Annotated in this window: 778 protein-coding genes, 8 tRNA genes, 2 other RNA genes, 23 pseudogenes and 2 riboswitches (1 of these 813 cut by a window edge); of the genes and pseudogenes, 306 read left to right on the forward strand and 505 right to left on the reverse strand. The window is 41.4% G+C overall.

Going from position 1 to position 922,746, the window contains the following annotated elements; all coding sequences use genetic code 11:
* The 6 genes from AC0L6H_RS17750 to fabB form a co-directional block, all read right to left on the reverse strand.
* Positions 1-1,460, reverse strand: the 5' portion of a protein-coding gene (locus tag AC0L6H_RS17750) for a FimV/HubP family polar landmark protein (RefSeq protein ID WP_473390551.1). Its footprint begins 310 nt before the window's first position; the window shows 1,460 of its 1,770 coding nt (coding positions 1-1,460); it begins with the start codon at positions 1,458-1,460; its stop codon lies off the left edge, out of view.
* Positions 1,461-1,507: 47 nt separating this feature from the next.
* Positions 1,508-2,509: a FimV/HubP family polar landmark protein gene (locus tag AC0L6H_RS17755; protein ID WP_473390552.1), complete on the reverse strand. Its 1,002-nt coding sequence runs from the start codon at positions 2,507-2,509 to the stop codon at positions 1,508-1,510.
* Positions 2,510-2,581: 72 nt separating this feature from the next.
* Entirely contained in the window at positions 2,582-3,598 is a 1,017-nt protein-coding gene (locus AC0L6H_RS17760; RefSeq protein WP_473390553.1) for an aspartate-semialdehyde dehydrogenase, read from the reverse strand.
* A gap of 20 nt (positions 3,599-3,618) precedes the next feature.
* On the reverse strand, positions 3,619-4,854 hold the full coding sequence (locus AC0L6H_RS17765; RefSeq protein WP_473390555.1) for a 4-phosphoerythronate dehydrogenase: 1,236 nt from the start codon (positions 4,852-4,854) through the stop codon (positions 3,619-3,621).
* Positions 4,855-4,908: 54 nt separating this feature from the next.
* Positions 4,909-5,658 carry a class II aldolase/adducin family protein gene (locus AC0L6H_RS17770; RefSeq protein ID WP_473390556.1) on the reverse strand — a complete coding sequence of 250 codons (750 nt, stop codon included), beginning with the start codon at positions 5,656-5,658 and terminating at the stop codon, positions 4,909-4,911.
* Positions 5,659-5,807: 149 nt separating this feature from the next.
* Positions 5,808-7,022, reverse strand: coding sequence for a beta-ketoacyl-ACP synthase I (fabB, locus tag AC0L6H_RS17775; protein ID WP_473390558.1), 1,215 nt, complete (start codon positions 7,020-7,022; stop codon positions 5,808-5,810).
* Between the two features lie 289 nt (positions 7,023-7,311).
* Here fabB and mnmC point away from each other — a divergent pair, with 289 nt between their 5' ends.
* Positions 7,312-9,501 (forward strand): bifunctional tRNA (5-methylaminomethyl-2-thiouridine)(34)-methyltransferase MnmC2/FAD-dependent 5-carboxymethylaminomethyl-2-thiouridine(34) oxidoreductase MnmC1, encoded by a 2,190-nt coding sequence (gene mnmC, locus AC0L6H_RS17780; protein ID WP_473390559.1) that lies wholly within the window; start codon positions 7,312-7,314, stop codon positions 9,499-9,501.
* A 10-nt stretch (positions 9,502-9,511) separates the two neighbouring features.
* Here the strand turns inward: mnmC and AC0L6H_RS17785 are convergent, their stop codons facing one another.
* The 6 genes from AC0L6H_RS17785 to AC0L6H_RS17810 form a co-directional block, all read right to left on the reverse strand.
* Complete coding sequence (locus tag AC0L6H_RS17785; protein ID WP_473390560.1) at positions 9,512-10,333, reverse strand: FlgO family outer membrane protein; 822 nt, start codon at positions 10,331-10,333, stop codon at positions 9,512-9,514.
* A 1-nt stretch (position 10,334) separates the two neighbouring features.
* Entirely contained in the window at positions 10,335-11,126 is a 792-nt protein-coding gene (locus AC0L6H_RS17790) for a FlgO family outer membrane protein (RefSeq protein ID WP_473390561.1), read from the reverse strand.
* A gap of 3 nt (positions 11,127-11,129) precedes the next feature.
* Positions 11,130-11,777 carry a FlgO family outer membrane protein gene (locus AC0L6H_RS17795; RefSeq protein WP_473390562.1) on the reverse strand — a complete coding sequence of 216 codons (648 nt, stop codon included), beginning with the start codon at positions 11,775-11,777 and terminating at the stop codon, positions 11,130-11,132.
* 77 nt (positions 11,778-11,854) lie between these two features.
* On the reverse strand, positions 11,855-12,181 hold the full coding sequence (locus AC0L6H_RS17800; RefSeq protein ID WP_473390564.1) for a YfcL family protein: 327 nt from the start codon (positions 12,179-12,181) through the stop codon (positions 11,855-11,857).
* A gap of 15 nt (positions 12,182-12,196) precedes the next feature.
* Positions 12,197-13,339 (reverse strand): ATP-NAD kinase family protein, encoded by a 1,143-nt coding sequence (locus tag AC0L6H_RS17805; RefSeq protein ID WP_473390565.1) that lies wholly within the window; start codon positions 13,337-13,339, stop codon positions 12,197-12,199.
* Entirely contained in the window at positions 13,336-13,947 is a 612-nt protein-coding gene (locus AC0L6H_RS17810) for an elongation factor P hydroxylase (RefSeq protein WP_473390566.1), read from the reverse strand. The genes AC0L6H_RS17805 and AC0L6H_RS17810 overlap by 4 nt, the downstream gene beginning before the upstream one ends.
* 113 nt (positions 13,948-14,060) lie before the next feature.
* On the opposite strand from AC0L6H_RS17810, the gene AC0L6H_RS17815 reads away from it, so the two are divergent.
* Both AC0L6H_RS17815 and AC0L6H_RS17820 read left to right on the forward strand, forming a co-directional pair.
* Positions 14,061-14,537, forward strand: coding sequence for an acyl-CoA thioesterase (locus AC0L6H_RS17815; protein WP_473390567.1), 477 nt, complete (start codon positions 14,061-14,063; stop codon positions 14,535-14,537).
* Positions 14,538-14,590: 53 nt separating this feature from the next.
* Entirely contained in the window at positions 14,591-15,772 is a 1,182-nt protein-coding gene (locus AC0L6H_RS17820) for a retroviral-like aspartic protease family protein (RefSeq protein ID WP_473390568.1), read from the forward strand.
* Between the two features lie 35 nt (positions 15,773-15,807).
* On the opposite strand, the gene AC0L6H_RS17825 is transcribed toward AC0L6H_RS17820, so the two are convergent.
* Together AC0L6H_RS17825 and fadR are read right to left on the reverse strand one after the other, a co-directional pair.
* A complete protein-coding gene (locus tag AC0L6H_RS17825) occupies positions 15,808-17,868 on the reverse strand; it encodes an oxidoreductase (RefSeq protein ID WP_473390569.1) in 2,061 nt (686 codons plus the stop codon).
* A 112-nt stretch (positions 17,869-17,980) separates the two neighbouring features.
* Positions 17,981-18,691 carry a fatty acid metabolism transcriptional regulator FadR gene (fadR, locus tag AC0L6H_RS17830; RefSeq protein ID WP_473390571.1) on the reverse strand — a complete coding sequence of 237 codons (711 nt, stop codon included), beginning with the start codon at positions 18,689-18,691 and terminating at the stop codon, positions 17,981-17,983.
* A gap of 471 nt (positions 18,692-19,162) precedes the next feature.
* Here fadR and dsbB point away from each other — a divergent pair, with 471 nt between their 5' ends.
* Positions 19,163-19,690, forward strand: a complete 528-nt coding sequence (gene dsbB / locus AC0L6H_RS17835) for a disulfide bond formation protein DsbB (protein WP_473390572.1) — start codon at positions 19,163-19,165, stop codon at positions 19,688-19,690.
* Between the two features lie 46 nt (positions 19,691-19,736).
* On the opposite strand, the gene AC0L6H_RS17840 is transcribed toward dsbB, so the two are convergent.
* The 11 genes from AC0L6H_RS17840 to AC0L6H_RS17890 form a co-directional block, all read right to left on the reverse strand.
* Positions 19,737-20,234, reverse strand: a complete 498-nt coding sequence (locus AC0L6H_RS17840; protein ID WP_473394576.1) for a YcgN family cysteine cluster protein — start codon at positions 20,232-20,234, stop codon at positions 19,737-19,739.
* A 59-nt stretch (positions 20,235-20,293) separates the two neighbouring features.
* Complete coding sequence (locus tag AC0L6H_RS17845; protein WP_473390573.1) at positions 20,294-20,590, reverse strand: YcgL domain-containing protein; 297 nt, start codon at positions 20,588-20,590, stop codon at positions 20,294-20,296.
* Entirely contained in the window at positions 20,568-21,779 is a 1,212-nt protein-coding gene (gene rnd / locus AC0L6H_RS17850) for a ribonuclease D (protein WP_473390575.1), read from the reverse strand. Before rnd ends, AC0L6H_RS17845 begins: the two co-directional genes overlap by 23 nt.
* 72 nt (positions 21,780-21,851) lie before the next feature.
* The gene (locus AC0L6H_RS17855; protein ID WP_473390576.1) at positions 21,852-23,504 is read right to left on the reverse strand and encodes an AMP-binding protein; all 1,653 of its coding nucleotides are present in this window, start codon (positions 23,502-23,504) and stop codon (positions 21,852-21,854) included.
* Between the two features lie 88 nt (positions 23,505-23,592).
* Positions 23,593-24,456: an alpha/beta hydrolase gene (locus AC0L6H_RS17860; protein WP_473390577.1), complete on the reverse strand. Its 864-nt coding sequence runs from the start codon at positions 24,454-24,456 to the stop codon at positions 23,593-23,595.
* A gap of 9 nt (positions 24,457-24,465) precedes the next feature.
* Entirely contained in the window at positions 24,466-25,230 is a 765-nt protein-coding gene (locus tag AC0L6H_RS17865; RefSeq protein WP_473390579.1) for a Slp family lipoprotein, read from the reverse strand.
* Positions 25,231-25,323: 93 nt separating this feature from the next.
* Complete coding sequence (locus tag AC0L6H_RS17870; protein ID WP_473390580.1) at positions 25,324-25,677, reverse strand: hypothetical protein; 354 nt, start codon at positions 25,675-25,677, stop codon at positions 25,324-25,326.
* Between the two features lie 21 nt (positions 25,678-25,698).
* Positions 25,699-26,484 carry a tRNA (adenosine(37)-N6)-threonylcarbamoyltransferase complex dimerization subunit type 1 TsaB gene (tsaB, locus tag AC0L6H_RS17875; protein WP_473390581.1) on the reverse strand — a complete coding sequence of 262 codons (786 nt, stop codon included), beginning with the start codon at positions 26,482-26,484 and terminating at the stop codon, positions 25,699-25,701.
* 56 nt (positions 26,485-26,540) lie between these two features.
* Positions 26,541-28,454: an ATP-dependent DNA helicase gene (locus AC0L6H_RS17880; protein WP_473390583.1), complete on the reverse strand. Its 1,914-nt coding sequence runs from the start codon at positions 28,452-28,454 to the stop codon at positions 26,541-26,543.
* Positions 28,454-29,659, reverse strand: a complete 1,206-nt coding sequence (locus AC0L6H_RS17885; RefSeq protein ID WP_473390584.1) for an ABC transporter permease — start codon at positions 29,657-29,659, stop codon at positions 28,454-28,456. The genes AC0L6H_RS17880 and AC0L6H_RS17885 overlap by 1 nt, the downstream gene beginning before the upstream one ends.
* Complete coding sequence (locus AC0L6H_RS17890; RefSeq protein WP_473390585.1) at positions 29,659-30,441, reverse strand: ABC transporter ATP-binding protein; 783 nt, start codon at positions 30,439-30,441, stop codon at positions 29,659-29,661. The genes AC0L6H_RS17885 and AC0L6H_RS17890 overlap by 1 nt, the downstream gene beginning before the upstream one ends.
* A 225-nt stretch (positions 30,442-30,666) precedes the next feature.
* On the opposite strand from AC0L6H_RS17890, the gene AC0L6H_RS17895 reads away from it, so the two are divergent.
* Positions 30,667-31,419 carry a YIP1 family protein gene (locus AC0L6H_RS17895; RefSeq protein WP_473390586.1) on the forward strand — a complete coding sequence of 251 codons (753 nt, stop codon included), beginning with the start codon at positions 30,667-30,669 and terminating at the stop codon, positions 31,417-31,419.
* Positions 31,420-31,426: 7 nt separating this feature from the next.
* Here AC0L6H_RS17895 and AC0L6H_RS17900 read toward each other — a convergent pair whose 3' ends face one another.
* Positions 31,427-31,861, reverse strand: a complete 435-nt coding sequence (locus tag AC0L6H_RS17900) for a DUF3025 domain-containing protein (protein ID WP_473390587.1) — start codon at positions 31,859-31,861, stop codon at positions 31,427-31,429.
* Positions 31,840-32,397, reverse strand: a complete 558-nt coding sequence (locus tag AC0L6H_RS17905; RefSeq protein ID WP_473390588.1) for a DUF3025 domain-containing protein — start codon at positions 32,395-32,397, stop codon at positions 31,840-31,842. Before AC0L6H_RS17905 ends, AC0L6H_RS17900 begins: the two co-directional genes overlap by 22 nt.
* 59 nt (positions 32,398-32,456) lie before the next feature.
* Between AC0L6H_RS17905 and AC0L6H_RS17910 the strand changes: the two genes are divergently transcribed.
* Positions 32,457-34,163, forward strand: a complete 1,707-nt coding sequence (locus AC0L6H_RS17910) for a M28 family metallopeptidase (RefSeq protein ID WP_473390589.1) — start codon at positions 32,457-32,459, stop codon at positions 34,161-34,163.
* A 279-nt stretch (positions 34,164-34,442) separates the two neighbouring features.
* On the forward strand, positions 34,443-36,113 hold the full coding sequence (asnB, locus tag AC0L6H_RS17915) for an asparagine synthase B (protein WP_473390590.1): 1,671 nt from the start codon (positions 34,443-34,445) through the stop codon (positions 36,111-36,113).
* An 85-nt stretch (positions 36,114-36,198) separates the two neighbouring features.
* Here asnB (AC0L6H_RS17915) and AC0L6H_RS17920 read toward each other — a convergent pair whose 3' ends face one another.
* Genes AC0L6H_RS17920 through queE form a run of 3 tightly spaced genes read right to left on the reverse strand, consistent with a single transcriptional unit; the run spans position 36,199 to position 37,780 of the window.
* Entirely contained in the window at positions 36,199-36,675 is a 477-nt protein-coding gene (locus tag AC0L6H_RS17920) for a hypothetical protein (RefSeq protein ID WP_473390591.1), read from the reverse strand.
* Between the two features lie 17 nt (positions 36,676-36,692).
* Positions 36,693-37,073 carry a hypothetical protein gene (locus tag AC0L6H_RS17925; RefSeq protein WP_473390593.1) on the reverse strand — a complete coding sequence of 127 codons (381 nt, stop codon included), beginning with the start codon at positions 37,071-37,073 and terminating at the stop codon, positions 36,693-36,695.
* A gap of 2 nt (positions 37,074-37,075) precedes the next feature.
* Positions 37,076-37,780 carry a 7-carboxy-7-deazaguanine synthase QueE gene (gene queE / locus AC0L6H_RS17930; RefSeq protein ID WP_473390594.1) on the reverse strand — a complete coding sequence of 235 codons (705 nt, stop codon included), beginning with the start codon at positions 37,778-37,780 and terminating at the stop codon, positions 37,076-37,078.
* On the opposite strand from queE, the gene queC reads away from it, so the two are divergent.
* On the forward strand, positions 37,739-38,542 hold the full coding sequence (queC, locus tag AC0L6H_RS17935) for a 7-cyano-7-deazaguanine synthase QueC (RefSeq protein ID WP_473390595.1): 804 nt from the start codon (positions 37,739-37,741) through the stop codon (positions 38,540-38,542). The genes queE and queC overlap by 42 nt on opposite strands.
* 49 nt (positions 38,543-38,591) lie before the next feature.
* Here queC and AC0L6H_RS17940 read toward each other — a convergent pair whose 3' ends face one another.
* From AC0L6H_RS17940 to AC0L6H_RS17950, 3 genes are all read right to left on the reverse strand, one after another.
* Positions 38,592-39,521, reverse strand: coding sequence for a LysR family transcriptional regulator (locus AC0L6H_RS17940; protein WP_473390597.1), 930 nt, complete (start codon positions 39,519-39,521; stop codon positions 38,592-38,594).
* Between the two features lie 129 nt (positions 39,522-39,650).
* A complete protein-coding gene (gene uvrB / locus AC0L6H_RS17945) occupies positions 39,651-41,669 on the reverse strand; it encodes an excinuclease ABC subunit UvrB (protein WP_473390598.1) in 2,019 nt (672 codons plus the stop codon).
* A gap of 94 nt (positions 41,670-41,763) precedes the next feature.
* Complete coding sequence (locus tag AC0L6H_RS17950) at positions 41,764-43,137, reverse strand: MATE family efflux transporter (RefSeq protein WP_473390600.1); 1,374 nt, start codon at positions 43,135-43,137, stop codon at positions 41,764-41,766.
* A 791-nt stretch (positions 43,138-43,928) separates the two neighbouring features.
* Between AC0L6H_RS17950 and AC0L6H_RS17955 the strand changes: the two genes are divergently transcribed.
* The 9 genes from AC0L6H_RS17955 (at position 43,929) to nth (ending at position 50,607) form a co-directional block, all read left to right on the forward strand.
* A tRNA-Asn gene (locus AC0L6H_RS17955) sits at positions 43,929-44,005 on the forward strand.
* A gap of 40 nt (positions 44,006-44,045) precedes the next feature.
* Positions 44,046-44,122, forward strand: a tRNA-Asn gene (locus AC0L6H_RS17960).
* Positions 44,123-44,376: 254 nt separating this feature from the next.
* A complete protein-coding gene (gene rsxA, locus AC0L6H_RS17965; protein ID WP_473390601.1) occupies positions 44,377-44,955 on the forward strand; it encodes an electron transport complex subunit RsxA in 579 nt (192 codons plus the stop codon).
* Positions 44,952-45,524, forward strand: coding sequence for an electron transport complex subunit RsxB (gene rsxB / locus AC0L6H_RS17970; RefSeq protein WP_473390603.1), 573 nt, complete (start codon positions 44,952-44,954; stop codon positions 45,522-45,524). Before rsxA ends, rsxB begins: the two co-directional genes overlap by 4 nt.
* Positions 45,521-47,485, forward strand: coding sequence for an electron transport complex subunit RsxC (gene rsxC / locus AC0L6H_RS17975; RefSeq protein ID WP_473390604.1), 1,965 nt, complete (start codon positions 45,521-45,523; stop codon positions 47,483-47,485). The genes rsxB and rsxC overlap by 4 nt, the downstream gene beginning before the upstream one ends.
* The gene (rsxD, locus tag AC0L6H_RS17980) at positions 47,482-48,594 is read left to right on the forward strand and encodes an electron transport complex subunit RsxD (RefSeq protein ID WP_473390605.1); all 1,113 of its coding nucleotides are present in this window, start codon (positions 47,482-47,484) and stop codon (positions 48,592-48,594) included. The genes rsxC and rsxD overlap by 4 nt, the downstream gene beginning before the upstream one ends.
* Entirely contained in the window at positions 48,591-49,277 is a 687-nt protein-coding gene (rsxG, locus tag AC0L6H_RS17985) for an electron transport complex subunit RsxG (RefSeq protein WP_473390607.1), read from the forward strand. Before rsxD ends, rsxG begins: the two co-directional genes overlap by 4 nt.
* On the forward strand, positions 49,270-49,971 hold the full coding sequence (locus AC0L6H_RS17990) for an electron transport complex subunit E (RefSeq protein ID WP_473390608.1): 702 nt from the start codon (positions 49,270-49,272) through the stop codon (positions 49,969-49,971). Before rsxG ends, AC0L6H_RS17990 begins: the two co-directional genes overlap by 8 nt.
* Positions 49,972-49,974: 3 nt before the next feature.
* Positions 49,975-50,607, forward strand: a complete 633-nt coding sequence (gene nth, locus AC0L6H_RS17995) for an endonuclease III (RefSeq protein WP_473390609.1) — start codon at positions 49,975-49,977, stop codon at positions 50,605-50,607.
* A 188-nt stretch (positions 50,608-50,795) separates the two neighbouring features.
* Here nth and AC0L6H_RS18000 read toward each other — a convergent pair whose 3' ends face one another.
* Complete coding sequence (locus AC0L6H_RS18000; RefSeq protein ID WP_473390610.1) at positions 50,796-51,929, reverse strand: helix-turn-helix domain-containing protein; 1,134 nt, start codon at positions 51,927-51,929, stop codon at positions 50,796-50,798.
* A 143-nt stretch (positions 51,930-52,072) separates the two neighbouring features.
* Here AC0L6H_RS18000 and AC0L6H_RS18005 point away from each other — a divergent pair, with 143 nt between their 5' ends.
* From AC0L6H_RS18005 to AC0L6H_RS18015, 3 genes and pseudogenes are all read left to right on the forward strand, one after another.
* Positions 52,073-52,780, forward strand: a complete 708-nt coding sequence (locus AC0L6H_RS18005; RefSeq protein ID WP_473390611.1) for a hypothetical protein — start codon at positions 52,073-52,075, stop codon at positions 52,778-52,780.
* Between the two features lie 631 nt (positions 52,781-53,411).
* On the forward strand, positions 53,412-54,944 hold the full coding sequence (locus tag AC0L6H_RS18010; RefSeq protein ID WP_473390612.1) for a serine hydrolase domain-containing protein: 1,533 nt from the start codon (positions 53,412-53,414) through the stop codon (positions 54,942-54,944).
* A gap of 545 nt (positions 54,945-55,489) precedes the next feature.
* A pseudogene (locus AC0L6H_RS18015) lies at positions 55,490-55,732 on the forward strand (endonuclease III); the annotation flags it as partial.
* Positions 55,733-56,030: 298 nt separating this feature from the next.
* Here the strand turns inward: AC0L6H_RS18015 and AC0L6H_RS18020 are convergent.
* Together AC0L6H_RS18020 and AC0L6H_RS18025 are read right to left on the reverse strand one after the other, a co-directional pair.
* A complete protein-coding gene (locus AC0L6H_RS18020) occupies positions 56,031-56,234 on the reverse strand; it encodes a helix-turn-helix transcriptional regulator (protein ID WP_143871876.1) in 204 nt (67 codons plus the stop codon).
* A complete protein-coding gene (locus tag AC0L6H_RS18025; RefSeq protein WP_473390614.1) occupies positions 56,224-56,631 on the reverse strand; it encodes a hypothetical protein in 408 nt (135 codons plus the stop codon). The genes AC0L6H_RS18020 and AC0L6H_RS18025 overlap by 11 nt, the downstream gene beginning before the upstream one ends.
* 302 nt (positions 56,632-56,933) lie before the next feature.
* On the opposite strand from AC0L6H_RS18025, the pseudogene AC0L6H_RS18030 reads away from it, so the two are divergent.
* A pseudogene (locus AC0L6H_RS18030) lies at positions 56,934-57,185 on the forward strand (endonuclease III); the annotation flags it as partial.
* A 66-nt stretch (positions 57,186-57,251) separates the two neighbouring features.
* Here AC0L6H_RS18030 and AC0L6H_RS18035 read toward each other — a convergent pair.
* Complete coding sequence (locus AC0L6H_RS18035) at positions 57,252-58,733, reverse strand: serine hydrolase domain-containing protein (RefSeq protein ID WP_473390615.1); 1,482 nt, start codon at positions 58,731-58,733, stop codon at positions 57,252-57,254.
* A 212-nt stretch (positions 58,734-58,945) separates the two neighbouring features.
* Here AC0L6H_RS18035 and AC0L6H_RS18040 point away from each other — a divergent pair.
* A pseudogene (locus tag AC0L6H_RS18040) lies at positions 58,946-59,194 on the forward strand (endonuclease III); the annotation flags it as partial.
* A 60-nt stretch (positions 59,195-59,254) separates the two neighbouring features.
* On the opposite strand, the gene AC0L6H_RS18045 reads toward AC0L6H_RS18040, so the two are convergent.
* Entirely contained in the window at positions 59,255-59,566 is a 312-nt protein-coding gene (locus AC0L6H_RS18045; protein ID WP_473390616.1) for a type II toxin-antitoxin system RelE/ParE family toxin, read from the reverse strand.
* Positions 59,563-59,799, reverse strand: coding sequence for a type II toxin -antitoxin system TacA 1-like antitoxin (locus AC0L6H_RS18050; protein WP_473390618.1), 237 nt, complete (start codon positions 59,797-59,799; stop codon positions 59,563-59,565). The genes AC0L6H_RS18045 and AC0L6H_RS18050 overlap by 4 nt, the downstream gene beginning before the upstream one ends.
* 510 nt (positions 59,800-60,309) lie before the next feature.
* Between AC0L6H_RS18050 and AC0L6H_RS18055 the strand changes: the two are divergent.
* Positions 60,310-60,558, forward strand: a pseudogene (locus AC0L6H_RS18055) (endonuclease III); the annotation flags it as partial.
* Positions 60,559-60,734: 176 nt separating this feature from the next.
* Positions 60,735-62,453 (forward strand): DKNYY domain-containing protein, encoded by a 1,719-nt coding sequence (locus tag AC0L6H_RS18060; protein WP_473390619.1) that lies wholly within the window; start codon positions 60,735-60,737, stop codon positions 62,451-62,453.
* 500 nt (positions 62,454-62,953) lie between these two features.
* On the opposite strand, the gene trpS is transcribed toward AC0L6H_RS18060, so the two are convergent.
* The 8 genes from trpS to AC0L6H_RS18100 form a co-directional block, all read right to left on the reverse strand.
* Positions 62,954-63,976, reverse strand: coding sequence for a tryptophan--tRNA ligase (gene trpS / locus AC0L6H_RS18065; protein ID WP_473390620.1), 1,023 nt, complete (start codon positions 63,974-63,976; stop codon positions 62,954-62,956).
* Between the two features lie 381 nt (positions 63,977-64,357).
* Complete coding sequence (locus AC0L6H_RS18070; RefSeq protein ID WP_473390622.1) at positions 64,358-64,543, reverse strand: hypothetical protein; 186 nt, start codon at positions 64,541-64,543, stop codon at positions 64,358-64,360.
* A gap of 125 nt (positions 64,544-64,668) precedes the next feature.
* A complete protein-coding gene (locus AC0L6H_RS18075; RefSeq protein WP_473390623.1) occupies positions 64,669-65,085 on the reverse strand; it encodes a hypothetical protein in 417 nt (138 codons plus the stop codon).
* 30 nt (positions 65,086-65,115) lie between these two features.
* Positions 65,116-65,418: a hypothetical protein gene (locus tag AC0L6H_RS18080; RefSeq protein ID WP_473390624.1), complete on the reverse strand. Its 303-nt coding sequence runs from the start codon at positions 65,416-65,418 to the stop codon at positions 65,116-65,118.
* Positions 65,419-65,563: 145 nt separating this feature from the next.
* The gene (locus tag AC0L6H_RS18085) at positions 65,564-65,863 is read right to left on the reverse strand and encodes a hypothetical protein (protein ID WP_473390625.1); all 300 of its coding nucleotides are present in this window, start codon (positions 65,861-65,863) and stop codon (positions 65,564-65,566) included.
* A gap of 262 nt (positions 65,864-66,125) precedes the next feature.
* On the reverse strand, positions 66,126-66,623 hold the full coding sequence (locus AC0L6H_RS18090; protein WP_473390626.1) for a hypothetical protein: 498 nt from the start codon (positions 66,621-66,623) through the stop codon (positions 66,126-66,128).
* 142 nt (positions 66,624-66,765) lie between these two features.
* Positions 66,766-66,969 carry a hypothetical protein gene (locus AC0L6H_RS18095; protein WP_473390627.1) on the reverse strand — a complete coding sequence of 68 codons (204 nt, stop codon included), beginning with the start codon at positions 66,967-66,969 and terminating at the stop codon, positions 66,766-66,768.
* Complete coding sequence (locus AC0L6H_RS18100; protein ID WP_473390629.1) at positions 66,956-69,082, reverse strand: hypothetical protein; 2,127 nt, start codon at positions 69,080-69,082, stop codon at positions 66,956-66,958. Before AC0L6H_RS18100 ends, AC0L6H_RS18095 begins: the two co-directional genes overlap by 14 nt.
* Before the next feature lie 218 nt (positions 69,083-69,300).
* Between AC0L6H_RS18100 and AC0L6H_RS18105 the strand changes: the two genes are divergently transcribed.
* From AC0L6H_RS18105 to AC0L6H_RS18120, 4 genes are all read left to right on the forward strand, one after another.
* Positions 69,301-70,692 carry a hypothetical protein gene (locus AC0L6H_RS18105; RefSeq protein WP_473390630.1) on the forward strand — a complete coding sequence of 464 codons (1,392 nt, stop codon included), beginning with the start codon at positions 69,301-69,303 and terminating at the stop codon, positions 70,690-70,692.
* Positions 70,693-70,793: 101 nt separating this feature from the next.
* Positions 70,794-71,159, forward strand: coding sequence for a hypothetical protein (locus AC0L6H_RS18110; RefSeq protein ID WP_473390631.1), 366 nt, complete (start codon positions 70,794-70,796; stop codon positions 71,157-71,159).
* A 376-nt stretch (positions 71,160-71,535) separates the two neighbouring features.
* On the forward strand, positions 71,536-72,495 hold the full coding sequence (locus AC0L6H_RS18115; RefSeq protein WP_473390632.1) for a D-2-hydroxyacid dehydrogenase: 960 nt from the start codon (positions 71,536-71,538) through the stop codon (positions 72,493-72,495).
* Positions 72,496-72,504: 9 nt separating this feature from the next.
* Entirely contained in the window at positions 72,505-73,065 is a 561-nt protein-coding gene (locus AC0L6H_RS18120) for a DUF6942 family protein (RefSeq protein WP_473390634.1), read from the forward strand.
* Between the two features lie 39 nt (positions 73,066-73,104).
* Here the strand turns inward: AC0L6H_RS18120 and AC0L6H_RS18125 are convergent, their stop codons facing one another.
* Complete coding sequence (locus AC0L6H_RS18125) at positions 73,105-73,935, reverse strand: flagellar protein MotY (protein ID WP_473394577.1); 831 nt, start codon at positions 73,933-73,935, stop codon at positions 73,105-73,107.
* A 293-nt stretch (positions 73,936-74,228) separates the two neighbouring features.
* Between AC0L6H_RS18125 and rnt the strand changes: the two genes are divergently transcribed.
* Together rnt and AC0L6H_RS18135 are read left to right on the forward strand one after the other, a co-directional pair.
* On the forward strand, positions 74,229-74,843 hold the full coding sequence (gene rnt, locus AC0L6H_RS18130) for a ribonuclease T (protein WP_473390635.1): 615 nt from the start codon (positions 74,229-74,231) through the stop codon (positions 74,841-74,843).
* A 119-nt stretch (positions 74,844-74,962) separates the two neighbouring features.
* Entirely contained in the window at positions 74,963-75,157 is a 195-nt protein-coding gene (locus tag AC0L6H_RS18135; RefSeq protein ID WP_473390636.1) for a (2Fe-2S)-binding protein, read from the forward strand.
* Between the two features lie 78 nt (positions 75,158-75,235).
* Here AC0L6H_RS18135 and AC0L6H_RS18140 read toward each other — a convergent pair whose 3' ends face one another.
* Entirely contained in the window at positions 75,236-75,580 is a 345-nt protein-coding gene (locus tag AC0L6H_RS18140) for a Grx4 family monothiol glutaredoxin (protein ID WP_473390638.1), read from the reverse strand.
* 242 nt (positions 75,581-75,822) lie between these two features.
* On the opposite strand from AC0L6H_RS18140, the gene AC0L6H_RS18145 reads away from it, so the two are divergent.
* Positions 75,823-76,407, forward strand: coding sequence for a Fe-Mn family superoxide dismutase (locus AC0L6H_RS18145; protein ID WP_473390639.1), 585 nt, complete (start codon positions 75,823-75,825; stop codon positions 76,405-76,407).
* A gap of 77 nt (positions 76,408-76,484) precedes the next feature.
* Here the strand turns inward: AC0L6H_RS18145 and AC0L6H_RS18150 are convergent, their stop codons facing one another.
* The 4 genes from AC0L6H_RS18150 to prmB are packed head-to-tail and all read right to left on the reverse strand — an operon-like array spanning position 76,485 to position 80,904.
* Positions 76,485-77,516: a hypothetical protein gene (locus AC0L6H_RS18150; protein WP_473390641.1), complete on the reverse strand. Its 1,032-nt coding sequence runs from the start codon at positions 77,514-77,516 to the stop codon at positions 76,485-76,487.
* The gene (locus AC0L6H_RS18155) at positions 77,516-78,739 is read right to left on the reverse strand and encodes an MFS transporter (protein WP_473390642.1); all 1,224 of its coding nucleotides are present in this window, start codon (positions 78,737-78,739) and stop codon (positions 77,516-77,518) included. Before AC0L6H_RS18155 ends, AC0L6H_RS18150 begins: the two co-directional genes overlap by 1 nt.
* Positions 78,740-78,745: 6 nt before the next feature.
* Entirely contained in the window at positions 78,746-79,846 is a 1,101-nt protein-coding gene (aroC, locus tag AC0L6H_RS18160; protein ID WP_473390643.1) for a chorismate synthase, read from the reverse strand.
* Between the two features lie 53 nt (positions 79,847-79,899).
* Positions 79,900-80,904 (reverse strand): 50S ribosomal protein L3 N(5)-glutamine methyltransferase, encoded by a 1,005-nt coding sequence (gene prmB, locus AC0L6H_RS18165; RefSeq protein ID WP_473390645.1) that lies wholly within the window; start codon positions 80,902-80,904, stop codon positions 79,900-79,902.
* A gap of 91 nt (positions 80,905-80,995) precedes the next feature.
* On the opposite strand from prmB, the gene smrB reads away from it, so the two are divergent.
* Positions 80,996-81,661, forward strand: coding sequence for an endonuclease SmrB (gene smrB / locus AC0L6H_RS18170; protein ID WP_473390646.1), 666 nt, complete (start codon positions 80,996-80,998; stop codon positions 81,659-81,661).
* 58 nt (positions 81,662-81,719) lie between these two features.
* On the opposite strand, the gene AC0L6H_RS18175 is transcribed toward smrB, so the two are convergent.
* From AC0L6H_RS18175 to gshA, 3 genes are all read right to left on the reverse strand, one after another.
* Positions 81,720-81,842: a DUF3149 domain-containing protein gene (locus AC0L6H_RS18175; RefSeq protein ID WP_473390648.1), complete on the reverse strand. Its 123-nt coding sequence runs from the start codon at positions 81,840-81,842 to the stop codon at positions 81,720-81,722.
* Between the two features lie 156 nt (positions 81,843-81,998).
* The gene (locus tag AC0L6H_RS18180; RefSeq protein WP_473390649.1) at positions 81,999-82,625 is read right to left on the reverse strand and encodes a transglycosylase SLT domain-containing protein; all 627 of its coding nucleotides are present in this window, start codon (positions 82,623-82,625) and stop codon (positions 81,999-82,001) included.
* Positions 82,626-82,742: 117 nt separating this feature from the next.
* Positions 82,743-84,338, reverse strand: a complete 1,596-nt coding sequence (gene gshA, locus AC0L6H_RS18185) for a glutamate--cysteine ligase (RefSeq protein ID WP_473390651.1) — start codon at positions 84,336-84,338, stop codon at positions 82,743-82,745.
* A gap of 427 nt (positions 84,339-84,765) precedes the next feature.
* Between gshA and AC0L6H_RS18190 the strand changes: the two genes are divergently transcribed.
* Genes AC0L6H_RS18190 through AC0L6H_RS18200 form a run of 3 tightly spaced genes read left to right on the forward strand, consistent with a single transcriptional unit; the run spans position 84,766 to position 87,068 of the window.
* Positions 84,766-85,344: an Hpt domain-containing protein gene (locus AC0L6H_RS18190; RefSeq protein WP_473390652.1), complete on the forward strand. Its 579-nt coding sequence runs from the start codon at positions 84,766-84,768 to the stop codon at positions 85,342-85,344.
* 57 nt (positions 85,345-85,401) lie between these two features.
* Positions 85,402-86,112, forward strand: coding sequence for a TIGR01621 family pseudouridine synthase (locus AC0L6H_RS18195; RefSeq protein ID WP_473390653.1), 711 nt, complete (start codon positions 85,402-85,404; stop codon positions 86,110-86,112).
* An 11-nt stretch (positions 86,113-86,123) separates the two neighbouring features.
* Complete coding sequence (locus AC0L6H_RS18200; protein WP_473390654.1) at positions 86,124-87,068, forward strand: ketopantoate reductase family protein; 945 nt, start codon at positions 86,124-86,126, stop codon at positions 87,066-87,068.
* Positions 87,069-87,164: 96 nt separating this feature from the next.
* Here AC0L6H_RS18200 and lysS read toward each other — a convergent pair whose 3' ends face one another.
* The 13 genes from lysS to AC0L6H_RS18265 all read right to left on the reverse strand — a co-directional run bounded on the left by lysS (position 87,165) and on the right by AC0L6H_RS18265 (position 99,011).
* Complete coding sequence (gene lysS / locus AC0L6H_RS18205; RefSeq protein WP_473390655.1) at positions 87,165-88,703, reverse strand: lysine--tRNA ligase; 1,539 nt, start codon at positions 88,701-88,703, stop codon at positions 87,165-87,167.
* A gap of 63 nt (positions 88,704-88,766) precedes the next feature.
* Positions 88,767-89,865 (reverse strand): peptide chain release factor 2 gene (gene prfB / locus AC0L6H_RS18210; RefSeq protein ID WP_473390656.1). Its coding sequence is split into 2 segments (ribosomal slippage): positions 88,767-89,789 and positions 89,791-89,865, totalling 1,098 coding nucleotides; the frame shifts between segments, so codons are not numbered across the junction.
* A gap of 129 nt (positions 89,866-89,994) precedes the next feature.
* A complete protein-coding gene (locus tag AC0L6H_RS18215) occupies positions 89,995-90,570 on the reverse strand; it encodes an NADPH-dependent FMN reductase (protein WP_473390658.1) in 576 nt (191 codons plus the stop codon).
* 97 nt (positions 90,571-90,667) lie between these two features.
* A complete protein-coding gene (gene argS / locus AC0L6H_RS18220) occupies positions 90,668-92,449 on the reverse strand; it encodes an arginine--tRNA ligase (protein ID WP_473390659.1) in 1,782 nt (593 codons plus the stop codon).
* Between the two features lie 63 nt (positions 92,450-92,512).
* Positions 92,513-94,099: a peptide chain release factor 3 gene (gene prfC / locus AC0L6H_RS18225; RefSeq protein WP_473390660.1), complete on the reverse strand. Its 1,587-nt coding sequence runs from the start codon at positions 94,097-94,099 to the stop codon at positions 92,513-92,515.
* A 155-nt stretch (positions 94,100-94,254) separates the two neighbouring features.
* Positions 94,255-94,584, reverse strand: a complete 330-nt coding sequence (locus tag AC0L6H_RS18230; protein WP_473390662.1) for a GNAT family N-acetyltransferase — start codon at positions 94,582-94,584, stop codon at positions 94,255-94,257.
* A gap of 127 nt (positions 94,585-94,711) precedes the next feature.
* Positions 94,712-95,008, reverse strand: a complete 297-nt coding sequence (locus AC0L6H_RS18235; protein WP_473390663.1) for a hypothetical protein — start codon at positions 95,006-95,008, stop codon at positions 94,712-94,714.
* Positions 95,009-95,048: 40 nt separating this feature from the next.
* Positions 95,049-95,125: transfer RNA gene (locus AC0L6H_RS18240), tRNA-Trp, on the reverse strand.
* 46 nt (positions 95,126-95,171) lie between these two features.
* The gene (locus AC0L6H_RS18245) at positions 95,172-95,558 is read right to left on the reverse strand and encodes a phosphotransferase family protein (protein WP_473390664.1); all 387 of its coding nucleotides are present in this window, start codon (positions 95,556-95,558) and stop codon (positions 95,172-95,174) included.
* Entirely contained in the window at positions 95,480-96,013 is a 534-nt protein-coding gene (locus AC0L6H_RS18250) for a protein kinase family protein (protein WP_473390665.1), read from the reverse strand. Before AC0L6H_RS18250 ends, AC0L6H_RS18245 begins: the two co-directional genes overlap by 79 nt.
* Complete coding sequence (gene pnuC, locus AC0L6H_RS18255) at positions 96,010-96,612, reverse strand: nicotinamide riboside transporter PnuC (protein ID WP_473390667.1); 603 nt, start codon at positions 96,610-96,612, stop codon at positions 96,010-96,012. The genes AC0L6H_RS18250 and pnuC overlap by 4 nt, the downstream gene beginning before the upstream one ends.
* 3 nt (positions 96,613-96,615) lie before the next feature.
* Positions 96,616-96,870 carry a YkoF family thiamine/hydroxymethylpyrimidine-binding protein gene (locus AC0L6H_RS18260; protein WP_473390668.1) on the reverse strand — a complete coding sequence of 85 codons (255 nt, stop codon included), beginning with the start codon at positions 96,868-96,870 and terminating at the stop codon, positions 96,616-96,618.
* 2 nt (positions 96,871-96,872) lie between these two features.
* Positions 96,873-99,011 carry a TonB-dependent receptor gene (locus tag AC0L6H_RS18265; RefSeq protein WP_473390669.1) on the reverse strand — a complete coding sequence of 713 codons (2,139 nt, stop codon included), beginning with the start codon at positions 99,009-99,011 and terminating at the stop codon, positions 96,873-96,875.
* A gap of 52 nt (positions 99,012-99,063) precedes the next feature.
* Positions 99,064-99,165, reverse strand: a riboswitch (TPP riboswitch).
* Between the two features lie 308 nt (positions 99,166-99,473).
* Here AC0L6H_RS18265 and AC0L6H_RS18270 point away from each other — a divergent pair.
* Positions 99,474-101,729, forward strand: a complete 2,256-nt coding sequence (locus tag AC0L6H_RS18270; RefSeq protein WP_473390671.1) for a tRNA(Met) cytidine acetyltransferase TmcA domain-containing protein — start codon at positions 99,474-99,476, stop codon at positions 101,727-101,729.
* Positions 101,730-101,787: 58 nt separating this feature from the next.
* On the opposite strand, the gene AC0L6H_RS18275 is transcribed toward AC0L6H_RS18270, so the two are convergent.
* Genes AC0L6H_RS18275 through AC0L6H_RS18300 form a run of 6 tightly spaced genes read right to left on the reverse strand, consistent with a single transcriptional unit; the run spans position 101,788 to position 106,748 of the window.
* Positions 101,788-103,065, reverse strand: a complete 1,278-nt coding sequence (locus tag AC0L6H_RS18275) for a tetratricopeptide repeat protein (protein ID WP_473390672.1) — start codon at positions 103,063-103,065, stop codon at positions 101,788-101,790.
* 1 nt (position 103,066) lies between these two features.
* Positions 103,067-103,681, reverse strand: a complete 615-nt coding sequence (locus AC0L6H_RS18280; RefSeq protein ID WP_473390673.1) for an energy transducer TonB — start codon at positions 103,679-103,681, stop codon at positions 103,067-103,069.
* Entirely contained in the window at positions 103,681-104,082 is a 402-nt protein-coding gene (locus AC0L6H_RS18285) for an ExbD/TolR family protein (protein ID WP_473390675.1), read from the reverse strand. The genes AC0L6H_RS18280 and AC0L6H_RS18285 overlap by 1 nt, the downstream gene beginning before the upstream one ends.
* An 11-nt stretch (positions 104,083-104,093) precedes the next feature.
* Positions 104,094-104,618 carry a MotA/TolQ/ExbB proton channel family protein gene (locus AC0L6H_RS18290; RefSeq protein ID WP_473390676.1) on the reverse strand — a complete coding sequence of 175 codons (525 nt, stop codon included), beginning with the start codon at positions 104,616-104,618 and terminating at the stop codon, positions 104,094-104,096.
* A gap of 1 nt (position 104,619) precedes the next feature.
* Positions 104,620-105,978, reverse strand: a complete 1,359-nt coding sequence (locus AC0L6H_RS18295) for a MotA/TolQ/ExbB proton channel family protein (protein WP_473390677.1) — start codon at positions 105,976-105,978, stop codon at positions 104,620-104,622.
* A 5-nt stretch (positions 105,979-105,983) separates the two neighbouring features.
* Positions 105,984-106,748 (reverse strand): DUF3450 domain-containing protein, encoded by a 765-nt coding sequence (locus AC0L6H_RS18300; RefSeq protein WP_473390679.1) that lies wholly within the window; start codon positions 106,746-106,748, stop codon positions 105,984-105,986.
* A 470-nt stretch (positions 106,749-107,218) separates the two neighbouring features.
* Here AC0L6H_RS18300 and AC0L6H_RS18305 point away from each other — a divergent pair.
* Positions 107,219-107,467, forward strand: a pseudogene (locus tag AC0L6H_RS18305) (late competence development ComFB family protein); the annotation flags it as partial.
* A gap of 27 nt (positions 107,468-107,494) precedes the next feature.
* Here the strand turns inward: AC0L6H_RS18305 and ffs are convergent.
* Together ffs and AC0L6H_RS18315 are read right to left on the reverse strand one after the other, a co-directional pair.
* Positions 107,495-107,591, reverse strand: an RNA gene (ffs, locus tag AC0L6H_RS18310) — signal recognition particle sRNA small type.
* A gap of 165 nt (positions 107,592-107,756) precedes the next feature.
* Positions 107,757-108,806, reverse strand: a complete 1,050-nt coding sequence (locus AC0L6H_RS18315; protein WP_473390680.1) for a Glu/Leu/Phe/Val dehydrogenase dimerization domain-containing protein — start codon at positions 108,804-108,806, stop codon at positions 107,757-107,759.
* Between the two features lie 261 nt (positions 108,807-109,067).
* Between AC0L6H_RS18315 and AC0L6H_RS18320 the strand changes: the two genes are divergently transcribed.
* Positions 109,068-109,526: an Lrp/AsnC family transcriptional regulator gene (locus AC0L6H_RS18320; RefSeq protein ID WP_473390681.1), complete on the forward strand. Its 459-nt coding sequence runs from the start codon at positions 109,068-109,070 to the stop codon at positions 109,524-109,526.
* A 15-nt stretch (positions 109,527-109,541) separates the two neighbouring features.
* On the opposite strand, the gene maiA is transcribed toward AC0L6H_RS18320, so the two are convergent.
* The 6 genes from maiA to pspA form a co-directional block, all read right to left on the reverse strand.
* Positions 109,542-110,198: a maleylacetoacetate isomerase gene (gene maiA / locus AC0L6H_RS18325; protein WP_473390683.1), complete on the reverse strand. Its 657-nt coding sequence runs from the start codon at positions 110,196-110,198 to the stop codon at positions 109,542-109,544.
* Positions 110,199-110,253: 55 nt separating this feature from the next.
* Positions 110,254-111,810 carry a transcriptional regulator TyrR gene (gene tyrR, locus AC0L6H_RS18330; protein WP_473390684.1) on the reverse strand — a complete coding sequence of 519 codons (1,557 nt, stop codon included), beginning with the start codon at positions 111,808-111,810 and terminating at the stop codon, positions 110,254-110,256.
* A 181-nt stretch (positions 111,811-111,991) separates the two neighbouring features.
* Positions 111,992-112,786 (reverse strand): phenylalanine 4-monooxygenase, encoded by a 795-nt coding sequence (gene phhA / locus AC0L6H_RS18335; protein WP_473390685.1) that lies wholly within the window; start codon positions 112,784-112,786, stop codon positions 111,992-111,994.
* Positions 112,787-113,028: 242 nt separating this feature from the next.
* Positions 113,029-113,502: a PspC domain-containing protein gene (locus AC0L6H_RS18340; RefSeq protein ID WP_473390686.1), complete on the reverse strand. Its 474-nt coding sequence runs from the start codon at positions 113,500-113,502 to the stop codon at positions 113,029-113,031.
* Entirely contained in the window at positions 113,499-113,735 is a 237-nt protein-coding gene (pspB, locus tag AC0L6H_RS18345) for an envelope stress response membrane protein PspB (RefSeq protein ID WP_473390688.1), read from the reverse strand. Before pspB ends, AC0L6H_RS18340 begins: the two co-directional genes overlap by 4 nt.
* A 133-nt stretch (positions 113,736-113,868) precedes the next feature.
* Entirely contained in the window at positions 113,869-114,576 is a 708-nt protein-coding gene (gene pspA, locus AC0L6H_RS18350; RefSeq protein WP_473390690.1) for a phage shock protein PspA, read from the reverse strand.
* 231 nt (positions 114,577-114,807) lie between these two features.
* On the opposite strand from pspA, the gene pspF reads away from it, so the two are divergent.
* From pspF to AC0L6H_RS18380, 6 genes are read left to right on the forward strand one after another with little or no spacing between them, the layout of a single operon-like run.
* Positions 114,808-115,917: a phage shock protein operon transcriptional activator gene (pspF, locus tag AC0L6H_RS18355; RefSeq protein WP_473390691.1), complete on the forward strand. Its 1,110-nt coding sequence runs from the start codon at positions 114,808-114,810 to the stop codon at positions 115,915-115,917.
* Positions 115,917-117,563 carry an ABC transporter substrate-binding protein gene (locus AC0L6H_RS18360; protein ID WP_473390692.1) on the forward strand — a complete coding sequence of 549 codons (1,647 nt, stop codon included), beginning with the start codon at positions 115,917-115,919 and terminating at the stop codon, positions 117,561-117,563. The genes pspF and AC0L6H_RS18360 overlap by 1 nt, the downstream gene beginning before the upstream one ends.
* The gene (locus AC0L6H_RS18365) at positions 117,560-118,591 is read left to right on the forward strand and encodes an ABC transporter permease subunit (RefSeq protein ID WP_473390693.1); all 1,032 of its coding nucleotides are present in this window, start codon (positions 117,560-117,562) and stop codon (positions 118,589-118,591) included. Before AC0L6H_RS18360 ends, AC0L6H_RS18365 begins: the two co-directional genes overlap by 4 nt.
* A complete protein-coding gene (locus AC0L6H_RS18370; protein WP_473390694.1) occupies positions 118,578-119,471 on the forward strand; it encodes an ABC transporter permease subunit in 894 nt (297 codons plus the stop codon). The genes AC0L6H_RS18365 and AC0L6H_RS18370 overlap by 14 nt, the downstream gene beginning before the upstream one ends.
* Positions 119,471-120,562, forward strand: coding sequence for an oligopeptide/dipeptide ABC transporter ATP-binding protein (locus tag AC0L6H_RS18375; RefSeq protein WP_473390696.1), 1,092 nt, complete (start codon positions 119,471-119,473; stop codon positions 120,560-120,562). Before AC0L6H_RS18370 ends, AC0L6H_RS18375 begins: the two co-directional genes overlap by 1 nt.
* A complete protein-coding gene (locus AC0L6H_RS18380) occupies positions 120,555-121,343 on the forward strand; it encodes an ATP-binding cassette domain-containing protein (RefSeq protein ID WP_473390697.1) in 789 nt (262 codons plus the stop codon). The genes AC0L6H_RS18375 and AC0L6H_RS18380 overlap by 8 nt, the downstream gene beginning before the upstream one ends.
* Before the next feature lie 192 nt (positions 121,344-121,535).
* On the opposite strand, the gene AC0L6H_RS18385 is transcribed toward AC0L6H_RS18380, so the two are convergent.
* From AC0L6H_RS18385 to AC0L6H_RS18455, 15 genes are all read right to left on the reverse strand, one after another.
* On the reverse strand, positions 121,536-122,228 hold the full coding sequence (locus tag AC0L6H_RS18385; RefSeq protein WP_473390698.1) for a hypothetical protein: 693 nt from the start codon (positions 122,226-122,228) through the stop codon (positions 121,536-121,538).
* Between the two features lie 16 nt (positions 122,229-122,244).
* Positions 122,245-122,829: a hypothetical protein gene (locus AC0L6H_RS18390; RefSeq protein WP_473390699.1), complete on the reverse strand. Its 585-nt coding sequence runs from the start codon at positions 122,827-122,829 to the stop codon at positions 122,245-122,247.
* 237 nt (positions 122,830-123,066) lie between these two features.
* Complete coding sequence (locus tag AC0L6H_RS18395) at positions 123,067-123,867, reverse strand: fimbrial biogenesis chaperone (protein ID WP_473390700.1); 801 nt, start codon at positions 123,865-123,867, stop codon at positions 123,067-123,069.
* 15 nt (positions 123,868-123,882) lie between these two features.
* On the reverse strand, positions 123,883-124,338 hold the full coding sequence (locus AC0L6H_RS18400; RefSeq protein WP_473390701.1) for a DUF4402 domain-containing protein: 456 nt from the start codon (positions 124,336-124,338) through the stop codon (positions 123,883-123,885).
* Complete coding sequence (locus tag AC0L6H_RS18405; protein ID WP_473390702.1) at positions 124,338-125,282, reverse strand: SPOR domain-containing protein; 945 nt, start codon at positions 125,280-125,282, stop codon at positions 124,338-124,340. Before AC0L6H_RS18405 ends, AC0L6H_RS18400 begins: the two co-directional genes overlap by 1 nt.
* A gap of 140 nt (positions 125,283-125,422) precedes the next feature.
* A complete protein-coding gene (locus AC0L6H_RS18410) occupies positions 125,423-128,398 on the reverse strand; it encodes an MSCRAMM family protein (RefSeq protein ID WP_473390703.1) in 2,976 nt (991 codons plus the stop codon).
* A 137-nt stretch (positions 128,399-128,535) separates the two neighbouring features.
* On the reverse strand, positions 128,536-129,666 hold the full coding sequence (locus AC0L6H_RS18415) for a sodium ion-translocating decarboxylase subunit beta (protein WP_473390704.1): 1,131 nt from the start codon (positions 129,664-129,666) through the stop codon (positions 128,536-128,538).
* 1 nt (position 129,667) lies between these two features.
* Positions 129,668-131,470, reverse strand: coding sequence for a sodium-extruding oxaloacetate decarboxylase subunit alpha (gene oadA / locus AC0L6H_RS18420; protein ID WP_473390705.1), 1,803 nt, complete (start codon positions 131,468-131,470; stop codon positions 129,668-129,670).
* 66 nt (positions 131,471-131,536) lie between these two features.
* The gene (locus tag AC0L6H_RS18425) at positions 131,537-131,809 is read right to left on the reverse strand and encodes an OadG family protein (RefSeq protein ID WP_473390706.1); all 273 of its coding nucleotides are present in this window, start codon (positions 131,807-131,809) and stop codon (positions 131,537-131,539) included.
* Between the two features lie 248 nt (positions 131,810-132,057).
* Positions 132,058-132,134, reverse strand: a tRNA-Arg gene (locus AC0L6H_RS18430).
* Between the two features lie 83 nt (positions 132,135-132,217).
* Positions 132,218-132,294 (reverse strand) — tRNA-Arg (locus AC0L6H_RS18435).
* Between the two features lie 20 nt (positions 132,295-132,314).
* Positions 132,315-132,407, reverse strand: a tRNA-Ser gene (locus AC0L6H_RS18440).
* Between the two features lie 156 nt (positions 132,408-132,563).
* Positions 132,564-132,755, reverse strand: a complete 192-nt coding sequence (gene csrA / locus AC0L6H_RS18445; protein WP_420670953.1) for a carbon storage regulator CsrA — start codon at positions 132,753-132,755, stop codon at positions 132,564-132,566.
* A gap of 264 nt (positions 132,756-133,019) precedes the next feature.
* Positions 133,020-135,617: an alanine--tRNA ligase gene (gene alaS / locus AC0L6H_RS18450; protein WP_473390707.1), complete on the reverse strand. Its 2,598-nt coding sequence runs from the start codon at positions 135,615-135,617 to the stop codon at positions 133,020-133,022.
* A gap of 240 nt (positions 135,618-135,857) precedes the next feature.
* Positions 135,858-136,301: a regulatory protein RecX gene (locus AC0L6H_RS18455; protein ID WP_473390708.1), complete on the reverse strand. Its 444-nt coding sequence runs from the start codon at positions 136,299-136,301 to the stop codon at positions 135,858-135,860.
* Here AC0L6H_RS18455 and AC0L6H_RS18460 point away from each other — a divergent pair.
* Positions 136,269-137,558 carry a GNAT family N-acetyltransferase gene (locus AC0L6H_RS18460; RefSeq protein ID WP_473390709.1) on the forward strand — a complete coding sequence of 430 codons (1,290 nt, stop codon included), beginning with the start codon at positions 136,269-136,271 and terminating at the stop codon, positions 137,556-137,558. The two genes, AC0L6H_RS18455 and AC0L6H_RS18460, sit on opposite strands and share 33 nt — an antisense overlap.
* A gap of 181 nt (positions 137,559-137,739) precedes the next feature.
* Positions 137,740-139,815, forward strand: a pseudogene (locus tag AC0L6H_RS18465) (M13 family metallopeptidase).
* A 303-nt stretch (positions 139,816-140,118) separates the two neighbouring features.
* On the opposite strand, the gene AC0L6H_RS18470 reads toward AC0L6H_RS18465, so the two are convergent.
* The 26 genes and pseudogenes from AC0L6H_RS18470 to AC0L6H_RS18595 all read right to left on the reverse strand — a co-directional run bounded on the left by AC0L6H_RS18470 (position 140,119) and on the right by AC0L6H_RS18595 (position 167,642).
* Positions 140,119-140,706: a DUF938 domain-containing protein gene (locus AC0L6H_RS18470; RefSeq protein ID WP_473390710.1), complete on the reverse strand. Its 588-nt coding sequence runs from the start codon at positions 140,704-140,706 to the stop codon at positions 140,119-140,121.
* A 32-nt stretch (positions 140,707-140,738) separates the two neighbouring features.
* Complete coding sequence (gene metH / locus AC0L6H_RS18475) at positions 140,739-143,381, reverse strand: methionine synthase (protein WP_473390711.1); 2,643 nt, start codon at positions 143,379-143,381, stop codon at positions 140,739-140,741.
* A gap of 56 nt (positions 143,382-143,437) precedes the next feature.
* Positions 143,438-144,490, reverse strand: coding sequence for a homocysteine S-methyltransferase family protein (locus tag AC0L6H_RS18480; RefSeq protein ID WP_473394578.1), 1,053 nt, complete (start codon positions 144,488-144,490; stop codon positions 143,438-143,440).
* Positions 144,491-144,616: 126 nt separating this feature from the next.
* Positions 144,617-145,543 carry a homoserine O-succinyltransferase gene (locus AC0L6H_RS18485; RefSeq protein WP_473390712.1) on the reverse strand — a complete coding sequence of 309 codons (927 nt, stop codon included), beginning with the start codon at positions 145,541-145,543 and terminating at the stop codon, positions 144,617-144,619.
* 251 nt (positions 145,544-145,794) lie between these two features.
* Positions 145,795-146,361, reverse strand: coding sequence for a DUF2802 domain-containing protein (locus AC0L6H_RS18490; RefSeq protein WP_473390713.1), 567 nt, complete (start codon positions 146,359-146,361; stop codon positions 145,795-145,797).
* 194 nt (positions 146,362-146,555) lie between these two features.
* Positions 146,556-147,647: a polysaccharide lyase family 7 protein gene (locus tag AC0L6H_RS18495; RefSeq protein WP_473390715.1), complete on the reverse strand. Its 1,092-nt coding sequence runs from the start codon at positions 147,645-147,647 to the stop codon at positions 146,556-146,558.
* Positions 147,648-147,816: 169 nt separating this feature from the next.
* Entirely contained in the window at positions 147,817-148,305 is a 489-nt protein-coding gene (locus AC0L6H_RS18500; RefSeq protein WP_473390716.1) for a chemotaxis protein CheW, read from the reverse strand.
* Between the two features lie 89 nt (positions 148,306-148,394).
* Positions 148,395-149,237, reverse strand: a complete 843-nt coding sequence (locus AC0L6H_RS18505) for a chemotaxis protein CheW (RefSeq protein ID WP_473390717.1) — start codon at positions 149,235-149,237, stop codon at positions 148,395-148,397.
* Positions 149,230-150,033, reverse strand: a complete 804-nt coding sequence (locus AC0L6H_RS18510) for a ParA family protein (protein ID WP_473390719.1) — start codon at positions 150,031-150,033, stop codon at positions 149,230-149,232. The genes AC0L6H_RS18505 and AC0L6H_RS18510 overlap by 8 nt, the downstream gene beginning before the upstream one ends.
* A 73-nt stretch (positions 150,034-150,106) precedes the next feature.
* Complete coding sequence (locus AC0L6H_RS18515; RefSeq protein ID WP_473390720.1) at positions 150,107-152,287, reverse strand: chemotaxis protein CheA; 2,181 nt, start codon at positions 152,285-152,287, stop codon at positions 150,107-150,109.
* Between the two features lie 12 nt (positions 152,288-152,299).
* Complete coding sequence (locus AC0L6H_RS18520) at positions 152,300-153,058, reverse strand: protein phosphatase CheZ (protein WP_473390721.1); 759 nt, start codon at positions 153,056-153,058, stop codon at positions 152,300-152,302.
* A 22-nt stretch (positions 153,059-153,080) separates the two neighbouring features.
* Entirely contained in the window at positions 153,081-153,464 is a 384-nt protein-coding gene (gene cheY, locus AC0L6H_RS18525) for a chemotaxis response regulator CheY (protein ID WP_473390723.1), read from the reverse strand.
* 42 nt (positions 153,465-153,506) lie between these two features.
* Complete coding sequence (locus AC0L6H_RS18530; RefSeq protein ID WP_473390724.1) at positions 153,507-154,235, reverse strand: RNA polymerase sigma factor FliA; 729 nt, start codon at positions 154,233-154,235, stop codon at positions 153,507-153,509.
* 9 nt (positions 154,236-154,244) lie between these two features.
* A complete protein-coding gene (locus tag AC0L6H_RS18535) occupies positions 154,245-155,096 on the reverse strand; it encodes a MinD/ParA family ATP-binding protein (RefSeq protein ID WP_473394580.1) in 852 nt (283 codons plus the stop codon).
* 8 nt (positions 155,097-155,104) lie between these two features.
* Complete coding sequence (gene flhF, locus AC0L6H_RS18540) at positions 155,105-156,664, reverse strand: flagellar biosynthesis protein FlhF (protein ID WP_473390726.1); 1,560 nt, start codon at positions 156,662-156,664, stop codon at positions 155,105-155,107.
* Positions 156,665-156,705: 41 nt separating this feature from the next.
* Positions 156,706-158,805: a flagellar biosynthesis protein FlhA gene (gene flhA, locus AC0L6H_RS18545; RefSeq protein WP_473390727.1), complete on the reverse strand. Its 2,100-nt coding sequence runs from the start codon at positions 158,803-158,805 to the stop codon at positions 156,706-156,708.
* Positions 158,806-158,924: 119 nt separating this feature from the next.
* Positions 158,925-160,058, reverse strand: coding sequence for a flagellar biosynthesis protein FlhB (gene flhB / locus AC0L6H_RS18550; protein WP_473390728.1), 1,134 nt, complete (start codon positions 160,056-160,058; stop codon positions 158,925-158,927).
* Between the two features lie 33 nt (positions 160,059-160,091).
* On the reverse strand, positions 160,092-160,868 hold the full coding sequence (gene fliR, locus AC0L6H_RS18555) for a flagellar biosynthetic protein FliR (protein ID WP_473390730.1): 777 nt from the start codon (positions 160,866-160,868) through the stop codon (positions 160,092-160,094).
* A 1-nt stretch (position 160,869) separates the two neighbouring features.
* Positions 160,870-161,139: a flagellar biosynthesis protein FliQ gene (gene fliQ / locus AC0L6H_RS18560; protein ID WP_473390731.1), complete on the reverse strand. Its 270-nt coding sequence runs from the start codon at positions 161,137-161,139 to the stop codon at positions 160,870-160,872.
* Position 161,140: 1 nt separating this feature from the next.
* Positions 161,141-161,929 carry a flagellar type III secretion system pore protein FliP gene (fliP, locus tag AC0L6H_RS18565; RefSeq protein ID WP_473394581.1) on the reverse strand — a complete coding sequence of 263 codons (789 nt, stop codon included), beginning with the start codon at positions 161,927-161,929 and terminating at the stop codon, positions 161,141-161,143.
* A gap of 31 nt (positions 161,930-161,960) precedes the next feature.
* The gene (gene fliO / locus AC0L6H_RS18570) at positions 161,961-162,512 is read right to left on the reverse strand and encodes a flagellar biosynthetic protein FliO (RefSeq protein WP_473390732.1); all 552 of its coding nucleotides are present in this window, start codon (positions 162,510-162,512) and stop codon (positions 161,961-161,963) included.
* Complete coding sequence (gene fliN / locus AC0L6H_RS18575; protein WP_473390734.1) at positions 162,472-162,909, reverse strand: flagellar motor switch protein FliN; 438 nt, start codon at positions 162,907-162,909, stop codon at positions 162,472-162,474. The genes fliO and fliN overlap by 41 nt, the downstream gene beginning before the upstream one ends.
* A 2-nt stretch (positions 162,910-162,911) precedes the next feature.
* Positions 162,912-163,990 (reverse strand): annotated as a pseudogene (gene fliM, locus AC0L6H_RS18580) (flagellar motor switch protein FliM).
* Between the two features lie 43 nt (positions 163,991-164,033).
* Entirely contained in the window at positions 164,034-164,558 is a 525-nt protein-coding gene (gene fliL, locus AC0L6H_RS18585; protein ID WP_473390736.1) for a flagellar basal body-associated protein FliL, read from the reverse strand.
* 61 nt (positions 164,559-164,619) lie between these two features.
* Positions 164,620-167,007 (reverse strand): flagellar hook-length control protein FliK, encoded by a 2,388-nt coding sequence (locus AC0L6H_RS18590; RefSeq protein WP_473390737.1) that lies wholly within the window; start codon positions 167,005-167,007, stop codon positions 164,620-164,622.
* A gap of 131 nt (positions 167,008-167,138) precedes the next feature.
* Positions 167,139-167,642: an AAA family ATPase gene (locus AC0L6H_RS18595; protein ID WP_473390738.1), complete on the reverse strand. Its 504-nt coding sequence runs from the start codon at positions 167,640-167,642 to the stop codon at positions 167,139-167,141.
* 255 nt (positions 167,643-167,897) lie between these two features.
* Here AC0L6H_RS18595 and AC0L6H_RS18600 point away from each other — a divergent pair.
* The 4 genes from AC0L6H_RS18600 to AC0L6H_RS18615 all read left to right on the forward strand — a co-directional run bounded on the left by AC0L6H_RS18600 (position 167,898) and on the right by AC0L6H_RS18615 (position 173,997).
* Positions 167,898-167,973 (forward strand) — tRNA-Arg (locus AC0L6H_RS18600).
* A gap of 288 nt (positions 167,974-168,261) precedes the next feature.
* On the forward strand, positions 168,262-169,341 hold the full coding sequence (locus AC0L6H_RS18605) for a PEP-CTERM sorting domain-containing protein (RefSeq protein WP_473390740.1): 1,080 nt from the start codon (positions 168,262-168,264) through the stop codon (positions 169,339-169,341).
* Positions 169,342-169,357: 16 nt separating this feature from the next.
* Positions 169,358-171,274 (forward strand): toll/interleukin-1 receptor domain-containing protein, encoded by a 1,917-nt coding sequence (locus AC0L6H_RS18610; RefSeq protein WP_473390741.1) that lies wholly within the window; start codon positions 169,358-169,360, stop codon positions 171,272-171,274.
* Between the two features lie 266 nt (positions 171,275-171,540).
* Positions 171,541-173,997, forward strand: a complete 2,457-nt coding sequence (locus AC0L6H_RS18615) for a S8 family serine peptidase (protein ID WP_473390742.1) — start codon at positions 171,541-171,543, stop codon at positions 173,995-173,997.
* A 4-nt stretch (positions 173,998-174,001) separates the two neighbouring features.
* On the opposite strand, the gene AC0L6H_RS18620 is transcribed toward AC0L6H_RS18615, so the two are convergent.
* The 9 genes from AC0L6H_RS18620 to AC0L6H_RS18660 form a co-directional block, all read right to left on the reverse strand.
* Positions 174,002-174,631: a response regulator gene (locus AC0L6H_RS18620; protein WP_473390744.1), complete on the reverse strand. Its 630-nt coding sequence runs from the start codon at positions 174,629-174,631 to the stop codon at positions 174,002-174,004.
* Positions 174,628-175,317 (reverse strand): sensor histidine kinase, encoded by a 690-nt coding sequence (locus AC0L6H_RS18625; protein ID WP_473390745.1) that lies wholly within the window; start codon positions 175,315-175,317, stop codon positions 174,628-174,630. Before AC0L6H_RS18625 ends, AC0L6H_RS18620 begins: the two co-directional genes overlap by 4 nt.
* On the reverse strand, positions 175,310-178,447 hold the full coding sequence (locus tag AC0L6H_RS18630) for a protein kinase domain-containing protein (protein ID WP_473390747.1): 3,138 nt from the start codon (positions 178,445-178,447) through the stop codon (positions 175,310-175,312). Before AC0L6H_RS18630 ends, AC0L6H_RS18625 begins: the two co-directional genes overlap by 8 nt.
* Before the next feature lie 88 nt (positions 178,448-178,535).
* Positions 178,536-179,360 (reverse strand): GAF domain-containing protein, encoded by an 825-nt coding sequence (locus AC0L6H_RS18635; RefSeq protein WP_473390748.1) that lies wholly within the window; start codon positions 179,358-179,360, stop codon positions 178,536-178,538.
* 26 nt (positions 179,361-179,386) lie between these two features.
* Entirely contained in the window at positions 179,387-180,253 is an 867-nt protein-coding gene (locus AC0L6H_RS18640) for a DUF6689 family protein (RefSeq protein ID WP_473390749.1), read from the reverse strand.
* Positions 180,254-180,317: 64 nt separating this feature from the next.
* Positions 180,318-182,798 carry a S8 family peptidase gene (locus AC0L6H_RS18645; RefSeq protein ID WP_473390751.1) on the reverse strand — a complete coding sequence of 827 codons (2,481 nt, stop codon included), beginning with the start codon at positions 182,796-182,798 and terminating at the stop codon, positions 180,318-180,320.
* 194 nt (positions 182,799-182,992) lie between these two features.
* On the reverse strand, positions 182,993-183,511 hold the full coding sequence (locus AC0L6H_RS18650; RefSeq protein ID WP_473390752.1) for a CC0125/CC1285 family lipoprotein: 519 nt from the start codon (positions 183,509-183,511) through the stop codon (positions 182,993-182,995).
* A gap of 13 nt (positions 183,512-183,524) precedes the next feature.
* The gene (locus tag AC0L6H_RS18655; protein WP_473390753.1) at positions 183,525-184,271 is read right to left on the reverse strand and encodes an anti-sigma factor family protein; all 747 of its coding nucleotides are present in this window, start codon (positions 184,269-184,271) and stop codon (positions 183,525-183,527) included.
* Entirely contained in the window at positions 184,271-184,756 is a 486-nt protein-coding gene (locus AC0L6H_RS18660; RefSeq protein WP_473390755.1) for an RNA polymerase sigma factor, read from the reverse strand. Before AC0L6H_RS18660 ends, AC0L6H_RS18655 begins: the two co-directional genes overlap by 1 nt.
* 139 nt (positions 184,757-184,895) lie before the next feature.
* Between AC0L6H_RS18660 and AC0L6H_RS18665 the strand changes: the two genes are divergently transcribed.
* Complete coding sequence (locus AC0L6H_RS18665; RefSeq protein ID WP_473390756.1) at positions 184,896-186,191, forward strand: S8 family serine peptidase; 1,296 nt, start codon at positions 184,896-184,898, stop codon at positions 186,189-186,191.
* On the opposite strand, the gene AC0L6H_RS18670 is transcribed toward AC0L6H_RS18665, so the two are convergent.
* On the reverse strand, positions 186,188-187,126 hold the full coding sequence (locus AC0L6H_RS18670) for an outer membrane beta-barrel protein (RefSeq protein WP_473390757.1): 939 nt from the start codon (positions 187,124-187,126) through the stop codon (positions 186,188-186,190). The two genes, AC0L6H_RS18665 and AC0L6H_RS18670, sit on opposite strands and share 4 nt — an antisense overlap.
* A gap of 98 nt (positions 187,127-187,224) precedes the next feature.
* Complete coding sequence (locus AC0L6H_RS18675; RefSeq protein WP_473390758.1) at positions 187,225-187,992, reverse strand: hypothetical protein; 768 nt, start codon at positions 187,990-187,992, stop codon at positions 187,225-187,227.
* Positions 187,993-188,740: 748 nt separating this feature from the next.
* On the opposite strand from AC0L6H_RS18675, the gene AC0L6H_RS18680 reads away from it, so the two are divergent.
* Together AC0L6H_RS18680 and AC0L6H_RS18685 are read left to right on the forward strand one after the other, a co-directional pair.
* Entirely contained in the window at positions 188,741-189,235 is a 495-nt protein-coding gene (locus AC0L6H_RS18680) for a carbohydrate binding domain-containing protein (protein WP_473390759.1), read from the forward strand.
* A gap of 272 nt (positions 189,236-189,507) precedes the next feature.
* The gene (locus AC0L6H_RS18685) at positions 189,508-191,256 is read left to right on the forward strand and encodes a glycoside hydrolase family 9 protein (RefSeq protein WP_473390761.1); all 1,749 of its coding nucleotides are present in this window, start codon (positions 189,508-189,510) and stop codon (positions 191,254-191,256) included.
* A gap of 41 nt (positions 191,257-191,297) precedes the next feature.
* On the opposite strand, the pseudogene AC0L6H_RS18690 reads toward AC0L6H_RS18685, so the two are convergent.
* The 6 genes and pseudogenes from AC0L6H_RS18690 to AC0L6H_RS18715 all read right to left on the reverse strand — a co-directional run bounded on the left by AC0L6H_RS18690 (position 191,298) and on the right by AC0L6H_RS18715 (position 202,012).
* Positions 191,298-192,304: pseudogene (locus tag AC0L6H_RS18690) on the reverse strand (LacI family DNA-binding transcriptional regulator).
* A 207-nt stretch (positions 192,305-192,511) separates the two neighbouring features.
* Complete coding sequence (locus AC0L6H_RS18695; protein ID WP_473390762.1) at positions 192,512-194,146, reverse strand: glycoside hydrolase family 43 protein; 1,635 nt, start codon at positions 194,144-194,146, stop codon at positions 192,512-192,514.
* 73 nt (positions 194,147-194,219) lie between these two features.
* A complete protein-coding gene (locus AC0L6H_RS18700) occupies positions 194,220-195,761 on the reverse strand; it encodes a tryptophan halogenase family protein (protein ID WP_473390764.1) in 1,542 nt (513 codons plus the stop codon).
* A gap of 8 nt (positions 195,762-195,769) precedes the next feature.
* On the reverse strand, positions 195,770-197,371 hold the full coding sequence (locus AC0L6H_RS18705) for a tryptophan 7-halogenase (protein WP_473390765.1): 1,602 nt from the start codon (positions 197,369-197,371) through the stop codon (positions 195,770-195,772).
* On the reverse strand, positions 197,372-198,928 hold the full coding sequence (locus AC0L6H_RS18710; RefSeq protein ID WP_473390767.1) for a tryptophan halogenase family protein: 1,557 nt from the start codon (positions 198,926-198,928) through the stop codon (positions 197,372-197,374).
* Positions 198,929-199,030: 102 nt separating this feature from the next.
* Positions 199,031-202,012, reverse strand: a complete 2,982-nt coding sequence (locus tag AC0L6H_RS18715; RefSeq protein ID WP_473390768.1) for a TonB-dependent receptor — start codon at positions 202,010-202,012, stop codon at positions 199,031-199,033.
* A 723-nt stretch (positions 202,013-202,735) separates the two neighbouring features.
* Here AC0L6H_RS18715 and iscR point away from each other — a divergent pair.
* The 8 genes from iscR (at position 202,736) to AC0L6H_RS18755 (ending at position 209,463) form a co-directional block, all read left to right on the forward strand.
* On the forward strand, positions 202,736-203,242 hold the full coding sequence (gene iscR, locus AC0L6H_RS18720) for a Fe-S cluster assembly transcriptional regulator IscR (protein ID WP_473390769.1): 507 nt from the start codon (positions 202,736-202,738) through the stop codon (positions 203,240-203,242).
* A 149-nt stretch (positions 203,243-203,391) separates the two neighbouring features.
* Entirely contained in the window at positions 203,392-204,828 is a 1,437-nt protein-coding gene (gene sufB, locus AC0L6H_RS18725) for a Fe-S cluster assembly protein SufB (RefSeq protein WP_473390770.1), read from the forward strand.
* A 2-nt stretch (positions 204,829-204,830) separates the two neighbouring features.
* Positions 204,831-205,592 (forward strand): Fe-S cluster assembly ATPase SufC, encoded by a 762-nt coding sequence (sufC, locus tag AC0L6H_RS18730; protein WP_473390771.1) that lies wholly within the window; start codon positions 204,831-204,833, stop codon positions 205,590-205,592.
* Positions 205,589-206,857 (forward strand): Fe-S cluster assembly protein SufD, encoded by a 1,269-nt coding sequence (gene sufD / locus AC0L6H_RS18735; protein WP_473390772.1) that lies wholly within the window; start codon positions 205,589-205,591, stop codon positions 206,855-206,857. The genes sufC and sufD overlap by 4 nt, the downstream gene beginning before the upstream one ends.
* Entirely contained in the window at positions 206,854-208,071 is a 1,218-nt protein-coding gene (locus AC0L6H_RS18740; protein ID WP_473390773.1) for an aminotransferase class V-fold PLP-dependent enzyme, read from the forward strand. Before sufD ends, AC0L6H_RS18740 begins: the two co-directional genes overlap by 4 nt.
* An 8-nt stretch (positions 208,072-208,079) precedes the next feature.
* Complete coding sequence (locus AC0L6H_RS18745; protein ID WP_473390774.1) at positions 208,080-208,436, forward strand: HesB/IscA family protein; 357 nt, start codon at positions 208,080-208,082, stop codon at positions 208,434-208,436.
* A 10-nt stretch (positions 208,437-208,446) separates the two neighbouring features.
* A complete protein-coding gene (sufT, locus tag AC0L6H_RS18750; RefSeq protein WP_473390775.1) occupies positions 208,447-209,022 on the forward strand; it encodes a putative Fe-S cluster assembly protein SufT in 576 nt (191 codons plus the stop codon).
* Between the two features lie 21 nt (positions 209,023-209,043).
* On the forward strand, positions 209,044-209,463 hold the full coding sequence (locus AC0L6H_RS18755; RefSeq protein WP_473390776.1) for a SufE family protein: 420 nt from the start codon (positions 209,044-209,046) through the stop codon (positions 209,461-209,463).
* A 61-nt stretch (positions 209,464-209,524) separates the two neighbouring features.
* On the opposite strand, the gene AC0L6H_RS18760 is transcribed toward AC0L6H_RS18755, so the two are convergent.
* From AC0L6H_RS18760 to AC0L6H_RS18775, 4 genes are all read right to left on the reverse strand, one after another.
* Positions 209,525-210,436: a DUF4394 domain-containing protein gene (locus tag AC0L6H_RS18760; protein ID WP_473390777.1), complete on the reverse strand. Its 912-nt coding sequence runs from the start codon at positions 210,434-210,436 to the stop codon at positions 209,525-209,527.
* A gap of 326 nt (positions 210,437-210,762) precedes the next feature.
* The gene (locus AC0L6H_RS18765; RefSeq protein WP_473390778.1) at positions 210,763-211,443 is read right to left on the reverse strand and encodes a Fe2+-dependent dioxygenase; all 681 of its coding nucleotides are present in this window, start codon (positions 211,441-211,443) and stop codon (positions 210,763-210,765) included.
* Between the two features lie 29 nt (positions 211,444-211,472).
* Positions 211,473-213,776 carry a TonB-dependent receptor gene (locus AC0L6H_RS18770; RefSeq protein ID WP_473390779.1) on the reverse strand — a complete coding sequence of 768 codons (2,304 nt, stop codon included), beginning with the start codon at positions 213,774-213,776 and terminating at the stop codon, positions 211,473-211,475.
* 276 nt (positions 213,777-214,052) lie between these two features.
* On the reverse strand, positions 214,053-216,254 hold the full coding sequence (locus tag AC0L6H_RS18775) for a winged helix-turn-helix domain-containing protein (protein WP_473390780.1): 2,202 nt from the start codon (positions 216,252-216,254) through the stop codon (positions 214,053-214,055).
* A 148-nt stretch (positions 216,255-216,402) separates the two neighbouring features.
* On the opposite strand from AC0L6H_RS18775, the gene AC0L6H_RS18780 reads away from it, so the two are divergent.
* Entirely contained in the window at positions 216,403-218,322 is a 1,920-nt protein-coding gene (locus tag AC0L6H_RS18780; RefSeq protein WP_473390781.1) for a serine hydrolase domain-containing protein, read from the forward strand.
* On the opposite strand, the gene fliJ is transcribed toward AC0L6H_RS18780, so the two are convergent.
* From fliJ to AC0L6H_RS18930, 30 genes are all read right to left on the reverse strand, one after another.
* Positions 218,319-218,768: a flagellar export protein FliJ gene (fliJ, locus tag AC0L6H_RS18785; protein WP_473390783.1), complete on the reverse strand. Its 450-nt coding sequence runs from the start codon at positions 218,766-218,768 to the stop codon at positions 218,319-218,321. The two genes, AC0L6H_RS18780 and fliJ, sit on opposite strands and share 4 nt — an antisense overlap.
* Positions 218,765-220,123 (reverse strand): flagellar protein export ATPase FliI, encoded by a 1,359-nt coding sequence (gene fliI, locus AC0L6H_RS18790; RefSeq protein ID WP_473390784.1) that lies wholly within the window; start codon positions 220,121-220,123, stop codon positions 218,765-218,767. The genes fliJ and fliI overlap by 4 nt, the downstream gene beginning before the upstream one ends.
* A complete protein-coding gene (gene fliH, locus AC0L6H_RS18795; RefSeq protein WP_473390785.1) occupies positions 220,104-220,889 on the reverse strand; it encodes a flagellar assembly protein FliH in 786 nt (261 codons plus the stop codon). Before fliH ends, fliI begins: the two co-directional genes overlap by 20 nt.
* 42 nt (positions 220,890-220,931) lie before the next feature.
* Complete coding sequence (fliG, locus tag AC0L6H_RS18800; protein ID WP_473390787.1) at positions 220,932-221,975, reverse strand: flagellar motor switch protein FliG; 1,044 nt, start codon at positions 221,973-221,975, stop codon at positions 220,932-220,934.
* An 8-nt stretch (positions 221,976-221,983) separates the two neighbouring features.
* Positions 221,984-223,678 carry a flagellar basal-body MS-ring/collar protein FliF gene (gene fliF / locus AC0L6H_RS18805; protein ID WP_473390788.1) on the reverse strand — a complete coding sequence of 565 codons (1,695 nt, stop codon included), beginning with the start codon at positions 223,676-223,678 and terminating at the stop codon, positions 221,984-221,986.
* 15 nt (positions 223,679-223,693) lie between these two features.
* Positions 223,694-224,020, reverse strand: coding sequence for a flagellar hook-basal body complex protein FliE (gene fliE, locus AC0L6H_RS18810; protein ID WP_473390789.1), 327 nt, complete (start codon positions 224,018-224,020; stop codon positions 223,694-223,696).
* Between the two features lie 385 nt (positions 224,021-224,405).
* The gene (locus AC0L6H_RS18815; RefSeq protein ID WP_473390790.1) at positions 224,406-225,779 is read right to left on the reverse strand and encodes a sigma-54-dependent transcriptional regulator; all 1,374 of its coding nucleotides are present in this window, start codon (positions 225,777-225,779) and stop codon (positions 224,406-224,408) included.
* Positions 225,772-227,082 (reverse strand): sensor histidine kinase, encoded by a 1,311-nt coding sequence (locus AC0L6H_RS18820; RefSeq protein WP_473390791.1) that lies wholly within the window; start codon positions 227,080-227,082, stop codon positions 225,772-225,774. Before AC0L6H_RS18820 ends, AC0L6H_RS18815 begins: the two co-directional genes overlap by 8 nt.
* A gap of 123 nt (positions 227,083-227,205) precedes the next feature.
* Positions 227,206-228,687 carry a sigma-54 dependent transcriptional regulator gene (locus AC0L6H_RS18825; protein ID WP_473390793.1) on the reverse strand — a complete coding sequence of 494 codons (1,482 nt, stop codon included), beginning with the start codon at positions 228,685-228,687 and terminating at the stop codon, positions 227,206-227,208.
* Between the two features lie 316 nt (positions 228,688-229,003).
* Complete coding sequence (locus AC0L6H_RS18830; protein ID WP_473390794.1) at positions 229,004-232,813, reverse strand: motility associated factor glycosyltransferase family protein; 3,810 nt, start codon at positions 232,811-232,813, stop codon at positions 229,004-229,006.
* Between the two features lie 9 nt (positions 232,814-232,822).
* Positions 232,823-233,140, reverse strand: a complete 318-nt coding sequence (locus AC0L6H_RS18835; protein WP_473390795.1) for a hypothetical protein — start codon at positions 233,138-233,140, stop codon at positions 232,823-232,825.
* A gap of 37 nt (positions 233,141-233,177) precedes the next feature.
* Positions 233,178-233,612: a flagellar export chaperone FliS gene (gene fliS, locus AC0L6H_RS18840; RefSeq protein WP_473390797.1), complete on the reverse strand. Its 435-nt coding sequence runs from the start codon at positions 233,610-233,612 to the stop codon at positions 233,178-233,180.
* Positions 233,613-233,616: 4 nt separating this feature from the next.
* A complete protein-coding gene (fliD, locus tag AC0L6H_RS18845) occupies positions 233,617-235,074 on the reverse strand; it encodes a flagellar filament capping protein FliD (RefSeq protein WP_473390799.1) in 1,458 nt (485 codons plus the stop codon).
* A gap of 14 nt (positions 235,075-235,088) precedes the next feature.
* The gene (locus tag AC0L6H_RS18850; protein ID WP_473390800.1) at positions 235,089-235,607 is read right to left on the reverse strand and encodes a flagellar protein FlaG; all 519 of its coding nucleotides are present in this window, start codon (positions 235,605-235,607) and stop codon (positions 235,089-235,091) included.
* 107 nt (positions 235,608-235,714) lie between these two features.
* Positions 235,715-236,551, reverse strand: coding sequence for a flagellin N-terminal helical domain-containing protein (locus tag AC0L6H_RS18855; RefSeq protein ID WP_473390801.1), 837 nt, complete (start codon positions 236,549-236,551; stop codon positions 235,715-235,717).
* Positions 236,552-237,323: 772 nt separating this feature from the next.
* Complete coding sequence (locus AC0L6H_RS18860) at positions 237,324-238,154, reverse strand: flagellin N-terminal helical domain-containing protein (RefSeq protein ID WP_473390802.1); 831 nt, start codon at positions 238,152-238,154, stop codon at positions 237,324-237,326.
* Positions 238,155-239,019: 865 nt separating this feature from the next.
* Positions 239,020-239,856, reverse strand: a complete 837-nt coding sequence (locus tag AC0L6H_RS18865; protein WP_473390803.1) for a flagellin N-terminal helical domain-containing protein — start codon at positions 239,854-239,856, stop codon at positions 239,020-239,022.
* A gap of 401 nt (positions 239,857-240,257) precedes the next feature.
* A complete protein-coding gene (gene flgL / locus AC0L6H_RS18870; RefSeq protein WP_473390805.1) occupies positions 240,258-241,481 on the reverse strand; it encodes a flagellar hook-associated protein FlgL in 1,224 nt (407 codons plus the stop codon).
* Between the two features lie 14 nt (positions 241,482-241,495).
* Complete coding sequence (flgK, locus tag AC0L6H_RS18875; protein WP_473390806.1) at positions 241,496-243,640, reverse strand: flagellar hook-associated protein FlgK; 2,145 nt, start codon at positions 243,638-243,640, stop codon at positions 241,496-241,498.
* Between the two features lie 84 nt (positions 243,641-243,724).
* Positions 243,725-244,672 (reverse strand): flagellar assembly peptidoglycan hydrolase FlgJ, encoded by a 948-nt coding sequence (flgJ, locus tag AC0L6H_RS18880; RefSeq protein ID WP_473390808.1) that lies wholly within the window; start codon positions 244,670-244,672, stop codon positions 243,725-243,727.
* A 48-nt stretch (positions 244,673-244,720) separates the two neighbouring features.
* Complete coding sequence (locus AC0L6H_RS18885) at positions 244,721-245,866, reverse strand: flagellar basal body P-ring protein FlgI (RefSeq protein ID WP_473390810.1); 1,146 nt, start codon at positions 245,864-245,866, stop codon at positions 244,721-244,723.
* A complete protein-coding gene (gene flgH / locus AC0L6H_RS18890) occupies positions 245,863-246,510 on the reverse strand; it encodes a flagellar basal body L-ring protein FlgH (protein WP_473394582.1) in 648 nt (215 codons plus the stop codon). The genes AC0L6H_RS18885 and flgH overlap by 4 nt, the downstream gene beginning before the upstream one ends.
* 143 nt (positions 246,511-246,653) lie before the next feature.
* Complete coding sequence (gene flgG, locus AC0L6H_RS18895; protein ID WP_473390813.1) at positions 246,654-247,442, reverse strand: flagellar basal-body rod protein FlgG; 789 nt, start codon at positions 247,440-247,442, stop codon at positions 246,654-246,656.
* A gap of 39 nt (positions 247,443-247,481) precedes the next feature.
* A complete protein-coding gene (locus AC0L6H_RS18900) occupies positions 247,482-248,225 on the reverse strand; it encodes a flagellar basal body rod protein FlgF (protein ID WP_473390815.1) in 744 nt (247 codons plus the stop codon).
* A 357-nt stretch (positions 248,226-248,582) separates the two neighbouring features.
* Positions 248,583-249,968, reverse strand: a complete 1,386-nt coding sequence (flgE, locus tag AC0L6H_RS18905) for a flagellar hook protein FlgE (protein ID WP_473390817.1) — start codon at positions 249,966-249,968, stop codon at positions 248,583-248,585.
* A gap of 9 nt (positions 249,969-249,977) precedes the next feature.
* A complete protein-coding gene (locus AC0L6H_RS18910; RefSeq protein ID WP_473390819.1) occupies positions 249,978-250,670 on the reverse strand; it encodes a flagellar hook assembly protein FlgD in 693 nt (230 codons plus the stop codon).
* 67 nt (positions 250,671-250,737) lie between these two features.
* Entirely contained in the window at positions 250,738-251,157 is a 420-nt protein-coding gene (flgC, locus tag AC0L6H_RS18915; protein ID WP_473390821.1) for a flagellar basal body rod protein FlgC, read from the reverse strand.
* A gap of 5 nt (positions 251,158-251,162) precedes the next feature.
* A complete protein-coding gene (gene flgB / locus AC0L6H_RS18920; RefSeq protein WP_473390822.1) occupies positions 251,163-251,564 on the reverse strand; it encodes a flagellar basal body rod protein FlgB in 402 nt (133 codons plus the stop codon).
* A 322-nt stretch (positions 251,565-251,886) separates the two neighbouring features.
* Complete coding sequence (locus tag AC0L6H_RS18925) at positions 251,887-252,606, reverse strand: CheR family methyltransferase (protein ID WP_473390824.1); 720 nt, start codon at positions 252,604-252,606, stop codon at positions 251,887-251,889.
* Between the two features lie 9 nt (positions 252,607-252,615).
* Positions 252,616-253,548, reverse strand: coding sequence for a chemotaxis protein CheV (locus AC0L6H_RS18930; RefSeq protein ID WP_473390825.1), 933 nt, complete (start codon positions 253,546-253,548; stop codon positions 252,616-252,618).
* A gap of 130 nt (positions 253,549-253,678) precedes the next feature.
* Between AC0L6H_RS18930 and flgA the strand changes: the two genes are divergently transcribed.
* The 3 genes from flgA to flgN all read left to right on the forward strand — a co-directional run bounded on the left by flgA (position 253,679) and on the right by flgN (position 255,512).
* Entirely contained in the window at positions 253,679-254,458 is a 780-nt protein-coding gene (flgA, locus tag AC0L6H_RS18935) for a flagellar basal body P-ring formation chaperone FlgA (protein ID WP_473390826.1), read from the forward strand.
* A gap of 283 nt (positions 254,459-254,741) precedes the next feature.
* Positions 254,742-255,074: a flagellar biosynthesis anti-sigma factor FlgM gene (gene flgM, locus AC0L6H_RS18940; protein ID WP_473390827.1), complete on the forward strand. Its 333-nt coding sequence runs from the start codon at positions 254,742-254,744 to the stop codon at positions 255,072-255,074.
* A 6-nt stretch (positions 255,075-255,080) separates the two neighbouring features.
* Positions 255,081-255,512: a flagellar export chaperone FlgN gene (gene flgN, locus AC0L6H_RS18945; RefSeq protein ID WP_473390829.1), complete on the forward strand. Its 432-nt coding sequence runs from the start codon at positions 255,081-255,083 to the stop codon at positions 255,510-255,512.
* A 144-nt stretch (positions 255,513-255,656) separates the two neighbouring features.
* On the opposite strand, the gene AC0L6H_RS18950 is transcribed toward flgN, so the two are convergent.
* Complete coding sequence (locus AC0L6H_RS18950; protein WP_473390830.1) at positions 255,657-256,169, reverse strand: LPP20 family lipoprotein; 513 nt, start codon at positions 256,167-256,169, stop codon at positions 255,657-255,659.
* A gap of 280 nt (positions 256,170-256,449) precedes the next feature.
* Between AC0L6H_RS18950 and AC0L6H_RS18955 the strand changes: the two genes are divergently transcribed.
* The gene (locus tag AC0L6H_RS18955; protein ID WP_473390831.1) at positions 256,450-257,610 is read left to right on the forward strand and encodes a flagella assembly protein FlgT; all 1,161 of its coding nucleotides are present in this window, start codon (positions 256,450-256,452) and stop codon (positions 257,608-257,610) included.
* Between the two features lie 44 nt (positions 257,611-257,654).
* On the opposite strand, the gene AC0L6H_RS18960 is transcribed toward AC0L6H_RS18955, so the two are convergent.
* Positions 257,655-258,179, reverse strand: a complete 525-nt coding sequence (locus AC0L6H_RS18960) for a DUF1697 domain-containing protein (protein ID WP_473390833.1) — start codon at positions 258,177-258,179, stop codon at positions 257,655-257,657.
* 361 nt (positions 258,180-258,540) lie between these two features.
* On the opposite strand from AC0L6H_RS18960, the gene smrA reads away from it, so the two are divergent.
* Genes smrA through AC0L6H_RS18975 form a run of 3 tightly spaced genes read left to right on the forward strand, consistent with a single transcriptional unit; the run spans position 258,541 to position 260,111 of the window.
* Positions 258,541-259,128, forward strand: a complete 588-nt coding sequence (smrA, locus tag AC0L6H_RS18965) for a DNA endonuclease SmrA (protein ID WP_473390834.1) — start codon at positions 258,541-258,543, stop codon at positions 259,126-259,128.
* Positions 259,129-259,155: 27 nt separating this feature from the next.
* Positions 259,156-259,536, forward strand: a complete 381-nt coding sequence (locus AC0L6H_RS18970) for a hypothetical protein (protein WP_473390836.1) — start codon at positions 259,156-259,158, stop codon at positions 259,534-259,536.
* Between the two features lie 8 nt (positions 259,537-259,544).
* The gene (locus AC0L6H_RS18975) at positions 259,545-260,111 is read left to right on the forward strand and encodes a gamma-glutamylcyclotransferase (RefSeq protein ID WP_473390837.1); all 567 of its coding nucleotides are present in this window, start codon (positions 259,545-259,547) and stop codon (positions 260,109-260,111) included.
* Between the two features lie 76 nt (positions 260,112-260,187).
* Here the strand turns inward: AC0L6H_RS18975 and purL are convergent, their stop codons facing one another.
* Positions 260,188-264,117, reverse strand: coding sequence for a phosphoribosylformylglycinamidine synthase (gene purL, locus AC0L6H_RS18980; RefSeq protein WP_473390838.1), 3,930 nt, complete (start codon positions 264,115-264,117; stop codon positions 260,188-260,190).
* 272 nt (positions 264,118-264,389) lie between these two features.
* Here purL and mltF point away from each other — a divergent pair, with 272 nt between their 5' ends.
* Complete coding sequence (gene mltF / locus AC0L6H_RS18985; RefSeq protein WP_473390840.1) at positions 264,390-265,916, forward strand: membrane-bound lytic murein transglycosylase MltF; 1,527 nt, start codon at positions 264,390-264,392, stop codon at positions 265,914-265,916.
* Between the two features lie 357 nt (positions 265,917-266,273).
* On the forward strand, positions 266,274-266,426 hold the full coding sequence (locus tag AC0L6H_RS18990; protein WP_473390841.1) for a hypothetical protein: 153 nt from the start codon (positions 266,274-266,276) through the stop codon (positions 266,424-266,426).
* A 158-nt stretch (positions 266,427-266,584) separates the two neighbouring features.
* Here AC0L6H_RS18990 and tadA read toward each other — a convergent pair whose 3' ends face one another.
* Positions 266,585-267,094 (reverse strand): tRNA adenosine(34) deaminase TadA, encoded by a 510-nt coding sequence (gene tadA, locus AC0L6H_RS18995; RefSeq protein ID WP_473390842.1) that lies wholly within the window; start codon positions 267,092-267,094, stop codon positions 266,585-266,587.
* 269 nt (positions 267,095-267,363) lie between these two features.
* On the opposite strand from tadA, the gene AC0L6H_RS19000 reads away from it, so the two are divergent.
* Positions 267,364-267,591 (forward strand): hypothetical protein, encoded by a 228-nt coding sequence (locus tag AC0L6H_RS19000; RefSeq protein ID WP_473390844.1) that lies wholly within the window; start codon positions 267,364-267,366, stop codon positions 267,589-267,591.
* Between the two features lie 26 nt (positions 267,592-267,617).
* Here the strand turns inward: AC0L6H_RS19000 and AC0L6H_RS19005 are convergent, their stop codons facing one another.
* Complete coding sequence (locus AC0L6H_RS19005) at positions 267,618-269,555, reverse strand: monovalent cation:proton antiporter family protein (RefSeq protein WP_473394584.1); 1,938 nt, start codon at positions 269,553-269,555, stop codon at positions 267,618-267,620.
* A gap of 310 nt (positions 269,556-269,865) precedes the next feature.
* On the opposite strand from AC0L6H_RS19005, the gene AC0L6H_RS19010 reads away from it, so the two are divergent.
* A complete protein-coding gene (locus AC0L6H_RS19010; protein WP_473390845.1) occupies positions 269,866-270,768 on the forward strand; it encodes a GGDEF domain-containing protein in 903 nt (300 codons plus the stop codon).
* Here AC0L6H_RS19010 and AC0L6H_RS19015 read toward each other — a convergent pair.
* The 18 genes from AC0L6H_RS19015 to rpsB form a co-directional block, all read right to left on the reverse strand.
* Positions 270,765-271,475 (reverse strand): YceH family protein, encoded by a 711-nt coding sequence (locus AC0L6H_RS19015; protein ID WP_473390846.1) that lies wholly within the window; start codon positions 271,473-271,475, stop codon positions 270,765-270,767. The genes AC0L6H_RS19010 and AC0L6H_RS19015 overlap by 4 nt on opposite strands.
* 55 nt (positions 271,476-271,530) lie before the next feature.
* Positions 271,531-272,940 (reverse strand): tRNA lysidine(34) synthetase TilS, encoded by a 1,410-nt coding sequence (gene tilS, locus AC0L6H_RS19020; protein WP_473390847.1) that lies wholly within the window; start codon positions 272,938-272,940, stop codon positions 271,531-271,533.
* A gap of 33 nt (positions 272,941-272,973) precedes the next feature.
* Entirely contained in the window at positions 272,974-273,930 is a 957-nt protein-coding gene (gene accA, locus AC0L6H_RS19025; RefSeq protein WP_473390848.1) for an acetyl-CoA carboxylase carboxyl transferase subunit alpha, read from the reverse strand.
* A gap of 111 nt (positions 273,931-274,041) precedes the next feature.
* Positions 274,042-277,542: a DNA polymerase III subunit alpha gene (gene dnaE / locus AC0L6H_RS19030; RefSeq protein ID WP_473390850.1), complete on the reverse strand. Its 3,501-nt coding sequence runs from the start codon at positions 277,540-277,542 to the stop codon at positions 274,042-274,044.
* Between the two features lie 30 nt (positions 277,543-277,572).
* Complete coding sequence (gene rnhB / locus AC0L6H_RS19035) at positions 277,573-278,184, reverse strand: ribonuclease HII (RefSeq protein WP_473394586.1); 612 nt, start codon at positions 278,182-278,184, stop codon at positions 277,573-277,575.
* Between the two features lies 1 nt (position 278,185).
* A complete protein-coding gene (gene lpxB / locus AC0L6H_RS19040; protein ID WP_473390851.1) occupies positions 278,186-279,370 on the reverse strand; it encodes a lipid-A-disaccharide synthase in 1,185 nt (394 codons plus the stop codon).
* A gap of 97 nt (positions 279,371-279,467) precedes the next feature.
* Positions 279,468-280,241: an acyl-ACP--UDP-N-acetylglucosamine O-acyltransferase gene (lpxA, locus tag AC0L6H_RS19045; RefSeq protein ID WP_473390853.1), complete on the reverse strand. Its 774-nt coding sequence runs from the start codon at positions 280,239-280,241 to the stop codon at positions 279,468-279,470.
* Positions 280,238-280,687, reverse strand: coding sequence for a 3-hydroxyacyl-ACP dehydratase FabZ (gene fabZ / locus AC0L6H_RS19050; RefSeq protein ID WP_473390854.1), 450 nt, complete (start codon positions 280,685-280,687; stop codon positions 280,238-280,240). Before fabZ ends, lpxA begins: the two co-directional genes overlap by 4 nt.
* A 213-nt stretch (positions 280,688-280,900) precedes the next feature.
* Positions 280,901-281,416, reverse strand: a complete 516-nt coding sequence (locus AC0L6H_RS19055; RefSeq protein WP_473390855.1) for an OmpH/Skp family outer membrane protein — start codon at positions 281,414-281,416, stop codon at positions 280,901-280,903.
* 63 nt (positions 281,417-281,479) lie between these two features.
* Positions 281,480-283,954: an outer membrane protein assembly factor BamA gene (gene bamA / locus AC0L6H_RS19060; RefSeq protein ID WP_473390857.1), complete on the reverse strand. Its 2,475-nt coding sequence runs from the start codon at positions 283,952-283,954 to the stop codon at positions 281,480-281,482.
* Between the two features lie 77 nt (positions 283,955-284,031).
* Positions 284,032-285,381 carry an RIP metalloprotease RseP gene (gene rseP / locus AC0L6H_RS19065; protein ID WP_473390858.1) on the reverse strand — a complete coding sequence of 450 codons (1,350 nt, stop codon included), beginning with the start codon at positions 285,379-285,381 and terminating at the stop codon, positions 284,032-284,034.
* Positions 285,381-286,571 (reverse strand): 1-deoxy-D-xylulose-5-phosphate reductoisomerase, encoded by a 1,191-nt coding sequence (gene ispC / locus AC0L6H_RS19070; protein ID WP_473390859.1) that lies wholly within the window; start codon positions 286,569-286,571, stop codon positions 285,381-285,383. The genes rseP and ispC overlap by 1 nt, the downstream gene beginning before the upstream one ends.
* A gap of 6 nt (positions 286,572-286,577) precedes the next feature.
* Positions 286,578-287,441 (reverse strand): phosphatidate cytidylyltransferase, encoded by an 864-nt coding sequence (locus AC0L6H_RS19075; protein ID WP_473390860.1) that lies wholly within the window; start codon positions 287,439-287,441, stop codon positions 286,578-286,580.
* Entirely contained in the window at positions 287,435-288,184 is a 750-nt protein-coding gene (uppS, locus tag AC0L6H_RS19080) for a polyprenyl diphosphate synthase (protein WP_473390861.1), read from the reverse strand. The genes AC0L6H_RS19075 and uppS overlap by 7 nt, the downstream gene beginning before the upstream one ends.
* 43 nt (positions 288,185-288,227) lie before the next feature.
* Positions 288,228-288,785 (reverse strand): ribosome recycling factor, encoded by a 558-nt coding sequence (frr, locus tag AC0L6H_RS19085; RefSeq protein ID WP_473390863.1) that lies wholly within the window; start codon positions 288,783-288,785, stop codon positions 288,228-288,230.
* A 210-nt stretch (positions 288,786-288,995) separates the two neighbouring features.
* Positions 288,996-289,742 carry a UMP kinase gene (gene pyrH, locus AC0L6H_RS19090; protein WP_473390864.1) on the reverse strand — a complete coding sequence of 249 codons (747 nt, stop codon included), beginning with the start codon at positions 289,740-289,742 and terminating at the stop codon, positions 288,996-288,998.
* A 98-nt stretch (positions 289,743-289,840) separates the two neighbouring features.
* Complete coding sequence (tsf, locus tag AC0L6H_RS19095) at positions 289,841-290,716, reverse strand: translation elongation factor Ts (protein ID WP_473390866.1); 876 nt, start codon at positions 290,714-290,716, stop codon at positions 289,841-289,843.
* 101 nt (positions 290,717-290,817) lie between these two features.
* Complete coding sequence (rpsB, locus tag AC0L6H_RS19100; protein ID WP_473390867.1) at positions 290,818-291,543, reverse strand: 30S ribosomal protein S2; 726 nt, start codon at positions 291,541-291,543, stop codon at positions 290,818-290,820.
* 360 nt (positions 291,544-291,903) lie between these two features.
* On the opposite strand from rpsB, the gene map reads away from it, so the two are divergent.
* From map to AC0L6H_RS19115, 3 genes are all read left to right on the forward strand, one after another.
* Positions 291,904-292,698, forward strand: a complete 795-nt coding sequence (gene map, locus AC0L6H_RS19105; protein ID WP_473390868.1) for a type I methionyl aminopeptidase — start codon at positions 291,904-291,906, stop codon at positions 292,696-292,698.
* Between the two features lie 56 nt (positions 292,699-292,754).
* Entirely contained in the window at positions 292,755-295,376 is a 2,622-nt protein-coding gene (gene glnD / locus AC0L6H_RS19110) for a [protein-PII] uridylyltransferase (protein WP_473394588.1), read from the forward strand.
* A gap of 63 nt (positions 295,377-295,439) precedes the next feature.
* The gene (locus AC0L6H_RS19115; protein WP_473390870.1) at positions 295,440-295,898 is read left to right on the forward strand and encodes an acyl-CoA thioesterase; all 459 of its coding nucleotides are present in this window, start codon (positions 295,440-295,442) and stop codon (positions 295,896-295,898) included.
* 48 nt (positions 295,899-295,946) lie between these two features.
* Here AC0L6H_RS19115 and AC0L6H_RS19120 read toward each other — a convergent pair whose 3' ends face one another.
* From AC0L6H_RS19120 to AC0L6H_RS19130, 3 genes are all read right to left on the reverse strand, one after another.
* Positions 295,947-296,396: a flavodoxin gene (locus tag AC0L6H_RS19120; protein WP_473390871.1), complete on the reverse strand. Its 450-nt coding sequence runs from the start codon at positions 296,394-296,396 to the stop codon at positions 295,947-295,949.
* A 104-nt stretch (positions 296,397-296,500) separates the two neighbouring features.
* A complete protein-coding gene (locus AC0L6H_RS19125) occupies positions 296,501-297,229 on the reverse strand; it encodes a pseudouridine synthase (protein WP_473390872.1) in 729 nt (242 codons plus the stop codon).
* Positions 297,230-297,429: 200 nt separating this feature from the next.
* Complete coding sequence (locus tag AC0L6H_RS19130; protein ID WP_473390874.1) at positions 297,430-298,782, reverse strand: BNR-4 repeat-containing protein; 1,353 nt, start codon at positions 298,780-298,782, stop codon at positions 297,430-297,432.
* 550 nt (positions 298,783-299,332) lie between these two features.
* Here AC0L6H_RS19130 and AC0L6H_RS19135 point away from each other — a divergent pair.
* Positions 299,333-300,379: a DUF3549 family protein gene (locus AC0L6H_RS19135; protein WP_473390875.1), complete on the forward strand. Its 1,047-nt coding sequence runs from the start codon at positions 299,333-299,335 to the stop codon at positions 300,377-300,379.
* Between the two features lie 34 nt (positions 300,380-300,413).
* Positions 300,414-300,743 (forward strand): DUF3301 domain-containing protein, encoded by a 330-nt coding sequence (locus tag AC0L6H_RS19140; protein WP_473390877.1) that lies wholly within the window; start codon positions 300,414-300,416, stop codon positions 300,741-300,743.
* 547 nt (positions 300,744-301,290) lie between these two features.
* Here the strand turns inward: AC0L6H_RS19140 and AC0L6H_RS19145 are convergent.
* Both AC0L6H_RS19145 and AC0L6H_RS19150 read right to left on the reverse strand, forming a co-directional pair.
* A complete protein-coding gene (locus AC0L6H_RS19145; protein WP_473390878.1) occupies positions 301,291-301,932 on the reverse strand; it encodes a GNAT family N-acetyltransferase in 642 nt (213 codons plus the stop codon).
* 189 nt (positions 301,933-302,121) lie between these two features.
* Positions 302,122-302,484, reverse strand: a complete 363-nt coding sequence (locus AC0L6H_RS19150) for a DUF3192 domain-containing protein (protein ID WP_473390879.1) — start codon at positions 302,482-302,484, stop codon at positions 302,122-302,124.
* A gap of 220 nt (positions 302,485-302,704) precedes the next feature.
* Here AC0L6H_RS19150 and AC0L6H_RS19155 point away from each other — a divergent pair, with 220 nt between their 5' ends.
* Entirely contained in the window at positions 302,705-303,034 is a 330-nt protein-coding gene (locus AC0L6H_RS19155; protein ID WP_473390881.1) for a DNA-binding protein, read from the forward strand.
* Here the strand turns inward: AC0L6H_RS19155 and syd are convergent.
* The gene (syd, locus tag AC0L6H_RS19160; RefSeq protein ID WP_473390882.1) at positions 302,997-303,590 is read right to left on the reverse strand and encodes a SecY-interacting protein; all 594 of its coding nucleotides are present in this window, start codon (positions 303,588-303,590) and stop codon (positions 302,997-302,999) included. The two genes, AC0L6H_RS19155 and syd, sit on opposite strands and share 38 nt — an antisense overlap.
* 122 nt (positions 303,591-303,712) lie before the next feature.
* Between syd and queF the strand changes: the two genes are divergently transcribed.
* From queF to ppnN, 3 genes are all read left to right on the forward strand, one after another.
* A complete protein-coding gene (gene queF, locus AC0L6H_RS19165; RefSeq protein WP_473390883.1) occupies positions 303,713-304,546 on the forward strand; it encodes an NADPH-dependent 7-cyano-7-deazaguanine reductase QueF in 834 nt (277 codons plus the stop codon).
* Between the two features lie 55 nt (positions 304,547-304,601).
* Complete coding sequence (locus AC0L6H_RS19170) at positions 304,602-306,110, forward strand: GGDEF domain-containing protein (RefSeq protein ID WP_473390885.1); 1,509 nt, start codon at positions 304,602-304,604, stop codon at positions 306,108-306,110.
* Positions 306,111-306,200: 90 nt separating this feature from the next.
* On the forward strand, positions 306,201-307,580 hold the full coding sequence (gene ppnN / locus AC0L6H_RS19175) for a nucleotide 5'-monophosphate nucleosidase PpnN (protein WP_473390886.1): 1,380 nt from the start codon (positions 306,201-306,203) through the stop codon (positions 307,578-307,580).
* 67 nt (positions 307,581-307,647) lie between these two features.
* On the opposite strand, the gene AC0L6H_RS19180 is transcribed toward ppnN, so the two are convergent.
* Entirely contained in the window at positions 307,648-307,863 is a 216-nt protein-coding gene (locus tag AC0L6H_RS19180; protein WP_473390888.1) for a hypothetical protein, read from the reverse strand.
* 168 nt (positions 307,864-308,031) lie between these two features.
* On the opposite strand from AC0L6H_RS19180, the gene AC0L6H_RS19185 reads away from it, so the two are divergent.
* Positions 308,032-308,385: a ComEA family DNA-binding protein gene (locus tag AC0L6H_RS19185; protein WP_473390889.1), complete on the forward strand. Its 354-nt coding sequence runs from the start codon at positions 308,032-308,034 to the stop codon at positions 308,383-308,385.
* Between the two features lie 70 nt (positions 308,386-308,455).
* Here AC0L6H_RS19185 and galU read toward each other — a convergent pair whose 3' ends face one another.
* From galU to pseB, 25 genes are all read right to left on the reverse strand, one after another.
* Positions 308,456-309,349 (reverse strand): UTP--glucose-1-phosphate uridylyltransferase GalU, encoded by an 894-nt coding sequence (galU, locus tag AC0L6H_RS19190; RefSeq protein ID WP_473390891.1) that lies wholly within the window; start codon positions 309,347-309,349, stop codon positions 308,456-308,458.
* Positions 309,350-309,442: 93 nt separating this feature from the next.
* Positions 309,443-310,777: a UDP-glucose dehydrogenase family protein gene (locus AC0L6H_RS19195; protein WP_473390892.1), complete on the reverse strand. Its 1,335-nt coding sequence runs from the start codon at positions 310,775-310,777 to the stop codon at positions 309,443-309,445.
* Positions 310,778-310,928: 151 nt separating this feature from the next.
* Positions 310,929-312,923: a polysaccharide biosynthesis protein gene (locus AC0L6H_RS19200; protein WP_473390894.1), complete on the reverse strand. Its 1,995-nt coding sequence runs from the start codon at positions 312,921-312,923 to the stop codon at positions 310,929-310,931.
* Between the two features lie 266 nt (positions 312,924-313,189).
* The gene (locus tag AC0L6H_RS19205; RefSeq protein WP_473390895.1) at positions 313,190-314,401 is read right to left on the reverse strand and encodes a DegT/DnrJ/EryC1/StrS family aminotransferase; all 1,212 of its coding nucleotides are present in this window, start codon (positions 314,399-314,401) and stop codon (positions 313,190-313,192) included.
* A 3-nt stretch (positions 314,402-314,404) separates the two neighbouring features.
* The gene (locus tag AC0L6H_RS19210; protein WP_473390896.1) at positions 314,405-315,250 is read right to left on the reverse strand and encodes a 3-hydroxyacyl-CoA dehydrogenase NAD-binding domain-containing protein; all 846 of its coding nucleotides are present in this window, start codon (positions 315,248-315,250) and stop codon (positions 314,405-314,407) included.
* Positions 315,250-315,882 (reverse strand): acetyltransferase, encoded by a 633-nt coding sequence (locus tag AC0L6H_RS19215; RefSeq protein ID WP_473390898.1) that lies wholly within the window; start codon positions 315,880-315,882, stop codon positions 315,250-315,252. Before AC0L6H_RS19215 ends, AC0L6H_RS19210 begins: the two co-directional genes overlap by 1 nt.
* The gene (locus tag AC0L6H_RS19220) at positions 315,882-316,475 is read right to left on the reverse strand and encodes a sugar transferase (RefSeq protein ID WP_473390899.1); all 594 of its coding nucleotides are present in this window, start codon (positions 316,473-316,475) and stop codon (positions 315,882-315,884) included. The genes AC0L6H_RS19215 and AC0L6H_RS19220 overlap by 1 nt, the downstream gene beginning before the upstream one ends.
* Entirely contained in the window at positions 316,472-317,689 is a 1,218-nt protein-coding gene (locus AC0L6H_RS19225) for a glycosyltransferase family 4 protein (protein ID WP_473390900.1), read from the reverse strand. The genes AC0L6H_RS19220 and AC0L6H_RS19225 overlap by 4 nt, the downstream gene beginning before the upstream one ends.
* Before the next feature lie 2 nt (positions 317,690-317,691).
* A complete protein-coding gene (locus tag AC0L6H_RS19230; protein ID WP_473390902.1) occupies positions 317,692-319,506 on the reverse strand; it encodes a heparinase II/III family protein in 1,815 nt (604 codons plus the stop codon).
* Positions 319,503-321,644: a bi-domain-containing oxidoreductase gene (locus tag AC0L6H_RS19235; protein ID WP_473390903.1), complete on the reverse strand. Its 2,142-nt coding sequence runs from the start codon at positions 321,642-321,644 to the stop codon at positions 319,503-319,505. The genes AC0L6H_RS19230 and AC0L6H_RS19235 overlap by 4 nt, the downstream gene beginning before the upstream one ends.
* Positions 321,645-321,676: 32 nt before the next feature.
* Positions 321,677-322,612 (reverse strand): glycosyltransferase family protein, encoded by a 936-nt coding sequence (locus AC0L6H_RS19240; RefSeq protein WP_473390904.1) that lies wholly within the window; start codon positions 322,610-322,612, stop codon positions 321,677-321,679.
* 8 nt (positions 322,613-322,620) lie between these two features.
* Positions 322,621-323,670, reverse strand: coding sequence for an acyltransferase family protein (locus AC0L6H_RS19245; RefSeq protein WP_473390905.1), 1,050 nt, complete (start codon positions 323,668-323,670; stop codon positions 322,621-322,623).
* Complete coding sequence (locus AC0L6H_RS19250; RefSeq protein ID WP_473390907.1) at positions 323,657-324,931, reverse strand: O-antigen ligase family protein; 1,275 nt, start codon at positions 324,929-324,931, stop codon at positions 323,657-323,659. Before AC0L6H_RS19250 ends, AC0L6H_RS19245 begins: the two co-directional genes overlap by 14 nt.
* Positions 324,924-325,988, reverse strand: a complete 1,065-nt coding sequence (locus tag AC0L6H_RS19255) for a glycosyltransferase (protein WP_473390908.1) — start codon at positions 325,986-325,988, stop codon at positions 324,924-324,926. Before AC0L6H_RS19255 ends, AC0L6H_RS19250 begins: the two co-directional genes overlap by 8 nt.
* Positions 325,978-327,045: an asparagine synthetase B family protein gene (locus AC0L6H_RS19260; protein WP_473390910.1), complete on the reverse strand. Its 1,068-nt coding sequence runs from the start codon at positions 327,043-327,045 to the stop codon at positions 325,978-325,980. Before AC0L6H_RS19260 ends, AC0L6H_RS19255 begins: the two co-directional genes overlap by 11 nt.
* Before the next feature lie 52 nt (positions 327,046-327,097).
* Positions 327,098-327,823 (reverse strand): asparagine synthetase B family protein, encoded by a 726-nt coding sequence (locus tag AC0L6H_RS19265; protein WP_473390911.1) that lies wholly within the window; start codon positions 327,821-327,823, stop codon positions 327,098-327,100.
* Positions 327,823-329,040, reverse strand: coding sequence for a hypothetical protein (locus AC0L6H_RS19270; protein WP_473390913.1), 1,218 nt, complete (start codon positions 329,038-329,040; stop codon positions 327,823-327,825). Before AC0L6H_RS19270 ends, AC0L6H_RS19265 begins: the two co-directional genes overlap by 1 nt.
* 74 nt (positions 329,041-329,114) lie before the next feature.
* Entirely contained in the window at positions 329,115-330,053 is a 939-nt protein-coding gene (locus tag AC0L6H_RS19275) for a Wzz/FepE/Etk N-terminal domain-containing protein (RefSeq protein ID WP_473390914.1), read from the reverse strand.
* A gap of 485 nt (positions 330,054-330,538) precedes the next feature.
* Complete coding sequence (locus AC0L6H_RS19280) at positions 330,539-333,148, reverse strand: SLBB domain-containing protein (RefSeq protein ID WP_473390915.1); 2,610 nt, start codon at positions 333,146-333,148, stop codon at positions 330,539-330,541.
* 210 nt (positions 333,149-333,358) lie between these two features.
* Positions 333,359-334,411: a pseudaminic acid synthase gene (gene pseI, locus AC0L6H_RS19285; protein WP_473390917.1), complete on the reverse strand. Its 1,053-nt coding sequence runs from the start codon at positions 334,409-334,411 to the stop codon at positions 333,359-333,361.
* A gap of 2 nt (positions 334,412-334,413) precedes the next feature.
* Positions 334,414-335,055 (reverse strand): formyltransferase family protein, encoded by a 642-nt coding sequence (locus tag AC0L6H_RS19290; protein WP_473390918.1) that lies wholly within the window; start codon positions 335,053-335,055, stop codon positions 334,414-334,416.
* The gene (gene pseG, locus AC0L6H_RS19295) at positions 335,055-336,113 is read right to left on the reverse strand and encodes a UDP-2,4-diacetamido-2,4,6-trideoxy-beta-L-altropyranose hydrolase (protein WP_473390919.1); all 1,059 of its coding nucleotides are present in this window, start codon (positions 336,111-336,113) and stop codon (positions 335,055-335,057) included. Before pseG ends, AC0L6H_RS19290 begins: the two co-directional genes overlap by 1 nt.
* Positions 336,113-336,793 (reverse strand): pseudaminic acid cytidylyltransferase, encoded by a 681-nt coding sequence (pseF, locus tag AC0L6H_RS19300; RefSeq protein WP_473390921.1) that lies wholly within the window; start codon positions 336,791-336,793, stop codon positions 336,113-336,115. Before pseF ends, pseG begins: the two co-directional genes overlap by 1 nt.
* Positions 336,790-337,956, reverse strand: a complete 1,167-nt coding sequence (pseC, locus tag AC0L6H_RS19305; RefSeq protein WP_473390922.1) for a UDP-4-amino-4,6-dideoxy-N-acetyl-beta-L-altrosamine transaminase — start codon at positions 337,954-337,956, stop codon at positions 336,790-336,792. The genes pseF and pseC overlap by 4 nt, the downstream gene beginning before the upstream one ends.
* 9 nt (positions 337,957-337,965) lie before the next feature.
* Positions 337,966-338,979: a UDP-N-acetylglucosamine 4,6-dehydratase (inverting) gene (pseB, locus tag AC0L6H_RS19310; RefSeq protein ID WP_473390923.1), complete on the reverse strand. Its 1,014-nt coding sequence runs from the start codon at positions 338,977-338,979 to the stop codon at positions 337,966-337,968.
* Positions 338,980-339,343: 364 nt separating this feature from the next.
* On the opposite strand from pseB, the gene AC0L6H_RS19315 reads away from it, so the two are divergent.
* The 3 genes from AC0L6H_RS19315 to galE all read left to right on the forward strand — a co-directional run bounded on the left by AC0L6H_RS19315 (position 339,344) and on the right by galE (position 342,283).
* Positions 339,344-340,861, forward strand: coding sequence for a peptide MFS transporter (locus tag AC0L6H_RS19315; protein ID WP_473390925.1), 1,518 nt, complete (start codon positions 339,344-339,346; stop codon positions 340,859-340,861).
* Positions 340,862-340,961: 100 nt separating this feature from the next.
* Positions 340,962-341,264, forward strand: coding sequence for a DUF6170 family protein (locus AC0L6H_RS19320; protein ID WP_473390927.1), 303 nt, complete (start codon positions 340,962-340,964; stop codon positions 341,262-341,264).
* Complete coding sequence (gene galE / locus AC0L6H_RS19325; RefSeq protein WP_473390928.1) at positions 341,261-342,283, forward strand: UDP-glucose 4-epimerase GalE; 1,023 nt, start codon at positions 341,261-341,263, stop codon at positions 342,281-342,283. The genes AC0L6H_RS19320 and galE overlap by 4 nt, the downstream gene beginning before the upstream one ends.
* 43 nt (positions 342,284-342,326) lie before the next feature.
* Here galE and AC0L6H_RS19330 read toward each other — a convergent pair whose 3' ends face one another.
* The 10 genes and pseudogenes from AC0L6H_RS19330 to ccmA all read right to left on the reverse strand — a co-directional run bounded on the left by AC0L6H_RS19330 (position 342,327) and on the right by ccmA (position 350,716).
* Positions 342,327-343,187, reverse strand: coding sequence for an MlaA family lipoprotein (locus AC0L6H_RS19330; RefSeq protein ID WP_473390930.1), 861 nt, complete (start codon positions 343,185-343,187; stop codon positions 342,327-342,329).
* Between the two features lie 45 nt (positions 343,188-343,232).
* A complete protein-coding gene (gene ccmI, locus AC0L6H_RS19335) occupies positions 343,233-344,579 on the reverse strand; it encodes a c-type cytochrome biogenesis protein CcmI (protein ID WP_473390931.1) in 1,347 nt (448 codons plus the stop codon).
* The gene (locus AC0L6H_RS19340; protein ID WP_473390932.1) at positions 344,580-345,068 is read right to left on the reverse strand and encodes a cytochrome c-type biogenesis protein; all 489 of its coding nucleotides are present in this window, start codon (positions 345,066-345,068) and stop codon (positions 344,580-344,582) included.
* Entirely contained in the window at positions 345,061-345,711 is a 651-nt protein-coding gene (locus AC0L6H_RS19345; RefSeq protein WP_473390934.1) for a redoxin family protein, read from the reverse strand. The genes AC0L6H_RS19340 and AC0L6H_RS19345 overlap by 8 nt, the downstream gene beginning before the upstream one ends.
* Positions 345,708-347,756 (reverse strand): heme lyase CcmF/NrfE family subunit, encoded by a 2,049-nt coding sequence (locus AC0L6H_RS19350; RefSeq protein ID WP_473390935.1) that lies wholly within the window; start codon positions 347,754-347,756, stop codon positions 345,708-345,710. The genes AC0L6H_RS19345 and AC0L6H_RS19350 overlap by 4 nt, the downstream gene beginning before the upstream one ends.
* Positions 347,756-348,226, reverse strand: coding sequence for a cytochrome c maturation protein CcmE (gene ccmE, locus AC0L6H_RS19355; protein WP_473390937.1), 471 nt, complete (start codon positions 348,224-348,226; stop codon positions 347,756-347,758). Before ccmE ends, AC0L6H_RS19350 begins: the two co-directional genes overlap by 1 nt.
* A gap of 20 nt (positions 348,227-348,246) precedes the next feature.
* On the reverse strand, positions 348,247-348,507 hold the full coding sequence (gene ccmD / locus AC0L6H_RS19360; protein WP_473394589.1) for a heme exporter protein CcmD: 261 nt from the start codon (positions 348,505-348,507) through the stop codon (positions 348,247-348,249).
* Between the two features lie 96 nt (positions 348,508-348,603).
* Positions 348,604-349,320: pseudogene (locus AC0L6H_RS19365) on the reverse strand (heme ABC transporter permease); the annotation flags it as partial.
* On the reverse strand, positions 349,320-349,967 hold the full coding sequence (gene ccmB / locus AC0L6H_RS19370; protein ID WP_473394591.1) for a heme exporter protein CcmB: 648 nt from the start codon (positions 349,965-349,967) through the stop codon (positions 349,320-349,322). The gene ccmB and the pseudogene AC0L6H_RS19365, both read right to left, overlap by 1 nt.
* Positions 349,968-350,041: 74 nt before the next feature.
* Entirely contained in the window at positions 350,042-350,716 is a 675-nt protein-coding gene (gene ccmA / locus AC0L6H_RS19375) for a cytochrome c biogenesis heme-transporting ATPase CcmA (RefSeq protein ID WP_473390938.1), read from the reverse strand.
* A gap of 212 nt (positions 350,717-350,928) precedes the next feature.
* Here ccmA and AC0L6H_RS19380 point away from each other — a divergent pair, with 212 nt between their 5' ends.
* Genes AC0L6H_RS19380 through AC0L6H_RS19390 form a run of 3 tightly spaced genes read left to right on the forward strand, consistent with a single transcriptional unit; the run spans position 350,929 to position 353,613 of the window.
* Positions 350,929-351,354 (forward strand): hypothetical protein, encoded by a 426-nt coding sequence (locus AC0L6H_RS19380; protein ID WP_473390940.1) that lies wholly within the window; start codon positions 350,929-350,931, stop codon positions 351,352-351,354.
* Positions 351,351-353,282 carry a flagellar hook-length control protein FliK gene (locus tag AC0L6H_RS19385; protein WP_473390941.1) on the forward strand — a complete coding sequence of 644 codons (1,932 nt, stop codon included), beginning with the start codon at positions 351,351-351,353 and terminating at the stop codon, positions 353,280-353,282. Before AC0L6H_RS19380 ends, AC0L6H_RS19385 begins: the two co-directional genes overlap by 4 nt.
* Positions 353,275-353,613 (forward strand): EscU/YscU/HrcU family type III secretion system export apparatus switch protein, encoded by a 339-nt coding sequence (locus tag AC0L6H_RS19390; RefSeq protein ID WP_473390942.1) that lies wholly within the window; start codon positions 353,275-353,277, stop codon positions 353,611-353,613. The genes AC0L6H_RS19385 and AC0L6H_RS19390 overlap by 8 nt, the downstream gene beginning before the upstream one ends.
* 154 nt (positions 353,614-353,767) lie before the next feature.
* Here AC0L6H_RS19390 and recA read toward each other — a convergent pair whose 3' ends face one another.
* Positions 353,768-354,811 carry a recombinase RecA gene (recA, locus tag AC0L6H_RS19395; RefSeq protein WP_473390944.1) on the reverse strand — a complete coding sequence of 348 codons (1,044 nt, stop codon included), beginning with the start codon at positions 354,809-354,811 and terminating at the stop codon, positions 353,768-353,770.
* 322 nt (positions 354,812-355,133) lie between these two features.
* Entirely contained in the window at positions 355,134-355,637 is a 504-nt protein-coding gene (locus tag AC0L6H_RS19400; RefSeq protein WP_473390945.1) for a CinA family protein, read from the reverse strand.
* A gap of 129 nt (positions 355,638-355,766) precedes the next feature.
* On the opposite strand from AC0L6H_RS19400, the pseudogene mutS reads away from it, so the two are divergent.
* The 6 genes and pseudogenes from mutS to AC0L6H_RS19430 all read left to right on the forward strand — a co-directional run bounded on the left by mutS (position 355,767) and on the right by AC0L6H_RS19430 (position 367,226).
* Positions 355,767-358,447 (forward strand): annotated as a pseudogene (gene mutS / locus AC0L6H_RS19405) (DNA mismatch repair protein MutS).
* Between the two features lie 238 nt (positions 358,448-358,685).
* On the forward strand, positions 358,686-360,317 hold the full coding sequence (locus tag AC0L6H_RS19410) for a CTP synthase (RefSeq protein WP_473390946.1): 1,632 nt from the start codon (positions 358,686-358,688) through the stop codon (positions 360,315-360,317).
* A 26-nt stretch (positions 360,318-360,343) separates the two neighbouring features.
* Positions 360,344-361,636, forward strand: coding sequence for a phosphopyruvate hydratase (gene eno, locus AC0L6H_RS19415; protein ID WP_473390947.1), 1,293 nt, complete (start codon positions 360,344-360,346; stop codon positions 361,634-361,636).
* Positions 361,637-361,876: 240 nt separating this feature from the next.
* The gene (locus AC0L6H_RS19420; RefSeq protein ID WP_473390948.1) at positions 361,877-362,509 is read left to right on the forward strand and encodes a hypothetical protein; all 633 of its coding nucleotides are present in this window, start codon (positions 361,877-361,879) and stop codon (positions 362,507-362,509) included.
* Positions 362,510-362,595: 86 nt separating this feature from the next.
* Positions 362,596-364,458 (forward strand): ABC transporter transmembrane domain-containing protein, encoded by a 1,863-nt coding sequence (locus AC0L6H_RS19425; protein ID WP_473394592.1) that lies wholly within the window; start codon positions 362,596-362,598, stop codon positions 364,456-364,458.
* Between the two features lie 194 nt (positions 364,459-364,652).
* Positions 364,653-367,226: a zinc-dependent metalloprotease gene (locus tag AC0L6H_RS19430; RefSeq protein WP_473390950.1), complete on the forward strand. Its 2,574-nt coding sequence runs from the start codon at positions 364,653-364,655 to the stop codon at positions 367,224-367,226.
* Positions 367,227-367,396: 170 nt separating this feature from the next.
* Here AC0L6H_RS19430 and AC0L6H_RS19435 read toward each other — a convergent pair whose 3' ends face one another.
* Positions 367,397-368,413 (reverse strand): NAD-dependent epimerase, encoded by a 1,017-nt coding sequence (locus AC0L6H_RS19435; RefSeq protein WP_473390951.1) that lies wholly within the window; start codon positions 368,411-368,413, stop codon positions 367,397-367,399.
* Positions 368,414-368,704: 291 nt separating this feature from the next.
* On the opposite strand from AC0L6H_RS19435, the gene AC0L6H_RS19440 reads away from it, so the two are divergent.
* From AC0L6H_RS19440 to AC0L6H_RS19455, 4 genes are read left to right on the forward strand one after another with little or no spacing between them, the layout of a single operon-like run.
* Positions 368,705-369,382, forward strand: a complete 678-nt coding sequence (locus AC0L6H_RS19440) for a hypothetical protein (RefSeq protein ID WP_473390952.1) — start codon at positions 368,705-368,707, stop codon at positions 369,380-369,382.
* On the forward strand, positions 369,382-369,600 hold the full coding sequence (locus AC0L6H_RS19445) for a hypothetical protein (RefSeq protein WP_473390953.1): 219 nt from the start codon (positions 369,382-369,384) through the stop codon (positions 369,598-369,600). The genes AC0L6H_RS19440 and AC0L6H_RS19445 overlap by 1 nt, the downstream gene beginning before the upstream one ends.
* Complete coding sequence (locus AC0L6H_RS19450; RefSeq protein ID WP_473390954.1) at positions 369,601-370,461, forward strand: HprK-related kinase A; 861 nt, start codon at positions 369,601-369,603, stop codon at positions 370,459-370,461.
* The gene (locus AC0L6H_RS19455; protein ID WP_473390955.1) at positions 370,454-371,557 is read left to right on the forward strand and encodes a nucleotidyltransferase family protein; all 1,104 of its coding nucleotides are present in this window, start codon (positions 370,454-370,456) and stop codon (positions 371,555-371,557) included. The genes AC0L6H_RS19450 and AC0L6H_RS19455 overlap by 8 nt, the downstream gene beginning before the upstream one ends.
* Positions 371,558-371,586: 29 nt before the next feature.
* On the opposite strand, the gene AC0L6H_RS19460 is transcribed toward AC0L6H_RS19455, so the two are convergent.
* The 3 genes from AC0L6H_RS19460 to AC0L6H_RS19470 form a co-directional block, all read right to left on the reverse strand.
* Positions 371,587-372,393 carry a S1 family peptidase gene (locus AC0L6H_RS19460; RefSeq protein ID WP_473390956.1) on the reverse strand — a complete coding sequence of 269 codons (807 nt, stop codon included), beginning with the start codon at positions 372,391-372,393 and terminating at the stop codon, positions 371,587-371,589.
* Positions 372,394-372,458: 65 nt separating this feature from the next.
* On the reverse strand, positions 372,459-373,046 hold the full coding sequence (locus tag AC0L6H_RS19465; RefSeq protein WP_473390957.1) for an acyltransferase: 588 nt from the start codon (positions 373,044-373,046) through the stop codon (positions 372,459-372,461).
* The gene (locus tag AC0L6H_RS19470) at positions 373,043-374,227 is read right to left on the reverse strand and encodes a TIGR03087 family PEP-CTERM/XrtA system glycosyltransferase (protein ID WP_473390959.1); all 1,185 of its coding nucleotides are present in this window, start codon (positions 374,225-374,227) and stop codon (positions 373,043-373,045) included. The genes AC0L6H_RS19465 and AC0L6H_RS19470 overlap by 4 nt, the downstream gene beginning before the upstream one ends.
* 171 nt (positions 374,228-374,398) lie before the next feature.
* On the opposite strand from AC0L6H_RS19470, the gene AC0L6H_RS19475 reads away from it, so the two are divergent.
* Positions 374,399-375,184 carry a YdcF family protein gene (locus AC0L6H_RS19475; RefSeq protein ID WP_473390961.1) on the forward strand — a complete coding sequence of 262 codons (786 nt, stop codon included), beginning with the start codon at positions 374,399-374,401 and terminating at the stop codon, positions 375,182-375,184.
* A 28-nt stretch (positions 375,185-375,212) separates the two neighbouring features.
* Here AC0L6H_RS19475 and AC0L6H_RS19480 read toward each other — a convergent pair whose 3' ends face one another.
* A complete protein-coding gene (locus AC0L6H_RS19480) occupies positions 375,213-376,286 on the reverse strand; it encodes an acyltransferase family protein (protein WP_473390963.1) in 1,074 nt (357 codons plus the stop codon).
* Positions 376,286-376,927 carry a GDSL-type esterase/lipase family protein gene (locus tag AC0L6H_RS19485; RefSeq protein ID WP_473390964.1) on the reverse strand — a complete coding sequence of 214 codons (642 nt, stop codon included), beginning with the start codon at positions 376,925-376,927 and terminating at the stop codon, positions 376,286-376,288. Before AC0L6H_RS19485 ends, AC0L6H_RS19480 begins: the two co-directional genes overlap by 1 nt.
* Position 376,928: 1 nt before the next feature.
* Here AC0L6H_RS19485 and AC0L6H_RS19490 point away from each other — a divergent pair, with 1 nt between their 5' ends.
* From AC0L6H_RS19490 to AC0L6H_RS19555, 14 genes are all read left to right on the forward strand, one after another.
* Entirely contained in the window at positions 376,929-378,020 is a 1,092-nt protein-coding gene (locus AC0L6H_RS19490; protein WP_473390965.1) for a GNAT family N-acetyltransferase, read from the forward strand.
* A complete protein-coding gene (locus AC0L6H_RS19495) occupies positions 378,017-380,617 on the forward strand; it encodes a hypothetical protein (protein WP_473390967.1) in 2,601 nt (866 codons plus the stop codon). Before AC0L6H_RS19490 ends, AC0L6H_RS19495 begins: the two co-directional genes overlap by 4 nt.
* The gene (locus tag AC0L6H_RS19500) at positions 380,614-381,579 is read left to right on the forward strand and encodes a glycosyltransferase family 2 protein (protein WP_473390968.1); all 966 of its coding nucleotides are present in this window, start codon (positions 380,614-380,616) and stop codon (positions 381,577-381,579) included. The genes AC0L6H_RS19495 and AC0L6H_RS19500 overlap by 4 nt, the downstream gene beginning before the upstream one ends.
* Positions 381,572-382,552 carry a glycosyltransferase gene (locus AC0L6H_RS19505; protein ID WP_473390969.1) on the forward strand — a complete coding sequence of 327 codons (981 nt, stop codon included), beginning with the start codon at positions 381,572-381,574 and terminating at the stop codon, positions 382,550-382,552. Before AC0L6H_RS19500 ends, AC0L6H_RS19505 begins: the two co-directional genes overlap by 8 nt.
* A gap of 163 nt (positions 382,553-382,715) precedes the next feature.
* Positions 382,716-383,186 (forward strand): polysaccharide deacetylase family protein, encoded by a 471-nt coding sequence (locus tag AC0L6H_RS19510; RefSeq protein WP_473390971.1) that lies wholly within the window; start codon positions 382,716-382,718, stop codon positions 383,184-383,186.
* Positions 383,152-383,718 (forward strand): polysaccharide deacetylase family protein, encoded by a 567-nt coding sequence (locus AC0L6H_RS19515; protein ID WP_473390972.1) that lies wholly within the window; start codon positions 383,152-383,154, stop codon positions 383,716-383,718. The genes AC0L6H_RS19510 and AC0L6H_RS19515 overlap by 35 nt, the downstream gene beginning before the upstream one ends.
* The gene (locus tag AC0L6H_RS19520; protein WP_473390974.1) at positions 383,715-384,809 is read left to right on the forward strand and encodes a peptidoglycan bridge formation glycyltransferase FemA/FemB family protein; all 1,095 of its coding nucleotides are present in this window, start codon (positions 383,715-383,717) and stop codon (positions 384,807-384,809) included. Before AC0L6H_RS19515 ends, AC0L6H_RS19520 begins: the two co-directional genes overlap by 4 nt.
* Before the next feature lie 101 nt (positions 384,810-384,910).
* A complete protein-coding gene (wecB, locus tag AC0L6H_RS19525) occupies positions 384,911-386,035 on the forward strand; it encodes a non-hydrolyzing UDP-N-acetylglucosamine 2-epimerase (RefSeq protein ID WP_473390975.1) in 1,125 nt (374 codons plus the stop codon).
* 2 nt (positions 386,036-386,037) lie between these two features.
* On the forward strand, positions 386,038-387,312 hold the full coding sequence (wecC, locus tag AC0L6H_RS19530) for a UDP-N-acetyl-D-mannosamine dehydrogenase (protein ID WP_473390977.1): 1,275 nt from the start codon (positions 386,038-386,040) through the stop codon (positions 387,310-387,312).
* Positions 387,313-387,416: 104 nt separating this feature from the next.
* A complete protein-coding gene (asnB, locus tag AC0L6H_RS19535; RefSeq protein WP_473390978.1) occupies positions 387,417-389,297 on the forward strand; it encodes an asparagine synthase (glutamine-hydrolyzing) in 1,881 nt (626 codons plus the stop codon).
* Complete coding sequence (locus AC0L6H_RS19540) at positions 389,294-390,400, forward strand: glycosyltransferase family 4 protein (protein WP_473390979.1); 1,107 nt, start codon at positions 389,294-389,296, stop codon at positions 390,398-390,400. Before asnB (AC0L6H_RS19535) ends, AC0L6H_RS19540 begins: the two co-directional genes overlap by 4 nt.
* Positions 390,401-390,471: 71 nt before the next feature.
* Positions 390,472-391,959, forward strand: a complete 1,488-nt coding sequence (locus tag AC0L6H_RS19545) for an oligosaccharide flippase family protein (protein ID WP_473390981.1) — start codon at positions 390,472-390,474, stop codon at positions 391,957-391,959.
* A gap of 44 nt (positions 391,960-392,003) precedes the next feature.
* Positions 392,004-393,281, forward strand: coding sequence for an O-antigen ligase family protein (locus tag AC0L6H_RS19550; protein ID WP_473390982.1), 1,278 nt, complete (start codon positions 392,004-392,006; stop codon positions 393,279-393,281).
* Positions 393,268-394,737: an oligosaccharide flippase family protein gene (locus AC0L6H_RS19555; protein WP_473390984.1), complete on the forward strand. Its 1,470-nt coding sequence runs from the start codon at positions 393,268-393,270 to the stop codon at positions 394,735-394,737. Before AC0L6H_RS19550 ends, AC0L6H_RS19555 begins: the two co-directional genes overlap by 14 nt.
* A 269-nt stretch (positions 394,738-395,006) precedes the next feature.
* Here the strand turns inward: AC0L6H_RS19555 and AC0L6H_RS19560 are convergent, their stop codons facing one another.
* Positions 395,007-395,801 carry a hypothetical protein gene (locus AC0L6H_RS19560; protein WP_473390985.1) on the reverse strand — a complete coding sequence of 265 codons (795 nt, stop codon included), beginning with the start codon at positions 395,799-395,801 and terminating at the stop codon, positions 395,007-395,009.
* A 285-nt stretch (positions 395,802-396,086) separates the two neighbouring features.
* Entirely contained in the window at positions 396,087-398,129 is a 2,043-nt protein-coding gene (locus tag AC0L6H_RS19565; protein ID WP_473390986.1) for a hypothetical protein, read from the reverse strand.
* Positions 398,130-398,726: 597 nt separating this feature from the next.
* On the opposite strand from AC0L6H_RS19565, the gene AC0L6H_RS19570 reads away from it, so the two are divergent.
* Positions 398,727-399,782 carry a glycosyltransferase gene (locus AC0L6H_RS19570; protein ID WP_473390987.1) on the forward strand — a complete coding sequence of 352 codons (1,056 nt, stop codon included), beginning with the start codon at positions 398,727-398,729 and terminating at the stop codon, positions 399,780-399,782.
* A 14-nt stretch (positions 399,783-399,796) separates the two neighbouring features.
* Here the strand turns inward: AC0L6H_RS19570 and AC0L6H_RS19575 are convergent, their stop codons facing one another.
* The 5 genes from AC0L6H_RS19575 to AC0L6H_RS19595 all read right to left on the reverse strand — a co-directional run bounded on the left by AC0L6H_RS19575 (position 399,797) and on the right by AC0L6H_RS19595 (position 407,490).
* The gene (locus tag AC0L6H_RS19575) at positions 399,797-401,758 is read right to left on the reverse strand and encodes an acyltransferase family protein (protein ID WP_473390988.1); all 1,962 of its coding nucleotides are present in this window, start codon (positions 401,756-401,758) and stop codon (positions 399,797-399,799) included.
* Positions 401,759-402,055: 297 nt separating this feature from the next.
* Positions 402,056-403,717, reverse strand: coding sequence for a hypothetical protein (locus AC0L6H_RS19580; RefSeq protein WP_473390990.1), 1,662 nt, complete (start codon positions 403,715-403,717; stop codon positions 402,056-402,058).
* Positions 403,714-405,216, reverse strand: coding sequence for an exosortase A (xrtA, locus tag AC0L6H_RS19585; RefSeq protein ID WP_473390991.1), 1,503 nt, complete (start codon positions 405,214-405,216; stop codon positions 403,714-403,716). The genes AC0L6H_RS19580 and xrtA overlap by 4 nt, the downstream gene beginning before the upstream one ends.
* Before the next feature lie 14 nt (positions 405,217-405,230).
* A complete protein-coding gene (locus tag AC0L6H_RS19590; RefSeq protein ID WP_473394594.1) occupies positions 405,231-406,043 on the reverse strand; it encodes an XrtA system polysaccharide deacetylase in 813 nt (270 codons plus the stop codon).
* Between the two features lie 40 nt (positions 406,044-406,083).
* Positions 406,084-407,490: a TIGR03013 family XrtA/PEP-CTERM system glycosyltransferase gene (locus tag AC0L6H_RS19595; RefSeq protein ID WP_473390993.1), complete on the reverse strand. Its 1,407-nt coding sequence runs from the start codon at positions 407,488-407,490 to the stop codon at positions 406,084-406,086.
* Between the two features lie 236 nt (positions 407,491-407,726).
* Here AC0L6H_RS19595 and AC0L6H_RS19600 point away from each other — a divergent pair, with 236 nt between their 5' ends.
* Genes AC0L6H_RS19600 through AC0L6H_RS19615 form a run of 4 tightly spaced genes read left to right on the forward strand, consistent with a single transcriptional unit; the run spans position 407,727 to position 412,808 of the window.
* Positions 407,727-408,356, forward strand: a complete 630-nt coding sequence (locus AC0L6H_RS19600; protein ID WP_473390994.1) for an XrtA/PEP-CTERM system exopolysaccharide export protein — start codon at positions 407,727-407,729, stop codon at positions 408,354-408,356.
* Positions 408,357-408,382: 26 nt separating this feature from the next.
* A complete protein-coding gene (locus tag AC0L6H_RS19605) occupies positions 408,383-409,960 on the forward strand; it encodes an XrtA system polysaccharide chain length determinant (RefSeq protein WP_473390995.1) in 1,578 nt (525 codons plus the stop codon).
* Positions 409,957-411,102, forward strand: a complete 1,146-nt coding sequence (locus AC0L6H_RS19610) for an XrtA-associated tyrosine autokinase (protein WP_473390997.1) — start codon at positions 409,957-409,959, stop codon at positions 411,100-411,102. Before AC0L6H_RS19605 ends, AC0L6H_RS19610 begins: the two co-directional genes overlap by 4 nt.
* A gap of 17 nt (positions 411,103-411,119) precedes the next feature.
* A complete protein-coding gene (locus AC0L6H_RS19615; protein WP_473390998.1) occupies positions 411,120-412,808 on the forward strand; it encodes a hypothetical protein in 1,689 nt (562 codons plus the stop codon).
* A 43-nt stretch (positions 412,809-412,851) separates the two neighbouring features.
* On the opposite strand, the pseudogene AC0L6H_RS19620 reads toward AC0L6H_RS19615, so the two are convergent.
* Together AC0L6H_RS19620 and hldE are read right to left on the reverse strand one after the other, a co-directional pair.
* Positions 412,852-413,989, reverse strand: a pseudogene (locus AC0L6H_RS19620) (XrtA/PEP-CTERM system-associated ATPase).
* 220 nt (positions 413,990-414,209) lie between these two features.
* Positions 414,210-415,709 carry a bifunctional D-glycero-beta-D-manno-heptose-7-phosphate kinase/D-glycero-beta-D-manno-heptose 1-phosphate adenylyltransferase HldE gene (gene hldE, locus AC0L6H_RS19625; RefSeq protein WP_473390999.1) on the reverse strand — a complete coding sequence of 500 codons (1,500 nt, stop codon included), beginning with the start codon at positions 415,707-415,709 and terminating at the stop codon, positions 414,210-414,212.
* A gap of 80 nt (positions 415,710-415,789) precedes the next feature.
* Here hldE and AC0L6H_RS19630 point away from each other — a divergent pair, with 80 nt between their 5' ends.
* Positions 415,790-416,110 (forward strand): GIY-YIG nuclease family protein, encoded by a 321-nt coding sequence (locus tag AC0L6H_RS19630; RefSeq protein ID WP_473391000.1) that lies wholly within the window; start codon positions 415,790-415,792, stop codon positions 416,108-416,110.
* Here the strand turns inward: AC0L6H_RS19630 and AC0L6H_RS19635 are convergent.
* Both AC0L6H_RS19635 and AC0L6H_RS19640 read right to left on the reverse strand, forming a co-directional pair.
* The gene (locus AC0L6H_RS19635) at positions 416,107-416,634 is read right to left on the reverse strand and encodes a DUF350 domain-containing protein (protein ID WP_473391002.1); all 528 of its coding nucleotides are present in this window, start codon (positions 416,632-416,634) and stop codon (positions 416,107-416,109) included. The genes AC0L6H_RS19630 and AC0L6H_RS19635 overlap by 4 nt on opposite strands.
* 13 nt (positions 416,635-416,647) lie before the next feature.
* Positions 416,648-417,010, reverse strand: a complete 363-nt coding sequence (locus tag AC0L6H_RS19640) for a DUF350 domain-containing protein (RefSeq protein WP_473391003.1) — start codon at positions 417,008-417,010, stop codon at positions 416,648-416,650.
* Between the two features lie 109 nt (positions 417,011-417,119).
* Between AC0L6H_RS19640 and glnE the strand changes: the two genes are divergently transcribed.
* A complete protein-coding gene (gene glnE, locus AC0L6H_RS19645) occupies positions 417,120-420,152 on the forward strand; it encodes a bifunctional [glutamate--ammonia ligase]-adenylyl-L-tyrosine phosphorylase/[glutamate--ammonia-ligase] adenylyltransferase (protein ID WP_473391004.1) in 3,033 nt (1,010 codons plus the stop codon).
* 8 nt (positions 420,153-420,160) lie between these two features.
* On the opposite strand, the gene AC0L6H_RS19650 is transcribed toward glnE, so the two are convergent.
* The 4 genes from AC0L6H_RS19650 to AC0L6H_RS19665 form a co-directional block, all read right to left on the reverse strand.
* The gene (locus AC0L6H_RS19650) at positions 420,161-420,790 is read right to left on the reverse strand and encodes a TcpQ domain-containing protein (RefSeq protein WP_473391006.1); all 630 of its coding nucleotides are present in this window, start codon (positions 420,788-420,790) and stop codon (positions 420,161-420,163) included.
* Between the two features lie 92 nt (positions 420,791-420,882).
* Positions 420,883-421,812, reverse strand: coding sequence for an LpxL/LpxP family Kdo(2)-lipid IV(A) lauroyl/palmitoleoyl acyltransferase (gene lpxL / locus AC0L6H_RS19655; RefSeq protein ID WP_473394595.1), 930 nt, complete (start codon positions 421,810-421,812; stop codon positions 420,883-420,885).
* Between the two features lie 152 nt (positions 421,813-421,964).
* Complete coding sequence (locus tag AC0L6H_RS19660) at positions 421,965-422,222, reverse strand: DUF3081 domain-containing protein (RefSeq protein WP_473391007.1); 258 nt, start codon at positions 422,220-422,222, stop codon at positions 421,965-421,967.
* Positions 422,223-422,302: 80 nt separating this feature from the next.
* Positions 422,303-422,899, reverse strand: coding sequence for an outer membrane beta-barrel protein (locus AC0L6H_RS19665; RefSeq protein WP_473391009.1), 597 nt, complete (start codon positions 422,897-422,899; stop codon positions 422,303-422,305).
* A gap of 357 nt (positions 422,900-423,256) precedes the next feature.
* Here AC0L6H_RS19665 and AC0L6H_RS19670 point away from each other — a divergent pair, with 357 nt between their 5' ends.
* The 7 genes from AC0L6H_RS19670 (at position 423,257) to AC0L6H_RS19700 (ending at position 432,269) form a co-directional block, all read left to right on the forward strand.
* Positions 423,257-425,509: an acyl-CoA dehydrogenase gene (locus AC0L6H_RS19670; RefSeq protein WP_473391010.1), complete on the forward strand. Its 2,253-nt coding sequence runs from the start codon at positions 423,257-423,259 to the stop codon at positions 425,507-425,509.
* A gap of 207 nt (positions 425,510-425,716) precedes the next feature.
* The gene (locus AC0L6H_RS19675; protein ID WP_473391012.1) at positions 425,717-426,304 is read left to right on the forward strand and encodes a thymidine kinase; all 588 of its coding nucleotides are present in this window, start codon (positions 425,717-425,719) and stop codon (positions 426,302-426,304) included.
* Between the two features lie 160 nt (positions 426,305-426,464).
* The gene (locus AC0L6H_RS19680) at positions 426,465-427,685 is read left to right on the forward strand and encodes an acyl-CoA dehydrogenase family protein (protein ID WP_473391014.1); all 1,221 of its coding nucleotides are present in this window, start codon (positions 426,465-426,467) and stop codon (positions 427,683-427,685) included.
* 6 nt (positions 427,686-427,691) lie between these two features.
* Complete coding sequence (locus AC0L6H_RS19685) at positions 427,692-428,801, forward strand: phosphotransferase family protein (protein ID WP_473391015.1); 1,110 nt, start codon at positions 427,692-427,694, stop codon at positions 428,799-428,801.
* 37 nt (positions 428,802-428,838) lie between these two features.
* The gene (locus AC0L6H_RS19690; RefSeq protein ID WP_473391016.1) at positions 428,839-429,585 is read left to right on the forward strand and encodes an SDR family oxidoreductase; all 747 of its coding nucleotides are present in this window, start codon (positions 428,839-428,841) and stop codon (positions 429,583-429,585) included.
* A gap of 2 nt (positions 429,586-429,587) precedes the next feature.
* Entirely contained in the window at positions 429,588-430,448 is an 861-nt protein-coding gene (locus tag AC0L6H_RS19695; RefSeq protein ID WP_473391018.1) for a bile acid:sodium symporter family protein, read from the forward strand.
* 168 nt (positions 430,449-430,616) lie between these two features.
* Positions 430,617-432,269, forward strand: coding sequence for a serine hydrolase (locus tag AC0L6H_RS19700; protein WP_473391020.1), 1,653 nt, complete (start codon positions 430,617-430,619; stop codon positions 432,267-432,269).
* Here AC0L6H_RS19700 and AC0L6H_RS19705 read toward each other — a convergent pair.
* The 10 genes from AC0L6H_RS19705 to AC0L6H_RS19750 all read right to left on the reverse strand — a co-directional run bounded on the left by AC0L6H_RS19705 (position 432,266) and on the right by AC0L6H_RS19750 (position 441,111).
* Entirely contained in the window at positions 432,266-434,020 is a 1,755-nt protein-coding gene (locus tag AC0L6H_RS19705) for a monovalent cation:proton antiporter-2 (CPA2) family protein (protein WP_473391021.1), read from the reverse strand. The two genes, AC0L6H_RS19700 and AC0L6H_RS19705, sit on opposite strands and share 4 nt — an antisense overlap.
* Before the next feature lie 67 nt (positions 434,021-434,087).
* On the reverse strand, positions 434,088-434,519 hold the full coding sequence (locus AC0L6H_RS19710; RefSeq protein WP_473391022.1) for a DoxX family protein: 432 nt from the start codon (positions 434,517-434,519) through the stop codon (positions 434,088-434,090).
* Positions 434,516-435,349, reverse strand: coding sequence for an HvfC/BufC N-terminal domain-containing protein (locus tag AC0L6H_RS19715; protein WP_473391024.1), 834 nt, complete (start codon positions 435,347-435,349; stop codon positions 434,516-434,518). Before AC0L6H_RS19715 ends, AC0L6H_RS19710 begins: the two co-directional genes overlap by 4 nt.
* A gap of 1 nt (position 435,350) precedes the next feature.
* On the reverse strand, positions 435,351-436,229 hold the full coding sequence (locus tag AC0L6H_RS19720; protein ID WP_473391025.1) for an MbnB/TglH/ChrH family RiPP precursor modification enzyme: 879 nt from the start codon (positions 436,227-436,229) through the stop codon (positions 435,351-435,353).
* Positions 436,230-436,264: 35 nt separating this feature from the next.
* Positions 436,265-436,567 (reverse strand): BufA1 family periplasmic bufferin-type metallophore, encoded by a 303-nt coding sequence (locus tag AC0L6H_RS19725; protein ID WP_473391026.1) that lies wholly within the window; start codon positions 436,565-436,567, stop codon positions 436,265-436,267.
* A gap of 208 nt (positions 436,568-436,775) precedes the next feature.
* Positions 436,776-437,120 carry an MGMT family protein gene (locus AC0L6H_RS19730; RefSeq protein ID WP_473391028.1) on the reverse strand — a complete coding sequence of 115 codons (345 nt, stop codon included), beginning with the start codon at positions 437,118-437,120 and terminating at the stop codon, positions 436,776-436,778.
* A gap of 23 nt (positions 437,121-437,143) precedes the next feature.
* Positions 437,144-438,451, reverse strand: a complete 1,308-nt coding sequence (gene kynU / locus AC0L6H_RS19735) for a kynureninase (protein WP_473391029.1) — start codon at positions 438,449-438,451, stop codon at positions 437,144-437,146.
* Between the two features lie 108 nt (positions 438,452-438,559).
* The gene (locus AC0L6H_RS19740; protein WP_473391031.1) at positions 438,560-439,591 is read right to left on the reverse strand and encodes an alpha/beta fold hydrolase; all 1,032 of its coding nucleotides are present in this window, start codon (positions 439,589-439,591) and stop codon (positions 438,560-438,562) included.
* A gap of 362 nt (positions 439,592-439,953) precedes the next feature.
* A complete protein-coding gene (locus AC0L6H_RS19745) occupies positions 439,954-440,487 on the reverse strand; it encodes a DUF2780 domain-containing protein (RefSeq protein WP_473391032.1) in 534 nt (177 codons plus the stop codon).
* 120 nt (positions 440,488-440,607) lie between these two features.
* The gene (locus AC0L6H_RS19750; protein ID WP_473391033.1) at positions 440,608-441,111 is read right to left on the reverse strand and encodes a YchJ family protein; all 504 of its coding nucleotides are present in this window, start codon (positions 441,109-441,111) and stop codon (positions 440,608-440,610) included.
* A gap of 180 nt (positions 441,112-441,291) precedes the next feature.
* On the opposite strand from AC0L6H_RS19750, the gene ggt reads away from it, so the two are divergent.
* Complete coding sequence (gene ggt / locus AC0L6H_RS19755; RefSeq protein ID WP_473391034.1) at positions 441,292-443,010, forward strand: gamma-glutamyltransferase; 1,719 nt, start codon at positions 441,292-441,294, stop codon at positions 443,008-443,010.
* Here ggt and AC0L6H_RS19760 read toward each other — a convergent pair.
* Positions 443,000-443,248, reverse strand: coding sequence for a hypothetical protein (locus AC0L6H_RS19760; protein WP_473391035.1), 249 nt, complete (start codon positions 443,246-443,248; stop codon positions 443,000-443,002). The two genes, ggt and AC0L6H_RS19760, sit on opposite strands and share 11 nt — an antisense overlap.
* 293 nt (positions 443,249-443,541) lie before the next feature.
* Between AC0L6H_RS19760 and AC0L6H_RS19765 the strand changes: the two genes are divergently transcribed.
* The 8 genes from AC0L6H_RS19765 to AC0L6H_RS19800 all read left to right on the forward strand — a co-directional run bounded on the left by AC0L6H_RS19765 (position 443,542) and on the right by AC0L6H_RS19800 (position 453,533).
* Positions 443,542-444,360 (forward strand): substrate-binding periplasmic protein, encoded by an 819-nt coding sequence (locus AC0L6H_RS19765; RefSeq protein WP_473391037.1) that lies wholly within the window; start codon positions 443,542-443,544, stop codon positions 444,358-444,360.
* A 193-nt stretch (positions 444,361-444,553) separates the two neighbouring features.
* On the forward strand, positions 444,554-445,045 hold the full coding sequence (locus AC0L6H_RS19770; protein WP_473391038.1) for a DUF4920 domain-containing protein: 492 nt from the start codon (positions 444,554-444,556) through the stop codon (positions 445,043-445,045).
* Positions 445,046-445,047: 2 nt separating this feature from the next.
* A complete protein-coding gene (locus AC0L6H_RS19775; RefSeq protein ID WP_473394597.1) occupies positions 445,048-445,605 on the forward strand; it encodes a sugar O-acetyltransferase in 558 nt (185 codons plus the stop codon).
* 230 nt (positions 445,606-445,835) lie between these two features.
* A complete protein-coding gene (locus tag AC0L6H_RS19780) occupies positions 445,836-447,125 on the forward strand; it encodes an ABC transporter substrate-binding protein (protein ID WP_473391039.1) in 1,290 nt (429 codons plus the stop codon).
* Positions 447,126-447,155: 30 nt separating this feature from the next.
* On the forward strand, positions 447,156-449,885 hold the full coding sequence (locus AC0L6H_RS19785; protein ID WP_473391040.1) for an ATP-binding protein: 2,730 nt from the start codon (positions 447,156-447,158) through the stop codon (positions 449,883-449,885).
* 83 nt (positions 449,886-449,968) lie between these two features.
* Positions 449,969-451,252: an MFS transporter gene (locus tag AC0L6H_RS19790; protein ID WP_473391041.1), complete on the forward strand. Its 1,284-nt coding sequence runs from the start codon at positions 449,969-449,971 to the stop codon at positions 451,250-451,252.
* Positions 451,253-451,285: 33 nt separating this feature from the next.
* On the forward strand, positions 451,286-451,717 hold the full coding sequence (locus AC0L6H_RS19795) for an MAPEG family protein (RefSeq protein ID WP_473391042.1): 432 nt from the start codon (positions 451,286-451,288) through the stop codon (positions 451,715-451,717).
* Positions 451,718-451,730: 13 nt separating this feature from the next.
* Positions 451,731-453,533, forward strand: a complete 1,803-nt coding sequence (locus AC0L6H_RS19800) for a Na/Pi cotransporter family protein (RefSeq protein ID WP_473391043.1) — start codon at positions 451,731-451,733, stop codon at positions 453,531-453,533.
* 77 nt (positions 453,534-453,610) lie between these two features.
* Here AC0L6H_RS19800 and AC0L6H_RS19805 read toward each other — a convergent pair whose 3' ends face one another.
* On the reverse strand, positions 453,611-453,772 hold the full coding sequence (locus AC0L6H_RS19805) for a hypothetical protein (protein ID WP_473391044.1): 162 nt from the start codon (positions 453,770-453,772) through the stop codon (positions 453,611-453,613).
* 119 nt (positions 453,773-453,891) lie between these two features.
* Positions 453,892-454,092, reverse strand: a complete 201-nt coding sequence (locus AC0L6H_RS19810; protein ID WP_473391045.1) for a hypothetical protein — start codon at positions 454,090-454,092, stop codon at positions 453,892-453,894.
* A 210-nt stretch (positions 454,093-454,302) separates the two neighbouring features.
* Here AC0L6H_RS19810 and AC0L6H_RS19815 point away from each other — a divergent pair, with 210 nt between their 5' ends.
* The 3 genes from AC0L6H_RS19815 (at position 454,303) to AC0L6H_RS19825 (ending at position 458,855) form a co-directional block, all read left to right on the forward strand.
* Positions 454,303-456,117 carry a sulfatase gene (locus AC0L6H_RS19815; RefSeq protein WP_473391046.1) on the forward strand — a complete coding sequence of 605 codons (1,815 nt, stop codon included), beginning with the start codon at positions 454,303-454,305 and terminating at the stop codon, positions 456,115-456,117.
* Positions 456,118-456,354: 237 nt separating this feature from the next.
* Complete coding sequence (locus AC0L6H_RS19820; RefSeq protein ID WP_473394598.1) at positions 456,355-457,467, forward strand: DUF2891 domain-containing protein; 1,113 nt, start codon at positions 456,355-456,357, stop codon at positions 457,465-457,467.
* Positions 457,468-457,670: 203 nt separating this feature from the next.
* Positions 457,671-458,855 (forward strand): acetyl-CoA C-acyltransferase family protein, encoded by a 1,185-nt coding sequence (locus tag AC0L6H_RS19825; protein ID WP_473391047.1) that lies wholly within the window; start codon positions 457,671-457,673, stop codon positions 458,853-458,855.
* 82 nt (positions 458,856-458,937) lie between these two features.
* On the opposite strand, the gene AC0L6H_RS19830 is transcribed toward AC0L6H_RS19825, so the two are convergent.
* The 8 genes from AC0L6H_RS19830 to AC0L6H_RS19865 all read right to left on the reverse strand — a co-directional run bounded on the left by AC0L6H_RS19830 (position 458,938) and on the right by AC0L6H_RS19865 (position 482,109).
* Complete coding sequence (locus tag AC0L6H_RS19830; RefSeq protein ID WP_473391048.1) at positions 458,938-461,835, reverse strand: dockerin type I domain-containing protein; 2,898 nt, start codon at positions 461,833-461,835, stop codon at positions 458,938-458,940.
* A gap of 259 nt (positions 461,836-462,094) precedes the next feature.
* Positions 462,095-463,786 carry a bifunctional ornithine lipid synthase OlsF gene (olsF, locus tag AC0L6H_RS19835; protein ID WP_473391049.1) on the reverse strand — a complete coding sequence of 564 codons (1,692 nt, stop codon included), beginning with the start codon at positions 463,784-463,786 and terminating at the stop codon, positions 462,095-462,097.
* A gap of 219 nt (positions 463,787-464,005) precedes the next feature.
* The gene (locus AC0L6H_RS19840; protein WP_473391051.1) at positions 464,006-464,806 is read right to left on the reverse strand and encodes a thioredoxin fold domain-containing protein; all 801 of its coding nucleotides are present in this window, start codon (positions 464,804-464,806) and stop codon (positions 464,006-464,008) included.
* A 44-nt stretch (positions 464,807-464,850) separates the two neighbouring features.
* Positions 464,851-465,258 carry a hypothetical protein gene (locus AC0L6H_RS19845; RefSeq protein WP_473391053.1) on the reverse strand — a complete coding sequence of 136 codons (408 nt, stop codon included), beginning with the start codon at positions 465,256-465,258 and terminating at the stop codon, positions 464,851-464,853.
* A 7-nt stretch (positions 465,259-465,265) separates the two neighbouring features.
* A complete protein-coding gene (locus AC0L6H_RS19850) occupies positions 465,266-475,675 on the reverse strand; it encodes an Ig-like domain-containing protein (RefSeq protein WP_473391055.1) in 10,410 nt (3,469 codons plus the stop codon).
* 46 nt (positions 475,676-475,721) lie between these two features.
* Positions 475,722-477,041 carry a hypothetical protein gene (locus AC0L6H_RS19855; RefSeq protein ID WP_473391056.1) on the reverse strand — a complete coding sequence of 440 codons (1,320 nt, stop codon included), beginning with the start codon at positions 477,039-477,041 and terminating at the stop codon, positions 475,722-475,724.
* Positions 477,042-477,044: 3 nt separating this feature from the next.
* Positions 477,045-477,473, reverse strand: a complete 429-nt coding sequence (locus AC0L6H_RS19860; protein WP_473391058.1) for a DUF3592 domain-containing protein — start codon at positions 477,471-477,473, stop codon at positions 477,045-477,047.
* A gap of 19 nt (positions 477,474-477,492) precedes the next feature.
* Positions 477,493-482,109 carry a PKD domain-containing protein gene (locus AC0L6H_RS19865; protein WP_473391059.1) on the reverse strand — a complete coding sequence of 1,539 codons (4,617 nt, stop codon included), beginning with the start codon at positions 482,107-482,109 and terminating at the stop codon, positions 477,493-477,495.
* A gap of 522 nt (positions 482,110-482,631) precedes the next feature.
* Here AC0L6H_RS19865 and AC0L6H_RS19870 point away from each other — a divergent pair.
* Entirely contained in the window at positions 482,632-486,129 is a 3,498-nt protein-coding gene (locus AC0L6H_RS19870) for an FG-GAP-like repeat-containing protein (protein WP_473391061.1), read from the forward strand.
* 152 nt (positions 486,130-486,281) lie between these two features.
* Positions 486,282-488,141 (forward strand): multiheme c-type cytochrome, encoded by a 1,860-nt coding sequence (locus tag AC0L6H_RS19875; protein ID WP_473391062.1) that lies wholly within the window; start codon positions 486,282-486,284, stop codon positions 488,139-488,141.
* Positions 488,142-488,164: 23 nt separating this feature from the next.
* Here the strand turns inward: AC0L6H_RS19875 and AC0L6H_RS19880 are convergent, their stop codons facing one another.
* Together AC0L6H_RS19880 and AC0L6H_RS19885 are read right to left on the reverse strand one after the other, a co-directional pair.
* The gene (locus AC0L6H_RS19880) at positions 488,165-490,201 is read right to left on the reverse strand and encodes an alpha/beta hydrolase family protein (RefSeq protein WP_473391064.1); all 2,037 of its coding nucleotides are present in this window, start codon (positions 490,199-490,201) and stop codon (positions 488,165-488,167) included.
* Positions 490,194-490,823, reverse strand: a complete 630-nt coding sequence (locus AC0L6H_RS19885) for a hypothetical protein (RefSeq protein WP_473391065.1) — start codon at positions 490,821-490,823, stop codon at positions 490,194-490,196. Before AC0L6H_RS19885 ends, AC0L6H_RS19880 begins: the two co-directional genes overlap by 8 nt.
* Before the next feature lie 182 nt (positions 490,824-491,005).
* Between AC0L6H_RS19885 and AC0L6H_RS19890 the strand changes: the two genes are divergently transcribed.
* Positions 491,006-492,754, forward strand: coding sequence for a hypothetical protein (locus AC0L6H_RS19890; RefSeq protein ID WP_473391066.1), 1,749 nt, complete (start codon positions 491,006-491,008; stop codon positions 492,752-492,754).
* Positions 492,755-492,874: 120 nt separating this feature from the next.
* Here the strand turns inward: AC0L6H_RS19890 and AC0L6H_RS19895 are convergent, their stop codons facing one another.
* Entirely contained in the window at positions 492,875-493,216 is a 342-nt protein-coding gene (locus AC0L6H_RS19895) for a hypothetical protein (protein WP_473391068.1), read from the reverse strand.
* 354 nt (positions 493,217-493,570) lie between these two features.
* Positions 493,571-495,640: a TonB-dependent receptor family protein gene (locus AC0L6H_RS19900; RefSeq protein WP_473391069.1), complete on the reverse strand. Its 2,070-nt coding sequence runs from the start codon at positions 495,638-495,640 to the stop codon at positions 493,571-493,573.
* A gap of 333 nt (positions 495,641-495,973) precedes the next feature.
* Between AC0L6H_RS19900 and AC0L6H_RS19905 the strand changes: the two genes are divergently transcribed.
* Positions 495,974-497,362 carry a sulfatase gene (locus AC0L6H_RS19905; protein WP_473391070.1) on the forward strand — a complete coding sequence of 463 codons (1,389 nt, stop codon included), beginning with the start codon at positions 495,974-495,976 and terminating at the stop codon, positions 497,360-497,362.
* A gap of 163 nt (positions 497,363-497,525) precedes the next feature.
* Here the strand turns inward: AC0L6H_RS19905 and AC0L6H_RS19910 are convergent, their stop codons facing one another.
* The 8 genes from AC0L6H_RS19910 to AC0L6H_RS19945 form a co-directional block, all read right to left on the reverse strand.
* Positions 497,526-500,393, reverse strand: coding sequence for an alpha-L-rhamnosidase (locus tag AC0L6H_RS19910; protein ID WP_473391072.1), 2,868 nt, complete (start codon positions 500,391-500,393; stop codon positions 497,526-497,528).
* On the reverse strand, positions 500,390-501,031 hold the full coding sequence (locus AC0L6H_RS19915; RefSeq protein ID WP_473391073.1) for a glycosylhydrolase-like jelly roll fold domain-containing protein: 642 nt from the start codon (positions 501,029-501,031) through the stop codon (positions 500,390-500,392). The genes AC0L6H_RS19910 and AC0L6H_RS19915 overlap by 4 nt, the downstream gene beginning before the upstream one ends.
* Before the next feature lie 38 nt (positions 501,032-501,069).
* Positions 501,070-504,045 (reverse strand): glycosyl hydrolase, encoded by a 2,976-nt coding sequence (locus tag AC0L6H_RS19920; RefSeq protein WP_473391074.1) that lies wholly within the window; start codon positions 504,043-504,045, stop codon positions 501,070-501,072.
* Positions 504,046-504,384: 339 nt separating this feature from the next.
* Positions 504,385-506,769, reverse strand: a complete 2,385-nt coding sequence (locus tag AC0L6H_RS19925) for an alpha-L-rhamnosidase-related protein (protein WP_473391076.1) — start codon at positions 506,767-506,769, stop codon at positions 504,385-504,387.
* Positions 506,770-506,986: 217 nt separating this feature from the next.
* A complete protein-coding gene (locus tag AC0L6H_RS19930) occupies positions 506,987-508,594 on the reverse strand; it encodes a LamG-like jellyroll fold domain-containing protein (RefSeq protein WP_473391077.1) in 1,608 nt (535 codons plus the stop codon).
* Positions 508,591-509,172 carry a sigma-70 family RNA polymerase sigma factor gene (locus tag AC0L6H_RS19935; protein ID WP_473391079.1) on the reverse strand — a complete coding sequence of 194 codons (582 nt, stop codon included), beginning with the start codon at positions 509,170-509,172 and terminating at the stop codon, positions 508,591-508,593. The genes AC0L6H_RS19930 and AC0L6H_RS19935 overlap by 4 nt, the downstream gene beginning before the upstream one ends.
* 333 nt (positions 509,173-509,505) lie before the next feature.
* Positions 509,506-510,108 carry a hypothetical protein gene (locus AC0L6H_RS19940; protein WP_473391080.1) on the reverse strand — a complete coding sequence of 201 codons (603 nt, stop codon included), beginning with the start codon at positions 510,106-510,108 and terminating at the stop codon, positions 509,506-509,508.
* Between the two features lie 312 nt (positions 510,109-510,420).
* Positions 510,421-511,734: a methyl-accepting chemotaxis protein gene (locus tag AC0L6H_RS19945; RefSeq protein WP_473391081.1), complete on the reverse strand. Its 1,314-nt coding sequence runs from the start codon at positions 511,732-511,734 to the stop codon at positions 510,421-510,423.
* Between the two features lie 342 nt (positions 511,735-512,076).
* Here AC0L6H_RS19945 and AC0L6H_RS19950 point away from each other — a divergent pair, with 342 nt between their 5' ends.
* The 3 genes and pseudogenes from AC0L6H_RS19950 to AC0L6H_RS19960 all read left to right on the forward strand — a co-directional run bounded on the left by AC0L6H_RS19950 (position 512,077) and on the right by AC0L6H_RS19960 (position 516,370).
* Positions 512,077-514,299 (forward strand): MHYT domain-containing protein, encoded by a 2,223-nt coding sequence (locus AC0L6H_RS19950; protein WP_473391082.1) that lies wholly within the window; start codon positions 512,077-512,079, stop codon positions 514,297-514,299.
* Positions 514,260-515,360 (forward strand): response regulator, encoded by a 1,101-nt coding sequence (locus AC0L6H_RS19955; protein ID WP_473391084.1) that lies wholly within the window; start codon positions 514,260-514,262, stop codon positions 515,358-515,360. Before AC0L6H_RS19950 ends, AC0L6H_RS19955 begins: the two co-directional genes overlap by 40 nt.
* Before the next feature lie 15 nt (positions 515,361-515,375).
* A pseudogene (locus tag AC0L6H_RS19960) lies at positions 515,376-516,370 on the forward strand (response regulator).
* Positions 516,371-516,403: 33 nt separating this feature from the next.
* On the opposite strand, the gene AC0L6H_RS19965 reads toward AC0L6H_RS19960, so the two are convergent.
* The 5 genes from AC0L6H_RS19965 to AC0L6H_RS19985 all read right to left on the reverse strand — a co-directional run bounded on the left by AC0L6H_RS19965 (position 516,404) and on the right by AC0L6H_RS19985 (position 520,488).
* Positions 516,404-516,955 carry a hypothetical protein gene (locus tag AC0L6H_RS19965; RefSeq protein WP_473391085.1) on the reverse strand — a complete coding sequence of 184 codons (552 nt, stop codon included), beginning with the start codon at positions 516,953-516,955 and terminating at the stop codon, positions 516,404-516,406.
* Positions 516,956-516,967: 12 nt separating this feature from the next.
* Positions 516,968-518,026 (reverse strand): YHYH protein, encoded by a 1,059-nt coding sequence (locus AC0L6H_RS19970; protein ID WP_473391086.1) that lies wholly within the window; start codon positions 518,024-518,026, stop codon positions 516,968-516,970.
* Between the two features lie 203 nt (positions 518,027-518,229).
* Positions 518,230-518,487 carry a hypothetical protein gene (locus AC0L6H_RS19975; protein ID WP_473391087.1) on the reverse strand — a complete coding sequence of 86 codons (258 nt, stop codon included), beginning with the start codon at positions 518,485-518,487 and terminating at the stop codon, positions 518,230-518,232.
* Between the two features lie 32 nt (positions 518,488-518,519).
* Positions 518,520-519,221, reverse strand: a complete 702-nt coding sequence (locus tag AC0L6H_RS19980; RefSeq protein WP_473391089.1) for a hypothetical protein — start codon at positions 519,219-519,221, stop codon at positions 518,520-518,522.
* Positions 519,222-519,390: 169 nt separating this feature from the next.
* Positions 519,391-520,488: an SMP-30/gluconolactonase/LRE family protein gene (locus tag AC0L6H_RS19985; protein ID WP_473391090.1), complete on the reverse strand. Its 1,098-nt coding sequence runs from the start codon at positions 520,486-520,488 to the stop codon at positions 519,391-519,393.
* Between the two features lie 215 nt (positions 520,489-520,703).
* On the opposite strand from AC0L6H_RS19985, the gene AC0L6H_RS19990 reads away from it, so the two are divergent.
* On the forward strand, positions 520,704-521,219 hold the full coding sequence (locus AC0L6H_RS19990) for a RipA family octameric membrane protein (RefSeq protein WP_473391091.1): 516 nt from the start codon (positions 520,704-520,706) through the stop codon (positions 521,217-521,219).
* A gap of 175 nt (positions 521,220-521,394) precedes the next feature.
* Here AC0L6H_RS19990 and AC0L6H_RS19995 read toward each other — a convergent pair whose 3' ends face one another.
* Positions 521,395-522,270, reverse strand: coding sequence for a hypothetical protein (locus AC0L6H_RS19995; RefSeq protein WP_473391093.1), 876 nt, complete (start codon positions 522,268-522,270; stop codon positions 521,395-521,397).
* Positions 522,271-522,459: 189 nt separating this feature from the next.
* Here AC0L6H_RS19995 and AC0L6H_RS20000 point away from each other — a divergent pair, with 189 nt between their 5' ends.
* Entirely contained in the window at positions 522,460-524,304 is a 1,845-nt protein-coding gene (locus AC0L6H_RS20000) for an MORN repeat-containing protein (RefSeq protein WP_473391094.1), read from the forward strand.
* Between the two features lie 74 nt (positions 524,305-524,378).
* On the opposite strand, the gene AC0L6H_RS20005 is transcribed toward AC0L6H_RS20000, so the two are convergent.
* The 10 genes from AC0L6H_RS20005 to gcvT form a co-directional block, all read right to left on the reverse strand.
* The gene (locus AC0L6H_RS20005) at positions 524,379-525,077 is read right to left on the reverse strand and encodes a hypothetical protein (protein WP_473391095.1); all 699 of its coding nucleotides are present in this window, start codon (positions 525,075-525,077) and stop codon (positions 524,379-524,381) included.
* Between the two features lie 234 nt (positions 525,078-525,311).
* Positions 525,312-525,716: a hypothetical protein gene (locus AC0L6H_RS20010; protein ID WP_473391097.1), complete on the reverse strand. Its 405-nt coding sequence runs from the start codon at positions 525,714-525,716 to the stop codon at positions 525,312-525,314.
* Between the two features lie 90 nt (positions 525,717-525,806).
* Positions 525,807-526,097 (reverse strand): hypothetical protein, encoded by a 291-nt coding sequence (locus AC0L6H_RS20015; RefSeq protein WP_473391098.1) that lies wholly within the window; start codon positions 526,095-526,097, stop codon positions 525,807-525,809.
* 77 nt (positions 526,098-526,174) lie between these two features.
* On the reverse strand, positions 526,175-526,459 hold the full coding sequence (locus tag AC0L6H_RS20020; protein WP_473391099.1) for a hypothetical protein: 285 nt from the start codon (positions 526,457-526,459) through the stop codon (positions 526,175-526,177).
* A 187-nt stretch (positions 526,460-526,646) separates the two neighbouring features.
* Entirely contained in the window at positions 526,647-526,838 is a 192-nt protein-coding gene (locus AC0L6H_RS20025; RefSeq protein ID WP_473391101.1) for a type II toxin-antitoxin system VapB family antitoxin, read from the reverse strand.
* A 188-nt stretch (positions 526,839-527,026) separates the two neighbouring features.
* A protein-coding gene (locus AC0L6H_RS20030; protein WP_473391102.1) for an IS3 family transposase occupies positions 527,027-528,216 on the reverse strand; the annotation gives its coding sequence in 2 pieces (ribosomal slippage) (positions 527,027-527,958 and positions 527,958-528,216; 1,191 coding nt in all).
* Between the two features lie 44 nt (positions 528,217-528,260).
* The gene (locus AC0L6H_RS20035; RefSeq protein WP_473391103.1) at positions 528,261-528,614 is read right to left on the reverse strand and encodes a hypothetical protein; all 354 of its coding nucleotides are present in this window, start codon (positions 528,612-528,614) and stop codon (positions 528,261-528,263) included.
* A gap of 505 nt (positions 528,615-529,119) precedes the next feature.
* A complete protein-coding gene (gcvP, locus tag AC0L6H_RS20040) occupies positions 529,120-532,050 on the reverse strand; it encodes an aminomethyl-transferring glycine dehydrogenase (RefSeq protein WP_473394600.1) in 2,931 nt (976 codons plus the stop codon).
* 186 nt (positions 532,051-532,236) lie between these two features.
* Positions 532,237-532,626 (reverse strand): glycine cleavage system protein GcvH, encoded by a 390-nt coding sequence (gcvH, locus tag AC0L6H_RS20045; protein ID WP_473391105.1) that lies wholly within the window; start codon positions 532,624-532,626, stop codon positions 532,237-532,239.
* Positions 532,627-532,707: 81 nt separating this feature from the next.
* On the reverse strand, positions 532,708-533,808 hold the full coding sequence (gcvT, locus tag AC0L6H_RS20050; RefSeq protein WP_473391106.1) for a glycine cleavage system aminomethyltransferase GcvT: 1,101 nt from the start codon (positions 533,806-533,808) through the stop codon (positions 532,708-532,710).
* A gap of 193 nt (positions 533,809-534,001) precedes the next feature.
* Between gcvT and AC0L6H_RS20055 the strand changes: the two genes are divergently transcribed.
* The gene (locus tag AC0L6H_RS20055) at positions 534,002-534,949 is read left to right on the forward strand and encodes a LysR family transcriptional regulator (protein ID WP_473391107.1); all 948 of its coding nucleotides are present in this window, start codon (positions 534,002-534,004) and stop codon (positions 534,947-534,949) included.
* A 9-nt stretch (positions 534,950-534,958) separates the two neighbouring features.
* Here AC0L6H_RS20055 and AC0L6H_RS20060 read toward each other — a convergent pair whose 3' ends face one another.
* Both AC0L6H_RS20060 and AC0L6H_RS20065 read right to left on the reverse strand, forming a co-directional pair.
* Positions 534,959-535,093 (reverse strand): hypothetical protein, encoded by a 135-nt coding sequence (locus AC0L6H_RS20060; protein WP_473391109.1) that lies wholly within the window; start codon positions 535,091-535,093, stop codon positions 534,959-534,961.
* A gap of 60 nt (positions 535,094-535,153) precedes the next feature.
* Positions 535,154-536,212 carry a DcaP family trimeric outer membrane transporter gene (locus AC0L6H_RS20065; RefSeq protein ID WP_473391110.1) on the reverse strand — a complete coding sequence of 353 codons (1,059 nt, stop codon included), beginning with the start codon at positions 536,210-536,212 and terminating at the stop codon, positions 535,154-535,156.
* Positions 536,213-536,587: 375 nt separating this feature from the next.
* On the opposite strand from AC0L6H_RS20065, the gene AC0L6H_RS20070 reads away from it, so the two are divergent.
* The 3 genes from AC0L6H_RS20070 (at position 536,588) to yjjG (ending at position 541,543) form a co-directional block, all read left to right on the forward strand.
* On the forward strand, positions 536,588-537,697 hold the full coding sequence (locus AC0L6H_RS20070) for an efflux RND transporter periplasmic adaptor subunit (protein WP_473391112.1): 1,110 nt from the start codon (positions 536,588-536,590) through the stop codon (positions 537,695-537,697).
* Positions 537,697-540,801, forward strand: a complete 3,105-nt coding sequence (locus tag AC0L6H_RS20075) for an efflux RND transporter permease subunit (RefSeq protein WP_473391113.1) — start codon at positions 537,697-537,699, stop codon at positions 540,799-540,801. Before AC0L6H_RS20070 ends, AC0L6H_RS20075 begins: the two co-directional genes overlap by 1 nt.
* A gap of 67 nt (positions 540,802-540,868) precedes the next feature.
* Entirely contained in the window at positions 540,869-541,543 is a 675-nt protein-coding gene (gene yjjG, locus AC0L6H_RS20080) for a pyrimidine 5'-nucleotidase (protein ID WP_473391114.1), read from the forward strand.
* 38 nt (positions 541,544-541,581) lie between these two features.
* Here the strand turns inward: yjjG and AC0L6H_RS20085 are convergent, their stop codons facing one another.
* The 5 genes from AC0L6H_RS20085 to AC0L6H_RS20105 all read right to left on the reverse strand — a co-directional run bounded on the left by AC0L6H_RS20085 (position 541,582) and on the right by AC0L6H_RS20105 (position 547,064).
* Complete coding sequence (locus tag AC0L6H_RS20085) at positions 541,582-542,481, reverse strand: DapH/DapD/GlmU-related protein (RefSeq protein WP_473391116.1); 900 nt, start codon at positions 542,479-542,481, stop codon at positions 541,582-541,584.
* Positions 542,482-542,569: 88 nt separating this feature from the next.
* Complete coding sequence (locus AC0L6H_RS20090; protein WP_473391117.1) at positions 542,570-543,781, reverse strand: FAD-dependent oxidoreductase; 1,212 nt, start codon at positions 543,779-543,781, stop codon at positions 542,570-542,572.
* Entirely contained in the window at positions 543,774-545,081 is a 1,308-nt protein-coding gene (locus tag AC0L6H_RS20095; protein ID WP_473391119.1) for an FAD-dependent oxidoreductase, read from the reverse strand. The genes AC0L6H_RS20090 and AC0L6H_RS20095 overlap by 8 nt, the downstream gene beginning before the upstream one ends.
* Before the next feature lie 39 nt (positions 545,082-545,120).
* Positions 545,121-546,455 carry a Xaa-Pro aminopeptidase gene (gene pepP / locus AC0L6H_RS20100; RefSeq protein ID WP_473391120.1) on the reverse strand — a complete coding sequence of 445 codons (1,335 nt, stop codon included), beginning with the start codon at positions 546,453-546,455 and terminating at the stop codon, positions 545,121-545,123.
* A 27-nt stretch (positions 546,456-546,482) separates the two neighbouring features.
* Positions 546,483-547,064 (reverse strand): UPF0149 family protein, encoded by a 582-nt coding sequence (locus tag AC0L6H_RS20105; RefSeq protein WP_473391121.1) that lies wholly within the window; start codon positions 547,062-547,064, stop codon positions 546,483-546,485.
* Positions 547,065-547,374: 310 nt separating this feature from the next.
* On the opposite strand from AC0L6H_RS20105, the gene ssrS reads away from it, so the two are divergent.
* The 6 genes from ssrS to serA all read left to right on the forward strand — a co-directional run bounded on the left by ssrS (position 547,375) and on the right by serA (position 552,235).
* Positions 547,375-547,558, forward strand: a non-coding RNA gene (gene ssrS / locus AC0L6H_RS20110) — 6S RNA.
* Between the two features lie 19 nt (positions 547,559-547,577).
* Positions 547,578-548,486: a ribokinase gene (locus tag AC0L6H_RS20115; RefSeq protein ID WP_473391122.1), complete on the forward strand. Its 909-nt coding sequence runs from the start codon at positions 547,578-547,580 to the stop codon at positions 548,484-548,486.
* A gap of 47 nt (positions 548,487-548,533) precedes the next feature.
* Entirely contained in the window at positions 548,534-549,493 is a 960-nt protein-coding gene (locus AC0L6H_RS20120) for a nucleoside hydrolase (protein ID WP_473391124.1), read from the forward strand.
* Positions 549,494-549,501: 8 nt separating this feature from the next.
* Positions 549,502-550,161, forward strand: a complete 660-nt coding sequence (locus AC0L6H_RS20125; protein ID WP_473391125.1) for a 5-formyltetrahydrofolate cyclo-ligase — start codon at positions 549,502-549,504, stop codon at positions 550,159-550,161.
* Positions 550,162-550,173: 12 nt separating this feature from the next.
* Positions 550,174-550,827 (forward strand): ribose-5-phosphate isomerase RpiA, encoded by a 654-nt coding sequence (gene rpiA / locus AC0L6H_RS20130; protein ID WP_473391127.1) that lies wholly within the window; start codon positions 550,174-550,176, stop codon positions 550,825-550,827.
* A gap of 178 nt (positions 550,828-551,005) precedes the next feature.
* Positions 551,006-552,235 carry a phosphoglycerate dehydrogenase gene (serA, locus tag AC0L6H_RS20135; RefSeq protein WP_473391128.1) on the forward strand — a complete coding sequence of 410 codons (1,230 nt, stop codon included), beginning with the start codon at positions 551,006-551,008 and terminating at the stop codon, positions 552,233-552,235.
* A gap of 58 nt (positions 552,236-552,293) precedes the next feature.
* On the opposite strand, the gene AC0L6H_RS20140 is transcribed toward serA, so the two are convergent.
* From AC0L6H_RS20140 to ampE, 10 genes are all read right to left on the reverse strand, one after another.
* Positions 552,294-554,231: a CHASE domain-containing protein gene (locus AC0L6H_RS20140; protein ID WP_473391129.1), complete on the reverse strand. Its 1,938-nt coding sequence runs from the start codon at positions 554,229-554,231 to the stop codon at positions 552,294-552,296.
* 227 nt (positions 554,232-554,458) lie between these two features.
* The gene (locus tag AC0L6H_RS20145; RefSeq protein WP_473391130.1) at positions 554,459-555,202 is read right to left on the reverse strand and encodes a DUF481 domain-containing protein; all 744 of its coding nucleotides are present in this window, start codon (positions 555,200-555,202) and stop codon (positions 554,459-554,461) included.
* 140 nt (positions 555,203-555,342) lie between these two features.
* On the reverse strand, positions 555,343-556,182 hold the full coding sequence (locus tag AC0L6H_RS20150; protein WP_473391132.1) for a DUF481 domain-containing protein: 840 nt from the start codon (positions 556,180-556,182) through the stop codon (positions 555,343-555,345).
* Between the two features lie 45 nt (positions 556,183-556,227).
* Complete coding sequence (locus AC0L6H_RS20155) at positions 556,228-557,049, reverse strand: HDOD domain-containing protein (protein ID WP_473391133.1); 822 nt, start codon at positions 557,047-557,049, stop codon at positions 556,228-556,230.
* 178 nt (positions 557,050-557,227) lie between these two features.
* On the reverse strand, positions 557,228-557,470 hold the full coding sequence (locus AC0L6H_RS20160; protein ID WP_473391134.1) for a DUF1289 domain-containing protein: 243 nt from the start codon (positions 557,468-557,470) through the stop codon (positions 557,228-557,230).
* 162 nt (positions 557,471-557,632) lie between these two features.
* The gene (gene lpdA / locus AC0L6H_RS20165; protein ID WP_473391136.1) at positions 557,633-559,054 is read right to left on the reverse strand and encodes a dihydrolipoyl dehydrogenase; all 1,422 of its coding nucleotides are present in this window, start codon (positions 559,052-559,054) and stop codon (positions 557,633-557,635) included.
* Between the two features lie 176 nt (positions 559,055-559,230).
* Positions 559,231-561,216 (reverse strand): dihydrolipoyllysine-residue acetyltransferase, encoded by a 1,986-nt coding sequence (aceF, locus tag AC0L6H_RS20170; RefSeq protein ID WP_473391137.1) that lies wholly within the window; start codon positions 561,214-561,216, stop codon positions 559,231-559,233.
* 15 nt (positions 561,217-561,231) lie between these two features.
* On the reverse strand, positions 561,232-563,904 hold the full coding sequence (gene aceE / locus AC0L6H_RS20175) for a pyruvate dehydrogenase (acetyl-transferring), homodimeric type (RefSeq protein WP_473391138.1): 2,673 nt from the start codon (positions 563,902-563,904) through the stop codon (positions 561,232-561,234).
* Positions 563,905-564,008: 104 nt separating this feature from the next.
* Positions 564,009-564,758, reverse strand: a complete 750-nt coding sequence (locus AC0L6H_RS20180) for a GntR family transcriptional regulator (protein ID WP_473391140.1) — start codon at positions 564,756-564,758, stop codon at positions 564,009-564,011.
* Between the two features lie 114 nt (positions 564,759-564,872).
* Positions 564,873-565,808 carry a regulatory signaling modulator protein AmpE gene (gene ampE, locus AC0L6H_RS20185; RefSeq protein ID WP_473391141.1) on the reverse strand — a complete coding sequence of 312 codons (936 nt, stop codon included), beginning with the start codon at positions 565,806-565,808 and terminating at the stop codon, positions 564,873-564,875.
* A 487-nt stretch (positions 565,809-566,295) separates the two neighbouring features.
* Here ampE and nadC point away from each other — a divergent pair, with 487 nt between their 5' ends.
* The 8 genes and pseudogenes from nadC (at position 566,296) to AC0L6H_RS20225 (ending at position 572,964) form a co-directional block, all read left to right on the forward strand.
* Positions 566,296-567,114: a carboxylating nicotinate-nucleotide diphosphorylase gene (gene nadC, locus AC0L6H_RS20190; protein ID WP_473394601.1), complete on the forward strand. Its 819-nt coding sequence runs from the start codon at positions 566,296-566,298 to the stop codon at positions 567,112-567,114.
* A 218-nt stretch (positions 567,115-567,332) separates the two neighbouring features.
* Positions 567,333-567,776, forward strand: a complete 444-nt coding sequence (locus tag AC0L6H_RS20195; protein WP_473391142.1) for a pilin — start codon at positions 567,333-567,335, stop codon at positions 567,774-567,776.
* A gap of 144 nt (positions 567,777-567,920) precedes the next feature.
* A pseudogene (locus tag AC0L6H_RS20200) lies at positions 567,921-569,128 on the forward strand (type II secretion system F family protein).
* Between the two features lie 159 nt (positions 569,129-569,287).
* On the forward strand, positions 569,288-570,172 hold the full coding sequence (locus AC0L6H_RS20205; protein WP_473391144.1) for a prepilin peptidase: 885 nt from the start codon (positions 569,288-569,290) through the stop codon (positions 570,170-570,172).
* Complete coding sequence (coaE, locus tag AC0L6H_RS20210; protein ID WP_473391145.1) at positions 570,172-570,798, forward strand: dephospho-CoA kinase; 627 nt, start codon at positions 570,172-570,174, stop codon at positions 570,796-570,798. Before AC0L6H_RS20205 ends, coaE begins: the two co-directional genes overlap by 1 nt.
* Positions 570,799-570,952: 154 nt before the next feature.
* The gene (gene zapD, locus AC0L6H_RS20215) at positions 570,953-571,705 is read left to right on the forward strand and encodes a cell division protein ZapD (protein ID WP_473391147.1); all 753 of its coding nucleotides are present in this window, start codon (positions 570,953-570,955) and stop codon (positions 571,703-571,705) included.
* A 94-nt stretch (positions 571,706-571,799) separates the two neighbouring features.
* Positions 571,800-572,039 carry a DNA gyrase inhibitor YacG gene (gene yacG, locus AC0L6H_RS20220; protein ID WP_473391148.1) on the forward strand — a complete coding sequence of 80 codons (240 nt, stop codon included), beginning with the start codon at positions 571,800-571,802 and terminating at the stop codon, positions 572,037-572,039.
* 43 nt (positions 572,040-572,082) lie between these two features.
* Complete coding sequence (locus tag AC0L6H_RS20225) at positions 572,083-572,964, forward strand: aspartoacylase (RefSeq protein ID WP_473391149.1); 882 nt, start codon at positions 572,083-572,085, stop codon at positions 572,962-572,964.
* A gap of 27 nt (positions 572,965-572,991) precedes the next feature.
* Here AC0L6H_RS20225 and AC0L6H_RS20230 read toward each other — a convergent pair whose 3' ends face one another.
* A complete protein-coding gene (locus AC0L6H_RS20230; protein WP_473391151.1) occupies positions 572,992-573,609 on the reverse strand; it encodes a TetR/AcrR family transcriptional regulator in 618 nt (205 codons plus the stop codon).
* A gap of 191 nt (positions 573,610-573,800) precedes the next feature.
* On the opposite strand from AC0L6H_RS20230, the gene AC0L6H_RS20235 reads away from it, so the two are divergent.
* A complete protein-coding gene (locus AC0L6H_RS20235; RefSeq protein WP_473391152.1) occupies positions 573,801-574,988 on the forward strand; it encodes an efflux RND transporter periplasmic adaptor subunit in 1,188 nt (395 codons plus the stop codon).
* 15 nt (positions 574,989-575,003) lie between these two features.
* Entirely contained in the window at positions 575,004-578,099 is a 3,096-nt protein-coding gene (locus tag AC0L6H_RS20240) for an efflux RND transporter permease subunit (protein WP_473394603.1), read from the forward strand.
* Here AC0L6H_RS20240 and AC0L6H_RS20245 read toward each other — a convergent pair.
* From AC0L6H_RS20245 to mraZ, 20 genes are all read right to left on the reverse strand, one after another.
* Positions 578,096-578,806, reverse strand: a complete 711-nt coding sequence (locus AC0L6H_RS20245; RefSeq protein ID WP_473391153.1) for an aspartate/glutamate racemase family protein — start codon at positions 578,804-578,806, stop codon at positions 578,096-578,098. The two genes, AC0L6H_RS20240 and AC0L6H_RS20245, sit on opposite strands and share 4 nt — an antisense overlap.
* A 79-nt stretch (positions 578,807-578,885) precedes the next feature.
* Positions 578,886-579,290: an 8-oxo-dGTP diphosphatase MutT gene (gene mutT, locus AC0L6H_RS20250; protein WP_473391155.1), complete on the reverse strand. Its 405-nt coding sequence runs from the start codon at positions 579,288-579,290 to the stop codon at positions 578,886-578,888.
* Entirely contained in the window at positions 579,274-581,994 is a 2,721-nt protein-coding gene (secA, locus tag AC0L6H_RS20255; RefSeq protein WP_473391156.1) for a preprotein translocase subunit SecA, read from the reverse strand. Before secA ends, mutT begins: the two co-directional genes overlap by 17 nt.
* 144 nt (positions 581,995-582,138) lie before the next feature.
* The gene (locus tag AC0L6H_RS20260; protein WP_473391158.1) at positions 582,139-583,011 is read right to left on the reverse strand and encodes a M23 family metallopeptidase; all 873 of its coding nucleotides are present in this window, start codon (positions 583,009-583,011) and stop codon (positions 582,139-582,141) included.
* Positions 583,012-583,371: 360 nt separating this feature from the next.
* The gene (gene lpxC / locus AC0L6H_RS20265; RefSeq protein WP_473391159.1) at positions 583,372-584,301 is read right to left on the reverse strand and encodes a UDP-3-O-acyl-N-acetylglucosamine deacetylase; all 930 of its coding nucleotides are present in this window, start codon (positions 584,299-584,301) and stop codon (positions 583,372-583,374) included.
* Positions 584,302-584,463: 162 nt separating this feature from the next.
* A complete protein-coding gene (ftsZ, locus tag AC0L6H_RS20270; protein WP_473391160.1) occupies positions 584,464-585,609 on the reverse strand; it encodes a cell division protein FtsZ in 1,146 nt (381 codons plus the stop codon).
* A 67-nt stretch (positions 585,610-585,676) separates the two neighbouring features.
* Complete coding sequence (gene ftsA, locus AC0L6H_RS20275) at positions 585,677-586,906, reverse strand: cell division protein FtsA (RefSeq protein ID WP_473391162.1); 1,230 nt, start codon at positions 586,904-586,906, stop codon at positions 585,677-585,679.
* Positions 586,907-586,944: 38 nt separating this feature from the next.
* On the reverse strand, positions 586,945-587,748 hold the full coding sequence (locus AC0L6H_RS20280) for a cell division protein FtsQ/DivIB (protein WP_473394605.1): 804 nt from the start codon (positions 587,746-587,748) through the stop codon (positions 586,945-586,947).
* A gap of 44 nt (positions 587,749-587,792) precedes the next feature.
* A complete protein-coding gene (locus AC0L6H_RS20285; protein ID WP_473391163.1) occupies positions 587,793-588,782 on the reverse strand; it encodes a D-alanine--D-alanine ligase in 990 nt (329 codons plus the stop codon).
* A complete protein-coding gene (gene murC, locus AC0L6H_RS20290; RefSeq protein ID WP_473394607.1) occupies positions 588,779-590,227 on the reverse strand; it encodes a UDP-N-acetylmuramate--L-alanine ligase in 1,449 nt (482 codons plus the stop codon). The genes AC0L6H_RS20285 and murC overlap by 4 nt, the downstream gene beginning before the upstream one ends.
* Positions 590,228-590,259: 32 nt before the next feature.
* Positions 590,260-591,396: an undecaprenyldiphospho-muramoylpentapeptide beta-N-acetylglucosaminyltransferase gene (gene murG, locus AC0L6H_RS20295; protein WP_473394609.1), complete on the reverse strand. Its 1,137-nt coding sequence runs from the start codon at positions 591,394-591,396 to the stop codon at positions 590,260-590,262.
* Entirely contained in the window at positions 591,389-592,690 is a 1,302-nt protein-coding gene (gene ftsW / locus AC0L6H_RS20300; protein WP_473391164.1) for a putative lipid II flippase FtsW, read from the reverse strand. The genes murG and ftsW overlap by 8 nt, the downstream gene beginning before the upstream one ends.
* Entirely contained in the window at positions 592,687-594,150 is a 1,464-nt protein-coding gene (gene murD, locus AC0L6H_RS20305) for a UDP-N-acetylmuramoyl-L-alanine--D-glutamate ligase (RefSeq protein ID WP_473391166.1), read from the reverse strand. The genes ftsW and murD overlap by 4 nt, the downstream gene beginning before the upstream one ends.
* A gap of 3 nt (positions 594,151-594,153) precedes the next feature.
* On the reverse strand, positions 594,154-595,236 hold the full coding sequence (mraY, locus tag AC0L6H_RS20310; protein WP_473391168.1) for a phospho-N-acetylmuramoyl-pentapeptide-transferase: 1,083 nt from the start codon (positions 595,234-595,236) through the stop codon (positions 594,154-594,156).
* The gene (locus tag AC0L6H_RS20315; protein ID WP_473391169.1) at positions 595,236-596,738 is read right to left on the reverse strand and encodes a UDP-N-acetylmuramoyl-tripeptide--D-alanyl-D-alanine ligase; all 1,503 of its coding nucleotides are present in this window, start codon (positions 596,736-596,738) and stop codon (positions 595,236-595,238) included. The genes mraY and AC0L6H_RS20315 overlap by 1 nt, the downstream gene beginning before the upstream one ends.
* Complete coding sequence (locus AC0L6H_RS20320) at positions 596,735-598,387, reverse strand: UDP-N-acetylmuramoyl-L-alanyl-D-glutamate--2,6-diaminopimelate ligase (protein ID WP_473391171.1); 1,653 nt, start codon at positions 598,385-598,387, stop codon at positions 596,735-596,737. The genes AC0L6H_RS20315 and AC0L6H_RS20320 overlap by 4 nt, the downstream gene beginning before the upstream one ends.
* Positions 598,374-600,164, reverse strand: a complete 1,791-nt coding sequence (locus tag AC0L6H_RS20325; protein WP_473391172.1) for a peptidoglycan D,D-transpeptidase FtsI family protein — start codon at positions 600,162-600,164, stop codon at positions 598,374-598,376. The genes AC0L6H_RS20320 and AC0L6H_RS20325 overlap by 14 nt, the downstream gene beginning before the upstream one ends.
* Positions 600,164-600,484, reverse strand: coding sequence for a cell division protein FtsL (ftsL, locus tag AC0L6H_RS20330; protein WP_473391173.1), 321 nt, complete (start codon positions 600,482-600,484; stop codon positions 600,164-600,166). Before ftsL ends, AC0L6H_RS20325 begins: the two co-directional genes overlap by 1 nt.
* On the reverse strand, positions 600,481-601,416 hold the full coding sequence (gene rsmH, locus AC0L6H_RS20335; RefSeq protein WP_473391175.1) for a 16S rRNA (cytosine(1402)-N(4))-methyltransferase RsmH: 936 nt from the start codon (positions 601,414-601,416) through the stop codon (positions 600,481-600,483). Before rsmH ends, ftsL begins: the two co-directional genes overlap by 4 nt.
* Positions 601,413-601,871: a division/cell wall cluster transcriptional repressor MraZ gene (gene mraZ, locus AC0L6H_RS20340; protein ID WP_473391177.1), complete on the reverse strand. Its 459-nt coding sequence runs from the start codon at positions 601,869-601,871 to the stop codon at positions 601,413-601,415. The genes rsmH and mraZ overlap by 4 nt, the downstream gene beginning before the upstream one ends.
* 455 nt (positions 601,872-602,326) lie before the next feature.
* On the opposite strand from mraZ, the gene AC0L6H_RS20345 reads away from it, so the two are divergent.
* Positions 602,327-603,463, forward strand: coding sequence for a sensor histidine kinase (locus AC0L6H_RS20345; RefSeq protein WP_473391178.1), 1,137 nt, complete (start codon positions 602,327-602,329; stop codon positions 603,461-603,463).
* Positions 603,456-604,103, forward strand: a complete 648-nt coding sequence (locus AC0L6H_RS20350) for a response regulator transcription factor (RefSeq protein ID WP_473391180.1) — start codon at positions 603,456-603,458, stop codon at positions 604,101-604,103. The genes AC0L6H_RS20345 and AC0L6H_RS20350 overlap by 8 nt, the downstream gene beginning before the upstream one ends.
* 82 nt (positions 604,104-604,185) lie before the next feature.
* On the opposite strand, the gene AC0L6H_RS20355 is transcribed toward AC0L6H_RS20350, so the two are convergent.
* Complete coding sequence (locus tag AC0L6H_RS20355; protein WP_473391181.1) at positions 604,186-604,956, reverse strand: SapC family protein; 771 nt, start codon at positions 604,954-604,956, stop codon at positions 604,186-604,188.
* A 453-nt stretch (positions 604,957-605,409) separates the two neighbouring features.
* Here AC0L6H_RS20355 and AC0L6H_RS20360 point away from each other — a divergent pair, with 453 nt between their 5' ends.
* Positions 605,410-606,621 carry a dipeptidase gene (locus AC0L6H_RS20360; RefSeq protein ID WP_473391183.1) on the forward strand — a complete coding sequence of 404 codons (1,212 nt, stop codon included), beginning with the start codon at positions 605,410-605,412 and terminating at the stop codon, positions 606,619-606,621.
* A 69-nt stretch (positions 606,622-606,690) separates the two neighbouring features.
* Here the strand turns inward: AC0L6H_RS20360 and AC0L6H_RS20365 are convergent, their stop codons facing one another.
* The 13 genes from AC0L6H_RS20365 to AC0L6H_RS20425 form a co-directional block, all read right to left on the reverse strand.
* Entirely contained in the window at positions 606,691-607,830 is a 1,140-nt protein-coding gene (locus tag AC0L6H_RS20365; protein WP_473391184.1) for an alpha/beta hydrolase, read from the reverse strand.
* 144 nt (positions 607,831-607,974) lie between these two features.
* Positions 607,975-608,718 (reverse strand): glutathione peroxidase, encoded by a 744-nt coding sequence (locus AC0L6H_RS20370; protein ID WP_473391185.1) that lies wholly within the window; start codon positions 608,716-608,718, stop codon positions 607,975-607,977.
* 64 nt (positions 608,719-608,782) lie between these two features.
* Positions 608,783-610,147 (reverse strand): PEP-CTERM-box response regulator transcription factor, encoded by a 1,365-nt coding sequence (gene prsR, locus AC0L6H_RS20375; protein ID WP_473391187.1) that lies wholly within the window; start codon positions 610,145-610,147, stop codon positions 608,783-608,785.
* Between the two features lie 8 nt (positions 610,148-610,155).
* A complete protein-coding gene (prsK, locus tag AC0L6H_RS20380) occupies positions 610,156-612,189 on the reverse strand; it encodes an XrtA/PEP-CTERM system histidine kinase PrsK (RefSeq protein WP_473391188.1) in 2,034 nt (677 codons plus the stop codon).
* Positions 612,190-612,194: 5 nt separating this feature from the next.
* A complete protein-coding gene (locus AC0L6H_RS20385; RefSeq protein WP_473391189.1) occupies positions 612,195-613,316 on the reverse strand; it encodes a beta-ketoacyl-ACP synthase III in 1,122 nt (373 codons plus the stop codon).
* A gap of 232 nt (positions 613,317-613,548) precedes the next feature.
* Positions 613,549-615,090 (reverse strand): PAS domain-containing sensor histidine kinase, encoded by a 1,542-nt coding sequence (locus AC0L6H_RS20390; RefSeq protein WP_473391190.1) that lies wholly within the window; start codon positions 615,088-615,090, stop codon positions 613,549-613,551.
* Position 615,091: 1 nt separating this feature from the next.
* Positions 615,092-617,011 (reverse strand): PAS domain-containing hybrid sensor histidine kinase/response regulator, encoded by a 1,920-nt coding sequence (locus AC0L6H_RS20395; RefSeq protein WP_473391191.1) that lies wholly within the window; start codon positions 617,009-617,011, stop codon positions 615,092-615,094.
* Between the two features lie 61 nt (positions 617,012-617,072).
* Positions 617,073-617,984: a hydrogen peroxide-inducible genes activator gene (locus tag AC0L6H_RS20400; RefSeq protein ID WP_473391192.1), complete on the reverse strand. Its 912-nt coding sequence runs from the start codon at positions 617,982-617,984 to the stop codon at positions 617,073-617,075.
* 72 nt (positions 617,985-618,056) lie between these two features.
* A complete protein-coding gene (locus tag AC0L6H_RS20405; protein ID WP_473391193.1) occupies positions 618,057-619,349 on the reverse strand; it encodes an inorganic phosphate transporter in 1,293 nt (430 codons plus the stop codon).
* Positions 619,350-619,454: 105 nt separating this feature from the next.
* A complete protein-coding gene (phoU, locus tag AC0L6H_RS20410; RefSeq protein WP_473391194.1) occupies positions 619,455-620,177 on the reverse strand; it encodes a phosphate signaling complex protein PhoU in 723 nt (240 codons plus the stop codon).
* Complete coding sequence (pstB, locus tag AC0L6H_RS20415) at positions 620,170-620,976, reverse strand: phosphate ABC transporter ATP-binding protein PstB (protein ID WP_473391195.1); 807 nt, start codon at positions 620,974-620,976, stop codon at positions 620,170-620,172. Before pstB ends, phoU begins: the two co-directional genes overlap by 8 nt.
* Before the next feature lie 5 nt (positions 620,977-620,981).
* Complete coding sequence (pstA, locus tag AC0L6H_RS20420; protein WP_473391196.1) at positions 620,982-622,592, reverse strand: phosphate ABC transporter permease PstA; 1,611 nt, start codon at positions 622,590-622,592, stop codon at positions 620,982-620,984.
* Positions 622,582-624,909, reverse strand: a complete 2,328-nt coding sequence (locus AC0L6H_RS20425; protein ID WP_473391197.1) for an ABC transporter permease subunit — start codon at positions 624,907-624,909, stop codon at positions 622,582-622,584. Before AC0L6H_RS20425 ends, pstA begins: the two co-directional genes overlap by 11 nt.
* A gap of 97 nt (positions 624,910-625,006) precedes the next feature.
* On the opposite strand from AC0L6H_RS20425, the gene AC0L6H_RS20430 reads away from it, so the two are divergent.
* The 3 genes and pseudogenes from AC0L6H_RS20430 to AC0L6H_RS20440 all read left to right on the forward strand — a co-directional run bounded on the left by AC0L6H_RS20430 (position 625,007) and on the right by AC0L6H_RS20440 (position 629,146).
* Complete coding sequence (locus AC0L6H_RS20430) at positions 625,007-625,510, forward strand: glycine cleavage system transcriptional repressor (protein ID WP_473391198.1); 504 nt, start codon at positions 625,007-625,009, stop codon at positions 625,508-625,510.
* A 41-nt stretch (positions 625,511-625,551) separates the two neighbouring features.
* Positions 625,552-627,616, forward strand: a pseudogene (gene ppk1 / locus AC0L6H_RS20435) (polyphosphate kinase 1).
* A complete protein-coding gene (locus tag AC0L6H_RS20440; protein WP_473391199.1) occupies positions 627,617-629,146 on the forward strand; it encodes a Ppx/GppA phosphatase family protein in 1,530 nt (509 codons plus the stop codon). It abuts the pseudogene before it with no gap.
* A 78-nt stretch (positions 629,147-629,224) separates the two neighbouring features.
* Here AC0L6H_RS20440 and AC0L6H_RS20445 read toward each other — a convergent pair whose 3' ends face one another.
* From AC0L6H_RS20445 to tkt, 4 genes are all read right to left on the reverse strand, one after another.
* Positions 629,225-630,121: a fructose bisphosphate aldolase gene (locus AC0L6H_RS20445; RefSeq protein ID WP_473391200.1), complete on the reverse strand. Its 897-nt coding sequence runs from the start codon at positions 630,119-630,121 to the stop codon at positions 629,225-629,227.
* Between the two features lie 92 nt (positions 630,122-630,213).
* On the reverse strand, positions 630,214-631,386 hold the full coding sequence (locus AC0L6H_RS20450) for a phosphoglycerate kinase (protein WP_473391202.1): 1,173 nt from the start codon (positions 631,384-631,386) through the stop codon (positions 630,214-630,216).
* Between the two features lie 77 nt (positions 631,387-631,463).
* A complete protein-coding gene (epd, locus tag AC0L6H_RS20455; RefSeq protein ID WP_473391204.1) occupies positions 631,464-632,480 on the reverse strand; it encodes an erythrose-4-phosphate dehydrogenase in 1,017 nt (338 codons plus the stop codon).
* Positions 632,481-632,489: 9 nt separating this feature from the next.
* Positions 632,490-634,487, reverse strand: coding sequence for a transketolase (tkt, locus tag AC0L6H_RS20460; RefSeq protein ID WP_473391205.1), 1,998 nt, complete (start codon positions 634,485-634,487; stop codon positions 632,490-632,492).
* 430 nt (positions 634,488-634,917) lie between these two features.
* Between tkt and metK the strand changes: the two genes are divergently transcribed.
* Both metK and AC0L6H_RS20470 read left to right on the forward strand, forming a co-directional pair.
* Positions 634,918-636,069 (forward strand): methionine adenosyltransferase, encoded by a 1,152-nt coding sequence (gene metK / locus AC0L6H_RS20465; protein WP_473391207.1) that lies wholly within the window; start codon positions 634,918-634,920, stop codon positions 636,067-636,069.
* 65 nt (positions 636,070-636,134) lie between these two features.
* The gene (locus AC0L6H_RS20470; RefSeq protein ID WP_473391208.1) at positions 636,135-636,932 is read left to right on the forward strand and encodes a M48 family metallopeptidase; all 798 of its coding nucleotides are present in this window, start codon (positions 636,135-636,137) and stop codon (positions 636,930-636,932) included.
* Between the two features lie 164 nt (positions 636,933-637,096).
* Here the strand turns inward: AC0L6H_RS20470 and AC0L6H_RS20475 are convergent, their stop codons facing one another.
* The gene (locus AC0L6H_RS20475) at positions 637,097-637,921 is read right to left on the reverse strand and encodes a mechanosensitive ion channel family protein (RefSeq protein ID WP_473391209.1); all 825 of its coding nucleotides are present in this window, start codon (positions 637,919-637,921) and stop codon (positions 637,097-637,099) included.
* A gap of 803 nt (positions 637,922-638,724) precedes the next feature.
* Between AC0L6H_RS20475 and AC0L6H_RS20480 the strand changes: the two genes are divergently transcribed.
* The 4 genes from AC0L6H_RS20480 (at position 638,725) to ruvX (ending at position 641,590) form a co-directional block, all read left to right on the forward strand.
* On the forward strand, positions 638,725-639,453 hold the full coding sequence (locus tag AC0L6H_RS20480; protein ID WP_473391211.1) for a 16S rRNA (uracil(1498)-N(3))-methyltransferase: 729 nt from the start codon (positions 638,725-638,727) through the stop codon (positions 639,451-639,453).
* A 109-nt stretch (positions 639,454-639,562) separates the two neighbouring features.
* Positions 639,563-640,510 carry a glutathione synthase gene (gene gshB / locus AC0L6H_RS20485; RefSeq protein WP_473391212.1) on the forward strand — a complete coding sequence of 316 codons (948 nt, stop codon included), beginning with the start codon at positions 639,563-639,565 and terminating at the stop codon, positions 640,508-640,510.
* A 14-nt stretch (positions 640,511-640,524) separates the two neighbouring features.
* A complete protein-coding gene (locus AC0L6H_RS20490) occupies positions 640,525-641,100 on the forward strand; it encodes a YqgE/AlgH family protein (RefSeq protein ID WP_473391214.1) in 576 nt (191 codons plus the stop codon).
* 52 nt (positions 641,101-641,152) lie between these two features.
* Positions 641,153-641,590, forward strand: a complete 438-nt coding sequence (gene ruvX / locus AC0L6H_RS20495; RefSeq protein ID WP_473391215.1) for a Holliday junction resolvase RuvX — start codon at positions 641,153-641,155, stop codon at positions 641,588-641,590.
* 28 nt (positions 641,591-641,618) lie between these two features.
* On the opposite strand, the gene AC0L6H_RS20500 is transcribed toward ruvX, so the two are convergent.
* The 9 genes and pseudogenes from AC0L6H_RS20500 to AC0L6H_RS20540 all read right to left on the reverse strand — a co-directional run bounded on the left by AC0L6H_RS20500 (position 641,619) and on the right by AC0L6H_RS20540 (position 647,090).
* Positions 641,619-641,942, reverse strand: a complete 324-nt coding sequence (locus tag AC0L6H_RS20500; RefSeq protein WP_473391216.1) for a putative signal transducing protein — start codon at positions 641,940-641,942, stop codon at positions 641,619-641,621.
* A gap of 208 nt (positions 641,943-642,150) precedes the next feature.
* Positions 642,151-642,693: a hypothetical protein gene (locus AC0L6H_RS20505; RefSeq protein ID WP_473391217.1), complete on the reverse strand. Its 543-nt coding sequence runs from the start codon at positions 642,691-642,693 to the stop codon at positions 642,151-642,153.
* 151 nt (positions 642,694-642,844) lie between these two features.
* Entirely contained in the window at positions 642,845-643,108 is a 264-nt protein-coding gene (locus AC0L6H_RS20510) for a hypothetical protein (RefSeq protein WP_473391219.1), read from the reverse strand.
* 144 nt (positions 643,109-643,252) lie between these two features.
* The gene (locus tag AC0L6H_RS20515; protein WP_473391220.1) at positions 643,253-643,729 is read right to left on the reverse strand and encodes a type II toxin-antitoxin system YhaV family toxin; all 477 of its coding nucleotides are present in this window, start codon (positions 643,727-643,729) and stop codon (positions 643,253-643,255) included.
* Between the two features lie 2 nt (positions 643,730-643,731).
* Positions 643,732-644,061, reverse strand: a complete 330-nt coding sequence (locus tag AC0L6H_RS20520) for a type II toxin-antitoxin system PrlF family antitoxin (RefSeq protein WP_473391221.1) — start codon at positions 644,059-644,061, stop codon at positions 643,732-643,734.
* Positions 644,062-644,188: 127 nt separating this feature from the next.
* Positions 644,189-644,278, reverse strand: a pseudogene (locus tag AC0L6H_RS20525) (IS6 family transposase); the annotation flags it as partial.
* A 116-nt stretch (positions 644,279-644,394) separates the two neighbouring features.
* Positions 644,395-644,895: a GNAT family N-acetyltransferase gene (locus AC0L6H_RS20530; protein WP_473391223.1), complete on the reverse strand. Its 501-nt coding sequence runs from the start codon at positions 644,893-644,895 to the stop codon at positions 644,395-644,397.
* A gap of 18 nt (positions 644,896-644,913) precedes the next feature.
* Positions 644,914-646,035, reverse strand: coding sequence for a PilT/PilU family type 4a pilus ATPase (locus tag AC0L6H_RS20535; protein ID WP_473391224.1), 1,122 nt, complete (start codon positions 646,033-646,035; stop codon positions 644,914-644,916).
* Positions 646,036-646,046: 11 nt separating this feature from the next.
* Positions 646,047-647,090, reverse strand: coding sequence for a type IV pilus twitching motility protein PilT (locus tag AC0L6H_RS20540; protein WP_473391226.1), 1,044 nt, complete (start codon positions 647,088-647,090; stop codon positions 646,047-646,049).
* Between the two features lie 34 nt (positions 647,091-647,124).
* Here AC0L6H_RS20540 and AC0L6H_RS20545 point away from each other — a divergent pair, with 34 nt between their 5' ends.
* Genes AC0L6H_RS20545 through AC0L6H_RS20560 form a run of 4 tightly spaced genes read left to right on the forward strand, consistent with a single transcriptional unit; the run spans position 647,125 to position 649,734 of the window.
* Positions 647,125-647,835: a YggS family pyridoxal phosphate-dependent enzyme gene (locus AC0L6H_RS20545; RefSeq protein WP_473391227.1), complete on the forward strand. Its 711-nt coding sequence runs from the start codon at positions 647,125-647,127 to the stop codon at positions 647,833-647,835.
* Positions 647,836-647,852: 17 nt separating this feature from the next.
* On the forward strand, positions 647,853-648,689 hold the full coding sequence (gene proC / locus AC0L6H_RS20550; RefSeq protein WP_473394610.1) for a pyrroline-5-carboxylate reductase: 837 nt from the start codon (positions 647,853-647,855) through the stop codon (positions 648,687-648,689).
* Between the two features lie 13 nt (positions 648,690-648,702).
* Positions 648,703-649,251, forward strand: a complete 549-nt coding sequence (locus tag AC0L6H_RS20555; RefSeq protein ID WP_473391228.1) for a YggT family protein — start codon at positions 648,703-648,705, stop codon at positions 649,249-649,251.
* 51 nt (positions 649,252-649,302) lie between these two features.
* Positions 649,303-649,734, forward strand: a complete 432-nt coding sequence (locus AC0L6H_RS20560; protein WP_473391230.1) for a DUF4426 domain-containing protein — start codon at positions 649,303-649,305, stop codon at positions 649,732-649,734.
* 34 nt (positions 649,735-649,768) lie between these two features.
* Here the strand turns inward: AC0L6H_RS20560 and yaaA are convergent, their stop codons facing one another.
* Both yaaA and AC0L6H_RS20570 read right to left on the reverse strand, forming a co-directional pair.
* Positions 649,769-650,569, reverse strand: coding sequence for a peroxide stress protein YaaA (gene yaaA, locus AC0L6H_RS20565; protein WP_473391231.1), 801 nt, complete (start codon positions 650,567-650,569; stop codon positions 649,769-649,771).
* A gap of 178 nt (positions 650,570-650,747) precedes the next feature.
* The gene (locus tag AC0L6H_RS20570; protein ID WP_473394611.1) at positions 650,748-652,286 is read right to left on the reverse strand and encodes a methyl-accepting chemotaxis protein; all 1,539 of its coding nucleotides are present in this window, start codon (positions 652,284-652,286) and stop codon (positions 650,748-650,750) included.
* A 579-nt stretch (positions 652,287-652,865) separates the two neighbouring features.
* Between AC0L6H_RS20570 and tal the strand changes: the two genes are divergently transcribed.
* The 3 genes from tal (at position 652,866) to AC0L6H_RS20585 (ending at position 655,988) form a co-directional block, all read left to right on the forward strand.
* Positions 652,866-653,825 (forward strand): transaldolase, encoded by a 960-nt coding sequence (gene tal, locus AC0L6H_RS20575; protein WP_473391232.1) that lies wholly within the window; start codon positions 652,866-652,868, stop codon positions 653,823-653,825.
* Positions 653,826-653,894: 69 nt separating this feature from the next.
* Positions 653,895-655,547: a glucose-6-phosphate isomerase gene (gene pgi / locus AC0L6H_RS20580; RefSeq protein WP_473391234.1), complete on the forward strand. Its 1,653-nt coding sequence runs from the start codon at positions 653,895-653,897 to the stop codon at positions 655,545-655,547.
* A gap of 267 nt (positions 655,548-655,814) precedes the next feature.
* Complete coding sequence (locus AC0L6H_RS20585) at positions 655,815-655,988, forward strand: DUF3545 family protein (RefSeq protein WP_473391235.1); 174 nt, start codon at positions 655,815-655,817, stop codon at positions 655,986-655,988.
* An 84-nt stretch (positions 655,989-656,072) separates the two neighbouring features.
* Here AC0L6H_RS20585 and ung read toward each other — a convergent pair whose 3' ends face one another.
* The 5 genes from ung to nhaD form a co-directional block, all read right to left on the reverse strand.
* The gene (gene ung, locus AC0L6H_RS20590) at positions 656,073-656,744 is read right to left on the reverse strand and encodes a uracil-DNA glycosylase (protein ID WP_473391236.1); all 672 of its coding nucleotides are present in this window, start codon (positions 656,742-656,744) and stop codon (positions 656,073-656,075) included.
* Between the two features lie 72 nt (positions 656,745-656,816).
* Positions 656,817-658,100 (reverse strand): threonine synthase, encoded by a 1,284-nt coding sequence (gene thrC, locus AC0L6H_RS20595; protein ID WP_473391238.1) that lies wholly within the window; start codon positions 658,098-658,100, stop codon positions 656,817-656,819.
* Positions 658,101-658,233: 133 nt separating this feature from the next.
* Positions 658,234-659,193, reverse strand: a complete 960-nt coding sequence (gene thrB, locus AC0L6H_RS20600) for a homoserine kinase (protein ID WP_473391240.1) — start codon at positions 659,191-659,193, stop codon at positions 658,234-658,236.
* 1 nt (position 659,194) lies between these two features.
* Positions 659,195-661,669, reverse strand: coding sequence for a bifunctional aspartate kinase/homoserine dehydrogenase I (gene thrA / locus AC0L6H_RS20605; RefSeq protein WP_473391241.1), 2,475 nt, complete (start codon positions 661,667-661,669; stop codon positions 659,195-659,197).
* A 391-nt stretch (positions 661,670-662,060) separates the two neighbouring features.
* Positions 662,061-663,950, reverse strand: a complete 1,890-nt coding sequence (nhaD, locus tag AC0L6H_RS20610) for a sodium:proton antiporter NhaD (protein WP_473391242.1) — start codon at positions 663,948-663,950, stop codon at positions 662,061-662,063.
* A gap of 294 nt (positions 663,951-664,244) precedes the next feature.
* On the opposite strand from nhaD, the gene AC0L6H_RS20615 reads away from it, so the two are divergent.
* Positions 664,245-664,793, forward strand: coding sequence for a YehS family protein (locus tag AC0L6H_RS20615; RefSeq protein ID WP_473391243.1), 549 nt, complete (start codon positions 664,245-664,247; stop codon positions 664,791-664,793).
* Positions 664,794-664,964: 171 nt separating this feature from the next.
* On the opposite strand, the gene AC0L6H_RS20620 is transcribed toward AC0L6H_RS20615, so the two are convergent.
* Genes AC0L6H_RS20620 through AC0L6H_RS20630 form a run of 3 tightly spaced genes read right to left on the reverse strand, consistent with a single transcriptional unit; the run spans position 664,965 to position 668,775 of the window.
* Positions 664,965-665,480, reverse strand: a complete 516-nt coding sequence (locus AC0L6H_RS20620; protein ID WP_473391245.1) for a GNAT family N-acetyltransferase — start codon at positions 665,478-665,480, stop codon at positions 664,965-664,967.
* A gap of 4 nt (positions 665,481-665,484) precedes the next feature.
* Positions 665,485-668,355 (reverse strand): M16 family metallopeptidase, encoded by a 2,871-nt coding sequence (locus AC0L6H_RS20625; protein ID WP_473391246.1) that lies wholly within the window; start codon positions 668,353-668,355, stop codon positions 665,485-665,487.
* A gap of 33 nt (positions 668,356-668,388) precedes the next feature.
* Complete coding sequence (locus AC0L6H_RS20630) at positions 668,389-668,775, reverse strand: MAPEG family protein (RefSeq protein WP_473391247.1); 387 nt, start codon at positions 668,773-668,775, stop codon at positions 668,389-668,391.
* Between the two features lie 90 nt (positions 668,776-668,865).
* On the opposite strand from AC0L6H_RS20630, the gene AC0L6H_RS20635 reads away from it, so the two are divergent.
* Both AC0L6H_RS20635 and AC0L6H_RS20640 read left to right on the forward strand, forming a co-directional pair.
* The gene (locus tag AC0L6H_RS20635; protein WP_473391249.1) at positions 668,866-669,537 is read left to right on the forward strand and encodes a response regulator transcription factor; all 672 of its coding nucleotides are present in this window, start codon (positions 668,866-668,868) and stop codon (positions 669,535-669,537) included.
* A 47-nt stretch (positions 669,538-669,584) separates the two neighbouring features.
* Positions 669,585-670,973 carry a sensor histidine kinase gene (locus tag AC0L6H_RS20640; protein ID WP_473391250.1) on the forward strand — a complete coding sequence of 463 codons (1,389 nt, stop codon included), beginning with the start codon at positions 669,585-669,587 and terminating at the stop codon, positions 670,971-670,973.
* On the opposite strand, the gene AC0L6H_RS20645 is transcribed toward AC0L6H_RS20640, so the two are convergent.
* Positions 670,954-671,496 (reverse strand): DUF3833 domain-containing protein, encoded by a 543-nt coding sequence (locus tag AC0L6H_RS20645; RefSeq protein ID WP_473391251.1) that lies wholly within the window; start codon positions 671,494-671,496, stop codon positions 670,954-670,956. The genes AC0L6H_RS20640 and AC0L6H_RS20645 overlap by 20 nt on opposite strands.
* Before the next feature lie 12 nt (positions 671,497-671,508).
* On the reverse strand, positions 671,509-672,012 hold the full coding sequence (locus AC0L6H_RS20650) for a chalcone isomerase family protein (protein WP_473391253.1): 504 nt from the start codon (positions 672,010-672,012) through the stop codon (positions 671,509-671,511).
* 169 nt (positions 672,013-672,181) lie between these two features.
* Here AC0L6H_RS20650 and AC0L6H_RS20655 point away from each other — a divergent pair, with 169 nt between their 5' ends.
* From AC0L6H_RS20655 to AC0L6H_RS20695, 9 genes are all read left to right on the forward strand, one after another.
* Positions 672,182-672,610: a hypothetical protein gene (locus AC0L6H_RS20655; protein WP_473391255.1), complete on the forward strand. Its 429-nt coding sequence runs from the start codon at positions 672,182-672,184 to the stop codon at positions 672,608-672,610.
* Entirely contained in the window at positions 672,532-673,185 is a 654-nt protein-coding gene (locus AC0L6H_RS20660) for a pyridoxal-phosphate dependent enzyme (protein WP_473391256.1), read from the forward strand. Before AC0L6H_RS20655 ends, AC0L6H_RS20660 begins: the two co-directional genes overlap by 79 nt.
* Before the next feature lie 86 nt (positions 673,186-673,271).
* Complete coding sequence (locus tag AC0L6H_RS20665; RefSeq protein WP_473391258.1) at positions 673,272-673,688, forward strand: hypothetical protein; 417 nt, start codon at positions 673,272-673,274, stop codon at positions 673,686-673,688.
* Between the two features lie 83 nt (positions 673,689-673,771).
* Positions 673,772-674,968 (forward strand): saccharopine dehydrogenase family protein, encoded by a 1,197-nt coding sequence (locus AC0L6H_RS20670; RefSeq protein ID WP_473391259.1) that lies wholly within the window; start codon positions 673,772-673,774, stop codon positions 674,966-674,968.
* On the forward strand, positions 674,965-676,110 hold the full coding sequence (gene nspC, locus AC0L6H_RS20675; RefSeq protein ID WP_473391260.1) for a carboxynorspermidine decarboxylase: 1,146 nt from the start codon (positions 674,965-674,967) through the stop codon (positions 676,108-676,110). The genes AC0L6H_RS20670 and nspC overlap by 4 nt, the downstream gene beginning before the upstream one ends.
* Before the next feature lie 40 nt (positions 676,111-676,150).
* Positions 676,151-676,834, forward strand: a complete 684-nt coding sequence (locus tag AC0L6H_RS20680) for a cupredoxin domain-containing protein (protein ID WP_473391262.1) — start codon at positions 676,151-676,153, stop codon at positions 676,832-676,834.
* Between the two features lies 1 nt (position 676,835).
* Positions 676,836-679,220, forward strand: coding sequence for an EAL domain-containing protein (locus AC0L6H_RS20685; protein ID WP_473391263.1), 2,385 nt, complete (start codon positions 676,836-676,838; stop codon positions 679,218-679,220).
* On the forward strand, positions 679,217-680,056 hold the full coding sequence (locus AC0L6H_RS20690; RefSeq protein WP_473391264.1) for a DUF3034 family protein: 840 nt from the start codon (positions 679,217-679,219) through the stop codon (positions 680,054-680,056). The genes AC0L6H_RS20685 and AC0L6H_RS20690 overlap by 4 nt, the downstream gene beginning before the upstream one ends.
* Positions 680,057-680,120: 64 nt before the next feature.
* Positions 680,121-680,513 (forward strand): group I truncated hemoglobin, encoded by a 393-nt coding sequence (locus tag AC0L6H_RS20695; protein WP_473391266.1) that lies wholly within the window; start codon positions 680,121-680,123, stop codon positions 680,511-680,513.
* Between the two features lie 328 nt (positions 680,514-680,841).
* Here AC0L6H_RS20695 and AC0L6H_RS20700 read toward each other — a convergent pair whose 3' ends face one another.
* The 3 genes from AC0L6H_RS20700 to AC0L6H_RS20710 all read right to left on the reverse strand — a co-directional run bounded on the left by AC0L6H_RS20700 (position 680,842) and on the right by AC0L6H_RS20710 (position 684,899).
* Complete coding sequence (locus tag AC0L6H_RS20700) at positions 680,842-683,151, reverse strand: AAA family ATPase (protein WP_473391267.1); 2,310 nt, start codon at positions 683,149-683,151, stop codon at positions 680,842-680,844.
* A gap of 92 nt (positions 683,152-683,243) precedes the next feature.
* Complete coding sequence (locus tag AC0L6H_RS20705) at positions 683,244-683,972, reverse strand: TIR domain-containing protein (RefSeq protein ID WP_473391268.1); 729 nt, start codon at positions 683,970-683,972, stop codon at positions 683,244-683,246.
* 636 nt (positions 683,973-684,608) lie between these two features.
* Positions 684,609-684,899 (reverse strand): energy transducer TonB, encoded by a 291-nt coding sequence (locus AC0L6H_RS20710; RefSeq protein ID WP_473391270.1) that lies wholly within the window; start codon positions 684,897-684,899, stop codon positions 684,609-684,611.
* 406 nt (positions 684,900-685,305) lie between these two features.
* On the opposite strand from AC0L6H_RS20710, the gene AC0L6H_RS20715 reads away from it, so the two are divergent.
* A complete protein-coding gene (locus AC0L6H_RS20715; protein ID WP_473394612.1) occupies positions 685,306-685,476 on the forward strand; it encodes a phage integrase N-terminal SAM-like domain-containing protein in 171 nt (56 codons plus the stop codon).
* A gap of 403 nt (positions 685,477-685,879) precedes the next feature.
* Here the strand turns inward: AC0L6H_RS20715 and AC0L6H_RS20720 are convergent, their stop codons facing one another.
* The 5 genes from AC0L6H_RS20720 to folB all read right to left on the reverse strand — a co-directional run bounded on the left by AC0L6H_RS20720 (position 685,880) and on the right by folB (position 688,967).
* Complete coding sequence (locus AC0L6H_RS20720) at positions 685,880-686,713, reverse strand: HDOD domain-containing protein (protein WP_473391271.1); 834 nt, start codon at positions 686,711-686,713, stop codon at positions 685,880-685,882.
* A 120-nt stretch (positions 686,714-686,833) separates the two neighbouring features.
* Positions 686,834-687,196, reverse strand: coding sequence for a histidine triad nucleotide-binding protein (locus AC0L6H_RS20725; protein WP_473391272.1), 363 nt, complete (start codon positions 687,194-687,196; stop codon positions 686,834-686,836).
* A 96-nt stretch (positions 687,197-687,292) separates the two neighbouring features.
* Entirely contained in the window at positions 687,293-688,093 is an 801-nt protein-coding gene (locus tag AC0L6H_RS20730; protein WP_473391273.1) for an undecaprenyl-diphosphate phosphatase, read from the reverse strand.
* Complete coding sequence (gene folK / locus AC0L6H_RS20735; RefSeq protein ID WP_473391275.1) at positions 688,090-688,602, reverse strand: 2-amino-4-hydroxy-6-hydroxymethyldihydropteridine diphosphokinase; 513 nt, start codon at positions 688,600-688,602, stop codon at positions 688,090-688,092. The genes AC0L6H_RS20730 and folK overlap by 4 nt, the downstream gene beginning before the upstream one ends.
* Positions 688,599-688,967: a dihydroneopterin aldolase gene (gene folB, locus AC0L6H_RS20740; RefSeq protein ID WP_473391276.1), complete on the reverse strand. Its 369-nt coding sequence runs from the start codon at positions 688,965-688,967 to the stop codon at positions 688,599-688,601. The genes folK and folB overlap by 4 nt, the downstream gene beginning before the upstream one ends.
* A 90-nt stretch (positions 688,968-689,057) precedes the next feature.
* Here folB and plsY point away from each other — a divergent pair, with 90 nt between their 5' ends.
* A complete protein-coding gene (gene plsY / locus AC0L6H_RS20745) occupies positions 689,058-689,678 on the forward strand; it encodes a glycerol-3-phosphate 1-O-acyltransferase PlsY (RefSeq protein ID WP_473391278.1) in 621 nt (206 codons plus the stop codon).
* 82 nt (positions 689,679-689,760) lie between these two features.
* Here plsY and AC0L6H_RS20750 read toward each other — a convergent pair whose 3' ends face one another.
* The gene (locus AC0L6H_RS20750; protein ID WP_473391279.1) at positions 689,761-690,069 is read right to left on the reverse strand and encodes a TraR/DksA family transcriptional regulator; all 309 of its coding nucleotides are present in this window, start codon (positions 690,067-690,069) and stop codon (positions 689,761-689,763) included.
* A 251-nt stretch (positions 690,070-690,320) separates the two neighbouring features.
* Between AC0L6H_RS20750 and AC0L6H_RS20755 the strand changes: the two genes are divergently transcribed.
* The 11 genes from AC0L6H_RS20755 (at position 690,321) to AC0L6H_RS20805 (ending at position 699,129) form a co-directional block, all read left to right on the forward strand.
* Positions 690,321-691,289 carry an ion transporter gene (locus tag AC0L6H_RS20755; protein WP_473391280.1) on the forward strand — a complete coding sequence of 323 codons (969 nt, stop codon included), beginning with the start codon at positions 690,321-690,323 and terminating at the stop codon, positions 691,287-691,289.
* Between the two features lie 144 nt (positions 691,290-691,433).
* The gene (locus tag AC0L6H_RS20760; protein ID WP_473391281.1) at positions 691,434-692,153 is read left to right on the forward strand and encodes a DUF3450 domain-containing protein; all 720 of its coding nucleotides are present in this window, start codon (positions 691,434-691,436) and stop codon (positions 692,151-692,153) included.
* Positions 692,153-693,571, forward strand: a complete 1,419-nt coding sequence (locus AC0L6H_RS20765) for a MotA/TolQ/ExbB proton channel family protein (protein ID WP_473391283.1) — start codon at positions 692,153-692,155, stop codon at positions 693,569-693,571. Before AC0L6H_RS20760 ends, AC0L6H_RS20765 begins: the two co-directional genes overlap by 1 nt.
* A gap of 9 nt (positions 693,572-693,580) precedes the next feature.
* Positions 693,581-694,132: a MotA/TolQ/ExbB proton channel family protein gene (locus tag AC0L6H_RS20770; protein WP_473391284.1), complete on the forward strand. Its 552-nt coding sequence runs from the start codon at positions 693,581-693,583 to the stop codon at positions 694,130-694,132.
* Complete coding sequence (locus tag AC0L6H_RS20775; RefSeq protein WP_473391286.1) at positions 694,125-694,532, forward strand: ExbD/TolR family protein; 408 nt, start codon at positions 694,125-694,127, stop codon at positions 694,530-694,532. Before AC0L6H_RS20770 ends, AC0L6H_RS20775 begins: the two co-directional genes overlap by 8 nt.
* A gap of 3 nt (positions 694,533-694,535) precedes the next feature.
* Positions 694,536-694,832, forward strand: coding sequence for a hypothetical protein (locus AC0L6H_RS20780; RefSeq protein ID WP_473391287.1), 297 nt, complete (start codon positions 694,536-694,538; stop codon positions 694,830-694,832).
* Positions 694,829-695,203 carry an energy transducer TonB gene (locus AC0L6H_RS20785; protein WP_473391288.1) on the forward strand — a complete coding sequence of 125 codons (375 nt, stop codon included), beginning with the start codon at positions 694,829-694,831 and terminating at the stop codon, positions 695,201-695,203. The genes AC0L6H_RS20780 and AC0L6H_RS20785 overlap by 4 nt, the downstream gene beginning before the upstream one ends.
* Positions 695,200-696,027, forward strand: a complete 828-nt coding sequence (locus AC0L6H_RS20790; protein ID WP_473391289.1) for a tetratricopeptide repeat protein — start codon at positions 695,200-695,202, stop codon at positions 696,025-696,027. The genes AC0L6H_RS20785 and AC0L6H_RS20790 overlap by 4 nt, the downstream gene beginning before the upstream one ends.
* Entirely contained in the window at positions 696,021-696,452 is a 432-nt protein-coding gene (locus AC0L6H_RS20795; RefSeq protein WP_473391291.1) for a hypothetical protein, read from the forward strand. The genes AC0L6H_RS20790 and AC0L6H_RS20795 overlap by 7 nt, the downstream gene beginning before the upstream one ends.
* Before the next feature lie 271 nt (positions 696,453-696,723).
* Positions 696,724-698,163 carry a sialate O-acetylesterase family protein gene (locus AC0L6H_RS20800; RefSeq protein ID WP_473391292.1) on the forward strand — a complete coding sequence of 480 codons (1,440 nt, stop codon included), beginning with the start codon at positions 696,724-696,726 and terminating at the stop codon, positions 698,161-698,163.
* Positions 698,164-698,166: 3 nt separating this feature from the next.
* Positions 698,167-699,129: an alpha/beta hydrolase gene (locus AC0L6H_RS20805; protein ID WP_473391294.1), complete on the forward strand. Its 963-nt coding sequence runs from the start codon at positions 698,167-698,169 to the stop codon at positions 699,127-699,129.
* 24 nt (positions 699,130-699,153) lie between these two features.
* On the opposite strand, the gene tsaD is transcribed toward AC0L6H_RS20805, so the two are convergent.
* Positions 699,154-700,167: a tRNA (adenosine(37)-N6)-threonylcarbamoyltransferase complex transferase subunit TsaD gene (gene tsaD, locus AC0L6H_RS20810; RefSeq protein WP_473391295.1), complete on the reverse strand. Its 1,014-nt coding sequence runs from the start codon at positions 700,165-700,167 to the stop codon at positions 699,154-699,156.
* 226 nt (positions 700,168-700,393) lie between these two features.
* Here tsaD and AC0L6H_RS20815 point away from each other — a divergent pair, with 226 nt between their 5' ends.
* Complete coding sequence (locus AC0L6H_RS20815) at positions 700,394-701,281, forward strand: glycoside hydrolase family 16 protein (protein WP_473391296.1); 888 nt, start codon at positions 700,394-700,396, stop codon at positions 701,279-701,281.
* Between the two features lie 140 nt (positions 701,282-701,421).
* On the opposite strand, the gene AC0L6H_RS20820 is transcribed toward AC0L6H_RS20815, so the two are convergent.
* Entirely contained in the window at positions 701,422-701,973 is a 552-nt protein-coding gene (locus tag AC0L6H_RS20820) for a carboxymuconolactone decarboxylase family protein (protein ID WP_473391298.1), read from the reverse strand.
* Between the two features lie 356 nt (positions 701,974-702,329).
* Here AC0L6H_RS20820 and AC0L6H_RS20825 point away from each other — a divergent pair, with 356 nt between their 5' ends.
* The 5 genes from AC0L6H_RS20825 to rpoD all read left to right on the forward strand — a co-directional run bounded on the left by AC0L6H_RS20825 (position 702,330) and on the right by rpoD (position 707,988).
* Complete coding sequence (locus AC0L6H_RS20825) at positions 702,330-702,914, forward strand: TetR/AcrR family transcriptional regulator (RefSeq protein WP_473391299.1); 585 nt, start codon at positions 702,330-702,332, stop codon at positions 702,912-702,914.
* A gap of 248 nt (positions 702,915-703,162) precedes the next feature.
* Positions 703,163-703,378: a 30S ribosomal protein S21 gene (gene rpsU, locus AC0L6H_RS20830; protein WP_070111889.1), complete on the forward strand. Its 216-nt coding sequence runs from the start codon at positions 703,163-703,165 to the stop codon at positions 703,376-703,378.
* A gap of 194 nt (positions 703,379-703,572) precedes the next feature.
* A complete protein-coding gene (locus AC0L6H_RS20835; RefSeq protein ID WP_473391300.1) occupies positions 703,573-704,016 on the forward strand; it encodes a GatB/YqeY domain-containing protein in 444 nt (147 codons plus the stop codon).
* A gap of 21 nt (positions 704,017-704,037) precedes the next feature.
* Positions 704,038-705,807, forward strand: a complete 1,770-nt coding sequence (gene dnaG, locus AC0L6H_RS20840; RefSeq protein ID WP_473391302.1) for a DNA primase — start codon at positions 704,038-704,040, stop codon at positions 705,805-705,807.
* Positions 705,808-706,164: 357 nt separating this feature from the next.
* Positions 706,165-707,988 (forward strand): RNA polymerase sigma factor RpoD, encoded by a 1,824-nt coding sequence (gene rpoD / locus AC0L6H_RS20845; RefSeq protein WP_473391303.1) that lies wholly within the window; start codon positions 706,165-706,167, stop codon positions 707,986-707,988.
* A gap of 168 nt (positions 707,989-708,156) precedes the next feature.
* Here rpoD and AC0L6H_RS20850 read toward each other — a convergent pair whose 3' ends face one another.
* The 3 genes from AC0L6H_RS20850 to AC0L6H_RS20860 form a co-directional block, all read right to left on the reverse strand.
* Positions 708,157-708,831, reverse strand: a complete 675-nt coding sequence (locus AC0L6H_RS20850; protein ID WP_473391304.1) for a choice-of-anchor E domain-containing protein — start codon at positions 708,829-708,831, stop codon at positions 708,157-708,159.
* 220 nt (positions 708,832-709,051) lie between these two features.
* Positions 709,052-712,177 carry an efflux RND transporter permease subunit gene (locus AC0L6H_RS20855; RefSeq protein ID WP_473391306.1) on the reverse strand — a complete coding sequence of 1,042 codons (3,126 nt, stop codon included), beginning with the start codon at positions 712,175-712,177 and terminating at the stop codon, positions 709,052-709,054.
* Positions 712,177-713,244, reverse strand: a complete 1,068-nt coding sequence (locus tag AC0L6H_RS20860) for an efflux RND transporter periplasmic adaptor subunit (RefSeq protein ID WP_473391307.1) — start codon at positions 713,242-713,244, stop codon at positions 712,177-712,179. Before AC0L6H_RS20860 ends, AC0L6H_RS20855 begins: the two co-directional genes overlap by 1 nt.
* A 184-nt stretch (positions 713,245-713,428) precedes the next feature.
* Between AC0L6H_RS20860 and AC0L6H_RS20865 the strand changes: the two genes are divergently transcribed.
* Both AC0L6H_RS20865 and AC0L6H_RS20870 read left to right on the forward strand, forming a co-directional pair.
* A complete protein-coding gene (locus AC0L6H_RS20865) occupies positions 713,429-713,899 on the forward strand; it encodes a hypothetical protein (protein WP_473391309.1) in 471 nt (156 codons plus the stop codon).
* 178 nt (positions 713,900-714,077) lie between these two features.
* Entirely contained in the window at positions 714,078-715,835 is a 1,758-nt protein-coding gene (locus tag AC0L6H_RS20870; RefSeq protein WP_473391310.1) for an acyl-CoA dehydrogenase family protein, read from the forward strand.
* A gap of 60 nt (positions 715,836-715,895) precedes the next feature.
* Here the strand turns inward: AC0L6H_RS20870 and AC0L6H_RS20875 are convergent, their stop codons facing one another.
* Complete coding sequence (locus AC0L6H_RS20875; protein WP_473391312.1) at positions 715,896-717,179, reverse strand: methionine gamma-lyase; 1,284 nt, start codon at positions 717,177-717,179, stop codon at positions 715,896-715,898.
* A gap of 130 nt (positions 717,180-717,309) precedes the next feature.
* Between AC0L6H_RS20875 and AC0L6H_RS20880 the strand changes: the two genes are divergently transcribed.
* Positions 717,310-717,774, forward strand: a complete 465-nt coding sequence (locus AC0L6H_RS20880) for an Lrp/AsnC family transcriptional regulator (protein WP_473391313.1) — start codon at positions 717,310-717,312, stop codon at positions 717,772-717,774.
* A gap of 23 nt (positions 717,775-717,797) precedes the next feature.
* Here AC0L6H_RS20880 and AC0L6H_RS20885 read toward each other — a convergent pair whose 3' ends face one another.
* The 5 genes from AC0L6H_RS20885 to AC0L6H_RS20905 all read right to left on the reverse strand — a co-directional run bounded on the left by AC0L6H_RS20885 (position 717,798) and on the right by AC0L6H_RS20905 (position 721,990).
* The gene (locus tag AC0L6H_RS20885; RefSeq protein WP_473394613.1) at positions 717,798-718,067 is read right to left on the reverse strand and encodes a GNAT family N-acetyltransferase; all 270 of its coding nucleotides are present in this window, start codon (positions 718,065-718,067) and stop codon (positions 717,798-717,800) included.
* A 38-nt stretch (positions 718,068-718,105) separates the two neighbouring features.
* Positions 718,106-718,288: a hypothetical protein gene (locus tag AC0L6H_RS20890; protein WP_473391315.1), complete on the reverse strand. Its 183-nt coding sequence runs from the start codon at positions 718,286-718,288 to the stop codon at positions 718,106-718,108.
* A gap of 157 nt (positions 718,289-718,445) precedes the next feature.
* On the reverse strand, positions 718,446-719,318 hold the full coding sequence (locus AC0L6H_RS20895) for an RMD1 family protein (RefSeq protein WP_473391317.1): 873 nt from the start codon (positions 719,316-719,318) through the stop codon (positions 718,446-718,448).
* A gap of 30 nt (positions 719,319-719,348) precedes the next feature.
* Positions 719,349-720,536: a peptidase C39 family protein gene (locus AC0L6H_RS20900; RefSeq protein WP_473391318.1), complete on the reverse strand. Its 1,188-nt coding sequence runs from the start codon at positions 720,534-720,536 to the stop codon at positions 719,349-719,351.
* Entirely contained in the window at positions 720,533-721,990 is a 1,458-nt protein-coding gene (locus AC0L6H_RS20905) for a RimK family protein (protein ID WP_473391319.1), read from the reverse strand. The genes AC0L6H_RS20900 and AC0L6H_RS20905 overlap by 4 nt, the downstream gene beginning before the upstream one ends.
* Before the next feature lie 275 nt (positions 721,991-722,265).
* Here AC0L6H_RS20905 and AC0L6H_RS20910 point away from each other — a divergent pair, with 275 nt between their 5' ends.
* Positions 722,266-723,171: a GGDEF domain-containing protein gene (locus tag AC0L6H_RS20910; RefSeq protein ID WP_473391321.1), complete on the forward strand. Its 906-nt coding sequence runs from the start codon at positions 722,266-722,268 to the stop codon at positions 723,169-723,171.
* A 242-nt stretch (positions 723,172-723,413) separates the two neighbouring features.
* Entirely contained in the window at positions 723,414-724,754 is a 1,341-nt protein-coding gene (locus AC0L6H_RS20915; protein ID WP_473391323.1) for a magnesium transporter, read from the forward strand.
* Between the two features lie 39 nt (positions 724,755-724,793).
* Here the strand turns inward: AC0L6H_RS20915 and AC0L6H_RS20920 are convergent, their stop codons facing one another.
* The 6 genes from AC0L6H_RS20920 to AC0L6H_RS20945 all read right to left on the reverse strand — a co-directional run bounded on the left by AC0L6H_RS20920 (position 724,794) and on the right by AC0L6H_RS20945 (position 733,569).
* Positions 724,794-725,396: an RNA polymerase sigma factor gene (locus AC0L6H_RS20920; protein ID WP_473391324.1), complete on the reverse strand. Its 603-nt coding sequence runs from the start codon at positions 725,394-725,396 to the stop codon at positions 724,794-724,796.
* An 80-nt stretch (positions 725,397-725,476) separates the two neighbouring features.
* Positions 725,477-727,021: a carotenoid oxygenase family protein gene (locus AC0L6H_RS20925; RefSeq protein ID WP_473391326.1), complete on the reverse strand. Its 1,545-nt coding sequence runs from the start codon at positions 727,019-727,021 to the stop codon at positions 725,477-725,479.
* Positions 727,022-727,107: 86 nt separating this feature from the next.
* The gene (locus AC0L6H_RS20930) at positions 727,108-727,530 is read right to left on the reverse strand and encodes a DUF2141 domain-containing protein (RefSeq protein WP_473391327.1); all 423 of its coding nucleotides are present in this window, start codon (positions 727,528-727,530) and stop codon (positions 727,108-727,110) included.
* 175 nt (positions 727,531-727,705) lie between these two features.
* Positions 727,706-732,304, reverse strand: coding sequence for an ExeM/NucH family extracellular endonuclease (locus AC0L6H_RS20935; protein WP_473391328.1), 4,599 nt, complete (start codon positions 732,302-732,304; stop codon positions 727,706-727,708).
* Positions 732,305-732,499: 195 nt separating this feature from the next.
* On the reverse strand, positions 732,500-733,093 hold the full coding sequence (locus AC0L6H_RS20940; protein ID WP_473391329.1) for a DUF3016 domain-containing protein: 594 nt from the start codon (positions 733,091-733,093) through the stop codon (positions 732,500-732,502).
* A gap of 107 nt (positions 733,094-733,200) precedes the next feature.
* Positions 733,201-733,569: a hypothetical protein gene (locus AC0L6H_RS20945; protein WP_473391330.1), complete on the reverse strand. Its 369-nt coding sequence runs from the start codon at positions 733,567-733,569 to the stop codon at positions 733,201-733,203.
* 746 nt (positions 733,570-734,315) lie between these two features.
* Between AC0L6H_RS20945 and AC0L6H_RS20950 the strand changes: the two genes are divergently transcribed.
* The 15 genes from AC0L6H_RS20950 to AC0L6H_RS21020 all read left to right on the forward strand — a co-directional run bounded on the left by AC0L6H_RS20950 (position 734,316) and on the right by AC0L6H_RS21020 (position 748,427).
* Complete coding sequence (locus tag AC0L6H_RS20950) at positions 734,316-734,591, forward strand: hypothetical protein (protein ID WP_473391332.1); 276 nt, start codon at positions 734,316-734,318, stop codon at positions 734,589-734,591.
* A 646-nt stretch (positions 734,592-735,237) separates the two neighbouring features.
* Positions 735,238-735,651 (forward strand): hypothetical protein, encoded by a 414-nt coding sequence (locus AC0L6H_RS20955; protein WP_473391333.1) that lies wholly within the window; start codon positions 735,238-735,240, stop codon positions 735,649-735,651.
* Positions 735,652-735,809: 158 nt separating this feature from the next.
* Entirely contained in the window at positions 735,810-737,198 is a 1,389-nt protein-coding gene (locus AC0L6H_RS20960) for an RHS repeat-associated core domain-containing protein (protein WP_473391334.1), read from the forward strand.
* Positions 737,199-738,086: 888 nt separating this feature from the next.
* Positions 738,087-739,130, forward strand: a complete 1,044-nt coding sequence (locus AC0L6H_RS20965) for an IS110 family RNA-guided transposase (protein ID WP_473391335.1) — start codon at positions 738,087-738,089, stop codon at positions 739,128-739,130.
* Between the two features lie 422 nt (positions 739,131-739,552).
* A complete protein-coding gene (locus AC0L6H_RS20970) occupies positions 739,553-739,735 on the forward strand; it encodes an RHS repeat-associated core domain-containing protein (RefSeq protein ID WP_473391336.1) in 183 nt (60 codons plus the stop codon).
* The gene (locus AC0L6H_RS20975) at positions 739,736-740,419 is read left to right on the forward strand and encodes a hypothetical protein (protein WP_473391337.1); all 684 of its coding nucleotides are present in this window, start codon (positions 739,736-739,738) and stop codon (positions 740,417-740,419) included.
* A gap of 52 nt (positions 740,420-740,471) precedes the next feature.
* A complete protein-coding gene (locus tag AC0L6H_RS20980; protein WP_473391338.1) occupies positions 740,472-740,915 on the forward strand; it encodes a hypothetical protein in 444 nt (147 codons plus the stop codon).
* Positions 740,916-740,964: 49 nt separating this feature from the next.
* Positions 740,965-741,225: a hypothetical protein gene (locus tag AC0L6H_RS20985; RefSeq protein WP_473391339.1), complete on the forward strand. Its 261-nt coding sequence runs from the start codon at positions 740,965-740,967 to the stop codon at positions 741,223-741,225.
* 13 nt (positions 741,226-741,238) lie between these two features.
* On the forward strand, positions 741,239-741,505 hold the full coding sequence (locus tag AC0L6H_RS20990) for a hypothetical protein (protein ID WP_473391340.1): 267 nt from the start codon (positions 741,239-741,241) through the stop codon (positions 741,503-741,505).
* A 368-nt stretch (positions 741,506-741,873) separates the two neighbouring features.
* On the forward strand, positions 741,874-742,194 hold the full coding sequence (locus AC0L6H_RS20995) for an ISAs1 family transposase (protein ID WP_473391341.1): 321 nt from the start codon (positions 741,874-741,876) through the stop codon (positions 742,192-742,194).
* A 12-nt stretch (positions 742,195-742,206) separates the two neighbouring features.
* Positions 742,207-742,575, forward strand: coding sequence for a hypothetical protein (locus AC0L6H_RS21000; RefSeq protein ID WP_473391342.1), 369 nt, complete (start codon positions 742,207-742,209; stop codon positions 742,573-742,575).
* Between the two features lie 272 nt (positions 742,576-742,847).
* Complete coding sequence (gene ccoG / locus AC0L6H_RS21005) at positions 742,848-744,284, forward strand: cytochrome c oxidase accessory protein CcoG (protein WP_473391344.1); 1,437 nt, start codon at positions 742,848-742,850, stop codon at positions 744,282-744,284.
* The gene (locus AC0L6H_RS21010; RefSeq protein ID WP_473391345.1) at positions 744,277-745,263 is read left to right on the forward strand and encodes a serine/threonine protein kinase; all 987 of its coding nucleotides are present in this window, start codon (positions 744,277-744,279) and stop codon (positions 745,261-745,263) included. The genes ccoG and AC0L6H_RS21010 overlap by 8 nt, the downstream gene beginning before the upstream one ends.
* 77 nt (positions 745,264-745,340) lie before the next feature.
* Positions 745,341-745,582, forward strand: a riboswitch (cobalamin riboswitch).
* Between the two features lie 140 nt (positions 745,583-745,722).
* The gene (locus tag AC0L6H_RS21015; protein ID WP_473391346.1) at positions 745,723-747,627 is read left to right on the forward strand and encodes a TonB-dependent receptor plug domain-containing protein; all 1,905 of its coding nucleotides are present in this window, start codon (positions 745,723-745,725) and stop codon (positions 747,625-747,627) included.
* 173 nt (positions 747,628-747,800) lie between these two features.
* Positions 747,801-748,427, forward strand: a complete 627-nt coding sequence (locus AC0L6H_RS21020) for a thiol:disulfide interchange protein DsbA/DsbL (RefSeq protein ID WP_473391348.1) — start codon at positions 747,801-747,803, stop codon at positions 748,425-748,427.
* 71 nt (positions 748,428-748,498) lie between these two features.
* Here AC0L6H_RS21020 and AC0L6H_RS21025 read toward each other — a convergent pair whose 3' ends face one another.
* Complete coding sequence (locus tag AC0L6H_RS21025; RefSeq protein WP_473391349.1) at positions 748,499-750,688, reverse strand: tetratricopeptide repeat protein; 2,190 nt, start codon at positions 750,686-750,688, stop codon at positions 748,499-748,501.
* Positions 750,689-750,931: 243 nt separating this feature from the next.
* Between AC0L6H_RS21025 and AC0L6H_RS21030 the strand changes: the two genes are divergently transcribed.
* From AC0L6H_RS21030 to AC0L6H_RS21040, 3 genes are all read left to right on the forward strand, one after another.
* The gene (locus AC0L6H_RS21030) at positions 750,932-751,462 is read left to right on the forward strand and encodes a M15 family metallopeptidase (protein WP_473391351.1); all 531 of its coding nucleotides are present in this window, start codon (positions 750,932-750,934) and stop codon (positions 751,460-751,462) included.
* A gap of 371 nt (positions 751,463-751,833) precedes the next feature.
* Positions 751,834-755,292: a hypothetical protein gene (locus AC0L6H_RS21035; protein ID WP_473391352.1), complete on the forward strand. Its 3,459-nt coding sequence runs from the start codon at positions 751,834-751,836 to the stop codon at positions 755,290-755,292.
* A 360-nt stretch (positions 755,293-755,652) separates the two neighbouring features.
* Positions 755,653-758,283 (forward strand): EAL domain-containing protein, encoded by a 2,631-nt coding sequence (locus AC0L6H_RS21040; protein ID WP_473391354.1) that lies wholly within the window; start codon positions 755,653-755,655, stop codon positions 758,281-758,283.
* Between the two features lie 89 nt (positions 758,284-758,372).
* Here the strand turns inward: AC0L6H_RS21040 and AC0L6H_RS21045 are convergent, their stop codons facing one another.
* Positions 758,373-758,621, reverse strand: coding sequence for a hypothetical protein (locus AC0L6H_RS21045; protein WP_473391356.1), 249 nt, complete (start codon positions 758,619-758,621; stop codon positions 758,373-758,375).
* Positions 758,622-759,049: 428 nt separating this feature from the next.
* On the opposite strand from AC0L6H_RS21045, the gene AC0L6H_RS21050 reads away from it, so the two are divergent.
* Positions 759,050-760,480: an MFS transporter gene (locus AC0L6H_RS21050; protein WP_473391357.1), complete on the forward strand. Its 1,431-nt coding sequence runs from the start codon at positions 759,050-759,052 to the stop codon at positions 760,478-760,480.
* Between the two features lie 30 nt (positions 760,481-760,510).
* Complete coding sequence (locus AC0L6H_RS21055) at positions 760,511-761,530, forward strand: glycoside hydrolase family 17 protein (RefSeq protein WP_473391358.1); 1,020 nt, start codon at positions 760,511-760,513, stop codon at positions 761,528-761,530.
* 16 nt (positions 761,531-761,546) lie between these two features.
* Here the strand turns inward: AC0L6H_RS21055 and AC0L6H_RS21060 are convergent, their stop codons facing one another.
* Positions 761,547-762,398, reverse strand: coding sequence for an HAD family hydrolase (locus AC0L6H_RS21060; protein WP_473391360.1), 852 nt, complete (start codon positions 762,396-762,398; stop codon positions 761,547-761,549).
* A 481-nt stretch (positions 762,399-762,879) separates the two neighbouring features.
* Here AC0L6H_RS21060 and AC0L6H_RS21065 point away from each other — a divergent pair, with 481 nt between their 5' ends.
* On the forward strand, positions 762,880-763,389 hold the full coding sequence (locus tag AC0L6H_RS21065; RefSeq protein WP_473391361.1) for a hypothetical protein: 510 nt from the start codon (positions 762,880-762,882) through the stop codon (positions 763,387-763,389).
* Positions 763,390-763,725: 336 nt separating this feature from the next.
* On the opposite strand, the gene AC0L6H_RS21070 is transcribed toward AC0L6H_RS21065, so the two are convergent.
* From AC0L6H_RS21070 to AC0L6H_RS21085, 4 genes are all read right to left on the reverse strand, one after another.
* On the reverse strand, positions 763,726-765,639 hold the full coding sequence (locus AC0L6H_RS21070; protein ID WP_473391362.1) for an alpha/beta hydrolase family protein: 1,914 nt from the start codon (positions 765,637-765,639) through the stop codon (positions 763,726-763,728).
* A gap of 179 nt (positions 765,640-765,818) precedes the next feature.
* Complete coding sequence (locus tag AC0L6H_RS21075) at positions 765,819-767,393, reverse strand: SulP family inorganic anion transporter (protein WP_473391363.1); 1,575 nt, start codon at positions 767,391-767,393, stop codon at positions 765,819-765,821.
* A gap of 152 nt (positions 767,394-767,545) precedes the next feature.
* Positions 767,546-767,860: a BolA family protein gene (locus AC0L6H_RS21080; RefSeq protein WP_473391365.1), complete on the reverse strand. Its 315-nt coding sequence runs from the start codon at positions 767,858-767,860 to the stop codon at positions 767,546-767,548.
* Positions 767,861-767,910: 50 nt separating this feature from the next.
* Entirely contained in the window at positions 767,911-768,558 is a 648-nt protein-coding gene (locus AC0L6H_RS21085) for an alpha-ketoglutarate-dependent dioxygenase AlkB family protein (RefSeq protein ID WP_473391366.1), read from the reverse strand.
* A gap of 203 nt (positions 768,559-768,761) precedes the next feature.
* On the opposite strand from AC0L6H_RS21085, the gene AC0L6H_RS21090 reads away from it, so the two are divergent.
* From AC0L6H_RS21090 to AC0L6H_RS21100, 3 genes are all read left to right on the forward strand, one after another.
* The gene (locus AC0L6H_RS21090; RefSeq protein WP_473391367.1) at positions 768,762-770,003 is read left to right on the forward strand and encodes a methyltransferase; all 1,242 of its coding nucleotides are present in this window, start codon (positions 768,762-768,764) and stop codon (positions 770,001-770,003) included.
* A 69-nt stretch (positions 770,004-770,072) separates the two neighbouring features.
* Entirely contained in the window at positions 770,073-770,708 is a 636-nt protein-coding gene (locus AC0L6H_RS21095) for a peptidylprolyl isomerase (RefSeq protein WP_473391369.1), read from the forward strand.
* 243 nt (positions 770,709-770,951) lie between these two features.
* Positions 770,952-772,055, forward strand: coding sequence for a mechanosensitive ion channel family protein (locus AC0L6H_RS21100; RefSeq protein WP_473391370.1), 1,104 nt, complete (start codon positions 770,952-770,954; stop codon positions 772,053-772,055).
* Between the two features lie 15 nt (positions 772,056-772,070).
* On the opposite strand, the gene AC0L6H_RS21105 is transcribed toward AC0L6H_RS21100, so the two are convergent.
* Positions 772,071-772,910, reverse strand: coding sequence for a DUF6671 family protein (locus tag AC0L6H_RS21105; RefSeq protein WP_473391371.1), 840 nt, complete (start codon positions 772,908-772,910; stop codon positions 772,071-772,073).
* Between the two features lie 237 nt (positions 772,911-773,147).
* On the opposite strand from AC0L6H_RS21105, the gene AC0L6H_RS21110 reads away from it, so the two are divergent.
* A complete protein-coding gene (locus AC0L6H_RS21110; RefSeq protein WP_473391373.1) occupies positions 773,148-774,788 on the forward strand; it encodes an acetolactate synthase large subunit in 1,641 nt (546 codons plus the stop codon).
* A 35-nt stretch (positions 774,789-774,823) separates the two neighbouring features.
* The gene (locus tag AC0L6H_RS21115) at positions 774,824-776,260 is read left to right on the forward strand and encodes an aldehyde dehydrogenase family protein (RefSeq protein WP_473391374.1); all 1,437 of its coding nucleotides are present in this window, start codon (positions 774,824-774,826) and stop codon (positions 776,258-776,260) included.
* A gap of 90 nt (positions 776,261-776,350) precedes the next feature.
* Here the strand turns inward: AC0L6H_RS21115 and AC0L6H_RS21120 are convergent, their stop codons facing one another.
* From AC0L6H_RS21120 to efp, 3 genes are all read right to left on the reverse strand, one after another.
* Positions 776,351-777,775: a TonB-dependent receptor gene (locus AC0L6H_RS21120; RefSeq protein WP_473391376.1), complete on the reverse strand. Its 1,425-nt coding sequence runs from the start codon at positions 777,773-777,775 to the stop codon at positions 776,351-776,353.
* A gap of 222 nt (positions 777,776-777,997) precedes the next feature.
* Positions 777,998-779,008, reverse strand: a complete 1,011-nt coding sequence (gene epmA / locus AC0L6H_RS21125) for an elongation factor P--(R)-beta-lysine ligase (protein WP_473391377.1) — start codon at positions 779,006-779,008, stop codon at positions 777,998-778,000.
* 48 nt (positions 779,009-779,056) lie between these two features.
* The gene (gene efp, locus AC0L6H_RS21130; RefSeq protein WP_473391378.1) at positions 779,057-779,626 is read right to left on the reverse strand and encodes an elongation factor P; all 570 of its coding nucleotides are present in this window, start codon (positions 779,624-779,626) and stop codon (positions 779,057-779,059) included.
* Positions 779,627-779,661: 35 nt separating this feature from the next.
* On the opposite strand from efp, the gene epmB reads away from it, so the two are divergent.
* Entirely contained in the window at positions 779,662-780,765 is a 1,104-nt protein-coding gene (epmB, locus tag AC0L6H_RS21135; RefSeq protein ID WP_473391380.1) for an EF-P beta-lysylation protein EpmB, read from the forward strand.
* A 3-nt stretch (positions 780,766-780,768) separates the two neighbouring features.
* Here epmB and AC0L6H_RS21140 read toward each other — a convergent pair whose 3' ends face one another.
* On the reverse strand, positions 780,769-780,945 hold the full coding sequence (locus AC0L6H_RS21140) for a hypothetical protein (RefSeq protein ID WP_473391381.1): 177 nt from the start codon (positions 780,943-780,945) through the stop codon (positions 780,769-780,771).
* A 90-nt stretch (positions 780,946-781,035) separates the two neighbouring features.
* On the opposite strand from AC0L6H_RS21140, the gene AC0L6H_RS21145 reads away from it, so the two are divergent.
* On the forward strand, positions 781,036-781,344 hold the full coding sequence (locus tag AC0L6H_RS21145; RefSeq protein WP_473391382.1) for a hypothetical protein: 309 nt from the start codon (positions 781,036-781,038) through the stop codon (positions 781,342-781,344).
* A gap of 33 nt (positions 781,345-781,377) precedes the next feature.
* Here the strand turns inward: AC0L6H_RS21145 and AC0L6H_RS21150 are convergent, their stop codons facing one another.
* The 7 genes and pseudogenes from AC0L6H_RS21150 to nudF all read right to left on the reverse strand — a co-directional run bounded on the left by AC0L6H_RS21150 (position 781,378) and on the right by nudF (position 788,435).
* Positions 781,378-782,247, reverse strand: a complete 870-nt coding sequence (locus AC0L6H_RS21150; protein WP_473391384.1) for a TraB/GumN family protein — start codon at positions 782,245-782,247, stop codon at positions 781,378-781,380.
* Positions 782,248-782,402: 155 nt separating this feature from the next.
* Positions 782,403-783,032 (reverse strand): uracil phosphoribosyltransferase, encoded by a 630-nt coding sequence (upp, locus tag AC0L6H_RS21155; protein WP_473391385.1) that lies wholly within the window; start codon positions 783,030-783,032, stop codon positions 782,403-782,405.
* A gap of 43 nt (positions 783,033-783,075) precedes the next feature.
* On the reverse strand, positions 783,076-784,356 hold the full coding sequence (locus tag AC0L6H_RS21160; protein ID WP_473391386.1) for a hypothetical protein: 1,281 nt from the start codon (positions 784,354-784,356) through the stop codon (positions 783,076-783,078).
* 111 nt (positions 784,357-784,467) lie between these two features.
* Positions 784,468-786,357 (reverse strand): annotated as a pseudogene (gene parE, locus AC0L6H_RS21165) (DNA topoisomerase IV subunit B).
* A gap of 318 nt (positions 786,358-786,675) precedes the next feature.
* Positions 786,676-787,260, reverse strand: coding sequence for a YqiA/YcfP family alpha/beta fold hydrolase (locus AC0L6H_RS21170; protein ID WP_473391388.1), 585 nt, complete (start codon positions 787,258-787,260; stop codon positions 786,676-786,678).
* 39 nt (positions 787,261-787,299) lie between these two features.
* Positions 787,300-787,737: a DUF1249 domain-containing protein gene (locus AC0L6H_RS21175; protein WP_473391389.1), complete on the reverse strand. Its 438-nt coding sequence runs from the start codon at positions 787,735-787,737 to the stop codon at positions 787,300-787,302.
* A 74-nt stretch (positions 787,738-787,811) separates the two neighbouring features.
* On the reverse strand, positions 787,812-788,435 hold the full coding sequence (nudF, locus tag AC0L6H_RS21180) for an ADP-ribose diphosphatase (RefSeq protein WP_473391390.1): 624 nt from the start codon (positions 788,433-788,435) through the stop codon (positions 787,812-787,814).
* A 268-nt stretch (positions 788,436-788,703) separates the two neighbouring features.
* On the opposite strand from nudF, the gene tolC reads away from it, so the two are divergent.
* Positions 788,704-790,113: an outer membrane channel protein TolC gene (gene tolC / locus AC0L6H_RS21185; protein WP_473391392.1), complete on the forward strand. Its 1,410-nt coding sequence runs from the start codon at positions 788,704-788,706 to the stop codon at positions 790,111-790,113.
* 84 nt (positions 790,114-790,197) lie between these two features.
* Positions 790,198-791,343: a 2-hydroxyacid dehydrogenase gene (locus AC0L6H_RS21190; RefSeq protein ID WP_473391393.1), complete on the forward strand. Its 1,146-nt coding sequence runs from the start codon at positions 790,198-790,200 to the stop codon at positions 791,341-791,343.
* Positions 791,344-791,348: 5 nt separating this feature from the next.
* Here the strand turns inward: AC0L6H_RS21190 and AC0L6H_RS21195 are convergent, their stop codons facing one another.
* Both AC0L6H_RS21195 and prsT read right to left on the reverse strand, forming a co-directional pair.
* Positions 791,349-792,143: an ion transporter gene (locus AC0L6H_RS21195; protein WP_473391394.1), complete on the reverse strand. Its 795-nt coding sequence runs from the start codon at positions 792,141-792,143 to the stop codon at positions 791,349-791,351.
* Positions 792,144-792,249: 106 nt separating this feature from the next.
* The gene (prsT, locus tag AC0L6H_RS21200) at positions 792,250-795,042 is read right to left on the reverse strand and encodes an XrtA/PEP-CTERM system TPR-repeat protein PrsT (protein ID WP_473391395.1); all 2,793 of its coding nucleotides are present in this window, start codon (positions 795,040-795,042) and stop codon (positions 792,250-792,252) included.
* Positions 795,043-795,258: 216 nt separating this feature from the next.
* Here prsT and AC0L6H_RS21205 point away from each other — a divergent pair, with 216 nt between their 5' ends.
* The 6 genes from AC0L6H_RS21205 (at position 795,259) to AC0L6H_RS21230 (ending at position 805,174) form a co-directional block, all read left to right on the forward strand.
* Positions 795,259-796,998 (forward strand): DEAD/DEAH box helicase, encoded by a 1,740-nt coding sequence (locus AC0L6H_RS21205; RefSeq protein WP_473391397.1) that lies wholly within the window; start codon positions 795,259-795,261, stop codon positions 796,996-796,998.
* 131 nt (positions 796,999-797,129) lie between these two features.
* On the forward strand, positions 797,130-798,527 hold the full coding sequence (cysG, locus tag AC0L6H_RS21210; protein ID WP_473391398.1) for a siroheme synthase CysG: 1,398 nt from the start codon (positions 797,130-797,132) through the stop codon (positions 798,525-798,527).
* Positions 798,528-798,706: 179 nt separating this feature from the next.
* The gene (locus AC0L6H_RS21215) at positions 798,707-799,639 is read left to right on the forward strand and encodes a hypothetical protein (protein ID WP_473391400.1); all 933 of its coding nucleotides are present in this window, start codon (positions 798,707-798,709) and stop codon (positions 799,637-799,639) included.
* Positions 799,640-799,777: 138 nt separating this feature from the next.
* Positions 799,778-803,143, forward strand: a complete 3,366-nt coding sequence (locus tag AC0L6H_RS21220) for an amidohydrolase family protein (RefSeq protein ID WP_473391401.1) — start codon at positions 799,778-799,780, stop codon at positions 803,141-803,143.
* 349 nt (positions 803,144-803,492) lie between these two features.
* The gene (locus AC0L6H_RS21225; RefSeq protein WP_473391402.1) at positions 803,493-803,654 is read left to right on the forward strand and encodes a hypothetical protein; all 162 of its coding nucleotides are present in this window, start codon (positions 803,493-803,495) and stop codon (positions 803,652-803,654) included.
* A 122-nt stretch (positions 803,655-803,776) separates the two neighbouring features.
* Positions 803,777-805,174, forward strand: coding sequence for a sulfotransferase (locus tag AC0L6H_RS21230; RefSeq protein ID WP_473391403.1), 1,398 nt, complete (start codon positions 803,777-803,779; stop codon positions 805,172-805,174).
* Between the two features lie 121 nt (positions 805,175-805,295).
* On the opposite strand, the gene AC0L6H_RS21235 is transcribed toward AC0L6H_RS21230, so the two are convergent.
* Both AC0L6H_RS21235 and AC0L6H_RS21240 read right to left on the reverse strand, forming a co-directional pair.
* Positions 805,296-805,676 (reverse strand): SirB2 family protein, encoded by a 381-nt coding sequence (locus AC0L6H_RS21235; RefSeq protein WP_473391405.1) that lies wholly within the window; start codon positions 805,674-805,676, stop codon positions 805,296-805,298.
* A gap of 120 nt (positions 805,677-805,796) precedes the next feature.
* Positions 805,797-805,955 (reverse strand): annotated as a pseudogene (locus AC0L6H_RS21240) (cupin domain-containing protein); the annotation flags it as partial.
* 264 nt (positions 805,956-806,219) lie between these two features.
* On the opposite strand from AC0L6H_RS21240, the gene AC0L6H_RS21245 reads away from it, so the two are divergent.
* From AC0L6H_RS21245 to AC0L6H_RS21260, 4 genes are all read left to right on the forward strand, one after another.
* A complete protein-coding gene (locus AC0L6H_RS21245) occupies positions 806,220-807,521 on the forward strand; it encodes an HlyD family secretion protein (protein ID WP_473391406.1) in 1,302 nt (433 codons plus the stop codon).
* Positions 807,522-807,582: 61 nt separating this feature from the next.
* On the forward strand, positions 807,583-809,202 hold the full coding sequence (locus AC0L6H_RS21250) for a peptidase domain-containing ABC transporter (RefSeq protein ID WP_473391407.1): 1,620 nt from the start codon (positions 807,583-807,585) through the stop codon (positions 809,200-809,202).
* The gene (locus tag AC0L6H_RS21255; protein WP_473391409.1) at positions 809,159-809,719 is read left to right on the forward strand and encodes an ATP-binding cassette domain-containing protein; all 561 of its coding nucleotides are present in this window, start codon (positions 809,159-809,161) and stop codon (positions 809,717-809,719) included. Before AC0L6H_RS21250 ends, AC0L6H_RS21255 begins: the two co-directional genes overlap by 44 nt.
* Before the next feature lie 53 nt (positions 809,720-809,772).
* Positions 809,773-809,985, forward strand: coding sequence for a response regulator transcription factor (locus AC0L6H_RS21260; RefSeq protein WP_473394614.1), 213 nt, complete (start codon positions 809,773-809,775; stop codon positions 809,983-809,985).
* 45 nt (positions 809,986-810,030) lie between these two features.
* Here AC0L6H_RS21260 and AC0L6H_RS21265 read toward each other — a convergent pair whose 3' ends face one another.
* Together AC0L6H_RS21265 and AC0L6H_RS21270 are read right to left on the reverse strand one after the other, a co-directional pair.
* On the reverse strand, positions 810,031-813,996 hold the full coding sequence (locus AC0L6H_RS21265) for a translocation/assembly module TamB domain-containing protein (RefSeq protein WP_473391410.1): 3,966 nt from the start codon (positions 813,994-813,996) through the stop codon (positions 810,031-810,033).
* Positions 813,996-815,786, reverse strand: a complete 1,791-nt coding sequence (locus AC0L6H_RS21270) for an autotransporter assembly complex protein TamA (RefSeq protein WP_473391412.1) — start codon at positions 815,784-815,786, stop codon at positions 813,996-813,998. The genes AC0L6H_RS21265 and AC0L6H_RS21270 overlap by 1 nt, the downstream gene beginning before the upstream one ends.
* Before the next feature lie 179 nt (positions 815,787-815,965).
* Between AC0L6H_RS21270 and AC0L6H_RS21275 the strand changes: the two genes are divergently transcribed.
* From AC0L6H_RS21275 to AC0L6H_RS21285, 3 genes are all read left to right on the forward strand, one after another.
* Positions 815,966-816,148 carry a hypothetical protein gene (locus AC0L6H_RS21275; RefSeq protein WP_473391413.1) on the forward strand — a complete coding sequence of 61 codons (183 nt, stop codon included), beginning with the start codon at positions 815,966-815,968 and terminating at the stop codon, positions 816,146-816,148.
* 85 nt (positions 816,149-816,233) lie between these two features.
* Positions 816,234-817,202 (forward strand): ATP-grasp domain-containing protein, encoded by a 969-nt coding sequence (locus tag AC0L6H_RS21280; protein ID WP_473391414.1) that lies wholly within the window; start codon positions 816,234-816,236, stop codon positions 817,200-817,202.
* A gap of 175 nt (positions 817,203-817,377) precedes the next feature.
* Entirely contained in the window at positions 817,378-818,853 is a 1,476-nt protein-coding gene (locus AC0L6H_RS21285; protein WP_473391415.1) for a capsule assembly Wzi family protein, read from the forward strand.
* 88 nt (positions 818,854-818,941) lie between these two features.
* Here AC0L6H_RS21285 and hslU read toward each other — a convergent pair whose 3' ends face one another.
* The 4 genes from hslU to AC0L6H_RS21305 all read right to left on the reverse strand — a co-directional run bounded on the left by hslU (position 818,942) and on the right by AC0L6H_RS21305 (position 824,086).
* The gene (gene hslU / locus AC0L6H_RS21290; protein ID WP_473391416.1) at positions 818,942-820,270 is read right to left on the reverse strand and encodes an HslU--HslV peptidase ATPase subunit; all 1,329 of its coding nucleotides are present in this window, start codon (positions 820,268-820,270) and stop codon (positions 818,942-818,944) included.
* Positions 820,271-820,301: 31 nt separating this feature from the next.
* On the reverse strand, positions 820,302-820,826 hold the full coding sequence (hslV, locus tag AC0L6H_RS21295; protein ID WP_473391417.1) for an ATP-dependent protease subunit HslV: 525 nt from the start codon (positions 820,824-820,826) through the stop codon (positions 820,302-820,304).
* 261 nt (positions 820,827-821,087) lie between these two features.
* The gene (locus tag AC0L6H_RS21300; protein WP_473391418.1) at positions 821,088-821,699 is read right to left on the reverse strand and encodes an SPOR domain-containing protein; all 612 of its coding nucleotides are present in this window, start codon (positions 821,697-821,699) and stop codon (positions 821,088-821,090) included.
* Positions 821,700-821,782: 83 nt separating this feature from the next.
* Complete coding sequence (locus AC0L6H_RS21305) at positions 821,783-824,086, reverse strand: primosomal protein N' (RefSeq protein ID WP_473391419.1); 2,304 nt, start codon at positions 824,084-824,086, stop codon at positions 821,783-821,785.
* Positions 824,087-824,453: 367 nt separating this feature from the next.
* On the opposite strand from AC0L6H_RS21305, the gene rpmE reads away from it, so the two are divergent.
* The gene (gene rpmE / locus AC0L6H_RS21310; RefSeq protein WP_473391420.1) at positions 824,454-824,666 is read left to right on the forward strand and encodes a 50S ribosomal protein L31; all 213 of its coding nucleotides are present in this window, start codon (positions 824,454-824,456) and stop codon (positions 824,664-824,666) included.
* 206 nt (positions 824,667-824,872) lie between these two features.
* Positions 824,873-826,117, forward strand: a complete 1,245-nt coding sequence (locus AC0L6H_RS21315) for a malic enzyme-like NAD(P)-binding protein (RefSeq protein WP_473391422.1) — start codon at positions 824,873-824,875, stop codon at positions 826,115-826,117.
* A gap of 73 nt (positions 826,118-826,190) precedes the next feature.
* Here the strand turns inward: AC0L6H_RS21315 and AC0L6H_RS21320 are convergent, their stop codons facing one another.
* The 8 genes from AC0L6H_RS21320 to AC0L6H_RS21355 all read right to left on the reverse strand — a co-directional run bounded on the left by AC0L6H_RS21320 (position 826,191) and on the right by AC0L6H_RS21355 (position 838,733).
* A complete protein-coding gene (locus tag AC0L6H_RS21320) occupies positions 826,191-826,901 on the reverse strand; it encodes a hypothetical protein (RefSeq protein WP_473391423.1) in 711 nt (236 codons plus the stop codon).
* A gap of 95 nt (positions 826,902-826,996) precedes the next feature.
* A complete protein-coding gene (locus AC0L6H_RS21325) occupies positions 826,997-827,695 on the reverse strand; it encodes a phosphopantetheine-binding protein (protein ID WP_473391424.1) in 699 nt (232 codons plus the stop codon).
* 3 nt (positions 827,696-827,698) lie between these two features.
* Complete coding sequence (locus AC0L6H_RS21330; protein WP_473391426.1) at positions 827,699-828,490, reverse strand: class I SAM-dependent methyltransferase; 792 nt, start codon at positions 828,488-828,490, stop codon at positions 827,699-827,701.
* The gene (locus tag AC0L6H_RS21335; protein WP_473391427.1) at positions 828,490-831,321 is read right to left on the reverse strand and encodes a non-ribosomal peptide synthetase; all 2,832 of its coding nucleotides are present in this window, start codon (positions 831,319-831,321) and stop codon (positions 828,490-828,492) included. Before AC0L6H_RS21335 ends, AC0L6H_RS21330 begins: the two co-directional genes overlap by 1 nt.
* A gap of 18 nt (positions 831,322-831,339) precedes the next feature.
* The gene (locus tag AC0L6H_RS21340; protein ID WP_473391428.1) at positions 831,340-835,605 is read right to left on the reverse strand and encodes an amino acid adenylation domain-containing protein; all 4,266 of its coding nucleotides are present in this window, start codon (positions 835,603-835,605) and stop codon (positions 831,340-831,342) included.
* Between the two features lie 3 nt (positions 835,606-835,608).
* Entirely contained in the window at positions 835,609-835,881 is a 273-nt protein-coding gene (locus AC0L6H_RS21345) for an acyl carrier protein (protein WP_473391430.1), read from the reverse strand.
* Positions 835,868-837,454: an amino acid adenylation domain-containing protein gene (locus tag AC0L6H_RS21350; RefSeq protein ID WP_473391431.1), complete on the reverse strand. Its 1,587-nt coding sequence runs from the start codon at positions 837,452-837,454 to the stop codon at positions 835,868-835,870. Before AC0L6H_RS21350 ends, AC0L6H_RS21345 begins: the two co-directional genes overlap by 14 nt.
* 61 nt (positions 837,455-837,515) lie before the next feature.
* Entirely contained in the window at positions 837,516-838,733 is a 1,218-nt protein-coding gene (locus AC0L6H_RS21355; protein ID WP_473391432.1) for a HupE/UreJ family protein, read from the reverse strand.
* Between the two features lie 304 nt (positions 838,734-839,037).
* Here AC0L6H_RS21355 and AC0L6H_RS21360 point away from each other — a divergent pair, with 304 nt between their 5' ends.
* Genes AC0L6H_RS21360 through AC0L6H_RS21370 form a run of 3 tightly spaced genes read left to right on the forward strand, consistent with a single transcriptional unit; the run spans position 839,038 to position 842,225 of the window.
* A complete protein-coding gene (locus AC0L6H_RS21360) occupies positions 839,038-841,449 on the forward strand; it encodes a condensation domain-containing protein (protein WP_473391434.1) in 2,412 nt (803 codons plus the stop codon).
* A gap of 34 nt (positions 841,450-841,483) precedes the next feature.
* A complete protein-coding gene (locus tag AC0L6H_RS21365) occupies positions 841,484-841,984 on the forward strand; it encodes a 4'-phosphopantetheinyl transferase family protein (RefSeq protein WP_473391435.1) in 501 nt (166 codons plus the stop codon).
* The gene (locus tag AC0L6H_RS21370) at positions 841,935-842,225 is read left to right on the forward strand and encodes a 4'-phosphopantetheinyl transferase family protein (protein WP_473394615.1); all 291 of its coding nucleotides are present in this window, start codon (positions 841,935-841,937) and stop codon (positions 842,223-842,225) included. The genes AC0L6H_RS21365 and AC0L6H_RS21370 overlap by 50 nt, the downstream gene beginning before the upstream one ends.
* A 7-nt stretch (positions 842,226-842,232) precedes the next feature.
* Here the strand turns inward: AC0L6H_RS21370 and AC0L6H_RS21375 are convergent, their stop codons facing one another.
* The 4 genes from AC0L6H_RS21375 to AC0L6H_RS21390 all read right to left on the reverse strand — a co-directional run bounded on the left by AC0L6H_RS21375 (position 842,233) and on the right by AC0L6H_RS21390 (position 846,027).
* A complete protein-coding gene (locus tag AC0L6H_RS21375) occupies positions 842,233-843,390 on the reverse strand; it encodes an acyl-CoA dehydrogenase family protein (RefSeq protein ID WP_473391436.1) in 1,158 nt (385 codons plus the stop codon).
* 60 nt (positions 843,391-843,450) lie between these two features.
* Entirely contained in the window at positions 843,451-844,200 is a 750-nt protein-coding gene (locus AC0L6H_RS21380; protein ID WP_473391438.1) for a glycosyltransferase family 2 protein, read from the reverse strand.
* A gap of 141 nt (positions 844,201-844,341) precedes the next feature.
* Entirely contained in the window at positions 844,342-845,064 is a 723-nt protein-coding gene (locus AC0L6H_RS21385; RefSeq protein WP_473391439.1) for a sulfotransferase-like domain-containing protein, read from the reverse strand.
* Positions 845,065-845,106: 42 nt separating this feature from the next.
* A complete protein-coding gene (locus AC0L6H_RS21390; protein WP_473391441.1) occupies positions 845,107-846,027 on the reverse strand; it encodes an aminotransferase class IV in 921 nt (306 codons plus the stop codon).
* Between the two features lie 308 nt (positions 846,028-846,335).
* Here AC0L6H_RS21390 and AC0L6H_RS21395 point away from each other — a divergent pair, with 308 nt between their 5' ends.
* Together AC0L6H_RS21395 and msrB are read left to right on the forward strand one after the other, a co-directional pair.
* On the forward strand, positions 846,336-846,674 hold the full coding sequence (locus tag AC0L6H_RS21395) for a hypothetical protein (RefSeq protein ID WP_473391442.1): 339 nt from the start codon (positions 846,336-846,338) through the stop codon (positions 846,672-846,674).
* A 152-nt stretch (positions 846,675-846,826) separates the two neighbouring features.
* Positions 846,827-847,276 carry a peptide-methionine (R)-S-oxide reductase MsrB gene (gene msrB / locus AC0L6H_RS21400; protein WP_473391444.1) on the forward strand — a complete coding sequence of 150 codons (450 nt, stop codon included), beginning with the start codon at positions 846,827-846,829 and terminating at the stop codon, positions 847,274-847,276.
* A gap of 114 nt (positions 847,277-847,390) precedes the next feature.
* On the opposite strand, the gene ahpF is transcribed toward msrB, so the two are convergent.
* The 4 genes from ahpF to AC0L6H_RS21420 all read right to left on the reverse strand — a co-directional run bounded on the left by ahpF (position 847,391) and on the right by AC0L6H_RS21420 (position 851,548).
* Positions 847,391-848,992, reverse strand: a complete 1,602-nt coding sequence (gene ahpF / locus AC0L6H_RS21405; protein WP_473391445.1) for an alkyl hydroperoxide reductase subunit F — start codon at positions 848,990-848,992, stop codon at positions 847,391-847,393.
* A gap of 304 nt (positions 848,993-849,296) precedes the next feature.
* Positions 849,297-849,860 (reverse strand): alkyl hydroperoxide reductase subunit C, encoded by a 564-nt coding sequence (ahpC, locus tag AC0L6H_RS21410; protein WP_473391447.1) that lies wholly within the window; start codon positions 849,858-849,860, stop codon positions 849,297-849,299.
* Positions 849,861-850,047: 187 nt separating this feature from the next.
* Positions 850,048-851,205, reverse strand: coding sequence for a CYTH domain-containing protein (locus tag AC0L6H_RS21415; protein WP_473391449.1), 1,158 nt, complete (start codon positions 851,203-851,205; stop codon positions 850,048-850,050).
* A gap of 37 nt (positions 851,206-851,242) precedes the next feature.
* Positions 851,243-851,548 (reverse strand): CYTH domain-containing protein, encoded by a 306-nt coding sequence (locus AC0L6H_RS21420; protein ID WP_473391451.1) that lies wholly within the window; start codon positions 851,546-851,548, stop codon positions 851,243-851,245.
* A gap of 131 nt (positions 851,549-851,679) precedes the next feature.
* Between AC0L6H_RS21420 and AC0L6H_RS21425 the strand changes: the two genes are divergently transcribed.
* Positions 851,680-852,336: a TIGR04211 family SH3 domain-containing protein gene (locus AC0L6H_RS21425; RefSeq protein WP_473391452.1), complete on the forward strand. Its 657-nt coding sequence runs from the start codon at positions 851,680-851,682 to the stop codon at positions 852,334-852,336.
* 24 nt (positions 852,337-852,360) lie between these two features.
* Here AC0L6H_RS21425 and putA read toward each other — a convergent pair whose 3' ends face one another.
* Entirely contained in the window at positions 852,361-856,167 is a 3,807-nt protein-coding gene (putA, locus tag AC0L6H_RS21430) for a bifunctional proline dehydrogenase/L-glutamate gamma-semialdehyde dehydrogenase PutA (protein WP_473391453.1), read from the reverse strand.
* 282 nt (positions 856,168-856,449) lie between these two features.
* Between putA and ftsB the strand changes: the two genes are divergently transcribed.
* The 10 genes and pseudogenes from ftsB to AC0L6H_RS21480 all read left to right on the forward strand — a co-directional run bounded on the left by ftsB (position 856,450) and on the right by AC0L6H_RS21480 (position 863,601).
* Positions 856,450-856,731 (forward strand): cell division protein FtsB, encoded by a 282-nt coding sequence (gene ftsB, locus AC0L6H_RS21435; RefSeq protein WP_473391455.1) that lies wholly within the window; start codon positions 856,450-856,452, stop codon positions 856,729-856,731.
* 5 nt (positions 856,732-856,736) lie between these two features.
* Positions 856,737-857,495: a 2-C-methyl-D-erythritol 4-phosphate cytidylyltransferase gene (gene ispD, locus AC0L6H_RS21440; RefSeq protein ID WP_473391456.1), complete on the forward strand. Its 759-nt coding sequence runs from the start codon at positions 856,737-856,739 to the stop codon at positions 857,493-857,495.
* Positions 857,496-857,529: 34 nt separating this feature from the next.
* Positions 857,530-858,007 (forward strand): annotated as a pseudogene (gene ispF, locus AC0L6H_RS21445) (2-C-methyl-D-erythritol 2,4-cyclodiphosphate synthase).
* Positions 858,001-859,082: pseudogene (gene truD / locus AC0L6H_RS21450) on the forward strand (tRNA pseudouridine(13) synthase TruD). Before ispF ends, truD begins: the two co-directional pseudogenes overlap by 7 nt.
* Positions 859,083-859,142: 60 nt before the next feature.
* Entirely contained in the window at positions 859,143-859,898 is a 756-nt protein-coding gene (gene surE, locus AC0L6H_RS21455) for a 5'/3'-nucleotidase SurE (protein ID WP_473391458.1), read from the forward strand.
* Positions 859,883-860,532: pseudogene (locus tag AC0L6H_RS21460) on the forward strand (protein-L-isoaspartate(D-aspartate) O-methyltransferase). Before surE ends, AC0L6H_RS21460 begins: the two are co-directional and overlap by 16 nt.
* Entirely contained in the window at positions 860,529-861,107 is a 579-nt protein-coding gene (locus AC0L6H_RS21465) for a YqaA family protein (protein ID WP_473391460.1), read from the forward strand. The pseudogene AC0L6H_RS21460 and the gene AC0L6H_RS21465 overlap by 4 nt, the downstream one beginning before the upstream one ends.
* A gap of 67 nt (positions 861,108-861,174) precedes the next feature.
* Positions 861,175-862,074: a peptidoglycan DD-metalloendopeptidase family protein gene (locus AC0L6H_RS21470; protein ID WP_473391461.1), complete on the forward strand. Its 900-nt coding sequence runs from the start codon at positions 861,175-861,177 to the stop codon at positions 862,072-862,074.
* On the forward strand, positions 862,067-863,056 hold the full coding sequence (gene rpoS / locus AC0L6H_RS21475; protein ID WP_473391463.1) for an RNA polymerase sigma factor RpoS: 990 nt from the start codon (positions 862,067-862,069) through the stop codon (positions 863,054-863,056). The genes AC0L6H_RS21470 and rpoS overlap by 8 nt, the downstream gene beginning before the upstream one ends.
* Before the next feature lie 248 nt (positions 863,057-863,304).
* On the forward strand, positions 863,305-863,601 hold the full coding sequence (locus AC0L6H_RS21480; protein WP_473391464.1) for a hypothetical protein: 297 nt from the start codon (positions 863,305-863,307) through the stop codon (positions 863,599-863,601).
* Between the two features lie 37 nt (positions 863,602-863,638).
* Here AC0L6H_RS21480 and folA read toward each other — a convergent pair whose 3' ends face one another.
* From folA to rplU, 4 genes are all read right to left on the reverse strand, one after another.
* Positions 863,639-864,133: a type 3 dihydrofolate reductase gene (gene folA / locus AC0L6H_RS21485; RefSeq protein ID WP_473391465.1), complete on the reverse strand. Its 495-nt coding sequence runs from the start codon at positions 864,131-864,133 to the stop codon at positions 863,639-863,641.
* 48 nt (positions 864,134-864,181) lie between these two features.
* Positions 864,182-865,348 (reverse strand): Obg family GTPase CgtA, encoded by a 1,167-nt coding sequence (cgtA, locus tag AC0L6H_RS21490; protein ID WP_473391467.1) that lies wholly within the window; start codon positions 865,346-865,348, stop codon positions 864,182-864,184.
* Positions 865,349-865,517: 169 nt separating this feature from the next.
* Positions 865,518-865,772, reverse strand: a complete 255-nt coding sequence (gene rpmA, locus AC0L6H_RS21495; RefSeq protein ID WP_473391468.1) for a 50S ribosomal protein L27 — start codon at positions 865,770-865,772, stop codon at positions 865,518-865,520.
* A 28-nt stretch (positions 865,773-865,800) separates the two neighbouring features.
* The gene (gene rplU / locus AC0L6H_RS21500) at positions 865,801-866,112 is read right to left on the reverse strand and encodes a 50S ribosomal protein L21 (protein ID WP_473391470.1); all 312 of its coding nucleotides are present in this window, start codon (positions 866,110-866,112) and stop codon (positions 865,801-865,803) included.
* 232 nt (positions 866,113-866,344) lie between these two features.
* Between rplU and ispB the strand changes: the two genes are divergently transcribed.
* Complete coding sequence (ispB, locus tag AC0L6H_RS21505; protein ID WP_473391471.1) at positions 866,345-867,316, forward strand: octaprenyl diphosphate synthase; 972 nt, start codon at positions 866,345-866,347, stop codon at positions 867,314-867,316.
* Between the two features lie 44 nt (positions 867,317-867,360).
* Here ispB and pepQ read toward each other — a convergent pair whose 3' ends face one another.
* Both pepQ and AC0L6H_RS21515 read right to left on the reverse strand, forming a co-directional pair.
* Complete coding sequence (pepQ, locus tag AC0L6H_RS21510; RefSeq protein ID WP_473391472.1) at positions 867,361-868,689, reverse strand: Xaa-Pro dipeptidase; 1,329 nt, start codon at positions 868,687-868,689, stop codon at positions 867,361-867,363.
* A gap of 191 nt (positions 868,690-868,880) precedes the next feature.
* Positions 868,881-870,785 carry a lytic transglycosylase domain-containing protein gene (locus AC0L6H_RS21515; RefSeq protein WP_473391474.1) on the reverse strand — a complete coding sequence of 635 codons (1,905 nt, stop codon included), beginning with the start codon at positions 870,783-870,785 and terminating at the stop codon, positions 868,881-868,883.
* Between the two features lie 447 nt (positions 870,786-871,232).
* Here AC0L6H_RS21515 and fadB point away from each other — a divergent pair, with 447 nt between their 5' ends.
* Both fadB and fadA read left to right on the forward strand, forming a co-directional pair.
* A complete protein-coding gene (fadB, locus tag AC0L6H_RS21520; protein WP_473391476.1) occupies positions 871,233-873,383 on the forward strand; it encodes a fatty acid oxidation complex subunit alpha FadB in 2,151 nt (716 codons plus the stop codon).
* Positions 873,384-873,418: 35 nt separating this feature from the next.
* Entirely contained in the window at positions 873,419-874,582 is a 1,164-nt protein-coding gene (gene fadA / locus AC0L6H_RS21525) for an acetyl-CoA C-acyltransferase FadA (protein WP_473391477.1), read from the forward strand.
* A gap of 143 nt (positions 874,583-874,725) precedes the next feature.
* Here the strand turns inward: fadA and cspE are convergent, their stop codons facing one another.
* From cspE to AC0L6H_RS21560, 7 genes and pseudogenes are all read right to left on the reverse strand, one after another.
* Positions 874,726-874,935: a transcription antiterminator/RNA stability regulator CspE gene (cspE, locus tag AC0L6H_RS21530; RefSeq protein ID WP_473391478.1), complete on the reverse strand. Its 210-nt coding sequence runs from the start codon at positions 874,933-874,935 to the stop codon at positions 874,726-874,728.
* A gap of 315 nt (positions 874,936-875,250) precedes the next feature.
* Complete coding sequence (gene ilvN / locus AC0L6H_RS21535; RefSeq protein ID WP_473391480.1) at positions 875,251-875,748, reverse strand: acetolactate synthase small subunit; 498 nt, start codon at positions 875,746-875,748, stop codon at positions 875,251-875,253.
* Entirely contained in the window at positions 875,748-877,469 is a 1,722-nt protein-coding gene (locus tag AC0L6H_RS21540) for an acetolactate synthase 3 large subunit (RefSeq protein WP_473391481.1), read from the reverse strand. The genes ilvN and AC0L6H_RS21540 overlap by 1 nt, the downstream gene beginning before the upstream one ends.
* Before the next feature lie 176 nt (positions 877,470-877,645).
* Positions 877,646-878,035 carry a MaoP family protein gene (locus AC0L6H_RS21545; protein WP_473391482.1) on the reverse strand — a complete coding sequence of 130 codons (390 nt, stop codon included), beginning with the start codon at positions 878,033-878,035 and terminating at the stop codon, positions 877,646-877,648.
* Positions 878,036-878,274: 239 nt separating this feature from the next.
* On the reverse strand, positions 878,275-878,763 hold the full coding sequence (locus AC0L6H_RS21550) for a DUF4442 domain-containing protein (protein WP_473391483.1): 489 nt from the start codon (positions 878,761-878,763) through the stop codon (positions 878,275-878,277).
* Positions 878,764-878,873: 110 nt separating this feature from the next.
* Complete coding sequence (gene recQ, locus AC0L6H_RS21555; RefSeq protein WP_473391484.1) at positions 878,874-881,075, reverse strand: DNA helicase RecQ; 2,202 nt, start codon at positions 881,073-881,075, stop codon at positions 878,874-878,876.
* Positions 881,076-881,174: 99 nt separating this feature from the next.
* A pseudogene (locus AC0L6H_RS21560) lies at positions 881,175-881,761 on the reverse strand (acyl carrier protein phosphodiesterase).
* Between the two features lie 488 nt (positions 881,762-882,249).
* Between AC0L6H_RS21560 and AC0L6H_RS21565 the strand changes: the two are divergent.
* Positions 882,250-884,157 (forward strand): alpha-amylase family glycosyl hydrolase, encoded by a 1,908-nt coding sequence (locus AC0L6H_RS21565; protein WP_473394617.1) that lies wholly within the window; start codon positions 882,250-882,252, stop codon positions 884,155-884,157.
* Between the two features lie 86 nt (positions 884,158-884,243).
* On the opposite strand, the gene AC0L6H_RS21570 is transcribed toward AC0L6H_RS21565, so the two are convergent.
* Both AC0L6H_RS21570 and orn read right to left on the reverse strand, forming a co-directional pair.
* Positions 884,244-884,319: transfer RNA gene (locus AC0L6H_RS21570), tRNA-Gly, on the reverse strand.
* Positions 884,320-884,440: 121 nt separating this feature from the next.
* The gene (gene orn / locus AC0L6H_RS21575) at positions 884,441-884,986 is read right to left on the reverse strand and encodes an oligoribonuclease (RefSeq protein WP_473391485.1); all 546 of its coding nucleotides are present in this window, start codon (positions 884,984-884,986) and stop codon (positions 884,441-884,443) included.
* Between the two features lie 114 nt (positions 884,987-885,100).
* Here orn and rsgA point away from each other — a divergent pair, with 114 nt between their 5' ends.
* The 4 genes from rsgA (at position 885,101) to AC0L6H_RS21595 (ending at position 888,727) form a co-directional block, all read left to right on the forward strand.
* The gene (gene rsgA, locus AC0L6H_RS21580; RefSeq protein WP_473391486.1) at positions 885,101-886,150 is read left to right on the forward strand and encodes a small ribosomal subunit biogenesis GTPase RsgA; all 1,050 of its coding nucleotides are present in this window, start codon (positions 885,101-885,103) and stop codon (positions 886,148-886,150) included.
* Between the two features lie 76 nt (positions 886,151-886,226).
* A complete protein-coding gene (gene asd, locus AC0L6H_RS21585) occupies positions 886,227-887,075 on the forward strand; it encodes an archaetidylserine decarboxylase (RefSeq protein ID WP_473391488.1) in 849 nt (282 codons plus the stop codon).
* A 14-nt stretch (positions 887,076-887,089) separates the two neighbouring features.
* Positions 887,090-887,977 carry a DMT family transporter gene (locus AC0L6H_RS21590; RefSeq protein ID WP_473391490.1) on the forward strand — a complete coding sequence of 296 codons (888 nt, stop codon included), beginning with the start codon at positions 887,090-887,092 and terminating at the stop codon, positions 887,975-887,977.
* Between the two features lie 51 nt (positions 887,978-888,028).
* Entirely contained in the window at positions 888,029-888,727 is a 699-nt protein-coding gene (locus AC0L6H_RS21595) for a glycerophosphodiester phosphodiesterase (RefSeq protein ID WP_473391491.1), read from the forward strand.
* A 38-nt stretch (positions 888,728-888,765) separates the two neighbouring features.
* Here the strand turns inward: AC0L6H_RS21595 and AC0L6H_RS21600 are convergent, their stop codons facing one another.
* The 5 genes from AC0L6H_RS21600 to typA form a co-directional block, all read right to left on the reverse strand.
* Positions 888,766-889,176 (reverse strand): MerC domain-containing protein, encoded by a 411-nt coding sequence (locus AC0L6H_RS21600; RefSeq protein ID WP_473394619.1) that lies wholly within the window; start codon positions 889,174-889,176, stop codon positions 888,766-888,768.
* 237 nt (positions 889,177-889,413) lie between these two features.
* On the reverse strand, positions 889,414-890,274 hold the full coding sequence (locus AC0L6H_RS21605) for a divergent polysaccharide deacetylase family protein (RefSeq protein ID WP_473391492.1): 861 nt from the start codon (positions 890,272-890,274) through the stop codon (positions 889,414-889,416).
* Between the two features lie 327 nt (positions 890,275-890,601).
* Entirely contained in the window at positions 890,602-891,303 is a 702-nt protein-coding gene (locus AC0L6H_RS21610) for an SOS response-associated peptidase family protein (RefSeq protein WP_473391493.1), read from the reverse strand.
* A 29-nt stretch (positions 891,304-891,332) separates the two neighbouring features.
* Positions 891,333-892,457, reverse strand: coding sequence for a MalY/PatB family protein (locus AC0L6H_RS21615; protein ID WP_473391494.1), 1,125 nt, complete (start codon positions 892,455-892,457; stop codon positions 891,333-891,335).
* A 309-nt stretch (positions 892,458-892,766) separates the two neighbouring features.
* Positions 892,767-894,590 carry a translational GTPase TypA gene (typA, locus tag AC0L6H_RS21620; RefSeq protein WP_473391495.1) on the reverse strand — a complete coding sequence of 608 codons (1,824 nt, stop codon included), beginning with the start codon at positions 894,588-894,590 and terminating at the stop codon, positions 892,767-892,769.
* Between the two features lie 443 nt (positions 894,591-895,033).
* Here typA and glnA point away from each other — a divergent pair, with 443 nt between their 5' ends.
* From glnA to glnG, 4 genes and pseudogenes are all read left to right on the forward strand, one after another.
* Complete coding sequence (glnA, locus tag AC0L6H_RS21625; protein ID WP_473391496.1) at positions 895,034-896,443, forward strand: glutamate--ammonia ligase; 1,410 nt, start codon at positions 895,034-895,036, stop codon at positions 896,441-896,443.
* A gap of 132 nt (positions 896,444-896,575) precedes the next feature.
* Positions 896,576-897,103, forward strand: coding sequence for a hypothetical protein (locus AC0L6H_RS21630; protein ID WP_473391498.1), 528 nt, complete (start codon positions 896,576-896,578; stop codon positions 897,101-897,103).
* Between the two features lie 124 nt (positions 897,104-897,227).
* Positions 897,228-898,374: pseudogene (gene glnL / locus AC0L6H_RS21635) on the forward strand (nitrogen regulation protein NR(II)).
* Positions 898,371-899,777 (forward strand): nitrogen regulation protein NR(I), encoded by a 1,407-nt coding sequence (gene glnG / locus AC0L6H_RS21640; protein WP_473391499.1) that lies wholly within the window; start codon positions 898,371-898,373, stop codon positions 899,775-899,777. The pseudogene glnL and the gene glnG overlap by 4 nt, the downstream one beginning before the upstream one ends.
* 47 nt (positions 899,778-899,824) lie before the next feature.
* Here glnG and AC0L6H_RS21645 read toward each other — a convergent pair whose 3' ends face one another.
* Together AC0L6H_RS21645 and AC0L6H_RS21650 are read right to left on the reverse strand one after the other, a co-directional pair.
* Entirely contained in the window at positions 899,825-901,321 is a 1,497-nt protein-coding gene (locus AC0L6H_RS21645) for an ATP-binding protein (RefSeq protein WP_473391500.1), read from the reverse strand.
* 1 nt (position 901,322) lies between these two features.
* A complete protein-coding gene (locus AC0L6H_RS21650; protein WP_473391501.1) occupies positions 901,323-902,063 on the reverse strand; it encodes a response regulator transcription factor in 741 nt (246 codons plus the stop codon).
* Between the two features lie 297 nt (positions 902,064-902,360).
* Here AC0L6H_RS21650 and AC0L6H_RS21655 point away from each other — a divergent pair, with 297 nt between their 5' ends.
* Positions 902,361-903,176 (forward strand): peptidylprolyl isomerase, encoded by an 816-nt coding sequence (locus AC0L6H_RS21655; RefSeq protein ID WP_473391503.1) that lies wholly within the window; start codon positions 902,361-902,363, stop codon positions 903,174-903,176.
* 10 nt (positions 903,177-903,186) lie between these two features.
* Here AC0L6H_RS21655 and panP read toward each other — a convergent pair whose 3' ends face one another.
* On the reverse strand, positions 903,187-904,809 hold the full coding sequence (gene panP / locus AC0L6H_RS21660; RefSeq protein ID WP_473391504.1) for a pyridoxal-dependent aspartate 1-decarboxylase PanP: 1,623 nt from the start codon (positions 904,807-904,809) through the stop codon (positions 903,187-903,189).
* Between the two features lie 204 nt (positions 904,810-905,013).
* On the opposite strand from panP, the gene AC0L6H_RS21665 reads away from it, so the two are divergent.
* Positions 905,014-905,733, forward strand: a complete 720-nt coding sequence (locus tag AC0L6H_RS21665; protein WP_473391505.1) for an EAL domain-containing protein — start codon at positions 905,014-905,016, stop codon at positions 905,731-905,733.
* Here the strand turns inward: AC0L6H_RS21665 and AC0L6H_RS21670 are convergent.
* The 3 genes from AC0L6H_RS21670 to AC0L6H_RS21680 are packed head-to-tail and all read right to left on the reverse strand — an operon-like array spanning position 905,685 to position 908,212.
* Positions 905,685-906,416: a class I SAM-dependent methyltransferase gene (locus AC0L6H_RS21670; protein WP_473391507.1), complete on the reverse strand. Its 732-nt coding sequence runs from the start codon at positions 906,414-906,416 to the stop codon at positions 905,685-905,687. The genes AC0L6H_RS21665 and AC0L6H_RS21670 overlap by 49 nt on opposite strands.
* A 21-nt stretch (positions 906,417-906,437) precedes the next feature.
* A complete protein-coding gene (locus tag AC0L6H_RS21675) occupies positions 906,438-907,217 on the reverse strand; it encodes an ABC transporter permease (protein ID WP_473391508.1) in 780 nt (259 codons plus the stop codon).
* Positions 907,217-908,212 carry an ABC transporter ATP-binding protein gene (locus AC0L6H_RS21680; protein WP_473391510.1) on the reverse strand — a complete coding sequence of 332 codons (996 nt, stop codon included), beginning with the start codon at positions 908,210-908,212 and terminating at the stop codon, positions 907,217-907,219. The genes AC0L6H_RS21675 and AC0L6H_RS21680 overlap by 1 nt, the downstream gene beginning before the upstream one ends.
* A gap of 315 nt (positions 908,213-908,527) precedes the next feature.
* Here AC0L6H_RS21680 and AC0L6H_RS21685 point away from each other — a divergent pair, with 315 nt between their 5' ends.
* Positions 908,528-909,049: a hypothetical protein gene (locus AC0L6H_RS21685; RefSeq protein ID WP_473391511.1), complete on the forward strand. Its 522-nt coding sequence runs from the start codon at positions 908,528-908,530 to the stop codon at positions 909,047-909,049.
* Positions 909,050-909,088: 39 nt separating this feature from the next.
* On the opposite strand, the gene AC0L6H_RS21690 is transcribed toward AC0L6H_RS21685, so the two are convergent.
* A complete protein-coding gene (locus AC0L6H_RS21690; protein WP_473391512.1) occupies positions 909,089-910,159 on the reverse strand; it encodes a CNNM domain-containing protein in 1,071 nt (356 codons plus the stop codon).
* Between the two features lie 535 nt (positions 910,160-910,694).
* Between AC0L6H_RS21690 and AC0L6H_RS21695 the strand changes: the two genes are divergently transcribed.
* Complete coding sequence (locus AC0L6H_RS21695; RefSeq protein WP_473391514.1) at positions 910,695-911,135, forward strand: DUF2721 domain-containing protein; 441 nt, start codon at positions 910,695-910,697, stop codon at positions 911,133-911,135.
* A 153-nt stretch (positions 911,136-911,288) separates the two neighbouring features.
* Here the strand turns inward: AC0L6H_RS21695 and AC0L6H_RS21700 are convergent, their stop codons facing one another.
* The 8 genes and pseudogenes from AC0L6H_RS21700 to AC0L6H_RS21735 all read right to left on the reverse strand — a co-directional run bounded on the left by AC0L6H_RS21700 (position 911,289) and on the right by AC0L6H_RS21735 (position 914,515).
* A complete protein-coding gene (locus AC0L6H_RS21700) occupies positions 911,289-911,864 on the reverse strand; it encodes a uracil-DNA glycosylase family protein (RefSeq protein WP_473391515.1) in 576 nt (191 codons plus the stop codon).
* Between the two features lie 112 nt (positions 911,865-911,976).
* Complete coding sequence (locus AC0L6H_RS21705; RefSeq protein WP_473391517.1) at positions 911,977-912,219, reverse strand: BrnA antitoxin family protein; 243 nt, start codon at positions 912,217-912,219, stop codon at positions 911,977-911,979.
* A pseudogene (locus AC0L6H_RS21710) lies at positions 912,212-912,406 on the reverse strand (BrnT family toxin); the annotation flags it as partial. The pseudogene AC0L6H_RS21710 and the gene AC0L6H_RS21705, both read right to left, overlap by 8 nt.
* A gap of 206 nt (positions 912,407-912,612) precedes the next feature.
* Positions 912,613-913,284: a hypothetical protein gene (locus AC0L6H_RS21715; RefSeq protein WP_473391518.1), complete on the reverse strand. Its 672-nt coding sequence runs from the start codon at positions 913,282-913,284 to the stop codon at positions 912,613-912,615.
* Between the two features lie 85 nt (positions 913,285-913,369).
* On the reverse strand, positions 913,370-913,666 hold the full coding sequence (locus AC0L6H_RS21720) for a type II toxin-antitoxin system RelE/ParE family toxin (protein ID WP_473391520.1): 297 nt from the start codon (positions 913,664-913,666) through the stop codon (positions 913,370-913,372).
* Positions 913,667-913,671: 5 nt separating this feature from the next.
* Positions 913,672-913,887, reverse strand: a complete 216-nt coding sequence (locus AC0L6H_RS21725) for an addiction module protein (RefSeq protein ID WP_473391521.1) — start codon at positions 913,885-913,887, stop codon at positions 913,672-913,674.
* A 127-nt stretch (positions 913,888-914,014) separates the two neighbouring features.
* Positions 914,015-914,254: a DUF2442 domain-containing protein gene (locus AC0L6H_RS21730; RefSeq protein WP_473391523.1), complete on the reverse strand. Its 240-nt coding sequence runs from the start codon at positions 914,252-914,254 to the stop codon at positions 914,015-914,017.
* Positions 914,255-914,257: 3 nt separating this feature from the next.
* Positions 914,258-914,515, reverse strand: a complete 258-nt coding sequence (locus AC0L6H_RS21735) for a DUF4160 domain-containing protein (protein ID WP_473391524.1) — start codon at positions 914,513-914,515, stop codon at positions 914,258-914,260.
* A gap of 192 nt (positions 914,516-914,707) precedes the next feature.
* On the opposite strand from AC0L6H_RS21735, the gene AC0L6H_RS21740 reads away from it, so the two are divergent.
* On the forward strand, positions 914,708-915,862 hold the full coding sequence (locus tag AC0L6H_RS21740; RefSeq protein ID WP_473391525.1) for an IS110 family RNA-guided transposase: 1,155 nt from the start codon (positions 914,708-914,710) through the stop codon (positions 915,860-915,862).
* Positions 915,863-916,256: 394 nt separating this feature from the next.
* On the opposite strand, the gene AC0L6H_RS21745 is transcribed toward AC0L6H_RS21740, so the two are convergent.
* The 6 genes from AC0L6H_RS21745 to AC0L6H_RS21770 form a co-directional block, all read right to left on the reverse strand.
* Entirely contained in the window at positions 916,257-916,544 is a 288-nt protein-coding gene (locus AC0L6H_RS21745; protein WP_473391527.1) for a helix-turn-helix domain-containing protein, read from the reverse strand.
* A complete protein-coding gene (locus tag AC0L6H_RS21750; RefSeq protein ID WP_473391528.1) occupies positions 916,537-916,848 on the reverse strand; it encodes a type II toxin-antitoxin system RelE/ParE family toxin in 312 nt (103 codons plus the stop codon). Before AC0L6H_RS21750 ends, AC0L6H_RS21745 begins: the two co-directional genes overlap by 8 nt.
* 110 nt (positions 916,849-916,958) lie before the next feature.
* Positions 916,959-917,180 carry a BrnA antitoxin family protein gene (locus tag AC0L6H_RS21755; protein ID WP_473391530.1) on the reverse strand — a complete coding sequence of 74 codons (222 nt, stop codon included), beginning with the start codon at positions 917,178-917,180 and terminating at the stop codon, positions 916,959-916,961.
* Positions 917,177-917,446 carry a BrnT family toxin gene (locus tag AC0L6H_RS21760; protein ID WP_473391531.1) on the reverse strand — a complete coding sequence of 90 codons (270 nt, stop codon included), beginning with the start codon at positions 917,444-917,446 and terminating at the stop codon, positions 917,177-917,179. The genes AC0L6H_RS21755 and AC0L6H_RS21760 overlap by 4 nt, the downstream gene beginning before the upstream one ends.
* Positions 917,447-917,585: 139 nt before the next feature.
* Positions 917,586-917,879 carry a HigA family addiction module antitoxin gene (locus AC0L6H_RS21765; RefSeq protein ID WP_473391532.1) on the reverse strand — a complete coding sequence of 98 codons (294 nt, stop codon included), beginning with the start codon at positions 917,877-917,879 and terminating at the stop codon, positions 917,586-917,588.
* Positions 917,879-918,157 (reverse strand): type II toxin-antitoxin system RelE/ParE family toxin, encoded by a 279-nt coding sequence (locus tag AC0L6H_RS21770; protein WP_473391534.1) that lies wholly within the window; start codon positions 918,155-918,157, stop codon positions 917,879-917,881. Before AC0L6H_RS21770 ends, AC0L6H_RS21765 begins: the two co-directional genes overlap by 1 nt.
* 169 nt (positions 918,158-918,326) lie before the next feature.
* On the opposite strand from AC0L6H_RS21770, the gene AC0L6H_RS21775 reads away from it, so the two are divergent.
* From AC0L6H_RS21775 to AC0L6H_RS21785, 3 genes are all read left to right on the forward strand, one after another.
* Positions 918,327-918,521 (forward strand): type II toxin-antitoxin system VapB family antitoxin, encoded by a 195-nt coding sequence (locus AC0L6H_RS21775; RefSeq protein ID WP_420672687.1) that lies wholly within the window; start codon positions 918,327-918,329, stop codon positions 918,519-918,521.
* A complete protein-coding gene (vapC, locus tag AC0L6H_RS21780; protein ID WP_473391536.1) occupies positions 918,518-918,919 on the forward strand; it encodes a type II toxin-antitoxin system VapC family toxin in 402 nt (133 codons plus the stop codon). Before AC0L6H_RS21775 ends, vapC begins: the two co-directional genes overlap by 4 nt.
* A gap of 111 nt (positions 918,920-919,030) precedes the next feature.
* Positions 919,031-920,185 carry an IS110 family RNA-guided transposase gene (locus tag AC0L6H_RS21785; RefSeq protein ID WP_473391525.1) on the forward strand — a complete coding sequence of 385 codons (1,155 nt, stop codon included), beginning with the start codon at positions 919,031-919,033 and terminating at the stop codon, positions 920,183-920,185.
* 394 nt (positions 920,186-920,579) lie between these two features.
* Here AC0L6H_RS21785 and AC0L6H_RS21790 read toward each other — a convergent pair whose 3' ends face one another.
* Positions 920,580-920,867, reverse strand: coding sequence for a helix-turn-helix domain-containing protein (locus tag AC0L6H_RS21790; RefSeq protein WP_136252537.1), 288 nt, complete (start codon positions 920,865-920,867; stop codon positions 920,580-920,582).
* Positions 920,860-921,171, reverse strand: a complete 312-nt coding sequence (locus AC0L6H_RS21795) for a type II toxin-antitoxin system RelE/ParE family toxin (RefSeq protein ID WP_473391537.1) — start codon at positions 921,169-921,171, stop codon at positions 920,860-920,862. The genes AC0L6H_RS21790 and AC0L6H_RS21795 overlap by 8 nt, the downstream gene beginning before the upstream one ends.
* Before the next feature lie 167 nt (positions 921,172-921,338).
* On the opposite strand from AC0L6H_RS21795, the gene AC0L6H_RS21800 reads away from it, so the two are divergent.
* Positions 921,339-922,493, forward strand: coding sequence for an IS110 family RNA-guided transposase (locus tag AC0L6H_RS21800; RefSeq protein WP_473391525.1), 1,155 nt, complete (start codon positions 921,339-921,341; stop codon positions 922,491-922,493).
* The last annotated feature ends 253 nt before the right edge of the window (positions 922,494-922,746 follow it).

The raw sequence follows: 922,746 nt of genomic DNA on the forward strand, positions 1-922,746 counted from the left end.
TTAGTGTCTTTTGTTTCGCTTGGAGAGGTATCTGTCATTAGTGCTTCTAAATCTAGACCGGCGTCTTTTAATGTGTCTTTTTCTTTAGCGACCAATTTGGGCGCGGCGGCGTCATCGTCTTTTATCGCGAAATCGTTCAACATATCTTCAAAATTGGCGTCATCCAAACCTTTCATGATTTCATCATCTAAGGCAAGTGCAGAGGGCTCTGTAGCATTATTCGTTTCATCTGCTGGGGCCTTACTAGACTCTTCTTCATCGAGCCAATTATCTAGACCTTGCAAGCCTGCTAACACATCGTCATCAGAATCATCTAACAAGTCGAGCGTATCGTCTTCTTGTTCACTACTGTCTTTGAGATTAAGTTCATCTTTAGGTGCATAATCACTCTCAACAAAACCCATGTCAAGCTTGTCAAGGTCATCATCTTCATCACCGCTACCATCAAGGGTGAAACTAGGAATATCATCTAACAAGTCATCTGTATCACGAATTGCGCTAGTCGCTCTATCTTGTGTCGATGTCGATTGTGACTTTGTATGAGCAATGAAATCTGTTACGTCAGTAATATCATCATCAAAATCGTCTTTAGTATCGTCCAACTCACTAAGCAAGTTATCAAGTTCGTCAGATTCGTCACTTTCGCTTTCCAGCTCGTTCAATAGCTCATCAGCGAGAGTTGATACTTGATCGTTTTCTAAACCCATATCTAGGTCAAGAAGTTTGTCTAAAGCATCGTCGTCTCCAATGGAATCTAGCATTGCATTCAATTCTTCAGCGCTATCTGAGGAGCCGGATTCATCAGCACTCATATCACTAGCTTTTTGTGATGACTGAGCGCGTTCAATCGAGCTCTCTATTTGTCCATCTTTCTGGTCACTCTTAGCGATTCCATTTGCGCCACTATCTAATTCGTTTAGAATTTCGTCGGCCATTCGACTAATGGTTTCATCTTTCTTAACAATCTGGTTTTCGATTTGACCAATAGTATTTTCGTCAATTTCACCATTTTCGTCTAAATCGATACCCGTTGGAAGGCCCGAAGAATCGTCTTCTTCACGTATCGCGTTCGCTTTTGCCACACTCGGGCTAGTGGGTTTGCTGACGGGTGCAGTACTTTCTTCACTGTCTGGTTCTAATTCGTCATCTAAGTCCGATAAGTCTAAAAGTGAGTCATCGTCATCAAGAGTTATACCTTCTTCATCATCTAGCGAAATGCCATCATCATCAACGAGCGATATAGCATCGTCATCAAGGTCAAAATCTTCATTTTCTTTATTTTTCCCAACGTGAATATCCGAGACTTCAGTAGGTGAATCTGGAACCAACATGTCATCTATGCTTTCTAGTTCAGAATCCATTTCCGCATCTGTTAACGCATTTACCAAATCATCATCTTCTAGGGCATCTGAGAGGATATCGTCATCATCAACCTTGTCGTCACCAGATAGCGCTGCCATTAAGTCTTCGGAGTCTTGATCAAGCTCATCATTGACTTCGCCAATGACTAGTTCGTCGTCAACAATATCTTTAGAAACTGGGGGAGCTCGCTTGTTTGCGCTTGTGGCTGTGGCTGAGCCTGTCCTGCTGGCTTTCTTAGCAGAAATATCGCCAACCCGACAATTAGTAACAAAGTCACTACAGACATGATAATCACTAGCGCAATGGGAGAACTTAAGATACTAAGAATAGACTCCGATTCTTTTTCTACACGCCTTTGCTCGGCGTCTTTGACCAAGGTAATTAGTTCGTTAAGTTGTGCAACTTGTTGATCAATTTGGGTTTGTAATTCAACCTCAACTTTCTGGGTCAGGTTGCGGTTATTTTCGTCAATTTGGAGAAGCTTATCACCGAGTTTCTTATTTTCCTCAAGAAGGCTTTGGACTGAATTTATTGACGCGGCAACCTGATTTTTAAGCTGTAAAAACTGTTGCTGTTGCTGGTCTCGCAAACCATTGAGTTGAGTTTGTAGCTCGCTCGATGTTTTCGATAGGTCGTCTTGATTAACGAGGGCCACTTCTGGCTTCAAATTATCGCTGCTTGACGCCGTAGCATCGCTTGTGAGCTCACCGCCGGTTGGCGTAGTTCCAATCCCCATAGCACGTTCGTCAGCATCTGCCTTTGCTCGTGCACGCGCGGGATCGATTCGGGCAATAAATCTATCGCTGGGCAACTGAAGTGTTGCGCCATTTACCATGGTATTAAAATTACCGTTATCGAAGGCTTGAGGGTTTAACTCATAAATGGCCAACATAGTTTGATAAACGGTAAATCTTTCGTCTTTCTTGTAGCGACTTGCAATTTGCCACAATGTGTCACCGGCATCTATTGGCCCATACACCACACCAGAATAGACCTGCGCGTTGTCGCGCGCGCCCTGAATCTGGCTACTTTGCGCATTCACTTGGGGTATGCATAACATTAATAAAGCGATCAAAAACGCCACAGCAAGCATGCTTGCGTGCAGTTTAGTCACATCTATACCAAACAGCTTTTTAACATTACCCATATATATCAAGTCGATGTCGCCCTAGTGAAAATTCTAAAATTCCTTAATGTATCGGCCAATGAACTAATTTATTTATAAATAATCTCGGATTAATACCTCAGCAATTTGCACGCTGTTGGTCGCAGCCCCTTTACGAATGTTATCAGAAACCACCCACATATTAATTCCATGAGGATGAGAAATATCATTTCTTACTCTTCCCACATGTACGGCATCATTGCCGCTAGCCGAGCTAACTTGGGTCGGGAACTCTTCTCTTTTTTGATAAAGCTTAATACCAGGCGCCTGTTCCAACAACGACTTAACATGCTCCGCATCGGTTTGTTGCCTCGTTTCAATATGAATGGATTCACCGTGGCCATAGAATACCGGCACTCTAACAGCAGTTGGATTAACTAAAATATCATCATCGCCTAAGATTTTACGCGTTTCCCACACCATTTTCATTTCTTCTTTGGTGTAATCGTTATCCATAAAGACATCTATTTGTGGAATAGCGTTAAACGCGATTTGTCTTGAAAACTCATCCCCTGTGACAGGTTTTGCATTCAACAACTCGGCGGTTTGACGAGCCAGTCCTTCCATAGCGCTTTTACCCGCGCCAGAAACTGATTGATAGGTACACACATTGATACGGTCAATACCAACAGCATCATAAATAGGTTTAAGCGCAACCACCATTTGAATAGTCGAGCAGTTAGGGTTTGCAATGATATTGCGGTTTCTAAAATCAGCTAATGCTTGAGGATTCACTTCAGGCACGACTAGCGGGATGTCAGGTTCGTATCGGTATTGGGAGGTGTTATCAATTACCACACAGCCAGCCTCGGCCGCGATTGGGGCATATTTTTCTGAAACAGAACCGCCTGCAGAGAAAAAACCAATGTGGACTTGCGACCAATCAAATTCATCAGCATCAAGTACAGTGATTTTTTTACCCTTAAAATCGATTTCTCCACCAGCAGAGCGTGCGCTCGCAAGCGGGTATAACGTATCAATTGGAAAATCTCGCTCAGCGAGTATATCCATCATTGTCTGACCAACCAGACCTGTTGCACCTAATATTGCAACATTATAAGCTTGAGACATCTTTTATCATCCTATTTTGTCTATTGTAGTGTTGTGCTGTCGTTAGAAATGATAAACCCAATCCCATGCAGTAATTCGTTGATTTTAGTATGAGTGGCATTAAGTGTTAACGCACTGAATTCTCTACGAATTGGGTATTCTTGCCTTAGTTTAGCAAACGAGGTGAATTGTGCCATGTGACGGCGGAAAACTCTATCATCATTTTTTATATCATAGACTAAATGGCAAAGTTTTCTACAAAGTGCTTGTACATCTTCAGGATTGTTAGGATTTATAGCAACGATAGCCTCGTCAATTTCTGCTGTAAGCTGTATATCAGGTGCCGGCAATAAAGCTTGTAGATTCAAGCTCTGTGCTAGCCCTTCGCGCTTACACAATTGCTCATATAACATTACGGTCCCACGTGCTTTCCCATCTAAGGTGTGACCCGCAATATGCGCACTCGCTAAACGTAAGTGAGGTATTAATGATGTATTGATATGCGGTTCGTTTTCCCATACATCAAGCACCACATTTACGCTGTTACGATTTTGTTTCTCATCAGCTTTAAATTGTGCAAGTAAAGCCAGGTTATCAATTACCTCACCTCTTCCTGCATTAATAATATACTGCTCACTATTCAAGCCAGCAAGGACTTGTTCGTCAAAAAGATGGTAAGAAGGAAAGTCTTTATGGCTATTGAGTGGTGCATGAACACAAATAATATCAGCTTGTAAGATTTCAGCAAACTCAGCATACGAAATTGTGCTTTTCGTTTGCAAGGCTGCTTGTTGGGGAGGATCATAAATGAGTACTTCTGCCCCCAGGGCGCGTACCGCTTTTGCCACGTGGCTTCCCACATTACCATGGCCAACGATACCAACGCGTTTATTCACAATTAAAAATTCATCTTGCTGTGCTAAATGCAGTAAAGCGCATACCACATATTGGGCAACGGCCTGGGCATTGCATCCCCCAGCGGCATACCAACTAATATTACGTGCCTCCAAGGCCTGGATATCAAAATGGTCATAGCCTGCAGTCGCTGTCGCGATAAATTTTACATTCGGCATTTTTGCTAATAAAGCGTCATCAACCTTAGTTGTAGACCTAACCAGTAAGCAGTCGACTTCGGGTAAATAAGCTGCTATTTGAGCATCTAATTCAGTACTTCTGTCTTTTTCGTTTAATGCGCCAGCAGAAAAGGTTTTCACCCTACCCAAGGGGCGAAAACATTCTTCCCAATAGGGCATGGCTTGGTCAGCTAAAATGTTCATTAATACCTAATAAGGTTTATAATATGCTGAATGCATAACATGCATTTAGGCCTTTTAAAGTTTGTAATCTGGACACATTCTGTCAAGTTTACGTAATATGCCTGGCCATGCTATTTTTCCGCCGGCGGCTTTTGTGACCTGTGATGCTTGCGCTCGTATTCCCGCCAAAATATCATTGCTAATGCTTACTAAGGGTTCGCCGCTAGCTTGTGCTAACAATTGAATTTCACACGCTCTTTGCAGTATAAACATGGCCAAAAAAGTATCGGCGATGCTGTCTGCACAAGTCAAAAGCCCATGATTTCTAAGGATCATAAAATTAGTCTTACCTAAGTCAGCGACCAATCTAACTTTCTCTTCTGGGTTTAGGGCGACACCTTCGTAGTCATGGTAACTTAGCGAGGCTAATGGAAACAAAGATTGCTGCGAATAAGGACGTAATCCGGCTTCTTGAACTGAAACAGCAACACCTTGTGTTGTATGCAAATGCATCACACATTGAGCATCTTCCCGCGCTTCATGAACTGCGCTATGAATAACAAAGCCCGCAGGGTTAATATCGTATTCACTCTCCATCACCTTGTTGCCCTGCAAATCAACTTTTACCAGACTAGATGCGCTAATTTCCTCGAACAACATGCCATAAGGATTGATAAGAAAGTGATGTTCGGGGCCTGGCACTCTTGCTGATATATGCGTAAAGACTAAATCATCCCATCCATAATGAGCAACCATCCTATAACAAGCCGCCAAATCTACTCGAGCTTGCCATTCTTGTTCTGAAACTTGTGACTTTATATCCATAAGATAATCCCTAGTAAATGTTGTAGGCTGAATAAGCTCAATAGTGGCGTTGTATAAGCAGCTACATTAAAGAATTTGACCTTATATAAAATCATAAAGGGTTGGCAACTGCCAACCCTTTATTCAATTATACCGACATCAAATGATGTTTAGGCTGTAAAGCGCTTGAATACTAAACTTGCATTAGTACCACCAAAACCAAAACTATTCGACATTACTACGTTTAGCGTAGCTTCAGTAGGCTTGGTAATAATGTTTAGCCCTTTTGCCGCTTCATCTAGTTCATCAATATTTATTGATGGACATATAAAGCCCCCTTCTAACATGAGCAATGAGAATATGGCTTCATGCACACCTGCCGCACCCAAGGAATGACCGGTAAGTGACTTAGTTGCACTAATCGCAGGGCAATTGTCGCCAAATAAGGCTTGAATCGCTTCTAGCTCTTTTACATCACCCACTGGTGTTGATGTACCGTGGGTATTTAGATAGTCCAGTGGCTCATCAAGATCTTTAAGTGCTTGGCGCATACAACGTATCGCACCTTCACCGCTTGGGGCAACCATGTCGTAGCCATCAGATGTTGCGCCATAGCCAACGATCTCAGCATAAATCTTGGCGCCGCGAGCAAGTGCATGCTCCAACTCTTCGACCACCACCATGCCACCACCACCGGCACTTACAAAACCATCTCGATTAGCGTCGTATGTGCGTGAAGCAACAGAAGGATTATCGTTATACTTCGTCGACAAGGCGCCCATGGCGTCAAACTGGCCCGACAAAGACCAATGCAGCTCTTCACCGCCGCCGGCAAAGACCATTTTTTGCTTGCCTAATTGAATCATTTCAAGCGCATTGCCAATGCAATGGGCGCTCGTTGCACACGCTGAGGAAATAGAATAGTTCACACCTTTAATTTTAAAAGGCGTTGCCAAGCAAGCCGAGACAGTGCTCCCCATACAACGGGTAACCATATAAGGACCTACTCTTTTGACCCCTTTGCTGCGCATAATATCAGCTGAATTAACTTGGTTTTCAGAGCTAGCGCCACCAGAGCCGGCAATAATACCAACTTCTTCATTTGAATATTGCTCTTCACTAAGTCCTGCATCTTCAATCGCTTGTTGCATTGACAGATAGGCATAACTTGCCGCATCTCCCATGAAACGGAGTGCTTTTCGATCTATCTTTTCTTTAAGATCAATCTTTACGTCACCCCAAACTTGGCTGCGCAATCCCGCATCCGCAAACTGTTGGGAAAACGTAATACCCGATTTACCATGGCGTAATGATTCTCGCACTTCATCTGCATTGTTGCCAATACTTGATACTATACCTAAGCCAGTAATTACCGCTCGTTTCATTTTTCACCTTTGTCATTATCAATTATTATTTTAAATTAATCTTGCGCTCACGATATTTGTATCGACATGCACTATAATGCTTGTTTTAAATAGTGTCATTTGAGTGCAAAGACACGCATGATTCATTACACATCGCTATATGTTACCGAGTTTAGATTTAAAACTGGTCTGCTCTTTAGCATATAATGTGTCATAAAGTCGCTTTTTTTAACAGAGGTTTTACTTCTTAAGGCATTGAAACTTAGTTTTTTGCTTTTATTTTTCGTTTTAAACCACCGCAGGCACTAACTTGATCAAAATTTCATCGGCTAATATCTCCCTTAACGAAAACAATACACCCAGCTCACAAGATTATGGTGATGTTTATTTTTCTGTAGTAAACGGTGCTCAAGAAACAGACTATGTCTTTATCGCTGGTAATGAACTAATGGACAAATGGCTAGCGCATCAAACGCCGTCTTTTTGCATTGGTGAAACTGGCTTTGGTACGGGGTTAAATTTCTTTAGAACGGTGCAATGGTTTACGTTATTTCGTCAGCAACACCCTTCTCACCCGCTCATCAACTTGGTATTTATTTCCACAGAAAAACACCCTCTGAACAAAGCCGATGCTAGCGCCGTCATTGAGCAATGGCAAGACCAAGATTTCTTATCGCCTCTAAACCCAAGTGACAGCGGAATAAGCACTATTTTAGATGAGTGGCTAGCTCATTACCCGATTGCATTAGCCGGCCTTCATAGACGCCATTTTTGTGTTAGCAGTAATGACACGACTGCGGCCATTACACTCGACATTCACTATGGCGACGCCACAACATCATTTTCGAATATTCAAAAAAGCCCCCAAGGTCTTATTGATGCCTGGTTTTTAGATGGCTTTGCCCCTAGTAAAAACAATAGTATGTGGACGACTGAACTCTATAGCGAACTTGCGCAGTTGAGTAAAAACGGCGCAAGTTTTGCGACCTTCACGGCAGCGGGTGCAGTTAAAAGAGGCTTGCGAGCAGTAGGCTTTGAGGTCAAAAAACGTAAAGGCTTTGGACGTAAACGTGAAATGCTGGTAGGTACTTTTGACCTTCAAACACGCTTATCAGATTTACATTCGCAAAATATGCTAACTAATAGCCAAAATAATGAGCTACCGTCTCGCAGTAAAAAGCTCGATAAAAACCAGGCGCCCTATTTTTTACGCAATAGCCTTAGTTCTTATCATAAGGGTGATGAAATCACCATTGTTGGTAACGGGATTGCCGGCGCATTGTTAGCCCTTAAACTCACCCAACGTAAAAAACTAGTAAAGCTTATTTGGCAAGGAGAAATGCCGAGTGATTGCGCATCAGGAAACCCAATAGGCGGTTTTTATCCGCAACTAAATGCGCAAAATAATGCAGCAAGCCAAATTCAGCTACACAGCTTTTTATACGCACACGCGTTTTACACTGCGCTAAATAAGCAACAGCCCTTTGAGCATGAGTGGTGCGGTGCGCTGCAAGTGGCATTTAACGACAATACGCAAACTCGTTTGCAAAAACTACATGATAGTGCCTTGTGGCCAAATTCAGTCGCACAAATTATAAGCCCGGCGCAGGCGTCGACTATCGCGAATATAGATATTCCCTATACTTGTTTGCATATGCCAAACGCAGGATGGATAGCACCACCGAGTTTAGTAAAAAGTTGCTTAGCGATCGCTCAAGAATCGGGCCTTTTGGCTATACAAAATGAGACACAGTTACTTAAATACGAGTGCATTGACAGTAATAAAACCCGGCTTCACCTTAAAGCAAAAGGTGCTGCAAGTGAGCATGTACAAGAAACAAAGTCTTTGGTGCTCGCTTTAGGAAGTTCTCTAGCATCATTTACAAAAGATACTGTGCCCTTGCGCTTAACACGCGGCCAAGTTGAAATGCTAAGCACAAAAGACGCAAAAGAGCAGCCATACGGATTTTCTGATTTACGCACCTTACTGTGTCACAAAGGCTATTTCACCCCAGCAGTAGATGGCTTTCATGCCATGGGCTCAACTTACATCAAAAATGATGAGCAATGTGATGTACGTGACATTGATACGCAAGCTAACTTCGCTATGCATACACAGTCTATGTACAAAGCAAATTGGCAACCTGCACTTATTCAGGCAAAAGATCAGAGAGAAAATTTTGCAAGGGCTGCAATACGTTGTTCATCTCCCGATCATTTGCCGGTCGTTGGCGCAATGCCAAACGCTTTACAATTTGATGAATTAGCTGATTTGTATAAAGCGCTTCCACCAACGCATTATCCCGTTCCCAGTAATGATCAAAACGTTTTTGTGTTAGGTGGATTGGGCTCACGAGGCCTAACGACGGCCCCGCTGATGGCAGAGGTATTGGTGAGTCAAATGCTTGGAGAGGCCATGCCATTAACGAAGGATTTACTTGATGCACTGCAGACAAACCGCTTTTTGGTTCGTGCTCTTATTCGCCGCATGCCTTTATAATTGAGGTAACTTACTCTGCCCCATAGGCTGCATATTGGGGCTGTATTTGCTGAGCGACAAAGCGCGGAACCAAAATGCTTGCGCTTGAAACAACTCTATTACTTCCTAATTCAATAATACGAGCATTAATAAATACACCATCGGCTTTTTCAATCATCGTTGCTGACATGACGTGGTTTACAATTTTGTTATTAGCAAGCTGCATGATGTCTCGAGAAAAAGCCAAATCCCCTTTGCTACTGACTTTAATGGCTGGCATCAATTTAAAATCAACAACGTTTAAGCCAAATTGTTGAATCTCAGAAATCGAATATTCAGCCATTTGATTTCCTAAAATCGTTGTGTTTTGTAAGCTATAATCTAGTTTTACAAAAGAAGTCACGCCAATTCTTGCATGAGCATTTAAACCGTTTGCATTTTTAACGAGATCCATTGCTAACTGGCCAGCATAGTCTTGTACGCTTTTATAGGTAAAGCGCGGCATAAAACGCTGAACTGGGGCCATAGGAAGACTAGGTGCATATGAATCAGACTGGGAATCGCGCGTGGTGACATCCCCTTTATAGGAACTGAGGTCAATGGCCGCGTTACTGCGTTTTTGTTTGTCGTGCGCTTGACCAGAAATGCCACCATTGGCTAGGCCACCCGGCGGTATCTCGCCTGCTAATGCATATTGTTCATTGAGCAAATCGGCAATAGTCTGCGGTGGCTGATATCCTGCCATAAACATCTTTCCAGCAGCACAGCCGCTTAGTACAAATACCGTTACACATAGGCTAAAAAACCTAACATTCATTTTGCGACCATTTCGCCACAATGCATATAAAGTCATTTTACTCACCTCTTATAATGCGCACGCCATCTACAATTTCGTTTTGCTTAGATGAACCACTAGGAAGCAAGGCATCCACAATGTAAAATGGCACGAAGGATTGAGCACTGGCGACAATGACATTTGACTCCATGCCTAACATCCGCGCATTCACAATATAACCACCTTGATGTTTAGTCATAGTGCCCGTTAGAACGTACTGAATAGGCGTGGTGTTTTTAAGATCAAGAAAGTCTCTAGACATTACGAAATCGCCAGTATCGGTAACACGAATAAATTGCGTGGCCTTAAATTCAACAACCGGCATTCTGAACTTATGAAATTCATGGGCAAAAGATTCAGCCATTTGCTGACCAAGTAAATTAGTTTGCTTTAAGTCACTATCAATCAAGGAGAAGTGTGTAACGGCAACCGGCGTGCGCTCACTCACATATTCCATATTCGAAACTAAGTCTTGCGCCATATTGCGCACATAATCACCAATATGTTTGGTCAACGGCATACTTTTATAAGAACCGTGGCTAGACGACATGATGGGCGGCTTTACAATTGACCCAAAGGCATCCACGCTGCCATCGCTTTGTGCTGTAAAATCAGTTGAGCTAGAAGGCAGCGCACTAGAATCGATATCAACAATGCCTCTTGCTTGAGCTGGCGAATTATGACTCGCCTCACCCATGTCAGTAGCACTATCTTGCTCATTCGTAGATGAGGCAAATAGTTGCTCAACAGACGGCAAAGAACTGCACCCGGCAAGCAAAACTAGTGGTATAAATAGCGTGCATAATTTCATTTCTTACTCCAAATTTGTTGATAGTGTGCTGGACTTCTCAGTGCGGTATAACTGTCCGTTGCGCAGTGTTATTTGTTCAGTTTCCCAAAAAAGATCTGCTGGGAAGAAGCTTGTAGCGGCGGCGATCACATCTTTGTTACGCACATTAATAATGCGGGCATTCACCATGGCGCCATTTTGCTGAGGCGTTATAGTACCGGTAATGTAATAGTCGACATTTTGCAGTTGCGACAAATGCGCAAGATCCCTTGAAAGCGCCCTGTCATAAGAATCTGTCATAATAATAGAGTTACTTGCTTTGTAGTCTTGGGCAACATAGCCCCGCCTTACCGCTTCAGTAATCAAGCCTTGTTCTAACTGATGTCCTAGCAGCATTAGTGGGCCTTGCTCATTTAAATTAATTTGCATAGAAGTAACAGGCACAAAGCCTGCAACTGCATAACGGTATTGACGATCTGCTTGCATACCTGAAAAAAGCTCTTGTGCTAAGCGAAAGGTATAAAGTTCGGAATTACCTAGCGTTTGCGGCGCTTTAGGTTTAACAACAGGGGTTTGTGACAACAAATTGGCGCAGCCAGATAAGCTAGAAATGAGAATGATGCAAATGATGCAAAGTACGATGGTGCCAACACTGTTAACGACATTTTTCATGTGCAAAACCTAAAATAACTAATAATAGTTACCAGGTAAGCAAAATTGATTCCAACATCGCTATTTTTTAGTTTGGCCTACAGATTAAGAAATAAGTTATTTACCATTATAAGCACATCCTTTGCATCTTGAGGACTAAGTTCTTGATTTGCGATTGCCTCGTCAATAGAGGTTTTGAGCATATGTTGTGTTTGCATTTGCCATTGCTCAAGACTTAGCCCGGCATTATCTGGCACCGCCAAAGCTCGCATCAGTTTAGCAGCAACCACTGAGAAGTGACCATGAATATAGCTAGCAACAAATAACTCATGTTCGCTATTAGAATCGATATAACTATCGAGCTTGGCTTCAATATCGTCAAGGTATTGGGTAAACCCTTTACGTAGTTCATTGCTATCAGTCAATATCTATCTCCTCTGTTAGCTTTGGCGAACAAAATATAAGACCTGGTCTCGGTAGCCAGTAATCACCGAGATAGGCCCTGCCATATCAGCGTCTAATTGACTGTCTCCTGAATCAGAAATCAAACCTTTGTCTGAGAGTTGTTGTAATTTCGCTTTTGTCGCAACTAAGAGTATGTTCTGTTTCGTAATTTGCTTTATAAAAGCGGGTGATAACTGCTGATTCCCTCGGCCCAAAATATGCCCTTGACCACCAATGACTGTTGCCACTAATTTTGTTGCTTTATTGTTGGTTAAATTAAGAAGGTCACTGGCGTTAAGATCGCTCGCAATAAGCTGCATGTCTTTTACAAGGTCGACACCCAATAGTGTATTTGGTAGACCTGCCCTTTGCATAATGGCATCAACCGTACTGCCTGATCCCATCGCAAACAAAGTATCTGGGTGGTCTTGCATTATTTCAATGACGTAATCACTGATATCATCAAGGAGTAGTTCATCAGACTCCTTACCTCCCATTTTAACCGCTTGTATGTAGGCAAGTTCACTTGGCACCTTCATTTCGCCAAAGTGTTTAGACATTACTTTTCCCTCACGAAAAAGTGCCTCATCAATGTCTCTTACCTCGGCCTCATGCAAGGAAACTAACTCACCCTTAATGACTTTATATAGAACAAGGCCTGCCGCTTTTGGCGTAATCGCATAAACACCACTATGAATCTTGCAGCCCGCAGGTATCCCTAGCACAGGAATGGCCAAATTGATGCTACTGCATACATTTCGAGCGGTTCCATCACCACCGGCAAAAAGAATTAAATCAACTTTTTCAGTAAGTAATTTTGTGGCTAAGTCGTGCGTGTCGTGAGCTTCGGTTTGCTCACTTGTTTGATGAATAAGCTTGACCTCAAATCCTAAGTCTTTCGCGATATTTTCGCCCATGTCACCGCTAGCAGTATATACAATAAGCTCATCTTTACAGTCTATGCACTGTGTCAGCGCGATGTGGCACTTTTCCATTGCCTGTTGTCTAGCACCATTTGCTAGCGCTTTTTGTCTAATCTCGGCACCATCACTGCCTTTTAAAGCAAGCGCACCACCAATACCTGCATATGGATTAACAATCAGTCCCAATTTGAAGCGTCTTCCGAGTTTACTAATCATAGAGAGGTATTTCCGATAGCGAGGCGTTTATCATTTATGCTAATGGTATCGGTCGCATAGTAAACATGAAGCGCATCTACAAAAAGTGCCGCTCGGCTTGGAAAGCCATGGACAATATAATCAAGCAATTGCTGATAAACCCTTCCCTTAAAATGTTGTTCTTGTTTGAGTAAGGCCGAGTGCGACGCACTGCTTTGTGCATTTAGATTGTCAATGCTTACTCGAAAAGGAATATCACACGCAAGCGAAAAGGCCCATTCGATCGCTTGAGGTTTAATTTCAACCAGCCCAAATGCGTGTTGCTCCTCTATACTTCTGCCGTCAGGAGAATACCAATAACCATAGTCTACTTGCTGGCGTCTTTGAGGCCCGGCAATACACCAGTGCGCAATTTCATGCAGGGCACTTGAGAAGTAATCATCACGATAATAAATTACATGGCGCCTGTTTTCATCGCTTGAAGGCTCATAAAGAGGCTCAAGCGCTTGGCCTTGTAAATGGGTATTGTACTTTTCACCAAAACACTGAGCAAATAGGTATTGAAGATCTATATCATTGCGCGGTGTTAGTTGTGCGTCATTAAAAGTGGATTGACTTGCATGAATCATTCAGTAATGTATATCTCTTAGCTAAAGTTTAGGGTTAATTTACAGCGAAGTGATTATAACTGATGCTATGATGAAGCTCACGTTAGAATACACTTCATTTACAGAATTTTTAGATGACAGATATTATTACAAGCAAATTTGCAGACGACCCAAAATACGCGTGGTTACATCCAAATCCTTTTGTTCGCTCATGGGAGATAGATGCGTCTCACATTGATCATTACCAGCATACCAATAACTTGGCCTATTTGGCGCGTTTAGAACAATTAGCATGGGAACATTCTGCCGATATTGGTTTGCGATTTTCAGACTATCAAACGCATGACCGCGCGATGGTGATAGTTAAACATGAATTAAACTATCATTTGCCATCTCATCTTAACGATAGCTTGTTATGTGCAACTTGGATAAACCATTGTGATCAAAAATATCGTTTAAGCCGCAAGTTCCAATATATACACGCAGGTTCTGCAAAGACGATTTTTACTGCAACGACACATTTTGTGTGCGTAAGTTTATCTAGTGGCGCACCTAAAAAAATGCCTGCTATATTTAAAGAAGTATATGGCAACATTGCCTTATCGCCTTAAGCTAGGTAGATTGTTCGTATCTAATAAATTTACGCCAAGGGAGTGCAGTTGTTGTGAAGTTAATAAAATGGCTAAGCATTTTACTTTCTGTGTCTTTGGGCGCTAATTTTTTCTTTATTTACACTTGGTATAGTATTACTCCAACAAACAATACCCCAAGCAGTTCAGCGCAAAAAACAAGAGAAGTACCAAGCAGTGAGGAATGGCACAAGCAAGGTCAAGGTCTAAAAACAGACAAAGATGAAACCAATACTCGACCTAGTGGATCACCAGTATTCACCAATATAGATGACCCAACATTATCACAGCAACAATATTATGAATGGCTAGAAAACCTAGCAAAAGCCAAAGAGTTTGAAAAACTAGAATTTGAACTACGTGAATATTTGCGGCGCTACCCACAAGATACAAACGCAATAATACTCGAAGCAAAAGCCTACTATCACAACAAGCCACTGAATACCGCATTGGTGCATTATCATGGGCTATTGTCTAAACCCCTTTCTGAAGAACAACTCCACGATATTGAAAAACTAATCGCCGTTAATACCACGCGTATTATTCAACAATTTAGTGCGGACGGAGCTTGGGATATGTTGGCTGCCTTTTTAGAGCCCTTGGTTCAAGTAGCGCCGACTAACCGGCAATATTTAATGGCTCTTGCCCGTGCTTATGGAATGCAAACTCAGTTTAGTCTGATGGAAGATATCTTGGCTACATTCCCTAGTGACGATATTCGTTCTATGAGACTGCGCGACAATGTTGCTGCTAGATTAAATAACACTGTTGTAGATGAGCCCTTGGTGTCATTGGCTGAGCAAAGCAAGGAAATTGACGAATCCCCCCAGCGACGCCCTGATGTACTCTTGCACCAACAACGCGGTCAATTTATTAGCAAAGTTCGTATAATAAATACTTCAGTGCGTTTGTTAGTTGATACGGGAGCATCAACCACCGCCTTAAGTGATGTAAAATTCAGTGATATTGATCCCGATGACGTTGAATTTTTAGGTCTATTCAACGTAAATACAGCAGGAGGTTCGATAGAAGCGCCAATTTATAAAGTAAAAAGCATGGATTTGGGCCAACAGACCTTATTGAACACAAGTGTCCTTATCCTTCCTAGTGAAAATCTTGGTCAATATGATGGCCTACTCGGCATGAATGTGTTGAGTCAGTTTGATTTACGCTATGACGCCACGAGTGAAACGATGCGCATGTACAAAAAACGCTGATAGCATTCACACCAACGTTTTTTGTTTGCTTAGGTTTATATCGTTGCGCAGAGCCTTGTACCCTGATCGATGGCACGCTTTGCATCAAGTTCTGACGCCACATCGGCTCCGCCAATTAAATGATAAGGCAGATTCAAACCATTACTTAACTCGCGTAAAGGTTCTTGGCCGGCACAAATAATTACATTGTCGACGTCTAATACTTGCGCTTCGCCGTTAACGTCAATATGCAAACCTTCATCATCGATGCGGCGATATGTAACGCCTGCTATGAGTTTAACGCCTTTCATCATTAAACCGGCTCGATGCGCCCACCCTGTTGTTTTGCCTAAGCCAGCACCAACCTTAGTTGTCTTACGTTGTAACAAGTAAATCTGTCGCGGTGAGGGTTCAGGCAATGGCTGCATACCTTCAACGCCACCTCGTGACTCAAAACTCATGTCTATACCCCATTCCTTCATAAACGCGGGAATATTAGTTGAGGTCGACACAGCACCATGAGATAAAAATTCACTCGTATCAAAACCAATACCGCCTGCGCCTATGACCGCGACTTTGTTGCCAACCGGTTTTTTATATTTTAATACGTCAATGTAGGACAATACTTTAGGATGGTCGATACCTTCAATATCAACCTGACGCGGCTTAATACCGGTTGCCAATATAACCTCATCGAAGCCACCCTGATTTAACATCTCGGCGTCTACCTTCGTGTTCAACTGTATGTTGACGCCTAACAATGCCAGTTGTACCGAAAAGTAACGAATAGTTTCGTAAAACTCCTCTTTACCGGGTACTTGCTTGGCAATATTAAATTGTCCGCCTATTTCTTTGTCAGCATCAAATAAGGTAACACTATGCCCTCTTTCAGCACAGGTTTTTGCGGCGGCTAAACCTGCAGGCCCAGCGCCTACCACAGCGATCTTTTTAATTTTATCAGCTGCCACAATATTCAATTCAGTTTCATGGCATGCGCGAGGATTTACCAAGCAGCTTGTCATTTTTCCTTCAAAAACATGATCCAAGCACGCTTGATTACAGCCGATACAGGTATTAATTTGGCTTGATTTATTGTGCTTTGCTTTATTAACAAATTCAGGATCAGCTAAAAAGGGGCGTGCCATTGACACCATATCGGCGTCCCCTCTAGCTAACACTTCTTCGGCTACTTCAGGCGTATTTATACGATTAGAGGTAATCACTGGGATGTTCAATGCTTTTCTGAATTTCGCCGTTACCCATGTGAAAGCTGCTCGCGGAACTTTGGTTGCAATGGTTGGAATTCGCGCTTCATGCCATCCAATACCAGTATTTATGATACTTGCACCAGCTTTCTCTATTTCAAGACCAAGTTCAACGACTTCATCATAACTTGAGCCCCCTTCAACTAAATCAAGCATTGAAAGCCGATAAATAATAATGAAGTGCTCGCCAACTGCCTCGCGCACGCGCCTCACAACTTCAATCGGCAATTTAATCCGGTTTTTGTATTCTCCGCCCCACTCATCATCACGCTTGTTAGTGCGACTAGCAATAAACTGATTTAGAAAATATCCTTCAGACCCCATTATCTCAACACCATCATAGCCAGCGCGCTGAGCTTGTTTTGCCGTAAAGATGAAGTCATTAATTTGTTTTGCAATGCCTTCTTCGTCTAAGGCTTTAGGCACGAAGGGGTTAATAGGGGCTTGAATCGCTGAGGGGGCAACTAATTTTTTGCTGTAGGCGTAACGCCCTGTGTGCAAAATTTGCATACAAATTTTGCTACCGGCCTTATGCACTGCATCAGTGACCACCTTGTGGTTTTCGACAGCTTGGTCACTATCTAAGCGACACGTAACATCATGCGTAGCACCTTCATCATTGGGACCAATTCCACCTGTTACAATCAGCCCGACACCGCCCGCTGCGCGTTCAGAGAAAAAAGCCGCCATTCTCTCGTGACCGTTCGGTAACTCTTCTAATCCGGTATGCATCGAGCCCATAACCACACGATTTTTTAATTGGGTAAAGCCCAAATCCAAAGGTCGGAAAAGGTGAACGTAAGGCGTATCTATTTTAGGCGAACTAGCAGATGTTGATGAAGTTGTTGTCATTTTGCTTTAATCCTCAATAAAATCCGAAAAGAAGTAAAAAAAGAAGTATTGATATCTACGCATTAGAATAATACGAGGGGAACTAATAATATGGTGGTGAACCAATAATGCCTTAATCGACTAAATTTTTGGGTACATCTTCACGAAGTTTCAGCCAAATTTTTCCGCTTTCGACACCATATTTACGTACGACTGAAACCACCCGATCAGGCTCATTTTTGTCTAGCACTTCAAGTAGTCGTTCGTAGTAATCTTTGGCTATATTACGCGCACATTCGTGATTGAAAAAGAATCCTCCGACACGCGCGTAAATTCCCTTAAACCCATTCATCATTAGGACATATACTGGATTATTAGACGCAAAGGCTAAATCATGATGCATTTGATAATCATGCTGTGAAAAGGCATTGCCATCTTGCTCTACATCCTTATAACGCTCAATAATTTCGCGGCTTTTTTCAGGAGATTGACGAAATGCGGCCCTTATAAATACGGCGCTAAGATTGGTTCGAGCAGAAAGTAGGTTATCGAGTAATTCTGGTTGCCCATCTTGATCAAGACGAGCGAGCGTTTCAAGTATATTTAGTCCGCATGTTTCCCAATAATTATTAATTTTCGTCGGTTTACCATGTTGAATAGTGAGCCAGCCATCTCTCGCTAATCGCTGCAGAACTTCACGTAATGTTGTGCGAGTAACGCCTATCAGTTCAGATAACTCGCGTTCAGCTGGTAGTATCGTACCTGGTGGAAAGCGACCGCTCCATATCGATTCAACAATATACTCTTCAGCAAATCCTGCGGGACTTTGGGATTTATAAATCATGCGTACAACTAGAATGTTAAAATTATATTAACTGATTGTACCAGATGAACTCCACAAGAAAAGCATTATTACTAGCTTATACGCTTTTAACACTTTTTTACGCTACTTTAGTCGGTAAATTGTCCCAAGCACCTGTGATAATAGCGCAGCTAGACAAGCTTGAGGGATTTCTATCTGTCTAATTAGTAAACATTTTGTTTGAACTTCCGATACACAGACAGTATTCAATCATTAATGAAGAAGCTTAATGACCATACGGCAAATGGCAACGTATTTCGGGCTCGTCGATTCAACGCAATTGTTATACGATTTTGACCTAATAAATCATCATATCGAAATACCAGGTTCAGCAATGCCAATGGGACATTAACCTATTCATAGATTCAGAAGATAAGCTGAAAAAACGGCTGTTTATCCGTTTTTTTATCGGTACAATACATTGGTACACCAATATTCATAAGGGCAAGCTACATGCAATTTATTTATCATTTTAGCCAACAGCGAATATCTTGGGCTTTACTAGCTCTTTCAGCTTTTGGGCTATTGATAAGCGCTTTATATTTTCAGCACGCATTGGATTTGCAGCCTTGTACAAAGTGTATTTATCAGCGAACTGCTGTGATTGGTCTACTATTAGCTGGCATCCTACCTTTGTTGTACAACCATATCATTACGCGCATTGTTGCCTATGGGATATGGGCCTACAGTGCAATCGAAGGGCTGATTGTTGCTAGAGCCCATTTAGACGTTATTTTTGCTGAGAACCCTTTTGCCAATATTTGTGAAATTTTTCCCAATTTTCCTGCATTTATGCCTCTGCATGAATGGCTGCCAGCGATTTTTGCTGCCACCGGTCAATGTGATGATAATACTTGGCAGTTTGCTGGTATGGGAATGGCTAGTTGGATGCAGATCATTTTTAGCATTTATATCGCTGTGCTTGTTGTTGTATTAGTGGCCAATGTTTGGTGTGGCATCATCAAAACCAAGAATACCTAACAAGCCCAAGGTAAGCTTAGCTCACAACGGACGCTCGAAACGCTGACTATTCTGCAGAATCGAGCGGCCAGCTCACGATATAATCTTCAAAATCATTTAAATCAACATTCGCCTCGTTCACCACTCTATTTCTGACTGTTATACCAAGTTGATGCATTTTCGACTTCTTACCTTTATTGAGCAAGGGATGCCAATGCGCAAGCCCCTTTCCTTCGTGCAAACGCCGATAACTGCACGATGGTGGCATAAAAAAAATGTTCGCTAAATTCTCTTTAGTAAGCGTGACACAATCGGGCACAAGTGCTGTGCGTTTATCATACTGAGTGCACCCGCAGGTCTTATCATTGAGTAAGTAACAAGCAATATTCGTATAAAGAATTTCTTCATCTGGCTGAATATGGTCGGTAGATTGAAATTCACTTTCATGACCTTCATCGTCGATAAACTTATGTAAACAACAGCGAGCGCAGCCATCACAAATAGCTTCCCATTCTGGCCGAGACATTTCATCCAAAGATTTTTCTCGCCAAAACTCAGACGAAATTAAGGCTTTTGTGTAGGGTGACTGGGTTTTAGAATTACTCATAATGATATTAGGGTCATTTACTCTTTGTTTGCACGAAGGGCCAGTTTATTAGCCTCCAAATGTTCCTCCAACAGACTTTTTACCTTCGGAGGCAGTTGCAGATAATAACCCTCGTTTTGTAACTTATCGCTAAACTTTTGTCGGCTAATACCAGCAATATGTTCGCGCTTAGCAAGGGGGATTGTCATCACAAATTTAGGCACGCCAAACTGTTTCATTAATTGTGCAGGCACCCTTGAGAAGTCATCTCGCTTCTCTACATATAAAAAAGTGTCTATTTTTTTAGGTGATTTATAAACTGCGCTTAATTTCATGATGCCTCGCGATTAATGCCGTAACGTTAACACCATCAATGGTTTTATTTCCACGCATATATTGACTAAATAATTGACCACGCCAGCCAGTTAAGAGATCAGGTCGAAGACTTTGTACTTCAAGTTCATCAAAGTCAAACCAACACCATTTTAAAAGCTGATTCATTTGCTTTTTGCTTGCCAGTACACTTGCCGGTACATCTTGCTCTTGTGCGACTTCTTCAATCATACTTTTAAGTACCGCTAAACACGCCTTATAACCGCTAAATTCAATCAAACGTTGTATTCTTGGAGGATAATCTTCGCTGCTTGCGCTGTTCACCTTTTGACAAATAGCAAGTAATGGCTCTTTGTACAAACGTGCTTGTTTTGAATATAAGTTGTGACAATCAAACAATGCTTGCTGTGTTTGCGGTAATTTTGTCGCAATTTCAAATAGTGCGGCCTCTTTAATAACAAAATTAACAGATGTATTTTCAGCACGGGCTATGTTCAAGCGCCATTGGCCTAACTCCTTTAAGGCAAGCAGTTGTTTACCTCTCAGTTTCCAATTATTTTTGAAGTTGTAGTAGGCAATTTCACTAGGAAATGTCATTGCTTTTTTAAGGCCTAAATGATGAACTTCATCAAAAACCCATTGTGTTTGTCCCTTTGCTTCAGTCGCTGCAAAAATATGTTCATACAATGCCATTAGATGAGTGACATCAGCACTTGCGTATGCGCATTGCGCTTCGCTTAACGGGCGTTTTATCCAATCGGTCCTTGATTCACCTTTATCTACACTGATCTCAAATAATTTTTCGACGAGGTTTGCATAGCCAACTGACACACCTAAGCCTAAAACACTTGCGGCAAATTGGGTATCAAATATGGGTGTTGGAATAACGTTTAAATGATGCCAAAGCGCTTCTAAGTCTTCAGAGCATGCGTGTGCAACTTTAGTGATTGTACTATTGCTTAAAATCGCAGCAAATGCAGACAAGTCTTTTACGCTGATAGGGTCGATTAACGCAACTTGATGTTTGTCAAACACTTGTATCAGGCCTAATAGAGGCGTTAAGGTCTGCGTGCGTACAAATTCGGTATCGATAGCCAATACCGGTTGAGATAAATACTCTGCACACAAAGCATCCAACTGCTCTTGAGTGTCTACATACAAATATTGATACGTTTTATTATATGGATGCAAATTGGCTCGCTCTTAATCTATTAGTAGCTTGAAATATAAGGGCGTATTTATGTTTTACTAAGTACGATATAGTCATTTATCACGTAACTCGCGACGTAAAATTTTGCCTACATTCGTTTTCGGTAACTCATCTGTGAATTCTATCATCTTCGGTACTTTATAGCCGGTCAAAAGCGACTTACAGTGATTATATACGTCATCTTTAGTAAGGTCAGGGTCTTTTTTGACCACGAATAGCTTGACTACTTCGCCCGATACCTCGTGCGCTACGCCTACCGCTGCGGCCTCTAAAATGCCATTGTGCATTGCGGCGACTTCTTCAATCTCATTAGGGAACACGTTGAATCCAGACACAAGAATCATATCTTTTTTGCGATCCACTATGTAAAGAAATCCTTTTTCGTCTATTTTGGCGATGTCACCGGTGGCAAGCCAGCCATCCTTTAGTACTTCATTAGTGGCCTCTTCTCGACCTAAGTAGCCAAGCATGACTTGAGGCCCTTTAACATAGAGTTCCCCTGAATCGCCAATCGCCACTTCTTCGCCATTATCATCCAATATCTTCACATCAGTAGAGGGAACGGGTAAACCAATCGACCCTTTATATTCTTTTGAGCCAAATGGGTTTACTGAGACGACAGGCGAGCATTCAGTAAGACCATAGCCTTCAATGAGTACTTTACCTGTTACCTTATGCCATTTTTCGGCCACAGCTTGTTGTACAGCCATACCGCCACCTAAGCCAAATAAGAAATGTTTAAAATTCAATTCAGCAAATCCAGGCGTATTTAGCAGGCCGTTAAATAGCGTGTTCACGCCCGTAATCACAGCAAAGGGATACTTTTTTAATTCGGCGACAAAACCTTGCATATCCCGTGGATTGGTAATTAACAAATTTGGGCAACCGAATTTAAAAAAGGTAAGACAATTGCTAGTTAGGGCAAATATATGATACAGCGGTAATGCAGTGACAACCATAGCACCGGGAGTTAGCGCTACGTCTAAGTTACCAGCTACCTGCTCTAAGTTTGCAACCATATTGCGATGGCTTAACATTGCCCCTTTAGATACTCCAGTTGTACCACCCGTATACTGCAGAAAAGCAATATCGCTTCCGCTAACCTGCGGTCTCGCGTAGTCAATATTTTTCCCTAGCGCCAATACTTCATTAAATTTTAAAGTACCTTGCAGACCGTGTGGTGGCACCATTTTTTTGATATGTTTAACGGCGAAGTTTACTACCCATTTTTTGGGCGCGGGTAACATGTCGCCTAAGGACGTTAATACGACATTTTTAACGTGTGTATTGCTAAGCACTTTATCGAGCGTTTCAGCAAAGTTTTCAAGAATAACGATGGTTTTTACATTAGCATCGCGAAGCTGATGTTCTAACTCTCGTGGCGTATATAAAGGATTTACGTTCACTACCGTCATACCAGCACGTAATATACCGAACAATGCAATAGGGTATTGCAGCAAATTCGGCATCATTATAGCAACAGAGTCGCCTTTTTCAAGGCCGGAGTTTTGTAGATACGCCGCGAATTGGGATGACAATGAATCAAGATCACCAAACGACAACTGGTGTCCCATATTAATAAATGCGGTTTTATCTTTATATTTATTTACCGCTTGTTCAAAAATCTCTAATAAAGAAGGGACCACATCAGCGTCAATTTCGCACGATACACCCTCATCGTACTGCGCTACCCAGATTTTTTCCATGCTATGAATGTTCCTGCAGTGAATATCCATCTAATACTAATGTACCTGCTATTAAAAAGAAACCACGATTATGTCAAAGCAAAGAAAATCAGTGCTTAAAAAAGAATTTAGTGTATTTATTGATGGATTCTGCGACTTCATTGGGTGAATCAAGATGCACATGATGTCCACCTTCAAAAATGTCCGTTGGCACATTTTCAAAAAACCTTTTGCGCAAATCAATGGCTCGTTTGACTTTCTCAAAGCCATTTTTGCCCAAAATTAGCGCCCTATCACACTTTATATTAGCGAGCACCGAACAAGCTTGCTCTTCGGTCATCCTAAAAGGAGAAACCGTACGCAGTCTTTTATCAGTGCGCCAGGTAAGCTTTCCCTGCGCTGACGTGTTTACATTTCTAGATAAAATTTGTCTTGCATGCGCGGCGCTCAAGTCACTTACCGCGCAGCGCGCTTTCACCACCGTCTCAAAACTTGCTGGGTGTTTAATTTCCTTATTTGCCTTTTCTCTACTTGCAAAGCAGTTTGTTAGTTGTTGAGTGGTTGTCGAAGCATCTTGAGATAAGGGGCCGCAGGATTCGATCGCGATAAATCCACGTAAAGCGGTCGGTTGGGTCGCGCTATAAATACTGCTAACGATTGCACCTAAAGAATGACCCACCAATACAAACTGCGTCAAAGCCAGTCTGTTTACTAATTGATGAATATCGTAAGAGAAGTCACTTAAATGATAGTGTGCGTCTATGCTTCTATGCTCAGACTTTCCATGACCCGCTAAGTCAATCGCAATACACTGATATGGTTCAAGCAGGGGTATGAGAAGCTCGAAGCTCGCTGCGTTGTCTAAATACCCATGCAAGAGTATCAGCGTTGGCGACTCGCGCTCAATCGTTTCTCTATTACATAAAGCGGCCAAGGTCGTATGTCCCAAAGCCACTTTCACCTCATAAAGCACTAGCTAACCTTACTGCTTAACTGTAGGTTTTCCAGTTTGTTGTCCATCTCGCGGGTTTGCTCGCATTCTATTTTGGCTTGAACTTGCGCTTTCTCGACTACTACTAGGTTGCCTGCTTCCTACAGTACCCCCTTGGCTGTGACCGTTATAGCGTTCAATTCTCAAACGACTACGCCTTTGTTTCATCATCCACGGATCGTACCACGGGTTGAAAAAATTTCGATGAAAAGCTGAACGGTAAGAAAAGGGAGAAAATGCAAATGCATCCAATTCGACTCTCACGTCACTGGTTTCTTTCCACATATAGTAGCCCATAGCATTCAGTGTGGGATAGATGTACTCTTGCTCACCAATAATACCCATTTGGCTCTCACTAACTTCACCTACTACGGTAATTAAACGCCCTTCTTCAAAGACTAAGGGATCTACAAAACCTTCCACAACTGCTTTAAATCGCCCCGCACTTGGCATACCCGTTTTAGGTTTTCCGTAACTATTCTCTGGGAAAAATACAACCTCAATCTCAGAGACTTCTTTTTTGTTGACTACAGAAACAATTTTTCCGCCCCAGCGCGCTTTACCGCCGCTTGCAGCTTGTGGCTTATTCGAATCAGAAGACGGTCCCACAGCGATGATATCGCTTTTAACATCTTCGTAAGCGACCAGAGATGTGTTGTCTGCCACATCAATTTGATCTGGCACGACCGTACATGCCGCAATACTCGTGAGCGCGGCTAATAGCGTGCACATTTTAATCGTTCTTAAAACTTTCATTATTCACCCTCAAATGTGTGTCTATACAGGTAAGACCAGCTAAACCTTGTTAAGTTCCTATTAAGCTTATCTTCCGTTACACCCTGTCAACATTTAAGCATACAAATCAACGCCCATCAAACGACGCAGGGCTTCGCGTTTGTTTTCGGTATCAATCGCGGTGTATGCCTGTAAACCATTTTGCGCACTGTTACTTAGTTCAGCGTATTTATTTGCGCGGTCAAAGAGATTTTCCGCCTGAGAAAAACTGACAGAATCCCCTATTTTTATGAATTCGCCCTCAATCGGTAATTGTTTCGCGACAGGCGGATTGACCGCCTTCGTATCTCTTGGGGGTACTTGTTGGCTTGTCGATTCCGTTTGTTTATTGACGAAAAGTGACTGTGTCATCGGATATATTGTCGCCACTACCGTATGCTCCCCATGGCCGGCAATACTAGAGTACATTCAAACAACATAGCAGTGCCCCTATCTTTTATTCGGCAATTTTTGCCAGGTAACCGTATCTCGTACGTACACCGGTTCAATATTTTCTGCGCTTATGCTACTTTTTGTCGCTAGCGCATGTACTGCAAAAGGTAGCATAAATTTCGCATTTGGGTAATGTACTTTTAGTGTCATGGCTTTTAAATCATCGGCAAATAAATCAGAGTACGTCACATAGCCTGTTCCCGCCAAGCCAATTGGTGCTGGAGATGCTTGAGATGCCTTTAAGGTGTTCAAATAGCTAAGCGCGTCGTTTGGCGACATGACACTTTCCACACCTTGCACAATGGCTCGTCCATCGATAATTTTGTAATGCCCCAAATAGACTTCTTGCATCCGCGCATCAATCAGAACAAGATGTTCTTCAATACCCGTTTGTGCGTAGACCTGTTGCGCCATTGTGGCTAAGGTAGACACTTGAACAACGCCAAGCTCTGCACCAAAAGCAAGACCTTGCACTGTACTAGCCGCGATCCGTACACCGGTAAAACTGCCCGGACCACAGCCATATGCGATAGCAGATAAGTCTTTTGCGCTTAGTGAACTTCTACGCAAAAGCTTATCAATCATAGGCAGTATTTGTTGGCTATGCTGTTGTGGGCAAATATCGAAGATCGCGTCTATGTGATCATCCTCACAAGCGCCACCTCTAAATGGTGAGGTATCATCTTGCACTGCGACGTCAAGTCCTTCATCATTAGTTGTGACGGCACCTAGCAATGCAACGCTGCACGCCTCGGTAGCGGTATCAATTGCCAATATTTTCATATATAAATCTCGTTGAGTAGTATCTACTTGTACGTTGTATAAGTGATTTTAGATGCTCACATCGATGACAAAAATGCCTTTACGGTATTTAAATCTCGAGTTTTACGCATATTTGGCAAACTGGCCAAAAACGTGCTCGCATAAGGTTTTGTGACTAGTCTATTATCGCAAATAACTAATACGCCGCGGTCTTCAAAATCTCGAATTAGTCGCCCTGCGCCTTGTTTTAATGCAATCACCGCTTGTGGTATTTGAATATCAAAAAAAGGTTTACCCCCTTGTTTTTGACAGTCATCAAGTCTTGCTTTAAGCAGTGGATCATCAGGTGATGCAAAGGGTAATTTGTCTATCATTACACACAAAAGATCATCGCCTTTTACATCAACCCCTTCCCAAAACGCCCCTGTTGCAAATAATACACTTTGTGGCTTTGCTAGATAATCCTCTAAAATTGCGGCTTTGGAACGTTCGCCTTGAACATAAATAGGATTATCAATTTTTTCTTTCACCATCGCTGATACTTCACGCATCATGTAGTGGCTAGTAAATAAAATAAAACTTCGCCCTTTCGCCGCTTCTATTAAGCTAATCGCCGTCTCGACTAAGGCGTCTTTAATTTTTTTACTGCTTGGCTCTGGCAAATACCGAGGCACGCATAAGATTGCTTGTTTTTGATAATCAAAAGGGCTATCTAAGCAAAGCGTGTCGGCGTCGTGTAAACCCATCAGTTTCTGAAAATGCGCAAACTTACCATCAATCGCTAAGGTCGCAGACGTAAAGACCCAACTCGCCTCACGTTCATCCATTACTTTTGTAAACTGTTTAGCGATGCTCAAGGGAGTTAAATGCAAAGTTAAATGATATTTGCTTGTTTCAAACCACAGACTAAGATCTTTATGATCGGTGAAGGTAAATAGCCGTAACCGTTCGCTATTCGTGCTTATTTTTTCAAGTAGTGCGTCTAAATCTTTGTCACGGCCGTCATGTAATTTGCCAACTTCAAGCAAATTGGCTAAGTAGCCTAACAGCTCGTTGACTTGATCTGCAACGGGAACCCGTTTCATGGCGCTTAACCACTCGCCACGCTCACTGTCTGCAGGAAATTGCATGCGTAGATCCGATACCGCATATTGACATTTTTCAGCAAACTCTGAGAGTTGATTTGCGTCTTTAACACTCACCTTTTGTATTTTTACTAAATCTTTAAGTTGGTCATTTAGTTGTCTTGTTGAAAAATTCTCCCCAAAGTACTCGCTGGCGATGTCTGGCACTAAATGCGCTTCATCGAAAATAATACTATCAGCGGCGGGGATCAGTTCGCCAAAACCCTGCTCTTTTAGTGCAAGGTCTGCAAAGAAAAGGTGGTGGTTAACGATTACGACGTCTGCCTGCATTGCCTTTTGCCGTGCTTTAACTAAAAAGCACTCATCATAATAAGAGCAATCTTTACCTAAGCAGTTGTCTATGGTCGAGGTAACCATAGGCAGTACTTTTGCGTCTTCTTTTAAGTTTTTAAGATCTGCCATATCTCCGGTTTTGGTGCCCAAAGACCATTTTTGGACCATTCTAAATTCTTGCAAGGTTTCTTTCTCAAACCCACGCTGGGACATCTCATTGAGTTTTATGCGGTGCAAACATAAATAGTTGCTGCGACCTTTCAATAGGGCTGTGTCTTTTTGTTTATTGATGAGTGTTTTGACGAGCGGCAAATCACGTTTAAACAATTGCTCTTGGAGGTTTTTTGTTCCTGTAGAAATGATTACTTTTTGCTGGCTTTGTATGGCAGGCACTAAATAAGCAAAGGTTTTCCCTGTGCCAGTGCCGGCCTCAGCAATCAGGGCCGTTTTAGTGGCAAGCGCTTGCTCAATTGCTACCGACAAATCGAGCTGCTGCTGTCTTACTTGATAACCATTTAGCACCCCTGCAAGCGGGCCTTCATTGGCAAAAAATTCACGAACTCTATTTGTCATTATCTGAACAAGACTTTCTCTTGTTTAAACCAGTACACACAAAACGCCAGTAAAGCGCCAGCAAGTATGACTGATGAACCAAAAATACCAATAAGTTGCACGTAATCCATCGTACCTTTAACCAGTTCTTTAATTGCTAAGGCAACATTGGCAAGGGGGATCCATGCCCAAATACCTTTTAACTCAATGCCGGGAATAAGTGTAACTAAAATGGGAATAAACATCATGATCATCAACGGACTCATATATCCTTGCGCTTCTTTAAAGGAGCGAGCGTAAATAGATAAAGCAAGTAACAACGATGAAAACGTAGCCACTACAGGAATGAGCATCAAAAATACCAGAATATAATCAAACCAATCTATGGTAGATATGAATTCGACGATGGGCCCCAATGGCATTTGAATACTAGCGATTACCGCCCAAATCCCCATACTCAGCACGGTGATAAGTGCAGATGTAATCCCTGCGGTCGCGATGGTCATAAATTTAGCAAGTACGATGCTATGGCGATCAACTGGAGAAAGCAATAAGGTTTCTAATGTGCCTCTTTCTTTCTCGCCGGCGCCAATGTCTGCGGCGGGTAACATGGCCCCCTGCAAACATAAAATAAACATGAAATAAGGAATAAGCCCGCCAAAAACCGCTCCGGTTTGTTCTCGAGCATCAGCTAAATTGACCTTTTCAATCACGATAGGGTCGAGCATTGCATTTTGAATATCTTCGCTAATATCATAACTAGCAAATGCATTACGTTGATTCAGTATTTCAATGTCGTCAGTGATATCCTGGATGCGCGAGCGGACGCTATTTAATTGCGCGTCATTTAACAACAGCTTCAAAGTAATTTGTCCGCTCTGGTCAATATTATTGCTGTAATTACTGGGTATTTGCAGCACAAAATCAAGCTCAGCACGATTAATCAGTTGTGCAACGAAGTCTTTGTCGTCTAAATTTCCGTCAATCTCTTTAAGGGTTAAACTATCAACATTTTCTAGGGCCGCGACTAAATCTGGGGCGTACTCTGCGCCGCTAACGGCAAACGAAAGCGTTTTCGTTTGTGATTCAGTCATAGCTTTGCCTGTAAAGTAAATCATGCCACCAAAAATTAGGGGAAACACAAGCAAAGGTAAAGCAATCATAAAGAATAGGGTTTTGCGGTCACGCAGGAGTTCTAATATTTCTTTTCTAAAAATTAACCACATTAGCTTTTGCTCCTATGCAACGTTTTCATAAAGGCTTCATGAAGATTATTGGGTGAAAGCGCAACAAAATCAGCTAAAGAGCCATCAAAAGTCGTCAAGCCATGGTCAATAACCGTAACATGATCACATAACTCGGTAACTTCATCTAAATGATGAGTTGAAAATATCACCGGGATACCTTTCGCCTTTAAATCTCGAATAAAATCAATCACCGTTTTGGCGGCCATAATATCGAGCCCGGTTGTGGGTTCATCAAGTACCACTACATCAGGAGAGTGCACGACCGCACGCGCAATAGATGTTTTTTGCTTCATGCCAGTTGAATAATTTTCACTGCGGCGGTCCAAAAATGTGTGCATGTCTAGTTGCTCAGCAATTTCATTTATTCTTGTCTTAATTGCATCTTCACTCATCCCGTTTAAACGCCCAAAATATTCAATATTTTCGCGTCCGCTCAAACGACCATATAAACCTGTTGAGCCCGACAAAAACCCGATTTTTTTACGTGCTAATACCGGTGACTTAACAACATCCACATCATCAATCATAATGCTTCCCTTGTCTGGCTGCAAAGCCGTGGATAGCATCCTCAACGTTGTCGTTTTCCCTGCTCCATTTGGCCCCAACAAGGCTAATACCTGACCTGTTTCACAACGCAAGCTAACATCTTTCACTGAATGGAAAAATCGCCCTTCTAAGCGAGGATCTTTTTTGTCCTGTTCACTTAGCTTTTTAGGATTTTCTACTTTAAACTTTTTTGCGAGGTCTTTTATAACTATCATTCAAGCCTTCCGTGTTCGCTGTTTCAATGTGCAATTGTGCTAATACATGCCAAGGCAAAACACTGTTTATGCAAATAATCCCGCAATATTATGTGATGCGACGCATTTATGCGAGGGATTATCGAAAAACTGTCGCGATTAATTTGTTTCGCAATGTGTCAATTTGCTTTTTGCTCTTGTTTACCTGCGGTTTTATCAACATAATACTTAAAAAAAGGAAATCCAATGCAAGACTACGATGACACCCCCTCGCTTAAGGTGACCAATCCCTTTCAAGCAGCAAGCGAAATTTTTTATAAACCCAAAGCCGTATTTGAAGCACTCAGTGTGCGTGACAATTGGTCATGGATACCGTTTTTACTGTTGGCCATAATTCTGTTCTTACCGCCCTATTTGTATTTTGGTATTGTTAATTTCGACTGGTGGCTTGATACCGCCATCATGCCTTCACTAGAAAATCTATCACCTGCTGAGCAAGAGAACCGTTTGGCAATACATGGTGGTCAAGTGCAAACCCAACTCACCAATGCAATAGCGCCAGCGATTAGCATCATTATTTTAAGTGCAATAAAAGCATTATATTTAACACTGATGACCAAAAACGACGAAAAAAGTATACATGGTTTTACGGATTGGTACGGCGCAGTGCTTTGGATAGCTATGCCAGTATTGGTGAGTGCATTGGTTGCCTTACTCTTGTTAACCTTTCAAGAACCCGGTGCACAAATTTCATCAGCAATTATCGCTCCTTTGTCACTGGCCTTTCTTTTTGGCACTGACATGTCTTCACCATGGTTTAGCTTAATGAGCATACTCAGTATAGATAGCTTTTGGATGATCTTTTTAGCCTACGTTTGCCTTAGAACCTGGACCCAATTTAGTCAAGTTCGTGCCATCATTATTGCCTTAATTCCGGCGCTATTTACTTGGTCGTTAACCGTAGCAACCGCAATGATTATGCAATCTCAAGCCGTATAAAGATGCACTATCTACCTTTTATGCCTAATGCGTGTTTTTGACGTTTAGGCATAAAATAATCTGCGTTATGGTAAAAGTCTGTAGATTGTTCACAATGCGCCCACCCGGGGATGCCCAAAATAGGTAGTGGCAACCAAGGCCGTTTGGATTTCAATATTTGCTTGTCAATTAAATGTTCACGTATAAGTTGGTCACATTGCGCATAAAAGCGCGGGTCTCGCTTTGACATACCCTGTAAATTCTGAAAATCCGCATCACTTAATTCAATAACGCTTACCTTTGCGGTTAAACCGATAAATGGCGTCAATAACATTTCCCATAATGCGTGTCCAAAAACGAGTGGAATTATGCTCGAATGCCATTTTTTCGCTCCTGCAACAAAAACCTCTTGCCATTGGTGCTCTTTAATTTGGGTGTTGATCACAGGGCAAGATGTAAACAAAATAAGTCCACATTCATCAAAATGGGTAAGCCTATCGCGCACCGGTGTGCGTTTTTTGCGCTCGCGGTTAACGCAATCTCTTGCATATGCGTTTTATTGAGGAAGCGCTTGGTTTTAGGAAACTGTGTCCATATGAGTCCGTTGAAAAAGTCATGCCAGTTGCGTCTGGTAGGTACCTCCTTTGACTCGTATATGATTTCTTCATAATAACGTTTATCGGTAGCGAATAGTGCCGAATCGGTGAAGGTCACGTCTATATTGTTGGTTAATCGTTGCGCTATTTCGTTTAAACAATCTGCGTTAGTTAAATTTTCATATATCTTAAGTTCGTTTGCAGCAACTGATTCACCTCTCATGCCTGCTAGCTTTGCTGTAAAATCCTCAGGTCCATGATCGGAATACTTTCTCAACCCAGTGGATTCGATAAACGCTAGCAGATCATTAAATGGCGGCGTTAACGTCAAGGCCCCTAAACAATCTAGGGCAGAAATAGATGGGTGTAAACTTGTGTCATCTTTTAGATCGCTTATACTCATGGTGAGATTTGCATTCCTTATTTATGCAGACATAATTTTCGACATTCTAGGATATAACAATGAATAAAAACCCGATATCGTTATCTTCAAAAATTAAGCTTTTTACCAAGACATTGTCCGCTTCACCTTTTAACATCGCGCTGGCCGTGTCAGCCCTTATTGGTTTAGGTGCATGTGCTGACGAACAATCTACCACCACCCCTGCGGTGCCAATGGCAAGCAACTTTGAACAAGTATACAACGAAGTCAGTGAAAGCGAATTAATTGAACACATAAGTGTTTTAGCAAGCGACGAATTTGGTGGTCGTGCACCAGCCAGCGAAGGCGAAAAGCTAACACTTGACTATTTGAGCACGCAATTAAAAGCGGTTGGCTTTACACCCGGCAATGGCGACAGCTTCTATCAACAAGTTGATTTGATGCAAATAACAGCTTCCCCAAAAATGACCTTAACGATGGGTGAAAATTCGTTTCAGTATAAAGAAAATATGGTCGCAGGCTCCAAACGGGAAGTAGGCGAAATAAATGTGAACGACTCCGACATTGTGTTTTTAGGTTATGGCGTAAACGCACCCGAATATGACTGGAATGATTATGATCAAGTAGACGTAAAAGGCAAAACGGTAATTGTATTGGTAAACGATCCTGGCTTTGCCAATCCTGACGGTGACAAGTTTGAAGGCGAAACGATGACCTATTATGGTCGTTGGAGTTACAAATATGAAGAAGCGAGTCGCCAAGGGGCTGAAGCCGTATTTATTGTTCACGAAACGGCGCCCGCTTCTTATGGATGGTCGGTTGTTGCGAATAGTTGGAGTGGTCCTCAATACGGCTTAGTATCGAGTGATGCAGGGGCTAGCAGAGTCGCTGTTGAGGGATGGCTTTCTTACGACGCAGCGGTCAAGGTTTTTGCAGAATCGGGGCTTGATTTTGAGGCAGAAAAAGCCAATGCTTTACAAGGTCCTTACGCAAAAGCGTTAACGAGCAAAGCCTCTATTAGTGTAAAAAACACTATCAAAAAGTCGAAAAGCTACAATGTTTTTGCGACCTTGCCAGGTTCACAAAGCCCCGATGAGCACATCATTTATACTGCCCATTGGGATCACCTTGGTACAGATCCTGAAAAAGAAGGTGATGGCATTTACAATGGTGCGCACGACAATGCAACTGGGGTCGCGGCGATTTTATCAATGGCCAAAGCATTTGCCTCATTAGATCATGCGCCCAAAAGATCAGTCAGCATGCTTATCGTGACCGCCGAAGAACAAGGCTTATTGGGATCAAAGTATTATGCAGAAAACCCAATTGTGCCTTTAGCTAAAACGGTAGCCAATATTAATATGGACGCGATGAATGTATTAGGACAAACCAAAGATGTATCGGTTATTGGGATGGGTAAATCTGAATTGGAAAACTATTTAAAGAAAGCGGCCAACAAACAGGGACGTATTCTTACCCAAGAAGGACGTCCACAGGCCGGTTACTACTATCGCTCTGATCACTTCAGCTTTGCCAAGTTTGGCGTCCCTGCACTTTACGCCAAAGGTGGTGAACAACCGATTGACGAAGAAACAGCAAACTATCGCAAGCGCATGAATGTGATTGTAACGGGCTGTTATCATCAGGTATGTGATCAATTCCGCGAGAGTTGGAATGTGAAGGGCATAGTTGAAGATACGCAGTTACTGTTCGATGTTGGCTATCAGCTTGCTAACACAGAAAGCTGGCCAAAATGGAATAAAACTAGTGAGTTCCAACGACCTTAAGCTGTTCGTTTATTAAGCGAAAAGTACAAAAAACCGCTGGCATAACACCCAGCGGTTTTTTCATATAACAAATAAACACTTGCAATTTTCTTGTATCATGGCAAATTCACGCACTGGACGTTGATTTTCAGTAAAATAATAATAATAGTAAATGGCTTTAGCCTATTTCCTGCGTGCCAAGGTACGTTTGACTGATAAGTTCAAACATTGTGTACCAAGTAATGAACGACAGAAATTTTAACTCTCTCTTTTAATTAATAACGTAAGGCAAGCCTTTTTATGTGTGGTATTTTCGGTATCTTAGATATCAAAACTGACGCTAGTGAGCTAAGACCAAAAGCGCTAGAACTAGCAAAATTATTGCGCCATCGTGGTCCTGATTGGTCAGGTATTTGGCAAGACGAACATGCAATACTCTGCCATGAACGTTTGGCGATTGTAGATGTTGATACGGGCGCTCAGCCGCTAATCAGTGACAACGGTAATCAAATACTTGCTGTCAATGGTGAAATATATAATCACAAAGAACTCGCCGCAAGTGAGTGCAAAGACTATTCCTTTGCTACAAAATCTGACTGTGAAGTAATTTTGCCTTTGTATCAGAAATATGGCGTTAATTTTATCGACAAGCTTGAAGGCATGTTCGCCTTCATTTTGTATGACAAAAGCAGTGGTGATTATTTAATCGCTCGCGACCATATTGGAATAATCCCCTTATATACCGGTTTTGATGAATTCGGCAATTTTTATGTAGCGTCTGAAATGAAAGCCCTCGTGCCTATATGTAAAACGGTACAAGAGTTTCCTGCGGGTCACTACATGCTAAATGGCAATCTCGTTAAATACTACGAGCGCGATTGGATGGATTACGAAAACGTAAAAGACAATCAAACTGATTTGACCGATTTAAAACATGCTTTTGAAAAAGCGGTTAAGTCGCATTTGATGTCTGATGTGCCATATGCGGTGTTATTATCCGGTGGTTTGGATTCGTCGCTGGTTTCTGCTGTCGCAGCTCGCTATGTAGCAAAACGCATAGAAGATGGCGACCAAAGCGATGCTTGGTGGCCCCGCCTTCACAGTTTTGCTGTAGGCTTGAAAGGCGCCCCAGATTTAATCGCCGCGAAGAAAGTTGCAGATATGATAGGTACTGTTCATCACGAAATACATTTTACCATTCAGGAAGGTCTGGATGCGATTCGCGATGTTATTTATCACCTTGAAACTTTTGATACTACGACCATCCGCGCAGCAACCCCAATGTATTTAATGACTCGCAAGATTAAGGCAATGGGTATTAAAATGGTATTGTCGGGTGAAGGTGCCGATGAAATCTTTGGTGGTTATTTATATTTCCATAAAGCACCAAATGCAAAAGAATTTCATGAAGAAACAGTGCGTAAATTAGACCGTCTACATATGTTTGACTGTGCCCGCGCGAATAAAGCAACATCGGCTTGGGGCGTTGAAACTCGCGTTCCTTTCTTAGACAAAAACTTTATTGATGTGGCGATGCGTTTAAATCCAAAAGATAAAATGTGTGTTGATGGTCGCATGGAGAAGTGGATATTACGTAAGTCTTTTGATGACGAGACTTACTTGCCAGCTGAAGTTTTATGGCGACAAAAAGAACAGTTTGGTGATGGTGTTGGCTACTCATGGATCGATTCCATTCGCGAATACGTTGATACAGAGGTTTCTGACCAGCAACTAGCAACAGCTAACTTCAGATTCCCTATTAACACACCAGATACGAAAGAAGGCTATCATTATCGTACGATTTTTGAACAGTTCTTCCCGCAAGAAAGTGCCGCGAAATGCGTGCCTGGTGGAAAGTCTATAGCCTGTTCTACTGTAGAAGCTTTGGAGTGGGATGCAAGTTTCAAAGAAATGGCAGACCCTTCTGGACGTTCAATGAAATCGGTTCACTCAGGTGAGTTTAAAGAATAGTTGATCTTAGAAGAAAAAGGCGCGAGTGTGAAAAAACACATTCGCGCCTTTTTTATTTCTATTTGTTGAGTCGCTTTTCAATCGGCTAATTTTGAATAGGAAAATACCAGTATTCAGGCTTGCCAATGGGCGTTAACGGGGGTAATAAAGGATTAGCTAAGCGAAAATTCAATGAATTTTTAATATCGAGTTTTTCAAGACTTTCACCATAATGTTCCATAAATAACTTCTCATAGCTACCGTCCTCGACCGCTCTTTGTAAACCTGTCTCTATCAGCTTTGCAAGCGTCAGATTTTGTTTGTTAGTGAAAAAGTACAAAGCACTAGGATAATAAAAAGAAATACCTTCACGTAAGCTCATTTGAGTAGAATGTTTATTCCCCAGTTCGTGAAACACCTCTATCACTGAGCGCGGGAAAAAATCAGCTAAGCGGTTATTCATCACCTCGGTTGCGTCAATATAATCTCTTGCTGTAACCACATTAAAGCCATTTGCTTGCAAAATTTTAGTATCAGGCCAGGCAATACCCTGAACTGGCGAATAAGCGATGAGATCGGCCATTTCGGTAATCGACGCTTTTAGAAACGGGCTTTTTTGTGAGCCAAAAACACGCGCCAGCCAATTAGCCCGCGCGTAATTGGTATACGAATTGGCCGCAATTGTTGCTCTCGTTGTACATCCGTCATAGACCACACTACATTGACATCGAGATTTTCTTCCAGCCTTTTTAAAGCCTTCGCTTGGGGCATGGGCTTTATTGATGTTTTTAAAACATAACGTACTGAGGTTTTTTGAAGTGCCAGCTCTAATAAAGCCAATGGGTAATCATAGCGAACGTCATTTTCTACCTCAGACTTTGGATAGGTAATTGTCCATACTGCGCCAAGAGCCTGATGAGGTAACAATACAGCCAAAACCAAGCTAATGCTAAAAACCATTTTCAAACGATTTATCAACATGTTTATTCAACCCCTATGTATTTATGTACTTGGACACTTAAGCGCCAATTTCGTTTGATACAGGTTTGAATGGCCAATTCAGTAGCCCTACTTTGCTGGCTAATCGGCTGTAAATAAACCAAAGGCGATTTATTGTCTCTTACGCCTATCGCGTTATCCTGCACAAGACCTTCAGCTTTTAACAACGCGTCTAACTCATCGACGTGTTTTTGCATGGCAACAGGGTGTTTTATTTCATTCGCTCTGTGCATCGCTTGAGACAAAATAGGCATTCCCGCTTTCATGTTTATTTTTGGCGAAACCGTGACCCAAGTACTCTTATGACATTGTATTTGGTAGGTTCCGCTAGTTTCAATTTGCGTTGAGTATCCGTCTGCGTATGCTAACTCGGTGAATTCTCTAAGGTCAAACATACATGGTTCACCGCCTGTAATCACAATGTGCTTAGCGGTGTAGCCTTGTTGTTGCAAGAGTGAAAGTAAGGTTTTGCTTTCACTTGTGAAGTATGTGGGCGCATCCGCGTTTTTAATAAAAATTTGCGTAGCCGAAACTTCGTTTTTAGGTAACACGTCCCAAGTATGTTTGGTATCACACCAAGGACATCCAACAGGGCATCCTTGCAAACGCACAAATATCGACGGCGTTCCCGTATACGAACCTTCACCTTGAATTGTTTCAAAAATTTCGTTCACCAACAATGTGGTCATAAACCCGCAGTCCCTAATATTCTTCAAATAAAAACGAATAAGCATTGGGATTTTAGCACCGATGACATAAAATCTGCACTGAAAAAACAAATGAGTATAAATATGAGTAGTAAAAAGGTCGTAATTATTTATTCAGGCGGTATGGATTCTTATACTGTGATGCACGTGGCTGCGCACCAAGGTTATGAAGTGCATGCGGTATCCTTCGACTACGGTCAGCGCCACAACAAAGAATTAGTTTATGCTAGAAACGTTACCCGTAAGTATAATATACCGCACAAAGTCGTTGATATATCGAGCATTAATCAATTAATTGCTGGTTCTTCATTAACCTCTGACATCGATGTACCCGAGGGTCACTATGAAGAAGACTCGATGAAACAAACCGTGGTGCCAAATCGCAACATGATTTTATTATCCCTCGCCGTTGGCTATGCGGTTTCAATTAATGCTGAAGCCGTTTATTTTGGCGCACATTCAGGTGACCATGCTATATACCCAGATTGTCGCACGGCTTTTGTTGATGCAATGAACGAAGTTTGCAAAATAGCAAACTACGAGGCTATTGAAGTGCGTGCCCCTTTTTTAAAAAAGGATAAAATAGATATTTTAGCTGAGGGCTTAGCGCTGGGTTTAGATTACGCCGAAACATGGACATGTTATAACGGACGAGAAAAGGCCTGTGGAAAATGTGGTGCTTGCCAAGAAAGACTTGAAGCATTTGCGCGAAACAACGCGACTGACCCACTTAGTTATGAGTAAATCACTTTACTCATAACTAATATTGCTTATTAATCGAGCGAAGCCGCGCTTATTTTTGGCTCTCAGAAACGAAATATTCAATTTCTTTGATGCAATGACGCAAGACTGGGTTTAAGCGGGTATTCTTGCCGTTCATCACAAATAATTCATGTTTAAAATTAAACATACTGCCTTTGGCGATAGGCACAAGCCCAGTCGCCGCGCCTTGTTCTTTGGCTATGTAGTCTGGCAATAAGCCCACATATTCGCCTGTCATAATCGCGGCCATGCACATTTCAAATGAATCTGAGAAGGTTTGAATAGACAAACGTTTGTTTGTATCAATGTAGTTTGATGACGACAAACCACTAATACCTATTGCAGGGTAGTCTTCAATATTCACGTTCTCTGGTAAGGCATCAACCTCTCTAAACTTAGCAAGAGGGTGTGTTGGCGCACAATATAAGCGTCCCGCACAACTTACTCCTACGCTATGAAAGGTCACAGACTCAGGTTTGACCATATCGTAGGTTGATAAAACCAAGTGACATTCACCCGACAACGCAACATGTTCAACCTCGTTATACAAACGGGTCTGAATATTCACGTGAATATCATCAAACTTTTTCATTGTGCTTTTTACAGCCTTACTCACAGCAAGTTGTATTGACGTGGCTAAGCCTGACATTAGTACTATAGTAATATGCCCTGAATAGTCGTCGTGCAGCGATTTAAGGTTAAATACAAAATTATCAAAGGCGTTAAAAATGCGTTTGGTCTCTTGGAAAACCACTTCACCTTCTTTAGTCATTTGAAAGCCACCGCGCCCGCGGTGACAAAGCACCAAATCAAGGCGCTCCTCTAGCTTCTTAATCGCAGCGCTGATATTGGGCCGCTGCATCCGCAATACAGGCTCAGCAGCGGTAAACCCATTACACGATGCAACTGCATAAAACACCCTTAGCAATTTAATATCGGATTCTTGCAAACGGTTTAACATGAAAATACCTCAATAGAGTCAGCAGACTCGAGTATCAATACAGATACCCAAGCCCATACATATAATATTACTTAGTTATCGTTTCGTATAACTAAAACTTTACATGTATTTGTCTCTATTTGTATTGCTTCATGACAACCTAACAATTTCCTTGCGCAGCGCTTCCACTTCATCGCGCATAGAAGCTGCCTTCTCAAACTCTAAGTCTCGGGCAAAGCCAAACATTTCTTTTTCCATCACAGCCACTTTTTCCATCATCTGTTTAAGGCTTAATTGTTTGCTTGCAGATTGTTGATCAGATACTTTTCTCAATCTGACTTGGCCCGCTGCTGGATGGGCCGTACTATCACCTAAATCCATAATATCGGTGATGGGCTTGTTGAGAGATTTCGGCGTAATGTTATTCGCAATATTATGCGCTTCTTGTTTTTTACGCCGTCGCTCTGTTTCATCAATCGCTTTTCGCATAGACTTCGTAATTTTGTCAGCATACAAAATCGCACGTCCATTAAGATGCCTAGCAGCTCTTCCTATCGTTTGTATGAGTGATTTTTCTGCCCTTAAAAACCCTTCTTTGTCGGCATCTAAAATCGCCACCAATGACACTTCAGGCATATCAAGCCCTTCACGAAGAAGGTTGATACCTACAATCACGTCAAATTTACCAATCCTAAGATCACGGATGATTTCAATTCGCTCTACGGTGTCGATATCAGAATGCAAATAACGCACACGTACGCCATGTTCACTCAAATATTCAGTAAGGTCCTCAGACATGCGCTTGGTCAAGGTAGTAATCAACACGCGTTCGTTTAATGCTACCCGTTTGTTTATCTCGCTAAGCACATCATCAACTTGAGTGGCTACAGGCCTCACTTCAATTTCAGGGTCAAGTAAGCCCGTGGGCCTAACGACCTGCTCTACAACATCGCCTTCGCATTTATTTAGCTCAAAATCCCCTGGCGTTGCTGACACATAAATTGTTTGCGGTGATATATGTTCGAACTCTTCAAACCTAAGTGGCCTGTTGTCGAGCGCAGATGGTAGTCGAAAACCATACTCAACCAAGGTTTCTTTGCGTGACCTATCGCCCTTATACATGGCGCCAATCTGCGAGACCGTAACGTGAGATTCATCAATAAATAACAAGCCATCAGCCGGAAAATAATCAAGCAAAGTGGGGGGCGGTTCGCCTGGCGCTCTACCAGATAAATAACGTGAGTAGTTTTCAATACCTGAGCAATAACCTAGTTCTAGCATCATTTCGATATCAAACTGCGTCCGCTGGGATATACGCTGTTCTTCTAATAACTTATGGTTGTCTTTTAAATGACCTTGGCGTTCTTTAAGCTCTGTTTTTATATGGTCTATTGCACTGAGAATTTTTTCCCGTGGAGTCACGTAATGGGTTTTTGGGAAAACCGTCGTGCGCACCACATTCTTTTCTACCGACCCTGTGAGCGGATCAAATAAACTTAGCTTTTCAATTTCTTCGTCGAACAGCTCGATTCTAACCGCTTGTTTTTCGGAGTCGGCGGGGAAAATATCAATAACATCGCCGCGCACACGAAAAGTCCCTCGTTCAAAAGAGATGTCGTTGCGTTTATATTGTAATTCGGCTAATCGACGTAAAATGTCGCGTTGATCCATCATGTCACCTACGCGCAGATGCAACAACATTTTCATATAACTTTTAGGATCGCCCAAACCGTAAATGGCAGAAACAGAGGCAATAATAACAACATCACGCCGTTCCATTAGCGCTTTAGTCGCCGACAAGCGCATTTGTTCAATATGATCGTTTATCGAGGCGTCTTTTTCTATGAATGTATCGGTGCTGGGGACATACGCTTCAGGTTGATAATAATCATAGTAAGAAACAAAGTACTCTACGGCGTTATTCGGGAAAAACTCCTTCATCTCACCATATAACTGTGCCGCAAGCGTTTTGTTGTGCGCCATAATCAATGTAGGGCGCTGCACTTCGCTAATGATATTTGCCATGGTAAATGTTTTACCTGAACCTGTTACTCCCAAAAGCGTCTGGCCCGCTAAACCGCTTTCTAAACCTTCAACCAAGCTTGCAATGGCTTTTGGTTGATCACCAGCTGGTGAATATTTAGATACCAGATTGAAGCCTTTTGACATTTTTCACCCTTGTTGTATTTGTTGCCTATCAAGACGCAACTTCTTAATGTGCTAATAAAATGTTGAAAGCAGATAGTCGTCAGTATTATGAAAACTAAGCTAATGTGCACTTTTTCTTTTGACGCACCACTTCTCGGTTAAACCATAAATACGAAATAAGTGCAGCAAAGACGTTCGCGACAACACAGCCCCAAAATAGCCCTTCTAAACCGTAATAGTAACTTCCAATCCAAGTGATGGGTACGTAGCAAACGAACAAGCGGATTACACTCAAGCACAAAGCAGCGAGCGGTTTATGCATGGCATTAAAAGAACTATTAGTGAGTATAATAACACCCTGCAAGCCATAACCTATGGGCACAATCAGCAAAAATAAAGTGATTTGTTGAGCAACACTTTGTTCTTCGGCAAATACCGAAGCTATGTAAGGCGCGAGCAATGCTAATAATCCAAAGACAATAAATTGCCACACCATCACAAATCGTGTGCATATTTTATAAGCAGCGAAGATACGACTGAATTGATTAGCACCAAAATTTTGGCTTATCAATGGTGGTAAAGACATAGACATTGCTAACACTACAATACATGCTATCGATTCTATTCTGTTTCCTACCCCCCAAGCGGCAACGGCCTTTGCGCCATAGCCTGAAACTAATTTAGTCACAATTGCAGCTGAGATAGGGGTGAGCATATTCGCGCCAGCCGCCGGTAATCCTATAGTAAGTACGCCTTTAGCTGCGAGTATAAACTCAGTCCACGTCAAAACACGTGGCTCCATGAGCCCTCGTTTCACTGCAAGTAGATAGATAATCCAAACAACACAAACGGCCCATGCTATACAAGTCGCAATGGCGGCCCCTTTTATGCCCAAAGCAGGAAAGCCAAAGTAGCCAAAAATCAAAATAGGATCAAGCGCTGCATTTATCGCGCCTCCAACAGCCATGATAAAGCTAGGTGTTTTTGTATCTCCTGCCACCCTTAACACTGCATTCCCTACCATTGGAATGGCTAAAAATACACCGGCTAAATACCATACAGACATATAGTCATAAATTAATGGGAGCAATTCAGGCCCAGCTCCCATTAGCGTAAAAATGAAATCAATTGAGAAATAACCGCCGATACAAAGTATGCCGACCAAAAGGACGACGAGCATGAGTGCACCCGTGGCGAGTACTTTTGCTCTTGAACCCTCACCACTTCCCAGATATCGTCCAATTACCGCGGATGTGCCTATTCCCAGACCAATATTTAAACTGATCACAGTAAAGGTAACAGGAAAAGTAAAGCTGATGGCAGCCAATTCATTCGTTCCAATGAGGCTGACAAAAAAAGTATCGACAATAGAAAAGGTCATCAACATGATCATGCCGAGTATCATCGGCACAGTCATATTAACTAAGGTTGCCTTTATATCACCCTGCAACATGTCGTTTTTAGTAGAAACAGATTTAGTAGAAGACACCAAAATACTTGAGTAGATTAAATCGACATACAGTTTGCCCCATCCATTCGCGTAAAAATAGCAGTTTTTTGACTAATGTTAATGAAATTGCACCTTGCAGTACTCGAAACGACTTATTGTTCATTTAATATACAACTATACTATAGTATAATTGTTGGCTCAGAAACCGTGAAAATCACGCCAAAAAAATGACTCCCTGAATTTCAACCGCTTGTCAATAAATTTAACACACAGGGCGTATATTTTTAGTCTTAGATAAGACGACTAGCTTACCCACAGGCAATAAATACTTATAAGCTATTGTATTTATTATTATATTTACTAAATATCAGTATTATTCACTTTTTACGTTGACAATATTTGCTAAATAACGGTTATTTTATTCTTTAACTGTCAACAGACTTATCCACAGAAAATGTTGATAACTGGCTGTGTCGTAATAATGGCGCGAAGTACGTCGTTTTTTGACTTTTTATATGTAAGTTACCACTAACCTTGTGAACCATTTCATTATGTTGGAAGGCACTAAAGCACTGTTCATACAGACAGTGATCAAACATTTTTTTATTCTTTTTTGATATATCAAAACAAATTATGTCGGTTTTCGGGAATAGTTTTATTTTTCAACAGTTTCCGTTCAAAATTCGATATTTTTAAGATTTAGTTGTATCGAAACCCAATTTTCCATTTTCTATGATTTTAATAAAATAAGCTTATTTTAAAAAAAAGAACAAAACTTTGTTGACAGTAAACCCCAGTATCTTTAATATCCGCATCCGTTAAAAGACAGGTCCCCCTTAGCTCAGCTGGTTAGAGCGACGGACTGTTAATCCGCAGGTCCCCCGTTCGAGTCGGGGAGGGGGAGCCACTTTTAGCTGTTGTAAGACGCTTTTTAAAGCGTGCATGATTCCCCCTTAGCTCAGCTGGTTAGAGCGACGGACTGTTAATCCGCAGGTCCCCCGTTCGAGTCGGGGAGGGGGAGCCATCTTCTTTTCAAAAACCTTGATACACATCCGTACAATCTCTTTGACATAAATCAACGTCAAAAGGCAATCCCATACATTTTCTGTGTTGTTTAATGCGCAGTAAAAAGCGATAATTACGAACTTAATTCAAATGCTTCTTCGTAGCTGTAAAACAAAAATCAAAATTGCTAATTATCAGAATGAGCTTTGGTAACATTAACACATGATAATTTTACTTATTTATCGATAGAAACTGGGCGAGCGCAACCCTGAGATGACAGACTTACTATTATTGTTGCTTGGAACTGTATTGGTGAACAATTTCGTTCTTGTCCAATTTTTGGGGCTGTGCCCATTTATGGGCGTCTCAGGCAAACTTGAAACCGCTATTGGTATGTCTATGGCGACCACTTTTGTGCTAACTCTTGCTTCTTTGTCTAGCTATTTAGTTGAAACCTACATTCTAGTGCCTCTGGGTATTGGCTATTTACGCACACTCAGCTTTATTTTAGTTATCGCGGTAGTGGTCCAATTTACGGAAATGGTTGTGCGTAAAACAAGCCCTACCCTTTATCGCCTATTGGGCATTTTTCTTCCTCTTATCACAACCAACTGCGCGGTTTTAGGCGTCGCATTGCTCAACACTACTAAACAACACAATTTTTTAGAATCAATAGTGTATGGCTTTGGCGCCGCTGCCGGTTTCTCATTCGTATTAATTCTTTTTGGCGCAATGCGTGAACGTTTAGCTGCGGCCGATGTGCCCACCCCGTTTAAAGGCGCATCAATAGCAATGATAACTGCAGGTTTGATGTCGTTAGCGTTTATGGGTTTTTCAGGGTTAGTTAAATGATCGATACCGTAACAGCCCTACTTCTAGTTGGTTTGATAGCGCTGATACTTGGTGCAGGGCTTGGCTATGCATCCATTAAATTCAAAGTAGAAAGCGACCCCCTTGTAGAACAAATTGACGCCATCTTACCGCAAACCCAATGCGGTCAGTGCGGATACCCTGGCTGTCGTCCATACGCTGAAGCGATTGCCAATGGCGATGAAATCAACAAATGTCCGCCAGGTGGTGAGTCTACAATTAAAGATCTTTCAGAATTAATGGGCGTCGAAGCTAAACCACTAGATGCTGCCCATGGTGTAGAAGATGTGAAGAAAGTCGCATTTATTCGTGAAGACGAATGCATAGGTTGCACAAAGTGCATACAAGCGTGTCCCGTTGACGCCATTGTAGGCGCTGCAAAGCAAATGCACACTGTAATTATAGATGAGTGTACGGGATGTGATTTATGTGTAGAGCCTTGTCCGGTAGATTGTATTGATATGCTGCCTTTGCTTCAAAGCACAAACAATTGGAAATGGGATTTTAGCAAAACCCAAGTTGGTGATATACCAGTGAGACAGATATCATGAGTAAGTTTGCCGATTTTGACGCAGTGTTAGAAAGATTGTCGATTGGCGAGCTATGGGATTTTCATGGCGGCGTGCATCCTGAACAAGAAAAATCATTGTCAAACCAAGAGGTGATTAAAAATTTACCGTTGCCAGACCACATCTACATTCCAATCAAGCAACATATTGGGGTAGAGGGTAAAGTCATAGTTGAGGTAGGCGACAAAGTCTTAAAAGGACAAGCCCTAACCGCAAGTGAAAATCCATTTTGTGTGCCGGTTCATGCATCTTCATCGGGCACTGTTAGCTTTATTGGTGAACATTGTGCAGCTCATCCTTCTGGATTACCAGAAATGACCGTAGGCATTGAGTTAGATGGCAAAGATGAGGCCATACAGACCCAAGGGATAAGCAATTATAGCAGCGCTGACAAGCATGAAATTATCAGTGCGATTTGCAACGCTGGGATTAGTGGTTTAGGAGGCGCAGGTTTTCCCACCCACATAAAATCAAACAATGTAAAACCCTTAGAGTTTTTAATTATTAATGGTATTGAGTGCGAACCTTATATATCGGCCGATGATCGCCTAATGCGCGAGCATGCTTGGCAAATCAGGCAAGGCATAGACATTCTTTATCATCTATTAAAACCCAAGCATGTCATTATTGCGATTGAAAACAACAAACCAGAAGCCCTAGAAACCATGTCGATTGCTTGTCAGCAGCAAAGCAATTATCAGGTTGTTAGTGTACCGACTAAATACCCTGCAGGTGGTGAAAAACAATTAATTCAGGTGCTAACCTCAAGAGAAGTACCCAGTGATGGCCTACCCATTGATATTGGCTGTATTATGTACAATGTTGGGACTTGTTTCGCCATTGCTGATGCCGTAATTGAAGGCAAAGCGCTTACCGAACGCGTTGTGACTATTACCGGAAGAGCGATGGGTAAAGCGCAAAACGTATGGGCCAAAATTGGGACGCCTGTCAGTCACCTATTAGCCGCTGGTGACTATGATGCTAGTAAGCAAACTTATCCACGTATTATTATGGGTGGTCCCATGATGGGCTTTACCTTGGCTTCATCTAAAATCCCAATAGTCAAAATCACAAATTGTATTTTAGCACCTGCCACTAAAGAACTTCCCACTGTAGAAGACGAACGCGCGTGTATACGTTGCTCAGCATGCGCAGATGCCTGCCCTGCCACCTTATTGCCTCAGCAATTATATTGGTACAGTAAAGCAAAAGACTACGAACAGGCCCAAGATTACGATTTATTTGATTGCATAGAATGCGGGGCCTGCGCCTATGTTTGTCCAAGTGAAATACCCTTAGTTCACTATTACCGACAAGCAAAAAGTGATATCAGGCAGCAATTGCACGAAAAAGAACAAGCAGAGAAAGCTCGTCTTCGGTTTGAAGCGCGCAAAGAAAGACTTGAACGTGAAAAGTTTGAACGAGAAGAAAAGCATCGTTTAGCCGCTGAAGCAAGAAACAAAGCATTACAAAAAGACGGTGGTGGTGCAAAAGATAAAATCGCTGCAGCGCTGGCGCGTGCCAAAGCTAAAAAAGCTGCACAACAAAAAGCGCAGAACAGCGAAGGCAATCAGCCTATAAATTCCAAGGCATCTGAACCAGCAACAAAGCACGCTGAGAAGGAGCAAAAAGACAGTAGCTCAGCAGCAGTACAAGAACAAAGGCCTGCAAAAATTGAGGCGATTGAAAATACAAGTGAAGACCCGGTAAAAGATGAAGAAGCCCGCCTAGCACTGGAGAAGAAGAAACGAGTGGCTGCGACGATCGCTAAAGCAAAAGCGCGCAAAAAGGCTGCCGCGCTGGCTGAGAAAAACAAACAAAGCGACAAGCCCAAAGACCTTAGCGATACTGCAAATAACGAAAGCGACAGCACAAAAAGTAGTGACACATTGCAATATCAAATACCCCTAGAAGAAAACAAACAAAGTGAGCCTAAAGAATGACCCAGTTGCACGTAGCCAGCTCACCACATCACCACAATCAGCGCGACACCGGGGCGGTGATGCGCATGGTGATATACGCAGCGATACCCGGTATTGCCATGCAAACTTATATGTTTGGTTATGGCGTTTTAGTACAACTTGCTTTGGCCATTGTTACCGCGGTGGTGACCGAGGTACTTATTTTAGAGTTACGTAACAAAAATGCGGAACGCGCTTTTAAAGACTACAGCGCATTATTATGCGGCCTATTATTGGCCATAAGTATTCCACCACTAGCGCCATGGTGGGTAATTGTCATTGGTACATTTTTCTCAATTGCAATTGTTAAGCAGCTTTATGGTGGCCTTGGTTATAATTTATTTAACCCTGCAATGGCAGGTTACGTGATGCTACTCATCTCCTTTCCAGTGCAAATGACAGCGTGGATGCCACCGCTTAGTTTAACCGTACAAAATATCGGCCTTTGGGACACTATTCACACAGTGTTCACCGGATATACCGCAAGTGGCTACAGTATTGCGCAGTTACAAGTCACCGTTGACGGTGCGACCATGGCAACACCACTTGATCATATCAAAGTCGCACTGAGTGAAGGTTACATCGTCTCAGAGGGGCTCAATGACAAACTTTTCCACGGCAGTATGGCCAGTGGCTGGGGCGCAGTGGCTATCACCTATCTCTTAGGTGGCTTGGTGTTGATTAAAACGCGCATCATAAATTGGCATATTCCGGCCAGCATGATTGTCAGCGCCATGCTTGTTAGTGGCGTGTTATTTGTATTTGACCCTAGCACACACGCATCACCTTGGTTTCATTTTGTAAATGGTAGTTTGATTTTAGGGGCGTTTTTTATAGCTACCGACCCTGTCTCAGCGTCTACAACAAATAAGGGCAGAATAGTATTTGGCGCCGCGATAGGCTTTTGGATTATTGTTATACGAACTTGGGGAGGATACCCTGACGCAGTAGCCTTTGCGGTAATCCTGATGAACATGGCGGTCCCCCTGATTGATTACTATACCAAACCTCGCACATACGGACATAAAGTAAAAGCCAAGAGAGTAGCTAAAGCCTCGCCAGTTGCTTCATCCAAAGAAGGTGAACAATGAGAAAACTCATCCAAAAAAATGGACTCATATTGGCCGCATTTGCCTTCGTAACCACAGGTGTTATTGCTCTAACTTACGCCTTTACCGAAGATAGAATAGAGCAAGCAAAAGAGCGGCAATTACTTACGACCCTGAATCAAGTTGTCGCGCCATCACTACATGACAATGAATTACATACTGACTGTATTAGAATAGAAGCAAGCGACTTATTGGGCGGTAAGCCGCAGCGTGTTTTCAGGTCAAGACTTGATGATAAAAACACAGCCTTAATTATAGAAACAACTGCACCTGATGGTTATAGCGGCACTGTCGACTTAGTTGTCGCCATAGATACCAATGAAACCGTGCTAGCTGCCCGCGTGGTCGACCATAAGGAAACACCAGGCTTAGGTGATAAAATTGAACTACGCATCAGTGATTGGATATTAAGTTTTAATAATGTTGTATACAACGAGCAACGAGACAGCCGATGGGCCGTGCAAAAAGACGGAGGCCAATTTGATCAATTTACAGGCGCAACCATTACGCCTCGTGCGGTGGTAAAAGCAATCAAAAACGCAGCCAAATATGGCCAACAAAATATGCAGTTCCTTTTTGAATCACCGGCGAATTGCAAGCCAAACCAAGATGCTTCAGACATTGACATAGTGCCTGCTTTGCCCGAGGTATTAACCAATGAATAACGAATACAAAGAACTCACACTACAAGGCTTGTGGAAGAATAATCCTGCGATTGTTCAGTTACTCGGTCTTTGTCCATTATTAGCCGTTACCGGTACCCTGGTAAACGGTTTAAGTTTAGGCTTAGCAACAACTTTGGTGTTGTTAGGGTCAAACGTTACGGTATCGTTGGTTCGAAATATTGTCCCCAATGAAATTAGGATACCTATTTTTGTTATGGTTATTGCATCATTTGTGACCGTGATTGAATTGTTGATGCATGCTTTTACCTTTGGTCTTTATCAAGTACTTGGCATATTTATTCCCCTGATCGTGACTAATTGCGCCATTATTGGTAGAGCCGAAGCTTATGCTTCAAAGAATGCGGTAAAATTTGCCGCTTTTGATGGGCTAATGATGGGAACTGGCTTTACTCTCATTTTGATGTTGCTCGGTGCTATGCGCGAAATATTAGGGCTTGGCACCCTATTTTCAGGTGCAGAGCTATTATTGGGCGATTGGGCAAAGAATATGACCATTGTAGTTTACGAGACAGATGCTAACTTTTTACTTGCCATATTGCCACCTGGTGCGTTTTTGGGACTAGGTTTTATAATCGCTGCCAAAAATATTATTGATCAAGCGATTAAAGCACGAAGCCAAAGCAAAGAGAAAAAGATCGTACAGCGTGCACGCGTAACGGGCACAGATATATAAGCTATGAATAAAACAAAACGATACGAAATATTAAGTCGCCTAAGAGACGCAAACCCGCACCCCACAACCGAGCTAAATTACTCAAGCCCTTTTGAGCTGCTCATTGCGGTGATTTTGTCTGCCCAAGCTACCGATGTTGGTGTAAATAAAGCAACTGACAAGCTCTACCCTGTCGCCAACACACCAGAAGCAATATATGCCCTAGGCTTAGATGGTCTAAAACATTACATCAAAACAATTGGCCTATTTAATTCTAAAGCCAAAAACGTGATTGAAACCTGCCGCATACTGATTGAGAAACACAACAGTATTGTACCTGAAAGCCGAGAAGCACTCGAAGCACTCCCCGGCGTTGGGCGAAAAACAGCTAATGTGGTATTAAACACCGCGTTTGGCTGGCCGACGATTGCTGTGGACACGCATATTTATCGAGTGTCTAATCGGACAAAACTCGCCATGGGTAAAACTGTAGAAAAGGTGGAAGAAAAGCTACTTAAAGTCGTACCCAAAGAATTTAAAGTCGATGTGCATCACTGGCTTATTTTACACGGACGCTATACTTGTATTGCCCGCAAACCACGCTGCGGCTCATGTATGATTGAAGACTTGTGTGAGTTTAAGGATAAAACAGAATAGCCCTAGGTCTGTTTTGCGCATGATTCCGATCATAGTTTTCAAAGCAACTTTTCGCCATTTATTGAGTTGTTTGCTGCTTTAGTTGACTGACAATAAACATCCAAAAGGAGACATAGCTACGCTTTTGATTTCCTTAACCCAGTCATTACCTCTAAACACAAACCTTTATAAATCAGTCTGAATATCGGTCAACGGGTTTCGTGTGATTTCCTATATTGAGTAGGAGTCATATCCATATATTGCCGAAAAGCTTTATAAAAAGAAGACTTTGAGTTGAAACCAATATCGTATGCTATATCCAAGATTGAGTCACTGGTGCAGATCAGCAATTGCTCTGCTTCGCTTATTCTAGCGCGATTAATAAAATCGAAAAACGTCGTATTCAACTGCTGAGACAAGGTTTGTGAAACATACTGAGAAGGCTCTGAAAGGTGCTTTGAAAGCTTAGGCAAATTCAATGCAGAATCAAAATGGACTTTGTCTTCATTAACGGCTACAGACAGCTTAGTTGATATCCTATACAGATCTTCTTGGCTTAATGCTGAACGTTCGTAAGGCTTCTTGCTTGCTTGGTCGTCAAGTGTATCTAATTTATTTTGTACTTCTTCAAACCCCGGTCTTTGCTTTACACCATAATACCCTACCAGCCAAACGACTATCGCTAACAATACCAATATGCCGGTTTCAGATACGCCATAATCAAGCAATTGATCTTCAAACGCTAAAACGACCAAGGCATACGCCCAAGTGAAAACAATAAGAATTGAAGCAATAACAATCCAGTTTAAATTACGCCCTGTTTTATCTGCATAGACCAACTTTATTCGTTCCCGATGTTTTACTGTGCGACGTAAACTACTGATAAGGTAGATGCAACTAAGAACACACCAACTGAGTATACTGATAAAAAACAAAATCGATAACAAGCTTAACCACCAAGAATTTAGTGGCTCGGACGAGAAAAACATTTGTTTGAAAGTTTCTTCCGGCAGGGTGATGACAGCAAGACCAAGCAGCAATGCGAAAGGCACTGGTGCAAAGTGCTTTAGCATTGTGTTATTCCAGCACCACGGTTTGATGCTTATAAGCGCATCGTGATACAAGAAAAACGCAGGAATAAAGAGAAAAAATATGCTTGGCACCAAACCCACATAAAGCTGAATAAATACCGGAGATAAATTAAAAACAATAGGCCCAGCAGAAAAGAAAACCAAACAAATCAGCACAAGTTTTAACGGACCTGAGGGCTGACCTTTAGGGAGTAAGAATAACGAAAAGCATGCTATTGATATAGCGATAGACGAAATGAAAATATCAAACACGATGGGCAGAAATCAACCTGTTGCATTAAAAATGTCAAAAAAAACGTCCTTCCTAACTAGCTCGGACGATTTATACCTACTTCACTACTATGATAGCGACCTGACTATAATTTAACTTTCAAGTATTAGCAATTAGGTGACTCATGAATTCAGAAATAAATATTACCGCAAAGAAAAACACTCAGTTAATGCGCTACGGCGCTGTCTCGCTATTCACTATGCCTCTTTGCTACGTGTCTATGTTTGTCGTTTTTGGTCTTGTGCTAAACATCCCACAGACGGACGTACTCAATGAAAAAATTGTTTATATAGCAGAAAATCAGGGCGTCATTAGTATTGCCTATATTATGGGATATCTGGTTTTTGGGACCCTGTTACTTATTTCGGTTCAAGCTAGCCATGTCATGCTCACAAAAGATATTCTCACTAAAAACGCGCGTTACACGCTCAATACAGCAAGTGCATTTGGTTTTATTTGGGTGGTACTTATGATGTGCGCCGGAATGATTGCACTCGCTGGAATGAACACCATGGTCAGTATATATTCTCAAGACCAACAACATGCTGAGATCGTTTATTATGTTTACGCAACAGTTGTCAACGCATTAGGAGGTGGAATTGAGTTAGTAGGCGGATTATGGGTATTTCTACTGAGTATTGCAGGGCTCAAGACTCAGCAACTTGGTAAAGGGTTATGTGTATTTGGAATAATAGTTGGTATGCTAGGAATACTCACTATTTATCAAAGTTTGCCAGAGTTCAAGGAAGCATTTGGTTTAAGCCAAATAGTTTGGTTTATTTGGATGGGCTTTGTAATGTTTCGCAAGAAATTCACGCTAGAAAATTTGTAGACAAGCTAGTTGCTTTTTATCGTTAATTTATCTGGCTCTAACTTTATGATGAACTAGCAGTGGGCTTGGGAGCACTTATTTAAAGTTGTTATCTTTTTCTCTCATATGACCTCTCCTACCGTCAACTTATCTAAAAGTAAAGTTCGCTGTAAATGAGAAGTTTGTTCAGCAGTACGCGAAAAGCAACGTCCGCTTACTGCACCAGACTTGACCGATTGATGAAGGTCGCAAGCCATCCAATGGCAAACAGTCGGATTCAAAACACCAATTATAAACAAGATTTGGAGATTGCAAGATTGAAACGATCTCTATGAATCACACAGCTTGTATTATTACACTCCTCATTTTTGTAGTTTGACATAATAAAAAACCAATACATGTTGCTACATTGGTTCTGTTAATTCCTAAAATATTGGCGACTGTTTTAATGTAGAAGGCGCATCAGTAGAAAAACCTTTGCAAATAAATAAGCACGTAAAATACTTTCTTACAATATCGTTCTACAAGTTGCTTTAGTAATCTCGTATCATTTTACGACATCGTTGCAGTCGTTTGTCTATTGCCCATGCAGTTTATTCACGGTTAATAGTAATAGCGTTATGCTAAAACCGATAAAGATAGAGGCAAACCTATGATCAAATACGTCATTTTTATATTTTTCATTAGTAGTTTATTTAGCACAGTTGCTGCGGATACAAGATACAAATCGCTAAGTGCGGATAGTAAACATCCCGAATTTTATAAAGGTTGGAGCTGTTATACAGCAAGCGATGCTCAAGTACGTAAAAAGCAAGTCACAGACGGTATTCTCCCCTACATGGTGTTTGAAGGTGAAACTAAGCCTGTAAGTGTTGCAACGCGCATGAATATGTCTAAAACTCCGGCTTTTTCTGTCGCGGTAATTCATAATGGAAAGCTTGACTGGAGCCAAGCTTGGGGCAAATTACAAGAAGATGGCGGCAATGCTGATTGCGATAGCCTCTTTCAAGCGGGGTCACTCGCCAAACCAGTAACGCTAATGGCTGCACTGCGGATGAAAGCGTCAGGATTAGTTGATTTTGATCAGGATATCGAAACTTACTTTTCATCTTATCGTCTACCTGAGGGTCAGCAAAGCAAATCTAATCCTATAACACTACGTAATTTGCTCTCACATTCAGCTGGTATTGTGCGTGGTGGATATGCTGGCTACGCAAACAATGAAGCAATGCCAACAGATGAACAGATTGTGCGCGGTGAAGCACCGAGCAACTCGCGAAAAGTAGAAGTAGTGAATAAACCCGGCGAGTCGCTCGCTTATTCAGGTGGTGGATATACTTTAATTGAAATTGCTCTACAGGATGAGCTGAATAGACCTTTTGAGCTAATAATGCGCGATTGGCTGCTTGCTCCGATTGGCATGAAGCAAGCAGATTTTACTGTGCCTTTGCCCTTGTCTAAACATTCTCACACCGCTCGCGGGCATGAAATAGATGGCAGCGTTATTGCTGGCGGCTGGAACAACTATCCCGAACAGGCTGCTGCGGGTTTGTGGGCAACGGCCACGGACTTGGCTATGTTTTTGTTGGAGTTGCACAAGGGCTATCATGGTAAAAGCGATGTATTTACTCAGGCTAGTATCGAAGACGTACTATCGACTCCTATCGATAACCACGCTTACGGTTTCAGGTTAATTAACGATGGCAATGGACAAGTCTTTATGACTCATTATGGTGGCACTGTGGGGTACAGAGCAGGAATTACTCTGAACTTGAGAACTGGCAATGGGGCAGTGTTTTTAGCTAACTCTGACAATGGTTCAAGCCTGGGTGAAGAGTTCTTCAGCGCAGTCGCTCGAGCCTATGAATGGCCCGTGTTCCGAGAGAAAATCATCAAGCGCGTTAAGCATTCCCCCGAATTCTTAAAATCACTTACAGGAACTTATAATTTTCCAACACAGGGCTGGGAAGTATCAGTAGTTCAACAGCAGGAATCGTTGCAATTTGTATTTCCGGCAGGAAATCGCCTCCCGCTTACTATGGTTGGCATTGAAGGAAGTGAACATCAGTTTGCGCATGAAACCGGTGTTATCGCTCGCTTTTATGACGAAGGTGAGGGTTTAAAGGTGCATTTATTTGGACAAACTGGGCAACGCCATGTCAGTGTTAGTAGCGATTCCAACTAGATATTTATACTTGATGTGTTGCTATATATGCTGGTCTTGTGCGCAATCGCTCGATATAAGCTGAAACCTTGGTGCTTGCTATGAGCGTGCCAAACATGACTGCCAGTTTTGAATTGCGTCCGGATTTATTGCTAAACGATGCTTATGCCAATTCTTTTAAGAGCATTTAAATAGGGAACGTTTAGCTGTTGACCCTAGTGTTTGTTTACTTTGTACAAGTATATTGATGCACTGAAACGCGTTATAAAATGAAATTGTAATCAGTAGATGAAATGTCTCATTGTTTAACAGGCTGTTGCCAATAACCAGACAACCAAGCACTCGAATCGAGTGTTTGCATTATTATTAGCGACTGCTTTTATAATGGCAAGTCCGGTAAGCTTGAAATAACGGCCAATTGTACTTGATGAAAAAATCTATGAATTTTCAACGACCGCTTCATGCCTCTAAACTGACTGTCATTTGAACCCTTCTCTACTTTTGCCAGTTACACAAAACAGTTAATTCGAATACATAAAATGAAACATCTATTTTCCTTATACTAGGGCTGGCCTACGATTGCTGTGGACACGCATATTTACCGTGTATCCAATCGTACTAAGCTAGCCATGGGTAAAACCGTTGAGAAAGTCGAAGAAAAGCTAATTAAAGTTGCCCCTGCAGAATTTAAAGTTGATGTTCACCACTGGCTTATTTTGCATGGGCGATATACTTGTGTTGCGCGAAAGCCCCGCTGTGGCTCTTGTATTATTGAAGATCTTTGTGAGTTTAAGGATAAGACTGAGTAGCTAGTTGCCTGTAACGAGCGATTTGATACTACCGCAAAAAAGCGGACGAAATAAAATCGAATAACTTTTTAATTGACGCAAATTATTGATTTTCAACGTATATTATTGAACAACATTCAAATTACTGGACTTTGGTTTTACTAGTTTATCTAAACCTCGTAGCTTCGCTAAAAATCAAGACCCTCTCCGTAGGCTATGAAATTGTTCATATAATATGTTGGATAGGCTCTAAAACATGTTTAGTTGCTGTGGCCTAGCAATTGGTATTAGACCACAACACAAAGAAAAGACATATTGTTTAGTTATTTTGTTCTTTGGGACAAAATATTTCTTCAATGCTTTGCCCAAAGGTCTCTGCAAGAGCAAAAGCAAGAGTTAAAGAAGGATCATGTTTTCCTGTTTCTATAGCGTTCACGGCTTGACGTGACACTCCTAACTTTTCAGCAAGATCTGCTTGAGACCATCTATTTTCTGCACGAAGTACCCGTAACCTATTCTTCATGGGTGTCGCTCGATAGTTTAATAGACAATACTACACCAAAGATGACTGCTATTGCTGGCAACATAAAGGCTGGGCTAATAGTCGGCACCTCAACCATTTCTGAGAGCAAGCCATAAGCCATTCCCGCACAACCAACAACACCTACAGCCCAAAGCAAACTTTCACCCATTACTCTCTGGATGTATTCATCCAATGACCTATAATGATTTACCACCAGCCGCAATAAAAACATCACAGGAATTACAGGGGACATTGCGAGGAATCCAGTACTGTATATAGACAAATTATTGGTCTCATTCATTACTACTGATATCGCTAAAACCACTAAAAACATCGCTATATGCAACATAAATTTGACTAGAAACGTCTTTTCCTTTTTATCTAATACATTACTCATATTTGGCACTCCTGAGGTTACCTTGTTCTCTTAATTAGTTTTGATTGTGTCAATACATCTCGACACAATGTAAGGTAAACATTACACAAAACAATTGATAAGTCAAGCAAACCTGACAATAAGATGTGTTTGACTTACATTACTGAATTATTGAAAAGCTATTTTTAAGAGAACCTAATGACTACAAGTCAAGCGTCAGCATTAAAATGAAAGTGCTCTCTGGCCTACTGGGAGAGGACGAAATGTTATTGAGCACAAAGCGTAAACCTAAAATGTTTAAAGTAAATCGCATCCTACTTAAATTATCTTTTGGCTGGCCCACAATAGCCGTAGACAAGCATATTTACCGCGTTTCCAACCGTACTAAGCTCGCCATGGGCAAAACCGTCGACAACGTTGAACAAAAACTCCTTAAAGTCGTGCCAAAAGAATTCAAGCTTGATGTGCACCACTGGCTTATCTTACATGGTCGTTATGTATGTACTGCGCGTAAACCAAAGTGTGGTGCATGTATGATTGAAGACTTGTGTGAATTTAAAGAGAAGACTGAATAGATATACCTTGATTAGTGCCAATTGTTGACATTGGCACTACGTATTTTCACGTTCAATCAAGGTTTATTAAATGCGAGTGAACTTCATTTCCTGGTAAACCAGAGATGAAACTTTTTCGTCTACTTCAAAGGTAATTATTTCACCTTGCGTTGGCTTAAGAGTAACTCGAACTTTATCTTGTTTATCAAACCCCGTAGCAATTGAATTCATAACTCCCCAGCTCACTAATATTTGGTCAGTATCCAACAACTCGATTGAAATTGTGCCTAAATGTGGGTGGCGATACTCTCCAAGGTATGCTTGTTTAGGTAATGTTAAATTCATCTTGCGCCCTGCTATTTTTAGCTTTTGTTTATGGAGAATATTATCAACGTCTGCAAGTTTCTGATTGAGAGCCTCAAAGCGCTTTTCTACTTTACTTTCGATATGCTCTTCATTTAATAATTTTCCATATACATAATCAGCGATAATACTGGTAAGCCTAGAACTTAAGAAATCTTCGTTATTGATAACCACCAACCCTAGCTTTTTATCTGGCATAAACGACAAATGTGCATGTGTTCCCGAAAATCCGCCGAAGTGATGTAGCATATTTTGCTCTTTATACTCACCTGTATACCAACCCCATGCATAGCCACTTCGCTTAAAGTCCATAAACATCGCTTCAACAGCTACTTGCTGTTGCTGGGATTTTAAAACTACACTTGCTGGAAAAACCTGTTTACCGTTTAATTTACCCTGATTTAATTGAACGATTAGAAACTTTGCAATATCATTCGAGCTTGCATACATTCCACCTGCGGCATGCATATTAGAATCGTGTTTTTCCAATGGCAGAGGTTTTGGTAAAGATGGAACCATTAACGAATAAGGTTTAGCTACAGATATTCTTTGTCTATCTAAAAAGGATCGCGTTGCCGAAGTGTGAGTTAATTCGAGCGGCTCAAATACCTGTTTACGCAATCGCTCTTGCCATTTATCTGCGAAATAACTATCAGCAAAAATACTATAAATATTGTACCCAACATTAGAATATTTAAAGCCTCCAATTCCGTGCGGTTCACTTTGTGAATACTCATAAACTAATGTTCGAAGACTTTCACTAACATATTCTCCACTATATGCTGTAGCCAATACAAGAGGATAATTATCAATAGCGCTCGTATGAGTCAGTAAATGATGCATGCCTACCGCTTTATTATCTATTCCTTTAAACTCAACATCAGGAAACATATCCGATAACTTTAAGTCAGATGGTAACTTTTTATTTTCAATGTCAAGCAAGGTATTGAAAGCAGTAAAAGGTTTAGTAACTGAAGCAATATAATACGGTGTATCCCCCGTAACCTTTATATTGTTAGTAATATCTGCATATCCAATATGCGCCTGAAATACTACTTCCCCTCCTTGAACTACAGCGATAGATGTTCCACTTGGAAGCTTTGTAAGCTGTTTGGATTTTTCTACATTTTCCAGCAGTGAACTAAAGTCATATGCTTTGGCAGCTAAATTACCTGAAAATGTTATAGAAAGCCCTAATATACCCATTAAGGTATATTTAAAAAAAATTGTATTTTCATTACTATCCTTATACTTTGATTTTTAGAACCATACAGCAAAACACCTGCCAATAGATAAACCCATGAAAATTAAAAAGAAAAAATCAATCCAATAGTTAACAAAGAGTTAATTTGACAATTTATTCGCCAATTCAACCAAAAGGTTATTAAAAAATAGTAACTCTTTATCTATTTTCATTATCTTTTGGCTGGCCTACGATTGCTGTGGACACGCATATATACCGAGTTAGCAATCGTACTAAGCTCGCAATGAGTAAAACTGTTGAGAAAGTTGAAGAGAAACTTTTGAAAGTTATACCTACCGAATTTTAAGTCGATGTACATCATTGGTTAATACTTCACGGTCGCTATACTTGTGTAGCCCGCAAACCACGCTGTGGTTCTTGCATTATTGAGGATTTGTGTGAGTTTAAAGATAAAATAGAATAGTGATACCGAAGAATACTCTTACAAAGTGCACGCTTAAGGTTTATATCACCAGCAAAAAAACTATAGACGGTTAGTAAGATGCTTTACTACATCTCTTGATTTATGCAAAACCCCGATAATAATAGGTTTATCACCACAATCTAGGTAAAACACTAAATGCTCGTTAGCCCTGACAAAGTAAACATCAGGTAAGTTTGTTGAATATTTTTTCGAAACTACCCTTTTAGTTCCGAGCTTTTCAAACTGGGCTTGCAGCTCCTTCCGGTAAACACTAAGTTGTTTAGCTCCCCATTTCCTTAAGGTATACCGAGCAATCTCGCGCAAATCTTGTTCAGCGTCTTTTGATAGCCTATAGTTCGGAATGTTTTTCAACGATTCAATTCTTCATCAAAAATTGAATCTATTGTATACTCAGAAATATCACCAGAGATGGCTTTTTCAACTCTCTTCGATAACAAAACTTCAAGCCTTTCAAATGCCTCTTGCTCCTCTTTAGTAGGAAGGGCGCATTCTAAAACATAATTCTTTATGCTTTTGCCTTGAATGGCAGCAGCAGCTTTTAAAAACTGGTGTTGTTCCGACGTGATATCGATAGATAAGCGCATAAATTGTGCCTGTAGCTAAAATATACTAGTAAGAATAGTTTGCGAGCAACATTTTGTCAATTTGTGCAAAGTTGAATTATGCTTTTAAGCTTGGCTATTTTAAAACCAAACTTTAAGACTATAAAAGGCTTTTCTTGGGGGGATGAGTTTTGTTGGTGTTTTCGTTCAGTTACCGTTTCACATTTTAGCGAAAACGAAAAATATATTGACGTACTATTCTTTGATTTGGCTCGTTAGACTTGGCATCCTAGCCTACTTGGTCGCATTTATTTCAATATTAATATTTGGTGACTGGGCAATTAACGTAAAATCCCCATTTGCGCTAATTGACAGCTTTTGAGACAAAAACACATTGTCTAGAAATACTAATGGATAGAATTTTTAAAGATATGAGAAATGCGCTACAAGTATGTTGATGCCTTAAAGGACACTTATTTCCTTTTCAGACCCCAAACAGCCATAAAGGTAAATTTTTATCAACATAATATTTAATGCAATTTATCTTCATATTCTTTTGGCTGGTCTACCATAGCTGTAGACTCGCATATTTACCGCGTTTCCAACCGTACTAAGCTTGCCATGGGTAAGAATGTTGACAAGGTTGAAGAAAAACTTCTTAAGGTGGTTCCTGCTGAGTTCAAAGTCGATGTGCATCACTGGCTTATTTTGCACGGGCGATATACTTGCATCGCTCGCAAGCCAAGATGTGGTTCATGCATAATTGAAGATTTATGCGAATTTAAAGATAAACCAGAGTAATAATTTTGGCCCCTGTAATCAGAGGTTTATTTCCAACACGCTTTTGACAGGTTTAGTAGCGATAAAGTGTGTTGGCAATAAGGATTGCAATGAATGGTGGAATCCTTTGCTAAAGATAGGAATAAACTGTTATCTTATAGACAAAGACTCAGATAATTGATGGAAGATTGCTTAGAATGGATGCTTTTAAATTAGTTGTTTTGATATCCTCACTCTTATTAACAGCGTGCAGCTCTACTTCTCCATCAAATAAAAATATTACTAGCTACGAGGCAGAAGGAAATCTCAAATCGCTCAATCAAGTAGGTTGTGTTTCAGTAGATAAATTGTCAAATAATATGAATCCCGTGGATATTTTTATTGGTTTGAGTAAATGCTTAACGATAGAAAATTATAATAATGCTGCTCAATTGTATTATGCGGGCATGACATATGGCTACTTCGACACTCTCAGGGTATCTGATAAAACCGCTCATCAGGCAATTTCTGTGCTTCGGTTTAACATTTTTAGCTCGCTAACTCAAAAAACGCTAGAAAATTTACAGGGCGCCTTAAAAGCGTTAACTGAAGACAACACTAAGCTATGCAAAAACCTTGAAACTATAGGAGCACCTGCATACAAACCTACTTATATGATCCAACATGGTATTGGAGCTTTTACAGGGAAAACCGACAATGACGGCTTGGTAGAAGCGTTTGATGCCGAAACATCTTGGAAGGACTCTTTAGCGACTATTGCAAATTGCTCAGAGCAAGCTACACAACTTATCAAAGTAAATACTTATTTTGAAAAAGAACAACAAGTTTGGTTTAAATCACATTGGGGTGACAAGCTGGTAAAGGAAGCTGATCCTAAAACATTCAGGCCGTTAAGCGGTGGTTGGGGAGCTGACGCAAGTAATGTCTTTTACACGGACGTTCTGGTTGGAGAAGCGAACCCTGAAACGTTCCAAGTTATTGATTTTAATACGGGTAAAGATAGCTCAAATGTATATCGTTCTGGAAAAAAGTGTGACATCTGCGATGCTGAGACTTATGAATCGCTAGGCGACAAATGGTACAGAGACAAAAACCATGTTTTTAGCAGATCGACGATACTTAAAGATGCTGACCCAGCAACGTTTGTAGTGTTGAGTGACTGGTTTGCAAAGGATAAAAAATTCGCATACGAAAACTCGATGAAAATAATTGGCGCTGATGCCGAGTCTTTTACTCTGAAGAAATGTGGGATCAGCAAAGTGAGTGCTGAAGATAAGAACCGTTGTTACTTGGGAAGCGAAGCCGTTCCATGTGACTGCGCAACTTACAATAGTGATAGATTTCCATTTTCTTTTCAGCCAATTCCTGACTCTCATGCTCACGTAAGGATGATAGATCAAAATAAATACTACCTTGATAAAGTTGGGGGTAAGAAAATAAAGGCATCCTTAAATGGCTTCGTCCCATCCGGTTTACATAATGTTGAATACTCTTGCAAAAGTAATGACCGAAAAAAGACCAAACACTTAACAACTCAGTTTAACTTTGTTGAAGGAAGAGTATATTTAATAAAGGACGCTAAAAATCAGAAAGATTTGTGCGACAGTGAAATCAAACCTACCACTTGGTTTAAAGGTCAAAACTCTGAGTTACAAATATCTATTAAATATAAAACCCCTCAAAATCGTAATGAAAGAGAACTATGGGCTGTAACAATAGAACTGCCTACTTCCGAAATAGAAGCTAGACTAATTTGTCGGCGAGTAACCAAGAAAACCATGTATGAAAATGTGCGAAGTATCAAGTTTACGCCAATAAAAGGACACTTTTATGAAGGTAAAGGTTATTGGAATGATTCAAATAAAACCTGTGACATCAGATTAATAGATGCCAGTTTAGATAAAGAAGTTTTATAAAATTTATGGCTCATTGAGTAATCTTAGGTAACCTATCCAATGAAAAACATATTGAAGAAAACTTCTATGATTTTGAATCAACCTGGACTAGAGAGAATGTAGCACGACGACTTGCCATATTTAAACAAGCAAGCAAGTTTTGTATAAGACAATGTAAATCAAAAACAGACTTTGCCATGAAAGCAAAATTCAATCTTATTTGATTACTAAAATCTGATTCTTTAGTCATGAATCTTATTCTCTTATTCAAACCATAAAATATCCGCAATAACTTTCGAAAGCTATTGCCGACAATAGATAGGCATTACACATCATGCAAGGAACTATTTGTAACATGATTTAAATTCATAAAGTTCTATGCCGCCTCAAAGTTGCAGACATTCATCGCTACTCACTATTTTTGCTAACTTCGCATAATTTAAAGTATCTCTAATAGAGCAAAACAGCTCGAGAGGTTCAGCCATTGATCTTCTCGAAACTAGCTGCTGAATACAAATTATTCAGAGAATATTGAGTCCAAAGAAGTCTTTAACATCAAAAAGTACTTTTTCTGTTTTATCTCTAGAGATTCGGCTTCCTTCTGCTAAAACATTTAACAAATGAGCCTTATCATTTAAAAATTTTGCTCTTCTCTCTCTTATTGGTCTGAGCATGTCCAGCAAACACTCTTCTAGTACTTTTTTCGTTGTACCGTCACCAAGGCCTCCATATTGATAGTGCTCTTTCAGTTGGCTGATATAGTCCTTATCTGGATGAAAGGCATCAAGATAGGTAAACACAACATTTCCTTCGACATTGCCGGGATCTTCGACCCTTACATGATTAGGGTCTGTATACATCGATTTTACAGCTGCGGAGATCTCTTTTTCGGTAGACCCAAGATTAATGGCGTTACCCATCGACTTAGACATCTTGTTTTTCCCATCTGTGCTGGGTAAACGTGATGCATTACCTAATAAAGGTCTACACTCCTTCAATACAATACGTCCTGCTAGTGAGTTAACCTTTCTCACTATTTCATTAGTTTGTTCAATCATTGGTAATTGGTCATCACCAACAGGAACTAAAGATGCGCTAAACCCAGTGATATCAGCAGCTTGCGATATAGGGTATGTTAGAAAACCAGCTGGGATAGATCGCTCAAATCCTTTGTTTTGGATTTCACTTTTGACTGTTGGATTTCGCTCTAAGCGACTAATAGTTACTAGGTTGCTGTAGTACATAGTCAACTCTGCAAGAGCGGGTAGTTGTGATTGAAGGCAAATATTTGTTTTAGAAGGGTCGATACCAACAGCTAGGTAGTCTGCAACGACATTTAAAATGTTGGATGATACTTTTTTGGGATTATGAGCATTATCAGTAAGACCTTGCATATCAGCAACAAGAATCGTTTGCTCATGAATTTCCTGTAAAGCGACACGCTGCTTTAAAGAACCGACAAAATGACCAAGATGCAAAGGGCCTGTAGCCCTATCACCGGTTAAAATAATTTCACGTTTATCAGTATGTTGCTTTGTTTTCATGGGTATATCTCCTAGTTAAACAGATCGCTACTGGAGATAAAAAGAAATTACAGTCTTAGCTACCTTCCAGCAGCTTAAGAATGTAAGAATTCCGTGCCGCTCTAATTAGAGCGCCACCAGAAGAAGAATGTAGGCGTTGAAATGTATCTCATTCAGATAAACTAACAACAATCCTTTTGAAACTCAACTATCAAGAGTAACTTAGCAATAAAAAAAGCTTGTGCAAAAACACAGCCTTTAGAGAAGCTAATCGATACAGGCTAAGCAATCTCAATCATAAAATCTACACATATTAGTATATATAGCTTGTGTATATAGCAAGGGGTAATAGATTTATTGTTAATTCTTTAGACGAAAGTAAGCTGGTAGAATAATGTGTATTCAAATTACTACGCATTGCCCACTCTTGGCAATGTCCGCTTCAATTTTTTTGTCGCTTAATACATACCACCTATCCTTTTTCGTGTGATTTTGACTTGGTTCCCAAAGTACACAAACAATCCTAATTGACCAAACAATTGGAACACCTGCTTCTATTGCATCAAATCCATATTTGTTAATTTTCAACTACACTCCTAAGAAACATAACGCCGCCGGCAAGCGGCAATTTTGGAGTTGTTTTTTTGTGGCAGTGTATCGCCCGCCACAAAAAAGCAACGGAAAATTGCTCGCTGTGCACGGCTTTGTTATGACTATTTTTGATAACCACATATAAGCAAATGATCATCCAGTTCCGTTAGCGGTAGTTTACCCAACCTATTAATATCCGATAAAAATGCTTGATAAGTAGAATCATCAAGACACTTGGCTCCGCTAACTGGATTTCGCTTGAGCTCATACTTAGCGCACTTTATCGCAAAGATTTCTTTCAGATAGAACGGCCCATGGACACAGCAGTCTTTAGTATGATCGCCTTGCACTCCATCCTCGGGGAAGAAGACATTACTCAAAAACTTCTCTTTGCCTATGAAAGAAAATTTAATCGCTATTCCATGCTTGCCTACCAAATTTAACACTTCTGTCCACTTGGTATTATTCATCAGTGAAGACGAGTAGGTAGCAATGAGCTTGTTTATTCTACGTTCGTAGTCATTCATCTGGGTAGTCATGACACCTTGCCAAAATCCGCTTCATGCTTGTTAGGTGACATTTAGCCACTTACTATTTTTTAACTTATGAGTTGCTATCGTAATTGCTATTGAACCAACAGCGAAAAACCAATTGGAAGACAAAGTATTATCAGAAAACAATTCACCTACCAGTGTTAACGAAAACAGAAGAAATAGCCATTCAAAGCTTTGCAATAGCAGCTTAATTAAAGAGTATTGAAATGGTTCTTCAGACTTTATCGATATATAAACAACCGTTCCCAACCCAAGTGCAATTAACAAAAGCTGACTCCATAATGATGGCTCAGGATTTTTAGCGTTGAGCCCTGTCATAGTAAAAATCGAAAAACCAATTGCAAAACATGATATGTGTAAAAGTAGGGCTAAAAACAACCTAAAATATTCATTCATCCTTGATGGCACCTAACACTTTGCATAAGCGGTTTGGCAGCGCTTTTCTGACAAATCCGTCATGCATTTAGGTTTCATTTACAACCTCATATGCTACTTCAAAAGATTTAGGTAAATCTTTTGAAGAAACATTCATCAAAACACCTGTTTTAGAAAATGAGCATTCAACAGACTCGTTATTCCCCAAATATATTATTCGCTCTGAACTCCACGGGCCTAATTCAGTTTCAATTAGTTTAATCTGCTGCGCGTCGTTAATACTCAGTATTTTCTTATTAAAATCGATATTGGGAAGTTTACTTCTGACAAGGTCAATATCAACGTTCTTTCTGTCTTTCACTAACCTTTTTAGTAATTCGTCCTTCATTTCCAGAATTCCAATAGTTACAGATGAGCCACTTACACGTTTTATTCCCACCTCACACGAACTATCTATATTAACTTTAAACAGAACAGTTTCATTCGATAATCTCGTGCTACAACTAGATAAAATAAATGAGCATAAGATTAAGACGAGAACAAATTTCAACATGAAAACTAACGCCCAGTTAATAAGTAAACCAAAGCGGGCGAGCGATTTGCACCGCAAATGGCATGACGAATTTTGTGAATCTTAATTTGGCGTTTTGTTAGGTGCACTTATCTGTACTTAGCCAAACCATAGCAATATAAACTGGCTTGCCATTAATTTTTCTTATTGTAAATTTCTCATAACTAGCTGAGGTTATACGTTCACATCTTGATTTTAGCGCCGCATTAATTTTAATTACAAGATTAGATGCCATTAATGCCTCTTGAAATGGATTCCTTAAAGCTTTGACTTTGGGATTGTGCATATTACCCGCTGAACTCAATGCTTCGTTGTGTAATCTAGGGTAGTTTGTTTTTAGAAAGTCATGAATTTCCTTTTGAAAAAAGACATCATCTTCATTAGGAAACACCCGAAAATGCTTGAGCCAAATCTCTTTTGGAACGCTTTGAATTGAAGTTAAAAGTGGTTCACCTTCACGATGTATGCCTGAAATAGTTGCCCAGCCATGTTCGCTTAAATATACATCCCAACCTGATTCATCACCAAATACAACGGGCGATATTATGAGAAATATAATTAGCAGGACTCTCGACATTCTCTGTCCACCTAAAAATTATTATGAAGACCGCATAGTAACTACTAGATAGTTTCATTTAACAAAACCTCCATACTCATTTAATTTCAATAGCTTACTATTTTTTTGATTACAATTTCTACAATTTTTTTTGCGATTGCTTTCACAGTCCTTCAGACGATTGGTTAATCCTGCATGGCCGGTATATCTGTTTTGCCCAAAAACCACTTTGTGGCTCACGCATCACGTGCGCTTCACTGAGTCCGTCGTAACGACGAGCAGTATGATATTCGTAGGTAGGCAATATCGACTCTACTGCGGGTTTATTAAAACAGGCCGGTTCAAAATGTCCATTAACGTTGCTCAAAAATCAACTTAGGATTTGATTGCCTAAACGTTTCATCCATGAACTTGTGAATAGTTGACTCAAAGTCAGGATGCTCTCTCACACCGTTATACACCGGTGAATTAGGCAGCAAGGGTTTTATTCCGCTGTCATATACGGACAAATAATTGAGGTGTTTGCTGAAACTATTAAAGCGTTGCTCTGCCCCCTGTTGTTCGGTTAAATACCAGAATAATTGACAATTCCAACTCATCTGAGCGACTAAATTAGTAGCACAATAGTTACCCGTAGTTAGCGTCACGCTGGGCAGCAACACATTGATAAGTTGATCATTTTGTCCTTGCTCTTTGAGAATAGCCAGATACAGCAAAGCGCCAATAGGATCATCAATCATAGCTTTTTCAAGTAAGTGCTCTGTTGGATTTGTTATCTCATACTTTTCAATAAATAATTCTGTACTACCGTTAAACAATCCCCAATAAATATCTAAGTTCGCTTGTTGACTATCGTCAATTATTTGTTGCAATTTGGCTTTTTGCGTATGTGTCAATAGACCATAATCTCGCATTTGCATAAGCAATAATGCATTGGCAAAATCATAATTAATCTGACTTGGATTATTGCGAATGTTTTGCTGCATAAACGACAAAGCGTCATCAATTCGGTCAGAATAAATCAATATTGCTGTTTCAACCGCCCGCAAGCTTGCGGTGAGCTCACCCTTATAATTGACAAACAAGCGCAAACTTTTCTCAAAATCATGCTCGCCAGTAAAATAGACTAAAAGTTGTGATACAAGTAGTGATGTTGTATTTGGAAATTTAATTTCCATATCCTTAAGCAATGCTTTAGCTTCGTCCATGCGCCCTTGTGCAACAAGTAAGTCAATTAAGTTTCGATAGTTGATTGCACTTTGAGGGTTGGTACGCAGCACCGCCAAGCGCTGTTCTATTGCCTGATCAATATTTTCTAAAATAAGAAGGTAAACGTTTTGGATAATTGGGTCATTTGGTGCAAGCTTGTAAGCGCGTTTATTCAATGCAAGATAAGCTTTGATTTGGTATTTACTAGCGGCATAATTTGCTAACACGAGATATTTTAACGCAAAATTAGGCCCTGCCAGTAATTGCCAAAATAGACTTTCTTGTTCTGCAGCAATGGTTGCGTAATCAATGCCGCCGTATTCACCCGCCAAGTCATAGGTCAAAGATAGCTGGGCCATAGCGAGATAAAACTGCTGATCCAGTTCAATAGCTTGTTTGAGTGCCTCGGCAGATTGCTGTAATGACTTTGAGGTACGCTGATAAGCCAGCTCCCGTCCTTGAATAAATAACTCATAGGCTTGTGGGTTTGTGGTCATGCCGGCTTCATATTCTACTTGTTCGGGTAACAGATTCAATTTGAGAGCTTGCGTAATAGCAAAGGTCAACTCATCTTGTAGTACGAAAATACTGTCAAGGGTGCGGTCATAGGTTTGTGACCAAACATGCGCGCCAGTTGTCACTTCAATTAGCTGCGCGGTAATACGCAATTTGTCTTTATCTTTGCGCACGCTACCTTCGAGTACATAGTTAACATTCAGTTTACGACCTATTTCACGAATATCGGTGTTGCTGTCTTTAAAGTTAAAGGATGAAGTACGAGAAATCACTACTAACTGCTCTAAACGCGCTAATGAATTAAGAATTTCCTCGGCAATGCCATCGCCAAAATAGCCTTGCGACTTATCGGGGCTCATATCTTCAAAAGGCAATACGGCAATCGAACGTTCTAAACTGTCATCGAGACTTGGGGGAAATAGCTTTCCATAAGCGATAAAGCCTAGTGCTAATACCAAAGCTACGATTAATAAATAATTAATTTTACTGCCGGTATGCGCACGAATCGACTCGTCGACATCTACTGCATGAGTGCGTTTTAAGCCTTGAGGGGTAAGTTCAAAGGCCCAGGCAAAAATGCACACAAAAGGAAAGGCAATTGCTAGGATAACGGTAGTAATGGTGCTGAATAAAATAGGCAGGTGCAATGACGGTGAAACCACCGCAACAATTTGCAAAATTATCCAGCAAGTTACCAAATAGACACTGGCAACCTTAAATACATTGCGGCGTTTTAACTCAGTAAAAAATGTCATGCATCCAGCTCATTATTTTTATGCAATAACCATAATGGATTACCCGCAACAGTGCAATTGATGTACGAATTAATTCATAGTTTACATCAAGTGGTTGTTCAACAGGCGCTGATTAAGCTTGATCACCTCCTTCAAAGAATGAAAAAAGCTAAATGGATAAATTTGAACTTTGACGTTTTATACGATATCTTTTTGGCTAAAAATAATGAGCAGGACGCATGACCCTTTTTACTGAGTTAAAACGACGCAACGTGTTTAAAGTTGCCAGTGTTTATTTGGTAACCTCCTGGGTTATCTTGCAAATTATTGCAGTGGTTTCACCTGCCTTACATCTGCCTACTTTGTTTAGCACTATTATCACCGTCATTCTGGCAATTGCTTTCCCTTTTGTCTGTATTTTTGCTTGGGCCTTTGAGCTCACACCTGAAGGGCTTAAACGCACCCATGAAGTGGATATCAACGAGTCGATTCATGAACGAACAGGCAGTAAACTCACTTATTTACTAGCCTTTGCGTTAGTTTTGGCTTTAGGCTTTATCTCCTATCAAAACTGGTATGTACGTTCAGCCGATGACGGTTTAGAGCGTTCCATTGCGGTGTTGCCATTTGAAGATATGAGCCCAGATAAATCTCAAGCTTACTTTGGTGATGGCATAGCGGAGGAGATTTTAAATTCACTGGCGCGTTTAAATCAATTGGTCGTTATAGCCCGTACCTCATCGTTTAACTTTAAAGACAGTAACATCGATATCCGCGAGATAGGACAAAAACTGAATGTTAACTATGTACTGGAAGGCAGCGTACGAAAAGACAAAAATCAATTGCGGATCACCGCCCAATTGATTGAAGTGGCCAGCGGCGCGCATATCTGGTCACAAACCTACGATCGCACATTAGACAGTATTTTTGCGGTACAAGATGAGCTAACTTACGCCATCACGCAGGCGCTGAAACTCAACTTATTGCCCGAGCAGCTTGAGCATGAAGCCGGCATGACAAGCAACCCACAAGCCTACGAGTTGTTTATTCAAGGCAGAGAATCTGCCTACCAGCGCAGTTCGGAATCTTTACAACAAGCCGCTGACACTTTGCACCAAGCGATTGAGCTCGATCCGCAGTTTCACTTAGCTAAGGCGCAACTGTTTATGGTGTATGCACTTGCGTCAGACTATGGTGGCTTTGCCGAGCAATTGCGTCAGTCAGAAAAAGAAAGTTTGTTTTGGGAGTTAATGACCGCACCAGACTTTCCACTTAAAACATTAGTAATGGCAAAGCGAGCTGAGAGTAGCAATAAATTCGCAATAAGTGAGGTGCTTTACCAACAGGCTTATGAAGAAGCACCCAGTGACCCACTCATCCAAAACATGAGCACACTAGTGCTGAATAAACTCCAAGAGCAGATTCAGCGCCGAGAACAGATACTTAAAACGAATCCACAAAGCCAAGTAAATATGTCCAACTTGGTGTTTTTGTATTTAGTCACTGAACAGCCACAGCGGGCCAAACAGCTTTTATCGTCAATGAATACGATATTTCCCGATAATTCATTAAACTTCACTAGCAAACTTTTTTTACTTACGCCTATCAACAAGATATTCAAGCAACTTTAGCGCTAATTAACGGCTACCGCGGAGAGCCTAATGCAGACTATAGACGGGCAAAATCCTCAATTAATATATTGAGCGGCAATATTAATACCGCTCTAGATTACATGAGTGAAGAATTACGCCAATCGCCAGAAATTTCAGAGCAATTTTTAAATGCCTATTTATTATTACTTCATTTAGATACTCGCGGAAAATTAAATGAGCAACAGCGCCTTCGTTATCAACAGTTACCGATAAACGAGTCTACCCAAAGCAAATTACTAGCATTTTATAGATTAGAATTAGGTGACGAAACATTGTATGAACAACAGAATCAATTAACAGATGTGACTGCTGATGAGTTTTTTAAGCGTGTTGATCTTAGTCAGAGTGAGCCTTTTTCTTATGCTGCAATTAAAAAACGCGAAGGAGACGATAGCTATGCCCAGAGCTTAGAATCTTTAAATGCGTATATTGTTTCTACATGTTAACAAACCCAAAATAAGCTTAGCTGGTTTTGTGCAGGGGGGATGTATTTAGCTAACGATGTTTCTTTATTGCAAACCCAGAGTATATTTAATCGCCAACCACTCCTTGATATAAACTTGATAGGGATTGAGAGCTTTCTTTTAAGCTCACCCACCTATTATGGAATGAGCCAACACCAAGATTTTAAGACGCTTGCCAATGCTTTTTGGACAAGACCTTTCGAAAATGGAATCCGGATTTAGTAACCGAAAAACCATAAAAACAAACACACTCTTTGATGAAGAAAATAAGCTAAATAAAACGATTTCGCCCTATCATCAAATATTGCTTTCTGTATTATTGCTGTATTACACATCAATATAATCGCCTAGGAAAAACATGTACGAAGTCGTATTTTTAGACAAAGCCACACTCGCTGACAATATCACAATCCCCCGCCCAAATTTTGGCCATAATTGGACGAATTATGCTAAAACCAATAGTGCTCAAATACTTGAACGCTGCTGTAATGCCAATATTGTTGTAACTAACAAAGTTGCTTTCGATGAAACATTATTGGCTAAACTGCCAAAACTTAAACATATTGCCATAGCCGCGACAGGGACAAATTGTGTCGATTTGAAAGCGGCTTGCAAGCACGGTGTCACGGTAAGTAACGTGCCAGGTTATGCGACTCGTTCGGCAAGTGAGCATGTTATTGCCATGATACTGAGTCTGCGCAGAAATTTAGCTGCTTTTAAAAGCGATATCGAAAATGGTAAATGGCAAGAATGCGAACAATTTTGTTTTTACAACGATCCTATTTTAGATCTTGCCAATAGCACGCTTGGCCTAATTGGCACCGGTGCAATCGCTCAGCAAGTGGCTCATGTAGGCAAAGCGCTGGGCATGCAGGTAATTTATCATAGCGTAAGCGGGCGCAAAGATTTTGCTTCAGAACGCTTAGTTTCACTTGAAACACTTTTAGAAACATCTGACGTAATAAGTTTGCATTGTCCACTCACACCAAAGACCGAAAACTTAATTGATGAAAAGCAAATTGCCTTAATGCGCAAACATGCAATTATTATTAACACCGCGCGCGGTTCAGTAGTTAACCTTGAAGCGATATATCAAGCTTTGTTGAACAAAGATATCGCCGGAGCGGGTATTGATGTTGCCCCCATAGAACCGCCACCTGCGGATGCCACGGTGATGCGTTTAAACCAATTGCACAACTGTATTGTCACCCCGCATACCGCATGGGCTAGCGAACAAGCTTCACAAGTATTAATGAATCAAGTCGTTGCCAATATTGAAGCATTTGTGAATGACGAGGCGGTAAACATAGTCAATTAGGCAATAAATATGAAACAACATAAGGTCAATGGCATAGGTGACGCGAATGCGCAGCTAAAGGTCTACATGGGTAATAAGCCTGACTACTTGTTCGCGAACGAGGCTTTGCGAAAAGGACAAAGCATAATTGCGCTGCAGAAGAACGAAATATATGACTGTGGACAGCGCTGCGGCAATGGCTGGCGAAAAGTCTTTAACGTTTATGCCAAACTGATATTCGCATGGGACAAGCAGGACCTAGTAAGTACACATAAAGCTGATTCTTGGCAAGCTTATCGTGACCAATATCTGCTACAACAAAACAGCAATACAGCACTTATATTCTCGCCACCACAAATAGGTAAGACTCGCACTATCCATATTATTATGGGCAGAACTTATGCGAAAAGTTTAATTGCTTCGGGGGATTTGGGTAAAGAAACTGACATTGAATTCATCAATGATGAGTTTGCCATTAGTCACAGCAGTAATATTATCGTTTGTCCTTACTTTGATTATAGGCAGTTGTCTAACGCAAAGATTATCTATTTAATTGATATACTCAATACCTTAAGACCAATAGGTAAATAGCTTGCTACTCGCAAAGCGATTGTTTTCAAAACCCTTTGCTTAAGTAGATTTACTCATACGAATAATAACCCGGCGATTTCTATCTCTTTCAATAGAGTTGTCGTTAGGTGCAACATGGCGCTTTTCGCCATGTCCTGTTACTTCAATGCGCTGGCTATCCACGCCCATGCTGGCAAAGTAATCTTTAATCTCGTTAGCTCGTTTAATAGACAGTTGCTCATTGAGCCACGGGCCACCGTAAGCGTCTGAATAACCGTCAACCAGCACTAGTTCCAGAGCTAAATCTTCTTTTAAGTATTCACCAATCATGTCTAGGCGACGCTGTGAATACTGGGTTAACTCTGCGCTATTTTTCTTGTATGCAAGTACGGTGTAAGAAATATCTTCAAAGTTAAACGGTAATAAGTTAGCAATACAGCGACTAAAATCTTCGTATTGATTCTTAAAATTACTCGCGTTTAAAGACACTGCAACCGAATCATTGTTGTTTAGCCAATCTCGATAATGAATCGTTGGCCAAAAGCCCTTTTCCAATTCAGTTAACATTTGCCATGCTGTCTCTTGAGGTAAGTCAGCATCATATTGCTTGCGTAAATCCATACTACCAATTTTTCGCTGCTGGGCTCCGCGCATCCATTTCGGCGGCATAGAATAAACATCGGCAACATCATAGCGACTTGGTAGTCTCAACATATCAAGGGAAAATTCTAAATTGAGTTGCTTTGATGCTTCGGTCATAAAAGAAGCTATACCGTATCCTGGAATGGGATGGGTGAGTTCACAAACCAAACGCGTTTGCTTGCTTACCATCCAAGATGACGATTCAACATCGACCGAATAGTTACGAATGTTAGCATGTGCATTTGCCATCAAACACCCGCTCACCAGCACACTGCAAAGTGTATATACTAGAAAGCTAATTGGCGTTGTTGTGCGAGGCAGTTTTTGCATATGCGCTACTCTATTGCTGTTACTTACTTATAAAAAAATTTCGTTTATCGTCAGTCTTTGACAAATACTTTGATAACAAGCTAATTATCGGCTTTTTGCCCGAAAAGTTTAGCCTTCAATGCTTAACTACTGCATACTAAGTCGTATAACTTGGCGTAGCCTATTTTAATAGTGCAAGCCATTACACTGACGTATTTTTGTAAGTGAATTGAATGACACCATTAGTAAAACGTTTCAGAGGGTACTTCCCCGTAATTATTGATGTAGAAACGGCCGGCTTTAATGCCCAGACCGATGCAATGCTCGAAATTGCAGCCATTACGCTAAAGCTAAATGGAGAAGGTTTTCTTGAGCCCGACACTTGTTTTCACGAGCATGTCGTGCCTTTTGAAGGCGCAAACATCGAGCAAGCTGCCATTGACTTTAATGGAATAGATCCCTTTTGTGCCTTACGCGGTGCCAAAGAAGAAAAAGAAGTCATGAAGGCGCTATGTAATCATGTTCGAAAGGCGCAAAAAGCAGCAGATTGTCAGCGTAGCGTGATTGTTGCTCACAATGCGACTTTTGATCAAAGCTTTGTAAACGCAGCAATTGCCCGCCAAAGCATTAAACGCACACCCTTTCACCCCTTTGTGTCGTTTGACACCACAACACTTGCTGCTCTGACTTTAGGTCAGACCGTCTTGGTGAAGGCTTGTGAAGCTGCCAAAATAGAATTTAAACAATCAGAAGCCCACAGTGCCTTGTACGACACACAAAAAACAGCTGAATTATTTTGTTATATGGTCAACCGCTATCAAGAATTAGGAGGGTGGCCGCTAGCGTAAAGCAAGCACAGGGTGATAAAAAAAAACTTGCCTTTGTTGCAAATAACAATTATTATCATTTGCAACAGTATTAGTGTAACGTTGCTTTGTTAGCAAGCGTATTTTTTAGAGAGCCATATATGTTCGTATGTTTATGTCACGGTATCACCGACAAACAAATTGAAGATGTTGTTATCAATCAAGGTGTTGGTAACATGCGTGAACTAAAAGCCGCGCTAGGCGTGGGCTCTCAGTGCGGTAGTTGTATCAATATGGCACAAGATATCATCGATACAACCATTATTGACGACAGTTTGTTTAAAGATGTTGGTTAACGCAAAACATTTATAAAAAAAGGCGATAGATGCAAATCTATCGCCTTTTTTAATGCCTAGTTATTAAGCAAGTGTCGTTTATTTGCTTTTAGTCTTTGCTGCAGACTCTTGAATAAGTGTTTGTAACTCGCCTTGCTGGTACATTTCCATGATAATGTCACAACCGCCTACAAGCTCGCCATCTACCCATAATTGTGGGAATGTTGGCCAATCTGCGTATTTTGGTAGTTCTGCACGAATATCAGGGTTTTGTAGAATATCTACGTAAGCAAATTGTTCATTGCAGCTCATCAACGCCTGTGATGCCTGAGAAGAAAAACCACATGATGGTAACTTAGGTGATCCCTTCATATACAGAAGAATCGGATTTTCACTTATTTGCTCTTTAATTTTATCGACAGTACTTTTTTCTGCTTCACTCATAATTGACGCCTTCACCTTATAGTTTTGAATATGTTTAGATATGCGGACGATTCTACCTAAATCAATACTGTTTAGCACCCACAATTCTGTATATAATCAAATGCTATACAAAATAAAAAACAAAACTGATCTGCTTAGCCTTTAATTGAGAATTAACTTGTAGAAGAAGTTATGATTGGGCTTTAAAATAAAAAGTTCATCCTCATATCTACCAAGACAAATACATGAAACGGAGAAAAACCATGGCTTTTGAACTACCCGCGTTACCTTATGAAAAAACAGCATTAGAACCACATATTTCTGCTGAAACCTTAGATTTCCACCACGGAAAACACCATGCAACTTACGTAACTAAGTTAAACGGCCTTATTGAAGGTACCGATTTAGCAAGCAAATCTTTAGAAGAAATCGTAAAAAGCAGTGACGGTGGCGTATTTAATAATGCAGCTCAAATCTGGAACCACACTTTTTATTGGAACAGCTTAAGCCCAAATGGTGGCGGTGAGCCAAGTGGCGCACTAGCAGACGCAATCAATGCCAAATGGGGCTCGTTTGCTGATTTTAAAGCGGCATTTAACGATAAAGCAGTAAACAACTTTGGTTCAAGCTGGACTTGGTTAATTAAAGCAGCTGACGGTAGCCTAGACATCGTTAATACCAGCAACGCTGGCACACCTATTACTACTGATGGCGTTACACCGCTACTTACCGTAGATTTATGGGAACACGCTTACTACATTGATTACCGCAATGTACGTCCAAATTATCTTGAAGGCTTTTGGGCTCTAGCCAACTGGCAGTTCGCTTCTGATAATTTCGCAAGCTAATTAAACTTCGCAATTAAATAAGCAAAAGGCGCTTCATAGCGCCTTTTTTATTGGGTAAAATTTGTACTTGCTTGGCTTTATTCTGCCCTAGCACACACCAAGGCAATCATACTTGTATCAGGAGAGATTGCAGTGCGGCTAATACCCTTTGCGCACTCAGGTTGCTTGATTTTAATTGCTTGCCAGCGGTCAAGTGGTCTTATTTTATCTCCTTTCATCATAAATTTTCCTTGCCAAAGTGTTTCACCATCTGAGGTAATGACGTGACCTAAAGGACTAACTGAAAAATATTCGCTATTTTTTGGCATACGTACAACTTGAATTATCTTTTTGGTCTTTGTGTTGTATGCATTTAAATAGTTGCCGTCGGTATTACTTGTATACAAAAACCAATCGGTTTTTTCAAATCGATATAAGCTAGCACCTATGTTTTTATCGATAACTTCAACTGCAGCATCTGATGCTAGTGCATTGACTCGCTGAAGCGTATTGGGCTCACCCAATACAAATAAAAGCACTTCTTTGTTGTCTAGCCAAGCATGGTAGCCAACCGGCTCTACTAAAGGCGCTAAGTGCGCAATTGCTTTACCTTGCATATTTATGCGCCATAGCTCTTGTTTGCCTAAGTCATTGACCCTAATAACCGACATATCGGGCGTTTCAGGATAAGGCGTAGGAGAATATTCACTTGTGTCTGACTGACTAATATTTTTTGCTTTCCCTAAGGAAAAATCAAAAACCCATGTATCCATTTGCACAGGTGTTTCGTCGACTTCTTTTGCATGCTCTTGAGTTTCTTCGCTAACAGCAGCGATGACGTCTACATTTATCATTACATTATCTTTTGGCACCGCTTGCGTATAAAAAAGACGGTTATTGTCAAAAAAATAAGGCTGGTTGGTATATTGATTATTGTCGCTTATTCTTACTAACTCAGTGATAGGATCTTTTTCCCACAAGTTAAGCTTAGCTACCCATATATCGCTGGCATCTTGCGCATTGGCACGTATGGGTGCAAACAGAGCAAAAATGATTGTCAAACAAGCAAGCTGTCCTAGAAAATACTTCCGCTTACTATTAAGCCCTAATTGCTTTGCTGATTCTCTCATTATTGAATTGTCCTCGTTTTTGAATAGCTCTGATAGCATATTAACACAAGCAGCATGAGGCCAGCTAATAAGGCCATAAAAGCAGAAAAAACAAAACTTGTCTTAGCACCAATGCCATCATTCCATAAATAACCGGCTATATAACTACCTACCGCACTGCCTACGCCAAAGCATATCGACACATAAATAGCCTGTGCTCTACTTTGAAATTGAGCTGAAAAATGATGCGTTAAAAAATAAACCGAAGCTACATGACTCAGACCAAAACTAAAGGCATGCAGTATTTGGCATAGAATAATAACAACACCAATATGCGCAAAATACGCTAATCCAATCCATCGCACGCTGGTAAGTAAAATACTTAAGGCCAGTAACTTCATCACATCAAAATGTTTAATCAACTTGACCGCATAAATAAAGATTACGATTTCAGCAAGTACACCCGTTGCGATAAATGCGCCAGTACTTAAACCACTATACTGCAAATCCTTCATGTACAACGCGAAAAAATTGTAATAGCTACCAAAACTGACTTGTAGCGAAGTATTGGCAAGCATAAATACAACAAAGATAAGACTGTATGCTTGTTTCCAGTCGCCCCCAGTGTGTGTGGATGATTGCTTATTTTTTTGCGGGTTAACAATGAGTAGACTACTGACATAAATAAGCAATAGACTCAACCAACTCACAATAGCGACAACACTTGGCCCGTATACATCAATTAAGCTGCCGGCCAATAGGCTACACACAATAAAACCGATGCTTCCCCATAGCCTTAGTTTCCCGTATCCACCGCGACTATTCGTTGTCGCGCTAAGGGTAACCACTTCTAACTGTGGCAATACAGCAGTCCAAAACATCATCATCAAGCAAAATGTAAGCGTGAGTAACCAATATCCTTCAACCACAAATATGGCACTAAATACAGCAAAAGAAAGTAGACAACCAAAGCGTAGGATTTCACCAACTGTGCCGTTTTTATCGGCCTGGTTTGCCCAAAGGTTAGGTCCTAGGATACGAAAAATAGCCGTCATCGCAAGCATACTGCCTATTTGCGCAGAACTAAAACCTCGGTCGTCTAAGAAAAGGCCAACGTAAGGAAGAAAAATACCCAGTTGGCCAAAATAGAAAAAATAAGTGACAGCAAGAAAAACGCGATTACTGCGGCTGTCTATTGCAACGCTGCGCTTAGGTCCGAATAGTAGCTGTGTAAAAGTATTCACGCCATATTACGGGCGAGATGCTGGAATAACAGGCGTAATCGATTCGACTCCAGCATTTTGACCGCGATGCCTTAATAGATGATCCATCAATACGATGGCTAACATGGCCTCTGCAATGGGAACTGCGCGGATACCAACGCAGGGATCATGACGACCTTTGGTGATAATCTCTGCGCTATCACCTTTGATATCTACCGTTCTTCCCGAAATACTAATGCTAGAAGTCGGTTTTAATGCCATATGAACTAGTATCTCTTGCCCAGTACTTATACCGCCCAAAACGCCGCCAGCGTGATTGGTATAAAATCCTTCAGGTGAAATTTCATCACGATGATCGGTACCTTTTTGCGTAACAACATCAAAGCCATCCCCAACTTCAACTCCTTTCACCGCGTTGATACCCATCATCGCATGCGCGATGTCAGCATCTAGGCGGTCAAAAACAGGTTCGCCTAAGCCTACTGGTACGTTTGTCGCTGATACTGAAACGCGAGCCCCAACTGAATTGCCTTCTTTTTTCAAATCACGCATATATTGCTCAAGAGCATCAAGCTTATCTACGTCTGGGCAAAAGAAGGGGTTGGTATTTGTGATTGCATGGTCTACTTTTTCTATCGCCACTGGACCAATTTGTGAAATATAACCGCGTATTTCAACGCCATATACTTGTTTGAGGTACTTTTTAGCGATTCCGCCTGCAGCAACTCTAACCGCGGTCTCACGCGCAGAAGAACGTCCGCCTCCTCGATAATCACGCATACCAAACTTCTGCTGGTAGGTGTAGTCAGCGTGACCGGGTCGAAAACTATCTTTAATTTTTGAGTAATCTTGGCTACGTTGGTCTGTATTATTTATCAATAAACCAATACTTGAGCCGGTCGTTTTTCCTTCAAACACACCAGAAAGTATTTTCACCTCGTCAGCTTCGCGACGCGCTGTGGTAAATTTGGATGTTCCAGGTTTTCTTCTATCTAGATCGCCTTGCAGATCTTCTTCATTAAGTTCTAAGCCCGGAGGACAACCATCTACAACGCCACCAATGGCTAAACCGTGACTTTCACCAAAGGTCGTCACGCTAAACAATTTACCGAAGGTATTTCCTGACATCGAGCTTTTTCCTTTCTAATAAGTTGGGTTTTCTATTTAATATGCTTAGTGCTTTATTGCGTTTTATCTAATAAAGACATTTGTGAGAGTAAAGCGCTTTTTTGAATAGCAAAAATGCCACTTCCGCCCAAGGAAAGTTCGCACCAATTAACACTAAATTCACCAAAGCGCTGGGTAAAATTGACTTCAGAATTGCCAACTTCTACAAATAGCCATGCGTCATCAGACATATAATTAGCAGCTTGTTTAAGTAACGCGAGTGTTAAATCTAATCCGTCGCAACCCGATGCTAGTGCCGACTCTGGTTCGTGCATATATTCTCGTGGCAAATCTTGCATGTCCTCCTCGTCGACGTAAGGAGGATTTACGACAATAAGATCGTAAGTTTGCTGAGCTAAACTTGAAAACAAATCTGACTGCATTGGAAATACGCGATCTTCTAGTTGATATTGCTGAATATTGATAGATGCGACATCGAGCGCATCGGCGTCAATGTCAACGGCATCAACTTGAGCATGTTCAAATTTGTGAGCTAAAGCAATAGCAATACAAGCGCTACCTGTGCACATATCTAATATAGTCGCCGGTTCGCTCGATTCAGCTAAATAGCCGGCAAACCGATTTTCAATCAACTCTGCAAATGGAGAGCGCGGGATAAGAACGCGTTCATCTACATAAAATGGCATTCCAGCAAACCACGCTTGATTGCACAAATACGGTAAGGGAGTGGCTTCTTCACATCGCGCTTTTATCCAACTAAAAATAAGTGGCTTTTCAGCGTCGGTCACTTGGCAACCATAAAATACTTGCTGTTCTTGTCCACTTAGGTCAAGTGGCAATGATAAGGCGGTGAATAAAAGACGATGCGCCTCTTGCCACGCGTTCTCGGTGCCATGGCCATAGTAAATATCATGCTGATTAAATTCAGAAATTGCGAAACGAATATAGTCAATAATAGTGTTAAGTGATTTTAAGATACTCTCTTGTTTGTCGAAGCGAGAAATATCATCAAGGGCGCTATTTTGCTGTGCTTGTTTCACTTGTTCATCTGCATGCATGAATGATTAACTACTTAATTAGGCTATTTATGGACTGATTTGATGGGTATAATATCGAAAAATCACTCAACATGCTGTTAAAAATACCATCATGAGCAAAAAAAACGACGAGTCTTTGGATTTCTCAGCGCTGTTTAAAGATGCAACGCCGGTAAATCATGATAGATACATTTTGAGTAAAGACGAAGGTGCAATAAAGCGGCAAAAAGAAAAAGCGCAAAAGCTCGCGAAAAAACGAGCAAGCGCACAAGGTTTAGGGGGCCTGAGCGACAACTTGAGCGCCAGCGGACATCTTTCAACAAAGGCTTATATACAGAATGCGGCAACAATCGCACTATCTGATACCTTCGAAGCGCATTGGCCGCAAGGCAAAGCAATAAAATATTTTAGAGCTGAAGATTCATCTAAAGTAGATAATACAGGCCTAGAAACACTAGCTTATCGTCCAAAAGACATACTAAAGAAGCTGTCAATGGGCCATTACCCGCCCGACATTGAAGTCGATTTGCACGGCCTAACAAGCAAGCAAGCAAAAGCGGAAATGCTTGCCGTTATTTTTGAAGCAAAAAAACGTCATTTTGCCTGTGTCAGTATTTTGCATGGACATGGCACAGGCACACTAAAACGTAAAATACCTAATTGGTTAGTGCAACATCCCGATGTAGCAGCGTTTGTGCAAGCCCCGCGCGCCTTTGGCGGCAAAGCAGGACTTTTAGTGCTTATTGGTATTGATTTTCAAGCTTTTAAGCCAGACTAAGCTTGTTTATCTGTATTAACAACTCGCTAAATAAAACTGCTAAGTATCTCGCAAAAGATTAAAGGTCTTCGTTCACGTTATGCAGAAACAAATATACATAGTATGCACATATTGCAACAACCACGAAAATACCAAATAAAGAACCCCAAGCAACTGGATCAGAAAGTAGTAAGTCCCACATAATATTCACCTTTTTTTACTATATTAAACAAGTTTGTTTTGATGAATAAATTGTAGTTCAGTTTGCATTTCAAACGCTGATCTCGATCAATGTTTTAGGGTGATAATAGGCCAAAGAGGAGTAAAGCTTAATCTAGATCAATATTTTGCCTAGATCTTAACTAAACAAACGCATAAACCAACCTTTATCCAAGTCCTCCTCGCAGCTTCTAAGTTGACTGGCATAACGCAAGGAACGCTCATGCACTTTGTTAGCCACAGATTGCAACCACGTTTTATTGTTATAACTTTTGCGTTTATATCCGCCCCATCCTTCGTGATAGTTGAGGTATTGCAATTTCGCATCCCATTTTGAAACACCATTAATTTTATGGGTTTTACTAATAAACCAGCCCATAAAGTCTAACGCATCCTCAAAGTCGTCACGATCAGCAAAGCTTTTGCCTGTCTCGCGTTGATAGTCAGACCATGTAGGCGTTTTTGCTTGAGCGTAACCATATGCACTACTGACTCGCCCCCAAGGAATAAGTCCAAACAGCACATAATCTCGAGGCGGTTTGGCGTCGTGGCGAAATGAGCTTTCTTGGTACATCATTGCCATTGGCACATGTATAGGTACGCCCCATTTTTCGCGCATATCGGCAGCGGCATCATACCAATCATCTTTTTCTTCAAAAATTCGACACAAATTCTCACGTTCAGAGGGCGGCGTTGTGCTGCAAGCTCCAATAAATAGTGTGCTCAATAAGACAAGTAAAAAAAAATGCATTTTTTTTAACAACATGTGGAACTATTTTAATCCTTAAGGCTCTTACTATCGTGTGTGTTAAAATGTTTTCCCTAAGTGTGTATTGCCTGACGTGTTTGCGTCAGGCTTTTTTTTGTCTGCACCTTAGGTATTTTAGCACTTGAGGTTGGGATCACCCGCTACTCGCTTAGTAAAATAATCATTTACGAACTGGGAAAAGTCTTTCTCGTCTTGTGCTTCAATCTCTTTTCTTGCTTCAATAGAACTCAGTGCTTGGGCGACAAAATCTTCTTTACTTATCTTCATATACGACATCTTCTGAGCATTATCTTTGTATTCTTTAGCTAGCTCTAAACCCAATACACTATTGTCTATTTCGTTATCTAACAAAGTTTGAAGCCATTTTCCGGAAGGTGTTGCACTAGGATCTAAGAATTTTAGTTCTTGCTGCTTTACCGCTTTTACATGAACATCACTTTGTTTGGCTTGATCCAGTAGCGTCGCCACTTTCACTAAATCTTGTGTGAGCGAAAGCCCCCAGTCTTTTAGTGATACCGCTTTGCCATTATCATTAAGCATTAAGCCCGGTTCACGCCCTTTTTCAACAACATCAGTGATATTCTGTTGGCTAATGTTTATCTTTTCTTCATCAAATTTTGCTGATGGCATTAGCAAACAATAAACCAAGAACACATCCAAAAAGTGGAATTGTGATTTATCAATGCCAACTGGAGAATACGGATTTACATCCAATGAGCGCACTTCTAAGTAACTTACACCGCGGTCTTCCAAAGCATTGGTTGGCATCTCTAATGATTTCGCAACCTGTTTAGGCCGTATTGGCGAATACAATTCATTTTCTATCTGCAGCACGTTGTCGTTTAGCTGTTGCCAGCCTTTTTTATCGTCACTACTTAAATGTGCGTATGCTGGTGCTTTTTGGCCGATGGCGCTGCGTAAACTGCTTACATAAGTGCTCAGGTCGTTGTAGCAAATTTTTAAATTTGACTGCGCACTGCTTGTATAGCCTAAATCACTCATGCGAAGCGATGTAGCGTATGGCATATAAAGCGTACCTTTGCCTACTTTATCGAACTTATGGCCAACACTTTGCTTATGCGAAATGAACGAACTACACAAAGCGGGTGATGCGCCGTATAAATACGGAATTACCCAAGCGAGGCGTTTAAAATTACGAATCAAAGCAAAATAATGGGCAGATTGTGTATTTTTGTCCCACGTTTCACCATGAAGTTCACACCAAAGTTGCCAAAACTCATCAGGCAGCGAGAAATTAAAATGCACACCAGAAATCACCTGCATCATACTACCATAGCGATTATGCAACCCTTCCCTATATACTTCCTTCATGCGTGCTATATTTGAACTGCCATACTGCGCAATGGGAATGTTTGTTTCACTACTAATAAAACAAGGCATACTCATTGGCCATAAATACTGCTCACCGATAGATTCATAAGTAAATTTATGGATATCGACTAGCTGCGCAAGACTTGTTTCTACCTTACTTTCAGGTGGCGTAATAAATTCAAGCAAGGCTTCAGAAAAATCTGTAGTGATGTATTCATGGGTCAATGCCGCTCCTAGAACCTCTGGATGAGGATTAGTGGCGATGGTACCATTCTCATTGACTCTTAACGTTTCTCGTTCAACACCGTGCTTGATATCGCGTAAAGTCTGCATAAACGTAGGCGTTGATACCGCCGCCAATGCCTGGTCAAAATTCATTTGATTTATCGTCAAATTCTTATTCTCTGTATTTTATGTAAATAATCCTGCATGCAAAGTACGACCATGCATGGCCTGCGTAAAACCTTTGTTCATAACGCGTATTTTTGTTTCCTAATTTCAAGTACCCAAGCTACATACTGCGATAATCTCATCTTTGTAATTAGCTATCTTTCACCTTAATGATAATATAGGCGCTTCTTAAGAATCAAAGCCCTATGATGGATAAAAACATGCCATTTGTAAAAGGCTAATTATATCTTTATGCTTCTTAAATATAATAAGAATTATAGATATTTAACTGCTACTGCCGTTAATATGATACACGAGTACAAAACAAGCATCCATGAAGGTTGACTGCAAACCTTATTGGTTAGAAACTTGTGCCGCATGTAGCGGATATACAGAGTAAAAGGAAAGTAAATCAATGAGCAATAAGCAAAATCTGGTTGATATCGAATTCGCAACTTCACAACTTGGCGGAAATTCAGAACTACTATCAAGAATGTTGGGAAAGTTTTGTGATGAATTTAGTACTACACCACAACATGTTATTGACGCTCTAGCTAAAGGCGATAAGCACGAAGCCAAGATGAAAGTCCACACAACCAAAGGCTTATCTGGCAATCTCGGTTTAATAGCATTATTTGAATGCAGTAAGGTATTAGACCAACAAATCCGTGACGATAATATTGATGATAGTCAACTGGATGCCTTTGCCCATACCATGGCCGAAACCATTGCCTGTGTGAAAAGTTTAGATTTAACCCAATCTGCACCAACTGTATATACTACAGCCACTGCACAAAGCAGTAGCGAAGGATCAGCGTCTGAAAAAGCCGCTTTCATAAAGCGCTTAGAGCGCAATGAATTTATTGATGATGATACTTTGTACGCTTATATTGATGCACTCCCTTTTAATGAAGATGAAAAGAAGACCCTGCAAACTTTGGTTGAAGAGCTGCAATATGCGAAAGCTATTGAAATGATTAATGGAGTCTCTTGAACGCGCTATTGATTATCAAATGCTAGCCTTTTCAAATTCTCACTGAGTCAAAGTATCATGCATCAAGTTATACCAATTGTTTATGAACACAACGATTTTGTGGTCGTAAATAAACCATGCGATGTGCCAATGCATGATCCTGAAATAGGTATTTGCCAATTGTTAATGAAGCAATTATCTCTTTCCCAATTGTTTTTGGTTCATCGCTTAGATTCAGCTACCAGTGGTTGTTTACTACTTGCTAAAAACAAGCAAGCAGCCAGTATACTCAGTGCACAATTTGCCAACAGAGAAATTGAAAAGTATTACCTTGCGATTAGCGATGCAAAGCCTAAAAAGAAACAAGGCAAGTTAGCAGGAGATATGAAAAAAACGCGCGGAGGTAGCTACAAATTAGGCCAAAGTGAAAACGCACAAGCGACTGCGGTTACATTTTTCTTTAGTGAAGCCATTGATGAAATCGGTAGATTGTTTTACCTTAAACCGATAACAGGAAAGACACATCAACTTCGTGTTGCTTTAAAATCCATAGGTAGCACTATTTTAGGGGATAAACGCTATAAAGGCAGTATCGCCGATAGGTTATACCTGCATAGTTATCAACTTCATTTTAACTATGCCAATAACGAATTTTCGCTAGCGTGCTTGCCTCAAAGTGGTGACTATTTCACAGAAAAAATACTAAATAACCTTAAGTCAGTGAAAGATTTTGCTTGGCCCAAATATAAAACGCCTAGTAAGGTGTCTGTTACAACGAGCAAAAAATAAGGTAATACATCATGAAGCTAGCCATCGTTGGTCAGGGTGCAATAGGCAGTCTCTTCGCCTACTATTTTCGTGCGTTGCGCCCCACATTATTAGTTAGATCCCATGAAAAAAAAGCGAAAACTATTGTCGACAGCAATGGCAAAGAGAACTTGCTCAACCTACCAATACAAAATATAGAAGCCCCTTTTGAAGAGGCTAACGACTATTTTGATTGTTTGCTAATTGCCGTAAAGGGCTACCAGCTTGCGCCATTAATTACGCAAATAAAACCTTGGTTAAGCGATAAAACCCGGCTTATTCTTATTCAAAATGGAATGGGAGGAGGAGAGCTATTAGCACAGGCGTTTCCGGATAATCTGATTTATACAGGCATTACTACTGACGCTGTATTTGCGAGTTCTAGTACACAATACCAAATAACGGCACTAGGACGCGTAGACCTTGGACCTTATATTAAAGCAAACACGACAGATCAAAAAACCCTTAGCAAACTAGAGAGCAAAGTAATTAGCGATGCAGAAAAGCGCTGGATTGATGTATTTTTAAGTTATCATCCTAATGCATTTTACCACGTGGATATTGCCAATGCGCTATATACAAAGCTAGCAATTAACGCAGTCATCAATCCGTTAACCGCTATATTGCAAGTCAAAAACGGTGAACTAGTTGATTACCCCAACAAAGTAAGCGAATTGAAACAGGAAGTATTCGCGGTATATGACGCTGCAAATATTTCGCTAAAACCGAAAGCATTGTCTTTAGCAATAGATTTAGTGATTGATGCAACGTCAGAAAATTGGTCGTCTATGTACCAAGATGTAAAACACAAAAGAGTGACCGAAAACGAGACCCTTTTAGGCTATTTGCGTTCATTAGCTAAAGCTAATCAAGTGAACATACCTATGATTGATAAACTCTATGAACAAATAGCTAACATAGACCGCACACTGCTTTAAAGATTATGTAGCGGGAAACTTCGCTAACACTTTTCGTGTGACAATAAAAAAGCTCGTATATTACGAGCTTTTTTGGCATTTGAGCTTACCGAACTATCATTCAGCCAGCGGGCGCATATGCGGGAACAAGATAACATCTTTGATAGTCGCGCAGTCTGCAAATAGCATTACTAAGCGGTCAATACCAATCCCTTCGCCCGCGGTGGGCGCCATACCATATTCTAGGGCAGTGATATAATCATCATCAAAATGCATTGCCTCGTCGTCACCTGCGTCTTTCTCTTGCACCTGTTTTTGGAAGCGTGCTGCTTGGTCAGCTGAGTCGTTTAGCTCAGAAAAACCATTGGCTAATTCACGCCCACCAACAAAAAACTCAAAGCGGTCGGTAACGAAAGGATTGTCGTCATTTCTACGCGCCAGTGGCGACACTTCCCATGGATATTCAGTAATAAAAGTAGGTTGATCGAGTTTCTCTTCTGCAGTGGCTTCAAATATTTCGCACAAGTACTTACCCGCTCCCCAAATACCGTCCACTTCTGGCTCTTTAATATGCAGTTGTTTTGCCATTAATTTCATTTCAGCCAAGTGATTTTCAGGATCCTTAATGGCTTGTGCGTTCGCTTCTGGCCAATACTTTAATATTGCGTCAGCCATACTTAAGCGTTCAAATGCTTGAGCGAAATCATATTCCTTCACTTCAAGCACTTCACCTTGGGCATCGCGAATATGATTTTTAAGCTTGGTGCTTCCCAATACATTTTGCGCAAGTTCGCGTAACATCTCTTCTGTCAAATTCATCAAGTCTTTGTAATCTGCATAGGCTTGATAAAACTCTAACATGGTGAACTCTGGATTATGTCGGGTCGATAAGCCTTCATTTCTGAAATTGCGGTTAATTTCAAAAACGCGCTCAAAACCGCCAACTACCAAACGCTTAAGATAAAGTTCTGGCGCAATACGTAAATACATATCAATATCTAATGCATTATGGTGGGTAACAAAAGGTTTTGCCGTTGCACCGCCAGGAATGACTTGTAGCATCGGCGTTTCGACTTCCATGAAATTCCTGTCAGTCAAGAAACGACGTATACCATTTACAATCTCGCTGCGTATTCTAAATGTATTGCGCGTGTCGGGGCTAACGATGAGATCAACATAACGCTGACGATACTTTGTTTCTTGATCGGCTAGGCCATGAAACTTCTCAGGTAAAGGGCGCAAAGACTTAGTGAGCAGTTGAAAGTGTTCCATATTGACATATAAATCACCCTTGCCTGATTTATGCAGAGCACCACTTACCCCAATAATATCGCCAACATCCAAGGTGCCGTACTTTTCTTTTATAATATTCTGAGCTTGCTTGTCAGCATAGGACTGAACTCGTCCGCTCATATCTTGTAGCAACAAAAACGGCCCGCGCTTAGCCATTATGCGACCGGCAACAGTTACAATATTGGCTTGTTCGGCTAAAGTCTCTTTGTCCAATTCACCAAATTCATTTTGTAAGTCTTGCGCATAGTGCTCGCGCTTAAACTGATTTGGATAGCCATTTGACGCGCAGTTTTCGCGAATTTTGTCTAGTTTAGCTCTGCGTTCTGCAATCAATTTGTTTTCGTCTTGCTGCTCAATAGTCATCTATGTTCCGTTACTGTTTATATTGTCTTAAAAGGTATAACACTGCTTATTCTTACCAAAAAATTAAATACCAGATTGTAAGCTAGCGATAATAAACTTATTTAAATCGCCGTCTAGTACTGCTTGGGTATTTCGCGTTTCTACGCCGGTTCGCAAATCTTTTATACGGGAGTCATCAAGCACGTATGAACGAATCTGACTGCCCCAGCCTATATCAGACTTTGTGTCTTCCATGGCTTGCTTTTCTTCGTTTTGTTTTTTCATTTCCAGCTCATATAATTTTGCTTTGAGCTGTTTCATTGCTTGGTCTTTATTTTTGTGTTGCGAGCGATCATTTTGACATTGCACCACCGTATTAGTCGGTAAATGCGTTATTCTCACCGCTGAATCTGTTCGGTTTACATGTTGACCACCAGCGCCCGAGGCACGATAGGTATCAATGCGTAAGTCCGCAGGGTTCATATCAATATCGATGTCATCGTTAATCTCGGGATAGGCAAAAGCAGATGCAAAAGAAGTATGGCGTCTGCTACCTGAATCAAAGGGTGACTTTCTAACTAGTCGATGCACACCCGTTTCAGTGCGCAGCCAGCCGTATGCGTATTCGCCCGTAAATTTGATTGTTGCGCTTTTGATACCAGCTACATCGCCATCCGAGACTTCTATAAGTTCGGTTTTAAAGCCTTGTTCTTCGCCCCAGCGCAGATACATGCGTAGCAACATATTGGCCCAATCTTGCGCCTCGGTTCCACCGCTCCCTGACTGAATATCGATATAGCCATCATTAGGGTCATTAGGACCTGAAAACATACGCCTAAATTCAAGCTTTTCAAGCTCGCTAATCAAGCTTTGTAACTCTTGCTGCGCTTCGTCAAAGGTTTCTTGGTCTTCTGCTTCTACCGCTAATTCAAGTAAACCTTCAACATCCTGGGTACCTTGCTCAAGGTTTTGAATTGTATTGACAACAAGCTCCAAAGCAACCTTCTCTTTCCCTAAGGATTGAGCCTGTTCAGGGTTGTTCCAAATATCGGGATTTTCGAGTTCTCGAGAGACTTCTTCTAGTCGTTCCACTTTAGTATCGTAGTCAAAGATACCCCCTAAGCGACTCTGCGCGGGTACGAATATCGGCTAGGGCATTATTTATTGGATTTACTTCAAACATGCAACTCTTTCGATTAATAAATTAATGGCGGAAGTGTACCCAAAATCCCACCATTTTAACAGGTGTATATCTATATTTGCCTACACAAACGCTTGTTTGTGTAGGCTTTCTATATACGGCTGAGGTCCGTTAGGCGTTTTTGAGAGCGGTGGTAAAAGCAACAGCTTGCTGGCCCAAGCTATGTAGCTTTTTAAGTGTGGCTTCGTCAACGACTTTTCCTTGGTCGTCAATTAGTTCACTTACCTTAGAAATAGCTTGTTGTGTTGGGTGTACATGCATCCCAATGTTCCCCAAAAGCATTCTTAATGGCACTAAACCACGCAATCCGCCTATGGCGCCCGGTGAAGCTGCCATTAACGTCGCTGTTTTGCCCTTAAAGGCGGCGAGTGGTTTTTCACCCTCTTCCATCCGTGATGCCCAATCAATCGCATTTTTAAGCGCGGCGCTAAAGCTACTGTTGTACTCTGGTGTTGCTATCAAAAAGCCATCATGCTGCATCATTAATGTTTTTAGCTTTTTGGCTCCTTCAGGAATACCTGATTCAGCTTCATCGTCTTCACTGAATAAGGGGGCTTTGAAGTCATTTAGATGGACAACTGTTACCTCAGCACCCGCTGCTTTTGCTCCATCAGCGGCAGCAACAACGATGCTTTGATTAAACGAATCTTGACGAAGGCTGCCACTAAAGGCCAATAATTTACACATAAGCTTCCTTAAATAAATGAACGTAACAAATAAAATGTTGATACTGCTATCTTGTTACGCTTAAAACGCTATTTTGTTCATCTACAGTATGTATCAACTACATTTTTTGCATGGTTTCAATACCAAGTAAGTCAAGGCAGAGCTTTAATGTATTGGCAGTCACCGCACATAAGCTAAGTCGTGTGTGCTTACTTTGAGCGCTTACATCTTCTTTTAAAATTGGGCATGCTTCGTAAAAACGCATAAACAATGAGGCAAGTTCATACAAATAGGTGCAAAGCACATGTGGCGTTGCTTCTTTTGCCACTAGCTCTAGCGCGTTTTGACACTGCAACAAATGCAAACATAGCGCCTTCTCTACATCGTGCTCAATGACGATGTTAGCGGTATTCTCATTTTCGCCTTGGACCATGCCTGTGCGCGGATCAAAATTCGCTTTTTCAAAAATACTTTGAATACGGGTGTAGGCATATTGCAAATAAGGTGCTGTATTGCCTTCAAAACTGAGCATCGCGTCCCAATCAAAGACGTAGTCCGTGGTTCTATTTTTACTTAAATCAGCGTATTTAACTGCACCAATACCAAGTTTAGTCTTCATTTCTGCCAGTCTTTCGCTCGATATGGCTGGCTTACCTTCGGCAACTAGTTTGTCTGAGCGGTCTTGAGCAAGTTTTTCAGCCCTTTCAATTGATTCATTCAATAAATCAATTAACTTAACCGTCCCGCCGCTACGCGTTTTGAAAGGCTTATTGTCTTTGCCTAACATCATGCCAAATGGGCAATGTTGATAAGACTCCTCTTCACCAATAAAATCAGCTTTGCGAGCAACAATTTCAGTTTGTTTAAAGTGTAGGGCTTGTCTGGCATCGGTAAAAATAAGGGTACGGTCAGCGTGCAACTGTGTGCTGCGATAACGAATTGCCGCCAAATCGGTGGTCGAATACAGATAACCACCACCTGATTTTTGCACGATATACACCGCAGGTTTACCATTTTTATCGGCTAACTCATGTAAGAATACGACTTGAGCGCCAGCGTCTTCTTGCGCTATCCCTTTGTCCTTCAATATACTTACAACGTTAGCTAGGTCTTTATTGTAGGCGCTCTCACCCATAACATCGTCTCGTGTTAGCGACACACCTAAGATTTTATAAATATATTCTGAATGACTAATAGAAACGTCAATAAAGTTTTGCCATAAGTCTAAACATGCTTTATCGCCGCCTTGCAGCTTCACTACATAAGCTCTCGCTACATCGGCAAAGCCTTCTTCGTTGTCAAAACGTACCTTTGCTTCACGGTAAAAATCTTCCAAATCACTCAGTGCTGTTTCAGCCACTTGGTTTTGCGCCAACTTATCTTGAAGATGCGCTAATAACATTCCAAACTGTGTGCCCCAATCGCCCATATGATTTTGACGAATGACTTTATGCCCTAAAAACTCCAAACATTTTACAACAGCATCACCAATAATCGTCGAGCGTAAATGCCCAACGTGCATTTCTTTGGCTAGATTGGGCGCTGAGTAGTCCACTACAACCTTTTGTTGGCTTTGCGCTTCTATGCCTAGTCGCTCATCGTTGGCAAGCCCTTTGAGTTGCTCTGATAGCCATTGGCGACTCAAATGAATATTGATAAAACCGGGGCCAGCAACTTCAATCTTGTCTGCAATGTCACCAAGGTCAACAACTTCTATAATTTGCTGAGCAATTTCTCTAGGATTTAATTTTAGTTTTTTAGCCAAGGCCATAGCGCCATTAAACTGGTATTCGCCAAAGCCTTGTTTTGCGCTTTTCGCCACAGGAACCGGGGCATCATTATGGCCCATTTGACTTAAGGCTTGCGTAAAACGATTGACTAATAATTGTTGTATGTTCATGTCTAGAAAAATGCCTTATAAAAAATACTAAGTGTGTCTTAACAATTTGCCTGCGCGTTAACGCTACTGTTCGCGTGTTGCTGTGAATTTAATATCTGGATAGCGTTCTTGTGCCAGCGATAAATTAACCATGGTAGGTGCGATATAAGTTAAGTTATCGCCACCATCAACGGCTAAATTCACCTCAGTTTTTCGTCTAAACTCATCCAATTTTTTAGGGTCACCATAGACCCATCGTGCGGTACTAACATTCACATGCTCGTATAATGCATCAACGTTATACTCAGCTTTAAGCCGCGCTACAACAACATCAAACTGCAATACACCAACCGCACCAACAATTAAATCATTATTGATCAAAGGGCGAAATACTTGCACTGCGCCTTCTTCAGAAAGCTGAATGAGCCCTTTTAGCAATTGCTTTTGTTTTAGAGGATCACGCAAACGAATGCGTTTAAATAACTCAGGTGCAAAATTAGGAATCCCGGTAAATGTGTATTTAGCGCCGCTGGTAAAGGTATCACCAATACGCATGGAGCCATGGTTATGCAAACCAATAATATCACCCGCATATGCCTCTTCGAGTAAAGCGCGATCGCCGGCCAAAAAGGTAAGCGCATCTGACACTCTTACATCTTTGCCGATGCGGCTGTGATGCATTTTCATGCCTTTTTCGTACTTACCCGATACGATACGACAAAAAGCAATACGGTCCCGATGTTTAGGATCCATGTTGGCTTGAATTTTAAATACAAAACCGCTGAAGCTAGGCTCTTTTGCGGCAACGAAGGTATCTATGTCGGTTTGTCTGCCTAGAGGCGGCGGAGCCCATTCAACTAGGCCGTCAAGCATATGATCCACACCAAAATTACCCAATGCTGTGCCAAAAAACACAGGGCTTAGTTCGCCCTTCAAAAAGGCATCGTGATCAAAATCGTGAGAAGCGCCCTGCACTAACTCAAGCATTTCTCTGAGTTCTTCGGCGTAAATACCTATGGCTTCATCTAGTAAAGGATTATGTAAGCCTTTAATAATTCGTGTTTCTTGAATGGTGTGACCTTGGCCTGTTTTATAAAGAATCGTTTCATCGCGTAATAAATGATAAACGCCTTTAAATTCTTTACCCATACCGATGGGCCAGGTTATTGGCGCGCATTTTATTTTGAGTATGTCTTCAACTTCATCGAGTAAATCAATAGGGTCACGGGTGTCGCGATCTAGTTTGTTCATGAAAGTAATAATGGGTGTATCGCGAAGCCGAGTGACTTCCATCAGCTTAATTGTGCGCGCTTCTACACCTTTTGCCGCATCTATCACCATCAAACATGAATCAACAGCGGTGAGCGTGCGGTAGGTGTCTTCAGAAAAGTCTTCGTGCCCAGGGGTATCGAGCAAATTAACTAAATGGTCACCGTATGGAAACTGCATCACCGAGGTGGTTACCGATATCCCTCTTTCTTTTTCCATTTCCATCCAATCAGACTTAGCATGCTGACCTGATTTTTTTCCTTTTACAGTACCCGCTACCTGCAACGCGTTTCCGAACAACAAGACTTTTTCTGTAATTGTGGTTTTACCAGCATCGGGGTGACTTATAATGGCAAACGTTCTTCGTTTGTTTATTTCACTATCTAAAAGACTTTCACTCATACAAAATTAACCTTTTTACACCCTTGGTGGCAATTCACAATTTAGACGTTTGACCTATGCGTCAATTTAGCGGGGTATTCTATCGAAATCCAGACTATTTTGCTTAGCTAAATTTGGCTTATTTGTTTTTACAGTGAACATGAACATGCGCTAACTTACAGTTGTCTACACATCACTAGAGCATCGTCGAAGGTGTTATTAGCTAGGGTGTAATAATCTTTGCGGATACAGACAAGTTCAAAACCACACTTTTTGTATAAACCTTGTGCTTTTTCATTAGTTTGTGCAACTTCGAGTAAAATGCGATCGCCGCCTTTTTTGCTTGCTGATTGGATGACATATTCAAGCAAATTAAAGGCAATTTTCCCTCTTTGATGATCCTGGTCTACACAAATATCTTCAATTTCAAATTCGCCCAGTACTTCTGATACCAGAACATAAGCAAGGCATTTTTCATTGCTCATCACAATAATTGAATTGGGCATGCATAAAGCCTTTTGGAAGGTTGCAAACTTCCAAGGCGTTGAACGGTGACTACAGAAAATTGTGTAGGCGCTTTGATGCAGACTCGGTATATCTGCCGCGGCCATAAACGAAAGCGTCGTCATTCACTTAGCTGACAAAAGGTCGAATATTCTGCCAGATTAACTTTTTAAGTGCAGCTTCATTGGCGTAACTTGTTGCAGGCAGATGCAGTATTTTATTTTCATCATCAAATCTTGGGACACTTTCGTCAAACACACAGGCATCGTTTGTAATTTTTAGTAAATTACAAAGGTCGTTTAACCAAGACTGCTCAGCTAAATCAATCTGTTTGACTGCTTCGTATAGATTTATGCCAAGTGCATGAAGCTGCGCTTGCTGTTGGGGCGATAACTGAGGCGAGTTAGTCAGAGAAGGTTCAGGCATAATGTTGACTTCCCTTAAAGCGATAGTTTCAAATAAAAATTGGCAGGGGTGGAGGGACTCGAACCCCCAGCCATCGGTTTTGGAGACCGCTGTTCTACCAATTGGAACTACACCCCTATGCTCGGCACGCATTATAACCAGCCCGGAAAATAAATAAAGTGATTTATTTTATATCTTGCTCGAGACCAATAGATCTAGACCAGAGTTCATAGGTGAAACTAACTAAACTGCTTGTTTCTTGTACTTTATCGAAGACTTCTTGCATTGTTTTGTTGGCTAAATGTGCATAGCATTCACACAACGCGATAATTTCATTGTGGGTTAATTGGTTAATTGCACAGCAGCTCGCGATATCAAAATATCGACATCCCAAACCCGCATACTCCCAATCAAAAACAGGGCCATGTGGGTAACTAATATGCTCTATGTGTAAATCGTTATGGCAAAGTACAAAGTCATCTCGATACTTGTCTAAATAACTTGTCCATTGTACTTTTTCTGACTGATACTGTTGCTTAATTCGTGCATTCTTAACGTGTATTTTTTCCAATAGATCGCCCAATGTTCATCTAGAGCAATTAAGGGGGCTGAAATAAATGAGCTGTGCACGTTGTAAAGAATTTCAGCAAACAATTCGGCTTTGTTTAGCTGGCTTTGATGATCTTGTAGCAATGTTTCGTTTGTGGGCACCTCAATCCATTCTTCGCAATAAGCGCTAGCATCTTCGCTTAAGAATAAGGGCGTGGGTGCTAAACCTAGAATCGCTAATTCTTCTTGCATTTTAAAAACTTGTTGGCGGTCGATTGGCAAAGATTGATTTTCACTAAACACTTTAAATAACAATGAACTATGTCCGTCGTAAACTTTATAATTACGATTTATAGCGCCACTTGCAATTCGTTTGACCTCAAAACTAGGGGCATCGATCTCAAGCAGTTCATAGCGTTTCAAGGTATTGAGGATGAGCATTCCATCTGCTGATTTTTTTAAATCCGCAATGTTCATGTTTGCCTCCTGCTTCGATATACATCAAACCAATGAAACAAACCCCTTACCGCAAGGCAAATATAAATAAACATCAACAGCATGCTTAAATATAAGGCTTTATCATAGAGGAGAAAAACACTACTTAGATTTATGAAACTCCAGTAGTACCAGTTTTCAAGTTTTTTTATTACTGTTAAATAGGTCGTAATTAGGGAGAACACCGATATGCCAATATCCAACAAAACTAAGTCGTAATTAATAAATTGTTTTGCGAACAGATATACCAAAGTACTTATGCTCAGCCCCACTAAAATCGTCATTATATGCTCTGACCAGCGCATTCGAGTGATAAACACTTTTTGCTTGCCTGAACGGCCCCACGTAATAAAACCGTAAACCGCCATCGCCATATAGTATACGTTTAGCAGCATCTGAAACATTAAGGTAACGTCCCAATAAACATAAGCATATAAGGCTGTGCTTATGAAACCTGCCGGCCAGCACCAAATAGATTCTTCAGCAGCTAGCCAAACATAAGCAATAGCAAAGGCAACAGCAAATATTTCACCAATACTTTGCTGTTGCCATTGGTTTGCTAAAAGCTCCCAGATCGACAAGCGTTAAGCCAAGTTCATATTAGTAGCGTTTAGAAATTTACACACAAACACAGCTTGGCCTACTTGTTCAAAGCTCGCCTTCATCTCGATTTGCATAATATTCATTAAATAGCTGTATTCACCGCTAACTAGGGTCGATGTGTGACTCGTCCTAACCAATAGATTTGGATTAGTATTCAAACTATCAATAAAATCTTTGATATACGGAATATAGTCTTGGTGCAAAGGGTATAGTGATATTTCTACGGCTAATTGCATGATTATTCCCATTCATAGCTAAAACTTATACCAAGCTGTCGTACCTGACCAAATTGAAAATAGGGTCCAAAGGTACTGTAGCCATCACGAGGGTCATTTGGGAAACTCCCAAAACCGCGTGTTACGATTTGTTCGTCGGTAATATTTTTGACCCATAATTTTACTGAATATAAGTGCTCACCTTGTGAATGCCAGCTAAGTTCAGTATTCAATACAACCGTGGAGGGGGAACGTACGTCGTGATTCACTCCCAATCTGTACTTGTCCTTTATATCTACGTCAAAAAACCATATAAGGTTTGACGAAATTTGCCAAGTAGAACTTGCGTAAGCCGTATATTTTGGCGCATGAGCTTGTTGTTGCACTTCAACAAAGTCACCATTTAGTTTAGTGTAGCCGCCAAAAGTGGCGTCCAAATAACCAAGGTTTGTTTGCAAGTACCAGTTCTCGAGTAGATCCCAAGTAGCCGATAGCTCTATCCCTTTGTTAATGCCAGTATTAGCATTGCCTTTTGCATCAGCAAATGAAGAAGCCCCACTACCATCGATAGCGAATAGAACTGAGTCATCTACTTGGGCATCGTCTCGGTCCATATAGAAAAAGGTTAAGTTGAGATTTGCGATATCATCAAAAGCCGCACCTTTTATACCAAGCTCATAATTTACATTGTATTCAGGGTCAAAAATTCGGTTATCTGCGCTAAGACGCTCATCTATATTAAAACCACCCGCCTTGTAGCCGCGTGAAACACTAGCAAACAACAAATTATTTGCTAATTTATAGTCTAAGGCTAAGGATGCAGCGACCAATGTATCGTTAATAGTCGTGAGTCCTTGGTAATCCTCAAAATCCGCTTCGAATTTTTCAATTCGCGCAGCGCTTGTCAATCTCGTTTTTTCGTTCAAAGCAAACACATACTGACCAAAAACAGAACGGTTTGTCGGTTTATAGTCAAGTAGGTAATCATCTGTTAAATAGGTATTTTGGCGAACTAAATCTTCGCTGTGCTGAGTGATATTAGCCCCGAGTAAGTAACTATTTTCACCCGCCTTTACTGTACTAGCAAATTTGAAATCGACACCCACACGGCTAATAGAACGGTCATACAAATCAATAGATGAATATCCGTCAGGGTGAATGCCAACAAAGGTCCAATCTTCATCAAATCCGTATTTTGTATCGACACTCAATGAGTAAGCTGTCAATTGCAGTTTATGTTTATCTAATCGATAGCTGTATTTTACGCTTCCTGCAATAGCATCGAGCTTATCAAAGCCAGGTTGGTCCGAAAGCGTCACTGTATTGTCGAGCGAGAAAGCGTCATAGCCATTGTCTATATCAAATTTATAGACATTGACCGCTAAGTCACTTTTGTCATTCAAACTTATATTAGTCACTAATGTTGCTGTGGTTTCGTCGATTCCATTGGTGTTGTCGCGGTTTAAAAAGTCATTGCGAACAAAACCGTCACTTTGCACCTTTTGTGCGGAAAAACGCGCATTTATGTTGTCGCTAAGGGCGCCTGAGACCGTTGCGCCAAGTTGTGATTCATTGTATTGACCATAGCTAGCATCAAACTTCGCATAGGTATCTGTGGTTGGCGTATTGCTAACCAATTTAACGATACCACCCATACTATTAATACCGCTGGAAACGGACTGTGGCCCTGACAACACCTCTACTTGCCTTAAGTCATAAAGTGTTGCTAAACCGCCAATACCCGAAATATCAATATCATCGAGTAATATCCCAATAGACGGGTTTACTGGCTCAGCAAACTGCGAGCGCTCCCCTATTCCTCTAATTTGAATAAATTTACCACGCGATGCACCGCTCGAAAAATTTACGTTTGGCATGACACCGAGCAAGTCCTGCAGATGACGCGCTTGTCGCGCTTCAATTAAGGCTTGGTTTAATACATTGACGCTTGCCGGCAGTTGGGACAAATCTCGTTGTGATAAGTCCGCGGTCACTACTATCCGCTCAACAGATTGCAATTCTTCTTCACTAGGGTTGGTATTAGTAGTTTGTGCGTTGGCAAGGTTACAAGCAATAATCGCTGTGAAAAGCGAGCTGAGCTTAAACAAAGCGGGGAAATTAGGTATTGGTGATAGTGTAGAACTTTTAAGTTTTTGATTCATGTTTGGATCTCTTCAAAAAAAACGAAAAGAACCGGCAATCGTGGCATTTAGAAGGTAATTAGTTGACCATTCCTACGCCGGTACTAACCGGATCAGGTAACTAAGGGTTTTCAATTTAGAATCTCAGCGAATAAACGCACCCCTTGGCTCACGCAAAATGACGTAATACGAACAATGTGCTTAAATGTCACACGTTTTTACAACAACGACCTTTGCGCGCATAGGATAGCAAGAACTTAACGATAATCAAGATATTATCTATAGTTTTTGCGAGGGCTTTGTGAGTTAAAACGATAATAATAGGCAATATCAATGAATGAATTAAAGAGTGTATTGCATTGAGATTACCTTGTAGGCCGACTTTAGTTTATCATTAGCTAATCACCGAAAAGTAGTAATTACGCACTTCTCTAATCTATGAATAACGAAAGCGTAAACTGAACGAGAGTAAACGACACTTGAATGCTAAATCTACACGAGTTTGAGACATGGCTAAGCACAAAAAGTAGCGGCTTACATCATCGCCAATTTTTGCTGTTAGATTTACCTTTAACGCAAAGTATAGTGATTCTAGAAGCAATTATTGCGCACTTTGATTGCACATCGCTAATGACGAATACCTTAGACATAGCCAAAACGCAAAAGATTAAACTCAGCCGCTACCAAGACTATTTAGGCCATCAATCATCAGCGCTTATTTTCGACGCGTTATCGGGCTTTAACCTAAACGCTTTATACGCTGGTGCTGGCATGGTTAGCCACAAGGGTTTAGTTGTCATTTTATTGCCACAGAATAAGGAATCTAATCGGCAAGCTTCAGCACTAAAGTATAACTACGGAAATGAAGTACGAAGTGACTACTTCACGCCGTTTTTTGTTCGACTAAGCAAGCTATATAATGCGGCTTACGTTAATGAAGTTGTGATGGAACTGCCCTCAAGTGAAATTAACGCAGCTTTAGGTTCAGTAGCTAATCGAGAAATAAAAAATAACGAACACGCAACTTTTTGTGCAGGCGAATTGTTAGGCCAAGAAACTAAGAGCATGAAACCTGCGCTGACGCTTTCTTCAATGCAGTTAGAAATATATGAAAAAATTACTACTCGCCTTGGTGAATCTCGCAGCAACAACATACCGTTAAAACAAAATAGGCGTATTGATGTTATCTTAGGTGCACGAGGCCGCGGTAAATCAACATTGTTGGCTGCAATTGCGCACAAGTTGCTAAGCACTTTATCAGCTGAAGCGAAGCCGATAACACTCGTTGCTTGCTCACTCAGCAAACAGCAACTAAATACATTTTATAAGGTTTTAGATAGTTTTCACGTTATTGACGGTGCGCTTGAGGCGCAAGAAAACGTAAGCAGTCCGATAACTGTAAAATATTATGCGCCTGATGAAATTATTAATCAGGCACCTAAAAACGCGCTAGTATTGATTGACGAAGTTGCCTCAATTGCGCCTGCCCTACTTAAGCAGATATGCGCTTTTTTTCCTCATTGTGTTCTTACTGGCACCAGCAATGGTTATGAAGGGAGTGGAAAAGGCTTTGTTCAGCGACTACTGCCGTTTTTAACTCAAAACTACGCTACCGAAGTTTATCAACTTACCGAGGCCTTTAGGTGGTTGCCTGGGGATTATATCGAAGGCTGTTTAAATCACGTTTTAGGCCTTTTACCGGTAGGCTCATTCAAGCAAACTAGTGAGCTTAAGCGCAGTGCTTTAAGCAGTATTCAACATGAAATAGTCACCAAAAAAGAGTTAATTTCTGACGTTCATCTTTACCAACAAGTATTTGCTTTGTTAAACGAAGCTCATTACCAAACAACCCCAAATGATATTGTACGCACGCTGGACGCTGAAGAGTGTGAAATCGCAATTTCTTACCACTGCACAAAAAATAAAAGCCCATTAGGTAGTCGTATCATTATTGCAGTTGCGATTCTTTTTACGGAAGGTGGCAAAACCCTTGAGCCTGTTGCTCAAGACGTAAGTATGGGTAAACGCCGCGTACAAGGGCATTTAAGTCCTCAGGCACTCTCCTTGTTTCTTTATTCGACAATTCCATGCTGTTTGCGGTATTTGAGAGTAAATAGAATAGCTGTACTGAGTGAATTCAGAAAGCAAGAGCTTGGAAGTAAATTACTTTCCTTTTGTATGGCCCATGGCAAAAGCAAAAATTATGACTACCTGAGTGTTTCTTTTGGTTATACACCAGCGCTCTATCAGTTTTGGCAAAAAAATCGTTTTGTATTAGCGAAATATGGACACCGCATAGATACCGCAAGTGGCACTGCTAGCGTGTTAATGCTAAAGCAAATAAACGACACTAAAAAAATTGATAACACATACCTGCAATTGAGGTTGGCCATAGAACAACAGTATCTTTTTAGGCATGATAAACGCCTTAGTGAAATATACTCACAATTATTTATGCAAAATAGCTTAATGCCTCGTCAGTCAGAAGTAGTATCAAACGCTAATCTGTATTTAGCCTTACAAAATTACCTAGACGAGGCAATTGATATAGAAAAAGTGTTGCCAATATTATGTTCACTAACAAATGATGCCAAATCACAATCTAAAGATGGTGTTAAGCAAGAACTACATGATCAATTAATGGCATATACGATGAAAGGCCAGCACAAACATAAAAAGCAAGTACTCTCCTTTAATATACGTAAGCTCCTCAAACGAATAATAGACGGTGAAGCCTAAATATTAGACAAAAAAAACCGCCGATAACGGCGGTTTTTTGTATTTGCAAATAAAGAAGTTATATCTTTATTCCACGATTTTCAGCTTTCTGTTTTATGTAAGGTATCCATGCTGACGCATTTCTACGCATAGTCGAATCCTTCCTAGCTTCTGTAGCGTGCTCGAAGGCCTTGCGGTAATTACCCACATAAAAATTCGCCTCCATTAACGAGAAATGAACTTTACCTTCATCATCTGTGCCGTTTTCAATGGACTTATTAAGTGCTGTAATAGCACCTTTATAATCTTCGGCAGTTAGCAACAGTACACCTTGCTTACGATAATAATCAGCATCACCACTTTTTACAGCAGCTTGACCATAAACTTTGGCCGCTTCTTTATATTCGCGGGCTAGTTGTAATGAATTAGCCATACTCGCTAAATCTGTCGCTTCGCTCTCAAGCATACCAGAATCAATATACTTTCTTTGAAGTACCGCAGACTTGTAAGGTACATCACTTGAGCCATACAACTGAACTAAGGCCTTGAACTCAGACTTCTTGGTCAAGTATCCTTGTTTATATGCAAGAGAAAATGTGGCTAGCGCCTTTTCATAATCTTCTGTAAGCATATAAAAGAAACCTAACTGAGACCACCAGTTCTTTTCACCAGGAAACAACTCAACTAAAATTTCAGCTACAGCAACTGCGCCGTCATAGTTTTTCATTTCATGGTAAGCATTAATTTTTAATGCATAAGGGTTTTTATTAGGCTCAGGATAAGTAGCAATTGCTTTATCCGCAATGGTTAACACCTTATCGTAAGCTTTCATTTCTGTATAAGCTTTTGCCATACGTGTGTAGACGTCACCGTCTTCTTTACACGTAAAATCCATCCACTTATTATAGTACTTGATAGCTTTTTCGTACTGTTCTTCCTGGATTGAAAAATCGGCAACTAGCTTAAGTAAGTCAGCTTGATCCTTATCGTTCAAAACACCTAAATCTACGGCTTCAGTTAGACGTCTTAAGGCTTCTTCTTCCTTGTTATCTTCAGAAACAAGCAGTTGTCCCAAGAACTTATTAACCGTTGCAATATCAAAAGGCTCTTTTGCCTCTATCTCACGCAACATTGTTATCGCTTCTTGAACACGCGACTTTTCTTCTAACTCTTCATTGAGGTAGGTTTCATAGGCTTTTTGAAGCTTTTTACCTGCACGCTCACCTAGTAGTTGCGTTTTAGCTTGCTCGTAGCCAGGGCACGCAACCGGCAATGATTGTTGTGCGAATGAAACACTCGAATAAGAGCCAACCAAAACCGCACCAGCTGTAATCAAAATTTTATTCAATTTTTTCATATTAGCCTCCACCAAGGGTGAAATCTAAGCGAACTTGTAAACCAGGTTGTCTTTGAGCTACGCCATCAACAACTTTAGGTCTGTACTTCCACTTGCTCAAAGCACGTTTCGCTTCTCTATCGAAAATACGCTTAGGATCGGCATCAAGGACTTCTACGTCTTCCACACCGCCTACTTCGTTAATTGTAAACGATAGCTGTACCCAGCCTTCTTTACCGTCACGAGCAGCTTCTGGCGGATACTTTGGATCAATACGTACGATCGGCGTTGCATCACCGTCACGCATCATGGCACCAATACCACCGATACTAACACCAACACTGCCTGTATCAACGCCAGGTATGTTTAAGCTGAAACCGTTAGCATCAGGCTCAGCTGCATCAGGTTCAACCATCTCTACTTTTGGCGGCTCTTTAGGCGGCGGAGGTGGAGGTGGTGGTCTACGAACCCGTGTAGTAAGGTTTTCGTCTGGTTCAGACATGATTATGTCGATCACAGGAGGCGGCTCAACTGGCTTACCGGGCGTACCTGTATTTTCGACTAACTTTGCCATAACAACAAACAGCGCAAACGCAATCACGCCGCCCAGTAATATCGAAGCAATAAATCTAATCATTATGACCCCCTAACCGCTATCGCAACTGTATCAACACCAGCTTGCTTGACTTGGTCCATTACTTTTATGACCACGCCATGTTTAGCTTTAACATCAGCTTGTATGTAAACAGCATCAGTTGGCTGTTCTAACAAAAGCTTTTCGATGTTTGGCTTGACTGCTTCAAGAGAAATTTCACGGCGGTCTATCCATACATTTCCATCTTCAGTTATTGCTATAAAGATGTTTGCATTTTTAAACTTTTGTGCCGTTAGCCCCTCTGGCTTATTTACTTCAATACCAGCTTGCTTCACAAAAACGGTGGTAACAATAAAGAATATAAGCATGATAAACACGATATCGAGCATCGGTGTCATATCAATCGCTGCATCTTCTTCTTCTTCTCTAACTTTACGTCCCATAACAACCTCGTTTAATGATGTGGCATGCTATCGACTAGCTGGTCTCTTAGGTTTTTCGCTTTCGCTTCTAAGCGAGAACTAAAAAACAAACCAGATAATGCAGCAACCATTCCCGCCATTGTAGGGATAGTTGCCATCGATATACCTGCTGCCATCAATCTAGGGTTACCAGTACCTTGAGTAGACATGGTTTCAAAAACACCAATCATACCCGTAACGGTACCTAACAACCCTATTAGAGGGCACATAGCTACTAAAGTTCTGAGAATTAACAATCTAGCTGTTAATCCATCAGAGGCCTGTGAAATCCAAGCGTCACGAATTCTATGCGCATACCAAGAGGTAGTGTCAGTTCGTGCATCCCAATCAGCAATAATTTTCTTTCTTACTGTTGGAAAAACTGACGTCAAATACCAATAACGCTCTACCATTAATACCCACATTAAAAAGAGCGCGCCGGCGACGAAATACAACACGTCACCACCGGTAGCGATGAATTCCCTGACAGATTCCCATAATCCGACTAGGAATAACATATTATACTTTCTCCGACTCAGCGTGAGACGCAATTACACCAGCCGTTTGCTCATCAAGAATGTGAACAATAGACTTAGCGCGACCGGCTACAACACTGTGCATTAGGATAAGAGGTAATGCAGCGATAATCCCTTGAGCAGTTGTTACAAGTGCCATTGAGATAGAACCCGCCATAATACGAGGGTCACCTGTACCGAACAAGGTAATTTGTTGGAAGGTAGCGATCATACCAAGTACTGTACCTAATAGACCAAGTAGTGGTGCTATTGCGGCAAATATTTTAATGATATTGATACCAGACTCTACGCTTGGTAACTCTTTCAAGATTGCTTCATCAAGCTTGAGTTCTAAGGTTTCAACATCGGCGTTTTTGTTTGCATTGTATACCGTTAAAATACGGCCTAATGGGTTTGTATTAGATGGATTGTCGATATTGTTTAATTGGCTTCTCATTTTTCCACCAACCGCAGTTAGCTGAATGATTTTGAACAAACCAATTAACAAACCAATAATAAGCATTACAGTTATAATGTAACCAACTATACCACCTGCGTGATAACGCTCTTCAAGAGTTGCTTTTTGTTTGAACAAGTTCAATATAGCGCCACGAGAAGGATCGACAAAAGTCGCAACGAAACCTGAATCGGCTTCTAATAAATCCTGCGTTGAGGCAACCTGAAAGCCTTCTGGTTGACGACCTAGAGGACGGATGGTTTTAGTCTCTTCGTCATAAACCAAGTAACCTTGTTCACCAATCAAGTTAAACGTACCGATACGCAGTACTTCTTGAGTAGTAGAACCACCCGTAAGGTCAACTACATCGGCGCTAAACTTAGCAATTTGGCCTGATTCAGTCATTTCAGTCTGTAAAGAAATCCACAGTTCTTCTAATTCACGAATATTTGGAAGGCCTTTAGAGTCTTGAGACATTTCTTGCAGAAACGCTTCACGACCAGGGTACTGAGCGCTTACAATTGAAGTAGAAATGGTTCCGTAAGCATCAGCAGACGCCTGACGAACAACACCAAACATTTCACCTAATGTACCTGAGGCTTGGTCTAATTCTTCTTCTTTTGAAACGATGGTTTGTTCGTTTTCAGCAAACTTCGCCTGTAAACGATCTCCACGTTGCTCTTCAGCACGAAGTTGGCCTTGAGCGTTACGCAATAAAGCTTGTTTATCAGCGCGTTCGCTCATAAATTCAGCTTCACGTTCTTGATTAATACGTGCTTCAGATACACGGTCTTTTTTAACTTGTTCTAGTAGATCTTGCAAACTTGCAGGAGCTTGTGCACTGGCCATACTCGCCATCAAAGCTAAAGAAGCAGTTGCAATAAATGCTTTTATTGTTGTTTTCATTAACCTTACTCCGCTGCTTTGATTGGTAATTTGATAAGGTCTTCAGGTACTAAGCCCTGAGCCATACGTGTTGCTTGAATTACAGAATCAAGATATTCGCCACCTAATTCTTCCCAAGCACGTTTCTCATTATCCCAAACCCAAGCAGTTTGTTGGTCAAGTGTAAGTGCTAGCAATGCTGTTCTGCCTAAGTTGAAGAATTCAACCGACACGTCTTGGCCGCCAACATTGATTTTACCTTCATAAGATTGAATACGGTTACCATATTCGTTCTCAATTGAATAGGCATCAAGTACCTGACGGAATTGCTCAGAAACCGTTACACTTGAATTACCCATGATGTCACGTAAACGCCCTACGCGATCTAAGCGTTCTTCTTTATTGATTGGCACATCTAAATTGATGAAATTCTCTAGACTGTCAATCATGCGCCCCATAAGCGGTACAATATTTTGCTTAGTTTCTTCGATCGAATCGATTTGGCGTTGCAATGAATCAATGACGCGTTGCTGGTCAGCAACTAAGCGAGCAAGGTAGTCATTGTAAATTTTTAAGTTTTCGGTTTGGTCGATAACAGCGCGATAATCCACTAGCAACTCTTGCGATTGCTCAAAAAGACTATTGATCTTTTCTTGAGACTTAGCAGCAGCCACGTGAATTTTACGCTCTTCCTTTTGCACTTCTTCTAGCGGACCAGCAAAGGTCATACTTGTCGAAGCAAGCGCTAATGCACCTACGACGCAAGCCGCGATTTGAGTTCTCTTGCTCATTTTGGACATATTCCCAACCATTAAAATCTGTAGTTAAAGTCACTAGGTGACCTAATAGGTTTATAGTTATTGATAAATGTGCCCTGACCAAAGTCGGGCACGCTCATAAATACTCACAGGATGTTACATAAATGTCAAGAATCTCGATGCGCTAAAATGAAAAAATAGTCATGAAAATTGCCTTGATTTTTTAGCAAATTTAATAATCAGTAATATTTCATTAACATAATTCACCACAAACGACTGTTATAACAAGGCTTTAAAAGACAAATCAGACCAGATAAAAAGCAATTTGCAGTACAAGCCCCCTAAAATAGCACTCATAGTAATAATCTCTAGAATTTACAATTGGGCCTAGTAAAACGCGCTTTATTGCTTGTAATACCTACAAATATGTAACAATAGAAGTTAAAAAATATTTTGAATATGCCGATAAAAACGTTTATGGATGGGATAAAAACGGGATGTACATGAAACTAGATGCTGATATTCATAATTATTACGAACATTTGGTGCTTGAACACATTACAGAACTAGGGCTTGAAAAAATAAAAGACAATAATTACTTGGCTGACTTAACATGCCTCGCACTAAATCAATTGAGTCCGCGCTATATTCGCTATGAAGTAGACATGGCATTTTATTTACCCAATTCTGAACGACAACAAATGCGAATGAATGTGCTAAACGCCATTCAAGCTGGAGTCGAATATCTCGATGGGCTTAAGGTTGTTGTTGATGGTGGCAAACTCCAGCCACATCCCGGCACATGAGTCCCTTAGTACGGCTGCTCCCTTCCGGGCCTGACCGGGTTCCCAAGTTATCATTGCGAGAGGACCAGAGTTTACCATAGGTATGCTCAGCATCTTCGCCAAGCGATGCGCATTATGCCGAGATCATTGTTGTTATGCAAGTAACAACAATGAAATTGTCAGTGATTATTAAGCAATTGTATAAAAGGTGTTCGAGTCCTCTGTCAATTGCTTTTTGAAAAGCAGAGATCTACTATTAACTAAAACGCGCTGCTGCGATCGCATTAGCGACCTGTTGAGTCGGCAAATCCTGCTGTTGCGCTTGCGCGAGTAGCGACGATACGGTGTCCCCTATTTTTTTCACTTCTGCAAGTAATTTTTCATCACTACCATCGTCAAGGGTTTGGTGATGTATATCGATAATCCCACCTGCATTAATAACGTAATCGGGCACGTAGGTAATATTTCTATGCTTAAGTGCAAGGTCCATTGCACTGGTAGACAATTGATTGTTTGCTGCGCCAGCAATAATTTTAGCTTTGAATGCGTCAATCGTATTTTTATTGATAGCAGCGCCTAGTGCGCAAGGAGCAAATACGTCAACGTCGAGACTATGTATGGTCTTGTTATCTACTATTGTTGCACCATATTCTTTATGGGCGATGAGTAAATTTTCTTCATATATGTCTGATACAAAAATCTTTGCACCCGCTTGGTGTAAATGCTTTGCCAAACGCAATCCAACATGCCCTACCCCTTGAATGGCAACCGTTTTGCCTTGTAGGTCAGAACCAAAAACGTGTTTTACCGCTGCTTCAATACCACAAAAAACACCCAAAGAAGTAGACGGCGCTGGATTTCCATCAGGTTTATTGCCGTCAATACTGTAGCGTGCTTTGTTGCCTGAAGCATACTTTGTTTGACTTGCCATTTGATTGATGTCTTGTACGCTAATGCCAGAGTCTTCGGCAATAATGTATCGACCATTGAAGCTGTCAACAAATCGACCCATAGCCTGCATTAGCTCAGTCGATTTATGTTCACGCGGGTTACCGATAATAACCGCTTTACCACCTCCTTGGGGTAAATTGGCCATCGCGGCTTTGTACGACATCCCAGCGGAAAGCCTAAGCACGTCAGTCAATGCCTCGTCACTATTGGCATAGGGCCACATCCTACAGCCCCCAAGGCTTGGACCTAGCTTAGTATTGTGTACAGCAATAATCGCTTTTAAGCCGGTTTTTTTATCATGATGAAAAGCAACTTGCTCATGATTATCAAATTCAATATGTTCAAACAAAGCCATTGGAAATCTCAGTTTTTTTATTGTTGTGGTTTTACCATGGTGTAGGCAAATTGCCTACCGCTACATAATAAATAGTAGCTGAAATATTTAAGGATAAGTGTTGCTATTGTATTGGCTTGACGCCATATAGATAAAAAGAATAGAGATTTGTTTACCAATTATAGGACATTCATCCTATACTCAAGTTCTATTTAGTAAACTTATAATGAAACACCGCTTGTACCTAAGCCCATTATTTTTTTATAGAAAGACATTATTATTATGAAACTAGACAAATTTGATCGCGAAATTCTTCGTGTAATGCAACGTGACGCAACTGTGTCGATGGCAGAGTTGAGTCAATATGTGGGCTTGTCGCATACACCTTGTTGGCGTCGCGTTAAACGCATGGAAGCTGACGGTATTATTCGCCAAAAAGTGACTTTACTTGATGCAAAAAAATTAAATTTAGGCGTCTCCGTATTCATTTATGTCACTCTAAAGAATCATGATGGTGATTCTTTGACTAAATTCGAAAATGCCGTGCAAGAGATAGATGAAGTTATTGAATGCCATACAACCAGTGGTGACAAGGACTATCTATTAAAGGTTATTGTCCAAAGTATTGAAGAATATGAGCAGTTACTAAAGTCAAAGTTAACAAGTTTACCTTTGGTAGACCACCTAAGTTCAACCTTTGCCCTGAAGCAGGTCAAAAATACCACAGCCCTGCCCATCTAACTCAAATAAAAAGTATTATTTTGGCGCATCTGATTGATTTTCAGGTGCCGCTTTTATAAAAGCATCAAGTGCTTGGCAATTTTTATATACTTTTTCTATCGTCGGGTAAGGAGTCATATCAACCTTGAATCTATGCGCATTATATACTTGCGGAACTAAACAGATATCTGCAAGCGTTACCTCATAACCATATGCGTACTTACTAGCCCGCGTACTTAATCGTTTCTCAAGCGCTTCGAAGCCAGCCGAAATGATATCGCGAGACCACGCAGCAACCGCATCGTTATCTGCACCAAAATCACTTTTAAGCTTATTTAGCACTCGTAAATTAGTCACCGGCTGTATATCGCAAGCAATATCTTGGGCAAGCATCCGAACTCTTGCCCTGTCAGTAGCATGTTGCGGTAAAAAAGCTATATCAGTTGGATACTTTTCGTCCAAAAATTCAATAATCGCCATTGACTGATTAAGCGTTAGGTCCATATCTTCATCAATCAATGTAGGTACCAACATTGCTGGATTTAAGCGCTTGTAAGCATCACTTTTTTGTTCCCCTCCATTGTTTACTAAGTGGACGGGAATATACTCGTATTCGAGCTGCTTCAAGTTTAGTGCGATCCGCACTCTATAGGTTGCTGAAGAGCGCCAATAACCGTGCAATTTAAAGTTCATATAAAAATAACCTCGAATCAAAAAGTATGCAGGTCATTGACTCAGTGCCTGCAAATTACTGCATCTTAGCTGAATGCTTACTTATACCATACTCTCGCAGTTTATTGGCAATCGCGGTATGACTTAGGCCCAACTTTCTTGCAAGTTGACGCGTACTCGGGTAAGACGGATACAAGCGTTTTAGCATATCTCGCTCAAACTTTTTCACCTCTTGCTCAAGCGTGCCATCGAAGTTTTCGTCAATATAAGTAACGCTGGCGCTGCAGTTAGGTACTTGTATTGCTTCTTTAGTAATTTCTTTCCCTTCTATGAGTGTTATCGCGCGATACAATGCGTTTTTTAATTGGCGAATGTTTCCAGGCCAAGGATAAGCTTCCAAGTACTCAATACAAGGTTTACTTAATTTAGGCGCTTGGATACCCAGCTTTTTGCTGTGTTGTAGTACTAATTTATTCGCCAACGGCACTATATCCGCTTTTCTCTCACGCAATGACGGAACAACCAAGCCTAAAACATTCAAGCGATAATATAAGTCTTCTCTAAATGTGCCATCTTGGACACATTGCGACAAATCCTTACAGGTTGTGCAAATGATACGGCAATCTATATATTTGACGCGACTGTCACCTAATTGATGGTAGGTACCATATTCCAACACCCTGAGCAATTTAGCTTGTAAGGTTGCAGACATTTCTGACACTTCATCAAATAATATTGTGCCCCCTACCGCCTGTTCAAACAAACCTGCTTTTGCACTAGCGCTGTCAAAGGTGTCTTTTGCGTAGCCAAATAACTCAGTTTCGGCTGCGTCATCGGGCAAAGATGCACAATTAAGCGTAACAAATTCGCCATCACAGCGTCGGCTGTTGTCATGACATGCTTTTGCGAGTTGCTCCTTGCCAGTGCCTGTATCACCGGTAATCAAAATATTGCCGTCAAGTTCTGACATTCTTTTAGCTTCGCGTAGCACTTTTTTCATCGCAGCAGAATGCGCTTCAAAGTTGTCAAAACTGCCAGAGTAGGTTTTTTTAAACGCATTTATTTGAGCGCCTAAACGCACCTCCGATTTAAGCATAACTACTGAGCCTGCGAGTACGTTTTTATCGCTATCGGGAATGATGACAGGTAGCAAATCAGCAATATAGTCTTGTTGAATAAATTGCACCTTGTGTGTTTGCGTTTCTACCTTTTTACCGTGTAACCATTTGCTTACGTTAAATCCCTCAATCAAGTCATCAATATTGAGTTCTCTTATTTGTTCAGGTTTCATCTCTAAAGTGGATGCAACAACCTCATTGTAAAGAATAATTTTGCCGTTGGCGTCGGTAGAAAACACTGGGTCGGGAAGGGTCTCGAGCAGCGCGCGCAACTGATTTCTCTCACGTTGAATGGGCATAAATGGCGTGGTACGCACGTCATCAATACCATCCACACGTCGTAGCTTTGGCATCAAATCTTGAAAATCTGCAAACTCAATAGTGGGAAAATCCAAGAATAACTTGCCCAACTCATCTATTTCTATGCCACGCAAGTCAATGTCGTAATCATTCAACACATCTAACACATCTTGCGTGATCCCCATTCTATCTGTACAACTGATTTCTAAACGCATGTGTGGTAATTCCTCGCCGCCGTGTAAACTAAATGTAACTCGTATGTTTTTATTTACGGCTATCGTGAACGGCAGATCAAGAAAAGGACCTTAAAAGGCCCTTTATTACTAAAATTTAATGTTTTTTATATTATTGCCAGCGGCAAACACAAACAACAAGCTGTTCACGCACAGCGCTCACTTAAGCGCTATTTTTGGGTGGGAATTTGGGCTCAAATAACCCAAGTTCTTTTGCTTGTTGAACCACTGCCATTAAATCAGTATTAGCTAAATCATCGAGGTCGTCAGCATTTTGCAAGACATAATAAATCGGTTGCATAATATCAATCCGATAGGGTGTACGCATTGCCTCTAATGGTGTTAAGGGCTGACGGATTGGCTTTTCAGATTCAAGTGCATAGCGTGTTTCACCTGGAGAGGACAAAATCCCTCCTCCGTATATTCTAAGGCCCTCAGATGTATTGAGTAGACCAAACTCTACCGTGAACCAGTATAGTCTTGCTAAGAACACGCGATCTTCTTTACTGGCTGCTAAACCCAGTTTACCGTAAGTATGCGTAAAATTAGCAAATGCTGGGTTTGTTAATAAAGGACAATGTCCGAATATTTCGTGAAAAATATCGGGTTCTTGCAAGTAGTCAAACTCCTCTTCGCTACGAATAAACGTTGCCACAGGAAATTGTTTGTTGGCCAAAAGCGTGAAGAACTCGGTAAAATTAATGAGTGCTGGTACTTGCGCCGTTCGCCAACCGGTGGTTTCGGTCAACACTTTGTCAATATCCTTAAGCTGGGGAATTTCATCTGCGGTCATACCCAACAAATCAACGCCTTTGAAATATTGCTTACATGCTCGGCCATCTAAAAGTTTTATCTGACGCTCGTAAAGCCGCTTCCAGCGGTTATTCTCTTCGTCAGACCAGTGAATAATACCGTTTTCATCTGCTTGTTTTGATACATATTTGGACTGTTTAGACATAATATACAACTAAAAATTAAACACACTTAATAATAATCAAATAACTATATTAAGGTTAGATTTGCTCACAAAAGAGACAAGTCGCAAACTGGTTTGACCACGGGTTTTCGTAAACTATTTATTACAAAACGACATTATCTTAAACAATAAAAAACCACCTCTAGCTGTTAAAGGTGGCTGATAGATGGGAGATGTATACTTACTGTGGTTGATACTCTTGCGCGGTAATCCAAGCTTTACTATTACAAACGGTTTAATTCTCGGTTTAGCTGAAACTCTTTTGAAGTTACATAACTTTCAAGCTTTCTCAATTTATTCTCAACAGACTCATAACGTTGTTTGATATCCATAAAGGCCTGGCGAGGAGGTAAACCGGCTTGCCATACTTTTGACTTTACCTCAACCTTATGGCTTTCAGATGAACTATTTCTATATCCTTTGCCACGATAATCGCTCTGAGTACCACCACTAAGGCCATCAACATATGCTTTGGAGTTGTGCTCGTTCGTACCCGACTTAGCGACCGATTTTTCTTCTAAAATAAACCATAGTGCGACATAAGTAACTAGGACAAAAGGCCCTGCGAGAAGCAAAAAAGCCGTAACCGTTAATATTCTTACTAACCACGTTTCTATGCCAAAATAATCTGCAAGCCCTGCACAAACTCCTGCAATTTTGCCTTCACGTTTTATTCTGTATAGTTCGCCGTGTTTCATGCTCTACTCCTCCAGTCAGGTGACTCAGCATCAAGAATACTTTCTAAGGTTTGTATTCTTTCGCTCATTGATTCAGCTCTCTGCGCTAGGTTTTGAAGCGACCTAAGCTCTGTTTCAGATAAGCCTTGGCTGACTTGTTTTTTACTACGGTAGTGTAAGATAAGCCAGATAGGAGCAACAAAGACCATAAAAACAATCAATGTTACACCGGTTAATATAAAAAATTCTTCCACCGCTATTCTCCTTATTTTTCTTTACAGCGTTAATCCACTAGGCGATAACTACGGGCTAAGCAAAGCTGTACTCTGCTTGCCCTGTTCTAGCCTTAAACTTAGTGCGACCAACGGTCAGACTGTTTAGATTAACTTACGCTTTCTTCGCTTTTTTGACTTCTGATACGCTCGCTGATTTAGCTTTACCAGAACTCATTTTTTGCTTAAGAGCAGCAAGTTCATCATCAATCTTAGTGTCTGTCTCTAGGTTGGCAAACTCGTCTTTTAGAGAACGACTACCTATATCATAGGCTTCAACCTGCGATTCTAAGTCATCAATTTTTCGTTCAAATTGCTCAAAGCGCCCCATTGCGTCATCAACGGTACTAGAATCCAAACGCTTTTTCACTTCTAAACGTGAACTTACTGTCTTTTGACGCATGATAATGGTCTTTTGACGACTTTTAGCATCTGCAAGTTTCTCTTGAAGCTGTCCTGTCTCTGTTTGCAATTTCGCTAACTCGCTTTCAATTAAACCAAGCTCGTTGTTCAAGGTAACAGCAGCATCTGCTGCTTTTTTCTTCTCTTGAAGCGCCGCTCTTGCTAAATCTTCGCGTTCTTTGTTAATTGCTAGTTCTGCTTTCGCTTCCCAATCTGCCGCTTCCCTTTCGTATTTGCTAATCTGATGCACAACATCTTTTTTGTTAGCAATTGTTTTAGCTGATGCTGAACGCACTTCAACTAAGGTGTCTTCCATTTCCTGAATGATTAAGCGAACCATTTTCTCTGGATCTTCGGCTTTATCAAGTATTGAGTTGATATTCGAATTGATGATATCAGTAAAACGTGAAAAAATTCCCATGGTTTAATACCCCTGTGGTTGGTGCTAAAATTAGCGATTCGTGATAATTCACAATTTTGTTTAGGTTCTTTACTTACCAGAACTATATTCAATATGCTTGCCAACTCGTCAAACCACGCTAAGCGACTGTTTTAATTAAAGTTAAATCTTTTTTCAATTTCATAAGTAATTGTTTTCATTTTAAAGTACACTAAGTTTTAGTGATTTTGACCAAAATAATTAGAGTTAGCTATGAGTATGTTCAAACAAAATGATAATCTGATAGGCCAAGCCAATAGTTTTCTAGAAATACTTGAACAAACCTCACAAGTTGCGCCCTTAGATAAACCGGTACTGGTGATAGGCGAGCGCGGGACGGGTAAAGAGCTTATCGCTGCGCGTCTGCACTTTTTATCCAAGCGCTGGGAACAAAATTACGTAAAACTCAATTGCGCTGCATTAAACGACAATTTGCTTGAATCAGAACTGTTTGGTTACGAAGCTGGCGCATTTACCGGTGCCAGTAAACGCCGTGAAGGCCGTTTTGAATATGCTCATGAAGGCACCCTCTTTTTAGACGAACTAGCAAACACTTCTGCCTTAGTGCAAGAAAAACTCCTAAGAGTTATAGAATACGGTGAATTTGAACGTGTAGGTGGTACGCGTACAGTGAAAGTTGATGTAAGACTCATTGCGGCAACAAACGAAGATTTACCTACACTCGCCGATGCAGGGGAATTTAGAGCTGATTTATTGGACCGCCTAGCCTTTGACGTTATTACAATACCGCCCCTGCGCGAACGCCAAGCTGATATTATGATGCTCGCCGAACACTTTGCCATTAACATGGCGCGCGAACTAAAACTCGAATTATTCGAGGGTTTCACCAAAAAAGCCCGTGATTTATTAATGGACTATAGCTGGCCAGGTAATATTCGAGAACTAAAAAATGTCGTTGAACGCGCTGTTTACAGAACGCCGCCAAATGTCCCGGTCCACGATATCGTGCTCAACCCATTTGAATCCAAGTATCGACCACAGCAGCGAACCAAAGCAAAAGCAAATGCGGTAACACAAACACCTAACCCAGATACCCCCGCTACGATGCCGAGTAGCGCGCCAATAAACGATGCTGAAGATGCGACCGCACTTTTTGGTGGTGTTTCAGAGCCGAGTGGTTTTGAGTTCCCAATGGATTTGAAAAAAGCATCGCAAGATTACGAAATTAGTATGTTGAAACAAGCATTAGAAGATTCACAATATAATCAGAAAAAGACTGCAGAAAAGTTATCACTGACATATCATCAATTACGAGGTTATTTAAAAAAGTACAATTTATTAGAAAGCACCGAGTCAGCCTAATGCAAATTGAGCGTCGTTTACACATTCATTTTCTTTACCAAACCAGTGTGAAGCTGGTCATTGGTTTAACAAGCTTGTTAATACTTTCCGCTTGCCAGAAAGCACATCAAATAAACGAAAATGCAATAACCTATTGCTCAGAAAGTAATCCTGCGTTTTTTAATCCCCAACTCGATACATCAAGCACCACCGCTGATGCCTCTGCCCATCAGATTTACGACCGCTTGCTTGAATTTAATCCAGCGAACGGCCGCATTGAACCAGGCCTTGCTAGTAGTTGGCTAGTAAGTGACGATGGCCTAACGTATACCTTCCAATTAAGGCGGAAAGTAGCCTTTCACAATACGGCCTATTTTACACCAACACGAACCTTAAACGCCGACGACGTTATTTTTAGTATCGACCGATGGCGGGTTCAAGCGCATCCATATCACAATGTAGGTAGCGGTAATTATCCCTACTTTGATAGCCTAGGCCTTAACCAAACAATCAAAGATGTAAAGCGGATCAATGGTTACAGAGTAGAAATTACCTTGTTTAAACCTGACAGTTCGTTTTTGGCAAATTTAGCTACCGACTTTGCTGTCATTTTGTCAGCTGAATATGGCATGCAACTATTGGCGCAAGGAAAACCAAGTCAGATAGACCACTATCCTATTGGCACTGGGCCATATAAATTTTCAGCCTTTAAGTTAAATCAATATATTCGTTACATGCGCCATTCTGATTATTTTGCACCTACTACCGGAGCACAACATCTTATCTTTGATATTACCGCAAAATCCTCGCTCCGGATGGCCAAGCTCATTACCGGAGAATGTGATGCTGTTGCCTTTCCGTCACAAAGTGATCTTGCTGTCATTACTGACCGAGAAGACTTAGTTTTGTTAGAAAAGCCCGGCTTGAATATTGGATTTTGGGCATTTAATACCAGTAAAGCTCCCTTTGACAATCCAAAGGTTCGTCGCGCCTTAGCGCTTGCCGTAGACAAAACATCCATATTAGATGCTGTCTATTTAGGTCAAGCGACTCGCGCCAAAAGTATTGTCCCTTCGGCGTCATGGGCCTATCAAAGTGATTCTCGTGAATTAGGATATAACCCGGTTCGCGCAAGAGAGTTATTAGATGAGGCAGGCCTACCGTATAATTTTTCTATGGATATTTGGGCAATGCCCGTGCAAAGAGCCTATAACCCGAACGCAATGAAAATGGCGCAAATGATAAAAAGTTACTTGAACGAAGTTGGTATTACGCTCAATATAATTAGTTACGACTGGAATATATTTAGGGAAAACCTGACACTCGGTAAACACGACAGCGTGCTAATTGGCTGGAATGCCGACAATGGAGACCCTGATAACTTTTACAGACCCCTTCTCACCTGCGACGCCATTCCGTCGGGGACCAACAGAGCAATGTGGTGTAACCAACAATACGATGATCTTATTCAGCAAGCCTTAAGAACCGACAACTTTGAAACTCGTAAACAACTCTACAAAGCAGCGAACGACCTCTTGTTTGAACAAATGCCCTTAATGCCCATCGCTCATGCTTTTCAGTATCAGGCAGTAAGAAGCAACATTCGCGGAATGGAAATCAATCCTTTTGGTGGCATCCGTTTTGACGACGTCGAGCGTGTGCCATGATCAAATTATTTATTCGTTATATCAACCTTATGGTACTTACTATTTTAGCCTTGGTTGTGCTTTCATTTTTGCTACCCTATTTTTTTCCTGGGGATTTGCTTACGAATATTTCGGGTATTACCCCTGAAACATTAGAACAACGCCTTGCTCTAGAGGCGGCGTTTAAGCTCGATGAAAGTATATTTGCGCAATTTACACTGTATATAGAGAATTTACTTAGTGGAAACTGGGGCGTTAGTAGTGTATCTCAATTGAATTTGTTTGATGAAGTCGCGTCTGCTTTACCAGCAACACTAGAGTTAATGATATACGCACTATTAGTGGCGACATTTGTGGGTATCCCAGTCGGCTTTCTTTTTGGCTTAAAACATCACAGCCCTATCGATTTTGGCGTGGTTACCTTTAGCATTGTTGGTTATTCTTTTCCTGTGTTTTGGTTGGCCCTCGTATTTATCACCATTTTTTGTTTGCAATTGGGGTGGCTACCTATAAGCGGACGTATAAATCTGCTATTTGAAGTTCAGCATTTCACCGGCTTTGTATTTATTGATATTTTTCTTTCTGATATTGAAAATAAAGCGGACGCCCTGACCGACGCAATGAGACACGCAATACTACCTACCTTGTCTATCAGTATTGTAACGACGGCCTTGTTTATTCGCTTTACCCGCAGATCTATTATGGATGTAATGCAAAAAGGCTACATTATTGCAGCAAAATCTAGAGGGTTTACGCAATGGCAGATATTCATAAAGCATAGTTTTAAGAATGCTTTGATTCCTATATTACCGATACTCGCCTTACAAATATCAACTTTGATGACAAATGCCATGATTGTTGAAACGATTTTTTCATGGCCAGGAATAGGAAACTGGTTAATTCAAGCAATATATCAGCAAGATTACCCTGCAATTCGAGCGGGTATGCTTGTGGTGGCCTTGTTTGTACTAACCTTAACCATTACGATAGAGTTTATCACTCGCGCTATTGACCCAACGAAGGACGAAACAGCCCGTGCAGCGGTTTGACCTATACCAAGAAGAATATCATCCTTCACCACTAGAAAATGTTTGGCTGGAGTTTAAACGCAGTCATTTAGCTGTGTTTGGATTAGCATTCATAATGCTATTTTTATTAATTACAGTTTTTGTTCCCGTACTCGCGCCCTTTGACCCTGATTTACAAAATACCAATACTATTTCGTTACCGCCTTCTTGGGAGGCCAGTGGTTCAATTTCTCATTTGCTCGGAACTGACGCCTTAGGCCGTGATGTTTTTTCTCGCTTGCTTTATGGTGCTCGCGTTACCTTTGGAAGTAGTTTACTAATCGTTACAATAGCCATGCTGATTGGAGTGGGTGTTGGTGCTTTAGCAGGCCTATTAAGTGGTGTGCGATCCAGCGTAGTGAATCATTTATTTGATTCTATAATGTCTATTCCTACCTTGCTTATCGCTATCGTGATTGTAGCCATTATGGGTACGGGCCTGTACAACACGATGTTCGCCATTACCCTTGCCTTAATCCCTCAGTTTATTCACCAAACACGCAGTTTTGTGAAGGCAGAGCTAAGCAAAGACTATATCTTATTGGACAAACTCGATGGAGCTGGCCCAGTCAGAATATTTTTTAAGTCTATACTCCCCGGCATGTTTGAACTAATTGTTGTGCAAGCGACCATTGCCTTATCTATCGCTATCATCGATATTTCAGCCTTGGGGTTTTTATCTTTAGGAGCACAAAACCCGCGCATTGAACTAGGTCAAATGTTGTCTCAAAGCCTCGATACCGCCTATGTCGCACCGTGGCTTGTTGCCTTACCAGGTATCGTTATCTTTACCATGGTGCTGTCAGTCAACATTGTTGGCGAAGGCCTGCGTAGTGCGCTTCGAAATAGGTTTAAGCACTAATGGCTTTACTTGATATTAAAAACCTTTCGCTTTATATAGACTTAGGCACCGAAACTGTTAAAGCCTTAGAAAAGGTTAGTTTCACCTTGCACGAGAAGGAGATTAAGGCTTTAGTAGGTGAGTCAGGCTCTGGTAAAACGCTGGTAGTTAAAGCAATTATTGGTGCCTTACCTGATTTTTGGCGAATTAAAGCCGACCGCTTGACCTATAAAGGTCAAGATTTATTAAACATGTCTTACGAGCAGCGCAGGCAAATAATGCGGCGCGAAATAGCGGTGGTGTTTCAAGAGCCAACCTCATCTCTTGATCCCTCTGTCAGGCTAGGTAATCAGATAGAAGAAAGTATACCGCCTGAATTTATAAAAAAAGGCTGGTTTTGGCAGCGCAATAAACATCGGAAAGAAATAGCAATTGGTTTGTTGCACAAAGTGGGGATAAAAGATCATGACAGGTGGATGGCTTGTTTTCCGCATCAACTTCCCACCGACATTAGCCAAAAAATCATGATTGCGATGGCCTTAGCGTCAGAACCCAGCATTTTAATCGCCGATGATTCTACCCGAGGTATGGAAAGTACTACCAAAACACAAGTACTCAGGTTGCTTCTAAAACTAAATAAAACCAAAAATTTATCGATTTTGTTTGTGAGCCATGATTTGCTCGCCATCACCAGCATAGCCGATACCATGACGGTGCTTTACTGCGGCCAAACCGTTGAGTCAGGCAAAGTAAAGTCCTTGTTAAAACGTCCTTTACATCCTTACACCAAAGCCTTGCTTGATAGCGCGCCTAGCTTTCAACTCAGCTTAGCGAGTAAATCTCCTTTAAAAGCCCTTGGCGGCACTATTCCGAGTTTACAAAATTTGCCTGCAGGTTGCCGTTTAGGGCCAAGGTGCCCAAATGCGCGTAAAGAATGTGTACAGGTGCCAGCAATGCGAAGCATTCAAGAACACCATTATAGTTGTCACTACCCTCTTCATTTGCCCAAAACCGGCAAGAAAAAACCAAAGGATGAAAAAGCAACCTTCCAAGAACAAGAAAAATTTAAGCTGAGTAACCCTGCCCACGAAGAGGATGAAATTGATGACTAAAATACTCAGCGTTAAAGACTTGTGCTACCTATACAAGAGCAAAACGCAGCTATTTAAGCCTGAACGCACCTTTCAACTAGGCCCGATTAGTTTTGATATGGTCAAAGGGGAAACGATTGCCATTATTGGCAACAACGGCTCGGGTAAAAGCCTTACCGCCAAAGCCTTGGCTGGGGCCATTAAACCCTCATCGGGTAGCATAAACTTTATTCAAGACAATGAAGAAAATGAGCCCAAACCCTTACACCCTATTCGCATGATCCTTCAGCATAGTAGTAGCTCAATGAACCCTGCATTGTCAGTAGGGAGAGTATTACACAACACCTTAAAATTAAATTCGAGCCTAGATGAAGCCGCTCGCCAAGAGAAAATTGAAGACACCTTACGATTAGTCGGCCTGCTAAGAGACCACTTTTATTATTATCCGCACATGATGTCTGACGGCCAGCAGCAAAGGGCCGCCCTTGCCCGAGCATTATTGCTCGACCCTAAAATAATTGTGGCGGATGAACCTTTTGCCGCGTTAGACCCATCAGTACGCTCACAAACCGTAAACCTTATTTTAAAGCTCCAACATGAACTTGGCTTAGGCTTTGTGTTTATTTCTCATAATATTGGAATAGTACGTCACGTTAGTGACAGAGTACTGGTAATGGATAAAGGGCAAATCATCGAACAAGGGAAAACGGAAGACGTGTTTTCTGAGCCAAAAGAGCCCTTAACACAAAAATTGATACAATCGCATTTCAATTTGGTTGAGCGACATTTGAGTATGGTTTAGTTGGTTGGCGAGTCTACCTTTTGAGCGAGCAATGCTACTAACGATTTAAAAAGACATCTACTGTTTTGCGTAGTCAATCTGATAAAGGGTGTTACTCGTTTTTTAGGCAATAAAAAAGCCGGGTCACTCCAAGTGTTCCCAGCCTTTATTATTTGACGTCTTTGCAACGCATTTAAACGTTTAAATGCGAATTTAGTAGCTAACTGTAATGATATAAGTACCTGTATACGCACCGTCAGAAACAGAGCTGGCTAGAGCGTCAATTGTCAACTCTCCACCTACTTTAAAGCTTACTGCACCTGAGGCATCGGTTAACAGATTTGTACCGTTAATTGTATCACCATCGTTACCACCACCAACAATCGTCATGTCAGCATAATCTATATCTAAGTCGAATTTAGAATCTGACGGAACTGCTGGACTAGTCAATTCAGTAGTATCTGCTGGGTCGTCTATACGTAGGTTCGTAAATGGAGCAGCATTGGTGATACTATATTCTCCAGGCGCGCCTGCTACAATGGCTGAAACAACAGACGATATTGTACCCTCGACGTCGCCAACACCAGTACCACCTTGTGTTCCTGCACCTTGTGTTACAGTGCCTTGAGCGATCAATTCAGCAGCGGTACCATCAGCCTTTATTCTAATACCCGCGCCACTTGCTTGGGTGGGTGTTTCTTCTAAAGATGCATCACCATCTGTTCCATCTGTAATGGTTTGTGTAGCACGAATAGTACCAAATGAAAGTGCCGACACTTCAGCCAAATCAAAGGCGTTTTGAATAGTAACTGTTGCTGTTGACGTTTGATTTTCTGCTGCGTTCACAGCGCCTGCAAGTAACAATGTAGCAATAGCTGATAATTTAAAAATTGTATTAGTTTTCATAATTTTTCCTTAAAGCTTAGTACTGTACAGTTACAGTGTAAGTGCCAGTATAATCACCGTCAGGCATTTCAGTAGCTGCTGCATTCATTTCTAAACGGCCACCTATAAGTACCCCAACAGAACCTGTCGCATCGGTTAGCAAGTTACTACCAGTTACTGCATCACCATCGTTACCGCCACCTTTAACCGACATATCTTCATGCTCAATAGTTACGGTGAATTTTGAAGTTGCAGGAGCCGCTGGATTAGTAAGCTCAATCTCACTGCCCGCCGCTGCTGGCTCATTAATAGTCAAATTAGTAAATGGTGCCGCGTTTGCGATTAAATATTCACCAGGGGTACCAGCAACGAGCTCACTAATAGCTGATGCTACATCTGTAGCACTCGATACTACCGCAGCTGAAATACTGTTAGCGGTGCCATCACTTTTGACGGTGTATACGGCCTCGGTTGATACTGTACCAGTATTGCTGCCGGTAAGGTCTAAGTTTTGTGTTGCTCTAATAGTACCAAAACTAAGTGCTGACACTTCGCTTAGGTCAAATGCATTCTGCACCGTGACCGTCGCGGTTGAAGTTGTGGACTCTGATGCAGTAGACATAGCTGAGCATGTGATCAAAGCTGATGATGCTACTAAAGTTAATAGTTTATTGCGTTTAAACATTGGATAATCTCCGAATTTTGTCGTTCATCTATGACACAGCTACAAGATAACTCTCGACTACTCTGTCTAACTGACTAAACACTGCTGCTCCGAAGAACTGCCTGCTAAATAGCCTTCAAAAGTATTATCGGAGTTATCCAAAGAACCTTGAGGATTATTTGCAAAAATTCGCCTTTACAGAACAATGCTATTTTCGTCTAAGATTGTATCGGCAAACTCACCGCTTCCTTTATAAACAATTTTCAAACGCCCAGAAACCTTATCTAGCTTGTGATGCATGGGGATTGTGAGCTTCATAACTTCTTGCTCGTGAAAAAGATTTACGCCATTTAGAAAGGCGACCGCTTTCTCTTCATTGTTGCTTATATGATAAACCGTAAAGTCTCCATACACTGACGTTGGCGTTCTTTTGCTAACTTCAAGTTTCAATGTTTGCTTACCTTTTGTATCTGTATTAAACGCCATGGATGATATTGAAACCTCTCTATCGGGCTCTTGGGTTCTTAAAATCACCGGGATCGTATAACTAAGCAACAAATGTAGTTTCATTGAAATACCTTCACTTGTTTCATTTTCCGTCGAGCCATTGGTCAAATCCGGAGGAAGAGCAATGAATTTAAGATGTGAGCGATATTCCGGCATTGACATGTCGCCTCTTCGTCTTGCCATAATCTTTATTTTTTGACTCTCACCCGGCTGCAAAGTGACCCGGCGGGGAGAAAAACGTAAGTATTTTTCTGCAATGGCAAAATTTTCCATTTCTCCTTCGGTCAGTAAGGTATAACCACCTTGTATATTTTGGCGCTGGTTTATCCATTCAAGTTTATAGCTCCTTACTTGATTGGAGGTATTTAGTAATATAACTTCTTGGGTTCTGTCTCTGGCATCAAAAGCAATGCGAGATGGCGTTACTAATAGGCTAGCAAAAGATTGCAAACTCATTATTGACAGTAATATACATATTGCTAATTTCATTTCATTTTTCCTGAGTTAAAAATTAATGGTGATTCTAATTTGGGATTCATAGCTTGCCTGTTCGAAGTTTCGACTCCCCGAACCAGAGGTGGTAATTGTTCCGCCAACTCTAATTGTGGCTTCACCTGTTGCATCAGCTCTAGCCGTTTGATCAAAACTATTGACCGAGAATACAAAGGTCTCAATAAAAGCGCGGCCTGGATTCATAGACGGGTTAGTGACACTTATTTCTACGGGCAAGGCGCTGTTGCTAGGCAAACCTGATATGCTAAACACACCAAAATTACCTGGCGTTATTACTCTAAAGTTACTGTCCACCGAAAGGTTACCGAAAATATCTACGGACAAACTTCCAGGATTATCATTGTTCACGACGGCAACGGTACCGAAAGATATAGGGACATCTTCAACAATTTGTGCAGAGGCCGCACTTGAGACTAGTAGTAAAATGACCAAACAAATAAGTTTCATTAGTTTAATCTCTCACCGTCAAACTGACTTACAGTACAATAGCCACTATCTGCTCTGATAAATTCACATTCAGTTTGTGCTTCGAGTTTGCTGGCATAGGGACCAAAGCGCAAACTATAAAAGTCTCTGCCATTTACGTTTACCATTTTCACCAAGGTTTCTTTGTTACACAAACGATTTGCATATTTTTCTTGGAATGTCTTTTGACCTACATCTACGCTATTGAGCTTGCTATATGATGCTAGGTGAATCGCAAAACCTGAACCAATCGTAGCTTGACTGCCAGCGCTACATCTATCCTCTGCGTCTGGACTACTAAACTTAGTCCTATTTATTGGCTCTGGTACGACGACGATATTATCTGAACTAAACTTATTGTCTGTTTGGCTAATGCTATCTTCTTTAAGATTTTTGCTTAATGTACTTGACAGTTGGGGCGCTTTTCCGACGCTAACAGCCTGATCATTATAGGATACGTTTTGAGTAGAAAACTTATTACTTGGATTACTTTTATTGGCCGACGCGTTGCTATTGCCATCATTTCTAAACATTACGCCACTGTTACTTAAAGCTTGTGATTCGTCAGACAAATCAAATTCGGTTAAAAACATATTGGGGGAATCTTCTGCCTTAGTTATATTCAGGATTTTAGGAACTGAGCTATTGGCTGTGTCCAATGCATTTAAAACATAAGTTAATTCACTTTCCAGTGCGATCACTTTAGTTAGGCTGGGTTTTATCTCTTCCCATTCTTCTATATATTTCGTAATAAGACGCTGCTTTTTATCAAACTCATACTTATCTATTGAGCCGCCTGTGCCCTTTTCAGAATAGCTTGGGTTCTCGCTCTCTGAGTCATCACTGTTCCACATCGAATTTGTTAAGCTGCAAGCGCTTATACTTAGTATTAATATAAGGGCAAATAAGTTTTTGATGATGTGCATAGCAAATCCTAATAGTGTTTAGTTGTATAACATTGACTTCAAGCTATTTGTCAATTAACACGCGACCTAATAAACGGCACGTGCATCCTGGACTTCTTACATTGTAAAAATGCAAAATTCAGACCAGTCTGCTAAATACTTTAATGATTTGAGATGTATTGATATTTCGTGGGTTCGCAAGTTAGGCCTAACGATATGGCTTCGCTACAGGCTAGCTCTGCATCTTCAGAATTAGGATAGAATCCAGTTGTAAGTAAGGTTTGTTTCTGATATTCGACTGTGCTCAAAGGTAAATTTGCATCTGCCAACACGCTATTATTTAAGGTCAAGTAGAGACTTAGCCCAGCGTTTGATTTAAATGGCGCAATGACTGCCAAATATCCATCAAGCTTTGTTTTTTCCGTCAAAATAATATCGTCAATTAAGATTAGATCAGAGTCTGAACCTATTTCCACTTTTATAGGCGTGTGCTCTTTAAGATGTTTGCGCGTTAAGAACTTTTCATCGACTTCCAAGGTGTATGTGCCCGCAAAAATACCAGAGAATAAGAAATATCCATCATACTCAGAATTAACTTGCGCTTTTACAGCGCCCTTAGCGTCAACGAGATTAATGGTTGCCCTTGCGATAGGCTGTATACCACGGGCGCCATCTTGAAAGAGTAAGCCTTCAAGCTCTGAGGTCATAGCTACTGGAAAATCTAGTTTGTCAGCAACACCTTTACGAAAGCGTATACTTACGCCATCTATTAAAGGTTGTAAGAAAGGATTAGGCAGGGTTTCTTGGTCAATGACAATATCAGACAGTTTCTGATCAGGAATTCCCACTAAGGTGGCTATTCCATTTTCATCGGTTACCCCTCTAGCAAGTGCCTGTTTAAGTTCAACTTTAACATTCGGAATAACCATTTCGCCGGGGTCAATTTTTGCGTTTAAGTTTTTATCTAGAAAAACTCTTACTGATAAACTGCCTGTTTCAGCGATTTCTCGTTCAGTGATGTAAGTGTCACCATATATTAAAGGTTGGGCGCTGATGCTGAAACTAGCATTAAGACCAAAATCCCAACTACTCAAATCAGAGTAACCGGCCCTAGCATATAGTTTAAAATTATCGTGACGCCAACCAAACAGAAGACTTGATACGATATCTTCAGTCAAGTAGTTGTAGTCTATATCAAACTTGAAGCGATAATGGTTAGAAATATTCCAGCTGGAGGCTAGCTGCAAAGATTGTAAGCCTTTATTTTCATTGTCAGAGAGACCGTAGCTCGCCGTCAAACGGCTAAATACAGGACCTATAGCCTTCTGTACTGTGAGTGCCCCTCTAAGTTCGTCTATATTCTCTTCACTGAAAAATTCGAACTCTCTGTTTATATATTCAATTCTATTGAATATGCCAAAACCAGCCTGAGAATAGCCAATAGAATTGTTGGCACTTAAATTAGTAAAGCTCAAATTATCGTCGTAACGCACTTCATTGTTGTAGCTTAATCTATATTTATCTAGCAATGATATCGCACCTGAACTACGAAGCTGCAAAGAATGCGAATCCAACTTGGCATTATTCTGCGAATTTCTACTTGAATAGCTATAAGTACCACTCACCCTATGTTTTCCGATAGAAGTTCTAAGTCCTAAGCTAGTCGTTTGTTGATTAGAGTCGTTGATGTTAAAGGTACCATTTATCGCAACTTTGTTTGCGACAATTGAGTTTGCACTTAAGGTATATTGGCTTTGACTAAAGTCCCCACCAAAATCGGTTTGAAAGCCAAACCCAAGTAACACATTTGGGATAATTGTAGAACGAATATCAGTTGAAAAATTATACCCGGCGTCAAAAGCAGCAGTCTCTTTTTGTGTATTAAAGACCGACTCACCGCTTTGAGATAATGAAGCGGCATAAACCAAACCTGAATTTTGTAAAAATGATTTATCTATAGTTTGCTCTTTGTACTCTTTTAGTATTTGTCCTTCTGGACCATATTTAATTATCTCGAAAGTATTATCGCCAAAATTGAGAGGCACATCTAAAAATTCATATTGTCCAGTCTCTACAGCAAACTCTTGTCCAATTAAAACGCCATTTTGATAGAGTTCCACATCCCATCCCACCTGCAATACCCCTGAAATATTGGTAAATTGAATGTCGAGATTATTATTTTGAGTGGCATTGGTAATGGCTACGCCTCGTGATTGGTTTCGGCTAAAACCTTGTCTTACTGGCCTGATGTCACCCACTTCAATTTTACTTGCATTTAAAAAGCCTAGTAAGTCTGAAGAAGTAGACACTTTACTAAGGTTAACCCTAGCATTGGATAAGGGGTCGGTATCTGTTCCTGACAGAAATAAATTTGCATGCACAAGGGCTACATCTCTTGCCGCTATCAGACCATAACCACCGCTAGCGGTTTCATTTACGTCTCTGTAATTAGCTTGCAACGAAAAATCGAATATTTGAGGCGACAACAGACCGTAGCCTCGAAATAACTCAGGATGAATTGCTTCGTTGCGTCCACGTTGTGATATAGTTTTACCACGTCTTGCTAAATTTTGTTCAAAAGGAATCGGTTCTGAGGATTTTAAAGATATTTCGAGTAAGTTGAACTTGTACTCATGCACTAGGCCAAACCAGTCTCGTAGATAATCCTCACTCACATATAAAATATCGTCAATAAACATTACTTTTTTTGGATCTAGGGCCAGAAGTTCGCCCTTTAGTGTCAAATACGGTTTGTTTAGGTCGTCAAGATTTAAAGCAAAAGTATACTCTCGCTTAATGAACCAGCCCTCATAGCTTCTCTGTGAAGGATTTTCTTCAATAGCGAACTGGATTGTTTCCATATAAGCATTAAAATCAAACATTAGTCCAGTTTCTTCAGCTAAAACGAAAATGTCACCTAACTTATATCGCTTTATATTAAGACTGAATACTAACTCTTCTCCAACTTCAAAGCGCCCAGCAACTAAGCTGTCGGGGTTTGATGTAAATTCAATTTCGGACGAATTATTATTCGACGATACTTGTGCATATGAATTTGGAGTACAAACAAGCGCTACAATAATAAATGCAGTAAGCGTTAAAAGGAATGTATTTTTTGCTAGTTGATAGAACGCCATTTCACTATGTGTTTAGTTAGAACATACATAATGAAAGCAATTTTTGTTCCACATACTGAGAATGTATAGAGGAAAGTATATAGCGAGGATACTAGCTAGCCGTTAATGCCCGCCTAGCTAGCACCTAACAATTTTTATTACCCCACCAGCGCCAAAAGTATCCCTGCGGCAACCGCGCTCCCCAATACACCGGCAACGTTTGGCCCCATGGCATGCATGAGCAAGAAGTTATGCGGGTTTGCCTCAAGGCCTACTTTGTTGACCACACGAGCAGCCATTGGCACAGCAGATACGCCTGCAGCCCCTATTAATGGGTTAATGGTTTCTTTACTAAGCTTATTCATTAGTTTCGCCATTAATACGCCTGCAGCGGTGCCAATTGAAAAGGCTACTGCGCCTAGCGCCAAAATTCCGAGGGTTTCTGGCGTCAAAAAAGCTTCTGACGACAATTTAGAGCCAACGGCTAAACCTAAGAAGATGGTTACGGTATTAATTAAAGAGTTTTGCGCGGTGTAGCTTAAACGCTCTACAACGCCACTTTCTTTTAACAGATTACCGAAGCAAAACATGCCTACTAAGGGTGTCGCGCTTGGTAAGAAGATAAGCGTCAACATTAATACCGCAATAGGAAATATAATCTTTTCACGCTGCGAAACTACACGTAGCTGCTTCATTTCTAACTTGCGTTCTTCAGGGGAGGTAAGCGCCTTCATAATAGGCGGTTGAATAATGGGTACTAGTGCCATATACGAGTAAGCTGCTACTGCAATCGCGCCTAATAATTCAGGCGCTAATTTAGATGCCAAAAAGATAGCGGTTGGACCATCAGCACCGCCAATGATAGCAATGGCTGAAGCATCTTGTAGCGTAAATTCAAACCAAGGCAGGCCGTTTAATAACACCGCGCCAAACAGGGTCGCAAAAATCCCGAACTGAGCGGCTGCACCAAGCAGTAACATTCTGGGGTTGGCAATTAGGGCGCCAAAGTCAGTCATTGCGCCCACACCCATAAAGATAAGTAGCGGGAATACACCAGTATCGACCCCAATATAATAGATGTAATGCAATAAACCGCTGGCCTCACTAAAGCCAGCTAAAGGAATGTTTGTTAGCACCGCGCCAAAACCTATTGGTAATAACAATAGTGGCTCAAACTTTTTAACAATAGCAAGATATAGTAAGCCTAAACCTACCAACATCATGATAATTTGGCCTAACTCAAAGTGCGGTATTGCCGTGCTTTGCCATAAAATTTCTAACTTTTCCATACTAGCCTACCAACATCATTGTTTGGCCTACTTGCACGGCATCGCCTTCTTTAACACTGATTTGCGCAACTGAACCGCTAACGGTGCTGCGTACTTCAGTTTCCATTTTCATGGCTTCAAGTATAAGAATTACATCGCCTTCTTCAATCGGCTGACCGTCTTCAACGATGACTTTAAAAATATTACCCGACAACGGCGCTTTAATTTCGGTGTAGTTTGCACTGTGCGAATTTGTTTGTGCCGCTGAATGCGACACTTCATTCGTTGGCGTTGATAAGCTCACAGGTGCTACGTGGGTTAGTTCACCGCCCTTGCCTACTTCAACATGATATACCTTGCCATCAACACGTACGGCATAACTTGCAGCATCGTCAGCGAAAGGCTCAGACTCTTGTGCATTTACTTCTTGCGGGGCACTGGCAGGTGCTGGCTCGAAAGCAGAAGGATTATCTCGGTTTTCAATAAACTTAAGGCCAACCTGCGGAAACAAAGCATAGGTTAATACGTCATCTATGCTATCGCTCGCTAAACGAAGGTCTTTTTCTTTGGCAATCGCCAATAAGCCTTCTTCTAACTCTTGCATCTCGTCATCAATATTATCTGCTGGTCGGCAAGTAGTTGGTTCAGCGCCATCTAAAACGCGTGCTTGTAACTCTTTGTTCACCGGTGCAGCAGTTGCGCCATATTCGCCTTTTAATACGCCTGCAGTCTCTTTCGAGATAGATTTGTAGCGTTCACCATTTAGTACGTTTATGACTGCTTGTGTACCTACAATTTGTGAGGTAGGGGTAACAAGAGGAACAAAACCTAAGTCTTCGCGTACGCGGGGGATTTCAAGCAATACTTCATCAAACTTGTCTTCAGCGCCTTGTTCTTTTAACTGGCTTTCCATGTTGGTTAACATGCCGCCAGGAACTTGTGCGGTTAATATGCGTGCATCAACGCCTTTAAGGCTACCTTCAAATTGCGCATATTTAGCTCGTACACCCCTAAAATAGGCGGCGGCTTCAGCCATAATGGTTTTGTCTAGTCCTGTATCACGCTCAGTGCCTTCAACAATGGCCGCAATAGTTTCAGTCGCGCTATGACCATAAGTCATACTCATTGGGCTGATTGCGGTATCAAGCATGTCAATGCCAGCATCGATCGCTTTTTGATAAGTGGCTGTGCTAAGCCCAGTGGTTGCATGACACTGCATGGCAATGGGCACCTTCACAGTAGATTTTAGCTCGGTAACTAATTCTTCACAGTCATAAGGTTTTAGCAAACCGGCCATGTCTTTGATGCAAATAGAATCAACGCCTAAGTCTTCTAGCTTTTTGGCCATATCAAGCCAAAATTGTAGTGTATGCACTGGGCTTATAGTGTAAGCCAATGTACCTTGAGCATGAGCGCCAACATCTTTGGTCGCTTTTACAGCGGTAGTCAGGTTACGCACATCGTTCATGGCGTCAAAAATTCTAAACACGTCTACGCCATTTTTGTGCGCACGCTCAACAAATTTGATGACCACATCGTCAGCATAATGACGATAACCTAATAGGTTTTGACCTCGTAACAGCATTTGCTGTTTTGTATTAGGCATCGCTTTTTTAATGGCGCGAATACGCTCCCATGGATCTTCGCCTAAATAGCGAATACAGGCATCGAAGGTGGCGCCGCCCCAGCTTTCCATAGACCAATACCCTACTTTGTCCATTGCCGCAGCAATGGGTAACATATCGTCTAAGCGTAAACGAGTGGCTAATATTGACTGATGAGCATCACGAAATGCGAGCTCAGTGATTTTCAACTTTGTAGACATATAAACGGTCCCTATCTTGTAATTTATTCTTTCTTAATGTTACACGGCTTTTTAATTGTTACCGTTTTACTTCGCTGAGTTACGTCTATGCGTATTTACAGCTGCGGTAATCGCCTTAACAATGTTTGGGTCTACTGTCGTTGGAGTTGAATTGTTTTTATTATTCTGACTATATTTAGGTCCGCTATTTTTGTGTGCGGCAACAGGTGCTTGTGGGAAAACTCTAGCAAACCAAGCAATTGAATGTACTCCACCAATAAGTAAGGTCAAAAAAGCAAACACTACGCTCATACCTACACCCATCAATATTCCAGCTTCTGCTAATTGCTCTGACATCATCTCACTTTTTCCTCTTTCTAAAGAACGTTGTCTTCAGTACACCTTGGTAGAGTATTTAAATACCATGGCAAGTATGAAAAAACAACGTCAATCCCTAATAAACATGCGATTAATCAAGTTTTTTATGCATTTTTTCCATTAATTGCGCAGCTTTTATTCGTTTTAACGAATGGTTAACAAAATCGCAACCAAACCTGCGTCAAAAAACAGACACAAAAAAACCACCGTTGGGTGGTTTCGTTGTTAAGTGGCGCGTGCGGAAGGATTCGAACCTCCGACCGCCTGGTTCGTAGCCAGGTACTCTATCCAGCTGAGCTACGCACGCGCAAAAGCGGTAGCAAAGTAAAGCCTTACAATTTTTGTAAATACACACTTTTGAAAAATAACTCAGAATGTATTTAGAAAAATTGGCGCGTGCGGAAGGATTCGAACCTCCGACCGCCTGGTTCGTAGCCAGGTACTCTATCCAGCTGAGCTACGCACGCGCAATCTTCTAACAACACAATGGCGGAGAGAGAGGGATTCGAACCCTCGATAGGGCTATAAACCCTATACTCCCTTAGCAGGGGAGCGCCTTCAGCCACTCGGCCACCTCTCCAAATTGTGGAGCGCAAGTTTACTGATACAGCAACGTAAGTCAATGCTTTTTTAGCTAGAAAATATCAATCGATACAATTTTAACCAATTCAGTAAAAATATTGCGCCCTCAACGCAAAAGCTCGGTAAATACCGAGCTTTTTCTTAAATTTTATTATTAACTGTCGGCGACGTTTCCGTTACCCTTTTCTGCTTGGATGCGCATATAAATTTCTTCGCGATGAACCGACACATCTTTAGGTGCATTTACGCCTATGCGCACTTGATTACCTTTAACGCCTAAAACAGTCACTGTAACGTTGTCACCAACCATGAGAGTTTCGCCAACACGACGAGTAAGAATTAGCATATATCACTCCTATTTTATAAACCGTTGAGGTTAATAACACATTTACCTTCAACATTTAGTGCACTTGTGTGCATACATTCCAATGTAGCTGCTTCTATATTTGCAAACCGCAAATTTACATTAGGCTTAACGTGAACACTACACTACAGTGTATGCTCAGTATAAAGCAAGGTGTAAAATTTCGCTAATATTTATGCAAACTTTTAAAGCATATCAGGAAGTTAGCTGTAAACAACGCTTGCTAAGCTCCCGTATCTTTATTTTTTAACCGTTCAAAACCTTACTCAGCCATGCCTCTACAGAAGACAAAGCGGCATCTAAAGACTCTGTTTGACTTCCACCGGCTTGGGCCATATCAGGACGACCACCACCTTTACCACCGACTTGTTCGGCCAAAAAGCTGACTAATTTACCCGCATGTACCTTATTGGTCAGATCTTTTGTTACGCCAGTAATTAAGTTAACTTTCCCGTTCGCTTCAAGGCCTAAGACAATAACACCAGACTTCATTTGAACTTTTAAATCATCCATCATGCCGCGTAGAGCTTTAGGCTCTGCGTTACTCAGTTTATTAACGAGTAACTTCACGCCATTTACATCTATTGCATCTTTTACCAAGTCTTTCGATTGTTGCCCCGACAATTGTTGCTTAAGTTGTGCTAATTCTTTGTCACTTTGTTTTAACTGAGAAATTAGCGCTTGAGTCTTTTTCACAACACTCGCTTTGTCAGATTTCACTAAATTCGCAATTGCGAACAAAGTGTCAGCATCCTTGTGCAGATAGTCTAGTGCGGCTTGGCCGGTAATAGCTTCTATGCGACGCACTCCAGATGAAATACCGCTTTCTGATACGATTTTAAACAAACCAATATCACCTGTACGATTAACATGGACCCCACCGCAAAGTTCAGTAGAAAAATCGCCCATTTGAACTACACGTACTTCATCATCATACTTTTCGCCAAATAAAGCCATCGCACCGGCTTCTTTTGCTTCTTCAAGTCCCATTAACTGGGTGCTGAGAGCATGATTCATTCTTACTTGTTGGTTAACACTATTCTCAATTTCAACAAGAAGCTCGGCCGAAATCCCCTCAAAATGCGAGAAATCAAAACGTAATTTTTCAGCGTCTACCAAAGAGCCTTTCTGCGTAACGTGCTCTCCTAAAATATTGCGAAGTGCAGCGTGCAGCAAGTGCGTTGCGCTATGGTTTAACTTAATCGCTTCTCGTCTATCTTGATTAACGTTTAATTCAACAGTATCTCCTACGGCTAATTCCGTCTTCAGATCAACCTTGTGCACAAAAGCGGCACCTACTTTTTGAGTATCAAGAACATCTGCAATGGTATCTTTAAAGCCTAAGGTACCTGAGTCCCCTACTTGACCGCCAGATTCTGCATAAAATGGCGTAGAATCCACAACCACCAATGCTTCTCCTGTAGCACTTTCTACCGGCTTTTGATCAACCAGTATGGCTTTAACTTCTGCGTGAGCACTCAGTTCTGTGTAGCCGGTAAACGCAGTTTCATGCTCTAGTTTTATAATATTGTTATAGTCAGCGCTAAACTTACTCGCCGATTGCGCCAATGACTTTTGTGCCTGCATGGCTTTTTCAAAACCGGCTTCGTCAATAGTAAAATCTTGTTCGCGGGCTACGTCGTTAGTTAAGTCGGCTGGAAATCCATAGGTGTCGTAGAGTTTAAAAACAAGTTCGCCGGGTACCACTTTGCTTGTAAGTTTGGCAAGTGAATCATTTAAAATTCCCATGCCTCGCTCTAATGTACTAGAAAATTGCTCTTCTTCCGCTTTGAGAACTTTCTCGACCATAATTTGCTGTTGTGCAAGTTCAGGGAAAGCTTCTCCCATTTGTGTAACCAACTCAGCAACCAACTTATAGAAGAAGACATCTTTTGCACCCAATTTGTTGCCGTGTCGGACAGCACGTCTAATAATGCGGCGAAGGACATAACCGCGGCCTTCGTTAGATGGGATAACACCATCACACACTAAAAAAGCACAAGAACGGATGTGATCGGCAATAACCCGCAAAGATTTACTTTCTAAATCGCTTGTACCAACGATCAATGCTGCTGATTTAATAAGTGCTTGGAATAAATCAATTTCATAGTTGCTATGCACATCTTGTAAAATAGCCGATATCCGCTCCAAGCCCATGCCAGTGTCGATTGATGGTTTAGGTAATGGTTCCATATCACCGTTTGCTTGGCGATTAAATTGCATAAAGACCAAATTCCATATTTCTATAAAACGATCGCCATCTTCTTCTGGTGTCCCCGGAGGACCACCCCAAATATGTTCGCCGTGATCATAAAATATCTCAGAACATGGCCCGCATGGTCCTGTATCACCCATTGACCAAAAGTTGTCTGAAGTTGCAATTTTAATTATGCGTTCTTTGGGTACACCAATTTCTTTTTCCCAAATTTCGAATGCCTCATCGTCGGTGTGATAAACCGTAACAAGCAACTTATCTTTATCAAGACCAAGTTCGCCTGTTAAAAACTCCCACGAGAAATGAATCGCTTCTTTTTTAAAGTAATCACCAAAACTAAAGTTACCCAGCATTTCAAAGAAGGTATGGTGACGTGCAGTATAACCAACGTTTTCTAAGTCATTATGTTTACCACCGGCACGTACGCAGCGCTGCGACGAAGTTGCGCGTGTATAGTTGCGTTGCTCAGTACCTAAAAACACGTCTTTAAACTGATTCATACCCGCATTTGTAAACAATAAGGTTGGGTCATCAATCGGTACTAAGGAAGATGTGGCCACTTCTTGATGTTGTTTGTCTACGAAGAAATCTAGAAAAGCGCGACGAATTTGAGCGGTAGAGCGTGTCATTTAAGTTCCTATAGTTTACGCGTTACTTGGCTTACGCAATCAGCTTTGGCGCTATTGCAAGCTTGCTAACGAGAATGAATATACTGAGTATATAGTTTCCTGATTTAGGTATTGTCGCTTCAGCACTTAACATTGCTGAAACTTTAATCCCTACTTAGCCGCGAACAATATCATTATTGCTTTGTAAAATTAAGTCTATAGGGCGGGTTTAAGCGGGTTTTATTTCAAAAAGTGTATGCATTAGTCAAAAGCTGCATTAATCTGCTCTTGCTCAAAGCCTCTATATTGTAAAAAGCGCATTTGCTTTTGCTTGCTAGCAAAGTCATCGGGCATATTTGTGCCAAATCGTTTCGTTCTCACTTTACTCGCCAGGTCATACCAATCATAATCATCACAATAAATGCAGGCCTTAACATCAGCGCCCTCGATATTGTGTTGCTTTAAGGATTGGCGAATATTTTGCGGTCCTTTGCCTTTATTAAACGAAGAACGTACAAAGGATTCAAGGTACCGTTGGTCTGACTGCAGTCGTCGGTCAATGAATAGTTGCAATTGTTGCTCACATAAACGTGGGTCAAATTCTTTGGCGGCAAGCTTTTGCAATACTTCATATTGGCTATGCTCTCTTCTCGTAAGCATTCGGGTAATAGCATGGTTTATGATCTTTGCTTGGTCTTCACTCATATTGTTATTGCACTAGCTTATTTAAAAAAAGAGTATGTTATTTTACCCATGAATTGGCATTGGACAAGTATTGATAGTATCGATGCACTTTGCTCAGATGACGCAAAGAACACTTTGAGCGCTCAATTTGCAGCCTTACAGGATCCAAGTGGTAGCACGAGCCCATTTTTGCGCCCTGCATTTTTACGGGCCTTAGAAAAAAGTCAAAGTGTTGGTCAAAATAGTGGTTGGCAAGTTAGTCATATTGTTGTGCGTAACCAAGACGATTCGCTGATAGCATTTTTGCCTGCCTACATAAAAACACATTCTTATGGCGAGTACGTATTTGATCATAGCTGGGCACATGCCTACCAAGAACACGGCTTAGCTTATTACCCTAAACTCATTATCGCCGTGCCATTTACGCCCGTTACGGGCCCTAGGCTTTTAGTTAGCAAAGAACATAGTATTGACGAAATATGCAAATACATCGCGACGATAAAAGAAGATATAATGTCGCGCTTGTCAATTTCCTCAATTCATTTTTTATTCGCGAACAAAGAAAGCTCAGAGGCATTGCGCAAACATGGTTTTCACCAGCGCCTGTCAGTTCAATTCAATTGGCAAAACGCAAATTACTCGCACGTCGACGATTTTATGGCGAGCTTAACGGCGCGACGTCGCCGTTCAATTCGTAAAGAGCGTGCAGGCATTGCCAAACAAGGGGTCAGGTTAAAGCGTATTGTGGGTGACAATATTAGCCCTAATGACATGGCATTTTTCTACCGTTGCTATCAACAAACCTATTTAAAGCGCAGTGGCCACACCGGTTATTTAAATGCTGCTTTTTTTCAAAGCATACTTGAAAATATGTCCCAAAATTTATTGTTGGTCATTGCTGAGCAAGTTCCGCAAATTGATGGCGAGAAAACCCCCATCGCGGCTGCCCTTTTCTTTTACGACAAGGATGGGCTTTATGGCCGTTATTGGGGAGCATTGTCTGAGGTGTCAGGATTGCATTTTGAAGCCTGCTACTATCAAGGGATAGAATTTTGTATTGAACAAAAGATTCCTGTATTCAACCCAGGTACCCAAGGCGAACATAAAATATTACGTGGTTTTGCGCCCACATTGTGTTTCTCAAACCACAGTATGCGCGAACAAGCTTTTGATTCGGCCGTCTCAGATTTTTTACACAGAGAAACACCGCATATTATTGATTACGCAGAGAAATCTGCTGCTTTACTGCCATTTAAAGAAAATGGCGCAGAAAATTAAAGTGTAACAAGCCTTTTCAGAAGGGGCTTTTGGGCCAGTGCATGCTTTTATGTAGTGACATAACTGGTTATAGTACTGCGCGCAAAATATAGCGTATGACAACAGCATAAAAAGGATAAGTCGGCTTAACCGACAGCAAAACGTAAACGACAGAAACAATAACCTGACTCCAAGGAACATTATGAAAAACTCAGTATTGGCACTAGCAGTATGTGGCGCCCTAGCCCTTAGTGCATGTAGCGATAACAAAGAAGCATCGGTCGAACCTGCAAAGCAAGCAATGTCTGAATCCCTAACTAGCGCAGAATTAGGTAGCTTTGGTATAGATTTAAGCGCCCGTAATACAGAGGTAAAACCTGGCGATGATTTCTTTATGTACGCAAGCGGTACATGGTATGACAACTATGTAATGCCAGCAGATAAAACTAGCTATGGCGCATTTGCGGTATTGGCAGAACGCAGCGAAGACCGAGTTAAAGCGATTATCGAAGACTTAGCGACTAAAACAGACTTAAGCGATAACGAAAAGCTTATTTCTGACTATTATAATTCATATATGGACCTTGAAAGCATAAACCAAAAAGGCATTTCACCCCTACAACCAATGCTAGATGACATTGCGGCAATTGAAAACGTAAAACAATTAACCGCGGCCTTTGGTAACAATTGGTTAACTAACGCTAATGCACCCATTGGAGCAGGCTTAGGCTTTAACCGAAAAGATCCTAATCAGTATCAGTTGACTGTAGGTGTTGGAGGCTTAGGCTTACCAGACCGTTCATACTACTTAGAAGAAAATGAACGATTCGCTAATATTCTAGCCGAGTACAAAAATAACATCGTTAAGATGTTGAGCTTTGCTGGTGTTGATGACCCCGAGGCGGCTGCTAGTAAAATTATTGCACTAGAAACCAACATTGCCGAAGCGCAATAGCCGCGCGAAAAGCGCCGTAATCGCGATTTAACGCTTAATCAAATTGACCGTAAAGCCTTAGCTGTTGAATATCCAGGTTTTGATTGGGATACGTACATAGACACGCTTGGATATCAGGCAAACAACTTAAATATCTCACAGCCAGAGCCTATCAACGACGTTATCACCATCATTAACAATACAGATCTTGATATTTGGAAGTTATATTTAAAATATCATCTTGTCGCCAGCAATGCTGACATGTTGTCTGAAGATATCTACAACACTTATTTTGAATTCTATGGCAAGGTTCTTAGCGGTCAACAAGAACCTCGTCCGCGTTGGAAACGTGCGGTTAGTTCAATGGCCGGGACGCAGTCTTTAGGCTTTGCCATTGGTAAAGTTTTTGTTGAACGTCACTTTCCTAAAAGTTCGAAAGAACAAATGAATGAATTGGTTGAAAACTTGCGCGTTGCTCTTGGGCAACGCATCGAAAACCTTGATTGGATGGGTGAGGAAACCAAGAAAAATGCTCAACAAAAACTTGAGGCATTTGTTCCTAAAATTGGATACCCAGACGAATGGCAATCATTTGACGGACTAGAAATGAGCAGCGATGATTTGCTCGCTAATACGATAGCCATGCGCAAATTTTTCAAGAAACAAGATCTTGAAGATGAACTTGAACCAACAAATCGCAAAGATTGGTTTATGACTCCACAGCGCGTTAATGCTTATTACAATTCATCGTTTAATGAAATTGTTTTTCCAGCAGCGATACTACAACCACCATTTTTTGATCCTAATGCTGATCCAGCGGTTAATTACGGCGCAATTGGTGCGGTTATTGGACATGAAATGGGCCATGGCTTTGACGACCAAGGTTCGAAGTCAGACGCAATGGGTGTTCAGCGCAATTGGTGGACAGACCAAGACAGAGCCGCATTTGAAGCAAAAACTGAAAAATTGATTGCACAATACAGCGCCTATGAAGCGTTAGAAGGTCAGTTTGTAAACGGTGCAAACAGTTTAGGTGAAAACATTGGCGATGTGGGTGGCTTGGCGATGGCATATCACGCCTACCAGTTGAGCTTAGATGGAAAAGAAGCCCCTGTAATTGATGGCTTAACCGGTGACCAACGCTTCTTCTTAGCGTGGGCGCAAGTATGGCGCGTTAAATACACCGAAGAGTCGTTATTAACTAGGCTAAAAGGTGGTACCCATGCACCGGGTCGCTTCAGAACCCTTGCTCCGCGTAACCATGATGCTTGGTATAAAGCTTTTGACGTACAGCCTGGTGATGCCTTATACCTGCCACCAGAAGAGCGCGTGCGTATTTGGTAATGAAACTTAGGGGAGTGCCCATGTAACTGCCTTCCCTTCGTCTTTCGTGCTCATTCATAATACCGTTCAGGTAAGCAAAAAACATCATTACGTCATTCCCGCGAAGGCGGGAACCTCCTTGGAACGCAGTAAAATCAGATAGTTAAAGGATATATCGGCAGATTCCCGCCTTCGCGGGAATGACGGATATGTTTGGGTTTGCTAGGCTGTTTGGGAGATCTTCGCCTTCGCGAAGATGACGTGTGTGGGGGCGATGATGGCGTGTGTATTTGGGAGGATGAAGATGCTGTAGTCGACAGAAAGCTACGCTTTTCGCCAAACAAGCAAGAGGTTGTTTGCTGGCATATTGAGCACTTCAGTTAAACGTAGTGAAGGCACCCACTGTTCAAGCTCTTCTATTCCTCGGTATCCTCCACGCCCGCTTTCTATCAGTTTTTGATGGAAATCAGCATTACTTTGACTGCTAAATTCACCTTTGATAGTAAAAGGACCATATTGGCAAAACACACCGTTTTTAGGCAAATGTAAAGCGATACTTTCCATCATCGATTGTACTTGGTCTTTTAGCATGATGTGCGCCGTATTAGCGCTAAATACACCATCCAAATCTAACTTAGGCCAAGGATCCTTAGGAAAACTTAAGCTCAACGGACGATGCAAGTTACCGCTAGGATAATCATCTATCCATGCATTAATCCCCTCATGATACTCTCGTTGATCAGCGCAATGCCATTCAAGGTGAGGTAAATTATGAGCAAAATATACCGCATGCTGGCCGGTGCCTGAGCCTATTTCTAATACCCTCTGCGTATTTGCAAAATACTTACGCAGTTGATCGAGTATAAATGGCTTGTTGTTTTCACAAGCTTGGCTAAACGGTTTCTCATCCATAACTATGGCCTTAGCGTAGTGTTATTCGTAATCTAGTCTTGTAGGTTAGGCATCAGCCATTTTTCAGCTTTATCAATTGTCCATTGCTTACGATTGGCATAATCTTCAAGTTGATCCTGCTGAATTTTAGCCACCGCAAAATAGCGACAGTCAGGATGAGAAAAATAAAAGCCAGATACTGAAGCTCCCGGCCACATCGCATATGATTCAGTTAACTTCATGCCAATGCTATTTTCAACATCCAGTAAGTCCCATATAACCTGCTTTTCGGTATGTTCTGGACAAGCGGCATATCCTGGCGCGGGTCGAATACCTTGGTATTTTTCAGCAATTAAGCCTTCGTTGTCTAGGGTTTCGTCCTTTGCATAAGCCCATAAACTAATACGGACTTGCTGGTGGAGATACTCAGCAAAAGCTTCTGCTAATCTATCAGCGATAGCTTTGACCATAATTGAATTATAGTCATCACCTTCTTGCTCGTAAGCTTTGGCTAATTCGTCTTCACCAATCCCAGCGGTGACGGCAAACGCACCGGTATAATCAACAATATTGCTCGGGCTGTCATCAATATACTTTGGCGCAATAAAGTCACTCAGACAATAATTAAAGCCTTTTGGTTTTTGTGTTTGTTGGCGCAAATGCTCAGCTGTGGCCAGCACTTTTCCAGCATTCTCTGGGTCATATATCTCGATGCTTTCATTAATACTATTGGCAGGAAAAATCCCCACTCGCCCTTTGGCAAGCAAGCTGTTATCAGCAGCTAGCTTGTCGAGTAAAGCGTTAGCTTCTGCGAAAATTGTTTTAGCTTGTTCACCAACCACTTCATCGTTGAGAATGCGTGGATATTTACCCGCCAAGGACCATGTTAGGAAAAATGGTGTCCAATCTATATATTCACGCAATGTTGAAATGTCGACCTCAACGGTTTTCACTCCCAAAAATGAGGGTTTAACGGGCGTATAATTCTGCCAGTCACAAGTAAAGCGATTCGCCCTTGCCTCAGCGAACGAAATAGCCTTGGTACGGGGTCGCTTTTTAGCATGTTGTTCACGCACTTTGACATAATCTGCTTCTACGCCTGCAACAAATTCAGCTTTCGAATGGGCAGAGATAAGTTTTTGCACCACCCCAACCGCACGACTTGCGTTAGGCACATAGACAACGGCATTGTCATAGTTTTGCTCTATTTTTACAGCCGTATGAGCTTTTGAAGTCGTCGCCCCACCTATCAATAAAGGCAAGTCCAACTTAAGACGTTGCATCTCTTTAGCAACATGCACCATTTCATCAAGCGAAGGTGTAATTAGGCCAGACAAGCCAATCACATCTGCTTTTTCATCAATTGCCGTTTGAATAATTTTCGCAGCAGGCACCATTACGCCCAAATCGACTACATCAAAATTATTACATTGCAGCACAACGCCCACAATATTCTTACCAATGTCGTGCACATCACCTTTTACAGTGGCCATAATAATTTTGCCGTTGGGTCGTGCATCGCCAGACTTTTCTTTCTCAATAAAGGGCTGTAAATAGGCCACCGCTTTTTTCATCACGCGCGCCGATTTAACCACTTGAGGTAAAAACATCTTGCCTTCACCAAATAAATCGCCAACCACATTCATGCCATCCATGAGCGGGCCTTCTATCACTTCTAGAGGTTTATTTGCCTCTTGTCGTGCTTGCTCTGTATCCGCTTCAATAAATTCAGTGATGCCTTTAATCAAGGCGTGCTCTAAACGCTTATTCGTGGGAAGCTCTCGCCATGCCAAGTCTTCTTTAGCAGCGACTTTTCCACCACCTTGGTACTTAGGTGCAAGCTCTAATAGTCTATCGGTGCCATCTGCGCGCCTGTTTAAAATAACGTCTTCAACTGCCTCACGTAGCTCCAATGGTATTTGATCGTACACTTCTAGCTGGCCAGCATTTACAATGCCCATATCCATTCCAGCGCGTATCGCGTAATACAAGAATACCGAGTGCATCGCTTCGCGCACTGGGTTATTTCCTCTGAATGAAAACGAAATATTAGATAAACCGCCAGAAACATGACAATGGGAAAGTTCGCTTCGAATGCGCCGCGTAGCTTCAATAAAATCTACAGCATAGTTGTCGTGCTCTTCGATTCCGGTGGCTACGGCAAAGATATTCGGGTCAAAAATAATGTCTTCAGGAGCAAAACCAACTTGTTCTACTAAAATATCGTAGCTACGTTTGCAAATTTCAAATTTTCGTTCACAGGTATCTGCTTGGCCGCTTTCGTCAAAGGCCATTACGACCGTAGCCGCGCCATAACGCTTAATTTTTTTTGCCTGTTCAATAAAAGGTGCTTCGCCCTCTTTTAAGCTGATTGAGTTAACAATGGCCTTGCCTTGAACACATTTTAGTCCCGCTTCAATTACCGACCATTTTGATGAATCAATCATAATTGGGACTCGCGAAATATCAGGCTCTGATGCGATTAAGTTCAAAAATCTAACCATAGCGGCTTGTGAATCAAGCATGGCTTCATCCATGTTGATATCAATGATTTGCGCACCATTTTCTACCTGCTGACGCGCAACATCTAAGGCCGCTTCAAAGTCTTCTGACATTATCAGCCTTTTAAATGCCGCTGAACCGGTCACGTTGGTGCGTTCACCTACGTTAATAAAACTTGAAAATTCTGCGCTCACGTTATTTCCTGTATTGCTATCGTAAAAGTATCGAGTGTAACTAACATGCCATAGGCTTAATGAGTAAACGGCTCAAGCCCAGATAAACGCATTTTTACTTCAACGTTTATTGGTGCACGTGGCGTTTTTTCGGCAACTGCTTGTGCAATTGCTTGAATGTGTTCAGGCGTGCTACCGCAGCAACCGCCCACAATATTGACTAAACCGCTTTGTGCCCACTCTTGTATATGCTCAGCCATATCTGGCGCACTTAAGTCATATTCACCAAATTCATTGGGTAGGCCAGCATTTGGATGCGCCGAGACTAAACATTCACTCACTCTTGAAAGTTCAGCCACATATTGACGCAGTAAGTCGGGCCCCAGTGCACAATTTAATCCAAATGAAATTGGCTTTATATGGCGCAGTGAATTATAAAAAGCTTCAGTGGTTTGGCCTGACAGAGTGCGACCCGATGCATCGGTAATCGTCCCCGAAATCATGACCGGTAAACTATAGCCAATTTCGTCAAAAACTTCTTCAACAGCGAAAGCTGCTGCTTTTGCATTAAGCGTATCAAAAATTGTCTCGAGCATAATAAAGTCCACCTTCCCTTTTATAAGTGCATGGGTGGCTTCTTTATAATTAATCACTAGCTCATCAAAACTCACATTGCGTGAAGCTGGGTCGTTCACATCTGGTGAAATTGAGGCTGTTCTGCTGGTTGGGCCAAGTACACCGGCAACAAAACGAGGTTTATCGGGCGTCTGCAAGCTCACTTCATCAGCCGCTTCGCGCGCCAAAGTGGCCGCGGCAATATTAATTTCAGCAACGTGATCTTGCATGTCGTAATCGGCCATAGAGATAGCGTTGGCATTAAAGGTATTGGTCTCTAGGATGTCAGCCCCATGTTGCAAATATGCCAAATGAATCTTCTTAATCATAGCCGGCTGCGTCAGCGACAACAAATCATTATTGCCTTTTAGGTCACTATGCCAATTTGCAAAAGCATCGCCTCGGTAATCTTCTTCTTCAAGTTCGAGCGCTTGTATCATCGTTCCCATAGCGCCATCAAGGACAAGTATCCGTTCTTTGGCGATACGCTTGAATAAATCGGTTTTATGCACGATTTCACTTTCTTGACTGCGCTTTTTAGCTTGTTCGCTACTCACTTTGTTTCCTACTATTTTACTATTCGTTTAAAAGATGCTCAGCATACGGTAAAGGTAAAAAACCAAACACATAAACCAAATTGACTACGCCTCATCCGACAATAAATTTAAATCATAAGGAGTGGTTTGGTACACGTAATAGTTTAACCAATTTGTAAGCAATAAGTTGCCGTGGGACTTCCAGCGCATTCTTATTTCTTTGTCAGGATCATCGTTTTGATAATAATTACGTGGCACTTGTGCCGGTATACCACCCGCTTGGTCGCGCTTAAACTCCTGGTCTAAAGTACTAGCATCGTATTCAGGATGACCTGTGACAAAAACCATGCGTTTGTCATTAGTAGCTGCAATATAAACACCTGCTTCGGGTGATTCAGCTAGTATTTCTAACTTTTCTATTTTTTTGTAGTCTTCACTTTTAATCTGGGCGACACGAGAATGCGGGGCCCAAAACTCAGGATCAAATCCGCGTACAAGCTCATTTTGTTCATTCAAAACTTTGTGACTAAATACACCTGAAAGTTTGTTTGGGAGTAAAATCTTGTCCGTATTAAAAAAGTGATACATTGCCGCATGCGCAGCCCAACATAAATAAAACGTAGACTGCACGTTTCGTTTCGCCCAGTCCATCAATTCACACATTTTCGGCCAATAGTTCACATCTTCGTAAGATAAATTACCTAAGGGCGCACCCGTTACAATTAGGCCATCGTACTTTTTATGCTTAATTTCACTGAATAAATGATAAAAAGCATTCATATGCGACAGCGGTGTGTTTTTAGGCGCAGTTTCGTCGATGCGAATCAAGTCGATATTAATTTGCAGTGGCGTGTTAGACAACAGACGCAATATTTGTAATTCAGTCTCTATTTTGTTGGGCATTAAATTTAAGATGCCAATTTGCATAGGACGAATATTTTGACTTGTTGCACGTGCATCATCCATAGCGAAGATGTTTTCACTCAGGAGTTCTTCAAGCGCAGGTAACTCAGCGGGCAATGTAATGGGCATAAAACCTCTAGTCTTCTTCGATAAATAGCGATGACATATATCGCGATACTGCCTATCTAAACTTCTATGATTGTTTAGCTTTGCAGTTGATCCTGTAAGCATATTGTGGCGATTAACATAGAAATGTCAACTAATTTACGTCTAGACGTCTAAACGTTTATTTACAAGCGAGCTTCAGAGGATTTTGTATAGCGTACACGAAGTTGCACTTTTGACTGATTAAAGCGTTACTATTTAAGAGATTGCAGGGACTAATCTGAGGTTTTTTCGGGTCTTTGTAAGGCAACTAATACTTCTACCTCGGCTCTTGGCAATTGGCTAGCTTCCATTATATCTTCAATACTTGCACCCTCTTTGACTAATTGGCTTGCGCGACTATAGCGTTTAAGCTCAGGGTCTTCTCGTTGCAATAATTCCGTTTTATTTTCAAGGCTTACAACTCGCTTTGCTAGCTCATTAATAGGCTCGATGATTTTAGCCATAGCATTTGAAATACTGGTTTTAGTGATAGCTTCAACATCACTTGCCATGGTGGTCTTTACTTTATCACTTGCTTGTAAGACCAAGGCACTAACAAGGGGAGATTCTGTATTTGCAGTGTCTTCGGTATCGCCTAATTGAATTGTTTCTGTATCACCAAGTAATTCGGTAATCGTGCTGGCTTGACGCTGGTTTAATTTATACAAATCATTGATCAGCTTAATGGATTGATTTAAGCGTGAATTGATTTTTCTTGCATATAAGGTGAGCGCAATAATCAGTATAAATAATAAGAGGGAAAAAATTAAGAGCGTATTCAGCGTAAAAAAGGCTGTCATGAAAATCCTAGTATGTTGCGCATCAAATTAGTTATAGCACCATATATAGCAAATTAAGATATAGCAAATCAAGATTCAGTAAACGCTATTTCTAATCACGTGTATTTCTAATAATTGCACTTACTAAAAACTAAGTGCTAAACCTGCATCTAGCACTTAGTTAAGTTAGCGGTCTTATCAACACTAAGTAAGATTTAGTTTTGAGTGCTGACTGCTTGTGTCTTTTCTCCATGATTAGCTTTGGGCTCTGTGCTTTCTCCTACAACTAGTCTAGAAAAACTCACACTAGCATAGTCACCATTGGCTTTATCTTCTGCCCAATTCCCTGTGCCTAAGCAACCTGCATACCAAAACCCTTCAGCGTCGCTTGTGCTGCATTGATTGTAGGCGCCGGCTTTAAAATAATTCCAATCCAAAGTATAACCATATGGGTGGTCATGTTTATCTAATTGACCATAAGCATTCACTGCGTTTGCTAAATTAATTTTGTACTCTATCGTTTCATGGCCTTCGGCCTCAAACGTTAAGTACATAACATCCTCATGTACATTCACCACGTAACTGAAATTTTCTCCTAACGCGATCCCGTTTTCGCCCGGTTCGGCTGGATTTTCCCAAGTATTGCCCCACACCGGATAAGCGATATCCATGCGCTTCGGATCGTCTTTAGGTAAATTGCGTTCGTAGGTCCAAAATACGGAGCCTTTTTCATGATCTGGCCATTTTTTATAATATATTTTTAATGGCTCGTTGCCCCATCCAAAACCTGATACTTTTTTATCCCACTTTGTCGCGTGAATTTGGCCAACGACAACTGCAAATGCAGGTGCTTTCTCAGGGTGTTTTGCGCGCAGCGCCACATGATCGACTTTAAGGGTGGCTTCCATTTTTCCACCTACTCGAGCAAATTTTCTATTAATAGGATTGCTCAGTACGGTAAAGTTATTCTTTGGTGACTGTGTTTTTACACGAGTCTTTGAGCCGCGCAACATATGGCGCAACTCGCTGCGTGTGTTGGTCGAATTTGCCGTTGTTAGTGCTTTATTAGGGGCCGTAAAAACCATGTTGCCTTGCTCATCTAAATAGAAAAAGTCAGGGTGTTCATAGTCTTGAATCTCTTTTACCGACACCGAATCGGGTTTTGAATCATCGTTATCATCGGTAGGTAGGGTAATATTCCATTCGCTAAGGTCGAATTTATCGGCGGGAACATCCTTCGCTTGGACGCCTATTGCAGCCGTTAACAATAAAACACTAGCGATGGCCTTAGTACTGGTAAATTGCATACATATCTCTTCACTATTTCGTTGCGGACTATTAAACATGTTAATAGATATGATGAACATAATAACAAAAGGTTCACAGGTATTACTGTACCAGTTACTAAGCTTTTGTTGCAACAAGAAGAAATATATTAAGGATTAGTGCCCTACTGCATAAGCACACTTGCGTGCATTACAACATTACATCATCCCATTCGTCATCACTGAGTAATTTGTTTAAATCAACTAATATTAGTAATTCGTCGCCGCGGTTGCTAACGCCCTGAATAAACTTAGCGCTTTCTTCGGTACCAACATTAGGTGCACTGTCAATTTCAGAAGAACGCAGATAAACCACCTCAGCAACACTGTCAACTAAAATACCAACCACATGTTCATCTGATTCGATAATGACAATACGGGAGTTGTCGGTAATTTCTGTTGGCGGTAAACCAAAGCGTGCGCGAGTGTCTATAACCGTCACTACATTGCCACGTAAATTTATGATACCGAGCACGTAATTAGGTGCACCCGGCACCGGCGCAATCTCAGTATGACGCAAAACCTCTTGTACTTGCATTACGTTAATACCGTAGGTTTCTTCATCTAATCGATATGTAACCCATTGAAGAACCTGATCGTTTGGATCTAGTGTTGTGGCTGTGGTTCTTTCTTCTGACATTCGCTTTGCTCCGCTATATCTCAATCAATGTAAACAAAAATGATCACACCTTTGTTTTTGTATTTTGAATGTAAAGTGTACTTGTTATCTTAGTTAAGCACTTCTTTTACCATGTGTGCGCCATCTATCAATGCGCACATTCTTTCTTTTAACAATCCAGCTAACCAAGTACGCACAGATGGATGTTCACGCCATTTGACATCATCTTTAACCAAATCCACTGTACTACTAATACTGTTGCAACAAAGTACGTAAGGGGACTTGCCCAATTGTACGGCAAATTTATATTCGCTCGCCTCGCCAACATAGTTAGACGTAGTTGGTGTCAGCCATGGTCCGGCATCAATGCAGGTAAACTTTTCTTTACCTTTAATAAAGATGCCCTTACACCAACTAGGCTGTTGCGCCATAGATGATATTTTTGTCAATTTGTGAATACCACCTAACTCAACTAAAGGAATGGCAATAGTCACATTCGCTATTTCACACAAAAGCACTTGAAAGCGATTGTCTAAACTTTCTTTTAACGCTATCGAAATGTCTCGCGTTTTGCTATTTGCGCTTGTCTCTATTGTATTAATGTCGGCATTTGCTTTATTAACTTTATCAATACTTACGCTTTTTTCGAGAAGCTCTTTCTGCGTATCGACTATTTCACAGCTAGGCTCAACAGCAGCCATGGTTAGGCTATGATTAGCCTTTACGATTAGACGCTCTGCTTGGCTAATTTTGCTTTGAATACTGTCGTCAAATAATGCAAAGTCGTTATCTTGATTTAAGTTTAATGCTGGCTGAATCTTAGGCCTTTGCGCACGACTCGTCTTAGTCTCTGGCGTAGAGACTTGCGTCGCTTCTGGTGAAATTAAATCTTCTAAATAGCAACGCAATGCTTTATTGGCTGGAAAATCTCTCACTTTGGCAGTATTAGTCATATTTAAGCAAGGCTCCGACTAATTTTTCATAGGCAAAGCTACCTTTCGCGTTTGGTGAAACGATGTTGATAGGTAGCCCTTGAGCACTTGCATCTCTAAATTTTGTATCAACAGGAATATAGCCTCGCCACAACTTGTCTGCGTATACCTTTCGCATCACAGCAAAAGACCGTAAACAGGCATTCACGCGGCGATCAAATAAGGTCGGTACAATTAAGCTAACGAGGTCAGGAGATAAGCTATTGCGCATTTGCGAAATAGTACTGAGCATTTTATTTAAACCATGCATTGCAAGGTGTTCAGTTTGCGTGGGAATCACTACTATGTCGGCAGCGACTAGCGCATTGACCATCAAAATCCCCAACACAGGTTGGCAGTCGATAATGACATAGTCGTATTTTTTACCTGCAGCTTTTATCCCTGCATGTGTTTTTAAATGCTCAACGACTTTCTTAACAATCAAACCTTTGCCTGCTTGGTTTGATAGCGCGCTGTCTAGTGTTGCTAAGGCCATGTGTGCAGGTAGTAAATCGATTTTCTTTATACCGCTATTTAGAACAGCATCACTCAATAACTCATTAAGCATGTGAGGATGTTGACTAAGGGCAAATAAGTCATAGATACTGAGTGCAAGTTGGTCGCTGTCAATTCCTAAGTAGTGTGTTAATGATGCATGAGGATCAAGGTCAATAAGCAATACATTGTATGACATAGCAGCAAGACTTCCCGCAATCGAAATTGCACTGGTTGTTTTACCTACACCACCTTTTTGGTTGACTACTGTCCAGACTTTCATGCAATGGGCTCTCTAGTACCAATGTGAATTGAACGAGTGCCGCCTAATAGGATTAGCAGCACGCTTAATGATATCAAGCGTAACGCTTGAGTAAGCTGGGAATGTCCAAAATAAGCGCAATACCACCATCTGAAGTAATTGTTGCTCCAGCCATTCCGGGAGTACCCTGCAGCAAAGCATCTAATGGCTTTATCACCACTTCTTCTTGGCCAATTAACGAATCCACCACAAAGCCCACTTGTTGTGTTCCAATTTGCACAACAACAACATGACCGCGAGTGCGATCTTCGCAAGGAAGATGCGGATTTAGCCAATCATTTAAGTAAAACAGGGGAATCGCTTTCGAACGTACGATCATTGTTAATTGATTATCAACAGTATTTGTTTTGCTTACATCCATATTGATAATTTCATTAACCGATCCCAACGGTAAAGCAAAAGTTTGCTGCCCCACCACAATCATTAAGGTAGGCAATATAGCAAGGGTTAAAGGGACTTTTATTTCTAAAGTAGTACCAGCACCTAATGCAGAATTAATGTTCACCGTACCATTTAATTGGTTTATTTTGGTTTTCACTACATCCATACCTACACCGCGACCTGAAATATCACTTATTTCAGTTTTCGTAGAAAAGCCCGGTGCAAATATTAAATTAAAGGCTTCAACATCAGACATGCGCGCAGCCGAGTCGGCATCTAGTACGCCGCGACTAATCGCGATTTCTTTTAATTTTTCTGCGTCCATGCCTTTACCGTCATCGGCAATGGTCAATAGAATATGATCACCCTCTTGGGATGCGGCTAGCTTCACTGTTCCCATCCGTGACTTGCCGTTTGCTTCACGTTCGTCAGGCATCTCAATACCATGGTCAACAGAGTTTCTGACCAAATGGACCAGTGGATCAGCAAGTGCTTCTACTAGGTTTTTATCTAAATCAGTATCTTCGCCTTCAAGCACTAACGAAATTTCTTTTTTAAGCGTTCGCGCAAGATCTCGAACAACTCTAGGGAAGCGACCAAATACTTTCTTAATTGGTTGCATCCGGGTTTTCATCACCGCACCCTGTAAATCGCCAGTCACCACGTCTAAATTCGCTATTGCTTTTGACATGCTTTCGTCAGCAAGATTTATCCCTAGGCTCAGTAAGCGATTTCGTACTAAAACAAGCTCACCTACCATATTCATGATTTGATCTAAGCGCTTGGTATCTACTCTCACTGTTGTTTCAGCTTGTGGCGCAGAAGGTTTTGCGTCAGTTTTTTTAGTACTTCCTGGTTTAGCTGGACTTGGCGCTTTTGCGAGTGGCGCAGAGTTGCTTTGTGCTGGCTTTTGAGCCGGCGCTGCTGTTTTGTCGCTAACAGCTTCTTCTTTAGGCGCTGGCGTACTTTTCGCGGGAGTTTCATTAGCGACAGAAGGCGCTTTACCTTTGCCGTGCAGGTTATCGAGCAAAGCTTCAAATTCATCGTCACTAATTTCATCATCATTGTCAGTACTTTTAGGCGATTCAGTCTTTTGCGCAGCTGCAGGTGTTTGTGCTTTAAAGCTACCTTGGCCATGGAGTTCATCAAGCAAGGCTTCAAACTCATCGTCGCTAATTTCATCACTAGACGACTCTGAAGAGGTATTATTTGAGGTTTGGTCTGGCGTGTTTGCTGTCGCTGACGATGGTCCGGCGCTGCCATGCAGCTCATCTAATAGTGCCTCAAACTCATCTTCACTTATTTCATCGATACTGTCGGATTTGTTATTTGATTGAGGAGCGGCTTCAACAGTTAAGTCATCATTTACTGTATCATCTACTTCAACTGCTTGTGCTTCACTGACCTCATCTGCGCTATTTTCGAAGATGGATTCGCCTTCTTGTTCAGGCTTGCTCAGTTTATGCAATATCTCGATTAAGCTTGCTGGTGCAGCTTCTAATGGTTCGCGGGCCTTAACACGTTCAAACATGTCAACCACCACATCGGTGGCCTGCAAAATCACATCCATCAATTCTGGATTGAGTGTACGTTGGCCATTTCGCATTATGTCAAATACGTTTTCAGCGCCATGACATATTTCTACTAGCTCAGTTAGCGCCAGAAATCCTGCACCACCCTTAACAGTGTGATAGCCACGGAAAATCGCATTTAGCAATTCTCCATCTTCTGGATTATTTTCTAATTCAACCAACTGCTCTTGTAGTTGTTCAAGTATTTCTCCGGCTTCCACCAAGAAATCTTGCATTATGTCTTCGTCGACTTCAAACGACATTCGTCTGCTCCCCTAAAACCCTAAGCTCGACAACAAATCATCAACGTCGTCTTGGTTATTAACCACATCGTCACGCTTTGTTGCATCAATAATTGGCCCTTCGGCTTTCACTTTATCGCCAGATTTGCACGTTGTTTTAGATTTATCTTTTTGTTGCTCTTCGCCGCCAAAACTAGCAAGCATTTCAATAAGGTGGTCTTCTACTTCTTTGACTAAATCGATAACACGACGAATAACCTGACCAGTTAAATCTTGGAAACCTTGCGCCATTAATACTTCAGTTAACATTCCGTTTAAGGCCAGCGAATCATCTGTCGCGTCCTCTAACAACTGATCTAATGTTAAGCATAATTGTTTGAATTCACCCAGTTCTATTTGGCGACTCATTAATTTTCGCCATTCGGGCATAATGCTCGCTAAACGCCCATTAAGTTGGTCGGCTATAGACATACTCCGTTCTACAGCATCCATGGTTGAATTAGCGGCTTTTTCGGTCTGTTCAATTACGTATTCTAAGCGTGATCTCGCATCAGGCATCTCGTTAGTCATTAAGCCGTTGATGCGATCATCTAGTTGGAAAGTAGATAGTGAATTGTGAAGTTGGCGAGTTAGCTTACCAACTTCAGAAAATAGCTCAGGTGATTCTTGCAACGTAATTGTATGAATAATTTCGTTAACTGATTCTATATCATCAGATTCTAGATGCTGTACTAATAATCTAGCCTGTTCAATTGTTATAAGCGCTTGTTTTTTCGACGTGTTTTCCGTCATAGTGGTCACCTAAAAAATGGAATTACCCTAAACGCTCAAATATTTTATCGAGCTTTTCCTTTAGTGTTCCCGCTGTAAATGGTTTTACCACATAACCGTTTACGCCGGCCTGCGCAGCTGCAACTATCTGCTCTTTCTTCGCTTCTGCCGTTACCATTAATACAGGTAAATGTTTAAGCTTATCATCAGCTCTAATAGCTCGCAGAAGGTCAATACCTTGCATACCAGGCATATTCCAGTCGGTCACAACGAAGTCAAAATCGCCTTGCACCAACATCGGTAACGCGGTGTTGCCATCGTCAGCTTCTTGTATGTTGGTAAAACCCAAGTCTTTCAACAAGTTTTTAATTATCCGACGCATAGTTGAAAAGTCGTCAACTACGAGGATTTTCATATTCTTATCCAAAACTACCTCCGAAATGGATGCTAACTATTAAAAAATATATTTTCATTGTTCGATTCGCCATGATTGCATTTTCGATTTAAGTTTAATCATCGCTTGCGAATGAATTTGACTTACTCTTGATTCGCTTACTTCAAGTACTTCGCCAATTTCACGCAGGTTTAACTCTTCGTCATAGTACAGCGACAGAACGATAGCTTCTCGCTCCGGTAGAGTTGTTATCGCTTTGGCCAATGCCTTTTGAAACGAACCTTGAACCATGTCTTCATAGGGTTTATCGGCACCTTTTGATTCTTCGGTAGTTAAAACATCTTCACTAACACCTAAATCTTCAATTCCCACCAATTTGCCGGCGTTAACCTCGCCCAACATTTGATGATAATCTTTCAATGAAACTTCTAACACCTTTGCCACTTCAACATCTCGGGCGTCTCGACCGGTGTCACGCTCTACGATATTTACCGCTTCGGTAATAGCACGAGAGTTTTTGTGTACCGACCTTGGCGTCCAATCGCCTTTGCGAATTTCGTCAAGCATTGCGCCGCGTATTCTAATCCCTGCAAAGGTCTCGAAACTTGCACCTTTGGTGCCGTCAAAGTTTCGCGCCGCCTCTAGCAGCCCAATCATGCCTGATTGAATAAGATCATCGACTAACACACTTGCGGGCAGTCTTGCTAACAAATGGTGGGCAATGCGTTTTACCAAGGGTGCATGTTTTTCAACCAGTTGGTTTTTGTCTATTTGCTGTTGATATCCAGTCACTTTTGTACTCACTTTGTTTACCTACTCATGCAATGACACAAGGTTCTCTAAGAAAAATTCCAAATGTCCACCTGCCTGATTTGGAATCGGCCAACTACACATATCCTCTGCTAGCTTATTGATTGCTTTAGCAGCAGGCGAGCTAGGAAATGCATCTACAATTACGGTTTGTTTACGTACTGACTTACGCACGTTTTCATCAAAGGGGACGATGGCATTTAACTCCATCGCTACATCCAAGAAACGGCTTGTTACTTTCGATAACTTATTGAAAAGATCGCGCCCTTCTCGTTCGCTTCTCACCATATTTGCCACGACTTTGAACTTAAAAACGCCGTGCTCTCGGTTTAAAATTTTGATAAGTGCATAAGCATCGGTAAGCGACGTTGGTTCGTCGCACACAACAATAACAACGTCTTGGGCAGCTCTTGAGAAACTCACTACCATGTCTGAAATACCCGCTGCGGTGTCAATAATTAGCATATCAATGGGCGTTCGTAGCTCACCAAAGGCGCGAATCAAACCAGCATGTTCGTGGCTCGACAATTCAGTCATCGATTTTGTGCCCGATGTTGCCGGTGCTATTTTGACGCCATATGGACCGGTAACTAAAATTTCATCGAGGGTACAATCGCCATTTAATACGTGTGAAAGGTTTCGCTCTACTCGCAAACCCAGCATGACATCAACATTGGCTAAGCCTAAGTCAGCGTCAAGCACCATGACTTTTTTACCCATTTTGGCTGCCGCAATAGCGGTATTGAGTGTAATGCTCGTTTTACCTACTCCGCCTTTGCCACCGGTAACCGCTACTACTTTTATTTGTTTACTTTGATTTTGCCGGCGTAAACTGCTGGCCTGATCTTCGGTTATGCTATCCATCATAATGCACCTACATCTGCGGCTACTGCCGATGACATTTCGCCGTTGCCATAGCGTTGAAAGAGCTTGGCGGCGATAAGTGTTAAATTCGCTGAGTCAGCTAGCTTTATATCCTCAGGTACGCGCTGTCCGTCGGTAACATAGCTTAGTGATAAATCGTTCTCTATGATGACGCTGAGCGCCTCACCCATGCTGTAACATTCATCTAGCTTGGTAAAAATACAGCCACTGATTTTAGTCGACTTATATGCTTTTACTGTTTGATTCAGTACCTGGTATTGTGACCCTGCGGGTAATACCAAAAACTTTCTAATATCGACGTTAATGTTTTGTTCGTAATCGTTTAATTGGTCTATTAAGCGCGCATCGCGTTGACTAAAGCCGGCGGTATCAATAAGGACTAATTTTTTGTTGCGCATCTGATACAAAATATCGTTTAGCTCGTGCGAGTTGTGCGCTTTTTTGACTGCACAGCCAATGATTTTTCCGTAGGTTGCGAGTTGTTCGAAAGCGGCTATCCTGTATGTATCTATGGTCACCAAAGCGACTTGCTCAGGGCCAAATTTTTGCGCATATTTTGCTGCAAGTTTAGCTAATGTTGTGGTTTTACCTGTGCCTGTTGGCCCGACTAAGGCGACTACGCCGGTTTGGCTTAGGATGTCGTTGCCACCCACGTGCAATCTATTTGATAATAAGTTGAGGATGTATTTCCAACCTTCTTTCTCATCAATTTGATACGGTAAAAATTCGATAAACTGTTTCGCAAGATCCTGACTAACGCCCATTTTGATGACTTTTTCATGCAGATAATGATGCACGGGGTTATGACGCTTTTTGCGTTCGTCAGCTAGTTCTGAAACTTGAAACTTCAGTACATTTTTGATGGATTCTAATTCTGCTTTGATGCTGTCTAACTGCGCCGGCTCAAGCACACTTGGTGGCGGCACTAAACCCGCAGCTTGCCCCGCACCATGTTCGCTAGCCTGTCCAGGCGCAGTGCTTGCTTGTTGTTCATTTGGCGATGCACTAAACTCGGGTTCAACGAAGGCTGGCGATCTGAAGATACGTTCGTCGGCTCTTGGTTCTGGATCTCGCCCGTAATCAGCTTGTTGTGAATAATGTAGTGGCTGCGGCGTATGCTGGCGAGCTTGATGATCAATAGAGTTAACTTTTACTTCTTGATGCGGTGCACTAGCCGAAGATTGCTTCTCTAAGAACGCTTCTATGCTGTCTGGGCCAATATCCCCAATGATTTCATGCAGCCTATTAGGCACTTGTTTAGAGTGAGCTGTTTGAGGCGGCGTGTGTTGTTGGGCTGGCGCTACGTTATGCTCACGTTGGCCTGCCTGATTAACTTGCCCACTTGCCGCGCTTGCCGTTGCCGCTTGTGCTCGGTTATTTGTTGCCACGGGGGCAGAAACAGGGTCAATTGCCGCGACTAACTCAACGCCATTTGCCACTTTTTTATTAGACATAATAACCGCGTCGCCACCAAGCTCATCTTTTACTTGTTTAAGGGCGTCACGCATATCTTTGCCAAAAAATCGTCTAATTTTCATGTTTTCCTCGAATGTGTCTTAAAAGCTAAATTGGCGTCAGTTTATTGACCGACGGATGACACTATTTTAATTTGTTTGTCTTCTGGAATTTCCTGGTAAGACAATACATGTAAGCCCGAAACTGCCTGTTTCAAAAACTTAGATAGTACGGGTCTTAGCATCCCTGACGTTAATAACACGCTGGGTTCGCCGGCGAGTTCTTGTTGCGAACTGGCCTCTGATAAAGACTGCTGAAGTTTCTCAGCTAAGCTGGGTTCAATTCCTGCGCCATCATCACCACCTGCTTGCAATGACTTATGCAACATCTGTTCCAATTCAGGAGCTAATGTAATAACAGGGACTTCTTGCTCACCATTGGCTATTTCTTGCACAATCAAGCGCTTAAGTGCAATACGTAATGCTGAAACCAGTACGTCAGGGTCTTGCGTTTTTGGTCCGTATTCTGAAAGCGTTTGCACTATGGTACGCATGTCTCTAATCGGCACCCCTTCGCTTAGTAAGGTTTGCAAGACTTTAACAACCAAGCTCAACGACAGCACATCAGGGACAAGCCCTTCAACTAATTTAGGGTGCGTTTTCTCAAGCATATCGAGCAATTGCTGAACTTCTTCATGACCTAATAATTGATGTGCATGATTGGTCAGTAATTGACTAAGATGAGTTGCAATAACCGTTGGTGCATTGACCACGGTATACCCTAAGGTTTGCGCATGTTCACGCTGCGAGGCTTTAATCCACACAGCTTCAAGGCCAAATGCAGGGTCTTTTGTTACCGTGCCTTCTAAGGCGCCAAAGACTTGACCAGGGTTAATTGCCAATTCGCTGTCATGGCTTATTTGAGAATCACCAACACTCACACCAAGCATGGAGATATTGTAAGCATTTGGTGAAAAATCTAGATTGTCACGGATGTGCACTGGCGGCACCAAAAAGCCAAGTTCTTGTGAAAGCTTTTTACGTACGCCTTTGATTCGACTGAGTAGCTCACCGCCTTGAGATTTATCGACCATAGGAATAAGTCTATAGCCAACTTCAAGCCCAATAATATCCACCGGCTGCACATCGTCCCAACTCAATTCTTTTACTTCAGCCATAGCATTGGTTGTTTCTGGCAGTTTTTCTAAATTCGCAGCTTCTTCGCTCAACTTTTTCTTCTGTTGATCGCGATAAAAAGCATAACCGCCCACTACTGCAGAAAAAGTTAAAAATGCAAAGTGCGGCATACCCGGGACAACACCCATGATAAACAGAATAACTGAAGTAATATAAAGGGCTTTACGATTCGCTAATTGTTCACGTACTTCTTCGCCCATAATTTGACTGTCGTTTTCACGAGTCACAATAATGGCGGTAGCCACTGATAATAATAAAGACGGAATTTGTGCCACCAAACCATCACCAATGGTTAATACCGTGTACACTTCCATGGCGTCGTTAAAGCCAAGTGAATGCTGATACATGCCAATAAATAGGCCACCTACTATGTTAATCAACATAATGAAAAGCCCAGCAATCGCATCACCTTTTACAAATTTTGACGCACCGTCCATTGAGCCGTAAAAATCAGCTTCTGACGTGATTTCTTCGCGTCTTTTACGTGCTTGATCAGAGTCGATATAACCTGCGTTTAGGTCAGCATCAATCGCCATTTGCTTACCCGGCATCGCATCAAGCGTAAAACGTGCACTTACTTCTGATATGCGCCCGGCACCCGCGGTTACGACTTTAAAGTTGATGATTAACAAAATAGCAAAAACGACAACGCCCACTACATAATTTCCGCCAATTACCACTTCACCGAATGCTTGAATGACTTTTCCAGCGGCGTCGCCTCCGTTATGTCCTTCAAGCAATACTACGCGAGTAGAGGCTACATTCAGCGCTAAGCGCAAAACAGTAGCCACGAGCAATACAAGGGGAAATATGCCAAAGTCTACAGGACGTGCAGTAAACACACAGACCAAAATAATGACAAGCGACAACGCAATATTAAAACTAAACAGAGTGTCGAGCAAAATAGAGGGCATGGGCAAAATCACCATTCCCATAAGTGCAAGAACCACGATGGGTGCACCTAAACCACTGAGAACGTGCTTTATGCTATTTTGATTTACTTTTTGAAATACTTGGGCTAATTGCATACAACAAATTTTTGACATATTAAGTGTAGTTACAAGGTGTATTACAACTCTTGTGCCAACTCTTTATGTTGACTAAACTTATTCTGCAATGAAGCCCAATTGAAGAAGGCTTATCCCGCTTATCGCCTAAGCTCTGGCGGGATCGTAAAGTCTTTCTTAAGCGCTCTAGGACGTTTTCCTTTGCCTGATTTATACGCCTTCAACTGATAGACATACGCTAGAATTTGCGCGACCGCCATAAATAGTTTTTGAGGAACCTCGTGGTTTACCTCGGTAGAATAATAAATAGCACGAGCTAGCGCAGGCGATTCGATAATGGGTACGTCATGAGCTTTACCAATTTTACGAATATGCATCGCTAATTCGTCTAGACCTTTAGCAACCATAACTGGTGCGCGATTACCAAATTGATCATATTGAATCGCAACAGAGTAATGAGTCGGGTTGGTTACAATCACATCGGCATTAGGCACATCTTGCATCATTCTGTTGGCCGATGCTTGATACTGAATACGACGAACTCGTTGCTTGACCATAGGGTCACCTTCCGCATTTTTTCGTTCGTCTTTAATTTCTTGCATGGTCATTTTCATTTCATCATTATGCTTAAAACTTTGATACGGCACGTCGATTAAAGCGATAGGTATCATGGCGCAGCACAATAATAAAAACGCCCATTCAATCATATCTAAAGCATGGAATATGTTCATGGGATAGAGTTCTATATCCAAATGAAGCGCTTCATCCTTAAAAATTTGCATGGCAGCATAGGCCATTGAAGAAATCACTAGCACCTTACCAATACCTTTCAATAGCTCTACAATAGCATTGAGACCAAACATGCGTTTAAAGCCCTGCAATGGACTCAGACGATTTCCTTTTGGCGCAGCAGAGCTCCACGTAAAGTTAAAACCTCCCAATGCAATTGAACCATAAATACCGCCAATCATCGCAATAACCATAAAGGTAATGAGTGGCCAGGTGCTTTGGGACACCGAACTTTCTAAAATTTGAAACATATGCTTTGTATCATAGGTTTCATCGCGAGAAAGGGTAAAAGCCCGCTCGTAGATGTCATACATTGCTTTAGCGATTGATTTGCCAACACCAATTAAAGCCAGTGCGCTGACGACTAATAGCATAGTGGTTGCTAATTCTTTGGAACGTGCTATTTGGCCCTTTTTTCGAGCATCCTCGAGTTTTTTGGGCGTGGGTTCCTCGGTTTTTTCAAAGGAATCGTCTTTTTCAGCCATGCCAGCATATTCCTATAATCATAAGTAAAAGCATTAACATGCTCGTACCAAATCACACATTAAGGTTTGCGCGCGCAGCCACTGCTGTTCAAAATGGTAAGCTTGGTTGGCCAAGGTCAACCAAATAATAAACAAGCCAGTAAGCTGGGCGATAGCAAAACCAATACTAAATATATTCAATTGCGGAGACGCTTTTGTCATAACACCAAAGGCGAGGTTCACAATCAATAGGCTCACAATCGGCGCAAGTGCGATTGTCACTGCTGAAATAAACATCCAGCCAGCCCAAAGCGCCACTTGTTCAAATTGCTCTGGGGTAAACCATGCGTCGTTTATGGGAAAAGCATCAAAGCTAACTACCAACATCTCTATCATGAAAAGGTGGCCGTCAAAGGTCCAAAAGAGCAGAGTCGCTAAGATTAGATAAAACTGACCGACTGCAGGCACGTTAATACCATTGATAGGGTCGACAATAGAGGCAAAGCCTAAACCCGTTTGCATCGCGATGATTTGGCCTGCCAGTACAAAGGTATTAATCACCATCATTGATATAAAGCCAATCATAATGCCAATCGTGAGTTGCTTGAAAATTTCAATAAAGGCGCCAAGCGAGACTAAATTTTCCATTGGTACCGGCGGGATCATAGGTACGATCATGGCCGTTAACAATATTGCAAGTAAGTTACGAATTGGCGTAGGAATGGTTTGCGCGCTTAAGCCCACCATAGATATAAACAGGCCCGATATGCGCATAAATGCAAGCATATAGTCACTAATTACATCAATAATGTCAGCGCTTAATACGTCCATTTTACCCAATCACTGAAGGAATACTGTTAACGAGCTCGAAGGTATAATCCATCATTTTCTGGACCATCCAACTACCTAGGAAACTAAGCGCCAATAAGGTCACAATAAGACGCGGTAAAAAGCTCATAGTTTGTTCGTTGATTGATGTAGCGGCCTGAAATACAGCAACAACCAAACCAATTAAAAGTCCTGGAATGATGATTGCCGATACCAACATAATGATAATAAACATAGCATCGCGCAAGATCTCAACAAAAGCTTCTGGACTCATGTCACACTCCCATGCCAAAACTGGTGGCAAGAGTGCCAAAAATCAGATTCCAACCATCGACCAAGACAAATAACATGAGCTTAAATGGCAATGACACAATCATGGGTGAGAGCATCATCATACCCATTGCCATCAAGATAGACGCCACCACTAAGTCGAGAATAAGAAAGGGGATAAACAGCATGAAGCCAATCTGAAAGGCGGTTTTTAACTCGCTAGTTACAAAGGCCGGAATAAGCACGGTAATAGGTACTTGGTCAGGTTCATCAAATTGTCCTTCGTAACCGCCAATGCGAATAAAGGTTTCTAAATCGGTAATTCGCGTTTGGCTAAGCATAAATTCACGCATGGGCAATTTGGCTTGCTCAAAGGCTTCTAGCGAGGTCATTTCTTCACTCAAATAAGGCTGAAGAGCTTGTTCATTTACCTTTTCAAATACCGGCGCCATAATAAACATGGAAAGAAATAAGCTAACACCAATTAAGATTTGGTTGGATGGTGACTGTTGTAAGCCAATTGCCTGACGTAAAATCGACAGCACGACGATGATACGTGTGAAAGACGTCATCATCATGATAGCCGCGGGTATCAAGCTAAGCGCTGTCATTATAAACAGCGCTTGCAGCGTCATTGAGTAATCTTGGCTACCATCTGGATTAGTGGTTACGGTTACCGCTTCTATGCCAGATTGCTGTGCATTCACCTGGCTACTAATGAGCAATAACACTAATAGCGAAGCGCTAGAAAGCAGTGCTTTATTTTTTGAAATAAGCTTGTATGCTCGCTGCATGAGTGTGGAGTATATAGACATCATTGATAAACTAGTCATGGTCAACTCCCTTTTTTGCTTGCTGGTTGGCGTCTTTGTTTCCTTTGTTGCCCACTAATCCTTGTGCCATTGCTTGCACAAGTTTTTGCTGAAAGTTGCCTTTGCCGCTTAAATTAGCAGATGCTGCCGAAGCTTTGTTTTCTTTTTGAATTGGGTTTTCTAGTTTAGCGAGGTGATTAATATTGTGCGCAGTAATGCCCAAAAGGTGTTGTTCATCGCCCACTTCTATGACCATGACTTTTTCTTTTGTGCCGGCCATCATGCTAGCGACTACGCGCATTTGACCACCGCCCGTTTGAGCGACATTAAACCGACGCATTATAAATGCGAGCGCAAAAATAATGGCGACCACCACTAAAAGCGACAGAAAAACATTCAGTATTGAACTGGCTGACGTCAGACTAGGGCTAGCTGGCGCTGTTGTTGCCGCTTGCAGTCCGCCTGCGTATGAAAAAAGCAATAAGCTTGAAAGGCCCGCCAAGACTGCGCTTGGCGAGTATTTTTTATTTAAGTTTTTTAATTCTCTCGACTTGACTAATAACATCCGTTAACCGTATACCAAATTTATCGTTAATCACTACTACCTCTCCATGAGCAATCAACGTGCCATTTACTAAAACATCTAGTGGTTCACCGGCAACTCGGTCTAATTCAACAACCGAACCTTGGTTCAATTGCAGTAAATTACGGATACTTATATTGGTTCTGCCCACTTCCATAGAAATAGTCACTGGGATATCGAGGATCGTATCCAGTTTCTTTTCATCATTTAAGGGGGCTGAATCATCAGTTAATTCATCAAGGCCTGCAGCCTGCGCTTCTGCATCAGCAATAAGTTGGTCGGGATCTACTGACTCACCGCCCTCACCTTCCGCTTCTGCCTGCTCAGCCATGGCTGCTTCCCAATCATCTAAGCCTTCGCCTTCAGTCTCTTCACTCATGGCTATCTCCTCTGTAAAACGTTTATTAAATCTTCTTCAAGTACCTGTAATTCTGAGTCGCTGTCAATCACTTTCCCGCCTTTGGTAAAGAGCATCAGTTCAGATTTAACAGAATTTGGTCTAGGTATCTTATCGGTAATTTTTAGGGCTACATTGTCGCGTGAGCGACCAAGTTTGGCCCTGAATGAGGGTAAGTCCTCTATCGAAATCGTCACAACATCGGGCATGTTAATCGGAATGATATCGCCCTCTTTGTAATTCATCAGCTTATCAAGGCTAACAACCAAATCTAAGAAGTGCGTTGTTAATTCGACCTTAACGTCCATGATTTCATCACGTAGCGCCTTACTCCATCTAAAGTCGGTGTCTTCTTTGTCATTTTGCACACCGGCATCTAGCATATCTCTTATAGGTTCGAGCATTGAGTAAGGCAATGAAATATGAAAATCACCGCCACCGCCATCAAGTTCAATATGAAAAGAACTAATAACAACGACTTCGCTTGGACTCACTATATTGGCCATCGCGGGATTTACTTCAGAGTCTAAGTATTCAAATGAAACATCCATTACCGGCGCCCAGGCTTCTTTGTAGTCCTCGAAGATGAGCTTAAGTAGCATTTGAATAATGCGCCGTTCGGTAGGCGTAAATTCACGCCCTTCAATTTTTGCATGATAGCGACCATCACCACCAAAAAGTTATCAACCATGATAAACACTAAACGTGCTTCCATGGTAATGAGCCCTGTGCCTTTAAGCGGTCTAAATCGCACCATGTTCAAGCTAGTGGGAACAAACAATGTATGAATATACTCACCAAACTTTATCATTTGGATGCCATTTATCGACACCTCAGCACTACGGCGCATCATATTGAATAAACTAACCCGCATGTGCCGAGCAAAGCGCTCATTAACAATCTCGAGCGTTGGCATGCGTCCGCGCACGATACGGTCTTGAGAAGAAAAGTCGTATTCGAGCGCTGAGCCGTCGTGCTCAATCTCCTCGACTTCCTCTTCTTCAACATCATCAACACCATGCAATAAGGCATCAATTTCATCTTGTGATAATAAATCGCTCACGTATTCACCTAATATGGTTAGGGTTGCGGGTCATCATTGGTCCTTATTGGATCACAAATCCGGTAAATAATACTTGTTCCACCACGGGGCTTTTCTCAAGACTCGTCATTGTTTGTCTCACCTGTGTGGTGGCTTTGTTACGTAATTCTGTTTTGCCTACGTCGGTCACTAAATCGTCAGCGTTTGAAGCACTAAAGACGCGTAATAAACTACCTTCAATCATGGGGATATGACGTTTAGCCAACTCTTCATTATTTTGCCCTCTTACCATAAGCTGTACTTCTATTTGTACTATGCGCTCTCTTGATAATCCTGGTGCGTTAAACAGAAATGGTCTAGGCATACCAACATATATCGCAACATTTTCAGCAGGACCTTCACTTTCGCCTGACTCACTGCTATTAGTGCTTTCTTCTGCAACAGCTTCAACGGGGTCATCTCCCATAAATAAGAAGAAGTAAGCTGCTCCGCCACCGCCGGCCAATAACACCACAGCTATGATGATAATAAGCATCAGCTTAGATTTTTTCTTTGGGGCTGCATCCCCTTGTAGTTCTTCACCAGCCATGTTGACTTTCCTATTTCATGTAAACGTTATGTTGAATTTAAAACTGCTGTGTTATGCCTATTTAGGCAAAATAATCAATGCCACCTATTGCGCCATTTGATATTCGTTGTTCTAGCATCGATACATTATTTACGTCACTATCATCTACTTGACTACCATCATCCAAGCGCTGATCTGTTGTCGATGCAAGCCCGTTATTCCCATCGCTGCCATCATCTTGCTGCGACCCAGATTGGCCATCTTGCTCAACACTCGATTGACCTAACTCAATACCTTGATCTTGTAACATTTCTCGCAATCTGGGTACTGCTTGGTCGAGTGCTTCTTTAGCTGCTTGGGATTGCACATTAAAATTAACTTGCGCCACGTCACCGCTTAAATTTATTTTAATATTTATGCCACCTAAATCAGGTGGGTCTAATCTAATTTCAGCTGTTGCACTTTTCGCATTTACCATCCATCTGACTTTCTCAGCAAGTTGCGCCTGCCCTTCTTGTTTAAAAATATTGATTGCTTTATCGGCGTTTGCCTGTGCATTCATCTGGTTTTGTATACCGTTAGCAAGTTTCGTACCTTCCATATGCGAGAAGTTAATTTCTTTTGCTAATTGATTGTCTGTAATGCCTAGAACCTGCGCCTGTTGCTGGCTGGCGGAATAATTTACAGCATTAGCTAAATTCAAAACGGCAGTAAACTGACTCACCGCGGCGTCAATTTTTGGTTGTTTTGAGGCACTTTCTTCGCCAGAAATTTGGGCCATGGCTTCAGCGACAATCGCCTTTAAGTCGAGCGCGGGTTCACGCCCTTGGGAGAGTTGTTGTTTAAATTCTTTTAAACCACTTTGTAGCGCCGCGATAAATTCGTTGCCTTTAGCTTCACCACTAATTTCTGACGCCACGCTTTGAATACGTTGTGTCAAATTTTCTAGCGCGGCACTAGATTGCGAATCGCTTAAGTCGGTAAGATTGACTAATGCATTACTCGCCGCCTCAGGCTTTTTACCTTCTGTTGTACTTGGTACACTTGAACTCTGTTTTGTTGGGATATCAAGTGGAACTTCTTTGCTGTTTGATTGGCTCGTGAGTATATCTTTGGTTAACAAAGTCTCACTACTCTCAAGTGTTTCGCTAGTGGCGTCACCGGGCTGCGCAAAGATATCTCCAATGACATTGTTTGCAATGCTTGTAACACCTGCTTTAAGACCAATATCGGCTTGTATTTTAGTACTTTCAGTAGTACCGCCTGTGAGGGTATGGGTATTTTTATCCGCTGGTGTTGAAAGTAGCAAGGTCTTTAGCAAGGCAATATCAGCCTGTGAAGTATCGCTGTTTTCAATTGCCGCTTCGTCTTTGTTAAGCGTGGTAAGTTGCTCCGCTAAATCACCAATAATACTATCAATGTCAGCCAATTGACTTGGTTTTACATTTTCATTGGCGTTTTCAATTGCTTGCTTTGCCTCTATCAATAATTGCAAATCATCACGGCCTATCGCGATTGTTATGGTGTCGGATAGTTCGCCATCATTGAATTGATCTTCCCTATTGGGCGCAGCTATTTCGATATTAATCAGTGGCTCTTTATCTACTAGCTCACCTGATAGTTTATCAATCTTATTGAGCAAAGCTTTCATGGCTTCTAAATCTGTTTCAGACAAAGAAGGTGCCATTGAGCTTAAGAGGCCTTCTTCAACATTCGCCGCCGCTTCATTAGCTTCTACATATTCATTTATTGGCGCATCATTACTAGTAAAATCGGCCACTGTAGTAACAAAATCGATATAATCAAAACCTTCTTCGCTTTTTGCGCCTTTTGCTAGGTAAGCTTCTGCGAGCGGCTCATCGCCGTTAGTAGTGTCAATATTTTGCGCTTCAATATTGGTATTGTGCTGTGTATCGAGGCTTGGTTCATTGCTATCTATCGGTTTAGTAGCATGCGAATTAGTATAATTAACATCGGGGCTATTCGGTTTTTCGGTATTAATTGTTGCTGGACTATCAGAAGCATCGCGCTGGGCTGGACGAGCATTATCGACCCGATCGTTATTAGCGCGTGCTTCATCAGCTTGCGCTCTTTTATCTTGAAGTTGTTGATTAAAGTCTGTCCGTGCTTGGCTTTGCTTATCACGTAAACTTAACGCTTCGTCCCTGCGCTCTTGCGCGTCAGCTTTATGGCTTTGGTCTTGGGCTGAAGTTGCTTGATTTTTATTTGGTGAGTTTGGCTCAGCGGCGCTTCGAGCATCGTCAATATGCGCTTTTACCCGCTCACGAGGTTGCTCAAAAACTCGAATGGCCTCGGTTTGACGCAAAAATTCATTGCTAAACGATTGCCGAGTTTCATTTTGTACACTCAACGCGCTCGCACTTAAGGCAAACGGCAAGCCCGAGGCGGCAGTTTGTGTTTTTGTACTGGCAATTTGTTGCATGTTTTGTTGCGCTACTTGTTGCACCATAGATTACAATTCCTGTTATATTTAATCTGTAAGTGTATGTTTAAAAATGATTTTAAAACCAATTTGGACTATACAGCAGAGTCATTACAGGAAGTGTTTTGCATTTTGTGTACCAAGTTATAGATGAGGTACTAGTTGCGAGGATTTACTGAATTGAGGTCCTTTAGGCTGGTGTATTGTTTTTTAGCGCCTGCAAACTGAGAAAATAAATGTAGGTGTGCTTTTTTAGAAAATGTATCACTACGATGTTCATATTGCCTTATCCAATCTATAAGCATCGGTAGATTAGCATCTTGCGCTTTTTTAGACTCATATTTATGCGCTTCCCATGGTCGCGCTTTTGCATTTTCCACACAAACTTCTACAGGTAAGTTAAGAAAAATGAGCTCAGACGCATCGCCAATGAGCAGTTGTAACAAATCTGAATAACATCCTTCTATTACCCAGTTTTCATTTTGCTTAATGAAAAGTTCTATATGTTTGTGTGATTGTTCTATGGGCATTCTTTGTGGTGGCATAGAGGGAAGCCAAGCAATCGTATCTAAATCCATATGCGCAATGTTATTTTCTTTCGCCATGCTAGATGCGAGGGTCGACTTACCTGAGCCAGAATTGCCGAAAATAAGCACTTTCATTGTTACTTCCTTTTGCGTACATCAGGTTAAACTATAAGCTGCAAATATGGCACTTTCATGCCGCAGGCGAGCCATGCTAATCTCTTAAAGACAATTGAGGAGAGAGTGTAGCGCTTCGCAGAAAAAACGCCAACTGCATGTATAGTTGTTGACTAATGTTTTTGAAGTTGTCGTTAATTAGCTTGTCACTTTATTTAAGACATTACTGCACTTGTGTTAGCTTTGATTTTACCGCAAAATATTAGGCTTTATTGTCGGCCCTTAGTTCAACAGGATAGAACAACTGCCTCCTAAGCGGTAAATAGGGGTTCGAGTCCCTTAGGGCCGGCCACGCACATTTTGCTGGCGCAAACTGAATCGCCACTGATACCGTAGACATATTTCCTCTCAAAAAGTAAAAGAATGCTAAAAAGTGTCATAAGCAATATCCCCAATAGTGTAGAGATGATGCTGGGCGTAAGTACCCGCCCCTTGTACCGCAAAATACAAAAATACGATCTAAGGTTCCACTAGGAAATTAACTCTGACCCCTTATTCACTCACCTAGTAAACCCAATAAACCTTGCACGAAGCCACGTAAGTGATTAATGTATGAACAAATAACAATAAGGGACATACCATGAAAAACTATATAAAAACCTTCGTTACCCTTTTACTTTTGTTTAGCATTCATCATACGGCAAATGCGGAAATCATCAGTATTGACGTAAACGCGACCGCCTCAGGTGGTTATTTCGATTATTCTAGCGAAGAAACATTCGGGGTTGACGTTAGTCGCAACATTATAGACCAAGAAGTCGGTAGCCGGCAGCAAGGCTCAGCTGGTAGTTTTGACAGTACCTCGTTTATTGACGACACGACCATTTTATTTAAAAACGGCAATGGTGCATATGGTGAATTTGCAAGGTCTTCCTCAAGCACCACTGTAGATATTACTTTTCAAAACAATAGCAGCGACACCATACGCCCAGTACTTGACTCACAGATTCTAGCAGCAGGCATGGGTTTTTACTTAACGGATTGCTCGGCGGATAACCTGCGAAACTGCGGCTCGCGCGACCAAGTTGACTTCACATTCCTTGATATTACGAGTCGCGTTGGCGATTTAAATCCTATCGCAGAAACCGAGTTTAACTTTAAAATCGTATCTGAAGGCTTAACCTTGTACGCGTTAACCGGCAAGGTGTCGCTTATAGCGGGTGAAAGTGGCGGCCCTAATACTATTGTTCGTCAGTTTAGTAGCGTTGAAGGTTTTTTGAATAACTTTCGCGAAACATCGTCACCAGGTAATCAAACTCAAATTAGCTACGATTGGGATGTGACCGACTTTGAAGTGGTTTTCCCTACCGACTTGCTGCCAGGTGATAGCACCAGTGTGCAGTACATTACTGAAGTGTCGACATTTAGTAATACTACCTGTAGAGAAAATGACCTAGTGGCCTGCACAGTAGCTTATGGTGCGTTTGGCGACCCGATTGGTCGTGGAGGTTCGGCGCCGCCCGACTCTAGCCCTATTGGTGGTTTCAACGCAGGCTTGTATACAATGGCCGCTTCTTTTGACGACGGCGTAGTGCGTTATCGCGCCTTAAGTGGACCTGGTGTTTCAGCTACTCCTGCACCTATTCCTGTTCCGGCGCCTAGCACCTTGGTCTTGCTTGTAATGGGAGTAATATTTGTAGCTATGCGCAACAAACGCTAATGACGTCACTAAAGCGATGACTAAGCAACCAAAAGAGCAACCATCAAGCTGGACGTATAGAGCGTTTATAAGCTATAGCCATAAAGACAAAGCCACTGCAAAGTGGCTCCACTCTAGCCTAGAGAAGTATCGCTTACCCAAAAATCTTGTAGGCAAACAAACCTCACTGTGCAAAGTACCTGCCCGCCTTACGCCTATTTTTCGTGATCAAGACGAGCTACCTGCCAGTGGAAGCTTAGGGCTTGAGTTGAACGATGCGTTAACAAAATCCTTGTTTTTAATTGTCATTTGCTCTCCCGCTGCGGCTCAATCTAAATGGGTTAATGAAGAGATTCGCCAATTTAAAACAGAATATGGCGACAAACGCGTGTTAGCGCTAATTGTAGCAGGCGAGCCCAATGCGGTACTTCCCGAGCAGGAATGCTTTGCGCCGGCGCTAAAATATATTGTTAACGCAAAAGGTGAAATTACAGACCAATTGAGTGAGCCGATTGCCGCAGACATACGCAAACAAGCTGATGGCAAACGGCTAGCGCAGCTTAAGTTGATTAGTGGATTAACCGGACTAAAGCTCGATGATTTAGTGCAGCGAGATGCCACTCGACGAATGCGCACGCTTATACAAATAAGTGCCGCGTCATTTACGGCATCGGTTTTTGCAATAGCCCTAGCAATTTATGCTAACGACCGAAGAATAGATGCCAATACCCAACGTATAATTGCTGAGCAGGAGGCTGCTAACACACTTGCCGTGTCTGATTTTTTGGTCGACCTTTTTGCCAGCGCCAATTCCAGCCAGCAAAACCCGAATGATATAACCGCACGCTCTATTCTTGATAGCGGCGCAAAACGAATAACGGAAGAACTTAAAGGACAGCCATTGGTGCAAAGCCGTCTTTCTGGTACGATTGCACTAGCTTTCAATAACTTAGGCTTATTCGATGAAGCCATTCATGTGGTAGATTCTACCGCGGCAGTATCAGGAATAGCACTCGCCAAGGCATATCAAATTAAAGCTGAAGCATTATTTAGAAAAGGAGATTTTACCCGCGCGTTGGAAGTCGTTAAATATGCACAAGATTTATCAACGCTCGAAGCGCCGCATAAATACGGCAATGATGATTTAAAAACTCGCGCCACTATTGCACGTATTAAAGGCAATATTCACTATCAGCTTGGGCAGCATCAACAAGCCTTAATGGCTTACAGTAGTGCATTAGATGTACTTGAAAGTATGCCTGAGGTTGACAAGCTTGCAGTTGCTAAGGTTCTTCAAACTAAGGCCTTAGTGTTATCTGACATGGGGCAACTAGAGGTTGCTATTGAAGACCTCGACACGGCAATGAAAATGGCTTTAGACAGTGTTGACAGCTCAAATATGATAATAGGTTCTATATCGCTAGCACAGGCACAGGTAAATTATTTAAGCGGGGACCTAGTGCAAGCAAAAGAACAAATCAACATAGCTACGGCTAACATGGGACGCATATTAGATAGTGACAACCCTTACCTCGCTGATGCCATATCAATGAAAGGCCAAATTCTGCACGCTCTAGGTGATTTAGATGAAGCCGATGCCGCCCTAACTGAAGCCGTCGAGATTTACACCAAAGCCTACGGCGGCCGACATCATCTTAGCGGTATAGCTGAAGTTTACTTAGCGCTAATTGCAGGTGATAGAAAGGATCTTGCGGCATCCCTTGCCCATTTTGACGAAGCCAAACTGCACTATGATGAAGGCTATGGTCAACTCCATGCAAATCATGGTGACTTATTGGTAAATAGAGCCAGTGTACTGGCGTCGATGGGCGAGCTTGAGCGGGCTAAAGTGGATTGTGCAGACGGTATGGTTATTCTCAATGATACGCTTGGTGCAGATGCGGCTTTTACGCAGCAGCTCCAAGCTGTGTGTGATGATATTTATGTGAAGTGATTTTGCTTAAACAACCTGGTAATAGTTTGTTTATAAGGCATGCTATCTGCGCCCTATTTAAAAGCAGACGCAGTTCCATAGGCATCAACCACCCTGGCAATAATCATTCTTTGCCGCCACTAGCTGCTAAAACTGCAAAATATATAAATCTGTCTCCTTTAGTGAAGAGGTCTTACTGTTAGTTAATTTCTTATAGGGGTATATCCCCATTTTCGATGTTGAAAAATTACTCAATACTTGATCACGTCAAACCAAAAGGGTGATTTATGAAATTTATTAATAAGAAAAAACTAGTATCAATCGCAGTTGCATGTGCATTTGCGTCAAGCACTGCTCAGGCAAAAACATTCGATCAAACTCTAGCTGATAACTTAGCTGATGCACCATTAGAGCTTCAGCAAGTTATTGTAACATTTGAAGGTGATGGTCCTGTGGCCCAATCGCAATTAGATGCTCTGAATACTCTAGGCATAACGGGTGGAGTGAGTCTTCGCAATGTACCTATTGTTGGTGTGCTAGCCAACAAAACACAAGTAGAAGCAATTTACCAACGTGACGACGTGGTGTCAGTTTGGAATAATGACCCATTAGTATTTGAAAACTATGAATCAACACAAATTACTGGGGTTCAGTCGCTACGCGATGATCAAAGCATTAGGCTCAACGGCATTCCTGTTTCAGGCAGAGGGATTGGCGTTGTAGTAAACGATTCGGGCGTTGACGGAACACATTCCGATATTTCGTATCCTGATCATGTTGTTCAAAACGTTTTGGCGCAGGTTAACCTAAACTCATTTAGCGGTATTCTTCCAATCACATACCAAGAAAACGTAGCCAACACCGATATTGGCGGTGGTCATGGTACACACGTAGCCGGTACTGTCGGCGGAAATGGCGCGCAAAGCAGAGGTAAACATGCAGGTGTTGCGCCTGGCGCAGATATTATCGGGTATGGTTCTGGTGCAGGGCTATTTATTTTAGATACGATTGGTGGTTTCGACTATGCACTCACGCATCAGTTTGATTATAACATTCGTGTGATATCTAATTCATTTGGTAACACTGGTGACGTAGGGACTGATTTCAATCCTGATGACCCGACTAACGTAGTCACCAAAAAGCTAGCAGATCGCGGTATTATCACTGTTTTCTCTGCGGGAAATTCAGGTCCTGGCGAGTCCACTATTACCGGTAACTTTAAAAAAGCGCCTTGGGTTATAACTGTGGCTGCAGGCGATAAAGACGGTAAGCTCGCAGATTTTAGCTCCAGAGGCGTTGATGGCAAAGGTGCTAACGTAGTGGTAGATGGAGAAGTATTTGCATGGGAAGATCGCCCAACGATTACCGCGCCTGGTGTTGATGTGATTTCAGCACGCGCATCCACATCTAGCCTAGGTGGTCTTAGTGCGACCGATGACGCAGAATTAATCGAAGCTCAAAATTTGCCGTTTTATACGGTTTCAAGTGGGACATCTATGGCGGCGCCCCACGCGTCGGGTATCGTCGCACTCATGCTTGAAGCTGATCCAACCCTTGGGTGGAAAGACGTAAAACGCATTCTTCAGAAAACAGCAACACCGATGGCAGGTAAAAGTGCTTGGGAAGTAGGTGCTGGTTACGTAAACGCTCATGCAGCGGTCAAGGCTGTCCTAGATGGAGAAGAAAGCTTTGGCGACACAGTTAAATTAAATCGAGAGTTTAATGGCTTTGCGAATGTGAGCGAGGGAGATAGTTTCACGTTGACAACAAACTATCTACCCGTAGGAGAGCCTGAAGTACAAACATTTACTGTTGGAGGAGACGTTTCGCTTGTATTAGCAAGTGCCTCAATAGAAACTGCCACAGCCTTTGTGTTAGAGGACCCTTCTGGCAATCGCTATGGTTCAGGTATTGGATTACCCGTATTAGGTTCTGCGGTTGGTACATCAGCTCCCGGCATGGCAGGCGAATGGAAACTGTATAGCAGTGGTATCGGCAGCATAAGCGGTGTATCAGTAGACCCTCTAGGTGTGACTAACGGGGTTGGTGTGCCTAGTAGTACAGACGTGAACATTCGCTTTATAGAAACTGATGGATTTTCGGGAATTGATGATGCAAACGGCCATCCTGCACAGTCATTCATAGAATATGTGGTTGCAAATGAGCTTATGGACGCGCGTACAAATGGTTTTGTACCTAATGCAAATCTTAGACGTGATGAGCTCGCAGATACCTTAAGTTTGTCCGCTAATACTCGACAAGCTCTGAATGGGAACACAAAAAGCTTTTTAGACGCCAATGCAAACTTCTCTGCTGCTATTAATAGTGTAACGACTGGTGGCTCAGTGTTATCAGACAGAGCAATGCAGCATGCTCCATTGATGATAAGCAATGGTGAAGTTTTTGGTAGTTCTCAAGCGGTAAGCAAAGAAGAGATGGCTTACTCTCTAGTTCAAGCGCTAGGACTCGAAGCCAGTGCGAATAGCTTTAATCAAGATAAAGTAATCGCAGTAGTCTTTGGCCAAGCGATTGAAGTTGAAGATACTGAGAGTATTGCTCCTGAGCTTCGCGGTTATGTGCAGCAAGCGTTGGCACTTGGTATTATGCAGGTTGAAGTGGTTGTTGAGCAGGGGCCGTTTGATTTAGAGCCAAGCTTTAAAGCATTTTTTAACCCTAATAATAAAGTAAGTCGAGGTGAAGCAGCATTGTTTGTTACTCAGTTTAAAAACCTTACTTCAAATTAGTATATTACTCTAGCAGGCCGGCTTTGCCGGCCAATCTAATCAACTCTGCCGAGCTATTCAAGTTAAGTTTCTTATAAATATTACTTCGATGGTTTTCGGCAGTTTTTAAACTCATATTTAGCAACTCTCCTATATTTTTACTGGTATTACCGGCTGCGACTAAAAAGAACACTTCTCGTTCACGTCGCGTAAGCGCATTGAGCGGATTAATATGGCTTCGTTTAAAAGCCTCATCTTTTTGGTCAACATTCGTTGGGAAGAACATTTTACCTGCAGCCACTTTTTTCACTGCGTCAATTAACACATCTCCAGATGACTCTTTAAGTACATATCCTTTTGCGCCAGCATCTTGCATAGCTTCTATATATTCAACTTCATTATGCATCGATAATACCAATATCTTTGCGTTTGGACGCTGAGCAAGAATTTTATCGATGGCCACTAAACCGCTCATCCGAGGCATCGATATGTCCATTAGAATAAGATCTGGGTTAAGTTTGATAGTCTGCTCAACTAACTGAATGCCATCATCGCATTCTCCAATAACAGTAATGCTATCGCTGTTGTTAAGCAATTGAGAAACACCTTGCCTCATAATTACATGGTCGTCGGCAAGCAAAACCTTAATCGTCATAGTGGCACCAATACTATGATTCGTGTACCTTCATTAGGCGCCGAATCTATTTCAAACTTTGCGTCAAAGGCTTTAGCTCTATCACTTATGCTCACTAGTCCTATACCCTTCTTAAGTAGTTTTTTATCGAATCCTTTACCATTATCAAGTATCTCAAGTCTAATTAAGTTTCGATGTGATTTTAATGTTAGCATTACCTCACTAGCTTGACTATGTTTAGCGATGTTAACTAAAGACTCCTGAGCAATTCTGAAAATCAGTATTCTAATTTCCTCTGAAAAGCTATCTGAAATGTTAATTTGGCATTCGTATTCAATATCATTCGGCGTCAGCAAATTTCGACACAACCATTGAAGCGCAGGTTTTAGACCTAGGTCGCTTAAAATTGTAGGACTCATTAATCGAGAGAGTTGGCGAACATCGTTAAGCGCCATTTCAGCAAGCCCGTGTAATTCGTCTAATTCAGGAGATTGTGCGGCAAGTGTTTGTAGTCTTCTTGTGAGTCCAGTCAATAGTTGTCCAACACCATCATGTAAATCACGTGATAACTTGGCCTTTTCGGACTCTTGCTGTGCCCAAAGGCGTTTAGCTAAATCGCGCAAAAGAGCCTGATCTTCGTCTAACCTTAGCTTCAAGGAATGTTGAAGTCGGCGAATTTCTCCTAGTTGCTCCTCATTATTATTCAAAATAAGCCTGCCTGTAGTCTCTTGCTTGTTTTTCGTCTAGTTGTGACATCCACTGAATAAGTAACTGCTGCTGTTTTGCTTCTTCGCCATCTATCACCGTGTAATAAAGATGATTTCGCCAAAAGTCGGAGCTTAAGGCTAGCTGTTGTTTTAGACTTTGTTTACTTTGAGCATCGCCATTTTTTGCCTTAATATATAACCATCGTAAATGAGTATGGTAATACTGAGGTTCGACTAAGGCGCTAGCTTTTTGCATTAAATCGCTATCGACTGGCAAAGCAAAACGCTCTTGTATATCTAGCAATATCTTGAGCTTTGTAATGACAGGGATATTGTTATTTTCAATAAACCCAGTAAAAGATAAATCAGGTCGATAATCGTCAAGCGATTCTTGCATATGATGGTTTAATGCGATTGCAAGCCACTCAAAAACAGCTTGCTGCTCGGCGCTTTCCGATACCATGTTTGGCTCTACAATTGCCAAAGTATCTTGAAGGCAAGCCCAATTCGCCGTATTCAAACACATTTCCCCTTGCCAAAGGTTGACCTCAATTAACGCGCGTGTGTCAGTCGCTTTTTGTGCTAATGATTGTGCTAATGTGCTTTGTTCTTGAGCGTCAGCTAATTTACCATTGATAAAATGCAAATTACTCAACAGTAAATGACTATACATTTTTTCTTGTTCTTGCTCTGTAGTTATCAATTGATTGGCAGCGATCAAGTGCCGACTTGCTGAAAGCGTATCGGCTCTCGCGATACTAAGCTGTGCTAAATTTTGAATAGTTCTTATGAGGTGTGTGGCGTCGCCATTTCGCTCAAAAATCGTCTTGGCTTGTTTCCAATATATTTCAGCCAGTGAAAAATCTCCGGTCAAAAAATGTATGTACGCAACGTTACTCATGCTTTCAGGTTTTAGAGCTTCATCGTTAACTTGAACACGAATATCAAGGCCACGATTATATTCTTGCAAAGCCAACTCGTATAAGCCTTGTTCTTCATATAAAAAGCCTAAGGTGTCATGAATATGCGCTTCTTCTGCTAAGTTTCCTGTGTTTTGCTGCAGGCTAATAGCCTCTATTAGCGCTTTTTCTGCCTTTTCATACTCACCTAAGATTGATGCGGCTATGGCTAAGTTAGCAAGCGTTTTTGCTCGTTCTACAGGTTCTAATTCAGTCGTTCTTATTGTCAAAGCATCATTGAAATAAGAACTAGCAGTCTTATTTTCTGCCAATCGCAAATAGGCAATACCAAAGGCATTAAGCACTAGACCTTCACCTTTTCGATTTTTGGCACTACGAAACGCTATTAATGCTTTTGTCAGCGAGTTGTCTATCGCAAATTGAATATCGCCATTGATAATCTGCAATCGCGCTAGCTCAAACCACAGTTGCCCATCGTTGGGGCGCAAAGCTATTGCCTGTTTGTAATCTTCCATGGCTTCTTGCGACTGGTTAGCCCACTGATAAATATCAGCGCGCGCTATTAAAAGCTCGGGTCTATTGGGAAAGTTACTAACTAGCGCTTCAATTGCGCTTTGAGCCAATGACAGATCATCTTCTATATAGGCGCGCTGTAACTGTGCTTGTAATCGCCAATAGTCATCTAAATTGGGTAGTGAATTTAAGGTTTCTAGCGCGTTTTGAGCACTGGCAAAATCGCCCTCATTCAGCGCCGCGTTCGCTTTAGCGAGCCAAGCACCGGGATAATCTGGATTGCTCTCAAGCAACGCTTCAATAGTTTGACGCTCAGTGAGGTCTTCTTTGTTCTGAATACTGTTGTTTAACGCTTCAACAAATTGCACGCGATCAAAGGACATCGGCGTTTCTAGTTTTTTGAAGAGCGTACTTATGATACTGATAGAAAATTCGTCAAGATCTTCAGCTAAGCTTTCTACATTTGCTGATTTTGTAATTGTGAAAAGCTGACTATCGCTAGGCATTCTAATGACACTAGCTCGAAGAAGAAATGTGTCGTTATTCGTCTCAGACGCATCGATAATAAGGATAGTATCTGCACCTAGTTGAACGGCTAAATCGACCCGATCGTCTTTATTTTCCAGGGGCGCTAACGCCAAATTATGTATTAATTGTTTACTTGCCTGTTTAGGGATCAAGACAAGGTCTGGATGTGTTGACAAAGGGTATCTTATCAGTGTCTCAATGGTAGATAACAAAGGATAATTTGGATCAGAGATTAGCATTAATTGCAGAGGCTTTTTGGAATCAACCTGCGTCGTCGCTGTATCTGTTCGATTAACCAATGACAAAATACTGAATATAATAAGTACAGCAATGCCCAAAGCCAGTAATGGTATTGAATAAGCACCAGACTTTGGGCTTATCCTAGAAATGGCATCTTCTATACTGAGTCTTTGCGATGGATAATGGCTAGTCAGCGCCTTTATAAAACGATTTTTATGAATTTTCCAAAGCAGGTCTTTTACCGAGTAGGGCTTGAGTTTTACCGAGTCAAGCATGTCTTTAAAGACCATCCCAACACTGTAAATATCTGTTTTCTCGCCAGCTTTCCCACTCTGAATCACTTCAGGCGCCGAATAATACTTATGTCCACTTGTTTGATTTTGATTATCTGCTGCTTGACCAATCCCAAAGTCGATGACGATCAAGTTATCATTTTTATCAATTAATATATTATCTGGTTTTAAATCGCCATGTTTAATCTCTGCAATATGGCAAGCATTTACAGCGTCTAGAAGCTGATGTTGCCACTGCTTGAATAAAGCTTTTGAAATTCCTTTTTCAAGACGTTCGTAAAGAGGCTCACCATCCACATACTCCATCGTGAAAAAGGCGTCACTATCATCTGAAAACACATCATGAACACGGATGATATTAGCGTGCTGTAACTGCCGCGCAAGCAATACCTCATTTCTAATCGTTTGCATTTTATCTGCAGCGGTAGCTGCGCCGGGAATTAGCTTTAACGCTATATCAATTTCAAGAATACGATCGTATGCACTATAGACTGACGCTTGACTACCCGAGCCAAGCGCACTTTTTATTACAAAGCGGTCAGCTAACATATCACCAGAGGCAAGTTTGCCAGGAGATGTTAGAATTTCCGTTTCATAGGTGTTTATTTCAGAAGGATCATCATTTTGCCTATTCAAAGGCTACTCCAGACTACTTAAAAGATATTATTATTATGTGTCTGGAGATAATACTACACCAAAAAAAATAACTTGCTCGAAAATAGCCTTAACTAATCAATCTTAACTTCTGCTCTATCGAATGATACAAGAGTCTTAAGGATAATTGATGAGCAAGTGATTCGACAAAAGCAATATCTGTCTGTGTAAAGTAGCGGCGACCTTCAATTGAATCAGCATATAACACGCCAATAGCCTGTTCATCTACACAGACTGGTACACACACTGCAGCTTGGATCCCGTTACGAATAACGCTACTTCGTTTTGAAAAATGAGGATCGGCGACGAGGTTGCCAATGGCCTTAGTAGTATTTTCTTCTACTGCACGCTGGATGATAGTTCGGCTGCCGGTAAAGCTATCTGCCTCCATCCATGGCTCATGGCCAATATTAATTTGAAACTCTTGGACATTCTCAAAGAGGACTAAAGCCGCTCGTTCACAATTTAAAGACTGTGTTAAACACTCCCTGGCTAGATGCACAAGAGCAAGGCTACTTTCACATTGGTCCAGCTGCGACTGATAGCGATACAGTTGTCGTTCTCGCCAAATTCGTTGACTATCTAAGCGAATAATTGATTCACTCTCTACAGGTCTTAACTGGCAAGAAACAGGCCCAATATTGAGGCTTTGTTCTTCACATATAAGCATATGTGCAACTTTTTTCCCGTTTTGAAAGCAACCCGTCGTACTTGTATCCTCAAGTTGCCACTGATTATTTGACACACCTAAAGTAGCATGACGCCTAGACACTTGAGGATGAACAATGACCACATCTGATTGCTCGTCTCGGCCTACATAATACTTTCTATTTTCATAAAGTATGTGTTCAGCGACTGTGCCGTTAGGCTGTGAGACGGCAATCTGTAAAGGCATGGTGATAGTCCTAATATGAGTGCAAACTACAAAATTCTTAGACTGTATCTAAGCGTGTAAAGTAAAGCTAATAACTCGCCTTTGGTATTAGTAATATCACCACTAGAGCGCCACACATCGGCAATATCGCTGCCAGTTGCATTTTCTAAAACGGCAATAAGGCTGTCGGCGTGATTAAGTGCTTCAGCATAATCAACACTCGTTAAAGCAAAGTTAAGGTTTCCCATATTTGTATCTATTATTGATTGTAATGGGAGACTTATACTGCCTCTATTATTATTAATTGTTTGACTGATTTTGTTTGCTTTATCACTTATGACCGCGCTTGCGGCTCTATTATCGAGTAAAATAATAAAATCTGAGAATCGGCCAGTACTGCCCCTTGCTCTAAAACTTCCAGAGGAGGTTAATGTCGTAATATCTTCAAATGCACCACCGTCGTGAGAAGTGAATAACTTCCATGGTACACTTGGCGTGTAGTGAATTGCTTTAGTATATAGTTCTATAGTCGCTACGCCTTCAAAGGCAAAGCCTTTATCCGTTTTAGGCGATACTGACACAATTACTGGAAAACCAGATACCGCGGATGTCAGCGTTGATGGTAAACGGTTCAATATCGTTAAGTCGGTAGGATCTAAAAGCTCAGCACTTATCACCAGGTTATCAGCGTTAAGGCCCACGGCATTATTAAATTCAAGCGTCAAATCTACTTCGATTGCTGAGCTTAACGAAAGTTTTGCTTTTAATTGGTTGTTATCGATTGCAATAGTCGCTGGTGAGATAACTTGAGAATGCGTAATACTGCTTATCATCAAGCTTAAAAATATAAAGCTTATTTGTATAAGTCTTGGTACGGTTAATTTCATTTCTTCACCTTGTTTATTCAGTTTCAACTGGTCACCCTTTGAACAAAACTTAACATACTATGCACTCTGCTCAAAGGGGAATATTCAGGTCTTAGTTAAAATATTGTGTAAACAACCTAGATGCCAAGACGGCATAATGTGCTCGTGTTACAACCGAATCGGGTGAAAACGATGCTGTCAAGGTTGGGCTAATATCAAAAGGACCTTGAGAAATGCCAAAGTCTACATTCACTAAAGACAACATAATGGCAACTTGAACATGTCCACGCAATTCAGCCGGGATGTCGTCTTGGTCAGACAGTAAAATTTGCGCGCCTTTATAGTCGACCACTATATCTGAGTTAGGGTCAAAACTTTCAGCCACTTCTTGCAAGCCCAACAATTGCACCATTGCATAAGCGATATCTAGTTTATTCATTTTAGCATTTGGTTTAGCTTGACCGTCAACAGGCAATAATATTGGAGCTTGTGTTCTAAAGTTATCTTTTAGCGCACCGCCGCTTACCATCGCGGACTCTATAAATGGCTTATCAAAACTTGATAACCTGTCAAAACTTGGTTTGATATCATTCAGTAAATCACGATATTGTCTAACTGCTCCTCCCATCACCGCATATTTAGCGAACTCTTTGCGTCTTAGTGCTCTATCTGGATAAAAACCGCGACTATGCAACGAATCCATTAGGCGTTCACTTATTGCAAATTCAATAGCATTTTGCTGAGGATGCCCTTCAATGTCATCAATACCTTCGTAACCACCACTTTCTTCAAACGACACAGTAACATCTAGAATTTCTGGCAAACCAGGGCCATTGGTGACTCCTAACACATCAGCTTCGACACCAGAAAGCGAAGTAAGTCCATAGGCGTAAACTCCCCAGGTACCTGGCATTGCCGGAGCGGCAGCACGTGTTCCAGTTGTTAGCACTGGCGTCGTAAGATTACCAAAATACTCTGTGCCGTCTGGTGCAACAAGTACTAGCTTTACGAGGTTAGTCGATGTATCCGCTGCTGCTTTAACTAAAACTTCATTTTCACCAACTTCAAAAGTAGCCACTTCTGGCTCGCCAACCGGTGCGTATAAAATTTCAAAGTTTTCAGTTCTGTCACTCGCCGAGACCAAGGCACTTGCGCTAAAGGATTTGTCTTCTAAATTATTAACCGTCATTCGATGATCTACATCAAAATCCAAAGCTGCGGCAACGGCAGAGCGCGCATTTACGTAACCTGCACCTACCTCCCAACGCTCAAACCCTGGCATATTTGTAGCGGTATCTTGTAAGATTTTTTTGATTGTAAGGTTATCTAACGTTGGATTTGCCTCTAACATTAAGGCGATAATACCTGATATGTGCGGAGTTGCCATTGATGTGCCAGAGATCATTGTGTAAAAAGGTAGATATTCAGTCTCAATAGCGTCAATGTCGGCATCTGCGCCATTTGCTGCGAGGTTTGTAGATGCACGTGTTGAAATAATATCAACACCTGGTGCCACAATTGACACCTCATTCTTATAAGTCCACTCGCTACCATCTGGCATTGTGAAATCACCAGTCTCTGATTTTAAACCTCGAGAAGAAAAGCCTGCAAGACGGCCGAACTTATCACCTGCTCCTACTGAAATTCCCCAAGGAATTTGTGCATAAGGGTTGTGAGTATCTTCACCTGAGCCAGAGTTGCCTGCAGCAAAAACACTAATTATACCCAATTTATGCGCTTTATAAGTCGCTAAAGAAACTGGACCGAGTGGCTCATATTTACCACTTGAGCCCCATGAATTACTAATGACTTTTATTGGATTTTCGTAGCTATAAACGTTACTGATTGCAAAATCAAATCCACCGATAGTATCCAATAGCAGCACCGCGCCGCCAGAACCATATCCGATTAGGTCGGCATCAGGGGCTGCGCCCTTATATTTATTGTTTGATAAATCGCCACTGCCAGAAATTGTGCCGGCTACGTGAGTACCATGGCCTGAATTAAGGTCGGTATTGATTTGACCAGTAAGTACGATTCCATCCGTCACGCCGGTTAAACTAAACGCAGAGGCATGAGTCAAAGCTTGCACATTCTCTACAACCGTGTCACCAAAAAATACATCTTGGTGAGAAGCGTCAATACCTGAATCAATGACCATAACAGTCGTGCCTTTACCAGTAAATTCGACACCATTTCTGTTTGCAAAGTCTGCGCCTTGAAGGTCTGCTACACCGGTGATTTCTCTGGCATCAGCGTTATAGAATTCCATTTGACGGTTGGCAAATACAGAGCGAACGCCGTCAATTTGAGCAATACTTTCTATTTGTGCTTTGGTCGCTACAACACCTATGATGGGTAGATTTTCAAATTGCACAGCTTCGCTGATACCTATGTTTAACAACTGCTGTAATTGTGTTTCTCTTAAAGGTTCAAGTTGTTCATAAGTAACGACTGCCATAGTGACATCCGAAACAGATAGCGCACTAAGTTGCTCACTCATTTGGCTACCAATATAGGCATCAGCAAGAATTTCGGCTGATGGTGTGGCTAGCATAGCTGACGCTATAACAGAAAAGGCAAAATTTTTCATGGGAATCTCCGGTTATGCCGCTGTAAAGTAATATTAATTTTAGATTGCGGCTGATTACGGAGTTATCATGACTGTTTATTTTTTAAACTCATATAGGGGTTTCTACCCAAATGATTATAAAAACCGAAAAGTAAGTAAGGAAAAAAATTGAAAAAATAGCGCTAGCAGGTTGAGACAGCTAGCGCTTGATAGATTTACTCTTCTTTAGGCTTTAGGCTTACTCTTACTTCTCTTGCATCAAAACTTTCTCTCAATGATGGTCTAGTACCTTTGCCCGTTTCGATATATACAATGCTTTCAATCTCACTACGCTCAGAGCCGCCAATAAAAACCCCAGCACGAAGTTGATTATCAGGGTAGTGAGTAGTTTGACATGTAAGCAGACCACAGTTTGTCACGCGGTTGTAACGCTTTGTCAGACTGATATTTGATGCTGGTTCAGAGCGTTCCTTATCAACAAGCGTTTCTCGATCAACGACTATAAACCAATCAAATCCATTTAACAGCGTAACTTCAGCGGCTCGCAACATGGCAAAATCTAAAGCTTTTTGTTTGTCTGAACCTTTTGCTTTGAAATGCACTCGATATTGAGTTTCACTTAACTTAGTCTCGTTGTAGCCAAAACCGTCATTTTTTGCTTGGCGGTAATCGGGCTGACTACTGCAGCCGCTTATCACGATGAAAGAAAGAATGAATAAAAAATAGTATTTCATAATATTACTCCAATTATTGTTTGTTAATGTACCAATCATTTGCAATCGCTTTTTCTTCTTCCGCTCTATTGAGCGGCGCTGAGTCAATAAGCTTATCTAGTGTTTGTTCTAGGGCTTTATCTGAACTAGCGGTTTGATATTCGCCAACTGTACCGCTTTTTCCATTGGTCCACTGTTGAGCTTCTATTTGCCAATCTTTATTTTGTGTTTTACACGCAATTATCGTGGCATTGTGCTCACTATAATCGACATCTGCTTGTCGGCAATATCGAGACTGTTTATCGATAAAGGTTAATCGTGGCGTTACGCTAACAACTGTATCGCTGAAGGTATCACCTGTTTGCTGCCCATCTAACGCCTGCACTATTGAAGCCCATTGTGTCATTTTTTGCTCGGTGGCAGTCGGTAATTGCAAGAAACTAACAACCGCAACAATTGCGACGCTTGCAGCTAATGATAGTGGCATTTTCCAAGTGCGCGAATTTGCAAGTCGCTGCGTGAATGACACAACATTATTAGAAGAATGAATTTGTTCAGATTGACTTCCTTGTTCACCAAGCAGCTTCATTATCGATTCGGGTACGGGTGCTTTTGTCGCACTTTCAGCTGCCTTTGTGACTAAAAAATCTACTTCTGCTAGTACCGCTAATTTATCAGATAGTGTTTCATCAAATGCAATTGCCTCACGCACCTCATGCATTTCTTCGGTGCTAAGCTCGCCGTCTAAAAAGGCTGATAACTTTTCATCACTTATTGTCATTATCCTGCCTCCAATGATAGATTAAGAATCCGAGACAGTTTAGTCCTTGCTCGCGCTAGACGACTCATAATGGTACCCACCGGGACAGATAAAATTTGCGATGCATCGGCGTAACTCATTCCTTGTACAGCGACCAACGCTAATGTTTCGCGCTGCTCCAAGGGTAGTTTCCCCATTGAACTGGTGACTTGTTCAAGCGTAATTTTATTATGTAATTCCATATCACCGTCGTCACGCTCTAACTGTTGCAGTTCTGGTTTTTCAGTTGCATTAACACGAGTCTTAGCGGCTCTGAACTCATCAATCCAGGCATTACGGCAGACTCTAAACGCCCAGGCAAGAACAGCAACATCTTCCGGTATTGACTTGCTAAGCAGTTTTTCAATAGTGGTTTGCGCTAAATCATCCGCATCATGCATATTCCCAGTGAGTGAAAATGCAAATTTGCGAAGAGCGGGTAAAATTTCAGTTAATTCTTGCTTCATTTCAATTCTTTCTTTATGAGTACTTGTAAAAGGATAACGGACAGCAAAAAGCTTTATTCCATTTAATTGGAATTTTTTTTAGTGGTTCGTCATTCATAAGAGCATTATCATTTATAATAAGATATCGAGCGAGGTAAGCGTGAACAAATTTATTATTTCAGGAATAACTATTTTATGCTTAAGCCCAAGTACTTTTGGGCAAGTTGCGGCAGTTAGAAATAGTGTGCAAAGTATTCCATCTATTTCTGACAATATTGTAAAACCACTAAGCAATATTGTTGATGACCTGCCTAAAGACTCACTAGAACAACTAAATAAACCAAAGACTGACATTCTCAAACTGTTACCCGAACAAACGGCGCTAGCGCTTCCACAAACCATACTGTCTATTGACGGAAAAGCGTTAGTGCAAGAAGCGATAGATGAAGATGGGAACTTAGTCGTTGAGCAAGAATGGATTTTTACAGGCGCTAAAAGTGACGAGCAGTATTTTAGGCAGGATGATATAGAGATTGTTGATGTGAAAAGGATGCCCGCGCTTGATTTGTGGATATTCAGAATCAAAGTAAATGCAGAATTAGACAGGCTAGACAAGCTAAAAAGTAACCTTCCTGAAAATTTACGCCAACAGATTGGCCGGCATCATGTATACCTCGCGCAGCATGGCAACGAAAAACCAAGTCAATCTTTAGGGCTAACTGTGCACAAAAATGTATGTGAACTACCTGTAAAAATAGGCATGGTTGACACCGCCGTTGCGTCTGATCATAAAATATTTGAACATGTTAATTTTTCACAAAAGTCATTTATACAAGCGAACGCTTTGACTACCAATATACACGGTACTGCTGTTGCTGGATTGATTGCTGAAAATTTAAGTGCTAGAAGCGATTTATTTAATGCTGCCGTTTTTTATACACGTAACAGTGTAAGTGAGGGGGCAACATTATTTTCACTTATTGAGGCCTTAAACTATTTAGCTACTCAGCAGGTTGATGTTGTCAATTTAAGTTTAGCAGGCCCAGAAAATCCCGTGCTGCATCAAATAATACAACAGCTTAATGACAAACAAATCCAAGTGGTCGCTGCAGCTGGTAATCAAGGACCTTCTGCACAAGCGGTTTTTCCTGCTGCGTATGATGAAGTACTAGCGATAAGCGCTATTGATGAAGAACAAAAGATCTATCGTTGGGCAAATCAGGGGAATTATATAGATTTTGCCGCTTTTGGGGTGTCGGTGAACACAGCTCATCCAAATATGTTGGCGCATCGTCAAACAGGAACGTCAATGGCAGCGCCTAAAGTTTCCGCGCAGTACGCATGTCATTTTGCACAAACAAAGTCTAAAGAGCATTCTCTTCGAAAATTAATAGATATAGCGGTTGATATAGGAAAACCGGGAAAAGACCCGGTATTTGGCTGGGGCGTACTTTAAAATTGGACGCGAAAACCTATTTCAGCGAGCGCTTCGTTATAATTAACTTCTGCGATGTTAGACTCAAGGTCACCATATTCTGTGCTCATTACCAAATCAAAGTCTTTTAACAACGTGTAATTCATAGCCAATTTTATAGTTTGGCGAGCATCTTCCCGCTCAAATTTAGTTTCTTCCACTTCTGAATATTGTCTACGCTCTATTTCGTAGGTCATTTTTAACGCCAAAGGCTTTGAAAATAATTGGACTGGATGGGTATATCCTAATTCAAGGCCGATACCAGAAAAATCAAACTGACGAGAATTCGTGTTTTGGTTTTGATATTTTAAACCAAACTGTAAAAACGATTGGCTATTCATAAACCAGAAGAAGTCTCCTCGAGTAGAAAGTCCGCTACTATCGCGTGTTTTAAGCTCTACTTGTTCAAACTCAGTTTCAGTGCTATCTATGCTTAACCGATAATATGCCTTGTCTAAAATGATATTAGATACAGATATTCCCGTTTGACGGTAGTTCAAAAAGTTTTCACTGCCTAAGTTCGCACTTGCAAGATAATGATGAGCACCTAATGTAGCCACAGAGGTTTTTTGGCTAAAGTTTAGACCTAAAGTTGTTGTTGCTAAATCAAAGTCCGAGAATTCACTGTAACGAGTGGTGCTATGCGAAACAAAACCGGAGGTCGTTGTTTTATCAGTAATTTTATATTCTGCTTTTAATTTAGCCGATAACTTTACAGCTTGGTCTGACGCTTCGGTATTACTGTCAATTTCTGATACATTGACGTTACTGTCATATTTTGTACCCGCATACACTTCAGCTGTTAGTAAAAGTTTTTTGTCGGGTTCGTTATTTTCTGTAGTGGTTGCTGCATTTACACTAGATAAGTAAAAAACACTTACCACTAGGACAACTGCTATCTTAAATAAAATAATCATATTGAATCTGCCTTTCAAGAATACTTGTTAAAATGAGAGGAGTAGAGAAAAATTACGGCTATCAGGAATTGCTGATAACCGCATTTTCTTTGTGGTCGTTAGAGTCCAATAACACCGCTGATATTGTTGGAGACGCTGTTTTCGACGGTGTTAGTGACGGTCGTTTCTATTTGATTTTCAATAGTATTTGACAGTTGATTTGACACTTCCTGTGTCACGGTACTTTCGGTAGCCGTTTCAATAGACTGAGCCACTGATCCATCGAGTGTCTGATTGACTTCGCTGACGTTTAGCGCATCGAATTCTAGCGAATCAAGAGAAGCCTGGTCTGCGATGCCAACTGTTTCTTCAAGCTGAATGAGATTTGCATCTACTAAATCAGAGGCTGAACTTGTTAGTGTCGCTACGTTTTCTGATTGCAGTGATAATGAGCTCTTTAGGGTATTTAGACTGTCGACGGCAGCATTAGCTTCATCACCTGAGAGCAAATTCTTCTCTTCGACTAGAGCACTGTCATTTTCACTACTTTCATCATCAGTATTAGTACCAGACTCTTCATCTGTTTCGTTTCCGCTACCGATATTTGCTTGAGATCCAAGACTCGAATCCGTACTTGTATTAGATGAAGTACCTGCCGAAGTTTCACCTGATACTTGAGAATCACCAATATCATCGTTACCTGCTGATGCCTCTGTCTCAGAGAAACTAGATGTCGTAGTAGATGATTCTGCCGAATCAGCCTTATTCACTTCTGATTTCGTTTCTGCTGTAAAAGAACTAGAAACTGAGGTTTCGACTGTTTGCGCCATCACAAGCTGTGATGCCATGCTAAGACCAAATAAAACTGCTAAATGATATGTTTTCATCCGTTTATCTCCTGTGTTTTTTCGTAAAGGACACTAGGTTGACGGATGACCCATATTAATTATTCCAATTTTTGTAAATCTTTATGATATCTCATACCCTGCCTTTCATTTTGCTAACAATTTACACATTTGCTGACGTGCTCGATGGTGTTTTAAATTTCAGTGTTTTTCTAGGTCATATAGCGCGTCAACTATCTTGACCGGTAACACTGATTAAAGATAAATCCATTACTGAGCGCTATTCGATATACCAAGAAAAAACATTGTGACTAGTTCAGATTGTTTTTTAGTCATTAACCAAAACTTTTTAATTACACCCCCCTCGCAACATTTACGCGCGCACTGGCGTAGTAACATTAGCTGTCATTTTATGGCTCAATAGTATTGTTTAGACTAAATCTCTTGGCTACAAAACGCCCAACGTTGCTAACAAATTTTTCACAAATATGGGCGCAGGTCAGAATTCCTTCTTATATTTTGCGTTAATTTGGGTTTAATTCGTGGTGTTTGTTGTGTATTCTTGGGTACATAGACGTCAATATTCGTAGTATTTGGAAGGGACTTAACTTTTTTGGAAGCGCTTACATCAGGTGGTTTATGAGATTTATAATAAAAACGTTAACTAGTTACTTTTTTTACATTGATAGTTATTGTTTATGTTCCAACAGCCAATGCTAATGACAAATCACAACAAGTGGATTTGGTTTATAGCAAATTAGTTTCGTCTTTGCCTACCCAAGGTACTTTGATGATGCGTCCGTATTCTGAAAATTTGAATGCATATGGAGATAATCAAAAAAGTAAATTTAATACTAAAAGCGATGCTATTGGGGGAGTTGCGCTTGAGGTCGATGTACGAAAAGGCAAAAACACGTGGGATGCAGGCGTAGTAAGCCCACTAGCGACTGAGATAAAAAAAGGAGACACAATTTACATAACACTCTTTGTTAAAGCTCTCACTCTTCCAAAGGAAAAGGAGTCTACAATGATAACTAATGTTGGCATTCAAAGAGCAAGTGAGCCATATGATTCAATATTAGCCAAAGATCTTGTGCTCACGCAGCAATGGCAAACTTACTCTATCGCAACAAAATCAAGAAAGAATTTTGATGCTGGCGAAGCACAATTAAGCATTCAGTTAGCAAGCGATAATCATAAAATTGCCTTCGGCCCCGCTTTCGTTATCAATTTAGGGCAAGACGTAGACTATGACAATCTACCTTACTTATATAAAAAGCTGTAGTTAACAATTAATTGACATTTATTTAGGAAATTAATAACTTGTCGTGGTGAAAACATAAAAAAGTGTCACAAAAGAGCGCAAGCATCGAGTCCATTAGTTTTAAACTGAAGCGTCCATGCTTTTTTTTACAACTCGATTTGTAAGCGCTTACATGAATGAATAATTTACGTATTAAAAGCAAACGTCAATTAAACATTCAGAAAAGCAAATAATCCGCAAAGTAAGTAGGCAAAACTATTTAAATAAAAACAATACAAGGTATGAATCAAAACATGAATATACGAAAATTGTCGGTTAAACAAGCAGGCGTTTTTATTGCGACGAGTTCAGTCATAGTGCTCGCGGCATGCAACAGCACTCAAATAACAAGCACCAATGCTCGTGTGCATGAGCTTTCAGATACTATTAAATATAATCAAGTAGGTTATTACCCAAACGCTAGCAAAATAAAAATTGTGCCTAGCCTTGAAAAGGTGAATGTAAAAGTAATTGATAACAACGGTAAAACTGTCTTAGAGTCAGAATCCTCTGCCCCTCAGTATTGGCCCTATTCCGGCGAAAGTGTTGTCAAGCTTGATTTAAGCTCCATTAAATCAATAGGAACTTACTTTCTTAAAATAGATGACTCTGCTCAAGCAATTACTTTTGAAGTAACGAGTGATCCATATAGTGACATGCATAAAGAAGGGTTGAGAGCATATTATATCAATAGAGCCGGTATAGAATTATTACCCAATAACGCGGGTGATTTTGCTAGGCCGATGGGTCATCCTGATACCGAAGTATTTATACATGAGTCTGCGTCAAGCGAAGAAAGACCAAGCAACTCAGTTATTTCCTCTCCTAAAGGTTGGTATGATGCAGGTGACTACAACAAGTATATCGTCAATTCAGGGATTTCTACTTATACATTGCTGCTAGCATACGACCACTTTACAGACTCATATAAGAAAAAGTCTCTCAACATTCCTGAGTCAAATAATAATATTCCTGATATTTTAGACGAAATAGCATGGAATGTTGAGTGGATGAGCACCATGCAAGACCCAAACGATGGCGGAGTCTATCACAAACTCACAACATTAAACTTTTCCCCCATAATGATGCCGCATGAAGGCAATGAACCGCGATATGTGGTACAAAAAACAACTTCTGCAGCGTTAAACTTTTCAGCCGTCATGGCTTACGCTAGTCGAATTTATAGTGATGTGAAACCTGATATAGCCAAGTCGTATTTGGTACAAGCGATTGATGCCTATACTTGGGCGATACAAAACCCAAATATATATTATCAACAACCTGATGATGTAAAAACGGGGGAGTATGGTGATAACGACGTGACTGACGAGTTTGCGTGGGCGTCAGCCGAGCTATTTATAGCCACTTCTGAAGGTCAGTTTTTAGATAATTTTGAAAAATTTTCATCAACACCACAAACCCCATCTTGGGCGCAATCTAGTGCACTACCTTACATATCACTTTTAACGAATGCCAAAGCAATGCTTAGCGATACGCAATACTCTCAATATAAAAAACGCCTATTAAACCTTGCTAATGACTTGGTAAATCAACATACAAATTCTGCATATGCTGTTGCTATGTCTTCTGATGATTTTGTGTGGGGTAGTAATGGCGTAGCGATGAATAAAGCTTTAGTGCTTTGGCAAGCATACAGACTAGACTCACACAACGACTACAAAGTTGCCGCAGAAGGCTTAGTTAACTATGTACTTGGCGCAAATCCTACCGGATACAGCTTCGTAACTGGCTTTGGAAAGTTTCCGCCAATGCATCCACATCACCGCCAATCAGAAGCTGACAATGTTGTTAAGCCTGTACCTGGTTTTTTAATTGGTGGTCCTCATAGCGGACAACAAGATAGCTGCGATTACCCTTCTAACTTAGCGGCGCAATCGTTTTTAGATGATTGGTGTAGCTACAGTACAAATGAAGTAACCATCAATTGGAACGCGCCATTTGTATATTCTCTTGCCCAAATGCATGACTTGCATAAAGATTAGATGCTAGTGCAAAGATAATAACTGCTAATTTCTAGCAGTTATTATCTATTCGATCCTAAGATATTTTTGACCGAATCCCTCTCTACAATTTTAGGCGAAAAGTGATTTATTAGTTTCCCTACATTCTTTTTGTATACACGCTGTAAAACACAGCGCGCTGCCATTTCACCCATACTACGAATTGGATGTTCAATTGTTGTAAGTTTGGGATAGGTATATCGAGAAAATACGACGTCATCAAAACCAAATATCGACAAATCGTCGGGTAAATTCATGCCTTTTTCCCTGGCTGATGCCATTACTGCTGTTGCCATCTCATCATTTGCACACAAAATTGCTGTGAAGGGAATATCGGATTCATAAAAATAGTTAAATGCTTCTGCGCCCCCTCTTGGAGGTAGTCGCCCTCAAATATTCGTGCTTGCTCAATGTTGATACCGTTATCAAGCAAGGCTTGTTTGTAACCTTTCAAACGCATCATAGCATCGTTTTTATTTGCGGGGCCTGACACATAAACAATTTCTCTGTGGCCTTTATCGATAAGATATTGGGTAGCGAGATATTGACCCTGTTCGTTATCTACATCAATGCAGTTATCAGCAATTTCATCAATGTATCGATTAACAATAACAACCGGTATATCACCGTTACATAATTCTATTAAATATTCATCGCTAAGGGCTTCTACTTGAATAATTAATGCGTCACAATTTCTACTTATTAAAAATTGAATACCATCTTTTTCGTGTGTTTGATCACTTGCCGTAGCGATAATATGTTTATCATATTTTCGGCATTCTATTTCAATCGCCGCCATCATGTTAGTGAAGAAAAAACCTTGTAATTCACTCACTAACACACCAACACAATCTGACCGACTGGAAGCTAAAGATTTTGCCACTGAATTAGGTTTATAGTTGAGATCAAGCATTGCTCGCTCTACTTTTTCACGCGTTTTTTGTTTGACGGCAGAACTGTGGTTAATTACTCTTGAAACGGTTGCAAGCGATACCCCTGCTAAGTTTGCAACCTCATAAATTGTTGCCATAGATTTTTCTCTAATGGTTAATTTCCACGTGCTCATCTTGATTCTACACAAGAAATATTATCGACCGCGATCTGAAAGCGGTTTCATAGTAAAGAGCTTAAGGTATATTTGCAAATGGATACCGGCATTTCCTAAGAATAATTGCACAGAATATAAATGCCCTAACGTTAGGGCCAAATATAGGTCGTGCTGATAATTCACTAATGACTATAACTCCACGTACTCAAAATAATCAAAGTCAGCGGCTAACGCTTGACCAGTCAGGTCTTGACAGGCCATACCAACAAATGCACCAGTGAAATTTGAGCCGTCACCGCCACCTGCTTCATCAGAGACAATACTCTGATCAAGGTTAACAGGTAAAGATGTCCATGTTTGTTCATCTGAAGAAAACTCAAATTGCAGAGTATGATGGTCAACCAATGCTCGAATAAACAATGTGTTTGTATTTGCTAAGATAAATCTAGAATCGGTTTTGCCAATCTCTAATTCACCTTCTCGAAGTGGGTAAGTTAACGCTTGAGATGTGTCACCCAGGCAACTCATAATATCTATAAAACGATTTCCTTGATCATCAATTGAAACGTAACAATAATGGAATTTGTGACAGTTGTAATACACAACCAGCCCAGCCATTTGTTGAAAACTAGTGGGATAAAATTCCATTGAAGTTTGTGCTCGGTATTTAAACGCCTGCTGTCTGCGAGCAACTAAAGCATGTTCATAAAGGCTACCTATTGACTCTCGACCAATTAATCGTAAAAAGCCTGGCCTTGCAGTTAAATCCATTAGCCTTTCGGGATAAGGAGTACGCAACCATTGAAAAACAATCGGTAATGTATTGTCGTCAAAATCATAGCGAATAGGCTCTTTAGGCCATGGATACTCTTTCAGTGAAGGAGCCGGTACTTCATAACTGGGTAAACCGTCAGTAATGGCTCCTTCAACCCGCAGCCAATCATCATCTGTCCAATAGGTTTTTTGTATGCCAGTTTCTCGGCCTAATGGGCATCTTCTTTCACCAGCTAGCGGCCGACCACACAAATGTACTAAGTATGTTTGCCCATCAGTCGTTTCAACTAAATCTCCGTGTCCTGAGCGTTGTAAGCGTAAATGTTGGTTGTCTTTTGCAGTTAACAAATATCCATACGGATCCACTTCATATGGACCATCAATGCGCTTTGATCGTGCCATTGTCATAGCATGCGTATAAAACGTGCCCCCTTCTGCTGTCAGTAAATAGTAATATCCGTTTCTTTTAAACAAATGTGGCGCTTCTGTGAGGCCTAAACTCGTACCTTTAAATATGTTTTTGACTTCACCAATGAGCTTTTGCTGCTTTGGGCAATATTCTTGCAGCAGTATTCCACCAAATTGATTATGTTTATGGCGATGATCCCATACCATGTTAACAAACCACATCTTTTTATCATCATCATGAAACAAGGACGGGTCAAAACCACTAGAGTTCATATAAATTGGATCAGACCAAGTTCCATCAATAGTTTCACAACTAGTATAATAATTATGGGCATCTTTAAAGTTACCTTGAAATCGCTTCACGTCAGTATAAATAAGATGAAATCGACCATTGCTGTAACTTAAACAAGGCGCCCATATTCCGCATGAATCTGGCGCACCACGCATATCAAGCAAAGCTTCTCTATCCAGAGGACGTTTAACAAGTTGCCAATTTTTCAAATCTTTAGAATGGTGTATTTGCACACCCGGATACCATTCAAATGTAGAGGTAGCAATATAATAATCATCCCCTACTGCAACGATACTTGGATCAGGGTTAAAGCCCGGTAAAATTGGGTTTTGAATCATTGGTTGTGTCATTAGCATTTATTCCAAAAATAAGTACTGGGCACTAACAAAGCGCTGCGTGAATCGCGGTGGTTTTTTACTAAGATTAACTAGCTTTACAATGTTGATTAATAAACTCAGCATGTGTAGGCATACTATCAGCGCACCTGTCTATTACAGCGCTTATTTTTAGTAAATGTTCATGTAATCGACTCGACTCCCTCGCATCAGGTAAAGGATGGCAACCCTTGGCGTGGAAGTTTTGTCCTTCCATCACAGCTAACCAACTTGGGATACCAAACAACTCTTCATTGTCTCTAAAAATATGTCCACTACTGCGATATAGGTCTAGTTTACTTTGCAGAAAATCGGGAATTGGCATATTTTGACAGTAGGTCCAAAATTCAGAATCGGTGCGTTGATTAAGCTTGTAGTGAAGTATGAGAAAGTCGCGAATACGTTCATATTCCCATTTAGACTCGTCGTTAAAGCGGTTAACAATCGCGTCATTGAAATCTTTATCTGGAAATAAGCTAATTAGCCTAGCAATGGCTGATTGAATTAAATGAATACTGGTACTTTCCAACGGTTCCATAAAGCCACCTGACAAACCAATGGCAAGACAATTTTTGTTCCACGTTTTTTTACGCCTACCCGTTTGGAATTTTAAAACTTTAGGCTCAGCAAGTAACTCCCCATCAAGGTTATTAAGCAAAATTGAAGTGGCTTCATCAACACTCATGTATTGGCTACTAAATACGTGTCCGTTTCCGGTCCTATGTTGCAATGGTATACGCCATTGCCAGCCTGCCTTTCTCGCTGTTGAGCGCGTATAAGGTAAAGGTGCTTCATTTGCTGCGCAAGGCGCTGCTACTGCGCGGTCACACGGTAGCCAATGCGTCCAGTCTTCATATCCAGTATTTAAAGCCCCTTCTATTAACAAGCCTCTAAATCCTGAGCAATCAATAAAAAAGTCAGCGTGATATTGAAGAGGTTCTGCCATATCACCCGATACATTTTCCATCATGACTGAATCAATATAACCGGTATCTTGATTTACTTGAACGGAGCTAATTTTACCTTCTATCCTTTCCACGCCCCGACTTTCTGCAAACTTCCGCAAAAACTTAGCATACAAGCCAGAATCAAATTGAAACGCATAATTAAGTGACGCCATGGGAGAGTTTTGAATATTTACGGGCCGACTAAAACGCTCTTTTTTTGCGGCAATAATAGCTAATGAATAATCTGAAAGCTTAGTTTCAATACCTTCATTTCTGAGTTTTAGCCAATAGTGATGAAACGGTATATTATCGGCCATAGGCGAGCCATACACGCCAAATGGATGAATATAACTGTCACCAAGTTTACCCCAGTCTTTAAATTCAATACCTAACTTAAATGTGCCTTTTGTTTCGCGTACAAACTCGTTTTCATCAATGCCTAGCAATTGATTGAAGGTACGAATAAAAGGAATGGTTGCTTCACCCACCCCTACTGTACCAATCTCTTGTGACTCAATAAGTCTTATTTTACGGCCTTTGCTAGCAAAGTTTTTCGCTAAAGCCGCTGCCACCATCCAGCCCGCGGTTCCACCACCGACAATTAGAATATCGCGGACTTGATTATCATTTTTTGATGCGTTCATAAATCTAACTACCTATTGTTTCTTCTCACACAATGTTGACGCAAATATTGTGCATGAGTGGGTGCGCGACTACTTATATCTTTAATGGTTTCAATAATGTTGCTTATTGCATTTATGCTTCTTTCATTACTAGCAGGTGGCATATCCAATAACACGTCATAATTTTTTGGATGCATCCCTAGGCCGAGCAATAACGACACCCATGTTGAACTAGAAAATGTTTCTCTTTCATAAAAGGGTATTCGCCCGCAGTCCTCAAATAAACTAAATTTTTGTGTAAGTGATTCGGGCAATGTCACCGTTTGCATGGCTTGCCAAAATGAACTGCATTGTTTATTGGCTTGTTTTGCTGGTATAGCAAAATGTGCCCCGTGATAATCCAAAATACGCGCATATTCTTCGCTACATAAATTATTATATTCATCGCGACTAAAGTTCTCTGCAGACATGCCTAACGATGTATCAGGAAATAAATCAATTAAGCGTAATACCGCAGATTGTACCAGATGAAAATCGCTCACAGCCAGTCTGTCTAAACTGCCCGCAGCACTTCCCATAGATATACAATTTCCGCTAAAAAATTGCTTTCTGCGTCCAATTCTCTGTTTTTGTATGCGGCATTCACCAAGGATATTTGTATCTTTGAGATAGTTAACTTCAAATTCTCTTAGTGCTTGATCATCATTTATATATTTACTTGAGAAGAAGAACTCTTTTACCGTTCCATTTTGTAGTACAAAACTGCGTTCCCAACCATTATTATGTAATGACATGTTTGTCGATGCTTGTAATTGTAAATCTAGTTCTGTTTTACAAGTCACAAAACGATCACATGGTAAATATTCACTCCAATCTTCAAAATCAACGTTTAGTGCCTTGCCAATTAACTCACCATCGTTGGTGCAATCAATAAATATTTCAGATCTTACTTTGTTGCCATCGCTTAAACTTATTTGTTCAATATGTGTAGAAGCTTGACCATTGTCATTTTCAATAGATTTCAGTTTTACATTTTCTATATTACTAGAAATAAACTTTACACCTAGCTTAGTTGCATAATCCTGCATACCTTTGGCATAGGAGATTGCATCAACGTGCATTGCATAGCTAAAAGGTAATGCTGAGTGCATTGGGTCAGGTTTTGTAAACTTGCCGTCTCGCGCCATGACTGCAGGTAATGAGAAACAGGTAAAATCATAGTTTTTATTGCTCTGGCGAAGTTTGGTCAGGTGATGAACAAAAGCACTTGAATCAATCATACTTCCATAACTACTCAACGAGTGATAAAAAGAGGAATGCTTATTTTTTGTATTATTGTTTGATGCTCCACTACATGACCAATTTTTATATTGCGATGCCAATTTATAGGTTGCGCTGGTCACCGCCATCATCTGATGCTCTTTTAAACCCAAAAAACGATGAAAATAATGAAGCGCACTAAGTGATGCTTCACCATAAACTGATCTATCTTCCTGCTCAGTATTTACCGCTATAATATTTACATTTTGCCGCATAAATTTGCGGCTGAGCGCGGCCGCGACTGTCGCTACATGCAGGCTCTTGCCCAAAATACAAATGTTTTGAATAGGACGTCGATCATGCTTTGTCACTTAAGTATCTCTTCCACATAAGCTCATACTAGCTGGAGGCGGAGTTTGACTAAGGCTGATATCGCAATGCTTAGCTAAACTTGTAGCATGATCATTCATACCGGCTACTGCATAAGAGATATTACTTTTGAGCTGTTTAAAGAACTTATCAACTTTTTCTTGAGGTTGAGAATCAACATTCCAATCGTAATGGCTAGGTATCACCCCCTGCCCCAGATAAACAGCTAACCAACTTGCCTTTAAAAATAAGCCTTCTGTATATTGTACAACGTGCCCACGTTCTCTAAATAATGACATTTTATGATGTAGTCCATCTGGTAGTTTCATCGTGCGTACGTCATTCCAAAAATCAGTGTCGTTTCGCCTTGTGGCATTATAATGTAGCACTAAAAAATCGCGTAAACGTTCAAACTCTAAGCTCATCATGCGATTGTATTCTGTGCTTTTTACTTCATCACAACTTTTGTCGGGGAAAAACTCTAACAGTTTCATAATACCTAGTTGAATAAGATGAATACTCGTACTTTCTAAGGGTTCTAAAAACCCGCCTGATAAACCAATTGCCACGCAGTTTTTATTCCATGCTTTTTTACGCCTTCCGGTGGTGAAACGTAGAAAGTTTGGATCACCTGTCGGTTTTGCATCTAGGCCTTGAAGTAAGACATCTAATGCAGTCGCATCATCCATATATGAACTAGAATAAATATGACCATTACCCACTCTATTTTGAAGCGGGATACGCCACTGCCATCCAGCATCACGAGCAGTGGCTTTAGTGTAAGGTAAAGGCGCACTAATTGTTTCACAAGGAATTGCAATAGCACGGTCACAAGGTAGCCAATGCCGCCAATCATCGTAACCGGTTTTAAGCGTTTGCTCGATTAGCAATCCTCTAAAACCAGAGCAATCAATAAATAGGTCGCCTTCAATTGTCTGGCCACTTTCTAAGGTCACAGACGATATGAATCCCGTTTTTTCATCTTGCTTTACATGTTTCACTAATCCTTCAGTACGGACCACACCTTTTTCTTCAGAGTATTCTCGCAAAAACTTGGCAAAAAGGCCTGCATCCAAATGAAAAGCATAAGAAAACGTAGATAAAATAGATTGCTCATCAGTACTTGGGTAATCAAATTTGCCCAATTTTGATGCAACGACAGGCAGTGAATAATCTCCAATATCTGTCTTGTCACCGGCTTGTCGCTGTTTCACCCAGTAATGATGAAAATCCACGCCATTAATACTTTGTCCGAAATCGCCAAATGGGTGCAAATAGCTTTCGCCTACTTGTCCCCAGTTGATAAATTCAATGCCCGTTTTGTAAGTTGCATTTGTACGCCGCATGAACTCTTGCTCATCAATACCAAGACGCTTTATAAAAAACCGCAAATGAGGAAGGGTCGCTTCACCAACACCCACTGTGCCAATTTGCTCTGACTCAACTAGTGATATAGAAACTTGTGTTTTGTCTAATAATGATGAAAGTGCCGCGGCAGTCATCCAACCGGCTGTTCCTCCGCCAACTATCACTATTTTTTTGATGGAATTACTTTGCATAAACTTCTTATTCTGGACTCTTAGGTAATTATGCAGCCAAAAACAAATAAGCTGTAGGTGCAATAAACATAGCACCTACAGCTAGGTTTGAGAAGGGAGTGTTTAGAATCGACCTCTCATTATTAATGAGAATCTTCGGTCATTGGTAAATGACGATCTGACAACAGTTGTCCCTTCTTGATTAACTTGCATCCGAGTATTGGACTCAGACTTGGTTAGATTTTGCCCTTGAATACCCACTTCTATATTGTCTGTAATGCTATAAAAAGCAGAGCCGTCAAGCTGTCCGCGTGCCTCGTTAAAAATAGGTACGCCCAAGTTAGTCTGACGAATAGTCAATAAATAGTCTGAACGATAGTTATAAGCTAAACGAGCAGAAATAACATCATCCTCATACAAACCAACAATGTTGTAAGTCGTTTCAGACAGGCCTTGCAGTGGCAAGTTATCAAAGGGTAAGGCAGCTCGAGCAACATCATCATCTCCACCTGATTGTACCGGTCGAGTGTTTTGATTTGGCACGCCACTTTCACTTAAGAAAGTAGCATTAAACTGCAGGCCTAAGTTGCTAAATAAACCTGGCAGTTCATCGAAGAATTGTTGATAACCAATTTCCAATCCTTGTAACTTTCCACTACCAATATTAATTGTGGTGCTGACTTCAACAGGCAGTGTTGCCCCATTGTTGGTCACCTGTTGTGTAAACGTATCGTTAGCAAAGAAGCCATCAATATCCTTTTGGAATATGCCTACTGTTAATGAATCTCCTTCATCGAAGTACCATTCTAGTGAAAGGTCAAGGTCGATAGACTCCATCGGGTCTAAGAAAGGGTTACCACTACGACGCTGAATTTCGTCTATTACCACAGGCGACATAGCGTCATCAGGGTCAACATCACGCGTTAATGAGGTGTAATTGTAGTTATATCTTAAATTTCCGGTATCTGCGAAGGCAACCGATTTAGATGCAGCAAATCTAATAAGTAAGTCATCACCTAATAAGTATTTGAGGTTAAGGCTGGGTAGTACAGTATTGTAACTATTGTCCGTTGACCTAGTAAAACTTGTATCGTTAAAAAACGCTGCTTCATCTGGCGTTAAGATTATGTTGTCCGACAATTGTGCTGGGAAGTTTTCACCACCATCCACTGATGTATCAACTTTTACATATCTTAAGCCAACGTTACCTGATAAACGAGACTCGCCACCAAAATTTAACTTAGCATAAAAAGCGGTATTCTCTTCTACCACTCGATTTAATTCACCGGGTAAGTAGATTGAACCATCTTCTACGCCGCCTCTTGTGCCCAAACTTGGGAATCCAAAACTAGATAAGTTTTCTAAGAAGGCGTCATAGCTTTGAACTGCATCAAATGAAACAAATAAGCTGTTAACCGGGTTACCCGCATTCCCATTATGGAAGCCAGGATAGCCAAATTGTTCAAAACCTGGACTAGCAACTGTTTCACCTGTTGGCATAAATGCGGTATCGCCATTCCACGATGGCTGAATTCTGTCTCCATTAAAGTCAACCCAGCCGCCAGACCATTCTGCAGATAAGTTTTGCCAGTTATATGTTGACCAACGCGTTGTTTGGTCACGCTCTGCATAACGAGCACCTACCTCAATTGAGTCTAGCATCTCATGCTCTAGTTCATAATCCACGTCAAATTGGTATGCACTTTGGTCGCCTTCAGATTCTTCTACGTGATCCATTGCGGCGCGATGGAAAAAGTTTTTAGGATCTGAAAAAAACTCAGCATCGCTTACACCAGAACCTGCAGGTGCTCTGAAGCCAACTACTGGCGTATCTCCAGATGCCCCCACTTCTAGATCGATACCGCCAAATCGAGGAATTATGCCACCAAATATTGATAAGTCGACGACGTCAGTTGTGGCATCAACAAATTGAACGTCAAATTCAAGTGTTAAACGGTCTGTTGGCTTATAAGCAACGTTGAAGGTAAATTCTTCTAATTGTTCATCACTTGAACTTTTACGAGTCTGCGGACCCAAACCATCTTGAATCCCCTGAAGCGTGCCCCCGGTAAATGACTCGTCTCCAAACGTAACGTCATCGCCTAAACTTGAGTAAGCTTGATCATCAGAAAAGAAAGCGTGCTCTGACCATCTAGTTCCTGAGTCTGAAAGTATATATTCAAAAGTAGACACAAAGGTTTCGTCTGTATTTTGATACTGCAAAGTAAAGGATGCAGCTTCACGTTCTCGATCGGTCGTGGTTGAGCGTACACCGGCGTTTATTGGCGTCCATCGGTCTTGGCCAACACCTGCAGCATCAGCGACTAAATTATGCTGTCCAAGCTCTGCACCATCGGCTCTAAATGTCAGGTCTACCGAGCTATAACTAACTAGTACACCTACCTCACCACCTGAAACGTCGAATACATCCGAATATAAACCAGAAAAGCCATAAGTTGGTTCTTTTGATAGATTCCCCTCACTAGCTTGCAATTCAAAATTAAGAATTCGAGATGAAGAATCAAAAGGTTTCCGAGTATTTAAGTTAATGGTACCTGCAATACCACCTTCAATCATATCTGCGGTTTGGTTTTTGAAAATTTCAACACTGCCTAGTAACTGAGGCGATATATCATCAAAACCTAAGCCATTTGAAGAATCGGCTGCTACGCTGTCGCGTCCGTTAATACCGGTGCGAGTTTGAGGAAGGCCTCGAAGTGTAGCGTCACTGCCTTCTGTTGAGAAATGGTCAGGATCATCTGGTGCTGCAAAACGTTCAATAGTAATACCCGGTACACGTTGCAAAGCTTCAACTACACTGGCATCAGGAAGCGCCCCTAAGTCTGTAGCAGAAATTGCGTCAAGGAAAGTATCAGCATTACGTTTAAGTTCTTGGGCAGCAGTCAAACTTTGTCGTTGCCCTCTAACATTAATAACCTCTGTAGGCTCTTCTTCAGCTGCTTGTTCTGCTGCCTCCTGAGAGTAAACATATAGAGGAGTTTGCGCCATTGCTGCACTTATACCCACCGCTACCATAGTTTTTTTGAATCGCATCCATTGGGGATGTTGTTGCTCGAAGGCTATATTTTGTTTGCTCTTTTTCATTCGACTTCCTTTAACGTGTGTTCTTTGTATGTGCTAACTTCTTGAAAGAACCAAGAACCGATAACGTATTAATAATCTTTTATAGAATTACGTTCTTTTTAGTTCTCGATCGTATGAAATATCGACTGTACACCCTAATCACAAATCGAAATTTCAACTATTACTCAACTCAAGTTTTTGGCTGCTCTGCAATGTTAATATAACGTTAACTAACTAATAGACTCATTGCGAAAAAGCGTTTAAACCTTACAATTTTTAACAAATGGTAGCGCTTACATATCAAATGGTAGCGCTTACATTACATATTATTAACATTCGCTGTGGGACTTTACAAGCAAAATAAAGGAAGTTAGTTCATAAATTTATAAGCTTTTTATTATTTATAATCTACTTAGTGAGCAATTTTGAATCTAAATACTCAATGAAACATGCACTTATGGGATTTTTTAATATATTAATTTTCTAAGTTTTGAAAATAAGCACTTTTATGGACTGCTATCTAATTGTTCATTTCAGACTTTTTTATCTGCCTATAAAAGATTGCTTTTGTTAAACAATGTAACGGCGAAATCAACACTTTCACTAGCAATTACTTTATGTTGGAAACAACACACTACAAAAAAACACGTTTATTTCAATACTTGACTAATTTAGTGGGATAAATACTTGACCATTTTAGTGGGGTATGAAACCATTCACTCCTGTTTTTGTAAAGGGAATACTATGAAGCTTACATCTAGAGGCCGGTATGCGGTAACTGCTATGCTCGATTTAGCCTTCCATTGTAAAAATGGTCCTGTATCATTAGCCGCGATTTCTAAGCGCCAAGATATTTCTTTGTCGTATTTAGAGCAGTTATTTGCGCAATTAAGACGCACTAAGCTTGTCGCAAGCGTGCGTGGTCCGGGCGGAGGCTACACTTTAAATAGAAAGCCTGAGATGTTGTCGGTAGGCGAAATAATAGAAGCCGTTAACGAAAGTGTTGATGCCACTAAATGTAACGGTAAATCAGACTGCCAAGCCGGTGAGAAATGCATAACACATAGCCTGTGGCAAAACCTAAGCGACCGTATTAGTGATTTTTTAAATCAAATTTCACTGCAAGAATTAATGCAAAAGCGCGACGTAAAACAAGTTGTTGGCCGCCAAAACTGTTTAAACACGACTTCGACCGACAGCAACATAAATATATTACAAATGCTTGGCACTAGCGAGAACTCGCTACCATAAAGCATTAATCATTGTCACTTGTCTTTGCAAGTGAGCAGGCTACCAAAACTGTAATCTGCATAAATGTAGGGCAAAAACGAAATTAGCGGTAATCACATCAAGCGTGTTTACCTCGCCAAATTAACGAAAGCGAATAGTGGGATCAAAAAATGAGTGAACAGATTGAACAAGCACTAGATAGAAAATATGAGGCTGGTTTTTATTCTGAAATTGAGTCGGATACTTTTGAAAGCGGTTTAAACGAATCCATTATACGACGTATCTCCGAGATGAAAAAAGAACCACAGTGGATGCTCGACTGGCGTTTAAAGGCCTACCAAACATTTTTAAAAATGGAAGAACCAGAGTGGGCGCATGTGCACTACCCTGAAATAGATTTTCAGGCAATCTCTTATTATTCGGCGCCAAAAAGCATGGCAGACAAACCTCAGTCACTCGACGAGGTTGACCCAGAGCTGCTACGTACCTACGAAAAATTAGGTATTCCACTACATGAGCAAGAGATGCTTGCGGGTGTGGCAATGGACGTCGTATTTGATTCAGTATCAGTCGTCACGACTTTTAGAGAAAAATTAGAAGAAGCAGGCGTGATATTTTGCTCTATTTCTGAAGCTGTGCACAGATTCCCAGACCTCGTCAAAAAACACCTTGGCTCAGTTGTGCCAAGAGCAGACAATTATTATGCCGCACTCAATAGCGCAGTTTTCACCGATGGCTCTTTTGTTTACATTCCAAAAGGCGTGCGTTGCCCAATGGAGTTGTCGACTTATTTCCGTATCAATGAAATGAATACCGGCCAATTTGAGCGCACACTCATTGTGGCCGAAGAAGGCAGTCATGTAAGCTATTTAGAAGGCTGTACTGCGCCGCAGCGTGATGAAAATCAATTGCATGCGGCAGTGGTCGAGTTGGTAGCAATGGATGATGCAACAATCAAATATTCTACCGTGCAAAATTGGTATCCAGGTGATGAAAACGGCAAAGGCGGTATTTATAACTTTGTGACCAAACGCGGTATCTGCCACACCAATGCAAAAATTTCGTGGACGCAAGTTGAAACCGGCTCTGCGGTAACCTGGAAGTATCCAAGCTGTATTTTAAAAGGTGACAACAGCGTAGGCGAGTTTTACTCAGTCGCCCTTACCCGCGGTATGCAACAGGCCGACACTGGCACCAAAATGATTCATTTAGGTAAAAACACCCGCTCTACCATTATTTCTAAAGGGATCTCAGCAGGTAAAAGTAATAATGCTTATCGCGGGTTGGTCAAAATGGGACCGAAAGCCGATGGTGCACGTAACTTTACCGAGTGTGACTCATTACTAATTGGTGATAAGTGCGGCGCACATACCTTCCCATATATTGAAAGCCGTAATCCAAGCGCGATTGTTGAGCATGAAGCAACAACGTCTAAAGTCAGCGATGAGCAACTGTTTTTGTGTCAACAACGCGGGCTTAATCCTGAAAAAGCAGTCTCGATGATTGTGAATGGATTTTGTAAAGAAGTATTCAAAGAACTGCCGATGGAGTTTGCCGTCGAAGCAGGTAAATTGCTAGAAATTAGCTTAGAAGGATCAGTAGGATAATTATGCTTAACATTAAAAACTTACACGCAAGAGTAGAAGACAAAACCATTTTAAAAGGCTTAAACCTAGAGGTTAACCCCGGCGAAGTGCATGCCATTATGGGCCCAAATGGCGCAGGTAAAAGCACCTTAGGTTATGTTTTGTCTGGTCGCGATGGCTATGAAGTTGAGCAAGGTGAAGTCCTTTTTAACGACAAAGACCTATTTGAAATGGATATTGAAGAGCGTGCCAGTAACGGTTTATTTTTAGCTTTTCAATATCCAGTCGAGATTCCTGGCGTAAGCAATATGGAGTTTATGAAAGAGTCGGTAAATGCCACGCGTGAGCAGCGCGGTGAAGAACCACTTTCGGCCACTGAGTTTTTGAAAATGGCAAAAGAAGCCTGCAAGCAAGTGCAACTGCCTTTAGACTTTTTAAAGCGTGGTGTTAACGAAGGTTTCTCTGGCGGCGAAAAAAAGCGTAACGAAATTATGCAGATGATTTTGTTAAAGCCCTCGCTTTGTATTTTGGATGAGTCTGATTCTGGTTTGGATATCGATGCCTTAAAAGTTGTTGCCAACGGTGTTAATAGTCAGCGTGATCCAAAGCGTAGCTTTATCATCATCACTCATTATCAGCGCTTGTTGGACTTCATTAAACCTGATTTTGTACACATTCTTGCCAACGGTAAAATAGTCAAAAGCGGTGATGCATCTCTTGCACTTAAAGTGGAAGAAGAAGGCTACGCTTTCTTAGGTGAAGAGTTTGAAGGGGTAAGCGCATGAGCCAATGGCTAAGTAAGGTCATTGATGATGCCAAAGGTGTTAACGATTTTCTTGCACCTATGCGTCAGCAGGCCCTTGTAAAGTTAGAAACTGACGGCTGGCCCAAAGCCCGTAGTGAAGAATGGCGCTTTACGCCGCTATCGTCAATTAAAGATCGCGTATCTAATTCAAGCGAAAAAGATGCAAACGTCCGTGAGTATGAAGTTGAGCAAATCGCTGGTCTAGACCCTATTGACCTTGTGTTTGTTGACGGTATGTTGCGCACAGATATTAGCGAGCTGGCCCTGCCGAAAGGTTTACGTATTCACTCAATGAGTGATGCGCCAGCCGATGCACAAGAAAAAATTGCGGCCCTCTTTGGGCATATTAAACCAAGCCGTCATGTCTTTGGCTTGGTCAATGATGCGTTATGTGAACAAGGTGTCTATATCGCACTTGATGACAACTGTGAAGTTGATACTCCCTTACGAGTTATCAATATTGCCGCACAAGATTGCGACGCGCATACGCGCGTGCTAGTAAATGTTGGCAAAAACAGCCGGCTGAAAGTCATTGAACATGGCACGGGATCATCAAATAGTTTTACTACCGCATTTGCAGAGTACGTAATTGGTGAAGAAGCAACGCTAGAACATTATCGCTTTGCCTTTTTTACAGGTGCAGCAAAGCAAGTTGGCGGCAGTCATTTTAGCTTACAAGCACGCGCTAATTTAAACAGCACCTTTGTGTCTTACGGTAGCGAGTTATCGCGCGTAGACGTAGATATTATTCATGCAGGTCAGCATGCACATGCCAAGATGAATGCAATTTATTTGCTGGCTGAAGGCGAGTTGTTTGATATGCACTCGACCATTGAGCATGCGGTGCCAAACGGCACAACTAAAGAAAACGCACGCGGCATCATTGGTGACAGAGCGCGAGCCGTATTTAGTGGTCGTATTCATATTCACCGAGATGCGCAAAAAACCTTGGCTGAGCTTAACAACCGTAACTTGTTATTATCGCGCCGCGCCCTCATTAATACGAAACCAGAACTAGAAATTTATGCTGACGATGTACAATGTGCACATGGTGCAACTGTAGCTGAAATAGAAGAAAAAGCCCTGTACTACCTAATGAGCCGCGGAATTAAACGCTCTAAAGCACTCGTTATGTTAAACTTTGGCTTTATCCAAGAATTAGTTAATGCCATTAATAATGAGCCAATTAAACAGTGGCTACTACCCATGTTGAACGAGCGTTTTAGCAACATGGAGGTCAAATGAGTTTTGACGTAAATGCTGTTCGTGCTCAATTTCCTGTGTTGCAAAGAGAAATTAACGGCAAGCCATTGGTATATTTAGATAACGCGGCAACTACGCAAAAGCCGCAAGCTGTAATTGATGCCTTAATTGAGTATTACACGCAGTATAATTCTAATGTGCATCGCGGTGCACACCAATTGGCTGATGAAGCAACACGCGGCTACGAGAAGGCACGCGACACAGTAGCGAGCTTTATTAATGCCGAGCATCGCGAAGAAGTAATTTGGACCAGCGGTACCACTGAGGCAATCAATTTAGTCGCCAATGGCGTTGGGCAACTGTTTAAAGCAGGTGACGAAATTATTGTTACTGAACTTGAGCATCACGCTAACTTAGTAACATGGCAGCAAGCTTGTAAACGTAGCGGTGCCACATTAAAAGTATGTCCCATTTTTGATAGCGGTGAACTAGATATATCAGCGTTTGATTCACTGTTGAGCGACAAAACTCGGTTAGTCGCCCTGCCCCATGTATCTAATGCACTGGGTACAGTTAATCCGATAAAAGAGATTTGTAAAAAAGCTAAGCAATATGGCGCATGGGTATTGGTTGATGGTGCTCAAGGGATTGCTCACGGTAATGTTGATGTGCAGGCCATTGGCTGCGACTTTTACGCATTTTCTGGACACAAATTATTTGGTCCCACAGGTGTTGGTGTGTTGTGGGGACGAAAAGCGCTATTAGAAACATGGCCAGTATGGCAGACCGGCGGTGAAATGATTAGCGAGGTGGATTATCAGAGTGCAACTTGGGGTGCTCTACCTAACAGACTAGAAGCAGGCACGCCAAACATTGCTGGCGTCATTGGTTTAGGCGCCGCCGTTAAGTGGCTGTCGAGTCTCGATATTGAGGCCATGCAGGCGCACGAACAAGATTTGCTAGCCTACGCAAGCAAACTCGCTCAAGACATTGACGGGATGGAAATTGTAGGCACGGCACCCAATAAAGTGGGCGTGATGAGTTTTAAATTAGGCAATGCTCATCCTGCCGACATTGGTTTTATTTTAGATAAACAAGGTGTGGCGATACGTACTGGAGACAATTGTGCGCAACCGCTAATGAAGCGTTTAGCACTGCCCGGCACGGCGCGAGCGTCTTTTTCTATTTACAATACTTTTGAGGACATTGACCGGCTGTTTGAAGCACTCAAAAAAGCCAAAACAATGTTGATGTAGGAGCAGTTATGACTGTTGAAACTTTTGTACCCAATAAACAAACGATTACGCTTACCGATAGCGCGATAAAGCATTTTGAAAGTAAGCAAAAGGCGCAGCCTGAGAAAATCATTCGCTTTTCGACTAAGGTAAGTGGCTGTACTGGTTATGCTTATGTACTGGACCTTGTTGATAGCACTAAAGATGGCGATGAAGTAATTAAGTTCAGCGACTCCTTAAGCATTGCTATTGCCGAAAAGGCGCAAGAGTTGTTGCGTAATACTGAAATTGACTATGTGAAAGAAGGCGTAAACGGCCTGATTAAATACAACAATCCGAATGTGGTAAACGAGTGCGGCTGCGGTGAAAGCTTTAACGTAGGGTAGTAAACATATAATGCAACAGAAAATGGTTGTCACGGAAAGTGACTGCAAAGCGCGCTTAGTTCCTGTAGGCACACCAAAAATTATCCCTGAAGGTGAGTTTGTCACGATTACGCAAGACTTAGGCGGAAACTTCACCATTACGTGGCGCGGCAACATGTATCGCATCGACGGTACCGATGCACAAGCCATTGGCAGAAAGTCTTTGACGCTGTCATTTGAGCCACCAGCCGACGGCAATATAGATAAAGACCAAGTGTGGGAAGCATTAGAGTCGGTTTACGACCCTGAAATACCAATTAACTTGGTGTCGCTAGGGCTTATCTATAAGGTAGACATAGATAACAGCGAGAAGTGCGTTAATATCGACATGACACTCACCGCACCAGCTTGCGGAATGGGGCCGGTGTTAGTGGGTGATGTCGAATATCGAGTTGCTATGGTACCGCATGTTGAAAGCGTGAAGGTCAACCTCGTGTTCGATCCACCTTGGTCGCGCGACAAGATGAGTGAAGAAGCCCAGCTAGAAGCGGGTGTATTTTTTAAGTTGCTGTATACTGGCGCAAGCACCAAAACACCCGCATTGTAAATCATAGGAATAAACACAAAAATGCAATTACCAAGTAGCGAAGAAATCGTTGACGATCTAGCGTTTTTTGATGATTGGGAACAACGCTATCAGTACATTATTGACTTAGGCAAGCAAATACCCGGCCTTAGCGAAGAAGCCCGTACACCCGATAAAATAGTCAAAGGTTGCCAAAGCAATGTTTGGTTAGATTACCATTTACAAGGCGATAGATTCGAGTTTGACGTAGACAGTGACGCGGTTATCGTACAAGGTTTATTAGTGCTAGTGCTAAGTGCCTACAATGAAAAAACCGCTAAAGAAATAGTCGATTTTGATATCGACAATTACTTTAAAGAATTAGATTTAGAAAATCACATCACGCCAACCCGCGGAAATGGCCTACGCGCAATAGTCGGCAAGATTAGACAAATAGCGAGTGCTTCGTTAACGTCGAACTAAGATGAATTTCGTATTGAGTTTGTTTTGTAGCGGCGATGAGTACCGCCGCTACGTATTTTCTTTACTGCTTTGAGCGTGCGCGACGCATTAGCAAGAGTGCGCCAGGTATTAACAACAACAATGCGCTAGGCGCTGGCACTGATGTAATTGCAAAACCAGTCAATACATCGCCGTTTCCAATGTTACCGATAAAACTAGCTTGGCCATCTTGAAGGTTAATGTTGTAAAGCCCCGATATACCCGCAACATTCAGTAGTGCGTAGGCCATATTAGGACCACCTATGCCATCAATCGGTCCAGAGAATATATCTAAACCAGCCATATTACTTACGTCAAATCCGAGTGCTCCGACTGTGGCCAAGGTACCTGCGTTATTGGCTAGCGTTACTAAAGTGTCGGTACCTGAATCAATAGCATATTGTAGCGTGCTGCCACCTAAGTTAGCGGTAAAGCTATTGGTATATGCATTGGCTACTATTGATGGGTCTATTCCTTCACTTACATCCCCTGCTCCGTAAAACACGTTGTTCACTAAAGTTGTGCCGCCATCGTTTGGATTAAAAACGATGTTTAAATCAGTTTCAGTTACCAGTCTCATTCTGTCTATCGTTGGATTCCAATCGATATCTAGTGCATTAGTGTTAGTGGGATCATCCGCCAAAGTGTTATCAAATGCAGTCAGTGCGCCGCTCGTTTTATCAATAGTAAAATAAGCATTGCTGGCGTTGCTGTATGCAATTAAATCGCCGGTAGCAGGTCTAAAGTCAATAGCGGAAATTTGCTGCATTCCATCACCAATCTGGACAGAGTTTGTAGCGTTGGGGTTTGTCACATCAAATGAAACAAGATTACTGCCATTTTCGTTTAAGGCGTAGCCAAATAGTGCACTTGACGCCTGTCCACTAATACTAAGTAACATTGCAGATAGTAAAAGCAATTGCGATTTACGACCAATTATATTTTTGTTAAACATGTGTATTCCTTTTTTAGTTTATGCGCCTACAAGGTCAAAATGAACATTGTCACTTGTAGAAAACGCTCTTTTTTGTTGTTACTTTTTGTTGAGTATCGTAAACCGCTAGCTGCGACTTTCATCACAGCTCTAACCGTTGTTTTCTTTCATAAAATGCTTAAGACTTAAAAAAACAAGACCTTTTAGAGTCATTACTCTTACAACAAAACGCCCAAGTAGAATCATTGGATGCAACATTTTTTCACTTTTTACAAAAATATTTTTGACACAGTATGATTTGGCTATTTGGTGGCAATTAAAACCATTTTATCCAATCATAAATCAGCCTAAACTTGAGAATGAAGACGAATCAAGTTGTGATAAACGTGATGCATTCTATCTAGCGCTTCCCTTTCTATATGTTTGCTACTTACTAATCCTTGTATGCTTTGGTCTAGCTCAAACAAAATCTCGCGTGCGTGGGCGTCACTTACCATGCTCTGCATCCACGTAATTGCGGACAAACGAGTGCCTTTTGTTACCGGCGTTACTTTATGTAAACTGCTCGAGGGATATAGCACAGCGTCACCCGCTTTTGCGCGCACTCTTTGTTCACCATACTGGGTTTTAATGACCAACTCACCGCCTTCATACTCGTCTAAATGAGATAAAAACAAAGTCATAGACATATCTGAACGCAGCACATCATTGCTGTTTGGTATGCGCATAATCGCTGCATCAACATGAAAGCCATAGGTTTCACCGTCGCTATAACGATTGAAACACGGTGGGAAAATGCGATGAGGAAGTGCCGCTGAAATCAGAGTTGAATTGCTTCCAAACTTGGCTAAAAGCTGATGGCTCAATTGTTGCACTTGTATATCTGAATTGTCAGCTTGCCCGTTATTTTTCACTGAAGAAGCCATTCCCATGGCGGTTTCTTTACCGTCTTTAAAGGGTACTTGACTGAGCTCCTTCCTAAATGCTGCGACTTCACCTGCTGACAAAAGTTGCTCAATCAGTACCATTACTATTCTTCCTTATTTATTATTGCTAACTAAAATTCGTAGGTTAACGTGGCACGAACTGAGCGCGCGTCACCTAAATACATAAAAGCACCTGATCTGTATGCCGCGGTCCAGTATTCAGTATCGGTGACGTTACCGACATTTAGGCGCAGCGTCGTACTGTCAGACACACTATAATTTGCGAATAAATTTACAACCTGATAGCTCGGTACAACAATACTATAGCGGTTATTGTCGGCATCATAAGACGCCGCTGTGTCTGGCTGGCCTCCGAACATCTCGCCTTTGAACGTGTAATCGCCGCCAAACGCAAATTTTTCATTTAATTGATAGCGCAACTGAAAATATGCACTGTCGCCAGCAAAATTACTGAGCTCAAGACCAATGTTTGCTTCGCTGATTGATTCGAGTACTTCTGAGCTCATTTTAGCCGCGCTCACTTGTACACTTAACTTGTCAGTGATATTACCATTCATAGCAAACTCAATACCTTCGACCCTATTTTTACCCGTATTTAACGTACCTAAGGTGGAATATGCATCCCCAACACTTTCCATTACATCGTATTTGGTTAATTGAAACCACGCTGCTGCGATAAATAGTTTTTCGTCTAGCACTGACCATTTTGTGCCAAACTCAAGGTTTTTCACGGTTTCAGGATCAGCCAAGGATGCTTGCTCAGGATCACCACATAAACCACCGTAGCCGCAATTAGCGCCCAAGTCAGACTCTCCACCATTGATGTTTGTGGCGGTTGAATAGGTCGCATAGATATTGGCGTCTTCCATCAGGCTATACACGAGCCCAATATGTCCATTGTAAACATTGTCTTTATAAGCGTAGTCCAAAGCGTCGCCTCTACTTAGCACATCGTTACTATAATCAATTCGGTCTTGCCTAAGACCTAAAAAGACTTGCCAATCATCGCTAAGTGTCATGGTATCCATCGCATAAACGGCTACGGTGGTCGCTGAAAATAGCGCGTCAGAGGCCCCTCTCGTAACGTCACGCCCAATAATATTTTGAGGATCAGCGAATAAGTCACCAACACCATCAAGTAAACAATAACTTTCGCTTACGCCCCGCCGGCCCTCGGTTAAACAGTTTCTAGGGTTATTGTAGCTAATATCGTAAACACCGTTATCTACATTTTCATCGCTTACTTCTAAGCCAAATAATAAATTGTGTTCAATGCCACCGGTATTGATATCCCAAAACAAATTAAATTGCGTCGCAAAATAGTCAACATCTTGCCAACCTTGATGAGTGCTTAACACGATAGTGTCTGCGTTAGGTGCGCTTGCATCGGTTTCTGCTCGGGTCGTCCCGCGCGCACCAGTGGAAAGGTAGGCATTGTTGGTTTTACCAAAGCGGGTAGCATTATAGAACTTGAGCTTTGGACTGATGTCATATTCACTTCTCAGCGTTAACGCAAAAACTTCTGAGTCTAAGAAGTCTTCATTTTGCGCATAAACAGGAATATTCTCGACGGGCTCGCGCGTGGCTGAATCAAAATAAGAACCTAAATCAGGCGTATCTTTCGCTTGTAGATAATATGCGTCAGCATACACGCTGAGGTCATCAGCATTATCGTATAAACCTGACAGCAAGGCACCCTCTCTACTGCGTGCAATGCTAGTGCGATTAGGAGCATCTTCTTGTGTACTCAACAGGTTTATGCGCGTAGCAAAATTTGTTGCAATGGGCGTGTTGTAGTCAAACACCATGCGATAATGCTCGTCTGTACCGATTGATGCATCTACTCGACCAAAATTATAAGCGGTAGATGCTTTTTTAGTAATACTGTTAACGGCACCGCCAGAAGAACCTCTGCCGGCGAATGTTGAGCTAGGGCCCTTCGTAATTTCAACTTGTTCGGTTGCAAAACTTTCTCGGGTTGTCATACCTGGATCACGTAAGCCATCAACAAACACGTCTGAACGTGCTTCATGGCCACGTATTATGTAGCGATCACCAAAGGCATTGCCATTTTCCCCCGTGCCAAGGGTAACACCTGCTTGCGCGGCTAGGATCTCTTTAAGATCGGACTTTCCTGATTCTTCTATTTGGTCTTTGGTTAATACCGTGATCGTTTGCGGTGTGTCTAGTAGTTCGCCAATGCGACGAATGTCACCAGATTCTTTTACACTGTAGATAGAATTGCGGACACCATGGACCTTAATGAGTTCTACAGCTTCGCTGTCGCAATTCTTGCTATCTCCTTCGCATGTTGAGTCTAGTTTATTGGCAAAAGCTGGTGTGTGTGAAAAAGCAAGTGCTGCGAGAATAGAACCTGATCCTAATTTGTTAAATGTGCTGTTTTTTACAGGCATTGTTTATTTTATCCCTTAGTTGAGTTAACGATTCAGGCAAAATACTAATGCAAACTTTTTTAAATGTAAACCTTAATGATAATTATTCTTATTTGCATAAAGGTGATATCTGGAACTTTACAATTAACGGATTTTAGAAACAATACGGTAGTTGACTTGTCTAGCCTTGATACTACAAAGCCAAACTACCTTAAAATGTGGGCTAGGAGGTGCAAGCCCTCGAAAAATCAATTGGCAATGAGATACTCCTAAATAGAGATTAATTAACTAAATCCATCACCATTGCATTTTTATAATATTGCTTTGTGCGCCAAGGGATTCTACCAATAATACTTTTTCATGTGAGGGGTGAACATCAAAGCTAAGCCGAAAGCGGTTTTGCCCCGTTGATGCACATTCTGGCTCAGTCTCCGCCCCTAGCGAACTTAAGGCCAGCATACACAACTGGGCCTCTCGACCTTGGTTCTTTGAGAAATACAATGTGTCGTTAATAGCTTTGAAATTATGCAGACTGGGTGACGTTAACTGTGTTAGAGCGCGCATTTTTTGCCACTTATCATTTTTGTTCTCTAACAGCCAAGCCATACCTTTTATATCAACACCCACTGCGCGCATGGAATTTTCGTCAATTGCTTGGAATGCGGCAAAACCTGAAATGACAGCGCGGCGCTCATTTGTTTGTGTGTCATACAAAATAATAGATGGTAAATTTTCTGACATACTGGTCAGGTAGATATGCCTGTTATTACTATGCCAGCTTGGGTTGTCAACGCGTTCAAGCGCGTTTGTTAAAAATACGGGGTTTGAAGAAACAGCCTCAGTACTTAATAAAAATAAGCGCCCATCGGCTATCCCTGCTAACTTACTAGCATCAGCAGAAACCGCTATAGCACTGAGTTGAAAAGTACCCTCAAGCTTGCCTAAAGTGTCTATTTGGCCGTTGGCGTTAAACTTATTAAACACAAGCTCTTTATCAAGCAATGAAACATACACTAGGGCACTTTTAGAGAAATTGTCGTCTTTACTTTTGTCATGCAAATAGCGAGGAAAGTCTTCTGCACCTGAAAGCTTAAACAATCTCCCGCTTTCAATAATCGGCTCGCTCGATATGCTATTGAGTTTACCATCAATAGATTGATTTTTAGCCGCAATTCTTGCCTTCAATAGCGCAAGGGGTGTTTCTTGAATATCGAGGAAATTGCCGTTATGTTGGCGCAGAATATAGCAGCGTTCACCACAACTATTAAACACATCTAAGCTATTTGGCGGCAGGCTTGGAGAATGTTCGAAATAATCCGTGTTCAATATGTAGCGACTATTTTGCCCAAAAAAACTACTTAAAATAATCGCTTGATCATTTGTTTGCCATGCTAGTTTGCTCGCCTGAAACGGCAACACTTTATTGACTAACATACTGCCTGTTTGCTTTTCTAAAACCAATAACGATACTTGTTGTTTACCTACTTCTCGTAAAATAGCAAGCTTGCTGCCATCGTGAGACTGTTTCGCAAAGTAATCGCCACGACCCGCAACATTCGGATTGGAAATCGCTTTTAAACTATCGTTTTCAATCGAATATTCATAGATGCTATGTTGACGGTTTGGCCGCATCTCGTGTGACAGTATCAAACCGGATTGGTCGTGGGTCCATTCAATAACAAACTTGTCTGCTAGTTGTGGATTGTTGAGTGTTTTTACATCAAGTATGTCGCCAAACTCGTCAAATTCAGCAATATGCATGCTTTGTTCATTGTCGCTATGCCTATTAAAGGCTAAACGCTTGCCATTTTTTGACCATGCTCCATTGCTATAGTTTGCATCATCCCAACTTAAACGCTGCACTAAGCCGCTGTTTAAATACTTAAGGTAGAGTTGTTGTGGGCTGTTTCTAGCATCGCGATGCAAAAAGGCAAGCTTATTTTGTGCTTGGTGAAAGTCTGCATAAATCTCAGAACCTGGAAGCGAAGTTAATAAGGTCACACTCACATCGCTACTGTGATTTTTGGGGGATTTTGTTGAAAGCGTCTTAGAAAAAAGTTGAGGCCAAATTGCATGCAAACTTGCCCCTAGTAACAACAATATGATGAACAGTAGTAAAGCCCTGCGGAGAAATCGACGGCCTTGTTTCGTAGGTTCCGCGTTTTTTTCAATCTCTACAGGAGCTAACCATCTATACCCTTGCCGAGGTAGCGTTTTAACAAAACGAGGCGCTTTCGCATCATCGTTAAAAATATCGCGGAGCTTTTTAATCGCAACCCTAATGGCTTCATCGCTGACTGGCCTGCCTGCCCATACCGCATCTTGTACTTGTTGGCGGGTCACTACATTGCCGTAATTTGAGACGAGTAAAAGCAATAAATTAAACTGTTGTGGTTCTACTTTTATGTGTTCGTTTTGGTAGCTCAGCCGCTCACTTAAACTATTTAATCTATATTCACCGAAAATATATACATGCTTTTTTTGATTATTATTGACCATAAAACAGTGACTTATAATTAGTTAACGTTTGTTAACATCGTATTGTTGCACAGCTTTACTATATATCACAAAACTTTCGTTGGCTTTTGCTAAGGCAAAGCTTAGAACTAATAAGGTCAATTATAAAACTAACTAAGGAAAGACCATTGTGACCTGTATTTTTAATTTTATAGCATTGCGCCTAGCAACTATGCTGGGTAAAAAAGTAGCTATATTTGCTTTATGCCTAATAAGCTTTTCAGCCAATATCGCGTTTGCGCAATCTCCAACTCAAACCGATGCACTCACTAAATTAGATTCAAACATTCAAGACATTATAAAGAAATATAACATCCCTTCTGTTGCCTTTGCCGTGTTCGTTGATGGGCAACCTACACATATGCAAGCTTATGGCATGGCCAATAAAGAGGCGCATAGTAAAGCAGAACTGTCTACCCAATACCGCATTGCATCAATTAGTAAAATGATAGTTAGCATTGCCATTATGCAATTAGTTGAAGCCGGTGAACTAAATCTTGATGATAATATTTCTGATTTACTACCGGATTTAGCTTTTAAAAATAAGTGGGCAGCTAGTCACCCCTTACAGCTAAAACACGTGCTTGAAAGTACCACGGGATGGGATGGAATATCGTTGCAAGAGTTTGCTTACAATAATCAGCCCCCTCTTGATCTAACAGCGACCTTAAATGTAAATCCTAACAATAGGGAATCAAGGTGGCCACCCGGCACGCGTCATGCTTATAGTAATGCGGCAGCTACAGTCGCTGCGCTAATTGTTGAAAAGAAAACAGGTCAGAGCTTTTATAGTTATGTACAGCAACATATTTTTACGCCTTTAGAAATGAAAAGCGCAAGCTATTCAGAACCGCATGAAAATAGCGCTGTAGGTTATAAAAACGGTAAGGCGGTCGTACATAAAAACATTCTGTTTAGACCTTCAGGCGCTTTAGTAATGAGCTTGGAAGACATGGCTAGATTAACCACGTTGTTTATAAATCGTGGGCGTGTAAAAGATAGCGGCGATGTATTTCTGCAACCTAGTACAATTAAAAGAATGGAGTATTCACATACAAGCAATGTAGGCGAGTTTGCTGCAGGTTATGGCTTATTTAACTATGCGCGTTATTACGATGGTGTTCGTTATCGAGGCCATGATGGTTCCCTACCAGGTTGGTTGTCAGAACTTTCCTATTCGCCAAAGCACAAGGTTGGTTTTGTGGTATTACAAAACAGCGAAAATGGACGCGCTTTTCGCGAAATTGTGACAGCTATTAGCACGCATTTAGCCGAAGGTTTTAATACACAAACTCCAAACACTGCAGATGTTTCCACGCAGTGGGAAAATATGTCAGGCTACTACCGCTACCAAAACCCGCGCTTGCAAAAACGCTTTTTTGTTGAACGCTTAGTTTCAGCATATCGTCTACAGATAAAAGGGAATAGTGCTGTTTTCACTAGCGTCTTTCCGCCAGGGTGGAAGCGTCAACTAAGCTATCAGGGCAATGATACTTGGCAAAATGAGAAAGGTGAGGAAGTACTTAAGTTAGGTGAAGATCCCATCGCCGAAAAAGTAATCCATTATGGTGATAGAGTATTTGTGCCAATTTCAGCAATCAACGCATGGCTAGATAAAACCGTATTGCTAATTTGGGGCATATTATTGTTGACCATGATTTTACATAGTCTATTTTGGCCAATTCAATATTTACGCGGCAAGTTTAGCAACCCAGATGATGCCTTGTCTGCAACTCGCGCCGTGCGTTTTCGTTTGAAGCTTTCGCTCGCGTGTTGGAGTGTTGTCTTGTTTTTACTCTTTTTGGGCTTAGGGATGGCATCGCCAATCGAAAGGCTTGGGCATATTGGCTTTTATTCATTAGCTTTGTGGCTAACATCGTTACTGATGTTTATTGCAACAGTGTGGGCAATTTACTCTGTATTTATTGCACGCAAATTTAGGCTTCCGCGGTTTTTGTATATTTGTAGTGTGGTATATCTGCTTGTTCAAGCAGTGGTAGTTGTTTACTTGTTGTATTTCGGCGTAATTGGAATTAGGTCTTGGACTTAGAGGTAGCTAGGTTTTCTGCTTGCTCGTTGGGTTGCGATTTCGTCAAATAGCTTTTGCTCGAGCTTGTTTTCTGCGGCTTGGGCATGGCGCTTTTTTACGCCTATTAAATGCACAATAGCTTTGTGCTTTTGTTGTTGTGCTAACCACTGGCGTTTGCGCTGGTCAGCAACCAATACCGATTGGTTTATCACGTGAACTTGTTGTTCACAGGCTTTGTCTAATTGCGATATAAACTGGTGATATTGGTTCATTGATTTTGCGCCAATTCCCTTCGCGGCTTTCACGCGAATGCCATGCAGGTAGTCGAGTTTATAGCGTTCAAGGCCTGACAGTTTTTGTTGGTTGGCTTGCAGATGCGCGTTTGCTTCTTGATATTGCCGTGCAAAGTGTTGCTCTCTTTTAAGTTCAACCTCGGCAACTAACATAAGTTGCTTGATGCTGCTCAACGAGCACCTCTATTAGCGCCCGAAGCCGACTCGATTCCAGAGGCCAAGGTGCTGACGGTCTCGAGTGTAGTGTCCATATCAACAATCTGTTTTACGCTTTGTTGCAAAAAGGCCGCAATCGCCGGCGCTGCCGATATTGATAAATCAATATTTGGATCGCTTCCTCGCGCATAAGCGCCAATGTTGATCAGATCTTTGTTTTGTTGATAGGTTGAATATACCCGCTTAATTGAACGCGCTTGCTTGTCGTGCTGCTCACTTACCACTTGTGGCATAACCCTCGAAATTGATGACTCTACGTCAATTGCAGGGTAATGACCTGAATCCGCCAACTCTCGTGACAATACAATATGGCCATCTAGAATTGCGCGGGCTGCATCAGCTATCGGGTCTTGTAAGTCATCGCCCTCAGTTAGCACCGTATAAAAAGCCGTAATTGACCCTTGCAATGCAGTGCCGTTTCCTGCCCTTTCAACTAGCGCTGGTAACTTGGCAAAAACAGAAGGTGGATAGCCTTTGGTTGCGGGAGGTTCGCCAATTGCCAAGGCAATCTCACGCTGGGCCATGGCATAACGCGTCAAAGAATCAACCAGCAGCAATACATTTTTGCCTTGGTCTCTAAAATATTCAGCAATGGTAACCGCGGTTTCACTGCCTTTTAGTCTCATTAATGGTGAAGTATCTGCAGGAGCAGCAACCACTACTGCTTTTTTCCGCTCTTCACTGGTCAGTATATCGTCTATAAATTCTTTAACTTCTCGTCCACGTTCCCCAATTAAACCAACCACAACAACATCGGCTGTAGTGCCTCGCGTCATCATTCCTAAAAGAACACTTTTACCCACACCACTACCAGCAAATAAGCCCATTCGCTGACCTTTACCAACGGTAATCATGGCGTTGATGGCGCGTACACCAACATCTAGATGAGTGTTGACAGCTTTGCGAGTAAGCGGATTGATTGGCGCTGGATGTGTTGACACTCGGTGCGTCGTGTTAATAGGACCTAAACCATCAAGCGGTGCGCCGTTTGCGTCAATTACGCGTCCTAACATCGCTTCGCCAACAGCTAAACCGGCATCACTTGAAATAGGCTCTACAAATGAACCTGGCACAATACCTTTAATCGATTCTGTAGGCATGAGATAAGTAATCTCACCGGCAAAACCCACAACTTCCGCTTCAACTCTACCTTGCAGTGTTTGCACCAAGGCTCTGCCACCCACCGGTATTTGGCAACCTACAGCTTCAAGCGTTAAGCCGACCCCGCGGACCAATTTGCCCGCACTGACCGACTGACTTGTATAAACGGTTTCGTTAATGGCTCTAATTTTTTCAGCGAGTGCGAGGGTCATCAGCTAGACCTTGATTGAGTAGTAATTGGGAGAAAACTTGTTCGCTTCTGCGCTCAATTGAAACGTCCACAGCATTGTTGGTGGTATTTATCTGGCATCCACCGCGCGCTAATTCTGGTGATTCTATTAATTGCCAACCCGAGTCACTTATATGTTGTTCACCAAAGTGCTCGTTTACAATAGCAATGTCTTCGGGGTTTAGGGTGATTTGATAACGGGCTTCATTTAAAGGAAGGGTTTTAATTCCCTGAGCAATCGCGCTCACTATAATGTCAGGGTTTTGTTGTACGTCGGTCTTGATAACGGCTTTTGCTAAACTTGTGGCTAATATCACCAGTTCATTTTTTACGTCATCGTTAATTTGTTCTGCTGGGGCTTTTAGGTTGTCGATTAATGCTGACAACACAGATAATTGTTCAGCAATCTTATCTTTCGCTTCTGCTAAGCCCTCGGCAAGTCCTTGCTCTTTGCCTTCTATATTACCCTGTTCTTTACCTGCTTCTAAACCTTCTGCCTGGCCTTTTGCAAAGCCTTCTTCATGACCACTAACAAGCCCTTCTTGATAAGCTGCCGCTCTAATCGCTTCAATTTCTTGTGCGGTTAACGGTTTTACCTCTTCTTCTTGCTCAGGTGCTTCAAACTTCCAGCGGTTTCTTGGTCGATTCAGCGCATCGGTTTTGGTATCCAATTTGGCTTGCTCGTCATCTACTGAAGGCAAGTTCCATAATTGGGCTTCGTCAAAGCTTGAATCTCTGCTATCGGACATAGTGCTGCTTTTTCATCCTATTGCTACTTATAAAGCGAATGCTTATACAAACTCTTCGCCGCCAGACCCACCCAGCACAACTTCGCCTGCATCAGCTAAACGCCGGGCAATGGATAGTACTTCTTTTTGTGCAGTTTCTACTTCACTAAGTCTAACTGGTCCCATTGCTTCAATATCATCAATGAGCATTTCTGCTGCTCGTTTGGACATGTTACCGGTGATTTTGTCACGTAAGTTATCATCAGCACCTTTGATGGCTCGCATTAATGTTTCTTGCTGAACTTCACGTAAAATCGCTTGAATTCCGCGGTCATCAACATCAATAAGGTTGTCAAATACAAACATCAAGTCTTGAATTTGCTGACTCATTTCTTCGTCTTGTTCTCTGATGGCTTCCATCAGTTGACCTTCTATATTGGTGTCTAAGTAGTTCATAATATTTGCCGCGGACTTCATGCCGCCCATTTTGGCAGCTTGAGCACCCGCTTGACCCGCAAATTGTTTCTCCATGATTTCATTTAATTCTTGCAGTGCTGCAGGCTGAACTTCTTCTAAGTTAGCAACACGCATTAGCAAGTCTAATCTGACTTTTTCTGGGAACTGGGCCAATATTTCAGCAGATTGCTCTGGCTCTAAATATGACATAACAATCGTTTGGATCTGGGGATGCTCATTGCGGATAATATTGGCAACTTGCTTTGAATCCATCCATTTAAGTGATTCGAGTCCTTTGGCACCTGAACCCGCCAATATTTGGTCAAGTAAATGGGCGGCCTTGTCTTCGCCAAGCGCCGAAACCAATGCTCGACGAACAAAATCTTCACTCTTAAAGCCAATGGTTGAGTAGTTTTGGATTTCTTCAATAAAGTGCTTATGCACCGCTGAAATTTTGTTCTGCGTCATGTCGTCCATTGCAGCCATTGCAGAACCCAATACTTGTACTTGTTTGGGCTCCAAAAATTTCAATATTTGTGCAGCATCATCTTCAGACAAACTGAGCAATAAAATAGACGCTTTTTCGATACCGTCTAATTTACCAACGTCGTATTCTGGAATTTCTTGTTTTTCTAATTCGTTTTCAGCCATGATTTTTCCTATTCGTCTTCAAGCAACCATCCGCGCACAACTTGTGCCGATAGTTCAGGTTCATTTGCAACCAAAGCGCGTACTGCTTTTAAGACATCTTCATCTCGGTGTAAATTAGGTAACATTAGCGATCCATCGGGTGAGAAGCCTACTTTCGCTTCGTCAAAGTCATCACTTAAGACATCCATCGCCTCGTTGCCTAAATCTAAATCTGAATCATCAATATCGTTATCAACAAAACCGCCATCTGGGAAGATAAGTTTTTTCAGCATTGGCCGCACTACTGCCAAGATAAGCACGATAATGACGCTGGCACCCAAGAACAACTTGAAAATCGACATAAACCACGGTTGTTCCCATATCGCTGGCTCTTTTATCGAACTAACATCAATGCGATTAAAAGGAATACTAACCACTTCAAGTGAGTCACCACGCGTAACGTCAAAGCCCACGCCGCCTTGTAGTAAGCGTCTTATATTGAGCAATTCTTGTTGCGATAAGGGCGTTGAAACGACCGCCCCTTCAGCGTCTACAGTATTCATGTGGTCAACGGCGACAGAAACGCTTAAACGGCGAATAATGCCAGTTTGATTTTTAGTATGGCTAATAGTGGTATCTAGTTCGTAATTACGCGTAGATTCTTTGCTGCTATTGCCAGGCACGGGAGTTGCGTTAACCCCGCCGCTGGCCTCTTCAGGTATATTTGCATCGGCTGGAGGCTGGTTAGTTAACGCTCCAGGCACGCCCGCAATAACACCACCAACAGAGTTTTGTTCGGATATCATTTCACTGCGTACCGCTGGCATGTCGGGGTTATAGCGACGCTGAGTTTGTTCAACAGAGGTAAAATCCATACTGACGTCTGCCGTTGCGGTATAATTATCTCTGCCAAGAACGGGTATTAAAATGGAATCTATTTTTTCCAAGTATTGCATTTCGCGGGTTCTTTCAACCTCATATTCTTTTCTTGCTCGAGAGCTCACAGAATCTGCAGAACCTGAATTTAATAACCTGCCGTTGCTATCGGTTACCGTCACCCTAGACGGGTCAATTCCCTGCACCGCAGAAGCAACTATATCGACGATAGAATCTACTTCTTCACCCGACAAATAAGCGCCTTTTCGCGCAGTCACCACCACAGTTGCACTTGCTTTCGATTCGCGTCTTGCAAACACGTTTTCTTTAGGAATAGCCAATAACACGTTAGTCTTTGCGACTGAATCCATAGTCTCAATGGTACGTGCTATTTGTTGCTCACGAGCATGCTTTAAACGTTCCATTTCAACGCGTTGGCTTACACCAAAGCCCATGTCTTTCATGATAATGTCGGTACCCGCGCTACTTTCATTGCTAATACCTTGACGAACCATACCTAATTTAACGTCTTTAAACTGACTGTCTAAAACATATATGGTATTGCCTTCAATCTTGTACTGTATTTGGTTTAGGTCAAGATGATCCAGAGTTTCAATCATCTCTTGCGGCGGCATTTGCACTAAAGGACGGTAAGTAGGTTCTTTGGACCAAATAAAGATAAATATGGCGATGGCCACACAGATAACAATAGTTACTATCATTGTTACTTGGCGGATGGTTTCTGGATTAGTTAATGTATCGAGCAGCTGAGTTTTGCCTGCTGGGGCCATTTCTGTCGATTCATTGTCATCTTGAACCGTTAAATCTGTGCTTGTCGCTTCAGCCATGTGCGTAACTTCCTATTATACCGGCATGTTCATTATTGTTTTATATGCTTCAAGTAACTTGTTGCGCACCTGCACGGTCGCTTCAAAGGCAATGGATGATTTCTCTTTAGCTACCATTACGTCTACTAAGCTTAAATTTGGATCGCCCATATCAAAACGGGTCTGTACTGAACGAGATTCACTTTGCATCCCATTAACATTGTCGATGGCCTGACCTAACATGTCAGCAAATTGACCCGCTCCGGGACTTTTTTCAATGCGCGTTAAAGTGTCTGACGACCCTGTAATTTGAGACGCCATCGCCTGCATTTCTTGGTATAGGGCGTTTGCTTTGATGTCCATACGTAAACCTCTTAATATTTTGAAAGGTCACAATAACGAAATATCGTTGTATTTATGACTCTTTTGCGCTGTATGCAGTAAGTTAAGCAAAGACAATGCCAAGGTGAGATTTACATGGCAAGTTATCGTAATTGGCGGCAATTATTAGCCAACAAAGAAACTAAGAGGTATTTTTGAACAAAAAAAACCGCCCATAGGGTGGGCGGCAATAGGTTCGACATCCTGTCTGACTGCTTACAAAAAACGGGAGGGTTCTTCATACTTTGTCTTTTTACCTGTCTTTCGGTTTACGCCTTCGGCGTTACAAAAAGTTGCTAATACCAAGTAAAACGAACTAAATTCTTGGGCGCGAGTTAGTAATTTGACTATCTCGCAGCGACACATCTTATGATGGAAGATCTATGCCACTTTCGCGCATTTTCGCTAATTTATAGCGTAGCGTACGCGGGCTAATACCGAGCTTTTCTGCAACGTCTTTGCGTTTGCCGTTGTAGGTCTGCAAGGCATCCAAAATTATTTGATGTTCTTGCAAGCGCAATTCTGAACCCAGTAAACTTTTATCGTCGTCGAGATTATTTACTTGAGGATTAAATGACTGACCAGAGTCAAAAATTTGTTGACTATCTGGCTCTATCAACAAATCGCTGCTGTCAATTACCTGACCATTGGTCAAAATAAGTGCCCGTTGAATGACGTTTTCTAGCTCACGCACATTCCCAGGCCAAGTGTGCGTTGTTAATTTATGTACTGCACTGGCAGTAAATTCAGGTACTGTTGTAGCAACTTTACCTTTTATGTTCACCAAATGATGGCTTAACAAATGCTTCGCTAACGGCATAATATCGCCAACACGCTGATGTAATGGCAGCCAAGTAATAGGGAATACATTTAAGCGGTAGTATAAATCTTCTCTAAATTTACCTTGGGCAACCGCTTCTTTTAAATCTCGGTTACTTGTTGCTACAACGCGTACGTCAAGTGAAATAGTTTTTCGGCCACCTAAGCGCTCTACTTCTCTCTCTTGTAATACACGTAACAGTTTTGCTTGCAATGACAAATCCATTTCTGTTATTTCGTCTAGTAAAATGGTGCCTTGTTGGGCTTGCTCAAACTTGCCCGGACAGGCTTGAATAGCGCCGGTAAAAGCCCCTTTTTCATAACCAAACAAGGTCGCTTCTAACATGTTTTCAGGAATTGCAGCGCAGTTGATAGCCACAAAAGGCGCATCTCGGCGGCTTGATTGGTCATGTATAAAGCGAGACAAAACCTCTTTACCCGAGCCGCTTGGACCTAGCACCATCACGGTAGCATCAGACGCTGCAACTTTACTGGCTAAATTGAGTAAGTTAATACTCGATTCGTCACCGGCTATTGGCGTGCGTGACTCTACTTTTTGTGCAGGCGCATAACGACCAATCAAATTTAATAAAACTTGCGGCGCAAAAGGCTTAGAAAGATAGTCAGTCGCACCATCTCGCATAGCTTGAATCGCGTCGTTCACATTAGCGTAAGCGGTCATCAATACGAAAGGTAAATTAGGGTATTTATTTTTCACACTCTTTAATAAAGACAAACCATTCATGCCTTCCATTTGAATATCACTGACCACTAAATCAAACTGACTTTCGGTAAGTTTAACCATTGCACTTTGTGCACTTTCAACCGGAGTTACTTGGTATCCGCCCAATAATAAAGTGTCTACTAAGGCTTCTCTTAGCCCGTGATCGTCTTCGACTATCAGTATTTTGGTTTTACTCATGGGGCACTCCTGTTGATTTATTTTGGCTTGCTAATGCTGCACTAGCAAATGATGGAAGTTCTGATTTATTGGGCTTATGCGTTGGAATATACAAAGAAAAATAAGCACCGCCGTGTTCATTATTACCGCATTTAACAAAGCCCTTATGAGACTTTGCTACCGTGTTTACAACTGCAAGTCCTAAGCCTGTACCTTGGGACTTTGTGGTGTAAAAGGGTTCGAACAAATGATTGATGTCTTTAGATGCTAAGCCCTTGCCGTTATCTGCAACGGTAAATACACAATATTCTTGTTGGTCCGAATTCTCGATAGTTTGGCTCAACCAGATTTGCGCTTGGTCAGCACCGCTTGCATTACTAATATCTGTATTTGATGCATTCTTTTGCTGCTCTAAAGCCTGCATTGCGTTTGAAATAAGGTTTGTGATAGCGCCAGTAATGGCCGTTAAATTACCCAGCACCTGGGGAGTTTGTTGAAGCATATCGGCGTTTTGATGAGTGCAACTTAAGCTTGGCTCAGCTCTACTGTCGTTGACATTATGTACCAATACATTTGCTTGTCTTAGCTGTGCTTCGGTCTGCGCTAGCGACTGTTCCATTATGTCTCGCGCACCTAGTGTTGAAACAATTTGTTGATCGGAGCTTTTCGCAAATAACAGCATATCGTTAACTTGGGATTCGAGCTCTCTGAGCCTAAGCGTCAACTTTTCACTAAACCGTGATGCCATTTCATTTTGCAAAGGCATTGCTTTTAAGTTTTCTGCATATAAAAGTGCTGAGGATAAAGGCGTTCGTACTTGATGAGCTAATGAAGCAACCATTTTACCAAGCGAAGATAAACGTTGCATATGCCCGACTCTACTTTGTAATTCGCGGGTTTCGGTAAGGTCGGTAATCACGATTAATTGACCTTTTTCTTCGGTCAATGGGGATATATCAATTTTTACTTTTTTGCCATTGGTCATAGAAACTTCATGGCCATCATCTTCTTTAGGTGCAAAAACGCGACTTATTACATCTCGCCATGCTTCGCCTACTATTGGTTCACCTAAAAGATTAATTGCTTGTTGGTTAGCAAGCGAAACGACGCCTTTTTTGTCTAAGACCAAAACACCGGCTGGCATAATAGAAAGCAGGTGTGAAAAACGTTGATGGTTGTCTGGGGTTTGTTCTTTATTATTTTGCTTGGCGTCAACTTGATTGCGCAATACCGCAAGTTTTACCGGCGCAGAAGTGAGAGTGTCGCTTTTGCGATGCTCACCTGTATTTAATCTAACTTCATTTTTTGGAACAGATACCAACATAAAAAAACCAGTGCGTTGTACTTCAATACACTGGCTAATGCATGGCTCATGCCAAAATTAAACTGTTTTATATCAATGGTTTATGTAATTTCACTATGTCAATTTACTGACAAGCTGTTCAAATTATTGACCATCTGCTTTTTCAGCACGTGCAATTTCATATTTACGCATTTTTTCTACAAGCGTGGTCCTGCGCATCCCTAATTGGTCTGCAGCCCTTGCTACCACCCAATCTTGTTGGTCTAAGGCTTGTTTGATCATATTTATTTCTAAATCTGACAAATATTCTTTTAGATTAACACCATCGGCGGGCAAGTTTGCGTCAACAGAATTCGTGTCGGGTTGCGCATCAGATATCAGCTGACTTGTGCCCTCATACTTAAACATGGCGGTAATTGCGTCACGCTCTTGTTGCTCATTCACGCTAATATCGCTTTCATTTTCGTTTTCAGTATTTGGTTGACCGTTTTCATCAAACTGATATTTATGCGGTAAATGATGAATATCTACGACCTGAGATGGGTGCAAAATAGACAAGCGCTCTACTAAGTTAGACAACTCTCTGACGTTACCAGGCCAGCGGTGACGCATTAACGACGACATTGCTTGCTGCGTAAAACGTACTGGCGATTGTTTGTTGTTTTCTAAGCGTGTGACTAATTCTTGTAGCAACAAGGGAATGTCTTGAGCACGTTCGCGTAAGGCCGGCGTTTCAATTGGAAATACGTTTAAACGATAGTATAAATCTTCTCTAAAACCACCTTCTAAAATCATTTCTTCTAAGTTTCTGTGGGTAGCGGCAATAATTCTGACATCGCATTTTATAGTTTTAGCGCCACCAACGCGTTCAAAAATTCGCTCTTGTAATACGCGTAATAACTTAACTTGCATCTGCAGCGGCATATCACCAATTTCATCTAAGAATAAGGTTCCGCCTTCGGCTAATTCAAAGCGTCCTTTACGCGCACTAATGGCACCGGTAAACGCGCCCTTTTCATGACCAAACAGCTCACTTTCAAGTAAGTCCCCTGGGATTGCTCCGCAATTTACTGGTACAAAAGGGCCTTTTTGGCGTTTAGACATATAATGAATATTACGCGCTACTACTTCTTTGCCTGTACCTGACTCACCTAAAATTAATACATTTGCTTCTACTGGGGCAACTTGTTCGATGAGTTCACGTACGTCCGTTATCCCTTTACTGTTGCCTACCAAGCTACGAAACAGTTTGGTTTTACCGGTAACTAATGACGAAAGTGGACGGTTCGCTTTATGGTAGTCGACGCTTTTATCAAGGAGCTCTTGTAAGCTTGGATAGGTAATGGGTTCATACAACGAACCTATCAAGTTTTTAAACTCTCGCTCACCGCTTAACTGAAAGCCGATATTAATAAAGGGGCTTTCTGGAAATTTCTCAATCACGTCTTCAGCGACTTCGGGGACTTCACCATCTATCAAAATAGCAGTCCAAGAGTTACTGCCAGCGATCACTTCTAGGCATTCGCTGTACTCACAAATATGTGTATTTTCGCCAAGAAAAGTCAAAATGATTTGTAGATTATGTTTGCGGGTTTGACTGTCGCTAACAACAAGAATTTCGCTCATACTGCCCCATTTTTATTTTATTTGATGCATAGGTTTTAGAATCAACACCTTTAATACTATCTAAAAGTGGGATCGATAACAGCAAAAATGTGTAAATAGCCCAAGAAAAAGGCTGTTTCCTATGAAATAATTAACAAAATGAGAACATTGGACTGCCATAATGGCCTTAACAATCAATCATAAGCAATTAAAAGTGTGTGTTTTTATGGCCTTAATTCACACCAAAGTCATTAACAAAAACTAAACTTGCTAAGCAAGAAAAGCGTATTGTTGACGATACTTTTGCCTTGAGGTGATTAATTGCAAAAGTAAGCCCTTAGGCCTCCATCAAGGCCTTAAGTTTATCTTCAGTGTGCCAAGGTCCTAATAGCTCAAAATCAAAAGGTGGGCGATTCATAAGCAAACCTCTATTTTCAAGACTATCGAGCATGCTTAGTGAAGGATTTTCTTGGCTAGATGCTTTTGTAAATCCAATATACTGCTTGAACATATAAGCACGTACATCAGGTTTTGCAGGGATGCGTTGAATAATACGATGGTTTATTACGGCGACTGAAAGCGACTCATATTCATTTTTGTGAACTGACGATTCAGTGCTTTTTACATTTGTCTCTTTGTTCATGCTTGAAGTATATAAAGCGCCCTCTTCTTGCTTCATGTTAGCCTTTGTTTCATTATACAAACGCACATTATTAAGGCCACTATCACTAAATCTCGGCTTGGCGATGATAAGTGAATATTTGCCAATGTCTTGACCGCGAGACTGAACGAAGTGGCAAAATTCTTCGTCACTAAATACGGCGTCTAGACCTTTATAAACATCTTCAACACTTTCTTTATTAAGCAAACCTGGGCAGTACATTAAACACAATGACTTAGCTGCTTCATCTTGCTTTACAGCAAACTCTTCAAGTGACTCAAAGCAATTAAAAAGCAAAGCAATAGCTTGCTCGTGCCCATTAAGCTGATGGTTAGCGTTCAGGCTTGCGACATACTTAGCGGCGTCTTCATAGTCTGAAACGATTATCACCAAAGGCGATAATGCCGGCCTTTCGTGAAAAGTGCTATCGAGCGTGCTTAAATCTTTGTGCAAACTAATCGCCTTGTTAGGTGTACTTTCTAGATAGCGATTGATACGAATAAAGGTATCGTTGTCTGCACAAACACAGCTAACGATTGGACAAGTGGCAATCAAAAAAGCCTCACGTTTTTCGCCAAAGGCTTCAGCGGTGTCGATTAAACTAAACTGCTTGTTCAACATATCTTGGGCGTCGTGTAAAAACACTCGCCAGTTTTTCAATAAACGCTGACTCGCTTGTAGTGCGAGTGTTTCATCAGACTGCAAATTAGCCTTACTTAAGGCAGCATTTAAGTAATTTATACTATTAAAGAAGTAATAAAAGAATAAAGACTTGCCTTTACGTTTTGCTGCCATCAATAATGCGCTAAATTCGTCAATTAAACTGACCACATCAGCTTTCGTATGCAAGGGCGTATCAGACAATATTTTTAATGACGCAAACTGCTTAGTCAATAATTTGCTTTGATAAGCCTTCGCTAACATGGCGTTTAGGTCTGAATGCAGCGACATAAAGCAATCTTCAAAAGCTAAGATAGTACTGTGTTTCTGTTGTGCATCAGTCATTACCAATACGTCGTCGGGATCAAGTGGTAATGTTCCTTCAATAAAAACACCATCAGACAAATTATAGCACTCTACCCTTGCTTTAGTTGGACCAATGTCTTGTAGCAATTGCTCGATTATCATGCGCGAAATATTAAATTCGGTTTTGGTAAAGACCCAATCTTGACGATTGCCCTTTACGCGCATATCGGCGGCATGTACGCTTTTGTAATCGTAAATTTGTTTTCCATTTTCATAGTAACCCGAAGCGCTACTGTGATGTTTTGATTGGTCAGCAAAACCTAAATCCACCCCAATTAAATACAATTGCTCAAAGCCTAACGATAAAAAGAAGCTCATCGCCATATTCGTCACGGTAGGATAGGCGTGATCTAAACAATGAAAGCTATCAGGGGGAAACATAGCTAATAGTGCATGGCTAGAAGACTCACCCGATTTAAAAGCTATTAATACATTTTTGTACAAACTACTTGTGTCAGGGTGTATTCCGTTTACGCTAAGCAAGGTTATTTTCTTTAAATAAGCGCGGTCATTAATACGTGATGCCCAATCAAAGTTAGCTCTATTTTGTTCAACCTCACCATGAAAATCTGGCGTGATGCCGTTTTTGTATAATGCTTGCAAAGCAGTACCACAACTAACCACAATCACTCTTTCACGATGCTCTTTAATAAGACTGATGCTCTTATCTAAAGACGGACCATTTCCTATAAAAAATACCGGTGTTTGTTTGTGGGCATGCCCAAGGTACTGACTTGGATTGAAACGTAAGGCGGGCACTTTATTCTGTAGCGCCCTGATCGTATGTGCAATGCCATAAGCTACATGGTCAAAATTTTCACCCATGGCAAAAATCACCTGCAATTGCTGGCGCACTTCGCTCATTACTTGGTGCAACATTGGATTGTGATAAGCTTGCATGATGAAGGTTTCGTTCAACAAATGCGGTCCTAAGCCTAAAAACTGTGACATTAAGTCTTTAAACAAACGCGAGCTAGCCTCGCCAATATTTATGTAGAGTTTATATTCACCTTCGTTGACTTGGGCAAAAATAGGCGACCAATCAATCGCATGTAAGGCCGCGTAAAAAAAGTCTGGATTAGGCTCACAAATGATTAAGTTCTGAATATGATGTTTCTTATTGAGGCTCTCAAGCATGTAGCCATTGCCAAGTCCAAATACCATCAAAGCTTTTACCTTACTTGGTAACTCACCTTGTTGCTCTTCATTTTCACGCAAAAGCATATCAGCTTGTCTGATAAAAGTGTTGTGTAGATAGTGCCTCAACTTGTCACCGGCATAACCAAAAACCAGTCCGTCTAAGTTGGGATAGTGAATAAAGTGTTCACTCAATGCTTGGGCTTCTATACGTGGCTGGGTGCTGGAATAAAAGCTTCCATGCTCGGTATTGAGCATATTAATGACATCTGCTTTGGCGTTATAAACTGTTTCCCAGCACCTCGGCGTATAAGACGCAAAGGAGGCATGTATATCTGGGAAATATTCAGCAAATAAAGCCATATTGCTTTTAAATAATTCAGCCTGTTCGCTTGTAGCTGCGTACGAAGATGCAGGACTTGCTGAAAATACGTTTAGGTGATGAAACTGATGTCCTTTTTGATTAGCTTGAATTTGAACCGCCGAACGCCCCCATTTACCTTGTTGAATTGCGGCCACAACTTGCATAAAAATAGGTAAATTAATATGTTTATAGAACAACATATTGCGAGCACCAAGAGCCTGATTTAACTCAGCTATTTCATCAAACATCTGAGCGATATCACTGCCAATGCGAAAGAAAATCTGAAGCTGAACTTGGGCTGCTTTTTCTAACAACGAAGCCCAATCAAAGACGCTTAACGAGCATCTAAATATTTCCCAATCGGGCTCGTAAATAACAAGATATTTTAATCCGCTTGTATTAAGTTCAGTGGAGTCACTTGCATTCATTTTCACAGTGTTTGCATCTGCGTCATTTTCGCTTTGGTTTGAAAAGCGTTTATTTAGAAGCTGCGAAAGATGTGATGCTTTACCTAAGCCCAACAATACCAGTGTATCAATTGGTGATTGCTGACACTTTGCTTGTACTTGTTTGGCGTAATTCTGCCTACTGGCTAAATCAAATTTACCCGCATTATTTGCTTGCATTTGTATGCCAGCATCAGGCGAAACCGCATCTAATAAAGCACTATTATATGCCCACGCAGACGCCTGCGTTTGAATATTAGCGTCAACATTTACGCCATAGAGGCTAATACCTGACTGAAAATCGACAATATTAACTGCATCGTCTTTATCAACAAATACGCTTAATCGGTCAAAAGGTAGTTGCGGTATAATCTGACCAACGCTAGGTACATAGTGATTGAATGCAGCTATATTTTTGTCGCGTAAGGCATGGATTGTTGTTGCAAGATTGTGCTCAGCCTGACGTTGCCTATCTTCGTCAGCATCTAGGTGTAGCCTAATGTCATTTAGCATAGTGTTAAATTAAACTTGGTGATATTTCTTTATGGCTTTAGATGCTTTGCTGACTTTTCCTAATTCAATTTTGCTAACGCTTCGCAGAGCATTAACTGACTCAATAATCTTGTCATTTGACTTAAGTTCGTAGGCGGCAAAACATCTTCGTGTATGTTCGTCCATTGTAGTAAGCAAGGACTCTACCAAGTTCGCACGTTTGTCGATAATTTTTTGGAGGGCAAGGTCATCGATAGGATTGGATTGCAACAAATCGTCAAGCGCTTGATTTAGACTCGCTAATTCAAGTGAGGTCAATGGATGCTGTATATCAGGGAGTATACTCAAGGCAAAATCCTATCGAGGGCAGTAAAACGTCGTCACTTTACGGACTAAGCGTTTGTTGCTTTTGTTGTGACATGTCATAAGCTTCTTTTTTCGCCTGCTCAGGGATCGCGGCCCACGCGTCCTTGATGGGCGAAAACAAGCCAATAACCTCATCTATAATAGCGATGCCGTTATCGACATTGACCTCGGTCAGCTTGTCTATCATGTAGTTATAAAGATTGAACAAACCATGGGCAAACTCACCTCCCACATCTATATTCAAGGTATCGCGCAAGTTCATAAAAATAGCAGTAGCTTTAGAAATATTATCAGAACGACCTTTTAAATCATTGCGACTCATACTACCTTTTGCATAGGCCAATTTATCAATTGCACCTTGCATTAACATTAAGGTTAATCGATGCGGATCTGCGCTAGCAACATCTTGCTTTAAGCTGCCTTTTTTATAGGCATTAATTCCTTTCAATGACATAATTCTAGTTTCCTAATGCGGCAAATAATGCACTACCGGTGCGCTGAAGTCTGGCAACGGTAGTATCTAAGTTCAAATATCTGTCTCGAAGCGTTTGCTCGTAACTTATCATTCTAATTTCAAATCGTTCACGGTCAGTACTTACGACATCTTGTAAGTCGCTAATGGAGTCTTCGCGCGTGCTTAAAATGCCTGATGATTTGGTAAATTGTTCTGCAAATTCGAGCAACCTTGTGGCAATCCCCGACTCTGAATTAAAAAGTTTATCGATGTCATCAAAATCATCGTTTAAGGCATTTTCTAGACGGTCTGTGCCTGACCCTAAACCAAAGTCACCAGTCCCTATTTCAAGTTTGCCATCAGAGGTTAATTCAATACCCAATGCAAACAAACTACCAATCGCTGAATCAGCTACGTTACTACCCAGTATATTGGCAAAACCTGAACGAATACCACGAACGGTAGAATCCCCTGCAAGCACGCCATCTTCTTCTAAGGCTGATGAACCATAGCGGGTAAGTGTGTCAAGGTCGTCGCTGAGTTCATTAAACTTATCAACAAACTCATTTATTTTTTCTTCAAGATTTTCTGCGTCAAAACCAATGATTAATTTGGACGCGATTGCATCACCATTGGCGTCTTTGTCAGACAACTCTTTTACATCAAAACGTACACTCTGAATGGTGTCTTCAAATTTATTAGTATCGCTTTGCACTTCAATACCATCAACGCTGGCGATGGCATTTTTTGCTGAATTATTTGGCTCGATACTTAAATTACTAGCGGCGCCGAACGATGTTTCGGTGGTTAATTTGGCAAAATCAGCGACATCATTAGTATTGACAATCTGTAAGTCGTTGCCATCCCCCGTAACATCTGAAGTGAAGACGAGTTTAGCGCCGCCCCCTGTCGTACCGGTATTAATGATATTGGCCTGTACACCAAAATTATTTTCATCGTTGTTAATTAATTCACGCAATTCAGCCAGCGTTGTGCCAGCTTCTACGGAAATTGAAAATTCATTGTCTGTACCATCTATTTTAAAGGTAAGGTCTGCGGTGCCTGCGCTTAATACAGAGTCACTTGAACTGGCGAAACCACCGGCATCGGCGCGTGCGGTTTCAATTCGGCTACCTTGGGCGAGTTGCGTTACCGCGATTTCATAGGTACCTGGTAGTGCTGCATTTGTTGGGTTTGCTGAAAGAACGTCGTTTTCTTCAGAGGGATTTTCAATCGTCGGTTCACGACCGCTAAGGTTCCCTTCGGTCTGTAAATCTTTAATAATATCTTCAAATTCGCCAATTTTTGACTTTACTCTACCAATTGCCGAAATTTCATTTTGTAAGGTTTCGTCACGAGCATCCAATCGTTGAGTTTTGGAGCCGCGTTCCGCTTCCAAAAGCTGCCCAACTAATGATTCTAAATCTAAACCTGAGCCTACGCCCAATGATTGAATACTCATACTTTACCTCATATTTAAGCCTGCTTATCCAAAACTAATCCTAGGGAGGATATGGAGCCAGACTCTAATTCGCTAATTCGCTCTGCAAACTTTAGTACTTCCTCGGAAGGAATTTGCCGTATTACATTGCCACTTTGTTTGTCAGTCACAATAATAATGGGCCTATCAGCACTTGATTCACTATTTACTTCAAGACTGAATGAAAGTTCTGTGCCATTTGTTTGCAACAACTCACTAATGTTGCTTAATGACTCAGAAAAGCTAACACTTTTCTCATTGAATAGATCATCGGCATTTTGGGAAATAACTTTACGTTTATTCTCGCTTCGAAGTGCCTCATTATCGGCTAAATGACTAAGTGATTTTTCAGCGTTTTTAACTTGCTGAATAATGTGGCTATTTTCACTTTTTGAGAACTGACTGACACCACTAGATAACCCGACCATACTACTGGTATCAAAGGTTTTCTCATTAATGACAGAGGCGCTTTCTTTGGCAATATTCTGCCCAATTTTGGTATTAACTATATCCATAATTACCTCTCGTTAAAAGGGAGGAGCGGTTGCACCAAAACAACTGGTGAACCGCCCGTTCAACGCAACTTTTTATGGGGTAAAAAAACAAGCTTTTTACATGCTTATTAACCGAGTAAAGACAAAGCAGTTTGTGGTCTATTTGAGGCCTGACTAAGCACTGCAATGGACGCTTGTTGTAGAATTTGGTTTTTAGTTAGATTCGCCGTTTCAGCAGCAAAATCAGTATCCATGATCCGTGACCGTGCACTTGATAGATTTTCGTTTACATTACTTAAATTACGAATAGAAGATTGGAATCGGTTCTCAGCAGAGCCCAAATCGGCACGGACGCCTCCTATTGCAGAAAGCGCGGCATCAATAGTGGCAACAGCTGCAGATGCATTCGCCGTTGTTGACACCGACAATGCGGCTAAACCTAAGCCCGTAGCACTGAAGCCTGCTGTTGCAATACTGCCTGCAGATAAATTGACTGAGATATTTTGACCGCTATTTGCGCCAACTAAGAACTTGGCCGAATATGACCCATCGAACAAATCTATTCCGTTATACTGAGTATCGGTCGCAATGCGTGACACTTCGTTTTTAAGGGCCGAAACTTCAGCGTTAAGCGCATTTCTATCGGCGGCAGAATTAATCCCGTTTTGAGATTGAATAGCAAGTTGGCGAATTCTTTGAAGGTTGCTGGTCGTCTCACCTAAAGCGCCTTCAGCGGTTTGCGTCATCGAGATAGCATCATTTGCGTTTCTAACTGCTTGGCCTAAACCATCAATTTGCGCCGTCAATCGTTGTGAAATTTGAAGTCCCGCGGCGTCATCACTCGCTGAATTTATGCGAAATCCAGACGATAAACGTTCATAAGACTTATCTAGTGCGTTTGTAGAGTCGAATAATTGACGCTGTGCATTAAGCGCAGATACATTAGTATTAACAAATATAGACATTACTACCTCCATAAAAAACAAGAATATGAGAGAGCGCACACGCAGGAGCTCATCTTGTTTCTACTTTTCTTTAATGTTGATATAAGTTCACTAGGCTTACATCAACAACCTCATATTTGGCTCTGCAATTAAAAACCGCATTACCCCTCAACTAAAGGTATCGACGCCGTCTTGACTTTCTTTAGGCCTTTTTAAAGATTTTTTTATTTTAGCTATAAATTATCTATAACAGATTGTTTTTCGGGCATAATTTTTACGCCCCACCCTAGCGTGAAATGCTATTCTGTGGCGCTAATTGATGGAAAAACACGAATTAGGGGCGCAAGATGCCCAAGCCTGAGAGTTGAAATTAAAGATAGCGGCAAATAAAGGACCCATTCTAGGACAGATTTTGCCAGTTAGCAGTCATACGTAAATAGTAAGAACAATAAAAAGTCGCCACGTTTTTGTTGCAGGTCATAAGACTGGGCATTGAACTCATTGAAATGAGTTAGATTTAAAATGACATAAAAGTTGGCATAAAGTCTGCAAACCCAAAAGTAATTAGCAAGACCGAAACGAAAACACTATTTCTTAGCAATAAAGATGTTACTTATTTTATTTGCGTAGATAAAAAAAGCCGAACCGTGGGGCGGTTCGGCCAAATTGCTCACGTTAGGAGTTGGAGCAAAGTTTTAGTCGACTGGCAAGATTGTAGAACATGAAAGTACTGGCCTCTCAACCGCACTTCTACACTCTCAGTTTTGTTAGTCGGCATTTTACCTTTTTAAAATTAACCTTGTAATAAACTTAAAGCTGCTTGCGGGCGCTGGTTGGCCTGCGATAAAACAGTTGTACTTGCCTGCTGAATTATTTGTAGTCGTGTCAAACTAGAGGTTTCTGCAGCAAAATCAGTGTCGCGAATACGACTACGTGCAGCTGATACATTTTCTGACACATTAGTTAAGTTTCGAATAGTGGATTGAAATCTATTTTGAATCGCACCTAAATCAGCCCGTTTATCATCTACCGCTTGTATTGCCGTATCTATTGCCAGTAACGCAGCTGATGCCGCTGAAGGCGTAGATACCGACAAGGAAATACCGGGAAACAAGCCAGAAGTCCCAAAACCTGCCGGCTGAGAAACATTAATGCTAATGGTTTGCCCTGAATTCGCACCGACCAAAAACTTAGCCGAATAGTTGCCGCTTAGTACATCCACGCCGGCAAATTGTGTCGTTTCTGCTACGCGGCTTATTTCTGTTTTTAAGGCCGACACTTCTTTTTGTAAAGCATTTCTATCGGCCGCTGAATTAATACCGTTTTGAGATTGAATCGCCAATACTCTAATGCGTTGCAGTGCTGTCGTTGATTCTTGCAATGCACCCTCAACCGTTTGCGCCAGCGAAATGCCATCGTTAGCGTTTCGAACCGCTTGATCAAGCCCCATAATTTGTGACGTCATGCGGTCAGAAATCTGCAGGCCCGCAGCGTCATCTTTGGCACTATTGATCCTAAAGCCCGACGATAGGCGCTCAAAGGTAGTATCCAAATTATTGGTAGTATCATTTAAATAGCGTCTCGTACTGAGAGACGATATGTTGGTATTGACGAATAAAGACATTGTAAATCTCCTAACGATTTAGTTATGCGCCGTTTTTATATTTTTTTTCGGCAATTTATCAATTTGCGTACCAGAGCCTAATTATTGGCACGCTACATGCTTAAATATTATTGTGTCAGTTTGCTACTTTTAGTAGTTGCTTTACTGATAAATGCACAAGTCTCTTCACTAGAGATTTGCAGCATGTAAGTTGTAACAGAGCGAAAGCTCATTGCTGACTGGTAGGTATAATGTTCCAGACCTCATACCTCACACTACCTCCTGGCGTTGTACTTGTCAGTTGGCAGTTCAGCTTTCATATATCTGTTACGCCCTTCTCTTCTTATCTGCATGCTTTTTTAAGCAAACTTATCCCGCAAGACAAACGCTCGCAAAGCATGAATAATCATAAAAGGTGTTACTAGAGGGGTATTGGATTGCTAAAATACAAGCAAATTGACAATACTCTCAACATTTCCTAACGCTACGTCTCTTACTGACGCTTAACGGTTGCTAGCCATTTATACTAAGGGCTTAGCGCACTTCTTAAATCTTGCTGTCACTTTCTTGACGAGTGTTTGGCGGGCCGTTTTAGCCTCTTATGCAAGGAGTGCTTGTAGCAGGCTAACATTCTTATGTGTTGAGTTGTTTTATTTGCTCTGCTTGAAATAGTTATCGTACAGACACGCGAAAAGCTTTAGGACTATCGCTAAAGAAATATAAAATGAAGGGAAAATAAGCGGCCAGGGCTATAAAATTATATACCTGGCCAGTCGCTCTTAGGTTTGAGAGTGAGCGGACTCTCTGCTGTTTGGCAAGGGAAAGCTAGTGTACTACCTCCTGGCTTCATTCCCCAAACAGTAGGGTCTCAGAAGGAGCTACTAGATTAACCTAATAACTGCAACGCCGATTGTGGACGCTGATTAGCCTGCGACAGTACCGTAGTACTTGCTTGCTGGATAATCTGATTACGCGTTAAGTTCGCTGTTTCTGTTGCAAAATCTGTGTCCAAGATTTGTGAACGTGCAGAAGACATGTTCTCAGAGATATTCGATAAGTTACGAATAGTTGATTGAAAACGGTTAGTCAATGCACCTAGGTCGGCTCTAGCGCCACCAATTGCAGATAATGCAGTATCAATTAACGCTAACGCTGCAGAAGCACCTGAAGCTGATGATACAGACAATGTATCAATAGCTAGGCCTGTTGCAGAAAAGCCTGCTAAACCATTACCTGGAGCACTTAGGCCAATAGAAATAGTCTGTCCGCTGTTAGCACCAACAAGGAATGTTGCTGAAAATCCACCGGTAAGAATATCTGTTTTATTAAACTGGGTATCTGTTGAAATTCTAGAAATTTCAGTTTTAAGCGCAGACACTTCTTTTTGAAGCGCATCACGGTCAGCTTGTGAATTGATACCGTTTTGTGATTGCGATGCTAACTGACGTATACGTTGAAGCGAGCTAGTAGTTTCACCTAGTGCACCTTCAGCGGTTTGGGCTAATGAAATTGCGTCGTTCGCATTATTAACAGCTTGATTTAGTCCGTTTATTTGACTTGTCATGCGGTCAGTGATTTGCAAACCTGCAGCATCGTCTGAAGCGCGGTTTATTCTGAAACCAGAAGATAACCTTTCAAACGACTGATCTAATGAATTAGATGAATTGAATAGTTGACGCTGGGCGTTTAGCGCCGATACGTTTGTATTTACGAACATAGACATATAGTCTCTCCTACACTCTCAGTCCAGCAGTGGCTGGCAAGCCGGACTTAACTCCGGTGATTTAGTTTCATTTGTAGAACATACAAATCGTATTTAACAAACTTGTATGTACTGGCTCTCTCGTAAATGGTTATCGACAAGGGCAAAATTCCCTTTAGTTTAATTTAGAAAAAAACACTCGAGTGAAAGTAAATGCGGCAATAAATTGCCGGCCTTAAAAAATGAACACAAAAAAAAGTGAATAAAGTTAAGCAGAACGAATAAGAAATGACCGTTTTTTAAGAAAAAGAACTTTTTTAAAAAATATGTCAAAGAAAAATAAAAAAGCCCAATTTCGATAAATTGGGCTTACGATATATGCGACAAAAAGCCGTCACCAAGGCAGTAACACGCAGGTGAGTTTAAATATAATTAAATAACGACAGGTTAGCGACACGAGGAAAAGACGCAAAAGCGGCCTCTAGAGCTGTTTCTTGTTTAGCGAATTCAGAGGATGCATAGGCATAATCAACGTCTTCAATCGCAGAGCGTGCTTTACTATTTGCAATTTCTGCATCAAGTTGTGAGCTTTTGACTGACTCAGCGATATTTAATCTTGCACCAACAGAGGAGTTTTCTCGCGCCATTTTACTTAAGCCATTATCTATACCGACTAGCGTGTCATCGACAATGGCAGAAAACTGCTGCTGATTTAAGCTCGTATCGTTCAGCGCAACAAACATATTGTGTAAGGTCTCAGCCAAATTCGTTTTTTGCGGTCGATTTAAATCAAGTACAAAACTGTCACCGGCACCAGCTTGCATGGTTAATTCGGCACCGTTATAGCTAATAACTTCCCCATTAGTAAAAGGGATGGTTTCAGTAATAAGCCCGGTTCCTACATTAGTAACCTGAATTTCATTCGCCGATACAAAGTCAAATCGATATTGATTGTTAGCTGGGACAGCTGGATCAAACTGTGCTTTGTGAAAATTATCAAAGGTCCCTTGATTCTTTATCGTATAGTCATCAAAGGAAACACCGCTAACATCAGAAAAGGAAAAGTTCAAACGCGCTTGCACATCTTCAAATAAGGTTTTGCCTGAAGTCGTGCTCTGAATTGTCACGCTATCTGATAACTGGACAACGTTAGTGCCGTTATCACCCACAAACTTAATATGATTGTCAGTTGCCGTTGGATTAAATTCGAAGGCTTGGTTTGAGGCTTGGTAACCCGCAAAAATATATTCTCCGCTAGCATTTTGCGTGTTCATTAAATCAATCACTTGATTGCGTAACTGCTCAATTTCAGAACCTAAGGCTTCTTTATCGGCGGCTGATAATATGCCATTGCCAGATTGCACCGTTAACACCCGAGCTCTATTTACCACATCATTAATACTACGTAAGCTAGTCTCTTGAATCTCTAATGAGTTAGTGACCAAATCATTGTTGCGGTTATATTGCGTAATTTTGTCAAGCTCTTCGGTCAAACGAATGACCTGCGACGCACCCACAGGGTCATCTGAAGGTCTTAGCAGCTTTTTCCCGCTGGCCAGTTGCGTTTGAATGTCAGACAACTGCCCTTGGCTTGAGTTAATCGAGCGGAAGTTTTTATCAAAAATTAAATTGGTTGTTACTCTCATGATTTATCCTAATGCTATCGTGCAACTTGCAAAATAGTGTCAAACATTTGTTGTGCTGTGGTAAGAATTCTAGCGGCTGCGGCATATGATTGCTGGAATTGAATTAAGTTTGCCGCTTCTTCATCAAGACTCACGCCCGAGGTAGACTCAAACCAATCAGAAGACTGGGTCTGCATTACTTTGGCGGCTTCTAAATCTATTTTTCCACCCGCGGCGGCACTACCGACCTGCCCGACCAATGACGCATACGCCTCATTAAAAGTGCCCTTATTGCCTAACTCGGTATTGCTTAAGCGTACAAAATCGCTTTGTTGCATGGCGGCCATTTCAACCGCGTTACGATTATCATTTAAGCCGTTGGTGTTGTATTGAAGAGTAAACTCATCGCCCACAGTCGGATTGCCTTGCAATGAAAAATCGTAGCCGGGGTAATCATTTAAAGCGGCAAATTCTGACGGCCAAGCCGGTACGCCACTTTCTTTTGCCTGGGCCAATAGGTTGTTAAGGTCACTTGCACTTGTCACAGAACTAATAATGTTGTCATCGCTATCAAGTACGTCGTAGGCATCGCTTGATGTAAACACAACTTTAACCGGAGCACCAAAGCTTGGCGACGGCGATTGTGCGGCAGTTTGCAAACCAAAGGCACCATTGAACGCAGACGCATTTGGATCGCCAAAGCTTAAATCAACAACCGAGTTACTTATTGTTGTGCTTATTAGTTGTGCATCACCTAAATTATTAATGCTTGTCTCTACTCTTAAAGGTTTAGCAAAAGCCAAGTCTTCAGAGCGTGTTGTGGCAAGTTTTAAATTCGCGGCAGCCACTCGGGTTGGTTGAATTAAAAAAGCATCTCCCTCGTTATACGCAGAAGCATTCGCAAATTCCAACTCAATTCCGCCAATGGTCGCGTTAAAGGTGCCTGGCTGTGCGGTAACAGTTAAAGTTTGTGTAATGGGGTTATTTTGGCTGTCCAGCTCTGGTTGACCGTCGGTTTTCACCGCGGCCACTTCTATATCAAATGTTGCCGGAGACCCACTAGGTGTGCTTAGCACGGTAATTTTGTAGTCGTTATTAGTAATATCACCGCTAGCGCCTTCTCGCACGCGACCATTCACACCAAGCGTTAAATCAGAATTACTAGGGTAGTTTATGCCTCTAAATTCAGCGATTTGAAATAGGTTAGAGCCAAGCGTTTGATCCAGGTCCATACCTTGACGGTTTTGAGTATTCAGCGTATCCGCTAACACTGTCGCCAATTTACCTAAATCACGTTGAGCAGGTTCGAGCACTTGTTCACGGTAGCGATATACACCGCCTAAAGCCCCACCTAAGTTTTGCTCTAACACGTTAATGGTCGTGTTTCGTTTTGGCGGTGCATAATTGGTTTGCAGCTTTAGATCTCGGTTTGTATAGTCGGGCTCACCACCAACAGCAAACACATTAAATGCGCCGTCAGCTAATACTAAGGATTCACCGCTTTTTAAATTAACGACCACACCCGTACCGTCATTGGATCCAGTGCGTACATCAATCGCAACGAGTTCTGATAATTCTAAAATAGCTTGGTCGCGCTGATTTAGCAATTGAGCGGGAGTATCTACATTAGTGTTCCCTGAGGCCACCTGTATTGCTTCATTTAAATTGCCGATTTGTTCGACCAACGCATTAGCTGTTTTAACCGTGTTTTGAATTGTCAACTCGGTTTCTTCTTCTTTAGCCCGCATAAACTCACCCAACTGATTCACACGGTTGAGCATGCCTTGGGCTTCGCCAATCACCGCGTCACGCGATGGCATGTTAGTTGGGTCGTCAGTCGCCGTTTGCAATGCCCCAAAAAAGCGGGTCATCGATGCAGAAATACTGTTTGCTTCAGACGCCAATACATTATCTAGGCTTTCTACGCGGTCGTTGAAAGCTTGATGTTCGCCTACGGCACTGGTGTCTCGGCGAAGTTGATTTTGCGCGAAGACGTCAAGTACTCTGTCGGTAAAACCAAAATCAACACCGCCCTCCAGGCGTGATGTAAACTCTGTACGTTCACGCACATAGCCCTCAGAATTAATATTGGCGATGTTATTACTGGTAGTGGCGAGTAATTTATTACTTGCGTTTAAACCCGATGTTGCCATGGTGAATAAATCGGCATTCCTAATCATTGTATTGCCTCTGCTTGCGCAAAAATAACGACGCTGAAAACGTACTTAATAAAGTAGGTGTTTACGCGGGTCTGTATAAAAGAATTAAGGGAGTAAGCCATTTAGCAGCTCCCCGTTATAAACCGACATCACTTTTTCAGCATAGCTAGGATCGGTCGCATAACCCGCTTGCTGTAACTCTGTGAAATACTCTTGAGGTGATTGGGCATTTTCTAAAGCTCGCTCATAGCGCGGACTCGATTGTACAAAGTTTATGTAGTCGTTAAGTGAATCTGTGAAATCACTATAGCTTCTGAAGCTAGCACGCTGTTTTTCTGGCACGTTGTTAACATATTCCAGCGTATCTACGACGGCTTTATTGCCATCCCAACGATTGTCAGCCTTTATCCCGAAAAGGTTATGCGAGCTATTGCCGTCTTGTTGATGGATGACAAACTTACCCCATCCCGTCTCGACCGCGGCTTGCGCAAGCAAGGCTTTAGGGTCAATATTTAATTTCTCTGCAGCTTCAATGGCTTTAGGATAAAGTTGTTCAACAAATTCTTGAGGGGAAGCAAACGCCGCTTGTTTGTTAAGTGGGTTAGCACTTGTCTTATCGCCGCTTTGCGTGCCTTCAGTTTGTTTCAATATCGAAAGTTCTGGCCTTTCTGGCATAGTAAAATGATTGGCGGGGCGAACGGCACTGGCAGGCATAACACCATTATTAATACTCATTTGCTGGATAATAACGTCAGCTAAGCCAATATTACCGTTTGTCGATAAATCGTTGGCCAGTTGTTGGTCATGCATATTGCGATAAAACTTTACTTGGTCTGAATTAAATGGGCTGTCTTTGTCAGCTAAGGCATCTTGCGCTTGGCGCATTGACTTTAAAAGCATTTGCACAAATATTGCTTCAAATTGCTTTGCCGCTTCTTCTAATGCGCCTTTATCACCGTTTTTACCGGCATTACGTAGTGTGTCCAGACTATTCAAATCATGCACCGAACGTGACATTTCAAGTTGTGATTTAGTGTCTACTGGAAAATCCATAATCTACCCTAGTTCTCGCTATCGCCATGAAACTGTTTTAAGTCACGATTAAATGACAATTAACTCGCCTTGCAATGCGCCGGCTTGGCGCAATGCTTCTAGTATTGCCATCAAATCGCCAGGTGCAGCACCAATTTGATTGACCGCTCTTACTAGTTCATCAAGACTTACGCCGGGTTCAAATTTAAACATTCGGCTATCATCAAGTTGTACATCTACTATAGATTGTTCGACGCCTGCGGTGTCTCCATTGCCAAAAGCATTGGGCTGGACTATCAGAGGATCTTCGGTAATGGTAACGGTTAGCCCACCATGGGTAATCGCAGCAGCTCGTAACCTAACCTCTTGACCAATCACAATCGTTCCGGTGCGGCTATTAATGACAACTCGTGCAGGGCCCACGGCTGGCGTAAATTCAAAGTTCTCAATGGTTGCCAAAAAACCAACGCGCTGGCCTACATCACGCGGCGCACTTACGCGCACAGAGGCGGCATCAATAGGAGTTGCAATAGCATAGCCGTTTGCGGGATCTGCGCCTAAACGCTCATTGATTTCATCAGCTAAGGCTTGCGCAGTAGAAAAGTCAGGATTATTGAGGTTAAAGGTCAAATAGTCATTTTGCATTAAACCGTGGGGAACAGTGCGTTCGACTACCGCACCATTGGCAATAGTGCCGACGGTAGGCGTATTATTTACAATGCGCGAGCCATCATTGCCCTGGGCACCAAATCCTGACACCACTAAACTACCCTGAGCAACAGCATAGACTTCACCATCGAGTCCGCGCATAAAGGTTTGCAATAATGTGCCGCCTTGCAGGCTACTAGCCTCGCCAATAGAAGACACCGTAATATCAATGGTTTGACCCGGCTTTGTAAATGCGGGTAGCTCAGCGTGAATGGCCACCGCGGCCACATTTTTAATCTTGGGCTTTACATTGCTATCTAAACTAATGCCAAAATTACTTAACATGGTGCGAAAAGATTGTTCGGTAAAAGGAGAGGTCTCACCCGTACCCGGTAAACCCACCACTAAACCATACCCCACTAATTGGTTAGAACGTACGCCTTGTACACTCGCTAAGTCTTTGATCCGCTGCGCGGCACCTAACTGTGCGCAATAGGCAAGAAGCACAATAGCGACTGATAAATTTGCAATACATTTGAGTAAAAACTTAAAACAAGCATGCATCATAATGGCCACCATGTTGAAGAGAAGAACTTAGTTAACCAGCCTTTTTCTTGGGATCTGGCAAAACTGCCTGTACCACTATATTGAATGCGCGCATTGGCAATTTTTGTGGATTGAATTTCGTTAGTTGGTGTCACATCAGCTGGTCGTATTACGCCAGTTAAGCGAATATATTCATCACCGTTATTTAGGGTGAGCCATTTTTCGCCTCGTATTATTAAGTTTTGATTGGGTAGCACTTCAACGACGGTAACCGAGATGCTGCCTTGCAGACTATTACTTTGGCTAGCTTGTGCGTCTCCGCTAAATTCATTTGAACCGTCGATACCAAGTTGGATAGCTTCACTGCCAATACGAATAGCATTGCCACCTAAGCCCATAATAGGATTGAGATCTACCGTACTTTCTTTAGATGAACTTGAACCTGCACTTTTACTTGCATTGGTATTCTCTTGTAAGGTGACTGAGATGATATCGCCCACGCGTCTTGCTTTTACATCTGAATACAAGCTATTGGCCATGGCAGCAGAAAATAAGCTTCCACTAGTCGCAATTTCATCGCGTGTTACCACCGGTACTGATGGTGCATAAAACGGGTCGTTCGCGGCAACATTTTGTTCGCTGGTTGCGTTGCAACCACTTAGCATAGCAAACGCTAGCACCATCAATAAGGCTGAAACTACAGGGCGACTAAACCATTGCTTAAGTCCTCGATAAATAGCCATATAAAACCTCGTTAAGCTAGTACTATAAAAAGACGAAAATATGTGCAAGTTCGAATATATATTCATTAAAGTTGCTGAATCACTTGGCCTAGCATTTGGTCAACCGATGAGATCACTTTTGAGTTCATTTCATATAAACGCTGACTTTCAATTAGATTCACTAATTCTTCGGTAACATTCACGTTTGATGTTTCTAGCGAACCTTGAGACAAACTACCGATACCTTCTAAGCCTGGTACACCTTGGATAGGGGCGCCCGATGCACCTGTTTCAACATATAAATTTTGTCCAATAGGTTGCAAACCAACAGGGTTGATAAAGTCAGTAATATTTATTTGGCCTAACACCTGAGGTTCAGCTTGACCTTTCAATTGCGCTGAGACTTCGCCGTCTTGAGAAATAGTGATTTGCTGGGCATCAGCTGGCAAAGTAATGACCGGCTGCAAAACAAAACCAGAACCAGGCGTTACCATTTGACCTTGATCATTTAAGGTAAACTGGCCATTACGCGTGTATGACTGACTGCCATCAGGCATTTGGATTTCAAAAAAGCCGCGACCTTGTATAGACAAATCAAGCGCATTTTCGGTAGTCAACAAGTTGCCTTGAGTATGTGTTTTTTGAGTAGCAACAACTTTAGAGCCCGCTCCTAGCATTAAACCAGAGGGTAGTTCAGTGTCGGCAGAAGAGCGGCCGCCTGGCTGATTAATATTTTGATAAAGCAAATCTTCAAACACTGCACGGTCTTTCTTAAAACCGACCGTACTGGCGTTCGCTAAGTTGTTTGATACTACCGACACATCTGTTTGAGCTGCGTCTAAACCTGTTTTACTTATCCATAGAGCTGGATGCATAACCTTAACCTCCGCGAATGTAACATTCGCATTATCTTATTAAATAATTCGAAGCAGCATGTTGCCACTTGTTGCTAAGCTGTCGGCTTTGCGCATTAATTTAACCTGCATTTCGTAGTGACGTTGCAATGAAATCATATTGACCATTTCGTCCACAGCGTTCACATTTGAACCTTCGAGCATTCCGCCTTTTACACTAACCGCTAGATCTTGTTGCGCGATCTCGCCGTTTTTTAAATCAAACAAGCCATCTTCACGGCGTTTGATTTGATCAATAGGTGGATTGACTAATTTTAATCGCCCTACTTCTTCTATTGCATTTTCAGGCGCGCCTTGTAAACGAGCAGAAATAGTGCCGTCTCCGGCAATCGTAATATTATTGATGGGAATGGGTAAAAAGATTGGGCCGTTGTCGCCCATCATTAGATTGCCTTTGGGGTCACGCAAGGAGCCGTCAGCACCAATGGTTAAACTACCTGAGCGCGTGAAGGCCTCTTCTCCTAAATCAGTTTGTACACTAAACCAACCTTCGCCTTGTACCGCGATATCTAAATCACGGTCAGTGGTGATCATGGGACCACCTTCGTAGTTATTACTTGGGCTTTCAGTCATACTAAAAACACGAGACGCAAATCCATCACCAAATGCAGGCATTGCACGTGCTTGTTCAAGCTGGGCCTTAAAACCGTTGGTTTGAGCATTGGCTAAATTATTGGCGCGCACACCGGTTGCCATCAAATCTTGTTTGGCGCCACTTGCTGCGATATAAAGAAATTTATCCATGTTATTGCCCTGCCCTGTTGTGCTAGTTATCGCACATTAGTCAAACCTTGCTAGAAGCAAAGTATGTACTTCGTGAATCTATAACGAAGTTTTTGCAAGTAACATGCCAATAAGGATGATGCACACCAAGAAGAAATAAAACATTGTTTTATATGGTGTTTTTAGGATATTTCCGGAGAAAAGCGTGACTTAGTTGATGTCATTTACTTGCCACTGCCATGTGGCAAGTGTAGGCAAATGTTGGCCATTTGCGGCATTGCTATGCCAAAGCAAACCCCAACATAGTGAAACCGTTTTGATGTGGACAAAAATAAGCTAGCGCTAAACACCTTGGTGCTTTGCGCTAGCCTTTATATACTATCGAATATTCAATATTGTTTGGTTAAGTTGGTTATTTACTTCCAGGGCTCGCGAATTTGCTTGAAAGTTTCTTTGAGCAATAATCATGTCAATTAATTCAGTCGTCAAATTAACGTTAGCCTGTTCTAGGGCCGACGAATTAATGTCACCGAAAGTACCCGTGGTTGCTTCGCCAGCTAGTGCTTCTCCCGACAGAATACTCTCTTTCCATTGAGTAGAGCTTTGTTGCGTTAAGCCTTGCTCGTTCGAAAAGCGTGCTAAAGCAACTCTAACAATAGGTTCAGATGTACCGTTTGAGAATGTCGCTCTCACCAAACCGTCAGGAGAAATATCGATCCCCGTTAGTCGTCCAACCGGTAAACCGTCTTGCTCAAGTGATGTCACCTCAAAAGCTGACGCGAACTGAGTTGGTTCATTTGGGTTAGCCCCCTGTGAGTCTAAATTAAAATCAACCGAGATTTGTTGAGTTGCATCAGAACCATTCGCTAGAATTGTTCCGCCTAATGCGACTGTTTGAAATTTACTGTCGGGTTGCGGTAAACCATCAGCTGATTCAATCCCGACAAAATCACCGCCGTCGCTAAATCTAATTTTAGCCACCGCTACACCATTGCCGGTGTTAGTACCTAAAGAATTAATCGCCGTTGCTGCATCAGGAGCGGTGCCATCAGAGTTGGTGGCATCAATTAATTGGTCGTCAATCGCGGTTGCCACATACCATTCATTTACAGAAGCCGGGTCATTATCTTTCAAAAAGAAATAGGTCATTACATGACTATCGCCGAGTGAATCATAAACAGTAACCGAGGTTGCCGAGTTATAAGTAAGCGGATCGCTTGGATCAAAGTCTGCAGCAGGTTTAGCCTGGTCACCCGCAGGTAGATTGAAGCGTACGTCAACTTCAGTTGTTTGTTGCGGTGAGCCTGACGAATCTGGAATACGTACTGGTTCTGTTGTACTTAGAGCCACAGATGCTGAAGTACCATCGGGGTTAACAGGGAAACCTAATAAATTGTCGCCATTTGAATTGACCACAAAATTATCTGAATCCAATTTAAACTGACCGGCACGCGTAAAAGAAAAATCGCGGGAAGTAATTTCAGGTACCGTGGCAAAAAAGCCGTTGCCGGTAATCGCTAAATCGAGCGCGTTGTTGGTAAAAGACAAACTACCTTGAGAAAACTGTTGCGAGACCTCTTGGGTTAATACACCGTCACCCACTTTGGTTTTACCCGATGCGAGCAATGATGCTGCATATACATCACCAAATTCGGCGCGAGACTCTTTAAAGCCAACCGTGTTTACGTTGGCTATATTATTTGCGGTGGTATCTAAGTCTTTTTGTGACGCTGATACGCCGCTCAATGCAATATTAAATGACATACTCTACTCCTATGAATTTCCGATCTGAATGACGTCGTCAAGTTTTATACTGACATCACCATCTAAATTAAGTACTACACCCGCTCCTGATCCTGACAAGCTTACGCTGTCGACATGGCGGTTAATGGCTGTGGGTAATGCAGTTTGCTCACCAAAAACACTGCCTTGGACGGTCACTGCGTAATTGCCAGGTGGCATTAAATTGCCGGCACTGTCAGTTCCATCCCATTTGAATTCGATATTACCCGCAGCTTGCGTACCTACATCAATGGTTCTAATGACTTCGCCACTGGCATTTTGAATACTGATTTGAGTATCTTGAGAAGTCTGTTCATTGATGATGACGCCTGACATACCGTCACCTTGATTAGGCATGTGCCCAACGTTGCCTGCGACCAATACACTTTGCCCGATTAAGCTTGAGGCCTGCAATGCTTGGTTACTCGTCATTGACGATGCAAAACTGGCAAACTTCTCGTTGAGTTGCGATATACCATCTGCGGTGGTAAATGAGGTCATTTGCGCCACAAGCTGGTCGTTTTCAACCGGTTTGGTTGGGTCTTGATTAGCCAACTGCTCGGTTAAAAGCGCGAAGAAATCCTCTTGCTTTAACTGTTGTTCAGTGCCATCAGCAACGGGAATCGCCTTTTCTGTTTCCCAGTAAAGGTCTGTTTTTAAACCGTTTTGTGCTAGTAAATCCATCGGTATTTCCTCAAGCTACGTTGCCAAGCAATTTATTTTGGCGGTTTACGCAGCGGTAGTAATGCTATTATTGTTGACCTAATTGTAGAACACGACGAAATATACGCTTGGTGGTGTCAGCCACCTGCACATTAGTCTCGTAGGCTTTTGAGGCCGATAGCATATCTGCCATCTCTTCAACAATGTTTACGTTTGGTTTATATATGTATCCATTCTCGTCGGCCATTGGGTTGCCTGGCGCATACTCAACTTGCAAAGGTTTTTGGCTCTCTACAATGCCTAATACGTTAACACCAACACCTTTTGTTTGATCCTGAGAAGCTTGGTCTAGGGCAGCAGCAAATACAGGGTGGCGAGCTTTGTAAGTCTCGTTGTAACTGCTACTGACACTGTTGGCGTTTGCAATATTACTCGCGGTAGTGTTCAAGCGGACAGTTTCTGCCGCCATACCAGTACCCGAAATATCCATAATATTAAATAAGCTCATAACTATTAACCTCCACTGCTAAGTGCTTTTTTCATGCCTTGAAACTTGCCATTCAACAACATCAAGCTAGCTTCGTAGCGCATGCCGGTTTCAAGAAAAGCGTTTCGTTCAACCTGACTGTCAACGTTATTGCCGTCGCCTGTATCGGGTTGGGTTGGAATTCTAAAATCGAGCTCTAGATTCATGCGGCTACCACCTGACATGTGCTGCTCGTGAGTTTTGACCATAGATGAATTAGTCATAGTGGCTTGTGCTGATTTCATTGCTTTGTTGAAATCAAGAACTTTAGCCTTGTAGCCTGGGGTATTGGCATTGGCCAAGTTACCCGAAATGACTTCCATACGCTGGGTGCGTACTTGTAGTGCCTGATGATGCACACCGACTAATTTATCTAAACTTATGGCCATAAACGTTTACCTATGTGGTTACTGTTGCTCGTAGCGGATGTTTGCGTAAGCCATGTGGCAATACATTGTTCTGTTCATCCAAAATACGGCAGGTTCACAAACACTCAGCAAGTGCTGTGCCAACAATAGCTAAATAAGAATGGATTATTTAATGGTTACCAGAAATTGATAACTTATAATGACCTAAAAAGCGCTTAAAGCTTTGTGTAGTAAAGGCCTGTGGTATGTGATTGCATCTTAAAAATATTTTCTGCTCCGGTAATAGATTCTGCAGCACCTAAAACCAGCGATCCATTTTGAGGTAAACAAGCGGCAAACTTTTTCAGTATTTCACTTTTTTATTGCCGTCAAAATAAATCAAAACGTTACGGCAAAATACAATGTCGAAATTCCCCAAACAGGAGTAATCGCTCAATAAGTTAAAACGTTTAAAGCTAACCAATTGCTTAATTTCTTTCTTTATTTGCAGCGAAGTACTCTCTTGAGCACTAACTAATGGGGAGAAATAAGTTTCTTTATAATGCTTTTCGAGACCTCGGTTTAACGCCAATGCATCGTAAATTCCGGCAGTGGACGCGGCAATCATTTTACTCGAAAAATCAGTAGCAATGATCTCTACACCATTATTAAATGCGTTAGGATGGCTACGTTTATATTCAGCAATTGTCATGGCAATAGAGTACGGCTCTTGCCCTGAGGCACAAGCGCTACTCCATATACGAAGTTTTCTTTGTTGCTTATCTAGTTGGGGTAAAATAGTGTGACTAAGCAAGTTGAAAGGATATGAGTCTCTAAACCAAAACGTCTCATTAGTAGTCATTAACTCAAGACATTGTTCACTTAAAACATGTTGACGCATACTAATTACATGCTTTAAAAAGAGATCAAAATCAGTGTATTGATGATTACGTGCTAGCGCAGATAAGCGACTTTTGACTAAATATTGACGATTTTCTCCCAACACTATCCCTAGCTTTTGATGCAGAAAGCTTGCAAAATCTCTATATACTGAGGGCGACAAAGAAAATTCGAAATTAGTCAAAAAAATGTCCTACGGCTTTAAATCTGTAAGTAGCCATTTTTGCACTGCACCGGTAAGTTCGTCAGGATGGAACTTAGCAATAAAATCATCAGCGCCAACTTTTGTTATCATCGCTTGATTAAATACACCACTGAGTGATGTATGCAAGATAACTTGTAAACGATGCAACTCAGGGGTATTTTTAATCTCTGCTGTAAGCGTATAACCATCCATTTCAGGCATTTCAATGTCTGAAACTAGCAAGCCAACTTTATCGGTAACATCTCCGGTTTCAGCAGCAATTTCTTTCAACCGAACAAGCGCCTCTAAACCGTTTTTCGCTACTTCTATAGGTAAACCCAGTGTTGAAAGCGCTTTTTTGACTTGATTTCGTGCAACCGAAGAATCGTCTGCAATGAAAATAATTTTCTCTTCATTGCCAATTATGTTGACATTATCGGTGATATCACTGCTAACATCGGTATTTAGTGGAGAAATCTCATTGAGTATTTTTTCTACATCCAAAATTTCTATTAGTTCGTTTTCAACTTCTGTTACCGCGGTTAAATAACTAGCATGCCCTGCTCCTTTAGGAGGAGGCATTATGGCATCCCAGTTGGTATTAATAATGCGTTCAACCGAGCCGACTAAAAAGCCCTGCACTGAGCGATTATATTCAGCGATAATAATAAAGGCGTCGGACACGTTTTCTATTGGTGCTCCACCAGTCGCCATCGATAAGTCGATAACTGAAATCGTTTGTCCACGAATATGCGCGATCCCTCTTACAATTGCATGTAACTTAGGAATTGAGGTTAAAGGAGGACATTGCAATACTTCTCGCACTTTGAATACATTTATACCGAAACGCTGCTTTGAATTTAATCGAAACAGCAAAAGCTCCAAACGATTCTGACCGACCAACTGCGTGCGCTGATTTACCGAATCCATAATACTTGACATGCGAACCCCCGTTTTAGGCATGATTGTTGCGTTAGCTAGCCTTACGCAACTTTAGATAGTGTGTGCGCCAAAGTTATGGCGTCTGTGTCGCAAGTCACCTTTCACACTTAACAGCAAAAGGTACAATTTTATGCTAGCAAACAAATATACAAGGGTATCGGCCATTATCAGGATAGTCTTTACGTGTTTTTTAATTATGTCTACATGTATATTTTCACTTGTCGCGCAAGCGCAAATTAGTGACTATGCACTAGCACAAAATCACAAGGTTGAATTACACAATCCAAGGCAGAGTCTAGAAAGCCAAGTATATGCTTTTATAGAAGACAAGCTTTCACAAGATGGTTACCTCGAAAATAATGACGATCTAAAAATAAAAGTAAGAGAAATAGATGAGCGTATCAATATTCCTTTCTGCGATAGTCCTTTTGAATTTTCAACAAACACCAACCCTCAACAACAATCAAACATGTCAATAAAGGTGAGCTGTAACAATACCAACTGGTATTTATTTATGCATGCCAGCGTAGCGCTTATTCAAAAGGTGGTCGTTAGTAGCGAAAACCTCAGTCCTGGGACTCTACTTAGCCACGCAAATCTAGAACTTGTTGAAATGGATAAGAATAAACTGCGAGGTACTACCTTTAATAATATTGAGGACATAGTTGGAGCAAGAATTAAGCGCCGAACGCGTTCAGGAAATATTATTGGGGACCGCATGCTGTGTTTTATTTGTAAAGGCGACCGTGTCACTATTGCTGCGGTTAGTGCCGGACTTTCAATTAAGGTTTATGGTGTGGCAGAAGAAGATGGTGTTTTAGGTGATACTATTCAAGTTCGCAATATTTCATCCGATAAATTAGTATTCGCAAAAATTGCGAGTACCTCGCTGGTAGAAATCAATATTTGAAGCAACATACATTTATTGATAAACACTAAAGCATGGTACGAAGATTGCAGAGGGCGCTACGGAACACCATTTTTAAGGCGCTTATCTGTAAATGCAATAAATGTGTGACAACAAACAGTAAAGATGTACTAATAACACAGTAGTGATAGAGTATAGGAAATACCCAGCCGATAGGTTGTTTGAAGTTTTTTTTAGAAAGTGACATTTTTTTGTCATTTAGCATTAAAGAAAATAAAAAGCCGGTCGATACCCTTTACAGAGGTAATCTTAGTGGTAGGAATTTATGTCAATAAATAATGTAAACAATACGAACAAACCACAACTAGACGCGTCTAAAGTTGCTCAGCAACAAGTACAAAACCAGTCTAGTGGTGCAGCGAGCCAAGCAGCTGATAGCAAGTCTGCCGTGCCAGCTAAAACTGATTCGGTGTCTTTGACTCAATCTGCACAGCAGTTAACTAATGTGCAGAAAAAAGGCTCAGAAGCGCCTGTCAATCAAGAAAAAGTAGATCGCTTGAAGAAAGCTATTAACGACGGGGAATATAAAATCAACCCTGAAGTATTAGCGAAGAAAATAGCGGTTCTAGAATCTCAAATTCTTGGTATAAAGGCGTAAACGATTATGAAAACAAGTCTTGAAAATGCAATATCGAGCCAACTGGCCTTTCTTCGAGACTTAAAGGCCCTGCTCGAGCAAGAGTTGCACTTAATCAGCTCCAGAGAGCCTGAGACCTTGATGCAATTGCTTCAGGATAAGCAGGATTTACTCGATAAAATTGAGTCACAAGACTCCGCAGTCGATACGCTGTATAAGCGTAGGCTTCAGAGCGCTGAAATTCCAGAGGTCTGCGAAAGCCTGCTGCAAGACTGCAAACAAGTGCTGTTTGAATGCAAGTACTTAACGCAAATAAACGCAAAGTCGGTTGAACAAGGCCAACTTAGATTAGTTCATCTACGTAATTTTATGATGGAACTAAGAGCAAAAGAATCTATGACCTATGACCGTTCGGGAAGAACCAACGGCGACAGTTCATCAAAAGGCATTTCTGCCTAAGCTGAACAACACCCAATTAATTAAAAAAGCGCTTAGGCGCTTTTTTTGTGCTTTTTTACCTATCCTATTTACGGATTATCAATTTTAGGACAAAAAAACGAACCCTTCAGTTAGGTCCGTTTGCATGTAGGCTTAGTTTAGACTTTAGTAATAACTAATTTTACGGATTCTTTTGGGCTGAGCCGTCGATAAATAGATGTTGTGCACTACTTGCATATCGAGCTCTAACTCGGTTGCGTAAGTGTCATCACCCACAGGATAGGTTTTAACCACTCTAGCTCCCCTTATTACGCCCTCAACTGACGATTTCAATTGATTATTGGTTAACACAAGGTTAGCCAACTCTTGCTCACCGTCAACTTTTTGGCCATAAACTTGCTCTGCAAGTTCGCGATAAGCATCAAGTTTCGATGCCTTTATTGCCATTAAACGCTTAGATGAAACATCTAAGCCAATTTGTGCGGTAATCGGCGCATAGCCTACTGCATTTAATACCGGATAACTTTCCGGTTCGATTGTTTCCCACTCAACATGTTTAGTAATTAAGCTATCACATGCGGTTAAACAAAGGCTCAGTGCAATGAAACTGGCGCGTATTAATAGTTTTTTGTTTACGTTAAATACGGTGGAATTGGGCTTTTGTGCTGATTCAATCATATGCGCTTCCAATTAAATATTCTCTTATTACTGAAGTGTTAGCAAAGCCTGTGCCATATAATAAATAATCTGAAATATGGCATTAGCCTCAGATTTGCAGAGTATAGCTTTTACGCCAGCGCCCTATTTTCCGACAACTCAGCGTTTTTTTAACCATTTGGCTTCAGAATTTAGTGGCACATATCTTGAATAGATTTTGCATATAAGAAAGCGAGTCAAAATGAAATGCGGAATAAATTTGCCGTGTAGATATTCGTTTAGTTAATTTAGTGGAAAACACATGCAAAAACAAAGTTTAGGCTTAATGATAGTTAGCTTGGTTTGCCTGCTTCATTATTCACCAATGGCTCACGCCGCTTGGTTTAGTGCAACGGGCCAAGCAGTAGTGATCAACGGCGACAAAAATAACGCGCGCAAAGAAGCAACCGAAGAAGCGATTAAGCAAGCGCTCTTATTTGCTGGCGCGTCTGTTAGAAGCGTCCAACAAATGACGAACGGTCTTCTTATGGATGACCAGTTGGAAATACGTGCCACCGGAGAGGTCAATACAATTGAGTTAATTGACGAAGTTTATGAAGACGGCATTGTTTCAGTATCGATACGCGCTGACATATTTGCACAAGACGCCTCCTGCAGTGCCGCCGACTATACTAAAAAACTATCAACGACCTACTTTCCTATTCGTTTTACAGCCCAAGCGAGTGATGGTCAAGTGCAAGCAATTGGCGAAGTTAGTGCCCTAAAATTCAAAGATATGATGGACAAATTGACGCCCACCATGACGGTGTCACACATTGAACCTTACGTATTTGAATGGCAAAAGAGCGACGTTTCAAAGCATGCCCAATCATTGGCAAATAAAACGAACACCCAGTACGTGGTAACCCTTGTCTTGGACGATATCTCTGTTGAACGTTTTGAGGCGTCGGCATTTAACCCATTTAAAGGTAGCAGTAGCGTACGCAGCTTTGATTTTACTTTATCATTAATAAATGGCGCGACCGGCGAGCTTTTGTATTCGCAGCAATATAAAAGCGTTACCCCATGGCACTATGATTTTACTAAAGCAGTTGATGTTTCATCGCAGTCTTTTTGGCGCAGTCAATATGGCCATAACGCACAAAAGTTACTGCAAAAAAGTATTACTGATTTAGAAGAATTTGCGATCTGCCAGCCCACCATGGGGCGCGTACTAGCAGTAGCCAACAATCAGCTACAAATAAACTTGGGCCGCACTCATCAAGTACAAGCGGGTGATCAATTGACCTTGTTTAATGTGAAGCAAATTACAGATACCTTTGGACAGCAATACAGACAATTTGAACTTTATCCAACGAAGTTAATTGTGCGTCAAGTCTTTAGTGATACCGCTACAGTAGAAGCGATTGACCGTTCATTACTTGGCAATGTTCAGCCCAATGACTATGTATCACGACAATAGCATCATTGTGATAATGCAAAGCTTGGCTCAGCGTTAAACCGTCGTTAGCTCGCTAGTGATAGCAACTTTTGAACAGTGTTGTGATTTCTCGCGGTTGTGGGCACGCCCAAAGCCTTTTCAGCTTTCGCCGCTAACTTTGACCTGCCGATGCCCTTAGGTGCATACAAGTAAAATACAGATCCTTTTAGTTGGTATTGTTCAGACTCCGCACACAATGATGCTAAAAGCTCAGTATTGGCAGATTTGGGCACTGATGCTGCAAAGAAATAATGCAGAAACTTACCCTCTGTGACGCTAAAAGGACAGTCATTGACGGCCTTTGTAAACGCAGAAAAAGTTAAGGCTAATACTTTTATGTCATAACCCTGCTTCGCATAAATCTCAGTTGCAATAGCTTCTTCAAGGGCCACGGATGACAAAGTTGAGTTTAAAACTACATTTCCGCTCTGAATATAAGTCTTAACCCCCTGGCAATCCAACGCATTTAAAAGCACTACCAGATCCTTCATTGCTAGGAGGTTTTTGCCCGATACATTAATTCCTCTTAGTAAAACGATATATTTTGTCATTAATGTAATTCACTATTCTTGTTAGAAGAACCCATTTCGGGGTGAGACCGCTGTGCCAATTAAATGCCTAGCACCATTGACTCAAACGTCGAATTATTATTTAACCGATTAGCAACATCCATAAGCATATATACCATAACGCAAATATTCATGAACTATTATCAATAGATTACACCTAAACTGAAGACAAATTGAGTAAATTTTGTATGGCAATATTACCGATTTCATTTCTGGCATAATGCGACAAATCATACTGTCAAAATTTATGATCAATGCACTTGTGTTTTCGTATAAGATACACAACATTAGACGAGTTACAAACACAGTTTACTACTCTATTTTATGTTTAAAGGAGAAGGTTATGAATGAAGTAGATGATGACGACATCTCTTTTATGGCCCAAATGCACGATGTAAAGCCCATCGCTAAAGTTAACAAAGCCGCGATTGAAACGCGCCATGGCGAGACGCTTAGTCAGCGACTAAAAAGAGAAGCTCTCGAAAAACAGGTTGCGTTAGACGATAACGGCTTAAGTGTTGACAACGTGACTCCTGTTGACCCTCATGATTTCTTGGCATATAAAAAAGATGGTGTACAAGAAGGCGTGTTTAAAAACCTTCGCTTGGGTAAATATCAAATTGATTCTAGATTGTCCTTACAAAGGATGAAGTTTGAAGACGCCCGGTTAACACTTTTTAATACTATTTGCGATTGTCATGAGCGCGGCATACGCACCTTGTTAGTTGATCATGGACTAGGCCTGCACTCAAAACCCTTTCCCGGGTTTATGAAAAGTTACGTAAACCACTGGTTATCTGAAATTGACGCGGTTATTGCTTACCATACTGCGCTGAAGCAACATGGTGGTTTGGGAAGCGTTTATGTTTTACTTAAAAAACATCCTAACCAAAAACAGATCAACCGCGAAATACATCAAAAACGAAGCTAATAGGACATTAGCCTAAAGGAGATTTTTATGAAAACAACAGCAATCGCATTCGCCAGTCTATTATTGTCAGCATGCGCGACACTGCCAGGGCCTACCCAAGAGAAAGAAGCTGACTATGGGGAATTCCCTGAAAATTATCAAGAAATTACCAGAGACTATCTTATGGCTGAGTTACGCGATCCGTCAACTATTCAAATCAACGACATGTCATCACCGATAAAGCGATGGATTGGTGATAAACTCACCGGCATTAATTACGGCTATTTAGTATGTGTAGAAGTTGATTCAAAGAACTTGCTCGGAAACCTTACAGGTATGAGGAACGACGCGGTATTGATTAGAAACGGTGTTGTTGTTGATTACGTTAAAGACGGTGAGCAAATAAGTGGCATGAAGTTGTGTGACTAACTAATTATATGCACGATACACAATCTATCAATCAACAGCGACAAGACTTATCAAGCTTCGATGAAATTTGGGTATTTGGTTATGGCTCGTTAATTTATAAAGTCGATTTTCCATACATCGATAAGCAGTCCTCCACTATTTCTGGATGGGAGCGACGCTTTTGGATGCTAAGCCACGATCACAGGGGCACGCCAGAAAATCCTGGTATTGTCTTAACCCTTACACCTACGCCAAACGCAACCTGCTTTGGCGTTGCTTATAGGATAACGGAAGCTGAGTTTGAACACCTAGACCACCGCGAAAAAAATGGCTATTTAAGAGAGACTATCGACATTCAGTTAAGCAGTGGCCGAAGTGTTAAAGGACTCGTATACATTGGTGATGAAAGCAGCGATGTCTATTTAGGCCCTACCCCAATAGCACAACTGGCCGAGCATATTTTTAATAGTAAAGGGCCAAGCGGTGAGAACGCAGAATATGTTTACCAAATGGCCAATGCACTCAGAGAACATGAAGTCGAAGACGAACATGTATTTAATATCGAGAAACATTTACTAAACAGACGCGATTGCTAAGCAAAATCTAAACTTCCACCGCTTTAGATATAATTGCTTGACGCTAACAAGTTTATATTTAGCGCGCATGCGCGCGCTAATCTATAAACAAACGTGCATTTCTAAACATACGCATCCACGGGCTATCTTCTTGCCACTTAGGATCTGCCCACGAATTCGTTACCGCTCGAAATACGCGCTCTGGGTGCGGCATCATAATTGTTGCACGACCATCTTTACTGGTAAGCCCTGTAATACCCTCTACAGAACCATTAGGGTTTGCTGGGTATTGCTCAGTTACTTTGCCGTAGTTATCAACAAAACGCATCGCGACCAAATCATGTTTGGCGAGTTTTGCGAGTTGTTTCTTCTTCGCAAACTCAGCGCGCCCTTCACCATGCGATACCGCGATAGGCATACGCGAACCTTCCATACCTTGTAAAAAGATTGAGGGGCTTTTCTGAATTTCAACCATTGCGGCTCTAGCTTCAAAGCGCGCTGATTCATTTTGCACAAAATGCGCCCAATGCTTCGCACCTGGGATCAACGATTTCAGATTCGAAAGCATTTGACAGCCATTACATACGCCTAAACTAAAAGTCTCTTCATTAGCAAAATATTCACTAAAAGTGTCACGTAAATAGGCATTATAAAGTATCGATTTAGCCCAGCCCTCTCCCGCACCTAAAACATCACCATACGAAAAACCACCACAGGCAACTAAGCCCTTAAAGTCGCTTAACTTCTTACGTTTTGCGAGTAAGTCACTCATGTGGACGTCAATAGCGTCAAAGCCAGCACGATTAAACGCCGCTGCCATTTCAACATGAGAGTTTACTCCCTGTTCGCGCAAAATAGCGACTTTGGGTTTACTGCCTTTTTTGATATACGGCGCTGAAACGTCTTCATTTACATCAAAACTCAATTGTGAATGCAAGCCTGGATTTTGATTATCAGCTTTTGCTTCATGCTCTTGTTTGGCACATTCTGGATTATCTCGTAATGACTGCATCGCGAAGGTTGTGCTTGCCCATGCCAAGCGATAATGAGTGCGAGTATTTTCTAATACCGTATCACCATGATGGGTGAAACGAATATTGTCATCGGCTGTTACCTTGCCTATTTGATGCGTACAATCTTTTAATGCGAAGCTGTCGAGTATTTTATTCACGGCAGCTAAATCGACATTGGCAACTTGAATAACAACACCAATCTCTTCACTGAATAAGGTTTTGGCAACATTCATCGTGCTCGCATGGGCACTGGCCGCGACTAAATTGGTAAGATCAATATCAAGGCCAGCATTACCTGCAAAGGCCATTTCCACCAAGGTAGTAAACAAGCCGCCGTCAGACACATCGTGATAGGCTTGAATAAGCGATTTATCGCCGAGCGACTGAATGGCGTTGAACAAATTAAGCAAATCGCTAGCGTCATCTACATCGGGTACTTCATGCCCCAAGGCATTGTAGACTTGTGCCAAACAGGACCCGCCCATGCGTGCCTTGCCTTTGCCTAAATCAATTAACAATAAAGATGAGTCAATATTAATAGTTAATTCTGGCGTTAGTGTTTTGCGTACATCTTGCACCGCACCAAAGCCCGTAATGACAAGAGACAATGGCGAAGTAACCGCTTTATCTTCGCTGTGTTCACCATTCTCTTCAGTCCATGCCGTGCGCATTGACATTGAATCTTTACCAACAGGAATCGCTAAACCCAAAGCAGGGCATAATTCTTCACCGACAGCTTTTACGGCTTCATATAAACCCGCATCTTCACCTGGGTGATTGGCTGGGGCCATCCAATTCGCTGAGAGTTTTATGCGTTTAATATCGCCAATATTTGCCGCAGCAATATTGGTTAATGATTCAGCAACGGCTAAACGGGCTGCTGCACCGTGATTTAATAATGCAACCGGCGTACGTTCGCCCATTGCCATCGCCTCTCCATAATAAGAGTCAAAAGAACTTGTTGTTACCGCCACATCAGCTACCGGAACTTGCCAAGGGCCGACCATTTGATCGCGCGCCACCATGCCCGTTACACTTCTGTCACCAATGGTAATAAGAAAGGTCTTTTCAGCAATGGTAGGGAGAGCTAATAAGCGCGCAGCAGCATCTTCAATATCGATATTTTGCGCATCAAAGTCATCGCCTTTGGCAGTAGTACGTTTAACATCTCTATGCATTTTAGGGGGTTTACCTAAAAGCACATCAAGGGGCATATCAATGGGTTTGTTACCAAATTTTCTATCGCTTAGGGTTAAGTGTTGCTCAACAGTGGCATGCCCTACTACCTTAAATGGCGTGCGTTCACGTTCACATATTTCAGTAAACAAACTTAGGTTTTCAGGCGCGACCGATAATACGTAACGTTCTTGAGATTCGTTACACCAAATTTCTAAAGGTGACATCCCCGACTCATCACATGGGACTTCTCTTAATTCAAATACGCCGCCGCGACCCGCATCGTTAACGAGTTCTGGAAAGGCGTTAGAAAGACCACCTGCGCCAACATCATGGATAAACTGAATAGGATTGTTGTCGCCCAACTGCCAACAGCGGTCTATGACTTCTTGGCATCTGCGTTCCATTTCTGGGTTTTCGCGCTGTACTGACGCAAAGTCTAAATCTTGGTTACTTTGGCCCGAGGCTACTGAAGAGGCTGCGCCGCCGCCAAGACCAATATTCATCGCCGGACCACCCAGTGCAATTAATTTAGCACCCTTTGTGATTTCGCCTTTTTCAATATGGCTGCGTTTAATGTTACCTAAGCCACCGGCTAACATAATGGGTTTGTGATAGCCTCGGACTTCAATGCCGTTAAAGCTATCTACTTGCTGTTCGTAAGTTCTAAAGTATCCGAGGATATTTGGGCGTCCAAACTCATTGTTAAAAGCAGCAGCACCTAGTGGTCCTTTGGTCATTATTTCAAGAGCATCAACAATTCGACTGGGTTTGCCGTAAGCCTGTTCCCACGCCTGTCCTTGATTAGGAAGATTCAAATTCGACACGCTAAATCCAACTAAACCCGCTTTGGGTTTTGAGCCTCTTCCGGTAGCACCTTCATCTCTGATTTCACCGCCAGAGCCGGTTGCCGCGCCTGGAAAGGGTGAAATGGCGGTTGGGTGATTGTGGGTCTCTACCTTCATCAATATATCAATTGGCTCATGATGGTAGCTGTATTCATGGGTGATAGGATCAGCGTAGAAACGTCCTGCAGTGAAACCATCCATCACCGCTGCGTTGTCTTTGTACGCTGAGGATACAAATTCTGGTGTGGTTTCAAAGGTGTTCTTAATCATTTTAAATAATGATTTTTCTTGATCAACATTGTCAATCGTCCAGTCAGCATTGAAGATTTTATGACGACAATGCTCTGAATTGGCTTGGGCAAACATATATAATTCAACATCGTGAGGATTGCGGCCCAACTTTTCAAAACTACTTTGTAAATAGTCAATTTCATCTTCAGCCAAGGCTAAACCTAATAGCTTATTGGCGTCTTCGAGTGCTTTTCTGCCTTCACCTAACACATCTACCGCCTGTAAGGGCTTTGCTTCGGTCTGGATAAAGAGTCTAGATGCATCTTGTTGGTTGGCTAAAACCATCTCGGTCATACGGTCATGGATTAGGTCTTCAATTAATGCTTGATGGGCGCTTAGGTTTTTACCCCAAAATTTGTATTCGACACCACGTTCAATCCTGTTTATGGCGGTTAATCCGCAATTGTGCGCGATATTGGTAGCTTTGCTTGACCAAGGGGAAATAGTGCCAGCACGAGGACTAATCACGATGCTTAAATTTTCGGGCTTTGCATGCTCAGTGGTTTTTGCTTTAGGTCCGTAAGTCAGCAAGCTTTGTAGCGTTTGCTCTTGCTCTTTGTTAAGCGCTTCATTGGTATCAACAAAGTGGACGTAGTATGCGCTGATATCGCTGACTTTCACCCCTTTTTGAGAAAGCTCTTGTAAAAGCTTTTGTTTGTTAAAATCAGATAGCATAGAAGAGCCAAACAGATTGAGCATAGGGAGTATCCACTTAGTTAGAATGAGCGTAATAATGGCTTATACTTGAATGCTAAGCGTATTTTTGTAAACGTGCTATAGCTAAGTATAAAAGCATGCGCGAGTATAGAGGAAACAGAGTGATTTGATAAGGCTTTTGGACCGCAGATTTTAGGTTTGGCCTTACTTTTTTTCATGTTTAAGTAGATAAACATTGTAGAATTAGTCATTATCTCAACACAATATTAATGATTCTTCATCTAAGACAACGAAACAAGGCTATCACTGAGTATATGAACTTAAAGCAAAAAACAGATAAGAACGGCCTAGCCAAGCAATTGGGCGCTTACAATTTGTTTTTAAAAATAAGTCTGTTGGCTTTATCAATTTTATTGCTGACAAGTTGCCAACCCTACAAAAATGACTCTGAACTGGCAAGAATACTCAATGATGGTGTAATCAAGGTGGGCTCAATTTACGGGCGAACTACCTACTACAATGGCCCCGTTACTCAAGAAGGATTTGAATATGAGCTGGTAAAAGGTTTTGCCGAATTTCTTGATGTGAAACTTGAAGTCTATCCATATTATTCATACGCCGAATTGATTGAGCAACTAGACAGCAAGCGCGTTGATTTATTAGCCGCCAATATCACAATGACCGATGCTCGCCAGCAAGCCTACAAATTTGGTCCTGCCTATCAAAGCTTAAACTTCGAATTGGTTTATCAAAAAGGCCAAGACAGACCCAGAGATTTGACAGATATTGAAGGTGATTTAACTATCATCGCGAATGATCTTTACCGTGAACCAATGCAAGAAAAAGCAAGCGAGATGGCAGGCTTCAATTGGCAAGAAACCAGCGATAAAGATATTGAAGAATTACTCGAGATGGTGGCCAACGGCGAGCTTGACTATACTATATCAGACTCTAATATTTTGGCTGTTGCCAGACGCCGATACCCTAACTTAGGCATCGGTTTTTCTATTACAGACACTTTAAAATTAGGCTGGATGCTAAACAGAGATACCGACGATTCGGTGCGTGCTGCTCTTTTGGAGTATTTCGGCGACTTACAATCCAATGGAAAGCTCGCCGCCCTAGAAGACAAGTACTTTGGACATATTCGCAGTTTTGATTTTGTTGATACACGTGCTTTTATGCGCGCTGTAGCAGTCAAACTCCCTAAATACAAAGAAATGTTTGAAGCTCACGCGAATGATCTTGATTGGCGCTTGCTCGCCGCAATGGCCTACCAAGAAAGTCATTGGAACCCAAATGCGGTGTCGCCAACAGGGGTTAAAGGCATGATGATGCTAACACGGGCCACCGCTTCTGATATGGGTATTGAAACGCGAACGGACGCACAGCAAAGTATCAGCGGCGGCGCACGCTACTTTGCCAGTTTACTAAAAAGAATACCGGCCCGCATTCAACATCCTGATCGCGAGTGGATGGCACTGGCAGCCTATAACATTGGCTTAGGACATTTAGAAGATGCACGCCGTATTACGCAAGGTCAAGGGTATAACCCTGATCTTTGGATAGATGTAAAAAAGCATCTACCCTTGCTACGCCAAAAGAAATTTTATAAATATACTCGCTATGGCTATGCGCGCGGCAATGAGGCGGTAAATTATGTGGAGAATATTCGCCGCTATTATGATAGTCTCTTATACTTAGAGCAAAATCAGAATATACCTACAGACAATAGTGTAGAACCTGACAGCACGTTTGACGACCCTAGCGATACACAAGCCCCGATCTTAGAAGTAGAAAGCGACCAAGATAGCGCCACGCCAGCACCTTCAACCGAATAAATAAGCAAGCGAACTGCTTATGTAAACCATTGTTTTAATAGCATTTTTATTAATGTAAATTTATACTTACAGGTAAGTAGCGATTGATTATTGAACCTTTGTGTTGAAAACTGTCAAAAAACCTACATAAAAGTGTCACGAAGTTGGTGCATAACTTGCTTAGTATATTGATTAGTACAAAGAAGTAAGCAAGCGAGTGAACAAACATTCGCATGTAAAGAGAACCAAAACGGTATCTCGTACTTATATACAGGTAGAACATAATCCTATAAATAAGGGAACTCTACAGACAAATAGATAAATAAAACAAAGCATTAGAAAGCGTACGACATAAGATTCGCTTTTTGGAGTAAACAAATGAGAAGAAATAATAGTATGAATAAAAATAGACGATTAAAAAATAATAACCAACGCAGAGTATTACTAAAGAAGTTACATCATAGAGTGTTGATAAGACGTAAACAATTTGACGGCAATGAGCTTAATCAAGAGTTTCAAGAAGCCTGCTAAATCCATGGCCCGGGCTCTTTAAAGCAGCCAGCAGGGCAAGCGACAGTGACGTAGTTCCTCGTAGTAATTACACAAATTAAATCTTAAGCCATTATCTTGCGCGCTTACTTATGCGACGCAAGCTAGTGCTACCGCGCATGTTATCGGTGTGACTCAAGCTACTGGCGCGACGCAAGCTTTTCGGCTTTAATTTGTGCCCTTCGTTGTTTAAAAAAAGAGGACAATTGCTGGCTACACACATCCCCCAGTACCCCAGATACTAACGCCATTTTATGATTCAAGGTGTCGTGTTGAACAATATTCATGACCGAGCCCGCTGCACCTGTCTTAGCATCATGGGCTCCAAAGACAAGCTGTTTAATTCGGCTATGCACGAGCAGGCCTGCGCACATACTGCAGGGCTCAAGCGTGACGTAAATAGTCGCACCATTTAATCGGTAATTACCTAGGGCTTTCGCCGCAGACCTAATGGCAATCATTTCGGCGTGCAAAGAAGGATCGTTGTCAGTGATACAGCGATTATACCCTTCACCTATAATTTTATTATCGAGCACTACAACAGCGCCTACGGGGACCTCGCCAATCTTTTCTGCTAACATGGCTTGCTCGAGTGCTTTTTGCATAAAATATTCATGCTCGGATATGTCGGTTTCGAATGGCTTTATCATGTGACTATGGTTTTAAAGACCTTTTGCAATTGGTTTTATTGACTAAGTTACTCACTAATTTAACCAAATAATGGTCGTATCTATCATGTTAACATGAAATATATCAGGTGGGTTTATAAATACACCTATATTTTCAATGACTTATATATATGGCAATAATCTTGCTAAACTATTAGCAACGGACATTGAGAAAACCTAGTAATGCACAAGTATAAAAAAACTAGGTCTTTCTTCATCATGTATTTTATTAGATTTTGTAGGAGAAAAAAATGGATATTACGGCTATCGCAATTGTTGGCATCATTTGTTACGGCATTGTTAGTTTGAGTAAAAACCGCTCGCCGGGAAAGCAAAACAAAGCGCTTGAAAATCAACTTCGCGAAGAACATGAGCAAATGCAAAAAGAACTCCACATAATGGCTGAACGTTTAGCGGTGCTTGAGAAAATCGTCACTGACGAAAAATACCAACTTAAGCGTGAGTTTGACGCCTTATAAAAACCCAAAACGCGCTATTAAATTGATTAAGCGCCATTCAATAGATAATTTTCAATACGTTCAACCCTTCTGGGTTTGCCTGATATTACCACAACATCATGCGACTCTATTAAGTAGCTACCAGACGGGTTTTCATGTTCTTTTGCATTCCTGCGTATTGAAATTAGTTTCACTCTCTTTTGAGAAATGCCTAACTGGTCGATGGTTTTACCCACGGCAAAAGCATTGTCAGTCATAACCACCGCATGCATAAATTCTAGTTTGTCGGAGGTTTCATAATTGATTTCAGTCGTCTCGCCAGGGAAAAATCCATGCATATGCTCGTAGCCCTGTTTTCGTTCATTGCGAATACGCTTGAGTATGCGCGACATAGGGATGCCAGAATAGTGTAGCACCTGAGAAATCAACATAAGGCTACCCTCTTGCATTTCAGGTACCACATGCGATGCACCGGCATCAAATAACTCTTGTGAATTGCGGTCTTTGCGCGTTCTTACCAAAATAGCTAGTTTAGGGTTGATTGCTTTGACAGTGTTAATTACTCTTAAGGCTTTCGCATGCTCATCGAAGGTGATAATGACCGATGTAGCTTGTTCTATATTCGCGGTATTGAGAATATCTTTTTGTGAGCCATCACCAAACAGTACTTGTTCACCGGCGGTGCGACTTTCTTGAACCCGGATAGGATCTATATCTATCGCTTGAAAAGATAAGGCTTCAAGTTTAAGCATGCGTGCAATTGACTGACCCACTCGCCCAAAGCCTAAAATGATAACATGATTGTTCAGCGCTTCAGATTTAGGGGTGTTTGCGCTAAGTGCTAAGTTGCCATGCTTGTTGCCCGTAATAGTGCGAGAGAAATAATCACTTTTATCTATTAACCATGGCGTAATTGCCATACTAAATAAGCCCATACACATCAAAATACTAGAGAGTTCTTTTGAAATCAGTTGGTTCTCAAGTGCTAGTGCAATAATAACAAAACTAAACTCCCCCATTTGCGCCAACTTAAAACCTGCCGCCCAACCATCTTGTGCTTTTTCTTGTGTTAGCCAAGCTGACAACCTAACAACGGCGGCCTTTATAACAACTAACACAATGATACCCAGTAGGATAATGTGCAATTGGCTCATTAGAACGTTTAATTCGAGCTTCATGCCAACACTAACGAAGAAAATGCCCATTAGTATGTCACGAAATGGTCGAATATCAGATTCAAGTTGATGCCTATATTGGGATTCGCTCAACATCATACCTGCTAAAAATGCGCCTAAGGCCATCGATAGGCCAAACGCATAGGTGGCACCAGCGGCTAACAAAGCAATCAGTATTGTGCTCAATACAAAAAGTTCGTCTGTCTTCGTTTTGGCAATTTCATTAAAAATACGAGGAAGTAACCACTTCCCTATTGATAGCAGCGCCACGACAACAACGACTCCTTTGACCAATGCGATTAAAATCGCACTGCCTATACTGGTGTCTGATGTCGCATTAAGTAAAGGAATAATAATGAGTAGTGGCACCACTGCAAGATCTTGAAACAACAAGATACTGACCGCGAGTTGCGAGCGTTGTGTATTTAACTTTCCCTGTTCATCAATGGTCTTAATGACGATCGCGGTTGACGACAAAGCAATACTTGCCCCCACTATTACAGCAGCGGTAATAGATTGCCCTAAAAGTAAACCAATGAGGGCAATAAGCCCAGTGGTAAGGCACATTTGTGCCGTACCAACGCCAAATACTAGCCGCCTCATTGCCACCATACGGGCCAAACTAAACTCTAAACCCAAACTAAACAAAAGAAAAACAATGCCTACCTCTGCGGCAAGGTGCATATCATCGGGATTTGTAAATAATTCAAGTAACTCTGGGCCAGTTAAAACGCCAGCGACCAAATATGCCAAAATAGGTGGTAATGACATTCGTTTGAAAAACCACACCAATAGTACGGCTATAGCCATTAACGAAATGATGCTGATAAAAGTATGGTCCAAAGTAAACGCCTTACAGTAAAGTCATGAGTTTTGCTATCACCCCAACAAATATACACGATGGCACATAAATTGCTATCAGCTAATCGTAATACTAGACGTTTTAAAAGCAATCTCTTTTGAAACACGCCAAGGTGAATTTCACCAACGTTAGGCATTACGGGACGTAATCAGTATTCTTAAGTATTTTAGACCTAAGAAGTCACAGGACTAAATACTATCGATTATGCAAGCCGTAGTAAATATATGCCAAGTTTTTGACGAAAAATTGGAGTTAAATATGGATATCAGTAGCATATCTCAAGATGCAAGTACAAAGGCCTTAGCCGACATAAATTTAGACGACAGCGCCGTATTAACTATGGCAGAGTCTGCATACATCATGCGTACGATGTTGTCGTCCATAGATTTAGAGCAGCTAAGCCACGATTATTTTGCTATTTTAGCGGAAAAACTCCCTTGCAACGCCCTAAAGTTAGCATTTGCAGATCAGATATTACGTACTGGTAAATACAAAGCGAATGCTCGCATCATGAAAATATCCATTTACTATGGTCACCCTTTTGGTACTCCTCAGCATGCACAGTTAGCGTATTCATTTTCGAAAGTATTATCGCCCGTTCAGCGCAAACTACTCTCAGAAATGCACAGCATTTTTGCAATGAGCTTACGCCATGCTTTGGAGTACTATCGTATAAGCCAACTGGCAACTAAAGATATGCTGACCGGCCTTGGCAACCGCACAAGCTATGACGAAGCCATTAGCAAGTTAATAAGCATCAGCAAGCGAAATCAGGAAAGCTTTGGCTTACTAGTGTTCGATTTAGACAATTTTAAAATGGTCAATGACCGCTTTGGACACCAAGAGGGTGACGAAGTGCTTGTCAGTTTTGGCGAAATCTTAAATAATTGCCTTCGTGACTCGGATCACGCTTTTAGATTTGGTGGCGATGAATTTTGTTGTTTACTCATAGACAGCGATGCAAAAGCAAATAAGCGTGTGGCTGATAGAATAAATAAAGCTATTGCTGCGCACCCAGCTTTTGCACAACATGGCGTATCGAGTAGTGTTGGCGCAACTTCTTTCGTTTATACAGACGATGCAAAGAGTTTATTTGAGCGCGCTGACAGCGCGCTATACAAAGCAAAACAAGCGGGCAAAAATAGGTTTATGGCTGCCTAGCTTGACAAAATATCCAAGGTTTCTTGCATATCAGCTAGCTGTTTGTTGAGTTTCTCGATATTTACTTCTAAGTCATCTATTCTTTGCAATGCTTGTGCTAACGCACCTGCATTTGCTTGGCTTTCATTGCCCATATTGGCATTACTGTCACTATTCTCACTGTGGATGGATACGTCATTGGTCTGACTTAAATCAAGCTCACCACAAAATAAATGCGCATATCGAGATTCTCTCTTACCCGCCTCTCGGTTTAATTTTACAAGCAGTTTGTCACCATGAAAATCGCTAAGTTGAACCAAAGTAGCTTCGACTTCATTCACATTATCAAACTCAGCCAAACGATTCGTTCTGCTGCGCAACTCCCCCGGTGTTTGCGGGCCTCGAAGTAACAAGACACAAATAATGGCTAATTGCTTATCAGTAAACTGTAAGCTGTTAAATTCAGTGTTACAGAAACGATGTTTGTACTTGGTAACCCGACTGCCACTGCTTTGATGTTCAAACAATAGATTTTTTGCGCGCAACTCATCAAGTACGTTTTGCACTTCTGTTTCTGTCAATTGCATGATTGGTTCACGGCTACTTTTTTGATTACAGCCCAAGGTTAAGGCATTTAGCGATAATGGATATTGATCCGGTGTGGTAATTTCTTTTTCCATAAGCACACCAATTACGCGTGCTTGTAGTGCTGTTAATTGAACTAACATAGCTTACCTCTTGTGTTGAAGCGCAATACAATAGTGATGCATTGTTGCCTATTTACTAATTTCTTTTTACTAATGCTACTTTTACTGACCTTTCTTTATGATTTGTATTTAGCTTGTCTGCATTTTGACAAGTCTTGATGCTTGGCAATACAGCAACCGCCAATACATGGCCATTTTTGACAAACACTGGGGTTCTTAAACGCGCCAAGGGCGATACGTGCCACTCTTGGTACCATGCTTTTAGTTTTTTCGTTGGGCGCTTAGGGTTGCTTTTAAAGCTCATATTACTGGCCGCAAATCTGCACTCTACGCCAGTTTCTGGCAATGAAAAGATCTCTGAGAGCATCTTGTCTCTTTCAATATCAGCAGCTACATCTAGGCGCTGTAAAGCGAGGCCTGCATGTAAATTTATATGAGAAGCTTTGTTCCAATCAATAGCGATCGTTTGTAACTGCTCGTCGACTAAGTCAGCGTAACTAAAAGTTAGCCCATGCAATTTGTCTTTAAAGCGCTCTATTGCAAGACCTGAAAGCTCAACGTAACCTGAGTTTGTAGATGAATTTGCTAAGCCAATAATGTCGTTTAATTGAGCGCTAGAGGGTTTGCGCGAAAAATAAGTATCAAGCCAATAACGAACAAAAAATCTTTGTGTTGCTAAGGAATGGGTGCGTAGCAAAACAGTTGAAACTTTATGCTCTTCACAAAGCAGTGTAGCTGCCAATAAGCGCATATATTCGGTGTTGGTTTGTTGCGCTTGCGCGCAATTATCAGCGCTTCTAGAAATCGTCTTATCAATCGCAGGCCAACGTGCTTTTAGCAAAGGTATAATCTGATTACGCAAAAAGTTACGATCGTAATGATTATCTTGATTAGATTCGTCTTCTATCCAGCTAAGCCCATTTTGCTCGGCATAATTCTCTAAATCTTGCCGACTAAGTGATAAGAAGGGACGTAAATAAGCATTTCCTGACGCATTAATGTGAAACTTAGGCATAGCTGATAGGCCTTCAATACCAGCGCCTCGCTTTAATTGTAGTAAAAAAGTTTCGGCTTGATCATTTTGATGCTGGGCTAACAATACGAGCTTAGTTTTGCTTGCATAATCATCTAAGGCTAGATACCGCGCATCTCGCGCTTGCGCCTCAAGACTTTGTTGAGCTTGTTTCTTTAAGTTAAGCGAATAAGCATGAAAAGGAATATTTCGGGCTTCACATTCTTGCTGGCAATGATTTAACCAGTATTCTGCGTTTGCACTAAGTCCGTGATTAATATGACAGGCACTTAAGGGAATGTTTTCTGCCTTACATAACTTATCGGCTGCATCAAGTAATACACTTGAATCTAATCCGCCGCTATAGGCCACACAGAGTTCTTTTATCTTATGTGTTGGCTGTGGACTCAAACCGTCTGTATTTTTGCTTGTATCAATTAAGCAAAAGGCCTCGGCAGTATTCTGCCAAGGCACTTTTTAATTCATCAATAACACTCAAGCTCAAGTTCAGCAATAACCAAAAGACATAAGTCTGTCGTATCGCTCTTGCATAAGTGTTGCTTCATTTAAACTTTGCAACTGTGCTAACTGCTGTTTGATCGTTGCCTTTAAATTAGCCGCCATGCTTTTGTAATCGCGATGCGCGCCACCTAAGGGTTCGTCTACGATCGTATTAATAAGACCCAACTCTTTTATTTGTGGTGCGGTGACGCCCATTGCCTCGGCGGCAATAGGTGCTTTTTCTGCACTTTTCCACAAAATTGATGCACAACCTTCTGGCGAAATTACAGAGTAAGTTGAATACTGCAACATATTGACTCTGTCCCCTACCCCAATTGCAAGTGCACCACCTGAGCCACCTTCACCAATAACGGTACATATAATTGGAACAGTCAATTCTGCCATGACTTTTAGGTTAGTCGCGATAGCTTCACTTTGCCCACGTTCTTCAGCACCAACGCCTGGGTACGCACCCGGTGTATCGATAAAGGTCAAAATAGGCAAATTAAATCGTTCAGCCATGCGCATTAAACGCAGTGCTTTACGATAGCCTTCAGGTTTAGGCATGCCAAAATTACGTTTAATTTTCTCTTGCGTATCTCGTCCTTTTTGATGGCCAATAACCATAACAGGAATGCCATCTAACTTAGCTAAGCCACCAATAATGGCTTTGTCGTCAGCATAATTACGATCGCCCGCTAATTCATCAAAATCGGTAAGCATGTTGTCGATATAGTCTTGCGTATAAGGGCGCATAGGATGGCGGGCAACTTGTGATATTTGCCAAGCCCCTAAGTTATCAAAAATTTTACGCGTGCGTTCACCGTTTTTTTCGCGTAATTTCGCAATTTCTTCTTCTATACCCACGTCGAAATCGCCGCCTTGATTAACAATGCGTAATTCTTCTATTTTGGCTTCCAGCTCGGCAATAGGTTGCTCGAAATCAAGAAAATGTAAGCCCATGTTTTATAATCCATTTTATTATTTTGCTAGTATTTTACACACTAGACTCATTAGGGTTAATCGCTTTTTTAGCGTCTTGTCTTTTTACGACAAACACGATTTACGTTTGGTTCAACTAAACGCCAAGTTTACATTAGCATCACCTAACATGTGGTTTAGTTCAACTACCAATTCGTCTTCAAGCTTTAAAGACCAATTTACACCTGTTTGCAATTCAAGCGCGACATCTGGATGTTCAACCTGCAGATGTAAAGGGCAAGTGCCACCCTTATATTTATGCAGTATATCTTGTAATTTAGAGACTGACGAGACTGTGCATTGCTCTGCCAGTAAATTAATAGTCAAACGCTTCGCAAATCGGTTGCGCGCTTCTATCAATGTCATTACTTCTGTAATGCTCATTGTAGTGCTATCGTTGTATCTATCAAAGCTGACCTGTCCTTTAATCCAAATAAGATTATCGACCGTCAATATATCTTCATAGCGTTCAAATACCTCTGGACTCACGCGCATCTCCATACGAGCTGACTTGTCGTCCAATGTTACCAAAGCCCAGCGACGCCCTTGCTTGTTTGTTAACACGCGGGTTGCATAAATTAAGCCCGCTGTTGTCGTGTAAACGTCGCGCTGTTGTGGCACCAAGTCTTTCACTACGCAATCAGTATAGTGTTTGCACTCATCAATATACTGGCTCATGGGATGTCCGGTCAAGTATAGACCTAAGGTTTCCTTTTCGCCATCTAACCAAACACGTTCGGGCCACGGTGGTACTTGTTGAAAACTGTTCTGGCTTTGCTCTTGAGTAAAATCTTCCATGCCGAACATGTCAGTTTGCCCCGCCAATGCGGCTTTAGCATTTTGCGATGCAGCACTCATCGCATCTTTTAAACTCGCGGTAAGCGCCGCACGGTGCGGCCCAAGTTTATCAAGGGCACCTGCCATGATGAGTTTTTCAAGTACCCGTTTGTTAATCTTTTTAAGGTCGACCTTGGCACAAAAATCAAACAAGTCATCAAATTCACCTTGGCTTTCACGGGCTTGAATAATTGCTTCAACAGGGCCTTCACCAACGCCTTTAATAGCGCCTATACCATAGACAATCGCGCCGTCTTGATTAACCGTGAACTTATGTTTGCCACTGTTTAAATCTGGTGGTAATACCTCAATCCCCATATTGCTACATTCGTCGATTAAGGTAACCACTTTCTCGGTATTATCCATATCCGCAGATAGTACCGCCGCCATGAATTCTGACGGATAATGAGCTTTAAGCCATAAGGTCTGGTATGACACAAGAGCGTATGCTGCAGAGTGTGATTTGTTAAAACCATAGCCTGCAAATTTCTCAACCAAATCGAAGATTTTCATAGCAAGGTCAGGGTCAATATTATTATCTATTGCACCTTGTTTGAAGAAAGAGCGTTGTTTCTCCATTTCTTCTAATTTCTTCTTACCCATTGCACGACGCAATAAATCAGCGCCACCTAGCGAGTAGCCAGACATGACTTGCGCTATTTGCATGACCTGCTCTTGGTACAAAATAATACCGTAAGTGGGCTCTAGTATCCCTTCTAAACACTCATGCTGATAGGTTGCATCAGGGTAGGATACGGCTTCACGCCCGTGTTTACGGTCAATGAAGTTGTCTACCATCCCAGACTGCAATGGACCGGGGCGAAACAAGGCCACAAGTGCGATGATTTCTTCAAAAACGTCTGGCTCAAGACGCTTGATCAGGTCTTTCATGCCGCGAGATTCAAGTTGAAAGACAGCGGTTGTTTCAGCGCGTTTTAGTAAGGCAAAGGATTTTCTGTCTTCCAGCGGAATAGTCGTGATATCAATATCAATGCCCTTGACCGCTTTTACCATATCAATTGCGTTTTGAATGATGGTTAGTGTACGCAGTCCTAAGAAATCAAACTTAACCAAACCTGCCGTTTCAACATCATTCTTATCAAATTGAGTGACTGGATTGCCGCCTGTGTCATCACAATAAAGGGGGGAGAAATCAGTAATTGTTGTGGGAGATATAACCACACCACCGGCATGTTTACCGGCGTTGCGGGTAACCCCTTCTAGTATACGAGCCATATCAATAAGGTCTTTCACTTCCTCATCTTGCTCATAGATTTCAGGTAGTCTTGGCTCGACTTCGAAGGCTTTTTCGAGGGTCATGCCTGGATCGCCCGGGATCATCTTTGAAATGCGATCGACAAAGCCATAAGGGTGACTCATGACTCTTCCTACATCGCGAATTACCGCTTTAGCAGCCATGGTACCAAAGGTGATAATTTGCGATACCGCATCTCGGCCGTATATATCTGCAACGTGATCAATAACCTCATCGCGTCTGTCCATGCAAAAATCGATATCAAAGTCGGGCATCGATACCCGTTCAGGGTTTAAGAATCGCTCAAATAGCAAATCAAACTCAAGGGGATCAAGGTCGGTAATATCAAGGGCATATGCAACCAAAGAGCCGGCACCTGAACCACGACCCGGTCCCACGGGAATATTATTATCTTTACTCCACTGAATAAATTCCATAACGATTAAGAAATAACCCGGAAAGCCCATTTGGTTAATTACTTTGAGTTCTATTGCTAAGCGTTCATCATACTCTGGGCGTTTTTCATTGCGCTCAGTTTCATCTGGGAATAAGAACGCCAAGCGACGCTCTAAGCCTTTTTCTGACTCTTTAACAAGGAATTCTTCTACGGTCATTTCACCGGTTGGGAAATTGGGCAAAAAGTACTTACCTAAGGTAAGCTCAACGTTACAACGTTTTGCAATTTCTACACTGTTTTCAATCGCCTCTGGGATATCTGAGAAAAGTGCCGTCATTTCTTCTGGGGTGCGTAAGTATTGCTGATCGGTATAACGTTTTACTCGTCGATTATCATCTAGGGTGAATCCTTCGCTGATGCATACTCTTACTTCGTGTGCTTCAAAGTTTTCAGCCTTTAAAAAACGCACATTATTGGTGGCCACTACCGGTAGGGAATGTTTCGCCGCGAGTGCCACCGCTTCTTCAATATAAGCATTTTGGCCTATATGACCAGTGCGTTGTAGTTCAATATAGAAGCGGTCTGGAAAGTGGGTTTTATAAAACTCGAGAACATTTTCAATAATTGGGGTTTTACCAGACGCAATCGCGATACCTAAGTCACCATCCATTGCTCCAGAAAGAACAATCACGCCCTCACTGTATTTAGCAAGGATCTCTTGAGTGACAACCACTTTATGTTGAATATGCCCCTGCAAATAAGCATCAGAAATACAATTTGTGATATTTCGATACCCAGTTTCATTCATAGCAAGTAAACCAATTTGGACGATTTGGCTGTCTTTGCTATCGGCTCTAGAGGCTGATTTGTTTGTACTTAAGGATTCATTCAGTAGCCATATATCACAGCCAACAATAGGCTTAATACCTTTTTTCATCGCAGATGAATAAAACTTCACCAAGCCACACATGTTCATCAAATCGGTTAAGGCAACACTATGACTCCCAGCTTCTGCGCTAGCATCTAGAATAGGGTTTACCTTATTTAGGCCGTCTTGCATTGAAAAGTCGCTGTGCAGACGTAAATGTACAAAATTTGATGTCACGTGGGTGTTTGCTCCGTTTGCGTTAACCAACTATAGCATTGCTTTGAATATTCTACCTTTTGCAGCCGCAAGCTGAACCGGTTTAAAGCTAAATCTATGTTCTTTAATAGGACCATATTCTTCAAGCGCCTGCATATGGTGCTTAGTAGGATAGCCCTTATGGCCTGCAAAGCCATACTGGGGAAAGGATTTATCTAATAATTGCATTTCTCTGTCGCGGGTCACTTTTGCTAAAATCGAAGCCGCCGAAATTTCAGCATGAGACAAGTCACCTTTTACAATCGCTTCACTTTTGTACAGCCAATTAGGACAACGATTGCCATCCACGCGCACAAATTCTGGTTGAATGTGCAAGCCCTCAACCGCTCTTGTCATCGCCAGCATCGTTGCCTGCAAAATATTGATGTCATCAATCTCTTTTGGGCTTGCTCGACCAATTGACCAACTCAATGCTTTTTGTTGGATAATATCAAAGAGAAACTCGCGTTTTTTTTCACTCAACTTCTTTGAATCGGAAAGCCCTTCGATGGGATTTTTAGGGTCAAGGATAACCGCTGCGGTTACCACGTCTCCAACTAGAGGTCCTCGTCCTACTTCATCCACGCCGGCAATCAATGAGTAAGACGGCGCACCTGTTGTCATATCAGACTGACTCATGTTGGTCGCCTCGACGAATTAATTGTAAGACCGCATTTGCTGACTGCTTGTCTGCATCACATTTAAGACTTTTATGAATTTGAGTAAATCGTTCTAGTATTTGCGCGTTTACGCTTGAGTCCTGACGCCACACACGATAAAGCTCATTCGCTAAGTTCGTAGGGTTAACGTCTTCTTGCAAAAATTCAGGGACGAGTCGCTCATTTGCCAAAATATTCGGCAAAGCAAAGTAATCAGGCTTGTACATGCGTTTCATCATCATGTGGGTCAATCCCGACATAATATAGGCAACCACCATAGGACGCTTGCATAACATGGCCTCAAGTGCCGCGGTACCCGAGGCTAATAAAACTGCGTCGGCGGCAATCATAACGTCTCTGGCGGCGGCGTCAGTGACAATAATATCTTGTTGATAGTCTTTTTCACTGAGTATTTGCTCAATTTGGGCGCGGCGTTCGCTATTTACCGCTGGAATAATCGCCCGTAAATCGGGCTCTTTTATCTTTAATTTTTCAAAGCTAGCTAAGAAAATACCGAGCAGTGATGCTATTTCTCGTGCTCTGGAGCCAGGTAATAGCGCCAGAATTGGGCCATTACAAAAGCGTTCACTTAAGTGTAGCGTTTTTTGTGCCGCCTGTTGGTCTACCACTAGCGGGACATCGTCAGCCATAGTGTGGCCTACAAACTGAAATGCTACTTGATACTTCTCATAAATCGCTTTTTCGAAAGGAAATACACCTAAAACTAAATTGGTCGCTGCTGCTATTTTGTGAATACGTTTCTCTCGCCACGCCCAAATAGTAGGACTAACATAGTGCACGGTGGGAATGCCTGCTTTCTTAAGTGCACTTTCGACCCGTAAGTTGAAATCGGGTGCATCAACACCAATAAAGACGTCGGGAGGATTTGCTACAAAATGGGCTACTATCGTTTTGCGAATATGTAACAAACGCGGTAGGTGTTTAACAACCTCTACCAAGCCCATAACCGACAACTCGTTCATATCAAACAAGCAGCGCATGCCGAGCTCTTTTAGGGCGCTTGACCCAATACCTTCTATCTCACAATCAGGATGTTGGGCGAGGATTTGCTTTAACATTCCCAAGGCGAGAATTGCGCCGGAGGTTTCGCCAACAATAAGCCCTATTTTTAATGGTTTTGTCGTGGTCATTGTGATTGGCATTAACTCAAGATTGAAGGTAGTGTGCGTGCTAAGATGCAACTACCTTACAAAGAAAATATCATCAATCGCTAAGCGAGTTAATCACTTAACGAATAATGCCTCTGTTAGGCTTACTCAAGAAGTCTATCAGTGTTTTTAAAGCTGGCTCAGATTCACCAAGGCCACGAATAAGGTAAAGCGCTTCGTCATAGGTATTGCCTTGGCGATAAAGAATTTTATAGGCCTTTTTAACCAGACTGATTGCTTCAGGAGAAAAGCCTCTGCGTTTTAAACCTTCGCTGTTTATTCCTTGCGGGATGTGCTTTAAGCCACTGACCATAACATAAGGCGGGATGTCTTTTAAGATGATAGCACCACCACCAGTAAAAGCATGTGAACCAATATGGCAAAATTGATGTACCGCTGTGGTACCACCTAAAATAACAAAATCACCAATGTGGACGTGCCCTGCAACGGTTGCCCCATTTGCCAATACGTTATCACTTCCGACCATGCAATCATGTGCCAAATGCGTATTTGCCATGAACAAGTTACGGTTGCCAATTTTGGTTAGGAGTTTATCTTGCACGGTTCCTCTGTGAATAGAGCAAAACTCTCGAAAGATATTGTCATCTCCAACTTCAAGATATGTTTCTTCACCAGCGTACTTTTTGTCTTGGCAATCTTCACCAATGGAAGTAAATTGGAAAAACTGGTTATTTTTACCAATTTTTGAATGCCCTTTCACTACCACGTGACTTTTTAAAACACAGCCCTCATCTATTTCTACATTGTCACCAATATAGCAAAAGGGGCCAATTTCAACATTGTCCGCAATCTTTGCATTTTCAGAAACAACTGAAGAAGGATGTATCCTCATTTAAAATCCCTCATTGCACACATAAACTCTGCTACACAAACGCTTTGACCGTCAACCGAGGCAATGCCTTCAAACTTCCAAATACCACGACGCTCTTTAATTAAATTCACGTCAATATCGAGTTTATCACCAGGCACAACAGGTGCTTTAAATCGGGCTTTGTCTATGCCAGCATATAAATAGAGTTTGTCACTGTTGCCCATGGTTTTGAATCCCAGAATACCGGCAGCTTGGGCCATCGCTTCGAGAATTAAAACACCTGGGAAGATAGGTTCGCCAGGGAAATGCCCTAAAAAACACTGTTCGTTAATGCTGATATTTTTGTAGGCTTTAATTGATTTACCAAGCTCGTAATCACTAACGCGATCTATTAATAAGAACGGATAGCGGTGCGGCAGCAAAGTCATAATTTCTTTAATTTCGATTGTATTTAGCGCGTTTGCCAAGGAAGTCTCCTAATTATTATTCGGCATATCATTGCCTATTTGGCTCTTAATTCTATTGTACATAGTATTAAGTATATTCTTAAAGCTTATTACTACAACTCTTTGTTGTATAAGATAAGCCTTTGTGAGCCAAAAACAAATCAGACCAACATAAGTTGGCCTGATTTGTTTTACTTTATTGTCATTTTGCTCATTTAACGAGCAACATGCCTTTTAGTTTGCTTTACCAACTTGGTCTAATACCTGCTGTGAGATATCAAATTTAGGGTCGCTGAAAGGCACTGCACTAGCATTTAATACCATATCGTATTTTTCTTTAGCAGCGATGGCATTGATTGCTTGTTGAATGAGTGCGAACAATTTTCTGCGCTCTTCTTCAGTACGACGCTGCATATTCTGTTGTAGAGGCTGGCGCTTCTCTTGTAACTGCTGACCAATACCATTGACTTCATTTTCAAGTTTTTTGATTTGATCTGCGCTCATTGTTGCTTTTTCACGCTGTAATTTTTCAATCAAAAAATTGCCGTCTGCACTCAAGCGTTGGACTTCTTGGATTTGCTCTGCAAACTCACTGTTAATGTTTTGTTCAATAAGCGCTACCTGCGGCAATGCCTGTAAAACTTGGGCTACATCAACAACCGCAAACTTCTGCTCTGCGTTAGCTGCACTAGATATTGTTGCTAGAGTGAATAACGCTGCTAACGACAAACCTTTAATAAAACTTTTCAATGTAAAACTCCTATACGCTTATGTTTTGTTCATTTATGTATTATATCGTGGATTATACCTTGCTTAGAAGGTTGATCCAATGTTGAATGTGAAGAATTTAGCATCGTCACCTTCACGTTCTTTCAAAGCTCTTGAGAAACTAAATACCATGGGGCCCATGGGCGATATCCACTGTACCGACAATCCGGCTGAGCTGCGGTATTGTTTCCAATCACTATAATCACCTAGTAGATCACTTCCTTGGCTTAGTGTTAAGTCTTTATAAAGGTCGTACTGGAACTCTGTGTCCCAAACGTTACCTACATCATAAAACAGGCTAGTCCTAACCGAGTTATCAAACTCTTCACCAACAAAAGGCGTAGGGACAATTAACTCAAAGCCACCAAGGGCCATGGCATTCCCGCCCAAGCTTCGCGAAGAAAGTGCAATTGTGTCATTCTCAGGATTGCCTAAAATTGGCACACCTGTAGGGCTTGTTATAACCGTGCTGCTAACGCGCTGTAATCCACGAGGACCTACTGTGTTGTTTTCAAAGCCACGTAAAGTGTCTGCACCACCGGCTGTAAAGTTCTCGTTAAACGGTAATATTTGCTCTGTGCCATTTTCACTACCATAGCCATTACCGTAACCTAAACGCAAGCGCGCGAGCACCGTCCATCGTTGGTCCCTAGTCAGTGGGAAATACCACTTGGCATCTGAGGTGAATTTAAAGTAATTTACTTCAGAGTTTGGCGTTGTGATGCTCAAAGATGCACGTTGTGACGAGCCAGCACTTGGAAACAAACCGCGGTTAAGAGTGTTTCGCGACCACGATACAGAACCAAGTAAACTGTCATAATTGATTGGCGCATCAGGGTCACCAGGATCAGCGAACTGCTCATAGAAACGCGTTGTTTGAACATATGGGGTATTATTCGCGCCTAGCTCTACGCTTGAATATGTAACACCAAAACTAATTCGGTTTACTTCGTTTATAGGGTAACCAAGGGTTGCTCCAATTGACCAACGCTTGCTGCTATATTGAATTAGACCAAAATCTTCGCCATCAAATTCACTGTAACCAATGTTGGCGCCTAAACTTATGCCATCAATCGTAAAATATGGGTCTAAATAAGTTAACTGCGCACTCTTTTGGTAAGAGACTGTATTAACACTAATACCGACGCGCTTACCACTGCCAAGAAAGTTATCTTGTTGAATACCAGCTTGAAGACTAAGCTTAGTTGCATCACCATAGCCGATTCCGGCATTAAATGAACCCGAAGCCTGTTCTTTTACATTGAACTCAACATCTACCTTATCGTCTTCACCGGGGATGCGAATCGTTTCAAACTCAACTTCTTCCATATAAGTAAGACGTGACAGCTGAGCTTTAGATGTTTCTAAGGCTTGGTTTGCCAACCAACTACCTTCCATTTGTACCACACTTTGACGCAATACGTTGTCAGCGGTAACTTGGTTACCATTGAATGTAATTCGGCGTACATAAATGCGTTTACCTGGGTCTACGCGAAGGGTTAACTTAACCGTTTTGTCTTCTTCATTAATTTCAGGAATGGTAGTTACTGTAGGGTAGGCGTAGCCAAATCGACCTAAGTATTTTGATATAAATTCTTCGGTATAGGTCACTTCACCTTGATTATACAAATCACCTTTACGTAACGGCAACAAACGCGAAATAAAATCTTCATAGCCAAGTAAGTCACCTGACAACTCTACTTCAGAGATATTGTATTGTTCACCTTCTTTGACGTTAAGTGTGACATAGATACCGTCTTTTTCTGGCGTCATTGACACTTGTGTAGAGCTAATATTAAATTGTAAATAACCGCGGTCTTTATAGTAACTTTCGATGGTTTCCATATCGCCCGACAGCGTTTGCTGCTGATAGCGAGTTTCTGACAAGAAGTCCCACCAAGGCGCGTTGAACTTAAGCTCCATCTGCTTGAAAAGTTCATCATCTTCAAATATTTCGTTACCTACAATATTTATTTGACGAATTTTAGCAGCGTCACCCTCTTCAAATAAAAGTTTTACATCAACTCGATTACGTGGCAGCGGCGTGACGATAGCAGTAACAGTAGCATTGTATTTACCAATGCTGTAGAAGAAGTCTTTAAGGCCGTTTTCAATTGACGTTATTACAGTACGGTCTAGGGGCTCACCAATACGAATATTTGACGAGTCCAAACTCTCTTGAAGCTGTTCGTCTTTTATGTCGTCATTACCATCAAACACAATATTACTAATGGTTGGACGTTCCGACACCGAGACAATGAGTACATTACCATCACGATAGACTTCAACACTCTCAAAGTGAGTAGAGGAATAGAGCGATCTGATTAACTGGGTAATACGGAAGCTATTGAGTGTATCACCACGCTGCACAGGTAAATACGTGAGTGCGGCGCCTAAGGCGACCCTCTGCAACCCTTCAACACGGATATCTTCCACGACAAACTCATTTGATGCTTGCGCCATCACTTGAGAGGAACTGGCTAATAAGGCCGCTGCTAGAACTAGTTTATTACACTTCATCAACTATAAAATTTCCAAGATATTGCTTGTCAGACGTTATTGTTTGTTTAGCATTTAATGTGTCTGTCAGATATTCATTAAATATTGCGTAGTATGTCATTGAAAATAGCGGTAGCCATTACACCGAACAAAATTACGCCACCTACTTTTAAACCTACTTCCTGAACAGCCTCCGACACCGGCTTTCCAGTTATCCACTCGACAGTGAAATACAATAAATGACCGCCATCTAATATAGGCAATGGCAAAAGATTAATGATACCAAGATTTACGCTAATAAGCGCTAAAAATCCCAGAAATGGCACCAATCCGTAGCTCGCATGCGCACCTGCGCCTTGGGCGATTGAAATAGGGCCACTTAAACTTTTTACCGATAAATCACCCGTAACCAATTTACCTAACATTTCAACGGTTACTGTCATCAGACGCCAGGTACTTTTAGTACCGCTTACTAAGGCGTCTATTGGGCCTTCTTTTGTTTCAACAATGTATTCTGGTGGCCACGCTTGTGTAAACGGAACGACCCCTAAATAGCCTTGTTCTGCGTTATCAGGCTTTTGACCCAAGACAACACTGATATTTAGCAAGGCGCCGTCACGAAGGAGTTCAAGGTCAACTTCTTGATTAGGTCGCGCTTCAATATACTGGACTATTTGTCCCCAATTTGTCATTGGAGTTCCATCTATTTTCATTATTTCATCATTTGCACTTAAGCCAAATTGTTCAGCGGGCGTGTTGGGCCCTATCGAGCCCAGTGTTTTAGTAGGCTGTGGAGAAAATGGCGTAAAGCCTAAGGCTGCAAATAAATCTGTAGATTCTGGATCAAGAGTCCAACCATTAATAGGAAGTGTTTTCTCAAGAGTCAGTCCATTTTGTGTTTTTATGGTTAGAGGCATACTTTCATCGCCACTATAACTGACCATTTCAATACTGACTTCTTGCCAATCAGTAACTTCTCGGTTACCTACCTTTATTATTTCGTCATTAGCTTCAAGTCCTGCTTGTGCCGCAAAGGTGTTTGCTTGCACATCTCCTACAATAGTTTTTGAAGTCTGCGAACCAATCATACCAACGAGCATCAACGCGAAAATGGCAAACAAAAAATTTACAAAAGGACCGGCCGCAACGATAGCCATACGCTGACCAACAGGCTTTAAATCAAAACAGACGTCCAAGTCTTGGGAACTCACTTGGTCTACCCTACCGTCAAGCATGCGCACGTAACCACCTAAAGGAATAGCCGCTACGATCACTTCCATGCCACTGGAGGTGGTGCGTTTAAACAAAGGCTTACCAAAGCCTATAGAATATTTAAGTATTTTTACCTTGCACAACTTCGCAACAATGTAATGCCCCCACTCATGCACTGCCACCAAAATACTCAAGGCCAGTACGAAGGATGCAATATTAAATAAAATCGATGTCATTAACTTAATTCCTTAACTAGCTGACGTGCAATTATGCGACTTGAACGATCATGTTCTAAAATACTGTCAATACAGTTAAGTTGTGGCATAGCTTGCTTTTGTAAGGTCATATCATTGACAACATTAATCTGTGAAAAGTTTACTTGACCGCGTAGAAAAGCATCTACAGCAATTTCATTCGCCGCATTTAAAGCCGTGGTAGCTGCTTGCCCTTGTTTAGCGGCATCTATAGCTAAATAAAGGTTTGGATATCGCTCTTTGCATGGTTGGGTAAAACTAAAATCAGCGAGGCTAGAAAAGTCCAAGTGTGCGACCCCTGATTCAATGCGTTCTGGGTACGCCAATCCATGCGCAATAGGTGTGCGCATGTCAGGGTTACCCATTTGTGCAATGACTGAACCGTCAACGTACTGCACCATCGAATGAATGGTACTTTGTGGATGAATAACGACGTGGATATCTTCTTCTTTAAAACCAAACAGCCATTTCGCTTCAATAAACTCCAAGCCTTTGTTCATCATAGACGCTGAGTCTACTGATATTTTTTGGCCCATGGACCAATTTGGATGTGCGCAAGCTTGTTGCGGTGTGACATCACAAAATTTGTCCAACGCTAACTCTCTAAAGGGGCCACCGCTGCCGGTTAGGAGTAAATGCGCAATACCACTAGCCTCTTTATTTCCGTAAATAAAGTCGGTGGGTAAACACTGAAATATAGCATTGTGCTCACTGTCTATGGGAAGCAATTGGGCGTTGTGGGTATTTACCGCATCGATAAACAATTCACCTGACATGACCAAGGCTTCTTTGTTGGCAAGTAAGATGCGCTTTCCGGCTTTTACCGCTGCGAGAGTCGGCAATAAGCCTGCCGCACCAACAATTGCGGACATAACACAGTCAACTTCAGGGGCACTTGCAACATCGATTAAAGATTGAGGAGAATGTAGTAACTTAGTATTGGCAATATTGCTCCCTAACATTTCAGTCAGTGTATTGACCGCTGCTTTATCTGGGACGACTGCATACTTGGGCTTAAATAATTGGATTTGTTCGGCAAGTTTGTTTAACTGACGCATACCAGTGATGGCAAACACCGAAAATTTATCGGGATGGCGAGCAATCACATCTAAGGTAGAGGTGCCAATAGATCCGGTTGCACCCAAAATACAAACTTGTTGAGGAAATTGCATTTACGTTTAGGCCATCCACACTACATAACAAAAAGCGAACACTGGAAACGCTGCCGTTAAACTGTCGATACGATCCATAATACCGCCGTGGCCAGGAAGCAGTTTGCCACTGTCTTTTATGCCTGCACAGCGCTTAAACATACTTTCGTTAAGGTCGCCTAAGGCCGATACACCCACGGTGATACCACCGATTAATAGATGTAACCAAATACGAGAAGGTTCGACTTGATAATGTAATGCGGCAAAGGCAATAATCGCAAATGAGGCCATCACACCTCCGAATAAACCTTCCATTGTTTTACCTGGGGATACATTAGGTCTTAATTTGTGCTTACCAAACTTGACGCCCACAAAGTAAGCGCCTATGTCTGCCGCCCACACAATACCAAGGACATAAAATAACAATGAAGCACCATAAAACTCGTCTATTTCGTACAAACTCGTGCGTAGACTCACAATTGCAACCCATGTGGGGATCAGGGTAAGAACACCAAAAATACATCGGATCCCGCGGCTGTTTTTCCAAAAGCTACTATAACGAGGATATGCCAAAATCATAAACAAAGAGAGTAACCACCACAGGGCAGCTAGTTGTAATATGAAAAAATAAAAGCCGTTTAACTCACTTTGTACCCATATTTCTGTGGCATCAACACTCAAAATCATGACTAACAGCAATGCGCCAATAAATATGGTAAACCAGCCTTTTAGCATACGCTCGGTAATGCCTGACATATTGGCCCATTCGTATGCGCCTAGTAACATTATGCCCGCAACCACATATTTAAAAGCTTCGGTTGGTAAGAATAAAATAGCAATTAATGCGAGGGGCGCAAGTATCAGAGCCGTAAGAAATCGTTGTTTTAACATATGACGTTCCCGGTGTCGTCTTGCGTCATAATTTGTGCACCTGTCAATCCAAATCGACGCTGACGGTTAGCAAAGTCTGCAATAGCAAGGTTAAAGACCTCTTCATTGAAATCGGGCCACAGTACATCGCTAAAATAAAATTCTGCATAGGCACATTGCCATAATAAGAAATTACTCACACGATGATCACCACCGGTACGAATTAGCAAGTCAAGTTCGGGCAAAGTGCCGGTGCTTACGTGCTGATTGAATAGGTCTTCGGTTATATCGTTTAGGCTTAATTGTTGTTGTTCTACTTTTTGCGCTATACGTTTGGTGGCATCAATTATATCCCATCGACCACCGTAGTTAGCGGCGATGTTTAGCGTAAGCGATTTATTATTGGCAGTAAGCGCTTCAGCTTTGCGAATTTTTTCTTGTAGATTTTTATCAAACGCCGCAATGTCGCCAATGACTTTTAAACGAATATCGTTATTATTTAACTTTTTAACTTCTGAGCGCAACACCATAGAGAACAATTTCATCAGCACGCTGACTTCTTCTTGCGGACGTTGCCAGTTCTCACTACTGAAGGCAAACAAAGTTAGTGATTCTATGCCCTGTTTGCGCGCGAAACGCACAGAGGCTCGAACAGCATCAACACCTGCTTTATGCCCAAAAGTGCGAAGCTTACCTTTTTGCTGCGCCCAGCGCCCGTTGCCATCCATAATGATAGCCACGTGGCGAGGTACTTTGTCAATCATGTGTGTACTAGCACCTGATTCACTATCTAGCGCGCTCAACTCACTATACTTCCATCAGTTCTTTTTCTTTGTCAGCTAAAATGCCGTCAATAGTTTTCACAAATTGATTGGTCAAAGATTGAATATTTTCTTCGCCAGCTCTTGCTTCATCTTCACTAATTTCTTTTTCTTTAAGCAAATCTTTGATATCGCTATTGGCGTCGCGTCTAATATTGCGAACCGCAACACGACCTAGTTCAACTTCATTGCGCACCACTTTAATCAAATCTTTACGACGCTCTTCTGTTAGCGGTGGTAAAGGAATGCGAATAGCTGCACCAGCACTCATAGGGTTAAGACCAAGATCAGACTGCATAATGGCTTTTTCTACTGCTTGTATGGCACTTTTATCAAACACAGACAGCGCTAGTGTTCGGCTGTCTTCAGCCACAATGTTAGCCAATTGCTTTAGCGGTGTATCGGCACCGTAATATGACACTACGATACTGTCTAGTAGGCTTGGATGGGCGCGCCCAGTGCGGATTTTAGCAAGTTGCGTTTTTAACGCAGCCACACTTTTTTCCATTCGGTCTTGGGCATCTAGTTCTATCTCATCAATCATATGTAACAACCTTTACTGATTATTTTTTATTCTATGCGTGTTTATATTTGGTCACGCGTTGGCATTGGAACTTACTCGCTGCGAAGTAATTGGCGAAGAATATAAATGCCATCTACCTTTTTGTAATCCCTAGCCAGTCTCTTATATTAACATTATTTTTACGCACTTGTATGCGCACGATCGTGTAGGCAGTAAAATAAAGCTCGCTTATTATACTGCGTCGCCAGATTCAACGTGACTAATAAGTGTGCCTTCAGTCTCTCCTAACACCACACGTTTTAAGCAACCTGCTTTGGTCATGTTGAAAACACGAATTGGAATGCTGTGGTCTCTAGCTAAGGTAAAGGCCGCTAAATCCATAACTTTTAATTCTTTATCTAACACTTCGTTGTAACTCAAGTGAGGATATAAGATTGCCTCTGGATTTTTTGCAGGGTCACTATCATAAACACCATCCACTTTAGTCGCTTTTAAAACTACGTCAGCTTCTATCTCTATGCCACGTAAACACGCCGCTGAATCGGTCGTAAAAAATGGATTCCCGGTGCCTGCCGAAAAAATAACGACTCTGCCAGATTTCAGCATTTTTATTGCATCAGTCCAATTGTACGAATCACATACACCATTTAAGGGAATGGCAGACATTAGTTTCGCATTTACAAAAGCACGATGCAGAGCATCACGCATTGCAAGACCGTTCATCACAGTAGCAAGCATACCCATATGGTCACCTACAACGCGATTCATACCGGCTTTAGCCAAACCTTCACCTCTAAAGAGATTGCCGCCACCAATGACGAGGCCAACTTCAATACCTAGCTCTACTAATTCTTTAATTTCTTCAGCCATACGGTCAAGAAACTTTGGATCAATACCAAAACTTTCCTCTCCCATTAGGGCTTCACCACTTAATTTTAATAGGATTCGACGATATGCGGGTTTTGGGCTAACACTCATGCGCAGTAATTTCCTTTAGTTATAAAAAAGCACCTCGTTTGAGGTGCTCAATAGTGTATATGAAGAGGCTGTTTTACAAAAGTATGTTTTGGTAAAACTTACGCTTTTTTAGCCGCTTCCATTTGTGCAGCAACTTCTGCAGCAAAATCTTCAGTTTTCTTCTCGATGCCTTCGCCAACTTCAAAACGTACGAAGTTGATCACGTCTGCATTTTTGCTCTTTAATAGAGCGCCAACGTTCATTGAAGGATCTTTAACGAAAGGCTGACCAGTTAAGCTAACTTCACCGGTAAACTTCTTCATACGACCTGAAACCATTTTCTCAGCGATCTCTGCAGGCTTGCCTGACTGGATTGCGATTTCAAGTTGAATTTCTTTTTCTTTCGCTACAACATCTTCAGGCACATCAGTAGGCTTAACAAACTGTGGGTTTGAAGCTGCAACATGCATTGCGATGTCTTTTGCTAGTTCTTCGTCACCGCCATTTAATATAGCGATTACACCAATGCGTCCGCTGTGCACGTATGCACCAAGGTTATCACCTTCAACCGTGATTACGCGGCGTGGTGAAATGTTTTCGCCAATCTTAGCAACAAGTGTGTCGCGCGCTGTAGATATAGCAACGCCATCAAGCTCAGCTGCGTTAAGTGAGTCGATGTCATTTAAGCCATTAGCAGCAGCAACTGCTAATATTTTGTTACCAAATGCTAAGAAGCCGTCATCACGTGCAACGAAATCAGTTTCACAGTTAATTTCAAGCATCGTTGCTTTACCGTCAGCTACCTGCGTTAAGATAACGCCTTCTGCTGCAATACGGCCCGCTTTTTTAGCTGCTTTCGCTTGACCAGATTTACGCATATTTTCAATTGCTAATTCTACGTCGCCGTCAGTCTCAACAAGTGCTTTTTTACAATCTAACATGCCGGCGCCTGTGCGCTCGCGCAATTCTTTTACCAGTGCTGCTGTCACTGCCATTGTCTTATTCCTCAAAAATGTATTTTTTGCTGTGCTTATAAAAGCAATTTTTAAAAAAGGAGACTAGCGTCTCCTTTCAAAATGTATTACTAAGCTATTGTTTATGCTTCGTCAGCTACAAACTCATCGCTAGCAACTTGTGCGTCTTGGTTTTTACCTTGCATAACCGCTTCTGCAGCTGCATTGGTATATAACTGAATCGCTCTGATTGCATCGTCATTACCCGGTACGATGTAATCTACGCCGTCAGGGTTAGAGTTTGTATCTACAACGGCAACTACTGGAATACCTAAGTTACGAGCTTCGGTAATTGCAATGTGCTCGTGGTCAGCATCGATAACAAAAATAACGTCAGGCAAGCCGCCCATGTTTTTGATACCGCCTAAGCTGTTTTCAAGCTTGGCCATTTCACGTTGAAGTAACAAAACTTCTTTTTTAGTTAGTTTATCAAAAGTACCGTCAGCTGCTTGTGACTCAAGATCTTTTAAACGGTTGATTGACTGACGTACTGTTTTCCAGTTAGTCAACATGCCGCCTAACCAACGTTTGTTCACGTAGTATTGACCGCATTTTAATGCAGATTCTTTTACCGCTTCGCCCGCTGCACGCTTTGTGCCTACGAACAAAATTTTACCTTTGCGACCCGCAACGCTTGATAAAAAGCTAAGTGCGTCGTTGAATAAAGGTACGGTTTTTTCTAAGTTGATGATATGTACTTTGTTACGTGCGCCGAAAATGAACTGAGCCATTTTTGGATTCCAGTAACGAGTTTGGTGACCAAAGTGAACACCGGCGTTTAGCATGTCACGCATTGAAACGGTTGCCATAATATTAATTCCTAATTGTAGGGGTTATGCCTCCACATTTCCCTATTCCCGATCGTTAATGACAAATTGCGAGTTAACACGTTTAGTCATTGCAGACACCCCGGAAACAGTGTCGAAATGTGTGTGAATTTTTAGTTATTCACTGCCCGAACAGCTTATTTTTCATTTGTGAGAAATGAACCATTCGAAAACAGCGCGCGCTTTATATCATTTATGGGAGTGTAATACAAATTATTGTTGTCTTTAAGGTGAAAAAAACTGCCTTCTTTATGATACTCCTCGGGTTTTAAAAATGGGATTGTATGCTGGCCTTGACTGTATGATAATAGTGGGGATATTTTCAAAATAGGTAAATAAGCTTTGGCAGCCACAATAAAAACAGCAGACGAAATAGAAAAAATGCGCGTTGCAGGTAAACTCGCAAGTGAAGTATTAAATATGATTGGTGAATACGTGGTAAAAGGCGTAACCACCGAACAGCTAAACCAACTATGTCACAACTATATTGTCGATGTACAAGGTGGTATACCCGCTCCTTTGAATTATGGTAACCCCCCTTTTCCTAAATCTGTTTGTACATCTGTAAATAATGTCATTTGTCATGGCATTCCTGGTGACAAAAAACTGAAAGACGGCGATATCGTGAATATCGACGTAACGGTAATTAAAGACGGTTATCACGGTGATACTTCAAAAATGTTTGTGGTAGGCAAGCCCAGTATTTTAGCCGAACGACTAATTAGGGTAACCCAAGAATGTTTATACAAAGGCATTGAGTTAGTTAAACCCGGTGCACGTCTTGGAGATATTGGTCATGTTATTCAAACCCATGCCCACAAACACAATTACTCAGTTGTGCAAGAATACTGCGGACATGGGATAGGAGCAACTTTCCACGAAGATCCTCAAGTTGTCCATTATGGCGTGGCAAATACTGGTGAAGAATTAGTAGCCGGCATGTGTTTTACCATAGAGCCTATGATCAATGCGGGCAAACGCCACTCAAAAATATTGCCCGATAAATGGACGGTTGTAACCAAAGACAGGAGCTTAAGTGCGCAGTGGGAGCACACATTGCTCGTAACAGATACAGGCGTAGAAATTTTGACCCATCGTGATGAAGAAACTATTCCAAGAATAATCAATCATAGCTAAGCGCTATGGGTAAATTGTAAACGTCAAATTAAGGGTCGCATGTGCAAAGTCTAGAAATGATTGTCGAGCAGCTTCAAAATATTAAGTCGGTGAGCGACATTAGCGAATTTAAAGCATGCGTAAAAGAAAGCTTTTTATGGCTTGAAAATAACTTTAATTCGATACATGTTGATGAACTCGTCGTAGAACGCGCTCGTTTCACTGATGCTCTGTTACGCAAGGCCTGGCAACTTCAAGAGTTACATACGGTAAAATCGTTAAGTTTGTGCGCTGTGGGTGGCTATGGCCGAGGTCAAATGCAGCCCTATTCTGATATTGATTTACTCATTTTGAGTGAAAAAACCTTGAGTAAAGAGACCCAAGAAAAAGTATCGGTATTTATCACCTTTTTATGGGACATCAAATTAGAAGTAGGCCAATCAGTTCGTACCGTAAAGGAAACCGTCTCATTAGCGAGAGATGATATCACCATTGCTACTAACCTTGTTGAAGCTCGGCTTTTGTGTGGTTGCGATCAAACCTTCGACAAACTCATCAGCAAAATAAACCATCCCAAAATATGGTCTAGTAAAGACTTCTTTTTAGCTAAGTTAGATGAACAAAAGCAAAGGCACGCAAAGTTTAATGACACCTCTTATAATCTAGAACCTAATATTAAAGAAAACCCTGGTTGTCTTCGCGATATCCAAAATATTGGCTGGGTAGCCAAAAAGCATTTTCAAGAATATGACGGCTTAACCTTAATTGGCCATGGCTATTTTAACGAACTAGAACACGCTGAGCTAATAGAATGCAGAAGTAACTTGTGGCAAATCCGATTCGCGCTCCACTTGGTATCAAAGCGTAGCGAAAATCGCCTATTGTTTGACTATCAGCCCGATGTAGCACGTTTACTTGGGTTTGGTGATGGCAAACAAGGCGTTGAAAAGATGATGAAGCACTTGTTTAGGATCGTACGCAGAGTAAGTGAACTCAACAGCATGCTAATGCTTAGGTTCAAACAAGATATTTTGAACCTAAAAGTAAAACGGTGTACGCCCGTATCAGATGATTTTTGTATCAAAGACAATTTAATTTCTCCGTTACACGATAAAGCCTTTGCGTCACCACTTAAAATACTTGAGTTTCTTGGACTCGTTGCCTGTCATCCCGAAATTGAAGGCTTAGATGCTGACTGCTTGCAGCAATTACGTAATGCTAGAAGGACCTTTCAGTCTGCTTACTACCATCAAATTCCTGAATGCAGAGACTACTTTGTCACGCTAATTTCAAATCCTGAATTTTTTGATTTAGCTTGGGACATTATGTATCAACATGGTGTATTGCAATCATACTTACCAGAGTGGGATCGCATTGTAGGAATGATGCAGTTTGACCTTTTTCATGCATACACGGTAGATGAACATACCCATAGGCTGGTTAAACACGTACGTCAGTATTATACCAAACCAGCCGAGTTTCCGCGTTGTAGCCGTATCGTTAACAACTTAGAAAACCCACAACTGATTTTTATCGCCGCTATTTTCCATGATATCGCCAAAGGCCGCGGCGGCGATCACAGTATATTGGGTGAAAAAGATGTTTATATTTTTTGTGAACAACATAATATTTCAGCTAAAAATAGCGCAATCATCGCATGGTTGGTTAAACACCACTTGTTGATGTCGGTTGTCGCGCAACGCAGAGATATATACGACCCAGACGTAATACGCGATTTTGCCGCGATTGTAAAAAGCCAAGAACAACTTGATTTGCTATATGTCCTAACCCTAGCAGATATTAGAGCGACCAATAATAATTTGTGGAACGATTGGAAAGCATCCTTATTACGTGAACTCTATTTATTGACCCAAAAAGCCCTTGATAACGGTTTACAATGTCAAATGACATTAAACGATAGAATAGAAGATTATAAAGCTAAAGCGATCGCCTTACTTGAAAAACGAGACGTAGACTTAGCGGCTTGTAAGCACATCTGGCAATATTATAGCCAAGATTACTTCGCCCGATTTAGCCCTACACAAATAGCGTGGCATACCCAATGCATCGTAGAAGCAGGCGTGTTGGCTGATGATGAATTTCTCGTAGCGGCCTCAAACGAAACATCAAAAGGCGGCACTGAACTGCTGATTTATTGTAAAGATCGCCCCGCTTTGTTTGCGCAAATTGCCTCTGTTATTGATAGCCGCAACTGCACCATTCACGACGCCCAAATATCGGTCACCACGGGGGGCTATGTTTTTGATAGCATGATAGTCCTTGATCATGAAAACAAGCGCATCAGTAATGAGCAACAAGTCAATAATTTTGTAAACGCAATTAAGCAGCAACTTTCTCGTCCGGGGCGTTCACATTTAAATTCAAGAAAGATGTCGCGACGCATGAAACAACTAGACGTGCCCACTAAGGTGAGGTTCTATTCGAGTCAAGAAGACACAACGCTCATCGAGCTTGAAGCACTTGATGCGCCAGGTCTTTTAGCCCGCATTGGTCATTTATTTGTAGACACTAATTTAGTATTGAAGATGGCAAAAATCACCACAATCGGTGAACGTGCAGAGGATGTGTTTATTGTTAGCAATAGTGAAGGAAAAGCGCTAACCCAAGAACAGCAAGTGCTGGTTAAAAATTTAATCATCAGCAAACTTGATCAGCCGGAAGTACTCACCCCCTTATAAATTGGTAGTGATGCTTCCGAGCAAAGCCACTTAAACACAATTCAAATTGAGAAGGCCTTGTTAATGTCGATAAACCAAGCTGCAAATCAGGTTAATATACGAATTCGTGTTCGCTATAGTGAATGTGACGCGCAGCAGGTCGTCTTTAATGCCCGATATGCTGATTATGCAGACTTAGCTGCTACAGAATATATGCGGGCACTGATTGGTGAGCACCAAAAATTATTAAGCGCGGGATACGATACCCAAGTCGTTAGTTTACACATAGATTGGTTTACATCAGCCACTTTCGATGATGTATTAAACTTGGGCGTATATGTATCACACATCGGCAATACTTCTTTTCAACTGACCACCGATTGCACACGAATTAACAGCAATGGTGATGCAGAGAACATCGCTATTATGAAAACAACGTACGTGATCGTGGATACAAAACGCTACGCAAAGTCCAAGATACCTAACTTGCTACTAGAAAATTTCTCGCGCTCTTTTTCAGTACTCGTTGATCAAGCGGGATAGTTTTTTTATCGACTCTTATCGCCAACATAGCGCTTAACATAAAGCCTGTTAGTCAATGAGCTTTTCGGCGATTGCTTTTACCCACGGCACGACTTCTTCTTCAGGTGTGAGGGTTTCAAGCGCATCGACTTCAAACATTTCAGCCACCGGCTTACCTTGGAGCTCGCTTAATAAGTCGAAGAACTGCCGCCCACCACCGCAAAAACTTTCACCGTAGCTACTATCGCCAAGTGCAACCACCGCAAAGGGTTTTGAATCCATTAACGGAAACGTATCTGCTAAATCACTGTGAAACAATTCTAAATTGGGTGGCACATCACCCTGGCCAGTAGTAGAAGTAATGACCAGTACCGACTCTGCGTCAATAAAGTCTGAAAGCTCAGGATCAGTAAATACCTCACTTTCAATCCCTTGTGCTCCTAACATATCATGAACTTCTTCAGCCACGTGTTGCGCATTACCATACACAGAACCTGCAAAAATACTTATGCTACTCATTGTTTTCCTCTACGGTTAATAATATTGACGGCAATGCTTATCTACATAGCAACAGCCCTCTAGTATATAGGGTGTTTTACCCCACATTCAAGGATAGCTATAGCTTAATCATGATTTGAGATCAGCGCATTATCAAAAATCGAAAATGCGGGGCGTAAATCATCATCAATGGAAGTAGAAAAGCGCATATGTTCACCACTAGTGGGATGGTCAAAGGCTAGTCCTGTGGCCACTAATGCGAGTCTATTTAATTGCAAGTGCATACGCGCAAACTGATTTTGTTTGCCATCGCCATGTGTAGTATCGCCAATGATGGGGTGGCGAATATGTGCCATATGACGTCGCAACTGGTGTTTTCGCCCAGTTTGAGGGTGCAGCCTAATAGCGCTGTAACGTGCCGTATTATAGCGGCCAAGTGGGATATTTAATTCAGCAGTATCAAGCAGTGTTATTTGTGAAACAGCCGTTTGAGCATCTTTATTTTTATTTGCTTTCATGTCCGTCATTTTATCGTGCATTTCTTTTAACGCATAATCGATAACTTGTGACTCGGTGTAACCTCGCACAATTGCCGTATATTCTTTTTGCACGCGGCGCTGTGCAAAACGTTCAGCGAGTTCTCGGGCACTTGCTTTATTCAGCGCCAGCACCATCAAACCAGAGGTTGGCTTATCAAGACGATGAACAACAAACACATGCTGCTGAATTTGGTCGCGCAAGAGCTGGATTAGAAAAGCAGTTTCATGCCTGTCAATTTCACTTCGATGCACCAATAAACCAGAGGGTTTGTGCACAACAACAATGTCTTCGTCTTGATACTTTATGGACAACAAAATTGTAGATCCCCGTTAATTTTTGCCCCAGTACTTAGAATACACTATCAGGACGACCCTAGCCAAAATAGGGCAGTTTGCCAAAAGAAAGTGAAGAACTGCCCTTAGAAAAGCTGAAACAGGTGCAAGGGCTCTTAAGAACATGTTTTAACAAGGAACTCTTGTGAATAGTAAGAATTTAATCACATTAACATCGTAAATTAATAAATTTTCTTTAAAATTACTTTAGACCCATTTTCACTTCCTGTCATGAACATTAAAAATGGTTCACTTGGTTCGCGAAGTTGGCTTGTCGCTTTGGGAGTCGATGGAAACCAATGTGGTCCTATCTCATCATCGCTGACTAAGCTTTCTGTGAAACTTGCACCCAAGTTAGTAGACGAAAGAACAGCCAAGCTTGTGTTTTGATTTGCCCATCCATCTTCTACACTGCTATTAGGGTCCAATAATTTCTCGGCAACCACATATAAATTGCTTTCGGCTGAAGCATATAGGCTTTGCTTGTATAGTCCGTCAGCTATTTTTGTGCTTATCCAATAGCCGTTCTGTGGCCTTGATAGCCAAGAACTCCAATCTTTATTTACCATATCGTATTTAATAAATGCGAGTATTGGTGTGTCGGTGCTCGGTAATATATTGATGCTAACTGAGCGGTAGTCAAAGCGAAGATCTAGAGCATTTGGTTCGCCTTCGATTAAGGCGTAATTGTCAATTGTCGCGGGGCTAGCTAAGTATTCACCGTCGCTGTCATACCAAGTTTCTCCGTTATCAGAAGAGTTAAAATAAGCGATCCCAAAACCTACTCCATTGCCGGGAATAACTGGATCATTAGCACTTCTTTCATGAATGAGAGCAGCAAGATGTAGCTTGCCATCCTTTGAAATGGCTAGTTGCGCAAAATAATGGATATAGCGATTAACAAAATCGTCCTCATGCTCTCTAGAACGTAAAATCAGTTTCTTCATGGCCACCTCGCCATCCACAATCTTCAGGAGATCATACGACCAGGGATGTTCTTGCAAGACATTATAGCCGTCTCTTATCACAACAAAAATTTCATCGTCATTATTGATTACTGCAGAAGGATAGGTGTAGCCGTTGCCTATACTGCGTTCTTGTGACCAGTTATTTAGTTTTTCACCATCAGAATTAAACTTATATTTTAACGCTGTGTTGTGACTACCATAGAATAGATGGAAGTTACCTTGGCTATCCTTAAGGATAGTCGCGCCCCCGTGGTCATCACCTGCTTCCCCGATAGTCACTTTTTTGACTATAGCTAGGTCTGTTTTGCGTATTTTAGTCAACACAACGTGCTCTTTATCTTCAATAAACTCTAAAAAGCTAGCGTAAATATAGTTATCATCGTTCAAGATCTTATTTGAAAGCTCATAAGCAGTTGCTCTGCGACTTCCTTGCTCAGTAAGTACTACTGAGCTCGCTATTTCAGGGTTCAGTGGATTCGCATCGCTTAGTAGTGGTGTTTTAACTGGGTTTTCTAAATCACACCCAAATAATAGTAAAAAGAATGTAATGAGAACTATTTTTTTCATATGTGCTCTTGGCTACGTCTGGTTATTTACAACCCATTGGTTAGAAAAAAGACCGTCATCAATTAGCTTAAAACGCTCTTTAAAAAGCTTTAAATAATCATTCAAATCGGCTAATCGTGCAGTTTTATTGACGGCGCTTTGTGTACGTCTAGGGCAATGCAAATACCGTGCAAAAACAAAATGTTTTAGATGAATTTAATAGATAAGCGGTTTGCGAGGCAGAACAAGATCACTATAAATTGAATTTTTAGCCGGTTACATAAGCGGATTGGGAAACAATATAGGTGTGTCCTAAATGACAAATAACTTTATTATCCTTTTTTCCATGATTGGAAATCCGCGAAATTACGCCAGCATAGGCTTGACCAAGGCAAGCATAGAAACAAAATTAAAAAGGAGGCTTTGGAAGATAACTTCAGGGTTGAGTTGTTAGTTGAGGAAATTTAATATGCTCTTGCCCTGAATACACAATCAAAGGTATGACAAGGGTTTCGTATTTGACATATAATAACAATAATGTTTTTCATTCCTATTAGGTTTTTTTATTTAAATGGCATCATCCCCAACGATCTCTACCTTAAGCGAATTTTTGCTGCAGGCGCAAACGCAATACGAAGTCTTTGATTTAGGTCGTGGTATTCGACCATTACCTAAGCAAACTTTTTTTGAATGGGAAAATCAGCAAGCCCCCTGCGCCTTTCCACGTCAAGATCATGCGTGGTTTTGTATTGTATTTTGGAATAAAAACCTTAATCAAGAACATTATATGTGGTTTATCAAGTTACCCCTTGATGAAAAGGGTCTAATAATGAGCGCCTCTCTAAGCCAGTTTTTAGAGATTATTGTAAAAGCCTTAGGTAAAGAATTAGAACATACCAGTGATAGTCAAGCCCAGCTCCCCGAAAACCCCTTTGTGTTTAAGCCTAGTCAACAACAATTAGCTGACTGCAATGCGCACATTCGCAGAGTCTTAAGCCTAGATCTTCGTCCTCAGTCTGACGCCCATGCTTATTTGCATGCGCCTAACAGCGTCAAGAACGAGCAAGCTTGGGCGCAATTAAGTGTGCAGGACATTGCAGACTTTGTTATTTACCCAAAAGCCAGTAGCGAAGACAAAAGTGATATGCAATCGCTTATTGCTGCTAATTTACAAAGCTATGCTACGCCTGTTTTACACTGTTTATTTGCTAGTTTGGAGTCAGTCGAAATAAACGACACGCTTTGCCAAGCACTCATAAACTTCCATGAGTCGAGCGATGATTCGAATTTAGCTGCGCTTTGTTTGCGCGCAATGAGCTTTAAAGCGCCTTCCCAGGGCCAAGAATATATACTTAGCTTGATAGAGCAAGATGACAAATGTGATCTAGAAACTTGCGTAGTGATTAGTGGCCGCTACTGGCAACTGTTAAGCGATGAAAAACGCTTGCATAAATTTATGCATAAGGTCGCTGTATTAGACCCTAGTCACAATTTATTCAAGGGTCTATACGCTGACTTAGTTAAAGTACCTTACACAAGAAAAACCTGCCTAGATTTTATTCGCAGTACAGAGCGCACAGAAGAAGTCGCAAAGGCGATAGGTTCACTATTTTCTTAATATGCATGACGACCAAGTCTAGGAAGTAAATCCAGTGGAATTATCAAACTTAATTATTTTAATGATACTTGTCTTGTTTGGCGTGCAATTTTGGCGCTTACGGGCCATTGCCGAACACACAGTAAGCTATGCTAATCAATATTGTAAAAAACACCAATTGCAATACATTAGTTTAGCTCGCACAGGCACACGGTTTAAAGCCCACAAAGGGAAACTAGATTGGCAATTAAGCTATCAAATGGAGTTTAGTAGTGACGGTCAAACAGAATACCACGGAACAATTGTAACTCATGGAAAACAGGTGATTAGCGTCGATTTACCCGCGTACAGAGTGGTTGAGGAAAATAGTGGATATATTGAGTAATATTTATTTGACTTCATAAACGAGGAAAGGCAGACGCTAGCGTCTGCCTTGATAATTTTGAGCATCCTTCTCAGCTGTCCTTGGCTAAAATTTCATCCCGAAAAAATCCTTTACACCCCTTTCCATTTTAATCCCGCTAATCCTAAGCAGGCAACACATCTTGTGTAGGTCCCTTATTCCTTTGTCCATTGCGCTTTCACGCCTAGGTTCATCCATACAACCCAGATTCACTATCCATATGTTGTCCAGTTTAATCCTTTACTTTGCAATCCATTAACACAACATCCTGTCGTGGTCTTAACCTTCTTCCTGAAGTTCCCTTAAGACAGGTATAGAATACGTAATGGCGATGAGTTTTAGTAAAGTATTTTTGACAAAATTTTAGTGAGATTTAAGAGAGCAAATTTGATCTTTCTGTAAGATCTTGTTTTATTTGGGATTTATAGTTTGCGAGGATAAAAATCTTCAGTTTTAAGGCTGTATTACTCACAATTTTGTAAGATATCTCTTACAAAACTGCGAGTAAAAAAGGAAGAGTGTATTTTGATCAGTTATCACGAGGCCTAAACATTACTTTGCCTTTAATATTACCAACGGCAATTTCTTCAACGTGCTTAAAACCACCATCTTCAAAGAAAGAAATACATTTAGGTAGCGTAACAAGTACACCGACTCCTTCAGATGACTCGTCTTCTAATAATAAACCTAATACCGCGCTCATCAATACGTGCCCTAAACCTATATCTTGATAGTCAGGATGAACACCAATTAGCGAGAGCATATGATAATTTTTGGCTGGCATCTTTTCGCGTACTTTTTCTTCCTTAACAATCATTTGTTTAGTACCAAAATAACCCGCTGTCAGTAACATCTTTAAACGCCAGTGCCAAAACTTACCAGAGCCAAATGCGGTATCGGGCAAAGTTAAACAAGTCACCGCTAATAGCCGTTTGTTTTCGTATAAGCCTATTAAGGATTGGGATGCATTCCAATATGTATTTATTTCTTCTCGGATCGCGCTGCGTAATCTCGCCTCATAGCCCTCTTTGTTAACTTGAAAAATATCAGTGAACAAAGGGTCATCAAAATATGCGTTATATAAAATTGACGCGGCTACTTTTAGATCATCGGCCCCTAAATAGGACGCTTTCACGTTTTGCAAATCTGGCTTGTAATGGGTCACAGTCATATACCTACTCTCTTTTCCCTTTTCTGGAGAAAGAAACATTCATATCGGCTAGATAAAATGTTTCTCTCTTTTGAGTTTCAGTCGAGAGTGTAAACGAATTGCACGCGCATTAACATTTTTTTTACATGCCAGAATAATAACAACGCTAAGGCAATGCCTCAGACGAGAATCAAAGCAAGTAATTGCTGCTTAAATAGCGTCTAATGCGGTTTGACCAAATCCGATTAATTCGCCATTAACAAAAAGGATGGGGGTACATTCGTCTTTGGTGGTTATACCGTCACCTTCAGTACGCTGAGTTCGATAAAACAGGACTCTATGTTCTTTATCATTTTTTACGATGAGCTCGTCAAAATCAGGGGTGCCCATGCTTCTGCGTACCGACGCAATTGAAGTGCCAACTGACAATTCGCTGATCATTTTACGATTTTCTTTTTCAATCTTACTCCACGAAACGTGATTGCTGCCATTGTCGTAGTCGTCATCAATTGAAATAACGCAACCTGAAAGTAAAACGCCTGATAGTGCAATTGCTAGTAAACCCTTTTTCATTACAAACCTCTTAGTAAATATTGTTCTTAATAATAGTGTGTGCGCTTAAAATATAAGGCAACGATTCAAGTATAAACAATAATTAGACCAACATTAAAATAACCATATAATTCATACGCTTAGCTTGTAATCGCCATGAAAACCAAATTATACTTGTGTAAAGTAGACGAATTATTTAACAATATGGCTAATTATTCGTTTAAATCATTAATGAGAACCTATGCAAACTCAAGAAGTGATACAAGTATGTTTAGCCTTAGTGAAAGCAGGTAAAAAACCAAGCATCGCATTAGTAAAAACCAGGCTAAGCAACAAAGTGAAACTAGCCACTATTGTTAAGGGGATACAGCAATTTCAAATCAATCAAGAGTTGGGCTTGAACCAAGAAAGTGTAGAAATATCAGAAGCGAATGAAAAATTAGCTCATGAAACACAATCAGCAAACACCAACTGTGCCTGTGAACAGAAAATTGCCCAGCTAGAACTTGCAATTGCCTCTATGAGCAAACAACTTAAAGACTTACAAATACAGGTGCAGGCTTTAGGTTAAGTAAAAAAGCGCTTAGATTGGGCGCGAGCTCTCGAACAGGCTCTTTCCCGACCTTCTCTAGCATAACTGCGCCACTGCTTAACATCACCGACAATATATAATCTTCTTCGTCAGTAAGACCAAAAAACAAAGTCTCGGCTTGTTTTAAGCGCCTTTTCATTAATACATGAGCAATAAGATTTTTTTGTAGGCGGTCGAAGTCTTGTTCATTCCAGGCCTGAATGATTGAAAGTCCGCCATCTTCTGTGGAAGCGTTTAGATCGTGAGAATAATAACGACCAAAAAGCAATTGTAATTCCAGAGGTATCCTTACTTCTAAGGCCTCTTCTAAATTACTTAAGCTAGCTGGTTCACTGCGTAATACGGGTAGCCATGAGACTTCATCACCGTCTTGCTTGCGCGTATTGGCGTTGACTTGAAAACACGGGCTTGGCCATTCATTGTCGTAGTATGTCAGTAAACCCATATTGTCTTGGGACGAATGGTCGATATAACTATTGATAAATGCATCGAAAGCTTGGTTAAAAGCCCTTGTTTGTTCTTGTTGAGATGACATGGACTTATGTTCCTATGAACTTGCTCACCACCAGCGGCGTTTTTTGTTATTATAATCACAACTATAATGATTGTCATGTGCGTATAACTTGATTAAAACGCAAATGTATACAGGAGATAAGAGTGGATGCACTAGTACTGGGGAAAGCGGTAGAATATGCGCAGCATTACGATGCTAGTTTACTACAAGCCGTACCTCGAAGTTTAAGCCGAGACAGCATTAAATTACCTAAGGTACTACCCTTCACCGGGACAGATACGTGGAATGCTTATGAGTTGTCGTGGTTAAACAATAAAGGTAAGCCAATGGTGGCCATTTTACAGTGTGATGTTCCCATCGATTCTGAGAATTTAATTGAATCAAAGTCCTTCAAACTGTATTTAAATAGTTTTAATCAAACCCAGTTTGCGTCGACAGCGGCAGTTAGCGAGATTCTACACAAAGATTTGTCAGCCTGTGCAGGTAAGCCAGTAAGGCTTAGTATTATCGCTGCTAGTGACTTTGCCCAACAGCAAATAGGCGACCTCCCTAGCCAAGAAAACCCAACATTTCCCACCTGTTTGATTGACGATATAGATATCAGTATTGACAACTATGACTTGTCTTCACATCAGCTTGAGACCAGCGGCGAAGGCGTAAACGAAACGCTGGTTAGTCATCTATTGAAATCAAATTGCCTGATTACCAACCAACCGGATTGGGGTAGCGTGCAAATACGATATTCAGGTTCCCAAATTGATCACGAAAGTCTACTTCGATATTTGATTTCCTTTCGCCAACATAACGAGTTTCATGAACAATGCGTAGAACGTATATTTTATGATATTTTGACAACATGTAATCCCGAAAAACTGAGCGTTTATGCGAGATACACCAGACGCGGTGGTTTAGATATCAATCCATTTCGATCAAACTTTGAAAGTCCTTATGCGAATATACGTTTAGCAAGACAATAATGCGCCGAGCCCGTCTATATTTGCGGGCAACCATGAAGATGAACAGGACACACAAATGAGTGAATTGTCACCCAAGCAAAAACTGATGATAGCTCGGCAACAGCTCGATAAACTGTCGATTTTTATTGCGGGCTTGGCTGACTTTTTTCGGGGAACGAGTCCGGTAATCGATGCGGAGTTTCAACAGATAAAAACACTCCTAAGCGGCAAACCCGATTACGACAAAGCAGTTGAACTAGCAACCGGCTTAAATGCAAAACTGAAAAAAGAAAGTAAGTTTATGCAACAAAAGAATGCCGATACCCTTTTACAAATCCAAGGAGCTTTGCGTAATTTAACTGGGCTTGATGTCATTGACTCTGAAGTCAAACAGGAAATAAAACAATTTATAAGCAGCTTGGTGCCTAGCGAAGGAGGCAAAGACTCGCCACTTGGTCAGTTTGAAAAGGCGCTCACTTTGTTCAAAAAAGCCTTGAACAATAATTTGGTGATGAGTAAACAAAAAGACAGCGATGAGCTTCAACAGATACATCAACAAATTACCCAAGAAATACGAGAACTCATTGCGCCCTTCTATCATCAAAATACGAACGATAAGACCTTAGTTGAAATAAACCAAAAATTAAACGATGGACTTGGCCAAAAAGAATTATTGCAATGCTGTTTAATAGTGATTCGTTTTGTTATTAAAGACGTGCTGCGCGAAGCCTCTTCAGCCACTAAGCTAATAAACAATATTCACAAATCTTTAGTGCAAATCAATCAAGGTATACACACAACAATAAACAAGTCCAAAAGCCGATTGCAAACACGTCATCAAGAAACTACCGCGATGAAAGCGCAAATATTAGTAATGGAAAATGCCATATCAAGCAGCGAAAATATCGTCAACTTAAAGAAACAAAGTAGTGAATACCTTGCCAAATTGCAGAATTCTCTTGATATGAGTGAGCAACAAGACCGCGGCGAACAACAAAAAGTAATCGCATTGTTGCAATCAATGCAAAAACGTTTGTATGAGCTTGAAAGTCAAAGTGATACTTATAAACAAAAACTAATAGAACAGCGTATCAATGCTATGACTGATACGCTGACCAAATTACCCAATAGAATCGCCTATGAAGAAAAGGTGAACAATGAATGGCGCAGGTTGAGAAACGAGAAACAAGTCGTTTACCTTGCTATTTTTGACATTGACAATTTCAAGCAGATTAATGATAAGTACGGACATTCTGTTGGCGACAAGACATTGCAAATTATTGCTAATCACATCCGAAAATTGATTGATAAAAACGATTTTTTGGTACGTTGGGGCGGCGAAGAGTTTGTTGCATTACTTTATGATCAAGACCTCAATACTAGCTTTGCGAAAGTAGAAGCGCTGCGTGAAAAAATTGCCTCGCTCCCATTTATGTTTAAAGGCGCTCGCGTTAGTGTAACCATCAGTATTGGCCTGAGTGAGTTTGGTACTCAGTCAACAATTGAGGAGGCGTTTGAGGCCGCTGACAATTTATTATTTAGCGCGAAAAATAATGGCCGAAATCAAACCTGCATACGAGGCTAATCGCATATATCAAATATGCGCTACATCTATAAAAATGCTTAAGGTGAAAAGAAGCTTAAGCGAAATCGACAGTACACAAAAGGATCCTAAATGACCAAAACTATACAACTAAATCCCGTTGGTTGGATGTCACAATTGTCACAACTCGAAATGAATTTACTAGAACAATCAACGACCGATGACATGTATCAAATCTTCAGAAACTGTTGTTTAGCGGTGCTAAACGCCGGCATTGAGCAAGATGACGCAGAAATGCTATTTGAAACTTATAAAGACTTTGAAGTGAGATTGGTGAGAAAAGAGCGAGGTGTAAAGATAGAACTAGTTAATCCACCACAAAGCGCTTTTGTTGACGGAAAATTGATTGTAGGAGTGCACGAACATATCTTTTCTGTACTGCGCGATATGCTCTACATGAGCAGTAAACACAATGCACAGTTCGATTCCACAATGCATCGCATTCGCACACCAATAGAGGCAAATATTACCACTCATGTGGTGTTTGACATGCTTCGCCATGCAGATGCATTGGGGGGAGTTGAGCCTGCGAAGATGATAGTTTGTTGGGGTGGTCACTCGATTGTGACCGAAGAATATAAGTACACCAAAGAAGTTGGTTATGAACTTGGCTTACGCGCAATGAATATATGCACCGGTTGCGGCCCAGGGGCGATGAAAGGACCAATGAAGGGAGCTGCTATTGGCCATGCCAAACAGCGCGTTAAAAGCGGCCGCTACTTGGGCATTACAGAACCCAGTATTATCGCAGCAGAGCCGCCCAATGCGATTGTAAACGAATTAATCATTATGCCAGACATAGAAAAACGCTTAGAGGCGTTTGTGAGAATATCCCAAGGGATAGTTGTGTTTCCTGGTGGTGTTGGCACTGCAGAAGAACTCCTATACTTGCTTGGAATTCTGCTTGACGAAAAGAATAAAGGCCAAAAAATTCCACTCATTCTCACCGGTCCGGCAAGTCGTAAAGCCTATTTTGAGGCGATAGACGATTTTGTTGGTGCAACCTTAGGCAAAGAGGGACAAAGTAAATATAGTATCGTTACTGGAAATGCGCGCGAAGTAGCAAGTGCCATGAGCGCTGCACAAAAAGATGTACTGGCTTATAGGCGTGAGATGGGGGATTCTTATAACTTCAACTGGACCCTACATATACCCGAAGACTTCCAAAAGCCCTTCATTCCAAGCCATGAATCAATGAAAGCGCTAGACTTAAGCGCCAGTCAGCCCATTTCATCTTTGGCGGCAAATTTACGCAAGTGTTTTTCAGGGATTGTAGCAGGTAACGTAAAATCTGAAGGGATCGAACAAATTAAGAAACACGGACGATTTGAACTAAACGGTGACGCGGCCTTAATGCAAAAAATGGATAAATTACTGGCATCCTTTGTTGAGCAAGGTCGAATGAAGCTAAATGGTGCTCCTTATGAACCTTGTTATACAATCAAGGTATAAACACTAACAACGCCCATCATCTTTGGTATAGCCCTTTGTGAGGCTATACCAGCTTCACTATTGCTTCTTAATATTCTGTGCCGCCATACATACTGGCAAGATCATCTAAATCGCTTAAGGTGTAATCAAATCCGCGCCCATCAGATTCATAACTAACTTTTACCGTGTTTGATTTAGTGTAGAGTTTAGCCTTAACACTATGCTTTTCCCAATGTTGTAGTTCGTTTATAAAACGGTTGGCGTGGATATGGCTTTGAAACTGGTAACGAATATCGCTGATCATCGGGTTGTGTAAATCTCATGTGTTGGGCTTAGCAATGTTGTATGCTTTCTTTAACTTTCGCCAATTCTGTACCAAAAGCCAAGTTTTAGAAAGTCATTTTCTTATGTAGTCTTTGTTGTTGTGCGTTGTAGCACGCACTCAATCAAATACTTTATAAGGAAATACAAAATGAAATTACCAAATTGGATCATGCTATGCGTTTTACTTGTTGGCGCGATGGGTCAATACTCAATAAACGCGGTCGCTAATACAAGTAGCATTGAACAAGATGTCACTACACTAGACACTCTAAGCACGCTCTCAAGAGCCAATGCACCGAGTGAATCGATAAGCATGCTAAATATAAATAGTGCTAGTGCAGAAGAGCTTTCAAACCTACCGGGAATTGGTGCAAAAAAAGCCATAGCGATCATAGAATATCGTGAGCTCAATGGCCAGTTCACATCTGTCGAAGAATTGGTGAACGTAAAGGGTATTGGGCCTAAGATGCTAGCAAAACTAGACGGTTACATTTCCATCTAAATTCTGCGTACAAAAAAGCTCGTGTAAAACGAGCTTTTCCTCTGCAAAGACATAACTACGACATTGTGTTCTAGCTAAACTTTTCTTTCAAATAATCAGTAAATTCTTGCCCTAGTTCGGGGTGACGCATGGCAAACTCAATATTGGCTTTCATATAGCCAAGTTTGCTACCACAGTCATGGCTCTTGCCTTTCATGTAATATGCATCAACTTGTTCATGCTCCATCAACATATCGATTGAATCAGTTAGTTGAATTTCGCCGCCAGCGCCAGGGGCCGTTTTTGCAAGCAAGTCCCAGATCTTTTCAGACAAAACATAGCGCCCTACTACGGCCAAATCAGAGGGTGCATCTTCAAGATCAGGCTTTTCAACCATTTTATGAATTTTTGCAGACTCTCCAGGGGCTAAAGATTTGCCTTCTAAATCAACGATACCAAATTTAGATACATCTTCTTGCGGCACTTGTTCAACCATTACTTGGCTAACGCGACTGGTATTAAATTTAGCCACCATATCCGCTAGATTATCTTTTTTCAGACTACTGGTAGCGTCGTCAATAATGACATCAGGTAAAACAACGGCAAAAGGGTTATCGCCAACTAAAGGTAGCGCGCACATAATCGCATGCCCTAAACCATTGGCCACGCCTTGACGCACATGCATGATGGTGACGTCTTTCGGACATATCTGCTGGACCGCTTCTAAAAGTTGACGTTTAACACGTTTTTCAAGCGTAGCTTCAAGCTCAAAGGAAGTATCAAAATGGTTTTCGATACTATTTTTACTGGCGTGAGTAACTAAAATAATCTCTTTTAATCCAGCTTGCACACACTCGTTGACCACGTATTGAATAAGTGGTTTATCAACAACCGGCAGCATTTCTTTGGGTATGGCTTTAGTGGCCGGTAACATTCTAGTACCAAGACCAGCAACGGGAATAACTGCTTTTTTAACCTGACTCATGTAAAGTTTCCTACTTTAACAAATTTAAAAATACGATATGCGAAGACAAATATCATCTAAACTTAAGCGATACTGATAGTAACACCAATCTACTTACTCTATCGACATACCACGACCAATAGCGTAGTAATGCAATCCGTATTCCGATACTGTCGAAGGCTCGAATAAATTACGGCCATCAAAAATAACGGCATCACTAATAGTGCTTTTGATTAAATCAAAATCAGGGGCTCTGAAGGCTTGCCATTCAGTACAAATCACAAGGCAACTTGCATTATTTAGAGTTGCCTCTTTTGTGCCCATAAGCACTAAATCAGCGCGTGAACCATAAATTCTTTGTGTCTCTTCCATGGCTTCAGGGTCGAAGGCTTGTACCTTTGCGCCCTTTTCCCATAATTTTTCCATAAGCACTCGTGAAGACGCTTCACGCATATCGTCAGTATTGGGCTTAAACGATAAGCCCCAAAGTGCAATGGTTTTGCCACTCACGTCATTGTTGTAATGGCGCATAATATAATCAAACAATTTTTCTTTTTGACGATAGTTTACAGCTTCGACAGCTTGCAGTACTTTTGCATCATAACCAACCGCTGTCGCACTACGAATGAGCGCTTGCACATCTTTGGGGAAACAAGAACCACCATACCCACAGCCTGGATAGATAAACTGGTAGCCAATACGTGGGTCACTACCAATGCCTTTACGTACGTTTTCGATATCGGCACCAAATTTTTCGGCCAAGTTTGACATCTCGTTCATGAATGAGATTTTTGTTGCCAACATGCAATTTGCAGCATACTTAGTAAGCTCAGCACTACGCACATCCATAACGATAATTTTGTCGTGATTCCGGTTAAATGGTGCGTAGAGCTCGCGAAGTTTCTTTTCTGAACGCGCGCTAGTTGTCCCTAAAATAATGCGGTCAGGCCGCATACAATCGTTTACCGCAGCACCTTCTTTTAAAAACTCGGGGTTTGAAACAACGTCGAAAGATACTTCTTTACCGTTCGCCTTTAGTACTTCATTTACTTTGGCGGTGACTCTATCAGCAGTACCTACCGGCACGGTAGATTTGTTGATGATAATTTTATGCGATTGCATATTTTCAGCAATGGTAGACGCAACGGCTAACACGTATTTAAGATCAGCTGAACCGTCTTCATCGGGAGGTGTGCCTACCGCAATAAAAATTACGTCACCGTGCATGATACCTTCGGCTGCATTTGTCGTGAATAACACCCTGCCGGATTCGTAGTTAGAATTAACTAAGGGAGTAAGACCTGGTTCATAAATGGGAATAATACCCTTTTTAAGATTGTCGACCTTAGTTTGGTCAACATCTACACAGACTACTTCGTGGCCTACTTCTGCTAACACAGCAGCTTGCACTAGGCCTACATAGCCTATGCCGAAAACGGTTACTTTCATTTATTTGGGGTCCTTTGGTAAATATAGGAAACTAATCCGCAAAACAATAGCACAAATGACGTAAACGCTCTATTGCTTAAAGTCCATTTTTTTATACAAATAGATACATAACTATACCTGAGGCTGCGGCTTCGTCTAGTTTGAATGCTTACTATTTTATAACGTTCAAGACAGGCTTTTTACTTTTACTTTCGGTATCACTTTTTGCATTTCGTTGCGCCCAAACCAAGTCACAAATACCGTCAGTTGGATTAAAGCCGGTTGGAGCATCTAGCAATATTTGACGAATTAGCTCGTGATCAAAGTTATGACAGGCAACATCGAGGGTGTCTAGAATGACAGATAAATCATCCCAGTTTAACATTGCTTCATTTGCGGTAAGAATACGCTCGTGAAAAGTTTCAAGTACATTATCACCAATCAGTAGTTCTTCAAATAATTTTTCTCCCGGGCGCAAGCCCGTGCATTCAATTGCGATATCACCATTTGGATTGTTTTTGTCTTTTATCTCTAAGCCAGAAAGCCTAACCATTTTAGTAGCGAGATCTTTAATCCGAACGGATTCTCCCATATCTAACACAAATACGTCACCGCCCTTACCCATCGCGCCGGCTTGAATAACTAATTGAGCAGCTTCTGGGATTGTCATGAAATAGCGCGTAATGTCTTCATGCGTTAGTGTGATTGGACCGCCTTCTTTTATTTGCCTTCTGAACAATGGCACAACGGAGCCAGATGACCCTAAGACGTTACCAAAGCGAACCATACAAAATCTCGTTCCGGTATTTATTTTAGCTTTATCGAGCGCTTGCAGAACGAGTTCGGCCATACGCTTACTCGCTCCCATAATGTTGGTGGGTCTTACGGCTTTGTCTGTGGAAATGAGAACAAAGGTTTCTACGTTTGAGTTTATAGCTGCCTTCGCTGAATAGTAGGTACCAAACACGTTATTACGCACGCCTTCGACCACGTTATGCTCGACGAGCGGAACGTGTTTGTAGGCTGCGGCATGATAGACGGTGTGTACGCCAAAGGCTTTCATGACGTTTTCAACGCGATTAATACGCTGAACTGAACCCATGATTGGATATAACTTTGTTTTTAAACCGTTTTTAAAAATATATTCTGAAAGTTCTTTTTCTATTTGATACAGACCAAATTCAGAAAGCTCAAAAAGTACTAATTTTACCGGTTTGTACTTTAAAATTTGACGACATAGCTCAGAGCCAATAGAACCACCAGCGCCCGATACCATGACGGTCTTTGCGGTAATGTGCTGAGCCATTAGTTGGGGGATTGGGTTGACGGGCTCTCGCCCTAACAAATCTTCAATTTCGACGTCTACAATTTCGTTACCGTTTGCATTTCCTTCAATAACGTCTTTTATACCAGGCATCGTTTGTACCTGCACCGACATATATTCCAATTGGGAAATTATTTGATTCCGTCTAGAGCGGCTAGCACTTGGCAGAGCTAGCAGTACTTTCTTTACTTTCCCCTCAGAAATTAGCGGGCTTAAGTCATTAAAACTTATGACCGGTATACCTTGGATGACAGAACCATGTTTTGTTGGATCATCGTCTATAAAGGTACTCACATAATATTCTGGACCTGTGGTTAGGCCGTTGGCAAGTTGCCTCCCGGCAGAACCAGCGCCATATACAACAACAGGCTGTTTATTCGAGCCAGCAAACTGCGATATTAATGCACGAACCACCAACCTTGCTCCACCTACTGAAAGTAAGATCAAAAAAGCATAAATTAACGGCATGGTTCGAGGAATGGGGATTGTTGAGAAAAAAGCGATAAGGACAACAGCGGCAGTGGATAGAAATGAACCAGCAACTATAGCCCAAACAGCTTTAGAGCTCATATAGCGAAGTACCGCACGGTACAAGCCTAATCTGACGAAAATTATAATACTGAGTGGTAAAATAGCGAACAAAACCAACCAATAATGAAAGACAGTAATTGGGTGGATGCTATCTAAACGAATAAATAACGCTATCCAATAAGATAAAAATATAAAAACCGCATCGACAACTAGCGTAAGTATTCTCTTCGTTTTTCTTGAAGAGTTCAAAATATTAATCAATGGATTAGCTGTCAACTTTTTACCTTCAGTCGGCGGATGATTGTCATTCAAATCTTTATTCCTGTTATTGATAGAAAACTTCCCTGTCCTATGTATTATATGCCTTGGTTCAAAAAACACAAGAATACAGTCCTTAACATCATCGTTAAGGAATTACACTGTCATGCCCAGAAAGAAATTGCTATAAGCAAAGAATCGATGACGACATACAATAATGCAGGACGCGTTCTCTTTCGCAATGAAATATATGCTTTAACAACCTGAAAATTCAGTGTGCACTTTATTTGTCATTTAATATAGAGAAAAGATATTGGAAATTACTCAATACTAGCCGCAGTTAAAACTTCGTCAATTGATCTACAAGTCAACTTAAGCTCTTCCTGCGTCAATGTTGGATGAACTAAAAACATCAAACTTGTTTCTCCCAATTCTTTGGCATTTTTTAATCGTTCTTTCGGTCTATAACCAGTACCATCGAATGCTTTTTCTAAATAAACCTCTGAACACGAACCAGAGAAACATGGGACACCTTTCGCACTAATTGCATTCATAATCCGGTCGCGGTCCCATCCTTCCTTTAAGTAAGTTAGCTCAATAAATACATAACACTTATATGCTGCGTGTACGCAGCCAGTAACACGAGTACATGACAAGTCACACCCACCACATTGAACTTTGGGAACACGCAGCGCCTTATGTTTTTGACATGCGAGCCAAATTGCATTTGCATTTTCATTACGTATTTTTGTCCACTCATCCATTCGCCTAAGCTGTATACGCCCGATAGCTGCTTGCATTTCCGTCATCCGCCAATTGGTCCCAAATGAATCATGTAACCAACGGAAACCCGGAGGATGTTCTTTGTTATATATCGATTCCCATGATTTACCATGATCCTTATATGACCACATGAAATCCCAGTATTGCTTGGAGTTTGTAGTTACCATGCCACCCTCGCCGCCAGTAGTCATTATTTTATCTTGGCAGAAACTCCATGCGCCTATATGACCAATAGTTCCAACTGAACGACCTTTGTATTTTGCTCCATGAGCTTGTGCACAATCCTCTATTACGAAAAAACCGTGCTCTTCAGACAGTTTCATAATGGCATCCATCTCTGCAGGCAGTCCAGCAAGATGAACAACTATTACCGCTTTAGTTTGAGGTGTTAGCACAGCAGCAATTGATTCCGCTGTTATATTTTGAGAGTTGCGATCAACGTCAGCAAATACAGGTTTTGCGCCAGATGTAACGATACTTGATGCTGAGGCTAAAAATGTTCTAGGGGTGGTAATTACTTCATCACCTATTCCGACGTTCAATGCTTTTAAAGCAACATCGAGCGCCAATGTACCATTACCTAGTGCTATCGCGTACTCGGCATTGCACCACGCTGCAAACTCTTTTTCAAAATCACGACCTTCAGTGCCTGTCCAATAATTTACTTTATTGGACAATATCACTTCAGAAACAGCATTTGCTTCTTCTTGTGTAAAGCTTGGCCAAGGGGAGAATGGGGTGTTTAACATATGTTAGTACTCAAAAAAGCCTTTTTTTGTTTTACGTCCTAAATGATTCGCCCGAACCATTTTTCTTAATAGCGGATGAGCTCTATATTTTGAATCGCCGGTCTCAGAGTAGAGTGTATCCATAATAGAGAGGTTAACATCATTACCAATTAAATCAGCAAGCGCTAACGGTCCCATTGGATGATGTGCTCCGAACTTCATTGCTTTATCAATATCGACAGCAGTTGCCACCCCCTCAGCAAGAATACAAACAGCTTCGTTTATCATGGGTATTAACATTCTATTTACTACAAAGCCCGGCGCCTCCTGCACAATAACAGGTGACTTACCTAAACCTTTAGTAAAAAGCATAAGCTTATTGATAACGTCAACAGATGTTTCATGTCCTACAACAATTTCTACGAGTTCCATTAATGGCGCAGGGTTGAAGAAGTGGAGACCAACGACATTCTGGGCATTGGGTAATGCACTTGCAAAAGCAGTTATCGACAAGGAAGAAGTATTGGATGCGACAATTGCCGAGAGTTCAACATGATTAGCAATCTCATTAAAAACGACCATTTTCGCAGCAAAGTCTTCAGCAATCGCTTCGATTACCAAGTCAGAATTCTGTACATCAATAAATTGTGTACTACAGTAAATTTTTTTCAAAGCGTTTCGGGCGCAAGTTTCTTCTATTTTACTTTTATTAACCAATCGCCTTAAGTTTTTTTCACATACCGCTTTTGATGACACAGCTTTACTATCAGCCCTTGCAATTAGGTTTATTTTTGTCACTTCGTCAGACAAGCAAAGAACCTGCATAATGCCAGTTGACATGGTTCCTGTACCAATAATTGAGATTTCCATCAGTCTATAATATCTTTCAGTTTTTTTGCTGGGTTACCGGCAAATATAGTTCGCTCAGGAATGCTCTTAGTAAGAACTCCACCCATACCAAGCATCGATCCTTCTTCAATGTCAATGCCTTGCCTTATTGTAGCACCAGTGCCCACTTCAACTAAATTATTTAAATTAACGTTCCCTGATATTGCTGCCATAGGGGCTACAGTGACAAAGTCTCCAAATATACATTCATGTCCAATACTCACATTGAGGTTTAAAATATTGTGTGCCCCTAAGTGGATATCCACTGTTAAGATGCAACCAGCGCAAACTATCGTTCCCTCAGATAAAGTTACAGTGTTTGAATAACGAACACTTGGATGAATTAAAGTTGCAAACGAAGGCTGGCCTATTGAACACATTTTATCCAACACTTTACGGCGCACTCTAGGTGATCCAATAGCTATGATGAACTCACAGCCATCATAATTCACCCAATCAGCAATACTACCAATTACCTTTACGCCCTGTATAACGTTGTTTTGCGCCTCAATTGAATCGTCTAATACTCCAATAACTCGCCGGTTACAGTCACTAGCCAACCAAATAACTTCTTTCGCGAAACCACCACCACCGATCACTATTAGATCTTTCACTATTTATCGTCTCCCTTAAAATGTGACATTGTTACCTCTCCTTCTGCACTGATACCTTCGCGTACAAATACTTTTTTAATTGTAAGCAATAAAATCCTAATATCGAGCCAGAAACTTTGATTTTCAACATACCATACATCGAGCTTAAATTTTTCTTTCCAACTAATAGCGTTTCGGCCATTTACTTGCGCCCATCCAGTGATTCCAGGGCGGACATTGTGTCGCTTTGACTGCTCAGCGTTATAAAGTGGCAAGTACTGAACCAACAAAGGACGAGGGCCTACGAGACTCATGTCACCTTTTAGTACATTAATTAATCCAGGCAATTCATCTAAACTTGTCGTTCGTAAAAAAGCACCAAACCTTGTCATTCGCTTACTGTCGGGAAGATCATTTCCTTCCTCGTCTTTTCTATCGATCATAGTTCTAAATTTCAGCATTTTAAATAATTGTTCATTCAATCCCGGTCTGGTTTGTATAAATAAAATTGGTGAACCCAACTTAATTCGAATCAACATTGAAACGATAACTATAACAGGGAACAAACAAAAAATAGCAATTAAAGATACTATGAAATCAAAAGCCCGTTTCATTGATTTACCTCTGTAACCCAAGCCACCCATTTGTCAGCCAAGACGTGGCGGTCAAATTCTCGCTCAGCCAACGCGAGAGCATTTTGCCCCATAACAGGTAGTCCAACTCTATTGTTGTTAGCATGTTCCAATGCATCAGCAAACGCTGTGGCATTCTCTGGTTCAATTGTATATCCGCAATTATTGTCCTGAATCATTCCAGCCAACCACCCAGGGTAATTATTTAAAACAGGTAATCCGGCTGAAATATAATCAAAAAACTTATTTGGAGACGTTCCATAATAAAAAGCAGGAATATTTGTTAGTAACTGCAAACCAATATCAGCACCTTTCATTAATTCAGCTAATTTATGCTTATTTACTGGCTCATGAAATATTACATTATCTAAACTTTCATCCCGAGCTCTTTGTTGAAGGCTTTCTTTTAACTTTCCTTGGCCAACAAGCACTAACTTTATGCTGTTGAGTCTTCGCTTTTTGAGTTCAACTGCAGCGTCTAAAAGAGCATCTAAACCGTTAGCTATTCCGTGTGTGCCAGCAAATATGGCCATTAAGTCAGAATCTAATACGCCATCAGGGCGCCACGATGTTGTTTGCCCAGAAAAGATATTTAAATCACAGCCGTTTGGCACAAGCTCAATTTTATGTTTTTTTATGCCTCTTTTTTTAATACCATCCACAATTCCGGGCGACAATCCTATGCAACGGTTTGCAGAATGGTAGGAGCACCACTCCAAAAATGACAATCCCGCCAACACTAATGGATTTTTGATAACTCCCATTTCTTTTGGTAGTTCAGGCCATAAATCACGTACTTCAAATACGAACGGTTTGTTGCGAAGCCATCGAGCAAATATACCTGGAATTCCAGCAGTTAAAGGTGTGGTCGTGGCAAAAACCACATCATATTTATAACTTAATGCAATACCAATACTCTTCACAGCAAATCTTAAAAATACACCAGCTCGTTTTAGAAACCCGTCTGTGTTGGCGTAAGCTAAATCAAATTCAATTATAGCTATACCGTCTACAACTCCTTCACGACGGCCTTTCGTGAATTCTCTTGTTAATCCCGTTTTTCCTCCACCATAACTGCCACAAACCATAGTAACTTTGTGGCCATGATTTAGGAGGCGCTTTGCCATCTCGTAGGACCGAATACCTATAGAACCACTTGGAGTTGAAAAGTGTTGATGAAAATATAGCACATGCATAATTAAAATATTATTTCCGTAGTAATTTTTCCAGCCTCGATTATTTCTAATTCGAGTACCTGAATTTCAGTTTCTCTATAGTAGTAGCGAGATTCAAAGCCACTTGTAAGGTCTATCCTTTTAAACTCTGAATCTGCATAAAATACGATTGTACAAAATTTACTGATCAGTTTATTACCGTTAAGCTCCCAAGTAGCCGGCGCCAATCTGAATCGAACAATAGCTGAACTATTGAAGCCAGTTAGCATGTCATTAATAATTAACTTGTTCGCCTGCAACTCGATAGAACGGGTATGCTTGCAACCAAATCTATCTTTGTAGCCAGCCATAAACGTTTGCTTATCAGTTGTGTGATCTAACCCTTCTTTTATGCTGCTCTTTAACCAGTCCCCCAGCAAGAAACGACTTAATCGGGGCATCTGTTCATGATTATCAAATGCTACTGTATTATGACTTTTCGAACCACCATAATAATCTATATATTTTTGCCCTGCGTTGTAACTAAAAGTACCGCCATCTCTCAAAACATTGACGCTATTCAGCCAAAGGTCAATATGCAATGCATCGCATTGGCTTGGTCTAAACTTAAATTTAGGATAATTCAAATAAAGTTCAGCTTTATTGTTAGCTAAATATGCATAACCTCCATCACTAAAGTCTTTAGCATTTTTCGAGTCAATGAACTTTTCGGGTATGTCTAATTGAAGCCATTGCAATGGTAAATTAAAACTTCCCGCTCCTTTATAAGCTAAGCTCTTATCAAACAAAACAGTTGCGAGCTGCGTGCTTGGTCTAAAGTCGCGATAATCAGTGTCGGTCAAAGGAATTAATCGAGCGCCATCGTTCGCCCCCAAATTTGGCGCGTCGCCACTGTCAATATTGGTAAAATAGAACATCCAATTTGCAGCAGCTTTAAGTTTAGAATAGAGCCTTTCTGAAAAAGGCGTTAGACCATGCTTTTGCCTCCAAACCTCAGCTAAACTGTATGTATCTAACATGACTCTGTGATAGGTAACCGAGTATTGACTAAAACTACCATCTGTTTCAATTAGTCTACTCGCCCTATTCTCAAGCCATCGGCATCCTTTAGCTTGCATGATTTTACCATATTCGTCACCATTTAAAGCAAGCAACGAACCTCCAATATAGAGCGCAGCAGCTTCGGATGTCCCATGGTTATTATCTTGGGCAACGGCATACATAAGAGTTGGGGATATACGCTTTAGATGCGCTTTTACTAAGCTAAGTAATGCTTCGCTCGAATTCTTAGTTTGTTCGAGTAACAAAGCAGCCAATGCCAAGTGCATGACTCTTATTGATGCTTCTTGCCCACACTTCCAGTTTACTCCATTATAACTTGCGTTAAGTTCTGCCCAATCCCTTAGCCAAGTATTCAACTTATCTAATGCATGCTCTTCGCCACATTTAGCTAATTGTGCGAAGCAAATTAACCAATCAAATCGGGAAGCCTCCCATACGCCTTTTATATCCCCTAACTGCTCATTAAAATCAGGAATTAAATACCAAGGTTTATTGTGCGGGGCGAATTTACTATTGAAACAACTCTGGTGCCAATTGGGGATAGTTGCATCACATACGCTTTTACCAAAATAACTATGTTTATCGACCCATTGTAAATTGCATTTGTAGTTTACTAACTCCCCCGAATAAGCTGTAAAAAAATCACCCGGTTCTATATTACTAGTTATAGTTTTTACTTTGTTCAACCCAGTCTTAATACCGAATTGATAAAAGAAAACTCGCAGAAGGTTTGGTATGCCTAGTGCGAGTGCTGTTTTTACTTTAACAACGATCATTTCTGTAGACGCAACTGCTCAGCTATATCAATAGTAACCTTTGCTATTTCAAACAGTTCATTTGCAGGAATCGGTGCGTCAGTGCCATTTTTTACTGAATCAATGAAAGCTGCGGAGCAGCCTGTTTGCCCTTTATCTTGTTTCCATAAATTAAACTTTTTAAAGCCTTTCCAGTTAAAACCTTTTAATTTAATAAAGTTATCTAGTTGTAAAGTGCCGCCAGCAGCGAATACTTCAATTCGCTCTTTAGGAAAACTTGCGGCTCCATTTGCCAAATACTGAATTGTGCCAAATGAGCCGTCTGCAAAGCCTAAAATAATAGCTGCTTTGTCCTCCGTCACTTCAAGCGTATCAGAATCACCCATTCTGCGAGCTTGAACCGAAACAATTTCACTGTCAGCTAAATAGCGCATTAAGTCAATAAAGTGACAAGCTTCACCTATAATACGACCACCGCCTAAGCTGTTATCTTGTGTCCAATGATCTGCGGGGATGCTACCTGCATTCATCGTCATAATAAATGATTTAGGTTCTTTAATAGGAACCAACAAGGCTTTTATTTTTTGTATTTGAGGTGAAAAACGTCTGTTAAAGCCTACCATTAGTTTTGGTGGTTTCTCCGTTTTAACAGCTTGGCTATAGGCAGCTTCTACATCAGTAAGTTCTTCGTGCGAGATTGCCAATGGTTTTTCAACAAACACGTTCTTACCAGCTTTAAGTGCTTGTTGCACAAAATAAGCGTGGCTATTATGCCGAGTTACTATAGCAATAGTATTAATATTCGGATTATCAATCATTTTTTGAGTATCTGTGGTAGCTTCAGCAAAACCAGCTTTACTACCATGAATTACACCATTAACGCCTCCTGATGTAGCAATACTATGAAACTGGGCTCCAGCCTTTTTAAATGCTGGTATTAACATACGAGACGCGTAATTTCCCGCACCAATAAATCCAACAACCGGTTCATTTGGCTGATAAACTGGCAAGTCAGTTAACTTTATTGTTTTTTCATGACGGGCAACAACATCTGACTCATACTGCAATAATATTCCCAATGCGCTCTTATCGGTTGTGAGTAAATCATAGGCGTCACTGGCATTTTCAAACTTAAAACGGTGAGTAATTAACGGTTTAACATTAATCTGGCCACCTGACATCATATCCAATATTGCTTCAAAATTACGTTGTTCTGTCCAACGAACAAAAGCGAGAGGGTAATCATTACCTTGTTCTTCGTAACTCGGATCGTAACGGCCGGGACCGTAGGAACATGAAACTTGAAACGTTAGTTCTTTTTCATAAAAGTCGGCGCGATTAAGCTCTAACCCAATTACACCCACTAATATAATGCGCCCACGTTTACGACTCATTCTTGCAGCTTGGGTAACAGGATCGTTTGATTTAGTTGAAGCAGTAATTATTACGCCATCAGCGCCATTACCGCGGCTAAATGCAATACCTGCAGCAACGGGGTCTTCCCCAGTACCGGGGTTACAAGTTTCAGCACCAAACTGTTTAGCTAGGTCTAGTTTTGATTGGTCAAAGTCGATTGCTAATACACGGCAACCTTGTGCCCTCAGCATTTGAACTGTGAGTAAGCCTATTAAGCCTACTCCAGTTACGACGAAACACTCACCCATCGTAGGTTTTGCTAAACGTATTCCTTGCAACCCAATACTTGCTAAAACTGTAAAAGAAGCTTCTTCATCCGTCACGTTATTAGGAATTACCGCACATAGATTTTTAGGAACACGAACTACATCTGCGTGAGGTCCGTTTGACACGACTCTTTGCCCAACCTTAAATGTATCGGAATCTTTACCAACAAAAGAAATAACCCCCACATTACAATAACCTAGAGGCAGAGGCTGGCTAAGCTTAGACTTTACTGCATCTATTGTAGTCAATAAGCCTTCAGTTTTTACCTTTTCCAGCACCATGTTTACTTTGTCAGGTTGCTGGCGCGCTTTATCAACAAAATTTGCTTTACCAAAATCGACCAACATTCTTTCTGTACCAGCTGAAATTAATGTAGTAGATGTATTAATGAGAAGGTGACCGTTTTTGCTATTTGGCACTGGTGCTTCAATTAATAATGAGTCCCCGCTCGACATATCCTGTAATATTTGTTTCAATTTTTTCTCTTTTTAATTCAGTAAAACGAAGTTTATTTAATCTTTGCTACTAGCGCGTTTAGTTCCCGCTTGAAAATCTTGCCGTCGCCGAGCGGGTAAAGCTTCACAAAATCAGGACGTTCAACTGCGTCGCTGGCCAATACTTCAGAGTTAAAATAATCGGCTTCATGAATACTAACGCTATTTCCGTCTGTAAGCGTTGAACGTACATAAATAGTGCGACTGTTGAATAGTTTCCAACTATGCTGACATCCATTCCAAAAATAAACATTTGACAATGCCTTACAAGTTTCTTTTAATTCATTTAATTTCTCCGTATTAAAACTCGGATCACCAATACAAATAACTAAAGCAATATCAGTATTCTGTTTAAGAAGCTCTTGACAGTTTTCAACAATAAAATTTAGTCCGTAAAGGTCTTTACCATTTTCTTCTATAAATCGCCAAGCACTTGTTACTATCAACACATCTTTGTCAGTTAAAAAACGCCTTAATGCATTTGGAACTGATTTCTTCGCTATTAACTTTTCTTCATTAGTAGGAGGTAAAAATGGTGAAATAACATTAAGATTACTAAAGTTAGAATCATAGTTTTTGAAAAGGTGCTGACTTACTAAATCAATTCGTTTGCACTTTTTCAGCAAAATTCTTTTAAGATTAAAAGCTATCGAACTTTTGAAAAATCTCGAGTGATTATGATCTACTAATATAGTATTTTTTATGTTTGCAGTTAAAAAAAGAATTATTAGGAGTGGCATTGACATAGTGTTTACTATTATCTGATCGTACCGTTTTAAGATTAAAAAACAACTAACACTAAGCAATTGCGATTTTTTATTAGGAAATAAGCTAACTAAACATCCTTCTCTCTGCAGTTTAGCCTTAAGCCTTAGAACGTAAACTGTGACTCCCCCAATAGGTGGGGGTACTCTACCTACGATAAGAACTCTCGTTTTTTTCTTTTCCATTTTTTATCCTAATCCTTTTTTATCGAATATCGTTTTAAACCTAAGACTGGTTTTTCCAAGCATTTCCATGATAACGATGCAAATGCAAGAGTAAAAATAAGCATAAGTATAAAGTTAGAGAATTCACTTAAACTAGATTTAACCAACAGTAAATTTACAAAGACCATGTGATATATGTATGTTCCATACGAAATATCATTACCCTTTAATATATTCTGGAGCTTTGAAGTGTATGAATATGCGCCAGATAATGTCAGAACTCCCAAAAATATAGAACTAACTGGATTAGTATAATTCCCTGTAGTCGAAAACCCCAAAACTTCAAGTAAAATGGCATTAAAAATAAAGAAAATTAAAACATGGAAGAATCTATTTGCTAGATATTTTTCCACGATAAAAATATTTTTATAAAGAATTACACCTATGAAAAACAAATAAAAGTAAGGAACAATGGTAACACCCAAAACTTTTACTAGAAATCCTGTTTCAATTTGCTTTAATTGAATAAAAATTAAATAAACTATAATAAATAATATTAAACAAATTATTTGTAAATAATGCGCCCAGCGTCTGTTTTGAAAAAAAGAAAAAAGCAAAGGGAGTAGTATATAAAACTGCAGCTCAATAGGAATAGTCCATAAACTTCCATTTATTACACCTACTCCAAACGGGCGAATAAACTCAGGATTATAAACTTGCAAAATACTTGCTTGAGCGACCAACCATGTTGTGAGTTCAGCAGCACTTGGTTGGGCTTCGAACAATACTAAAACAATAAATGTAGAAATAACGAGACACCCCCACAATGCTGGGAAAATTCTAAAAATGCGATTAGTTATGTATCCTCCAAGTGATTTACTCCTATCAAACGATGAAGCTATCAAGAAACCGCTAATAACGAAAAAAATAGGAACACCAGGAAAATATGAAAGAACCTGTTTTAGCCAATAAAGTTGCTCAACCTTGAAATGTTCTATTCCATGTACAAACGTAACTTGAAGTGCAGCAAGGAAGCGGATTAAATCAAAATTATTAGCTCTAAATTCAAAATTTTTCAAAATAAACCCTTTCATTAATAACACAACTACCGCTTTTCGACGAAAACCTCAAAACATGAGCAATTGCCAAAAATATAATGTTATATTTTATTGACAGAAGATGGTGACTTGCCATGCCGTCTATAAGAACAATTAAAAATATCATCGCCGCAAATGAGTACTTTGGTTCTTGCGTATCAAAAAATTTCACTGCGCTTGAACTAAAACCATAAATCAAAGACGTTAAAATAATAAAAGTAGGCACAGTACCAGACTCTCCCAAAAGCATCAGATACATATTATGAACCCCTTGAGGATTCCCGAGAGCATCGGAGATGTAATCCATTTTGTGTAACATTCCCATACCTTGACCTATATAGGGGCTTTCGACAAATTCATTAAATCCAAATTCCCAGAGTAAAGTTCTTGATGTTGTTGTAGTCGTATTTACTTGACCTGTAAAAATAATTTCAGCAACTTGATTCAGTCGTTGTGCTTGAATACTTGTAAAGCCAATATTAACTAGACCATCAACATCCATATTGATTAAAAAACTAATTATTGAGATTGAAGAAATAACGATTAATATAAATGAATACTTACTTTTACCCAATACACTATGGGCTATGAATATAGCCCCCATGATAAAAATTGCCGTTTTCGAGAAACTTGCTAAAACGCCTATAATGGCGATTATAAGACCTACTATAAAACGTATTTCCTTTGTCTGCCTGTAAAGGTATAACAATAAAGCAATAGTGAAACAGCTAACGACACCTGCCTCATTTGAATTAGCAAACAGACCAAAACCTCTTGTAAGTTCTAGCGGAGGAAACAATAAATATTGGCGATAGATTAAGCTAAACGGCACCAAAATACATGCAAAAACTAAAATTATCGCTAGAATTCTAAAATAAGTTAACAGCTGAAACGGAAAATACGAACTTAAACCTGTAACAAACAGAAAAAACACTATTACGGAAGACAAGTAGGATAGAAGTAGATTTAATGTAGCAAGATTTGCTGAATGACTTACAAAGATACTTGAGAAAATCGAAATAACGACATATGTTATAAGACCAAATACAAATACAACTGATGCTGGATGCATTATCATTTTCTTTCTACGAATTACTAATAATATTAAAATAGTAATTAAAATTGGATATATAAAAACACTAGCCACTTGAGGAATACCAAATGTCATGTAAACAACACCGTTTACATTTAACATGAAGAGAAATGTTAACCCCAGATAAAGAGAAGCAATTGTTTTATCCATTGAGAAACTTAAAAAACGTCAGATATTCTGCATCTGTTGAACAACTCCACTCAAAGAACTCTTTTTTATTTGTATCGAATTCTATAATTGATGATGCAAGTTCATTTATGAATCCGGGTTCACCGGGTTTGCTGTTTATTACATATCCTAAAGCGCTTCGCTCAATTAAGTCTTTATATTGTGCGAGAACTGGTGACACGATCGATGGAGTGCCACATTTTAATGATTCAAGGACCACGTTTGGAGAACCTTCCCAATTTGAAGGCAATATAAGCGCCCTTGCTTTAGCGATATAATCATGAATATCTATGGTAGGTTGAAAAACAAAGACCTTTCCAGATAATTCGTTTGAATAAATAAAATCAGTAATAAAAGTTTCTAGACTGCCGCTGCCAAATAAATAAAGCTTTGTACTAATGTTGTTTCTATTGACTGCAATTTTAAATGCTTCCAATAATGCAGGGATATTCTTTTGTTCCGTAAACCGGCCTACAAAGATAAAATAGTTGTCTCTTATGGTAACAGCTTTGCCACTCAGGTTTATGCTTACGGGGTTGTGTAGGGTCTTGACCTTCTCTTCTTGAACTCTATAAAAACAAATAATATCGCTTTTCATTTGATCATTCTGTGCGATTATAAAATCTGCTTTCTCATATAAATACCGATAAATCGCCCGCAAAATAAAATTCGTATTTTGATGAGTTTTGTTAGGGTTGTTGGGTTCTCGGCAAACAAATTTCGTATTCTCAGAAACATTCAAAAACTTCGCTATTAAAACTGCGAAATTTAGCCTTGATGTATTAGAGAAAATAACTTTAGGTTTCTTTTCGCCTATGATTTTTTTTATGTCCCAAATTGCCCAACGAGCAGACGCATTAGTTGTCACGAACACAGGAATATTAGGATTTAATAATGCTCTTAGCGGGCCACTAGCATCAAGCACAACCATTGCTACTTTAATATTATTTAAATAAAGCAAGTTTGATATGTTGATAGAAACTTTTTCAGCGCCACCAAAATTAAACGTTGGACTCACAATTAAGACGTCAGGATTCATAGTAATGTCTTTTCCAATTTAAATAATTTAATGATGCCCACACTCCATCAATTAATCGAAGATCACCAGACTCAATCTGTTTAAACTGTTGATATAATGCGTTTTGGTCAAATAAAGGTTCAACCTGTTCTGCACGGCTTATCAATTCTCGGCACCAAACGTTGAGCTCATCCCTCATCCACTGACCTATAGGTGCTGCAAACCCCTTTTTCTTGCGATAAATTAGGTCTTTTGGTATGAACTCCTCCAATAGCGACTTAAGGATTCGTTTTTCACCAAAACGACCTCGTACGTCGAGTTTGTATTCTGTTGGTAAATTTATTGCAAAATTAATAACTTCTCGTGATAAAAATGGAGCTCGGGACTCTAAGCCATATTTCATTGTTGAGCGATCCACCTTAACTAAAACATCGTCTGGCATGTATGATTTAATATCTACCAACGATAAAGACTCAAAATCTTTTAGATCGGAAGAGCGAGTTTCGTAACAAAACTTTTTATCATCATTTTTTATGGGGCGTTGAGTAGTCGTATATTTGCGGACGCTTATATTATAGAAGTTTTCTAGGTCAAATCCATAATTCAAATAATCACTAAACCTTGCAGAGAAATTTTCTTCGAAAAAAGGTAAAGAACATTTAAGCAGTGGTTTTAAATGTAAATAATTAATTAATTTATATTTTTGATAACGTTTTTGTGCCAATCGATAACGACCGTATCCGGTAAAAATTTCGTCTGCACCATCTCCAGAAAGAGCAACTTTGTATTTTTTCGAAGAAAACTCGCTCAACAAAATTGAAGGAAACACTGATGGATCGCAAATCGGTTCGTCAAAAATTCTAGGTAGTTTATCAACTAATCCTAAGGCATCATCCCCAGTAAATTTATGAACATTAAGGCTGACATCAAGCTTATCAGCGACCATTTGAGCAAAAGGCGATTCGTCATATTGGGGGTCTTCAAAACCAATACAAAAAGATTCAATATCTTGATTCCTAATTTGAGCAGCAATAGCCGTAATTAAGGATGAATCTACCCCCCTGATAGAAAAGTACAAACTGGTACGTCGGAATCAAGCATAAGTTCGACAGAATCAAACAACAGACCCTCTAATTTAGATTTTGCTTTTTCAAATGGAAGTTGAGATTTTTTTTCTGAAATTGCTTTTCTAACCTTCTATTTTGAATTGTAGACATCGTCATACTTTTTAAATCAACAATTGCGTAGGAATCCGGTAATAATTTTTTTACATTTGTTACGGGTGTTTTTTCTCCGGCGCAGTATCCCATGTTGAGATAATCCTTTAAATTACTGTTAGTCTGTAATTTACCAAAATAGCTATAAAGAGGCTTCAATTCGGATGAAAATGCAAATCCAGTTTCATGCTCAAAGATGTATAACGGTTTTTCACCACATAAGTCACGAGCTAAATAAACCTTTTTATCTAAGTAGCTGTGATAAGCAAGCGCATACATGCCTTCAATTTTTTCAATCACCTCATTGAATGGGAAATATTGTAAAAGTTGTAAAAGCACTTCCGTATCTGAGGTCGATAGAAAGTCCACATTGAAATCCCGTATTAGCTCTTCTCTTAACTCCTTAAAATTATATATTTCCCCGTTAAAAACTAACATGCCCTTTTCAACCAGCATTGGTTGATTTGCCCTCTCGTTCAAATCGTGAATGGATAATCTTACATGACCGAAGAGTGTTTGGTCACTTTGAACAAAACCAGTATGGTCAGGTCCTCTGTGTTCTATTGAACATAAAGCAGTCTCAAAACTTTCAATGTTGAACTTGTTGCTAGCCTCGATGATTCCAAAAATACCACACATTACAAATACACTCTTTTATAGGTTTTATAAACAACAAATGCCAATACAATTTCACATGTCAGCACAATACTAAGAATCACAATCAGAATAAACACAACATCGGTCGAGTCGCGTATGAAAAGTAATGCAAATACTATAAGTAACAATCTTAAAAGATTAAAAAACAAATCCCATCGCGGTTTGTTTAATCTATGAAGTAACGAACTCACCAGACCAACCGAACATATAATTGACATAATGAAAAAAGAAATAATAGCCGCATTAATCCAAGCAACGGGGACCAATAACAAATCTGAAGCATACTCCAAGTAGCCCTCTATGAAATAGTTTGTTGTCGCACCTATAAATGACATCACAAGTATAAATAACAAAATAAGCTTCAGTTGAAATACAGTTATTAAATTCTGAGAAGTATAACTTAGCCAAAATGGCCTCAAAACCGCAAAAACCAATGTTATTAAAGCAACTGGGGCTAAAGACCATCCGACCCCAGCAACGACATTAGAGTTAGACTGGAGGGTGAAAAAAAACACTGTTGAATTCATGCACAGTGTATAAACAAATGCAGATGACATAACAATTAGGCCATAGACGCTCAAACTAGATATTTTATTGAAATTACTTTTTAATTTAGCACTGTCCAATGAAAATTTATAGTTCTGTTCTGTTAACAAAATGAATGTTAAGGCAGGAAAAGCATACAAAAATAGCAACCCAAATGAAAGGTTTACGTCAAACATCACGAAACTCAAAATATAAAACAATCTAAGCAACATAAAAATCAGATTAATATTGTCATATTTAGTAAAATTCAAATCAACCTGAGCTTTCACTCGTATTGTTAACCAATAGTTATAAATCACCGCAGTGAATATTGCGGTAGATATATGTTCATAGTTTAAACTGAAAGAATAAAAAATGAGTTGCATTAAAAGAATCACAACAAAAGCAATCAAACAAAGTACAAATTTCGCAAAAATAACGCTATCGAGCAAACTAATCTTTTTATTACTTGTCTCTCTTACGACTGAAATGTTTAAACCAAAATCAAACAAAATTGTCAGTATAGAGAATAATGAAAATGATAATACATACTTGCTAAATTCATCTGTACCTTCAGTTGCTCCAAAATATAACGCAAATAAAAGCACGCTCAAATTCATGAGCCCTACAATAAAAATACTGCGAACAACTTTAATAAGTTTTGAAATAAACATCTATGGCCGTAAAAATAGAAAACACCTGAAGATAAATTGTAAACTTTGCAGAAAAAACTATGCTTCGCAAATCACTACTTTTTATTCATTAAGTACTCTTTTGTAAGTAAAAATATAGTAGCAATCATCGCTCCAATAAACGTCAATAAAATAACTATAATAGCTCTTGCTGGGGACGCTTTTTCTTCTGGAAGATAGGCAGGATCGATTGTTTCAAACATAAACTCTTTACGCACATTCGCTAACATTAGAGTCTTAGTCTGTTCCTCAATTAAAGAAAACAGCATTTCTTTTACGTCAGATAATGAAGTTTCCTCTAACTGCTGATATAAAAAAGCAATGCTACTCTTAGCGTCTTTAAGCTCTCGTTCCCTCATTGTTTCGTTCAAATCCTCCACCAACAAATCTATCCAAACCTTTGCCAAAAAAGGGGAATAAAATTCAATAGAAAGAGTTATAAACCCAGTTTCTTCGTTTGTACTAATCGACATAATCTCATTGAATGCTTCACTGGCTTCTATATTAGATGGCTTTATCGTTAACGGGGGATTGACTTCTCTAACCCATGTACCAGTTTCGAAATTGTAGACGTTCTCATCAAACACCAAAGTATCTTTTGCTAAGTTCCATGATTTTGCAGCCATTAATGGTACCAATAATTCATGCTTCTCTATAAATGTGGACAAAAACTTTTTTGATTTAACTATTTCAATGGCTAAACCGGTTGAATTTGCTCCCCCACTTGATAAGTTTACTCCCGCTAACGCGGCTAGACCGCCAAGTTGACCAGGTAGCTCAAAACCGCCCTCAGAAGAACTTGGTGCTAACAACACACTACTTTTATATGTGTTAGCTAAGGATAAAGAATAAAAGATCCCAATTACAGCAAATAATATTGAAAAACATAAAATTATATATTTTCCTTGCCAGATAACAACAACAAACTCCCTTACTGTAGTATTTTCCATTTTGTTATGAAAGCTGTTTGAATCGTTTTGAAAGCGTTCCGTCATAATTTATAAATCTTCTTTTTAAATGCGTAAATACGTTATTTCTTAAACAAAAATGTGTCTAGCTAAAATACCTATCGTGGCCAATGCCTCAGCGTTCTGATAAATAGTCTACATAAGACACTGCTACAAAGAAATATTATCATAATTGGCGATATCTCTTGGCACTACGGTTGTATACTCAGGCCCTAGCAAACGTTCACTACAACGAGAAAAACAAAAGTCGTTTTCAGGTACAGGACCTATATAAAACTTAGACTCGTCACCATATTACCTAACATCGCCAGCTAATGTGGACGTTGTCACTAGTCTATGAAAAATGATTGTTACTCAAATTATTATGATTGGGCGAGAGAGTATCAAATTAAGTCGTGATATAGAAAATCTAACGAAATTTTTCTCCTAACCCCCTAACTTTTTCCTATACACTTTTTGAAGTCGTTTATTTGAATTAAATTACGAATGCGTTTACGTGGTAACTGAAATAGTTAAATAGATGAAATAGCAGCTAAAGCTACCGCCGTCTGGTAAATAATCTGAGTAACACCTTGCCACACCGCAATATTGTCATAATTAGTAACATCTCTCGGCACAACGATTGTGTCCCCTGGTTCTAACAACTGATCACGCGAACCACTAAACCAAAAATTCTCGTCTGGTACAAATACAGATCCGTTTGCCCTTACTATATAAATATTAGAACCATCGCCATACTCTCTAACACCTCCAGCAAGTTGTATATAATCGTCAATCGATAATTCGCTATCATAACGATGAGTCGCTGATACAAATACCTCACCGATAATAGATATTGCTGGTGTAACATCAGGAATTGTTAATGTATCACCATCTTTTAAAACAATGTCAGCACCCTGCTTACCATCTAGAATTGCGTCAAAGTCGATAACCATTCTTCCCAAAGGAACTGTATTCGTTAAGTCATTCAAAACTTGAGTGGCCGTTTGATAGTCCACTGTTTTTGTGTATTGGCTATTGCTAAGAGTGTTATTAGCGAGTTGTTGTCTTAAATCTTCAACCGCTTTATCGATGTTTTTACTTTCCTTTTCAGCAAGCTCTTTACGTGTAAATACCGCAGCGTTAGTGCTAGCGCGGTTCGTTAAGCCACCGGCACGTTGGATTACATTCGAAAGGGTTTCCCCACTTTTAATTTGGTATGTTCCAGGGAACATAACTTCGCCTTTTAACTGTATATTGTTGCTTTCATACCACTGAGGAATTCTCACAACACTCAACACATCTTTGGATTGAAGTTGTATTTGTTGATTTTCCGGAAGCAATAGTTGACTCAATAGATTTACTCGTTTGTGAGCAACGTCTAGTTTACCATTAGATACTTTTACACTTGTAATTTCTGCACTTTCTAAATGGGCGGATTCTGTCAAACCACCAGCGGCATCTATCAAATTGCTCAGTGAAGATTCATTTGATAGCGGGTAAATACCTGGGTACCTAACTTCCCCCATAATTTCAACAAGCTGGACAGGCTGGTTATCAGACGCCTCGCTTTTTAATTTAGCAATTATTGGGGATAACAACTCTTTTCTTGAAAAGCTTTTTCCACTTGGTCGAGTAAAACTTTCGGAAGTAAAACGCTCGCTTTCAATTTTCTGCAAGTAATTTGCTTGGTTCGTTTTAATATCATCTTGTGAACGTTGCAAATTTCCGTCGACTACCTTACCGGCGACTCCCTTAGCAACATCTTCGACGACTTTATTGAAAAATACTAATTGATCAAATGCTTTTAATTTAAGGTCAAACTCACCTGACAACACGTCTAATGGTTTAAATTGCACAACGCTAGAGTTTTCATTTAAGGGTCCTTTACGTACTACAAGTGCGTAATTTAAATCAGTGTTTGAATAAAGCTTATCTTCAGTAACTATATCTGAAAGCGCTAAACCAGTATTCGCGACGACATTGGGCATATTAATGGCCCCTGAGACTAAAATCGCATTGGTAAACTCAAGGCTAGATTCAGGTACGCGTAAAAAGTCACCATTAAATAACTTCTTTTTAGTCGCGCTTCTATCATTTGCGTTAATAGTAAAAATTGACAAGCCTCTAGCGGGGTCTTTTCTTACTAATTGTAAAGAACTAGCATCCCCTTTAGGAAGAAGCCCGCCAGCTAATCTTAGCAAATCATCGACTGTTTCGCCCTTGGCGATTTCATAAATTGCAGGTCGTCTTACTTCTCCATCTACAGAGACTATACTTTTAACAGTTGGCACAAAAAGCACATCTCCTTGCTCTAAGCGAATATCATTGCTGGTATCACCTCGAACAATTAAATCGTATAAATCAAAATTAGCAACCGTCTTCCCGCCGCGTTTAAGCTCAATATTGCGTAATGACCCAATTTCGTTTACGCCACCACTATTAATAAGTGCGGTGGTAACGGTAGACAAACCGCTTATTACCAAAGGTCCTGGGCGATAAACTTCACCCACAAGAAATACTTGAATGGTTCGAATTTCCCCCATAGAAACGAAGGATGAAACGCCTATTTTTTGTTGTTTATACTTTTCGTTGACGAGTTCTTTTAATTCTTGAAAGCTAGTCCCAACAACTTTTAGCGGACCGAGGTCTGGTAAGTCTATATTTCCTTCGTTATTTACTATCAGCTCATAATCACCTGTTTCTTTGCCAAAAAGCTGTAATTTTACAGAGTCGCCAGGACCAATAATATAATTTGATGGAACGGGAACATTTGCGCTTGGTTTAACGGCCTCTGTTCTGCCTTCAAAAATATCATAACCAAATGGAACTAATTCCTGCGTACTTTGTGTGACAACACTTTGTTTTGACAGTGCTTCTGAAATGATCTCGTTGTCTACTTCTCGTTCAACAAATTCGGGCTCTGAAACCTTTGTTTCAGTTTGATTGCCTGAGGACATCGAATCTAGCATCGATATATCAAAGCCCATCTGTCTGGCCAACTGCTCTTGCTGGGCTCTAGGCAAATTTTTGAACTGTTGAATTTGTGCTGGTGATGGTACGAATGATTGCGCATTCACGCTACTTGAATAGCTGACGGCACACGTAAGAAGTAGAACAAAACAGAAACTAATTTTTTTCATAAGACCTAATTAAAATGAACTTATATTTTCAACAACAAACTTTACCTTCGAATACTAAAAAGTATGCTCGCCTAAAACGAGGATTCTACCGAAGTCATCCAATAAAGTCACATAGAATAACAATTAAAAACAGATACTTCATTTTAAAATTGGAGCGAAAGAGACTTAAAAAGATAAATAACCACTCGATAGATCAAAGAAGTATGAACCTTAATCCCTCAACAATTTTTCCATTATTGCTGTTCCGCGCTCAATAGAACTAGTAGCCCTAGTACTAAGCACCCGTTCTAAATGCTTCGGGGCAACACCATAGCCTGGGCGAATAGACCGTACATTTTCTTTGGTAAATGCTTCACCCTCGGCAATATCTTTTACCGCATACAATGATCGCCGAAAAACAACATTGCCTTTTTCACCATCCTTGCGTTCATAATTTACCTTGCCTTTCGCTTGCCAAGCAACTTTACTGTCGCTGCACAATTGTTTAAGTTCAGGCTCTTCTAACGAAAAACTATCATCAGGCCCCCCTGCACTTCTATCTAAGGTCACATGTTTTTCAATCAAACAAGCACCTAGAGCAACAGATGTTATCGCTGTTGTGTTATCAATCGTATGATCAGATAAGCCTGTCAACACACCAAATCTAGCCGCCATATCGGGAATAGTCGCTAAATTATAATCGCTCGGCTCAGCAGGGTAAGCACTTACACAATGAAGCACTACAAGTTCCGTGCATCCGGCTCCTCTTGCAGTATCTATCGCCTCTTGAATCTCAAGCTCGTTTGCCATTCCCGTTGATATTATCATTGGCTTTTTTGTACTTGCAGCATAAGCAATAAGCGGCAAATCAATGGCCTCAAAAGAAGCAATTTTATAAGCTGGCGCACCTAAGTCCTCTAGTAAATCAACCGCAGTATTATCAAACGGTGAACTAAATATCGTAATACCTAATTCCTTCGCTCTAGCAAACAATGGCTTGTGCCAATCCCATGGCATATGTGCTTCTGCATACAAATCATATAAGGTCCGGCCATCCCACAGCCCGCCCTTGATTTTGAAGTCATCTTTGTCACAATTAATTGTTAACGTATCTTGGGTGTAGGTCTGGAGCTTAATAGCATCAGCACCGCAGTGCTTCGCCATTTCGAGTATTTTAAATGCCCTATTGATATCACCATTATGATTTGCCGATAATTCGGCAATAATATATGGCGGGAAATTAGGGCCAATTTTTCTTTCGTCAATTGTTATAAAGTTTTTCATGTTCAGCACTTCTCAATTTTAATTTTGTACTTACAGCCATTTACGTAAAAATATGCAGGGTATCTTTCAGGGTCGCAAACACGAATCTGATTAAACTGTTCGCTGATCGTTTTATTTATATCTAGCTGACTGTCCATTGGTGTACGCTTTCTTAAATAGTTCGCTTGCGACTCGTTTTGTGGTGTTGGTTGAACATTCGCGATATTTTCACATGCCCACGACATTAACTTTAGCTCGGCTTCAAATAATTTTTGGTTTATTTCGTCATATAACTCATTGCCGTCAAAAGCTATCTTAACTTTCCGCCATATAGCACCTGAGTCGACCGCATCCTGGGCTTCAAGCAATGAAAGTGTTATTTCGTTATCACCTCGTAAAATCGCCCATATATGCGGACTCCACCCTCTATCTTTCGGCAAGTCACCCGCATGTAATACCAGCGAATGTCTAAATTTCGCTCGGTGTTTCGCATCAACTATTTCACTGCACGACACCAAAAAGAGTAAATCTCCCTGTTCTTTAACATCGTTAATGCTCGTTAATATGTTTATCGAATATTTGTGCTCATTATCTTCCTTCCAAGAAAGCAATGATGAGTAAACTGGGTGTGCCTCATCAGAACAAATTACCGTTACTTTTAACATCAAGACCCTACCCTCTCTATTTGTTCGACCACACGCTCGCAGCCTAGTCCATCGCACAAAGCTTGATTATTACGACGAAACACAAGCCAATTTTTGATTATTTCATTTAGGCTTGGCAGTAAATTTTGTTTAAGGTCATTAATGGCAACAACCTTCGCTGCGTTTTGTGCCCCAAGTGCAGCAGCAATATCGTTCTGATTTTCAGCCAAGGGCACAACAATAGAAGGTATTCCCAAGCAAGCTCGTTCCCATGAACTAGAGCCAGGAGCACCAATCGCTATGCTATAATCCAGCATAAACGACGCCATATCTTCAACAAAATCTATGTGTTTCACCCACTCAGTATGTTTATGTGCGAATGCTTTGACCGAAGAATAATGCGGAGCTCTTTTGCTTAATAAAACGGTCGTTTTTATATGCAGACGTGATTCTAGTAATATTTCTAAAACCTTAAGGCTTGCATTAGGCTTGTCAATTCCGCCCATAGTTATCAGCAGTTGGTGCTTAGGATTTTCATGTTCTTTTTGCGCTTTCCTTACTTGACTAAAACCCGGTTTTAGCAATGCATATTTGCTACCAGTAAGGGCAATACAATTTGATATTGATGTGTATTCGTCAGGCCGTCTATTTAAGGTTTGGTCGAGTACAATATCTGCGCAATGTTCACGCACAAGATCATCTATAACCACTAGCTTGCAGTTTAGTTTATGTTTGACTTGTTGTTCCCAGCTTTTGCCAATAGCGTAGTGATCGATAACAAGCAATTCGGCTTTATTAATTTCGCTCAAAAAATCATCGCAGTCTTCTTGTTCTGAAACTTGAAGCCAAGCTTTATAATCATTAGTGCCATTTGGCTGCACGCTTCTATTAGGCGTATTTAGTAAAACTAAAGTAAAACCTTTCGCTAAAATATACTCGTTTAAATCTGAGGCTTGCGCACGTGTCACAAAAACAACCTGATGATTTTTGGCACGAAGCGCATCAGCTAACACCAAACATCGCATTACATGACCACTGCCAATATGTTCTGACGCATCTACTCGAAATACGACTCGCATTATAAAGCCTTGAACAGGGCTTCTGCGAGTTCCCAGTCTTCTATCGTATCGATGTCTTGCACTCTTTTACGTGGAAGTACTACCGCTTTGGCGCGATTGCTGAAAAAGGGCCTATTATCTAAAAAGGCTTTTGCTGTGCCCCAATAAAACTGTCCCGCATCATGATAAGCCTCTTCTAAGTCTTGTGAACGGGTATTTAGGTGTTCGGGTTGGAACATTTCTACCGTGTTATTGGCCTTTAGCTTTATAGCCCTTTGTATAGGAAAAGCAAAGGTAGTTGCGCTAAACGCGTAATCAAAATCGCCAGAGAGAAGTTCATCAAGTCCTTTTTTAATGTAATCTGCGCTGATAAAAGGTGCTGTTGCGTAAATGCAGCAAACTTGCTTTGCTTGCCATCCATTTTGATTACCAAAATTAACAGCATGTTTAATGACATCTATGGTTGTTGCATAATCATCAGAAATATCGGCGGGGCGAGTAAAAGGAACTTCTGCTCCGCATTTTATAGCAATATCAGCGATTTTTTGGTCATCGGTTGACACAATTACCTTGTCAAAACATCCAGATGACAAAGCTGCATCAATAGGATAAGCAATCATGGGTTTGCCATGGAATAACTTGATGTTTTTATGTGGAATACGCTTGCTTCCGCCTCTGGCGGGTATGATGGCTACGTTCATATTTGGCCGTTAACGATCGCACTAAGTTTATTTATAACCTCATCTTGTTGAAGATGTGTCATCCCATGAAACAAAGGTAATGAAATAGCCGTATCATAATAGTGTTCAGATTCAGGAAAGTCCCCCTTTTGAAAACCCTTTTTCTGATAATAAGGTTGCAGATGAACTGGAATATAATGCAGGTTTACGCCTATTCCGTTTTCTCTGAGCGCATCAAACACCTCTCTGTGGGTTTTGTCGATTTCATTGAGTTTTAAGCGAATGATATAAAGGTGCAAGCCCGAATAAGTGTTATCCAATTGATAGGGTAAAACTATAGGCAAATTAGCAAGCTTTTGATTGTAGCGTTTCGCCAATGCATGCCGAGCAGCAACAAATTCATGCAAGCGCTGCATTTGAGAAATACCCAAAGCCGCCTGTAACTCGGTCATTCGATAATTTAGACCTAAGTCTATTTGCTCATAATACCATGGGCCATGTGAGGTGTTTTCCATCATTGACTCGTCGCGCGTAATACCATGGCTCCGATATAGCGCTAATTTATTTGCGAGCGTTTCATTATTGGTAAGCGCTGCCCCGCCTTCGGCTGTGGTGACTATTTTAACAGGATGAAAACTAAAAACGGATATATCGCTGTATTCACAAGCCCCTATTGCTTTATCATGATAACGTCCGCCAATGGCGTGAGAAGCATCTTCAATAACTCTAAAATTATATTCATTTGCAAGTTTAGCGATAGCCGCCATATCGCAGGGTTGCCCTGCCAAATGAACGGCAACGAGTACTTTTGGTAAACGATTGCTTTTCTTTGCCAAGCGTAACTTTTGTTCTAATGCTTTGGGGCATAGATTATAACTTTTAGGGTCTATATCAACAAAATCAACGCTAGCGCCGCAGTACAATCCGCAGTTTGCAGACGCAACAAAAGTGACCGGGCTTGTCCATAAAATATCCCCTTCCCCTAAACCCAGTGCCAAACATGCAATATGCAAAGCAGAGGTAGCGCTATTTACAGCAACTGCATAGCTTGCACCTGTAGCGTCGATCAGTGTTTTTTCAAAAGCAGGCACCAAGGGACCTTGCGTCAAAAAATCTGAACTTAATGCAGTAATAACGCTGTCTATATCTTCTTGGGTTATGTCTTGCTTGCCATAAGGTATCATTTCTATTCTCTACACTGTAAACGAAGGGTCTACATGCTTGACTACTAATTCTCGTAAACTATCTACGCTTTCCCATTCGGTATTAGTACCAGAGTTATATTTGAACCCAAAGGGCACTTTTTGCGCTTTATGATGGGCCATAAATTCAGCTTCACTATACATGTACGAAACCGACGGTAAAATAGCGTATTTATCACCTAAATCAATGGTATTTATTGAATCGGTATCGGTAAGCATTTCTTCATGCAGTTTTTCACCGGGCCTAATGCCAACAACTTCAATTTGACACTCAGGCGCAACGGCCTTCGCCACGTCCAATATTTTATAAGATGGAATTTTGGGAATAAATATTTCCCCACCCAAATGATTGCCAATGGCAAACATAACGAGATCAACACCGTCTTGCAACGATATATTAAATCTTGTCATATCTTCGTGCGTGATTGGCAACAACCCATCTTTGCGCTTATTTAAAAAGAATGGAATAACAGAGCCTCGCGAGCCCATCACATTACCGTAGCGTACTACGCTAAATTTAATATCCTTTGACCCTTTTATGTTGTTAGCCGCTGCAAACAACTTGTCAGACGCAAGTTTTGTAGCGCCATAAAGGTTGACCGGTGCACATGCCTTATCAGTAGATAGCGCCACTACATTTTTTACACCGCATTCAAGTGCGGCATGGATGACATTTTCTGCACCGGCTATATTTGTCTTGATACATTCAGTTGGATTATATTCTGCGGTATCCACTTGCTTAATAGCAGCGGCATGAATGACCACATCTACGCCTTCACAGGCACGCTTGATGCGCTCGCTATCACGCACGTCACCAATAAAAAATCGCAATTGAGGAAAACTCGCTTGAGGGTAGCGCAGGCGCAACTCTGATTGTTTGAGTTCATCGCGCGAGAAAATGATAATCTTTTTTACTTTTGGGTAACGTTCTAAAATTGTTTTAATAAACTGTTTCCCAAATGACCCGGTTCCGCCAGTGATTAAGACAGCTTTGTTATTCAACATTCTTTTTAATCCGTAATCTGCTTAAGCTTAAGTAGATAATTGTGTATTTGATAAGTGACAATAAAAAAACGGTCACGCTTGCTAACGAAACCCAAAGCAATAATCAAGCCAAATTAAGTGTTTGTCGCAAAAAAACCTCGTAAAAACAAAGCCCCAAAGCTTCTTTGTATTGATTCTAAAATACGGTTAAGTAAACAACACATGATGAAAAGAACTTAACAAAATGTCGAAGTATGGTGATATTTTCGTCAAATGATTATCGAATGCGAACAAACTTGCACCCGCGCCCAATTCAAAGGCATAATGCAGAACAAGCAAATTTTATAAAACACCTTAGAAAAACAACAAAAACAAAGGAAGCTGTATGCAAAGCACTACCCCTGATCCCCATCAACTAGCACGAACCAAAGATACGCGATTTTTTGGTCACCCCATTGGCCTCTCAACACTTGCATTAACCGAAATGTGGGAACGCATGAGTTATTACGGCATGCGTGCACTGTTGGTATTGTTTATGGTCGCCACCCTGCAAGAAGGCGGACTAGGCCTAACTGTCGCCTCAGCGGGGGCAATTTATGGCCTCTATACCGGTGCTGTTTATTTCTTTGGCTTGCCTGGTGGCTGGATTGCTGACCGTTTAATAGGTGGTCAAAAGGCGGTTTTCTATGGCGGCATTGTTATTATGGCTGGCCACATTATCTTGGCCATTCCTAGCGATTGGAGCTTTTTCATCGGTCTTATTTTCGTCGTATTAGGTACCGGTTTATTAAAGCCAAATATTGGCGCAATGGTCGGCGAGCTATACACCAAAGAAGATTCACGCCGCGATAGTGCTTATACACTGTACTACATGGGAATCAATATTGGCTCTGTTATTGGCTACATGATTTGTGGCTACTTACAAGTTAACTACGGTTACCACTATGCCTTTGGTGCAGCCGCCATCGGCATGGGCATTGGTTTAATACAATACAAGCTAAGTGCTAAACATATTATGGGCGTAGCTGATGGCCCCAAAACTCCCCTTAGTGCACAAGGCAATAAAATCGCATGGACAGTCATTATTGTCTTCTTGGTGCTATTAGCCTTTGTCACAAGCATGACTATGAACGGCTCTATTATTTTTAACCCAGTTGCCGTTGCGACCGAAGTCGCGAAAATAATTGGTGCTATATTCCTTTTATACTTTGGCTATATATTCTTCTTTGGTAACTTAAACGCCAATGAAAAACGCGGGCTTGGCGCGCTCTTTCTCATTTGTGTTGCCTCAACGTGCTTTTGGGCTGGCTTTGAACAAGCAGGTTCTTCTTTAAACTTATTTGGTCAAAATTTTACTGATCGCATGGTGGGTGATTTTGAAATTCCACCAGCGTGGTTCCAATCAATCAACTCTTATTTCATCATTATACTTTCACCCTTTTTTGCTGCATTGTGGATTAACTTAGCGAAGCGAATGATTGAGCCTAGTTACTCAATTAAATGTGCTATTGGCTTAATCATCATGGCATCAGGCTTCATTGTAATGTTCTTCGCCGCTCAGCACGCTGCCACGGGTTTAAAGGTTGCTCCTTATTGGCTGGTTGCCACCTACTTCCTGCATACTGTAGGTGAACTGTGTTTAAGCCCAGTTGCATTAAGTGCCGTCAGTAAGTTGTCACCTAAGCGCTTTGCAGGTCAAATGATGGGCGTATTTACGCTAACCTATGCAATGGGTAATATCATTGCGGGATTGCTTTCCGGCAACTTCGATCCAAACAAACTTGACCAAATGCCTGGCCTATATCTACAAATCACCATATTTAGTGTGGGCGTAGGAATTGTCTTAGTATTGCTATCGTTTAAAACAGGCAGATGGGAAAAATTAGCGCAAAAAGAAGCTTAGTAAACAAGATTCATATTTAAATGGTCAAAGGATGAAACATTTATGCTTCATCCTTTTTTGTTATGTTGGTGTATAATAGGAAGCTCAACTGGAGTGAACATTGAAAATATATACCTCAACTAAACACATACCTGGACTCGAACAACTCTCAGTGACCGAGAGAATGGCCACGCTTGAACAAGCAGCCAATAAAATGACCATCCCCGAAAAAACCTTGCTCAACATTGTAAAGCTATTGGTCATTGTGCCGATGTTTGCTTTGTTACTGCGCGTTGTTGAAAGTTGGTGGGCACTGGCCTGGGCTGGGTTAGTATTGCTTTTGTATCCCCTTTTCGTCAAACCTTTGCAATACTCATTAAGCGCAAAATATATTAAATTAAAGAAACCAGAGGAACCTGAATGAAAACAATTTTAGTCACCGGCGGTAGCGGCTATATAGGCAGCCACACAGTATTGCAATTACTCGAACAAGACGTAAATGTTATTGTGTTAGACAATTATTCAAATTCATCCGATATCAGTTTACAAAGAGTAGCTGAAATCACCGGGAAAACGGCGACTATAATTGAGGGTGATATTCGTGACACCCAGTGTTTAGATAAGATATTCACCGACTATCAAATCGATGCCGTTATTCATTTTGCTGGTTTAAAAGCGGTCGGTGAATCGGTAGAAAAACCTATGATGTATTACGAGAACAACGTTTATGGCTCGTTAAACCTTTGCCAAGCCATGGCAAGGCATAATGTTAAAAACATCGTATTTAGTTCATCGGCAACAGTTTATGGAGACCCCGTCGAACTTCCTTTGCATGAAGGCCTACCAACAGGTACGCCTACTAACCCCTACGGCATGTCTAAACTCATGGTAGAGTTGATGCTCAAAGACATTTACAAAGCTGACTCCCAATGGAATATTGTGTTACTACGGTATTTTAATCCTGTAGGGGCTCATCCTTCAGGTCGAATTGGTGAAGATCCAAACGGCATACCCAATAACCTGATGCCATTCATTACACAAGTAGCGACTGGCAAGCGTGAAGCCTTGAGCGTTTTTGGTGATGATTACGACACCCCTGATGGCACCGGTGTAAGAGACTACATCCACGTAGAAGATCTAGCAAATGGTCACTTAAAGGCACTAGACAAGATTGACAAAGGCTGCGGATTATTCACCTGTAATCTCGGCACAGGCCACGGATACAGCGTGCTTGATATGGTTAAAGCCTTTGAGCAAGAAAGCGGCCAAACAGTAAAGTATAAAATTGCACCTAGACGAAGCGGCGATGTAGCGTCTTGCTACGCCGACCCAAGCTTAGCCGCCAATGAGTTAAATTGGACGGCTAAAAAAGGCCTACAAGAAATGTGCGCTGATTCTTGGCGCTGGCAAAGCAACAACCCAAATGGCTATTCTAAAAGCTAATCTGTAGTGTATGCGCTAATTGTTAAACGGGCCTTGAAATAACTCAAATCCCGTTTAGCAGATCTTCAAAATCAGAGAAGTCATCTTGCTCTTGTTCGAGCTCTTCCTCTGACTTTTGTTCAATTGCACCATCACTAACTTCAAAAGCTAAACGCTGAAAATAAGCATCGCGCACAAATAGGTATTGATCGAGTGAACGTTTCAAGTTTTCTTCTTGATCGAGTAATGACGCTCTCGCTTCTACCACCGATACCACTGAAGCAGCAATCAAATAAGGATCATTAATCACCGTTGATGGCCAATAGTAATTATCGACTACGTCACCAGCTAAGCTGCGAAAATCACTTGGTCCAAGTACCGGTATCATCAAATAAGGGCCGGTACCCACTCCCCATACACCTAATACTTCTCCAAAATCCTCTCGCTCGCGTTCAAGTCCCATCGTTTCTGCAACATCAAACACGCCTAGCAAGCCCACTGTTGTGTTTACCGTAAACCTTGCAGCGCTGGTGAGCGACGCTTCGCCTTTACCTTGAAATAGATTGTTCATCATATTGGCAGGCTCTTCGATGTTATTGGCGGCATTGACAAGCCCAGTTCTAACCGCCTGTGGCATAATCGCGATATAGCCTTTAGTAAAAGGTTTTAGGATAAATCTATCAAGCACCTCATAGTTAAAATCCCACATCAAGCGGTTAAAACCTTCAAAAGGATCTGATATTTTGTTGGGTTCTGGCGATGTCACAGGGGTTTGCTCTAAATTGCTGTCAGCAGCGTCAATTCCTTTATCCGGCTGTGCACCATTATTAGTTGCACAACCTGAACTTAAAATAACGAGCAACAACACGCTTCGAAGGCTTATCAATTCATTAACGCCAAAAAAGCGTAAAAAAGTATTTTTCAAACTCACAATCTCCATCGGACCTCAATATGCTGGTCCACAATTTAATTATTTCAACACGCTATCAATAACAACGTTAACTTTATTGTTTTCTGAACTGCTGTTTATATCAGCAATCGATATATTTTTAGTTGAACCTTCAAGCTCGCCGGCGCTAGGCATTACATCTTCATCAAACGATATTCTTGCCGTTATGTTTACCGCTTGTGCTGAGCTAAGGTTCATTGACGGAATCATAGCGTCTGCGTCAGACAACACGACTTGAGCCGGTAACTGGGCTAAACTAAAACGCTTAACCGCTAACGGTGCGCGGCTACGTAAATCACTGTGCTGCGCGAATACAATAAGATACGCAGAATCTGGCAGACTAGATTGCAATTCATCACTGATAGTGACCGTCACAAGTACTTCACTGTTATTTTTCCGGTCTGTAGAAGCCTGTGATTCAAGTGAACTTGCTTTTTGTTCGCCACTGGATGTTCGCGCACTTGCTGCCAAAGGTTCACCAACAATCGACACGTCATCAACCCCTAGCTTTCGCAATTCAGCAACAATCGTCTGATAAAACTGACTAGAAGGATTCATATCATTTTTTATCAATGCGAATTGACTAACGGCTAGCTCAGGGTTTTGCAGTTGTATCGCAACCGAAGTTAATAATAACCTGTTATTGCGGTCTTCAGGTTGTTTTCTGATTAAATAGTCTAATTGATAAGCAGAGTTCTGAAGACTTTCCTCACTACCCTGCAGCATTAATGCTTCTGCGAACTTAAAGCGCAAGGCATCATCAGCTGGAGTCAAATCTAGTGCCTTCTTATAAGCGGCTATACCTTCATCCACACGTCCAATGGATGTATTTACCATCGCTAAAAAGCTCCAGCCTCGCGCGTCATCTGGGTTTTCACGCAAGCCACTACGTATAGACAAGGCAAATTTTGCAAAGTCGTCTGGTGTTAAACTTTGTGGGCCCTGCTCCTCAAGCTTTTTACGTATATCTGCAACTTCGAGGGCTGACGATTTGTAAGTTTGCAAGCCTTCAAGTTGATTTGCCTGCCAGTAAACCCATGCGCCTATGATAATGGCAGGAATGGCAATAAGGATGAGCAACATCGGTTTTGAACCCTGTACATCTTTAGACGACTGTAGCGGGCTCTCATCAGCCAGAGCCAATTTTAAATCCCTGACCGCATTATCCTTTTCACCAGCATCAATTAAACCCTCATTAACCTCTACTTCTAGTTCAAGCATGCGTTGTTTAATAACATTTGCATTCGATAATTCTGTAGTATTTGCACTAGACGCGTTATTGCGCCATTTCTTTTTGAGAATAGGAAAACACACAAACAGAACTGCCACCAAGACAATAACTATGGCAGATAAATAAAAATAACTCACTTAGTCATCCTTTAAAAGTTGTTCGGCTCGGGCGAGCTTGGCGTCGATGTCATGAGCCACTTCAGGTTTGCGTCTTCGAATAAAGAACACAAGCATTACAAGTGCAAATAGTACAGGTAGCAGCCACAACCAAATAGTCACCGCATTTAAAGGGGGTTGATAATGCACAAAATCACCATAGCGAGCTTTCATCCATTCAATTACCTCGGCTTTCCCTTTACCTTCTTGCATCAATTGATAGGTTTTTCGACGCATATCGTGCGCAATTGGGGCGTCTGAATCGGCGATATTCTGGTTTTGACATTTGGGACAACGCAGTTCGCTAGTAAGCTCTAAAAACTCTTTTCGTTTATGAGGGTCTGCAAACACGTAGTTTTCAGCATATTCTTGCTTAACTTCAGCATCCGTTTGAGTGGCAGAGTCTTGTCCTATGCTTTGACTTGAAAATAAAACAAGGACCATCAACACCATGCTTAATCGCTTATCCATTGCTTTGTCCTTCTTCAATGGCCTTGGCCCCGCCCGTCAATGTTGTATTCAAAGCTTCTATCTGACTTGCTGTTTGCGGCGCAATTTCACTCATTATGGGAGAAAATTTTTCTCGCCATACCCTAGGGTTAATGTCGCCAAGATGATGCACACGAATAACGCCATTTTGATCCACTAAAAAGGACTCTGGGGCGCCGGTAACGCCCAAATCTAAGGAGGTGTCTCGGTAAACATCAAAAATATTAAATTGATATGGGTTTCCGTATTTACCTACCGTTTGTGCAACCTCTAGCCTGACTCGTTGCAGTGTTTTTGTACCAAAATCAGGGTCTATATCTTGGTCATAATACAAACCAACAATCGATAAACCACTATTAGACAAGGCAGTTAAGTAAGGTAATTCAATGGCGCAAGTGACGCACCACACTCCCCACACGTTAATTAGCGTCACTTTGCCTTCAAAGATAGTGTTCGTATGTATAAGTTTCTCATCGCTTAAATCAGGCAATTCAAACACCGGGAAGGGTTTAGCTAATACTTCTGACTGGCGCTCCGTAGGGTCAGAGTAAAGCCCTTTAAATAAAAATATGCACAGTGCCAAAAATAAGACAAGTGGGATAAGAAAACTAGCTAAGCGACTCATATATTTCCCTTAATTCGCGTACTTTCTGCGCGTGCGGCACTTGAACCTAGTGCCGAACTTTTAGCGCGTTCCGTGTCGTTGTTCAACATGTCTTTTACCTTTGCTATTTTTTTGATTCTGTAGCGCTTGTCGGTGATAGAGAATATCCCGCCTATACACATAATAAATGCGCCGCCCCAAATCCAAACCACAAAAGGTTTGTAATATAAACGAATTGCCCAAGCATCGCCGTCAAGGGGTTCACCCATTGCAACGAAAAGGTCGCGCGTGAAGGTCGTATGAATGCCGGCTTCGGTCATGCTCATTCGCTGTACTGAATAAAAACGCTTTTCAGGCTCTAGATGGCTTACCAGCTCACCATTTTTAAACACATCAAAAATGCCTTTATTAGAAACATAATTGGGCCCTTCAATCTCTGTCATGCCAGTAAACTCGACCTCGTAATCTGCAATTGCGATACGCTGGCCGGGCACCATTTTCACGTCACGCTCTAGCTCATAATTGCTCACTAGGGTAATACCGATAAGTGTTACAGCAAAGCCTAAGTGCCCCAGCACCATTCCCCAATGGCTTCGAGTTAAGCGCCTAAGTGATGTTAGCAATGGTTCATCTTTTGTCGTTGCGCTAACACGTTGACGCACCTCTAAAATCGAGGTCATCACTATCCATGCGCTCATCACAAGACCTAACAAACCCATGTAAGTCTGTTCATCGTAGCTGTAGTTGATTAACAACCCTGCTGAGATTGCCAAAATAAAGGCAAAGATGAGCTGGTTACGCAGCATTACCGGCTTTTGTGTCTTCCAGCGCGTAAGCGGCCCTATCCCTAAAAACAAGACAAAAGGCACAATGAGCAAGGTGAACATTTGATTAAAAAAGGGAGCGCCTATAGAAATCGTTCCTAAACCAATCTCTTTGTGAACAAGGGGAAATAAAGTCCCCAGTAATACAACAATCGTGGCCGCAACTAATAGGACATTGTTCCCCATCAGCATCATTTCACGAGAGAATATGTCGTACCTTCCAACACTTTTTAACTGTGATGCTCTTAAAGCATAGAGCAATAATGAACCGCCAATAACGATAACCAGTAAGCCAAGAATAAATAAACCTCTGTCAGGATCACTTGCAAACGAATGCACCGATACCAATACACCAGAGCGCACTAAAAAAGTACCTAATAAGCTCAAAGAAAAGGCCGCGATAGCTAATAATACCGTCCAAGACTTAAATACTTTGCGTTTTTCTGTTACCGCTAAACTGTGCATTAGCGCCGTGCCCACCAACCATGGCATAAACGAAGCGTTTTCTACTGGATCCCAAAACCACCAGCCGCCCCAGCCAAGCTCATAATATGCCCACCAGCTGCCAAGGGCGATACCAATGGTTAAGAAGCTCCATGCGGCAATTGTCCATGGGCGTGACCATCTTGCCCAAGTCGAATCTAGTTGCCCGCCAATGAGCGCAGCAATGGCAAAAGCAAAAGCAACAGAAAAGCCAACATAGCCCATATACAGCATAGGAGGATGAATAATCATGCCAAAGTCTTGCAGCAATGGGTTTAGGTCGCGTCCGTCAACCGGGAAGAAAGGCAACATACTGTCAAAAGGATTAGATGTTATTAACATGAATAAATAAAATGAAATACTCACCATGCCGAGTACCGCCAGCACTCGTGACACCATCACATCAGGAATACCTCTGGAGAAAAGTGCTACGGCAACCGTCCAGACAGAGAAAATCAGTACCCAGAGTAGGAAGGAACCTTCGTGTCCACCCCAAACGGCGGTCATTTTGTAATACCACGGTAACTGGCTATTGGAGTTTTGCGCAACATAACTTACGCTGAAGTTATCGGTCATAAACGCATGCGTCAAACAGATATAAGCAAACAAGGTAAACACAAATAGGCCGATGGTTAGCGGCCGCGCCATTTTCATCATTGTTATGTTATTAGTTTGCGCGCCCCATAGTGGATACACGGCCAATAGTATTGATAATACTAATGCGACAACAAGCGTAAAATTACCTATTTCTGGTATCATTAATAACTCCCCTGAGACGGAGGTACATGCTTAATTCCTTTCATTTTTTCTGCAAGGTCCGATGGCATATACTCTTCATCATGTTTAGCTAACACTTCATGCGCCACGATTAAATTTTCTTTTTCAAGCACACCCGTAGCCACGATACCTTGGCCTTCTCTAAATAAGTCGGGCAGAATGCCTTTAAACTGAACAGTGACCGCCGGTCCTAAGTCCACAAGGTCAAAGCTAACAGCAAGTGTGTCGGTATTACGCTCGACGCTGCCAGGCACAACCATGCCACCAATTCTAATACGCTGACCAATAACAGGCTTTACCCCAGTTTTTTCCTTACCTTCAAAAATTTCACTTGGAGTATAAAACGCGTCAACATTATCGCTTAAGCTACTTAGCATAATGCCAACGGCAGCGCCAATCAGCAAAATGATACTAGTTACGGCAATAAGTCTCTGTTTTCTTCGTTGGTTCATTGCTTGTCTCGATTTATAAATTAAGGATTATTTGCGCTTTTCTCTGTGTTTTTAGCGTTTTTCTTTTGCTTTGCCGCGGCTCTAGCGGCCAAAATGCGTTCTACTCGTGCTTTTTGTTTATGTGCTTCACTTACGATTGTTTTTCGCTCAAGCACGCTAAAAGCAAGTAACAAGAGCATGACCAAAATACTAAGACCAAAGCTTAACCAAACAAAAAAGCCACGTCCGCCCATATCAATAAAGCTAGCGTAAGACTCAAATTTAACGCCTTGCTGCATCATGAAATAAGCACCTACGGCCAATAAGGCGAATACGATAGCCCACCAAAATGGTCGAATGATTTTTGGAGCTTCCCTAGTTTCATCTTGCAAGATGTTTGCAACCCAAGGTCTATGCGCATCTCGTTTAATTAATTCGTTTTTTAGTCTTATTAAACCAACGGTTCCGATGTAGCCAGCCATACCTAACATCGCTATCACTAAAGGCGTCACCATTTCCGCTGGCATAGACGGCTTATCTAACTTACTGATTGTGGCGCCTTGGTGAAGGGTATTCCACCACTCAACAGAATATTTGATTATAGGGATATTGATAACGCCCACGATCGCCATCACCGCAGAAGCTTTAGCACCTTGTTGTTTGTCATCAAAAGAAACGTAAAGTGCGATCACACCTAAATATAAAAATAGCAGAATAAGTTGAGAAGTGAGTCTAGCATCCCAAATCCAATAGGTTCCCCAAGTAGGTTTTCCCCAAACGGCCCCAGTAAATAATGATATAAAACAGACAACCGCGCCAATGGGCGCCAATGCCATCATCGTCATAAATGCGCTACGCCATTGCCATACAATGCCTACAAAGGCAGCAGTCGCCATTGCTACGTAGGTACTCAATGATAAGGTGGCGCTGGGTACATGAATATAAATAATGCGGTAAACATCAAACTGCTGGTAATCCGTTGGCGCATAGGCTAATCCCCAAATAGTCCCAAGCGGAAAGCATACGCATAAAACTACGACAAAATAAGGTAGTAGCGTATTGCAAGCGCCATAGGCTTTTTCAGGCTGCGCGTATGAGTTAATCCATTTCAACATTAGTTTTGACTTACCTTTAATGAATAAGCGATGACCGCTGGCGACAGCGCCAACGTGAATAAAAGCATCGATGCCATAATACCAAGGAGTTGCGCAATAGGTAAATTCATCGATGCGTATTCTATTGCCGAGGTGGCAAATATTAGTAACGGTATAAATAGGGGAATAAGCAGCAGTGCCACTAGCACGCCAGAACGCTGCAAGCCAACGGTTAAAGCAACGCCAATAGCACCCACCAAACTAATGATAGGGGTACCAAGCAATAAAGTAACAATAAGTGTTGTGTACATGACTTGGGTCATATTCAAAAACAGCGCAAGCAAGGGAGAGATAATCAGTAGCGGAACAATGCTGACTAGCCAATGGGCAAGCACTTTGACCAACACCAACATGTAAAGGGGTGTAGGGGAAAGTATCATTTGTTCTAGACTACCATCGAGATAATCATCACGAAATAGGCGCTCAAGCCCCATGAGCAAAGACAAAATTGCCGCGACCCACACTATTGCACCGCTCACCAACTGCAAGGTTTGAGGGCTTGGGCCCAGCGCCAATGGAAATAAAGTAATGACTAAGACGAAAAACATCAAAGGTTGCATTAATTCTGCGCGCTGGCGGTAGGCTAATGCCATATCACGCTTAGCCATAGCAAGAAGTGCAGCGACTACACCCTTGTTTGAATGATCGCCAAGTACTGTCGTTGATGTCGTCTCGTTTGCCATTACCAAAGATACTCCAACTCAAATATCCTCTGCTGGTGGGCAATACTTGTTGCTTGATGAGATGTCATGATAACGGCATTTTTTTGCTTCAAAAATGTTTCAATGTGTTGTTCTAATAAACTTACGCTTGCTACGTCTAGTGCAGTATAAGGTTCATCTAACACCCAAAGAACAGCCTTCTTATTAAGCCAAAGCTTTGCTAAAGCCACTCTTCTTTGCTGTCCTGCTGACAAATTCTTTAGAGGTAAATCTTCTAAACCATCAAGGCCTAGCATTGACAGTACGTTTAGTATTGTGTTGTCGTTTGCTTCAACTTGACCAATTAACCGTAAATAAAATTGTAAGTTTTCAACCGGCGTTAGCAAAGCACTAAAGCCCAATTTATGCCCTACATAAACAATATTTTCGGCGGCGCTATTGAGGTCTTCATTTAGCGGCTGGTCGTTGACGATAACGTTGCCACTATTTGGCGTACTTAAGCCAACTAGTATCCTTAATAAACTTGTTTTACCCGCACCATTTTCACCCTTCAGCATAATCAGTTCACCCGCTTCTACAGACAGGTCAATATCTTGAAACAATATTCGGTCTTGTTTTTCGCAGCTAACCTGATGGGCAGATAGAATGGGCAAAGCGTAATCTCGTATGGTTGCAAAGCCCGCGAATACTAGCACAAAATTATCGCCTTATGCAGTAGTTGTGGCGCAATTCTGACCTTAAATTAATCGAATATTCCGTTGATTTGATTCGAATCAAATGAGTCACCTAGGTGCCTGCTTATAAATTAGCGACAAGCGGCCCATTAAACCGAAATTTGTTAGGGTTTTAATTGTAGGTTTTACGTAAAAATGCTTGATAAATTTAGCTCTTGAGCCGATAGCTAGCTATGGCAGATACGCAATACACAACTATACAATCACTTTCAAAAGTGATTGACACAACGCAATCGGGCTATGCTCCGCGAGGATTACCTGCGCAAAGAGTAATCGATCCATCAGCTCAAAGCTTAAGTTTGCAGGTGCTTAACGTAACAAACAATCAAGTTTTATTGCAAGCACAAGCTAGCGGGGAAAAACTACTGCTAGACAAAAATACCCTGCAAAATACAGTTAATGCCAAACTAGTCGTTGGTGACAGGTTATTATTGGTGACCTCAAACCAACAAACAGCGACTTTTATTCTTGAAAAAAACGGTCATGGATTTGAACAGAAGTTAAGTGGTCCAGCCTTGCAAAATGTGGCTACATCGTTGGCAACGCAGTGGCAAGATCTCCCAACGAGTATTATTAAAAAGTCCAACCCCTGGTATTGAATCAAGTACAAATAGCGAGTAATACATTACAAGCAGCTAATTTAGCCAAGGCAATAGTGGCGATAGTCAATGCCACCGGTCAGCCAAACATCAATGTAAATGCAAACGCACAAGCGCAGTTTCTCAAAAGCCCAGCGCAAAGCCTCGCTGCAAACGTTGTTGAGCCGGCAAATGCTGAGCTTTTGCGACTTAATATCAACATTGGCAAAAGGCAGCCCTATCCGCTGGATTTACCTTTAAATAGTAAAATACCTGGAGCAGTTTCATCCACCTTGGCTAGAGAACTAACATCGTTGTTATCAAGCCTTCCTAAAGTTTCACTGCAATTTGATACTAACAACGAAAACAAGTTTCTTAGTAAGCTAATGTTGAGCGAATCGCCCCAAGCTTCGCTAAGCAAGCAGGCAATTGCTGAGCTCAATGTCGTTTTACAAAGTCAGGTAAAACAAATTAAACAAGCGATATCGTCAATTGTGGTTTCACCGCACTCGCCTAATTTGCATAAAGGAATTGTGCTTGACGTGAGTACGCAAAACTTGACGGCCTTAGGGGCGTCAATTAAGCAACATCTTGTGCAAGGAATAAAGCCAGAAGCCCTTCACAAGGCAATTATACTTGTGGCACAAAATCAAAATAATACAAATCAGATTCAAGTAAGCTTAACTGCAAAACCCGTCACTATTACCATAGAAAACACTTACCTTTCAGGCCTACAAGATGTGCCGGCGGCCGGGAAAGTTTCAGCGCCTATTTTGTTTAAAAGTCCTGAACACAGTGAACTCCACAATAAAACCAATCATGCTTCAGCGACGGCAACTAACACTGTTGATAATAAGGCTAACGCAGTCGCCAGTCAGCAAATCAAAGAAGTGCTGCATTCTTATTTAGTGGCCAAAGGGAATAACGAACTTTCAATACCAAATAAAATCACAAAATTGCAATCGGTTATTTATCGTGAGCTCAATCAGGTATTGCCAAGGGCAGAAAGTAGCACTGTCGCATTGCCTTCTTTGTTAAAGCACCTCAATACTATAAGTGCTAGTGCAAAAGGCGATTTACAGCAGCTTTTCAATCACGTGATCAAACAGGTCAAAGCAAATATGCCTGCAAGTGAAACAAAAGACGCAACACTAGCAATGCCAGCAGGAAGTGATACAGAAACGCTTTTATCCTCTCAAACAAGTCAACAAATAAAAGAATTGTTCGCTTCGCCGGCACTAGCCTCGCTCAGCGGTGGGCCCATCAATGGTGTTGCTGCTATTACTAATCAAGGAGGATTGGTAAATGGCCTTGTTACTATGTTGCAGGCTAGTTTACAAGCCAAGTTACTATCTCAACAGCCGCAACTTCTAAATAGCCTTTTGCAGTCAACGCAGCTTTCACAGATGTTACCTGCCCTACAAGCAAAGGGAAAAGCACAAACGAATCACAGTAAATTAATACAAGACCTATCAAAAGTAGATCCCAAAGGCAGTTTAATTGCTGAAATAAATAAAGTGTTAAGCAATCATAGCCTGCACAAACTATCTAGCGCCGAAAGTAGTCTGCAACAACAAGATAGCTTCTACTATGTATTGCCCAACATGTTTTCATCAATGCACAAAGATATTGAAATTTCTATCAAACGAGAACGTGAAGCTCATAGTGAGCAATCACAGCAAAGCCAGCTAGCATGGCAACTGAGCATGAAGTTAGATGTTGGCAAAGCGGGTGAGGTCCTCGCAAAAGTCAAACTGGCAAACGATAACGTTGACCTTAATTTATATGCGTCAAATGAAGCCTTAAAAGAAAAGATCCTGACCTTTTTACCGCTTTTAGATAAGCGCCTAACGAGTTTGGGATTATCGGTAAGCCCCAAGTGCTTTTTGGGTAAAATTCCCGAGACCCTGTTTAAAACAGATTATCAGGTTGTGCAAGCCTATGTATAAATCAAACAGTACGAAGCAATCAGTAAAGGCTGTAGCGTTAAAGTATCAGCAAGAAAGCGTCGCGGCTCATAAAAAAGCCGCGCCCAAAATAGTCGCGAAAGGACAAGGTAGCGTTGCCGAAGAAATCATAGCTTTAGCACAGCAGCACGGCGTCCTAATTCATCAAGATGATGAGCTTAGTGAAATGTTGGGGCAATTAGATTTAGGCCAAGAAATACCAGAAGGCCTTTACCATGTAATAGCTGAATTAATTGCCTTTTCTTATGTTCTGCAAGGTAAGTTTCCTGAAAATTGGACCAATAGCCTGCAGCGCATCGATTTTAAAGAATAATCTTTAGTTAGTAAGGTAGCCTTCATCAATAAGTAGGCACAAAAAACCCCGCTAAATTATATAAATTCAAGCGGGGTAAGAGCTCAAGCATTTGGGGAAACATTTTTAGCTTAAGCTTAGAGCAACTCTACTGTCGCCACTTTCGCAATGTTGTTTATGCTTTTTCGCTCGCTTCTGCTGGAGCCTCAGCTTTTGCATCAACTTTTGTAAGCAACAACTCAGCTCGTAATTTAGCTTCAATTTCATGAGCAAGCTTTTTGTTGTCTTTTAAATACTGTACAACGTTCGCTTTACCTTGACCAATACGCTCGCCGTTGCAGCTATACCACGCACCTGCTTTGTCGATTAATTTTTGTTTTACGCCAAGGTCGACTAATTCTGCTTCTTTGCTAATGCCAAGACCGTAGATGATTTGGAACTCAGCCTGTTTAAATGGCGGCGCAATTTTATTTTTAACAACTTTAACGCGTGTTTCATTTCCTACAACTTCATCGCCATCCTTGATTGCACCGGTTCTGCGTATATCTAAGCGTACAGAAGCGTAGAACTTAAGCGCATTACCACCCGTTGTCGTTTCAGGGTTACCAAACATAACGCCAATTTTCATCCTAATTTGGTTTATGAAGATAAGCATAGTGTTGCTACGTTTTAAGTTACCGGTAAGCTTTCTCATACTTTGAGACATCATACGTGCCGCTAGGCCCATGTGAGAGTCGCCTATGTCGCCTTCTATTTCCGCTTTAGGGGTAAGTGCTGCAACCGAATCGACAACAATTACATCAACCGCGCCTGATCTTGTTAGCATGTCACATATTTCTAAAGCTTGTTCACCTGTATCTGGCTGCGAAACTAAAAGCTCATTAATGTTAACACCAAGCTTTTCGGCGTATATTGGGTCAAGTGCATGCTCTGCATCGACAAAGGCGCAGGTTTTACCTTCTTTTTGCGCAGATGCGATAACCTCAAGGGTTAGCGTTGTTTTACCTGACGATTCAGGGCCGTAAATTTCAACGATACGCCCCATTGGTAAACCACCAGCACCTAGCGCAATATCAAGGCCAAGAGAACCCGTAGAGATGGTCTCAACATCCATGGTCCGGTTTTCGCCCAGCTTCATGATTGACCCTTTACCAAATTGTTTTTCAATTTGTGACATGGCTGCGTTTAATGCATCATTTCTATTCGTATCTGCTTTCATGATTGTTTCCCAAATATTTTTATGTTGTTACCAGATCGTGTGACTTGCAGTTGCATAGACATATCTAGTGTTTCTGTAAACGAGCGTTGTATGTGCTTATATCTAGTTACCCGCAAGCCCATGCAATCATTTATATCGCAAGTATACTGTATAATCATACAGTTTCAATAACTTATTTGAATTATTTATTTAAGTCTCTGTTTTTGTTCGTATTAAACTAATAAAAAAATGATAAAACGATAACTCGATTGCGATAACACTTAGATATAAAAGCTTCTGTACCTCGCTATCACACTGTATATGTTATCAAAGGGAATAAAGATTAGTCAGCTAGGCATTGGATCAGTTTTTGTAGCGCCAATAAGATGGCTTGCTCTCGGACTTGGCTGCGGTCTCCACTAAAGCGGCGATTAAAACTTAAGGTTTGCCCAACACCCCTTCCTGCAATAGCAAACCACACAAAACCAACAGGTTTTTCAGGGCTACCACCACCCGGCCCAGCAACACCACTAATAGATACTGCCAAGTCTGCGTGAGCAAGCGCTGCCCCTTTTTCTGCCATTTCTATGACCACTTCTTGTGAAACCGCGCCAAATGTATCCAAGGTACTTTGCGCAACTCCAACCAAGCTATGTTTGGCCGCGTTCGAATAAGTTACCCACGATTGGTTGAACCACTGCGACGAACCGGCTACTTCCGTAATTGCGCTTGCAAGCCCACCACCGGTGCAGGATTCAATGCTAGTAACAGATAGATTTTGCGCTAACAAAAGCTCGCCAAGCGTATGGGCAAGCTCATTTTTTTGATTTATTGTGAAGTTAATCAAGACTACATCTTTTTAGTTGCCAGTAATTCTCATAGAATACACGCATTGAATACGATTTAACAAATGCGAATTTGCGCGGCAAGTTTAAGGCGTTTGTTTTCTAGACATATAAAAAGATAATAATAAACGATGCCAACTAAACCCCAACACACGCCCATGATGACTCAATACCTAAAAATAAAGGCAGAGCATCCAAACCAGCTGCTTTTTTACCGCATGGGTGATTTTTATGAATTGTTTTTTGATGATGCAAAGCAAGCTTCACAGCTGCTAAATATTTCCTTAACCGCTCGTGGCAAAGCCAATGGCGACCCCATTCCAATGGCTGGCGTGCCATATCATGCGGCAGAAAACTACTTAGCGAAATTAGTCAAAATGGGGCAATCGGTCGCTATATGTGAACAAATAGGCGACCCCGCGACTTCAAAAGGCCCTGTGGATCGCAAAGTAATGCGGATAATCACCCCTGGGACCGTTACTGACGAAGCCTTGCTAGAGGAACGCAGTGAATCCATTCTTGCTGCGGTATATAGTGCCAAAGCTAAGAGCCAAGATAGAAAGAATATTTTTGGCATCGCTTATATAGAGCTCGCTTCTGGTCGCTTTAACTTTTTAGACTGCTTCTCAGAGCAAGCACTACAAGCCAATTTGGCGCGTATAAAACCATCGGAACTGCTCTACCCTGAAGGCGCAAGTTTCGAGCATTTGCTGGCAAGTATTAAAGGAAAGCGCAAAAGACCAGAATGGGAATTTGACCGCCAAACGGCTATTTCAAAGTTGACGCAGCAATTTAACACCCATAACTTAGATGGCTTTGGAGTGAATGACAAGGCTGTGGGTATTTGCAGCGCAGGATGCGTATTGCAATATATCAACGAAACCCAGCGTACACAGTTGGTGCACATTAATGCAATTCACCAAGAGTCTTTAAGTGACAGCTTATTAATGGATGCGGCCACGCAACAAAATTTGGAACTTACTCGTAACTTATCGGGCTCAACAGAACACACCTTACTTTGGGCGATTGATCACACATCAACCAATATGGCCTCTCGCTTGCTTCAGCGTTATTTGCACCGGCCCAGTACTAGCCAAAGTGAAATTGCTGAACGGCACAAAACCATAAATAGTCTGTTGTCGAGTGATATAGAAGCATTTCAAGACATTCTAAAACAGATTGGCGATATAGAAAGAGTCCTAGCAAGGATGGCTTTAAGAAGCGCTAGACCAAGGGATTTTGCGCGTTTATCAATAGCACTCGCAAGCTTGCCTAGCTTACAAGAGAAGCTCAAAGCAATAGATACTTTAGCGAGTCAGAGCTGCGCTAAACAACAGAGCTTGATAGATGATGTAGACAGTCACATAGCCCACTACCAAGCGCAAATAAAGACTTTTCCAGAACTTTGTACGCTCCTTGAAAATGCGATTATTGAAAATCCGCCCGTGGTTATCAGAGATGGCGGTGTTATTAAACCCGGCTTTAACGAAGAGTTGGATCATCTTCGTGATCTTGCAGACGGCGCAACAGGCTACCTTAATCAATTAGAAGAAAGAGAGCGCGCACGCACTGGCATTAGTACCCTCAAAGTTAATTACAACAAAGTACATGGCTTTTATATTGAAGTTAGCCGCGCAAATAGCATGCAAGTGCCGCCCGACTATATTCGCCGGCAAACCTTAAAAAATAACGAACGCTACATCATTCCTGAATTAAAGGAACACGAAGATAAAGTGTTAACGAGTCAAAGCCGCGCCCTAGCCTTAGAAAAACGCTTATATGAAAGCTTATTTGACGACGTTATAGCCCAATTACCGGCCTTGTTAAATAGCGCAAGCTATATTGCAAAATTGGATGTGATGACTAACTTTGCGTTTTGCGCGCAAAGCCTAAATTTACATCAACCTGAATTAGTCTTAGACAATACGCTGTCGTATAACAACGGTCGCCACTTAGTTGTTGAGAAAGTAATGCAAGGCCCCTTCATTGCCAATCCTTTATTTATGGATGACAAACAAAGAATGCTCATGGTAACAGGCCCGAATATGGGGGTAAGTCTACCTATATGCGGCAAACTGCTTTGATTGTCATACTTGCCTATATAGGGTGTTTTGTGCCTGCTAGCGATGCAAAAATTGGCCCAGTGGATCAAATATTTACACGCATTGGCGCTGCCGATGACCTTGCCTCTGGCCGTTCAACCTTCATGGTAGAGATGACCGAAACTGCCAACATAATGCATAACGCAACGGCCAATAGTCTGGTATTAATGGATGAGATTGGCCGTGGCACAAGCACTTATGATGGCCTGTCGTTGGCCTGGGCTTGCGCCCAACAACTAGCGCAGCAAACGAAAAGTTTTACATTGTTTGCTACCCATTACTTCGAACTAACCGAGTTGGCAAAGCATATCCCCTCGGTTGAAAATGTGCACGTGACTGCGCTTGAACATGGTGACGATATTAAATTTATGCATAAAGTTGAACAAGGTGCGGCAAGCGGAAGTTTTGGCATACAAGTCGCCAAACTAGCGGGCGTTCCCGCACATGTTATTGAAGCCGCAAAGCAAAAGTTGCAAGAGCTAGAAGAAAGCAAGCCATTGACCCCCAAGGATAGGTCAAGCGCCAAAACGCCAGAAAACCATCAAAACACTGAAGGTGACTCGCACCGTCAATTGAGCATCGCCCTTGATGAACCACATTGGCTAGAGGCCTCAATAAATGCCCTCGATTTAGATTCCTTAAGTCCTCGCGAAACACAGGCTGTACTGTATCAATTGAAAACACGACTGGCGGAAAAAAACAGTAAATAGCAACACAGACTAAATCACGTTTTGCTGTGATTTTTGATTTACTAAATACGGTAAATGTAGGTATACTATTGTTCCAACAAAGGCGGTATTCAAGTCGCCTTAATTTTGTGTGTTTTCCGTTTATTATTAGGCTAAAGCTTAAACGCTTTGGGTTTGAATTTTTCTATATTATTCAATCTATTAAGCGCTAATGTAAACAGTAACACCGCTCTTCATAACGCTAATTGCTAGGAACAAGATGACAAATTATATTTTCGTCACAGGTGGTGTTGTTTCATCGCTTGGGAAAGGAATAGCCGCAGCATCGCTCGCTGCTATTTTAGAAGCCCGTGGGCTAAATGTAACCATGCTAAAACTAGACCCATATATTAATGTTGATCCAGGCACCATGAGCCCTATTCAACATGGCGAAGTATTTGTTACTGACGATGGGGCCGAAACCGATTTGGATTTAGGCCATTACGAACGCTTTATTCGTACTCGCATGACCAGCCGTAATAACTTTACCACCGGCCGCATATACGAAGAAGTCATAAAACGTGAACGCCGCGGCGATTACTTAGGCGCGACAATTCAGGTTATCCCGCATATTACCAACGAAATTAAGCGCCGCATTATTGCGGGTGCCGAAGGCTACGATATTGCCATTGTCGAAATTGGCGGTACGGTTGGTGATATTGAGTCACAGCCTTTTATTGAAGCTATCAGGCAGCTTGGCGTTGAGCGTGGTCGCGACCATACCATGTTCATGCATTTGACTTTAGTGCCATTTTTGGCGGCCTCAGGTGAAACCAAAACCAAACCAACTCAGCACAGCGTTAAAGAACTGCGTTCGGTAGGCATACAACCTGACATTTTAGTTTGCCGCTCTGAAGTTCCTCTACTTAATAATGAGCGCAGCAAAATTGCGCTATTTACAAATGTTGTGGAAAAAGCGGTTATTTCTTTACGTGATGCAGACAGCATTTACCGTATTCCCGCAGCACTTAAAGCACAAGGAATGGATGAATTAGTCGTTAAACGTTTTGGCTATGACTGCCCAGAAGCCGATTTGACAGAGTGGGAACAAGTATTATACGCCGAGTCAAACCCAACAGATGAAGTTAACATTGGTATGATTGGAAAATACGTCGAACTTCCAGATGCCTACAAATCAGTAAATGAAGCTTTAAAACATGCGGGGCTTAAAAATCGATTAACGGTTAATATCAAGCATATAGATTCACAAGATATTGAAACCAAAGGCGCGCATATCCTCACTAACCTTGACGCGATATTAGTCCCTGGCGGCTTTGGCGAACGCGGTATTGAAGGGAAAATTGCCGCAGCAAACTACGCCCGTATTAATAACGTCCCCTACCTTGGCATATGTTTAGGCATGCAGGTTGCGTACATAGAGTACGCTCGTAATGTCGCTGGCATGGAGAAAGCGAACAGTACTGAATTTGATCACGATACCCCTTATCCAGTGGTTGGCTTAATCACAGAATGGCTTGATGCTGACGGTAGCAAAGAGATCCGAGATGTTAGTACTGATTTAGGTGGTACAATGCGTTTGGGAAGTCAGCTTTGTCACTTAGTACCAGACTCAAAGGTTGCGCAAGTATATGGGGCGACTGAAATTTATGAACGCCATCGCCACCGTTATGAAGTAAATAATAACCTACGCGAAGACATAGAAAACGCAGGGCTAAAAGTGAGTGGACTATCAACCGACAAAGCCCTTGTTGAAGTCATAGAGCTAGAAGATCATCCGTTTTATGTAGCAGGACAGTTTCACCCAGAGTTTAATTCAACACCGCGTGACGGGCATCCTTTGTTTACAGGGTTTGTTGCCGCCGCCGGTGTGTACAAGAAAGAAAATCATTAATTAGCTAACGAACAAAAGGAAAACCAATGGCCAAAATTAGCCGAATAGTTGGACGCGAAATACTAGATTCTAGAGGCAACCCCACCGTAGAAGCCGACGTTTATTTAGAATGTGGTGCAATGGGCCGCGCTGCAGCTCCTTCAGGAGCTTCAACAGGCTCTCGTGAAGCCCTTGAATTGCGTGATGGTGACAAAGCTCGCTATTTAGGAAAAGGTGTACTTAAAGCAGTTAGCGCCATTAATGATAAAATCGCTGCCGCTATTATAGGTCAAGACGCAGCTGATCAAGCCAAAGTTGACCATATTATGATTGATTTAGATGGCACTGAAAACAAAGAAAACTTAGGTGCGAATGCAATATTAGCGGTTTCTTTAGCTGTCGCAAAAGCGCAAGCTATTAGTGTTAAAAAGCCGTTATACGCGCACATCGCTGACATCAATGGGACATCTGGCCAATATTCAATGCCTGTACCCATGATGAATATTATTAACGGCGGCGAGCATGCTGACAATAACGTTGATATTCAAGAGTTTATGATTCAGCCTGTTGGCGCAAAAAGCTTTAAAGAAGCCTTAAGAATGGGCGCTGAGATTTTTCATAGCCTCAAAAAGCTACTAAACGCTAAAGGCTTAAGCACAGCGGTTGGTGATGAAGGCGGTTTTGCACCAAACTTAACCTCAAATGCTGAAGCGCTTTCAATCATTGTTACCGCAGTTGAAGATGCTGGCTATAAAATGAATGAAGATATTTTACTTGCTCTTGATTGCGCAGCCTCTGAGTTTTACAAAGGCGGCAAATATGTATTAGGTGGTGAAGACAAGTCATTCGATTCAAACGGTTTTAGTGATTATCTAGCCGACCTTACCGCTAAATATCCAATCGCTTCAATAGAAGATGGTTTGGACGAAAGTGATTGGGATGGTTGGGCATATCTAACTAAAATATTAGGTGATAAAGCGCAGTTGGTTGGCGACGATTTATTTGTAACTAATACAAAAATATTAAAGCGCGGCATCGACAATGGTGTTGGTAACAGTATCTTGATTAAGTTCAATCAAATTGGCTCACTTACCGAAACCTTAAACGCGATAAAAATGGCCAAAGATGCTGGTTTTACCGTAGTAATCTCACATCGTAGCGGTGAAACAGAAGACGCTACCATCGCTGATTTAGCAGTAGGTACAGCCGCCGGTCAAATTAAGACAGGTTCTTTATGCCGTTCTGATCGCGTAGCCAAATACAACCAACTTCTAAGAATTGAAGAAGAACTTGGTGGCGATGCACTTTACAATGGTCGCAGTGAAATCAAAGGTCACTAAAATCTAGTCATCTTACCTAATTAAAAAAACCATCCTGATACTCAATTTGGATGGTTTTTTTATAGCTGAAATTTAAGTAAACCGCTCCAAAGTTTTTGAATAATTTGGATCTATTTAATCAGCAACTCTAGTACTTCTTGTATCATTGCGCTTATACTAAGGGGCTTGGTAAGCAATGCTTAGCGCAGCGCTACCATTTATGCATGAATCAACAATAGCTGAGTACGCACTAACATATCCATGGCTTTACACGAAGACACTCACCAAATAGACATTTTTACCCTATCAGCAAAATACCCAAACTTTGCTGAGTTAAGTAATGCGTTATATGAACGAGAATTACAAGTCTTAGCGAATAGTACAATAAGCGACCCTAGCCTGTTAAAGCGCAAACTTAAAGGCCTTACGCATCACATTAAAAATGCAACTATGCAATTGCTTGAAGGTAATGCGCCTATTTCTGTTGATGTGCATAACGGCAGTTGGCAATCCAAACAAAGTGCGAAATGCCCACTAAGTTCCCAAACCACCGACCGCACCTTGCAGTGGTATACCAAAATTGCCAAATTAGGTGATGTTGTTCCGGTCTATGTAGAATCGATGGGAGGCCAACACATAGAGTTAGATTGTATTGATATTATGCAGTCTGACAGATTACATTTAAATAAATTTGGTTGGTTTTCGAAAAGTGGTGAGTATTTTGACATAGTCCCAAAACAAGCAAAGTATTTATTACTCAAACCAACTAAAAGTATTTTAGCCGCTGCATGCGCGGGGCATTGTTGGAACGTTAGAGGAAAAGGCATACCAAGAGCCCTATCACTAAGGGAACTACTTCTTTCTACAGAGATAGATTGGAAAACGCATAAGTAACCCCATATCCTAAAGCAAGTGTGTAGAAAACCTTTGCATCGAGGCCAAGCGCAATCTACATTCGTTGCTAACTTAGGAAGTTCCCCATTACAAAATCAGCCACTAAAACTAAAGCCACACAAAGCAGTCGTGCCATCATCAAATGGTTATTTGGTCATTTACGCCCTTACAAAAAGCAGGTCGCCATTGCATTAACCGCATTAATGCTGAGTTCGCTCGCGTGGTTATTGCTAGGTCAAGGCGTAAAATATGTAATTGACCAAGGTTTTGTAGCCAGCAATAAAGAGGCTTTAGAGCAGGCCTTGGTTGTTGTTTTAGGCGTTGTCGTTTTTGGCAGTATTGCGACCTATTTTCGTTTTTATTGGATGGTGTGGTTAGGCGAAAGAGTATGTGCCGACATTCGTAAAAGCCTATTTTCTCATTTGCTAACCTTAACGCCGGGCTTTTTTGAAAATACCCGAACAGGTGAAATCATCTCACGCTTCACCAGTGACACAACCTTGTTGCAATCGGTAGTAGGTACAGGCGTATCGATGGCGCTGCGCTCCTTAGTGATGTTCATTGGTGCCTTAATACTAATGTCTTTTACAAGCTTGACGCTTACCGTGCTTGTATTTATTGCCGTACCGCTGATGCTTATTCCCATACGAATACTAGGAAACAAAGTACGAGTACACAGCAAACTAAGCCAAGATAAAGTTGCACAAGTTGGCGGCATGATAGATGAGTCATTGCACGAGATTCATACCGTACAAGCCTATAATCATGAGTCTGTGAGTAGTCATTCATTTGCCGACAAGGTTGAAGATGTAATGCAGCAAGCGCGTAAACGCATCCATTTTAGAGCCCTGCTCATTGCCATTGTTATGATAATTAGTATGGCTGCCATTTTTGTGGTTGCTTATGTTGGCGCCCTTATGGTGATAGACAATAAAATAACTGCCGGCGAACTCACCGCCTTTGTTTTTTATGCGGTACTGGCTGGTGGCGCCATTGCGACGATTAGCGAAGTGATTGGCGAGTTACAAAAAGCAGCTGGCGCGTCAGAGCGTATTGTAGAATTGATGCGAGAAGTCCCCGCGATACATAATGAATATGATAAGCAAAGCACCAGTACTTGGAAAACTACTGACGACACACTTTCAAGTGATACCGCATTAAGCGTTAAAAATATTGATTTTAGCTACCCAGAAATAGGCGATGCCTTAGGCAACCCCTTAAGCAAACCCCTAAGCAAAAAGAATACCGAAGCCACAAAGCCAAAAATTACAAAAGTCATTCAAAACGTTAGTTTTGACGTGCAGCATGGTAAACGAATCGCGATTGTTGGTCACAGCGGTGCGGGCAAATCCACGTTGTTTGAATTATTGTTGCGTTTTTATGATGTAGACAATGGCGAAATAAAGCTATTTGGCCACTCAATTAAAGATATCCCTTTACATGATGTGCGCAGGCAATTTGCTTTAGTACCTCAAGATGCAGTGATATTTGCCGGCAGCGTAAGCGACAATATTGGTTTTTCTAATCAACATGCAACAAAAGAAGACATCGTTGAAGCGGCTAAAATGGCCTATGCGCATGAGTTTATTGAGCAACTTCCTAATGGCTATGACAGCGAATTAGGCGAACGTGGCGTTAAGCTAAGTGGCGGGCAAAAACAACGTATTGCAATTGCCAGAGCAATCGTATCCCATCGCCCTATCCTTCTATTAGATGAAGCGACCAGCGCACTTGATGCTAACAGCGAACAGTTCGTGAAAAAAGCACTGGAATCTTTGATGCAGCAAAAAACAACGATAATCATTGCCCACCGTCTATCGACGGTGGTTAATGCAGACGAAATCTTGGTACTCGATAAAGGCAGCGTTCTTGCGCGTGGTAAGCATCATGATTTGTATCAGTCTAGTCCAGTTTATAAAGAATTTGTAGATCTTCAATTGGTAGAATAAGTGTATGCTTTACCCATATTGTGTAACATTTCGACACACTTTTAGCCTCCCAAAAAAAATGTAATTGCGCTTAAGCCTGTGTATTATGTTAATAAAGGAATTTTCAATTTAACGTTCCTTAACATATATGAAGCAGGTATCTCATAGTTTACTCAGATGCCCGCCCCCATAAATAATAACGACGGACATATAAAATGAAAAAATTGCATAACAAAGTCTTGATGTCGGCAATCGCTGGCGCCGTACTTATGGCATTTAGTTCACTCTCATACGCAGAAGAGAAAGACAAAGAAGAAAAAGAAGAAGTATCTTTAGCTGAAACCCTTGCAGAACAAACCGCCTATGAAGGTTTCTTAAACATCTATCGAGACAAAAAAGACGGCAGTGGATTAGTTGTCATAGAAGAAGAGGATCTCGGTAAGCCATTTTTATATATTGCATCAACCGTTGACGGTGTTGTCGCTGCGGGTGCCTTTAGAGGCCAATACCGCCAAGCTCGATTGATTGAGTTTCGCCGCTATTTCAATAAAATCGAAGTTGTTGCTAAATCCAATAGCTTTTATTTCGATCCTAAAAAAGCCATCAGTAAAGCTGCTGATGCGAACACCAGTGAATCTGTGCTTGTATCAAGTGAAATTAAACATGAGGAAGATGGCAAACTCACTTTTTCATTACAAGATTTAGTAAAAAATGAGTCGCTACATCGTATAGCCCCCATGCCGCCAGATGATCCTAAGCAAGCAGAAAAGATGTTTAGCTTAGGCAGCTTTTCAAGCGACAAGTCGCGCATTAGCAAAATTAATAACTTCCCAGAAAACACACACATTGTGGTTGATTACGTATTTGAAAACGCTACGCCTAAAAATTGGGGCGGTGCTGAAATAGCAGATCAGCGCTACACAACATTGAGTGTTCAGCATGCCTTTGTACAAGTGCCTGACAATGATTTTAAGCCACGAAGAGATGACCCGCGCGTTGGCTATTTTGGTCAGCAAAGGGATGATTTAACCAGCTATGAAACCACCAACTACCGTGATGTAATCAATAAGTGGAACTTGGTGAAAAAGAATCCTGATGCAGATGTATCAGACCCAGTGAAACCGATGACTTGGTGGATTGAAAACACAACCCCAATAGAATGGCGCGACACCATCAAAAATGCAACGCTGGCATGGAATAGTTCGTTTGAGAAAGCTGGTTTTAGTAACGCCATTGAAGTGAAAATTCAGCCCGATGATGCAACATGGAGCGCTGATGATGTGCGCTATAACGTGCTTCGTTGGACTTCTTCTCCTAATCCGCCTTTTGGTGGCTATGGCCCAAGCGTAGCGCATCCCTTAACCGGTGAAATATTGGCAGCTGATATCATGCTTGAGTATAGCTTTTTACAGGGTAGATGGTTGGCCAAAAAAATGCTTACCGATGGCCACTCAAGCCTTGCAGCCTCACTACCGCAAAGTGATATAAACGCAAATAGCATGAACTATTGTTCACTCGGCCATGAGTTAGCGATGAGTAAACAATTCGCGCAATACGCTGGTATAGCTGACGGAATGGGAGATATTGAAAAAGATCGCTTGTTACGCCAATCAATGTACTACTTAATTTTGCATGAAGTGGGCCACACATTAGGCCTAAACCACAATATGATGGCAACGCAAATGCATGGGCCAAAAGAAGCTCATGATATCAGCGTTACCCAAGGTATTTTAGCCGGTTCGGTGATGGATTATCCTGCTGTAAACTATGCGCCAGTAGGCATGGAACAAGGCGATTTCTATACAGAGAAACCAGGGCCTTACGATGACTGGGTTATTGAATATGGTTATTCTGCGCCCTTAGCAGACCCAAAAGCTGAAGAAGAGAGACTAAGTAAAATACTAAATCGCTCTACCGAGCCAGATCTCGCCTTTGGTAACGACGCTGATGATATGCGCGCACCTGGGCGACACGTAGACCCTCGTATTAATATATACGACATGTCAAACGATGCCGTTGAATACGCAGCAGATCGTTTTGAGTTAGTAAAAGACTCAGCAGGAAAACTAAAAGACAAACTGCTTGTTGACGGTCGTTCACATAACGACTTGGTCGTTGGCGTCAATATCTTATTTAGAGAGTTTGGTAGCCAGGCTTCGGTGGTGAGTCGTTACATTGGTGGTGTCTACTTGAACCGCGCTATGGTTGGGCAAGAAGGCTACACCCAGCCACTTACGCCAGTACCTGCGGACTATCAGAAAAAAGCAATGGATACTTTAAACACCTACTTTTTTGCGCCTGATGCTATTAGTAGCTTAGAACCTTTATATGCTTACCTGCAACGTCAGCGCAGAGGTTTCAATGGCTGGGCACGTGATGAGTCTCCGAAAATTCATGAGATGTTATTGGCCACACAAAAGCGTGTTCTAGATCATTTACTGCATCCTAATGTGACTATGCGGATTACCGATACAGCGCTATTTGGAAACGAATATACGCTAGACAAAATGATGGTAGACCTCACTAACGGAATGTTTAGTGCTGATATTAAAAGTAACGTAAATAGCTACCGTCAACAGCTGCAAGTTGAATATGTAGAAAGACTCATTGCGGCATCGGGTCTTGAAGCCAGTAGCCCCTACGATACCATCACGCAAGCGACCGCTACCAGTGAGTTAAGGCGCGTTGCCAAGCTAGTTGATAATTCGAGAGGCAACAATGCGAGTAAGATCCACAAGCGCTATTTGGAAGATAGGATAGCGCGTGCTTTTCATAAGAGTGAGTCTTAAGGCTAGCCGCTAGATATGAGCATGTATACTTAAATACATGCTCCTTTATTTTCGACAAAAAAATACCAACAAAAAAATGCCAACAAAAAAGCCAGGCAAATCATGTGAAGTGCCTGGCTTTTTTATTGTACTGCGAAACATGTTAAAGCAACAAGGTATTGCTTTGAATTTTAGCCTTTATAGAAGTCTTTATACCACGCGACAAACGCTTCAATACCTTCATCTAAGCTCGTACTTGGGCGGTATCCCACGGCATCAACTAACGACTCTACGTCTGCATAGGTATCAGGCACGTCGCCTGGCTGCATAGGCAACAAGTTTTTCTGAGCTGTTTTGCCCAACGCCTTTTCGATAGTTTCAATGAACGTGAGCAAATGCACAGGTGTTTGAGCACCAATGTTATAAACTCTATAAGGTGCTTTACTGCTGCTTGGGCTAGGAGATTTAGCATCCCATTGCTCGTTTGGTGCAGCAATATGCATCGTGGTTTGAATCACGCCTTCAACGATGTCGTCAATGTAGGTGAAATCACGCCTGTGCTCGCCATAGTTGTAGACATCAATTGGCTGGTCTTCACTGATCGCTTTGGTGAACTTAAACGGCGCCATATCTGGTCGGCCCCATGGGCCATAAACGGTAAAAAAGCGCAAACCGGTCGTTGGCAAATTGTACAAATGACTATAGGTATGTGCCATGAGTTCGTTTGCCTTTTTACTTGCTGCATAAAGTGAAACAGGATGGTCAACCGAATCCTCAACCGAGAACGGCATAGATTCATTGGCACCGTAAACAGAGCTACTAGAGGCATAGCACAAGTGCTCAACCTTATTGTGTCGGCAACCTTCTAAAATATTAACAAAGCCCACCAAGTTAGAATCGACATAAGCATGGGGGTTAGTAATTGAAAAACGCACACCAGCTTGCGCTGCTAAATGGATTACGCGATTAAACTTATGTTCGGCAAATAAGTTTTCAATCGCGCTTCTATCACTTACGTCCATTTTAATATAAGTAAATTTTTGCGACTGCTTGTGGCTTTTTACCCAATCGATGCGTGCATCTTTGAGTGTAGTATCGTAATAATCGTTCATATTATCGATACCAACGACTTCAATGTCTTTGTCTAAAAGTTGTCGGGCGGTATGTGCACCAATAAAACCCGCGACGCCAGTAACTAAAATTTTCATATACAACTTACCTTAATGTAGATAAGTGAATGATAAATCAGGAGGCATGAATTTAATAGTAGTTTAAGCGCTTGATGCTGAATAAAAGGATCGTTTGACTTTTGATTTTTTAGCTGGTGTTTGTATAATGCATAGCTAGATAAGTATGTGAAATAACACGTATAGAAGTGTCATTATTTTTTACACTTCCAATTTTAAGCTAAATATATCACAGTGTTATCATATACTTACAAAAGGGTATGCTTATTGCATCACCATGACTCAGATTTAGTAGTATTTAGGGTTTCGCAAATGGAAAATAAAAATATAAAAAGTATTGATGAAAAGGGAAAATCACGCAGAGGGTTTATCAAAAAGTCATCGGTAGTCGCAGGCATAGCTGTATTGCCAGCATCGAACGTGTGGGGAACATGTAACGTTTCAGGCGTATCTGGCGGCTCACAGCAAAGTAATAGTACTTGCGTTGTTTCTCCGTTTTTTGGTGGTTACTCTCCATTATATTGGTCAGACATCATAAGCACTATGCCTCAACAAGCGCAATATGACGCATTTTTAGCCTTAGTAAGTGACCTTGATTCAAGCTCAGTATTTCCCATAACCGGCGCGAGTAAAGCCGAGTTCTACTACCCAAGAATGAGCATACTATTAAGCAAATATGATTTCAGTATTACAGGTGCAGGTAATATCCCTAGCTTCCATATGAATGTGTATGATGCTCTTCAAAGCGGAACGACCAAACAAAAGCAACTGGCTTCAGTATATGCAAATATTATTTTTGGTTTTGTACGCGGCGAACCTACTCTCGGCACCAACGGCGGTATAGATTTGTTCCTAGAACATATTTGGGGCTCATATCATGAAGGTTCTGCTACTCACACTTCGTCAGTTGTAGATGCAAGCTTTGATCACACCGGCACCTTTGATGAGAACAAGCTAATGGATCTATTGCGCACCCATAGTATTTACTAGTGTGGGATCACGCTCGTATAAAAAGGCTGGCTGATAAGTCGGCCTTTGTTGTTTTTGATACCCTTAGCTATAAAACCTATGTTGTTCAGACACAATTCATTTTTGATTTGTTTACTCGCCAAGAAAGTAAATATTCAAAAGACGAGTTTGAGTTGCTAAATGAAGCTGAGCAAATTAAAGTACTGATAAGCTTAGGCATTGAAAAAGAACTACATTAAATGCTAATTATCGATACTGGCCTGTATACTTTTCAGTTTACAGGTGTGCCAAATGTCTTACATGATGCTGTAAGACAACTCTATCCAAACTCCATTACGACTGCAGAAGCGATTGTTGATTACCAAATTGACATTGCCAGTACTAGTTTTTTACGCACCTTGTTTCGTCCTCAAGTCGCGATTAAAATTGATGGGCATCAACCCTTTAATCCAATTTCACCCAAAAAGTTACTTCCTTCTATGGAGTGGGCCATGAATTGGTGCGTTGCCGCTTATGATCATACTCATTTATTGATTCACTGTTCAGCCGTAGAAAAGAATGGCAAAGTGATTTTATTTCCAGCTAAGTCCGGTTCAGGAAAGTCGACCACATCAAGTTATTTAGCATTAAACGGTTGGCATTTGTATTATGACGAAATGGCAGTAATTGAGCTAAAAACAGGGAAAGTACAACCCGTATTTAGACCGACTTCTTTGAAAAATAATTCTGTAGACATTATTTCCCCTTATCTTGAAAATAATCCACAAGCGCATTTAAGTGAGGTGGTACATAACACACATAAAGGAAGCATTGGACATCTTAGGGCTCATGACAGGGCGTTGTTTGATACTTTTGTACCTACCTGTGCCAGTGCAATTGTCTTTCTCGATTATAAACCAAGGGCTGACCTCGACATTTATGAAATAGATCAAGGTGTGGGGTTTTCACAAATGGTGCTAAATGCGTTTAATTACAGTGTAATAGGCGAACCGGCTTTCGATACTCTGCATAGTGTGGTTAGCAATGCGAAAATATTTGAAGTCAGTTACTCTAGTTTAAAAACCTTAACTGAGTTTTTAGAGGAGCTTGTTGATGAGTGAGCGTATTTCAAGGGCTTTCTTATGCCAATACCTAACAGACTATAGTTTACCTGCTGATTTTAGTGATAAGCAATATCATGCTTTGATGCGCGTGCTGATCCATAGTCAATTGCATGGAAGTGTTGCATCTCACCTAAATAGTTTTGAATCCTACCCCCTGCCTTTTCAGCGCCACTTAACATCCATATTGACTTTTTCACAAGCGCAAAACGTTCAAGTTGTTCGTGCTTGCAATATAATTGCCAAAGATTTAGCGCCCTTAAATGCCCCTGTGCTCCTGTTGAAGGGTGCGGCATATATTGCAGCTAAAAAAAACAATGCTAAAGGTAGGCTAATATCTGACATCGACATTTTGGTGGCAAAAGAAAAATTGGACAAAGTAGAAGATTTACTTCTAAGCAGCGGCTGGATCGTAAAAGAATTAGACGACTTTGACGAGAAATATTATCGGCAGTGGTCACATGAATTACCTCCTTATACGCACCTAGAAACAGGCCTTACGCTCGATATCCATCACAACTTATTGCCTGGTAGTGCAGGTAAATCCATAGATGTTCAAAACATTATCGACAGCAGTCAAGTCACGCCTTTTGGTTTACATGTACCCTCAGACGAGTACTTGATCTTGCACAGTGCCATCCATCTGCTCTTAAACGATGATATTGAAAAGGGTTTACGTGACTGTTTGGACCTTCATCTTTTAATAAAACAGTACGCATCTGAGCGAGACTTAGCATTTTTGCACGACGTATTCGCGCAATCTGGATGTGAAGATGAATACTATATATTGTTATTGCTATTAAATCGTTTGTTTGGCCAAGGTGCTATCAACTATACTCAAAAATCTACGCCCGCATTTAATGAAAGCCAGTACGCCGGCATAGTAGATGACTTAGAAAAAGCGGTATTTCCCGCCTCTGAGTATTTAGTCGACTCGAAAAATACCATGGCTAGATTTAAAGTTTATTTACGGGGCCACCTAAGCAAAATGCCACTACACCTTTTAATCAAGCACTTGAGCTTCAAATCGTATAGAACCATCATCAAAAAACTCTTTGGTGAGTATGTGTTTAAAAAAGAAGAAGGTCATCAATAAAACCTACGCAATCCTATAGGTAATCTACGCTAAAATTCGATATCGTTCTTCTTCGCAAGTGCCCTTATTTGCTTTACAGGGATAGCATAGCTAATGCCGCTGGGACTCGATAGCGCAGTTTCTTTTCCTGCTGATACAAACACCTTATTTAATACACCCAATACTTCGCCAGTTTCTCGGTGGTAAATGGGACTGCCGCTGTTGCCCGGAAAGGCCGTTATATCTAATTGATATATCAAAAAGGGTTCTTTTAATCGACTCATCATTTCTCGAGTTAAATCGTCAGCATTGCGAGCTGGATTGGCGTCTGGCGCAATTGCCGCAACAATACCGGTGTGAGTAGCTGGATAAAGACCCAAAACAGCGCCTATTGGGTAACCTGTCATTACAATACTCGTACCAGCATCAACGAGTTGGTTTTGGCCAAGAGTCATCGCTGGTAGGCTCTCTTTCATTTTTAAAATAGCCAAATCGTGGACAGGATCTGAGTCAATAATTTCGATGCGATGGATGTTGGGTTTTTTACCTTCTCCTGACATAGCTACGTAAAATTGGACTATATTTGTATCGAGCTCTTTAGCAACCACATGGTAATTGGTCACTATGTATTGACCGTTTCCAACAACAAAGCCGGTGCCTAATATATCTGGCGCATTGGACTTAAGTGGTGTGAGCATCGCGATACTGACGATAGACGGTTTAGAACGCTTTACTAGTTCGACTAAATCGACCTTGTCATGAGCCCAAGCAAACGAGCATAAAAAACTGAACAATAACAAGAGCTGTATTTTTGTTAACAAGCGAGTCGTCTTTTTTGCTAGTAATAAATAAGGCATATATTTCCTGTTTGCTTGTAGTACTTAGTTTGCTATTTCGTTTTTATTAAGAGAACACCAAAGGGCTACCGCGTTTTGATCACTTTTGCAGGATTCCCCGCGACTATCGACATTTCAGGCACATCATTGATCACTACTGAACCAGCAGCAATAATACAATTATCACCAATATTCGCCATTATCAAAGCACCGTTGCCAAGCCAACAGTTTTTGCCAATATTGACCTTAGTAAATACCCCGCCCTGCTCTCTAATCGGCTTATTGGGATCTTCAAAATTATGTTGTTGTTTGCCACTCATGATATGCACACCGCTTCCAATTAGTGTGTCTTGGCCAATTTTACATTTACCTATATTGCACTGTGGGCCAATATAAACACCCGAAGCTAGCTCGGTATCTCTTTGCGAAAAAAGTGCAGCAAATGAGGTATGTACACTTGCGTCATAATCTTGCATGGCAAAGGTATAGAAACCAGAGCGTAGAAAGGCCCCTGTTTTGCCCGGTAGTAAGCTTAATAATTGACTGAAGCTAGCGAAGACACTGTCTCGGTTACTCTTACCTAACAGCATAGAAAGCACATAAAAAGCCACCGTAAATGGCAACATAATTATTATCGCAATGGCACGTACTAAGCCTTTCAATAAGTTTTTCATGATGGCTCAATCACCTCGGTCAATGGCTTTAAAACTGACTCCCACGCATAGTTTGCGTTTATTGTCGCCAGTGCGTTATTTCCAAAGCGTGCGCGCAGTTCATTATCTTGTGATAGCGCTATGACTTTCTCAGTAAAAGCCAAGGCTGAATCAGCCAGTAATATATCAAACTTATCTTCACAAATAATGCCTTCGGCGCCAAGTGGCGTTGATACCACCGGCAAGGCACAGGCCATGGCTTGGAGTACTTTATTTTGCACGCCCCTCGCAATTTGAAATGGCGCAATAAAGATATGCGCTTTATCGAAGTATGGTTTAATGTCATCGACGAAACCGGTAACTTCGATGCTTGTAGACGCGAGTTTCATTATTTTGGTAGATGGGTTCATGCCAGCAATAATCAGCTTAGCATTGGGTATTTTTTCTAAAATATCTTGCCAGCAATTATCAATAAACCACAATATAGCATCAATGTTAGGTTTATAATCCATCACGCCACTAAATAAGAAATTCACTTCATTTTCAGGTTTATGATCACTTGGGCTAAATAATTTAGTATCAATTCCATTGCCCAATACTTCTATACGACCCGCTGATGTCACACAATTCTTAAACAGCTTTCGTTCCGTTTCTGCAATTAAAAAACACACGTCGAATGTGTTAGCGACTTCTATTTCAAGCTTGCGAATTTGATCTGACTCTCGTTGATAAACCCAACGTTTCACAATATTGCTTTGCGAAACATACTGTTGCCATTTATCTGAATCTACATCCATAAAATCCATTAGGAGCAAATTACCTGACTCTGGAGGAAGTACTCGTGCATAGTTTGCTAGTGATGAGGCTGTAAAAAGGACTGCATCAGCCGACTTAGTTATTTTAATTAGTTCATGTGCCAGTGCGTTAGAGAAAAAATTAGCCTCGCTGAATGATATTCCCTTTAATACCGCATTAGCCAAGCGCAAAAACTTGTTTGGTAGAGGTTTACAAATAACTTCAATATTAAACAAATCCGCAAGCGCTTTTGCATTGTCAAAATCACTTTGTTGCGAAACAGGCGCGAGCACCTTAAGTTCATGGCCTTTTCGCACCAACTCTTCGATCTGATGAAAGGTTCTTAGTTTTTCACCTTTATTTGGCGGAAACGGTATTCTATGCGCTAATACGACTACTTTCGCCATAAATTCATATCCTTAAATTATTGCTTGATTGCAAGTGTATGTGGCGACGGAATATTAGTAAATATCTTTTGCGAATATACAACTTAGCTCTTTGAAAACAGGTGAACTGGTTTGCTTCATATTCTTAGCTCAGGATTTCCCCTGTTTCCAGCCAGTAGAAAGTGAAGTATAGTGCATGCACCAAAACAATTTGTTTATTATTTAATGAAATCATTAGCTTTAATATTAATTTCACCCATAAACTTCACTATTCTATGTTTGTGTATCGGTTTTTATGCACTGAAGTTTAAGGGTATTATTGCTAAAAGCGGTAAATCAGTCATCTTTGTCGGCGTACTATGGTTTTTGCTATGTTCCCAGTATAGTTTTAGTTACTGGTTAATTAACTCTCTAGAAAATCGCTTTCCCCCAGTAAAAGCCGAAAGCGAAACTTGGCAGAAGCAAGACGCCATTTGGGTTTTGGCTTGTTACCATTTTGACGCACAAGAATTACCCCTGATAAGTCAATTTTCACAATGCTCCATCGAAAGACTTTTACATGCAGTCAATATGTATAAAGTAAAGCCGCTGCCTATTGTGCTAACGGGCGGTAAGTTTGTCGAAAACTCATCTTTATCTCATGCAGCCAAAGCAAGTGAGCTTTTGGCTTCCTATGGGGTAGCAAAATCTCATATACACATCATACCAGAGGGTACGAACACCCTTGAAGAATCCCAAGCGTTGTTATCACAATCAGAGTTTAAAAGCTTCGCCGTTGTATCATCCGCAACACATGGCCTTAGAGTCACGAAAATTCTAACAGCAAACGCGACTAACTTTATATTCGTTCCAGTGCATTATGGTGGTAAAACTAAAGCAACGCCGACAATTAATCTCCCTTCGATTGATGCTATTAAATTGAGTGAACGAGCAATCTATGAGTATCTTGCTCTTCTCAATAATTGGGTAACCGAATGACAATCTTTTTAAATAGACGATAGATTAGCTATTTTGTCTTACCATTAAATAAAAATCTTAATATACGTGACTTCGCTACAACGAATGTATGCAACGCAACCGTTAGTAGTATAGTCATAATAATAATGGAAACAAAAGCAACTACAGGGCTTAGGTCGATGTAGTTATATAGGCGGTTAAGCCCCAAAACGAATAACACAACCAACACATGATGAAAAAGGTAAATTGTATATGATGCATCTACAATTAAATTAAGTAACCGAGCTTTGGACTTCAATATAATTGATCCCGCAAGCCATAACCAACAGGACAAGATTAAGGCCAAAAGGTGTTCTGAGTATGGTCTCATGACTACTTCATATACAGTATTTTCCCACCAGTGAAACATTGAAAACAATAAAAGAGCCGCGGTTAATAACAGACCTTTTAAAGATCGCAGTATGCTGATTAAGGTGTCATGGGAAAGATAGAAAAACAAAACGCCAATAAAAAAATAGTCTATATAAGCGAACAACTGATATAAGCTACCAAGCAATGGGATTTCAACATAAATTGGCACACCTATTTTATTTAGCGCTAAAATAAACACGTAAAAAAATGGGCTAATGATGAGCAACAAACTGAAGCTCAAAACGGATGATTTAAGTCGTATTAGCCTAAGTAGCGCTTTAATGACATCATGCAAAAGCACGAAAATAAAAAAATAGAATAATAGATTGATTAAAAACCATAGATGGCCAGTAATGGAGCTCGTTGCTTTGACATTAGGTCCTTCCTCTAAGGAGCTTAATAACAAATACTGCGGAATATTTACAATCACGATGACTACTAAAAAGGGTATAGCGATTCGCATTAGCTTATCAGTACAAAATTTTCGTCGACTCCGCTTTTGTAATACGAGTACGGCAAAGAATCCTGAAATCATAAAGAATAATGGCATTCTAAAAATATGTATAAACCCATTGAGTGAATCAACCCACCCTAGTGAGTATTGAGAATGCACAAGCCAATAACTATTTGGTGAAAACGCAGCACAAGTATGCAATACAACACCGAGAATCATAAGTAAGCCGCGTAAATTATCTAGATAATAAAAACGCATTATTTTGCGGACTCACAAAACTTATCTAGCATTTTAAGAAAGGCCGTATTACCGTCTTTATTTAAATGAATTCCGTCGGAGATGAAGTAATAAGGTTGACGAATCTCATCAAAAGGTATCAATTTTAGCCCTCGCTGCGTTTGGTACTTTTTTTCTAATAAAGAATTGAAATCCGCCATCTGATTATGGAACCTCGCTCGCGCTGGGCTATACTTTAGTTTAATCAATCCAATTGGAGCAGAACTTATAGCTCTTATATCGTTAATTAGTTGATTATATTGAGCAAACGTCACCTTCGGATCTTCGTTACGCGCAATATCATTCTCTCCAATGTAAATAATAAGCTGGCTGATATTGCTCAGATCAGCAAATTTAACATATCGACTAATGTCTTCAACAATACCGTTGTCAAATCCGTACAACACGATATTTTGGCATTTCTTTAGTTTATGTGATGGTAGCCTGTCTATAGATGAACTGCCCAACACTAAAGTAAAATCTTGCCCCTCTCGAATCAAATCTTGTAGCCAATAAAACCATACGGTTTTATTGGCCTTGTGATAAGATAAAACGCTAATTACCAATAGCGTAGCAAAAGCAAGCACTAGTATCGCTACACCTAGTTTTTTTATGTTGAGCAAAATGGTTCACCAATCCAATATTATAACAATCAAAGTTCTGTCGGAATATACACTAAAAGAGGTTGATAACCTATATGACGAGGTGTTTGCTAAACGCCTTAGTATTAACTTTTTCTTGTCGCGAGAATGGATGTTACCTTGGTTATCCGAACTTCAGAACAAGCCTCTTTTGTGGATATTTTCTTTTGACAATAAACCTGTAGGATTTGCATTCATTGGGCAAACTTCTACAATTTTAGGTAAAACCTTTTTCCTTAACCAATCAGGCGTTAAAGACGAAGACCAAATTTGGATTGAGTACAATGATGTAATCTGTGACCGTTTTCATCAAGAATGCCGTTTGGCTTTGCTCGATGCCTTAGGTAATATCGCAGGCTCTTATCGATTTAAAGGCACTAACTTAAGCTCACTAGACTGGGAGCAAAAGCGCTGGTCTATGTGGTCTCAACAAAAGAACAAGAGTTATAAAACCTTATTCACTGACGAACCACCCTACTTTAGTCTTTCAAAAAATACAAAAAGCCAAATAAACCGAGCACGAAATTACATTATTAAACAATATGGCGAAATTTACATAGATGAAGTTATGCATGATAGTTTGAGCGACTCTTTGCATGAAATGGCTCAGTTACACATCAAGCAATGGGATGATCATGAATACGGTAGTGGTTTTTCCAATACGCTGTTCTATCAGTTTCACCGTAATATCAACAGCGAAAACATTGGGACAAAAACCCGAATACTTAAATTTATAGCCGGTGAACAACTACTCGGTTACTTGTACTACTTTATAGAAAAACGCGAGAACTTTACTATCGCATACTTCTATTTATCAGCAATACATTATGCTGACGACAACAATAAGTTTAAACCTGGAATGGTAATGCATAAAATGGCAATGGAATATTTAGCGCAACAAGGTGTGCAACAGTACGACTTTCTAGCTGGCGAAGCTCGCTACAAATCATCACTTAGCAACACAGCTTATTCACTTTACGATGTGCACCTGTATCGAAACACTCTACTTTACAGTGCGTTAAATTTGCTCGCGAAGTGTAAAAGACTAATTAATAAGAAATTGTTGTCAAAGTGAACTATCCAGTATTTTTTGCTCCCGACTCTATTAGCGCAAATCAAAAGTTTTGCATTAGCGTTCCAGTGCCCGAAGACTTATTCTTTACCAATCAAGCGGTGCAGCTTGTTGATGATGAAAACAAACCTATTTCCTGTGTAATTAAAGCTAAGCATCTTTGGCCAAACCAATCAATCAAATGGTTTCACCTCAACGGTGTTTTTAATCGAAAAGTTGAAAGGAATGAACGATTTTTCCTCTCAAAAGTCAAGAAAGTGTCTTTTGAGAAAATTTCCTCATGGGTAGTAGAAGATGGTGTAGCCAAAACTATCGAAGTGATAACGCACGTAAATAAGATTTGCGTGCCCAAGCATACTTTTTTAGGTTTAAGTATAAACGATGAGGTTTCTTCAAAATTTTCATTAACAATAGATAAGTCTGAAAGTACAGTAGATGACGTAAAAACATCATACATGGTTAACTACGACGCAAACCTCAAACCCTTCTCATGTGTCATTACTCAAACGGCTTCAGCGCGCGATTTAAATAAGAACTTACCTCTGAGTTTGCATGCCGTTATCGAAGTATTTTACATTGACGGCCATGTAAATTTTGAATTTAGTATCCTTAACCCTAACCCTTTGGTACACAAAGATGGTCAATGGGACCTTGGCAATCCCAATAGTGTATTTATAAGAAAATGTCTTATTGAGTTTGATTACATTGGAAATTCACTGGATGTTTCGTTAGATGAACAAAACAACTTGAATAAGATAGACCACTTACAGGTTGTGCAACATAGTTCTGGGGGAGAAAACTGGTTTTCAGATAATCATAAAAACAGCGAAAACATAGTTCCTCTGACGCGAAAAGGGGCGAGCTATACCTATACCAGAAAAGAAGAGCTCAACGAGGCTGAAATTGAAAGACCCTCTCCACAAATAACCTGCGATTTAGGCCACCAACAATTACAGATTAGAACTCATCACTTTTGGCAAAAATTCCCTAGTTCTTTGGTCGTGGCTAAAAACAAAACGAAGATCGACTTTGTGGGCAGTGAATCAAAAGTTGACGTTGAGCTGCAACCTGGAGAGAAGAAATCAAGTAATTTGTCTTTCATTTTATCAAAGAGTCAACGAACAAATACCTGTTTGGAGCCTGCAGAAATTGCAATAGATATGGAAGCGCTAGAGGCAAGCAAAAATATTTACTTATTTTCAAGCAGTTTACTCAAGCACCCATTGCAGTTTTTGCTTTCTGAGGCCGAAAATGGTGCTGCAAAATGGATTGATAAGCGGGAAAAACTAGACGAATATGGTTGGCGAAACTTTGGTGATTTATACGCCGACCATGAAGCGATTGGCCACAAGGGAAGCAATATATTTGTTTCCCATTATAATAATCAATACGATCCCCTTATGGGATTTATTAAACAATGGCTTTTAACTGCAAACCCAGAATACAAAAAGTTAGCAGACGACCTATTTGATCATATAGTAAACATCGACATTTACCATTGCCAAAAAGATAAGCCTGAGTATAACAAAGGCTTGTTTTGGCATACCGACCACTATGTCGCAGCAGAGACGGCTACTCATCGCACCTATTCCAAGCGTCAACCATCTGATGTTTATATAGATCATGCGGGAGGCGGCGGACCAGGCACACATCATTGCTACAGTACAGGGCTTTGTTATTATTATTTGTTAACAGGTAAGTCTAGCGCTCACGATGCTGTAATTGGCATGGCAGAATGGATGCAAAATCTTTTTGAGGGCGATGGTACTTTGCTGGGCCTGATTATTAGAATAAAGAATGCGAATTACTTGAAAATACCTTTTACCAACAAGCTTCTTCTCGGCTTTGGGAATGGTGGCGTTCGGAACGTATTTACTAATTCCTACCCCTTAGATAGAGGCACTGGAAACTATGTAAATACGCTACTTGATGCGTATGAGATAAGCAGAAAGCAAGATTATATAAATCTAGCTGAATACGTCATTTTGAACACTATCGATTACACCGACAATATTGCAAAACGCAATTTCGAGGATATAGAAGAAACATGGTTTTATGCGGTATTCCTACAATCAGTGGCACGCTTTTTAGTTGCCTCTCTAATTTACAAGCACTCAAGTCCGTATTTGAATCGAATCGTAAAAAGTTTTTTGCATTATTTATACTGGATTGTTGAGAATGAAACTTACTACTTAGCGCGAAAAGAAGTACTTGAATTTCCTAATGACACTTGGACAGGCCAAGATCTTCGTAAAATTCAATTGTTACATTTTGCATACTGTCTAACTGAAGATGAACGATTTATAAATAAGGCTAAAGAGCTTGAAGGGTTTGTATATAAAAAACTGATATCAAGTGAGGAATCAACACTCACCCGAATTCAAGCACTAATTATGCAAAATTATTCAGACATAGAAAGCATCTCAAATATTGTTGATATCAAAAGTTTTAAATTAGACCATAACGAAAAATCTAAAAGCAAACTAAAGGACAATATTACTTTGCGCGCAATGAGGTTTATAAAGAATTATTCGCTTAGCAAAGAAATTACCTTATTGAAAATAAGACTACCTTTCCTCAATAAGGCAAACAAAAAATGACATCAGTTACTATTGTAATTCCCCACATGGGAAGAGAAAATTTATTGATTGAAACACTGCATTCTATTAAAGCCCTAGATACCAGAGGTTTCGAGCTTGATATCGTTGTTGTCAGTAAGAATATTGATTTCAGTGAAGAGCTAAAAGCATTTAACAACCACTTAAAAGTGAATTTTCTTTCTGTAGAAGCTAGTACAACGATTTCTGAACAAAGAAATCTTGGAGCTAAAACAACAAACTCACAATATATCGGGTTTATTGATGCCGACATAGCACTTGCCGCTGATTGGTTACAACAAATGTACAAATTATTAGTGTCAGATCCCAATATGGCGATAGCAAGTGCGAAACAAGTGAATTCTAATAACCCACCAGTGCTTGAGCAACTAAGAACGGCATTAAGTAACATCGATTTAGATGTTGAAATGCCGTCATTACCGGGTAGCAATTTATTTTTAAGTAGAGAAACCTTTGCTAAAACAGGCGGCTTTCCTGCTCACCTAGTGACCTGTGAGGACCATATTTTTACACAACGGGCACTAGAGTTTGGAACACTTTGTCGTTCTAGTAAAAGTACTCACATACATCTTGGTGAAGACAAAAGCTATTGGGGAATGGCTAAAAAAGAAGTGTGGCGCGGACAATCAAACTTGGTTTCTTTAAAAGGTAGAAAAGTTCCCATGCATGAGATACCTAGCTTTGTCGCACCGCCAGCTTTTACTTTTGGTGTGTTATTTAGCATTTTGTTTTGTATGTTTTCTTACTGGGGCTTTGCTGCGCTATTTGGTTTTGGCGCTTTATTTATACTTGCATTATACACTTATCGCTTCCAAACAAATTGTCCTAACACAATTAGTAGTATTAACGTTTTATTTTTCTATATACTGTATTTCCCTGCGCGAACTATTGGTACATTTAAGGGGATTTTTCACTCTATAACTTCGGATTCTAAACATGACTAGCCGTAAAAAAAGACCTTTGAAAGTATTACAGTTTATATGCTCAACAGCTTTTTATGGCGCTGAAAGATGGATTCTAGCTTTGTGTAAGAATACAAAAGCAGAAGACTGTATCTATTCGCTGGCCGTCACACAAGAAGCCGAAAATGAAGAGTTGGAATTAGTAAAACAGTTCAAACGAGATTGCGGCGAAACCTTCAACATCCCTATGACCAACAAATTCGATTATTCTGCAGTCAGTAAATTAGCAGAATTAATTTCGGCGAATGATATAGATATAATCCACACACATGGCTACAAGTCAGACATTATTGGCATTTTAGCCGCAAAAAAAGCCAAAATCCCAGTGGTGGTGACACCTCATGGTTTTGAAAATGCTGATGACATAAAGCTTCGGTTGTTTATTTGGCTAGGCTGCAAGGCCCTGAAGTATGCGACTAGAGTGGTTCCTTTGTCGCCCGCCTTAATGAATGACGTTCGAAAATTTAATGTACCTGAAAACAAATTGGTATATATTCAAAATGGCGTTGATTTGAGTGAAGTTGAAAAAGTTCGTGAACATGCCGCGCCTCTTAAGAAAAACAAATTTAGAGTTGGTTTTATTGGGCAGATGATAAGTCGCAAAAATATTAAAGATTTGTTGGATGTTTTTGCTCAAATTCATGTTAAACGCTCAGATGTCGAACTTGTATTATTGGGCGACGGGGAAGAGCGAACTAGTCTCGAAGCATACGCAAAATCCTTAGTATGCGCTAACGATATCCATTTTTTAGGATATAGAGATGACCGTTTGGATTACTTGAAAAGTTTCGATATATTTGCAATGACATCTACTCTAGAAGGCATCCCGAGATGTTTAATGGAAGCCTGTGCTATGGGCATACCCGTGGTCGCCTATAATATTGATGGGGTTGACCAACTTATTACCCATCGGGAAACTGGCTTGTTAGCCCCCTCAAAGACAAAGACGAATTAGAGAGGCACTTTTTACAAATTATAGACGAACCAGAAACAGCAAGAAAGTTAGGATTAGAGGCTATAAACTTCGTCAATAATAATTATGCCGCGTCGCGGATGGCTAAAGAATATATGGAATTATTCGATATACTAGTTGAAGAATAAAGGATGATAAAAAGCAAATGAAAAAGAAGCAAGAGATTACTTTTTTACTCAGTGTTGATACTGAAGAAGAATGGGATTGGGAAGGCCCGTTCCCAGAGTCAAATTTTTCGGTAGATAATTTGCATGCATTGCCCGCATTTCAAGATTTTTGTGTCAAACATAAGATTCGTCCATGTTACTTTGTTGATTATCCTGCCGCTGCAGAGTTACCTAAACAAAGTTTATTTCTACAGCACGTAGAAAAAGGAAATTGTGAATTAGGCGCGCATCTTCATCCATGGGCCAATCCACCTTATTTTGGTAAGCCGTCGGAAGAGAACTCTCATGTAGTCAATTTACCCCTTTCTCAAGTAGAGCAAAAACTTGATGAATTGATGGCACTTTTTGAACGAGAGTTAAATTATGTGCCCACTGCTTTTAGAACCGGTAGGTGGGGTATTTCAAGAACCCATCATGGAACTCCTTTATTTAAGAGGTTTTACGATTGATTCAAGCGTTTATCCATTTTATAAAAATGAATACTTTAATTGCTACGGTTCACCTTTAACTGCTTACTGGCCAGATGTAGAAGATGTACTTAAAAGCGGATTACAAAGAAATATTTTAGAACTTCCTGTCACAGTAGGATTTAATAGAACGCCCTTTGTACAATCAGCAAAAGTGCATGATGTAACACAAAATAGAGCCTTTCAAAGTCTAAAGACAACTGCGCTACTCTGGCATAGCAAGTTACTGAGAAAAATTTATTTTAGCCCTGAAGTGTCGACCAGTAGCGATATGATAACCCTTGCTGATGCTGCTATTGAAAATGGCCATCAATGTTTGCACATGTATTTTCATAGTTCTAACCTAATCAATGATGGAACAGGTTTCTTAAAATCTAAAAATGCAAATAAAGTAATATGTACACGCATTGAAAAAGTACTCAAATATTTGCATAAACATTATGATGTTAACTTCATGACACCAAGTGAATATCGAGTTTTCTTAAATAACAATCCAGATCAAATAGCCTTATGATATTAAACCGATTAACGGAAAACGAGTTAGCTAGCTATCAGTCGTATGTTGATTCACACCCTAAAGCTACGCCTTACCATAATGTAGCATGGGGTAAGGCTGTCTTGGATGCATATGGTTTTACACCAGTATTTTTTGGTTTATATGACAGTGATAATAGCAATGAGTTAATTGCTGTGATGCCGGCAGTTGAAGTTAAGTCATTAACAGGTAAAACTAAACTTTGTTCTCTACCCTATTGCGACCTAGGGGGAATATTAGCTTATTCTATTGAAGCACTGGCAAGCCTAAAACAGCAAGTGCTAGAACATGCGAACACGTCAAGCATGATTTTCGAGTACCGCGACTGTCAGAGCAATATTGCCGATCTAAACCAAACTGAAGACGCTGATGTGTATGAAGAAAACACAGTAAGTGAACTAAAGCGAGGCGAAAAAGTGCGAATGTTGTTTGAATTGGAACAAAGCGCTGATGAACAATTAGCCAGCTTTAAGCCTAAATTACGAAGCCAAATAAAAAAATCCATTAAAAACGGCGTAACATCAGAAATCTTGACAACTCCAAGCCGAGAAAAAATTGAGAGTTTTTACTCGGTTATCGCGCAGAATATGAGAGACCTCGGCTCACCAGTGCACAGCATAGAATGGTTTACCAGTATCTTTTCACACTATAAAAACAATGCATTTTTGGTATTGGTTTATATTGAGGGACTGTGTGTTGGCGGTGGTATTGTTATTCATTCAAAAGACAAAGCTGTTATTCCCTGGGCTAGCACACTCAGAAGCCATAATAAATTTGCACCAAATATGTTGCTTTACTGGCAGGTATTAAGCGAAGTTATCAATAGAGGAATAACAAATTTCGATTTTGGACGTTCAGGTTTTGATGAAGGTACTTACCGATTCAAAAAACAATGGGGAGCGAAACCTGTTTTGTTAAACTGGGAAACCACTGAGCAAAAGCAATTGAAAAAAGAAGTTACCTCTAAGAAATCTAAAGCCCGAGAAACAATCGAAAATATATGGAGAAAACTTCCTTTAGGGCTGACTATTTTTCTTGGTTCAAAAATACGCAAGTTCATCAGCCTATAAGTAAACGGTGGCTTTACGCTTACAAAGCAAGTGACAAAATTAAGACATTTGGGTAAACTCTCGTGGTTTGACGACGGCTTCTCAATCAAATGGAAATAGATATGTTAAAAGTTCTTTGTGTTTTTGGGACTCGTCCTGAAGCAATCAAAATGGCGCCCTTAGTCAAGGCACTTGAAGCGAATATTAAATTCGATTCAAAAGTGTGCGTAACGGCCCAGCACCGTGAGATGCTAGACCAAGTTTTATCACTTTTTGAAATAACACCTGACTATGATTTAAACCTTATGCAAGCAAGTCAGACTTTGAATGACGTAAGCGCAAAAATATTGGTACAACTAAAACCAGTATTGGCCGACTTCAAACCTGACGTGGTACTCGTGCATGGCGACACTGCTACTACTTTTGCTAGCAGTTTAGCTGCATATTATGAACAAATAAAAGTAGGCCATGTGGAAGCCGGCTTACGTACTGGGAACATCTACTCCCCATGGCCGGAAGAAGCTAATCGAAAATTAACCAGCGTACTAACCGATTTCCATTTTGCTCCAACACAAGAGTCAGCCGACAACTTGCTTAAAGAGAACATTAGCAAAGAAATGATTGTTATTACCGGCAACACCGTGATTGACGCTTTACTAATGGTTAGAGACAAACTTCACTTATCTATTGAAAACAAAAAACATTTAGATGAGCAGTTTGCATTTTTAGACTCAAGCAAAAAGCTAATCTTAGTGACAGGCCACCGCAGAGAGAACTTTGGCGATGGTTTCGAAAATATATGTAAAGCCCTATCAAAAACTGCGCAGCAATTTCCAGATGTTGAAATACTCTACCCCGTTCATTTAAATCCTGCTGTAAGAGAGCCTGTTAACAGGCTCTTGTCAAACGTGAGTAATATTCGCTTAATCGAACCTCAACAATATTTAGAGTTTGTGTATTTAATGGATAGGTCACACATTATCCTAACTGACTCTGGAGGTATTCAAGAAGAGGCCCCTTCTTTAGGCAAGCCTGTTTTAGTAATGAGAGATACAACTGAAAGACCTGAAGCGGTAGCGGCGGGCACTGTTAAATTGGTGGGTACAAATGTAGACACTATATTTGATGCATTAAAGACTCTACTTAGCGATGACGATGTTTATAAAAATATGAGTAGAGCACACAACCCCTATGGCGACGGTAAAGCCTGTGAACGAATTATTGAACAATTATTAAAGGAATTATAGGAATGGCATTTGAAACAGTATCGGTTATTGGCCTAGGTTACATTGGTTTACCAACCGCGGCTATGTTTGCTGCTCATGGAAAACATGTCATAGGTGTTGATGTTAATGAAACAACAGTAGAAATTATTAATCGTGGTGAAATTCATATTGTTGAACCTGAACTAGACGCCTTAGTTGCCAGAGGGGTAAGTAAAGGCGCTCTTAGAGCAACAACCAGCCCTGAAGCTGCTGACGCTTTCTTAATCGCTGTACCAACACCATTCTTCCCTCTTGAAAGTGAAGATGCTATCCCTACGCCCAATTTAACATATGTAAAATCAGCATGTGAGGCTATTGCTCCAGTGCTTAAGAAAGGCGACCTTATTATTTTAGAGTCTACTAGCCCTGTAGGAACGACGGAGCAAATGGTTTCTTGGTTGTTAGCGTTGCGACCAGATTTGGAAATGCCGAATCCAGATACGGGTGCAGGTGATATTTTTGTGGCTCATTGTCCTGAGCGTGTCCTACCAGGAAAAGTCGTAAGTGAGTTAATTCAAAACGATAGAGTCATCGGTGGTATAACGCCAACGTGTTCACAAAAAGCTGTTGATCTATACAAAGCATTTGTCAAAGGTGAATGTGTTATTACCACTGCTAGAACAGCCGAAATGGCTAAACTCACAGAAAACGCATCTCGTGATGTTGGGATTGCTTTTGCTAATGAGTTATCACTTATATGCGATGAAACAAACATAAATGTATGGGAGCTTATCTCACTTGCAAATCGCCACCCTCGAGTAAATATTCTTCAGCCGGGGCCTGGTGTGGGAGGGCATTGTATCGCTGTCGATCCTTGGTTTATTGTCAGCAGTTCACCAGAAACAGCAATTCTAATTAAGAACGCAAGACACATAAACGATAACAAACCAAAGTGGGTTATAGATAAAGTCAAAACGGCAGTTGCTGACTATTTAAGCGAGAATAAGTCAACATCTGTATCCGATATAAAAATTGCTTGCTATGGCTTGGCCTTTAAAGCTGATATAGACGACCTACGTGAGAGCCCTGCTCTGAATATTGCTAAGCAACTTACAAACATTTTTGGTAAATCCTGTATAAGTATTGAACCCAATATTGCTAAAACAACTGAATTAGATGGAATTAATCTGTCTGATTTAAACCAAGCCTATACAGATGCACAAATACACGTTTTGCTCGTCGACCATAAAGAGTTTAAAGAATTAGGAAAACCTAGTGGAAACGTTATAGACACCAGAGGAATATGGACAAGTAACTAATTAAGGTTTAAACAAAGTCGAATGAGACACTATTAGTGCACTACTTTATTGCTAAAACGTTCATTCGCGTTTTGGCCTAGCATTTAGCAATATGGGGCCGTTTTATGTGTGGGATTGCCGGATTCACTACCGATGGATTCAAAGAATTAAACGAACAGCACCTTGTGAGTATGGGCAATAGCATTGCACATAGAGGTCCCGACGCCCGCGGCGAGTATCTTGATGAGAGTGTAGGGTTATGTCATCGACGTTTGAGTATTTTAGACTTAAGCGCGGCAGGCAATCAACCTATGTACTCGGCTGATGAAAATATTGTTATTGTCTTTAATGGGGAGATTTATAATTTCCTTAATATTCGCCACACGCTCGAAGAAAAAGGCCTATCATTCGTCTCAAATACCGACACCGAAGTTATTATTAAACTTTATGAGCTTTACGGTGTTGAATGCTTGTCCCACCTCAATGGAATGTTTGCCTTCGCATTGTGGGACAAAAAACAAAAGAAACTCTTTATAGCAAGAGACCGCTTAGGCAAAAAACCCTTATATTATTATAAAGATGGTGACAAATTTGCGTTTGCCTCTGAAATTAAGGCCTTGTTGACGTTGCCAGGTATTAAAAAAGAAATACGCTTAGATGCTGTTCATGATTTCTTTGCTTATCAGTATATTCCTGACCCTAAGAGTATCTTTAAGCATGTTCATAAGTTGCCGCCTGCCCATTATATGATAATTGAAGACGGCGACATTAATATGACTGAATATTGGAAGCTGAGCTTTGCCAAACAATCATGCCAAGACGATAGCTCTGCCATCGAAAAACTTCGTAATTTAATTAGCGATGCTACCAAGCGACGGATGATAAGTGACGTACCTCTTGGTGCTTTTTTAAGTGGTGGTGTTGATTCTAGCGGTGTTGTTGCAACGATGGCGAACTTATCTGACAAGCCAGTAAAGACCTGCACTATCTCATTTGATAATGAAAAGTTCAATGAAGCGGAGTTCGCAAAATCAATAGCCCAGCAATATCATACTGAGCATCATGAGTTTCTTGTAAACGACAACGTTGAAGACAACTTAGAAAAAATCGTTAGCTATTTCGACGAGCCATTCGCCGACCCCTCACTCGTACCTACTTTTTTTGTATCGCAAGTGGCAAGACAAAAAGTCACTGTCGCTATAGCAGGTGATGGTGGTGATGAACTATTTGCTGGCTATGAAAAATATACTAATGACAACCTAGAAAACCAATTGCGGCGGAAGTTTCCATCAAGTTTACGAAGGTCTGTGTTTCCTGTTGCAGCAAAGTTACTTGGGAAAATTAATACACGTACAACTCAACGAGCCAAAAGCTTATTAAACAGTTTAAGCGTTGATGCTGATATGGGTTTCTATATAACTAACACATTTATTACGGACCAGCAGTGGCGCAACCTTGCGTCGAAAGAAACCTTGAATTCACTTGGAGACTATCATCCTAGTGAGTTTACACTCAAACATTACCATGAAGCTGACGGTGAAGATCATCTCAGCAAAATACTTTATACCGACATTAAATCTTATCTAACAGGTGGCGTTTTAGTAAAGGTAGATCGTATGAGCATGGCCAACTCTTTAGAAGTAAGAGCACCAATATTAGACAAGGAAATAGTCGAATATGCTGCTACTTTAAAATCAGATTTAAAGTTTCGAGGCAAAGAAAAGAAGTATGCGCTTAAAGAGGCGTTTAAAGGCTACTTGAACGACGATATTCTTTATCGTAAAAAAATGGGCTTTTCGGTGCCTTTAGAACAATGGTTTCGAGTCGAAATAAAGTCAATTGCACATAAGTATTTGATAAATGATCCTCAGGGCCTAAGCACTATTTTTTCAAACACCCAAATAGTTAAATTGTGGAATGAACATCAAGCTGAAACGCACGACCATAGTACCCTACTATGGACAATGCTCATGTTTGAGATGTGGTGGCGGAGATATATGCTGTGAAGCAAAAACTTAAGATACTCCACATCACCTATGATATGAGGATAGGCGGCACGGAGATGGTCATTAAAAATATTATCGAAGGCCAAGATAGTAATGATACCGAAATGCTAATTTTCTGTATCGAAGAGCCCCTAGGGCCATGGGGTGTTGACTTGAGAAGCGCTGGCACGACCGTAGCATCTAAACAAAGAAAAGACGGTTTTGATTTGTCTATAATAAAGTCTATCCGCGGTTTTATCGCCAACAATAAGATAGATATTGTTCATTGTCACCAATATACGCCTTGGGTTTACGGGGCGCTCGCCGCCTTTGGTTTAAAATGCAAGGTTATTTTTACCGAACATGGTCGTTTTTACCCAGATACAAGTAGCTGGAAACGTAAGATTATCAACCCTCTTCTGCTGACATTCACTGATAGCGTGACGGCAATATCTGGCGCTACACTGCAAGCACTTGCAGACTATGAGTTTATCCCAACCAAATACTCAAACGTTATCTATAATGGTATTGCCGCAAAGAAAATAATAGATAGTAACAAATCGACCATTCGAGACACCCTTGGCTTAAGTTCTGAAACGTTTATTTTAGGCACTATAGCTAGATTAGACCCAATAAAAAACCACTTGATGATGATAAAGGGTATAAAAACCTGCATTGATCAAGGACTCAATGTTCACCTTATCATTGTGGGTGATGGTGAGATGCGAGAAGAGATAGAATCATTAGTAGATAAACTAGGTCTACGAGATCATGTGACGATCACTGGCTACTTAAAAGACCCGACGGAATACCTTAACAGCTTTGACTTATATTTACTCACTTCCTTCAGTGAAGGTACATCAATGACGCTACTAGAGGCGATGAGTATTGGATTGGCTTGCATAGTAACTGATGTTGGTGGCAATCCTGAAATTATTAAACATGGTGAGAATGGTTTAGTCATTCCCAATGATAATGCTGCCGATTTAGCGAACGCAATTTCCCGTTTATATGAGGATGATAAATACCTAAATGAACTGGCGTCGAGGTCAAGGGTTCGGTTCAACGAGCTTTTTCCCAAGAGATTATGGCACAAAATTACACAACACTTTACCAAGAGTTAACCACCGATAGAAACAATGCCAGTCATAACAAGTCGTTGGACAAGACATGATAGAAACAAGTCCATACAGTCATGAACATAAAAAAAATGAGTAAAACCAATAAAGTTTTACTCAGTGCAATAATGTTGGTTGGAAATGGTGTTGTACAAAAATTAATCGGCTTAGTTAGCACGATCGTGTTGGCGAGGATATTATTACCCGAAGATTTCGCAGTAGTTGCTATTGCTTATTTAGTTATATTACTCGCTGAAGTTTTTACCAATACCGGTAGCGAGCAATTTGTATTGTCTCGTGGGACGGCATCTAAAAGTCTTGTCAACTCAGCATGGACGCTAGACTTAATGGTAAAATCAGCGGCAACAATCCTAATATGTATCCTTGCTTACCCTGTCGCACTTTTCTATGATAAACCAGAACTGGTGGCTGTTATACTTGTACTGGGAGTTACGCCTTTATTAACTGGTCTCATGAATCCTGGTCTTTGGCGCTTAAAACGGCAACAAAAGTATAAAGCGTTTGTGATAGCAATGGTCATAAGTAAAGTGTTTGGTGTTATTCTTACCATTTCATTGGCGATTACAACTAAAAGTTATTGGGCGCTTGTTATAGGGCAGATATTTACTACAGCTAGCGCAAGTCTGATTAGCTATTTTAGCTGTTCATATCGGCCTAAACTCACAACACAGACTATCTCAACTCAATTGCGATTTAGTAGCTTTATGATTGGTCAAGAGTTTTTTGGTTATTTCAAAGCTAACATTGACTCCTTTTTTATTAGCAAGTTTTACAGTAACACCATATTTGGCCACTTTCACATCATGAAGTACATAGCAGTAATTCCTTCATTAAACCTAATGATTCCTTTAGCCGAGCCGTTACTAGTAGAAATGTCGAAAAAGCAACACGACAAAGAAACCCAAGGGTTTAAATACACAGTGACGTTTATCGCTTTGGCGATGATAGCAATTCCAATCTCTATTTTTATGTATGTAAATAGCCTGGAAATCGTCGCTGTACTCTTAGGTGCTAATTGGGTTGAGTATCACAGTATATTTGGATATATGGGTCTATTGGTAACCTCATTCTTTATGGCTACACATTGTAAACGTGTGCTGATGGTAAAAAGTAAAACGAACTTCGTATTTGCCTACGAATTTGTAGCAGTAACCCTTGTACTGATTGCAGTGGGTTCTAATCTTAATTCTGATGTTAGTACACTTGTTAAAGACAGAGTGTGGATGGAAGTCTTTGTAGCGTCCATTTTTTTTATAACAACTACGGTTTACTATCTTCGAGGATTGACGGTGTATTTTGCAAAACGACTTAGCGCAATTATTGTTTTAACACCGCTGCTAATATTTTTGAGTGTTGAATTACATACTTTTATTAGAGAAAGTCTAAACAATGATTTATTTCGGCTTACCCTTAACACAATAGGGTTTGTAAGCTTATATTCGGTCACTATACTCGTTGCATACCGTTGCTATTACAAAACAACATCAGAGGGGCAGTATTTAAGTCAGACCATGAGTAAACTTCTACAGCGGGAAAATAAATGATTAGCCTAATACTATTTTACATGACGTTCTTCAGTACCATTATCATGTCATTTCGCCAAGGCGCAGTTTATATATTCGTGCTCTATCAAGGATATTATTTTTTTAATCCACCTACAAAATGGTGGGGAAGCTATATTCCAGACATTGCTTTTTCTTACTACATAGTGCTCACTATGCTCATAATAGTTATAACCAACTGGAAAACCTATAAGTCGAATCAAATATTTAAAATTCCTCAATTTTTATGGCTTTATTTAGTTGTTTTCCTATATGGGATAGCAAGCTTTTATGCTGTACTACCAACTATTCACACTTTAGCATTTGATGCCTTATTGACCGTTGCAGTCATCATAACGTTAGCTTACAAAATCATTCAATCAGAAAAGCATTTAGATATAGCAATCGGTGGTTATATGCTGTTTTCTGGATACTTAGGTTATTATATTACACAATTTGGGCGACTAAATAATGGTCGTTTTGAAGGAGCGGGAATGGTTGATGCGCCGGACGCAAACGGCTTAGCAGCAGCATTAGGTCCATCCCTACTATTTAGTTTATATTACTTCTGGATGCACCCAAACTGGAAAGTAAAAATGATGTGTGTAGTTTTAGGAGCCTTTACTGCTAACGGGTTAGTGCTACTAGGAAGTCGAGGAGCATTTTTGGGTGTAGCGATAGGCACTTTCATTTTCGTTTTCTATATGTTTTTTTCTAAAGTAACGAGAAAGAATCAACGCTTAAGTGCCATCGCGATAATTGTATTTGGTTTAGTTGGAGTTTTAACAGTAACTGACAAATATTTCTGGGAGCGGATGCAAACTATCAAAACAGAAGGTTTTGAACGGCAAAAAGAAATAGCAACCGGAAGTACTAGAATATACTTTTGGTTGGCAGCAATGGATATGTCGAAAGACCATCCGTTTGGAGGTGGAGCATCAGCTTTTATATACTATTCACCACAATATATTCCGCCAGATGTCAATACAGGGGCAAATCGAAACAGAGCAGTTCATTCGACTTGGTTCGAGGTTTTGGCCGAAATTGGATATCCTGGGCTAATAGCTTTCGGTGCAGTTATTTTCTATAGCTTCGTTACATTGCGACGAACCCTAAATTATATGGCAATAAGAGGAGAGCATCGGCGATACTTTAAGGTTGTTGCTATTGGTTCTGCGTTGTTATGTTTTTGTGTATCTATGAGTTTTTTAAACAGATTTAGAGCCGAAATTCTTTATTGGTGTATTTTATACAGCGCAAGTGTATATAACATTTACGTATTAAAAGCACAAAAAAACAAGGGTGATTTGGTTGGACAAAGTTAAAAAGGCCTTTATTGTATCATCGTTCAATCAGTACATAATTTTTATTATTGGTTTTATATCTGTAATTACGTTTTCGCGATTGCTTACGCCATCTGAACTAGGTGTTTTTGCGCTATGCAGTTCCCTTACGTTGATATTGACACAACTTAGATTTTTAGGGGCCGGCGCATATATAATTCGCCAGCCAGAGCTTACAGAAGAGAATATAAGGTCTAGCCTAGGCGTTACCTTTGTAATGTCTTGGAGCTTAGGCGCAGCATTAATCGTGTTTTCTCATGTCATTGAAGAGTTTTTTAGCGCGCCAGGTTTACAATATGTCATCATAATTGTCTCCGTAAGTTTTTTCTTAGCGCCGTTTTTAGGGATAAATGCTTCTTTACTTAGCAGGGAGATGGAATTTGGCAAATTAGCTGTTTTAAGTTTAGCTCACCAATCAATCATATTCGTAGTTTCTCTCATATTAGTTCTATTGGATTACAGTTTTTATGGCTTGGCGATTGGTTTCTTAGTCGGAACGATTGTTCAGTTCTTGCTAATGTTCAAAAACTTATCTAAACAAATGTTATTTTTACCGTCATTCAAAGGGTTTAGTCCGATAATTAAACTTGGTGTAAACACATCTGGTGCCAATTTTTTAAAAATATTCGAAATAAATTTGCCTGATTTATTTATTGGAAGATTCTATAATATATCATCAGTAGCAATATTTTCGAAAGGCCTTGGCTTCCAACAGTTTTTTACAAACTTATTGGTCGTTGGCGTAAACCCTGTAATTTTACCCCTTTTCGCAAATATAAGAAATACAGGACAGGACCCAACTTTTGCATATATCAAAGCAACTACTTTATTGTTGGGTATTGCTTTACCTGTATTGCTTGTTGCTAGTGCGTGTGCCTACCCTGCTGTTCTGTTGATGTTTGGAGATCAGTGGGAAGAGTCAGTACCACTCGTATCTGCGCTTGCGTTTTGGGCTATTTTTAATGTTGTAAACCAGTTCACACCCAACTTATTAATTATTAAAGAGCTCGATAACTGGCTACTATATTTACAACTCATTAGTTCAAGTATATATGCATTTCTAATATTTTATACAATTCCATACGGGCTATTAGGGTTAGCATATTCAATGGCGTTGGGTGCTTTTTTAAACTTACTATTAACGTTGTTATTTTTAAAAATTAAAATTGACATTGACATATTGAGACTTGTTAGAGAAAATTTTTCTAGTATGTTTGTTGGTGTTGTTTGTTATTTAGCTACCGCGTTCTTGGATCATGTAATAAACTTTAAAGATAATTCACCTTTATTTAGTATTGCAATAGTTGCTATTACACTGCCATTTGTCTGGTTTTCAGCAATAATTTTAACTAAACATCCAATCTATGAAATAATAATAAAACCTACATATTCAAAGTTCAAAATGAAGAAGATAAATGTCGACAATAGAAAGCTTTAAAAGAAATACGTTGATATTAACTTTTAGAGTACGGCGCTGAATAATAGTTTTTATAAAGTGGGATTAGGATAACGCTATGAATTAGTAAACCTTTTATAGACTATTGTTAATACTTCAGAAAATATCATATGGTAACATCGAGCAAAAAAGAATGAGCGGTGATTGATGTATAAAAAGCCAAAGGGAGACCCACCTCCAGCACAAAAAAAGATTTAGCCAAGTCAATTTGTCTCTAATCTAAATTCAATATTAGCACCAAAGCGTTCAACCTACTTGAAACCAAAGTCACTATAATCTTTTTCACTAAACGAGATCCGTTTTATCCTCATTTTTATCCATTTTTTTAACACCACTAACCAACTTGTAAAATAAAAATTACTAATATTTTCACCATGGTCTCTAACGTACATTAACAAGCGTTCCTTAGGTACGATATAATCAATATTCTCTTTGTTAAACAAATCTTTAACGTGGACGTGTGACACGGTGCCAAAAAACATTTCTTTGTAAGCTTTATCATTCAATACTCTTGGAACTTCATTCAGTGAAGCCTTAATAATGCAACTTGAACCACAGTAAGCAGAAAACTCATCGGTTTTATTTACTATTTTATTACTTTCAAAATAAAAATAACCTCGATCAATGACGATTGCGCTAGCGCTTTGGTACGTTTCTACTAAAGAAACGAAATCAAATCGTAGCAAATCATCGGCGTCTAACGCGAACCAATGGGTTATATTATTAGAGTTTAAGTGAATCATCCCTTTTGCAATCTTCGAGCAACGATCGAATTCATATTTCAATTGTAGTTGCATTCCGTCATATAACTTTTGATCTGGTGGAGAAAATTCATCGAAGCTTAAAAATGAAGTATTTCTACATATCTGTTCAACTACAAACGCATCTGGTCGATCATGCCCCACTACTACGCATTCGAAATTATTACTAGTCTGATTGTTTATTGAATATAAAACCCTTTTCAATGATGATTCAACAACAGACCAATTAGATGATACTTGTTTTGCTTTTAATGGAATTAATATTCCGAGCTTGAAGCGACTCATTATTAATTCAGACTCCTTTTGTCTTAATGTTTGAATATAAAAGTGAACAATAAAAGCTTTAAATCATTGTCACCCAAGCAAGCCTTTTAAGATGAGTATTATTAATTCATGATTATATTGTTTATAGTTCAATATCTTTAGACACATAGTACTAACTGCCTACCCGACTGTAATCTGGAAAGGTAAGAAATGAAAGGGGAATTCAAAGAAATAATCAAATCAATGCCCCCTTTCTTATTTAGATCAGAAAATACTAATAGTTTATAACGCCTAAATTTTAAAGTTTTAGTTAGAAATAGCTTTAACCTCATATGCAATTATTAGAGGCGGTCTATCATAAGCCCCAACATTTCCAGCGTTACCCAGACTTAAGTATAGACGATTGCTTGCATTATCGTATGTGGCACCTATTACTTTATTGCGGCCTTCGTCATCATGAGGATGGCTCCATTTACCATAACTTATAGGTTGTATCGAATGAGGAGTGTCTGCGTTCAAAATATCTTGAACACTAAACAACCAAAAATAATTATAAAAGTCATCAGCTTCGTAGGGACAACCACCACCACACGTGTTGCCATTATCTTGCGTTATCTTATAACCTACACCAGAATGTATACCGCCATGATGACCAACGGCCATAAATATATCGGTGCCTGGAACAATAAAACCATACCTAGCACCGGCTAAAGGCCCCCAAATCGGAGATATATCATCGGATATTCTCGAGGCACCTTCTACCATCTCTTTGCCTTGCTCTAACGGAAATACCATCATAGGATTCGCATCAATTTCTCTACTCATAGATAATACAGCGTTGACTCCTTCATTGGGGTCGAAAGCATATAGACTGGGACCTTGTGAGTATCTGGTCGTTATAGAATAATTTGAAGCCCAACCTGTCAAATACTTAGCGTCAAATTCTGCTTGAAACTCTCGAGGAATAAGTGACATATAACCAGCAGCCATAGCGCCACCTTCTATTTGCAGCATACCCTTATATGGAGATGAGCGTAAATTATATGCATTACTAAAAACTTGAAGATTGTCTTTATTACCATCGCTCGCGTCATACCATATTTCAGAACTCACTAATAAGTTTTGTTCGTGATATAGGATACCTACTATTTTATTGGTTTGGTTACCAACATCGTGTTTATCTAATATCCCGACATAATCTTGCAATACAGCTGCTCGAATAATGTCGTTCACTTCATACTCAATTGATAGCTCAGAGGGTATTTCAAATTCAGCTATCGCGTTGTGGCTACTATGGCCAACCATAAAAATACTATTATTGTCTGGATTGTATCCCAACGTTCCAACAGCATAGTCTGATGTTGAATCACCCGTCGCTTCAACTCTGAAGGCACCTAAATAACTAACGTCTAATGTTGCCTGTACTCCCAACGGGATATTTACATCGAAGGGTGTTGAATCTTGAATATCTTTAATGATGTCTTCTTCAAATAATACAATTCCTTGAACTTTAGGCGCGGGCACTGGGTCCGGTGTTGGCTCTGGCTCAGGTGTTGGTTCTGGCTCAGGTGTTGGCTCTGGCTCAGGTGTTGGCTCTGGCTCAGGTGTTGGCTCCGGGTCAGGTGTTGGCTCCGGGTCTGGTGTTGGCACCGGGTCAGGTGTTGGCTCTGGATCCGGTGTTGGCTCTGGCTCAGGTGTTGGCTCTGGATCAGGTGTTGGCTCTGGTGTTGGCTCCGGGTCAGGTGTTGGCTCTGGCTCAGGTGTTGGCTCTGGGTCAGGTGTTGGCTCTGGCTCAGGTGTTGGCTCTGGCTCAGGTGTTGGCTCCGGCTCAGGTGTTGGCTCTGGCTCAGGTGTTGGCTCCGGGTCAGGTGTTGGCTCCGGGTCTGGTGTTGGCACCGGGTCAGGTGTTGGCTCTGGATCCGGTGTTGGCTCTGGCTCTGGCTCAGGTATTGGCTCAGGTGTTGGCTCCGGGTCCGGTGTTGGCTCCGGCATAGGTGCAGGAACAGTTATAGGACCTGGCTGTGGTTCTGGATCAGGCTGTGGGTCTGGATCAGGCATTGGCTCTGGGTCTGGCATTGGCTCTGGGTCTGGCGTTGGCTCTGGGTCTGGCGTTGGCTCTGGGTCTGGCGTTGGCTCTGGGACTGGATCGGGTGACGGTTCTGTAACCGGAGCAGGATCAGTTACAGGTGTTTGCTCTTGAGGAGGATTGGCCACCACTACTGGGGCTGGCGTTGGAATTGGCACTGTGACTTGATTTTGACTACTATCTTCTCCAGAACCACAACCAAAAATTGCTAAAACACTAATTGCTACTACACTTTTTCTAAATAATTTTTTTGCATACATCATTGACTGCACCTACTCAGACGATCATTTCTAATGCAAAAAGAATAGGATAAATAAACGTATAATATGGGATACATTTAATACAATGGTATCTATGTAAATACAAAATCTGGCTCGCCAAGTGAGCTAACGACAGTGTTAAATAATAAGGATACTTTTCGGACTAGATAGCCGACATAAGTAAACCACGCTATCCTCATGAATTTTATATAGTTTATTTAGGGATGAAAGAAAACAAACTTAGTCTTAAATTTAAACATCAAAATGAACACCAAAAATAAAGCATGTATTTTTCCTACTATAAATTTGGTATGAGATTCCATACCACTGTCTTGGCGAGGTGTAAGTTTGACTAAATTGCCAGAAAATTTTATTAAATAATTATTCAATTACTTTCAACAAGAAATGATTTAATATATGTATAGCGCAATCTCTAAATTACGATATGAAATCTACTAACAAAACTCTTCTTCTAATTGCATTCGAATTCCATCCTTGTAAGACGGCAGGCGTTCAAAGACCATCATCGTTTTCTAAAGAACTTCAAAAAAAGGTTGGGACGTTGTCCTGCTGACTGCAGAAAACTCAATTTATGAATCGATGGATGACAGCCCTAACCCAATTCCAGATGATAAAGTTTTTAGGACTAAAGCTGAAAACGCTAAACTCAAATATTCAATCAAAGGAAAATATTTGAGACTGATAGAAGTTCCTGATAGATATTGGCCTTGGGTATTTACAGCGACACCCAAAGGAAAGGAGCTCATAAATAAATATAAACCAGACATTATAATGTCAACCTACCCATCAATATCAGCACATATCGTAGCGCACAGGTTAGCAAAATGGTCAAACTTGCCTTGGATTGCGGACTATAGGGACCCTCTGAAATGCCATTATGAAAATGTACCGTATGCCTTCGTGAGCCGATGGCTAGATAAAAAGTTTGTTACCAAAGCTACTTATTCAGTATTCACTACCAATCGAGCTGTAGAGTTGTATAGAAAAACTTTCCCATCCGTTGCATCAGACAAATTCAAGCTTATCGAAAATGGTTTTGATGAAGACAATTTTAAGAGCCTTAAAAATAATCAAATCAAATCATCTAACAAGTTTGAAATATTACATTCCGGCGCAGTTTTCCCACCACAAGGAAGAACGCCAATCCCTCTTTTTAATGCGCTCGCCAATTTAAAAGAAGCAGGCATAGTGGGCCACAAAAATTTTGTAGTCAAGTTTCGAGGAGGCCCATTACTTAGTGAATTTATAGACGTGTTAAATACATTAAATATAAAAGACCTAGTCGAGTTCTTACCCGCTATTTCATACAGGAGTTCCCTTCAAGAAATGCTCGCCGCAGATGCTTTACTTCTCATTCAAGGAAAGTTATTCGATAACCAAATACCAGGGAAGATATACGAATATATTCGTACTCAAAAACCAATCTTAGGGGCTGTTAGTGCGACCGGAGCCACAGCAGAACTATTAAGGTCAATTCCGCCTACATTTATTGGTGAAAGTGTTGACGAACTGTCCGTTATGATAACTAAATTGATAGAAACTAAAGAAAAGAAAACTCATATAGATACGTATCAATATAGTAGACAACAAAGAGCAGAAAGTTTAAACCATTTGTTGTTGGACGCTTCCGAATAATTAAAGGTAATTATTCAATTATTCGCAGCGTTTAGGTCTGAAAGTATTGTTTCAAACATTGGGACCAATAGTTTATTTCCATATTCACTTAGATGATTTTTATCATAATAAACTGGTTTATTTTGTATAACGGAATGGCAGATTCCATCTGGGCATAAATAAGGCAATGGGTCTAATAGGACAAGCCCGCATTTTATCGACAAGGTGTCTAATACCCTGTTAGTTTTATCATGCATGGCGTCGTATTCCTCAACCGTAATATAATTAGGTGATTGCGTACCAAACAAGTAACTCTTTAGAAAGTCTTTCGGCACATCTCGCTTCATTTCAGGAATTTGCTTAACGATATATACTTTATTATTTTCGCTCAGCTCGCACAGCTTTTCTTCGTAGTTCGAAGTAAAACTTATCAAAAAATCTTTTGACCCTCTTTTGATGTCATCAATATAATAGTTGTCATCGCTTCTCCCGAATAAGTTATCAGTCATCCTGCTAAATATAATAACTGGCTTATTGTGTAAAGAGGCAGTTGTTTCTAACTCATTAAATACCCAAGAATTATAATCACGACATCTTTCAAAATAAGAGTTCGAAACATTGATTAAGGGAAAACAACCGTCGGCCCCCATAAACATGACACCGTAATTTTGAGAATTTAAACTTTCTTGAACAGATGTAATCGCGGCATTTGAATGACTATCGCCTAGCACTATTGCCGAGACATTTTGTTTATTGCCATAGATACATTTTGGAGAAATAAGTTCTTCAAAATGCGGGAACACATTGCATTGCTCTGAAAGAGGATTTTTAAGTTTGGACATTTTATTAAAAAAACTATTCCTTTCGGGAAGTCCGTGACTTAGGTATACATTTGCGCCAGATAAAGCAACTATTGAAAATGTAAAACAAACAACAATAAATATCTTATTGTAAAAGAGTCGAGGTAATCGCCCATTTGTCGGAGCACATCGTAAAACGTACGTTTTACATTCTATGAGATAATATGAAAACGTACCGCAAATTAAAGATACTAATAGGCCAAGTACAATAATATAGATATTGTCTGCTAAACCAAAGTAAGTAATGAAAACTGAAACCGGCCAATGCCACAAATAAATTGAATAGGACGTTTTACCAAGCCATTGAATATAAGCATTGTTAGAAAGAATTGAGTGTTTGTATTGTGCAAAAATTATCAATGCTGTGCCAGTTACTGGGACAATAGCCAAAAAACCGGGCCAAGTATTTTCGTATGATATTGCCGATACTGAACCAAATAATATTAGTATCCCGAGCCAAAAACATATTTTTATAGTTTTAGGGGGCAGAATAACGGGATATAAAAAGATTAATGCACCTATCAACATTTCCCACGCTCTAAAAGGTAGTAAATAAAATGCTGCTTCCTGAATTCGGAATGTCATACTAATGGAGAATGCTAAAGAAACAATGGTAAGGAGGACTAAGAATACTTTTAAACGGCTGAGTTTCATTACACGTGACAATGCGACAATAATTAATGGGTAAATCAAGTAAAATTGCCATTCGACTGATAAGGACCATGTATGCAGTAACCACTTATTGTGTGCTGCGGCTCCAAAATAACTACCTGTTTCGTCCCAATATATCACGTTTGAAATAAAAGCTATGCTAGAGATGGCATGCTTACCCAGCGATTTCAAGTCTTCAGGCAACAAAACTAAATATCCAATAAATAAGACACAAATTATCAGTACTGCTAGCGCAGGTATAATTCTTTTAGCTCGATCTAAGTAGAAGTCAAGAATAGAAAAAATGTTTGCGTTTACTTTTCCAATAATTATGCTTGTCATTAAATAGCCAGATATAACAAAAAAGACGTCAACCCCAACAAAGCCTCCTGCAAAACCTGGAATATTGAAATGAAAGAGTACTACGACAATTACAGCAAAAGCTCGTAGCCCATTAATATCTTTCCTAAACGGTATTGACTTCACGATACACTTCTCATTCTAAAAAGATGCTGCTCAATGTTTATAAAATGAATAAATATTGAGCAACCAATCTTTAATGACTATTTAAAGAAGAGAGTAACAAAAGAGTTTATCATTGAAGGATGAATTGAAATGCACGGGTATGAAACTTTATAACACTAAATGAATATGCTAGAAGTTTTGTATCAGAAAACTGATAAGTTTTATAGAACTGGATATTATGACTTTTCAACTAGAGTTGGAATCCAGTTGTACGCGGCTTACTAACATTTGAAAAATAAAAGTTTTAGAAGAGGTGCATCATAGTTTGGAGTTTTCGACTAATTTCCTAATATAGTTAAAAACATATGTACTATCGGACAATTGCAATAAATGCAAAATACAATATGCAAATATCAAGTTCTTGTTCATGTTATTCCTGATTTGTGCATTATTTCGATTACAGAAGAAAAACTTGACATCAGCAACCCTCTCTTTCAGAGTAGATTTTCTTGCTCTCCATTGATACGAGTAATCCTTTGTATTTCTAATTGGGCATTCAATATGACCAGGATATGTTTGCCAACCGACACTCCTAGTTATCTCAGGAAAATGCTCAAACCATTCGGCATAAAACTTATGCTGAACAATTTCTCTCTTTGGTATGCTTAAAATTAGGCTAAGAAATTCAGAATCAAAAAATGGAAGTAGTAATTCTGTTTTATGCTCAAGTATTGTCTCGAAATGTTTCTCTAACGTTGCCGTTTGATCATTTGTCAAATAAAATCTGTACAAGATTTCAACTAAATCACCAGAATTCGGATCACATCTATCTAATTCATCAAGAATTTGTCTTCTACTGACATCATTTATCGAACTATGTTTGGAATTAAACCATTTGGTTACAAGCGAATGTTGGATTTGACTTAGTAGAACATTATCCCGATCGCTCATATCATCAGGAATTCCGCCGTCAAAGATATGGACTCCCCCCAAACATACGCTTCCTCCATCTCCTGACCAAACATAATATGGAGGAGTGACATCAGGATGCTTCTTCGAAATAGCTTGACTAATGAGTGCACTCCAATTTGGAAAATAGAGCTTTTCGACTCTCACCTCATCTAGTTTTATATCAGCCCGCTCAGCAAAACTTTTTGCAAAGTACTTATCTTGAATTTCTCCGTCAAAAAATACAAACGTTTCTGTATTTTCAAAAAACTGTTTCACTAAGCCTATGACAGCTCTAGAATCCATACCACCACTCAAAAAACCAAAATTGTATTGGCACTCAACTCTACGTCTCAAAATTGCATTCTCGAAAGCAGTAAATACTATCTCAGGCGTTATACTAGGACCCTCTTCTATTTTTTGAGGCCATTCAAAATAGCTTGACGACTCAATTTTTCCAGACCTTGATATAGTAAGGCTCTTTGAACCTTTCACCTTGAATACATTCTGTAGAATAGTTTTACCACTAAGGTTGTAACCCAACGCCAGTCGTTGTAGCTGGTTCTCAAATGAAAGCTCGACTTCTGAATGCGAATCAGTTATCGCTCCTAAGGTACTCGAAATGCAAAAATGACTTTTTGTTTCAATTATATAAATTGGTCTAATTCCCAATTTATCAGAGAACAAATATAAGTTTTGAGATTGTCGGTCAAATATTACAACAGAAAATACACCAGTAGCTTTTTTGAGACGAGATGTCCAATTTTCTTTTGTTCTAAATGTATAATCTATTTCATCGTCTATAGTGTCATCGCCAGTCAATATAAACATTTCACCACATACAAAACACCAGTGAGTTCCAAAATCTCTGAATCCTTTATTGAACCCCCAAGATGGTGAACCAAGTTTTAGATTGTCACTGTACCCTATATTTTCGAATTCATATTGCGGAAGTTTCGAGCACATATCTTGCCAAATGCCAACATCAACTGTTTGTGATGATTTAGGAAAAAGTACAAAAAACGCACTCATTTAAATTCACCTGTCTTTAACAGCGAAGTTACGATTTTATGGGTTATTAATTCGTCTATAACTTCGTTTTGCTCATAATCAAAAGCCACCGCGACGATTGCAGAGCGTGCTTGTTTTCCTTGCAATCTTTTCTTTAGTTGCAATAACTTTATATCCTTAAATGAAGTTACTAATTCGCCATCGAGCAAGTACCAATAATAAATAGACTTTTTTAAACCAACTGAAGTAGTAATGTTCTCTTTAAGAACTAGCGTATTATCGATATTAATGCGTGTTCTAGCTACTAAAGTCCAGCGGTCTTGCTCGTATAATTTATTTAGAGAAGACGCCAACTCTCCCTCCGTTCCATCATAGAAAGCATAAAACATATCAAAATTGACGTTGTTTTGACTCAGGTGGAAGTGGTCTTGTTTTGTGTTGTCTACGAACCTTGGTATCCATTGAACCCTATGCACGTGGTGAACGGAGTCGAATTTAGATATATCAATGTAAAAAACACTGTTGTCCGAAGGCACGATGTTATTCATCCTGTGATTCTGTAACAACGCTGCACCGATGGCGACTAACACGACCCCCATAATAATTAAATTGAAGTTAAGAGTAGCGTAACTTGGAACTGAAGCGGCCTCGTTTCCGTCAGTTTTTTCTAAAGTTGAGCCAGTGGCCAAAGCTTTGGCTTCACGTCTTCGTATAAGCTCACCAATCAAAAACAAACAAACCAAAACAAAAGCAAAGAAAAACCAACCATAAATCAAATGGTCTGCACCGACCGCATGTTTCATTTCTGTCGAATAACCGATATAAATAATCCCATATACTCTTACAGCATTTGCAAATATTGGGAACAAGATAGATAAAATAACGAAAAATATTCGGCGTCGCATCGTCACTAAGTTCATATAGGCGTAGAGATTACCCAATACAATAGATGCAATTAAAAAACTGACTCCAGAACATGCTTCAGCAACTAAAAACTTACCTTGGGGAATTTCTATAAACAATCCACTCCTGAACAAAGGTATTCCGCTAAGTTCTAGCATCCAAACAGAGATATCTGCAGTTATCTCTTGCAAAAATGGGATTAGTTCTTCCCCAACTGGGACAGCAAATAAAACGAAAAGAAGTGGAAATCTTAAAGACCAAGCTATCCTATTACCAGCGAACAACCAAAACAACGTAGGCAACATACTAAATATGGCGACATGCTGAAAAAGCTGTATGTCTGCAGCTGTAGCTAGAACATAGAAGAAAAGCTGTAGTATGAAAACAATTGCAGCGAGCCAAGACATCGAAGCCTCAGACCACTTTATGACCTTGCGTTTTTCGTAAATTAAGTAAATCGATGCGGGAATAACAATCAAACAATGATTATATATCTCGTTTGATATCCATATTTCAATTGCGCCAATCAAAGGCCCATAAACTAAGAGTAACCAAAATCCAAAAACAAGAGTTAATCCAATGAGTACTTTTTTAGAATTGCTGTCTGCTAAAACCACGTCGAACGTCCTTATTAGCGAATGTTGTAAACATCACGCATTGTTTTCCAATTAAAATCTTGCATCAACATAACCAGTTTCTTTTCCATAACATGAAGATTTACATAATGGCGTATTTTTGATTTGAAGGGAGCACTTTCAATCCTAGGCTGATCAGCATCAATCTCCCAAGGATGAAAATAAAAATTATATGGCTCTTCGGTTTCACGCATATACTTCTCAATTCTGCGCTTCGATAGCCAATATGGATATAGACGAAAATAACCACCACCGCCAATGCCCTTATTCTTGTCACCTTTAGTGACTGTAGGTACGGGTATTTCAATAATACCTTCTGGCCGAGTGTGCATAAATCTAGGCCACTCAGGCACACCATACAGGTCATGACTAATAGGATAAGTACTCGATGAATACTTAAAGCCCAATTCTACTAACAGCTCAAACACATATTCATTTGTCTTATCAATCGAAAAGCTCGGAGCCCGATAGCCAATAATTTCTTTACCGCCAATTTGCTCCAAGCGGTCTTTACTTTCCGTAATATCCGCTAAAACTTGCTCTCTATTCATCGTTGTATTACGCCGATGATTGGTACCATGACTTGCTAGCTCATGCCCCTCATCAACAATGCGACGAACTACATCTGGACAATGTTTTGCAACCCAGCCAAGTGTAAAAAACGTAGCTTTCACACCATTTTCATTAAACAAATCTATCAGGCGGTGGGTATTGTCTCCCACCCGAGGCGTTATAGATGACCATTCGTCTGGCTTAATAACGGAGTCGAAAGCAGAAACATGAAAGTAGTCCTCAACGTCAACTGTCATTGCATGAATACGTTGCTTGGGATTTACCTTATCCAATCACTTATCTCCCTTTGCCGAACAAGACTACTTCAGTCGTTCGAATGAGTATTAGAATGTCGAGTAAAAGACTCTGATGTTTAACGTAGTACAAATCAAACTTCAATTTTTCTAAAGAATCTTTCACGCTCGCACCATATGGATAGTTTAGCTGTGCCCAACCTGCCAAACCAGGCTTCACATTATGCCGCTGGGCATAATAAGGCACTTCTCTTATCAACTGCTCAACAAACTCAGGCCTTTCGGGTCGAGGACCAATAAAAGACATTTCACCTTTCACCACGTTCAATAGTTGTGGAAGTTCATCAACTCGGTATTTTCGAATAAATGCCCCAATAGACGTTACTCGACTATCATTTTTCGAAGCCCATTTAGCACCATCTTTTTCTGCATCTGGCCGCATGCTCCGAAATTTCATAATATTAAAGCATTTTCCATCTTTGCCTACGCGTTCTTGTTTGTAAAAAACTGAAGCGCCGGTTCGAAAGCCGTCGTCTATATAAATAATTAATGCAGTAATAAGCATTATCGGCCAGGTGAAAAAAAGTATGATGATTGCTAAGCCGATATTAAGCCAATAATCCGCCACTTTTCTGAGTATTTTTTGCGTTTGAAATCCGTTGGAATAAATGACCCAGCTTGGATACATTAAATCCACTGATATCTGCCCTGTCTCACGTTCAATAAAATCTAATAAATCAGTCACTACAATGCCCTTCAAGCGGGCATCAAATAATATGTCAACAGGAAGCGTTCCGCGTCTTTGGTCATTAGCGACGATAATTTCACTAATTTCTTCTTTATCTAAATAATCACGGAGTTCTTTATCTACATCGATGTGGGCAAAATGTTCTTTTCTCACGCCTTTTTCGACTAAATCACCTTCCATAGGAATAAAGCTGGTAATATTGAAATGGGCTCTATCCACCTCTCTACGCATTCTATTTTCTATCACAGCAGCTCTAACGCCAGCGCCTAAAACTACAATATTAGGGCGTACCGAAAAGGATTCAGTGGTGTGTACAATATATCTAAAAATGACAAGAACGATAACAATGAAAGCGACTGAAAGTGGTGCATGTAGGTAATGTTCTGAGTTATCGTCAAATAAAATACTTGATACCACAGCAACGCAAAAATAACTTATAACCGCAGAAACAAGAACACGCCTAATAATGCCACGAAATGGTTCGCGCAGCCTTGGTTCATACAAACCAACAGACAAGTTAATGACAACAACCGAGAGCGTGAACAAAACAACGTTAACCGCAGTCCCCATTGTATGTGCATTGTTGTACAAACCTATCCAATCTAAACTTATTGCCGCAATATATGTTGCATATGCGATGATAACAGTTTCAAACAATACTAATCTGGCCAATCGCCTGCTGGTTTTAGAACTACTTGCCATAAAAACAAAATCTCTTTATAAAAAAATAAACACCTAGAATTGACAATGAGTTTTAATAAAACAGGTAGATAGGTGCAAAATCTGCTAAACATTATAGTGTAATTTGCCGATTGGTAAACAAGGCATTGCGTTTTGTACGTGAATTCTAAAAATATTTGATGCATAATGCCGACGCAAATTTAACTTTAAAGCTTGTTCAAGTGTTGAATAGTTTAAGGATAGAAAGGAATGATAGTATGAGCTTAATAAAACGCATCGCGACTGTTGCAATTTGTTTTTCAGTCATTGGTTTGGTGGGCTGTTCAAACCCGCTACTACCTACTGCAACGACCCGAGCATCGTTGAACACAGACGTTAATGAATACCAATATCTAATAGGTCCTGGCGACCAACTTACCATCTTCGTTTGGCGAAACCCAGAAATATCTGGCAGTTTTTTAGTTCGCCCTGACGGTAAAGTTTCTACATCTTTGGTCGAAGATATAGAAGTCGCAGGTAGAACTCCGACGATGTTAGCAAGACAAATAGAAGAAGAATTGGCTACTTACATTAACAATCCTAGAGTGACTGTTTCTGTAGATAGATTTAGTGGTCCGTTCAGCGAGCAAGTGAGAGTTATTGGTGAAGCTGCTAACCCCAGAGCCATTAATTATACTCAACACATGACTTTGCTAGACATAATGATTGAAGTTGGTGGACTAACACAGTTTGCGAGCGGAAATAGAGCTAAGTTAGTCAGAGTCGTTAATAACGAACAAAAGACATACGATATCGACATTGAAGATTTAATCAAAGATGGCGACATTTCGAAAAACGTAGATATATTGCCCGGCGATGTCATCATCATCCCTGAAGCATGGTTTTAATCAGCAGTAAATAGAGTCTTAAATTAATGCAAGATATTCAACAAACAATTCAAATATTCCTAGATTATGCAAAAGGGATTTGGATTAGAAAGCGCTATTTAATAATCTGTTCATGGCTTTTATGCCCTGTAGGGTTTATATATGTTGCCTCTCTTCCTGATGTATATGAATCAGAGGCGCAAGTGTATGTAGATACGCGCTCAATGTTAGAGCCTCTGTTAGTAGGGATTAGTTTATACAATGATCCTGAGTCCGAAGTTAGGATGATGGCGCAAACATTAAAAAGCCGTTCAAACATCGAAGAAATTGCGCGTGAAGCTGATTTAGATATTACAGTAACCACAGACGTTGATTATGAAAAATTAATTGCAGACTTGACCGAAGACATCGTTTTAAGTTCAACTAACCGAAGCGACATCTACACTATTTCATACACTCACCGCAATCCGCAGGTTGCACGAAATGTAGTGCAAGAAACCTTAGATGTGTTTGTTGAAGGTGCTCTTGGTGGAACACGACAAGACGCAGATTCTGCGACCAGATTTATTGACGAGCAAATTGCTGAATATGAAGCAAGACTTTCTGAGGCAGAGCAACAGCGCGCTGAATTTCGCCGTGAGCATGCAGATGTGCTGCCCATGCAAGGCTCTTTTCACAACAATCTTCAAAGCTTAAACAGTTCTTTGTCGCAGACGCAGTTATCAATAAAAGAAGCTGAGCAGAAAGTAATTAGCCTTAGGACTCGACTCACTAAAGCTAGAAAGGCGTCTGATAGTTTTTCGGTGCAAAGTGGCAACACTGATCCGGTCATCACAACGCGGTTTGATGCAAGGATATTATCTTTAGAAGAACGCTTAGATGAATTACAACTGCGCTTTACAGATCAGCATCCTGATGTACAAGAATCAAAAGAGTTGCTCGCCAACTTGCAAGCAGCTCGTGATGAAGAGATTGAAGCTTATTTGAGCCAAGATTCCGAAGGTGATTCCCCTATTCTCAATGAGTTGAATCAAGAAATCACGCTTGAAATAAGTCGTCTCGAAGGTGAGATAGCTTCACTGAGAGTCCGAGAAGACGATTTCTTAGCGAAAATAGAGGATTTAAGAACGAAGATAGACTTAGTTCCTCAAATTGAAGCAGAAGGTATCGCGAAGAACCGAAATTACGATATCATCAAACAAAAATATGAAGAATTACTCACTCGCAAAGAAGCTGCTGATATTTCTAGAAGAGCAGACCTGTCTTCTGAAGATTTACAATTTAGAATTATAAAGCCACCCTTGATTCCGCCAGATCCGGCCGGGCCTAACCGCTTTATTTTCTACACTCTTGTGTTATTGGTTGGTTTTGGTATTGGTATAGGCTTAGCATTCTTGGCAAGTCAAATCACACCTGTATTAGTTCGTGGACACCAATTAACAATGTTAACTGGGCATCCTATTTGGGGCGTCGTCACCCACTTAGAGCTTGATAAAATTAAGAAGAAGCAAAGGTTTAAAATGTTGATTTTTGTCGCATCTTCAGGTGCCATATTTTTGATGTACTTATTGTTAGTCGCGGCAGACATAATGAATATAGATTTACTGAGTAAGGTTAATATATGAAGAATACAATAGAACAAGCCTTGCAAAAAAAGAGAGAGTATCAGGAAGAACAAGCAAAACACGCTGCTAAGGACGAAGCAAAGAACTCGATAGAGGAAGCTGTTGCTAGAAGCGACGCTAACAATGAAAGGAAGGCAGATGCAGAAACCGTAGCTGCAGAAAAAGTGGCTGCAGAAAAAGTGGCTAAAGAAACGGTTGATACTCCTAAGGATGATGTTTCAACCCCACCCATTTCAGAAACAGCACCAGTAGCTACAGCCGTTGAAGTAGCGAAAGAGCTTAAATCAACAAAGCCTAAGGTCTCGCCAGTAGTGCCAGAAGTAAAAGCAGATACTAGAAAAGCCCAAGGTTTTTCTGGCGGAGCTAGCATGTCAGAGGCACAGCTTGATGCTGCAGAAAATAAATATTTCACAATCAACCTAGCGAATCTTGAAAATAAAGGCATGGTTGGTTTGGAATACGCAAGAAACTTAATCAACGAAGAATATCGCGAAATTAAGCGTAAATTACTTCAAAACGCCTTTGGCCCCCTAGCGTCAACCATAAGCAATAGTAATATCATCATGGTTAGTAGCGCTAGACCTTCTGAAGGTAAGACTTTTACCGCTGTAAATTTAGCGATAAGTATTGCTGCAGAGCAAGATAAGACAGTACTGCTTGTAGATGCTGATGTACTGAAACCTAATGTCCTTAAAACTTTAGAAATTGAAGAAAACTTAGGTTTGATGGAATATTTACTTGGTAAAGTAGACGACTTAAGTGACGTCATATACCACACAAACATTCCTAAATTGAGAATTATACCAGCAGCTCAGTCACATCACCTCTCTACAGAACTACTAGCATCGGCAATGATGCAAGACACTGTTGAAGAGTTCTCAACGCGATACTCTGACCGTGTGGTGATTATTGATACGCCGCCTTTAATTGGGATAAACGAATCAGCCATACTGGCAAACTTCGCGGGGCAGGCAGTTATCGTTGTTGAAGAAAACAGATCTAAAATGACAGATATCCAAAATGCTGTAGGACGCTTGAGTCCAGATGTTGCAGTGGGTTTTGTTGTTAATAAGTCTACTAGCTTCTCTGATAAAGGCGGCTACTATGGCTATCAATATTATGGTTCATCGGAAAAAGGGTAAACTCATTGGCCAATGGAATGACGTATATCGATATTAAGAAGCATCATGCTTTACTAAGACGAAGTATTGTAGTGCTGGGGATGCTAATTTCTCCAGGCGTACTTGCGAAAGACGTGTACTTTGACCTTGGGGTTGATTTAGAACGTGTAGAGCAAGACATATTTGTTAAAAACGAAGAAAGAGATGTAGATTCGTCTAGCAATATTGTGCGGCCTTATGTAGCGGTAATATACGAGGGTTCAAAACTCGAAGCTTACTTCCGAGGGACTCAAAATCATGTGCAACGTGAACTTGATGGGGTAGATGCTACGCAAAACTACACCGTGTTCAATTACGCTACTTCGTACGACATCGTCGACAACTTACTCGAAATTCAGTTAAATGGCGCTCAAGACTACCGAAGCGATGGGATAAACACCTTTCTAGAGCGAGATTTTCTGTTGTATGGAGAGGAACTTAACAAAGTACAAAATAATTCTGCATCATTGAATCTTAACGTGCTAAGAGGCGACTATTTTGGCTTATCAGGCTCTGCAAGCTATAGTAAAATTAAGTCTGACAATAGCCAAATCAATCCGAACCGATTTTCGGGCTTGTTCGATAGCGAAAATTATGGTCTAAATTTTAATTTAGTGTCAGGTGAAGACTTAGAAGATACACAACTTACTTTGTATGGCAATGCTAATTACTCTAAGCGTCAATCCGACCAGGACTATGAAAGTCAAACCCTCGGATTTGAGAGTGATTCAAAGCTAATATCAGACTTTGGTTTTGTCGTAAATGGCTACTATGAAAACAATGAAATAAAGAGTGACGTAGAAAGTGACGTTGGTCGTCTTCGCGAGTTTTACTCCTTAGGTGCAGGACTGTCATGGCAACCTGCGAGCGATAAGATAATTAAAGTGACTTGGAATCGCTCGTTTACTGAGTCCCAGAATAATACTTCCGAAGACGAAGAAAATAGCTATTTAGGTTACGATATTGATTGGTCTTTTTCGAGCCGAACTCAATTACAAGCTAATTTTAGTCGGCGCTTTTTTGGAGATTCGAAACGACTTTCATTAATACATCGACTCAAAAATTGGCGTTCTAGTATCAAATATGATGAATCTGTTTCTAACGCTTCTCAGTTAATCAATAATCCTGATTTAGGCTTTTTTGTTTGCGATGCGGGCAGCATCAATCTTAGTGATTGTTCACTAACAGATAACCTAGATGCACCTCTTGAGCCTGGACAAGTCGCACAGTCCTTCCTTATTCCAAACTTCGAACTAAACGACAGAGTGATATTACGTAAAGGTTGGACGCTTCAATCGGCCTATACAAGTAGAAGAACTACGCTATCTGTTACGGGCTCTAGAACTGACAACGAAGATTTAGAAATAGATAGCTTGTATGAAACCGATTCATTGAGTGCAACTATTGCGATTGATTTCAGTCATAAAACTCGATTTGACATCACTCAGCGATACACAAAAGTTGAAAGAATGCTAGATGCTGTTTTTGAACAAGAAACAACAAAAGAGCAAAGCCTTACCTTAAGTCATGACTTGAGTCGGCGTTTTACTGCATCTGTTGGTGTGACTAAAGTTGACAGAGAAGGTAACCTTAGCAGACAAGACCAAACGTTTGCAGGCTTAAACGGCCCCCTCACCGACAATCGCATCACATTCACAATAAGCTACAATTACGGCGATAGAAGATAAGTAACAATTTCTAAATCAAAAAAAGGAGCTTTCGCTCCTTTTTTTATTTACCATTTTCGTTCTTCATCCGCACATTCGTTTGATATTTTGATTTAAGCAACCTATCAATATACTGCGTCAACTTAACCTTATGAGTTAACGCGTCTTCAAGCGCGTCTACAAGCTCTGAAAGCATTTCTTTGTAATACTCAGCCTCTTGCACTTTATTCCCATTAGCTGTCACATGAACAGGGTTTACAACTTCTTCTTGTGCAGGTGCAGCCGCCTTTGGAGCATCTGCTTTTGCAGGCTCGGCAGCGACTTCTTTTTTATCTCCTGCTGACGATGCTGGTTCAATCGGCCCATCAGAAGCATCGGCCTCATCTGGCACAAACATTTCAGCTTGTACTTCTTCTATAACTTGGTCAACGTCACGCTTACTGAAATTATCGACCTCTTCTAAGAATCCGTACAATAAAATCCTATCCATCAATGTATTGATTTTGCGCGGTACACCAGTGGTAAATTTATGAATTGCTTTGAAAGCTTCTTCGTCAAAAAAATCAGTTCGAGTAGCGCCAGCATGTTCTAATCTATAATTAATATAGGCGCAGGTTTCTTCAAAGTTTAAAGGCGCTAAAATGACATGACGCAACAATGCGCTGCCTAAATTGCTCCATATTTGGTGCGCGTAAAATAGGTTGCAATTCTGCCTGACCTAGTAAAAAGCTTTGTAGCAATGGCTTACCGTTTTGCTGAAAGTTTGACAGCATTCGCAGCTCTTCAATGGTTTCTAAGGGTAAATTTTGCGCTTCATCCACAAGCAATAAAGCACGTTTGCCCGTTGCCGCCAACTGTTCTAAGAAGTGCTGCAAGCTCTCCAGCAAGTCTGTTTTCGTTTTACCACCGGTATCAATACCAAATTTTGCTGCCACCATTTTTACAATCTCATCAGGCGACAGTTTAGGCGTGACTATTTGGGCTGCGTAAATATCAGCTTCAATATCATTCAACAAACTGTTGGCAATGGTCGTTTTACCCGTACCAATATCACCAGTAATAACAATGAATCCTTCTGCTTGAGACAAGCCATACTGCAAATAACTCATTGCACGTTTGTGCAACTTACTTGCAAAGAAAAACTCAGGATCGGGTGTCAGTTGGAAAGGCTTTGAGGTTAAACCGTAATAACTTTCATACATCTATGATATATCCGTAACAGTCAAGCCAACGAGTGAAGCTTTGGTGCGTTTGCTACACCAACAAGTTGGGAATTATAAAAAAAATCAGCTTCCTTCCACGGGCGCATCTTATCTTAAACAAGTATAAAAAGCATCCAATTCACATGGCAACAGACGATGGTTCATCTGTTTGGGAAACATAGCTTAAATAGGTTATCGTCCAAAACCCCAAATATGTTTATCATTTGTTTAGAATTTCTTTAATAATTGCGCTTGTCGACACGCCATCTTTAAAACCAAGGGTCATTACTTCGCCGCCATTGGCGATGACGTCAGTGCCCCCAGCGATATCCTCGACTGCATAGTCGCCACCTTTTACCAGTATATCGGGCAAGACTTCAGCAATTAAACGTTGCGGGGTTTCTTCACTAAATTCAACGACCCAATCCACTGATGCTAAACCAGCCAAAACCGCCATTCGTCTAGCTACATTATTGATTGGTCTCCCCTCTCCTTTTAATTTTGTGACTGAGGCATCGGCATTTACTGCAACGACTAAACGCTCCCCGAGTGACGCAGCTTCACTTAAATAACTGACATGGCCTGCATGTAAAATATCAAAGCAACCATTGGTCATGACTACTTTTTCGCCGTTTAGTTGGGCTTGTTTAACCGCCAGTATCAATTGCTCTTGATTGAGTACACCGCTATCTATATTTTTATGCTGATTCATCGCCAATGCGAGTTCAGTAGTCGTCACACTAGAGGTGCCCAATTTGCCGACAACTACACCAGCTGCATGATTAGCTAGTTGACACGCCAGCGCAATGCTCTCTTGCGCACCTATGGTGCACGCCAGCGTAGACACAACGGTATCTCCCGCTCCGGTAACATCAAATACTTCTCGGGCTAAGGCCGGCAAGTGCAAAGATGAAATTTCATCCTCTGCACCTACGCCTGCACTTGCCACTGAAAACAAAGACATGCCTTTTTCAGACCGCGTTAATAACAAGTGCTGAACATTATTTTCTTTGCAACAGCGCAGTGCATTTTTTAGTAATTTCGACTCATTTTCACTTTTGCCGTAAACAGCCTCAAATTCAGGCATATTGGGGGTAATAATGCTCGCCCCTTTGTAACGCTCAAAAGAATCGCTTTTAGGATCAACCACCACCGGCACATCTGCCGCAATCGCCACTTCAATTAGCACTTCCACTTCTGAAAGTGCCCCTTTGGCGTAATCTGACAATACAACGATATCGACATGTTCAAGGTGTTTTTTATATCGCGCAAGTAAGTCACTTTTGTCGATATCTACAAATGAGCTTTCAAAATCTAGGCGCAACAATTGTTGATGACGACTGATTACTCGCAGTTTAATAATCGTATCTTGATCATCAAGTACGTTAAAATCACAATTTACCTTATGCGCTTGTAGCGCGTTTCTTAGAATCTGTGCAGCTTGATCGTTTCCCACAAAGCCCATCAAAGTGACATTCGCGCCCAACATAGCCGCATTTACGGCAACATTGGCTGCCCCACCGGGTCGTTCTTCGCATTCCTTCACATTGACTATAGGTACCGGCGCTTCCGGGGAAATTCGCGTTGTAGGACCAACATAATAGCGGTCCAGCATAATATCTCCCACAATCAGTAAATTAGCCTTACTAAAATTTGGAATACAAGAAGTTTTACCTATTTGCGCACTTGCTTGAGTGACACTATTTTGTGAAGATGTCATATGGTCCTATTAGTGAGTAGCGAAACAGCCCTTGCACAAAACAAAGCTGCAAAAATTTAGTCCTTTAAAAGGAGTATACCGTGACTACTAAAAAATCAGTAGCCCCGTGGTATCTCTATATTGTTGAAACCAAATATCAGCATTTGTATACAGGGATAACCTTAGATTGGAAACGCAGATTTGAAGAACACAATACCAATAGTCCAAAGTGTGCAAAAGCCTTAAAGGGAAAGGGTCCCCTATTATTACAGTATTGCGTTTTGTTGCCCGACCGGCGTACAGCTATGCAAGCCGAAATATGGCTAAAAAAACAATCTAGACCGAAGAAATTGGCGCTAATAAAAAAGACATCATCTCTTCCCTTCACGCATAAAATCGTCGAGCCTAGCCAAGAAGCTTAGTTAAACAATATATTGCTAAATAGCAAAGCAATGCCAATGGACAAAACCGCTTCAACGCATGCAACGCCAATATTGTGTTCTAATGCCACCTCTTTGCGCCAGCTTACCCCAGCAAGTACAATTCGTTTAGTAATGGTATTTAATATCATAAGTGCACCTGCCAAACCCAAGGCAGCAATTAACCAGCCCGTAAGGTTGGTTACATAGGTTGTTGGAGAGTAAACAAGTACCGTACTTGCCGATGAAACCGCAATAGCGATACCAATTAAATTACCACCATGCTGAATAGCTAAGGCGATCTGCCCGTTGCATAAGGTTCGTTGAAAGCCACTATTTTGGTTGCGTTCAGCAAAACTATACTCATAAATGCGAGTCGCAACTAACAGCACTGTCATTACGACTAGCACGCCAGAGAAAACCGCAATAAAGGTATTCATATCGGTTCCTACTGACCACTCTATTATGCTTTTAATAATGATGGCACTGGCCACCGCTGAACAAGCATCAACAAGGGCTACTGACACATTTTTTCCCTTATCATTTTTTTCGATCAAGGCGATTGAGTACAAGTTTATCATGCGCAAAACGACCAATTTTAACCAGTACAATGCCCATTGTGCCAAATAAGAACATTCCCATCGCGGCGGCCTCAAAACCCAGGCCTATATGCCGTCCAACGACGGCCGAGAGTACTATTGTGAGGGAGAGCAAGCGGCCTGCTAAACTAATGCCAAAAGCGAAATTATCTCGCTCTCCTAATTCTTCACGAACACTCACTTTGCTAAATAATCCTGATAACGAACGGATCGCAAAGAGCATTAGAATTGCGATAGCAATATCTATCCCTAAGTAAATTACTAAATCATCTGGTATCGAGTTTAGCCGAATCAATTGCTCCATACTTTCTTTCCCTATTTGTGAATATCTATATTATGATGTATTTAGTCCCAATAAAACAATAGCATGCACTATTTTGGACATTTCATCTTAATCAAGGGAGCCTGGTCCTGTGGAAAAACTTAGCGCGCAAGCGCAGCTTATTTTCGAAAATTTACATGAAAAATTTATTGAGCAATCTTTAGCGACTGAACAACTGCTACAATATAAACAAGAAATCATTTCCTCATTTGCGTTTAGCGACTTTGTTGCAAAGGTAGCTTGTCGCTACCCTAAAGCATTTTCTGCTAGCGTTCAAAGAATAAGCGACGCTTTTAAACTAAACGAAACAAAGTTACACGGACGAGAAATTTCGCAGTATGAAAATGAATATTCACAACTATCAGAAAAACTGAATAATTTGGCTGCAAGCGACATTACGCCTCAAGCGATGGAAATACAAGCATCTGCAATTGTGCGCCAGTTTCGTCATTCTCATATGCTCGAAATCGCCTTTTACGATATTCATAAACTTCAAAGCATTGAAACGTCTTTACTCGCTGTTTCATCCCTCGCCGACACCATCATTTGTGCAGCCTACGAATTTCTTTATACAAGCTTATCAAAACGCTATGGTGAACCTGAGAACAAACAAGCGTTGCTGATCATGGCAATGGGTAAGTTAGGAGGCAAAGAACTTAATTTTTCATCAGACATTGACCTCATTTTCACCTACCCTAGTCAAGGCGAAACCCAAGGCAAAAAAGCAATAGAACACCAAGTATTCTTTACGCGTTTGGCACAAAAGCTCATCAATATGCTCTCTCAAATAACCCAAGACGCTTTTGCCTATCGGGTTGACATGCGCTTGCGTCCGATGGGTGAAAGCGGCCCTTTAGTGCTGCCGTTTAGCGCCTTGGAAACCTATTATCAAGAACAAGGGCGTCAATGGGAACGTTTTGCAATGCAGAAGATGCGTATTGTTAATCAAACACCTTTCAACCAAAGCCTATACGACATAATAAGGCCATTTGTTTACCGTAAATATATTGATTTCACAACCATCGAGTCAATTCGAGAAATGAAAGAACTCATTGAAAAAGAAGTACGCCGCCGTCAAATACAATACAATATTAAACTAGGTAAAGGCGGTATTCGCGAAGTAGAGTTTTTTGTACAAAGCTTACAATTAATTCATGCAGGTAGAAATAAAAGCTGTCAACTAACATCTATTTTAAAGTCAATGCAGGCTCTAGAAAAAGCAAGCTTAAATGGTGATATAGATATACAGCAACTAAAAGTTGATTATTTATACCTACGCCAAATTGAGCATTATTTGCAAATGTTCAATGATGAACAAACTCAAACCTTACCATTTGCTAATCCGAAAATGACAGATGAAGACGCCCAAACTGGTCAAGCTAGACTTGCCGCTTTATTTGGCGAAGAAGACTATTCGCAATTAAATGAAAAGATCGCAGCAACAATGGCTCGCATCAATAAGGTTTTCCAAAGTGTTGTTAGCGATGCAAACCAATCAAATACGACTCAAGAAGCCGAACTTCAATTTGATGAGGCAGAACAAAGTCGACGTCAGCAAATTATCGACGCCTTAGACGATATATGGCAACTTTCCTTAAGTAAAAGTGAAGCAATTGACGCTCTCGAGAAAAATTTAAGTGAAAACACAACAGAGAACTTCATTGACAATATTCTTAAATTTAAGAAAAAAACAGAACGTGCTGGTGTCAGTGCTCGTGCGCTAAAGTCCATCAATAAACTTATGCCATTGTTACTCAGTGAAATGGTGCTCATCGACGCTAAGTTTGATGATGAGGTATTTGCCGATCAAACCCAAGGAGTCTTTGATATTCTGCAAACCATTTGCGGAAGAGTCACTTATATCGATTTACTACTTGAGCATCCAGAAGTACGTCATCGACTTTTGCATCTGTGTAAAAAAAGTCCATGGGTTTCTCAACAAATAGCACAATATCCCATTCTATTGGATGAATTATTGCACCCTGTATACCTCGACAAAAACGAAATTTCATTAGAAGAGTACAAAACGCAATGCGCTGATAGTTTACGTCAACTTATGTTACGCGTTGATACCCAAGACGAAGAACAAGTTATGGACCGTTTACGTGAATTTAAACATACAACACAGCTACGCATTGCCGCTGCTGATATTTCAGGCACGCTAGCTATAAATCAAGTTAGCGATCGCTTGACGATTTTAGCTGAAGTTATCATGCAAGAAGTCATTGACTTAGCATGGCAGCAAATCCAAGCTTTGTATGGTCTCCCCGGTCTATCTGAAAAAGAAACAAGCACCACAGAAAATAGCAAACAATTAGCGCTCGTGGCTTATGGTAAATTTGGTGGGATTGAACTTAGCTATGGTTCTGATCTTGATGTCGTATTTTTACATAATGCGGACTTATCCTTAAATACAGATAGCACCGGCAGTCGTAAACAACTATCAAACCAAGAGTTTTATATAAAGCTTGTACAAAGGATATGCCATATATGTACCACCAAAACCTATAACGGTATTTTATACGATATCGATTTGCGCTTAAGACCGTCGGGTAACTCTGGCTTACTGATAACTCACATCGATTCATTCTTTGACTACCAACAAACAAAAGCATGGACGTGGGAACATCAAGCCTTGGTTCGAAGTCGTGTAGTGGTAGCAACTCCTGAATTGGAAAAACGTTTTAATGATGTCAGGCGCAGCATCCTTAGTATGCCTCGCAAGCTAGATGAATTGAAAGCGCAAATAATTGAAATGCGCGAAAAAATGCGCAAACACTTGGAAACAAAGCGCCCAGATCGAATTGATATTAAGCAGACAAAAGGCGGCATTGTCGACGTTGAGTTTTTAGTACAATATTTGATATTAGGACACGCTCATCAATTTCAAGACCTAAGCGTTTGGTCAGATAATCTGCGTTTATTAGCGGCCTTAGAAGCAAAAAATGTTCTTCAAGACTCTCAAAAAACCAAACTTATTCGCGCATACTTAAGGCTGCGACATGCGACACACCGTATTCAACTCGCGAATAAAAAATTGGCTAGAGCAGGCGATAATATTAGCGTTAAACTAGCTGAAGGGATTAAAGATGTACAGAAAATATACGATGACATTCTTGCTTAAAACGGCAATCAGTAAGACTGAAATGAGCGATTATTGGTGTAGCAGTGATTCGACAAATAATCAGACTCACGCACCGTAATAACAAGGGCGCGTTTTTCTTCACAAAAATAAACTAATATCGGTTGATTGAAATTGCTGTCAACAGCGCCAGCAATTTCTTCGAGCATACCAATTAGCGTATTGGTAGACTGGTAGCGATTGCGGATTATAAAGTCTTGATTTAGGTCCCAAACTAAGTTGAAGCCCTCTTTTACCGCGTGCGCTCGCGCCTCTTGCATCAGGGTACTAGCCTCGGCAAACGCCCTTTGTTTAAAAGCCCCTTCCCAATTTTGGGTTGGGCGATAGGTTTTTGGACTAACTTGTTCAATGGCTTTATCAAGTGCTAAGTCATTCTGCCCTTCTAACAAAATGGTATATTCACCAAATTGTTCTTTGATAGGATCGCGGGAGGTTTGGCGAAACTCTTCATAAAATCGACTAACACTTTCAGTAATGTTCTTGCCCAATTTACTGTCTGCAGCAGTCTGAGAGGTCCCGGACTCTGGTGCATACAACAAAAATGCCAATGCTCCTGCCATAACAGCAACCATTACACCGATGCGACTAGCCCAAAATTTAGCATTCTTAGAAAGTGTCATTTTTCAGCTTCAATATTAAATCTATGCAATGCGTCGTACGTGCGTTATACATTTATCTAGACTTCAGCAAGCCTAACACAACTCACTTACGTCTAATACAGTGATTCCGGCGCATCGCTTGGCCGTGTTTTAAAGCGTTTATGCATCCACAAATAGCTCTCAGGTTGGTCCTCAATAGCCTTTAAAATGTCTGCATTTAAACGAGTTAACGCTTCTTCTTTACTTAAGTCTTTATCGGCGAGGTAATCAAGAGCTGAAATAAATTTTACAACATAACCCTTGTCAGTGTATTGAGGAGTTAGTAAATAGGGGACGGCATTTGCCCGTTCTGCAAACATAAGCGTACCGGTAGTTGTCGCGGTCTGGTCTACACCGCCAAAAGGAACAAAGATAGACTGCTTAGCACCATAATCTTGGTCTGGAAGATATAAGCATAATTCGCCATCGTTTAACGCTGCAATAAGTGCTTTTGCATTGCGTTTATCGACAAAATAATTGTTTGAACGGGTGCGCCCGTGATATTGCAGGTAGTCCATTAGGGGGTTATTGTGTTTACGATAAAATCCAACGGATTTATGAGCAAAACCAACGCCCCTACAACCTATTTCAAGATTAACATTATGCAATGCTAAGCCAAACACACCTCTACCACTATCAAGTATCTTTTGTACTTCTTCAAATCCTTCAACACTGCAGTGCTTCGCAATACGCCAATCAGGCCACCACCAGCCCATGGCCGTCTCGAACAGTGCCATGCCTGTACGTTCAAGATTTGCATTAAATACAGCATCGACTTGCTGCTTCGTCCAGTTTGGGAAACACAATTCAATATTCCGTCTGGCAACATGAACGCGTTTAGGTGCGATGTACTTGAGTAGATGCCCAAATCCAAATCCAATTCGTTTAATTACCATAAAAGGTAACCAGCTTAACAAATATAAAATGGCAACACCTATCCAAATCAACCAGTATTTTGGCAAAAAGAAACGCCATGAAAAGGTTGGCGCTATGACTTTTCTGATGGTATTAGGAGACTTGTTTGTGTTGGTAGACGCGCTCTCGGTAGCCAATGTTTTTCCTTTATCAAACACACTAACAATAGTCTACAATATCGGCATATCGGCTACCACTGAAAACTGTATTTCAACGACACTGGATATCAAAAGAAAACCCGCTAATAGTTAGCAACAATGTTTTTAAGCTTCTTCTCAAAAGCCTCATAGTGGCTGCTCGACTCATAGTCAAAGTGATATTGATTATGAAAACCGAAACTTAACTTCACCAGCGCATCTTCTATAAACAAAGTATAACCGTCAAAATCAGTGAAGGCGATAACGCCCTCTAAAGAATACTTTCCGTCTTCTTGTTTGCCGTTTTGTCTAATTTTTTCAAAGACTGATAGTAAGAAGCGGCTATCAAGTTCATTTTTCATATTTATCCTAGAGCTTATAAATTTAAAGAACACGTATATGGTTTATAACTGTCCTCTAAGCCCTTGGATCACAAGGCGCGTTAGAAATTGTAGCGAAGACCAAGTAAAAAAGACTGCGCTGCATAATCTCTGCTACCTTGAATATGCTCAATTTCGGCGCGAAGTAACAACGAACGCGTAACATAAAAATCAAAACCAAGACCAATAACACCGGCAGTGACGCTCTCATTTGCAGAACAAATCACTGAATCAGCTTGCGCTGTCACCAGCATACTGCCCGTGTTGCAGGCACTGCCCGCGAGAGCAAAGCTTGTATCAGTCTCGATTTGTGCCACGCCAAGACGGTAGAATAACTCACCATGCTGGTTCCCGGCTTTTCCAAGCGCACTTAACTTAAAACCACTTACGCTGTAGTCCGTAGCGCTGTCAGCTAGTATTTCACTGTTCGACAAAGCTGAATCACCTAGCCCTTGAAAACCAAATTCAACAGCCCATTGCTCACCCAACACGTAGCCTAAGTTAAGCTTATAGCTAAGCTCATCATGTGTGTCATCGCCAATTTCATTTGTTGCATAACCCGCGCTCGCCACCACATAGAAATTACGCTGATTAGCTTCGCTTGCGGCAGAGAAAGTAAAAATCAACAGCGAAAGCACGCTAAAAAATATATTTTTCATAAACTGATATAACCTCGAAATTAAAACACTAACAACATATATGTTGACCAATAGAGAGTGTATCGGCAGGAGTATACATAAGAATTAGCCCTAAAAAGCATATCTTTAGCGCTATGTGACATAAACTAGTCTGAGGATCAGGATCACAAAACCGTGCTACAGATAGTTAACACATTTTCGTATCGCCTCGTGTTCTCAATACAAAGGTATTCAAACATATAACCTAAGTCCACCTGTCACGTATATTTTACTAAATACGAAAATCCAAATGAGCTCGGCCTTTATATTATTTTGACCTTTAAGGCAATTTATGTTCTCATACAATCTCAACTGGTCAGATGAGCGGATAAGTTAATTATGAGTATTAGAACCAATCTAAAAAAAGTGTTGCCCCCTATTTCTATCACCGAACAGGAAGCACTAGATGCGGGTGACGTATGGATTGAATCATCCATTTATCAAGGCAAGCCCGACATGGCAGCCCTGCGTCAGCTTCCCCAAGCTAAACTTAGCGCCGAAGAACAGGCCTTTGTGGACGGTCCGGTACAAACCCTTCTTCAAATGATTGATGATTTTGGTCTACAAAACGGCAAACATATCCCTAAAGAGATATTAGACTTTTTAGGAAAGCAAAAATTCTTCTCGATGATTATTCCGAAGAAATTTGGTGGTTTAGAATTTAGCCCTTACGCAAACTCAACCATCGTAACAATCATTGCAACTAAAAGCGGTGCGGTAGCAGTCACCGTAATGGTTCCGAATTCCTTAGGCCCAGGCGAATTGCTAATGCACTTTGGTACTGAAGACCAACAAAATTATTGGCTTCCGCGCCTCGCTGTAGGTGACGACATTCCTTGCTTTGCTTTAACAGGCCCTGAAGCCGGTTCTGATGCGGGCTCTATTCCTGATGCCGGCATTGTGACAAAAGGAATGTACAATGGCGAAGAAGTACTTGGCTTAAATGTAACGTGGGACAAACGCTACATAACCTTGGCGCCGATTGCGACAGTGTTAGGCTTAGCATTTAAAGTATTTGATCCAGAGCATTTGCTTGGCGATGAGCTTGAACTCGGTATCACCTGTGCTTTATTGCCTAAATCTCATCCTGGTGTAGAGCTAGGTAATAGACATGATCCTATGGGCGTGCGTTTTTATAACGGCACCACCCGCGGCACTAATGTATTTATTCCAATGGAATTTATCATTGGTGGCCAACAGAATATCGGTAAAGGCTGGCAGATGCTAGTATCTTGCCTTGGTGCAGGCCGTGGTATATCACTCCCTGCGATGGGCGTCGCATCAGCACAATCAGCCTTTAAATCAACAGCAGAATATTCTTTTGTGCGTGAGCAATTTGGCGTTCCAATTGGTCGTTTTGAAGGTATTCAAGAAAAGCTGGCTGATATTGCAGGCAAAACATTTTTACTAGAAGCGATGCGTGTTTTAACAACAGAAGGATTAGGTGAAGGTATTAAGCCTTCTGTGGTGACTGCAATTGCTAAATACCACATGACGGAATTGGGTCGTGATGTTATGAATTCAGCGATGGACGTTCAAGCAGGTAAAGCGATTCAAAGAGGACCGCAGAACACCCTTGCAAACGGCTATTCTGCGCTACCAATCGCCATTACAGTTGAAGGTGCGAATATTCTCACTCGCAACCTTATGATTTTTGGTCAAGGGGCAATGCGTTGCCATCCACATCTCAAAGACATGGTGGAGTTGATTCATTCTAACGACAGTAATGCAGATGCTGAGTTTAACAAGGTATTAAGTAAAACAGTTAAGTTTAGCACCGTTAATGCGCTTAGAAGTTTGTCAAATAGCTATTTGCCGTTTTTACGCAACGCTGATTCTAGCTTGCCAGAAGTTATTGGCTATGAAAAACGACTTAATAGTTTGTCATCAAAATTAGCACCGCTAGCTGACTTCTCGTTATTAGTACTTGGTGGCGACTTGAAAAAAGCGGAGCTTTTATCGGCTCGTTTAGGCGACGTCATAAGCTATGTGTATGCTGGAATGGCGGCGATTAGATTTTATGAGCAACGTGTCGAAAATCGTCAAGAAGCGCTTCCCTATTTCCAATATGCCGTTGAATGGGCTCTGCAACAAGGCGAAAAAGCAATAGTTGATTTTGTGAATAATTTCCCTAATTTACCCACCAAAGTGCTTATGCGTGTACTCACAAACACTTACAGTAACTCTGTACGTGGAATTAGTGACGATTTAGTTCGCAGGTTATCTGAAGCGTCTTTACAAGACTCAAGCATAAAAGCGCAATTAACCCATGCAGTTCATGTAGTAAAAGGTGACGGTAACGACATCAATGAACAAGCCTTTAAAGCGAAGCATGCAGCAATGCCGCTCTTAAGCAAAGTGCACAAAGCCCTTAAAAAAGCGCCTATCGTGCCATTCTTGTCTTTTGAACATGCAGTCACCCAATTGCTTGAAAAAGGGGAATTAACACAATCCGAAACAGACACATTGTTATCGTATAACGAAAAACGCAAACTCTCAGTGCGTGTTGATGAATTTACTTTTGATATGGAAATTATCCCTGCTAAGAGTGAACAAGAAGCAGGCGATCCGACTGAAGCAAACGCTGCTTAATAGCACAGCAAAACATAACAATGATAGAAATGGGGCGTAATTTGCGCCCTATTTTTTTGCCTATTGGTTTGCAAACATCATACTAAAACAAAAATTTCCCGACAAAAGCGCTAACGTATGTGTCAATAAAAAGATACTATTGTGCTTATTGGACTGCAGGCTTTGTAAAAGCAAAAGCATTAACTCATTTATTCGACAAACAATAATATGGCCCAACTCTATTTTTATTACTCGGCAATGAATGCCGGAAAATCCACATCTCTACTCCAATCAGCCTATAACTATCGTGAACGTGGAATGAAGGTGCAATTATACACTGTCGCCTTCGATGACAGATTCGCCAACGGCAAAATCGCCTCTCGCATAGGCTTACAATCTGAAGCTGACTTATTCAACAACGAAACTCAGCTGTTTAATGAAATTTCAAGCAAACACAAAGAAACAAAGCTGTCGTGCATTTTTATTGATGAAGCACAATTTTTGAGCCGCGAACAAGTGAAGCAGTGCCTACAAATTGTAGATAAACTCAATATTCCTGTGCTCGCCTACGGCTTGAGAACAGATTTCAAAGGAGAGACCTTTGAAGGCAGCCACTACTTGTTAGCGTGGGCTGATAAAATGACGGAATTAAAAACCATTTGTCATTGCGGTCGCAAAGCCAATTTCGTTGCAAAAGTCGATGCAAAAGGTGATGTAATTCAAGATGGGGCTCAAATCGAGATTGGTGGCAACGAGCGATATATTTCATTGTGTCGCAAACATTATTGCGAGAAAACCGACTTTTACGCGAGTTGACATAGGCCAAAGCCTAGCTTGCTCATTAGCTTACACTATGAAAAAGAGCAAGTTGTATAAGCCTCGTTTATAGCTAGATCTTATTTAAAGCAATTATCGCTTTTTACTTACATCTACTATGCTAAGCAACAATATTGTTATATAGATAAACGAGGCCCCAATGGATTTTTCACACAACCCCAAAACACAAGACTTTTTGCAGCGCATCAAAGCCTTCATGGATGAGCGCGTGGCGCCAATTGAAGATAAAGTCTATGCAGAGATTCATGCAGCCAATCCCGATGGAAATTGGCGAAACTGGCAAATACATCCTGATATTACTCGTTTGAAGAAAGAAGCAAAATCCCAAGGATTATGGAATATGTTTTTGCCTGATGCCACCTTAGGACAAGGCTTAAGCTGCTTAGAATATGCTCCCCTAGCTGAAGAAACAGGCAAGATTTTATTTGCGCCTGAAATATTCAACTGTAATGCGCCCGACACCGGCAATATGGAAGTGCTTTACCATTTTGGTAACGAATTTCAACAGAAAAAGTGGCTAGAGCCACTTTTAGCAGGCGATATACGTTCTGTGTTTGGCATGACCGAACCTGACGTCGCTTCATCTGACGCCACCAATATGCAAGCGACTATCGAACAAGACGGCGATGAGCTAGTGCTTAATGGCAAAAAATGGTGGACCACAGGTTTAGGCCACCCAAATGCAAAAGTCATGGTGTTTATGGGGCTATCAAACCCAGAAAACGACCGCCATAGCCAGCACTCAATGGTCATGGTACCTCTTGATGCCAAAGGCATTGAAATCAAACGTATGCTTAGCGCTTATGGCGATTACGATGCACCTTTTGGTCATGGGGAGATACACTTAAGCAACGTTCGCGTACCCAAAGAAAATCTATTAGTTGGCCTTGGCAAAGGTTTTGCGATTGCACAAGGTCGTTTAGGCCCTGGTCGAATTCATCATTGTATGCGCGCTATTGGTATGGCTGAAAAAGCCCTAGAGCTCGCCATTCGTCGCGGTTTATCGCGCGTTGCATTTGGTAAGCCCTTAATAGAGCTTGGCGGCAACAAAGAACGTATCGCACAAGCGCGCATGCTTATTGAGCAAAGCCGCCTGTTGACGCTGCAAGCAGCATGGAAAATAGATAACTTGGGCGTAAAAAATGCTATGGTGGATATCTCTGCGATCAAAGTAGTGGTTCCCAACATGGTGCAACAAGTTGTCGACATGGCCTTGCAAATACATGGTGGTGGCGGCATGTGTAACGACTTCCCCATTGCAAAGTTTGCGGCAGGAGCGCGTTCACTTAGATTAGCCGATGGACCCGACGAAGTGCATATGGCAATGGTGTCTAGATTAGAGCTTAAAAAATATAAATAGGCCAATATGACTACACAAACAACAAAACAATCCCCACCACCAGCATCTGTGCTAGATAAAGGCAATGCTGTTCGCCCCGGGGAAGAGCTCCCAATAGAGCCTTTATTAACATGGTTAAATAAAGAAATAAGCTTTAGTAATGGTGAACCTTTAATTGGCGACATGCAGGTAACACAATATTCTGGTGGTGCCTCAAATTGGACCTACTGCCTAAGTTTTGAAAACCGTGAAATCATATTGCGCAGGCCCCCTGCTGGTACTAAAGCCAAAGGTGCCCATGATATGGGCAGAGAATTTAGATTACAGTCCGCTTTAAAGCCTGTTTTCGATAAAGTCCCGAGCATGCTCGGATACACCGATGATGAAAGTGTCATTGGTGCTGAATTTTATGTGATGGAAAAACTCAATGGCATTATCCCCAGAAAGCATTTTCCGAGGGGAGTCAATTTAACTGAGCATCAAGCGCATCGCTTGTGCACGAATGCCCTTGATGAACTAATCAATTTACATAATGTTGATATTGAAAAGGCTAAGCTTTCACACCTTGGCAAAGGTGCAGGATATGCTGAGCGTCAAATATTGGGGTGGAACAAGCGCTACAGCAATGCCAAAACATGGAATATTCCCAGTGGCAAAAAGGTAATGCGCTGGCTTGAAAAGCACTTACCTGCAAAAGAAAGCATTTGCATGACCCACAACGATTTTCGTTTTGATAATCTTGTGCTTGATGCTAAAGACCCCACGACTATCTTGGGTGTACTAGATTGGGAATTAGCCACGCTGGGCGACCCTTTGATGGATTTAGGCAACAGCCTTGCCTACTGGGTTCAAGCTGATGATGATTTTGTTGCACGCAGTACGCAACGACAACCCACGAATATCCCAGGCATGATGACTCGCCAGCAAGTAATTGACTACTATTGCCTGAAACAAGGTTTAGAACCCAAAGAGTTTGCCTTTTATGAAGTATACGGTTTGTTTCGATTAGCAGGCATCGTCCAGCAAATTTACTACCGCTACCATCATAAGCAAACCCGCAACAAAGCCTATAAAAACCTATGGTTCTTTGTTCATTATTTGCTTTATAGATGTAATAAAATAATTAAGCGTCATTAAACATCCAATTATAAGCGGCGATAAGGTAATGATAACAATGAGAAAAAACATTCTAATTACGGGTGCAAGTTCTGGTCTTGGTCGTGAAATGGCGGTCCAATTTGCACGTAAAGGAAGAAACCTAGCCCTATGTGCAAGACGTATAGAGCGCTTAGAATCGCTCAAACAAGAATTACACAGCATAAACCCAAATATCACGATTATTATCAAGTCATTAGACGTAAACCAACACGATGCTGTCTTTCAAGTATTCAATGAATTCAAGCAAGAACTAGGACAACTCGATCGCGTTATCGTAAACGCAGGCATGGGTAAAGGCGCGTCGATTGGTACCGGCTATTTTGAAGCGAATAAAGAAACCGCGGTGACTAACTTTGTCTCGGCCTTAGCGCAGTGCGAAGCGGCTGTTAGCATTTTTAGAGCACAAAACAGCGGGCATTTAGTGACAATATCTTCTATTAGTGCTGTTCGTGGTTTCAGACGCGCCTTAAATGTCTATGCTGCAACAAAAGCCGCAATAAGTTCCCTAAGTGAAGGCCTTCGCATTGATTTAGCGAAAACGCCCATCAAGGTAACTACGATCCATCCTGGTTTTATAAAAAGTGAAATTAATGAGAAAGTAAAAAACGTGCCCTTTATGGTAGACACAGAAACCGGATGTAAGGCTATTGTAAAAGCAATAGAAAAAGAAGGCGCTAATGCTTACGTTCCCTCTTGGCCATGGGCTATAGTGCAACTTATTATGCGCATTGCACCTTTGTCTCTTCTGGCGAAAATGAGCTAGACATGCAATCCACGGTGATTACGGCAATTTTGCTGCCTTTAGTACTCGCCTGTATTATGTTTGGAATGGGCTTGAGCCTACAAAAAAGCGACTTCGTTCGTCTTTCAAAAATGCCAAAGCCCATATTTGTCGGGCTTTTTGGTCAAATGCTACTGTTACCCGTATTAGCGTTTGCTATTGCTGTTTTGCTAAACGCGCCCGAAGAGTTTGCCATAGGCATGATGATCATCGCCGCCTGTCCAGGTGGCACCACATCCAATCTTTTATCTCATTTAGCCAGAGCAAACCTAGCACTTTCTATCTCTTTGACTGCCATCACCACTATAGTCTGCGTGGTTACGACGCCTTTTTTAATTGCCTTTTCTATCGACTATTTCTCAACAGGTGAGCCTATTGCGTTCTCGCTACTTAGCACGTCTATTGGGCTGATGGTCATCACATTAATCCCTGTCGCTTTGGGCATGGTCACGCGCTACTATCAACTCAACTTTGCGTTAAAAGCAGAGCCAATATTTCGCAAACTATCCATCGTGTTTATGTTATTGCTGATCGTAAAAATTAGCTTTGATGAACTCGAAATGCTAGCAGAACACTTCGGCGATATGTATATGCTAACAATAAGTTTAAATATTTTAGCGACCTTGATGGGCGTACTACTAGCAAAACTGTTTTTACTCAGCGACCGCGATGGCATTACCTTAGGCATTGAAATTGGCACCCAAAATGCCACCTTAGCTATCTTAATTGCGGTTAGCTTTATGCAGCAACCGGCGTATGCAATTATTGCAGGCGGCTATGGGCTCATGATGTACTTAGGTGCTGGACTACTCGTAATGTATGCAAGAAGACGCAAGTCATTGTAAATAACTCACTTGATTGTAGATAAAGCAATAAGCATCACGCACTTTTAATTGCCGGCAAAGTTAGTCTGCTTAGCTGCAAAATAGACTTTAACTTGTATTCTGCTGTGATTCTTAGCAAACTATAAGCATACATACAGCTAAGAAAACAATTAGAGAGTCTATAGCCCAATGATGAATAAGCTTAGGTATTCAAATCTCAGTGCAATATGTGCATCTAACCTGCCCATTTTCAAGCGTTCACCATACCTATTTTTACTGATGATGCTTGCTAATCCCTTCGCCTACGCAGGTGATAAACTCAACATCAAATCTTTAGAGAAAACAATTGATAAAGCGCTTGAGACCTTTCACACACCGGGCATGGCAGTTGGCATTATTCATAAAAATAACATTGTGTTATCTAAAGGATACGGCGAGGCGAATATCGAAAGTGGGCTGGAAGTGAATGCACAGACTTATTTTCGTTTAGCATCCACAAGTAAAGCCTTTACGAGCGCCGCCCTTGCCATACTCGTCGATGAAGAGAAAATCAGTTGGGACGACAAGGTAATAAACTATTTACCCGAGTTTCAATTGTACGACCCCTATGTAACCCGTGAATTCACCATTGTTGATTTATTGACGCATCGCAGTGGCCTATTAAGTGGCGCGGGCGATAGCATGATTTGGCCTGAACCCTCAGGCTTTAGCCGTCAAGAAGTGATTCAAAATTTGCGCTATTTGACCCCAGAATATAGTTTCCGAGCACGCTATGCCTATTCAAACGTCATGTATATTAGCGCAGGTGAATTGGTCGCTAAAGTCAGTGGCATGAGTTTTGAAAACTTTGTAGAACAACGTATTTTCAAACCCCTAGGCATGAATTGTTTTGTTGGTGACATCCCCAAATTAAATTTAGCCAATGTTGCTATGGCCTATGGCTACAATGATGAGCGAGGGATCTATCCTGTTGCACGCAATAGCATAAGCGCAAAGGGCCAGATGTCGGCGGCAGCAGGTGGTATGGTTTGTAATGTTGAAGATATGCTTAAATGGCTAAGTGCCTTACTTTCTAAAAATGACCTACCCTTTTCTGAAACACAGCTTGACGAAATGTTTTATCCGCAAACCATCTTGTCGGTGTCTAAACTCGACAAGCAATGGGACAATACTTTGTTTAAAAGTTATGGCCTGGGCTGGCGATTAGCTAATGTGGGCGAACTTGAAGTGATTTCTCATACCGGCACCTTATCAGGCTACCAAGCCTACGTCTTATTAGTGCCAAAGCTAGAATTGGGCGTAGTCATTCTAAATAATGGATCTAACTCTGCTGCCCGAGGCTCAGTCATGCAAACCATCGTAAAGTCTTATATGGAAAAAGCAGGCTATATCAACAGCAAACAGCAAGACTGGATTGCAAATTATGTTGAATATTTGGATGAGCGGGAGCAACAATACTTGGAGCGCTTTGAACCGCCCGTTGCTAGTGCGCCGATGAGCATAAAAGATGAGCAAGTTATTGGTGAATATAAAGATAAATGGTTTGGCAGTTTCATCGTAGAAGATAGCGGGAAAACAACTAAAAATGGTAAGCCCATTATTCGAATCAGCTCAAGCAGGATGCAAACATTAAAAGGCACGCTTATTCCCTTCCAAGATGCGACTTACAAAATAGAATGGGATAACAAAAACGCTGCCAGCGATGCATTTATGCACTTTAAGTTAAACGTAAAACGCGAAATTATAGGTGCAGAACTACATCCATTTAGTGTCGATACAATCATTAACCACGAATACCGCGACATGGCGTTCACAAAAGTCATTGAAGAAGACGAAAACTAGTCTATATTTTTGTCATCAATAAAAATTTGCTCTAGTTCTTCGCGGCCTTTTGTGACGACGCTGACCATGTTTTCAAAAGCCATGTCTTTTTGGATGAACTCGTTTAACATTTTGTCATCATGTTTAGCGAACACATCGGTCATGTGTTCCGCTTGACCTTGAGAGTAACCATATTGTTCTAATACTTTGCTACACGCATTTAAACCACCATCAAAAACTTCACGAACATAATGTTCAATACCAGCTTTAGCGAGCTCTGCCGCGTGCATTCGGTTTCTGGCCCTAGCGACAATTTTTATATGTGGGAATTCGATTTTCACTAAGTGGACAAGTGCATTGACCTGCTCGGTGGAGTCTATCGCAATGAGTAATACCCGAGCATTTTCAATCCCAGACATTTTCAATAAATCCAAACGCGTTGCATCACCAAAGAACACGCGATTACCAAACTTCCGTACAAATTCAATATGTTCGGCGTCTTTGTCTAATGCAGTAAAAGCAATGTTGTTCGCCGATAGCACTCTTGCCGTTATTTGGCCAAAACGACCAAAGCCAGCAATAATCACCTGAGGTTCGTGAGATACGCTTTGTGACTCGTAAACAGGCGGACAATTTTTAGTATTAAAAAACTTAGCGTAAAAAATAACTAAGGGCGAAGTCAGTGCCATTGAAAGCCCAACAATCAGATTCACTCTTGCTGCTATATCATCAGCCAATACCGCCGAACTCACCGCCAGCGTCATAACGACAAAGGCAAACTCACCGCCTTGCGATAACATCACACCTATGCGGATAGAGTCGCGCCTTGATTGCTTGTTAGCAACTAATATGAGCGCGATGATCAGGCCTTTCAACGCAACTAAGGCGATACTCATAGAAACAATAAATACGGGTTCTGAGAACAATAAGGCTAAGTCCAAATTCATACCAATAGCGATAAAAAAGAGCCCCAACAATAGTCCTTTAAAAGGTTCGATTTCCGTTTCTAGTTGATGCTTAAAGCTACTGTCGGCTAATAAGATACCCGCAATGAAGGCGCCCATACCCATAGATAAGCCAGCACTTGACATAGCAAGAGCCGTAACTAGCACCAAAAACAAAGCCGCAGCAGTCATGACTTCACGGCTCCCGTATCTGGCAATTATCCTTAGCAATGGATTGACCAGAAAGCGCCCTATCAGCAGCACTGCAGCGACCGCAGCTAAACTAATATACCAAGCTACACCACCTTCGCCCTGCTCTGATGAAAACGAGGCGACAACTAATAAAATAGGGATTACCGCTACATCTTGCATCAACAAGATAGAAAAGCCTTGCTGGCCAGGAGGTGTATTAAGAATGCGTTGTTCGTTCATAAGTTGAATGGCAAAGGCCGTTGAAGAAAGTGCCAGTGCTAGGCCAATTGTAATGCTAGCGACTAGGTTTAGGCCTAATCCATAGTAGCTAATCGCTGCAATGGCCAAGGCGCTAAGTGCTAGTTGACTGCCCCCACTGACAACAATTTGATTGCGCATGCGCCACAGGGTTGACGGTTCAAGCTCAAGGCCTATAACAAACAATAGCAACACCACACCCAATTCGGCGAAGTGTAAAATAGTAAAAGGGTCGGTAATAAAATTAAAAACAGACGGGCCAATTAGTACCCCAGCCACTAAATACCCTAATATTGCGCCTAATTTCAAACGCTTGAACAGGGGAACAGCTATTAAGGTAGCACCAAGGAAAATGGCAACAGAAGACAACAAGCTCATAAAGGCTACATTTACTTTTTAAAAATCATAAGCTTAGTGTAGCGTTTTTGTAAGTTAATTAAAGGCCTTATTTTATTTTGAAAATCTTATCGGCTGCTAACTTCCCGCCGCCCCAAATAAACACAGCAAGTAACAATAAGCCCCACACAAGATGCATGTTATAGGCGGCGGCAGGAATATCTTCTAAGCTTATTACGGCAACATAATTGACAATAAACAAGCCTAAGGCAGCTTTGCGAGAGAACAAACCTATAGTAAGTAGCACCGGTAAAACAAGTTCACCAAACGTCGCTAAATAGGCGGCGCTAACTGAGTCTAAAATAGGTACCGCATATTCATATTCAAACAGCTCCAAGGTGCCTTCCCAATCGTTCAATTTTGTTAAGCCCGACCTAAAAAAGATCCAAGCTACATATAAACGTGCGCCTAAAAGTGCAGGTGTCGCTAAATAATCAGCTTTGCCAAATATTGCGTTATATAGTGTTATTATCATTTTCATTGAGCAGATCCATTTATTTGTGCAAGCGCATATATTTTGCGGCTTTGTATGTGTGTTTGTAGCCAGGTAGTCATGGCGTTTTGGTCCTCGCCAAAATGACTCAGGACTTCTGCAACTGACTTGTTGTGCAAGACACTTTCAAACGCTTTCAATGATGCACTATCACAACACTCAAACAAGCCTTTGTACTCGCCTCTCCACAATACAATAGACCTATACACTGGGGATTTTATTGCATCCTGCAGTAAATTATTGATTTTATGTAGCGTTGATTGCTTTTCAACAAGGCTTTGCTCGTGGTCTTCTTGCGTGGTGAATTTATCAGTATCGTAGTGCGCTAACTGATATAACTCTGCCAAAGGAAAAATAGCCTGCATGAGCTGTAAACCCGGCGCCGCAACAAAACAAAGAGAATCCATCTCATGGCTTTGTAGTAAGCCAAATGAAGCAGCATCGAAAGTCTGATTCTTTGCTCGTTCAATGTGCATTAAACGCCAGTCAAGCTCTGCTAGCTCGGGCAAAAAAGGCAGCTCTGCAAGTTGCTCAACATCAAACATGAAGGCACTAAAATTATCCCCATAGTCTGCCCAATCAAAGCAATGTTTGGGATGCTTTTTTATATAAGCTTTGGCTAACGCTCTAAAATCGCTCTCCTCTAAGGTTTTCCTAACGCTTGGGTAAGTAATTGATAATGCGCGAATAGCACTTTCTATATAGTTATTCTGATAAACACTAATGGCATCTTTTTGCGGTATTTCAGTATTTTTAGAGGGCGAGGCTGGCGAAGCTTTTTCAAACATCGCTTGAATCAGTCGAGCTTGGTATAACATGCTAGGGCCTCGCTTTTTGCGCTTCACCAACTAGGACGTCCCATGTTGGCAAATCATTGTCCCACTCCACTAGCGTGGGTACATTGCCAAATAGGGTTTGCGTTTTATGATACAGATCCCAGCATTGGTCTGATACAGCATTGGCATGGTCATCTACGATAAAGCCGTTGACCTGATTTTGACTAAAACCGGCTAAGTGGATTTCACCAATTAAGTTAGGCGGTATCTGATTAATTTGCGAATATACATGATTAACAAGGTCGTCTTGCTTTTGATTCAGCGCATTTACAATCAGGTTATTGATATCCAGTAAGAGCCCGCAACCTGCCCTTTTGCATAGCGCCGTTAAAAACTCAAATTCGCCCATATTATCTAATTGAGATGAGTCTAGCGCCGCGGCACTGATATAGGCTGATAAATTTTCAATTAAAATGGGGCGATTGAGCCTGTCTTGGACCTGTGCAATATTGTTTTCCAATATAGCCAGTGACTGCTCGTTATAGGCCAGTGGCAATAAATCACCTGAATGCATAAGTTGACCATTTATCATCGCCCGATTAAAGCATAGATGCTCCGACACCCATTGTGCCTGGCTTATTTCAACGACTTGGGCAAACTTATCTAATACATCATTTGGTAGCGCGAGGTTTGAGCCTAAACCTAAAGACGTCCCATGAATACTGACTTTATACTTGTCTGCAATGTCATGTAGCAAGTCTATTGAAATCCCACCATCGGCAAAGAAATTCTCAGCATGAAGTTCAACAAAGTCGATACTTTGATTAATAGGAAGGTCTGAAAGTGCTTGGTTGTAATGAGGATGGCGCAACCCAACGCCTATAAGTGCCTTGGGTTGCGAGATAGCCGAAAATGCTTTCAAGCTAATTCCTTAAGGTAAGTCGTAAAGCGGAGTTACTAACTGCCACTGTTTTTCTTAGCTTGCATGTCTTTGAATAATTTTTTTGCTTCTTTACGGTCGTAACCACCAAGCTCTTTACAAGTACCGGCAGGCACTAAGCGCCATTCACCAATATCGTTGTCAACAGTAGACTGACCTGCACAGCTGTGTGTACCGGCTAAATTTCCACAGTCGTTTTGACCCGCAAGAGCCACGCCGTAGCACTTTTCTTTCTTTTTAGAGGCAGCTTCTACAGCGTTTGTTACGCCTAAAGACATAACGGTAGCAATAGCAGCAGCGGCAGCAATATTTGTTTTCATGATCTTTCCTTTTTAAAGTGATTCATATTTCTTGTTGGTCGTAATATATTCCGAGTTACTGTATTAAACCGACAATAAGGCAAAAAAATTTCATCAACGTTGGATTTATTTCTCTAATTGACACCTAACATCTAACATCTAACATCTAACATAGCGTTAAATCTACACTAAATAACACGTAGTTTCACCTTTGTTGATATGCTTACATTTAATATTCAAATTCTTGTAAGATAGTGGCTAAATCGGGTTGCCAATTATAGCTTTTCATTTTTACTCTATTGTTAAAAACAGCGACCCCTTCTTCTTGCAAAAGGCCCGTCTGCAGCTGCGCATGCTCACTTCCTTTTGCAAACGCTATCTGGCCGTTACTGCGCAACACTCGATGCCAATTCACCTCTTTATCCTTTGGCACCTGCCCTAGACATTTACCCACCAAACGCGCACGCGCCGGCAAACCCGCAAAATCGGCGATTTGTCCATAGCTTGAGACTTTTCCTTTGGGAATACTATTGACCGTTTTAAAGATACGGTCAAATGTCTTTTGCTGAATCATTACACACACCTTTACTACAATACTTAAGTAACTGCATTTTTGACATGAAACTTCGCGTGTTGATAGCGCTTGGAGCGCATAATGTCGCATAAACGTATTGCTGCGTTTAGAACATCGCTATAACTTAAAAACAAAGGAGAAAAACCAATTCGTAAAATATCAGGTGCTCTAAAGTCTGCAACAACGGCCTCGGCAATCAATGCTTGGCAAATGGCGTAAGCCTGCGAGTGACGATAAGAAATTTGGCTTCCACGCTGCTTTGCAACAGGCTTACACGCCAAGATTAGCCTGTCCTCACCGCTTAGGTCGGCGGCGGTTGCCTCAACGCAAGATTGAAAGAAGTCATTCAGCGCAATTGATTTGGCACGTACATCATCCATATTGAGTTGTGCAAATATATCAAGCGCCCCATCCAATACGCTCATAGAGATAATACTCGGTGTACCACAAAGCAATTGTTCAATTCCTGGCGCCTTTTGGTAGTCATGAGCGAAGTCAAAAGGTTTTTTGTGACCCATCCAGCCACTTAATGGTTGTTGTAATTTGGGCAATAAATCTTTTCTCACATAAGCAAATCCTGGCGATCCCGGCCCGCCATTTAGATACTTGTAGGTACAGCCAAGCGCAAAATCAACTTTGCATGCCTCAAGCGCCAAAGGCAAAACGCCGGCACTGTGCGCGAGGTCCCATAACACTAATACGCCCTTTGAATGAGCCAATTCAGTTATACGCTGCATGTCGTGAATATCGCCATTGCGAAAGTTTACGTGAGTCAGCATCAAAACTGCAATTTGATGGCCATGGCTTTCGAGGCTATGCTCTATATGCTCGCTATCTACCGTCATCAGTTCGCATTGCGTTTGCTGCGCGCTATTAAGCAGTAGCTCAAGCCCTTGAGCCATATAAAGGTCGGTTGGAAAGTTATCTTGTTGCGACAAAATAATAGTCCGTTTATTTGCGGTATCATTTCGCGCAAGCAAAAGCCCCGCGCTTAGCAACTTAAAAAGATTGACCGAAATTGAATCGCAACAAATGACAGTGTCTTCACTTGCTCCAATCAAAGGTGCGATTTTATTCCCAACGCTCTGCCCTAAGCCAATCCAGTCATGGCTATTCCAACTTGCAATTAGGCTATTTCCCCATTGCTGCTGAACCACTTCTACCGCTCTTTCTTTTGCCTTTTTCGTCAACGGGCCAAGTGAATTTCCATCAAGATAAATAAGCCCTTCTGGCAGGAGGAACTCATCTAAATATGGCGCTAGAATATCGTGTTTATCAAGTGCTTGAGCTTGTATAAGCAATTGATTCGCCGAACTATTGTCATCAGACATGCATGTTTACTCTTTTATTATTGTTTTTGTTTATGTTTTTGTTTATGACCGAGGGCCACTTCGACATTGCTATTTTGACTTGCTTCAAGTCCATCAAATAAAAGTGAATTAAAGTTCATCAAGCATCATAAGTAGTTCTTTAAACGCAGGAGAGCCAGGATGGATCCAATCAAAATGCCCTGCGTTTTCTGATAAACTGAAGCGCGCGTTAGGATGCTTCGCCATACTTTGCGGGACAATGTTATCGTTAGTACCTATTAGCATCGTCACGCTACCAAGACCGGCTTTATTTTTACGAATGATGTTGGTGGTAAAAGCATACTCCAAAGGGTTTGCATCTTGATAAGCCTTTGGCCGTTCTTGCGCTGTTCCTCCCATAAAGTTTTTAGTAACGCTTTGGCAACTGTTCGCCCCCTTTGAATAACTGACCAAGTCAATAATAGGCGCAAGCCCAAACACATGTAGATTGGAAAACATCGAGTTTTCAGCTCTTATACCCGCTAACGTCGCTAAATGACCACCGGCACTGTGGCCTATAATACTAAACGCATCGGTATAGGGTGTATTAGGTTTAGCAATGTGTTGATAAATTTTTGAAAGTGCTAGTTCAACATCTTTTAGCGCAAGCGGCCATTCTCCGCCATTTCCGCTGCGCCGGTATTCAACCGAGTAAACCTCAAAACCATGTTGCGCAAGTGCCGATGTCATCGCAAAAGAATGCGCAACTGTATATTGTTCGAGCCAGCAACCACCGTGAATAAACATAAGTGTTTGCTTCTTTTTCTGACCAACAGCGGGCCAATAATAAATACTTTGTTCAGGTGATGCGCCATAAGAAATGGTCTTTGCATGTTTCGTTACCGCTAATTTTGATACTGCACTGTAGGGCACATTTGCGGGAACTTCATCGTATTGAAGCGTCAAATCACTATGGCTACTCGCCATTTGCACAAAAAGTAACAAGCTAAGAAGTAATATAAATTGCGCTATGTGGTTTGCACTGCTTCGCTGTTCGCGTTGTCTAGGCTTGAAGAAAAAGTTTGAACTGAGTTGATTGTGCATTTTTAATAGATTGTTATTAATGACCTTTGGTGAGTCTACAACAAAACAAGTATTAATGGATAGTTTAGACGATCTCATCTTGCACTTCATACTCTCCCTCTTCAAGAATGGCGACTTCATAGCTCGTAAAAAGCAAACTTGCAGGTGAAGAAAAGTTAGGTACATCGTCGGAGAATGCATATAACTTCGAACCATCAAGGCTAGATTTTGGAGGATAGAAGCGTTACCTAGCAACGTAACTACCCACCAAGTCAGCATCACCCAGGTTTTCCATGCAAGTTTCACGCGCCGTATTGCGCTTATGAGCAGTATTTTATCTGAATTAACGGGTTAATTTAAAACCCTATTGTCGTTCAAATTTAAACAAGCTCTTAAATGAATCAGGCAATACCCACAAAAAAGGCGGCAACCGCCGCCTTTTCATGATTTCAAGTAAATTACTAGATTTTCATGAAACCATCAGTTAGTAATTTTTTAGCTTCTTGTCCTTGCGGAGTATCTAAATACGCCTTAGCTTGATCTGCATAGCCTTTAATCATTGCAGTATCCAAACCAAGTGATTCAAATTGCTTATTTAAATTATTCAACTGACCAAGGCTTTCGTTGTAACTAGCCGCTTTATCCATTAAGCCGCTTAAGCCACCGCTAGCGGCTTCTTTCACTACCGGAACATATTCCATTATAGAATCTAAACCCGGCACCTTTTCAGCCAGCATGGCAAATTGTTCCTCTGAAATATTTTGCTTTGCGTAATTAACTAAGGCCGCAATACCTCCTTTTGCTTGCTCACTTGTCACGCCCAAATTGCTAGTCACACTTTCAAGCAAACCATCTAAATTAGGTCCTTCTTGCGCCTGTTCAGAACTTTCTTCCCCTAAACCTACAGCATTGAGCACACTATCCCACCAGCTTTCTTCTGCGATGGCGTTTGATGCAAAGCCAAGTACCGCAATCATGAGTAATATTTTTTTCATTGTGAAATTTCCTTTTAACTCTCTTTTATCATTAATTTATATTGTTTGTGACCATACTCATTACAAGTAAACTAGCGTTCAACTTATAGCCAAGACTGCTCGCGCTTTATTTTACAGTATTTAAACGCAGCAACAACGCTTAAATTTTTTACCACTACCACATAAACATTCGTCATTGCGCCCAAGTTTCACTTGGCCAGACTTATTCATAGCGTCGCCGTCAACATAAAACCATTTCGAATCGAAGCGTATAAAACGACTTAGTTCATGCATCGCGTAAAACTTACCCTCGCGCTGGTAATAAGCAATAAACTCAACTTCTCCTTTTTGTTTTTGCTCATAGGCATTCAGCACATCTAGCTTGCACCATTTAGTCCCCTCGCTCGATTGCGCTATTTCGTTTTCACTTATTTGCTTGTTTTGGTGATGAGCCCCGTTATGCCCGATGTGACTACTAGCATAGGTGTTTGCAATATAAGCATAGTTGCCACAAGCGTAAGCGCTATATCTTGAACGCATTAGTTTTTCAGGAGAAGGTGCAGGTGCCTCACCGCTAAGATAGGGTAAACAGCATTTAGAAAAAACAAGATCATTGCCACAAGGGCAAGCGGCAAAGTGGTCCATAAAAAGTGGTCCATAAACAGTAAATAGGTAGCAAAGGTGTGTGTTTAAGTATAGCTTAACAAGCAAAAATATCGAAAGCGTTTGTACTTTTTAGAGATCAATTTTTTATTATTGCACTCGAATCATGCAAGCTATTTGTGTAAAGTACAGCCATTCACCTATTCACTATTATTAAAAAAAATGAATAATAAAACTCCTTCTATTTCGCCATTTATGCTCGTGTGCATCGTTTTTACCCTTAATGCATGCGGTAATCAGACATATACTCACACTTCACAAACAACACCTCAAGTGCAACAGCAGGCTGTTGCGATGCCTGATGCCTTTGCAGCAAAGGTTGCTATGGATGTGTTGAACGATGGCGGCAACGCAGTTGATGCAGCGGTTGCAGCGCAATTTAGCTTAGCAGTTACCTTTCCAGAAGCAGGTAATATTGGTGGTGGTGGCTTTATGGTTATTCATTTTGACCAAAGCAATGACTTTATCGATTACCGTGAGAGCGCGCCAGCTAAAGCCCACCGCGACATGTATTTAGATGAACAAGGGAACGTTAAACGTTTAGAATCACTTTTTGGCGCCTTAGCCTCAGGCGTACCTGGTTCGGTTTCAGGCATGTGGGAAGCTCATCAAAAGTACGGTTCGTTACCATGGGAACGCTTACTTGCGCCGGCAGTAAAGTTAGCAAAAGACGGCTTTGTCGTCCCTGAAAAGCTAGCCAATAGTATTGAGCGTTATATCCAGCGCTTAGAAAGTCGCTCAATTGATGTAAACTTTGCAGATTACTTTGCGACGGCAAAAGCAGGAGAAATTTTCGTTCAAAGCGAATTAGCATCAACCTTAGAGCGTATTCAAACCCTAGGAGCAGATGGTTTTTACAAAGGTAAAACAAGCCAGCTAATCGATTCTTTTATGCAAAAACACGGAGGATTAATTTCTCCTCATGATTTGGCGCAATACCAAGCAAAATTTCGGGACCCAATTATTAGTAAATGGCGTTCGTATGAAGTCATCAGTGCTGCCCCGCCAAGTTCGGGAGGGATAGCCGTTGCGCAATGGCTTCAAATGTACGATTTGGTAAAGGCGCGTGTCCCCGGGCAAAGCATCAAGCACAATAGCGCCCTTTACTTGCACATCTTGGCCGAAGCGGGAAAAAGAGTCTTTGCCGACAGAGCCGAATACCTAGGTGATCCTGATTTCTTTGAAGTACCTAAAACCGAGCTATTAGATCCAAGTTATATCGCAATGCGTGCAAGTACAATTGAACTTGATAGTATTTCAAACACTGACGAAATTAAACCCGGCTTACCCGAAAGTGAGCAAACCACGCATTTCTCGATTGTTGATAAACTTGGTAATGCAGTTTCAAACACCACTACCATCAATTTAGGCTTTGGCAGTGGCATGGTAGTAGAGGGCGCAGGCTTTTTATTAAATGATGAGATGGACGATTTTAGCGTTAAAGCAGGTGTACCTAATTTCTTTGGCGCAGTAGGCGGCGTTGCCAATGAAATCCAACCATATAAACGTATGCTAAGCAGCATGACACCTACCATCGTACTCGAAAACGGCAATATCAAAATGGTTACAGGTTCTCCTGGTGGCACCACAATATTATCGTCAGTATATTTGAGTATTTTAAGCGCGATCGAATTTAACTTACCCGTGCAGGATATCGCAGATGTTCCTCGATTCCATCACCAGTTGTTACCTAAAGATGAAATTCGTTACCATGAGGGCATGCCTGCCAGCACGCTTAGTGAACTCGAAAAAATGGGCTATACAATTCGTAAAAGTCGCTTTGGTGATTTACATGTCATAGTGAGCCGCCAAGGAAAACTTGAAGCGGCTTCAGAAAGCAACGGACGTGGAATGGCAATTGTTCAAAGCCCTAGCCAATAGTAGCGAAGACAATAATAAATACAAAAAAGATAGAAAAATAAGGAATGGGCGATGACCACAGACTCAACTGAGTATTGTGTGCAGCATTGCCCATTTTCCTGCGTTTTCGTACAAAATAACTAAATAAAATGAAAGGAACAGGAACCAATACGACATAGGCAATCCCCATCCAACCAAAGGCAGACCATGCCATAAATAACACATACAAATAAATCAATGCCAACACGATATACTTCACTTTACCTTCCTTTATTATTGTCATTATGAAAATGTTATCAAAGTGTGCCTGCAGTATGTGCAATAGTAAACCAGCAAATAAAAAACATTCCTAGTATATTAAATGATAGCTAATTAAAAGTGTTTTGTTCTTTGAGTCTTGCATCCCTGGCCAAAGTTAGCTAGCTTGTAGTGTCAATGGCTTATTCTAGAAGCAAATGCACTACAAACATCTTATATTCAATTGCACAAGCGATTGAATGATCAGCTTGCGACGTGATTTCACGCCGCAAATGTTAGTTAGAGGCGCGCCCAATGTTTACTCAATTTTGTTTAAGTATATGTTTGTTCTTGGCTGTCCATCTTGGTATCAAGGCTGAACAATCATTCAAGGTATATACTGAACACTTCCCCCCGTATAACTACATCGAAGATAGCAAAATAACAGGTATCAACGTTGAAGTGGTAAACCAAGCTTGCAGCATGGCCAATCTTGATTGCCAATTTTCACTGTATCCGTGGAATCGAGCGATGCGATTGGTTCAAAATGACGAATTTGCAGGCCTAATCTCTACAGCAAAAACGCCAGAACGCCTTAATCAGTTTAAATGGGTCGGACCGCTTGTTTCGGGTAATAATTGTATATACAGACTTAGCTCACGCACCGATATCAAAGTCACCACAATTGAAGATGCAAAAGCCTATAAAATGGGAGGGGCAAGAGACGCCGCTTATTTAGAAGTGCTAGAAAAGCTTGGATTTACAGTAGAAGAAAATCTTCACTTGTACATAGGTAAATACGGTCAAATGAAGCCTCTGCAGTATGGGCGAATTGATATGATTGTTGGTTCTGCCAACACTATTTTCGACCAAACGACAGCGATTGGATTAAAGCCCAGCGATCTCACGCCATTGGCTGTTATTCCAAGCTCGTTATTGTCAGGTAACTTTTTGGCCTTAAATATCAATGTCCCAAACACGATTGTGGAAAGTTTACAAACTCACATTGACAATATGGCCCAAAACGGGACGATGAATAAGATTCGTTTAGATTTTGTTAATCCTAATAATAGCGCTGCACCAAGCGATGTAGACCATCAGCTTTGGCACGATTGCATGGTTGAAGAGAGCTAAATCTTAGTCAAGCAGCTGCGCTTGTATTACTGATATTCCCAAGAGCAGTTACGCAAAGGTAAAGCAGGCTAGATGCAACATAAACTTTAGGCTTTAGCATTGCCTTAGCATTGAGACTTCATTGTTTAGTGGTAAGCTATAGGTAATTGTTCCACAATAAATACGTCTCAACAAACCCACTGGGAATCCTTATATGAAAAATATATTTCTACTGCTAATTAGCATGTGTTTTTTAGCCCTTTCATTGACCGCCATTGCAAATGATACTATTCGATTGTCAACACCCATTGCAAAAGATGAAACCTCTGAAACCTTTGGTGCTCCATTAAATACAGATTTAGAAAAAGTGACCTTGCGTGAACTAAGCATTCACCCCACCGCTCACCTTGGTGAGATATTTCAAATTGAAACAAGAATTGCCAAAGTTTGCCAAAAGAAAGGCTGCTTTTTTATTGCTCAGCAAGACGACGATGTTATAAGAGTCTCCTTTAAAGACTACGGCTTTTTCATCCCTACCGACAGCAGCGGGAAAACCGTTTTGATGACCGGAGAACTTGTTCAGAAACAAGTAAGCAAAGAACAGGCAGAACATTTTGCGGCTGATTTAAAAAGCGATTCAGCCGATATTCGTCCGGGCGTTGTTTATGAGATAGTGGCCGATAGCATTAAAATTCCGTTAAGCTAATGATGAATGAACTTAGCGAAAAGCAAAAAATGTTGAGTGGTCTTGAGTATTACCCTAGTGATAAACAGCTTTTTAAAGACCGTGAGTATGCAAAACAACGATGTGAAAAGTTCAATCAAGTAGCCATTAGCCAGCGCAAAGAAGGCAGACAGATTCTAAAAGGATTGTTTAATAGCTCTCATAGTGCGTGGGTCGAGCCCAATTTTTATTGTGACTATGGTTATAACATTAGCATCGGTAAGCACTTTTACGCCAACCACGGCTTGATCATTTTAGATGCCGCGCCGGTAACTTTTGGTGATAACGTAATGATCGCACCTGGGGTCTTGTTATCAACAGCCACACACCCCTTAGACCCCATTACTCGCAATAAAGGCATTGAAACAGCGCGCCCTATCACGGTGGGAGACAACGTATGGATTGGCATGGGAGTGAAAATTCTTGATGGCGTAACAATCGGCGACAATGCCGTCATCGCGGCAGGCGCGGTGGTAAACAAAGATGTAGCTGCCAATACAGTTGTTGCTGGTGTACCGGCTACTTTATTAAAAACACTTTAGTGCTTTTGCGCGTTCATAAATAATACCCGCGAAAGAAAATTGCGACAAAGCTTAGAAGCAAAGCAGTTAGATTTGGCATTATTTGTGCTTTAAAAGTTGTGTTAGTAGAAATATCTTGGCCATGCTTATGTGAAAGTTTAAGAATGACTAGGCCTAGGCGTAAGTTCAATTGACTGGCGCCACACAATAAATAAGTCTTAAAAGCTAATAAATACAGGGCAATAAACCTAATGTTAAAAGAAAGATCAGAGCAGCCAGACAATCCAGCACGTCGTAAAACCTTACGACAAGTGGCAAAAGTTGGCGCTATCGCGGCAAGCTTGCCCCTCTCAAAATTCAGTATCGGTAAGCCTACGCCCACACTCCGAATACTTGGTACTCACGTCACCTTGCAAGAAGAGATACGCCAACGTGCCATGGAAGATTTAGGTATCAATTTAGTATTTGAAGCAAAAGGTAGTGCCGCAGTATTACAAAAAGCTTCAATGAACCCAAGTAGCTTTGACTTATACGAACAATGGTCAAATAGCATTAATGTGCTTTGGCGCGCAAATGCAATACAAGGCATAGACAAAAACAAAATAACGCGATACAACGAGATAAACTCTCTTAGCAAAACCGGAAAAGTGACGCCGCGCGCGAAAATTGGCGCGGGAGATGCACCTTATAAACTGTTAAATATTCAAGACGACGCTACCTTAAGCAATAAAGAATCAGACAAAATGAGCTTTTTGCCCTATGTTCACAACGTCGATTCTTTTGGTTATAACACCTCTGTAATCCCAAAAGGCCTTGCATACGAAACTGAAAGCTGGGGCTGGTTATTAGACCCAGCCCATAAAGGAAAAGTCGCCATTGTAAATGCTCCCACTATTGGCTTGTTTGACCTAGCCTTGTCGGCTCAGGCGCGTGGATTAGTTAATTTCAATGATATCGGAGCCATGACAACAAAAGAACTTGATGCCTTATTTTCAATATTGATTGATTACAAACAAGATGGCCATTTTAGCGGGTTTTGGACCTCGGTTCCCGAATCCGTGCGCTTTATGAAATCTAAACGAGTCGTAATTGAAAGCATGTTCTCACCAGCGGTATCGGCCCTCAACGGTATGAATGTCCCTGTCACCTTTGCCGCACCGAAAGAAGGTTATAGAGGCTGGCATGGTGTAATGTGTCTATCTTCACAAACACATGGCCGTGCGAAAGATGTGGCTTACGAGTATATGAATTGGTGGTTATCGGGTTGGCCCGGTGCGTTTATCGCTAAACAAGGATACTATATTTCTAATCCTGAACGTTCTAGAGCATTTTTAAGCCAAGCGGAATATGACTATTGGTATAAAGGCTTACCCGCCTCAGAAGCTTTGAAAGGCACTGATGGAAAAGTCTCTGTCAACAAAGGTAACATTAGAACTGGCGGCAGCTACGAAAAACGGTTTGAAAACGTAGCGGTTTGGAATACGGTAATGCCTACCTATGAATATAGCCTACAGAAATGGTATGAATTTTTAAGTGCATAATTTAACTCGCAACAAAATAAGAAACGTCATATGAATTTATCACTAAAATCGCAAATGTGGTTATTTTTAGCTTTTTTTGTTTTGCTACTCGCAACTCAGTTATTTTTTGCGCGTGTAAATCAACAAACCTTTGTGAGTTCGTTATCAGCATATCAAATAGCGACTGACGAAGAGAAGTTGGTTCGTGAACTTGAACGCGATGTATTAGATTTACAGCGCCACGTATTAGTTTTTAAAGATACAGGAAGCGCATCGTCCATTGGTCGATTTAATAGCATTATAAAACGTATCGACGAAACGCTTTATACCTTATCTGCAAACTTACCGATTGAATTATACGACGACACGATAAATACAACACTCTTTGCTATGACCTCCCATATCCAAGACTATGAGGAGAATTTCGCTAGTGTAATCGAAGGCCGCAATGCTCGTGATAGCTATTTTAAAATAGGTGTTCTTGCAAACATCGAAACCTTAATTGCAAACGTCAACACCATCGATTTCAAACCCAATAGAAATACAGAAGAAGTCATAAACACATTTACCTTGCATTTATCGACAGCAGAGAACATTGCATATCAATACCTGCTCACCCCTAATGCATCATTGAAAAGAAGATTTTTAACCCAGATACAATCTGCATCGAAAATATTTGACTCAGGAAGCTTATCATCAGTTTTGAAGGCTGAAACACGCGAGGCACTCGACACAATCAGTAAACAGTTTTCTCAGCTTACCTTTGCAACCCAAGGCTACCTGTATTTGGTCAACGTAGTAATGGCGGGTTCGGCTAACGAGTTTTTATACTTAGCTGCTGAGCTTTCTGAAAAAACAGCGCGTTACTCACAACAAACTAACACGACAATAAAAGAAACAATAGAAGACTCCAAAGCGAAAATGAATTTGTATTCAATCACTGTTATTTTCGTCACCTTTGTTATTGGCTTTTTCACCGTAAATCGCATTATCAAACCAGTCATTTCGATAACGAGTCTATTCCAGCGCTTATCAAAAGGCGCGGTCGTCACGGAATTTCCTGGCGCTCATCGAAGTGATGAAATTGGAAAGCTAGCTAAAGCAGCAAAAGTATTTAACGCCAAAAACACCCAGACCACCGAATTACTAAGCAGAGCGCAAGAGCTCAACCTAAGTCAAGCAAAGTTAAATGAAAGACTGGCTGAGGCCAAGTTACAAGCAGAAAAAGCGAATGCTTCAAAAAGCGTCTTTTTAGCAAATATGAGCCACGAAATAAGAACCCCAATGAATGCCATCATTGGCTTGGTCGATTTATCAAAACTCCAAAAACCGAATAAGCAGATCATGGAAAATCTGGATAAAATTTCTTATTCAAGTCAAATATTATTAAATGTAATCAACGACATCCTCGATTTCTCTAAAATAGAAGCAGGAAAATTAGATATTGAGGATAGCTATTTCTCCTTTGCCTCTTTATTTGATAGTTTGCTGGCGGTAGCGTCATTAAAAGCCGCAGAAAAGAATCTTAATTTGACCTTGTATGTGCAACCCGATTTGCCTACTAACGCTATTGGTGACCCTCTTAGAATTTCGCAAGTCGTACTTAATCTGGTTAGCAACGCGATTAAATTTACCCGTCAGGGAAGCGTTGATATTTCCTTTAAGGTTGCTTCGAGTGACGGTGATAATTTGGTATTGCTAGTTGGTGTAAATGACACTGGCATTGGTATGTCTGAAAGTCAACTGAAGCGCGTGTTCATGCCCTTTACACAAGCAGATAGCTCAACCAGTAGAAAATTTGGTGGCTCGGGTTTAGGTTTGTCGATTGTAACTCAGCTTGTAAAGTTGATGAATGGCAAAGTAAGTGCCACTTCGGTTGAAGGCCAAGGCAGTCAATTTGAGTGTAGCTTCACACTAAAACACGAACCCGAGTCTCATTCATTGCTGACGTCTCAAAACTCCTTTCAACGTTCTATTGTTTATTTGAAAAATAATAACAAAGCGCCACTTTTGAGTGAAGACTATTTAGCAAGAATTTCGGCTTCATTTACTATCTACAATGTAAGTGAATTGCCAACAATAAAAGACCTCATAAGAACGCAAGATTTACTGATACTTGATATAGAAAATGGGCGCCAATCACGCAGTATACACAGTGACATCCTAGATCTCATTGAGCGAGGTATCAATGTCGCCTGTATAACCAATACCCAGCCCGAGCAGTTAGCTGCGATATTAAGAAGCCAGTGGAAGTGCATAAGTTTGTCACATCCTTTCTCGCCAACCGAATTTTACCTATTTGCAAACAAACTCTACGGGGAAGACTCATTTTTCGCTAGCCATTCACTCGATACGTCCTTTGATGGCGATACGATGACTATCAATACAACGCTTTACAGCGGACACGTTTTGCTAGTAGAAGACAACAGTATAAATCAAATGGTAGCAGGTGAAATGCTACACTCATTCGGTTTAAGCTATGACGTTGCCGAAGATGGCCAACAAGCTGTTACTAAAATGAAAAACTCGCCCTACTACGACTTAATTCTCATGGATATACAAATGCCGGTGCTAGACGGAAATGCAGCAACGATTGAAATAAGAGAAGCAGGTTATACCGAGGTGCCCATATTGGGTTTATCTGCTAACGCGATGAGAGCTGATTACAACACGGCGAAAAATAGCGGCATGAACGAATATCTTACCAAACCAATTAAGCGAGAAACCTTGCGCTTAGCAGTTGAAAAGTATCTTAGTAAACAAGCACAAAAAAACCTGTAAATACAAAAGCGAAATGCTTCATTTTGGCACTTTTACGTTATACTTCTTGTGCCTCCATTTCTTCACTTACATTCGGTAGTCTTATGCGTTCAATCCTCATGTCTATAATGGCCCTCTTTTTGAGTATTTTCTTACTCTTGCTTGGTAATAGTCTGCTCAGCACCCTATTGATTTTACGAGGTGTTGATGAAGGTTTTTCAAGCCAATTTTTAGGGATCCTTACCTCCGTTTATTTTTTAGGAGCCTTTGTCGCTACGCTTGTTGCATCAACATTTATTAAACGCATGGGACATATCCGCTGTTTTACGTTTTGTACCGCCTTAATGGGCTGTAGTGCGCTTGCTTATGTATTGTTTATTTCACCTGTGGCTTGGCTTTTTATCAGATTCCTAAGTGGTTTTGGTGTTTTTGTGATGTACACCGTTGTTGAAAGCTGGCTAAACGGACAAACACAAGATGACTATCGCAGTCGCGTGTTTTCTATATATACACTGATAAACTTAGTGGCGGTAGCGGCTTCGCAACAGCTACTTTTAATAGACAATGCCACCAGTTATACGCTCTTTATTATTGCTAGTTTTCTCGCTACTGCCGCTATTATGCCGATTTCGTGGACACGTTTGCAGCAACCCAATGTCGCGGTTGATATGCCGTCGATGAGTGTGAAAAAAGTCTTTAATGCAGCTCCTGTTGCAGTAACGGGGTGCTTAGTATCGGGCTTAATCATGGGGCCTTTTTGGGGGCTAACACCACTTTTTGTCACCGAATTGGGATATACTAATAAAGAACTCGCGGCCTTTATTTCACTGTCGATATTGGGTGGGGCGCTAATACAATATCCTGTTGGGCGCTGGTCTGACTATATGGATCGGCGGCGCGTGATATTGTTTACCTTTGTGATAGGCGCTCTAGTTGCCTTAGCAATGGCTTTTGGCGCGCGATATTATGCAAGTGAACATATTACAATAACTGCACTTTCTGCCTTATTCTGCGGCTTGGTGCTCGCTATCTATCCTATTTCAGTGGTACATTTAGTTGATAGGATCCACAAAGATCACCTTGTTGCCGGCTCCAGTTGCTTACTTATGATTTATGGGCTCGGCTCTTTTACAGGGCCTGCTCTTGCGGGTTTAACGCTAGAGTATTTGGGAGCAGGCGCTCTCCCCACTTATTACCTGACGATATTAGTTGTATTTAGTGGTATTTTGTTAATTCAATTGCTGCGTTCACGCATTGTTGAGCTTCCTGAAGATCACGAAAGTGAGTATGTAGCCATGGTAAGGACGTCGCAAAATGTGCTACCCATGCATCCTGAATCAGAAGAAGTTATCCAAGAGCCTGAAGAGCGACGTTCGCAGGCACGGTAGTGTCCTACAATAAAAACAAAATAAGGAATTAAAATGATTAGCACGCAAATTTTACAGCCCATCGTGGCTCTGGTGATTTGGACTATGCTCATATGGGCGTATATGTATGTAACGCGCATTCCTGCCATGAAAAAAGCTAAAATTGATATCAATAATTTAAAGGGTGGAAAAGGCACTGACTTAGATGGCACCCTACCGCCAAAAACCCAATGGATTGCGCATAATTATAACCACCTCCTGACCGAACCCATGCTTTTTTATGTCATATGCTTTGTGTTGGCGCTAGTAGGAAACCAGCATGAATTAAACCTTATCATTGCTTGGGTTTATGTTGGGCTTCGTATTGTACACAGCCTTATTCAGATAAGCGTTAATCGCGTAAAATATCGTTTTATTGTATTTGCTTTGTCGAGCCTGTGTATTATTGCCTTAACTTTACATGCGGCAATTGCGGTATTCCATTAGAGGTAGATACTCTATGCTCCTAAGCTTAAAAGCCATCATGCGCTTACTCATTTTATTGACTATCTTTTATAGTGCGTTTTCGTTCGCGCAATCTACACCAGAGCCTGCATTAGATTGGTTTACAATGTTTATGTGGTTAGCGGGTGGCCTTGCTTTGTTCCTTTTCGGTATGGAACAAATGGTAAAAGGCCTACTAGTGGTCGCCGGCGATAAAATGAAGAGAATGCTCGGGAAGCTAACAACTAACCGAGTAATGGGTGCCATAACCGGCGCTGGAATTACGGCGGTCATTCAATCTTCCTCAGTCACAAGCGTTTTAGTTGTTGGCTTTGTTTCTGCTGGCTTGATGTCTGTAGGTCAGGCTGCGGGCGTCATCATGGGTGCCAACTTAGGGACTACCATTACCGCTCAAATCGTTGCCTTTAAGATCACTAATTTTGCACTGCTAATGGTCGCTGTAGGTTTTGTTATTCAGTTCTCAGCTAAGTTACGTAAGAAAAAGGCCTTAGGCGATTTAATTATGGGCTTGGGATTGATATTTTTTGGTATGAATATTATGAGTGAAGGCATGGAGCCCTTGCGCGAATATCAGCCATTTTTAGATCTGATGACCCAAATGCAAAACCCATTCTTAGGCCTTTTGGTAGGTTTGGTTTTTACCGCCTTAGTGCAATCTTCATCAGCCACAATAGCAATTGTTATTGTAATGGCAAGCAACGGTTTTTTGACCTTGCCTGCTGGCATTGCTTTGTCTTTAGGCGCAGATATAGGGACCACAGTAACCGCTATGTTGGCCACGATAGGTAAATCCCGAGAGGCTTTGCGTACCGCTATGATCCATGTACAGTTTAACATCTTAGGCGTGCTGATTTGGTTACCTTTCATTCCAGAACTTGCCGATTTGGCAAGCTATATCTCAGCCAATAATTTTATTGATGATGGCAGTATGTCTTCTTTAGCAGCTAATACGCCTCGAGAGATTGCTAATGCAAATACCTTGTTTAAGCTGTCTGCAGTCATATTATTTTTACCCTGCATCCCTCTGTTTTTATGGGTGGTCTACAAGCTCTTTCCAGTAGTGCCAAGTGAAAAAGGCATAGGTGAGTTTAAGTCAGAATTTTTAGACCCGGCCTTACTCTCTACCCCAACTTTAGCAATGAAGACCGTAAACTTGGAATTAGAACATTATCAAAAGCAAGTTGGCTTATATTATAAAAGATTGGTGTCGATGATCGCCTCTCCCAATATAGACCGCTTAGCAAGGGAGGACTTGACCATACAGCGCCTTCGCTCCTATCAAGGACAGCTTATTGCTTATCTTGGCCAAGCCGGCCAAGAACAATTAAGTGAAGAAGAGCAAAAAGAATATATGAAGCTAGTAAACGTTGTGAATAATCTAGAATCCATGCTGGAGGCTATTCATTCGCACCTACAACTCGTATTGCACGAGATGATCCAAGAGAACATTAAGCCCAGTGAAACCATGCTTAATTTAGTGGGGCAATTAACGTCTGAAGTAGGCAAGTCAATGGAAAATGCTTTACGCAGCATTTACGCCGGCGATCGCGAGGCGGCAATGTCGGTGTTAGCGATAAAGAAAACCATTGATCACCTAATTCAAGACGCTTTAAAACACCAAATAAAACGCTTTAAACCTGACCAAGAGCGCTTAAAGATTTTTCGCTACGAAATGCAACTGGTCGACGGCTTCAAGCAGCTTCACACGTTGTCAAAACGAATTGCTACTTTGCAATTAGATAGTCAGCTCGAAACTGAGAAGCCAGCTGAGAATGCGGAATTGAATACTAGTGATTGATACTCAAGCATATCCTGAACTTACGAATAAGAATATTTGAAGCTTACTTGGAAAAAGGAATAATAGAAATATCTTGTTTATATTTTAGATTTTACTGAGGCAAAACTTTCATTAGCGACATCAATTCTGCTACCGAGATATATGGCGACTTCTCTTGCTCCTGCGCCTAGCGCTAACTCTTGTAAAACCCGATCTTCAATGGTGGTTAAACCGCCCTCAGTCTTTTCTAGTTGATGCATAATGATGCGTGGAGCGGGTCTTAGCCATGACTTATGAATTTCAGCAACGCCATGCTGGAGAATTTTCTCAGCTAAAAAGAAGTCTGCGACAAAAGAGCGTTGGTGCTGGAAGGGATTTGCTACAACGACGGTGCTGGATTTTTTTGTATTGCTTGGCTTCCTATAGCCTTCACTACTTCGCCTTTTTTAGTTTTTTCTACTGCAATATAAGGCGCTAACTCATATTTAATGTTAGTAGAAAAAACCTTAAATGATAATTTGCTTTCACTCAATTCAATGAGCATGTCATATGAAAAAAGACCTTTCAAAAATGTGAACACTATTATTGGCCTCCTTCGACGACATTTGCCTTTGTGTCGTTAGTCTATCTGAGAAATTCGTAGTTAGTAAAGTAATTGTAAATTATAGTGACTTTTTGCTTCAAAAGTATTATTACATATAATAATAACCTTAAAGCCAAACGCAAGCGTCTTTATACATTAAGAAAACGCAGGCCCTTCACTTTAAAAGATTACAAAAAGGCTATCTCAATGAGAGTATTATGTGTGCTACTTAGTATTTTGTTCAGTTGCATCGTGCAAGCTGAGCTTAAACCCAATATTATCATCTTTTATGTGGATGATTTAGGTTGGCAAGATACAAATATTTATAACGTTGGTGAGCCAAGTCCATGGGAAACGCCTAATCTTGATGAACTTGCAAATGCAGGTATGCTTTTTACCCAAGGCTATTCTCCAGCACCAACGTGTGGCCCATCACGCGCCGGTTTACTTACCGGACAACACCCTGCAAAGACCCATTTTACCCACGTTAACGGCAACAGACTACCTAGTTCTAGTAATGCTCAAAAAATGATATCACCTTTCTTTATCAACACCTTGCCCGAGGGTGATATCATCTTGAGTGAAGCACTGCAGAAAAATGGATACCGTACGGCACAAATAGGAAAGTGGCACATTCACGGTCCTAAAACGGGCTTTGATGTAGCCTACACTAAACGTGGTGCACACAGTGATTTAAAAGACCGTTCAAAAGATTTTTCAGGTTACGGACCCAAGGAAAAATTTCCGCTGAGTAAAACGCTTTATCCTCCTGTCAGTGACAAGCACCCAAAAGGCATTCCGTATCCTTATCAACCAGTTACTGAGGAAGCGCTAAAATTTGTACGCGACAGCAGCAAAGACGAAAAGCCCTTCTTTCTGTATTTAGCCCATTGGATGGTGCACTATCCAATTATAACCCGTAACCGAGACCTTCTTGAGTATTATACCGATAAGCTAGGGATTGAATTCCCAACTGACAAATCAGACATAACCACACCTGGGCAAACAAATCCCTATTATGGCGCCATGGTAACTACCGTAGACTGGAGTCTTGGGCGCTTAGTCGACTTACTTAAAGCGACTGATGATCCGCGCAATCCAGGCAAAAAGCTTATTGAAACAACCTACATCTTCATGAGTTCAGATAATGGCGGTGCAGAAGATCGCAGACGCGAAATCATTACCGATAATGCCCCACTAGACAAAGGGAAAAAGTATGCCCAAGAAGGCGGCGTTCGTGTCCCTATGATCATTAGTGGACCAACAATAGAAGCTGGCTCTCAGTTTGATGGAATGGTGAATCAGTTAGATTACTTCCCAACCATTATGAGCTTAACCGGGACATCACTCAAAGCAGAACAACAAGCTAAATTAAGCGGCCTTGACATCTCCCCTGTACTTAATGGTAAGAGCGATGTCGTAAAAGATGCCACAGGAAAAGAAAGAGAATTTCTGTTTTGGCACTTCCCTCATAATACTGACTCACAAATGCAATCAGCGATAAGAGAAGGTGACTTTAAGCTTTATAAGAATTACAAAGACAATAGTTACTCTTTATTTCGCCTATACAAAAATGACGAAATGCATGATATTGGTGAACAAAACGATTTAGCAGAAGAAAAAGAATATGGTCCACTTGTAGAAGCGCTTTCGAGCAAATTAGAAGCGCTTTTAACCGAACATAACGCTGACTACCCTAGCCGAAATCCAGATTACAAAGGACTGACTAAGGCTGAGAAAAATGCATTACCCACTATAGAGAAGCATACATTTGATGCCAAAAAGAAAATTGCGAGCATACAACTAGCTAACAATAAAACGCCACTTGAAGAGGCCTATATTTTGTATACTGGTGGCAGCTACAAACGCTATGTGAAACTAAATGCAAATATTGAAACCAGAGCAGATAACGGCCCTGTGGTAAGCGCGAAACTTCCAAAAGATGTGACTGAATATGTGTTTGTACTCACAGACAAAAATAACTTCATGATCAAGAGCAAGATTATTAAGGTAAAAAAATAAGCATCCTTTTCTGTGAAGGCATTTTATAGAAACTTTCCGAGAAAACCCATTGATCGACGCGAAGCGGCGTCGATGGGTAGTTCACAGAATGCCTCACATAGCTTGGCTAAGCGCGAAGCCAGTTGTTTTGCTCGCGCAGCCATTTTAGGTCGCACACAAAGTGTTATATTGCATAACATGGCATTACCCTTTACTCTTTTGCTACTTATCTTCACTTCTATTATTGGAAACGTCTTAATGAAAATCAGGCTTATAGCTTTGTTAATTGCTTTGTACAGTGGCTGTCTCTTGGCCAGCCCAAAGCTCGATTCAAGCATACCCAGCGAAAGTCAGGTAATTGACCGTTTTGCTGAACTAGCCCTTGAATGTATACACAAAGAATATCCAAACATCATTAAACATATGATGACCGGTGACGAACATGTCAAAACACCAAAACAACTCTATCCTGCCTTTTATGGTTGCTTTGACTGGCATTCATCGGTTCATGGGCATTGGTTGCTCGCCAGAATTGCGAGTCAACATCCAAACTCACAACACGTCGGCAGTATCATTAAGCATCTCGATGTAAGCTTTTCTGAGACAAATATTGAAGCTGAGTTAGCCTACTTCAATCGTGAGAACACGGGCACAAGTTTTGAACGGCCTTATGGCTTAGCTTGGTTTTTGCAGTTGACCGCAGAACTGAGAGAATGGGACAGCCCCAAAGCTAAACAATGGCTGGCCACCCTACTCCCATTAGAAAATAAAATAGTAGAAAACATTAGCGATTGGTTGCCCAAACTATCATTTCCAATTAGGGGCGGTGAGCACAGCCAAACCGCTTTTGCATTTGGCTTAATGCTTGATTGGAGTATTACAGCAAAACAAGCTAAATTTCAGGAGCTGTTAACAACAACGATAATTCGTTTATATCGCGACGACATTAATTGCCCTTTAGCTTATGAACCTTCGGGTCAAGATTTTCTGTCGCCATGTATCGCCGAGGCTGACCTTATGCGCAGAGTTATGACAAGTGAGGTTTATTCGTTATGGTTATCAAGATTTTTACCTTCTATTCCTACAGACGGCAAGGGAGACTGGTTGCAAGTCGCACGCGTCGTTGACAAAAGCGATGGAAAGCTCGCTCACCTTGATGGTTTAAATTTAAGTCGCGCGTGGATGCTCGAGGGAATTGCGTCTAAACTGAAAGCAGATGATCCACGCAAAAGCGCCATTTTAAGTGCTGCAAAGTTACATGAACAAGCGGGCATAGATTCTGTGATCAACGATATGCATTATATGGGCAGTCATTGGTTGGGGAGTTTCGCTACCTATCTTCAAACACAACGAGGTTTGTCGAAAGATTAAAAGGTAGCGACAAAAACTAGGCTAATCGTGCTATGAAAAATTAGTAAACGCGAATTCTCACATTAGTTTATATACCTATACCACTAATGTCTGTCATTCAACGCTTTATTATTGATGCGTTTACCTATAAGTTAGATATAGCGTAGTAAAATACTTTGGCTTCAGCCAAAAAAACATTAAAACATACGAATTGGAAGAATACTATGAGTGTAAATAGCGTTGTTGTGTTAAGTGCCGTGCGTTCAGCTATTGGAACGTTTAATGGCAGTCTAAAAGGAATAGAGCCCGCTGAATTAGCTGGTCAAGTACTAAAAGCCGGGATTGAAAAATCCGGCGTAGACGCCGAAAAATATGAATCCATTGTTGTAGGTAATACTATTCCTACTGAATCACGATTCCCCTATGTCGCACGCGTTGCGTCTATTCAAGCAGGTATGTCTTTAAATTCTACGGCGATGGCATTAAATCGCTTATGTAGCTCGGGCTTGCAGGCGGTCGTTAACTCAGCTCAAGGCATCATGCTTGGTGATCATGAACTTGCTATTGGCGGAGGTGTTGAAAACATGACGCGAGGTGGCTACCTTTCTGCTGCCATGCGCGCTGGCGCAAGAATGGGTGATACATCAATGGTCGATATGATGGTTGCATGTTTGACTGATCCGTTTGGCGTAGGTCATATGGGTATAACAGCCGAGAACCTAGCAAGTAAATGGGATTTGACTCGTGAACAGCAAGATACCTTTGCGGCACTGTCACATGCCCGCGCGAGCGCAGCGATAGAGGCCGGCTATTTTAAAGATCAGATTATACCTGTTGAGTTAAAAAGCCGCAGAGGTAGTACCTTCTTCGATACAGACGAGCATGTTAAAGCAAATACCACTTTTGAAACCTTAAGCGGTATGCGTCCAGCATTTAAGAAAGACGGTAGCGTAACTGCCGGCAATGCATCAGGCATTAACGATGGTGCATCATTCTTAACCTTAGCAAGCGAAAGCTATGCAAATTCAAATGGACTAGCACCTATTGCTCGTATGGTTTCATATGCGGTAGCAGGTGTACCGAATGATGTAATGGGCGAAGGCCCTATTCCAGCATCTAAAGCCGCGCTAGCCAAAGCCGGCTTATCGATAGCCGATATGGATGTAGTTGAATCTAACGAAGCTTTTGCCGCGCAAGCACTAACTGTGTCAAAAGGCTTAGACTTAGATCCTGCGAAGACGAATCCAAACGGTGGTGCAATTGCACTTGGCCATCCAATTGGCGCGTCAGGCGCAATCATCGCTACAAAAGCTATCCACGAGCTCCAGCGAGTTGGCGGCAAGTATGCTTTAGTGACCATGTGTATAGGTGGTGGTCAAGGTATAGCGGTCATCTTCGAACGCTTATAATCGTTTTAAATAGCAAAAAAAAGGGGCTGAATCAGCCCCTTTTTTAATCTACATTAAGCAGTACGTATTGCGCACTCAAATTCTATTGATTTCTGAACAACTGAAACCATAAACTATAGTCTCTTCGAGAAATTCGACCGTCACTGTCTAAATCAGCAGCCTCAACGAATGATGCGTCGCCTTGTGTGCTACCTAAAGCGCTGCGAATTATCATCATATCCGATCTGTCGATAACTCCGTCTCCATTCAGGTCTCCTGGCACAATCTCAATCGCAACAGGCTCATTAATAAGGTAACTAACGCTAAGGTTATTAACCGACCACTTATTTCTGGTATTGTCGTTTGCATTTCCAACGCCTATGGTGACATCAGTGACAGGATCAAAACCGTTGTAAGTTAAACTTAATTGCGCTGGCGTACCGGTCATTTTTACGCCATCTACAGAATTAGCAACGCCGTTTGCGCTGACCAAAACACGGTCATGTGTTGATTGTCCATTAACAACTTCTACACTGCTAAATGACAAGTCCGTAATATCACTTTGTTTCATGTCGCCACCATTGGCAGCAAAGTTAATTACACGGAGATTGGAGATTGAATCGACTGTTTCAGCATCACTGCCTTTAAATAGCTTATCATTGCCAATTCCCCAACTAATATCTGTAGACAAACCGCCAGAACTACCACTTTGAATATTCCCTCCATTCATAGGAGTCGCATCAAAGGCAAGTTGGAATGTTGCCAAACCATCGGGCGCGGTCAGAACATCTGAAACCATCGTCGCCACATTGTTCATGCCATAGTCGGTATCTGGAGTCGCAAAAATTTGTGTAGCGCCCGTAAATGGATAGATACTTGGCCCTTCACCTACAGTAAGTTGAACCCAGCGCTCTGTTGTGCCAGAAGCATCTATTGCTTGAATTCTAAATTCATATTCTGCGCTTTCACTTTCAGTAGGCGTGCCTTGCAGTAACCAAGTACCAAGATTGCTTGGATCCTCGCTGAGGGTTAACCAAGAAGGTGCGCCATCAACTACGTCCAATAAACGTAAAGTAACGGCATCGCCTTCAGGATCCCAAAAATCGACGCCTTCTACGAGTGCTTTTGAATATGGCTGATCAAAGACCGCATTGGGTAATACAGTGTCAGCACGAGCAAAGTTAGGAGCACCCGGTTCTTGGTTCACTCTTAAGTGCTCATCCATTTGTGTCAATTGAGCGATACCCCAATCGTTAATGATAAAGTTTTCGCTGTTGCCGCTGTTTTTACCCACAAGCGGACCGCCCCAACTTATCGCCCCGCCTGCTCTTGTGGCTTCTAAATTCCAGAGCTTAAACTCTTCATCGGTAAGTGCTGGCGTATTCCCACCGTTCCAACTCGTGGTACTCATAGGTGGATCAAAATGCCCTACGACTTTATCATCCCAATCCCAATCATTAACTTCATTCCCAATATGTACGTTACCATTGGTTTCTATCATTTTTTCAATGTGTGCATAATTGCGGGCATACAAACCGTTATCGTGTCTACCAATTACGCGTCCACCATTGTAAGGGTGGCCAAACATATAATCGTCATGGCGCGTGGCTTCAGAAAATGGATTTAGTGATTCAGTAACGCGCTCAGGGCCATTATTGAATGACACCGCAGCGTGTGGATTACCTGCGCGTGACGCATCAGCGAAGGCTTTAAAGAGAAGCTGATCGTCGGGGTTGCCATTAGTTGAGTTGTCACCGTGAGTCACCATTTTTTCACCTGAGTCGAACAACCATGCATCAATTAAATCACCATAACGCTGTGAATAGGTTTTAAGTACAAATTCAGCATATGCGAACATGTAAGGTCTTTCTGGGTAGCCTTCTTTAAAGTGATAAGACTGACTGTTTAAAAATGCTTGTATTTCAGGGTCGCTGTCAACATGGGCTTTCCAACGCTCGGTGATATTCGGAAGTGATTCTGGATTTGGAATGTCTTCTTCGCGTTGCAGCATGTTGGAGCTATTAACATAGACTTGGGTTTTCATACCTGCGTTTTTAATGTCCACAAGTATTTTATAAAACGGATCAACAGGGGCAGCAGCTCTAGGAACCACTAAGTTAATCGGATTACCATTTTCATCGGTATCGCCCTGCCATAAACTCTCAAGTAAATCATGAGGGGCCAAATGTACAGGCGAATAAATATAAGATTCACCAAGATGCACTTGCACATAGTCAATGGTTTTTAGGTCTTTAATCTGCTCTAGGAAATGATCAATAACCACACTTTCGGCAACACCATTGCCTAAGTTAGCTGGTTTCCAATTAATGCCCCAAGAGCCGCGTAAAAAGTAGGCACGGTCTTCAGTGGCAATCCCATCTACAATGACTTCAACACTGTCTACAGACCACTTATTAGCACCTTGGTTGTTGCTCTCGCCTGGTTCAAGGCGAAGGGTTTTAATAGATGGGATCACACCATCTAGTTGCTCAAGATCAACGCTTTCAGGAGAACTGGCTAACTTACCTAAATCATTACTTACCGTCCCATTTGCGACAATTTTAACCGCATCTTTTCCTGGGCTTTGCGCATTCACAATATTGACTGACGAAAAAGATAAACCTTTAAAATCATCAAGTGTGACTGTGCCGCCATTGGCGTTAAAGTTCACTATACGCAAATTGCTAAGTTCAGCGTATTCAGCATCACTACCTTTAAATATACCGTCATTGCCTATGCCCCAACTGAAAGTAGTAGCGGCACCACCAGAAGAACGACTGCGTACGTTAGTTCCAGCAGGTGGCGTAACATCGAAGGCAATTTGATAAGTAGCAATACCATCCCCAGCTGTTTGAACAGATGAGAGCATCGTCGCTACCGAATCGTTTCCGTAGTTGGTATTCTCTGCAGCTTGTATTTGAATGCGATTTACCGCTGCTAATGAACTTGTAGCGAACATGCAGGCAAGCGCAAGAGACGTGAGTTTGAAATATTTAGGCATGGGGCGTCCTCGTTACTTTGAACTTAATTAAATTTTATGACAAGTGAGTGCATATCTATGTGTATTACTACATATAAAATACTTGATCAAAATTTAACATTTAAATAACATGACTGCAAGCCTATTAACGCATTTACATCAAACCATTGATCCTAATTGCCATTTTAATAAAATGGTAATGTAATAATTATTAAAAAACATCGTTTAAACTATTTTTTATATATATTTAAGCTTCAATATAAAATATTTGTATTCGCCCTCATTCTAAATAACGCTTGCGCTTTTTAAGCTTAAGTTGAGTGATGTCAACCATAACTAAAGCATCTACACAACTTTGAAAGTCAGGATCTATATTGAAACTGGTAAACCTAACGCCGCCTTGCTCACACACTTCGGCATATTGTTTATAAAGAGTCGGTAAACTTACCCCCATCATACCCAATTGGTTTTTGAGCTCACTCATGGCCTCTTTGTAGGCAAAGCCATGAAAACTTTTGGCGATATTTGTCTTTACCATATAGGGCATTTTTGCTTTTGCGACGCCTTGCTGGTCGGGAAAGAAGTATAAGAAAAAACTCACGATCAAATCGATTGCTGGCTTTGGTAATTGCGCGCTTAAAGTAACTGGGCCAAATAAATACTGGTACTCAGGATGTTTTTTTAAATACGCTCCTATGCCCATCCAAAGATAGTCTAAGCTGCGTTTACCCCAATATTTAGGTTGTACAAAGCTACGACCAAGTTCGAGTCCTTTTTCAAAATAAGGCTGCATTGCTGGCGTATAATCAAACAAGCTTGAAGAGTAGATTTCTTTACCTTCTTTATGAAGATTATTGACCTCACCAAAACGATATGCACCGGCAATTTCAAGCTCATTTTTATCCCACAGTATTAGGTGAAAGTATGATTTGTCATATTTATCTATGTCTCTACGTTGGTTGCTTCCCTCGCCTACAGCCCTAAACGAATACTCACGTAAACGCCCAAGTTCACGCATAATTGCTGAACTTTGCTGATAGCGGTACAAATATATCGTTTTGCCATCAGGTGTTTCACCAATTGACTCACATTCATTTTTTAAGGCTTTATAGAGCTCACGCCGCTCTTCGGGCAAGGCGATTGGTGTTTGAGTTTCAAATATGCCGTCTTTATTTTTAGCCAAACGGTATAAGTGTTTTTTAAATAACTTCACTTGCTCTTTTAACTTTAAGGGTAAAGTAGCAAAAGATGTCGGAGGGATTAGTTCTCCAATCATCACATCGATATTTTTATTTTTTTGATGGAACATCTCTTTTACGAGTAAGGCAGTCGCTGCTGGCTTATACAACATAGACAGACCATAAAACATGGCTGAATTTCTCGCGTTGATATAGATTGGTAGCACAGGTGCCTGGTTAACGCGTGCCATTCGCAAAAAGCCTGAGTGCCAAGCGCCGTCACGAATACCTGTTGGCCTAAGCCTAGAAACCTCACCTGCAGGAAAAATTATAACGGCACCTTCATCTTGTAAATGCTTGTTAATGTTGTGTAGATGTTGTTTTGGCGTACCACTGTTCATATTGTTAACCGGTAACAGTATTTCATGTAATGGCTCAATAGCCATTAGCATACTGTTAGCAATCACTTTGACATCGCTGCGCACCTCTTTCACGCACTTTATTAACGCGAGTCCATCTAGGGTACCAATAGGATGGTTAGCAATAATAACCACACGGCCCGACTCAACAATACGCTCTCGATGTTGGTCTTTTAATCGGTAAGTAAAACTAAAATGAGCCAGTACTTGCTCTACAAAATCAAAGCCCGTCAAATGCGGATACAATTCGCTGAAGCGGTTTAATTCTTGCTCACATAATAAATGCCTAACTACCTTTGTTACAGGTTTGTTGAGCATTCTATTACCGGCTATATGTGGGTAATGTTGTTGAATGAAGTGTTCGGTATTTAACATTGTTTCCCGCCTCTATTAGATACATCTGCGAATGCCGCGAAAACCTATTTGTTAGCCTCCGGGCACATAGCAAATGAAGGGTAAATAATCGAGGCAAATGCTAACTACATTTGATGAATGAGACATGACTAATAGATGAAAGAAATGTGACGACGTAGTAACAAGAAATGGGGCTCACCGGCTACGCGGCTTGATTTTATAGCAAATATGTAGGACTCATTACAAGTTTAGCAGTTTTCCATTAAAGTCGATGACAGATAGCTGCGAATTATCAAACGAATAACCTGTCAATAATTCGAATTCCAGATAGCGTTTCTCATATTGGGATAAGCGCTCAGTCATGCAGTCGCTAGTCCTTGTTTTGCAGTCAAGCCAATTAGCATGTTGGGCCACAAATTTTGGTGAAGCAAACACATATTGCGGCTTATATGTAGATAAAAGTGTGTCTATTAAATGGGTTTTATCTTCTGGTATAAGTAAAACCAGATTGCTAGCGTTGTCGCGCGCATTTTTTTGCATCAAGGCGTATCTTGACCAATCAAGCCGTACGCCTTTAATGCTCGGATTATCAGGCTTCAAATCAAGTAAGGCTTGCAAGTGAGTAGCATGACCTTGCAGAAAGTAACTAGGGACAGAATTAATTTGATAATTTGAGACCACGTCTGAATTTTTTTGCATAAGGCTTTCGTTTATAGGCCCACCGCAATTTGGTGCTTTTTTGTGTTTAACGGCATCTAATAAAAAATGGTCTGCCAGTTTAGTGCAAGCAAAAAACGAACGAACTCGCGCTTGACTATTCTCACCTAAAATAGGCGCCCAAAAAATATAGACGTTGTAGGCACTTAACTTGTTAAGCTTGTCAATGGCTCGGATGCAATAGGGACAATAGGGATCTTTGAAAACCAATACTGACATTTTCTTTGGGTCATAATCACCATAGATAAACGCATGATACTCATCAACACTAGGGATAAACTTGCTATTGTTTTGTGCAGCCGTTGCGGCACAAAATAATAGCAAGCTTATACAAACAATCGCGCATAGCTGTTTATTAAATATCAAAACTACTGGGTTCGCTTAGCAGACATCTCGTTTAGAATTAAAGGCAATGCACTTTGGTTGTAATCTTCTAGTAATGCGGCTAAACGTTCTTGTATCACAACGCGTTCTTCTTGATTATATAAATTTTCTGTCAACAGTTGAATATTGCGATCAATTTCTTGTTTCTTTATATTCAACTCTTCTTGCAAGGCAATCTGTTGCGGCTCATCAATAGACTGACTTAGTGGCTGCTCTACCTCAAGCAGTTTTTCAGCAAGTGCTATATTCTCTTGCTGTTTGGGCGTTAAAGAAACCCTTGGGTCTAAGGTAACCGGTGAAAACTTTTCACGGTCACTATCCTGATTAGTTAACCAAAACAGCAGTCCAACAGTGGCCACAACAATAACGACTATAATTTTACTATATTTCATGCCCTAATTACTCCGTTGTAAAGGTTGGGTTACCAAAATAGCGACGATTGCCCGCATAATCATATAAATATAACAAGCTCACGGTGTAACGACTATTGGCTTGCAAAGGTTCATCTGGCACCAGCGTAATGACATTACCTTCAATGCTTTGTGAAGTTGCTACTATAACATTGTTCAGTTTAAGCGTTATTTGACTGCTCGCTTCTATTGCTTCACTTAGCGTGATGACAATGCTTGAGTCAACTGCCACGTCCACCGCTCCGTTTTCAGGAAGCATTTCGATTAATGTTGGCGCAGTAACATCATCATCGGCTAATTCACTGGTAGTAAAACTGATAATTTCGCTATTACTTAGTCTATTGCCAGCATAGTCGCATAATTCATTTACATAAACCTGATAGCTGGTATTGGTTTGTAAATTCGCACTGGGCTTAATAGTAAGCGTAGTTCTATTTGTTGCCAGACTTACCGAACTTTCAATTGCGACTCCCGCTTGTTCAATCCAGATATTGCTTGCAATTGGACAAACGTCACTTAAGCGCTCAGAGAATTCAACCACTACCTGTAGATTGACAGGAATCGATATGCTTCCATTTGGAATGCTTATCGCACTCACGCTAACGGGCGTGTCATCTTCTTCAGTACCGGTTCTAAAGCTTCTAAAACCATTTTGGCCAACTATATTGCCCGACAAATCATATAAATAAGGACTATAGCCTACGTATAGATAGTAGAGCGTATCAGCATCTAATAAATCATCAGGAACAAGGGTAAGCGTTTTACCATCACTACTTAAGGTGCGAGTAGCTTCAACTCTTGCATTGTTTGCCGTATTAGCTAAGTACATTGAGTCTTCATCAATTGTTGGGCGACTCACAATTTCACTAAAGTGAACTTGTAGCAAGGCGTTGAGTGGCACGTCTGGTGTATTGTTGACCGGAATACTATAGCTATCAATAGGCGATGAGGCAAAATCAGCATCGTTACCTGTTGCAAAATTTACAGTGTAGCTAGACGCTAGTGTATTTTGAGCAGTGTCACTAATGTTGCTGATCACTAAGCGATAATCACTATTGACATCTAATAGTGCTTTAGGCGTTATCGTCAGCAAGGTTCTTCCTCGCGAAATGGCAAGGTTAAACGGAACATCTTCATTGTTACTATCGGTAAGTGCTACTGAATCTGCAAATACGCTACTTGGCTCACTAAACCTTATGTTGATTCGAGCATTGATAGGAACACCAACCTGATTATTACTAATTGACGACGACGTAACCGTTGGAGCCACTAAATCCTCATCGTTACCAGTAGTAAACGAGATGAAGCTGTACGGAGCTGCATTGCCACTTAAATCTTTAAGATAATAGGCATAGAAATAATATAGCTTTTCTGTCTCTAAGGCTTCAACCGGCGCAATAGTTAATTGCATCCCATCAGGGCTCAATTCATAGCTGGTAGGCACATTTTCCCGAGTTACAGTATCGTATATATACACACCACTAGGAGTAATAGAGGCTGGATCTATAGGCTCGTCGTAAAACCATTTTAATACTGTGTTTGTTGCCACCAGTTGTGCACCACTGGGCAAAGAAGTGTCAAGAACGACAGGCGGACTTAAATCTGGACCCGAGCCTGTAGTAAAGGTAGTCGACAATTCGCTTACCGAATTACCCGCTAAGTCTTCAATATCAAGTATGGTGTCAGTAACTTGAGTATCGGGTGCATAAGGCAAGGTGTTTGAATACATAACGCGTTTATTATCTTCACTATACTGAATATTAGTTCTTACACTGTTGCTATTTATGAACGTTAGAGGATTCATTGATTCGTCAAATACGACCGATAAACGCGCATTTATACCAACATTTTCTTGACCCTCAGACGGGCTCTTACTAACGATGATAGGAGCGCTATCATCTTCAGCCGCGTCAGCAGAAACGGTAAAGTAAGTCGCATAGTTGTACCGTAGGGGATCACCATCGGTATCTAAAATTGCGCGAGAGTAAGAAATGTAGTACCTCACTCCAGCTTCCAATAGTTCATCGGGTCTAACTTCAAGTAACTTACCTTGATTGGCCAGGCTGATAGAAGCAGGTAGTGTGGTCCAGCTACCTCGGGTGTCATACAAGATGACATTTTCTGCCGTCAAAGTAGTTTCATCGAGCGCTTCGTTAAAGCTAGCAGATATAACCGGATTTAGCGGCACGTTAGCCGTTGAAGCAACGGGATGGTAAGCCAATAGCTGCGCATCTTCTCCAATCCGCTCACTAACAACGTCTTCCATTATAAAGCTACCTGAATAATCAAATAGTGGGTTACCCGCTAGATCAGTAGCAACAGTATCGAAGTAGTACGTAACACGCGCGGCACTTGTAAATCCGCCGTCTTTGCTCACTGTAAGTGTGCGGCCATCACCCGACAAACTCGCGCTTACTTCGATACTTACGCCATCTTCTGTAACCTTAAGTGACTCTTCAATACTTTGTATATCCATTGCTTCAGTAAAGTAGACCACAAAAGAATCCAAGCCTAACCATCCGCCACTGCCATTTCCAGGAACGGTAAGTGACACTCTAGGCCTTGTGGTTTCGTTTTCATTTCCACCTGTTGTGAAACTGCTAATAAAGGGACTCAGCGCATTGCCAGAAACGTCTTCAATGTTGCTCGTGACGACCAAACTGACCACAGAGTTGGCAGGCATACTCGCATTTAAGGTAACTTGGGTTCCATCACTTGAGCGTGAAATGTTCGGTCTAATAACCTCACCATTTGCATACAGTGAAATATTCTGATTATTCAACGATGCGCTATTGATAGGCTCATCAAAGCTTAACACCAGCGCTTGATTAGGTTCGATATCACTTGCTCCGTCTTGCGGTGAAACAGCGACTACACTTGGTCCTTGTGCATCATTACTCGTTTCAGTAGTGAAATATGAGTAGCCTAAATAACGGTTGTTGCCGGCATAATCATTTATGCCATATAGAAGCGCGATACTATGTTGTGTGCCACCTTTTAACGCAATGGTTGGTGTGAAGGTGATTTGATTGCCCGCTATTTCATAGCTTCCTTGCACAATTGAATCAGGAATGCTCACTACAGGGCGGCTACCCATATCAATTGCTTCACTGAATGTCATCACAATACTACTCAAATCGACACTTACATCCACGCTATTGTTACTTGGTGTAACGCTTAACAAGGTAGGTGCGGTAGTATCTTCTGCGCTATCATTTAGCGTTGTAAAGCTGATTTGCTGAGCTTGTATTGTATTGCCGGCATAATCACATAATCCATCAATACTCACCGTATAAGAAGTATTACTTAACCAATTTTCACTTGGGGTGATGACTAAAGAGGTTTGATTATTCGCAAACGCAACATCAACATCAATTTCGCTTATACCATCGCTCGTTGAAACCGCGCCATTAAGGCAGTAGCGTCCTAAACGTTCGTTAAAATTGAACATGACTCTACCGTTAACGGGTAATTCGGTATTTCCATCATTTATATTTACCGAACTTAGCACCGGCGCATCTTGGTCAACACTTGTACCGGTTTTAAATGCTCTAAAAGCATATCTTGCGACTGCGTTTCCAGCAAAGTCTGTTAAAAACGGTGAATAACCCAAATACCAATAATAAGTCCTATTTGGTCTTAGGTTATCTCTTGCGCGCATTGTAAGTGTTAATCTGTCGTCACTTAGTTGCATATCAACGGGCACGTTTAGACCCGTTGAAGTATCACGTAAGTAGCTTGTATCTGAATCCAATAAAGCTGCATCAATTGGCTCGTCAAACTGCGCACTTAGTAGCACATTCCTACTCACATCTTGGCTATTATTGTCAAAATTGAAAACGGCGACATTGCCTGTTAACAAATCTGCAGAATCCGATGTGGTAAAGCTAATATCGATATCACTTACTTGGCTATTACTACTGACATCTTGCTGATCCTGCACCACAAGACGATACATACTCATGGGCTCTAACAACTTATTGGGGACCAGCGTAATCAGTTCACGGTTTCGCGATAGCAATACCCGCGAGGCAACATCGTTACCCGCACTATCAAGCAACTTGATTGAATCATAGTTAAGTGTACTTAAAGACTCATTGAAACGAATATTCAAGCGCGTATTAATAGGTACATCAAGTTGCCCTTCTTCAACCGTTGCTGCTACAACATAAGGAGGACTAGTGTCATCTTCAAAACTCGTTACGAAATACCGGTATTGGGTACTCAATGTATTACCGCTTAAATCCCGTAAACCAGAGATATAAGCGTAATATCTGCGCCCAGAAAGCAATGCTGTGGTAGGCGAAAGGCTTAATTTCGTACCGTCACTATTGAGCTCAATACTCGCATCAACTTTCTTACTTTCAACGACATCAAAGAAGTAAATATTGTCAATAGACATGCCAATATTCTGAATTGGCTCACTGAAGGTAGTTTCAAAACTGTAGTTTACCGGTACCTCAGTCTCGTTATTTTCAACATTAATTTCTGCATAGATAGGTGCGGTTAAATCTGGACCCATTGCCGTTGTGAATGTATTACTCATACTGGCAACGGCGTTAGTTGCGTAATCTTCAACTAATGGAACAAGTTCTGTATGTGAATCACTTGGCGCTAAGGGGTCAATATACTCATAGCGCACCACGCTGTCGTCTGCGCTAAATTGTACATTAATTGCGCCCGAGCGATTAAACGTGAGTCTATTTATGGCTTCGTCAAGTTCAAACGAAAACTGCGGTAGGGTACCTACTTCGTTTGCGCCTTGCGCAGGTGAAAATGCCAATATCATCGGCGAACGATCGTCTATATCAGCATCTTGTGAAGTATAAAAATAAGTCGCGGCATTGCTCGCAAGGTTATCACCGTCGGTATCAAGAATACTCGCCATCATTAATAAATAATAGGTATTATCTGCAACTAAGGGATCACTTGGCGTCACTAACAAAATGCTGCCGTCTTCGCTTAGCGAAACAGATATGGGCAATTTTGCAGAGCCGTTGGTGATGTCGTAAAGAATGACATTATCGTCAACAACCAGCGAACTTTCATCAATAGGCTCATCAAATGCCACTCTCAAAACAGGATTTAACGGAACATTTCTATTATTTGAGTTTGGCGAATAAGCTGTTACTCGGGGTCTTATGCCTTCTCCGTCACTACTCATTCCAGTGTTAAAGTAGGTCTGCGAGTCATTTAACGGATTACCATACAAGTCAGTCGCGCCGCCGTCCCAATACATTTGAATAAGTGCATTGTCAGCAAAAACATCGTCAGCGGTAACCCTTATGGTTCTGCCGTCGCCTAATAGCTCAATTTCGGCATCTAGTAAGGCGCCATTTTGCGCAAGATTAAATGCGTCATCTAAGCTTGATGGATCAAGCGCTTTGTTGGTGTAGAAATAAATTTGATTTAAGTCAGTCCAACCGCTAGAACCATTACTGGGTGTTTGTTTAATAATGCTGGGACGAGCGTAATCATCCCCGCTAGGACCGGTAACAAACGAACTAATAAATGGGATTACACGATTGCCCGACAAGTCACTCACGTTTGACGTCATCACCACACTAACAATCGAGTCTGCCGGCATTGTTGCAGATAAGGTCACATTCTTACCATCAGCAGAACGGAAAATCGTACTACTTAAACGCTCACCATTTGAAAATAGCGCGACATTGTCAGCATTTAAGGTATTGGGATTGACCGGCTCGTCAAAACTCAGCACCACGTCTTGTAAAGGATTGATGTCTGAAGCACCGTTGGCGGGTGAAATAGCACTAATAGAAGGGCTTTGATTATCTTCTACGTTTTGAGTGGTAAATGTATAACTACCTAACCATCTGTTGTTATTAGCTAAGTCAAAAATAGTGTAAGCAAAGCCAATCGAGTACGTGGTATTCCCCGCAAGCGATTCACTTGGCGTAAAGGTTAAGGTATTGCCACTTATTGAATAGTCTCCGCTTACGGTTACGCCTGCACCGGTAATCGGAGGAAGTGAGTTAAAGCTAATGTCTTCACTAAAAGTCACCACAATCTCATCGGTTACCGATACATCCACGGCCCTGTTTGCAGGCACACTATTGCTAATGGTGGGCGCAGTCAGGTCGGCCACGTCAGAATCAGAGCTTGTGAATGAGAAGCTCTGTTCCGTCATAATGTTGCCTGCGTAGTCACAAACTCCACTAATGGTCACTTGATATGTAGTAGAGGGTTGAAGACCCGCGGTGGAAACCGTAAAGGACTGTTTGTCTGAGGATAAAACAGCACTGGTATCAATACTTACATCACCACTAGTTATCGATACCACGTCATTCGCGCTGCAGCTTACGCTATCACTAATGCGTGAATCAAAGCTCACAACAAAACTCGAATTGACAGGAATATCGACTAAACCGTCAATGATATTTGTTGTCGTTATTTCTGGAGCCTGATTATCGCTATCAAGGCCCGTATAAAATGACCTGAAACCATTTTGCCCCACGTTATTGCCTGCGAGGTCTTTTAAGAATGGGCTATAACCCACATAGAAATAAAACAGGGTGTCTTCGCTAAGTATGCTATCAGGAATAAATTGTAGGCGAGTGTTGTTATCTAATAACGCGATCTCACCTTCTACTTTTCTTCTTGAATTATTATTGTATAAATAAAATGCAGTGTCATTAATTGTGCTTGGATCAATCCTCTCAGAAAACGTTACGTCTATTAGCGCATTTCGGGGTAAATCTCGCTGCCCGTTGGGCATACTATACGCCACGATAGTGCCAGGCTGGGTATCACTGACATCGGATGTTGTAAATTGAATATCTGAATTAGTCGCAAGTAAGTTGCCACTTAAATCTTGAATACCATCTACTCTATAGAGGTAAGTTGTATTCGCATTTAACAAGGTAGTCGGTTTAATGATAACACGCTGTCTATCTGCACTTAGGCTTCGGGTAACCGCTACCGCGTCTCCGTTGGTGTCAACAAGCTCAATACCGTCGATATATAAAGCATTGATTTGTTCATCAAACAAAACGGCTAATTCTGCGTTTACTGGGACTTGGGATTGCCCTTCTTCAACGGTGGTCGAGATAATTTGTGGACCTTCTCCATCGGGTGCAAAACTAGTCACGAAAGACATTGAAAAGTTAGTCATTTCGTTGCTAAATTCATCCAAGATGCTTCGACCTAGTGCAACGTAATGTCTTCTACCGACCAAAAATGGCGTATTGGGCGTGAAAACTAAGCCCGCATTATCGTCGGTAACTTCTATAATACCTGGGATACGCACATTGGTATTTTGATCGTACACATAAAAGTTATCTGCGTTTACTGTATCAGCCTGTATTGGTTCATTCAGTAGTAGTGTTATTTTTGCATTAACGCCAATATCCAGCGAACCATTTGTTGGACTTGAAACCACCACAAAAGGTCGTTCATCATCTACGCAGTTACCAGTAGTAAATGACGACACATAGGTTTCGCTCAGCAAGTTGCCCGCAGCATCTCTAATATTTTTGATTTCTACTGTATATTCTGAATTATCTTCTAAAATACCTACCGGATTTATGAAAATTTCAGTATTAGATGACTGCAGAGAATAGTTAGCGTTAACCACTTGTTCTGTTTGCGTTAAATATACAAGGGCATTTTGAGCATTTATGGTGTTGCGCTTAATCTCTTCTGAAAACGACACGGTAATGGGTGCGTTCTCACATATATCGGTAGCGGCATTTAGCGGTTCAATTGCGATAACAGTTGGTGGAGTTATATCAGGGTTTAGGGGATCTGTGCCGTCTAATACTTCTTGGCCATCTTCTATTCCATCGTCGTCAGAATCTTTTTCAAGCGGATTAGTCCCTCTTCTAACTTCATCACCGTCTAACAATCCATCGTCATCAGAGTCAGGATCGCTAGGGCTGGTCAGCCAAGTATTAACTTCTTCGTTATCTCCTAGACCATCGTCATCCGCATCGGGCTCAACACTTAATAATACGTTGCGGGTGCCAACATTGTTACCAAAGTCAATGGCATTAACCCTTAGCTCTAGTGCCGTTATGCCGCTTGGCACGGTGTAAGGAATGGCATAAGGCAAAGTCGTATCTGACCTAACAACTGTTCCGTTAACAGACAACTGCACAGTAGACACTGCAATATCATCAGTTGCATCTATCAGCACCTGTATATTGCTACCTTCAACAACAACCTCTCCATCTACCGGAGAAACAATGGTAACCGTTGGGGCAACACCTTGTGTGTCATTTAACATCCGATACTGAGAAATATATAACTTACCAGAGCCTACTGAATACACAAAACCAGAATCGACAGACAAGCCATAAGCGTCTCTATCACCAAATTGTCTAATGTCTATAACGCCTTGGAAAAGACTGTTCTGCGGGTCAAAAATGTTTACATAGGGCACCGCATTTACGAACAAAATATCTGAGAAGAAAGCGAGTCCGTTAGTGAGGGCAACATCACTTGGATAGAATCTTGAATCACCGCCAACAATATTAGGCGACATTGGGTTGGATATATCAATGACTTTGTAGCCACACGTGTAGCAAGCAACATAAGCATAGTCGCCTTGCATGACGACCGCCCGCAAATTACCAATGTTGATGCTGCCTAAGCGCAAAGGCGATGCAAGGTCAGATATATCAAGTACAATCATTGAAGAACTATTGACGATCACCGCACGTTCATCTTCAGCATCAACACTAATGGTATTGCCCAGACCATCTAATTGAGATTTCAAAATTGGCGTGCTAGGTTCACTTACATCAATAATTTCAATACCGCCGTTTCCTATGGCGACAAACAAATGTCCGCGATCAAAGCTGAGTTCTTTTGCTTCCGCTGCCGTGGGATAATTTGTGATAAGTTGCGGATTGCTTCTATCACTTACATTGTAAATATCAATGCCTTGGGAGCCTTTGGCAATATACAAAATATCACCATCTATTTTCACATCCACCGCACCACTCGCGCCGCTTATGCTTGCCGTGATTTGAGGATTTGCTTTTTCAGACACATTAACAATATGCACACCAACGCTTGATGCAGCAATATAAACAAAGTCACCTTGCACGTCGGAGTCAACGCCGTTACCGCTAAAGTTTAATGATGCAATGCCAACGGGTTGGAAACTCTCTACTGCAATGGGTACTTCAATTTCTAAATCGAATAAGGAAACAACAACCGTGGTTTCGCCAACACCTCCGCCAAAGACTTCGCCATCTTCAATACCAAAACTAGCGACTGATAGGTCGTTTGAGGTATAAGTAGTACCAAAAGAAGAGCTAGTGACATCTAGTCTAGAGCCATCTACTAAGGTTGCTGAAATTTGTAGCTGGGTAGATACTTCACTGTCAATAGAATTAAAGGTCATGGCAACTGTAGAAGGAATAGAACGAATCGATACAATAGCCGCTTCAAAGTCAACATCGTCTGCGTCATTAGGATCGGTTCCAATACTCACTTCAACAAAATCAGGCAGTAAGTCACCGTCACTATCTCGTAATACCGGATTTGTAATAAAGCCATCAACGCCGTCGATTAATTCCTCAAGGTCGCTAATGCCGTCACTGTCTGTGTCTGCCATATAAATACTGGTACCAGCATTAAACTCTTCTAAGGCAGTAAGGCCATCATTATCAATATCTTCTTGGGCATCTATGGGGTCGTTTGGATTTAATCCATTAGCGGTTTCATAGGCATCGGGAATACCATCGCCATCAGTATCCTCTCCTCCGTCAACACTAACTTGCAATAAGCTAATTACTTCATCTTTTCGCGCTATAATAGACGCACGACCTGGCGATACGGCTTCTACAAGCCCATTGCTTGTTACCCTTACAATATTTGAATTAGTAGAATTATAGTTAATGCCCGACGAAGACTGCGTTACGTTTTCTACAGAGCCATCAGCGTAGTGAGCATTTACTAAAGCTTGATAAGTTTCGCCTATTGCAGACAACAAAATCTCATCGTTGTCACTGGCAAAAGTAATCGTGCCATCTTCGTTAAATGAATAAACATTTGTACCCGGGCTAGCATATTCTAGGTGAGTTGGAACCCGTTGTAGCACCGCGGTATAAATACTGGGTGTTTCGCTAAAGTTATTTTCGCTGATTGAGAAATAGTCTGACGCCCCTCTTTGTGTCACGCCTTCACGGATACAAGTCGCACGCGCTCTTATCTGCCCCATATTTGACGGCACGTTGGTCAAAAACCAAGTGCCATCTGCTTGTACGCTTACCGTTCGATTGAGTACATTAATAACGCAGGATTGATCCAATACCAAAAGCTCTCTTTCTGGCTCAGTAGCATCTTGCGCGTTCGCTTGCGAAAACACACCTATGCATAACATAAGCAAAAGAAAACTAAGCACTACACGTTGTGCAGGAGTCCTCATGATGTCCTCCAATTAGACGAAATGGGGTAAGCCGTCTTTATTAAAATCATAATTTATATATAAATGTTGGGGTATCTGCATACTTTTCCCCCAACACCTCTACAACAGGAGCTTCCATTGCAAAATTAATTGCTTGAGAAGCGTTATTTGTAAAATCGGTGAGCATCAACTTAGCGCCTTTGGCGCTAGACTCAATTGCTATCGCTTGCATAGGCTCGGTGACTATATTGCCAAGAGCGTCTTTTGATGACGGCTGAAAAAACACAACCATTTGTTTGTCACCTTTTGGAATGTAGCCAAATATTTTTATATTTTGCCAACGGCTAATTCGCTGAATAGCTGCAATGGGGTGATACCATTCTCGTTTAAATTCGAGCTTAGCGTTTTCCTTGGTTTCAAATAGACTATATAGGTAAATATTTCTGCTATTACTGGTGCCCAAGTATTGATCGATAACCTCGTTGTAAGCCGCAATTGCCGCACTTTTTTCTGGATCACTGTCTTTTTGATTTTTCAGATTTTCGTCAATCACCAGGCTAGCAAGTGCAGCTAACTCTTGATACACGCTTTGCAAGGATGAAAGTGGTATGCCGTTAATTGATGCCGTGGTTTTCGCCCCTCTGCTTAGGTCCAGCGTAATTGGCGTAATGCTTTGCATCGCAAACGAAAAGACCATTGGGTATTGAACGTTTTGAATAGATGAATACTGCATAGCGTCAGTGGGTAAAAATATGGCTTTAGTATCAAGTGCGTTAAAGGCGTCTTTGTTCTTTGCTTGAACCTGCGCATTGCTATCTAATAATCGGCGAACTTGGGATATTTTATTCACATTTGATTCGGCGTTATCAATTTTATTTGAAATAAAGCATTTGTTTGCATCGCAAATTAAGGCTTCTCGCCACATCATGCTTCGATTTTGAGCACCCGACAATTTAACTTCAAAAATCTGAAAAGGCCCCCAACCAAACGAGGTCAAAAAATCAATCCGTTCAAGATTTGTGTAACCGGCATATTTAGTTGGCATGCTCAACAAACTGTTGATATAACGCTCTTTACTTCCGTCTTGTTCAAAAAACAGACTCGCTGCATTTTTTGGCTCGCCTTTTATCATCAAGCTATAATATTGCTTAAATAACGCAGACTGCTTTGAGCTGTCGGCGCCTTTGAGCCCATCTTCAAATTTTAAGAGAGGCCGGTCAATTACTCGTTCATTTTGAAAAATACTCGCAACCATGTACGGCTTGTTATCGTGACTTATCAATTCAACAAATTGTCGTTCCAAGTTTGCATTTGCCTCAATTGACACAAAGGTCAAAACAAGCAAAATAAACATTCTAGGTACAAGCAATTTTTCTAATAAATACACTTTTTAACTCCAAACATAGTAGGCAATACCGCCTGATACAAAAAAGATTGATGCAACAAAAGCTATATAATTAGATGCATCGACACCTTTTTCTATGACTGCCTGAGAAGGCTCATCAGGATTGTAATAAACGGTAATTTGTTTTTTCCCTTTAAACTTTTCACTCTGTTTATGCACGGGCACTAACGCCGGTTTAAAACTAATGACATTGCTCTCATAAGTCTTGCCATCAACCTCATACTCATAAAAAACGTAATATTTATGCGTCTGAACTTCACCGTCACCCGAACGAGACATATAGCGACCTTTTTGCAATACATTGGCATCAATAGGTATCCAGTTATTACTTTGTTTCCCTAGCTTCATGTAATATGCCGCTACTATAAAAAGTAGCATCCCTAAACCGACCAATACGACTGTGATCAACAGCATTAAAAATGTACTCCCTTAGCTATAAACAAGAAGCCGACGACCCTTCAAATAAAGTGCCTTCTTGAAGAACATCTTCATACTGGTAATTAAAGAAATCGAGCTGTATCGTTGCTTTAGCAAAAATCTTACCTGCAACTTTTTCTAACGCAATTTCACATTTATCACCGCCAGGGCATTGCGAAACTGCAATCTCAGCTTTTACACCAGAGCCACCCGTTGCCCATAACTCACCTCGTGTACCAGTATAGGGACCAAAGCAGTTGGTATTTTCATTCTGAGCTTCTGTCTCTACGTTCCTTGTAGGACACCTGAGTCTGTCAAATTTATCGTAGCCGAGTTGCAGCGAACCGCCTACCGAGAGCTGTGCACCAAGTGAACCTGCAACAGAAACCGTAATACAATTGCCTTCTTCACAATCTGAGGTTTCATAAGCAATGGTATTGCCAAGACCACCTTTCACCTCTAAGAAAGGACCAATTTCGTAAGCAAGAACAACCCTTGTCACAGTAAAAGGAATGATCCTGGAGAGATCAGCAGCAGACGCCCTAAGCCCTATTTTCATAGAGGTCTCAATCTTGTATTCACCTTGATACTTATTATATTCAGACTTCAAAGGCTTACCGGGGCTGCACTCTTGACAGCACTTTTCGCCCGACTCAATTGAGCCACCAACTGTCAATGCAGCGCTTGCCGCGACCACTTCTAATGGACCGGGTAAGAATCTCCCTGCATTTTTTAACTTGTCTACCAAGCTATCTAAACCAGCAATGTCACCACTTGAAATTGCTGCTGTGCGTTTATCAGGATCGGCATCACAGTTATTGCCACATTTTCCGTCTTTGCAGGTATAACAAGACTGGTTCGTTTCAGTCGAACACTGACTACCATTTTTGCTAGCATCTGGGGCAGGACTGCCACCTTCACATTTTTCACATTTACCGTTAGGCCCTGTTGGGATTTCGGAATCATCGTTAACTGGTGCCCCGCCGCTACATTTTTTACAATCACCAGGGTCTTGGCCATCGTCTGGCACACAACCACCATCTTGGCAATTAGCGCCTTCACGCTTGTTACAAGTGGGACAACCGCCACCGCCACTTCCGCCGCCTCCGCAACAACCCGAGCCTTCAGGCTGAGAGCCACAGTGCCAGCCGGCTTTGACTACCCCAACACCAGGATTAGATTCAACAACACTGCCATCTTCACTCGTTGTGCCAAGGCCTATAGAAACAAACTCTTCAAGGTCGTGATCGTAAGAATACATTTCAACCTGGGCTCCCGGTGGATGCGCATCCACGTTGGGCAACGACAGTCTGGCGGGTGGATCAAACATCGCTCCAGAAGGTTGAATAGTAACGATAAATTGCGGCTGCATACCATTTGGTGGAGCCATTGGCACTTTTGACGCATTTACCGAAGTAACCGAAATTAATCCTTCGCGAGACCCATCTGGGAAAGTGACTGAATCTCTTTCGATTTCTAATTTAAAGCCAGGAAACTGTGGCATTTCTAAAACAACATCTTCTGGTCCTGCAAACACCGCATTTTCAGTATTCAACTTGACCATGTAAATGGGTGCTGGAAGCGGGTTTTCAGTGCCAGCAATGGTCACCAGGTTGTAACTCAAGGCTGGGTATTCACCACCATCGGTAACTGTTGAACCATCAGCAATTAAATGCACGGGCCCTACCGGTGCTTGTTCGATTATAAATTGTCCATTGCTATCAGTTACCGCTTCGCGAGTACTGTCCTCAATTCGCACTGTTACATTTACAATCGGGTTGTCTTGGTTATCAAGCACTACGCCGGTAATTGTTGTGTTCGCGCTAAGCGCAGGGACGAATGCCGATGCTGTAAATCCTGCCGTGATCAAACTTTCATTTTGCGCGTCTAGCAATGTGGCTTGCACGCGCTGTGCGTCTAGTCCGGTTTTATTGCCCAATTTGTACTGGGCAGTTGCACGACCATCGCTATCGGTCAATACGGTTATTTGAGCGCTACCGTTGCTAAAGGTACCCTGGCCTTGTAGAACATCGTATCTAACCCGTGCACCTTCAACCACATTCGCACCACTATCAGTAACAACGGTCACAAAAGGTTCTGGGAGATTATTAAACACAATTCCACGCTGATTGTTGCCTGAATTGACACTTAACTTGTTGCCTAACGAACCTTGTGCATTGGCATTAAAATTAACACTTCCTGTAATCCCAACTACCGAAGCACTGACTTTGTGATTGCTTACGCCAGTTCTTGACCCTAAGACGAATTCAGTTGACGCCATGCCCTCGGCATCGGTGTCTACGACCACCGCTCGGCCTTGATTAGCAGTGCCAACCCCTACCTGACCTGACCCTTGCGTGACACGGAAAACCACAGCTTGATCTGGTAGTGCTTGACCACTCTGATCAACTACTTTTACGACTAAAGGTTCAACTAAGGTTTGATTAATTCCACCGGTTTGGTTTTGGCCAGAAACAGCCTGCAGTTTTTGCCCCTCCAGCGCAGAATAATTAATCACTAACGACAAAGTAGATGTATTGCCCACTTGGTCAGAAGCTTCAATAGTAATTTGATTAGGTCCTTGAGTAAGATTGATGTCACTTACCGAGTAACTTCTATTTTTAATACTCGCAGTAACCCCATTTACGGTTACGTTAGCTTGCGCTTCTTCAACGGTGCCTCTGACAATATCGTTAACTAAACCTGTAATCGCAATGACCGGTTCATAAACCGTTTGATTATTTGTGTATGAATCTATCGTTAAATAGGGAGGCGTTTTATCAAGTGATACGGTGATAAGGTCGGTGTTAATTTCATCATTAACAATGGCTCTAGCTTCGATACTGTTTGAACCTTCGCTCAAACTAACGTCACCTTGGAAGCTGCCATTATTATTTTCTACTTCTACGCCATTGAGATACACAGTAGCTTCACTTGATGCAGTACCTGAAACCGTTATTGGCGACGTGCCAACCGTAATAAGTGAGCTTGGTGTATCAATAGTAACCACCACCGATGTACGCTCTTCATCATCAGGAATACCATTGCCATTGTCATCATCATCAGCTTGCATGCCTAATGCTTGGCAGGCATCATCGCAGTCATCTGGAATACCATCGTTATCAGCGTCGGGTAAATCACCAATAGGAATTAATGGGTAGCCATCGTTTTGATCTTCAATCAAATCGTTGTCATCGTCGAGGTCGGCGTTATTGCCTATGCCATCGCTGTCGGTGTCGGTAGTTTCGGTAGCGTCAAAAGGAAATGCATCCTCAGTATCAATAACGCTATCGTTATCATCATCAGTATCTGCGTTATTACCAATGCCATCTAAGTCGTTGTCTGCAGATTCCGAATCATCCAAAGGAAATAGATCGTCGTCATCTAGCACCATGTCGTTGTCATCATCGGTATCTGCGTTATTGCCAATACCATCGCCATCAGTATCTACCGATTCTGATGCGTCTAGAGGAAACGCATCTTGATCATCTAAAACAGTGTCATTGTCATCATCAGTATCAGCATTGTTGCCAACGCCATCGCCATCGGTATCTACCGATTCTGAAGGGTCGAGTACAAAGGCATCAAGGCTATTTTCTACACCGTCATCATCTAAATCGGTGTCGTTAGCCACTTCACCGACTAAATCTTGGTCTTCAACAATGCTTTGAATGACGCTATTGAGCAGACTAGGCGCATTGTTTGCTAAATTGCTAAAAAACGCGGTGCGATTGTCAGCGTCACTAAAATAGGCAAAAGTATCATCAACACCATCGGGCAAATTATAGTTTTCGTTATCAATGATAATTTTAATTGCCGCAGCAAGCTCATAGAGTTCAACGGTATCAAGCGCTGCAGTATACTCTTCTAGTTGCTGCTCTTGATTTATGGGCTGGTTGCCGTTGGCTTGGGTAATTAGAATTGATTTGGCAGTTGAGACATTTGTTACGTTAGCTCCCAAAGTAGCACTTGCGTCTACCACACCCTCACCATTGGCTAAGGCTTTTAGCGTTGCAATCGTTGGAAGTTGAGAAACTAATTTAGCACCTAAATGCGTAGTGGGATCGCCTATGGCTGTTATTAAAATTAGCTCGTCGTAGTTCTTTTCATCAATCTCAATGACTAAAGAATAGTTACCTTCGGCGTTAGAAGTTGTGCCTGCGCTATCGTCCCCTGCAGTAAAGCTAACCGTAGCGTTGGCGAGTGGCTCGTCTACTACCATCCCTTGTAACTCGACCATTTCACTTAAACGTTCTACATTAAGTGTAAAGGAGGCAGAGGATGTCGCTCCTTCGTTATCACTTACTGTGACGCTAAATACCAATGTCGCGTTTGCATCAAAGTCGGGTAAATCGAAATTTAACGCAGTGCCGGTGTCTGAACCTATCGACACCGTTGGCCCAGAAGTTTGGGTCCATTTATAAGTGCTAATACTGCCATCAGAATCTGTTGCGACAGCATTTAAGGTCACTGATTGTTTTTCAAGAACGTCGCTCGTGCCTGTAATATTTACTCGCGGCGCTGCATTTTGAGTTTGTTCTTCAGAAGAATTATCGCTACAGGCGCTTAACAATGCCACAAGGGTAAGAGAATACGCCGCACGGTGAAGTAGTGTCGAAAGTCGGTTAAGCATATCCGTCGCCCGTTAGTTTGTTGAAGTTGTCACCAAACAAATTAAGGGCTAAAGCACCAACGCATTTACGTCTTTTCCACAGCAAACAACAAGACGTTTATCACCAGATGGCTCTGGATAAATCCGTTTCTTTATCCCATAATTCTATATGGTGTCTCGGTCAAAATGACGTGCGACTCTTATCTTCCCTAATAGACCTTACGATCAAACAACAAGCCTTGAGATATAAGCTTAAACACAGCAACATCATTCTGGACTCAAATAATATAATAGCTAAAAGTAGGCTGAGAAAAGGGTGTTAAGAAATCAATGCAGACTTTTCACTACCAATGTAACATTACGTACTTTTAACTTGACATAGTAGAATTTACATTATTTATATATCATTATAGACAGCGTTAATTTAATAATACAACAACTATTTTGTGTGATATTTGCACTATTTTGATTTAACGAAATTAAACAAAGACTTATATTAACTAATTGAAGCATCAACTATGCGACTCATCTTGCGAGGCATGCATGCAAATAAAGCCACTTAAATCAAAGCAGCAATTCCTGATTTTGGCGCTATGCTTCATTGCTCTAAGCCTTGCCATTGTTTTGCTGTTAGGCAAATATAGCGGCCAATCAACTACTGTAAATATGTCGCCGAGCGAGCATAAACTCGCTCTTGCCGAGCGCCCTCAATTTACTGATGTCACCCAAATAACAGGCATCGACCATAGCCATATTCAACACACCGGACACATTGCCGACCTTATCGACAGTACTCACGCAAGTGCTTGTGTTGCCGATTTTAACAATGATAGTTGGGTCGATATTTTGTTTGTTAATGGCGGTGGTCATACTCGTTTTTATGGTAAAAAATCATGGTGGCAAGATCATCGCCAAATCATCCTTTATGCTAACAATCAAGGCCATTTTGACGACATTAGCGGATTTTCACCACAAATTTTGAATTCAGGCACCTCCTGTAGCGTGGCTGATTTTAATGATGATGGTTTAACTGACATTGTCATTGGCACCACAGGTAAAGACTTATTATTTAAAAACACCGGCGATTTTACATTTGAAGAAATTACCACCTTTGCCGACGCCTCACAAAAGACATGGACAAGCCATATCAGTATTGCTGATATCAACGCAGATGGCTTACCCGATATTCATCTGAGCAAATTTATTAACTATCGCCAAAACCAAAAAAACCTCGAATTGTTTTTTGGATTTTCAGAGCAGCATAATTTACAACTAGATGTTGGTAAGTTCGATGGCCTACAAAATACGATACTGTTAAATCAAAATGACTTTTTATTTCAAGATCAAAGCCAAGCGCTGGGTTTTTCTATTCAGCCTGCGCGGACGTTATCCAGTACGTGGGTTGATATTAATCATGATGAATTACCTGATTTAATTGAGCATAATGTGGGTGACAACCCTTCAAAGACTTACTTACAAACTAACGAAGGTGTATTTACAGAGCTCATTGACCCAAAGTGGCCATTGCGCGCAAACAATGTTCATTATTCTGCACTAGGCCAACAAATAAATGACGACGAGCCACTTTGGATTGCAACTCGACCAGCAGGCCTGGCGAGCTTAGTTAAATATGCCCCCAGCTTTTCAAAAGACATCAGTTGGCAAGCCGGCATTGCGTCTCATGATCGCACATACCAACATCAATGGGGCAACGTATTTACTGATTTAAATAACGATGGTTACACAGACGTGGTGATTGCTAACGGCAGTTTACGTGGCGACCCTTTTAGTCCACAAATGACCATTCCCATGCCAAGCTTATGCGCAATACGCCAGCACAAGGCCCAGTCACAAAACTCATATTTTGAAAGCGCAGCATGCGCTAAGCAAAGGCTGTTGTCTGCGCGCTCAGTGATTAAGCTTGACTACAATAATGATGGGGCTATGGACTTGCTTTTTGTGGCCAACAACGATTTTCCACACCTTCTTAAAAATACAGTGAACGAAACCCAAAATTGGATAGGACTGCAGGCGCACAGCAAATATTCACTTTCGATTGAAAGCAAGGACAAAACCCTACGCTATGGCGAAGATCAGCGCCAAGCTTTATTTGGCAGCCATGATCCAAGATGGCACTTAGGGTTAGGAGCGCAATCGTCGGTTGTTGCATTGGTAAAGTCCTCGGCAGGTAAGCTAATCCACAAGCAAAGCTTAGCGGCCAATCAGTATTATTCTTTTGACGGCACAAAATGGCGACCCATCGCATCACCACATAGTGAGCCGCATCCTTTTGCTCATATTGCAATGGTGCAAAAAGCGGAAAGCGGCGAAATCATTAGCTCTACAAACTTATCTTCACTGCTATTAAATTCACTCAAGCAACAAAAAAGCGAAACATGGCTTGAGCTTGCTTTAACACTGTTACAAGCGCAAACAGACCAGCAACTATCAATCCTAGCGACGTATGTGAAAGATTACCCAGAACGCTCTGCGCTACCTTTATACATGTCTTTATTGAAGCATTCTAATCGTGAAGTTTCAAAGGCAGCCAGCAGCGCCATTAGCATGCTAGAAGATGAATACAGTGCCAGCTTATTGTTAGCCAGCTTAGATGAAAAAAAGCCAGATCTATATTGCAATATCGCTACTATTTTCACTCAATGGCTTGACCAAGAAGAAGCCGTTGTTAGAGGCAAAGGAAGATCAATTCCCTATTTTATAAAAGGGGTAACACATCACAACCCTGCTATAGTCAAATGCAGTGCACAAGTGCTCGCGCAAGCTGAACACATAAATGGCGCGTATGCGATTATAGAAGTACTTGATAGCGCGAATGAAGCAGCGTTACCCGAGCTAATTAACGCACTTGGTCAGATTAGACAAAAAGAGGCAACAGCTAAGTTACTTGAAATTTTTAAGACAAGTCAGCGCGCCGATGTTCTGCAACAAACACTAATTGCATTAAAGCGCCTCGACTTCACTGATTTTGAATCACTGATTCAAAACAAGACGGACCAAGCTCCATTGTGGCTTGCTATCAGCAGCCTTCCGCTGAGTCAAAATGCCATCGTCATCCATGAGTCCATCAAAAATAAATGGCTAGCCTTAGTTACGCCAGCCAAATTTAAAGATTTTGTTGAGCCAAGTAACCGGGATTTGTATTTGCGCTTATCTTTGCATTTAGCAAATATTTTTACCCTAGCAGACGCAGACAATTTGACCAATGATGATAGCGCAAGCCCCTATTACATTGATGCAATTTTAAACTTAAAAGAATTGCCACCAGCAATGCTGAGCAAAGTACTAGAACAAACGCTCAGTATTACTCAGCTAACAAAGCTGTCTTACCAGCTTGAAAAGTTAGCGCCTATTGATATTTTGCATAGCACTGAGCAAATTTCTAACCTTATTTCATTGTCACAAAGCTTGAATGAAAGGCAACAACAGAACTTAGCACAGCTCCTCACCACAAAAAGGTTTACAGATTTTTCGGCCATAAATAAAGAGTATGTACTTAGCAAGTGCCTGCAAAACGCCGCCAGCAAAGACTTCTTAAAGCTTAAATCAACAAGTCACAGGCAGCTTTTACTGCTACAAACACAATGTGATTTTTTGCGCCAGATAAACAAAGATGAGATAGTCAGTAGCGAGCAATTATCACAAATCATTTCACGCTTGGAAGTAACACAAGTGGCTTTTTTGAAAGATGTAAATGCGCTTAACGCTAAGATGAACAAAATAGTCTCAAACAAGCTTTCAAGTTTTATTTTATATCGCTCTGATTTAAGTAGTGATAGCAAAAACTATTGGGCATTGTCTAACTTTGCTAACGACAAACTTAGTCAAACATGGATAAACAAACAGATTGAATTAGGCGACAATGCGCTACTCCAACAACTATTGCTAAGCGACAAAATAGCCTTATTAGCTAGTAGCGACAAGCTAGAAAGTTTATTGCAAAATTCGCTTTTATCAACTGAGGTGAAATTTGGTATAAGTGGTGTAGTTAAAGCAATGAGGCTGAGGGAAAAGGGTATATAGATGAACAAAGTGAATCTCAACAAGGAAGGATTTTTTTAGGCTTAAGCATAAGCCTTGCACTCTTGTTGAGCCTAAGCGGGGCTATTTCGTACTTTGTCTATCATAGCGTTTTAAGTCAAATAAGTAGCTTATTGCATTTAGCAATGGGCATAATGTTATCGCTAATTCTCCTCCCCTATTTATTTGTGCACTTTAAACGAATATACGGAATTAGACGGCTACTTACTTTTGCTAGCGGATTAGTTGCAGCTATTATTGTACTAGCCATGATTATTTCAGGTTGGCAAATCCTACTTTCGGGCAGTACACAAACCAACCAGTTAACGATGGACATACACATATATAGTGCAAGTCTTTTTGTTCTCATCTCGCTTTTACATATCGTCATTCATTTTTATTCTTACTCGCCTTATCGTAAAACGCAAAACGACAAGTTACCCACCCTATCGCAGTCGCCCAAATACATAAAATATTTAGGTTTCGCTTTTACAGCTCTTGTCTGTGCAATTTGGTTGCTCAACACATTGAGTGCAAAGCCTTACACGAACAAACCGGTTGTAGAAGATTATGCATACACCTATGGAGATCATCCATTTCGCCCTAGCCAGACCGAAACCAACAATAGCGAGTTTATTGACGAGCGAGCAATCGCTAATACGCAAAAGTGCGCTCAATGCCATGCTGATATAGCGCAGCAGTGGAACTCTTCGGCGCATAAACTTGCCGCCTCTGACAAAGCCTATGTTACCAATATTCTTTTACTTGAAAAAAACAAAGGTATTGAAGCTACTCGATATTGCGAAGGCTGCCATGCGCCGATTGCACTATTAACGGGCCAGTTAAGTGAAGGCGGTCTTCATGGCGGGATAAGTGCTACTGCAGCGAATAAGGAAGGAATAAACTGCCAATCATGCCATGGGATAAGCTCATTGGTGCATACAAAGGGCGTAGCCAGTTACCATTTTGAGATTAATCAACCTTATTTATTTGAAACGGCCTCGGGCGATATTTTTCAATCAATTAATCGCCTCGCCATCAAACATAATACCGCTCAACATAAAAAAGATATGTTATCAGCGGTACAAACAACATCCCAGGTATGCGCCAGTTGCCACGCCCAGTTTATTGACAAAGAAATAAATGATTGGGGCTGGATAAAAATGCAAGATGAATATAGCGCATGGCTAGACAGCCCCTATGCAGGCAACAACGACCCGCAATTTGCGCATAGTAAGCAGCAGCGCTGTCAAGATTGTCATATGCCAATGGTCGCTTCCACCGACCCATCAGCGAATAAAGATGGCATGGTACGAGATCACCGATTTGTCGCAGCCAATACAATGTTGCCAACCTTAAGCGGTGATAAAGCCATGCTAGAAGCGACCGAAAGCTTTTTACAAGCAAACAAAGTCAGGGTAAGCATTGAGCCTCCGCATCGAAAAGACGCAACCATAAATAAAATGCCAACTCAATCAGACACCTTAGAAGGCGTTCTCCAGCCCTTCTTTTACTATAAAGGCGAACAGGCAAAAATAAATGTCATTGTGGCTAATGTGGGTGTGGGTCATAACTTCCCAGGTGGAACGATTGATATTAATCAGGCATGGGTTGCCTTTCAAGCAAGGGATGCTGACGGCAATATCATCTATTCAAGTGGTGACATTGACGACAACGGTTATTTAGACAAAAACGCGTATCAGTATCGCTCAATACCGGTAGATAGATATGGTGAACATGTTTGGAAACACGACCTGTTTAATATGGTTGGCAAAACCACAGTGAATATCATCAAAGCCGGGCAGTCAGACGTTGTAGAATTCAGTTTTAAAGTGCCCTACTGGGTAAAAGGCCCTATTAGCATTGCCACACAGGTTAAGTACCGCAAGTTAAATACTCGTTATGCTAAATGGGCGCTTCAAGAGGAATATCAAAGCTTACCCATTACTGATATGTCGCGGGCACAATTGCAAATTCCAATCCGCCAAAACAAAAAGGCAACACCTAGTCCTTAAGGTAAAATCGAGGCTAAGCTGATTTAACAGCTAGGCTTACCCTCAGATTTGCATAGATGTTGATTTACAAAGTCTAGAATTTGTGAAAACAAGCGCATGCTCTGATCATCCTCAGCGAAGTGATGGTCAGCATCCTCATACAATGCCCATGTAACATCAGCATTTGCTTGCTCCAATAAAAGTTTTGCCCTTAAGCTATGTTCTGGGCTAACGCGTTCATCTTTGAGGCCGTGTATTAACAACAAAGGTGTTGAAAAGTTGTGAAGTTGATAAAGCGGTGAAATGCTAATCAGCTCTTCATAATCATTGACTCTGTCTCCCACATATTCTTGTAACCACTTAAGCTGAGGTTCACTTATATACGCTTGATGTAAAAACAAATTCATATCAGTCACGCCAGCAACACTCACCGCACACTTAAACAAATCAGGTGACTGAATGCTGAGCATAAGCGAAGCATAACCGCCATAACTCATGCCTACAGCACAAGTTCGCGTTGCATCTATATCCTTGCGTTTGTGAACAGTATTAAGCGCTTTGTTTAACTCTAGCAAGATACTCTTGCCCCACTGTTTTTTACCCGAGTCGCGGTGTAATAAGCCATAACCACCTGAGCCTCTGTAATTAACGCGCAATACGGCAATACCGTTGGCGGCAAAAAATTGCGTAGCAGGGTCAAAATAAGGAGTATCAAAAACGTTAAATGGTCCACCATGAGGCATAATTATTAAGGGCGCGGGTGAGTCAGCACTTGCCTTTTCCGGCAGGGTAAGCAGGTAAGGAATATCCATATTGTCAACCACTACGCTTCCTTTAACCTGTCGTGAAGAAAGTTGCTCGGGGAGCTGCAAAAATTGCCTAGCAACAACAATGGCGCTTTTGTTTGCGTGCTTTATAAGGTGTTCGCCGGGGCGATTATGGGCTTGTGTGAAAAGAAGTTTAACGTCATTCTCAACACTTTCGTCAACTACCACCTCTAATTTTTCAGCATCGTTTTTGGTCGGCTGTCCGTCAAAGTATTGTTCAACATACAGGCCCTCTTCTACTACCACGACGCCAATGGCCTGCTTGTTTTTTGAAAACAAAATGTCTTGAATCGGCAAGCCAGGTGAGCTGAAAATAGTCTCGTGAGTGCCGGCCTCATAATCAACAAGATAAAGATTCAAACGTTCTTCTTCATGATAGTCAATGGCATAAAAGGAGTTCGTCTCTGCTGCTTTGGCGATGGGCAAGAACACAAGCGGCGTGTCTTTATCAATGTTATCGATTTTGTTGCTAAGTTCTTTGTCTTTTAAAACATCCTCTTCCCACTTCTTAATTTCTTTTGGTGTAAGTTCACCACTTTGTTCGTTTGCTTCAAATAAAGCGAGCTCCATCTTGCCGTCTTCTGGAAAAAACACCACGGCCGATGGCAAGCCGCTACTCTTGAAAAACCAACGAATCGCAAAACCGTCTACCTGCGCGACAACATTTTTAGCGATAAATTGGCCTCCATCCACACGCGTAAGTTTGTCGCGTTTCTGATTTATTTTTAGCAATTTATTGATATGAATTTTATATACTTTTGACTTTCTAGCATTGCGCGCAAAATAAAATACACCCGCTTGTGAAGGCGCAGCTTCAATCAGTTGCCCTGGTGTTGTGACTTCATAAATAATCGGCTTGTTTGTTGCTGCCAGCATATCAATAACAATCAATCGGGTTTGAATATTGCGTTCCAATAACGAGGTTTCTACTTCCGCTTTATCAATCAATACCGCGGCTACATACTGATTATCTAACCACTTAATATCTCTAAACAAAGTGTCAGCATCAAAAACCTCTGCCAAATCAACCTTGTTTTTGACCACTTGAGTCAAGCTATCGTGCATGGCCAGCTCACGGGTGCTTTTTGACACTCTCGCAACTAAGTAATTTTCTCCGTTTGGCGCTAATCGCAATACCACAGTAGGTTTTTGTGCAAAAAACGATGCGGCCAAGTCATTGGCCAATACCATTTGCTTTGGCAATAGCATTTGGCTTAGCAACAAAAAGCAGAATAACAGGCAGGCTCTAACCATTATTTCTCTCCTTGAAATGCGCGAAGAAAGGATCAGGATAACCGGCACCATGCGCGATAGGGAAAAGAATATCTGATGATTGAAGTAATGTTTCTAAGCTTTGTAAATGTATTGCGAAGTGATTGCGCCAAGCAACGTCCAATGAGTTTTTGCTTCGAATCGCGCTAACCACAAGCGAACCGATATAATTGACGTGCTCACTTTTAACCCGGAAGCGCCAGCTTACGCTGTTGTCTGTTGCTAATTTATAGGGAAGGTCAAAGTGCGGCACGTCAATTCTTGTAATTTGATACAAGCCTTCGGGCAAGTTAACAAACGTCACCCCATCGCGGCCCGACAAGTCGAGTCTAATAGCATCATTGCTAGCATCGATAAAGCTAAGGTCGTCTAAGTTTTTATAGCTATCATCAAGACTGCTTTCTCGTATGCGCCTTAAGCTTAGCATCACATTTGGTTGCTTAAGGTCATTGAACATTACCGCAATGCCAAAATCCTTCTGTTTTCTTGAGGGCATTGTTGGTGAATCAAAAACGCTCCAATATTCTGGTGCTTTAGTATGCCCTATAGAAATAGTTGCAAGCACCAAGATCACGAATAAAACTAACTGCGTTGTTCTTGACATAAGTCTTCCGTTAAAACTACTTGTTGTATATATTAGCAACGCTAGACGTTTTACACCACTGCTTTACATACTAGCTTTACACGCTATGACTAAGTGCTAAAAAGGGTTAACCTATTGTAGCGGTGCGTCTTATCTCACTTGGATATAAAAATTGGAAATACACATAAAAATAAGGAAAAAGTATGTCAGTTAAAAAGCTCCTTGTCGCGGCTATTATTGGTTTTAGTGCCTTGCTTGGCGGTTGCGCGTCTAATGTAAATGTGGCCAAGCAACTAAGCGAGCAACAAAGTGTGCCACCTCAAGAAGGTGTGTTAGTTGCTCGGGTAATCAATACCACAGGCTATCGCCTACCATTTAACCAATTATTTATCGATCCTAAAGCGGTCAATACTTCTAAAGAAGTCAAAACCGTGCTGGTCTACTCAGAAGATAAACCGGTTGGTGACAGTAGCTTGTTTGCCGTTACAATGCCCGCTGGCGAATACTCTTTAGCAGCCGTACGTTCAATCATTTTTCGCGGCGAAGGCTATTACACTCGGGCCACGTATTCAGACCCAGAGTTTGGTACATTTTCAGTGCAAGCAGGTAAAGTAACCGACCTTGGTACTATCATCTATTACGCAAAACCCCAAGACGACGTATACAAAGACATATTAATAAGATTGCCCGAGTCAGCAAAAGGCGAGGTATTAAATGAATACTTCCCAACATTTGCAACAGCACCAGACAATATAATGACATGGGATGCTGATGAACGAGATGATATCAGGTTTGCGCAGTATGCCAGCGCCGTACAAAACCCAATTTCATTTGCCGATGAAGTAGTAGCCCCCGACGGCAGTATTTACTTTTTGGGTAAGCTGGGCGTAATGTTAAGGTATCAGCCAGATGAAGGCTTTGAAACACTCGCAATAGATTCTGATTTGCAAGTCTCTAGTTTTGCCCAAAATGATGCTGGCGACCGAATTGCAGGTGGGTTTGAAGGCGCTTTGTTTTTTCAAGCAAATAATGGTGATTGGGAAGCAGTTAGCATCCCTGAACAAGCAACTGTGCACTACCTCTCATTTTATCAAGAGAATCAATTTGACGTTGTTTACACTATCGACAACGAACTTCGGATTGTTCGATTCAATAATGAAGACCTAAGCACGTCACATTTATTGAATACATATACCTATGCCAAGCGCTGGGAATTGGCCACAGAAGATGTTACGCCACGGGACAAAGTACCTTCAAAACCTCACAATATTAATTCAGTATGGATATCGCAAAAAGGCGACAGCAAAATACTTAAAGTGAATAGTTACAAAGTGGGCAGTTGGACACCTTTTGATGCCACCCTTACTGAGTCTTATGTATTTTCACCCGACACATGGGAAATGAGTGTACGCAAAGACGACGATGAGTCGATGGACTCTATTCTAACTGCTGGTGCTGCTGAAATTGGTATTAAACAAGCTGGTTTTTGGTCTTGGACAGGTATGCCAAGTTATTATACTCGGGCAAATTCATCGAGCGAGTGGCGAGAGGTAAGCGCAAAGATTGTTAGTTGTAAAGAAGGCGCGATATTAAATAATAATGGCTTATGCGTAAGGGGTAAAACGCCTGAAAAAGAGCGCACTGAAAGCTTCACTTTTGTGTCACGCCCATGGTTTTGGGATGGTGACAACGGCATTGCAATCGTAAACTTTTCAAGCCGTGATTTTTGGTCAGGAAAAAGCTCATCTGAAACAAGTATATTGATAACAAACAATGGCGGCGAAACCTGGGAGAAAACAGAACTCAGCCTGCCTAAACCATACTGTTCAAACATTATTGGCGATGTGACTGACCGTATATTGTTGTCATGTAGTGGTGCAACGAGCGACTTTTTCGAGTCAACAGACCGAGCCGAGACTTGGCAACATATTAGGCAGCAGCAAGACTTTTAGGGTGTCAGCACTACTTGTCTTGGCAAGTAATAAATGTGTTAGCCATAGGAGCAGACATTGTGCAAAGGGTTGTCGTTGGCATCCCTTCTGCGCTATCCACTTTCGCTATTTATATGCTTGCTACTTTAGTATTTCAACAACGACAGAACGCGCTACAATATAAAAATTAGACTCAACAATAGCCCGATCGGGCTTGCAATTAATACAAAGCTTAACGCCAACTTTTGTAATAGTGCCTATTTTTTCTCCAACTGAGTCTTGTTCAGCAAGCGACATTTCACGAAAATGAGGATGGCTAAACTGAAACGGACAATCCATGTAACAAATACCACTAATCGTTATTCTAACTTGATCGCCATAGGTGAAATCTTGACTCGCAACAATGATCAATGAGTCTCCATCAAAGGAGTGAACCTCATAGTCCCATGTCTTCGCTTTATTTAATTCGTCGATATATGTCACTGAATATTCCCATCAAATACAGCATTGGTCACCAGCGACGCCCAAAGTGAATAAGAATCTACCACTTTTCAAAACGTTTGCTGCCTGCTTTGATTAACGTCACCGTTATATTATTTCTAGCTTTCAAATTCCTCAACCTTTTTTTGCACTGCTTGATATATTCATCTGAGTCCTCAGCGAGTAATAAGAACCTTGTAAATAACTTTTTGGAATTACGCGGGCTCATCCAGTCTCCTTCAGATGTTTACTTAGCTTAAGCAGTAGTGACGGTTTTTGAAAAGGATCTTCGATTCTAAAATACAAAAATCCCGCAAAATTAATGCGGGATTAAGTCATCGCTACTTCAAATATACATTAAAAACGATAGTTTACGCCAATCTCAAATGAACGTTCAGGGCCAACGTATATACCTTGGCGCAGGCCGGTGATATAACGCTTGTCAGTTAAGTTTTTAATTGCAGCAAATAGTTTTGTATTTTGATCCACAGAATATTGCGCGGTTAAATCAAGCAGCGTATATGACGGCATTAATCCACCCCAAATACCGCCAGCGGCATCATCGGGAATGTCGATGGTGTTACTAGCATCACCATATTGTTCGCCGCGATAGTGCGCGGTGAGTGCGCCGCTTAGCTTATCGCTTTCATAACTTAGCGCAGCATTGGCAATGACTTTAGGTGCATAAGGTAAACGGTTACCGTCATTTTCACCTGTTGTAAACTCAGAAGTTGGAATAAAAGTAGCGTTAGTATCAATAAAAAAGCCGCTGCCTATATCGTATGCTAGCATCAACTCCATGCCTAAATGTTCGGTTTCGCCACCGTTTGACTGAGACAAATTTGGATCGCTATTACCCGTTACTACTTGGTTGCTAAAGTCCATGAAAAACGCGGCCGCTTCGTAAGTAAGGTTACCCACTTTGCCTCTTAGCCCTAGCTCATAGTTGGTTGAACGTTCACCATCTAAGTTTTGGTCGCTAAGTCCGTCAAGTGCCACACCATTTGATGCTGGCGAAAACGCGCGGTAAACACCACCATAAATTTGCGCAGAATCACTCACGTCGTAAGTCGCTCCAACACCCGGTAAAATTTCAGTGTTGCTGGTGGTCGCTTCGGCGTTGTTGTCAGTCAATATTACGCGTTTTTGCTCATATGACTCCACTCTAAGGCCTGGCGTAAAAGCAAAAACGTCGCTTACTTGAATGCGGCTTTGGGCATAGCCGGCATAACTTTCTGCAGAATCAATACGATGGCGATCGTTAGTGCCTGTGCGATCAGAGCTGCGTAGAGCACGAATGCGGGTATCGTTAGACTCTTCTTGCATGAAGCGCAAACCAAATTCACTATTGGCTTCTAAGCCGAACAAGTTGTGGTCTAGGGTCAAGCGGCTTTCTATGCCTACGCGTTCAAACGAGCGGTTATTACCGGTTAAACTGTCGGTATATACCCATCTGTCAGCCTCATTAGAGGCGTCAGTATCTACGTTATAACGCCAATAATCTCGGCTAACGTCACTCCAATATACAACGGTATTTAGCGTTGCATCATCAGACAATGACCATTCATGATTAATATCAAAAGCGGTGCGCTCAGATAAGTAATAATCGTCGGGCGCAGGGTTGTAGTCTTCACCCGCTTCATAATCTGACAATAGCAGTCCACGATATGAGATATTTGCGTCATTTTCATGGTGCGAAAGTTTAATACCCAACTTTTGATCATTGTTAAAAATAACGCCAGCTTTAGCCATTACATCGGTCATGTCATAGCCTTTATCCATAAAACCGTCGCTGCTTGCATGGGTTGCTACAACGCCAGCAAATGCGTCTTCGTCGTCATTTTTGCCACCGGCTTCTACGCTGAGTTCTTGCATATTAAACGAACCAACTCGCCCAGTAAGAATAACGCCGTCATCAGGTGTTTTAGTTTTATAGTTAACCACGCCACCTATTGTAGATGGGCCATAGCGAAGTGAAGCTGAACCTTTCAAAACTTCAATTTGGCTCACACGCTGAATACGCGGGTTAAAATAACGGTCGTTGCCAATAAAAAGGCCAGGCGCAACAGGCACACCGTCTTCTAACAATAGTGATTTCGATTCACTTGCTGATAAACCACGAATACCGAAATTAGCCACAATGGCAGTTTCTTCTTCACTTTTAGTATTCACACCTGAAATACGACGTAAAACATCTTCGGTTGACAATGGTTGAATTCGTTCAATTTGTTCTTGGTCGACAATAACAACACTACCCGTTTGCTTTAAAAGTACAGGGTTGCTGTCACCGATTACGCGGATAACCTCAATAGCAGGCATAATATTATCGCCGGCGTCTCCGGCATTGGGGGCTTGTTGAGCTAGGGCGCTGAAAGATAAAACGGCGACTGAAACTGACAAAGATAAGCGCGTTAGCTTAGTTTGCATAATGAAAATTCCTTGATTAAAAACGGTCTAATGCGAAAAGATGCGCTATTGGAACACACATGCAAATGAGAATCAATATCATTCGTATAATAAATGAGTGAAAAGAAGGTTAATGCATTTGCCGATATCAAATTTTGATCGGCGTACTATTAAATTGGAAGCATTGATAGACCAACAATAAAGAATCGAAGTTCTGATTCAAATTTTTAAAATCTTCTGGCTTACTTGAATTGTGATAAATAAAGGTATTAAATTGACTGTAATTGTAAAAATATGACTCAATATGAGTTATAATGTTTAAATTGTAACGTATTTGTAAATAGGACAGTGCTAATGATTCGTATGTTTATAAAAATGGCTATTTTGGCTTTTATCAGTTTTCAGGGGGCGGCAAAGTCCCAACCTAATGTTTTATTCATCGCCGTTGATGATCTAAGGCCAAGTATCGGTGCTTACGGGGATGAATTAGCGATTACACCCAATATAAATAAGTTAGCGGTACAAGGCACTATGTTTAAACAAGCATTTGCTAGCGTGCCTACTTGTGGTGCGTCGCGAGCTAGTTTATTTACAGGGATCCGGCCAACAGCACAACGTTTTCTTACCTATAATTCTCAAGTACAAGTAGAAACACCAAACGCAACAACTATTCCAAAACATTTAAAACAGAATGGTTACTATGCGGTTAGTTTAGGAAAAGTATTTCACAATAAATCGGACTCTGCGGATCATTGGAGTGAAGAGCCTTGGACTCCTAAAACTGTTGGCAACTATCACGATCCTAAAAATATTGAAATCACTCAAACCCACAAGGGAGGCAGAGCCTATCCGTATGAAAATTATGATTATGACGATTTAGAACATAAAGATGGGATTATCGCCTCGAAAGCCATCGCTAGTTTGCAGACCTTGTCTAATAAAACACAGCCATTTTTCTTAGCGGTGGGTTTTGCCCGTCCACATTTACCTTTTAACGCGCCCAAAAAATATTGGGATTTGTACCCTGAAGAAAAAATTTCCTTACCCAGTAATTATTTTCGGAGCTTGTATGCTCCCAATCAAGCATTTCATAACTCAGGTGAATTACGCACTTATTATGGAGTACCCAAAAACGGGGATGTGAGTGATGAAATGGCATTAAGCTTAAAACGGGGCTACTATGCTAGTGTAAGTTTTGTTGATGCTCAAATCGGGCGTGTGTTAAGTGAGGTTGAGAGTTTAGGTTTAGATAAAAATACTATAGTGATTCTATGGGGTGATCATGGCTGGCAATTGGGTGAACACAAGTTATGGAATAAACACGCCAACTTTAAGACTTCGACCCATGCACCCTTGATATTTTCTGTACCAGGAAAGCAAACGAATCAGCAAACTGATGCCTTAACCGAGTTTGTGGATATATTTCCCACTTTATGTGATTTATTAGGCTTACCACAGCCTGAACAGTTGCAAGGGGAAAGTGTAGCTAACTTGTTGGATGATCCAGACGATCATAAAAATTCAGTTGCCTTTATTCAGTGGAAAAACGGTACCACTATGTTTACTGAGCGTTATGCCTATACGGAATGGTTTGATAAAAATGGTATATTTGAGGCGAATATGTTGTTCGACCACAAAAACGATGCGGACGAAAACGTCAATGTGTCTAAAAATCCTGAGCACAAAACACTTATTTCTCAATTATCTGAAACGTTAAATGAAAAGCGACTATCTATAAAGTAGCAACAGAATAATATATTGGGCCTATCATAACTAGGCCTCGTATATGGTATTAAAAATGTAAAAAGTATAGGACAAATGAAAAGCCAACGGTGACTATGGTATGGTTTTATCTTTCATCAAATACTCTTCATTGGTTTATTCTTAATTTGTTTGAACTTGCTTCTTAAAACCCTTTAACCGCACCGCTAAGGTAATAAACACCCGGTACTTGATTCGTCATCGCTTGCTTTCTCAAAACCTCATTTGATGACACTTCTACACCGTTAATGGTTAAGAGCGAAACTTGTGGCAATATAAAATTAGCCCGGCTATTTTTGGGAATAGTCACCTCCATATCAAGTTGTCCTTGGCTAATGCGCCAGCTAACTTTAATCTCTCCTTGAGGTGTTTTATAACTGCCTGATGCATTTTCTAAACGCTGATTAAATTGCGGCGCGATAATAATATCTTTAAAACCAGCGCTTGCGGCATTAATCCCCAAAATACCTTCATAAAACCATTTTGCGACCGCGCCATAGGCGTAATGATTGAGCGAATTCATTGATTCTTTACTAAAGCCGTCTTCAAGAGAGTATGAGTTCCAGCGTTCCCAAGTGGTGGTTGCACCATTGTTGATAGAGTAAAACCATGAGGGATAGGTTTCTTTAAACAATATATCAAACATTAGATCGCTGCGGCCGATGCTTTGTAATACCGGCGCCAATAAAGGTGTGCCAAGAAATCCCGTGCCTAAATGTTTATCAGTGGCTTCAATGGCATCAACTAAATGTTGCTGCGCATTGATCAGGTCTTGACCTTCAAACAAATCAAAAGCGATAGGTAAGAGATAACTGGTTTGAGTTGACGCACTTTTCACTTTGGTTTTTTGATCGTAATAGGTATCGCGAAAAGCCTGCTTTACTTTATTTAATGTGTGAGTATATGTTGAGGCATCGTCATCATGACCAAGTACCTTGGCGATTTTTGCTGCGTAATCTAATGAGCGTGCATAATAGGCTGTCGATATTAGGTTCTGTGGTGTTTGTCCCTTTTGAGCATAAGGTTGCAACCAATCTTTAAAGCCACGTAGACTCGAAGTATATTGCTCTGACTTAGATTTATGAAAGTCCAGCCAACGTTTGATCATGGCATAATTGTCTTGCAAAAATTGTTTATCGCCGTTTAATAAATAAAGCTCCCAAGGAATAATTACGGCAACGTCACCCCATCCAGCAGAGGCTAATTTACCAAAACCATGTCCTTTGTTTGGTACGAAGTTTGGCACACCGCCGTCTTTTGCTTGAGCTTCTCTAACTGATTGCATCCATGCTGCCCAAAAGCCATACACATCAGCCATGTACATTGAAGGCGCGGCAAATACTTGTGCATCGCCGGTCCACCCTAAACGTTCATCCCGTTGTGGACAATCAGTTGGAATATCGAGGAAGTTGCCGCGCAATCCCCAAACTACATTATCAGAGAGTTTATTCAACTTAGCATGTGAACTATTAAAATTGGCATTAACGGTAAAATCTGAATGCAATACGCGACCTTTAACCCAACTTAAATCCGGCGTTTCGGATTGATCAAAGCCAGATACTTCTACGAACCGGTACCCATGAAAGGTAAAAGAAGGCACGTAGTTTATCTGGCCTGATTTAGCGGGCGTATAATAGTCAGTTGCTTTCGCGCTGCGTAAATTTTTTGTGTAAAAACTATTTTTATGTAACGCTTCGGCAAAACGAATGGTAATTTTTTGGTTAGCAATAGCGGGTAATGAGAGTTCTGGTACTCCTAACATGTTCTGTCCCATATCAAACACCACGACCCCGGGTTTAGTGTCTGCAACCTCAACAATACTCATCGCTGGTAAGGTAACCTTCACTGTCGCCGGTTGATGGCGTTTAGGCACTAAAGCCACTTGGGGCTCTATCACTTCTGTAATCACCGTACTCCATCCTAACGCTTTGTAATCAATATTATTCCAACCTGGCATTTCATAATTAGCATCATAAGTTTCACCATCATAATTACTGGCAGCACGAATAGGACCATCAAGGGTGACTTGCCAGTTTTTATCGGTTGCGACGACTTGGCGACTGCCATCGGTATATTGTATTTCAAGTTGTGCTAACAAGGCCGAAGGTTTTATGTTTAATTGTCTTGGCATCAAAATACGGCCGGTATGCCAGCCTTCTGCTACGGTTGCAGCCAACACATTTTTGCCATCATTTATTAATGACGTGACGTCATAGGTTAAGGTTTCAATACGTTGTAAATAAGGAGTCCAACCTGGGGTCATTACATCGGTCGAAACTTTATGGCCATTAATATACGCGTTAAAAAGGCCCTTTGACGTGATGTATAAACGCGCCTGTTTAATCGCCGGTCGATTCTTTGACTCAGCGTTAATCTCGAAAGCAGTTCTTAAATATTGAGGGCGATATACTTTATTCTTCACTTTTATTATGGTGTTTTTCTTTTTATGGTTGAAGTCAAACTCCACCGTTTCACCTGTTTCTGGATGGCGTATCCATTGACCTTGCCAGTCGTCATTGGACAATAACCCTAACTCAATAGTTGCCGGTTCGCTCCAATAAGAAACCTTATGGTCTTCATCCCAAATGCGCACGCGCCAGTAAACTTTTTGACGAGAAGACAGTGGTTTACCTTGATATTTTATCCAAGCGTTAGTTGAAGATAGTTGTTTTAAACTATCCCATAAATCAGCATCTGCAATATTCGTGGCAGATGACGCGACTTGAATTTGAAATGCTTGTTGAAACTGATAATTAGCCTTGGGAGATATTTGCCAAGAAAAACGCGGTTGTTGTTCATAATAGCCAATAGGATCAACAAATCCTTCACCAACCTTAAGTGCTATAGGCGCTAAATTATCACGGCTGTGTTCATTGATAAAAGTACAAGCGGAAAATAAAAAAATTAAGCCAAGCGTTATGCTGCCACGTATATAAGGTAATTTTTTTAAAATATCTTGACACATAAAGATCTCTAAAATAGTTTGTAGATAGACATAGTGCTGTTTACTCACAGTGTTACTTTTCTAATAGCGTTAATAGTTACAGGCCCTATTAACCCTGAAGGTTGTAACCGATCTTTTTCAGATATTTTTAGTTCAAAAGTGACATCAGTGTTAAATTCTTTTGCTTGTGAACTGTCAGGGAATTGTTTTGGATACTTCAAATCGCCTAACAATCGGTTTAGCCAAGTTGTGGCTACTTCAACCGTAAGTATATTTTTACCTGCTTTTGCTGCATCATTTATATTAACTGTCATTGGACGACTCCATAACTCCGCTAATGCTTTGCCATTTAAGCTAACGCGCGCAATCACTCCTACTTCACCTAAATCAAGTTGTAATTGCTGGTCTTCACGCAGGATGCTTTTATCTAATGTAAAGGAAGTTTGATAGGTAATTGTTCCAGAATAATGCTGGAGCGCTACAGGTGTTAACTCAGTCAACGAGCTTAATTTATCTAGCGTTAATTGAGTTGGCACATCGCGATTTTTTTGAAATGTTAACTGCCAAGGTTGTTCTAATGTAATAGATGCTGGTATATCGTCAACGATAGCAGTTTGAGGCGTACCATCGGTACTAATTATCTGATACTTTCCGTTTTCGCTGACATCAATAATGCGGCCACCTGTTGCATTGAACTGAGATAACAAATGGACTGGCTCACCGTCTTTATCTATTCGTTTGATACTTACTTTAGCTTGGTTTGTGTTTGTCGCTGTTGTTGATGGCGATGATGTTGAATTTTTTCAAAAACAAAGAAACTTGACTCTAAACCACTTAAGGTCACTGGAATATCAATTCGGTTATTCTTGATTTGAAATTGAGCTATATCATAAATTTCACCTGTGACCGCATCAAAGCGTTGAGGCTGAGGTTCCCGACCTTGCTGGTTATTGATTCTAAAGCTTGCTTCAATATTAACCGCTTGTTCTGATTGATTCGCGACAAAGTATATATCATGAGTATTACTACTGCGATGACTCCAGATCACTTCCTTTGGAAGACCTAATAAGTCTGGAGAGGTGCCTATTTTGCTAAGCACTTGGGCGAGGTCTCCCTGATCGTCCGCGGTATAGAAAATCAGACCTTTACCGAACGTCGCCTTTGTAACCTGTTCACCATCAATGTTTTGCCATAAAGTATTGGCAAGTTGCTCCACCATTTTATCTGCGTTTTCAAAATCTTCTAAACTAGGTGAACCTTGTGGTTTAGGACCATAAACCGGGCCTCCTTGTTTAACTAATTGTTGTATTTTATTTAGGACCTCTGGACGCATAGTGTCTAAGTTTGGCAATACTAATAATTTGAATGTCATACCGTCGGGTAAATGGTACATGCCATTCTTAAAGGTTAAGCGTTCTAAAATAACTTCAGCATTGATGAAATCGTAAGAGTAACCTGTGGGTAATGCAGGGTTGATTTCCCCCGTCATTTTAGGGGCATCTTCGCCAATAAAATACATAATATCGGCCACATATTTACCCTGTTGCATCATGTAGTTTGCACGTTTTATATAATCAAGCCAGCTTCCCATAAAATCGAACCAAGTATTATTACGGTTAAATTCAGAACCAAACCAAGCGTTTATTCCTGGGAAGCGATCATCATAGGCTTGATGGATATATACATGAAGAAGGGTGTGGTTAATACCTTCAACAAACGACCAATCGCCACGCTTTTTAAAAGTCCACGGATGGTTTTTAAAGCTAGTGTCACGACCTGAGGTAAAAGACTCAGACATTACGGTTTTTTGACCGTAAATATGCGCGGCCGCTGAGGCTGCCTTTAGCTCTATCGCGCCTAAATTACCACTGGCCCAAAATTCACCACTGACAATATCAGCTTGACCACCATACTGTAAAAACTCGCCTGGAAACCCCCAATGGCCATAGTTTTCTAACCATAGTTTCAAACCGTTTTGGTTGGCGCGTTCTCTTAGACCGGCGGTATATTCATAAGCAACACCATCTGCAACTAAACGGCGTACATCCCATAAAAACCGTTCGCTTTGTTCAACACTGTTCACTGCACGGCCACTATAAACGGGTAAAAAGGGGATCGGATCGTAGCCGTAGCGTTGTTCAAATTTTTGTGCAAAATCGTCGCTCCAGTTTTGTGCACCTTTCTCATAACTATCGATCACAGCATATTTTAAGGCGCTACGGTCTTCCGCTGGCATAGTTTCTAGAAATTTGCCGATGTAGGCATCAAAATGGAATTGAGCAATTTCTTTACTGAGTTTATCTATTTCGGGCCCTCGTGCTGGTCCGCTTGATGGACCGTTTTGGGTGCCGGTTGGGCGCATAAAATAGCGCACAATAGTCCAATCGCCAGCAGGTGCATGCCAAATAAGCTGACCGTCTTTCACAAAGTTTGTAATGTCTAACACATTTTTAGCATCAACTAACAGCGCAGGATCATTTACATCTGTTGACATTGGCCATTGATAGCTATCAAATTTAGGCATGGGATTTGGGAATACTTTCGCCAACTTCTTCTCTGCATAACGTTCAAGTTTGTAAGCTTTTGATAAAACAATGTCTTTAAACCCTATCGGTTCATCAGGGTTTTTCTTGCGGCCAAAGTTAAAGCTCTTAAAGCTTAAACGAAAATGTTTCGCATTAACCGCAGGAAAGGTAACGACAATAGGGGCATCATGATCTGGGCCGATCGCCGCCATATTGCGGGGACGTTGCACGTCAAATGTTTTGATGACTTCAAATTCACCCGCTTTATTTTTGGCTGAAAGGATTGCATGGGTCATAAAGCTATTATGCGGATATATTGCTAAAGTGCGCGCTTGAAACGACTCAGAAGGTATTAAGTCAATTTGTAACTGCCCTGCACTTCGTGGCCCTTTACGCTCATGATTTAGCACGTCTTGTGGCAGAATATATGTGGTACTGCGGTCGCCATCAAACAGCGCCTCTACTGCTTGATTTTTTAGTAAAGCATTCGTTATCGGGTTAGTCAGTCTTATTTGGCTATTGGTTGAGGTTAACGTGTCTTTTTCAAAAACAGGTGTTTTAAATGCTAACACGCGCACATCTTGAAAAAAGCTATCCTGTTTTTCTGCAGGGGCGGTCAACGCCATGTTCAGTTGTTGCGGTCCAACAACTTGCTGCTCTGTCGAATCTAAATAACGCATCGATTTATCCAGGGTAACCCAAGGACCACCTGATTGACTCCAACCTGGAGAGTTAAATAAACCAATATCGATGTCATATTCTGCAGCTTTTTTAATGGCAAAGCGCACATGATCCCACCAAGGGTCGGTTAATGCTTTCACATCTCCTTGTTTACCTTGTAAATGAATAATGCCTATGAGTGCGGTGTTAATTCCGGCTTTTTGCATCGCCGCCAAGTCTTTTTCAATACCGGTTTTAGAAATGTTATCGCTGATCCAATACCAGTAAACCCATGGTTTTACTTGCTCGGGCGGTTGTTTGAAATTAGCTTTTAAAATATCGGCAGATGCTTGATAAAAATTTTCAGCTTTTATGCTGTTTTGGGTTTTAGCGTCGGTGTTTTGATCAACAGATTGTTTCACTGTACCTTCGCAAGCACACAGAAGTACCATACTGGCGAGTAAAAGGGGCACGCGACACTGCTTAGTAATGTGCCAAGTAAATAAATTCGGAAAGTGTTTGTTTAAATTATTCATTAAGCGTCTCGTATTTTTTCGATATTGTTAAATGCTATGTAAATTATTTCTAACTAACGTAGTATTTATCTCTATTTTACTGGGTACCCGTCAGTAAGCTTCTTAGACAAACTTTCAACTAACTCTGGTTTAGCAGAGGCCAAATTATTAGTTTCATGTTCATCTTCTAATAAGTTATATAAACGAGGAGCAGCTAATACGCTTTGACGACCAATTTTAAGTACCCTGTCACCGTGGCGTCCTCCTTCACAAATCGATTGAGTATGAGTTACGAATTAAATCCTTAACCCAAGCGTTGTAAATCAGCGACTACCATAGGTCAATATAGGCTAGTAATTTTCATTGCTTGGCTTCAATAATCCAATTACCGCCAACAACTTCAAATTTTAGGTATTTGTCACCTTCACCTACAAATTTAATACCGTTTATTTGGTTTAGTTGCGATCCCAACGAGCCACCTTTGCCCCAAACTAAGTCGCCATTAACACTGACATATTTAATGTCGAAGTACTGTTTTGGAATGCCAACCAATGCCGTAGTTCTAGCCGGTGAATCTAGAGTAATCGTGGTTTGTTTATCATCTCGTTGGATTTCAATATGAATATCACCTTGAACGCTTGGCACTAGCTGTTTTAACACTTTCATATGTGCCATATTCGGCATGATTTGATAGGTTTTCCATGCTACTGACGTTGGCTCGATACCAACAATATGCTTGCTCAATATCGTACTTGGGGCATTCCAAGCATGGTTTTCTGTGCCTTTTCTGACGAAGCGTTCAGCTAATGTTGATAGCTCGGGGTCATCTACTTGCGAACTGTAACGCACTTTCATACGCGCTAGTGCATCTTCATAACGCCCAGCAGTTGCCATGGCGTTGTACACCATCCATTCAAAATGTGGGCTGGCATATTGATTGGGTATTAATACATTATCTACAATTTGCTGATATTGCTCGGACTTAGCTAAACCAAATAAGATGGCGATGGCATTGGCTCGATCATCTTTCAACTTACTTGGGTTGCTGCTATAAAAACCGTCTTGCCAAAATTCAGTTTGATAGGCTTGTTTTAACTCAACAATACGCTGGTTATAGAAAGCTATATGTGTGTCATCGCCAAGGGCTTTAGCCATGTTACGAGCTGCAACCAGTGCACTGTAATATAAGGCATTTTGGATGGCATCGTAATCTACTGTTTCTTGCGGGCCCCAATCGGTCCAGCGCCAGTGACCGCCTCTAAATACAATTAAGCCGTTGTCTTGTTTTTGCCACAAGCTTAAATATTTATGTACATAAGGGTAAGCATATTTCAGCGTTTCTATATCACCGGTATTGTAATAATAGTGCCAAACAGCTTGTTCAATAAATTGCAAACTTTGTGCCGGTAACTCACGAAAACGTCCTGGGCCTAAACCAGCAAATATACCCGATTCAGAATCACTAAAGGCCATGGTAACTTTGATGGCTTTTTTGAGTAAATCACGACCGGGTTTATCCATTGAGTAGAATAAATAGCTGGCTTGGTCGGCAACGTCACCAATCCATAAACCACGTTCACGGTCAGGGGTATCCATAAAGTTGTCACGAGCACAAATGTACATAGTGTTTTCTGACATTTGCCATATGCGCGTATACCAATCATCGTCAGACTCAAAGTGCCCTGGTGTTTTACCTACGCCAGTCCAACGATACTTCAATGCATGAACAGTCACACCTTTTGGTATGGTGTATTCAATAATTCTGCCGTTCGTCCATGAATAAGACTCAAACTGCTGGCGACCTGCTTTACTTGTATAAAAGGTATCAATGGTACTTCGGCTCATATTCGACTTCACATGAATTTTTTGCCCTGCTTGAGCTTCAATATCAAAATACGGTGTGTAGTTTTTATTGAAGTCTAGTTTGCATTGTATTTTTTTGCCGTTACTAACAAAAGGGAATTTTGAATCTGGGTAGTTGGTACAATTAGCTAAACCGTAACTAATTAATGTTGGGATTTCACTAGGAAATAATTGATAAAAAGGTGCCCGTGGCGGACGGTGCATGCTCGTAGCAGGTTTCCATGCTGAGTCATCGTATCCTGGTAAATACCATGCTTGATTTGTCCAGTCGTGCATATCTTTACGAGCGTCGTAATTTACACTCCATGCGGCAATACGTCTGTGTTTTTCTTTCTTGACCGGCTGATAAGCCATGTGCTCTTTGGCTTTCCAAGAAGCATCAGAAACAATAGTTTGATTCCCCACTTTGGCTTGAAAAATAAATCCCGCGACTCGTGCAGAAATATGCGTGCCTTTGTCTCCATTGGCACCGTAATACCAGCCCAAGGCGGCAATGGTGTTTTTGCCGGGTTTTAAATATTTTTTGATATCTACTTGGTCATAATATTTGTTAGACGCAATAGGAAAACCGTCTACTCGAGGCGAGGCTTTGACGGGGGAAGGACCACCAGTATAACTACCTTCAAAGACCACCATTTCGCCATTTATCCATAACCAATATTTCGTATCAGCACTAATATAAGCGGTAATGTTTTGTTGACTATCATCGATATTAGCCTGACTAATATCGATTTCTTTTCTCAATGCGACCCAAGTATTAGGAATACCAATCTTTTGAGGTGTCCAAATCCATTCTGCGGTCCAATTGACCGCGTTAGCTTTAAAGGCAAACAAGCAAAAAAAACTGGGGATTAACCAGAGTAATGTATTTCGTTTGGTCATGTGGCTTCCTAATAACTATTCCTATTTTGCGTTGATTTTTTTGCTATAGGTAAAAATTTACAATCTATAAAGTATTAGCCACGAACAAGATGGATTGATACCCCTATATATTAATTTTCTTTGAAATAGTTAGAATCAAATTACTTAATTATTTTTTCGGGCAAGCCTGTTAAGTGCCCAAGCTCAATAGAAGAATACGCAGGTAACGTCAGTTTAATCATTTTTGGCAAGGATTTGGCGCTTGGGGGAGACCAAAGTAATTATCTCCTTGTTGAATATTGTTGAAGTGCTCCTGCAATATGAATGGGGGTAGAGAAAAATCGTAAAAGGCGACTTCATCAATTACTCCTGAAAAGGCTTCAAGCTCCCAACGAGTATATACGGGGTTGTTTCCTATAGCCGCTTTACCCGAGCCACCACTCAAAAATTTTGAACCCGGTGGATATTGATAAGTGGCAAGTTGTTGGCCATCGATATAGATGGCTTTTAAACCCGTTCTGACATTGTAAGTTGCTACAACATGATGAAAGTTTCCTGTTTTTAGTTGCGCTAATGTAGGACGGCCGTTAAGTCCATCAAGAGGCAGCTTTAGTTCTTGGTAGCCATGCCCAAATACGAATAAACCAAAACCAATACTTTCTCCAAACTTACCATCGGGCATAAGGTAATCTTTAACATTATTTATGTCATTCTGAAAGCTGAGTAATATCCGCAGTTCTTTACCTAATCCAGCTTCACCTTTACGGAATACTTCATCTATTTCACCGGGTTCACCTGAATACTTGGGGCGAATTAGTGCTTCTATAGTTACACCATCGGTAGCTGAAAAAGAGCCGGTAGCTGGCGCGGTCCCCCCGCCTGAGCCTACATCTATGCGTGCATTGGCGCTGTTGTCAAATGTAAACGCACCTTGTCCTAGCAAACCGGTTGTTCGAATTGCTCCTGACGCTGGAATGCCTGTGGCACTCCCAACGGAGTCAATCGCGCGATCACTTTGCCCATCAAATGTCCAAAAATGTTTAGGTTGCCAGCGGCTTGGTACCAACTGGGTGTTTTCGCCACTATCGATGATAGGACTACTTTTTAATAAATTTATTGAAACTTCGCTACCATTTGAATGCAACGTAAAATTTGGCCCATGAACAATGATGTTATTTTTTGATTTGGGCTCTATACTCATTTTTCCTTGTGTTAGTAACATTTCGTTGTTATTAAAAAATCTAATATTGCTATAAGCGACTAAGTGCAATATATCGCCGTCGACAAGCACTAAAGTGGTATCGTGAACAGTTTGGTATTCTCCCGAAAATATTCGACGAGCGTCTATCCTACCCTGGTTAATAATAGATAATTGTCCTTTTTCTATTTCAGCAATGATAGACACGGTGCTTTGATTAAACTGCTGCCAAATTAACAGGGACAATAACACTGTGGCGATTAGTATCAGCCATAATTTATACTTAACAATTAACGGTATATTTTTCGTATTTTCATGTTTTATTTCAGACGAATTTTTTAATCCAGCCTTTGTTATTTCTTGATAATTATCTATATTACTAATTGTTTGAGAGCTGTCTTTTCGGCGAACCACAAATTCTTCTGTGATGGCTGTTTCAGTTTTTCGTTTGTAAAAAAATTCTAAGTTACTGACAGCAGGTGCGAGTAACTGGATGTGCATGCCCATGTAATCGTAGAAAAAACGTTGGGCTTCAATATTTCCTTTTAGTAACACCCCAAGTTGCATTTTTTGTTCTGTTGTCGCTGTGTTTGTTCCTATTGCGTCAGCGATATCACGTATAGCGGCAAATTTTTCACTTCTGATCATTTTTCATTTCCGCTAATTTTATGTTCTACACAATCAAATAATTTTTTTCTTAATTTGTGTATGGACTTGCGTATAGCATAAACAGAGCGACCCGATTTTATAGCAATATCTTGCGCCATTAAATTGTGGGAATAAAAAGAATGATATATTTCCTGCATCGGAGGGGAGAGTAATGTACGGCAATGTTCTAGGTAGCGAAATTTTAACTCTTGTGAAACTATGCCTTCTTCAATTACTGAAAGGTTATCACTAAACTCTTGTAATAAGTCATCGTCTAAACCCAATTGATACTTATTTTGATTGCGTCGAAATACCCGAATGCGATTAAATGCAATGCAAGTTGCCCACTTTGAAAAATCACTCCCTGGTATAAATTTAGAAAACTCATTCCATAAGGTTAAGCTGGTTTCTTGAAAAATATCATCTGCAGCTGCGGTATCCCAAACAGATGCGTAAATATAACGATAGAGTCGATTTTTATCGTCTTCAAATAACTGTTCAAATTCCTCAGTACTAATTAGGTCATAGGAGGACTTTTTAGCTAATTGATTTTTTATATGATTCTTACGTAAAGACAAGCTGAGACCCCTAAAACATCTAATGTACACAAATGCTCGACAGTTTAGTGGCTAAGTACATTATTTAATCATCAGAAGATATACTAGCGAACTTCTTATCCCACGAACAAGTTCTATCAAAGCAGTTCATTTCCGATCATTCTGAGTATAAGAAAAATTAAAGCTTTATACCACCTTTTGTCGCAGCTGGCGTTTATAGCGGCTGGATATTCTTTTTGAAGATGATTTAGGAATTATTGCTAATGGTGTAGTTTTCGTTCTTCATAGGTTACACGCATAAAAAAAGCCTCTTAAAAGAGGCCATTTTTCAATTATCTACGCTCAAATTAATAGCTAGAGCGCGTTTCTTTTGCGATTATATGCCATAGCAAATAAGCCCAAAGCAAATATTGCCGCAACTGAGGGAGCTGACACTGCAGTCACATTCGCTGAAATTGAGTATTCTCTAGCGCCACCTGTAGCAAAGGCAATAGTATCGCCAACATCAACGTGAGCGCCTTCATACTTCCAGTTAACCGTGTCGGATGTAGAGCTAAAATCAATGACGCCTTGTCCGTTACCAAACCACCATCCAATAACGTCGCCAGCTTGAACTTCAATTTGATCGATCGTAGGAACAGCTAAGTTGACCGCACCAAGGGCTCCTGCGCCTGCGAAGTAGTTTTCACCTATAAGTAGATACTCGTTGGGCGTGCCAGTGGTGCGTAATACTTGCAATGAAAACTCTGAAGCACTTCTGCCTGACCAAATGTCCCAAGAATTAATTACGCCATCCACGGTAATTACCAAAGTATTGTCAACAAAATTAATGTTAGAAGCGGTATCGACATAGGTTCTATCGATAACATCGTTCCCAATAATAGTTGCGTTTGCTTGCAAACACACACCACACAATACTAGACCCGTGAATACTGCTTTCATAAATTTATTTTTCATTTCTTGTTCCTTTCAACGCTCTCCATAAATTTATGGAGCGCTACTACAAAAAGTTAACCCGCCTGACTTACTGAGCATTTAGCACTTTTTGGGCCAAGTTTAATAATACCAATAGTTTCATAAACTTAACCCATCAACTAAGAAATGTAGGAGACCTAATGTAAATTTCTGCGACACCCCACAAACAATACAATGGTGGATTTAATTAATTTGAAACGAAAAGGAGTAATTCCAAGCCCACCTTGCTAAAGTGTGCGATTTGAACTTGTGTACTATGCAGGGAGTAGAGATTAAATACAGCGCCGATCGAAGCTATTCTGATATTTTCGACATGATTTTTTCGAGTTCTGATACTCCCTGATTAACTTCACTAATACCTGAAGCTACAGAACTAATGTGCTGGACACTGCTGCTTGATAAATCATTGACGATATTCATTTTGTCGCGCAGTTGTTCAATGAACTTGCTATTGGTGTTAACCACTTCAGAGATTTCTGTTGAAGACGCTGCTGTTTGCCCAGCAAGTTTACGTACCTCATCTGCCACAACGGCAAATCCTCTACCTACATCACCTGCTCGCGCGGCTTCGATAGCAGCATTAAGTGCTAACAAATTAGTTTGATCTGCAACTGCTCGAATGGCCTCAACAATACTAAAAATCAAGGTTGATTGTTCTTTTAGTTGCTGACTAAGCGTTACCGCCGCGCTTATTTCAGTTGCTGCTTTTTTAGAGACTTCTACCGCTTCATTTAGGGCCTGATTGGCTGTTTTTGCAATTTGAGATGTTTGTTCTGAGGTAGCAGCCGCACTTTCTCTTGCTACTTGAGAGCGAGTGACTTGCTGTGTTATGTCTGAGGCAAATTTAACAACTTTATAAACTTTTCCAGTTTCATCAATCACTGGGCTATATGTCGCTTCCAACCATATGCTTTTGCCACTTGAATCTTTACGCTCGAAGCGACCTGAAAAACTTTCACCTTGGCCTAGTTTTTTCCAAAAGTCCGGATAATCTTGATAAAACTTGTCGAAACAAAACATCTTATGATGTTTATTTATGATGTCTTCGCTTGTATAGCCCGTTACCGATAAAAAATTACCATTGGCTTCTAGTACTTTACCACTGGGCGTAAATTTTATTACTGCCATATAATTTTCAAGAGCGGAAATTAACGCTTCTTTATCGGCGTCTTCTTCATGTATTTTTGTAACGTCAGTAGAGATCTTGATGATCTTTACGACTTTTCCGCTTTCATCTTCCACTGGAAAATGCTTTGCTTCAAGCCACAGCTTTTGTCCTGTCGCGGTAATTCTAGGAAAGCAACCATGCTTGACGGTACCTGCCGACAAGTCCTTCCAAAAATGTTGATAATCTTTAGATTGTAAATAGGACTCCTCACACAAAATTGAGTGATGTTTTCCTTGAATTTGTTTTACGTCATATCTGAATAATTCCAAATAGGCTTCGTTGGCGTCAACAATAGTGCCATCTGGGCTGAAAACAGCAAAAGGTACTGATTTTCTTATCGCCTCTAGAGTCAGTTCCAAACCTTTTGCTTGAGCTTTGTAAGATGCTAATTCATCAGCCTGCGTTTGAGTAGAACTACTTTTGAATGAAAACAATGACATTTTGCTCACTTTACGAAATTTAACTTATGATTCTTTTTATCGACAGAAAGTGAGAACTAATTAAATAAAAAGGAGAGTTTTTGGACATGTACAAACTGGAACCTTATTTTTTGGAAGACGTTTAATACGCTAAATGAGACACTTTCACCGTAGCTAAATTCTTTATCGGTAAATGGCAAATATTCCATATGTAGCTAACTTAATTTACTACTTACATTTTTAGTCAGTCAGCCGTTAAATTAATTTAGAAAGCAATTTAAAGATCGGCTAAAAGATTATTATAAAGTGATATTTGACATCCCCGAAACAAGCTTGCTCCTGCAAGGTGAACACTCCATATTTATGGTGACGTTATCTGTTGGTATTGCGATATTCGCATCCATCATGGCGTTCAATGTATCGACACTAGCGTCTGCGAGTGTCTCAAACTCGCGCAAACAATTATCGATATTTAGCGGCAGTATAGCGCTAGGTGGTGGTATTTGGTCGATGCATTTTATTGGCATGCTCGCCTTCGAACTTTGCACTAACGTAACTTTTAGTTGGCAATATACGCTCGTTTCACTTGCTCCTGCAATTGGTGCATCCTGGATTGCCTTACAATTTTTAATACGACAACAATTTACTATTAAACAGTTGTTAATTAGTGGCGTATCAGTGGGCTCAGGTATTGGTGCCATGCATTATATTGGTATGGCAGGTATGGAGATGGCTCCGCTTTTACGCTATGACCTTAGTATTTTCTTACTATCGATTGTTGTTGCGGTGTTTTTCTCATGTATTTCATTGTGGTTCAAATTTGGCCTGCAAAAATCTCAACTGCTAAAAGGGGTAAGTAGTAAAATAAACCTTATTGCTGGCACCGTTATGGGAATTGCGATTTCAAGTATGCACTATACAGGTATGGCTGCCGCCCGATTTGTATTACCACCAGGCTTTGAAAAAAGCGCTCAACCAGACGAAATGTCTACATACCTTGCACTTGCGATAACCGGTATTACACTTATCTCAAGTTTAATTGTTTTAGCAACAACGCTTATCTTTAAATATAAGGATATTTCGGCGACAGCGCTAAAAAACGAAAAACGCTTATCAGCCACTATTAACACTGCAATTGATGGCATTATTACCATAGATGCGAATGGCATAATTATTAGTGCAAATAACGCATTAGAATCTATGCTTGGTTGGACTGAAAGCGACCTACTAAATAAAAACGTAAAAATAATAATACCAGCCGAAATACACTCACATCACGACGATTATTTGAAAAAATACTTTGTCAGAGATAACAAAAATAAATTCAGTGTTGGTCGTAAGCTTGAATTAGTTGCTAAGTCAGGCGAGAGAATTCCAGTAAGCCTTACCATAGGTCATGTAGAGCTAGAAAATGAAGAATTAGTCGTTGGTTATTTAACTGACTTACGTGAACAGTTAAAAATGCAAGAAGCCATTAAAGAGAGTGAGTTAAAATTTCGCTCTTTGGCCTCTAACATTCCAGGTATTACCTATCGCTGTGTAGCTAAAGATGATCATCCCATGCTATTTGTGAGTGACGAAATCGAAAAAGTAACAGGCTATCCTGCCGCTGATTTTTTAGCGCCACGCTTTGAGCAAAACTTTTCAAACTTTATATTAGAAGAAGACCTCGCGCATATTTTACCTATTGTGAATTCGAGCGAAGATGCATTTGTTATTGAATATCGACTTCGCGACCGACATGGCGAAATAAAATGGATGCTTGGATATGGACGAAAAGTCAATAGTGACAACAAAAAGGACAGTTACATCGATGGTATTATTATGGATATTACGCCGCGTAAAAAAATGGAAGAAGCGCTACTAATAGAAAAGAACAAAGCGCAACAAGCGGCAGAAGCAAGAGCTGCTTTTATGGCTAATATGAGTCACGAAATTCGTACACCAATGAATGCCATTATAGGCTTTAGTGACATTTTGCTAGAAGAAGACTTGCCTCGCGAACAGGCGAAATATGTTACAACTATTCATGATTCAGCTAAATCTCTACTGTATATACTCAATGATATCTTAGATTCGGCGAAAATGGACAAAGGCGAGTTGGCCATTGAATTACGTGACTTTTCGGTGATAGAAATTGTTGACTCGGTCATTTCGACCTTAGGCTTGCAAGCGCATAAAAAAGGCATAGACCTTGTTTTAAAAGTGGATCCCAATATTCCAGTTTGGGTCGAAGGCGCGCCAGAAAGACTGCGGCAAATCCTTATGAATATTATTGGTAATGCAGTTAAATTCACTCATCAAGGCAGTGTCCGCATTACAGTTACACCAGCAACAACAAAAGATAGCATCAAATTTGAAATAGAAGACGATGGTATAGGTATGAGCGAAGAACAACTAAGCAACGTTTTTCAACCTTTTGTTCAAGCTGATGCATCTATGAGTAGAAAATACGGCGGCACTGGTCTTGGGACTACTATCGCAAAGCAACTCATCGAGCTGATGAATGGTGAAATAAGCGTAATAAGTGAGCTTAACAAAGGCACTTGTTTTACCATTGTTTTACCTCTCCTGAAAAAGAATTAAACGAAAGTGACAACGCCAAAAAAGCAAATGAACAGTTAAGTAAAAATTTGTCAATTTTGGTAGCCGACGATGTAAAACAAAACCTTGATTTATTGTCTCTCATTTTACAGCGCGCCAGCCACCAAGTAACGTGCGTTAAAAATGGCGAAGAAGCGTATAACGAAGTATTTAAACAGCATTACGACATTGTGCTAATGGATGTACAAATGCCTGTCTTAGATGGACTCAGTGCGTCACGTAAAATAAGAGAAACAGAACGTCAACAAGAACTCCAACGCACGCCTATAATTGCGTTGACAGCGAGCGTGCTAGAAAACGACAAGCTAGCCGCTAGACAATCTGGCATGGATGGCTTTACTCACAAACCGATTATTCCAGATGTACTTTTTGCAGAAATAGAAAGAGTGTTGATAAAGAGCAAGGCAATAGAAGAACAATCAACCACTGCGACTAACGATGTAAACCCGTCAACATCCGCTAACTCAAGCACTATTAATTATCAACGAGGAATGTCTTTGTGGGGCGACAAAGAGACCCTAATAAGTGAAATTAAGCGCTTTTTAGAAACAATGAATTTAGACGCCATTTATGAAGCTATGCACGCCAATGAAGCTCCTAGCCAAAAAATGAAAGACGAATTGCATCGTATAAAAGGTGTAGCAGGTAATTTAGGTTTAGACACTTTGTTTAAACAAATTAATGACCTTGAGTCGAGTATTGCTAAAAATAGTGTTTTTGATGCCGTTCATGCTGAGGTTTTAGCTCAGAACGTAGCTGATATTCGAGCAGAGCTAGTAGTATCTGATAAACAACCTACACAAGATCTCAAAAAAGACAGTATAGAAGTTGAAATTACCGAATTTGTAAAACACTTGAGCCTACTGTTAAACGATATAAACCATAATGCTTTGGAAGATGATGTGGTTGACAAGGTTGTCGAAATTACACCAGAGCAATTTAGCTTTGAAACTCAAGCAATTATAGACCTATGTAACGATTTTGAGTTTGCGCAAGCAAGCAAAGCAATTTCCGAACTGCTCAATAAAATTGAAAACCTTTAACCAAGATTAATACTTATGTTAACTAATAAAAAAGCAAAAATTCTCATTGTAGATGACGAACCTGTAAATCTTCGTGTTTTGAAAAAGACCTTGAACGAAATTTATCAATTGTACTTCGCAAAGTCAGGTATGGATGCGCTCGATATTGTTGAAAAAGAAAAGCCTGATTTGATTTTGCTAGACGTTATGATGCCCAAGATGACAGGGTTTGATGTGTGCAAAATATTAAAGTCGGACATTGCTACAAAAAAATACCGGTGATATTTGTGACGGCATTAAATGATTCTGTAGACGAAGCACATGGCTTTGAGTGCGGCGCCTTAGACTATATCGCCAAACCGTTTTCAGCCGCTGTCGTCAAAGCTAGGATTAAAACCCATTTATCCTTAGTGCAGTCAGACGAGCTTCGCAGAACTCGCATGCAAGTTATTCAGCGCTTGGGACGCGCATCGGAATATAAAGATAACGAAACCGGTATGCACATTATGCGCATGAGTCATTATTCCAAAATCATTGCCTTAGAATATGGGTTTTCAACTGAATCTGCAGAGAACCTATTTAATGCTGCGCCTATGCACGATATTGGAAAAATAGGGATACCCGATCACATTATGCTGAAGCCGGGCAAACTGACGAAAGAAGAATTTGACGTAATGAAAAAACACCCTGAGATTGGCGTAGAGATACTGGGTGACGCAGATTCAGACTTACTTGAATTGGCAAAGGTTGTGTCGTTAACACATCATGAAAAATGGGATGGCTCGGGCTATCCTAAAGGTCTAAAAGGTGAGGATATACCTATCGCCGGCAGAATTGTTGCGATAGCCGACGTGTTTGATGCACTCACGAGTAAGCGCCCTTATAAAGAGCCATGGACAGTAGAAGACACTTTAGCGTATATGCATGAACAAAAAGAAAAGCACTTTGACCCAGCACTAATTGACGCTCTAGACCGCTGCATTGACGAAATACTATCGATCAAAGAAATGTATATTGATGTGGATCAGTAAAGCAATGGCTCAGACTCTGATCCTTAGATTCTTCTAATCATGATGCATAGTAGGTGACAATGCATCTAAGAAAAATGAGCTCTTTTGTGGGAGCGCTAAATCACTGCGGTAATTATTTGCATATTGTAAAATAACACGTTGTTTAATCTCTTTCCCAAGCACTCTAGTAATATTTATATGACCATCATTTTCAGACATCGCGTCTATGTCAAAGCTGAGGCTGTGTAAAGAAGATGGCATGTTGGTAATTGCGAAAACAAATTGGCTTTGGTGGTCGTCAAGTTCAGCGCGAATTGCTTTAAAGCTCAAATTAATGCTTCTATTGGCAACAACTTTGCTATGTTCTCGTAAATAATCATTAGCTATTTTTACGTTGTACTCGCCGGTGTTTGTCCATAAAACGCCCTCTTCATAATTTTTAATCAAAGCTAGATGCAATCCACCTAAAGGTACGTTGACAGTAAGTGACCATTCGCCACTGTTATCTTGCTTAAACTCATATGTCGCTATAGCTGAACTATGGGCTTGCGCTACATTTAATAGAGCCGATAAAAATAGGCCTATGATTATGATGTAATTTTGCATACCGCCCTACTCCTAACGAAATGACGGTGATGTTCTGGTGCTAACTGCAGCCCCGGTGATACAAGGAGGTAAACTTGGTGCATCGAGTGAAGCGTGATAATGATAAACACCATTTGGATACTCAGTTGTGACGCCAGTATGTCCATTGCATTCGTCTAAATCTGCGGGGACGACTACAGCGCCGGCGATTAGATCTTGGTATGCATATATGGGGTAGCCATCACGCGCGAATCCAGTCAATGCTGTATTGTCTTGCGTAATATATACGCTGCAGTTCGCTTGGTCATTTGTGCCTTGTTCTTCATGCATTAGGTCTGCAGATTCAGGTACCGCATGCCAATGATAGTAACCAGCAGGATCATGGTGTCCTCCACAATGATCGATTGAAGGAATATTGCCTCCGCGCCCAACAACAGAGGGAGGATTTCCTGTGATTGGCACGCCATCAAGTGATAAGCCAATATGTTCGACTTCGCCGAGGGTCGCTGGCATAGTTAGGTTAACCGGACTCACTGGAATTGTATAAGTAACAGTTAATGCATCGTCAGCACTGGCGTTTAAACAATATGAATTACAATTATTGCCTATAGTTCCGTTATTACTCCCTGGGTCTTGAATACAGATAATGCCTGCTGATTCATCAATAATGTCATATCCATCGATTGCCATGTTGTCCCATAGGGTTTGTGTCAAATTTTGAAAACCTGGGCCTGAAGCACCGTCGTATATGCCAACGCCCCCATCTGTACTAGTGTATGACGAAGGACAAAACGGGCCAGCCTCGTCGTCAATTGGTTCGCCATCACCGCTACCATCTCTTATTTCATTGACATTAAACACGAGTTCATAGCATGAGGTTTGTGTATTATTCGATAAAGTACAATCAACCGTTGAATAAGATGAAATGTTACGAAATAGTGATACGTCAAGCACTCCATCAGTAGATATCACCTCTTCTTCCTGAACGTCCTCAGCCGCTGTATAGTCTGAACTACCCCCGCATCCATGAAGTAATGCTAATAAAGACAATAGGCCGACACTATTTAGAGTATTAAACATTTTTTTACGCATCCCACTTCCCAACAAAATGACCAAGAGAAGATATTGTTGCACAGCTTAGAATTTGAAAAGTGCAGAAAGAGAGGAGAAAAAGAGGAAAAATAGCGGATTAAAAAAATGAAACTGTAGACTTGCTAGATTTCGCTAGGCACTCTTAACAGTTGCAATGTAACTTCAAATAGAACAACAGTAACAAGAAGAACGGTTTAATATTTTTATATTTCCGACAACAAAAATATTGCTAGAGGTTGGCTTATTACAAACATCAATATCAAGGCGCTCAGCCGCAGGTTTCGGCTGAGCTTGCCATGGATACGATATTTTCTAAAACTCACATTTGGATAGATATTTCTCAGAATTGAATGAAGTTGTGAATGTACCAAGTTACTGACGATACCCTGCTCAATGAATAATTTTTCACTTTCTTTATCTTCTTGTGGCAGCACCACATTTCCAGCTTTGTCAAAGCTCATAAAAAAAGTTGCTTTATCTAAGCGTGGTAATTTTAAATCAAAATTTTGTTCAAAAACTTTTTTAAAGGTCGACAAAAATACTGACCTAATGTGGTTGTAATCTTCAACGTCTTTGGGGGAACACAAAAACATTGGAAAAAGAGAATAAGTCTATCAATAGAAAAATGCTTTTGTATTTGTTCAATTTCCCATTTGATGCTAGTGGAGTCGCCGACTTGAAGAACAATAATATTTGCTTTTTTAATGAGTTTTTTAACTTCTGTTTGCCAGTCGTCAGCTTGAAGTTTATCTCTGTATGCTCCGCCAAGATTATTACCTGTAAAGTCACTCTTTTTATTTGGTTCAGATATAGAGATAAATGGACCAATGGCGTTCAGGGGTAACAACAATTCTTCGCAGCGATATTCTCTGCTACCGCTCACATTATGATTTGTATCTTCTTTATCGCTGAAGGATACACTGTCAGATTTAAATGGCCTTAGGTATAAAATAGGCTCGCGAGGATCTTTTGCTAAGACTTCCGAATTTGAAGGTGAAAGCACAGATTCGGAATATATATAGAAGCTACTTAAGATGCCGAATAACACCAGAAAAACGATTAACGCAATAAGCCTATCATTACCGAATAATAATTCCAACATTGCCATCGAAAATGGAATAATTAGTACACCAACAAGAAAAAAGCAGACCCAAGCTATAAGTTTTTGCTGCTTTCTTGACATCGTTTTTTTCATTTTGAATTATGCTCATAAGTCTTGGTAATCATGCAACTAGACCAATGACTATTTACTTTGGAAATCATTTTTTTAATCTTTAATACAAATACTGCGTATTCACTTTGATGCCTATCTGCGCGAGTTAAGAACAAAAATTTACAAACTTCAAGGGTTTGCGGGTCGCATGCTACCTATCTATCTTTCGATAAGCAATTCGATTACCCGAGAACGAGCCAAACCACAATTCATCATTGAGCTCCAATACCATAGTTACATTACTAAACTGTTGTTGCGCGTCAGAGCTAGCAATCGTCGTCATTTTCATGGTTTCGGGTTCAATTGAGATCGCTATGAAAGAACGAGGACAACTGGCTAATTCCATGAAGTCAAATTGCTCATTTAATTTAACTAGACCACAGTTTTCATCATCGATTTTCATGCCCGCAGTCAATAGCTTTCCCGATTTCCCCAATCGAATATTATCAGGCACAAAATTCAAAAGACCCGTGCTGCGCAATAACTTTGCAGGATTGCTATTTGAAAAGGTCATAATCTTAATTTCACCAGATGACGCAATGTAAAACTCAGAACCATCCTCAGATGTTTCAATGCCATTTGCATAAGCCATTTCTGTGCCCTCAACAAGCGTAAAACCCTCATCACCAGGCGACCAACGATAAACTGCGCCAGTAGGTACTCCCTTGAAAAGATCATTGATGCTAAAGCCAATCAAGGGAATGGTGACTAGTAAGCTACCGTCGTCTAATGATGCCACACTGTTGGCTTCAAGCCCGTCAGGAGTTGGTACACAACCAATCCACACTATATCCGGTATGTTAGAGCGGGTATCTATTTCAAACACTTCTATTGCTTCGCGCTCACCATGCCCAACCACATATAGCGTCGATATACTATCGCTGGTCTGGCGAATATTGAGGCCATGAGCCGTAAAGTTATTCGGATCGGGAGTGCCTGGACAAGCGCCATAATCTTCCATGTTGTGCTTAGCTTTAGGCTCTTTGGAAGGATACAAATCCTGCAAAGACTTAGTTTTCGTATTGATTGCATACAAAGCTACATTACCAGCAAAACCACTGCTTATGACCCAATCAGAATTAGGAATAGTGACTAAATCTTCAGGGCTATTTAGCCCACAGATATAAGAATAGTCGCCGTGTTTTTTGCAAGTATCGTCGTTTGCCCAAACAGGCAAATAACTTGATAAGAACAAAATTAACAAAACTATCAGTTTAGAGCGGGTATAGTTAACTAGGATAATTCGCATAATGTTAATTCAAAAGAAGTATATAAAACTAAGAGTAGTACTGCATTTAGCGTTATTCAAATTTATTTTTTTAACCCGAGCTAATTGCTCTCATTACTATTAGGTTGCCATTCATGTTACAAAACAAGCAGTAAAAAAATGCGAATATAATACTTATCATATATGATATGACACGCAAACATGATCCCAGTTGGGAAGCGAAAAGGAATGTTAAAATGCAAAGCAATCCGATAAATAATACCTTACATCAAAGTAGTCAAACAGGGGCCGATAATTACAGTGCTCACTTATTTGAACAGTACAAAATTTATTTGGCCTCTGCTGATACTATTAGCAGCAGACGACAAACCGCAAATAGCTTTTTTGTCACCCTGAATACCGTTATTGTGTCATTAGTTTCGTATCTAAACCTAGGCCATTCTGAATCATCGAACATCTTCTGGATAGTGTCAGTTGCTGGGATTGCAATTTCTTATATGTGGTTTCGTCTTGTGCGTTCGTACCGTGATCTTAACTCTGCTAAATTTAAAGTCATCCACGAAATTGAAAAGAGTCTACCCATATCCCCCTACGATGCAGAATGGGAAGCGGTAGGCAGGGGCAAGGATAACGATCTCTATTTACCATTCACGCATATAGAAATGTATGTGCCAATGGTTTTTATCGCGCTGCATTCGTTTGTACTAGTATCGAGTTTTGTTGATATAGGGACCCGCGGTGGCGGTGTTTAGCGTATTGTTAGCTTGGGGCTGCGGATCATTACTATACCAAGCCAAACAATATGATTTGAGTAAAGTCAGGACCAAAGGGATCCCTCAGGGTCGATTCGTCAGGGTCAGAGTCCTTGTTTAAATAAACCAACTTGTCAGGTTTAAGCGAGTCAAGTTAACTAGCCTAATTCTCATACTACATCAAACTCCCTGCATCCAACGTAGCAAGTAAGCGTAGTTTTGGATTTCCTTTAATATCAACTACATAGTCGCAGGCAGATTCTATGCCTGCTGTGTATTGAAGTTTCTCCGCAGAAGATAAATTTGACACCTCTGTAATCACTAATTCATTCCACTCTAGAGTGGCGGGTGTTAATCCATTTTTGCTAGCTTTAAAAAATATTTGCTTTACGTCATCATCTTTTCGTTTTGTTTCTGAAACGTCAAATGAAACCGTGCCCATCGGGAGAACCAATATTGCAGTATCTGCATCTCTTATAATTAGTGTAAAAAAATTTTCAGATGGATTTGCACTTACCACATTCCCAGTGAACTGAACAAAATCACTCAACGCTCTTTTTGCAGGCGGCTGGGCGACTGACGCCTTGGGTACCGACATCGATAAAACTTCTGTATTAGGAATTAATGTGCTTGGGTTAATAGCTGTTTCGACATTCCAAGATTGCCATGGCACAATTTGATAATTACCATTTACTTCCAAAGGTTGTATATAAGTATAGCCATTTTCTTGAGTTGTATTTAATTCTACAACAAATCCTTTTGTACTCCCATCCATCCAAAGGACAGCGGTAATCTGGCTGCCATCCACTTCCGATATCATAAAGTTATCAGCTCTAATAATTTGTATTTCAATAGTGCTAGACGAAATAGCATTCGCCTTAGCAAAAGAAGGCGCAAACAGCGACTTTAGTTCTGGACTCTTACTTTCTAAACCGTTATTGATTCCATAAAAGAACTTTTTCACTACTTGTGCAGCTGGCGTATTTGTATCCTGCCCGTATCCAAGCGGCGTGTACATGAGGGCGCAAACTAACCAAAATCTAATTTTCATAATCAAATATTTACTTCAAAAAATATGCAGGTGGATTTCTCTTGCTATTACTTATTCTAATCTATACTCCCTGCACTAGGCTTTGCAAGCAATTTACTACCACTCTATGACAGCGGTCTGATTATTGCTACTGTAAAAACAGAGCCAACTTGTTTATATTGACAACTTAATCGGAGTTGGGTGATCGAAATGAAAAAGCTAAAATCAGGGATTCTTTTATTTACGTTGTTAGTCGTATTTGCCGCACAGGCTCAAAAGTTAACTGGGCATTCTGAAATGGGTGAATACACAATTGATATAAATCCTTTGCGCGGTATATCTGGAGCATCTTACATATCGTTCCAAAATGTTGCTAATGACCTGCGTATTTCAACCGAAAAGCAATCTAATTATGATGTTATCACTATCACTTTAAATACAGTTCCTCTACTTATATTTGAAGCAATCGAAAATAATGAACTTGTGCTAAAAGAGGCAACAGGTAACAAGCAATGGCCTTTTTTAATTGATCAAGAAAAAGCAAAATCTTATGTTGGTAAGCCATATGCTTACACAGTAGATAGTTACAAAAAAGCGGCTGAAATTTTTGCCGAATTATTGTCTGCGGTAAGTAAAAGAGAGTTGGGTATAGGTGAAAAAATAATTTGGTACCGTGGAGCTGTTTATTACGGGCAATTTATTCATAAAGGCCCCAATGGTGAAGGCAAGTTATATGATTACAAAACCAATCAATTATATTTGAGTTGCGATCGGTTTATAGCTGGTTTATGTCAGGGCGAAGGCGAACAATATGATGTGACTATCCCCACTATAATCTATCGAGGAAAATTCGTTGACTCTGAGCGAGATGGTAAGGGTAAAGAATGGCTAAAAGATAAAAGCTTTTTAGTCGGAAACTACAAAGCAGGAAAAAAAGCAGGCCCATTCGTTCAAACCTTCAAAGAAACAAAAGAAGAATATGGGTTTATAGCAAAAGGAAACTATAAAAATAATAAGAAAGATGGTGTTTGGCATTACACGTTTGATAGTGGTAAAGAAGTCCAATACTTATATGAGGCTGGTAAGTTAGGCTCAAAAACAATTATAAAAGAGGCACCATCACAGCTTAACGAGCCAAGTAACGAAGCTATAAACATGGCTATTTTGAAACCTATTTTTCGTAGTCTAGAAACAATCAATGAAGAAATGGAGTTATTGAATTTCATTAGTGAAGCCTTTGACAGGTCAGGTCAAAGATATAATAACGTATCGGCAAAAGCATCAAGACTAGAACTAAAACCGTATTTGGAGCATATTATGTACTTTTGGTCCCACGCAATAGGGGACTCAGAATCGGAATTAGCGAAGGCATTGAAAATTGCACAAGAGGCTAAGTGCCAACATACGGTAAAATATATTGAACACCTTCAGTATATTAATCGCGATCTATGGGAAAAGACGGATGATTTATACACAAGGACTAAAAATTTTCTTGATAATAGTAAGAAGGACGACGACGAATTTTATTTCAATTATGCTGTAGACGCTATTGAGCCAATTATTTCAGGCATTGATATTTTTATTTGGAAAATAAAAGATGCGAATAAGAAACAATATTTATGCCGAGCAATGGAGAAAAATGATAGTCAAACCAAAAATAAGACAAAGGCAACAGTTTCAAATGGGAATAACAAAACAAGTACGCACACTCCCAAAGAAGTCGTCGCTTTATTCTTAAAAGCGTTGTTTGAAAACGAAGACAAAGTTAAAGCAGAGACATTTATTTCACCATCTTTTGTACGCAAGATTAAGGCAATTAATTCAAGTGTATTATTAAACGGCTATGCAACATCGCGCTATGAGTTATCTGGTCAATCTGGTAAAAAAGTTGTTGTTAAATTGTATTTACTAAAAGATTCGAAGCGTTTGTATAATGAGTTGACTTTCTCTTTAGAACAAGAAAACGGACAATATTATATTAAGCCCAATATTAGAGATTATGACCGCGGGGATTATTATAGTGCCTGGGTAAATTTAGAGCGAATAGAAGAGTAAAGGAGCCGCAAGTCTGTTTACGAGGTGTAAATAGACTTGCCAAGTATTTGCAACACTCACCTTAGGTAGGCTGGCTAAAAAGCAAAACGCACGCCTACGTTAAACGTTGTGATTTTCCCGAATTCGTAGCCTGTTACCAGTGCCATGTTGGGAAGGAAGTTCCAACGTCCATTCACACCGAAAAGGACATCTGATTCGAAGGGGTCAGAACCACTAGAGGCTACACCCCCAACTGCGGTATAGCGCGCATGACCCTGAAGATGAAATGTCGGAGTTGCTAACCAGATAACACCAATCTCTGACCCGACGCCGCTATCGTCAGCGTCGATATCAAGATTGAAATCTTCAACGCTCGCATCTTTTAACTCTAGCTGGTCAAGACTCAGGCGACCATAAAAAGCCAACGCTTTTGAAACATTGTATTGATAACCAACACCAATGCGCCAACGGACCACATCATACTCACCTGTAGCAGTGTTGACGTCATTACGGATTTCCAGTTCTTGGCCGAGAGATGCATACTCACCAAACAGGTGCATTTGATTACTAAACTGCCATGCACCGCCAATGAACACACCACCATCGGCATCACTCTCTATGTCTAGAGGGTCACTTCCCATGACCGCTCCGGATGTCTCTATGTCATTGACAAAACCACCGATAACTCCTCCCTCGATGTAGGTGAAGCCGATATCGTTTGCTTGCGCCATGGCACTGTTAAATGAGATGGTAAATATAGCTAAAACCAATAGCAAAGCTGAGTTGATCTTCATTTTAATGTCTCTATTGTTTGTAAGAGCATAAATGAGTTCTGCTCTTTTCTTACCATAATTATAGGTAAGTTCTTGCAGAATAGCTCAGTTAACTTCTGTTAAAGTTTTTTAATCTCTGCCGTTGCAGCATTTTATCGCCAATTGAAAATAGGCATAATATCGCAAAATCCAAGAGTTGCCTGTCCGGAAGCTGCCTCACTGGCATCTAACGAAAACCAACTTGTTAGTCAATAATTAATCTTTCACTACATTAGGACCCGAAGTTAGTACTGATTTTTTGAAAGTATATTTAAATACATTAGTCGGTGAATTCACTTCAACGTCAATATCAGAAAAAACATCAGCGTTTCCTTTTATTAAAATGGCATTATCAAGCTCTTTAACTACATGCAAATCTTTTTTGATTAACTCTAATTTTACAGTTTCAATACTTACACCTAAAGGCAGAACAGGAACACTTTGCATTACTGCCATTAATAAGTCTTTATTTGATACAGAATTGTTCTTGAATCTAATTCTCGCAGCATCAAACTCTTCAGCTGAAATTTCAATAACTTCTTCGTTATCTTGCTGAATTCTTGTAGAGCAACCAGTTAAAATAAACATAACCAACAAAATTGAAATAAGTAATTTACACATAAACACCTTAAGTACTTATAACACTAACTTAAGCGGTAGTTGACCGCTCTTGTCAAATATCCGTCTTCAAGTTTTTTGTTAACTTCCTTGTTAGTCAGAACCTCCTTCTCCGCTGCCAAAACCGGAATCAACACTCGGTGAGCTGCCACTAGGTTCTCCATAGGGTGAATGGCCTCCTTTATAGGGCTTATTAGCCTGATCATTACTATCGTTCAGGGAATAAATTAAAATAGCACCTATTATCGGAATTACCCATACTATTATTGATTGTGAACATTTTTGAAAAACATCTAAATCATCCCGTCTAAAACATAAAGCGGAAACAAATATATTAATTAGCGACAAGACAACGCTACCGCCGACTATATAATAAAAGTCCATATAAAACCTCCAGTGGGAGTTAACACCAATTTAAGCGACGTTTTGGCGCTCTTCCAAAATGTCCGTGTTCAAATTTTTTAGGCATCTCTGTGCATTCGCTCTAAGCTTGGTTGACGTGATGTGCCATGCCTCATTGGAATATCTAAATCATGAACATTATTTGGCCTAATTACAACAACACTGATGACCCCGCTATTATAGTTTCGTAGCTCGACTTTGCCATTCATAACAAAGTCTATAAATTCAACTTCATCATTTAATCTAAAGTTATCAGGGCTACTAAATACAATCAAAATGTTGTTACACGTTCTCGCTTCGACACTGTCGTGTTGGCTACTCGTGCGAATAACTCTAGCTTTCATAGGTGCCTAACGCATCGAATCAGCGACCAAAGAGTCTGTTTCCGCTGACCTGGAGGAGTACCGCAGGCAATCTTAGCCAATATTAGCGGATGACATAGTACTTCGTCATTCTTTAGTAAGTACACGAGGCCATCATTTGTAGCTTTAAAATGGGCTACCCAAACAGAGGTATCTACCAATACCATTTTCACCCCCTCTGTCTGGGAATATCTTCCATTTCAGGTCTTTTTCCACCAAGCGCTACTAGTCTTTGTGCTGCCTTAACTCGCACGAAAGTTTTCATCGCTTCTCTTATCACACTGGCTTTATCGCTATTTGGTTCGCAGGATTGCGCTGCTTGCGCAAAAAGTTCATCTTCAATACTGACTGTTGTTCGCATAATATACATCACTTGTATTATAGTTGATGACTTACTGTATCATTATTGATGAAAAACGTAAGGTGGAAAATCTTCTATATCATTAGAATCAGTCGCTAGACATCCAATAACGCTCATAGCCCATACATCTAACACGTTATTTGAAACTTCCCACCGTCATCACCGCGAAGGCGGTGACCTTGTAGTGGTCAAGTCATTTTGGCCACGGGTTTATAAAATTGCCAGTACCTTATTTCCGATTCATTTGGGGTCAAATCACCGTTATATGAATGAGGTCTAATATTGCTATAGTAACCAATAATGTAGTCATTAATTCTATGTTTGGCTTCGCTAAAATTCTTGTAACCAGTTGTCGGTATCCATTCCGTTTTTAAACTTCTAAAAAATCTTTCCATTGGGCTGTTGTCCCAACAATTTCCGCGCCGACTCATACTCTGCTTGATCTGATATCGCCAAATTAATTGTCTAAATTGACGACTCGTATAATGACTCCCTTGATCGCTGTGAAACATCACATTGCTCGGTCTCCCACGGCTTTCAAATGCCATTGTTAACGCCTGACATGTCAGGTTGCTATCAGGCGAATGGCTCATTGCCCATCCGACTGGTTTTCTTGCAAATAAATCTAATACTACCGCCAAATAAGCCCAACGAGAGCCTGTCCAGATATACGTCACATCGCCACACCACGCTTGATTCGGCTCGGTAACAGCAAACTGCCTATCCAATATATTTGGAATAGCTACATGCTCTTGTCCTGACTTTTTGTATGCATGTTTTGGTATCTGGCAACTCACCAAATTAAGCTTACGCATGATATTGGTAGCTCGATAGCGAGTTAGCGGAAAACCATTATTAGTAGCCATCACTGCAATGGTTCTTGCGCCTGCTGAGCCATTACTTTCACGATGAACTTCTTTCACCTGGCTATGTAACTTGGCTACTTCAGGCGGCAGCCGTTTATCTCTTTTACGCCAATACTTAAATGTGCTGCGATGGACTCCAAATACCTCGCACAGCAGTTTTATTGAATAACGGCGTTTATCGCTCTGACTCAGTTTCTCGACTAGCGAGAGTTGTTCATGGAGTCCGACATCAACAGAGCGGTAGCCTTTTTTAGTATCTCCTTCTCTAATTCAGCGCGCTCTAGACGCTTCTTTAGGTCACGGATTTCAATTTGCTCTGGCGTCATTGGTGTTTGTTTAACCTGCACACCACGGCGCTCTTGCTTGAGCTGTTTCACCCATTTACTGATAGTCGATGGCGCAACATTCATAGCTTTTGCGGCTTCTTCTTGACTATAGTTTTGATCGACTACCAATTGTGCCGTTTCAAGCCTAAATTCTGGGCTGTAAGTAGGTCGTTTACTTTTCTTCATATTTGTCACCTAATCTTGCTATGCTTGTAGCATAACATTTCTTGTTAGGTGGCCAAATTCACTCTACCACTACATTGTTGACGATCTGTATTGTCTAATGGCTTAGGAAAACCATAATTTGGATGCCACGCTCTTACTCTATTTGATTTTTTTGAAATTAATTTCTGGCTCGTGATGCTGACCGACGCTGCGCGTCTTTGGTAGATTTTTAAAGTTTGCTCACCCTTCTCTGCATCGCTAATACCTATACTGCGAATGGGAAACGTCCAGCATGGACCTTGCGTTGCACTTGTTCGGGATACGTTGGAGCCATTTTCGAAAAAGTGTTTCCATTGATGTATAGGAACTGATTTGACAGGAAAGTCAATATAAGCCTGCCCACCTCCTCCAGTTTCCATTCCGGGAGGTTTGTTGATATTAAAAAAATCAGCTTGTGTAAGATGTCGATATATTATACTTTTTACGGAGGTCATTTTGATTATAATTTGATGCTATGCTTGGGTTGATACGAGAATAACTTCAATCAAATCAATAAGTCAAGGTATCTTCGTATTATAGTTTTGATGAAACTACTAGGTTGTAAGCGAGCAAGAAGATAATCAAACGAGTCAAATGACCATAGTGTTTATACAACGTATAGTTTGAAAATCACAATCTTTAGTGGAATTCCCAAATGATAATAAGAGCTCCCAGTCTATGATATTGACCGTCCATTAAATCAGTAGATGCTATTCTTATTTAAAAGAAACCACTAAAAAGTAGTTATGGGTATCGATATTGGTTGTTACAATTTCTTCATAAAAGTAATTAAAATAGTATAAAAGGGCCTTTCGGCCCTTTTCACAATCTTTATTTAATTCACAAACTTTATTTATCGTTCACAAACTTTATTTCGATCTCACACTATTCCAAAACATCCCTATAACTATCCAAATCCGGACAACTACAAATCAAGTTCCTATCGCCAAACACATCATCAATACGATTCACCGTTGGCCAAAACTTGTCTGCCGCTACGGCGGGTACGGGGTAAGCGCCTAACTGGCGTGAATAGCCACGGCTCCAGTTATCATCAATCATATCCGCTAGAGTGTGCGGGGCATTGTGCAGTGGGTTGTCGGTGGCATCCCATTCACCGCTTTCTACTTTGGCTATTTCTTGGCGTATGCATACCATGGCTTCAATAAAGCGGTCTAGCTCGGCCTTTGCTTCTGATTCGGTTGGCTCTATCATAAGCGTGCCGGCTACCGGAAAGCTCATTGTTGGCGCATGAAATCCATAGTCGTTTAAACGTTTAGCAATATCTACCTCGGTCACGCCCGACGCGTCTTTTAATGGGCGCAAATCCACAATACATTCGTGGGCAATGCGGTCGTTGCGGCCGGTATAAAGAATTGGGTACTGCCCTTCTAGCTTTTTGGCAATGTAGTTGGCGTTTAAAATAGCCACTTCAGTTGCTTTTTTAAGGCCTTCGCTACCCATCATTTTGATGTACATATAGCTAATTGGCAATATAGACGCACTGCCCCAAGGGGCAGCAGAGACTGCGCTGTTGTCACCTAAATCATCATTAGTACCGGCTGCTTTTAGCTTCACTAAACTGTGGCTTGGCAAAAATGGCGCAAGGTGTGATTTTACGCCTATTGGCCCCATGCCTGGTCCACCACCGCCGTGGGGAATACAAAAGGTTTTGTGTAAGTTAAGGTGCGACACATCACTGCCAATTAGGCCTGGCGATGTAATGCCTACCTGGGCGTTCATGTTAGCGCCATCTAAATATACTTGGCCACCAAACTCATGAATAATATCGCATATCTCTTTAATGGTTTCTTCGTACACACCATGAGTCGACGGATAAGTAACCATGGCGCAAGCTAGCTTGTCTTTTACTTCTTCTGCTTTTGCGCGAAGGTCAGCTAAATCAACGTTTCCTTTGGCATCGCAATTTACCACCACCACTTTTAAACTCACCATTTGTGCCGATGCTGGGTTAGTTCCATGAGCAGATTGCGGTATTAAGCAAATATTTCTATGGCTTTCACCGCGGCTAGCGTGATAGCGCTGAATAGCTAACAACCCTGCATATTCGCCCTGCGCGCCCGAGTTAGGCTGCATAGACAACGCATCATAGCCGGTTACATCAATCAACCAATCACTTAGCTCATCGAGCATTTGGGTATAGCCTTGTGCTTGTTCAAGTGGCGCGAAGGGGTGAATTTGCCCAAACTCTGGCCAGGTTACGGGGATCATTTCAGCCGTTGCGTTTAACTTCATGGTGCACGAACCCAATGAAATCATTGAATGGTTTAAAGCCAAATCTTTGTTTTCAAGGCTTTTTATATAGCGCAGCATTTCTGTTTCAGAATGGTAGCTATTAAATACCGGGTGGGTTAAATATTCTGAACTACGTACTAAAGATGCCGGAATAGACTCGCTGCCATTGGCAATAATGCTGGCGTCTAAGCTAGCCACATCAAGGCCATGCCCTTCACCTAAAAGAACATCAAATAAATCAACAATATCTTGGCGTGTGGTGGTTTCGTCTAACGAAATCCCTACTTGCCCATCAAGATCGCTGCGCAGGTTCATTTCTTTAGCGAGTGCTGCGTTGATAACCGCTTCTTTATTTTCTACATTGACACAAAGGGTATCAAAGTAGCTTGTATGCGCTAAGCTTAAGCCTTTTTGCGTTAAGCCCGCAGCTAGTATGTCAGCAAAACGATGAATACGCTCAGCAATGGCTTTTAAGCCTTGCGGGCCATGGTATACCGCATAAAAGCTAGCCATATTGGCCAGCAATACCTGAGCAGTACAAATGTTAGAGTTGGCTTTTTCACGGCGTATGTGTTGTTCACGCGTTTGCAATGCCATGCGCAGCGCCGTTTTACCACGAGTATCTTTCGACACCCCAATAATGCGGCCAGGTAAAGAACGTTTATAAGCATCGCGCGTGGCGAAAAAGGCAGCATGAGGACCACCATACCCCATAGGCACACCAAATCGCTGTGCACTACCAAGGGCAACATCAGCGCCTAACTCGCCCGGCGGTGTCACTAAGGTGAGCGACAACAAATCAGTAGCAACCGCTACTACGCCTTTATTAGCCTGCACAGCAGCAATTGTGTCGCGAATATCTATAAGCTCGCCGGTGCTTGTTGGGTACTGTAGCAAGGCACCAAATACGTTAGCATTAGGGGCATCGTTTATGTCGCCATAAATGAGTTCAAAACCAAACATATCGGCGCGAGTTTTTAGTACGTCCTTCGTTTGTGGATGCACATCATTTGCAATGAAAAACGCATTCGACGCTTTATTTTTTGATACACGCTTTGCAAGTGCCATGGCTTCGGCTGCCGCAGTGGCTTCATCAAGTAATGATGCCGAGGCCAGCGGTAAAGCCGTTAAATCAATGGTAGTTTGTTGAAAGTTTAAAATAGCCTGCAGGCGACCTTGGGCAATTTCAGGCTGGTAAGGGGTGTAAGCGGTGTACCAGCCTGGATTTTCAAGCACGTTGCGCAAAATAACGTTAGGCGTCAAGGTGTTCGAATAACCCATACCAATATAGGAACGGAAAATTTTGTTTTGTTTGGCAACGGCTTTTAGTTCGGCTAGAGCAACTTCTTCGCGCTGAGCTTCGCCTACTTTTAAGCCATCAGAGCGGATGCTGGCTGGCACGGTTTGCTGCATTAAGTCATCGAGTGATTCTGCGCCCACAGCACTTAGCATATCGGCAATTTCTTGCTGGCCTGGGCCTATATGACGGCGAATAAACTCATCTTTATTTTCAAGTTCTAACAGTGTTGACTGTCCAGCGACTTTAGCACCCACATTCATAAACATTTACCCTATTCAAACAAACCCTTTGACGCATCACGCGTTGTGCGAATGCGCCAAAGCACTTTTTATAAAACAAAAAAACCTGTTGCTTACCCATTAGGTAAACAAACTATTCTACTCTTCAGACATACTTTTGCGTCAATTCGTAAAACGCACCCTTACAGCAAGAGCGCCTGCGAACGCTTACTCGTCTTCTATCACGCCAGCGTATGCTTCAGCGTCAAGTAAACCTTCAACTTCGTCTGGATCTTCGGCCTTAATTTTAAACAGCCAACCTTCACCAAAAGGGTCAGAGTTAACAAGCTCTGGTGAGTTTTCTAATTCTTCATTTACTTCTATAACTTCACCGGTGATAGGTGCATATACGTCAGACGCCGCTTTTACTGATTCAGCTACTGCGCAGTCTTCACCCGTGGTCACACCGTCGCCAACGTCAGGTAAATCTAAAAACACCATATCGCCTAACAAATCCTGAGCGTGCTCAGTAATGCCAATAGTAAACACGCCGTCGCCATCATTACGAACCCATTCGTGGGTAGTTGCGTAACGTAAATTTTCTGGGATATTGCTCATAGTCATTCCTAATTGTATTTGTTGTGGTTTTACTAATTTCTATTTGTGTCTGCAAAAGTAAACGCGCTTATTCCTGCGCTCTTACAGAACACTTTTACCGTTACGCACAAAACTGGGTTTTACTACTTCTACGTCTACCCATTTCTTACGCATTTCTACTTGTACTGTTGCGCCAATTTTAGCACCTTCGCCAGCAGGAACTCGTGCCATGGCAATACTATGGCCCAAGGTTGGTGAAAAAGTACCCGAGGTAATTTTACCTTCACCATCGGCGGTTTTAACCGCCAAACCCGCACGCAACACGCCTTTATCTTTAAACACTAAGCCAACAAGTTTTTCAGTCCCTTGGGCTTTTTGTTCGGTTAATGCTTTGCGGCCCATAAAATCGCGATCGGTGGGTTCCCAGCTAATTGTCCAGCCCATATTCGCGGCTAGTGGTGATACTGTTTCGTCCATGTCTTGGCCGTAAAGGTTCATTCCTGCTTCTAAGCGAAGTGTGTCACGTGCACCTAATCCGCATGGGCTAACGCCAGCCGCAATCAAGGCATCCCAAAATTCGATTGCTCGCTCTTTTGGAACCATAATTTCATAGCCCGTTTCGCCGGTGTATCCGGTGGTGGCAATAAATAAGTCTTCGGCTTGCACACCGTAAAAAGGTTTCATGCCAGCAACGGCTTCTTTTTGTGCTTCACTAAACAAGGTAGCGGCTTTTTCTTTTGCATTTGGGCCTTGCACTGCAATCATGGCAAAAGCGTTTTGCTCGGTTACGCTCACATCAAAAGGGGCAGCGACTTTATTTAGCCAGTTTAAGTCTTTCTCTTTGGTTGCTGAATTTACTACCAAGCGATAATTTGTCGCGTCAAAGTGATACACAATAAGGTCATCAACAACGCCGCCGTCTTCATTCATCATCCCGCTGTAAAGCGCTTTGCCTTTGTCGCTAAGTTTAGCTACGTCGTTGGCCAATAAATAACGCAAATAGTCTTTTGCCTGCGGGCCGGTTACATCAACGATGGTCATATGCGATACGTCAAACATACCGGCATCGCGTCGTACGCTGTGGTGTTCTTCAATTTGAGAGCCGTAGTTAATTGGCATGTCCCAGCCAAAGAAATCGACCATTTTAGCCCCAGCAGCAAGGTGAGCGCTGTGTAATGAAGTGCGTAAAGACGTGTTGTTCATGTAATACCCCAAGTTATTTGATGCAAAGAGTATAGATACACAAAACAAAAGGGACAAATTAAAAGATTTTATACTTACATTAATAATTCTTATATATTAAGCTCTTTTTATTAACTAATTTAATATGCAAAAGGCAAGCGTGATGCTTTTACAGCCACGTTAGCGCCTCTATGCACACTATAAGTTTTGGGCTATGAAACAACTTTCCTTAGACGTTTTAAGAACCTTAGTAACCATCGTAGATGTGGGCAACTTTAATCGTGCGGGCGAGATTTTAGGCCGTTCACAACCTGCAATTAGCTTACAAATTAAAAAGCTCGAAGGGCAAGTTAAACGCAAACTATTTACCAAAGTTGGCCAAAGCTATCAAATTAATAACGATGGAAAATGGCTGTATAACAAAGCGAAACAAATGCTGGCCATTAACGATGATATCTTTCGTGAACTCAGTAACGAAACCCTGCGCGGTCGCCTACGCTTAGGCATTCCAAGCGAATTTGCATCGGCACTATTACCCAGCATAGTGGGTGAGTTTTCACAGCGCTACCCTGATGTATCATTAGATGTGACCTCGGCGCTAAGTAAGCATTTATTGTCAAATAACAACTCCCCGCATTTCGATTTACTGCTTGTATTATTGCAACCTAACACCAAAGCTAAAAATGCCAAAGCGCAGAGCGTACAGCTTGGCCAAAATGAAAAAGCCTACTCCCTAGCCGATATGGAGATTATTCGCGAAGATGACCTGGTCTGGGTGCGCGACCCAAACCGCAGTTTGCCCAACGATACGCTACCACTGGTGCTCGCCCCCGACGGTTGTGTATACCGAAGCCGCGTAATAGCCGAGCTTAAACAACAAACCCAACCGTGGAAAATAACCTACACCAACCCAGATTTTTATGGGCTGATGGCGGCAATTAAACAAGGTCTTGGGATCACCGCCCTCGCCCGCTCTATTGTTCCTGACGAACTTGAAATTATTCGCGATAAACGCTTGCCAAAATTAGGGCGCATAAATATTTGTCTTATCAATCAAGACACGCAACATCCCCAGGTTAGCCAAACCTTGTCTAGCTTTATTAAAGCCTCTATCAAAGGGTCAGGTTCGTTTAAATACCTAAGTAGCAACAAGTCAACATAGCCTTGAAGTTTACACCACCACGATAGCAGCAATGAGGAAGGTGGCAGCAGAAAACGCGCAGAGGGTAGCCGTCGCATCAATATTCAAAAATGCGGCAAATGAAACACAAAAAAGGAAGCGAAAGCTTCCTTTTTTGGTAGTCATAATTGCAAACCAACTAAGACAGTACTAGTAATTCAAAGCTAGGGTTTACCCTAAGCCAAATTATAAAACGTATTTAGCTGAGAATTGTAAGTAGTTAGAGCTTTTATCTACTTCATCCATTTCAAAATTACCTATTTCTACACCAACAGAAAGTTGTTTGGTATAGCTTTTGAAAAGGTTCACTGCTACATGATTTCGCTTAGTATCGGCTTCCTCAGCGTCTGTGCTCCCATAAAATATATTAGAACGAAGGTCGTCACTCCAAAAATGACGATAAGCAACCATAAACGACTTCGTGGTTTCCACTTCTTCACCAACTAAATCTCTTGCAGCAACTGCACCTACGTAACGACCTGTGTTTCCACCATGTATCTGAAAACGGAAATCGTCTTTGCCTGTAGTGTTAATACGACCAGCAACACCAAAACCCAAGGCCGATTCAGAATTTCCACCAACGGTGTTTAACTGACGTGCCAAACCCGCTACTGAAACGTTACCCCAATCACCTGAAAAGGTATATTTAGCAATTACATCAGGAATTATATCTTCGCTGCTGTCGCCTTTGTCTGAGAAAGGGTTTTCCACAGACACTTGTAAAGCACCACTTGTATAACGAATTTGCCCTTGTCTAATAAAAGCAGTCGCATTTAACGGACCACCAAAGTCAGCGCCTTCTGCAATCGCGCTTGTATTTACGAATGTAGACCAAGTTTGACCAATTAAGATATTCTTATATTGGATAAAAGCGTGGCGTATTCTTGGGTGTGATGAATTCGAGACAATTTGATTGCCCTCACCGCCGTAAAAATCCATTTCAATAAATCCAGTAACATCGCCATGGATATATTTAGCATTAAAACGCGTTTCATTTACCGAAAACTTGGTAGTATCAAGACCTTCCGTCACTGTACCGAGGCCAATCCAATAATCGTTGTTGGTTACTGTAGAGGAAACATCGCCACTGATAGTACGAATGTCACCCTTGATATAACCACCAAAAATGATTTTATCATCGTCAGACAAGTCGATGGTATATCCTGCATTAGAGGCACCGGCTATAGATAACATACCTGTAGCTAGTAATAATTTACTCTTATGAAAAAGTGAGTTTTTAGACATGTTTATGTTTCCATTTTGTTGTGTGTGTATGTTGTGTTAAGTGCTTAAAGCTTAGCTTGAAGCGTTAGAATGCTGTAATATCTATACCTATGTTTCACATTAAATTATCTGTAAAGCAAAGCGTGAAAATTTTGTTAAACATTTGTGATATCAAAGGTAGGTCGAATTAACAAAAAAGGAATTAGACCTAAGTCTGAGACTGAAAATATCGCCTTAGACTTTAGTCGGAAGCCCTACATTAAATAAATGTAATCAATAATTGCGCTTTAGTTGACACAAAAAGTGATCACAATGGGGAAGAAAAGAGTTCTAATTGCTTATAGATACATTATCAGAAATACTCTATTTTATATTTCAAACTTATATGGAAGTACTATGTTAATTAGCTTACGCAGCGCGCTTAAGACAAATACAGGCTTGGCGCTACTTATTTCATTGACGATGTTTTCAAGCCTAGCCAATGCTCAATGGCGAGGTGCCGACGAGCCCAAATTAGTTACCGTCGAAAGACTAAGCTTTGAATATGAGACCACCACCATAGAAGCGGTGGGGACTGCTCAAGCAAAACGTTCTGTAACACTCTTTCCTAGCGTATCTGATGAAGTGACAAGCGTGGAGTTTGTCCCTGGACAAATGGTCAAACAAGGCGATATTTTGCTTAGCCTCGACAGTCGCCTGCAAGATGTAGATTTAGAGCGTACATTAATTCAGCTAAATGACGCCAAGCGGAATTATACGCGGGTAAAACAAAGTCTTGCGAAAGGTGCTGTTACCGAGCGCGAATTAGATGATGCTGAAACGCGAGTTAAATTGGCCGAAGTTGCCCATCAAGAAGCAAAAGAAAACAAAGAAAACCGTTTGGTCCGTGCGCCCTTTGATGGCGTTGTAGGCCTAACCGATGTTGAAGTAGGCGACAGAATCTCACCACAAACGCAAATTACCACAATCGATGACCGCGAATCCCTATTTGTTAACTTTTTAGCGCCCGAACTTGCCGTCAGTTTTTTGATGAACAAGCCCGATGTCAGCTTACAACCTTGGACCGACCGTACAACCCGCTTGAACGCGAAAATAGCGGAGTTAGATTCACGCGTAAATGAGCAAGACAGAACCATAAAAGCGCGCGCCCTACTCGATAATTCTCTTGACCAATATCGTCCGGGCATGAGCTTTAGGGTAATCGTAAACGTACGTGGCGAACGTTATGTTGCAATACCCGAGGCTGCCTTATCATGGGGCGCGAATGGTGCATTTGTGTGGTTAGTAGAAAACGAGAAAGCTAAACGAGTGCAAGTAGAAGTAGAACAGCGACTGCGGGGGCGCATTTTGGTGTCGGGCGAAGTTAGCGATGGCGAAATTTTAGTGGTTGAAGGCATACAAAGTTTGCGTGAAGGTCAAGCGCTCACCATTCAAAATCCTCGCGACATCAACCTGCCTGAAACCCGCGTAAGCAAAACAAGCAGCAAGCAAGAGGTTGCAGGCTAATGTTTAAAAACACTTTGTTTAAGGACGATCTTCCCTCACTGTCGATCAGGCGCCCTGTTTTAATTTTAGTCTTAAACTTATTGATTATTACCGCTGGTATAGCTGCTTTGTATGGACTTGAAGTGCGCGAGCTACCCGATGTTGATAGACCTATCATCACCGTGTCTGCAAATTATCCTGGCGCTGCTCCTGAAACCGTTGATTCTGAGGTTACCAGTCGATTAGAAGGAGCGGTAGCGAGAGTCAGCGGCGTTAAACAAATTAGAGCTAGTAGCGAAGAAGGCAACAGTCGAGTTCGCGTTGAATTTAGACCCGGCATTAACATTGAAGATGCAGCAAACGAAACCAGAGAATCGGTCGCAAGAGTTGAACGAACATTGCCCAACGAAGTTGAAAACGTAGCCGTAATAAAAGCAGACAACGACGCTCAAGGCGTTGTCAATATTGCAATATCGAGCAATAAACACGATTTAGAAACCCTTACTGATATTGTTGAAACTGATTTAGCACCTTTATTTTTAAATATCCCAGGCGTTGCAGACGTAAGCCTTGATGGTGACCGCCAACGTGTTTTACGTGTTAGCGTGGATAATTTACGCCTAACTAGTTATCGCTTGTCTATTTCTGACGTAGCTGCCGCTTTGGCAACGGCTCCTTTTGACGTGCCTGCAGGTAGTATCCGTTCAACTGACCAACAACTCATTGTACGCGCTGATGCAACCTCGGTAAGCGAGCAAGATGTTCGCGATATTGTTATTGACGGCGATGTTAAAATTGGCGACGTTGCCAATGTTTATTTTGGCCCTGCAGACTTACGCAGCATTGTACGCCTAGACGGCACACCTGTTATTGGCTTGGGTATAATACGTCAAGCCCGCTCAAACACCATTGAGATTTCTGATGAAGTACTATCTATGATTGGCGGCCTGCGCGAACGCTTCCCCGACCTTGAAATGACCGTTACCTCTGACGATGCCAAGTTCATCCGAGACTCTGTTGACGAAGTACTCCAATCCCTTGTATTTACCATTGGACTAGTCATCATTACTTTGTGGGTGTTTATTGGTAAATTTAGAGCCACCCTCATCCCAGCACTGGCAATTCCAGTATCGCTTATCGGTTCATTAGCCTTGTTGTGGGCTTTTGGTTTTTCAATAAACATTCTTACCCTGCTTGCGCTAGTACTTGCCACCGGCCTTATTGTTGACGACGCGATAGTAGTGTCTGAAAACATCCAGCGCAGGCGAGCCGCAGGAATGGGCGCAAGGGCAGCGGCGGTAATTGGCACGCGCGAAGTATTTTTTGCTGTGGTCGCCACAACGGCGGTCTTAGTGGCGGTTTTTGTGCCTATCGCCTTTTTGCCTTCAACTGCCGGCAAACTATTCCGAGAATTTGGTGGCATATTAGCGGGCAGCGTTATTATTTCATCTTTTGTTGCTTTGTCGCTGGTGCCGGCGCTAACGGCTAAGATACCTGCGATTGATATGTCAAAGCAGAAAAAGCCCAATATGCTGGCTCGATTTGGAGGCAAATGCGTTAACGGGTATGAGCATGCATTACACTTCGTACTTAAGTTTTCTGTGCCCGTCGTTGTACTTTGTTTGTTAATAGCAACGGGGTCATACTTTGTATTTAACAATTTAGAAAACCAATTATTGCCCACTGAAGATAGAGGTGTTGTACGAATATTTGCGCGCGGCCCAGATGGTACGGGCGTGAATTTTATGGACAGGCAAGCATTAAAAACCGAAGCTTTGTTACTACCGAATATTGACCAAGGCGAAATTGAGTCAATTTATACGGTGGTTGGGCGCTGGGATCCAAATATTTTGTATATCACTGTGCCTTTAGTTGATTGGGAAGACAGGGAACGTTCACAACAAGACATTATTGATGAATTAAGGCCAATGCTATCGCAAGTAGCCGGGGCACCTGGCCGTGCCTTTGGCGCGAATAGCCTAAACTTACGAGGGTTTGGGGGCGGTTTTGAAATGGCCCTAACCGGCGACAACTATCTTGAAATTTATGAAGCGGCCTTAGATTTTGCAAAAAACATAGAAGATAGCATGCCCGAGCTTGGACCCGTTGAAGTATCTTACGAACCAAACCAGCCCCAGCTTAGGGTGAATATCGACCGCGCTCGCGCGGAAGAGTTGGGCGTGGCGTTCTCAGATATATCGCGCACCTTACGCGCAGCAATTAACGGTGACGACATTGTTGATTTAAATGTGGGTGACCAAGCCGTACCTATTATTCTTGAGTCAGATACGCGCAACGCTCTCGACCCAGCCAGTCTACTCAATCTTTATGTAGGTTCTCGCTCGGGTAATTTAGTGCCATTATCAAGCGTAGCCTACGTAAGTGAAGAAGGCGTGGCAGCAGAACTTGAACGCCATGCCCAGCGCCGCGCCATAGAGCTTGATATGGACTTGCCTAGCGAAGTCACTATTGAGCAGGCCGTAAACGCGGTCCGCGAGATTGCTAATGACACCCTTCCTGCAGGCATCGGCCTCGTCTTTTTAGGCGAAGCACAAACCTATCAAGAAACAAATCAAGAAGTTATGCTCACCTATGTGCTCGCCTTTTTGATAGTACTTTTGGTGCTTGCCGCGCAGTTTGAAAGTTTTAATAGTGCCTTTGTGGTGATGTTAACGGTACCATTTGGTATTGCCGCTGCTATTTATGCCCTGTACTTAACCAATACTTCCGTCAATATTTATTCGCAAATAGGCTTGGTCATGCTCATTGGCTTATTAGCGAAAAACTCGATTCTACTTGTGGAGTTTGCCAACCAACTGCGTGATACGGGCATGGAAGTTAAAGAAGCCATAATAGAAGCTGGACGAGTGCGCTTACGCCCAATAATGATGACTTTGGTTTCTACAATATTAGGTGGTTTACCGCTTATTTTATCCTCGGGCGCTGGAGCTGAAGCGCGCAACGCGATTGGCTGGGTTGTATTTGGCGGTCTTGGTTTAGCTGTTGTCTTTACTTTATTCTTAACCCCAGTGCTGTATTATGCCTTTGCGCGTTTAAGTAAACCCAAAGCTGATGAAGCTAATCGCCTAAATGAAGAATTAGAAGCCGCAGAGCAACATCTTTAGTTGCTTTGCTCATTCTTCACAAAATAAAGCGTAGCTATCTTCTCTTAAATTTTCAATAGGACCAATAATGCAATATGATTTTGTACTGTTTGATGCAGACGAAACCTTATTTAGTTTTGATATAAAGGCAGGTTTAAAAACCGTTTTTGCCCGTTACGATATTGATTTTACAGGTGCCGATTTTAGTCACTACCAGCTCACTAACAAACGCCTTTGGCTAGAATACCAAGAGGGTAAAATCAGCCCAGAGCAATTACAAGTTACTCGCTTTAATGAATGGGGTGAAAAGCTTTCAATAGACCCTCACCAACTTAACAATGAGTTTTTAGATGCCATGGCAGGTATTTGTGCCCTGCTTCCAGGTGCAGCTGAACTTTTAGACAAATTAAAACCTAGAGCAAAAATTGGCATTGTGACCAACGGCTTTAACCGCATGCAACAAAAGCGTATTGAACATACGGGTTTGCATGGCGTGTTTGATTATTTGGTTGTATCTGAATTGGTTGGAAAACCCAAACCCTTTAAAGATATTTTTGACCACACCTTTACTTTGATGGGCCAGCCCAGCAAAGACAAAGTATTAATGGTAGGCGATACCATTAGCAGTGATATTTTAGGCGGGCAAAACGCAGGAATTGATACTTGCTGGCTGCGCCACCCTGGTGTTGAAAACAACACTGACATTGCGCCCACCTATACGATTTCCCACCTAGATGAGCTGCACGACATTTTGTCTTTGTAAGCTATCGCCCATTATCGCAATGGGCGATCTAATGCTTGTTAGTCGTTGCTATGCAAACTATCGTTTAAGCCACCCCAAAGCGAGGCGTCGGTAACGATTGCTTCAACCACACCGGTTTGGCTGTTACGACGATATAACAAACCAGACTTACCTGAAAGCGCTTTGGCTGACACAACCGTACCATCAGGTGTTTTCACTTTTGTACCCGCGGTAACATATAGGCCCGCTTCTACAATACATTCATCACCCAATGAAATACCAATACCGGCATTAGCGCCAAGCAGGCTGCGTTCACCAATAGAATTGATTTGCTTGCCGCCGCCAGATAAGGTTCCCATGATAGAAGCGCCTGCCCCTACATCAGAATTTTTGCCCACAACAACGCCTGGAGTCACGCGGCCTTCAACCATAGAATCACCAAGTGTGCCAGCATTGAAGTTAACAAAGCCTTCATGCATTACGGTAGTTCCCGAGGCTAAGTGTGCCCCTAAGCGGATTCGGTCAGCATCGCCTATTCTTACGCCCGGTGGGATAACGTAGTCGGTCATGCGCGGAAACTTATCGATAGAGGTAATGGTCAAGTGATGATGCTCACCACTAATCGCACTGCGTAATTCGTCTACTCGACTTGGTAGGACTGGCCCCGCTGAGGTCCACGCAACGTTATTCAACAAACCAAAGATCCCATCTAGATTTTGTCCATTGGGTTTAACCGCGCATTCAGACAACAAATGTAAGCGCAAATAAGCTTCTTCTGCAGAGGTGGCTGGCTCGTCTAGAGATTCAATATCGACAGTAACGAAATCACTTTTTATCACACCTACTTTTTCGGCAAGGCAACTTCTACTTAATTTTTTATTATCTCGGGGAAACCAAACATCAAGCGTTTTACCTGATTGCGCGTCACTGTATTTATGTCCTATACGACTAATTTTCATTTTTTACCTTTTAAAAGAAGTGTGGTTGTTTGAATCTGCTGGGTATAAAGGCGTTATTGCAAGGCGCATCGCCACCTTCAACGAAATATTATCCCATTGCCTGTTTAATAAAAAAAGCCTTTATGGCAGGAAATTTGTCAGCACCTAATAATCCAGCGTTGCGCACTAATTTTTTAAACGGATTTTGGCCATCAAACAAACGCTTAAAACCTTCCATTGTTGCAATCACTTTTATTGCTTCAGCTTTACGGCAACGTTCGTATTTTCGTAGCATAGTCACTTCGCCAAGTTGGTTTTTGTGCTGGGCAATAATATCGAGCATTGTTTCTACATCAGCTAATCCAAGATTTGCGCCTTGGCCTGCCAAGGGGTGAATGGTATGTGCGGCATCTCCCATAATAGCCACATGTTTGCAGGTCCACTGTTTTGCGTAGCGCATGCGCAGAGGAAAACTAAATCGCTTGGTATTTAAACTAACTTTTCCATAGTGATTGTTAATCGCCACTTGCAAGGATTTTTCAAACTCATCTACGGGCATTGCCATTAATGCTTGGGCTTGCTGACTTTGTTGTGAAAACACAATTGAGGATTGATGTGCATCAGGCAAGGGTAAAAAAGCTAAAGGACCAAAGGGAGTGAAGGCTTGGCGAGCGGTTTTGTTGTGTGCTATTTCAGTTGTCACGTTAGCAACAATAGCATGATGATCATAGTCCCAAAACGTTTGCGCAAAATCAAAACTGCGGCGCACTTTGCTATTGGCGCCATCTGCACCTACCAAGAGTTTACTGTGGGCGACAAAACTAGCTTTACCTGCCTGCTCGAATCTGGCACTTGCATGTGTGTCGTTTGTTTGCAGTTCACTAAGCTGCGTATTGAAGAAACAATCTATCGACGCTAGTGTTGATATCTGCTGAAATAGGGCAAAATTCATGATGTCATTTTCAATGATATAGCCTAAGGCCTCTTCACTTTCGCCCGTTGCTGTTAACGAATCAATGTCAAAGGCAATATCACCAAAACCGTCGGTATCCCAAACGTGCATGTGCGTATAAGGCTGCATGCGCTCAATATACTGCCACACATCTAGTCGCGTAAGTAAGGCTTTGCTGGCGCTACTAATGGCGCTCACTCTTGCACCATAAGCAACCTGAGTCTCTTTTGTTTTATCGCTGCTAATAGCCTGAGGCGCATCGGCGGCATCAACAAGGGCGACTGTTAACGATTGCTTGGCTAACCCTATTGCAAGGCTCTGCCCTACGATGCCCGCGCCTACAATAATAACGTCATATTTTTTAGTCATGCTTATTCCTAACGCCCATGGCAAAGTGCGCAAATTGTTTTTTCAAGTAGTTACTCTTATTCATCGCTAATAAGGCCAAATTCCGCCCCACCACCATTGGTACATGTTGATTAGAAAATGCACTTAGCAAGGTGTTAGTCATGCCAATCGTAGCCTGTTTGTCTTTTGTACGCCTTTGTTTGTATTTTTGCAGGAGAGCAAAACTTCCAGGGTCATCGCTGTGTTTAATGGTTTGAATCAGCCCTTCAACATCGCGGATGCCTAAATTAAACCCTTGCCCAGCAATGGGATGCAAAGTTTGCGCTGCGTTACCTACCGCTATTGCCCGGTTGAGGATAAAAGGGACATTTTGATTCAACAACAAAGGATAACTAAAGCGTTCGCTGCACGACAAAAACTTACCTAATTTGTCCCCAAACAATTTACCTAAGGCGATTAAAAAATCGCTTTCACTCAAGGCCATGTACTCATCAATTTTTTGCGCATGCATGCACCAAACGACCGACATGCTGGTCTGCTCGCTTCTAGTGATATTTGCACTGGTATTCATCGGCAATAGTGCAATGGGGCCTTCGCTGGTGAAGCGCTCATAGGCAATGTTGTTGTGCGCCACTTGCGTGCGAATGTTGGTAATAATAGCACTTTGTCCATAATCTTGAACTTGGCTTTGCATACCCACAAGAGCGGCAGTTTTTGATTGGCCGCCATCACTCACTATTAACAGTTTTGCGTCGGCTTGGCTGTCGTCTGACAGTGTCATGCTCACTTTTTCACGGCACTGCTCTACTGAGGCAATCGTCACCGGTGCACTATAGTGTATTTGTTCACTATACTGTTTCACTTGGTCAAGTAGGTGCTCACCTAAATCTTTAATGGCCACTACGTGCCCTAGGGCATTTAGTTTGTAGTCATCTGCATGCAAGCGTACCTGGCCAATGTGTCCGCGATCAGACACATGAATCTGCCTTATAGCTTGGTTGACGATGTTATTAACATCAACACCAAGGCTAGATAATAAGCGAAGTGACTCAGCGCCCAAGGCAATAACGCGAGCATCAAATCGTGGATGGTTTTTTATAGGCATACTGGGTTCAGGCATGCTGGGTTCAGACGTTTTGTGTGCAGAGGATGAATCTGTCGATGGTGCATGCGCCTCAAGCAAGAGCACCCGAAAATGACTTTGCTTAGCCAGCGCCAGCGCCATTAAACAACCCACAACGCCGCCACCGCTTATGACAATATCGTAGTCTTTACCACTTTGGGCGCTTGTACTGATGGTAGATTGCCGTTTTTTACTCACAACTGGCCTTTATGCTTTATCAAAATTGTTGTGTTGCCTTTAAGCAGTAGCTTGCATTAATGCTTCTATCTCTTTTACGCTTTTAGGGACCGCTGACGTTAACACCTCGTTGCCATTGGCATTGATCGCGATGTTGTCTTCTATTCTTACGCCTATGCCTTTATATTGTTCAGGAACATCGGCTTTTTTGCTGATATAAATGCCCGGCTCTACCGTTATCACCATACCAATTTCAAGGGGCAAGTCTTTAGCGTTTTCTTTGTAGTTACCCACATCATGCACATCTAAACCCAAATAGTGCCCCAAACCATGCATGAAGAAAGGCTTATACGCTTCGCGTTTAATACAGCTATCAAGGTCACCCGACAATATGTTTAAGTCAAGTAAACCTTGGGTGATCATCTTGATGGCACTTTGCATAGCTTGGGCGATGCTAACGCCTGGTTTAAGCTGATCTATGCATGCAAGTTGCACACCTAAGACAAGCTCGTATATGTCTTTTTGTGCTTGGCTAAAACGTCCATTTACTGGGAAAGTGCGCGTAATATCAGCAGCATAGCCTTGATACTCACTGCCGGCATCAATTAACACTAAATCACCATCATTTAATACATCTTTGTTTTCAACATAATGCAATATGCAAGCGTTGTCGCCACCACCAACAATGGTGCTGTAGGCAGGATATCGCGCACCTTGCATTGCAAAGCTATGCAGTATGGTCGCTTCTAGTTGGTATTCATATACGCCCGGCTTACAAAAGCGCATAGCCGCTTTGTGAGCTTCACATGAAATCTGCGCACTTTTTTGCATTAGGGCTATTTCATAAGGTGATTTAACTTGTCGCATTTTATGCAATATATTGCTCACATCTACAATCGACGCTGGCGCTTTTTTCGATTGTTTTGGCGCATGCTTACAAAGCGACATAGCCTCTTGCACAATATCATCGGCGTATGGGGAGTCACCTAGTGAATAGTATAAAAAGTCATGCCCATCTATTAGCGCTGGCAAATGTTCGTCTATGTCGTCTATTGCAAAAGCTTCGTCTATCATCAAAGCCTTGGGCGCTGCATCAATACCCAAACGGCGGCCATGCCACACTTCTGCAAATTCATCTTTTGGTCTTAAAAATAGTGTAGAACTCTTTGCTTGCGATTGTGCTTGTTCTTTGTTCGACAATACTAAAAAACAATCTGGCTCATTAAAGCCGGTTAAATAGAAAAAATCACTATTTTGTCGAAATGGATACTCGGTATCGTTACTGCGCGTGACTTCTTGGGCACTCGGCACAATCGCAATCGCATTAGCCGGCATGTTACTTAAAAGTCGAGAACGTCTCGCTTTAAATGGGGCCGTGTGAGTCGCTGCGTTCATGGGTCTTATTTACCTTAGCAAAATCTATTAATGTACAGTGGGTGATTGGTGTCTTGAATCTATCAGTGACTTACCTAGTTCGTTAAAGCAAAGCATGGCGCTTATTCGAACATACTCAACCACCTCGAAGAAGGCTTGTTCAGATTCTTCATTGTCTTCCATTGCCTCATCAAGCTTTGCAATGTCACTAAAATCCTCTAAGGCCTCTTTTACCTCTGCAGAGCATCCAGTTAAATCATTTTGATGCAAACCAAATCCAAGTAAAAAACCTTGCACCCAGTTCACAAAAGCCGCACCGCGATCATTAATGGGTGCTGTGTCTGCGGGCAAGCATAAGCTTAAGGCAAAATCAGCTTCTATAAGTTCTTGGCAGACTTTATTAAACATTTTTTCGACTGAGCCCTGCACGTGTGCTGGCATTACTTCGCCTTGATTAATCACGTCGGCAAGCGCTTCTATCCACTCTTGGTCGTCAATATTCATGCCGCCACTTAACATGCCACATAAAATACCCTGTACTTCAGAGGCATCTACAATAATTTGGTGTTGGCGCAACATGTCACTAAAGTGCTCGTAACTTAGCTCGTTGTTTGGGTCAGATTTGGCCAAAGGTGCCTCGTATGCTTATAAGCTGATAGATATACATGGCGCGTATCGTAGCAAAGGGCAAGCAATTTTGAAACTAAAGTTATGCTTGGCCTAATGTAAGGAAAAAGATTTGGCTTAATATATTTTAACTTAGCTTTTAACTCACAATCGTTTGATGTAATATCCGCAACCGCTTATAATACAAAACGTTAATGTTAAGTATTAGCAAAAGCGAAAAAGTAAAAGCAAGGTTTAGAACTCAAATGAAGCGGAAGATTCGCTACGACACAAGCCATCGACCGAGCTGTCTTCAACGACGAAAAACCATCTATGCTTCCTGGAATGTTTGCATGTGCGCTTCATGTTCCTGGCCGATGCTATAACCTTAGGAAGTTGACTCTATTGCTATTGTGCAAGCTCGACATGTATCGAGAAGCCTGCGGCAATGAAGATACTTCCACCGTGTCCTATTCGGCACACGGACGAAAAGTGTAAAGCGGCATTTTGGGAAGCACCACTACTTTAGGAGTCGCCATGGCGGTTATTAATTTTGGTTCAATCAACATTGACCATATTTATTCAGTTCCCCATTTCGTGGCCCCAGGCGAAACACTCTCTTCAACGCAATACCAATCAGTATTAGGCGGCAAAGGCGCAAATCAATCGATTGCCTGCGCGCTCAGTGGCTGCGACACTAAACATGTGGGCGGCGTGCATATAAACGACTCGGCTTTTGTGGCAATACTCCAACAAGCCGGTGTAGACTGCCAGTATATTAATCAACAGAGCGCCATTGCAACCGGCCACGCTATCATTCAAGTCAATGACGAGGCTGAAAACGCCATCGTTTTGTTCGCTGGCGCCAATCATGCACTGTCAAGCAAGCAAATAGATACCGTACTGCAAAATGCGACGAGCGATGACTGGGTTTTACTTCAAAATGAAACCAACGCCATTGCAGAAATCATTGACAAAGCAGCGGCACTTGGCTTGCCCATCGCGTTTAACCCAGCACCGATGACGCCAGAGGTTGCTGCCTTGCCGCTTGAAAAACTCAGCTTACTCATGGTAAACGAAATTGAGGCCATGCAACTTACACAAACCCCTACACTTGATGAAGCCACTGCTGTCTTTCAAAGCCAGTATCCAAATACTAAAGTGATTATGACCTTGGGCAAAGCGGGCGTGCAATATTTGTATCAGGGTGAACAGATTGTGGTAAAAGGCTTCGACGTAAAGGCCGTTGACACCACCGCCGCGGGTGATACCTTTACCGGCTATTTTCTTGCAGAATATATTAAATTAAGCGACAACAAGCACGCAGATATAGAACATGCCTTGCTTACCGCCTGCGCGGCAGCTGCCATTTGCGTAACAGGCAAGGGGGCAGCCCCTTCTATTCCTGATATGGCCACAGTGCAACAATTCTTAACTGCGAATTAAGCTTCATAAGCCAATAAATCACAACACAGCTTTTTTGGAAAACAAACATGACACATAAGATTATACTAGACACCGATCCTGGCATCGACGACGCGATGGCGATCTTCTTCGCTTTTCAAGCAGAGGAAATTGAAGTGCTAGGCCTTACCACTGTTTATGGCAATGTTCCCGTTGAAATGGCTGCGCAAAATGCCCTAGCACTGGTCGAATTGGCCCAATTGGATATTCCTGTCTGCAAAGGCGTCGCAAGACCTTGGGTGGGCGAAGAATCTAGCTATGCTCATTTTGTTCACGGTGACGATGGCTTTGGCAATATAAATCATCCCAAGACAACACGCAGCTTAGACCCGCGTCCGTCAGCGCAATTTATTATTGATATGGCACGCAAGTATCCCGGCGAAATTACGATTGTTGCCGTGGGTCCCTTAGGAAATTTAGCCTTAGCGCTGCGCTTAGAACCAGCTTTGCCGTCCTTGATTAAAGCGGTAAATATTATGGGTGGCGCTGCCTTTGTACCTGGCAATGTAACCCCCGTTGCTGAAGCCAATATTTGGAATGATGCACATGCGGCAGAAATCGTTTTTGCTGCCGACTGGGAAGTCAATATGTTTGGTCTTGATGTGACTTACGATGTGCCTTTTACCCCCGAGTTTATTCAAGATCTAGAAACGGTTAATCCTGTGTTGGGTGGCTTTGTTGCTAAATCCTCAGCGTTTTATGCTGACTTTTATTCACAAGGTAAAGAAGAGCGCGTTTGCTTTTATCATGACGCCTTTCCCATCGCCTATATTATGCAGCCAGAACTCTTCGAAATGACGCCAGGGCACATGCGCATTGGTACTGACCCGCTGCATAAAGGTCAAACGAGCTTTGCCCCAGCAAACACAACCATGAGTCCTTTTTGGCTCGATACACACATGGTCAATGTTGCGACTAAGGTAGATCATGGTGAACTGTCTAATCTATTCGTAAACACTTATGCCTTAACTGAGGCAGCCAACAAATAAAACCCACTATGAACAATAGGCTTTCTAATACAGAGCGAGCTGGCGCAAATAAGCTGACCGAGGTTGATGAAGCGCGTCAGCGAGTGCGCACTGCTTTTAGAGAAAAGCGCAACGAATTAAGCCAACAAGCGCAAAAAAGTGCAGCACAAAACCTGCTTAATAAAGCGATTGAGCTAAACCTGTTGAAAGAAGCAAAACGTGTTGCGCTATATCTTAGTTTTGATGGTGAAATTAACACCCAGCCACTAATCGACTATTTGTGGCAGCAAAATAAAGAAGTATATTTACCGGTTTTACATCCTTTTACCAAAGGCTTTCTGCTATTTTTGAGATATGATAAAAACACGGCCATGCAAAATAATCCTTTTGGAATTGCTGAACCCATCTTAGATGTGTCATTAATCTGCCCAGTTGCTGCCTTAGATGTTATATTTACACCCTTAGTCGCCTTTGATGAGCAAGGCAACCGCATGGGAATGGGTGGAGGCTTTTACGATCGCACCTTACAATATATATGTGAACGACGCAGCCAGCATACACAGTCGTCTTCATTACCCTTGATATGTGGCTTAGCACACGACATGCAAAAATCGTTAGCATTACCTACGCAAGTATGGGATATCCCCTTACCCGCGATACTTACACCTACTACGTTGTATTCGTTTTAACAAGGAACAGACATGGATCAAAATTTGAAAAAACAAGCCGCCGGCGAAGCCGCTATTGAATTTATTAGCAATGACGCAATCGTAGGTGTAGGTACGGGATCAACGGTCAACTTTTTTATCGACGAACTCGCTAAACATAAACATAAAATACAAGGCGCTGTGTCGAGCTCAAAGGCATCTACTGAGCGACTAAAAGCACATGGGATTGAAGTATTCGACCTAAACGAAGTAGACAACCTCGATATATATGTTGACGGCGCTGACGAAATAACTGAACACAAACATATGATAAAAGGCGGCGGCGCGGCCTTAACACGTGAGAAGATTGTTTCGGCCGTAGCAAAAACCTTCATTTGCATTGTCGATGACACAAAACATGTCCCTATTTTAGGCAAGTTTCCCTTACCTGTTGAAGTCATCCCGCTAGCACGCTCGTATGTGGCTCGAGAAATAGTTAAATTAGGCGGCGATCCAGTTTATCGCCAAGGGCTTGTTACCGACAACGGCAATCATATTATTGATGTACATAACCTTGAGATTCTCGACCCTCCTGCCTTAGAAACGCAACTCAATCAGATTGTAGGCGTGGTTACCAACGGCTTATTTGCACATCGAGGAGCAGATATTGTGCTAACGGGCACCGACAGCGGTGTTACGCGCACATAAAAACGGGAAAATTAATAAAAACACAGCGCTTATGCTAATTTAAGCTTGCTTAAATTAGCATTTTTGACTATTGTTCACGCAAATCAAATAGACGTCTAGATGTCTTTATTCTATTTTACATTGTAATAGCAACGCAATTTTTGCGTTAATTCACATTCAGGACAAGGTAAGTAAATCAATGAGCAAGAAATCGTTAGCCAAAAATAAAATCAGAGTGTTGCTACTAGAAGGATTGCACCCTAGCGCTCTGGAGTCTTTTCAAAGCAATGGCTACACTAACGTTGAGTCATTGAAGACATCCTTACCTGAAGATGAGTTAATTGCAAAGATTAAAGATGCACACTTCGTGGGTATTCGTTCACGCACGCAGCTAACTGAGAAAGTATTTAACGCCGCTAAGAAACTCATAGGCGTTGGCTGTTTTTGTATAGGCACCAATCAAGTAGATTTAAAAGCCGCCCAAAAGCGCGGCATCGTAGTATTTAATGCACCTTTTTCAAACACCCGTTCAGTTGCCGAACTTGTTCTTGGACAAATTATCGTGCTACTTAGAGGCATACCTGAAAAAAACGCATTGGCGCACCGAGGCGAATGGCAAAAAACAGCCATCAACAGCTATGAAGCACGCGGTAAAACCTTAGGTATTATTGGCTATGGCCACATTGGCACGCAACTGAGTATACTAGCCGAACATTTAGGCATGCGCGTACAGTTTTTCGATATTGAAGACAAACTGGTCTTAGGTAATTCAAGCCAAGTTAAATCACTCGAGCAACTACTAGCGACCTCTGATGTAGTGACGTTGCATGTGCCTGAAACGAGTCATACACAAAATATGATAGGTAAAAAAGAGCTTGCTCAAATGAAAGATGGGGCTATTTTGATTAATGCTGCACGCGGCACAGTAATCGACATAGACGCCTTGTGTGAAGCACTTGAAAGTAAAAAGCTTAACGGCGCCGCTATTGACGTATTCCCTGTTGAACCAAAGTCAAACAGCGAAGAATTTACCTCACCACTACGCAAATTTGATAATGTTATACTAACCCCACATGTAGGCGGCTCAACACAAGAAGCCCAGCAAAACATAGGCATAGAAGTCGCAGGTAAGCTAGTCAAATACAGTGACAATGGCTCAACGCTCTCTGCAGTTAACTTCCCTGAAGTGTCGTTGCCTGAGCACACAAATAGATCGCGTTTGTTACATATCCACAAAAACAGACCTGGCGTTCTAACGCAAATCAACCAAGCGTTTGCTGACAAAGGTATCAACATTGCTGCACAATACTTACAGACCGATGAAAATATTGGTTATGTGGTAATAGATATTGAATCGAAGAACGCCTCAGAGGGCTTAGCGCAGCTCGCGGCAATTGAAGACACCATAAAAACACGTATTCTGCATTAAAAAATAAGGCAGTATTAGCGCACTAAAGCATGTTTTGCGTTACTACTGCCTCTTGCCATTAAGACTGCCTATACACCTTCAGACAATTGCGTCCAGCCGATTTCGCTTCATACATCGCATGATCAGCTTGTCGTAAGAGCTCGTCAACAGAGGCTCCTTGCCCACTTACGCTGGTGATGCCAATACTAGTGGTACATTCAGTGACCTTGTTTTCTAACAAATAGGGTTGATTGATGGTATCGATGAGTTTCTGCCCAATTTGCAAAGCAAATTTGAGGGCTTCTTCTTTATCGTTAGAAAGATTATCAAGTAAGACGACAAATTCATCACCGCCGATGCGCGCTACGGTGTCATTTTCGCGCACGGTATCAAGTAATCTGCGTGCAATTTCGGTGAGTAATGTGTCTCCTGCTTTATGGCCTAAGCTATCGTTTATCGTTTTAAAGTTATCAATATCGATGAATAAAAGCGCATCTACTTGTTTAGAGCGACTACTCGAAGAAATATGCTGGCTTAATCTATCTAGCAATAGTCGCCGATTTGGCAGATTGGTTAGGGGATCATAAAATGCGAGTTCTCTAATTGCTAATTCTGCTTTTTTTCTATTGCTAATGTCTAGAATTACGCCGTCTACGCTTATCGCATCCCCTTTTGAATTGTAGTTTGCACGGCCGCGTTCATTTACCCATCGGACCTCACCACTGTGCGTAGTTATCTGATACTCGACATTGTAAGGTTGACACTCGCTAATTGCTGTTCTAATTTTTTCTGTTACGAGCGCCTCGTCACGTGGCTCAACAAAAGGTCTAAAACTTTGCTCAGGGGCTAAATAGTATTCTGGTGGATGCCCAGTGAGTTTTTCAATATCTGCGCTAATCGTTTCTAACACCCAAGGCGGTGTAGCTTGGCTCCTAAATACCGTTCCAGGTACGTTTTCTACAAGTGTACGATAACTATCATGACTTTGTTTTAACTTCTCAGTAGCGATTCGCATATCTCGCTTACTTCGAGAGCTAACCAACAATACGCCAAAAATCGCAAGGTTTGCTCCAATGCCTGCTGTCAATATTAAATAGCTAGGTAAGACTGGAATATTGGTTTCAAAATTTACGCCATTACGCAAGCGGACGGTCCAAGGTCGTCCGGCAATAACTAAAGGAATATCGACCTTATATCGCGAACTTTCATTCGTGTCATCACAACGATATAAATAGTTATCGGCAATGGCTTCACCATCGAAAAGTTCTAAGGTCAATTGACCTCCACTTGAATGATGAAACCCGTCCATCAGATCATGTGCTCGAAAAGGACTATAGACAAAACCAATAAGATGCTTGCGACGACTTTGTGTGTCGTTATGCTGCGTGTTATTTTGATACACAGGTAGATACATTAAAAATCCAGGTTGTATATCTTCTGTAGACTCTTGTACTAATGTCACTTTACCGCTCAAGGTCGCTTTTCCGGTGTCGCGTGCTTTGATCATTGCAGCCCGGCGAACGGGTTCTGAAAACATATCATAGCCAAATGCACGTTTGTTACGTTGATTAAAAGGTTCAAGGTAAATAATGCTAGTAATGAGTTCGCGATCCCCTAAAGGCGGCGCTTTATAGTCAGGAAATCCTTGAGATTGAATTTCTTGTTGATGTGCTTCACGTAAATTAGGAGGAATGACCTTGGCATAGCCCGTTCCTAAAATGCCAGGTAAAGCATCATCAAGAGCCAACTCCTGCACATAAGTACGCCATTCATCTCTGCTGACCTTATCGCTCGACGCAAACAATGCTGCACTACCACGCAATACTTGAGTGTATGACTGCATTCTAGTGACGACTAGATTGGCTTTTTTATTCGCTAGATATAAAAAATAATCTTGTTTTCTTTGTTCGGTTTGGTATTCAGAAAATTTCCATACAAGGACGGTAGCAAAAAGCATACATATTAAAATAAGCCACGGCATACCTTCATGTTCTAGCACTTTGACTCGCAAAGACATGGGGGATGCCTTTGTAGGTATTGTCTTTGGTATATATGATTGCGTCAAATCCATTTACTCACTCATCACCGACAGTATAGAAATAGAGTTTGACACAAAACAAACAAATTGCAAAAGAGATTAGTCTCTCGCCAATAACGAGAAGGATGAGGGGAAGATGGATAATGTACTAGGAAAGAAAGGTTAAGGCGAAAGCACTACCTTAACCTTTTTCAGGTCTTGAGCTTTTAGAAGAAGCTATATACTAGTGTTACCGCAGTTTCGGTATCTAGTTTTTCAGTTGTCACGCCAACCTCAGTGTTGTGATCAAATTTAATTGAAAGTTTCATCGATAAGTCACCTGCGATTTGCGCAGTTAACGCACTCTCGGCACGTGATTTAGTATTGTCAGAACCAACTTCTGTACTAAAGGTTTGAGAGAAACGCGCTGTATCAGACAGTTTCAAGCTATAATTTAAAGCGCCACGAATAATTACGCCATTTACACTTTCATCAAGTTGATTCTTAGCAAAAGAATAACCAGGACCAATACTGTAGTCAAAGCTACTGTCCTCATCTTCCCATACTTTATGGTTCCAACCCGCTGCGAGTGTTGCTTGGTATTTAAAGCTACTAAATCTGTCGTCTTCGTAAGAAGCGAAGCCAAATATACGGTGAGCTGGATTATCTAGCTTATAGTTGCCCTGAGCCGAGGCAAAAAACTTTTGTGCAGTTGTTTGCTCTACATCTTCTTCACCCGTCACTTCAACCGTGTCTTTCTTGTAAAGACCTTTGATAGTGTACTCATTGCTCCAAGATTCAAATTCTTGTTTGGCATTTAAAGCGGCTTTTGCAGAGGTAGTTTCGGTATTACCTGTGGTGAAAATCAATCCGAATTCGCCGTCCATTTGTAGATCTTTCTTTTCGTCAGCGAAAGCTGACGGTGCACATGCTAGTGATAGTAGCGATAATGCGATCAATTGCTTTTTCATTACTCTTCCTTTTTTAATTTAATTCGATAATAGGCGTTCGCAACGAAATAATACAAACGATAATAGAATCTGTGAAGGCGCGTATTCTATCCATTTTCTAGCACAATTCAAGGCCTCAGAGGTGATTTTGCGGGGTCTTTCTAGAAAAACTGATATACCATGGATATGCTTGTTTGCGTTGATAATTCACTGTCACTTGCTGCGACACTTTCGTTGAAGACTAAATTAACGCTAAACTTCATTGCGAGTTTGTCAAACACCTTTGATGTGATCGATGATTGTGAGCGTGCTTTGGTTATTTCTTCGCCCACTTCGGCCGACAAAGTCTGACGAAAACGAGAGTTTTTTCCAAATTGTAAATTGTAAAACAAGGTCCCTCTAACGATCATTTCTTCGATACGCGTATTTTTGCGGGTTTGGCGTATATGACTATAACCGGGCCCAATGCTATATCTAAATTCAGACTTATCTTCTTTCCAAGCTACCTGGCTCCATCCCATTACGAGTGTTGCTTGATCGCGTAAACTATTAAATTGGTTGTCATCGTACTCGACGTAGGCGAAAAGTCGGTTATTGGGTTCCACAAGTTTATAGTCTAACTGTGCTGACACTTCTATACGTGTTGTCTCAACCGTCGTTTTCCCAGCATTCGCATTGACGGTATTTTTGCGGCGAAGAAATTGCGTTTCGTAGCGATTACTCCAGTTTGTCATCTCATGATTTGACTCAAAAGCTAACTTAACAATGCTGGTGTCAGTATTTCCTGAGGTACTTAATAGCCCGGCTTCGCCAGCGAGGGTAAATGGCTTGAGCTTGGCATTTCTGGACGGGGATTTTCTATTTTTATTGTACAGCGCATCAAGTAGGTTCTTTTCTTTGCTTAAGTTCCTGAAAAAGTCAGATGCTTTATCTTGTGCCAATGCCAAGCTAGGCACCTGCATTAAAAGTATACAAAGTAATAAATAAAGAGTTTTAACCATAGCGCAATCTTTGTTTACGTTCGCGCTTTGATTAAATAAAAAAAGCTAATTAATAGCTAGAGCAATCTTGCTCGATTCTGATTGCGCGAACTGGTGAATAATATCATATTCATAATCATTTAAGCCAATAGATTGTATCGCTTGTAAGTGCAATTGTGGATGTTGCAATAACGCTTGGCCAAGATGCGCGTCGGCCATGGTTGCTGCCATGTACATGATACTTTCATCTTTGCTAAGCTGTTGATTTTTATATAGTGACAAGCCTTTCAGCGCTAAATACAAGTTTTCAGGTAACTGCCAGCCTTCAAGAATAAGGCCCGAGCATTGGCTAAAAGTAAAGCCAAAAGTAGCACGCTGATGCTCTAAAGGAAGAAGCGAATCGTCACGGTGTTGATATTGAATATATTTTTCTTCCAATCGAGTTGCGCAAACGAGTTCACTCAAATTCATCAAAATGCCCATCACAAAGAAACGCTCACTGCCACGTTCTTGCATCTGTTGTGCGATAGACTGCGCGATAATACCTGTAAGCACGGACTTTTCCCAAAATTGTGTAAAATTAAGCAACGGCGTAGTGAATGACTTAAATGCTAAATTTGCGGTTTCGGCCATCGAGATGTTATAGGCCGCTTCTCCACCAATTATACTTAGCGCCTTTGGGACACTAGTAATCTGCGAAGGAAACCTAAACAATGCACTATTTGCCAGCCTTAATACTTTTGCGCTTAAAGAGGGATCTAATGACATTACTTGTGCCATTTCTTTAATCCCCGAATGTGGGTCATCTAACATCTGACGCAAACGCAAACAAGTATCAGGGAGTGTAAAGCTTTTATTGGCATATTTTACAATTGGTGTAATTGACATAGTGTCTCTCGCTTGGGTTGGGTCTATCGCGAAGATAGGTTTATTAGCGACGAGTATACTCGCTTTAAATGATGGTAAAGGTAAGGTGGTTTATACCTGTAGACCTAGCCCAATACCTTAGCAAGGAAAAGTGCTAACAGCATAAAGTGCTTGAAAGTTAATAAAGGGCAACGAGAATTTAGAAAAGATCACCTTGTTGAAAATGGGTATCAGACTTGTCTAACTGGCTTTTGCGTGCGTTATATGCTTTTTTACGCCGGTTGCAAGCGCTTATTATAATACGTTTGGTTTGATCATCTATTGCAAGCCAATGTGTCCGTTCTTCTCTACTACGAAAACAGCCTTTACAATATCCACGAGGCCCTGATTCGCATACACCGATGCAAGGGCTTGGGATAGCGAAAAACTCCATTTGCTGCATAAAAGATGGATACCCAAAGTGGCTAAATAATCATCGTATTATAAGTTATTTTATGAACTTCGCTAGTGAAACTCGCGCTAGCACAATGAACGACGGTTTACAGGCATAAAAAAACCGACAAATCTGACAATGTCGGTTTTTTTATTGCTTAATGCAGCAAGGTTATTTCTTTTTTGCTTTCGGATTAGGCATATCAGTAATGCTACCTTCAAAAATCTCAGCGGCAAGACCAATAGATTCATTCAAGGTTGGGTGAGCATGAATGGTTAACGCGATGTCTTCTGCATCAGCACCCATTTCGATAGCAAGGCCGATTTCACCAAGCATTTCTCCGGCATTAGTACCAATCATAGCACCACCAATCACGCGGCCTGTATCTTTATCAAAGAGTATTTTGGTTAGGCCGTCAGTAGCAGCGGAAGCTATAGCGCGACCAGAAGCAGCCCATGGGAAGGTTGATGCTTCGTAATTGACGCCCTGCTCTTTCGCTTCTTTTTCAGTCAAACCTACCCAAGCGATTTCTGGCTCAGTATAAGCGACTGAAGGAATGCCTCGTGGGTCGAAGTAATGTTTTTGTCCAGCAATGACTTCAGCGGCAACATGACCTTCATGCACTGCTTTGTGTGCAAGCATGGGCTGGCCAACTAAATCACCAATCGCAAATATGTGCGAAACATTGGTACGTAACTGTTTATCAACGCTAATAAAACCGCGCTCATCAACGTTTACGCCTGCTTTTTCAGCGCCTACAAGTGAACCATTAGGACGACGACCAACAGCAACTAATACGCGGTCATAACGAACCGGTTTTTCAGGTGCGTTTTTGCCTTCAAAACTAACGTATACACCATCTTTTTTAGATTCTACAGCGGTGACTTTCGTCTCAAGCATTGTGTGGAATTTGTTTTTGATGGTTTTCATGTAGACTTTCATAACGTCTTTATCGGCTGCAGGAACCAATTGGTCTAAGAACTCAACAACATCTATTTGCGAGCCTAGCGCATGATAAACCGTACCCATCTCAAGGCCGATAATACCGCCACCTAAAATCAACATTCTGGCAGGGATATCTTTCATTTCCAAGGCGCCCGTGCTGTCCATTATACGGTCGTCATCTTTTGGAATAAAGGGCAATGAAACAGGCTCTGAACCAGCTGCGATAATTGCGTGTTCAAAGGTAATGGTGGTTTTGCCATCTTTACCTTCAACTTCTAGAGTGTTTGCACCGGTAAACTTGCCGTAGCCTTGCACATGATTTACTTTGCGCATTTTAGACATGCCCGCCAAGCCTTTAGTAAGCTGGCCAACAACCGAGTCTTTCCAACCGCGAATTTTGTCTAAATCGAAGCTAGGCTCACCAAAGCTAACGCCGTGACTTGAAAGGTGCTTTGCTTCTTGAATCACTTTAGCTACATGCAAAAGTGCTTTTGAAGGAATACAACCTACGTTTAAACAAACACCACCAAGGGTTTCTCGTGCATCTACAATTACTGCGTCAATGCCTAAGTCAGCCGCTCTAAAAGCCGCTGAATAACCACCTGGACCCGCTCCAAGTACCACTAATTGTGTTTTGATTTCGCTCATGACTTTGATAAGACCTCAATAATTTAATTCTGTCGATACCGCATATTCTAATTCAATTAATACGGCAATTCACCCTCATTATTGGCTATATTAGCTATAAAGCATAATACTAAGGGTTTATGTTTTACATTTTGACACCTAATGCGCACTTCATAGTACGCATTAGGTTACTGGCTTTACATCAATATACGACGCATATCGGCTAAACAATCAGCCAAATGCACAGCAAAACGAGCTGCTAATGCACCATCGATAACACGGTGATCGTAAGACAGTGATAAAGGAAGCATTAACCTTGGCTCAAAGTCTTTGCCATTCCATTTAGGCTTAATTTCACTTTTTGATACACCTAAAATCGCAACATCAGGCGCGTTAACAATTGGTGTAAAGGCCGTTCCACCAATTCCGCCTAAGCTAGAAATAGTAAAACAACTGCCTTGCATATCGGCTGCTTTAAGTTTGCCGTCTCTGGCTTTAACACTAATTTCCATTAATTCTTTGGAAATATCCATTACGCCTTTTTGATCAACATCGCGCACCACCGGCACAACTAGGCCATTTGGTGTGTCTACTGCAATACCGATATGGAAATACTTCTTCATTACCAAGCTTTCACCAGAAGCAGAAAGCGATGAATTAAAGGTTGGATAGTGTTTAAGTGCGTCAGCGACCGCTTTCATCATAAACACAAGAGGAGTAATCTTCACGCCTAGCTTGCGTTTTTCTGCAATTTGGTTTTGCTGCTTACGGAAATCTTCAATATCGGTGATATCGGCTTCTTCAAACTGGGTAACATGAGGAATAGTCACCCAATTACGATGCAGATTAGGACCAGATAGCTTTTGAATTCGCGTAAGTGCAACTTCTTCAACTTCACCAAATTTCGCAAAATCGACTTTAGGCGGCGCTAATACTTGTAAACCGCCACCGCCTTGGCTGACGTTTGTTCCTGGTGTCATTTTCGGACGAGATAATTCATACTTCACATAAGACTGAACATCTTCTTTCGCAATACGTCCTTTACGTCCAGAACCCGTAACCAAGCTTAAATCAACACCAAATTCACGCGCAATACGTCGAACCGATGGTGATGCATGAACGCGGCCTGCTTTCTTAATTCCACCGGCTGAAGGGTGATGTGGAACTGGCGGCGCTTTTTGTGCTTGTGCTTGTGATGTTTCTGCCGGCGCAGACTCCGCGGGCTTACTTTCAGAAGCTTGGGGGGCAGAACTGGCTTCACCAGCAACTTCCATGGTTAAGACCAAAGAACCTTCTGACACTTTGTCACCCACTTTGACTTTAAGCGAAACCACTTTACCTGCTTTAGGAGCCGGTACATCCATCGTAGCTTTGTCGGTTTCTAAGGTAATTAGTCCGGCTTCTTCTTCGATTTCGTCGCCTTCGTTTACGAGTACTTCAATAATATCAACATCTGTTGCATCACCAATATCAGGGACTTTTACTTCGATGACTGAAGAAGCACTGCTGTCTCCACTAGATTGACTTGGTGCTGGTGCACTTGATGCAGCACTATCGCTTGAACTACTTTCTGAAGCACCCACTTCTAAAGTCAAGACGAGGCTTCCTTCAGAAACCTTATCGCCCACTTTCACTTTAAGAGACAAGACTTTACCCGCTTGCGGTGCAGGTACATCCATCGTAGCTTTATCAGTTTCAAGGGTAATTAAGCCGTCTTCTTCGTTAACGCTATCGCCTTCATTGACCAAGATTTCAATGATGTCAACATCGCTAGCATCACCAATATCTGGCACAGTGACTTCAATCACATTGGTAGCGCCACCAGAAGAAGACGCTTGCGACGTTTCTTCGCTGGCTTTTGCTTGCGTATTTTCAGACGCTTTCTCTTCGCTTGACTCTTGCGGTGCACTTGATGCCGACTCTGCAGCATTATCAGAAGCACCCGATGAAGCTTCGGCTTTACCTAATAAATCACCTTCTTTTATTTTGTCCCCTACCTTCACCGATATTTCTTTTACAACACCGTCAAAGGGAATGGGGATGTCCATGCTGGCTTTATCACTTTCAACAGTGACAACTGAAGCTTCGGCTTCAAGAGAATCGCCCACAGCGACGCATATCTCAATGATCTCAACTTCGTCGTCGCCCACATCAGGAACTATAATGTCTTTTAAATCTGCCATGATTCGTTCTCCTATTTATGCGTATAGTGGGTTAATTTTGTCGCCGTCAATCTCAAGCGCTTTTTGCGCTTTAGCCAAAGTGGCGGCATCTAAATCACCTGCTTTATGTAACTCATATAAAGCGGCATAAGCAACGTTATTCGCATCAACTTCAAAATGGCTACGCAAATTGGCGCGGCTATCAGAACGACCAAATCCGTCTGTACCTAATACTCGATATGTACCTGGTATAAATGCTCTTACTTGCTCCGCATAAGACTTGATATAATCAGTCGCAACAATCGTTGGGCCATCGTTACCATCATTTAATACTTCAGTGATGTAAGCGGTTTTTTGTTTCGCTTTTGGATTACGCATATTAAAGCGGTCACAATCTATACCATCGCGACCTAGCTCATTAAATGAAGGCACACTGTATACTTCACTTTGAATGCTATAGTCTTTCGCCAAAATCTCGGCTGCTTTGCGTACTTCAACTAAAATAGTGCCCGAACCTAAGAGTTTAACTTTCTTCTTAGATTTTGCAGAGCCAACTTTATCAAGCAAGTAAATACCTTTTAAGATACCTTCTTCACAGCCTTTTGGCATTTCAGGCTGAACGTAGTTTTCGTTCATTACAGTCAGGTAGTAGAATACGTTTTCTTGATTCTCGAGCATTCTGCGAATACCGTCTTGAACAATCACTGCAACTTCATAACCGTAGGTTGGGTCATAACTTACGCAGTTTGGAATAAGTCCAGCTTGCACGTGGCTATGTCCATCTTGGTGTTGTAAACCTTCACCGTTTAGCGTTGTTCGACCAGCAGTACCACCCACTAAGAAACCACGGCACTGTGAATCACCCGCTGCCCATGCCATATCACCCACACGCTGGAAACCAAACATAGAGTAGTAGATGTATACCGGAAGCATAGGTAGGTTGTTAAGAGAGTATGATGTCCCCGCAGCAACAAATGATGACATAGCGCCAAGTTCGTTTATGCCTTCTTGCAATACTTGACCTTTCTTATCTTCGCGGTAGTAAGCAACTTGGTCTTTATCTTGTGGAACATATTTTTGTCCGCTGTTGCTATAAATACCAACTTGGCGGAATAAGCCTTCCATACCAAAGGTACGCGCTTCATCTGGAATAATTGGCACAACACGTTGTCCCATTTGCTTGTCTTTAAGCATAACGGTAAGGACACGAACAAAAGCCATGGTGGTCGAGATTTCTCTGTCTCCAGAACCTTTAGTAATTGCTTCAAATGCTTTTAAAGGCGGTGCTGGAAGCTCTTCTGTACTATTTGCGCGACGCACAGGCATGTAGCCTTTCAACGCTTCGCGTTTTTCACGCAAGTACTTCATTTCAGGGCTATCTTCGTCAAACTTATAGTATTCTAGGTTTGCACAAGCTTCGTCAGTCAAAGGAATATTGAAACGGTCGCGATAAAGTTCTACAGAACTGGCGTCCATTTTTTTCACGTTGTGAGCAATGTTTTTACCTTCGCCAGCCGCGCCTAAACCATAACCTTTAACCGTTTTAGCTAAGATAACTTGTGGACGACCTTGGGTTTCTGTAGCACGTTTATATGCCGCATATACTTTAACTGGATCGTGTCCGCCTCGGTTTAGTCGCCAAATATCTTCATCAGACATATTGGAAACCATTTCTTTTAGCTCTGGGTACTTGCCAAAGAAGTTTTCACGCGTGTACTGACCACCGTTAGCTTTAAAGTTTTGATATTCACCATCAACGGTTTCGTTCATCACATCAAGTAACTTGCCTGAGGTATCTCTCGCAAGCAATGAATCCCAATAGCGACCCCAAATAACTTTAATTACTTCCCAACCCGCGCCACGGAAAGTACCTTCTAGCTCTTGGATAATTTTGCCATTACCACGTACAGGACCATCTAAACGCTGTAAATTACAGTTGATAACAAACGTTAAGTTATCCAAATTCTCACGCGATGCAAGACCAATAGCACCTAAGCTTTCTGGCTCATCTACTTCACCATCACCCATGAAGCACCACACGCGTTGATTTGAGCAATCGCGCAATCCACGATTCGTTAAGTACTTCAAAAAGCGTGCTAAATAAATAGCTTGCATTGGGCCTAGACCCATAGAAACTGTGGGGAATTGCCAAAAATCGGGCATCAATTTAGGATGTGGATAAGACGATATGCCCTCACCACCCACTTCTTGACGGAAATTGTCTAGTTGACCGGCACTGAGTCGACCTTCTATGAAAGCGCGGGAATAGATACCCGGCGATACGTGTCCTTGAACAAAAAGGTAGTCGCCGCCGTTATCGTCAGTGGGTGCTCTGAAAAAATGGTTAAAACCAACATCGTATAACATTGCAGAAGAAGCAAAGCTGGAAATGTGACCACCTAGTTCCAAATCTTTTTTGGAGCCACGCAGTACCATCATAAGCGCATTCCAACGAATAGCGTTTCTTATTTTAGCTTCAATGGTTTGGTCACCAGGCATAGTTGGCTCTTGGCCAGCAGGGATAGTATTTATATATGCCGTGGTTGCATCATAAGGTAAATGTGCACCGTTACGACGGGCTTTTTCAATAAGCGATTCTAATAAAAAATGCGCTCGATCGACGCCTTCTGTTTCTAACACCGCTTCAAGCGCTTCTATCCATTCCTGCGTTTCAATCGGGTCAACATCAGATTGTTTCATATCCGCCATAGTTTTTTCCTATTCATTGGTTCAACTGTCTTGTTTTTTGTAAGGAACGCTCGCGTTACTCATTATTGTTGGGTTAACGCGCCCTACCTCCTAAATTACTCGTACTAACTATCACTCACTATTCGTCGCAAACTGCGCTGAACATGCACATTATTTTTGTTTATGTCCAACAAGGTTTGCTCAATGAATGACAAATGAAGATGACTTGCGTCGCGCGCAGCATCTGGGTTACCTGATATAATCGCTTGTACAATAGCCGTCCGTTGCTGCGATATTTCGTTTTCTACTTGTGCGCCTGAACGTAGCATCGCTAAGTTTTGCTTAACGTTGTCTTCGAGCATTAAACGCATTGCTTGCATAACCTGCACTAAGACCATATTTTGAGACGCTTGCGCCATCACAAAATAAAATTCACCTAAGGCTAAAGCTTCTTCTTCTGGATTTGCCTTTACACTTGGTGAGTTAAGTTTTTCTAATGCTTTTGTGAGTGCCGCGTGATCTTCGCTGCTCCCCCTTAATGCCGCATAAAAAGCTGCCATGCCTTCAAGGGAATGCCTAAACTCGAGCAAATCAAATTGGGTTTCAGGACGCTTAGAAATTAGCTCAAGGAGAGGATCTGACAACCGTTTATTCAAATGTTGTGATACAAAGGTGCCACCACCTTGTTTACGCTCTATCAAGCCCTTTGCTTGCAAGTTTTGAATTGCTTCACGCAGAGATGGGCGCGAAACATTGAACTTGCCGGCTAGCTCACGCTCGGGTAAAAGCTTTTCACCAGCCGATAATGTGCCATCAACAATCATAGATTCTAGTCTTTCAGTGATTACATCTGAGAGTTTTGTTTGTCTAATCATCTTGTCTCAAGCTTAAAATAAGGATTTTTAATAACATTGTTCTAGTGAAAAATGACAATGGTATTACCAATTAACCAAGAGCATTCTAAACAAGTATTTACAAAAGTAAAGTGTTTAACCAATTATTCCCGCTAATGTCATAACTGATACGACCATTAACAAGAAAATAACATTTCGTTTTACTAACTTAACCATTTGTAACGGCTCTTGTAACTCTGGATTTTCACATGGCACAATATCTTCACTCGCTTTCGCCACTTTTGCGAGCACGTCATAGGCGTTGAGCTTGGTATCGGCTGCTGTTTCAAGCCACACCGGCAGGCTTTTACTAAAGTGTCCAACAAGCAGAAAACCAAACGCGGTTATGCGAACGGGCAACCAATCTAGAATAAATAAAACCTGCTCTTGGGCATGCAAAGATGGCGTTGATTCATGCTGAAAAGAGTGCACAACTTCATCGTCATCTGACTGCTTAACAACTCTTTCTTCTACTTCTGACGCTTGTTCAGCTTCACCAGCTTTTTCATCAACTTTATAAAAATACCATTCTTTGCACAGTGAATAGAAAACCATACCTGTCAATCCAAACAAGACAAAAAATATGATTACGCTTGCATAATGGCGATAATTAACCAACACCAATTGTTTCCCCACATTCGATAAATCGCCGCCCTTGTTACCAAATTGCTCTGAATATAAAGAACAGGCTTCAAAGTCTTCACGATTGGCCGCTTGCAAATAACGCTTGTAGGTTTGTCGCGTCATAGGACAGCCTAAACATGCCCAAAGCACCGCTATATATAATACAAATACCAATAGGCTAGGGAGATAATGAACCAGTAGCCAAACGGCGAAAGCGGGCAGTGCGCAGACTACAATCATCACCAATGTATTGCTGTTCGATGCAGAGGAGTCGTTAGTTTCTTGTTTGGGTAAAAATGGAAGTATAAATGCAAAGTATTGTTTTGCTAAGGCAGTAATGTGGAAGGCTTTAGATTTAACAACGACTCTTTCGAGCGCCATAACGATTAATAAGGTAAAGAGTGTCACGAGTTTATGTCCTTTATTAAACAGACATTTAGTATAATCATTCGCCTATAGACTGCAACAAAGTTTACTTTATGACAGATAGTGCTAATACTGAAACTTGCAAAAGACCCACTAGCATGAACTTATTATTGTATTGGAATGCTTGTTAGGCGCACAACTGGCATGTAAAATATAACAGTATCCTTTTTTTAAAGGATGAAAGAGCTAGTATAAAGCAGATTACCGCCTCTGTAGGAATTACGATTCGCTTAAACGATTAGTATTATACCTTCGCAAGAGTGGCACTGCTGAAGAGTCTCGCTTCAAACCTACATTATTTTGTGTATTGGTTTATGTATTTATTAACAAATAAGGATAGGTATTGAAATCACATACAAGCAAAACGCGTGATGCCAAAAACATCGACATCACAACATATGCTATTACACAAGAAAGCATAGACAGAGATGTAGAGCGCGCACTAATAGAAGACTTAAGTCCGCTGCCAATGGTATCTGACACAGAGCATAGCAAACTTGAACACTTGCAATCTTTTATTAACCATGACATTACCGCGAATCTAATTGCGCAAGACTCCACCGCACATGCACATATAATTACCCGTGAAGACATAGTTGTATGCGGCTTACAATGGGCGCAATCTGCATTTATGTTAGTAGACCCATCACTCGAACTCACCTGGCATTGTGAGGATGGTCAAGCAATAAAAGCCAACACCACGCTAGTTGATATCAAAGGTAGCGCAAAGGCAATTTTGACTAGCGAGCGCACAGCGCTTAACTTTCTTCAAATGTTAAGTGCCACCGCTACTACAACGGCACACTATGCAAAATTTCTGCAAGGGTCTTCGACTGCATTGCTTGATACACGCAAAACTATTCCTGGCTTTCGTCAAGCACAAAAGTATGCAGTGGCTTGTGGCGGTGGTAAAAATCACCGCATGGGATTGTATGATGCCTTCCTTATAAAGGAAAACCATATAAAAGCCTGTGGTTCAATAGCCAATGCAATTTCTCAAGCAAAAGCCTTGCAAACGCAAAAACCCATAGAAATAGAAGTAGAAAACCTAGATGAATTACGCCAAGCAATCGCTGCAAACGCAGATATAGTAATGCTTGACAACTTTTCAACAGAACAGATCCAAGAGGCAGTTTCTATCAATAATCACCAGTGTAAGCTAGAGGTCTCGGGCAACATTACCGAAGAAAGACTGACGGAATTAGCGAAAACAAGGGTTGATTATATATCATCTGGTGCAATTACCAAGCATATCAACGCTGTCGACCTTTCCTTATTAATATTGTAAAAACAGATAGTTAGCTAGGAGAAACCACTAACTTTAGTGGTTTTTTTGTGTGCAAACACACACTTAGGTATATGTCTGCATACTTCACAGCATAGGATTGAGGCATATAATCATTTCCGAGGTTGAGGAGAGACACATTTTAATAAGGTGACTTTCCGCAACTATACACAAACCACACTGTTAAAAAAATCGCGTTAAACGACGCTCGGAGAATTATTATGAACATGAATACTATTAAATCTAATCAAAAAGGTTTTACCCTAATCGAATTAATGATTGTTGTTGCAATCATCGGTATTTTGGCAGCCATCGCATTACCGGCTTACCAAAACTACACAGACAAAGCGAAATTTACTGAAGTAGTTAATGCAACTGCGGCGGCTAAATCAGCGGTTGAAGTTTGTGCTCAAATCGCGGGTGGAACAGACGCAACGGCAACTGACTTATGTGACGCAGGAACTAAAGGCATCCCTGCTGCAGTAACTGGTTCAGACACTGCTGTTGGTCTATCAATCATTGACGGTGTTATCAAGGCAACTGCTAGCGGTAACTCAGGTCTAACTATTGATGGTACTGCAAAAAGTTACATCGAACTTACTCCTGTACGTGCTAACGGCACTGTAACGTGGACAACTGTTTGTAACCCTACTACTTTATGCTAATTAAGTAATAGTGATACGAGTTTCGAAAAAGCCCAGTCTTACTGGGCTTTTTGTTTAGCTTTTTTTGTATGAGTTTTTGTTGCTAAAGAATTCTATATAAAAGGCGTTAGATCTAATAAGCATAGTAAAAATTAGGGGAGCCTTATGGCTGTTATTACAAATGATTTCGTTTGGTCTGGTTCGGACAAAAGTGGCAAGAAAAGCAAAGGCGAAATTGCCGCTAAAGATTTGTTAGAAGCAAAGAACATGTTAAGGCGTCGTGGTATTTCAGCGACCCGAGTCAAGAAAAAAGCGTTCCGATGTTCAAGCGCAAGGCAAAGATAACGCCAATGGATGTGTGCGTCATGTCCAGACAAATAGCGACCATGCTAGGCGCGGGTGTAACCCTAATTCAAAGCTTAGAAATGATTGGACAAGGCAACCCCAACGAATCCATGCGCAAACTATTAAGTACGGTTACCGATGAAGTAAAAGCAGGTAACCCTTTGTCTGCAGCGCTTCGTAGCCACCCTCTTCAATTTGATGAATTATACTGCGATTTAGTAGAAACCGGTGAACAATCGGGTGCCCTTGAAACGATTTACGATCGAATCGCCCTGTATAAAGAAAAAAATGAAGCACTAAAATCTAAAATTAAAAAAGCCATGTTTTACCCAATTGCGGTGCTAGTGGTTGCATTTATCGTTACCATTATTTTATTGGTTTTTGTGGTACCGCAGTTTGAAGAAATATTTGCCGGGTTTGGCGCCGAGTTACCCGCATTTACCTTAATGGTGCTTGCATTATCAAACTTTGTGCAGTCCTACGGTATTTTTATTGGTGCTGGAATGGCCGCGGCATCATGGCTATTTGTGCGAGCCCATCGAAAATCAATTAAAATTCGAGACTACGTAGACGCACGAATTTTGCAAATACCTATCATTGGAGAAATCTTGAAAAAGGCCGCGATAGCACGTTTTACACGAACGCTGTCAACAACCTTCGCAGCCGGAGTACCATTAATTGGAGCGCTTGAATCCGCAGCGGGTGCATCAGGCAACGCCGTTTTTAGAGATGCTATTCTCTACATTCGACGCGAAGTATCGGGCGGAACCCAAATGAATAGTGCAATGCGAGCAACAAACGTGTTTCCAGATATGGTGACACAAATGATTGCCATCGGTGAAGAGTCTGGTGCGGTAGACGATATGCTGAGCAAAATAGCCTATATCTATGAGGCTGAAGTTGATGATATGGTTGACGGTCTCACAAGTCTTTTGGAACCAATGATTATGTCGGTGTTGGGCGTGGTAATTGGCGGCCTTATCATTGCGATGTATTTACCTATCTTTGAAATGGGCGCGGTCGTTTAGTTTAGCAAAGGCTTTTATTCGCTCTTTTTAATTAAATATTATAGGCTTATCGTGCGATAAGCCTTTTTTATGCACGCTACCTCATATAAAAGTGTAGTAGAATTTACATAATGGCAAAGCGCGCATCCATCTATTTTTATAAGGTTTACACACTCAATCATGTTAGAACTCATGGCAACATCGCCCACCTTTTATATCTGTTTCGTGTTTGGCATATCGCTATTGGTCGGTAGTTTTTTAAACGTCGTTATATATCGCCTTCCCGTGATGATGAAAAATGAATGGCAAGATCAGATTGATGCACACAATCAGGGTGATAACTACGATCCACACGCCGCATCTAAGCGAGCACCATTTAACTTAGTCAAACCAGATTCAACCTGTCCAAAATGCCAGCATAAAATTAGAGCATGGGAAAATATTCCCGTGATTAGCTGGCTATTTTTACGAGGCAAGTGCAGCAATTGTAAAAATCCTATTTCTATTCGTTATCCACTTATCGAATTACTCACCGCGGTATTAAGCGCTTGGGTCGCCTATGAGTTAGGGTTTACGCCCATCGCATTTGGCTTTATTTTTTGTACTTGGCTCTTAGTTGCGATGACCTTTATTGATATCGACGAGATGCTACTTCCTGACACCTTGACCTTGTCTATGTTGTGGATAGGTTTATTGCTGATTGCTTATCTTGACCCAAGCAACACGCCAGTTTCTTTATTTGATGCAGTGGTAGGAGCGGCGGCCGGTTACTTGAGTTTATTCATCGTTTATTGGGTGTTCAAATTGGCGACGGGAAAAGAAGGCATGGGCTACGGCGACTTCAAATTACTTGCTGCCATTGGCGTATGGGTAGGTTGGCAGCATTTGCCTATTGTAATATTACTGTCATCGTTGGTTGGCGCTATCGTGGGCATTTGTATTATGGTGTTGAAAAAGAAAGACAGTAACCTTGCAATACCTTTTGGTCCTTATTTGGCCGCAGCAGGGTTTTTAACCATGCTGTACGGACAAGATATTTCAACTTGGTATTTGTCGACTCTATAATGCATCAGCCTAACTTATTAAAGAAAAAATACATTGTTGGCGTTACCGGTGGGATCGGCTGTGGTAAAACCACAGTGACTAATTTGTTCGCTGCCAGAGACATAGACATCGTAGACGCTGACCTAGTTGCACGAGACGTAGTTAAAGCCGGTTCACAAGGCCTTTTAGCCCTAGTTAACACTTTTGGGGATGGCATACTTGACCCACAGATGACCCTAAACCGCGGCGCTTTAAGAGAAATTATTTTTGCTGATAATGAAGCAAAAGAGAAGGTCAACGCTATTTTACACCCGCTCATTCGAGAAAATATGCTGAACCAATTAGCGCAAACGCGGTCGCAGTATTGCATCTTATCTGCGCCATTATTATTTGAGAATAATCTGCATGCATTGGTAAATCGAAGTTTAGTTGTTGATATTACGCAAGAGCAACAGTTAACCAGAACCCTTGGTCGTGATGGGGGAAACGAAACTACCATTCGCAATATTATTGCATCTCAAATAAGCCGCGAAGAAAGATTAGCCTTAGCAGATGATATAATAGATAACAGTCAAGGTATTGAGCTACTTGCTCCGCAAGTAGAGGTCTTACACACTAAATACCTGTCTTTAGCACGGCGAGTCTAGATAAAAGCTTGGCACAACGAAAACTTCGGGACTTAAACCGATAAGTTTTAAAATTATCTGCATTCGTCGCCCCCAAGCGCGTAATTTTTGTGTAGAATACCAACTGTAGCAACTACTTACGGCAATCGCCGTTGAATCTAATCAGGAGAATTTAATGTCGGTCGCGCTTTACGAATTTCCACTTTGCGAAAAGGTGAGAAACTACCTGCGACTTGAGCAGTTGTTTGCTCAATTAAAAGAGTCCCAATCTGCCCGAACTGAGAATCAATACCTCTATTTTTTTGAAGTACTCTTTAACGTTACTGACTTAGTCGATCGTCTTGATTTACGCACCGATTTTTTACGAGATATTGATGCCCATGAACGCAAACTCGTACATTGGTCACAACATCCAGACATCGATACCGAGGCACTTGAACTCGCTTTGCAAAATCTTCATCGTGTTGGCAGTGATATAAAGAAAAACAAAAAGCTCGGCGCCAGTTTACGAGAAGAAAAGTTCTTAAACAATATTCGTCAACGTTTTGCGATTCCTGGCGGGGTGACCAGTTTCGATTTACCTTCTTTATTTTGTTGGTTAAAACAGGCCTCGCATAAAAAGCAAAGTGATATGCAAAAATGGGTTTCACAACTGTCTTTGATAAATACGAGTCTCGAAATGCTTCTTTCCTTTTTACGTGAAAAATCACGCTTCCAAGACATGGTAATCCAAAGTGGATTTTATCAAGGAAGTGTTGAAGACAAAATAGAACTTGTCAGAATACAGTGTGATCTCGCCTCAGGCATTTACCCTGTCGTAAGTGGCAGCCGTTCTCGGTATGGTGTTAAATTTATGAAGCTACAACCAGAGGCTGGCACAAGTGCTGCTGTTACCGATACAGTAATGTTTAAATTGGCTAGTTGCTAAGTTAAATTTTTTTGTCTGCTGGCTTATTCTCAAGCACTATTTACAGTAAACTTAGTCCTTCAGATTAATGTCAAGATAGGTAGTACAGTCAAACATGAAAGTAAAATGCCCCACATGCCAAGTAGAATTAATTTGGAATGACAAAGCCGTTCACAGACCCTTTTGTTCAAAACGATGTCAGTTGATCGATCTCGGCCAATGGGCAAATGAAGAGCATAGTATTCCAAGTGACGAACATAAGTTAGATAAACTGCCCGACAATATCGACATTGAAGATATCGAGGCAATGCTTGCACAACAAGCAAACGATAGCGATGGATTTTTTAAACCATAAAACCTCATTTTAGTGTGTAAGCAACTTAGTAGAATAAGAGAAGATGATAAAGCAAATTTTAATTAGCGGTGGAACTCACGGCAACGAAATGTCGGGAATAGCAGCGGTAAAACAGTGGCAAAAAAAACCGCAACAATTGCACGAAGTCGCCCCTAATCTCAATATTCAGTTGGCGCTTGTTAATGAATGTGCAATAGACGCGAGAGTTCGCTACATTGACGAAGACCTAAACCGCCAGTTTTCATTAAGCAAGTTAGCAACACCTGTTCAAGACACCAGCCCACAAGAGGCAAAGCTAGCCCAGCGCTTCAACGCAGAGTATGGTCCTAAAGGCAGCGCTGCTAAAACCGATTTTTGTATCGATATACACAATACAACGAGTAACATGGGCCCTACCCTCATCGTATTAGAAAACGACCATTTTAACCAGCAACTCGCACGCTATGTAAAAAATGCAATGCCAAGCGCCATCATACTTGTAGAAGATTACCAAGCCTTCGAACAATTTGGCTACCTTTGCACCCTTGCGAAAAAAGGCGTGATGGTTGAAGTTGGTCCACAAACACAAGGGGCGTTAAAAGCCAGTATATATCAACAAACGGTCGAGATGACCCTTGCTATTCTGCGTTTTATCGAAGCATTTAATCAAGATACATACACTGACCTTGCCCCGGTAGAAGCTTATCGTCTGGGCACTGAAATTCCTTATCCCACAGACGAAGATAAGCAAAAAACAGCAATGTTGCACCCAAGTTTGGAAGGCAGTGATTTTATGGCGCTGAAGACTGACCAAGCTTGCTTTGTTGATTTTTCAGGCAATGACATTTTGTGGGAAGACAAGGTTACCTATCCTCACTTCATTGGCGAGGCGGCATATGATCATCTAAACCTTGCCTTTGCTACGTCGAGCAAATGCTTATTCTAAAAAGCGCAAAGATTAGGCGGATTTATGCTACACATTAAGGCCCAATACTATTTCTAACATCGCCGCTATGTCCTCGTCACTAGCGGCTTTTTGCCCTTCAAATCCATGCATCGCTCTTGTGTAATTTAAGCCAGATACTGAAGAGACTAGAATGTCAGTTAATAAGGCGGGTGCATGCTTCATTTTTATGTAGCCTTTCTCTTGCCCCATTTCGAGTAACAAAATAACGCGGTCTATGGTCGGCTGATAAGTGCGATTGTAGTACTGCTGCGTTAAATGTTGATGACTGATTGCTTGAGAAACCATGAGTTGGTCAAACCGTACAATTTCAGGATCGAATATAATCTCTCTTAAATTTTTACAAAACTCAAAGATTACCTGACGATATCCTTGGGCATTGTCGATATTGGTATTGAGCGGCGTAAAAATTCTACTCACATCTTCAGAGACGACTTGTTCAAGAATTTGGTCTTTATTTGCAAAATACTTATATAAAGTCATTTTAGATGTCTTGGCTTTCTTTACCAACATGTCAGTCGTCACAGCAGCAACGCCTTTGGAAAAAAACAATTCCCGAGCCGCTTCTAAAATACGACATTTCGGAGAGGCTTTTTGTGAATTAGTGAGTTGTTTAGTACTGCTCATAATTACTTTGATACCACGTGATTGAACGCAAATAGTCGCTTTCTGATTAGAAATAGAAAACGATCATGTCAAAAAATAAGACGCCAAAAACTATAACCTAAATTTTTTTAATTGGTACTGTACTGTACAGTACAGCTTTAACTGCGTATACTTCCTGCGTTTTCTTAAAGCCAACAAAGAAGCCTATTTACATGAACTCAAAACTGCCTGTCCTTATTATTTGTCTTACCAGTGCCATTCTTTTTTTAGGATGTAGTGATACAAAAAACCAGGAAAGTGACTATCAAGAAGTCCCCAAAATGGTTAAAACTCAAGTTGTGTCATTGTTCGATGGAAGTATTCAACGACACATCACAGGGCGGCTGCAAGCTGCACAAAACACTTCACTATCATTCGAAGTCAATGGTGTTGTCTCTTCAATTTCAGTAAATTTAGGTGAAGTATTTACACAAGGTGAAGTACTCGCTCAACTTGACACTAAACTATATAAATTAGCAGTAGCACAAAGTGAGGGTGTATTAGGTGAAGCAAAAGCATCGCGGGCAGAAGCTAAGCAAACACTTGATAGAAACTTAACATTGAAACAGCAAAATCTAGTACCACAAGCGATAGTAGACAACGCCCAGGCCGCTTACAATATAGCAAACGAAAGAGTAAACAGCGCACAAAGCGCACTTAACATTGCCAAACAAAATCTACGTGATACCACTCTCTATGCACCCTACAACGGCACCGTTTCAGCACGTATGATAGAACCCAACCAACAAATTACTACGCAAAGCCCTGTATTCACAATCCAAGGCGAAGCTAATCTAGAAGCGGTGGCTGTGGTGCCCGAGTCTGTGATTGGTCGCATCTCGTTATCAAGCCAAGTGCAAGTACTCATTCCAGCCCTCAATACAGAGACTCATAGCGCAGCTCATTATCAAAGCCCAGCGCAGTATATGGCAACGCTAACGGAAATAGGTAAACAAGCATCAGTCGCAAACGCATTTCCAATTACCGTCACCTTCAATCAAGCATACCCGCAACTCCTCCCTGGCATGTCAGCAGAAATCATACTACCGCTTAATGGTTTAGGTGAGACAGACAAGAGTGCGCAATCGGGTGCTTTGTATAAAATTCCCTTAACGGCAATCGCAACCGATGAAAAAGGACAGTATGTACTGAGCGTTATTAAAACTAACACGCAATATGTTTCGAAAAAAGAGTACATCACTATCGTTCAAACCTTAGCTAAAGCGATGCTTGTCAAGTTCAACACAGCACGTTCACAGTCCGATATCGATATTGAAGTGATTACCGCGGGTGTCGCCTTTATCCAAGACCAACAGTTAGTCACGCCATTGAGTCGCAGCCAGCTGATTTATAACCAATAGAGAGCGGTAAACATGATGAACCTATCTGAATTTGGTGTTAAATATAATCGCAGTGTGATGTCTATCGTGCTGGGACTTATGATTTTTGGCGTGTTGAGTTACTTTACCTTGCCTGCACAAGAAGACCCATCAATTAAAATTCGAGAGGCCGTAATTACTACAGAGTTTCCCGGCATGTCTGCTGAGAAAATCGAATTATTAGTGACCAAAACGATAGAAGAAGGCGTTCGTAACGTAGATGAAGTCAAAGAGATACGCTCAGTATCAGTCCTTGGTCGCTCGACGGTATATGTGCAGTTATATGAACGCTATTTTGACCTTGACCAAATCTGGGACAAAGTTAGAAACGAACTTGATAAAGTTGCGAATCAGTTGCCTGAAGGCACAATGACCCCTTTTGTGAATGATAACTTTGGCGATGTGGCTATTTTAACGGTTGCCTTGCAAGCACAAAGCGGTATATCAATGGGCGAGTTATTTGATATGGCCCAGCATGCAAGAGACGAATTGTATTTAGTCGAAGGAACGCAATCAGTCAATATTCTAGGTGCACAACAAGAAACAATCGTTATTGAGGTCTCTGATATAAAAGCGGCACAACTAGGCATTTCGCCCGCCCAGTTGATAGCAACTTTACAAAGTGAAAACGTGATTCGTGCAGGCGGTATTATTGATATTGATGGCAAGAGCTTTAACGTATCACCAAGCGGGAATTTCACCAGTATAGAGGATATCAAAAACGTTGTATTTCCACTTGAAGATCCAAGCCAAACAATCAGGCTAAGCGATCTTGCCAAGGTTTATCGAGATTTAGTCAACCCCCCAGAGCAAACTGCGTATTTCAATGGTAAACCCGCTATTGTTTTAGCTATCGCCAAAAATGATCGCTACAGCGTTACCGAAGTGTCCCCGCGAATTGAAAAAAGATTACAAGAATTAAACACCATCATGCCCGCAGGCATCAGCTATAGCATAATCACGCGCCAAGCAGATCAGGTTGAAACCGCCGTCGAAGGCGTTTCGATAAATGTCATCCAAACCTTAGCAATTGTATTGTCTGTGGTCATTTTATTTTTGGGCTTTAGGATCGGCTTAATTGTTGGAGCAATTGTACCAGCGGTGGTATTAATCGTATTGGCAATATTAAATTTTAGCGGTATGGCCCTTGAAAGAATGAGTTTGGCAACTTTAATCATCTCACTAGGTTTGTTAGTTGATAATGGGATCGTAGTTGCTGAAGACTTTAAAAAGCGCCTAGAGGCTGGCGAAAAACGTATCGAAATAGTGCGCAATATAGGCCGCACCTTAGCAATACCCTTGCTGACATCGTCAGCCACGACCATGCTCGTATTTTTGCCTCTTATGCTTGCCGAGAGTTCTTCAGGTGAATACACACGCTCAATTTCAATTGTCATTATTTACGCCCTAGTAGTGTCGTGGTTGCTTTCGTTAATGGTCACGCCCTACTTATGCTACCTATTTATTAAAGATGGTGAAATCAAAGCCAAAGAAGGCTTCCAGCAAAAAATTGCAACGCTCTTCGATAAGCTAAACGACGCATACCGCAGCTTCTTAAAACGTATACTTAGACAACGCGCTTCGTTTATGGCCTTTATGATTGTTTTGTTTATTGCTGCGGGCGGCGCGATGAGTATTGTACCGGTAAAGTTTTTCCCTGATTCAGACCGTGCACAAGTACTCGCTTATATCGATTTACCTGCGGGCACGACCATGCGCGAAACACAGGCAAGCTTGCAGCGAGTTTTCAGTCTCCTTGATAACAACGAGCGTTATCAACACGTGAGAAACTATGCTGCCTATGGCGGTTTTGGTGGCCCTCGTTTTGTTTTGTCTCTAACGCCAATTACACCAGAGTCAAATAAAGCATTTATTATGTTCAACTTGAGCGACAAGCAATATCAAGATGAAGTGATTGCTTTTTTACGTGAAGACTTCGCACAGCAATTTCCCTCAATGCGAGTGCGCGTCACCAAAATGTTTTTAGGCCCGTCCGATTCAAACAAAATAGACATTCAAGTTATTGGCCCAGACAAAGACGTAGTGTATAAAGCGGCCCAAGATGTTAAAGATATTATGCGCTCATTAAATGGCACGGTTGAAATAAAAGACGATTGGGAAAACAAAATTTCTCAAGTCGATATCAACATAGACCAAGCTCGCGCTAAACGTGCAGGGGTAAGTACCGAGGACGTTGCACGCTCTTTGCAGACCTTTTACGATGGGGTTGTTATCTCTGAGTTCAGAGAAGGCGACGATCTTTTACCTATTATTGTCAGAGGTGCACAAGAAGATAAACTTGACCTGTCGCGCCTATACAGCGTGAGCGTATATAGCCAGAGCCGAAATGTAAATGTTCCTCTTGAGCAAATCGCAAGCATAGCGTTTACGCCTCAATATGCACGCATCGCGCGTGAAGACCTTTTCAGAACGGTTACCGTAGAGGCTAAGAATTTATTCTTGACGGCTGAAGATATGGCAGGAATGCTTCAGGGCCAGTTAGACGAACTTGCGGCAAGACTGCCCTATTCACATCGTATAGAATTTGATGGTGTGGTTAAAGAATCTAAAGAGTCGCAGGCCTCTCTAAATGCGAACATACCGCTTTGCCTGAGCATCGTTGCCCTTATCTTAATTGCACAATTTAATTCATACCGCCGAGCGGGCGTCGTTATTTTAACGGTACCCTTAATTCTTATAGGTGCGGTAATGGGCTTGTTGGTGTCAGGTGCTAACTTTGGCTTTATGGTAATACTAGGTCTATATGCATTGGCAGGTATTATCGTCAATAACGCAATTGTATTAATAGACAGAATCGACATTGAGCGTAATGAAAATAAGGATAAGGCGAACAGTAGCGAGCACGACGCCTTAATTAGCGCCTCTGTGCATCGACTAAGACCCATTGTAATGTCTACCTCAACAACTATTTTAGGCTTATTGCCATTGATTATTAGTCAAGATGCTTTGTTCTTTGGCATGGCCTGCGCAATTGCCTTTGGATTAGGCGTGGGCACCTTGCTAACCTTGGGTGTCGTTCCAGTTATGTACAGCGTATTTTTTGGCATACAAGCCCAAAAGACGAGCGCCTAATTAAGTGCTGCTTTTACTACCGCATTTACATGTAATTCAGTGGTATTGAAAAGTGGCACTTGCTTTAAGTCCTGAGGTTGAATAAGTAAAAATATTTCCGTGCAGCCCAAGATAATGCCTTGTGCACCTTGGCTAATGAGATCATGACAAACATCAATGTAGATTTGTTTAGACTCGGGCCTAACAATATTTTTCACGAGTTCGTCAAATATGATGCGATCAATTTCAAGCTGCTGCGCTGGGGAAGGCACGATGATGTTAATGCCTTCTTTTTCATATTCTGCACGCATATAGTCTTCGGCCATAACAGGCAAGGTACCTAACAACGCTACCGTAGATAAATTTTGCGCGACAATTGCACTGGCGGTTGGCTGTGCAATATGAATAAAGTCAATGTCAATTACCTCGCTAACGCGAGACAGGACTTTGTGCATAGTATTTGACATACATATAAGTACATCAGCTCCACCTGCTTGGGCGAGCTTGGCTTTTTCAAGCAAATAGGCTTCTGCTAGTGCCCACTCACCCTTTCTAACAAAATATTCTATATTGCCAAAATTACAGCCAATGATAAGCGTTTCGGCAATATCCCAACCACCCAATTGAGCATTTACAGCTTGATTAATAAAGTTATAGTATTCGACAGTAGCTCGATTGCTCATACCGCCCAAAATGCCAATGGTTTTTTGTTTTAATGGTCTATTCATATAGCCTAGTGCTGAGTACGACTTAAGAAAATGTTGATGGGAGTCTAAGAGACATTTGCTATTATTGCAAAACGAAAGATTAGTTTAGTACTTGCGCTAATTTTTCGATGATATTTTGGTTAGCCTCAGGGAAGTCTAAATTTTTAAGCGAATTAAAATGAAACCAAGCAGACTCTTGGCCTTCAGCACCATAGGGTTGACCTGCAAAATCAGACACTATATAGACATGTAGACTGACTTTTTTATCGGGGTAATTGTGCTCAATATCCATCAAATGTTCGCTGGTGTTGATAGATATGCCAATTTCTTCAGCTAATTCTCGCTTCAGCGCGTCCTCGGCGGATTCGCCTTGGTCAAGTTTGCCTCCGGGAAACTCCCATTTATTGCCTTGATGCTGATGGGCTTGTCGGCGACACACAAAAAACATATCGTTTTTGGTAATGACGCCAACCGCTACTTTGATATGCTTAGCTAAGCTTGCCATGGCACTGCTTATACTTCTTACCAGAGCCACACGGACAAGGATCGTTACGTCCAACCTTAGGACCTTGACGTACAGAGGTTTGTGGCTTAGAAGGTGTTTGCGCGTCCACAGGCCCTTGCGTGGGTGAATCAGCATCTTTATGTTCAAACATTTTCTCAGCTTCAGCGCGTCTACGCTGCGCTTCAACCGCTTCAACATCTGCTTCTTGACGTACTTGTACTTTACTTAAAATACTAATAACTTCAATTTTTAGGTTGTCAAGCATTTCAGAGAACAATTCAAATGACTCACGCTTGTATTCTTGCTTAGGATTCTTTTGCGCATAAGAACGCAAATGAATGCTTTGACGCAAGTAATCCATTGCGGCCAAATGTTCTTTCCAGTGTGTATCAAGTGTTTGTAGCATAATTTGCTTTTCAAACAAACGAATAACCTCGGCGCCTACCGTCTCTTCTTTTTCACGGTATGCATTGACCACTGACTCTAAAATTCTCTCACGTAAAGTGTCTTCGTAAAGTTTGTCGTCTTCATCAAGCATCTTTTGAAGCGGCAAATCAACTAAGAAGTCACTACGAAGGCGCTCTTCTAGGCCACTTACATCCCACATTTCTTCAAGAGACTGAGGCGGTATGTACTGACTAATAACGGTATTGACGACGTCTTCGCGCACGGTAACGATGGTCTTCGCAATATCACCTTCATCAAGCAGTTCATTACGTTGTTCATAAATAACGCGGCGTTGATCGTTGGCTACATCATCATACTCAAGCAATTGTTTACGCATATCAAAGTTACGACCTTCAACTTTACGTTGAGCGTTCTCTATTGCACGCGACACCCATGGATGTTCAATAGATTCACCTTTTTCCATGCCAAAGCGCTTCATCATATTGCTCATCTTATCTGATGCAAATATGCGCATGAGTGGGTCTTCTAATGAAAGATAAAAGCGTGATGAACCAGGGTCACCCTGACGCCCTGAACGACCACGTAACTGATTATCAATACGACGAGACTCATGACGTTCAGTACCAATAATATGAAGTCCACCAGAAGCCAATACTGCATCGTGGCGTTTTTGCCACTCTTCTTTTTGTTTCGCAATGGCCGCTTCACTTGGATCTTTTAACGCGTCGATTACGACATCTAAATTACCACCAAGTACGATGTCGGTACCACGGCCGGCCATGTTGGTAGCAATGGTTATGGCACCAGGCATACCCGCTTGGGCAACAATATCAGCTTCTTGAGCATGAAACTTAGCATTCAATACCTTGTGCTTAATTTTTGCTTTTTTAAGTAAATGTGACAATAGCTCAGAGTTTTCGATAGAGATTGTGCCAACCAATGCTGGCTGACCGCGCTCTACGCAGTCTTTAATATCTTCAATAATTGCAACAAACTTTTCTTCAGCTGTTAAATAGATTTTATCCGCGTGATCTTTTCTTATCATCGGCTTGTTGGTCGGAATTACGACCGTCTCTAAGCCATAAATACTGTGAAATTCAAAAGCTTCGGTTTCGGCTGTACCGGTCATTCCGCTAAGCTTGTCATAAATTCTAAAATAATTCTGGAAGGTAATTGACGCTAACGTTTGGTTTTCGTTTTGTATATTTACGCCTTCTTTAGCTTCAACAGCTTGGTGCAAACCTTCAGACCATCTTCGCCCTTCCATTGTGCGGCCAGTATGCTCATCAACAATTATGATTTGATCGTCTTTTACGATGTAGTCAACGTCTTTGGTGAAAAGTTTATGCGCTCGCAAAGCGGCGTTTACATGATGCAGCATAGGAATATTGGTCGCTGCGAATAATGAATCACCCTCTTCAATTAAACCAGCCTTTTGCAGTAGTTCTTCAACAAAGACTTGACCATTCTCGGTTAAATGCACTTGTTTTGCTTTTTCATCTAAGGTGTAGTGACCATCACCATGTGCATCTTCTTGGTCTTCTTGATCTTGCTTTTGAAGTTCAGGAATTAGTGTGTTTATTCTCTTATATAATTCTGAGCTATCTTCGGCTGCACCTGAAATAATGAGCGGTGTGCGCGCTTCATCTATTAAGATTGAGTCAACTTCATCAATAACGGCGAAATTTAGTTTGCGCTGGACACGGTCTTTAGGGCTAAATGCCATGTTGTCACGCAAGTAGTCAAAACCGAATTCATTGTTTGTACCGTAGGTTACATCGGCGGTATAGGCAGCAAGTTTTTCTTCATGGTTCATACCAGGAATATTGCACCCAACGGTAAGTCCTAAGAAGGTAAATAACTTGCGACTCCAATCGGCATCACGCTTGGCAAGGTAGTCGTTTACAGTAATTACGTGAACGCCATCACCCGAGAGCGCATTAAGATAAGTAGGTAAGGTGGCGGTTAAGGTTTTACCTTCACCTGTGCGCATTTCTGAAATCTTGCCTTGGTGTAATACCATGCCGCCCTTCATTTGCGCATCAAAATGACGCATACCATATACCCGTTTACTTGCCTCGCGAACAACCGCAAACGCTTCGATCAAAAGATCTTCAAGTGTTTCACCGTCTGTGATTCGCTTTTGGAATTCTTGCGTTTTGGCTTTAAGGGCTTCATCGCTTAAGGCCTCTAACTCAGGCTCAAGCGCATTGATTTGATTAACTGTTTTACGTAACTTTTTTAAAAGACGGTCGTTACGGGTACCAAAGATCTTCCTAAATATACTCAAGAACATGCGTTGAAGACGTCCAATTTTTCGGTCTACTGACCTTAATAGCGTTAAAAAAAGCGCATATTAACACAAAGTGAAAGAATATGGCCGATAAAAGTCGTGCTGAAGGTTGCCCACCAACACTATTAAGAGAGTCAAACTAGCGGATTAGCGGTAGATATAGGGTAGTGGATCGACTTGACGACCATTTTTGATGACTTCAAAGTGAACATGCGGCCCTGTGGAACGCCCTGTATTACCCAAAAGTGCAATACTTTGCCCTTTGGTCACGATGTCGCCAATTTCGACGGTTAAAGCCGCGTTATGGCCGTAGCGAGTTTTCAAGCCATTGCCATGATCAATTTCAACTAAATTTCCGTAACCGTAACGGCTTCCAGACCAAGTAACAACGCCCGCACCTGTTGCGATAACGTCACTTCCTTCTTTTCCTGCGAAATCAATGCCTTTGTGCATAGTGCGTTCGCCAGAAAATGGGTCCTTTCGAATTCCGTAATACGAAGATAACCAACCTTTACCCACCGGCCTACCGGCTAGTGTACTCTCTTGTTCTATATTGAGGCCTTGGAGGATAGATTCAAGGGCTGTGAGTTGTTGTATTTTAAACTCAAGCGCATCGGCCATTTTTTCTATTTGAGAAGTTAGCTTAGCGTCTTTGCTAAGCTGTGCTTTCATTTCTTCTGGAAATGTAAAGTCGGCTTTCGTGAGGCCGCTTTTTTCAGCTAAATTTGCTGACACAGTGTCTAAATGATTAAGTTGCGATTGCATCGTCCCTAATTGCTGGATTAGGCCATCTAGTTTCTGGTCAGTTGTGTTATGTAATTTTTCGACTAAATCGACTTGTTCTTTTAAGCCCGTTTTTACGACGTTAAACCTGACTTGATTTTCGTACACTGATTCGGTACTGCGGCTAGAAACTAAAAATACAAGCGAGACACCCACAAGCAAACTCACCGTCTTACGAATAGATACTTTTTTCGCAATTCTCGTGTTCTTACCTTTTACTAATATGGTGATACTCATTGTATTGGTTTCTCTTTTACAGTGCACTTCAACTGTTATTAATGCCAAATAGTGTAATCATGTTATCGGTCAATTGATACAAAATAATAAGCGTTGAGTTATATTTTTTAATAAGCGTCTACTTATTTTACACTTCACTAGAATCTAAGCAGACTACAACATTTTTTAAACCACATTCCTTATTCAGATATTTTGCCCATAAGTGTCTATTTTTCATGCACTTATAAAACAAGCTAAATTTTAACGGCTGACATAGCGCTGCATTAAGTATGCAATAGCCATGCAAAACTAGCACATTATTGTGAATTGTCTTGGTTTTTCTTTATGTAAAAAGAGTGATAGAACAGCATAGTGTCGAAACTAAGCGAAGTTCATACCAAGAGATCGTGTATTTTCTATGTACTTTATTGGCAGACTTTCTTCGTTTTCAAACTCTACATATTCCCACGCACTTTTATCATCAAGGATCGCATTGAGTAACTTATTGTTTAAACCGTGACCGGTTTTATAGGCAACAAGTTCACCAATAAGGTTATGACCACCTAAAAATAGGTCGCCTACTGCATCCAAAATTTTATGTTTTAAAAATTCGTCGGTATATCGAAGTCCTTCAGGATTAAGAACGCGAAACTCATCAAGTGCCACAGCATTGTCCATGCTTCCACCTAATGCTAAATTCATTGAATTCATCATTTCGAGGTCGCGCATAAAACCGAAGGTGCGAGCTCTGCTTACTTCATCAACATATGAGTCTTTAGAAAAATCTAATATACAGTGTTGACGCGTTTGAGAAATAGCGGGATGCGCAAAATCAATTGCGAAATCAACTCGAAATCCATCATATGGTCTGAATTCGGCCCATTTGTCGCCGTCTTCAACTCGAATTGTTTTATTAACTTTTATAAATTTCTTTGGTTTGTCGAGCTCAACCACACCTGCGCTTTGCAATAAAAAGATAAACGGGCTTGCGCTACCATCTAATATCGGTAGCTCGTGACTGTCAACTTCAACAATAATGTTGTCGATACCAAGACCCGACAAAGCAGAGGCTAAGTGCTCAACAGTATGGATAGAGTAGCCGTCGGCATTTGTGATACAGGTGCACAACATGGTGTCACCGACATCTTTTGCATTGGCATGAATGTCAGCAGGCGGAGAAACATCAACACGTCGAAAAATGATACCGGTGTCTGCAGGCGCCGGGCGCAATGACATAGTCACTTTGCGGCCTTTGTGCAAACCAATTCCGGTCTCGGTAATCGTTGTTTTTAACGTACGTTGTTTTAACATGTCTACTTCATCGTTTTTCAGGACGGCGAATAATAAAGAGTAAAGCATTAAAAGTCAAAGAAAATTCAATTTGCAAGCATTATTCGCAAATTAAATCACTGTTCAGACCAGTAATGCAGTAAGCAAGGTACAAGACCACCTTAATGGCCATGCACCTAATCCCTAGTCCGCTTGTCTGCGCAAAAATGCCGGAATATCTAGATATTCCAATTCGCCAGATTGCTCTTCGTCTAGTTTAACTGCTTGATTACCCTCAACTGAGCCGCTGTTGACTCGGCCTTCATTCGTTTTCATAGGCTCACGACCGGGCTTTCCTGACTCAGAAGGCACTAACGAGATATCAGGCTTGCGATCGGCGCCAATGCCAGTGGCAACAACAGTTACTCTGATTTCATCTTCTAGTTCAGGGTCAATTACCGTACCAACAACCACAGTTGCGTTTTCAGAAGCAAAGGCTTTTACTGCATTACCTATGATTTCATACTCATCAATCGCAAAATCTAAGCCAGCGGTAATATTAACTAAAATACCGCGAGCCCCTGACAAATCAATATCTTCAAGCAATGGACAAGCGATAGCTGCTTCGGCGGCTTCTTCAGCACGGTCTTCACCGCGACCAATGCCACTGCCCATCATTGCCGTGCCCATTTCAGACATCACTGTTTTAACGTCAGCAAAGTCAACGTTAACCAAACCAGTGCGCGTAATAAGCTCTGCAATACCTTGAACAGAACCTTTAAGTACATCATTGGCCGCACTAAAAGCTTGTAGTAATGGCGTACCTTTGCCCATCACTTTTAAAAGCTTTTCGTTAGGAATAGTAATCAATGAATCAACAAAAGACGCCAATTCTGAAATACCTTGATTAGCAAAATCTAAGCGCTTTTTGCCTTCAAATGGAAATGGTTTGGTTACCACCGCCACGGTCAAAATGCCCATTTCTTTTGCTAACTTCGCGACTACAGGGGCAGCTCCTGTGCCTGTACCACCGCCCATTCCGGCCGTGATAAAAACCATGTCTGCACCATCGAGTGCTTGGCGGATTTTTTCACGATCTTCTTGTGCAGCTTCCATCCCTACATTGGGATCAGCACCAGCTCCCAAACCTTTGGTAAGTTCAGTACCAATTTGTATTTTAACTGTCGCGGTGGATTTTTTCAGAGCTTGCGCATCTGTATTCATCGCTATAAAGTCAACGCCTTCAATGGTTTCATCAACCATATACTGAACGGCATTTCCGCCGCCCCCGCCAACACCTACTACTTTTATTACCGCTTCGTCTGAAGGCGGTTCCATCAGTTCGAACATAATATGTAACTCCGATACCATTAAGTCTGCGCAACAGACTTGTTGTTATTTAGCGCTTAAAGGCCCCCTAAAATGCACCTTTAAACCAGCTCTTGACGCGTTTTATAACGCTTTCGTCGTCATGTCTAGATGACGCTTTCTTATTATTAGAATTTTGTTTGCCGTATTGTAACAAGCCTACCGCTGTCGCAAAACAAGGATCGTCCACATATTCGGCCAAGCCTTTCACACTGTGAGGCTTACCGACACGTACCGGCATTTGAAAGATTTCTTCAGCGAATTCAACAGCACCCTCCATTTTAGAGGTGCCTCCTGTAATAACTAAGCCGGCTGCTATTTGTTCTTCTAATCCGCTAGCTTTGATGTGTTCGTAGGCAATTTCTAGTAATTCATGGTATCTAGGCTCTATTACCTCAGCAAGTGTGTGGCGCGACATAGCGCGAGCAGGTCGGCCTCCAACACTGGGCACATCAATGGTCTCTTCCATATTAACCATATTTTTCAATGCACAAGCATAATTTACTTTAATTTGCTCTGCATTATTCATTGGCGTACGGAATATTTTTGCGATATCGCTTGTTATTTGGTTTCCCGCCAATGGTATAACCGCAGTATGTCTTATTGCGCCGTCTGTGTAAATCACTATATCAAGGGTTCCGCCCCCAATATCCGCTACACACACGCCTAATTCTTTCTCATCTTCAGTCAACACAGCATAACTAGACGCAAGCGCACCGAAAATGGTCTGGTCAACTGATAAATCACAATTTTCTACGCACTTCACTAAATTTTTTGCCATGTCATCAGCACAAGTAATAATATGTGCCGCAGCAACCATTCTAACGCCAGACATTCCAATCGGGTTTTTAATGCCTTCTTGCACATCAATCACATATTCTTGTGGTAACACATGCAATAATTTACGCTCTGCTGCCATGGGCACCGAACGGGCAGCATGGATGACGTTATCAACGTCATCTTGGGTCACTTCTTGGTTGTTTATTGGTACCATACCGGTTTCGTTTTGGCACTGAACATGTCGCCCACTAATTGACATAAACACACTAGCGACTTGGCAATCAGCCATCAGTTCCATTTCATTGATTGCATGACGCACAGAATCAACGACTAGGTTCAAATCATTAACGCCGCCCTTATCCATACCACGAGACTTGTGCTTTCCTACGCCAACAATACTGATATTGCCGTCGTCAAGAATTTCTCCAAGCACTGCTTTGACAGTACTGGTGCCAATATCTAATCCAACTATTAAGTCTCTTTCCAATGCCTTAGACACAATTTTCCCCGTTCCTTAACGATTATTTTTATTCTTAACTACAAATTTTCAGCTTGTGACGTATTTTCATTGTTTGCTTTGTTATCGCCCCAACCCACTGCCATACCTGTGTCATAACGCAAATCGACGTAGGCTATCGACTTTTCTTGCTGTTTTAGCAAGGGATAAACATCAATATATCGTTGTAGGCGATTTATATATTCTTGACGCCCTAACTTGAGCAAAATGTCGTTGCGTAATTTTGCCTGCCAAGCAAAGCGTTCACTTAGCGAAAGTAATGCAATTTTCTGGCCACTCGTGTTAAGTAATCGCTGCATATGAGTATACCCTGTTAAGGCAGTTTTTTCGCTACCCATTGGGCCAAATAACACAGGTAATCTTTGCAATTCAATACTTTGCTTGGTATCACCATAAAGTTGCTTCAAATTAAGCCCTTCAAAAGTATCACCGTAGCGATTTAATAATAAATCATCATTCCAAATCGCTACGGCTTTTTGTTCAACAATATGAATATAAAGCTTACTTGGCCACCGTTTTCGTACTGAGGCGGTATATACCCAAGGTTCTTGTTCCATTATTTCGTGAACGTAATCAACATCCAGTGCAAAAAAGCTTCCTTTTGCTTTACGTCTTACTACATCTTTCAACATTTGCGTATCGAGCATGGTTAACTTACCGCTTATTACGATCTCTTGAACGGGTAAGCGTTGTTCGTCTTGTAACCACTGATATGCCCCAAAACCCGCGTAAATCATGCACGCTATCACCACTAAAAATATTGGAAAACCAATATAAAATGGCGTTTTTTCAGCACTTGTGCCCTCGTCAACGCTCTCTTGCACTGCAAGTTCACGCGACGCACGCTTGGTGCTTAGGGCCTTGCTACTCACGCAGGCTCTCGCAAGTGCGCAGGCAGGGTTTGTGCAAGTATTTGCAATACTAACTGTTCAAAGCTAAGACCTGCTTGTTTAGCGGCCTTGGGCACTAAGCTAGTTACCGTCATACCTGGCACGGTGTTACTTTCTAATAAATAAAACCTGCCACACGGATGGCCATTTTGATCAGTTTCACCGTCACGCATAAGATCAACCCGTCCCCAGCCTTTTCCTTGCAGAGCTTTAAAGGCTTCAATAGCTAAGGCTTGAACATACTTTTCGTCAGCGTCATTCAAACCACTAGGGCAATGATATTCTGTAGTATTGGCCTGGTATTTTGCATAATAATCATAAAAACCCGACGCTGACTTCATGGTAATTGAAGGTAGGGCGTCGTCACCTAATATACTCACCGTATATTCAGGGCCGGTAATAAACTTTTCTATCAATACTTTATCGTCATACTCAAACGCAGTTTCGATCGCATTTAGTAGACTTTCTTCACTACTTGCCTTGGTCATTCCCAGGCTCGAGCCTTCTAAACTCGGTTTAATCATCAATTCATGGCCTAAAGTCGCCAAAATGTTGGCGGTGTCGCAAGCTTGGAAACTGTTTTTCGACACTACCATGTAATCGGCGGTAGGAAATTTGAGCGCGTGCCATATTAATTTGCTGAGTATTTTATCAATCGATAAAGCAGAACCCGTTACCCCCGACCCTGTATAAGGCAAATGTAAAAGGTCGAGTGCACCTTGAATTGAACCGTCTTCTCCGCCTCTGCCGTGCAAGGCAATAAATACACGGTCAAATTGCTGCTCAGCGAGTTCGCATATTTTTCGATGTTTAGTATCAAAGCCATGAGCATCTATACCGTAGCCCTTGAGCGCGTTTAAAATTGCTTTACCTGAGGCTAGGCTAACCTCGCGTTCAGCAGAATTACCGCCGAGCACCACGGCAACTTTTCCAAAAACTTCACTGCTAATAGTAATAGGCTTCATCATGTTTTCTTTTTCATCAACAAGTTAAATTTACACTCATGCTTGGCTAAGGTAGCGGCAATATTGCCAACGTTACCTGCTCCTTGCAAAAATACGATATCTTGATCATGAACAATATCATTAAGCACGGTATATACGTCCTCAGGCTCTTTGACATGTATGGGATCGATTTTCCCGCGCTGTCTTATTGAGCGACAAAGTGAGCGGCTATCAACACCGTCAATCGGTGCTTCACTGGCACTATAAATATCTAACAATAATAAAACATCTACCTTTGAAAGTATCGCAACAAAATCTTCATATAAATCTCGGGTACGGGTGTACCTGTGCGGTTGGTACACCATGACCAAACGCTTATCAGGCCAGTTACTTCTGGCTGCAGCGATTGTCATATTAACTTCGGTCGGATGATGACCATAGTCATCAACTAAGGTGAGCATTCGGCCGGTGCTTACATGTTCTTGTTTTGAGTCTTCAGCAGCATCAACATCAAATTCTCCCAATATTTGGAAGCGCCGCCCTATTCCTTCAAATAGCGCTAAGGCACGAAGAATATCAGCATCTTGTATGCCTTCTTCGGTGGAGGTAGCGACAGCGCCCGTGGCGTTTAGAACATTGTGGATCCCCGTAATGTTCAATTCAACTTCTAGGCTGCTATTGTTTGGTCGCATTACCGTAAAATGACTTTTATTCACCCCGTAACTAATGTTAGATGCAACATAATCATTACTATCGTTCACGCCATACGTTATATATTTGCGTTCAATGCTTGGAATGAGTTCTTGAATGACGGGGTCATCACCGCAAAGCACAGCAAGTCCGTAAAAAGGTAAGTTGTGTAAAAATTCGACGTACGCGCTTTTCATTTTGCTAAAGTCGCCATCATAGGCATCTAAATGATCCGCTTCAATGTTAGTCACTACACTTAAGGTTGGTTGTAAATGCAAAAAAGAAGCATCACTTTCATCCGCTTCTGCAATCAGGTATTTGCTTTCACCCAGTTTAGCGTTAGTACCTGCACTATTTAACAGACCACCAATCACGAATGTTGGGTCAAGCTTTGCTTGCGAAAAAATGGTTGCCAGCAAACTCGTTGTTGTTGTTTTGCCATGTGTGCCTGCAACCGCAATACCATAGCGAAAACGCATGAGTTCAGCCAACATTTGCGCGCGTCTAATAACAGGAACGCGCGCTTCATTTGCCTCTATAATTTCAGGGTTGCTTTGATCAATCGCCGACGACACCACTACCACATCAACCGCCCTTAAGTTAGCTGCGCGATGCCCTATAAAAATCTCTGCCCCCATACTTTGCAAACGCTGCGTCATATTGCTTGATGCAATGTCTGAACCGCTTACTTTGTAGCCTAAATTGATCATGACCTCGGCAATACCACCCATACCTGCGCCGCCAATGCCGATAAAATAAATATGCTCGACATCGCGCATTTTATGAGGGGATGTATTGTTATTGGTTTTCACTATTTGCCACCTTTTGAATTATCAGTGTCATGGACAAAGGTCTTAACCGACTTCGCTGCTTTTGTAATAAACTGCCCAACCTGTTGTGTCGCATTTGGATGGGCACAAGCTCTCGCCTTTTTAGCCATGGCTAAGCGTTTATTAGGCTGCGAGCACAACTCTCTCAAAGAAGCGAGTAATGTAGTTGCTAAAGTGGCTTGGGGCAACAATAAAGCCGCACCTTGTTCGCTTAAATATTTCGCATTTTCGCTTTGGTGATCATCAACGGCAATAGGCAATGGCACAAAGATCGCTACTCTGCCAGAACCCGCAACCTCAGCAACCGTTAAAGCACCGGCTCTACATATAATAATATCTGACCATGCAAACGCACTTTCCATATCGTCAATAAATTCTACAACCGACGCATTGGGCATTTGCTCGTAGGCTTCTTTCACCTCTCGGTTTTTGCCTTTACCTGATTGATGCCTAACCTGTAAAGTAAATTGTGCTGACAACTCACTCAGTACATTTGGCACTATTTGGTTAAGTGCCAAAGCACCTAAGCTACCGCCAACAATAAGAATGTTAATAGTTGCATTTGCGCTGTTTTGTTTTTCTTCAATTGCAAAAAAACCTGCGCGTATTGGGTTACCTACATAGTGCGTTTTAGCCACTAACTTAGGTGAGTTTTTTGCGCAAATGACGGCACTTAAGTCAAAACCGCTTAAGGTAAACTGAGCGACCTTCGCCAAATAACGATTAGTCATTCCAAATACCGCATTTTGTTCATGTACAACCAAGGGCACGCCCAATAGCCAAGCCGCTATTCCGCCGGGTCCGCTAGCGTAGCCCCCCATACCTAAAACGGCTTGCGGCTGCAACACACGTAACAACTTAATGGCCTGAATAAGCGCGGCAAGCAACTTAAAAGGCGCATGCAACTTAGTGAGCAACGACTTACCGCGAGCACCACCAATTTTAATAAAATGAATGGGGAAACCATATTTAGGAACAAGCTGCGCTTCCATTTTGTCAGCAGTACCAATCCAATGCACATCCCACCCCTGCGTTTGCATTTCACTAGCCACTGCCAAGCCCGGAAACACATGACCTCCAGTACCACCAGCCATTACCACAAGTAGAGGCTTATTCATCATCCCCTCCTACTTTCGTGTTTTTAAGCGAGCTTTCATCGTCAACAGCTTTAGTACTGAGTGGGGCTTTCTTGACCGCGGCTTTTTTCTCACTGGTTTTACTTGCTGGTGTACTGCGAGATTTTCGCGAAATTGCATGTACGCCGTCGACCCGTAGTTCAAAGTCAATACGTATAAGTATCGCAACTGCAATACTCATAATTATAAGCGACGAACCTCCATAGCTAACTAAAGGAAGGGTTAGGCCTTTCGTTGGCAGCAAACCAGAGCTTGCGCCAATATTAATTGCCGTTTGCAAACAAATCCATATCCCAATAGCATAAGCGGTGAAAGCCTCAAATGGTCGCTGGCTAGACAACGCATGGTTACCAATCTGCAAGCCTTTAACAATTAAAGTAAAGATCAAAACTAACACAACAAGAACGCCAACATAGCCAAATTCTTCAGCTAATATTGCCATAATAAAATCAGTATGCGCTTCAGGTAAAAAAGCCAGTTTCTGCAAGCTATTGCCCAAGCCTTCACCAAACCAAGAACCCCGCCCATAGGCCATGAGTGATTGCGTAAGTTGGTAACCTGTGCCGAAGGGATCGGCCCACGGGTCCATAAATCCAGTAATACGGTCGCGTCGATAATCTGAAATAACGATAAGAGTAACAAAGGCAGCTAGACCAGAAAAAATGACTGCAAAGAACTGCCACAAACGTGCACCAGCTAAAAAGAGTAAAGCGAGCGTGGTAGTAAACATCACAAAAACGGTGCCAAGGTCAGGCTGTTTTAAGAGTAAGGCTGCAAAAACGAAGAATACAATCAAGGGTTTAAAAAAGCCCTTTAAGTTTTCTTGTACTTGTTCGTAGCGACGCACCAAATAACCCGCCAAATACAAAAAGAAAAATAATTTTGCCGGCTCTGCTGGTTGCACTGTAATTGGCCCTACGACTATCCAGCGCGTACTGCCATAAACTGATTTACCGCCAATCACCACGTAAATAAGCAAAGCTAGGGCGACAAACAATAGATAAGGGTTTACAACCCGCCAAAATTGCATAGGTATGCTCAAGGTAAACAAACCGGCACTTATGGCCAAGAGAATGTAAATACCATGTCGAAAAGTAAAGTAATAGGGATCGCCATAGATCCTTTCAGCAATTGGCATTGAAGCTGAGGTCACAATCACAAAGCCAATAGAATATAGAGCAATACAAACAAGGACAATTAGCACGCTATAAGGGCCTTGGCTAACTCTATCGTGACGCTTAGCGAACATCTCGCTTAAACTTAATTGTTGCATCATGCTGCCACCTCAGCGTTGACCGCTTGGCAAAACAATTCACCGCGCTGCTGATAGTTAGTAAACATATCTATGCTCGCACAAGCGGGCGATAGCAAAACGCCAACGCAATTGCTATTGACAGATTCTTGCGCATTTATTGAGGCAGTGACAAGTTCATCTGCATATTTGCTTGCTAGTACTACTGCTTCTTCAATCGATTTCGCCTTGGTAAATGGTGTATCAAAACGGGTAAACAAGTCCGCGTCTTTGCCGATGAGGACAAGCCTTTCAACCCGCTCTGCAATAAGCTTACCCAAATCGCTGGTTTGCGCTCCCTTTGCGTCTCCACCGGCAATAAGAATAATGTGTTGAACCTGCTTTGATAAACTTTCGATAGCAGCAATGCTTGCGCCTGGGTTTGTCGCTTTAGAATCATTTATCCATCGCGTGGTCGCACTTTGACGAATCAACTCAAAGCGATGGGCCAAGCCCTTATACTGTGACAGGCTATGTGCAATAGCGCATAAATCGATACACGCAAAATCTTCTTTTAAGATATGTGCACAGACCAAGACCACCTGCATATTTAAGATTTGAAATTGGCTAAAATGCCCATATTTGCTAAGGTCAAATAGCAACTCTTTACCATTAAAAATACCAGCGTCATTTTGATAAAAACACGCCTCGGCTTTATCTTGCGCGCAAGTCAAACCAAAACTAGTAGCTGCTTTAGGCACAAGGGGGAAGCTGGCTGGGTCCTCACGGTTATACACCACATGTTTGGCATTAACATAAATCTGTTGTTTAGCTTGGATATAAGCGTCCATGTTGCCATGTCGGTCTAAGTGATCCGAGCTTATATTTAAGATGCAGGCTATATCTGGACAAAGGCTAAAGGTAGATTCTAATTGAAAACTAGACAATTCTAAAATGATTAGATCGATATTTTGGCAGGCCTTGTCACTTGATGATTCAGAAATAAGTGCTAGTGCTGGGATACCAAAATTACCGCCTAATAGCACATTGAGGCCAGCCGCACGTAGGCCTTTATACAACATATCAACAACGGTACTTTTACCATTTGATCCGGTAACCGCAATCAGCTTAGTCGGTAATGAACCTTCAGCTAATCCTGCGTTTTGAGCATTGAGTTCACGCGCAAAAAGCTCAATATCACCAATAACCCTATCTTTGTGCTTATGGTGCTCTATATATGCCTGAATGAAGCTTTGTTTTAAATTAACACCGGGGCTCACTACTAGTAAATCGAAGGCAAGTAAGCTTGTGGAGTCATTTAAGATACTGCATTCGAATTGCTCATTGTTTATGCTGTCAACATCGAAGGATTTGTCAAAAACACTGACTTTTGCGCCCTTTTGAGACAAATACTGAGCACACGCTTTCCCGCTTACGCCATAGCCAATCACTGCAATGGATTGGCCTGCATAATTATGAGTATGGGAAAGCACGCATTGAGTCATAGCTTATCTCAACTTTAATGTGGCTAAGCCAATCAATACTAAAATAAGTGAAATAATCCAAAACCTAACGATTACGCGAGGTTCAGGCCAGCCTTTAAGTTCGTAATGATGGTGAATAGGTGCCATTCTGAAAATACGTTTGCCGCGGGTTTTAAAGCTCCACACTTGCAAAATAACGGATAAGGTTTCTGCCACAAAAATCCCTCCCATAATGAACAAGACGATTTCTTGTCGTACTAACACCGCTAATACACCGAGGGTAGCACCTAGGGCAAGCGAACCTACATCGCCCATAAATACTTGGGCTGGATAAGTGTTAAACCATAGGAAACCAAGTCCAGCACCCACAATCGCGGTACACACAATAACTAATTCACTGGTCATGGGAATAAAAGGAATATTGAGGTAAGTTGAAAAGTTTACGTTGCCCGTAGCATAAGCAAAGATAGCAAATGCACCGGCAACCAATATTACAGGGACAATTGCCAAGCCATCAAGGCCATCCGTTAGATTCACAGCATTACTGGTACCTACAATAACAAAGTAGCTTAACACCAAATATAAAACACCTAGTTGTGGCATCACTTCTTTGAAAAACGGCACGATAAGGTTGGTTTCAGCAGCCATGGTGGTAGTTGAATACAAAAAGAAAGCAACGGCGATGGCGATAACTGACTGCCAAAAATATTTCCACCGAGCAATCAGGCCGTTGGGATCTTTGCGTACGACTTTGCGGTAGTCATCAACAAAACCTAAAATACCAAAACTGACGACAACAAATAATGTCACTAACACATATTTATTGGTTAAATCGGCCCACAATAAACAACTTGTTAATATAGCCGCCAATATCAGTACACCACCCATGGTGGGCGTACCAGATTTTGACAAATGGCTTTGCGGGCCGTCATCTCTTACGGTTTGGCCAATTTGCATACGTTTAAGCCATACGATCATCTTAGGCCCTATAAGTATGGCAATCAACAAGGCAGTTAATGTACTGAGAATTGCGCGCAATGTTAGATAAGAAAATACATCAAAACCCGGTTCGAACTGAGTAAGCCATTCGGCCAGCCATAGCAACATTAGGCAGGCTCCTTATTGTCGGTTGTTAAATTATCGTCGCCTTGATTGAATTTATGCGCAAGTAATGCTTCAACCACCTTCTCCATAGACGCGCTACGTGACCCTTTAACTAAGATAGTAACGGGTAATTTTCGTTCCATATTTTGTGATCTATTTTTGTTTGTTACATGCATGGTTTTGGACGTTTCGTTTTTCTCAACGATTGGGCTAATTAGGTCGATTAAGGCTTCAAAAGCGCTAGTCGTGTCGTTACATGCAATCCCTTTGTCTTGCATCACTGCACTAGCATTTGTGCTAAGTACGCCACAACTAATCACCGAATCAATCTTGTGTTCAAGTGCATATTCACCAATTTGTTGATGATACATTTTGGCTTGGTCACCCAACTCCCCCATATCCCCAAATACAAACACCTTATAGCCTTCAAAACTGGCGAGAAGGTCAAGTGCCGCCTTAACTGACCCAACGTTTGCGTTGTAGGTGTCATCAAGTACCCGTACATTTGGACCAAGCTGTTTTACAGCCAGTCTTCCCGCAACGCTTTGCATATTGAATAAGCCCATTTGCACGTTAGCTAAGTTTGCGCCAGCACTTATCGCGAGTGCGGCTGAAAGTACCGCATTGCCGACATTATGTACGCCTGGTACGCGCAGCTTTATCGCGGCTGTGCCTATGGGCGTAACAAGTTCAAATTCTGCGCAACCTTCATTATTTATAGAAACCTTGTTTGCATGAAAATCACCTTTGTCAGATTCATAGGAAAATGTTAGCACTTGCTGCGTGCCTGACTTACCCTGCCAAAATTCAAAAAACTGACTGTCGTGATTAAGGATAGCAACCGCATCAGACGGCAAATCTTTAATGATTTCGCTTTTGGCGCGTGCCACACCAAATAAACTGCCAAAACCTTCAATATGAGCAGGCGCAGCATTAATAATGGTCGCCACATCCGGTTTTACTAAGGAGCAGGTATAGTCTATTTCACCTTGATGATTTGCGCCCATTTCTATCACTGCATAATCATGGCTTTCATTTAACCTCAGTAAAGTGAGTGGGACACCAATATCGTTGTTAAAGTTACCTTGCGTCGCGAGTACTTTTCCGCGCGTACTTAAAATGGCGTTTACCATTTCTTTAACCGTTGTTTTCCCACTTGATCCAGTAATTCCGATGGTTTTAGGTGAGACTTTTTGTTTGACGGCTGCACCTAATTGACCCAAGGCTATACGCGTGTCGTCTACCAGCAATAGAGGTACTCGGCATTCAACATCAGCTTGGCTGGCAATGACAGCCGACGCACCTTTTTCTATCGCAGCGTCAATATAGTCGTGCCCATTAAAATTAGGACCCACTAAAGCAATAAACAAGTCTCCGGTTTTTATGCTTCGAGTGTCTGTACTTACACCTTTAATAGTTGTTTTATGTAAAACGCCACGGGGAATATCGTGGGCATTTGTTGCAGCGGTTTTTTCCATAACCCAAACGAGAGATACTTTGATCACAATGGGCCTCCTTTGTTTTTATTATTTTTGTTATCCGCAGTGCTTGTATCACAATGACTCGCATTTTCAGCGATGAGTCTAGCAACAACTTCCCTTTCGTTATAGTCAATTCGTTGGTCATTAATCTCTATGTAATTTTCGTGGCCTTTGCCCGCGACGAGAATCATGTCATTGTGCTGGCTTGTGCTAAGTGCACTTGAAATAGCGTCGCTACGGTCGAGTTCAATTCGCAAAGTCTGCTGCTTATTCAAGGCCGTTATCCCTACTTGAATATCAGCAATGATAGCTGCCGGATCCTCGTGCCTAGAGTTGTCTTGGGTAAGAATAATATCATCAGCAAAACGCTGGGCGATACTACCCATAATAGCTCGTTTACTTGTGTCTCGATTACCGCCGCAACCAAAAATACAGCACAGTCTACCTTGGGTGTGGACACGCGCTGCGCGCAAGGCCTGCTCTAAGGCGTCGGGGGTATGCGCGTAATCAACCAATACACTGGCACCTTTGCCAGTAAATAATTCCATACGTCCGGCAACACCGGTAAGCGCACTAGCTGCTTTGCATAAATCGCCTAACAAGAAACCTTGTCCAAGCAACGCGGTAATAGAAGCCAATAAGTTAGCCACATTAAACGCGCCGATTAACGGTGCCATTATTGTTTGTGTGGTCTCATAATCTGCGAAACGTGCATGTATAGTGAACTTAATGCCCGATGTTTCATAAGCTATATCGCTCGCCCAACAACCAAACTGCTCAGGACCTAAAGGGTGTAAAGAGAACCAGAGTATCGTTTGGGCGGGTTTTGCTTCTTGTTGCCATTGAAGTGATTCTTTGTCGTCAGCATTTAACACCACAACACCAACGCCATTGGCCTTAAGCAACTGTCGCTTTGCTTTAGCATATTGCGCCATAGACTTATGATAGTCTAAGTGGTCTTGACTTAAGTTAGTAAAAACTGCGCAGCGAATATTGAGTTTTTCTAATCGTTTTTGAACCAAGCCATGAGAGGATGCTTCAAGCGTAATTTGTTCACAGCCTTGAGCCTTAAGTTTTGCGAGTATCCCGATTAAGCTCACGATATCGGGAGTCGTATTGATGGTTTCGGCTATTTTTTGCTGGTGACCTCGTGTAAACAGATTCACACCAAGAGTGCCGATACTGGCACTCTTTTGTTTACATAGACTCGTTAGCTGGGCAATCAATGTTGCGACCGATGTTTTACCATTGGTACCGGTGATAGCGGTAATAGACGGCAGCATATGAGTCGTGTTTTGTTCACTCGCAAGCTTGCCTGTGTAGAAACAAAAAGCAATATCAGCTAACTTTTTAACTAAGCTGTGCACATAGATGCAAACTATCGATTTGTCAGCATAGTATTTTGTTTCAAGCTTGCCGTTGTCAGCTTCATTTTTTGTTTCAAGCAGTGCAAGTTGGCATTTTTTTGTTGCCGCACTGGCAAGGTAATCATGACCGGCGCTTTGTGCGCCAAACACTGCGATAAAGACACTTTGCGCGTTAAGTACTCGACTATCCAAAGAAAGTGAAGTGACATTTAGGTAGTAAGTGCGCGCACAGTGCTCATCCAAGGTAGATTGCGCTACACCCAAATAGTCGAGCACGCTTAAAAAATATGAGTTAACGCCCAGCATGAAGTTGTCTCTCCAGCACAGCATCAACATTTAGCGCGTCAGGGGGAATATTCATCATTTGCATAGTGTCTGACACAATAGAAGAAAATACTGTTGCTGCGGTATCACCTGCATGATAAAAGTCACCACCAGGTTCGTTAATAAGCACAACTACCGCTATTTGAGGATTTGACACTGGCGCTATGCCAGCAAAAATATTCACATACTCCTCACCATAACTCCCGGCAAAGGCTTTTATACTGGTGCCGGTTTTACCTGCCACGCGGTAACCTGGCACTCTTGCCTTGTAAGCAGTACCACCTTTTTGCGTGACTGTTTCCATCATCAGTAAAACATCATTGGCGACTTGCTCTGAAATAACCCGCTCTGGTTCATAGTCAGCATTCATGTTTTTGACAACAGTTAGCGGACGCTTTATACCGCCATTGGCAATAGTTGCATACATACGCGCGAGTTGCGTTGTGGTAACCGCAATATTATAGCCAAAGGATAACGAGGATATCTCATGTTCAGACCAGCGCGGACGTTCATGAAATATGCCGCTGGACTCACCAATCATGTTAGTGCCCGAATCGCTCATCAATCCCATATTGTAATAAAAATCTATCAGCACTTCTTTAGGCATAGACAAAGCAAGCTCCGAAGTACCCATGTTGCTCGAATGCTGTATGATTTCAGTAATGCTTAACTTTCCATAATTTCTAGGATCTTCAATCCGGCTGCCCCCTAGGCGGCGCCAACCCGGCGAAGTGTCAATAATACTGTCTTTTTGATAATAGCCGTTTTCAAGTGCTGCGATGACCGCTAAAGGTTTCATCACTGAGCCCGGTTCAAATGCATCAGTAATAGCGCGATTTCGAACCCGATGGCTCGATAAAGTAGAACGATTATTAGGGTTATATGCTGGCGTATTGGCCATTGCCAACACCTCACCTGTATGCACATCAACAATGACTACCGATGCCGATGCTGCTTGAAAGGCGATTGTTGCCTCTTTTATTTTGCGATAAGCAAGAGCCTGAATGCGTTGATCAATAGTAAGGGTAATGTCGTTTCCAGGTTTACCTGCAGATTGCTCTAAAATTTCAATTTGTCTATTTTTGCCGTCACGAATAATTTTACGTTCACCGGGCGTGCCTGTCAGCCATTTGTTATAAAGACTTTCTATGCCTTCACGGCCTTTATCATCGGCATCGGTAATGCCTACGATATGAGACGACACCTCTCCCATCGGGTAGTAACGCTTAGATTCATCAACCAAAAATACACCCGGTAACTTGAGATTTTTCACAAAGGTTGCCATGGCCGGTGTAACCTGCCTTTGCAAATAAACAAAGCGCGCTTGGCCTTCAAGTGCACGTTTGCTTAACTTTTCGATGTCAGTATCAAGGACTTGAGCTAGCGCTTCCCATTTACGAATATCTTTTAGACCGTTTTCACCACGAACCACATGGCGATCAGCCGAGACTGCTTGGGACGGAACGCTAACGGCGAGTTGTTGACCATTGCGATCGGTTATCAGTCCTCGATAGCTTGCATTTTGGCGTATGCGGATAGTGCGATTGTCACCTTTTTCAACCAGTGTCTCGTTTTGAATGACTTGAATGAAGGCTGTGCGCGAAGCTAGTGCTGCAAACACAGCAAAAACACAGAATAAAACCAGCCAAAAACGCCATTGCAAAATAGTCGGTGCAATTTTCGGTTTTGCTTGACGCCCTTTACTATTTTTTTTAATTGGGCGCTTGCGAGGCTTTTGAACGGTAGCGGCAACTGTCATTATTTCACCCTCAATAAGACTTCGTCTTCTCGGGTAGGTCTTTTCATCCCTAGTTTATCTTGCATGGCGCGTTCGATTCGGTTGTGCTCAGTTAACGAGCTTTGCTCAATAATTAGGTGGCGCCATTCAATGTCTAGTGCGTCTTTTTCTTTTACCAATTGCTCTTGTGCCATTACCAATTGGCGATTTTCGTGAGTACTTACTATCACAGCTACCGCTGATGCAATGGTTGAAAAAAATAAAACCAAGAGAAACAAATGCCGGCTCAAGTCCGACATAATAATAAAAAACAAATTGAAGTTGGTAATGGGCTTACTCATAATTTTTCAGCCACTCTGAGCACCGAACTACGACAACGCACATTCTGATTTATCTCTTCGGCACTGGGTTTAATTGCTTTTCCTATAGGCTTGACAATTTTGCCTACATCCAGCATTTGCTGAGTTAATGGTAGTTTAGAGGGATATTTAGGCCCTTGGCTTTTGCTTTTAATAAAGCGTTTAACCATTCTATCTTCTAAGGAGTGAAAGCTGATGACCGCTAAGCGCCCACCTTTACACAAGACATCAAGCGATTCACTTAAGCCCAGTTCGAGTTGTTTGAGTTCTCCATTTATAAAAATACGTACACCTTGAAAGGTGCGCGTAGCAGGATGTTTAAATTTGTCTTTTACCGGTACGGCCTTATCGATTAACGTGGCAAATTCGCTCGTCGTTTCCAATGGCTTGATGGCACGTTGTTCTAATACGGCATGAGCGATACGAGTGCCAAATTTTTCTTCGCCATATTGCTTAATCACCGTCGCGATTTCTTCAAGACTTGCGGTATTTAGCCACTGCGCGGCACTTAAACCAGCGCCGGTATCCATACGCATGTCTAATGGACCATCTTTTTGGAAACTAAAGCCGCGCTGAGCGTCGTCAAGCTGAGGAGAGGATACACCGATATCCATCAACACGCCGTCAACTTTACCGTAGAGCGACAAATCATTCACCACCACCTTGATGTTGGCAAAGGCACAATGATGTATGCTGAATCGAGGATCACTTTGAAAACTTTTAGCAGCCTCTATGGCTTCTGCATCACGGTCTAAGGCAATCAGACGACCGTTTTCACCTAGGGCATTTAATATAGCGCGACTGTGACCACCACGGCCAAAGGTTGCATCAATATAAATGCCATCGGGTTTTATGTTTAAGGCTTCGATTGATTCTTTCAATAGCACCGAAGTATGGACTAAGGCGGGGCTCATAGTGAAAAGTCCTGCAACCTTTCCGTTTGCTCGTAAGCGCCCATTTTTTCGACCTTAAGGTCCTCTTCAACTTGTGCAAACCAAGTATCTTGCGACCAAATCTCGATGCGATTGCGTTGTCCGACTAACATGATTTCTTTATCTAGATTGGCGTATTGGCGTAAGGTAGGTGCAATTAATACACGACCACTTTTATCCATGATGGCGTCATTTGCATAGCCGATTAGCAGGCGCTGAATGCGTCGCTCATCGGGGTTCATAGTAGAAAACTTACTGATTTTTTCTTCAATAATATCCCACTCGGGAAGCGGGTAAAGTAGCAAACAAGATTGTCGATTATCAACAGTGCAGACCAGTTGTCCCTGGCAATCATCCATAAGGGCTTGACGGTATCTCGTAGGTACCGTCAAACGACCTTTTGTGTCGAGATTGATTGCGTTAGCGCCGCGGAACATTACCCCTAGCCTTTTTTTGGTTTTTAGTAGCTCATATTGTTTTTATTATTATTAATAATCTGGCTGCTACTGTTGATAAAAGAACAAAGTATAAATAAACCCTTTTTTACCACTTTCTCCCACTTCTTGACAGTTTATGGACTTTTATCGCTATATGTCAAGTTTTTTTACAACCTAAGTCGCATAATATGGGCCCGTTTTTCATACATTTTTCGGCCAAAAATAGACGTTTCCAATAAAGAACTATACTTATCAATTGCTTAGCAATTATTTTAGGATTAATTTGCAGAAAGAATAAAAGATGACATTTGTCATCATAAATTTATGAGTTTTGTGAATGTATCTATGTGGGATTTTGTGACACCATTGCGTTTAAGATAAATGTTGCCAATAAATCAAGGGAATAAAGCACAACTGATACTAAGTTGCCCTCGGTTTTACAAGGATTTAGCCGTATGCAAAATGGGCAAAAGCAAATAGACACTTACCATTCAAATATTCCGAGTTTGGGGCAGAATCGAAAACGCATATGGTCATATGTCTCACTGCTCTTTTCACTCTTCTATTTTGCGCCGATAATTTTTGGAGAGCCTGGCAACAGTAGCTTGCTTATTTGTGTTTTATTCTATCTACTATTTTTGCCTACATACGTGTTTGTTGTAGAAAGTAAAAGCACATTTAGAATACCCGCCCTCGCGCTTCTTTTGCTTGTTGTGTCGAGCGCTTTACATTTTACGATTGGTGCGATGGTATTGTTTGGCTACTGTTTGTTTCCTATTGGTTATTACTGGCGCTGGCAAATAAGCGGTGTACTATGCATTTTGGTGTCAATATGGATAGTGTTGATTGCGCTGTGGTTGCAAGGGCCCGTGTGGGTGGGTATCTTACCCTTTTTGTTCAGTGGTATAGGGCTGTATTTTTTTGGCCTAATGGAGCGCCGTGAAACCATTCGCAATATTCAGCTTTACCGTTCACAGCAATCGGTAAAGCAGCTCTCTGCTATCGCTGAACGTGAACGGATTGGGCGCGACCTGCATGACATAGCTGGCCACGCGCTATCAAGTATTTCTCTCAAAGCCCAGCTTGCATCAAAATTGCTAGACAAAGGCAGGCCACAACAAGCAAAACAAGAAATTGACCAGCTTGCAAGCCTATCGCAATCTCTTCTCGCTGAAATACGAAATGCAGTGAGCAACATTAAAGCCTTGTCTTTACTTGATGAGGTGAACAAAATAGAAGCCTTATTGTTTGACAATAACATATCACTGCAAAAGGACATTGCTCCAAAAGTACTAAGCCAGCTAAGTGCGAGCGACGAAGCCAATCTAACGCTGGTGATTAAGGAAGCGCTCATTAATGTGCTGCGCCACAGTAACGCATCAACGGTAGTACTAAGCGTTGTTGAAACGGCGCCTAGTTTCATCACTGTAAAGATCAAAGATAACGGCACCGCTACAAAAACAAAGACAATAAAAGAAGGCAATGGCATACAAGGCATGCGAGAGCGAATCAGCGCAATGAAAGGCGATTTTTTAGTAAAGCGTGAAGACGGCTTTTTAATCGAATTTAGGATACAAACGACCCATGACTAAACCCACCCTAACAATAATGGTTGTTGAAGACCAACGCTTAGTGCGCGAAGCAATCAGTTCGCTGCTATCCTTAGAAGACGACTTTGAGGTTGTCGCACAATGTGAAAATGGGCAAGAAGCTTTTGAATTGCTCCACGCTGTTGCAAATAATCAAGCCAACGAAAGACTGACAAAAATGCCTGACCTTATTTTAAGTGATATTGAAATGCCGTTAGTGAGCGGGATTGAATTGGCTGAAAAACTAAAAAACGCCGCAATTTCACTGACCATGGTCATTATGACAACTTTTTCTAAACCTGGTTATATAAAAAGAGCCCTAGCTGCCAATGCCAAAGGCTTTATATTGAAAGAAGCACCAAGCGATTATTTGATAAGCAGTTTACGCGATATTGCAAAAGGTAAAGTCGTTATCGCTCCTGAACTAGCGCTTATGGCCATTGGCGACAACGACCCCTTAAGCGACAAAGAACGCAAAGCACTTAAACTAGCGCTTGATGGCTTGGGCACAAAAGAGATAGCAAAAACCTTATTTTTATCTGAAGGAACAGTACGCAATTATCTTTCTGAAGCCATTTCTAAACTAGATGCAAGCAACAGGGTTGATGCTGGCAGAATTGCGAAACAAAAGGGTTGGTTGTGAGATAAGAATTTATAGACATAAAAAAACCGCCTAAGCGGTTTTTTTAATGTGAACAAACAAATGCCCCTTATTAACTTCGCACTTACGCTTCAGCTTCGTTAGCTTTTGCAGCGGTTTGCGGGTTAACAGGACTAATTTGAATAGATTGAATAGGATTATCAGTCTTATTCGACAACTCAACTAAACGATTAAGCTGACCTAAAGAAAGCATCATCGAATAAGCTGCGCCTAAGAAACCGGCTTTATGTAGCTCAAGTACTTTAGCGTCTTCAAGTGCAATGAGTTTTTTCTCGTCAATAGACAAAATGCCCGTAACATTGCGCACTTGGCCACTTGCATAAGCTAAACGTATTTGAATTTCTTCAAGCAGGTCTAATTCTTTAATTTGCTTGATGAAACGCTGATTTTGCACTTCACTGTTAGCCAAATCTGACAAAAACTGTTGACGATTTTTCAAGAAATCACTTGGTTCACCGGCATCAGTAAAAAGCGGTTGACCTTCTTCAGACACCAACTCACTGCTTTCATCAATATATAGTCCAATTTTGTCGCCGTCAGGGCGAATATCAAATGGATGACGTTGCACATTTAAAGGCACGTGCGGTCCTTGCCAGCGCTCTTCTGCATAGAACAAATTTTGTCCTTGCTCTAAACCTAACATGGCGACGGTATGGATATTTTTTGAAGCAGGATCTTCAATAAAAACAATGGGCATGCAACCTGATAGTTGTGCGAATTCACGAATAGTAGCAGCAGCTAAATGGGTTTTACCAACCAAATCAAAATTGATTTTTGGGATAACTTTTAGTGCACTGTGCTTCTCTTTATCAAGCGGGACGTAATTATTAGCCATGTATAATTCTCTGTTTCTCAATTTGAATGTACGTTTAAAAAGGCCGTGTATTATGGTACATGCGACCCTAAAAGTCACCTTTTAACCTATTTTTAACAAGTATTTTTTGTTAGGCCCCAGTACTAAGCTTTGTTGTAAGTAGCCTGTTTACATATAAAAAGGACATAGCGAGCGATTTGTATCGCGTCCACCCGATTCAATAGTAAAGATGTAACATTAGCAAGCTTAAAATGGGCAATAGTCAAAGCCGCAGGCCTTAACGATTCATATGACATAGATTGATGGCCTAGATTAAAATAGTAATCTCTTATTGAGCCATATTATTTTTGGGAATTTGAAGAGCAATTGCGTATAGTATAAGCACTGGAAGTGCGCTATGCGTAATAGTCTGCCAAGCGCTTAGGTAAACATTTACCTTGTTAGCAAAAAATAAGAAACAAAAAGGAAAACGAAATGAACGCCATTTTCACACATACCAGTATTGCAATGCTTTGTGTCAGCCTCTTTGCTTGTAATAGCACCTCTTCAACTAACGCAAACACTGAAAAGGAAGCTAACAGAATCGCCCAAGACAACATTATTGTTGATGGCCACATAGACGTACCCTACCGCGTGGAAGACGCTTGGGTAGACGTAACAAAAGCAACCACAGACGGAGACTTTGATTATCCTCGTGCAGTCGCGGGTGGACTCAACGCTCCATTTATGTCGATATACGTACCGGCAAGTTTAGACGACAGCGATGCATCAACGGTATTAGCTAATCGCTTAATTGACTCAGTTGAAGCCATCGTTGGCAGAGCACCAGATAAATTTGCACTCGCTTATAGCGTAGCTGATGTAAAACGTAATTTTAAAAACAAACTAATTTCGCTTCCGATGGGCATGGAAAACGGCTCTCCGGTGCAAGGCGACCTAAAAACCTTAAAACATTTTTACGAACGCGGCATTCGCTACATCACTCTTGCCCATTCGCAATCAAACCATATCAGTGATTCATCTTACGACCTGCGCAGGCAGTGGCGAGGACTCAGCCCTTTCGGAAAGGAAATGGTCGAAGAAATGAATAAGCTTGGGATTATGGTCGATATATCTCATGTGTCTGATGCTGCCTTTTACCAAACAATAGACATCAGCCGCGCCCCGGTTATTGCTTCACATTCGTCCCTACGCAGATTTACCCCAGGCTTTGAACGCAACATGACCGACGACATGATAGAAACATTAGCCAGCAACGGCGGCGTAATTATGATTAATTTTGGATCGGGCTTTGTGAGTCCTGCGGCACGATTATGGCGCGATAAAATGGGTGACAAGCGCAGTGCTCTTATCGCCACCTTTGGTGCAGATAGCAAAGAACTAAGCACTTTTGACGACGAGTATAAAGTCAACAACCCCTATCCTTTTGCTAATGTCGATACCGTCATTGACCACATAGATCATGTAGTACAACTCGTTGGCATAGATCACGTTGGTATTGGTTCTGATTATGATGGGGTGGGTGATTCTCTGCCAGAAGGCTTAAAAGACGTATCGGCCTTTCCTAATCTGATAAAAGGCCTATTGGATCGTGGCTATAACGAAGGCGACATCAAAAAGATCTTGAATGAAAACCTCCTTCGCGTCTGGTCTGAAGTTGAAACTGTGGCTAATAATAGTCAGTAGCGTGGGCTAACAAAAATAAGTAACGCGGCGCCATCAATTTGAAATGGCGCTTGGAGGGGATGCTTTAGCTCAAGGTAATTGCGCTGACAAAAATTCATCTAGCATTAACAGCATATTTTGGTGCAATGGATTGGCTTTTGGAACGGCGCACTTTTCGTTTTCGTTTACTTTCGATTTATCAAATTTTAAGTTAACGATTTGTACCGAACTCATCAAAATATCGGCGTGACATAGTTCGTAAGATTCATCTATTTTAAATACCGTGTGTGCACCCTGAATATGTGTCGTAAGATCTTCAATTCCGCTATAGAGTGTTGTTTTATCAGCCATTGAATGCGCAGCAAAAATGGCTTTTTTTATTTGTTTTATTTCCAATAAATCTCTTATATCGTGAATAACATCCATAAGCACTAGCGCCGAATAGGTCGCCACAGATGGATATTTGTATGGATGCGCGCCTTGAGTTTCGTAGTCGCCATCAAGCCATTTCGCTAAGGACTTCATGCCCCAAATATTAGACAAAGACTCAGCAGCGCCAGAAAGCTCTAAAGCACCTGAAAATAACAACAAGGCACTAACTTTTTCAGGGTTATTGATAGTGTAATAGCTTGCAAACGCGCCTCCCGTAGAAAACCCGCCAACGATTACTGGTAGGTCTGGGCCGTCATTAATGCTTTGTGCCATGTTTTGTGCCAAGCCCATTACAGAATCGATATGCCCATACCAGCGGCTTTTCAAGTTTTCGTCCTGCATATCAGCATCGGCGGATAATTTGCCATGCCCTGGCGTAAGTGGCGCTATCACCACAAAGCCTTTAATTCTAAGATGTTCAGCCAGCGACTGAACAAAGTAAGGTGAATCACTTAAGCCATGAAAAAGCACAACAACCCCTTTAGCTGCTGGCATGGCTGGCGATATTCTAGGGAGTAAGATATAGGGCGCGTTGCCATCATTTCTTAAGCTAGCAAAACACGCCTTTATGCCATTGGTAAGGGATGCTTCACACTGTGTGGCTTCTCCAAGTTCAGCTTCATATATCGTCGACAAGCCTTGCGCTTTCGCAAACAGCGTCTGCATCTGCAAGACGGCATCGCTATTGCTTTGGGCAAAACTCATACTTTGTAGCCCAACACTTAACCAGATTAAAGCAAGGCCTTTAATCAGGCTCAATTTGATCGAGGGGAAACGTATTTTCGACAACGTCAACATGTCAGGTTACCTTAAACTCATAAATATAAAACGGAAAAAAGAGCCTAAAAAGACTCTTTTTGAACTTTGCGATACTATAACATTTATTGCTCTGCTAAGTAGTCGTTGAACGATTTAGCAAAACAACAATCGGGTCAATATGACTTAGGCCAAATAGGCTGCTAACTCTTCACTGCTACCGATATGTTTGCCACCAATGAAGACTTGAGGCACGGTGTCACGACCACTCACAGCTTTAAGTGATGCCAAATTTGCATTTTTACCTAAAACAATTTCTTCATACTCATAGCCTTTGTCGGCTAACAATGCTTTTGCTTTCACACAAAATGGACAGCCAGGTTTAGTAAATAATAACACTTCCTGCGGCGCACCTTCACCAGGGGCTAAGTACTCAAGCATGGTATCGGCATCAGACACCTCAAAGGGGTCGCCTGGTTTATTTGGCTCAATAAACATTTTTTCAACTATGCCGTTATTGACAAGCATTGAATAGCGCCAGCTGCGCTTACCAAAACCAATATCTTGTTTATCAACAAGCATACCCATTCCTTCAGTGAAGGTACCATTGCCATCAGGTACAACGGTTATATTGCTTGCTTCTTGGTCTGCCAACCATGCATTCATAACAAAAGTGTCGTTTACAGACACGCACAATATTTCGTCTACACCATGTTTTTTAAACAGTCCTGCTAACTGATTATAGCGAGGTAAATGTGTAGAAGAACATGTTGGAGTAAATGCACCGGGCAACGAAAAAACAACTACTTTTTTATTTGCAAATAATTCGTCACTGCTTAGGGTTTTCCACTCATCACCAACACGCGTAGGCCACGTTGCCGATGGGACTGGTTTGCCTTCCATAGTTGCTGCTTCTGCTGGATGTGTCATTGTTTATCCTTCAATTATTGTTAAAAATCATTCCTATGATATTGCACTTAGCTAACAACGGCAACTAACTACTCGACTTCAGGTCATCTAAATGATACTTGTCTATAAGCGAATACAGGGTTGGGCGCGTAACGCCTAATAACTCTGCGGTCTTAGACATGTTCTGCTCAGCTTGATAATACGCTTTACGAATAGCTTTGCTTTCTGCGTTTTCACGAACTTCACGTAAATTGAAAATCACTTCCTCTTGCGGCTCATCAGTATTAAAAAGTGACAAATCATCAGCCTCAATATAACTGCCTTCTGCAAGTACCACGGCAGACTTCAGCTTATTTTGTAATTCACGGATATTACCCGGCCACTTGTGATTTAACATGGCATTTGTCGCTAATTGACTAAAACCTTTTACTTTAGATTTGTATTCATCAACATAGATATTTAAAAATGTTTTGCCCAATAAGATTACATCATCACCTCGTTCACGCAGCGGCGGTAACAAGATAGAAATTTCACTTATGCGATAGAATAAATCTTCTCTGAAGGTTTTTTCAATGGCCATTTCTGTGAGGTTTCTGTGAGTTGCACAAATAACACGCACGTCAACGGGGATCTCAGAACGTCCACCTACTCGCTCAATCATGCGTTCTTGCAAAAAGCGCAACATTTTAGCTTGTAGACCAATGGGCATATCACCAATTTCATCTAAAAACAGAGTTCCACCTTGAGCTGTTTCAATTTTACCAATGGTGGTTTTATTCGCCCCTGTAAATGCCCCTTTCTCATATCCAAAGAGTTCACTCTCAAGCAGGTTTTCAGGGATAGATGCACAGTTAATCGCAACAAAATTATTGTCTTTGCGGTGGCTATGATCATGAATACTGCGCGCAAATACTTCTTTACCCGTTCCACTTTCACCCAGCAAAAGGGTCGAGATATCCGTTTGTGCAATTTTCTCGGCTTTGCGACTAGCGGCTAAAATAGCATCACTATTTCCAACTATAGAGCCCATGCTTACGCGAGACTTGCTGAGTTTTCTATTTTCAAATTCAAGATTTGCTAAATTAAGCGCACGTTGAATCAATAAATTGATGATTTCACTATCAATTGGTTTTTGATAAAAGTCATAAGCGCCTAAGTTAATAGCCTCAAGTGCATGTTCTTTTTCATTATTTCCTGTGACCACAATAACCTTGGTATGAGGAGCAAGTGACAGAATTTCTTGTAATGCGAGCAAGCCTTCTGATGCATTAGTAGGGTCAGGTGGCAGGCCTAAATCTAAAGTCACAACACTAGGCTCGAATCGACGCAATTGCGCTATAGCCGACTGGCGATCACCTGCAAACACCACTTCAAAATCGGTCAAAGCCCATTTCAGCTGTTTTTGAATGCCTAAGTCATCATCGACAACGAGTACTTTACCTTTGCTCATAATTTTATCTAATCCTGTATTCTCGGTAATGTCAGCATAAATGTAGTACCCACGCCTTCTTGGCTTTTCACGGCAATACTACCACCTATGCTTTCTAAATAAGTTTTTGCATCATATGCACCAACACCCATGCCTGCATTTCCTTTTGTAGTCACGAATGGTGTAAATAACTGTTCGTTTATAAATTCAAGACTCATACCTGTGCCTGTGTCTCTAATTTCGATAAGTGCTGCGTCTTCAGTCTGACTCAAACTAAGTTCAACACAGCCGTCATCGGGGGTTGCTTGTTGTGCATTGCTGATCAAATGATATAGCACGTTAGCAAACTTATTCGCGTTGACATCCAAAAACACAGACTCTTTTTCATTGAACACCGGCAGTGGCAATAACACAGCACACTTTGATTCAATGACTTCTTGTATTAATTCGGTCATGTCGACCTTAGTCACATTTGACGAATTATCTATGTTTTTTTCCATTAACTGTTTAAGCATATTATCCATGCGTGCTTTTGCATGACCAAGCGTTTCAAAGGTATCATCAATAAACTCAGGGTTATCTCGATGCTGCTTTGAATTAGTTAACAACAAATTAATTTGTGCCAACACGTTTTTCAAATCATGCACTACAAACGCAGACATTCGACTAAATGCAGCAAACTGCGCATTTTCAGCCAACTTTTGAGAGCTTTCTGCCTGAAAGATGAAATTCGCTGTTTGCTCAGTCACCGCTTGCAAATAATCCCTAAGCTCCCAATTCAAGCTTCTTCGTTCCGCAGTTTGCGCATTCAAAAAAACCATTCCCCATAAGCCCTGCTCTTGAAAAATCGGTATAACCATCTGAAACGGCATCGATTTCATAATGTCATTCCGGTTAGATAATTCGCCATATAGCTCGGGTTTAACTCGCATCTCATCGATGTCGATTATCCAGCTTTTCTTTTCTAAGAAAGCCTTAATATCAGTTATCGACCTTTCGGCCTTTTCATAAAGGGCTAATGTACTTTGACCGGCAATTGCAGCAATATTGACTTGATTATTGGTTACTTTGACCAATACGCCTTGGTCGTATTTCATGCCTTGTGTCCAACCACTTAAGGCGGTTTTATAAATTTCAGATAAGGATTTATCATCTTTAGATAATATTTTCGTTAACGCAACCCATTCAACCCTATAGTCAAATTGGTTTGCATAAAAGTTTTTAGTGATAAAGACTTTTAATTTAGTTCTAAATTCGTGGGATAAAAACAAACTCAATAACAATACAAGTGCAATCAAAAACAGTACGATTTGAACCGGTGCGCCCCAATCGCCACCAAAATATTGCACAACATAGCCAAGCAAAGCCATGATCAGAAGATATGCACCAGAGAGCATTAACAAGGTACTGTGCATAACCACTTCACGGGAAACAAAAATATCAATTCCCCAATGCTGAATGCGTCTTATCGCGAGCACTAAAAATGGCAGCATGGCTAAATAAATATAGCCTCGGGCAGCAAAGAAGCTGTAATTTAATTGCGCGACCATTGCGGCATTTGCATAGGTAAAAAAATCAAAGGTCGTCAGCGCAGCCAAGTAGATAATGAGGGGCTTATATTCCCATTTTTTAGATCCCGATTGGCGATATACCTGTTCCAGAATAACCAGCATTTGAATGGTACACAGTGTTAACACCAAGTGCTGTAAATTGGAGCCCATCACATAAACCGATGTGATACCGATTGCCGCAGAGGGAAGCACCAACAAAGCTAGAGTGACGGGTCGTGAAATGAGTTGCCAGAATGAAGAAAACTGATTTTGCAAACAGGCTGCTAAAAAAAGCGTCCAAATCCATAGTCTAATACTATCAAGTACCGCAAATTGATTGATATGAGTGATTAGACCAAATACCGTAATTTGGCTTATAGACCAGCCAAAAGTAAACAACGTAGCGGTAATCAATAAGACCTTCGCAAGGCCCTTTTTTCTCACTACTAACATCAGAAAAACAAGGCCTAAATAGCCAAGCGCAGTTAAGCCGTAACCAATATCAAATAACAAGTGACTTACCTTTTTTGAACAAGCAAGCTACCAATTGAGTAACCCGCGCCAAATGAACACAAAATACCGTAGTCGCCGGCTTTCAGATCTTGATTGTGCAAATTAAATGCAATAACCGACCCTGCAGAAGCAGTATTGGCGTAAACATCAAGCACAACGGGCGCTTCATCAGCCGACGCTTCGCGGCCCAATAAACGCTTACTGATAAGTGTATTCATATTGATATTGGCTTGATGCAACCACCAACGGCGCAGGTCAGCAGGTAATAGCTGATGAGCAGCTAGGTGCTCGGTAATATGTTGCGCCGCCAAAGGACACACCTCTTTAAACACTTTTCGTCCTTCCTGATGAAAAAGCTTATCAGGACCATAAGGGTCGGCATCTGTCGCGTGAGTGGTATAGCCAAAATTAGAGCGGATATTATTTGAAAATTGGGTAAACGCTTTGGTACTTAGGATTGTGTAAGCATGGTCGCTTGTGACGGTTTCAGCCCTTTCAAGTACGGTTGCGGTAGCAACATCACCGAAGATAAAATGACTGTCACGATCGGTATAATTGATTTGCGGAGAAACTAACTCAGGATTGATAACCAATACCGCACGAGCAGTGCCCGCCGCAACCATTTCATAAGCGCGGTGCATGCCAAAGGTGGCTGCTGAACACGCAACTAACATATCAAAGCCAAAACCTTTTATGCCCAATGCTTCTTGCACCTCTATAGCAATAGCGGGATAGGCACGTTGTGTATAAGCACATGACACGATTACCGCATCAATATCAGATGCTTGTTTATTGGCCGAGGCCAAGGCTTTTTTTGCTGCCTCTACAGCCATTTCCGCTTGCTGAGAAAGCTCGTCATCGTTGCGTTGGGGCAATAAAGGACGCATTCTGTTGACATCAAGCACCCCTTCTTTCTCATAGATGAAGCGACTTTTTATTCCAGATGCTTTTTCAACAAATTCTGCACTTGAATGGGGTTTTGCACTTAAGTCTCCGGCTTCAATCAAGTCCTTATTGAGCTTATTGTAATGGTCAGCATACTGGTTATACGAATCAATTAATTCTTCATTGGTGATACTGTGTTTTGGCGTCCATAGACCAGAACCGCTTAAGACAACTTGTTGCATATGTGTTCCTATATTTTTTTGCACTAGCATGCATTCTCTGACAACGCGATTGAAAAAAAGTCAATCGATGTCTACGCCCGCGCTATATACTTAAATTTTTCATCGTTAGTGTTAACTGACTAAGCATACTAGGTTTTATCAACTATTGCATGTAGATACACAACTAATCATTACGCTTGTTGACTGGCATCAAAGACAATTTTTTAACTTTATTTTGCCATGCTAAATGTATTTATATTGCTTGCTTAGGCCATTTTATCTTTGCTTTGGTGCCATTTTTATAATCTTGCTCAAAGCTAATTGTGCCGTCATATCCCTCTACTATTTTTTGTGCCAAAGCCAAGCCAACGCCGGTGACTGTTTCATCTTGGTCTTTACTTGACTCAAATAATCTAAACACACTTTCAAACCCACTAGATTCAATACCCGGACCATCATCAATAACCTCAATATAATAGTGCCTATTGTCTTCCTTACACACTACCTCTATATTGACGCTATCGCCATGATGATGCTCTACTGCATTGTTGAGTAAGACAGCGATAACTTCACACAAGGGCGCACGGGCGATGTTTAATGAAACATCGTCTATATTAGTCGCGATTTTACGCTCTGTTTTTATTTTTGCTAAGGCATCAGCCACGACTTTAGTAAGTGATACACTTGTGGAAATGTGTTTATCTCGGCCGGCAAAGCAGTATTGATAAATCGCACTGAGTAATTTACTAAGTCGAAATGCGCGCTGGCGAATTTCGCTCAAATTTTCTTTGACTTCTACGTCTTCAATATGGGCTAAATCTTGCTCAATCCACGTGATTAATTTCACCATCGCGTTCGCCGGCGCTCTAACCTCAGTTGCAAGCATATTAGCAACTTGGTCCAAGTCGTTATTTTTCCGTTTCAAGCGGTCAATTAATACATACTCTTTTGTTAAATCGTAAGATACGCCTAAAATAAATTCTTTCCCCGCGCTCGTTTTGAAATAACGTTTGGTTGTTTCGAGCGTGCGTTGCTCCCCATTTGGAAAGTCAATGCTTTCGAGTACTACTTTTTGCCCCATTGCAAAGGCGTCAACATCGTCGGCTAAAAATGCTTTACGCTGCTCTTCATCATAGTCTTCTACCGTTGTGTAGCCAATAATTTTGTCACGTTTCTCGGGTGGGTATAAATTAACAAAGGCTTGATTTGCAAATACCAGTTTAGACTCCCTGTCTTTGGCAAAAATGGGGTGCACATTGGTGTTAGCGACAAGTTGATAAAATTCATCTCTATCCTTGTTTAAACGCTTATACTTTTGGCTTTCAAGTGCCCCATGTAAAGCTTGTGAGAACAAAGAAAGGGCTGCCTTATGTTTCTGTGTATCATCTGCAATATGGTTTCCAAGTAAACAAGCAAAGCCTTTTATGCCCTTATCTTGAGCGTTAATCGAAAAGACCAAACAAGTGTTGGTGCCTTTGTGAGTATCGCAATCAACTATTTTCTCCATCACTTTATTTTTGTCGTTTTTACTCACCAAGCTGACATTAACTTTATGAAGAAGTGAATCTCGCAGTTTGTGAAATTCATCTTTAAGTGCGGGTTTACGCCCCACGAATATATCTTGAGCGTCTCTATCTTCAAATAAGGTGAAATAGGCACTATGCGCATTTAAAAGTTCGAGCAAGGGCGTTGTCGCAGACTCAACAATAGCTTGCAAGGACACAGAGTTTAAACCAAACTCTTGCTGCCAAGTTACACCTTCTTGAATATTGAGTAGTTCGGATGAAATTAACATTCTATTTCCTTAAGCAACGGCGAATAGTTTTAGTTAGCATGTCGACGTCAAATGGTTTGGTAATTAACTCATCAATTCCTTTTTCAAACCATTCTTCGTTGTCTATATCAAAAGCATCTGCGGTCAACGCAATAATGATAGGCTGCTCAATGCTTGTGTTTTCACGTATTTCTCGGGTCGCATCGATACCATCCATATTAGGCATATGCTTATCCATCAAAACTACCCTGTAAACTGGATTTGCGTTGATCATTTTGACCGCTTCGTAGCCATCATTAGCTTGGGCACATATTGCCCCCTCGTTGCTAAGCATCTCAGAAACGATTTCGCGATTAATATCACTGTCATCAACAACAAGTACGTGTAAACCGTCAAACCGATGTGCATCTTCAGGGCTATGCTGTGCACGCGACACAGTCACTAGCGTGTTTGGCATTGGCGCGCTTAATACCAGCTCAAATAGAGTGCCAGAGGTAGTTGACGTTAAGCGAATTTCTATGCCCAAAAGGTCACATAGTTTTTTCACAATTTCTAAACCAAGCCCTTTACTTGAAGCACCTTGAGCAAAACCGGCATCTTCTTGTGTATAGGCATCAAATACGCTGCTCGTATCTTTGATTCCAATACCGCTATCTTGTATGCAAAGGATAAGCTTGCTTTCTTCGACCCTAGTGTATATATGTACTTCCCCTCTATGGGTGTACTTAATCGCGTTTGACACTAAGTTTGACAATATCTGAGTTAGCCTAACTTTATCACTTATGATCATGTCTGTTTGCAACGACGGCAAGGTCGTTTTAAGTGCAATGTGTTTTTCGTCGGCTTTAAAACCGAAAAGTCGTTTGACCTGATTAATAATCTCGGTGATCGAGATCTGTTCTAAGGACACTTTTAGTTTTGCTTCGTTTAACTTAGCTAAGTCTAAAATATCATTAAGTAAATAGAGCAAATGCTCTGAGTTACTCGTAATTTTATCAATTTTATTTTTTGCTGCTTGAGATTGAATATCTTGTTTTACTAGCCCCAACATACCTAATATGCCATGCAAAGGCGTTCTTATTTCATGCGAGACACGCGCAAAAAACTGGTTACGTGTTGAAAGCGCCGCTATAGCTGCTAATTCATTTTCTTTTTGTGAAGTAATATCATTGTGCGAAACAAAAATAATTGCTTGACGCTCGCCACCTTCGCTCTCGAAGCTAAGATTTGCATGGCAAGAATGATAGCGCCATTTGCCAGAGAGGTGCCTGACTCTGACTAAAATATGCGCCTCGTGTGTTCGCGCGGCTTTTAAATCATTTAGTAGGTTTTTGAATGCAACTACGTCGTCAGGATGAATAAGCGCCAAAAGTCTTGTTATCTTGAGTCTATTCAATGCCTCTGTAAAACCAAGCAAATAACTCCAGTTGTCATCGCATTCAACACTATCTAGCTCGGTGTTCCACTCCCACATGCCAAAGCCAGCATCATGCAGCACCGAAACAAGTTTTTGTTTATCTTGCTCTATATTGTCACGAATGTTGACTTGCGCGCTTATATCAGTCAATAAATGGACAACTTGAACAATCCTCTGCTCATCTTCAGCTTTGGTGTCTCGTATTAGTTGTACATGGTCCTTTACCCAAATAAAATCTCCTGACGCATGTTTAAGCCTATATTCTGAATGTACAATTTCATCACAGTCATTCTCAAGAGTACCTTGTTGGCTTTCAAGTAAATAATTGGCTATATCTTCATCATGTATTAAGTCGTCAAAGAGCATCCCTTTGTCTTCTAACTCTTCGGGGAAGTATCCAAGAATATTTGCAAGGTTTGGCGAAGCACTCTGAATAGCTCCGCCTGGACGTCGAGAAGTCGCAATCAACATAGTGCTTGAATTTTGAAATATTCTTGAGAAAAGTTGCTTATCAAAACTTGTCACTACTTGCCTCTTTGGTTAATTTGTCGTTGCCAACCTAGTGTCAAAGCACAAATCTTTAGGACTACTTTAGATCTGTAGGAACCGGCATGAGTGGCGCAAGTAAAGTCGCGATTTTCCTAAACAACTGTACGCGTGTTGTACCATTTCTCCATACCAAACCAATTTCTCTAAATGCATCATTACTTGGTGCAAGAGCCTTAACATTGGTTCCGTTAAGTATTCCGTGACTAAGAGCCATCGCGGGCAAAAAAGTATAACCCATTTGGCTATTGACCAATGAAACAAGGGTATACAAACTACTTGCGGTAAGCGAACTTACTTGTGCCTTGTGGGCTAAACCACAAGCACTAACGGCATGTTCCGTTAGACAGTGCTCTCGTTGCAACAAAAATATGCTATTTTCAGGCAGCTCTTCAATTTGTACATTTTTGGGCAATGTTTTTGCTTTTTCTTTGTGCGCGATTAAATGAAAGGGATCTTGCCCTAACAATAATTGTTTACAACCGGGTGTTTTTGTTGGTAACGCTAGCACCAATAAGTCCACTTCGCCTTCCATTAACTTTGCAGTGAGGTTATCGGTCGTATCCTCGAGTAACTCAAGGGAAAGTTTTGGCAAACTACTATGCAGTGCTGTGATCAGCGGCTCAAACAAAAAAGGCGCGATGGTGGGAATTATACCAATTTTAATATTACCTGATTGCCAATCACCCGAAGATTGGGCAAAAGACACCCAGTCCTGAGTTTGACTCAACAGAATTTTACTTTTTTCAACTAAGGCTTCACCAAAATGGGTAAATACAAAGGCTTTGTGTTCACGCTCAAGCAATTGTTGCCCAAGGGAATCTTCTAGGTTTTGAATCGCTGCGCTTAAAGTTGATTGGCTGACGTTGCATTTTTCAGCCGCGCGAGCGAAGTGCTGCTCTTTATGCAGCACAACAAGATAATGTAAGTGTTTAAGGTTGGGTAGACGCAATATTTTGTACGCTAATCGTTTGTTTTTAATGCCTAAAGATTAACACGAGCTATTACATCTAACCACTGCTTATTACATCGAGAAAATAGCTTTAAGCAAGTAGAAAAAGATAATCGAGAAAAAGGCACCTACAGGTAATGTAATTACCCATGACGCTACAATTGTCTTAATCGTTTTGCCATTCAGAGCAGATACGCCTTGCGCTAAGCCTATACCGAGTACGGCGCCTACTAGGGTTTGCGTCGTCGAGATTGGCAAGCCGGTTCCAGATGCGATAAGCACCGTTGTCGCAGCCGCTAATTCAGCGGCAAAACCTCTGCTTGGCGTTAAATGCGTAATACCTTGCCCAATCGTTTTCATAACACGATGACCAAACAATGCGAGCCCCGCTACGATACCAAAGCCACCAAGAGGAAGTATCCACCATGCCAAAGGTGATTTATCTACAATCATACCTTCATTAGATACCACGCTTACAACCGCCGCCAAAGGCCCGATTGCATTGGCCACATCGTTTGAACCATGGGCAAAAGCCATACAACACGCCGTAAGTATCATTAAGACTGCAAATACTTTCTCAACGTTTACGTTTTGTTCGTCAAAGCTAAGTGGCGCGGCGTTCGAATTTGCATTAAGTACTTTTGCACTGAGTTTTCGTACGAAGTAAACACCTATGAGCGCAGTTACAACACCAATTCCAATTGCCAACATGATTCCTTCCATCTGGGGCAGGCCTAAACCTACATGCTTCAAACCTTTCTTGATTGTCACAAGCGCCATGATGAAACCGGCTAAGCCCATATATATGGGAATATATCTGACGGCAGAAACAAGTGGGTGTTCACGGTCGAGTATGAGTTTTTTGGCACTGAGGAAAATAAGCGCGGCGATAATACCTGATATAGCGGGCGTTATTACCCAACTACCTACGATGCCCCCTACCTTGCCCCACGCTACTGCATCAGCACTAACACCAACAGCAGTAAAACCAACGATTGCCCCAATAATTGAGTGAGTAGTGGAGACTGGCCACCCTTTGTAAGACGCAATAACGAGCCACAAACCGGCCGCAAATAGCGAAGATATCATACCAATTACAAGGTATTCGGGAATATCAGTGAAGTAATCAGAATCGATGATGCCTTTGCGGATGGTTGATGTGACTTCACCACCGGCCAAATAGGCCCCAGCAAATTCAAATACCATGGCAATAAGTATCGCTTGTTTGAGGGTAATCGCTTTTGACCCTACCGACGTACCCATCGCATTAGCGACGTCGTTCGCACCAATACCCCACGCCATTATAAAACCAACGCAGGCCGCAATTAAAACCAGTACGAATCCGTATTCTTGTATTATATCCATGTGAGCAAATAAATCTTAGCTTAAAAGATGACGAGAATATAAAGGCAATGAAGGCAAAGCGCAACCTCAAAAAAAGAATTGCTTGTAAACTCTACTAAAGTTGTTTCATTTCAACAGTTTCTTCACCGTCTTTTTCATGCTTGCGCTGTTTAAATCACGACCATAGGTTAAATAAATGACGTATTCGCAAATATTTTTACAACGATCTCCTATGCGTTCAAATGAGCGAATAGCCCAAAGAACATCCATCCATACGGCGAAGTCTTGCTCAGAAGACTGTATTTCAGTTGCAGTTTGCTCGAGTACTTTTTTATACACTCGGTCAATTTGAGTATCTTGCTGATATGCCAAGACTGCCGCTTTGTCATCCTGACGCGCAAAGGCATCAAAGGTTGCGCGCATCATTGCCACATTTCGATTGCCTATATCCATCATTCCAGAAAGTACGATGTCAGAATTTGGTAAACGGTTCTTGGTCACAAGCTTGGCTACTCTGGCAATTTCGTCGCCAATACGCTCAATGTCGGTGGCAGTTTTAGAAACTGTCATGATTAGGCGTAAATCCCCCGCGGTTGGATTACGTTTAGCAATGATGCGCATGCACTCTTGCTCTACCTGAGATTCCATAGAATCGACACGACTATCGTTCAGCGCCACGCGTTCGGCTAAGCTGGGCGCATTTTCCTTCAATGCAACTAAAGTATTTACCAATTGTTGCTCAATTACTCCGCCCATGGTCAACACAGAATGCTTCAAATTCTCAAGCTCCTGATTAAATTTCGCTGAGATATGGGTATTTAATTGAATTTGACGCCTTATTTTATCCATAACGACCCGTTATGTAGTCTTCTGTTTGTTGTTTATTTGGCATAGTAAAGAGTGAATCACTGTCTGAATATTCAATTAGCTCTCCTCTATGAATAAAGGCGGCATAATCAGATACCCGGGCTGCTTGTTGCATGTTATGAGTAACAATAACCACGGTGCATTGCTTTTTAAGTGACACCATCAACTCTTCTATATACAAGGTTGTCAAAGGGTCTAGAGCTGATGTCGGTTCATCTAAGAGGAGTATTTTAGGTTCTAGCGCTAATGCACGGGCAATCATCAAGCGTTGCTGTTGCCCACCTGACAAAGTGAGCGCAGACTCAAACAGTCTATCTCGAACTTCATCCCAAAGAGCAGCCCTTGTGAGCGCTTTTTCTACACTATCATCCAAAACACGACGACGTTTTTCACCTTGAATGCGTAAACCAAAGCTGACATTATCGTAAATACTCATAGGGAAAGGATTGGGGCGTTGAAATACCATACCTATTTGGGTACGTAATTTTGAAACCACTTCGCGTTTATCGTAAACATTTCTGCCGTCTATCCAAACTTCACCGCTAACTTCATGCTTGCGTACAAATTCATTCATGCGGTTAAAGCTGTTTAACAAGGTCGTTTTGCCGCAACCACTTTGACCAATTAATGCCGTGATTTTATTTTTAGGGATGCGAATATTAATATTATTGATGACCTTTTTTGAATTAAGCGACACCGACAAATTGCGCACATCAATACTCGTCTGTTCTTTCGAAAACTCATCTACCGAAATGACTTCTCGTTCAAATAGTTTAAACATCTTCGCTATAATCGCTCATATTTGTTGCGCAGTTTATTACGTAACACAATTGCTGATAAATTGAGTAAAAGTACAATGATAAGTAAAAGCATACAAGTAGCAAACATTAATGATGCAGTTTGCGATTCTGTTTGATTGTGAAACGCCCCATCATATACAAATACACCCAAATGCATAAATTGACGTTCTAAATGAACATAGGGAAACTCATTATCAATTGGTAAGGTTGGCGCAAACTTTACTGCGCCTACCAAAATAAGAGGAGCTACTTCACCAGCTGCTCGTGCTACGGCTAAAATAACACCCGTTAAAATCCCTGGACTTGCCATTGGCAATACTACTTTCACTATCGTTTCATACTTTGTCGCGCCTAAGGCCAGCGCACCAGTACGTAAATTATTAGGCACGCGCCTTAAACCTTCCTCAGTCGCCACTATTACTACTGGCAAGGTCAAAATTCCCATGGTCAGTGATGCCCAAAGCAAACCAGGCGAGCCAAAGGTTGGCGAGGGCAGTTTATCAGCATAAAATAAGCTATCGATTGAGCCGCCTAATGCATAGACAAAAAAACCGAGTCCAAAAACACCGTACACCACTGACGGCACGGCTGCCATATTACTCACGCATATTCGAATACTCGCGGTCACTTTGTTGTCGGGTGCATATTCGTGTAAATAAATAGCCGAAATAGCCCCAAAAGGCGTAACTAACAGCGCCATTATCAAGACCATTAATAAGGTACCAAAGATGGCTGGGAAAACTCCCCCACTGGTGCCCGCATTTTTCGGGGAATCTGTCAAAAAGACATAAACTTGGTTTAGGCTATAGCCAATTGATTGCCACCACGTAAGCTTATTGGGCTGGTAAATATCACGTAGATCATTTATCCCAATTACAATGACTTCCCCTGAATCTTGTCGAAAATTGATTTTGTGTTTATCTATTTGCATTATTATGTCACTGGCATATGTTTGCCATCGCGTAAAGTCATCTATTTTACGCTCATACAATGGGGTTTCTTTTGCTACTTCCTTGTTATTTAAGTCATTAATCTCTTTATGTAACGGCGCTAGGTGCAGAATTTGTATTTCTTGTAAATTTTGCTGCAGGCGTTCTACGGTAGACTTTAGCGCGCTTAATTCGTTTAGATTTTCGGTAGTATGCTCACCATCTAGTAGGCTTACAAATTCGCCAACATAACGTTGTCCAGACTGCGTCGTCAATAAATAAAGGTTATCTGCAGGCGTCACTAGGGCTTTTGGTTTTACCTGATCCCGCGCAAGATATTGACTATCTAATTTTTGTTGTAAGCTATCTGTTAGCTCATCTATCGACAAGTGGCTAAGTAGGTATTCGGTTTTAACTTCATTGGTCAACGCACCTCTACTGGGCTCAGACTCGTCTGCTTGCGTAAAGTGTGTGCGCACCTCGTAAGTAGACATAGGTAGAAAATAACGGCCGCCTTGTACACCAACAAAGGTAAATATGCCAATCAAAGCTAGTAATATAATGGCGCAAGCTAGCACCACTAGTACTTCCAACAAAGATTGCGAGAAACGCGCGAAATAGTCATCTTGTTGTGACCAAGACGGAAAAAACCGTATTTTATTCTGCATCTCTATGCATCCTTCGTTTTAGTACGGCCGCAATGGTATTGACCACAAAGGTAAAAACAAAAAGGATGGCCGCGGTGAAGAACAAAATATGATAAATCGTGCTATCAACTTGGGCTTCTTGTAGTTCTATCGCAAGATTCGACGTTAAAGTCCGCAAACCAGATAGTAAATCCCAATTCGCTATGGGTGTATTGCCCGTCACCATAAGGACTATCATGGTCTCCCCAAATGCCCTGCCAAAACCCAACATAACCGCCGATATAATACTAGGTAAAGCCACTACTAAGACAACCTTTAATAAGGTTTGTGTCTGTGTTGCTCCCAATGCAAACGACGCTTGTTTGACCCCCTCTGGCACCTCAAACAAAGCATCGTCAATCAGCGTATAAATAGTAGGTGATATAGCGACACCTAGCGCCAATGACACGACTATGGCGGTCTTTGATAAACTAATTTGGGATGCTGAATCGACGATAGAGAAATGAGCGTTATCAATAGACCAATCAGTGATGAATAAGCTGAGTGAAAAAATGAGAAAGACTGCTAATAATAACAAAAGAGCATTAATTGGAAGTTGCCAACCACGCAACAGATGAAATACCGACTTTGTTTGTAAATACCCGTGAAGTGCCGCGATGCTTAAAATGACAAAAGGCAGTAGAATGATCACGGTGACTATCGAAAGCAGATATTGTTCAGCAAAGGGTGCCAGCCATATTGCGGCGATAAAACCAATCACAACTGATGGGATAGCCTCAAGCATCTCAATACTCGGCTTGATCAAGTTTCTCAGTTTAGGACTAGCAAAATAAGCAGTATAAATGGCCGCGCCAAGTGCCAAAGGCAAGGCCACGACTAATGCTAATATCGACGCCTTCAAACTTCCCATTATTAAGGGTACTACGCTGTATTTAGGTGATTGAGTTGCACTGGAAACGGAGGTTTGCCAAATATAAGCTTCGTCTGCATAGCCAGCATAATCGTTTTTGCCAAATAAAATTTGCATGCTCGTCATGCCCTGTAGATCATTTATAAGGTAGCGTGCAAATCCATCTTGGTAAGTCAGCAAAAGATGGCCTTGAGCATAGTGAATGTTTTGAATAGGGCCAGACAAATCAGCACTATATTTGATATCCCCCGTTACCACGTTCATCAGCACAAATGCGCCCAATTCATCCACAAAAAGTCCTGCATTATGTCGTAAATCAAAGGCAGTAAGCAGCTTTGCTTGGCCAAATTCTGGAGCCATAGGCAACGACAATGTTTCTCGCAGTAAAAACTGGCCTGATTGATTAACAAGCGTGAATTTTTTAAGTATTACTTTGTTGTTTGCGGTTTCAGACACTTTGGCGCTACTGTACTCACCCTCTTTGTTTTTCTGGTGCATGCTAATACGAACAAATATATCTAGAAAAGAAGGTGATTGACTCAAAGCACTAATTGTCACGTCAGCCGAAGGCTGATCATTAAAAGCAGCAATAAAATCCTTATTTATGTCGTCATCAGCCAATGAAAAGCGCTGAATAATATCCATATCCCTGTTGTACATCAAAAGTTCGGTGTGCGTAGCGACTAGCACTTGCGAAAATTTTGTCAATGCGAGTACATGTAGCGCATTTTTATATTCTCGCACTATCGGGGCATCCAAACTCGACAAATGATGTGTTAGGGTAAGTATTGATGGTTCTAAAAACGCACTCGCTACTGCCTTGTGCGCTGAATTTGCTGCAAACTCCTTGTTAACATTGCGTTGTATAAACAAAGTATTTTGGATTAATGATACTTGCCATGTATTTATTGAAGCGGCCGTAAATTGCTCAGGTAAAGCAAGCGAACTTTTCAGGGTAAGTGCATACAAAGTATCTAGGTAGTAAATTTCTAGTACCCTGTCATGCAACATCAATACATATTGATTTTGCTCACCAGCTAAAGCAATGATTTTCTTGCTACAATCGGGGGCAAATTGCTTAAGGATTTCGACTTTTTGATGACCTGATATGAGGCCTGAATCCTTAATACTGTCTGCTTTATGGCCAACCAAGGAACTTAATACTAGTGAACACTCTTGGGTACTCACATATATTGCTTTCCCGCCAAGGTTAAGGGTGCCAATATTACTACCCGCCAAAGGACTCTTAGCTTTGTGTGTTTTTTCAGCTTCTGGTGAAGCTAACAGGGGCATTGCATTGCTCAGAATATGTAATACCAAGGTAGCGAAAACAGCTAAAACTAGCAGGCCAAACAAGGTCACTATTGAGCGAAAAATAAAATCCTTACGAGCGCGGTTTTTTTCGAATTGGTCAGTTTTGCTTTTCATTACATAGAATTGGGTTTACATTTCAGTAAACCAGATAAGATTTTGCAATTATCAGAACACTTTACCGACCACAAATCAACTACAAGGAAACAAGAATATGCAAGCCATGGTACTTTCAATCATTGGTAAAGATAAATCAGGCTTAGTGGATGATGTCGCCAACGCAGTAGCAAAAGCAGAGGGAAATTGGTTACGCAGCAGTTTTTGCCACTTGGCTGGACACTTTGCGGGCTTTGTCGAAGTGACATTGCCCAAAGAAAACCAAAACAAGCTAGTAAGCGATTGTCATGCTCTATCAAACCTACAAATCACATTATTACCAGCCAACGAGTATGCAGTCGCTGATACCAAACAGTCTATAATTAAGGTAACAGGAAACGACCGCAAAGGCATAGTTAGAGATGTTACCGGCGCTTTAACGTCGTTTGATGTCAATATTGTTGAACTCGACACCAAATGTGAAAGTGCCCCGAACTGGGGAAATCTGCTTTTTACCGCAAATATTGTGGTCGAAACACCAAAAGCCTTTGAAACGGCGAAGTTACGTGACGCAATAGAAGATATTGCCGATGATTTAATGGTAGACTTAAAGAATAAGTAAGACTTGGTAAATGTGATTAAAAACAAGGAATTGTCACGAATATGAGCGCTATGTATTTTCCTAAAGAAATTAGCTGGCTTGCGTTTAATGAACGCGTTTTACAAGAAGCTGAAGATGTAAACACCCCCTTAGTAGAGCGGATACGGTTTTTGGGTATTTACAGTAATAATCTTGACGAATTTTATCGTGTCCGTGTAGCCGACGTTAAGCGCCTAATTACCATTAGCCAAAACGAAGAACAACTTGACGAAGCCCAAGCTCTGATTGAGTTGTTGACGCAAATACAGAAGAAAGTAAAAGGCTTATCTGAAAAAGTTTGACTTAATTCATCGTAAAATCACCAAAGAGCTGCAACGCTACAACATCTTTATTTTGCATCACACTCAACTGAGCGCCGCACAAACTGAATGGGTACAAGACTATTTTCGCAATCATGTACTGTTGCACGTTGCACCGATTCTGCTAGACAACAAGGTGCAACTTATTCAGCGTCTTAACGATAGCTCGGTTTATTTGGATGTCGCTTTGTATCGTCCTGGACGAAATACTAAATATGCGGTAGTTGAAATTCCAACCAGTGCAATGAGTCGCTTTATTGTGCTGCCGCCAGAGCGTACGCGTAAAAAGAAGCAAATTATCTTACTTGATGACGTGATTAAACTGTGCATCCATGAAATTTTTAGAGGCTTCGTAAAATTTGAAACCGCAGAAGCCTACTCATTTAAAATAACGCGCGACGCCGAGTACTCAATTAACGACGAAATAGACGAAAGTTACGTAGAGAAAATGTCTGAAAGTATGAAGCAGCGTCTTATTGCAGAGCCAGTGCGTATCATTCACGATTTTGGTATGCCCGATGAAATGGTATCGGATTTACGTAAACGCTTGCGAATATCGTCGGTAGATACCATTCAATCGGCTGGCCATTACCGCAATTTTAAAGATTTTATCGGCTTTCCTAATGTAGGACGAGCCTACTTAGAGCATGTTACCTTGCCGCGTATACGCAGCAGATTGTTTGCTGCCCACGACACCGTGTTTGAAGCCATCAACAAACAAGATATTCTTCTCTATTACCCCTATCATGACTTTTTGCATTTTACCGAATTTGTCCGCCAAGCAGCGTTTGACCCAATGGTGAAACATATAAGATTGAACATGTATCGTGTTGCGAAAGGTTCTCGTATTATCAGTTCATTGGTGGATGCTGTTGATAATGGTAAAAAAGTCACGGTAGTGGTTGAGCTAAGAGCGCGATTTGACGAAGAGAATAACATCGCTTGGTCTAAACGCATGACCGATGCGGGCATAAAAGTTGTGCTAGGAAATCCGTCGGTCAAGATCCACAGTAAGCTTTGTATTGTCACGCGCGAGGAACGCGGCAAAGTGCGCCATTATTCACATTTTGGCACGGGTAACTTCAATGAAAAAACCGCTCGTATTTATACCGATTTCTCTTTATTCACTTGTAACGATGAACTTGGCTTAGAAGGTATTGAAGTATTCGAAATGATTCAAAATCCTTATCGTAAGTATCGATTTAACCACCTTCAAGTTTCGCCTATAAATGCGCGCAGTAAAATACAATCTTTGATACGCCAAGAGATTCAGCGCAATACCGAAGGAAACGATGCCCGAATTACGATTAAATTAAACAACTTAGTTGACCAAGAGCTTATTGACGATTTGTATAGGGCCTCGCAGGCAGGCGTCAAAATAAGAATGATTTGTCGCGGTATGTGCTCATTAATCCCCGGTATAAAAGGAATGAGCGAAAATATTGAGGTTATCAGCATAGTCGATCGTTTCTTAGAACACCCGCGCATTATGGTGTTTGAGAACGGCGGAGATCGTAAGGTATTCATTTCCTCTGCTGACTGGATGACTCGCAATATGGATTATCGTATCGAAGTAGGTTGTCCTGTTTATGATGAAAACGCCAAACAAATGATCGTAGATTTAGTCGAGCTTCAATTTCAAGATACCTTAAAAGCACGTGTTATCGACGCCGAGCAAACAAACAAATATGTGAAACGGGGCAATCGCAAAAGCCTTCGATCACAAATGCAAACCCACGAATATTTGACAAAAAAAGAGGTGCTGTAATTGAGTGACTTGTATGAAGTATTTGACGATAGTCAACAAACCAAGGCAGAACTCTATGCCGCACTCGATTTAGGCTCTAATAGTTTTCATTTAGTCGTCGCCAGAGTGGTATCTGGAGCAGTTCAAATAATTAGCAAGGTAAAACAAAAGGTACGTTTAGCCGAAGGTCTAGACAGCGACAATCGACTTTCAAGTGACGCCATCGCCCGAGGTGTTGCTGTACTAGAAAACATGAAAGAATCAATGCAAGGGATTGAACCTAGAGCGGTTCGTATCGTTGCAACACATACCTTAAGACGCGCGAAAAATGCCCACGAATTTTTAATGCAAGCGCGCAAAGTTTTTCCCTTCCCTATTGAAATCATTTCAGGAAACGAAGAAGCCAGACTTATTTTTGTGGGCATAGGTAGCAATTCTTCAAACAATCTCGATCGTTTAATTTTTGATATTGGTGGTGGCTCTACAGAGTTTGCTATTGGTAGCGGAATAGAACCTAAAATTACAAAAAGCATTCAAATGGGTTGCGTCAGTTATCAACAGCGATTCTTCAGCTCTGGTGAAATAACCAAAGACGCAACGCGAAGAGCCGTTACTGCAGCCAAAGTTGAGCTAGAGCTTGCTGCGATAAACTTAAACCGCTTTAAGTGGGAGCAAACAGTGGCAAGTTCGGGCACAGCAAGAGCGGTTTGCGCAGTGATTAATACCAAAAAAGGTCGCGCTTTGGATGCGACAGTTAACTATCAAGAACTGATAGATTTATTGTCTGAATCCACACAACTAGGTCATAGCGATGCATTAAATTACGAAGGATTGAGCGACGACCGCCGGCCTGTTTTCATTGCTGGCTTGTGTATCGTTATTGGCATTTTCCAATCGCTCAAAATAACAGAAATGGTCTTTAGTGAAGCTGCCCTCAGAGAAGGTGTGCTCTACGAAATACAACCTAATCATAGTAGTCAAAATGTACGCGTGCGAACAGCACAAAGCTTAGCAACACGTTATGTAATAGACACCAACTATGCTCACAAAGTACTTAGTACAGGCATGCATATCTTTGACAAAGTAAAAGACAAATGGGAACTGCATGAGGCCTCTTTACGACATCTACTAGGCTGGGCAGCCTTGTTGCATGAAGTTGGCCTACAAATACATTCTCGAGGCATTCAAAAGCACTCTAGCTATATCCTTCAGCATTCTGAAATGCCCGGATTCAATCAAGACCAACAGCAAATAATTGCCTTTTTGGTGCGCTTTCACAGAAAGAAAATACGCAAAGAAGATATACTCAAAGAAACAAGTATTAGTGAAAGACAGTTAGTCAAGCTGCTGGTTATTTTGCGTTTGGCGGTATTACTTAATATTAATCGTCTCCAGACAAGCTTGCCTGAATTCACAATAGACGTTGACGGTGATGACGTAAAATTGGGGTTTGCCCAAGAATGGTTTGAACTCTCTCCCTTGTTGTTGGCAGATATTGGTCGTGAAAATAGCTATTTGAAGAGTTTGGATATTCACTTGACCTTGCTTTAAAAAGCACAATTAGTCGGTATACAAAAAAGCACCCTTGCTGGGTGCTTTTTAATGTGATTAAGAAATCATAGGACGCAACTAGCTAGCAGATGCGTCATATATTCCTTGAATTGTTTTGTCTAATTCAGCGTTGAAATCTTCATCAGACTGCTGAGCGCTTAAGCCTTGCGTCAAAGCACGTGAGAAGCTCGCAATCATACCTTTGTTTTCACTCAAGCGTTTGTTAGCCTCATCTCGGTTGTATCCGCCCGATAAAGCGACTACCTTCAACACTTTAGGATGCGCAACTAAATCAGCATAAAAGTCAGCTTGTTCAGGTAAGGTCAGTTTAAGCATGACCATTTGATCGCCTAAGGCATCTAATTGCTCAAGAATAGCTGATTTAAGTAAGGCTTCAGCTGCCGCTTTCTCAGGACTGTGAATATCAACTTCAGGCTCGATGATTGGCATTAAACCGGCGGCAAGTATTTGCTTACCCACTTCAAACTGCTGAGCAACAACAGCATCAATACCGGTTTTGTTTGCCATTTTGATAACCGAACGCATTTTTGTTCCAAACACGTCTTGCGCGTTCGCTTTTGCTAATAGTGCGTCCAAATCGGGAATTGGCTTCATCACTTGCACGCCATTTTCTTCATCACTAAGGCCTTTGTCGACCTTCAAGAAAGGCACGATATTTTTATTGTCCCATAAGAAACGTGCTGAAGATTTCCCTTCTATGTCTCGATCAAGCGTGTTTTCAAATAAAATTGCGCCAAGTACACGCTCACCATCAAATGATGGACTTGTGATTATTCGTGTACGCATAGCATGCACGCAAGCGAACATTTCTTCGTCATTCGAATATCCAGATTCATCGATGCCGTAAAGGCCCAATGCTTTGGGGGTACTACCACCGCTTTGGTCTAGTGCCGCAATAAAACCTACAGTCGTTTCTACTTTTTCCAACATTGCTTGCTGAGCAGCAGTGGTCATTGTTCGCTCCTTTATCACTTATTTAATAGTGAGTGTGTTGTGTTATTAAGGTATTGGTACTTATCAACTAAATGTTCAAAACTAGTGTGTGATTAGTCTCTATCTAAAATCGCTACCGCGGGCAATGTTTTGCCTTCCAAAAACTCCAAGAAAGCGCCTCCACCAGTAGAGATATATGATACTTTATCAGCAATTCCATATTTGTCGACAGCAGCAAGTGTATCACCACCGCCCGCAATTGAAAATGCATCACTTTGGGCTATAGCATTCGCTATTGCTTTAGTACCTTCTCCAAACTGATCAAATTCAAATACGCCAACAGGACCATTCCATACAATAGTACCGGCATTTTTCAGAATTTCTTCAAGCGCTTTAGCCGACTCTGGACCAATATCAAAAATCATATCATCGTCATTTACATCAGTGACTTGCTTGATTACAGCAGGCTCATCTTTAGAAAATTTAGTCCCTACTACTACATCGCTTGGAATGGGAATGTCGCCGTTGTTATCATGCGCTGCTTTTATAAGCGCCGTGGCTTGGTCAATCAAGTCTAGTTCGACTAAAGACTTACCCACATTATGGCCTTGGGCAGCTATAAAGGTGTTAGCTATGCCACCGCCAACAATTAACTGGTCTACTTTACTCGACAAACTGTCTAACACAGTTAATTTTGTACTTACTTTTGAACCACCTACTATCGCTACCATGGGTCTTGCTGGATTGTCCAAAGCTTTACCAAGTGCTTTTAATTCACCGTCAAGTAAAGGCCCAGCACATACTTGTTTTGCATACTTGGCAACGCCATGAGTACTTGCCTGTGCACGGTGCGCTGTGCCAAAGGCGTCCATCACAAAAATATCACACAAAGCAGCATATTGTTGTGCCAGCGTGTCGTCATTGCTTTTTTCACCTGCATTAAAACGCACATTCTCAAGCAAGACTACTTGACCCGGTTTTACATCAAGCTCTTGCCCCAAATACGTTTTGACTAACGCAACCTCTTGACCCAAGGCTTTGCTTAAATAGTCAGCGACTGCTTGCAATGAGTACTGTGACTCAGGAGTGCCTTCAGTGGGGCGTCCTAAGTGCGACATAAGTAAAACGGCTGCGTTTTTCTCTAACGCCGTTTTTATTGTTGGCAAGGAAGCTTTTAGCCGAGCATCTGAGGTGATAAGGCCGTCTTCGATTGGAACGTTTAAATCCTGTCGAATTAGGACTCTTTGCTGGCTTATATCTAGTTCAATCATGGTACGAATTGGCATAAGGTCTTCCTTTTATCTTTTAAATTTAATTCATGTAGGTGCACTAATAAACCGACATATCAGGTTTATTTGAGCGTTCACTCGTAGCCTACTTTGTGCATATACAAAGCGGTGTCCAACATTCTGTTTGCAAACCCCCACTCATTGTCACACCACACAAGCGTTTTGACTAAGGTTTTATGGCTAACGCGAGTTTGCGTACCATCAACAATGCACGAATGCGGGTTGTGATTAAAGTCTATCGATACTAAAGGTTCTTCAGTGTAATCGATAATATATGCGGGGAAAAAGCGGCCCGCTTCTTTAAGTGTTTGGTTTACCTGCGCTTTTGTTACATCATCACGCAAAGTCACGCTTAAATCCATTGCCGTTACATTGATCGTTGGTACGCGCACAGCAATGGCTTCAAATTTGCCTGCAAACTCAGGCAAAATACGTTCTATGCCCGCAGCAAGTTTTGTATCAACAGGAATAATGGACTGGCTTGCGGCCCGCGTGCGACGCAAATCTGGATGATAAGCATCAATGACTTGTTGGTCGTGCATCGACGCATGAATGGTCGTAATAGTTCCGCTTTGCACCCCAAAGGCTGCATGCAGTGCTTGAATGACCGGGACTATGCAATTAGTCGTGCATGAACCATTCGAGACGATGCTATCTTTGGCTTGCAAACTTTCGTGGTTTACACCGTAAATGATTGTGGCGTCAACGTCCTGACTTGCGGGTTGAGAAAAGAGTACTTTTTTCGCACCAACCGCAATATGTGCTAACGCGTCCGATTTTTCACTGTAAACGCCTGTACACTCAAGGACAATATCTACGTCCAAGGAACGCCAATCAATATCACTGATATTAGCGTGATGTAACAAGTTAATTTTTTGCCCGTCAACCATTAGGCAATTTTCATCTACTTGCACTTGGTATGCAAAGCGCCCGTGAGCAGTGTCATATTTTAATAGGTGAGCCATCGCTTTTGGTTCAGCAATTTCGTTAATTGCCACCACCTGTATATGTTCACCGTACCCATTTTCGAAGAGGGCGCGAACAATGTTGCGCCCTATTCTTCCAAAGCCATTAATGGCTAATTTGAGCAATGTCCTATCCTATTTTGTAAGCGCTAGCGAGGCGTCAACAACGGCTTGGGTAGTAATGCCAAAATGTTTGAACAATTCATCAGCAGGTGCCGACTCACCAAAACTATCCATGCCAATAACGGCGCCATCTAGACCAACATACTTATACCAAGTGTCTTTCGCCAAAGCCTCAATTGCTACGCGCTTAGTGCAAGTAGGAGGTAGAACCGAATCACGGTATTGCTTTGATTGACGGTCGAATAAGGTGGTACAAGGCATTGACACTACGCGCACTGCCTTGCCTTGACCTGTCAACTCTTCAGCCGCTTGAGTGGCTAATTGTACTTCAGATCCAGTTGCAATTAGAATGATTTCAGCCTCTTGTTCTGAATCAACAAGCACGTATGCACCGCGCTCCACGTCTATCAATTGCTGTTGATTACGTGCTTGCTGTGGTAATCCTTGACGGGTAAAAACAAGAGCGGTTGGGCCAGTGTTTCTTTCAATAGCCGCTTTCCACGCTATAGCAGATTCGACTTGATCACAGGGGCGCCACGTATCTAAGTTTGGCGTAGAACGCAAGGCAACTAACTGTTCAACAGGCTGGTGGGTAGGGCCGTCTTCGCCCAAACCAATTGAATCGTGCGTGTACACAAAAATAGCCGGCAGTTTCATTAGCGCCGCCATACGGACAGCGTTGCGCGCGTATTCCATAAACATTAAGAAGGTTGCGCCGTAAGGTTTAAAACCACCGTATAGACTTAGACCATTCATCATCGCAGACATACCAAATTCACGTACGCCATAATAAATGTAATTACCGCTGGCATCATTTGCACTAATGCCTTTGCTGCTGTTGTGAATGGTTAAGTTTGAACCAGCAAGGTCGGCAGAACCACCAAGTAATTCAGGTAAAACAGGCGCGTAAGCATTTAAGGTATTTTGTGAGGCTTTACGAGTCGCAAGCGCTTGCGGATTTTGTTGTAAAGCAGTTATATACTTGTCACAAGTCTTGTTCCAAATATCAGGAAGCGTACCGTTTTTACGACGAACAAATTCAGCCGCTAGCTCAGGAAAGGCTTGCTGATATTGGTTGAACTTGTCTTGCCATGCTTGCTCAGCACTTTCACCTTTTTTCTTAGCATCCCAACCTTCATAAACGTCATTAGGCACTTCAAAAGCAGGGTAAGGCCAGCTAATATTTTCACGTACCAAGGCAATCTCGTCGTCACCAAGTGGTGCGCCATGACAGCCTTCAGTACCTTCTTTGTTTGGCGAACCAAAACCAATGGTAGTTTTGCAGCAAATAAGGGTAGGTTTGCCAGTCTCTTTTTGTGCTTTTGCAATTGCCGCTGAAATATCGTTTGGCTCATGACCATTAACATCAGTAATAACATGCCAACCGTAAGCTTCAAAACGCTTAGGGGTGTCATCAGTAAACCAGCCTTCAACTTCGCCGTCGATTGATATACCGTTGTCATCCCAAAAAGCGATTAACTTATTAAGACCTAAGGTGCCCGCTAAAGAGCATGCTTCATGTGAAATACCTTCCATCAAACAGCCATCACCTAAAAATGCATAGGTAAAGTGGTCAACAATATTGAAGTCTTCACGGTTAAACTGCGCAGCTAATACTTTTTCTGCAAGTGCCATGCCCACAGCATTAGTAATGCCTTGGCCAAGAGGACCGGTTGTGGTTTCTACTCCCGGGGCATATCCGTATTCTGGATGCCCTGGGGTTTTTGAATGTAATTGACGGAAGTTTTTCAGCTCTTCGATGGGTAATTCGTAACCGCTTAGGTGTAAAAGAGAATAAAGCAGCATTGAACCGTGGCCATTTGACAATATAAAACGGTCTCGGTTTGCCCAGTTCGGGTTTTTGGGGTTGTGTGACAAATAATCACACCAAAGCACTTGGGCAATATCAGCCATTCCCATAGGGGCACCAGGATGTCCTGATTTAGCTTGTTGTACTGCATCCATACTGAGTGCACGAACCGCGTTAGCGAGGTGGCGACGAGAAGGCATAACTGCTCCTTAGTAGCAAAAATGAGAACTTATATTGCAGACTATTTCGCGCGTTTTCTTATTGTGGGTGTAATACGCAAATAAGGAGTTCACTACGACAAATCTACTAAGTATAAAGGTTAAATTTTTTTGGACCGCTATTGTTACCCACTAACCCTACTTGTTCAATAATTAAATCTGGTTTTTATGGTCTTTTATCTACTACTTACGATGTATTGCCAATGAATAAAAACCAAATGGTGCTTTGACACGTAACAGAAGCCATATAAACACGAATAGACTTTTAGACGTCTAGACGTAAATACTGGCAAATAATATAAAACGCGTTATACTAGCGCCCATAAAATTCATAAATAATATGAATTAAACCGTATATAAAAGTGCTGTTTCATTAATTCAGCACAAAAATCGACTTATTTTAGGAACAAGCATGACAACACACGTATTTACTTCTGAATCAGTTTCTGAAGGCCACCCAGACAAAATTGCAGATCAAATCTCTGATGCCGTTTTAGATGCTATTTTGACCAAAGATCCGAAAGCTAGAGTCGCTTGCGAGACCTTTGTAAAAACAGGCATGGTATTAGTTGGCGGCGAAATAAACACGAATGCTTGGGTGGATATTGAAGAATTGACCCGTCAAACCGTTAAAGACATTGGTTATGTTCATTCAGATATGGGCTTTGACGGTGAATCATGCGCCGTTTTGAACGCAATAGGCAAACAATCTGCCGACATAAATCAGGGCGTTGACCGCGAAAGTCCTGAAGCACAAGGTGCTGGTGACCAAGGCCTAATGTTCGGCTATGCAAGTGACGAAACTGACGTATTGATGCCGGCGCCGATTACCTACGCTCACCGCCTTGTACAACAACAAGCTAAATTACGTAAAAATGGGACCTTGGACTGGTTGCGACCTGACGCCAAAAGTCAAATCACCTTTATCTACGAAGATAACGTCCCTGTTGGTATCGATGCAGTCGTACTATCAACTCAACATTGCGACAGCGTTTCAACGCAGACTCTGCGTGAAGCGGTTATGGAAGAAATTATCCTACCCACTTTGCCTGCCCAATGGTTAACTAGTAAAACCAAATTTCATATTAACCCAACAGGTCGCTTCGTTATTGGCGGCCCAATGGGTGACTGTGGATTAACGGGGCGAAAGATCATTGTTGATACATACGGCGGCATGGCTCGCCACGGTGGTGGTGCGTTTTCTGGCAAAGATCCATCAAAAGTGGATAGAAGCGCCGCTTATGCAGGCCGCTACGTTGCGAAAAACATTGTTGCTGCAGGCTTAGCGAAACGCTGCGAAATTCAAATATCCTACGCGATTGGCGTTGCTGAGCCTACCTCAATTAGCATCGAAACCTTTGGCACCGGGAAAGTGAGCGAAAGCGTATTGGTAGAATTAGTGAAAACACATTTTGATCTCACCCCTTACGGCCTGATCAAAATGCTAGACCTTGAGCAGCCTATATATAAAGCTACCGCTGCATATGGGCACTTTGGCCGAGACCAATTTCCTTGGGAAGCAACTGATAAAGCCAATACCCTTAAAAGCGATGCAGGTTTATAATACCCACTTAGCATGTCACAATAGTTAAATACTATTGTTGTGATTAGATCAATTAAGGAGTATTTATGAACCGTGTAGTCAAAAAGTGTATGACACTGCTTGCTGCAGCTGTATTAGTAAACGCATGCGCTACCTCACCTACAGGACGTACGCAAGTTTTGCTATTTCCAGATAGTGAACTTTCGGCAATGGGTCAACAAGCCTTTGCCGGCATGAAGTCTGATATTAAGATTTCTCAAACGCCTGTGGAGAATAGGCTGGTCCAGTGCATAGCGCAAAAGCTCTTAGTACATGTTGACGCAAGTGTGTATGAAGGTGAGTGGGAAGTCGTGGTGTTTGACGATGACCAAGTGAATGCCTTCGCGCTTCCTGGTGGTAAAATTGGTGTATATACAGGCCTGTTAAAAGTTGCCACAAACGAACATCAAGTCGCTGCCGTTGTTGGCCACGAAATTGGCCATGTTATTGCTAAGCACGGTAACGAACGCATGTCGAATGACGCGCTTATTGGCATTGGTCAACAAGCAGCAGGCCAGATACTTGCCGCGAATGAAGTAGCGCAAACACCTGCGATTATGCAAGCGTTAGGTGTTGGTCTTCAGTTTGGTGCCTTAAAATATAGCCGTGTGCACGAAAGTGAAGCTGATGAAATTGGCTTAACCCTCATGGCTAAAGCAGGCTTCAAACCAAGTGAAGCGGTGGAGTTGTGGAAAAACATGGCGGCACAAAGCGGCGAGAGTTCACAACCTGAATTTATGTCTACCCACCCTGCGCCAAGCACCCGTATTGAAAACCTAACAAAACAATTGCCAAATGCCCAAGTACTTTACGCTGCAGTGAAAAACAAAGCATCTTGCAGCTAAGCTGCTATCTCAAAGTAATGTGAACTACCCATTGACGCCGCTTCGCGTCGATCAATGGGTTTTCTCGGAAAGTTTCGATAAAAAAACCCCGTTTATGGACCATAAGCGGGGTTTTTGTTAAAAAGTAAATCAACTAACGAGACTTAAGTCTCGCTTATGTTTACTTAGTCGTTCTTATGCACATGCACATCCATTTGCGGATATGGAATAGAAATTCCTTCAGCGTCAAAACGAAGTTTCACCGCTTCTGTAAAATCAAATTTCAAACCCCAAAAATCGCTAGACGCAGCCCAAGGACGAACCACAAAGTTTACGCTACTGTCACCAAGTTCAGAAACCGCAACCATAGGTTTAGGATCGGCAAGTACGCGTGGATCTGCAGCAATCATTTCTTCAAGAATCGTTTTAGCTTTTTTCAGATCATCATCGTAGCCAATGCCAAATACCATGTCTACACGACGTGTTTCTTTAGCACTATAGTTAACAATGTTGCCACCATAGATTGCACCGTTAGGAATGATAATTTCTTTGTTGTCACCCGTGGTCATTAAAGAGGTAAAAATACCGATGCTTTTTACGACGCCTGCAGCGCCACCAGCTTCAACAAAGTCGCCCGCCTTGAAAGGACGGAAAACAAGCAACATTACGCCTGCAGCAAAGTTTGACAACGAACCTTGCAAAGACAAACCAATTGCCAAACCAGCAGCAGCTAGAATAGCAGCAAGTGAAGTCGTATCGACACCTAATTGTCCAAGCGCGGCGATAATAACGAAAACCATTAATAATGCGTTGATAATTGATTTTAAGAAATCAACCAACATGGCATCGTGTTTTGATCTGGCCATTACTTTACCAAAAAGGTTAACCAGAATTTTTACGACTATTTTACCCACTACGTATATCAAAATCGCCATAGCGACATTGATACCAAATGGGATAAGATATTCGTCTAAGTATTTAGTAGCATCATCAGCAGTAAATCCAAACATGGACATATTTCCTTTGTCTATTTTATATATTGAGGTGTTTTATTGTTGGATAAAACGACCATAAATTAATCGCCTCATTCCATTTTTATAATACATTTTCATTTTCTCACAAATATCAAATATATTGAGCGCTAAAATACCAAGTAAACTCAAAAAATTAAACTAATTTATTGTTAAAAGTGCGTAATTACTAACTACAAAATTACTATTTTGCGTATATTCTTCTTATTAAACTGTTATTTATCTAAATTTTTAGCTTGTCAGGACCAACGATAAATATTTTAAAAATTGTAAAGACATATCTGTTGCGTAAGTGACTGGTTTGACTAAAGTTTAAATTTTGTGTAAAAATTTTTGTAATCGCGCGTTCAATTTGCCAAAATAAATAAAGGTAATAATCTCTCATTGGACCTTAATTGAGGGTAGTCAGAAGGATAATTTTCTATGGATACCAGTCTTGTTTTATTATTTGCCACACTTATCATACTTGCTATGCTTGGGCTGTTTGTTTTCTGCCTAACAGAGTCAAAAGGCGAAAATACCCCACACGCTAGGAGACGTTCTTCTAAAAATCAATTATCAAAGATGGCGCTAGGCAAAAACAAGTCCTCAGCGCTAAGAGACGCTAAAGACCTGAAACATCATAAGGTTGCTACACACTTTTAAGCAGAGCCCCTCTTGTTCAACAATATACATAAAAATACGGCCATCGATTAATTGCCATGTAAATTGCTATCTAGGCCATTACCTTTACAACAATTTGCTCTATACTCTGGAATTATTAGCAATCAATTAATTAGTTTATGCGCATTCCAAGATTTTATATCGATGACTTGTTGATCGTCGACCAGCAGATTGAAGTTCCAAGCGAGCTCGCCCATTATATGTCGAATGTATTGCGCTTGCGTGTGGGTACGCCGATCGTCCTATTTAATGGTAATGGAAGTGAATATCCAAGTGAGATAGTCGATATACAAAAACGTAAGGCCAGCGTGTTGATTAACGCTCAAATCAGTATATCACCAGAATCTCCACTGCACTTGCATCTAGGTCAAGGGGTATCAAAGGGTGAGCGAATGGATATCGCCTTGCAAAAAGCGGTCGAACTTGGTGTCAGTGAGATTACTCCTATCATTACAGAAAATTGTAATGTAAAACTCGATCCGTCGCGCTGGGAGAAAAAACATCTTTCATGGCAGAAACTCATTATTGCTGCTTGCGAACAAAGTCAACGCAACGTAATACCTAAACTACATGAAGCCGTAACTATGCACCAATGGCTCGGGCAAACAAGTGAGCTTGACAAAATTATATTAGCGCCAGGAGCTAAGACCTATTTATCAATGCTAACAAAACCGCAAAAGGGTTTTAGGATAGTAATCGGTCCTGAAGGCGGACTCAGCGAGCAAGAAGTGTATACTGCGACTGAAACTGGCTATACACCAGTGAATATAGGAAGCAGGATCTTAAGAACCGAAACAGCGGCGATTGCAAGTTTAGCGATATTGCAAGCAAAATACGGTGATATTTAATAGAAATTGGCAGGATGTTGTTGTAATAAACTAACTTGCCTACCTTGCTTTTATGGCAAAAACCCACACATTTACCTTAAATGCAGTAAACAAACTATAACGAGTAAACATGAGCATTAAACTTGGCATTGTAATGGACCCAATTGAATCCATTAATATAAAAAAAGATACGACGTTCGCTATGATGTTAGAAGCGCAAAAACGAGGCTATGACATTTTTTATATGCAAATAGGTGATCTATACATCGACAATGGTCAACCTCGTGCCAAGGTCACGAAAATTAGCGTTGAAGAAAATCCTGCAAATTTCTACCAAGTTTTAGCTCAAGACGATATTTGCTTGAGCGAATTGTCTGTATTACTGATGCGTAAAGACCCACCGGTAGATAGCCAATTTATATACGCTACGCATATTTTTTCACTGGCCAAGAGCGCAGGTACGCTAGTCGTAAATGATCCCCAAGCCTTACGCGATTTTAACGAGAAATTATTTACGTCACTGTACCCGGATTTTATTCCGCCGACCTTAGTTACCAGTAGTAAGGCGCGTATAAAAGCATTTCACGAAAAGCATCAAGATATTATTGTAAAACCTCTCGATGGTATGGGTGGCACTAGTATTTTCAGAGTTAAGAGCGACGGTGTTAATTTAGGTGTTATTAGCGAAATCATTACGTCTAACGAAACTGTACATGCCATGGTGCAGGCCTACATGCCTGAAATTAAACAAGGTGATAAACGCATCTTATTGGTTGACGGTGAAGTGATCCCATATTGCTTGGCTCGTCTGCCCACCGGCAATGAAACTCGCGGAAATTTAGCCGCTGGCGGCACCGGTGAACCACAAAACGTAAATGACGAAAACATGCTGGTGGCCCAAGCTATCGCAAATGATATGCCTGGCAGAGGTATTTTATTCGTTGGGCTCGATATGATTGGCAACAAGGTAACCGAGATTAATATTACCAGCCCCACATGTGTGAGAGAAATTGAGGCTGCATTTGATATTAACATTTGCGCTAAGCTGTTTGATGCAATTGAAAAGCGGTTGAGCTAAGGAGGCTTTGCGCCATGTCACAAATTAAAACCATTCATAGTTTGCAGAATCATTTTTTGATTGCTATGCCAATATTGACTGACCAATACTTTTCGCGGTCGGTAACTTATATTATTGAGCATAATAGCGAAGGTGCAATGGGCATTGTGATTAATCAACCATCAACTCTTACGTTTAAGGAGTTGATTAACATGACCGATGCCAGTGCAGAAATGAGCGAGGATGCGTACGAAAAGCTAGTGGTTTGCGGCGGCCCAGTTCATCCCGACCGGGGCTTTATCGTTCATTCGACCCAAGGCGCTTATAACTCATCGGTAAACGTTAGCTCAGATATTATGCTTACTACCTCAAAAGACATTTTGAGCGCATTAGGTAAAGAAAATGGCCCTGAAAAGTCCCTCGTTGCCTTAGGTTATGCCGGTTGGGGTGCAGGGCAACTCGAACAAGAAATCCAAGATAACGCGTGGTTAACCATTGAAGCAGACAATGAGATTTTGTTTGAAACACCCATTCACAAGAAATGGCAAGCCGCCGTCAATAAACTTGGTGTAGACGTTTGGCAATTAACCCAAGAAGCAGGCCATGCATGATCATTAGCATGTTAAAAGCTGTGTACTTACCTGCCCTCATAGCGAAAAGTCGATGAATAGTTTTGATGAAAAAGCAAACATTCGCAGTGTTATTGCCTTTGATTTTGGCATGAAAAGCATTGGGCTGGCGATTGGGCAAGCTATCACAAGCACCGCGTCGCCACTACCTGCGATTAGAGCCCAAGATGGCATTCCTAATTGGGACAATTTAGCTAAGCTAATTACTCAGTGGCAGCCCGACGCCTTGCTCGTTGGATTACCGCTGAATATGGACGGTACAGAACAACCCATTACTGCTAACGTAAAACGTTTTGTCGGTAGACTTAAACACAAATATAACTTACCTGTATTCTTGCATGACGAGCGCCTGTCAACTGTAGATGCAAAAGCAAAGTTATTTGAGCTGGGTGGATTTAAAAAGCTCAGTAAAGGCAAAGTGGACAGCGTTTCAGCCGTATTAATCTATGAAAGCTGGGTATTTGCTGACTAAAACTGCCCAACTTACAGCAAAATACTCTTTAGCTTACAGCGGGCTTTTCTTGCTGACATTTCCAGCAAATCATAAACTGACCTTCATTCACTTCATCGCACTTGCTACACTGCCAATCAACATCACTGTTGCTAGTTAATTGCTTTTCTAATTCATCGAGCAGTTGCTGAGCCTTAGGTCGCCACTGACCGTCTATCAACCAGACTTCTGGCAGAGTTTCATGAGGTGGTATTTCGCCGCTCGCACCTTGTATAAATTCGTTTTTCATAAAACAAGGAATATTGGCTTCTTCAAGCATGGCCTTAACTTGACGTGTTTTAACTTGATTATAGTCACTGTAGAACTTTTCCATTTTAACTACCCTAATTCAGCTTCCGACAAATTGGCCGTTTCCAATGCGCTCAGCCCATATTTTTAAACTCATATTGACTCCTGTTTTTTCAACGAACATGACCCCTTGATTTGACCCCTTGATTCTGATTCGAACTTGACCCCTTGATTCGGAAAGAAGTTTAATCAATGCTACATGTATAATAGTTCTCTCGACTAGTTATTCTGATTCAACGTAAACAAGAAATAACGTTCATTTGTTTATCTTGCTTTGTCAAAACTAAAGATTGAGAGTTTGGAAATTCAACGCTGTATTTTAATATTTTCAGTTCTAAATCGAATAGTTCAAGAGTTTCTGAATCAAGAGTATTGAAAGGGTCAGTTATTGCGATAGTATTTGAACTCAGTTGGGTTGACACTAGAACACCATTGTTTAGTGTAAATTTGTATTTGCTTGAATTATGCGAACTTGACCTAAGACCTGTGTTTTTATCGATCAATCTCATAGTTGTCTCAGTAAAAGATAAACTATTCTCAATGTCAAATGACAATGAGTATTCACTTTCGAATTTGAATTTTTTGTCAGATTCGATATCAAACTGACAATGCCAAGAACCACCCAGTTTTTCCAGCATGCCCGTTTCAGATGACATGGAGCCCGAACTAAAAGCCATCACAAATAGGAATGTGCACGACAGTATCAGAATATAGAAAACTTCTAGAGAATGTTTTAAGCGTTCTAAACCAGAAAAATAATATTTGAGCTTATTCATATAATCTAATCCTCTTGCACTTGTTCATTTTCTTCTAATTGTTTGTCTACAACATCTTCTATTGGTTCAGCTAAAGCTGAAGTAGTTTTTCCAATAGCAGCGTTTGTTACCTTTAAAAGCATATCCTTTAAGAAATTTCCGCTTTTTACTCCTAAATCGTCTTTGTAAAGTTAGGCATTTTTTCGGCGCCGTTTGTTGTGTTTAAACCAATGGTAACGTCTATCTGACTTTCATCATTCAATAAATAGTCGCCCCCACTTGCGGCCCCGACAATTAATAAACCGACCTTCTTTCCTGGATTCAGAACATCATTCATGGCTTTGATTTGTTCTGTACCTACTTTTTTGAAATGGTCTTCTTGACTTACTCCTCTCTCCTTTGCAAGTTTCATATGCATTGCATAAACGGCTTGCATATCTTTCCTACCGTCTAGATCAGTAAAGCGATAAGGATTGTTTCGAACATATGGGGTCACTTAAAAGACTGGATCATAGTATAGTGCCAGCATATACAGAAATCGATTTTACGATCCAGCCTTCCTGCTTAGGTATAAATCAAATTACTTTGCAGTAGACGTTAACGAAGAGGCAGATTTTAAAAGAGCGCCCCAATCGTCTGGGGGATTACCAGATGCTAGCATTTTACTAAACACTTTATAAGCATCGTTTTTACTTTCGTATGAGCGTAAGGTCTTTTCGTCATTTACCCAAGCATAGACTATGATTTTAGACGCTTGGTGATATCGAAAAAATAATCGGTATTGCTGAAAAAACTTGGCTCTAAACCAATGTTTGTTGTTGTCACCTAAAGTTGTCCCTTGTCGATATTCTGGTTTTGTCGGGTCTTGCGGGATTAATTCAAATGCCAACTTGTGTATAGCGGCCAATCTTTTTGTGGCGTTTTTCTTTGTGAAACCTGTCGGTTCTTTTGCCTTGAGTTTTTCAACTTTGTCGGTAAGCGCCTCGTATTGCTCAACAAACAGAGGGTGAGCAAATAAGGTCCATCCATTGACAATAACAGGTAGTGGCTTACCCAAGGTTATTCGTCTTCATCACAAAGTTGCGCATCTAAATCAATTTCAACACCGCTTATCAAGTTATCGACTTTGCTCTTCAAAGCCGCGCTTAGAAACTGAATCCGCTCAGGATGATGTTGAATATCTTTACCAAGAAATGATAAAAAAGCATTCAATGCAGGGTCTTCTTTACTTTGTTCGGCACGCGATAAGGTGACACTGCCATTCGATTCTACTGTAAATTTAATCTTATCTTTCTTACCTAAGTGCAGCGCCTTGCGCACAACGCTGGGCACCGTGGTTTGATAACGATCAGTTAAAGTTGATTCTGTTTGCAATGGTAATTGTGGCATTTGTTTGTCCTCAATTTATTTGACATGACAATAGTAATGCATATGCATTACTATTGCTAGTGCTGTTTTCAACAACGGTTAACACAAGCGTTGGTCACTCAACGCGGTGCTGTCAACTTATTGAGTGAGAGTGACCTGATGATTTGAACCGCCGCATTTGTCGCTCCTGCTGCCTAGTAAGCGAATGAGATAACTCACAGCAATTGTTTTCGTACTTGTCGCCTCTAGCGAGTGTCATTGTATTAACTACCATCCATACTTATAGGTTGATGTTTATTAAAACACTATCAGATTTTTGTGCTAATTAGAAAACAGCGAGGGCGATAATCTTGGCTAGGGATTCACTATATCTTCAAGCCATTTGTACATTAAGAGCGCGTCGATAAAGCCATCTTGTGGGTGCTTAAAGGCTTTTGGTAGACGTCCTACAATATCAAAACCAAGTCGTTCCCATAGCCTGATCGCGCCTATATTGCTTGATGCTACAAAGTTAAACTGCATTGCTTTGTAGTTAAGCTCTTTAGCAACTTTTTGTGAGTGCTCGCACATTAAGGTCGCTAAACCTTTGCCTCTAGCCAAAGAAGAGACCATATAGCCGCAGTTGCACACATGCTCGCCAGGCCCCGCTTGATTGGTTTTTATATAGTAAGTCGCTAAGATTTGATTTTCATCTACAACGACATAGGTGGCGCTAGGAGTAGACATCCAGATTCGGAACGCTTCTTCTTTACTTGTGTTTGTCGCGAATGCGTAAGTCTCTCCTGCTTTTACTATTTCATGGAATATTGGCCATATAGCATCGAAGTCTTGGGCGCTAGCTTGCCTAATTTCCATCTTATTCTCACAGTGAGTTTAGTTGTCCATATCTATTGATACGCTTGCCAAAGAACCAAGGGAGCCGGCGTCTTCTTTCGACTCTAATTTAATCATAAGACGTAAATCATTTGGAGAGTCAGCATTGTGCATAGCTTGTTCTTTGGTGATTAAGTTTTGTTGGTATAGGTCAAACAAAGCCATATCGAAGGTTTGCATGCCTTGTTCTTTGCCTTTCATCATTGCTTCTTTCAAACCGCCAATTTCATTGCGTTGAATAAGATCTTTGATTAAAGGCGTATTTAATAGTATCTCAATTGCAGCAACACGACCACTACCATCAACTGTCGGCACGAGTTGCTGAGCAACAATCGCGCGAATATTTTGACTCAAATCGAAACGCAGCTTTGCGTGACTACCAGGAGGTGCTAAATGCATGATACGTTCAATCGCTTGGTTAGCATTGTTTGCGTGCAAGGTAGCCACACATAAATGGCCGGTATCGGCGAATGACATAGCATATTCCATGGTTTCCATAGAGCGTATTTCACCAATTAAAATCACATCAGGTGCTTGGCGCAACGAACTTTTAAGCGCATCGTCAAACGAATGCGTGTCAATGCCCACCTCTCTTTGCGTTACTACACAATTTTGATGTTCATGGACAAATTCGATTGGGTCTTCAATGGTTAGAATATGGCCATGAGAATGTAAATTTCTGTGCCCGATTAGCGCAGCGAGCGAAGTAGACTTACCCGTTCCCGTCCCACCTACAAACAGTACTAAACCCTTTTTGGCCATAATAATGTCTTTTAGTACGGCAGGAAGGCCTAAGTCTTCTGCTTTAGGTATTTCGGTGACAATGCGCCTAATAACCATTCCCGCTTGGTCTCGTTGCCAAAACGCACTGCAACGAAAGCGCCCAATGTCATCTCGGGCGATTGCGAAATTACATTCTTTTTCATTTGCAAAAGCTAGCTTTTGCGCCTCAGTCATACTCTGATGTACTAGGTCAAGCGAGTCTTGCTCACTCAAGCCAATGCTGGTCAGTGGCTCTAGTTTACCGTTAATTTTTGCGCTTACGGGCATGCCAACAGTCACAAATAAATCAGAAGCGTCGTGGGCAACCATATCGGCTAAGCATTGGTCAAGAGTCATCATAGTGGCAGTCCTTAGTATCCAGGTGTTGAAGGTTTATCAATAGACTTGCTCGCAGCGTCATGAGGGCTTATTACCCCTTGAGCTACGAGTTTTTGCAAGCATTGCTCCATCGTCTGCATACCGTGCGCTTGGCCGGTCTGGATAACCGAGTACATTTGCGGCACTTTATCTTCGCGTATAAGGTTTCGTATAGCTGGAACCCCAATCATAATTTCGTGAGCCGCCACACGCCCGCCACCGGTTTTTTTCAGTAAAGTTTGTGAAATAACTGCACGCAGTGATTCTGACAACATAGACCGAATCATAGACTTTTCTTCAGCAGGGAAAACATCAATAATTCTATCAATCGTTTTAGGTGCTGAGTTAGTGTGCAAGGTGCCAAAAACAAGATGACCGGTTTCAGCGGCGGATATCGCCAAACGGATGGTTTCTAAATCACGCAACTCACCAACGAGAATAACATCAGGGTCTTCCCGTAAGGCAGAGCGCAAGGCATTATTAAAACTGTGCGTATCACGATGCACTTCACGTTGGTTTAATACACACATTTTATTTTGATGAACAAATTCGATAGGATCTTCAATGGTTAAAATATGCTCTCGTTTGTGCGCATTTATGTGGTCGACCATCGCCGCTAGTGTCGTTGACTTACCCGAACCTGTTGCACCGGTTACCAAAACAATGCCGGTAGGTTGGTCTATTATTTTTTTGAATATTTCAGGCGCACCTAACTGATCTAGAGTGAGAATGTCACTGGGAATCGTCCTCATGACAGCCGCCGCACCTCTGTTTTGCATAAAGGCATTAACGCGAAAGCGTGACAAGTTCTCAATTTCAAAAGAAAAATCGACTTCTAGCTTTTCTTCGTATTCTTTACGCTGTTTGTCGTTCATAATATCGTAAATGAGGGCATTAACCATTTTATGGTCAAGGTCAGGCACATTCAGGCGCCGCATTTCACCATCGACACGAATGATGGGTGGCAATCCTGCGCTTAAATGTAAATCTGATGCTTTATTTTGAACACTAAAGGCTAGTAATTCGTTAATATCCAAGGGCTAACTCCAACAATAAGTAAATATGAATGTAATGGCGACTGACTCTACACAAAGCACAAATAAAATAGCGGCAAACATCGCGCTTATTAATTCGCAAATTGAGCAGGCAGCACATGCCTATAAACGCGACCCAAACCTTATTCAATTGCTTGCAGTAAGTAAAACGAAACCCGTATCAGATATAATATCTGCGTATGAATGCGGGCAACGGCACTTTGGTGAAAATTACGTGCAAGAGGCGGTCGACAAAATACAAGTCATGACTGAATATTCAGACATCTCTTGGCACTTTATCGGCCCATTACAGTCAAACAAAAGTAAATTTATCGCAGAATATTTCGATTGGATGCATTCTCTAGAACGCATCAAAATTGCTAAACGTTTGAATGAGCAAAGAAGTGTCCATCAAAAACCGCTAAATGTTTGCGTTCAGGTCAATATCGACAACGAAGAAAACAAAGCCGGCATTGCACAAAGCGATGTGCTCGATTTTATAGAGCAATTACAATCACTGGACCGTATACGCTGTAGAGGCTTAATGACTATACCCAAAGCAGGCGTGAGTGATACTGAACGAAGAGACAGTTTTGGTAAAATGCAGGCTTTATTTGCACAATGTGCTCAAAACTTCGACAATATCGATACTTTATCCATGGGCATGAGCGATGATCTAAATATTGCGGTAGAATGTGGTAGTACAATGGTCAGAGTTGGAACGGCTATTTTTGGTAAGCGCGACTAGCGCAGATAGTGAACCTAATCGAAAACAGGAGACAACTTGGAAAACACAAAAAAATTAGTTTTATTGGTGCCGGAAATATGAGCAAAGCCATCATTTCAGGCATGGTCGAAAAAGGGTATGCGCCATCAAATATTATGGCGAGTAACCCAAGCGCTGGAAAACTCGACGCACTTAACGAGAGCTTAGGTATTCGTACTACGCAAGATAATCAACAAGCCATCGATTTTGCCGATGTGGTCATGCTTGCAGTTAAACCTCAGCTGATGGCGTCGGTATGTAAAGACATCAAGATACAAAACCCAAATACCTTATTTGTATCTATTGCGGCAGGCTTGACCTTAAGCCGTTTAAGCGACTTTTTAGCTCCACAAGCTAAGATTGTAAGAGTCATGCCAAATACACCTTCAGCCATCGGCTTAGGCATGTCTGGTATATATGCCGGCCAAGATATAAGCACCGAAGATGTGGCGCTAGTAGAACAAATCATGCAAAGCGTTGGTAAAACGCTGGTGGTAAATAACGAAGATGATATCAACACCGTTATTGCCGCTGCGGGCTCAAGTCCTGCTTATTTCTTTTTAATTGCTGAAGTTATGCAACAAGCTGCCGTTGATATGGGAATAGATAAAGACAGTGCTCGCATGTTGGTAGAACAAGCCATGTTAGGCAGTGCTACGCTAATGCAAAAGCAATCGGAACTTGAATTATCTGAACTTAGGTCCCAAGTAACATCTAAGGGCGGCACCACTGCAAAAGCAGTAGAAAGCCTTCAACAAGACAATATTGATAAAGTATTTGCCCGTGCAATGCAAGCAGCTGTCGCGCGAGCCAAAGAAATGTCTGAACAGTTTTAATAGGAAAATAAGAATGGTTTCTCCCGTGTTAACCCTTGTAATGTCATTATTCAATATTTATTTGATGGTGGTTGTGATTCGAATTTGGCTACAACTCGCCAGAGCGGATTTTTATAATCCATTTAGTCAATTTACAGTAAAAGCAACACAACCGGTTGTAGGGCCCCTGCGCCGCGTTATTCCCTCTATTGGCCCATTAGATACAGCCACACTGGTGTTTGCCATTCTTATTGCATTTGCAAAGATTCTGACCTACGCACTTATCTCTCAAGGTAGTTTGCCACCTTTGTTTAATGCCTTTATCTTTTCTATTTTTAATCTTATATATCAGGTACTTTGGTTAATTTTCATTATTTTGATTATCCGCGCGTTATTGAGCTGGGTAAGCCAAGGTCATCATCCAGTAGAAATGGTGATGGGACAGTTAACCGAACCCTTGCTTCGCCCTATTCGCAAAATATTGCCGGCAATGGGTGGCTTAGATTTGTCTGTATTGGTATTTTTACTTTTACTGCAGTTCGTGATTAACGTTTTCAGTACCGCTTTTGGTCCTTTTGTATAGTCTTTGAGGTATAAAAGCTAAAGCTATTACTTTTTATTAAAAGAGGACAACATGAAAAATCTAGCGCTATGGTGTGCAGGCTTACTATTATTAGTGGGTGTAACTACACAGGCAAACGCAGAAATTAAAAAGACCCTAGGCGACTGGGAAGTGCACTATATCGCGCTAACCAGTACTTTTTTAACGCCCGAAATTGCGCGCGTGAACAAAATTGAACGCAGCAGTAAAAATGCCTTAGTTAATATATCTGTGCTCGATAAAATCACCAAGCAAGCCCAAGAAGTCGAGATAAGCGGGACTGCCCGTAACCTTTTAGGCACCAACAAAACCTTAAACTTTAAACAAGTGAAAGAAGGTGATGCGATCTATTATTTGGCTAGCGTCGCGTTTTCAGACAAAGAAGTTTTGCGCTTTGATATTGATATTAAGCAGGGTCGCAGTACACAAAATTTGAAGTTTCAGCAAACCATGTATGTCGAATAAGCGTTCCCGCTTATTCGACCAGATGCTACTAAGCTCATTGCTCTGAGCGTTTAAACACCAAAGTGTTGGCGCTAGATTCGGCCTCGTCAAAAGCATAGCCATCCACATCAAACTGCTTAAGTTCATCGATATTCTCTATTTGATTTTCGATGATATAGCGGGCCATCAAACCTCTTGCTTTTTTAGCATAAAAGCTGATGACTTTAAATTTACCGTTTTTCTCATCTTTAAACTGCGGCGTAATCACGTCAGCCTTAAGGTCTTTAATCTTAACCGAAGAGAAATATTCATTTGAAGCCAAATTGATTAAGACTTTATCACCTTGTGCTTTTATCGCTTTGTTGAGTTCCTTGGTAATCTTATCATCCCAGTATTGGTAAAGATTGTCAGCTTTGCCTACCTTGAGCTTTATGCCCATTTCTAAGCGGTATGCTTGCATTAGATCTAAAGGCCTAAGCGTGCCATACAAACCTGATAAAATGCGTAAATGGGATTGGGCAAACTTCACAGCGTTTTCATCAAGGGTTTTTGCATCTAAACCGGTATAGACATCGCCGTTGAATGCAAACATTGCGGGACGAGAATTTTCCTCGGTAAAGGGAAACTCGAAGCTGGAAAAACGCTCAGCATTTAAAATAGCAAGCTTGTCGCTAATTTTCATCATGCTACTAAGGTCAGCGGGGCTGAGCTTCTTGCACGTTTTAACCAGGGCTTTTACATTCGCCATAAACGCCGGCTCGCTTGTTGCGAGTGCGGTGTCATTTTTGTCATTTAAAAATGCAGGGAGAGAAGAAGAAAAATCGAGATTTTTGGCTGGTGAAACAACAACAAGCATGGCACTACCTTTCAATTAAGTAAAACTCTTTCAATACCAGAGTATATAATAATTGTGTTGTTACAACAAAGCATCGGCCGCTTTAAAATGTTATGTGCGGCACATTTATTTTCCTAGCTAAAGGCAATTCGCCACTTTGTTTTATTATTGGTGTTTTTTACTTTGCGTTTGCTACCGGCTATGCACTTGCAAAGGCTTTGGTTAATGATTGCAATGCTTTTGCTCGCTCGTCAATAACATTTGATTCTCTATCGACTAATTCACTTTGTGCTAAGTTTTTATTGGCTGCATCATTAATACTATTGACACTTTGTGAAACTTCTCGAGATACGGTGCTTTGTTCATTCGATGCCACCGATATTTGTGTACTAAGGTCTGCCATTACTGACACATCGTTATACACTTTGAAAACAAGATCTTGGGTCGTTTGGGTGTCTTTAATACATTCTTCTGCAGCTTCTTTACCTTTGGTCATTGACGCTGACCATGTTAGAAGCGTTGATTGGATTTCTCCTACCGATGTTTGTATTTGTTCAGTCGCCTTGTGTGTGCGACTTGATAGCGCGCGCACTTCATCGGCAACAACAGAAAATCCGCGACCTTGCTCTCCTGCTCTCGCCGCTTCAATAGCCGCGTTTAAGGCAAGTAAATTCGTCTGATCTGCAATGCCTTGTATTTCTTGCATAACGCTACCAATTCGCTCTGATTCTGCAACGAGGTTATTTGCGGTGGCAGCTGAATCAGCAACATCAGTCGCTAGTTTTGACACTCTTTGCATTGTAATGGTCATGGCGTCGGTAGCTGCACGGCAGTCATCGTGTACAGAATCCACTTTAGCGGAGGTATGTGCTGCGTTGTTAGCGACTTCAGCGACAGATGCAGACATTTCTTCCATTGCTGCACTCACTTGCATTAGTTCGGCAACCTCGTTTGAGACCCCTTGTTTGGCATTCGCACTAGCATCTTTTAATGTGATAACCCGTTGTGATAATACTTTTGTGCTATCTGATACGCGCCCTAGTATCGTTTTCACTTTACCTTCTAATATTTTTATGGCGAAATCACTGACACTAGCACTGCCTCTTCCGCTATACACGTATCTTGAAATACTGCCATAAGATTTGCGTGACAAATTTGCATTTCTACCTATTGTAATTAGCTCATTACTAAACATCAGATAAGGCAAAAAGATAAGAGAAAATGCAAAGGCCGGATGTACAATGCTCAAGCTTGCCATTAGTACGCTTAATGCAATAGAAACTCCATGCCTAAGAGGAAAGTTCAGCAAAAAATGATCTGCTTTGTGCTTGCCTTGATTTAGTTGTTGATAAACTCTAACGGCATTGTCACGATACTCAGAGGCAAGAACGGTACGAACTGATTGATAGCCCGTTAACTCATTATTTTCGTATACTGGCGTAACGAAAGCGTCAACCCAGTAATAGCGACCGTCTTTACATCTATTTTTAACAGCCCCGCGCCAAGGTTTACGTGATTTCAGCATTTGCCATAGGTCAGCAAAAGCTTCTTTTGGCATATCGGGATGCCTTACGATATTGTGATGCTGCCCAACTAACTCTGCAAGTTCATAACCGGCAACTCTGCAAAATGCTTCGTTTGCATAAGTAATAACGCCATTAGTATCGGTAACTGAAACGAGCTCTTCGCTTATACCAAAGCTAACTTCTTTATCTATAGTTTTGACAGACTTATTCATCACAGCGTTTTCCTAGCTAATATGAGATCAAACAATGAATTAAAATAGCAATCTCACAAGCTTACATAAGAAACGAATAAAACAAGTCTAGGTTTTCAAATCAAAACTTGTTAAAGAATTTTAGATTGCACTTTTTTATCGGCGCCGCACTTAGTTTCTAGAGGAAAGACTACTATTTTATCGCTTATATTTGCGATAATAGCGTGTATATGAATCGTTTAGACACTTACAATGGAACTATACTTTAGTTGGGCTTAGGCCCCTTCAGTCATTGAAGGGTAACTGTGTTTTGGTGCACGAGCAGCTTTACTCTATCTTGCTTGGTGAATTTCTCTGTAAAAAATGTCTACCCTTATATTTTACGCAAATTCTGTTAAATTTTATACTTACCTAGCAAAGAAACAGAAAAGTACGTCAGCAGTAAATAATTGATTTACGTGATTTCCTTAGCGCTAAAAATTACTAAAAATGATTACACTATTTATTTTATTCGTACACAAGGGTTTTCACTGGTTTTTCTCTTGCTATACTTGATATGATGTTGTTTTAGTTAAACTCTATACAAGCGAGCCTCATTACATGTCTAACCAATTAGAATCTTTGCGCGCCATTACTACTGTTGTAGCCGACACTGGCGACATTGAAGCGATAAAAAAATATACGCCGGTAGATGCCACTACTAATCCTTCTTTATTACTTAAGGCGGCGTCAATGCCCCAGTATGCGAATCTAATTGATCAGTCTATCGCCTACGCCAAAAGTCAAAGTAAGGTGCTGAGCGAACAACTAGCGGCCGCAGGCGATAAATTATCAGTATTGATTGGTCAGGAAATTATCAAGGTTATCCCAGGTAGAATTTCAACCGAGGTAGATGCGCGCTTATCATTTGATACTCAAGCCACGCTTAACAAAGCAAGACAGTTAATCGCTATGTACCAAGACGCTGGCGTTGATAAGTCTCGTATCCTTATTAAAATCGCATCAACGTGGGAAGGCATAAAAGCAGCAGAGATTTTAGAAAAAGAAGGTATTAACTGTAACCTTACACTTTTATTTAGCTTCTCGCAGGCACGTGCATGTGCTGAAGCCGGCGCGTTTTTAATCTCTCCCTTCGTAGGGCGCATACTTGACTGGTACAAAGCCAACACTGACGAAAGTGACTACAGCGGCGCGAAAGACCCTGGCGTAATATCAGTTTCAAGCATTTATAAATATTATAAAGCCCATGGTTATAAAACGGTTGTGATGGGCGCAAGCTTTAGAAACACCAGTGAAATTATAGAATTAGCAGGATGTGATAGACTTACCATCAGCCCTAATTTGTTAGAAGAGCTAGAAAATACACAAGGTGAGCTAAGCGCCAAGCTAGTTGACAACGGCGCTACCGAAACCCCACCTGAAGCGCTCAGTGAAGCACAATTTAGATGGGACATGAATCAAGACGCGATGGCAACACAAAAACTAAGTGAGGGAATTCGTAACTTTGCGGCCGACCAAGTGAAACTAGAAGAGTTACTGGCACAAAAAATAACCGGCTAAAACTAGCGTAAATTCGCACAACTACTAAACACTAGACAACATTAATGTTGTCTACATAAAGGAACAAGCATGACTAAACTTAAACAAACTGAAGCATGGATTAACCTTGAGCATCACGCGCCATTAGTTTCACGCTACCACATGCGCGACATGTTTGAAGCGGATCCTCAACGTGCTGAAAAGTATTCCTTAAGTGCGGCTGGCTTGTTTTTAGACTATTCCAAAAACAGAGTCACACAAGAAGTACTCGACAATCTTTTTGCCCTAGCTCAAGAACGTAATTTAGTCGCAAAGATTAGTGCCATGTTTAGTGGTGAAAAAATTAATAATACTGAAGGGCGTGCCGTACTGCATACCGCACTGCGTAACTTTTCTGGCGAGGCTGTAATGGTTGACGGCGAAGATGTCATGCCCAGTGTTATGCAAACCCTACAGAAAGTAAAAGCATTCACTGAATCTATTCATAATAAGACCCACCTTGGCTACACTGGAAAGCCAATAAAGAAAATCGTTGCCATTGGTATTGGTGGCTCATTTTTAGGTCCTAAGATTGTTACCGAGGCCCTAAAACCATACAAAACAAAAGCCCTAGACGTTGTATTTGTGGCCAACGTAGATGGCTGCCATATTCACGATGTACTTAGCGAATGTGACGCCCAAGACACTTTATTTGTGATGTCATCAAAGTCTTTTGGTACCCAAGAAACCTTACAAAACACATTGTCAGCGAAAACCTGGTTTTTATCACAAGGTGGCAGCCAAGCAGACATAGCAAAGCATTTTGTCGCGGTTTCGTCTAATGTGAAGGCGGCCGTTAAATTCGGTATGGATGCAAATAATATATTCCCAATGGCAGATTGGGTCGGTGGTCGATATTCCTTATGGTCAGCAATTGGTCTACCGATAAGCCTAGCACTGGGTTACGAAAACTTCGAAGCATTGTTAAAAGGCGCATACGAAATGGATTGCCATTTCAAGCAAGCACCTTTTGCTGAAAATATGCCCGTGATCATGGCTATGTTAGGAGTATGGTATCGTAACTTTATGGGGGCACAGTCACACGTTCTATTGCCTTACTACCACTACCTGAGAGGCTTCCCAGCATATGTGCAGCAACTCGACATGGAGAGCAACGGCAAAGCGACAACAACCGAAGGAAAAACCGTGAACTACGGAACTGGACCCATCATTTGGGGTAGCGAAGGCGCAAATGGCCAACACTCTTTTTACCAGTTGATACACCAAAGTAATATGCCAATTCCTTCCGACTTTATGTTTCCAATTAAAGTGCCATATTTAGACGAAGCAGATCAACAAACACACCATGATATGCTTGCTTCAAATTGTTTTGGTCAAACTCAAGCCCTCATGCAAGGCAAGACCTTTGAGCAATGTTACAAAGATTTAGATGGCAGTGGGCTTAGTGAAAAAGACCAACAACGTTTAGCTGCGCATAAAACGATGCCTGGGAATAATCCTAGCAACACAATCATATTTGACCAACTAGATCCAAAGAGCCTTGGTGCATTAATCGCACTTTATGAACACAAAGTGCTAGTACAAGGATGTATCTGGGATCTAAATTCTTTTGACCAGTGGGGTGTCGAATTAGGCAAAGAGTTAGGTAATCAAGTACTAGACATGATTCAAGGGAATGCGAACATCGATAGTGCAGATCCATCCACTCAGGCGCTTATTAAACGCTTTAAACAAGCCAAGTAGAAAGATTTTAGCTTGGCGACCTCCTAAACTACTTGTTAGTTGTTAACAAGTGGTTTTTTATAAGCCACTGTTTTAAAACACTTATTTAAAAATAAATTTATTGCAACTATTTTTATTAACATTTATTTAACGTTTTCTATTTAATTATTCTGTCTCTTGTGCTATTAATTACAACGGTGACATGGTGCACATATGAGTTCTCTGAACAGCAGTTTCTCAGTTATGTAGCAGGTCTTCCGTTTCGATGTAGCTTAAAGGAGCAATCTCATGGAATCAGTTGATTTTTTGAATGCGGTAGAAAGTGAGAGTCGCGGTGTAAAAACCAAAAGTAAAAAAAGAAAGTGGCGTGAAATTGAAGCAATCAAAGAACGCTTCAGACTTAAACAAGAATTATGTGACATGGATTTAAGTTGGGAGTCAGAACTTAGCAGAGCTCGCTGACTTAACAATCAACGCATGGTAGCAATAAAACGCTTCACTCTCCAAAAGTGAAACTTTAAATACCCCTAACGATTATCTTCATGTTTATGGTACTTGCCAGTTTATTGCTTCCTTGTTCAATTTGCGGAGTAAGTCATTCGTTTGACTGAAGTGCCCACATCCCAAAAATCCTCTATGCGCTGACAAAGGCGACGGGTGTGCACTGGTCAATACGTTATGCTTTGATGTATCAATTAGCTTAATTTTTTGCTGTGCGGGTTTGCCCCACAGCAAAAATATTATATCTTCTAGATGCTCACTTATTTGCCCAATAACTTTGTCGGTAAACTGTTCCCAGCCCTTGCCTTTGTGTGAATTGGCATTTGCCTCATCAACAGTCATTACCGTATTTAGCAAAAGTACACCTTGACGTGCCCACTGCGTGAGATTGCCGTTGTTTGGCATCCTAAAGCCTTCTATATCAGTACACAGCTCTTTATATATGTTGCGTAACGAAGGCGGTATTTTAATACCATCTTGAACTGAAAAACAAAGCCCATGCGCCTGCCCCTGACCGTGATAAGGATCTTGGCCTAATATAACGACCTTTACTTGTTCTGCGGGTGTTAATGCGAAGGCGTTAAATACGAGTTCCTTTGGCGGAAAAACGGCTACACCTTGATCGCGTCGTGATTGGACGAAAGTCATCAATTCTTTAAAATATGCTTGCTTCTTTTCGTTACCGAGCAATGTTTCCCAATCCACTAATCCTTGCATGTAGCCACCCCTTTAGTCATGCCTGTCCTAGAGCAATATCGATTACCCTAGGATGCTAACCCTAACCACACTTTATTTCAAAATACTGAACATGTGTGATTTAAGTGCTTCGTAGCTGTTTTCTACATCTACCGAAAATGCCTCTTTTGCTGAGGCTTCAGCGAGCGCTTCAGGTAAGGCAATAGGCTGGCCTAATACATTTTCAACAGTTTCGCGGAATTTAGCAGGATGTGCGGTGCCTAAGAATATGCCAACTTCGTCTTCAACCAGAGTCTTGCTTAAACAGCGGTAGCCAATGGCGGCATGAGGCTCTGAAACATAGCCCAAGTTGGCCAATTGACGCATAGCAACTTGGGTATATTCTTCGTCTACCGACTCACCAGCAATAAGGTCAGCATCCACCCAGCCTTTGTCTATCATTGCCTGAATACGAGGCCAATTATTGGGCTGACTCACATCCATTGCGTTAGACATGGTTGGGATGGTTTTGTGTGGCTCCCATTTGCCGGTATGTAAAAAGCGAGGAACAGTGTCATTACTGTTCGTTGCTGCAACAAAGCGCCTAATTGGTAAACCTAACAACTGTGCAATAATGCCGGCAGTTAAATTCCCAAAATTGCCGCTAGGAACCGCAAATACCGCTTTGTTTTGCTTGTCAGCGGGTAATTGAGCTATTGCTTCAAAGTAGTAACAAACTTGGGCCATCAGGCGGCTAATATTGATTGAGTTCGCCGAGTTCAAGTGCAAGCCTTCACGCACTTCAACATCGTCAAAGGCGGTTTTTACGAGTTGTTGACAAGCATCAAAATCAGCATCGATGGCGACTGTATGAATATTGTCGCCTAAGGTCGTAAATAGTTTTTCTTGTAACTTACTGATTTTGTCTTTGGGAAACAAGATCACTACTTGGATATTATCGATGCCATGAAACGCGTGCGCTACAGCGGCTCCGGTATCTCCCGAGGTAGCGGTTAAAATAGTCACTGGCTGGCCATTGCTAATATGAGCTAAGCATTGCGCCATAAAACGCCCACCAAAATCTTTAAAGGCCAGTGTAGGGCCATGGAATAGCTCCAAACTAAAGATGTTTTCAGTGACAGGTGCCAAAGGAGCAGGGAAAGTAAAGGCGTTATTGACAAAATCAGCGATAGTGGCGTGGGGCAATTCATCACCAATCAAATGCGTCAAAATTTGGATACTGCGTTCGGCCAATGGCATAGCGAGTAACGCGTTAATGTTTTCTATTGGCGTGATTTTTTCAGGGAAGTATAAGCCTTGTTGCTTACCTAGGCCTTTTTTGACGGCCTCGCAAAAGCTTGCTCTATCGCTACTGTCTTTTAAATTAACTAATTCCACTGGTTACCTGTTTCCTATTTTGTTTGTTTAGTACTGCGTTGGCTCTTGTTTTCGATATTAACAAAACGCCCAATGATGGTGAAAAATAAAGCAATATCTGTGCCTGCTTAATTTTCACTCACCTAACAGTTGATCATATTACGCGGGTACCCGCAGTATCTATTTTACAAATATGGCTAAAGCCATCTTCGTTTTGAATGTAATGTGCGTTAAGCCATTGCTCAATCGCTTGTGCATCTTCTAGGCTTTGAGTCAGTGCAAACACCGTTGGGCCCGACCCAGATATACCAAAACTTAACGCATTGTTTCGCTCACTAAATTTACGAGCATTATCAAATTCAGGGAGCAAGACTTTACGATGCTGCTCGGCAATAACGTCTTTCATCATCTTGCCGGCTAGCGCTTGATTATTAGTATGAAGACTGTCGACAAACACTGCTAACTGACGCCCAAAAGTGAGTGCGTCAGCCAATGCATACTGCTTTGGTAACAATGCTCTGGCTTTTGCCGTCGACACTGACAAGCCAGAATACGAGCTCACCCAATACCAGTTATCAAACACAGGCAACTGTATGGCGATAGGCGACTCTTCGCCGGTCATTAAGGTCATGCCGCCTAACAAGCTTGGCGCAACGTTGTCATAGTGCACGCTACCGCTGATCTGCCCTTCTAGCTCTCCCATCATATGCAATAAATCATTTTGCTTAAATACGACTTGTTGCTTAGTAGATTCAAAGTAAGCATTTAAGGCATAAAATGCTGCCACAATAGAACTGGCACTCGATCCCAAACCACTGCCTATGGGCAAGTTCTTATGTAAGTGCATGCGCACGTTTAATGTCGGCAAGCCTTTATTTTGCAATGCTTTTTGGAAGTGTTCGTAACATAAAGTCACAATGTTTTCTTCGGCTATAGCGGGAAGCTTGTGGACAAAGCGCCCATCTTGGCTTAGTGAAAAGGCATCAGCACTAGTCACTTCAACCCAATCACCTAAGAGCGTGCCATCAATGGGCGACAAGGCAGCCCCTAAAACGTCAAAGCCTAAACTAACATTACCGATTGAAGCGGGCGCGAAAGCGCGTATGCTCGTCATATTAATTAAATTCCAATTGCATTGGCGTTGTCCGTAATATATCAGCAAATACGCCTGCAGCGGTAACCGTTGCACCTGCGCCATAGCCGCGAATAACAAAGGGAATTGGCTGATAATAGCGACTATGAATAGCCAAGGCGTTTTCACCGTCTTTTACCGCCGCTAAAGGATGACTACTGCCAACAGACTGAATACTAACTTTACATTTACCTTCACTAATTGAGCCTACATAACGCAACACTTCGCCTTTTTCTTTGGCGCTTTGTGCTAGCTCACCAATATGTTGGTCTAGCTTAGGTAAATTTGCCATGAATTTATCGACATCACCACTGGCATCAAACCAGTCTGGAATTACAGACTCCGTTTCAATATCTTTAAGTTCTAAACTTAAGCCCGACTCACGCGCCATAATAAGGAGCTTTCGAGCCACATCCATACCGCTTAAATCATCACGGGGATCGGGCTCAGTGAAACCATTCTTTTTAGCGGTTTTAGTGGCTTCAGAAATGCTCATGCCTTCATCTAGCTTGCCAAATACGTAAGACAAAGAACCTGACAGTATACCTTCAAACTTTTCTAAGCGGTCGCCTGCAATCACCAGCTTTTGCAGATTATCTATAACTGGCAATCCTGCGCCCACCGTTGTTTCATACAGATATTGTCGATTGCACTCAAGCGACGTTTTCTTAAGCGTTAAATAGTCTGCGTAATCACCTGTGTTCGCCTTTTTATTTGGCGTTACTACATGAAAACCTGCTTTCATCATATATACATACAAGCCAGCGATTTGTTTGTTGCTAGTACAATCAATAATGACAGGGTTAGTTAAACTGTTATTGCTAACAAATTTAGACAAACGGTCAACACTAAAGCTCTCATTCGTTTGTTTCAGCTGAGCCTTGATGTCTTTTGACAAGTCTATGCCCTGACTCTGCAACAAACATTGCTTAGAATTTGCAATACCGTAAACGTTTAGTTGGATATTTCGGCCTAACAATGCCCCTTGTTGTTTGCCGATTTGACGCAGCAATTCAAGCCCTACCGTACCCACACCAATTAAGAAGGCATCGATACTTAGCATCTGTGTAAAGAAATTTTGGTGAATGACTTTAACGGCTTTTTTGGCCTTGCTGTTTTCAATAACCGTTGAAATTGAGCGCTCTGATGAGCCTTGTGCAATGGCAACATTGTTGACTCGAGCCTGGGCTAAAGATTTAAAGAATTTTGCCGCGAGTCCTTTAGACTGTCGCATACCGTCGCCCACCAAGGTTACGATAGCAAGATCTTCTCTTACTTCAATAGGTTCTAGTAAGTGGTTGGCAAGTTCTAATGCAAAATTTTCTTCCAGCAGTTCTTTTGCGCGCGCTGCATCTTTTTGCCCAATACAAAAACTAATACTGTACTCAGACGAACTTTGCGTAATTAGGCTAATCGAGATATTGCCTTTTGAAATAACGTCGAATATACGACTCGCCATACCTACCATGCCTTTCATACCTGGGCCTGATAAGTTGAACATCGCAATATCCTCGAGGTGGGAGATACCTTTTACACTCGTCCACTTTTCACTCGCCTGATGACTTATTAGAGTGCCTGGTGCAGCTGGATTCAAAGTGTTTCTAATTAAACAAGGAATACCAAATTGGGCGATTGGGCCGATAGTTTTAGGATGTAAGACTTTCGCGCCGAAGTAAGATAGCTCCATTGCTTCTTGATAGGTCAATTTATCGAGCAATACAGCCCCTTCAACTTGGTTTGGATCAGCGTTATATACACCATCTACATCAGTCCATATTTCGCAACAACTGGCGTTTATACAAGCAGCTAAAATGGCAGCGGAATAATCTGAACCATTACGACCTAGCGTAACCTTTTCACCTAGTTCGTTAGCTGCTACAAAACCCGGCATGATAAGCAGTAAACTACCATCACTTGGCACTTCACTAAAACGCGCTCTAGATTCTGAAAGTAGCGCTAAACTGTCAAGGTAATCGCCCTCAGCAACAATATAGTCAACAGGGTCAACAATCAGATTATCGACCTTGTGTGCACTCATAATGGCGCTGAATATTTTCACACTAACATATTCGCCCATGCTCAAAATACTGGCGGTGACTTGGTCGGGGCATATTTCTAGTAAACGGATACCTTCTAACTGCTGTTTAAGTAAGGCTAGGCGCTCAGTGATATAGCCGTCTACGCCCTCAAAATCAAAACCAGAAAGAGTAGAATTCAACTCATTTGCAATACCGTGCAAAGTCATGTCTAGCTTAGCTAATAGTTCACCAAAATCTTTACCAGCGCCCGCTTGCTCACATAATAAAGACAGTGCGTTTGTTACGCCTTTAGGTGCAGAAAGCACAACCGCCGCCCCTTTGCAGTCTCTACTTTTGTGTGCATCAGCACTAATGTTGTAAACTTTTAAATAACGAGTTGCATCGGCCAACGACGACCCACCAAACTTTAACACCTTCATCAACAATTCCGCCTTTACCTATTTAATTATACTCGTCTAAACAAACTCACTTGCTACCAATACTTTTTGCTTGAGCACTAACAAAAAAGCCCGCATTATGCGGGCTTTCGTTTGCTATAAAATGGCACAAGCTAACGACCGCCCTCGGTAGAGGTGGTTATCATAATAATGCGCATCATTGCAGACGCATCTATTACTATATTCATGTCGTTAGTATTCTTATCTGTTTTCATGAAGCCAATTTGCCGTATAGACGTCTATATGTCAACCTTAAATTAAGTGAAAGGGTATATTTTGGTCATTTCTTTTTAACTTCGAAAATTATTACCCTTAGCAACAAGCCTGACAAACTAAAAAGACGCTGCCACTACTACATTAAATTTATATAGTATTAGAGCCCGCTACCATTTAACAATAAATGCACCCAAATACTGGCAACATAGCCAAGCGCTATGACCGGAGTCCATTTAAGGTGAGCAGCGAAAGTATATACGCCTCGTGCTGTTCCAAGTAATGCTACACCCGCTGCCGAACCAATTGCTAACATGCTTCCCCCAACACCTGCCGTCAGGGTTACTAACTGCCATTGTTCAACTGGCATCGCTGGATCCATGGTCAATACGGCAAACATTACCGGTATATTATCAACAATTGCTGACAACACCCCTACCAGTGAATTGGCCCAAACTGCACCTAAATCGTTATACATTACCTCAGAAATAAGGGCCATATAACCAAACTGGCTTAAGCCAGCAACGCACATGATAACGCCGTAGAAAAACAGCAAGGTATCCCACTCGGCACGTGATACACGCTCCATAATATCAAACTCTTTTACCTCGGTTCGGCTTTCAGTCATATCTTCAAACAACTCGACAGAGCCAATATTATTTCCATTTTCGTCTTCTATAGGAGCGGCACTAAACATTAAATAGGCTCCTATATTTTCGAAGTAATTAGCCGCATCATAAGACTTTCCTTCTAATGGATTGTCACGATATTGGTGACGATAATGTTGGCGAACGCCAGTACCTGATTTATCGTCTAATACGATATCTGCCAAAGTAGGACGCTCATTTTTGTAAAACGCTTTCCAATGATTTTTGGTGCCAATCATGTCCTCAGCTTTATGCCCAGTAAGTTCTTCGAGTGCTACGTTCCAATGCGTAACCTTGTGCTCGTTATCGAGTATAAAGGCTGGGTAAGGTTGGTCGTTGATATTATCTCCAATATCCTTGCCATAACGCTCTAATACACTCAATGGGTTACCGTGTGCTTCGCTACGTCCACCAAAAATAGAGTCTGCCATGACTGCTCGGCCTTCTTGTCTTTTCAGATAGTAGGAATATAAACCTAAATAGCCTAAACCAAACATCATACCTGCAGCGGGTGGCAAGTGCAGAGCGCTGTGAAAAGTTACCGCAGTTGCAATTGTTAGTAAAAAAAGTCCTACCATGACTTGAGCGCCGGGCTTTAAGCGTGTTTTTTCATTACTCGCTTCTGGCGTCCCTTTTGGCAATGCAAAGCTCATAATTACAGCCGGTACCAACCAATTGACAACCGACGGAATAAATAACGGTAGGAATTGTAAAAATTCGACTTTGCCTTTTTGCCATACCATTAGTGTGGTGATGTCGCCAAAAGGTGAAAAAGCGCCGCCAGCATTCGCGGCTATAACGATATTAATACAAGCAATAGAAACAAACTTAACGTCTTTTCCACCCACGGCCATTACAACAGCGCCCATAAGTAAGGCGGTAGTTAAATTATCGGCTATAGGAGATATAAAGAAAGCGAGTACGCCGGTTATCCAAAATACTTTTTTCAATGAATACCCGCGCGAGACCAAATATGCGCGAAGGGTTTGGAACACATTACGCTCTTCAAGGGCGTTAATATAGGTCATTGCCACGAGTAAAAATAAGAATAACTCTGCATACTCAATAATCGCATGTTTTATGGCAGCGTGCGCTTGCTCAGACGCACCTATATCGTTAAAGGCTAATGCAACTAGTATCCATATTATACCCGCTGCAAATAACACCGGCTTACTTTTGAGTAAGTGAATATTATTTTCTAAAGGCACTAGTGCATATGCCAACACAAAAATGGCAACCGCGGCATAGCCATAAAACGTAGCACTAAGATCAGGAATTTCAACTACCGCTGCTCCTCCTGCCTCTGCAAAAGCCGAGAAAGGAAAAAGCAACATGCTTAACATAACAAGCAAAACTCTTACCCAAGTTGAATTCATAAAATAGCGAGTTTGTGACAGGTTCATATCAATATCCGACTGTATATTATAATTGCGTTTGAAAAATTAGTCGGAAGATAGCATTACCTTCGATTGCTGGCTATTACACCTTTGGGTTAGTTGCCACCTGTTTATCTTGTTTTTGTATTGAATTGTTGTTTGTCAGTGCCTTTAGTCATTTTGTACTTCGAAGCTAGGATATTGCTCTTTATTGGCAATAACACGCCTGTAAGCCTCTTGTGGCTAGTATCTAACACACTGCTATGACAACGGCAGGCGATACTATATAATTGCGCAAATTCATTTAAAACAAGACCCTGCATGTCCACTAACGATAGTCCTGAAAATTCTGTAAAAACAAATGATTACAACGCTTTTTTCAATAGCATATTACGCCGCTTGCGCTTTGCTTTGTCTCTTGACGATGCCGCAACTATTGCTATTTTTAAACTTGTCGATTACGACATGGAAATAGATTATTTGCATGCGATGATGAAAAAAGAAGAAGAAGCGGGTTTCATGCCTTGTCGAGACAAAATCTTAGCCTTGTTTTTAGATGGTTTAATTATTAAAAAACGTGGTAAGCAAGACAACCCTAACGCAAAGCCCATCCAGGTTATATCAGGGTCAAGACGCATGACAAACAACGATGTTTTGCGCAAGATTAGAATTGCGATGAATTTTCGTGAAGAAGACATGCTGGCCATCTTTCGCTTAGCCGAATTTAACTTGGGTAAAAGTGAGTTAAGTGCTTTATTCAGAAAATCAGATCACCGCAGTTATCGTGTTTGCCAAGACCAGCTTTTACGCAATTTTCTACAAGGCTTAGTCATAAAACTAAGACCCGACGCCAAAAATAAAAAAGCTTAAGTGAATTCCGAGCTTGGAAACAAAGGTTTATTCTTCGTTTGGTAAAATACGTGTTTGTTTGGAATTGCGTCTTGTAGCTGGGTTTAGTCAGCAAAAATGTTGAAGAAACTTAGCCTTTATCCCCCACTTCAAGAAAATTCTCGACAGGCTTTTGTGGGGGCAAGAGTAGACCTATGGATAAAGTGACCCTGACCCCTTTTTTGCTTTTTTCCAAAGCATAGCTACGTTGCACCTTTCGTAACTTTTCCCGAAACGCTGCATAATCTCGTCGCTATGCTCAAAGCCGTTCTTTTCATATAAATGGATCGCCGCTTCACATTTTGCGTTAGTTAGCAAAAAAAGTGTTTTCACGGGCAATTTAAGGGCGCTTTTTATGACGTGTTGCAGTAGTTTCTCACCTACTTTTAAGCCGCGTACAGGTGACAACACGCCCATTTTAGTGAGCTCAAAGGCGCCATCATTTTTGTTTAACAAGGCGCAAGTGCCTACGATACCGTGCACGGGATGCTCGGCAAAGTAAATCTTGCCGCCTTTATCGATGATGTAATGTTGAGGGTCGTTAAGCACTTGCTTATCGATGTCTTCTAAAACAAACATATCGTCAATCCATTGCTTATTGATATGTCCAAAATGATGCGCTAAGGCCTTCGTATAATCGAGGTAACGTATGCTCTCGCCTGTTGTCATCAAATCATTCCTGTGGTTGCTCAGTTGTTTGGGCTTGAGTTGGCTCTGGTTTTAAGCTCGCATATAAACGGTTTTGGCTTGTCAGATATTTTTTGGCCACGTTTTGCACTTGTGCAAGGTCTATACTCTCAACGAGGGCTTCGTATTCTGCCAGCGGTAAAGGACGATAAGGCGAATAGTGATTAAGGATATAACTTAACCAAAAACCATTTTCCTTCAGGCTTTTTTGGCGGCTAATTTTTGCTTGGGTTTTAAAGTTATCGACCAATTGCTCATCAATATCACCCTCTACAAACTTAGCGAAGACCTTGTTTACTTCATCATAGAGTTCATCTACGCGGTCGGGATCACAACTGAAACTTACCGTAACACTGTAGTTTTGATAGGGCCAGCGCTGTAAGCTTGCATTCACGCCCACAGAGTACACACCACCAAGCTCTTCTCGCAAGCGAGTACGCAATGATCTTTCAAGCGCAGCTTGAAAAGCTGATGTCACTAATTGATTTTTATAAGTCCACTCGCCTTCCCCAAATAAACTCGTGATCACCGTGGCCTTTGGTTCAGTGCCCTTTTCCATATGAATTTGATAATCACCCTTTAATGTGTAGTTGGGTAATTTACTAAGTTTGTCCTTAACATTTGTTGTTTCTAAACTTCCTAGGTAGGTCGTCAATAAGTCTTCCATTTCATCTAGGTCGATATCACCAACAAAAACAAAGGTAAAATCACTAGGGTTGGCAAATCGCTCTTGATAGACCTGATAAATTGTATCGATATTTTGGCGCTCAAGCATGTCTACATCAAATTCAACATTGCGTGGATTGCCTGCCTGCGTTTTTGCTTGTATCGCTGCATAAAACTGTGCAGCTGGGCTGTTATATTTATTTTTGAGGCGTGGTCGGTAGGTATCTTTAAGCCATTCAAATCTTTCTGCGTCTTTTACCGGCCCAGTAAAACGCAAGTAAATGGCTTGCATCATATAATTCAAGTCTTCAATGTTACTCATCCCCGACATACCTTCAGAGTAGGTATCGATTCTAGGAGTCACCGAAAATCGTTTTTCGCGAGAAAACTGGGCAAATTGTTCCATATTTAAAGAGCCAAGGCCCATAAAATGCAAAGTGTCCATAAGGCCAAAACTACTTAAATAAGTATCATCGTCAACTAAGGCATAACCACCATCACTATATGCCCTAAACTGAATGGAATTTTCAGTAAAATCGCTTGGTTTGAGAATGACCTTAATCCCATTTGACAACAGCCATTCATGAGCATCCCATGCTTCGATATACGATTTTTCAAGTACCTTCCCGGGTTTAGGTTGGCTGTTCATTAATGCAGTAATTTGCGCTTTGTCTTCTAATGCGACGGTTTGCGTATTTTCTACATCCTGCCAAATGCTAGCGAGTTTATCAGTCGACGGTAGTTCTCCTTCTACCTTTGAGGGCGCCGTCAAAAAAACCACCGCATTTTGGTGATCTGCCCATGCTTTCATCTGAGCTTGAATATCATCGAGTGTAATTTCAGCCAAAAACTGGCTCGACAGCACAAAGTCTTGTTCCAGACTAGTAATCGCTGAATTTCTAAGAAAGTGATTTACATAGCTTCCGACAAAGGCATTATTGTCGAGGGTGTTTTGACTTTTCAAGGCACTTTCAAACCACTCCAAATAAAGCCTTTTTTCCGTTTCTAATTCTTGCTCGCTTAAGCCATGCTGAACAACGCGTTTAAGCTCTGTGAGTAGGCGCCGAAATGCCTCTTCACTTCTTTGGGGCTTCACGCTCGCTCTAAAATAGAATTCTTGAGCGCTTGGTATAATTACGTTTGCGCCAATGCGAGCGCCAGAAAATGGGCTTTGCGTGTCAAGCGCAATATCATTGACTCGTTTGCTCAAGGCACCCGTTAATAAGTTTTGAATGACCTGTTGTTTATAGGTACTAAGGTTGTGTTCATTCGCTTTGATTTCGCGGCGCCATGAAGTCGACAGCGTAATACTGCGCAATTCATCATCGGTAAAAACTGAAAACACGGGTTCATCATAGACTTTTAGAAATTGCAGGGGAGTCTCTACAGGTGCAGTGGCGGCTTTAATCTTGCCAAAATATTTTTCAATGAGCGCTTTAATGTCATTGCTGGCAAAGTCGCCAACCGCAACCACTGAAATTAAATCAGGGCGATACCAAGTTTTATAAAAACGCTCAAGGTCGGAAACTTGCCCTTCGGTAATGATCTCTTGGGTACCAATGGGTAGGCGCTCAGCATAATTGGTGCCGGCAAACATAATCGGCCATTTTTGTTTTGCAATACGCTCTTGTACACCTTTACGGCTGCGCCATTCCTCTAGTACAACGCCGCGTTCTTCATCAACAGTTTGGGGCTCAAAATTAACTTTATGTGCCCAGTTTTCAAGAATATGAATGGCTTTTTCGACGATTGCGGGATCACCCGTTGGGATACGTAATTGATAGATTGTAGAGTCAAACGAGGTTGTTGCATTTAGGTGAGCGCCAAAACGCATACCAATAGATTCAACAAATTCGACAATTTCTTGCTCTTTAAAGTCTTCGGTTCCGTTAAATGCCATATGCTCAGCAAAATGAGCAAAACCGAGTTGTGATTCATCTTCAAAAATTGAGCCGGTTTTAACCACCAATCTAAGCTCAGCAAATTGTTCTGGTTTGGCATTCTCACGAATAATGTAGTTGATGCCATTGCTGAGCTTGCCTTTGACAATGTTAGGGTCAACCGGTAAGGCAGAAATTTTCTCATTTTGCTCAGCTAAAGAAGGCGCAGTATCAGGTAAAGAGGAAGAAACACAAGCCATGCACAAACAAGCAATAAAGGCTGCCAGTGTAAGCTTCAGTGGCGATAGCATATAAGTCTTCAATCGATTTAAGTAAAGTCGCATTTAACTCAACAATGACCAATAGTGAGGCACAAGAGTAGCCATACTCGCCACCCACACCAAGCTACGAAGTATATGAATATTTGCCCAATAAAAAATTAAGTACAAAAACCGTAAAATCACAAAGGCAACACACCACTGCACAGTCGTCACAGTATGCTCATCTAGTGCCAGCACCAGTAAAACCGTGGGCGCGAAGTAGCATATCGCTTCAAAACAATTGTTGTGAGCTGCTAACGCACGCGCACCTAATCCTGTCAAAGCTGATTGTTGCTGCCTTGGATGCTTATTGTCATATTTGCCTAATTTTGCCATTTCGATAGCAACAGGTATTTTTGCTATTAATGGCATTGTGACTACAATAGCCATACATATAATAATCAGTGCCACTTTATATCCTTAATTTTATTGTTACTAACGCTTTTCTAGATTACAGTAATTTAACCTGACAAAGTGTACTATTTTGACTATCGTTTGAGAATGAAAATATTATTAGTAGAAGACGAGCCTACCGTTGCTCGATTTATCCAAAAAGGCCTCGTTGAATTTGAGCATGAAGTTGACCATGCTGATAATGGTAAAGACGGTCTGACGCTGGCACTTTCAGGTGATTACGACGTTATTGTGCTTGATCGCATGCTTCCACAAATGGACGGCATTGACGTGCTCAATAGCTTTCGTGACCAAGGCATTGCGACACCCACCCTCATTTTAAGTGCTAAAAACAAAGTCGATGACAAGGTAAAAGGTCTGCGCGCGGGTGCCGACGACTATTTGACCAAACCCTTCGCTTTTGAAGAACTACTAGCGCGTGTTGAAATTTTAGCTTCACGCAACGCGCCATCAACAAATACAAAACTAAGCCTTGGTGAACTCGAATTAGATCTTATCAACCGCACAGTCACCCGTGAAGGCACAGTTATTGACCTGCAGTCCAAAGAATTCAAACTACTTGAATACCTAATGCACAACCCAGGTAAGATTATCACCCGCGCAATGCTGCTAGAAAAAGTATGGGAATACAATTTTGACCCACAAACCAATGTAATTGATGTTCATATTAGTCGTCTGCGAAATAAAATTGACAAAGGCTTCCCGTATCCAATGATTGAAACTATTCGTGGTGCCGGTTACATGATCAGTACCCGCTAACACATACAGCACCGTTAAACCACGCTATTAAATTCTAGGAATAAAGCATGCGAGCCATTACCGCCTACTCTAAAAGCTCTAGCTTTGTTGTTAGTTTCTTTTTCATCTTCTTGCTGATGGTAGGCGTTGGCTTTAATACCTATACACTCACCGTCGCCAACGACGATCTTTTAGTACGAGAAACCCAAGCCGCAATACAATCTGATTTAGGCGGATTTAGAAGCTTATACAATGCCTCTGGACGTCAATCGGTTAAACAAGCGGTTAATGAACGCGTAAATAATCGGGCAAATGATTTTTTGTATTACTACAAAGATAAAGAGAATACTTACATAGCTGGAAATCTGGCCCAGTGGCCAAGTGAGGATATAGAGCTGATTCGAAACGGCGTGCTCGATATCCAAATAAGCTTAGGAAAAAACTACCGTCACAAAGGCAGCACGCGCAAGGCCACAGAAGAGCGCGCAATGGCAATGATTATTGAATTTAGCAACGGTGATAGCTTGTTGGTTGCGCGCAGTGTGCAAGACATAGAGTTTGCGGTAGCGCTAGCACAAGCGTCATCGTGGGTAATGATTATTATCGTATTTGTGGTTGCCATTACCAGCTTAGGGGTTGCTTATTATGTCGTTAGTCGTATTAACAAAATTGCAGATACGGCTGATGATATTATCGCCACTGGCAACCTGAGCGACCGCTTATACGTAGAGTCCCAATGGGACGACCTAAGTAAACTTACCTTAGTGCTAAATCAGTTACTCGATAAGATAGAGTCCTCGGTGCTCGCCATTACCTCGGTGTCAGACAATATTGCTCACGATTTACGCACGCCGCTAACACGTCTTAAAGGGCATATAGAAGATTTAACCGATAGTAAAGAACGCGACAATCTAATCGACGAATGTGACAATATTCTCGCGATTTTTAATTCGTTATTGCGTATTAGTGATATAGAAAACAGCAACAAGATTGCTGGTTTCAGTCATTTGGCCTTAAACGACATAGCCAACGACGCAGTTGATTTATATCTCCCATTAATTGAGGCTAAAAACATTCATCTACAATTTGAAAGCGACCCAATTCCTGATTTTGTTGGTGATAAGGACTTGCTCTTTCAATCATTTGCAAATGTCCTTGATAACGCCATCAAATTCACACCTGAAAATGGCTCAATTGACGTGCGTTTAAAGCAGCAAAAAACCTGTGTTGAATTTAGCGTAGATGACACTGGAAATGGCGTAAATGAAGATAGCGTAAACAAATTAAGCCAACGTTTTTACCGAGAAGATAAGAGCCGTTCTACCAGCGGCAACGGCTTAGGCCTTGCTTTAGTAAATGCCATTGTTACCTTGCACGGTGGCCGGCTTTGGTTTGAAAAATCAAAAATCCCCAAGTCTACTGGTTTAAGAGCGATATTTAGTCTTGTTTCTGCATAAAGATAGTAACTTCAGCCATTACAATCCCAAATTTTTTGATGTAGGAGCGGTTCATCATATTATTTTCATCCATTGCCCAAAACCAATCATCAAAAGTCACTCTGTACGTACTTGAATCTACTTCTAAATCCATTTCATATGAAAAGTTAAACGCGTTCCCGTGTGGTGTGCCTAATGCAGGACCAGCAATATCGCCAGCATTTCCGGTATAGGTGCCATCAGCGTTTGGGCTTAATGTCCAAACGCGTTTTTTTGCTCCATCACCTAAGCTATACGTAAATTCCTCATCTAAAATTAATTTGTTGTTTTCTTTACTGCCTGTAATGTCGACGGTAAAACGTTGTACTATTTCGCCAGACCGGTCTTGCACTATTCCCCATGCACGCACCTTGCCATCGAAAAACTCTTCAAGCACAAACTTTGGTTCTTGAGACTCATAGGTATTACCGTCAATTGAAACTGAACATGCCGATAACATCGCAGCAAGCCCTAAGAGTGCTACTAATTTACTAAACCTTGTCATATCTTTATTCACCTATTTCGTTAGTCCCAAGAGTTGTTCGCGCATTTCAGGTTCGGATGTTTGTTCTGACAACCAAATACTGAAAAACCATTTACTAAACTCTTTATCATGTACTTTACCTAAAAGTTTGTCGTTGAAATAAAAATGGCTTATTTGGTTTTTATCGACGACGCCGGTAATCATTTCGCCTTTTTTGACGTTTGGAAAAATATCTTGCATTTCTTGATACCACTTTGCGAGTTTAACTTCGTCATCCATTCCTAATTTGCGCATCTCATCAACCGAACGGCTAGCAATTTCTTTTCCGTCAAAATTGCGCAAGTACTTAAGTTCTAGCGCAAAGGGCTGCTCCATAGCAAACTTTCCTTGTGGAGCGATAAGCGATGCATCATAAATATCCCAAAAGAACATGGTAAGGCGAGTTTGGCCTACGACTTCTGGTGCTTCAAAATACTCTTTTAGATTTTGAATTGCCGACTCTGACGGCTTACTTATCAGTAAAGAACTAAACATCATTGCGACCGCTATGCCGAAAATGTATGTATGTTTTACTACTCGCTTGTGTAACATGACTCATATGACCTACAATTTAATTAGCTATGATGTAGTAACGTAATCTAAGCGACAATGGTTTATTAAACTTGTGTAATATATATGCGCTAGTCGTCTACTTGAATGAGCGAAAATGACATTAGACCTAAAATTGCCTTCTCCTTTAACGACGCTTGATGGTGCATTTTTGCATGGCAGTAGCGACAATCAATGTTATGCTGAAAAAAACAACATTTCACTACTATGCAAACGCGATGATCTCATACACCCTATCATCTCTGGAAATAAATGGCGTAAACTCAGCGCAAGTTTAGCTAACATTCAAAAAGCAAATTATCAGCATGTCATCAGTTTCGGCGGGGCATATTCAAATCATCTCCATGCCCTTAGTTGGGTGTGTCGTCAGTTAGGAATTAAATTTACAGCGGTCATACGCGGAAACTACAGTGACAATCTAAGCCCCACTTTGCTGGATATGCAAACATGGGGAACGCACTTACATTACGTCACAAAACTAGATTACAAAAAAGAAATGACGAAGCCTATTGCCAACATTTATTAGCGCAATTAAAGGCAGACTTTTCAATTCCTGAAGGTGGTTCTCACTTTTCTTCCTTAAATGGCATGAGTACATTATTGGACGAAATAGCACAGCAAAAGCCCGACACTACCCACATTATATTACCCGTCGCGAGTGGCGGGACCCTTGCAGGTTTAATAGCGAGCAAAGCACTTCCTCACGCAAAATTGATTGGCATAGGCGTACTTAAAGGTAAAGGCTATTTGGAAGAAATAGTAGAAAGCTTGTTACACGATGCCAATATAAACCCAAATGCAAAATCATGGCAAATATTGCACGACTTTCACCACAATGGCTATGCTAAATCCAGCGCCGATCTAAGAGATTTCATTCACGATTTCAATAGCGTATATAGCGATACAAGCTTGCAACAAAACATTGATGCAAGTCCATCGATTTCAGCAACACAAAGCTTGGCTATTGAAACCGTGTATTCGGGTAAATGCTTCTTTGCCTTAAAAGCACTGTTAAGCGAACGTTACTTCCCTCCAAATAGTAAGATCGTCATTATCCACACTGGCGGATTGCAAGGTGCAAGACCTGCGTCGCCCCAGTAAAGAAACCTTTATTTCTCAATAAGAACTGAACCTTTGACGCCTTCGTTTCGTTTCTAAGTGTAACGAAGCACTAAAGGCAAATACGAATGAAAGACCGGCTTATTTTGCAACAACATATGCCATATTCAACGATGATTAATGAGGCCTTAGCATTTTGTGAATCGATGTTAGCCCATTCTACTACGCTCTACCCTTTTGCACTGATGTCTGCTGATAAAGCACTGCACTGCATTTTTTTACCTGCAAGCGACCAACTTGCTAAACCGCAGATGATTGAATCTTTGCAGTCACAAATTGAATCGAGCAGAAATCCAAACATCCAAACAAGCTCTTTGCTCGTCTATGCAGCTACACTTAGAGATTCAGAGGAAGATGATACTGACGCATTGGTATTTACCATCACAGATTCACAAGGTCACAATACCATTACAATCTATCCCTATGAACACCAGCAAGACGGTATCAGACTAAAGCCACCATACACTTGCGACTTTTCTGATTAAAACAGCGCTTGTAACCGCTCTTCTCACACCGTATTATGCGACAAAAAGCGAATAATCGAACTATTTTCGAAGGAATATCCATTATGTCAAAAGTATTAATTATAGGCGCAGGCGGTGTTGCCTCTGTCACCGTAAAAAAGTGTGCGCGTTTGCCGCAACTTTTTGATGAGATTTACCTCGCCAGCAGAACGGTATCTAAATGCGAAGCGCTCCAAAAAGAAGTAGGCATTGATCGTGTAAAAGCGGTGTACGCAGTAGACGCTGACAATGCTGATGATGTGAGTGGATTAATTAACAAGGTCAAACCCGATCTTGTGGTAAACCTTGCCTTACCGTATCAAGATTTACCCATTATGGACGCTTGTTTAGCAACGAAAACTGATTATCTCGATACCGCTAATTACGAACCTAAAGATGTCGCAAAATTCGAATATTCGTGGCAATGGGCCTATCAAGAGCGCTTTAAAGAAGCGGGTATTATGGCGCTTCTTGGTAGCGGGTTTGATCCTGGCGTAACCAATGTTTATACCGCATATGCGGCAAAACACTATTTTGATGAAATTCATTATCTTGATATCGTTGATTGTAATGGCGGCGATCATGGACAGGCCTTTGCAACAAATTTTAATCCTGAAATAAACATTCGTGAAATTACGCAGGTTGGACGTTATTTTGAAGACGGCACATGGAAAGAAACACCACCACTGAGCGTGCGTGAAGACCTTGACTATCAAAATATTGGTGTACGCCCGTCTTACCTAATGTTCCATGAAGAATTAGAATCCATCGTCAAACACTTCCCTAGCTTAAAACGAGCTCGTTTTTGGATGACTTTCGGCGATGCCTACTTGACCCATTTACGCGTACTTGAAGGGATAGGCATGACCAGCATTACGCCAATTGATTTTCAGGGCCAGCAAATCGTGCCCCTTGAGTTTTTAAAAGCGGTGTTACCTAACCCGGGCTCGCTGGCAGAGGGTTACACAGGAAAAACCTGCATAGGAACCTATATTACCGGCATAAAAGACGGCAAAGAAAAAACAATTTTCATTTATAACAACTGTGACCACGCGGCTTGTTTTGACGAGGTAGGAGCCCAAGCTGTGTCATACACTACCGGTGTCCCAGCAATGATCGGGGCCGCACTGATGCTAAATAAAACATGGCATCAAGCGGGCGTTTGGAATATGGAGCAATTTGACCCTGACCCGTTTATGGATATGTTGAACGAACATGGTTTACCTTGGCACGTGATGGAATGTGAGAGTCCGTTTAAATGAATCGAGACGACTTATTCGCCAATAAGAATATTCCCAGTCCCTGTTATGTGTGCGAAGAAGACAAACTTCGCGCCAACCTAAGTCTTATGCAAGATGTACAACATCGCGCAGGTGTTGATATCATTTTGGCATTAAAAGGCTTTTCCATGTGGTCAACCTTTGCTGTAGTGCGCGAGTATTTGCAAGGTGCCACGGCGAGTTCTGTATGGGAAGCGAAACTTGCCAAATACGAAATGGGTAAAGAAGTTCATGCTTATTCACCCGCTTACAAACAGAATGACATGGACGAATTGGTCGATTTATGTGAGCACATTTCGTTTAACAGCCTAAACCAATGGCAGCAGTATAAAAGCCAAGTGTTGGCCGCAGGCGTATCTCCTGGTCTTCGAGTAAACCCTGAGAACCAAGAAGCCGATACGCCCCTTTACGACCCCTGCGCGCCAGGCTCACGCTTGGGAATTTTGGCATCACAGCTAGTTGGTGCAGATTTGTCGGGGATCGAAGGGTTCCATGTGCATAATTTGTGCGAGTGTGATTCCTACGCAGCGATGCGTACATTGCGCGCCATAGAAGAAAAGTTTGGGGAGTACTTACCCACACTCAAGTGGCTTAATCTAGGAGGCGGGCACTTGATGACTCGGGCCGGCTATGATGTTGAGCATTTGATATCTACATTGCAAAGCTTTAAAGCAAAATATCCTAATTTGCGCATTATTCTAGAGCCTGGTTCAGCCGTTGCATGGCAGGCGGGCCCTTTAATCGCAGAAGTCGTTGATATCGTAGAAAATGAAGATCAAATAGCAATATTGGATATCTCAGCCACAGGCCATATGCCCGATGTGCTCGAAATGCCTTACCGGCCCACCATATACAATGCGGGCCTTGCTAACGAAAAAGCCTTCACCTATAAACTAGGCGGCAATTCTTGTTTAGCGGGAGATGTTATCGACAGCTATAGTTTTGACCAAGCACTTAAACCCGGTGATAGACTCATTTTTGAAGACATGCTTCACTATACTATGGTAAAAACCAGCTTCTTTAACGGTGTTGAACATCCATCTATAGGTATTTTACAAAGTAATGGTGAGTTCAGCTTAGTCAAAAGTTTTACATATGAGGACTTCAGAAATAGGCTGTCCTAGCCGATATAAGCATAGGATGTAGCCATCAAATTGAAGTTATATGAACTTAAACAAGATAGCGCAGTTGTACTGCGCTTTTTTTATTGTTATTGCCTCGCCATTAGCGTACGCGCTAGACATTACGATTACAAACGCAGAGGGAAAGCCTGTCGTTGGTGCCGTTATTGGTATTCCTGAATTTACGCATGCCCCCGCAGACACTCAGCAAACCTTAGTGATGGACCAAATTGACTATCAATTTGTCCCCAGAATTTTAGTTGCTAATAAACAGCAGTGGGTAGATTTTCCAAATAGCGATGACGTGCGTCACCACGTATATAGCTTTTCTTCTCCAAAGCCCTTTGAAATAAAAATGTTCACCGGCAGTGACGCGGAACCTATACAGTTTAACCAACCTGGTATTGTCGTACTAGGCTGCAATATTCACGACTCTATGATTGGCTATATTTACGTCGCTGACGGTGTTTACACTGTTATCAGCAATGAGCAAGGTTTTGTAAATATAGACAAAACCCTTGTAGCCTTAAACTCGACATCAGATAAAGCAAGCGTATCAGCCACACTTTGGCACCCTTCGCTGTCGGCGTCGAGTACAGAAAGAATGAATATTACACTCGACCTCAACAAAGCACATCAAACGATTGCACTAGATACACGTCAAAACCGAGACGAAAAAAAGCCCATTAAAAACGGCTTCACTTCTAAGTTTAAGAAAAGAAGCTAATATGAAGAATCATTCATTAAACCAAAGTATTGTGAGACTGGTCATTAGCTTGGTCGTAATCACCTGCTTGACTATTTTGGTTAATGTTTGGATCGTCACCTTACAACAAGCGCAAACTAAGCTCGCAAAAGACATACAGTTGGCCCAAAAAGTACTCGGTGAAGTTTTACAGAATCAAGAAGAACTTTTGTTTACGTCGGCCTCAGTCCTTACCGACGACTTTGGCTTTAAACAAGCAATAGCGACCAAAGACAATGCAACCATAACCAGCGTTTTGTCTAATCATGGAAATAGAATAAGTGCCGATTTGATGGCTATTTTCACCCTAGATGGAGATACTATCGCCAGCACGATGAAAGCGCGCTCTACAGATGACAAGCAGCCTTTTGGTGAGATTAATATATCATCACAACTTGTGGATATAAGTCTTGAAGAAGGTGGCCTCTCAACCTTTATGAATGTGAATAACCGCGTTTATAAAGTCATATTGTTGCGTATTGATGCCCCTACACCAATGGCAATAGCCCTTATAGGCTTCGAGCTTACCCCTGAGTTTGTCAAAAAACTGGAAGATACTACGCAAATACAAGTAAGTCTGTTGGTGCAACAAAAAACGAATTCTCAGCCCCCTTTATTCATTAATAATTCGGCAAGTGGCGTACTTAGTGGCGCAAGCGTGACCTCAGTAAATCAACTTGCGTGGCACCACATTGCATTTTCAAGCGAAAAAATAGTCACGCAAGACTTTGTATTATACGACGACGATGTCATTCAAATTGATGTGGTATTAACACAGCAACTAAGTAAATTAATTTCTGAATTCTCAACTTTAAAATCGAATATCTCACTTATTATTTTTATTGCCATAGTGATCGCCTCCATCGTAGCGGTGCTTTTCTCCAAGCATTTGGCCCACCCTATTATGCAATTGGCTAGTGTAGCCCAGCGTATTTCAGCGGGTAATTATAAACAAGAAATTGACGCTATTAACGGCTCTAGAGAGTTTATGCATTTGTCTAACGCACTGAACAATATGCAAAAAAATATTCACGAACGTGAAAAACAAATTATTTTTCAAGCTCAGCACGACACGCTTACAGGCCTACATACGCGATACTACGCCGGAGATATCATTGACGAAGCACTCAAAAATACAGAGCTTTACAAGCAAGGATTCCACGCTGTTGGCATCAACATTAAAGGCTTCCGCGATATAAATGACGTGTTTGGATACCAATATGGTGATGCTTGTTTAAGAGATATCGCTGAACGTATCAAGCAATTGGGCGGCCTAAGCGCTCGTTTATCTGGTGGTGAGTTTTTATGGGTTCCGAGTATTAATGAAAATAACGAAAACCTTCGTGTTTGTGATGTAAAACTAAGAGAAGTAAAAGAAATTTTAGAACAGCCGGTTATCTATGAAGGTGTTTCAATGGCAGTCAAGATGGTGTTGGGAACCGTGCATTGTCCTAGCCAAGCCAATAGGGCAGAGCAGTTATTTAAGCTAACCAATATCGTTCTTGATGAAGCCCAATTACAACCGTCATTTATGTTGCACTACCAAGATATATTTGAGCAAAAATATATTCGCCGCGTGCAAATAATTACGCGTTTAAAGTCTGCCCTCACAGAAAACTCAGCAGATTTGTTTTTGTACTATCAGCCAAAACTTCACCTTAAAACGCAAAAAGTAAACGCTGTCGAAGCACTCATCCGTTGGATAGATCCTGAATTAGGCTTTGTTCCTCCCGACGAATTTATTGGTATTGCCGAAAGTGCCGGTCTTATTTCACAAGTAACCGATTGGGTACTTGAGCGGGCTGTTAGAGATGCTCAACACTTAGCAATGCAACAGATAGATGTTTGTATTGCGATTAACTTGTCGGCCAAAGATGTTACCAATCCCTATCTTTTAGATAAGGTCGCGGCACTGTTAGAAAACGCAAATTTACCCACAAACGCACTCAGTTTTGAAATTACCGAAAGTGATTTAGTAGAAGACCCTAAAGAAGCGGTTGTGCATTTGACGAATTTCAAGAATCAAGGATACGAACTTGCTATCGACGATTTTGGTACGGGCTATTCCTCGCTTGCATATTTAAAGAGTTTTCCAGTGCACACACTGAAAATAGATAAGAGTTTTGTTCTCAAATTGAGCCAAGATCAAGACGACCGCGATATTGTAGAAACAATTATGCAACTGGCACATAAATTTAAGTTAAACGTAGTAGCGGAGGGAGTAGAAGATGCAGAAAGTCTCGCGATCCTGGCTGAACTGGGCTGCACATGGGCGCAAGGATTTTACTTGTGTCGCCCTATTCCGCTAAATGATTTTATAGCTTGGGTCAACAATAATCAAAAAACAAAATGGTTAGAAAACGCATGAATAAAACTTCCCTATCTTTATTTCTTGCACTGCTTAGCTTGGGTAGTCAGGCAATCGCATCGCAAGGCAAACTCATTGCCACTTCTGGACTTATTCAAGTGGAGGGTTCAGGCGGCGGTGGCCTTGTACCATGGGCGACCTTGTCTGGTTACGATACCAAAGAACAGGTTTCAGTGAGTGCAGGAATAACAAAGGTCTCTTTAAAGGATTATCGCCTTAATAGCATGTTTGTATCAGCCTCTTTTTATGATCGCGCTGAAGTTAGCGTTGCGAGGCAAACCTTCGATTTGACTAGCCTTGGCGGTGATATCAGTCAACAAATAGTTGGATTTAAATACAAAATTACAGGTGATGCAGTTTATAGCGCTTGGCCTCAAGTGAGCATAGGCTTGCAACACAAAACGCTGCAAGATGAAGCGATTGCCAATGCACTTGGTGCAAAATCAACGAGTGGTACTGATATATATCTTGCCGCCACAAAGATTCATTTGGGCGCGATTTTTGGCTACAACGCCGTTTGGAACTTAAGTGCTCGGGCAACTAAAGCAAATGAAATGGGCTTGTTGGGTTTTGGCAGCGCCAATAATGATAGCTATAAAATAGTCGCTGAAGCGTCGGTAGGGATTTTATTCTCTCGTCATTTTGCCGTTGGTGCCGAATACAGACAAAAACCTGATAACTTAGGCTTAGAAGAAGATGATTGGTACGATGTATTCGTCACCTATATTCCAAGCAAATCAGTTAATTTCACCTTGGCATGGGCAAATTTAGGCACAATTGCAGGCGCGAAGGATCAGCAAGGTGCTTACATTTCAATATCGGGACAACTTTACTAATATGTATACATTAAATAGAAACCACAAGCTTAAAACGATACTCTGCGCAGGTAGTTTTGGTTTAATGCTGACACTGTCAGGCTGCCAAAATACCCAAACAACAACGAGTCTTTATCAAGAACTTGGTGGTAAAGACAAAATTGCTGAAATTACCGAGCACTTCATAGCAGAAATTAGTTTTGACCCGCACATCATTCGTTATTTCGAAAACAGCAACATAGACCGCTTTGAAGAAAAGTTAAACGAGCATTTATGCGCGGTTGTTGATGGCCCCTGCGAGTATACTGGTGATAGCATGGTGAATGTGCATACGGGTATGAATATCAATGAGCACCATTTTAATCTTATGGTTGAGTTATTAATAAATGCCATGACCAAAGCTGGCGTTGCTCATAATACTCAGAACAAAGTACTTGCCCGTCTTGCACCTATGCGTGAAGAGATTATTTACCGCTAAGTTTGTTCAAGCCTAGCTACTTTTACAGAACAAACTTCCTAAAATTGAACGCAAAAAAAAGCCTAATTCAACATTTGCGCTGATACGCAATAAAGGATCTATTTAATCCCTTTTTTATTTTTAATTACTCGCAATATCGACATATTAAAAAATGGAAAACTTTAAGAAGAATGACGAAGTATAGGCTTTCTATTTAACAATACAGATATTTAGCTTACTTTGTGTAATTTAGTTGTAAAGAGGCTAACTATAAAATCTTACATCGGTGTTTATGGTTGCTTATGCCAAAAAAAGACCTTCACCAACCTTTTTATGCGCTTTACACTAATCATGCAATAACCTCGAGCATTTCGTTGAAATGAATCTCATCAACTTCCTGAAGCCATGTAAAAATATCACCAATGACATTTTGGCTTTCACCTAAAAGGTTTTCTGATGAATCCTCATTGATTTCGATGACAGCGCTATGTGAATATTTGTTTATGAAGCGATAAATCTTTTCTTTGGTAGCTTCGTCTGTGATTTCGCAACCGTTCAAGCCACAATTCATAAGCTGTGCAATATCACTTCGGTGCTTTGGAAACTTGAAGCTAAAAAATGATTCAAGCAATTTCCTTGCAAGATTCGCTGTTAAAAAAGCTTCGTCGCGTGACAGTGATGGATTGTCTTTGTATGCATTCAGCTTTGAAAATATATAATGATATTCTGAATTGTAACTAACCAGACTAGAGTCCGCGTCTTTAAACGTTGATTGGCGCGGAACGACTGTTAACGCTTCAATTGTATAGAAGAACGCATTGGGATCTTTGGATGGATTCTTTCTCTTTCTATTGCGGTTTCCACCTTCGAACCAATCACGGATCAACTTGAAGTAAGTAAAGTTGTGCGTAAATACGAATAGCTGCTTTGCCTTGTCACAATTGCTACGAAGAAACGAATACGCGTGAAATAAGTGGTTCGAGTCAAAGCTTGAAACAGGGTCATCAACAACAACGATAGTATTTTCCATCTTGTTATCGTTTTCTTTTAACTTGGTTATAAAATAAACAAATGCAATAGCCGTTTTTTCACCTTCGCTCAAGTTTCCTTCTACCGGAACGGAATCGTTCCGCAATATTTCATAACCTTTTTTAACTGGGCTAAAACGAAGCGTTAATTCACTGCGACCAAGAAACTTATGGAGTGATTCGTTAAACTGGTCAGCCCCTAAGCCTTCGTTTGATAAAGAATCTTCAAGGTTTCTAATTTCACTTTTTCGGCTAGTTATAGTGGCTTTTAAAGTACCATTTGCAGCTGTCCGGTCAACAACTTCCTTTTTCTTGTTGTGGTAGCCGAAAGACTTAACCTCTGTTGTTGCATAGTGAAGTTCAAGCTGCTTCTTGGATTTGTCTGTTTCTTCTTTGAAGTTGCTCGATTTGTGGTTGTGCTTGCCAACAGTTGTATCAATCGCCGTCATGGCATTGTTATAAGTGTTTATCGAAGATTCGTTAATGAATTCAACCGATAGACCAGTTTCAAGCGGGTTTCCTGTCTTTTCTTTCAGGATTGTGTGCCAAGCTGATATTTCTTCATTAAGGAGATTGGTAGCCTTTTCCAAAGCTGCACAAGATTCACTGTATTCCTTTTTAAATTCTTCGTAAAAGTCGCTTACCGCTGGTAAAACAGGGTCTTGAATGTATTGATCTGTAAGCCAGCCATCAGCGCTCACAAGCCTGCTTTGAAAAGCTTTGTAATCGTCATTGAAATGGGCTTCGAGTTGTTTAGTACGTTCTTCAGTTATGGTGTTTCCACAAAATTCACACTCGTTTGTATCATGGTTATTATGAAGATCAAGACCAGTTTCAACCCAAGACTTTATATCACCATGTTCAACAAGTCGTTGAATAGTTTTACTGACTACGCTGGTCTTTAAAAGATCATCAAGACGCTTTTTGGCTTTGGTGAAGGTTTCCTGATTAATGGCCTGCTGTGTGAATGAAATTGGGTTCTTTTGGTCTGGTTTAGCCGCATTGGTTAGTTCGATAATTTTATCATTATCAAGAAGCGGCTCGTCTGTCTTCATGGCTTCAATGTTTGCGGCGACAAACGCTTCAAACTTGCGCTTATCGTAATTTAAGTAATAGCGATCTGTTGTATCAATTGATTGAAGGCTTGTCTTCATGTGTCTTGCGCTATCAGTACCAAATTTTGATGCAGCGTCGTCAAGCTTCCTAATTTCTTCCGCTTCTTTACTATGCGTTGCTAAATCTACCTTCTGTAATGTCTTCAGTTCTTCCAGTCTTTCGCGCTCTTCAATCTTCGCTTTATCTACAAGCAAGATACTTTTGACGACACTGCTCCATGATATATTTTCTTCAATGAAATCATGATTGAATGTGTAGACATTTAAATCGGCGTCGGTAATATTAGTTTGTGTAATTGACGTGCCGTCGTCTATAGCTACAGTTAATTCTGAAGATGGGAACTTTTCTGAATTAGTTTTGTTTTCTATGCATCGAAAAACATCTGAAAGCGTAGACTTTCCACTTCCGTTCCAACCATAAAACAGGTTGTACTTCCCAAAATCTTTGGCATTGGCGTTTGTGTGATTCTGATAGATACCGAACTGTTTTAATTTTTGTATGCTTTTTATTGACATAACATCCTTGCTCTAAAAGTCACGCGGTGCTCAATTGACATATAACGCCTCGTTCACCGGCTTCTCCGATGCAACGCTTTGTTATAAATGGTTTAGTAAAAACTTCGATCGACAGAAAATTTAAATACATTACCGCCAGCCAAATCCATGTTGTATAGAGTATTTCTTTCGAAGACTTGAGGAAGAAATTTCTTTGCTGAGCCAAGTTCCAATTTCAACTCATTATCAATATCCACATACTTTATAGCCACATCCTCTGGTGCTACATTTAAAAGCCAAGATTCCAATAGAACAAGCTTGTCATTTTCATCAAAGTTATCGTGATCATTTGCTGGTAGTTTCTTAGAAGCATCAGCCGAATGATTGCACAGCCCGTGAAGCTTCATGGCTTGTCTGATTTCGTGACAAGCAGGCCCAAGTGCTGCCGCTATTTCAGCTCTTGCGCGTTCACCAGAATACTTAGCGGGAGTAACACCTACTAAATCTGACGGAATATGAAGATTCACATTGTCAGGAATTACAATGAAGCAACGCCTCTTTCCAAGCTTTCCAATAAATAAACCGAGCTCGAATAAAACATTGTCTCTAACTGTCTCAGAGACATTTCCTCTCATTTTTGTTTCATCATCGGGAGAGAAAACAAACACACCAAAGTCCGAAGAAGACAAGGCCTCAGTTATTGAGTCTAGAGGTGTGACAGATAGAGAGAACATCCCCTGACTCCAAACAGTAATATCAGCATTATGCTGAAGATTAACTTGTAGCGAATATGCAATATCTAATCCTTCAGCGGACGAAGCGACAAAAACTTTCGGCTTCAATTGTGACTCCTTAATTCGATGGATTTAACGCTTTACATAACCGGTTTGTGGCGCTCTTCCACAAATCCGGTTAATGTTGTTATGTACCGAATTACTGCCTTTGATTGCGGTCATTTTCATCAATATTATACTCGCAATTAAAACAGTGTGTTTTCGGTATTCTACAACTTAAAAATGAACGCATCACCTGGTTCTTTTGGCAATTGGGGCAGAAGTAATTTATGACAGCGATTACCAGCAACACCCCGAGAACCATACCACCAATGTAAAAAGGGCTCAGATAGAAATTATCTACAGTAACCATAATAAACTGATTTCCAACTATACAGACAATTATCCCTATTAAATATAGTTTGAACAGATGGCTCTTCTTCAAAATTTACATCCATACTTAGGTACATAACGAGGCTGTAGATTTTCTCTTTTAGAAAAAGCACCCTCAAAATTTATTATAAGTTACGCCTCAAAACATGTCGCTACGTGAAAGCTGAGGCAATATTCTACCGAAAAATGATATTTAGAGGTTCTGTGAACATAGACTTCATCCGTCATTTTCCATTTTAGAGTAATTCTACAGCCTCAACACCAAATTAAGCGGCGCTGCCCGCTCTCACAGTGTCCGCTTCAATTTTATTGTTAACTTTCATTTTCAGCCTTAAAATCTAACCTAACTTTCAGGCCTCTCTGTGCAACAGCCTCACCATCCACAACTTTTGGTTTGTATTTCCATTTACTTAGAGCTCGAATCGCTTCTTTATCAAAGGTATCTCCGCTATCAGAATCCACAACGATTATATTTACTGGGTCACCGGTTTCATCAATATCAAACATTAATTCGACCCAACCTTCTGGTGGTAATGTCTCAGATGTTGAGTTACACCCAAGTAAAAAAGATAAAAATAGAGCTAAGAAAAACGTTCTAAACATAAATTCCCTTTTGAAAGTTAACAACTTATTTATGCAGACCGCATTGTAACAACGAGATAATTTCAATTTACACAGCCTCCATACTTGATTTTTTTCAATAGCTTACTATTTTTTCGGTGCTCATTTCTACAACTTTTTCTGCGTTTGGGATGAATGCAGAATAATCCCGCTCGTCGCTTTCCAAGGAATACAATAAATACAATCAGCTGTACTAAAATAGCAGCTAAATCACTGTGGTTACTATGCGTGCTTCGTAACCACAAGATCTAATCAAGCCTTAAGTTCAGGTATAGACTGGTCTGTAGGCCCGTTATCACTTTTGTAAAATGCGGTTTACTGAGCATTTTAAGTAACCACACAACACAAAAAGGAGTCAACAAAGAATCATTCACCATTTTTTGAAAGCATTCGTCATGTCATAAGTACAAAGCATTATTCAATACAAATTGAGAAAACCTATTTGTTATGGATAAAGCGTTTTATCTTGTTTAATCAGAAACGTCAGCCTATAGACCTTGGTGAACAGGAGGTGACACAATTCCTTACTCATCTTGCCGTCAACCGAGAAGTGACCTAATATACACAGAACTTGTCAATGCGCGCCATTGTGTTTATGTATAAGCATATCTTCGAAGGGAACTAATACTCCTAACTGGTGCAGTAAGAGCTAGAGCACCTACTAGAGTGCCGACTGTACTCACTCAAAGAAGCTCGATAAATCATTGGCCAATGACACACCAATCCAAATTCATATTCTCATTTCTATATGTCAGCGGCTTGACGAGCTTACCGCCAAGCCTAGCAAGACAGTACCCGAATGCTGTGAAAGAGTTTAATTAATTATAAAGAATTGGGGAGCTAAAATTTAGATCCCCTATTGCGTATTAGCCCAAATTAACATTAGGCTTTTTTGTATGTAATACGGTCTGACGTTATATGTTTTTTAGCATTGTGCTGATTGGCACCTAAAGCTTATTCCTTTATGCGAATATAGCTTTTGCATTATCTCTTAGTTCAATAAACTCCGGAGACTCTAAATCTGCCACATCAGTGAATAAACCACGTTCTTGCGCTACGCTTAGTACATCATCTGGATTATCAATATTGTTGGTAAGCGCTGCACCTACGCGTATGAAATCAATATAGCTAACCTTAGGTGTGTTAAAGTCGGTATCTCGCCAATGTTCAGCAACTTCGATAAAGATATCGTTGAACTGCCATTCACGCATAATGCTGCCACCAATACGACCTGATAGTTTATCTATCGCCACATCTAAAAAGGTAGGGTTAGCAAATACACTGTCGTGACGTTCAGCTTCTGTCAACACGGGTAAAGCACCAATGTCAGCCACTAAGCCCGAAAGTGTCATCGTGTCTAAACTTAACGAGTTATCTTTATGCGTTCTTTTATAATGCGTCATCGCAGCCATAGCGTTACCAACCATATTAACGGTTGATGACCATTTATTTGCCATGTAGGCTTTTACCACCTCATTTTTGGATACAAACAGTTGCTCCATTGCCAATGCAGTCGCGATATTTTTGACTTGCGCTAGACCGATGCGAGTGACCGCTTGTGTGGTCGAGGCTACTTTAACCGTTCGACCTAAGTAAGCACTATTCGCAATTTTAACCATGCGTGCACTAAGTGATGGATCTTGACCAACGACATCAGCCATGTCGTTAAGATTAATATTAGGATCGTCGGCGGCTTTTCGTACTTTTAATGCAATGGCCGGCAGCGTAGGAAGCACTAGTGTATCGTTGTTAATTTTCTCGACCAATATAGTTAAGAGTGCATTTTGAGTTGACATGTGATGAGCCTTATTTTTTTGAGTCAGACAAACGCCATTCCTTGAGCAGCTAATTAATGTAACAATCCTTGATACTGAATTCACCAATCGACACGCAATTGGAGACGCTAAGTTATGGTGTTATTCTATTTTTAGGTTGTCGGTGTATGGTGGCCAACCTAGTGGTTTCCCAGCCAATACATGCAAATGGATATGGTAAACTGTTTGACCGCCGTGTTCGTTGCAGTTCATCACAGTTCGATACCCTTCTTCCGCCACCCCAAGTTCGCCGACTACTTTTGCAGCGACACGATGCATATACCCAACCAGCGCCTCATCTGCTTCAGCGATATCATTGGTTGTGGCAATAGGCTTCTTCGGAATAACCAGAAAATGAATCGGTGCTTGAGGATTTATATCCCGAAAAGCGAGCACTCTTTCGTCTTCATATAAAATATCGGCCGGAATTTGTTTTTCAATAATTTTTGTGAAGATTGTTGCCATGTTTTTACTCCGTTAACAGATTCTGAATTTGAGCTGAAGCCGCCAACTACTGCGCGGCCTGTGTTTGAAAAGGTATCTACCGTTAATCCTACTCGCTTAGGTGTAGATTATATAGAGTAAAACGGCACCCAAAATTAAGCGGTAGATCACAAAGGGCAACATACCAATTTTTGAAATCCAACTCAAAAACAAATATATACATAAATAAGCTGCTACGAAGGAAAAAGTCGCGCCATAAAAAAGCGCCGTCCAATCTACACCTGATTTAGCCGCCAGTAAATCGAGGGTTGCGAATAAACCGGCTGCCAATATAATGGGAATGGATAACAAAAAGGAAAATCTTGCTGCGCTTTCTCGGGTGAGCCCAAGTAACAAACCTGCGGTCATGGTTATACCTGAACGAGAGGTACCGGGTATGACAGCAATAGCTTGAGCGGCGCCAATAAGTAAGGTGTCTTTTAGCGTGATTTTGTCGGTGCTTTTACGCTGTTTGGCGGTGGCATCTGCGTACCACAGCAGCAGACCAAAAACGATCGTTGTTATGGCGATAACGAGGGCTGTTCGTGCATTTAATTCAATCCAATCTTTCATCAAAAAACCAAATAGACCGGCAGGAATCGTTCCGATAACAATCCACCATGCTAAACGCGAATCAGTGCTTTGCTTTTTGCTAAAGCCATGGCCAAACCAAGCTAGACTTAAGCGCCAAATATCTTCGCGTAGGTAAATCATCACCGCCAACAGGCTCCCAACATGCACCGCAACATCAAACGCAAGACCTTGATTTTTCCAGCCTAAAACTTCAGCGGGTAATAACAAATGTGCCGAGCTTGAAATAGGCAAAAACTCGGTTAGGCCTTGAATAATCGCCAATATAATAATTTCAAAAATGGTCATTGCTTAGATGCACTCCATGTAAAGCCAGATGGCCATAGTCGTTGTTGTTTATTGTTGCTATGGGCTAAAAACTCTTGCCATAACACAGCGTAGGATTTTTGCGTACTAGGATGGATTTGTTGTGGAACAATTTCAGCCATAGGGCGCAAAACGAAAGCATTGTACTCAATTTCGTCGCGAGGTAATACTACAGGGTCACTAGTAATGACGTTGTCGAAGGTCAATAAATCGAGGTCAAGCGTACGATTGCCATACTTTTTGTCGCGAGTACGGCCATGTTCATCTTCAATACCTTTTAATCGTGAGCAAACTTCTGCAATAGAGCGCTTGGTATAAGCGAGCACAACTAAATTTAGGAAGTTGTCACCATCAAAGCCGACCGACTCACTTTCATATATGGTCGATAAAATGAGCTCACCAAAATCCCGGTGTAATGCTTGTAAACCGCATTTTGTATTGTGCTCTTTGTCAATATTTGAGCCGACACTAATTAGGATTTGATGTTTCATGAGCTTCCCGCATTATTGCGTTTGCGAGTAATTTTTATCCCGACCGCGGTGACATTATCTAAAATATCGGGTTTATTAAGCGTAAGCGTGACACAATCTGTCGCAAACTCTGCTAATAAAGTAGAGGCCATTTGCTCGGCCAAGGCTTCAAGAAGCTTATAACTTGCGCCATCAGCAATATCGGCCATGCGCTGCGCAATTTTGCCATAATCTAAGGTGTCGGTAACGTCGTCAGATTTTCCTGGGGTTTCGAGATTAGCTTGGAGTTCAATATCTACAATTACTCTTTGCTTTGCATGGCGCTCAAAGTCATATACACCAATGAGGGTGTACAGTTGAAGCCCATTTATATACACTTTGTCCATTCACACACACTTTTAAGGCTTACATAAATTGCAAGCTTGTTTAGTCAAGTCAACTATGCATAGTGTATCGCGAACCTATAGGTCAAGTACATGACTACATGGGTGGTTTTTTTTATTGTTGGCGCGTACCTGCTTGGGTCTATTTCAAGCGCGGTCATTATCACTCGCTTTTTTGTGAAGTCAGATATTCGTCAGCAAGGGTCTGGTAACCCCGGCACAACAAACGTGCTAAGAATAGCCGGTAAAAAAGCCGCCGCAATGGTGTTTATTTTTGATGTATTAAAAGGCGCGCTACCTGTCTACAGTGCCTTTTTAATGGGTTTTAGCCCAATGGTATTGAGCCTAGTTGCATTAAGTGCTTGTGTGGGTCATATGTACCCAATCTTTTTTGGCTTTAAAGGTGGAAAGGCTGTTGCCACGGCATTAGGTGCAATGATGCCGCTCAACGGGTGGCTGGCCCTTTGCCTATTAGGCACTTGGATAATCATTTTTGCGATTACACGCATTTCGTCATTAGCAGCCATTTCAACCTTATTGCTCGCGCCCGCCTACACCTTTTTGTTTAAGCCCGAATATACATACGCGGTGGCAACACTTTGCGCTCTGATTATCCTTAAACACAAAAGTAATATTATGCGTTTGTTGAGTAAACAGGAGGATAAAATTGCGAAAGACCGCAAGGCTTCTGAAGACAAGCAAACAGAAGACTGATGTAAGACGTTAATAATATACGCAATTGCTGCTAAAGCGCATCCATACGCTTTACAATTTATATAATTCGACGATGTAATTATTAACCACAGTCTTTACAATTTGCTGCAAACGGTATCGCATCTAAACGCTCAGGGCTAATATCGCCATGGCACTTTTCGCATTTGCCGTACATTGAGTTTTCGAGCTTAATAAGCGCATGTTCTATTTGTTCTAACTCATGTTCTGCTTCGTTTTTAAGATTAAGCAATACATCATCATTTTGCCGGTCTACCACTTGGTCAGAAAACTTTCCGCTGGTTTTACGGTTATGCAAATCTTTATTAATTTTAGCTACGCGAACACTCAATTCTTCTTTAAGCGCAAGCATTTTTTCTACTCTATTAGTCATCACTTTTCCTTAACGTACACGCATTAGTGCTGTATGTAGTCTAGGCCTAAATAGCACTATGGCATTGATACGAATCAACAAAACAGCATTAAGTCGCGACATCAAGGTGCGCTCCCTGCATAGTGGATGAATAGTGTATGCATAGCACTTATTTTTCTTTTACTCTTTTGACACACTGACTAAATTACAAAGGAAACACGCTAATAGTACCGTTTTTCTTTAACAGCCCAATTTGAAATAGCGAGAAATAAATGAATAGCTCTAATCTAAAGCATACTGTTTTTTATATATTGCAACCCTATGGCGAAGGTAATCATAAAGGCTATTGGTTTGACTGGTTTTTAATATGCCTAATATTTATTAATGTCATCGTTGTTATGCTCGAAACTATGCCTACTCTGCATGCACAACATCATCAGCTATTTTTTGCCTTTGAGGTGTTTTCGGTCGTTATATTTACCATTGAGTATATTGCAAGAATATGGACGTGCACCTTAGAAGAAAACCACGAAAATAGTCACAAATCGACACTGCGTCAGCGATTGCAATTTATGCTTAGACCCATGTCCTTAGTCGACCTTTTGGCTATTTTGCCATTTTATTTAAGTATGTTTGTAGCCTTGGACCTACGCGTATTGCGCTTATTCCGCTTATTACGCATGATGAAACTTGGTCGTTATTCGGTAGCCATGCAAACCTTGCAAGTTGTTATCGCTCGAGAATACCGAGTAATTATTGCAGCATTAGGAATGTTAATGATTGTGATGGTGGTTGCCGCAACCGTTATGTATCACTTAGAACATAGCGCACAACCGGAACACTTTGGCACTATTCCTGCGGCATTATGGTGGTCTGTCGTTACGTTAAGTACGGTGGGATATGGTGACGTTTCTCCGATTACGCCAGCCGGTCAATTTTTCGCCGGCATGTTTATTCTCATTGGCGTTGCCTTGTTTGCTTTACCGGCGGGTATTTTAGCATCCAGTTTTACTGAGCAAATGTCGCTTCGCCGAGTCCAGTTTAGAACCAGCGTAATGGACATGTTAGCACAAGGTCATTTAGCGCTAAGTGACCTGGAAAAGCTTGATCACGTTAGGCGATCCTTACGGCTAGATAAACAAGAAGCAGAGGTACTATTTACGGCGCTTCGCAAACAAAAAGAAGCCAAGCAAAAAAGCCACCCAAGTATTTGTCCACACTGTCATAAATCTATCGAATAAATGATCTAGAACAATATTTGAGCATTTTGGGGCTAGACTATTTCCTTAATTCGCCTATTAATAAATATAGGAAGCAATAACAATCGAGAGAGGACATATGTTAAATCTGCGCGTAGTATTGGTCATCACACTTCTTTTTGTGTCATGCAAGCATGGGGACAAGAAAAAACACAACAGCTAGTTGATGAGGGGCTTGATCGTTTAAAACAAAACCAAGAGTCTCAAAAAACCATCGACGACACCTTAGAAAATATTCAGAGCATGGAAAGAGAATTTCAGGATGAGTTGCAGTTACTTGATAGTCTCAATATGTATAACGCAATGCTCCAGCGTCAGTTAGATGACCAGCAGTCCCAAATTCGTAAAATTAAAGCGTCAATCAATAATGTCACCTTGATTGAACGTCAAATTATGCCGCTACTTGTGAGAATGATAGATGCCCTCGAAAATTTTGTAGAGGTTGACTTGCCGTTTCTGCAAAGCGAACGCATTGCCCGTGTCAATGATTTAAAAGAATTACTAAACAAGGCTGAATACACAACCTCAGAGAAGACACGACGTGTATTTGAAGCATATCAAATAGAAAACGAGTATGGCTATACCATCGAATCGTACAAAGGACGCGTTGATTTAATGGGAGAAAAGTTTGCCGTTGATTTTTTACGGATAGGCAGAATCGGCCTAATGTACCGTGACCTTGCGGGAGAGCGCGTAGGGTTTTGGAATAAAGAGAGTAATGCTTGGCAGCCCTTAACCGAGCGCCAATACATACGACACATTACCAAAGGTTTAAAAATAGCACGCGAAGAAATTTCTCCTGAATTGATTACATTGCCAATTGTGGCAAATATAGAGGTGCGCTAATGACTACTTTACATAAAATATTACTGATCGTATTAGCAACTTCTAGTCTCTCATTTACCAGTTTTACGAGCTTGGCCCAAGATGCAAAAGAAGCACAAGATGCCCAATCGCAAGCAAACACTCAAAAACAAAAGTCTTTATCAGTCGATGATTTATTAGAACAAGTGAAACAGGGTAACCGACGAGACCAAGAGTTGAACCAAAATCGTATTCAAGCATTTTCACAGAATAAAGATCAACAAGAATCTATGTTGCGCCAAATAAAAAAGGACCGGGCGGAAGCTGAAGCATTAAGTCTTAGAAATGAGCGACAGTTTGAAGTAAACGAAAAAGATATTACCCTTGCTCAACAACGCCTGACTGAAAGATTAGGTTCTTTAAAAGAGTTGTTTGGCGTGTTGCAGTTAGTCGCCAATGACACCCAAGGTCTTTTCGATAATTCGTTAATTCAAATGCATTATCCAGAAAGAACACAACGCCTAAATAGGTTTTCTGAAAAAATGGGGCAAATTACTGAACTACCTTCAGTGAAAGAGATTGAAGAATTGTGGTTTGAATTGCAACGTGAAATGACCGAATCAGGAAAAGTGGTGCAATCTAAACAAACCGTTCTGTTGCAAAACGGTCAAGAAGTAGAAGCTGATCTTATTCGCGTTGGCACATTTAATCTCATATCTGATGAAAAATACATTCAGCGCATTACTGAAACAGGTCGTATTGTGGAATTCCCGCGTCAGCCTTCTGCGCGTTACATGGGTGGGGCTGAACAAATTGCTTCAAGCCCCGGGGAAATTATAGCCTTTACGATCGATCCCATTCGCGGACAATTAATATCTTTGATGGGAGCGGCGCCAAACCTTAGCGAGCGCGTTCAGCAAGGTGGTGTAATTGGATATGTCATCGTCACCCTTGGCATAGTGGTTGTGTTACTTGCAATCGGACGCTTTATCTATTTGCTCCTAATGGATCGTAAAATTCGCATTCAGTTAGCCCATTTGCGTGAACCAAGTGATAACCCGCTAGGACGTATAATTCAGGTCTATATGAATAATAAAAAAGAAACACTCGAACAACTAGAAATTAAACTTGGAGAGGCTGTGCTCAGAGAAGTGCCGCCGATAAATAGAGGTTTGTCGTTCTTAAAAATAAGTGCCGCTGTGGCGCCGCTATTGGGCTTATTAGGCACCGTAACGGGCATGATCATAACTTTCCAAGCTATAACCTTGTTTGGCGCGGGAGATCCTAAACTAATGGCGGGTGGTATTTCACAAGCATTAGTCACCACTGTACTGGGCCTTGTCGTTGCAATCCCAACCTTGCTTCTGCACAACTTGGTTAGCAGTAAGGCAACTAAAATCACGCAAATAATTGAGCAAGAAGCCGTCGCCTTGATAGCACTTCGTGCAGATGACCAGTAGGAGTGATTTATGTTTGCTTGGATAGATAATTTGTTTCCATGGTTTGGCGATATGCTGGAACTTGGTGGTGATATTTTACTTCTTATCATCATCATGGCCGCCGTAATGTGGGCCTTGATTTTAGAAAGACTGGTGTTTTTGTTTTTCGTCTTTCCGCATAAAGAAAAATTGCTTGGAAGTTTATGGCAGCAACGAGATGGCATGTCAGATTGGCATACAGCTCAATTTAGGCAGTTGCTTGTGAGTAGAGTACACCGAGAAATGTCACGCAACCTTGCCCTTATTAGCACCATTGTAAAGGTCTGCCCATTGCTTGGCTTATTAGGCACTGTAATGGGCATGTTAGAAATTTTTGATGCGCTTGCCGTAACCGGAAACAATAGCGCCCGCACCACAGCAGGTGGTGTTTCAAAAGCGACTGTATCGACCATGGCTGGTATGGTGGTTGCTATTTCAGGATTAATGATCAGCAACTATCTGATCGACAAAGCTAAAGCGATGAAATTACGCTTTTTAGAGAGTCTTTCAGTCAACAAAGTAAAGGATGCTGCACATGCGTAAATTTATATTTCATCAAGCCGAAGAACAAGATGCTAGCGTTGATATCACGCCTATGTTAGACGTAGTTTTTATCATGCTTATATTTTTCATAGTAACCGCAACCTTTGTTAAGTTATCGGGAATAGAAGTAGATGCGCCAAAAGCATCAACCACTGTGGTGCAAGAGAAAGCGAATATTTTGATTGCGATAGATGCCAACAATAAAGTTTGGATCAATCGCCGAGAAGTCGATTTACGAGCCCTTAGACCAAACATCGAAAGACTACATGCAGAAAATCCTAAAGGTATTGTCGTAATACAAGCAGACAAAATGTCGCGTAACGAAACCTTAGTCAAAGTAATGGATGCGTCGCGCAAAGCGGGTGTTTACGACATCGCATTAGCCGCAGATAAAAGTTAGCTTATGAAAAATTCTCATTTAATTCATACGATGGAATTTAACGACGGGTTTTTCTGGTTAAGACTAGGCATCGCGTCGTTGATAGGCGTCATTATTGCAGGTGCCTTGACCTTATTCATGCATGTGCTAATTGAAGTGAGCCAGCAAGCGTTAGTCGATAGCTCACGGGCAAACATCTTAGATTTTGTGCGGGTAAAAGAGAAGAAAGCTCGCAGCGCAAAAAGCCTAAACCACAACGGCCTAAAACCCAAGAAACACCACCTGCGCCGCCAACGCCGCAAACAGATCAAAGCAATATGAGTGACTCCTCATTGGCAGTCTCCATTCCGACCGCTAACACGAGCGTTAGCGTTGACATAGGCGTTGGCATCGGCACAGGTGATGGCGAGTATTTGCCGATTGTTAAAGTAGCACCAGCCTATCCCGTAAAAGCATCGTTGGAGGGCATAGAAGGTACGTGTATGGTTGAATTTACGGTTTCCACAACAGGCGCGACAAAGGACGTTACAGTGATTTCTGAACTGTGCCCTAAAGTGTTTATGAGATCATCAGTTAGTGCGGCAAAAAAATTCAAATACAAACCTAGAATAGTTGATGGTGAAGCTATTGAGGTCCCTAATGTGCGCAATATGTTTGATTATAAGCTAGAGAAACGAGAGGTAAAACAATGAAATGGGTAACTATAATCATCGTATTTTTTGTACTCATGGGCATACCAAATACGCCATTGTTTGCGGCTGAAAAATCATATTCCATTAGCTTAAAAGTATTTAAAGAAATGGAAAAAGCGCACTTGTTGATTGAAGAAAAACAACATCAAGAAGCAGTTTCAATATTAGAAGAACTGCTTGAAAAACGTTCTTCTAAGTACGAAAAAGCACAAATTTACTCACTATTGGGCTCAGTTTACTATCGCACTGAAGATGTGCCCAAGGCAATTGCGTCATTTGAAAAAGTATTAGAAGCGGCGGGTAATATGCCATTAACCTTGCATATACAAAGTCTAAAAACCTTAGCTCAACTCAATTTAGTCGTAGAAAATTTCGAACAAGCTCGAGATTATTGTGAACAAATAATAGAAATAGCGGGTGAAAAGCTAAAACCAATTGATTATACCTTGCTCGCGCAAGCCAATTATAAACTAGAAGACTGGGACAGAGCCTTAGAAGCGGCGATTAAAGGGCGAAAGCTATCCATAGAAAACTTAGAAAATCCTAACGAAAATTTGCTTTTATTGTTGAATGCCGTGCATTTTGAATTAGGACAAATGGACAAGATGCGGGGCGTTTTAGAAGAACTGATTAAGTACTACCCTAAAACAAGTTATATGCTGTATTTAGCTTCAGTATATGGGCAATTAGACAGGTTGGACAAACAAACGGTATTAATGGAATCCTTGTATGAAGACGGCAAAATTACAGAAGGCTCGCAACTACGAAATTTAGCCAGCTTGTACATGTCCGAGAAAACCCCTACAAAGGCGCTGTTGTGCTAGAAAAAGCAATTAAAAGTGGGCAAATAGAAGCGACTGGTAAAAATTTCGAAATGCTGGCGCAGGCGTGGCGTTTGGCTGCCGAACGTGAAAAAGCGATTGTTAGCTTGAGTGAGGCTGCAAAACGTTCAGATGAAGGTGACAATTACCTGCAAAAAGCTTATTTACATTTTGATATGGCACAATGGCAACATACCGAAGAATCACTGATTTTAGGTTTTGATCAAGGTCTTAGCGACAAGCTTGAAGGAGAGGCTTGGTTATTGCTTGGAATGACGCGCTTTAAAATGAAAAAGTATATAAAAGCGATTGAAGCTTGTGAAGAGGCTAAAAACTACGAAAAGTCAGCCAAGCATGCTAAACAGTGGATAAGCTATATTTCTAGTGAAAAAAGTAAAATGGAAAGTATGCAGCAAGTTTTAAACTAGCTCACATTCATTCTTTTTTACCACGTAAATTACCAGATAAACATTTGTTTTGATTCGTTCACGGCAGAAGCACGCGTTGGTCTTGCAGAGCATGGGCCGGTGTATTACTCTTCGTACATCCCAGATGAGATAGAGTCGTTAATAGATGATGTACGTAAGTAAGGTTTTGGCTTTTTTTACTGATGTTGCGCAAAGCAGTGTTTGCAAAAAACTAATGTGTGCCTTGCCCTTTTTGTTACTGAGCTCAATGCTCAACGCTCAAGAATTACGAGTGTCCAATCTATTCTCAGATCACATGGTCTTACAACGAGAAATGCCCGTCCCGATATGGGGCTTAGCCTCGCCAGGCGAAGAGATTGCAATTTCCTTTGCTGGTCAAGTTAAAACGACAACAGCTGGCCCAAATGGTGAATGGAAGGTAGTGCTAGATCCCTTAGAAGCGTCTAAAATTGGGCGAAGCATGACCATTGCCGGCACTACACAAATTGAGCTTGACGATATCCTCGTTGGTGAAGTGTGGATTTGCTCAGGTCAATCCAATATGCAATTTAAAGTTGCCGCGGTGCCCGAAGTACGAGCGCTATCTCCCTTTGCAGATAACATTCGAAGTTTTGAAGTCCCGCACAACGTCAGCTTTAAAGAAGAAAGCCAGTTGGGCGGCTCATGGCAAAACAATCACCCTACTAGCGCTGTCGCTTTTTCATTTGCATTCTTTTTAGAGGCACTTGGTGACATACCCGTGGGTATCATCCATAGCTCTTGGGGTAGTTCGTCAATCGAGGCTTGGATGCCCAGAGATATGACCTCCAAGTTGCCTTATTTTAACGAAATAATGCAGGATTTCGATGATGATACAGAGACTCAACAGCGCATATCTGAAATTTTAGCGAAAGAAAGTGGCTGGTCTAGAAAAGACGATGTTTTCCTGCGGCGTCAACCTAATATATTGTACAACGCGATGATGAAGCCATTGGTACCGTTCGCGGTGCGCGGCTTAGTTTGGTATCAAGGTGAGCGCAATGCTCGTTATTTGTCGGGTGTGCCAACAGTCACTAGTGAGAATTGGTTTCATCGCGTAGCTGGGATGCAAGAATATGGTGATGTGTTGAGCGAGTGGATCCTTCGCTATCGTCAAGAATGGCAAAACGACAATATGAATTTCATGGTGGTAATGTTACCAGGGTATGGCAAGGGTACGGTCAAGCAAGCACAAATAGATCCGCAAAGTCCTACTGCCGAGTCTTGGGCTTGGATACGAGATTCACAATTAAAGATTCTGAAGTTGCCACATACCAAGGTAACTAACACTATTGACCTAGGCGATATAAGTAATCTTCATCCTAAAGACAAGCTTCCTATTGGACAAAGGCTTGCACTTCAAGCAGCACAAATTACGCTAGACCCCAATATCGTAGCACAAGGCCCCATGATGAAACGTGTTGAAACTAAAGGCGATCGCATCGTCGTCTACTTTAGTAATGCCAGTGGTCTAAAAACGAGTGATGGAAAGGCACCTGGGTCTTTCTGGTTAGCTGATGAAAAAGGTGAGTGGAAGTCCGCTGAGGCTACAATTCAAAATGAAACGGTGGTATTACATTCACTCGAAATTAAACAGCCACTTTACGTGAGATATGCGTTCGCCGGGAAACCTAATGTGAACTTAATCAACGAACAATATCTCCCCGCTTATCCTTTTAGAACCGATGAATAAAAAATGATGATACGCAATGCTTTCAGCTCTAGGTTGTTCAAGTTAATAGTCACGCTAATCACTATGTGCACAATAGGCAACTTATCTGCGCTAGAAATCATTAAAGCGCCGTGGACCTTAGGCTATGAACCCGATAAGACCATAACTTACTCGACGCCCGAGCAAGGTAGTCCACTCAAACTTGATATCTTTTATCCAGAGGGTCATCTTTCTAAACAACAACTTCCTACTATCGTGTTCTTCTTCGGTGGTGGATGGAATAGTGGCAATACTGAGCAATTCTATGGCTACAGTAAATACTTTGCCTCTCGCGGTATTATTGCCGTATCTGCGCAGTATCGAACGAAGAAAAGCCATGGTACTTCGCCAAAAGAATCTGTGAAAGACGCTAAGTCAGCGATTCGTTATCTACGCGAGCATGCACAAGAACTTGGTGTTAACCCAAATAAACTTGTTGCAGGCGGCGGCTCAGCCGGCGGCCATGTTGCAGCGTGTACAGTAATGTGTGCAAACATCGATGCCACACCAAACGCCCTAATATCTAGCGTCCCAAATGCTTTAGTGCTTTTCAATCCGGTCTATGACAATGGCCCGGGAGGCTATGGGCACGCAAGAGTTGAAGCTTATTGGAAGGACATATCCCCTCTGCAGAATATTCGTCCAAATCTCCCCCCAACAATCATATTTTTTGGTACAAAAGATATTCACGTCCCTGTCAGCACTATCAAGACATTTCAAAAGAAAATGAAACAAGCCGGCAACAGCAGCGAAACCCATTTTTATAGCAATCAAAAACATGGATTTTTTCATATTAGCAAAGGAGGTCAGAAAATCTTTGAAGATGTTCTTTCTAAAACCGATGCCTTTCTTACGCGACTAGGTTTCCTCGAAGGAAAGGGAAACGCTTATGAGTGGACGTCAGAATCACTCGTCAGACTCAATGAATTGACCACTTCAAAGGAATAGTATCTTGGCGGGATGGCAAAGATTTTAGATAGCACTTAGTGCTTCTAAGGACCAGCGCGGCATAGACTTGCTGTCTAAAGGCGTTGTTTCGCCTGCAACCAACCTTTTGCAGCCAGCGTAAGCAATCATAGCGCCGTTATCGGTGCAGTACTCAAAACTTGGATAATAAACTTCAAAACCGTCTTTTTGGCTCGCTTTTGCAAATTCCTCGCGCAACATTTTATTCGCCGCTACACCACCGGCCATTACAATTCGTTTTAAACCGGTTTGCTGAAGCGCCCTTCTGCATTTTATTAGTAGAGTGTCTACCACTGCTTCTTGAAACGCATAGGCAATATTTGCCTGTGTTTGCGGATCAGACGCTTCAGCTTTAATCGTATTAGCAACAAAGGTTTTTAAACCACTAAAACTCATATTTAAACCGGGCTTATCGGTCATCGGACGAGGAAATTTATAAATGCCGCCGCGACCTTGCTCAGCTAACTTTGCCAGCAATGGCCCCCCGGGGTAGTCTAACCCCAGTAACTTGGCAGTTTTGTCAAAGGCTTCTCCGGCAGCATCATCTACCGATTCACCAAGGACTTCATAACGCCCTATCCCTTGAACCTCAACCAGCATGCTATGACCGCCGGATACGAGCAAAGACAAGAATGGAAACGCGGGTTTAGGTTCGTCTAGCATGGGCGCCAGTAAATGTCCTTCCATGTGATGTACACCTATTGCAGGCACCTCCCAAGCATAGGCCAAGGCCTTAGCCATAGACGAGCCCACTAACAAGGCACCAATCAATCCAGGCCCACGGGTATAGGCAATACCTTCTATATCAGCTGCATTAAGTTCTGCTTGGTCCAAGCAGGCCTGCACTAACGACACTATTTTGCGAACATGGTCGCGCGATGCTAGTTCTGGCACAACACCACCATAATCTGCGTGCAGCTTCACTTGGCTGTATAGTTTATGCGCTAACAATCCATGTTCTGAATCATATATTGCAATGCCGGTTTCATCGCATGAGGTTTCAATACCAAGTACTTTCATAGCCGAAACAATACCTTTTAAATTAGTGCAGGGTAAATTATAGCGCCATAGTGTAAACCAAGATCACTTGCAAACTTAAACCTTTTAATGACTTTATTGATTATTGCGAGCATTCTGCTCTCATGCGACCAACAGGTCTTTGCGCGCGCTGTGTCGTGTTGCAAGCTTCGCAATACTGCCCCATGATATGAATTTATATTTTAGTCTACGCACATAGGTACTTATAATGAAAAAGTTGCTGTTTTTTGTAAGCGCACTATCTTTTACTGTTGCATGTTCACCAACACCGCAATCACAACATAGCAATACAAATGAAACGAGCAGTCAAGGACAGGGAATTAAAGTGAATTCAGGTAAGTGGCAAGTAAATTTTTTTGATGATTTTGATAAGTTTGAACCAGATAACTGGCAAGACCAACTGCTTTGGGTTAACAACGAAGATCAGTGTTATGTGCCAAATGGTGAACATGGCACCAGAGAAGTGAGTAATTCAACGCTAAAATTGAGAGTCATTGACCTTGGAACAAAGCAAGCCTGCAGCAATATGAGCAAGTCTGGCAAACAAAAACCAGATACACAATATGTGGCAGGTCGCATTGCAACAAAAAATAAAAAGGAATTTGTGAAAGGTAAATGGACTGCAAGACTGCGCGTGCCAAACAGTGGACAAGCGGGTATGTTCCCTGCTTGGTGGTTACTTGGCGCTTATAATAACGAGCCTCCAGTACAAGAAGAGGATGAAACTGTTTGTTGGCCAATGACAGGATCTGGTGAACTTGATATTTTCGAGCATCATACAGACGGTGGTCCTAACCATTTTGCCGCGCGCGTCATTAAAAGTCTTGGCTACTGCGATGGCGGTGATTGGCAAGCTGAAATGGCGGTCGAGTACGCTAATCTAAACGAATTTAATGATTTTTCTGTTGAGTGGTTAAATAACGATATTGTTTTTCGAGTAAATGACAAAGAAATTTACCGAGTAGTTGATCAAGGTGATGACTATCCTGAACCCCTATTTGCGATCCTCAATTTTGCAAAGATAAATGATGCGCCAATGACCGAAAATTGGGAAATGGAAGTAGATTGGGTCAAACACGAAGTCTGGGTTGAGTGATATTTAGATAGTTTCGGGTGAGGTTGAGATTTACTAATAAAAAAGAGACAAGCCAGTCTTTGATTTGGCTCATCTCTTTTTTATTAGTAGTAAACGTCGATGCTTTTTGCAGGGGCAAAAAGCATCGAGTTAATTTCAGCCTATTTAGGCGACCATTCAAACTTCTTGAATGGTTCATCAACAGGCGTCTCGGCTAAATGGTTGGTGTAATTACTCATGACCTTCTGCGCCAAAATCAAAATAATTTCTAGCAACTGCTGGTGCTTGTAACCTGCACTATAAAAATCATCAAGTTGTGACTGCTCAATATGCCCTCTTGTGCGAGTTAACGCCAGTACGGTTTGTTTAAGCGTGTTGAGTTTGGCATCAGAGAGTGTAGCATCATCACGTAACTCTTCTATTAGCTCGTCACTTACCTGCATGCTTTTCGCTATACCGGTGTGCGCTGGAACGCAATAGTGACATACATGCTCAACATTCACGGTTTGCCATACGACAGTAAGTTCCTCTGCGTTAAATGACGTATCTTGCGCCAACTTGTGCAGCACTTGATAACCCTCGAGCAGTGTCGGTGCTTCGGCCATTACCGCATGTAAGTTTGGTACCATGCCAAATGCTTTTTCTGAATTATCTAGTAATGTTTTAGACGCTTCTGGCGCGGTGTCTTTGTTGTGTAAAGTAAAGTCTGTCATGTCATTCTCCTCATTATGTGAACGAACTGAAAAGGCGGTTAGCCTTTAATTTTTTGCTTAACTTTTTGCTTAGTATTTTGGCCTACTTGCTTTTTTATAGTCACCAGCTAGTAAACGATGAAAAGATCTTAGCTGCTTTTGAACGACTGTTCAAGTTAATTTTGAACAGTCGTTCAAATCATTTCAAATAAGGTAGATTATTGCGAAATATGCTTGCTAAAGTGGACAAAAAAAATAGGTAACAAAATGAAAGTTGTTTTTTTGGATAATATTTAACAGCAATGGGTTTACCTGAAGAAGCGTTCAGGCGATAATTGAACATGTGTTCAAATAAAGGGTAATCTGAGTATAGAGTTATGAAAAATACACCGGACGACGCTATCGAAAAAGCCACCGTTTTATTCTGGAAAAGAGGCTTTCAGGGCGCAGGTATGCGTGACATTCAGCAAGCCTTAGATATGCGCCCAGGAAGTATCTATGCTAGATATCAAAGCAAAGAAGGCTTGTTTAAGTTAGTTGTTGAACAATACGTTGAAAACAGCAAAGAAAATTTGCAAGCCATTGCTAGAAGCGACACACCGCTTCTATTGCTACGCGATTTTTTTGTAAGCGCACTGATAAACCCAGATGAAATGCGATACATGCGTCAGTGTCTGTTAGTAAAATCAATCACAGAGCTAGATCTCATTGGCGAAATGGCTAAAAAAGCCGTACTTGAAGGAATGGTATCGCTCAACAGCTGTTTTGCTGACATCATTGAAAGGGCAATTTCACAAAAAGTCTTGCCTGAATCCACTCCTGTTGCTTTTGCTGCTGACTGGTTACAAAACCAATTTGTAGGTCTTCGCGCCTTTGCCCTACTGCAGTCAGACAACGCCGCCATTGAACGCATGATAGATAAAGTACTACTCGATCTGATAGGCCAATGGCCTGCAAACTAGAAGCTTAGCAAAACTAGTTACGAATATGCTAACCTTAGCAGCTGCGCAGCGAGTGATAAGCCCGTTAAGGCGCAATTCCATTTAGCCTATTTATTTTAGATATTTTGGCATTTAGGGTTTACAAGTACTCAAATAAACAGTACTATTTCGCACCAATTTTTAGCCCGGGTCTCTAAATTAAAGAGTGGTCTTCAAGTGATTCCACCACAAGCGCCCGGTAGATTTAATTTCAAAGGTGAACATTTAAAATGCCAATAGTGAAAGTAAGAGATAACGAACCGTTTGACATCGCACTAAGACGATTCAAGCGTTCATGTGAAAAAGCAGGTGTACTATCTGAAGTACGTCGTCGTGAATACTTCGAAAAACCAACTTGGGAGCGTAAGCGTAAGAAAGCTGCTGCTAAGAAGCGTCACATGAAAAAATTGGCACGTGAGAATGCTCGTCGCATTAAATTGTATTAATTAATACAAGCACGAACTGACTTAAAAACGGGTGTCTTTATAGACGCCCGTTTTCGTTTACGCCTACTGTATAACGCTAAACGAAAACCGCTTAACATTGTCGGTAAAAACCCGACATGCCGTGCTTGCAAAACTAGCTTTCTAGCACCATTATAAAAAACGAACAACTCAGATAGCATAGAAAGGAGCTATTTATGTCACTACTTAACGAACTAAAAGACGCGCAAAAAGACGCGATGCGTAGCAAAGACAAGGTTGCACTAGGAACCATAAGAATGGCGTTAGCGGCGGTTAAACAGCGCGAAGTGGATGAGCGTATCGAATTAACCGATACCGATGTACTGCAAATACTTACTAAAATGGTGAAGCAACGCCAAGAATCAATCGCACAGTTTGTTAAAGGTAATCGTGAAGACTTAGCCCAAATAGAACGAAATGAAATTGAAGTTGTACAACGCTTCTTGCCCCAAGCCCTTTCTCCTGAAGAAGTAAATAATATCGTTGATGCAGCCATCGCTAGCACTGGTGCAGAAGGTATGAAAGATATGGGTAAGGTCATGGGGGCAGTAAAAGGTCAACTGCAAGGCCGTGCTGATATGGGCGCTGTAAGTGGCATAATAAAATCGAAACTAAATTAAGAAACAGGCTAACGCAAAATTATGGCTGGGCGAATTCCATCAAGTTTTATCGATGATCTTATTGCACGCAGCGATATCGTTGATATTGTTGACAGCCGCGTTAAACTAAAAAAAGCTGGCCGAAATTATCAGGCCTGCTGTCCTTTTCATAATGAAAAAACCCCGTCTTTTTCAGTATCTCAAGAAAAACAATTTTACTATTGCTTTGGCTGCGGCGCTAAAGGAAATGTGATTAGTTTCATCATGGAGTACGAGCGACTTGATTTCGTAGAAGCCGTTGAAGATTTAGCCAAACAATATGGCTTAGAAGTGCCGCGCGAGCAAGGCGGCGCACCATTAAAGTCTCAAGAAGAAAAGAACGACCGTGAACAAGACTACGTTTTAATGGAACAAATCGCACGGTTTTTTGAGTCACAACTAAAGCAGCATAAAAACGCCAATCAAATAATAGATTACCTAAAGAACCGCGGTTTAAGTGGTGAAGTCGTTAAGCGCTGGGGCATAGGATATGCGCCTCCCGAATGGGATAGTGTGCTCACAAAGTTTGGTGTAAATCCTAAAGCAATAGAGCGTCTTATAGCGCTGAAAGTCGTCAACGAAAACGACAATAAACGTCGCTATGATTTCTTTAGACACCGCGTGATGTTCCCTATACATGACAAACGAGGTCGCGTTGTCGCCTTTGGTGGGCGAATTATCGATGATGATGGACCCAAATACTTAAACTCCCCCGAAACGCGTATTTTTCACAAAGGCTATGAGCTCTATGGCCTTTATCAAAGCCGCCAAGCAAACCGCAAGTTAGACCGCTTATTGGTGGTTGAAGGCTATATGGACGTTGTTGCACTTTCCCAATTCGATATAAACTATTCTGTGGCTGCGTTGGGAACCGCCACCACGCCTGACCACATTCAAACTCTGTTTAAATCTACCTCTGAGGTAGTTTGTTGCTATGACGGTGATCGCGCTGGTCGCGATGCTGCATGGCGAGCACTCGAAAATGCGCTTGCCTTCTTGCAAGACGGTAAAGCCATGAAGTTCTTGTTTTTGCCTGATGGCGAAGACCCCGATTCGATGGTTCGCAAAATTGGTAAAGAAGCATTTGAAACGTTAATTGCGGATGCAAAGCCATTATCTGCATTCTTTTTTGATGCATTAATCACCAAGCACTCAATTGCATCAATTGAAGGTAAAGCTGCCTTGAAAGCACAAGCCATCCCCTTAATAGAACAGATCCAAGGCGAAAATCAACGCACCATGATGCTCGCGCAGTTAAAGAAAATTTGCAAAGAGGGAGATGGCCACGACTACGATGCTGACATCAAACAAGCAAATAAGCACAGAAAAATAAAACGTACTGACTATCAAACACCCATAAAAGTGAAGTTATCTCCTCTGCGTATGATGATAAGGCTGCTATTGGAGTCGCCAAAACTCGCTAGCGAAGTTGCTATCGTAAATCCGTCTAGCTTGAGTAACGACAAAATCAATGGCCTGGCGATGCTAGAAGAAATCCACGATTATTGCTTAAAAGTACCTAACGCAAATACTGCAAATTTATTTGAGGCTTTTCGCGCGCATCCTCATATTCATCATTTAAGTAAACTATTTGCAGCGCCTATTGAAGACAATATAGATTTGGAAGCAGAATATATCGCTTGTTTTTCAACCTTGGTGAAATGGCAAGTAAATGCACGTTTAGATGAGCTGATGGCAAAGCAAGAATTTCAGCCGCTGAACCAACAAGAAAACGAAGAGTTAAAAGCGCTATTGCTTGCTACCGATAATTAATGAGCCAGCATAATAGTTTTCAACGCATTGCAAATGAAAGGCTTTACAAAGCACCTAATTGTGAAGGCCTAGCGACTAAAATCAGCATAAAATATGAACTTTATCCACTCGCGTAAGTATTCATTTTTAGTGGAAATGTGAGTGCGAATCGTGCTAAACTACCGAGTTCGAATTTTAAGAGGTATGACAAGTGTGTTTTGTCATAGAATTTAGCCTAACAGGCAGGTAAAACAGCTACTCAAAATAGTTTTTTTACGTAATTGCTTATTGGTAAAATCTGTAACACGAGAACGCGCTTAAGTTAACAAGGTCAAAGCATATCCGTATGCTTTTGGTCATTCAAGTTTAAGGTATAATGTGCAAAGCAAGCAGTCCCAGATAAAACTCCTGATTGCCAAGGGTAAAGAACAAGGTTACTTAACCTTCGCCGAAGTCAATGACCATCTTCCCGCCAACATCGTGGACGCGGATCAGATTGAAGACATCATCCGCATGATTAACGATATGGGGATCCAGGTGTTTGAACAAGCTCCTGATTCTGACGAATTGTTAATGCAAGAAACCACCACTGATGAAGATGCTGCTGAAGCTGCTGCTCAAGCCTTAGCTACTGTTGAGAGCGAAATTGGTCGCACCACAGACCCAGTGCGCATGTACATGCGCGAAATGGGTACGGTAGAGCTCCTTACTCGCGAAGGTGAGATAGAAATTGCAAAACGCATTGAGGAAGGTATTAACCAAGTTCAATGCTCAGTTGCAGAATATCCTGAAGCAATTACCTATTTGCTTGATCAATGGGATCTCTACGAAGCAGAAGAAATTAGACTCAGCGATATCATCATTGGCTTTGTTGACCCGAATGAAGACGATGTTGCCCCTACCGCTACTCACGTAGGCTCAGAACTGGCCGAAGAAGAGCTAGACGAAGATGACGACGATGAAGACGATGAAGACGAAGAAGTCGACAACTCTGTTGACCCCGAGCTTGCACGTGAGAAATTCTCAGAACTTCGCGTTCAATACAATATTGCTCGCGACGTCATTGAGTCCAAAGGTCGTTCGCACAAAGCAGCCCGCAAAGAAATTAACGCATTAAGCGACATATTTAAAGAGTTCCGTTTAGTGCCTAAGCAGTTCGACCGCATGGTCAAAAACATGCGTAATATGATGGACAGAGTGCGCATTCAAGAACGCTTAGTCATGAAGTTTTGCGTAATGAACGCCAAAATGCCTAGAAAGGATTTTATAAAAGCATTTGCTGGCAACGAAACTTCTACTCAGTGGTTGCACAAATTACTAGAGGGTAAACAAGACTACGTAGAACGCGTACTTGAGTTTAAAGAAGAGATAGAACGTTGCGTCAGTAAGATGAATGCGGTAGAGCAAGAGACCGGTCTTGTTATTCCTGACATTAAAGACATCAATCGCAGAATGTCGATTGGTGAAGCCAAAGCCCGTCGTGCGAAAAAAGAGATGGTTGAAGCAAACCTACGTTTGGTTATTTCAATCGCTAAAAAATACACTAACCGTGGTCTACAATTCTTGGATCTTATTCAAGAAGGCAACATTGGTTTGATGAAAGCGGTCGATAAGTTTGAATATCGCCGTGGTTATAAGTTTTCAACGTATGCAACATGGTGGATACGCCAAGCGATTACGCGTTCGATAGCCGATCAAGCTAGAACCATTCGTATTCCAGTGCACATGATTGAGACGATCAACAAGCTAAACCGAATTTCACGTCAGATGTTGCAGGAGATGGGTCGTGAACCAACACCTGAAGAGTTGTCTGAGCGTATGGTAATGCCTGAAGATAAAATTCGTAAGGTACTTAAAATTGCCAAAGAACCTATTTCAATGGAAACGCCGATTGGGGATGATGAAGATTCGCACTTAGGTGACTTCATAGAAGATACCACAATCACTCAGCCTCTTGACTCAGCAACCGGTGGAAGTTTGAAAGATGCTACTCAGGAAGTGTTAGCAGGCTTAACAGCCAGAGAAGCGAAAGTACTTAGAATGCGCTTTGGTATAGATATGAATACCGATCATACTTTAGAAGAAGTAGGCAAGCAGTTTGATGTTACTCGTGAACGAATTCGTCAGATTGAAGCGAAAGCATTGCGTAAGTTACGCCATCCTAGCCGCTCTGAACAGCTTAAAAGCTTTTTAGACGAATAGATATAAGCTTAAAAATCGCGCTATGAAAAAGCCAGTGTGAAAATACTGGCTTTTTTTATGTCAGCGTATTTATCTAGCAAGTCATTGAAAACTGTATAAAATGCTGACAAAAAAAATCGCCGCTTGGTACAACGGCGATTTTTTTATAACGGTATACTATGTAACTTTTTACTTACGAGCTTTTCTCAAACCTGCAAAGGCTAACAAGCCAAGGCCTAAAACAGCAACATGAGTTGGTGCAGATACAGGAACACTCATATCAGTATAATTATATATCACCGATACAAGACCACCCGCAGTGCTTCTAAACCCACTTGTAATATTGCCAGCACCCGTTGACGAACTTGTCGCTTGAGCATCAAAAGTAAACGATGCCATATCCATTCCAGTAAACATTGCTAGTGTTGCAGCGTCAGTATATGTTGCTTCTTCATATTGATTAGCAGACAAATCAGAGTAGGTAATTCCTGAAGTACCACCAAAATCTAGGCTTCCGTCATAAGCGGTTGCGCTGAATGTGTTAGTAATACTTGGAATAGTCACTACTAATGTATTCATTAATGAATCAATAAGTAGAAGGTTAGCCGCAAGCGTTGTTGTGATCGTGGTTGGAAACGCATCTCTACTTTCAACTTCGGCACTGCCAAAGATTGAGCCATCAATAGAGAAAGTCACCGAATCAAGAACGCGTGTGCCGCCCATTGTATCGAACTTTGCAAAAGAAAGCGTTTGCTGGAAGTTAGTTGTAGCAACAGCAACGGTGTCAGTTAAGGTTATTGTTGCTGCGTTAGTGAAACCTGCGGCGCACAGCAGCGAGGCTCCACATAGAAGTTTCTTCAACATGGTTTGGTCCCTTTTTAGTTAGAATTAGTTATTAAGAATAATACTACTAAATGTACCAAGTCATTCCTTTATCCTCGATTTCAAGATAGCAATTAGCGTGCCCAATGTGATTTATTCTTTTATTTCAATAGCTTAACTAAAAACATATAGGTATATATTATGAAATGTAAAAAATGCTGACACTTCAAAATATATACCTTTTGTATATTATTGATATTGTTTATAAAACCGTAAGATTTTCAGTCTCACCTTTCTTATATTCCGTTTCAGCCGACAATTTCTCTAATTGCTTGGTTCGTTTCAAAGGAGAACCAGTGTTACGTGCTAAGTATGCATAAGCAGTCGGTACAATAAACAAGGTCATAAAGACACTAAACAGCACGCCAGCGAAAATAACCATTCCAATGACGGCTCTTGATTCTGCTCCAGGGCCTGTGGCTAAAACTAAGGGTAGTGCGCTAAACAAAGTGGTAAAGGCAGTCATTACAATAGGACGTAAGCGCAGCATAGATGCCTTTTTAATCGCTTCCTCAAACTCGGTTCCAGTATCTCTTAATTGGTTAGCAAACTCGACAATCAAGATACCATTTTTGGCTGCCAATCCTATCAGCATCACCAAGCCAATTTGGCTATAAATGTTGATAGAGAAACCAGTTAAATATAATCCGATATATGCACCCACTAAGGCTAGGGGCACGGTCAACATGATGACAAAAGGATGCACCCAGCTCTCAAATTGCGCAGCCAGCACTAAAAATGTAACAGCTAACGCTAAGGCAAAAATAAACACAAAAGATGAACCTGACTCTTGGTACAATTGAGACTCGCCTTTGTAGTCTATAGATACTTCAGCAGGTAATTCTGTAGCAACAATGTTTTCTAAGAAAGTCAATGCCTGCCCTACAGTGTAGCCATCAGCAAGATTGGCACTTATTGTCACCGCACGCATTCTATTGTAGCGATTCAGGGTAGTTGATGTAGCTTGTTCACTCACGTTAAGTAAATTATCCAGTGGAATAAGCTGGCCGCTGCGATCACTTCGTACGTATATGTTGTCAATACTACTGGGGCTTCTATAGTCAGCCTCGTTTCCTTCCATGATAACTTCATATTCCTGACCTCTATCTAAAAAGGTAGAAACACGGCGTTGGCCTAACATTGTTTCTAATGTCCGCCCTATCTCAGAAATGGAAACTCCCAAATCAGCAGCGCGATCTCTGTCTATATCCACCAATAATTGTGGTGAGGTTTCTTTATAGTCTGAATCTATGCGCAGAAGATTAGGATTCTCAGACGCTTTTTCAATTAAGATATCACGCCATTGAACGAGTTCTTCGTAGGTATTGCCTTGCAGTACAAATTGCACTGGACGGCCCAAACCACGACCGCCAATTCCCGAGCGCATTATTGCAAATGCTCTTACGTCGGGTACTTGCGAGAGCTTAGCGCTGATTTCATTCATCACTTCAAATGTCGAACGTTCTCGGCTTTCCCAGTCCGCCATACCCACAATAGCTATTCCCGACGTGCCACCAAATCCCGGAGTACGTACCAGTACACGCGCAACCTCTCCTGTCTCGCGGTAAGGCAATAACAGAGCTTCAAGCTTCGCTAAGTTGCTAGAGTTACTCTCATAGCTAGCCCCCTCTTGTGCTTGCATCAATATAAAGAAGTTTCCTCTATCTTCGCGCGGCACAAACTCTTCAGGAATTTTATCTTGTAATTGAACAATCAAGGCGATGCTCGCCAATATAAGCACAAGCATAAGCAAAGGCTGTTTCATGGTGACACCAAGAGACTGATAATAACGTTTTTCAATCCGTTTAAAGCCTTTATCGATGAACACGCCAAACCCAGACGTACGCTCGCGTTTTTTAAGAATTTTTGAGGCTAGCATGGGTGATAATGAAAGCGCTGTAAAACTTGAAAAAGCAACAGCTGCAGCAATCGCAAGTGCAAATTCAGTAAACAAGCGCCCAATATTCCCTTCTAAAAACACCAAGGGTACAAATACTGATATTAACACTAGCGTCGTTGCGATAACCGCAAAGCCGACTTCTCTTGCACCGCGATAAGCCGCTAAAATAGGCTCTTCGCCCATTTCGATGCGTCGGTAAATATTTTCTAATACCACAATGGCGTCGTCGACCACCAAACCAATCGCAAGCACTAATGCTAAGAGCGTCAGCAGATTTATCGAAAAGCCTAAAGCAAACATGACAATAAAGGCAGCAACTAGAGAAACAGGCACCGTTAGCGCAGGAATTAAGGTGGCTCTGATGTTGCCTAAAAATAAATAAATCACCACCACTACCATCAACATGGCGATAGCTAAGGTGTTGTATACCTCATTGATCGACTCAGCAATAAAAACAGAAGAGTCGTAGCTATTTACGATAAAAATATTGTCAGGTAAAGTCGCTTCAATTCTTTTGATTGCTTCTCTGGCAGAGTTTGCCACATCAAGGGTGTTCGCTTTTGACTGCTTAACAATTCCTAAGCCAATCATATTCACGCCATCGCCTCTAAAATCAGTTTCGTCATCCTCGGCAGCAAGTTCTACAATCGCCACATCTGATAATTTCACCAAGAAACCATCAACACCTGCCGCTACTGTTAAATCAGCAAAATCATCAGGAGATAAGAAGCTTCTTGCAACACGAACGTCAAAGTCGCGGTCTTGAGACTCTACCCTACCGGCCGGCAATTCTACATTTTCACTACGAATAACACGCTCAACATCGCTAACGGTAATTCCACGCGCTGCCATTGCATTTCTGTCTAACCACACCTTCATCGCATAAGTACGGCCACCGCCTAATACTACGCGCGCCACGCCATCAGCCACCGACAACCTATCAACAACAAATCTGTCAGCGTAATCGGTAAGCTCCATCGTATTTAAATTGGTACTGCGCAAGTTAAACCACATAATAGTATCTTCGTCAGAATTGGATTTCGATACTTCTGGTGGGAATGCTTGATCTGGTAAATTGTTTGCTGCGCGAGATATCCGCTCACGCACATCGTTAGAAGCAGCGTCGATATCCCGACTAAGTTTAAATTCAATCGTAATGTCCGAACGTCCATTTCTGCTCGACGATGAGATATTTTTTATACCTTCAATACCGCTAATACGTTCTTCAAGCAATTGTGTAATGCGCGTTTCGATGATCTCAGCTGACGCGCCAGGATAGCTTGTGTTTATCGATACAATGGGTGGATCGATATCTGGATATTCTCGCAATGACAAAAATGTAATGGCCACCACACCGAAGACCAGCAATAACAAATTAACAACGCTGGCAAATACAGGACGTTTAACCGACACATCTGACAATAACATTATTCGTCCCCTTTCACTTCAAGCACATTAACGCTCGAACCATCGCGCACTCTTAGCGTGCCTTGGGTAATCACTTTATCGCCAGCATCTAAACCCGAGGTAATTTGCACCCAGCCCGGTTTACGCTCTCCAATAAGCACCTTGGTTTTTTTTGCCTTATTGTCACCATTAATCACAAAAACAAACTGTTCATCGCCTTCGGGCACAATTGCGCTCTCGGGAACAACCAATGCATTTAATACTCGTTTTTCAAGGTTGATTTGCAACAGCATACCCGGACGTAGCTTCAAATCAGGGTTAGGAATCTGCGCACGCACACGAATAGAACGAGTGCGAGGGTCAATTCTAGAATCGATATTGGTTATTTTGCCTTCAAAGGTTTGCCCAGGGTAAGCGACGGAAGTGGCTGAGATACGCTGCCCATCCTGTATACTTGAAAAATGATTTTCAGAGATTGAAAAGTCAATCTTCATAATGCTCAAATCATCCAAGGTAGTAATTGTGTCACCAGGACGCACTAAACTACCAACGCTCACTTGACGAACACCCAAGCGACCGCTAAAAGGGGCTGATACGATTAAGTCTTCAAGATTGGCTTTGGCGACTTCTCGCTGAGCTAGCAAGCCTTGTACTCTAGATTCTTGCTCATCGAGGAGTTGTTCAGATGCAGCACTTTTTTTAGCGAGCCCCTTAATACGCTCTAATTGTCGTCGTGCTTCTGTCAAATTGATGTTGAGCTCATTTAAACGCGCTTCTTCAGCCCTATTGTTAAGCTCTAAGAGTGGTTGTTTAGCGCGGACTAGATCACCATCATCAAATAATATTTTGGTCACCGTTTGTGAGCGCTGGGCACTGATGTTTACCGATTCGTTTGCTACAGCCGTGCCTAAGGCTTCGACAACAATCGGAAACGCTTCTTCACTCGCTCGCTGCACGACCACCGGTGTCGCCCCACTAGCACCAACGGAAGCCGCTGACTCTTCGCTTGGCAAATTAATAAAAATCAGAAAACCTACCAGTGCTAACACCGCAATCAATAAAGGGGAGAACTTAACAATTTTTGACATAACACTCTCATTTCTAGTAGGGAATGGCCTACCAATAATTAATTAAAAACTTGTATAACGCCGAATGGCAATTTAGAGTACCGACTCACTGTGTGATTATAGTACGTTACTTATGATTAATGGATTTAAATTAACAATATACTTATTTTTGTGCGGGTTTTTATTCGCTTGTTCGAATCAAGACATGCCTGAACCAAGCTGTCGCGTAAATGCCAACCACGCGTCAAGCTATCAAGGTGCTGGTGCGTGTGTGGTAAGACTATCAAACAAATTATTAGTCACACAATTACAGTCAGGTTTATACGACCTGCCTAGTGCAAAAGATATTTCAAATAACGGAAAATTAGTAAAGTCGGCGCAGTGTTTAGCACATCAAGCAATGTGGCAAAACACCGGATTCAATGTGGAAGTACAGCAAGTAGTCGCAACCCAAGCCGATGGCACATGGTTGTTTGCCTGCACCATGAATGCGGGTTTTGATGGCAGCGAGGCACCTTTTGAAGCGCCAAGTTGGAGTCCTTCAGATGTAAAATATGTCGCTTTTATAAATCCTTTTGAAATCGACCTTCACAACTGGGCCAAGCGCGATCAGTTCAATGTAGTACGAGACGCCTACATCCTCAGTGATGTAAAGCAAAGTGTTCACGAACAATAAAGTAAAGTACAGGTGTTTTACAATGGCATTTCACTCATCTGGTCTGATGAGCAATAATACGCTACAATCCTGATTGTTTTTAAAACAGAGCTAGTCAATATAATACATCAACTAAGTCGCTCTTCGTCGCGGCAGTGAACTAGCACCACCCTACATGCAATACGAATAGGAATACGCCATGCATCAATACAAAGCCCCGATCGCCGATTTTCAGTTTTTATTAAAAGAATGGCTCGACCTCGACAGCCACTATTTGGCAGTAGGTGCAGAGGGTATGGATGCAGAACTCGTTAATGAGGTCATTGCACAAGGTGCAAAATTTGCTGAAGAAGCCGTTGCTCCATTAAATAGAGAAGGCGACGAACAAGGCTGCAAACTTAAAGACGGAAAAGTAAGTACGCCAGAAGGGTTCGCAGCCGCTTACCAAGAATATGTCGCCAATGGCTGGAATGCGATGCTGGGTAACCCCGAATACGATGGTCAAGATCTGCCCTACACTGCGGCTGTGCCGATTCATGAAATGCTAAATTCAGCCAATCTAAGCTGGCGCCTAACAACCATGTTGACAGAAAGCGCAGTACTTGCGGTAGACAAGCACGCAAATGATGAGCTTAAGCAGCAATATTTGGCGAAACTGATCAGCGGTGAGTGGACCGGTACAATGAATCTCACCGAACCACAAGCGGGTAGCGATTTATCCTTACTCAGTACCAAAGCGCAGCCACAAGATGACGGAAGTTATGCTATTACCGGAAATAAAATTTTCATAACAGGTGGCGACCAAGATTGGACGAGCAATATAATACACTTAGTACTCGCAAGGCTCCCTGATGCGCCCAAAGGCGTAAAAGGTATAAGCTTGTTTTTAGTGCCTAAATTCTTGCTAAACGAACAAAATGAACCTGCCGACGCAAACAAACTCAGCGTGGGCAGTATTGAAAAGAAAATGGGATTAAAAGCCAGCCCAACCTGCGTGATGAATTTTGATGGCGCGACAGGTTGGTTAGTGGGTGAAGCAAACCAAGGATTAGCGTGCATGTTTACCATGATGAACGACGCTCGTTTCCAAGTTGGTTTGCAAGGTTTAGGTACGTGCGAGGCGTCTTTTCAAGGAGCGCTTAGCTACGCCAAAGAGCGCTTACAATCTAGAAGCCCGCTTGGCCCGCAGCAGGCCGATGCTAAAGCGGATGCCATTATACATCAGCCTGATGTACGCAAAATGCTGTTAACCCAAAAAGCCTTTAGCGAAGGCTTACGCGCCTTATCTTTATTGTACGCGCAGCACATGGATGTAGAAAAATACTGCCGTGACCATCGCAAAGAACAAGCGAAACAAATCTTGGCGTTTTTAACACCTATCTGTAAAGCGTTTATGACCGATATTGGTACAGAAGTCACCAACCTTGGTGTACAAATTTATGGTGGTCACGGTTATATTCGTGAATGGGGTATGGAGCAATTGGTGCGTGATACGCGCATAGCACAATTGTATGAAGGTACCAATGGTATTCAGGCAATTGATCTAATTGGCCGCAAGCTAACGCGTGACGGTGGCTTGATGTTAAATGCGACAGTAGAAATGTTGTCGGCGCGCATTAATAGTATGTCAAATAAAAAGCAGCTAGAGCAAGCCCAGCATTTATTGCATGAGTGGCATCAGACCTCTTGCCAATTGCTTAGTAAAGAGGCAGTCGACGTTGCCGGTGCAGCAACAGATTATTTGCACTACAGCGGTTACATTATTTTAGGTATATTGTGGCTACAAATGGCTGACGCTGCAAAACGTTCAAACAACCCTAAGATAAAAGCAGGGAAAGCAAAAACCTGTGATTTCTACATAAAACGAATTTTACCACGCAAAGACACCCACAAAGCGGTATTGTTGAGTTCTGCTAGTGATTTAATGGCCTTGGGCGAGGACGATTTCGACTATTGATAGTCAATAAGCGGTAAACGAAGGAGTCAAAAACAAGACTCCTTTGTATATTTTCCCTGCTTAGGCACTTTGTTGAAGTGCTTTGGTCATCGCCATCGCTTTAAACGCCTGCTTTATATCATCTAAAATATCGCCTACTGATTCTAGCCCTACTGATAAGCGCACTAAGTTGTCGCTAATTCCATGCGCAGCTCTCTCTTCTGGCGTATAGGTACTATGAGTCATACTCGCGGGGTGTTGAATTAAGCTTTCTGCATCACCTAAAGATACCGCACACTGAATCAAGCTTAGTTTGTCTATGAGCTGTTTACCGGCTTCTAAGCCACCATGCAGTTCAAAAGCGATCATACCGCCAAACATATGCATTTGCTTGCAAGCAAGTCCATGCTGCTTAAAACTAGGTAAACCAGGATAGTAAATAGCTGAGACTTGCGGACAAGACTGTAGGAAGTTAGCTATTTTTTGGGCAGAGCGAGAATGTTGCTGCATACGTAGTTCTAGCGTTTTCAAACCGCGTAAAATGAGCATCGCTGTAAATGGCGACATGCAGGCACCGGTCATATCTTTAACACCTTCTAAGCGGATTTTCTCAATCATCGCCTTCGATCCTGCAACCATTCCAGCAATCAAATCTCCATGGCCACCTAAATACTTCGTCGCTGAGTGCACGACAATATCAGCGCCTAAATCAAGAGGACGGGTTATGAGTGGTGTCGCGTATGTGTTATCTACAACTGAAATAACATTGTGCGCTTTTGCTACCGCTGATACCTCCTCAATGTCAATCAAACGCATGTTTGGGTTGGCTGGCGTCTCATAATAAATAACTTTAGTCTGCGTGCTGATTGCCTTTTGCAATGAATCAATATCACTTAAATCGAGATGGGTAACTTTTACCCCAAATTTACTCAAGCCTTTGTGTAAAAACGCATAAGTGCATCCGTATAGGGTCTTATCAACTATGATTTCATCACCAGCGGCCAGCAATGTCCACAATGTTGAAGTGATGGCCCCAATACCTGAGGCGACTGCAAGACCCGCTTGTGCATGCTCTAAACAAGCAAGCCTATCTTCAAGCACACTTAAAGTAGGGTTTGAAATACGTGAGTAAAAATGCCCTTCTTGTTCGCCTGAGAATAAGTCAGCACCATGCTGTGCACTTTCAAAGGTATAGGTAGAAGTAAAATGCACCGGTGGATTTAATGCGCCTTGATGATCGCGGGCATGATAACCATGGTGTATGGCTTGGGTTGCAAATCCTTGCGTTTTGCTGTCATTTGTTGCCTGACCAATTGTTTGTAACTTCTCTTGTGAACTTTGGCTTTGTAGATAGGATTGCTTCATTTTATATTCAACCAGTGATTATACACAGCTTGATAATATGCCAATACATGCGCAATTTTATTGCTTTATATGCCACAATTAATATATATTTTAGAAGTATCTATAACTATAACGATTTAACTAGCAATTTATGGACAAAACAGACAGAAACATTATTCGTGCATTGCAAATGAATGCTCGTATGACTAATCAGGAACTTGCTGACACCGTCAACTTGTCTCCATCTCCTTGTTTACGACGAGTAAGAGCACTGGAAAAAAATGGCATAATAAAATCTTATACGCTAGAGGTAGACAACGAAGCCTTTGGATTACCCGTAACGGTCTTTGTCAGTGTACAACTCGATAAACATAACAAAGAAGTTGTCGCGCATTTTGAAAAGCAAATAAAGTTACAAGAAAAAGTACTTGAATGTTTTGTAATGACAGGCCGTGCAGACTATTTATTAAAAGTGGTCGTTAAAGATTTACATGATTATGAAGATTTTGTACGCCATAGTTTGCATTCCATAGGCAATATCGCCTCTATCGATACCAGCTTTGCTTATGGCGTAGTGAAAAAAACGAGTTTATTACCTGATCATCATATTGTGTAGACTGCGGAGTTTAGCCTTCAGAACTAGCCTATGTACTTTTGCCAAAACATAGCGTCACCGAGTTCTGGATTCAACTGATATGCACTAAAACCTGATTTTTCATAAGCTCTAATTGCCGACTTATTGCCTTCAAGCACTTCAAGGGTCAACTTGGTGCAACCAAGCATGAGCGCCACCTCTTGAATTCCTTTTAACAAAAATTGACTAACATCTTGTCCGCGCACTTCAGGGCTTACTGCAAAGTCATGAATATTCATCACCCCTTTGCCTGAAAAAGTCGAAAAGCTCTCTATACAATTTGCGAAGGCTACCGCAACACCGTCTTTGTAAACTAAAAAGAATGCATGTAGGGCCTTGAAGCGAGGGCCTCAGGAAGTGAATCAAGTACATTTTCTGAAATTGCTTCGCCACCGCCCATAGGGTCCTTCGCATACATTTGCAACAAGGAGAACAAGTGTTCAAGGTGAGTTTGGTCGTTGTAGTCCACTTTACTTAAAGTAAGCGTATGATTCATAGTCAGTCCTCGCGTCAAAACATCTGACAAGATGCGGTTATTTTTTAGCTATCATACTGTAAGCATTGAGTGAAGTAGAGCCCATTTTAAAATCAGTGCAGCAAGCTGTGCACTGATTAGCTGTGATAGAAGTAATTTTGGTTTTTCGAAAATGTACTTAATCGCCTATAAAGTAAACTAAAATATCAACGGCAATCAGAATGATAATAATCCATTCGAGCGACGCTGCATACTTGTGATGTTGCTCTGTAGCGAGCATATCTAGCAGTTCATTAATGGTCGTTAGTTTTAAATTCAAAAGGTTTACGCGAGGTTTAAGCTCCAAATAAGTACTCATTTTCGCATATAAACTTTCTTGCTCAGGGTATTGCCAAAAATATTCGGGCGTATCAAGCAAGTTAAAGTGCAATAAGATGTCAGATTTGGTTTTAAACAGCTTTCCCCTCTCAATTGACAATGCTTTTCTCGACAGGGGTATTTTACCTTTTGTTGCCAAACTATCGGTCAGTCCTGAATGCTCATTAATCGTGCTTTGCGCCACCGATTCGAAATGCTCAAGCTTGCTTGATTGTGCAAGTGCATGGCTGATACTTAATAAAGTATGAACATCGGTATTAGCAATATGAATAAGATCATCACGGACCAAGAATGCGCTATTGGTATCAAGCGCATAGTGAATATCAAATATTCCTTGAACGGCCGAAACTTGACTAATGTGCTTGCTAATCTGCGCAATAAGCGACTGTCTTTTTGACTCAATAACTGACCAAAATACAACAACACCGTAGTCAAACAGAAATGCGTTACCACGGGGTAAATCGATAAACAATGCATCTTTATATGGTTGGCAAAAAAATTGATGGGATAGTGTCTTGCTCACCAAACTCAAATCAATATGCTTACCTAGTAATTGCACATGGATAGAGCGCTTTTTTACTTCACCGGCGCCGTCTTGTGAGCCTTTAGGTGTTTTTACTGCCAGCTCGATACTTTGTATGACTGGATTATCCATTGGGGTATTAGTACTCATAATTATGTCTCGCAAAAAGCATGCTTAATATTATTTGCGCAATATAATCGCGGTGCGCAAACGGGCTTTCCCATAACGGGTATAACGCTCAAATTTATCTAAACTGACCGGTACATGCTGGCGTTCAATAACATGCTCAGTTGGCTCGGGGTCATGTATGTATAAGAAATCGTCGTCGATGTGCGTCACGCTAACCCAGTGCGGCCCTTTGAAGCCATCAAATTGATAGCTACTAATTAGACACAAAACGCTGTCCCCACTAATTAACGCCTCTTTAATGTGGGAAACGTTAAACTCCTCGTAGCGTAACTCGATATTCTTTTGCTTAGCCTGTTGTAAAAAACCGTGCTCAACAAAAGCTAATATACTTTTCTTTTGCTCGCTTCTAACACTGGCTAAAAATAAGGGTATTGGCTGGTTTATAAACACTTGTGGTTTGAAACCGTAAGTTTCTGCTGCCAAGGCCAAGCCTAGGGGATGTGTTCCACCATGCCCAGATGTCATAAAAATGGTGGTTGCGCTACGCCATATATCAAGCTCTGCTTGCTGACTAAGTTCCACAGTCTCTTCTTGATTAGCCATAGCCATTAACAACGCCGCTGGCCCACATGTAAAATCAGTCGTTTGTTGAAAATAAGGATAGGCGCGCATATTTTTAGCATTAACATCTGACTTCATTGTTTTATGCTTGTTTTGTTTTGCACCTGCTACACTATTATTCGCCATATCTAATAACGCACTTTGTAAAATAGGTTTTTGCATTCGCAGCGCATCGCTATTGTCTTCATAGTAAGCAGAATAAAAGCCAAAATCTCGGTAGCCCATACTTCGATACAAGGCAATAGCATTGTGGTTAGTAGTAGACACTTCGAGGCGCAAAAATAACTTATTCTTGGCCACACAGGCTTCCTCTAATTGGGTAATCAATGCTTTAGCCACGCCAAGGCCGCGTGCCGTTGGTAACACACCCAAAGAATATAAACGGGCCAAGCTAGTTCCTTTGCGCATAATAGCCAAGCCATAGGCAATCACTTCGCTACCTTGTTGCGCTAAGAGTAATACTTTATGTTTCGCTTTGAGCCAATACACCATTTGCCTAGCCGACAAACGGTCATTAGCAAAACAAGTGTTTTCAATGTGCAATAATGCTTGTTTGTCACTCATTTGTGCTTGTCGGTAAACAATCGTATCGGAAGCGATATGTGCACGGGTGTTCATGACAATGCTTTACCACGTTGTTCTAAGCGCTCAACAAACACCTGCATGATTTGCTCATACAGTGCTTTGCCTAAATACTTGTCTTCAACGTCGCTCTCTATACTTGGATTGTCGTTAACTTCAATAACGTAGGTTTTATCACCTGCTTGTTTAATATCAACGCCATACAATCCATTACCAATGAATTTACAAGCGCTAGTCGCGGCATCTATAACATGCTTTGGCACTTCAAAGGTTGGCAAGGTGTCAAAATCGCCAGATTCACTGCTATTGCCATGGTTGTATATTTGCCAATGATTACGCGCCATGTAATAGCGACAAGCATAAAGAACCCGTCCGTTTAGCACGCCAATTCGCCAATCATATTCGGTGTACAGAAACTCTTGCACCAACACCAATGCCGAAGCATTTAGCATCTGCTCAAGTTTCGCCGCCAACTCAAGCTCATCATTGACTTTATACACGCCGAGTGAAAATGCGCTTTCGGGTAGTTTCAAGACCATAGGGAAACCAAATTCTTGGCTTAGCTCATTGATAATCGTCGCATTACTTTGCTGTATAAATCGCGTACGTGGCGAAGGCACTTTGTGGTAGCTAAAAGCATCATGCAAGAATACTTTATTGCAACAACGCAATATTGAAGTTGGGTCGTCAATTACCACCAAACCTTCTTTTTCAGCCTTGCACGCCAGCTCGTAGGTATGATTTTTTATTTCTGTTGTTTCGCGTATAAAAAGCGCGTCATACTGGCTTAACATCGTGAGTTCTTTGCGCGTCACAAGTTGAGCTTTGATGCCGACTTTACTGGCAGCACTAACAAAGTGTTTTAACGCTTTTTGATCACTGGGCGCTGTTTTTTCATCAGGGTTGACCAAAATCGCCATATCCCAGCGTGCTTTTTTATGATTGCTGCGGGTACGCCAAATCTGCTTGGTAAAAAGATCAAGTTGCGCATAGAATGCCTCGAATTCTTCGGGGCTAAGGACACTTGCATCAGCACTGACAACATGCGCGGTAAATTGTGCGTCCACTTGTTGCAGTTTCACATGTAAAATGGGCATGGCAAACTGTTGGAATAAATACGCTCCAATTTTACTAAATTGACTTTTTACGGTTTCTCCAAAAAACACATAAAACTCACCGTCTGTGTCTTTTTCAATAGCCTTGCAATGCTTCTTCAACAAACTAATTTGCTGCGCTGATTCCCCTTTTAAAAAGGCTAAATCATTGATCGTTCGAACGCTTGGTAATACCCTGTGATTGCGAGCCTCAGCTAACAAAGAACAATAGTAGCCTTCACTCAAATATTTTTGTGTGTCACATAGATTTATTACGCGTGTCTGTGGCTCATTTTTTTTAGGATAATGCGCTAGATAATCTTCAAAACTGATAACTTCTGCGTGTAATGCACTAAGTTGTTCTGTGTAGTCGCTAACGACTAGGGTTTTTGCCATTGGCTTACGGATCCTTAATATAATAATAAGCTTTTTGCCTGTACCGAATAGACAAATAAGAGGCAAACAAAGTCACAATTTTGTGAAAAAATAATTTTTCTTATTTAATAAAGCAAACTCAGCATTATTTTAAAGCGATGAAACTTATTTATCCGCTCTTTTTTTAAACAATATCTGTACAAATATTGACAGGTCGTGGGGTTATATGCTTGAATTACGCCGTGTTTTACTACTTAAGTACTAATAAAAGTATTAAGTAAATCGCAAGGACACAAATGAAAATCTTTCTAATAAATGAAAATAATAAAGAAAGTGAATGGCTTACCTCAACGCTAAAAATATCAAAAAGAGTAGCGTCAGTTTTTTGCTATGAAAAAGCTATTGACCTAGGCATTGAAGACACGGGGTTTTATTCAGCCTTTATTATTGTTAGTCAAGATCAGTTTTTACCCCTGCGCAGACAGTTGTCAAAACATTATTCTGCCAAAGATCTGCCCTGCCCCATTTTAATTTTGTCTGAGTCCTTCAATAGTTTTGATGTAAGCGGCTATGCTAACTTGACGATTGATGCCTTTCCGGTTACTGCTGTCACTCCGCAAATACTCGAATATTTGTTACTCACACTTAGGCGTGATTTTCGTAAAGATATGCGCTTAAAAAAATTGGCGCATTATGACGCCCTAACTGGCGCAACAAATCGCTATCTCTTTACTGACCGCGTTAAACAAGCTATTGCTAGGGTAAAGCGTGTTGGTGAGAGTCTATCTTTTATGTATTTTGATTTAGACAAATTTAAAAATATTAATGACATGTACGGACATGACATAGGCGATGATTATTTGCGAATGTTTGTTAATATCGTGAGTGATTGTATTCGAGATACAGATACGTTTGGCCGCTTAGGCGGAGACGAATTTGGCCTATTGTTACCAAAAACCAATGAAAGCGACGCCGTGGCATTAGCAAAACGCATTATTAAGAGTCTAAGCCAAGCACGCAGTATTCAACATCTTAAGCTCGGCATAAAGACATCAATTGGTATTGTGGTGGCACAAGAGAACGATGATATCGACAAACTAAACTACAAAAGTCTCACCCTATATGCCGACAAAGCGGTTTTTGCGGCTAAAAAGAAGGGTTCTAACCAATTTAGTGTTTATAAAAACCCAGAGTTCGCTTAAGCGTTTTACGCCAATCGTCATGCTCGCGAAGGCGAGTATCTCCTCAAAAGCTTAGTAAATCCGATAAAAGCCTGCGTTTTTGCGTGTGATTCTAAAGATTCTTGACTTCGCAAATAGGAAAGAAAAAAGAGCTTCGCTGACAGGGGCTAATTATTTTCTCGTTTTCTGTTACTTAGGCTATTACATGACCGTTAAACCAACTACTATATGTAACATCAGGTCAAACTTATCAGCGAGTATATATGGCAGAATACCTTCCCGATTTAATTGAGGAGATTGTTGCATCGGATGATCTTTCAGAAGACATCAATTTGGCAAATACAATAGCCGCAACAGACGCAGAAAACCTCGCATTATTACTTGAATCTGTACCCTTAGAGCCGCGTTTAAATAGCTGGCAACAAATTCCTAACGCCAAAAAGCTCGACGTGCTTGTTGAAATGCGTGGCGACCCGCGTGAAACCGTTATCGCCTCGACTCCCAAAGAAGAATGGGAAGTCATTTTTCAAAATGTAGATGCAGAACAACTCCTTGAGATATCAGACACCTTACCTAACGACGTTCTCGATATGGCCTTGGCCGCCATGGGTAAACAACAGCGTCAATTTTTCCAAGACGCGAGCCAATACAAAGATGCGCAAATAGGACATTGGCTAAACCATGAACTGCTCGTTTTACCTATCAATGCGAAAGTAAGGGATGGTTTACGTGTATTACGCAGGGAATTGCCCGAAACCACTGAGTGCATATTTCTACTGAACCGGGCAGGCCAATTCTCGGCAGCGGTAAAATTGAGTAGCTTGTTTGGCGCCCCCGAACATTTACCCTTAGTCGACTTATCTGAAGAATCTATCGCCGTCGTGAAAGCTGAGCAAGATGCCGTGCAAGCAGCGCGGGAAGTGCAAAGCAGTGGCTATATTTCTTTGCCGGTTGTAGATGATAATAATAAGTTATTAGGTAGGGTTGATATTGTCACTGCATGCGAACTTGTCAATGAGGACTATGAACGCCAAGTGATGTCATCGGCAGGTATGGATGAAGACGAGGATTTATTTTCCTCTGTCCCTAAAAGTGCAAGAAAACGCGCAATATGGCTAGGAATAAACTTAATGACCGCCTTTTTGGCATCGTGGTTTATTGGTTTGTTTGAAGCAACATTGCAAGAAGTCGTAGCCCTTGCGGTACTTATGCCAGTAGTTGCAAGCATGGGGGGCATTGCAGGTAGTCAAACCTTAACCCTAATTGTACGCGGCTTAGCCTTAGGCCAAGTAACAAAAAGTAACCGCAAAGCACTTTTGGACAAAGAAATAAAAGTTGGTATTTTGAATGGCTTTATTTGGGCATTTGTTGTGGGTGGTATCGCCTATCTGTGGTTTGACAGCAGCCTATTAGGTGCTGTTATTGGCATCGCGATATTACTCAATATAATTTCAGCCGCCATTACAGGTGTGTTGCTGCCGGTGCTATTGTCGAAGCTCAAAATTGACCCAGCCTTATCAGGCTCAGTTATATTGACTACGGTAACTGATATTGTTGGCTTTGTTGCCTTTCTAGGCCTTGGTAGTATTTTTTTATTATCGTAAACAATAGCGTGTCAAGCATACCAAATTCACTAGCTCAATTCAGTGCAAGTACACTGCATTGAGCTTTGCAATTGCTCTATAGTAGCTCATTTTAACCTTGCTCTCTTTTAGGCCTAGCGTTTTTGCGATTTCTAAAAAAGACAAATCTTCAATTAAACGATAAGTAAGAATACATTGCTGAAGCTGCGATAACTTTACGCTGCAATTTGCTAGCTTTAGGCTCAATCGGGCACGGATATCGTCAATACAATCAAGATCAAAAAGTGCATCTTCCGAGAGTACATCCATGATAACGATGGCCTCATGACAGCTAAGCACTTCATCAAAATATGAAGAGAGTTTTGCGTTTGTTTTTTGTTGTTTGCGATAAACGTTCGTGCACAGATTAAATGCAATTTTTAGCAGCCATGTTTTCAAACTCGACCTATGTTCAAATGAATCAATGTGCGTGAACGCATTTAGCATTACGTCTTGGCAAACTTCTTGGGCGTCGGCTTCATCCTTTAAATAAGCTTTACAAAATGACAAAACACTAGCGTAATGAATACTAATATCTTGGTAAGAAAAGTCCGCGAGTTTGGAACATAAGACCTTTTCAGTACTTAACGAAGCATCCCAAATATTGTTCGACGAAACGTGCATCAAAGTCCTTAAGCAAAGTAAAACACTGTGTTAATTTTGCGCGAATATATGCTGGTTTTACTGTTTGTACAAGTTATTTTTTAAGCCTTAATGTAGGTCCCATGAAAGCCCAGTGGAATTGTTCTATCCATAGTCGCTTGAGCGATTGGTCCGGCCCTTAAATTGTTTGCTTCAAACACATTTACACCCGTCTGTTTACGCGTACCCACATCTAAAAACGTTTGCAAAATATAGCCTGGGTGATTGCTTTTTAGCCCCGGCAATTGCGCTGCGCTAATCAGTAAAGGTTCTTCAACCATGACGCCCTTAGGGTAGCGAAAATAATCTACTTCTCCTTCATAAGGCTTAAACGCCATGACGGTGTCAGCATGAGCGCTTAACTTCGTGCTTTGGCTCACCCCAAAGATCGTACTATTTTGGGTTACGGAGTTTTCGTCAAACCCCGGGAATTCAAGACTAGTCTGACTTTTTACCAACATCGCTTTGCCGGTGTGTATGTTCGCAACCACCGTTGCTGCAAAGGCTTGCTCAGGCTTATCCTGTTTACCCGAATGCATTAAATCCGCCATTCCTTGGCTCATTAAGTCAGCATTTTCATACCAACACATGTTTACTTGTATATTGCCATTTTGCTCTGTCGCATGGCCAAAATGAAAAACAAAGCCAGCGGGAAGTTCGAACCATTTTTGCGTACTTAAATCATTTTTATCAACGACCAACATTCGACTTCCTAAATGCGGCTGCCACTGAAACTTTTCGATGAAATTTTTGCCTGCACTATTGCTAAAAGTATGGGGCGGTAGAATAAATATGAGCGACTTTTCGGTTTGTGCAAAATCATGCATATAAGCTCTAAATGGCATGTCAATAACGTGATGTTTATTCAGGCCGGTTTTAGGCACAATATGATAAATGATAATTTTGCCGCTTTTACCTGCATAGGGAGCAAAACCACAATTCCACATATTACCTTTAGTATCAATTAGGGGGTGCGCTGAAAACGGCATGTTTGCAAAATCTTCATGCCATGTTTTTACCCCTTTGGTTGCTAAAGTATTTGGCTCAACGCTATAGGCAGAGCCTCCTTCCCACAAGGCTAAAAGCTCGCCGTCCCAATCTTGTAAAGCCGTATTGGCGGTATTAATACTGTCATTATTGCGACCATATAAACCGTCTGAAAAAGTGGTGCCGGTGCTATTATATAAAAATTTCTTCGCCTGTTCTTCTTGTTTATATTTGCTCGTTTGGATAAATTGACCACTGTGGCTCACGCTACCATTTTTTATCTCAAATTTTTGTATCATGCCGTCACCATCAAACCAGTGATGATAGCGAATATTGTCTCGTTCAAATTTAGCCGGTCCATTTCTAAAGTAACTACCGCTGAGCGCCTCTGGGATTTTTCCGTCTAGATTCATCAATAGTGGTGAATAAGCGTCGTTATCAACCGAACGCCACCCAAGCTTCCAATCATAGTCGGTGCTTGCAGTTCCATTTGCCAAACTCTGCCCGGCTCCCAATAACGAAGCGCTTACGCCAATAGCGCCCAGCGAGCATGCGCTCTTTTTGATAAAATCACGTCTAGCGACGCTGGTGGCTTGAGTTACTGAGTTTGTTACATTCATATGGTGGCTCCTATGCCCCTTAAAGACGGGGCTTGGCTTTGTGAAATGCTTATTTAGAATTGATAGCGAGTACTAAAACGACGACACTAACGTACAATAATTTCAATCTTAGCGGCATTTTGTAGTTCAAAAGCGGCATCGCTAAAAGCGGGTTCACCAAATCTGCCCACGTTGTTGCTAAAGCCATAACCTTCTTTTGGTATGCCAAACATATTTGTATCTAACTTGCCGTTACTGTTTACATCATGAAAAAGCTTTATCGCGTAGGTTCCACTTTCTAAGTTAGTAAAGGTATACGAGACACTTTTGGCATCTGCGGGAACAAAAGCGGTTTGTACCGGACCGCCTTGGCCATTGTAATTTTCTTGTGAGTTGTACAGTGCGACAAGCAAATTACCTTCCGTTTTCTCAATGTCAGTAAAGGTAACGTCTAGTTCCCCTGCGATTGCTGTGCTCATAAGAGTAGAAGTAATTATTGCTGCGCTGATTAGTGTATTAAGCGTTTTCATTGTATTCATCCTGTTGATTGAGTTGACAGGTTTAGAATAGCGGTATGCGGCGAATCTTGAATGTGCCAAAGGTTGTTTTATTAATAGTGACTTTTGGCCTATTGGAGAAATTTATAAAAAAGCCGGTCTGCTTTAAAACAGACCGGCTTTTATTTTGGTCAACAACTAAGCAAGTTTAGCGCAGAGTTGATTTTTTCGATGGCGTGATTCTAGCTTGAGATTTCTGAGCAATAGCTTCAGCAGAAATAGCAACCCGGCTTCTACTTATGCCAGAATTTCCAGCCGGTGCGCCCGCTAGTCGCGCGGCGCGATATAGAGCGCGCCACACAGTTAGGTCACTTCTGTCCACTTGTCCGTCGTTATTCAAGTCATAAAGAGGATTAATTTCCTCTGAATCTTCAAGCGGTACTTGGGTCGCACGCATAATGATGAAGTAATCTTCATAATCGAGTATGCCGTTACCATTTGCATCACCTTGTAAACCAGGTTCTTCAAAAGTTAATCCAACAATTATCGGATCATGGTCTGATGAACGATATTCTGTGCGATCAGCATAACTTAATGGTTTTGCTGTTGTTGTACGGAAGAAGTTATCAGGGTATTCAAATACTCTTGGCTCATCTGAGTTTATATGCCATTCAGCAACACCTGTGACTAGTGCCTGCGCTTTTGCATTCGCTAACACATAATCTAAGGTGCCAAACTCATTGTTAAAGGTATAGCTATACGCCGTTGGACCATGTTCAGCTCTAGCAAGGTCAACATAACCGGCACCGTTTAGCGCGATAATTGGGTCTTCTTGCGCGTAAGCGTTAAGGTCACCTACTATCATTATCGCTTCGTCGGCAAAGGTAGTAGCAAGGAATACCTGCAAGGCTTGCGCCGCACGGGTTCGGGTTAAATTACAGTTCCCTTGGCCATTCACGGTGTCATCATCACCTGCACCACAACTACTGCCCTTAGACTTGAAGTGGTTAACGTTAACAACAAATGTATCACCGGTCTGATTGACGATGAATTTTTGCGCAAACGAAGGACGATTGCGGTTAGTATCAAACAACGGACCATCGTCATCGGCGATAGAGTTTTCGGCATTAAGTATATGTAATTCACCAGCCAAAGAGACCACGTTGGTGTTGTACAACATACCTACTGAAATCTCATCTTGTCCCTCTTCAGGTTCGCCTGCATCTACAAATGCATATGCTTGTTCGCCATAGGCTGCGTTTACTGCATCAACCAATTGGGCAATCGAACTGTCAGGGCCGTAGCCGTCGTTTTCAATTTCCATTAAGCCAATAACACTAGCGTCAAGCTGCACTATGGTTTCAACTATTTTTTCACGTTGCTCTTCATATTCCTTGAAGGTTTCAGCACCGCGGCTAGTTGGGAAACCACCTTCAGCACCGTCACCATTAAATAAGTTAAGCACATTGTAGCTGGCAACCTTCACATTGCCTTCAATAGAAGGTGGGGCTGGGCGTTCAGCTAAAATATAATTGATATTACCAACAGGGCGTAAACGGTAGTTATTGAAAGCGTAGTCCATAACATATTGTGAATTGGTCACGATGCTACCCACACGTAAACTATTGCTTGTAGAAAGCTCACCGAAGGTATCAGGAATGCTTGCATAAACACCATTTAGCCCATCATCTAAAATAAACTGATTGTTCGCATTTTCAGCGGCCAATGCAATTGCTTCCGGTGAACCAGGCAAATGCAAATGCGTAGGCACAAATAAGCGTGAGCTTGATACAACAGCTTCGCCTAAGCGATCATAATTTGCAGTACCTGCCACAATCAGATCTTCAAGGTTAGTTATCAGCATGTTCTCTAGCGCTTCTAAATTACTCTGCTCATCAAGTGGCAATGTTAACACGCTAGCACTAGGCATCGCCGCGTTGCCACATACTGGGCTAAAGGCGTCTGCCACAATTTGAGTTTTACCAAAAGCTTCTCCTGCAATACCACGTACTCTTACTACTTCACCTTCGCTTAACACGGGCATTGGCATATCGTCTAAGTAAACGAACAAGCCTTCTGAAGTGTTTGCATCAGCGTCAGCATCAAAGTCTTCTTCTTGTATAAAGAAGCCACCAAGAGGCTCAGCTAGCAAGGTGACTACACCCTCTACAACAACTTGGTCACCTAACAGTGGTGTTGCATCACCACTCCCTTGCACCTCATGCATTAAGGTTGCTGGGTCTGCACACAGTCCAAGTTCAACGTCTACCGGATCTGGGTCAGTCCCGCTGTCAAGGCCAGCATATAAGCCAACATCACTTAAATCGTCTTTGGCAAAGCCGTCCCATTGAATGGCAGGGTCAAAGACATCATTAGGATCAGTATCTCCAGTAGTTATGCTTAGTTTACGGCGTATTGTATTGTCTTTGGTATTAGTTGGGTCAGTTCCCCAGCCCGATGAGGGTCTATCACCAATTTGTCCGATAGCATCAATTACCTCGCTACCTTTCATTAGTACGACGGCATCATCGCCATTAAATTGCAGGCTACCGCTTAGTTGTGTCATTGCAGTTATCACAGGTAAATTAGCGTCTGGGTGGGCTAATACAAACACACTTTCATTTGCTAAAGAACCTTCCAGAGTAATACTATAACCCGTTGTTGTGTTGCCATTTTGATATCCAAGAACAGAGTAATTACTTAAATCGACAGTACGGCCTGTTATATTCACAATTTCTAGTACTTTATTAAAGCCTCCGCCTTCAACGTATTCAGAAATAAATAGCTCCGGAGGCGTGTACTCATAGCTGCCTAAACCGATTTCCTCACCCGTGGTTTTGCCCTCAAGCTCGTCTTTGCCGGCAAATATCCAATTTTCTACGACAAAGGTTGCGCTGGCATTAGTATTGTTTACGCGCTTCGCATAACTATCGAGATACTCCCAAACTTCGCCATTACCATCTACATCTATATCACCGTAAAGGTCGACAACTTCGCCATTACAGAAAACTTCAATCGCATCGTCGCCATTTATAGAAACGGCATTACTGGTATAAGTAGGAGGTGCACCAAAATATGTCACAAAACTTATCTCGTTAGTACCGATGGTGATAAAGCTACCCGCACTTGCCGCAACCGCTGGGAAAGTAAACTCTTCACCATCACTGCCGTTGCCATTATTGGCACTACCTACACCACATATTGATAAATCAGGAATATCTTGTGCTACGTACAATTCAATCCCTTTTGGTACGCCACCTGACAATGTAGCATCAAACACAGTTGTTAATATTAAGGGTGAATTGCTAGTACTTGGGGGATCGATAGGATCCGTAGGCGGGTCAATAGGATCAACCGCTTCATCACAAGTATCAGCAGGGTAGATCAAATCAATCCATTGAGGGTTATCAACATAAGGGTTTCGATTACCTTGATACTGATAAATTTTGTCATGGCGCAAGCGTTCTGCATCATCTACAGGGTCGGCCTCGCTCCAAGCTAATAAAGTACATAATTTACCTAGGCCGGTTGGACGAGCGGCGCCCACCACATTATCTAAGACTAAATCAGGTGTATCTTCGCCTGACTCGCCCTCATAACGAGTATCCATATACATCATCATTCTTGCGATATCACCTTTAACCGCATCGCGAGGCTCAAATGAATCGCCGTCTACCCGCGTGCCTGACTCTGGCGCTTCAGCAAGAGGAGCATCACTGTTGTCAAAATCTAAATTGCCGCGTGTTGCGTTAATCGATTTATCTGAGGGGCGCAAATGGTGAATGTCGGTAAAGGCCATCTCAAAATCACCACCAAAGCCACGACTGCTAGGCCAGCTATGCTCACGATTCCAATTGTCATCATCACCGCTTTGAGAGCCGCTGCCATTACTAAATTTAGCAAGTGGTGTACCCTTATAAATCAGTATAATGTTATCTGGATCATTAGGGTCTTCGTCTGTTGCGGTCAACGCACTCCATACTTGTGAGTAAGTCAAGCGTACATGATTTGCCTGTGTCGCATCATTAATAAGTGCCTTTATCTCAGCAATATCTGCATCTGTTGCATCAGTTGGCAAGTCGGCCACAGCACTGTAGATATTGCTGTAGAAAGTAGCAGCATCAAAAGTACTAGGATCTGCAACCGGACTTAAATCAGGACAGTTAAAACAAGGGGCTATTAATTCGCCATCACCAGGCGGTGTTGGCGGCTCTACCGGAGGATCAATAGGCGGTGTAGCGTCGGTTGTATGTGCTCCTAAGCCATCAAAAGTATCTTGCGCAAAAGCTTCCCATTCAATCGAAGGGTCAAAGTCATCACTAGGATTTTGATCCCCCGTAGTAATAGAAGATTTACGGCGGATACTCGCGTTTGAAGTAGAAACACCGTTTTGTGACCACCTACTTCCTGGGTCTTCGCCGAGTTTCCCGATGACGTCTACAACATCCCCATTACTATTTCGCAAAATAAGTGTGTCGTCACCATTAAAATTTATATTTGCGAGTATGTTTGAAACGCTCGTAATTCCCGCAGCGGTATCGGGATGCTGATTGCCAATCACATAGGTGCTGGCGGCTTGAAGCGTGTACTCAGGGAAACTAACCGTGACGTCAACACTCGTGCCGCCATTTCGGTATAGTTCAACTACATAGTCGTTTAGGCTCACACTATCGTCGCCCGAATTGTAAATTTCTAGTGCTTTGTTGTTTCCAGAGCCTTCAATATATTCGGAGAAGAATACACCGGCATGGGCTTGGTAGCCAATACTCGAGGCCATCAACAATGGTAGGATTTTAGTATAGGTCATGGTCTGTCCGTTTTATTATTAGAATTCATACACCTGCACTAGAGTACAGGTTGAGTATTAATCTTATGTGACAAGTTTTTGGCGGTCTAGTACTTATTTTTTGTGTTTGTTTGGGGTTTGATAGCGAGACATAAAAAAGGCTATAAATAACAGTTATTTATAGCCTTTTAATATATTTAAATTTTTTATAGAAAACTATGCTTTAGTATCAAGCATAGTCTTTTTGAACCAATTACTCAGCATCATCTTTTCATACTCAAAAGGTTTATCGCGAAACGAGATAGTTGAGCGGCGTAAATAATTCATATCTCGTAAAACCACGTCTTCGCTTTGCAAAACAGCCCCATCTGTATCAAGTAAACGGTAGCTAAAGCTTAAACGTGGAATATCGTTATTGCGCATTACCCGTACCTCGTTAAAACTATTGCGTAAACCGATGAATGAAGCAGGCTCTAATGTACCAGCCAAATCGACATTGGTTACTGATAGCACTAAACGCTGACCTGCGGGCAATTCTTTCGCTAATTTGTCTAAGTGCTGTTCAAGTTGAGAAAACACGCGTTTGCGAAACCTTTCGCTTGAAAAATCCGCTGCACGAACATCGGTAAAGGATTTCGGATCTATCCATTTTACCGATACACGTTCTAACTTGTTGTCGCTAATGTAAATATCGTCACGCGTACTATTACTCTTTTCACCATTATCCTTAACGTCATTTTCGTTTGCACTAAGTGGCGCGCACAACAATAAACCTAAGCATAGCGACATGCCTTGAGATAATTTATTCATAATTACTTGTCCTCCAGCATTATCTGTAAATCGAGACCAAAAACGCCATGCGCTCCAAGATAGAAACTCCACAAACGCACTCAATTCAAGCCAATCTTATCTATATTTTAGTGTTTACTAATCGTCAAAAGTTCCGAACTTTGCATATCACTACAAAGTTTCGTAAGGTTTTTGCCATAAATGTATGGGTTTTTGTCTTTATTTATACAATATAGGCGGTAAAAACGATCTATTTCTTCGGCTGAGTCAGTAATTTCAATTACGTAATCTACTTGATGAGGTTTTAACGACATATTATTGCGCATAAACTTATCGCGTAATGCGATTATTTTACTCCGCTCAGGGACATCCACAATATCTTCATACCAGCTCACAACAGAAGTCGCAACGCCACCAAAAAAATGCTGAGCAAATTCAGAGCGTAAAAATAGAAACAGAATAATAATTTGAATAACAATAATAAAAGCTTTGCGCATGTCTTTTCTACAAAATTAGCATAGCTTAATCATATATGACTTATGCCAGAAAACAAACGTTCATCTTATACCGTGTTATTGAAAAACAATGTATTATTGTGGCAGCAAGCAAGTCTACGCCTTAGTATAGTTTATCCGACATTCCGCACCTATTTTAAGAATAAATTTCTGGTAGTTTTCCTCCATGCAAACAATGATGGTGTGATTGGGCGTTTGTAAATTGGCAGCGAACACTGTTTTGTCTGGTAAATATATAACAGCTATGCCTTTCAAAGCATTAGAGCACCCAACGTGCTGTGGGCCGTTGTTCGGGTTTGTGCTGGCTTTAATAGTTATTGTGCCAATGTGTATCAAGATATTGACTACGATTTTGATGATATGGGTAAATGATCATATGCCATCTAAAGGTGCTGCTAAGATGAGAGCTGAAGAACTTAAGGGGCATTGGGCACGGGTAAAGTAGTTACGCTCAAGTAGCACCTGATATAAAACACTTTTGGGCAGTTTGCCAACTTTATTTACGCCTAGACTGCGAAAGCGTTCACTATGAACAAGGGTGATGGGGAACAACGATAGATACACACAACACAGCGGCATGGGAAGCTCAGGCGTACAAAAGAACGAAGAATCAAAAAAGTGCGTTGGGATTTTCTTATACAGAGTATGGAAGTATGCATATGCACCGCCAAAATATTGCTCTATAGTTAATAGTAGTTCAACAGTAGTTCAACAGTAGGGGACACCGGATGTTAAAGTCTTATATGCTAGCTTTGCTGATGGGCTCAATTTCACTGAGCGCAAACGAAAATAATCTCTTACACGTGGACGTAATCGATCATGGGGAGTATTTATACATATTTTATGCTAACAAATCTGACTCGCCAATAGAGGTTTATGAATTTTTCTCACTTAACCCATGTAGTGAGAGGACGGGGTTTTGCATGAAAGATTTAGAAAGGGTAGACGATATTTATATATTTCATGGTGGCTCTTCGCATAAAAAAATCTCTAAAACCGCATGAAATTTATGGGACAATTGCTACGAAAAAATATCTACCATTTAAACGAAAAGACTTGTTATCCGTACCAAAGAATGTTGTTTTTGAATTCTTTTTGCCAGATGGAAGTGTCGTATCAACAACAGAGTGTCAATTTGACTCGAAAAAGAAAGCTTTAAAGTCAAATGTAAAAATAATTAGATTTCTATAGGAAGCTAGTTGTAGATTGCCTCGTGTAAATGACAGTTAAAAAACCGCTGAAAAAAGGGGTCAGCCAGCCAATCCATCTGCAGGCTCTGAACATTACGTCAGTTCTTCATCAGAGCAAGTAGTAAAAGAAACTGGTGATATTAAAACTGCATCAACGGACAAAACTAAAATCAAAAGAATTCTTATTGGCCAGAAACCATTGTGTGTTGAACTGGCAGCCATAAGCTTGCGCAAAGCTGGTTTTGCGATAGAAACGAACTTGGTAGATTGGCCAAAAGATTTGATTCCTACCATTGATTATGAAAGTTCATTAGAATTTAATAGAAGATAGATCAAGGTTATATAATATGTGACTTAGGCCTAGACCCTCTAAGAAATGGCAGAAGTCCATTCTACGATATAGAGCGAGAAGAAATTTTTGGAAGAAAGTATCCGAGAGTTGACGTAAAGGAGTAAAAATATGTTTAATCTTGAAATTACTAAAAGTATTTTTGGCCAGTTGCCTTCAGAGTTAAACTTAAAAATTAAAGAAGAAAAATTCGGAGAATGGATTCATTCGTCTATAATTGTTGAAAGTGAAATGTATGCACTGAGTTTTGAAAATGACCACTTCGATAATGCTATGTATTGTATAGTCCAACAAAAAGTTGATGGCAATCTTCCGAACCAATTTGACTATAAACATAAAGTTAATATCTGTCATATAGCTAAAGCGCTTAATTGGGCAGAATACCCAGTTGATAACAACCTATTACCTTCATGGATACAAACTATAATACTTGAGAAGGCGACTTTTTTATTCGACATGCCTGATGAACTTTTTAAACAAGCAGTTGAATTGCAAACAAGTGAATATGAGAAGAGGAAATATTAAAGTATTAAAGGTTATGCATCGCATGTAGTGGTAAGGTGAATTTGGCCACCTAACAAGAAATCTTAGGTTTAACGCAAACCGTTTACAACAAAGACAATAAACCCACGACCCTCGTTAAAAACGGCACCACGTCTACGTTTAAATACGGCGCAGATGGTATGCGGTATAAACAAACGAAGACCACCGGTAACACAACTACCGTGACCTATTATGTAGGCAAAGGCTTTGAGCGCGAAGTGCAGCCGGGCAATCACATTGTCAATAAAACCTACATTGGCAACCACACCACCCTATACAAAACCGTAGCAAGGACACCCCAATACGCCGCCAGCGTAGTTCATAATTTAGTTGACAGCTTAGGCAGTCCCAGCACCCTAATTAAAGGTAGTACGAGCTTACCGATTGTAATACGCCACCGAGCCCATGGCATATTTGGTCGCCCTATTGACGCAGGCACCGGCTCCATCATGGCGTCGTTGAGTTCATGGGACGGCAATTACCGCGGCTATACAGGTCATGAGCAATTAGTTGAACAAGAGCTTGTGCATATGAACGGCCGCATCTATGATTATAACCTTGGGCGGTTTGTGTCGGTTGACCCCTTCATCCAAATGCCACAAAGTAGCCAGAGCATCAACCCATATTCGTATATTATGAATAATCCGATGGCGGGGACGGATCCGACGGGTTACGTTGGTTGCGCAGAAGGTGATACGTGTACTGAATCCACCACAACAGAGTATCATACTGAAGAGGTAGAAGGTTCAAGGATTAAAAGAAAAACTGGAAGTACTATCACCACCACTACGGCCAACCAAAACGGTGATACTGTAAGTGTCTCTTCTGCTACGGTGATGAAAAATGGTAACTTCCAAACATCAAACATATCATATGAAAACGGTGCCGCTACACAAGTAGGCGCCTCGCAAGGTAACTTTAAAACAGGTGATATGGTTGGGGTGACTGCTGATATTGGTTCACAAGAAAATACAGCAAAAAGTAGCTCTTCTGGAAAGTCAGATAGCACTACCTCATTAAGAGCTATTTCGGCGACTGATAGTGATGGAAATGCGTACTCTTGGGATGCACAGAGAATGTACCCGGGATCACCTGAGAGTATGTTCGGTGCAATGCATGGTGCACACAATAATGGAGAAGGATATGATGCTTGGGTGGCCGCTGGAGGGAGCAGTTCTGCTTGGGATCACCCTTTAGTTATGATGGGCACTTCTCTTGCTGGTGAGGTTATAGCAGCAATACGTATTGCCCCATACTTGTCCAAAACTAGATATGTACGGCAGGTAGATGATTTTTTAAAGTCAATTCAAGAAGGCTACGCAAAATTAGCACCAACAGATAGAAACATTTTTAATAGTAGCGTTGTAACCAACGCCTGTGGGATTTTAATTGCCTGTAGTAACTTGTATTTTAAGAATCCATATTTGCCTAAGAACCAACCATCGTTTAATAATGGTATAAATTATTTACATAGATGGAATCAAAATGAAATTCCACTTTATCTTCAACGAGCAGCTAAGGTCGAATGATATGTTAATGAGGATAACCATTAAAACCATACTAAAGACAATAATGGTTAAAAAATTTCTGCTGACGGTATCATTTCTTTGTGGAATGGCGATATTCTTTTTATTTGACTCCTTATGGATTTCTATTCTATCAAGCATAGGAGTGTTTCTTTTAGTTTATTTTTATTTCATTGGACCAATGCATTTAGCTTCGAAAAGGGCATTAGAGAGCTTGGTAGACAATAAGTCGTTATTTTGTAATAAAAATGACTCAATATCTAGGCTAAATAAGCGAGAAGTTCTTTATTACCATGGCTATGCTGTATTTGATAGATTTACTGAGCCTGTATTAATATTCAAGGATGAAGGTGACATTTTTTTGAGTACTGAAAATATCCCCTACCTCCCTTTGTACGGAATAAATAAGCATGCAATAAAAGGTTTCAATGATAAGTTTATTGAGTCAACTTTCGTAAGACCCGAGGATAATCTGAAATGTGGCTCAATATCTTTTAAGAACAAGCATACAATAATATTATATGCCCCAGAGATTGTCTTGGATTGTATCTCAAAAACGTTTCGCGATGGTAGTTTAAGGTATTAAATAAGCCAGTGTTACTTACTGAGAATTAGTGCAAAGAACACTTAAGGTTTTAGGTGACTTGGCCAGTTTGGCGCTAATAACAACTCATAGAAAAATTTTTCGAGCAAGGTACAGTCAGGCAAAACGAACGCTCTTTAAAACCGCTGGCCTTTAGGAGAAATCGCAATATACACTTAGATGTGCGCTAAGCTCGCTCATTCATATGAATGATGAGATGAACACCTCTTGAAACGGCATCGTTCTTCGTTAAAAGATGTGCTAAAAATTAAGATTCGAAATTTAATTTAAAACAAGAGGTGTTCAACGTGAATATTACATTAATTGGTATCGATTTAGCAAAAAACGTTTTTCAAATCTGCGGTGTTAATCAAGCGGGTAAAGCGATGTTTAACAAACAAGTTAGGCGTCAAAAGGTACTAGAAACTATTCTGCGTTATCCTGATGCGGTCATCGCGATGGAAGCGTGCAGTGGCTCTAATTACTGGGGGCGTTTGTTTCAGGCGCATGGCTTTGAAGCCAAACTTATTCCGCCCCAACATGTGAAGCCTTTCGTTAAAGGCAATAAAAACGATAGAAATGATGCATTCGCTATTACAGAAGCCGCGATGCGACCCAACATGATATTCGTCTCCCCGCGCAGTATTGCGCAAACTGACCTCATTCAAGTGCATCGGGTGCGCGAACGGCATGTTAAAGCCCGCACCGCGTTAATCAATCAAATTAGAGGTTTTTTGAATGAGTTCGGTATAGTGTTTGCGGCAGGGAAAGAGAAACTGCAACTCGCTTTACCTGAATTATTGGTAAAGGAAGAAAGTGAGCTGACGCCTACCGCAAACGATTTACTCACGCAATTAATGCAAGAATGGCGACGCATAGACGACACCATAAAAACACTTGAAAAAACGATAATGGTGCAAGGTAAAACATCACTCGACGCTGCCCGCCTTCAAGAAGTCAAAGGCATTGGTAAAATGACCTCTACGGCTGTGGTTGCATTTGCCGGTAATGCAAAACAATACAAAAACGCAAGACACTTTGCTGCGTGCTTAGGGCTTGTCCCCAAAGAGCATTCAAGCGGCGGTAAGCAAAAACATATTGGTGTCACTAAGCGTGGTAACGTGTATGTGAGGAAGTTACTGATACAAGGGGCTTGGTCTATTGTCAGAAATGTTGAAGGCAGCAATGACCGACTATCCATATGGGCAAAGCAGCTCATCATTAGACGCGGCAAACAAATAGCCGCAGTGGCACTGGCCAACAAACTTGCCCGCATAATATGGGCTCTGTTAACACAAGAAGCTGTTTATAACGACGCGCATGTTACGCAAATAGAAACCACGCCAGCATGAGAGTGACATAGTCACTACTGGCACTCACAATTTACCCATAAAAGGATATTCTCACCCCAAGACGCGACCTGAAAAATGGCATAACCGGTTAGACCGACCTTTGCAAAGCTGTACGCGCCCGAGAAGGCATCACTTCGCATGAACGATTAAGCAGCAAAGGAGCGGATCTCATTTAGGCCAGGCAAACATAATGCCATCAAATAGGCCGTATATACGGAAGCAGTCTTACTCAGGTTATGAAAGACGGTTGTGGTAAAGGGTACTGAATATAAGGTGTTACTAACATGAATTAACTAGAAAGTAACGCAAGGTTTAGCCGACTTCTGATAGTCTGTATTCGTCCGAGAGCAGAATAGCTCGCATGAACGATTAAGAAGCAGAAAGTCAGCATTTAGCTATAAAAACGACTTGCGGTGTGAGAGGTGTACATATACGGGCGCATCTATGATTATAACCTAGGGCGGTTTATGTCGGTCGACCCGTTTATTCAGATGCCACAGAGCAGCCAGAGCACTAACCCCTATTCGTATATCATGAATAATCCGATGGCGGGGACGGATCCGACTGGGTATTTGGCACAAGGGTCAGAATCCACCGAAGCATAAGTGGCTACTGATACGCAAAAAGCAGAAGAGAAAACGAAAACTAAAGTAACAATCACTCAGAAAGTCAAGAAGTTTAAAGACTCTCGAATTGTTTATGAAGAAGATCTTGAAGGCTCTGTTACGATTAGTAATGGCGCTATTACGGTACAAAATAAAGCGGGTAAAACAATTGCTTCTAGCGGCACGCCATCGGTTGGTAAGCAAGAAAAAAGTATCAGTGGGAATGACAGCAATGAAAGTATTCCATTTGTGCCGTTTTTTGAATCAGGTGCTACAAGGCAGTTAACAAACTTAGACATGGCTGTATTGCATGGTCAAATAAGCGTTACAGAAAGACAAGAAGTTGTCGAAACAATGTTTGAAGCAATGGTGCTGGGTTCCCTGTCCCCAATTGCATTAGCAGCGCGAATTCGACATGTAAGTAACGTTACAAAGGGGCTAAGGCAGGAGTACGTAAGTAGAGTCAACGGTCGGCTGCTGAAATGCGTAGAGCTGGAGCATCCAGTGAGGATATTGCTAGAGCTCTTCATGCCGAGAGGCGCGCATTGGGTGTTGAGTATAAAAACCTCACCCCGTCAGATATGCTCGAAAAAATCTACGCTCGAAACATGGAGAAATATGGGGACAAACTTGGCCCTTCAATTGATTATCTCAGAGGCCGGGGAAAATCGTGGGATGACATAATCGAGAGCGCAACTAGAACCGGTGGTAAAGATTTGGGGCTTTAGGAGAAGAAGTGATGATTTGGTTGCAGTCTAATGATAAGTACGATGAGTTGGCTAAGTATGATCATGCTAAAGGTACGTTTACGATAGAGTCACGGAATGTTTTAGGTGGTAATGCTCCTCCCGGTACGGAAGGTATATTTGCCATTTTGTCCGCTGTTTTTGTGGCGCTTTACAAATTTGGTCAGGGGTTGTTTATCCGAATTGGAGATCAATGCATTCCTCTGACTGATGATGTGGTCGTCACTGTTCGTGGTGATGTTAGTAAAAGGCTCCTTACTGTCGAAAAGGCTGGAAAAGAAATCGCTCGCTTTATCTACGTGTTAGATAGTTCAAAAATATTCCTGGACGACCCGACACCATTTATTGGTGATGAGGATTTTGATTTCGGGCTGTTTGTATCTAATATTTCAATTAGTGATAAACGGAAAAGAGTTCTTCTTGGCTTGGACTGATTAGTTTGATGTTACAAAGGGAATACTGAATAAAGGAGATAGGATTAAGATGATCGTTGGCGACATAGGGAAAATTAATGCAAAAAATGCTGATGACGCTCTGAAACAGGTTAATCGAATAGTTGATAGAGTAGAAGATGCGCATAGCGGCGTTAAAAAAGCTGCAAATCCTGGGAAGGCTTTTGATGGCAGAATGTATGGTCCTCGGAGTGATAGTGTGATAAGGCATTCGGATGGAAGTATCACGGCAAAAATTAATAAGGGTACTCTTCAAATATCAGCCGATGGGAAAGTGACACTATCAAGATAAGGTGATTTAAATCATGCAAGTAAATGAGTTTAAAAATAAGGTAGAAAACCTTTTTGATTCGAAAAGTCTTGAGTTCACATTCTACAAAGGCGATGAAGATGGGCAATGGTATTCTGTCGAATTAAACGTTGGATTGTTTGAGGTCTATATAGCCTCTGATTGTGAAATTGGAATAAATTTACCTTCTGAAAATGGCAGTATCAGTTTTGGTGGCTGTGATGAAGCGTATGATGATTTGAATATTGCTTTAGAGAGAATTAAGGCCGTCATTGGTGGCTAGGTGTCCCGCCTGCTGTAGCGTACGATTTTGATGATATGGGCAACCTACGTAAACCACTTGTATGACGTGTTTTTTAAACACCCATAATATAGATTGTATCCGTCAACGTATATCCGTGTTTTCATTCATCATTATCCTAAAATGAAAAAACCGACTTTCGTCGGCTTTTTCTCCCTACTTTCAGGGGACGCAATGCCACGCGTGAAAATAGGGTCAGTTGTTACAACGAAGTGTAGCTAACTATACTCATACGAGTCAAGCGATAACACTATTTGCTTTGCTAATCAGCCAGGGCAAGTTCATTATAAATTGAACTAAACGTGTAGTTGAGGATCAGATCGTCAAACAATTAAGAAGGTTTGTCGAGTATGAAAAATACATTTATTGAACATTTTTCTGAAATTGAAGATCCTAGAATAGAACGTTGCAAACGACATCAGTTAAAAGAAGTTCTCTTCTTGTCGGTCAGCGCGGTTCATACTGGTGCTGAAGGTTGGGAGGATATAGAGCAATTTGGTTGCATTAAGCTGGACTGGTTAAGGCAATATTTAACTTTTGAAAATGGTATCCCAAAGCATTACACGATTGTACGCGTGTTAAGGCGGATTGAGCCCGATGCCATACAAAAATGCTTTATTAACTGGTTACAAGACATTGCTTGTGATGCAAAAAATAAACTAATTTTCTAAGGGAGATTGGGAATGAAAAATATATTGTGGATCTTTTATTTTATTATTATTTTGTATCTCCCTGTTGAGAAGCTCGTTCACCTTTACGCGACTTTTATGGTGTCAGATTTGGTAGCGTTTATCGCTTACTTAGGCTTTCTTTTAACTGGATTAGTTTGTGTCTTTCAGCCAATGTCAATTAAAAAATCTATTCTAGGTATTTTGATGTCTGTTCTTTTTTCTACTCAGCTTGGCATCCTGAATATGGTCTATTTTTTTGGAGAAGAGTTTTGGTACTACGGCATCTCGTTTGCGTTGTCCCTGCTATTAGCTTCACCCTTGTTAGTCAAATGCACATTTTTTGCAATAAAAGAAATAAAATCACCAAAACACCCATCATAAATGTTGAAGCCAAGGGGGCAACGCCGATGGCATGCGTTATAAAAAAACGAAAACCCTAGGCGGCTCTACTACTGTGATCTACTATGCAAGAAAAGGCTTTGTGTAGCGTACCTTTTTAGCATCATTGATTGTTTGGGAAAAAAGTATCAGAACATTTAATCTTAAAATGGCTGCGGAAGATCGGCTTTATTGATCTCAGTTAACTTTTATCGTTTCGATTTTGTTATACTAGAAAAAATGATTTAGTAGCGCCAGAAACAGGTTTACAGGGCATGACTGACAAAATTAACGTTAAAGACATTACGCCAACCAAAATAGAAAAATCGGCGGTTAAAATAACCAAACCAACTTATTCTGCGCGTAACCGTATATATGTGCGCTCAGTCAAAGGTGCCTTTGAAAATTTTAGACGTATTTTTGGTATTATCTTTTTAGGTATGTTTGCGCTAGCTCCTTGGATACAATACCAAGGCCAACAAGCAATTTTGTTTGACTTAGCCGAGCAACGCTTCAATATTTTCGGCCTTACCTTATGGCCACAAGATTTAACCATCGTCGCCTACATTCTAATCGTGTCGGCTTTCGCTCTGTTTTTTATCACCACTTTTGCGGGTCGTGTTTGGTGTGGCTTTATGTGCCCCCAAACCACGTGGACGTGGATTTACATATGGTTTGAAGAAAAATTTGAAGGGGCGCGCAATAAGCGCATTAAACTAGACCAACGAAAAATGGACGTCGACAAGTTTTTACGTAAAGCTGCGAAGCATATCGCATGGGTGTCAGTCGCTTTACTCACGTCACTTACTTTCGTTGGCTATTTTATGCCGGTAAACGAACTGTTTATTGGTTTTTTCACTTTTGACGTCGGCTTTTGGGTCGCATTTTGGGTTATTTTCTTTACCGTATGTACCTATGGAAATGCCGGCTACATGCGCGAAGTCATGTGTACTCACATGTGTCCTTATGCTCGTTTCCAATCAGCGATGTTCGACAAAGATACCTTTACCGTTTCATATAATGCGAGTCGCGGCGAACAACGCGGCCCTCGTTCTCGTAAGTTAAGCCAAGAAGAAGCCCACGATAAAGGCTTAGGCGATTGTGTCGATTGCAACTTATGCGTGCAGGTTTGCCCCACCGGCATCGATATACGTAATGGCTTGCAATATGAGTGTATCAACTGCGGCGCATGTGTAGATGCATGTAATGGCATAATGGATAAAATGGGCTATGACAAAGGCTTAATAAGCTTTACTTCTGAGCATCAATTAGCGGGTGGTGTAACAAAGATTGTGCGCTCCAAGCTTGTTGGCTATGCTGTGGTGTTGCTAGTCATGACCAGCTTATTAGTATTTGATATCGCCTCAAGAGTTCCCTTAGAAGTCGATATTATACGTGATCGTAATTCCTTAGATCGCGAGACAAACGAAGGCCTCATTGAAAATGTCTACACACTTAAAATTCTAAATAAGAGTCAAATTGAGCAAACCTATGACGTAGAGGTTCTTGGTCTAACTGATCCGAAATATATTGGCGATAACAGTATTACCGTTATTGGCGGTGGTGTTTATACCTTGCCTATCAGTATTGCGGTAGATCCATCTAACCTTGAAGAAGGCACCCAAAAGATTTACTTTAAAGTAACAACGTCAGTTAATGGTGACATCGTAGAAGTGGAAGAACCAAGCACATTTATCTTTACCGGTGTCTGATTTCACCTTTGAAGGACTCACCCCCTCGCTCATTTTAGATGCGATTGAAAGCCTTGGGATATATGTAAGCTCAGGGCTGCTTGCTTTAAATAGTTACGAAAACCGTGTTTATCAATTTAACACTGAAGAGCACGGGCGCATGGTTGCAAAATTCTATCGGCCACAGCGCTGGACTAACGAACAAATACGTGAAGAGCATGATTTTTCGTTTGAATTACACTCTCATGAACTGCCAATTGTCGCGCCGCTTAAATTTAATAACGAAAGTCTTCATAGCTATGATGGCTATCGATTTGCCCTATTTCCGTCGGTGGGTGGCAGGCAATTTGAAGTCGACAACCTAGACCAACTTGAATGGATGGGCCGACTTATTGGTCGTATTCATGCAACGAGTGCTAAAAAACCCTTTAAACATCGCTTTAGTATTAACGTCGCTGAGTTTTTACATGAGCCCAGTAATGCATTAAAACACAGCGAACTAGTCCCACATCATCTTCATACGCCTTTTTTTACGATTTTAGACCTCGTATGCGACTTGGCCGAGAGTAAATATGAAGCCGTCGCAGGTAACGTTCGGCATATACGCCTTCACGGCGATTGTCATCCTGGCAATATTTTGTGGCGTGACGGCCCAATGTTCGTAGATTTAGATGATTGCCGTTCAGGGCCTGCAATTCAAGACTTATGGATGATGCTGGCCGGTGATACAGCACAACAACAAATACAACTAGATACTTTAATAGAAGCGTACGAAGAGTTTAACGAATTCAATACCCAAGAACTCGCGTTAATCGAGCCTTTACGTGCTATGCGTATGGTTCATTATATGGCGTGGCTATCTAAGCGTTGGCAAGACCCAGCATTCCCGCGCGCCTTTCCTTGGTTTGGCGAAGACAAATATTGGGAAAACCAAATACTCTCGCTTAAAGAGCAAATGTCAGCATTACAGCAACCTGCAATCCGCTTGCCTTCATACTAATTGTGCCTTTTTTATGCAGGTGAGCTCTATTAGCTATCTTATAATCATAAGTACTAGCACTTTTTTCTAATCTCGTTATAGTAGCGCCCGAGTTAGGTGCCAAAGCGAGATACATATCTACGCTTTTGTTAAACGGGAAACAGGTTTAATACCTGTGCTGCCCCCGCAACGGTAAGCAATTCATCTGCTAAGCAGATGAGCTTAACATTTACGTCGATGTCAATTAGTCATCGATGTGTCATCCACTGTGACATGTTCATGGGAAGGAATTGTTAAGTACATTGTGAGCCCGGATACCGGCCTAACTCCATAGCATACAAGCATGAGTTCTTGGCCGCGCCACTTACCCCACCTTGGTATGTAAGCTGTTTTAGAAAACAGCCAGCCAGTAAAGGTATTAACAACATTTTACCTTTACTTTATATGTTGTACTCGGGCGGAGTACCTACAAGGAATATTATGAAGCATAAAACAAATTTGGCTATAGCAGCGCTGCTTAGCTTATCAATCTGTGCGCACGCACAACAAAACACTCCTAAAATTGAAACTATCACCATTGAAGGAACCCATGCGCCAATTGCAATAGGTCAAATAGCGGGGTCAGTTACTGTTATAGACGAAAGTCAAATAAAAGCATCAGGAGCGCTCACGCTAAGTGAACTGCTACGCACTGTTGCTGGTGTGAATTTAGGCCAAAGCGGCGGTAGTGGCAGTTTAAGTGAAATACGCTTTAGAGGGACTGAGAGCAATCACGTAATGGTATTGGTAGACGGCGTTCAAATAAACGACGGTGGTCAAGCTGGTTTAACCGATTTTTCACATTTATTGCTCGCGAATATTGAACGTATAGAGGTGCTTCGCGGCCCGCAGAGTGCAATTTGGGGGTCAAATGCGATTGCCGGAATTATTAGCATTAGCACAAAACAAGCTACTAGCCAGCAAATCCAAGGGAATGCAAGTATTGCTTATGGAAACAAAGGTACAAAGACAATCAGTGCCAGCGTGTCACAACAACGCGAAAAATTAGGTTTTAGTCTAAATGCCTCAAGTTATAAAACCGATGGTGAGAACATTAGTCGCCAGGGTGATGAAAAAGACGGATATCAAAACACTAGCCTAAGCGGCGGTATTCATTACGATATTGATAGCTTCAACCGCATAAAGTTGCAAGCCCGATTAGTTGATTATAAAAGCGATGCTGATGGCTATGATTTTAGCACAGGACTCGTTGGTGATAGCGACGCTCAAGCAAAAGGAAAACATACGTCTTTAGGTATCAATTGGCATTTTGCACCCGTTAAAGCGGGTAAAAAAGATGGTATTTACTCACAGTTATTAAGCCTGCAGTACTCAAAACAAGAGACCGATAATTTCAGTAACCAGCAGTTTGAACGTTCATCGACAGGTGAAAAATTACGCGTGTTGTGGTCAAATCGTTTTGAGTTTAGCAATCACAAGTGGTTAAACATAGGCCTTGAAGGGGTTAATGAAGATTTTAGCCAACAAGGACCAAGCACTGCGAGCCTTATCAATCAACAAGAATCCAATGATACGTGGGCAATTGTAAGTGACGGGCTATACGCCCTTACTAAACAACTTACACTTAGCGCAAGCTACCGGCACGACAACAACGATATTTTCGCGGATGCAAGTAGTTATAGGGTGGGCGCAAGTTTCGATATATATAAAGATTGGCGGATTTTTGTGTCTCAAGGTAAGGCTATCAAAAACCCAAGTTTTGTAGAACGCTTTGGTTACTTTCCTAATTCGTTTGTAGGTAACCCTAATCTTCAGCCTGAACAACAAAAAAGTAGCGAAATCGGCATAGAAGGTGCTTTTGACTTATTTACCTTACAAATAAATTGGTTTGACGCGAGCCTGAAAAATGAAATCTTAGGCTTTGTTTTTCTTCCCGACAGCGGTCAATTTACGGCCCAAAACGCAAGCTCACAAAGCAGCAGAGAAGGCATAGAACTTAGCCTTTCAGGTAACTATGCTAAGCTCCAATGGCAACTGCAATACAGCTATGTAGATGCTTCAGAAGGCGACAGTATTGAGTTAAGACGCGCTAGGCACACCGGGTCACTTAATACGAGCTATCAGATTAACCCATCACACCAAGTCTATATACAGGCCGATTATAGTGGCACAAAATTTGATAATTACTTCCCCCCTTCTCAGGCCGGACAAGTGGTTAGTTTGCCTGCTTATTTCTTGCTAAGTGCAAATTACCAATACCGTTATGATGAAAGCATTGATGTGAATGTACGCGTGTCGAATGCTTTAAATAACGCATATGAAGATGTGTTTGGCTACAATACCGACGGACAAAGAATACTTGCTAGTATAAATTACAGCTGGTAGGCGACGCAGAATCATAAATCTCGGCACTTGCATAGTTTTACAGCAAGTGCCCGATAAATCTGAGCACTTGCAGTGACCAAAGTGTGTGGTATTCTTGCCCGCAGAATAAAATGAACTGAACTTGTGACGCTTTACGTAGTCAACAACAAACCTTATTAATGTAGGAAATAAGCATGAAAAAAATCTTAGCAGGGCTTGTATTAGGCCTTATGGTATCTTTACAAGCTAGCGCTCAAGTAGAATTATGGCAAGAGGGCAAGCACTTTGAGGTCATCAGCGAAACAGCCTCTAAAAAGCCTGTGGTAAAAGAATATTTTTCATTCTGGTGTCCAGCGTGTTTCCAATACGAACCACTCGTTGCTCAGTTTAAAGCAAATTTGCCAGAGGGAACCAAATTCACCAAAGTACATGTTAACTTCATGGGGTTTGCAAGTCGTGATACCCAAGATGCCGTAACCAAGGCCATGATGGTAGGTCGTGCCATGAAAGATGAGCTAAAGTACAATACTGCGATATTTAACTATATTCATAGACAACGTGCTGTGATCAGTAGTTTCGATGATGTACGTCGTGTTTTTGTCGTAAATGGCGCTGACGCTGAGCAGTTTGATAAACTTGCGCAAAGTTTTAGCATTAATAGTTTGGTAAAACGTAACAACAAAAACATAGACGATTTTAGACAGTTTCTTGGTGGAGTACCTACTTTTATAGTAAATGATAAGTATAAAGTGAAGTTCACCAACGATATGTCTACCGACGATATGGTTAATTTAGTTGTGTGGTTAACAAAACAAAGATAACTAGAAGCATTATCAGGGCAGTGACAAGGTGCAATGAAAATCTCGCATCTTAGCGCTGCCCTTTTTTGTTCTTACTCCCCTTTTGGTACTATCCATTCAGGTTTTGCTTGCTCGAGTTGTAAGTTGATTTCTTGTTTTGTTTGCTCTCTAAGCCCCTGCATACGCTTTTGCCTAAGTTGAAATTCTGAGGACTGTTTAATGTCATCATAAATGGGGTTCACGAACGGTAAGATATAGCCTAAATCAAGTATCCTATCAATCCAAACATAACTTCGTTCATACTGACCACGCAGTACCGAAAACAAAACACGCTGTTCTAATTCACGACTATTGGAAATTGTTTCTGGACGTTCATCGGCAAAGTAATCATTCAGCAAGCCTAGTGCTTGTTGATTATCCACACCCAAGGCTTTTTGCGTCTGCGCAAGGGCAATAATATATGTTGCCGTACTGATGTCATTGATTGGTCTATCTAGTAACTTGTAAGCATCAATATACGCGCTAACAATTTGATTGGTTTTTTCGTAATCTCGCAAATGGTATAAAAACCACGCGAGTTCGGTCATCTCTTTGACTTTGGGTAATTCACGCGCAACGAGCGCCATATCATTGGTATAAATTGCATACCACACTTGACTAGTAGGACTATCTTCGTACCACAGCACATTTTTATACAAACCTGCAGCGTTGTATATTCGGCGTAGATTGCGCTTAACGCTGCTGCTTTGTTGATTCAACGCATATGCATCTTGACTAAAAGCATGAGCCTTTGCGTATTGCCCGTTATTTAAGGCTACGTCAGTCAATACAAGATAGCCAAAAGGTAAGCTTGGATGCAAACGTATGAGGTCTTCACCAATACTTTTTGCATTAATTTGGTCGCCGATTGACAAGTAAATACGCGCTAAATTTTGCAATACACCTGTAGACAAGGGATCTAATGCCCGCGCTTTTTTGTAACTGGCAATGGCTTCTTCAATGCGTCCTTGTTCCCATAAGATACTACCCAATTTAAAGTGGGCCCTCGCGAAATTATCATTTACTTCAATCGCTTTTCGTGCGTATTCTTCAGCCATTATCATCGATGCGGGATTGGCTTGTTGCGCTGTAAAATGCGCCGCACTTGTTAGTACTTCAGCAGAATTTGGTGCTAGCTCTAATGCTCGATTTACCATTGGTGCTGCTTTTTCTTGAGAGGTCTTCGCGTCTAAACCTGCATACTCCTCCATCAATAAATAGGTTTCTGCTAATCCTGAGAAAGCATGGGCAAAACTCGGGTCTAAGTCTATAACATTAGTAAAACCCTTAGCCGCTAAAGCTAGGCTTTCTGGCGTTCTTAGCTCTTGATATTCGCGCGCCTCTAAATACAGTTCATAAGCTTCTAAAGAGAGCGTCTTATCTGATGCTCCAAGGGGGACAATAGTCAATTTGCCTTTCAACTGCTTTACGATCGCGCTGGAAATTTCATCTTGTACGGCAAATAAATTTTCAGCAGTTAATGAACGGTCGTAGGTCTGTGACCAAATATGTTGGTCGCTTTGGGCATTAATCAATTGTGCGGTGATTCTGATTGTATTGCCTGATTTACGCACACTACCTTCAAGAACATGGGCAACCTTCAGCGCTTCTGCAATATCATTTACCGTTAGCGATTTGTCGGTAAAAGCAAAGGACGAGGTTCGCGACACTACTCTTAAGCCTTTTACGCGGCTAAGGACGTTGAGTAACTCTTCTGAAATTCCTCGCCCAAAATAGCTTTGGTCTTCACTTGCAGAAAAATCTTCGAATGGCAACACTGCGATTGATTGAGTCGCTAAACTTAAGTTTTTGTCGACGTCAGTGCTGGTGGCTGTTTGTTCTTTGCTTTGTTCTTTGCTTTGTACCACATCATCTAGATTCTCATCTATCACATTTGTATTTATTAAATGTTGCCACATCAATGCGATAAGCGCGATGGTGATCAAACCCGATACAGAAAATATAATTATCGTATTTTTTGAATGCGTCGCGTCACTAATTTCAGGGTTTTTAAGTGTGCGCGTGATCCCTTGTGGGGAAAATTGCAGAATCCAAGACAATGCTACCGCAATGGGAAACCCTATCAAAACTAAGACGGTCACCATGGTATCAAACCATGTTGGTAGATGTAGTGATGTTTCTAAAACGCCTGCCAATTGCATTAACAACCAACTACCGACCGCATATCCAGCAAGCACATTGAAAACGTTCCGGCGTCTTAATTCAGCAATAAAGCTGTTCATTCTAGTTCCCTAGTTTCTTATATATTTGCCCAATAGAGCTTTAGAAAACATAATCAATGCTGCAATAACAATGAGCATCAACAAGGCATCACAGCGCAAGATACTGACAGCAAGTCGGCATTTGCAGCGCCGCTGAATAAATAGGCAATTTCAGAAATAAAGTGTAAAGTGTAAAAGGTGATAAGTGCAAGCAGTGTATTAAAAATACGCATATAAAAAAATTAATCATTAAGGAAGACTACCATGGCTACCAATATAGATTTACAAGTTTTGCATCCGAGTTTGCGAAAAAAGGTCACTATGCTATTACGAATGCTTGAACAACAGAACATTCCAATTGCTTTGCGCGAGGGGTTTCGCAGCCCAGAACGTCAGCAAGCCCTCCATAATGAAGGGAACGGCGAGGCTGTATGGCATTCACATTTTCAATATGGCGTTGCCTGTGATTTTGGGCTATTTATTGATGGACAATGGAGTGACCAAAACAACGAAGAAAGCAAAGCCTACTGGAAAAGTTTTCATGAGATTGCACGCAGAGTGGGTTTAGAACGCAGTCGCACGCATATATCAGAATTACGATTGCCTGATTTAAAAGATGAAATGGCGATAACGGGTAAGTACCCGGCAGGCGGCGATGAAGCGTGGGTAAATAATCTACGTTCGGCAATACAGTCTTGGCCTCTCGAGCCAAAACCTGCGCTTCCCAGCTTAGGTCTTGATAGCATTAGTTTTGATATACCTAATCAAGAGCAACCTGAAAAATCAACGCAGTAGGCTGAAATACCAGCCAATCCCACTATTTAAGAGGCAGTGTTACCAGCGTTCTCACTTTTTTAGAAGACACTGCCTTTTTATAGGACAAAGCGGTAAAATAACGTCTTTCTACGTGCTATACCTGTTATCCCCTCGTTCCACTTTTAGCATTTACAAAAGCCGCTTTAATATTCAAATGTATAATCTACTTGGTCGCATTTATAGTCCACTTAAACGACTTTCATTTGCGTATGCTTATTGGTGTTTTAAAGTGCGGAGTCGATTGTAAAATTAAAAACATAAAATCGACTCGTATTGATCAACAATTTGTTGGTTTCTACTTAGCTAGCATACAGACCAAGCACATACATGCATATATAAAGGTACAAGACATGAGCACAACAGCGACAGCACCAACACATGCCCCGGCTGCACTAAGCGGTGACTTTGTGACAATCAACAATGAACGTTATTACGCCATTAAGAATGTTGACAAAATGGACCCCTTTTTCATCAGTGTCATCTCAAGCAGTGATCATTGGCTATTTATTTCTTCAAACGGCGCTTTGACGGCGGGCCGTGTTTCACCTGATACCGCCCTATTCCCTTACGAATGTGTAGACAAAATTTATGACGACGCCCTCAACACCGGAAGTAAAACAATCATACGCGTTGAGCAAGATGGCCGTATGGTCAATTGGGAACCCTTCAACCTAGAACATTCTGGTTTCTACGACATTCAGCGTAATTTGTACAAAAACACCTTAGGCAATAAGATTTATTTTGAAGAAATAAATAATACCCTGGGACTTAGCTTTAAGTATTCATGGCAGCTTAGCGACAAGTTTGGTTTTGTTCGTAGCAGTGAACTAAGTAATATCTGTACGTCGCCACGACAAATAGAAATAGTAGATGGTATACAAAATATATTGCCGGCCGGCACGCCCAAATTTACTCAAACCGTATCGAGTAACTTAGTAGATGCCTATAAGTGGACTGAGGTAGACAACAGCAACAAACTTGCTTTATACACGCTTTATTCTGCAATCACTGACCGCGCTGAACCCTGTGAATCTCTGCGCGCAACAAGCGTATTTTCACTAGGCTTAAACGATGCAAATGTTTTGCTTACTAGTAAGCAAAGCAAACAATTTAAACAAGGAACTGCTTTAGATAGCCTCAACACGACGCGCGGTGTGCGCGGCGCATATATGTTAAACAGCTCATTCACACTAAAAGCCAATGAAGCTAAAACGTGGTTTATCGTCGCCAATCTAGAACAGGATCAAACAGATATATCTGCACTGCAACATGCCCTACTTGCACCGCAAACGGTAATTAATGATATTCATCAGTCAATTAGTGAAGGCGATAACGAACTAGCCACTATATTAGCTAGCGCTGACGGTTTTCAACTAGTTAACGAAGAAGCAGTGGGTGTTCACCATTACGCCAATACTTTATTTAACTTATTGCGTGGTGGTATTTTTAGTGACCAATACCGCATTAGTAAAAGCGACTTTGTTGCCAATATAAAACAGTTCAATAAAGCCGTATTTAAACGTCATGAAGCATTTTTAGACGCGCTTCCTCAGCAGTTTTTGTTGTCAGAGGTGCTTGACCAGATTGAAGCCTTAAATGACCCACAATTAGCGCGTTTAGCCACTGAGTACTTGCCCATTTACTTTGGCCGCCGCCACGGTGACCCAAGCAGACCATGGAATCAGTTCTTAATAAAACTAAAAGATGAGCAAGGCAATCCATTGTTGAGCTACCAAGGCAACTGGCGAGATATTTTCCAAAATTGGGAAGCTTTAGCTTTTAGCTATCCTGAATTTATAGAAGGCATGATTGCCAAGTTTGTGAATGCATCAACCGTTGATGGCTATAATCCCTATCGAATCACCAAAGAAGGTATAGATTGGGAAGTTGAAGAGCCAGATGATCCTTGGAGTTATATTGGCTATTGGGGCGATCATCAAATTATCTATTTGTTGAAATTGCTTGAAGTGTCAGCGCAATTTCACCCACACAAATTATCCGAACTTTTGTTAAGTGAGCGTTATTGCTATGCCAACGTGCCCTACAAAATAAAAGCTTTTGCGGATTTAGTAAAAAATGCGAAAGACACCGTAGAATATGACCTTGCTCTAGCAGAGAAGATTGAGCAACGCACCCATACGATGGGCGCTGATGGCAAGCTTGTATTAAACGCAAATGGTGAAGTGTACCAAGTCAACTTACTCGAAAAACTATTGGTCCCACTGTTAACTAAATTAGGTAACTTTGTAGTTGATGGCGGCATTTGGCTTAATACCCAGCGGCCCGAATGGAACGATGCCAACAATGCATTGGTTGGTCAGGGTTTGTCTATGGTGACCTTAAATTATATGCGTCGATACACCGTATTTATGCAAAACTTGTTCACCAACATAAATACCGCTGTAAATTTATCGAATGAAGTTGGCACTTGGTTAAACGAAACAATAGTTGCGCTAAATGCACAATTGCCGTTGTTAAATGGCGCGCTACTTAGTCCAGAACAGAGATATACTTGCCTTGCTTCTTTAGGTGAAGCAGCTAGTAAGTATCGCCAAAGTGTATATAAGCAAGAAGGATTTAGCGGACACTCAGCCTGCAGCCTCGACACGATACAAACGCTATTTACGCAAGCATTAGTCGCAATTGACCATACAATAGCAAGCAATAAACGCGATGACGGCATGTATCACGCCTATAATCTCTTAGAAATTAATGGCAAGCGCGCTGAAGTAAACTACCTTTACCCCATGCTTGAGGGGCAAGTAGCGAGTTTAACATCTGGTGGTTTGAGCCCTAGTGAAGCCATTGAGGTTGTTGAGTCACTCTTTAATAGCGATGTATATCGTGAGGACCAAAAAACCTTCATGCTATATCCTGATCGTGCACAAACGAGCTTTATGCAAAAAAACTGTGTTTCAAGTGCACAAATCAAAGACATATCAAGTTTACAGTCTTTATTAAAAGACCAAAATGACAGCATTGTTAGCAGTGATGCCGACGGCAATATTCGCTTTCATGCTGACATAGGCAATAAAGGTGAATTAAATAAACGCATCAGCGCGCTGAGTGAGCAATATCCTGATTTACTCAGCGATCAACAAGCTATTTTAGATGTGTATGAAAACACCTTTAATCACCTCGCCTTTACTGGGCGCTCGGGCGGCATGTTTGGCTTTGAAGGTTTAGGTTCTATTTATTGGCACATGGTATCGAAACTTTTATTAGCAGTAGGCGAAAATTATCAACACGCACTGTCACAAAATGAAGATGCGAGTACCATTAGGCAACTTGGCGAGCTTTATTATAAGGTGCGTGAAGGTATTGGGTTTAATAAAACGCCAGAAGAATATGGTGCTTTCCCCACTGACCCATATTCGCATACGCCTAAACACGCTGGCGCTCAACAACCGGGTATGACAGGCCAAGTAAAAGAGGAGTTGATTAGCCGCTTCATTGAGTTAGGGGTTAAAGTAAACGAGGGCGAAGTTACCTTCGCTCCTACCTTATTGCGTAAACAAGAATTATTAACTCAGGCCATCCCTTTTAGATATCTAGATACCGGTGGTGAGTGGCAAGTTGTAGACGTAGAAGCCAATCAATTAGCCTTCACTTGGTGTCAAGTGCCGATTGTTTACAAGGTAAACAACAGCAATAAGGCCTGTATTACGCTGATATATCAAAACGCTGATTCGGTCACTATCGAAGGTTCTTGCATAGACGCAAACCAAGCGAGTGCACTTTTCAAACGTACAGGAGAAATTACGCGCATAGTGGTTGAATTTGATGCATCAGTGATGTTTGATGGCTAAACTCGATAACTAGTGCTGATTTAAAACGCATCGCTTGGACCTAATGATAATTCTGTCAAAAAGCGATGCGTACATCCTATTGTTGGAAATCCCCTTCTTAGCGCCTTAGCAATGTAAATTCCTAAGCTTTACTTATTATAGCAATCACTGCTTCTCGCTCCGACTTTGGGTCGGGGCAATGTAGTTGAGCACATTTCAAGGCGCTGCTTGTATCTAATGACAAGATACGGTCCAAAAACGATATCAACAATATAAGCTATGTTTGTATAGTAATAAGAAAGTGTATATGCTTAATTTGAACATTTGACAACATAAATACACATAAAAGCTTTGTTTGTGCATCTAAGGATAAACAGGTTCATGGGTAAAATTATAACCAGACTTAGTTCATTGAGCACTTTGTGCCCGCTACTGCTAATATTTTGTTTTACGGGTATGGCTATTGCGAGTATTCCTATAAATGTTGTCGATGTTGACGCGCCTTTTGATCCCAAGCTCGAATTTGAATACTACAAAGATACTGAAAACAGTCACACCTTTGAGAGTATTGTAAATGTTCCTAATAATCGGTGGCAAAACATTCAAGAACGTGAGTCGTCTTTTGGTTTCAGCCAAGCCCAGTTTTGGGTGCGGTTTCAAGTAAAAAACACTCAAGCAACAACGCAGAATATGGTTGTTGAAATTGGTTATCCTCTGCTAGATGACGTTACTTTTTATACTATCAAAAACAATGCTTTTGCACATTCGTCCAGCACTGGTGATAGCAAAGCTTTCTATCCTCGTGAAATTGACCACCCAAATATGTTACATCGACTTCAATTGCAAGCAAATGAAGAAGTGCAACTCTACTTGCGGGTGCAAACTGAAGGTTCGGTAATATTGCCGGTTAAATTATGGCAAGAGAACCGCTTTTTTGAACATGCCGCGAAAGAGCAAAAAATTCACTTTTTCTATTATGGTTTTTTGGTTGTAATAATGCTGATAAACCTTGCGATATTTTTTACTTTACAAGAAAAGCTATATTTATTTTATTCGTTAGCAACTAGCGGGTATTTGGTTTTCTTTGCAACATCAAGGGGTTATGCCCATCAGCTCTTTTTCCCTGATTTTGCAGCATTTAATACACAGTTGTTTCTATCTTCAATGCCATTTCTTGCGCTTTTTTCTTTACTGTTTGCGCGTGAATTTCTGCAAACTAAACAGTATAGCCCGAAGTTAGACATAGCCATTCGTGGCATGATCTATTTCGAATATATCAACTTACTTGCTGCTGTCGCTTTGGACTACAACACGGCCGTACAATTGTCTGCAGTTTCGGCCGTTGTGCTGTTTGTCGTATTGTTCCTTGCCGGTCCTATATCAATAAAATCAAATAAGCGAGCGGGCATTTTCTTTACTGTTGCTTGGCTTCCACTAACCATTGGCTTTGCTGCAACTGCCGGGCGCTCATCAGGCATTTTAGCTAATAACTTTTTTACCGAGTATGCAATGCAGATTGGCTCGGGATTAGAAGCCTTAATTTTAACATTAGCCTTAGCTGACCGCTTATATCGTGAACGAGAGCTAAAGATTATCGCACAAGGCGTGAGTATTCAAAAAGAGCAACAAAGGCTTGCGATTCAAGATAAATTAACTGAAACGATGATGCGAGATCCTATTACCAAGTTAGCAAATAGAAATCGCTTTGAATGGCTCGCTAACAAAATGATTAATGAGCATCCTGAGCGAGGCCTCGCAATATGCGTGGCAAGAGTTACGCGCTTGAACGAAATTACTCGTACGCTTGGCTTGTTAAGCGCAGAGCGTATTGTTAAAGAAATCGCAAACCGTATAAATCCGACTATTGCCCAGATGCCAGGCGTGGTTACTGTGCCCAATAAATCGGGAGGGACTGATGCAGCCTTTCAACTTTCCAGTGATACTTTCGGGATTTTACTTCATCAGAAGATATTTAAGCGTAACATGAGTGAATATAAATCCTTCATTCAAAGACTAATGCTACCGATAGAAATGGGCTCTTTATCCATAGAGTTAATCCCACGTGTTGGTTGCGCGCTTTATCCGGAACATGGCCAAAACATTTCCCAACTTATTCGCAACGCATTAGTCGCTATGGAGAGCTCTGAACATGCTTACGACCAAGTGGTGTTTTACGACAATATTTTTGATATATACAGTGAAAGTCGCTTAACGCTCATGTCTGATTTAAAAGAAGCGTTGAGGAATAATGAGCCAGAACTGCATTACCAACCTAAGGTCGATTTAAAAAATAATAGCGTTATTGGTGTAGAGGCATTAATTAGATGGCAACACCCTAAACGAGGATTTGTATCGCCCGCCGAGTTCGTGCTGTTAGCTGAACAAACTGGCGTTATCAAAGCTCTCACATTATGGGTTATAGAACGCGCAATGAATGACTTTAGCTCCTTACGCAATGAGGGATACACAGGCAGTTTATCGATTAACATCTCAGCAAAAGATTTATTAAGTGAAAGTCTAAAAGACGAGATTGAGTCTATTTTAAACCGCTACCAGATAGACCCAAGCAAAATATTTCTTGAACTAACCGAAACAGCAGCCATGGTTGAGCCCGAAGTCAGTTTGCATGCCTTAAAGCAACTTGCTTCTCTTGGCCTAAAAATCTCGATTGATGATTTTGGTGCTGGATACTCCTCTTTGTCATATCTACAACAACTGCCAGCCTCTGAAATCAAGTTAGATCGTTCTTTAATTATTGGAATTACCAAGGGTCAAAATTCGCAGCTTATTGTGCAGGCAATGATCGATTTGGCTCACCGCCTAAAATATAGTGTTATTGCGGAAGGAGTGGAAGATGCCGAAACGCACAAAATACTCAAAGAATTGGGCTGCGATGGGCTTCAGGGCTATTGGATATGCAAACCCAAACCTGTTAAAGAAATTGCCCAGTGGTTAACGGCAAAGTGCTTGCAAAAACAGGGACTAGGCAAGCATGATGAAAAGATATGTTAAACTGCGTCACCGTCGCATTTGCGGGCAGTCAGCTCAAGCAATTGATAAAGTAGCGTTGTTTCCGGTGGATGGCGTTGTATGTTTTTGTATTACTCCAAGCCTCGTTTATTCAATACGGCCTCTAAAGCATTTAATTTTTCTTGCGATTTCATTGCAAAATAAGCGAACAGCAAAGGAAGAAAAGTAAAGAAACTCATCCCATTTTTCACAGCAGCATAGACAAATACGCCAAAAGACAAACCAATAACTAATGCGATGAATATCTTATTGGTTTTTATTTTGTTTTTTTCTTCTAGCAATTGCTCATCGCTCATTTTTTCGTACTTGTTCTGTTCCATGAATACTCACTCTTGTGCGTTAATAAACGACCTGTTGTTTTAATTTTTCATAATACTTTTAGAATATAGCACCTCCACAATCTGACTAATAGCAATTAAAAAATATCAAGCTCAAGTTGGTGGGGAATTAAATAGGGCTTACAACATAAAAAGGATTTGTTGAATAAAGATTTTGGAACAAATGATGAGCAACGCAAATGTAAATCTCGTTGTGGCTTAAGATTAGTGTATTTCTTATACATCCTTTTTTCATTAAGAAGTGAGGCGGGCAAGTCACCGCATTTTTTACCGCAACCATCTCATAAATACTTCATTAAACTCTGAAAAATGATACAAAGTTCAAGTTAACATCCATTTTACAATTAGTAGGTTATTATTTACATCGGCTAGATAAATAAAGTCATTCAATACAGGTAGACAAACAAACAATGTCACATTTTAAAACACCACCAAAAGACAAAGTGCCTTTTTCTCAGAAAACAGCCTATGGCACCGGCACGCTAGTGCTGAATTTGCTACCTGCCGCTTTAAGTATATTTGCTTTTTTCCTTATCACAGGCTTTGGAATGGACCCTCTTCTCGCTGGTATACTTGCAGGTATTCCACGCTTATTTGATGCCATTACCGACCCTATTATGGGTTTTATTACCGATAATACGCGCAGTAAATGGGGCCGTAGACGCCCTTATATTGTAATAGGTGCTATTTTAAGCGGTGTATTATTTGCACTCTTATGGCAAATGGATCCTGAAGCTTCGGCACAATTTAATTTTTGGTATTTCCTACTATTGTCACTGGCCTTTACTGTTGGTAATACGATGTTTGCTACCCCTTTTGTAGGGCTAGGATATGAAATCACGTCTGACTACAATGAACGCACCCGTTTAATGGCATTCTCACAATTTATGGGGCAAATAGCGTGGATGATTGTTCCTTGGTTTTGGGTGCTCATCGCCAATCCAAACTTGTTTGCAACCCAAGCTGAAGGCGTTAGCGAACTATCATTATATGTTGCTGGTATATGCATTGTCCTGGGCATTATGCCAGGCTTATTTTGCAAAGGAATCGACAGCTCCCATATTGAAAATACCAAAGAAATTTCATTCGCAACCCTCGCAAGTAATCTAAAAAGCGTGGGTCAAGGCATAGTCGAAGCATTTAAAAACGTTGAGTTCGTAAAACTATGCGGCGCAACCTTTCTGATCTTCAATGGCTTTCAATTGGTCGCCTCATTTGCTTATTTTATTATTGTGTTTCATATGTTTAATGGTGACTATGGCTTAACCGGACATTGGCCTGCATGGTTTTCTACGGTAAGTGCGCTTGCTACTGCATTTATGGTACTTCCGATTGTCACATGGATGGCCAATAAATGGGGTAAGCGAAACGCTTTTATTATATCAACATTGATCTCGATTATTGGATACTGCTTGAAATGGTACGGATTCAATCCGCAAAATCCGTGGATGTTGTTTATGCCTATTCCCCTAATGTCATTTGGTATTGGCGGACTATTTACCCTAATGCTTAGTATGACAGCAGATGTGTGTGACCAAGATGAGCTGAAAAATGGTATGCCTCGGCGTGAAGGTACTTTTGGGGCAATATACTGGTTAATGGTTAAGCTTGGACAAGCACTAGCGCTTGTGTTGGGTGGAGTCGTACTAAAAGTTGTTGGTTTTGACCCTAGTTTAAGTTCACAAACCGTTGAAACAATGACCAACCTGCGCATCGCAGATATTGTCATTCCTGCAAGTACCGCTGCCATCGCAATATGGATAATGTGGAATTACGATCTAGACGAAGACAAAGCTCGCGCTATTAAAAAGCAATTAGAGGAACGTCGCGGCGAACTCTAAACGTAGCGACTTTAACCAGAGGTTTTTTCTATGAAAAAAATATACTTAGGATTATTGATTGTGGTTGCAATGTTAGGCCTACAGTCATGCAATAATTCAGTGCCGCAAGACAAAAAAAGTAAGGCTAGTGTGTTTAACCCGATGATTGACGACAAATGGATTGGTTTAGGTATTTCATACGGGAGCTATCGAGATGGCGAGAGCCCACATAAAGATAGCGTAAGCGCCGAAGCTGATATTTTAGAAGACATGAAAATACTTACCGAATCAGGCAAACTTCAGTTTAATCTTCTGCGCATGTATGGCGCCGATCCTGCCAGCGAACAAGTACTCAAAACTATTCGCAAACACAATCTTCCGGTAAAAGTCATGCAAGGTGCATGGTTGTCGGGTAAAGAGCCGATGCAAGAGAACGAAAAACAAATTAATGAAGTCATCCGTTTGGCAAATGAATATAAAGACATTGTGGTGGCAATTAATTTGGGCAATGAGATTTTTGTCGATTGGTCATGGCATAAGTTTGAAGTTGCGCAAATACCAATGTATTTAGCGTGGGTTAATAAAGTACGTGAAGCGACTAACTTGCCCATTACACTCGCCGACGACTACAACTTTTGGAATAAGCCATGGAGCAAACCGGTATCTCAAGAGCTCGATTTCATCGTGCTTCACGCCTACGCTATGTGGAACTCACAAAGCCTTGAAAATGCAGTAAGTTGGACCAAAGACGTCTACCATGACATTAGTGCCATTCACCCTACTAAGCAAATCGCCCTTGGTGAATCAGGCTGGGCGACAAGCTCTATTAGCAGTAATGGTGATGAGCGTTTAATTATTGCACCAGCTAATGAACAGAGCCAATCAATCTTCTTTGCTGAATACTATCAATGGTTACAGGAAGACAAAATTACGTCTTTTTATTTTGAAGCCTTTGATGAAAAGTGGAAAGGCGGTGAAGACAAACCCAGTGGCATTGCCGAAAAGAACTGGGGCCTTTACCGCTCAGACCGCAGCCCAAAACAAGCGGTAATAGATTTCAACGCGAAATAAGCGTTGGCTTGCACACTTAAAGAGAGAATCGTTCACGTAAAAAGTGGGCGATTCCGTCTTTATGATTATGCCCGATGACTGCGCTAGCCACTTTTTTTACACTATGATGAGCATTGTCTGGTGCATAGCTTTCGTTGGCCAACGCAAACATACTTAAGTCGTTATCACCATCGCCAAAACAGATTACGTTTTTCGCCCCTAACTTGTCTCTTAAATTACTGACTGCACTACCCTTATTTGCTCGGCAATGATGTACGTCCATCCACATAAATTGCTGCCCTTCTAAGGCCGCGCCTGAATAGGCAATCAAGTTAGGATGGGCATTGAGTTCTTGCCACATTTCGCGAATGGGCTGTGACGCGCCGATCATGCTGATATTAGTCACTTGGCTATCGGTAGGTAGACCAACCAATGGCAATAATTTGGCATCGCCACGCGCAAAGTATTTTTGGATAAGCTCTTTTTCGACTTCATGTTGCGGGCGGGTATGGAAAATGAAGTGATGGCCTTTGTTTTGTTGAAATTGGCTCGTTTCCTTTTGTGTGCCAATCGTGTTTACAAAGGGCGTAATACCCCGCGCCAGTGCACAATCGATTATTATTTTCGCTTCCTCGTTATTTAATAAATTTTCAAGGGTAAGTTGTTCAGCTTTAGGATCCCAAACCGTCACCCCATTATTATAAATTTGAGGCAAGTCAAAATCATGCCCATTGAGAATTTGTTGGGCTGACAACATTGTGCGACCGGTAGCTACAGTGTAGGCAATATCTTTCTCGCGCAACAGCGCAAGCGTCTCTTTCGTGAAACTAGATATTTCAGACGACTCATTTAACAAAGTACCGTCTAAATCAAAGAAAATAAGATCCATAAAATATGCTACCAATTAAGTTTTATAGCTAAGCTTGCGCGTCACACCCTCAAAGCCCCCGCGTCATTATTACCACTCCCGTCGTCATTCTTGCGAAGGCAAGAACCTCCTACCGATAAACCTCTACGTGTATTATATTCGAGGAAGTTTTAGGAGATATTTGCCTTCGCAAATATGACGGTAGTGTATGCAAATATGACGGTAGTGTATGCAAATGTGACGGTAGTGTATGCAAATATGACGGCTGTGTATGCAAATATAACGACACAGAATGCAAACATATCTGTAAAGGATGCAAGTATAACGGCGTCGGATGACAATATAACAGTAAAGTCCGCAAATATGAAAATAGTGAGCACAACTTCCTAAAGCCCCAGTGTAAAGTAGCGACTGTGGTTGAATAGACAAGCGATGTCGTCTATTCTCAACGTCACTAAAAAAAAGCAATTACAGCGAAATACAGAGCAACAAATAGCGTCGTATGGACAAAATTGACCAAGAAAAAAATCTATTAGAAGAGCAAGCAAGCAGAATATTCTGCGATTGGTATACTCGACAATTTCAACAAAAAATGTCCTTTTTACACCTTAACAGTCCTTCAAAACCCGATGCAAGCTGCTTACTTAATGGCCGTCAGGTCGATTTAGAAATCGCTCACTTATATGGTTCACAAGCAGAAGCAATGCAAATACTAGGTAAACCGCTTGAGCAACGAACGCTCGATGACCTGCAGCACCTTGAGCAGTCCACCAGCATCCAGCAACGTCTGGTAAAAGCCTTAAATCGAATTTTGTCTAGCAAGGCACACAAACATTATGACAGCGCGCATCCTTGGCTTGTTATTCGCAATGCGCATCCAGCGTGGCAGGCTGACGACATCCGTGAACATTGCAAGCAAATAAAATTAACAAGCAACCACCCCTTCGAACAAATATGGATTATAGGCGATTGGCAAGGAAAAAGTGGTGTAGTGAAATTATACCCCAAATAAATAATTCAAGGATTTTCTTACAAAGCCCCCGTCATTCTTGCCACTCCGCCGCGTCATTCTTGCCACTCCGCCGCGTCATTCTTGCCACGCCCCCGCGTCATTCTTGCGAAGGCAAGAACCTCCTAACGACAAACCTCTACGCGTATAATACTCGAGGATGTTTTAGGAGATATTTGCCTTCGCAAATATGACGGCGTAGAGAGCAAATATGACGGCACAGAACGCAAACTCGACGGCGCAGAATTGAAATATGACGGCGTAGAACGCAAACTCGACGGAGCAGAATGGAAATATGACGGCAAAGAACGCAAATGTGACACAAACCTGTAAAGGCTATCAAATATGTTTCTTCACAAAGGCGTCAATGGCTAACATCGCATCCATCCGATTCTTTGCTGTACTTAAGTAATGATCACCATTGTTAAGCTCAATAAACTTAGCATCAAGGCCCGCATCTTTCATTTCATCGAACATGTCCTCTGACTGATCTATGGGCACGATTTTGTCGTTTTCCCCATGAATCAGCAGGACAGGCGCTTTGATATTTTTGACATAATTAATGGGAGAAATTTGTGCAAGATGGTCTTTGTCAACGTCGCCATCAGCAATTATCCCTTCCCAGTATGCGACTACCCAGTGATCGCTTCCGTGCTCGCTCTTCTCATCTTTTAACATTTTTTCGACATCAGATACGCCGTTTATAGACACTACGCATTTATACACATCAGGCGTAAATGCTGCACCAGCTAAGGCCGCATAGCCACCATAACTGCCGCCAACAATGCAAACGCGGTCTTTATCTATTATGCCCTCTTGGCCAAGGCTATTGACTGCATCGGTAAGGTCATCTTGCATTTTACGGCCCCATTCACCTCTTCCGGCTACTAGGTGATCAACCCCAAAACCATCTGAGCCTCTAAACTGGGGCTGAATGACTAAATAGCCCTGGCTTGCAAAATATTGCGCTCGATAATGAAATGACTGTTTATCATATGATTGCGGCCCACCATGGGGCATCATAATTGCTGGTAAATCTTTTTGTTCTTTACCTAAGGGGACCGTTAATAATGTTGGGATGTTCATACCATCACGCGCGTTGTAGCTATATTCAATGACATCATGCACGGCTTCGCGAGGGATCTCTGGACGGGCCGCCGATAAGAGACTTAAGGCGGCATCCTTATATAGAATATAGTCGCCAGAGCTTTGCAAACCGTTCATGTAAAATACGATTTGACTCCAATCTGGCGTGTAATCAGTAATAATCAAGTTATTGTCTGGTAGAGCTTTTTTTAAGCCCCTCATGCGTGCGTTAAGTTTTGGTTCAAAAAAATCATAACTTGGCCTGAAACCAGAATATCTCACCCCATACACAACGCGATTGAGATCCGAAAGCACGCGCTCAACATCTTTGTCGTCACGACTAAAAATGGGACCTTCAATGGCGCCATCAGCGAGTGCCATAGTGTAGTAAGCAGTTCTCCCATGGCTTTCATCTTGGCTTAACATGACCAGCTTAGTTCTATCTGGGGTCACGCCACTAAATGAGCGCGTCATAATTTCAGTCTCTTCACGATAAATTTCTTTCCATTCATCGTCAATTTTTGCTTCAACTCTATGAAGATTCTGTCGGTTATCAAAACGCTCCCGCGCGATAACTTCGCCGTCATCATCAACAAAAAAATCAATAGTGTCGCTTGTGCCTTTTTGCGCAATTCGTGGGCTAGACTTTTTGTCGAGTTTAACGCGATATAAATTAAATTGGCCAGGATTCTCAAAGGCTGGCATATAGGCATATTTGTGATCTTTCGATACACCTATAATACGCCCAACTGAAGATTGGCCTTTGTAAATACCGTCACCGGGAATAAGTAGCTGATGGATCTTTTTCTTTTTAATGTTACAAGCCATCGCCACACTGATATTGTGCTTACCTTTAAATCCATAGATCTTTTTGTGTTCCGAAGCCACAAAAATAAGGCGCTCATCATCAATAAAATACATGTGGCTTGGTTTAACTGAAGAAATATCTATCGCCGATATAATGCTGCTATCAGCAAGGTCAATGACCACCGCAGCATCATTACCGCCAGAAACATCGCGATAGGCTATAAACTTGCCAGAAGGTGAAATGACCACCATGCTTTTTGAGGGAAGTTTGCCATACACTTCTGCACTTAGGCCTGAAGCCTGCGTGAAACCCGAAGAAAGCGCAAAAAAGACAAAACTAAAAAATAAGATAAGACGCATAATCATCCTTGTTTAATGCTAAATACGAAAATAACCAAGGCTGAGAATAAACTAGAAATTCAGAGACTTCAACACAAGCAAATGATTCTGCATTTTTAGACTGAACTTGATTGCTTACAAAAAAACCGCTATCAGCAATAAAGCAAATAGCGGCTTTCCACAACAATTAATCAGTAGTTTTACAAACCACCTAACTTGTCACTTGCTACCTTATATCTAGGGTCTTCATTAACGTTAATTTCTACGTAACGATTCGCTTTACGCAGCAATATTCTGCATTCAGGACTAATGTGACGGATGTGTAATGTTTTCCCTTTCTCTTGATACTTATCGGCTAGGTTATCAAGCGCATCGATACCAGAAGAGTCCCAAATGCGCGAATCGTTAAAGTCGATAACCACGTCCTGTGGGTCATTTGCGGTGTCAAACAAGTCTTTAAAGTGTGAAACCGAACCGAAAAACAATGGTCCTTCAAGTTCATAGACTTTCCAGCCGTCGGCATCAGTATGCGAGCGCGCTAAAATATGCGTGGCGTGCTTCCAAGCAAAGACAAGCGCCGAAACAATAACCCCTACAACAACCGCGACCGCTAAATCTGCAGCGACGGTGACACCGGTCACTAGGAATAAAACAAAGGCATCTTCTTTATTGACACCTCGAATAATTCTAAAGGAAGCCCATTCAAAGGTACCTATCACCACCACAAACATAACGCCGACCAGCGCCGCAAGAGGAATCATCTCGATAAGAGGCGCAGCGAATAAAATGAAAGCAAGCAAGACTAGAGCAGCGGTGATGCCTGACAATCTGCCACGTCCACCAGAGTTAATGTTGATCATACTCTGACCAATCATGGCACAACCGCCCATACCACCAAAAAAGCCGTTAACCGAGTTAGCAACACCTTGACCTACGCACTCTAGGTTTCCTTTACCGCGGGTATCGGTCATTTCATCAATAAGGGTTAAGGTCAAGAGTGATTCAATTAATCCTACTAAGGCTAAAATAATACTAACCGGCAAGATGATGTAAAGCGTTTCCAGGGTAAACGGGACCATGGGGATCGCAAAGCTTGGTAATTCACCTGCGAGTGACGCAGAAGCACGTTCTTCTATAGGTAAATTGTCACGCACGTAATCAATTACCGTGCGCGCATCAATGCCATCAACAAAGGTCACCAGCAAGGTCACAATAATAATCGCGACTAATGCGGCTGGAACCGCTTTCGTTAACTTGGGTAAAATATAGATAATCGCCATGGTAAGTGCGATTAAGCCAACCATAGTATAAAGCGTCGTTCCGCTCATCCAGCCCCATTCACCATCGCTACCTAAAACTTTAAATTGTCCAAGTTGCGCTAAAAATATAACTATGGCTAGGCCGTTTACAAAGCCTAACATAACCGGATAGGGTACAAGGCGAATAAACTTCCCGAGTTTAAAAATACCAAAAGTAATTTGTATCAATCCTGCTAACACAACCGCAGCGAATAAATACTCAACCCCATTGGTACTTACTAACGAGACCATTACCACAGCCATCGCACCCGTCGCCCCTGAAATCATTCCTGGACGACCGCCAATTGCCGCCGTAATAAAGCCCATCATAAAGGCTGCGTATAGCCCTATCATTGGTGCTACACCGGCAACAAAAGCAAAAGCAACAGCCTCAGGTACCAATGCAAACGCCACTGTTACACCCGACAATACGTCGTTTTTGACATTGCCTTGTGCACCATTAAAATTATTAAACATGTTTTACCCGTTTATGTACCAATGCTAAACATTGGCCTGTGTTAAAACTTACCATCAAAAATAGCCGCGCAGTGTAGCAGATACAAACACATAATTCTTTTAACAGTTTGTTAATTGCATATTAAGAATCCTTATCTAACAAACTACCCACTCTATTTGCTCGACCCACCCATACAATTGGGCGAATCAGGCGCTGTGCCTTGCTTTTTTCCCCACTCTTCATTTGTGTAGGTATGTAGTGCCAGAGCATGCACGGGGCCAGCCAACTCTGCACTTAAGAGCTGATTTACCATGCGATGACGCTGAATAAGGCGTTTCTGTGCGAAGGCTTCACTCACCATAGTCACTTTGAAATGAGTTTCAGAGTTAGCCGGCACATTATGCATGTTACTCTCGTTTACCACCTCAAGATATTCAGGCGAAAAATGGGCGTTTAGTTTATCTAAAATTATTGATTCTGTATTCACTGATGAAGCCTTATTCTGTTAGTAATAATAATCGGTTTGGGGCGCTACTGCTATTTTGGAGACACCAGTCTAAACGTAAAATTTAGCCGCGGACCGGTTTGTGTTTTACTTTTATTTATACCATGATGCCAATATTCCTGAGTATCCCCTTTCATGACCAGTAATGAACCATGTTCAAGACCGATTTTATATGTCTCTTTACTATGTAAATGCTTAAACGTAAAACGACGAGTTTGACCAAAACTTACCGATGCAATCACTGGTTGCTTGCCAAGTTCTGGTTCATTGTCAGCATGCATTCCCATACTATCGTTGCCATGTCTATAGTAATTCGCGAGGACTGAATTGAAACGGCTATTACATTTTTGCTCACAGGCTTGTTTTAGTTTTAATAGTCGACTATCCCATGGCAAAGGTTGCATTAACAGCTTCGAATACTCATATTGGCTGTCGGGATCGCCATACCATGCTTGCAATCGCGGAATAAGCCTTTGTTGGCCATAAAGTGTTATGCTGGGTTGCTGCCATTGAAGTTGCTCAACAAAATAATCAAAAAGGTGCTTTGCATGCTTATGCGTTAACCAGTTTGGATAGTACTCAACCTGCGCATTTTCCATCGGCAAGACAAAAAACGCTTCTTGGTCAAGCTCGTTTTCAGATTTACTGTTGTTGCCTAGCAAACTACTTTGTTCAGTCATTTTAATTGCTGCGTCTTATTGTTTGAAGATTTACTGCTATTTAGTGCCAAGAACTATAAGCCCACCGATAGTGCGCGGGCATAATTGTACTATGTTATCATGCTCGCGTTAATAAGCATGCCCCTTTGCTTGTAGCCTGTTAAAATATCAATGTACAGCAAAATACCTTAACTACCTATTTGAAAAGACCGACGTCATCCACTATGAATAACACGCAATTACACATTCAACACCAGCAGTTTTCGTTAAAACGTTTTCCCGCCAATCAGTTTGACAAATCTCTACGTGCTTGGGATGCCGCAGATGAGTATATAATTGATCATGTAGCAGAAAACATCAGCCTAAATGAGCTTGGCCATATTGTTATCATCAATGATAGTTTTGGTGCCCTTACTTGCGCGATGGCGAAGCTCGCGCCTCAGGCAGCAATAACGGTATACACAGATTCTTACATGGCGAAGCGCGGGATCATTCAAAATCTTAAAGGCAGTAATTTAGATAAAAACAATGTCAGTATACAAAGCATCATGATGCTTAGTGATGGCCAAAATAAAGCACCTATTGATTTAATTTTGTTAAAAGTGCCTCGCACGATTGCGTATTTAGATTATTTACTACTCACGCTTAGTACTATTGTTGATGCTAAACAAAACACAGGATCACAGCCCATATTTGTTGGCGGCGCAATGGTTAAGTTAGTTACCTCGTCAGTGATGAAAAGCTTTGACACGCGGGCACGCAACACAAAAACATCATTGGCACGCAAAAAAGCGCGCCTAATTTTTGCAGATATGGGCGGCCAAAATCTAAACTCTCATACGGCATCACCCGATGAATGTGTGCTAAGGGTAAACGACAGTGAAATACCATTTACACTCTACAATTATCCCAACGTGTTTTGCCGAGAACAAGTCGACATTGGCGCACGCTACATGCTCAAAGTACTGCCAAAAATCACGAAAGAAAATCAAGTTGTTGTGGATCTAGGCTGTGGGAATGGCATTTTAGGTACGAGCATACTGCTCGCACATAAGCACAAGTCACCAAAACTCATCTTCGTAGACGAATCGTACATGGCCATCGCTTCAGCAAAAGCCACCTTAGCAAACAGTGAAGTAAGTGAACAAAACAAAAACAATGCTCGTTTTATCGTTGGGCACTGTTTAGAAGAACTAATTGAAAACCTAGCATCGAGTGAAACTCGTCAAGGCGCAGATTATGTGATTTGCAATCCGCCTTTTCATCAACAAAGCGCGGTAATCGATGATATTGCTTGGCAAATGTTTGTAGATGCTAAAAAAATACTGAAACCCGGTGGTGAGCTTAGAATTGTGGGTAATCGCCATCTTGATCATCGCGCCAAATTAAGTAAACTTTTTGGCGGCTGTGCGGTTGTCGCGAGTGACAAAAAGTTTGTTGTATTGAGCGCGATAAAACAGCAATAGCTGTAAATGTCAGCGCTAGTTGCTATCATAACCTCATTATATTGTTTCGTTTCATCGAAGGATTTTTATATGACCCCTTTACGTTTGCTGTCCCTTTTTATACTTTTATGCCTTTCATTTATTGCCAGTGCACAGACGCTCGAAAAGCCTAAAATGAATAGTCCGATAGGCGAAGCAATTCAAAAAGACAACTATTATCCGCGAGTTAAATTCGAAACCTCGATGGGGGATATCGTCATAGAGTTAAGCCGCAGTAAAGCACCTATCACCAGCAATAATTTTTTGACTTATGTAAAAGAAAAAGAATATGACAACACTCTTTTTCACCGCATAATTGCTGATTACATAGTACAAGGGGGTGCATATACACCTGATTTCACCGAGCGCAAATCAAACTACAAGATTATTAACGAGTCAGGCAATGGTCTAAAAAACGAAGCCTATAGCATTGCCATGGCGCGCATGAACGACCCTCATTCGGCTAAGCGCCAGTTCTTTTTCAACATCAGTGACAACGACAATCTTGACCCAGGTCGCAATTGGGGCTACACCGTTTTTGGCATGGTAGTTGAAGGGCAAGAAGTACTCGATGCGATGGCCGCTGTTGAAACCCACGTTAATCCACAAATCGGTTTTCCTGACACTCCTGTAGAAAATGTGATTCTAAAGCGCGCGACTATCTTACCTGAGCCTACTTTCGATTAATTTATAAGCCCCTTCTCTTATTCCTTTAGCAAAGTAGACCTTGTAAATATACTGCGTTTGCAAACTTGCCCACAATTCATTGATTGCACCTTGCTAAAGTAGACTTGCACCTTAAGTGGTGCAAGCCCCACTGTTATTTAAAATTTTTATATATTTTTCAACAAGTTAAATCATGGTTTAAATGATGCATAAGACCTCGTAAGGCTTTTCAAAACGCACTAAGTGTTAGCGCAAGGAGCATCAATGGCGTTTCTCCACGATTTAACAAATTGGCTAGATAATCATGCACCCTTATCGCTTGTAGGCATCTTAGTATTTTTTAGTACATTTACTCCTTTGTGGTTTATTAAACGAATGCTTTTTATGTATTTACAAGCATTGTTTCGACGTAAAGCCTTCTCTTGGGGTGAGCTTTCGCTGAAGGCGTCTCAACGGCCATTTACTATACTGCTACTCGCTTTTAGCCTCTTGGTTTCACGCCAATATATGTTGATTTACGACAGTCTTTCTGAGGTCTGGTCTGAGCAATTACACCTATTAAGTCAAATTGTTTTAATCGTGGCTATCTTGCTTTTCGTCGACAGTTTTGCGCGTGGTACTCTTGAGTATTGCACTCGTGACAGCCGTTCTATGCGCTCGAGTCGTATTTTGCTACGAGGTATACTGCGGATCACGGTATATATCATAGGCCTGTTGGTAATACTGAGCACGTTGGGGATTTCTGTAACGCCAATTATTGCGTCATTAGGGATAGGTTCACTTGCTGTAGCATTGGCGCTACAACCCACCTTAGAAAACTTTTTTTCAGGTATTCAAATGCTTGCGGATAAGCCTATTCGCGTAGGTGATTTCATTGAATTAGATTCTGGTGAGCAAGGTTTTGTCGAGAAAATTGGTTGGCGCTCTACTTGGATAAAAATGCTACCTAATAATATTATCATTATGCCAAACAGTCTGTTAGCGCAATCGAAGGTAATAAACTATTACTATCCAGAAAAACAACTCTCTGTGCCTGTAGATGTTGGTGTGCATTATGACTCTGACCTTGACCACGTTGAACGCGTTACCTTGGAGGTTGCTAAGGAAATACTACATAGCCACAAATGGGGGGTTGAAGACTATGAAACCTTTGTGATTTATACTGGTTTTGGCGATTCCAGTATCAACTTAACAGTCATGCTAAGAGCTCATGAATATTTTAACCGTTTTTTTATTCGTTCTGCTTTTATCAAAGCCTTACATCAACGCTACGCGAAAGAAGGAATTGTGATTCCCTATCCAATTCGCGCGGTAAATTTAAATCAAGAAGGGGCTAGCTCAGTTATGGCACAGAAACCCGATAAATAGGGCCTTGCTTTGATGCTAAGGGTTACAAAAACCACAATAAAAAGCGCTGGCTGATTTAGGGCTCGTTGTCGGTGGTTCCGCATAGCCACAAAAATCGCAAGTACAACTCGCCTCGCTGATGCGATTTGTTGCTTGGCCACATAGTTCGCAAGCTAAATAGCTTATGTTCTCGGCTTTCATTTTAGCCACAAAATCAGGCGAAGCACATTGTGGACATAACGCCTTTAATCTAAGAACTAAGTCATGCGCGGCTACTTTAATTACGTTTTGTCGCCAAGGACAATGCATTGCCCTAAAATCGGGTTCTAAATACACTGGAAATTGTTTGGCATTTGCGATCACGTCTTCTGGACTTAAGCCTTTAACCCACTGTTGATCTTGTTTGAGCATCCATTTTTGACTAGATTGCTCAATATCAAGTTCTTGGCCACCTTGGTAACGCGCAAATTCTGATGCAAGTTCTTCACGCGTTCGCGCTTCTATTGCGCCTAAGGGTACTCCTTGTTTAGCACTAGCAATAATCTCTATATGCTGTTTGGTATCGACAAAGGCAATAAATTCCTCGTCAAGCACTCCCAAACCCATCACTGAATTAAAGCTACCTTCACTGCCTAGGCCTTGCTCTAAGCCCGTTAATTCACAAGCCAAATACGCTTTTCTTATAGCGCTATTTACGGCTGAAACTTCTCGTAATATCTTATTGTCGAAGGTACCTAGACTATCGGTATCAAATTTGTCAGTATGAATCAGTGATGTAGTAAACGCTGATTGCAAGATAGGTGAAAGTATATTTTGTTTATCATGCTTGGTTAGCAGTGCTATTTTTGTGTGAACAATAAAATTTTTTGCAACCATAAAAAGGACGTTTCTCTCTTTCCATTGCTAACGCTATCGTCTTTGCCCGAAAAAGTGTAGTCAATAATTGTTTGTGTTAAGTTAAGCACATTAGCAAAATCGAGGCAAAGCATCATTTACCCTATCGACAATCTACGAGTGCAGCGTAATAAAAACATGCCCCTAGGACAAGCACAGTGGCAACTGCACTAACGACATTTACCCTTAATCCAGCAACAACAAAATAAGAGGAAAAGAATGAAAGCATCAGATCTTATGGTCAAAGCACTTGAAGCCGAAGGGGTTGAGTACATTTTTGGTATTCCAGGTGAAGAAAACCTAGACTTACTGGAGTCTTTGCGCAAATCAAACATTAAGCTAGTCCTCACACGTCACGAGCAGGGCGCAGGATTTATGGCGGCAACTTATGGTCGCTTAACGGGTAAAGTAGGTGTGTGTTTATCTACCTTAGGACCGGGGGCTACTAACTTAGTGACCCCAGCCGCCTATGCACAACTTGGCGCGATGCCAATGTTAATGATTACCGGCCAAAAACCAATAAAAACCAGTAAACAAGGTCGTTTTCAGGTCATTGATGTTGTAGATATGATGCGCCCTATTACCAAATATACTACCCAAGTCGTTAGTGGTGACCGCATTCCATCAGTGGTGCGTGAAGCATTTAGACTAGCCAGTGAAGAACGCCCTGGCGCTGTGCATATTGAGCTGCCTGAAGATATCGCTGACGAGCATACCTCGGTCCCCATACTCAAACCCAGCATGGTGCGCAGGCCGATTGCCGAATATAAAGCAATTAAAGCCGCCGTGACGATGATAGAGGAAGCTAAATCTCCTGTATTAGTGATTGGTGCAGGTGCCAACCGAAAACTGACCTCAAAGATGCTGCGTGAATTTGTCGATAAAACCGGCATTCCTTTTATTACTACCCAAATGGGTAAAGGGGTACTTGACGAAACCGATGTAAAATTCATGGGCAACACAGCACTATCGTCAGGTGACTTTGTACACCGCGTCATCTCGCGTGCCGATCTTATTATTAACGTTGGTCATGACGTGGTTGAAAAGCCACCCTTCTTTATGGAAGCAAACGGACAACAAGTCATCCATATCAATTTTGAGACCGCTGCGGTCGACCCAGTCTACTTTCCACAACTTGAGGTTGTTGGTGACATAGCCAATAGTATTTGGCAAATTAAAGAAGCAATAGATGCAAAATGTAAATGGGAACTAGACTTTTATAGTGATGTGCACGACGCGTACATAAAACACAGAGACGAAGCCCAAAACGATGATCGTTTTCCTATATTACCCGAGCGCATGGTAAAAGCAGTCCGCTCTGCTATGCCCAAAGATGGAATTGTTACCCTAGATAACGGTGTGTACAAAATTTGGTTCGCCCGTAATTACCCTGCCGCTATGCGTAATACGCTTTTACTAGACAATGCCCTTGCGACTATGGGCGCAGGTCTACCTTCAGCGATGGCAGCAAAAATCGTCTATCCAGATCGCCCTGTCGTTACAGTATGTGGTGATGGTGGCTTTATGATGAATAGCCAAGAAGTAGAGACCGCGGTGCGTTTGAAATTGCATATTGTCATTATTATCTTGCGCGATGATGCATATGGCATGATTAAGTGGAAGCAAAGCAACATGGGCTTTGACAATTATGGCCTTGATTACGGCAACCCCGATTTTGTGAAGTACGTTGAAAGCTACGGCGGCAAAGGTTGGCGAGTTGATGCAGCAGAGCAGCTTCAAGGACAAATAGAAAAATGTTTAGCCGAGCCTGCCGTGCATCTTATTGATGTTCCGGTGGACTACAGCCTAAATGATGAAACGCTAAATAAAACAATTCGTAAACTCAGCAGTCAACTATAATTAGTTTGCACTGAAGAAAACAAAAAGGAGAAACCATGAAGTTAGCCATAAAATACCCTTATTTTCTTGCCAACAAAGCGGTGTTTGCGAATACCGATTTAGAAGTGACGAATAAATTTTCGCAAGAAGTCGCGACCAAAGTTGCACTTGCCGATGCAGATATCATTGATAAAGCAATAGCGGCGGCCGAAGCAGCGCAACCTGCACTAAATAAAATGCCTGCATATAAACGCCAACAGATACTTGAACACTGCGTAACACGTTTTAAAGAACGTTTTGATGAATTAGCCTATGCTCTGTGCATAGAAGCAGGCAAACCCATTAAAGATGCACGCGGTGAAGTGACGCGCTTAATCGATACCTTCAAAATAGCTGCAGAAGAAGCCGTACGTATTGGCGGCGAAGTACTTGAATTAGAAATAACTGAGCGTGCGCGCGGTTATTCGGGTATGACCAAACGTGTCCCTATTGGCCCTTGTTCGTTTATATCGCCATTTAACTTCCCACTGAATTTGGCCGCTCACAAAGTAGCTCCTGCAATCGCTGCAGGCTGTGCATTTGTATTAAAACCGGCGAGTCGTACTCCGCTTGGCGCGATAATTATGGGAGAAGTGCTGGCCGAAACGGATTTACCTGAGGGCGCGTTTTCAATTTTGCCTTGTAGCCGTGACGGTGCCGATTTATTTACTACCGACGAGCGCTTTAAGCTCCTAAGTTTCACCGGCTCACCTGATGTAGGTTGGGCATTAAAAGCGAAAGCAGGTAAAAAACCAGTAATTTTGGAACTTGGTGGTAATGCTGCCTGCGTTGTAGATCACGACACTGACATCACCGATGCAGTCGAGCGAATCGTGTTTGGAGCCTACTATCAAAGCGGCCAAAGCTGCATCAGTGTGCAACGCGTCATTGTTCATAGCGACGTATATGATGAATTTAAAAAGGCCTATGTTGATAAAGTCAGTAACTTAGTGCATGGCGATCCCCTAGATGAAGACACCTTTATTGGTCCAATGATTGCGGAGTCTGAAGCTAAGCGACTCGAATCGTGGGTAAATCAAGCCATAGAAAAAGGCGCTACATTGTTATGCGGTGGTAAACGTGATGGTGCAATGTTACAAGCCACTATTTTGGAAGACGTACCCAATGAATGCGATGTAAACAGTGAAGAAGCCTTTGGCCCAGTATCGGTGATTAGCCGTTTTACTGACTTTGATGAAGCCTTGAAGGAAGTTGATAACAGCCAATTTGGCCTGCAAGCTGGCATTTTCACGCGCGACATCTACAAGGCCCATCAAGCCTGGGACCAACTAGAAGTAGGCGGCGTAGTTATTGGCGATGTACCTAGCTGGCGAGTAGATAATATGCCCTATGGTGGAGTCAAAGAATCAGGTTTGGGCCGAGAAGGGATTCGCTACGCGATTGAGGATATGACTGAAATTCGCTTAATGGTATTACGCAATCCCAAACCTTAAACACTAAGGCATTAAAAAAGGTCTTTGAACATGCTCAAAGACCTTTTCAACGTATTGTGAAGTGCGTATCGCTTAAACGATGTTTGCTACTTATTTACGAGGCTTCTTAAATCCAAAGAAGCCATGCTCAACGATATGCTCAGCAACCAATTTAGGCACCGCTTTCTCCCACTTTCCTCTTCCAGCTTTGAGCTGTTTAAGGACATCTCTGGAGTAAATTTCTAATAATGCTTTGTCGCTTGTATCCAAGCCCTGTAAAAAATCATTTTCAAGAAGGTGTCGGTACAAAAAGCGCAAGTGCTCTGTCACTTTTAAGTTGCTGATGTCGCGCAGTTCGCCTTCATTGTTAAGCTCAGGATAAATGAACATTCGCGTATCGTCGGCGAATAATTTACCGAAACCTTCTAAAATACCGCCTTCAACCCCACGATATGAATCTTCATCAAAGATTTGCTTAAGATTAATCATACCCACCACTATACCAATTTTCATTTTGGTGTACTGACGGAAATAAGCACGCAACGAGAAATAACGCGTATAGTCCGAAATCATGACGTTGTAGCCCAGTGAGTTTAATAATTGCACTCGCTGGACTAAGTCTTCTTCAGGCACATGGTTGTCGTTACCGCGAGCATCATTCAACGATATCTCGGCAATGGCGACGGTATTTTCTTCATTTATTCCAGCCTGATCAAAAAAGGCTTTTTTACCTTGCTCAATCATGTCAACGTTTAGATTAGTCACCGGCCTAAAGGAGCCCCTGATGGTTATCACGTTTTTCTTATAGAGCATTTCTGCCGGAACACAAATGCTGCCATCAGGTCTAAACATGATAGCCCGTGTTTTCCAACTTCTAATAAGATGAAGGTTAATCGCACGGTTGTCTAAATCTTCAAAATACGGCCCAATAAATTCTATTGAATCAATTTCAATTCTGTCGGGCTTAATGTTGTCGGTCAAAGAATCAATCATCATCTTTGGGTTTTCAAAATAGTAATAAGCCGCGTAAATCAGGTTAACACCCAGTATCCCAAGGGCTTGCTGCTGGGCTTCAGCGTTGTCGTCGCGCATACGCACGTGGACTTTAATATTTGATGGCTCAGCGCCAGGATACATTTGAACACGAATACCGCACCACGCATGGCATTCATTTTGTCGATTAAAGCTTTTTGCAGCGACTGTTGCAGCATAAGCGAAATAACGTGAAGATTTTGAACGTACGTCACTAACGCGTTCAACGACCAAATCAAGCTCTTGCTCCATCATGGCTTTAACGCGCGCTTTACTGACGTAGCGACCGTCATTTTGAACGCCATAAATCGCGTCTGAGAATTTCATGTCATAGGCAGACATGGTTTTAGCGATGGTACCCGCCGCAGCTCCTGCTAGAAAAAATTGACGAGCAACCTCTTGGCCTGCACCGATTTCAACGATAGTGCCGTATTTTTTATCATCAAGATTTAGGCGCAATGCTTTTTGCGACGTAGAGCGAGAGCTGACGTTTTTATGTTCCATTATAACTCCGAAAATAAAGATAATTTCATACAGTTTTCAATACATTAGGGCCTGTGTAAAATCATACAGCAAAGATCAACAGGCGGTTTCTATTTTACCCTAATTTATCGGTTAATAGCGCATATCAATGAGATAATTTTGTTTCAGCGCGATTTACTTCTACTCAAGTCTAAATTTAATGAGGCTGTATTTTTTCAAAAGGTCCTCATAATGACAGGTATCTTAACAATTACGGTGACTAAAACTCATTACATCTTCAATCTTGTTTTTATTCAGGGCCAGCATAAGGAGGCGATCAATGCCCAGTGCAATGCCCGAACAATCTGGCAGTCCTGCATCTAAGGCTGCCATAAAATGCATGTCTATTTTTTGACTGGGCAAACCTAAGGCCTGACGTTTTTTATTGTCTTGTTCAAAACGTTTTCGCTGCTCATCAGCGTCACTTAACTCTTCAAAGCCGTTAGCTAATTCAATTTGTCGATAGTAAAGCTCAAAGCGATTTGCTGTTTTACCGTCACCGCTTAGGCTTGCTAATGAAGCTTGGCTAGCTGGGAAATGGGTAACAACGATGGGATAAGCTTGACCAATATTCACTTCTATTGAAAGACTGAATAAAACCTGAAGTAAGCTATCTTTTAGCAATATATCGCTTTGCAGAGCGTCAGTTTCGTGAATATTCGATTGCAGTGAACTGACATAATCACCAAGGTCTTGGCTTTTGCACGTATCGATTAGAGCTTTAAGGGTGATAGTAAGTGGATTAATACCAAGATATTTTTCAAACAACTCTACATATGACGCTTGTTCAACCTTTTCAACCTGCAGCACAGACATTAAAAGTGCTTTGGTTTCGTCTATCAATGCTTGCATTGAAAAACCAAGGCGATACCACTCAAGCATAGTAAATTCAGGATTATGCAAACGCCCGACTTCATCGTCACGAAAGGATTTACATAGTTGAAATATATCGCCACTGCCAGCAGCAAGTAAGCGTTTCATTGCGTACTCAGGAGAGGTTTGGAGAAATAATTTGCGAGCGTTGTTACTGCCTGGGGGCGTATGTAGCGTATGCAAGGCAAGCAAATAAGGGTCTGTAATCGTATTTGCTGACAAACACGGTGTTTCTACCTCGAGTATATTACGCTCTCGGAAAAAGTCCCTGATACGTGCAATAAGTGCTGCACGTTGGTGCAGCACTTCAATACTTGCGGTGGGTTGCCACAAAGCGCTCATACTTTTAAGGTGATGCAGCCGTTATAAACGGCTCGCGAGATAATCGCTTTATTTTTGAGCACGTGAGGCATACTCGCCACTACGAGTATCAACTTTTACCACTTCGCCTGTTTGCACAAACAATGGTACACGAACCACAGCCCCTGTCGCTAAGGTTGCTGGTTTACCGCCAGTTCCTGCGGTATCGCCTTTAAGGCCAGGGTCGGTTTCGACAATTTCTATTTCAACAAAGTTTGGCGGCGTGACCACAATTGGGCTACCATTAAACAAAGTTAAGGTACAGATATCGTTTTCAACAAGCCATTTTACGTTCTCACCTACTGCTTTTTCATCTGCTGCAATTTGTTCGAAGGTTTCGTTATTCATGAAATGCCAAAACTCACCATCGGTATATAGATACGCCAGCTCAGTATCAATGACGTCTGCACCTTCAACGGTTTCGCCAGAACGCCACGTTTTTTCAAGGGTTTTCCCTGAAACAAGCTTGCGAATTTTAGTGCGGTTGAAGGCCTGGCCTTTGCCTGGCTTTACGTACTCGTTTTCTAAAATGTTGCAAGGCTCGCCATCTAGCATTATTTTAAGGCCAGCTTTAAATTCGTTTGTGCTGAAATTAGCCATTCAATCCTCTGATTCATTGGGTCAATAATAAAAACATGCTGATAATACCTAAAAAAACGCCTGCTGTAGAGACTCATTGGCAAAAAGAATTAGCTAATTCGTTTACAACATTGCAATCACTACTCGATTATTTAGAAATAAATCCTTGTTCTATCCCCAGTGGTCTTGATATAGAACACCTTAACGCAAGTAATAAAGTTCTACTAACGCAAGTGCTGAACCCGAGCGACAAACTAGCGTCTCATGAACAAGCACGCACACTTTTTCCTATGCGCGTTCCAAAGCCCTTTGCCGCGCTTATGCAAAAGGGAAATTGGCATGATCCATTACTTCAACAAGTCGTCCCTCAAAACGCAGAATTTATTGACCGCCCTGGGTTTGTAATCGACCCACTGCAAGAGCAGGGTGCCAGCACGCCAGGTCTAATTCATAAATATCAAAGCCGCATACTATTGATTGTAAGAGGCGGTTGCGCGGTAAATTGTCGCTATTGCTTTCGCAGACACTTTCCTTACCAAGAGCATCATCTAGGTCAGGCGCAATACCAAGAGGCACTTAACTATGTCAAACAAGACACTCGCATAAACGAAGTAATCTTTTCTGGCGGTGATCCCCTGATGGCTAATGATCAACAAATTTTAAGGTTAGCCAAACAAGTAGATGAAATACCGCATGTAAAGCGTCTACGCATACATACACGCTTGCCAGTTGTGATTCCCGCAAGAGTTAGTGACGATTTGTTAGTGGGTTTGTCTACGCTACGAATAAAACCGATTATGGTCTTACATGTTAACCATAAAAACGAAATAGGCGAACATTTAAAACGCAAAACACAAGCGCTTAGCCGAGCCGGAGTAAGCTTATTAAATCAATCTGTATTATTAAAAGGTGTGAATGATCATGCGGATAGTATCTGTGACTTGAGTGAAGCCTTGTTTGATGCTGATATTTTGCCCTACTACTTACACATGTTTGATCCAGTAAAAGGAGCATCGCATTTCGATGTGAGTAAAGCGCAAGCAAAAGCCATTTTGGCAGAATGTATAAAGCGCTTACCGGGCTTTTTAGTGCCCAAGCTAGTTCAAGAACTGCCAGGACAACCCGGTAAGACACCAATAGACTTAGGACTCGAACCGTAATTGCTAGGCATAAGTGTTTAACAAACCACCTACACTAGCATTACTTGGCGCAGCAACCGCCTGTGCCGATTCCAGCAGTTGTAACACTGCTTGCCCTTCTTGCTTTTGCTGATTGTTTGCCATTTGGGCAGACTTCACCATCAGCGTATGAGCAACGCCAGATGCACCTTGGATATCCATAGCGCTTCCTTTTTCTATATTTGCTTGTAGCAAAAACTAAATGCAGGCACAATTGCCCACCTCGAAAATATCGGCAGTTAAAGGAGTTTCATGAATAAAATAATAGAGATGTTAAACGAGAATTTACGGGTAATTTATCGCAAGTCGGTTGATGCTGACGCCGCCCTACAAGCCTTGCAAGCGAAAGGAAAAGGCAAGTTTGAAGCCATTTTCAGTGAAGGTTCTGGTTTTAGCACGCGGGATAAACGTTTTGGGCCTTATGTAGAAGAACTGGCTGGTGAAATAGCCCCTTTGGCAGAGGCTGAGCAAGAAACTATAAACCAAGCCTTACCGCCAATAGTTAAGAAGATGGAGCTTTTATTAACCACCCTCGCCCAATTCAAACAGACTTTAAAATAACTAAGTTATGGCTAACTAAGCTTCACATATGGGCTACATTTTTTCGACGGTATAGCCTTTCTTTTCTAACTGCGTTAGCACACCATCTTTGCCCGGCAAATGAAGCGCACCAACTAGCACAAACTCGGTGCCTTCATCGCCAAACATCGTATCGATTGTTTCCATCCAGCGATTATTCCTGTTGACCAATACAAGTTCGTATATGTCGTGATAACCATCAAATCCTTCCATGCCTAATTTCGCAAGTGTGTCCATGTCACCACTGCGCCAGCTGTTATGCAGCCCTGTGACGACAACATCCACATTTTTAATTTCATCAAGGGTATAGTTTATTAAGCCATTTGGGTCGTCGTTATCAAAAGCATCGATTATGGCAAGTTGTTCATCGGGCGTCTCAAACCATGCTATGGTTTTGTTGTCGTCAATCGCTTTGTCATAAAAATGTTTATCGACTCCTTCTGCAACAAAGCCTCGCGCTTGATACTCCATTATCGTAATTGTGAGCATAACGCCGGTTGGGTTTAAAGCGTTCAGTTGCATCGGGTCGAGCTGGCGAGACTTTGCATACTCGGCAAAGCGTGCATAGGTTTCCTCATTCAGGCCCGTTTTTAATGTCTTCCCGTCTTTGTAAAGTATGACCTCCAATGATTTCGATTGGAACTCAGGCGTTTCTAGGACGCCTAAGTCTGTCTCAAAATAAACTTCATCAGACTCCGCGTAAGCTTCGTTAAACGCCTTTGGCAATGGATAGTCTTTCTCAGTGAGTAAATGAAACGTACCGCCAATATAGATTACATCCTCACCTTTTGAGACTTTAAACACAGGGGCTGCCAGTGCACTATTTACGGTGACTAATGTGAGAAGTGAAAATGCGCATAATGCGCTACTAATATATTTTTTCATGTAAAGCCTTATCAGCATCGCCTTTATATCTGAGGAACACGGCGCGCCTTTCTTAATATCATAATTATTGATACGTATCGTATGTTTAAAGGTATCATCCCTTTGTACTTATTTGTACCAATACTTGTTTGCCGTATAAATTAACGAGGATTTCGTCATTGTGTGCCAAATATTTTGTCACCGGCGTCGCCTAAACCGGGCAAAATATAGCCTTGTGCATTTAAACATTCATCTATTGCTGCAACATAAATATCAATATCAGGATGTGCTTGTATGACCTTATCAATGCCTTCAGGAGCGGCAACTAAAAACAAACCGAGAATGCGTTTGCAGCCTTTTGCTTTTAACAAATCAATAGTGGCGTTTAAGGTTCCACCAGTGGCTAACATGGGGTCGATAATTAGACCTATTCTTTGATCAATATCTTTTACAACCTTATCAAAATAGGCAACCGGCATTAATGTTTCTTCGTTACGATACAAGCCAACCACGCTAATTTTTGCATTTGGAACAAGTTTGAGTACTCCATCGAGCATGCCAAGTCCAGCACGCAATATAGGGACTACCGTAATCTTTTTGCCTTGTATTTGTTGGATATCAATCGCTTCGCCTGTCCATCCTTTTATACTTTTGTGCTCAAGGTCTAAGTCACGCGTCGCTTCGTAAGTCAGCAAGTTGGCGACTTCGCTGGCAAGCTCTCGAAAGTCTTTACTACTTATGCCATAAGCTCGCATAAGACCCATTTTGTGCTGAATAAGTGGATGCTGTATTTGATGTATTGCCATAGTATTTCCTAAATTGTTTTAAGCTCGAGAAATAAAACACGACTTAAGGAGAAATAGCTAGCCTATCAATTCGAGCGTTAATTTCAGAAACGACTTGCTGATAAGCTTCACTATCAACTTCACCAAATTGGGCAGTAAATTGATTTTTACTTAAGCCCTCTTTAAGTCCAGCAATATCTACCATAAATAAAGCTTCATTAGCAGCGCTTTGCATGACTGCTTGGAGCCGCTGAGCACTTTGAGGGTTTACCGCTAAATCGGCAAAATGAGCTCCTGATAAATCAGCTGCCAAATCAATAAAGCTATATCCCGAGCCGCCTTTTCCTCGGTCCATTAACTCTTTGAATTCACCAACCGCAATACTAATACCTTTTTGCGATAAAAGCTTTATTGCTGCTGAAAATATAAAGTGAAGGCTCAAATCTTGTCTATTGTGAAGTACAGGTCGCGGCGATGCGCTGGGTATTTTGTCTATCGCAAAGCTAAGGTCCCCAATGAGTGCCGTAAACCGTGGACTCCCTGCGTAAATAGCGACCGCTAATATCGCGGCTTCATTTTCAAGCGTTGCCGAACCTTGTTGACTCAATACCGCGGCTTCTTTCATCACTGCGTTAAGATAAATTGCTAAAGAAGGAATTTTTGCGTTTTTAGGCCCGGGAGGCACATATAAGTTATCGAGCAAACGTAAATAGTGCGCAATTCTAATTTTTAACACGCGCGTATCTTTGTCGCTCCCACCTGTTTCGATGTTTTGGAATTCTCTTAACAAAGTATCGATAGGCGCTAAATTAACTTGCATCCCATCATCCACAATAATGACCGACTCCACTGTTTCAATCGCTTTAGTAGCGACTTTAGAAGAGGTGTAAGTGTTTACTAATGATTCAGCACTCCCTAAGGCGAACTGACCCGGTAATGGCAAATCACCCAGGGTGACGGTATCTAATTGCAGTCCTTTTCCGGCCTTTATCTGCGCTTCAATATTAAAGTAGATTGGCACCGCACCTGTACTTATTGCATAGGTACCAGCAATAATCACCATATCGCTGGTAAAACTAACTTGGGCGTTTGCTTTATCTAAGGCTCTGTGCAAAAAACCGGCGAGACTGTTGGCTTGTTTTGAACTGACATTTAATTGCTGGGCTACATATCGGCTACGCACACTTCGACGAAGTTCATTGATAAGGGGCTGAACACTATCAGCATTATTTACTTGTTCAGTAGGACTCACCTCAATATTAGGCGATGTATCAAAAACCAAGACAATCAGCAAAGCTATCAGAACTAATAGCGTAAGCATCGCCGCTTTTAAGATTTTTAGCATGTTAAGCCTTTGTTCGCATATATTGGATTTCCTGCTATGCAGCGCACGTTTCAAATAGGCCTAACAGCAAATAGCATGCTAAGCCGATAAAGTGCATTTTCGTTGATTTAGCTATACTTGAGCAAGGTTTCCTTTGCTCTCTAGCCAAGCTTTACGATCAGGTGCTCGCTTCTTCGACAACAACATGTCCATAAGTTCAAGCATTGTCTCGGCATCGTCACTCGTCAACCTAACTAATCTACGAGTATTGGGGTCCATAGTGGTTCTCACGAAGTTGCAAGGGGTTCATTTCACCCAAACCTTTAAAGCGTTGAACATTAACCTTACCGCGTTTTTTCTCGGCTTCGATACGGTCTAACACGCCCTGCTTCTCACTTTCATCTAGTGCATAGTAAACTTCTTTACCAATATCGATACGGAATAAAGGCGGCATGGCAACATAAACATGCCCTGTATCTACTAGTTTTCTGAAGTGTTTAACAAATAATGCGCACAGCAGAGTTGCAATGTGCAGACCGTCAGAGTCAGCATCAGCCAAGATGCAGATTTTACCATAGCGCAGTCCGCTTAGATCATCTGAATCTGGGTCTATACCCAGTGCAACAGAAATGTCATGAATTTCCTGTGAGGCCAAAACCTGCGAAGAATCGACTTCCCAGCTATTTAGAATCTTCCCCTGAGCGGCATGATTGCTTGAAACTCTCGGTCTCTAGCCTGTTTTGCTGAGCCTCCCGCAGAGTCACCTTCCACTAAAAAGAGTTCTGAGCGGTCGTTATCTTGAGTAGAACAATCAGTCAATTTACCGGGTAAAGCGGGGCCTGAGGTAATTTTTTTACGTGCTACCTTTTTACTTTGGCGTAATCGGCGCTGGGCATTATTAATGCACATGTCAGCGAGGAGCTCAGCAACGTCAGTTTGCTGATTTAAATATAAGCTAAACGCGTCTTTTACGATGCCTGAAATAAAGGCCGATGCTTGACGTGAAGACAGTCGCTCTTTTGTTTGTCCAGCAAATTGTGGGTCTTGCATTTTGGTGGATAAAATATAGCAACAACGATCCCAAATATCGTCTGCGGTTATTTTTACCCCTCTAGGCAATAAATTTCTAAATTCGCAGAATTCTCTAATAGCATCAAGCAAACCTTGTCGCATGCCGTTTACATGGGTGCCGCCTTGGGCCGTTGGAATAAGGTTTACATAACTTTCGGTAACCATTTCACCGCCCTCAGGCAGCCACATTACGGCCCAGTCTGCGGCCTCACCATTGCCTGAATACGAACCAACAAAGGGGGCGTCAGATGGAAGCGTTATGTAATCTTTCAAACCTTGGGTTAAATAATCACGCAGGCCATCTTCAAAATACCATTGGTGACTTTCTTTACTGATTTTGTTCTCAAACTTTATCAATAGCCCAGGGCACAATACGGCTTTAGCGCGTAAGATGTGGAGAAGTTTACTGACCGAAAATTTAGGCGAGTCAAAGTATTTCGGATCTGGCCAAAAGTGCACTCTTGTGCCGGTATTTCGCTTACCACAGGTATCAATAACTTGTAGTTCTTCAACTTTATCGCCATTTTCAAAGGCAATTTGATGGACTTCTGCATTGCGCCTAATAGTCACTTCAACTCGGGTAGAAAGTGCATTTACCACTGAAATACCTACTCCGTGTAGACCACCGGCAAATTCATAATTCTTATTAGAAAACTTACCACCGGCATGCAGCTTAGTCATGATAAGTTCAACACCACTCATGCCCTCTTCAGCGTGAATGTCCACAGGCATACCACGCCCGTCGTCTATCACTTCTAACGATTGATCCTCATGTAAGATAACTTTTATGTTGGTTGCATGTCCGCCTAAGGCTTCATCAACACTGTTGTCTATCACTTCTTGACTTAAGTGGTTTGGTCTAGTGGTGTCGGTATACATGCCTGGACGGCGTTTAACAGGGTCAAGTCCGTTGAGGACTTCAATAGCATCAGAATTATATTGCTCAGACATGTTATAGACTCATGTGGATTTAATTATTTTTATTTGCAGCGTGCCTAACATCGTTTTTTACACGCGCGCTTTAATTCTTTAATTTGGCGTAGCGCTGGGATCGCAAGTTAAAACAGGTAAATATCTTGCGCTAGTAAAACACCTGTATATAAATCCAATAGTAACAAGCATGTTTACAATGAGCAACCGCCTAAGCCACTATTTATAGTGTATATAACAAGGCAATTCAACGCCTAAAATTTTGACGCCTTTGCTTGCTCAACAATAACGGGAGTGTAAGCACAAGTCCCCGTCATTCCAGACTTGTTCTGGAATCTCCTAAACTAAAAACTGAAATATACTAGGCAGATAGTCTTCATATCCCACAAAACTATGATCACCGCCCTGTTCTACCAGCACATGGGCACCTATATATTTGTTTACTGCTAATTGGTAATCTAAGGTTTCGTCGCCGGTTTGTAATAGTACTTTGTATTTTTGAGGGTCAGACAATTTATCAATATATAGCGCTTTAAATATCCTTATATGCTCGGGCAAAATGTCAAATACCTCATTGGTATAAGGGTTTTGATGACGTCCTAAATAGTGACTTAATAAGTTTGCAGGGTTAACAGCGGGATTTACCAAAACGGCTTTAGCCTTTCCTATGCCGCAGGCATACTTTTCTATGCAATAAGTGGATAAAAAACCGCCCATCGAGCTACCAATAAAACAGGTTCTGGCTATGGGAAGAGTGGTCATGAGCGCATCAATTGTCTTAAGCGCCTTATTGATATCGCCAGATAACACCGGAATATGGACATTCACAGCGGGATAATGTTTTTTAGCGAAGGCCAGTGTTTGTTGTGCTTTGAGAGATTCGGGACTTGATAAAAAGCCGTGAAGATAAACTAGGTGATGCATAACTAAATATCGCTTTAAAAAATGACCTACAAAATAAAACTAATTTGTCGTAGAGGCAAGCCTTTGGGTTAAGCAAAAATGCAACCATTCGGCTAAAAACACATTTACCATATGTTTTTCGTTTCGCTGATGCATATTTAAATTCGGGTATTCATAAACAGGTTTGAGGCGAGAAGTTCGTTGTGCTGCAAGCACTTCAGCGGCTTTCGCATCATGGTATAAACGGATCGTCATTTTCGGTTGCAAAAAGCTAGGGGTATTTGCGCTCATCTGTGCCATTTCTAGTGTGCTAGTGTAGCGGCTTGAATCGACTATTTTTATTTGATATTTGAGGCCTTCAGCTACTTCAAAGCTATATTGTAAGTCGTGCGTATCACAGTCGGGCAATAACTTTAACATGCAAACATAATTATGCTCGCAGGTCGCAAGTATACTGGGTAAATGGGGGACATATTTTTTTCGCAAAACGCTTTTCATTCTATCTCTTGTTATAAATTGATGGACTGTTTTCGCCAAGGTCTTAAGCACGGGCGCATAACAACTAGCTCAGCTTACAAACCCCAATCACTGAGCACTTTGTGCTTATTAATCATAAGCCATTGCAAAGCGATAATCGCCGTACTGTTATCTATTTTACCTTCATTTAACCAATCAACCGCTTGTTCAAATGGAACTCTAAGTACCTTTATATCTTCGGCTTCATTTTCTAATCCATGAATACCTGAAGCAGTACTGGCATCGACTTTTGCTAAATATACGTGAATTCGTTCGGTACAAGCGCCCGGTGACGCCAAGTAAGAATTCATTTTAGTTAGGTGACTAAGGCTTATACCGGCTTCTTCTTGCGCCTCGCGATGACACACATCTTCAAGGTCTTCTCCCTCTTCAATAATGCCTGCGACGACTTCAATAAGCCACGGCTTGTCATTCGTTTCTAAAGCGGGAAATCTAAATTGTTCTAATAAAACGAGTTCATCAAGAATTGGATCATAAGGCAGTACGGCAACGGCGTGTCCGCGTTCAAACACCTCACGCATGACAACCTCGCTTGTGCCTCCATCAAATAAGGTATGAGTAAAATGGTAGCGGTTTAAGCTGAAGAAACCTTTATACAAAGACTCTTTTTTTAGAATGGTGACATCCGCTTTAGTAAAAGACAGTTCAGGCTCATGCATATAAATTGACTCAGTCGCGTTAGGTTTGTTGTCTCATCATTTTACGCATTCAGCAAAAATAAGCCATACAAGCCCATCAATTAGCATCAGTTGTGATCCCCTAAGTGACTATCGACAGTAAAAATAAACGATGTTTAATCTGCAAAATCATCACATTCTGTTACACTTAAACATCTTTTGATACAAGCATTCATTAGTATTTGTCGTTGAATGTCATAAACTAGTATTATATTCGCGTTAACCCATTAAAATCGCAGAGCGTTCATCAATGAAAAAGACATTTATAGCATTAGTTCTTGGACTAACCCTTTCCAGTGCAGCACATGCTGACGATTTGGCCACAGTATATGAATTGGCGAAAGCTAACGACCCTATTGTTAACCGTGCTAAAGCACAAAAAGACGCGGCCTACGCAGGCATTACTATAAGCCGTGCTAGTTTATTACCGCAAATTTCAGGCAGCGTTAGCTATGCTAAGTCAAACAGCGATGATGAAATTAACCAGCGGGTTTTCGATGAAAACAATGAACCCGTCATCGGTCCAGACGGCCGAGAAGTAACCATCAATAGCGTTGTTGATGTTGAAAGTAACTCATTGAATTACGGCCTAGACCTTAGTATGTCTTTGTATGACCATGCAAATTGGCTAGGTATGGACCGCGCAGAATTACTAGCCCAACAAAGTGATGCTGTTTTAGGGGCCACTTTTCAGTCACTTATGCTACGTACCGTAAATGCCTACTTAGCGGTACTGCGCGAACAAGACAGTGTTGAATTTGTAAAAGCAGAGTTAAAGGCGATTGAGAGACAACTTGAACAAACAAAACAACGCTTTGAAGTTGGTTTAACGGCTATTACCGATGTTCACGAAGCACAAGCAAACTATGACAACACGATCGCTCGCCAAATACGGGCCGAAAACCTTCTCGAGTTACGTCTCGAAGAACTACGTGAAATTACAGGTAAATACCATGACCGCATAGCGGTGCTCGATACAAATTTATTCTCCCCAGCAAAACCTTCTCCAGCTCAAGTAAATGGCTGGTTAGAACTGGCGAAAGACGCCAACCTTGATTTGTTGGCCCAGCGTTTAGTTAAAGACGTAGCGCAACAAGATATTGATCTGGCTAAAAGCGGGCACTACCCTACCCTTAGTTTGGCAGCCTCGTATGACCGCAATGACACCGAAACCGTGTTTAATGGTGGTCAGCCAAGCAAGCCACCTGCACTTGACAGTAACTCAATTCGTTTGACTCTCAGTGTTCCCATCTACCAGGGCGGCAGCGTGTCAGCGGCAAGCGAACAAGCGCGAGCTAACTATGTCGTAGCTAGCGAGAACCTTGAACTCACTTACCGTCAAACGGTACGTCAAGTACGAAGTTCTTTTAACGATGTTAATGCAGCAATCTCAACAATCCGTGCTCTAGAGCAATCTGTGGTATCTGCAGAAAGTGCATTGCAAGCGACTGAAGCTGGCTTTGATGTAGGTACGCGAACAATTGTTGATGTACTTAATAGTACGCGTAATCTTTTTGATGCGCGTCGTAACTTAGCTGATGCTCGTTACAATTTCATTGTTGCGATAATATCTTTAAAACAAGCATCTGGCACATTAACACAGAAAGATTTGCTTGATATTAATAAAGCGTTAAAACCAGCGCCTGCGTCGCAATCTTAATCAAACTAGATTAAACTAAAAGCCCCCACTTCAAACTGGGGGCTTTTTTATTTCTTTTTAATATCTCCAATAAAGGAAAAGCGAATGCCCTCAAAGTCATCCAAAAATATTGTTGATTTACAAAACATGCTAGGGAAATTAGACACGCTGAAGTCAAGCGACTACCAAGAGATAGTGACGATATTAAAAAACAGCACCAACACTGCTGGTTTCACGTCTTCGGGCAAGCTAAAGGTTGCCATGTTTGATGCCAAAAAGTACGATATTGAAGCCTTCACAAAACAAAATCACTTCAAGATTGAGATTACCCCTCATGATAGCCCGCTCAACGAGCAAAGTGCTATTTTGGCCAAAGGTTCACAAGTTGTATGTATTTTTGTGAATGACATTTGTAATGCGGCTGTGGTTAAAAAACTAGCTCATTACGGCGTAAAGCTAATCGCCCTTCGCTGCGCCGGTTATAACAACGTAGACATTGACGCTTGCAAGAAACATAAGATTGATTTAGTTAGGGTACCGGCCTATTCACCTCATGCGGTAGCCGAACATAGTGTCGCGTTGATGTTAATGCTCAATCGCAATTTGCATCGTGCCTATTTGCGTAATCGTTCAGGCCAGTTTGTATTAGACGGCCTCGTTGGTTTCAACATGTTTGAAAAAACAGTTGGTGTAGTAGGAACAGGTAAGATTGGGCGCTGCGTAGTCAATATATTGCTCGGCTTTGGATGTAAAGTGCTTGCCTATGATGTTGACCCAAATGCCGACATCGCCGCACTTGACAATGTGAGCTATACCGGTCTTGATGAACTCTTAAAACAATCTGATATCGTTACCTTACATGCGCCTTTGGTGAAAGAAACCTATCATTGCATTAATGAGAAAAGCATCGAAATGATGAAGCCCGGCGTGATGATTATTAACACCAGTCGTGGTGGCCTAATTGACTCTAAGGCCCTCATTCAGGGACTTAAACAGAAACGAATTAGTGCTGCTGGTTTGGATGTTTACGAGGAAGAAGCAAACATTTTCTTTAAAGATATGTCTAATGTGATTTTGGACGATGATGTATTCGCGCGATTATTGTCATTTAGCAATGTGGTCATTACCTCACATCAGGCTTTCCTAACCCATGAAGCACTTTCTAATATTGCTCAAACGACCCTAAGCAATATAAATGAGTATATGGACGGCAAACGCAGCAGTGATTTATCTAATATTGTTGTAGAGTAAAAACCTTAAGGTTTATCATTGCTGAGCTTTGCCACTTGCTCACTTAATTGCGCGATCTGCTTTTGTATATCGAGCATACTAGGCTGACCTTCATTGCGTTCTTTAGTATGCTCTTCATCCATTACGCCGACCACGATACCTATTACCATATTTAAAAAAGCAAATGCGGTGAAAAATATAAAACTAATATAGAAAATCCAACTCATTGGATAAACAGCCATGGTTTCATATTGAATATCGGTCCAATCTTCAAAGGTCATTACTCTAAACAGGGTAAGCATTGAAATTGCTATATCACCCCATAAAACGGGATTGATATCTTCAAACATATAACTGCCAATTGCGGCATAGATATAGAAAATAATAAACATCAGCAAAACCACATATCCTAGACGCGGTAGCGCAATCAATAGAGAATTAATAAGGACGCGTAGTTCAGGGATAATCGAAATCATCCTCAACACTCTGAAGATTCTGATTAAGCGTGCCAAAAGTGCCATCTCAGATTCATCTATAGGAATAAGGCTGATGACAACAACCAAAGTGTCAAAAACATTCCAGGCTGATTTAAAGAAATCCTTCTTTCTCTCTTCGGCTATAAATCTTACAACAATTTCAAACAGAAAAAATACCGTTATAAACACATCCATATACTTTGTGATGGCAATGGCGGCGTCAGATAAATCATAGGTCTTGGCGCCTATTTCAAGGGCAGAAATAATGATTACCGAGATTACAAAAAATTCAAAGGCTCGGTTGTGGCGTAGCTTTACAAAACCACGTTTTATTGTATCTATCACGGTATTTTCTCTGTGGGTATGAAACTTATTAGGGGACTACACTAAAAAGGCTCACGCTGCCGTTAACCTAACGCTAACACGTGAGCCTCGTTATTCTTGTTTTAACTTACTTTATGTACTCTTTCTCCAATGCTGCTAAACGCGCTTTCGCTTCGCTGGTGGTCAGTTTTAAATCTTTAATGCGACGCTTAGCAATCGTTATGGCATCGTTTTTCAACAATACTTCGATGTAGTTTAGATTGATGTCTTCATTTTTTACTTTATCGCTCATTACGCTGTTATAAACAACTAGGGCTTCATCTAGTTTACCTTGGCTGACGAGCACCTGAGCATGAGTGTCACCAATGGCAACATTTGATGGTTGAATGATATAGGCTCTATTTGAATATTCAGCCGCTTTCTCGAAATCACCCTTTTCCATCAATAGGTGCGCTGCATTATTGAGCACAACAAAGTTATTTGGAAAATCTTTCAATAATGACTCATAACTTGCAATGGCAGATGTTGGGTCCAATTCAATCTGGCGTTCAGCTAAAAGCAACCTTGCGCGGCCGTCATTCGGCAATGCTTTAACGTGTCTTTCAATAACGCTTAACGCAACTGTCGATTGATTGGCTTCATCTAATGAACGTACATAAATAAAGAGGTTATCAGCGGTACTGTTGGCGCTGTAAGCGGCGAATGCATCATCAACGGTATCGCTGCCTTTACCTTCTGCCAAGGCTATCCTTGCTTTTACGCCACGGATAAAGGGTAGAGGGTGATATTTTACATCTATCGATTCAAGTACTTCTTTGCTTCCTCTTACATTACCTGACATAACCATAAAGTAGCTTTGCATAATTTTAACTTGCAAGTTGTCTTTACGAGCTAAGAAGTCAGTCGAGATCCTAGCACCTTTGTCATATTGTCGCGCCATATCTAAGATAAGCAGTTGTCCCATCACTGCATTTTCTTGATTTGGGTATAATTCAGACCATTTAACGTAGTGATTCAGTGCTTCATCACTTTGGTTATTTCTAAGTAAAGCAACCCCTTTTATTTGCCAGAATGTTGGCGGTGCTTGGCGTGAAATAGGAATGTTTTTTAAAGCATCAAGGGCTTCTTTGGGTTTGTTGATAGACAAGGCTATTCTCGCTAACAACATACCAAGATTAGCATCTTTAGGGTTGTCTTTAACGGCCTTTCTAATTTTGTCTATTGCCGGTTTAGCGTCTTTCGCTTCGTTTTTCAAGGCAAAATAGCTCGCTAATGCGGGCAAATTGTATGGCTCATCGGCTAACAAAGCTTCTGCTTTTTCTTCTGCCGAATCATAATTCTTTTGACGAAGGTCTAAGCGAATAGAGGATAACCTAACGGGAATGCTATCGCGGTCTAGGGCCCTTGCTTTATTAATAACAACTGAAGCTTCAGCAAATCGCTCTTGACGTTGCAATACTTCTGCTTCCAATAGATAGCCATCGACAACGGTTGGCTCATCGAGTTGCCACTGCTGCGCTAACTTCATTGCGTTGTCTAATTGATCGGTACCTAAATAAGCACTAGCAAGGGTCGTTTTCGCAGTAATTGATTCAGGGGCTTTTTCAACAGCACTTTCTAAATCAAGTAAGCCTTCAATATCATTAATAGACAGTTTTAATACACCTAAACGCGTAAGGTCTTCAGGGGTTTCACTAATTTTATCAGCTTGCTCAATAATCTCTTTCGCTGCCGCAGTATTTCCTGATTTTATCAGTTCATAACCCGCTCTTGAGAATAAACTTGCGTCTTGTTCCGTCGCGTTATTAACACGTGATAATACTTGTCCCGCGTCATCACCCATGTTCCCTTGTAGTTGGCTAGCGGCAAGAATACGTAAACCGGGATGATTGTCAGGCAAAATAGCCGCGATAAATGAGAGGTGGCTTACTGCCGACGCATATTCTTCTAGTTGATATGAAGCAAAACCCGCAATTAAACGTAGGGCCGGATCTGGACGTCCTAAACCAATCGCCTTTTCGGTATAAAATTTGGCCTGTTTAAAATCACCCTGGGCTGCGCGTACCACACCTTTTAGTTGGTTCAGTAAAGCATTATCAGGAATAACAGGTAACAACTCATCAATATAAACTTCAGCACGTTTTGGTTGACGTTGTTCAACCAACATACTTGCCAACGAAAATTTTGCTTCTAAATCTTTTGGCTCTACTTTGATGTAGTTTTCGTAGATATCAGCTGCTTTTTCTGGTTCTCCATTTAGCGTATATAAACGGGCGGTAAAATTCAGTACATCACTATTAAGTGGCGCACGTTTATACATTTTAAGCGCCGTTTCCAATGCTTTTTTCGCGTCTTCATCAAGTACCTGTTGGTAGCCAAGTACAAGACCTTTATAAACAACATCGGTGTCGAGTAACAATAAATCGCGAATAAGTCCATTCGCTTCATCAAGCTGATTAAGTTGCATGTATGATTGCACTTTACGAAAGCCGACTTCGGCTTGTTCAGCATGTGTTAGCCCGGAGTTATCATAGGACAAATCAGAAAGGGCGACATTGGCACCAGTTTTTTGAAGCGCTAGCGCAAGCAGTGGCAGCACTTCTTTTTCTGAATAACCTAGCTCTTTAGCGCGAGACAATTCTTTTTCAGCAGGCTCAAAACTTTTAAGTGATAAATAAAGCTTACCCAGTTCAAATCGTGCTTTTGCAGAACGCGTATCTTGTTGAACTGCATTTTTTAATGCAACCACAGCCGCTTGGTTGTCGCCTTGAGCAGCGAATGCCGCGGCCTCTTGTATATATTCTTCAGATGTCTTTTGTTGGCACGCTGCCATTAAAATGACCAAACTTACCACTGTGACGAGCTTTAATAAGCCTGCTGACACCCTTGAGGTAAATGTGTTGTCGCGGAGGTTTTGCATACTAAGTTCTACCTTTTTGTCCTTGATGTTTACTTAAAAACCGATCGTGAAAACGATATTGCCTATACTGTAGCGAATTGTCGTTCATTTAACCACAGATTTGCGAATTTGTTTAATGGTATATACGACTAATTTCGCGTATACTACAGGGCTAGTTATTGGCGTTCGCATCCTCTTTAGCTCTACCTTTTGTTTTTTATTATTTCAGGATATACCATGACCGACAGTGTCGACATAACATTTAAAGATTTAAACCTGCCTAGTGCGCTACTTCAGGCAGTTGAAAAAGTGGGCTATGAAAAGCCCTCCCCTATACAAGCGAAAGCAATTCCACTGCTGCTTGAAGGCCACGATTTACTTGGCCAAGCGCAAACAGGCACCGGTAAAACGGCGGCATTTGCGCTACCTATGCTCGCAAATATAGACCCCGATGAAGCATTCACTCAACTACTTGTATTAGCGCCCACTCGCGAACTTGCTATACAGGTTGCAGAGGCCTTTCAAGTCTACGCTAGCTTCTCTAAAAAAATCCGTGTATTACCGATATACGGCGGTCAGTCATACGACAACCAAATTCGCCAATTAAAACGTGGCGTACAAGTTGTTGTCGGGACACCTGGTCGTATTATTGACCATATTAAACGTAAAACCCTTAAACTAGACCAACTTCGCTTTTTAGTCCTAGACGAAGCTGACGAAATGTTACGCATGGGTTTTATCGACGATGTTGAATTAATCCTTAGTCATGCACCTGCAAAACGTCAAACGGCTTTGTTCTCGGCCACAATGCCTGATGTCATCAAAAAAATATCGCAAAAATATTTAAACAATCCAAAACACATTAAAATTGAATCAAAGGTTTCTACAGCAAGCACGATTCGTCAACGTTATGTACAAGTAGCTGGCCATCACAAACTTGAAGCGCTTACCAGAATATTTGAAGTTGAAGAATTTGACGGTGTCATCGTGTTTGTTCGTACAAAAACCGCAACACTTGAACTTGCAGACAAACTTGCCGCCCGCGGCTATGACGTCGAGGCACTCAATGGCGACATCGCGCAATCGGCCCGTGAGCGCACGGTAGAAAGGCTTAAGCAAGGCAAAATAGATATATTAGTTGCAACCGACGTTGTCGCTCGAGGCTTAGACGTAGAGCGTGTCAGCCATGTTATAAACTTTGATGTGCCCCACGACACCGAATCTTACGTCCACCGAATTGGCCGTACCGGTCGCGCAGGACGCCAAGGCGATGCAATACTATTTATTTCACACCGTGAAAAGCGTATGTTGTTTTCTATCGAAAAAGCTACTAAACAAAGCATTACGCCAATGGACATTCCTTCTATTAGCGAGTTAAACGAATCCCGTTTAGGGCGTTTTAAAAAGAATGTGCTTGAAGCCTTAAGTGACGATACCATAGAGTCTTATATGCCGGTGATTGAAGCTATTTTAAAAGAGTCTGAAGCTTCACCAGAAATGGTTATGGCAGCTCTTGCTAAAGTAGCCCAGGGTGAAGAGCCTCTATTACTGAGCGAGCAAGACCGTCCAGATGTGCACTCAAAGCCATCATTTAAAGACCGTCCTGAGCGTGGTGATCGAGGCCCACGCAATGACCGAGGTCGCAGCCCCAATAAACAAGGTGGTCGTGAGCGCAAACCTTCAAGACCGCGTGGTAATCCTGAATCAGGGATGAAACGCTTTAGAATTGAAGTTGGCTATGTACATGGTGCTAAGCCTGGTAACATTGTTGGCGCAATTGCTAACGAAGGCGATATGAGCAGCAAAAATATTGGTGCTATTGATATCCACGATAGCTTTACCTTAGTAGATTTGCCAGACAGCATGCCAGCAAAAACAAAAGAAACCTTGCAAAAAACGCGTGTTGCCGGCCAGCGCCTAAATATTCGCGAATGGAGCGAAGAAGCGCCCAAGAAGCGCAAGAAAAAAGATAGCTAGGCTAATCGTCATCGATAACCTAACGGCATCTTGTTGATGCTATATACCAAAAAGGAATAAAATTAGCATTTTTATTCCTTTTTTTATTTCTAGTATATGACACACTTTAGGCTCATAACAAAAGAGGCCGTATGAAGTATTTTCCAATTTTCGTTGATGCAGAACATATCCATTGCTTAGTCGTTGGTGCTGGCGAAGTAGCAGCTCGCAAATGTGAGCTCCTGTTAAAAACACCCGCACAAATCACTATCGTGGCGCCTTGGGTAAGCGAAACTGTCGAAAAGCTCGCGCTCTCAGACAAGGTAACGCTAATAAGGCGTGAATTCGAAGCTGATGATTTAACCAACAAGCAAATGGTGTTTGTTGCCACCGACAAACAAGCGACCAATCAAGCAATCCATGATCAAGCACACGCGCAAAATATTTTAGTTAATGTGGTCGATAATACGCCACTGTGTAAATTTATTACGCCTTCAATTGTTGACCGTTCACCCATCATTATTGCCATGTCTAGTGGTGGTGTGGCACCGGTATTACTGCGTTATATTCGCCAAAAATTAGAATCGGTTATCCCCCATAATATAAAGCGTTTAGGTACTTTTTCTGAGAAATTTAGAGACAAAGTAAAGCAATCACTCGATAACGTGACCGATCGAAGGTACTTTTGGGAAGAGGTACTAGACGGTGATATCGGCGAAAACGTATTACAAGGTAACGAAAAACAGGCCCAGCAACAATTAGGCAGCGCCCTTGAAAAATACGCCAGTGGTGACAAACCTAATGGCCAAGTCTACTTGGTAGGCGCTGGGCCGGGTGATCCAGATCTTCTGACCTTCAGAGCCCTGCGTTTGATGCAAAAAGCAGACGTTGTTGTATACGACCGCTTGGTGTCTAACGAAATACTCGAATTGGTGCGCCGCGATGCAGAAAAAATCTACGTTGGTAAAGAAAAAAGTAACCACACTATCCCGCAACAAGACATTAACCAACTACTTGCTGATTTAGCGAAAGAAGGTAAGCGTGTTGTACGCCTCAAAGGTGGCGATCCCTTTGTATTTGGTAGAGGCGGCGAAGAAATTGAAACGCTGATTGATGAAGGGGTCGAATTTCAGGTTGTACCGGGCATTACCGCCGCAACAGGCGCGGCAAGTTATGCTGGCATTCCTTTGACACACAGAGACCATGCGCAATCGGTTACCTTTACTACAGGCCACTTGCGCGACAATAGCATCAACTTAGATTGGCCTTCGTTAGTTAAGCCCAATCATACCCTCGTGTTTTATATGGGCTTAACAGGCCTTCCTATTATATGCGAGCAACTCATTAATAATGGAATGCCAAGTTCAACCCCCATTGGTTTAGTGCAAAGCGCGACCCGCGGCGACCAAAAGGTAGTGACCGGCACACTCGACAATATAGTTGAAAACCCTGAAACCGCTAAGCTCAAACCGCCAACGCTCATTATTGTTGGCGGCGTAGTAAGCTTGCACAGCAAATTAAATTGGTTTGGTGCAGGCGCGGTTTCATAAAAAAGTAAACATATTGGTGTTATGTGCCGTTAACACACTACGAGTTCAACGGTATCGCTTTTTGAGTGATCTAATCAGAGTTTTTATTGATGTGGCACATTCAACAGTGGATTTACCAATTTTGCGCTAAGAAAAATAAGCTTTCATGCTTGCATCTGTTAATAGTCGCGTGCATCGCTATGACCTATAGCTGTGCTATTAAGGCTCAACAAACACACTTTAGTCAGGCTAGGAGCGGCGTAAACACAAATTTTGACTATAAATGGCGCACTCAAGAAGGTGAATATAACTTGTCATTTACCTTAGATAGCCGCAGCCTTTACGCTATGCCACCTTCTCCACCTAATTATAGTCCTCAGGTTTTTCAATCTCACGTATATGTTCAAGTCATGCAAGCTGCTAAGCTCATTGATCCTAAGTTAGCCAAAATAAAAGTAAAGAAGAACAACAGCGGCTTATCTTTTAACGTGAGTAGCCGCCGCGGCAGTGAACAAGCCCAGCAAGTGCTAGATAAACTGAAGTCGGTTCATGATAAAGCGCAAGATGACTATTGGAGCGACAACTATTTTGTTAAATATAAAGCACCAAACGGCGCTTCAAGCATTCGCCACGATCATGCCAAGTATACGGTAAATAGTAGCAAAGCTTTACTACCTCTCGTTGACGCCATAAAGCAATTACAAAATAATCCCAGAGACGCGCGCGAATTTATTCAAATTGCATTGAGCTGGATTCAATCGATTCCTTACAATCGTTTGGAAGACAGGCTGTCCTCAAACGGCGCAGGCTTTATTTCACCTCGCGACTTATTGTTACAAAATCAAGGAGATTGTGATAGTAAATCCACTTTAATGGCGGCCTTGTTAACTGCCTATAGCCCACATGCAGACGTTCAAATGGTATACCTTCCAGAGCATGCTTTACTTGCGGTTGATTTACAAAGCATAAACCTAAGGGAAAACGTAAATGAACTTACACTTAGTAGCAACGGAGCTAACTACGTTTTACTAGAGCCAACAGGGCCTGCTCAACTGCAGATGGGCGAAGTTGCCCCATCCACAAAATTATCGTTACGTAATAGGCAATTTGACCTCGCTAGCATGTCATTGTAGGAACCCGGTAGCATGGCTGTCCTACTGATTATTAAATAGCCGTAAAATAATTTTTATTCTATCGCCAGGACTTGCGAATTTTGCACGTTGCAATTATGGTTATTGCTTAAACATAACTATAAGAAGAATCCTATATTAATGAAAATACGACAATCACTATCTTCCCTCGCGCTCGCGCTTGGCCTAAGTTTATTGACATCTGCAGGCTTACTTCATGCCGCATCCCTATCACAATCTGAAGAAGCAGTGTCAGATGACGACACCGTTGAAGCGAACGATCCCTTAAAAAATTGGGAAGTTCTCGCGCCGCCAATGGATTTAAAAACAGTGGACATATCCACAAACGAAACCACCTGGTCAAGTTTGGATATTTCGCCAAACGGCGACACCATGGTATTTGACATGCTAGGGGATATTTTTATCGTAAGCGCAGAAGGCGGCAAAGCAACAGCCTTAACGCAAGATTTCGCTTGGAATATTCAACCAGCAATTAGCCCTGACGGAAAAAAGATTGCGTTTGTATCTGACCGTGATGGTTTATCAAACATATGGACCATGGATATAAACGGGGAAAACCTAAAGCAAGTAACAAAAGAGAAAAAACACCTTATTCATGCGCCTAAATGGAGCCCAGATTCTGAATATATCGTGGTGACAAAAGGCATTATGTCAGCTCGCTCTATACCCGCTGGCGAAATCTGGTTATATCATCACAGCGGCGGCACAGGTGTTGCCATAAAAGAACGGGAAAACGGTAAAGTTGAGCAGCAAAATATCGCAGACCCAGCATTTTCGCCCGACGGCCAATATATCTATTACACCCATGACATTAGCCCAGGTTCTGGCTTTGACTACAACCGAGACCCGCTTAAATCGATTTTCGCAATAACACGTTACGACCGCGAAACCGGTGAAGAAGAACGCTATATTTCTGGCACCGGCGGTGCTGTTGTGCCAACGCCATCACCCGACGGCAAACACATTGCATTTATCCGTCGCGTAAAAAACAAAACCGTACTTTTTGTCAAAGATATTGCTACGGGTCTTGAAGAACCCCTGTTTTTTGACCTCGAGCGCGACATGCAAGAAGGCTTTGGTAGCGAAGGTTATTTTGCTTATTTCGATTGGACGCCAGACTCTGAAAACATCGTATTTTGGACTGCAGGCAAGTTTCATTCGTTAAACGCAGCAAACAAAGAATTAAGTACGCTAGATGTACAAATAGAAAGCACCTTGCATTACGCAGATGCGCTGCGCTTTAAGGTTGATGTTGCACCAGAGGAGTTTGATGTTAAAGCTGTTCGCTGGGCACAAAAATCACCAGACGGTAAGTCCATATTGTTTCAAGCACTTGGAAAATTATATTTACATGACATGAAGTCAGGCAAAGTAAAGCGCCTAACCAGACAAGATGATCACGACGAATATTATCCCCGTTATTCTAACGACGGCAAACGTATTGTTTACACCACATGGAACGACCAAGCGCTAGGTACCATTAGAGTGGTTTCAGCCCGTGGTGGCAAGGGCAAAGTCGTTAGCATTGGTCCGGGGCATTATATCGAACCGAGCTTTTCTAACGATGCTGAGCTAATTGCCTATCGCAAAATAACAGGTGGCTACTTACTTGATCCAAAATATTCAAACGAACCCGGGTTGTATGTACTAAACCTTGATGAAGAAACGACAAAACGCGTCTCGCCCAGTGGTTTTGAACCCCATTTTAGTAGCGACAACGAACGTGTATATTTTACCGAAAACCAATTTGACGCTTATCGAGAAACCCGTTTTTCGAGCGTAAATTTAAATGGTAAAGACAAACAAGTTCACCTCAATGGTGGTGATAAAGTAAGTGAATACCGCCTCTCTCCTGATGGAAAATGGCTAGCCTTTGTGCATCAATACAAAACCTACGCAGCGCCTTTTGAAACCAATGGCAAGACCTTCAAGCTAGGGCCTGATATGACCGCCTTACCGGTTAAGCAATTGTCTGCCCATGCAGGAAATTACATGACTTGGCGCGATGACAGCTCTACCGTGGGCTGGTCTCATGCGGCCACATATTATGAGCGCGGTTTAAACGAAGCCTTTGACTTTATTGCAGGTGCTAAAAGCGATGATATGCCCCAACCCGTTGACTCAGGCATAAACGTAAGCTTTAAACAAAAAACCGACAACAGCGATAAGGTAACCGCGATTGTTGGCGGAAAATTAGTGACCATGCGTGATGCAAACAATCAGCAAGAAGTCATCGAAGATTCGGTAGTTATTATCGAAGGAAATCGAATCACTGCTGTGGGCAAAAAAGGCGATGTGAGTATCCCCGAAGATGCCTTGGAAATTGATGCTAGCGGCAAAACCATTATCCCAGGTCTTATTGATGCCCACGCACATGGTTCACAAGGTACTTCACAGATTATTCCTGATCAAAATTGGAGCCAATATTCTAACCTTTCGTTTGGCGTTACCACGATACATGACCCATCAAATGATACGCGCGAAATAATGGCGGCTTCTGAATTGCAGCGTGCTGGCTTACGTGTTGCCCCACGTATTTATTCAACCGGCACCATTTTATACGGTGCAGAAGCACTGGGTTACAAGGCCGTTATTAATAATTATGACGACGCTTACTTTCATGTTGAACGATTGCGAGATATTGGTGCTATATCGGTCAAAAGCTACAATCAGCCGCGCCGTGACCAGCGCCAACAAGTACTGGTCGCAGCCGACAAACTAGGCATGATGGTTGTACCCGAAGGCGGCGGTAAGCTTCAACAAAACATTAGTATGCTAGTTGATGGGCATACTGGTCTTGAACATAGTTTGCCCATTGCCCGTGGATACAGTGATTTAACCCAGTTATGGAAAGCCACTCAATTTGGCTATACACCTACCTTTGTGGTTGCTTATGGTGGCATGATGGGAGAGGAGTATTTTTACGATAAAACGCAAGTGTGGAAAAACGAACGCCTAATGCGCTACACCCCATCATTCTTAGTCGACCGCCGCGCGATACGTCGTCCTAGAGCGCCAGAGAACTATTACAATCATGTAGACGTTGCAAAATACGCAAAAGTACTCAGAGATGAAGGCGTTCGCGTAATGATAGGCGCCCACGGCCAAAGAGAAGGCTTAGCCTCACATTGGGAGATGTGGATTATGGCGCAAGGTGGTTTCACGCCATTTGAAGCGATTCGTGGTGCAACCATAGATGGCGCCACTCATTTAGGCATGGACCATGATATTGGTAGTATTGAAGTCGGAAAGTTAGCCGACATGGTCATTATTGACGGAGACGTACTCGCTGATATAAGACGAAGCGAATATGTCAGTCATACCGTTATTAATGGTCGCGTATTTGAAAGTGCGACAATGAATGAGCTCGGCAGCAAAACAGAACGAAATTTATTCTTCTTTGAAAATAACAATAAATTATTTATGCCTGAGCATACCGCGACCATGATGGAAGAGAAATCAAAACGCTTCCACTGGGTGCATTAATAAATCTCTTAGTTGAAAGGCCAATAAAGGGGAAGTATTAACGCTTCCCCCTTTATTTATTAGAAAATTCTCAAGCTCACACAAAGCCCGAAACCACTCCAAACTGGACCTAAAGTTCAACAAAATCAATGGCTGTTGAATAGTTTAAGGATGTCGTTTATTCTAGTTCAACTTTTTGAACGACAAATTTTATTACTTGCCTCATAAATATGCTGTTCAGACTTAAAAACAAGGGCCTTTTTTTGTCAAAAAGACTTACAGCCTATTTTTAATAATTCAAAGTGATTAAAACAATAAAAACCATTTCACCAAACTCTTTGGTAATAATGTAAAAGAGGAAGCTAATACTGTGTCAGAAGAACTAAATAAAGCGATTACTTATTTTAATGCTGATAATCTCACAAGCGCCAAGAAATGGTTGAAAAAGGTTAAGGCTAATTCATACGCAAAGAAAAAGTTAGAATATGGAATACTACTAAAAGAAAAAAATACAAACAAAGTATATTTTTAGGCAAGCAACTTCTGTTAGAAACCAGAGATTCTAAAGAAATAGTAGAAATCGCGAATAATGTAGCACGGTGTTACTTTGATCAAAATGACGAGGAAAACGCAGAACATTATTTCGAATTATCTATGGCGCAAGATGATTCTGTCAAAAATGGAGCAAGTATTATCTATTTGCTTAAGTTGTACGCATTGCGGGAACACTTCGTCAACATTGAAAAATTAGCTCCCAAAGCTCTAAACTGGGAAAAATACTCGATTGATGCGCAACTACTTTTGTTGGAGAGTGCTTCTAAATTTGGCTCAAAAACATTAGTAAAAGAGCGCGCTCAAAATCTCTTCTTTGATTTTGATGGATTGGATGATGACCAGTTCACAACCTTGCTGCAATATTTGAATAGTGCAGGGTTAAAGGATTTAGTCGACCTCGCTTGTGAACGGTATGAAAAAAAGTCAGGTTGTATACTAGTCTCTAATAGAGTGAAAAATTTACTGAAACAAAATGAAGTTGATGAAGCTTTAGAACTATTAAAAAAGAACCCAATAGATGTGGTAGGGCATCAATACTTGTTGGGAAATACATTGCAAAAAAAAGGGGATTATGCGGACGCCTTTAATGCATGGGAAAAGGGAGGAAAGCTTCAAATAAATGGAGATCCCACAATCAAAAAGCATATGAACAATAGCAACCGCTTGCTTAAGGAATATCGAAGCATAATACCTACGCTAGAAAAAAATCTAGATATTTTCAAAGGAGATGAAGGTAAGAATCATGTTTTTATTGTTGGATTTCCTCGTTCGGGCACAACACTGCTAGACAACATATTAGATACGCAAGACGATCTTCTTGTCTTGAGTGAGAGACAAATTCTTCAGGCTACAGTAAAAGAATTTAAGAATTTTGGAAAAAAATACCCTAAGGATATATCAAATTTGTCGAGTGACGAACTAGATAGGATGAGACATCGATATATAGAAGTCATCAAAGAGGAACAAGGATTTAAAATTCCCAAATCAGGAATAATAATTGAAAAAAACCCTCATTACACGCATAAAATTCCCCTCATAAAGACGCTATTTCCAAAGTCTAAATTAATTATTAGCATTAGGCACCCTTTAGATGTCTGTTTGAGTTGTCTGCAGCAGTATTTCACTATGAATGCTTACAATGCCCATTTGCTTATATTTAAGGATATTGTTGATCATTATATTGCAGTATTTGAACTCTTAGAGCAGTATGAAATTAAACTAGGTATCGAATTTCTATATGTCAGATACGAGGATTTAGTGGATGATTTAGAAGCTGAAATGGATAAAGTATTTAGTTACATTGGGTTTGTAGCAAATAATAGTTATTTGGATTTTCACAAACATGCAGACAAAAAATTTGTGACGAGCGCGTCTAGAGGGCAAACTAATCAGCCACTGTATAAAACATCGAAATACAAATGGAAAAATTATGAAGAACAATTAGCGCCTTACACTGAAAAGCTAAGCTACTTTATCGAAAAATTTGGATATGCGTAATTCGTATTCATGCACGCTATTAGATACATCAAACACCTCGTTTGAAACATCCTAAAGGACAAAGAACACAATTTATTCATTTATAAAAATAATAAATTATTTATGCTTCCCTTTTTAGTTTTTAGAAAAAGATGAAAGGCTGGCGAGAAATAGCCACATTAATCATAAAGACATAGGTAAGTATGGCGAGGACACCTGTTATCGCTTTTACCTTAGCGGTTTTTCCCCGCTTAATAGCAAAGCTTCCTAAACCAATATACACAATCAATGCCGTTATCTTTGCGATTAACCACGGATTTTCCAAAAGTGATAGCTGTAAACTAAACAAAAGGTATAGTGCAGCGCTTAGCAAGCAAGTATCGATGACATGTGGCGCTATTTTTACCCATTTTTTGCTTAGCAACTTATCATCAGTCACTGCCCAAGCGAAACGCAGACAAAAAAAGCAAATGCTCGCAATGGCCAAGGAAATGTGTAAGTGTTTTACAAAAAGATAGGTCATCAATCGCCAAATTTAAGGTCATCAATCTGGCAGATAGTAACGCTATTTATGCGTATGTGCAAAACACAAGCTGAGCTCGGGTCTAATGCGCTAGCCCAGTAAAACACCTCTTTTAGAGTAACTGCCTGGCGCATATCTCACGACAGATGTCGTTCTGGCAACCTCGTCACCCACCCGGTCTAAAGGGCGGCGGCTAACACCTGCCATCGGTGCATCTACCCATGCCATGGATTCGCTGTGAACGACTGCAGGTTTAGAAAAATCATTGTTGATGTTCATTGCTTGCTCCAAAGTATTTCATCAAAAACTCATGCGCCACCATAGCCCAAATAAGCATAATCCACACAGGCAGAATGACTACTGTTTTACCTAAACAAAAGTTCAGCCATAAAAATAGGACATTTTTTGCAAGATTAGAAAATAGCGCTTTTTTGTCTTTATTTTGACAGCTTTTTCGAATTTTAAATTCTAGGCTTGTGCTCAATCTTCAACAGCAAGGGCGTGCAAATTGCCTCATAAAATGCGAATAAAAGGACGATGAGAATGGACAACAATGAAGAAAAGCCCAAAAGCAAATCAATCTTTAGGCAAGCTGCAATCGACGCAAGTTTTATGCAGCAATATGGAAAAGTCACTTTATTACCGCAGTTTAGCCACCTTGGCCTATTCTTTCTGAGTGCTCTATTTGCTGTTGGTGGGCTCGTGTTTATTAGCACCCAAGCTTTTTTTGAAACAATCGATGTACAAGGTTGGGTGCGCACGACAAAACCAAACATAGATTTACGAAGCCAAGAGTCGGCTGGAATTGTAAAAACCCTACTGGTTACTAATGGAAGCAAAGTTAAACAAGGAGACACTATCGCCATACTAGCTCGCTCCAAAGGAGAGGCACTTGGCAGCAAAGGAATAAAAGAACAAGAAACGCGAATACGCCAAGAGCAAAGCCATCAACATGCAGTGTTACAACAAAAACAAGACACCCTAAAGTTGGCAGCCCAAGCAATATTGCGGCGTCAAATTCAAAGCGATGAGCAAATCACGCAAATTTCGCAGCATCAAGAAAAACATCAAGGACAACTAAAGATTGCCAAACAACGCTGGCAGTCACTTAAAGAATTACTAGCACGCGGTCTCATCTCGCTTATACAAGTAGAACAAAGTGAGCTGCAAATGCTGTCATTGCATCAGCAAGACTTTGAGCTTTTTATGAACAGGCAAAATATACAGACTCAGCGCAACGAATTGCAGCAACAATTGTTTGCCAATAAACAGCAACAAAAACAAATTAGCCACGAAATGGATTTACTAAATATTAAGACACAACAACAACTAGACGCCCTAATCAATGATACACAAATGACGGTAACCGCCCCTAGCAGTGGCATTATCGACAACCTACAAGTTGCCCAAGGAAAAGCCGTTGCCTTTAATCAGGTGATAACACAAATAGCGCCATCTAAGCCACAATACTATGTGCAATTAGCAATCCCTTCCCACCAAGTTGCTTTCTTACGAAAAGATCAGCATGTAAACATCAAAGTGGCAGGTTTCGCTTATCAAAAATACGGCAGTTTGCAGGGAGTCGTGTCACACATCTCTGAACAAGTGATTGCACCGCGGGACATTAACGGCCTTACGATAGCTGCCAATCAGGCGCTTTACCTTGTCAATATCGACATTGACTACACTCCTCCAAGCTCAAGTAAGGATGAAATTTCCCTGCGCTCAGGCATGGCAATCAGTGCATCGGTTAACAAGCAAGAAACGACAATTCTAAGATGGTTGTTAGCGCCCCTATTTGAGCTTGTCCGTCCGGTTTTCGCTAGAAGAGAAGCTACCCTATGAATAGCGCGAGCAGCAGTGCCCTGCCCTTAAATACACAGTGGTTTTCAAAATTACGCTTTTCGTGGCGAAAAAAGTCCCTATGGTAATGCAAGCTGAAGCAAGTGAGTGCGGCCTTGCCTGCCTTTGCATGGTGAGCAGCTATTTTGGTAAGCATCTTTTACTCAGGCAATTGCGCAACATGATGCCGGCGAGTCAGCAAGGTATGAGCATGAATCACTTAATTGACTATGCTCAACTGCTAGGGCTATCGTCACGAGCTTTAAAGCTCGAATTAGAAGATTTAGCACAGTTGCAACGTCCGGCTATATTGCATTGGGACTTTTCTCATTATGTAGTACTTACAAAAGTAAGCGAACGCTATGTATATATTAGCGACCCTGCTGTTGGCGAACGCAAGCTCACTTGGTCTGTCGTCAGTGCAAGTTTTACCGGTGTCGCATTAGAACTCCAACCTAACCAAACTTTTCGCCAACTTGATAAATCAAAAACCTTATCGCTTTGGGATTTTGTGAAGCCCGTGAAAGGTATAAAGCGGCAACTTAGTTTTTTACTCGCTTTGTCACTGCTGATTCAAGCTTTCGCGTTAGCGACGCCTTTTTATATGCAAACCGTAGTCGATAAAGTCCTGCATACGTCAAGCGAATCATTGCTGCTAGTACTAGCCATTGGTTTTAGCTTGTTGTTGCTTGTTGAAAGCACTACCCAATGGCTTCGTGAAGTGGTATTGCTGCGCTTCTCACATGCCTTTAACCTTCATATTTCAAGCAGTGTATTGGCGCATTTGATGAGTTTGCCACTGGCTTACTTTCAGCGCCGTCACATGGGCGATATTGTAAGTCGTTTTAGTTCTCTGCAAGCTGTGCGCGATACGCTTACCCAAGGCCTTGTTAGCGCCCTTATCGATGGTCTGTTAAGTGTCAGCACGCTAGTGCTGTTGTTTGTCTACTCTCCCTTATTGGCCGCTGTTGTGGTGGCGGTTGTTATTTTATATAGCATTGGGCGCTGGTGTTTGTTTCATCCAGTAAAACAACTCAACCAACAACTATTACACAGCGATGCTGAACAACAAAGCTACTTCATGCAGTCTATTCGAGCAGCACGCACCATTAAACTAGCCAACACAGGTGCTCAAACCCAAGCTAAATGGCTCAACTTATTTGTCAAGAATCTGAATCAGAACATACGTTTAGGGCAGTGGAATATCAGCTTCTCAATCGCTAACAAGTTATTATTTGGCGCTGAGAATATAATTATTATCTATCTTGGTGCAACATTGGTTATGGCCAATGAGTTTAGCTTAGGTATGCTGTTTGCGTTTATTAGTTATAAAAACCGCTTTGTTGGCTCCTCTGCGAGCCTTATCGAAAAATGGATCGAATACAAGATACTCAATGTGCATTTGGCGCGTATCGAAGACATTGTGCACCATGCTCCAGAAATATCTGTCGATAGCTCCAACAGGCTTGCATTAGCCGGCCAAACTACCTTTAGTAAAGCACGCAAAGAAAGCCAAGCCGCTCAACTGAGTTTGCACAAGGTGTGTTTTCGCTACCACAACAAACAGGCTTATTTATTCGAAAATATCAACTTAGAAGTTAGTGCGGGCGACTTTATTGCCATTATTGGGGCTAGTGGTTGTGGTAAAACCTCACTTCTTTTATGTTCTGCTTGGTTTGCTTGAACCAAGCAAAGGGCACATTTCACTTAACCAATCGCGATTTACCTTGCAAAGCAGGCAATATCACAAAATTGCCGCCGTCATGCAAGATGACCAACTACTGAGTGGCAGCATAGTAGAAAACATCACCCAATTTGCGCAAAACATCGATATACAAAAGGTTATTGAAGTCGCCCAAGTTGCCTGTATCGACAACGATATTATGGCAATGACGATGCAATACCAAACCCTTATTGGCGACATGGGGGACAGCTTAAGCGGCGGCCAAAAACAAAGAATTCTATTGGCAAGAGCTTTATACCAAGACCCCGACTTACTAATACTAGATGAAGCGACTAGCCATCTAGATGTAGGCACAGAGGCAAAGGTATGCGCCAATTTAAAAACAATCAATAGCACAATTATTATGGTTGCACATCGACCACACACTATCGCTACGGCGAATAAAGTGTACAGCTTATCAAAGGCAGGCTTAAGTCAAATCAGTTCTGCCCTTGGATCACCGCCCGCGGCAAACTAGCCGCCTTTACTTTCAACAACACGCAAATTAAGCGTAAAAGGAAAAATATTATGATGAGTAATATAGAAATACTATCAAACAGGGAAAAGCAAATTGCTATGAAAATTATGGATGGTTTGCCCAATAAACTCATAGCCTGTGACTTGTTCATAAGCGAGCGCACAGTCAAGTTCCACTGCGCCAACATTTACCGCAAACTTGACATTCGAAATCGACACGCCTTAGTCGCGAAGTATTATCGCGAATTGCTCGGACACAAGGACTAGTCGATTATTAAGGTTAAAATCAACACTTCTTTGCTGCGGTTTTAACTATTCGCCCCGCGTCCATTCATAAAACACATCAACCGCACTTGTGGCGCCACTTTTAGCTTCTAAGTACATTTGTGGTAAAAGTTGATAACGTAAAATAACTTCACTGGCTTGGTCAAACAAACCCACACCATAAGTCACTTGGATATTGTCAGAAAGTCTTCCTGTCAATTGCACTTGGGTATTTGCCCCTTGTCCCGCGGTCTGTAAATTAAGTGAATCAAAGCCTAAGCTTTTGCCAAAGCGATTGACGCCATTTTCACTATTTCCCACACCAAAATTGACCAGCATATTGACCAACATCACATCCTGATCTTGACCTTCACCGCCATTAATATCGGTTCCTTGCAATAAATACGACAGCTGTCTAGCTTGAGTCATGGTGGGTTGTGAAAAAAGCTCCACTTTCGGGATAACGGGATTACCACTCACACGTATTCCCGCCACTACATTGTCAGCCGTGTTTAGCGGATTACGTACCGCTGTAATATCAAACTGCGGCAAACTCGGCGCACCGTTAAAGAAAATAGATCCTTTTTGAATTTGAAGATTTTGACCATAAGCCTCATAACTTCCACTTAAGACATTAACTGAACCATAAACATAAGTCTCTAGCGGTGAAAACTCACCTGAAACAGGATCTTTTGTTTGACGCACTTGTACATTGATGTCCCCTCCTAAACTGGCTTTTAAATCTAATGCGTTAATCGTCACGCGTTTAAGCTTAGGTGGGTCTAACAAAATACGAATATCAATATCTAGACCAATAGGTAACAAAGGTGGTTCAGGCGGTTTTCCAATAACAATGGTATCGTTGCTAGGCGATTTTGCACTTTCAGGTAACTCTTCTATTTTTATTTGCGCATTTGGAATAGTGACTTCGCCTTTTAAACTAAAATTACCTGGATCAAGCGCAATTTTGAGAGAAGGTGAGGCCAATAATTCATTTTCTGCAAAGGCAAGTTGCATGCCGGCACCATTTATTTCACCTTCAAAGCTAAAGGGCTTATCTTCATCAAATAAAATAAGTGTACCCGAATAATCAGCCGTGCCTGCGCCTAACTCAAATTCACCCTCAATACTTGCTTTTGTATCAACAATAGTAATATTTTGATTAAAGTTGGTGATGGGGTAAGGGTAGTTATCAAGCACCAACTCAACATCAGAAATTTGTAGTTCACCGTTAAGTTCTGGCTCGACTAAAGGGCCGTCAAACATAATATTTCCTACGACTGCACCATTGAGTTTTTCAACACTGGGAATAAAGCGCTGCAACGGAGAAAGGATGAAGTTTTCTATTCGCAGTTGGCCTTTATGGCTTCGGTTTTCAGGATCAAGATTCAGTTTAGAACTCAGGCCTATCGCTCCTGTAGCATTAGTTCCTGCAAATAGGTTGGTTTTTAGTATTTGGTCAACAAGCGACGAATTGGCCACTAGTGCTTGTAATTCTATTTTATGCTTCGATGTCGTAATATTAGCTTGCGTCATAAGACTATAGGTGTCGACTTGAATTCCTTTTTCGGCTGAATATAGCAGTTCAATATCGGTACTTAGTGGCAGGCTGCTACCTGGTTTAATTAAATCCGGCAAGTAGTGTAAAAGCGGAATTTTTAAATTGTAGTTTAGCTTAGCATTAACTTCACTGAGTGCCTCTGAATATTGTATTTGTTCGAAGCATAAGGTTTTATTGCTCTGGTCTGTTGATGTGCTAATTTGTCCGCTCACATCGCTTTGGCCAGACATTGTAGACGACAGCCAACAATGAGACCTTATGCTGGCTCTGTTTTGATTCACACGAATCGCTGTCGGTTTTTCAAGTACAAAACTGTCAAAGGCTGAAGCAAAAACACCACTATCCCACTGACCTAGCCAGCGCCAGTCTTTTTCATTGACTATCGCTTCACCGCTTAGCTTTTGGCTGGTTGAATAGTCTGGATGGGTTAAATCTACACTCAGCGTATGCGCTGATAAGTTGCCGTCAATTTCAATATCAACTTGTTCAGCGAGTAAGGCTTCTTGCGCAATTTTGCTAAGGGCGATTCTTACCTTAGTTTGCCAATCTTTAGCGATATCTAAAAACAACTCCACTTTCGCATTTTTTAGCCTAAGCTCATCAAATAGAAGATTATTTATATCGATATTAGCCACTAGATTGGGTTTATCTACATTGCCTTCTATATCAATTTGGCCGATTACGGTGCCCTTTGCCTTAGGATACAAACTACTCATATCAGCTAGGTCGATATTAAGCGTTAAGGCTGCCTTTGTTTTTTCAATCCACTGGGTGTTTGCAATTTCTGCGGCTCCTAGCTCGCTCGTGTTAATACCATACGGCAGCTCAAATGTGCCCTTAGTGGTTACATGATTTTTCCCCTGATGTAAATCAAGAGCGTTCACATCCACTAAACCAGATTTGCTAATGACAACATCACAAAGCATGGATAAATCATAGCCTTGAAAACTACCCTCAACATTTTTGCAATTGAGCTGTCCCCATAATTTAGTCGCAGTAACACTGGCAGCTAAGTTAATGTTGCCCTGTAAATTAGTGTCAAAATTAGGCAATAGTGGCTTAAGCTGAAGCTTGTTAAAAGCGATGTTAGTTAAAACAGCGACACCATCCTTACCTTCAAACTGGCTGAGTTTTGCTTCTAGGCTCGCGCTTAGTTCGCCTATATCACCGCTACTTTTAAGCTCTTTTACCTTTATATATTTATCGTTTAAGGAGATGTCAGCAACAAGCTTAAGTTCCCCGGCTTGTTCATTATCGACCTTTAAAGAGCTGCTAAGCTGGTAGCCATCAACATTTCCTTTTATCAGCGCATTCACTGCCGACACCGGTATGGCCGTTTGAGGCAACCAAGCATTCGTTATTTGCTGATAATTCTTTGCGCTTAAGTTAATGTCCACAGGGAGCTGGTCATCACCAATATCGACATCAGAAGTTAGACTAATTATTGGCTCTGGTACTTTAGGTGAATTTACAGCTAAGCGGGTGCTAGTTAGGCTGCCGACTAACGACAGCTTAAGCCCTTGAGCATTGCTTACCGTAAGTTTTGTGTTTGGTAACACGCTAATATTAATGTCATGACTAAAATTCTCAGCAAGATTTAGCTTTGCTTTTAAGTCAACAGCAGATAGCAGTTGATTTTCGGCCTGTGTCTTTGCATTAAATGTTATTTTTTGCTTATTTATTGTTGCATTCATTTGCGTGTTTAATAAGCAAAGTGGCGTCGTTTGCTCAACGCACACTTTTTTAAACGACACATTATTTATGTCAGCATTGATGGGGATAAATACCTCGGGCAAAATAACAGGCTCATATTTGGCACTTTTCAGCATCTCAATCCAATCTTCGGTGGGGACTTTCTCCTGAGGCGTATTTTGTTGAGTGTTGCCATCCTCGTTTGCCGCAATGATGCTTATATCGTTGACGCTAAACTCATTTATGAGCAAGTTTTTATGCATCGACAAACTCGTCTGTATTTTTTCTAACTTAGTTAACAGTACTTTTTCCGACGCTATTTTTTGGCTAAACACCTGTAAACGTTGAATAGAGAATTTATGTAAGTAAGCGGCCAGTGGTAGCTCTATATATTCGCTGATAGGTTCTGAGGCTTCGCTTTCAACGTTATTTTCTTTTAGCACTATATCGAGGTTTCGTGCACTAAAGTTATCGATACAAGCTTCACCAGCAAAGATACAATTAAGCCCGATATCGAGTTTTAACAACTCGCCGCTAATCTCAATTTGTTCATTAGTAAAGCTAACTTTGCCAAGGGTCACTTCTGAATAAAAACTGCCAGATGCGTTTTCAATTAACACGCCTTCTTGGTCGTTTGCCAAGCTCACCATAGTGCCCACGCCTACAGGTGAAAGTAGCAATAGGATGACAGCAAGTAAAAATGCTAAAATGCCTAGAAAAATGTAGGCAGCGTATTTGCTTAGGCTAGATACATTCATCATTATAGTCCCGGCCCGATGATTATATGGAATTGAAAGTCTTCATCGAAGCTTGCATCGCCTCGTGCAATATACATCTGCACATTTCCGATGGGTGAAAGCCAATGTGCACCTATACCTATACCAGTTGCGATATCACTTGCAAATTTGTTATTCGCGCTACCGGCATCAACAAAAAAAGCAGCTCGCCAATTCTCCGTTACGTTATAAGCATATTCGACACTAACGACGGCCAAATACTTACCTCCAATAAATTCACGTACTATTTCATCATCAATAAGCACGTCCTCAAATTCTGATACTTCATTAAAGCCGAAGCCTCGAATACTTTGGTCTCCACCGGCAAAAAAGCGCTGGGTAGAAGGAACTCGAGAGAAGTCGTTAGTCGCAATAGCACCAGCATCGGCTCTGAAGGTAAATCGATGTTTGTTGTACTGGCGAATCCATTTGGTTTTTGCCAATATTTTAAAGAAGTCGATATCTGAAAGTGCACTTTTACTTGCTGCTTGCACGGTTAGTTGTTGACGGTCACCCCAATTCACAAAAATATCACCATCTTTGCGTGTGCGATTAAACGTAAAACCAGGCATAACTAAACGCGTCGTTTGTTCTTCTTGCAAGCCTTGAATAAAGGATTCTTGTTCTATTTTCAAAAAGCCAATTTTATCCCAGCCGTCTTCTTGTTCTGCGCCCCATTGGCGTAATACTTCAAAGCCCACGTTGTCACTTTTCGTTTGGTATTCTTCGGTTTGTTTTACGCTCACCCTATAATTTAAAAAGTCATTTAAGGGGTTTGCTTTAGGGATCCTATAGTCAAGGCTCACAGACTTTCGAGGATTTGAGACATAAACATTTGCACCTAAAGAATGGCCATCTAGGTTTACCCATGGACGCTCCCAATCAAAGCTCACGCGGGCTTTAGTATCGGTCGAAAAGCCCACTCCAAATTGATAGAGGTCTTTAGGTTTGGGTTTCAAAATGAGCTCAATGGGCACCATCTTGTCAACAGCTTTGGTTGCATTGGCGCGTGCAATCGCATTTTCAAAGTAACCCGTTGTCGCCAAATCAATAGAATATTGACCTATCTTAGACTGATCAAAATACTCGCCTTGTTTAAAGGTTTTTACTTTGCTAGCGATTTCGTGGCCGCGAGTTTCTTGTAAAAACTCTATGTTGCCAAATTTGTAACGCTCACCCAAATTAAACAGCCAATGTACCGTGGCGCCGCTTACGTTTTCATCTTCGGTAGGAATGATGAGTAACTTGTGCAATAAAAATTTGAAGTCGAAATAACCATAAAGAAGCGCAAAAGTACTGAGCTGCCCTTTAAGCGCTTCATAACGACTATGATCTAAGGCTTTGCCTTGCATTGCCTTAACTTGCTCGATCACTTCTAATAGTTTAAGTGGAATGACCTTTGTTTGTGCAGGCGCAGCCGACATGTAATCGGCTTGAATGATAACGCGATTGACAATAGTTATTTGTTTAAGCTCTATATTTAAAACAATCTCAAAATCACCACCCGCTTTATATTCAATAGGCAATATTTCTATATTGGCGTTATAGTAGCCAAAGGCTTGGATCGCTTTTTCGACTTTTTTAAGAACGGCTTGTTCAAAGTCATCTACATCAAATTCTGACACAGGAGAGCCTGCCTGTTTCACATATAATTTGATATTGTCTTCAATAGCTCCTGAATCGACACCATTGACAGTAATATCGATAGCTCGGCTGCCAAACGAGACAATTAACAACAGTACAAAACCCAGCCATTTTCGCGTATACAAACCCACTATTTTCCTTTCAATTGTTTTTCCAGTCTTTTGATCAGTTACGCAAAAGACAATCCTTCGTTAGTATAATCATCACTGCAAGGACGCAGTACAACGCACAAGGATGTGTAATTCAATCACTTGTTGTTTGAATCGCACATTTTAACACTTTCATTCAATAACCACTATGGAGAGTTACTATGAACACTCAAACAACACAATTATCTTTATTTGAAACAAAGCAAGTCAGTGGGGGCTTTAAATTACCTAGCTCCCTAACCAGCATACCTAAGCACATCAGTTTAGAAGAGAATAAGCCTAATATTCCTTATATTACCCAAGCTTTAAAAGAGCATGGCGGCATTTTCCAACTTGCCGAATAACTACGTTTGCAAGCATGAAAAGGTCTACTTTTAGGCCTTTTCGCTTTTCTTGCTTCTACGCTCGCAAAAAAATTTGGACAACAGCATGCACAACACACCCAAAATAGGGCTTATCTTGGGCCACCAATTGTCACACGAAGTTCAGTTTATTTTTCGTGAAATTGAACGCCAAGGACATGCGGCTATCATTATTGATACAAGCCAACTCGCTAGCATGGTCAATATCGAGTTTACGCCTAACAATAGCGAGTTATTTTTAATAATTCAGGGGCACAAAATAGCGATTTCACAAGTCAGTGGTGTTTATTGGGCGAGTGTTGAACCAGTATCAATAAAGCCATCACAAGACGATAGACACAACCGGCCAGCAAGGATTCTAGACGATGTGCTTACTAACCCAAACATAGACATCGCTTGCTTATTGCAATTATTGTTTTCAGAGACACAGCTAAATTGGCTCAACTCTTTTAAAGCCATTCAATTTCACAGACAAAAACCAAAGCAACTATCATTGGCGAAAAGCTTAGGTGCCAATATACCCGCCACTTATGTGGGAAACTGTCCAAAAGCCTCGATGAATTTTTTAAAAGAGCATCCCAATACAATTGTTAAGCCGGTGTTTGCAGGGGGCCTTACCAAACGCGTTCCAAGAACAATAAAAAGCTATAGCGAATTACAAAGCCATACTTGCTATCCATATACACTACAAAGCTTTATTCCAGGAGAAGACATCCGCAGCTATATTGTAGGTCAGTTTATAGTCTCAGCGAAAGTAATTGCGCACTATGAGACAAACGAAAATGCAAATTCTGCCGACTACAGAGGAGCACATAAAGTAAGTTTAATTCCTTTCGACTTGCCTATATTGCAGCAACAGCTTGCTATCAGAATTATGCGTGGGTTTCATATGCAATACACCGCAATAGATTGGCGACTTGCACCATGTGGGACCTTGTATTTTTTAGAAGCAAATCCTGCACCTTTATTTGTAGGGGCCCAACAAATGCTCGGGGTTGAAATAGACCGAGCAATTGTTGATTTGATGTTCGCATAGCTTTTCCTGCTTTTTCCTTGCAGTGTATCTAAATAAAGCACTCCGAAACTTGAGTTTATTTTTGTAAAGGTATGCAATCTATGCGGCATTTGCTATATAATTACATAACGTTAATTCTTTAGCCTCAGACCATTATTTGATCCCGTAGCTTTGCTTATATTTTTCAAGGAAAAAAATGTTCCATAGTCGTCTCATCCTCGTCATTGCTTTTTTTTGTTGCAGTGCTCTGCTAAGTTCGCAAGTCATCGCCTCAGCATATGTAGGCACCCAAGACAAACAACTTCACTATGATTTACAAACCTTAGCTGAATGGGGATATTTAGATGGGGCCGTAACGACTTACCCGTTGCCTTGGAAAGGCGTGGCGGCAAGTTTATCTGAGCTATCACCCGAGGGGATGTCATTTCGACCTCAGCAAGCTTACCTTCGTTTGAACCATTATCTCTATCTTAACAAACAACAACAGAGCCGGCGCTTTGTTACCCTTCAAGCGGCAAGTGATGATGTCCGATTTAGAAGTCTCGATGATGGTGTTGAAGACACTGCGAAAATCTCGGTATCGAGCGAATTTTATTTCGGTCGCTGGTCTGGGCAAGTTCAAGTTTCGTATACCGACGATGATGATAGCAATCGTTACTACGATAATAGTTTTCTCGCATATCAATTTGGTGACTGGAATTTGCGCATTGGCTCTATTGACCAATGGTGGGGACCTGCACAATCGTCTAGTTTAATTATGAGTAATAATACGAGGCCGGTGAAGGCCTTAGCCTTGTCTCGTTCGGTCAACACACAATCTGAAAGCCCTTGGCTAAGCTGGCTTGGCCCATGGTATTTCACCACACAATTGGGGCAGTTAGAAAAACATCGCGACATACCTGACGCCAAATTATTTATGAACCGCTTTAGCGCTCGGCCCTTTAAAGGACTAGAAATTGGTGCGTCATGGGTAGCTATGTGGGGTGGTGAGGGTGTAAGTGAAAGCTTTAGCGATTTTCTAGATATTGTTACCTTTAATCCTATTTGTGCCGACGGAAGCGAAAGCTGCGACTCATCACTAGATACCAAACTAGGCAACCATATTGCTGGCGTCGATGTAAGTTACTCGTTTGAGGTATTTGATCGCCCCGTTACACTTTATGCACAGCGCGTCGGCGAAGACGCAATTGATACATACCGTGTCACTGATAACGCGAACATGTTTGGTATTTCGACCTATTGGCAAGGTGCAAAAATATTTTTAGAAACTAGCGATACAAACATTGCTTGCGGCGCAAGCGATAACTCTTTTAACTGTTACTACGAACATGACCAGTACGAAGATGGCTATAGAACATACGGGCGCACCCTTGGAAGTACCTTTGATAGTGATGCCAAACAAGTTACCTTAGGGACTAATTTCCGCTTTAAAAATGGCGATGTGATGGAGCTTTATTTAAGAAGCGCAGATCTGAATAAAGACAAGATTAAGCCTTCACCCGTGTTAACGCGCTCAGATAGTGAGAAAGTCGTTGAAGTGTCAGGCTTTTATCAAAAACCTATTGGCAATTGGTTAATCAAAGCGGGCGCGTCAGTGGCAAAGCGCACGTTCACCGATGTTGACGACAAAGTAGATGCGCTTGTGTATGTGAAAGCACAATACGCCTTTTAGCTTTCGAATATAGAACTGCACTACCAATAAAAAAACCCGATGTAAGCACTAGGCAGCATCGGGTTTTGTATCAGATATCGTTTCTCATTTACAAGATGAAACGTGATAAGTCTTCATTATCGACTAAGGCTTGTAAATGGTCGTTCACATAGGCCGCATCGATAGTCACCGACTCGCCTGATTTGTCAGATGCGTCAAAAGAAATTTCTTCCATCAAACGCTCTAGTACGGTGTGCAAGCGACGTGCACCAATGTTCTCAGTTTTTTCATTAACCTGCCACGCGGCTTCAGCAATACGCCTAATACCCGACTCATCAAAGGTGACATTAACACCCTCGGTAGCCAACAAGGCTTTATATTGTTCAGTAAGTGACGCATTCGGTTCAGTTAATATACGCACAAAATCATCAGTCGTTAAGGCAGATAACTCAACCCTAATTGGCAAGCGCCCTTGTAGCTCAGGGATAAGATCAGATGGTTTTGCCATTTGAAACGCTCCCGACGCAATAAACAAGATATGGTCAGTTTTAACCATGCCATGTTTTGTTGACACGGTTGAGCCCTCAACTAGAGGCAACAAGTCACGTTGCACGCCTTCGCGAGAAACATCACCGCCACTGTTACCCTCGCGTTTACAAATCTTGTCAATTTCGTCTAAAAAGACAATGCCATTTTGTTCTAAAGACTCAATCGCGTCTTCTTTCAAGTCTTCATGATTAATTAGCTTCGCAGACTCTTCTTCAACTAAAAGTTTAAAGGCGTCTTTAATCTTTAGCTTTTTCTTCTTCTTTTTGTCACCCGATAGGTTTTGAAACATACCCTGCAACTGATTGGTCATTTCTTCCATACCTGGGGGCGCCATGATCTCAACACCTACCTGCGGCAATGACACATCAATTTCAATTTCTTTGTCATCAAGGCTACCTTCGCGTAACTTTTTACGGAAAACTTGGCGAGTACCTTTATCTTCGGGGGGTGTTTTGTCACCAAATGAATTCTCAGCTGGCGGAATAAGAATATCTAAAATACGCTCTTCAGCCGCTTCTTCCGCACGAAACTTAACTTTCTTTGCAGCACTTTCTTTGGTCATTTTCACGGCAATATCGGCCAGATCTCGAATAATAGTTTCGACTTCTTTTCCAACATAGCCCACTTCGGTAAATTTAGTTGCTTCGACTTTAATAAACGGCGCATTAGCCATTTTAGCAAGCCGACGCGCAATTTCGGTTTTACCTACACCTGTTGGCCCTATCATTAAAATATTCTTAGGTGTGACTTCTTGACGAAGTTCTGGTTCTAACTGCATACGTCGCCAGCGATTACGAAGTGCGATAGAGACCGCTCGTTTGGCATCGGCCTGCCCAATAATATGCTTATCAAGGGCGTGTACAATTTCTCTTGGTGTCATCTCAGACATAAATGGTTCCTTTCAGGCTTAAAGGGCAAGACTAATAATCGAGGGTTTCAATGGTTTGATTACCGTTGGTAAACACACAAATATTGCCAGCGATTGACAGTGCTTTTTCGGCAATATCCTTGGCCCCTAATTCAGTATTATTCAGCAAAGCAGTAGCAGCAGCCTGAGCGAACGGACCGCCCGAGCCTATCGCGATAAGATCATCTTCGGGTTGGATAACGTCTCCATTCCCCGTAATAATCAAAGAAGCGGTATGATCAGCGACTGCCAGCAAGGCTTCAAGCCGCCTTAAGGCGCGATCTGTTCGCCAATCTTTGGCTAGTTCTACTGCGGCTTTAGTCAAATGTCCTTGGTGAATCTCAAGCTTACTTTCAAAACGTTCAAACAGGGTAAACGCATCGGCAGTGCCGCCGGCAAAGCCAGCGAGTACCTTATTGTGATATAAACGGCGTACTTTGCGCGCATTACCTTTCATAACTGTATTGCCTAGCGATACTTGTCCGTCACCGGCAACTACCACTTGATTGCCCCTGCGAACTGAAACAATAGTTGTCATTCTTTTCTCCTGCGGGTGATTCTAAATTAAAATCACCATCAATAATCAAATGCCATGGGGACACTTCTGTGTCCCACGGGAAGTTGTATGTGTAAAGCAATACATAAAATATGAATTAACTTAGCTTGTTAACTAAGTGGGGGATTTGCTTGGCTTTTCAAGCCATCAATTTAAAGATATTGGGAATGAAGTCGCGTAAAGCCCACGAGGGACTCATAGCTTTTGCTAAAAAATCCAAATATTTATAATAAAATAAATGACTTACCAGATTTTACAGCCGTTTATCTTAGCATTTCGTAATTGATGGCGCTGTCTCTCAGCGTTTCTTTTGCGCTCATATGGGCCGAGCACAACTCTATACCAAAGACCGTTTTTACCATTGCTGGTTAATATTCTCGATTCTAAACCTTGAAATGCAATTTTTGCGCGTAACTCCTCAGCTCGGTCCATGGTTCGAAAGGAACCGCACTGCATTATAAATTCTTTGTCACTTTCAATTGGCCCAGTTACATCGACTTCAACTGAGTAATCTGGCAAGGTATCAATATATTCCCATTCTTCTTCACCTAGAACGGGCAGCGGTGCTAAGTCCTCATTCGCAGCCTCTTCTAAGGATGCACCATCATCCACAATAACAAACTCAGTGCCAGAATCTTCGCTAGGCACAGCAATTTCGTTTTCGTCTTTGCCATCAAGGCTTTGTAAACGGTACAAGCCGAAAATAAACAACGCGACAACAGCTAGTGAGATTGACACCTTTAACCAAGGTAAATCAGAGCCCGATGTCGCTTTCTTCCCGCGCGTGTTGCGGGCACGTGTTTTAGCGTTATTCTTTTTTGCCTGCGGTCGCTTAACGTAATCTTTTGGAGCCATAATGAGTCTGTACTTATGTTAACAAGGTGCGCGAAAGCGCGGTCTGTAAGTATAGGAAATTAATGTCTAAATTGCTCGATATTTTAACTAAAATCTGTGGGCATGACATCTATACTCCACCGAATCTTGGCGCTTAGCTTGTGTTGGCTAAGGGCTTCTTTAACTTGAGTCATCGCCTTATTGCTGTATTTGTGTGAAGCACTTTGCGCCACCGTAATAAACCGATACCTTGTTTGCTTTTTTTCGACGCCAGCAGGAAAAGGTCCCACGTAAGTCAATTGATTAAATTGCGCCAAGAGCTGGTTTGCGTATTGCATAAAGGTCATGATAAGCCCAACGTCGCTATGTTCAGCCCTTAGTGCAACCTGCCAAGAGATGGGGGGCAGATTAGCACTTTTTCGCTCTTGTAACAGAGTGCGAGAAAATTGTTCGTAACCATTGTTTACAAGATCTTGTAACAAAGGGTGGCCAACTTGATAAGTTTGTAACCAGACTTCACCCGCTTTGTTGGCCCGCCCGGCTCTACCGCTGAACTGGGTGACAAGTTGCGCTAGCTTTTCTGGTGCGCGAAAGTCACTACTGAATAAAAATGAATCCACATTGAGAATAATCGCCAAAGTGACATTGGGAAAGTGATGCCCCTTTGACAATATTTGAGTGCCTACCAGCAATTGATGTTTGTTGTCATCAATGGCTGCGAGCAAATCATTCAGCTTGCGTTTACCGCGAGTGGAGTCACTGTCGATACGCACACAAGAATAATCGGGAAAACGCTTAGCGAGAATCGATTGTATTTGTTCTGTGCCAATCCCTTGGGTTGTAATGTTGCTTGATTGGCATTGGCGACATTTATAAATGTAGTCTTGGTACTGGCCACATCGGTGGCATTGTAAATTGTTTGTGCTTTGATGCACTGTATAAGGATTATCACAGTCAATACAGCTTTCAACATGGCCACAAGCTTTGCAAATGAGTGCCGGGGCATAGCCTCTGCGATTTACATAGACAAGGACTTGATTGCCTTCTTTCAACTGTTGTTCAATGCGAACAAGCATGCTTGGGGCAATGCCGCCCTCCAGTGGAAGGCCTTTTAAATCAATCAAATGTTGGCTGGGCAAATTTGCACTACCGGCTCGCTGACGCAACGTAAGGTGTCGAAATTTATGACTTAGCGCGTTATACAAACTTTCTAAAGACGGCGTCGCGCTTCCGAGTACTAAGCTAATATTCGCCTGCATAGCACGATATGCAGCTACGTCCCTTGCATGGTAACGTAGTGTGTCTTGTTGTTTGAAAGACTCATCATGCTCTTCATCAACAATGATCATACCGGGATTTGCCAGAGGCAAAAATACCGCAGAACGAGTACCAATGATTATGCCCACTTGGTTATATTTTGCCTGCTGCCACACTAACAATCGCTCATGATCTGTTAGGGCCGAATGCCACACAGCAACAACATCACCAAAGCGCTGTTGAAAGCGGCGTACCGTTTGCGGAGTCAAGCCAATTTCAGGCACTAAAATCAACACTTGTTTGCCGCGTAATAAAACTTCTTCAATGACTTGTAAATAAACTTCAGTTTTTCCGCTTCCGGTTACGCCTTCAAGCAAAAATGCCGTAAATACGCTCGCTTGATTAATACTGGCGATGGCAATTCCCTGTTCTGGGTTGGCTCGTTTTTTCTCGCCTAATACGATTTTCTTTTGCCATTCACCTAGCTCTGCGCGTTCTTCTACGAGCTCAGCAAAGCCTTTATCGAGCAGCCCTTTAACAATGGCAGAAGAATATTCAGATTTCGCCTTGTCGAATTGTATTTCTGCTTTTTGCAGGGCTTCAAACAAGGTAAATTGGCGTTTACTTTTATGTAGTTTTTCTATTTTTGGAAGATCATCTTCGTTCAGTCTCTGCGCACGCAGTATTTTTATAGGCGCAAGTTGTGCATCAACAGTAGTTAACGCGTCGGTGTCTTTTGCTTCTGTGTTGTTTTTATCATCATTCTTTGCTGACGGTTTCACTTTTCGCAATAACACCGGCAGCATGCTGGCAAAGACCTCTCCTTGTGGATAGATATAAAACTCGGCGAGCCACTTTGCAAGTGTCATCATCGCTTGCGAAAAAACAGGCTTGTCATCCACTAATTTTACGACCGACTTAATTTTACTAGGCTCATATTCAGTGCTGTCACTTTGCCCTAGCACAATGCCAATCAGCTTCTTATTACCAAAGGGCACCACAACACGACTGCCTTTTTGATATAACGCTTTATCATTAGCATCAATCGCGTACTCAAATGGTCTATGCAAAGGCACAGGAACAGCAACCTGAACAAAGGCTAATGGCTTTGCAGGGGAGCTTTCATTGCTGGATTGAGGACTTGATGACATATGTTTGAAACTTAGTAAACCAGGTAATATTATGACGTTTTCGAATTATATTTTTTGCATGTGTTGTGAATAACCGCCTTGTAGCAAATCAGCGTTTAGTGACACATGAGTAAGCTAACACAAAATGCCGCCTTGAAGTATGCCCTTAAGATCATATCAGTGTGTTTTTATTACGCAAGGTAAAGGACTTATCACATAGGGCTTGTACTCAAAAAAAGAAAACACTTGCTCGTTTTTATAATTTTGTATACTATTCGCGCTCGAAATTTCCGAGTATAGAAGATTCTGTACTCATATTTAATTAACATCGCTTGGTGTGCAACTTCGGGTTGTATAGCGAGGCGGCCTTAAAATAAAAGGTATCCCCATGAAAGCTGGAATCCATCCAACATACGAAGTAATGAAAGCAACTTGTTCTTGCGGTAACGTAATGGAAGTTCGTTCTACATTAGGTAAAGACATTAACCTAGACGTATGTTCTGCATGTCACCCATTTTACACTGGTAAACAACGTAACGTTGATACTGGTGGCCGTGTAGATCGCTTTAAGAAGCGTTTTGGCGCAATGAGCAAGAAGTAATATTGCCCATTAGCTAACACAGCTAGAAATTGAAAAAACCGCTTTTATGCGGTTTTTTTGTGTCTAGAGATCCTCGTTTTCGAACCAAAGACGGTGATTAAAGGCTTGTTATAGCCTTTAATCTCAAAGGATTTGTGTTATTGTGCTGTTAATCACATTTTGCATTCTATTTTTTAGCATAGCCTCTGTTAAGGACCCAACCCGAGATGTCTGATTTTCGCCAACGCGCTCTTGATTACCATGAATTTCCAAAACCCGGAAAAATTAGTGTTGAACTGTCAACGCCCGCCGCAACTGTAGATGATTTAGCACTAGCATATAGCCCAGGCGTTGCAGAACCTGTACGAGAAATTGCCGCAGATCCTAGCATGGCGTATAGATATACTGCTAAAGGCAATATGGTAGCGGTGATATCTAATGGCACCGCTATATTAGGACTTGGAAACCTCGGCCCCCTCGCGTCTAAACCTGTAATGGAAGGTAAAGCGCTTTTGTTTAAACGCTTTGCTGGCCTAGATTCAATTGACATTGAAGTAAAGCATCGAACAACCGAAGAGTTTATAAACACCGTTGCGAATATTGCAGACACCTTTGGCGGCATCAACTTAGAAGACATCAAAGCTCCCGAATGTTTTGAAATAGAAAAAGAGCTGATTAAACGCTGTAAAATTCCCGTCTTTCACGATGACCAACATGGCACCGCCATTGTAACCGCTGCGGGCATGTTAAATGCGCTCGAGATTCAAGGTAAAAATATTAAAGAAGTCAAAATTGTTTGTTTAGGTGCTGGTGCAGCGGCTGTAGCCTGTATGGAGTTATTAATAAAATGCGGCGCACAACGTGAAAAAATATACATGCTGGACCGACAGGGCATCATTCATACGCGTCGCGAAAGCTTGACTGAGCACAAAGCCTTATTTGCAAACAATACTGATAAACGTACACTAGAAGATGCAATGGAAGACGCAGATGTCTTTTTAGGTGTTTCTGGCCCCGATTTACTGCCCCCTGAAGCACTCGCACTAATGGCGCCAAACCCAATCGTATTTGCCTGTTCAAACCCCGACCCTGAAATTAAACCCGAATTAGCCTTAACGGTTCGCCAAGACTTAATAATGGCAACGGGACGTTCTGATTACCCTAACCAAGTAAATAACGTATTGTGTTTCCCGTTTATCTTTCGCGGGGCACTAGATGTACGCGCGTCACAAATAAATGATGAAATGAAAGTAGCTGCGGTAGAAGCAATAAGACGTGTTTCTAAAATGCCCGTCCCTGAAGAAGTGCTTGTTGCAAGCAATACCAAATCATTAGAGTTTGGTAAAGACTATATCATCCCTAAACCAATGGATCCTCGTTTGTGCAAAGCCATCGCGACCGCAGTAGCAAATGCCGCAATAGCATCTGGCGTCGCTCAAATTGAGACCCTTCCAAGCGACTATTTGAGCTAGGGTTTTACCCTAGCGTCATAGTGAGAAAGAGTGACAAAAAGTTAGTTCGGCGCTAACACCAATAAGTTATAGCTCACCAAACGTAGTAGATACGAAGCCCAGCGAAGAATTGGTGGGCTTCTTCACCTTCGCCAAGTCCCCGCTTAATAATACTCCCGGCAAACGTCCTCTCGGCCAAGGCGCTTAATGAAACGCCTTTTGCAATTTCATAATCCATGATGACACCAAGTGAAAAGTGATTGTAGCCATCTTTGTCACCGCCAGCATACCCATAGTCATATGCCACCAAGATATGCGGCGTAATGGATGCAAGAGGATTTATTTGTATACTCTTTCTAACCCCAAGATTCACAAAAAAACCATTACTTTGAGTGCTATGAGTTATATTTGAAAAAGGCGTAACACTCTCAAAACTTGTATAGGCCAATGCCAAGGTAAGCTCGTTGTCATTTTCACCGTTGGCAAGAAACTCAAGACGAGTATATCCAATCGCATATTGAACGCCGGCAAAAGCATCAGCGTACTCTAAGTAAATATTAAGCTCGTCATAGTCTATCGCTGAATCTGCGGCTAAACCATAGGCTACACCCAGCGAGAAGTTTTCATCATATTGACCAGACGCATTGACCCAATAAATCCCGCCTTTATCCAATTGCTGTCTACCCTCCGTAACATATTGGCTATCATAACCAAGGTCTACTTCAGTAGCGTTTGCAACTGAAAATAATGAAGTTGCCAGCACAAATACTGACAGACTGGTGTTAAATATTACTTTAAAGCTCATCTACATTCCTGCAATTGGTTTATCATTAAGCACAATGATAAACGCGATTAAAACATGGCGTTGCCTAGTATAATCAATACTTGTTATTGATTATACTAATCTTCGTCTAATTCATCTAACTGACTAGAAATAAGATCTAATTCACTTTGCTCTATAGTTGGGAGTGCTGACGCCTCATTTTCCTCTTTATTTGCGGAATCAGTGGACATGCGATTAAGCCAATTGGCTTGTTCATAAATGGTTGAATATTTGAAGAATATTTCTGGTGACACATCATAACCTGCACTTTTCACTCTTGAAAGTATACGGATACTGAGCAGAGAATCACCACCCACTTCAATAAATTCATCATGCACACTTATTTCACCGATGCCGAGAACGTCACACCAAATTTGCGCTAGACTTCGTTCTATGTCATTGCTGGGTTCCACAAAATCTGGGTAGCTTGTTTCTTGGTCACCAATACTAGCGTCAGTAGAGCCAGACAAAACCTGCCATTGATAATAAGCTAGGTTTTTACGATTTAACTTTCCTTGCTCTTGTCGCGGAATTTCACATACAGGCAAAATTTCTTGTGGAACAAAGTAATCAGGCAGCGTTGATTGTAACTGTTTTCTTATGTTGGCAATATTTGGATATTGATCATTAGTCGTACGAATACAGGCCACAAATGTCTGTTTTGTTTCCAGATTATTACCTACATATTCATAAACTTTTTTCACCAACATTTGTTGTTGCGCTGGCGTTAACGCTTCAATGTCATGTTGGTATTGCTCTTGGCGCAGTATACTCATAGCTTATTTTACCGCCTTTACTAGCATCATAGAATCTGACCACCATTGGTCTTTTACTGTTTGCGGCATGTCTAAGTTATCAATTCGACTAATCTCTATAGAGCTAAAGTGTTTTAGCAAAGCGCGCTGATGTGCTCGGCTTAACGAGTCTATTTCGTTACTTAAATATGTAAATATGCCTTTGGGATGTAAATGCCTGGCCGCATGATCAAAAAAATGTTCAGCAAACGTAACACTATTGGCAATCTGTTCCACATAATCCGATTCTTTTAGAGGATAAGTATGAAAAAAGATTCCATCAAACAGTCCAAGCGTGGGCAATACATCTTGCCAAAGACCATGTTTAATAGAAATATTGCGGTCGGTGTACTGCGCTTTCCATTCATGGAATCGTTCAACAATTGAGTCATTGCATTCAATAATAGTGTGTGAATCAACTCCACAAGATTGTATAAGTGCAGAACCTACGCCTCTGCCAAAACCAATCTCCAATATATTGCCACGCTTTGCAGCAACTGTCTCTGCCATCGCTTTCATAATCGGGATCTGCCAGTCTTCCATTATGTCGACATCATCCAGTTGGGCTTGGGTTCTGTCAGCCATTCCCTGTACTTCAGAACCTCTAACAAACTTTGCAGCAATAGCATCAAGCGCCATTACATCAAGAGCAAATTCATTCATGGTCCTATTAAGTAGCCAGTTGCGCTGATAGTCTCGAGGCGTTTGGATATAAGTATCTTGCTTAATCTGCAAGGCTAGTTCGAAACCAGGGAAACGCTTTAATCTTCTTGTCATTATTCTTTGTGCCTTGTATCTGCGCCAGATGTTTTTACGACTTCTTCAAACATCATCTTGACTATATCTGTATCAATTTGTGCAAGTGTTTGGCTTAGGTTTACGATATCACCATCCCACATCACTTGTTCTTGCATAAAGGCAACTGCGTCATCAATACCCTCAATTTGATTGAGTGCAGCTTCTATTTCTTCAGGCTCTACCCTAAACCCTCGGACCTTAATTTGATTATCCGCGCGTCCAACAAACTCAAGATTGCCCGCAGCATTGACCCGAACGAGATCCCCTGTTTTATATAAGCGTTTGGCTGAGTCTGGCAGACTTTCATCAAAATAGGGATTAACAAAGAAGCTTTCATTCGAATTATCATCTTGCTTAAAATAGCCTCTGGATAGTCCTTCCCCGCCAATATACAATTCACCAACAACCCCTTGGGGAACGGCTACTTGATAGTGATTTAAAATATATGCCACATTATTTGCAATGGGTTTTCCAATAGGAACCACGCCTCCTTGTTGCAAATCATTTAGCCTATGTGCAGTTGCCCATACGGTGCATTCAGAGGGTCCATATTCATTATATAGACCTATTGTTGGGAATTGCTTTTGGTGCATACTCACCAGCGAAGCTGAGCACGCCTCACCAGCCACGATGACTGTTTTTAATGCTTTAAAATTTGTTGCCTGGCTACTTTCTAAAACTAACTTATATAAGTTAGGTATACATAATGTATGCGTTATCGCCTCCTTTTCCACTATATCAATTAGTCGAGTCATATCTTGTTCAGTATGACGCGCTGTTAATACCAAAGCTCCTCCATTGAATAAAGTCCAGTAGATGCCAGCGATTGAACTGTCAGTAGCAAGCGACGACAATAATAGGAATTTCGTTGGGCCTTCTTGATAATATGCGTCTCTTGCTAAGGTAGAATTGATCAAAGCTTTGTGTTCAATCATGACCCCTTTGGGTTTACCACTAGAACCAGAGGTATAAATGATATAAGCAAGAGTATCTAAAGGAATAGAAATATTGGGGTTATCTTGACTATATACGGATGAAGCATGCTCTATTTCGTTAATATTGAGTGCTTGCAGCGCAAGGGACGATAAATCCATCGATATGGCAGAGTCATGTATAACAAAATGATGCCCTTCATTAATATCTGAAAGTACCGACAATACGCGTTTCTCAGGTGAAGATGGGTCTAAGGGGATATATGCTGCCCCCGTTTTTAATACCGCAATAAAACAGGTAAGCGCCTCAACACTTTTATCCAATAAGACCGCGGCGACCTTATTCTTTGCCAGCCCTCTTTTTATTAATAAGTGTGCGAGTCGGTTTGCTCGCTTATTTAATTCATCATAAGTAATAGACTCTCGCCCTCTACTCGAATACGCCACTACCGCAGTATTGTTGGGTCGCTCAAGAGCTGATTTTTCAATATACTTAGCAACATTTTGATAGGCATCTTTGAGCTTGACGATTTGTTCTGAGAACAGTGGATTACATTTGCTTGCTTTTCGAGTAGATAGAAACTGTAACTCCCCTACTTTTTGCTGTAAATCCACGCTCATTTGAATTAGCAAGGTCTCAAGCACTTGTAGAATCTGTTTCGCTTTTTGCTCTGAAATGAACGTCCGTTGGTGCAATGCATACAAGGTTATTGTGTCACTCACATCAACCAAAATAGCCAATTGGTAGTGGCTAAATTGGTCATAGACTCGCTTATGCACTTGCACGGAGTCTGGTTCTAAGTGCTTCCTAATCGTTAAGTTCTCCACAACTAGGATAGTCTCAAAAAGTGACTTCCCCTGCGCTAAGTCACAGGCATTTTGGATATCATTAAGTGGCGCATGGGCATGAGGAAATGCGCTTACCTGCGAAATTTGTAGCTGTTTTAGCCAAGAAAGCACTGTTTGGTTACCGTCGAGCTTTGAACGCATTGGTACAGTATTGATAAACAAGCCAGCTGTTTTATTAATGCCAGGGAGCTGGGATGGCCTTCCTGCTAAGGTTGTGCCAAAAACAAGGTCGTCTGTTCGGGTTTCCATTGCGAGCATTGCTGACATCGCCCCAAGCAAAAATGAATTTACCGTCAAGTTATTGTTTTTGGCCTGAGCGACGAGTGCTTTATGCTGGTCATCTTGTAGTTTTAACGATTGTGAGGCGCTGCCATGCTGTCCGGCATGTTCATCTTTAGTAATATTGGTCGGGGCAGTGAATCCACGTAGCAAATTTGACCAATAAGCTAAAGCCTCAGTATGGTCCTGCTTTTGATACCACTGAACAAAGCTATGGAAACTTGGTGGACTCGTTGCAATACTTAGCTCATCCTCACCATTATAATATGCTAACGCTTCATCAAATATGGTCAATTGAGACCAACCATCTAAGATAATATGATGAAAACTAAATAAAAACTTAAAACAGGATTCATCTGTCTGCACCAGAGCACAGCGTGCTAGGGGGGCCTCGCTTAGGATAAACGCTCGATTTGCATCCTGATGTATAAAGTCATTCCATTTGGACTCAATCTTTACCGTATTAAATTGTTGCCAATCTTCGATAAGCCATGGTATTTCGCTTGTTTGACGAACAACCTGTAATGGCCTCGCCCTTTTTTCCCATGTAAAAAAAGTTCTCAATACTGCATGCCTGGCGACTACTTTTCGCCACGCAGTGTGCCATTTTTCAAGGTCCTTAAGATTACTCAATTCACAACTAAACTGTTGAAAATAAAACCCGGACTCAGGGGACTTTATACAGTGATACAACATCCCCTCCTGCACAGAGGTTAAGGGATAGATTGCTTCAATATTTTTCTTGTCCATTACTGCCAAACCCTTAGCTTAATCTTCACCAAATTCATTAAAAATATCATCAAAGTCCTGCTGACTTACTCCAGTAGATTGCACATCTAAAGCAGCTTGCGGGTCTGTTTCGCTGGCATTTTTCAACAAAGACTCGTCAATTATCGCGACTAAGGCTAATGCACGGATAGTTGGGTAGTCAAAAATTTGCTGAGGGTTTATTACAATCTGGCTTTCTCGTGCTGCTGCGACAATCTGCATATTAACAATAGAATCCCCACCCAAATCAAAGAAGTTGTCATCAATACCCACTTCTTCAACCCCTAATAGCGTCTGCCATAAAGAAGCAAACACGCGTTCTTTTGTATTTCGAGGTGCGACATAATCAATGACCAACTCTCTTCTGTTTTCTCTTGGTCTGGGTAGTGATTTGCGATCAACTTTGCCATTGGCCGTTACCGGTAAATGCGCCATCCAAACAAATTGCGTGGGTATATACTCTTTAGGAAGCCGCATCGCCAAATGTTTTTGCAAAGTATTTTTAAGTATCTCTGACGATGAAACATAATAGGCTATCAAGCGTTCTTGTTGGACTTTCCCTGTGTAGATATCTTCGCTCTGATACCCTATTTGTGTAAGAATCTCATCGACTTTTTGCATATCAAGTTCATCGTCTAACTCATCAAGCGCAGCATCTCTTTTTTTATGACCTAGCCGCACATCCCAACTATATGGTAGTGAATAATTGTGATATCCACGCTCACGCTTATGCACATAAATACCCGCATCGTTGATCAAACAATTGGTAGAGCGGCCTGTATCTGAAGGCCTTATCCAAGGAGCAATGTCATTTAAGTAGGCATAAATTGTGTCTAGACTTACATCTTCATAGCGATAAAAATCTAGGTATTCTATTTCTTCAAATATTCCGTCATCGTCAAACACACTTACATCCAAGCGATTAGCAACGATATCACGAGTACGATGGTAGGCTCTTCTGGCTTCAACAATTCTCTTATCTATTTCTTGGGCATCAAAACAACCTTGTTGAAATAGGTGCGCTACGCGTGTTTCAAAAATCTGTCCTCGTGACAAACCTGTACAAATAACTTTTATTCCGCGTTCTTTAGCTAGTTTCATGCTCATGGTATAAATTGTTTTAAAACAACCATTACACACGTTACTAAATCGATTTAAGCTATCCACAAATATATCGTTCATTGCATCAGTCTTGGCAATGTAAAGCTCAAGTCCAAGGCGTTCAACTAAGCGCGTCATATTGGCTTTTGCGCCTTCTGAAATATAACCATTGTCTAAGGTAAAGACCAATGGTGTAAGGCCCATGTCAACCAACTTGCACAATGCAAAGCTACTATCTTTGCCACCACTTAATAGCATAATCGAATCTTGTTTATGTGATGCCTTTTGTTTGATTTTGGCAATTTTGGCCCTGAGGTCCTCGTGGGTTCTAAAGTAACTTTGCGCTTGAGCCTCTTGTTGCTCGTAAATACGGCATATTCGGCATGTGCCCGAAGCATCTATTTGTGCACTTGGGTGATTTGCCTCAATACCGCAGACCTTACAATGCAAAGATTCATGCTCGTCATTTTGTTGAATAATATGCTGCGACAAATCAACAATCGCGGCGCTTATTCCGTCAAACTGTAACAAAGAAGATTCTATTTCTGCGGTTTCTAACCTGACGCCGTTTACCTTTATTTGCTGATCCTTGCGCCCTATATACTCGATAACACCGTTATGATTATATAGCGCAGTATCCCCCGTACGATAAAGCCGTTCATTCTTTGCAAATGGATGTGCAATAAAGGCAATGTCTGTTTGTTCTTTTTGGTTTATATATCCTTTGGCAAGTACCACTCCAGCGATATAAATTTCTCCAATAACCCCCTGTGGGACAAGGTTTAAATGAGAATCCAATATAAAAACATTAGCGTTTGCAATGGGTCGACCAATAGGTACCGAACCGCTAATATCACATTCAAGGTCAAATTTGTGAACGGTGCACGCCACTGTCGCTTCAGTTGGTCCGTATTCATTGAATTGCTCAATTTCACCTGAAAAATAACGATGAATATTATGGGCGAGCGTTGCCTTGAAGTCTTCCCCACCAACAATCAGTTTTTTCAACCTAGACTCAGAAAAGTCCATTGCTTCTATTAGGGACAAATGAGACGGTGTGAGCTTAATCACATCAACACGGTTATCCTCAACAACATTGCGTATAGCAATGCCCGAATCAATACCCTCATGCGGATAAACAACAAGTCTTCCTCCACTAATTAGTGGAACAAATAATGATGTTATCGTCAAATCAAAACTCAATGATGAGAACAAAGCAAAATCAAGGACTTGTCCATCTAAGTAGTGAGTTTTTGCCCATTGTATATAGTTGCTCAAGCCCTGATGTTTAACTAGCACTCCCTTAGGTTGACCACTAGAACCAGAGGTATAAATAAGGTAGGCAATATCTTCTTTATCTATTTTTACAGGGGCAATGTTGGGGGACATTTGCAAAATTGATGGCCATGACTGGCTAAGGTTCATGGTGGTGCTGGAGTCAAAATCTTCAGAAAATGTACTATTGTCAACAATGAGTAAACTAGCTGCACTGTCTGCCAACATAAACAAGATTCGTTTTGTTGGGTGCGATATATCAAAGGGTAAAAAACTGGCGCCCGCTTTTAGTATGCCTAAGATTACAATTACCGCTTCAATGCTACGGTCTAGCTTTAAGGCAACAACATCACCCTTGCCTATATTTTTTGAGTCCAGAAATTTAGCAAACTGATTGCTTTGTTTATGTAATTGCCGGTAAGTTATTGCTTGAGAATTAGCGAGCAAAGCAGTATCAGACGGAGTCGCCTGCGCTTGTTCATTCAAGAGCGTTAGGATATCCACAAACCCATCGCTTGAAATTTTATCAACGCTATTTTGATAAGGAAGCAAACTCAAATCTTGTAAAGGTGGCTTGCTAATTTGTGTCGTTGGCGAGTCTAAAAAGGCGTCGGCCAAAATCAAAAAATGTTCACACAACCACGCTCTTTCATCCACACTAAAAAGATCTTCATTCAAATCAAAATAAACCGAGAACTCCCCCGTTTGATTGAAATCATGCACTTGCATGCGCACTACGTGGTCTCGGTCGCCATAACCCGAGTGCACCCAGTCGGTCGTTGCTGGCATGGAACAAAATGAACCAAACGCCGACGGAATATAATTTAGCACAACGTCAAATTTGCGCGCTAACTTCATATCCCCAGCCCCTGGCATTGCATTAACAAGCAAATTTTGATTTGCCTTTGCTACTTTATCGTACAAGGTACGAAAAGTTTCTTGTTCCCCAATATCAACCTGCAAGGGGAAAACGTTTATTAGTAAGCCTGCGGTGTCGCGTAATTTTGTAGAGCTACGAGAATGAGTTGGTGTACCTATCGCCAAATGTGTATCGTTATTCAATCGATATAAGAGGCTGAATAATAAGGTACTGAAGATTTGCATGATTGATAAGTCTTCAGATAGGGACTGAAACTGTGCAGCTGCAATCTCCCTCATTTTAGAAGAACGCTTAAAACCGAATTGACATTGCACTCTATCTGTTTTTGCTGTTTTGTCTTTTGGTGCAGAGCGATAAAAACGACTTGATTGAGAAGGTAATTTAGCGCATTTCTGCCAATAGTCTACCGCCCTTGCAAATCGTTTTGATTCTTTTTGTTCGCGTTCAAATTCAGTGTACGCTTTAAAACTAGGCAAATCAGAAAACGTAGTTTGATCACCATTTAGCGAAGCTGAATAGAGAGACTGCATTTTTTGATACAAAACCGACATTGACCAAGCATCTGTTACTATATGATGTTGATTTAGATACCAAATGAAGCGTTTTTCGCTCAGCTTTAGTATGGCCGTAGCAAACAAGGGTTGTTGTAAATCGAACAACTTCACTTTGTTGTGCGCTACCCAAGCAGAACTCTCTGCAAGCGGGTTTTCTCCGCGCGAAAAATCATGCACGGGGAGTGTAAAATCAATCTCTTTTAATACAACTTGCTTTGCCAGACTTGCCAGTTTTTCTGGGCTTTCAATAATAACGGTGCGCAAAGCGTCACTGTGCTCAATAAGCTTTGTGAAGGCTTGCTGGAATGCGCTGACATCAAGACATCCTTCAATACTAAAACACATACACATATTGTAGTGTGCTTGCCCAGCTTGCATATATTGTCCGGTCAAAATGGCTCGCTGACTTTCGGTTAAATCAAAAGCTGAATCTTCTCTAGCATTGCCCTTAATCACGCCTTAGCACTCACTTTGTTTATTAATTTTCTCAACAAGGAAGTTACTCATAACAGTGACTGTGCGAAAATTTATAATGGTAATTTGACCCGGAGGGATCTCGATTTCATACTCATTTTCGATAAACGAAATAAGCATTAATAGAGAGATTGAATCCATACCTATATCAAGCAGTAAATCGTCATCTACCTCAACTATCGTGCCGTCTTCAAATAGCTCATTGTTAATGTAACCTTTTATTGTTTGCGCAATTGCAAGGGCGTCATGCTTCGTCATATAGTATCTCTTGGCTCAAAGCATTGCGGTCGATTTTGCCGGATGCTGTGCGTGGAAAGTCGTCTCTTGGTAGCAAAAGACTTGGTAGTGAGTAAACCGGTAATACGGCTTTTAAATATCGATTAATGTCAGTATGTTCAACGTTCACACCCGGTTTTAACGTATAGCTTGCATATATTTTTTTTACGTCGTCATTTGTTTCAATGGCAAAAACAGCAGCTTCTTCTATTTGAGCATAAGCAACAAGTATGGCTTCTATTTCGTCTAGCTCTACTCTATATCCTCGAACTTTAACTTGACGGTCTTTTCTACCTATAAACCACAGGTTGTCGTCAGCGGCTTGCACCACTAAATCCCCAGTACGATAAAAGTATTGCTGATAGCTTGCTTGTTTCGTATCTGTGGGGTGGTGGACATAAATTGCTGCAGCATTTAAGTCGTCCCTCCCCCAATAGCCTTGCATCATGGTAGGCGATCTAATCAGTAGTTCCCCTTGTTCACCCGGCAAGACTTCTTTTCCATTGCTATCAATTATTAACGCTTTTGAGATTTGGTTTACTTTGCCAATCGGAACAGAACTTGCGTCGTCGGGTAACGCTTCTACCGTATAATGCGTGCACGCATTAACTTCAGTCGGCCCATAAACATTATCAAACTGCACATGGGGTAGGAGTTTGCGAAGCAAGCGCAAATGCTTAATAACGAAAGGCTCGCCAGCATACATAATCAAACGAAGATGACTTAAATCTCTTTCTTCTAAAGCTCCTCTGAGCGCCATCTGAGATAGTGCATAAGGTACCGAATACAAAACGCTTATTTTCGAATCTGCAATAAGTTGAGAAAAACTTGCTGGAAACTTAGTATACTGCTCAGGGATAACAATCGTGCAGGCCCCGCTGATTATTGCTGAGAACCAATCGAAAATAGATAAGTCGAAGTGCAAAGGCGCTTGATTACCTAAGCGATCTGAAGCGCTTACTGTAAATTCAGACGCTGCCCACCGTGCAAAACTCAAAGCACTATGATGGGTATGCATTATTCCTTTAGGTTTGCCGGTTGATCCAGAGGTATATAAAATGTAAGCAAGGTCGCTTTCAATAATTTTAGGCGAGACCGAGGCCTTACTATATTGGGTGAATATTGTGGCCCAATCTACACACTCAAGAATAGGGGCTTTTGTAGATAAACCCACCACCGTTAACGTTGTTGTTTCATCATTAGCAAGTTGTGCAAGAGTCTTTAATTGTCTGTCAGCTGAGACAATAAACCTTATACTACAATCAATGATGATTTCGTTTATTCGACTCGCTGGCGCACTTGGGTCTAGGGGAACATAGGCGCCACCGGCTTTCAAAACACCATATATTGCAACTGGCATTTCAATGCCTTTATCAAGATAAATACCAATACGCTCGCCTATTTTTGCCCCCTTATCAATAAAAAAATTAGCGAGTTGATTCGACCTACTCATAAGCTCAAGGTACGTTAGTCCCTTATCAAGGCATACGACAGCGTGACTCTTTGGTGCACTTTGCGCCCAATGATCAAGGTAGTGGTGAATAAGATAATTCATCTAATTTGGCCATTCAGTTGGCCATCATAAGCCTTATATAACGTGGTGCCTACATTCATTATTAGAACGACAACCCAAATAAATCTAAAACCCAATTCAAATATTCGCCTGCAGGTAAATCAATAAGGAAACCTCGTTCGATAAACCAATACATAGAAACTATAATCAGTAATACCGCGCCAATTTTCAAGACGTATTGTTTATAGAATACAGTCCCCCTGAGCAAGTAAAGCAAAGGAAACACAACTAAAATAATAGCCAATTGCCCTAGCTCAACACCAATATTAAACCCAAGCAAGGCATAAGTGATATATGAATTAGGCACTGTATAGTCTTGCATGACACTGGCAAAACCAAAGCCGTGGAACAGACCAAATATAAAAATAGTTATCCAAATTTTATTCCTAAATAATGGAAAAAGTATATCGAGCGCTGCAAAGGCGATAGATATGGCTATAATTGACTCGACCAAGCGCGAAGGAAGTGAAACAACATTTAACGTTGCGGCACTTAAGGTAATAGTATGAGCGAGGGTAAATACCGTAACTATTTTAACAACATAAATTAATGATTCTTTAAAATTTTCGCGAGCGAGCCATTGCTTTTGTTCTCGATAAACAACTGCTGGTAACAATAACGCGAGTAAAAATAATACATGGTCGATACCTTCCCATATATGGTGCACGCCAAGTTTGAGCATTTCAATGAAACCAGTAAACACAGTAGATTCGCTGAGATCGAGTGTTTTAATCCTTTCGCTAGGCGAGAAAACCAATGCAATATTTGTTTCATCGCCAAAAGTCCCACTTCGCCAATCGTGTTCTACAACCGCAAATCCGCGGTGTTCAGTATTTATATCAAACAAAATTTCGTATCTAATTTCTATTTTTGGGGGAAGTTCTGGTAAACCCGTAAATTCAAATGGCAGTACTAGGAATTGTGCAGGTTCGAATGTAGAAAGAGAGAATTTGTCAAATTCAGGGCCATTGCCAATATCGATAGAAGTGTTGCTGAGGTAGTACTGTCGAATAGCCTCAAAATGGGGTTGTACATCTTCGATAGTCGTAGTTTTATCTGTTGGCAATTGAAGTGACAATGCATCGTTTAAATCTGCGATGGTAATTTCGTAGCGACCAGACACTTTACTATCATCAAAGCTGAAAAAAACGTAACTTTGTCCTAAACCGTGGGCTAACACATTTTGACTAAGCATAATAAATAAGGCTATAAGACCGAATTTCACAACTGACACCAACTTATTATTTTCGACAAACACCACTTCACAACTCCTTTAATACTGATCGCAAACCGCATTTTTTTCCCAAGTTAGCACACCTATACTACAACATACAAACACCCATTTAATTTCTGAAAACACATAACAAATGTTGATATTTGTTTTTTTACAAGAGCAAGAATTTATTATAGATTGTCGATGCATATTCAAGTTACAGTAAGTATCAATATGGCTAAAATCCAAGTAATTGATTTTATTTGTGTACTTTATTGTTCTTCACATAGTAAACACATTTACAGCGATAACAAAAACCAAAACACAAACAAAACTGCTAAAACGAGTAACGATGAAAAATGTAAAAGATGTACTTCCTTTATCTCAAATGCAGCATTTAATGTTGATAAAAAGTCTATCGGGTAATCATAGTTCTTCTTTGGTAAACGTTTTTAGATATTCAATCATAGGGCCTGTAAACGAAAATAAACTTCAAGCAGCACTAGAACAGCTTCTTGCAAGACACGACTCTTTGCGGACTTGCTTTGTTTGGGAAAAAATAAAACAGCCCATGCAAGTCGTGCGTCAAGTTGCTAAACTTCAATTTAATAGTAGCAACTTATCTGAATACCCTAGTGAGGAGCAATTAGCGTATTTAGAAACCAAGCAAAATGCGGAAGAACAATATCAATTTACTTTGACGAAAGCTCCATTACTGCGTTTTCATTTATTTAAACTGTCAACAAATCACTACCAATTTTGGTTAACTCGCCACCATATCATCATGGACGGCTGGAGCCACAATCAATTATTTGAAGAATTAGATGCCCTATACTCAGACACTAGCGGCGCACTAGCAATTAAACCCAGTTCATTTAAGCCCTACATAGAGTGGTTTGCGAAGCAGAATACTGAAGCCGCAAAAGATTTCTGGGAAAAAGAACTTAGTCACTTTTCATATCCATCATTAATCTCCAAAGGAAAGCACACAGGAAAAGGTCAAAAAAACGAAAACCATACTTATGAGAATATAGAGAAAGTAGTTACTACTGCACTTGCTAAACATTTAGCGTTAACAGCAAAGAATTTCAAGGTCAGTGAAGCCATTCTTTTTCAAAGCGCGCTCGCGATTACCCTAGCAAACTATTGTGGTCTTCGAGATATTGTTTTTGGGATAACCGTCTCGGGTAGGCCACCAGAATTGATGGGGATAGAAAGTGCGATTGGTAGCTTTATCAATAATGTGCCAGTTAGAGTGCGTTTTGATGCACAAATGGCAATGGAAAGCTTCCTTAAGAATTTTCAAAATAATCAATTACGTCGCAGTTCGTTTGAGTATGTGTCACCAATACAAATACAACAATATTCCGAGGTCCCACCTAGTTCACCTCTTTATGACTTGTTACTGCTTTGGGGCTCAGCTACTAAGTCAGAATTTCACTTCGGAGATTTACACCTAACACAACTCGATAACAAAGTTGAAACCACAGCCCCCATGTTATTAGCGGTAAACAAAGAAGATAAACAACATCGACTAATGATAGCCTTTGACAGTGCAAAAATTGCAGGAGCAGACGCTGAAAGATTCATTAACGCACTACTCGATACTCTCAACAAGCTATGTGAACAAACTCACGCAAACATAGGACAATTTTTGACAGGGTCCGAAAGCACCAAGTCACAAACAAGTGAAAACGAAATCTTCAACATACCAGAATATGACCCTTCGTTGTCACAAACAGAAAAAATGCGCTGCATTTGGCAATCAGTATTAGGCTTGCGCTATGTTGGGCTTGACGACAATTTTTTTGACTTAGGAGGTAGTTCGTTACAAGCATCAATACTATTAATTCAAATTGAAAAGAAAATGGGGAAAGTCCTACCGCTCAGTATTTTATTAACTGCGGGAACCATCGCTAAGTTTATGACAGTTTTCGACATAGAAATTGGCAAATTGGACACAATGATTACACTCCAAGCCAGCGGTAACAAAGCTCCTTTTTATATCGTGCCCGGTATTGGTGGGAACGTTTTAGGTCTAAAAAGCTTAGCGAGAGGGCTTGGTAATGACCATCCTCTTATTGGCTTTCAATCTATTGGGCTCGATGGCAATCGTGAACCCCTTACTAATATAAAAGACATTGCTGCACATAATCTACTTTCTTTTCCTAGTATGAATCAGCCGTTTGTAATAATTGGTATTTGCTGGGGCGCCTTAGTTGCATATGAAATGGCGCAGCAATTAACCGCAGCAGGTAAGAAAGTACCTTTATTAATAATGATGGACCCGACTAGTCACGAAGAGCAGCCTTCTCTTAATACCAAAAATGCTTTGTTAAATGCAAAACTAAAATTTGTGGTCGGTCGCCTTAAACTTTACTTCAATGAATTAAAACAACTGCAAGGTAAGGAACTATTGCACTGGTTTAAAGATAAAAGCACGCTATTAATTAATATTACGAAATCCAGAAACCTGATGACCAGTAGCGCTAGCGAATTCAATCAGCAACGAGTTACAGAAGCCAACACGCAAGCCATGTTGAACTACAGGCCTAAATCATACTCAGGTAGAAGCATCCTCTTATTCACCCAAGACAGAGATATAACCAGTGCTGAAGATACTCGTCAAAAATGGTTTGAATATCTTCAAGATTGTGATGTGACTTACATAAAAGGCAAAGACACTGGAGACGCGATGTCGCCTGAAAATGTGCTGTTGCTCGCGCAACAACTAAAGTCAATTTGTTCATCACAATTACAATGACGCACAAAAATTACGCGGTGTTTATTTATACTTAATGGCAGAAAAATCGATGTTTTTAACAAAAAATGATATCCATGTCTGGCAAATAGCAGAGCCCCGTAGTAGTGATAAGAGTTACCCATTCGCGCGATACTTATCAGATACTGAAACACAAAGAGCATTGCGTTTTAAGTTTACCAAGCATGGTTTGTGGTGGGCTTATGTCCGAGATGCCATGAGAGATGTTTTATCTAAATACACAGATACTTCACCTTCAGAAATAGGCTTATTAACAAGCGATAAAGGGAAGCCTTATCTCGATAAAAACCTACATCCGCACTTGTATTTTAATCTAAGTCATACGAAAAACATGGCTTGTTTAGCCATTACAAATGTAGGCCCTATTGGTATCGATATTGAAGGAGTAAAAGTGATGAATGATATGAATGATATGAATGATATAGCGTCGCGTTTTTTCTACACAAGAACAAAGCCACTTTTCACAAATAAAAGACCTACAAACAAAAACAAATACTTTTTTTCAGATTTGGACTAAGAAGGAAGCTGTGCTTAAGGCAAACGGACAAGGAATGTTTATAGGTTTAGATACTTTTGATATTTCGCCACTCAGGAATAACACATGGCAGCAAACAACCACCCGGCCACCATTAAGCGAAACTGGCGAGTACTATGTCAAAAAGTTAGATTACCCGAAGCCTTATATGGCCGCGCTTTGTTTGCATGTAAGTAGAATACATACTTTCTGCCCACCGACAATTCGTAAATACACATATTAATATTTTTTTAGACGCCCATCAGCCTGGCGATTACTTGGCGTTGAATATCTGATGTGCCTGAGTATATAACTCCCCCGATTGCATCTCTTAAGTCTCTTTCGACACCCTCTTCAGACAAGTAGCCTTTTCCACCAAAAATTCGAATTGCATCGAGGCTAGACTCAACAAAAGCTTCAGAAATATGAAGGTTTGCCATAGAAGCTTCAAGTGCGGTGCATTTGCCAATATCAATCAATTGGGCACAGCGATACATTAATAATTGTGAAGTGTCTAAACGCAGGCGCATATCTGCAATCCTGTTTGAAACTGATTGAAAGTTTCCAATAGCCTTACCAAAGGCTTTTCTTTCTTTTGCGTATTTTATACATTCCTCGAGTTGACGTTGCATAGAACCAACATGGCTAGCAAGTATAAAACTGCGCTCCCAGAGCATCGTGCTATGAAAAATGCTTACGCCGGCACCTTCTGAACCCAACAAACATGACTCATCTAAGTGGCAATTCTCAAAAATCAAATCGCCCATAGGGGTTGTTCTTAAACCCATCTTTTGTTTTGCTTGTGACCGAGCAAAGCCAGGTGTATTTGCATCAACCAAAAAAGCAGATATTCCCCACTGACCTGCGTCAGGATTGGTCACCGCAAATACAAGAGCCATATCACACGCTGGGCCTAGGCCTATAAAACTCTTATGGCCATTCAAGATATAGCCGCTCGCGCACTTTTCAGCTCTTGTGCTCATACTAAAGGCATCTGAGCCGTTGTCTGGTTCTGTCATGGCATGTGAACCAATCATTTCGCCACTGGCTAATTTCGGCAAATAATTGGCTTTTTGCTGCTCAGTTCCAAAGCTAATGATTGGCTCTTGCACCGCCCAAAGTTGGCCATTTAGCCCCAACGTTAAGCCATGATCAGAACAGCCATAACCAAGCGCTTCCATTACTACGATGGCGCTTACGGTATCCAGTTCACGCCCACCATATTGTGTCGGTACATTGAGCTTCAAAATGCCGTAGTCAGCACTCTTTTTCCAATCACAAATCCAATCACTTTTATGTAGCGCGCCGTTTTTGTCTCTTTCACTGAGCTCTTTACCAAGTTCTTTTAGCGCAAACTCCTTAGCCTTTAAACCTAGGCTTTTTTGTTCTTTGGTTTGACCAAAATCCATCTGCGTTCTCTTTTTAGTGGTGTTGATTTACGGTAACGTTAGCATACCGGTCATACATAGTTAGCGATTCTCATATAATTCATACAACTTAGCCTCTTTCAGAAAGGAATAATAGGCTGCCATGACCGAAAGAATAAAGCCACGCTTTCCAGAAAATATTTTGCGCTGAAAAAGGTATTCTTTAATGAAGGTTAACATAAATATCGAAAATAATTTTAAGCTTGAGTAGGATTTACCTTTATTGAACTTTTCTTGGGATTTGAGACCTGAGTATTGGTTATTTTTAGCCGTGATCGCTTCAATCGAGTTATAGCCAAAGTGGTCAAAAGCCAAGTCGACAAATATTTCCTTGCCATCTACGGTGGCGCTTTCGTGCGCAAGTCTTGAATCATCAAAAACTGATTTTGAACGTTTATATAATCGATGATTATTGGCTTTCTTACTTAAGGGAGAGAGTGCTTTACCAATGAAAATATCATTTCGCCAAAACCTTACGCTATCGGCACTGTCATTTTCAATAATCGTTCTAAATGCCTCTACAAGCTCTGGCGTAATTGCTTCATCGCCGTCAAGATTAAGCACCCACTCATTTTTGCACAGGCTCATCGCATATTGCTTTTGCTTTGCATAACCGGGCCATTGACGAGAATGTATAATCGCACCGTGCGCTTGGGCTATCTCTAAAGTTTTATCGCTACTACCTGAGTCAACAATAATGACCTCATCCATGTTCTTTACACTGCTCAGCGTTTTATGAATGTGCTCTTCTTCGTTTTTAGTGACAATGAATACGCTGATAGGAAGTTTCATAGGTCTCTGCTTGTGTTTTTATCATTCTATTTAGGCCGATAAATTAGCACTTTTACAAAATAAAAGCATCTGCCGAATAAAATCCTGCAATTGCACCTCGCGTTCACAAGCCACACTTATTATTTTCTAGAAGCCTTAAACCTACGTGATGCAATGGACTTTTAATTTTTCATAGAAAGGCATAACTTCTTCAACCACCTCTAGCTGACTTTTTGTTAAGCTAAAACTAGCTTGGCGAGGTGATCCAAACCCTGTAGATGCCTTAACACTGTGATACCAATGTTTTGCCCATACACCATCACTACTGCGTCTACCTTGTGGCCACTTCAGCATGTCTTTATCAAAGCTAATTTGGAGTGACTCGCACAATGAGCGTAAAAGGTGTTCGGGATTTGCCAACACAGAAGCCGAATCAATCACAGGCATTTGCTGACCTGTTAATGTTCCAATTTGAGCAAAAAGTTCGTATTGGCGTTTTATGCCTATATCGTCGGCTGTGCATATGCCGCGGCTATTAGTATAAGAATTCACGACATAGGCGGGATCTCGAATCAAAAAACAGTGCTGAAGTGATGTCGTCCAAGCCAAGTCACAGCCCGCTAACATGTGGTGAGTCATATGCTTTTGATACTGTAAGGCTGTATTGCAATCTCCCGTTGTTAAATGCTTAGCAACAGTCGCAAAATCATTTGCTTGGCTGGCAAGTATTTCATCAAACATAGGGTGAGGGCTTTGTGTATTGCGCAAGTAATAAGCATAAAAAGGTTCATCAATCACCGAGCAGTCAGCACGATTCCCCCAGCTACGCATCATTGCCGTCGATATATTGCGTGGACCCGACCACATCGCAATTCGTGTTGTCATTAAAAGCTCCTGCTTTGATTTAAGTAGCTCATATTTTATAAGCTAGGCGCTGTGTTTTTGATGATCTTGTTCAATTAGCTTCACATACAAGCTTTCTAAGTATTTGGTCATTGTATGCTCGCCTTCGCCGATTTTTCGTCCATCTACCTGTGAAACGGGTGTAAGTCCAGCAAAAGTACCTGTGATGAAAGCTTCATCAGCGCCATACACATCAGCAAGCGAAAAGTTTTTTTCAAACACCGGTATTTTGTTATTTTTGCATACATCAATTACATTTCTACGGGTGATCCCGTCTAAACAAAAATCGCCGCTTGAGGTCCAAACCTCGTCGCCCCTAACTATGAAAAAATGGGTCGAATTACAGGTCGCCACAAACCCATGCGGGTCAAGCATAAGCGCCTCATCGGCATGGGCCTTCGCTGCCTGGATACAAGCAAAAATACAATTGAGTTTTGAATGCGTATTTAATTTAGGATCCTGCACGTCAGGGTAGCCACGCCGTACATGAGATGTAAATAAGCTGACGCCTTCACCTTGTGCTAAACCAAGTGCTCTTTTGTGCTCGGCAATAATAACTATCGTCGCCGGTGAAATAGTTACCCTTGGGTCTTGATAGGGCGTCGCTTTTTCGCCTCGAGTGACCATTAAGCGTATATGCACGCCATCGGTCATCTCATTTGCTTTACAGGTTGCGTAAATCCGCTGAACAAGTTCTTGAGGCCTTATTCCAATATCCATATCAAGCGCTTTTGCACCATCATACAAACGGCGCATGTGCATGTCGATAAAGGCTAAATGGCCTTTATGCAAACGTATCCCCTCCCAAACGCCATCACCTAGTATGAAGCCACTATCAAAAACTGATATCTTGGCTTCACTTCTGGGGAATAATTCACCGTTAATATTTATTAATATTGTTTGATTACGAGGATCGTCTTGATATTGATGCGTACCTTTAGCCATTGCTTGTTCTTATTTTAGAGTCATTGTGACTAAGCCGTTTGTACAATATAGCGAGCTTCATATACAGTTCAGCGAGTCTATGACACATGTTAAACATCGGGCAATTACAATAACAAATTTTTTAGCCTTTGGAATGCTTTAGACCCTAATTTGTTTTATGATTGTTAGAAAGAAAAAGAGGCTTATCATTGCACACACTTTTTTATTACATCATTACTATAGTGGTTCTATCCTCAAATACAGACCTCGTTAGGGCAGCCACATACTACTATTCAGGTGAGGCGAATATTGAGGAAGCGCTCGCCTTTATGAAAGCCAGTAGCGTTGTGGACCGTTTATACATGCTTGCCGGAAACGCTTTTAACTACGCCAGTGTCTTTTTTTGCTGGATCCTATTTAGAAAACGTGAATACTTTATTAAATTTTGTAGCTTGTGGGCGGGCTTGATTGCCAGTGCGGTCTATTTTTTCGTATCTACTTGGGATTTATGGATGCCTATCGCCTTAGGCGCAAGCATGAGCGAAAATTTCGCCTTGGGGTTTGTAAAAATCACCCTTTATACCAATATCATAGGCATGCTTAGTTGCCTGTTGGGTCTGTCGGTAGCAAAGCATCTAAAGAGCAAACAAATTAATCACTCGAAGTAAGCTAGACCCTTGATGCAAGGCTTCAAATATGGCTGTGTAAACGATCTTTTCGGCCAAGTTAACTGTAATGCTTTACATCCCCTGGTAATTTAAACCTTAAATCATGGGTCAGATATGAATCGCGGTGGAACACTCTAAAATAAGGAGTCAATATGACCAAATATAAAAAATCTTCAAACGTAATTGATGCACTTACACCTGAACAATATAGGGTCACACAAGAAAATGGCACCGAACGCCCTGGCACTGGTGAGCACTTGAATAATTTTCAAGCCGGAATATACGTCGATATCGTTTCAGGAGAACCATTATTTGCTTCGTCTGCCAAATATGAATCAGGTTGCGGCTGGCCTAGTTTTACCAAAGCAATCGAGCCGCTAAATGTTAAGGAAATCTCCGATACATCCCTAGGCATGACTCGAACAGAAGTGCGTTCAGCGCATGGTGATAGTCATTTAGGCCATGTCTTCCCCGACGGGCCTCAAGAAGAAGGTGGACTTCGCTATTGCATTAATTCAGCGTCCTTGCGCTTTATTCCCAAAGAGGAAATGGTCAATGAAGGCTATGAAGATTATTTAGACCAAGTACAAGGCGGTGCTTAAGTATACGCGGTGCTTAAGTACACGCGGTATTAGGCCCTATAAACAAAACAAGCTCCGTCTAATTTAATTAGAGGAGCTTGTTAACACGGGTTTTAACGCCGTTTTACATTTGTATTAAGCGGCTTGTTCTTCCTTCTCTTCACTTTGTGCTGGCGCCGGATTCATCAATAAATAATCAAATGCCGCTAATGATGCTTTCGACCCTTCGCCCATAGCAACCACAATCTGCTTGTACGGTACGGTAGTAACATCACCACAAGCAAAAATGCCTTCTTCACTGGTCGCGCCTTTTTCATTGATGATGACTTCACCGTATTTAGTCAAATCTACCACACCTTTTACCACGCTTGAATTTGGTACCAATCCAATCTGTACGAAGATTCCTTGCAGCGTTTGCTGATGAACTTCGTCCGTTGCACGGTCGATATATTCAATGGCAGTTACTTTGCCGTTTTCTGCGATAACTTGCTTGGTCGCTGCGTTTTTGACTACCGAAATATTGTCTCGTTTATACAGTTGGTCAACTAAAACTTGGTCAGCTTTCAATTCTGGTAAAAATTCATATACCGTTACTGATTTTACAATTCCGGCCAAATCTAGTGCGGCTTCAACACCCGAGTTACCACCGCCAATTACCGCGACGTCTTTGCCCTTGTAAAAAGGACCATCGCAATGCGGGCAGTAAGCAACACCATTACCAATATTCTCTTTCTCGCCTGGAACACCAAGTTCACGCCAGTTGGCACCTGTAGCAATAATAATACTGCGCGTTTTGAACACTTCTCCATTACTCAAAGTGATGGTTTTAATCGGTCCTTTCTCAATTTTTTCTACGCGAATATGTTCTTTCTTAGTCACCTCATGCTCATCTAAATGACTTACCAAGGACCCTGTAAGCTCTGGTCCTGTCGTGTATTTCACAGATATAAGGTTCTCTATACCCATGGTGTCTTTAACTTGACCACCAAAACGGTCCGCTACAATAGTCACTTTCAAACCCTTCCTAGCAGAGTAGATAGCTGCAGATATCCCTGCTGGTCCGCCACCAATAACGGTCACATCTTGAAGTGGCATCTCTTGGGCAGGTTCATCTGCGGCCAAGAGAATCTCTGGTTGGGCCGCACTAAGCTTTTCTATGATACCGGCTATTTCTACTTTGCCACTGGCGAAAACTTCGCCATTCATAAACACTGTAGGGACGCCTTGAATATTATTTTGTTCAACCAATTCTGGATACACGCCACCGTCTATCATCTCGGTTTCAATGTTTGGATTCAATAAAGCAAACTGGTTCATCGCTTGCACAACATCAGGACAAGCATGGCAGCTCAAGCTCACATAGACCTGAAACTTCAGTTTATCTTTAACCTTTTTCACCATGTTCTGGATGCTTTCGTCGAGCTTTAATTTACTTCCGCCCGCTTGCAAAATGGCTAAAATAAGCGAGTTAAATTCATGACCACCCGGGACGCCTGAAAACATAATGCCAGTGTCAGCGCCATTTGCTTGAACCAAAAAGCTGACTGGGCTTCGTAGTTGCTCACTACGATCTGCTTCTTGTACAGAAATTTTATCAGACGTGCTTGCCAACTGAGACAGCATCTCCATCAGTTCGCTGCGTTTTTCGTGCTCGCCTGTTTGTACAACAAAAGTGATGTCCTTTTGTAGGTCTGCCATATAGCCTTTAAGGGCTGTCAAAATATCTTGTGTTAACATTTGCATTACTCCTGTGATACTCAAGCGCTATCTTATTTTGAATACATAACGCTTTTTAAAATCGGTTAAACATCGTCACTATAATGAATTTTGATTACTATTAGCCCTTCAGCTAAAAACGCCAAATAGAATACTGATTCAAAAGTAATATAGGGAAAGTAAAAGATTGTTGTCGTACAGCTTTATTATTTAGCGCCATTTGTGTACTGGCGGTCTAACAACAATAATCGTTTACTTCCTAGTCATCCTTAGGATGTGGTTCGCAGGCAAGCCTGCGAACCGCTAATCTCATCTGATGATAAGCTTAGATTTTACCTACTAAGTCAAGGCTAGGCGTTAAGGTAGCTTGACCTTGTTCCCAAGCCGCTGGACATACTTCGCCATCGTTGTTAGCAACATATTGCGCTGCCTTTACTTTACGAAGCATATCTTTAGCACTACGGCCTATGCCCAAGTCATGAATTTCAGCAACTTTTACAATACCTTCTGGGTTAGCTAGGAAAGTACCACGAAGCGCACGGCCTTCTTCTTCAATTAGTACGTCAAAACCGCGAGATAATGCAAACACGTTATCTGAAAGAAGTGGGTAAGTTACTTTACCAATTGCTTCAGAAGTGTCATGCCATGCTTTATGTACGAAATGAGAATCTGTAGATACGCCGTATACTTCAACACCTAGCTCATTTAGTTCACCATGAATTTTCGCCATGTCTTCTAACTCTGTAGGACATACAAATGTGAAATCCGCAGGGTAGAATAAAAATATTGACCATTTACCTTTTACGTCTTCGCTGGTGATTGTTTTAAACTCACCATTGTGAAAAGCTTCTACTGAAAAATCTGGGATCATTTGGTTAATCATTGACATTGATAGTTTCCTTTTTAGTTAAATTGAACAACATTTTTTATGGGTTAAGAAATAAGGTCTGAAACTTTCTTCTCAAACTGTATTTCCTTACGTTGATGCTAAAGATATAGATGTTTTTGTCTAGAATAAAATGAAAAGAATCGATACGCTTAATCTAAAAAAGCGATTAAACTAAAAATCGCTTCAATTACCAGTATGGTTCGGCGTCCATTGCGTATTCACGTGTTTGCTCCATAACATGAATAATACTGTGCGTTTTATCTTCAATCCAGTTTGAAAAGTCTGATTTATCTTCAATATCCAAATCGTCAATAGCATCGTGTAATAGTTTAAGGCATTTAAGTTCTTTTATGCCTGTAGCTAAATCTAACCAAGGCGCTCTAAATTGGCCTCGGCTATCAACAAACAAGTCAGCAAGTAAAAATCCATTAATCAATGATTGACGCAACAATACTTCTACCGCCAAATATTGTTTGTCATCCATACTGGCGTTTCTGGGTAGAGATTGCTGTACCGTCTGCCACGATTGTGAAAGCCAACCATTTGCATGTTTTTTCACTTGAATATCAGCGCCGGAGTTTTGTGAGCGCCAAGGTTTATCGAGTAATACCCTCGACGCAGCCAACTGCACACTGGTGCTTAAACTCGACATATTAAGTTCGTTCGGTTTGTGCGCATTTAACAAGCCCTCTCTGCGGCCCATCAAATAATTCATTAGGTTCTGATTACGGGGGATTCGCCGACTAAAAGGACCTTTTTTAGAGCGCAGTTGATGGATACTTTCCAATTGTTCTTGCCAAGCCCAGCTTTGCACTAGCTTTAACAATTGCTTATGTAAATTAAGTAGCTCTTTGCATTGCAAGACTGGCAGGTATAAGGCAACGCCTTGTAGCAACAAAAGCACGCTCTCACGTATTTCATTCAGGGCTTTTCGATTACTGTTAAGCGCATACACTTGCTGATGGTGCTGCCAATGATTTAGGGCAATTTGAATTGTCTTACAAAAGGCCGCTTCGGTTGTATCAGAGTCTGATAAAGGCAAAAAGCTTGGTAGCGGTATGATTTCAGGAGCGCGCCCATGCAGTAATTGATAACCACGCGCTGCTTTAGTGACATTGCTTAGCCTACAAGGCAAATGTAAAACCAATTCTTGCGCAATATCAAATAAAGCGGTGGCATCGCCATGCACCAGTTCTAACTCTATTTCGCAAATGGGAATACTGTCTTGCTCCCGTTTCACCTCTCCTAAATCAAACACAAGTTCTAAAGTATAGTCGTCAGTGCTTAATACAAAGGTACTACGTTCAAAATGTGTTGAAAACAAACCGATTAATTCATCGTTCACCTTTTTTATATCAAAACTCTCACCCCATATTTGGGCATCAAATTTTGATGAGATCGGGTTCGGGTGAATCTAACTTTACGTTATATTCTGGGCGTTGATGCAAGCCCCCTTCAACCTGCCCTTTAGTTTTGACCGTTTGCTCATACTCGTGATTGCGCGCGCGCACCCTCAACCCCATTTTACGCTTGCCAAAAAATTCGTCAGGAGTATCAAAGTATTCGTTGTACAAATGTGCTTTGTGATGTTCTATATTGATATTTTTCTTAGCTAACTGCCCAAGCACTTTCGCTTCAAAAAGTGACAAAGCATCTTGGTTAGATACAAGTTTTAATTCTATTTCCATAATTTTACTATTGATTTGGGCGTAATAGGCGATAACAAATAAGGAAAATCATAACACATTCAAACGCTTGTTATTTAAATTACATGCGTTTAGCATTAACAAAACTTACCTACGGGAATAACAACGCTTCCATGCACTTATTCAGCAAATCATTTGCCATCGTTTCTTGCGTTTTCATTGTGTTAATAGGCCTAAGCACTAACACCGTAGCGCAAGAACAAACACCCACAAACACTAGCACTCAAGAGCCCTCTGATGAAAACGGTGAGTTCAGATGGATTTCTGATGACCTTTTTACCTATTTGCGTGCAGGGCCAGGACAGGATTACCGTTTACTTGGCTCGGTGACTGCTGGAACACAAATCCAGCTATTGCAAGTCGACCACGAGGCAGGTTACGCAGAAATTATAGACCATCGCCAACGTACTGGTTGGATTGAAATTAAATTTGTTAGTCGCACTCAGTCAATTCGAGCGGATGTAAAAGATCTTGAGCGTCAACTCAGTGAAAAAGAAGATGTCGTCGCAAGCATGCAAAAAGAAATAGTCGCGCTGACGAAAAACGTCAACGCCTTTGATGCGCAAAAAGCAAAATTAAACCGCCAAATCACGCAGCAATTAGAAGATATTGCACGCTTCAACGAACAACTTGAACGACGCGAACGAGCGAACAATATGCAGTGGTTCACTCGCGGTGCCATCTTAGGCGTCAGTGCGCTTCTTTTAGGATACGTTTTAGGTATCCTTGGTCGCAGAAACAAGAGAAGTGCCAACGATCGTCTGATGTAGGCTCAAGCCTCTTTTTATAAGAGGCTATTCATCATCTTCAGTCATTGTCATCAAGGATGTATTTCCGCCAGATGCCGTAGTATCAATACTAATTGTTTTCTCAGTGAGCAATCTGCCAATCATGTTGTCGTTATGTTCAGCGGTAATAACAGGCAAAATAGCCCCCTCTCTCGACGCCATTTTTTGCACAAAACTAGCGGTTCTTGACGTACTACTATCAACCACCATACCTGCAATATCGGGGTGCTCTAATAGCGCTTCTAGGTGTTTCAAGCGGGCAACTTGGAAGATGCCTTTGCTAACGCCACTACTTTCAAACTTCTCTACAAACTTAAGCGCCTCTTCGTAAAATAAGTCTGACACAACCGCCACCACTAAATTACCTGTCGCAAGGGCTGTGACAATAGATAAGGTCCAATACTCAAAAGCGACTTCTTTATCGGCAAAAGTAACCAAAATGCCTCTAGGCTCTAAATGCAAAGTATTACTTTCACCTGTTGGACCCGGCAATACTTGAGGTTTCTTCAAGCGCTTTTCGATCGAAATCAATTGTGAACGCGCACTCGCCAAGGTGCTGTTTAAATCGTCAGCTAATTCTTCAACAATATCGACGGTGGCTATTTTAGCAAGCAACTGACGAACCGCTGATAATCTCGAGGTCAAAGTAGTTAAGCGCCACTGCTGCACAACTTCACTTGCCTTGCCAACGATCTCGGCCACTTCTTGGCTTGACTTATCATCACTAACCAACGCTTCATCGGCAGCGAAATCGTCATTAAGCTCAGCCAAGTCCGGAGTGACCTTTTCCATTAGTAGACGTGGTAAGTAATTGGGCCCGCCTGCTTTTGGACCAGTACCCGATAGTCCACGTCCGCCAAAAGGTTGAACCCCTACAATAGCACCAATCATATTGCGGTTAATGTAAACGTTGCCGGCTCTGGACATTTTGGCCAGCTCATAGGCGCGTTCTTCAATACGTGTGTGAATACCCATTGTAAGTCCGTAACCTGTGCCATTAATCTGCTCCATAACACGATTGAGCTCTTTTCCTTTAAATCGAACAACGTGCACACATGGACCAAACACTTCTTTTTGCAACACACTTAAATCACTAATTTCAAACAAACGGGGCGCGAAGAAGGTACCATTTAGGTCTTTGTTTAATTCACATTTATAAAGTAGCTTTCCTTTATCTTGCATGAAAGCTTCATGCTCCGTTAAGGTCTTTAACGCTTTTTCATCGATTACTGGCCCCAGATCCGTTGACAACCATTGAGGGTCACCGGTGCTAAGCTCTTTCATTGCCCCTATGATCATTTTAATAATGCCATCAGCAATATCTTCTTGAATAAATAACACACGTAGCGCAGAACAACGCTGTCCAGCACTTCGAAAACCCGACATAATTACGTCATCAACAACTTGCTCAGGCAAGGCGCTAGAGTCAACGATCATGCAGTTTTGGCCACCTGTCTCGGCAATAAGGGGAACTTGCGTACTCGAACGCTCTGCCAAGGTTCTTGAAATCAACGTTCCGGTTTGAGTAGACCCTGTAAAGATGACCCCTTGAATACGTTCATCAGGTAGTAAAGTAGAACCTACATCTGGGCCTTTGGCGATGATCAATTGTAAAGCGTCTTCAGGCAAACCTACGGCATGCATTAACTCTATCGCTCTAATCGCTATTAAGCTAGTTTGTTCAGCCGGCTTTGCAACTACCGTATTTCCGGTCGCTAGTGCAGCAAGTACTTGCCCTAAAAAGATTGCTAAGGGGAAATTCCATGGACTTATACATAATATAACGCCTCGTGGTGCAAGGCGATTGTCAGGGTCAACCTTTTGCGCCTCTACTGCATAGTAACGCGCAAAATCAACTGCTTCCCTGACTTCATCAACACTGTCTTCGGTAATTTTGCCGGCTTCTTTGATACATAAACCAATCAGTTCATCCATATGGCGCTCTAGAATGTCAGCGCCGCGCATCAGAATTTCAGCTCGCTTAGCCACCGGCACGTTTGACCATGAATGAAAGGCCTTATCGGCGATATCAAGCTTTTCAAGCATTTGTTCTGGCGTATCGAAACGATGATATCCGACAATCTCGGACAAATTAGCTGGATTGCGCACAATATGGTCATGCTGGGCATCCGCAGCTACGTTTGCTAGTTTAGCATTATGCAAGGCAAACCATTTTTTTATACTTGCCGACAAATCACTTAACTTATTGACATCATAAACGTCAAATCCTTTCGAATTTGCTCGGCTCTCACCAAACATATTCAGTGGCATCGTAATTTGCGTATTCACGCGCTTTGCTAATCTTTGTGTGTGCTCGACTGGATCGGTTAGTAATTCTTCAACTTCTTTGCTTTCATCTACAATGGCGTTTACAAAAGATGAATTCGCACCGTTTTCAAGTAAACGGCGCACCAAGTAGGCGAGTAAATCTTCGTGATAACCTACCGGCGCATACACGCGGCACTGAATACCCTCATCTTTCACAATCTGTAGGTATAAGGTGTCGCCCATGCCATGTAAGCACTGAAATTCGAAACCTTCTTTATCGTTACCAGCAAGCTCAATAATAACCGACGCTGTATAGGCGTTGTGGGTAGCAAACTGCGGATAAATAGTATCTCGGTAGGCCAACAAACGGTTTGCGCATGCATGGTATGAAACGTCGGTCGACGCTTTGCGGGTAAATACAGGGAAGTCTTCGTGGCCACCTTGTTGCGTATGCTTTATCTCGGTATCCCAGTATGCGCCTTTAACTAAACGCACCATCATTTTTTTATTGACGCGCTGAGTAATTTCTCGAATCCACTCAATCACAAAAATAGCGCGCTTCTGATAAGCCTGTACAGCTATCCCAAAGCCCTGCCAATCACCTAGCTCAGGGTCGCTAAATACTTGCTCTATGATATCGAGTGAGATTTCTAAGCGTTCAGATTCTTCTGCATCTACCGTAAGCCCGATATTGTGCTTTTTGGCTTGTAAGCACAGGCGCTTTAATCGGTCGCAAAGTTCTGGCACCGCGGTTTCATATTTTAAATAATCGTAACGAGGGTGAATGGCCGATAGCTTTACTGAAATACCGGGGCTCAATCTAGGGCCTTTGCCTGCCCCTGCTTTACCGATAACTTCAATTGCATCTGAGTAAGATTTGAAATAGCGGTCAGCATCAGCAAGTGTGCGCGCACCTTCACCCAACATATCGTAAGAATAAACGTAACCAATCTTCTCTTTTTCTTGAGCTCGCTTGACGGCATCTTGTATGGTTTCACCCATAACAAATTGCTTACCCATTACTTTCATAGCAATGTTCATGGCACGGCGTATAACAGGTTCACCCATACGCCCTAAGGTTTTCTTAAGAAGACCAAATTGTTCTTTGTTGCGTTCGTTTGCATAATTTACCATGTTGCCGGTAAACATAAGCCCCCACGCAGATGCATTTACAAATAAAGAATCACTGTTGCCTAGATGTGATGACCATTGACCTTTTGCTAGCTTATCTCGAATTAATTCATCTTGAGTACCTTTGTCTGGCACACGCAAAAGCGCTTCGGCAAGGCACATCAACACGACGCCTTCTTCTGACGACAAAGAGTACTCGTTCAACAAGGCATCTACACCGCCATGCCCTTCTTGTTCTTTGCGAATACGTAAGACTAGTGTTCTAGCGCGCTCCCATGCTCGACTTCTTGCCGTCATACTTACCTCGGCTTCAGGTAAGATATGTTCAACTGCTTGCGCTTCATTTATACGGTAAAAATCACGAATTTTTTGACGTATAGCAGAATCGGTTGCAAGATTTGATTTTATAAGCATGTAGCACCTCTCAGTATTGGCTAAAATGACCAGTTGTAGAACGGACTTTGCCGGTTAATTTTGCGTACAATAATCGTAAATTACTCAAGATGCTACCAAAGTCGAAATTTATTTCATAGATAGTGGCAAGTGTGGTGCAACTTACTTAAAATACCCGAATTATGTGTTATTATTGCATGCGGGCCGACTGTAGGGTTTGCAAAAAATTCATCATTAACGCTACAGGACCTAAGGCGCTTTTCTTTATTTGGTTCGCCATTTACGTACTAATCCGAGGCATCTATGAAAAATAAATGGATCGCAGTTTTGCTAATTGTATTGCTCGGAGCATTGCAATATAGGCTTTGGTTTGGCAAAAATAGTGTCTCTGATTTTAAGCATAAGAAGAACCAAATCACCACATTGACTGAACAAAACGCCAACCTACGCCAACGCAATCAATTGCTAAGAGCTGATATAAATGACTTACAGCTTGGTGTTGAATCGATGGAAGAGCGAGCACGTAACGAACTTGGTTTGATAAAAGAAGGTGAAACCTTTTATCGCATTCTGCCAAAAGAGTAAACAATTTGACCTCACCCACTTTATTTCCGGTTATTATTCCCGCTGCAGGAATTGGCAGCAGAATGGCAGCCAGCAAAGCGAAACAGTATTTAAGCATTGGGAAAAAAAGCATTTTAGAACACACTATTGATGTGTTTTTAGCCCACCCTCAGATTAGCGATATCATCGTTGTTTTACATCCTCATGATACAATATTTACAACCTTAAATGTCGCAAGTAGCCCTAAAGTAACGGCAGTAATAGGTGGCGAACAACGCGTTGATTCGGTATTAGCTGGGCTTAAAGCACTAAATAACAACACTGCTGATTCATATGTTTTGGTCCACGATGCTGCTCGCCCTTGTGTATGCCCACAAGATATTTCAAAACTCATAAATACCTGTGTAAGCTCGCAGTTAAAGCGCCGTATAGCGGGTGCAATTTTAGCGGTGCCCGTAGCCGATACAATAAAAAGCGCTAATGGCGAAACGCTCAACCCACATGAGCACATAAGTACGGTTAACACAACGGTGGATAGAAGCTCACTTTGGCAAGCACAAACCCCACAAATGTTTGTTGCAAACGAACTGATTGATGCAATACAAAGCGCCATAGATAAAGGCCATGTGATTACCGATGAATCTTCAGCAATGGAGTATACAGGCAAACTGGTGGGCTTAGTCGAAGGTCAATCAAGCAACATCAAGATAACGCGGCCAAGTGATTTGGCCTTAGCGACTTTCTATTTGAACAAATTCGAGCTTCAGCCGGAGCAAAATAGATAGCTAAATGCTCTCAACGACCCTAAGGATTTTGAAAATGATACGTGTTGGACACGGATATGATGTACATAAGTTTGGTGGCAATGGCCCAATTACACTTTGTGGTGAGAAGATTGACCACCCTTTGAGGCTTGATCGCTCACTCAGATGGAGATGTGGCTATACATGCCTTGTGCGATGCGCTTCTTGGCACTTTTGCTTTAGGTGATATTGGTAAACACTTTCCCGATACTAGTGACGCATATAAAGATGCAGATTCAATGCATTTGCTCAAATCGGTATACCGCTTAATAAAAGAAAAGGGCTATGTCCTTGGCAACGCTGACATTACCATTGCAGCTCAAGCACCTAAATTGTCTGGGCATATTATTAACATGCGTGCGAATATCGCCCAAGTTCTTGAGGTAAACGCAGACCAAGTTAGTGTAAAAGCCACGACCACCGAAAAACTAGGTTTTGTAGGTAGACAAGAAGGCATTGAAGCCCACGCTGTCGTGTTGGTGCAAGCATGTTAAATTTGCAGGTTGACCCATGGGCATATTTACATGGAGGCCCTTTATTTAACGGTACAATTAAAGCTGAGTTAAGCGATTTTAAAGTATTTGAAACGCTCAGTTTTGATCCCAGCCATAGCGGTGAACATACCCTCATTCATATTGAGAAAACAGGCTTAAACACAGCCTTTGTTGCAGAGGCACTCGCTAAATATGGCAAGCTTCCTCTTCGAAACGTTAGTTACGCTGGGCGAAAAGACAAATACGCGACAAGCTCTCAATGGTTTGGTGTTTATCATGGTGGCGCCGACAAAGCCCATTGGGCGCAGTTTCAGATGGATGGCGTTCGCATCATAGAGATTGTACAAAACGAACGCAAACTGCGCACCGGTGCAATAAAAGCGAATCGTTTTGAAATTGTCATTAAGAATATTGATACCTTAGACAAAAGTAAATTATTGGAACGAATCGAAGCGGTTAAATTACGCGGTGTACCCAATTATTTTGGCAACCAACGTTTTGGAGAAATAATCAAAGCTGACGGTACCGTGCAACTGGGGGGCAACTTGCAGTTAGCTGAAAAACTCGTCAATGGCGAGGAAATAAAAAATCGTAATAAGCGGTCTATGGCGATTTCAGCGCTGCGCAGTTGGTTGTTCAATCATTTCGTGAGCAAACGTATTCAGAGCTTGGAATATCAAACATTACTCGATGGTGATGCTTTATCGTTAAGCGGCAGTAATAGTTTTTTTATTCATTCAAAACAAGATGAAGCGCAGTTACAAAAAACCCTCCAGCGAATTGAATCGCGCGACGTACTCATTACCGCGCCTCTATGGGGGAAGGTGAATTGGACAGCCTACAAGATGCGCGCCGATTTGAACAAAATATCGCGCAAACACATTTACCGGTTTGCGACGCGCTGGCCAATGTAAAGTTATCATCGCAAAGACGCCCTGTTTTGCTTTTTGTAGAAGATTTTACTGCGCAAATAAGCGATAATTCGGCCACACTAAAGTTTAGTTTGCCTTCAGGTTGTTTTGCGACTTCAGTACTGCGCGAAATCGGATATGTAAAAGTAGGCGCAAAAGCTTAAGGGTTAACCGCTTTAAACAAACAGAGCTAACATAAAACAAAGCAAAGGAAGTAGTAAACTATGCGCATTTTACTCAGCAACGACGATGGCGTATTTGCCAAAGGCATAGAAGTAATGCACCAGTATTTGAGTAAAGTACACACCGTTACAGTCATTGCACCTGACCGTAACTGTAGTGGTATGAGTAACGCCCTTTCTTTGCACCACCCCTTGCGCGTCGAACAAACTGAGCAGGGCTTTTATTCTGTAAACGGAACGCCGTCAGATTGTGTTCAGCTAGGGGTGAATAGTGGTCAGTTTGAAGAACCCGAGTTGGTCGTCTCTGGTATTAACCATGGACCAAACTTAGGTGATGATACCGTTTACTCAGGGACCGTCGCAGCAGCATTAGAAGGTCGCCATTTAGGCCATCCGGCGCTAGCAGTGTCCTTGTGTTCACATAAACAAAATAATGCCCACGAATATTTCGAGACGGCAGCCTTGCTTACCTGCCAAATCATCGAAAAAATAAACAGTCATCCGCTGCAAGCAAATCAAATATTAAATATCAATGTGCCAAATTTACCAATAGAGGAAATAACGGGTATTCGCGCTACTCGCTGCGGGAAACGCCATCGAGCAGAAACAATGGTAAAGAGCCAAGACCCCTTCGGAAAAACAATTTATTGGTACGGTAAATTAGGTGATGAACTTGACGCTGGCGTAGGAACAGATTTTCACGCTCTAGCGAACAATGCCTGCTCAGTCACTCCGTTGTCTACTGACATGACCGTACATAAGCAAATAGCGCCAATGAAAACATGGTTGGAGACGTAAACATGACATCACGCAAAAGCCTGCAATTAGCCAATTTGCTGAAACAAGAAGGTGTCGTCAACGAACACGTATTGGCTACCATAGCCGCAGTTCCGCGAGAACTTTTTTGCCCGCAACGCTTACCCACAAAGCATACGAAAATACAGCCTTGCCCATCGGTCAAGGACAAACGATCTCACAGCCCTACATCGTTGCAAAAATGACCGAGCTATTGTTAGGTGGTATCAGCGCACAAACAAAAGTACTCGAAATTGGCACTGGGTCAGGCTACCAAACATCAGTGCTTGCCAGCATATTTTCCCAAGTCTGCAGTGTAGAGCGCATAAAGTCTTTACAGTTTCAGGCAAAACGCCGTTTAAACCAATTGGATTTGCACAATGTAAAACTTAAACATGGTGACGGCTGGGAGGGTTGGTCTAGCAAGTCTCCCTTTGATGGTATTATTGTCACTGCTGCCGCGGCCCAATTACCGCAGCAGCTTATCAATCAACTGGCTGAAGGCGGACGCCTCGTTATACCCGTTGGTAATAAAGAGCAACAGTTACTTTGCATAGATAAAAAAGACGGTAACATTTCTCAACAAGTCGTTGAAGTTGTTAACTTTGTACCCTTAATTGCCGGAGATATTATATGAAGTTGTTTACCTCTTTATACGACTCATGTTTAAAGTGGGCGCGCCATAAACATGCTGAAAAATACCTTGCTGGCTTAAGTTGTGCTGAAAGTACCTTTTTCCCTATCCCTCCAGATGTAATGTTAGCGCCAATGGTGTTAGGGCAACCAGATAAAGCATGGCGATTTGCGTGGGTGACTACAATCGCATCGGTCATTGGTGGCATTATTGGTTATGCTTTGGGCTACTTTGCTTTTGAATCTTTCATTAGCCCTGTTATTGAACAATGGGGTTATAGCGATAAATTACTGCATGCAGAGCAATGGTTCGCAAAATATGGTGTATGGGTCGTGTTTATTGCTGGTTTTTCTCCTATTCCCTACAAAATATTTACGATAAGTGCAGGTGCCCTCGCCATGGCCTTTTTCCCCTTCTTGATCGCTTCTGCTGTTGGGCGCGGCGCTAGATTCTTTTTAGTAGCAACCTTCATGAAATATGGGGGACCGCCAATGGAAGCAAAGCTAAAGCAATATATAGAATATATCGGTTGGGCAGTGGTTGTTTTGGCCTTAGTCGCCTACCTAATATTGCGATAGAAGGCTTAAGTATGACCCGAATCTTAGCGAGGCGCTAAGCGCGACACCTATAAAAAAGGAAAATTTCATGAAGCGCTTACAACATCGACGTTTTCAATTGCCCCAATTGTTAGCAATGTGCGTGTTGTGTATTTCTCCCCTGCTGCTTAGTTCATGTACAAACAGGCATAATCCTGCGCCCGTGCTTAGCTTGTCGACTAAAGTAGCCAGTGCACAAAACCTGACCGAAATCACTACCGACAACTACACCGTAGAATCTGGTGATACCCTGTTCGCAATAGCCTTTTATAGCGGCAACGACTACCGTGATCTTGCTCGTATTAATAATTTAAAACCTCCCTACACAATCAATATTGGTCAAGTTTTACGGTTAAATCCGCAACAAGCAAAACAAGAGGTTGTTCAAAATTTGAGCAAAAAAGCCATTGACCGCAAGCAAGAGCGAGAGTATCGTGATAAAAAGCTTGATAATCGCCAACAGAAAAACAATACTAAAGTAGAGTCTTCAGTGAGACCCGCTCAAGTGCTTACATGGATTTGGCCAGCAGCAGGACGCCGCACTATCGCGACAGTGGGAAGTGATGGAAGTAAACGAGGACTCGATATTAAAGGCAGGCTAGGCTCAAAGGTTGTCGCAGCGGCAAGCGGCAAAATCGTTTATGCCGGCAATGCGTTAAAAGGCTATGGAAATCTTGTCATAATTAAACACAATGACGACTATTTGAGTGCATATGCACACAACAAATCGATTTTAGTGGATGAAAAAACATATGTTAAGCAAGGTCAGCAAATTGCAACTATGGGTAACTCTGGCTCAAGTGATACCATGCTTCATTTCGAAATCAGAAAAAAGGGCAATCGGTCGACCCTTTCAAATACCTACCCAAGCAATAAGTGTAGTCGCCACCAGGTTCATTTGCTAATACGGTCACCAATTCAACTAAAAAGGATTGTTTGCTGTGGTTAGTCAATATTCGAATAATGAAGAGGACCTTGCCGGCGATGACAGCAACGTCGCTGAAGATTCTGAAAAACACACACCTCTCACTCACGCTAAAAGCAAAGGCAGCGAAAGTGCTAGCCCAAGCAAAAAAGACCGTCCCGAAATAAAACAACTAGACGCAACCCAAATATATTTAAATGATATTGGATTTTCCCCATTATTAAGCGCTGACGAAGAAGTGAAATACGCGCGCGAGGCACTTGCAGGCAAAGAGTCTTCACGTGAGAAGATGATTGTTAGTAATTTACGTTTAGTGGTAAAAATAGCCCGAGGATATAATCATAGGGGTATGGCACTACTTGATCTCATTGAAGAAGGGAACTTAGGTTTAATTCGCGCTGTTGAAAAGTTCGACCCTGAACGAGGCTTTAGATTTTCAACCTACGCAACATGGTGGATTAGACAGACTATTGAACGTGCGCTAATGAACCAAACACGTACCATCCGCTTACCCATACATGTATTAAAAGAACTCAATTTATATTTACGCACCGCCCGTATGCTAGCCCAAAAACTTGATCATGAGCCTTCTGCTGAAGAAATAGCAACAGAAACAGGAGAGCCGGTCAAAAATGTGCAAAAGCTCCTTAAACTAAATGAGCGCATTAGTTCAGTAGATACTCCAATGTCGTCAGATAGTAACAATGCCATGCTCGATGTTATTGCCGACGATGACAACGCGACGCCTGAACATCAATTTGACAGCAACAACATGAAAACAGACATTAAAGAATGGTTGATGCTGCTCAGCGAGAAGCAACGCGAGGTGCTAGCAAGACGCTTTGGCTTGCTTGGTTACGAGCCATCAACCCTCGAAGATGTTGGCGCTGAAATTGGTTTAACCCGCGAACGCGTGCGACAAATTCAAGTCGAGGCACTAAAAAGACTGAAAGATAAATTACGTCTAGAGGGTCTTAATATTGAGTCACTCTTTTCTCAACTATAAGCGTTACCTCACAAGCAAAATTAGGCCTATATGACAGCAAAAGTATTTTTTCGATTATTTGCATCTGCACTTATCGCTTTTATTAGCTATGCAGCATGGGCTTATTATGCGAATAGCCTAGTCACGGATGACCCAGATGTATTATTCAAAGCAGCCATGGTACAAGGCTTTTATAGTGGCGGTATAACGCTATTTTTCACCTTGCTTTTAGAAGTTTTTTTAAGAAATTTGGTTCTAGTGTTTATTGCTTGCCACTCATCGTTCCGCGTATCAATGCCAAAGCCAGCCTAACAAACAAATGTTCAACCCTAGAAACCTTCGAAGCGAGTATTCGTTTTTCAGAACAAAATTGCAAAGGCGCATGCTTACCTGGCGAATTAGTTTCGCCAATACCCGCACTTTTAATACAGAGTGTCTTAGTTATTCTGGTTAACCTTGTTTTTAACACACCCAACTTATGGTTAACCGTTGCACCTTCGATATTGTTTAGTGCGATATATGGTTATACCTACTCATTTGCGTTAGCACGCAATAAGCAAGAGTAAAGAACAAAGTTTATGGCCTTAAGCGCTGATTAGCTGTTTACGATTTACGCAGTAATGTGACGAAGTCGTATGTATAGGCATTTTTTTCGTCAGGTGCATTACTCACGCGTTCTAGTTCGGTCCAATCGCCAGTTTCTTCGTAATTAGGGAATTGCGTATCACCGTCTACGTCCAACTTTATGAAGGTTAAAAAAAGTTGCGTCGCCTTTGGCATAAAGGCCTCGTAAATCGTACCGCCACCAATGATCATCACTTCCTGCGCTACTTTAGCCGCAGCCTCAAGCGCAGATTCGCAATCATGAACAACGGTGGCGTCGCTCAGCAGATAGTCTTGTTGACTACTGATCACTATATTCTTGCGGCCTGGCAAGGCTTTACCGATGGACTCATATGTTTTACGCCCCATCACCACAGGTTTACCTAACGTCACCGATTTAAAGTGTTTCAAATCGGCTGGTAAATGCCAAGGCATTTGATTGTCTTTCCCAATCACACGATTATTTGCCATTGCGGCAATCATACTAATTTTCATAAACACCCAACAACTTGGTTAACAATCTTAGATGATAAGGTGTAAACCTTATTCTCTTACATAAACAACATTTGGATGATCATCATCTTCATCATCGTCGTCAAAGTCGTCGTCATCATCTACATCAAGATCATCAAGCTCTGATTCGGTAGAACTCGACCAAGTAAAGCTAAGGTCATCATCGTCTTGAGCATTATAGTCTTCAACTGGCATCTCAATGAGAAATTGCATTATGTCTTGGCATAGCTCCATTGAGCCTAGCTTATGGAAAGCCGACATTTGGTAATAGTCTTCTTCCCAGCCCATTTGGTCGGCGATTTGCTGACACAACTCATCGGCCTCCTCTTCTAGCATCAAATCTACTTTGTTAAAGACTAACCAACGCGGCTTGGCAGCCAGCTTAGGGTTGTAGGTCTCAAGTTCATTAATAATAGTTAAGGCGTTTTCCACCGGATCGCTGCCATCAGCTGGCATGATATCGACCAAATGCAATAATATTCTACAACGTTCTAAATGCTTTAAAAACTGAATACCTAAACCAGCGCCTTCAGAAGCGCCCTCAATTAGGCCTGGTATGTCTGCAATCACGAAACTAGCCTGAGAATCAAGCCTTACCACACCTAAGTTAGGAACAAGGGTAGTAAAAGGGTAGTCAGCAACTTTTGGCTTAGCGGCCGATACAGAGCGAATAAAGGTAGATTTACCCGCATTGGGTAAGCCAAGCAGTCCAACATCGGCTAACAACATCAACTCTAGGCGAAGTTGCCGAATTTCACCAGGTGTACCATCTGACTTTTGACGCGGGGCTCGGTTAGTACTACTTTTAAATCGTGCATTTCCTAAACCATGAAAACCACCTTGAGCAACCTTCAGAGTTTGTCCATGACTAGTTAAATCACCAAGTACTTCGCCGGTGTCTTTATCGGTAGCCCGTGTACCTACTGGCACTTTTAAGTAAAGGTCTTCGCCTTTGCGCCCAGTACAATCACTACCTTGGCCGTTTTTACCGCGTTCTGCTCGATGAAAACGTTCAAACTGAAAATCAATCAGCGTATTAAGGTTTTCGTCACCTTCTAAGAAAACACTGCCGCCGTCACCGCCATCACCGCCATCAGGACCACCGTTGGGTATGTATTTTTCGCGCCTAAATCCAACGACGCCATTGCCACCGTCTCCGGCCTCAACGCGTATATCTGCTTCATCTACAAATTTCATTTGCTTAGCTTGTCCTGTATTGCTGCATGGGTAACCGACTTTCTTCTCTAGAGTATATCAGTTTTATTAAAGTTCGATAACTGGCCTTTTTAAAAACCTGTCTACCACAAATACCGAGGCAAAAAAAACCCCGCATTAGCGGGGTTTCTATATCGCTTACTAGACCGACTTACGCAACAATGCTTACGTATTTACGGTTTTTAGGACCTTTCACTTCAAACTGAACTTTACCGTCAGTAAGGGCGAAAAGAGTATGGTCACGACCAATACCCATGTTGTCCCCAGGATGGAATTTTGTGCCACGCTGACGAACAACAATGTTGCCAGCTAATACGTCTTGACCACCAAATCTTTTAACACCAAGGCGTTTGCTGATTGAGTCGCGACCGTTTTTGGTACTACCACCGGCTTTTTTATGTGCCATGAGTTCGTCTCCTAATACTTAATTATGACTATGCGTTTATCGCAGTGATTTTCACTTCTGTGAACCACTGACGATGTCCCTGTGTAGAGCGCGAATGCTTTCTACGACGGAACTTAACAATTTTAATCTTTTCACCACGACCATGGGTAACCACTTCAGCAGTAACTTTACCGCCAGCTACAAGGGGTGTACCAATTTTAATGTCGTCACCATTACTTACCATCAAGACGTCGTCGAACTCTACGGTTTCACCCGGAGCTATTTCGATTTTTTCAAGACGAACGGTTTGGCCTTCGGCCACACGGTGTTGTTTACCACCACTTTGGAAAACCGCGTACATATATTTCTCCGCACTGCGCAATCATGCGCTCAATTCAAAAAACAGGGCGCGAATTATAGGTAAACTTTCGCTTGGTTACAAGGAGAAATTGCACTTAATTTACGCAATTCCCAATTGGCGACTATTTTACGCTCACATAGCGCTTATTTTGCACTTAAAACAGCGACATAACTAGAGATACATTCTGATTAATGTAAAATGATTGTTGCCAATAATAAAATAAAAGAGCGGTATGGACCTTAGTCAAATAAAAACCTTGAGTGATCCCGACATGCAGGCGGTCAATAAACTCATCCAAGAACAAGTCTCCTCAGACGTTGTATTAATCAATCAACTTGGATTTTACATCGTCAATAGCGGTGGTAAAAGGCTCAGGCCACTCATCACCGTGCTTGGCGCACGAGCACTTGGCATAAAAAATAATGACCATCATGCACTTGCTGCCATTATCGAATTCATTCATACCGCGACTTTACTTCACGATGACGTCGTTGATGAGTCTATGATGCGCCGCGGTCGCGAAACCGCAAATGCGGTGTTTGGCAACCAAGCGTCGGTATTGGTTGGTGATTTTTTATACTCTCGCGCTTTTCAAATGATGGTCTCGTTACAACGTATGCCGGTAATGGATATATTATCGGATGCTACCAACCGCATCGCACAGGGCGAAGTGATGCAGTTAATGAACTGCAACGACCCTGACACCTCAGAAGAAAGTTATCTTGACGTCATTTATAGTAAGACTGCCCGCTTGTTTGAAGCGGCAACGCAACTAGCCGCAGTACTGACCGATCAAAGCGTTGAAATTGAAAAAGCCATGCAAGAATACGGTAGACATCTAGGCACAGCCTTTCAACTTATCGATGATGTGCTTGATTATGTGGCCGATGAACAAGATATGGGTAAAAAGGCCGGAGATGATTTGGCCGAAGGTAAGCCAACGCTGCCACTTCTGCATGCAATGTGGAATGCATCTTCTGATGATGCAAAACTTATTCGAAGTGCGATAGAAAACGCTGATGGCATGGTACATTTTGACAAAATTCTAGAGATTATGCACCAAGCAGGCTCTATCCAATATACTCAAGACAAAGCGATGGATGAAGCGAACAAAGCAAAAGCTGCTTTAGCGAGTATTCCAGACTCTGAATATAAAGAAGCCTTGCTTGGATTAGCTGACCTTTCAGTAAACAGGGGCAGTTAAGGCCCCTTACGGCTTATAACAAGCTAGTTAGCTTGTCTTATTAGCTATATATCCAGGCCTGCTTCTCGCGTCATATTTTCGTTGCGCTCACGGTGAACAATAATATTATCTTCAATCCTAACGCCACCGAAAGGCCGCATCATGTCAATAACATTCCAATTAACATATTTCGAATTCTCGCTGGATTTTAACTCGGCCAACAATGAATCAATAAAATAGATACCCGGTTCTACAGTAAACACATGCCTAGCTTCAATCACTCGTGTACAGCGCAAGAATGGATGTTGTTGCGGCGGTGGATTTGGCGTGCCGCGGTCATCACTACTGTGGCCTAGCACATCATGAACCTGCAATCCTAAATGATGTCCAATGCCATGCGGAAAGAAAGTACTCACAATAGATTTTGCAACCGCCTCCTCGGGTGACATATTTAAAACACCAAAATCGACTAGAATTTTAGCAACACCATAATAGGCTGCAACATGAATATCGACATAGCTCACCGATGGTTTCATTTTCTCTATTAGCTGCAAATTAAGCTTATTTACCGCATTAATCAAATCTGAAAATTCATTCTTTTGCGTCGTATAAGTACGTGTAATATCTGATGCATAGCCATGATAGCTGGCACCTGCATCAATCAAAAAAGATAGGTTTTGACTCGGCTTTTCGCTTTCAAGCACAGTGTAATGCAGTATTGCACTGTGTTCATTAAGCGCAATAATATTACCGTAAGGTACTTCATTATCACCCTGTTTGGCCGCTAAAAGATAAGCCTGATTAATTTCAAATTCACTCGAATGCTGAAAAAAAGTATCGCGAGCTGCTTTATGTGCATGCACTGCAATTTTGTTTGCTTGGCGCATACATGAAAGTTCATAGTCGGTTTTATATGCACGATGAAAGTGCAAATAATGCATTACCCTGTCAGGGTTGACTAATTCAAAGCCTAATGCCTTAGCGACCTCGATATACTCGCCTATGTAGGCATAACGACTCTTGTCATATGGCAAATGTTTTTCAACCAAATTTGCTTGCTTCAAATAAATAATATCGAAATGTTCAACCCAAAATTCCACTGGCGTTTGTGCAACCTTATGCCAAAAATCAACCGGTTGGAAAAACACTAGCTTTGGCTTATCGATGCCATTGACAATCAGCCAGCAATTAGGATTGTCAACAATAGGCACCCAAGCTTTAAATTGCGGGTTAACTTTAAATGGATAATTTGTATCATCTAAAAAGTGCCGTTTCCCTTGCCCTGAGTGAATGACTAAACCGTCAATACTTTCACGCGCTAAAGCTTCACGGGTTCTTTGTTGAAGTGTGTCGATATGCTGGGCGTACATAGACGCCAAAGAATCTTCTAACATGCGTTCTTTTTACCTTTTGATATTTTAGCTTTTGATTGCCAAACCTTTTGCTGTGCCTAACAACAAACTACAGTCTATTTTCAACTATCCTAGCATAGCGTACGCCGGTGAGGTCAATCTATTGCATGAAAATTACGTGATGTTAATTACGATGAAGGTGGTCAACCAGACCACGCAAATCATTTATTGGATTAAAGTGAAACGGGGATCTCGGTTTGAATGAAGTCTTCAAAAACAGTTGCCTTTTTTGACGCTGCTACGGTCGACAACACAACGTCATTATTGAGCTGGGCATGGTATATTTGCTTATATGCGGTAACCGCTTTGACATAGTTTCGAGTTTCCCTATATGGAATCAATTCTACCCAAATGTCAGAATCTAAGGCCTCGTTCTCTGGTAGCCATTGTTTTACTCGACGCCAACCCGCATTATATGACGCTGTTGCCAAAATCGCGTTATTATCTAGCTTGTCCATCAGGTAACGCAGGTATTTATTACCTAACTTTGCATTTGTCTCTACATCTAAAAGTTGACGCGAACTAACACGACGCTTTTCTAAATATGTTGCGGTACTTGGCAACAATTGCATTAAGCCCCTGGCATTTGCAGGTGACACCGCATCAGGCATAAATGAGCTTTCTCGTCTTGCGATGGCAAAGGCCCATTCAGGAGGGATATCGTTATTCGTAGCTGCGCGCACAATAATATCTTCAAAGGCTCTTGGAAAACGCTTAACCACATCATCAAGTGAATCTTCCCGCGAGAAGGTAAAAATTGCTTGGTCGTGCCATTCCCATGCACTGGCAATGACGCTACTTGCCAATTTATTCTCTGCGCTCAATTGTTTTTGCGTGTGGCGCCATTCTAAGCGAGCCTCATAATGGCGATTAAGTAATCGCAGCTCGTAAGCACGCTGACTAGATGGCAATGCCATTGTTTCTTGGACAACATGGTCGGGAACGCGTACTGGAGCATATTCAAGGCTATAGGGTTGGTCGGAGCGCGCACTTGCTAAAAAGCCATAGTAATGGCGCTGGCTTGCAAGTTGCTGATAAAGAATATCAGCTTCATCTTGGCGACCTAATTGTTCGTAAGCGCGCGCTAACCAGTAACTGTATTCATGCGTTGATACTTTTTGCGGAGCCGCATTTTCAATTAACAATATAATTCGCGCCCAATCTTGTTGACGCAATAAATAAGCAAGGTGCCAACGCATTACTTCTGGGTCATTACCTATCGCTGCAGCTTTAAGTAGCCATTTTTCAGCATCTTTTTGGTTGTCGACAGCTAACTTTATCCCAAACCTTTCATACACTCTGGCGCGCTGTTGCTGAGTAAAGATCATTCGTTGTTCAGCACGCTCCATCGTTTTAAGGGCAAGGCCTTGGTCGCGCCAGATTAAACGGGACAAACCATAACTGATAATATCTCCTTCAATCAAAGGGTACTGACCGCTAAACTCCTTAAGGTTACGCACATAAGACGGGTCTCGACGCGTTTTGTACCACAAATCTGCCAAATATTGCTTCTCTTTTGGCAACAGCGTTTTAAGATACTTGATAAGTGTATGACTGCCGCCATCAGCAGCCTTTTTAATTCGTAACAAAACGAGATCTTCAGTTAACTGACCTGCCGCAATCCACTTCTTAAAAACCCGGTCACATTGCTTTTCTTGTGATTTCCCAACTGTCCACAACTTAGCAATCTGCTCATACATTGGTTTAATATCTTCACCTAATTGTACTTGGAAGTCCAAGAAGGCACAGGCCAGTTTGGCTTCACTTGTAGGTAAATAATAAGATACAAATGTCTCAGTGCGCTTTCTTCTTTCTAGATAACGCAGCCAATTGCGCCTTAACTTTTTAGCTAAAGGGCTGCCGTCATAGCGCTTTAAAAAGGCGTTGATTGACGCTTCATCCGACAAAGAAATACGATCGCTTAGTTTGTGGTAAATCAAATAAGGGACGAGTGGATAGTCACCTAGTTCCTCTACCGCCTCAATCAACTCGCTATTATCCATTTGCCAGACTTGCTTTTCTAAACTTATAAATTCTGCGCGCTGGGCACTGCGGTCAGGCATCGTAAAAAGGCTCATTGCCTGTGCATCCTGAGCCAAAGAATTGTTGGCGAAAACAGGCCCAGCCAATAATAAGCAAAGCAATATTGATATTACGAAGGCATAAAAATGATGCTGACGCAAAAGACAACAATGCACTTTTTCAACATTAGATAAGTATATTAGCTTGGCGCCAATGAATTTAATGAGCAGTCTCCTGAAGTATACTGATAAAGAGATAAGTGCATATTGTGCACCAAACGAGCAAATAATACAGTGAAGATGAAATAAGTACTATATAGCACTAGCCACTGATAACTTGCTTGTGTCATTATTTATACAATGCCAATTGGCAATAGTTCGATATGTTGTGAAAAAATATTCAACATCCACCCTACTTTAGCATATGTTCTATATAGCATAGTTATCGGTAAAAGATGATTTATACTTGATTAGAATTTATTAAAACATGCACAGGAGATAATCATGATTTACGAAGGCAAAAGCCTTAGCGTAACATTAACTGACGACGGCATCGCCGAGTTAGTTTTTGATGCACAGGGCTCGGTCAATAAATTTGATCAACAAACAGTATCAGAGCTTGATCAAGCCGCTGCTGCAATCAAATCCAGTGATGGGATAAAAGGCGTATTAGTGCGTTCTGCAAAATCTACTTTTATTGTAGGTGCAGACATAACTGAATTCACCGCTTTATTTAGCATGCCCAAAACCCAAGTATTAGAATGGGTTGAAAAAACATCACAAGTGTTTGACCACTTCGAAGACCTGCCCATACCGAGCGTTTGTGCAATCAACGGATTCGCCTTAGGCGGCGGATTTGAAATGACTTTAGCGTGTGATTTACGTATTGCCGACACGACCGCGCGCGTCGGTTTACCCGAAGTAAAACTAGGTCTAATGCCTGGTTTTGGCGGCACTGTGCGCTTGCCTCGCCTGATTGGTTCTGACAACGCTCTTGAATGGATGACCACCGGCCGTGATCGCGATGGTCAAAAAGCCTTGCAAGAAGGTGCTGTTGATGCGGTCGTTTCAGCTGAGAAGCTGCATCAAGGAGCTCGTAGTATGTTACTTGATGCGATTGCAGGGAAATTCGACTGGAAAGCTCGCCGTGCGCAGAAAAAAGCGCCCCTAGCGCTTAATAAAAACGAAGCGATGATGAGCTTTTCGACCGCGGCGGCGATGGTTGCAGCTCAAGCAGGCAAACATTATCCAGCGCCTCATAAAATGGTAGAAACCGTACAAAAAGCCGCTAGATTAAGTCGTGATGAAGCACTTAAGCTAGAAAATGAAGGCTTTGTTGAGCTTTCAACGACCGATGCATGTCAAGCCCAAGTGGGCATATTTCTCGCAGACCAACTAGTGAAAAGCAAAGGCAAAAAAGTCGCCAAAGCCGCTACCAAAGATGTTAAAGAACATGCGGTGTTAGGCGCCGGTATTATGGGTGGTGGCATTGCCTATCAAGGCGCTGTAAAAGGTGTGCGCACTATCATGAAAGATATTGCGCAAGGTGCACTCGATTTAGGCCTGAATGAAGCGGCTAAGATTTTGTCAAAAGGCATGGAGCGCGGCAAAGTCGATGCGAAGAAGATGGCGTCGACCTTAAATAATATCGTCCCTACACTTGATATGCAGGCAATAAAAGATGCAGATCTGATTATAGAAGCGGTCGTTGAAAACCCCGAAATTAAAGCAGCGGTACTTCAAGAAACTGAACAAACGGTCGCAGAAGATGCCATTATTTGTTCCAACACTTCCACAATTTCAATCGATTTGTTAGCCAAGGCTCTAAAAAAACCTGAACGTTTTTGCGGAATGCATTTCTTCAACCCAGTACACAAAATGCCATTGGTTGAGATTATTCGTGGCAAAGCGACTTCTGACGCAACCATAGCGTCGGTGGTAGCAGCTACGTTAAAGATGGGCAAAACACCAATTGTGGTTAACGACTGCCCAGGATTCTTGGTAAATAGGGTATTATTCCCCTATTTTGCGGGCTTTAGTAAACTTCTAATTGATGGTGCTGATTTCACCTCTGTCGATAAGGTTATGGAGAAAGTGTTTGGCTGGCCTATGGGACCTGCCTTCTTACTCGATGTCGTTGGTATGGATACCGCAGACCACGCATCTGGCGTGATGTCGACTGGCATCCCTGAGCGTATGCAGAAAATTGAAAATGACCCTGTCACCCTGCTTTATAACGAAAAACGATTAGGCCAGAAAAATGGCAAAGGTTTTTATAATTATTCGCTCGACAAACGCGGTCGTCCAGCGAAAGTAGCTGCTGATGAAGCTTATGCGCTGTTTAGTTCTCATGTCGCATCAAAGCGCGATTTTGATACCCAAGAGATAATTGCTCGCGTAATGATTCCTATGGCAAATGAGGCCATTCGTTGCCTAGAGGAAGGTATCGTAGGAAGCGCCGCTGAAGCCGATATGGCATTACTTTATGGTTTAGGTTTCCCTCCATTTAGAGGCGGTATATTCCGTTACATCGAGACGATGGGCTTGTCTAGATTTGTCGCCTTGGCAGATAAATACGCAAGTTTAGGTCCTATTTATCAAATTAGCGATGGTGTGCGCGAAATGGCCGCATCAGGCAAATCATATTTTGCGTAAGCGATCTTATTCGCTTGTGCAATGAGGAGAATAAAATGAAAGATGTAGTGGTAATAGATTGTATACGCTCCCCAATGGGGCGTTCAAAAGGCGGCGTATTTAGAAATGTGCGCGCCGAAACACTTTCGGCTCACCTAATGAGTCAGTTATTAGTGCGCAATCCCAATGTTGACCCTAGTGAGATAGAAGACATAATTTGGGGCTGTGTGCAGCAAACGAAAGAACAAGGTTTTAATATTGCGCGTAATGCTCAGTTGCTCACGGATATTCCGCGTAGCACCGCAGCGGTAACCGTAAACCGCTTGTGTGGTTCTTCTATGCAAGCACTGCATGATGCAGTCTCAGGTATTATGAGCGGACGAGGTGATGTGTATATGATTGGTGGTGTTGAACACATGGGACATGTGCCAATGAATTACAACATCGATTTTCATCCTGGCCTGGCTAAGCATACGGCAAAAGCATCAGGCAACATGGGAATGACGGCTGAATTATTGGGCCGGCAAAACGGTATTAGTCGCCAAATGCAAGATGAGTTTGGTGCACGCTCTCACCAAAATGCACATCAGGCTCACTTAAATGGTGGCTGGGACAATGAAATTGTGCCTATAGAAGGACATGATGCTGATGGTTTGTTAACACTAGTGACCCATGATGAAGTTATACGTCCAGAAACCACGGTAGAGACCTTAGCGGGCCTTCGCCCAGTATTTGACCCTGTCAGTGGTTCAGTCACGGCCGGAACATCGTCTGCTATCTCAGATGGTGCATCTGCGATGCTAATTATGTCAGGTGAACGCGCTAAAGCCCTTGGTCTAACGCCCAGAGCAAAAATTAAAGCCATGGCGGTAGCGGGTTGTGATGCAGCAATTATGGGTTTTGGTCCGGTACCGGCAACACAAAAAGCGCTCAAACGTGCCGGCATGACAATGGACGACATCGAATTAGCTGAATTCAATGAAGCTTTTGCTGCACAAGCATTGTCTTGTATTAAACAACTAGGTTGGCTCGACGTTTATGATGAAAAAGTGAATCTAAAAGGGGGCGCAATAGCATTAGGTCACCCCTTAGGTTGTTCTGGGGCACGCATTTCAACTACCCTCATTAACGTACTAGAAGACAATAATAAGTCAGTTGGCTTAGCCACTATGTGCATTGGGTTGGGACAAGGAATTGCGACAATATTCGAAAGAGTATAAGTCTATGTCTGGTTTGTCTGCGCAGATTGCAGGCAAACTAGCACTTAAAAGAATAGAAACAGCAGATGTAAAAATGGCACGCATTGTTACCAATGTGTGCCATTTTCCTTAGAAACTTTGATCGTTCCTGATTTTTATAAAAACTAGATAGTTTCTACGTTTGCAGCTTGTAAGCCTTTCTGGCCTTCTTCTACTTCAAAAGATACTTTTTGACCTTCTGGAAGAGTTTTATAACCTTCTGCAACGATTGCACGGAAATGAACGAATACGTCCTTACCGCCATTATCTTGTGTTAAAAAACCATAACCCTTTTCAGGATTGAACCACTTAACTGTGCCTGTAACTTTAGACATGTAAACCTCAAATAAAAATAACTAAAACGCGCAACGATTTGCGCAATTGAATTTTTTGCAAGAGTCTTTCAAGAATGGATAACTTTGGAATAACATGTCAACACTGTACTGCAGGTGGAACAAAGGTTATATGTGGAGCTAACATCGAACTTTCAAAACATTTACTTACTAAAAACAACTGTAGTGTAGCACATTTTTGTAAACAAGCATGAAAATTCGAAAAATAATTTCGATTCATAGATGTAGTTGGGCATATACAAAGCAAAAAGGCACTTTGTAAAGTGCCTTTTTAAATCATACTCAAACATCGCAATGCTAAGGTCTAAGCGCGCGATCGCCTCGAGACAAGCCGCAAACGCCAGTTCTAGCAGATTCGGTAATGTCAGCACAATGTCCCATTACATCTGCAAATGCAGTAAGTTTGTCACTGGTCCCTGTTATCTCAATTGTATAATGCTGAGCGGTAACATCCAAAATACGCGCTCTGAAGATATCCACGTTCCGTTTTACTTCAGCACGGGCTATTTCGGTTCTGGTAGCAACTTTGATCAGCATTAGCTCACGCTCCACATGGGGCGCTTCAGTTAATTCAATAACACGTAAAACGTCAATCAGTTTATTTACCTGCTTGGTAATTTGCTCAGTTACCTTCTCGTCAGCTTGCGTAATGATAGTTAGACGAGACAAGCTCTCATCGCTCGTTGGCGCTACGCATAAAGAATCTACGTTGTAACCACGCTGAGAAAAAACACCTGCTATACGTGAAAGCGAACCAGGGGCGTTTTCCATTAATACAGAAATAATACGTCTCATTAGGTGCGCTCCGTCTTACTTAAACGCATGTCATCCATTGCGCCATATTTAATTTGCATTGGGTAAACGTGTTCACTTTGATCTACCATAATATCCATAAATACTAATCTATTTGTCTCCGCGAAACAGCGCTTCATTGCGTCGTCCAAATCTTCAAGTTTATCTACACGTATACCTACATGTCCATAAGCTTCAGCAAGCTTCACAAAGTCAGGCATAGAGTCCATATAAGAATGAGAATGACGGCCCTTATAGTTCATATCTTGCCATTGTCTGACCATACCAAGGGCACGGTTATTCAAGGAGATGACTTTAATTGGCAAGTTATATTGCAAACAAGTTGATAGTTCTTGAATGTTCATTTGTATACTACCGTCACCGGTAATCACCACTGAACAAGCATCTGGATGAGCAAACTGAACGCCCATAGCGGCGGGCAAACCAAATCCCATCGTTCCTAACCCGCCTGAGTTGATCCAGCGGCGCGGTTTAGCGAAAGGGTAGTATAGCGCCGCAAACATTTGATGCTGTCCAACATCAGAGCTTATGTATGCATCGCCATTAGTGTGTTTATATACTGACTCAATCACGGTTTGTGGTTTAATCACGCCAGTGTCGGGCTGCGTAAAGCCTAGGCACTTGCGTTCCTTCCATTCAGCAATTTGGCTCCACCAGTCTTTGAGCTTAACTTTTTGCTCTTCAGGATTAACGTCATCCATGTGGCTAAGCAACTGTTTACACACTGTGTCAACCGAACCAACAACAGGAATATGCGCTTTCACAATTTTAGATATAGAAGCGGGGTCGATATCGACATGAATAATGTCAGCATGTGGGCAAAACTTATCAACGTTGTTGGTAACGCGGTCGTCAAATCGAGCGCCTAGCGCAATAATGCAGTCAGCGTTATGCATTGTTTTGTTAGCTTCAAGCGTACCGTGCATTCCCAGCATGCCTATAAACTGCTCATGCACACCAGAAAATGCGCCCAAGCCCATCAGAGTACAAGTAACCGGTGAATTTAGTTTTTCAGCAAGTTGGGTTACTAAACCGTTAGCCTCAGCGGTAATCGCTCCGCCGCCCACGTATAACACAGGGCGTTTTGCTTTTTTCATGCTCGCAAGCGCTTTGTTTATCTGTTTACTGTGCCCTTTGACGGTAGGGTTGTATGAACGCATGCTTACATCATCAGGGAAAACGTATTCGTGCTCTTCTTGTACGTTTACTAAATCTTTGGGCAAATCAACAACAACTGGGCCCGGACGACCAGAGTTCGCAATGTAATAAGCTTTCGCGATTGCCATTGGAATATCGGTGGCTTTTTTCACCAAGAAGCTATGTTTTACTACTGGACGCGAACAACCCACCATGTCGGTCTCTTGGAAAGCATCTTCGCCAATGTGCATTGACGGTACTTGACCCGACAATATGACCATCGGAATCGAATCCATATAGGCAGTTGCAATACCTGTCAGGGTATTTGTCGCGCCAGGGCCTGAGGTCACTAAAACAGTGCCTGTGCGGCCAGTTGAACGAGCAAAACCGTCAGCCATGTGAGCTGCGCCTTGTTCATGACGAACCAGAATGTGTTTTACAGAATCCTGCGCAAAAAGGGCATCATAAATATCTAAGACCGCACCGCCGGGATAACCGAAAACATGAGTAACACCAATATCTTTTAAGGCTTCTACTACCATAGCAGCGCCTGACATCATTCGCACCAGAATGACTCCTCATTTTTTAGTTTAGTTTGATAGCCGAGAATATACCTCAGCATGCGTTAAGAAAAAACACCGAAAAGCCAAAAAGTGAGACATCTATCCCTATATACGAGTTTTTTAGGATAGACGTTGCAAAAATGAAAGGCAGTGCAGGCTAAAAGCGCACTATTATCCTACTAATCATCAATATCGATGTCGTCATCATCGTCAAGATCATGCACACGGTCATCATCTTCTTGGCTAGCGACTTTCTTAGTCCCGTATATACTACCAGTTTTTGGACGATTAATACGTTTTTGATACTTCAGCCAAGCACGCTGTGCGGTATCTTGAGGTTGCAAATCCCCGTGGGCAGAAGCAAGCACATCGGCGTCTTCTTGGTCTTGAGGTTGAAGGTGGCCGTCAACTAAGGCGGCAATATAACAACCGTACTCAGACAGGGCCCTACTTTCTGATATAGAAAAATCTCCAGAACGTGAAAATCCATAAGGATAATTCTTTGGATCACTAAAGACTTTTCGAAGTAAAACTTCTTTGCTTAAGGCTTGGCCAGATGATCTAGACACGTAACATTACTCCGATAATCAAGTTCAAAAAAAACAGCACGAATTTTTTGCAATGTTTACGCCTGATTATTGGCCTTGTCAATCATTAATTGTGTTATGTAAAGCATTATTCTAAAACCACAGAAAAGTCTTTTTAATTCTTCTAAAAAATGAGGTTTTTATGTGTCAGTGTGGTCTAATCTTTGCGTCAACAAATAACGGGGCATATACGGGGCATAGTAAGAAACCACAATAAGGGACTAACTACGTGTTATCCATGCCCAATTCATTTCACAAATGACCGGCTCTTCGTTGCTTTCATCTGTTACTTTAACCGCAACCATAATGTCGCCTTTGTCTGCACTTTGCATCAGCGCTATTTGTTCGTCGCTCACCCATGCAACAGCCTTCATTGAACCGGTCGACCGGCGCACATACTTTAGATTCATAGTTTTGATTAACGGAAGTTTGTCACCAGGTAAGTTTAAGCCAACCACAAACCCTGTTGCGGACTCTGCCAGCAAAGCCATGGTGGCAGCATGCACTTGGCCAATATGATTGCGCACCTTAGTTCGATTTTTAACAAAAAACGTGACACTTTGTAAGTCAGTGTCGATAATTTCTAGTTTAGTTGTGCCAACTAATTTCACCTTAAAGCGAAAGACCCAAGTCAATAATCTCATGGACAACCATTTGGGATAGGTGAGCGTTTTTTCTGCAAAAGTACGCAAGGGATTTACTGTTTTCATGGCGACCTTATATATACGTGGTTCTGCAGTGCATTAATAGTAGGAAACGCAACTGGTCTGATGAGGTTGGTTTGCAGTATATCACGCAAGCCCAGAATGTACATAACAGCCTATATTTGGGCCAAATAAAGTACCCTCAATAAATGTAATTGTTCGTAGCTAAACCTAGCATTAAGAGCGTCATAAACTGGCTTCAAACGCTCAGTACCATTATCCTTAAAAGCCTGTGCACTCTCTAAAATTTCTTGCTCACTCAATCCTAATTCAGCCTTAAAAACTGCCGTATTTGCGAACTTCTTGTCGGCTTGCACATATTTGTAAAGATGATTGAAAATGGTATTTGCTTGTACTTTATGCTGTTGCGATAAGGCTAAAATCGAGAAACCATCATCAAATTGTTGGGCTATCTCTTGTGTTTTAGCGCCAATATTAGGCTTCGTTGTTTTGCGTTTGCTTGCTTGTGATGGACTTGCCTCATTCGTTATTTCAGCCTTAGCATGTTCGCGGCAATAAGCACTAATAATCGTGATAAAGATCTCACCGTATTTTTCAAGTTTAGCTTGGCCAACGCCATGTATTTTTAAGAGCGTTTCCTCACTTTGCGGGAAATAGTGCGCCATTTCATGAAGTGAACGGTCCGCAAATATAGCGTAAGGAGGCACGGCAGATTCGTCGGCTAAGGCTTTGCGTTTACGCTTAAGTAAATCAAGCAGCGCGTTGTCGCATTCTATTTGCTTGCTATTACTTTTTGAAGAATGTTTGGGCACAGCTTTTTGCAATTGAGCAAAAAATGGCACATTACCTTTTAAAAGATCACTAGCTTGGGCTGTTAGGCGCAGGCTACCGAAGCTTTCATCCTGAACTAACAAGCCTTTTTGAATAAGTTGTCGCGCTAAAGCCATCCATTGTTTTTTGCTTAACTCCAAGCCAATATTGTAGGTTGACAGTAAGTTGTGTTGATTTTGCAACACCTTTTCGGCATTTGAACCGCGCAGCACATCAACGATATGGCTAGCCCCAAACCGCTGCCCAGTGCGCAGCACACAAGATAAGAATTTTTGTGCAACTACCGTTAAATCTGATTTTTCTTTATCTTCGTTTAAGCAGTTATCGCATTGTTGGCAATTGTCAGCAAACTCTGTTTCGCCAAAATAACGTAGCAGTACAATGCGTCGGCAATCTTCTGTTTCGGCGAGGGCGAGCATTTGACTTAAATGCATATTTGCAAGGCGGCGCTGTTGTTCGTCGTGCATTTGGTCAATAAAGTAGCGTATTTTGCCGGTATCACCATAACCAAATAAAAGTAAGCAATCGGCTTGTAAACCATCTCGCCCCGCCCTTCCTATTTGTTGGTAGTAGCCTTCAATATTCTTGGGTAAATCATAGTGTAAAACATAGCGCACGTCAGGCTTGTTAATCCCCATCCCAAAAGCGATTGTGGCAACAATAATATCAACGTCATCATAAACAAATTTATGCTGGCTATCACTTCGCTTTTGGCTGTTTAAACCAGCATGATAAGGCATAGCCTTATATCCATCATCGATAAGTTTTTTGGCTAATTCGTCAACGCTAGAACGCGATTGGCAATAAATAATACCAGATTGCTCTGGATGCCTATCAATACAGGCTTTTGCTTGCTGATATGGATTATCTTTGTGTGCCACTTCAATATATAAATTTGGGCGGTCAAAACTTGATATAAATTCGGCATTGTCATCAATTCCTAACTGCCTTTTAATATCTTCTCGAACTCTTGGCGTAGCGGTAGCGGTTAGCGCGATCACGACTGCATTCGGAAAGTAATCTACAAGTTGGTGCAACTGTCTATATTCAGGTCTAAATTCGTGACCCCACTCAGATATACAATGTGCTTCGTCAATCGCGATACATGCAATTTTCTGTGCTTGTAGCAAGCTAATAACTGGCGATTGCAGAACCGTTTCTGGCGCTAAAAACAAAAGTTTTATCTCGCCTTTTGCGATAGCGTCAAAATTGTGTTGATATTCATGAGTGCTTAAGGTGCTATTGAGCACACATGCAGGCACGTCAAGCTCCTCTAGTTGCCTGACTTGATCCTGCATTAACGAAATAAGTGGCGAAATAACAATAGTTAAGCCCTCAAATACGATACCAGGAATTTGGTAGCAAAGAGACTTGCCGCCACCGGTAGGCATTATCGCTAGCGTATTAAGGCCACTAAGCACATTATTGATAATTTGTTGCTGCGAGCTTCTAAAATGATCAAAGCCAAAAACGTTTTTTAGCGCTTCGTTCGCAGCATTCATTTGAATAATTTGATTTTCTGACATAAGACAAATAAAGATTAAAAGTTAGCGAACAATCTACGTCACTCCCATAAAAACACAAGGGCATATTTGTAAATCTATACCCAAGGGCAGGCCTAGTTATTAGCGAGCAAAGTCGTGACTACGGCAGTATGAGATAAGCTCAGGATAGAATTCACCAAAGGCATTTTGAAAAAGGTGGTCATGTTGGTGGACAAAATCTACTGCTGCATCAGCAAAAACAATGCGTTTATCCAGCCTTTTTTCTATTTGAAAAAAAGCCCGATGTGCCGCTTCACGTTGAGTATAATCATGCAGCCATTTATAAGACAATAAACCTTGCTTGACCTGTGCAAATCGCCCAGGTAAAACTAACTCCGTATTTGCCAATGAATGATAAAACGATGACAGAACGCGCGCCAAGCTGGCATCATTATAAAGGTCCCAATCACGGCAAAGTAAATGGTCAAAGTAAATATCGATGACGACGCCAGACATGCGTCTAATATCTCGAGGGAAGGCTTTTTTAATTTCTTCACCAAAGCGTGTTGATCGGTAAACGTATCAACAGCACGGTGCAAGCGCACTCCTTGCTCTATAGCAGGAGGGAGATGAGCCAAATCACTCCCCTTTACAAAATCCCCTAAAAAGTTCCCCAACAAACTCGTTTTGGTAAGATGCGCTAAATGGATATGAGCAACATAATTCAAACGAATATTCCAATAGTAGTGAAAGATGACAACGTTAGCGCATATGCGCCCATTAAACCAGAATGCGTTGCTAATTTTGGATGTACAACAAGGTCTTTTGAGCGGACAGTATTTAGCATGACTAGCAAGTTGTTTAGCTTTGTGTGTAACATAAAAAAACTGGGTAAAGCTAATGCTTTACCCAGAAAGTTCACACGGAGTAAGGGGACAACTTACCTATTTGCACACAATATCAATCGACCGGACATTTACGCAAAATTAGTCATAGGAAACTTTTGCCATGCACGCCTTAATCGATTAAGATATGCTAATAAAAGTTATATTTAGTGTAAACAAAATGTGCTTAGTTCAGGTGTGTTTATTTTCTGAGTTTGATTACGTGGCTGTAATCATTTAAAAACCCTATAAATTCACAGCGACTAAAACAGATTATTTATATTGTTTGCATACCAAAGTTTACAAGTTCAAAAGTCGAGCCAAGAATTATGATGAATTACGCAACAGAAAGCCAACGTACCCTCAAACGCATACTCAGCGACCTAAACGTGAAAGGCATAAACGCGGCCGATAAAGCCATATTTGAAGAACGTTTGCACACTCACTTTGAAAAGTTATTTACTTGCTACCATATCGTTTATGGATGGCAATATGATTTCTACTACCACTTACAGTCCTTGGTCACAAAGCTTGCCTTAAGCTACGCTAATCGCAGTCGCGCGTTAAAGAACAAAGACCAAAAGAAACTCGCTGACCCTACTTGGTATCGTCGTAACGATATGTTGGGGATGGCTTGCTATGTTGACTTGTTTGGTGGTGATTTTGACGGATTGAAAAAGCGCATCCCTTACCTGAAAAGTCGCGGAATCAATTATCTGCACCTTATGCCATTGTATAAATCTCCCGAAGGCGACAGCGATGGCGGTTACGCTGTTTCAGATTATCGTCAAACAAATCCTTCACTTGGCAGTATCGCTGAGCTTAAAAGCTTAGCTACAGCACTCAATAAAGCGGGTATAAACCTAGTTTTGGATTTCGTTTTCAACCATACGTCTGACGAACACGAATGGGCTTTGCAAGCCAAGCAAGGTAACGCAGAGTTTCAGCAATATTATTATATGTTTGACGATAAAACTGAGCCTAATAAGTATGAGGAGAATCTACGCGAAATTTTCCCACAAGTACGCCGTGGTAACTTTAGTTTTGAGCCAAGTTGCAAAAAGTGGGTTTGGACTACCTTTAATAATTTTCAATGGGATCTAAACTACGCTAATCCTGTGGTGTTTAATGCCATTACCGAAGAGATGTTATTTCTTGCCAATATAGGCTGCGACGCATTGCGCCTAGATGCACTCGCCTTTATTTGGAAAGAAATGGGCACGACCTGCGAAAATCAAGACAAAGCACATACATTAATTCAAGCATTCAACGCATGTTTGCAAATAGTCTCACCGGCAGTTGTGTTTAAAAGTGAAGCAATTGTGCATCCTGATGAAGTGGTAAAATATATTGATGTCGACGAGTGTCAGTTATCTTACAACCCATTGTTGATGGCACTTATTTGGAATAGCTTAGCCACTCGCAAAACGCGGCTTATGACAGCTTCGATGCAAAAAACAGGGAATATCAATAACGATTGTACCTGGGTTAATTATGTTCGTTGTCATGACGATATTGGTTGGACCTTCGATGATGAACTTGCAAATAGCCTAGGGATCAATGGTGATGACCATCGCCGCTTCCTAAATCAATTCTATACTGGCCGATTTGAGGGCAGTTTTGCCTCTGGCGTCCCTTTTGGCGAAAACCCAAGTACTGGTGATTGCAGAGTATGTGGTAGCTTAGCGTCGTTGTGTGGACTTGAACAAGCCATAGAAAAAAACGATGCACATCTGCTTGCCCTTGCTGTTAAAAGAGTACTGCTGGTGCATTCAGTTATTTTGACTGTTGGTGGCATTCCTCTTTTATACGCAGGAGACGAACTCGGCCTCACTAATGATTACCGCTATCAAAACGATGTAACCAAATCCCATGATGAACGCTGGGTGCATCGCATAGACGTGAGTACAGAACAATTACAACAATCTCCTCACCCTTTAATTTCGGATGGTTTAGATAACTTAATACAAGTACGTCAGCGCTATTCAATCTTTGGTGACGCCCAAACACACTTCTTGGACGCACCCAACCAACACTGTTTCGCGTATTTACGTTTATCTGAATCGAGTAAATTATTGTGTGTGGTAAATTTCAGTGAATACAAACTGTCGCTGTCGCCTGAATTCTTTAAGGTCTTAGGAAGTTCTGTATGTAGCGACTTAGTCACGAATCAGACAGTAGACTGCATGCAAAGCCAAACGCTAGACGCATATCAGTTTATGTGGCTTTATGTTGCATAAGCTGTATGTGTTGCATAAGCTTTGAGCGGCAAAAGTAGCGTAAGTTGTGTGGGGTACTTTTTGTGATAATACAAAGGAAGAAAGATTGGAGCGGGAAACGAGATTCGAACTCGCGACCTCGACCTTGGCAAGGTCGCGCTCTACCAACTGAGCTATTCCCGCAATCTGGAGGCGCATTATAAAAAAATTTTGCGCCGGTGCAAGTACTATTTTGCGAATTTCTGAATTTTTTAACAAATTCCACGTGAATTGATGAAAAAAATACTTTGCAAAAGAAAGAAGGTTAAATCTTAAACACCGTCTCACGATAAAATTTCATTTCGTCAATAGACTCCATGATGTCATCTAAAGCAAGGTGAATTCCTTTCTTTTTAAAGCCTGTTAATACTTCAGGCTTCCATCTAGCTGTGAGCTCTTTAATGGTGCTTACATCAATATTACGATAATGAAAATAAGCTTCAAGCTGTGGCATGTATTTCACTAAAAAACGTCGGTCTTGACCAATCGTATTTCCGCACAAGGGTGACTTTCCTGCTGGCACGTAGTTTTGCAAAAACTCAATAGTTAATGCGGATGCTTGTTCTACATCGATGTCGCTATCTTTACAGCGCTGCGTTAAGCCTGTCGCTCCATGGGTTTTTACGCACCACTCATCCATGTTATCAAGAACGTCATCACTTTGATGAACTGCAATAACAGGGCCTGTTGCAAGTATATTTAATTGAGCATCAGTTACTATTGTCGCAATTTCAAGTACAACGCATGTTTCAGGATCAAGTCCTGTCATTTCCATATCTATCCAGACAAGATTTTGTTCATTCAACGACATTTACTTTCCTACTCATTTCTGTTGGTCATGGTCACAGTTAAACCCGCTCTAGGCTAACGCTACTGAACAAGGTATCATGTTGCACAACATTCGCCAATATACGCTAGTAATTACGTGTCTAAAAAACCAAAATTATCGAAAAATCAGCAACGTCAAATAGCTAAAAATCGCAACAAACGTATCGTTGCAAATGACAAGGCTTCGCCAACGAAAGCTGAAGATAATAGTTCATTGGGCGAACTCACCGACGGCCGTGTCATTAGCCGATTTGGCAAACAAGCCATTGTTGAAACCTCAAGCGCTGATCGCACTCAACACAAGTGTTATATCCGTAGAACGATTAAATCGGTGGTGTGTGGTGACAATGTCGTGTTTAGGCCAAGTACGACAGCAGAAGAGCGAGACCGCGGGATTATTGAAGTAGTTGTAGACCGTAAAAGCGAACTTTCCCGCCCTGATTATTACGATGGTTTAAAACCAATCGCCGCTAATATTGATCAAATTATTGTGGTTGCGAGCATTGTGCCTGCATTATCTACGCATATTATTGACCGCTATTTGGTTGCCTGCGAACATGCGCAAATCCCGCCCATCGTAGTGGTGAATAAAGTTGAACTGCTAAGCGACGAAGAGTTAATCGCGGTCAAAAAAGAACTTCTTGTATACGAACAAATTGGCTACAAAATAATTTTTGCAAGTTGTAAAACTCAAGCGGGATTAGACGAACTCACAAGCGTATTAAAAGACAAAGTCAATGTCTTAGTGGGTCAAAGTGGTGTGGGCAAATCAAGTCTAATAAATCAATTGCTGCCAGACTCCCAAGAAGTCGTTGGTGAGGTATCTGATAACTCAGGACTAGGCACACACACCACCACCGCCGCAAAACTTATTCCCTTTAGTCTGGGCGGAGAGCTTATTGACTCACCAGGTGTAAGGGAATTTGGTCTTTGGCATTTACCTGTTAGTGACATTACCCAAGGATTTGTCGAATTTAGAGCCTATTTAGGGGGCTGTAAATTTAGTGATTGTACTCACCGTAACGACCCTGGCTGCCTTATTCGAGAAGCCGTTGAAGAAAATAAAATCGATGTCCTACGCTATCAAAGCTATCTGAAAATTGTCGACTCCTTAGACCAGAACCGACCTGCTTATATCAAAGAATAATCGTCTGGCGACTATTAACACTACCCAAATTTCATCTATGTTATACAATACAAGGCCTTAAACCGGAGAAAAGTTTGTGATTGATTGGATTAAAGTACGCGCGCAATATATTTTGCCAAAACATTTGTTGTCAAGATTAGTAGGCAAACTCGCCGCTGCAAAAGCTGGTGTGCTTACCCAGTTCCTTATTAAGATATTTATAAAAGCCTTCAAAATCGACATGACAGAAGCGCTTTTTGAGCAGCCTAGCGCATATGACACTTTCAACGCCTTTTTTACCCGTCCTTTAAAAGATGGCATCCGTCCAATAGTTGAGGGTGAAGATACTTTATGCCAGCCCGTAGATGGCAAAGTAAGTCAATTCGGCGACATTATTGGAGATAAGGTATTCCAAGCCAAAGGCCATGATTATAGCCTTACGACTTTATTAGGTGGAAAACCAGAACTCGCGCAGTGCTTTAAAGGTGGTAAGTTTGTTACCATTTACTTAGCGCCAAAAGACTACCACCGAATTCACATGCCCATTGCAGGCAAACTCACTGACACATTACATGTCCCAGGCGAGCTTTTTTCCGTTAACCCCTTAACAGCTGAAAACGTCCCGGGTTTATTTGCACGCAATGAACGAGTGGTTACATTATTTGACACATCAGTAGGTAAAGTCGCACTCGTACTTGTAGGCGCAACCATTGTGGCAAGTATCGAAACAGTTTGGGCTGGAAACATTACTCCACCGGCTGGTAAGTATGTACAGCATTGGCAGCATAATGATGAAGAAATAAGCCTAGAGAAAGGGGAAGAGATGGGCCGCTTTAAGCTGGGCTCAACCGTGGTCCTTTGCTTCGAATCCGATAAAATCGAGTTTGAAGATTTGTCAGCGGGTGATGTTACTCGCCTCGGAGAAGCTCTAGCAAAAGCGCTTTGAAGAAAATCGGCGCTATGAATCCCGTTAAACGCAGTCTAATTAACTTACATCTTACGGTTATGTTACTTGGCGGCACGGCATTATTTTCTAGACTGATTGAATTGTCAGCCTTAGATATTACCTTTGGCCGCTCGCTTCCAGGGTTTCTAATGCTATTTTTGTTTGTGAAACTAAGCGGTGAGTCCCTAAAGCTCAATAACACCAAAGACTATTTTATTGGTATAGGCTTAGGCGTCATTATGGCTGTGCATTGGGTAACTTATTTTGCATCCATGCAATACGCAACGGTGTCGGTGGGCATCATTGCATTGTTTACCTTCCCAGTCATTACTGTCCTACTAGAACCTTTCTTCGAGAAAATTAGGATTTGCTGGCAAGACATCGCCAGCGCTTTGATTGTCTTACTAGGGATCTGGTTTATAGTCCCAACGGTGTCTTTGTCAAATGATGTCACCTTAGGGGTGCTTATAGGTGTATTTTCTGCCTTTTTGTATGCGATTCGTAACCTTATGCATCGTCGCTTCTTCTCACATTATTCAGGCTCAAAGGCAATGGCTTACCAAATTATGGTGATATGCCCCTGTTTAATATTTTTCGTGTCCGATGATTTTACATCGATGGGTCTAGAAACCGCACTATTACTCCTGCTGCTTGGCACAATTTTTACAGCCCTTCCCCATGCTATGGTCGCCAATGCACTTAAACATTTGCGTGCTAAAACCTTTTCATTAGTTGCCTGTATGCAGCCTTTTTATGGAGTAATATTTGCGATAGTATTGCTTAATGAGTCGCCAACTTGGCAAACTCTCTTTGGCGGTATACTGGTCATCTCTGCGGCCATATACGAAACAATTAACGCCCATAGAGAACAGCGCGCACTTGACAGAGAAACTGAATTTTAAGTCAATTCTCGTTTAAGTCTGCTGTTCTTAGCTAACAAAATGGAAAAAATTATGCACATAATTGCTCATAGAGGAGTAAGCGCACACTACCATGAAAATACTATAGAAGCTTTTGAAAAAGCCTTAGAAATCGGTGTCTATGGCATTGAGCTTGATCTTCACCAAGTAGAAGATCAATTTGTCATATTTCATGACTTTCAACTTGACCGTTTAGCGCAAACTCGCGGCGACCTTGCAGATTTATCTTTAGCACAAATTGCGACCCTACGTCTTAAACAAGAACACAAACTACCTTTGCTTACCGAACTTTTTGACTTAGTCAAAGGCAAGTGTATGCTAAATTTGGAATTGAAGTTTATTAGCGATCCTCAACAGCTGCTATCTCAAGTCAACCAGTATATTGGTGAGTATGGTTCAGACGTCGTTATCTCTTCATTTAATCATCCTTTGCTTAAGCAATTACAAGTTTTGGTACGAGGCACGCCCTTTGAAAAACACATTAAGTTTGGTGGTTTAATCGCTCATTTGCCAGTGGATATGGCGCAATATGCTGTAGATTTAGGGCTAGCAATAGCCGGTATTGATGCAGAATTGGTGACCAAAGAGTTTGTTGAACACGCACACAGCAAAAACATCGAAGTGTGGAGTTACACAGTTAATTTTGAAAAAGGCTGTATGAAGCTTAATAAGATGGGCGTGGACGCAGTATTTAGTAACGATCCGGCGTTACTGCGTCAGTATGCGGAATAAAACCTGATAATTACTCAAGGACCTTCATGTGAGACAGTCTAGCAAGTCTCACAAGTTTTGCATTTTTTACATAAACGTAAATTAGCTACATGCGCAATGATGATTAAAAGCGCACCAATAGCGATAGTAATCGGCTCATATTGCTCACCAAAGATGTGTTTATTCCAATATATCAAACCGCCTAGGACGAGTGAGTATATAGGATAAAGTTGGCGATGATATTTGTGGAAACCAATGAATAAGGCTGCAAAACCAACTAATATTGAACCGCTAAGAATAACACGTTCAAACCAAGCTTCGGCAACGAATGAGCTTGCAACTAAAGGAGCCAATGGAATTAACACTGGCAGAAGTAAGCAATGAAGCGCACACAAACTCGTCAACCACACGCCAAAGCGGTCAAGCTTACTGTTATTTTTAACAATAATGGCGGGGATATCAGAAGACATGCGAGTACCCACCATGTCGTTATTAATATCTTGTGATTTGATGCCTACTATTTTCAATCTAACGAGCCTATTAGTTAACGTTTATATTACTGTCACGCATATGCGAAAAGAATCGGCGACGTATGCTGCCACCTTCATGATGTTATAGTATAACATCTAAATGAAAATTGGAACACTCGAAGGACTAATTTTTACAGATAAAGACAATCACAGTAACGATATTAATTTTACAGCGACTCAATCTTCAGGAGAAACCTTCGCATAAACATCATCTTCAAAAGGAACTGCCTGTGTCGTCACTAAGCGAGGGTTGGTTCTAAACTTGTTGGTCTCTTGCAAGTATTCGCTTAAGGTAACTAAACTAATATCACTTGGTAAGTTAGGCAATTGCTTTGTTAAAAACGCCAAGGTGACAGGATAAGGATGAGCAATCAATATTGCCTTTTTATTTTGTTTTGCACGTTTAATAGCGAGCGCAAATTGATGAGCAATAAACGCTTCTTTTTGCACATGGTCTAAAAACACATGACGACTTGCCGCTTTTACGCCGCGTTGATTAGCAATTAACTTAGCCTTAGTAAAGCGAGTGGTACGACTATCTACAAAAAACAAATTATTCGCTTCCAATACATTCATGAAGCTTGTCATCTGCAAAGTCATTTGGGTTAATTTACTGCCCATATGGTTATTGACACCAACCGCGTGAGGGACTGTTTTCAACGCATTTAAAACCGCACTTTCTACTTCATCGGGATACATACTTGCAAGCAAAGGACCCGGCCCTAAACGTTCGTCATGCAAAGACTCCATTGGCATATGCAACATCACTTCCCTGTTTTGTTGAGATGCATAGTAAGAAAATTCAGTAGAGTATTGTGTATGCGGCAAAATTGAGAAAGTAATATCTTTAGGCAATGAAAACGCATTAATATCAGCGGCTTTTGCGCCAATGTCGTCAATAATAATCGCAAGTTGATACTTAGGCTCAACATTTCTGGCTTTTAGCACTTGTGGCAAGGTAGAAGCAGCAACACTCGAAATTTCAATAGAGTTTGTTGCTGCGAATACTTGGCCTGAAGAAGCCAAACCCAAGATCAAGATCAGAGATGCCTGGAGATTCACCAAAAATTTAAGGGACTTAGTTTGCAAAGCGCTCATAGGTATATATTAGGGAGTTATGTAAAGCATATCAGTAACTTGCAAGAATTACACCTGTTTGCAAAACGCCTCACTTTAAGACCCCAAAAAATTAATAAAAATATTATCCAACAGGCTGCAGGGCCTAAGCTAGAAAGGCCAGACAGGCTATACAAAAATTAAATATATAACTAAATTAATGTCTTAGGCGAAAAGCTAGCCGTCGCAAATATGGCTTTTTTACATCAGCACACAACAAATTTTTGACGTTTGCCACAACGGATGGCCTTAGCTTTCGATGTCACTAAAAAGAGTGTCATTAACATTGCCTACTATTTGCTTATGCTTGTAAGTCTTAACGCGCTGCACATGCAAAGTTGGGTAAAGTTTTGGTGAACGCAATAGAGCATCGATTTGTGGATGCTGGGCACTGTCTTCTCCTAACCAAATGTGTAAAAAAATATCATCAATGGGAAGAAATAAAGGAAAGGCTTTATCGTGATATGGCGACATTTTAGGGTGGGCATCTCGCGTGATAATAGCGCAGCAATAATCTCCATTGCGTAATTTTCGATAAACGGCGCCGAGCATAAATGGCTGCTGAGATTGCATTAAATATTGGTGCTTTGTTTTACCGACTAATTTAGATTCTCCCAGTTGACTGGCTAAAATAAGCCCTCGCTTATGATTGATGGCACTTTTCCAAAAAGGACTATCTAAATTCCTGGCATTAAAGCTGGTTCGTTTGCCAAGGCGTGTCTCATTATTCTGGCTGATTGCGTCAAACCACCAAATCGCATTTACTTGCTTAATAACATTATCTTCATTGATAAGAAGGGGAATACGTTTTTGAGTATCGCCACCAAAGGCGGGATAGGCGCTGTAATTGGGCCAATTAACTAACGTGAGTGCCACCGGCGCTGACAGCGCCGCGGTCCAATCGGGGTACTCTCGTATGCTTGCGTTTTCATAGCTAACAAATCCACACATTACTTGTACTAATACACCTTTCCCAGTTTCTAGGACTGTAAGCGCGCAACCATTTGCTTAACAAAATCTAACGAGCAACCAAAATTAAGCCTAAAGTGACTAGGCTCCCCAAAGTCTTTCCCTGGTGACGGCCCTACTCCTTTGTTTTCGCACCACAATTGCGTGTTTTCTACATTTAGTTTTGTTGCATCGACCCACAATAAAAAAGTCGCTTGAGGTGATACGGCGTGCAAGCCTTCAATTTTATTAATGGCGCTAACCAAGTAGTCGCGGTTTGCGCGCAAATAGCTCAACTGTTGCTCTCGCCAAGCGTTGCATTCATTAAACGCAGCTTCTACCGCAACTAGCCCTAATACATTAGGCCAAGGTACAATTCCAGCTCCGGCCTTGACAAAGTTATTGCGAACTTTTGCATTGGGAATGATGGCAAATGAGGTCCCTAAACCAGCTACGTTAAACGTTTTACTTGCTGCCATAAGCGTAACTGAATTTTCACTAATGCGTTCAATAGCACCCGCAGGGATATGCTTAGAGCCATCTAAAATAAGGTCGCAATGAATCTCATCACTACATAACATAACGCCATTCGCCTCACATATGCTAGCAACACGCTCAAGCTCAGATTCACTCAGCACTGCACCAACCGGATTCATGGGATTGCACAGTATGAACAATTTACATTCCGGCCTCGCAGCTTCTTTCGCTAGCGCGTCAAAATCAATCGTGTAACGTTGGCCGTCAAGTATTGTCCCAATATGTATAGGCTTAAGGCCATTTAAAGCAGGGGCGGCTAACAGGGGCGGATAATTGGGCGTTTGGATCATAACTGAGTCGCCCGGCTGACAAAATGCTTTGCAGGCCATGTTAAAAGCAGGCACAACCCCAGGTGTCCACACAATCCAATTGGCTTGAATATGCCAATCATATTGCTTCGCACACCATTTTATTACAGCATCAATCGCTGGTGTATAGTGTTGAGGTAAAGTATATCCTAAAGCACCGTGATCGATTCGTGCCTTAAGTGCCTCGCTAATCGCCGAGGCACAAGCAAACTCCGTGTCAGCAATCCAAGCAGGAAGAATATCTTTCCCTTTATACTTTTCCCATTTGTATGCAAAGGTGCCATCTCTTGATGGTGTAATATCAAAATTCACTAGTCAATCTCATCGCAGTAGTTAGATGCCAAAATACGCGTCTTGTTGAATACTAAGACATATTGGCTAATTTTTGTTAATAACTAACAATACGCTAAGACAGTAGCAAATAGAATATGTGAACACTAAGAAAGTATATAAAACGACTTAAGTGGGTAAATTATGCCCAATCCCGATCAATAAGAAGTAAAAGAAGAGTGACAAGCGGGATGTAAAAAGTGATCCTACAATTACGTAAATGCGCAATCGAACTTGCATAACAGTTTGTGCGCAACAAAACTGTTACGCACAAATGTTAAAAAACACTAATTAGCTTTTTGGCGCACGACCAGCGCGTTTACGCTCATTTTCGGTAAGTAGCTTTTTACGAATACGAATACTAACTGGCGTAACCTCTACAAGTTCATCATCATCAATAAACTCCAGCGCCTGCTCCAAAGTGTAAACGATTGGCGGCACCAAGGTTTGCGCTTCGTCGGTTCCCGAGGCACGTACGTTAGTTAATTGCTTACCCTTAAGGGCGTTTACAGTTAAGTCGTTATCGCGGCTATGAATACCTATGACCATGCCTTCGTATACTTCAACACCATGACCAATAAACAAACGACCACGCTCTTGCAAGTTAAACAATGCATTGGTTAAGGCTTTACCCGTTGCATTGGCAATAAGAACACCGTTTTTACGTTGACCAATATTGCCGCCTTTGTGCGGACCGTAGTGATCAAATGTGTGGTATAACAAACCAGAACCAGAGGTCATGGTCATGAAGTCTGTTTGGAAACCAATTAAGCCACGGCTAGGGATCACGAAATCAAGCCTAACGCGTCCTTTTCCGTCTGGCGACATATCCGCCATTTCTGCTTTACGAATACCAAGTTGTTCCATCATAGACCCTTGATGCTGCTCTTCTACGTCAACCGTTAAGGTTTCATAGGGTTCCATCAACTGGCCATTTTCTTCTTTCAAAATAACTTCAGGACGCGAGACGGCAAGCTCATAACCTTCGCGGCGCATGTTTTCGATTAATATGCCTAAGTGAAGCTCACCACGACCTGATACTCTAAACTTATCAGGGTCAGCTGTTTCTTCAACACGTAAAGCAACGTTATGAATCAATTCTGTTTGTAAACGTTCAAGGATATTACGCGAAGTAACGTATTTGCCTTCTTTACCTGCGAAAGGTGAAGTATTCACTTGGAAGGTCATGGTAACCGTTGGTTCATCTACCGATAAAGGAACTAGCGCTTCTACCTTAGTCACGTCACAAACTGTATCAGATATTTTCAATTCACCTAAGCCTGTAATCGCAATAATATCGCCTGCTTCAGCAGACTCTACATCGTGACGGTCAAGTCCTAAATAGCCAAGGACCTTACCCACTTTACCATTGCGCTTTTCGCCTTTAGCGTTAACCACAGTAACTTGTTGATTGATTTTAACAGTACCACGGGTAATACGACCAATGCCGATAACGCCGACATAAGAGTTATAATCAAGCTGAGAAATTTGCATTTGGAAGGGGCCGTCAGGATCAGCATCTGGCGCCGCAACTTTAGAAACGATGGTTTCGAATAAGGGCGTCATATCATCGCTTTTCACGTCAACATCATTTGATGCCCAACCATTTAATGCCGATGCATAAACAACATCAAAATCAAGCTGGTCGTCAGTTGCGCCTAAGTTGTCAAACAAATCAAAAACTTGATCCATTACCCAATCTGGACGAGCACCTGGCTTATCAATTTTGTTAATAACGACTATTGGCTTTAAGCCTTGAGCGAATGCTTTTTGGGTCACAAAGCGGGTTTGTGGCATTGGGCCTTCTTGGGCATCAACTAAAAGCAGTACTGAGTCGGCCATTGACATAACTCGTTCTACTTCACCGCCAAAGTCGGCGTGTCCGGGAGTATCTACGATATTGATGCGATACTCATTCCAGTTGATTGCCGTGTTTTTAGCAAGAATGGTAATGCCGCGCTCTTTTTCAATATCATTAGAGTCCATTACACGTTCTTCTGCTACTCCGCGGCTCTCTAGCGTACCTGATTGTTGAAGAAGTTTGTCTACCAATGTTGTTTTACCATGGTCGACGTGCGCTATTATCGCGATATTGCGAAGATTTTTTACTGACATTACAGATTCTCATTAAGGGCTGTGGTAGCAAATTTATGCATACCCAGCTCATTGTGATAGTTAAGTTGGGCGCGGATTGTACAGATTTATTGCGCAATAAGCGACAAACTTATCTGTTTTATCATTAAATTTTCACAAAGCTTCTCGCAAAAGTTCATTGCACAAAAACAATGCGCACCATTATGATGCATAAAATCATTAAAAAGCTCTATTGCGGTGCGTCAAAAGAAAGCCCAAAACATCCACATCCCGTGGAACCCGCGTGTTTTAAGCACTATTAATAATTTGATAAATGGCACGTTTATCGCTTATAGTGCAATCAGGAAAATTTACTGCAATACTAAAGCAAGAGTTTAGTGCACTTTATGTTGGATGAAACGCGCACATGAGAATGTGAGTGTTAATGACAACCTTTTACATGACAACGAAACGGGAGAACCTTTATGTCATACGAGTCAGCGTTGGAACTGATTAAAGAAACAGAAGCTAAGTTTGTTGATTTACGCTTCACAGATACCAAAGGAAAAGAGCAACACGTATCTATTCCATCTCACCAAGTAAACGATGATTTCTTTGAAGAAGGAAAAATGTTCGACGGTTCTTCAATTAGTGGATGGAAAGGCATTAACGAATCTGACATGATCCTTATGCCAGACCCAACTACAGCGGTATTGGACCCATTCGCTGAAGAAACACAAATCAACATTCGCTGTGACATATTAGAACCTACAACGATGCAAGGCTATTCACGTGACCCACGCTCAATAGCACGCCGCGCTGAAGAATACTTAGTGTCTACCGGCATTGGTGATAAAGTCTTATTTGGTCCAGAGCCTGAGTTCTTTATGTTTGACGATGTTCGTTTCCACACTGACATGGCCGGTTCATTCTTTAAAATCGATTCTGAAGAAGCTAAATGGAATGCAGGTTCTGAGTACGAAGGAGGCAACTTAGCTCACCGTCCAGGCGTTAAAGGCGGCTATTTCCCAGTACCACCAGTTGATTCAGGCCACGACATTCGTGCTGCAATGTGTATGGTTATGGAAGAAATGGGCCTTACCGTTGAAGCTCATCACCACGAAGTAGCGACTGCTGGACAAAATGAGATTGCTTGTTTGTTCAATACTATGGTCAAAAAAGCTGATGAAATCCAAATCTATAAGTACGTTGTTCATAATGTTGCGCATGCTTACGACAAGAGCGCAACGTTTATGCCTAAGCCATTAGTTGGCGACAACGGGTCTGGTATGCACTGTCACCAATCAATCAGTAAAGACGGCAAAAACATTTTTGCAGGCGACAGCTACGCTGGCTTGTCTGAAGAAGCCTTATATTACATTGGTGGTATAATTAAGCATGCGCATGCGATTAACGCATTCGCTAACGCCTCTACCAACTCTTATAAGCGTTTGGTCCCAGGGTTTGAAGCACCTGTTATGCTTGCATATTCTGCTCGTAACCGCAGTGCGTCGATTCGTATTCCATATGTTACAAGCGAAAGAGCACGTCGTATAGAAGTACGCTTCCCTGACCCAACTGCTAACCCATACCTAGCGTTTGCAGCAATGTTAATGGCTGGCCTTGACGGCATCAAAAATAAAATTCACCCTGGTGAAGCTGCAGATAAAGATCTTTATGACTTACCACCAGAAGAAGCTGCAAACATTCCACAAGTGGCTGGTTCACTTGAAGAAGCCCTTGCTGCCCTTGATAAAGACCGTGCCTTCCTAACTGAAGGCGGTGTAATGTCAGACGAAATGATTGATGCCTATATAGCACTTAAAAATGAAGAAGTGTTGACCATTAAAATGGCAACACACCCGCTTGAGTTCGATATGTACTACAGCGTGTAATAATAAGAGTTATAAGTGTTTGTATCGCAAACACTTATTTCATTTGATACTTAGCCTGCAAATGCAGGCTTTTTTTTGTCCAAATTAACGTAATATAGACTGAAGAATAGCACTTTTCATGAGGTGAACTAGATGCGTTTAATACAGCTTAAAATGATTGTTGCTACATTATTGACAGCTTTGTTGTTAGTAACAACGACTGTTGGCGCATCTAATAAAGTGTTCAAAACTATCCATAAAGACGGTAGCGTGACCTATTCGGACCAAGAAACCCCCGGCTCAATCGAAGTTATTTTAAATGTACCGACTAGCACCTTTGAGTCTAGAGCAATACAACCCCACCCTGTTGTTCAACGTACGCAGAAAGAAAAAATAACCCACACCGTTACAATATTAAGTCCACAACCCGAAGCAACAGTGCGCAGTAATTCAGGTGAAATATCGATTGGCGCGTCAATAGAACCCAAGGTGGGCGGCTTTTTCCAACTGCATATAAACGAACAAATCCATGAATCTGCCACAGGCATGTTCAGGCTCACGAACATGGAACGTGGCGCCTATAACTACACTGTAAAATTTATCGACAACTCGGGCAAGATTATTGCATCTAGTGAATCAAGAAATTTGTATTTGCACCAAGCTTCAGCATTAATCAACTAAATTCTGTTTGAGCCCCCTATCCATAGGCTTTAATAGCGATATTTTAAGATACTAAATATCACTGACTTGCACCGGCGAATACATTAATATACTTTATTGCACTAATTGAGTGCGCATGACTATGATGTACTTGGAGATAGCTTTGGTTGACGATCGCCACAATTACGAATTGTTTTTGAATTCGCTTAAAACAGCGCTTATTTTAGTGAATGACAAATTTGAGGTGACTTTTGCCAATGATGCCGCCCTTAACTTGCTTGAAACCGGTATTAATCAAGTAAAAGAAAGACCCCTCAACGAGTTCTTGGTAGACGACAATCTAAATCAACAACAAATATTAAAAGCGTTAGAAACAAAAGAAGATTATAGAGAAACTGGCGTGCCTATGTGTTTTAGAGAAGGACGTTGCACCACTGTTGATATTAACGCAAATATCATTTCGGTAAATGGTGAAATAAATGCCCTACTTGAAATAAACCCCGTCGATAAACAGCGAAAAATCACACAAGAATCACAACAATATGCCCAGCAAGTTGCTGCAAGAGACTTAGTGAGAGGATTAGCTCACGAGATAAAAAACCCTTTAGGTGGTATTCGCGGCGCAGCCCAATTTGCTAGAAAAAAAGCTGCATCACCCTGAAGAAAAAGAGTTCACACAGATGATAATCGACCAAGCAGACCGATTACGCAACCTTGTTGATAGGTTATTAGGGCCTAATTCACTGCCACAAAAACGTTTATTTAATTTGCACCAAATACTCGATAAAGCACAATCAGTCATTATGAATGATTTATCATTTTCGATGCAAATAACGCGCGATTACGATCCTTCCATTCCCGACTTATATGCTGATCCTGACATGCTCCAACAAGCCATATTGAATATTGCTCGCAACGCGTCCCAAGCACTACAAATGCATCAAGCTGCTGATGGTCAAGCGCCAATGATAACCTTTAAAACAAGAATTGAACGCCAGTGCGTCATTAAAGGAGTACGACATCAGCTAAGCGCCAGGGTCAGTATTATAGATAACGGCCCGGGCATACCAACACAGCTTAAAGATACCTTATTCTACCCCATGGTCAGTAGTAAAGAACACGGCAGCGGTTTAGGACTTTCAATCGCTCAAACACTTACCGATCATCACAATGGAAAAATAGACGTGCAAAGTTATCCCGGGTTTACAGAATTTACGATTTACATTCCTATTCTAAAACAACAACAAAGTGATGCCGTAGCGCTGAAAAAACACAAGGATATGAACATATGAGCAAATCAGTATGGATAGTTGATGACGACAATTCAATTCGTTGGGTATTAGAGAAAGCATTGACTGCAGCAAATATAGCCTGCTTGTCTTTCGACAACCCGGAGGATTTACTTCTACAAATACAATCTGGCCAAGCACCCATGGTGATAGTCTCAGATGTACGTATGCCACAAATGGATGGTATGCAATTACTAGAAGAAGTACATAAGCACTATCCTGAACTGCCGGTTATCATAATGACCGCACATTCTGATTTAGATAGTGCGGTGAATGCATATCAAAGCGGCGCCTTTGAATATCTGCCGAAGCCATTTGATGTTGATGAAGCTGTAGCATTAACCAAACGAGCTTTAGAACATGCAAAAGAATACTCATCTCACATCAGTATCGAAAAGGAAAACCCAAGCAAAGAGATTATTGGCGCAGCGCCAGCAATGCAGGAAGTATTTCGAGCCATAGGGCGCCTGTCAAGATCGTCTATTAGCGTCCTTATTAATGGGCAGTCTGGTTCAGGAAAAGAGCTAGTTGCACAAGCGCTGCATAAACATAGTCCGCGCGCTCGTCAATCCTTCGTTGCGTTGAACATGGCAGCAATTCCAAAAGACTTAGTCGAATCAGAACTGTTTGGGCATGAAAAAGGCGCGTTTACCGGTGCTCAAAATATGCGTACAGGACGCTTCGAACAAGCCGATGGCGGCACGCTATTTTTAGACGAAATTGGTGACATGCCTGTAGATGTACAAACTCGACTGTTAAGAGTCCTCGCCGACGGGCAGTTTTACCGCGTCGGTGGACACAACCCTGTGTCGGTCGATGTCAGAATTATTGCCGCAACTCACCAAGATTTAGAAAAGAAAGTAAGCGATGGTAGCTTTAGAGAAGATTTATATCATCGATTAAATGTCATCAAAATTCATATCCCGTCGCTGAACGAAAGACGCGAAGATATACCCGTGCTAGCAAGGCATTTCTTAGTTAAAGCAGCAAAAGAACTGGGCGTTGATTTAAAAAGCTTAAGTGATGAAGCAGCCCAAAAACTCAGTAGCTTTAACTGGCCTGGAAATGTGCGCCAGCTCGAAAATACTTGTCGATGGTTAACCGTAATGGCGAGTGGGCAAGAAATAAAACCGGCTGATTTTCCGCCTGAATTATCAACCACAAAAGAGAGCGCTAAAAATGACAAACAGCAGAGTGAATGGACCGACTTATTGTCTATATGGGCTGACGAGCAACTACAAACAGGCAAAAACGAAATTTTAGACCAAGCACTAATCCACTTTGAAAAAGTACTTCTAAAACGAGCTTTAGTCCATACCCATGGGCATAAGCAAGAAGCCGCAAAACGCTTAGGTTGGGGCCGAAATACCTTAACGCGTAAGCTCAAAGAACTTGATGTAGAATAAAATATGCAAAGTGCTTGTGTTCCATTAACAACTAGCACTTTTCGATTTTAGGTAGGTTCTGCATTTGACAAAGAGAAACTAAAACTTGTTCCCCTACCAAGTTCACTTTGTACAACTAAGTTAGAACCAAGTAATAGTACCAACTTTTGGCTAATAGCTAAGCCAAGCCCAACATGCGCTGTTGCGTCTCGTTTAGTGTTTGACGCTTGATATCGAGCATCAAATATATAAGCGACTTCTTCAGGTGCAATACCCACCCCTGAATCAACAACATTGATTTGAATCTGTTCCCCACGTGTTATTACACTAATATCTATACGCCCATCTTGCGGCGTATGACGAATCGCATTCTCAAGAAGATTGGAAAGTACACGTTCTAGCTTTTCAATATCGGCCTTAACGTAGGCATTTACTTTTTGTGCATGAACACTTAATTGAATATTCTTTTCGTCAGCCTTTATTTTAAACTTAGCGGCAATATCATGCAGTAATTCTGTTAAAACAAAGTTTTCGTTTTTAAGTTTAATATGCCCGCTTTCTAAATAAGCTAGCTCGAAAATTTGATCTATCAATCGCTTCAAATTATGTAAATTCTTAAGCGATATATCAATAAAGCGTTGCCGCTCAGGTGCCTTAAGGCTTTCGCCTTTCAAGGCTAAAGTTTCAACATAGCCTTGAAGGTTAGCAAGCGGGGTACGAAGATCGTGTGAAAGATCAGTCAATAAACTACGTCTTTGTACATCTGTGCTTTTTATTTGCTGCCATTGTAAATCGATATGCTTTAGCATCTCATTAAACGAAAACCCTAAGCGCTGAACCTCATTGCGGCTATCATCTTTCCATGGCAATAAAGTCACCCCTGAATTCTCGAGGTTAAATCCACTGTTACGAAAAGAATCCATGTCGTCGCTTAGCCTCTTTAAAGGCAATGTAAATACCCTAAAAAGCAGTAATAAGGCAAAGAAGAGAAACAAAGTACCAGCAACAATAATAAGCGCAAATTGTTGGATACCGTTACTTTGCTTTAAGCTATCAACCACAGAGTCATACTGCGCCCCACCAATAATTACATACAAATAGCCTTGCAAAGTATCCTCATTAAACACCGGGGCAACTGAAAATATTTTATCTCGCGTTGTAGATTTAGGATCGGTACCATACAAGGGAAAACTATCACTGCCATTTAATAGTGCTGTTACTGGCGCTAAATCTATCTGCTCGGTCAAGACATCTCCATTCTCGGGCGAGTAAGTTAAAATATTGCCTTGAGGATCTACAAAATAAAATTCAAAACTGGGGCCGAGTACCATCAGGGTATGAAACAAGTTTTTAAGTGCGTCGTAATCATAAACACCTGTTTTTAATAGAGGGTTATCTTGTACAAGATGACTTGCCAACTGCAAATGCAAACGCTGTTCGCCTTCATGGGTTACCGATTCTTGTAAATAAGATGAGGCCACAACAAATAAAGTAATTACGCAAAAAAATACCGCAACTAAGCTTACCGATAAACGCTGATAAAAGCACAAACGAGGACGCCACATATTACACCCTCGTATTGGTGGTGCTAGGTGAAACTTGCTTAACACTATTAAATTTATAGCCTACGCCCCACACAGTTTGCACATATTCAGGGTTGGCAGCATCTAATTCAACCTTTGCACGTAAACGGTTGATATGAGAGTTAACAGTGTGCTCATAGCCGCTATGTTGATAGCCCCACACTGATTCAAGTAACTGCGCTCTTGAAAATACTTGATTGGGATGTTTCATTAAATGATATAAAAGGTCAAATTCGGTAGCGGTAAGCTCAACAGCAACGGTATTACACAACACTTCCCGAGTTTGTTGGTTTATTCTTATCTTGCCCTGCTCGATATAATGACTAGGTGTGGCTGGTTGTTGCTGAATACTGCTAAGCAAATGCGCTTTTCTTATTTGTGAACGCACTCTAGCTTGCAGCTCCCTTATACTGAAGGGTTTGGTCATATAATCATCGGCACCCAACTCTAAACCAAGTACGCGGTCGGTTTCTGAATTTTTGGCTGTTAACATGATAATCGCCTGTTCGGGTTTTTCCTCGCGCAGCTTGCGACAAATATCTAAACCGCCCAATGAAGGCAGCATCACATCTAAAAGTACCAATGCATAATCATTTTTAAGCGCAGACTCAAGCCCTTGCTGACCATCATCAAAGTGATCAATAGCCAAGCCCAGTTCAGTCAAATTCACGCTAATTAAGGTAGCAATATCTAAATCATCTTCAACCACTAAAACTTTGTCCATTTTCTTCCTCGCTGGGTCTTTTCTGCCTTAATCGCTACTTTTTTATAAAATGTTTATCGCAAGCTAATAGTATAGACCTTAAAGTAGCGTCATTTATTTCATTACCTAGCCTAAAGCGAAGACATACCAAACTGCTTTGTAGGAATTATGATTGATAGTTCTAAAGAAAGTATCACAGAAGTTTAGAAAAATGGTGCTTTTGACTAAAAGGCTAGTATTGCGAATATAGCTACTATATTATTCGGGCCACAATTTATATCGCCCATTTTATTTTGCTCATTCGAAACGGAACTCATCGTGAAAGAAATCTCAAAACTTACCGCTTTTATTTTCGCAATTTCTTGTTTACTCGCTTCTACCACAGTTCACGCGACTGTTGTTGAGGTACGTACGAGTATTGGTGACTTTCAAATAAACCTTTTTGATACGGCAACGCCGCGCACTGTCGAAAACTTCTTGTCATATGTCAATGCTGGTGCTTACGCTAACAATACAGTGCACCGCACGTCGCCTAATTTTGTTATTCAAATGGGCGGATTTCAATACGCTAATAGCTTTCCACCTGAGCAAATCCCTACAGGCACGACCGTTCTAAATGAGCCCGTTCTATCAAATTTGCGAGGAACAGTGGCTATGGCTAAGTTAGGCGGAGATCCAAATAGTGCCACTTCTCAGTTTTTTGTTAATTTATCTGATAATAGTGCGGGCTCTGCTAGGCTCGATACCGAGAACGGCGGCTATACAGTATTTGGACAGGTTCTTGGAAATGGTATGGACATTGTAGAGCAAATTGCAGCGTTGCCGCGTTTTGGCTATTCGTCGCCATTTGCAGAGCTACCATTGAGAAATTTTTCACAAACAGATGCGCTAAACGGCGTGACGCCAACAGATGAAAATTTAGTCATCATTACTGACATTGTGGTGATAGATGCGACTGTCTCAACCAACCCTAATTTAAATCCAGCCGCCAACACTTTGATCAACAATGTCGTTAGCCCAACTCAACCTTCAAGCGATAGTGGCGGCGGTAGTACTAGCGCGATATACTTAGGCTTACTTGCCATGGTCTATGTAACCCGTCGTCGAATTGTAAAAACAAAGAATACCAGATAGTAGAAAAAGCCTACGCGATTTGTGACAGTTTTTGCTGGCACAATCGCTGCCAAACTTCGTGTTCTTCGGCAATAGCGACTTGTTCATTGAGAATATTAACGAGGTCTTTCTCTGAGGTAAGTGGGTTTGCTAACACAACTCTGAATACCGTTACCGCTGCACTATTATACTGCACCGCCTCAATTCGTGTTCTAGACACAAATGATTTGCCTGCCTCACGCTGCTGCTTTTGTACAGAAACCGTTAAAGTGTCTAACTCTTCGTTAATTGCTTGCCATTGAGTTTCTGAAGCTTCTCCTATGGCCGATAAGTGCCCAGGACGCAACCTATAAGTAAGAATAGAAAGCACAGGTTCAGTAATTAACTCAAAATGACTATGTTCATTGATCATTCTAGCAAAGGTTTGAGCCAAGCTAATTGCTTTGTCGATCAATAATTGGTAGCCACCGCGACCTAATATATGCAGTGATGAATACACCGTAAGAGCCATACCATTACGTGAGCCCTCGAGTGTGGTCGCACCCAAGTCTTTCGAGCCTTCACGCAGAATATATTGTGCGTGGTGGCGAACAGAGTTTGCATCGTGGGGATTTTTAAACAAGGCCATTCCAGCCCCCATTGGCACATACATTTGTTTGTGGGCATCAATCGTGACTGAATCTGCCTTTTCAATACCTTTTAGCTTATGTTTGTGAGTATTAGAAAACAGCGTTGCCCCGCCCCATGCGGCATCAACATGAAACCAAGTACCAAGTTCTTTAGCCACGTCTGCAAGTTCGTTTAAAGGGTCGACATGGCCTGTTTCAGTAGTACCGGCTATGCCAATAATCGAGAGCAGTTTGTTGCCTTCACTTTGATATTGTTGCCCTAATTTAAGCACCGCTTCAGGAGACAAGCGTAAATCGCTGTTTTCGACTTTAAGGACGTTGTTGCGTCCAATGCCAAGCACATCGACCGCTTTGCCTAGAGAATAATGGCCACGCTTAGAGCAAATCAAGCCTAAATCGTTAATTTCATAATGCTTGTAAGCCGCCATTAAGCCTTCTTTAGCAACCCCAGTAAATCCTTTTTTAGGTCCCAATAGCTTGTTGCGCGCAACCCAAAGCGCGGTGATATTAGCAATAGTACCGCCTGAACAAAATGCACCCAAGGAGTGTTTTGCACTATGTAAATAACGTTGATAAAAATCGCTATCACGATCATAAACGAGGTTATGCATCATGCCTAAAGTTTGCCGTTCTAAAGGAGTAAATGCTTTGGATGTTTCTATCTTAACGAGGTTTTGATTTAGACCAACAAGTAACTTAGCCAAAGGTAAATGGAAATAAGGCAGCGCTGAGGTCATATGTCCAATAAAAGTGGGGGAATAGGTATTTACCGACTGACTCACCAGCTTCTTAAGCAACACTTCAGCATGGCTCGAGACGAAATCGGGCTGGTCGGGCACCAGGTGCTCCATATAATCCTGTTCGATATCTTCTAAAGACGTTTTTTGCGCCACCACGTGCCTAGACAAAAAGTCAGAAACATTGTCTGATAAGTGACGCTCAATTATAGCCAGCGTTGAGTCGTCATGCTCAGGCTTAGTAAATACCTTGAACAAGTGCTCCAAGCTAACTTCTGCTTTTGACAAAACCAAAACCTCTAAAATACGTGGGGCGCGAACTTTACCCCATTAGACTTAAATTAACAATTTCTACATTAAGCAAAACAATAGTCTTTTACCAGAAATTCTTTTGAAAAGCGCATAAAACACGTAAATATGCCACCAAAGCCCTAAAGCTATATAGAAATTGACTGATAACCAGTATAGGCATCCATCATCTTAGGAATCATCGTGCAAGCAAGAGCCGTGGTCGAAAACTTCTCGATCGAACAAATAGTCCCGTTTTTCCAACCTATATTTGACCTAGATAGTCATAAAGTAATGCGTTATGAATGCCTTGCGCGACTGATTACCATTGACGATATTATATATTTGCCTAGTGAATTTCTTTCTATTATCAGCCGTTCCCAGTCTAATGCTCAGTTAACCCAGCGTATTTTAGAACTAAGCAGTGCCTATTGCATGTCAAAAAATATGCGATGGAGCATTAATATGTTCAAAACAGACTTAAGCGATGCAGCGCTTATGCAGTGGATGCAAAAACTATTCAGTGAGCGCGATACCGATCTTATAGGAGTAGAACTTAGCTATGAAAGTGTAAAAGATCACCCGTATCTTTTGCGTAACTTGCTAGAAAAACTGCCCAACGTTCACATTACGGTCGATGATGTACATATCTTCGATGATAAGTTTAGGGCGCTGGTGGCTACTGGGATACATGCTATAAAAATTAGAGGGAATATGGTCACGCGTTTTGCTCGCACAGGTGAAGATAAAGCAACAATTCAGCAAATTATAAGGCACTGTAAAACGTCGCAATGTGACCTTATTGCAGAACATATAGAAGACGACAACACCTTAGATGCCGTTCGCGACCTAGGCATTGTTTATGGCCAAGGCTACTATTTATCTGAACCACAAGGCAGAATGACCAGTTTAAAACAAGTCTGACCGGCCTCTAAATATTTGCGTTCGAAGGGTGTGTAGGCCTTGCTTGTTGCAGAATCAGGTATAGCTTCAAGCCTTGGTTCTAAATCATAAAATACCGCCGCTTGAGCGAACTCCTCTAAATAAATTAGCCAATTGGAGCGCACTTCAATATTAGGGCACAACTTAACTATAAATGGAAAAATCGCACTGGCATGCCATCGCTTTCCTAGTTGCGCTTTTTTAGGATAAGGGTTTGGATACAAAATAAACTGCTTTATAACTTTCCAAGAGGGCTTTTCATTTTCAATATAAGCAACAAATAAACGCCAAAAATCATGTAAGTCTGCCTGTATGAGCAAATAGTTACTGTCACTGCTGGGCGATATTGTTGTTTCATCCACTTTCTCAACATAACTTTTATGCTTTTTTAGGCGAGCAGTAGACTTATCGACTCCGATCACCTTTGCCTCAGGATACTCTGCTGCAATATTAATAGTACTTTCGCCAACACCGCAACAAGCATCAAGGATTACGTCACCATTGTAAGTGCCTAGCCACTCGAGCATTACACAAAATGCTTGTTGTGTGTGCTGCGCTATTGGGCGTTTAAATTCGTTGGCTTTATGCCTAGCAAGCATCTTATCCAAATCGTCATGAACTTCACTTTGATTGCTCGTGATGCTGCGCGCCTGCGAGACCGTCATTATAAACTTTTAACCACCAATTTACGCACGTATGCCAACGCCTTTTTTCAACAATCTATAAGCCAAGGCAAGTAACACAATGTTGAAACCAATCAACAATGCTATAGATATCCAATGATTAACATCTGAAGCCCCTAAAAATCCATATCGAAAGCCGTTGACCATATACACGATAGGATTAGCTTTGCTGACTATTTGCCAAAATTCGGGCAACAAAGTAATCGAATAAAAAACACCACCCAAATAAGTTAACGGTGTTAAAACGAAGGTGGGAATAACACTAATATCGTCAAAATTCTTCGCATAAATCGCATTTATAAGACCGGCCGTAGCGAACAACACAGCAGTTAGGACAAGCGTCACAACAACCACAAAGAAATTATGAATTTGCACATCAACAAAAAACATAGATACGCAGGTAACAATCACGCCTATGATAAGTGCACGGGTCACGCCGCCTCCAACAAAACCCATAATTATGACCCATGTAGGGACTGGCGCTACCAGTAACTCTTCTACGTTGCGCTGGAACTTAGCACTAAAAAACGAAGACGATACATTCGAATATGAATTGGTAATAATAGACATCATTATTAGGCCTGGAACGATAAACTCCATATAACTAAAGCCACCCATTTCACCTATTCGCTTGCCTATTAGACTACCAAAAATCACAAAATACAAAGACATAGTGATCGCAGGTGGAACGAGCGTTTGTATCCAAATACGTAAAAACCGTGTGCACTCTTTTATCCAGATTGTCTTTAAAGCAACAAAGTTGCGATTAGCTTGGCTACTCATTATGCTTTCCCTTTTCTAACTTTTTCGTTTTCTTGTGCAGGCGTATTAACACCTCCTGGCTCATCTTCAGATGTGCTATTAGATTTTACCAACCTAACAAATAATTCTTCTAGTCGATTGGCTTTGTTTCGCATACTCATTACTTGAACGTTTTGCGCAGAAAATTCTTCAAACACGCGATTTAAGCCAGTGTCTTTTGGTACATCAACTTCAAATGTTTGGTCGTCACTCGCTCTGCATTCAAATTGGGGGATATTAATGTTTTTAGCCCCCGAGGCGACATCAAAAACAAAGGTCTCGATGTTCAAAGTAGATAGCAAACTTTTCATACTTGTGTTTTCAACAATTACACCTTTATCGATAATCGCTATGTTGCGGCAAAGCATTTCTGCTTCTTCAAGATAATGCGTCGTTAAAATGATGGTTATTCCAGCATCATTTATCTCTTTTAGGAATGCCCACATTGAGCGGCGAACTTCAATATCAACACCCGCTGTAGGTTCATCAAGAATAAGCATTTTGGGCTCGTGCATAAGCGCGCGTGCTATCATCAAACGGCGTTTCATCCCTCCTGATAGCTCTCTGGATCTAGCATTACGCTTGTCCCAAAGCTCAAGCTGTTTTAAGTACTTTTCGGCACGTTCTTTAGCTACACTTCGCGGCACGCCATAATAACCGGCCTGATTCACGACTATTTGCATTAGTGTTTCAAATTGATTGAAATTAAATTCCTGTGGGACTAAGCCAATGCAACTTTTCGCTTCTACTTCCTGCTCTACAGAATCATGCCCGAACACTTTAATAGTGCCGCTAGACTTATTTACCAATGAACAAATAATACCTATGGTAGTCGATTTTCCAGCGCCATTCGGGCCCAGCAAAGCGAAGAAATCACCTTGCTGCACTTGTAAATCAATGCCTTTTAAGGCTTTTACGCCGCCGTTGTAAGTTTTTTGCAAGCCTTGAATATCAAGGGCTTTTTCAGAAGTTGCCATGCCTACCTTTAAAATTATTATCAAAGAAATGTGGACGTTAGAATCTTGCCGTCACAAAGCCGTAGAGTTTACCAGTTTACTTACTCTTTGTAAGCAAGCGAACGGTCTCAAGCACCAATACAATACGATATATTGCCCAGTTTAAAGAAATAAAGTCTACATACGTTAAGTGTTACGAACAAAGCAACACAAATGTTTACATTAATACAGATCACAATCGCCATTTTGTCCGCACAAGACTGCAACTAAGAACGCATTTACAGTACAATTAATAGATACAATGTTGACGAACTGTCGCTGACACGGGACGAATATATGGACAAGAAAAAAACAAATAAGCAAACGACTGAAAGCAACGCTGTCAATGAAAACGAAAAATTTGTTGATCCTCGTTTACAAGCGCGCGAAGGAATGTTTCAAACATTGCATTTAAGTATTTTTGAAACCATGGGCTACGCTCGCGCAATTCAAAGTTACGTAGAAGAAACCGGCCATGACATTGAAGCTGACAATCCCGAATATATTCAACTTTTGCGCGATTACGAAGTGACCAAAAACCTCACTCCTATCGACCAATCTAGATTGGAGCCCTTCTGTAAAACAACCGATGATATTTTGCGAAGTAAAAGCAAAGCCCTCGCTAATTGCGCACAATTATGTGCAGCAGCAACTAGTGCACTTAACCATTGGCGTATTCTCTATGCAATTCCCGCTGATTTACGTGACAACGATACAGTAACAAAAGCGCTAAAAGAGAAGTTTCATCACCATATGCGCACTTGGGAGCATATTCTTGAAGACTTAACGGGTATGAGAAGCGAATTCGAAAGCTGTTAATGCCAGAAAAAAACCTTTGCTTCGGCAAAACTCACTCTTTTATTTTTTGGGTTCATCACGATTATTAAATTGCGCTACCATGCGTTTTTCTCGGCGCTTCCACATAATTTTGGCCAAATGTTTCATGCTAACGGTGGTATCTTGCTCGTCTACTATTTCTATACCAAGCAGGCTCTCGAGTAAGTCTTCAAGAGTCAATATACCTTCGAGACCGCCATATTCATCTACCACCAACAGCATATGAACACGAGAGTTTAAAAAATGATCAAAGGTTGTTGAAAGTGGCATATCCCCTAACAGAGTAATCAAAGGCTTCGCGAAGTCAGCTAACCGTTTATCTTTTTCTCCTGACGCCATCGCTAGCAAAATATCGGTGCGCATGATGTAGCCAGTAATATTCTCGCTTTCTTGATTCTCGTATATTGGTACACGAGAAAACGCAATATTCGAGTGTTTCTCAACAAATTCGGCTACAGTCATATCTTCAGGTAACGAAAACACAACAGTTCTGTGTGTCATGGCATCTTTAATTTTACGCTCATGCAATAGCAGTAGGTTTTGTAAAAACAGGCCCTCTTGTTCAGCGAGTTGGCCTTCCTTTTCAGACAATTCAGCCATCGCTAGAAGCTCACTGCGACTGAGCCCCTTTAACGCACTCTCTTCAGTAAACCCACTGGTTAGCTTTTGCGACATCACAATAAATGGATATAAGGCAAGTATTAAGTACTTTAGGAATATCGCCGTAGGAGGCGCAAGGACTTTCCAATAAGTAGCACCTAATGTCTTTGGAATAATTTCTGAGAAAACAAGTATTAGAAAAGTGAGTACGGCTGATATTAAGCCAAGATACGCGTCACCAAACACACTAGCTGCTTGCGCACCAGCGCCTGCAGCACCCATTGTATGCGCAATCGTATTCAAGGTAAGAATAGCAGATAGCGGTTTATTGATATCACTCGTTAGTTTGTTTAATAACTTACCTGAAGGCTTTCCGTCTTTTTCAAGCAATGAAATATACGCCTGCGAAACACTTAGAATGACAGCTTCGGCAACCGAGCAAATAAACGAAAAAAATAGCGCTATAAACACATAAAGAAATAACAAAAACATAGTGTAAAAACAAAACCTTAAATTAGCAGGCTGTTAGTTTAGCACTTTTTCTAGCCTTCTACGGTTTATTATTGTGACCTTCGTAAGAAAAAAGACATACACCGCAACGATTGTACTTACAATAACGACGTCAGCGCTGACATTGACTTCAACTAAAAAAGTTGGTGGTTCTAAGAATCTAAATAAAGATGCTAAGTATACTACTACAAGCGCAACAACCGTCACGCGAAAGATTTTGTGAGATAACGTCATGTTATATATATCCCAAAAAAAACTGCGATCCATTGGCAAATTTTTCTTTTACTAATGTTATTATTAAGCACTCACGATATCCCTTGAGTACTTTTAGTTATATATTGTCTTTCAATATACGCGTCAATTTTTTGACACTTGGATAATATCAAGCGTGTTTCTTTTTTCAACAGCTTTCTTTAACATTCGTGCTAAGGGATTGTTTTTTAAAATAAGTAATTTTAATGTAGCATGCATTACCTAGCTACGTTTATACATTTGTCATCTTAATAGGAAGGTCACATTGCAAGAACCGCTCACCGCAATAATGCTTATACAACAAGCACTTACCCCCGTTTTTCTAATAGTTGGCATGGGCACTTTTTTAAATGCGATAACCGCTCGCCTAGCGCGAATAGTTGACCGAGTTCGCTGGTTTGACTTACCTGAAGCAGAAAATAGCCAACATAGACGTGAAGCCGAGGTAAAAGCCCTTTCTCGCAGAATGCGCTGGGCTAACTGGTCGGTGAATTTTTTATGTGCAGCAGCTATCGCGGTATGTATCAATATCTTTTTGTTGGTGATTCAAGGGTACTTTTCTTCTCACCTTACTAATTGGATAGTAGGAAGCTTTGTATCGAGCTTAGCCTTATTGGCCTTGGGTTTGTTTTGTTTTTTTGTAGAAGTTAGTATTGCTACAACGTCTTTACGGGTTTCGATTCCCAGTATCCGAGATGAAGATTAACAACTTGCGCAGCGTAAGTTTTATTCAATCGTTTAAATTTTCAGGGTTTTCAAAGTACAAGAACTTCATGCTCTATTCTAGCTAAAAAAATATAAGGTTAGACCAAGGGATACGAGCGTTTTGCTGCGCAAGGCATTGTTAGCTCATGTTGTTTTATAACAGTTCATTGATCCGTTTACGAAGGATAGGAATGATTTCGGATTCGAACCAAGCGTTTCGTTTTAGCCATATATTATTTCTTGGACTTGGGTGAGGTAATGGTAGAACATCTGGCCAATAATCTTGCCATGATTTTACTGTTTCTGTCAGTGACAATTTATTGCTAGGTAGATGATAAGACTGCGCATATTTCCCAATTACAAGAGTGAGTTGTAATTGATCAAATTGTTTAAGCAGTTTATCTCTCCATGCTGTGGCACATTCAGGGCGAGGCGGAAGGTCTCCTGTTTTACCTTTCCCAGGATAACAAAAACCCATCGGTAAAATTGCAACACTGCCTTTATCATAAAAAGTATCTTTCGAAACACCCATCCACTTTCGCAGGCGGTCTCCACTTGCATCATCAAAAGGTATGCCTGTCTCATGAACTTTTCTTCCGGGCGCTTGGCCCGCAATTAGCACTTTTGCTTTAGCATCTATTTGCAATACAGGTCTCACTCCATGTGGTAGATGAGGAGCACAAATTTTACAAGAACGAACCTCTTTAACTAATGTAGTAAAAATTGTCATAATTAAAGCACCATATCCCTCTGAACACTCTCGATAAGCGCTATTGCGCAATATCTAATCCGCCTTCAATTCTTTTGTTAGGGTCCGATCTCACTTACGAAGCCTTCAACTCTTAACGGATAATTCGTCTTAGCGATTCTTCATCAACTGGCTTCGAGTTACACGCTTCTCTTACGGCGGCGTTAATTAGAGTTTGATATCCAATACCCTCGGCTTGTGCCTTTTCCTTAAAAGTAGTTAACACATCATTATCTAGCATTATCGTGATTCTCGTTTTGCCATCATTTTGAAGCTTGGATAAGTGCGAAACATCTTTAACTCTTTTAGAGTTTGAAAAATCATATTCTTTACGCATATTGTTTCACCTCTTTAATTGTCGCTTTTCGAGCTGAAATTAAACGAATAATTTCATCTTCTCGAAGTGTATAAACAACCACAAGTAGTCTATCTTGGGTGCTCATCCCTAAAAGAACCCACCTATGCTCATTTTCTGAATCACGGTCCTCAAAACTCAGCCCCATAGTATCAAAGAGAACACTTGCTGCTTTATCGAATCAAACACCATGCTTCCTTTCATTTAATTCTGCTTTTGACGGGTCGTATTGAATTTCCATGACGTTTATGATGCATACTCAATACATATATGTCCATTTATGAAAACTACCGGATTTGTAGACTACTCTTGTGACCCTAACGTTTTGCATAAGCGGTTTTGGGCGCTCTTGCACAAATCCGGTTTATGTTATTGTTAGCTCTTGGGGCATGCATTTTCCCAAGATTTAATTTCACCCAACAATGCCGCTTGAACTTGTTTATGCAGCGATACGTTATGCTCGTTTAGGCTATAGTTATACACAATATCTTTGTACACAACGTTTACTTTACAATTATATGAACCTACCAATTCACCACAAAAACCAATATACCAATCTTTGGCTTTTTGTTTATTTGAACCTTTAGTTGGGGCTGACTTTACAAGGTGCCAAGGCCCAATTTCTTTTTTGAAAGTAAATACTTTAAAAAAGTCAGTTTCTTGATCTTTATAGACTATTGGTTTTTCAATTTCTTGATGAATATTCCATGCATTATCGCTGAGCGCATTAATATCGATGGTTGATAATGGGTAGATAATTCCGTTTACGTCATGCATCACTTTCGGGTTGTACTTGTTTGCATGACTTAAAGAGTACTCAGGGACTTTATCCTTTATTACTTGAGCAGGAATATATACTAATTGTTGCCCAGATGAGTCGTCAAGTTCTCCTTTTATAGGAGCCAATATTGAATCCATAAATGAAGTATTTGGTGAGTAAGATTTAGGGTAACAAATAGTAGTTTCATCGAATGTCACTCTAACTAGTTTTTCGGCTATCGAGGAGAACGGCAAAAAAGTTAAAATGATAGCTAATTTAAAGTGCATGATTTGATAAATCCATTTAGAGAGCTAACATTTACTATAAGCGGTTTTCACGCGCTCTTCGTGAAAATCCGTCTTAATCGTTTTGTTAATTGCGGTCATTCCAATACCCTGGCTTGCGGTGGTTATGCATAATCGCAACAACATAAATTGTCTTTTCGTCTACGTTTTTATAGATCACAGAATACGGGAACCGACTTAAGATAAAGCGCCTATGATATTGCCCCATTTTAGGCCAAGTTTGCGATAAGGATTGGATAGAATTAAAGGCATCGTCTAACTCTTGTACGAACTCGTATCCGAGACCTTTTACTTGTTCTTGATACCAATCAAAGGACGATTTTATTTCTTCTTTGGTGTCTGGGTGAAATAATAATTCAGGCATGTAGCTTACAATTTTTGCTTGATTTGATCCCACGTTGTCGGGCTAACGTTACCGCTTTCCAATTCATTGCTTCGTTTTTTTGCCAGTGATAACCACTCTTGTTCTACGTCATCATCTGCACGTCCATCCATTGCTGATAATAAACAATGAGCAGCTAGAGCTTTCTCTTTAGTGCTCAGTTGGTCAATGCTATCCATAAGGTTTTTAAGAGCTTCCGACATAAAGATATCCCTAAACAATTTAACTGTGATTAGTGTAGCAGTTTATAGAATCAAGAGTAATAAATTTACACACATAGCAATTAACACTTTACATAAGCGGTTTTGGCCGCTCTTGCCAAAATCCGCCTCATGTTTTTGTTATGTGACGTTTTAAAAACTCTGGCGCTAGGTCTGCACCGTTTGGCCAAACGATAGTGTCTAATTCTGGATCTACTGACAAACGAGCGAAAAAATTAGGATCTTTTAATGGCTCAAAAACCGAGCCATGAAGTTTATCTCGTAAATCAACTATGCCTGACGTTCCATCATCAAAACTCACCCAGACCTCAAAGCCTGATTGATATTTAGCTTGCTTGACGTGTAACATTTATTACTCCAAAGGCGCAATGTAATTTAATGGCTCACCATTTTGCGCTCTGTTCCAATTTTCATTTAATTCATCTTTATGCTGTTCAAGCCATTCTTTAACAAATTTACTAGCTCTCTTTGGCAGTTCACCCTCCATTATTTCACCATCAAAATTGAACAACGCTTCATAGCCTGAATATTTTGCATGGAAATGTGGCGGGTTATGGTCGTTAAAATACATCGCAATTATGATTCCGTAAAATCGACTAATGACAGGCATGAAAGCTAAAGCTCCTCATAAAAATTCCCTTTGCATAATAGATCATTGCGCTAAAACTATCTAATTTAGTGAGTCACATAGACATAATGACTCTTCATAAGGTACTGACCTCCAGATATCGTGGGTTAGTTGCGTTTAAAACGAGACCAGAGCCATAATTAATGTTCGAACCATTAAATACTGGAGGTCAGCATGACTAAAAATAGCATAGTTTTCGTTGGAATGGATACTCATAAAGAGTTTATTGAAGTCGCTTCGCTAGAAGATGGGTTTCAAGGTAAGGCGACCCAGCATGGCAGAATTGCCACCGCAAAAGCGTCGATTAAAAAGCTTATTCGACAATTTGAATCTAAGTTTCCTAATGCGACTTTGCATTTTGTTTATGAAGCAGGCCCTTGTGGGTATTGGATATACCGGCTTATTACTTCCTTAGGCCACCCATGTTACGTTGTTGCGCCATCACTCATTCCTAAAAAACCCAGTGATAAAATCAAAACAGATAAGCGTGATGCTCTCAAGCTCGCTTATGCTGTAAAGAACTGTGATGTGTCACCCATCTACGTTCCCGAGCCCGAAGATGAAGCCGTCAGAGATTTATCTCGCATCCGTGAAATTGCTATGCGGGACTTAAATGATGCCCGAAGACAATTAAAAGCGTTACTACTGCGCAATGACATTAACTACCCTGGCACCGCAAATTGGTCGGCTAAACATTTACGATGGTTGGCTGAGTTAGTGCTGCCCCATCCCGCTCAGCACATTGTGTTGCAAGAAAGTCTCAATACCATTGGTGAGCGGATTGCTCGGCTTGAACGGCTAGACAATCAACTTGCTCACCACATTCTGCAGTGGCGATACTTTCCCGTTGTGAAAGCCGTTCAAGCCATGCGCGGTGTCGCCTTGCTCGTCGCTGCTGGTATGGTGGCTGAACTAGGTGACCTCACTCGATTTGAGCATCCTAGACAACTCATGAGTTTTTTAGGCTTAGTACCTAGTGAGCATTCTAGTGGCGACAAGCGAAAACTCGGCAACATTACTAAAACTGGTAATGTTCGGGCACGACGACTATTAATCGAGGGTGCGCAAAGTTATCGTCACCCCGCAAAAGTGTCTAAAGAGCATCAACGGCGACAAGAAGGATTGCCTAAAATAGTGATTGATACCGCTTGGAAAGCACAGCTTAGGCTGTGTCAGCGCTATCAAAGATTGATGCAGAAAGGTAAACATCACAACGTCATTAAAGTGGCTATTGCTAGAGAAATGGTGGCCTATATTTGGGCGATTGCTAAGCAAATTGTGTTGCCTGCTGTTGATATTCGCAAACGATTAGCAAGAGTGCCTGCGTAGCGCACGCCGGCATCATAAAAGGTTTTGAGTTAATGTGTTGGGTCAGGCCGCGGAAGCGGTACAACCTTCGACAAGTGTTGGATTGGTATTGATGGCTACGGCTTACAATAATCCCCGAGCATAGAGAGAAGATAGGTACAACGTCGCAAACAGTAAGGTTGGATAGGCTAGGCAACTAGCAACCCACGTATACCAGCAAAGATAACCGACGAATATTACTGGCTTCATCTGATGCATTAACTCAATTTATTTTGTAATTAAGAAGCTTTGAAAAAAAAGGCGGGATCTGCTCGTTTTATTTGACATGAAGAGTCATACCAACACTTTGCATAAGCGGTTTGGCAGCGCTTTTCTGACAAATCCGTCTTCATGCATTTGTTATTCGCCACTCCGCTTATCTCAACTCACTAAAAACTTCGGGGTGTTGCTCAGCTATCCGCAATAATGCAACTGCTGGCCCTTGAGGATTTCTACGACCTTGCTCCCAATCCTGCAAAGTTCTGGTACTGACACCGAGTAAACCTGCAAACATAACCTGAGACATTTTCAATTTAGAACGAATTACCTGTGGTGCTGATGGCTCACTTAATTCGTTATTACGTAGGGAGACTTTTCCCTTTTTATATTCCTTAATCTCATTTATACCTGCAAGAATTTCGGCACTTATATCTCTGTTACTCATTTTCGATTGCCTCTGCTATTTGTTTCAAAACATGACCTGCGATAGTAGCGCGCTCCGATTTACTATATGTAGTGAGCATCCATATCTCGTGTTCGGCCTTCTTCCAATAGTAAATAGCGCGTATGCCACCACTTTTACCTTTTCCTGAAGAAGCCCATCTAACCTTTCTGACACCACCAGAGCCTTTTACAATATCACCGGCATCTGGCTTTTGAAGAAGGTAAGATTGCAGACCACGATACTCATCATCCGATAAGTAATCTGGTAGCAGTTTGGTAAAGAAGCTTGTTTCTATAAAGACCATGGACCATATGATACGGCAATGCCGTACCTAGTCAAGCGATGTTTAATAGCGAATAACACCCCAATAAGCGGCGAGCGCGCTTTTTGCGCACGTCCGTCTTCATTGGTTTGTTAACTCTCACTCCAATCCATCTGCAATTTGCGTTGACTACTAGCACAATCCCGTAAATATAAATTTATAAGAGTCTGATATGGAATACCTGACTCTTCAGACATTGACTTAAAATACTTCACTGAATCAATATCTAATCGCATTGTTACAGATTGCTTCAAATGCTTAGCGTATGGATTTTTTCTCGATTTCATTTTAGAAAAATCATAATGTTCTCTCATTTCATCCCCTCTCGATATGCTTTAGATTCACGTTTATCGGCTTTTCTAGCCGAGATAATTCTAATTTTTGACTCGTCGTCTCTCAGACAATGGCAAACTACTAATTGTTTTAGTTTAAAACTGGTACCCAATAATAGAAATCTGTCCTCACCTTCAGAATTGTCGGGGTCATAATATATTAGAGCTTGCTCGTCATAGAAGACAGACTCAGCTTCTTCGAAAGATACACTGTGTTTTTTTGAGATTTGATTGGGCTTTAGTTTCATCCCATTCGAAGTTGTAAGTTTTCATATGTACAGTGTACATATTCAAATCTATCAGTCAAGGCACGTTGTAAGCGAGGAGAGTTAACACTTGCTATAACCGGTTTGTGGCGTTTTTCCACAAATCCGGTTGATAGTTTTGTTAGGCTGCATTCAGATCTAGCCGCTGAACTGTCTCTAAATCAAGACTTTGCTTTGCTTGCCATAGCTCATAGTTGTCCTGCATACTCAACCAACTCTCGGGCGTTCTCCCCAAGGCTTTTGATAAACGCAGCGCCATCTCCGGAGTGACTGCACTTTTACCTTTCACTATTCTACTTAAGGTAGAAGCTGCAACACCTAAATGAGTCGCCAGAGTCCGGCAACTAATGCCATGGGGTTCCAAGTATATTGATTCTATAAATTCGCCAGGATGTGGCGGGTTATGCATATTCATTAGTGATAATCCTCATAATTTAGAATGTAAGCATTACCATCCTTGAACTCAAAAGTAACTCGCCAATTTCCGTTTACCGATATAGACCATATATTTGCTCGTTCACCTTTTAGCTTATGAAGTGAAAATCCTGAAATATCTATATCTCCTATTTCCTGCGCAGTATTAATTGCTGCAAGCTGCATACGAAGCTTTTTTGCATGATGTGTTTGAATGCCAGATGTTTTACCTTTTTCGTAAAACAACCTTAGTCCTTTATGCTTAAACGTTTTTATCATAGTTAAATTGTAGCGCGATGCGCAACACAAAACAAGACGTGAGGCCTAACACCTGATTAAGCGGTAAAAATTTGCTCTATAATTTTTATCCGTCTTCAATCTATTGTTATGTTTTTTCAACTGAGTCATAATGTGTATAAACTTACCACTCTTTACACATAGGTGCAACATGAGAACTAACATTGTCATCGACGATAAATTAATGGCAGACGCGCTCAGTGCGACTGGTCTACAAACCAAAAAAGAAGCTGTAGAAGAAGGCTTAAAAGCATTAATCAGACTCAGAAAGCAAGCTAAGATTCGCTCTCTTAGAGGAAGGTTAGATTGGGAAGGCGACCTTGATGATATGAGAACCAGTGAATGATATTGGTAGATACTAGTGTTTGGATTGATTACTTTAAAGGTATTGAGACACAAGAAACTAATTTGTTAGATACAGCTTTGAGTAATGATAGTGTGGCCATTGGTGATTTAATCTTGTTGGAGATACTTCAAGGGTTTCGTTCTGACAAAGACTATGAAACAGCTAAAGAACACCTACAAGTATTACCACAGTTTAGTATGCTTTCACCAGAAATAGCGATAAATGCAGCTGAAAATTATCGTGTTTTAAGAAAGCGTGGCATAACTATAAGAAAAACCGCTGACGTAATAATTGCAACATTTTGCATAAATAAAAGTATCCCACTGCTATTTGCTGATAAAGACTTTATACCCTTTACCAAACATTTAAAACTTCAATCGGTATCAACCGAAACATAGACATAATGACTCTTCATAAGGTACTGACCTCCAGATATCGTGGGTTAGTTGCGTTTAAAACGAGACCAGAGCCATAATTAATGTTCGAACCATTAAATACTGGAGGTCAGCATGACTAAAAATAGCATAGTTTTCGTTGGAATGGATACTCATAAAGAGTTTATTGAAGTCGCTTCGCTAGAAGATGGGTTTCAAGGTAAGGCGACCCAGCATGGCAGAATTGCCACCGCAAAAGCGTCGATTAAAAAGCTTATTCGACAATTTGAATCTAAGTTTCCTAATGCGACTTTGCATTTTGTTTATGAAGCAGGCCCTTGTGGGTATTGGATATACCGGCTTATTACTTCCTTAGGCCACCCATGTTACGTTGTTGCGCCATCACTCATTCCTAAAAAACCCAGTGATAAAATCAAAACAGATAAGCGTGATGCTCTCAAGCTCGCTTATGCTGTAAAGAACTGTGATGTGTCACCCATCTACGTTCCCGAGCCCGAAGATGAAGCCGTCAGAGATTTATCTCGCATCCGTGAAATTGCTATGCGGGACTTAAATGATGCCCGAAGACAATTAAAAGCGTTACTACTGCGCAATGACATTAACTACCCTGGCACCGCAAATTGGTCGGCTAAACATTTACGATGGTTGGCTGAGTTAGTGCTGCCCCATCCCGCTCAGCACATTGTGTTGCAAGAAAGTCTCAATACCATTGGTGAGCGGATTGCTCGGCTTGAACGGCTAGACAATCAACTTGCTCACCACATTCTGCAGTGGCGATACTTTCCCGTTGTGAAAGCCGTTCAAGCCATGCGCGGTGTCGCCTTGCTCGTCGCTGCTGGTATGGTGGCTGAACTAGGTGACCTCACTCGATTTGAGCATCCTAGACAACTCATGAGTTTTTTAGGCTTAGTACCTAGTGAGCATTCTAGTGGCGACAAGCGAAAACTCGGCAACATTACTAAAACTGGTAATGTTCGGGCACGACGACTATTAATCGAGGGTGCGCAAAGTTATCGTCACCCCGCAAAAGTGTCTAAAGAGCATCAACGGCGACAAGAAGGATTGCCTAAAATAGTGATTGATACCGCTTGGAAAGCACAGCTTAGGCTGTGTCAGCGCTATCAAAGATTGATGCAGAAAGGTAAACATCACAACGTCATTAAAGTGGCTATTGCTAGAGAAATGGTGGCCTATATTTGGGCGATTGCTAAGCAAATTGTGTTGCCTGCTGTTGATATTCGCAAACGATTAGCAAGAGTGCCTGCGTAGCGCACGCCGGCATCATAAAAGGTTTTGAGTTAATGTGTTGGGTCAGGCCGCGGAAGCGGTACAACCTTCGACAAGTGTTGGATTGGTATTGATGGCTACGGCTTACAATAATCCCCGAGCATAGAGAGAAGATAGGTACAACGTCGCAAACAGTAAGGTTGGATAGGCTAGGCAACTAGCAACCCACGTATACCAGCAAAGATAACCGACGAATATTACTGGCTTCATCTGATGCATTAACTCAATTTATTTTGTAATTAAGAAGCTTTGAAAAAAAAGGCGGGATCTGCTCGTTTTATTTGACATGAAGAGTCATACCAACACTTTGCATAAGCGGTTTGGCAGCGCTTTTCTGACAAATCCGTCTTCATGCATTTGTTAGTCGCCACTCCGCTTATCTCAACTCACTAAAAACTTCGGGGTGTTGCTCAGCTATCCGCAATAATGCAACTGCTGGCCCTTGAGGATTTCTACGACCTTGCTCCCAATCCTGCAAAGTTCTGGTACTGACACCGAGTAAACCTGCAAACATAACCTGAGACATTTTCAATTTAGAACGAATTACCTGTGGTGCTGATGGTTCACTTAATTCGTTATTACGTAGGGAGACTTTTCCCTTTTTATATTCCTTAATCTCATTTATACCTGCAAGAATTTCGGCACCTATATCTCTGTTACTCATTTTCGATTGCCTCTGCTATTTGTTTCAAAACATGACCTGCGATAGTAGCGCGCTCCGATTTACTATATATAGTGAGCATCCATATCTCGTGTTCGGCCTTCTTCCAATAGTAAATAGCGCGTATGCCACCACTTTTACCTTTTCCTGAAGAAGCCCATCTAACCTTTCTGACACCACCAGAGCCTTTTACAATATCACCGGCATCTGGCTTTTGAAGAAGGTAAGATTGCAGACCACGATACTCATCATCCGATAAGTAATCTGGTAGCAGTTTGGTAAAGAAGCTTGTTTCTATAAAGACCATGGACCATATGATACGGCAATGCCGTACCTAGTCAAGCGATGTTTAATAGCGAATAGACATAATGACTCTTCATAAGGTACTGACCTCCAGATATCGTGGGTTAGTTGCGTTTAAAACGAGACCAGAGCCATAATTAATGTTCGAACCATTAAATACTGGAGGTCAGCATGACTAAAAATAGCATAGTTTTCGTTGGAATGGATACTCATAAAGAGTTTATTGAAGTCGCTTCGCTAGAAGATGGGTTTCAAGGTAAGGCGACCCAGCATGGCAGAATTGCCACCGCAAAAGCGTCGATTAAAAAGCTTATTCGACAATTTGAATCTAAGTTTCCTAATGCGACTTTGCATTTTGTTTATGAAGCAGGCCCTTGTGGGTATTGGATATACCGGCTTATTACTTCCTTAGGCCACCCATGTTACGTTGTTGCGCCATCACTCATTCCTAAAAAACCCAGTGATAAAATCAAAACAGATAAGCGTGATGCTCTCAAGCTCGCTTATGCTGTAAAGAACTGTGATGTGTCACCCATCTACGTTCCCGAGCCCGAAGATGAAGCCGTCAGAGATTTATCTCGCATCCGTGAAATTGCTATGCGGGACTTAAATGATGCCCGAAGACAATTAAAAGCGTTACTACTGCGCAATGACATTAACTACCCTGGCACCGCAAATTGGTCGGCTAAACATTTACGATGGTTGGCTGAGTTAGTGCTGCCCCATCCCGCTCAGCACATTGTGTTGCAAGAAAGTCTCAATACCATTGGTGAGCGGATTGCTCGGCTTGAACGGCTAGACAATCAACTTGCTCACCACATTCTGCAGTGGCGATACTTTCCCGTTGTGAAAGCCGTTCAAGCCATGCGCGGTGTCGCCTTGCTCGTCGCTGCTGGTATGGTGGCTGAACTAGGTGACCTCACTCGATTTGAGCATCCTAGACAACTCATGAGTTTTTTAGGCTTAGTACCTAGTGAGCATTCTAGTGGCGACAAGCGAAAACTCGGCAACATTACTAAAACTGGTAATGTTCGGGCACGACGACTATTAATCGAGGGTGCGCAAAGTTATCGTCACCCCGCAAAAGTGTCTAAAGAGCATCAACGGCGACAAGAAGGATTGCCTAAAATAGTGATTGATACCGCTTGGAAAGCACAGCTTAGGCTGTGTCAGCGCTATCAAAGATTGATGCAGAAAGGTAAACATCACAACGTCATTAAAGTGGCTATTGCTAGAGAAATGGTGGCCTATATTTGGGCGATTGCTAAGCAAATTGTGTTGCCTGCTGTTGATATTCGCAAACGATTAGCAAGAGTGCCTGCGTAGCGCACGCCGGCATCATAAAAGGTTTTGAGTTAATGTGTTGGGTCAGGCCGCGGAAGCGGTACAACCTTCGACAAGTGTTGGATTGGTATTGATGGCTACGGCTTACAATAATCCCCGAGCATAGAGAGAAGATAGGTACAACGTCGCAAACAGTAAGGTTGGATAGGCTAGGCAACTAGCAACCCACGTATACCAGCAAAGATAACCGACGAATATTACTGGCTTCATCTGATGCATTAACTCAATTTATTTT

The organism is Glaciecola sp. G7-5 (genome assembly GCF_055808975.1).

Bases quoted from the DNA above. Each gene is read 5' to 3' on its own strand.
- lpxB (WP_473390851.1), bottom strand. From the start codon at position 279,370: ATGACCACGACAAAACCATTAAAAATAGGGCTTATTGTTGGCGAAACC.
- tkt (WP_473391205.1), bottom strand. From the start codon at position 634,487: ATGCCTTCTCGTCGCCACCTCGCTAACGCGGTTCGTGCACTCAGTATG.
- AC0L6H_RS20955 (WP_473391333.1), top strand. From the start codon at position 735,238: ATGTTTAATCTTGAAATTACTAAAAGTATTTTTGGCCAGTTGCCTTCA.
- AC0L6H_RS19980 (WP_473391089.1), bottom strand. From the start codon at position 519,221: ATGAAAAAAACGATGTCAAGAAAGCAGCAAAAACTTATAGCTTGGGTC.
- pgi (WP_473391234.1), top strand. From the start codon at position 653,895: ATGACTAAACTTAAACAAACTGAAGCATGGATTAACCTTGAGCATCAC.
- lysS (WP_473390655.1), bottom strand. From the start codon at position 88,703: ATGACTATTGAGCAGCAAGACGAAAACAAATTGATTGCAGAACGCAGA.
- AC0L6H_RS21220 (WP_473391401.1), top strand. From the start codon at position 799,778: ATGAAAATACGACAATCACTATCTTCCCTCGCGCTCGCGCTTGGCCTA.
- AC0L6H_RS20790 (WP_473391289.1), top strand. From the start codon at position 695,200: ATGAAATGGGTAACTATAATCATCGTATTTTTTGTACTCATGGGCATA.
- phoU (WP_473391194.1), bottom strand. From the start codon at position 620,177: ATGGATAAAATAAGGCGTCAAATTCAATTAAATACCCATATCTCAGCG.
- AC0L6H_RS21350 (WP_473391431.1), bottom strand. From the start codon at position 837,454: ATGAATTATCTTATTCACCACTACCTTGATCATTGGGCGCAAAGTGCA.
- yacG (WP_473391148.1), top strand. From the start codon at position 571,800: ATGAAAGTAAAATGCCCCACATGCCAAGTAGAATTAATTTGGAATGAC.
- AC0L6H_RS18700 (WP_473390764.1), bottom strand. From the start codon at position 195,761: ATGAACGCATCAAAAAATGATAATCAAGTCCGCGATATTCTAATTGTC.
- AC0L6H_RS20535 (WP_473391224.1), bottom strand. From the start codon at position 646,035: ATGATGACTCTTGACCAATGCTTAGCCGATATGGTTGCCCACGACGCT.
- AC0L6H_RS18275 (WP_473390672.1), bottom strand. From the start codon at position 103,065: ATGAAAAAATTGAATAAAATTTTGATTACAGCTGGTGCGGTTTTGGTT.
- rsxG (WP_473390607.1), top strand. From the start codon at position 48,591: ATGAGAAAACTCATCCAAAAAAATGGACTCATATTGGCCGCATTTGCC.
- AC0L6H_RS19640 (WP_473391003.1), bottom strand. From the start codon at position 417,010: ATGGAGCAATTGATTCGGCTAAACTCGATACCAGATGATTTAGTAATT.
- AC0L6H_RS19605 (WP_473390995.1), top strand. From the start codon at position 408,383: ATGCAAGATATTCAACAAACAATTCAAATATTCCTAGATTATGCAAAA.
- AC0L6H_RS20850 (WP_473391304.1), bottom strand. From the start codon at position 708,831: ATGTTGAAGAAACTTCTATGTGGAGCCTCGCTGCTGTGCGCCGCAGGT.
- AC0L6H_RS21730 (WP_473391523.1), bottom strand. From the start codon at position 914,254: ATGTTACACGTCAAGCAAGCTAAATATCAATCAGGCTTTGAGGTCTGG.
- AC0L6H_RS20690 (WP_473391264.1), top strand. From the start codon at position 679,217: ATGAATAAAACTTCCCTATCTTTATTTCTTGCACTGCTTAGCTTGGGT.
- AC0L6H_RS18975 (WP_473390837.1), top strand. From the start codon at position 259,545: ATGCACGATACACAATCTATCAATCAACAGCGACAAGACTTATCAAGC.
- AC0L6H_RS19180 (WP_473390888.1), bottom strand. From the start codon at position 307,863: ATGATCAGCGATATTCGTTACCAGTTTCAAAGCCATATCCACGCCAAC.
- yjjG (WP_473391114.1), top strand. From the start codon at position 540,869: ATGCAATATGATTTTGTACTGTTTGATGCAGACGAAACCTTATTTAGT.
- AC0L6H_RS21365 (WP_473391435.1), top strand. From the start codon at position 841,484: ATGGCAGAAAAATCGATGTTTTTAACAAAAAATGATATCCATGTCTGG.
- mraY (WP_473391168.1), bottom strand. From the start codon at position 595,236: ATGTTGCTATGGCTGGCCGAATGGCTTACTCAGTTCGAACCGGGTTTT.
- fliL (WP_473390736.1), bottom strand. From the start codon at position 164,558: ATGGCTGGTGAAGAACTACAAGGGGATGCAGCCCCAAAGAAAAAATCT.
- rsxA (WP_473390601.1), top strand. From the start codon at position 44,377: ATGACAGACTTACTATTATTGTTGCTTGGAACTGTATTGGTGAACAAT.
- AC0L6H_RS21260 (WP_473394614.1), top strand. From the start codon at position 809,773: ATGAGTAATATAGAAATACTATCAAACAGGGAAAAGCAAATTGCTATG.
- AC0L6H_RS21285 (WP_473391415.1), top strand. From the start codon at position 817,378: ATGTTCCATAGTCGTCTCATCCTCGTCATTGCTTTTTTTTGTTGCAGT.
- AC0L6H_RS19780 (WP_473391039.1), top strand. From the start codon at position 445,836: ATGTTAAAAGAAAGATCAGAGCAGCCAGACAATCCAGCACGTCGTAAA.
- rsmH (WP_473391175.1), bottom strand. From the start codon at position 601,416: ATGAGCCCCGCCTTAGTCCATACTTCGGTGCTATTGAAAGAATCAATC.
- AC0L6H_RS21375 (WP_473391436.1), bottom strand. From the start codon at position 843,390: ATGGATTTTGGTCAAACCAAAGAACAAAAAAGCCTAGGTTTAAAGGCT.
- AC0L6H_RS17870 (WP_473390580.1), bottom strand. From the start codon at position 25,677: ATGTACTCTAGTATTGCCGGCCATGGGGAGCATACGGTAGTGGCGACA.
- AC0L6H_RS18655 (WP_473390753.1), bottom strand. From the start codon at position 184,271: ATGACAATAAGTGATGAAAAGTTATCAGCCTTTTTAGACGGCGAGCTT.
- AC0L6H_RS20260 (WP_473391158.1), bottom strand. From the start codon at position 583,011: ATGAGTATCACCATATTAGTAAAAGGTAAGAACACGAGAATTGCGAAA.
- AC0L6H_RS19505 (WP_473390969.1), top strand. From the start codon at position 381,572: ATGACTAGCCGTAAAAAAAGACCTTTGAAAGTATTACAGTTTATATGC.
- fliG (WP_473390787.1), bottom strand. From the start codon at position 221,975: ATGGCTGAAAACGAATTAGAAAAACAAGAAATTCCAGAATACGACGTT.
- AC0L6H_RS18340 (WP_473390686.1), bottom strand. From the start codon at position 113,502: ATGAAACACGGCGAACTATACAGAATAAAACGTGAAGGCAAAATTGCA.
- AC0L6H_RS20000 (WP_473391094.1), top strand. From the start codon at position 522,460: ATGAAAAAGCTAAAATCAGGGATTCTTTTATTTACGTTGTTAGTCGTA.
- AC0L6H_RS21030 (WP_473391351.1), top strand. From the start codon at position 750,932: ATGGCTACCAATATAGATTTACAAGTTTTGCATCCGAGTTTGCGAAAA.
- smrB (WP_473390646.1), top strand. From the start codon at position 80,996: ATGAGCAAAAAAAACGACGAGTCTTTGGATTTCTCAGCGCTGTTTAAA.
- hldE (WP_473390999.1), bottom strand. From the start codon at position 415,709: ATGACATCTTCACAAAATAGTGTCACTCAAGCAAGTGCGCAAATAGGT.
- AC0L6H_RS19490 (WP_473390965.1), top strand. From the start codon at position 376,929: ATGGTTCACCAATCCAATATTATAACAATCAAAGTTCTGTCGGAATAT.
- AC0L6H_RS17865 (WP_473390579.1), bottom strand. From the start codon at position 25,230: ATGAAAGTTTTAAGAACGATTAAAATGTGCACGCTATTAGCCGCGCTC.
- AC0L6H_RS21345 (WP_473391430.1), bottom strand. From the start codon at position 835,881: ATGACGAAGCATGACGCCCTTGCAATTGCGCAAACAATAAAAGGTTAC.
- AC0L6H_RS21360 (WP_473391434.1), top strand. From the start codon at position 839,038: ATGAAAAATGTAAAAGATGTACTTCCTTTATCTCAAATGCAGCATTTA.
- AC0L6H_RS19870 (WP_473391061.1), top strand. From the start codon at position 482,632: ATGCAAATAAAGCCACTTAAATCAAAGCAGCAATTCCTGATTTTGGCG.
- AC0L6H_RS21690 (WP_473391512.1), bottom strand. From the start codon at position 910,159: ATGTTTTTGTTATTTCTTTATGTGTTTATAGCGCTATTTTTTTCGTTT.
- folA (WP_473391465.1), bottom strand. From the start codon at position 864,133: ATGAAAATTAGTATGATTGCCGCAATGGCAAATAATCGTGTGATTGGG.
- sufB (WP_473390770.1), top strand. From the start codon at position 203,392: ATGAGTGAACAGATTGAACAAGCACTAGATAGAAAATATGAGGCTGGT.
- AC0L6H_RS20155 (WP_473391133.1), bottom strand. From the start codon at position 557,049: ATGTCAATTACACCAATTGTAAAATATGCCAATAAAAGCTTTACACTC.
- AC0L6H_RS20350 (WP_473391180.1), top strand. From the start codon at position 603,456: ATGACTAAACCCACCCTAACAATAATGGTTGTTGAAGACCAACGCTTA.
- AC0L6H_RS20360 (WP_473391183.1), top strand. From the start codon at position 605,410: ATGAACGCCATTTTCACACATACCAGTATTGCAATGCTTTGTGTCAGC.
- AC0L6H_RS19345 (WP_473390934.1), bottom strand. From the start codon at position 345,711: ATGAGTCGCTTAGCTAGTTTTCTTATCCCACTTGTCTTATTTTTGGCA.
- AC0L6H_RS19145 (WP_473390878.1), bottom strand. From the start codon at position 301,932: ATGACTGTGACCCATTACAAGCCAGATTTGCAAAACGTGAAAGCGTCC.
- AC0L6H_RS21795 (WP_473391537.1), bottom strand. From the start codon at position 921,171: ATGGTCTTTATAGAAACAAGCTTCTTTACCAAACTGCTACCAGATTAC.
- AC0L6H_RS20560 (WP_473391230.1), top strand. From the start codon at position 649,303: ATGAAAAATCTAGCGCTATGGTGTGCAGGCTTACTATTATTAGTGGGT.
- secA (WP_473391156.1), bottom strand. From the start codon at position 581,994: ATGTTCTTGAGTATATTTAGGAAGATCTTTGGTACCCGTAACGACCGT.
- fliN (WP_473390734.1), bottom strand. From the start codon at position 162,909: ATGAGTGAAGAGACTGAAGGCGAAGGCTTAGATGATTGGGAAGCAGCC.
- AC0L6H_RS20205 (WP_473391144.1), top strand. From the start codon at position 569,288: ATGTTAGAACTCATGGCAACATCGCCCACCTTTTATATCTGTTTCGTG.
- AC0L6H_RS20530 (WP_473391223.1), bottom strand. From the start codon at position 644,895: ATGGAAATTAGGCAAGCTAGCGCCCAAGACTTCGATGCTATATGGCCA.
- murG (WP_473394609.1), bottom strand. From the start codon at position 591,396: ATGAATAAGCCTCTACTTGTGGTAATGGCTGGTGGTACTGGAGGTCAT.
- flgJ (WP_473390808.1), bottom strand. From the start codon at position 244,672: ATGGATTTTCCAGTAGACACTAAATCACAACTTGAAATGTCACGTTCG.
- AC0L6H_RS19195 (WP_473390892.1), bottom strand. From the start codon at position 310,777: ATGAAAGTAACCGTTTTCGGCATAGGCTATGTAGGCCTAGTGCAAGCT.
- gcvH (WP_473391105.1), bottom strand. From the start codon at position 532,626: ATGAGCAATATCCCAGAAAATTTACGTTACGCAACTACCCACGAATGG.
- AC0L6H_RS18215 (WP_473390658.1), bottom strand. From the start codon at position 90,570: ATGTGTAAATTATTGGCCTTTAGTGGCAGCCTTCGTCAAGATTCGTTT.
- AC0L6H_RS21335 (WP_473391427.1), bottom strand. From the start codon at position 831,321: ATGGACAAGAAAAATATTGAAGCAATCTATCCCTTAACCTCTGTGCAG.
- pseB (WP_473390923.1), bottom strand. From the start codon at position 338,979: ATGTTGAATAACAAAGCTGTCTTAATCACTGGCGGAACCGGGTCATTT.
- nhaD (WP_473391242.1), bottom strand. From the start codon at position 663,950: ATGAACCTGTCACAAACTCGCTATTTTATGAATTCAACTTGGGTAAGA.
- AC0L6H_RS21205 (WP_473391397.1), top strand. From the start codon at position 795,259: ATGACCGACAGTGTCGACATAACATTTAAAGATTTAAACCTGCCTAGT.
- AC0L6H_RS18260 (WP_473390668.1), bottom strand. From the start codon at position 96,870: ATGCAATTAGCCGTAGAAATATCACTATACCCTTTGCACCAAGACTAT.
- AC0L6H_RS18885 (WP_473390810.1), bottom strand. From the start codon at position 245,866: ATGATGCATGCTTGTTTTAAGTTTTTACTCAAATGTATTGCAAATTTA.
- lpdA (WP_473391136.1), bottom strand. From the start codon at position 559,054: ATGAGCGAAATCAAAACACAATTAGTGGTACTTGGAGCGGGTCCAGGT.
- AC0L6H_RS20555 (WP_473391228.1), top strand. From the start codon at position 648,703: ATGGTTTCTCCCGTGTTAACCCTTGTAATGTCATTATTCAATATTTAT.
- uppS (WP_473390861.1), bottom strand. From the start codon at position 288,184: ATGATTGACAAAGTACCTCGCCACGTGGCTATCATTATGGATGGCAAC.
- pspF (WP_473390691.1), top strand. From the start codon at position 114,808: ATGAGTATGTTCAAACAAAATGATAATCTGATAGGCCAAGCCAATAGT.
- folB (WP_473391276.1), bottom strand. From the start codon at position 688,967: ATGGACAAAGTGTATATAAATGGGCTTCAACTGTACACCCTCATTGGT.
- AC0L6H_RS18650 (WP_473390752.1), bottom strand. From the start codon at position 183,511: ATGAAATACTATTTTTTATTCATTCTTTCTTTCATCGTGATAAGCGGC.
- AC0L6H_RS18830 (WP_473390794.1), bottom strand. From the start codon at position 232,813: ATGCTAAATGACATTAGGCTACACCTAGATGCTGACGAAGATAGGCAA.
- pseI (WP_473390917.1), bottom strand. From the start codon at position 334,411: ATGAAAAACTTTATAACAATTGACGAAAGAAAAATTGGCCCTAATTTC.
- aceE (WP_473391138.1), bottom strand. From the start codon at position 563,904: ATGGCGGATATGAAACAATCTGATGTTGACCCGATTGAAACGCAGGAA.
- AC0L6H_RS17910 (WP_473390589.1), top strand. From the start codon at position 32,457: ATGAATAAAAACCCGATATCGTTATCTTCAAAAATTAAGCTTTTTACC.
- AC0L6H_RS21380 (WP_473391438.1), bottom strand. From the start codon at position 844,200: ATGAAACTTCCTATCAGCGTATTCATTGTCACTAAAAACGAAGAAGAG.
- AC0L6H_RS21000 (WP_473391342.1), top strand. From the start codon at position 742,207: ATGAAAAATATATTGTGGATCTTTTATTTTATTATTATTTTGTATCTC.
- dsbB (WP_473390572.1), top strand. From the start codon at position 19,163: ATGCAATTTATTTATCATTTTAGCCAACAGCGAATATCTTGGGCTTTA.
- AC0L6H_RS20060 (WP_473391109.1), bottom strand. From the start codon at position 535,093: ATGACTACCAAAAAAGGAAGCTTTCGCTTCCTTTTTTGTGTTTCATTT.
- AC0L6H_RS19570 (WP_473390987.1), top strand. From the start codon at position 398,727: ATGGATGACAGCCCTAACCCAATTCCAGATGATAAAGTTTTTAGGACT.
- AC0L6H_RS19290 (WP_473390918.1), bottom strand. From the start codon at position 335,055: ATGTTAAAAGTAACGGTAATTTGTTCTGATGAGGCACACCCAGTTTAC.
- AC0L6H_RS19880 (WP_473391064.1), bottom strand. From the start codon at position 490,201: ATGGTTAGAGCCTGCCTGTTATTCTGCTTTTTGTTGCTAAGCCAAATG.
- AC0L6H_RS18415 (WP_473390704.1), bottom strand. From the start codon at position 129,666: ATGGAAAAGTTAGAAATTTTATGGCAAAGCACGGCAATACCGCACTTT.
- pyrH (WP_473390864.1), bottom strand. From the start codon at position 289,742: ATGAGTGTTAGCCCAAAACCCGCATATCGTCGAATCCTATTAAAATTA.
- AC0L6H_RS19515 (WP_473390972.1), top strand. From the start codon at position 383,152: ATGGAACTCCTTTATTTAAGAGGTTTTACGATTGATTCAAGCGTTTAT.
- galE (WP_473390928.1), top strand. From the start codon at position 341,261: ATGAAAACAATTTTAGTCACCGGCGGTAGCGGCTATATAGGCAGCCAC.
- AC0L6H_RS21170 (WP_473391388.1), bottom strand. From the start codon at position 787,260: ATGCATCACCTAGTTTATCTTCACGGCTTTTTATCAAGTCCCGAATCT.
- AC0L6H_RS20180 (WP_473391140.1), bottom strand. From the start codon at position 564,758: ATGATTAGACAAACAAAACTCTCAGATGTAATCACTGAAAGACTAGAA.
- AC0L6H_RS19210 (WP_473390896.1), bottom strand. From the start codon at position 315,250: ATGGAAATCTCAATTATTGGTACAGGAACCATGTCAACTGGCATTATG.
- AC0L6H_RS20445 (WP_473391200.1), bottom strand. From the start codon at position 630,121: ATGACCACTGCTGCTCAGCAAGCAATGTTGGAAAAAGTAGAAACGACT.
- tsaD (WP_473391295.1), bottom strand. From the start codon at position 700,167: ATGAAAGTACTTGGTATTGAAACCTCATGCGATGAAACCGGCATTGCA.
- AC0L6H_RS21160 (WP_473391386.1), bottom strand. From the start codon at position 784,356: ATGCTAAAAATCTTAAAAGCGGCGATGCTTACGCTATTAGTTCTGATA.
- AC0L6H_RS21790 (WP_136252537.1), bottom strand. From the start codon at position 920,867: ATGAGTAACAGAGATATAGGTGCCGAAATTCTTGCAGGTATAAATGAG.
- nth (WP_473390609.1), top strand. From the start codon at position 49,975: ATGAATAAAACAAAACGATACGAAATATTAAGTCGCCTAAGAGACGCA.
- AC0L6H_RS20235 (WP_473391152.1), top strand. From the start codon at position 573,801: ATGAACTCAAAACTGCCTGTCCTTATTATTTGTCTTACCAGTGCCATT.
- AC0L6H_RS18025 (WP_473390614.1), bottom strand. From the start codon at position 56,631: ATGAGTAATGTATTAGATAAAAAGGAAAAGACGTTTCTAGTCAAATTT.
- AC0L6H_RS18615 (WP_473390742.1), top strand. From the start codon at position 171,541: ATGAAATTTATTAATAAGAAAAAACTAGTATCAATCGCAGTTGCATGT.
- AC0L6H_RS21120 (WP_473391376.1), bottom strand. From the start codon at position 777,775: ATGGAACATAAAAACGTCAGCTCTCGCTCTACGTCGCAAAAAGCATTG.
- AC0L6H_RS21325 (WP_473391424.1), bottom strand. From the start codon at position 827,695: ATGAGTATACTGCGCCAAGAGCAATACCAACATGACATTGAAGCGTTA.
- AC0L6H_RS20860 (WP_473391307.1), bottom strand. From the start codon at position 713,244: ATGTCAAAAATTGTTAAGTTCTCCCCTTTATTGATTGCGGTGTTAGCA.
- AC0L6H_RS19665 (WP_473391009.1), bottom strand. From the start codon at position 422,899: ATGAAAAATATATTTTTTAGCGTGCTTTCGCTGTTGATTTTTACTTTC.
- pepQ (WP_473391472.1), bottom strand. From the start codon at position 868,689: ATGTTAGAAGATTCTTTGGCGTCTATGTACGCCCAGCATATCGACACA.
- AC0L6H_RS19975 (WP_473391087.1), bottom strand. From the start codon at position 518,487: ATGAGCTTTGACAAAGCTGGAAATGTGGTGCTGCCACAAGAAGATAAA.
- AC0L6H_RS21770 (WP_473391534.1), bottom strand. From the start codon at position 918,157: ATGATAAAAACGTTTAAGCATAAAGGACTAAGGTTGTTTTACGAAAAA.
- AC0L6H_RS20225 (WP_473391149.1), top strand. From the start codon at position 572,083: ATGATAAAGCAAATTTTAATTAGCGGTGGAACTCACGGCAACGAAATG.
- AC0L6H_RS19800 (WP_473391043.1), top strand. From the start codon at position 451,731: ATGCTCCTAAGCTTAAAAGCCATCATGCGCTTACTCATTTTATTGACT.
- lpxC (WP_473391159.1), bottom strand. From the start codon at position 584,301: ATGTTAAAACAACGTACGTTAAAAACAACGATTACCGAGACCGGAATT.
- asnB (WP_473390978.1), top strand. From the start codon at position 387,417: ATGTGTGGGATTGCCGGATTCACTACCGATGGATTCAAAGAATTAAAC.
- rsxC (WP_473390604.1), top strand. From the start codon at position 45,521: ATGAGTAAGTTTGCCGATTTTGACGCAGTGTTAGAAAGATTGTCGATT.
- AC0L6H_RS20355 (WP_473391181.1), bottom strand. From the start codon at position 604,956: ATGGCTAATAATTACGTCCCGCTTGATAAAGAGAAGCACAGTGCACTA.
- AC0L6H_RS19845 (WP_473391053.1), bottom strand. From the start codon at position 465,258: ATGAAATATAGTAAAATTATAGTCGTTATTGTTGTGGCCACTGTTGGA.
- olsF (WP_473391049.1), bottom strand. From the start codon at position 463,786: ATGTTAAATACCGAACACTTCATTCAACAACATTACCCACATATAGCC.
- fabB (WP_473390558.1), bottom strand. From the start codon at position 7,022: ATGAAACGAGCGGTAATTACTGGCTTAGGTATAGTATCAAGTATTGGC.
- AC0L6H_RS18610 (WP_473390741.1), top strand. From the start codon at position 169,358: ATGACTAAGCAACCAAAAGAGCAACCATCAAGCTGGACGTATAGAGCG.
- AC0L6H_RS21315 (WP_473391422.1), top strand. From the start codon at position 824,873: ATGTCTGATTTTCGCCAACGCGCTCTTGATTACCATGAATTTCCAAAA.
- tolC (WP_473391392.1), top strand. From the start codon at position 788,704: ATGAAAAAGACATTTATAGCATTAGTTCTTGGACTAACCCTTTCCAGT.
- AC0L6H_RS19675 (WP_473391012.1), top strand. From the start codon at position 425,717: ATGGCCCAACTCTATTTTTATTACTCGGCAATGAATGCCGGAAAATCC.
- AC0L6H_RS18315 (WP_473390680.1), bottom strand. From the start codon at position 108,806: ATGGCTTTGTTTGAACATATTGAATTTGATAATCATGAGCAAGTTGCT.
- syd (WP_473390882.1), bottom strand. From the start codon at position 303,590: ATGTCATCTCAACAAGAACAAACAAGGGCTTTTAACCAAGCTTTCGAT.
- AC0L6H_RS19925 (WP_473391076.1), bottom strand. From the start codon at position 506,769: ATGACCAAACGAAATACATTACTCTGGTTAATCCCCAGTTTTTTTTGC.
- AC0L6H_RS17890 (WP_473390585.1), bottom strand. From the start codon at position 30,441: ATGATAGTTATAAAAGACCTCGCAAAAAAGTTTAAAGTAGAAAATCCT.
- AC0L6H_RS21245 (WP_473391406.1), top strand. From the start codon at position 806,220: ATGGACAACAATGAAGAAAAGCCCAAAAGCAAATCAATCTTTAGGCAA.
- AC0L6H_RS21610 (WP_473391493.1), bottom strand. From the start codon at position 891,303: ATGTGTGGATTTGTTAGCTATGAAAACGCAAGCATACGAGAGTACCCC.
- AC0L6H_RS21705 (WP_473391517.1), bottom strand. From the start codon at position 912,219: ATGCGTAAAGAATATGATTTTTCAAACTCTAAAAGAGTTAAAGATGTT.
- AC0L6H_RS19825 (WP_473391047.1), top strand. From the start codon at position 457,671: ATGAGTGTAAATAGCGTTGTTGTGTTAAGTGCCGTGCGTTCAGCTATT.
- nudF (WP_473391390.1), bottom strand. From the start codon at position 788,435: ATGCATGAGCCTGAACTGTCTTTTACTAAAGCGGATGTCACCATTCTA.
- AC0L6H_RS20385 (WP_473391189.1), bottom strand. From the start codon at position 613,316: ATGCAACAAGTTGTCTTAAGCGGTTCTGGTCTATGGACGCCAAAACAC.
- ftsL (WP_473391173.1), bottom strand. From the start codon at position 600,484: ATGAGTAAGCCCATTACCAACTTCAATTTGTTTTTTATTATTATGTCG.
- AC0L6H_RS21565 (WP_473394617.1), top strand. From the start codon at position 882,250: ATGAATTACGCAACAGAAAGCCAACGTACCCTCAAACGCATACTCAGC.
- AC0L6H_RS21745 (WP_473391527.1), bottom strand. From the start codon at position 916,544: ATGAGTAACAGAGATATAAGTGCCGAAATTCTTGCAGGTATAAATGAG.
- AC0L6H_RS20730 (WP_473391273.1), bottom strand. From the start codon at position 688,093: ATGACCATTTTTGAAATTATTATATTGGCGATTATTCAAGGCCTAACC.
- flhF (WP_473390726.1), bottom strand. From the start codon at position 156,664: ATGAAAATTAGACGATTTTTTGGCAAAGATATGCGTGACGCCCTTAAA.
- AC0L6H_RS19815 (WP_473391046.1), top strand. From the start codon at position 454,303: ATGAGAGTATTATGTGTGCTACTTAGTATTTTGTTCAGTTGCATCGTG.
- AC0L6H_RS21420 (WP_473391451.1), bottom strand. From the start codon at position 851,548: ATGGAAATAGAATTAAAACTTGTATCTAACCAAGATGCTTTGTCACTT.
- AC0L6H_RS19205 (WP_473390895.1), bottom strand. From the start codon at position 314,401: ATGTTAAACACCCCATTCTCCCCTTGGCCAAGCTTTACACAAGAAGAA.
- AC0L6H_RS21390 (WP_473391441.1), bottom strand. From the start codon at position 846,027: ATGGCTAAAGGTACGCATCAATATCAAGACGATCCTCGTAATCAAACA.
- AC0L6H_RS19995 (WP_473391093.1), bottom strand. From the start codon at position 522,270: ATGAAAATTAGATTTTGGTTAGTTTGCGCCCTCATGTACACGCCGCTT.
- gshB (WP_473391212.1), top strand. From the start codon at position 639,563: ATGAGCATTAAACTTGGCATTGTAATGGACCCAATTGAATCCATTAAT.
- AC0L6H_RS20520 (WP_473391221.1), bottom strand. From the start codon at position 644,061: ATGCCACAATTACCATTGCAAACAGAATCAACTTTAACTGATCGTTAT.
- AC0L6H_RS19725 (WP_473391026.1), bottom strand. From the start codon at position 436,567: ATGAAAACAAATATTGCTGCCGCTGCTGCTATTGCTACCGTTATGTCT.
- AC0L6H_RS20825 (WP_473391299.1), top strand. From the start codon at position 702,330: ATGAAAAATACACCGGACGACGCTATCGAAAAAGCCACCGTTTTATTC.
- AC0L6H_RS19440 (WP_473390952.1), top strand. From the start codon at position 368,705: ATGGAAAATAAAAATATAAAAAGTATTGATGAAAAGGGAAAATCACGC.
- yaaA (WP_473391231.1), bottom strand. From the start codon at position 650,569: ATGCTTGTTGTTGTTTCACCAGCCAAAAATCTCGATTTTTCTTCTTCT.
- AC0L6H_RS19465 (WP_473390957.1), bottom strand. From the start codon at position 373,046: ATGAAAAACTTATTGAAAGGCTTAGTACGTGCCATTGCGATAATAATT.
- AC0L6H_RS20145 (WP_473391130.1), bottom strand. From the start codon at position 555,202: ATGAAAAAGCAATTGATCGCATTATCGCTACTATCACTAGCATGTGCA.
- AC0L6H_RS20765 (WP_473391283.1), top strand. From the start codon at position 692,153: ATGACTACTTTACATAAAATATTACTGATCGTATTAGCAACTTCTAGT.
- AC0L6H_RS17810 (WP_473390566.1), bottom strand. From the start codon at position 13,947: ATGATTCATGCAAGTCAATCCACTTTTAATGACGCACAACTAACACCG.
- csrA (WP_420670953.1), bottom strand. From the start codon at position 132,755: ATGCTAATTCTTACTCGTCGTGTTGGCGAAACTCTCATGGTTGGTGAC.
- AC0L6H_RS18770 (WP_473390779.1), bottom strand. From the start codon at position 213,776: ATGCCTGTAAAAAACAGCACATTTAACAAATTAGGATCAGGTTCTATT.
- phhA (WP_473390685.1), bottom strand. From the start codon at position 112,786: ATGTCTAAACAGTCCAAATATGTATCAAAACAAGCAGATGAAAACGGT.
- mutT (WP_473391155.1), bottom strand. From the start codon at position 579,290: ATGGCAAGCTTAGCTAAGCATATCAAAGTAGCGGTTGGCGTCATTACC.
- prsT (WP_473391395.1), bottom strand. From the start codon at position 795,042: ATGCAAAACCTCCGCGACAACACATTTACCTCAAGGGTGTCAGCAGGC.
- AC0L6H_RS18010 (WP_473390612.1), top strand. From the start codon at position 53,412: ATGATCAAATACGTCATTTTTATATTTTTCATTAGTAGTTTATTTAGC.
- AC0L6H_RS19985 (WP_473391090.1), bottom strand. From the start codon at position 520,488: ATGCGAATTATCCTAGTTAACTATACCCGCTCTAAACTGATAGTTTTG.
- AC0L6H_RS20930 (WP_473391327.1), bottom strand. From the start codon at position 727,530: ATGAAAACGCTTAATACACTAATCAGCGCAGCAATAATTACTTCTACT.
- AC0L6H_RS18230 (WP_473390662.1), bottom strand. From the start codon at position 94,584: ATGCCCAATTCAATTATTGTGATGAGCAATGAAAAATGCCTTGCTTAT.
- AC0L6H_RS18285 (WP_473390675.1), bottom strand. From the start codon at position 104,082: ATGGGACGTAAAGTTAGAGAAGAAGAAGAAGATGCAGCGATTGATATG.
- fliE (WP_473390789.1), bottom strand. From the start codon at position 224,020: ATGGACATCAAAGCAAACGCCCTATACCAAGAAATGCAGGCGATGGCG.
- epmA (WP_473391377.1), bottom strand. From the start codon at position 779,008: ATGAGCGCTTTGTGGCAACCCACCGCAAGTATTGAAGTGCTGCACCAA.
- AC0L6H_RS21215 (WP_473391400.1), top strand. From the start codon at position 798,707: ATGACCTATAGCTGTGCTATTAAGGCTCAACAAACACACTTTAGTCAG.
- AC0L6H_RS19710 (WP_473391022.1), bottom strand. From the start codon at position 434,519: ATGAAAATGATAATAACACTATATAACGCAATATTTGGCAAAGCTGAT.
- AC0L6H_RS19745 (WP_473391032.1), bottom strand. From the start codon at position 440,487: ATGAAAAAAATATTACTCATGATTGCGGTACTTGGCTTTGCATCAAAC.
- AC0L6H_RS20370 (WP_473391185.1), bottom strand. From the start codon at position 608,718: ATGACACATCCAGCAGAAGCAGCAACTATGGAAGGCAAACCAGTCCCA.
- AC0L6H_RS17905 (WP_473390588.1), bottom strand. From the start codon at position 32,397: ATGAGTATAAGCGATCTAAAAGATGACACAAGTTTACACCCATCTATT.
- wecB (WP_473390975.1), top strand. From the start codon at position 384,911: ATGTTAAAAGTTCTTTGTGTTTTTGGGACTCGTCCTGAAGCAATCAAA.
- wecC (WP_473390977.1), top strand. From the start codon at position 386,038: ATGGCATTTGAAACAGTATCGGTTATTGGCCTAGGTTACATTGGTTTA.
- AC0L6H_RS18950 (WP_473390830.1), bottom strand. From the start codon at position 256,169: ATGATTGAATCAGCACAAAAGCCCAATTCCACCGTATTTAACGTAAAC.
- AC0L6H_RS20835 (WP_473391300.1), top strand. From the start codon at position 703,573: ATGTCACTACTTAACGAACTAAAAGACGCGCAAAAAGACGCGATGCGT.
- AC0L6H_RS17815 (WP_473390567.1), top strand. From the start codon at position 14,061: ATGACAGATATTATTACAAGCAAATTTGCAGACGACCCAAAATACGCG.
- AC0L6H_RS21230 (WP_473391403.1), top strand. From the start codon at position 803,777: ATGGCGCAAGATGATTCTGTCAAAAATGGAGCAAGTATTATCTATTTG.
- AC0L6H_RS20545 (WP_473391227.1), top strand. From the start codon at position 647,125: ATGGCGACTGACTCTACACAAAGCACAAATAAAATAGCGGCAAACATC.
- AC0L6H_RS20770 (WP_473391284.1), top strand. From the start codon at position 693,581: ATGTTTGCTTGGATAGATAATTTGTTTCCATGGTTTGGCGATATGCTG.
- AC0L6H_RS19185 (WP_473390889.1), top strand. From the start codon at position 308,032: ATGAAATTACCAAATTGGATCATGCTATGCGTTTTACTTGTTGGCGCG.
- AC0L6H_RS19265 (WP_473390911.1), bottom strand. From the start codon at position 327,823: ATGTGTGGTATTTTTGGAATCATCGAGGCTAGCAACAAGTTCAACATT.
- AC0L6H_RS20895 (WP_473391317.1), bottom strand. From the start codon at position 719,318: ATGAGTACTAATACCCCAATGGATAATCCAGTCATACAAAGTATCGAG.
- AC0L6H_RS20065 (WP_473391110.1), bottom strand. From the start codon at position 536,212: ATGTCTAAAAACTCACTTTTTCATAAGAGTAAATTATTACTAGCTACA.
- AC0L6H_RS19500 (WP_473390968.1), top strand. From the start codon at position 380,614: ATGACATCAGTTACTATTGTAATTCCCCACATGGGAAGAGAAAATTTA.
- pstB (WP_473391195.1), bottom strand. From the start codon at position 620,976: ATGTTTAAACTATTTGAACGAGAAGTCATTTCGGTAGATGAGTTTTCG.
- AC0L6H_RS21330 (WP_473391426.1), bottom strand. From the start codon at position 828,490: ATGACAAGAAGATTAAAGCGTTTCCCTGGTTTCGAACTAGCCTTGCAG.
- AC0L6H_RS21145 (WP_473391382.1), top strand. From the start codon at position 781,036: ATGAATAAAATAATAGAGATGTTAAACGAGAATTTACGGGTAATTTAT.
- AC0L6H_RS18135 (WP_473390636.1), top strand. From the start codon at position 74,963: ATGTTCGTATGTTTATGTCACGGTATCACCGACAAACAAATTGAAGAT.
- AC0L6H_RS18955 (WP_473390831.1), top strand. From the start codon at position 256,450: ATGCAAAAACAAAGTTTAGGCTTAATGATAGTTAGCTTGGTTTGCCTG.
- pstA (WP_473391196.1), bottom strand. From the start codon at position 622,592: ATGCAGAATAAAATACGGTTTTTTCCGTCTTGGTCACAACAAGATGAC.
- aceF (WP_473391137.1), bottom strand. From the start codon at position 561,216: ATGGCAGATTTAAAAGACATTATAGTTCCTGATGTGGGCGACGACGAA.
- AC0L6H_RS18595 (WP_473390738.1), bottom strand. From the start codon at position 167,642: ATGAAAGTGCTTATTTTCGGCAATTCTGGCTCAGGTAAGTCGACCCTC.
- AC0L6H_RS18400 (WP_473390701.1), bottom strand. From the start codon at position 124,338: ATGAAACTTATTTGTTTGGTCATTTTACTACTAGTCTCAAGTGCGGCC.
- AC0L6H_RS20240 (WP_473394603.1), top strand. From the start codon at position 575,004: ATGAACCTATCTGAATTTGGTGTTAAATATAATCGCAGTGTGATGTCT.
- rsxB (WP_473390603.1), top strand. From the start codon at position 44,952: ATGATCGATACCGTAACAGCCCTACTTCTAGTTGGTTTGATAGCGCTG.
- fadA (WP_473391477.1), top strand. From the start codon at position 873,419: ATGAAAGATGTAGTGGTAATAGATTGTATACGCTCCCCAATGGGGCGT.
- AC0L6H_RS21305 (WP_473391419.1), bottom strand. From the start codon at position 824,086: ATGTCATCAAGTCCTCAATCCAGCAATGAAAGCTCCCCTGCAAAGCCA.
- AC0L6H_RS19600 (WP_473390994.1), top strand. From the start codon at position 407,727: ATGAGCTTAATAAAACGCATCGCGACTGTTGCAATTTGTTTTTCAGTC.
- AC0L6H_RS19905 (WP_473391070.1), top strand. From the start codon at position 495,974: ATGATTCGTATGTTTATAAAAATGGCTATTTTGGCTTTTATCAGTTTT.
- AC0L6H_RS20640 (WP_473391250.1), top strand. From the start codon at position 669,585: ATGCGAGCCATTACCGCCTACTCTAAAAGCTCTAGCTTTGTTGTTAGT.
- AC0L6H_RS18150 (WP_473390641.1), bottom strand. From the start codon at position 77,516: ATGAGAGAATCAGCAAAGCAATTAGGGCTTAATAGTAAGCGGAAGTAT.
- AC0L6H_RS20750 (WP_473391279.1), bottom strand. From the start codon at position 690,069: ATGACTAATAGAGTAGAAAAAATGCTTGCGCTTAAAGAAGAATTGAGT.
- AC0L6H_RS21175 (WP_473391389.1), bottom strand. From the start codon at position 787,737: ATGAAAAGCGTTTTGCGAAAAAAATATGTCCCCCATTTACCCAGTATA.
- AC0L6H_RS18105 (WP_473390630.1), top strand. From the start codon at position 69,301: ATGACCCTTTTTACTGAGTTAAAACGACGCAACGTGTTTAAAGTTGCC.
- AC0L6H_RS20010 (WP_473391097.1), bottom strand. From the start codon at position 525,716: ATGTGTAAATTACTTATTTCAATTTTGTTGGTTATGTTTATTTTAACT.
- fliS (WP_473390797.1), bottom strand. From the start codon at position 233,612: ATGTCATTGAAAGGAATTAATGCCTATAAAAAAGGCAGCTTAAAGCAA.
- AC0L6H_RS21720 (WP_473391520.1), bottom strand. From the start codon at position 913,666: ATGCCTGAATTATTATTTCACCCAGACACCAAAGAAGAAATAAAATCG.
- AC0L6H_RS21760 (WP_473391531.1), bottom strand. From the start codon at position 917,446: ATGAAACTAAAGCCCAATCAAATCTCAAAAAAACACAGTGTATCTTTC.
- AC0L6H_RS19890 (WP_473391066.1), top strand. From the start codon at position 491,006: ATGTCAGTTAAAAAGCTCCTTGTCGCGGCTATTATTGGTTTTAGTGCC.
- AC0L6H_RS19900 (WP_473391069.1), bottom strand. From the start codon at position 495,640: ATGCAAACTAAGCTAACGCGCTTATCTTTGTCAGTTTCAGTCGCCGTT.
- AC0L6H_RS19410 (WP_473390946.1), top strand. From the start codon at position 358,686: ATGACAAATTATATTTTCGTCACAGGTGGTGTTGTTTCATCGCTTGGG.
- AC0L6H_RS18515 (WP_473390720.1), bottom strand. From the start codon at position 152,287: ATGTCGTTTGAAGTCGACGAAGACATAATGCAAGATTTCTTGGTGGAA.
- AC0L6H_RS18590 (WP_473390737.1), bottom strand. From the start codon at position 167,007: ATGGTGCAACAAGTAGCGCAACAAAACATGCAACAAATTGCCAGTACA.
- AC0L6H_RS21600 (WP_473394619.1), bottom strand. From the start codon at position 889,176: ATGTCTTCTGATATCCCCGCCATTATTGTTAAAAATAACAGTAAGCTT.
- flhA (WP_473390727.1), bottom strand. From the start codon at position 158,805: ATGCAATTAGCCCAAGTATTTCAAAAAGTAAATCAAAATAGCATAAAG.
- AC0L6H_RS19860 (WP_473391058.1), bottom strand. From the start codon at position 477,473: ATGCTGTTGATCACAGTCGTATTGGTCGGTTTAGGGATGCTACTTTTT.
- AC0L6H_RS18395 (WP_473390700.1), bottom strand. From the start codon at position 123,867: ATGAAATTAGCAATATGTATATTACTGTCAATAATGAGTTTGCAATCT.
- AC0L6H_RS21015 (WP_473391346.1), top strand. From the start codon at position 745,723: ATGAAGCATAAAACAAATTTGGCTATAGCAGCGCTGCTTAGCTTATCA.
- AC0L6H_RS21265 (WP_473391410.1), bottom strand. From the start codon at position 813,996: ATGATGAATGTATCTAGCCTAAGCAAATACGCTGCCTACATTTTTCTA.
- ispC (WP_473390859.1), bottom strand. From the start codon at position 286,571: ATGCAATTTCCTCAACAAGTTTGTATTTTGGGTGCAACCGGATCTATT.
- orn (WP_473391485.1), bottom strand. From the start codon at position 884,986: ATGTCGTTGAATGAACAAAATCTTGTCTGGATAGATATGGAAATGACA.
- pepP (WP_473391120.1), bottom strand. From the start codon at position 546,455: ATGAACGCAGCGACTCACACGGCCCCATTTAAAGCGAGACGTTCTCGA.
- fliP (WP_473394581.1), bottom strand. From the start codon at position 161,929: ATGCAGCGAGCATACAAGCTTATTTCAAAAAATAAAGCACTGCTTTCT.
- AC0L6H_RS18060 (WP_473390619.1), top strand. From the start codon at position 60,735: ATGGATGCTTTTAAATTAGTTGTTTTGATATCCTCACTCTTATTAACA.
- AC0L6H_RS18390 (WP_473390699.1), bottom strand. From the start codon at position 122,829: ATGTCTACTGCATCAGAGTCCACAACTTCAACCGCGACGGTCACGGTG.
- rnhB (WP_473394586.1), bottom strand. From the start codon at position 278,184: ATGACAACAGGTGCGCCGTCTTACTCATTGATTGCCGGCGTGGATGAA.
- AC0L6H_RS17895 (WP_473390586.1), top strand. From the start codon at position 30,667: ATGCAAGACTACGATGACACCCCCTCGCTTAAGGTGACCAATCCCTTT.
- AC0L6H_RS21060 (WP_473391360.1), bottom strand. From the start codon at position 762,398: ATGGATCTTATTTTCTTTGATTTAGACGGTACTTTGTTAAATGAGTCG.
- AC0L6H_RS21800 (WP_473391525.1), top strand. From the start codon at position 921,339: ATGACTAAAAATAGCATAGTTTTCGTTGGAATGGATACTCATAAAGAG.
- AC0L6H_RS20985 (WP_473391339.1), top strand. From the start codon at position 740,965: ATGATCGTTGGCGACATAGGGAAAATTAATGCAAAAAATGCTGATGAC.
- AC0L6H_RS19155 (WP_473390881.1), top strand. From the start codon at position 302,705: ATGCAAACTCAAGAAGTGATACAAGTATGTTTAGCCTTAGTGAAAGCA.
- fliD (WP_473390799.1), bottom strand. From the start codon at position 235,074: ATGAGTATTCAATCATTGGGCGTAGGCTCAGGTTTAGATTTAGAATCA.
- AC0L6H_RS20480 (WP_473391211.1), top strand. From the start codon at position 638,725: ATGCGCATTCCAAGATTTTATATCGATGACTTGTTGATCGTCGACCAG.
- AC0L6H_RS21275 (WP_473391413.1), top strand. From the start codon at position 815,966: ATGAACACTCAAACAACACAATTATCTTTATTTGAAACAAAGCAAGTC.
- flgA (WP_473390826.1), top strand. From the start codon at position 253,679: ATGCTAGCAAACAAATATACAAGGGTATCGGCCATTATCAGGATAGTC.
- AC0L6H_RS19470 (WP_473390959.1), bottom strand. From the start codon at position 374,227: ATGGCGAAAGTAGTCGTATTAGCGCATAGAATACCGTTTCCGCCAAAT.
- AC0L6H_RS18090 (WP_473390626.1), bottom strand. From the start codon at position 66,623: ATGTCGAGAGTCCTGCTAATTATATTTCTCATAATATCGCCCGTTGTA.
- AC0L6H_RS20035 (WP_473391103.1), bottom strand. From the start codon at position 528,614: ATGGAAACTGGAGGAGGTGGGCAGGCTTATATTGACTTTCCTGTCAAA.
- AC0L6H_RS21395 (WP_473391442.1), top strand. From the start codon at position 846,336: ATGAAAGCCAGTAGCGTTGTGGACCGTTTATACATGCTTGCCGGAAAC.
- ruvX (WP_473391215.1), top strand. From the start codon at position 641,153: ATGAATAGTTTTGATGAAAAAGCAAACATTCGCAGTGTTATTGCCTTT.
- AC0L6H_RS19135 (WP_473390875.1), top strand. From the start codon at position 299,333: ATGGCATCATCCCCAACGATCTCTACCTTAAGCGAATTTTTGCTGCAG.
- recQ (WP_473391484.1), bottom strand. From the start codon at position 881,075: ATGTCAGAAAATCAAATTATTCAAATGAATGCTGCGAACGAAGCGCTA.
- bamA (WP_473390857.1), bottom strand. From the start codon at position 283,954: ATGAAGTGTAATAAACTAGTTCTAGCAGCGGCCTTATTAGCCAGTTCC.
- frr (WP_473390863.1), bottom strand. From the start codon at position 288,785: ATGATTGATGAGATAGAACTAGATGCCCAAGACCGAATGGAAAAAAGT.
- ispB (WP_473391471.1), top strand. From the start codon at position 866,345: ATGGACCTTAGTCAAATAAAAACCTTGAGTGATCCCGACATGCAGGCG.
- AC0L6H_RS19170 (WP_473390885.1), top strand. From the start codon at position 304,602: ATGAGTGAATTGTCACCCAAGCAAAAACTGATGATAGCTCGGCAACAG.
- prfC (WP_473390660.1), bottom strand. From the start codon at position 94,099: ATGAGTGAAAGTCTTTTAGATAGTGAAATAAACAAACGAAGAACGTTT.
- AC0L6H_RS21190 (WP_473391393.1), top strand. From the start codon at position 790,198: ATGCCCTCAAAGTCATCCAAAAATATTGTTGATTTACAAAACATGCTA.
- AC0L6H_RS19010 (WP_473390845.1), top strand. From the start codon at position 269,866: ATGGATATCAGTAGCATATCTCAAGATGCAAGTACAAAGGCCTTAGCC.
- AC0L6H_RS20720 (WP_473391271.1), bottom strand. From the start codon at position 686,713: ATGTCAACTCAAAATGCACTCTTAACTATATTGGTCGAGAAAATTAAC.
- AC0L6H_RS17845 (WP_473390573.1), bottom strand. From the start codon at position 20,590: ATGAAATTAAGCGCAGTTTATAAATCACCTAAAAAAATAGACACTTTT.
- AC0L6H_RS18180 (WP_473390649.1), bottom strand. From the start codon at position 82,625: ATGTTGTTAAAAAAAATGCATTTTTTTTTACTTGTCTTATTGAGCACA.
- AC0L6H_RS19765 (WP_473391037.1), top strand. From the start codon at position 443,542: ATGTTTACTCAATTTTGTTTAAGTATATGTTTGTTCTTGGCTGTCCAT.
- AC0L6H_RS21035 (WP_473391352.1), top strand. From the start codon at position 751,834: ATGAGCACAACAGCGACAGCACCAACACATGCCCCGGCTGCACTAAGC.
- AC0L6H_RS20725 (WP_473391272.1), bottom strand. From the start codon at position 687,196: ATGGCAACAATCTTCACAAAAATTATTGAAAAACAAATTCCGGCCGAT.
- rnt (WP_473390635.1), top strand. From the start codon at position 74,229: ATGACACCATTAGTAAAACGTTTCAGAGGGTACTTCCCCGTAATTATT.
- AC0L6H_RS21550 (WP_473391483.1), bottom strand. From the start codon at position 878,763: ATGAAAACAGTAAATCCCTTGCGTACTTTTGCAGAAAAAACGCTCACC.
- AC0L6H_RS19240 (WP_473390904.1), bottom strand. From the start codon at position 322,612: ATGGAAAAGAAAAAAACGAGAGTTCTTATCGTAGGTAGAGTACCCCCA.
- AC0L6H_RS18860 (WP_473390802.1), bottom strand. From the start codon at position 238,154: ATGTCTTTATTCGTCAATACCAACATATCGTCTCTCAGTACGAGACGC.
- ppnN (WP_473390886.1), top strand. From the start codon at position 306,201: ATGACCAAAACTATACAACTAAATCCCGTTGGTTGGATGTCACAATTG.
- AC0L6H_RS17940 (WP_473390597.1), bottom strand. From the start codon at position 39,521: ATGTTAAACCGTTTGCAAGAATCCGATATTAAATTGCTAAGGGTGTTT.
- AC0L6H_RS18080 (WP_473390624.1), bottom strand. From the start codon at position 65,418: ATGACAGGGCTCAACGCTAAAAATCCTGAGCCATCATTATGGAGTCAG.
- AC0L6H_RS18500 (WP_473390716.1), bottom strand. From the start codon at position 148,305: ATGTCAGAAGAAAGAACCACAGCCACAACACTAGATCCAAACGATCAG.
- AC0L6H_RS20875 (WP_473391312.1), bottom strand. From the start codon at position 717,179: ATGAAGCAATCCTATCTACAAAGCCAAAGTTCACAAGAGAAGTTACAA.
- rseP (WP_473390858.1), bottom strand. From the start codon at position 285,381: ATGACATCGATTTTATTTAATATTGCATCCTTCGTACTGGCCTTGAGT.
- pseF (WP_473390921.1), bottom strand. From the start codon at position 336,793: ATGAACGTAGCCATCATACCCGCCAGAGGCGGAAGCAAGCGTATTCCA.
- purL (WP_473390838.1), bottom strand. From the start codon at position 264,117: ATGCTCAATCTGTTTGGCTCTTCTATGCTATCTGATTTTAACAAACAA.
- AC0L6H_RS17790 (WP_473390561.1), bottom strand. From the start codon at position 11,126: ATGAAATTATGCACGCTATTTATACCACTAGTTTTGCTTGCCGGGTGC.
- AC0L6H_RS20615 (WP_473391243.1), top strand. From the start codon at position 664,245: ATGTCCACTAACGATAGTCCTGAAAATTCTGTAAAAACAAATGATTAC.
- AC0L6H_RS19830 (WP_473391048.1), bottom strand. From the start codon at position 461,835: ATGCCTAAATATTTCAAACTCACGTCTCTTGCGCTTGCCTGCATGTTC.
- fliI (WP_473390784.1), bottom strand. From the start codon at position 220,123: ATGACCCTCGCACTCGCTGAAAAAATTAGAGCCATTAACGAAACCGTT.
- AC0L6H_RS20900 (WP_473391318.1), bottom strand. From the start codon at position 720,536: ATGAACACCCGTGCACATATCGCTTCCGATACGATTGTTTACCGACAA.
- AC0L6H_RS18670 (WP_473390757.1), bottom strand. From the start codon at position 187,126: ATGATTATTTTATTTAAGATAGCAGTTGTCCTAGTGGTAAGTGTTTTT.
- rpmE (WP_473391420.1), top strand. From the start codon at position 824,454: ATGAAAGCTGGAATCCATCCAACATACGAAGTAATGAAAGCAACTTGT.
- AC0L6H_RS20585 (WP_473391235.1), top strand. From the start codon at position 655,815: ATGGAATCAGTTGATTTTTTGAATGCGGTAGAAAGTGAGAGTCGCGGT.
- AC0L6H_RS20915 (WP_473391323.1), top strand. From the start codon at position 723,414: ATGGCAGAATACCTTCCCGATTTAATTGAGGAGATTGTTGCATCGGAT.
- AC0L6H_RS21650 (WP_473391501.1), bottom strand. From the start codon at position 902,063: ATGGACAAAGTTTTAGTGGTTGAAGATGATTTAGATATTGCTACCTTA.
- AC0L6H_RS19940 (WP_473391080.1), bottom strand. From the start codon at position 510,108: ATGAAAAATAAATTTATGAAAGCAGTATTCACGGGTCTAGTATTGTGT.
- fliO (WP_473390732.1), bottom strand. From the start codon at position 162,512: ATGTTATTAGTCAAGTCGAGAGAATTAAAAAACTTAAATAAAAAATAC.
- AC0L6H_RS21680 (WP_473391510.1), bottom strand. From the start codon at position 908,212: ATGGCAACTTCTGAAAAAGCCCTTGATATTCAAGGCTTGCAAAAAACT.
- AC0L6H_RS20905 (WP_473391319.1), bottom strand. From the start codon at position 721,990: ATGGCAAAAACCCTAGTCGTTAGCGACTACACAGAACAACTTAGTGCA.
- AC0L6H_RS19460 (WP_473390956.1), bottom strand. From the start codon at position 372,393: ATGCCTTATTTATTACTAGCAAAAAAGACGACTCGCTTGTTAACAAAA.
- efp (WP_473391378.1), bottom strand. From the start codon at position 779,626: ATGGCTAATTTCAGCACAAACGAATTTAAAGCTGGCCTTAAAATAATG.
- AC0L6H_RS19590 (WP_473394594.1), bottom strand. From the start codon at position 406,043: ATGACAGTTGACGTTGAGGACTACTTTCATGTTTCTGCTTTCGACTCC.
- tal (WP_473391232.1), top strand. From the start codon at position 652,866: ATGTCTAACCAATTAGAATCTTTGCGCGCCATTACTACTGTTGTAGCC.
- coaE (WP_473391145.1), top strand. From the start codon at position 570,172: ATGCATCAGCCTAACTTATTAAAGAAAAAATACATTGTTGGCGTTACC.
- AC0L6H_RS18510 (WP_473390719.1), bottom strand. From the start codon at position 150,033: ATGAAAGTCTGGACAGTAGTCAACCAAAAAGGTGGTGTAGGTAAAACA.
- AC0L6H_RS19580 (WP_473390990.1), bottom strand. From the start codon at position 403,717: ATGAGTGCGTTTTTTGTACTTTTTCCTAAATCATCACAAACAGTTGAT.
- AC0L6H_RS20995 (WP_473391341.1), top strand. From the start codon at position 741,874: ATGAAAAATACATTTATTGAACATTTTTCTGAAATTGAAGATCCTAGA.
- AC0L6H_RS19865 (WP_473391059.1), bottom strand. From the start codon at position 482,109: ATGCTTAACCGACTTTCGACACTACTTCACCGTGCGGCGTATTCTCTT.
- AC0L6H_RS20925 (WP_473391326.1), bottom strand. From the start codon at position 727,021: ATGAATGTAACAAACTCAGTAACTCAAGCCACCAGCGTCGCTAGACGT.
- AC0L6H_RS18710 (WP_473390767.1), bottom strand. From the start codon at position 198,928: ATGCAAAGTAATTCCATCAAAAAAATAGTGATAGTTGGCGGAGGAACA.
- AC0L6H_RS20125 (WP_473391125.1), top strand. From the start codon at position 549,502: ATGAACAATAGGCTTTCTAATACAGAGCGAGCTGGCGCAAATAAGCTG.
- AC0L6H_RS20015 (WP_473391098.1), bottom strand. From the start codon at position 526,097: ATGGACTTTTATTATATAGTCGGCGGTAGCGTTGTCTTGTCGCTAATT.
- AC0L6H_RS21670 (WP_473391507.1), bottom strand. From the start codon at position 906,416: ATGACGGTCTCGCAGGCGCGCAGCATCACGAGCAATCAAAGTGAAGTT.
- AC0L6H_RS20780 (WP_473391287.1), top strand. From the start codon at position 694,536: ATGAAAAATTCTCATTTAATTCATACGATGGAATTTAACGACGGGTTT.
- tsf (WP_473390866.1), bottom strand. From the start codon at position 290,716: ATGGCAGTGACAGCAGCACTGGTAAAAGAATTGCGCGAGCGCACAGGC.
- hslU (WP_473391416.1), bottom strand. From the start codon at position 820,270: ATGTCTGAGATGACACCAAGAGAAATTGTACACGCCCTTGATAAGCAT.
- AC0L6H_RS19255 (WP_473390908.1), bottom strand. From the start codon at position 325,988: ATGAATCCTGACGTCTTAATTGTGAGTCCAACGTTTAATTTTGGTGGC.
- AC0L6H_RS21280 (WP_473391414.1), top strand. From the start codon at position 816,234: ATGCACAACACACCCAAAATAGGGCTTATCTTGGGCCACCAATTGTCA.
- AC0L6H_RS21425 (WP_473391452.1), top strand. From the start codon at position 851,680: ATGCACTTATTCAGCAAATCATTTGCCATCGTTTCTTGCGTTTTCATT.
- AC0L6H_RS20625 (WP_473391246.1), bottom strand. From the start codon at position 668,355: ATGCTATCGCCACTGAAGCTTACACTGGCAGCCTTTATTGCTTGTTTG.
- AC0L6H_RS21735 (WP_473391524.1), bottom strand. From the start codon at position 914,515: ATGCCTGTCATTAGTCGATTTTACGGAATCATAATTGCGATGTATTTT.
- ccmE (WP_473390937.1), bottom strand. From the start codon at position 348,226: ATGAACCAACGAAGAAAACAGAGACTTATTGCCGTAACTAGTATCATT.
- AC0L6H_RS20935 (WP_473391328.1), bottom strand. From the start codon at position 732,304: ATGACCTATACTAAAATCCTACCATTGTTGATGGCCTCGAGTATTGGC.
- AC0L6H_RS19595 (WP_473390993.1), bottom strand. From the start codon at position 407,490: ATGGCAAGTAGTTCTAAAACCAGCAGGCGATTGGCCAGATTAGTATTG.
- AC0L6H_RS18485 (WP_473390712.1), bottom strand. From the start codon at position 145,543: ATGCCCATTACATTGCCCGCTGAGTTACCTGCGCTTGAAGAACTCCTG.
- AC0L6H_RS20320 (WP_473391171.1), bottom strand. From the start codon at position 598,387: ATGCTGGGCGTTAACTCATATTTTTTAAGCGTGCTCGACTATTTGGGT.
- kynU (WP_473391029.1), bottom strand. From the start codon at position 438,451: ATGTCTGATGACAATAGTTCGGCGAATCAATTGCTTATACAAGCTCAA.
- galU (WP_473390891.1), bottom strand. From the start codon at position 309,349: ATGAGTCAGGTTAAAAAAGCAGTTATTCCCGTTGCTGGTCTTGGTACT.
- pseG (WP_473390919.1), bottom strand. From the start codon at position 336,113: ATGCGAGTCGTATTTCGAGTAGATGCGTCAGAACATATTGGCAGTGGT.
- AC0L6H_RS18660 (WP_473390755.1), bottom strand. From the start codon at position 184,756: ATGAAGCAAGAATTAACTGAAATTTTACCCGCTCTTCGCAAATTTGCA.
- AC0L6H_RS19275 (WP_473390914.1), bottom strand. From the start codon at position 330,053: ATGACGGAACGCTTTCAAAACGATTCAAACAGCTTTCATAACAAAATG.
- AC0L6H_RS19340 (WP_473390932.1), bottom strand. From the start codon at position 345,068: ATGGATAAGCGATTAAGCATGGTGTTGATGGTCCTTGTTTTATTTTCA.
- AC0L6H_RS21700 (WP_473391515.1), bottom strand. From the start codon at position 911,864: ATGACAATTTTTACTACATTAGTTAAAGAGGTTCGTTCTTGTAAAATT.
- AC0L6H_RS20150 (WP_473391132.1), bottom strand. From the start codon at position 556,182: ATGGTTAAAACTCTTTATTTATTACTTTGTATACTTTTAATGCAGGTG.
- AC0L6H_RS19000 (WP_473390844.1), top strand. From the start codon at position 267,364: ATGGATATTACGGCTATCGCAATTGTTGGCATCATTTGTTACGGCATT.
- AC0L6H_RS19280 (WP_473390915.1), bottom strand. From the start codon at position 333,148: ATGAAAAAAATTAGTTTCTGTTTTGTTCTACTTCTTACGTGTGCCGTC.
- AC0L6H_RS18865 (WP_473390803.1), bottom strand. From the start codon at position 239,856: ATGTCTATGTTCGTAAATACAAACGTATCGGCGCTAAACGCCCAGCGT.
- AC0L6H_RS17760 (WP_473390553.1), bottom strand. From the start codon at position 3,598: ATGTCTCAAGCTTATAATGTTGCAATATTAGGTGCAACAGGTCTGGTT.
- AC0L6H_RS20855 (WP_473391306.1), bottom strand. From the start codon at position 712,177: ATGTTATTGTCAGATGTGTCGGTTAAACGTCCTGTATTTGCCAGCGTT.
- AC0L6H_RS20430 (WP_473391198.1), top strand. From the start codon at position 625,007: ATGCAAGCCATGGTACTTTCAATCATTGGTAAAGATAAATCAGGCTTA.
- AC0L6H_RS18620 (WP_473390744.1), bottom strand. From the start codon at position 174,631: ATGACGATTAAGGTTTTGCTTGCCGACGACCATGTAATTATGAGGCAA.
- AC0L6H_RS19250 (WP_473390907.1), bottom strand. From the start codon at position 324,931: ATGGATAAAACAATTGCTTCTCTTTATCTGGGGTTAACATTTCTCTTC.
- AC0L6H_RS18360 (WP_473390692.1), top strand. From the start codon at position 115,917: ATGCAAATTGAGCGTCGTTTACACATTCATTTTCTTTACCAAACCAGT.
- AC0L6H_RS18680 (WP_473390759.1), top strand. From the start codon at position 188,741: ATGATGCGTCCGTATTCTGAAAATTTGAATGCATATGGAGATAATCAA.
- AC0L6H_RS20075 (WP_473391113.1), top strand. From the start codon at position 537,697: ATGTTTAAAAACACTTTGTTTAAGGACGATCTTCCCTCACTGTCGATC.
- murC (WP_473394607.1), bottom strand. From the start codon at position 590,227: ATGCGCGATGTCGAGCATATTTATTTTATCGGCATTGGCGGCGCAGGT.
- AC0L6H_RS18085 (WP_473390625.1), bottom strand. From the start codon at position 65,863: ATGAAGGACGAATTACTAAAAAGGTTAGTGAAAGACAGAAAGAACGTT.
- thrA (WP_473391241.1), bottom strand. From the start codon at position 661,669: ATGAAGGTGTTAAAGTTTGGTGGGTCGTCGTTGGCCGATGCAACTCGT.
- cysG (WP_473391398.1), top strand. From the start codon at position 797,130: ATGAAGTATTTTCCAATTTTCGTTGATGCAGAACATATCCATTGCTTA.
- pseC (WP_473390922.1), bottom strand. From the start codon at position 337,956: ATGATACCTTATGGCAAGCAAGACATAACCCAAGAAGATATAGACAGC.
- AC0L6H_RS18695 (WP_473390762.1), bottom strand. From the start codon at position 194,146: ATGACACAACCAATGATTCAAAACCCAATTTTACCGGGCTTTAACCCT.
- AC0L6H_RS19850 (WP_473391055.1), bottom strand. From the start codon at position 475,675: ATGAGGACTCCTGCACAACGTGTAGTGCTTAGTTTTCTTTTGCTTATG.
- AC0L6H_RS21750 (WP_473391528.1), bottom strand. From the start codon at position 916,848: ATGGTCTTTATAGAAACAAGCTTCTTTACCAAACTGCTACCAGATTAC.
- AC0L6H_RS18520 (WP_473390721.1), bottom strand. From the start codon at position 153,058: ATGACGGAAAACACGTCGAAAAAACAAGCGCTTATAACAATTGAACAG.
- AC0L6H_RS21645 (WP_473391500.1), bottom strand. From the start codon at position 901,321: ATGTGGCGTCCTCGTTTGTGCTTTTATCAGCGTTTATCGGTAAGCTTA.
- trpS (WP_473390620.1), bottom strand. From the start codon at position 63,976: ATGAAAACAAAGCAACATACTGATAAACGTGAAATTATTTTAACCGGT.
- AC0L6H_RS21595 (WP_473391491.1), top strand. From the start codon at position 888,029: ATGCACATAATTGCTCATAGAGGAGTAAGCGCACACTACCATGAAAAT.
- AC0L6H_RS20785 (WP_473391288.1), top strand. From the start codon at position 694,829: ATGAGTGACTCCTCATTGGCAGTCTCCATTCCGACCGCTAACACGAGC.
- uvrB (WP_473390598.1), bottom strand. From the start codon at position 41,669: ATGTCAAAAGGCTTCAATCTGGTATCTAAATATTCACCAGCTGGTGAT.
- AC0L6H_RS19990 (WP_473391091.1), top strand. From the start codon at position 520,704: ATGCAAAGCAATCCGATAAATAATACCTTACATCAAAGTAGTCAAACA.
- AC0L6H_RS18455 (WP_473390708.1), bottom strand. From the start codon at position 136,301: ATGAGTGAAGACCAAGCAAAGATCATAAACCATGCTATTACCCGAATG.
- AC0L6H_RS17785 (WP_473390560.1), bottom strand. From the start codon at position 10,333: ATGACTTTATATGCATTGTGGCGAAATGGTCGCAAAATGAATGTTAGG.
- AC0L6H_RS19650 (WP_473391006.1), bottom strand. From the start codon at position 420,790: ATGACACTTTCTAAGAATGCTAAATTTTGGGCTAGTCGCATCGGTGTA.
- AC0L6H_RS18075 (WP_473390623.1), bottom strand. From the start codon at position 65,085: ATGACTACCCAGATGAATGACTACGAACGTAGAATAAACAAGCTCATT.
- AC0L6H_RS19660 (WP_473391007.1), bottom strand. From the start codon at position 422,222: ATGAAAAATGAACTTGATAGCCGCTTCTTACTATCAGTCTTTGAAAAA.
- ccmB (WP_473394591.1), bottom strand. From the start codon at position 349,967: ATGGCTAAGCGTGATATGGCATTAGCCTACCGCCAGCGCGCAGAATTA.
- AC0L6H_RS21775 (WP_420672687.1), top strand. From the start codon at position 918,327: ATGAGAACTAACATTGTCATCGACGATAAATTAATGGCAGACGCGCTC.
- AC0L6H_RS19775 (WP_473394597.1), top strand. From the start codon at position 445,048: ATGAATGAACTTAGCGAAAAGCAAAAAATGTTGAGTGGTCTTGAGTAT.
- AC0L6H_RS21065 (WP_473391361.1), top strand. From the start codon at position 762,880: ATGGACAAAATTGACCAAGAAAAAAATCTATTAGAAGAGCAAGCAAGC.
- AC0L6H_RS20920 (WP_473391324.1), bottom strand. From the start codon at position 725,396: ATGCACGTTTCGTCGAACAATATTTGGGATGCTTCGTTAAGTACTGAA.
- AC0L6H_RS21025 (WP_473391349.1), bottom strand. From the start codon at position 750,688: ATGAACAGCTTTATTGCTGAATTAAGACGCCGGAACGTTTTCAATGTG.
- AC0L6H_RS19795 (WP_473391042.1), top strand. From the start codon at position 451,286: ATGATTAGCACGCAAATTTTACAGCCCATCGTGGCTCTGGTGATTTGG.
- AC0L6H_RS19705 (WP_473391021.1), bottom strand. From the start codon at position 434,020: ATGAGCTTGTTGTCTTCTGTTGCCATTTTCCTTGGTGCTACCTTAATA.
- prmB (WP_473390645.1), bottom strand. From the start codon at position 80,904: ATGCATGCAGATGAACAAGTGAAACAAGCACAGCAAAATAGCGCCCTT.
- flgC (WP_473390821.1), bottom strand. From the start codon at position 251,157: ATGAGCTTATTTAATATTATGGATATTTCGGGTACTGGTATGGCGGCA.
- AC0L6H_RS18740 (WP_473390773.1), top strand. From the start codon at position 206,854: ATGAGTTTTGACGTAAATGCTGTTCGTGCTCAATTTCCTGTGTTGCAA.
- AC0L6H_RS17880 (WP_473390583.1), bottom strand. From the start codon at position 28,454: ATGACAAATAGAGTTCGTGAATTTTTTGCCAATGAAGGCCCGCTTGCA.
- AC0L6H_RS20345 (WP_473391178.1), top strand. From the start codon at position 602,327: ATGCAAAATGGGCAAAAGCAAATAGACACTTACCATTCAAATATTCCG.
- ftsB (WP_473391455.1), top strand. From the start codon at position 856,450: ATGAAAAATAAATGGATCGCAGTTTTGCTAATTGTATTGCTCGGAGCA.
- AC0L6H_RS17825 (WP_473390569.1), bottom strand. From the start codon at position 17,868: ATGACAACAACTTCATCAACATCTGCTAGTTCGCCTAAAATAGATACG.
- AC0L6H_RS19225 (WP_473390900.1), bottom strand. From the start codon at position 317,689: ATGCATGTGCTATATTTTCATCAACACTTTTCAACTCCAAGTGGTTCT.
- AC0L6H_RS18175 (WP_473390648.1), bottom strand. From the start codon at position 81,842: ATGTGGGACTTACTACTTTCTGATCCAGTTGCTTGGGGTTCTTTATTT.
- AC0L6H_RS18855 (WP_473390801.1), bottom strand. From the start codon at position 236,551: ATGTCTATATTTGTTAATACTAATGTATCTGCGCTTAATGCACAGCGT.
- AC0L6H_RS21085 (WP_473391366.1), bottom strand. From the start codon at position 768,558: ATGACTGAACAAAGTAGTTTGCTAGGCAACAACAGTAAATCTGAAAAC.
- AC0L6H_RS19315 (WP_473390925.1), top strand. From the start codon at position 339,344: ATGCAAAGCACTACCCCTGATCCCCATCAACTAGCACGAACCAAAGAT.
- ggt (WP_473391034.1), top strand. From the start codon at position 441,292: ATGAATAATAAAACTCCTTCTATTTCGCCATTTATGCTCGTGTGCATC.
- sufC (WP_473390771.1), top strand. From the start codon at position 204,831: ATGCTTAACATTAAAAACTTACACGCAAGAGTAGAAGACAAAACCATT.
- AC0L6H_RS19420 (WP_473390948.1), top strand. From the start codon at position 361,877: ATGGCTTTACACGAAGACACTCACCAAATAGACATTTTTACCCTATCA.
- AC0L6H_RS20570 (WP_473394611.1), bottom strand. From the start codon at position 652,286: ATGAATAAGTCTGTCAAAACTATAGATAAAGAAGTTAGCTTTGGTATA.
- glnG (WP_473391499.1), top strand. From the start codon at position 898,371: ATGAGCAAATCAGTATGGATAGTTGATGACGACAATTCAATTCGTTGG.
- AC0L6H_RS20490 (WP_473391214.1), top strand. From the start codon at position 640,525: ATGTCACAAATTAAAACCATTCATAGTTTGCAGAATCATTTTTTGATT.
- AC0L6H_RS20760 (WP_473391281.1), top strand. From the start codon at position 691,434: ATGCAAGCATGGGGACAAGAAAAAACACAACAGCTAGTTGATGAGGGG.
- AC0L6H_RS18715 (WP_473390768.1), bottom strand. From the start codon at position 202,012: ATGAAAAAGAGCAAACAAAATATAGCCTTCGAGCAACAACATCCCCAA.
- AC0L6H_RS20645 (WP_473391251.1), bottom strand. From the start codon at position 671,496: ATGACAAGGTTTAGTAAATTAGTAGCACTCTTAGGGCTTGCTGCGATG.
- msrB (WP_473391444.1), top strand. From the start codon at position 846,827: ATGACCAAATATAAAAAATCTTCAAACGTAATTGATGCACTTACACCT.
- AC0L6H_RS21115 (WP_473391374.1), top strand. From the start codon at position 774,824: ATGAAGTTAGCCATAAAATACCCTTATTTTCTTGCCAACAAAGCGGTG.
- AC0L6H_RS18760 (WP_473390777.1), bottom strand. From the start codon at position 210,436: ATGTTTAACAAAAATATAATTGGTCGTAAATCGCAATTGCTTTTACTA.
- AC0L6H_RS21725 (WP_473391521.1), bottom strand. From the start codon at position 913,887: ATGTCGGAAGCTCTTAAAAACCTTATGGATAGCATTGACCAACTGAGC.
- AC0L6H_RS20685 (WP_473391263.1), top strand. From the start codon at position 676,836: ATGAAGAATCATTCATTAAACCAAAGTATTGTGAGACTGGTCATTAGC.
- zapD (WP_473391147.1), top strand. From the start codon at position 570,953: ATGTCGGTCGCGCTTTACGAATTTCCACTTTGCGAAAAGGTGAGAAAC.
- AC0L6H_RS21040 (WP_473391354.1), top strand. From the start codon at position 755,653: ATGGGTAAAATTATAACCAGACTTAGTTCATTGAGCACTTTGTGCCCG.
- AC0L6H_RS19965 (WP_473391085.1), bottom strand. From the start codon at position 516,955: ATGCAAAATTACATCATAATCATAGGCCTATTTTTATCGGCTCTATTA.
- upp (WP_473391385.1), bottom strand. From the start codon at position 783,032: ATGGCAATACATCAAATACAGCATCCACTTATTCAGCACAAAATGGGT.
- AC0L6H_RS20695 (WP_473391266.1), top strand. From the start codon at position 680,121: ATGCTGACACTGTCAGGCTGCCAAAATACCCAAACAACAACGAGTCTT.
- AC0L6H_RS18290 (WP_473390676.1), bottom strand. From the start codon at position 104,618: ATGTTATTCCTAGTCGGATTATGGGAATCTGTCAGGGAATTCATCGCT.
- AC0L6H_RS20245 (WP_473391153.1), bottom strand. From the start codon at position 578,806: ATGAATAGACCATTAAAACAAAAAACCATTGGCATTTTGGGCGGTATG.
- accA (WP_473390848.1), bottom strand. From the start codon at position 273,930: ATGGGCTTACATTTTCTTGATTTCGAGCAACCTATTGCCGAGCTGGAA.
- smrA (WP_473390834.1), top strand. From the start codon at position 258,541: ATGAATGAAGTAGATGATGACGACATCTCTTTTATGGCCCAAATGCAC.
- AC0L6H_RS18605 (WP_473390740.1), top strand. From the start codon at position 168,262: ATGAAAAACTATATAAAAACCTTCGTTACCCTTTTACTTTTGTTTAGC.
- alaS (WP_473390707.1), bottom strand. From the start codon at position 135,617: ATGACACGCTCTACCGCTCAAATTCGTCGCGCTTTTCTAGATTTCTTC.
- AC0L6H_RS18235 (WP_473390663.1), bottom strand. From the start codon at position 95,008: ATGCCTGAACCTTCTCTGACTAACTCGCCTCAGTTATCGCCCCAACAG.
- AC0L6H_RS18460 (WP_473390709.1), top strand. From the start codon at position 136,269: ATGGTTTATGATCTTTGCTTGGTCTTCACTCATATTGTTATTGCACTA.
- AC0L6H_RS18765 (WP_473390778.1), bottom strand. From the start codon at position 211,443: ATGGTACTGATTGAGCAACTTTTGTCAGCAGGTGAAGTCGCAGCATTT.
- AC0L6H_RS20990 (WP_473391340.1), top strand. From the start codon at position 741,239: ATGCAAGTAAATGAGTTTAAAAATAAGGTAGAAAACCTTTTTGATTCG.
- AC0L6H_RS21685 (WP_473391511.1), top strand. From the start codon at position 908,528: ATGGACAAGAAAAAAACAAATAAGCAAACGACTGAAAGCAACGCTGTC.
- AC0L6H_RS20755 (WP_473391280.1), top strand. From the start codon at position 690,321: ATGAATAGCTCTAATCTAAAGCATACTGTTTTTTATATATTGCAACCC.
- flhB (WP_473390728.1), bottom strand. From the start codon at position 160,058: ATGGCTGAAAAAGACGATTCCTTTGAAAAAACCGAGGAACCCACGCCC.
- AC0L6H_RS18005 (WP_473390611.1), top strand. From the start codon at position 52,073: ATGAATTCAGAAATAAATATTACCGCAAAGAAAAACACTCAGTTAATG.
- AC0L6H_RS20070 (WP_473391112.1), top strand. From the start codon at position 536,588: ATGTTAATTAGCTTACGCAGCGCGCTTAAGACAAATACAGGCTTGGCG.
- AC0L6H_RS21470 (WP_473391461.1), top strand. From the start codon at position 861,175: ATGAAGCGCTTACAACATCGACGTTTTCAATTGCCCCAATTGTTAGCA.
- ahpF (WP_473391445.1), bottom strand. From the start codon at position 848,992: ATGTTAACACAAGATATTTTGACAGCCCTTAAAGGCTATATGGCAGAC.
- plsY (WP_473391278.1), top strand. From the start codon at position 689,058: ATGACTACATGGGTGGTTTTTTTTATTGTTGGCGCGTACCTGCTTGGG.
- fliH (WP_473390785.1), bottom strand. From the start codon at position 220,889: ATGTCCGATAGCAGAGATTCAAGCTTTGACGAAGCCCAATTATGGAAC.
- AC0L6H_RS18960 (WP_473390833.1), bottom strand. From the start codon at position 258,179: ATGACAAAATATATCGTTTTACTAAGAGGAATTAATGTATCGGGCAAA.
- nadC (WP_473394601.1), top strand. From the start codon at position 566,296: ATGGTATCTGACACAGAGCATAGCAAACTTGAACACTTGCAATCTTTT.
- ftsW (WP_473391164.1), bottom strand. From the start codon at position 592,690: ATGATGCAACAATTAAGTTTAAGCGAGATGTTCGCTAAGCGTCACGAT.
- AC0L6H_RS19510 (WP_473390971.1), top strand. From the start codon at position 382,716: ATGAAAAAGAAGCAAGAGATTACTTTTTTACTCAGTGTTGATACTGAA.
- AC0L6H_RS20650 (WP_473391253.1), bottom strand. From the start codon at position 672,012: ATGATGTTTAGTTCTTTACTGATAAGTAAGCCGTCAGAGTCGGCAATT.
- AC0L6H_RS20140 (WP_473391129.1), bottom strand. From the start codon at position 554,231: ATGTCTTTGCGAGTCAAAGTGCTAGAACATGAAGGTATGCCGTGGCTT.
- AC0L6H_RS21715 (WP_473391518.1), bottom strand. From the start codon at position 913,284: ATGCACTTTAAATTAGCTATCATTTTAACTTTTTTGCCGTTCTCCTCG.
- AC0L6H_RS17990 (WP_473390608.1), top strand. From the start codon at position 49,270: ATGAATAACGAATACAAAGAACTCACACTACAAGGCTTGTGGAAGAAT.
- AC0L6H_RS19750 (WP_473391033.1), bottom strand. From the start codon at position 441,111: ATGGACCACTTTGCCGCTTGCCCTTGTGGCAATGATCTTGTTTTTTCT.
- AC0L6H_RS18470 (WP_473390710.1), bottom strand. From the start codon at position 140,706: ATGGATGAGAAACCGTTTAGCCAAGCTTGTGAAAACAACAAGCCATTT.
- AC0L6H_RS18295 (WP_473390677.1), bottom strand. From the start codon at position 105,978: ATGAAAACAACAATAAAAGCATTTATTGCAACTGCTTCTTTAGCTTTG.
- AC0L6H_RS19785 (WP_473391040.1), top strand. From the start codon at position 447,156: ATGAATTTATCACTAAAATCGCAAATGTGGTTATTTTTAGCTTTTTTT.
- cgtA (WP_473391467.1), bottom strand. From the start codon at position 865,348: ATGAAATTTGTAGATGAAGCAGATATACGCGTTGAGGCCGGAGACGGT.
- AC0L6H_RS18020 (WP_143871876.1), bottom strand. From the start codon at position 56,234: ATGAAGAATAGGTTACGGGTACTTCGTGCAGAAAATAGATGGTCTCAA.
- AC0L6H_RS20405 (WP_473391193.1), bottom strand. From the start codon at position 619,349: ATGGATATAATACAAGAATACGGATTCGTACTGGTTTTAATTGCGGCC.
- AC0L6H_RS20160 (WP_473391134.1), bottom strand. From the start codon at position 557,470: ATGCAGCAAATGGAGTTTTTCGCTATCCCAAGCCCTTGCATCGGTGTA.
- fliQ (WP_473390731.1), bottom strand. From the start codon at position 161,139: ATGAGTCCAGAAGCTTTTGTTGAGATCTTGCGCGATGCTATGTTTATT.
- AC0L6H_RS21235 (WP_473391405.1), bottom strand. From the start codon at position 805,676: ATGACCTATCTTTTTGTAAAACACTTACACATTTCCTTGGCCATTGCG.
- AC0L6H_RS18115 (WP_473390632.1), top strand. From the start codon at position 71,536: ATGTACGAAGTCGTATTTTTAGACAAAGCCACACTCGCTGACAATATC.
- AC0L6H_RS19920 (WP_473391074.1), bottom strand. From the start codon at position 504,045: ATGAATAATTTAAACAAACACTTTCCGAATTTATTTACTTGGCACATT.
- AC0L6H_RS18825 (WP_473390793.1), bottom strand. From the start codon at position 228,687: ATGAGCGAAATTCTTGTTGTTAGCGACAGTCAAACCCGCAAACATAAT.
- AC0L6H_RS18375 (WP_473390696.1), top strand. From the start codon at position 119,471: ATGGCTTTACTTGATATTAAAAACCTTTCGCTTTATATAGACTTAGGC.
- AC0L6H_RS18755 (WP_473390776.1), top strand. From the start codon at position 209,044: ATGCAATTACCAAGTAGCGAAGAAATCGTTGACGATCTAGCGTTTTTT.
- AC0L6H_RS18365 (WP_473390693.1), top strand. From the start codon at position 117,560: ATGATCAAATTATTTATTCGTTATATCAACCTTATGGTACTTACTATT.
- AC0L6H_RS18410 (WP_473390703.1), bottom strand. From the start codon at position 128,398: ATGGCGTTCTATCAACTAGCAAAAAATACATTCCTTTTAACGCTTACT.
- AC0L6H_RS21320 (WP_473391423.1), bottom strand. From the start codon at position 826,901: ATGAGCTTTAAAGTAATATTTAACACCAGTCTGTCAGTATTTGTGCTG.
- fadR (WP_473390571.1), bottom strand. From the start codon at position 18,691: ATGATTTATAAATCCCAAAGTCCCGCAGGATTTGCTGAAGAGTATATT.
- AC0L6H_RS18250 (WP_473390665.1), bottom strand. From the start codon at position 96,013: ATGAACATTGCGGATTTAAAAAAATCAGCAGATGGAATGCTCATCCTC.
- AC0L6H_RS18300 (WP_473390679.1), bottom strand. From the start codon at position 106,748: ATGAGCAAGAGAACTCAAATCGCGGCTTGCGTCGTAGGTGCATTAGCG.
- AC0L6H_RS19820 (WP_473394598.1), top strand. From the start codon at position 456,355: ATGAAAATCAGGCTTATAGCTTTGTTAATTGCTTTGTACAGTGGCTGT.
- AC0L6H_RS18675 (WP_473390758.1), bottom strand. From the start codon at position 187,992: ATGAAAACATATCATTTAGCAGTTTTATTTGGTCTTAGCATGGCATCA.
- fliF (WP_473390788.1), bottom strand. From the start codon at position 223,678: ATGGCTGAAGCGACAAGCACAGATTTAACGGTTCAAGATGACAATGAA.
- ahpC (WP_473391447.1), bottom strand. From the start codon at position 849,860: ATGTCAATGATTAACCAAATGATCCCAGATTTTTCAGTAGAAGCTTTT.
- AC0L6H_RS20940 (WP_473391329.1), bottom strand. From the start codon at position 733,093: ATGAATAAATTATCTCAAGGCATGTCGCTATGCTTAGGTTTATTGTTG.
- AC0L6H_RS18505 (WP_473390717.1), bottom strand. From the start codon at position 149,237: ATGACTAATACTGCCAAAGTGAGAGATTTTCCAGCCAATAAAGCATTG.
- murD (WP_473391166.1), bottom strand. From the start codon at position 594,150: ATGACTCAATGCGTGCTTTCCCATACTCATAATTATGCAGGCCAATCC.
- AC0L6H_RS19230 (WP_473390902.1), bottom strand. From the start codon at position 319,506: ATGATCGTTGTTAAAGTAAAAACAGCACTCGCACTAGGCATACCAAAC.
- AC0L6H_RS19150 (WP_473390879.1), bottom strand. From the start codon at position 302,484: ATGAAAAAGGGTTTACTAGCAATTGCACTATCAGGCGTTTTACTTTCA.
- AC0L6H_RS19520 (WP_473390974.1), top strand. From the start codon at position 383,715: ATGATATTAAACCGATTAACGGAAAACGAGTTAGCTAGCTATCAGTCG.
- AC0L6H_RS21630 (WP_473391498.1), top strand. From the start codon at position 896,576: ATGCGTTTAATACAGCTTAAAATGATTGTTGCTACATTATTGACAGCT.
- AC0L6H_RS20285 (WP_473391163.1), bottom strand. From the start codon at position 588,782: ATGATGAAGCCTATTACTATTAGCAGTGAAGTTTTTGGAAAAGTTGCC.
- AC0L6H_RS21045 (WP_473391356.1), bottom strand. From the start codon at position 758,621: ATGGAACAGAACAAGTACGAAAAAATGAGCGATGAGCAATTGCTAGAA.
- gcvP (WP_473394600.1), bottom strand. From the start codon at position 532,050: ATGAATGTGGGTGCTAAAGTCGCTGGACAGTCAACACTGTTAGAACTT.
- folK (WP_473391275.1), bottom strand. From the start codon at position 688,602: ATGAAACATCAAATCCTAATTAGTGTCGGCTCAAATATTGACAAAGAG.
- AC0L6H_RS20805 (WP_473391294.1), top strand. From the start codon at position 698,167: ATGATGATACGCAATGCTTTCAGCTCTAGGTTGTTCAAGTTAATAGTC.
- AC0L6H_RS21675 (WP_473391508.1), bottom strand. From the start codon at position 907,217: ATGAGTAGCCAAGCTAATCGCAACTTTGTTGCTTTAAAGACAATCTGG.
- iscR (WP_473390769.1), top strand. From the start codon at position 202,736: ATGAAGCTTACATCTAGAGGCCGGTATGCGGTAACTGCTATGCTCGAT.
- AC0L6H_RS19550 (WP_473390982.1), top strand. From the start codon at position 392,004: ATGTCATTTCGCCAAGGCGCAGTTTATATATTCGTGCTCTATCAAGGA.
- AC0L6H_RS19005 (WP_473394584.1), bottom strand. From the start codon at position 269,555: ATGGCTATAGCCGTACTATTGGTGTGGTTTTTCAAACGAATGTCATTA.
- AC0L6H_RS18775 (WP_473390780.1), bottom strand. From the start codon at position 216,254: ATGGTCAATAATAATCAAAAAAAGCATGTATATATTTTCGGTGAATAT.
- AC0L6H_RS18425 (WP_473390706.1), bottom strand. From the start codon at position 131,809: ATGATGTCAGAGCAATTAGCAGAAGCTGGAATATTGATGGGTGTAGGT.
- AC0L6H_RS19390 (WP_473390942.1), top strand. From the start codon at position 353,275: ATGTATAAATCAAACAGTACGAAGCAATCAGTAAAGGCTGTAGCGTTA.
- prsR (WP_473391187.1), bottom strand. From the start codon at position 610,147: ATGAGCAAAGGTAAAGTACTCGTTGTCGATGATGACTTAGGCATTCAA.
- AC0L6H_RS18900 (WP_473390815.1), bottom strand. From the start codon at position 248,225: ATGGATAAATTTCTTTATATCGCAGCAAGTGGCGCCAAACAAGATTTG.
- AC0L6H_RS18820 (WP_473390791.1), bottom strand. From the start codon at position 227,082: ATGTTGGTATCTGTTCCAAAAAATGAAGTTAGATTAAATACAGGTGAG.
- AC0L6H_RS20710 (WP_473391270.1), bottom strand. From the start codon at position 684,899: ATGTTTAGAACGTTTTTCTTAGCTCTATTTTTATCTTTTTTACTTGGG.
- typA (WP_473391495.1), bottom strand. From the start codon at position 894,590: ATGTCAGTAAAAAATCTTCGCAATATCGCGATAATAGCGCACGTCGAC.
- AC0L6H_RS20230 (WP_473391151.1), bottom strand. From the start codon at position 573,609: ATGAGCAGTACTAAACAACTCACTAATTCACAAAAAGCCTCTCCGAAA.
- AC0L6H_RS20325 (WP_473391172.1), bottom strand. From the start codon at position 600,164: ATGACAGTTGCCGCTACCGTTCAAAAGCCTCGCAAGCGCCCAATTAAA.
- AC0L6H_RS19380 (WP_473390940.1), top strand. From the start codon at position 350,929: ATGGCAGATACGCAATACACAACTATACAATCACTTTCAAAAGTGATT.
- AC0L6H_RS18645 (WP_473390751.1), bottom strand. From the start codon at position 182,798: ATGAAAAATTTTGCCTTTTCTGTTATAGCGTCAGCTATGCTAGCCACA.
- AC0L6H_RS18195 (WP_473390653.1), top strand. From the start codon at position 85,402: ATGCATCAAGTTATACCAATTGTTTATGAACACAACGATTTTGTGGTC.
- AC0L6H_RS20505 (WP_473391217.1), bottom strand. From the start codon at position 642,693: ATGAATAAGCTCAAATATTATTTTTCTGGTTTAGAACGCTTAAAACAT.
- AC0L6H_RS21590 (WP_473391490.1), top strand. From the start codon at position 887,090: ATGAATCCCGTTAAACGCAGTCTAATTAACTTACATCTTACGGTTATG.
- tadA (WP_473390842.1), bottom strand. From the start codon at position 267,094: ATGATAAAGCCATTCGAAACCGACATATCCGAGCATGAATATTTTATG.
- tsaB (WP_473390581.1), bottom strand. From the start codon at position 26,484: ATGAAAATATTGGCAATTGATACCGCTACCGAGGCGTGCAGCGTTGCA.
- vapC (WP_473391536.1), top strand. From the start codon at position 918,518: ATGATATTGGTAGATACTAGTGTTTGGATTGATTACTTTAAAGGTATT.
- rpsU (WP_070111889.1), top strand. From the start codon at position 703,163: ATGCCAATAGTGAAAGTAAGAGATAACGAACCGTTTGACATCGCACTA.
- AC0L6H_RS17920 (WP_473390591.1), bottom strand. From the start codon at position 36,675: ATGGCCGATCTCATCGCTTATTCGCCAGTTCAGGGTATTGCCTGGCCT.
- flgE (WP_473390817.1), bottom strand. From the start codon at position 249,968: ATGTCATTTAATATTGCATTGAGCGGCGTATCAGCGTCACAAAAAGAC.
- AC0L6H_RS19970 (WP_473391086.1), bottom strand. From the start codon at position 518,026: ATGCGTAAAAAAATGTTTAATACTCTAAATAGTGTCGGCCTATTGTCT.
- AC0L6H_RS19075 (WP_473390860.1), bottom strand. From the start codon at position 287,441: ATGTTAAAACAACGATTTCTTACGGCTCTGATACTTGCGCCCCTCGCA.
- AC0L6H_RS19610 (WP_473390997.1), top strand. From the start codon at position 409,957: ATGAAGAATACAATAGAACAAGCCTTGCAAAAAAAGAGAGAGTATCAG.
- dnaG (WP_473391302.1), top strand. From the start codon at position 704,038: ATGGCTGGGCGAATTCCATCAAGTTTTATCGATGATCTTATTGCACGC.
- AC0L6H_RS20670 (WP_473391259.1), top strand. From the start codon at position 673,772: ATGTCAAAAGTATTAATTATAGGCGCAGGCGGTGTTGCCTCTGTCACC.
- AC0L6H_RS21465 (WP_473391460.1), top strand. From the start codon at position 860,529: ATGAAGTTGTTTACCTCTTTATACGACTCATGTTTAAAGTGGGCGCGC.
- AC0L6H_RS18380 (WP_473390697.1), top strand. From the start codon at position 120,555: ATGACTAAAATACTCAGCGTTAAAGACTTGTGCTACCTATACAAGAGC.
- AC0L6H_RS21070 (WP_473391362.1), bottom strand. From the start codon at position 765,639: ATGCGTCTTATCTTATTTTTTAGTTTTGTCTTTTTTGCGCTTTCTTCG.
- AC0L6H_RS18270 (WP_473390671.1), top strand. From the start codon at position 99,474: ATGCTAAATCTACACGAGTTTGAGACATGGCTAAGCACAAAAAGTAGC.
- cspE (WP_473391478.1), bottom strand. From the start codon at position 874,935: ATGTCTAAAGTTACAGGCACAGTTAAGTGGTTCAATCCTGAAAAGGGT.
- AC0L6H_RS19480 (WP_473390963.1), bottom strand. From the start codon at position 376,286: ATGCGTTTTTATTATCTAGATAATTTACGCGGCTTACTTATGATTCTC.
- AC0L6H_RS21095 (WP_473391369.1), top strand. From the start codon at position 770,073: ATGACCCCTTTACGTTTGCTGTCCCTTTTTATACTTTTATGCCTTTCA.
- AC0L6H_RS17805 (WP_473390565.1), bottom strand. From the start codon at position 13,339: ATGATTAGTAAACTCGGAAGACGCTTCAAATTGGGACTGATTGTTAAT.
- AC0L6H_RS19700 (WP_473391020.1), top strand. From the start codon at position 430,617: ATGATGAATAAGCTTAGGTATTCAAATCTCAGTGCAATATGTGCATCT.
- flgK (WP_473390806.1), bottom strand. From the start codon at position 243,640: ATGATTAGGAATGCCGATTTATTCACCATGGCAACATCGGGTTTAAAC.
- flgN (WP_473390829.1), top strand. From the start codon at position 255,081: ATGAAAACAAGTCTTGAAAATGCAATATCGAGCCAACTGGCCTTTCTT.
- AC0L6H_RS18490 (WP_473390713.1), bottom strand. From the start codon at position 146,361: ATGACAGCCTTTTTTACGCTGAATACGCTCTTAATTTTTTCCCTCTTA.
- AC0L6H_RS20025 (WP_473391101.1), bottom strand. From the start codon at position 526,838: ATGCGAACAACAGTCAGTATTGAAGATGAACTTTTTGCGCAAGCAGCG.
- AC0L6H_RS20450 (WP_473391202.1), bottom strand. From the start codon at position 631,386: ATGCCAATTCGTACCATGATTGAACTAGATATAAGCCAGCAAAGAGTC.
- AC0L6H_RS19730 (WP_473391028.1), bottom strand. From the start codon at position 437,120: ATGATTCAGCAAAAGACATTTGACCGTATCTTTAAAACGGTCAATAGT.
- AC0L6H_RS18125 (WP_473394577.1), bottom strand. From the start codon at position 73,935: ATGGCAAATGCACATGCTAACATTCGTAACTATTCGGTCGATGTTGAA.
- AC0L6H_RS21110 (WP_473391373.1), top strand. From the start codon at position 773,148: ATGAAAGCATCAGATCTTATGGTCAAAGCACTTGAAGCCGAAGGGGTT.
- AC0L6H_RS19450 (WP_473390954.1), top strand. From the start codon at position 369,601: ATGCTAATTATCGATACTGGCCTGTATACTTTTCAGTTTACAGGTGTG.
- AC0L6H_RS21075 (WP_473391363.1), bottom strand. From the start codon at position 767,393: ATGTTTAATAATTTTAATGGTGCACAAGGCAATGTCAAAAACGACGTA.
- AC0L6H_RS20945 (WP_473391330.1), bottom strand. From the start codon at position 733,569: ATGCGCAAAGCTTTTATTATTGTTATTCAAATTATTATTCTGTTTCTA.
- AC0L6H_RS18745 (WP_473390774.1), top strand. From the start codon at position 208,080: ATGACTGTTGAAACTTTTGTACCCAATAAACAAACGATTACGCTTACC.
- AC0L6H_RS20635 (WP_473391249.1), top strand. From the start codon at position 668,866: ATGAAAATATTATTAGTAGAAGACGAGCCTACCGTTGCTCGATTTATC.
- AC0L6H_RS21020 (WP_473391348.1), top strand. From the start codon at position 747,801: ATGAAAAAAATCTTAGCAGGGCTTGTATTAGGCCTTATGGTATCTTTA.
- hslV (WP_473391417.1), bottom strand. From the start codon at position 820,826: ATGACAACTATTGTTTCAGTTCGCAGGGGCAATCAAGTGGTAGTTGCC.
- AC0L6H_RS20390 (WP_473391190.1), bottom strand. From the start codon at position 615,090: ATGTTAATTTCATCCGAACTACTCAATATTCAAGAAGGTGTAACTTGG.
- oadA (WP_473390705.1), bottom strand. From the start codon at position 131,470: ATGTCTACAAAGTTGAAAATCACTGAGCTCGCATTTCGTGATGCTCAT.
- AC0L6H_RS17885 (WP_473390584.1), bottom strand. From the start codon at position 29,659: ATGTGGTTAATTTTTAGAAAAGAAATATTAGAACTCCTGCGTGACCGC.
- AC0L6H_RS20680 (WP_473391262.1), top strand. From the start codon at position 676,151: ATGAACTTAAACAAGATAGCGCAGTTGTACTGCGCTTTTTTTATTGTT.
- AC0L6H_RS19950 (WP_473391082.1), top strand. From the start codon at position 512,077: ATGGTGACGTTATCTGTTGGTATTGCGATATTCGCATCCATCATGGCG.
- AC0L6H_RS20815 (WP_473391296.1), top strand. From the start codon at position 700,394: ATGAAAAAGTTGCTGTTTTTTGTAAGCGCACTATCTTTTACTGTTGCA.
- AC0L6H_RS18140 (WP_473390638.1), bottom strand. From the start codon at position 75,580: ATGAGTGAAGCAGAAAAAAGTACTGTCGATAAAATTAAAGAGCAAATA.
- AC0L6H_RS19435 (WP_473390951.1), bottom strand. From the start codon at position 368,413: ATGAAAATTTTAGTTACTGGCGTCGCGGGTTTTATTGGTGCACATACC.
- rpmA (WP_473391468.1), bottom strand. From the start codon at position 865,772: ATGGCACATAAAAAAGCCGGTGGTAGTACCAAAAACGGTCGCGACTCA.
- AC0L6H_RS18970 (WP_473390836.1), top strand. From the start codon at position 259,156: ATGAAAACAACAGCAATCGCATTCGCCAGTCTATTATTGTCAGCATGC.
- AC0L6H_RS20020 (WP_473391099.1), bottom strand. From the start codon at position 526,459: ATGAAAGCTAGAGTTATTCGCACGAGTAGCCAACACGACAGTGTCGAA.
- metK (WP_473391207.1), top strand. From the start codon at position 634,918: ATGACAACACACGTATTTACTTCTGAATCAGTTTCTGAAGGCCACCCA.
- AC0L6H_RS19560 (WP_473390985.1), bottom strand. From the start codon at position 395,801: ATGAGTCGCTTCAAGCTCGGAATATTAATTCCATTAAAAGCAAAACAA.
- mraZ (WP_473391177.1), bottom strand. From the start codon at position 601,871: ATGTTCCGCGGCGCTAACGCAATCAATCTCGACACAAAAGGTCGTTTG.
- AC0L6H_RS19715 (WP_473391024.1), bottom strand. From the start codon at position 435,349: ATGTTATACCAAGCTCGACTGATTCAAGCGATGTTTGAAAAAGCTTCG.
- AC0L6H_RS20890 (WP_473391315.1), bottom strand. From the start codon at position 718,288: ATGAATCATACGCTTACTTTAAGTAAAGTGGACTACAACGACCAAACT.
- AC0L6H_RS21300 (WP_473391418.1), bottom strand. From the start codon at position 821,699: ATGGCTCCAAAAGATTACGTTAAGCGACCGCAGGCAAAAAAGAATAAC.
- AC0L6H_RS18495 (WP_473390715.1), bottom strand. From the start codon at position 147,647: ATGCAATTTACCAGTACTAAGGCCATCGCTAGTGTTTTATTGTTAACG.
- gcvT (WP_473391106.1), bottom strand. From the start codon at position 533,808: ATGAACAACACGTCTTTACGCACTTCATTACACAGCGCTCACCTTGCT.
- AC0L6H_RS19680 (WP_473391014.1), top strand. From the start codon at position 426,465: ATGGATTTTTCACACAACCCCAAAACACAAGACTTTTTGCAGCGCATC.
- AC0L6H_RS19115 (WP_473390870.1), top strand. From the start codon at position 295,440: ATGTCGATAAACCAAGCTGCAAATCAGGTTAATATACGAATTCGTGTT.
- AC0L6H_RS21740 (WP_473391525.1), top strand. From the start codon at position 914,708: ATGACTAAAAATAGCATAGTTTTCGTTGGAATGGATACTCATAAAGAG.
- argS (WP_473390659.1), bottom strand. From the start codon at position 92,449: ATGAACATACAACAATTATTAGTCAATCGTTTTACGCAAGCCTTAAGT.
- mltF (WP_473390840.1), top strand. From the start codon at position 264,390: ATGAACTTAAAGCAAAAAACAGATAAGAACGGCCTAGCCAAGCAATTG.
- AC0L6H_RS21140 (WP_473391381.1), bottom strand. From the start codon at position 780,945: ATGGATATCCAAGGTGCATCTGGCGTTGCTCATACGCTGATGGTGAAG.
- AC0L6H_RS20195 (WP_473391142.1), top strand. From the start codon at position 567,333: ATGAACATGAATACTATTAAATCTAATCAAAAAGGTTTTACCCTAATC.
- AC0L6H_RS18110 (WP_473390631.1), top strand. From the start codon at position 70,794: ATGAGTGAAGAATTACGCCAATCGCCAGAAATTTCAGAGCAATTTTTA.
- AC0L6H_RS18685 (WP_473390761.1), top strand. From the start codon at position 189,508: ATGAATATACGAAAATTGTCGGTTAAACAAGCAGGCGTTTTTATTGCG.
- AC0L6H_RS21385 (WP_473391439.1), bottom strand. From the start codon at position 845,064: ATGACAACACGAATTGCGATGTGGTCGGGTCCACGCAATATATCGACG.
- AC0L6H_RS18930 (WP_473390825.1), bottom strand. From the start codon at position 253,548: ATGTCAAGTATTATGGATTCGGTAAATCAGCGCACGCAGTTGGTCGGT.
- AC0L6H_RS18035 (WP_473390615.1), bottom strand. From the start codon at position 58,733: ATGGGTATATTAGGGCTTTCTATAACATTTTCAGGTAATTTAGCTGCC.
- AC0L6H_RS21100 (WP_473391370.1), top strand. From the start codon at position 770,952: ATGGCGTTTCTCCACGATTTAACAAATTGGCTAGATAATCATGCACCC.
- queE (WP_473390594.1), bottom strand. From the start codon at position 37,780: ATGACCACATTGTTGGTGAACGAAATTTTTGAAACAATTCAAGGTGAA.
- flgH (WP_473394582.1), bottom strand. From the start codon at position 246,510: ATGCTAAGTGGTTGCAACGCAACCAGCGAACAAAATGTTGCCGCGAAC.
- sufD (WP_473390772.1), top strand. From the start codon at position 205,589: ATGAGCCAATGGCTAAGTAAGGTCATTGATGATGCCAAAGGTGTTAAC.
- AC0L6H_RS21515 (WP_473391474.1), bottom strand. From the start codon at position 870,785: ATGAGCCTTTTTACGATGCCTGACCGCAGTGCCCAGCGCGCAGAATTT.
- AC0L6H_RS18990 (WP_473390841.1), top strand. From the start codon at position 266,274: ATGAGAAGAAATAATAGTATGAATAAAAATAGACGATTAAAAAATAAT.
- pspA (WP_473390690.1), bottom strand. From the start codon at position 114,576: ATGGGAATTTTTTCACGTTTTACTGATATCATCAATTCGAATATCAAC.
- ccoG (WP_473391344.1), top strand. From the start codon at position 742,848: ATGACTGACAAAATTAACGTTAAAGACATTACGCCAACCAAAATAGAA.
- AC0L6H_RS20820 (WP_473391298.1), bottom strand. From the start codon at position 701,973: ATGACAGACTTTACTTTACACAACAAAGACACCGCGCCAGAAGCGTCT.
- AC0L6H_RS20005 (WP_473391095.1), bottom strand. From the start codon at position 525,077: ATGAAGATCAACTCAGCTTTGCTATTGGTTTTAGCTATATTTACCATC.
- AC0L6H_RS19740 (WP_473391031.1), bottom strand. From the start codon at position 439,591: ATGAGATCGTCTAAACTATCCATTAATACTTGTTTTGTTGTAGACTCA.
- AC0L6H_RS20960 (WP_473391334.1), top strand. From the start codon at position 735,810: ATGCGGTATAAACAAACGAAGACCACCGGTAACACAACTACCGTGACC.
- AC0L6H_RS19545 (WP_473390981.1), top strand. From the start codon at position 390,472: ATGAACATAAAAAAAATGAGTAAAACCAATAAAGTTTTACTCAGTGCA.
- AC0L6H_RS19350 (WP_473390935.1), bottom strand. From the start codon at position 347,756: ATGATACCAGAAATAGGTAATTTTACGCTTGTTGTCGCATTAGTATTA.
- AC0L6H_RS18190 (WP_473390652.1), top strand. From the start codon at position 84,766: ATGAGCAATAAGCAAAATCTGGTTGATATCGAATTCGCAACTTCACAA.
- rsxD (WP_473390605.1), top strand. From the start codon at position 47,482: ATGACCCAGTTGCACGTAGCCAGCTCACCACATCACCACAATCAGCGC.
- thrB (WP_473391240.1), bottom strand. From the start codon at position 659,193: ATGACGAGCATACGCGCTTTCGCGCCCGCTTCAATCGGTAATGTTAGT.
- ilvN (WP_473391480.1), bottom strand. From the start codon at position 875,748: ATGAGACGTATTATTTCTGTATTAATGGAAAACGCCCCTGGTTCGCTT.
- fadB (WP_473391476.1), top strand. From the start codon at position 871,233: ATGATTTACGAAGGCAAAAGCCTTAGCGTAACATTAACTGACGACGGC.
- nspC (WP_473391260.1), top strand. From the start codon at position 674,965: ATGAATCGAGACGACTTATTCGCCAATAAGAATATTCCCAGTCCCTGT.
- AC0L6H_RS18265 (WP_473390669.1), bottom strand. From the start codon at position 99,011: ATGAATCAAAAACTTAAAAGTTCTACACTATCACCAATACCTAATTTC.
- maiA (WP_473390683.1), bottom strand. From the start codon at position 110,198: ATGAACTTTAAATTGCACGGTTATTGGCGCTCTTCAGCAACCTATAGA.
- AC0L6H_RS18815 (WP_473390790.1), bottom strand. From the start codon at position 225,779: ATGAGTAAAACCAAAATACTGATAGTCGAAGACGATCACGGGCTAAGA.
- AC0L6H_RS21105 (WP_473391371.1), bottom strand. From the start codon at position 772,910: ATGGTTGCAAAAAATTTTATTGTTCACACAAAAATAGCACTGCTAACC.
- asnB (WP_473390590.1), top strand. From the start codon at position 34,443: ATGTGTGGTATTTTCGGTATCTTAGATATCAAAACTGACGCTAGTGAG.
- ftsZ (WP_473391160.1), bottom strand. From the start codon at position 585,609: ATGTTCGAACTGATGGAACCGCCTTCAGACGAAGCGGTAATAAAAGTA.
- ung (WP_473391236.1), bottom strand. From the start codon at position 656,744: ATGCAAGGATTAGTGGATTGGGAAACATTGCTCGGTAACGAAAAGAAG.
- tyrR (WP_473390684.1), bottom strand. From the start codon at position 111,810: ATGCGTTTAGAAATCAGTTGTACAGATAGAATGGGGATCACGCAAGAT.
- AC0L6H_RS20115 (WP_473391122.1), top strand. From the start codon at position 547,578: ATGGCGGTTATTAATTTTGGTTCAATCAACATTGACCATATTTATTCA.
- eno (WP_473390947.1), top strand. From the start codon at position 360,344: ATGGCCAAAATTAGCCGAATAGTTGGACGCGAAATACTAGATTCTAGA.
- AC0L6H_RS18050 (WP_473390618.1), bottom strand. From the start codon at position 59,799: ATGCGCTTATCTATCGATATCACGTCGGAACAACACCAGTTTTTAAAA.
- AC0L6H_RS19805 (WP_473391044.1), bottom strand. From the start codon at position 453,772: ATGCATCAACTAGAAAAGACTGAGGGCGGTTTAACCACCATTGAAGAT.
- AC0L6H_RS19220 (WP_473390899.1), bottom strand. From the start codon at position 316,475: ATGAAACGGGCTTTTGATTTCATAGTATCTTTAATTGCTATTTTTTGT.
- AC0L6H_RS19695 (WP_473391018.1), top strand. From the start codon at position 429,588: ATGCAATCCACGGTGATTACGGCAATTTTGCTGCCTTTAGTACTCGCC.
- surE (WP_473391458.1), top strand. From the start codon at position 859,143: ATGCGCATTTTACTCAGCAACGACGATGGCGTATTTGCCAAAGGCATA.
- AC0L6H_RS20655 (WP_473391255.1), top strand. From the start codon at position 672,182: ATGACATTAGACCTAAAATTGCCTTCTCCTTTAACGACGCTTGATGGT.
- AC0L6H_RS21755 (WP_473391530.1), bottom strand. From the start codon at position 917,180: ATGAGAGAACATTATGATTTTTCTAAAATGAAATCGAGAAAAAATCCA.
- AC0L6H_RS19690 (WP_473391016.1), top strand. From the start codon at position 428,839: ATGAGAAAAAACATTCTAATTACGGGTGCAAGTTCTGGTCTTGGTCGT.
- AC0L6H_RS18200 (WP_473390654.1), top strand. From the start codon at position 86,124: ATGAAGCTAGCCATCGTTGGTCAGGGTGCAATAGGCAGTCTCTTCGCC.
- AC0L6H_RS20510 (WP_473391219.1), bottom strand. From the start codon at position 643,108: ATGCAAGCCGTTTATGCAATGCATATGAAACTTGCAAAGGAGAGAGGA.
- AC0L6H_RS18910 (WP_473390819.1), bottom strand. From the start codon at position 250,670: ATGGATTTACTAGCACAAAACGGTTTAAAAACAGACCTTTACTGGGAA.
- lpxA (WP_473390853.1), bottom strand. From the start codon at position 280,241: ATGAGGATACATCCTTCTTCAGTTGTTTCTGAAAATGCAAAGATTGCG.
- AC0L6H_RS19430 (WP_473390950.1), top strand. From the start codon at position 364,653: ATGAAAAAATTGCATAACAAAGTCTTGATGTCGGCAATCGCTGGCGCC.
- aroC (WP_473390643.1), bottom strand. From the start codon at position 79,846: ATGTCAGGAAATACCTTCGGTAAATTGTTTAGCGTGACGACCTTTGGT.
- recA (WP_473390944.1), bottom strand. From the start codon at position 354,811: ATGAAAGCAGATACGAATAGAAATGATGCATTAAACGCAGCCATGTCA.
- gshA (WP_473390651.1), bottom strand. From the start codon at position 84,338: ATGAATTTTGACCAGGCATTGGCGGCGGTATCAACGCCTACGTTTATG.
- AC0L6H_RS20475 (WP_473391209.1), bottom strand. From the start codon at position 637,921: ATGTTTGGATTTACTGCTGATGATGCTACTAAATACTTAGACGAATAT.
- AC0L6H_RS20880 (WP_473391313.1), top strand. From the start codon at position 717,310: ATGGACAAAACAGACAGAAACATTATTCGTGCATTGCAAATGAATGCT.
- AC0L6H_RS20660 (WP_473391256.1), top strand. From the start codon at position 672,532: ATGGGGAACGCACTTACATTACGTCACAAAACTAGATTACAAAAAAGA.
- AC0L6H_RS19685 (WP_473391015.1), top strand. From the start codon at position 427,692: ATGACTACACAAACAACAAAACAATCCCCACCACCAGCATCTGTGCTA.
- flgG (WP_473390813.1), bottom strand. From the start codon at position 247,442: ATGCATCCAGCTCTATGGATAAGTAAAACAGGTTTAGACGCAGCTCAA.
- AC0L6H_RS17795 (WP_473390562.1), bottom strand. From the start codon at position 11,777: ATGAAAAATGTCGTTAACAGTGTTGGCACCATCGTACTTTGCATCATT.
- AC0L6H_RS20470 (WP_473391208.1), top strand. From the start codon at position 636,135: ATGAACCGTGTAGTCAAAAAGTGTATGACACTGCTTGCTGCAGCTGTA.
- AC0L6H_RS20090 (WP_473391117.1), bottom strand. From the start codon at position 543,781: ATGACTAAAAAATATGACGTTATTATTGTAGGCGCGGGCATCGTAGGG.
- epmB (WP_473391380.1), top strand. From the start codon at position 779,662: ATGCTGATAATACCTAAAAAAACGCCTGCTGTAGAGACTCATTGGCAA.
- serA (WP_473391128.1), top strand. From the start codon at position 551,006: ATGAGCAAGAAATCGTTAGCCAAAAATAAAATCAGAGTGTTGCTACTA.
- AC0L6H_RS19875 (WP_473391062.1), top strand. From the start codon at position 486,282: ATGTTATCGCTAATTCTCCTCCCCTATTTATTTGTGCACTTTAAACGA.
- AC0L6H_RS21150 (WP_473391384.1), bottom strand. From the start codon at position 782,247: ATGAAAAAATATATTAGTAGCGCATTATGCGCATTTTCACTTCTCACA.
- AC0L6H_RS19455 (WP_473390955.1), top strand. From the start codon at position 370,454: ATGAGTGAGCGTATTTCAAGGGCTTTCTTATGCCAATACCTAACAGAC.
- AC0L6H_RS17765 (WP_473390555.1), bottom strand. From the start codon at position 4,854: ATGAACATTTTAGCTGACCAAGCCATGCCCTATTGGGAAGAATGTTTT.
- AC0L6H_RS19885 (WP_473391065.1), bottom strand. From the start codon at position 490,823: ATGTCAAGAACAACGCAGTTAGTTTTATTCGTGATCTTGGTGCTTGCA.
- AC0L6H_RS20665 (WP_473391258.1), top strand. From the start codon at position 673,272: ATGAAAGACCGGCTTATTTTGCAACAACATATGCCATATTCAACGATG.
- AC0L6H_RS17755 (WP_473390552.1), bottom strand. From the start codon at position 2,509: ATGGGTAATGTTAAAAAGCTGTTTGGTATAGATGTGACTAAACTGCAC.
- AC0L6H_RS17770 (WP_473390556.1), bottom strand. From the start codon at position 5,658: ATGGATATAAAGTCACAAGTTTCAGAACAAGAATGGCAAGCTCGAGTA.
- AC0L6H_RS20365 (WP_473391184.1), bottom strand. From the start codon at position 607,830: ATGTTGACGTTGTCGAAAATACGTTTCCCCTCGATCAAATTGAGCCTG.
- AC0L6H_RS21765 (WP_473391532.1), bottom strand. From the start codon at position 917,879: ATGAATATGCATAACCCGCCACATCCTGGCGAATTTATAGAATCAATA.
- rplU (WP_473391470.1), bottom strand. From the start codon at position 866,112: ATGTACGCGGTTTTCCAAAGTGGTGGTAAACAACACCGTGTGGCCGAA.
- AC0L6H_RS19565 (WP_473390986.1), bottom strand. From the start codon at position 398,129: ATGATGTATGCAAAAAAATTATTTAGAAAAAGTGTAGTAGCAATTAGT.
- AC0L6H_RS21050 (WP_473391357.1), top strand. From the start codon at position 759,050: ATGTCACATTTTAAAACACCACCAAAAGACAAAGTGCCTTTTTCTCAG.
- AC0L6H_RS18120 (WP_473390634.1), top strand. From the start codon at position 72,505: ATGAAACAACATAAGGTCAATGGCATAGGTGACGCGAATGCGCAGCTA.
- AC0L6H_RS20700 (WP_473391267.1), bottom strand. From the start codon at position 683,151: ATGTCAATAAAAAGCATACAAAAATTAAAACAGTTCGGTATCTATCAG.
- AC0L6H_RS18635 (WP_473390748.1), bottom strand. From the start codon at position 179,360: ATGCCTTTACAGATTGCCGTCTCACAGCCTAACGGCACAGTCGCTGAA.
- AC0L6H_RS20910 (WP_473391321.1), top strand. From the start codon at position 722,266: ATGAAAATCTTTCTAATAAATGAAAATAATAAAGAAAGTGAATGGCTT.
- AC0L6H_RS20500 (WP_473391216.1), bottom strand. From the start codon at position 641,942: ATGGAAAAGTTCTACAGTGACTATAATCAAGTTAAAACACGTCAAGTT.
- sufT (WP_473390775.1), top strand. From the start codon at position 208,447: ATGCAACAGAAAATGGTTGTCACGGAAAGTGACTGCAAAGCGCGCTTA.
- AC0L6H_RS21785 (WP_473391525.1), top strand. From the start codon at position 919,031: ATGACTAAAAATAGCATAGTTTTCGTTGGAATGGATACTCATAAAGAG.
- AC0L6H_RS21055 (WP_473391358.1), top strand. From the start codon at position 760,511: ATGAAAAAAATATACTTAGGATTATTGATTGTGGTTGCAATGTTAGGC.
- AC0L6H_RS19770 (WP_473391038.1), top strand. From the start codon at position 444,554: ATGAAAAATATATTTCTACTGCTAATTAGCATGTGTTTTTTAGCCCTT.
- putA (WP_473391453.1), bottom strand. From the start codon at position 856,167: ATGCTTATAAAATCAAATCTTGCAACCGATTCTGCTATACGTCAAAAA.
- glnD (WP_473394588.1), top strand. From the start codon at position 292,755: ATGATTGTCGAGCAGCTTCAAAATATTAAGTCGGTGAGCGACATTAGC.
- AC0L6H_RS17925 (WP_473390593.1), bottom strand. From the start codon at position 37,073: ATGTTGATAAATCGTTTGAAAATGGTTTTTAGCATTAGCTTGGTTTTG.
- ccmD (WP_473394589.1), bottom strand. From the start codon at position 348,507: ATGATGCAGCAAGGCGTTAAATTTGAGTCTTACGCTAGCTTTATTGAT.
- AC0L6H_RS20085 (WP_473391116.1), bottom strand. From the start codon at position 542,481: ATGAAAATTAGTCGTATAGGACATAAATACAGTGACGCGCAATCAGGT.
- AC0L6H_RS20120 (WP_473391124.1), top strand. From the start codon at position 548,534: ATGACACATAAGATTATACTAGACACCGATCCTGGCATCGACGACGCG.
- AC0L6H_RS20870 (WP_473391310.1), top strand. From the start codon at position 714,078: ATGCATCAATACAAAGCCCCGATCGCCGATTTTCAGTTTTTATTAAAA.
- AC0L6H_RS20055 (WP_473391107.1), top strand. From the start codon at position 534,002: ATGAAACAACTTTCCTTAGACGTTTTAAGAACCTTAGTAACCATCGTA.
- AC0L6H_RS20425 (WP_473391197.1), bottom strand. From the start codon at position 624,909: ATGAAAAGCAAAACTGACCAATTCGAAAAAAACCGCGCTCGTAAGGAT.
- AC0L6H_RS19945 (WP_473391081.1), bottom strand. From the start codon at position 511,734: ATGTCATTGTTTTCATTCAAAAGTAGTTCTACTCAAACGCAGGCTGAT.
- AC0L6H_RS19270 (WP_473390913.1), bottom strand. From the start codon at position 329,040: ATGTTTATTTCAAAACTTATTAAAGTTGTTCGCAGTATTTTTATTGTA.
- AC0L6H_RS19015 (WP_473390846.1), bottom strand. From the start codon at position 271,475: ATGTTAGTTCAATTAACAGCACTACAAGCACGCGTAATTGGTGTGCTT.
- AC0L6H_RS19930 (WP_473391077.1), bottom strand. From the start codon at position 508,594: ATGATCAGAAGTGAAAAATTTGCCGCTATACGTGATATCGCTGACGCA.
- AC0L6H_RS17855 (WP_473390576.1), bottom strand. From the start codon at position 23,504: ATGGAAAAAATCTGGGTAGCGCAGTACGATGAGGGTGTATCGTGCGAA.
- AC0L6H_RS21090 (WP_473391367.1), top strand. From the start codon at position 768,762: ATGAATAACACGCAATTACACATTCAACACCAGCAGTTTTCGTTAAAA.
- AC0L6H_RS19130 (WP_473390874.1), bottom strand. From the start codon at position 298,782: ATGAAAAAAATAGTTCTCATTACATTCTTTTTACTATTATTTGGGTGT.
- flgB (WP_473390822.1), bottom strand. From the start codon at position 251,564: ATGGCCATAAGTTTAGATAAATTAGTCGGTGTGCATCATCAGGCACTA.
- glnA (WP_473391496.1), top strand. From the start codon at position 895,034: ATGTCATACGAGTCAGCGTTGGAACTGATTAAAGAAACAGAAGCTAAG.
- flgM (WP_473390827.1), top strand. From the start codon at position 254,742: ATGTCAATAAATAATGTAAACAATACGAACAAACCACAACTAGACGCG.
- AC0L6H_RS19790 (WP_473391041.1), top strand. From the start codon at position 449,969: ATGCGTTCAATCCTCATGTCTATAATGGCCCTCTTTTTGAGTATTTTC.
- rpiA (WP_473391127.1), top strand. From the start codon at position 550,174: ATGGATCAAAATTTGAAAAAACAAGCCGCCGGCGAAGCCGCTATTGAA.
- AC0L6H_RS18405 (WP_473390702.1), bottom strand. From the start codon at position 125,282: ATGCACATCATCAAAAACTTATTTGCCCTTATATTAATACTAAGTATA.
- AC0L6H_RS18280 (WP_473390673.1), bottom strand. From the start codon at position 103,681: ATGATTAGATTTATTGCTTCGATATTACTGGGCGGCGTGATTGCGTTT.
- AC0L6H_RS18850 (WP_473390800.1), bottom strand. From the start codon at position 235,607: ATGGATATAGTTAATACCAAAATTGGGCAGAATATTGCCAAAGAAAGC.
- AC0L6H_RS19120 (WP_473390871.1), bottom strand. From the start codon at position 296,396: ATGAGTAGCATAAGTATTTTTGCAGGTTCTGTGTATGGTAATGCGCAA.
- flgL (WP_473390805.1), bottom strand. From the start codon at position 241,481: ATGAGAGTAACAACCAATTTAATTTTTGATAAAAACTTCCGCTCGATT.
- fliR (WP_473390730.1), bottom strand. From the start codon at position 160,868: ATGGACGTATTAAGCGCTGACATTATTGATGTAATTAGTGACTATATG.
- AC0L6H_RS20865 (WP_473391309.1), top strand. From the start codon at position 713,429: ATGCCTGAACCAAGCTGTCGCGTAAATGCCAACCACGCGTCAAGCTAT.
- AC0L6H_RS18100 (WP_473390629.1), bottom strand. From the start codon at position 69,082: ATGACATTTTTTACTGAGTTAAAACGCCGCAATGTATTTAAGGTTGCC.
- AC0L6H_RS20950 (WP_473391332.1), top strand. From the start codon at position 734,316: ATGTTAAAGTCTTATATGCTAGCTTTGCTGATGGGCTCAATTTCACTG.
- AC0L6H_RS19615 (WP_473390998.1), top strand. From the start codon at position 411,120: ATGACGTATATCGATATTAAGAAGCATCATGCTTTACTAAGACGAAGT.
- AC0L6H_RS18145 (WP_473390639.1), top strand. From the start codon at position 75,823: ATGGCTTTTGAACTACCCGCGTTACCTTATGAAAAAACAGCATTAGAA.
- AC0L6H_RS20620 (WP_473391245.1), bottom strand. From the start codon at position 665,480: ATGACAACAGGCGAGAGCATACGTTACCTCGATTATACGAAGGCCTTA.
- AC0L6H_RS18385 (WP_473390698.1), bottom strand. From the start codon at position 122,228: ATGAAAACTAATACAATTTTTAAATTATCAGCTATTGCTACATTGTTA.
- rpsB (WP_473390867.1), bottom strand. From the start codon at position 291,543: ATGGCAACCGTTTCAATGCGTGACATGCTAAACGCCGGTGTTCACTTT.
- AC0L6H_RS18320 (WP_473390681.1), top strand. From the start codon at position 109,068: ATGAAACTAGACAAATTTGATCGCGAAATTCTTCGTGTAATGCAACGT.
- AC0L6H_RS20775 (WP_473391286.1), top strand. From the start codon at position 694,125: ATGCGTAAATTTATATTTCATCAAGCCGAAGAACAAGATGCTAGCGTT.
- AC0L6H_RS19670 (WP_473391010.1), top strand. From the start codon at position 423,257: ATGAGTATTAGAACCAATCTAAAAAAAGTGTTGCCCCCTATTTCTATC.